General features: G+C 58.6%; 775 protein-coding genes, 12 tRNA genes, 3 rRNA genes, 105 pseudogenes and 1 riboswitch (2 of these 896 running past the window's edge). Of the genes and pseudogenes, 391 read left to right on the top strand and 504 right to left on the bottom strand.

Annotated elements, in window-relative coordinates:
• From PSH65_RS19110 to PSH65_RS19130, 5 genes are all read right to left on the bottom strand, one after another.
• Positions 1 to 338 carry the 5' end (the start) of an energy transducer TonB gene (locus PSH65_RS19110; protein WP_305421777.1) on the bottom strand. The gene continues 457 nt to the left of window position 1, outside the view, so 338 of the gene's 795 nt are visible here — the first part of the coding sequence; it begins with the start codon at positions 336 to 338; its stop codon lies beyond the left edge, outside the window.
• Positions 335 to 781, bottom strand: a complete 447-nt coding sequence (tolR, locus tag PSH65_RS19115; RefSeq protein ID WP_305421778.1) for a protein TolR — start codon at positions 779 to 781, stop codon at positions 335 to 337. Before tolR ends, PSH65_RS19110 begins: the two co-directional genes overlap by 4 nt.
• A 13-nt stretch (positions 782 to 794) precedes the next feature.
• Complete coding sequence (tolQ, locus tag PSH65_RS19120; RefSeq protein ID WP_305421780.1) at positions 795 to 1505, bottom strand: protein TolQ; 711 nt, start codon at positions 1503 to 1505, stop codon at positions 795 to 797.
• 96 nt (positions 1506 to 1601) lie between these two features.
• Positions 1602 to 3515 (bottom strand): phytase, encoded by a 1914-nt coding sequence (locus tag PSH65_RS19125; protein WP_305421781.1) that lies wholly within the window; start codon positions 3513 to 3515, stop codon positions 1602 to 1604.
• A 63-nt stretch (positions 3516 to 3578) separates the two neighbouring features.
• On the bottom strand, positions 3579 to 6107 hold the full coding sequence (locus PSH65_RS19130) for a TonB-dependent receptor (protein ID WP_305421782.1): 2529 nt from the start codon (positions 6105 to 6107) through the stop codon (positions 3579 to 3581).
• 427 nt (positions 6108 to 6534) lie between these two features.
• Here PSH65_RS19130 and PSH65_RS19135 point away from each other — a divergent pair, with 427 nt between their 5' ends.
• Together PSH65_RS19135 and PSH65_RS19140 are read left to right on the top strand one after the other, a co-directional pair.
• Complete coding sequence (locus PSH65_RS19135; RefSeq protein WP_305421783.1) at positions 6535 to 7449, top strand: GGDEF domain-containing protein; 915 nt, start codon at positions 6535 to 6537, stop codon at positions 7447 to 7449.
• A 9-nt stretch (positions 7450 to 7458) separates the two neighbouring features.
• The gene (locus PSH65_RS19140; protein WP_305421785.1) at positions 7459 to 8496 is read left to right on the top strand and encodes an AraC family transcriptional regulator; all 1038 of its coding nucleotides are present in this window, start codon (positions 7459 to 7461) and stop codon (positions 8494 to 8496) included.
• 56 nt (positions 8497 to 8552) lie between these two features.
• On the opposite strand, the gene PSH65_RS19145 is transcribed toward PSH65_RS19140, so the two are convergent.
• Positions 8553 to 8957 (bottom strand): thioesterase family protein, encoded by a 405-nt coding sequence (locus PSH65_RS19145; protein WP_305421786.1) that lies wholly within the window; start codon positions 8955 to 8957, stop codon positions 8553 to 8555.
• Positions 8958 to 9161: 204 nt separating this feature from the next.
• Here PSH65_RS19145 and PSH65_RS31895 point away from each other — a divergent pair, with 204 nt between their 5' ends.
• Both PSH65_RS31895 and PSH65_RS19150 read left to right on the top strand, forming a co-directional pair.
• A complete protein-coding gene (locus tag PSH65_RS31895; RefSeq protein WP_370694707.1) occupies positions 9162 to 9383 on the top strand; it encodes a hypothetical protein in 222 nt (73 codons plus the stop codon).
• 207 nt (positions 9384 to 9590) lie between these two features.
• A complete protein-coding gene (locus PSH65_RS19150; protein ID WP_305421788.1) occupies positions 9591 to 9971 on the top strand; it encodes a RidA family protein in 381 nt (126 codons plus the stop codon).
• Positions 9972 to 10068: 97 nt separating this feature from the next.
• On the opposite strand, the gene PSH65_RS19155 is transcribed toward PSH65_RS19150, so the two are convergent.
• The gene (locus PSH65_RS19155; RefSeq protein WP_305421789.1) at positions 10069 to 11082 is read right to left on the bottom strand and encodes a GlxA family transcriptional regulator; all 1014 of its coding nucleotides are present in this window, start codon (positions 11080 to 11082) and stop codon (positions 10069 to 10071) included.
• A gap of 258 nt (positions 11083 to 11340) precedes the next feature.
• Here PSH65_RS19155 and PSH65_RS19165 point away from each other — a divergent pair, with 258 nt between their 5' ends.
• The 5 genes from PSH65_RS19165 (at position 11341) to phnE (ending at position 15036) form a co-directional block, all read left to right on the top strand.
• Positions 11341 to 11559 carry a hypothetical protein gene (locus PSH65_RS19165; RefSeq protein WP_030128964.1) on the top strand — a complete coding sequence of 73 codons (219 nt, stop codon included), beginning with the start codon at positions 11341 to 11343 and terminating at the stop codon, positions 11557 to 11559.
• A gap of 246 nt (positions 11560 to 11805) precedes the next feature.
• Positions 11806 to 12657, top strand: a complete 852-nt coding sequence (locus tag PSH65_RS19170; protein ID WP_305421790.1) for a putative selenate ABC transporter substrate-binding protein — start codon at positions 11806 to 11808, stop codon at positions 12655 to 12657.
• Positions 12654 to 13451: a phosphonate ABC transporter ATP-binding protein gene (locus PSH65_RS19175; protein ID WP_305421792.1), complete on the top strand. Its 798-nt coding sequence runs from the start codon at positions 12654 to 12656 to the stop codon at positions 13449 to 13451. The genes PSH65_RS19170 and PSH65_RS19175 overlap by 4 nt, the downstream gene beginning before the upstream one ends.
• Positions 13445 to 14272, top strand: a complete 828-nt coding sequence (locus tag PSH65_RS19180) for an ABC transporter permease (protein WP_305421793.1) — start codon at positions 13445 to 13447, stop codon at positions 14270 to 14272. The genes PSH65_RS19175 and PSH65_RS19180 overlap by 7 nt, the downstream gene beginning before the upstream one ends.
• Entirely contained in the window at positions 14269 to 15036 is a 768-nt protein-coding gene (gene phnE, locus PSH65_RS19185) for a phosphonate ABC transporter, permease protein PhnE (RefSeq protein ID WP_305421794.1), read from the top strand. Before PSH65_RS19180 ends, phnE begins: the two co-directional genes overlap by 4 nt.
• A 339-nt stretch (positions 15037 to 15375) precedes the next feature.
• Here the strand turns inward: phnE and PSH65_RS19190 are convergent, their stop codons facing one another.
• From PSH65_RS19190 to PSH65_RS19205, 4 genes are read right to left on the bottom strand one after another with little or no spacing between them, the layout of a single operon-like run.
• The gene (locus PSH65_RS19190) at positions 15376 to 16554 is read right to left on the bottom strand and encodes a spermidine synthase (RefSeq protein WP_305421795.1); all 1179 of its coding nucleotides are present in this window, start codon (positions 16552 to 16554) and stop codon (positions 15376 to 15378) included.
• A 47-nt stretch (positions 16555 to 16601) separates the two neighbouring features.
• Positions 16602 to 17906: an MFS transporter gene (locus PSH65_RS19195; RefSeq protein WP_305421797.1), complete on the bottom strand. Its 1305-nt coding sequence runs from the start codon at positions 17904 to 17906 to the stop codon at positions 16602 to 16604.
• Positions 17907 to 17953: 47 nt separating this feature from the next.
• Positions 17954 to 19081 carry a HesA/MoeB/ThiF family protein gene (gene moeB / locus PSH65_RS19200; protein WP_305421799.1) on the bottom strand — a complete coding sequence of 376 codons (1128 nt, stop codon included), beginning with the start codon at positions 19079 to 19081 and terminating at the stop codon, positions 17954 to 17956.
• 1 nt (position 19082) lies between these two features.
• Positions 19083 to 19355: a MoaD/ThiS family protein gene (locus tag PSH65_RS19205; protein WP_305421801.1), complete on the bottom strand. Its 273-nt coding sequence runs from the start codon at positions 19353 to 19355 to the stop codon at positions 19083 to 19085.
• A 62-nt stretch (positions 19356 to 19417) separates the two neighbouring features.
• Here PSH65_RS19205 and PSH65_RS19210 point away from each other — a divergent pair.
• Positions 19418 to 19642, top strand: a pseudogene (locus PSH65_RS19210) (hypothetical protein); the annotation flags it as partial.
• A 214-nt stretch (positions 19643 to 19856) separates the two neighbouring features.
• Here PSH65_RS19210 and PSH65_RS19215 read toward each other — a convergent pair.
• Positions 19857 to 20315 carry a helix-turn-helix domain-containing protein gene (locus tag PSH65_RS19215; RefSeq protein ID WP_305427018.1) on the bottom strand — a complete coding sequence of 153 codons (459 nt, stop codon included), beginning with the start codon at positions 20313 to 20315 and terminating at the stop codon, positions 19857 to 19859.
• A 137-nt stretch (positions 20316 to 20452) separates the two neighbouring features.
• Between PSH65_RS19215 and PSH65_RS19220 the strand changes: the two genes are divergently transcribed.
• The 5 genes from PSH65_RS19220 (at position 20453) to PSH65_RS19240 (ending at position 23638) form a co-directional block, all read left to right on the top strand.
• Positions 20453 to 21736, top strand: a complete 1284-nt coding sequence (locus PSH65_RS19220; protein WP_305421802.1) for an MFS transporter — start codon at positions 20453 to 20455, stop codon at positions 21734 to 21736.
• The gene (locus tag PSH65_RS19225; RefSeq protein WP_305421804.1) at positions 21733 to 22629 is read left to right on the top strand and encodes an EamA family transporter; all 897 of its coding nucleotides are present in this window, start codon (positions 21733 to 21735) and stop codon (positions 22627 to 22629) included. The genes PSH65_RS19220 and PSH65_RS19225 overlap by 4 nt, the downstream gene beginning before the upstream one ends.
• A 276-nt stretch (positions 22630 to 22905) precedes the next feature.
• Complete coding sequence (locus PSH65_RS19230) at positions 22906 to 23100, top strand: hypothetical protein (RefSeq protein ID WP_305421805.1); 195 nt, start codon at positions 22906 to 22908, stop codon at positions 23098 to 23100.
• On the top strand, positions 23097 to 23423 hold the full coding sequence (locus tag PSH65_RS19235; protein WP_305421806.1) for a low molecular weight protein tyrosine phosphatase family protein: 327 nt from the start codon (positions 23097 to 23099) through the stop codon (positions 23421 to 23423). Before PSH65_RS19230 ends, PSH65_RS19235 begins: the two co-directional genes overlap by 4 nt.
• A 53-nt stretch (positions 23424 to 23476) precedes the next feature.
• A complete protein-coding gene (locus tag PSH65_RS19240) occupies positions 23477 to 23638 on the top strand; it encodes a DUF2986 domain-containing protein (RefSeq protein WP_305421808.1) in 162 nt (53 codons plus the stop codon).
• 56 nt (positions 23639 to 23694) lie between these two features.
• Here the strand turns inward: PSH65_RS19240 and PSH65_RS19245 are convergent, their stop codons facing one another.
• Both PSH65_RS19245 and PSH65_RS19250 read right to left on the bottom strand, forming a co-directional pair.
• On the bottom strand, positions 23695 to 24567 hold the full coding sequence (locus PSH65_RS19245) for a DNA/RNA non-specific endonuclease (protein WP_305421810.1): 873 nt from the start codon (positions 24565 to 24567) through the stop codon (positions 23695 to 23697).
• Positions 24568 to 24977: 410 nt separating this feature from the next.
• Positions 24978 to 25457: a cupin domain-containing protein gene (locus PSH65_RS19250; protein WP_370694655.1), complete on the bottom strand. Its 480-nt coding sequence runs from the start codon at positions 25455 to 25457 to the stop codon at positions 24978 to 24980.
• Between the two features lie 429 nt (positions 25458 to 25886).
• Between PSH65_RS19250 and PSH65_RS19255 the strand changes: the two genes are divergently transcribed.
• Positions 25887 to 26288 (top strand): hypothetical protein, encoded by a 402-nt coding sequence (locus tag PSH65_RS19255; protein WP_305421812.1) that lies wholly within the window; start codon positions 25887 to 25889, stop codon positions 26286 to 26288.
• Positions 26289 to 26499: 211 nt separating this feature from the next.
• Complete coding sequence (locus tag PSH65_RS19260) at positions 26500 to 26781, top strand: DUF3303 domain-containing protein (protein ID WP_305421814.1); 282 nt, start codon at positions 26500 to 26502, stop codon at positions 26779 to 26781.
• A gap of 43 nt (positions 26782 to 26824) precedes the next feature.
• Here PSH65_RS19260 and ligD read toward each other — a convergent pair whose 3' ends face one another.
• On the bottom strand, positions 26825 to 29449 hold the full coding sequence (ligD, locus tag PSH65_RS19265; protein WP_305421815.1) for a DNA ligase D: 2625 nt from the start codon (positions 29447 to 29449) through the stop codon (positions 26825 to 26827).
• Positions 29450 to 29619: 170 nt separating this feature from the next.
• On the opposite strand from ligD, the gene PSH65_RS19270 reads away from it, so the two are divergent.
• The gene (locus tag PSH65_RS19270; protein ID WP_305421816.1) at positions 29620 to 30072 is read left to right on the top strand and encodes a cupin domain-containing protein; all 453 of its coding nucleotides are present in this window, start codon (positions 29620 to 29622) and stop codon (positions 30070 to 30072) included.
• Between the two features lie 20 nt (positions 30073 to 30092).
• Here PSH65_RS19270 and PSH65_RS19275 read toward each other — a convergent pair whose 3' ends face one another.
• Positions 30093 to 30875, bottom strand: coding sequence for a tellurite resistance TerB family protein (locus tag PSH65_RS19275; protein WP_305421818.1), 783 nt, complete (start codon positions 30873 to 30875; stop codon positions 30093 to 30095).
• Positions 30876 to 30989: 114 nt separating this feature from the next.
• Here PSH65_RS19275 and PSH65_RS19280 point away from each other — a divergent pair, with 114 nt between their 5' ends.
• From PSH65_RS19280 to PSH65_RS19300, 5 genes are all read left to right on the top strand, one after another.
• Complete coding sequence (locus tag PSH65_RS19280) at positions 30990 to 31361, top strand: VOC family protein (RefSeq protein WP_305421819.1); 372 nt, start codon at positions 30990 to 30992, stop codon at positions 31359 to 31361.
• A gap of 213 nt (positions 31362 to 31574) precedes the next feature.
• Positions 31575 to 32297 (top strand): phosphatidylcholine synthase, encoded by a 723-nt coding sequence (gene pcsA / locus PSH65_RS19285; protein WP_305421820.1) that lies wholly within the window; start codon positions 31575 to 31577, stop codon positions 32295 to 32297.
• An 11-nt stretch (positions 32298 to 32308) separates the two neighbouring features.
• A complete protein-coding gene (locus PSH65_RS19290; protein ID WP_305421821.1) occupies positions 32309 to 32695 on the top strand; it encodes a DUF488 domain-containing protein in 387 nt (128 codons plus the stop codon).
• Between the two features lie 175 nt (positions 32696 to 32870).
• Complete coding sequence (locus PSH65_RS19295) at positions 32871 to 33329, top strand: GNAT family N-acetyltransferase (protein WP_305421823.1); 459 nt, start codon at positions 32871 to 32873, stop codon at positions 33327 to 33329.
• A gap of 396 nt (positions 33330 to 33725) precedes the next feature.
• Positions 33726 to 34652 carry a universal stress protein gene (locus PSH65_RS19300; RefSeq protein WP_305421825.1) on the top strand — a complete coding sequence of 309 codons (927 nt, stop codon included), beginning with the start codon at positions 33726 to 33728 and terminating at the stop codon, positions 34650 to 34652.
• 170 nt (positions 34653 to 34822) lie between these two features.
• Here PSH65_RS19300 and PSH65_RS19305 read toward each other — a convergent pair whose 3' ends face one another.
• The 5 genes from PSH65_RS19305 to PSH65_RS19325 form a co-directional block, all read right to left on the bottom strand.
• Positions 34823 to 35635 (bottom strand): class I SAM-dependent methyltransferase, encoded by an 813-nt coding sequence (locus PSH65_RS19305; RefSeq protein ID WP_305421827.1) that lies wholly within the window; start codon positions 35633 to 35635, stop codon positions 34823 to 34825.
• 37 nt (positions 35636 to 35672) lie between these two features.
• The gene (locus PSH65_RS19310; protein ID WP_123499640.1) at positions 35673 to 35945 is read right to left on the bottom strand and encodes a DUF4242 domain-containing protein; all 273 of its coding nucleotides are present in this window, start codon (positions 35943 to 35945) and stop codon (positions 35673 to 35675) included.
• Positions 35946 to 36133: 188 nt separating this feature from the next.
• Positions 36134 to 37345, bottom strand: a complete 1212-nt coding sequence (locus PSH65_RS19315) for a cytochrome c biogenesis protein DipZ (RefSeq protein ID WP_305421829.1) — start codon at positions 37343 to 37345, stop codon at positions 36134 to 36136.
• Positions 37346 to 37516: 171 nt separating this feature from the next.
• The gene (locus tag PSH65_RS19320) at positions 37517 to 37738 is read right to left on the bottom strand and encodes a hypothetical protein (RefSeq protein ID WP_305421831.1); all 222 of its coding nucleotides are present in this window, start codon (positions 37736 to 37738) and stop codon (positions 37517 to 37519) included.
• Positions 37739 to 37786: 48 nt separating this feature from the next.
• Positions 37787 to 38050: a DUF2790 domain-containing protein gene (locus PSH65_RS19325; protein WP_305421833.1), complete on the bottom strand. Its 264-nt coding sequence runs from the start codon at positions 38048 to 38050 to the stop codon at positions 37787 to 37789.
• 306 nt (positions 38051 to 38356) lie between these two features.
• Between PSH65_RS19325 and PSH65_RS19330 the strand changes: the two genes are divergently transcribed.
• Positions 38357 to 39097, top strand: a complete 741-nt coding sequence (locus PSH65_RS19330; protein ID WP_007896007.1) for a response regulator — start codon at positions 38357 to 38359, stop codon at positions 39095 to 39097.
• Positions 39094 to 40404 (top strand): ATP-binding protein, encoded by a 1311-nt coding sequence (locus PSH65_RS19335; protein ID WP_305421834.1) that lies wholly within the window; start codon positions 39094 to 39096, stop codon positions 40402 to 40404. Before PSH65_RS19330 ends, PSH65_RS19335 begins: the two co-directional genes overlap by 4 nt.
• A 135-nt stretch (positions 40405 to 40539) precedes the next feature.
• On the opposite strand, the gene PSH65_RS19340 is transcribed toward PSH65_RS19335, so the two are convergent.
• Both PSH65_RS19340 and PSH65_RS19345 read right to left on the bottom strand, forming a co-directional pair.
• Positions 40540 to 41298 carry a DUF2063 domain-containing protein gene (locus PSH65_RS19340; RefSeq protein ID WP_305421835.1) on the bottom strand — a complete coding sequence of 253 codons (759 nt, stop codon included), beginning with the start codon at positions 41296 to 41298 and terminating at the stop codon, positions 40540 to 40542.
• Complete coding sequence (locus tag PSH65_RS19345; protein WP_305421836.1) at positions 41291 to 42130, bottom strand: DUF692 domain-containing protein; 840 nt, start codon at positions 42128 to 42130, stop codon at positions 41291 to 41293. Before PSH65_RS19345 ends, PSH65_RS19340 begins: the two co-directional genes overlap by 8 nt.
• A gap of 297 nt (positions 42131 to 42427) precedes the next feature.
• Between PSH65_RS19345 and PSH65_RS19350 the strand changes: the two genes are divergently transcribed.
• Entirely contained in the window at positions 42428 to 43474 is a 1047-nt protein-coding gene (locus PSH65_RS19350) for a class I SAM-dependent methyltransferase (protein WP_305427020.1), read from the top strand.
• A gap of 74 nt (positions 43475 to 43548) precedes the next feature.
• Here the strand turns inward: PSH65_RS19350 and PSH65_RS19355 are convergent, their stop codons facing one another.
• Positions 43549 to 44442, bottom strand: coding sequence for a LysR family transcriptional regulator (locus tag PSH65_RS19355; RefSeq protein WP_305421837.1), 894 nt, complete (start codon positions 44440 to 44442; stop codon positions 43549 to 43551).
• A 144-nt stretch (positions 44443 to 44586) separates the two neighbouring features.
• Between PSH65_RS19355 and PSH65_RS19360 the strand changes: the two genes are divergently transcribed.
• The 5 genes from PSH65_RS19360 to PSH65_RS19380 all read left to right on the top strand — a co-directional run bounded on the left by PSH65_RS19360 (position 44587) and on the right by PSH65_RS19380 (position 48873).
• Positions 44587 to 45285: a CoA transferase subunit A gene (locus PSH65_RS19360; protein ID WP_007896014.1), complete on the top strand. Its 699-nt coding sequence runs from the start codon at positions 44587 to 44589 to the stop codon at positions 45283 to 45285.
• Positions 45286 to 45321: 36 nt separating this feature from the next.
• On the top strand, positions 45322 to 45987 hold the full coding sequence (locus PSH65_RS19365; RefSeq protein WP_052965168.1) for a CoA transferase subunit B: 666 nt from the start codon (positions 45322 to 45324) through the stop codon (positions 45985 to 45987).
• An 11-nt stretch (positions 45988 to 45998) separates the two neighbouring features.
• Positions 45999 to 47180 (top strand): acetyl-CoA C-acetyltransferase, encoded by a 1182-nt coding sequence (locus tag PSH65_RS19370; protein WP_305421838.1) that lies wholly within the window; start codon positions 45999 to 46001, stop codon positions 47178 to 47180.
• A gap of 262 nt (positions 47181 to 47442) precedes the next feature.
• Entirely contained in the window at positions 47443 to 48198 is a 756-nt protein-coding gene (locus PSH65_RS19375; protein WP_305421839.1) for a hypothetical protein, read from the top strand.
• Positions 48199 to 48285: 87 nt separating this feature from the next.
• A complete protein-coding gene (locus PSH65_RS19380) occupies positions 48286 to 48873 on the top strand; it encodes a hypothetical protein (RefSeq protein ID WP_305421840.1) in 588 nt (195 codons plus the stop codon).
• Between the two features lie 11 nt (positions 48874 to 48884).
• On the opposite strand, the gene PSH65_RS19385 is transcribed toward PSH65_RS19380, so the two are convergent.
• Both PSH65_RS19385 and PSH65_RS19390 read right to left on the bottom strand, forming a co-directional pair.
• On the bottom strand, positions 48885 to 49601 hold the full coding sequence (locus tag PSH65_RS19385) for an alpha/beta hydrolase (RefSeq protein WP_305421841.1): 717 nt from the start codon (positions 49599 to 49601) through the stop codon (positions 48885 to 48887).
• Between the two features lie 200 nt (positions 49602 to 49801).
• Positions 49802 to 50581, bottom strand: coding sequence for an ABC transporter substrate-binding protein (locus tag PSH65_RS19390; RefSeq protein WP_305421842.1), 780 nt, complete (start codon positions 50579 to 50581; stop codon positions 49802 to 49804).
• Between the two features lie 323 nt (positions 50582 to 50904).
• Between PSH65_RS19390 and PSH65_RS19395 the strand changes: the two genes are divergently transcribed.
• Complete coding sequence (locus PSH65_RS19395) at positions 50905 to 51549, top strand: type 1 glutamine amidotransferase (protein WP_305421843.1); 645 nt, start codon at positions 50905 to 50907, stop codon at positions 51547 to 51549.
• A gap of 160 nt (positions 51550 to 51709) precedes the next feature.
• On the opposite strand, the gene PSH65_RS19400 is transcribed toward PSH65_RS19395, so the two are convergent.
• Positions 51710 to 52144: a rhodanese-like domain-containing protein gene (locus tag PSH65_RS19400; protein ID WP_305421844.1), complete on the bottom strand. Its 435-nt coding sequence runs from the start codon at positions 52142 to 52144 to the stop codon at positions 51710 to 51712.
• A gap of 100 nt (positions 52145 to 52244) precedes the next feature.
• Here PSH65_RS19400 and ftrA point away from each other — a divergent pair, with 100 nt between their 5' ends.
• The gene (gene ftrA, locus PSH65_RS19405; protein WP_305421845.1) at positions 52245 to 53219 is read left to right on the top strand and encodes a transcriptional regulator FtrA; all 975 of its coding nucleotides are present in this window, start codon (positions 52245 to 52247) and stop codon (positions 53217 to 53219) included.
• Positions 53220 to 53353: 134 nt separating this feature from the next.
• Here ftrA and cobF read toward each other — a convergent pair whose 3' ends face one another.
• Together cobF and PSH65_RS19415 are read right to left on the bottom strand one after the other, a co-directional pair.
• Positions 53354 to 54109 (bottom strand): precorrin-6A synthase (deacetylating), encoded by a 756-nt coding sequence (cobF, locus tag PSH65_RS19410; RefSeq protein WP_052965177.1) that lies wholly within the window; start codon positions 54107 to 54109, stop codon positions 53354 to 53356.
• The gene (locus PSH65_RS19415; RefSeq protein ID WP_305421847.1) at positions 54109 to 54681 is read right to left on the bottom strand and encodes a histidine phosphatase family protein; all 573 of its coding nucleotides are present in this window, start codon (positions 54679 to 54681) and stop codon (positions 54109 to 54111) included. Before PSH65_RS19415 ends, cobF begins: the two co-directional genes overlap by 1 nt.
• 341 nt (positions 54682 to 55022) lie before the next feature.
• On the opposite strand from PSH65_RS19415, the gene PSH65_RS19420 reads away from it, so the two are divergent.
• From PSH65_RS19420 to PSH65_RS19470, 11 genes are all read left to right on the top strand, one after another.
• Complete coding sequence (locus PSH65_RS19420; protein ID WP_305421848.1) at positions 55023 to 55877, top strand: MurR/RpiR family transcriptional regulator; 855 nt, start codon at positions 55023 to 55025, stop codon at positions 55875 to 55877.
• Between the two features lie 2 nt (positions 55878 to 55879).
• The gene (locus PSH65_RS19425; protein WP_305421849.1) at positions 55880 to 56524 is read left to right on the top strand and encodes an isochorismatase family cysteine hydrolase; all 645 of its coding nucleotides are present in this window, start codon (positions 55880 to 55882) and stop codon (positions 56522 to 56524) included.
• Positions 56521 to 57852, top strand: coding sequence for a glutamine synthetase family protein (locus PSH65_RS19430; protein ID WP_305421850.1), 1332 nt, complete (start codon positions 56521 to 56523; stop codon positions 57850 to 57852). The genes PSH65_RS19425 and PSH65_RS19430 overlap by 4 nt, the downstream gene beginning before the upstream one ends.
• Entirely contained in the window at positions 57836 to 58588 is a 753-nt protein-coding gene (locus PSH65_RS19435; protein ID WP_305421852.1) for an N-formylglutamate amidohydrolase, read from the top strand. Before PSH65_RS19430 ends, PSH65_RS19435 begins: the two co-directional genes overlap by 17 nt.
• 55 nt (positions 58589 to 58643) lie before the next feature.
• A complete protein-coding gene (locus tag PSH65_RS19440) occupies positions 58644 to 59993 on the top strand; it encodes an APC family permease (RefSeq protein ID WP_305421853.1) in 1350 nt (449 codons plus the stop codon).
• 119 nt (positions 59994 to 60112) lie between these two features.
• On the top strand, positions 60113 to 61144 hold the full coding sequence (locus tag PSH65_RS19445; RefSeq protein WP_305421855.1) for an arginine N-succinyltransferase: 1032 nt from the start codon (positions 60113 to 60115) through the stop codon (positions 61142 to 61144).
• Positions 61145 to 61205: 61 nt separating this feature from the next.
• Entirely contained in the window at positions 61206 to 62240 is a 1035-nt protein-coding gene (gene astA, locus PSH65_RS19450) for an arginine N-succinyltransferase (RefSeq protein ID WP_305421856.1), read from the top strand.
• A gap of 158 nt (positions 62241 to 62398) precedes the next feature.
• Positions 62399 to 63268: an oxaloacetate decarboxylase gene (locus PSH65_RS19455; protein WP_305421857.1), complete on the top strand. Its 870-nt coding sequence runs from the start codon at positions 62399 to 62401 to the stop codon at positions 63266 to 63268.
• Between the two features lie 309 nt (positions 63269 to 63577).
• Positions 63578 to 63757, top strand: coding sequence for a hypothetical protein (locus tag PSH65_RS19460; protein WP_305421858.1), 180 nt, complete (start codon positions 63578 to 63580; stop codon positions 63755 to 63757).
• Positions 63758 to 64106: 349 nt separating this feature from the next.
• The gene (locus PSH65_RS19465) at positions 64107 to 64886 is read left to right on the top strand and encodes a hypothetical protein (RefSeq protein ID WP_305421859.1); all 780 of its coding nucleotides are present in this window, start codon (positions 64107 to 64109) and stop codon (positions 64884 to 64886) included.
• Positions 64883 to 65521 carry a transposase gene (locus tag PSH65_RS19470; protein WP_305421860.1) on the top strand — a complete coding sequence of 213 codons (639 nt, stop codon included), beginning with the start codon at positions 64883 to 64885 and terminating at the stop codon, positions 65519 to 65521. The genes PSH65_RS19465 and PSH65_RS19470 overlap by 4 nt, the downstream gene beginning before the upstream one ends.
• A gap of 68 nt (positions 65522 to 65589) precedes the next feature.
• Here the strand turns inward: PSH65_RS19470 and PSH65_RS19475 are convergent, their stop codons facing one another.
• Complete coding sequence (locus PSH65_RS19475; RefSeq protein WP_305421862.1) at positions 65590 to 66834, bottom strand: M20/M25/M40 family metallo-hydrolase; 1245 nt, start codon at positions 66832 to 66834, stop codon at positions 65590 to 65592.
• Positions 66835 to 67050: 216 nt separating this feature from the next.
• Positions 67051 to 68124 (bottom strand): diguanylate cyclase, encoded by a 1074-nt coding sequence (locus tag PSH65_RS19480; RefSeq protein WP_305421863.1) that lies wholly within the window; start codon positions 68122 to 68124, stop codon positions 67051 to 67053.
• A 463-nt stretch (positions 68125 to 68587) separates the two neighbouring features.
• Between PSH65_RS19480 and PSH65_RS19485 the strand changes: the two genes are divergently transcribed.
• From PSH65_RS19485 to PSH65_RS19505, 5 genes are all read left to right on the top strand, one after another.
• Complete coding sequence (locus PSH65_RS19485; protein ID WP_305421864.1) at positions 68588 to 69532, top strand: alpha/beta fold hydrolase; 945 nt, start codon at positions 68588 to 68590, stop codon at positions 69530 to 69532.
• Between the two features lie 88 nt (positions 69533 to 69620).
• Positions 69621 to 71120: a glycolate oxidase subunit GlcD gene (glcD, locus tag PSH65_RS19490; protein ID WP_305421865.1), complete on the top strand. Its 1500-nt coding sequence runs from the start codon at positions 69621 to 69623 to the stop codon at positions 71118 to 71120.
• Positions 71120 to 72169 carry a glycolate oxidase subunit GlcE gene (glcE, locus tag PSH65_RS19495; RefSeq protein WP_305421867.1) on the top strand — a complete coding sequence of 350 codons (1050 nt, stop codon included), beginning with the start codon at positions 71120 to 71122 and terminating at the stop codon, positions 72167 to 72169. The genes glcD and glcE overlap by 1 nt, the downstream gene beginning before the upstream one ends.
• Before the next feature lies 1 nt (position 72170).
• Positions 72171 to 73388, top strand: coding sequence for a glycolate oxidase subunit GlcF (glcF, locus tag PSH65_RS19500; protein WP_305421868.1), 1218 nt, complete (start codon positions 72171 to 72173; stop codon positions 73386 to 73388).
• Positions 73389 to 73516: 128 nt separating this feature from the next.
• Complete coding sequence (locus tag PSH65_RS19505; RefSeq protein ID WP_305421869.1) at positions 73517 to 74908, top strand: VOC family protein; 1392 nt, start codon at positions 73517 to 73519, stop codon at positions 74906 to 74908.
• Positions 74909 to 75082: 174 nt separating this feature from the next.
• Here the strand turns inward: PSH65_RS19505 and PSH65_RS19510 are convergent, their stop codons facing one another.
• Positions 75083 to 75760 (bottom strand): type 1 glutamine amidotransferase domain-containing protein, encoded by a 678-nt coding sequence (locus PSH65_RS19510; protein WP_305421870.1) that lies wholly within the window; start codon positions 75758 to 75760, stop codon positions 75083 to 75085.
• Positions 75761 to 75860: 100 nt separating this feature from the next.
• Between PSH65_RS19510 and PSH65_RS19515 the strand changes: the two genes are divergently transcribed.
• The 11 genes from PSH65_RS19515 to PSH65_RS19565 all read left to right on the top strand — a co-directional run bounded on the left by PSH65_RS19515 (position 75861) and on the right by PSH65_RS19565 (position 88739).
• Entirely contained in the window at positions 75861 to 76037 is a 177-nt protein-coding gene (locus PSH65_RS19515) for a hypothetical protein (RefSeq protein ID WP_305421872.1), read from the top strand.
• A gap of 123 nt (positions 76038 to 76160) precedes the next feature.
• Complete coding sequence (locus tag PSH65_RS19520) at positions 76161 to 76676, top strand: Hcp family type VI secretion system effector (protein ID WP_007900657.1); 516 nt, start codon at positions 76161 to 76163, stop codon at positions 76674 to 76676.
• 132 nt (positions 76677 to 76808) lie between these two features.
• Complete coding sequence (gene tssI, locus PSH65_RS19525) at positions 76809 to 78851, top strand: type VI secretion system tip protein TssI/VgrG (RefSeq protein ID WP_305421874.1); 2043 nt, start codon at positions 76809 to 76811, stop codon at positions 78849 to 78851.
• A gap of 4 nt (positions 78852 to 78855) precedes the next feature.
• A complete protein-coding gene (locus tag PSH65_RS19530; protein ID WP_370694656.1) occupies positions 78856 to 79578 on the top strand; it encodes a DUF4123 domain-containing protein in 723 nt (240 codons plus the stop codon).
• A complete protein-coding gene (locus PSH65_RS19535; protein WP_305421875.1) occupies positions 79578 to 84287 on the top strand; it encodes an RHS repeat-associated core domain-containing protein in 4710 nt (1569 codons plus the stop codon). The genes PSH65_RS19530 and PSH65_RS19535 overlap by 1 nt, the downstream gene beginning before the upstream one ends.
• An 8-nt stretch (positions 84288 to 84295) precedes the next feature.
• Positions 84296 to 84664 (top strand): hypothetical protein, encoded by a 369-nt coding sequence (locus PSH65_RS19540; protein WP_305421877.1) that lies wholly within the window; start codon positions 84296 to 84298, stop codon positions 84662 to 84664.
• Between the two features lie 93 nt (positions 84665 to 84757).
• On the top strand, positions 84758 to 85255 hold the full coding sequence (locus PSH65_RS19545; protein ID WP_305421879.1) for a hypothetical protein: 498 nt from the start codon (positions 84758 to 84760) through the stop codon (positions 85253 to 85255).
• Positions 85256 to 85509: 254 nt separating this feature from the next.
• Positions 85510 to 85773: a hypothetical protein gene (locus tag PSH65_RS19550; RefSeq protein ID WP_305421881.1), complete on the top strand. Its 264-nt coding sequence runs from the start codon at positions 85510 to 85512 to the stop codon at positions 85771 to 85773.
• Between the two features lie 194 nt (positions 85774 to 85967).
• The gene (locus tag PSH65_RS19555; RefSeq protein WP_305421883.1) at positions 85968 to 86315 is read left to right on the top strand and encodes a DUF6124 family protein; all 348 of its coding nucleotides are present in this window, start codon (positions 85968 to 85970) and stop codon (positions 86313 to 86315) included.
• Positions 86312 to 86578, top strand: a complete 267-nt coding sequence (locus PSH65_RS19560) for a hypothetical protein (RefSeq protein WP_305421884.1) — start codon at positions 86312 to 86314, stop codon at positions 86576 to 86578. The genes PSH65_RS19555 and PSH65_RS19560 overlap by 4 nt, the downstream gene beginning before the upstream one ends.
• 298 nt (positions 86579 to 86876) lie before the next feature.
• Positions 86877 to 88739, top strand: coding sequence for an ATP-binding protein (locus PSH65_RS19565; RefSeq protein WP_305421885.1), 1863 nt, complete (start codon positions 86877 to 86879; stop codon positions 88737 to 88739).
• A 429-nt stretch (positions 88740 to 89168) separates the two neighbouring features.
• Here the strand turns inward: PSH65_RS19565 and PSH65_RS19570 are convergent, their stop codons facing one another.
• The 7 genes from PSH65_RS19570 to PSH65_RS19600 form a co-directional block, all read right to left on the bottom strand.
• Entirely contained in the window at positions 89169 to 89753 is a 585-nt protein-coding gene (locus PSH65_RS19570; RefSeq protein ID WP_305421887.1) for a hypothetical protein, read from the bottom strand.
• A gap of 87 nt (positions 89754 to 89840) precedes the next feature.
• Complete coding sequence (locus PSH65_RS19575) at positions 89841 to 90014, bottom strand: hypothetical protein (RefSeq protein WP_305421888.1); 174 nt, start codon at positions 90012 to 90014, stop codon at positions 89841 to 89843.
• A gap of 10 nt (positions 90015 to 90024) precedes the next feature.
• Positions 90025 to 90267, bottom strand: a complete 243-nt coding sequence (locus PSH65_RS19580) for a hypothetical protein (RefSeq protein ID WP_305421889.1) — start codon at positions 90265 to 90267, stop codon at positions 90025 to 90027.
• 62 nt (positions 90268 to 90329) lie between these two features.
• Complete coding sequence (locus PSH65_RS19585) at positions 90330 to 91403, bottom strand: lipocalin-like domain-containing protein (RefSeq protein ID WP_305421891.1); 1074 nt, start codon at positions 91401 to 91403, stop codon at positions 90330 to 90332.
• Positions 91393 to 93864 carry an ABC transporter permease gene (locus tag PSH65_RS19590; RefSeq protein WP_305427022.1) on the bottom strand — a complete coding sequence of 824 codons (2472 nt, stop codon included), beginning with the start codon at positions 93862 to 93864 and terminating at the stop codon, positions 91393 to 91395. The genes PSH65_RS19585 and PSH65_RS19590 overlap by 11 nt, the downstream gene beginning before the upstream one ends.
• A gap of 1 nt (position 93865) precedes the next feature.
• Positions 93866 to 94534, bottom strand: coding sequence for an ABC transporter ATP-binding protein (locus PSH65_RS19595; protein WP_305421892.1), 669 nt, complete (start codon positions 94532 to 94534; stop codon positions 93866 to 93868).
• 183 nt (positions 94535 to 94717) lie between these two features.
• Entirely contained in the window at positions 94718 to 96415 is a 1698-nt protein-coding gene (locus PSH65_RS19600) for a sulfatase-like hydrolase/transferase (RefSeq protein WP_305421893.1), read from the bottom strand.
• A 388-nt stretch (positions 96416 to 96803) separates the two neighbouring features.
• Between PSH65_RS19600 and PSH65_RS19605 the strand changes: the two genes are divergently transcribed.
• From PSH65_RS19605 to PSH65_RS19685, 17 genes and pseudogenes are all read left to right on the top strand, one after another.
• Complete coding sequence (locus tag PSH65_RS19605) at positions 96804 to 98156, top strand: UDP-glucose/GDP-mannose dehydrogenase family protein (RefSeq protein WP_305421894.1); 1353 nt, start codon at positions 96804 to 96806, stop codon at positions 98154 to 98156.
• On the top strand, positions 98153 to 99211 hold the full coding sequence (locus PSH65_RS19610; protein ID WP_305421895.1) for an NAD-dependent epimerase: 1059 nt from the start codon (positions 98153 to 98155) through the stop codon (positions 99209 to 99211). Before PSH65_RS19605 ends, PSH65_RS19610 begins: the two co-directional genes overlap by 4 nt.
• Positions 99208 to 99954, top strand: coding sequence for a sugar transferase (locus tag PSH65_RS19615; protein WP_305421896.1), 747 nt, complete (start codon positions 99208 to 99210; stop codon positions 99952 to 99954). Before PSH65_RS19610 ends, PSH65_RS19615 begins: the two co-directional genes overlap by 4 nt.
• Positions 99955 to 100599: a CpsD/CapB family tyrosine-protein kinase gene (locus PSH65_RS19620; protein WP_305421898.1), complete on the top strand. Its 645-nt coding sequence runs from the start codon at positions 99955 to 99957 to the stop codon at positions 100597 to 100599. It abuts the gene before it with no gap.
• 24 nt (positions 100600 to 100623) lie between these two features.
• The gene (locus PSH65_RS19625) at positions 100624 to 101646 is read left to right on the top strand and encodes a polysaccharide biosynthesis/export family protein (RefSeq protein ID WP_205887798.1); all 1023 of its coding nucleotides are present in this window, start codon (positions 100624 to 100626) and stop codon (positions 101644 to 101646) included.
• Between the two features lie 17 nt (positions 101647 to 101663).
• Entirely contained in the window at positions 101664 to 103259 is a 1596-nt protein-coding gene (locus PSH65_RS19630) for a Wzz/FepE/Etk N-terminal domain-containing protein (RefSeq protein ID WP_305421900.1), read from the top strand.
• Positions 103260 to 103291: 32 nt separating this feature from the next.
• Entirely contained in the window at positions 103292 to 104347 is a 1056-nt protein-coding gene (locus PSH65_RS19635) for a glycosyltransferase family 4 protein (RefSeq protein WP_370694708.1), read from the top strand.
• Positions 104344 to 105711: an O-antigen ligase gene (locus PSH65_RS19640; RefSeq protein ID WP_305421903.1), complete on the top strand. Its 1368-nt coding sequence runs from the start codon at positions 104344 to 104346 to the stop codon at positions 105709 to 105711. Before PSH65_RS19635 ends, PSH65_RS19640 begins: the two co-directional genes overlap by 4 nt.
• Positions 105708 to 106676 carry a glycosyltransferase family 2 protein gene (locus PSH65_RS19645; RefSeq protein ID WP_305421905.1) on the top strand — a complete coding sequence of 323 codons (969 nt, stop codon included), beginning with the start codon at positions 105708 to 105710 and terminating at the stop codon, positions 106674 to 106676. The genes PSH65_RS19640 and PSH65_RS19645 overlap by 4 nt, the downstream gene beginning before the upstream one ends.
• Positions 106669 to 107808, top strand: a pseudogene (locus PSH65_RS19650) (glycosyltransferase). The gene PSH65_RS19645 and the pseudogene PSH65_RS19650 overlap by 8 nt, the downstream one beginning before the upstream one ends.
• 12 nt (positions 107809 to 107820) lie before the next feature.
• Entirely contained in the window at positions 107821 to 108822 is a 1002-nt protein-coding gene (locus tag PSH65_RS19655) for a polysaccharide deacetylase family protein (protein ID WP_305421907.1), read from the top strand.
• Positions 108819 to 110123, top strand: coding sequence for a lipopolysaccharide biosynthesis protein (locus PSH65_RS19660; protein ID WP_305421908.1), 1305 nt, complete (start codon positions 108819 to 108821; stop codon positions 110121 to 110123). The genes PSH65_RS19655 and PSH65_RS19660 overlap by 4 nt, the downstream gene beginning before the upstream one ends.
• A complete protein-coding gene (locus PSH65_RS19665) occupies positions 110120 to 112039 on the top strand; it encodes a hypothetical protein (protein WP_305421909.1) in 1920 nt (639 codons plus the stop codon). The genes PSH65_RS19660 and PSH65_RS19665 overlap by 4 nt, the downstream gene beginning before the upstream one ends.
• Complete coding sequence (locus PSH65_RS19670) at positions 112036 to 112161, top strand: hypothetical protein (RefSeq protein ID WP_305421910.1); 126 nt, start codon at positions 112036 to 112038, stop codon at positions 112159 to 112161. Before PSH65_RS19665 ends, PSH65_RS19670 begins: the two co-directional genes overlap by 4 nt.
• 4 nt (positions 112162 to 112165) lie before the next feature.
• Complete coding sequence (locus tag PSH65_RS19675; protein ID WP_305421911.1) at positions 112166 to 113380, top strand: GNAT family N-acetyltransferase; 1215 nt, start codon at positions 112166 to 112168, stop codon at positions 113378 to 113380.
• A complete protein-coding gene (locus PSH65_RS19680) occupies positions 113352 to 114158 on the top strand; it encodes a ChbG/HpnK family deacetylase (protein ID WP_305421912.1) in 807 nt (268 codons plus the stop codon). Before PSH65_RS19675 ends, PSH65_RS19680 begins: the two co-directional genes overlap by 29 nt.
• A gap of 57 nt (positions 114159 to 114215) precedes the next feature.
• Complete coding sequence (locus tag PSH65_RS19685) at positions 114216 to 114905, top strand: N-acetyltransferase (protein ID WP_305421914.1); 690 nt, start codon at positions 114216 to 114218, stop codon at positions 114903 to 114905.
• 182 nt (positions 114906 to 115087) lie between these two features.
• Here PSH65_RS19685 and PSH65_RS19690 read toward each other — a convergent pair whose 3' ends face one another.
• The gene (locus PSH65_RS19690; protein WP_305421916.1) at positions 115088 to 115894 is read right to left on the bottom strand and encodes a class I SAM-dependent methyltransferase; all 807 of its coding nucleotides are present in this window, start codon (positions 115892 to 115894) and stop codon (positions 115088 to 115090) included.
• Between the two features lie 93 nt (positions 115895 to 115987).
• Entirely contained in the window at positions 115988 to 116893 is a 906-nt protein-coding gene (locus PSH65_RS19695; RefSeq protein ID WP_305421917.1) for a LysR family transcriptional regulator, read from the bottom strand.
• Positions 116894 to 117055: 162 nt separating this feature from the next.
• Between PSH65_RS19695 and PSH65_RS19700 the strand changes: the two genes are divergently transcribed.
• Both PSH65_RS19700 and PSH65_RS19705 read left to right on the top strand, forming a co-directional pair.
• On the top strand, positions 117056 to 118072 hold the full coding sequence (locus PSH65_RS19700) for an alpha/beta hydrolase (protein WP_305421918.1): 1017 nt from the start codon (positions 117056 to 117058) through the stop codon (positions 118070 to 118072).
• A gap of 63 nt (positions 118073 to 118135) precedes the next feature.
• Positions 118136 to 119563: a mechanosensitive ion channel family protein gene (locus PSH65_RS19705; RefSeq protein ID WP_305421920.1), complete on the top strand. Its 1428-nt coding sequence runs from the start codon at positions 118136 to 118138 to the stop codon at positions 119561 to 119563.
• 66 nt (positions 119564 to 119629) lie between these two features.
• Here PSH65_RS19705 and ycaC (PSH65_RS19710) read toward each other — a convergent pair whose 3' ends face one another.
• The 7 genes from ycaC (PSH65_RS19710) to PSH65_RS19740 form a co-directional block, all read right to left on the bottom strand.
• Positions 119630 to 120256: an isochorismate family cysteine hydrolase YcaC gene (ycaC, locus tag PSH65_RS19710; RefSeq protein ID WP_008073343.1), complete on the bottom strand. Its 627-nt coding sequence runs from the start codon at positions 120254 to 120256 to the stop codon at positions 119630 to 119632.
• A 69-nt stretch (positions 120257 to 120325) separates the two neighbouring features.
• Entirely contained in the window at positions 120326 to 122164 is a 1839-nt protein-coding gene (locus tag PSH65_RS19715) for an amidohydrolase (protein ID WP_305421923.1), read from the bottom strand.
• A 9-nt stretch (positions 122165 to 122173) separates the two neighbouring features.
• Entirely contained in the window at positions 122174 to 122779 is a 606-nt protein-coding gene (locus PSH65_RS19720; RefSeq protein WP_305421925.1) for an antibiotic biosynthesis monooxygenase, read from the bottom strand.
• Entirely contained in the window at positions 122772 to 123188 is a 417-nt protein-coding gene (locus PSH65_RS19725) for a DoxX family protein (protein WP_305421927.1), read from the bottom strand. The genes PSH65_RS19720 and PSH65_RS19725 overlap by 8 nt, the downstream gene beginning before the upstream one ends.
• 226 nt (positions 123189 to 123414) lie before the next feature.
• Complete coding sequence (locus PSH65_RS19730; RefSeq protein WP_305421928.1) at positions 123415 to 123789, bottom strand: DUF6124 family protein; 375 nt, start codon at positions 123787 to 123789, stop codon at positions 123415 to 123417.
• 493 nt (positions 123790 to 124282) lie between these two features.
• A complete protein-coding gene (locus tag PSH65_RS19735; protein ID WP_305421929.1) occupies positions 124283 to 125206 on the bottom strand; it encodes a LysR family transcriptional regulator in 924 nt (307 codons plus the stop codon).
• 46 nt (positions 125207 to 125252) lie between these two features.
• Positions 125253 to 126248 (bottom strand): MBL fold metallo-hydrolase, encoded by a 996-nt coding sequence (locus PSH65_RS19740; protein ID WP_305421930.1) that lies wholly within the window; start codon positions 126246 to 126248, stop codon positions 125253 to 125255.
• Between the two features lie 287 nt (positions 126249 to 126535).
• Between PSH65_RS19740 and PSH65_RS19745 the strand changes: the two genes are divergently transcribed.
• On the top strand, positions 126536 to 127000 hold the full coding sequence (locus tag PSH65_RS19745; RefSeq protein ID WP_305421931.1) for a helix-turn-helix domain-containing protein: 465 nt from the start codon (positions 126536 to 126538) through the stop codon (positions 126998 to 127000).
• 16 nt (positions 127001 to 127016) lie between these two features.
• On the opposite strand, the gene PSH65_RS19750 is transcribed toward PSH65_RS19745, so the two are convergent.
• On the bottom strand, positions 127017 to 127841 hold the full coding sequence (locus tag PSH65_RS19750) for an alpha/beta fold hydrolase (protein ID WP_305421932.1): 825 nt from the start codon (positions 127839 to 127841) through the stop codon (positions 127017 to 127019).
• Between the two features lie 34 nt (positions 127842 to 127875).
• Entirely contained in the window at positions 127876 to 128451 is a 576-nt protein-coding gene (locus PSH65_RS19755) for a flavodoxin family protein (protein ID WP_305421933.1), read from the bottom strand.
• A gap of 230 nt (positions 128452 to 128681) precedes the next feature.
• Between PSH65_RS19755 and PSH65_RS19760 the strand changes: the two genes are divergently transcribed.
• Positions 128682 to 131486, top strand: coding sequence for a winged helix-turn-helix domain-containing protein (locus PSH65_RS19760; RefSeq protein ID WP_305421934.1), 2805 nt, complete (start codon positions 128682 to 128684; stop codon positions 131484 to 131486).
• Here the strand turns inward: PSH65_RS19760 and PSH65_RS19765 are convergent.
• Together PSH65_RS19765 and PSH65_RS19770 are read right to left on the bottom strand one after the other, a co-directional pair.
• Positions 131451 to 132929: a winged helix-turn-helix domain-containing protein gene (locus tag PSH65_RS19765; protein WP_305421935.1), complete on the bottom strand. Its 1479-nt coding sequence runs from the start codon at positions 132927 to 132929 to the stop codon at positions 131451 to 131453. The two genes, PSH65_RS19760 and PSH65_RS19765, sit on opposite strands and share 36 nt — an antisense overlap.
• A gap of 185 nt (positions 132930 to 133114) precedes the next feature.
• Positions 133115 to 134065 (bottom strand): GlxA family transcriptional regulator, encoded by a 951-nt coding sequence (locus PSH65_RS19770; RefSeq protein WP_305421936.1) that lies wholly within the window; start codon positions 134063 to 134065, stop codon positions 133115 to 133117.
• Positions 134066 to 134387: 322 nt separating this feature from the next.
• Between PSH65_RS19770 and PSH65_RS19775 the strand changes: the two genes are divergently transcribed.
• Positions 134388 to 135110: a pirin family protein gene (locus PSH65_RS19775; RefSeq protein ID WP_305421937.1), complete on the top strand. Its 723-nt coding sequence runs from the start codon at positions 134388 to 134390 to the stop codon at positions 135108 to 135110.
• Positions 135111 to 135171: 61 nt separating this feature from the next.
• Here the strand turns inward: PSH65_RS19775 and PSH65_RS19780 are convergent, their stop codons facing one another.
• Positions 135172 to 136983 (bottom strand): ABC transporter ATP-binding protein, encoded by a 1812-nt coding sequence (locus PSH65_RS19780; RefSeq protein WP_305421938.1) that lies wholly within the window; start codon positions 136981 to 136983, stop codon positions 135172 to 135174.
• 244 nt (positions 136984 to 137227) lie between these two features.
• On the opposite strand from PSH65_RS19780, the pseudogene PSH65_RS19785 reads away from it, so the two are divergent.
• The 5 genes and pseudogenes from PSH65_RS19785 to PSH65_RS19805 all read left to right on the top strand — a co-directional run bounded on the left by PSH65_RS19785 (position 137228) and on the right by PSH65_RS19805 (position 142340).
• Positions 137228 to 137646: pseudogene (locus PSH65_RS19785) on the top strand (VOC family protein).
• 598 nt (positions 137647 to 138244) lie between these two features.
• Positions 138245 to 138976 carry a winged helix-turn-helix domain-containing protein gene (locus PSH65_RS19790; RefSeq protein WP_305421939.1) on the top strand — a complete coding sequence of 244 codons (732 nt, stop codon included), beginning with the start codon at positions 138245 to 138247 and terminating at the stop codon, positions 138974 to 138976.
• 12 nt (positions 138977 to 138988) lie between these two features.
• Complete coding sequence (locus tag PSH65_RS19795) at positions 138989 to 139744, top strand: EAL domain-containing protein (RefSeq protein ID WP_348529770.1); 756 nt, start codon at positions 138989 to 138991, stop codon at positions 139742 to 139744.
• A 39-nt stretch (positions 139745 to 139783) separates the two neighbouring features.
• Positions 139784 to 140452 (top strand): winged helix-turn-helix domain-containing protein, encoded by a 669-nt coding sequence (locus PSH65_RS19800; protein WP_305421941.1) that lies wholly within the window; start codon positions 139784 to 139786, stop codon positions 140450 to 140452.
• A 493-nt stretch (positions 140453 to 140945) separates the two neighbouring features.
• Complete coding sequence (locus PSH65_RS19805; RefSeq protein WP_305421942.1) at positions 140946 to 142340, top strand: undecaprenyl-phosphate glucose phosphotransferase; 1395 nt, start codon at positions 140946 to 140948, stop codon at positions 142338 to 142340.
• Between the two features lie 219 nt (positions 142341 to 142559).
• Here PSH65_RS19805 and PSH65_RS19810 read toward each other — a convergent pair whose 3' ends face one another.
• From PSH65_RS19810 to PSH65_RS19910, 21 genes are all read right to left on the bottom strand, one after another.
• Positions 142560 to 142820 (bottom strand): DUF6429 family protein, encoded by a 261-nt coding sequence (locus PSH65_RS19810; RefSeq protein ID WP_030132074.1) that lies wholly within the window; start codon positions 142818 to 142820, stop codon positions 142560 to 142562.
• 275 nt (positions 142821 to 143095) lie between these two features.
• The gene (locus PSH65_RS19815; RefSeq protein WP_305421943.1) at positions 143096 to 143455 is read right to left on the bottom strand and encodes a VanZ family protein; all 360 of its coding nucleotides are present in this window, start codon (positions 143453 to 143455) and stop codon (positions 143096 to 143098) included.
• Positions 143452 to 145554, bottom strand: a complete 2103-nt coding sequence (locus PSH65_RS19820; protein WP_305421944.1) for a YjbH domain-containing protein — start codon at positions 145552 to 145554, stop codon at positions 143452 to 143454. The genes PSH65_RS19815 and PSH65_RS19820 overlap by 4 nt, the downstream gene beginning before the upstream one ends.
• Positions 145551 to 146318 (bottom strand): capsule biosynthesis GfcC family protein, encoded by a 768-nt coding sequence (locus tag PSH65_RS19825; protein WP_305421945.1) that lies wholly within the window; start codon positions 146316 to 146318, stop codon positions 145551 to 145553. The genes PSH65_RS19820 and PSH65_RS19825 overlap by 4 nt, the downstream gene beginning before the upstream one ends.
• Positions 146315 to 146974, bottom strand: coding sequence for a YjbF family lipoprotein (locus PSH65_RS19830; RefSeq protein WP_305421946.1), 660 nt, complete (start codon positions 146972 to 146974; stop codon positions 146315 to 146317). Before PSH65_RS19830 ends, PSH65_RS19825 begins: the two co-directional genes overlap by 4 nt.
• 14 nt (positions 146975 to 146988) lie before the next feature.
• Positions 146989 to 148101, bottom strand: a complete 1113-nt coding sequence (locus PSH65_RS19835) for a polysaccharide biosynthesis/export family protein (protein ID WP_305421948.1) — start codon at positions 148099 to 148101, stop codon at positions 146989 to 146991.
• An 87-nt stretch (positions 148102 to 148188) separates the two neighbouring features.
• Positions 148189 to 148461 carry a hypothetical protein gene (locus PSH65_RS19840; protein WP_305421949.1) on the bottom strand — a complete coding sequence of 91 codons (273 nt, stop codon included), beginning with the start codon at positions 148459 to 148461 and terminating at the stop codon, positions 148189 to 148191.
• 430 nt (positions 148462 to 148891) lie between these two features.
• Positions 148892 to 149431 carry a dTDP-4-dehydrorhamnose 3,5-epimerase gene (rfbC, locus tag PSH65_RS19845; protein WP_305421951.1) on the bottom strand — a complete coding sequence of 180 codons (540 nt, stop codon included), beginning with the start codon at positions 149429 to 149431 and terminating at the stop codon, positions 148892 to 148894.
• The gene (rfbA, locus tag PSH65_RS19850) at positions 149428 to 150306 is read right to left on the bottom strand and encodes a glucose-1-phosphate thymidylyltransferase RfbA (protein ID WP_305421953.1); all 879 of its coding nucleotides are present in this window, start codon (positions 150304 to 150306) and stop codon (positions 149428 to 149430) included. The genes rfbC and rfbA overlap by 4 nt, the downstream gene beginning before the upstream one ends.
• Before the next feature lie 45 nt (positions 150307 to 150351).
• Positions 150352 to 151422 (bottom strand): dTDP-glucose 4,6-dehydratase, encoded by a 1071-nt coding sequence (gene rfbB, locus PSH65_RS19855; protein WP_305421954.1) that lies wholly within the window; start codon positions 151420 to 151422, stop codon positions 150352 to 150354.
• An 80-nt stretch (positions 151423 to 151502) separates the two neighbouring features.
• Positions 151503 to 152906 carry a mannose-1-phosphate guanylyltransferase/mannose-6-phosphate isomerase gene (locus tag PSH65_RS19860; RefSeq protein WP_305421956.1) on the bottom strand — a complete coding sequence of 468 codons (1404 nt, stop codon included), beginning with the start codon at positions 152904 to 152906 and terminating at the stop codon, positions 151503 to 151505.
• Positions 152907 to 152959: 53 nt separating this feature from the next.
• On the bottom strand, positions 152960 to 154066 hold the full coding sequence (locus PSH65_RS19865; protein ID WP_305421957.1) for a DUF1972 domain-containing protein: 1107 nt from the start codon (positions 154064 to 154066) through the stop codon (positions 152960 to 152962).
• Positions 154059 to 155204, bottom strand: coding sequence for a glycosyltransferase family 4 protein (locus PSH65_RS19870; protein ID WP_305421958.1), 1146 nt, complete (start codon positions 155202 to 155204; stop codon positions 154059 to 154061). Before PSH65_RS19870 ends, PSH65_RS19865 begins: the two co-directional genes overlap by 8 nt.
• Positions 155205 to 155224: 20 nt before the next feature.
• Entirely contained in the window at positions 155225 to 156289 is a 1065-nt protein-coding gene (locus PSH65_RS19875) for a polysaccharide pyruvyl transferase family protein (protein WP_305421959.1), read from the bottom strand.
• On the bottom strand, positions 156286 to 157056 hold the full coding sequence (locus tag PSH65_RS19880; RefSeq protein ID WP_305421960.1) for a hypothetical protein: 771 nt from the start codon (positions 157054 to 157056) through the stop codon (positions 156286 to 156288). Before PSH65_RS19880 ends, PSH65_RS19875 begins: the two co-directional genes overlap by 4 nt.
• A 104-nt stretch (positions 157057 to 157160) precedes the next feature.
• A complete protein-coding gene (locus tag PSH65_RS19885; RefSeq protein ID WP_370694657.1) occupies positions 157161 to 157463 on the bottom strand; it encodes an oligosaccharide flippase family protein in 303 nt (100 codons plus the stop codon).
• A 154-nt stretch (positions 157464 to 157617) separates the two neighbouring features.
• A complete protein-coding gene (locus PSH65_RS19890; RefSeq protein ID WP_305421962.1) occupies positions 157618 to 158877 on the bottom strand; it encodes an O-antigen polymerase in 1260 nt (419 codons plus the stop codon).
• A gap of 2 nt (positions 158878 to 158879) precedes the next feature.
• A complete protein-coding gene (locus tag PSH65_RS19895) occupies positions 158880 to 159914 on the bottom strand; it encodes a beta-galactosidase (RefSeq protein ID WP_305421963.1) in 1035 nt (344 codons plus the stop codon).
• Positions 159915 to 159978: 64 nt separating this feature from the next.
• On the bottom strand, positions 159979 to 160191 hold the full coding sequence (locus PSH65_RS19900; protein WP_305421964.1) for a hypothetical protein: 213 nt from the start codon (positions 160189 to 160191) through the stop codon (positions 159979 to 159981).
• Between the two features lie 210 nt (positions 160192 to 160401).
• Positions 160402 to 162627, bottom strand: coding sequence for a polysaccharide biosynthesis tyrosine autokinase (locus PSH65_RS19905; RefSeq protein WP_305421965.1), 2226 nt, complete (start codon positions 162625 to 162627; stop codon positions 160402 to 160404).
• A 45-nt stretch (positions 162628 to 162672) separates the two neighbouring features.
• Positions 162673 to 163113, bottom strand: coding sequence for a low molecular weight protein-tyrosine-phosphatase (locus PSH65_RS19910; RefSeq protein WP_305421966.1), 441 nt, complete (start codon positions 163111 to 163113; stop codon positions 162673 to 162675).
• Between the two features lie 624 nt (positions 163114 to 163737).
• On the opposite strand from PSH65_RS19910, the gene galU reads away from it, so the two are divergent.
• From galU to rfaH, 3 genes are read left to right on the top strand one after another with little or no spacing between them, the layout of a single operon-like run.
• Entirely contained in the window at positions 163738 to 164571 is an 834-nt protein-coding gene (galU, locus tag PSH65_RS19915) for a UTP--glucose-1-phosphate uridylyltransferase GalU (RefSeq protein WP_305421967.1), read from the top strand.
• 49 nt (positions 164572 to 164620) lie between these two features.
• Positions 164621 to 165049, top strand: a complete 429-nt coding sequence (locus PSH65_RS19920) for a phosphomannomutase (protein WP_305421968.1) — start codon at positions 164621 to 164623, stop codon at positions 165047 to 165049.
• A complete protein-coding gene (rfaH, locus tag PSH65_RS19925; protein WP_205891141.1) occupies positions 165046 to 165552 on the top strand; it encodes a transcription/translation regulatory transformer protein RfaH in 507 nt (168 codons plus the stop codon). Before PSH65_RS19920 ends, rfaH begins: the two co-directional genes overlap by 4 nt.
• A 69-nt stretch (positions 165553 to 165621) precedes the next feature.
• Here rfaH and PSH65_RS19930 read toward each other — a convergent pair whose 3' ends face one another.
• Positions 165622 to 166458, bottom strand: a complete 837-nt coding sequence (locus PSH65_RS19930; RefSeq protein ID WP_205891140.1) for an undecaprenyl-diphosphate phosphatase — start codon at positions 166456 to 166458, stop codon at positions 165622 to 165624.
• Positions 166459 to 166781: 323 nt separating this feature from the next.
• On the opposite strand from PSH65_RS19930, the gene PSH65_RS19935 reads away from it, so the two are divergent.
• Entirely contained in the window at positions 166782 to 167198 is a 417-nt protein-coding gene (locus PSH65_RS19935) for a hypothetical protein (protein WP_305421970.1), read from the top strand.
• On the opposite strand, the gene PSH65_RS19940 is transcribed toward PSH65_RS19935, so the two are convergent.
• From PSH65_RS19940 to PSH65_RS19965, 6 genes are all read right to left on the bottom strand, one after another.
• On the bottom strand, positions 167192 to 168094 hold the full coding sequence (locus PSH65_RS19940; RefSeq protein WP_305421972.1) for a universal stress protein: 903 nt from the start codon (positions 168092 to 168094) through the stop codon (positions 167192 to 167194). The two genes, PSH65_RS19935 and PSH65_RS19940, sit on opposite strands and share 7 nt — an antisense overlap.
• 202 nt (positions 168095 to 168296) lie before the next feature.
• Positions 168297 to 168896 carry a serine protease gene (locus PSH65_RS19945; protein WP_305427024.1) on the bottom strand — a complete coding sequence of 200 codons (600 nt, stop codon included), beginning with the start codon at positions 168894 to 168896 and terminating at the stop codon, positions 168297 to 168299.
• 339 nt (positions 168897 to 169235) lie between these two features.
• Entirely contained in the window at positions 169236 to 170456 is a 1221-nt protein-coding gene (gene arsJ, locus PSH65_RS19950) for an organoarsenical effux MFS transporter ArsJ (RefSeq protein ID WP_305421973.1), read from the bottom strand.
• Between the two features lie 9 nt (positions 170457 to 170465).
• The gene (locus PSH65_RS19955; RefSeq protein WP_305421975.1) at positions 170466 to 171470 is read right to left on the bottom strand and encodes an ArsJ-associated glyceraldehyde-3-phosphate dehydrogenase; all 1005 of its coding nucleotides are present in this window, start codon (positions 171468 to 171470) and stop codon (positions 170466 to 170468) included.
• A gap of 10 nt (positions 171471 to 171480) precedes the next feature.
• On the bottom strand, positions 171481 to 172197 hold the full coding sequence (gene arsH / locus PSH65_RS19960) for an arsenical resistance protein ArsH (RefSeq protein WP_305421976.1): 717 nt from the start codon (positions 172195 to 172197) through the stop codon (positions 171481 to 171483).
• Between the two features lie 31 nt (positions 172198 to 172228).
• Positions 172229 to 172594 carry a metalloregulator ArsR/SmtB family transcription factor gene (locus PSH65_RS19965; RefSeq protein WP_305421977.1) on the bottom strand — a complete coding sequence of 122 codons (366 nt, stop codon included), beginning with the start codon at positions 172592 to 172594 and terminating at the stop codon, positions 172229 to 172231.
• A 183-nt stretch (positions 172595 to 172777) separates the two neighbouring features.
• On the opposite strand from PSH65_RS19965, the gene PSH65_RS19970 reads away from it, so the two are divergent.
• The 19 genes from PSH65_RS19970 (at position 172778) to PSH65_RS20060 (ending at position 192527) form a co-directional block, all read left to right on the top strand.
• Positions 172778 to 174901, top strand: a complete 2124-nt coding sequence (locus PSH65_RS19970) for a TonB-dependent siderophore receptor (protein WP_305421978.1) — start codon at positions 172778 to 172780, stop codon at positions 174899 to 174901.
• Between the two features lie 157 nt (positions 174902 to 175058).
• Positions 175059 to 175322, top strand: a complete 264-nt coding sequence (locus PSH65_RS19975; RefSeq protein WP_305421980.1) for a PepSY domain-containing protein — start codon at positions 175059 to 175061, stop codon at positions 175320 to 175322.
• Between the two features lie 7 nt (positions 175323 to 175329).
• Positions 175330 to 175869, top strand: coding sequence for a cytochrome b/b6 domain-containing protein (locus PSH65_RS19980; protein ID WP_305421981.1), 540 nt, complete (start codon positions 175330 to 175332; stop codon positions 175867 to 175869).
• A 192-nt stretch (positions 175870 to 176061) separates the two neighbouring features.
• Positions 176062 to 176733, top strand: coding sequence for a GntR family transcriptional regulator (locus PSH65_RS19985; RefSeq protein ID WP_007935506.1), 672 nt, complete (start codon positions 176062 to 176064; stop codon positions 176731 to 176733).
• A 114-nt stretch (positions 176734 to 176847) separates the two neighbouring features.
• The gene (locus tag PSH65_RS19990; protein WP_305421982.1) at positions 176848 to 177780 is read left to right on the top strand and encodes a 4-hydroxyproline epimerase; all 933 of its coding nucleotides are present in this window, start codon (positions 176848 to 176850) and stop codon (positions 177778 to 177780) included.
• A complete protein-coding gene (locus tag PSH65_RS19995) occupies positions 177777 to 178892 on the top strand; it encodes an FAD-binding oxidoreductase (RefSeq protein ID WP_305421984.1) in 1116 nt (371 codons plus the stop codon). The genes PSH65_RS19990 and PSH65_RS19995 overlap by 4 nt, the downstream gene beginning before the upstream one ends.
• Entirely contained in the window at positions 178885 to 179121 is a 237-nt protein-coding gene (locus PSH65_RS20000) for a (2Fe-2S)-binding protein (protein ID WP_305421985.1), read from the top strand. The genes PSH65_RS19995 and PSH65_RS20000 overlap by 8 nt, the downstream gene beginning before the upstream one ends.
• Complete coding sequence (locus PSH65_RS20005) at positions 179118 to 180371, top strand: FAD/NAD(P)-binding oxidoreductase (RefSeq protein ID WP_305427025.1); 1254 nt, start codon at positions 179118 to 179120, stop codon at positions 180369 to 180371. Before PSH65_RS20000 ends, PSH65_RS20005 begins: the two co-directional genes overlap by 4 nt.
• Positions 180372 to 180442: 71 nt before the next feature.
• Positions 180443 to 181192 (top strand): AraC family transcriptional regulator, encoded by a 750-nt coding sequence (locus PSH65_RS20010; RefSeq protein WP_305421987.1) that lies wholly within the window; start codon positions 180443 to 180445, stop codon positions 181190 to 181192.
• A gap of 513 nt (positions 181193 to 181705) precedes the next feature.
• Entirely contained in the window at positions 181706 to 182065 is a 360-nt protein-coding gene (locus tag PSH65_RS20015) for a DUF6124 family protein (protein ID WP_305421989.1), read from the top strand.
• A gap of 370 nt (positions 182066 to 182435) precedes the next feature.
• A complete protein-coding gene (locus PSH65_RS20020; RefSeq protein WP_305421990.1) occupies positions 182436 to 183254 on the top strand; it encodes a transporter substrate-binding domain-containing protein in 819 nt (272 codons plus the stop codon).
• 10 nt (positions 183255 to 183264) lie between these two features.
• A complete protein-coding gene (locus PSH65_RS20025) occupies positions 183265 to 185043 on the top strand; it encodes an aconitase family protein (protein WP_305421992.1) in 1779 nt (592 codons plus the stop codon).
• Positions 185036 to 185701 carry an amino acid ABC transporter permease gene (locus tag PSH65_RS20030; RefSeq protein ID WP_305421993.1) on the top strand — a complete coding sequence of 222 codons (666 nt, stop codon included), beginning with the start codon at positions 185036 to 185038 and terminating at the stop codon, positions 185699 to 185701. Before PSH65_RS20025 ends, PSH65_RS20030 begins: the two co-directional genes overlap by 8 nt.
• A gap of 10 nt (positions 185702 to 185711) precedes the next feature.
• A complete protein-coding gene (locus PSH65_RS20035; RefSeq protein ID WP_305421994.1) occupies positions 185712 to 186362 on the top strand; it encodes an amino acid ABC transporter permease in 651 nt (216 codons plus the stop codon).
• Positions 186355 to 187077, top strand: coding sequence for an amino acid ABC transporter ATP-binding protein (locus tag PSH65_RS20040; RefSeq protein WP_305421995.1), 723 nt, complete (start codon positions 186355 to 186357; stop codon positions 187075 to 187077). The genes PSH65_RS20035 and PSH65_RS20040 overlap by 8 nt, the downstream gene beginning before the upstream one ends.
• A gap of 133 nt (positions 187078 to 187210) precedes the next feature.
• Positions 187211 to 188239: a proline racemase family protein gene (locus tag PSH65_RS20045; RefSeq protein ID WP_305421997.1), complete on the top strand. Its 1029-nt coding sequence runs from the start codon at positions 187211 to 187213 to the stop codon at positions 188237 to 188239.
• 113 nt (positions 188240 to 188352) lie between these two features.
• Complete coding sequence (locus PSH65_RS20050) at positions 188353 to 189270, top strand: dihydrodipicolinate synthase family protein (protein ID WP_018928306.1); 918 nt, start codon at positions 188353 to 188355, stop codon at positions 189268 to 189270.
• A gap of 71 nt (positions 189271 to 189341) precedes the next feature.
• On the top strand, positions 189342 to 190736 hold the full coding sequence (gene abaF, locus PSH65_RS20055; protein WP_305421999.1) for a fosfomycin efflux MFS transporter AbaF: 1395 nt from the start codon (positions 189342 to 189344) through the stop codon (positions 190734 to 190736).
• A 210-nt stretch (positions 190737 to 190946) separates the two neighbouring features.
• Entirely contained in the window at positions 190947 to 192527 is a 1581-nt protein-coding gene (locus PSH65_RS20060) for an aldehyde dehydrogenase (NADP(+)) (protein ID WP_305422000.1), read from the top strand.
• 115 nt (positions 192528 to 192642) lie between these two features.
• Here PSH65_RS20060 and PSH65_RS20065 read toward each other — a convergent pair whose 3' ends face one another.
• Complete coding sequence (locus PSH65_RS20065) at positions 192643 to 193650, bottom strand: Ldh family oxidoreductase (protein ID WP_305422001.1); 1008 nt, start codon at positions 193648 to 193650, stop codon at positions 192643 to 192645.
• Positions 193651 to 193902: 252 nt separating this feature from the next.
• On the opposite strand from PSH65_RS20065, the gene PSH65_RS20070 reads away from it, so the two are divergent.
• The 3 genes from PSH65_RS20070 to PSH65_RS20080 all read left to right on the top strand — a co-directional run bounded on the left by PSH65_RS20070 (position 193903) and on the right by PSH65_RS20080 (position 195461).
• Complete coding sequence (locus tag PSH65_RS20070) at positions 193903 to 194355, top strand: Ohr family peroxiredoxin (protein WP_305422003.1); 453 nt, start codon at positions 193903 to 193905, stop codon at positions 194353 to 194355.
• A 79-nt stretch (positions 194356 to 194434) separates the two neighbouring features.
• The gene (locus tag PSH65_RS20075; protein ID WP_305422004.1) at positions 194435 to 194875 is read left to right on the top strand and encodes an Ohr family peroxiredoxin; all 441 of its coding nucleotides are present in this window, start codon (positions 194435 to 194437) and stop codon (positions 194873 to 194875) included.
• 130 nt (positions 194876 to 195005) lie between these two features.
• Complete coding sequence (locus PSH65_RS20080) at positions 195006 to 195461, top strand: MarR family winged helix-turn-helix transcriptional regulator (RefSeq protein ID WP_305422005.1); 456 nt, start codon at positions 195006 to 195008, stop codon at positions 195459 to 195461.
• A gap of 122 nt (positions 195462 to 195583) precedes the next feature.
• Here the strand turns inward: PSH65_RS20080 and PSH65_RS20085 are convergent, their stop codons facing one another.
• The 7 genes from PSH65_RS20085 to PSH65_RS20115 all read right to left on the bottom strand — a co-directional run bounded on the left by PSH65_RS20085 (position 195584) and on the right by PSH65_RS20115 (position 206920).
• Complete coding sequence (locus PSH65_RS20085; RefSeq protein ID WP_305422006.1) at positions 195584 to 197227, bottom strand: fatty acid--CoA ligase; 1644 nt, start codon at positions 197225 to 197227, stop codon at positions 195584 to 195586.
• A gap of 31 nt (positions 197228 to 197258) precedes the next feature.
• Positions 197259 to 199037, bottom strand: a complete 1779-nt coding sequence (locus PSH65_RS20090; protein ID WP_305422007.1) for an acyl-CoA dehydrogenase C-terminal domain-containing protein — start codon at positions 199035 to 199037, stop codon at positions 197259 to 197261.
• A gap of 7 nt (positions 199038 to 199044) precedes the next feature.
• Positions 199045 to 201561, bottom strand: a complete 2517-nt coding sequence (locus tag PSH65_RS20095) for an RND family transporter (RefSeq protein WP_305422008.1) — start codon at positions 201559 to 201561, stop codon at positions 199045 to 199047.
• 31 nt (positions 201562 to 201592) lie between these two features.
• Positions 201593 to 202666, bottom strand: coding sequence for a YCF48-related protein (locus tag PSH65_RS20100; protein WP_305422009.1), 1074 nt, complete (start codon positions 202664 to 202666; stop codon positions 201593 to 201595).
• Between the two features lie 147 nt (positions 202667 to 202813).
• Positions 202814 to 204172: a DUF1329 domain-containing protein gene (locus tag PSH65_RS20105; RefSeq protein ID WP_305422011.1), complete on the bottom strand. Its 1359-nt coding sequence runs from the start codon at positions 204170 to 204172 to the stop codon at positions 202814 to 202816.
• Between the two features lie 41 nt (positions 204173 to 204213).
• Complete coding sequence (locus PSH65_RS20110; protein ID WP_305422012.1) at positions 204214 to 206226, bottom strand: DUF1302 domain-containing protein; 2013 nt, start codon at positions 206224 to 206226, stop codon at positions 204214 to 204216.
• 127 nt (positions 206227 to 206353) lie between these two features.
• Positions 206354 to 206920: an alpha/beta hydrolase gene (locus PSH65_RS20115; RefSeq protein ID WP_305422013.1), complete on the bottom strand. Its 567-nt coding sequence runs from the start codon at positions 206918 to 206920 to the stop codon at positions 206354 to 206356.
• Between the two features lie 356 nt (positions 206921 to 207276).
• On the opposite strand from PSH65_RS20115, the gene PSH65_RS20120 reads away from it, so the two are divergent.
• On the top strand, positions 207277 to 208329 hold the full coding sequence (locus tag PSH65_RS20120; RefSeq protein ID WP_305422014.1) for an AraC family transcriptional regulator: 1053 nt from the start codon (positions 207277 to 207279) through the stop codon (positions 208327 to 208329).
• A 242-nt stretch (positions 208330 to 208571) separates the two neighbouring features.
• Here PSH65_RS20120 and PSH65_RS20125 read toward each other — a convergent pair whose 3' ends face one another.
• The 7 genes from PSH65_RS20125 to PSH65_RS20155 all read right to left on the bottom strand — a co-directional run bounded on the left by PSH65_RS20125 (position 208572) and on the right by PSH65_RS20155 (position 214971).
• Positions 208572 to 209582, bottom strand: coding sequence for a YeiH family protein (locus tag PSH65_RS20125; protein WP_305422015.1), 1011 nt, complete (start codon positions 209580 to 209582; stop codon positions 208572 to 208574).
• Positions 209579 to 209905, bottom strand: coding sequence for a Rieske 2Fe-2S domain-containing protein (locus PSH65_RS20130; protein ID WP_305422016.1), 327 nt, complete (start codon positions 209903 to 209905; stop codon positions 209579 to 209581). Before PSH65_RS20130 ends, PSH65_RS20125 begins: the two co-directional genes overlap by 4 nt.
• Positions 209902 to 210567 carry a DsbA family oxidoreductase gene (locus tag PSH65_RS20135; protein WP_305422017.1) on the bottom strand — a complete coding sequence of 222 codons (666 nt, stop codon included), beginning with the start codon at positions 210565 to 210567 and terminating at the stop codon, positions 209902 to 209904. Before PSH65_RS20135 ends, PSH65_RS20130 begins: the two co-directional genes overlap by 4 nt.
• Positions 210564 to 211895: an MFS transporter gene (locus tag PSH65_RS20140; protein ID WP_305422018.1), complete on the bottom strand. Its 1332-nt coding sequence runs from the start codon at positions 211893 to 211895 to the stop codon at positions 210564 to 210566. The genes PSH65_RS20135 and PSH65_RS20140 overlap by 4 nt, the downstream gene beginning before the upstream one ends.
• Before the next feature lie 92 nt (positions 211896 to 211987).
• A complete protein-coding gene (locus PSH65_RS20145) occupies positions 211988 to 213040 on the bottom strand; it encodes a 3-keto-5-aminohexanoate cleavage protein (protein ID WP_038980143.1) in 1053 nt (350 codons plus the stop codon).
• Positions 213041 to 213127: 87 nt separating this feature from the next.
• On the bottom strand, positions 213128 to 213976 hold the full coding sequence (locus tag PSH65_RS20150) for a TauD/TfdA family dioxygenase (RefSeq protein ID WP_305422019.1): 849 nt from the start codon (positions 213974 to 213976) through the stop codon (positions 213128 to 213130).
• 14 nt (positions 213977 to 213990) lie between these two features.
• Entirely contained in the window at positions 213991 to 214971 is a 981-nt protein-coding gene (locus PSH65_RS20155; RefSeq protein ID WP_305422021.1) for a quinone oxidoreductase, read from the bottom strand.
• Positions 214972 to 215206: 235 nt separating this feature from the next.
• Between PSH65_RS20155 and PSH65_RS20160 the strand changes: the two genes are divergently transcribed.
• The 5 genes from PSH65_RS20160 to PSH65_RS20180 all read left to right on the top strand — a co-directional run bounded on the left by PSH65_RS20160 (position 215207) and on the right by PSH65_RS20180 (position 219925).
• Positions 215207 to 216709, top strand: a complete 1503-nt coding sequence (locus PSH65_RS20160; RefSeq protein ID WP_305422023.1) for a PLP-dependent aminotransferase family protein — start codon at positions 215207 to 215209, stop codon at positions 216707 to 216709.
• Between the two features lie 111 nt (positions 216710 to 216820).
• Positions 216821 to 217891, top strand: coding sequence for a sugar phosphate isomerase/epimerase (locus PSH65_RS20165; RefSeq protein ID WP_305422024.1), 1071 nt, complete (start codon positions 216821 to 216823; stop codon positions 217889 to 217891).
• Between the two features lie 38 nt (positions 217892 to 217929).
• Entirely contained in the window at positions 217930 to 219195 is a 1266-nt protein-coding gene (locus tag PSH65_RS20170; RefSeq protein WP_305422025.1) for a nitrate/nitrite transporter, read from the top strand.
• 56 nt (positions 219196 to 219251) lie between these two features.
• Positions 219252 to 219497 carry a hypothetical protein gene (locus PSH65_RS20175; protein WP_305422026.1) on the top strand — a complete coding sequence of 82 codons (246 nt, stop codon included), beginning with the start codon at positions 219252 to 219254 and terminating at the stop codon, positions 219495 to 219497.
• An 86-nt stretch (positions 219498 to 219583) separates the two neighbouring features.
• Positions 219584 to 219925, top strand: a complete 342-nt coding sequence (locus tag PSH65_RS20180) for a hypothetical protein (RefSeq protein WP_305422027.1) — start codon at positions 219584 to 219586, stop codon at positions 219923 to 219925.
• A 96-nt stretch (positions 219926 to 220021) separates the two neighbouring features.
• Here PSH65_RS20180 and PSH65_RS20185 read toward each other — a convergent pair whose 3' ends face one another.
• Positions 220022 to 220597: a hypothetical protein gene (locus tag PSH65_RS20185; RefSeq protein ID WP_305422029.1), complete on the bottom strand. Its 576-nt coding sequence runs from the start codon at positions 220595 to 220597 to the stop codon at positions 220022 to 220024.
• A 313-nt stretch (positions 220598 to 220910) separates the two neighbouring features.
• Between PSH65_RS20185 and PSH65_RS20190 the strand changes: the two genes are divergently transcribed.
• Positions 220911 to 221453, top strand: a complete 543-nt coding sequence (locus PSH65_RS20190; RefSeq protein WP_305422031.1) for a DinB family protein — start codon at positions 220911 to 220913, stop codon at positions 221451 to 221453.
• Positions 221454 to 221535: 82 nt separating this feature from the next.
• On the opposite strand, the gene PSH65_RS20195 is transcribed toward PSH65_RS20190, so the two are convergent.
• Both PSH65_RS20195 and PSH65_RS20200 read right to left on the bottom strand, forming a co-directional pair.
• Positions 221536 to 221922: a hypothetical protein gene (locus PSH65_RS20195; RefSeq protein ID WP_305422032.1), complete on the bottom strand. Its 387-nt coding sequence runs from the start codon at positions 221920 to 221922 to the stop codon at positions 221536 to 221538.
• A gap of 42 nt (positions 221923 to 221964) precedes the next feature.
• The gene (locus PSH65_RS20200) at positions 221965 to 222387 is read right to left on the bottom strand and encodes an RDD family protein (protein WP_305422033.1); all 423 of its coding nucleotides are present in this window, start codon (positions 222385 to 222387) and stop codon (positions 221965 to 221967) included.
• Positions 222388 to 222925: 538 nt separating this feature from the next.
• On the opposite strand from PSH65_RS20200, the gene PSH65_RS20205 reads away from it, so the two are divergent.
• The 8 genes and pseudogenes from PSH65_RS20205 to PSH65_RS20240 all read left to right on the top strand — a co-directional run bounded on the left by PSH65_RS20205 (position 222926) and on the right by PSH65_RS20240 (position 229370).
• Positions 222926 to 223702, top strand: a complete 777-nt coding sequence (locus tag PSH65_RS20205) for an ABC transporter substrate-binding protein (protein ID WP_305422034.1) — start codon at positions 222926 to 222928, stop codon at positions 223700 to 223702.
• Between the two features lie 91 nt (positions 223703 to 223793).
• A complete protein-coding gene (locus PSH65_RS20210) occupies positions 223794 to 224483 on the top strand; it encodes an ABC transporter permease (RefSeq protein WP_305422035.1) in 690 nt (229 codons plus the stop codon).
• A gap of 14 nt (positions 224484 to 224497) precedes the next feature.
• Positions 224498 to 225196, top strand: coding sequence for an ABC transporter permease (locus tag PSH65_RS20215; RefSeq protein ID WP_305422037.1), 699 nt, complete (start codon positions 224498 to 224500; stop codon positions 225194 to 225196).
• An 8-nt stretch (positions 225197 to 225204) separates the two neighbouring features.
• The gene (locus PSH65_RS20220) at positions 225205 to 226317 is read left to right on the top strand and encodes a succinylglutamate desuccinylase/aspartoacylase family protein (RefSeq protein ID WP_305422039.1); all 1113 of its coding nucleotides are present in this window, start codon (positions 225205 to 225207) and stop codon (positions 226315 to 226317) included.
• Between the two features lie 18 nt (positions 226318 to 226335).
• Positions 226336 to 227100 (top strand): ABC transporter ATP-binding protein, encoded by a 765-nt coding sequence (locus PSH65_RS20225; RefSeq protein WP_305422041.1) that lies wholly within the window; start codon positions 226336 to 226338, stop codon positions 227098 to 227100.
• A 240-nt stretch (positions 227101 to 227340) separates the two neighbouring features.
• Positions 227341 to 228249: a MurR/RpiR family transcriptional regulator gene (locus PSH65_RS20230; protein WP_305422042.1), complete on the top strand. Its 909-nt coding sequence runs from the start codon at positions 227341 to 227343 to the stop codon at positions 228247 to 228249.
• 69 nt (positions 228250 to 228318) lie between these two features.
• Positions 228319 to 228525 (top strand): annotated as a pseudogene (locus PSH65_RS20235) (hypothetical protein).
• Positions 228526 to 229007: 482 nt separating this feature from the next.
• Positions 229008 to 229370 carry a hypothetical protein gene (locus PSH65_RS20240; protein ID WP_305422043.1) on the top strand — a complete coding sequence of 121 codons (363 nt, stop codon included), beginning with the start codon at positions 229008 to 229010 and terminating at the stop codon, positions 229368 to 229370.
• Between the two features lie 933 nt (positions 229371 to 230303).
• Here PSH65_RS20240 and PSH65_RS20245 read toward each other — a convergent pair.
• The 3 genes from PSH65_RS20245 to PSH65_RS20255 form a co-directional block, all read right to left on the bottom strand.
• Entirely contained in the window at positions 230304 to 230630 is a 327-nt protein-coding gene (locus PSH65_RS20245; RefSeq protein ID WP_305422044.1) for a hypothetical protein, read from the bottom strand.
• A gap of 120 nt (positions 230631 to 230750) precedes the next feature.
• The gene (locus tag PSH65_RS20250; RefSeq protein WP_305422045.1) at positions 230751 to 231275 is read right to left on the bottom strand and encodes a hypothetical protein; all 525 of its coding nucleotides are present in this window, start codon (positions 231273 to 231275) and stop codon (positions 230751 to 230753) included.
• An 83-nt stretch (positions 231276 to 231358) separates the two neighbouring features.
• Positions 231359 to 231511 (bottom strand): hypothetical protein, encoded by a 153-nt coding sequence (locus PSH65_RS20255; protein ID WP_305422046.1) that lies wholly within the window; start codon positions 231509 to 231511, stop codon positions 231359 to 231361.
• 104 nt (positions 231512 to 231615) lie between these two features.
• On the opposite strand from PSH65_RS20255, the gene PSH65_RS20260 reads away from it, so the two are divergent.
• The gene (locus PSH65_RS20260; RefSeq protein WP_305422047.1) at positions 231616 to 231876 is read left to right on the top strand and encodes a hypothetical protein; all 261 of its coding nucleotides are present in this window, start codon (positions 231616 to 231618) and stop codon (positions 231874 to 231876) included.
• Between the two features lie 76 nt (positions 231877 to 231952).
• On the opposite strand, the gene PSH65_RS20265 is transcribed toward PSH65_RS20260, so the two are convergent.
• The 10 genes from PSH65_RS20265 to thrS all read right to left on the bottom strand — a co-directional run bounded on the left by PSH65_RS20265 (position 231953) and on the right by thrS (position 240069).
• The gene (locus tag PSH65_RS20265) at positions 231953 to 232471 is read right to left on the bottom strand and encodes a hypothetical protein (RefSeq protein ID WP_305422048.1); all 519 of its coding nucleotides are present in this window, start codon (positions 232469 to 232471) and stop codon (positions 231953 to 231955) included.
• A gap of 141 nt (positions 232472 to 232612) precedes the next feature.
• A tRNA-Pro gene (locus PSH65_RS20270) sits at positions 232613 to 232689 on the bottom strand.
• An 89-nt stretch (positions 232690 to 232778) separates the two neighbouring features.
• Entirely contained in the window at positions 232779 to 233135 is a 357-nt protein-coding gene (locus tag PSH65_RS20275; protein WP_003179985.1) for a MerR family transcriptional regulator, read from the bottom strand.
• Positions 233116 to 233418, bottom strand: coding sequence for an integration host factor subunit alpha (ihfA, locus tag PSH65_RS20280; protein WP_002553164.1), 303 nt, complete (start codon positions 233416 to 233418; stop codon positions 233116 to 233118). The genes PSH65_RS20275 and ihfA overlap by 20 nt, the downstream gene beginning before the upstream one ends.
• A gap of 3 nt (positions 233419 to 233421) precedes the next feature.
• Positions 233422 to 235803 (bottom strand): phenylalanine--tRNA ligase subunit beta, encoded by a 2382-nt coding sequence (gene pheT / locus PSH65_RS20285; protein WP_305422049.1) that lies wholly within the window; start codon positions 235801 to 235803, stop codon positions 233422 to 233424.
• Between the two features lie 26 nt (positions 235804 to 235829).
• A complete protein-coding gene (pheS, locus tag PSH65_RS20290) occupies positions 235830 to 236846 on the bottom strand; it encodes a phenylalanine--tRNA ligase subunit alpha (RefSeq protein ID WP_007905876.1) in 1017 nt (338 codons plus the stop codon).
• 109 nt (positions 236847 to 236955) lie between these two features.
• Complete coding sequence (rplT, locus tag PSH65_RS20295; protein WP_007905879.1) at positions 236956 to 237312, bottom strand: 50S ribosomal protein L20; 357 nt, start codon at positions 237310 to 237312, stop codon at positions 236956 to 236958.
• Positions 237313 to 237340: 28 nt separating this feature from the next.
• Positions 237341 to 237535 (bottom strand): 50S ribosomal protein L35, encoded by a 195-nt coding sequence (rpmI, locus tag PSH65_RS20300; RefSeq protein ID WP_002553160.1) that lies wholly within the window; start codon positions 237533 to 237535, stop codon positions 237341 to 237343.
• A gap of 60 nt (positions 237536 to 237595) precedes the next feature.
• On the bottom strand, positions 237596 to 238147 hold the full coding sequence (infC, locus tag PSH65_RS20305; protein WP_169857083.1) for a translation initiation factor IF-3: 552 nt from the start codon (positions 238145 to 238147) through the stop codon (positions 237596 to 237598).
• Positions 238147 to 240069, bottom strand: coding sequence for a threonine--tRNA ligase (thrS, locus tag PSH65_RS20310; protein WP_123498780.1), 1923 nt, complete (start codon positions 240067 to 240069; stop codon positions 238147 to 238149). The genes infC and thrS overlap by 1 nt, the downstream gene beginning before the upstream one ends.
• 374 nt (positions 240070 to 240443) lie before the next feature.
• Between thrS and PSH65_RS20315 the strand changes: the two genes are divergently transcribed.
• Positions 240444 to 240746, top strand: coding sequence for a hypothetical protein (locus PSH65_RS20315; RefSeq protein ID WP_305422050.1), 303 nt, complete (start codon positions 240444 to 240446; stop codon positions 240744 to 240746).
• A 290-nt stretch (positions 240747 to 241036) separates the two neighbouring features.
• Positions 241037 to 241249, top strand: a complete 213-nt coding sequence (locus PSH65_RS20320) for a cold-shock protein (RefSeq protein ID WP_007905882.1) — start codon at positions 241037 to 241039, stop codon at positions 241247 to 241249.
• Positions 241250 to 241321: 72 nt separating this feature from the next.
• Here the strand turns inward: PSH65_RS20320 and PSH65_RS20325 are convergent, their stop codons facing one another.
• The gene (locus PSH65_RS20325) at positions 241322 to 241639 is read right to left on the bottom strand and encodes an I78 family peptidase inhibitor (protein WP_305422052.1); all 318 of its coding nucleotides are present in this window, start codon (positions 241637 to 241639) and stop codon (positions 241322 to 241324) included.
• Positions 241640 to 241804: 165 nt separating this feature from the next.
• On the bottom strand, positions 241805 to 242110 hold the full coding sequence (locus PSH65_RS20330) for a hypothetical protein (protein ID WP_305422053.1): 306 nt from the start codon (positions 242108 to 242110) through the stop codon (positions 241805 to 241807).
• 131 nt (positions 242111 to 242241) lie between these two features.
• Here PSH65_RS20330 and PSH65_RS20335 point away from each other — a divergent pair, with 131 nt between their 5' ends.
• Positions 242242 to 242448, top strand: coding sequence for a hypothetical protein (locus tag PSH65_RS20335; protein WP_305422055.1), 207 nt, complete (start codon positions 242242 to 242244; stop codon positions 242446 to 242448).
• 39 nt (positions 242449 to 242487) lie between these two features.
• Here the strand turns inward: PSH65_RS20335 and PSH65_RS20340 are convergent, their stop codons facing one another.
• From PSH65_RS20340 to PSH65_RS20375, 8 genes are all read right to left on the bottom strand, one after another.
• A complete protein-coding gene (locus tag PSH65_RS20340) occupies positions 242488 to 243516 on the bottom strand; it encodes a nucleoside hydrolase (RefSeq protein ID WP_305422057.1) in 1029 nt (342 codons plus the stop codon).
• Between the two features lie 33 nt (positions 243517 to 243549).
• Positions 243550 to 243954, bottom strand: a complete 405-nt coding sequence (rbsD, locus tag PSH65_RS20345) for a D-ribose pyranase (protein WP_305422058.1) — start codon at positions 243952 to 243954, stop codon at positions 243550 to 243552.
• On the bottom strand, positions 243951 to 244868 hold the full coding sequence (rbsK, locus tag PSH65_RS20350) for a ribokinase (RefSeq protein WP_305422059.1): 918 nt from the start codon (positions 244866 to 244868) through the stop codon (positions 243951 to 243953). The genes rbsD and rbsK overlap by 4 nt, the downstream gene beginning before the upstream one ends.
• Positions 244869 to 244927: 59 nt before the next feature.
• A complete protein-coding gene (locus tag PSH65_RS20355; protein WP_305422061.1) occupies positions 244928 to 245947 on the bottom strand; it encodes a LacI family DNA-binding transcriptional regulator in 1020 nt (339 codons plus the stop codon).
• Positions 245948 to 245950: 3 nt separating this feature from the next.
• Complete coding sequence (locus tag PSH65_RS20360; protein WP_007905898.1) at positions 245951 to 246928, bottom strand: ABC transporter permease; 978 nt, start codon at positions 246926 to 246928, stop codon at positions 245951 to 245953.
• Complete coding sequence (locus tag PSH65_RS20365) at positions 246925 to 248478, bottom strand: sugar ABC transporter ATP-binding protein (protein WP_305422063.1); 1554 nt, start codon at positions 248476 to 248478, stop codon at positions 246925 to 246927. Before PSH65_RS20365 ends, PSH65_RS20360 begins: the two co-directional genes overlap by 4 nt.
• Positions 248479 to 248533: 55 nt before the next feature.
• Entirely contained in the window at positions 248534 to 249490 is a 957-nt protein-coding gene (locus tag PSH65_RS20370) for a sugar ABC transporter substrate-binding protein (protein WP_305422064.1), read from the bottom strand.
• Positions 249491 to 249671: 181 nt separating this feature from the next.
• Complete coding sequence (locus PSH65_RS20375; protein ID WP_305422065.1) at positions 249672 to 250124, bottom strand: hypothetical protein; 453 nt, start codon at positions 250122 to 250124, stop codon at positions 249672 to 249674.
• A gap of 336 nt (positions 250125 to 250460) precedes the next feature.
• Here PSH65_RS20375 and PSH65_RS20380 point away from each other — a divergent pair, with 336 nt between their 5' ends.
• The 3 genes from PSH65_RS20380 to PSH65_RS20390 all read left to right on the top strand — a co-directional run bounded on the left by PSH65_RS20380 (position 250461) and on the right by PSH65_RS20390 (position 252697).
• Positions 250461 to 251549, top strand: coding sequence for an asparaginase (locus tag PSH65_RS20380; protein WP_305422066.1), 1089 nt, complete (start codon positions 250461 to 250463; stop codon positions 251547 to 251549).
• Between the two features lie 163 nt (positions 251550 to 251712).
• Positions 251713 to 252003 (top strand): DUF1654 domain-containing protein, encoded by a 291-nt coding sequence (locus PSH65_RS20385; protein WP_305422067.1) that lies wholly within the window; start codon positions 251713 to 251715, stop codon positions 252001 to 252003.
• Between the two features lie 4 nt (positions 252004 to 252007).
• Positions 252008 to 252697 (top strand): endonuclease I family protein, encoded by a 690-nt coding sequence (locus PSH65_RS20390; RefSeq protein ID WP_305422069.1) that lies wholly within the window; start codon positions 252008 to 252010, stop codon positions 252695 to 252697.
• A 73-nt stretch (positions 252698 to 252770) separates the two neighbouring features.
• Here PSH65_RS20390 and PSH65_RS20395 read toward each other — a convergent pair whose 3' ends face one another.
• On the bottom strand, positions 252771 to 253136 hold the full coding sequence (locus PSH65_RS20395; protein WP_305422070.1) for an SPOR domain-containing protein: 366 nt from the start codon (positions 253134 to 253136) through the stop codon (positions 252771 to 252773).
• Between the two features lie 249 nt (positions 253137 to 253385).
• Between PSH65_RS20395 and csrA the strand changes: the two genes are divergently transcribed.
• On the top strand, positions 253386 to 253580 hold the full coding sequence (csrA, locus tag PSH65_RS20400) for a carbon storage regulator CsrA (protein ID WP_007905913.1): 195 nt from the start codon (positions 253386 to 253388) through the stop codon (positions 253578 to 253580).
• A 193-nt stretch (positions 253581 to 253773) separates the two neighbouring features.
• Here the strand turns inward: csrA and PSH65_RS20405 are convergent, their stop codons facing one another.
• The 5 genes from PSH65_RS20405 to PSH65_RS20425 all read right to left on the bottom strand — a co-directional run bounded on the left by PSH65_RS20405 (position 253774) and on the right by PSH65_RS20425 (position 256472).
• A complete protein-coding gene (locus PSH65_RS20405; protein WP_305422072.1) occupies positions 253774 to 254229 on the bottom strand; it encodes a DUF2214 family protein in 456 nt (151 codons plus the stop codon).
• A gap of 214 nt (positions 254230 to 254443) precedes the next feature.
• On the bottom strand, positions 254444 to 254953 hold the full coding sequence (locus tag PSH65_RS20410; RefSeq protein ID WP_305422073.1) for a hypothetical protein: 510 nt from the start codon (positions 254951 to 254953) through the stop codon (positions 254444 to 254446).
• A gap of 178 nt (positions 254954 to 255131) precedes the next feature.
• The gene (locus PSH65_RS20415; RefSeq protein ID WP_008007237.1) at positions 255132 to 255599 is read right to left on the bottom strand and encodes an anti-virulence regulator CigR family protein; all 468 of its coding nucleotides are present in this window, start codon (positions 255597 to 255599) and stop codon (positions 255132 to 255134) included.
• Positions 255600 to 255818: 219 nt separating this feature from the next.
• Entirely contained in the window at positions 255819 to 256160 is a 342-nt protein-coding gene (locus PSH65_RS20420; protein ID WP_305422074.1) for a hypothetical protein, read from the bottom strand.
• A gap of 235 nt (positions 256161 to 256395) precedes the next feature.
• Positions 256396 to 256472 (bottom strand) — tRNA-Val (locus PSH65_RS20425).
• Positions 256473 to 256655: 183 nt separating this feature from the next.
• Between PSH65_RS20425 and PSH65_RS20430 the strand changes: the two genes are divergently transcribed.
• A complete protein-coding gene (locus PSH65_RS20430) occupies positions 256656 to 257939 on the top strand; it encodes an FAD-binding oxidoreductase (RefSeq protein ID WP_305422075.1) in 1284 nt (427 codons plus the stop codon).
• A gap of 251 nt (positions 257940 to 258190) precedes the next feature.
• Here the strand turns inward: PSH65_RS20430 and PSH65_RS20435 are convergent, their stop codons facing one another.
• From PSH65_RS20435 to truA, 15 genes are all read right to left on the bottom strand, one after another.
• Complete coding sequence (locus tag PSH65_RS20435) at positions 258191 to 260614, bottom strand: TonB-dependent receptor (protein ID WP_305422077.1); 2424 nt, start codon at positions 260612 to 260614, stop codon at positions 258191 to 258193.
• A gap of 196 nt (positions 260615 to 260810) precedes the next feature.
• Positions 260811 to 261755, bottom strand: coding sequence for a FecR domain-containing protein (locus PSH65_RS20440; protein ID WP_305422079.1), 945 nt, complete (start codon positions 261753 to 261755; stop codon positions 260811 to 260813).
• Positions 261752 to 262261 (bottom strand): sigma-70 family RNA polymerase sigma factor, encoded by a 510-nt coding sequence (locus PSH65_RS20445; RefSeq protein ID WP_305422080.1) that lies wholly within the window; start codon positions 262259 to 262261, stop codon positions 261752 to 261754. Before PSH65_RS20445 ends, PSH65_RS20440 begins: the two co-directional genes overlap by 4 nt.
• A gap of 248 nt (positions 262262 to 262509) precedes the next feature.
• Positions 262510 to 262586, bottom strand: a tRNA-Asp gene (locus PSH65_RS20450).
• 93 nt (positions 262587 to 262679) lie between these two features.
• Positions 262680 to 262756: transfer RNA gene (locus PSH65_RS20455), tRNA-Asp, on the bottom strand.
• A gap of 55 nt (positions 262757 to 262811) precedes the next feature.
• Positions 262812 to 262887 (bottom strand) — tRNA-Val (locus tag PSH65_RS20460).
• A 259-nt stretch (positions 262888 to 263146) separates the two neighbouring features.
• On the bottom strand, positions 263147 to 263923 hold the full coding sequence (locus PSH65_RS20465; protein ID WP_305422082.1) for an SDR family oxidoreductase: 777 nt from the start codon (positions 263921 to 263923) through the stop codon (positions 263147 to 263149).
• Entirely contained in the window at positions 263920 to 265131 is a 1212-nt protein-coding gene (locus tag PSH65_RS20470; protein ID WP_048395135.1) for an O-succinylhomoserine sulfhydrylase, read from the bottom strand. Before PSH65_RS20470 ends, PSH65_RS20465 begins: the two co-directional genes overlap by 4 nt.
• Before the next feature lie 73 nt (positions 265132 to 265204).
• Positions 265205 to 266710 carry an amidophosphoribosyltransferase gene (gene purF / locus PSH65_RS20475; protein ID WP_007935163.1) on the bottom strand — a complete coding sequence of 502 codons (1506 nt, stop codon included), beginning with the start codon at positions 266708 to 266710 and terminating at the stop codon, positions 265205 to 265207.
• Positions 266711 to 266751: 41 nt separating this feature from the next.
• On the bottom strand, positions 266752 to 267312 hold the full coding sequence (locus tag PSH65_RS20480) for a CvpA family protein (RefSeq protein ID WP_008007221.1): 561 nt from the start codon (positions 267310 to 267312) through the stop codon (positions 266752 to 266754).
• Between the two features lie 98 nt (positions 267313 to 267410).
• Positions 267411 to 268079 (bottom strand): SPOR domain-containing protein, encoded by a 669-nt coding sequence (locus PSH65_RS20485; protein ID WP_305422083.1) that lies wholly within the window; start codon positions 268077 to 268079, stop codon positions 267411 to 267413.
• On the bottom strand, positions 268063 to 269370 hold the full coding sequence (gene folC, locus PSH65_RS20490) for a bifunctional tetrahydrofolate synthase/dihydrofolate synthase (RefSeq protein WP_305422084.1): 1308 nt from the start codon (positions 269368 to 269370) through the stop codon (positions 268063 to 268065). Before folC ends, PSH65_RS20485 begins: the two co-directional genes overlap by 17 nt.
• Complete coding sequence (gene accD / locus PSH65_RS20495) at positions 269367 to 270287, bottom strand: acetyl-CoA carboxylase, carboxyltransferase subunit beta (RefSeq protein ID WP_007905946.1); 921 nt, start codon at positions 270285 to 270287, stop codon at positions 269367 to 269369. Before accD ends, folC begins: the two co-directional genes overlap by 4 nt.
• A 205-nt stretch (positions 270288 to 270492) precedes the next feature.
• Positions 270493 to 271113 carry a phosphoribosylanthranilate isomerase gene (locus PSH65_RS20500; protein WP_305422085.1) on the bottom strand — a complete coding sequence of 207 codons (621 nt, stop codon included), beginning with the start codon at positions 271111 to 271113 and terminating at the stop codon, positions 270493 to 270495.
• Between the two features lie 63 nt (positions 271114 to 271176).
• On the bottom strand, positions 271177 to 272001 hold the full coding sequence (gene truA, locus PSH65_RS20505; protein WP_305427026.1) for a tRNA pseudouridine(38-40) synthase TruA: 825 nt from the start codon (positions 271999 to 272001) through the stop codon (positions 271177 to 271179).
• Between the two features lie 364 nt (positions 272002 to 272365).
• On the opposite strand from truA, the pseudogene xthA reads away from it, so the two are divergent.
• Positions 272366 to 273183 (top strand): annotated as a pseudogene (xthA, locus tag PSH65_RS20510) (exodeoxyribonuclease III).
• Between the two features lie 124 nt (positions 273184 to 273307).
• Positions 273308 to 274648 carry a phosphate ABC transporter substrate-binding/OmpA family protein gene (locus PSH65_RS20515; RefSeq protein WP_305422087.1) on the top strand — a complete coding sequence of 447 codons (1341 nt, stop codon included), beginning with the start codon at positions 273308 to 273310 and terminating at the stop codon, positions 274646 to 274648.
• Between the two features lie 163 nt (positions 274649 to 274811).
• Here the strand turns inward: PSH65_RS20515 and PSH65_RS20520 are convergent, their stop codons facing one another.
• Positions 274812 to 276041 carry an acyl-CoA dehydrogenase gene (locus PSH65_RS20520; RefSeq protein ID WP_030130892.1) on the bottom strand — a complete coding sequence of 410 codons (1230 nt, stop codon included), beginning with the start codon at positions 276039 to 276041 and terminating at the stop codon, positions 274812 to 274814.
• Between the two features lie 164 nt (positions 276042 to 276205).
• Between PSH65_RS20520 and PSH65_RS20525 the strand changes: the two genes are divergently transcribed.
• From PSH65_RS20525 to PSH65_RS20535, 3 genes are all read left to right on the top strand, one after another.
• The gene (locus PSH65_RS20525; protein ID WP_305422088.1) at positions 276206 to 277135 is read left to right on the top strand and encodes a LysR family transcriptional regulator; all 930 of its coding nucleotides are present in this window, start codon (positions 276206 to 276208) and stop codon (positions 277133 to 277135) included.
• Between the two features lie 196 nt (positions 277136 to 277331).
• Positions 277332 to 277733 carry a MerR family DNA-binding transcriptional regulator gene (locus PSH65_RS20530; protein WP_305422089.1) on the top strand — a complete coding sequence of 134 codons (402 nt, stop codon included), beginning with the start codon at positions 277332 to 277334 and terminating at the stop codon, positions 277731 to 277733.
• 148 nt (positions 277734 to 277881) lie between these two features.
• Positions 277882 to 278781, top strand: coding sequence for a hydroxymethylglutaryl-CoA lyase (locus tag PSH65_RS20535; protein WP_305422090.1), 900 nt, complete (start codon positions 277882 to 277884; stop codon positions 278779 to 278781).
• Positions 278782 to 279367: 586 nt separating this feature from the next.
• Here the strand turns inward: PSH65_RS20535 and PSH65_RS20540 are convergent.
• Complete coding sequence (locus PSH65_RS20540) at positions 279368 to 281065, bottom strand: AMP-binding protein (protein WP_305422091.1); 1698 nt, start codon at positions 281063 to 281065, stop codon at positions 279368 to 279370.
• A gap of 196 nt (positions 281066 to 281261) precedes the next feature.
• Between PSH65_RS20540 and PSH65_RS20545 the strand changes: the two genes are divergently transcribed.
• The 4 genes and pseudogenes from PSH65_RS20545 (at position 281262) to PSH65_RS20560 (ending at position 286830) form a co-directional block, all read left to right on the top strand.
• Positions 281262 to 282425, top strand: a complete 1164-nt coding sequence (locus PSH65_RS20545) for an isovaleryl-CoA dehydrogenase (RefSeq protein ID WP_305422093.1) — start codon at positions 281262 to 281264, stop codon at positions 282423 to 282425.
• An 11-nt stretch (positions 282426 to 282436) separates the two neighbouring features.
• Positions 282437 to 284046: pseudogene (locus tag PSH65_RS20550) on the top strand (carboxyl transferase domain-containing protein).
• 13 nt (positions 284047 to 284059) lie between these two features.
• Entirely contained in the window at positions 284060 to 284875 is an 816-nt protein-coding gene (locus tag PSH65_RS20555; RefSeq protein WP_305422094.1) for a gamma-carboxygeranoyl-CoA hydratase, read from the top strand.
• Complete coding sequence (locus PSH65_RS20560) at positions 284875 to 286830, top strand: acetyl/propionyl/methylcrotonyl-CoA carboxylase subunit alpha (protein WP_305422095.1); 1956 nt, start codon at positions 284875 to 284877, stop codon at positions 286828 to 286830. Before PSH65_RS20555 ends, PSH65_RS20560 begins: the two co-directional genes overlap by 1 nt.
• Before the next feature lie 39 nt (positions 286831 to 286869).
• On the opposite strand, the gene PSH65_RS20565 is transcribed toward PSH65_RS20560, so the two are convergent.
• A complete protein-coding gene (locus PSH65_RS20565; protein WP_305422096.1) occupies positions 286870 to 287535 on the bottom strand; it encodes a LexA family transcriptional regulator in 666 nt (221 codons plus the stop codon).
• A 129-nt stretch (positions 287536 to 287664) separates the two neighbouring features.
• Here PSH65_RS20565 and PSH65_RS20570 point away from each other — a divergent pair, with 129 nt between their 5' ends.
• Both PSH65_RS20570 and PSH65_RS20575 read left to right on the top strand, forming a co-directional pair.
• The gene (locus PSH65_RS20570) at positions 287665 to 288006 is read left to right on the top strand and encodes a DUF3077 domain-containing protein (RefSeq protein WP_305422097.1); all 342 of its coding nucleotides are present in this window, start codon (positions 287665 to 287667) and stop codon (positions 288004 to 288006) included.
• Between the two features lie 484 nt (positions 288007 to 288490).
• On the top strand, positions 288491 to 289642 hold the full coding sequence (locus PSH65_RS20575; RefSeq protein WP_305422099.1) for a M14-type cytosolic carboxypeptidase: 1152 nt from the start codon (positions 288491 to 288493) through the stop codon (positions 289640 to 289642).
• Between the two features lie 92 nt (positions 289643 to 289734).
• Here PSH65_RS20575 and PSH65_RS20580 read toward each other — a convergent pair whose 3' ends face one another.
• Together PSH65_RS20580 and PSH65_RS20585 are read right to left on the bottom strand one after the other, a co-directional pair.
• Positions 289735 to 290280 carry a cytochrome b gene (locus PSH65_RS20580; RefSeq protein WP_305422101.1) on the bottom strand — a complete coding sequence of 182 codons (546 nt, stop codon included), beginning with the start codon at positions 290278 to 290280 and terminating at the stop codon, positions 289735 to 289737.
• Positions 290277 to 291371, bottom strand: a complete 1095-nt coding sequence (locus PSH65_RS20585; RefSeq protein ID WP_305422102.1) for a catalase family peroxidase — start codon at positions 291369 to 291371, stop codon at positions 290277 to 290279. The genes PSH65_RS20580 and PSH65_RS20585 overlap by 4 nt, the downstream gene beginning before the upstream one ends.
• Before the next feature lie 164 nt (positions 291372 to 291535).
• On the opposite strand from PSH65_RS20585, the gene PSH65_RS20590 reads away from it, so the two are divergent.
• Together PSH65_RS20590 and PSH65_RS20595 are read left to right on the top strand one after the other, a co-directional pair.
• On the top strand, positions 291536 to 292042 hold the full coding sequence (locus tag PSH65_RS20590; protein ID WP_305427027.1) for an RNA polymerase sigma factor: 507 nt from the start codon (positions 291536 to 291538) through the stop codon (positions 292040 to 292042).
• Positions 292039 to 292791 carry an anti-sigma factor gene (locus PSH65_RS20595; protein ID WP_305422104.1) on the top strand — a complete coding sequence of 251 codons (753 nt, stop codon included), beginning with the start codon at positions 292039 to 292041 and terminating at the stop codon, positions 292789 to 292791. Before PSH65_RS20590 ends, PSH65_RS20595 begins: the two co-directional genes overlap by 4 nt.
• Before the next feature lie 135 nt (positions 292792 to 292926).
• On the opposite strand, the gene PSH65_RS20600 is transcribed toward PSH65_RS20595, so the two are convergent.
• Positions 292927 to 293763: an IclR family transcriptional regulator gene (locus tag PSH65_RS20600; protein ID WP_305422106.1), complete on the bottom strand. Its 837-nt coding sequence runs from the start codon at positions 293761 to 293763 to the stop codon at positions 292927 to 292929.
• 243 nt (positions 293764 to 294006) lie between these two features.
• Here PSH65_RS20600 and PSH65_RS20605 point away from each other — a divergent pair, with 243 nt between their 5' ends.
• From PSH65_RS20605 to PSH65_RS20645, 9 genes and pseudogenes are all read left to right on the top strand, one after another.
• Positions 294007 to 295032, top strand: a complete 1026-nt coding sequence (locus PSH65_RS20605; RefSeq protein ID WP_305422108.1) for an ABC transporter ATP-binding protein — start codon at positions 294007 to 294009, stop codon at positions 295030 to 295032.
• Positions 295029 to 295899, top strand: a pseudogene (locus tag PSH65_RS20610) (ABC transporter permease). Before PSH65_RS20605 ends, PSH65_RS20610 begins: the two are co-directional and overlap by 4 nt.
• A gap of 6 nt (positions 295900 to 295905) precedes the next feature.
• Positions 295906 to 296700, top strand: a complete 795-nt coding sequence (locus PSH65_RS20615; protein ID WP_007896923.1) for an ABC transporter permease — start codon at positions 295906 to 295908, stop codon at positions 296698 to 296700.
• A gap of 7 nt (positions 296701 to 296707) precedes the next feature.
• A complete protein-coding gene (locus PSH65_RS20620; RefSeq protein WP_305422109.1) occupies positions 296708 to 296998 on the top strand; it encodes a (2Fe-2S)-binding protein in 291 nt (96 codons plus the stop codon).
• Positions 296999 to 297287: 289 nt separating this feature from the next.
• Positions 297288 to 298643, top strand: a complete 1356-nt coding sequence (locus PSH65_RS20625) for an NAD(P)/FAD-dependent oxidoreductase (protein WP_305422111.1) — start codon at positions 297288 to 297290, stop codon at positions 298641 to 298643.
• A complete protein-coding gene (locus PSH65_RS20630; RefSeq protein ID WP_305422112.1) occupies positions 298640 to 299755 on the top strand; it encodes an FAD-binding oxidoreductase in 1116 nt (371 codons plus the stop codon). Before PSH65_RS20625 ends, PSH65_RS20630 begins: the two co-directional genes overlap by 4 nt.
• A gap of 18 nt (positions 299756 to 299773) precedes the next feature.
• On the top strand, positions 299774 to 300820 hold the full coding sequence (locus PSH65_RS20635; RefSeq protein ID WP_305422113.1) for an ABC transporter substrate-binding protein: 1047 nt from the start codon (positions 299774 to 299776) through the stop codon (positions 300818 to 300820).
• 265 nt (positions 300821 to 301085) lie between these two features.
• Complete coding sequence (gene zapE, locus PSH65_RS20640) at positions 301086 to 302216, top strand: cell division protein ZapE (protein WP_305422115.1); 1131 nt, start codon at positions 301086 to 301088, stop codon at positions 302214 to 302216.
• A 123-nt stretch (positions 302217 to 302339) separates the two neighbouring features.
• Positions 302340 to 303644, top strand: a complete 1305-nt coding sequence (locus PSH65_RS20645; protein WP_305422116.1) for a leucine-rich repeat-containing protein kinase family protein — start codon at positions 302340 to 302342, stop codon at positions 303642 to 303644.
• Positions 303645 to 303717: 73 nt separating this feature from the next.
• Here the strand turns inward: PSH65_RS20645 and PSH65_RS20650 are convergent, their stop codons facing one another.
• Complete coding sequence (locus PSH65_RS20650) at positions 303718 to 304422, bottom strand: YebC/PmpR family DNA-binding transcriptional regulator (protein WP_095053122.1); 705 nt, start codon at positions 304420 to 304422, stop codon at positions 303718 to 303720.
• Positions 304423 to 304652: 230 nt separating this feature from the next.
• Between PSH65_RS20650 and PSH65_RS20655 the strand changes: the two genes are divergently transcribed.
• Positions 304653 to 306077, top strand: a complete 1425-nt coding sequence (locus tag PSH65_RS20655; RefSeq protein ID WP_305422118.1) for a type VI secretion system Vgr family protein — start codon at positions 304653 to 304655, stop codon at positions 306075 to 306077.
• A 3-nt stretch (positions 306078 to 306080) separates the two neighbouring features.
• Here PSH65_RS20655 and PSH65_RS20660 read toward each other — a convergent pair whose 3' ends face one another.
• Both PSH65_RS20660 and PSH65_RS20665 read right to left on the bottom strand, forming a co-directional pair.
• Positions 306081 to 307472 carry an FAD-dependent oxidoreductase gene (locus PSH65_RS20660; RefSeq protein ID WP_305422119.1) on the bottom strand — a complete coding sequence of 464 codons (1392 nt, stop codon included), beginning with the start codon at positions 307470 to 307472 and terminating at the stop codon, positions 306081 to 306083.
• Between the two features lie 10 nt (positions 307473 to 307482).
• Positions 307483 to 308808 carry an MFS transporter gene (locus PSH65_RS20665; RefSeq protein ID WP_305422120.1) on the bottom strand — a complete coding sequence of 442 codons (1326 nt, stop codon included), beginning with the start codon at positions 308806 to 308808 and terminating at the stop codon, positions 307483 to 307485.
• 268 nt (positions 308809 to 309076) lie between these two features.
• On the opposite strand from PSH65_RS20665, the gene PSH65_RS20670 reads away from it, so the two are divergent.
• On the top strand, positions 309077 to 309949 hold the full coding sequence (locus tag PSH65_RS20670; RefSeq protein ID WP_305422122.1) for a LysR family transcriptional regulator: 873 nt from the start codon (positions 309077 to 309079) through the stop codon (positions 309947 to 309949).
• A gap of 260 nt (positions 309950 to 310209) precedes the next feature.
• On the opposite strand, the gene PSH65_RS20675 is transcribed toward PSH65_RS20670, so the two are convergent.
• The gene (locus PSH65_RS20675; RefSeq protein WP_305422123.1) at positions 310210 to 311070 is read right to left on the bottom strand and encodes a LysR substrate-binding domain-containing protein; all 861 of its coding nucleotides are present in this window, start codon (positions 311068 to 311070) and stop codon (positions 310210 to 310212) included.
• A gap of 113 nt (positions 311071 to 311183) precedes the next feature.
• Between PSH65_RS20675 and PSH65_RS20680 the strand changes: the two genes are divergently transcribed.
• From PSH65_RS20680 to PSH65_RS20690, 3 genes are all read left to right on the top strand, one after another.
• Positions 311184 to 312293 carry a 2-aminoethylphosphonate--pyruvate transaminase gene (locus PSH65_RS20680; protein ID WP_305422124.1) on the top strand — a complete coding sequence of 370 codons (1110 nt, stop codon included), beginning with the start codon at positions 311184 to 311186 and terminating at the stop codon, positions 312291 to 312293.
• 152 nt (positions 312294 to 312445) lie between these two features.
• Positions 312446 to 313273 carry a phosphonoacetaldehyde hydrolase gene (gene phnX / locus PSH65_RS20685; RefSeq protein WP_305422125.1) on the top strand — a complete coding sequence of 276 codons (828 nt, stop codon included), beginning with the start codon at positions 312446 to 312448 and terminating at the stop codon, positions 313271 to 313273.
• A 189-nt stretch (positions 313274 to 313462) separates the two neighbouring features.
• Complete coding sequence (locus tag PSH65_RS20690) at positions 313463 to 314011, top strand: cytochrome b (protein ID WP_305422126.1); 549 nt, start codon at positions 313463 to 313465, stop codon at positions 314009 to 314011.
• 184 nt (positions 314012 to 314195) lie between these two features.
• On the opposite strand, the gene PSH65_RS20695 is transcribed toward PSH65_RS20690, so the two are convergent.
• The 3 genes from PSH65_RS20695 to PSH65_RS20710 all read right to left on the bottom strand — a co-directional run bounded on the left by PSH65_RS20695 (position 314196) and on the right by PSH65_RS20710 (position 318817).
• Positions 314196 to 315122, bottom strand: coding sequence for a 1-aminocyclopropane-1-carboxylate deaminase/D-cysteine desulfhydrase (locus tag PSH65_RS20695; protein ID WP_305422127.1), 927 nt, complete (start codon positions 315120 to 315122; stop codon positions 314196 to 314198).
• A gap of 190 nt (positions 315123 to 315312) precedes the next feature.
• Entirely contained in the window at positions 315313 to 317352 is a 2040-nt protein-coding gene (locus PSH65_RS20700) for an NADPH-dependent 2,4-dienoyl-CoA reductase (protein ID WP_305422129.1), read from the bottom strand.
• A gap of 871 nt (positions 317353 to 318223) precedes the next feature.
• The gene (locus PSH65_RS20710) at positions 318224 to 318817 is read right to left on the bottom strand and encodes a hypothetical protein (RefSeq protein WP_305422130.1); all 594 of its coding nucleotides are present in this window, start codon (positions 318815 to 318817) and stop codon (positions 318224 to 318226) included.
• On the opposite strand from PSH65_RS20710, the pseudogene PSH65_RS20715 reads away from it, so the two are divergent.
• The 6 genes and pseudogenes from PSH65_RS20715 to PSH65_RS20740 all read left to right on the top strand — a co-directional run.
• Positions 318764 to 319790: pseudogene (locus PSH65_RS20715) on the top strand (IS30 family transposase). The gene PSH65_RS20710 and the pseudogene PSH65_RS20715 sit on opposite strands and share 54 nt — an antisense overlap.
• 61 nt (positions 319791 to 319851) lie before the next feature.
• Positions 319852 to 320942: pseudogene (locus tag PSH65_RS20720) on the top strand (IS630 family transposase).
• 52 nt (positions 320943 to 320994) lie between these two features.
• Positions 320995 to 321303, top strand: a complete 309-nt coding sequence (locus PSH65_RS20725) for a hypothetical protein (protein WP_305422131.1) — start codon at positions 320995 to 320997, stop codon at positions 321301 to 321303.
• Positions 321304 to 321306: 3 nt separating this feature from the next.
• On the top strand, positions 321307 to 321753 hold the full coding sequence (locus PSH65_RS20730) for a hypothetical protein (protein WP_305422133.1): 447 nt from the start codon (positions 321307 to 321309) through the stop codon (positions 321751 to 321753).
• 132 nt (positions 321754 to 321885) lie between these two features.
• The gene (locus PSH65_RS20735) at positions 321886 to 322551 is read left to right on the top strand and encodes a polysaccharide lyase family 7 protein (RefSeq protein ID WP_305422134.1); all 666 of its coding nucleotides are present in this window, start codon (positions 321886 to 321888) and stop codon (positions 322549 to 322551) included.
• A 79-nt stretch (positions 322552 to 322630) separates the two neighbouring features.
• Positions 322631 to 323041, top strand: a pseudogene (locus PSH65_RS20740) (transposase); the annotation flags it as partial.
• Positions 323042 to 323432: 391 nt separating this feature from the next.
• Here the strand turns inward: PSH65_RS20740 and PSH65_RS20745 are convergent.
• The 5 genes and pseudogenes from PSH65_RS20745 to PSH65_RS20760 all read right to left on the bottom strand — a co-directional run.
• Positions 323433 to 324461: an IS110 family transposase gene (locus PSH65_RS20745; RefSeq protein WP_305422136.1), complete on the bottom strand. Its 1029-nt coding sequence runs from the start codon at positions 324459 to 324461 to the stop codon at positions 323433 to 323435.
• Between the two features lie 262 nt (positions 324462 to 324723).
• Positions 324724 to 325602, bottom strand: a pseudogene (locus PSH65_RS20750) (IS5 family transposase); the annotation flags it as partial.
• Positions 325603 to 325608: 6 nt separating this feature from the next.
• Entirely contained in the window at positions 325609 to 326313 is a 705-nt protein-coding gene (locus PSH65_RS31900) for a papain-like cysteine protease family protein (protein ID WP_370694658.1), read from the bottom strand.
• A gap of 51 nt (positions 326314 to 326364) precedes the next feature.
• The gene (locus PSH65_RS20755; RefSeq protein ID WP_305422138.1) at positions 326365 to 327063 is read right to left on the bottom strand and encodes an alpha/beta hydrolase; all 699 of its coding nucleotides are present in this window, start codon (positions 327061 to 327063) and stop codon (positions 326365 to 326367) included.
• A gap of 883 nt (positions 327064 to 327946) precedes the next feature.
• Positions 327947 to 328760 (bottom strand): annotated as a pseudogene (locus PSH65_RS20760) (IS3 family transposase); the annotation flags it as partial.
• Between the two features lie 2 nt (positions 328761 to 328762).
• On the opposite strand from PSH65_RS20760, the pseudogene PSH65_RS20765 reads away from it, so the two are divergent.
• A pseudogene (locus PSH65_RS20765) lies at positions 328763 to 330251 on the top strand (IS3 family transposase).
• 48 nt (positions 330252 to 330299) lie between these two features.
• On the opposite strand, the gene PSH65_RS20770 reads toward PSH65_RS20765, so the two are convergent.
• Both PSH65_RS20770 and PSH65_RS20775 read right to left on the bottom strand, forming a co-directional pair.
• Positions 330300 to 331118 carry a hypothetical protein gene (locus PSH65_RS20770; RefSeq protein WP_305422139.1) on the bottom strand — a complete coding sequence of 273 codons (819 nt, stop codon included), beginning with the start codon at positions 331116 to 331118 and terminating at the stop codon, positions 330300 to 330302.
• A gap of 161 nt (positions 331119 to 331279) precedes the next feature.
• Positions 331280 to 332537, bottom strand: a pseudogene (locus tag PSH65_RS20775) (IS256 family transposase).
• 64 nt (positions 332538 to 332601) lie between these two features.
• Here PSH65_RS20775 and PSH65_RS20780 point away from each other — a divergent pair.
• Positions 332602 to 333046, top strand: a pseudogene (locus PSH65_RS20780) (IS21 family transposase); the annotation flags it as partial.
• A 203-nt stretch (positions 333047 to 333249) separates the two neighbouring features.
• Here PSH65_RS20780 and PSH65_RS20790 read toward each other — a convergent pair.
• Positions 333250 to 334147, bottom strand: a pseudogene (locus tag PSH65_RS20790) (IS630 family transposase); the annotation flags it as partial.
• A gap of 230 nt (positions 334148 to 334377) precedes the next feature.
• Here PSH65_RS20790 and PSH65_RS20795 point away from each other — a divergent pair.
• Positions 334378 to 335061, top strand: a complete 684-nt coding sequence (locus tag PSH65_RS20795) for a nitroreductase (RefSeq protein WP_305422141.1) — start codon at positions 334378 to 334380, stop codon at positions 335059 to 335061.
• Between the two features lie 224 nt (positions 335062 to 335285).
• Positions 335286 to 336248 carry an IS30 family transposase gene (locus PSH65_RS20800; protein WP_305422142.1) on the top strand — a complete coding sequence of 321 codons (963 nt, stop codon included), beginning with the start codon at positions 335286 to 335288 and terminating at the stop codon, positions 336246 to 336248.
• Here PSH65_RS20800 and PSH65_RS20805 read toward each other — a convergent pair.
• Positions 336238 to 337221: pseudogene (locus PSH65_RS20805) on the bottom strand (IS30 family transposase). The gene PSH65_RS20800 and the pseudogene PSH65_RS20805 sit on opposite strands and share 11 nt — an antisense overlap.
• A gap of 324 nt (positions 337222 to 337545) precedes the next feature.
• Positions 337546 to 338376, bottom strand: coding sequence for a hypothetical protein (locus PSH65_RS20810; RefSeq protein ID WP_305422144.1), 831 nt, complete (start codon positions 338374 to 338376; stop codon positions 337546 to 337548).
• Positions 338377 to 338488: 112 nt separating this feature from the next.
• On the opposite strand from PSH65_RS20810, the pseudogene PSH65_RS20815 reads away from it, so the two are divergent.
• Positions 338489 to 338704: pseudogene (locus PSH65_RS20815) on the top strand (recombinase family protein); the annotation flags it as partial.
• Between the two features lie 606 nt (positions 338705 to 339310).
• Here PSH65_RS20815 and PSH65_RS20820 read toward each other — a convergent pair.
• The 4 genes and pseudogenes from PSH65_RS20820 to PSH65_RS20835 all read right to left on the bottom strand — a co-directional run bounded on the left by PSH65_RS20820 (position 339311) and on the right by PSH65_RS20835 (position 345423).
• On the bottom strand, positions 339311 to 340381 hold the full coding sequence (locus PSH65_RS20820) for a heparin lyase I family protein (RefSeq protein WP_305422145.1): 1071 nt from the start codon (positions 340379 to 340381) through the stop codon (positions 339311 to 339313).
• Between the two features lie 50 nt (positions 340382 to 340431).
• On the bottom strand, positions 340432 to 341478 hold the full coding sequence (locus PSH65_RS20825; RefSeq protein WP_305422146.1) for a transglycosylase SLT domain-containing protein: 1047 nt from the start codon (positions 341476 to 341478) through the stop codon (positions 340432 to 340434).
• A gap of 42 nt (positions 341479 to 341520) precedes the next feature.
• Positions 341521 to 343725: a type III effector HrpK domain-containing protein gene (locus PSH65_RS20830; protein ID WP_305422148.1), complete on the bottom strand. Its 2205-nt coding sequence runs from the start codon at positions 343723 to 343725 to the stop codon at positions 341521 to 341523.
• A 730-nt stretch (positions 343726 to 344455) separates the two neighbouring features.
• Positions 344456 to 345423 (bottom strand): annotated as a pseudogene (locus tag PSH65_RS20835) (IS30 family transposase).
• Between the two features lie 100 nt (positions 345424 to 345523).
• Here PSH65_RS20835 and PSH65_RS20840 point away from each other — a divergent pair.
• Positions 345524 to 346104: pseudogene (locus tag PSH65_RS20840) on the top strand (NADPH-dependent FMN reductase).
• A 35-nt stretch (positions 346105 to 346139) separates the two neighbouring features.
• Here PSH65_RS20840 and PSH65_RS20845 read toward each other — a convergent pair.
• Complete coding sequence (locus PSH65_RS20845) at positions 346140 to 347225, bottom strand: LysR family transcriptional regulator (protein ID WP_305427028.1); 1086 nt, start codon at positions 347223 to 347225, stop codon at positions 346140 to 346142.
• 80 nt (positions 347226 to 347305) lie between these two features.
• On the opposite strand from PSH65_RS20845, the gene PSH65_RS20850 reads away from it, so the two are divergent.
• Positions 347306 to 347836 carry a DUF4863 family protein gene (locus PSH65_RS20850; RefSeq protein ID WP_305422149.1) on the top strand — a complete coding sequence of 177 codons (531 nt, stop codon included), beginning with the start codon at positions 347306 to 347308 and terminating at the stop codon, positions 347834 to 347836.
• Positions 347837 to 347857: 21 nt separating this feature from the next.
• Here PSH65_RS20850 and PSH65_RS20855 read toward each other — a convergent pair.
• Both PSH65_RS20855 and PSH65_RS20860 read right to left on the bottom strand, forming a co-directional pair.
• A protein-coding gene (locus PSH65_RS20855) for an IS3 family transposase (protein WP_305422150.1) occupies positions 347858 to 349020 on the bottom strand; the annotation gives its coding sequence in 2 pieces (ribosomal slippage) (positions 347858 to 348765 and positions 348765 to 349020; 1164 coding nt in all).
• Between the two features lie 147 nt (positions 349021 to 349167).
• Positions 349168 to 350194: pseudogene (locus tag PSH65_RS20860) on the bottom strand (IS30 family transposase).
• 224 nt (positions 350195 to 350418) lie between these two features.
• Here PSH65_RS20860 and PSH65_RS20865 point away from each other — a divergent pair.
• Positions 350419 to 350883: pseudogene (locus tag PSH65_RS20865) on the top strand (IS30 family transposase); the annotation flags it as partial.
• A gap of 23 nt (positions 350884 to 350906) precedes the next feature.
• Here PSH65_RS20865 and PSH65_RS20870 read toward each other — a convergent pair.
• Positions 350907 to 351452 (bottom strand): recombinase family protein, encoded by a 546-nt coding sequence (locus tag PSH65_RS20870; RefSeq protein ID WP_305422152.1) that lies wholly within the window; start codon positions 351450 to 351452, stop codon positions 350907 to 350909.
• A 123-nt stretch (positions 351453 to 351575) separates the two neighbouring features.
• On the opposite strand from PSH65_RS20870, the pseudogene PSH65_RS20875 reads away from it, so the two are divergent.
• The 9 genes and pseudogenes from PSH65_RS20875 to PSH65_RS20910 form a co-directional block, all read left to right on the top strand.
• A pseudogene (locus PSH65_RS20875) lies at positions 351576 to 352448 on the top strand (DUF4158 domain-containing protein); the annotation flags it as partial.
• 980 nt (positions 352449 to 353428) lie between these two features.
• Positions 353429 to 353878, top strand: a pseudogene (locus PSH65_RS20880) (DNA cytosine methyltransferase); the annotation flags it as partial.
• 390 nt (positions 353879 to 354268) lie between these two features.
• The gene (locus PSH65_RS20885; RefSeq protein WP_305422153.1) at positions 354269 to 354922 is read left to right on the top strand and encodes a hypothetical protein; all 654 of its coding nucleotides are present in this window, start codon (positions 354269 to 354271) and stop codon (positions 354920 to 354922) included.
• Positions 354817 to 355089: a heparin lyase I family protein gene (locus tag PSH65_RS31905; RefSeq protein ID WP_370694709.1), complete on the top strand. Its 273-nt coding sequence runs from the start codon at positions 354817 to 354819 to the stop codon at positions 355087 to 355089. The genes PSH65_RS20885 and PSH65_RS31905 overlap by 106 nt, the downstream gene beginning before the upstream one ends.
• 1580 nt (positions 355090 to 356669) lie before the next feature.
• Positions 356670 to 357371, top strand: coding sequence for a hypothetical protein (locus PSH65_RS20890; RefSeq protein WP_305422154.1), 702 nt, complete (start codon positions 356670 to 356672; stop codon positions 357369 to 357371).
• A gap of 800 nt (positions 357372 to 358171) precedes the next feature.
• Positions 358172 to 358708 carry a hypothetical protein gene (locus PSH65_RS20895; RefSeq protein WP_305422155.1) on the top strand — a complete coding sequence of 179 codons (537 nt, stop codon included), beginning with the start codon at positions 358172 to 358174 and terminating at the stop codon, positions 358706 to 358708.
• Positions 358709 to 358882: 174 nt separating this feature from the next.
• Positions 358883 to 359125: a transposase zinc-binding domain-containing protein gene (locus PSH65_RS31910; RefSeq protein ID WP_370694659.1), complete on the top strand. Its 243-nt coding sequence runs from the start codon at positions 358883 to 358885 to the stop codon at positions 359123 to 359125.
• 561 nt (positions 359126 to 359686) lie between these two features.
• A pseudogene (locus tag PSH65_RS20905) lies at positions 359687 to 360643 on the top strand (IS91 family transposase); the annotation flags it as partial.
• A 428-nt stretch (positions 360644 to 361071) separates the two neighbouring features.
• Positions 361072 to 362100 carry a hypothetical protein gene (locus PSH65_RS20910; protein ID WP_305422156.1) on the top strand — a complete coding sequence of 343 codons (1029 nt, stop codon included), beginning with the start codon at positions 361072 to 361074 and terminating at the stop codon, positions 362098 to 362100.
• 75 nt (positions 362101 to 362175) lie between these two features.
• On the opposite strand, the pseudogene PSH65_RS20915 reads toward PSH65_RS20910, so the two are convergent.
• The 6 genes and pseudogenes from PSH65_RS20915 to PSH65_RS20940 form a co-directional block, all read right to left on the bottom strand.
• Positions 362176 to 362437, bottom strand: a pseudogene (locus PSH65_RS20915) (DDE-type integrase/transposase/recombinase); the annotation flags it as partial.
• Between the two features lie 111 nt (positions 362438 to 362548).
• Positions 362549 to 362812, bottom strand: a pseudogene (locus tag PSH65_RS20920) (ATP-binding protein); the annotation flags it as partial.
• A 109-nt stretch (positions 362813 to 362921) separates the two neighbouring features.
• The gene (locus PSH65_RS20925) at positions 362922 to 363569 is read right to left on the bottom strand and encodes a tyrosine-type recombinase/integrase (RefSeq protein ID WP_305422157.1); all 648 of its coding nucleotides are present in this window, start codon (positions 363567 to 363569) and stop codon (positions 362922 to 362924) included.
• Between the two features lie 45 nt (positions 363570 to 363614).
• Positions 363615 to 363947: a site-specific integrase gene (locus tag PSH65_RS20930; RefSeq protein ID WP_305422159.1), complete on the bottom strand. Its 333-nt coding sequence runs from the start codon at positions 363945 to 363947 to the stop codon at positions 363615 to 363617.
• Entirely contained in the window at positions 363944 to 364915 is a 972-nt protein-coding gene (locus PSH65_RS20935; protein ID WP_305427029.1) for a tyrosine-type recombinase/integrase, read from the bottom strand. The genes PSH65_RS20930 and PSH65_RS20935 overlap by 4 nt, the downstream gene beginning before the upstream one ends.
• Positions 364916 to 364970: 55 nt before the next feature.
• Positions 364971 to 365189: pseudogene (locus PSH65_RS20940) on the bottom strand (IS21 family transposase); the annotation flags it as partial.
• Between the two features lie 55 nt (positions 365190 to 365244).
• Here PSH65_RS20940 and PSH65_RS20945 point away from each other — a divergent pair.
• Positions 365245 to 366260: pseudogene (locus PSH65_RS20945) on the top strand (IS30 family transposase).
• A 28-nt stretch (positions 366261 to 366288) separates the two neighbouring features.
• Here PSH65_RS20945 and fliA (PSH65_RS20950) read toward each other — a convergent pair.
• The 4 genes and pseudogenes from fliA (PSH65_RS20950) to PSH65_RS20965 form a co-directional block, all read right to left on the bottom strand.
• Positions 366289 to 366369 (bottom strand): annotated as a pseudogene (gene fliA / locus PSH65_RS20950) (RNA polymerase sigma factor FliA); the annotation flags it as partial.
• Positions 366366 to 367196, bottom strand: a complete 831-nt coding sequence (gene fleN, locus PSH65_RS20955) for a flagellar synthesis regulator FleN (RefSeq protein ID WP_305422160.1) — start codon at positions 367194 to 367196, stop codon at positions 366366 to 366368. The pseudogene fliA (PSH65_RS20950) and the gene fleN (PSH65_RS20955), both read right to left, overlap by 4 nt.
• A 287-nt stretch (positions 367197 to 367483) precedes the next feature.
• A pseudogene (locus PSH65_RS20960) lies at positions 367484 to 367669 on the bottom strand (type III effector HopAZ1); the annotation flags it as partial.
• Between the two features lie 117 nt (positions 367670 to 367786).
• The gene (locus PSH65_RS20965) at positions 367787 to 369091 is read right to left on the bottom strand and encodes a hypothetical protein (RefSeq protein ID WP_305422161.1); all 1305 of its coding nucleotides are present in this window, start codon (positions 369089 to 369091) and stop codon (positions 367787 to 367789) included.
• Positions 369092 to 369749: 658 nt separating this feature from the next.
• Between PSH65_RS20965 and PSH65_RS20970 the strand changes: the two genes are divergently transcribed.
• Positions 369750 to 371006, top strand: coding sequence for an IS256 family transposase (locus PSH65_RS20970; RefSeq protein ID WP_305422162.1), 1257 nt, complete (start codon positions 369750 to 369752; stop codon positions 371004 to 371006).
• Positions 371007 to 371040: 34 nt separating this feature from the next.
• Here PSH65_RS20970 and PSH65_RS20975 read toward each other — a convergent pair whose 3' ends face one another.
• The 7 genes and pseudogenes from PSH65_RS20975 to PSH65_RS21005 form a co-directional block, all read right to left on the bottom strand.
• A complete protein-coding gene (locus PSH65_RS20975; protein WP_305422163.1) occupies positions 371041 to 371475 on the bottom strand; it encodes a hypothetical protein in 435 nt (144 codons plus the stop codon).
• A complete protein-coding gene (locus tag PSH65_RS20980; protein WP_305422164.1) occupies positions 371465 to 371827 on the bottom strand; it encodes a hypothetical protein in 363 nt (120 codons plus the stop codon). Before PSH65_RS20980 ends, PSH65_RS20975 begins: the two co-directional genes overlap by 11 nt.
• Positions 371828 to 371847: 20 nt before the next feature.
• Positions 371848 to 372168 carry a hypothetical protein gene (locus tag PSH65_RS20985; RefSeq protein WP_305422165.1) on the bottom strand — a complete coding sequence of 107 codons (321 nt, stop codon included), beginning with the start codon at positions 372166 to 372168 and terminating at the stop codon, positions 371848 to 371850.
• Between the two features lie 130 nt (positions 372169 to 372298).
• Positions 372299 to 372448: a hypothetical protein gene (locus PSH65_RS20990; protein ID WP_305422166.1), complete on the bottom strand. Its 150-nt coding sequence runs from the start codon at positions 372446 to 372448 to the stop codon at positions 372299 to 372301.
• 36 nt (positions 372449 to 372484) lie between these two features.
• Positions 372485 to 372619 (bottom strand): hypothetical protein, encoded by a 135-nt coding sequence (locus PSH65_RS20995; RefSeq protein ID WP_305422167.1) that lies wholly within the window; start codon positions 372617 to 372619, stop codon positions 372485 to 372487.
• 46 nt (positions 372620 to 372665) lie between these two features.
• On the bottom strand, positions 372666 to 373061 hold the full coding sequence (locus tag PSH65_RS21000) for a VOC family protein (protein WP_123493939.1): 396 nt from the start codon (positions 373059 to 373061) through the stop codon (positions 372666 to 372668).
• Between the two features lie 53 nt (positions 373062 to 373114).
• A pseudogene (locus PSH65_RS21005) lies at positions 373115 to 373657 on the bottom strand (IS66 family transposase); the annotation flags it as partial.
• Between the two features lie 565 nt (positions 373658 to 374222).
• On the opposite strand from PSH65_RS21005, the pseudogene PSH65_RS21010 reads away from it, so the two are divergent.
• A pseudogene (locus tag PSH65_RS21010) lies at positions 374223 to 374843 on the top strand (IS3 family transposase); the annotation flags it as partial.
• 1 nt (position 374844) lies between these two features.
• Here PSH65_RS21010 and PSH65_RS21015 read toward each other — a convergent pair.
• The gene (locus tag PSH65_RS21015; protein ID WP_305422168.1) at positions 374845 to 376221 is read right to left on the bottom strand and encodes an IS30 family transposase; all 1377 of its coding nucleotides are present in this window, start codon (positions 376219 to 376221) and stop codon (positions 374845 to 374847) included.
• A gap of 56 nt (positions 376222 to 376277) precedes the next feature.
• On the opposite strand from PSH65_RS21015, the pseudogene PSH65_RS21020 reads away from it, so the two are divergent.
• Together PSH65_RS21020 and PSH65_RS21025 are read left to right on the top strand one after the other, a co-directional pair.
• Positions 376278 to 376573 (top strand): annotated as a pseudogene (locus PSH65_RS21020) (integrase core domain-containing protein); the annotation flags it as partial.
• A gap of 274 nt (positions 376574 to 376847) precedes the next feature.
• Positions 376848 to 378800, top strand: a complete 1953-nt coding sequence (locus tag PSH65_RS21025) for a hypothetical protein (protein ID WP_305422170.1) — start codon at positions 376848 to 376850, stop codon at positions 378798 to 378800.
• A 52-nt stretch (positions 378801 to 378852) separates the two neighbouring features.
• Here PSH65_RS21025 and PSH65_RS21030 read toward each other — a convergent pair whose 3' ends face one another.
• The gene (locus PSH65_RS21030; protein WP_305422171.1) at positions 378853 to 379392 is read right to left on the bottom strand and encodes an RNA polymerase sigma factor; all 540 of its coding nucleotides are present in this window, start codon (positions 379390 to 379392) and stop codon (positions 378853 to 378855) included.
• Between the two features lie 529 nt (positions 379393 to 379921).
• On the opposite strand from PSH65_RS21030, the gene PSH65_RS21035 reads away from it, so the two are divergent.
• The 14 genes from PSH65_RS21035 (at position 379922) to PSH65_RS21100 (ending at position 392372) form a co-directional block, all read left to right on the top strand.
• Entirely contained in the window at positions 379922 to 380737 is an 816-nt protein-coding gene (locus PSH65_RS21035; protein ID WP_305422172.1) for a TyeA family type III secretion system gatekeeper subunit, read from the top strand.
• A 41-nt stretch (positions 380738 to 380778) separates the two neighbouring features.
• Positions 380779 to 382815: a type III secretion system export apparatus subunit SctV gene (gene sctV, locus PSH65_RS21040; protein WP_370694710.1), complete on the top strand. Its 2037-nt coding sequence runs from the start codon at positions 380779 to 380781 to the stop codon at positions 382813 to 382815.
• A gap of 18 nt (positions 382816 to 382833) precedes the next feature.
• Positions 382834 to 383760, top strand: coding sequence for an FHA domain-containing protein (locus PSH65_RS21045; RefSeq protein ID WP_305422175.1), 927 nt, complete (start codon positions 382834 to 382836; stop codon positions 383758 to 383760).
• Positions 383757 to 385109, top strand: a complete 1353-nt coding sequence (locus tag PSH65_RS21050; protein ID WP_370694660.1) for a FliI/YscN family ATPase — start codon at positions 383757 to 383759, stop codon at positions 385107 to 385109. Before PSH65_RS21045 ends, PSH65_RS21050 begins: the two co-directional genes overlap by 4 nt.
• Positions 385109 to 385564, top strand: a complete 456-nt coding sequence (locus PSH65_RS21055) for a type III secretion protein (protein ID WP_305422176.1) — start codon at positions 385109 to 385111, stop codon at positions 385562 to 385564. Before PSH65_RS21050 ends, PSH65_RS21055 begins: the two co-directional genes overlap by 1 nt.
• Positions 385561 to 386097, top strand: coding sequence for a type III secretion system HrpP C-terminal domain-containing protein (locus PSH65_RS21060; protein ID WP_305422177.1), 537 nt, complete (start codon positions 385561 to 385563; stop codon positions 386095 to 386097). Before PSH65_RS21055 ends, PSH65_RS21060 begins: the two co-directional genes overlap by 4 nt.
• A 152-nt stretch (positions 386098 to 386249) precedes the next feature.
• Positions 386250 to 386804: a type III secretion system protein gene (locus PSH65_RS21065; protein WP_305422178.1), complete on the top strand. Its 555-nt coding sequence runs from the start codon at positions 386250 to 386252 to the stop codon at positions 386802 to 386804.
• Position 386805: 1 nt separating this feature from the next.
• On the top strand, positions 386806 to 387171 hold the full coding sequence (locus PSH65_RS21070; RefSeq protein WP_305422179.1) for a FliM/FliN family flagellar motor switch protein: 366 nt from the start codon (positions 386806 to 386808) through the stop codon (positions 387169 to 387171).
• Entirely contained in the window at positions 387168 to 387821 is a 654-nt protein-coding gene (gene sctR, locus PSH65_RS21075) for a type III secretion system export apparatus subunit SctR (RefSeq protein ID WP_305422180.1), read from the top strand. Before PSH65_RS21070 ends, sctR begins: the two co-directional genes overlap by 4 nt.
• 8 nt (positions 387822 to 387829) lie before the next feature.
• Positions 387830 to 388096 (top strand): type III secretion system export apparatus subunit SctS, encoded by a 267-nt coding sequence (gene sctS / locus PSH65_RS21080; RefSeq protein ID WP_305422182.1) that lies wholly within the window; start codon positions 387830 to 387832, stop codon positions 388094 to 388096.
• Positions 388097 to 388891: a type III secretion system export apparatus subunit SctT gene (gene sctT / locus PSH65_RS21085; protein ID WP_305422183.1), complete on the top strand. Its 795-nt coding sequence runs from the start codon at positions 388097 to 388099 to the stop codon at positions 388889 to 388891.
• Positions 388888 to 389964 (top strand): type III secretion system export apparatus subunit SctU, encoded by a 1077-nt coding sequence (gene sctU, locus PSH65_RS21090; protein ID WP_305422184.1) that lies wholly within the window; start codon positions 388888 to 388890, stop codon positions 389962 to 389964. Before sctT ends, sctU begins: the two co-directional genes overlap by 4 nt.
• Positions 389965 to 390030: 66 nt before the next feature.
• Complete coding sequence (locus PSH65_RS21095; RefSeq protein ID WP_305422185.1) at positions 390031 to 390969, top strand: CesT family type III secretion system chaperone; 939 nt, start codon at positions 390031 to 390033, stop codon at positions 390967 to 390969.
• A 404-nt stretch (positions 390970 to 391373) separates the two neighbouring features.
• Complete coding sequence (locus PSH65_RS21100) at positions 391374 to 392372, top strand: hypothetical protein (RefSeq protein ID WP_305422187.1); 999 nt, start codon at positions 391374 to 391376, stop codon at positions 392370 to 392372.
• A gap of 120 nt (positions 392373 to 392492) precedes the next feature.
• Here PSH65_RS21100 and hrpT read toward each other — a convergent pair whose 3' ends face one another.
• From hrpT to PSH65_RS21165, 13 genes and pseudogenes are all read right to left on the bottom strand, one after another.
• Entirely contained in the window at positions 392493 to 392696 is a 204-nt protein-coding gene (hrpT, locus tag PSH65_RS21105) for an HrpT family type III secretion system protein (protein ID WP_305422188.1), read from the bottom strand.
• Positions 392693 to 394777, bottom strand: coding sequence for a type III secretion system outer membrane ring subunit SctC (gene sctC, locus PSH65_RS21110; protein ID WP_305422190.1), 2085 nt, complete (start codon positions 394775 to 394777; stop codon positions 392693 to 392695). The genes hrpT and sctC overlap by 4 nt, the downstream gene beginning before the upstream one ends.
• A gap of 65 nt (positions 394778 to 394842) precedes the next feature.
• On the bottom strand, positions 394843 to 395067 hold the full coding sequence (locus PSH65_RS21115) for a type III secretion protein (protein WP_305422191.1): 225 nt from the start codon (positions 395065 to 395067) through the stop codon (positions 394843 to 394845).
• Positions 395068 to 395132: 65 nt separating this feature from the next.
• Positions 395133 to 395708 carry a type III secretion system stator protein SctL gene (gene sctL / locus PSH65_RS21120; RefSeq protein WP_305422192.1) on the bottom strand — a complete coding sequence of 192 codons (576 nt, stop codon included), beginning with the start codon at positions 395706 to 395708 and terminating at the stop codon, positions 395133 to 395135.
• A gap of 18 nt (positions 395709 to 395726) precedes the next feature.
• Positions 395727 to 396251 (bottom strand): type III secretion protein, encoded by a 525-nt coding sequence (locus tag PSH65_RS21125; protein ID WP_305422194.1) that lies wholly within the window; start codon positions 396249 to 396251, stop codon positions 395727 to 395729.
• Positions 396248 to 397060 (bottom strand): type III secretion system inner membrane ring lipoprotein SctJ, encoded by an 813-nt coding sequence (gene sctJ, locus PSH65_RS21130; RefSeq protein WP_370694711.1) that lies wholly within the window; start codon positions 397058 to 397060, stop codon positions 396248 to 396250. Before sctJ ends, PSH65_RS21125 begins: the two co-directional genes overlap by 4 nt.
• A 15-nt stretch (positions 397061 to 397075) precedes the next feature.
• Positions 397076 to 397444, bottom strand: coding sequence for an EscI/YscI/HrpB family type III secretion system inner rod protein (locus PSH65_RS21135; RefSeq protein WP_305422196.1), 369 nt, complete (start codon positions 397442 to 397444; stop codon positions 397076 to 397078).
• Positions 397445 to 397699: 255 nt separating this feature from the next.
• Positions 397700 to 398032 carry a hypothetical protein gene (locus PSH65_RS21140; protein WP_305422197.1) on the bottom strand — a complete coding sequence of 111 codons (333 nt, stop codon included), beginning with the start codon at positions 398030 to 398032 and terminating at the stop codon, positions 397700 to 397702.
• A 53-nt stretch (positions 398033 to 398085) separates the two neighbouring features.
• Complete coding sequence (locus PSH65_RS21145) at positions 398086 to 398274, bottom strand: hypothetical protein (protein ID WP_305422198.1); 189 nt, start codon at positions 398272 to 398274, stop codon at positions 398086 to 398088.
• Between the two features lie 132 nt (positions 398275 to 398406).
• Entirely contained in the window at positions 398407 to 399261 is an 855-nt protein-coding gene (locus PSH65_RS21150; protein ID WP_305427031.1) for a sigma 54-interacting transcriptional regulator, read from the bottom strand.
• A 121-nt stretch (positions 399262 to 399382) separates the two neighbouring features.
• Positions 399383 to 400202, bottom strand: a pseudogene (locus tag PSH65_RS21155) (sigma 54-interacting transcriptional regulator).
• A 511-nt stretch (positions 400203 to 400713) separates the two neighbouring features.
• Positions 400714 to 401730 (bottom strand): hypothetical protein, encoded by a 1017-nt coding sequence (locus tag PSH65_RS21160; RefSeq protein WP_305422200.1) that lies wholly within the window; start codon positions 401728 to 401730, stop codon positions 400714 to 400716.
• Between the two features lie 599 nt (positions 401731 to 402329).
• Positions 402330 to 402518, bottom strand: a pseudogene (locus PSH65_RS21165) (IS630 family transposase); the annotation flags it as partial.
• A gap of 376 nt (positions 402519 to 402894) precedes the next feature.
• On the opposite strand from PSH65_RS21165, the pseudogene PSH65_RS21170 reads away from it, so the two are divergent.
• Positions 402895 to 403155: pseudogene (locus PSH65_RS21170) on the top strand (transposase); the annotation flags it as partial.
• A gap of 222 nt (positions 403156 to 403377) precedes the next feature.
• Positions 403378 to 403755: a transposase gene (locus tag PSH65_RS21175; protein WP_370694661.1), complete on the top strand. Its 378-nt coding sequence runs from the start codon at positions 403378 to 403380 to the stop codon at positions 403753 to 403755.
• Between the two features lie 342 nt (positions 403756 to 404097).
• Here the strand turns inward: PSH65_RS21175 and PSH65_RS21185 are convergent.
• From PSH65_RS21185 to PSH65_RS21205, 4 genes and pseudogenes are all read right to left on the bottom strand, one after another.
• Positions 404098 to 404334 (bottom strand): annotated as a pseudogene (locus PSH65_RS21185) (helix-turn-helix transcriptional regulator); the annotation flags it as partial.
• Positions 404335 to 405023: 689 nt separating this feature from the next.
• The gene (locus PSH65_RS21195) at positions 405024 to 406193 is read right to left on the bottom strand and encodes an IS91 family transposase (protein WP_305422201.1); all 1170 of its coding nucleotides are present in this window, start codon (positions 406191 to 406193) and stop codon (positions 405024 to 405026) included.
• 95 nt (positions 406194 to 406288) lie between these two features.
• Positions 406289 to 407335 carry a hypothetical protein gene (locus tag PSH65_RS21200; RefSeq protein ID WP_305422203.1) on the bottom strand — a complete coding sequence of 349 codons (1047 nt, stop codon included), beginning with the start codon at positions 407333 to 407335 and terminating at the stop codon, positions 406289 to 406291.
• A 699-nt stretch (positions 407336 to 408034) separates the two neighbouring features.
• Positions 408035 to 409100 (bottom strand): annotated as a pseudogene (locus tag PSH65_RS21205) (IS91 family transposase); the annotation flags it as partial.
• 151 nt (positions 409101 to 409251) lie between these two features.
• Between PSH65_RS21205 and PSH65_RS21210 the strand changes: the two are divergent.
• The 5 genes and pseudogenes from PSH65_RS21210 to PSH65_RS21230 all read left to right on the top strand — a co-directional run.
• Positions 409252 to 409611 (top strand): annotated as a pseudogene (locus PSH65_RS21210) (transposase); the annotation flags it as partial.
• Between the two features lie 892 nt (positions 409612 to 410503).
• Positions 410504 to 410890, top strand: coding sequence for a hypothetical protein (locus tag PSH65_RS21215; protein ID WP_305422204.1), 387 nt, complete (start codon positions 410504 to 410506; stop codon positions 410888 to 410890).
• Positions 410887 to 411324: a hypothetical protein gene (locus PSH65_RS21220; protein ID WP_305422206.1), complete on the top strand. Its 438-nt coding sequence runs from the start codon at positions 410887 to 410889 to the stop codon at positions 411322 to 411324. Before PSH65_RS21215 ends, PSH65_RS21220 begins: the two co-directional genes overlap by 4 nt.
• Before the next feature lie 1219 nt (positions 411325 to 412543).
• A pseudogene (locus tag PSH65_RS21225) lies at positions 412544 to 413210 on the top strand (IS6 family transposase).
• Positions 413211 to 414501: 1291 nt separating this feature from the next.
• A complete protein-coding gene (locus PSH65_RS21230) occupies positions 414502 to 415530 on the top strand; it encodes an IS30 family transposase (RefSeq protein ID WP_305422207.1) in 1029 nt (342 codons plus the stop codon).
• Between the two features lie 288 nt (positions 415531 to 415818).
• Here PSH65_RS21230 and PSH65_RS21235 read toward each other — a convergent pair whose 3' ends face one another.
• From PSH65_RS21235 to PSH65_RS31915, 3 genes and pseudogenes are all read right to left on the bottom strand, one after another.
• Positions 415819 to 416094, bottom strand: a complete 276-nt coding sequence (locus PSH65_RS21235) for a type II toxin-antitoxin system RelE/ParE family toxin (protein ID WP_305422208.1) — start codon at positions 416092 to 416094, stop codon at positions 415819 to 415821.
• The gene (locus PSH65_RS21240; protein WP_305427032.1) at positions 416094 to 416366 is read right to left on the bottom strand and encodes a CopG family ribbon-helix-helix protein; all 273 of its coding nucleotides are present in this window, start codon (positions 416364 to 416366) and stop codon (positions 416094 to 416096) included. Before PSH65_RS21240 ends, PSH65_RS21235 begins: the two co-directional genes overlap by 1 nt.
• 503 nt (positions 416367 to 416869) lie before the next feature.
• Positions 416870 to 416971: pseudogene (locus PSH65_RS31915) on the bottom strand (restriction endonuclease); the annotation flags it as partial.
• Between the two features lie 743 nt (positions 416972 to 417714).
• Between PSH65_RS31915 and PSH65_RS21245 the strand changes: the two are divergent.
• From PSH65_RS21245 to PSH65_RS21265, 5 genes and pseudogenes are all read left to right on the top strand, one after another.
• Entirely contained in the window at positions 417715 to 418545 is an 831-nt protein-coding gene (locus PSH65_RS21245; RefSeq protein WP_305422210.1) for a hypothetical protein, read from the top strand.
• A gap of 104 nt (positions 418546 to 418649) precedes the next feature.
• Positions 418650 to 419802 (top strand): annotated as a pseudogene (locus PSH65_RS21250) (IS91 family transposase).
• Between the two features lie 927 nt (positions 419803 to 420729).
• Positions 420730 to 421236: a hypothetical protein gene (locus PSH65_RS21255; RefSeq protein WP_305422211.1), complete on the top strand. Its 507-nt coding sequence runs from the start codon at positions 420730 to 420732 to the stop codon at positions 421234 to 421236.
• Between the two features lie 59 nt (positions 421237 to 421295).
• Positions 421296 to 422345, top strand: a pseudogene (locus tag PSH65_RS21260) (IS91 family transposase); the annotation flags it as partial.
• Between the two features lie 96 nt (positions 422346 to 422441).
• Positions 422442 to 422860: pseudogene (locus PSH65_RS21265) on the top strand (IS30 family transposase); the annotation flags it as partial.
• 51 nt (positions 422861 to 422911) lie between these two features.
• On the opposite strand, the gene PSH65_RS21270 reads toward PSH65_RS21265, so the two are convergent.
• The 4 genes and pseudogenes from PSH65_RS21270 to PSH65_RS21285 all read right to left on the bottom strand — a co-directional run.
• Complete coding sequence (locus tag PSH65_RS21270) at positions 422912 to 423616, bottom strand: IS6 family transposase (RefSeq protein WP_305422213.1); 705 nt, start codon at positions 423614 to 423616, stop codon at positions 422912 to 422914.
• A gap of 73 nt (positions 423617 to 423689) precedes the next feature.
• Positions 423690 to 424735 (bottom strand): annotated as a pseudogene (locus PSH65_RS21275) (IS91 family transposase); the annotation flags it as partial.
• Positions 424736 to 424789: 54 nt separating this feature from the next.
• Positions 424790 to 425353: a hypothetical protein gene (locus PSH65_RS21280; RefSeq protein WP_305422214.1), complete on the bottom strand. Its 564-nt coding sequence runs from the start codon at positions 425351 to 425353 to the stop codon at positions 424790 to 424792.
• Between the two features lie 695 nt (positions 425354 to 426048).
• Positions 426049 to 427113, bottom strand: a pseudogene (locus PSH65_RS21285) (IS91 family transposase); the annotation flags it as partial.
• Positions 427114 to 427264: 151 nt separating this feature from the next.
• Between PSH65_RS21285 and PSH65_RS21290 the strand changes: the two are divergent.
• The 4 genes and pseudogenes from PSH65_RS21290 to PSH65_RS21305 all read left to right on the top strand — a co-directional run.
• Positions 427265 to 427624, top strand: a pseudogene (locus tag PSH65_RS21290) (transposase); the annotation flags it as partial.
• An 894-nt stretch (positions 427625 to 428518) separates the two neighbouring features.
• Positions 428519 to 429157, top strand: a complete 639-nt coding sequence (locus PSH65_RS21295; RefSeq protein WP_305422216.1) for a hypothetical protein — start codon at positions 428519 to 428521, stop codon at positions 429155 to 429157.
• Between the two features lie 95 nt (positions 429158 to 429252).
• Positions 429253 to 430412, top strand: a pseudogene (locus PSH65_RS21300) (IS91 family transposase).
• A gap of 926 nt (positions 430413 to 431338) precedes the next feature.
• Complete coding sequence (locus PSH65_RS21305) at positions 431339 to 432376, top strand: hypothetical protein (protein WP_305422218.1); 1038 nt, start codon at positions 431339 to 431341, stop codon at positions 432374 to 432376.
• Between the two features lie 784 nt (positions 432377 to 433160).
• On the opposite strand, the pseudogene PSH65_RS21310 reads toward PSH65_RS21305, so the two are convergent.
• From PSH65_RS21310 to PSH65_RS21330, 5 genes and pseudogenes are all read right to left on the bottom strand, one after another.
• Positions 433161 to 434187: pseudogene (locus tag PSH65_RS21310) on the bottom strand (IS30 family transposase).
• A gap of 702 nt (positions 434188 to 434889) precedes the next feature.
• Entirely contained in the window at positions 434890 to 435903 is a 1014-nt protein-coding gene (locus tag PSH65_RS21315; protein WP_305422219.1) for an IS110 family transposase, read from the bottom strand.
• 92 nt (positions 435904 to 435995) lie between these two features.
• Positions 435996 to 437384 carry a TolC family protein gene (locus tag PSH65_RS21320; protein WP_370694712.1) on the bottom strand — a complete coding sequence of 463 codons (1389 nt, stop codon included), beginning with the start codon at positions 437382 to 437384 and terminating at the stop codon, positions 435996 to 435998.
• A 20-nt stretch (positions 437385 to 437404) separates the two neighbouring features.
• The gene (locus PSH65_RS21325; protein WP_305422221.1) at positions 437405 to 438727 is read right to left on the bottom strand and encodes an HlyD family type I secretion periplasmic adaptor subunit; all 1323 of its coding nucleotides are present in this window, start codon (positions 438725 to 438727) and stop codon (positions 437405 to 437407) included.
• A 13-nt stretch (positions 438728 to 438740) separates the two neighbouring features.
• Complete coding sequence (locus PSH65_RS21330) at positions 438741 to 440480, bottom strand: type I secretion system permease/ATPase (RefSeq protein ID WP_305422222.1); 1740 nt, start codon at positions 440478 to 440480, stop codon at positions 438741 to 438743.
• Between the two features lie 641 nt (positions 440481 to 441121).
• Here PSH65_RS21330 and PSH65_RS21335 point away from each other — a divergent pair.
• Positions 441122 to 442906 carry a DUF4214 domain-containing protein gene (locus PSH65_RS21335; protein ID WP_305422223.1) on the top strand — a complete coding sequence of 595 codons (1785 nt, stop codon included), beginning with the start codon at positions 441122 to 441124 and terminating at the stop codon, positions 442904 to 442906.
• 1066 nt (positions 442907 to 443972) lie between these two features.
• Here PSH65_RS21335 and PSH65_RS21340 read toward each other — a convergent pair.
• A complete protein-coding gene (locus tag PSH65_RS21340; RefSeq protein ID WP_305422225.1) occupies positions 443973 to 444584 on the bottom strand; it encodes a hypothetical protein in 612 nt (203 codons plus the stop codon).
• Between the two features lie 311 nt (positions 444585 to 444895).
• Between PSH65_RS21340 and PSH65_RS21345 the strand changes: the two are divergent.
• From PSH65_RS21345 to PSH65_RS21360, 4 genes and pseudogenes are all read left to right on the top strand, one after another.
• A pseudogene (locus PSH65_RS21345) lies at positions 444896 to 445861 on the top strand (IS630 family transposase); the annotation flags it as partial.
• A gap of 939 nt (positions 445862 to 446800) precedes the next feature.
• Positions 446801 to 447805 carry a transglycosylase SLT domain-containing protein gene (locus PSH65_RS21350; RefSeq protein ID WP_370694662.1) on the top strand — a complete coding sequence of 335 codons (1005 nt, stop codon included), beginning with the start codon at positions 446801 to 446803 and terminating at the stop codon, positions 447803 to 447805.
• Between the two features lie 133 nt (positions 447806 to 447938).
• The gene (locus PSH65_RS21355) at positions 447939 to 448847 is read left to right on the top strand and encodes a class I SAM-dependent methyltransferase (RefSeq protein WP_305422226.1); all 909 of its coding nucleotides are present in this window, start codon (positions 447939 to 447941) and stop codon (positions 448845 to 448847) included.
• A gap of 59 nt (positions 448848 to 448906) precedes the next feature.
• A pseudogene (locus PSH65_RS21360) lies at positions 448907 to 449167 on the top strand (transposase); the annotation flags it as partial.
• A gap of 277 nt (positions 449168 to 449444) precedes the next feature.
• Here PSH65_RS21360 and PSH65_RS21365 read toward each other — a convergent pair.
• Positions 449445 to 449961 (bottom strand): annotated as a pseudogene (locus tag PSH65_RS21365) (IS110 family transposase); the annotation flags it as partial.
• A 265-nt stretch (positions 449962 to 450226) separates the two neighbouring features.
• Between PSH65_RS21365 and PSH65_RS21370 the strand changes: the two are divergent.
• Positions 450227 to 451247: pseudogene (locus PSH65_RS21370) on the top strand (IS30 family transposase).
• A gap of 707 nt (positions 451248 to 451954) precedes the next feature.
• Positions 451955 to 452503, top strand: a pseudogene (locus PSH65_RS21375) (transposase zinc-binding domain-containing protein); the annotation flags it as partial.
• On the opposite strand, the pseudogene PSH65_RS21380 reads toward PSH65_RS21375, so the two are convergent.
• The 6 genes and pseudogenes from PSH65_RS21380 to PSH65_RS21405 form a co-directional block, all read right to left on the bottom strand.
• Positions 452504 to 452812, bottom strand: a pseudogene (locus tag PSH65_RS21380) (helix-turn-helix domain-containing protein); the annotation flags it as partial.
• Positions 452793 to 453062, bottom strand: a pseudogene (locus PSH65_RS21385) (helix-turn-helix domain-containing protein); the annotation flags it as partial. The pseudogenes PSH65_RS21385 and PSH65_RS21380, both read right to left, overlap by 20 nt.
• Positions 453063 to 453542: 480 nt before the next feature.
• Positions 453543 to 453814: pseudogene (locus tag PSH65_RS21390) on the bottom strand (IS21 family transposase); the annotation flags it as partial.
• A gap of 877 nt (positions 453815 to 454691) precedes the next feature.
• Positions 454692 to 455468 (bottom strand): SDR family NAD(P)-dependent oxidoreductase, encoded by a 777-nt coding sequence (locus tag PSH65_RS21395; protein WP_305422227.1) that lies wholly within the window; start codon positions 455466 to 455468, stop codon positions 454692 to 454694.
• 26 nt (positions 455469 to 455494) lie between these two features.
• A complete protein-coding gene (locus PSH65_RS21400; protein ID WP_305422228.1) occupies positions 455495 to 456715 on the bottom strand; it encodes a hypothetical protein in 1221 nt (406 codons plus the stop codon).
• Positions 456716 to 457002: 287 nt separating this feature from the next.
• Positions 457003 to 457578, bottom strand: coding sequence for an IS630 family transposase (locus PSH65_RS21405; RefSeq protein WP_370694663.1), 576 nt, complete (start codon positions 457576 to 457578; stop codon positions 457003 to 457005).
• Between PSH65_RS21405 and PSH65_RS21410 the strand changes: the two are divergent.
• Positions 457570 to 458214: pseudogene (locus PSH65_RS21410) on the top strand (transposase); the annotation flags it as partial. The gene PSH65_RS21405 and the pseudogene PSH65_RS21410 overlap by 9 nt on opposite strands.
• 342 nt (positions 458215 to 458556) lie before the next feature.
• Here the strand turns inward: PSH65_RS21410 and PSH65_RS21415 are convergent.
• Positions 458557 to 458781, bottom strand: a pseudogene (locus PSH65_RS21415) (IS256 family transposase); the annotation flags it as partial.
• Between the two features lie 268 nt (positions 458782 to 459049).
• On the opposite strand from PSH65_RS21415, the gene PSH65_RS21420 reads away from it, so the two are divergent.
• Positions 459050 to 460669, top strand: coding sequence for a hypothetical protein (locus PSH65_RS21420; RefSeq protein ID WP_305422229.1), 1620 nt, complete (start codon positions 459050 to 459052; stop codon positions 460667 to 460669).
• A gap of 378 nt (positions 460670 to 461047) precedes the next feature.
• Here PSH65_RS21420 and PSH65_RS21425 read toward each other — a convergent pair whose 3' ends face one another.
• The 3 genes from PSH65_RS21425 to PSH65_RS21435 form a co-directional block, all read right to left on the bottom strand.
• Positions 461048 to 462670: a GMC family oxidoreductase gene (locus PSH65_RS21425; RefSeq protein WP_305422231.1), complete on the bottom strand. Its 1623-nt coding sequence runs from the start codon at positions 462668 to 462670 to the stop codon at positions 461048 to 461050.
• 124 nt (positions 462671 to 462794) lie between these two features.
• Entirely contained in the window at positions 462795 to 465344 is a 2550-nt protein-coding gene (locus tag PSH65_RS21430; protein ID WP_305422233.1) for a hypothetical protein, read from the bottom strand.
• Positions 465345 to 465520: 176 nt separating this feature from the next.
• Positions 465521 to 467125: a hypothetical protein gene (locus PSH65_RS21435; RefSeq protein WP_305422235.1), complete on the bottom strand. Its 1605-nt coding sequence runs from the start codon at positions 467123 to 467125 to the stop codon at positions 465521 to 465523.
• Positions 467126 to 467539: 414 nt separating this feature from the next.
• Here PSH65_RS21435 and PSH65_RS21440 point away from each other — a divergent pair, with 414 nt between their 5' ends.
• From PSH65_RS21440 to PSH65_RS21465, 6 genes are all read left to right on the top strand, one after another.
• Entirely contained in the window at positions 467540 to 468979 is a 1440-nt protein-coding gene (locus tag PSH65_RS21440; RefSeq protein WP_305422237.1) for a hypothetical protein, read from the top strand.
• Between the two features lie 359 nt (positions 468980 to 469338).
• On the top strand, positions 469339 to 469650 hold the full coding sequence (locus PSH65_RS21445; protein WP_305422239.1) for a hypothetical protein: 312 nt from the start codon (positions 469339 to 469341) through the stop codon (positions 469648 to 469650).
• A 51-nt stretch (positions 469651 to 469701) separates the two neighbouring features.
• A complete protein-coding gene (locus PSH65_RS21450; RefSeq protein WP_305422241.1) occupies positions 469702 to 470715 on the top strand; it encodes a hypothetical protein in 1014 nt (337 codons plus the stop codon).
• Between the two features lie 56 nt (positions 470716 to 470771).
• Complete coding sequence (locus PSH65_RS21455; RefSeq protein ID WP_305422242.1) at positions 470772 to 471404, top strand: hypothetical protein; 633 nt, start codon at positions 470772 to 470774, stop codon at positions 471402 to 471404.
• A gap of 7 nt (positions 471405 to 471411) precedes the next feature.
• Positions 471412 to 472218 carry a hypothetical protein gene (locus PSH65_RS21460; RefSeq protein ID WP_305422243.1) on the top strand — a complete coding sequence of 269 codons (807 nt, stop codon included), beginning with the start codon at positions 471412 to 471414 and terminating at the stop codon, positions 472216 to 472218.
• Between the two features lie 700 nt (positions 472219 to 472918).
• Entirely contained in the window at positions 472919 to 474436 is a 1518-nt protein-coding gene (locus PSH65_RS21465) for a hypothetical protein (protein ID WP_305422244.1), read from the top strand.
• A 61-nt stretch (positions 474437 to 474497) separates the two neighbouring features.
• Here the strand turns inward: PSH65_RS21465 and PSH65_RS21470 are convergent.
• Positions 474498 to 474669: pseudogene (locus PSH65_RS21470) on the bottom strand (IS3 family transposase); the annotation flags it as partial.
• Between the two features lie 17 nt (positions 474670 to 474686).
• Between PSH65_RS21470 and PSH65_RS21475 the strand changes: the two are divergent.
• Together PSH65_RS21475 and PSH65_RS21480 are read left to right on the top strand one after the other, a co-directional pair.
• Positions 474687 to 474878, top strand: a pseudogene (locus PSH65_RS21475) (IS481 family transposase); the annotation flags it as partial.
• 56 nt (positions 474879 to 474934) lie between these two features.
• Positions 474935 to 475287 (top strand): annotated as a pseudogene (locus tag PSH65_RS21480) (transposase); the annotation flags it as partial.
• A gap of 8 nt (positions 475288 to 475295) precedes the next feature.
• On the opposite strand, the pseudogene PSH65_RS21485 reads toward PSH65_RS21480, so the two are convergent.
• Positions 475296 to 475610, bottom strand: a pseudogene (locus tag PSH65_RS21485) (integrase core domain-containing protein); the annotation flags it as partial.
• Between the two features lie 115 nt (positions 475611 to 475725).
• Between PSH65_RS21485 and PSH65_RS31920 the strand changes: the two are divergent.
• A complete protein-coding gene (locus tag PSH65_RS31920) occupies positions 475726 to 476187 on the top strand; it encodes an MBL fold metallo-hydrolase (protein ID WP_370694713.1) in 462 nt (153 codons plus the stop codon).
• On the opposite strand, the pseudogene PSH65_RS21495 reads toward PSH65_RS31920, so the two are convergent.
• Positions 476073 to 477096 (bottom strand): annotated as a pseudogene (locus tag PSH65_RS21495) (IS91 family transposase); the annotation flags it as partial. The gene PSH65_RS31920 and the pseudogene PSH65_RS21495 sit on opposite strands and share 115 nt — an antisense overlap.
• Positions 477097 to 477389: 293 nt before the next feature.
• Positions 477390 to 477749 (bottom strand): annotated as a pseudogene (locus PSH65_RS21500) (transposase); the annotation flags it as partial.
• 162 nt (positions 477750 to 477911) lie between these two features.
• On the opposite strand from PSH65_RS21500, the pseudogene PSH65_RS21505 reads away from it, so the two are divergent.
• The 3 genes and pseudogenes from PSH65_RS21505 to PSH65_RS21515 all read left to right on the top strand — a co-directional run.
• Positions 477912 to 478322: pseudogene (locus PSH65_RS21505) on the top strand (transposase); the annotation flags it as partial.
• A gap of 696 nt (positions 478323 to 479018) precedes the next feature.
• Positions 479019 to 479747: a hypothetical protein gene (locus tag PSH65_RS21510; RefSeq protein WP_305422246.1), complete on the top strand. Its 729-nt coding sequence runs from the start codon at positions 479019 to 479021 to the stop codon at positions 479745 to 479747.
• A 795-nt stretch (positions 479748 to 480542) separates the two neighbouring features.
• Positions 480543 to 481085: a hypothetical protein gene (locus PSH65_RS21515; RefSeq protein WP_305422247.1), complete on the top strand. Its 543-nt coding sequence runs from the start codon at positions 480543 to 480545 to the stop codon at positions 481083 to 481085.
• 164 nt (positions 481086 to 481249) lie between these two features.
• Here the strand turns inward: PSH65_RS21515 and PSH65_RS21520 are convergent.
• A pseudogene (locus PSH65_RS21520) lies at positions 481250 to 481868 on the bottom strand (transposase); the annotation flags it as partial.
• A 2-nt stretch (positions 481869 to 481870) separates the two neighbouring features.
• Here PSH65_RS21520 and PSH65_RS21525 point away from each other — a divergent pair.
• Positions 481871 to 482685: pseudogene (locus tag PSH65_RS21525) on the top strand (IS3 family transposase); the annotation flags it as partial.
• A gap of 48 nt (positions 482686 to 482733) precedes the next feature.
• Here PSH65_RS21525 and PSH65_RS21530 read toward each other — a convergent pair.
• Positions 482734 to 484044: a hypothetical protein gene (locus PSH65_RS21530; protein WP_305422248.1), complete on the bottom strand. Its 1311-nt coding sequence runs from the start codon at positions 484042 to 484044 to the stop codon at positions 482734 to 482736.
• Positions 484045 to 484343: 299 nt separating this feature from the next.
• On the opposite strand from PSH65_RS21530, the pseudogene PSH65_RS21535 reads away from it, so the two are divergent.
• The 3 genes and pseudogenes from PSH65_RS21535 to PSH65_RS21545 form a co-directional block, all read left to right on the top strand.
• Positions 484344 to 485028: pseudogene (locus PSH65_RS21535) on the top strand (IS21 family transposase); the annotation flags it as partial.
• Positions 484967 to 485665, top strand: coding sequence for an IS21-like element helper ATPase IstB (istB, locus tag PSH65_RS21540; protein WP_305427033.1), 699 nt, complete (start codon positions 484967 to 484969; stop codon positions 485663 to 485665). The pseudogene PSH65_RS21535 and the gene istB, both read left to right, overlap by 62 nt.
• Positions 485666 to 485987: 322 nt before the next feature.
• A pseudogene (locus tag PSH65_RS21545) lies at positions 485988 to 486477 on the top strand (helix-turn-helix domain-containing protein); the annotation flags it as partial.
• Between the two features lie 7 nt (positions 486478 to 486484).
• On the opposite strand, the pseudogene PSH65_RS21550 reads toward PSH65_RS21545, so the two are convergent.
• Positions 486485 to 487445 (bottom strand): annotated as a pseudogene (locus tag PSH65_RS21550) (IS30 family transposase).
• 88 nt (positions 487446 to 487533) lie between these two features.
• On the opposite strand from PSH65_RS21550, the pseudogene PSH65_RS21555 reads away from it, so the two are divergent.
• Positions 487534 to 487644 (top strand): annotated as a pseudogene (locus tag PSH65_RS21555) (IS6 family transposase); the annotation flags it as partial.
• Positions 487645 to 487695: 51 nt separating this feature from the next.
• On the opposite strand, the pseudogene PSH65_RS21560 reads toward PSH65_RS21555, so the two are convergent.
• A pseudogene (locus PSH65_RS21560) lies at positions 487696 to 488028 on the bottom strand (ATP-binding protein); the annotation flags it as partial.
• A 737-nt stretch (positions 488029 to 488765) separates the two neighbouring features.
• Between PSH65_RS21560 and PSH65_RS21565 the strand changes: the two are divergent.
• Positions 488766 to 489992, top strand: a complete 1227-nt coding sequence (locus PSH65_RS21565; protein ID WP_305422249.1) for a hypothetical protein — start codon at positions 488766 to 488768, stop codon at positions 489990 to 489992.
• A 170-nt stretch (positions 489993 to 490162) separates the two neighbouring features.
• On the opposite strand, the gene PSH65_RS21570 is transcribed toward PSH65_RS21565, so the two are convergent.
• On the bottom strand, positions 490163 to 490663 hold the full coding sequence (locus PSH65_RS21570) for a hypothetical protein (protein ID WP_305422250.1): 501 nt from the start codon (positions 490661 to 490663) through the stop codon (positions 490163 to 490165).
• A gap of 116 nt (positions 490664 to 490779) precedes the next feature.
• On the opposite strand from PSH65_RS21570, the gene PSH65_RS21575 reads away from it, so the two are divergent.
• The 4 genes from PSH65_RS21575 (at position 490780) to PSH65_RS21590 (ending at position 494503) form a co-directional block, all read left to right on the top strand.
• Positions 490780 to 492152 (top strand): IS3 family transposase gene (locus PSH65_RS21575; protein WP_305422251.1). Its coding sequence is split into 2 segments (ribosomal slippage): positions 490780 to 491251 and positions 491251 to 492152, totalling 1374 coding nucleotides; the frame shifts between segments, so codons are not numbered across the junction.
• Positions 492153 to 492228: 76 nt separating this feature from the next.
• Entirely contained in the window at positions 492229 to 492561 is a 333-nt protein-coding gene (locus tag PSH65_RS21580) for a transposase (protein WP_305422252.1), read from the top strand.
• Positions 492558 to 492893, top strand: a complete 336-nt coding sequence (tnpB, locus tag PSH65_RS21585; RefSeq protein WP_017279403.1) for an IS66 family insertion sequence element accessory protein TnpB — start codon at positions 492558 to 492560, stop codon at positions 492891 to 492893. The genes PSH65_RS21580 and tnpB overlap by 4 nt, the downstream gene beginning before the upstream one ends.
• A gap of 83 nt (positions 492894 to 492976) precedes the next feature.
• Complete coding sequence (locus PSH65_RS21590) at positions 492977 to 494503, top strand: IS66 family transposase (RefSeq protein ID WP_305422254.1); 1527 nt, start codon at positions 492977 to 492979, stop codon at positions 494501 to 494503.
• Here PSH65_RS21590 and PSH65_RS21595 read toward each other — a convergent pair whose 3' ends face one another.
• From PSH65_RS21595 to PSH65_RS21610, 4 genes are all read right to left on the bottom strand, one after another.
• Positions 494504 to 494911 carry an AAA family ATPase gene (locus PSH65_RS21595; protein ID WP_305422256.1) on the bottom strand — a complete coding sequence of 136 codons (408 nt, stop codon included), beginning with the start codon at positions 494909 to 494911 and terminating at the stop codon, positions 494504 to 494506. It abuts the gene before it with no gap.
• Between the two features lie 488 nt (positions 494912 to 495399).
• Positions 495400 to 496272: a hypothetical protein gene (locus PSH65_RS21600; protein WP_305422257.1), complete on the bottom strand. Its 873-nt coding sequence runs from the start codon at positions 496270 to 496272 to the stop codon at positions 495400 to 495402.
• Positions 496272 to 496796, bottom strand: coding sequence for a hypothetical protein (locus tag PSH65_RS21605; RefSeq protein ID WP_305422258.1), 525 nt, complete (start codon positions 496794 to 496796; stop codon positions 496272 to 496274). The genes PSH65_RS21600 and PSH65_RS21605 overlap by 1 nt, the downstream gene beginning before the upstream one ends.
• A 109-nt stretch (positions 496797 to 496905) precedes the next feature.
• A complete protein-coding gene (locus tag PSH65_RS21610; protein ID WP_305422259.1) occupies positions 496906 to 497979 on the bottom strand; it encodes a transposase in 1074 nt (357 codons plus the stop codon).
• Positions 497980 to 498044: 65 nt separating this feature from the next.
• Here PSH65_RS21610 and PSH65_RS21615 point away from each other — a divergent pair, with 65 nt between their 5' ends.
• Positions 498045 to 498245: a hypothetical protein gene (locus PSH65_RS21615; RefSeq protein ID WP_305422260.1), complete on the top strand. Its 201-nt coding sequence runs from the start codon at positions 498045 to 498047 to the stop codon at positions 498243 to 498245.
• Between the two features lie 60 nt (positions 498246 to 498305).
• Here the strand turns inward: PSH65_RS21615 and PSH65_RS21620 are convergent, their stop codons facing one another.
• Both PSH65_RS21620 and PSH65_RS21625 read right to left on the bottom strand, forming a co-directional pair.
• Complete coding sequence (locus PSH65_RS21620) at positions 498306 to 498623, bottom strand: DNA-binding transcriptional regulator (RefSeq protein WP_305422261.1); 318 nt, start codon at positions 498621 to 498623, stop codon at positions 498306 to 498308.
• A complete protein-coding gene (locus PSH65_RS21625; RefSeq protein ID WP_305422262.1) occupies positions 498616 to 498975 on the bottom strand; it encodes a type II toxin-antitoxin system RelE/ParE family toxin in 360 nt (119 codons plus the stop codon). The genes PSH65_RS21620 and PSH65_RS21625 overlap by 8 nt, the downstream gene beginning before the upstream one ends.
• 299 nt (positions 498976 to 499274) lie before the next feature.
• Here PSH65_RS21625 and PSH65_RS21630 point away from each other — a divergent pair.
• The 3 pseudogenes from PSH65_RS21630 to PSH65_RS21640 all read left to right on the top strand — a co-directional run.
• Positions 499275 to 499978 (top strand): annotated as a pseudogene (locus tag PSH65_RS21630) (IS6 family transposase).
• A 53-nt stretch (positions 499979 to 500031) separates the two neighbouring features.
• A pseudogene (locus tag PSH65_RS21635) lies at positions 500032 to 500977 on the top strand (IS21 family transposase); the annotation flags it as partial.
• Positions 500978 to 501014: 37 nt separating this feature from the next.
• Positions 501015 to 501110: pseudogene (locus PSH65_RS21640) on the top strand (AAA family ATPase); the annotation flags it as partial.
• Here PSH65_RS21640 and PSH65_RS21645 read toward each other — a convergent pair.
• Positions 501096 to 501845 carry a hypothetical protein gene (locus PSH65_RS21645; RefSeq protein WP_305422263.1) on the bottom strand — a complete coding sequence of 250 codons (750 nt, stop codon included), beginning with the start codon at positions 501843 to 501845 and terminating at the stop codon, positions 501096 to 501098. The pseudogene PSH65_RS21640 and the gene PSH65_RS21645 sit on opposite strands and share 15 nt — an antisense overlap.
• A 108-nt stretch (positions 501846 to 501953) precedes the next feature.
• On the opposite strand from PSH65_RS21645, the pseudogene PSH65_RS21650 reads away from it, so the two are divergent.
• Positions 501954 to 503209: pseudogene (locus PSH65_RS21650) on the top strand (IS256 family transposase).
• A 22-nt stretch (positions 503210 to 503231) separates the two neighbouring features.
• Here the strand turns inward: PSH65_RS21650 and PSH65_RS21655 are convergent.
• The 3 genes and pseudogenes from PSH65_RS21655 to PSH65_RS21665 all read right to left on the bottom strand — a co-directional run bounded on the left by PSH65_RS21655 (position 503232) and on the right by PSH65_RS21665 (position 505960).
• On the bottom strand, positions 503232 to 503630 hold the full coding sequence (locus tag PSH65_RS21655; RefSeq protein WP_305422264.1) for a transposase: 399 nt from the start codon (positions 503628 to 503630) through the stop codon (positions 503232 to 503234).
• 226 nt (positions 503631 to 503856) lie between these two features.
• Positions 503857 to 504814, bottom strand: a pseudogene (locus PSH65_RS21660) (IS3 family transposase); the annotation flags it as partial.
• 333 nt (positions 504815 to 505147) lie between these two features.
• A complete protein-coding gene (locus PSH65_RS21665; protein WP_305422265.1) occupies positions 505148 to 505960 on the bottom strand; it encodes a hypothetical protein in 813 nt (270 codons plus the stop codon).
• Positions 505961 to 506909: 949 nt separating this feature from the next.
• Between PSH65_RS21665 and PSH65_RS21670 the strand changes: the two are divergent.
• Positions 506910 to 507986 (top strand): annotated as a pseudogene (locus PSH65_RS21670) (IS66 family transposase); the annotation flags it as partial.
• Positions 507987 to 507989: 3 nt separating this feature from the next.
• Positions 507990 to 508567: pseudogene (locus PSH65_RS21675) on the top strand (plasmid pRiA4b ORF-3 family protein).
• Positions 508568 to 508593: 26 nt separating this feature from the next.
• Here the strand turns inward: PSH65_RS21675 and PSH65_RS21680 are convergent.
• On the bottom strand, positions 508594 to 509106 hold the full coding sequence (locus PSH65_RS21680) for a winged helix-turn-helix domain-containing protein (protein ID WP_305422266.1): 513 nt from the start codon (positions 509104 to 509106) through the stop codon (positions 508594 to 508596).
• Positions 509107 to 509187: 81 nt separating this feature from the next.
• On the bottom strand, positions 509188 to 510660 hold the full coding sequence (locus PSH65_RS21685; protein ID WP_305422267.1) for a benzaldehyde dehydrogenase: 1473 nt from the start codon (positions 510658 to 510660) through the stop codon (positions 509188 to 509190).
• A 248-nt stretch (positions 510661 to 510908) separates the two neighbouring features.
• Here PSH65_RS21685 and PSH65_RS21690 point away from each other — a divergent pair, with 248 nt between their 5' ends.
• Positions 510909 to 511874 carry an AraC family transcriptional regulator gene (locus PSH65_RS21690; RefSeq protein ID WP_305427034.1) on the top strand — a complete coding sequence of 322 codons (966 nt, stop codon included), beginning with the start codon at positions 510909 to 510911 and terminating at the stop codon, positions 511872 to 511874.
• A gap of 95 nt (positions 511875 to 511969) precedes the next feature.
• Here PSH65_RS21690 and PSH65_RS21695 read toward each other — a convergent pair whose 3' ends face one another.
• On the bottom strand, positions 511970 to 512353 hold the full coding sequence (locus tag PSH65_RS21695) for a helix-turn-helix domain-containing protein (RefSeq protein ID WP_305422268.1): 384 nt from the start codon (positions 512351 to 512353) through the stop codon (positions 511970 to 511972).
• A 127-nt stretch (positions 512354 to 512480) separates the two neighbouring features.
• Here PSH65_RS21695 and PSH65_RS21700 point away from each other — a divergent pair, with 127 nt between their 5' ends.
• From PSH65_RS21700 to PSH65_RS21715, 3 genes and pseudogenes are all read left to right on the top strand, one after another.
• The gene (locus tag PSH65_RS21700) at positions 512481 to 513242 is read left to right on the top strand and encodes an NADPH-dependent F420 reductase (RefSeq protein ID WP_305422269.1); all 762 of its coding nucleotides are present in this window, start codon (positions 512481 to 512483) and stop codon (positions 513240 to 513242) included.
• 290 nt (positions 513243 to 513532) lie between these two features.
• Positions 513533 to 513643, top strand: a pseudogene (locus PSH65_RS21710) (helix-turn-helix domain-containing protein); the annotation flags it as partial.
• 73 nt (positions 513644 to 513716) lie between these two features.
• Positions 513717 to 515253, top strand: a pseudogene (locus PSH65_RS21715) (IS3 family transposase).
• Positions 515254 to 515289: 36 nt separating this feature from the next.
• Here PSH65_RS21715 and PSH65_RS21720 read toward each other — a convergent pair.
• From PSH65_RS21720 to PSH65_RS31925, 6 genes and pseudogenes are all read right to left on the bottom strand, one after another.
• Positions 515290 to 515841, bottom strand: a pseudogene (locus tag PSH65_RS21720) (transposase); the annotation flags it as partial.
• Positions 515842 to 516022: 181 nt separating this feature from the next.
• Complete coding sequence (locus PSH65_RS21725) at positions 516023 to 516283, bottom strand: hypothetical protein (protein ID WP_305422271.1); 261 nt, start codon at positions 516281 to 516283, stop codon at positions 516023 to 516025.
• The gene (locus PSH65_RS21730) at positions 516267 to 516956 is read right to left on the bottom strand and encodes a hypothetical protein (protein ID WP_305422272.1); all 690 of its coding nucleotides are present in this window, start codon (positions 516954 to 516956) and stop codon (positions 516267 to 516269) included. The genes PSH65_RS21725 and PSH65_RS21730 overlap by 17 nt, the downstream gene beginning before the upstream one ends.
• Before the next feature lie 454 nt (positions 516957 to 517410).
• A complete protein-coding gene (locus PSH65_RS21735; RefSeq protein ID WP_305422274.1) occupies positions 517411 to 517686 on the bottom strand; it encodes a hypothetical protein in 276 nt (91 codons plus the stop codon).
• On the bottom strand, positions 517670 to 519124 hold the full coding sequence (locus PSH65_RS21740; protein WP_305422275.1) for a hypothetical protein: 1455 nt from the start codon (positions 519122 to 519124) through the stop codon (positions 517670 to 517672). Before PSH65_RS21740 ends, PSH65_RS21735 begins: the two co-directional genes overlap by 17 nt.
• Positions 519125 to 519241: 117 nt before the next feature.
• A complete protein-coding gene (locus tag PSH65_RS31925) occupies positions 519242 to 519529 on the bottom strand; it encodes a type II toxin-antitoxin system RelE/ParE family toxin (RefSeq protein ID WP_348529739.1) in 288 nt (95 codons plus the stop codon).
• A gap of 100 nt (positions 519530 to 519629) precedes the next feature.
• Between PSH65_RS31925 and PSH65_RS21750 the strand changes: the two are divergent.
• Positions 519630 to 520130: pseudogene (locus PSH65_RS21750) on the top strand (transposase); the annotation flags it as partial.
• A gap of 117 nt (positions 520131 to 520247) precedes the next feature.
• The gene (locus tag PSH65_RS21755; RefSeq protein ID WP_305422277.1) at positions 520248 to 520484 is read left to right on the top strand and encodes a hypothetical protein; all 237 of its coding nucleotides are present in this window, start codon (positions 520248 to 520250) and stop codon (positions 520482 to 520484) included.
• 140 nt (positions 520485 to 520624) lie between these two features.
• Here the strand turns inward: PSH65_RS21755 and PSH65_RS21760 are convergent.
• Positions 520625 to 521275 (bottom strand): annotated as a pseudogene (locus tag PSH65_RS21760) (IS30 family transposase); the annotation flags it as partial.
• Positions 521276 to 521372: 97 nt separating this feature from the next.
• Here PSH65_RS21760 and PSH65_RS21765 point away from each other — a divergent pair.
• Positions 521373 to 521540, top strand: a complete 168-nt coding sequence (locus PSH65_RS21765; protein WP_305422278.1) for a hypothetical protein — start codon at positions 521373 to 521375, stop codon at positions 521538 to 521540.
• 632 nt (positions 521541 to 522172) lie between these two features.
• Here the strand turns inward: PSH65_RS21765 and PSH65_RS21770 are convergent.
• From PSH65_RS21770 to PSH65_RS21805, 8 genes and pseudogenes are all read right to left on the bottom strand, one after another.
• Positions 522173 to 523374: pseudogene (locus PSH65_RS21770) on the bottom strand (IS91 family transposase).
• 54 nt (positions 523375 to 523428) lie between these two features.
• Positions 523429 to 524316: a hypothetical protein gene (locus PSH65_RS21775; protein ID WP_305422280.1), complete on the bottom strand. Its 888-nt coding sequence runs from the start codon at positions 524314 to 524316 to the stop codon at positions 523429 to 523431.
• Between the two features lie 697 nt (positions 524317 to 525013).
• Positions 525014 to 526059, bottom strand: a pseudogene (locus PSH65_RS21780) (IS91 family transposase); the annotation flags it as partial.
• 54 nt (positions 526060 to 526113) lie between these two features.
• Complete coding sequence (locus PSH65_RS21785; RefSeq protein WP_305422282.1) at positions 526114 to 526839, bottom strand: hypothetical protein; 726 nt, start codon at positions 526837 to 526839, stop codon at positions 526114 to 526116.
• Positions 526840 to 527535: 696 nt separating this feature from the next.
• Positions 527536 to 528580: pseudogene (locus PSH65_RS21790) on the bottom strand (IS91 family transposase); the annotation flags it as partial.
• Between the two features lie 54 nt (positions 528581 to 528634).
• Positions 528635 to 529357 (bottom strand): hypothetical protein, encoded by a 723-nt coding sequence (locus PSH65_RS21795; RefSeq protein WP_305422284.1) that lies wholly within the window; start codon positions 529355 to 529357, stop codon positions 528635 to 528637.
• Between the two features lie 691 nt (positions 529358 to 530048).
• A pseudogene (locus PSH65_RS21800) lies at positions 530049 to 531049 on the bottom strand (IS91 family transposase); the annotation flags it as partial.
• A gap of 295 nt (positions 531050 to 531344) precedes the next feature.
• A pseudogene (locus PSH65_RS21805) lies at positions 531345 to 531620 on the bottom strand (DDE-type integrase/transposase/recombinase); the annotation flags it as partial.
• On the opposite strand from PSH65_RS21805, the pseudogene PSH65_RS21810 reads away from it, so the two are divergent.
• The 4 genes and pseudogenes from PSH65_RS21810 to PSH65_RS21825 all read left to right on the top strand — a co-directional run.
• A pseudogene (locus PSH65_RS21810) lies at positions 531616 to 531939 on the top strand (IS30 family transposase); the annotation flags it as partial. The pseudogenes PSH65_RS21805 and PSH65_RS21810 sit on opposite strands and share 5 nt — an antisense overlap.
• 94 nt (positions 531940 to 532033) lie before the next feature.
• Positions 532034 to 532312 carry a hypothetical protein gene (locus tag PSH65_RS21815; protein ID WP_305422285.1) on the top strand — a complete coding sequence of 93 codons (279 nt, stop codon included), beginning with the start codon at positions 532034 to 532036 and terminating at the stop codon, positions 532310 to 532312.
• A gap of 53 nt (positions 532313 to 532365) precedes the next feature.
• Complete coding sequence (locus PSH65_RS21820; protein ID WP_305422286.1) at positions 532366 to 532593, top strand: hypothetical protein; 228 nt, start codon at positions 532366 to 532368, stop codon at positions 532591 to 532593.
• A gap of 77 nt (positions 532594 to 532670) precedes the next feature.
• Entirely contained in the window at positions 532671 to 533558 is an 888-nt protein-coding gene (locus PSH65_RS21825; RefSeq protein ID WP_305422287.1) for an ImmA/IrrE family metallo-endopeptidase, read from the top strand.
• Between the two features lie 212 nt (positions 533559 to 533770).
• Here the strand turns inward: PSH65_RS21825 and PSH65_RS21830 are convergent, their stop codons facing one another.
• From PSH65_RS21830 to PSH65_RS21840, 3 genes are all read right to left on the bottom strand, one after another.
• Positions 533771 to 535117, bottom strand: a complete 1347-nt coding sequence (locus PSH65_RS21830) for a phospholipase D-like domain-containing protein (RefSeq protein WP_305422289.1) — start codon at positions 535115 to 535117, stop codon at positions 533771 to 533773.
• A 411-nt stretch (positions 535118 to 535528) separates the two neighbouring features.
• Positions 535529 to 535744, bottom strand: a complete 216-nt coding sequence (locus PSH65_RS21835; RefSeq protein ID WP_305422291.1) for a hypothetical protein — start codon at positions 535742 to 535744, stop codon at positions 535529 to 535531.
• Between the two features lie 755 nt (positions 535745 to 536499).
• Positions 536500 to 536889 carry a hypothetical protein gene (locus tag PSH65_RS21840; RefSeq protein ID WP_305422293.1) on the bottom strand — a complete coding sequence of 130 codons (390 nt, stop codon included), beginning with the start codon at positions 536887 to 536889 and terminating at the stop codon, positions 536500 to 536502.
• 638 nt (positions 536890 to 537527) lie between these two features.
• On the opposite strand from PSH65_RS21840, the gene PSH65_RS21845 reads away from it, so the two are divergent.
• Complete coding sequence (locus tag PSH65_RS21845; RefSeq protein WP_305422294.1) at positions 537528 to 537680, top strand: hypothetical protein; 153 nt, start codon at positions 537528 to 537530, stop codon at positions 537678 to 537680.
• Between the two features lie 315 nt (positions 537681 to 537995).
• Here PSH65_RS21845 and PSH65_RS21850 read toward each other — a convergent pair whose 3' ends face one another.
• Positions 537996 to 538472: an antitoxin Xre/MbcA/ParS toxin-binding domain-containing protein gene (locus tag PSH65_RS21850; protein WP_305422295.1), complete on the bottom strand. Its 477-nt coding sequence runs from the start codon at positions 538470 to 538472 to the stop codon at positions 537996 to 537998.
• Positions 538473 to 538963: 491 nt separating this feature from the next.
• Positions 538964 to 539887: a site-specific integrase gene (locus PSH65_RS21855; RefSeq protein ID WP_305422297.1), complete on the bottom strand. Its 924-nt coding sequence runs from the start codon at positions 539885 to 539887 to the stop codon at positions 538964 to 538966.
• Between the two features lie 134 nt (positions 539888 to 540021).
• Between PSH65_RS21855 and PSH65_RS21860 the strand changes: the two genes are divergently transcribed.
• Positions 540022 to 540966: a DNA-binding protein gene (locus tag PSH65_RS21860; RefSeq protein WP_305422299.1), complete on the top strand. Its 945-nt coding sequence runs from the start codon at positions 540022 to 540024 to the stop codon at positions 540964 to 540966.
• Between the two features lie 77 nt (positions 540967 to 541043).
• Here PSH65_RS21860 and PSH65_RS21865 read toward each other — a convergent pair whose 3' ends face one another.
• Complete coding sequence (locus tag PSH65_RS21865) at positions 541044 to 541901, bottom strand: hypothetical protein (RefSeq protein ID WP_305422301.1); 858 nt, start codon at positions 541899 to 541901, stop codon at positions 541044 to 541046.
• An 870-nt stretch (positions 541902 to 542771) separates the two neighbouring features.
• Between PSH65_RS21865 and PSH65_RS21870 the strand changes: the two genes are divergently transcribed.
• The 5 genes from PSH65_RS21870 (at position 542772) to PSH65_RS21890 (ending at position 548478) form a co-directional block, all read left to right on the top strand.
• Positions 542772 to 543419, top strand: a complete 648-nt coding sequence (locus PSH65_RS21870) for a hypothetical protein (protein WP_305422303.1) — start codon at positions 542772 to 542774, stop codon at positions 543417 to 543419.
• The gene (locus tag PSH65_RS21875; protein ID WP_305422305.1) at positions 543400 to 545259 is read left to right on the top strand and encodes a DNA-binding domain-containing protein; all 1860 of its coding nucleotides are present in this window, start codon (positions 543400 to 543402) and stop codon (positions 545257 to 545259) included. Before PSH65_RS21870 ends, PSH65_RS21875 begins: the two co-directional genes overlap by 20 nt.
• Positions 545246 to 546202, top strand: a complete 957-nt coding sequence (locus PSH65_RS21880) for a TniB family NTP-binding protein (protein ID WP_305422307.1) — start codon at positions 545246 to 545248, stop codon at positions 546200 to 546202. The genes PSH65_RS21875 and PSH65_RS21880 overlap by 14 nt, the downstream gene beginning before the upstream one ends.
• Positions 546199 to 548202 (top strand): hypothetical protein, encoded by a 2004-nt coding sequence (locus tag PSH65_RS21885; protein WP_305422308.1) that lies wholly within the window; start codon positions 546199 to 546201, stop codon positions 548200 to 548202. Before PSH65_RS21880 ends, PSH65_RS21885 begins: the two co-directional genes overlap by 4 nt.
• A gap of 138 nt (positions 548203 to 548340) precedes the next feature.
• On the top strand, positions 548341 to 548478 hold the full coding sequence (locus tag PSH65_RS21890) for a hypothetical protein (RefSeq protein WP_305422309.1): 138 nt from the start codon (positions 548341 to 548343) through the stop codon (positions 548476 to 548478).
• A 359-nt stretch (positions 548479 to 548837) separates the two neighbouring features.
• Here the strand turns inward: PSH65_RS21890 and PSH65_RS21895 are convergent.
• Positions 548838 to 549341, bottom strand: a pseudogene (locus tag PSH65_RS21895) (alpha/beta hydrolase); the annotation flags it as partial.
• A 178-nt stretch (positions 549342 to 549519) separates the two neighbouring features.
• On the opposite strand from PSH65_RS21895, the gene PSH65_RS21900 reads away from it, so the two are divergent.
• Both PSH65_RS21900 and PSH65_RS21905 read left to right on the top strand, forming a co-directional pair.
• A complete protein-coding gene (locus PSH65_RS21900; protein ID WP_305422310.1) occupies positions 549520 to 550650 on the top strand; it encodes a carbon-nitrogen hydrolase family protein in 1131 nt (376 codons plus the stop codon).
• Positions 550651 to 550653: 3 nt separating this feature from the next.
• Positions 550654 to 551694, top strand: a complete 1041-nt coding sequence (locus PSH65_RS21905) for an AraC family transcriptional regulator (protein ID WP_305422311.1) — start codon at positions 550654 to 550656, stop codon at positions 551692 to 551694.
• Positions 551695 to 552100: 406 nt separating this feature from the next.
• On the opposite strand, the gene PSH65_RS21910 is transcribed toward PSH65_RS21905, so the two are convergent.
• The 12 genes from PSH65_RS21910 to PSH65_RS21965 all read right to left on the bottom strand — a co-directional run bounded on the left by PSH65_RS21910 (position 552101) and on the right by PSH65_RS21965 (position 562667).
• Complete coding sequence (locus PSH65_RS21910) at positions 552101 to 552934, bottom strand: DUF2242 domain-containing protein (protein ID WP_305422312.1); 834 nt, start codon at positions 552932 to 552934, stop codon at positions 552101 to 552103.
• 229 nt (positions 552935 to 553163) lie between these two features.
• Positions 553164 to 555035: a SurA N-terminal domain-containing protein gene (locus PSH65_RS21915; protein WP_305422313.1), complete on the bottom strand. Its 1872-nt coding sequence runs from the start codon at positions 555033 to 555035 to the stop codon at positions 553164 to 553166.
• A 102-nt stretch (positions 555036 to 555137) separates the two neighbouring features.
• Positions 555138 to 555214: transfer RNA gene (locus tag PSH65_RS21920), tRNA-Asp, on the bottom strand.
• A gap of 53 nt (positions 555215 to 555267) precedes the next feature.
• Positions 555268 to 555540, bottom strand: a complete 273-nt coding sequence (locus PSH65_RS21925) for an HU family DNA-binding protein (RefSeq protein WP_002552737.1) — start codon at positions 555538 to 555540, stop codon at positions 555268 to 555270.
• Positions 555541 to 555689: 149 nt separating this feature from the next.
• Positions 555690 to 558086 (bottom strand): endopeptidase La, encoded by a 2397-nt coding sequence (lon, locus tag PSH65_RS21930; RefSeq protein WP_007901802.1) that lies wholly within the window; start codon positions 558084 to 558086, stop codon positions 555690 to 555692.
• Between the two features lie 264 nt (positions 558087 to 558350).
• The gene (gene clpX / locus PSH65_RS21935) at positions 558351 to 559634 is read right to left on the bottom strand and encodes an ATP-dependent Clp protease ATP-binding subunit ClpX (RefSeq protein ID WP_007901798.1); all 1284 of its coding nucleotides are present in this window, start codon (positions 559632 to 559634) and stop codon (positions 558351 to 558353) included.
• A gap of 112 nt (positions 559635 to 559746) precedes the next feature.
• Positions 559747 to 560382, bottom strand: a complete 636-nt coding sequence (gene clpP, locus PSH65_RS21940; RefSeq protein ID WP_008062468.1) for an ATP-dependent Clp endopeptidase proteolytic subunit ClpP — start codon at positions 560380 to 560382, stop codon at positions 559747 to 559749.
• 93 nt (positions 560383 to 560475) lie between these two features.
• Entirely contained in the window at positions 560476 to 561786 is a 1311-nt protein-coding gene (gene tig, locus PSH65_RS21945; protein WP_305422314.1) for a trigger factor, read from the bottom strand.
• Between the two features lie 399 nt (positions 561787 to 562185).
• Positions 562186 to 562261 (bottom strand) — tRNA-His (locus PSH65_RS21950).
• A gap of 78 nt (positions 562262 to 562339) precedes the next feature.
• Positions 562340 to 562424: transfer RNA gene (locus PSH65_RS21955), tRNA-Leu, on the bottom strand.
• Between the two features lie 57 nt (positions 562425 to 562481).
• Positions 562482 to 562557: transfer RNA gene (locus PSH65_RS21960), tRNA-His, on the bottom strand.
• Positions 562558 to 562590: 33 nt separating this feature from the next.
• A tRNA-Arg gene (locus tag PSH65_RS21965) sits at positions 562591 to 562667 on the bottom strand.
• 275 nt (positions 562668 to 562942) lie between these two features.
• On the opposite strand from PSH65_RS21965, the pseudogene folD reads away from it, so the two are divergent.
• Both folD and pbpG read left to right on the top strand, forming a co-directional pair.
• Positions 562943 to 563801: pseudogene (gene folD, locus PSH65_RS21970) on the top strand (bifunctional methylenetetrahydrofolate dehydrogenase/methenyltetrahydrofolate cyclohydrolase FolD).
• Positions 563802 to 564061: 260 nt separating this feature from the next.
• On the top strand, positions 564062 to 565000 hold the full coding sequence (gene pbpG / locus PSH65_RS21975; protein WP_305422316.1) for a D-alanyl-D-alanine endopeptidase: 939 nt from the start codon (positions 564062 to 564064) through the stop codon (positions 564998 to 565000).
• A gap of 72 nt (positions 565001 to 565072) precedes the next feature.
• Here pbpG and PSH65_RS21980 read toward each other — a convergent pair whose 3' ends face one another.
• From PSH65_RS21980 to PSH65_RS21990, 3 genes and pseudogenes are all read right to left on the bottom strand, one after another.
• The gene (locus PSH65_RS21980; protein ID WP_305422318.1) at positions 565073 to 565297 is read right to left on the bottom strand and encodes a hypothetical protein; all 225 of its coding nucleotides are present in this window, start codon (positions 565295 to 565297) and stop codon (positions 565073 to 565075) included.
• A gap of 13 nt (positions 565298 to 565310) precedes the next feature.
• Positions 565311 to 565526: a DUF6021 family protein gene (locus PSH65_RS21985; protein WP_305422320.1), complete on the bottom strand. Its 216-nt coding sequence runs from the start codon at positions 565524 to 565526 to the stop codon at positions 565311 to 565313.
• Positions 565527 to 565618: 92 nt separating this feature from the next.
• Positions 565619 to 566348 (bottom strand): annotated as a pseudogene (locus PSH65_RS21990) (peptidase C39 family protein).
• A 172-nt stretch (positions 566349 to 566520) separates the two neighbouring features.
• Between PSH65_RS21990 and PSH65_RS21995 the strand changes: the two are divergent.
• Positions 566521 to 566691, top strand: a complete 171-nt coding sequence (locus tag PSH65_RS21995; RefSeq protein WP_305422321.1) for a hypothetical protein — start codon at positions 566521 to 566523, stop codon at positions 566689 to 566691.
• An 81-nt stretch (positions 566692 to 566772) separates the two neighbouring features.
• Here PSH65_RS21995 and PSH65_RS22000 read toward each other — a convergent pair whose 3' ends face one another.
• The gene (locus tag PSH65_RS22000; protein WP_007901783.1) at positions 566773 to 567522 is read right to left on the bottom strand and encodes a TerC family protein; all 750 of its coding nucleotides are present in this window, start codon (positions 567520 to 567522) and stop codon (positions 566773 to 566775) included.
• A 28-nt stretch (positions 567523 to 567550) separates the two neighbouring features.
• Positions 567551 to 567793: a hypothetical protein gene (locus PSH65_RS22005; RefSeq protein WP_008073086.1), complete on the bottom strand. Its 243-nt coding sequence runs from the start codon at positions 567791 to 567793 to the stop codon at positions 567551 to 567553.
• Positions 567794 to 567974: 181 nt separating this feature from the next.
• On the opposite strand from PSH65_RS22005, the gene nhaR reads away from it, so the two are divergent.
• Positions 567975 to 568874, top strand: a complete 900-nt coding sequence (gene nhaR, locus PSH65_RS22010; protein WP_123357532.1) for a transcriptional activator NhaR — start codon at positions 567975 to 567977, stop codon at positions 568872 to 568874.
• Positions 568875 to 568878: 4 nt separating this feature from the next.
• Here the strand turns inward: nhaR and PSH65_RS22015 are convergent, their stop codons facing one another.
• On the bottom strand, positions 568879 to 570033 hold the full coding sequence (locus tag PSH65_RS22015) for an MFS transporter (protein WP_305422322.1): 1155 nt from the start codon (positions 570031 to 570033) through the stop codon (positions 568879 to 568881).
• A 330-nt stretch (positions 570034 to 570363) separates the two neighbouring features.
• On the opposite strand from PSH65_RS22015, the pseudogene sstT reads away from it, so the two are divergent.
• Positions 570364 to 571617 (top strand): annotated as a pseudogene (gene sstT, locus PSH65_RS22020) (serine/threonine transporter SstT).
• Positions 571618 to 571695: 78 nt separating this feature from the next.
• On the opposite strand, the gene PSH65_RS22025 reads toward sstT, so the two are convergent.
• The gene (locus PSH65_RS22025) at positions 571696 to 572205 is read right to left on the bottom strand and encodes a DUF1993 family protein (RefSeq protein ID WP_095633963.1); all 510 of its coding nucleotides are present in this window, start codon (positions 572203 to 572205) and stop codon (positions 571696 to 571698) included.
• Between the two features lie 140 nt (positions 572206 to 572345).
• On the opposite strand from PSH65_RS22025, the gene PSH65_RS22030 reads away from it, so the two are divergent.
• Positions 572346 to 572993 (top strand): YceH family protein, encoded by a 648-nt coding sequence (locus PSH65_RS22030; protein ID WP_305422325.1) that lies wholly within the window; start codon positions 572346 to 572348, stop codon positions 572991 to 572993.
• Between the two features lie 185 nt (positions 572994 to 573178).
• On the opposite strand, the gene PSH65_RS22035 is transcribed toward PSH65_RS22030, so the two are convergent.
• Positions 573179 to 573697 (bottom strand): cupin domain-containing protein, encoded by a 519-nt coding sequence (locus PSH65_RS22035; RefSeq protein ID WP_305422326.1) that lies wholly within the window; start codon positions 573695 to 573697, stop codon positions 573179 to 573181.
• Between the two features lie 212 nt (positions 573698 to 573909).
• Complete coding sequence (locus tag PSH65_RS22040) at positions 573910 to 574728, bottom strand: shikimate 5-dehydrogenase (protein ID WP_305422327.1); 819 nt, start codon at positions 574726 to 574728, stop codon at positions 573910 to 573912.
• Positions 574729 to 574967: 239 nt separating this feature from the next.
• Here PSH65_RS22040 and PSH65_RS22045 point away from each other — a divergent pair, with 239 nt between their 5' ends.
• From PSH65_RS22045 to PSH65_RS22055, 3 genes are all read left to right on the top strand, one after another.
• Entirely contained in the window at positions 574968 to 575342 is a 375-nt protein-coding gene (locus PSH65_RS22045) for a hypothetical protein (RefSeq protein ID WP_305422329.1), read from the top strand.
• Positions 575343 to 575534: 192 nt separating this feature from the next.
• Entirely contained in the window at positions 575535 to 575729 is a 195-nt protein-coding gene (locus PSH65_RS22050) for a hypothetical protein (RefSeq protein WP_003179723.1), read from the top strand.
• Positions 575730 to 575830: 101 nt separating this feature from the next.
• Positions 575831 to 576013, top strand: coding sequence for a hypothetical protein (locus PSH65_RS22055; RefSeq protein WP_305422331.1), 183 nt, complete (start codon positions 575831 to 575833; stop codon positions 576011 to 576013).
• Here PSH65_RS22055 and PSH65_RS22060 read toward each other — a convergent pair.
• Positions 576010 to 577071, bottom strand: a complete 1062-nt coding sequence (locus tag PSH65_RS22060; RefSeq protein WP_305422332.1) for an AI-2E family transporter — start codon at positions 577069 to 577071, stop codon at positions 576010 to 576012. The two genes, PSH65_RS22055 and PSH65_RS22060, sit on opposite strands and share 4 nt — an antisense overlap.
• Positions 577072 to 577247: 176 nt before the next feature.
• On the opposite strand from PSH65_RS22060, the gene yegQ reads away from it, so the two are divergent.
• Entirely contained in the window at positions 577248 to 578573 is a 1326-nt protein-coding gene (gene yegQ / locus PSH65_RS22065; RefSeq protein WP_305422333.1) for a tRNA 5-hydroxyuridine modification protein YegQ, read from the top strand.
• Between the two features lie 150 nt (positions 578574 to 578723).
• On the opposite strand, the gene PSH65_RS22070 is transcribed toward yegQ, so the two are convergent.
• Positions 578724 to 579587: a LysR family transcriptional regulator gene (locus tag PSH65_RS22070; RefSeq protein WP_305422334.1), complete on the bottom strand. Its 864-nt coding sequence runs from the start codon at positions 579585 to 579587 to the stop codon at positions 578724 to 578726.
• Positions 579588 to 579683: 96 nt separating this feature from the next.
• On the opposite strand from PSH65_RS22070, the gene PSH65_RS22075 reads away from it, so the two are divergent.
• The gene (locus tag PSH65_RS22075) at positions 579684 to 580595 is read left to right on the top strand and encodes a DMT family transporter (RefSeq protein ID WP_305422336.1); all 912 of its coding nucleotides are present in this window, start codon (positions 579684 to 579686) and stop codon (positions 580593 to 580595) included.
• A 143-nt stretch (positions 580596 to 580738) separates the two neighbouring features.
• On the opposite strand, the gene PSH65_RS22080 is transcribed toward PSH65_RS22075, so the two are convergent.
• Positions 580739 to 581455: a FadR/GntR family transcriptional regulator gene (locus PSH65_RS22080; RefSeq protein ID WP_305422337.1), complete on the bottom strand. Its 717-nt coding sequence runs from the start codon at positions 581453 to 581455 to the stop codon at positions 580739 to 580741.
• A gap of 368 nt (positions 581456 to 581823) precedes the next feature.
• Between PSH65_RS22080 and PSH65_RS22085 the strand changes: the two genes are divergently transcribed.
• The gene (locus PSH65_RS22085; RefSeq protein ID WP_305422338.1) at positions 581824 to 583170 is read left to right on the top strand and encodes an MFS transporter; all 1347 of its coding nucleotides are present in this window, start codon (positions 581824 to 581826) and stop codon (positions 583168 to 583170) included.
• Positions 583171 to 583195: 25 nt separating this feature from the next.
• Positions 583196 to 584539 carry a glucarate dehydratase gene (gene gudD, locus PSH65_RS22090; RefSeq protein ID WP_305422339.1) on the top strand — a complete coding sequence of 448 codons (1344 nt, stop codon included), beginning with the start codon at positions 583196 to 583198 and terminating at the stop codon, positions 584537 to 584539.
• A 16-nt stretch (positions 584540 to 584555) separates the two neighbouring features.
• On the opposite strand, the gene PSH65_RS22095 is transcribed toward gudD, so the two are convergent.
• On the bottom strand, positions 584556 to 587381 hold the full coding sequence (locus tag PSH65_RS22095; protein WP_305422340.1) for an AMP-binding protein: 2826 nt from the start codon (positions 587379 to 587381) through the stop codon (positions 584556 to 584558).
• 163 nt (positions 587382 to 587544) lie between these two features.
• Between PSH65_RS22095 and PSH65_RS22100 the strand changes: the two genes are divergently transcribed.
• Positions 587545 to 588849 (top strand): MFS transporter, encoded by a 1305-nt coding sequence (locus tag PSH65_RS22100; protein WP_305422341.1) that lies wholly within the window; start codon positions 587545 to 587547, stop codon positions 588847 to 588849.
• Between the two features lie 25 nt (positions 588850 to 588874).
• On the opposite strand, the gene PSH65_RS22105 is transcribed toward PSH65_RS22100, so the two are convergent.
• Positions 588875 to 589753, bottom strand: a complete 879-nt coding sequence (locus PSH65_RS22105; protein WP_305422342.1) for a LysR family transcriptional regulator — start codon at positions 589751 to 589753, stop codon at positions 588875 to 588877.
• 160 nt (positions 589754 to 589913) lie between these two features.
• Between PSH65_RS22105 and ampC the strand changes: the two genes are divergently transcribed.
• A complete protein-coding gene (gene ampC, locus PSH65_RS22110; protein WP_305422344.1) occupies positions 589914 to 591068 on the top strand; it encodes a class C beta-lactamase in 1155 nt (384 codons plus the stop codon).
• 245 nt (positions 591069 to 591313) lie between these two features.
• Here ampC and PSH65_RS22115 read toward each other — a convergent pair whose 3' ends face one another.
• Positions 591314 to 591580 carry a hypothetical protein gene (locus tag PSH65_RS22115; RefSeq protein ID WP_305422345.1) on the bottom strand — a complete coding sequence of 89 codons (267 nt, stop codon included), beginning with the start codon at positions 591578 to 591580 and terminating at the stop codon, positions 591314 to 591316.
• 16 nt (positions 591581 to 591596) lie between these two features.
• A complete protein-coding gene (locus tag PSH65_RS22120) occupies positions 591597 to 591977 on the bottom strand; it encodes a DUF6124 family protein (protein WP_305422347.1) in 381 nt (126 codons plus the stop codon).
• 521 nt (positions 591978 to 592498) lie between these two features.
• On the opposite strand from PSH65_RS22120, the gene PSH65_RS22125 reads away from it, so the two are divergent.
• Together PSH65_RS22125 and PSH65_RS22130 are read left to right on the top strand one after the other, a co-directional pair.
• Complete coding sequence (locus tag PSH65_RS22125) at positions 592499 to 593866, top strand: AAA family ATPase (RefSeq protein ID WP_305422348.1); 1368 nt, start codon at positions 592499 to 592501, stop codon at positions 593864 to 593866.
• Entirely contained in the window at positions 593859 to 594491 is a 633-nt protein-coding gene (locus PSH65_RS22130; RefSeq protein ID WP_305422349.1) for a TIGR02646 family protein, read from the top strand. Before PSH65_RS22125 ends, PSH65_RS22130 begins: the two co-directional genes overlap by 8 nt.
• A 141-nt stretch (positions 594492 to 594632) precedes the next feature.
• Here PSH65_RS22130 and PSH65_RS22135 read toward each other — a convergent pair whose 3' ends face one another.
• Positions 594633 to 595169 carry a DUF4174 domain-containing protein gene (locus PSH65_RS22135; RefSeq protein ID WP_305422350.1) on the bottom strand — a complete coding sequence of 179 codons (537 nt, stop codon included), beginning with the start codon at positions 595167 to 595169 and terminating at the stop codon, positions 594633 to 594635.
• Between the two features lie 166 nt (positions 595170 to 595335).
• Between PSH65_RS22135 and PSH65_RS22140 the strand changes: the two genes are divergently transcribed.
• On the top strand, positions 595336 to 595704 hold the full coding sequence (locus PSH65_RS22140; protein ID WP_305422351.1) for a VOC family protein: 369 nt from the start codon (positions 595336 to 595338) through the stop codon (positions 595702 to 595704).
• 7 nt (positions 595705 to 595711) lie between these two features.
• Here PSH65_RS22140 and PSH65_RS22145 read toward each other — a convergent pair whose 3' ends face one another.
• From PSH65_RS22145 to PSH65_RS22155, 3 genes are all read right to left on the bottom strand, one after another.
• Positions 595712 to 597070 (bottom strand): erythromycin esterase family protein, encoded by a 1359-nt coding sequence (locus PSH65_RS22145; RefSeq protein WP_305422352.1) that lies wholly within the window; start codon positions 597068 to 597070, stop codon positions 595712 to 595714.
• A 93-nt stretch (positions 597071 to 597163) separates the two neighbouring features.
• The gene (locus tag PSH65_RS22150) at positions 597164 to 597949 is read right to left on the bottom strand and encodes a sulfite exporter TauE/SafE family protein (protein WP_305422353.1); all 786 of its coding nucleotides are present in this window, start codon (positions 597947 to 597949) and stop codon (positions 597164 to 597166) included.
• 264 nt (positions 597950 to 598213) lie between these two features.
• Positions 598214 to 598963, bottom strand: coding sequence for a hypothetical protein (locus PSH65_RS22155; RefSeq protein ID WP_305422355.1), 750 nt, complete (start codon positions 598961 to 598963; stop codon positions 598214 to 598216).
• Between the two features lie 249 nt (positions 598964 to 599212).
• Between PSH65_RS22155 and PSH65_RS22160 the strand changes: the two genes are divergently transcribed.
• From PSH65_RS22160 to PSH65_RS22170, 3 genes are all read left to right on the top strand, one after another.
• Positions 599213 to 600361 carry an aldose epimerase family protein gene (locus PSH65_RS22160; protein ID WP_305422356.1) on the top strand — a complete coding sequence of 383 codons (1149 nt, stop codon included), beginning with the start codon at positions 599213 to 599215 and terminating at the stop codon, positions 600359 to 600361.
• A 166-nt stretch (positions 600362 to 600527) separates the two neighbouring features.
• Positions 600528 to 601349, top strand: a complete 822-nt coding sequence (locus tag PSH65_RS22165; RefSeq protein WP_305422358.1) for an aldo/keto reductase — start codon at positions 600528 to 600530, stop codon at positions 601347 to 601349.
• Positions 601350 to 601379: 30 nt separating this feature from the next.
• Positions 601380 to 601850: a DUF1810 domain-containing protein gene (locus tag PSH65_RS22170; RefSeq protein WP_305422360.1), complete on the top strand. Its 471-nt coding sequence runs from the start codon at positions 601380 to 601382 to the stop codon at positions 601848 to 601850.
• Here the strand turns inward: PSH65_RS22170 and PSH65_RS22175 are convergent.
• Positions 601815 to 604175, bottom strand: coding sequence for a DNA polymerase II (locus PSH65_RS22175; RefSeq protein WP_305427035.1), 2361 nt, complete (start codon positions 604173 to 604175; stop codon positions 601815 to 601817). The genes PSH65_RS22170 and PSH65_RS22175 overlap by 36 nt on opposite strands.
• Positions 604176 to 604529: 354 nt before the next feature.
• Here PSH65_RS22175 and PSH65_RS22180 point away from each other — a divergent pair, with 354 nt between their 5' ends.
• Positions 604530 to 604970 carry a CBS domain-containing protein gene (locus PSH65_RS22180; RefSeq protein ID WP_305427036.1) on the top strand — a complete coding sequence of 147 codons (441 nt, stop codon included), beginning with the start codon at positions 604530 to 604532 and terminating at the stop codon, positions 604968 to 604970.
• 101 nt (positions 604971 to 605071) lie between these two features.
• On the opposite strand, the gene PSH65_RS22185 is transcribed toward PSH65_RS22180, so the two are convergent.
• The gene (locus PSH65_RS22185) at positions 605072 to 605692 is read right to left on the bottom strand and encodes a glutathione S-transferase N-terminal domain-containing protein (RefSeq protein WP_305422362.1); all 621 of its coding nucleotides are present in this window, start codon (positions 605690 to 605692) and stop codon (positions 605072 to 605074) included.
• 133 nt (positions 605693 to 605825) lie between these two features.
• Positions 605826 to 606920: a DUF1615 domain-containing protein gene (locus PSH65_RS22190; RefSeq protein WP_305422363.1), complete on the bottom strand. Its 1095-nt coding sequence runs from the start codon at positions 606918 to 606920 to the stop codon at positions 605826 to 605828.
• Positions 606921 to 607417: 497 nt separating this feature from the next.
• Here PSH65_RS22190 and PSH65_RS22195 point away from each other — a divergent pair, with 497 nt between their 5' ends.
• From PSH65_RS22195 to PSH65_RS22230, 8 genes are all read left to right on the top strand, one after another.
• A complete protein-coding gene (locus PSH65_RS22195; RefSeq protein WP_305422364.1) occupies positions 607418 to 608599 on the top strand; it encodes a Gfo/Idh/MocA family protein in 1182 nt (393 codons plus the stop codon).
• A gap of 42 nt (positions 608600 to 608641) precedes the next feature.
• Complete coding sequence (locus tag PSH65_RS22200) at positions 608642 to 609865, top strand: sedoheptulose 7-phosphate cyclase (RefSeq protein ID WP_305422365.1); 1224 nt, start codon at positions 608642 to 608644, stop codon at positions 609863 to 609865.
• A gap of 286 nt (positions 609866 to 610151) precedes the next feature.
• Positions 610152 to 610976 (top strand): ROK family protein, encoded by an 825-nt coding sequence (locus tag PSH65_RS22205; RefSeq protein ID WP_305422367.1) that lies wholly within the window; start codon positions 610152 to 610154, stop codon positions 610974 to 610976.
• Positions 610969 to 612168 carry an alcohol dehydrogenase catalytic domain-containing protein gene (locus PSH65_RS22210; RefSeq protein ID WP_305422368.1) on the top strand — a complete coding sequence of 400 codons (1200 nt, stop codon included), beginning with the start codon at positions 610969 to 610971 and terminating at the stop codon, positions 612166 to 612168. Before PSH65_RS22205 ends, PSH65_RS22210 begins: the two co-directional genes overlap by 8 nt.
• Complete coding sequence (locus PSH65_RS22215) at positions 612156 to 612932, top strand: SDR family NAD(P)-dependent oxidoreductase (RefSeq protein ID WP_305422369.1); 777 nt, start codon at positions 612156 to 612158, stop codon at positions 612930 to 612932. The genes PSH65_RS22210 and PSH65_RS22215 overlap by 13 nt, the downstream gene beginning before the upstream one ends.
• On the top strand, positions 612932 to 613747 hold the full coding sequence (locus tag PSH65_RS22220; RefSeq protein WP_305422370.1) for a sugar phosphate isomerase/epimerase: 816 nt from the start codon (positions 612932 to 612934) through the stop codon (positions 613745 to 613747). Before PSH65_RS22215 ends, PSH65_RS22220 begins: the two co-directional genes overlap by 1 nt.
• A 29-nt stretch (positions 613748 to 613776) precedes the next feature.
• Positions 613777 to 614478 carry an HAD family hydrolase gene (locus PSH65_RS22225; RefSeq protein ID WP_305422371.1) on the top strand — a complete coding sequence of 234 codons (702 nt, stop codon included), beginning with the start codon at positions 613777 to 613779 and terminating at the stop codon, positions 614476 to 614478.
• Between the two features lie 39 nt (positions 614479 to 614517).
• The gene (locus PSH65_RS22230; RefSeq protein ID WP_305422372.1) at positions 614518 to 615627 is read left to right on the top strand and encodes an acyltransferase; all 1110 of its coding nucleotides are present in this window, start codon (positions 614518 to 614520) and stop codon (positions 615625 to 615627) included.
• A gap of 2 nt (positions 615628 to 615629) precedes the next feature.
• Here PSH65_RS22230 and PSH65_RS22235 read toward each other — a convergent pair whose 3' ends face one another.
• From PSH65_RS22235 to PSH65_RS22250, 4 genes are all read right to left on the bottom strand, one after another.
• Positions 615630 to 616040 (bottom strand): MerR family transcriptional regulator, encoded by a 411-nt coding sequence (locus PSH65_RS22235; RefSeq protein WP_305422374.1) that lies wholly within the window; start codon positions 616038 to 616040, stop codon positions 615630 to 615632.
• Positions 616037 to 616660: an NUDIX hydrolase gene (locus tag PSH65_RS22240; protein ID WP_305422375.1), complete on the bottom strand. Its 624-nt coding sequence runs from the start codon at positions 616658 to 616660 to the stop codon at positions 616037 to 616039. The genes PSH65_RS22235 and PSH65_RS22240 overlap by 4 nt, the downstream gene beginning before the upstream one ends.
• 161 nt (positions 616661 to 616821) lie before the next feature.
• A complete protein-coding gene (locus PSH65_RS22245) occupies positions 616822 to 618012 on the bottom strand; it encodes an MFS transporter (protein ID WP_305422376.1) in 1191 nt (396 codons plus the stop codon).
• A gap of 26 nt (positions 618013 to 618038) precedes the next feature.
• The gene (locus PSH65_RS22250; protein WP_305422377.1) at positions 618039 to 618956 is read right to left on the bottom strand and encodes an NAD-dependent epimerase/dehydratase family protein; all 918 of its coding nucleotides are present in this window, start codon (positions 618954 to 618956) and stop codon (positions 618039 to 618041) included.
• Between the two features lie 210 nt (positions 618957 to 619166).
• Between PSH65_RS22250 and PSH65_RS22255 the strand changes: the two genes are divergently transcribed.
• Entirely contained in the window at positions 619167 to 620042 is an 876-nt protein-coding gene (locus PSH65_RS22255) for a LysR family transcriptional regulator (protein WP_305422378.1), read from the top strand.
• Positions 620043 to 620156: 114 nt separating this feature from the next.
• Entirely contained in the window at positions 620157 to 621686 is a 1530-nt protein-coding gene (locus tag PSH65_RS22260) for an FAD-dependent oxidoreductase (protein WP_305422379.1), read from the top strand.
• Between the two features lie 61 nt (positions 621687 to 621747).
• On the opposite strand, the gene hemB is transcribed toward PSH65_RS22260, so the two are convergent.
• The 3 genes from hemB to PSH65_RS22275 form a co-directional block, all read right to left on the bottom strand.
• The gene (gene hemB / locus PSH65_RS22265; RefSeq protein ID WP_305422381.1) at positions 621748 to 622749 is read right to left on the bottom strand and encodes a porphobilinogen synthase; all 1002 of its coding nucleotides are present in this window, start codon (positions 622747 to 622749) and stop codon (positions 621748 to 621750) included.
• A gap of 119 nt (positions 622750 to 622868) precedes the next feature.
• The gene (locus PSH65_RS22270) at positions 622869 to 623711 is read right to left on the bottom strand and encodes a PhzF family phenazine biosynthesis protein (RefSeq protein WP_305422382.1); all 843 of its coding nucleotides are present in this window, start codon (positions 623709 to 623711) and stop codon (positions 622869 to 622871) included.
• A 23-nt stretch (positions 623712 to 623734) separates the two neighbouring features.
• Positions 623735 to 624442, bottom strand: coding sequence for a glutathione S-transferase family protein (locus tag PSH65_RS22275; protein WP_305422383.1), 708 nt, complete (start codon positions 624440 to 624442; stop codon positions 623735 to 623737).
• A 292-nt stretch (positions 624443 to 624734) separates the two neighbouring features.
• Here PSH65_RS22275 and PSH65_RS22280 point away from each other — a divergent pair, with 292 nt between their 5' ends.
• Positions 624735 to 625409, top strand: coding sequence for a histidine phosphatase family protein (locus tag PSH65_RS22280; RefSeq protein WP_305422385.1), 675 nt, complete (start codon positions 624735 to 624737; stop codon positions 625407 to 625409).
• Positions 625410 to 625567: 158 nt separating this feature from the next.
• Here the strand turns inward: PSH65_RS22280 and mnmH are convergent, their stop codons facing one another.
• Both mnmH and selD read right to left on the bottom strand, forming a co-directional pair.
• Positions 625568 to 626671 carry a tRNA 2-selenouridine(34) synthase MnmH gene (gene mnmH / locus PSH65_RS22285; protein WP_305422386.1) on the bottom strand — a complete coding sequence of 368 codons (1104 nt, stop codon included), beginning with the start codon at positions 626669 to 626671 and terminating at the stop codon, positions 625568 to 625570.
• Entirely contained in the window at positions 626671 to 627705 is a 1035-nt protein-coding gene (gene selD, locus PSH65_RS22290; protein WP_305422387.1) for a selenide, water dikinase SelD, read from the bottom strand. Before selD ends, mnmH begins: the two co-directional genes overlap by 1 nt.
• Before the next feature lie 349 nt (positions 627706 to 628054).
• Between selD and PSH65_RS22295 the strand changes: the two genes are divergently transcribed.
• Together PSH65_RS22295 and PSH65_RS22300 are read left to right on the top strand one after the other, a co-directional pair.
• Positions 628055 to 629011 carry a nucleoside-specific channel-forming protein Tsx gene (locus tag PSH65_RS22295; protein WP_305422389.1) on the top strand — a complete coding sequence of 319 codons (957 nt, stop codon included), beginning with the start codon at positions 628055 to 628057 and terminating at the stop codon, positions 629009 to 629011.
• Between the two features lie 24 nt (positions 629012 to 629035).
• Positions 629036 to 630070 (top strand): purine nucleoside permease, encoded by a 1035-nt coding sequence (locus PSH65_RS22300; protein WP_305422391.1) that lies wholly within the window; start codon positions 629036 to 629038, stop codon positions 630068 to 630070.
• 295 nt (positions 630071 to 630365) lie between these two features.
• On the opposite strand, the gene PSH65_RS22305 is transcribed toward PSH65_RS22300, so the two are convergent.
• The gene (locus tag PSH65_RS22305) at positions 630366 to 631469 is read right to left on the bottom strand and encodes an IS110 family transposase (protein WP_305422392.1); all 1104 of its coding nucleotides are present in this window, start codon (positions 631467 to 631469) and stop codon (positions 630366 to 630368) included.
• A gap of 285 nt (positions 631470 to 631754) precedes the next feature.
• Between PSH65_RS22305 and PSH65_RS22310 the strand changes: the two genes are divergently transcribed.
• Positions 631755 to 631982, top strand: a complete 228-nt coding sequence (locus tag PSH65_RS22310; protein WP_008071169.1) for a DUF6555 family protein — start codon at positions 631755 to 631757, stop codon at positions 631980 to 631982.
• A 70-nt stretch (positions 631983 to 632052) separates the two neighbouring features.
• Here the strand turns inward: PSH65_RS22310 and PSH65_RS22315 are convergent, their stop codons facing one another.
• The 8 genes and pseudogenes from PSH65_RS22315 to PSH65_RS22345 form a co-directional block, all read right to left on the bottom strand.
• Complete coding sequence (locus PSH65_RS22315; RefSeq protein WP_305422395.1) at positions 632053 to 632217, bottom strand: metallothionein; 165 nt, start codon at positions 632215 to 632217, stop codon at positions 632053 to 632055.
• A 370-nt stretch (positions 632218 to 632587) separates the two neighbouring features.
• Positions 632588 to 633409 (bottom strand): methyl-accepting chemotaxis protein, encoded by an 822-nt coding sequence (locus PSH65_RS31930; RefSeq protein ID WP_370694714.1) that lies wholly within the window; start codon positions 633407 to 633409, stop codon positions 632588 to 632590.
• Positions 633410 to 633493: 84 nt separating this feature from the next.
• Positions 633494 to 634393, bottom strand: a pseudogene (locus tag PSH65_RS31935) (cache domain-containing protein); the annotation flags it as partial.
• 64 nt (positions 634394 to 634457) lie between these two features.
• Positions 634458 to 635774: a Na+/H+ antiporter family protein gene (locus PSH65_RS22325; RefSeq protein ID WP_305422397.1), complete on the bottom strand. Its 1317-nt coding sequence runs from the start codon at positions 635772 to 635774 to the stop codon at positions 634458 to 634460.
• A gap of 295 nt (positions 635775 to 636069) precedes the next feature.
• Complete coding sequence (locus PSH65_RS22330; RefSeq protein ID WP_305422399.1) at positions 636070 to 637383, bottom strand: sensor histidine kinase; 1314 nt, start codon at positions 637381 to 637383, stop codon at positions 636070 to 636072.
• Positions 637380 to 638048: a response regulator transcription factor gene (locus tag PSH65_RS22335; RefSeq protein WP_030131520.1), complete on the bottom strand. Its 669-nt coding sequence runs from the start codon at positions 638046 to 638048 to the stop codon at positions 637380 to 637382. Before PSH65_RS22335 ends, PSH65_RS22330 begins: the two co-directional genes overlap by 4 nt.
• A 3-nt stretch (positions 638049 to 638051) precedes the next feature.
• Positions 638052 to 638372 (bottom strand): PepSY domain-containing protein, encoded by a 321-nt coding sequence (locus PSH65_RS22340; protein ID WP_305422400.1) that lies wholly within the window; start codon positions 638370 to 638372, stop codon positions 638052 to 638054.
• On the bottom strand, positions 638372 to 638680 hold the full coding sequence (locus tag PSH65_RS22345; protein WP_305422401.1) for a PepSY domain-containing protein: 309 nt from the start codon (positions 638678 to 638680) through the stop codon (positions 638372 to 638374). Before PSH65_RS22345 ends, PSH65_RS22340 begins: the two co-directional genes overlap by 1 nt.
• A 243-nt stretch (positions 638681 to 638923) precedes the next feature.
• On the opposite strand from PSH65_RS22345, the gene PSH65_RS22350 reads away from it, so the two are divergent.
• The 5 genes from PSH65_RS22350 (at position 638924) to codA (ending at position 644206) form a co-directional block, all read left to right on the top strand.
• Positions 638924 to 640003: a patatin-like phospholipase family protein gene (locus PSH65_RS22350; protein WP_305422402.1), complete on the top strand. Its 1080-nt coding sequence runs from the start codon at positions 638924 to 638926 to the stop codon at positions 640001 to 640003.
• A 95-nt stretch (positions 640004 to 640098) separates the two neighbouring features.
• Positions 640099 to 640455: a 6-carboxytetrahydropterin synthase QueD gene (gene queD, locus PSH65_RS22355; RefSeq protein ID WP_007933061.1), complete on the top strand. Its 357-nt coding sequence runs from the start codon at positions 640099 to 640101 to the stop codon at positions 640453 to 640455.
• A gap of 226 nt (positions 640456 to 640681) precedes the next feature.
• The gene (locus PSH65_RS22360; protein ID WP_305422403.1) at positions 640682 to 641512 is read left to right on the top strand and encodes an alpha/beta fold hydrolase; all 831 of its coding nucleotides are present in this window, start codon (positions 640682 to 640684) and stop codon (positions 641510 to 641512) included.
• A 164-nt stretch (positions 641513 to 641676) separates the two neighbouring features.
• Entirely contained in the window at positions 641677 to 642948 is a 1272-nt protein-coding gene (gene codB, locus PSH65_RS22365) for a cytosine permease (RefSeq protein ID WP_305422405.1), read from the top strand.
• A gap of 13 nt (positions 642949 to 642961) precedes the next feature.
• Positions 642962 to 644206 (top strand): cytosine deaminase, encoded by a 1245-nt coding sequence (codA, locus tag PSH65_RS22370; RefSeq protein ID WP_305422406.1) that lies wholly within the window; start codon positions 642962 to 642964, stop codon positions 644204 to 644206.
• Positions 644207 to 644307: 101 nt separating this feature from the next.
• On the opposite strand, the pseudogene PSH65_RS22375 reads toward codA, so the two are convergent.
• A pseudogene (locus tag PSH65_RS22375) lies at positions 644308 to 645302 on the bottom strand (diaminopimelate epimerase).
• A gap of 165 nt (positions 645303 to 645467) precedes the next feature.
• Between PSH65_RS22375 and PSH65_RS22380 the strand changes: the two are divergent.
• Entirely contained in the window at positions 645468 to 646619 is a 1152-nt protein-coding gene (locus PSH65_RS22380; RefSeq protein WP_305422407.1) for an MFS transporter, read from the top strand.
• A 111-nt stretch (positions 646620 to 646730) separates the two neighbouring features.
• On the opposite strand, the gene PSH65_RS22385 is transcribed toward PSH65_RS22380, so the two are convergent.
• From PSH65_RS22385 to PSH65_RS22395, 3 genes are all read right to left on the bottom strand, one after another.
• A complete protein-coding gene (locus PSH65_RS22385) occupies positions 646731 to 649154 on the bottom strand; it encodes a TonB-dependent receptor (protein ID WP_305422409.1) in 2424 nt (807 codons plus the stop codon).
• A 97-nt stretch (positions 649155 to 649251) separates the two neighbouring features.
• Positions 649252 to 650226, bottom strand: a complete 975-nt coding sequence (locus PSH65_RS22390) for a FecR family protein (RefSeq protein ID WP_305422410.1) — start codon at positions 650224 to 650226, stop codon at positions 649252 to 649254.
• 40 nt (positions 650227 to 650266) lie between these two features.
• Positions 650267 to 650767, bottom strand: coding sequence for a sigma-70 family RNA polymerase sigma factor (locus PSH65_RS22395; RefSeq protein ID WP_007907700.1), 501 nt, complete (start codon positions 650765 to 650767; stop codon positions 650267 to 650269).
• Between the two features lie 348 nt (positions 650768 to 651115).
• Between PSH65_RS22395 and PSH65_RS22400 the strand changes: the two genes are divergently transcribed.
• Together PSH65_RS22400 and PSH65_RS22405 are read left to right on the top strand one after the other, a co-directional pair.
• Positions 651116 to 652237, top strand: a complete 1122-nt coding sequence (locus tag PSH65_RS22400; RefSeq protein ID WP_305422411.1) for an HlyD family secretion protein — start codon at positions 651116 to 651118, stop codon at positions 652235 to 652237.
• Complete coding sequence (locus tag PSH65_RS22405) at positions 652234 to 653826, top strand: DHA2 family efflux MFS transporter permease subunit (protein ID WP_305422413.1); 1593 nt, start codon at positions 652234 to 652236, stop codon at positions 653824 to 653826. The genes PSH65_RS22400 and PSH65_RS22405 overlap by 4 nt, the downstream gene beginning before the upstream one ends.
• On the opposite strand, the gene PSH65_RS22410 is transcribed toward PSH65_RS22405, so the two are convergent.
• The 4 genes and pseudogenes from PSH65_RS22410 to PSH65_RS22425 form a co-directional block, all read right to left on the bottom strand.
• Positions 653827 to 654267: a carboxymuconolactone decarboxylase family protein gene (locus PSH65_RS22410; protein ID WP_305422415.1), complete on the bottom strand. Its 441-nt coding sequence runs from the start codon at positions 654265 to 654267 to the stop codon at positions 653827 to 653829.
• Between the two features lie 158 nt (positions 654268 to 654425).
• Positions 654426 to 655871 carry a mechanosensitive ion channel family protein gene (locus PSH65_RS22415; RefSeq protein ID WP_305422417.1) on the bottom strand — a complete coding sequence of 482 codons (1446 nt, stop codon included), beginning with the start codon at positions 655869 to 655871 and terminating at the stop codon, positions 654426 to 654428.
• Between the two features lie 180 nt (positions 655872 to 656051).
• Positions 656052 to 656678, bottom strand: a complete 627-nt coding sequence (gene ycaC, locus PSH65_RS22420; RefSeq protein WP_052963111.1) for an isochorismate family cysteine hydrolase YcaC — start codon at positions 656676 to 656678, stop codon at positions 656052 to 656054.
• A 113-nt stretch (positions 656679 to 656791) separates the two neighbouring features.
• Positions 656792 to 657657: pseudogene (locus tag PSH65_RS22425) on the bottom strand (pirin family protein).
• Between the two features lie 105 nt (positions 657658 to 657762).
• Between PSH65_RS22425 and PSH65_RS22430 the strand changes: the two are divergent.
• Both PSH65_RS22430 and dkgB read left to right on the top strand, forming a co-directional pair.
• Positions 657763 to 658669: pseudogene (locus PSH65_RS22430) on the top strand (LysR substrate-binding domain-containing protein).
• Between the two features lie 253 nt (positions 658670 to 658922).
• The gene (gene dkgB / locus PSH65_RS22435) at positions 658923 to 659726 is read left to right on the top strand and encodes a 2,5-didehydrogluconate reductase DkgB (RefSeq protein ID WP_305422418.1); all 804 of its coding nucleotides are present in this window, start codon (positions 658923 to 658925) and stop codon (positions 659724 to 659726) included.
• Positions 659727 to 659729: 3 nt separating this feature from the next.
• On the opposite strand, the gene PSH65_RS22440 is transcribed toward dkgB, so the two are convergent.
• From PSH65_RS22440 to PSH65_RS22510, 15 genes are all read right to left on the bottom strand, one after another.
• Positions 659730 to 662948, bottom strand: a complete 3219-nt coding sequence (locus tag PSH65_RS22440) for a transporter substrate-binding domain-containing protein (RefSeq protein WP_305422419.1) — start codon at positions 662946 to 662948, stop codon at positions 659730 to 659732.
• 12 nt (positions 662949 to 662960) lie between these two features.
• Positions 662961 to 663581: a response regulator transcription factor gene (locus PSH65_RS22445; protein WP_305422421.1), complete on the bottom strand. Its 621-nt coding sequence runs from the start codon at positions 663579 to 663581 to the stop codon at positions 662961 to 662963.
• A 153-nt stretch (positions 663582 to 663734) separates the two neighbouring features.
• A complete protein-coding gene (locus PSH65_RS22450; protein WP_305422422.1) occupies positions 663735 to 664106 on the bottom strand; it encodes a response regulator in 372 nt (123 codons plus the stop codon).
• Between the two features lie 119 nt (positions 664107 to 664225).
• On the bottom strand, positions 664226 to 665362 hold the full coding sequence (locus PSH65_RS22455; RefSeq protein WP_348529740.1) for an EAL domain-containing response regulator: 1137 nt from the start codon (positions 665360 to 665362) through the stop codon (positions 664226 to 664228).
• A 229-nt stretch (positions 665363 to 665591) separates the two neighbouring features.
• Positions 665592 to 666365 carry an OmpA family protein gene (locus PSH65_RS22460; protein WP_305422425.1) on the bottom strand — a complete coding sequence of 258 codons (774 nt, stop codon included), beginning with the start codon at positions 666363 to 666365 and terminating at the stop codon, positions 665592 to 665594.
• Between the two features lie 10 nt (positions 666366 to 666375).
• Positions 666376 to 666789, bottom strand: coding sequence for a DUF4398 domain-containing protein (locus tag PSH65_RS22465; RefSeq protein WP_305422426.1), 414 nt, complete (start codon positions 666787 to 666789; stop codon positions 666376 to 666378).
• An 85-nt stretch (positions 666790 to 666874) separates the two neighbouring features.
• Positions 666875 to 667960, bottom strand: coding sequence for a fimbrial protein (locus PSH65_RS22470; RefSeq protein WP_305422427.1), 1086 nt, complete (start codon positions 667958 to 667960; stop codon positions 666875 to 666877).
• A 14-nt stretch (positions 667961 to 667974) separates the two neighbouring features.
• Positions 667975 to 670572 (bottom strand): fimbria/pilus outer membrane usher protein, encoded by a 2598-nt coding sequence (locus PSH65_RS22475; RefSeq protein WP_305422428.1) that lies wholly within the window; start codon positions 670570 to 670572, stop codon positions 667975 to 667977.
• Between the two features lie 34 nt (positions 670573 to 670606).
• Positions 670607 to 671347, bottom strand: coding sequence for a fimbria/pilus periplasmic chaperone (locus tag PSH65_RS22480; RefSeq protein WP_305422429.1), 741 nt, complete (start codon positions 671345 to 671347; stop codon positions 670607 to 670609).
• A gap of 72 nt (positions 671348 to 671419) precedes the next feature.
• A complete protein-coding gene (locus PSH65_RS22485) occupies positions 671420 to 671965 on the bottom strand; it encodes a fimbrial protein (protein WP_305422431.1) in 546 nt (181 codons plus the stop codon).
• A 200-nt stretch (positions 671966 to 672165) separates the two neighbouring features.
• Positions 672166 to 675792, bottom strand: coding sequence for a transporter substrate-binding domain-containing protein (locus PSH65_RS22490; RefSeq protein WP_370694664.1), 3627 nt, complete (start codon positions 675790 to 675792; stop codon positions 672166 to 672168).
• Between the two features lie 6 nt (positions 675793 to 675798).
• A complete protein-coding gene (locus PSH65_RS22495; RefSeq protein WP_305422435.1) occupies positions 675799 to 676425 on the bottom strand; it encodes a response regulator transcription factor in 627 nt (208 codons plus the stop codon).
• Between the two features lie 162 nt (positions 676426 to 676587).
• On the bottom strand, positions 676588 to 677775 hold the full coding sequence (locus PSH65_RS22500; protein WP_305422437.1) for an EAL domain-containing protein: 1188 nt from the start codon (positions 677773 to 677775) through the stop codon (positions 676588 to 676590).
• Positions 677776 to 678045: 270 nt separating this feature from the next.
• Complete coding sequence (locus tag PSH65_RS22505; RefSeq protein WP_305422438.1) at positions 678046 to 679383, bottom strand: lysine N(6)-hydroxylase/L-ornithine N(5)-oxygenase family protein; 1338 nt, start codon at positions 679381 to 679383, stop codon at positions 678046 to 678048.
• A gap of 144 nt (positions 679384 to 679527) precedes the next feature.
• Positions 679528 to 680010 (bottom strand): sigma-70 family RNA polymerase sigma factor, encoded by a 483-nt coding sequence (locus PSH65_RS22510; protein ID WP_030131483.1) that lies wholly within the window; start codon positions 680008 to 680010, stop codon positions 679528 to 679530.
• Between the two features lie 291 nt (positions 680011 to 680301).
• On the opposite strand from PSH65_RS22510, the gene PSH65_RS22515 reads away from it, so the two are divergent.
• The 3 genes from PSH65_RS22515 to PSH65_RS22525 are packed head-to-tail and all read left to right on the top strand — an operon-like array spanning position 680302 to position 684838.
• Positions 680302 to 681462, top strand: a complete 1161-nt coding sequence (locus PSH65_RS22515; RefSeq protein ID WP_305422440.1) for an efflux RND transporter periplasmic adaptor subunit — start codon at positions 680302 to 680304, stop codon at positions 681460 to 681462.
• On the top strand, positions 681463 to 683436 hold the full coding sequence (locus PSH65_RS22520) for a MacB family efflux pump subunit (protein WP_305422441.1): 1974 nt from the start codon (positions 681463 to 681465) through the stop codon (positions 683434 to 683436).
• Positions 683437 to 683443: 7 nt separating this feature from the next.
• Positions 683444 to 684838 carry an efflux transporter outer membrane subunit gene (locus tag PSH65_RS22525; RefSeq protein WP_305422442.1) on the top strand — a complete coding sequence of 465 codons (1395 nt, stop codon included), beginning with the start codon at positions 683444 to 683446 and terminating at the stop codon, positions 684836 to 684838.
• Positions 684839 to 684959: 121 nt separating this feature from the next.
• Here PSH65_RS22525 and PSH65_RS22530 read toward each other — a convergent pair whose 3' ends face one another.
• Positions 684960 to 686585, bottom strand: coding sequence for a PvdJ/PvdD/PvdP-like protein (locus PSH65_RS22530; protein WP_305422444.1), 1626 nt, complete (start codon positions 686583 to 686585; stop codon positions 684960 to 684962).
• A 203-nt stretch (positions 686586 to 686788) separates the two neighbouring features.
• Here PSH65_RS22530 and pvdM point away from each other — a divergent pair, with 203 nt between their 5' ends.
• The 6 genes and pseudogenes from pvdM (at position 686789) to PSH65_RS22560 (ending at position 696422) form a co-directional block, all read left to right on the top strand.
• The gene (gene pvdM, locus PSH65_RS22535) at positions 686789 to 688159 is read left to right on the top strand and encodes a pyoverdine-tailoring dipeptidase-like protein PvdM (protein WP_305422446.1); all 1371 of its coding nucleotides are present in this window, start codon (positions 686789 to 686791) and stop codon (positions 688157 to 688159) included.
• A complete protein-coding gene (locus PSH65_RS22540; protein WP_305422448.1) occupies positions 688156 to 689442 on the top strand; it encodes an aminotransferase class V-fold PLP-dependent enzyme in 1287 nt (428 codons plus the stop codon). The genes pvdM and PSH65_RS22540 overlap by 4 nt, the downstream gene beginning before the upstream one ends.
• Positions 689443 to 689589: 147 nt before the next feature.
• Positions 689590 to 690459, top strand: a complete 870-nt coding sequence (locus PSH65_RS22545; protein ID WP_305422449.1) for a formylglycine-generating enzyme family protein — start codon at positions 689590 to 689592, stop codon at positions 690457 to 690459.
• Positions 690460 to 690731: 272 nt separating this feature from the next.
• Positions 690732 to 692381 (top strand): cyclic peptide export ABC transporter, encoded by a 1650-nt coding sequence (locus PSH65_RS22550; protein WP_305422451.1) that lies wholly within the window; start codon positions 690732 to 690734, stop codon positions 692379 to 692381.
• A gap of 113 nt (positions 692382 to 692494) precedes the next feature.
• A complete protein-coding gene (locus PSH65_RS22555; protein ID WP_305422453.1) occupies positions 692495 to 694975 on the top strand; it encodes a TonB-dependent receptor in 2481 nt (826 codons plus the stop codon).
• A gap of 116 nt (positions 694976 to 695091) precedes the next feature.
• Positions 695092 to 696422, top strand: a pseudogene (locus PSH65_RS22560) (IS4 family transposase).
• A 388-nt stretch (positions 696423 to 696810) separates the two neighbouring features.
• Here the strand turns inward: PSH65_RS22560 and PSH65_RS22565 are convergent.
• The 8 genes from PSH65_RS22565 to PSH65_RS22600 form a co-directional block, all read right to left on the bottom strand.
• Positions 696811 to 697767: an alpha/beta hydrolase gene (locus PSH65_RS22565; RefSeq protein WP_305422454.1), complete on the bottom strand. Its 957-nt coding sequence runs from the start codon at positions 697765 to 697767 to the stop codon at positions 696811 to 696813.
• 96 nt (positions 697768 to 697863) lie between these two features.
• Positions 697864 to 711522, bottom strand: a complete 13659-nt coding sequence (locus tag PSH65_RS22570) for a non-ribosomal peptide synthase/polyketide synthase (protein ID WP_305422455.1) — start codon at positions 711520 to 711522, stop codon at positions 697864 to 697866.
• A gap of 12 nt (positions 711523 to 711534) precedes the next feature.
• Positions 711535 to 719358, bottom strand: coding sequence for a non-ribosomal peptide synthetase (locus tag PSH65_RS22575; protein ID WP_305422456.1), 7824 nt, complete (start codon positions 719356 to 719358; stop codon positions 711535 to 711537).
• Positions 719355 to 722762: an amino acid adenylation domain-containing protein gene (locus PSH65_RS22580; RefSeq protein WP_305422458.1), complete on the bottom strand. Its 3408-nt coding sequence runs from the start codon at positions 722760 to 722762 to the stop codon at positions 719355 to 719357. Before PSH65_RS22580 ends, PSH65_RS22575 begins: the two co-directional genes overlap by 4 nt.
• A 340-nt stretch (positions 722763 to 723102) precedes the next feature.
• A complete protein-coding gene (locus PSH65_RS22585) occupies positions 723103 to 724086 on the bottom strand; it encodes a TauD/TfdA family dioxygenase (RefSeq protein ID WP_305422460.1) in 984 nt (327 codons plus the stop codon).
• A 41-nt stretch (positions 724087 to 724127) separates the two neighbouring features.
• The gene (locus tag PSH65_RS22590) at positions 724128 to 724868 is read right to left on the bottom strand and encodes a thioesterase II family protein (protein WP_305422461.1); all 741 of its coding nucleotides are present in this window, start codon (positions 724866 to 724868) and stop codon (positions 724128 to 724130) included.
• A gap of 148 nt (positions 724869 to 725016) precedes the next feature.
• The gene (locus PSH65_RS22595; RefSeq protein WP_305422462.1) at positions 725017 to 726189 is read right to left on the bottom strand and encodes an MFS transporter; all 1173 of its coding nucleotides are present in this window, start codon (positions 726187 to 726189) and stop codon (positions 725017 to 725019) included.
• A gap of 209 nt (positions 726190 to 726398) precedes the next feature.
• Entirely contained in the window at positions 726399 to 726773 is a 375-nt protein-coding gene (locus tag PSH65_RS22600; protein WP_205890946.1) for a DUF6124 family protein, read from the bottom strand.
• A 677-nt stretch (positions 726774 to 727450) separates the two neighbouring features.
• On the opposite strand from PSH65_RS22600, the gene PSH65_RS22605 reads away from it, so the two are divergent.
• On the top strand, positions 727451 to 727840 hold the full coding sequence (locus tag PSH65_RS22605; RefSeq protein ID WP_305422464.1) for a hypothetical protein: 390 nt from the start codon (positions 727451 to 727453) through the stop codon (positions 727838 to 727840).
• Between the two features lie 11 nt (positions 727841 to 727851).
• Here the strand turns inward: PSH65_RS22605 and PSH65_RS22610 are convergent, their stop codons facing one another.
• Positions 727852 to 728844, bottom strand: a complete 993-nt coding sequence (locus PSH65_RS22610; protein WP_305422465.1) for a GlxA family transcriptional regulator — start codon at positions 728842 to 728844, stop codon at positions 727852 to 727854.
• 91 nt (positions 728845 to 728935) lie between these two features.
• Between PSH65_RS22610 and inhA the strand changes: the two genes are divergently transcribed.
• The gene (gene inhA, locus PSH65_RS22615) at positions 728936 to 729622 is read left to right on the top strand and encodes an isonitrile hydratase (RefSeq protein ID WP_305422466.1); all 687 of its coding nucleotides are present in this window, start codon (positions 728936 to 728938) and stop codon (positions 729620 to 729622) included.
• Positions 729623 to 729663: 41 nt separating this feature from the next.
• On the opposite strand, the gene PSH65_RS22620 is transcribed toward inhA, so the two are convergent.
• From PSH65_RS22620 to PSH65_RS22630, 3 genes are read right to left on the bottom strand one after another with little or no spacing between them, the layout of a single operon-like run.
• Positions 729664 to 730500 (bottom strand): SDR family NAD(P)-dependent oxidoreductase, encoded by an 837-nt coding sequence (locus PSH65_RS22620; RefSeq protein ID WP_305422467.1) that lies wholly within the window; start codon positions 730498 to 730500, stop codon positions 729664 to 729666.
• 54 nt (positions 730501 to 730554) lie between these two features.
• A complete protein-coding gene (locus tag PSH65_RS22625) occupies positions 730555 to 730812 on the bottom strand; it encodes an Atu4866 domain-containing protein (RefSeq protein WP_305422468.1) in 258 nt (85 codons plus the stop codon).
• 29 nt (positions 730813 to 730841) lie between these two features.
• Positions 730842 to 731579, bottom strand: coding sequence for an SDR family oxidoreductase (locus PSH65_RS22630; RefSeq protein ID WP_305422469.1), 738 nt, complete (start codon positions 731577 to 731579; stop codon positions 730842 to 730844).
• Between the two features lie 201 nt (positions 731580 to 731780).
• Between PSH65_RS22630 and PSH65_RS22635 the strand changes: the two genes are divergently transcribed.
• Positions 731781 to 732716: an AraC family transcriptional regulator gene (locus tag PSH65_RS22635; protein ID WP_305422470.1), complete on the top strand. Its 936-nt coding sequence runs from the start codon at positions 731781 to 731783 to the stop codon at positions 732714 to 732716.
• A 30-nt stretch (positions 732717 to 732746) separates the two neighbouring features.
• Here PSH65_RS22635 and PSH65_RS22640 read toward each other — a convergent pair whose 3' ends face one another.
• The gene (locus PSH65_RS22640) at positions 732747 to 733085 is read right to left on the bottom strand and encodes an antibiotic biosynthesis monooxygenase (RefSeq protein WP_305422471.1); all 339 of its coding nucleotides are present in this window, start codon (positions 733083 to 733085) and stop codon (positions 732747 to 732749) included.
• Between the two features lie 26 nt (positions 733086 to 733111).
• Positions 733112 to 733735: a LysE family translocator gene (locus tag PSH65_RS22645; protein WP_305422472.1), complete on the bottom strand. Its 624-nt coding sequence runs from the start codon at positions 733733 to 733735 to the stop codon at positions 733112 to 733114.
• 89 nt (positions 733736 to 733824) lie between these two features.
• Between PSH65_RS22645 and PSH65_RS22650 the strand changes: the two genes are divergently transcribed.
• Positions 733825 to 735150, top strand: coding sequence for a PLP-dependent aminotransferase family protein (locus tag PSH65_RS22650; RefSeq protein ID WP_305422473.1), 1326 nt, complete (start codon positions 733825 to 733827; stop codon positions 735148 to 735150).
• Positions 735151 to 735237: 87 nt separating this feature from the next.
• Here PSH65_RS22650 and ltrA read toward each other — a convergent pair whose 3' ends face one another.
• On the bottom strand, positions 735238 to 736659 hold the full coding sequence (gene ltrA, locus PSH65_RS22655) for a group II intron reverse transcriptase/maturase (protein ID WP_305422474.1): 1422 nt from the start codon (positions 736657 to 736659) through the stop codon (positions 735238 to 735240).
• Between the two features lie 958 nt (positions 736660 to 737617).
• Positions 737618 to 738106, bottom strand: a complete 489-nt coding sequence (locus PSH65_RS22660; RefSeq protein WP_305422476.1) for an SRPBCC family protein — start codon at positions 738104 to 738106, stop codon at positions 737618 to 737620.
• A 198-nt stretch (positions 738107 to 738304) separates the two neighbouring features.
• Here PSH65_RS22660 and PSH65_RS22665 point away from each other — a divergent pair, with 198 nt between their 5' ends.
• From PSH65_RS22665 to PSH65_RS22675, 3 genes are all read left to right on the top strand, one after another.
• A complete protein-coding gene (locus PSH65_RS22665) occupies positions 738305 to 739252 on the top strand; it encodes an ADP-ribosylglycohydrolase family protein (protein WP_305422478.1) in 948 nt (315 codons plus the stop codon).
• The gene (locus PSH65_RS22670; protein WP_305422480.1) at positions 739245 to 739643 is read left to right on the top strand and encodes a GFA family protein; all 399 of its coding nucleotides are present in this window, start codon (positions 739245 to 739247) and stop codon (positions 739641 to 739643) included. Before PSH65_RS22665 ends, PSH65_RS22670 begins: the two co-directional genes overlap by 8 nt.
• A 106-nt stretch (positions 739644 to 739749) precedes the next feature.
• A complete protein-coding gene (locus tag PSH65_RS22675) occupies positions 739750 to 740151 on the top strand; it encodes a lysozyme inhibitor LprI family protein (RefSeq protein ID WP_305422481.1) in 402 nt (133 codons plus the stop codon).
• 280 nt (positions 740152 to 740431) lie between these two features.
• Here the strand turns inward: PSH65_RS22675 and PSH65_RS22680 are convergent, their stop codons facing one another.
• The 7 genes from PSH65_RS22680 to PSH65_RS22710 all read right to left on the bottom strand — a co-directional run bounded on the left by PSH65_RS22680 (position 740432) and on the right by PSH65_RS22710 (position 748178).
• Positions 740432 to 740686, bottom strand: a complete 255-nt coding sequence (locus tag PSH65_RS22680; protein ID WP_030131459.1) for a DUF1652 domain-containing protein — start codon at positions 740684 to 740686, stop codon at positions 740432 to 740434.
• A gap of 182 nt (positions 740687 to 740868) precedes the next feature.
• The gene (mrdA, locus tag PSH65_RS22685; RefSeq protein ID WP_305422483.1) at positions 740869 to 742761 is read right to left on the bottom strand and encodes a penicillin-binding protein 2; all 1893 of its coding nucleotides are present in this window, start codon (positions 742759 to 742761) and stop codon (positions 740869 to 740871) included.
• Positions 742762 to 742976: 215 nt separating this feature from the next.
• Positions 742977 to 743092: ribosomal RNA gene (rrf, locus tag PSH65_RS22690) — 5S ribosomal RNA — on the bottom strand.
• A 157-nt stretch (positions 743093 to 743249) separates the two neighbouring features.
• Positions 743250 to 746138: ribosomal RNA gene (locus PSH65_RS22695) — 23S ribosomal RNA — on the bottom strand.
• 235 nt (positions 746139 to 746373) lie between these two features.
• A tRNA-Ala gene (locus tag PSH65_RS22700) sits at positions 746374 to 746449 on the bottom strand.
• A 30-nt stretch (positions 746450 to 746479) separates the two neighbouring features.
• Positions 746480 to 746556: transfer RNA gene (locus tag PSH65_RS22705), tRNA-Ile, on the bottom strand.
• An 82-nt stretch (positions 746557 to 746638) separates the two neighbouring features.
• Positions 746639 to 748178: ribosomal RNA gene (locus tag PSH65_RS22710) — 16S ribosomal RNA — on the bottom strand.
• Together the 16S, 23S and 5S rRNA genes with 2 tRNA genes alongside form the textbook arrangement of a ribosomal RNA operon.
• Positions 748179 to 748849: 671 nt before the next feature.
• Between PSH65_RS22710 and rhtA the strand changes: the two genes are divergently transcribed.
• The 4 genes from rhtA (at position 748850) to PSH65_RS22730 (ending at position 751661) form a co-directional block, all read left to right on the top strand.
• Positions 748850 to 749737, top strand: a complete 888-nt coding sequence (gene rhtA / locus PSH65_RS22715; protein ID WP_305422485.1) for a threonine/homoserine exporter RhtA — start codon at positions 748850 to 748852, stop codon at positions 749735 to 749737.
• A gap of 169 nt (positions 749738 to 749906) precedes the next feature.
• A complete protein-coding gene (locus tag PSH65_RS22720) occupies positions 749907 to 750188 on the top strand; it encodes a hypothetical protein (RefSeq protein ID WP_192344142.1) in 282 nt (93 codons plus the stop codon).
• A 98-nt stretch (positions 750189 to 750286) separates the two neighbouring features.
• Positions 750287 to 751027, top strand: coding sequence for an SDR family oxidoreductase (locus PSH65_RS22725; protein ID WP_305422487.1), 741 nt, complete (start codon positions 750287 to 750289; stop codon positions 751025 to 751027).
• 37 nt (positions 751028 to 751064) lie between these two features.
• On the top strand, positions 751065 to 751661 hold the full coding sequence (locus PSH65_RS22730; RefSeq protein WP_305422488.1) for a 2-hydroxychromene-2-carboxylate isomerase: 597 nt from the start codon (positions 751065 to 751067) through the stop codon (positions 751659 to 751661).
• 46 nt (positions 751662 to 751707) lie between these two features.
• Here PSH65_RS22730 and PSH65_RS22735 read toward each other — a convergent pair whose 3' ends face one another.
• The 4 genes from PSH65_RS22735 to PSH65_RS22750 form a co-directional block, all read right to left on the bottom strand.
• Positions 751708 to 753516 carry an aminopeptidase P family protein gene (locus PSH65_RS22735; protein WP_305422489.1) on the bottom strand — a complete coding sequence of 603 codons (1809 nt, stop codon included), beginning with the start codon at positions 753514 to 753516 and terminating at the stop codon, positions 751708 to 751710.
• Between the two features lie 55 nt (positions 753517 to 753571).
• The gene (locus PSH65_RS22740; protein WP_305422490.1) at positions 753572 to 754738 is read right to left on the bottom strand and encodes a cysteine desulfurase family protein; all 1167 of its coding nucleotides are present in this window, start codon (positions 754736 to 754738) and stop codon (positions 753572 to 753574) included.
• A 205-nt stretch (positions 754739 to 754943) separates the two neighbouring features.
• A complete protein-coding gene (locus PSH65_RS22745; RefSeq protein WP_305422491.1) occupies positions 754944 to 755558 on the bottom strand; it encodes a LysE family translocator in 615 nt (204 codons plus the stop codon).
• Positions 755559 to 755659: 101 nt separating this feature from the next.
• Complete coding sequence (locus PSH65_RS22750; protein ID WP_305422492.1) at positions 755660 to 755929, bottom strand: hypothetical protein; 270 nt, start codon at positions 755927 to 755929, stop codon at positions 755660 to 755662.
• A gap of 402 nt (positions 755930 to 756331) precedes the next feature.
• Between PSH65_RS22750 and msuE the strand changes: the two genes are divergently transcribed.
• The 4 genes from msuE (at position 756332) to PSH65_RS22770 (ending at position 760437) form a co-directional block, all read left to right on the top strand.
• Positions 756332 to 756895, top strand: coding sequence for an FMN reductase (gene msuE / locus PSH65_RS22755; RefSeq protein ID WP_008006482.1), 564 nt, complete (start codon positions 756332 to 756334; stop codon positions 756893 to 756895).
• A gap of 10 nt (positions 756896 to 756905) precedes the next feature.
• Positions 756906 to 758051 (top strand): FMNH2-dependent alkanesulfonate monooxygenase, encoded by a 1146-nt coding sequence (gene ssuD / locus PSH65_RS22760; protein WP_038982296.1) that lies wholly within the window; start codon positions 756906 to 756908, stop codon positions 758049 to 758051.
• Between the two features lie 70 nt (positions 758052 to 758121).
• Positions 758122 to 759309 (top strand): acyl-CoA dehydrogenase family protein, encoded by a 1188-nt coding sequence (locus PSH65_RS22765; protein WP_305422495.1) that lies wholly within the window; start codon positions 758122 to 758124, stop codon positions 759307 to 759309.
• 24 nt (positions 759310 to 759333) lie between these two features.
• Positions 759334 to 760437, top strand: a complete 1104-nt coding sequence (locus tag PSH65_RS22770; RefSeq protein WP_305422496.1) for a sigma-54-dependent Fis family transcriptional regulator — start codon at positions 759334 to 759336, stop codon at positions 760435 to 760437.
• Here the strand turns inward: PSH65_RS22770 and PSH65_RS22775 are convergent.
• Positions 760434 to 760799, bottom strand: coding sequence for an antibiotic biosynthesis monooxygenase (locus PSH65_RS22775; RefSeq protein WP_038982293.1), 366 nt, complete (start codon positions 760797 to 760799; stop codon positions 760434 to 760436). The two genes, PSH65_RS22770 and PSH65_RS22775, sit on opposite strands and share 4 nt — an antisense overlap.
• A 94-nt stretch (positions 760800 to 760893) precedes the next feature.
• On the opposite strand from PSH65_RS22775, the gene soxR reads away from it, so the two are divergent.
• Together soxR and PSH65_RS22785 are read left to right on the top strand one after the other, a co-directional pair.
• Positions 760894 to 761343 (top strand): redox-sensitive transcriptional activator SoxR, encoded by a 450-nt coding sequence (gene soxR, locus PSH65_RS22780; protein WP_305422497.1) that lies wholly within the window; start codon positions 760894 to 760896, stop codon positions 761341 to 761343.
• 122 nt (positions 761344 to 761465) lie between these two features.
• The gene (locus PSH65_RS22785; protein WP_305422498.1) at positions 761466 to 761924 is read left to right on the top strand and encodes a VOC family protein; all 459 of its coding nucleotides are present in this window, start codon (positions 761466 to 761468) and stop codon (positions 761922 to 761924) included.
• A 139-nt stretch (positions 761925 to 762063) separates the two neighbouring features.
• Here the strand turns inward: PSH65_RS22785 and PSH65_RS22790 are convergent, their stop codons facing one another.
• Positions 762064 to 763365 (bottom strand): transposase, encoded by a 1302-nt coding sequence (locus tag PSH65_RS22790; RefSeq protein WP_305422499.1) that lies wholly within the window; start codon positions 763363 to 763365, stop codon positions 762064 to 762066.
• A 280-nt stretch (positions 763366 to 763645) separates the two neighbouring features.
• On the opposite strand from PSH65_RS22790, the gene PSH65_RS22795 reads away from it, so the two are divergent.
• The 8 genes from PSH65_RS22795 to PSH65_RS22830 are packed head-to-tail and all read left to right on the top strand — an operon-like array spanning position 763646 to position 769873.
• On the top strand, positions 763646 to 764851 hold the full coding sequence (locus tag PSH65_RS22795; protein WP_305422500.1) for a PepSY domain-containing protein: 1206 nt from the start codon (positions 763646 to 763648) through the stop codon (positions 764849 to 764851).
• Positions 764848 to 765390 (top strand): thiamine pyrophosphate-binding protein, encoded by a 543-nt coding sequence (locus tag PSH65_RS22800; RefSeq protein WP_305422501.1) that lies wholly within the window; start codon positions 764848 to 764850, stop codon positions 765388 to 765390. The genes PSH65_RS22795 and PSH65_RS22800 overlap by 4 nt, the downstream gene beginning before the upstream one ends.
• Positions 765387 to 765707, top strand: a complete 321-nt coding sequence (locus PSH65_RS22805; protein ID WP_305422502.1) for a hypothetical protein — start codon at positions 765387 to 765389, stop codon at positions 765705 to 765707. Before PSH65_RS22800 ends, PSH65_RS22805 begins: the two co-directional genes overlap by 4 nt.
• Positions 765708 to 765715: 8 nt before the next feature.
• The gene (locus PSH65_RS22810) at positions 765716 to 766291 is read left to right on the top strand and encodes a DUF6162 family protein (RefSeq protein ID WP_305427037.1); all 576 of its coding nucleotides are present in this window, start codon (positions 765716 to 765718) and stop codon (positions 766289 to 766291) included.
• A 35-nt stretch (positions 766292 to 766326) separates the two neighbouring features.
• Positions 766327 to 767256 carry a metal ABC transporter substrate-binding protein gene (locus tag PSH65_RS22815; RefSeq protein WP_305422503.1) on the top strand — a complete coding sequence of 310 codons (930 nt, stop codon included), beginning with the start codon at positions 766327 to 766329 and terminating at the stop codon, positions 767254 to 767256.
• The gene (locus tag PSH65_RS22820; protein ID WP_305422504.1) at positions 767253 to 768002 is read left to right on the top strand and encodes a metal ABC transporter ATP-binding protein; all 750 of its coding nucleotides are present in this window, start codon (positions 767253 to 767255) and stop codon (positions 768000 to 768002) included. The genes PSH65_RS22815 and PSH65_RS22820 overlap by 4 nt, the downstream gene beginning before the upstream one ends.
• Positions 768002 to 768901 carry a metal ABC transporter permease gene (locus PSH65_RS22825; protein ID WP_007906536.1) on the top strand — a complete coding sequence of 300 codons (900 nt, stop codon included), beginning with the start codon at positions 768002 to 768004 and terminating at the stop codon, positions 768899 to 768901. Before PSH65_RS22820 ends, PSH65_RS22825 begins: the two co-directional genes overlap by 1 nt.
• On the top strand, positions 768902 to 769873 hold the full coding sequence (locus PSH65_RS22830; RefSeq protein ID WP_305422505.1) for a metal ABC transporter solute-binding protein, Zn/Mn family: 972 nt from the start codon (positions 768902 to 768904) through the stop codon (positions 769871 to 769873).
• Positions 769874 to 770120: 247 nt separating this feature from the next.
• Here the strand turns inward: PSH65_RS22830 and PSH65_RS22835 are convergent, their stop codons facing one another.
• The 6 genes from PSH65_RS22835 to PSH65_RS22860 all read right to left on the bottom strand — a co-directional run bounded on the left by PSH65_RS22835 (position 770121) and on the right by PSH65_RS22860 (position 776166).
• Positions 770121 to 770348 carry an MbtH family protein gene (locus PSH65_RS22835; protein WP_007934245.1) on the bottom strand — a complete coding sequence of 76 codons (228 nt, stop codon included), beginning with the start codon at positions 770346 to 770348 and terminating at the stop codon, positions 770121 to 770123.
• An 81-nt stretch (positions 770349 to 770429) separates the two neighbouring features.
• Positions 770430 to 771842: an aspartate aminotransferase family protein gene (locus PSH65_RS22840; protein WP_305422507.1), complete on the bottom strand. Its 1413-nt coding sequence runs from the start codon at positions 771840 to 771842 to the stop codon at positions 770430 to 770432.
• 143 nt (positions 771843 to 771985) lie between these two features.
• A complete protein-coding gene (locus PSH65_RS22845) occupies positions 771986 to 772471 on the bottom strand; it encodes a GNAT family N-acetyltransferase (protein ID WP_305422509.1) in 486 nt (161 codons plus the stop codon).
• Positions 772472 to 772623: 152 nt separating this feature from the next.
• The gene (locus PSH65_RS22850) at positions 772624 to 774498 is read right to left on the bottom strand and encodes an MFS transporter (protein ID WP_305422510.1); all 1875 of its coding nucleotides are present in this window, start codon (positions 774496 to 774498) and stop codon (positions 772624 to 772626) included.
• 98 nt (positions 774499 to 774596) lie between these two features.
• Complete coding sequence (locus PSH65_RS22855; protein WP_305422512.1) at positions 774597 to 775748, bottom strand: TDT family transporter; 1152 nt, start codon at positions 775746 to 775748, stop codon at positions 774597 to 774599.
• A 106-nt stretch (positions 775749 to 775854) separates the two neighbouring features.
• Positions 775855 to 776166 (bottom strand): cupin, encoded by a 312-nt coding sequence (locus PSH65_RS22860; protein ID WP_305422514.1) that lies wholly within the window; start codon positions 776164 to 776166, stop codon positions 775855 to 775857.
• A gap of 361 nt (positions 776167 to 776527) precedes the next feature.
• Between PSH65_RS22860 and PSH65_RS22865 the strand changes: the two genes are divergently transcribed.
• Positions 776528 to 779998: a PAS domain-containing hybrid sensor histidine kinase/response regulator gene (locus PSH65_RS22865; RefSeq protein WP_305422516.1), complete on the top strand. Its 3471-nt coding sequence runs from the start codon at positions 776528 to 776530 to the stop codon at positions 779996 to 779998.
• Between the two features lie 187 nt (positions 779999 to 780185).
• On the opposite strand, the gene rmuC is transcribed toward PSH65_RS22865, so the two are convergent.
• Together rmuC and PSH65_RS22875 are read right to left on the bottom strand one after the other, a co-directional pair.
• Positions 780186 to 781550 (bottom strand): DNA recombination protein RmuC, encoded by a 1365-nt coding sequence (rmuC, locus tag PSH65_RS22870; protein ID WP_305427038.1) that lies wholly within the window; start codon positions 781548 to 781550, stop codon positions 780186 to 780188.
• Positions 781551 to 781725: 175 nt separating this feature from the next.
• Positions 781726 to 782049: a sel1 repeat family protein gene (locus PSH65_RS22875; RefSeq protein WP_305422517.1), complete on the bottom strand. Its 324-nt coding sequence runs from the start codon at positions 782047 to 782049 to the stop codon at positions 781726 to 781728.
• Positions 782050 to 783040: 991 nt separating this feature from the next.
• Between PSH65_RS22875 and PSH65_RS22880 the strand changes: the two genes are divergently transcribed.
• From PSH65_RS22880 to PSH65_RS22890, 3 genes are all read left to right on the top strand, one after another.
• On the top strand, positions 783041 to 783265 hold the full coding sequence (locus PSH65_RS22880) for a hypothetical protein (protein ID WP_007898912.1): 225 nt from the start codon (positions 783041 to 783043) through the stop codon (positions 783263 to 783265).
• Positions 783266 to 783540: 275 nt separating this feature from the next.
• Positions 783541 to 784023 (top strand): hypothetical protein, encoded by a 483-nt coding sequence (locus PSH65_RS22885; RefSeq protein ID WP_038979731.1) that lies wholly within the window; start codon positions 783541 to 783543, stop codon positions 784021 to 784023.
• A gap of 146 nt (positions 784024 to 784169) precedes the next feature.
• Positions 784170 to 785438, top strand: coding sequence for an OmpP1/FadL family transporter (locus PSH65_RS22890; protein ID WP_305422519.1), 1269 nt, complete (start codon positions 784170 to 784172; stop codon positions 785436 to 785438).
• An 89-nt stretch (positions 785439 to 785527) separates the two neighbouring features.
• Here the strand turns inward: PSH65_RS22890 and PSH65_RS22895 are convergent, their stop codons facing one another.
• From PSH65_RS22895 to cobO, 14 genes are all read right to left on the bottom strand, one after another.
• Positions 785528 to 786079, bottom strand: a complete 552-nt coding sequence (locus tag PSH65_RS22895) for a glutathione peroxidase (RefSeq protein ID WP_305422521.1) — start codon at positions 786077 to 786079, stop codon at positions 785528 to 785530.
• 56 nt (positions 786080 to 786135) lie between these two features.
• Positions 786136 to 786258, bottom strand: a complete 123-nt coding sequence (locus PSH65_RS22900) for a hypothetical protein (RefSeq protein WP_305422522.1) — start codon at positions 786256 to 786258, stop codon at positions 786136 to 786138.
• A complete protein-coding gene (locus PSH65_RS22905) occupies positions 786255 to 787463 on the bottom strand; it encodes an MFS transporter (RefSeq protein ID WP_305422524.1) in 1209 nt (402 codons plus the stop codon). The genes PSH65_RS22900 and PSH65_RS22905 overlap by 4 nt, the downstream gene beginning before the upstream one ends.
• A 52-nt stretch (positions 787464 to 787515) precedes the next feature.
• A complete protein-coding gene (locus tag PSH65_RS22910) occupies positions 787516 to 787920 on the bottom strand; it encodes a MarR family winged helix-turn-helix transcriptional regulator (protein WP_095051845.1) in 405 nt (134 codons plus the stop codon).
• A 142-nt stretch (positions 787921 to 788062) separates the two neighbouring features.
• Positions 788063 to 788797, bottom strand: a complete 735-nt coding sequence (locus PSH65_RS22915) for an adenosylcobinamide-GDP ribazoletransferase (RefSeq protein WP_305422528.1) — start codon at positions 788795 to 788797, stop codon at positions 788063 to 788065.
• Between the two features lie 2 nt (positions 788798 to 788799).
• Positions 788800 to 789375, bottom strand: a complete 576-nt coding sequence (gene cobC, locus PSH65_RS22920; protein WP_305422530.1) for an alpha-ribazole phosphatase family protein — start codon at positions 789373 to 789375, stop codon at positions 788800 to 788802.
• Complete coding sequence (cobT, locus tag PSH65_RS22925) at positions 789372 to 790427, bottom strand: nicotinate-nucleotide--dimethylbenzimidazole phosphoribosyltransferase (RefSeq protein WP_305422532.1); 1056 nt, start codon at positions 790425 to 790427, stop codon at positions 789372 to 789374. The genes cobC and cobT overlap by 4 nt, the downstream gene beginning before the upstream one ends.
• Positions 790424 to 790945: a bifunctional adenosylcobinamide kinase/adenosylcobinamide-phosphate guanylyltransferase gene (cobU, locus tag PSH65_RS22930; protein ID WP_305422533.1), complete on the bottom strand. Its 522-nt coding sequence runs from the start codon at positions 790943 to 790945 to the stop codon at positions 790424 to 790426. Before cobU ends, cobT begins: the two co-directional genes overlap by 4 nt.
• Positions 790946 to 791093: 148 nt before the next feature.
• A complete protein-coding gene (locus tag PSH65_RS22935) occupies positions 791094 to 792545 on the bottom strand; it encodes a cobyric acid synthase (protein WP_305422535.1) in 1452 nt (483 codons plus the stop codon).
• Positions 792542 to 793534, bottom strand: coding sequence for a threonine-phosphate decarboxylase CobD (cobD, locus tag PSH65_RS22940; RefSeq protein ID WP_305422537.1), 993 nt, complete (start codon positions 793532 to 793534; stop codon positions 792542 to 792544). Before cobD ends, PSH65_RS22935 begins: the two co-directional genes overlap by 4 nt.
• Positions 793527 to 794435, bottom strand: coding sequence for an adenosylcobinamide-phosphate synthase CbiB (gene cbiB / locus PSH65_RS22945; protein WP_305422538.1), 909 nt, complete (start codon positions 794433 to 794435; stop codon positions 793527 to 793529). The genes cobD and cbiB overlap by 8 nt, the downstream gene beginning before the upstream one ends.
• Positions 794432 to 795082, bottom strand: coding sequence for a 5,6-dimethylbenzimidazole synthase (gene bluB, locus PSH65_RS22950; RefSeq protein WP_305422539.1), 651 nt, complete (start codon positions 795080 to 795082; stop codon positions 794432 to 794434). The genes cbiB and bluB overlap by 4 nt, the downstream gene beginning before the upstream one ends.
• Positions 795079 to 796461: a cobyrinate a,c-diamide synthase gene (locus PSH65_RS22955; RefSeq protein WP_305422540.1), complete on the bottom strand. Its 1383-nt coding sequence runs from the start codon at positions 796459 to 796461 to the stop codon at positions 795079 to 795081. Before PSH65_RS22955 ends, bluB begins: the two co-directional genes overlap by 4 nt.
• Positions 796458 to 797069, bottom strand: coding sequence for a cob(I)yrinic acid a,c-diamide adenosyltransferase (gene cobO, locus PSH65_RS22960; RefSeq protein ID WP_305422542.1), 612 nt, complete (start codon positions 797067 to 797069; stop codon positions 796458 to 796460). The genes PSH65_RS22955 and cobO overlap by 4 nt, the downstream gene beginning before the upstream one ends.
• 80 nt (positions 797070 to 797149) lie before the next feature.
• Positions 797150 to 797384: riboswitch (cobalamin riboswitch) on the bottom strand.
• Positions 797385 to 797538: 154 nt separating this feature from the next.
• On the opposite strand from cobO, the gene PSH65_RS22965 reads away from it, so the two are divergent.
• Together PSH65_RS22965 and PSH65_RS22970 are read left to right on the top strand one after the other, a co-directional pair.
• Positions 797539 to 798123 (top strand): hypothetical protein, encoded by a 585-nt coding sequence (locus PSH65_RS22965; RefSeq protein WP_305422544.1) that lies wholly within the window; start codon positions 797539 to 797541, stop codon positions 798121 to 798123.
• 68 nt (positions 798124 to 798191) lie between these two features.
• Positions 798192 to 799499, top strand: coding sequence for a sorbosone dehydrogenase family protein (locus tag PSH65_RS22970; RefSeq protein ID WP_305422546.1), 1308 nt, complete (start codon positions 798192 to 798194; stop codon positions 799497 to 799499).
• Between the two features lie 144 nt (positions 799500 to 799643).
• Here the strand turns inward: PSH65_RS22970 and PSH65_RS22975 are convergent, their stop codons facing one another.
• The 5 genes from PSH65_RS22975 to PSH65_RS22995 form a co-directional block, all read right to left on the bottom strand.
• Complete coding sequence (locus tag PSH65_RS22975; protein WP_305422548.1) at positions 799644 to 800180, bottom strand: C40 family peptidase; 537 nt, start codon at positions 800178 to 800180, stop codon at positions 799644 to 799646.
• A gap of 166 nt (positions 800181 to 800346) precedes the next feature.
• Complete coding sequence (locus PSH65_RS22980; RefSeq protein ID WP_305422549.1) at positions 800347 to 800982, bottom strand: C40 family peptidase; 636 nt, start codon at positions 800980 to 800982, stop codon at positions 800347 to 800349.
• Positions 800983 to 801197: 215 nt separating this feature from the next.
• Entirely contained in the window at positions 801198 to 801902 is a 705-nt protein-coding gene (hda, locus tag PSH65_RS22985; RefSeq protein WP_007898944.1) for a DnaA regulatory inactivator Hda, read from the bottom strand.
• Between the two features lie 228 nt (positions 801903 to 802130).
• A complete protein-coding gene (locus tag PSH65_RS22990) occupies positions 802131 to 803204 on the bottom strand; it encodes an AI-2E family transporter (protein WP_305422550.1) in 1074 nt (357 codons plus the stop codon).
• Between the two features lie 30 nt (positions 803205 to 803234).
• Positions 803235 to 804293, bottom strand: a complete 1059-nt coding sequence (locus PSH65_RS22995) for a DUF2066 domain-containing protein (protein WP_305422551.1) — start codon at positions 804291 to 804293, stop codon at positions 803235 to 803237.
• Between the two features lie 388 nt (positions 804294 to 804681).
• Here PSH65_RS22995 and purM point away from each other — a divergent pair, with 388 nt between their 5' ends.
• The 3 genes from purM to PSH65_RS23010 are packed head-to-tail and all read left to right on the top strand — an operon-like array spanning position 804682 to position 807112.
• Positions 804682 to 805740 carry a phosphoribosylformylglycinamidine cyclo-ligase gene (purM, locus tag PSH65_RS23000; protein ID WP_305422552.1) on the top strand — a complete coding sequence of 353 codons (1059 nt, stop codon included), beginning with the start codon at positions 804682 to 804684 and terminating at the stop codon, positions 805738 to 805740.
• Positions 805740 to 806390 (top strand): phosphoribosylglycinamide formyltransferase, encoded by a 651-nt coding sequence (gene purN, locus PSH65_RS23005; RefSeq protein ID WP_253548922.1) that lies wholly within the window; start codon positions 805740 to 805742, stop codon positions 806388 to 806390. Before purM ends, purN begins: the two co-directional genes overlap by 1 nt.
• Positions 806391 to 806398: 8 nt before the next feature.
• Entirely contained in the window at positions 806399 to 807112 is a 714-nt protein-coding gene (locus tag PSH65_RS23010; protein WP_305422554.1) for a DUF3108 domain-containing protein, read from the top strand.
• A 70-nt stretch (positions 807113 to 807182) separates the two neighbouring features.
• Here the strand turns inward: PSH65_RS23010 and PSH65_RS23015 are convergent, their stop codons facing one another.
• Both PSH65_RS23015 and PSH65_RS23020 read right to left on the bottom strand, forming a co-directional pair.
• Positions 807183 to 807647 (bottom strand): DUF3859 domain-containing protein, encoded by a 465-nt coding sequence (locus tag PSH65_RS23015; protein WP_038979700.1) that lies wholly within the window; start codon positions 807645 to 807647, stop codon positions 807183 to 807185.
• Between the two features lie 124 nt (positions 807648 to 807771).
• On the bottom strand, positions 807772 to 808782 hold the full coding sequence (locus tag PSH65_RS23020) for an amidohydrolase family protein (RefSeq protein WP_305422555.1): 1011 nt from the start codon (positions 808780 to 808782) through the stop codon (positions 807772 to 807774).
• 164 nt (positions 808783 to 808946) lie between these two features.
• Here PSH65_RS23020 and PSH65_RS23025 point away from each other — a divergent pair, with 164 nt between their 5' ends.
• Positions 808947 to 809363: an OsmC family protein gene (locus PSH65_RS23025; RefSeq protein ID WP_305422556.1), complete on the top strand. Its 417-nt coding sequence runs from the start codon at positions 808947 to 808949 to the stop codon at positions 809361 to 809363.
• A 61-nt stretch (positions 809364 to 809424) separates the two neighbouring features.
• Positions 809425 to 810300, top strand: a complete 876-nt coding sequence (locus tag PSH65_RS23030; protein ID WP_305422557.1) for a pirin family protein — start codon at positions 809425 to 809427, stop codon at positions 810298 to 810300.
• A 147-nt stretch (positions 810301 to 810447) separates the two neighbouring features.
• Here the strand turns inward: PSH65_RS23030 and PSH65_RS23035 are convergent, their stop codons facing one another.
• The 4 genes and pseudogenes from PSH65_RS23035 to PSH65_RS23050 form a co-directional block, all read right to left on the bottom strand.
• The gene (locus PSH65_RS23035; RefSeq protein WP_305422559.1) at positions 810448 to 811176 is read right to left on the bottom strand and encodes a dienelactone hydrolase family protein; all 729 of its coding nucleotides are present in this window, start codon (positions 811174 to 811176) and stop codon (positions 810448 to 810450) included.
• A 67-nt stretch (positions 811177 to 811243) separates the two neighbouring features.
• Positions 811244 to 813150 (bottom strand): annotated as a pseudogene (htpG, locus tag PSH65_RS23040) (molecular chaperone HtpG).
• Between the two features lie 81 nt (positions 813151 to 813231).
• The gene (locus tag PSH65_RS23045; RefSeq protein ID WP_030131718.1) at positions 813232 to 813684 is read right to left on the bottom strand and encodes a PaaI family thioesterase; all 453 of its coding nucleotides are present in this window, start codon (positions 813682 to 813684) and stop codon (positions 813232 to 813234) included.
• Complete coding sequence (locus tag PSH65_RS23050; protein ID WP_305422561.1) at positions 813681 to 814169, bottom strand: PaaI family thioesterase; 489 nt, start codon at positions 814167 to 814169, stop codon at positions 813681 to 813683. Before PSH65_RS23050 ends, PSH65_RS23045 begins: the two co-directional genes overlap by 4 nt.
• A gap of 157 nt (positions 814170 to 814326) precedes the next feature.
• On the opposite strand from PSH65_RS23050, the gene PSH65_RS23055 reads away from it, so the two are divergent.
• A complete protein-coding gene (locus tag PSH65_RS23055) occupies positions 814327 to 814572 on the top strand; it encodes a hypothetical protein (RefSeq protein WP_305422562.1) in 246 nt (81 codons plus the stop codon).
• Between the two features lie 64 nt (positions 814573 to 814636).
• On the opposite strand, the gene PSH65_RS23060 is transcribed toward PSH65_RS23055, so the two are convergent.
• The 12 genes from PSH65_RS23060 to sdhC all read right to left on the bottom strand — a co-directional run bounded on the left by PSH65_RS23060 (position 814637) and on the right by sdhC (position 829032).
• Positions 814637 to 815038 (bottom strand): MAPEG family protein, encoded by a 402-nt coding sequence (locus tag PSH65_RS23060; RefSeq protein WP_305422564.1) that lies wholly within the window; start codon positions 815036 to 815038, stop codon positions 814637 to 814639.
• Positions 815038 to 815775, bottom strand: a complete 738-nt coding sequence (locus tag PSH65_RS23065) for a DUF599 domain-containing protein (RefSeq protein ID WP_305422565.1) — start codon at positions 815773 to 815775, stop codon at positions 815038 to 815040. The genes PSH65_RS23060 and PSH65_RS23065 overlap by 1 nt, the downstream gene beginning before the upstream one ends.
• Before the next feature lie 165 nt (positions 815776 to 815940).
• The gene (gene brnQ / locus PSH65_RS23070) at positions 815941 to 817254 is read right to left on the bottom strand and encodes a branched-chain amino acid transport system II carrier protein (protein WP_305422567.1); all 1314 of its coding nucleotides are present in this window, start codon (positions 817252 to 817254) and stop codon (positions 815941 to 815943) included.
• 421 nt (positions 817255 to 817675) lie between these two features.
• Positions 817676 to 818557, bottom strand: coding sequence for a succinate--CoA ligase subunit alpha (sucD, locus tag PSH65_RS23075; protein ID WP_007919877.1), 882 nt, complete (start codon positions 818555 to 818557; stop codon positions 817676 to 817678).
• Entirely contained in the window at positions 818557 to 819723 is a 1167-nt protein-coding gene (gene sucC, locus PSH65_RS23080) for an ADP-forming succinate--CoA ligase subunit beta (protein WP_007898980.1), read from the bottom strand. Before sucC ends, sucD begins: the two co-directional genes overlap by 1 nt.
• A 179-nt stretch (positions 819724 to 819902) precedes the next feature.
• Complete coding sequence (gene lpdA / locus PSH65_RS23085; RefSeq protein ID WP_305422569.1) at positions 819903 to 821339, bottom strand: dihydrolipoyl dehydrogenase; 1437 nt, start codon at positions 821337 to 821339, stop codon at positions 819903 to 819905.
• A 110-nt stretch (positions 821340 to 821449) separates the two neighbouring features.
• On the bottom strand, positions 821450 to 822667 hold the full coding sequence (gene odhB / locus PSH65_RS23090; RefSeq protein WP_007898985.1) for a 2-oxoglutarate dehydrogenase complex dihydrolipoyllysine-residue succinyltransferase: 1218 nt from the start codon (positions 822665 to 822667) through the stop codon (positions 821450 to 821452).
• A gap of 42 nt (positions 822668 to 822709) precedes the next feature.
• Positions 822710 to 825541, bottom strand: coding sequence for a 2-oxoglutarate dehydrogenase E1 component (locus PSH65_RS23095; protein ID WP_305422570.1), 2832 nt, complete (start codon positions 825539 to 825541; stop codon positions 822710 to 822712).
• Between the two features lie 262 nt (positions 825542 to 825803).
• Entirely contained in the window at positions 825804 to 826508 is a 705-nt protein-coding gene (locus PSH65_RS23100) for a succinate dehydrogenase iron-sulfur subunit (protein ID WP_007898989.1), read from the bottom strand.
• Between the two features lie 11 nt (positions 826509 to 826519).
• Positions 826520 to 828292, bottom strand: a complete 1773-nt coding sequence (sdhA, locus tag PSH65_RS23105; protein WP_305422571.1) for a succinate dehydrogenase flavoprotein subunit — start codon at positions 828290 to 828292, stop codon at positions 826520 to 826522.
• Positions 828293 to 828295: 3 nt separating this feature from the next.
• On the bottom strand, positions 828296 to 828664 hold the full coding sequence (sdhD, locus tag PSH65_RS23110; RefSeq protein ID WP_008071469.1) for a succinate dehydrogenase, hydrophobic membrane anchor protein: 369 nt from the start codon (positions 828662 to 828664) through the stop codon (positions 828296 to 828298).
• The gene (sdhC, locus tag PSH65_RS23115; RefSeq protein ID WP_032830362.1) at positions 828658 to 829032 is read right to left on the bottom strand and encodes a succinate dehydrogenase, cytochrome b556 subunit; all 375 of its coding nucleotides are present in this window, start codon (positions 829030 to 829032) and stop codon (positions 828658 to 828660) included. Before sdhC ends, sdhD begins: the two co-directional genes overlap by 7 nt.
• 362 nt (positions 829033 to 829394) lie before the next feature.
• Between sdhC and gltA the strand changes: the two genes are divergently transcribed.
• Complete coding sequence (gltA, locus tag PSH65_RS23120) at positions 829395 to 830684, top strand: citrate synthase (protein ID WP_105339798.1); 1290 nt, start codon at positions 829395 to 829397, stop codon at positions 830682 to 830684.
• 970 nt (positions 830685 to 831654) lie between these two features.
• Here gltA and PSH65_RS23125 read toward each other — a convergent pair.
• The 3 genes from PSH65_RS23125 to PSH65_RS23135 all read right to left on the bottom strand — a co-directional run bounded on the left by PSH65_RS23125 (position 831655) and on the right by PSH65_RS23135 (position 834766).
• Complete coding sequence (locus PSH65_RS23125) at positions 831655 to 833313, bottom strand: cation acetate symporter (protein ID WP_305422575.1); 1659 nt, start codon at positions 833311 to 833313, stop codon at positions 831655 to 831657.
• Positions 833310 to 833621, bottom strand: coding sequence for a DUF485 domain-containing protein (locus PSH65_RS23130; RefSeq protein ID WP_007894282.1), 312 nt, complete (start codon positions 833619 to 833621; stop codon positions 833310 to 833312). Before PSH65_RS23130 ends, PSH65_RS23125 begins: the two co-directional genes overlap by 4 nt.
• Before the next feature lie 293 nt (positions 833622 to 833914).
• Positions 833915 to 834766, bottom strand: coding sequence for a glycine betaine ABC transporter substrate-binding protein (locus PSH65_RS23135; RefSeq protein WP_305422576.1), 852 nt, complete (start codon positions 834764 to 834766; stop codon positions 833915 to 833917).
• A 287-nt stretch (positions 834767 to 835053) separates the two neighbouring features.
• On the opposite strand from PSH65_RS23135, the gene PSH65_RS23140 reads away from it, so the two are divergent.
• Positions 835054 to 836652 carry a beta (1-6) glucans synthase gene (locus PSH65_RS23140; protein ID WP_305422578.1) on the top strand — a complete coding sequence of 533 codons (1599 nt, stop codon included), beginning with the start codon at positions 835054 to 835056 and terminating at the stop codon, positions 836650 to 836652.
• 96 nt (positions 836653 to 836748) lie between these two features.
• On the opposite strand, the gene PSH65_RS23145 is transcribed toward PSH65_RS23140, so the two are convergent.
• Entirely contained in the window at positions 836749 to 837117 is a 369-nt protein-coding gene (locus tag PSH65_RS23145) for a hypothetical protein (protein WP_305422579.1), read from the bottom strand.
• Between the two features lie 223 nt (positions 837118 to 837340).
• On the opposite strand from PSH65_RS23145, the gene PSH65_RS23150 reads away from it, so the two are divergent.
• Positions 837341 to 838639: a serine/threonine protein kinase gene (locus tag PSH65_RS23150; RefSeq protein WP_305422581.1), complete on the top strand. Its 1299-nt coding sequence runs from the start codon at positions 837341 to 837343 to the stop codon at positions 838637 to 838639.
• Positions 838632 to 839420, top strand: a complete 789-nt coding sequence (locus PSH65_RS23155) for a VacJ family lipoprotein (protein WP_305422582.1) — start codon at positions 838632 to 838634, stop codon at positions 839418 to 839420. Before PSH65_RS23150 ends, PSH65_RS23155 begins: the two co-directional genes overlap by 8 nt.
• Before the next feature lie 104 nt (positions 839421 to 839524).
• On the opposite strand, the gene PSH65_RS23160 is transcribed toward PSH65_RS23155, so the two are convergent.
• A complete protein-coding gene (locus PSH65_RS23160) occupies positions 839525 to 840439 on the bottom strand; it encodes a DUF808 domain-containing protein (RefSeq protein ID WP_305422583.1) in 915 nt (304 codons plus the stop codon).
• A 134-nt stretch (positions 840440 to 840573) separates the two neighbouring features.
• Here PSH65_RS23160 and PSH65_RS23165 point away from each other — a divergent pair, with 134 nt between their 5' ends.
• Positions 840574 to 841179, top strand: coding sequence for a TetR/AcrR family transcriptional regulator (locus PSH65_RS23165; protein WP_305422584.1), 606 nt, complete (start codon positions 840574 to 840576; stop codon positions 841177 to 841179).
• A 132-nt stretch (positions 841180 to 841311) separates the two neighbouring features.
• Here the strand turns inward: PSH65_RS23165 and PSH65_RS23170 are convergent, their stop codons facing one another.
• The 3 genes from PSH65_RS23170 to PSH65_RS23180 all read right to left on the bottom strand — a co-directional run bounded on the left by PSH65_RS23170 (position 841312) and on the right by PSH65_RS23180 (position 843884).
• On the bottom strand, positions 841312 to 842613 hold the full coding sequence (locus tag PSH65_RS23170) for a transposase (RefSeq protein WP_305422499.1): 1302 nt from the start codon (positions 842611 to 842613) through the stop codon (positions 841312 to 841314).
• 86 nt (positions 842614 to 842699) lie between these two features.
• Positions 842700 to 843158 carry a transposase gene (locus PSH65_RS23175; protein ID WP_305422585.1) on the bottom strand — a complete coding sequence of 153 codons (459 nt, stop codon included), beginning with the start codon at positions 843156 to 843158 and terminating at the stop codon, positions 842700 to 842702.
• Positions 843159 to 843443: 285 nt separating this feature from the next.
• Entirely contained in the window at positions 843444 to 843884 is a 441-nt protein-coding gene (locus PSH65_RS23180) for a heme-binding protein (RefSeq protein ID WP_305422586.1), read from the bottom strand.
• Positions 843885 to 844150: 266 nt separating this feature from the next.
• On the opposite strand from PSH65_RS23180, the gene gcl reads away from it, so the two are divergent.
• The 10 genes from gcl (at position 844151) to PSH65_RS23230 (ending at position 856573) form a co-directional block, all read left to right on the top strand.
• The gene (gene gcl, locus PSH65_RS23185) at positions 844151 to 845926 is read left to right on the top strand and encodes a glyoxylate carboligase (protein ID WP_305422588.1); all 1776 of its coding nucleotides are present in this window, start codon (positions 844151 to 844153) and stop codon (positions 845924 to 845926) included.
• A gap of 128 nt (positions 845927 to 846054) precedes the next feature.
• Positions 846055 to 846837, top strand: coding sequence for a hydroxypyruvate isomerase (gene hyi, locus PSH65_RS23190; protein WP_305422589.1), 783 nt, complete (start codon positions 846055 to 846057; stop codon positions 846835 to 846837).
• Positions 846838 to 846986: 149 nt separating this feature from the next.
• The gene (locus PSH65_RS23195; protein ID WP_008073038.1) at positions 846987 to 847877 is read left to right on the top strand and encodes a 2-hydroxy-3-oxopropionate reductase; all 891 of its coding nucleotides are present in this window, start codon (positions 846987 to 846989) and stop codon (positions 847875 to 847877) included.
• Between the two features lie 174 nt (positions 847878 to 848051).
• Positions 848052 to 849332 carry a glycerate kinase gene (locus PSH65_RS23200; RefSeq protein ID WP_305422591.1) on the top strand — a complete coding sequence of 427 codons (1281 nt, stop codon included), beginning with the start codon at positions 848052 to 848054 and terminating at the stop codon, positions 849330 to 849332.
• On the top strand, positions 849322 to 850737 hold the full coding sequence (gene pyk, locus PSH65_RS23205) for a pyruvate kinase (protein WP_305422593.1): 1416 nt from the start codon (positions 849322 to 849324) through the stop codon (positions 850735 to 850737). The genes PSH65_RS23200 and pyk overlap by 11 nt, the downstream gene beginning before the upstream one ends.
• A 138-nt stretch (positions 850738 to 850875) precedes the next feature.
• On the top strand, positions 850876 to 851790 hold the full coding sequence (locus tag PSH65_RS23210) for an urea transporter (protein ID WP_305422594.1): 915 nt from the start codon (positions 850876 to 850878) through the stop codon (positions 851788 to 851790).
• Between the two features lie 21 nt (positions 851791 to 851811).
• The gene (locus tag PSH65_RS23215) at positions 851812 to 852636 is read left to right on the top strand and encodes an ion transporter (RefSeq protein ID WP_305422596.1); all 825 of its coding nucleotides are present in this window, start codon (positions 851812 to 851814) and stop codon (positions 852634 to 852636) included.
• Between the two features lie 106 nt (positions 852637 to 852742).
• On the top strand, positions 852743 to 853741 hold the full coding sequence (locus PSH65_RS23220) for a sulfate ABC transporter substrate-binding protein (protein WP_305422597.1): 999 nt from the start codon (positions 852743 to 852745) through the stop codon (positions 853739 to 853741).
• A 159-nt stretch (positions 853742 to 853900) separates the two neighbouring features.
• Positions 853901 to 855160: an IS256 family transposase gene (locus tag PSH65_RS23225; RefSeq protein WP_305422598.1), complete on the top strand. Its 1260-nt coding sequence runs from the start codon at positions 853901 to 853903 to the stop codon at positions 855158 to 855160.
• Positions 855161 to 855367: 207 nt separating this feature from the next.
• Entirely contained in the window at positions 855368 to 856573 is a 1206-nt protein-coding gene (locus PSH65_RS23230) for an MFS transporter (protein WP_305422601.1), read from the top strand.
• 98 nt (positions 856574 to 856671) lie between these two features.
• Here PSH65_RS23230 and PSH65_RS23235 read toward each other — a convergent pair whose 3' ends face one another.
• Both PSH65_RS23235 and PSH65_RS23240 read right to left on the bottom strand, forming a co-directional pair.
• Positions 856672 to 857076, bottom strand: a complete 405-nt coding sequence (locus tag PSH65_RS23235; protein ID WP_008014960.1) for a type II toxin-antitoxin system HicB family antitoxin — start codon at positions 857074 to 857076, stop codon at positions 856672 to 856674.
• The gene (locus PSH65_RS23240; protein ID WP_305427039.1) at positions 857076 to 857288 is read right to left on the bottom strand and encodes a type II toxin-antitoxin system HicA family toxin; all 213 of its coding nucleotides are present in this window, start codon (positions 857286 to 857288) and stop codon (positions 857076 to 857078) included. The genes PSH65_RS23235 and PSH65_RS23240 overlap by 1 nt, the downstream gene beginning before the upstream one ends.
• A 257-nt stretch (positions 857289 to 857545) precedes the next feature.
• Between PSH65_RS23240 and PSH65_RS23245 the strand changes: the two genes are divergently transcribed.
• Positions 857546 to 858013 carry a helix-turn-helix domain-containing protein gene (locus PSH65_RS23245; protein ID WP_305422604.1) on the top strand — a complete coding sequence of 156 codons (468 nt, stop codon included), beginning with the start codon at positions 857546 to 857548 and terminating at the stop codon, positions 858011 to 858013.
• A complete protein-coding gene (locus tag PSH65_RS23250) occupies positions 858010 to 858585 on the top strand; it encodes a PIN domain-containing protein (protein ID WP_305422606.1) in 576 nt (191 codons plus the stop codon). The genes PSH65_RS23245 and PSH65_RS23250 overlap by 4 nt, the downstream gene beginning before the upstream one ends.
• A gap of 56 nt (positions 858586 to 858641) precedes the next feature.
• Here the strand turns inward: PSH65_RS23250 and PSH65_RS23255 are convergent, their stop codons facing one another.
• The 10 genes and pseudogenes from PSH65_RS23255 to ccmA form a co-directional block, all read right to left on the bottom strand.
• Positions 858642 to 859046, bottom strand: a complete 405-nt coding sequence (locus PSH65_RS23255; protein WP_305422608.1) for a hypothetical protein — start codon at positions 859044 to 859046, stop codon at positions 858642 to 858644.
• Positions 859047 to 859060: 14 nt separating this feature from the next.
• Positions 859061 to 860264, bottom strand: a pseudogene (ccmI, locus tag PSH65_RS23260) (c-type cytochrome biogenesis protein CcmI).
• On the bottom strand, positions 860257 to 860730 hold the full coding sequence (locus PSH65_RS23265; protein ID WP_305422609.1) for a cytochrome c-type biogenesis protein: 474 nt from the start codon (positions 860728 to 860730) through the stop codon (positions 860257 to 860259). The pseudogene ccmI and the gene PSH65_RS23265 overlap by 8 nt, the downstream one beginning before the upstream one ends.
• A complete protein-coding gene (locus PSH65_RS23270) occupies positions 860727 to 861263 on the bottom strand; it encodes a DsbE family thiol:disulfide interchange protein (protein WP_305422611.1) in 537 nt (178 codons plus the stop codon). The genes PSH65_RS23265 and PSH65_RS23270 overlap by 4 nt, the downstream gene beginning before the upstream one ends.
• On the bottom strand, positions 861260 to 863263 hold the full coding sequence (locus PSH65_RS23275; protein WP_305422613.1) for a heme lyase CcmF/NrfE family subunit: 2004 nt from the start codon (positions 863261 to 863263) through the stop codon (positions 861260 to 861262). Before PSH65_RS23275 ends, PSH65_RS23270 begins: the two co-directional genes overlap by 4 nt.
• Positions 863264 to 863266: 3 nt before the next feature.
• Complete coding sequence (gene ccmE / locus PSH65_RS23280) at positions 863267 to 863722, bottom strand: cytochrome c maturation protein CcmE (RefSeq protein WP_038979631.1); 456 nt, start codon at positions 863720 to 863722, stop codon at positions 863267 to 863269.
• Positions 863719 to 863895, bottom strand: coding sequence for a heme exporter protein CcmD (ccmD, locus tag PSH65_RS23285; RefSeq protein ID WP_007894243.1), 177 nt, complete (start codon positions 863893 to 863895; stop codon positions 863719 to 863721). Before ccmD ends, ccmE begins: the two co-directional genes overlap by 4 nt.
• On the bottom strand, positions 863892 to 864647 hold the full coding sequence (locus PSH65_RS23290) for a heme ABC transporter permease (RefSeq protein WP_305422615.1): 756 nt from the start codon (positions 864645 to 864647) through the stop codon (positions 863892 to 863894). Before PSH65_RS23290 ends, ccmD begins: the two co-directional genes overlap by 4 nt.
• A gap of 77 nt (positions 864648 to 864724) precedes the next feature.
• The gene (ccmB, locus tag PSH65_RS23295; protein ID WP_305422616.1) at positions 864725 to 865393 is read right to left on the bottom strand and encodes a heme exporter protein CcmB; all 669 of its coding nucleotides are present in this window, start codon (positions 865391 to 865393) and stop codon (positions 864725 to 864727) included.
• Positions 865390 to 866025 carry a cytochrome c biogenesis heme-transporting ATPase CcmA gene (gene ccmA / locus PSH65_RS23300; protein WP_305422617.1) on the bottom strand — a complete coding sequence of 212 codons (636 nt, stop codon included), beginning with the start codon at positions 866023 to 866025 and terminating at the stop codon, positions 865390 to 865392. The genes ccmB and ccmA overlap by 4 nt, the downstream gene beginning before the upstream one ends.
• Before the next feature lie 197 nt (positions 866026 to 866222).
• Here ccmA and PSH65_RS23305 point away from each other — a divergent pair.
• Together PSH65_RS23305 and PSH65_RS23310 are read left to right on the top strand one after the other, a co-directional pair.
• Positions 866223 to 867794 (top strand): annotated as a pseudogene (locus PSH65_RS23305) (flagellar hook-length control protein FliK); the annotation flags it as partial.
• A gap of 31 nt (positions 867795 to 867825) precedes the next feature.
• Positions 867826 to 868125, top strand: coding sequence for an EscU/YscU/HrcU family type III secretion system export apparatus switch protein (locus PSH65_RS23310; protein WP_305427040.1), 300 nt, complete (start codon positions 867826 to 867828; stop codon positions 868123 to 868125).
• A 132-nt stretch (positions 868126 to 868257) separates the two neighbouring features.
• Here the strand turns inward: PSH65_RS23310 and PSH65_RS23315 are convergent, their stop codons facing one another.
• The 55 genes and pseudogenes from PSH65_RS23315 to rfbG all read right to left on the bottom strand — a co-directional run.
• Complete coding sequence (locus tag PSH65_RS23315; protein ID WP_305422618.1) at positions 868258 to 868650, bottom strand: DUF2802 domain-containing protein; 393 nt, start codon at positions 868648 to 868650, stop codon at positions 868258 to 868260.
• Complete coding sequence (locus PSH65_RS23320) at positions 868651 to 869136, bottom strand: chemotaxis protein CheW (RefSeq protein ID WP_007894224.1); 486 nt, start codon at positions 869134 to 869136, stop codon at positions 868651 to 868653.
• 89 nt (positions 869137 to 869225) lie between these two features.
• Positions 869226 to 870122: a CheW domain-containing protein gene (locus PSH65_RS23325; RefSeq protein WP_305422619.1), complete on the bottom strand. Its 897-nt coding sequence runs from the start codon at positions 870120 to 870122 to the stop codon at positions 869226 to 869228.
• A 1-nt stretch (position 870123) separates the two neighbouring features.
• Positions 870124 to 870912, bottom strand: coding sequence for a ParA family protein (locus tag PSH65_RS23330; RefSeq protein ID WP_305422620.1), 789 nt, complete (start codon positions 870910 to 870912; stop codon positions 870124 to 870126).
• 43 nt (positions 870913 to 870955) lie between these two features.
• Positions 870956 to 871849: a flagellar motor protein MotD gene (gene motD / locus PSH65_RS23335; RefSeq protein ID WP_305422621.1), complete on the bottom strand. Its 894-nt coding sequence runs from the start codon at positions 871847 to 871849 to the stop codon at positions 870956 to 870958.
• A 15-nt stretch (positions 871850 to 871864) separates the two neighbouring features.
• Positions 871865 to 872605 carry a flagellar motor protein gene (locus PSH65_RS23340; RefSeq protein WP_305422622.1) on the bottom strand — a complete coding sequence of 247 codons (741 nt, stop codon included), beginning with the start codon at positions 872603 to 872605 and terminating at the stop codon, positions 871865 to 871867.
• Positions 872605 to 873735, bottom strand: coding sequence for a chemotaxis response regulator protein-glutamate methylesterase (locus PSH65_RS23345; protein ID WP_305422623.1), 1131 nt, complete (start codon positions 873733 to 873735; stop codon positions 872605 to 872607). The genes PSH65_RS23340 and PSH65_RS23345 overlap by 1 nt, the downstream gene beginning before the upstream one ends.
• Before the next feature lie 49 nt (positions 873736 to 873784).
• Complete coding sequence (locus PSH65_RS23350) at positions 873785 to 876028, bottom strand: chemotaxis protein CheA (protein WP_305422624.1); 2244 nt, start codon at positions 876026 to 876028, stop codon at positions 873785 to 873787.
• A 37-nt stretch (positions 876029 to 876065) separates the two neighbouring features.
• Positions 876066 to 876854, bottom strand: coding sequence for a protein phosphatase CheZ (locus PSH65_RS23355; RefSeq protein ID WP_305422625.1), 789 nt, complete (start codon positions 876852 to 876854; stop codon positions 876066 to 876068).
• Between the two features lie 22 nt (positions 876855 to 876876).
• Positions 876877 to 877248, bottom strand: a complete 372-nt coding sequence (locus PSH65_RS23360) for a chemotaxis response regulator CheY (RefSeq protein ID WP_008006721.1) — start codon at positions 877246 to 877248, stop codon at positions 876877 to 876879.
• Positions 877249 to 877415: 167 nt separating this feature from the next.
• Entirely contained in the window at positions 877416 to 878156 is a 741-nt protein-coding gene (gene fliA / locus PSH65_RS23365) for an RNA polymerase sigma factor FliA (RefSeq protein ID WP_007894214.1), read from the bottom strand.
• A complete protein-coding gene (fleN, locus tag PSH65_RS23370; protein WP_003222917.1) occupies positions 878153 to 878983 on the bottom strand; it encodes a flagellar synthesis regulator FleN in 831 nt (276 codons plus the stop codon). The genes fliA (PSH65_RS23365) and fleN (PSH65_RS23370) overlap by 4 nt, the downstream gene beginning before the upstream one ends.
• 116 nt (positions 878984 to 879099) lie before the next feature.
• A complete protein-coding gene (gene flhF, locus PSH65_RS23375; protein WP_305422626.1) occupies positions 879100 to 880428 on the bottom strand; it encodes a flagellar biosynthesis protein FlhF in 1329 nt (442 codons plus the stop codon).
• Between the two features lie 11 nt (positions 880429 to 880439).
• Positions 880440 to 882569, bottom strand: coding sequence for a flagellar biosynthesis protein FlhA (gene flhA, locus PSH65_RS23380; RefSeq protein ID WP_305422627.1), 2130 nt, complete (start codon positions 882567 to 882569; stop codon positions 880440 to 880442).
• A 251-nt stretch (positions 882570 to 882820) separates the two neighbouring features.
• A complete protein-coding gene (gene flhB / locus PSH65_RS23385; protein ID WP_305422628.1) occupies positions 882821 to 883960 on the bottom strand; it encodes a flagellar biosynthesis protein FlhB in 1140 nt (379 codons plus the stop codon).
• A gap of 3 nt (positions 883961 to 883963) precedes the next feature.
• Complete coding sequence (gene fliR / locus PSH65_RS23390; protein ID WP_305422629.1) at positions 883964 to 884746, bottom strand: flagellar biosynthetic protein FliR; 783 nt, start codon at positions 884744 to 884746, stop codon at positions 883964 to 883966.
• A gap of 3 nt (positions 884747 to 884749) precedes the next feature.
• Complete coding sequence (gene fliQ / locus PSH65_RS23395) at positions 884750 to 885019, bottom strand: flagellar biosynthesis protein FliQ (protein WP_258696949.1); 270 nt, start codon at positions 885017 to 885019, stop codon at positions 884750 to 884752.
• Entirely contained in the window at positions 885016 to 885774 is a 759-nt protein-coding gene (gene fliP, locus PSH65_RS23400; protein WP_123720700.1) for a flagellar type III secretion system pore protein FliP, read from the bottom strand. The genes fliQ and fliP overlap by 4 nt, the downstream gene beginning before the upstream one ends.
• Positions 885774 to 886223: a flagellar biosynthetic protein FliO gene (gene fliO, locus PSH65_RS23405; RefSeq protein ID WP_305422634.1), complete on the bottom strand. Its 450-nt coding sequence runs from the start codon at positions 886221 to 886223 to the stop codon at positions 885774 to 885776. Before fliO ends, fliP begins: the two co-directional genes overlap by 1 nt.
• The gene (gene fliN / locus PSH65_RS23410; protein WP_008072631.1) at positions 886224 to 886682 is read right to left on the bottom strand and encodes a flagellar motor switch protein FliN; all 459 of its coding nucleotides are present in this window, start codon (positions 886680 to 886682) and stop codon (positions 886224 to 886226) included. It lies immediately after the preceding gene.
• 63 nt (positions 886683 to 886745) lie between these two features.
• A complete protein-coding gene (gene fliM, locus PSH65_RS23415) occupies positions 886746 to 887714 on the bottom strand; it encodes a flagellar motor switch protein FliM (RefSeq protein WP_008006705.1) in 969 nt (322 codons plus the stop codon).
• Between the two features lie 9 nt (positions 887715 to 887723).
• On the bottom strand, positions 887724 to 888227 hold the full coding sequence (gene fliL, locus PSH65_RS23420) for a flagellar basal body-associated protein FliL (protein ID WP_305422636.1): 504 nt from the start codon (positions 888225 to 888227) through the stop codon (positions 887724 to 887726).
• A gap of 224 nt (positions 888228 to 888451) precedes the next feature.
• Entirely contained in the window at positions 888452 to 889795 is a 1344-nt protein-coding gene (locus tag PSH65_RS23425) for a flagellar hook-length control protein FliK (protein WP_305422637.1), read from the bottom strand.
• A 105-nt stretch (positions 889796 to 889900) separates the two neighbouring features.
• Complete coding sequence (locus PSH65_RS23430; protein ID WP_305422639.1) at positions 889901 to 890248, bottom strand: Hpt domain-containing protein; 348 nt, start codon at positions 890246 to 890248, stop codon at positions 889901 to 889903.
• A 31-nt stretch (positions 890249 to 890279) separates the two neighbouring features.
• Positions 890280 to 891983, bottom strand: coding sequence for a fused response regulator/phosphatase (locus PSH65_RS23435; RefSeq protein ID WP_305422640.1), 1704 nt, complete (start codon positions 891981 to 891983; stop codon positions 890280 to 890282).
• Positions 891984 to 891988: 5 nt separating this feature from the next.
• Positions 891989 to 892294 carry an STAS domain-containing protein gene (locus tag PSH65_RS23440; protein ID WP_305422642.1) on the bottom strand — a complete coding sequence of 102 codons (306 nt, stop codon included), beginning with the start codon at positions 892292 to 892294 and terminating at the stop codon, positions 891989 to 891991.
• Between the two features lie 117 nt (positions 892295 to 892411).
• The gene (fliJ, locus tag PSH65_RS23445) at positions 892412 to 892861 is read right to left on the bottom strand and encodes a flagellar export protein FliJ (RefSeq protein WP_305422644.1); all 450 of its coding nucleotides are present in this window, start codon (positions 892859 to 892861) and stop codon (positions 892412 to 892414) included.
• A 6-nt stretch (positions 892862 to 892867) separates the two neighbouring features.
• Entirely contained in the window at positions 892868 to 894226 is a 1359-nt protein-coding gene (gene fliI, locus PSH65_RS23450; RefSeq protein ID WP_305422646.1) for a flagellar protein export ATPase FliI, read from the bottom strand.
• Positions 894216 to 895025: a flagellar assembly protein FliH gene (gene fliH / locus PSH65_RS23455; RefSeq protein WP_305422648.1), complete on the bottom strand. Its 810-nt coding sequence runs from the start codon at positions 895023 to 895025 to the stop codon at positions 894216 to 894218. The genes fliI and fliH overlap by 11 nt, the downstream gene beginning before the upstream one ends.
• Positions 895026 to 895032: 7 nt before the next feature.
• Positions 895033 to 896052: a flagellar motor switch protein FliG gene (gene fliG / locus PSH65_RS23460; protein ID WP_003184041.1), complete on the bottom strand. Its 1020-nt coding sequence runs from the start codon at positions 896050 to 896052 to the stop codon at positions 895033 to 895035.
• Positions 896045 to 897832: a flagellar basal-body MS-ring/collar protein FliF gene (gene fliF / locus PSH65_RS23465; protein WP_305422650.1), complete on the bottom strand. Its 1788-nt coding sequence runs from the start codon at positions 897830 to 897832 to the stop codon at positions 896045 to 896047. The genes fliG and fliF overlap by 8 nt, the downstream gene beginning before the upstream one ends.
• Positions 897833 to 897847: 15 nt before the next feature.
• Positions 897848 to 898177, bottom strand: coding sequence for a flagellar hook-basal body complex protein FliE (fliE, locus tag PSH65_RS23470; protein WP_305422651.1), 330 nt, complete (start codon positions 898175 to 898177; stop codon positions 897848 to 897850).
• Between the two features lie 180 nt (positions 898178 to 898357).
• Positions 898358 to 899743: a sigma-54-dependent response regulator transcription factor FleR gene (fleR, locus tag PSH65_RS23475; RefSeq protein ID WP_305422652.1), complete on the bottom strand. Its 1386-nt coding sequence runs from the start codon at positions 899741 to 899743 to the stop codon at positions 898358 to 898360.
• A gap of 5 nt (positions 899744 to 899748) precedes the next feature.
• Positions 899749 to 900954, bottom strand: a complete 1206-nt coding sequence (locus PSH65_RS23480; protein WP_305422653.1) for a PAS domain-containing sensor histidine kinase — start codon at positions 900952 to 900954, stop codon at positions 899749 to 899751.
• Positions 900955 to 901082: 128 nt separating this feature from the next.
• Entirely contained in the window at positions 901083 to 902558 is a 1476-nt protein-coding gene (locus tag PSH65_RS23485) for a sigma-54 dependent transcriptional regulator (protein ID WP_305422655.1), read from the bottom strand.
• A 168-nt stretch (positions 902559 to 902726) separates the two neighbouring features.
• A complete protein-coding gene (locus PSH65_RS23490; RefSeq protein WP_305422656.1) occupies positions 902727 to 903023 on the bottom strand; it encodes a flagellar protein FliT in 297 nt (98 codons plus the stop codon).
• Positions 903024 to 903033: 10 nt separating this feature from the next.
• The gene (gene fliS, locus PSH65_RS23495) at positions 903034 to 903429 is read right to left on the bottom strand and encodes a flagellar export chaperone FliS (RefSeq protein ID WP_305422657.1); all 396 of its coding nucleotides are present in this window, start codon (positions 903427 to 903429) and stop codon (positions 903034 to 903036) included.
• 127 nt (positions 903430 to 903556) lie between these two features.
• The gene (gene fliD, locus PSH65_RS23500; protein WP_305422659.1) at positions 903557 to 904957 is read right to left on the bottom strand and encodes a flagellar filament capping protein FliD; all 1401 of its coding nucleotides are present in this window, start codon (positions 904955 to 904957) and stop codon (positions 903557 to 903559) included.
• Positions 904958 to 905040: 83 nt separating this feature from the next.
• A complete protein-coding gene (locus tag PSH65_RS23505; protein WP_305422660.1) occupies positions 905041 to 905406 on the bottom strand; it encodes a flagellar protein FlaG in 366 nt (121 codons plus the stop codon).
• 72 nt (positions 905407 to 905478) lie between these two features.
• Positions 905479 to 906333 carry a flagellin domain-containing protein gene (locus tag PSH65_RS23510; RefSeq protein ID WP_305422662.1) on the bottom strand — a complete coding sequence of 285 codons (855 nt, stop codon included), beginning with the start codon at positions 906331 to 906333 and terminating at the stop codon, positions 905479 to 905481.
• 273 nt (positions 906334 to 906606) lie between these two features.
• Positions 906607 to 906876 (bottom strand): hypothetical protein, encoded by a 270-nt coding sequence (locus PSH65_RS23515; protein ID WP_305422664.1) that lies wholly within the window; start codon positions 906874 to 906876, stop codon positions 906607 to 906609.
• Positions 906873 to 908165 (bottom strand): motility associated factor glycosyltransferase family protein, encoded by a 1293-nt coding sequence (locus PSH65_RS23520; protein ID WP_305422665.1) that lies wholly within the window; start codon positions 908163 to 908165, stop codon positions 906873 to 906875. Before PSH65_RS23520 ends, PSH65_RS23515 begins: the two co-directional genes overlap by 4 nt.
• Positions 908166 to 908261: 96 nt before the next feature.
• Positions 908262 to 909188: a ketoacyl-ACP synthase III gene (locus PSH65_RS23525; RefSeq protein ID WP_007894181.1), complete on the bottom strand. Its 927-nt coding sequence runs from the start codon at positions 909186 to 909188 to the stop codon at positions 908262 to 908264.
• A 230-nt stretch (positions 909189 to 909418) separates the two neighbouring features.
• Positions 909419 to 910471 carry a pseudaminic acid synthase gene (gene pseI, locus PSH65_RS23530; protein ID WP_305422667.1) on the bottom strand — a complete coding sequence of 351 codons (1053 nt, stop codon included), beginning with the start codon at positions 910469 to 910471 and terminating at the stop codon, positions 909419 to 909421.
• Positions 910468 to 911967 carry a UDP-2,4-diacetamido-2,4,6-trideoxy-beta-L-altropyranose hydrolase gene (gene pseG / locus PSH65_RS23535; RefSeq protein ID WP_305422668.1) on the bottom strand — a complete coding sequence of 500 codons (1500 nt, stop codon included), beginning with the start codon at positions 911965 to 911967 and terminating at the stop codon, positions 910468 to 910470. Before pseG ends, pseI begins: the two co-directional genes overlap by 4 nt.
• Positions 911964 to 912659 carry a pseudaminic acid cytidylyltransferase gene (pseF, locus tag PSH65_RS23540; RefSeq protein ID WP_305422669.1) on the bottom strand — a complete coding sequence of 232 codons (696 nt, stop codon included), beginning with the start codon at positions 912657 to 912659 and terminating at the stop codon, positions 911964 to 911966. The genes pseG and pseF overlap by 4 nt, the downstream gene beginning before the upstream one ends.
• 6 nt (positions 912660 to 912665) lie before the next feature.
• A complete protein-coding gene (pseC, locus tag PSH65_RS23545; protein WP_305422670.1) occupies positions 912666 to 913829 on the bottom strand; it encodes a UDP-4-amino-4,6-dideoxy-N-acetyl-beta-L-altrosamine transaminase in 1164 nt (387 codons plus the stop codon).
• Positions 913826 to 914828: pseudogene (gene pseB, locus PSH65_RS23550) on the bottom strand (UDP-N-acetylglucosamine 4,6-dehydratase (inverting)). The gene pseC and the pseudogene pseB overlap by 4 nt, the downstream one beginning before the upstream one ends.
• A 30-nt stretch (positions 914829 to 914858) precedes the next feature.
• A complete protein-coding gene (locus PSH65_RS23555; protein ID WP_305422672.1) occupies positions 914859 to 917792 on the bottom strand; it encodes a TIGR00180 family glycosyltransferase in 2934 nt (977 codons plus the stop codon).
• 53 nt (positions 917793 to 917845) lie between these two features.
• Complete coding sequence (locus tag PSH65_RS23560) at positions 917846 to 918583, bottom strand: cephalosporin hydroxylase family protein (RefSeq protein WP_305422674.1); 738 nt, start codon at positions 918581 to 918583, stop codon at positions 917846 to 917848.
• Between the two features lie 17 nt (positions 918584 to 918600).
• Positions 918601 to 919671 carry a class I SAM-dependent methyltransferase gene (locus PSH65_RS23565; protein WP_305422675.1) on the bottom strand — a complete coding sequence of 357 codons (1071 nt, stop codon included), beginning with the start codon at positions 919669 to 919671 and terminating at the stop codon, positions 918601 to 918603.
• Entirely contained in the window at positions 919661 to 920518 is an 858-nt protein-coding gene (locus PSH65_RS23570; RefSeq protein ID WP_305422676.1) for an NAD(P)-dependent oxidoreductase, read from the bottom strand. The genes PSH65_RS23565 and PSH65_RS23570 overlap by 11 nt, the downstream gene beginning before the upstream one ends.
• Complete coding sequence (locus PSH65_RS23575; protein ID WP_305422678.1) at positions 920515 to 921741, bottom strand: class I SAM-dependent methyltransferase; 1227 nt, start codon at positions 921739 to 921741, stop codon at positions 920515 to 920517. The genes PSH65_RS23570 and PSH65_RS23575 overlap by 4 nt, the downstream gene beginning before the upstream one ends.
• Positions 921738 to 922298, bottom strand: a complete 561-nt coding sequence (locus PSH65_RS23580) for a dTDP-4-dehydrorhamnose 3,5-epimerase family protein (protein WP_305422680.1) — start codon at positions 922296 to 922298, stop codon at positions 921738 to 921740. Before PSH65_RS23580 ends, PSH65_RS23575 begins: the two co-directional genes overlap by 4 nt.
• A protein-coding gene (rfbG, locus tag PSH65_RS23585; protein ID WP_305422681.1) for a CDP-glucose 4,6-dehydratase crosses the window boundary here: on the bottom strand, positions 922295 to 922746 show its 3' portion. It continues 631 nt past the right edge of the window; only the last 452 of its 1083 coding nucleotides appear in the window; the start codon falls outside the window, past its right edge; the stop codon is at positions 922295 to 922297. Before rfbG ends, PSH65_RS23580 begins: the two co-directional genes overlap by 4 nt.

Raw genomic sequence — 922746 nt, forward strand, 5'->3', positions numbered from 1 at the left:
GCAAGAACGGCCTGTTCAAGTTTTTGCGCCTGGATCTGCGGATCGATCGCAGGTTTGACGGGCTGGATGGGCGCCTCGGCAACCGGTTCCGGCGTCGGCGCTGCAACCGGTTCAGGCGCCTGTGGCTGCGGCGCCGGTGGCAGCATCACCAGTTGCGTTCTCAACACCGCTGGCTGTTCGATGGGCGGTTTCTCCAGCGACCAGCCGTGCACCAACAACGCCAGCACGATGGCATGCACCCCTACCGCCAGGCTCGCCGCCAGACTGTTTTTCCAGAACCCGCTGCGGGCAGCGCCCCGCAACGTCATGGATGGACCGGGCATGATCATCGCCGTCATCGCGGGGCCTCGGTCACCAGCCCGAGATTGCTCACACCGCCCTGCTGCAATGCCGCCATGGCTGCAACCACGCTGCCGTAACCGACGTCCTTGTCGGCGCGAATGTAAACCTGAGTGTCACGGCGTTCGGCAACGATTTGCGCGACCTTGGCGCGCATCTCGTCGAGCGCCACCGCACTGTCGGTCTGGTGCTGCGTATCCAGTTCACCGCCGAGGTTCCAGTAGTAGCCGCCCTCGGCCTTCACCGACAGGGTAAGGATTTGCTGGCGGGTATCGGTGGCCAACGCTTCACTGGCGACCTTGGGCAGTTCGATCTTCACGCCCTGGGTCAGCATCGGTGCGGTGACCATGAAAATCACCAGCAGCACCAGCATCACGTCGATGTACGGCACCACATTCATTTCGGCCTTGGGCCCGTGCTTGCGTTGCGGTCTGACGAGCATCTGCATTCTCCTTTCAGGCTGCGACGGCCAGGTTCATCGGCGTGCCATGCAAGGTGCGATGCAAGCGCACCTGTAGTTCATTGCCGAAGGCGTAGTAGCGAGTCAGCAGGGTCTGGCTGCGCGCCGAAAAACGGTTGTAGGCGATCACTGCCGGGATGGCGGCAAACAGGCCGATGGCCGTGGCGATCAGGGCCTCGGCGATGCCCGGGGCCACGGTGGACAGCGTCGCCTGCTGCACCTGGGACAGGCCGAGGAAGGAATTCATGATCCCCCACACCGTGCCGAACAGGCCGATATAAGGGCTGACGGAACCGACCGTGGCGAGGAACTGCAAGCCCTTCTCCAGGCGGACTTCTTGCTCGCTGATGGCCACGTACAACGCCCGTTCAACGCCTTCGAGCACCACGTCGGCCGCGTTGCCCGAGTGCTGCCTGAGGTGGCTGAACTCCTGAAACCCGGCATGGAAAATCGGCTCGACACCGGCTTCGCTGTCAGTGCTCTGTGCGGTTTCGCGGTACAGCGGCAACAGGTCCGCAGTGCTGCGAAAGCGCTGCATGAAGCCGTTCAGCTGCCGCTCGCGACGTTGCAGCACGCCGCTGCGCTGGATGATCAGATACCAGCTGAGCACCGACGCCAGTAACAGGATGAGCATGACGGCTTTGACCAGCAGGCTGGCGTCACTGATCAGGCCCCAGATGGTCATGTGTTCCAGTGTCGCTTGCATGGTGAAACTCCTTGTCTGGCGCTCTCGGGCCGTCGATGCGCGACGGCCGTTGAGCTATTCGATGAAATAGTGATGACAGGTTGATGACTGGCCGGGTCAGGGCAATTTCAACGCCTTGGTGACCTCGGCCCAGGGCACGAATTTGAAGTTCTGGGTTTGCTCGGGCATGCGTTTGCGGCCGTCCTGCACCACCAGCATGCCTTGGCTCCAGGGACCGCCGAGGTTGGCCGAAGTGACTTCCAGGCCATCGGTTTCCGAAGCGCCGTCGATACCCGCCGCCGCGTTCAGCCCGACGCGGAATGCACCGCGAGACGCAAACGGCGGTTCGGCATCGAGCACCACATAGCTGTCGTTGCCCTGGCTTGAGATCACCAGATAGTCCTGCGCCGCGCTTTGATAGAGCGCCAGCCCTTCCACATCCGCCTGCAACTGCGCACCGACCTTGATCACGCTGCTGAGTGTCGCTGGCTGATCGGCGCGGGCGTCCACCGCCCACACGCCGACATCCTCTTCGCCGAGAAACAGGCGCTGGCGCTGGTCGTCGGCAACACAGCCTTCAGGTTGGCTGTCGACCTTGAACTGGCGCACCAGCTCGCCCTGTACGCTGCCGTTCGGCGCGCTCAAGCGGTATTGCAGGAAGGTGCCGTCCTTGCCGTTGACGATTGCGTAGATTTCGCCGCTGGCCGGTTGAAACAGGCAGATGCCGTAGATGTCCTTGAGCGGCGTGGGGATCTCCCCGGCTTCGCGCAACTCACCGTTGGTGCGGTCGATGCTGAACAGGCTGAGGCTGTTGTGATCGCGATTGCTCGCCACCGCGAGGTCGACGGTCTGCTGACCAAGCTTGAAATTCGGCCGTATATCGACGTTGTTCAGCCGCCCCACCGGCAACTCCTGCAACAGCTTGCCTTGCAGGTCATACGCCATCAGCCCCTGCTTTTTATTGGTGCCCAGCACCCGACTCAGGGCGGGTTGCTGCGGATGAATCCAGATCGCCGGATCATCCGCGGCATCGCCCTGGCGCCCGACCGGGTCGCTTTGGCTGATTGCCTTTACGTTCGCCAGCACCGGCGCCAAGGGCATCGGCGTGGTTTGCCAGTTGAGTTCGCCCTGATACAGACGACCGTCATCATCGTCGCGCAGCAGTACTTGCAAGCCTTTGGCCGTCGGGCGCAGGGCGAGGTTTTCCGGTTCCTTCAAACCCGGCAACGCCAAGGTGGCCTGAGCCGTCCAGCGTTCACCCTGCTGCTGATAGAGATGCAACTGCGCGACTTTCGGATCGAGTCCTACGATGCCACCGGGCATCAAGGCCATCGCACCCGCAGCCTGTTTGATCTCGCCGAACGGTTCGCGCATGGCCACCGGCGTGCGCGTTACATCGGCTTCGGCATGCGCCGGGTAGGCCCACCAACCGACGTTCTCCTCATTGACCACCAATTGATTGGCCGCGTCGTCGACCTGGCAGAACTGTGCCGATGGCGGCAGCGGCAGACCGCGCACCCGTTGCGGTTGCGGGTTCAAAGTGGCGCCGTTGCCCACCAACCATTGCTCACCCTTGCCCTCCTCGCCCACCAGAAACAGGAACAGGTTGCCGGCTTCGTCGCGGTACAGGCACAAGCCGTTTACCGGGTAATCCCGCGTTGGCAGATACACCGGTTGCCCCCAACTGCGCTTGGCCGGATCGAGGCTGACCAGCAGCGCTTGTTGACGGGCGTTGTCGAGGCTGGCCACCAAGACGTGTTGGCCGGCGGCGCGGCTGTCCAGGCTGCTGAACGAACCTTTCAGCCGCGCCAGCTCCTTGCCTTGCGCGTCGAGCAGCAGCAAGCCGTCGCGTTCGCTGGCGGCCAGGCGTTCAGGACCGGTGCCGGCGGGCAAAAACGCTACCGCGTCCACCGCCAGGTTCGGCGCCCAGGGTGTGAGGCTCAGGTTCGGCGCGGCCGCCATGGCCTGGCCGATGGTCAAGCTCATCAGGGTGGTCAGCAGACCCTGTTTGGGTAACCACGAAATACTCATGAACAGGCAAAGTCCTTGTCGTGCATCCATCAGGGCGGCAGCACCGGGCTGCCGCCCCGGGGCTTAAAAGTGGGTGAAGGTCAGGCCGAGCTTGTAGGTCGGGCCGTATTCTTCGTATTGGCCGTTGTAGGAGCGGTTGCCGGTGTAGACGAAGTACGGCTCGTCGGTGAGGTTCTGCGCCTCGAAGCTGACTTGCAGGTTCTTGGTCAGCGAATACCGCGCGCTGAAATCGACGAAGGTCTGGGCATCGACGTGCAGGTCATGGGCCTTGTCGTTGATCGAGGCCAGCTCAAAGAGGTAATCGGATTTGTAGTTGGCCGACAGACGCAGGCTCAGCTTGTCGTCTTCCCAGCCGAGCATCAGGTTGCCGACGGTGTCGGACTGATTGGGCAAATCGATGCTGCGCTTGCGGTTGATACCACTGGCGGCGTCGAAGCCTTCGATCTCGGCATCGGAGCGGCTGAAGGTGGTGTTGGCGCCGAGCAGCAGACCGTTCCAGGGCGCCGGCAACCAGTCGAATTTCTGCGAGTAGGCCAGCTCCAGGCCATAGAGTTTGGCGCTGTCGCCGTTGGCGAACGTATGGGCCTCGGAGAAATCGGCCCAAGCACCGGTGCCGGCCAGGTCAGTGTTGTAGACGAAGTTCTTGATGTCTTTGTAGAACACGAACGCCGAGACCGTGCCGGCATGGCCCATGTAGTGCTCGATGCCCAGGTCGAGGTTGCTGGATTCCAGCGGCTTGAGGTCCGGGTTGCCGAAGCTCGCCTCGTCATCGTCGATGACAAAACCCGGCGCCAGTTGACCGAACGTCGGGCGCACCACGGACTTGGTCCAGGCCGCGCGCACCTGGGTGTTCTTGTCCAGTTGATAGCGCGCATGCAGGCCCGGCAACCAGTGGTGATAACGGCGTTTGGTTTCGGTGGACTGGAACTCGCCGTCGGTGGCGCCGGTGCCTTTGGCTTCGAACTCGGTGCCTTCGTAGCGCAGGCCGGCAATGAAACGCCAGTCATCGATATCGATGGTGTTCATCAGGTAGCCGGCGTTGATGTCCTCGCTGATCTTGAAGTCGTTGACCCGCGATTCGGTCTCGTCGTAGAAGTCCGCCTGGTTCAGGCCACCGATCAACTGCTTGATGGCGCTACCGCTGATGCCCGGGCCGAACTGGCCGAGGCGATAATCCACGGTGCCTTTCTGGAAGCGGCTGAGGTTGAGCTGTTCATCGCTGAAACCCAGATCGTCGAAATCTTCATAGACCCAGGCGTCGAGGTTGTTGTCTTTGTTGCGGCGGCTGACCTTGCCGCCGAATTTGACCTGGGACGCATAGCCGCTGAGGTCGTAATCGCGGGCCAGGTCCAGGCGCAGGTTTTTCTCGGTGTCGGTGGTTTTCTGCTTTTCCCAGTCGATCTTGTCGAGGCTGAAGTTGTCCGGGTTGTAGAAGCCCTGACCGATGATGGGCCGCGGCTTTTCGGTGTCGTAGAAACCGCTGTCGGCGAAGTCCTCGGTGCCATTGAACGCGGCGTTGGCAATGTGGCCCGGGCTGTCCTCGCTGGAGCGGCTGTAGCCGGCCTGGCCGCTGAGGGTCCAGAGGCCGAACATACGCTCGCCGCCCAATACGTAGGACTGGATTTCCTGAGTCTCTTCCCGCTGCTTGAGTTTGCGGGAGCCTTCGGCGTCGCCCAACTCCCCCGCCGCCAGCGGGTCGGCGAATTCGAGGCTGGTGGAATTGCGCGTCTCGCTGTCCTTGTAGCGGCTGTACAGGGTGCGCAGGTAATAGCTGCTGAGGTCGTCGGGTTTGTAATCGAAGTTCAGGCCGCCACCGGAGCGTTCACGGCGGATGTCGTAATCGCGTTGCTCGAACTCCTGCAATTTGGCGCTTTGCTCGAAGTCCCAGGCGCCGCCGGTTTCAACGTTGTCCGAGCCGAAGTCGCGTTTCTGCCAACTCAGCGCGGCGGCGACGCCGAAGTTGTCGATGCCATCGCCAAGGCTGAAGCGATCACTGATGGCGCCGGAAAATTTCGGGCTGGTCTGGTGAGTATTCTTGTCGTAACTGGCTTCGCTGCTGCCGGTGTAGAACAGCCCTTTGTGATCGAAGGCCGAGAGGCTTTTCACATCCACGGTGCCGCCCAGGGAATTGGCGTCCATGTCCGGGGTCAGGGTTTTGATTACCGACAAAGACTGCACCAATTCCGAGGGCAACACATCGAGGGCCACGGCCCGGCGTTCGCTTTCCGGCGATGGCACCAGCGTACCGTTGATGGTCACGCTGTTCAGATCCGGACCGAGGCCGCGCACGCTGACAAACCGCCCTTCGCCCTGGTCGCGCTCGACGCTGACGCCCGGCAGGCGCTGCACCGCTTCGGCAACGTTCTCGTCCGGCAACTGCGCCACGCCGTCGGCATGCACCACGCTCTTGATGCTGTCGGAACTGCGCTGCTCCTTGAGCGCCTGATCAATGCTCGCCGCCTGGCCCACCACTTCGACGTGTTCGGTGTTCGCCACGGCTTCGGCGGCGCTCAGGCGTTCACTGGCGATGGCCATGGCCAGGGCGGTGAGCGTGAAGCCGACGACTCCGGCGGTGCTGCTGCGCTTGTACATGAATGTCCTCCCCCAAGAGTCCGTTAACGCCAGGCAAGAGGCCCGGCAACTGGGAGGGCACGCTAGGGACGGGGGATGACGGTTCTGTGACAGGGGGTGGCGGGAGGTGAGGTAAACCGGGGTTTTGCGGGGTTTCGGGGAGGGAAGTGAGCTGAAATGACTTGTTTGCATACGATCGATACGGACTCTGTGGCGAGGGAGCTTGCTCCCGCTCGGTCGCGCAGCGGCCGCATGGGTTTTGCCTGACCCACTGAAGTTGGGGAGCGCTGCGCACTCCAGCGGGAGCAAGCGCCTTCGCCACAGGTCCTCACTCGCCAGAAAATTCCACAGGACCATGAGCTGATTCGACCTCCCCCCCCCGTCACCCGACTGTCACAAACATCTGCTGTGCTGGCGCGCATTGCTTCTTCGCCAAAGGATCGCGGCCATGTTCTCAGTGCTCAAACCTCACCGTTGGAAACTCGCCCTGCTGCTGTTGGCCGCCAACCTGGGGTTGCTTCTGCATTTGGCCTGCGGCGAGGTGAAACCGGTCAGCGAATGGGTCTGGCTGGACATCGTCGGTGAGGGCGGTTCGGCGCTGCTGGCGCTGGTCTGGTTGGGGTTGGTGCTCAAGAGTCGGCCGGCCGGGCGCGTCACCAATTACCTGGCGCTGGGTTTGAGCGGGATCTTTTTTTCCTGGTGGATCGACAGCCTCGACGAGTTCATCCGCCTGCCCGACAGCATCACTTGGGATCACTGGCTCGAGTCCGGGCCGATGCCGGTCGGCATGATCCTGCTGACCATCGGCATCTATCACTGGCACCGCGAACAACTGGCAATCAGCGCGCAGATGGAGAAACGCGAGCGGCTGTTCCGCGAGCATCGGTTGTTCGACAAGCTCACGCCACTGGGCGGCGCCGATTACCTCAAGCGTCAACTGGCCGGCAGCTTTGAGGAAAGCCACGACCAACAACAGCCGCTGTCGCTGTTGGCGCTGGACCTGGACAACTTCTCGGCCATCAATCAGGCCTTCGGGTATGCCGAAGGCGACGCCGTGTTGCAAGCGCTCAGTCATTTGCTGCTGCTCAATCTGCGGCGCCAGGACTTGCTCTGCCGACTGGCCGGCGATCGTTTCGTGGTGCTGCTGCCCAATACCGGTGAGAGCCAGGCACGGTTGCTGGCGCTGGAACTGCAACAAGCGGTTCAGGGCCTGGCGCACAAAACCCGACAGCACGGCGAACGCTTGCAACTGTCGGCGAGCACGGCGGTGGTGATGGCGCTGAACGAGTCGCCAGACGCCCTGTTCAAGCGCCTTAACCTGGCGCTGGCCCGGGCCAAGCAGCCTCTGGCCAGAACGGCTTGAGGCCCGGCCATGACCCTGAAAACCACGTGGTACGAATCCGACAGCCGTTTCATCCCCGGGCATTATCAACCGGCATCCCTGATCGATCTGGCGCTGTCCCGGGACATCGACAGTCATCGTCTGCTACGCGGCACCGGGCTGTTTCATGAAGACATTCTGGCTGGTCAGACCCGCCTCAGCCCCCTGCAGTTTTTCGCGCTGATCGGCAACAGCCGACGTCTGCTGGATGCCGACGACAGCAGTTTTCTGTTCGGTCAGCGCCTGCTGCCCGGCCACTACGGCGCCGCCAGCCACGCCTTGCGCCATGCACAAAACCTGCACCAGGCACTCGATACTCTGGTGCAACAACAGGCGCTGCTCAGCCCGTTGATGACGCCGCGATTGGTGCTGGATGAAAAACACGCCTATCTCTATTGGCTGGACAGTTGCGGGGCCGGCGAACAATGGCGTTTTCTGCTGGAAGCAAGCATGACTTCGCTGGTGGCCATGAGTCGCGCGCTGAGCGGCCAGCGCTTGCCGTGGGAATGCAGTTTCAGCCATGCCGAGCCCCGTTACATCGAGCAATATTGGGTGCATTTGGGCGAGCACACTCAGTTCAACCGGCCTCTGGACCTGATGCGCATCCCCCGGGAATTTCTCGCCCAGCGATGGCCCGATGCATCGGCCACCGCTGGCCAGGTCGCCCGTCAGGAAGCTCAGGGGCAACTGCAACAGTTGGGCTGCACGTCGAGTTTTCTCGACGGCATGTACCGCTATTTACAGCGCCACGTGCGCCACACCCCAAGCCTGGAACAAGCCGCCCAGGCCTTCGCCATGAGCCCCGCCACCCTCAAGCGCAAACTGCAGAAACACGACACCGGTTTCCAGCAGCAGGTAGATTTGGTGCGCAAGCACGTGGCCCTGTACCTGTACCAGATCAAGGGGTTCAGCAATGAAGCAGTGGCCGAGTACCTGAGTTTCAACGATGCGGCAAACTTCCGCCGCTCGTTCAAGCGCTGGACTGGCAGTACGCCCAACTTGATCCGTCAGCTGTTCCATACCGGCTGAGGCGTCATGTGATCCGTAGGAGCTGTCGAGCTTGCGAGCCTGCGATCGCAGGCGAGTTATGAAAGAAGCGCTCTCAGCGGTGCTGGAATGGCAACAATGTCTTTGGTTTCAGGCGAGACACAAACATGAGTGACATTCGCGACAAACGATAGTGTCTCGTTGCCGACAAATCCTTCAACCAAAAACGTGAAGGAGTGAACCCCTAGCTTGGCGACGCTAACCTTGATGTCCAACTCATCATCCCAAGTCAGGGGAGTCAGTAACTCCAATGACATGGCGCGTACGGGTGGTAACACATCAAAACCCATCAGCGTTCTAAGCCCGGGTGTTCCCAACCACTTATCAAGCGCTCCATAAATAGCTTCCACTGCAAAATATGAAAATCGCGGGGTGTACACCACTCCCGCCGGATCACAATCTCCAAACAGAATGGTTCTGCTGACAAAAACCGCATTAGGCATTGATCTATTTTCCCTGTAGTTATCAGATGCCGGAAGTTATCCGAGTCCTTGGTTTTTATTTAATTACTTGCAGTTCGAGAGCGATGTCCATGTCTCCGCGCGGCAATCCATAACATAGCATTTCGGGTGCAGGTATCTGCAACTCTCGTTAAGACCCAACTGCTTTACTGGGATGAAAAATGGTTTTATTTCCAGCATGTTTTCATGGTGGGATCAAAAGTTTCGGCAGTGGCCAATGTCAAGGCACTCTTGATCGACCGCTCGCGCAAAGTCGTAGACCCTGCCCGAATATTCGCACTGATTGGTGAATCCCCTGAACCTCCAGCAGTACCGGAATCCATTGCTGATTGGGTTGTACGTCCTCGAGCACAACCACACGCTGCAGCATACGAACAGGCAAAGGCTCTCGATTCACTGAGCGAATAGTCGGTTTGCGAGGCCCTATAGGGAACTCATTGCCGTTGATGGATTGCCCGCCCTTCCGGGTTTTCGAGCCAATTCATGAACGGCACGACGATGGGACTGTAAACTGGCCGTTCAAAAAGGCATTGCCTTATTGGACGCCCCAGACTGAGCCAGCTGGCGATGCCAGGCTGGTCGCCCCTCTTCACCACCTCAAACAAGAGATCCCCCATGGCAAACCACGACCTCACCTTTCTCCCCGACCCAGACCCGGAATCCATCTCCTCCGACGTCGCCGGTTTCGGCGGCCTTCTGGTCTCCACTCAAATCCCTACTCGCGCCGACGGCAGCCTGGAACTGGGTGGCATCGCCGAGCAGAGTGAATGCACTCTGCAAGCACTCAAGGTAGCGCTGGAGCTTGCCGGCAGTTCCATGGACCGGGTGCTGCATCTGACCATTTACCTGACTGACATGGCCGACCGCGCCGCTTTCAACGAAGTCTACAAACGCTTCTTCGCCAAGCCGTGGCCGGTTCGCGCCGCCGTTGGCGTGGCGTCCCTGGCGGTCGAAGGCATGCGCGTGGAAGTGACCGCGATGGCGGCCAAGGGCTGAGCCTGCGGACATGTCCGGTGGCCCTGCTCCAACGAGCGTCCGCCACCGGGCATCACTCATTCAGGGAGATCCTCACTGGTACGCAAAAAAGCAGTGATTATTTAACGAGCCGTTTTTCCTTGGAAGGCCTGTAGCCGAAGTACGAGCTATAGCACTTGCTGAAATGACTGGGCGACACGAAGCCACAGGCAACCAGCACGTCTACCTGGGATAGCTCTGTGTGCTGAAGCAGTCGACGCGCTTCGGTGATGCGCAGCTCCATGTAATATCGCTGCGGCGTTGTCCCGAGCTGCTCCTTGAACAAGCGTTCGAGTTGTCGCCGGGAACGGCCCGCGTAGACCGCCAGTTGCTCCAGCTCCAGAGGCTCTTCGAGGTTGGCATCCATCAGCTTGACCACCTCTCGCAACGGCGCGCTCACACAGATGTTTTCAGCCGGTTTAATACGCCGGTAGCGAGACTCCTCGAAAGCGAGAATGTCCTCGATACCCTCGACCAGGGCTTTATCGTGCAGTTCTTTGATCCAGTCCAACGCCATATGAAATGCCCCAGAGGGACTGGAAGCGGTGAGCCGGTCTCGATCGATGACATAGGGCTCACTGGTGACATGCGTCGCCTTGGAGATTTCCGCGAGTGCGGGACGATGTTCGGGGTGAATGGCGCAACGGTATCCATCGAGCAAGCCTGCGCTGCCCAGGAACCACGCACCATTCCACAACCCGGCCAGACTGACGCCCTGATCTGCCGCCGCTCGCAACAGGCTGATGAACTCATCAGTCGTCTTCAGTTCTGTCCTGTAGCCGCCGCAAATGACCAGCAGGTCCAGGTCGTGAATGGCTGAAGAATCGATACGTGCGTCTGGCCGAATGACCAGGCCCAAGTCGCTGATGACCTCCCCCTCGTTCAAGCCGAACGTTCGGGAAGAGAACAAGCCGGGGCGCAGAAGATTCGCGGTGACAATCGTGTCCAGCGCTTGCGTGAACGCGGGCAGCGAGAAATGCTCGAGCAGCAGAAAGCCTGCTCGTACCATCTGGGTAGGCCCGTTGGGGTTTTCATTCAGATAGCGGAGGTTTTTTCCTTTCATGCCTCCGCTGAATTGACGTCGCTCGATCAATGTTCGACCCACTCGGTTACGTTAGCCAATCTGTCATCTGGTGCGCTTTTAAAGCGTCATGCTAACGGCAAAAGCTCAAAAAACCCTAGTACCATTATGCAACCGATCAGGCGAGTTGAAAGCCGTGACGAAGCGGGTCTTTATCATCGACGAAAATGATGTTGTGGCCGGTGATCCGGGCCTAGCCACAAATACTTGAAAACCCGAACTCCCTTCATACCGCTGTATCTAATGTGTAGGTCAATGGAGGTGAGCGAAATGAACAATGACGATGTTAATGACGACGAATCAGAAACGACCTCGAACGTCCCGCCTGCCGATACGTCTGGCAAACCCGTCGATGTGGTCGAAAGAGAGCTTGAGGACAGCGACAGTGACGCCGAAAGTTTAGATGAAGCGCGAAACCAGGAGCGGGAGGCTGAAGAGCTCAGGCGAAAAGTAGCGGAGATAGAACGCAAGGTGGCGGACGGTAATTAGCAAAATGCCGGAGGGGCGAGAAACATCATGATGCAAATGCTGGCCGAGGGTGATCTCACAAACGGGGTTATGCGCTCCGATAATTGACCGTTTTGGGTTGTGGATTCAACCGGTCGATACAACAGATTGCAATTGGGCCAAAACCGGTCAATATCGCTCCTTTCGTCTACCCTCACACAGCGCCACGCAGCATTAGCTTATGTCAGGCGCCTTGACACTCTTTCGTTAATACACCGGAGATCTTCCATGCTCAAGCGCACCCTGGCATTGGCCATCGGCTTGACCCTGTCATTTTGCACCCTGTTGGCGCAGGCTGCCGATACGCTGAAAGTCAGCGCGATTCCCGATGAAGCCCCTACCGAACTGCTCCGCAAGTTCAAGCCGCTTGGCGCCTATCTGGAACAACAATTGGGCATGAAGGTCGAGTTCGTGCCCGTGAGCGACTATCCGGCCGTGGTCGAGGCGCTGGCCACCGACCGCATCGACCTGGCCTGGCTGGGCGGCTTCACGTTCGTGCAGGCACGCCTGAAAACCGGCAATGCCATTCCACTGGTACAGCGCGAACAGGACGCCCAATTCACCAGCAAATTCATCACCGCCGACCCTGCCGTCAGGTCCCTCGCCGATCTCAAGGGCAAGACCTTTGCATTTGGCTCGGTGTCCTCCACTTCAGGCAGTCTCATGCCGCGTTATTTCATGTTGAAGGACGGCATCAAGCCAGAAACCTACTTCAGTCGCGTGGGCTACTCCGGCGCCCATGACGCCACTGTCGCCTGGGTCCAGGCCGGCAAGGTGGACGCCGGGGTACTGAACGCCAGCGTGTGGGAAAAACTGGTCGCCGCCGGCAAGGTCGACACCACCAAGGTCAAGGTGTTTGCGACCACCCCGGCCTACTTCGACTACAACTGGACAGTGCGCGGGACCCTCGACCCAGCGTTGGCGGCCAAGATCAAGGCTGCCTTCCTGGCTCTCGATCCGGCGAACCCCAAGGACAAGGAAATTCTGGATCTGCAGGCCGCCAGCCGATTCATCGAAACCAAGCCTGAAAACTACAAAGGCATCGAGGAAGCCGCACTCGCCGCCGAACTGCTCAAATGACATTGCGTCTGACCCAGGTCAGCCTTACCCACGCCAACGGCGTCCGGGCGCTGCGTGGCGTGGACCTGCATATCGGTGCAAGCGAACAGGTCGCCATCATCGGCCCGTCTGGCGCAGGCAAGTCGAGCCTGCTCAACCTGCTGGCCACCGCCCTGAGACCGGGCAACGGCGAGTTGCAGGTGCTCGGCGAGCACGCCTGGCGGCTATCTGCCCGTCAGCGTCAGCGTCTGCGCGCTCGCATCGGCCTGATCCATCAATCGCCTCCCCTGCCACCGCGCCAACGCGTGATCACCGCGGTTCTGGCCGGAAAGCTGGGTCAGTGGGGTTTGGGCAAGAGCCTGTTGAACCTGCTGCATCCACTGGATATTCCGGGCGCACGCGCGGCATTGGCCAGGCTGGACCTGAGTGACAAGTTGTTCGCGCAATGCCAGCAACTGTCCGGCGGACAGCTGCAGCGCGTGGGCATTGCCCGCGTGTTGTACCAAGCGCCCGAGGTGTTGCTGGCCGATGAGCCGGTATCGGCCATGGACCCTGTGTTGGCCCAACACACGCTTTCGGTGCTCTGTCGCCATGCCCGGCAGCACAACGTCACCCTGGTCGCCAGCCTGCACGCGGTGGAGCTGGCCCTGGCGCATTTTTCGCGCATCATCGGCTTGCGTGATGGACAGATCCTGTTCGACCTTCAGGCCAGCGAAGTCGACCGTGAGTTGCTCGACAAGCTCTACGCCAACGAACAATTGCTGTCCCCACCGATTGCTCCGGCGCCCTTGAGTGTGCAAATTCCCCGATGCTGACCCGTGATACCCGAGATCCCGCCGCCCTGCCCCGCCTGCTGCTCACCTTGCTGGCCCTTGCCCTGCTGTGGCCGGGCATCCATTTCAGCGAGTTGGACCTCAGCGTGCTGGTGGCGAGTGACAGTCAGAGCGAGATGGGCCGGTTTGTATCCGCCTTCTGGCCACCGGCCCATGGCGAAGAGTTCATTGAGCTGCTGTTGCAAGCCACCCTGCAGACCCTGGCCATCGCCACGGCGGGCATGGCCCTGGCGTTGCTGTTGGCAGTCCCCGCCAGCCTGTTGGCCAGCCGTGCTCTGTCGCTGTCTGCTGCCTCCCGGGCCGGTCACCCGAGTTATTGGGGCCAACTGCTGCGCTGGCCCATACGCGGTTTACTGATCTTTCTGCGCAGCGTGCCGGAAATCGTCTGGGCCCTGCTGTTCGTGCGCGCCGTCGGCCTCGGCCCGACGGCCGGGGTGCTGGCCATTGCCATTACCTACAGCGGCATGTTGGGTAAGGTTTACGCGGAAATTTTCGAATCGGTCGACCAGCGTCCGGCCCACGCGCTACTGCAATCGGGCAGCGGTCGGCTCGCAGCCTTTTGCTACGGGATCCTGCCCAATGTCGCTGCGGAGTTGCTCTCGTACACGGTGTACCGCTGGGAATGCGCAATCCGCGCCTCGGTGGTGATGGGCTTTGTCGGTGCCGGCGGTCTGGGCCAGCAAATGGATCTGTCGTTGCGCATGTTCGCCGGCGGTGAAGTGGCCAGTTTGTTGCTGACGTTCCTTGTGCTGGTGCTGCTCGCCGATCAACTCAGCCGCCTGCTGCGCTGGAGGCTGGCATGAATCGCCTGATCAATCTGGCACTGCTGCTCTGCATCGGCGCAGCGGTGGTCGCCTCGTTCATCTACCTGGGCATTGACCTCGGTGAGCTCGGGGGTGCCGGCAACCTGAAGCAGATGGGTGCTTATGCGCAGCGCTTTCTCAGCCCGGACTTGAGCTCCGGCCATCTGCAAGCCATCGGCCACGGCGCCCTGGAAACCATTGCCATGTCTGCCCTTGGCACCCTGCTCGCGGCGGTATTCGGCCTGCTGTTGGCATTGCCCGCGGCCGGGCGCTTCGGCTGGCCATTGCAGAGCGCGTCGCGTCTGGTGCTCAACGCCTTGCGCGCGGTTCCGGAACTGGTGTGGGCCGCGCTGATGGTCCTTGCCGCTGGGCTCGGCCCCAATGCCGGCACCCTGGCATTAGCCCTGCACACCACCGGCGTGCTCGGTCGGCTGTTCGCCGAAGCGCTGGAAAACACCCCACCAGAACCCGCCGAAGCCATCCGCCTGCAGGGCGGCAACGCCGTATGGGCGTTCTGTTACGGCACCCTGCCCAACCTGTTGCCACAGCTACTGGCCTACATCCTGTACCGCTGGGAAAACAATATCCGCATGGCCAGTGTGCTTGGCTTCGTCGGTGCAGGTGGTTTGGGGCAAATGCTCTATGTCAGCCTCAGCCTGTTCCAGGAAGCGCAAGCCAGCACGGTTATTCTGGCCATGCTGTTACTGGTACTCGCCGTCGATACATTGAGCAGCTGGAGCCGTCAGCGCTGGGTCAAGGCCTGATTGCTTTCGCAGCACAGATGCATCTGCAAGGTGCCCGGCAATCGTTCAGTGGGTCTTCGAAGTTATGCAAACCCGAGGAACGACAGGATAACCACGACGATCACAACGACCCCAACGATGTAGATGATGTTGTTCATGAAGGCCACCTCTCAATCTGGACAGGGACTGCGACACGAGAGTGCTACAAATACAAGGTACTGCACCTTTGCGCGCAATTCCATTCGGAGCACGCATAGGCTCCGATCTCGCCGAAACCTTGGTTTGACGCTGGGGGTTACATGGATCCTGAACGGGTGGACATGCTTGAAGACGCAGCGGGCTGATCGGCGGCGCAGGTGGCTACGCTCTTGGCGCTCGGCTCGGTGAAACGTCGGACCGCCATGTGCTCGGTGACAATCGGGCTAGCGCCCGTCGAAAGCCTTCCACTTTGGTCACATCCCCCCGGGTTCTGTGCGTAACGACGCCATAGGCATAAGGAAGTAAACCCTCCAGCCAGTCTCGTGGGTGGATCTCGACGCTTTTCTCCAGTGTCGCGAGGACCCAGTCGGGAAGCCATGACATATCGCGGTCCGAGAAGTTGACTTCGCCTGCGATCAGCAACGCCAGCGTGGTACGCAGCGAAGACTTGTCTTTCAACAATCGTTCTTGCAGCGCTTGGCAAGCGTCCGGGTCATCCAGTAACACGCGAAGATCGTTGGGTTTGTTCAGCTTCAGTGAGGCTGGAAGCAGTGCCGATAAGGCCGGTAACGACTCCTTCCAGCGTTTGTGCACCTCGAGATCAATTCCGACGAAGTCCAGCAGCGGAGGCTCAAGCGGCGCGTCACGGATAACCGTGGGTGTCAGATAGCGCAGGCGAAGGCTCATGATGTCCATGAAGAGCCGGTCACTGGCACATAAAGACTCTAGGGCAGCTGCGGTGCGTGGTGTGGTTGATGGAGGTGGGCCGATAATGAACGTCGCATTGCGCCGGTGAGGCAGGTAATGAATGTCGCCCCAGCTGTCGTTCAGGCAGTGTGCAAGCCAAGCCTGGGGTGTAGGGCCGTTGAACGGGTCCAGATTCATGGGGACGCCAAAACCGTTGAACACCACATGACCGAGGGGGTTGAGGCGGCTCTTCAATAGTTGGTGGAACGCGTGATCAAACACTATCGGGGCATAACCGTTCTGGGTGTAGAGGTCGACAATAATGACGTCGTACCGGTCGGGGGTGACGTCCAGGAAGTGCGCGGCATCAGCGACCACGCTGTCAAAGTCGATATGCGCTGCAAGTCGGTTCCGGTTATCGAGGCTGCGCACGAGTGCGGTCTCGTCCAGATCAACGGCCAACAGACGGGCCACTCTGGTGCTGGCTGCGATCGGCGCCAGCGCCACACCGTCCGAAAGCCCCAGCATCAGAACCGAGATTCGATCCTTGGACGGGTCCCCCAGGAAACCGGTACAGCCCATATCATCATAATATTGGCCGCAGAAGATCTGTTCATGTTGAGCAGATTCTGGTCGATCCTTGAAGTCCGGCATGGTGAAAGGCAACTCCATTTGTAAGAGGCGGGGGGCGGCGAGGCACGTCAGTGCGCAAACGCTTCAGGGTATTTTTCCTGGTAGGCATCATTGAGCTGCGTATCCGGGGAACGCATGAAAGTTTTGAAATCGGGTACCAGAAAGACCAGCAGAGACAACAGCAGCACCATGACACCCAGCAGCGTGATTGTCAGTGCAACCCCCAGATCGGCGATCAGGGTGTTCATCGCAAAACTGCCCAAGGGGCTGGCCGCCGCAGACAGAAATGAAACCGTGGCAAAAATCCGGTTGCGATGGAGCTTGGGCGTCGCCAGCAGCCTCACTGCGGAGGTGGGGATGTTGATCAACATCAGGCCTACGCCGCCGCAGAAAAAGGCCGCGGGTACGATGAACGACGATGAAACGGTGCCGACCACCACCAGATTGCACCCCAGTAATGCAAAACCTGCGGACACACACATGTCACGGGGGACCCGGTCGGATAACCAGCCGATGATCTTGTAACTGCCCGCCAGAATGCCCAGCCCGAAGCATGAATCCAGCAGACCGATGTATGTGACCGGGTACTGGATGATGTCCTTTACGTACAGTGGAATCAAAATGGTGAAGAACGGAAACAGGGCAAAGTTGATCAGCATTGCAATGATGGCCAGGTAAAACTCGACTTTCACTCCGTAAACCACTTTGAAACCGGAATAAATCATGCTGAAGCCGCTGGCACCCGGGGCTTTTTCGCCTTGACCGGTGGCACCGATGTGGCTCGGGATGGTCGCGATCAACGCTCCGGCGATGAGAATCGCAAAAAAATCGGCAGCAAAGGCGAACGTGATACCGAACCCGTAAATCAACCCGCTGGCCAGTACCGGCCCCAGCAGAATAGAAAAGGACGACATTACGCTTTTGGTCCGAAAGGCCAGGGAGACTTTATCGTCGTCTGCGAACAAAGGAATGATCGACGCCTGGAGAGGGTCGCGCACACCGACAATCGCACTGCTGATCATCATCAGCGCGCCCACCGTCCAGGGATTGAACGACCCCGTGGCGGACAGCACCACCATCAACAGCGCTGTCAGCAGGCTGATCCATGAGGCCAGCTTGATGATCAGGATTTTGTTGTACTTGTCCCCCAGCCATCCCAACAAGGGTTTGGCTAACACCTCCGCCGCAATGGAACAGGCAATCATGTTGGCGAAGTACAGGGCAGAGCCTGTTTCCTGCAAGGCCCACCAGGCCACCGCCAGTTGATTGCACCGTCCACCCAGAACCATAAGCAAAAAGCTGAATTGCACTTTCAGCAGACGCCGGTCGATGCCGGGAAAGCCCCACGTAATGCCTGAAAAATTTGCACTCATTAACGTACCTTTGATTCAGATAGGGCTACTGCTCAAGCCGGGGGTGTTCAAGAAACGACGGGGTGACGGTCATCAGGGTAGATCGCCAGATACTGCTCGACCCCACCCTCAAGGCTATAGAGTTCCGCATCCTGGTTGACGCTGCGAACGGCCAGTAGGGCTGCCTTGCTTCTGATGCCGGATTTGCAATAGAAAACGATACGGCGGGTGGTATCGAGCTCTTCCTGGCGCTTGATGATGTCTTTGAGCGGAATCAGTCCACCGCCCAGCGAACCTTGCTGATGCTCGTGGACATCACGCACATCGACCAATTGAAATGGTGCTTGTGTCGCTATCCAGTCATGCAGTGTATGGGGTGACAGCCAGTCGCTGTCGCGCCACTGAGGTGTGGTCGCGGCGCCAAGCGTTCCAGCAGGGGGCCGGCTCCGTGTTTTCTTGTTGATGCTCAACAGGTGGAAAGTGTTGTCCAGGCCGTCGATAGACAACAATTGCCCGCTCAATGGCTCCCCGGCACGGAGGATGAGCTTGAGTACTTCATTGGCCTGAAAGCAACCGAGCAAGCCAGGTATGACGCCAAGAACTCCCGCTTCCGAGCAGTTTTGTGTCAAGTGCGGTGGCGGCGGTGTTTCGAACAGATCCCGGAAGCACGGCCCCCGTTGTTGGGTGTGTGGGTTGTAATAATTAAATACCGACACCTGCCCCTCGAACTGACTGATCGAAGCATAGACCATCGGTTTTTCGCACTCGATACAGGCGTCACTGATGAGGTATTTGGCGTCGAAGTTATCCGTGGCGTCGACGATGATGTCGTATTCCGCCAGCAGCGACAGGACATTGTCCGGGTTCAGCGTCGTGGCAACGGTGTGGACGACGATGTCGGGGTTCAACTGGTTGATGCGGCGCAAGGCTGCCGACACTTTCAGGTCGCCTACATCGGCAATCGAATAGAGTATTTGTCGGTGCAGATTGCTCACGTCGACGATGTCGTTATCAATGATGCCGATCGTCCCGACGCCAGCACCTGCCAGGTACAGGAGTACCGGGCAACCCAGCCCCCCGGCACCGACCACCAGCACCTTGCTGTCTTTGAGGCGCTGCTGCCCCTCAGCGCCGACCTCGCTGAGGATTATCTGGCGGGCGTAACGGGAGGTGTCCGTCTTCAGGTTGCATTGCATGTCAGCCACCTGCCACGGCGTTGATCAGAATCAATTGCGCGTTACTGTCCAGAGGACTACGGCGGTCATGCTCACTGGTCACGGGCATGCCGTCGACGAACAACCCCACGAACGGCAGCGGGTACAGGTCCTCAGAGAAGACCGGGCCAATCAGGTCGGGAAACCGTGCGGTCAGGTTGTTGAGTACATCGCTGACACACAGGCCCTCGGTGGCGTGTGTTTTATGCTGCTCGGTGTACGACATGAACTGCCGGGGAAAGTGTACGACTGCCATGGGTCATCCTTGAACGGTGTCAGTGGTCAGGTCGCTGGAAAACGCATCCAGCCTGGAGGTAATCAGTTTTCCGATTTCGCCTGGCCACCGTGCTCGCAATGATCCCGCTAACGCGCAGTGTGTTCTGGGGGCCGATGGCGATTGCGATCATGGGCGCCCTTACCGTGGCGACGCTACTGACGATCTTCTTCGTCCCGGCGTTGTATGCCGCATGGTTCAAAGTGGGTCGCCAGACGGCCGCCGACAGCCAACAAGTGATGAGGGACGCCGCACTCGCTTCTGAGTGAGGCGTGCCGTGACACCGTGCTCCCGATCTCACCGCTATCAGAAGACTTGCTCAGCGCCGTTTCTGAAAACAATCGAGGTCAGCCGCGAGGTCCTGCGAACGTTACTTTCTTTCGCTCCCTCGCGGTTTTAGGACATGCTCTTGTCAACTACGCCCAGCACACTGGCTCTAACTCCCCCAGCGCCATTCTGGTGTGAGGCAAGTCAGCTGTCGATTCACGACTCGCCGCCGACAAGTCTCACTCTGTGACAGTCAGACGGTCCAAGTTTTTGACCGTTTGATGAGCGAACATCAATCGGCATCAGAGGCTGGCCGGACTCGTTGTCCATCAGCACAGAACGCGTCTCCTGCGGCGTGAACAGGAAACGTTCGCCCCACTGCCTGATACTGACCACAACCGGAAAGATCTCCCGTCCTTTTTCCGTAAGGACGTACTCCTTGTAGGCGCTGCCATCTGACGCCGGTCGAACGTCGAAAACCCCGACCTCAACCAGCGTCTTCAGTCGCGATGCCAGAATATTTTTGGCCACGCCCAAGCTCTTTTGAAATTCGCTGAATCGGCGAATGTCGTCAAAAGCGTCGCGGATGATCATGAGCGACCAACGATCCCCGATGGCCTCCAGTGTTCTTGCTACCGGGCATTCACTGCTGTGCGGAGAGGCGTCTTCGACCATTTTCTTGACCTTGCGCAATGTGGAGTTGCCAAGTCTGTCCATCAACCTGGCGCAATGTGGTTGCAATTTAAAACCTGTTACGACAACAATGGAATCCGGTTTTTAATTGAAACCAGTTTAACGCCATGGAGGTGTACATGACAGCAGATGCCGACTCAGCCGCCAAACGGTTCTCCAGACAGCCTTCGGGATTGCTGCATTCGGACACCGGAGAAAGCAGCAGGACCGACCGGTCTCCAGGGCTTTCCCCGTCGCTCACGTTATTGTTTTCTGTCACCTGCGCGCTGGCAGTAGCCAACGTTTACTTCGCACAACCGTTACTCGATTCAATGGCTCAGAGCCTGGGTGTGGCCTCATCAATGATCGGAGTTGTCGTGACTGCTACTCAGGTTGGCTACGCGTTGGGGTTGCTGTTCATCGTCCCACTGGGCGATTTGGTAAATCGTAAGCGGCTGATTCTGACTCAGGTACTGCTGTCTGCGGTTGCACTCGCGGCGGTCGGCGCAGCACAGCAATGGCTGACCCTGTTGGGCGCCATGATCGTGATGGGCCTACTGGCAGTGGTTGTTCAGGTACTTGTGGCATACGCCGCCGTGTTGGCAACGCCATCACAACGCGGGCATGCAGTGGGGACGGTAACAAGTGGAATTGTCCTGGGCATTCTTCTGGCGCGGTTTACCTCTGGCCTGATTGCGGACATCGCGGGCTGGCGAGCCGTTTACTTCGTATCCTCAGGATTGATGCTGACCATCGCGGCGGTGCTGTGGAAAGTGGTTCCTGTCACGGCGCCGCCTAGGCACCAAGACTCCTACCTGGCGCTCATAAGTTCACTCTTCAAACTGTTCATCACCGAACGCACTTTACGCGCCAGGGGCCTTCTGGGCTTACTGATCTTTGCCGCTTTTTCCGTGTTGTGGACATCCATGGTGCTGCCGTTGAGCGCCCCGCCGCTGTCGCTTTCACACACTGCCATCGGCATGTTTGGATTGGCCGGCGTCGCCGGTGCCCTGGCTGCCAGTAGAGCCGGTCGCTGGGCCGATCAAGGCCTGGGGCAACGAGTTACCGGCATTTCGCTGGGGCTCCTGACGCTGTCCTGGTTGCCCATCACGTTTGCCGAGACGTCCCTGATCGCGCTGGTCTGCGGCGTAGTCCTGCTCGACTTCGCGGTGCAGGCAGTACACGTCACCAACCAGAGCCTCATTTTTGCTGCACGACCCGACGCCCAAAGTCGCATGGTCGGCGCATACATGTGCTTCTACTCGGTCGGTAGCGCACTGGGAGCCACAGCCGCGACCCAGGTTTATGCGCTATGGGGCTGGATTGCAGTAAGCCTGCTGGGCGCCTTGATCAGCGCTACTGCCTTGGTTCTGTGGTTTCTCACGTTTCATTTTTCAACGACCCATCAAGGAAGATCAGCATGAAAGCCAGGCACTTACTACTCGCAATCTCGATTACTGCCATATGGGGCGTGAATTTCTCGGTTATCAAACTGGGACTCACCACCGTTGACCCATTCATTCTTGCCGGCATTCGCTTCACGCTATGCGCGCTCCCGGCGATCTTTTTCATTCCGAAACCTGATGTGCAGTGGCGCTACATCATTGGTTACGGCCTGGTCTTCGGTATCGGCCTTTGGGGCGTCGTTAACCTTGGCATCAAGTCTGGTCTTTCCGCAGGCATCGCTTCACTGGTGCTTCAGTTCAGCGCGTTTTTCACCATCCTGCTCGGCTCATGGATATTCAAGGAAACCATTTCCCGCTTTCAGTACGCGGGCATAGGTCTCGCTCTGTGTGGTTTGTTGAGCATCGTCTCCATCGTTGATGGGACAGTAACGACGGCCGGGCTGATCCTGGTGCTGCTGGGAGCGGTCGCCTGGAGTGCGGCCAATGTGATCAACAAAAAAGCCAAGACCACGCAGGTCTTCGCTTTCCTGGTGTGGTCGAGCGCGTTTTCGCCCATCCCTCTTTTCGCGCTTGATTACGCTGTTAACGGCTCGACGGGGTACAGCGCATTGGTGAATCAACTCGACTACCGCGCCGTCCTGTCGATCCTGTTCCAAGTATACCCCAATACACTGTTCGGCTACTGGGTGTGGAACTCACTTCTGAAACGATATCCAGTGTCTACAGTCGCGCCATTGTCGTTATTGGTACCGGTATTCGGACTGCTCGGTTCAGTCATGATTTTCAATGAGAGCCTGTCGGCCAACAAAATCGTTGCAGTCGTTCTCATCGTGTCGGGTCTTGGCGTCGGCTTATACGGACAGCGCGTCCTCAGTGCGGTGCTCAAGCGTTCTGACCGATGCCCATCGTGATGTAACAGCACGAGCTGGAGATCTTCTGAACACTGCTGAAGCCTAGGGTGGCTTTCGTGCTCAAGCTTGAGCAAGAATACACCTTGGATTCAGTCGATATGGATGGCTGGCCAAGGGGTCAATAGCTGTCCTTCGCGACAGGCAGCAATCGGCCAAAAGCGAGCGCTGCTGGTATCGGGAACTCAACAACCTGGCCACTACCCCCGATTCACGCTTACCATACTCCCAACTCGTATTACCGCGGCTGCTGAACCCGGTACTCACGAGGAAATGATCATGGAAAGAACCCGCGCCTGGAGACGCACACAGGCCCGTAAACGCGGCAATGACAAAGCGGTTCGTCCGCTGGAATTCAAGCCGGAAAAGAACTGGAAGCTGATGTACACCCGTGCCGACAAGCTTGTCAGGGCACGCCAACTCGGCATGAGCTATCCCATCCGCACCACCCGCCAATTGTTGGATCAAGAGTGACAAACCTCCTGTTCGTCTGCAGTCGCAACCAATGGCGTAGTCCCACCGCGGAAGCGATCTGGCACCGCCGCCCCGGCTTCAATGCCCGCTCGGCGGGCACAAGCCCGAACGCACGCAAACCCATCGGCCCAGCGGATATTCGCTGGGCCGATGTCATCTTTGTCATGGAACGCAAACACCTGAATCGCCTGCAGGCCGAATACGCCCGTCTGCTTGAACACAAGCGGATTCACTCTCTGGATATTCCCGACGACTTTCGCTACATGGATGCTGAGCTGGTGGACATGCTCGAAGACGCAGTGAAGCCCTATCTCGCTACCTAGGCTTCGCGCGCAAACCTCTCACCATTCAAGAACTTACAAACCGAGTAAAAAATATGAATCGTCGCAAAAAAATACAGCAGTTATTAAAGGCTCACGCCAAAAAGGCCAGTGCCAAACTGGCACCGCCAAGTAAGTCTAAATACATTAGTAAAGCTGACCGATTGAAACTCGCTGCTGAACCCACTCTAGAGTCAATCAAGCCCCCTGAAAGCTGATCCATCTTAAACACCCCCGTTACATCCAGCCTTCGGGGGTGCAATTCATCAAGCCATCAAGAGCGCCCTACGGACCCTGTGACCGGTAGATTCCCCAGCAATTTGAGCCCGGTACTCTTCACGAAAGCGTCATAGTCCATCGGTCTCTCCATACGGGTTTCAGCGTTGGGTAGTACATAGGCCCAGGCACGCTTGGACGATGCGTCATAAACCAATTTGAACAGGCGGGTCGGCACCCAGACCTTGTTGTCGCCGATGGTGGTGTGGCCCGAGTCAAAGAGCGGGCCGGTAAAGACAAAAACATTGCCATCGGCTCGCTTGGCAAACTTTCTGACATCGGACTCGACCTTGCTCCAGATCTTCCGGTTGTTGGTTGGGTCCTGCGGCACCATGTTCGACAGTGCAAAGGATTGGGCCATTGCATTGGGGTTCGGTGCATCGGCTGCCGGGGATTGATGGCCGCGGTCCACGGCCGGATGTTGACTACGGTAGTCGCTCAACTCTGCCCGCCCACTCTTGGGGATGCGTGGGTCCGGGTAGAACTGGTTGGTGCGCTCCTCGCCTTTGGCATCCTGCAGTTGGGCGGCATTAAGGCGTTCGACCACTACCAATGGCGTCTTGCTGGTTTGCGAGTACAGCACCGCAAAGTTGTCGGAACACAGGGCCAGGGGTTTCATTGTTGCAGGCACAGTGGCCATGTTGATCGGTTTCGCAGCCGGGAACAGATCTGCGCAGCCGTCGAACGATGCCTGTTTCTGTTTGTTCGAATAGAGGCCCAGGGCCGCGCTCTGGCTGACCGAGCCCGAGCGGGACACGTGTTCCTGATGTTGGGTGGGCGGCTTGATGAGATCCAGCAGACTGCGGGCTTCTGCCCCGGTCGAGAGCAAAACAAGGGCCGACAGCCCAACTGCAATTTTGCGTAGGTGCATGCTTTAAATCTTCGAATTGGATTGAGGGGTAAAACGTACGACGAGTCCCGATTCACGGAACCAGGTGGAGGCGGTTGCTGATTAAATTGCGGCAAGCATGCTTTCACAGTCCTTGATCAAAATACCGATGCGGATTCGGTCGGTTCCGAGCAGTACGACTACTGATGGTCGTTGCGGGATTTATTGACCATCACAAGTCACTTTAGTGCTGAGCAGCGTTTACAGTCGACTCGCCAATGCTCGTTGAAGAAGCGATTGGGTCGAAGAGCTCCGATCGTTTCGCGTTGCAACCGAACTCAAGAGAAGCCGCATTGATTTCATTCAATGAACACAGTCAGGGACTGGTCGCAGGGGCAGGCGCGTGCTCGCCCATGCGCCTGCGTGATGATCGGAATACCACGTAGATAAGGTCACTTCTTCCTGGGGTCATCCACGGGATTGAGAAAATTGATACCCCATGGGCCGGTCCCATGGATCTGCACGACCGTTTCTTCTTCGGTAAACACATACATCGGCATACCAACAGGCATGATCGTGATACCGCCCGGCGTGTAGGCCCTGGCTTTGGCGGGGTCAAATTTGTCGCCGACTCCTAGGTGAAAAGTGCCGGAAATTACGGTGACACGCTCCACTACCGGGTGAGTATGAACACCAATTTTAGAGTTGGCAGGTAGCTTGAGCCGAAAGGTTAACGGATCTGCAGTTTTCAGGTCGCCTTCAATGACTACGATTTGGGCGCCGGGTGCGACCGATGGCGCATCAGACCATTTGAGCTCGGAGGGTAGAACTGATATGTGGCCCGCCATCGGTTGCTCAGCGCTCGACACGGGTAACGTCATGAATGCAGCGAGTGTAAACGCGCACACCACAAAGACTCTTGATCTGTACATTTTCTGCTCCTTTCGAGCGGAACAAATGTTGCCCACGGCTATCACCATTTATTAAAGCTACCCTGGGGCCATTAGCAAGGTGGCCTACTGTTAAAACCGCGGCCGTTAGGGACGTCGAGGTACGCATCCGGCCATCTACGGTAGCCATGGGTCGTTTTCAACCAGTACGTCGCCAGCATGGTAGGTGAGGCCGATCTCTTTTTTCTTGTCCCAGGCAAGGAACCCGTACGTCAAGCCAAAAGAGTTTACGGCTCAGCTGCGTAATTTTTTGATCTGGATGGCTCTAGAAACCGGTTGAATCCACGTACGAAATACAAGAGCCGCGATAACACATAGCCGAGGCCAGCAAGCCCGGGATGTAGACATCGCGCTCAACGGCACAACACCCCCATGGGCAAACCCGATCATAGCGCTCTATGATTGAACCCCATGACGACCTCTCTTCCAATCCGCCAACCCTGCCCGCCCGGAGCCTGCATCTGCGAGCGTGAGCCGTTGCTGGAAACCCCCGGCGCGGATTTGCGCATCCTGAGCCTGACCCGGTTGGAGGAAAAGCGCCTGGTCGAACGCCTGGAAAATCTCCAGAGCCTGAGCGACCTGGAGCGTCTGCAACGCCGGATGTATGAGCAGTTGGGTCTGCGCGTGGAGATCGTCCCAGGCTTCAATGAAGTGCGCACCATGCGCGGCATCAACATCACCCTCGGCGAACTGCCGGGCCTGTGCCGCAAAACCCGTCAGTCGATTCCGGCGGCGATTCGTCGAGGGCTGGAGAAGCGCCCGGAGATTGCCTACGAGCTGCTCAATGCCAACGACTTGTTGCGTGATGCCTGATGGTTTGCACTGTTATCCCGATATGTTCGTTTCAAATGCCTGAAAGAGGATCAGCGGTCGTACGCGAAACGCGGGGCGCTGCTATGCCTTCTCATGGGAGAAAGGGTTTCAGGCCAGCCAGGATGGAGCTGGAAATACAAGCGTGACCGTGGCCCCGGCGCCAGCCAGGTGCGCGAAGATAATGGTGCCAATCCGTAGCAGGAGGTGGCCGATGTTATTCATCGTCCGTTGGTCCATCAGTCCGCAACAGCGTAATAGCGCGATCGAACGTTTTCTCAAGACCGGTGGCGCGCCACCCGCAGGCGTCAACATGCTGGGGCGCTGGCATGCCGTCGGTGGCTCGAGTGGTTTTGGCATTGCAGAGGCCAGTGATCCGGTGTCGATACAAAAGTGGGTGCTGGAATGGAGCGACCTCATGAGCATGGAAGTCCACGCCGCATTGACCGATGAACAGGCGGCGCCGCTGCTGGCTGCCGCGCTCGGCAAGCAATAGTCGACGAGGCGGCGAGTGCCCTCGCCGCCTTCCTTCCGATTCACTATTTTCTCATCCCGACCCGCCGCCGCATTTCGGCAGTAATCGTCTGTCGGGTTTTCTTCAGGTCGGCCCAGGGTTCGTCACCGATCTCGGCCAGGCGTTCGTGCACGTTGTGCACGTTCCATTGATTGCCGCCCTTGAGCTGCGCCACCTCCTCCCGAAAGATTGGCACCGACACCGGCAGTCCTTCGCGAGTGCGCACGGCGTAGGCGCAAATAGTGGTGGCGCCCAGACCGTTGCGCAGGTAGTCGATGAAGATACGCCCGACGCGGTTTTTCGGCCCGGACATCGCAGAAAAACGATCCGGCAGTAATTTGGCCATGTGGCTGACAATCGCGTGGCTGAAGTCCTTGACCTCGTCCCAGCCGTGTTTGCGGGTCAGCGGTACCACCAGGTGAATCCCCTTGCCGCCGCTGGTTTTGAGAAACGCCTGGAGACCCAGTTCATCCAGCACCGTGAGGGTTAACTGGGTCGCTTCGATCATGCTTTTCCACGGCAGCGCCGGATCCGGGTCGAGATCGAGGACGAAGCGATCGGGTTTATCCAGATCGACTGACGTGGCGTTCCAGGTGTGCAGCTCCACCGTGCTCATCTGCACCGCGCCGATCAGCGCTTTGGCGTTGTTGATGATCATCACCGGTTGGCCTGTCAGTTCTTTGTCCAGGGTAACGATCCCCGGAATGGCCAGGCGTTCGGCGTTCTTCTGAAAGAACAGTTCGCCGGCGATGCCGTCCGGCGCGCGCACCAGCGCCACCGGCCGGTCCTTGAGTTGCGGCAAAATCCACTCGGCGACGCTGGCGTAGTACTGCGCCAGTTGCATCTTGGTGGTGCCGCTGCTGGCGTCGATCACCCGGTCCGGGTGCGTGATTCGCACCTTGCCGCTGGCCAGGCCGATTTGCGACGGCGCGACAGTCGACCGGGCGGTTTTTGGGTCGGCGGCGTCAGGTTTTTCGGCGGTGGATGTCTTCTTCGCCGCTGATGTTGGCGCGGCAGTTTTCGAGGCTGAGGTTTTCACGGTTTTGGGCAGATCTTCGGTGATTTCTTTGGCAGGCTTGTCGTCACGCAAACCATGGAACACGGCGTGGCGCACCGGGCCGTCCTTGGTCATTTCGGCGAAGGCCACTTCCGCCAGCAGTGTGGGTTTGAGCCAATGCACCCCCTTGGCTTCAAAACCGCTGGGCGGATTGACCACTGACGGTTTTTTCGTCTGCAACGGTTTCAACTGTTCGTAAATGCGCTTGAGAGTCGCCTCATTGAACCCGGTGCCAACCTTGCCGGCATAACGCAATTCACCGCTGTCGCGGTCGTGCAACCCCAGCAACAACGCGCCAAAGGCACTGCGTGCGCCTTTGGGGTCGGTGAAGCCGACCACAACGAATTCCTGCCGATGCTTGCACTTGAGTTTGATCCAGTCACTGGTTCGTCGGGACACGTAAGGCGACCCCAGGCGTTTGCCGATCAGTCCTTCCATCTGCATTTCGCAGGCACTGTTGAGCAAGGCCTCCGGGGCTTCGTCGAAGGCGTCGGAGAATCGCAACAGCGAGCTTTCATTGGGCTTGAGCACGGTCGCCAGCGCGGCCCTGCGCTCCTCGACGGGCACTTCGCGCAAGTCCACGCCGTTGAGGTAGGGCAAGTCAAACAAGTAGTAAACGATGCTGGCGCTACTGCCGGAATCGAACGCGTTTTGCAGCGCCTGAAAATCCGGAACGCCTTGCTCGTTGGCCACCACCATTTCGCCGTCGAGCCAGGCCGATTCCAGGCCCAACGCTGCCAGCGCCTCGGCTTGCCTGGGCAATTTGTGGGTCCAGTCGTGACCGTTGCGGGTGAAAAGTTTGACCTCATCGTGGTCGATGCGCGCCATGACCCGGTAGCCGTCGAACTTGATCTCATAACTCCAGTCGCCGCTCGGTGCGGATTCGACCAGCGTTGCCAGTTCGGGTTTGAGCAGCTCCGGCAGCTTGGCTTTGCGCGCGCCCGTCAGTTGTGTCGACTTTTCCTTGCGCGCCTTGGCCGGGGCTTTTTTGATCGGTTTTGGTTGTTCAGCACCGTGCTTTTTTTCCACGAGGGTGCGGTCGCTGAGCACGCTGTCCGGCTCGGCGGCGACCACGTCGTACTCGCTGTCGGGTCTGGCGGCGCTGTCCTGATGCTTGATCAGAAACCACTGCTCCTGCTTGCCCGGCATGTGCGTGCGCACGAGGTTCCACAGGCCGCCGAGCTTTTCTCCTTTCAGCTCGAATTTCAGCCGGCCCTTGGTGTACGCCTTGGCCGGATCGTCCTGGGGAATCCACACGCCACGATCCCAGACGATTACATCGCCAGCGCCGTAATGCCCTTCGGGAATGGTGCCCTCGAACGTGGCGTAATCCAGCGGATGGTCTTCGACGTGGATGGCCAGGCGCTTGACCTTGGGGTCTAGCGACGGCCCTTTGGGCACGGCCCAACTTTTCAGCGCGCCGTCGAGTTCCAGGCGAAAGTCATAGTGCAGGTGCGAGGCGGCATGTTTCTGAATGCAGAATTGCAACGCATGATCCTTCGCCGTTTTTTTGCCCGAGCGTTTGGCGGCGACCGGTTCCGAGGTCGCCGAGAAATCGCGCATGCGGTTGTAATCGTCCAGGTTCTTGTTCATGGCTGATACTCGTTGCCGAGTGGGCAGGTTCTACATCAGCAGAGCGACAGGCCCGGAAGAAAATTCCATCGCCGTTGAAATTGCCCGGACAGACGGACCGGTGTTGCGGCACTCGCTCGCGGCGCAGTGCATATACTCAGCGGAGGGGATTCATGCCTCGGAGAGCAATCATGCGAACGGTTCACGTCATCGAAGCCGGGAAAACGCCCACGCCGGTCAAAGTTGTTGGAGAGACCATCACTATTCTTGCCGGCGGCGATCTGACCAAACCCTTTGAGATGCACATCCAGGAAGGTGTGCAGGGTGGCGGGCCACCGCTGCACTTTCACCCTTGGGACGAAGCGTTCTATGTCATCGATGGGCAGGTTGAAGTGACTGTCGAAGGGCAATCCACCACCCTCTCGACCGGGGGTTACATACACATCCCCGCAGGGTCGATCCATGCTTACAAGAACATCAGCCCTACCGCGAAAATGATCGGCGTGGTTTCCGATCCACGCGGCGGTCAGTTCTTTGCGGCGCTGGATCAGCTCAAAGTGCCCGAAGACCTGCCTCGGATACTGGAGATATCTGAAGGCTTCGGCGTTACGTTTCTGCTGCCGAAATCAACAGAACGCACGTAGCAGCTGCCGCAGGGAAATGTTCAGGCCGCACCGCCCTTGGCCCGCCGCTCCAGCTGCACCTGCAACTCTGGATCGATCTTCAACGCAGCGGCCAATTCATCCAGATAATTGCGCTCGGCGTCCTGCTGATCGTCCACCAACATCACGCTGGCCAGGTACATCTCGGCGGCCATGCCCGGGTCCTGGGCGGACTGCGCCACATCGGCGGCATCCAGTGGCCGGGCGACTTCGTCATCGAGCCATTGCTGCAGTTGCGGATCGTCAGTATGGCGACCGATTTCGGTACTGATCATGTGTTTCTCTGCCTCATCGATGCGGCCATCGGCCTTGGCGGCGGCGATCAAGGCGCGAAGGATGGCATGGCTGTGGTCCTCGATTTCCGGGCCAGACAACAAGTCAACGGTGCGCGGCGCCTGTTGTGGTGCCGTGGCCTGGCTGCGTTGCCAGGCCTGATACGCCTGGAACGCCATCATCCCCAAAGAAGCCAGCGCCGCGTAATTGGTGCCGCCCGAGCGCGTTTGCGTCGAACCGCCCATGGGTGAACCGCCGCCCAGCAGACCTCCGAGCAAGCCACCCAGGCCTCCGCCGCCCGCACCGCCACCCGCGCCGCGCCCCAACAGACCACCAAGCAACCCGCCAAGATCGCCCAAGCCTCCTTGAGCTGACGCCGCACTACCACCTTGTTGCGGCCGTGAGCCCTGGCCGGCCCGCAGTAATTGCTCAAGCAAATCGCTGGTGTTCATGACGTCGTCCTCATTAATGGGCAGAAACTCAGTCAGGCAACGATAGTCCTCGCCCGACATTCCGCCAACTCCGTCTGGCTGACGTCATGGGTACTGCCCTTGCCCTTCACACTCCTGACAGAAACTGACACCGCCTCCTTTTATGCTGCGCCCACTTTGAATGGAGCAGCCCCTATGATCACTCCCCGTTATATTTTGCTTTTCGTGGAAAACCCCGCCGTCAGTGCGCGGTTCTATGAGTTTCTGCTGGAGCGCGCGCCCGTGGAAGAGTCGTCGACCTTCGCGCTGTTTGTCCTGGAGGGCGGTTATAAACTGGGGCTCTGGTCACGGCATACCGCCGAACCGGCAGCACAAGCGACGGGCGGCGGGACCGAGCTGGCGTTCCCGGTGGAGTCCGCCGAGCAGGTCGATGCGCTGTTTGCCAATTGGAGCGCGCTCGGGCTGACCATGGCGCAAGCACCGACAGAGCTGGACTTCGGTCGCACCTTCGTCGCGCTCGACCCGGATAACCATCGGCTGCGCGTGTTCCACCCCTCGCTGAGCTGACACCCGTCCCGGCATCGGTCGGGCACAGGCGTACAGCGCTTTAATTCTTGCCCCGGATATTTCCGGGGTATTTTTTTGCGCGGCGGCTAAGATTCATAGGTGGTGAACCTTATTCCCGAAAATCCGGTCGATACCTGCAACCCGACCCGGTTTGCCGACGCCCTCAACAAGAGGGTGATAACTGGCTTGCTTCACTTTCTGGAGAACGCCCCCGTGATATCCACTGTATACATTGCCAGGCTCAAAGCATGGGGCGCCCATGGTTTTACCGCCACTGGCGTGGTCACAGCCTTCCTCGCGACCCTCGCCTTGTTGGAGAACCAGCCGACCAATTGCCTACTGTGGCTGGGCGTAGCGCTGATCGTCGACGGCCTGGACGGCGCGCTGGCGCGCAAGGTGAATGTACAGTCGGTGCTGCCGAGTTTCGACGGTTCGATCCTCGACCTGGTGATCGACTACCTGACGTATGTGTTTATCCCGGCACTGTTCATCTACCGCTACATCCCGTTGCCGGACTACACCCTGCTGCTGACCGTGTCGCTGATTCTGGTGTCGTCGCTGTTTTGCTTCTGTAACGTCAACATGAAGAGCAAAGACAACTACTTTCAGGGCTTCCCTGCCGCGTGGAACGTAGTCGCGCTGTGCCTGTACATCATCGACCCGTCGCCGTGGATCACCTTGCTCACCGTCATCGGTCTGGCGCTGTTGACCGTGACCCGAATGAAATTCCTGCACCCGTTCCGCGTGCGGCGGTTCATGCCGATCAACATTGCCGTGACGGCCATCTGGCTGTTGTGCAGCTTGTCGCTGGTGGTCAACCATCCAGTCATCAATCCGCTGGTGATGGGCTTGTGGCTACTGATGTCGGCGTACTTCCTGGGGATCTGCTTCTGGCGCACAGCGCTGGAATGGTTCGACAGCTCGCGGCTCAAATAGGCACTGCGATCATGCCCATCCACATCGTCCAGCTCGGCTCACCCCGCACCGCGAATGAAGGACTGCGCCTGGGCACGGTACGCCGCCCGCCTCGAGGCGTGCCGAAGGCTGAATTCGCCAGCCGGGATTTTTACGATGTGTGGCAACCGCTGCTGTCCCCCAGCCCCGAATTGGTGGCCGAAGCCAAAGCGGCGGAAGATGCCAAAGCCTGGGGAGCCTTCAAGCGCAAATTCAAGGCCGAGATGAACCATCCCGCCCCCAGCCAGATGCTCGACCTGCTAGCCGCCCTCTCCCACCAAACGTCGCTGGCTCTGGGGTGTTATTGCGAGGAAGAAGCACACTGCCACCGTTCCGTATTACGGGAATTGCTGGAGGTCCGGGGCGCGAAAGTTATTTAGAAAACACCACAAATCCCTGTGGGAGCGGGCTTGCTCGCGAAGGCGGTCTTCCAGTCGATAGAAATGTTGCCTGATACTCCGCCTTCGCGAGCAAGCCCGCTCCCACATTCGATTGCGGTGTTTGGTCGTTCCCACGCATAGCGTCCAGTCAAGACACAAGGAATGAGGTCTTCAAGTGAATACTCAGATTCGAACCGCAACCCCCGAGGATGCGCCAGCCATAAGCCGGGTCATTATCCAGTCGCTACGCTGCTCCAATGCCCAGGATTACCCGGCCGAAGTGATTACTCAGGTAGAGCAAAGCTTTTCAACCGAGGCCATTCTCTCCTTACTCACTCAACGCCAGGTCTTTGTCGCAACCATCGATCATCGAGTAGTCGCCACCGCCAGCCTTGATCGCGACGTTGTGCGCAGCGTCTTCGTCGATCCACACCACCAAGGCAACGGTATCGGCGGGCAATTGATGGCGATGATTCGAACCGTAGCCATCGATGAGAAAATCGAGACGTTACGTGTCCCGTCCTCGATCACCGCAGAAGGCTTTTACTTCAAGTTGGGCTTTCGAAAAGTTCGGGATGAGTTTCACGGGGCCGAGCGCACGATTGTCATGGAGCAGGCCATTGGATATTCATAAGGCCTGTATCTGCATGAGGTGTGTCAGAGCAGACCTTTTTCGACTGGAAAGCCGTCTTCGCGAGCAAGCCCGCTCCCACATTAAAACGTCGGCGTAACATCCATCGCATCAACACCACAAATCCCTGTAGGAGCGAGGCTTGCCCGCGAAGAGGCCAGCCCATCCAGCATCCATATCGACTGTCCCACCGCCATCGCGGGCAAGCCCGCTCCCACTCCGGCGTGCCCCCCATCGCATGAACACGGCCAATTCCGTTACTTGCATTGAAGCATTGCACTGCCTTATACGGCCCGTTCGAGCGGCCAAGCACCCCAGAGACTGATCATGGTCAATAATTAAGGGATTGAGATGTATTAAACGACCACCGTCTGCTCGTTTACCCACGGGAGGTTTGTCATGTCTGGTCAAGCACGTTTCATGCTGGTCGCCTCGCCCCTGATGGAACACAGCCCCGCCTTCGACCGGGCCGCAGCATTGGCCAAGGCCGAGGATGCGGCCCTGCACATCGTGGCCTTCGACTATCTGGAAGGCCTCGCGACCGCCGGCATGGTCAACGAAAAGGCCCTGGAGCAGATGCGTCTGGGGTATGTCGAGCGCCACCGCCAGTGGCTTGAGGACCAGGCCCGTCCCTTGCGCAAGATCGGTGTGCACGTCACCACGGAGGTGGCTTGGGTCGAACGCCCGCTGGAAGAAATCCTGATTCACCTCAAAGAGCAGCCGATGGACGTGCTGATCAAGGCGCTGGAACATCAATCGCGGCTGTCGCGGCTGGTGTTTACCCCCCTCGACGTGCATTTGCTGCGCGAATGCCCGGTACCGCTGCACTTCGTCAGCCATGCCAAGCATGCGTTGCCGCGCAAGATCGTTGCGGCGGTCGACCCCTTCCATCGTGATGATCAATACAAAAGCTTCAATGACCGGATTCTGCACGAAGCGTCAAAACTGGCGAGTGCCTGTCACGCCGAACTCGACGTGGTTTACGCCTATGACCTTTCGTCTATCAGCTCGGACGAGTTCAGCTTCGAAAACGGTTCGGCGTTTTTCGCTTCGGACAAGGCCAAGACCCTGTTCGACTTCCAGGAGGATGCCTTCAACGAATTGGCCGCGCGCAATGGCATCGCCCCGGAGCAACGGCACATGCTCATGGGCAGCCCGACCAAAGTGCTGACCCGCTATGCCGATACCTATGACGTCGACGTGATTGTCATGGGCCGGGTCGGCCATCGCGGCATGGGCCGGTTGATCGGCAGCACGGTGGAGCATCTGCTGTACAAAATGCCGTGCAGTGTGTGGGTGGTGTACACCGAGCGGCTGGATGAGTGACTGCGCCGGCTAATCACATACCCCTGTGGGAGCGGGCTTCTGTGGCGAGGGGGCTTGCCCCCGTTGGGTCGCGAAGCGGCCCTAAAAGCTTTGCGACTGCTTCGCAGCCGAACGGGGGCAAGCCCCCTCACCACAGAAGCTCGCTCCCGCAAGTGTTTTGCACCTTCAATTCAACGCCGTGTGATCACCACCTCCAGGTATTCACTGGGCACCACCAGCGACCGCTCCCCCGCTCGGTTCAGCCGATTCAGCAGTTCAGTCAGATCTTTTTCCAGGGCCGCGCCCCCTTCGGGTGGCAGGGTCGCAAAGGCCTTGTGAACCGGCCCATACCAGGTACGGAAGGTGTCGATCCAGTGCGCGGCCGAGCGATAGCGAAAGTTGAACAGCCGCCGCGTCACCTGGAGCTGGAAGTCGCGCTGGTCGAAGTGCGAGTTTAACCAGGCTTCGGTGCCCCAGTTCGAAGGTGGTTGCACTCCTGGCGGTGGCGGCATGTGGCGGCCCAGGGTCTTGAACACCTGGCCGATGTAGCCTTCAGGCGTCCAGTTGGCAAGGCCGATCCGCCCGCCAGGACGGCACACCCGCGCCAGTTCCGCTGCAGCCTTGGGCTGATCCGGTGTAAACATCACACCAAAGGTCGAGAGCACGGCATCGAAACTGGCATCTTCGAACGGCAGGTCCTCGGCATCGGCCACCTGAAAGGTCACGTCCAGGTGTTCCGCCCGTGTGCGATCTTCGCCGCGTTCAAGCAGCTTGGCCACGTAGTCGGTGGACGTGACCTTGCAGCCCCGGCGCGCGGCGGCGAGGGTTGCGTTACCGTTGCCGGCGGCGACGTCCAGCACCCGCTCATCGCAGAGCAGGTCGCAGGCCTCGGCCAGTTGTTCGCCGACGATCTGTAAGGTGGTGCCGATCACGGCGTAGTCGCCGCTGGCCCACGTGGCCATCTGACGGTTTTTCAGGGCAGTGAGGTCAATGGGTGTGCTCATGAAGTCTGCTCCGTTGCGGGTTGGGACGTGTCCCGGCTCACTCCGCCGTGGTGGGATCGATGATGTTCATGACCCGGGAAACGCTGTTGATGGGAAATTCACCCTTTTGGGCGTGCTCCCTGATCAGTCCCTCATTCGGCGCGATGTACACGCAGTAAATTTTGTCGCCAGTGATGTAACTCTCCAGCCATTGCACTTCTGGTCCCATCTCGCGCAACACATCGCAGGATTTTTGCGAGATCGCTTTGAGTTCCTGTTGCGGCAATGCGCCGGCGCCCGGAAGCTCGCGTTCAATAATGTATTTAGGCATGGCAACTTCCTTTTCTTGAGGGTGATGACAGGGTCGGCAATGATCCCGTCGTCCACAAACTATCGCTCCCGGATACGCCGACGTCCTGCCGATCGTCCGGAGAATTCACGAAATATGACATTCTCCGATGCATGGTCACCCTTCTGTAACGCCGCATTAACAGATTGGCTTGCTTCGCCGAAAACGGGTTACGCGGCAGGCGCTTTGGCCTCTTCCAGCAGTTGCTGAATCATCTGTTCCTGAGTCTCGTATCGGCCTTCGCCAAAGTGGGTGTAACGCACCTGCCCCTTGGCATCGATCAGGTAGTGAGCGGGCCAGTACTGGTTGTCGAAAGCGCGCCAGATCGCGTAGTTGTTGTCGATCGCCACGGGGTAGGTGATACCGAGTTTTTTCACCTGATCGCGGACGTTGTCGATGATGCGTTCGTAACCGTATTCAGGGGTGTGCACGCCGATCACAACCAGGCCGTCCTTCTCATATTTTTTCGCCCAGTCCTTCACGTAGGGCAAGGTGTGCTGGCAGTTGATGCAGTCGTACGTCCAGAAGTCCACCAGCACCACTTTGCCGCGCAGGGAATCGTTGCTCAGCGCTGGTGAGTTGAGCCATTCGACTGCGCCGGAAAGTGACGGCATCGCGCCTTTGGCCGCGTTCATGGTCGAGTCTGCCTTGACCTTGCTGACGAAGTAATCGACCACTTTCGGTACGGTTTCCAGCACCCGCTGTTCAACCGTGGTGATGCCTTCGGATGAGGTGCTGGCGAGCAACTTATTGTCGGCACCAGTGGAGATGACCGCCGCGGCGACCAACACCGCAACCCCCGTGCCGCGACGCAGCCAGCCAGTGAGCGGAATCGACGGTTTCAAGCGATTGACCAGGCCGCGACCGGCGAAGATCAAAGTGCCCAGGGACAACGCGCTGCCCAGGCCATACGCCAACAGCAACAGACTGGTCTGAGCGTTGGCGCCTTGCAGCATGGCGCCGGTGAGGATCACCCCGAGGATCGGCCCGGCACACGGCGCCCAGAGCAGACCCGTGGCGACGCCGATCAGGACCGAGCCCAACGGACCGGAGACTTTGCGGGAGTTGGGATCGATGCGATTGCCCAGCAGCACGAACGGGCGCGCCAGCCAGCCACCAATGCGGACGGAGATCAGCGACAGGGCAAACAGCACCATCACGATCAGCGCCACATGGCGGCCGGTGTTGCTGGCTTGTATCACCCAATCGCTGCTGACCACGGCCAGGCTGGAGATCAGAGCGAAGGTCAGGGCCATGCCACCGAGGGTGAGCAAGATCGAGGCACGTGTGCGTTTTACACCGGCAAACAGAAACGGCACGACCGGGAGGATGCAGGGGCTGAGGACGGTCAAAATGCCGCCCAGGAATGCGATGAGAAACATGGGAATCACCTTGAGAATGTGAAGGGTGATACACCGCAGTTCCCCTGTGGGAGCGGGCCTGCTCGCGAAGGAGGAGTGTCAGTCGACATCAATGTTGAATGTACTGGCCTCTTCGCGAGCAAGCCCGCTCCCACACTGGAACGGCGGGAATTGGCAGAACTGGACCAGGCTTCAGGACTCCAGCTGTTGACCCTGTGGCGTCCGGCTGTAGCCATTCTCTGCAACCAATTGCCCTTGCGGCGTGCGGCTCGAACCATCCTCAGTCAGCAGCGGAGTCAGTTGGAAGCAGGTGCTGCTGCCACCGGTATTTTGTTCAACCGCAGCGTTGGCATGGGCGGCGACGCCGGCTATGGAAAAAACGATGGCGGTCAAAAAGCGGGTAACGTTATTCATGATGTTCTTCCTGTTTCAAAGGGGTTGGGCAATGGGTAATCGAAGGACTCAGTTGCCTTCGTTGCAGCCGTCAGCGAATTTGCTGTAATCCAGAACCTGGGTTTTGCCTTGGGAATCCAGGTAGGTCATCCGGGCATTCACAATCCCGCAGGCAGGTGTGGCGTCCTGTTTCATCGACAGCACTTTCTGGATATCCAGGTGCGTGCCGTAGGTGTAGGTTTGAGGGGTTACATCGGCTTCGGCCCGGGCCGACAAGGTGCAGATGTTCAGGGCGGCAAACAGGCAGGCGGCGTAGATGGCTTTGGTGTTCATGGAGGCTTCCTCTGGGCTTCAATAGGTCAATCGTTGATTGAGCCGAGGCGGTTGGGTTTGCCTCGATGGAACCTATTTGAAACCCGCGAGGTATCTCGTCTGTGTCCAGAACAGGCGCGGATTAAATCGCTGTGTATCCGCGCAGGCCTGCGATACACAGCGATACAAAACGCCCGGAATCGGCCATTTTTACGTCCCCGTGTATCTTTCGGCACACCAGATACACTGCAATACAATCGGCGGCAGGCGAGCGGGCCAACGCTCGATAGACTGCGCAACAACTCCCATTCAAGAGGCTTGGTCACCATGGAACACGTCGATCACATTCTCATCGTGGACGATGACCGCGAGATCCGGGAACTGGTAGGCAATTACCTGAAGAAGAACGGCCTGCGCACCACCGTGGTAGCGGATGGACGGCAGATGCGCTCGTTTCTGGAGTCCACGCCGGTAGACTTGATCGTGCTCGATATCATGATGCCGGGCGACGATGGCCTGGTGCTCTGCCGCGAGTTGCGCGCCGGCAAACACAAGGCCACGCCGGTGCTGATGCTCACCGCGCGCAATGATGAAACCGACCGCATCATCGGCCTGGAAATGGGCGCCGATGATTACCTGGTCAAGCCGTTCGCCGCCCGTGAACTGCTCGCCCGCATCAACGCCGTGCTGCGGCGCACGCGAATGCTGCCGCCCAACCTGGTGATCACCGAAAGCGGTCGCCTGCTGGCGTTCGGTCGCTGGCGCCTGGACACCTCGGCCCGGCATCTGCTGGATGAGGACGGCACCATGGTCGCCCTCAGCGGCGCGGAATATCGTTTGCTGCGGGTGTTCCTCGATCATCCTCAGCGGGTGCTCAATCGCGACCAATTGCTCAACCTGACCCAGGGCCGCGATGCCGATCTGTTCGACCGCTCCATCGATTTACTGGTGAGCCGCTTGCGTCAGCGTCTGCTCGACGATGCCCGGGAACCGGCCTACATCAAGACCGTGCGCAGTGAAGGTTATGTGTTTTCGCTGCCGGTGGAAGTGCTGGGTGCGCCGTCATGAATCTTGCGCTGCACTGGCCTCGCACACTGGCCTCGCGGCTGTCACTGATTTTCCTGATCGGCCTGATCCTCGCCCAGGCGCTGTCCTTTGGCGCGCAGTACTACGAGCGTTATGAAAGTGCGAAAAATACGATGTTGGGCAATCTGGAAACCGACGTTTCGACCTCCCTCGCCATCCTCGACCGCTTGCCCGCCAACGAACGCCCGAACTGGCTGCAGCGGCTGGAACGCGCCAACTATGGTTATCTGCTGAATGAAGGCTCGCCGGGCACACCGATGGCGCCCAGCGATGTGCCGATTGCAGTCCCCTCGATTCAGGACGCCATCGGCCATGAATATCCGCTGACTTTTACCGACATCCCCGGCCCGAAGAAACACTTCCAGGCCCACCTGAAACTGAAGGACGGCAGCCCCGTCACCATCGACGTGCGACCCGCGATGGTGCCTTTGTCCCCGTGGTTACCGGCGGTATTACTGGGGCAACTGGCGCTGATGATCCTCTGCACCTGGCTGGCGGTCAGAATCGCCATCCGCCCGCTCACCCGCCTCGCCCAAGCGGTGGAAACCCTTGACCCCAACACCCACGCCATACACCTGGATGAAAAAGGCCCGACCGAAGTCGCCTACGCCGCCCGGGCCTTCAATGCGATGCAGGCGCGGATTGCGGCTTATCTCAAGGAACGCATGCAACTGTTGGCGGCGATTTCCCACGACCTGCAAACGCCGATCACGCGCATGAAACTGCGTGCCGAATTCATGGACGACTCCAGCGAAAAAGACAAACTGTGGAATGACCTCGGCGAGATGGAACACCTGGTGCGCGAAGGCGTGGCCTACGCCCGCAGCATCCATGGCGCCACCGAGGAAAGTCGCCGCACCGATCTGGATTCGTTCCTCGACAGCCTGGTGTTCGACTATCAGGACATGGGCAAAGACGTGCAGCTGGGCGGTAAAAGCGCTGCGGTGATCGACACCCGGCCCCATGCCTTGCGGCGGGTGCTGGTGAACCTGGTGGACAACGCGCTGAAATTCGCTGGCGCGGCAGAGTTGTGGGTGGAAACGAAGGCTGATGGCAGCTTGTCGGTGAAGGTCATGGACCGTGGGCCGGGGATTGCCGAAGAGCAATTGGCGCAGGTGATGCAGCCGTTCTACCGCGTGGAGAATTCGCGTAATCGCAGCACCGGCGGGACCGGGTTGGGGTTGGCGATTGCCCAGCAGCTGGCGCTGGCGATTGGCGGATCACTGACCTTGAGCAATCGCGAGGGCGGTGGGTTGTGTGCAGAACTCAAGTTGCCAAAGCCCCAATAAACACCGCGAATCCAATGTGGGAGCGGGCTTGCCCGCGATGAGGCCAGCACATCCAACATCCATGTTGACTGACACACCGCCTTCGCGGGCAAGCCTCGCTTCTACAATTGATGCGTGGTGTTTTGAAGATTGCGATCAGGCGGCGATGCCAATTACCCCTTCCTCATGCATCTTCCGCAACAACGCCAACCCGCTGTCGATAAACTCCGGCGACCCAACCATCCCCGCTTCCATTGCCAGCCCTTCCAGCTGCGCTCGGCCATTGAGCCGAGGAAATTCCCCGATTCGCTGCAACAACCGCCACGCCAACGGGCTCAGTTCGGAAAAGCGAACACTCCAGTCTTCGGCCCGACGAACCAACAGCAACGTCGGCTGAGTCGGTGGCACTTGTGGCTGGTAATCCGGCCCCACTTTTTGCACCGGCCAGCCATAGGCCAACGGCCAGGCCAGTGGAGAAACCTGCGACGGTCGCTCCAGCAGCAATCCAGCATCGCTGGCCGACAGCGGCTCGGCGTCGGATTGTTGCAGGGCCATTTCGACCCACTCGTAATGCGCCAGCTCGACCATGAACGGCGGCCACGGTCCATCGTTCAGCGCCTGGGGCTCGGAGGCCAGGAACTCGACAAACTCCTGGGCAATCTCACCGAATTTTGGCGTGTGAGCGTGGTGATCCCGCAGGAAGATTCGCACCAGTAAACGCCACTGATCATCGCCGAGAATTTTCACCAGTACCGGAAAAGTGCCACTGAGCAACGACGACAGATTGGAGAACACCAGATCGCGATAAACCTGCGCCCGTGCCACGTCCATCCCGGCGGGTGGAGCACAGTGGTCAGGGTCGCGCAGGTAGCGAGTCAATGTGTCTTGCTGCTGGTGCAGCGTCGGCTTATCCACGGTTCGCCTCCTCGTCTTGCAGTCGGCGGATGGTCTGCAACTCGCTCACCAGTTCAGAGAACGCCGGGTAATTGAAGTCCCGTTCAAGCAGCGTCGGCTGTACGCCGAACCGCGCATACGCCTCGGCCAGCAATGACCAGACCACCGGTTTGACCGAGGCGCCATGGGTGTCGATCTTCAGTATGTCGGACTCATCAAAGTGCCCAGCCACGTGCATGGCAACCACCCTCCCCGTGTCGATGCCCGCCAGAAATGTCTGCGGATCGAAGCCGTGATTGATCGAGTTGACGTAGACATTGTTGACGTCCAGCAGCAGGTCGCAATCGGCTTCGCGCAGCACGGCGTTGGTGAACGTCAGTTCGTCCATGTCCTGCTGCGGCGCGGCGTAGTAGGAGACGTTTTCCACCGCCAGGCGCCGACCGAGAATGTCCTGGGACTGGCGAATTCGAGCGGCGACGTGGTGCACCGCTTCTTCGGTAAACGGCAACGGCAGCAGATCGTAAAGATGCCCGTCATCGCTGCAGTAGCTGAGGTGTTCGCTGTACAGCGGCACCTTGTGATGATCGAGGAAAACCCGCACCTCCTGCAGGAACCCGACGTCCAGCGGCGCCGGCCCGCCCAAAGACAAGGACAAGCCGTGACAGGACAACGGATAACGCTCGGCCAGGGCGCGAAACGCCGCGCCATGAGCGCCGCCGATGCCGATCCAATTCTCTGGCGCGACTTCCAGGAAGTCGAAAGCGCCTGGCGGGGCCGCTTGAAGGTCCTGCATTAAACCGCGGCGCAAGCCTAGCCCGACGGTCGCCTTCGCTGATGTGAGGGGAGTCTGCATGGTGTCGATCTCATCCTGGGATCCGGTCTCCAGCGTCTGAAAACTCAGTGCCGGCCGGCAGGCCCAGTCAAGCGCCGCTGTGTGTCGGGTCTGTGTCACAAACGCCGCTCTTCTCAGGCCACTGTATCGGACAGGCAGTCAGATACAGTGGGATACACGAACTAGACTTACTGATTACCCCCGTAGGGGAGCCAGGACGCGGTTATCGTCCTGTTCATTCCCACGATCACCGCCCAAAGGTGCATGCCTCGACAAACAATGCCTCTGGACCGTGATCCTGCTGAAGGAGCACACATGATGGACGAGGCCAGACTCAATGATTTCATGGGCAAACTGGTGAACGACATGGGTGGCGCGGCGATGCTCGCCAACGTCATCCTCGGCGAAGAGCTCGGCCTGTACCGGGCCATGGCCGACAGTCAGCCAGTCACCCCCGAAGCACTCGCCGAAAAGACCGGCTGCAACACCCGCCTGCTGCGTGAATGGCTCAGCGCCCACGCCGCCTCCGGTTACATGGAGCACCGCGACGGTCAATTCCGCCTGCCGGAAGAGCAAGCCCTGGCGCTGGCGATCGAAGACTCACCGGTCTATGTGGCCGGTGGTATCGGAGTGGTCGCGTCGTTTTTCCATGACAAGGACAAACTGGTCAATGCCATGCGCGGCAACGGCGCCCTGCCTTGGGGCGATCACCATCCGTGCATGTTCAGCGGCACCGAGCGATTCTTCCGCCCAGGGTATAAGGCGCATTTGGTCAGCGAATGGCTACCGGCCCTCGACGGTGTGGTCGCCAAACTGGAAAGCGGCGCCAAGGTGGCGGACATCGGCTGCGGCCACGGCGCCTCGACCGTGATCATGGCCCAGGCGTTTCCGAACTCACGGTTCGTCGGTTTCGATTACCACGCGCCTTCGATCACCGTCGCCACCCAGCGCGCCGAAGAAGGTGGCGTGTCCGGCCGGGCGCGGTTCTTCCAGGGCACCGCCAAGAGCTATCCGGGCGACGACTATGACTTGGTTTGCTACTTCGACTGCCTGCACGATATGGGTGACCCGGTCGGCGCCGCAAAGCATGCCTATGAATCGCTCAAACCCGATGGCTCGGTGCTGCTGGTAGAGCCCTTCGCCAACGACACGCTCGACGCCAACACCACCCCGGTGGGACGACTGTTCTACGCCGCTTCGACCTTTATCTGCACGCCCAACTCGCTGTCCCAGGAGGTCGGCCTCGGGCTCGGAGCCCAGGCGGGCGAGGCACGGTTGCGCAAGGTCTTCACCGAGGCGGGATTCACCCAGTTCCGGCGGGCCACGGAAACGCCGTTCAACCTCATTCTGGAGGCGCGTAAATAAGGGCAGGCACATAACCGGGCAGGTTGACCTGCCCGGATGCAACTGACGAAACCCGCTCCCATAGGTGACCGTGATCAGCTCAGACGCTCGCCAAGGTTTTCAGCCTTGAGAATATCGAACAACGCCTGCGCCGCCGCCGACAGTTCATGCCCCGTCGTCAGCACCCCGATCGCCCGTTCCACCACCGGGTCGCGCAGGGTAATGCAACGCGCGCCCAACTCGCGCATCTGCCCGGCGCACAAGGCCGGTACCGCGCTCACACCCAATCCGCTGGCCACCATCCGCCCGACTGTCGCCAATTGATGGCTTTCAAACTCCACCGGCAGCTTCATGCCCCGCGCCTGCAAGTGTTCTTCAAGCATCACCCGCACCGTCGAGGGTCGCTGCAAGGTAATGAACGGTTCCTTGAGCAAGGTCTGCCAATCAATGTCGTCCCGCTCCGTCAGCGGTGAATCGAGGGGCACCACCGCCACAAACCGGTCTATGTACAACGGGGTAAATTCCAGCGACGAACTCTGGGTCGGTTCGAACGCCACGCCCAATTCCACCTGACGGTCGCGAACCATTTCCAGCACCTGCTCGTTGATCACGTCGTTCACCGTGACGTTGACCTTGGGATAACGCGCGCGAAAGGTCTTGAGGATCGGCGGCAGCAAGTTGCCGGCAAACGAGGGCATCGCCGCCAGGGTCACGCGGCCGCGCTGGAGGGTGAAGCGTTGGCGCAGTTCATCCTCGGCATTGTCCCAGTCCGCGATCAATCGACGAGCCAGTGGCAGCAGCGATTCGCCTTCGGCGGTCAGTGCAACGTTACGGGTATTGCGCGTGAACAGGCGCCCGCCCAACCCCTCCTCCAGCGCCTTGATGGTCAGGCTCAACGCCGACTGGGACAGGTGCAATCGCTCGCAAGCCACGGCAAAACTCAAACTCTGGGCCACGGCCAGGAATGCGCGGATCTGTTTGACGGTCATGATCACTGTCTCTAACGCCGTATTGATTGGTGAGTTTTATCTATCAATCAACCTTAAAAATCAACTTAACAAATAAATCTGTCAGCGAGACACTCCCTCCCCATCCGGCTAGCCAGCCGCCCACAAAGAATAAAAGAGGTGCATATGGCAGGGTTCGACAAGCGCGTGTATTCCTACGAGGAAGCGATGGCAGGTCTTGAAGACGGCATGACTGTGATCTCCGGCGGCTTCGGCCTGTGCGGGATTCCGGAAAACCTCATCGCCGAGATCCAGCACCGCGGCACGCGTGATCTCACCGTGGTCTCCAACAACTGCGGCGTCGATGGTTTCGGCCTTGGTGTGCTGCTGGTAGACCGGCAGATCCGCAAAGTGGTGGCCTCTTACGTCGGCGAAAACGCGCTGTTCGAGAAACAACTGCTGAGCGGCGAAATCGAAGTCGTCCTGACCCCCCAAGGCACCCTCGCCGAAAAAATGCGCGCAGGCGGTGCCGGCATCCCGGCGTTCTTCACCGCGACCGGCGTCGGCACTCCGGTGGCCGATGGCAAGGAAGTCCGCGAATTCAAGGGCCGCCAGTACCTGATGGAAGAATCCATCACCGGTGACTTCGCCATCGTCAAAGGCTGGAAAGCCGACCATTTCGGTAACGTGGTCTATCGCCACACCGCCCAGAACTTCAACCCGCTGGCCGCCACCGCGGGCAAGATCACCGTGGTCGAAGTCGAAGAAATCGTCGAACCCGGCGAACTGGACCCGTCGCAGATCCACACCCCTGGCATCTACGTCGACCGGGTCATTTGCGGCACGTTCGAGAAGCGCATCGAACAGCGCACCGTGCGTAAGTGATCCCCTTCCCCCGGACCGAATGAAGGAATAACAACAATGGCACTTTCCCGCGAACAAATGGCTCAACGCGTCGCCCGCGAAATGCAGGACGGCTACTACGTGAACCTCGGCATCGGTATCCCGACCCTGGTCGCCAATTACATCCCTGAAGGCATGGAAGTCATGCTGCAATCGGAAAACGGCCTGCTCGGCATGGGCGCGTTTCCGACCGACGCCGAAGTCGACGCAGACATGATCAACGCCGGCAAGCAAACCGTGACCGCGCGTATCGGCGCATCGATTTTCTCGTCCGCCGAATCCTTCGCGATGATCCGCGGTGGCCACATCGACCTGACCGTGCTGGGCGCGTTTGAAGTGGACGTCGAAGGCAACATCGCCTCCTGGATGATCCCCGGTAAACTGGTCAAGGGCATGGGCGGTGCGATGGACCTGGTGGCCGGTGCGGACAACATCATCGTCACCATGACTCACGCTTCCAAGGACGGCGAGTCGAAACTGCTGTCGCGTTGCAGCCTGCCGCTGACCGGCGCCGGTTGCATCAAACGTGTGCTGACCGACTTGGCCTACCTGGAAATCAAGGATGGCGCGTTTGTGCTCAAAGAGCGCGCGCCGGGCGTCAGCGTCGAGGAAATCGTCGCCAAGACCGCTGGTAAACTGATCGTGCCTGACCACGTCCCGGAAATGCAGTTCGCTGCCCAGTGAGGAATCCTTCCATGCAAGAAGTCGTAATTGTTGCCGCCACTCGCACTGCCATCGGCAGCTTCCAGGGGGCGTTGGCCAATGTGTCCGCGGTTGACCTCGGTGCTGCGGTGATCCGTCAACTGCTGGCGCAAACCGGTCTGGACCCGGCGCAGGTCGATGAAGTGATCATGGGCCAGGTGCTGACCGCCGGTGCCGGGCAAAACCCTGCCCGCCAGGCCGCGATCAAGGCCGGCCTGCCCTTCGCCGTGCCGGCCATGACCCTGAACAAGGTCTGCGGTTCGGGCCTGAAAGCGCTGCATCTGGCGGCTCAGGCGATTCGCTGCGGCGATGCCGAAGTGATCATCGCTGGCGGCCAGGAAAACATGAGCCTGGCCAATTACGTCATGCCGGGCGCCCGCACGGGGTTGCGCATGGGTCACGCACAGATCGTCGACACGATGATCAGCGATGGCCTGTGGGATGCGTTCAACGATTACCACATGGGCATCACCGCTGAGAATCTGGCCGAGAAATACAGCCTGACCCGTGAGCAACAGGACGCCTTCGCTGCCGCGTCCCAGCAGAAAGCCGTGGCCGCCATCGAAGCCGGGCGGTTTGCCGATGAGATCACGCCGATCCTGATCCCCCAGCGCAAGGGCGATCCGCTGTCCTTCGCCACCGATGAACAGCCTCGGGCCGGCACCACCGCCGACTCCCTGGGCAAACTGAAAGCGGCCTTCAAGAAGGACGGTTCGGTGACGGCCGGTAACGCTTCTTCGCTGAACGACGGCGCCGCTGCGGTGATTCTGATGAGTGCGCAGAAAGCCAAGGCGCTGGGGCTGCCAGTACTGGCGAAGATCGCCGCTTATGCCAACGCAGGCGTCGACCCGGCAATCATGGGCATCGGTCCGGTGTCGGCCACTCGTCGTTGCCTGGGCAAGGCCGGTTGGTCCATCGATCAACTGGACCTGATCGAAGCCAACGAAGCCTTCGCCGCGCAATCTCTGGCCGTGGCCAAGGATCTGGAATGGGACCTGAACAAGGTCAACGTCAACGGCGGCGCCATTGCCCTGGGCCATCCGATCGGGGCCTCGGGTTGCCGGGTGCTGGTGACCTTGCTGCATGAAATGATCAAGCGTGATGCCAAAAAAGGCCTCGCCACTCTGTGTATTGGCGGTGGTCAGGGCGTGGCATTGGCCATCGAGCGGGCGTAAGCGCCTTTTTGGCTTCACCAATACCCTGTGGCGAGGGAGCTTGCTCCCGCTTGAGTGTGTAGCACTCACAAAAATCTGCGAAAAATACCGAGATTTTGGGGCAGCTGCGCAGCCCAGCGGGAGCAAGCTCCCTCGCCACAATGGTCCGAAAGCCACATCACATCCTTTGCTGATCGGCACGCCGCATACAGCTACCTCTCTGAGAGCAATCCATCGCCCGCAATGCTAACGTGGCCGGCTCACACCGAATGGAGACGCGTGCGTGCTGATGCTCAAACTGCTGGTAATTCCGGGATTTCTGTTGCTGATTTCCCTGGCCGGAAAACGCTGGGGCCCAAGTGTGGCCGGTTGGCTGTCGGGGTTGCCGGTGGTGGTCGGGCCGATTCTGTTCTTCCTCGCCATCGAGCAGGGTCAGGTGTTCGCGGCTCAAGCAGCGACAGCAGCGTTATCAGCGATGTTCGCGATGATTGCCTTCTGCGTGGCCTACGCCCAAGTTGCACAACGCTTGAGCTGGCCGTGGGCGCTGTCGATTTCGCTGCTGGTCTGGGCCTTGACGGCTATTGTGCTATCGCTGATCCCGCCGTCGCTGGTGTTCTCGGTAATCGCGGCCGCCACCGCGTTGCTGGCTGCGCCGTACCTGTTTCCCGCGGTGCAGCCCATCGTTTCAGGCCCGGTGCCGAAGTCCGACAAACTGCTGCTGCGCATGATGGCCGGCGCCCTGCTCACATTGACTGTGACGCTGCTGGCCAGCACCGTCGGCGAACGCTGGAGCGGTCTGCTCGCAGTATTCCCGGTGCTAGGCAGTGTGATGGCGGTGTTTTCCCAGCAGACTCGCGGCCCGGCGTTTACTGCAGCGTTGCTCAGGGCAACGGCGACCGGGATGTATTCGTTTGCGGCGTTTTGTCTGGTGCTGGCGTTGGCGTTGCCGAGGTTGGGATGGCTGGGGCTTGTCTTGGGCGTAGGCGCGTCGTTGGGGATGCTAGTGATCACCAAACGGCTGGCGTTGCGCCCAAGGTGAGAACGTAGCAGGCTGCGGCAGCTGCTACAAATCGCGATCCGTGGGATGATCGCCATCAACGCGCGGATCATCCCTCGGAGAGTTTGAATGTCATTGTTGAGTAAAAAAGCCGTTGTTCTGCTGCTGATGGCGGCTACCAGCCTGGGTGCCTTGAATGCGCAGGCGGCCAAGGCCACTGCCAGCGCCAAAGCGCCGACCCAGAAGGTCTCGATGCTCGGCGGCAAGTTCACCTTCACCCTGCCCAAGGGTTTCATCGCCAACCCGCTACCGGCCGGCGATGCGGCCACCGGCACTGCCGGGGCGACGGGCACGATGTACACCAACCAGACCACCAAAACCGTGGTGATCGCCGCTGAAAACACCATCCCCGGCGGCGCCAACGTCACGGACAACGACGGTGAGTTCCTTGACGCCACCGTGTCCGCGTTCGCCACCGAGCAACGCAACGCCTTGCCGGACTTCAACAAAACCAGCGAAAAAAGCCTGACCCAGAAAGGCACGGGCCTGGGCCTTCGGCAGATCGACAGCACCGCCACCCAGGGCGGTGGCATGACGCTGGACAGCACGTTGATGGCCGCTTCCGGCACGCGCATGGCCATCGTCCAGATCATTTCCCGCCCCAACGACAAAACCGGCCACGAAACGCTGGTGAAACAAATCGTCAGCGGCAAATAAACCCGACCGATTCAGGGATTCAGGCGCTGCAACCAGGCGCTCAAATCCTGCATCTCGGTGGCGCTGATGCTGTGACCGACACCCGGATAAGCATGAAACTCGGGCTTGAGTGACAGGCGCTGCAACAGGCTGTCGGCCTCAGTACCGTCGTTGTAGGGCAGGAGTGTGTCGGCAGTGCCATGACCGATGAAAATCGCCAGCAGCTGGCGTTTTTCATCCGGTTTGAGTTCGGACTTGAGCACCGGCAGAATTCGCCCGCTCAGTGCCGCAATTCCACCCACTGCCTCGGGATGACGCAACGCGACCTCGTAGGACATCATCGCGCCCTGGCTGAAACCCACCAGGAATACCTTGTCCGCTTCGGTGTGATATTTCTTCGCCGCTTGTGCGACAAAATCCCGCAATACCTGGCCGCTGGCCTTCAGGTCGTCCGTCTCACCGTCATAGGCGCCCTCGCCCTTCTGGCGAAACCACTGGTAACTGCCCTCCTCCAACGTCATCGGCGCCCGCACCGACAGGTAGTTGTACTGCGGCGGCAATTCATCCTTGATGTCGAACAGGTCCTGCTCGTTACTGCCGTAACCGTGCAGGAAAATCACCAGGGGTTGGTTGCGGGATTCAGCGTCGGCCTGCTCCAGGTACTTGAGCGGCAGATCGGTGTGCAGCGGGGTTTGAGCGTGGACGGCGGTGGACGCCAGGAGCGTGAGCAGAGCGAGCAACTTCAGCATAAACCTTCCTTCACAGCGCGCAGGATTCGGGGCAAAGCCTATCACTGTGAGTTGGGATGTCGATGATGGCCCAGGCATCTTCGCCGCTTCTGAAGCCGTCTTCGCGAGCAAGCCCGATCCCACATTAAATCGCGGCCTGATTAGGGAGCATAAAAAAAGTGGCCACCGCGTCAACAGTGGCCACTTTTTTCTACGTCGTATTAATGGCCGTACACATCAAAAGCGAAGTACTTGTCCTGCACTTGCTTGTACTTGCCGTTGGCACGGATTTCGGTGATGGCGGTGTTGAATTTGTCCGCCAGCTCTTTATCACCCTTGCGCACAGCGATGCCGGCACCGCCGCCGAAGTACTTGGCGTCTTCGTAGGTCGGGCCAACAAACGCGAAGCCTTTACCGGCGTCGGTTTTCAGGAAACCGTCGTCCAGGTTGACCGAGTCGGCCAGCATTGCGTCGAGGCGACCGGCAACCATGTCCAGGTTGGCTTCCTGCTGGGAACCGTAACGCACCAGATTGATCCCGGCCGGCACCAGCACTTCAGTGGCGAAGCGGTCGTGGGTACTGGCGCGCAGCACACCGACTTTCTTGCCTTTGAGTTCGGTCAGCGGGTCCTTGACGTCGGTGCCTTCCTTCATCACGAAGCGCGCCGGGGTGTGGTAGTACTTGATGGTGAAATCGACGTTCTTCTTGCGATCGTCAGTGATGGTCATGGACGACAGGATCGCGTCGATTTTCTTGACCTTCAGGGCCGGGATCAGGCCATCGAACTCTTGCTCGACCCAGGTGCACTTCACTTTCATCTGCTCACACAACGCATCGCCGATGTCCACGTCGAAACCGGTGAGTTTGCCGTCCGGGGTTTTCATCGAAAATGGCGGGTAACCGGCTTCGATACCGAGGCGAATCGGCTTGGCGTCTTCGGCCACGGCGGTCAGGGACAACATCGACAGTGCCAGGGCACCGAACATCACTCGCTTCTTCATTTATAACTCCTGTGTGCGGAGGCTTTTATTGGCAGCTTTCGATTGGCAACTTTCGGTTAGTGAAGACCGAAGTGGCCGGCAGTCTAGAGCGGCTTCAGGAGGGCAAATTGTGTTTAAGCGACAAATACTTATAGAAAAACAGCCGAGAGATTCAAGGCACTTGAAGCGTGCGCCACGGTGGTGCAAGGGCTGTAGGACAATCCATTGTTTCAGACAAAACCTACAAGGTTTCGGGCGTGATCCGATTGATCAGTCGCACTGGCGATGAACTTTTTTTTGCGGCACATTGACCCCGCCCACCCCATTCCCGGAAGAGAAGCGTGATGCCCACGTTGAACCTGATCCAGCACCATCCAGCCGAAGGTCCTGGCGCCATTGCCGAATGGACCCGGGCCCGTGGCATTTCGCTGAGCGTGTTTCGCGCCGACCTCGACCAGTTGCCGCCGGTGAGCGCGGCACCCGCGATCCTGTTGGGTGGGCCTTACGAATCCAATGCTGGGCCGACGTGGCTGGAAGCGGAACGTCAGTGGCTGGCAGGCAGTCTCGATCAGGACGCGCCGGTGTTTGCGATTTGTCTGGGCGCGCAATTGCTGGCGCTGAGCCTGGGTGGCAATGTGCGGCGCATGGCTCATCCCGAAACGGGCTGGACCACCGTGACCTTTGCCGATGGCCAGAGGCTGAAGGTGCTGGAATGGCACGAAGACGCGATTGATCTACCGGCGGATGCACAGTTGCTGGCCAGCAGTGACGTGTGTGAGCAGCAGATGTACCGCGTCGGGGCGACGCGGGTGGGGTTGCAGTTCCACCCGGAGTGGAATGCCGAATCGGTGGCGATTCTCAATGAGCACTTTGCCGAGGAATCGCCGTTGCCTCGGGGACCACAGGATAGCGCCGCCTATCAAGCCGTCGATGATTGGTTGCAGGCGACGCTGGATGAATGGTGGAACGCTTCATCAGCTCATCGCTGAGTCTGAGAATTGATGGACTTCTGTGGCGAGGGAGCTTGCTCCCGCTCGGCTGCGAAGCAGCCGTAAATACTGAGAATGCGATCTCTCCTGAGAATCGTGGTTGGCCGTTTTCAGGGCCGCTTCGCGACCCAACGGGAGCAAGCTCCCTCGCCACAATTAGTCAGCATTCACAACTTATGGGCATCGCAACGACAGGTTGCACCGCAACACTCAATTCAAACCCCTCATCCAGCCACCCGGTCACCCCGCCAATCATCTCCTTGACCGGGTAACCCAGCGCCGCCAGTTTCACCGCGGCCTTGTTGGCGCCGTTGCAATGGGGCCCTGCGCAATAGACCACGAACAACGTGGACTTCGAATAAGCCGCCAGGCCATCAGCCGTGATCAGTCGCCCCGGAATGTTGATCGCGCCCGGCACATGCCCGCGCTCAAACGCTAACGGTCCACGCACGTCGACCAGGACAAAATCCACCTCGCCGGCCTGTTGGCTGCCATAGACGTCGGAACAATCGGTCTCGAAGGTCAGACGATTGCTGAAATGCATCAGGGCAATGGCGGACGGGGCAGCAGGAATTTCGCGAACCAGGCTGGGCATGGCTGTACTCCAAAGTCTCGGTGGGTGTGGGAAGACTTTATCTGCCCCGCGCTTATCGCTACAGTGGCGCACAAGACACTCACCGGGAATTTTCCGCCAAATGCAGCCCACCCCTGGATTGGTCGCGATTCTGGCCTACGACGGCCTCTGCACGTTCGAATTCGGCATCGCCGTGGAGATCTTCGGTCTGGCACGGCCGGAGTTCGATTTCCCTTGGTATGAGCATCGTATTGTCGCTGTCGACCCAGGGCCGATGCGCGCCATGGGCGGCATTCAGGTGCTGGCCGACGGCGGGATGGAACTGCTGGAGGAGGCCCGGACCATTATCATTCCCGGTTGGCGCGATCGCAGCGCGGCGGTGCCTGAACCTTTGCTCGCCGCCCTGCGCCAGGCCCATGCCCGGGGCGCGCGATTGCTGTCGATCTGTTCCGGGGTATTCGTCCTGGCGGCCACCGGTTTGCTCGACGGTCACGGCGCCACGACACACTGGCGCTACACCGCTGAACTGGCCGAACGTTTTCCGGACATTCAAGTGGACCCGGATGTGCTCTATGTCGATTCCGGCCAATTGATCACCTCGGCCGGCAGCGCCGCGGGCATCGATGCCTGCCTGCACCTGGTCGCGCGGGATTTCGGCACTCAGGTGGCCAACTCGGTGGCGCGACGGTTGGTGATGTCGCCGCAACGCACCGGCGGTCAGGCGCAGTTCATTCCGTCACCGGTCAGCCCGACGCCACGCAGCGATCTGTCGCGGGTCATGCAATGGGCACGGGAACGTCTGCACGAACCGCTGGAGGTTCGCGACCTTGCCAGCGAGGCGGCCATGAGTGAGCGCACGTTCCTGCGGCGCTTCACCGAAGCCAGCGGCCTGCCGCCCAAGGCATGGTTGCAACATGAGCGCCTGGCCCGGGCCCGCGAGTTGCTGGAGAGCACCCGCCAGAACACCGAGCAGATTGCCCAGCACTGCGGTTATCGATCGGTGGAGAGTTTCCGGGTGGCGTTTCGCAGCGTGGTCGGCGTGCCACCGTCGGTGTATCGGGAGCGGTTTGGGCGTGAGGTAAAGGCGATTTCTTGAGGTGTGCTTGAGGGCCTCATCGCGGGCGAGCCCGCTCCCACAAAGTCTGCGTCGTACACAAGTTTTGTGCTCAATAGAGATCCACTGTGGGAGCGGGCTTGCCCGCGAAAGCGTCACATCAGACATCAATTATCTCAAGACTTTCGCAACAGATAGGTATCCATGATCCACCCATGCGCCAGCCGCGCCGCCTTGCGCACTCGCTCAATCTCATCCGCGACATCCTTGAGTTTGCCACTGATCAGGATTTCATCCGGCGTCCCCAGGTAAGCCCCCCAGTAAATCTCCGTCTCCTGATCGGCCACGTGATGGTAGGCATCTTGCGCATCCAGCATCACCACCAGGCTGTCGGCGTCACTCACCTGCCCCGCCGCCAACCGCCGGCCGGTGGTGATTTCAATCGAGCGACCGATGCGATTCAGCGGCACCTTATGTTGCGCCGCCAACGCCTGCACGCTGGTGATTCCGGGGATCACCTCGAACTCGAACACACACCGGCCTGACGCCAGAATCGCCTGCAGAATCCGAATGGTGCTGTCGTACAACGCGGGATCACCCCACACCAGAAAACCGCCGCACTGGTCGTCAGTCATTTCCTCGTTGATCAGCCGCTCGAAGGTCTGCTGCTTCGCGCGGTTCAGATCTTCGACGCTGGCCTTGTAGTCCACATCCCCGCGCTCCCGCTCCGGGCTATGGGCTTCGACAAAGCGGTAGTCGTGATCGGTGATGTAGCGCTCACAGATCTCGCGGCGCAGGTCGATCAGTTTGTCTTTGCTCTGGCCCTTGTCCATGAGGAAAAACACATCGACACGGTTCAGCGCCTTCACCGCCTGCATGGTGATGTAGTCGGGGTTGCCGGCGCCGACACCGATGACCAGAAGTTTTTTCATCAACGTGCTCCCTCAGGTTCCGTGCCCATCAAGCGTAACCGCCAGCGACCGTTGAACCGCAACTCGATGGCCGACAACGGTTCGACGTCGATCTGGTTGAACGCCGCCCCCTGCAACACCTGCATCAGTGCGGCGCGAATGACAAAAGGATGGGTGATGGCAACGATATGCCCCGGCGTCGCCTCAAGGGTACTCAACCACGCAGCCACCCGCTCACCGAGTTGCGACACCGATTCTCCACCGTGAGGCGCCGAGGTCGGGTCATTGAGCCAGGCCTGCAGCATCTGCGGTTCGGATGTTTGCAGGTCGTCGATCGACGTGCCTTTCCAGCGCCCGAAATCGCAATCTGCCAGTGCCGCGACAATCTCCACGTCGCCGCCAAACAGCTCAGCGGTTTGCCGGGTCCGCCGTTCAGGGCCACAGAGCAAACGGGGTGTGCCCTTGAACTGGCGGCAACGCGAACCCTTCGCCGATTGCCAATCCATTTCCAACGGCTCATTCGTAGGAAAACACGCCAATTTTTGTGCGACGGTTCGAGCGTGGCACATCAGGGTCAAGCGGGTCGCCTGCACGGAAGATCACTCTGTCGATAGGATGGAAAACGGCACGATGCTACGAGTAATCGGCCCATTGTGCCGCAAGAAGCGCGATCCAGGGCGCTTCGTTTCAAACAGTCGATCGGGTTGGCGGCCCCTTTTTATCCCCCATAAGTAGCGATCTCTGACACCACTATGGGCGATGTCCTACAACGTCAGTCGACATCCGCGTAGCCCCCGGCGCACGGGGTTTTCGCCCCATTTTGCGGCTTTTAAAATCCATGCGAAAATTCACTAGACATGTAGCACACGTTACATAAATACTGTTTTAGCAATTTATGAAATGAAACCGACACATTCATCCAGCAGGAGCCCGGATGCCCTCTCTCAGAGACCTGATCACCGATCCCGGCCTGGAACTCACGCCATCGGAACGCAAAGTCATACGTGCCTTGCTGGATCAGTACCCGCGTAACGGGCTGGGCCCGATGTCACGTCTGGCCGAACATGCCGGTGTCAGCGATCCGACCATCGTGCGGTTGGTAAAGAAGCTTGGTTTCAGCGGTTATGCCGACTTTCAGGAAGCCTTGCTCAGCGACATGGATGACCGCCTGCGCTCCCCCAGTACCCTGTTGCAACCCCGCGCCCATCTCAAGAAAGATGATCCCTGGGACTATTATTTGGCGAACAGTCATCGGGCATTGGTCGATACCCAGGCGCTGACTCAACCCGAAGATGTACGAATTCTGATCGAATGGCTGCTCGACACCCGCCATCAGGTCCATTGCTTTGGCGGCCGCTTCAGCAGTTTCCTCGCCAACTATTTGCTCAACCATCTGCGCCTGCTGCGGCCCGGTTGTTTTGCCCTGGAAGACAACGCGCAATTGCCGGACCGGCTGTTCGACGTGCAGCGTCAGGACGTGGTGCTGGTGTTCGACTATCGCCGCTACCAGTCCCAGGCCCTGCGGGTCGCCAATGCTGCGAAGAGCCGGCATGCGCGGGTCGTGCTGTTCACCGATATCTACGCGTCACCGCTGCGGGAAATGGCCGACCTGATCATCAGCGCACCGGTGGAATCGGCGTCGGCCTTCGACTCGATGGTTCCGGCGCTGGCCCAGGTTGAAGCACTGGTTGCCTGTCTGTCTCTGCGCAGCCCCGATCTCGCCGAGCGCCTGGAAGGCATCGATGCCCTGCGGACCGACTTCGACACTCACCTGCTGGAGGATAAATAAGGATGTTCACGCTCCCCCACCACTCGCCCCGGGACTTGCCGTTTGCCGCCGACCACACCGCACTATTGCTGGTGGACATGCAGCGTGCCTGGCTCGAGCCGCAGTTCGACCCGCACCTCAACGGGCCGGATGCCGAATACTTTCTGACCCGCGCCCACATGCAAGTGGTGCCCAATCAACGCCGGTTGCTCAGTGCCTTTCGCGGCGCCCGGCAAAACGTGCTGCACACGCTCATCGAGAGCCTCACCGCCGATGGTCGCGACCGCTCGCTGGACCACAAACTCTCGGACATGCACCTGCCCAAGGGCAGCCTGCAAGCGCGAATCATCGATGACCTGACGCCGGTCGAAAACGAAATCGTGTTGCCCAAGACCTCTTCCGGGGTCTTCAACTCCACCAACATCGACTACGTGCTGCGCAACCTTGAAACCCGGCACCTGATCATCGCCGGCATCGTCACCGACCAGTGCGTCGACATGGCGGTGCGTGACGCCGCCGACCGTGGTTACTTGGTGACGCTGGTCGAAGATGCCTGCGCCACCTACACCGAACAACGGCATCACGCCTGCCTGAACGCCATCAAGGGCTACTGCTGGATCGCCGACACCCAAACCGTGCTCCGCCGGTTGCAGGAGATGCAGCCATGAGCGCTCGCCTGTCGCCACTGCCGATGACCACGATCGTCACCACCGACCTGATTGGCGTGACACGTGGCCGTTCCTTTCCCACCGACGAACTCGATGCCTATCAAATGGCGGGCTGCGGCTGGGTGCCGGCCAACAGCGCCCTGACCCCGCAAGACATCATCGCCTCCAGCAATCCATGGGGTGCTTATGGCGACTTGCGGTTGATCCCCGACTTGAGCAGCCGGGTGACCGTCAACAACGGCCCGGATGCCAATGCCCCGGCGCTGGACTTCATTCACGGCGACATTCGCGAAACCGATGGCCGCCCGTGGGGCGCCTGCCCGCGCACGCTGTTGCGCAACGAGGTGGAGCGTTATCGCGATGAATTGGGACTGCAGATCAACGCCGCGTTCGAACATGAATTCAACCTCGGCAGCGGCGCGGCTGAGCATCTGGCGTTCTCTCTTGAGGCTCAGCGCCAGGGTGCCGAGTTCGGCGGCTGGCTGCTCAGCGCACTGCGTGCCGGCGGTGTGGAACCGGAAATGTTCCTGCCGGAATATGGCAAGCACCAATACGAAATCACCTGCCGCCCGGCCCTTGGCGTCGCCGCCGCCGATCGCGCGGTGAACGTGCGCGAGATCACCCGGGAGATCGCCCGGCAAATGGGCCTGGACCTGAGTTTCGCGCCCAAGACCTCCGAGCAGGCGGTGTGCAATGGCGTGCATTTGCACGTGAGCCTGCAGGATCTGGCCGGCCACCCGGTGATGTACGACGCCGGCACCACCAACGGCCTGTCGACCCTCGGCCAGCATTGGGCCGCCGGCGTTCTGCATTATTTGCCGGCGCTCTGCGCCTTTACCGCACCGACACCGGTTTCCTACGAGCGCTTGCAGCCCCATCACTGGAGCGCTTCCTACGCCTGCCTCGGCCAACGCAACCGCGAAGCGGCGCTGCGGATTTGCCCGACCGTGAGCCTGGGCGGCAAAGCCGTGGCGGCGCAGTACAACCTGGAATTTCGCGCCATGGACGCCACCGCCTCGCCGCATCTGGCCATGGCCGCGTTGCTGATCGCCGGGCGCCTGGGCATCGAGCAGCAACTGGCCCTGAACGCGATCACCGATGAAGTCCCCGACTCCCTGAACGAAGAGCAACGCCAGGCCCGCGGCATCGTCGCCCTGCCCGGGTCCCTGTCCCAGGCCCTGGAATGCCTGCGCAACAGCGAAGCGCTGATCGAAGCCCTGCCGAGCGCCTTGCTGGACACCTGGTTCGCCCTTAAAACCGAGGAACTGAGGCTGACGGAACAGCTCTCGCCCGCCGATCTTTGTGAGCACTATGCGCGCCTTTACTGAGTCCGCCGAACGGGGGCTCTATACCCAGCCTGCGTACACGCTGAGCCGGGAAGCCTCCGGGCACCCGCTGATTCTGGTGTGTGAACACGCCAGCCGTTTTATCCCGGCGGGGTTGAATGACCTGGGCTTGAGCCATGAAGCCGCCCGCGAACACATCGCCTGGGACATCGGTGCCCTGGCGCTGGCCGAGGGCTTGTCCGAAGCACTGGGCGCGACCCTGTTGGCGGCCAATTATTCACGGCTGTTGATCGACCTCAACCGCCCGCGCCATGCGCCGGACAGCATTCCGTTGCAGAGCGAGATTTATCAGGTGCCGGGCAATCGGGATCTGGACGAGGCCACCCGCGACTATCGCCGGCACTGCCTGTTCAAGCCGTTTCATGCACGCCTGCAAACCTTGATCGACGCCCGTGTGGCGCAAGGTCGACCGGTTCGCGTGGTAGGGATTCACAGTTTCACGCCGATTTATTACGGCCAGCCAAGGTCGCTGGAAGCCGGCGTGTTGTACGGACAGGCCGAGGAGTACGCCCAGCGAGTGATCGACGGGTTGAGCCTGCACCCGTTGAAAGTCGCCGGGAATCAACCGTACAAAGTCGATCCGCTGGGTGACATGACCGTGCCGGTTCATGGCGATGCACGAGGGCTTGAGTCGGTGTTGATCGAGGTACGCAACGATCTGCTGCGCACCCCCGAAAACATCGGTCGCTGGACCGACTATCTGGCGCCACTGCTGTAGAGCAATAGCTTCGAACTCGCAGCGTGCAGCTGCTTTCATCAAGGAGAAGGGCTTCATGGAAATTGAAGAATTCGGCTACAAGCAAGAGTTGAAACGCAGCCTGTCGCTGACAGACCTGGTGGTGTACGGGATGATCTTCATGATCCCCATCGCCCCGTTCGGCGTTTATGGTTACGTCAACGCCGAAGCGCCGGGGATGGTGCCGCTGGCCTACATCATCGGCATGGTGGCGATGCTGTTCACCGCCCTCAGTTACGGCAGCATGGCCCGGGCCTTTCCGATTGCAGGCTCCGTGTATTCCTACGCACAACGCGGGCTTAACCCGCATGTCGGGTTTATCGCCGGTTGGCTGATGTTGCTCGACTACCTGCTGATTCCACCGCTGCTCTACGTGTACGCGGCGATGGCGCTGAATCATTTGTACCCGGACATCCCGAAAGTCGGCTTCATCCTGGCCTTTCTGGTCAGCGCCACCTTCGTCAACCTGCGGGGCATCACCTTCACCGCGCGGATGAACATCATCTTTCTACTGGCGCAACTGGTGGTGCTGGGGATCTTCCTGTTCTACGCCTGGAATGCCCTGCACAACGGCGGCGGTAACGGTCAACTGACTCTGGCGCCGCTGTACAACCCCGAGACGTTCAACTTCGCCCTGCTGATGCAAGCGGTGTCGATTGCGGTGCTGTCGTTCCTTGGTTTCGATGCGATTTCCACCCTCGCCGAAGAGATCAAGGGAGACCCGGGCCGCAGCGTCGGCAAGGCTGCGCTGATTACATTGCTGGTGATGGGCGTGATCTTCGTGGTGCAGACCTGGATTGCTACCGACCTGGCCGCCGGCCTGGGCTTCAAGTCCGCCGACACCGCGTTCTATGAAATCGCCGAAATCGCCGCTGGCAGTTGGCTGGCGACCCTGACCGCCGTAGCCACCGCCCTGGCCTGGGGCGTCGCGGTCGCGATCACCTCGCAAGCGGCGGTTTCGCGCCTGCTGTTCGGCATGGCCCGGGACGGCAAACTGCCGAAAGTGCTGGCCAAGGTGCACCCGAAGCACAACACGCCGTATGTGAGCATCTATCTGGTGGCGGCGCTGTCGCTGGTGATCTGCTACCTGTTCATCAACTCGGTGGACACCCTCACCTCCCTGGTGAACTTCGGCGCCCTGAGCGGCTTCATGTTGCTGCACCTGACCGTCATCAACTATTACTGGCGTCGGCAGAAGTCCGGCCAGGTGATTCGTCACCTGCTCTGCCCGGTGATCGGCTTCATCATCGTCGCAGCCATCATGTACAACATGGGCGTCGATGCACAGAAACTCGGCCTGATCTGGATTGCCCTGGGGCTGGTCTATCTATTCTTCCTCAACAAACTGGGTGCCAGCACGGTCCTACCCGACCCAAGCAATGGCTGACAAGAAAAAGGGCAGCGTCTGACATGAATTCAGGCGACTGCCGATTTAACGCGTGGAAACCGACAGTGATAGTCAGGTTCGGTGCAAATCGCCGAACCCTTTGATACAGGAGTACATCCATGCTGGTCTTACGCCCAGTGGAGTTAACCGACCTGCCCCAGTTGCAGCAACTGGCGCGCGACAGTCTGGTGGGGGTCACGTCCTTGCCGGACGACACCGAACGCCTGCGCGAGAAAATTCTCGCCTCCTGCGCTTCGTTCGAGAAAGACGTCCAGGGTCCTGGCCCGGAGAACTATTTCTTCGTGCTGGAAAATCTCACGACTCGCCATTTGGTCGGCTGCTCGGAAATCCTCGCCACCGCAGGGTTCAACGAGCCGTTCTACAGTTTGCGCAACCGTCATTTCACCAGCACCTCACGGGAGCTGAACATCGAGCACGGGGTGCCGGCGCTGTCGTTGTGCCACGACCTCAGTGGTCATACTTTGCTGCGCGGTTTCCATATCGACGCGGCGCTGGAACGCACGCGGTTTTCCGAATTGCTGTCCCGGGCGCGGCTGCTGTTCATCGCCGCCTACAAGGCGCGCTTTGCCGAAGCGGTGATCACCGAAATCGTTGGCTACAGCGACGAACAGGGCCAGTCACCGTTCTGGGATGCGCTGGGCAAGCATTTCTTCGACCTGCCGTACGTCGAGGCCGAGCGGCTTTGTGGTTTGCAGAGCCGGACATTTCTCGCCGAACTGATGCCGCAATACCCGATCTACGTGCCGATGCTGCCCCCGGCGGCACAGGAATGTATCGGCCGGATTCATCCTGACGGTCAGGAGGCCTTCGACATTCTTGAACGCGAAGGCTTCGAGACCAACAGCTACATCGACCTGTTCGACGGTGGCCCGACGTTGTACGCACGCACCTCGAACATTCGCTCCATCGCCCAAAGCCAGACCGGCACGGTGCACCCTGGCTCGGCCATTGATGCCCGCGGTAGTTCCCTGGTGAGCAGCTACCTGGTGAGCAACGATTCGTTGAAGGACTACCGCGCAATTGTTGCCGAGCTGGACTACCACGCCGGGCAACCCGTGGCCTTGAGCGCCGAGATGTGCGCGGCCCTGAATGTGACCGACGCCAGCGCGATCCGGTTGATCGCCCTGTGAGCCGCCACCGGCCCCGTGCCCAACGACAGCGCCCGAACAAGCGCGAAGAAGGAGCTGCATCATGATTGTCCGTCCGGTTCAAGTCACCGACCTGCCCGCCCTGCTGGATCTGGTGCAACGGGCCGCCCCCAGGGTCACCACCCTGCCGGCCAGTGAGGAACGCCTGACCCACCGAGTGCGCTGGTCCCAGCGCACCTTTGCCGAACAGGTCGAACGTGCGGATGCCGATTACCTGTTCGTGCTTGAAGACGACGATCAACAAGTGGTCGGCGTCAGTGCCCTGGCGGGGGCTGTCGGCCTGCGGGAGCCCTGGTACAACTACCGGGTCGGACTGACGGTCAGCTCGTCGCCGGATCTGGGTATCCAGCGCCAGATCCCCACGTTGTTTCTGAATAACGAAATGACCGGCCAATCGGAAATCTGTTCGCTGTTTCTGCGACACGATCAACGTCACGGCAATAATGGTCGGTTGCTGTCGCTGGGGCGCCTGCTGTTCGTTGCCGAGTTCCCCCACCTGTTTGGCGACAAGCTTATTGCCGAACTGCGCGGCAGTGCCGACGAACAAGGCTGCTCTCCGTTTTGGGACAGCCTGGGCCGGCATTTTTTCAAGATGGATTTCAGCCATGCCGATCATTTGTCGGGGCTGGGCAACAAAGCATTCATCGCTGAACTGATGCCACGCCAGCCGCTCTACACCTGCCTGCTCACCGAACAGGCCCAGGCGGTGATCGGCAAGCCGCACCCGCACACCGAACCTGCGCTGAAGATCCTCACTGCCGAGGGGTTTGCTCATAAGGGTTACATCGACATCTTCGACGCAGGCCCGGTGATCGAAGCCCCGGTGTCGAGAATCCGCACGGTGCGTGACAGCCAACGATTGGAGCTGGCCATCGGCACGCCCGACGACCAGGCGCCGGTATGGCTGATCCACAATCGCCGCCTGGAAAACTGCCGCATCACCACCGCCCGGGCGCGGCTGGTCGGTAACAACCTGATCGTCGACCGGCTCACCGCCAAACGCCTGCAACTGCAACCCGGCAACTCGGTCCGCGCCGTGCCGCTGCGCAACCAACAGCAGCAGGCGGTGGCGGCGTAACGTGTAGCAGGTGCCGCAGGCTGCGATCTTTTGATCTCGCATTCCTTGCACGGAAAATTCGTCATCATTCTTTACCCTTCACCGTGATAGCCTTTTGTTCCTTCGGCGTTGACACTTTTGCTCAAGCCCTTCCATTCCTTTGTATTGGTGGAACTCATATGTCCAGGCTGTCACATCAAGATTTGCGCCGTAATTTCCGCCAACTGTTCGCTTCCAACGCCTGCTATCACACCGCGTCGGTCTTCGACCCCATGTCGGCACGCATCGCCGCTGACCTGGGTTTTGAAGTGGGGATTCTCGGTGGTTCGGTCGCGTCGTTGCAGGTACTGGGCGCCCCCGACTTTGCCTTGATCACCCTGAGCGAGTTCGCCGAGCAGGCCACCCGCATCGGCCGCGTGGCCCAATTGCCGGTCATCGCCGATGCCGACCACGGCTATGGCAACGCGCTTAACGTCATGCGCACCATCGTCGAGCTCGAACGCGCTGGCGTGGCCGCCCTGACCATTGAAGACACCTTGCTGCCCGCGCAATTCGGCCGCAAATCCACTGACCTGATCGGGGTGGCGGAAGGCGTCGGCAAGATCCGCGCGGCTCTGGAAGCCCGGGTCGACTCGGAAATGGCGATCATTGCGCGGACCAATGCCGGGATCCTGCCGGTTCAGGAAATCATCAGCCGCACCCAGCAATACCAACAGGCCGGGGCAGACGGGATTTGCATGGTGGGCGTGCGGGACTTCGACCACCTCGAACAAATCGCCGAGCACCTGAGCGTGCCGCTGATGCTGGTCACCTACGGCAACCCGCTGCTGCGCGACGACAATCGCCTGGCCGAACTGGGCGTGCGCGTCACCATCGACGGCCATGGCGCCTACTTCGCGGCGATCAAGGCGACTTACGACAGCCTGCGCGAACAGCGGCAGATCTTCACTCAGGCATCGGACTTGAGCGCCACTGAGCTGACGCATACGTACACGCAGCCTGAGGACTACATTCGTTGGGCGGAAGAGTTCATGAGCGTCAAGGAATGAGTCTTCTCTGACTTCGGCGCCTAAAGCGACTTGTGATTCAGCCGGTAGACGCAATGTCACCGGCAGGGTTGCAAGGAAATTGGGGCCGAATGGCTGTCATCTGTTTCTGCCAGGGAATACACACCTGAAAACAAACACCAATATTTAATAACAACTCCAGAGTTGATATTAAATATCGCCCTCTATAATCTCAAAACCGTTAAATAACAAAAAAACATTTAACCCTGAAAGCAACAACTTAATGCAACGCCACTACTTAAATTCCGAGCGATTCATCCTCGCCCAACTCACAATCACAAGGAACTACTTATGAATACCACTACTAGCAACTGGCAAAATACCCCGCTATTACGCGCCGAAGCCAAAGTTATCAACACGCCGACAAAATCCAACCATGAGGCCAACTGTCCTGGCTGGGATGGGCTCCGCTTTAACATAGGTAACATTCACGAAATCAAGAAATTCTGGAACGTTCCCGCCAAGGATTAAGACCGTAGAGCGATTACCGGGGCTGCAATCCCTTCACGCGAAAAAAACATCATTGCCGCGTCGACCAGAAAACACCACGGCATGAACTGATGGGGAAGTATACCCCTGCCTTAATGTTGGCAACCTTCACGTAATCAAGTGCTACTGGCAGTTGAGCGCGATGCTCGAACCTGCCTGATAGCAATGTCCCCCATCTGTTAGATAGACGTCAGCGGCCATAGCACTCAGCCTCTGACGTCTGCTTACAACTAACGGGCTTGATACATAAAAGGCACCCACCTCAATAACAACAACTGAACGATTCTATCCTCTCATCATTAAAAACCATAAAAACAAAGGCAAATTTTTCGTGATAAAAACCTTGCTCAACACTCACTTGACGCCTTCACAACTTATTGCCAGCATCAACACACTGAATATGACTGCCGAAGTAAAAAAACTGGCAGACCAATTACCTAAAAAAACAGCACGCACTTTTGATTCGGCTCACTGTGCGGAAATACTGAGACTGACAAACACCCACACTGGAACGTTGACTTTACATTGCAACAAAAGTGGCAATATCAGTCTCAAGGCACCTGATAACGCACCGGCGTCTGAACAACTCTATTCCGTACCCGGCAACAGTGTTTTATTTTCGATCAACGCGGAACCGTTTTTCCTTCAACTTTACAAGCTCGAAGATGAACATCTGACTCGCGCAGAGCTGGTCATCGTAGATGCCGGTAACCCGTTGTTCATCGACGGCACGCAGACCCTGTTCGACAGTAATGCGCACGGCACTGGACACTCCGCATTTATCGGCAGTCTTAATTTTCCTGACAAGAGCGCCGACATTTACGTCTTTGATCGCGTGTCATTGCAAAAAACTGCCTGGTTCCCTCATGACGACAGCGCCGCCCGCTATCTGGTCAGCCTGGAATTGCTGGAGGCAGCCCAGGATCCCGGAGCCGGCAAAGTGGCTGAAGAACTGATTTATCACTATCACCCCGCCGTCGCATGGAAGGCGTTCCAGATGATTCATCTGGTAAATCCCGCCGCAGCGCTGGGTTATGCGCCTCTTTTAAGAAACCTGCAAAACACTCGACTCAATGATTTACTGGATCAGCACGCGGGTGAGATCGCATGAAATTGGCCACCTTTGTTGAACGCATGGACACGTACGACCTCCATCAAGACAAGTCACACATCATCGCTGACCTGCGCGAACTCGCCACCAACAGAACATTGCTGAGCGAACACCTTTACAACACCCTTCAACGTGACGGGTACAGCACCAAAAACAGTTTGTATAACGCCTATGCCTTTGTGCTGCATTACTCGGATGCCTATACCGTCCGTCTCGGTTTCTGGGCTCCAGTGTCTAGCCGGGACGAAAGCGAAACGTTTATCTACAACTTGAACCACACCCACGATTTCGAGATTTACGCGGTGGGTTACAGCGGCGATGGCTACACCACCATCAAGCGCAAAATCCTCGATCAGACGCAATTACGCGCCGGCATTCGCCCTCCCCTGGGCGACGAAACAACACTCAAACTCGCCCAAGGCGAAGTGATGCACATGCAACCTTATTACGAAGTGCATCGACAGCTGCCGCCCCGGGACATGTCCTCTTCACTAAGCCTGATCATTCATGCGCCGCCAACGACCAGTGCTCAGGCCTGGTGTTTTGACGAGGACTACTTGCCCACGTATCCCGGCATCGCAACGCAGGAGACAGCGTTCTACGAACACGCGTTGTCATTGCTGGGGGCGGAGTAGCCTGAACAGGAGGTAGGCACGGTGACGTCCCGATATGAAGAATATTCGTCACCCTGCCTGCTCCCGAATCAACGGGCTTTAGTCAACTCCATAATCATCCGCGACAACAGATAAATCCTCGGCGCCACGCTCTCGACCTCGGCATATTCCTCGGGCGTATGGATATTCCCGCCGACAATCCCGAACCCGTCCAGCGTCGGTGTGCCCACCCCGGCCGAGAGGCTGGCATCCGCGGCCCCACCGCTGCCTTCTTCGGTCAACTTGCGGCCAATTTCGCCGTAAATCCCTTGAGCCATGGCCATCAAGCGATCCGACTCCGCCGTTTGCGGCATCGGCGGCAAGCCGCGTTTAAGGGTGGTGGTGACTTCAGTCTCGGGAATCAGTTTGTCCTTGGAAACCCGCACCAGGTCCTTTTCGATCCGGTCGAACTCTTCCGGCACCGCTGCCCGCACGTCAGCCTTGGCGGTGGCCTGATCCGGAATCACGTTGGTGCGATCGCCAGCATTGAGCACGGTGAAGTTGATGGTGGTTTTCTTCTGCGCATCCCCCAGTTTGCCGAGTTGCAGAATCTGGTGCGCGGCTTCCATGGCGGCGTTACGCCCCAGTTCCGGCGCGACGCCGGCGTGGGATGCCTTGCCTTTGACTTCGACCACGGCGGTGGCACTGCCTTTGCGCCACACCACCAAACCATCCGCCGGGCGGCCCGGTTCGAGGTTGAGCGTCACGTCGTGGGCCTTGGCGGTTTTCTTGATCAGGTCAGTGGCGACATCCGAGCCGGTTTCTTCGCTGGCATCAAGCAGGAAGGTGATTTGCGCGTAATCCTTGAAATCGAGGTTTTTCAGGACTTTCAGCGCATAGATCCCGGCGACGATGCCGCCCTTGTCGTCCATCACACCCGGCCCATACGCGCGGCCTTCCTTGATCTGGAACGGGCGCGCCGCGGCCGAACCTTCCTTGAACACGGTGTCCATGTGCGCCATCAGCAGGATTTTCGCCTTGCCGGTGCCTTTGAGCGTGGCCAGTACATGGTTGCTCTTGTCCGGGGTGTTGGGCACGAGTTCGATGGTGGCACCGAGCTTCTTCAACTCTTCGATGGCGATGTCACTCACCTGGGTCAAGCCCGGTTCATAGCCGGAGCCGGAGTCGATGTTCACCAGCCGCTCCAGCAGTTTCAGGGCTTCACCCTTGTACTGTTCGGCATCGGCGAGGACTTGTTTGTGCGGTTCGGCCAAGACTAGCGGGGAGAAAGCACCGAGGGCGAGGGTCAGGCCGAGGCTGGTGGCCAGGAGGGAGCGCGGGAGCTTGAACGTCATGAATCGATCCTTGTTTCGTGTCGGGGGTCGAAAATACCCTACCTGACTACGACGCAAGGCTCTACACCGGATGCGACGTACACAAACCTCAATGACCACACATCTCCTGTGGGAGCGGGCTTGCCCGCGATAGCGGTCTGACAATCACAGAGATGTTGAATGTGCCGCCGTCATCGCGGGCAAGCCCGCTCCCACAGGGAATGTGTAGTTACTGGGTTACACCGAATCGAGCAATGCCTTATGCGGTTTACCATCGCTGTGGCAGATGACGCGGTTGCGGCCGGTGGTCTTGGCTTCGTAGAGCGCCTGGTCGGCGTCGTTGAGCCACAGGGTCGCGTCGTCGTGGGCCGGGTTGAAGGCCGCCAGGCCAATGCTCAAACTGACTTTCAGCGCAGGGTTCTGCTCGTAACCCAACGTGGCGAAACGATCACGCAGCGCGTCCATCGCCACGGCGGCGCGGTCCAGCGGCAGATCCGGCAGCAGCACACAAAATTCGTCGCCGCCATAGCGCCCGGCGACATCCGCTGCGCGCAGGTTCTGCTTGAGCATTTTGCTCAGTTGACGCAGGACGATGTCCCCGGCGACATGGCCGTAGGTGTCGTTGATGATTTTGAAATGGTCGATGTCGATCAAAGCGATCGCCCCGCCCTGCTGCTGGCGTTGGCAACGCTGAAACTCGATTTCCAGCTGATCTTTCCAGGCGCCGTGATTCAGCAGGCCAGTCAGGCTGTCGGTGCGGCTCAGGGCCAACAGTTCGCGCTTATGGCGGCCAAGAGTATGGGCCTGATGGAAGCAGATCCAGCCCAGGGACATCGGATAAATCGACAGCAAAGGCAAGCAGGCGTACAGCTGAAACGGACTGGTTTGCGGGACAAAAGCCGGCATGAACACCAGCAGCCCGACGCCGATCCCGAGTATCTGCGCGACGGCGCCCACCAACAGAAAACGCAAACCGCCGATGGCCACGTTGTGCATCGCCATCATCGACAGCGTTGCCGCGCTGGGCAGCGGATTGAATTGCATGGCGGCCACCCAGAAACCGCCGAGAAACGCGTCCACCAGGATGTTGCGGTGTTCGGCACGAAAAGGAATTTCCGCCCGGCGCGCCCATTGATAGGCCACATGCGGCCAGAGCAGCCCGTTGAACAGCATCACCCCCCAGACCCAAGGCGCCGGGTTGAGTGGGGACATCCCTGCACCGACGCACAATAATCCAAGGGCCAGCCCCAGGATTCGCGACCCATAAAGCCTCCTGGCCAGTGAAAGTCCCTTTCCTCCCTTTTTTTCCATAGAGGCCTCTGTACCACTGAACGGAGCCTGACAACACACGGGATTGAAAGTTTGTTTGAAGTCTATCAGGGCAACGGCAAATAGCCATCACCGGTTGGCGGTCTGAATAGCATGGCCTCGCCATGAGCTGAATGCCCACTGTTTGGTCTATACATGAAGGGAGGGATCGATAAACAACGATGAAGAGGAGGTCCGTAGTCCCTGGCGAATGTCGCGTTCGGCAGTAGCAGCTGCCGAGCCTGCGAGGCTGCGTTCGGCTGCGAAGCAGTCGTGAATCCGGCTGATGCGATTTGCCTATTGCACCGCGAGTTCTGGTTTGACGACTGCTTCGCAGCCGAACGCAGGCTTCGCCAGCTGCTACAAAGAGAGTGTCGCGGCGCAAAGAGGCAGTTATCACCCATTGACTCGGGCGCTCGAACCCGCTGACCACACTCTGTCCTGATCACTGCAAAGGAATAGCCTGATGCTTTTGTTGGTTGTCACTATCGCCGTCTTCGTGGCCTGGAGCTGGTTGAGCTACCCGGCCATCGGTTACTGGCTCTATGACTTGAACATGGCGCTGGAGGCCCGGCTGTACCGGTTGCACAAAATTGTCGTGCCAATCCCCGAAATGACCGTCTCGACTTGGCAAGGCGGGCCTTACGAAGCCTCCAGCAGCGTGCTGATGCTGCACGGCTTCAGCGCCGACAAGAACATCTGGCTGCGCTTCGCCCGGCATTTTGTCGACGACTACCGGGTGATTATTCCTGACCTCGCGGGGCACGGCGAAACCGGCTTCAAGGCCGGCGGTGGCTATGACATTCCGGTCCAGGCCAAACGATTGATCCAGTTGCTCGATATCTGCGGGGTCGAAAAGGTGCATGTGATCGGCAACTCCATGGGCGGCTACATCGCGGCGTGGCTGGCGGCTACTTACCCGGAGCGCATTATCTCGCTGGCGCTGCTCGACCCGGCCGGCGTCACTGCCCCGGAGCTCAGCGATATGGAGCGACACCTGGCCCGCGGCCACAACCCGTTTTTGATTCATTCCCGTGAAGAGTTCCAGTATTTCTACGCCATGACCATGGCCTCCCCGCCGTGGGTGCCGGGAATCGTGCTGGATGCCGTCGCCCAGCGCTATGAACAGCAGCGCGACGAGCTGGAAGAAATTTTCAGGGACTTCCACGCCAGCCCGCCGATGGAGCCGAAACTGCCCGACATCAAATGCCCGACGCTGCTCCTATGGGGGCGCAAGGACCGCTTGATCGACGTCAGCAGCGTGCCGGTCTGGAGCAAGGGCATCGCCGATCTGCGGGTGGAAATCTGGGACGGCGTCGGCCATATGCCGATGGTTGAACAGCCGACCAACACGGCGCAGTTGTACCGGGAGTTTCTGGGGGAGCATCACATGACCCCCACCGCCCCGTAGCAGCAGCCTCGCAGGCTCAGCAGCCGCTACGGGGGTTTGGCGGATAATTCGGAGGGAGATGCTCGGCGATTTATACGAGGCGCGATTGATGAATATTCTTTACGACGAACGCATCGACGGTGTTCTGCCCAATGTCGACAAGGCGGCGTTACTCAAGGCCTTGCAGCAGGAGGTGCCGGACCTGGACATTCTCTGGCGCGAAGAAGAACTCAAACCCTACGAATGCGACGGTCTCTCGGCCTATCGCACCACGCCGATGCTGGTCGCCCTGCCCCGGCATCTGGAACAGGTGCAGGCGCTGCTCAGGCTCTGTCATGCCCGCAACGTGCCGGTGGTGGCGCGCGGGGCCGGCACCGGGTTGTCCGGCGGCGCGCTGCCGTTGGACAAAGGCGTGTTGCTGGTGATGGTGCGGTTCAACAACATCCTGCACATCGACCCCGCCGCCCGCACCGCACGGGTCCAGCCGGGGGTGCGTAACCTGGCGATTTCCCAGGCGGCGGCCCCCTTCGGTTTGTATTACGCGCCGGACCCGTCCTCGCAAATCGCCTGCTCCATCGGCGGCAACGTCGCGGAAAACGCTGGTGGCGTGCATTGCCTCAAATATGGTCTGACCGTGCACAACCTGCTGAAACTTGAAGTGCTGACGCTCGAAGGCGAACACCTGACCCTCGGCGCCGATTCGCTGGACGCGCCGGGTTTCGACCTGCTGGCGCTGTTCACCGGTTCTGAAGGCTTGCTGGGGATCATCACCGAAGTCACGGTCAAATTGCTGCCCAAACCCCAGGTCGCCAAAGTCCTGCTAGCGAGCTTCGACTCGGTGGAAAAGGCCGGTCGCGCGGTGGCTGAAATCATCGCCGCCGGGATCATCCCCGGAGGCCTGGAGATGATGGACAACCTGGCAATCCGGGCTGCCGAAGATTTCATCCATGCCGGTTACCCCGTGAACGCCGAGGCAATCCTGCTGTGCGAACTGGACGGCGTCGAAGCCGATGTCCACGACGACTGCGAGCGAGTCCGCGAGGTGCTGCAACAGGCCGGCGCCAGCGAGGTGCGTCAGGCCCGGGACGAAGCCGAACGCGTGCGGTTCTGGGCCGGGCGCAAGAATGCCTTCCCGGCTATTGGCCGCCTCTCGCCGGATTATTACTGCATGGACGGCACCATCCCCCGCCGCGAACTGCCCGGCGTGCTCCAGGGCATCGCCCGCCTGGCGCAAGAATACGGCTTGCGGGTGGCCAACGTGTTCCATGCCGGCGACGGCAACATGCACCCGCTGATTCTGTTCGACGCTAACCAGCCCGGCGAACTGGAACGGGCTGAAGCCCTCGGCGGCAAGATCCTCGAACTGTGCGTGAAAGTCGGCGGCAGCATCACCGGCGAGCACGGTGTTGGCCGGGAGAAAATCAACCAGATGTGCGCGCAATTCAACAGTGACGAGTTGACCCTGTTTCACGCCGTCAAAGCCGCGTTCGACCCAAAAGGCCTGCTCAACCCCGGCAAAAATATCCCGACCCTGCACCGCTGCGCGGAATTCGGCGCGATGCACATCCACGCCGGGCAATTGCCGTTTCCTGAGCTGGAGCGTTTCTGATGCCGGACTTCGATGCCAGTGAAGCCCTGCTGGAGCAGGTCAAACAGGCGCGGGAGAACGCCACGCCGCTGCGCATTCAGGGCGGTAACACCAAAGCGTTTCTCGGCCGTGAAGTGGCCGGAGAAATACTCGACACCCGCGCCCATCGCGGCATCGTCAGCTACGACCCGACTGAACTGGTGATCAGCGTTCGCGCCGGCACGCCGCTGAGCGAGCTGTTTGCCGCACTGGATGCAAAGGGACAAATGCTGCCTTGCGAGCCGCCATCGTTCGGCGAAGACGCCACTGTCGGCGGGATGATCGCGGCGGGACTGTCCGGGCCGCGGCGGCCGTGGTCCGGCTCAGTGCGGGATTTTGTCCTCGGTACGCGGGTGATCAGCGGCCTCGGCACTCACCTGCGCTTCGGCGGTGAAGTGATGAAAAACGTCGCCGGCTACGACCTGTCGCGTCTGATGGTGGGCAGTTATGGCTGCCTCGGCGTGCTGACCGAAGTCTCGCTCAAAGTGCTGCCCAAACCCCGGCAATGCTTGAGCATCAGCCTGGACATCGATTGCGACCGTGCCTTGGCCAATCTGGCGCAATGGGGCCAGCAACCGCTGCCCATCAGCGCCGCCAGCCACGACGGCCAGCGTTTGTATCTGCGGCTGGAAGGCGGCGAAGGTTCGGTGACGGCCGCCCATCAACGGCTCGGCGGCGAACCGTTGGATTCTGGTTATTGGGCCGACCTGAACGAACAGCGACTAGACTTTTTTAATGAGGGCCTGCCGCTGTGGCGCTTGTCACTGCCCAACAACCTCGGGCCTCTGGACTTGCCCGGTGAGCAATTGATCGACTGGGGCGGCGCGCAACGCTGGTTGAAATCCGCGGCCGACAACATTCAGTCGCGGGCCCTTGAACTCGGCGGCCACGCCACCTGTTTCAGCCATGGCGTCAGCGAAACGCCTTTCCAGCCGCTGGCCCCGGCACTGCTGCGTTATCACCAGCAACTCAAGGCGCAACTGGACCCGCAAGGGCTGTTCAACCCTGGGCGGATGTACGCGAAACTCTAGTATGCAAACCAATCTCAGCGAACAGTCCAAACTACTGCCCCGCGCCGAAGAAGCGGACAAGATTCTGCGCACCTGTGTGCATTGCGGGTTCTGCAACGCGACGTGCCCGACCTATCAACTGCTGGGCGATGAACTGGACGGGCCGCGCGGGCGCATCTACCTGATCAAGCAAGTGCTCGAAGGCGCCCCCGCCACGGCCCAGGCCCAGTTGCACCTGGATCGCTGCCTGACCTGCCGCAACTGCGAAACCACCTGCCCGTCCGGGGTGGATTATCACAACTTGCTGGACATTGGCCGCGCCGTGATCGATCAAGCGGTGCCGCGCCCAGCCAGTCAGCGGCTGTTGCGCCAGGGGCTGCGGGCACTGGCACCGAATCCGAATCTGTTCAGGACTTTGCTGCAAATCGGCGCCACCTTCCGGCCATTGCTGCCACGGGGCATTGAGGCAAAGTTGCCCCACGACCTCCCCGCCACAGGCGAGCGCCCTGCCCCTCGGCATGCGCGCCGGGTGCTGATGCTCGAAGGCTGCGTGCAGCCCGGTCTGTCGCCGAACACCAATGCCGCGACCGCGCGGGTGCTGGATCGGCTGGGGATCAGCGTGATTCCGGCGCCAGACGCCGGCTGTTGTGGCGCACTGGACTATCACCTCGACGCCCAAGCCTTGGGCCTGGACCGTGCCCGACGCAACATCGACGCATGGTGGCCACACCTGGAAAACGGTGCCGAAGCCATCGTGCAAACCGCCAGCGGTTGCGGCGCCTTCATCAAGGATTACGGGCATTTGCTGGAGCGTGACCCGGTCTATGCGGCCAAAGCCCGGCGGGTCAGCGAACTGGCCCTGGACCTGGTGCAAGTGTTGGCCGATGAACCTTTGGAACGGGTTTGCGCCGCCACCGACCGACGAATCGCCTTCCATTGCCCCTGCACCTTGCAGCACGCGCAGAAACTCGGCGGCGCGGTAGAAGCCGTGCTGACGCGGTTGGGCTTCAATCTCACGGCGGTGCCCGACAGTCATTTGTGTTGCGGCTCGGCCGGCACCTACTCGATCACCCAACCGGAACTGGCGCGGCAACTGCGCGACAACAAACTCAACGCCCTTGAAAGCGGTCATCCCGAGGTCATCGCCACCGCCAACATCGGCTGCCAGAGCCACCTCAACAGCGCCGGACGAACGCCGGTCAGGCACTGGATCGAATTGGTGGACCAAGTGCTGCGTTAACCGAACAGCCTGAGTGGCAAGAACAGTCCTTGGCAGAATGAAGTTCGTCAGAAACTTCGTTTGTCGGCGCCGCCGAAGGCTGCGATCTTTTCCGGCATCCGTTACGTCACTGCGCCAGGAAACTTTTCATGAGCCATCCGAACTTCGTCAGCCCCGACCTGATCCGCCAACGCTTCTCCAAAGCGATGTCCGACATGTACCGCGAAGAAGTGCCGCTGTATGGCGCGCTGATGGAACTGGTGGAACAGACCAACCGTCACGTGCTGGACAGCGATCCGCAGATCGCCCGACAGTTGCACAGCACCGGCGAAATCCAGCGACTGGACCTGGAGCGCCACGGTGCGATCCGCGTCGGTACCGCCGCTGAACTGGCGACCCTCGCCCGCCTGTTCGCGGTGATGGGCATGCAACCGGTAGGCTATTACGACCTGACCCCGGCCGGCGTGCCGGTGCATTCCACGGCTTTCCGTGCGGTACATGAAGCGGCGTTGCAGGTCAGCCCGTTCCGGGTATTCACCTCGCTGCTGCGTCTGGAGCTGATCGAAGACGCCGAACTGCGGGCCTTTGCCCAGTCGGTGCTGGACACGCGCTCGATCTTCACCCCGGCGGCATTGGCCCTCATTGAGCGCGCTGAAACCCAAGGTGGCCTGACTGAATACGAGGCGCAGGACTTTGTCGCACAAGCCCTGGAAACCTTCCGCTGGCACCACAGCGCCACCGTCACCGCCGAGCAGTACCAGCAACTCAGCGCCCAGCATCGACTGATCGCCGACGTGGTGGCGTTCAAAGGCCCGCACATCAACCACCTGACACCGCGCACCCTGGACATCGACATCGTCCAGGCGCAAATGCCCGCCCATGGCATCACCCCCAAAGCGGTGATCGAAGGCCCGCCCCGCCGCCAATGCCCGATCCTGCTGCGCCAAACCAGCTTCAAGGCACTGGACGAGCCGATTGCGTTTGCCGATCAAGCCGAAACCCGTGGCAGCCACAGCGCCCGCTTCGGTGAGATCGAGCAACGCGGCGCGGCGCTCACCCCCAAAGGCCGGGCGCTTTATGACCGCTTGCTCAACGCTGCCCGGGATGAACTGAAGGACTTCCCCAACGAAGCCAACGCCGCACGCTACAACGCGCTAATGACGCAGCACTTCGGCGAATTCCCTGACACCGTCGAGGCCATGCGCCAACAGGAACTGGCGTACTTTCGCTACTTCGTGACAGAAAAAGGCCTGGCGGCGGATGAACTGAAAGGCGCGTCGCTGGAGGATTTGCTCCGCGACGGCTATGTGCGGGTTGAACCGCTGGTGTACGAAGATTTCCTGCCGGTCAGCGCGGCGGGGATTTTTCAGTCGAACCTGGGGGATGCCGCGCAAACCCACTATGGCGTGCATTCGAACCAGCAAGCGTTCGAAAAGGCCTTGGGAAAATCGACGATTGATGAGTTGGGGTTGTATGCCGAGACGCAGCGGCGGTCGATTGATGAGTGCTGCAAAACATTGGGATTGCCGAGTCTGACTTGACCAGTCAAATGTACTTTGTGGCGAGGGAGCTTGCTCCCGCTTGAGTGCGTAGCACTCACAAAATCTCCGCTCGTACGCAGAATTTTGGGGCCGCTGCGCAGCCCGGCGTCGGAACGCCGCCCGGAGCAAGCTCGCTCGCCACATAAAAATTTTCGACCCGCAGGCTATGTGGGCTTAACCCAGCTTCGCCAATAAAGCCTTGGCGGTCGCTTCCGACGAGGCCGGGTTCTGACCGGTCAGCAACAGACCATCCGCGATCACGTAACTCGCCCAGTCATCGGCCTTGGAGTAAAGACCACCATTGGCCTTGAGCATGTCCTCCACCAAAAACGGCACCACATCCGTCAGCTGCACAGCGGCTTCTTCGGAGTTGGTGAAGCCCGTCACCCGCTTGCCTTTAACCAACGGCTGGCCGTCTGCATCCTTGACGTGACGCAACACCCCCGGTGCGTGACAGACCGCCGCCACCGGTTTGCCCGCCTTGAAAAACGACTCGATCAGCGCAATTGAAAAGGGGTCTTCAGCCAGATCCCACAACGGGCCATGCCCGCCTGGATAAAAAACAGCGTCATAGTCTTCGGCCCTCACAGTGCTCAGCACCCCGGTAGACGCCAATGCGGACTGGGCAGCGGAATCCTTGCGAAAGCGATCGGTAGCCGCGGTTTGCGCGTCTGGCTCATCGCTTTTGGGGTCCAGCGGTGGCTGGCCGCCCTTGGGTGAAACCAGGGTCAGCTGCGCGCCAGCGTCCTTGAAGATGTAATACGGTGCGGCGAATTCTTCGAGCCAGAAGCCGGTTTTCTTACCGGTGTTACCCAATTGATCGTGGGACGTTAAAACCATCAGGATTTTCATGTCGTTCTCCAGTCGATTTCAGGGTTATTCAGTGATCTCGGCGCTGGGTTTGACCCTCAGACAGCGCTGTTCGTTGCGCCCATTGTCGGGGTGACGGCTCATGGCCTTGATGCGCAAGAAGTTGCGCAACTATTTCGGTGAAAAGTCCTCTAGCGAAGCTGAACGCCAGGTTTATCAAGCCCTCCAGCCGAGTGCGCAAGAAGTTGCGCAGTGGTGCGCAACTTCTTGCGCACCTTTTCAACTGATCCTTGCCGAAAACTCTTTCGGCGCTGGATAAATCCATTCAACCACCTGATTTATATAGCGTTAATCATTTCTGGCACGAACCTTGATAACAGTCAGGCACCCACCGGGCGATACCGCCTCCCGGGCACCCTAACTTTTAGCAAGGAGCACATCCATGGCTACACCAGCGTACATGTCCGTTACTGGCGAAAAACAAGGCCTGATCACTGCCGGCGCGTTCACCGCCGACTCCGTTGGCAACACCTACCAGGAAGGTCACGAAGACCAGGTCATGGTTCAGGCTTTCAGCCACGACGTGATCATCCCGCGTGACCCACAGTCCGGCCAACCGACCGGTCAGCGTGTACACAAGCCAGTCGTGATCACCAAGGTATACGACAAGTCTTCGCCACTGCTGCAAGCGGCGCTGACCTCCGGCGAGCGCATGAGCGAAATCGTTATCCAGTGGTACCGCACTTCGGCTCAAGGTACCCAAGAGCACTACTACACCACCAAACTGGAAGACGCGATCATCGTCGCCATCAACAACAAAATGCACAACTGCCAGGATCCGTCGAACTCGCACTTCACGCACCTGGAAGAAGTGCAATTCACCTACCGCAAAATCACCTGGACCCACGAAGTATCCGGTACTTCGGGTTCCGATGACTGGCGTGTTCCAGTCGCTTAATCGCGGCTGACGGTTCCAAACATCGGCCAGCTCTGCTGGTCGATGTCATTTGCGCCTTCCAGGAATTTTTGCGTCCGTTGACCCGACTTCCGGGTGTCAACGAACGCCGCAGCACTGCACGAGGAACAAGGGATGTTCGCGCCGGCCAATCAGACTCACTTTGCCCTGACTGTCGAAGGTCTGGAAAACGATCTCCAGGTCCTTGCCCTGCAAGGTCGGGAAGCTATCAGCCAGCCTTTTGTGTTTGAGGTGGAGCTGGTCAGTGAGCAACCGTCCCTGGACCTCGAAACGCTATTGCACAAACCGGCCTTCTTGCAGCTTTCGCCTGACGGTAGCGGCATTCATGGCCAGATCTACCGCGCCGCCCAGGGCGATTCGGGCAAACGCCTGACCCGCTACGCCGTGACCCTGCGCCCGCAGCTGTCCTACCTGGCGCACCGCATCAACCAACGAATCTTCCAGAACCTCACTGTGCCGAAAATCGTCGGCATGGTCCTCGAAGAGCACGGCATCCAGAGCAATGCCTACGAATTCAAAGTCGGGGCGATTTATCCCGAGCGCATTTACTGCGTTCAGTACGATGAATCGGACCTGCAGTTCATCCAGCGCCTGTGCGAGGAAGAAGGAATCCATTACCACTTCCAGCACAGCGCCACGGCCCACAAGCTGGTGTTCGGCGATGACCAGACGGTGTTCCCGAAACTCGCGCCCGTGGCCTATCAGCAAGACTCCGGCATGGTCGCCAACGACCCGGTGATCAAGCGCTTCGACCTGCGCCTGGAAACCCGCACCAGCCGCACCACCCGCCGCGACTACGACTTCGAAAAACCGCGCCTGACCCTGGAAAGCGAAAACCGTGGCGACGCCCTGCCCGACCTCGAAGACTACGACTACCCCGGTCGCTTCATCGACCGCGAACGCGGCAAGCACCTGGCCAAGCGCGCCCTCGAGCGTCACCGCAGCGACTTTCAACTGGCGGAAGGCAAAAGCGATCAGCCGTTGCTGGTCAGCGGCCACTTCCTGGCCCTGACCCAACACCCCAAAGCCAAATGGAACGACCTGTGGCTGCTCACCGAAATCCTCCACGAAGGCAAACAGCCGCAAGTGCTGGAAGAGTCGGTCACCAGCAGCACGACTAACCTCAAGGACGATTTCCACCAGGGCTACCGCAACCGCTTCCAGGCCACCCCTTGGGACGTGCCGAACCGCCCGCCGCTGAACCACCCCAAACCACGGATCCTCGGCAGCCAGAGCGCCGTGGTCACCGGGCCCAAAGGTGAAGAGATCCACTGCGACCAATACGGCCGCGTCAAAGTGCAATTCCACTGGGATCGCGAAGGCCAGGCCGACGACAAGACCAGTTGCTGGCTGCGCGTCTCCTCCGCCTGGGCCGGCGCCCATTACGGCGGCATCGCCATTCCACGGATCGGCATGGAAGTGCTGGTCAGCTTCCTCGAAGGCGACCCCGACCAACCGCTGATCAGCGGCTGCCTGTATCACAAGGAAAACATCGTCCCGTACGCCCTGCCAGCGAATAAGACCCGCAGCACCTTCAAAACCCTGAGCTCTCCGGGCGGCGGCGGTTACAACGAACTGCGCATCGAAGACAAAAAGGGCCAGGAACAGATCTTCCTGCACGCCCAGCGCGACTGGGACGAAAACATCGAGCACGACCAGAAAATCCGCGTCGGCAACGAACGCCACGACACCGTCGAGCAAAACAGCTACAGCGAATTCAAGGCCGAAGAACACCACACTGTCTACGCCGACCGCAAAGTCGAAACCCGCGCCAACGACCACCTCACCGTGGGCGTCAACCAGCACATCAAAGTCGGCACCGGCCAGTTCATCGAAGCCGGCCAGGAAATCCACCTGAGCAGCGGCATGAAAGTCGTGCTCGAAGCCGGCAGCGAACTCACCCTCAAGGGCGGCGGCAGCTTCATCAAGATCGACGCCAGCGGCGTGACGCTGAGCGGACCGGTGATCAACATGAACTCCGGCGGCAGCCCCGGCAGCGGGACGGGGGCTGCGCCGCTGATGCCCGGCGCGCTGAAACAGGCCGATGCGGACAAGGCCGGCGCGGTTCTGAGCCCGGCGCAGATCAATACCCTGAAACGTAACGCGCCATTCTGTGAAGAGTGCGAGAAGTGCAAGGCAGGTGCTTGTGCGATCTGATCCGATGACTCCGCAGGCGTGGCTTGCCGAACGGCCGTTGCAGACGGGTGAGCGTTTGTACTTGATCGTTAGCGCGGCCAGTGATGCCGAAGCGCTCAAGACGCTTTACCAAAATGAACCCACAACCCAGGCAATCCCGATCTGGGGCGGTACACCCTATGCGGCTTGGCAGCCAGTGATGCCCTACCTCACCGAGTTGAAACCCAACTCAAATTTCCTGCCTTGGATTGCTGAAACCGACGCCCTCGATTGGGGATGGCTGGCCGTTTCCAGCAGCGAACCGAACGTGGTGTTCGAACATCTGCGCAGCCTGACTCAAGTGCGCATGCCGAATGGGACCGAAGTGTTTTTCCGGTTCTGGGACGGGCGGCATATCTACCCGATTCTGGAAGGACTCGGCGATGCCGCCGGTGAGGTGCTGCCGGTGTTTGATCGGTATCTGATTAATGGGAAAAGCCTGAAGGTGGGGCCGCGCGCGGTGCCAACGGCGAAGGACTGGCCTTGGTGGGAGGTGCCGCAGAAGCTGCTCGACAGCCTTGCGAAGCAAAACCCGTCGACCCTGATCGGCAACCTGATGCAATGGCTGGAAGAGGAGCGTCCAGACATCTTCGCCGCTTACCCCGAGAGCAATCTGAAGCTGAAAATCGCACGCTTCGTGCGCCGCCCGGATGCTCCGAAAAATCTTAATGAAGCACTGTTAAACCACCTGATTCTGGAGCAAGGCTGATGGATCGCGTTGCCTACGTTGACAACCAACTGAGCACGTTCAAGGACAGCTTGAAGCTGTATCAAGAACAGACCAAAACCTGGTACGCGAAAGCCGCCGATAAAGGCAGTCGAGCAACAGACCTGCCCTCCCTGCTGGGCATGGAGCGCGTCATAAAGGTCGGCAACACCAGCAAATCGGTGAGCATGACCGATGGCGACTTTGCCTCGAACGTTGCCCAGTGCCCACTCAAGGGGCCGCTGCTGATCGAGAGCAAATTCGAATCGGTGTATGACATCCCGCTGGGTGACATCGAAGTCGAAATCGTTGCGGTAGAAGGCGGCGCGGTCAGCAAAGTCAAACTCGACGCCCAAGGCAAAGCCAGCTGGACGGGTGGTATTCCGGGCAAGTTCTACAAAATCCGTATCCATAACGAAGTGACCCCGGCTCAGATCGATACCCTGTTCAAGTCCTATGACGGCCTGACCGGTCAACTGGAAGGTTTCCTGCGTAAGGAATGGGCCGGCTTCAAACCGCAATGGTCGAACATGTCCGCTTCGGGAACCGCCATGGCGGTCGGCAACGGCATCCTCGAAGGCGGTTGGGAAGCGATCAAAGGCGTCTGGGACGGCATCAGCCTGGTGCTCGACATCCTGCAAGACCCGAGCAAGTTTGCGAAAGACCTCGGTGCCGGCACCCAAAAGCTGATAGCACTGGCAAAAGAATCGCCAGACGTCATGAAGAAAGCCATGCTGCTGGCCAGCGACGAGGCCGCCCTGTTCCTGATGGTACGCAGTGCCGTGATCTGGCTGGCCGGCATGCCACCGATGAAGATGGCCGGTGACGCCGCAAAAATGACCACGGCGGCGGTCGTCGGCATCGCGATCGACATCGTGATTTCGATCGTGCTGACCATTGCTGCAGAGGGTACTGGTGTCATCTACCTCGCCGCGCGATTGAAAAAGTACGGCGAAATCATCATCAAGGCCGTGACCGGTTTTGTGGAGTCGGTGTTCAAGATCATCAAAGGCTTCATGGAATACGTCGCGAAGTACACCGCGGTAGCGGCTCGTGGCGTGACGGCTCAGGTGAAGAAAGGGGTGGCGCAGGTTCGCTTTGACGGGAAGAAAAACACAAAACTGGGCAAGGGCAAAACGGGCGACGACGCCTCCAGGCAAGCCAAGACACCTGCTGACCAAAGCGCTGAACCCGCGGCCAAAACCTGCACCGACAAGTGCCCTGTATCGATGGTCACCGGTGAAGAGTTATTGACGCTCAACGATGGCCAACTCGACGGCCTGCTGCCATTTGAGTGGACACGTCTTTACCGAAGCAGCGCAGTGGAAATCGATTGCGGCCTGGGTTATGGCTGGAGCCATGCACTGGCTCATCGAATCGAAATCAATGGCGATGAAGTCATCTGGACTGACCACGAAAATCGGGCGACGCCATTTCCGCTTCCAAGCCAACAGCGTCCGGCGATTACCAACAGCCTGTCACGGGCAGCGATTTTCATCGGTGACGACCCGTCGGAACTTGTCCTGGCTCAAGCCGGGAGTCGACCGTCCTTCTACCACTTCCGTTACAACAGCAAAGGCGCAACCCTGATCGCCATCAGCGACAGCTATGGCAACCGGCTGCACATCACCCGTGACATCCACGGCAGGATCAAACGCCTCGACAATGGCGCCGGTCGTGCCCTGCTCTTGCGATACGACCGCAAGCACATCATCGCCGTCGACTATCAACAGTTTATTCCCGCCGACAATCTGGAAGACGCCTGGAACACTGTCCAGACGCTGGTCACGTACAACTATGACGCGCAGCATCGCCTGATTGAAGCGAAGAACGCTGCCGGTGAAGCCGAACACTATCGCTACAACGATCAGCACGTGATTCTTGAGCGGCAACTGGCGGGTGGCGCGAGTTTCTTTTGGGAGTGGGAGAACGAAGGCAAGTTGTCACGCTGCGTCCATCACTGGGCGAGCTTTTCGCAGATGGAAGCGCATTACGCCTGGGACGATAAAGGCAGCGTCACCGTTACCAACGCCGATGGCAGCGAAGAGGTTTACACCCACGACGATAAAGCGCGGCTTATCAGCAAGATCGATCCGGATGGCGCTGAACACCTGAAGGCCTACAACGATAAAGGCCAGTTGATTGCAGAAAAAGATCCGCTAGGCGCCGTTACCGAGTATCGGTACGACGAAGACGGCTTGATGACGGCCGTCATTCCTCCGGAAGATGAACCCGTTTCGTATGAATACAGCAACGGGTTCGTCAGTGACGTGCACCGAGGCAAAGCCACCTGGAAGTATCAACGAAACAATCAGGGCGACATCACTCAACAGATTGACCCTGATGGTAATGCCACCCTCTACAGCTACGACCGTCAAGGCCGCCTGCTGGAAATCCGTCACCCGGATGGCAGCCGTCATCAACTGGGCTGGAACAACCTCGGCCAACTGCTGGAAGAGCGCCTGCCCGATGGCGGCCAGCGCAAATACCGTTACGACGCCTTGGGCCGGCAGATTACCCGTCAGGAAGAAACCGGCGCCATCACCCACTACCAATGGGACGCCGCCAACCGCCTCGCGCAAATCACCCTGCCCGGCGGTGCAACCCGCGCGTTCACCTACAACGCCTACGGCAAAGTCACCGCTGAACGCGACGAATTGGGTCGCGTCACCCGCTACGAATACGCCGATGGCCTGCACCTGGTCAGCCGTCGCCTCAACCCGGACGGCAGTCAGCTTCGCTACCGTTACGACAACTCGCGCTTGCTGCTCACTGAGATCGAAAACGAACGTGGCGAGCACTACCACCTCGATTACTACCCGAACGGCCTGATCCAGCAGGAAACCGGGTTCGACGGTCGCCGTACCGCTTACGAGTACGACCTCAACGGCCAACTGCTGAAGAAAACCGAATTCGGCGACGACGCCAGTGAGTTGGTCACCGAGTACCAACGCGACGCCGCTGGTCGCTTGCTGGTGAAAACCCTGGCCGATGGCGAGGAAATTCACTACAGCTATGACGCCCTCGGCCGCCTCGTCAACGTCGACGACGGCCATTGGCCTCTCGCCTACGAATACGATCTGCAAGACCGCCTGATCACCGAACACCAAGGCTGGGGCACCCTGCGTTATGAGTACGACAACCTCGGCCAACTGAGCCACTGCCGCCTCCCCGACGGCAGTAAACTCGACTACCGCCACCAATCCGGTGGACGCCTGAGCAGCATCGACCTCAACGGCTCTCGCCTCACCACGCACCAGTTCAACGCGGGCCGCGAACTGCAGCGCCAACAAGGCCTGCTGCTCAGCCAATACCAGTATGACGAACAAGGCCGACTGCAAGCCCACACCGTCAGCCAACAGGAACGCAACCTGTTCCGCCGCCGTTACGCCTACGATGCCAACGGCAACCTTGCCGGCATCGACGACAGCCGCAAAGGCAACCGCAGCTATCACTATGATCCGCTGGACCGTCTGATCAACGTCCGTGGCACCACTCCGGAAAGCTTCGCCCATGACCCGGCGGGCAACCTCCTCGGCCAAGGCGACCAGCCAACCGCAAACCTGGCCAACGTCAAAGGCAACCGCCTGCTCATGCAGGGCGACCGCCACTATGACTACGACGCCCACGGTAACCTGATCCGCGAACGCCGTGGCGCCGGCCAGAAACTCGTCACCGAGTATCGCTACGACTGCCAACATCGCCTGATCGGCGTCAGCCTGCCCGGCGGTAGCATCGCAAGCTACAAGTACGACGCCTTCGGCCGTCGTATCGCCAAAACCGTCGATGGCCACACCATCGAATTCCTGTGGCAAGGCGAACGCCTTATTGCTGAAAGCGCCGACAGCCGCTATCGCACTTACATCTACGAACCCGGCAGCTTCCGCCCGCTGGCCATGCTCGATGGCGAAGGCCCGCTGAAAGCCACACCGTTCTACTACCAACTCGACCACCTCGGCACCCCGCAGGAACTTACCGACTACAGCGGCGAGATCATGTGGTCGGCGAAATACCGCGCCTACGGCAACCTTGCCACCCTCGATATCGCCGAAATCGACAACCCGCTGCGCTTCCAGGGTCAGTACTTCGACGCCGAAACGGGCTTACATTACAACCGGCATCGCTACTACAATCCGGGCACTGGACGGTTTTTGACGCCGGATCCGATCAAGCTTGCGGGTGGGTTGAATAACTACCAGTACGTGCCTAACCCTACGGGGTGGGTGGATCCGTTGGGGTTGAATAACTGCCCTCCAGGGACTACTGACCATAAGGGAGTCCCCATCAGTGACAATGCAAAACACCACCTTGAGAAAGCGGACGGCTATAACACGCAAACAGGTGTTTCAGGCGCTCACAATCGGGACGATTTTATGAAAGCGACCAAGGACAACAAGCTCTATGTCCTCTCAGAGGTCCAAAGCCCAAGCACTCCTGGAGTTTCCACGATCACGTACGGAAGAGATGCACTGGACCGAACAGGGCAAGTGGTAGGGGTAAAGCAATTCAAAAGTCCTAAAACAGTTTACGACCCAAATGTAATTTCTACTGAAAGAATGTACAACGCAGGTAAAGATGCTGCAGCCAGCGGATATGCTGGCGCTAAAGCCAGTGGAAACCGTGTTTATACTGCATCAAGTGATGGGATAACGTTTCGAATCTATCTCGACGAAACACGCACATACGTTACAAACTTTCACCCCAGCATGTAGGCCCAACCATGAGCAATTCTACTTTAACTGCTTCACAACAAAGTATCATTCACAACTGCCTCTTGGATCTACGTGACTCGTTCGCCTGGGAAATAAAAAGCTTTTTACCATTAGCCTTGGACAGTCTTTTAAACTCAGAAGGATTTGGAATTGAAATGTCCGGAATCTATGTAAGCATAGATGAAGACCAGTTAAATATCCCTGACTACCTTCAAGATGGCATGGCATTTGAATTCGTGAACGAGCATGTAATATTACCACTAAACTACGGCGCCAAACTCATCAACGACTGGTGCGAAAAAAACGCAATAGATGACCGAGAAGAAATACTATTAAAGTGCCAAAGACTTAAAGAACAATATGGTGCACAGCAGTAAAAATCAAACAACCTGGACAAACTACAAAGGGGACAGATTTATTTTCTATACTATGAAAACAAATCTGCCCCCTTTTGGCTTACAGGATAAAACATGAACAAACATCGAATCACTCTTTCAAACGGCTGGATCGCCGAATTCGAAAACCAAGGTGAGTTTCGAATGTCCGCCGAAGGCTGGAATCTGATTTTGAAAGGACCGGATAAGAAAAGCATCCAATACTTCAACGACAAGATAGTAGTAGTAAATGACGACAACGGTGCTCAGGCCAAATCGTGTATCCGTCTCTCAAACGATGGTGTTTACGGTTACTTGAGCACTGGACTGGATCATGGTTGGGTGATTGATTTTGCGCGAGGCATGATCGCTCCACATTGGGTAAGTATCTCTCACCGTCATGACGGTTACGATGAAAGCATCTCGATATACGAACAACCCGCCTTCAAACGTGCACGTGAGTATATAAGCGTGACGGGAAAACATATCTATCTGACCTTCCCATTTACCAAAGATGAGGACTTTCCCAAGGTGTGGGAGGAGTATCTGCTGATACGTAGACGTCAGCTGGATGAGACTTACTTCAGAAACTGATTTATGTCACAAAAAGACTTTCATCTAATAGCAAGCCTCAGCGCCCCCCCCAAAAACAGTCGGCGAGTTTTTTATAATACTTCGTGCGGAGTACGCAGCACAAAACACCGGGAGAGTTGTCATAATCCTTGACCAGCTCTTATTCGAAATCAAGGCATACGGCAGCCCCATTAACCTAGAACAATCATGACCGAAATACCCAGCACCGTTACAAATCTTAATTTTGACAAAATTAAATATATACTGGCATCCAGATGAAGTTCAAAGATATTCTCACAAACAAAACTGATTACTTCAGCATCGGGCAGGAAATAACATCGAGAAAGTTCTACCTGTCAATCCCGGTCAGCAACTGCCTCGTCGATTACGAGGAGTACTACGAAATCCCAAAAGCGTGCTTCGACCAATATCTGGAAAAACCAGATAGCGCACTGGAGTTCGTCGAGCAATGTCGAATTCAACAAATGGACCACTTGCTCATGATCAAGCCCGGTAGTGACCGTGGAACCGCCTGTTGAGTTGAAGTTCGTCGCCTGACAAAAGCTTCGGATATTTCCCGCAACTTCTATCGCCATCCATGAACTTGTATACCCCTCCCTCCCCAGATAACCTCCCCCAGTCGCTGCAACCTCAGCGACCGGTTTTGACAGACCGAACACGATCAAGGCATGCAAATGCCGCTTTGCGGCTCCATTGTTTCAGGAGCTTCACGATGAAAAAATTTCCACCCGATTCCCTTGACCCCCTCCAACTCAGCCAAGCAACCCAACGCACCATCAGCGCCCGCCTCCGCGACCCAAAACATCCCGACCCCATCAGCCACGTTTTCACCCTCCTCCCCAACATCGACACCGAAACCCTGCTAAGCCACGCCTGCGAAACCCTCGCTTCGCTCAACGTGCTGACCACTGATCTTGCGTGCGAGCTCGAAGGCTCGCACCGCAGTCTGGCGTTATCAATTCAGCAATTGGCCGTGCTGGGTGAATTGTTGGTAAACCGGGCGCTGGACAATCTCGATCCACCCGGTGGGGTGTCCGACGCTCAGGAGGTGCAGCCATGACTCGATACATGCCGATTACCGGCATCGACTGCACGATCCCTTCGCTGCTGATCGACACCGAAGCGCCTGTCGATGTGTTGCACGAGACGGCGGCGTATCGCATTCGCAGCGTCACTCAACTGTTGGAAACCCTGTCCCTGGGTGAGGCGCTTGGTGGTGATGCTGCGCTGTTGCAAGAGTTTGCGAGGGTGTTAGCAATCCAATTGCGTGATGGTTGCGATTTGCTGGATGTGGTCGGGCGGCGGTTGCGAGCGCAACTTTAAATCATTAATAAAAATGGGCGACCCAAGGTAGGGTCGCCCATTTTTATATCCGCAACTTTTAAACACCGCCTCCCAGACTTATGCACGCAGCACTTCGCAAGAGCTTGTTAAAAACTGTCTTTAAACTTCTGATTATTCCAAAAAATTTACTCAACATCGTGAGCACAAAAAACCAAAAAACCGTCTCTTCGGTCAAGTAACTTCTCACCGCCTCACCTGAAAACCGCGAAAAACAAAACCATGGTTTTCACCCAACCTTCAAACTATACTTCCGCGCGCAGTATGGAGGCTGTGATAAATGTTCAAACTCAGGCGGAAAACATGGGCCTTGCTCTTGGTCTACATCGTAGGTGTCAGTGGCTATATCTACTACCTCTACGTCGAGACTCAAGGAGTCCTCACTGAAAACATCAATAACAAATTGCTGCATGCTGCGTTGGGTGCTTCGGCCATCCTTGGCGACCGCTACCATGACAATCTGATCGACAAACAGTCCAAATCCGAAACGGAAGACTGGAATGCCATTCAGCGACTCTCCAGCTTCAACAATTCCATGGGTACTGCCTTTGTCTACAGCGTGGTCAAACGCTCGGGCGAGGCTTATCTGGTCAGCTCCAGCGCATCGAAAAAAGAGATTCTGGAGAAGAATTTCGTACGCTTTTTCGATCCCTACCCGGATGCCAGTCAGGCTTTGCTCGACAGTTTTGAGCGCACCGAACCCACCTGGATCGACTACTCGGATCACTGGGGAGACTTTCGCGCCGTCTTCGTCCCAATGAAATCGCAGGACGGTACGATTTATGTTACTGGCGCGGAGATTACGTTGGCGGACTACTACCACCAACTTAATCAGGACTCCCTGCACCATATCATCCTGGCCATTCTGGTATTTCTCGCCCTCAGCCTTTTACGCATGCGTGCTCATCTCCAGCAATTGAAAATAAACGAACAGGTATTGAATCAGGCAAAAAATGCCGCCGAGGACGCTGATCGTTCAAAAACCAGATTTTTGGCCACCATGAGTCATGAGATCCGCACACCGATGTACGGTGTCATCGGCGCGACCGAGTTGCTGGCGCGGTCCACCCTGAGCCCCGAGCAAAGCAGTCTGTTAAAAACGATTAATACCAGCGGACGAACCCTGCTGTCTCTTATCGACAACATTCTCGACCTTGCAAAAATCGAAGCGGGCAAACTTGAATTGAAACCTCGTGTTTTCGAAGTGAGAGCATTGGTTTTATCCAGTATTGAAATGATCCGGCAAAACATTCAGGACAAGCCAATAGCACTTGAGGCCCACGTCTCACCGGACGTACCTTCCTTGGTCAAAACCGATACCGATAGCCTTCGCCAGATCTTGCTCAACTTGTTGGGCAATGCGGTCAAATTCACCGAAGCCGGAAAAGTATCGCTCATGGTCACGACGAGCGGTTACGGCCCTCAAGCCCGACTCGACTTCTCCATACGCGATACCGGCATAGGTATCCCCGCTGAACGGCAAAACAGCCTGTTCAAGCCCTTTACTCAGTTCAAAGGGCCGGCCAGTCAACGCTTTACCGGGAGTGGGCTCGGCCTTTCAATCTGCAAAAATCTGGTCGAGGCGCAGCAGGGGACTTTATCCTTTACCAGTCAGCCTGGCGTCGGATCGACGTTCTCCTTCTCCCTCCCCATGGAGCTTTTTTCAGTCTCGGAAATACCCATCGGGGACGATCATGCAGTGGTGGGTTTCGACTCATCTTTTGCCGAGGATTTCCCGCTCGATATCCTGCTGGTGGAAAACCATCCCGTGAGTCAGAAAGTTGCCATGGCGATGCTACAGGAGTTGGGTTATACACCCGACCTTGCGTCAAACGGCCTGGAGGCGGTCAATCAGTCTATGACTTCGACTCCAGATATCATTTTTATGGATATCAACATGCCTGTTATGGATGGGCTAGCGGCCATTCGTAAAATCCGCAAACTACCATTGGGCGATACTTGCTACATCGTTGCTTTCACCGCGAGCGCTTTTTCGAGCGAGATAGAGCGTTTCAGGGCCGCGGGGGCCAATGACGTTTTAACCAAACCGGCGAACTTTATGGCCTTGACCCGAGTGCTTCAGCGTGCAGCCAACTACCGGCAGCAGCTCAAGGCCAGCACTCCGGTATTGGATGCAATCTAAAGTTTTCAACGGTTGGAAACGCTTTCGCTGGGCGAGGCGCTTGGCGATGACGCTGCGTTGTTTTGCGCGGGCGGCAGTTGCGGGCGCAGCTTTAAATCACCCAATAAAAATGGGCGACTCCAAGGTCGCCCATTTTTTATATCCAAAACTTTTAAACACCGCCTCCCAAAGAAGGTGTTCGCCCAGTGTAATGGCCTGGCAATCCATGCACCGGTAAAGAGCCCTGACACCGGGCGAACGGGAAGGATTTTAATAGAATTTGGCAGATATGTCGTCACGTATAAACATGAAATTTTATACACGTAATATTTCGTAAGGCGTTGCTCACACAACGCTTACAACCTTCTTAAACCCACCAGTTCGACCATTAAAATTGATTGTTCTTGTACAACTATCTGCACAAAAACAATCAATACGTACAAATAATGATCAGCTTGGGTGTTGAGTGGTCACTTTCAGCACGTCGGTATAGGTCACCACAACGCTCTGCCCTACTTTCAGATCTTTCAGTTTCGCCTGGACTTCAGGCTTTTCGACGTTGATGGTTTTGGATTGGCCAGCCGGGTTTTCGAAGGTCAGCTGGTTTTTCTTCAGGTCGATGTGGGTGATTTTCAGTTGGACCTGTACCTGACGGAAGGCTTCGCCGCCGGGGTTGGGGTTGTCTTTGGTGGCGCGGATTTCGCCGGTGCGTTCGATGGAACCTGGCAGGCCTTTGTCGACATCGGTGTCGAGGTAGGCCGCGACGGAACGGACGACCTCGACGTTGACTTGATCGCCCACTTTCAGGTTGCCGAGGTTTTTCGCCTTGTCGCTGAGTTGTACATGTACCTGACGGCCTTCGGCGCCTTCAAGGACGACCTGGTGTTTGGCGGCGTCGACCGACAGGACTTTGGTGACGACCTGATCGGCTTCCACGACGGCGGACAGCGGGATGTCCGCGGCAATGGCGCTGAGGCTGGCGGTGGACAGGAGAGTGGCGAGGGTGATGGCTTTGGTCAGTGCGTTGATCTTCATAAGCGGTACGTTCCCTGTGATTGGATGGCAGCAGACGGCTCTCAATCCAGGTTCGGCGCCGTCCGTGCCGATGAGCATAGACGCTACTCAGGGAGTGTCCGCGGTTTCTTGCGCGGTGGATTCGCCGCTTTCCGTGCCCTTGCCGCTTTCCTTGCGCCGGGTCGGGTCGGTGGGGCGCAGGGCGTCGTTGTCGCGCTCGACTTCGCCCGGTGGCCGCGGTTCGTCGGGGTTTTCCGAGGGGGTGGTCGGTTTGGGACTCATGGAATGTTCCTCAGGCTTCGGGATCGTCGACTTCGTGGGCGACATTCACGGCGGGCGAGTCTTTGTGGGATTGATCGGCCTTGGCTTTGAGGGTCTGCCATTGCTCGAGGTCAATGGCGCCCTGCCCCAGCAGATCGTCGGCGATGCGCAGCAGTTCGCTGTAATGCGCGTCGGGGGATTGCTGCCAATAGGCCTTGTCGTCGAACAGCCGCTGCCAAGTGGCCAGGTCGGGCGGTTTGAGGTCGTCGCTCATGGCGGGCTCCCGTGAATGGGCTTCATTACGTAGGAAAACGGCGTGGCGCCGAGAGTTCCGGGTCAATAGCCGGTCATCTCCAGATACCCCTGCCCGCCATGACTGCCGCTAAGCCGCACCGGCCCTTCCCAATAGGGAATGCGCAAGTCCATCCACGCCTTGGGATTGAGGGCGCTGATGGTGATTTCGAGGTGTTTGGCGGGGATTTTGATCGACCAGCTCACGGGCATCGAACGTCCGGCCACGTTGGCGGTGTCTTGTGGTGTGAGGCTGATGTCGTCGGCATGCAGTAATTGCGTCTGCCCTTGGGCATCGATCCAGGTGCCGGTGAGGTATGGCGCGCCGTCCTTTTGCCGCATGCGGTAGAGCATGACGTGTTCGCCGCTGTCCAGGTGCAGGGAGAACCAGTCCCAGCCGGTCTGGTTGGCGGTCAGGGGTTGGCTGCTCCACTCGCGGTCGAGCCAGGCCGGGCCGCTGACGGTGTAGGTTTTGCCATCGATTTCCAACGTGCCGCTGGCCTGGAAAAACGGCTGGCTGTAGTAGTACGACGCTTGGCCTTGTTCGGATTTCTGGCTGAAGCCTTTGTCGCCCTGAAGCACCAGTGGACGTGTGGAGGTCAGTCGAAGCTGGTAGCTGAAAGCCTTGTCGCGAGCGCTGAGTTGCAGGTCCGCCAGCGGGTTCTCAGCGGTGGCCTGACTGCTGAAACGCCAATCGTCGATCCATGCGTTGAACGGCGCCAGGCTCACTCCGGCCTGGCCAACGCCGCCACGGGCGTAGCGTTCGGCGGCATGGTGCACCGTAGCGGAAGTCACGGCCGCATGGCCCAGCCAGATGGTCTGATTGGCCCAGCCGGGTTGCTCGGGCGTCGCTTTCAACGCACTGCGAAACAGCGTCCATTGCGCGCCGAACTCACGGCCCTGATCGTCCTTGAGGTTGGCGGTGACGTACCACCATTCGATGCGAAAACCATGGTGGGGGCCGTGGTCCGCCGGAAAATTGAAGACTCGCCCGGGCACCACCGGGGTAAATGCCTGCGCCTGATGGCCGAGGCCGGCGAAGCCTTTTTCTGGCGCGGGGGTGTTGTCACAGCCGCTCAGCAATGCCAGTAATAACACCACCCCGACCTTAATCTTCATGAGCAAACGTCCTCAGCAAATCGGCCGGTTGCGTGCGATACAACGAGTACAGCGGCCACGCCGAGGCAAGCAACGTGGCGATCAATGCCAGGCCCATCAACTGCAACAGTTGCAACGGAAACACCCGCAACGGCAACCGCCAGCCGAAGGCCTGAACGTTGATCACCGTGTCCAGGCACCACGCCAATGCGATGCCCAAAGGCAATGCCAGCACCAGCGTCAATACTGCCAGCAACCAGGTCTGCCCGAGGTTCAGCAGCATCAACTGCCGTCGCGTCACGCCCAGTGCCCACAGTGGCGCGAGTTGCCCGAGGCGGCTCTGGCTTTGGGTCAGCAGGCTGATGAACAGCGCCACGCCCGCGACGCAAAGCGTCAGGCTGTTGAGCGCGGCGGTGGCGGCGAAGGTGCGTTCGAATACTTGCGTGGACCAGCCCTTGAGCCGGGCCTGATCGAAGATGCGGCTGTCCTCCAGAGCGAAGCGGGCTTGCAGCGTGGTCAGGAACCCAGGAATCGATGCCGGGTCGATGCGCAGGTTGAAACGGTTGGGCGTCAACTGCGGCCAGCCGCGCAACAGGTGATTGATGTTGACCAGCAGGTGGCCCTTGGGATTGCCGTAGTCGGCGTAGATCCCGACGATCCGTGGCGACCATAGGCCATTCGGCGTCGGGATCGTCAGGTGATCACCGAGCCGTACCTTCAACCGCCGGGCCAGTTGCTCGCTGAGCATCAGCGCGTCGTCCTTGGCCAGTCGCTCCCAAGGGTTGTCGCCCAAGGCTTCCAACAATGGCCAATGCTGACGATAAGTCGGGTGATCGATCACGCCAAAGACCTCCGCCGGCCAGCCCTGCAACTGGATCGACACTTGCCAGTTCGGGAGCACCGCGGTGACTTGAGGTTGTTGTTTGAGCCAGGTGTGCAGCTCTCGAGCCTGGGCGGGATTTTGCGGATTGAGGTACAGCTCGGCGGTCAGGCGTTGTTCGAGCCAGTTGCTGAACGTCTGACGGAAACCGGCGGTCATGCTGCCGGCGCCGATGTTTGCCGCCAGTGCCAACAACAGCGCCATCAACGCCAGGCTCAGGGCCGGCAGTTGCTGGCGGCAGTCGGCGAGAAACCATTGGCCGAGCACCGAGCGACTGCGCCCAAGCACCCAGTTGAGCACGCTGTTCAACACCACCGGCAAGGCCAGTGCGGCGCCGATCAACAATGCGCCCATCAACACGAAGCCGCTGCTCAGGCTGTCGCCGAAGCTCAACGCCAATAACGCGATCATCGCCGCCATCGCCGCGACCCAACCCTGGCGCCGCAACCAGCGCGCGTGGGCCTGATGCCAGGCTTGCGGATTGGCCAGCGCCAGCAACGGCAACCGCGCCGCCCGCAGCAAACTGTTGGCGCCGGCCAGCAAGGCGCCGAACAGGCTCAGGCCGATACCGCTGAACCACCACAGCGGGCTGAGGTTCAACTGCCCCGGTACTTCGGCGCCGTACAAGCCGCGCAAACTGGCGGCGACGTCCGGCAACAGCACGCCGGCCAGCAGGTAGCCGCTGACGACGCCGGCGATACCCCCAATCAGCGCCAGACCACCCAGTTCGACGGCAAGGCAGGCAATTAACAGGCGGGCGCTGACCCCACAGGCGCGCAGAGTTCTGAGCAAGCCTCGGCGTTGCTCCAGCGCCAGGCCGATCGCCGCGTGAACGATGAACAGGCCGACCACGAACGACAGAAAGCCCAAGGCATCGAGGTTCAGGTGGAAGCTCTCGGTCAGGCGCGCGAGATTGTTTTCTTCGCCGCTGCTTTTGAACTGGAGTTGGCCCTTGAACTCATCAGGCAGGGTCGCGGTGAAATCCTTGGGCAGCAGCAGCCGTGACAATTGATCCGGCAATTGCAGAATCTGTTGGGCGAAGCCGATGTCCACCAGCAACACACCGGGCGCCATGTCGGTCTGGGCTCGCAGCGGCGGCAAAGTGATGCCGCTCTGGGCCACCGGGGTTTCACCTTCGTGCAAGCCCAATGCCTGCAACGTCTGCGGCGAAATCCAGGTGCTGCCCGGGGGGGTGAAAAACTCGACGATCTGCTCGATCGGCAACGACCGCCCGGCCACTGCAGAACCGGCCGGCAACGACACTGGCTCAATGCCCATTAACTGCAAGCGCTGGTCTTCATGCCCCTTGAGCGTTACCCGGCCGCGCAACACCGGCGATACCGGCCAGCCTGCGCGACGCAGGTCGATAAACAATTGCTGAGAGAACACCCCGCCGCCGGGCGCACTGAGACTGGCTTGAGGTTCGCCGCCGATCAACTGACTGGCCCGGGCGTAACTTTCGCGCGCCTGGCTGTTCAGCGCTTGCACGCCGGTCAGCAGGCTGGTGGCGAGCCAGAGCCCGGTCAGCACACTGAAAAATTGCACCGGGTGCTGCCGCCAATGGCTGAGCAGCGCTCGCAGCGTCTCGCGAAAAACCCGCACCTCAGCGCTCGCCCGCGCCAGCCAGACGGCCACCGTGCAGCACCACTTTGTCTGCCAACCGCGCGGCGACCCGTGGGCTGTGAGTGACCATCAACAACGTCGTCGGGCTGTCGTCGAGCAGCTCCAGCAACAACTTCAACACCTCATCGCTGGTGGCTTCATCGAGGCTGCCGGTGGGCTCGTCGGCCAACAACAGTTTCGGTTGCGATGCCAAGGCGCGGCCCAACGCAACCCGTTGCTGTTGCCCGCCAGACAGTTGCTCCGGATAGCGCCGCAGCAAATCTCCCAACCCCAGACGTTGCACCAGATGCGCCTGCCAACGTGGATCGTGGCGCCCGGCCAGACGCGCCTGAAACGCCAGATTGTCTTCAACGCGCAAACTGCCGATCAGGTTGAACTGCTGAAACACCAGGCCGATTTCGGTCCGCCGCCAGTTCGCCAATTGGCTTTCGGTCATTTGTTCCAGCCGATGCTCGCCGCTGCGAATGCTGCCGCGATCGACCTTGTCCAGCCCGGCGATCAGGTGCAGCAAGGTGCTCTTGCCACTGCCCGACTCGCCCATCAGCGCCAGGCTGCTGCCGGGCTTCAACGTGAGGTCGACGCCTTGCAGCACGGGCAATGGGCCTTGGGGGGTGGCGTAGCTTTTGAAGACGCCCTGGACCGAAAGCATGAGGGGAGACTCGTTGAAGACAGTGGGCCTAGGATAGCGGACGGCAGCGACACCGCGTTATCGTTCTTCGCGAGCAAGCCCGCTCCCACAGGGATCGCCGGTGCACGCAGAAGCTGTGTACACATCGATCAAATGTGGGAGCGGGCTTGCTCGCGAAGGGGCCGGCTCAGCCAACAAACAACCTCACTGCCCCACCGCCACACTCGGCACCACCCGCCCCGGCGTCACAATGCGGTTCAGGTCAATATGCTTCCACTCAGGCTTGGCCCCCAACCGCGCATTGAACCGATAGTTAAACGTGAAATCGTCCACCGTCGGCACACTCAACGGTTTGCCATACACCGCCTCAATCCCCGCCAAGTCATAACCCATCACCTGCAGCAACGTCGGGAAGATGTTGTAGTGACTGGAGCGATCCTTGTTGGCCGGCAATTGCGCCTGCCAGTCCAAAGTCTTCAAACCGCTGCCCGAAATCACCACCAGGGGCACCAAGCCCTCCTCCTCCACCGGATCACCACCGCAGTGAGTATTGAGCCCCGGGTTACCGCGCTCGTGCAGATCCTGCCCGTGGTCCGAGGTGTAAATCAGCAGCGCACGGCTCAAATCCGCCTGAGCGAAAACCCGTGCGAAGAACTCGCCGACATTCCACAGCACGGTATTTTTGTAGGCGTTGCGGTACAGCAACCAATCATCCAGCTGACCGTTGAAACCATCGCGCGTGCCCGTGTCCGCCACCTCGACAAACTGCCCTCGGGGCAATGTCGGGCGGTAGGCCATAAACGCATCCGGGTATTTATCATGCACCGGAAAATGCGCGCCGAGCTTGTTGATCACCACCAGCTCCGGTTTACCGTCGTTGAGCAGATCGATCAGCTTGGCCGCCGCGGCCATGTCGCGGTCGCGCACGCTGGTCTGGTCGAATTGCACGAACTCGTCGATGTCCTTTTTCTCGGCAGCGTTCATCAGGTTCTGCAAGTTGCCACCGGTGCGTTGGGAGTCGATATAAACGGTGCGCAGCCCGGCCTTTTTTGCGTACTGCCAGATCGACGGCAACGTGCTGTTGATCCGCATGTAGTCACCGCGGGTGCCACCGTAGCGCAGGGTGACATTGGTGTCGGCACTGCAATTGGCAATGGACGCCGCGTAGCCGTAATTGAAAATGTCCACGCCTGGGCGCGGTTCCTTGAGGTTGCTGTGCACACCGAACGGCGTGTTGATGTCCAGGTAGTTGCCGGAAATGCTCTCGTCGATGATCAGCACGATGTCGTGCCCCACCGGCTGATCGATACGCGCCAGTTTCACCGGTTCGCGCGGGCCGACGGTGTTGTGCAGCGCTTCATAGGTAAACAGATTCAAATAGGCCAACGGTGTGTACATGATCGGTAAGCCACGGGCGCCCTCACCGGCCCGCACAAACAGCACGGCACTGAGCATCAGCACCCCGAGCACTGGCGCCGCCACCAGCAGTGCACCGGGTAATGGCGTCCGTCGACGCGGCTTAAGCCCGATACCGAACAGCAGCAATAAACCACTGACCGTCCCGCTGATGATTGCATCGCGGTACTGGTACGCCGCCTCTTGAATAAACCCACCGGAATACACCAGCGACACAAAACTGCTGTAGGTCATGTAACCGGCAGTCACTTGCGTATAGACGTCGAAGAACACCGCCGAGCCAAACATCGCCAACGCGAACACATGACGGATTAGCGTCTGTCGGATGTACGCGGTCATGAACAGCGCGATCGCCAGCACCACGAACATCCCGCCGTACAGCAGCATCGGGAATCCGATGCCCAGCGCATCGAGACGAGCGAGGTAATAGTCGTAGCTTTTGAGTAAATACAGAACCAGCAACAGGTCCTTGAAGTATCGGATCATGGTGCTTGCAGTACCTCCGTGGCAGTCATTAGCCAATGAAAGCCAATGATTGTCATACATTTTCTGACACTAGCACCGAGCCATGAAAGCGCAAGAAATGCCGGTTTTTTGCCAAAAGCGTCAAAAAAATACTGCCTCAAATCTGACACGCTAAATTGCCTGTAACCCTTGTAATACAAGCCTTTCGACCGTTTATCGCTTTCTTAAAAGCCCTCTAAACCGCGACAAATCCAGCCACGGCAAGCACTTGATAGCAAATAGCCCGTGAAATCGGGGTTTTCAGCCCGCGCTACCCGTCATTTTGCTGACACGCTTTCCCACCACTGGGCTATACCCCTTTTGACAGTCTCATTTCAGTTACATCCACCGTTTTACGAGGCACGCCAATATGGACGTGAGCGTATTTGGTACGGGTTACGTCGGTCTGATACAAGCTGCGGCATTGGCCGATGTCGGACATCGTGTGCTGTGCGTCGACATTGATCCCAACAAGATCAAGCAACTGCAACAAGCCGTGCCCCCGATCAGCGAACCGGGACTGTCCAGCACACTGGAAGACAACATCAAGGCCGGTCGCCTGCTCTTCTCCACCCAGGCCAGTGACGCGGTCGAACACGCCGAGCTGATTTTCATCGCGGTGGGTACACCCGCCGAAGAAGACGGTTCCGCCGACCTCAGCCATGTGCTGAATGTCGCTCGGCAAATCGCCAGTTTCATGGAGTCCGATCGCACCCTGATCATCAAGTCCACCGTGCCGGTGGGCACCGCTGACCAGGTGGCGAATGCCGCCTGCGAGGAACTGCAACGCCGTGGCAAGGAGGCGTTGAACGTGCGGGTGGTGTCCAACCCGGAGTTTCTCAAGGAAGGCAGCGCCCTGGCCGATTGCATGCGCCCGGACCGGATCATCGTCGGCACCAATGACGAAGAAGCGCGCAACCAATTGAGCGAACTCTATGCACCGTTCTGCCGCAACCGCGAAAAGCTCATGTTCATGGACAACCGCAGCGCCGAGCTGACCAAGTACGCCGCTAACGCGATGCTCGCTACCCGCATCAGTTTCATGAACGAACTGGCCAATCTCACCGAGTTGCTGGGGGCCGACATCGAAGCGGTGCGCAAAGGCATCGGCTCGGACCCGCGCATCGGTTACCACTTCATCTACCCCGGCTGTGGCTTCGGCGGCTCGTGCTTTCCCAAAGACCTGCGTGCCCTGTTGTACACCGCCGAACACAACGGCATGCCATTGCGTCTGCTGCGCAGCGTCACCGAAGTGAACGACAGTCAGCGGCACATTCTGTTCAGCAAACTGCAGGCGCTATTTCCCGATGGCCTGGTCGGCAAATCCATCGCGATTTGGGGCCTGGCCTTCAAACCCAATACCGACGACATGCGCGAAGCCCCCAGTCGCTATCTGATGGAGGCGCTGTGGGCCGAAGGTGCGAGCGTGCAGGCTTACGATCCGGAAGCCATGGCTGAGTGCCGGCGCATTTACGGCTACCGCAATGACCTGCACCTGTGCGCCACTCGCGACGACACCCTGGAAGATGCCGACGCGCTGGTGATCTGCACCGAGTGGAAGAATTTCCGTGTGGTCGATTTCGACCTGCTGGCGAGCAAACTGCGCGCGCGGGTGATCGTCGACGGGCGCAATCTTTACAACCCGGAGCACGTGGCGGCGGCCGGTTTGCACTACAGCGGCATCGGGCTTCGGCACATCGCTCCCGAGGCGCCACGGCCATGAAGATACTCGTCACCGGAGCAGCCGGTTTCATTGGAGCCCATTGCATGTTGCGGCTGTTGCGCGACGGGCATCAGGTGTGCGGCCTGGACAATTTCAACGACTTCTACGACCCGCAGCTCAAGCACGACCGCGTGGATTGGGTGTGCAAGCAAGTCGGCGATTTCCCGCTCGCCAAAGTCGACGTGGCCGACGCCACGGCGCTCGAAGCCCTGTTTGTTCGTGAGCAACCGGAGGTAGTGATTCACCTCGCGGCTCAGGCCGGGGTGCGTTACTCCCTGGAGAATCCCCGGGCCTACCTCGACAGCAATCTGAGCGGGTTCCTGAACATCCTCGAAAGCTGCCGCCACCACCCGGTCAAGCACTTGATCTATGCCTCGTCCAGTTCGGTGTACGGCGCCAACCAGCACACGCCTTACTCGGTCAAGGACTGCGTCGACCATCCGTTGTCGCTGTACGCCGCGACCAAAAAAGCCAATGAGCTGATGGCCCACAGCTATAGCCATCTGTTCGGCATTCCCTGCACCGGTTTGCGTTTTTTCACGGTGTACGGGCCTTGGGGCCGGCCAGACATGTCGCCGATCCAGTTCGCCCGGGCGATTGCCGAAGGTCAGCCGCTGAAGCTGTTCAACTACGGCCAGCATCAACGTGATTTCACCTACATCGACGACATCATCGAGAGCATCGCCCGTCTGATCGAACGCGCGCCCCAAGCGGCACCGGACTGGAATCGCGAACAACCGGACCCGGCCAGCAGCATGGCGCCGTGGCGCATTTACAACATTGGCGGACAACAACCGGTGGAGCTCAAGGACTACCTGGCGCTGCTGGAAAAACACCTCGGACAAAAAGCCCTCGTCGAGTTGCTGCCCCTGCAACCGGGCGACGTGCTCAACACCTGCGCCGATGCCAGTGATCTGGCCCAGGCCACCGGTTTCCAGCCACGGATCGAGCTGGATGAAGGACTCGGACGATTCATCGCCTGGTTCCGTGACTACTACCCACTGCGCAACGCCCACTCGCCACTCGCGTCCGGGCCTCAGCGGAGGACTCTATGACTGGACATGAAAAAGGCGTGTTGCTCAATCACATGCAGCGTGACAAACGCCTGGACCCCGAACACCGAATGCGCCTGGACACGGCGATCCACATGCAGGGTCGCGGCTGGCTGACCGGTCGCGATGGCGGTCGGCCCTGGACCCTGTCGCGAACCAACCGGGTGGTTGCATGCCTTGGCGCGCTGGTGATTTTGCTGTTGATCTCCCCTGTGCTGCTGGGCCTGGCGCTGGTAATCAAGTTCAGCAGCCCGGGGCCGGTCATGTTCGTGCAGAAACGCACCGGCTACCGCGGCCGCCTGTTCGGTATGTACAAGTTCCGCACCATGGTGGCCAACGCCGAGGAGCTCAAGGAGTCCCTGCGCCACCTCAACAAGCACGGTGCCGACGCCATCGATTTCAAGATCGACGACGACCCGCGGATTACCCCCATCGGTAGCTTCCTGCGGCGCAGCAGCCTCGATGAATTGCCCAACCTGATCAATGTAGTCAGCGGCGACATGCGCTTGGTAGGTCCGCGACCGACCTCGTTCAACGCCTATCGCTACAAGGACAACCACCTTGCACGTCTGAGCATCTACCCCGGCATGACTGGCCTGTGGCAGATATCAGGACGCAGCAATATCGACTTCGACCAGCGCGTTGAGTTGGACCTCAGCTATATCGCCGAGCAGAGCCTTTTGCTTGATCTGAAGATCCTGTTGAAAACCCCCTTCAAAGTATTCAGCGGCCACGGAGCGAGTTAAATGGACGGTTCATCGAATAAAAGCCTGACCATCGCCAGCCCGAGCGAGTCCAATCTGACCTCGACCGTGCTCGACCTGGATCTGCGGATCCTCTTCCTGACCGCTGCCAATGCAGGCGCCGGCACCACCACCAGCGCCCTGGCGCTGGCCAGCCAACTGGCATCAATGAGCAGCGGCCAAGTGCTGTTGGTGGACGCCAGCCAGTCGGAGGGCAACCTCACGCAACAGCTGGGGCTGACCAAAGAACGCGGCTTTCGCGACCTGCTGTTCAACACCTCGCCGCCGCTGCTGCAGGACTGCCTGGTGAACGTCTCCAGCCTGCCCTTCCACATCATGCCGAACGGGCGGCACATCCGCGGCGCCGAGCGCCTGACGACTGAACAGCTGGCCCCGTTGCTCAACCAACTGGGCGATCGGTATCGCTTCGTGGTGATCGACGGGGACGCGGTGTATTCGGCCGCCGACACCCTGGTCATCAGCACCTTGGTGGACGGCGTGATCATGGTGGTGCGCGCCGAAGACACGCGCTGGGAAGTGGCCCAGGCCGCGGTCCAGCGCCTGACCCAGGCCGGCGCAAAACTGGTGGGCAGCGTCTTCAACCGGCGCAAGTACTACATGCCCAAATGGCTTTACAAAAACCTGTAAGCAACCGCAGAAAAGGATGACGCCATGAACGCCAAAATGCTTGTCCTGCTGTTGCTGCCGCTTGCAGGCTGCTCCAGCACCAGTGAAACCCAGAACATGCCGGTGCAGATTCTCACGGCCGAGCCGGCCAACGCCCAGGCCACCGACATGCCCAGGGTCGAACAGACCCTGCGACCCAAAGACGTGCTGGATGTGATCTTCCACATCAGCACCAGCGGTTCGCAGGCTTATCGGATTCAACCCGGTGACCAGGTCGCCCTGAACTTCACCGCGGCCAGCCAGCTCAACGGCACGCAACTGGTACTGCCCGATGGCACCATCGAACTGCCGGGGGCCAACACCGCGGTGAAAATCGGCGGGTTGACGTCGGTCCAAGCCCGGGAGGAAATCCAGCGCGTCTATAACCGCAAAGCCCTGTTCCAGCCCAATCGCAACCAGCTGACCGTGCTGGTCACCAGCCCGCTGAGCAACGAGCAGAACCTCAGGAGCACCCTGAACCACCCCGCTACCGGCATGAGCCGGGAGATCACCGTGGGCAACGACGGCTACGCCAGTTTCCCGGAAATCGGCTCCGTGCCGCTGCAAGGCATGACGGTCAACCAACTGGAAACTTTCCTCAACCAACGCTACGCGCAATTGCCCGGGAGGATGACGGTCGACGTGATGCTCAAATCCACCTCGGGCAATGAAATCTATGTGCTGGGTGAAGTCGCGCAACCGGGTTCCTACCCGATTCGCCGGCCCGTCTCGGTGCTTGAAGCGTTGACCCTGGCCCGTGGCACCAGCGTCAAGGCGCGACTCGATTCGGTGGTGATCATGCGCCGCAACGGCAACCAGGTGCAGGCCGTGCACTACGACGTGGAGAAAGCCTTGTCCGGTGACGCGTCGCAGATTGCTTACCTGCAACCGGAAGACATGCTCTACGTGCCCAAGACCAAACTGGCCAGCGCCGGTGAACTCGCGCGGCAACTGGCGGACGTGGTGTTGTTCCAGGGGGTGGGCTTCACCTTTGGCTACCGCGTCGACAACAAAGACAGCAACAACTAACTCTCAGGTGACCGACCATGAACCCAAAGGAAAACTACCTGCATGAGTTCTTCAGGATCTTCTTCGCCAATAAGCAGTTGGTGAAGCGAGTCTTCCTGGTCTTTGCAGTGATTGCCCTGGTCCTGCCGATGATGCTCAAACAGAGCTTCGATATCACCGCGCAGGTGATCGTGCAATCCAAAAAACTCTCCCAGGGAGACGCCACCACGTCCCTGACCCAAGGCGATGCCTCGTTCATTCCGCCGTCACTGGCCGACATGGAAACCGAGAGCAATATCCTGCGCTCGCCGGCCCTGATCCGTCAGACCATCAGCGACCTGCTGGCCAAAGGTGAGTACACGCCCCCTCTCGGGGCCTTTAGCACACTGGTGACCGAACCGATCCAGCGTTTGGTGACCAACCCCTTGCGTGAATACGTGATCAATCCGGTGCGTGATGCGTTCGGGCTTGACACCGATCCCGTGCGCGATACCGACCTGGATGTCTTCACCCAGCAGGCCTCCGAAAACCTGAAAATCGAAACCATGCCGGGTTCCAACGTCATCTCCGTTACCTACAGCTTTGGCGATCCGGCTCAAGGCACCCGGTTTGTCGCGGCGCTGCTGCAAAACTACCTGGTCAACCGTCAGGAACTGCAATCGATCGAGCTGCCTCAGAGTTTCTACGAAACCAAGAAGAAGCAATATCAGGTGCGTCTCGATGGCCTGGAAGGCACGAGGCTGACATTGCTTGAAGGGGTGGGGTCGTCCGATCCGAAGGAAGAAATCACCTTCCGTCTCAACGCCATCAACACCGAGGAACAGGCCCTGAACCTGTATCAGGATCGCCTGTTGCAAAGCCAGCGTTGGCTCGACTACCTGAAAACCGCCCTGACGGCCGCCACCAATACGTCCCGGCTCAGCGATTACACCTTCCCCTACACCTTCACCACCACGGTGGACAACATTGCCTTCGAAGACCGCGAGATCAGACAGCTCGGTGAGCAACTGACCACTCAGGTCAGCCGCTACATGAACGACCTGGCGATCTTCCAGCCGGGCAGTGAACCGATGCTGTTGACCCGCGAGCAGATTTCCCGCACCCGCCAGCAGTTCCTGAAAATCGTCAGCAACCGGATTCAGGAGCGCACCAACGACCTGGCGATTGTCACCTCGGTGATCAAGCAGAAAACCGCGCGCATCGCCGACTTCAAGGACCGCATCCATCAGTTGCAAGTGGCTCAAAGCAAGTTGCAGCAGATGGACACCGAGATCAATGCCTTGCACGCGGCGTTCTCCACCTACGCCCAGCGCTTTGCTGAAAGCAGCTCCGCCGGTTTGCTGAACAACGATATGTCCAACGCTCGGGTACTCAGCCCGCCGTACGAACCGACCGATGCAGCATTCCCCAAACCGATACTGATCATTCCGTTCGGGATGCTGACCGGTCTGCTGCTGGCGATTGCTTTCGTCTACGTGCGTGAGTTCTTCGATCACCGCTTCAAACACCCAGCGCAAATCACCCATGAACTGGGCTTGCCAGTGTTGTTGGTGCTCAACGAGCAAGACGTCTTGCCGAACAACCCGCACAAGAACTGGACCGTGCCTAGCTTCATGCATTGGGTGCGCCATTGAACGGGCCGCTCAGCGCCAGCGCTCTGCCGATCATGCATTTGATCAGCAGCGGCGGCTTCTATGGGGCTGAGCGGATGCTGCTGGACCATTGCCTGGCGACGCCGGGCCAGCACCAGGTGCTGTTTCTCGATGCGCCGCCCGCGCTGATCGCGCGGTTTCGCGGAGCCGGGGTCGACTGCCGCGGCTGTGCGGGATTGAGGGAATTGCTGCGTCATTTACGTCAGCGGCAGGCTGAACAGCCGCTGATCAACACGCACAATTTCAAAGGTTTGTTGTTTGGCTGGGTAGGCGCCACGTTGCTGGATTTGCCGTTGGTGATTACTCAACACGGTTTCACACCGCGCAGTCGCAAGCAACGCTTCTACGGCTGGCTGAGCCTGCAACTGTGCCGCACGGCCTCGGTGCATCGGGTGGTTTGCGTGGCCGAAAGCATCGCCGTGCTGCACCGCAAGGCCAGTGTCCGGACGGAGAAACTGCAAGTGATTCCCAATGGTCTGCCAACGGCTAGCGACCTGTTGCCCCACCCAGCCAAACACCTGCGTTGGCTGGCGGGCTATGTCGGTCGACTGAGCAATGAAAAAGGCCCGGACCTGTTTCTCGATGCCCTGATTCCGCTCTGTCAGCAACACCCGCAACTGGACGCCGTGATGCTCGGCGACGGTCCAGAACGGGAAACCCTGCTGGCGCGGATTGCCGCTGCCGGCTTGCACAAACGCATCACCTTGCCGGGTTATCAGACCGACATGAAGCGATGGTGGCAGCAACTCGATGCGCTGGTGATCAGCTCGCGCACCGAGGGCACGCCGATGATTTTGCTGGAGGCGATGCAAGCCGGGGTGCCAGTGGTGGCGTTCAGCGTCGGGGGAATTCCCGATGTACTGGAGGACCGGCACAACGGCCTGCTGGCGACACCCACCGACAGCGACGCCCTCGCCCGACAGATCGACACGCTGCGGAATGAGCCGGTACTGGCTCGCAAACTGATCGACAACGCAAAACGTACGCAACTGGACCGTTACGACCTGAAGGCTTTGGCCGAACGCTGGTCGCAGCTTTATATCCGTACTGCACGGGAGGCACGCGCGTGATCTTTCCGCTCTCGATCGTCAGTCTGCTCGCCCTGGTCTGCCTTGGTTTGCTGGCCAGCCCTTATCCGTATCTGGCGCCGGGCGCCGTGCTGGGCATGGTAGCTGTCGGTGTGCTCTACCGAAAACCCGCCTGGGGTTTGTTGGGCATCGCGGCGCTGGTGCCGTTCGAAGGTTTCTTCAAGGGCAGTGCGCTGTCGGGCACCAAGTTCATCGGGGCGTCACTGGCACTGATCCTGATGTTGCAACTGGCCATTCACCAGATTCCGTCCGAACGCCTGCGCTGCAACATCTGGCGCTACCTGATCTGGTTCATGGTGTTGTACCTGTTGAGCATGATCAATACCGACAACCTGGACATGTCCCAGAGTCATCTGCGGGATCTGAGTGTCGGCCTGGTTCTGTTTGTGATCACCTTGCTGATCGGCCGTGAATTGAACCTCGAGATGTTCGCCCGGCTGGTGACCCTCAGCGTCAGCGCGACCTGCGCGCTGGCCATGTTTTCCATCAAGTATCAGGACCAGGGCCGCGCCGCCGGGTTGCTGGAAGATCCGAACTCGTTTGCCCTGCTGATCGCCTTCGCCGTGCCATTGGCTCTGCTGCTGGTGATCCGCAGCCCGAACCTGTTGCACCGATTGTTCTGGGGCGGCTGCTGCATTTTGCTGCTGGGCGGCATGACCAAAACCGATTCCCGTTCCGGGCTGGTGGTGCTTTTTCTCAGCTTGATGATCGGCGCCTGGCACTACCGCGCGCAGTTGCCACGCATCCGTCCGCGCCACTTGGGTTTTGCCATGCTTGGCCTGGCAATCGTGATTCCGCTGGCGATTTATTCAATGCCGGCCGGTTACATCGCGCGCATCCAGTCCTTGAGCATTTTGAAGGCCGGGGCCAAGAGCCAGGACGAATCCCTCGGCCGCCGCACGTCGTACATCCTGGTCGGCAGCCAGATCATCCAAGAGCACCCGTTACTCGGTTCCGGCCCCGGCACCTTCCCGCTGCACTACGCCACCACCGGTTACTCCAAGGTGTTTTCCGCCAACCGCAAGCCTGGCGACCTGTACCGCCGCGCTCACAACACTTACCTGGAGATCTTCAGCGAAGTGGGGATTCCCGCCGGGCTGTTGTTCGTCGGCATGCTGGGCCTTGGCATATATAACCTCGTCCGCGCTCGACATGCCTGGATGCTGCGACGCGACTGGGAACAGGCTGACATGATCACGCACCTGGGCATCAGCTATCTGTCGCTGATGCTGTTTTTGATGTTCCTCAGCGCACCGAATCACAAGTACCTGTGGATCATCCTCGCCCTGACTTTCGTGTTGCGCCTCAAGGCTGAAGAACGTCCGCCGACGGAGGCCAGGGCATGAGCCGCATCAGCCTCGTCATCCCGATGTACAACGAAGCCCGACACATCGGGCGTACGTTGCTCGCTGCGAAAAAAGCGGCCGAGGCTGCCGGGCTGGAATGCGAGTTGATCGTGGTCGATAACGGTTCCAAGGATCAAGGGCCGCACATTGCGCGGCAAATGGGCGCGCAGGTGCTGGTTCTGCCGGGCCTGCTGATCGGGGCGCTGCGCAATCGCGGCGCCGCCGTTGCCACAGGCGAATGGCTGGCCTTCATTGATGCCGACATCGAAGTGCCCGAGGACTGGCTCACGCTGTTGTTGAGCATCCAATCCGCAGTTCAGGTCGACGTCCTGGGACTGGACCTGCACACCCCGGCCGAAGCCCCGTGGTTTGCCAATGCCTGGCAACGCCGCACGTTGCGCCCGAACGATGAAACGGTGAAAACAGTGCGATGGCTGCCCAGTTCCAACCTATTGATGCGTCGTCCATGGTTCGACAAGGTCGGCGGTTTCAACGAAAACCTGCGCACCGGCGAAGACAAAGATTTCACCATGCGCCTTTCTCACTCTGGCGCACGCCTGCTGTCCGTCAACCAGAGCGTTGCCCTGCATTGGGGTTACGAAAGCAGTTGGCGCGAATGGATGGGCAAGGAGTTCTGGCGTCAGGGAAGTCACCTGCAATTACTGCGCAGCCACGGCATGAGCCTGCGTTTACTGCGCTTCCCGATGCTGTCGATCATCGCCTGGGTGTTGGATTTCATGGCGCTGTCCGCCCTGCTCAACGGTTCCCCCCTATTGGCGCTATTCATGTTGTTCATCACCAGCCTGCCAGCGCTCGCCCAGAGCCTGCGCCAGAGCCTGATACACCACGACCTTCGTCTGATGCTGCAACTCTGGGGCCTGCATTGGGTGCGTCTGCACCTGGCTGGCGCGGCGCTCATCCTGAGCCTGTGTCACTGGAATGCCAGGAGACCCGCCCGTGGCTGAATTCATTTTCTGGCTGTGCCTGCTATTGCCGGTGTATGCCTGGCTCGGTTACCCACTGCTGCTGACACTGATCGCGCCGTTGTTCCGTGCGCGGCGTCATGCGCCAGCCCCCCCCATGAATGTCAGCATCATCATCGCCGCGCACAACGAGGCCCAGTACATCGAAAAGAAGTTGCGCACCCTGCTCGCCCAGGATTATCAGGCGCGCTCGCTACACATCATTCTGGCCAGCGACGGTTCCACCCGACGACACCGTAGCCTGTGCCCACAAGGTCATCGACCCACGCATCAGCGTGCTCGACCTGCCCCGTCAGGGCAAGGCAGCCACCTTGAATGCCGGCGTCGCCCTGAGCACGGGCGAGATTCTGGTGTTCACCGATGCCGACAACCAATGGTCGACCGACACCCTCGGCCAGTTGCTCGCGCCCCTGGCCCCGATCCAGAGGTCGGGGCTTGTGCCGGGTACATGCTGATCCCGGTGCCGGGCAAGGGCCTGAGCCTGGGCGACAGCCTTTATCGGCACTACGAAGGCTGGTTGCGCAAGGTGGAAAATCGCACCGGCTGCATGGTCTCCGCCGACGGCGCCCTGCTCGCCCTGCGCCGCGAGTTGTTCCAGCACGTGCCGGCGGAGGTCAACGACGACTTCTTTATCAGCACCTGCGCGCCGGTGGCGTTCAAACGCATCGTCTATGTACCCGAAGCACAAGTGAGCGACCAGGGCGTCGACGAAATCGTCAAGCAATGGCGTCGGCGCCAGCGCGTCACCGTCGGCGGCCTGCAAAGCCTGGCCCAGCGCCGGGAGCTGCTGAACCCTTGGAAGTATGGCCTGTATGCAATTGCACTGATCAGCCACAAGCTGATTCGACGCCTGGCACCGATCCTGTTGCTGCCGTTGCTGCTGAGCAATCTCTGGCTGTGGAATGTACATGACCTCTACCGCCTGAGCCTGATCGCGCAACTGCTCGGTTACGCGATGGCCATCGTCGGCCTGCTGGATGTGCAACACCGTTTACCCAAACCCTTTCGCCTCGCCGCGTTTGTTCTGGTGACCCTTGCCGGGATGAGTATCGGTCTGTGGCAGTTCTTGCGCGGCCAGCGGTACGCGCAATGGAACCCCGAGCAAAATCGTTGAAAGGACCGCGCCATGGCGATCAAACAATTATTAAAACGCACCAGTGGCTGGCTCTATCTCAACTCGCCAGTAGGCCGCCACCAACTGCACGGCGCCGGGGTGATCCTGATGCTGCACCGGGTGCTGGCCAATGACCGCGCCGCCGACCTGCCCCATCGCAATGAACTGTGCGTCGGGCCGAAAGCATTCGAGCATTTGTTCGCCTGGTTGAAAAAAAACTTCGAATGTGTGCCGCTGATGGAGATCTTGCAACCCGGCTCTATCAGAACCGATCGGCCAAAAATCGCGCTGACCTTCGACGACGGCTGGCGCGACAACGCGCTGAATGCCTTCCCGTTGCTGAAAAAGCATCAGATGCCGGCGAGCATTTTTCTCTCCACCGATTTCATCGGCAGCCGGCAACGCTTCTGGTGGGAAAGCCTGGGAGAAACCCTGTGGCACAGCCACGGTGAAAAAGCCCGGACGCATTTGATTGAATGCCTGCAACAGCTTGGGCGACCGTTGCCGGTGCTGCTTGATGATCTGGATGTGCAGCGCCGTAGCCTGGCGCTTTTACATTTTCTGCAAAGTCTGAAAACCTTGCCTGCGGGCGAACTGAACCGGCTCACCGATCACTGCCCGGAGGAGTCGTTACCCCAGGCGTTGGACTGGCATCAGGTACGCGCGCTGGAAGCCAGCGGGTTGATCCGCTTCGGCCCCCATGGCGCCAGCCACGCGATTCTCACCGACCTTGACGATCAACGTCTGGATGAGGAACTGAGCCGCAGCCGCAATGCCCTGCTGAACGGTTGCAACCGGCCACTGCCGGTCTACTGCTACCCCAATGGCAACCATGATGCGCGGGTGCGCGAACACGTGGCCGACCACGACTTCCCGTTTGCCCTGGGCACCGCCGCCGGGATTTATCGTGGTATCAGCGATCCATTGGCCTTGCCGCGAATCGGCATCAGCCAGCGTACGGCGCGCAATCCGGAGTTGCTGTCCTGGCGCATCTGCCGCGGAGCCCGGCCATGAGTCGCAATCGCTATCTCAAACACCTGGCCCTGAGCATGGGCACCAAACTGGCGATGATCGGCCTGCGGCTGCTGCGCAACGTATTGCTGGCGCGGATTCTGGGGCCCAGCGAGCGTGGTTTGTTTGCGTTGCTCAGTACCCTGCCCGATTTGATCAGCGCCGCCACCAGTGGCGGGCTGAATTCGGCGGTGGGGTATCAGGCGGCCAAGCAACGGCCCATGGGTCTGCTGCTGAGCCAGGTGCTGGTGTTCGGTTGCCTGCTGGCGGGTTTGCTGACCTTACTGGTGGTGGCGCTGGTGCGCGAGTTCGGCGGTGAACTCGACATCACCACGCAACTGGGATTGCTCGCCTGGCTGTTGCTGCTGGCGGTGCCGCTGACCGTGCTCAAGAGCGGCCTGTTGACCTTGCATAATGCGTCGGGCGGTGTGGTCGCGTTCAATGTCTTGCGGCTGGTGGAATCCCTGGCGCCCCTGCTGTTGTTTCTGGCCTTGTTCTGGATGTGGAAAGACGCTGCGCTGGAAGCGGCGCTGATCAGTTGGCTGGCTGGCATCAGCCTGGTGGTGCTGGCCGGTTGGTTCTGGCTCAGGCGCGCTCAACCCTTGCAACTGCAATGGGACCGCGCCAGCCAGAATGAACTGTGGCGCTACAGCACTCGCAGCCATCCGGACCTGCTGTTCCAGCAAGTGATTCTGCGCTCCGACTTCCTGTTCATCGGCGCCCTGCTCGGCAGCACGGCGTTGGGGCATTACGCCATGGCCAGCGCCGCCGCCGAGTTGCTGCTGATCGTCCCGGAAGCGGTGACCACGCCGCTGATGAAACGCCTGCTGCAACAGGACGAAGGCATGGATCGCCTGACGCCGCTGGCCCTGCGCCTGACCGCCACGGTGATGCTCGGCGCCTGCCTGACCATGGCGGTGATCGGTGAATGGCTGATCGTCACGCTGTTCGGCATTGCCTATCAGCCGGCTTACCCGGCGTTGCTGGCGCTGCTGCCGGGGCTGCTCGGTCTTTGCTATGCGAGTATCCTGCGCCTGGACTTGCTGGGCAAAAATCGCCCCGGCACGATTTCGCTGTTGATGGGCCTCGGCGCGTTGCTGAACCTGGCCCTGAACCTGTTGCTGATCCCGATTTACGGCATTGTCGGCGCTGCGACGGCATCGTCCATCGCCTACCTGGCGGTCACCCTCGCGCTGCTGGTGATGTATTGCCGGTTGAGCGGCGTACCGGCCTGGCAAACCCTGATCATCCTGCCCAGCGATGTGGCCCCGATGCTGCAGATGCTGCAACGGAAATCGGCATGAAACGCCTCATGCTGCTGTTGAGCCTGGGCCTCGGTTTGAGCGCCCAGGCGGCACCCATGCGCTGGGCTGATATTCGCGACGGCAGCCTGTACCTGCAAACGGATCGTCCCGACACGCTGACTGTTCGCTGGGTGCCGGCGTGGCAGGCCGATGCCAATGAAGAACGCCTGTACTTGCTCGACGGCAACGGCAACCTGAAGGGCGAACGTCTGATCTCCGCCAGTGAAACCCGAGGCAAGCAGAGCTGGCCACTGGCACCGAATGCCGCCAGTTATCGACTGGAAATTCCAGGCTACAGCTTCCGTCGCTACACGATCGAACATGACGAACACACCGTGGCATTGTTCGCCCCGGCCAAGGTGCATTTCAGCGCCGAAACCCGCGGCGGTGATGAATTGTATTTCAAGGTCGCACCGGGGGAACACGCAGTACTGGCCGGCAAATTTCACGGCGGGATCAACGCCCTGCAAGCCCAGCGCGTGAGCGACAACAAACAGCTGTCCCTGGCGCTGAAACCCCATCGCGCCTATTGGCAGTTCGATCAGGTGGCATTGCCCGTCACCCAGGACGAACAGGTCTGGCGCCTGCGCCTGCAAGGCAGCGGCAAGGTCGCGTTCTGGCTCGATGGCACGGCGAACCTGTTTGCCCAAAAACCGCAGCAACTCAAACCGCTGCGCGAGAACGACGGCCAGACCCGCTTGACCCTGCACAAAGAGATGCTCGGCCCCACCCCGAACCTCGGCATTTATTTGCCCTACGTGCTGCCCCCTCAATCCAGTTTCGCAGCGCTCGACGCCCTCAAGCCTCAGGCGGGCACCTATTACAGTTTCGTTGACGTCACCGCGCAAAATCCGCACCACGAAGATGCGTTCCGCCAGCTCTATCAGAACCGCTTCGGCATCTCGCAGGACCTCACGCTGTTAGCCGGTAGCCAGCGTCAGGCGGATTTGCGGGCCGACACCCAAAGCAACGCCGGCCTCGATGCCTGGCTTGCCGCCACTCGCGCCCTCGGCGGTACCGGCACGCATTACATCGCGTTCGCCGACGAGCCGAACCTCAATTACCCGAGCTACGCCGACTACCAGGCGATCTTCAACAGCATGGCCCGGCAAGTGCGCAGCGACCCGGCCAACGCCAAGGCCGGTGTGCGCATCGCCATGCCCGCCACTTCGCGCTTCGTTAATGGCCCGTTCGCCGACAACGCCGTCGACAAGCGCGGCATCGATTGGGCGCGACGCCTGCTGGCCGAATCCGGAGAGCAAATCGACGCCCTCGCCTGGCACGAATGGATGATTCGCGACCTGCTGGCGACTCGGGTCTACCGCGACAGCGTGCGCCGTGCCGCCGAGCTGGTGGGCCTCGATACCAAGGGCCGGCCACGCAAGGCCTTGCTGCTGGATCAGACCAATCTGTCCAGCGGCTCAAGCCTGAGCCCCTACGATCAAGAAACCCATTTTGCTTCGCTATGGTGGACCTCGGTGGTCATCAACTCGGCCCAGGACGGGTTGCTGGACATGCTCAACTGGTTCCAGGCCGCCGATGAACCGACTTACCCCAAGGGCATGGTGCGGGTGCTGGGCGGCGATCGCTTCGAACTCAAGCCGGTGGGCCTGGCCCAGCAATTCATCCAGCAGCACTGGCTGAAAAACGTCATGCGCCTGGACAACGACGCCTTCGAAGTCGATGTGTTGGCCATGGCCACCGAACGCCAGCGCAGCCTGTTAGGGGTCAACAAAGGGGTGCGCTTGCAGCGTGTCGATCTGGGCGGGGCGACGTGCCCGCTAGCCAAGGGAACGCTGGTGTACTTCGGTGCCGACAGCCGCAGCCGTAGCGCTCAATTCAACTGTCACGACGGTCGCGTCAGCTTCGACCTGCCGGGCGAAACCCTGTTCGCCTTGAGCTGGAGCGCCTCATGAACGCCGTCAACCTGCATCACCACGACCGGTCCCAGTCAGAAGGCAATGACATGAATGCCTTGGGGAGATTGTGCCAGCTGCACAAACCGTCCCGTTCACCTGTTCCAGAGGCGGTGGGCTGAACCTATGGTGGCACGATTCGAATGGCGCACGTCGTTGTGCGCCCCGGACTTTCCGACAGCCGCTTATGAGGGGTTGTGCGGGCGCGTGACGGACCATACGCCGTTCAACACCCTCGCCTGGCTGCGCGCATCGGAACAGGCACTGACGGCCAAGGAACACTTGCACGTTCTGCTCGGCTGGCAAGGCGATGAATTAGCCTTGTGCCTGCCGCTGGTGGCGTCCGTGGAGCGCTTTGGAAAGCTGCCATTTCGGGTCTTGCGTCACCTCGGTTATCCCCTCACCGATCGCTTGGCCCTGCTCACCTGCCTCGATGCCGACAGCATGCGCAAGGCACTGGTGATCATCCGCCGTCACTTGCCCCATGCGATGCTGCAACTCAATGAATTATCCGAACCCATCGGTGAAGAAAGCGCGCTGACCGCATGGATGGCCCACAGCTCGACCGGCGAGCGCCGCCTCAGTTGCCGGGTGCCGGTGCATTTGATCAGTGAGGCCGACCGCCAGGAAGTCTCCGGCGACCCGCGCTACAAACTGCGCCGGGCGCGTAAACGCATTTTGGCCTATGGCGCTCAGGTCCGACGCGTAACCCCTGACGCGGCCACCATCGGGCCTTTATTGCAAGCCCTCGGCGAAGTCGAAGCGCAGAGTTGGAAAGGCGTCGAAGGCGTGGGGATTTTCACCAGTGATCGCAGTCGGCAATGGATCAAGCAGGCCTTTACCGCCCTCGCCGAACAGGGACTGCTGCGGGTGGTGATGCTGGAAGTGGACGGGCGCTGCATCAGCTACCGGCTCGGCTTGCTGGAAGAGGGCCGGCTGTACGACTACAACCTGGCGTTCCTGCCGCGATACGCCGATATGGGCAGCGGTCGTGTGCTGCTCGAAGAATGGATTCGCTGGGGCCTGGACGACAATTGGCACTGGATCGACGCTTCGCGGGTCAGCCTGATGAACTCCAGCCATCAACTCCAGGAGCGCATGACCGGGCAACTGGAGCACTGGCGCTGGAGCTTCTACTCCTGGCGCCCCAGCGGCCTCGCCCTGGGGCTGACCATGCGACTCTGGCATCAATTCAAGCCTTGGTTGAAAAAGTGGCGGGCCTGGCGTGCAGCGATGCTGCCTGTTGCTGAACCCACCCCTGCACCCGCCGACAAAGGCCCTACGCCCACCGAAAAAACCATGGAGGACAAACATGCCTCGCCAAGTCATAGTCAACGCTGACGATTTCGGCCTCAGCTTGAGCGAGAACGCGGTGATCCTCGGCGCCTTCCAGGCCGGGGTCATCAGCTCCGCCACCGCCATGGCCAACATGCCAGCGTTCGAGGAGGCCTGCGTCCTGGCCCGGCAGCCGTTGCTTCAAGGGCGAATCGGATTGCACTTCAACCTCACCTATGGTCGGCCGTTGAGCCCGTCGATTCTCACGCGTTCGACGTTCTGTGACAGCCAGGGCATGTTCGACCTCGACCTGCCCCGCCACAGTCTCTGGCTCAACCGCCTGGATCGCGACGCGGTGCTGGAAGAACTCGAAGCCCAATGGCAACGCTGCCTGGACAACGGCCTGCGCCCCAGCCACATCGATTCCCATCAGCACGTGCACAACATCTGGCCCATCGGCGAAGTCGTCGCGCGTTTTGCCGCCCGCCAAGGGGTGCCCGTGCGACTGGCGCGCCATTTGGGAAATAACCTGAGTGTGCCCAAGCGGGTGTTCAAGACGCTGTTCAATCATCGATTGAGCCACCTTGCCGGCGCAACCGCCCAGTACGTATGCACCCCGGTAGACCTGCGCAACGTGGCGATGCCGATCGACGGCCTATTGGAGATAGTTGTCCATCCGACCCATATCGGGGCCGATTTTGGCGATATCTATTTAAACCCCGGAGAGTCGCTGGCTAACATTCTGGAGAAGCGTCTTCCGGGCATTCCGAGAGTGTCCTATGCCGTTGTGCCAAGGACGCTCAAAGACGCGTACTCGATTGAGCTACGCCCGTTGCAACCTTGATTTATCGCTATCGAAAACCTTATCCACCACACCCTGGCTTCAGCCTCGGAGGACTTCATGAGCGCCATCGCCAAGCTTCGCGAACGTATCAAACAAAAAGGCCTGCTCCACACGCTCCAGACGCTCTGGAAACGCTACGTGTACTTCCATCGAGAGCTGTTATGGCTGGGGCGCGATCTGGTTACCCCGGTGGCACCGCACAATCTGCGGCCCTATACGGGCTTGCACCTGGAAACCATCACCCCGGAAAACGCCAAGGCGTTCACCAAGTATTATGGCAACCGCGTCAAGGCCATGGCCGAAATCGCCGCCGAGGGTCACACCGGGCACATGTATGTGGACGAGCAAGGTGATGCCATCGGATTCATTTGGGGCAGCAAGGGGGACTACTTTGACCGGCACTATTACGGCTGCTGGTTCCGGGTCAATCCCGGTGAATTTTTCGAATTCGGTGGAGAAATGATCCCTCAATACTTCGGTTCCAACCTGTCCGTGGACGCCCAGTTCAATCTCTGGAATGCGATGCGGGCAAAAGGCTACAACAAGATCGTCGACGTCTGCGATACCCGCAACATCCAGGCCATGAAAATGCACATCCGCATGGACTACCAGGAGCAAGGGCGCATCACCCACGTCTACGACCTGTTCGGCCGCTGGCGCTTCTTCCGCGAAACCTACTACAACGGCTCGCGGCTGACGGCGCTGCGCAAACCCGCGCAATCGGCAGTGACTGCGGCGCAGGCGTGATTTTGATTGGAGGTCGCGATTGTCGTTGTTTGATGGAGGACTGTGTCGCCGCCATCGCGAGCAAGCCCGCTCCCACAGGTATCTGCTTTGACCAAAGGATTTGTGAACGACAGCGACCACTGTGGGAGCGGGCTTGCCCGCGATGGCGTCAGTCAGTGCAACTCATTTCTCAGATCCGAAACTCAGCGCTTCACCGCCACCAACGTGTAACACAACGGCAACTGCGCCTGTTGTTGCTGATACTTGTCGTAGAGTTCTTCGCGGTTGGAATGCGGGTATTCCTTGAAGTGACTGATCTGTAATCCCGCCTCGACAGCACCGGTGAAGATGGCGCCCAGGGTGTGGACGAACCAGTAGGACGCCGAGGCCTGCTGTTGGACTTTGCCTTCGTAGACGATTGGCTGGTTCTGGACGAAAGGTTCGCTGCGAAAATACGAGCTGTCCGGGCGATAGGGATCGGTTGACTCGGGGTCGAACATTTCCAGGAACGGGTGGGTTTCGTACACCACGAGAGCACCGCCGGGTTTGAGGGTTTGCGCGGCATGGCGCAAGAATTCGGCGATGTCCGGCATCCAGTTCAATACGCCGATGGTAATCAGCGCTACATCGAAGCACTGGTGAAGATCAGTCGGCAGGCGATGGATGTCAGCCTCGATGAATTCGGGCTCATGGGGCGAACGGGATGCCAGCTCCCGGGCCTGATCGAGAAAGGCCTCAGACTGGTCAATGCCCATAACACGGCGGGCCCCCAAGGCAAACAGCGAAAGACTTTCGCGTCCGTTGTTGCAGCCCAGTTGCACCACATCCTTGCCGTCGACGCCGACCTGTTGAAGCAACCCGGTGAGAGTGTCATCCAGGCAGGAAAAATCGCCATGGCTCACGGCACCCAAACAGGCCTGCCACTCAGGGGTATCTTTGTGGTGTGGGGCGGAGTCATTCCACGCATCGCGATTGCTGGCGATGGCTTTTTCTTTTGTCGGCATTTCCATTGCACGCTCCAGAATTCGGGCCTTTGATTGGCCGGTAAGAGTCTGGATCAGCGTCAGGAAAACTACCATTCGAGCTTTGTTGCGATCTTGTAATCACCGGTGGGGCGAACCCTCTTCGCGTTGATTCAACCGCTCACGCAAGAACTCGATCAGCGCCTGCACCGGTCGCGAACTCTGGCGATGTTGCGGGTAGACCGCCGACAAGGTCAGCGGCTCGGGGCGCAAATCGTCCAGCACCGGCACCAGTCGGCCGTCCTCCAGTGCCGAACCGACGATGAAGGTGGGCAGGTAGGTAATCCCCATGCCGGCGATGGCCGCGTCCTTGAGCAACTCACCGTTGTTGACCCGCATCCGCCCCGTGACATTGACGCTCAGCGGCTGGCCCCGCCCGCCGAAACGCCATTGCACCTGACGACCGTGGCCGTACGGCAGGCAATCGTGGGTGTGCAAATCTTCGGGTTTGAGCGGCGTGCCCCGCTCGGCCAGATACGCCGGGCTGGCGCAGTACACCCGTTCGATGGAGGCGAGGCGTCGGGCGATCAGTGTCGAGTCTTCCAGCACGCCGATGCGCAACGCCAAATCGTAACCCTCACCGAGCAAATCCACCGGCCGATCGCTCAGGTCGACTTCCACGGTGACGTCGCGATAACGCTGCAAAAATACCGGCAGCAAACAGCCCAAATGCGCCACGGCAAACGACAGCGGCGCACTCAGGCGAATGGTGCCGCGAGGTTCGGTGGTCTGGCCGGCAATGCCCTGCTCCATTTGCTCGACTTCGCTGAGCAGGCGCAGGGCTGACTCGTAATAACTCTGCCCCAGCGGCGTGACGTCCAGCCGCCGGGTCGAACGATTGAGCAGGCGCACGCCGAGGCGCTCTTCGAGCTGCATCAGGCGGCGGCTGACGAATTGCTTGGACAGCCCCAGCTGATCGGCTGCAGCGGTGAAGCTGCCGGAATCCATCACCTGGCAAAACATACGCATGTCTTCGAACGGGTTCATTGTCACTCTCTGGTTGACAGTTATTCGCTTTATAGCCGCTTTTTCACTTTCCGGCACCTCATTAATCTGTGCTCACGGTGTTGCTGAGGCCTGAACCCCAGCGCCACAGCAGCCCGATCCCAAGGCATACAAAAACTCAAACGAGTGAAAAAGGAATTGCACATGAACATCAAGAAAACCCTCGCCGCGTCCCTCCTCGCCCTGTCCATCGGCAACGCATTCGCCGCCGGCAGCCCCGGTGTCGAACACAACACCCAGGCCTTCCTCGAAGCCCTCGCCGCCGGCGGTGGCAAGCCGCTTGAGCAACTGAGCCCGAAAGACGCCCGCGCGGTGCTGACTGGCGCCCAGGCTTCGGTGAAGGTTGATCTGTCGGGTGTTGAAATCAGCGACAAGGCGATCAAGGTCGACGGCCAGACGATCAACCTGAAAGTGGTGCGTCCGGCCAAGGTCAAGGGTGAATTGCCCGTGTTCATGTTCTTCCACGGTGGCGGCTGGGTATTGGGCGACTTCCCGACCCACCAGCGCCTGATCCGTGACCTGGTGGTGGGGTCCGGCGCCGTCGCGGTATACGTCGACTACACGCCGTCGCCGGAAGCGCACTACCCGACCGCCATCAACCAGGCCTACACCGCGACCAAATGGGTGGCCGAGCACGGCAAAGAGATCGGTGTTGATGGCAAGCGACTGGCGGTGGCCGGCAACAGCGTCGGCGGCAACATGGCGGCGGTCGTGGCGCTGATGGCCAAAGAGCAGAAAACCCCTGCCCTGCGCTTTCAGCTGTTGATGTGGCCGGTGACCAACGCCGGATTCGATAACGGCTCGTACCAGCAATTCGCCGAGGGGCACTTCCTCACCAAAGGGATGATGCAGTGGTTCTGGGACAACTACACCACCCACCCGGCCGAGCGTGCGCAGATCCATGCCTCGCCGCTCAATGCCAGCGCCGAACAGCTCAAGGGCCTGCCTGCCGCACTGGTGCAGACCGCCGAATTCGACGTGCTGCGTGACGAAGGCGAAGGCTACGCCCGCCACCTCGATGCGGCCGGTGTGCCGGTGACCTCGGTGCGCTACAACGGGATGATTCATGACTTTGGCCTGCTCAATCCGCTGAATCAGATTCCGGAAGTCAAAGCGGCGGTACGTCAGGCCGCGGCCGAGCTCAAGACCCATCTGAACTGAGTCCAGCCTCTCGCCACACCCCAGGGTGTGGCGAGTTTTTTTGTGCCCGTTGGAGTGCAATCCATGAACCTTTTCTCTGCCCACCTGTTGCCTTGGAGCGCCCTGCTGCTGGTGCTCGACGCCCTGCTCTGGCACCTCGTCCCGTTCAAGCATCGCGCGCCAAAGGTCGGTGTGCGGCTGGTGCTGTTTCTGGCGTTCAGTGCGCTGGTCATCAACGCCGGCGTCAGCCCATTGCAGGCGCCGTTGTTTGCCGATGACCCGGTGGCGCAACTCGGTGCGACGGCGCTGGGGATTCTCTGGTGGCTGTATGCCGCACGGGTACTCACGGAAGTGTTCGGTCTGGTGCTGATGCGCCGCATAGGTCACAGCGGCCGTTTGTTGCAGGACGTGATCGGTGCGCTGGTGTTTCTGGCCTCCGTCGTCGCGGCCGCCGGTTATGTGCTGGATCTGCCGGTCAAAGGTCTGCTCGCGACGTCCGGCGTGTTCGCCATCGTGGTCGGTCTGGCGCTGCAGAGTACGTTGGCCGACGTGTTCTCCGGCATCGTGCTCAACACCACCAAGCCCTATCAGGTGGACGACTTTGTGGTGATCGATGGCGTCGAGGGTAAAGTGCTGGATATCAACTGGCGCGCCACGCACCTGTTGAGCAGCGCCGGCACGATGGCCGTGGTGCCGAACTCGGTGGCGGCCAAGGCCAAGATCGTCAACCTCAGCCGCCCGAACAACCTGCACGGGGTGTCGATCAGCATCAAGGTGGCGAACCACATCCGCCCACGCCGGGTACTCGACGCCCTCGACCGCACGCTGCAAGGCAGCAGCAACCTGTTGCTGAACCCGGCACCCAAAGCGGTGTTGAAAGAGGCTGGCGAAGAGATGTCCGAATACGTGGCCAGCGGTTTCATCGCCGAGCTGGGCAAGAAAAGCGAGGTGCGCAATCAGCTGTTCGACCTCGCCCATCGCCATCTGGAAGCGGCCGGCATTTCGCGACACCCCGACGGCGTGATCGAACCCACGACCCGCGCCCGCGCGCTGCTCGATGAAGTGAAGATTTTCCGCTCGCTGAGCCATGAGGAACGTGATCGCCTCGCCGAATCGATGGTCGCGCAACAATACGTCGCAGGCCAGGTGGTGCTGGATCTGGATGAAGTGCCGGACAGCCTGTTCGTGATCGCCACCGGCGTCGTCAGCGCCAGCGTGCCGGACGGCAATGGTTTCACCGAGGCCGGTCGCATGGGGCCGAGTGAAGTCATGGGCGAACAGAGCATCCTGGCCGATACGCCGTCGCAGGCGACGTTCACCGCGCTGACGTCTTCGATCATCTACCGTCTCGACAAGCACCTGACCCGCCAGTGCATGGAACAGCGCAGCGAAGTGGGCCGGGCCTTGAACAAGTTGCAGGCGGTGCGGCAGCAGAACAGTCGGCTGGCCTTGATGGCCAAACCGGCGCCGATCAGCAAAGGTGGTTTTTTGGGATGGCTGCAGAAGCGCTGATGCAGCGGACATTCGATCGGCACAAAAAAATGCCCGCACATCGGCGGGCATTTTTTCGTCAGCACCTTACTTGGCAGTGAACTTGGTGTAGCTGTTGATCAGGTTGCGGTAGTTCGGCAGACGCTGGGACAGCAGGTTGGCCAGGCCTTCCATGTCGTTGCGCCAGTCGCCTTGCAGCTCGCAGGCCACGGAGAACCAGTTCAGCAGGTGTGCACCCGCCGCCGACATCCGTGCCCACGCTGCTTGTTGCACGGTGGTGTTGAAGGTACCGGAAGCATCGGTCACTACAAACACCTCAAAGCCTTCGGCAATGGCCGACAGGGTCGGGAACGCCACGCAGACGTCAGTCACCACGCCGGCGATGATCAGTTGCTTGCGGCCGGTAGCCTTGATTGCCTTGACGAAATCCTCGTTGTCCCAGGCATTGATCTGGCCTGGACGGGCAATGAACGGCGCATCCGGGAACTGTTCTTTGAGCTCCGGCACAATCGGGCCGTTCGGGCCGCTGTCGAAACTGGTGGTGAGGATGGTCGGCAGGTTGAAGAACTTGGCGATGTCGCCCAGGGCCAGCACGTTGTTCTTGAATTCGTTGGGCGAAAAATCCTGCACCAGCGAGATCAGGCCAGTCTGGTGATCGACCAGCAGCACAACGGCGTCATCTTTGTTCAGACGTTTGTAAGGTACGTTGCTCATGTGAAACTCCTCGGAGGGTGGACGTTGCTCAGGACGCCGACACATAAGGTCGGCGCTTTTTTAAAATCACTAGAAAGCAAAACACGAACAGCCAAATGCGCCCCAGAACCCCTGGAAATCGCTGACGGGCGCGTTCGACAAACGCGCCCGTTCATGGCTGTGGGAATGCACCGCGCACGGGCCGCTGCACTGGTGCACCTGCGCCTGCATCGGCGAATTCGGCCGCCAGTGTCCCGGAACCTTCGCCACCGGCGACCAGTCCGGCAGCACCGGCACGCTGGCAGGCCCGAGTTTTTCGAAGTCGCCGGCGGCGTACACCACCTTGCCGCCGACCACGGTCAGCACCGATTCGATCCACTTGATCGCCTCTTCCTCGACGCTGAAGAAGTCCGCGCTCAGTGCTACGAGGTCCGCCAGTTGCCCGACCTTGATCCGGCCTTTCTTGCCTTGTTCCGACGAGAACCAGGCGCTGCCATGGGTGAACAGTTCCAGCGCGGTCTGCCGTGGCAAGCCTTCCTCGTACAGCGCCAGACCACCGACGGTGCGACCGCTGACCATCCAGTACAGCGAGGTCCATGGATTGTAGCTGGACACTCGCGTGGCATCGGTGCCGGCGCCCACCGGCACACCCTCGGCGAGCATGCGCTTGATCGGCGGCGTGGCTTCGGCGGCCTGCTTGCCGTAGCGGTCGACAAAATATTCACCCTGGAACGCCATGCGATCCTGAATCGCAATACCACCGCCCAGCGCCCTCACTCGCTCGATGTTCTGCGGAGTAATGGTTTCAGCGTGGTCGAAGAACCATGGCAGGCCGTTGAACGGAATATCGCGATTGACCTTCTCGAACACGTCGAGCATGCGGCTGATGGATTCGTTGTAAGTGGCGTGCAAACGGAACGGCCAGCGCTGCTCCACCAAGTGGCGGACCACCGGCTCCAGCTCCTGCTCCATGGTTTGCGGCAGGTCTGGACGCGGTTCGAGGAAGTCTTCGAAATCCGCCGCCGAGAACACCAACATCTCGCCAGCACCGTTGTGCCGCAGGAAGTCGTCGCCCTGATGCAACTTGACGCTGCCGGTCCAGTTCTGGAAATCGGTCAGCTCTTCTTTTGGCTTCTGGGTGAACAGGTTGTAGGCGATGCGCACGGTCAGTTGATCATCTTTCGCCAACTGCTCGATCACCTGGTAATCGTCCGGGTAATTTTGGAAACCACCGCCGGCATCAATGGCGCTGGTCAGGCCGAGACGGTTGAGTTCGCGCATGAACTGGCGGGTCGAGTTGACCTGATACTCCAGCGGCAGCTTCGGCCCCTTGGCGAGTGTCGAGTAGAGAATCATCGCGTTCGGCCTGGCGACCAACATGCCGGTCGGGTTGCCGTTGGCATCACGCACGATTTCGCCACCCGGCGGGTTCGGCGTATCGCGGGTGTAGCCGACCACTTTCAGTGCGGCACGATTGAGCAGGGCACGGTCGTAGAGGTGCAGGACGAATACCGGGGTGTCGGGCGCAGCCTTGTTCAGTTCTTCAAGGGTCGGCATGCGCTTCTCGGCAAACTGGAATTCGTTCCAGCCACCGACCACCCGCACCCATTGCGGCGTCGGCGTGCGATCGGCTTGCTCCTTGAGCATGCGCAGCGCATCGGCCAGGGACGGCACGCCTTCCCAGCGCAGTTCGAGGTTGTAATTGAGACCGCCACGGATCAAGTGCAGGTGGGAGTCGTTGAGACCGGGGATGACGCAGCGGCCCTTGAGGTCGATGACCTGGGTGCCCGAGCCGCGCAGGGCCATGGCCTCTGCATCGTTACCGACCGCGACAAAGCGGCCGTCGCTGATCGCCACGGCGCTGGCGAGGGGCTTTTCGCGGTCTACGGTATGAAATTGGCCATTGAACAGAATCAGATCGGCGTTCATCGCGTGTCCTTAAGGCAGATTGGAGTGAGGCTGGCCCGCTTCCAGCCAAGGCGCGAACAAACGCGTCGCGGCGGGCATGCACACGTACACCACCGACAGCACGATGGTCAGGGTGATCAGGAACGTGGCGACCACGTAGTTGGAGAGCAAGGCGTTGAGCTGCAGCAACGGCCCCCAGAGCAGCGGCACCAGCAAGGTGTGCGGCAGGATCACCAACAACGTCACCACAGCCTGCTTCCAGCGCGGCGGTGGCGAAGCGGCATCGGCCAGTGGCGTGAACCAGAATTCATTGACCGGGTTGACCTCGGTCTGGTCGCCATCGGCCAGCATCGGCGCGGCTTCGTCGATCAACGCTTGGCGTTGCGGCGAGTCGAGCCAAAGCTGCATGGCCTCGGTGGAACAGAAACGCAACACACAGGTGTAAGTATCCAGGCCCGCACGCTTGCCGCGCACCACATCCACCCCCAGGTGCCCTTCCCGCTGTCCCGCTATGCTGACGATGTTGCGCAGCCAGGCTTCATAGGCCGCTTCGAAACCGGCCTTGACCCGGTGCTTGACGATCAGCGTCACGATCTCATCGGACCCCGGCGCTTTTTGAGTTTGGGCTTCAGGCATAACGGAGCACTCCGGGCAAACGGACATTGAGCGCCAGCCGTCCCGGCCCGGCGATAAACACAGTGGTAAACAGAATCAACAGCAGCCAGCCGAACTGCCCTTCGGCCACGCTCCATTGCGGATGCACGACCAGCAGCGCCACCAGCAGCACAAACAGAATAGGCAAGCACGCCAGCCGCGCCAGCACCCCGGCAACGATCAGCAGCGGGCACAGGACTTCGGCGAAAATCGCCAGACTCAGGGTGAGATGGGCGCCGAGGTGGAATGGGTCTTCGATGCGTTGCAACTCGGCGCTGAAGTTCAGCAGCTTGGGCAAGCCGTGCACCCACAGCAGGAACAAGCTGCCGGTGACCCGCAGAAACAGCAGCCCGACATCCCGCGCCTGTTCATCCCGTTGCGAAGCGTTCATGGCTCACCCTTGTTCAATCACTGGCCTGAATAGTGCCGCCAAGGGGTGGGGAAAAATTGAATGTACGTGCTCTCTTTGCGAGTCTCATGATTTCGATCGTTCCCACGCTCTGCGTGGGAATGCCTCAACGGACGCTCCGCGTTCGGCTCTGGAGGGGACGCGGAGCGTCCCGGGCTGCATTCCCACGCGGAGCGTGGGAACGATCGACAGGGATCAGCGCATAAAATCAGGTTACAGAGCCCGGGGCTGCCTTCAGCTCCAGACTATCCAGCGCCCGACTCACCGCCAGTTCACCCAGCATGATGAGCTGCGCGACGCCCAGTATCGTGTTGCGCTGCGGCCCTTCCAGAAACCCGGCACAGTCATTGGCGATCACCTTGGCCGAGGCAAAGGATTCGCAGGCATTGGCCAGCAACTCTTCTATGTTGATGTCCGGGGCGACGGTGTAGATCGTGCTCGGTTTGCGCAGTTTTTTGGGGGTGGACGGTTTTAGGTAGTGATCGAGGGCGCGCTCGGCGGCTTCGTTGAGTTTTTTGGGATCGAGGGGATCGTAGGGGGAAACGTCGTCGGTTTCTGGCGGGTTAGGTGTGGCTTTGAACATGGTGAATCTCCGTTATACCTGATGGAACCACCAGCACCTGTCGCTAAACAAGTAAGGGTGGCGGCTGTACGCAGGTTAGCGAACCGAGAGGTATAAGACCCGGCAGGCCCGAGGGCCTCCCGCGCACAGCCACCATATCGACACTGCAAACATGGAGTGCCTGCAATATGACGGAGCGTTGTTGCGCTTATACCTGTTCAGGTCGCTAAACCCGATCGCTGATTGGCAGCGATGCGGAAACGATAAAGACCAGGCCCAAAGCGCACAAGCCGGCGGATTCTGGCGCAGTCGTAGGCAACGGCGCAAGGATCTGTAGCTTTCAGGAAGTAACGCTAAACACCATTAAACACAGCCTTCGAATCAACACACATTCCCTGTGGGAGCGGGCTTGCTCGCGAAAGCGGTGTGTCAGGCGACATCAATGTGGACTGTGCCGCCGTCTTTGCGAGCAAGCCCGCTCCCACGGGGGTTGAGGGGTTTTGAAGAGCTGTATTTACAGCCCTGGAATATCCAGCGACACCGACATGAATTGACTGATCCGTGACCGCAGCCATTTCTCGGCAGGATCGTTGTCATGCACCCCGCTCCAGGCCATCGACAACTGCGCGGCGTCGATAGGAAACGGCGGATCTTCGGCGCGCAACGCGCAGCCTTCAACCAACGCACATGCGGCGTAATCCGGCACAGTAGCGATCATCTCGGTACCGGCGAGCAACGCGCGCAACCCACTGAACTGCGGCACACCCAGTACCACGCGACGAGTGCGACCGACCTTGGCCAGGTCGAGGTCGATGTTGCCGCTCAGGTCGCCGGAGAACGACACCATCGCATGCGGACGGGCGCAGTATTCGTCCAGCGTCAGCGGCCCCGGGCGGTCATCGCCGCGCAGGACTTTGCAGGGGATGTCGCGCAGCTTTTTGCGTTTGGCATTGGCCGGCAGGTCGGTGGTGTAGCTCACCCCCACCGAGATTTCTCCCGACGCCAGTAACGCCGGCATCAACAGGTAATTGGCGCGGCGCACCACGACCACGATCCCCGGCGCCTCCTCCTGCAACTGGCGCAGCAGCGGCGGAAACAGACCGAACTCGGCATCGTCCGACAGCCCGATGCGGAACACGTCGCAACTGCTGGCCGGGTCGAATTCCTTGGCGCGGCTGACCGCCCCCGAGATGGTGTCCATCGCCGGTTGCAGCTCCTTGAGAATCGCCAGCGCCCGCGCCGTCGGCTCCATCCCGCGACCATGGCGCAGCAACAACGGATCGTCGAACAAATCACGCAACCGCCCCAACGCAGCGCTCACTGCCGGTTGGCCCATGAACAGTTTTTCGGCGACGCGGGTCAGGTTCTTTTCGAACATCAGGGCTTCGAAAATCACCAGCAGGTTCATGTCGACGCGGCGCAGATCGTTACGGTTCATGGGCACGGTTCCCTATTGTGTTCAGCCAGGCTCGATTCTGCGGACTTTACTCGATCATCGGCACTTTCGCCGCTCGTTTGTAAGGCCCGTACTCGATGGGTACCCACTGGAAATGCTTGTCCATTGCGGTGATATGGCCGACACCCGGAAACGGCAAATGCGCCGCCGTAACCCAGATCTTGCTGGCCGCCGCATCGCTGAAAACCTTGGCGCGGCTCTTGATCGCCTGCTGATTGTCTACGTCGAAACGGATCGATACCTCGGGATGCTCGAACTGCACCGCCAGGTTATGCACCAGATCACCCATGAACAGAATGCTCTGGCCTTGGGAGTTGAACCGATACGTGGTACTGCCCGGCGTGTGCCCCGCCTCGAGCTCGGCATCGACAACGCCAGGCACTGGCGACTGCCCTACAGTAAAAGTCTTGAAGCGGCCCGCCGCGATGTAGGGCGCGGTGGAGTCCTGGGCGATCTTGAAAAACTCCCTGGCACCGGCCGGTGCCTTGGCCATGGCCTGCGGGTCAAGCCAGTAATCGGCTTCTGCCTTGGCCGCGTAGACCGTTGCGTTGGCGAACACGGGCTTTTGCTGCGCATCAACCAACCCGCACACATGATCCAGATGTAAGTGGGTGAGCAGAATGGTATCGACCTGTTCTGGCTTATAACCAGCGGCTTGCATGTTCGCCGACAGTTGGCCCGCCGTGGCACCGATGCACTGCCCTGCCCCGGTATCCACCAGAATCAATTGTTTGCCGGTATTCACCAGAAACGCATTGAACGCGGTTTGCACCCCCGGAGTTTCAATCGAGCGACGAGCCAGCAACGCGCGGATCTGGTCTTGGGTCAGACCGTCGAGCAGTTTGGGCGACAGGTCGTTGTAGCCATCAAACAACGCCGTCACTTCGTAGTCGCCCACCGCGAGCCGGTAATAACCGGGCACCTGAGTGTTCACCTGAGCCGGCGCCTGGGCCAGGCTGGTACCGGACATCAGCGCCAATGCCAGGCCAAGTCCGCCAAGCGTGCAAACGCGGGAATGCTTCATGAAATCACCCTTGATCGAGCCAAAAAAAGCGGCCTGCCCAGGCCCCTACGAGTCGTCAATCTTGCATGACCGTGCGTGGGCGCGGATTGCAGTGATGTGCTCAGTTAACGCTTTTTCACCTTCAGCCTGAGCGCGGAATTAACAACGTTTAACTCGCAAGCCAAAGCCTTCGCGACCAAGAATGAAGCCATCCGCGCGGACTTCTTTTTTGAGATTTTTCAGAAAGGGAAATGTGCTGACCCACCGTGCAGTGCACCCGCGCCCGCCCACCGACACGGACATTGGCCATGGCTCACTTTCAGCAAAACGCGATCAGGGCGTATGCCACTGAAACGCAGAAAAAGACCACGGGCGGCCTTAGCCCCTGGCGTGAAAATCTGGTTAAACAGTTGATCCTCGACCACCTCGGCGACACCCTGGAAGTGACCGAACTGGCACGGGCCTGCGCCTTGTCGCGCAGTCATTTTTCCCGTGCGTTCAAGTGCAGCACCGGTGTTTCACCGCAAGACTGGATCCGACAGCAACGCATCGCCCGGGCCAAACAGTTGATCCGCAACACCGACCTGACCCTGACGCAAATCAGCCTCGAATGTGGCTTCTGCGATCAGGCGCATTTCTCCCATATCTTCACCCGCAGCGAAGGCATCACACCGTTTGCCTGGCGTTGCCGTGCCATGAGTACGCTTCCCTCTCTCAACAGCAAAAGATCGCAGCCTTCGGCAGCGCCTACAGGTGTTCACATATCCCTGTAGGCGCCTTTGATTTTGATCAGCCCTTGATGAACGCCAGCAGATCTTCGTTGAGTTGATCCTTGTGGGTATCGGTCAGGCCGTGCGGGGCTCCCGGATAGACCTTCAATGTCGAACCCTTGACCAGTTTCGCCGAGGCGATGCCCGCCGCTTCGATCGGCACCACCTGGTCGTCGTCGCCATGCACCACCAGGGTCGGCACGTCGAACTTTTTCAGGTCTTCGGTGAAGTCGGTTTCGGAGAATGCCTTGATGCAGTCATAGGCGTTCTTGTGGCCGGAGGCCATGCCCTGCAGCCAGAACCAGTCGATCATGCCCTGGGACGGCTTGGCGCCCGGGCGGTTGAAACCGAAGAACGGACCACTGGCCAGATCCTTGTACAGCTGCGAACGGTCGACCAGCGACGCCTGGCGAATACCGTCGAACACTTCCATCGGCAGGCCGCCGGGGTTGGCTTCGGTCTTGAGCATCTGCGGCGGCACCGAGGAAATCAGCCCGGCCTTGGTCACGCGACCGGTGCCGTGGCGACCGATGTAGCGCGCCACTTCGCCACCGCCGGTGGAGAAGCCGAACAGCACAGCGTTTTGCAGATCCAGATGCTCGATCAACTGCGCCAGGTCATCGGCGTAGGTGTCCATGTCATTGCCGAACCATGGCTGGCTCGAGCGACCGTGACCACGGCGATCATGGGCGATGACCCGGTAGCCTTTGGAAGCCAGGAAGATCATTTGCGATTCCCAACTGTCGGCGTTCAACGGCCAACCGTGGCTGAAGACGATCGGCTGACCGGTGCCCCAGTCCTTGAAGTAAATTTCGGTGCCGTCTCGGGTGGTAAAGGTGCTCATTGTGAATTTCCTCATGCGTGGGGTTTTACGGCGGTTAATGAGAGGTTTGGGCCAGACGTTCGGCCAGGCGCGCCACCCGCTCGCCCAAATGTGCGGCGGTACGGCGGTCTTCCAGCGGGGGTGCAAACTCGGGGGATTGTTCGACGTTCGATTGGGCCATCGCCCCCAGCGAACTGCCGAGGCGATTCAGTTGCCCGTCGAACAGCCCCGTGCTGCTGCGCGCCGGCAGCAGGTCGAGACCGACCCAGATCATTGAGTGCTGCGCAGCGAACACCGACATCTGCAGCAAGGTGTTGAGTTTGTCGCCACACAGGCAACCGGAATTGGTGAACCCGGCCGCGAGTTTGTCGCGCCAGGGCCGGGCCAGGTAGAACGACGCGGTGGCTTCCATGAAGCCTTTGAAGGCGGCCGAGGCGCTGCCCATATAGGTCGGGGCGCCAAAGATGATTGCATCGGCACGGTGCAGGCGTTCCCAGTGATCATCCACTTCCTCGACCGGAATCAGCCGACAGGTGCTGCCCAGGTGCCGTTCCACTCCCTGGCCCACGGCTTCGGCCATGACCCGGGTGTGCCCGTAACCACTGTGATAGACCACCACCACGTTGCTCATTCCGGCTCCTCCAGAAGTGTTCATCCTTTCTGCGGCACGCTTTTTGTTGCTTGAAGGCCGATACCTTCAGCTAATTGAAGAAATGGATTTTTGAGCGTAGACCGGACACAGCACGAGTTAAACGTTGTTAATTTTCTACCGTGCACCTGACACTGCGTTGCGTTGCCGAAAAAACTTGAGGAACATGCCCGAATAGCGCGTGATAGACGGATGCAAGCAGGAGTGACCCGTTGACCCTTTCCCCCGAACAGGCCATCCATTTCGGCCCCTACCGGATCTACCCCGGACAACGCCTGGTGATGGAGGCCGACCAGCCCCTGCGCCTGGGCAGGCAGGCCATGGACATTCTGTTGATCCTGCTGGAGCACGCCGGGCAAGTGGTGAGCAAACAGCAACTGATCGCCCGGGTCTGGCCCAAAAGCGTGGTGGAAGACACCAACCTGCGTGTGCACATGGCGGCACTGCGCAAAGCCCTTGGTGACGGTCAGGCCGGCCAGCGTTACATCATCACCGTCGCCCAGCGCGGCTACAGCTTTGTCGCGCCGTTTTCCCTGGAGTCCATTGAACAACGCCCCCAAAACGACACCAATGAACCAGGCGGCCATAACCTGCCGGTCCGCCGGACTCGCATGATCGGCCGTCAGGCGCTGGTCGACAGACTGCTGGCGCAACTCTCACAGCAGCGTTTCATCACCCTCGTGGGCCCCGGCGGGATCGGCAAGACGACCGTGGCGCTGCGCGTCGCCGAGCAACTGATCGGTCGCTATCGAGACGGCATTCGCCTGGTGGACCTGGCGCCGATCAACTGCCCTTTGATGATCGGCGCGCACTTGGCGACAGCGCTGGGTCTGTCGTTGCATGACGCCGACCCCATGAACGGGCTCGCCACATGCTTGCGCGAACGGCAGATGCTGCTGGTCATCGACAACTGCGAACACCTGATCGATGCCATTGCGTTGCTCAGCGAAAGCATCCTGCGCGCGGCGCCCCAAGTGCACATTCTGGCCACCAGCCGCGAAAGCCTGCGGGCCGAAGGCGAATACGTGCAGCGCCTGGAATCACTGGACTGCCCGCCGCCCATCGCCGTGCTCGACCGCGCTCAGGCCCTGACGTTTTCGGCGCTGCAATTGTTTGTCGAGCGGGCGATGGCCAGCCACGACAGCTTCGAACTGAGCGAAGCCGAACTGCCGCTTGCGATTGAAATCTGCCGGCGCCTGGACGGCATCCCGTTGGCGATCGAACTGGCAGCGGCGCAGGTCGGCAATTTGGGTTTGAGCGGCTTGCTGTCGCAACTGCAAGACAGCTTTCGCTTGCTCGCCCAAGGCTGCCCGACCACCATGGGCCGCCATCAGACCCTGCGCGCCACGCTGGACTGGAGCTTCGAACTGCTCAATGCCTGCGAGCAGACGTGCCTGCGCCGACTGGGGATATTCCGGGGCGCTTTTACCCTGGAATCGGCGGCTGCCGTGATTGTCGGCCAGTACATCGAGCCCGACGTAGTGTTTGCCTCGATTACCCAATTGGTGGCCAAGTCATTGCTGAACGTGGAAGTCGGCGACGAAGAAGTGTTCTACCGTCTGCTCGACACCACGCGTGGCTATGCGCTGGAAAAACTCGACCAGGCCCAAGAGCTGGCGGACACCCGGGAGCGCCACGCCGAATGCTGCCTGGCCTTGATGCAGCAGGCGCAGAGCGATTGGGAACACACCCAGAGCGAGCGCTGGACCGAGCGTTACGCCCGCAGCCTGGACGACATTCGTGCGGCGCTCGATTGGGGCTTGAATACTCAAGGATCGCAAGCGTTGGCCATCCGTCTCGCCGCGACCTCGGCACCGCTCTGGCAAGAGCTGTCGCTGCTCAAGGAATACGGCGTGTACGTGCGCAAAGCCCTGGCGTTGCTCGAAGCGACGCATCAGCCCTGCCCGCGCTTGACCATGAACCTCAAGCTTGCCCTCGGCAGTTCCTGTTATCACACCCTGGGCAGTAGCGCCGAATCCGTCGAAGCCTTCGTCAGCGCCAAACACCTGGCCGAACACTGCAATGATGTGGCCGGTCAGCTCAAAGCGATTTCCGGGCACCTGGCGGTTGATCTCAGCTGCGGCCACTACCAACTGGCTCTGGAGCAGAGCCGACAATTCGAGCGGTTGAGGCCGCACGACGACGCGGTGACGGCCCTCAGCACCCAACGTTTGCGGGTCCTGGCCCTGCATTTTGCCGGGGATCAGGCACTGGCGCGGGAGAATGCCGAACAGGTCATTCAACGCCTGGCCCAGAGCGGCCAACTCAACCGTTTCACCCATGGTTTTGGTGTGCAATACGACCAGAGCGTGGCGACCCTGACGATTCTGGCGCGCATTCTCTGGCTGCAAGGGCTCCCGGAAAAAGCCTGGCATACCGCACGACAGGCGCTCGACATCGCGATGCAAATCAATCATGGCACGTCCATCTGCTACACCCTGGCGCTGTCCGGTTGCCTGATCGCCCACTACAACGGCAACACGCCGGTCGCCCGCGAGTTCCTGGCCTTGCTGCTTGAGCAGTCGAAGAAACACTCGGTGTTGCTGTTCTACACCTGGGCCAAACACTACGCGCAGGTGATCGACGGAACTGATGCGCCCTCATCCCCGCGACCGGACACCGGGTTGGTCAAGGAAATCATGGTCACTCTGGGCAGCCGTTTCATCGATGATGCGTTGCTGGAGCGGGCCGAAAACGGCGCGGCGGGCTGGAGCACGGCAGAGATTCTACGGGCCCGGGCCGACGCGTTACTGGCAGAGGATTGCCCGAGCAGTGCTGACGCGGCCGAGGCGGTGCTGCTCAAGGCTTTAGCCGTGGCAAAAACCCAGGGAGCGCTGGCCTGGGAACTGCGCAGTGCGACTTCGCTGGCCCAGCTGTGGCAGCGTCAGGGCCACTTCCGGCAAGCCCATGAGCTGCTGGCGCCGATTTACCAGCGCTTCACCGAAGGCTTCGCCACACCGGACCTGATAAAAGTCCGGCGGTTACTCGACGAATTGCAGCACGACCTGTCCGACTGATGTCCAGTGGGTCCGGCTGATGTAGCGCTCATAACGCAGTTCGAAGGCACGCAAGTAACCGCTGTTTTCGAGTTTCTCCAGGGCGTAGGTGCGCGTGGTATTGAGGAAACGGTAGCGCGTCACGCCGTTGCCCTGCTCGACCGACAGCAGCGATTTATTCGCCAGACTCTCCACCACGCTGACCAGGTTTGCCGGCAGCAACATCGCGCCACTGATCACGCCAATCGCCGCGCCCAGGGTGAACGCCATCTTGAACACCGCCAGCCGCTGCAACACGATCTGTTCCAACGGGCTCAGCCGTTCATAGCTCCAGTCCAGTGCGGCTTTGAGATTCTGATGCCGTGGCACGGCGGTGCGTCGACCTTGGCTCAACAGCTGAAAACAGTTGCCCAGTTGCGCTTGCAACCCCACCAGCGCCAATGCATCGATCTGCGCCGCCGCCAGCTCAATGGCCAGGGGCAAGCCATCCAGCCGACGACAGATTTCACGCACAGCCTTCAGATCCTGTTGGCGCAAGGCAAACCCTTGCTGACGGGCTCGGGCGCGGCTGACCAACAGCTGCACCGCTGAATACCCCATGGCCTCGTCCACGCTATAAATCGCCGAGGCTGGCGGCACCGTCAGGGGCGGTAACCGCAGCAGCGTTTCCCCCGCTGCTCGCAGCGGTTCGCGACTGGTGGCGAGGATCGACAGTCGAGGCGCCGAGGCCAACAGATCGTCCACCACTGTCCTGCAACGTTCGAGCAGGTGTTCGCAGTTGTCGAGCACCACCAAGGCATGCCGTTGCGCCAACGCCTTTGCGCCGACATCCAGTTCCAGCGTGCGCGACAGATGATCGAAAAGCTGCGACGGGTCATCGATGGCCGACAGGTCAACCATCCAGACACCATCCCGATAGTGCTGCAACAGCAACTCGGCCACGCGCAACGCCACGGTGGTCTTGCCGATGCCGGCGGGGCCGATCAGGGTCATGAAGCGTCGAACCGGCAACTGCCGGACCACACTGCCGACAATCGAGTCGCGACCGGTCACAGGTGTAAGCCGGGCAGGCAAGTTGTGTTGAGGCTTGTGCACGGTTTCGACCAGCACCGGCGTGCCCGCCCGATCGTGCTGCACCGGGGCGATGAAGCTATAACCGCGCTGGGGAATATTAACGATATAGGGCTGCCCGTTCGGCCCATCGCCGAGCGCTCGACGCAGGGCGGCGATGTGTACGCGCAGGTTGATCTCTTCGACCACCGAAGTCGGCCAGACGTGGGCAATCAGGGCATCCTTACTGACCACCGCACCGGCGTGCTCGACCAGCACCTGCAAAATTTCCAGGGCTCGCCCGCCCATGCGCAGTGGCCGATCACCGTCCAGAATCAGCCGCTGATGCAGGTGGAATGCGTAGGGCCCGAACCGCAGCACCGTGTCACTGTTTATCTCTCTGAGGTTGTTCATGCACGTTCATACGCTGAAAACCTGGCTCGGTTCAAGGAACTGCAAGCTCCATCGAACCCGCCCATCCAGGCTCCCGCACCTCCAAAAAAAGAGTTCACGGGTATCTTGGCAGGCATGGGTGACGGTACAACGGCCATGGGAGGAGCATCACGGCCATCGCGGTGCGCACGACGGACAACAGCGCGTTAACTGAACTGCTCGCGATACTGGGTGGGCGTCAGGCCGAGCTTTTCACTGAACAGAAAACGCATGTGCCGCACGCTGCCGAAGCCACTTTTATAGGCCACGGTCTTGAGCGGAAGGTCGCTGGTTTCCAGCAGATTCCTGGCGTGATCGATACGCGCGCTTTGCAGAAACTCCATCGGCGTCATGTTCAGTTCCCGGGCAAAAACCCTGGCGAAGTGCCGCGCGCTCATGTTCACCAGACTGGCCATGCGCTCGATGCTGAATGCTTCGTCGAGGTGTTCGAGCACATGGTTCTGCACTCGAGTGATCGGCGTTTCCTGGGGAGCCACCGCCGCCATCAACGGACTGAATTGCGCCTGTCCGCCCTGGCGTTTCATCACCACCAGCAACACCTTGGCGACGTCCTGAGCGACTTTCTTGCCGTGGTCCTGGGCAACCACCGCCAGCGCAAGATCGATGCCGGCGGTGACACCGCCGGAGGTGATGAGATTGCGGTCCTGCACGAAAATCTGATCAGTCTCGACGGTGGCCTTGGGGAAGCCCTTGATCAGACGCTCGGTGTAATGCCAGTGAGTGGTCACGCGATAGCCGTCCAGCAATCCGGCATGCCCGAGCACGAACGCGCCGGTGCAGATCGAACCATAACGGTTTGCCCGGGTGACGGCGCCCTTGAGCCAGCCGAGCAGCGGCGGATGCCTTTCGTTGTAGGCCCCCGGCCCGCCCGGCACCAGCAATAAGTCGTAGCCCTCGTTCGCCTGATCGATGTGCAGATCGGCCTGGACATTGACGCCGTTGGAGGCCCGCAACGCGCCATGCTCGGTGCCGATGGTCGCCAGCTCGTAACGGTCCGCGGGTTGCAGATAACGATTGGCGATGGAAAACACCTCCATGGGACCGGCCATGTCGAGCAGAAGAAAGTCGGGGAACAGCACCATTGCCACGGTTTTCATGGGTTCAGGGTCACTAAAAGAGAACTGTTTAATACCATTGCGCCGAACACCAAACCCTTGTGGGAGCGAGCCTGCTCGCGATAGCGGTTTCACACTCACGATGATGGTGACTATAAGACCGCTATCGCGAGCAGGCTCGCTCCCACAAGTATTGCGCCCGGCATTATGGCCAAGTGTAACAATAAGGATACATGAACCTGTTCATATGACTGTCAACCTGTACGAGACAGTATTTCAATTTTCATCTACTTATTGCACTAACCGGTAAACATTAACCTTCTCCTCACTCGGACGAATTCACGTCCTGACAGGAGATTTCATTATGCTGACCCTTCGTAAAGCTTCGGATCGCGGCGCGGCCAATCACGGTTGGTTGAAGTCGTTCCACACCTTTTCTTTCGCCAACTACCGTAACCCACGGGAGCAGGGTTTTTCCGACCTGCTGGTGATCAACGACGACCGCGTGGCCGCTGGCAAAGGCTTTGGCCAGCACCCGCACCGCGACATGGAAATTTTCTCCTATGTGCTCGAAGGTGCGCTGGAACACAAGGACACTTTGGGTACCGGCTCGGTGATCCGCCCCGGCGATGTGCAATTGATGAGCGCTGGCAGTGGCGTGGCGCACAGTGAATACAATCACTCCTCGACACGCCCGGTGCACTTCCTGCAAATCTGGATTGTGCCGGACGTCAGCGGCGCCAAACCGCGCTACCAGCAAGAGCACTTCAGCCCGCAGAAAAAACGCGGACGCTTGCAACTGATCATCTCCCCTGACGGGGCCAACGGTTCGCTGAAAGTCCGGCAGGATGCGCGGGTGTATGCCGGCCTGATCGACGGCAAGGAAAGCGCCACGCTGGAACTGGCTGCCAATCGCTATGCCTACGTGCATGTTGCGCGGGGTAGTGTCGAGTTGAACGGCATGTCGTTGCAGGAAGGCGATGGTGTGCGGGTTCGCGAAGAACAGGTACTGACCTTAAGCAACGGCGTGGATGCCGAGGTGCTGGTGTTTGACTTGCGGCCGCAGGAATTGCCGGAAATGCCGTGAATCCCCATACCTTGTGGCGAGGGGCTTGCCCCCTCGCCACATTCCTCATGAAACCTTCAAGTTACCGATAACCACGAGCCTGCACGCTGAACAACTGCGCATAGCGCCCGCCCGCCGCGACCAGGCTGTCGTGATCGCCTCGCTCAAGGATCGAACCCTGGTCCAGCACGATGATGTGATCGGCATTACGCACACTGGAAAAGCGGTGAGAAATCAGCAACGTCATGCGGTCTTCAGTGTGTTGACTGAAATGCTCGAACACCGCCGCTTCCGCCGCCGGGTCCAGGGCCGAGGTCGGTTCATCCAGAATCAGGATATCGGCGTCGCGGCGCATGTAGGCGCGAGACAAGGCGATTTTTTGCCATTGCCCACCGGACAACTCCTGCCCACCGGCAAACCACCGTCCTAATTGGGTAGCGTAACCGCGATCCAGACGCTCGATAAAGGGCGCGGCCATGCCCTCGGCGGCCGCTTGCTGCCAACGCGCTTGATCGTTGAACGCCAGGGTATCGCCCACGCCGATGTTCTCGCCCACGGAGAACTGGTAGCGAATGTAGTCCTGGAAGATCACGCCGATGCGCCGTCTCAGTGCCTCTTCGTCCCAGGACTGCAAATCGCTGCCATCCAGCAGAATACGGCCCTGGTCGGGGCGATACAGCCGGGTCAGCAACTTGATCAGCGTGGTTTTGCCCGAACCGTTTTCCCCCACCAGCGCGACACTGTGTCCGGGCATCAGGTGCAAATCGATGCCCTGCAAAGCGGCGCGACTCGCCCCCGGATAACGGAAACCGACATTCTCGAAACGCACACCATCGCCGGGCGCTGTGCCCACGGTGAGGCTTCCGCTATCGGCAATAACCGGCTCGGCCAAATACTCGTAGAGGCTCGACAGGTAAAGGCCATCCTCGTAGAGACCACTGATCGCGCTCAAGCTGCTGCTCACCGCGGCCTGCCCCTGCTTGAACAGCACCAGGTACATGGTCATTTGCCCAAGGGTAATATTGCCGTGAACGGTATCGATCACGATCCAGGCATAGGCCAGATAAAACGCAGCGGTGCCCAGCAATCCCAGGACAAAACCCCAGCCATCGCGACGCAGCGTCAGGCGCCGGTCTTCGGCATAGAGACGAGCAAACGTGTCCCGATAACGCTTCAACAGCAGTGGCGCGAAGCCGAACAGCTTCACCTCTTTGATATAGCCCTCATGGGAGAGCAGCGTCTCGATGTAATTCTGCTGCCGACTCTCCGGCGCCCGGCGCGTGAACAGCCGAAAGGCATCCCCGGAAAAGTGCGCTTCTGCAAAGAACACCGGCAACGCCCCAACCACCAGCAACACCAGCGCCCACGGCGAAAAGTGCACCAGTAACACGCCGAAGCTGATCAACACGATCAGGTTCTGGATCAGCCCCAGCGACTTCATCACCAGCGCCAGCGGCCGGGTCGATGCCTCGCGCCGCACCCGTACCAGCTTGTCGTAGAACTCCGAATTCTCGAACTGAACCAACGATAACGTCTGGGCCTTCTCCAGGATCATCGTGTTGACCTTCTGCCCCAACTGCACCCGCAACAGCGATTGCTGAACCGACAGTGCGCGCTGTGTCCCGGACAGCAACGCAAGCACGCCCGCTTCGAACAGTACATAGCGCACAACCGGCCATAACGGCGCATTGCCCTGTTGGGCGTGCAACTGCATGGCGGTGACTACGGCGTCGACAATCCGCTGCCCCAGCCAGGCTGCCAGCGCCGGCAACACACCGGCAATCAGAGTCGCCAGTACCAGCCCCAGAAACAGCCCACGGGACGTTCCCCAGACCAGCAACAAGGCACGTCTCGCCTGGTCGAGCAAAGAGGCGAAGCGGGTAAGGACGGGCATAGGGCAACGGACTCGGTGGCGGATGTCAGAGGAGCGCACACGTTCTACAGTACGTGGAATGAGCCATCCACTCTACGGGGATATGACGCGATAAGGCTGGCCTCGCCCATCGTAAAAACATCTAAAAAAACACCCTCATTCGCTACGTTTTAGCGCTTTGCTATGGGGAGTCAATGCCCATCGATATTCGAGGATGAACCTGAACGTCCAGCCGATGTGCCCTCTCCATAACCGGGAGCAAAACGTGAAAATCAATCCCTACCTGATCTTCAACGGCGACTGCGAGGCCGCTTTCACGTTCTACGCCCAAAGCCTGCCAGGCCAGATAGAAGTCATGATGACCTTCGGCGAAACTCCGGCTCGCGATCATGTTCCAACCGACTGTCATAACCTGATCATCCATACGCGGCTGCTGGTCGCAGACCAGGCAATCATGGGGTCGGACACCACACCTGATCGCCCCACCACCAAGATGAGCGGTTGTTCGGTTTCGTTGAATGTCGACAGTGTGGCGCAGGCAGAGCGGGTGTTTGCTGCATTGGCAGAAGGCGGCAGTATTCAAATGCCGCTGGAGGCGACGTTCTGGGCGGCACGTTTCGGGATGCTGGTCGATCGGTTTGGCGTGGCGTGGCGTGGATGGTTAATTGCGAAAAGGATCAGTGACCGGGCTCCTCCCCGGTTAGTACACAAAATTTAATGGCTCTTTAATATCAACTTTGGGGATTTTTTTCAATCGCCAAACAGAATAACTACACGCTCACAAATTCCCCCTTGACATAAATATTACGAATATAATGCCAAATAACTCAATTAATATAGTCTCCCTTTCATTCGCCCTAAAAAGAGGCGAACGCTGCACTGATCGCCCCCCCGACGTGCACCTACATCACCCTAGAACACCGTGGAATATCCTTATAAATCAAATCCAATTTTCAAAAATTCGGACATCCGCACAGTTCATACGCAAGACTCCTCAGTTGTGCTTCGTCCTGCAGCCAGATGGGCAGTTAGCCATCGCATCTGTGTTTTTCATAGAAAAGTCAACCTAAAGAGCCTAGTCCGACTGAAAGGGGGCGTAACTAAGCCCGATATCACAGAAACAAATGGGCTTAAGCCTCGGCATTTGCCTATGTCATTGAATCAGCTGAAACTACTGAGCATGGAGTGACGTGTGTTCACGACGGGAAATGTTATAAAAAGTCAGATAACGTCAGTATTTTGTGTATTAAGATTGCAATGCCAGCACATATGAGTAATTTACATGATGAGCACTGAGAGCAAAATCGAAAATAGCCAGAGGGGTATTCTCGCTATTGGGCGCACTTGGCGCTCGACAGAGAAACTTCGACAATTATTTGTACCTAATTTCACACATGTTTATACATTAGATTATCCAAACCCGCCAAGCCTGGATATCGAAACGCAAACACTCGATACCGTACTGATTGATATTGAAAGCCCCTCCATCCTTAATGACTGCCTGGCGCTGATCAAGAAGTTACGTACGAATCCGACAGAACTGGCCATTATTGTTGCAATCAACTATCGCTCTCCGCAAACCAAGATTGAATGTTACTTGGCCGGAGCCGATCACTGCATCAATGTACCTAACGATCAGGATGAAAAAGCCAGGTTACTCTCAGAGTTGTTCGAAACTCCTGAATGGCAGCCCAGCGTCAAGTTGACCCTGGACCAAACATGCCTGCACTTATACAACGATGAATACAAACTGGATCTGGCCTATCAGGAAATGAAAGCCCTGGATGCGCTTATTAACGCAGAAGGTAATATTCTGCACCATGACTGCATGGCCGAATCCATGGGCTTAAATATAAAACTCTACGACTCACGCGTCTTGGAGAAATCCATAAGCCGGCTTCGAAACAAAATCAAAAAACACTTTGGCGTTAACATCATTCACAGTGTTCGCGGTTATGGCTATCGACTGCTTCGAGGGGTCGTATCAGTCAATCAGGCAAACTTTCACTCTTAAAGGGATTAAATGATGGAGCCCGGCAGGCAAGCTATAGTGCACGAAAACTTCGCATTGGTATTCTTCAGGCAATCGATTCTGAAACGAAACGATGAACTGTTCGGCAGCGAAATTTATGCCAAGGCGACCAAACAGGAGGCACCTCTGAACAAGGGGTATCAGCAGCTGCATTCCGATCATCCACTGGCGACTTATTACGAAGTCCTGACTCGGATCCAATTGAATGCCCTCTCACAGATTGAGGCCATGCCTTCCCATTCCGCACCGGCGCCAAACAAGCTGTTCGTGACCATGAATCAATCTGCTTTATTGGATAAAGCGCTTATCAAGGAAATGAACGATGCTCAAGCGATACTCAAAAAGCATGAGCAACAGCTAATTCCCAGTATTAACAGCAGTTCGCTCCTGTCGTTCAACCTGAAAGAAAAAAGAACCATTATCAATCACATTCACCTATTAAAAGACAATGGGATCGAGATCGCTTTCGATGGCTATGATTTAAGCGACGACAGCACCGAAAAACTGATCAGCCTGGCGCTGTTCGATTACATAAAAGTGGACCTGACCAAATCCAACTTCGACATCATGGTCGAAAACAGCCAGGACTTTTTCAACAGGTCTTACGACTGCCTGAGTGGCATGATCCATGACAGCAAGATCAAATTCGTGGCGGACCGGGTGGAGCACAAAGCACTACACACACTGGCTCGCAGCATGCCCTTCGACTTTTTTCAGGGGAGGTACTACTCGCCGACCGAGCTTATTTAAGTTTTGAATAACTTCACCAGACTAGGAAGGAACCTTATTGTGAATACTCCGAATAACAGCTTTCTGATTTTCACCCGTGACCAACTGGCACGACAAGCAATCGAATCGCTTCTCGCGCAACGCCTGTATTTATCCTTTGAAATCGAGTCAGGTAAACTCAGCAGCGAACGCATCCGAAAGAGTCGATTCACGCACATCCTGCTCGACCAGGCGGACATATCGCTGAGCGATGTCAGTTTCATCCGTAAAAATCAAAAAGATGCGGAAATCATCCTCATAACGCCCAACGCTGAACCTTCGGAACTTCATCACTTTTCGCACTTCGGTGTTGATGGCTTTCTCAAGAAGCCAGTGGCTGACGACGAATTCATCACGGCAGTTAGTCGGGTTAAAGAGTCCCAGGGCAATCCTGATATCTGGTGGTTTAACGCTGACGATCGTACATTGGTCAAAGAAGACATCACTATTCCATTGACCGGTACCGAATCGTTAATGCTCACCCAACTGATCCTCAGCGATCGACGGGTAGTCAGAAAAAACGATCTTATTCAACGCATCGATAAAGACCCGGAGAACTATAGCGGCCTTGAGATGTGCCTGAGTCGCTTGCAGAAAAAGTTCAAGACGGCAGCCAATGGAGAACGGCTGATCCGGTCGGTCAGAAACCGCGGCTATTGCCTCGCACAAAGGATACGCGTCGCTTACTGATCGAGTGATCGCAAAAATAATAACAATAAATGCGACTCACTGCCCCACCTGATCCACCCACACCCATGACCTGCCTCCTTGCACTACACATCCTGATTATCGCCATCAACTCTTCCAGGTATGGCGCCCCGCTCCGCTTCATTCCTCGCCAACACGACCAACGTTTATCGAATGCTGCAATTATATAGACGGCTGAGCGATATCTTCCAAACAAAAGAGCACGTCCTTTTATAACAAGGCCGCCAAAGGCATGGCCGTTATAATTCGTCAGAGACCCACAAAGATTTAGGTACTAGTATAAAAACTGGACACTGAGACAACCGTATCAGCTGACTTGAAAACAAAGCTTGGATGGCCAGCCATAAGCCCCGTTATTCCCTTCTAATAATAAAAACATTTCCTGACTGACGCGCTCGCTCAGCCTTTGCGCGTGGCTGCCATTTATTAACCGTCGACTGATACACAACGTGGCGCAGGCCCGAGGAATACCGCGATGGTACATAATCGTATTAATCGAAATAACATAACCAAAGGACTGACCTTCTGGGGGCAATGGATAATTGCCATCACTTCGGTCAATACATTGTTATTTGGTCTGGCGTTGTATCAGACAGGAGAAATCGACGCCCATTATCGTGTGCTTGCAGTACTCACTTTCCTCGGTTCCGTCCCTTCCTACTCCCTGCTGCTGGTCTATCACAAGCAGCATAGTTACCTCAGCGGCTTGGCGCGCCTGCTACTGGGATGGCTGCTGCTGCTGGCCGGACTGACCAGTATTGGTTTTTTCAGCAAGACCAGCGAATTGTTCTCCCGGGAAATCATCGTGGTCTGGGCCACGGCCGGTTATTGCATTCAGGCCTTGCTGTACCTGCCATTGCACAGTTTTTCCAAGCACTACCAGCGGCAATTGCACAGCCAGTACAACACCCTGATTATCGGCACCGATCAACTGGCGGTGAATCTGGCAGACAAACTGACCAAAACCGAGTATCCGCCGCTGGTGGGCCTGATCAGCTCAAATCCAAACGAGCTGTCTACCCAGGTCAATGCCCACCGGGTTCTGGGCCCATTGCAGGAACTGCGTGAGCTGATCCAGGTGCACGACGTCCGGCGGCTGTACATCGCGCTGCCCTTGAGCGAAGCCAAACAGGTCGAGGCACTGTACATCGACCTGCTCGACGCCAATGTCGATGTGGTCTGGGTTCCCGACCTGGGCAGCATGACGCTGCTCAATCACTCCATCAGCGAACTGGACGGCCTGCCTGCCATCCACCTCAATGAAAGCCCGCTGACCAGTTACCCTACAGCGGCGCTAAGCAAGACCTTGCTGGACAGAAGCCTCGCCGCCCTCGCGCTGATCGGCTTCAGCCCGCTGCTTCTGGTGATCGCCGCCGCCGTGAAGATTTCTTCCCCGGGCCCGATCATCTTCAAACAGGAACGGCACGGCTGGAACGGCAAGATCATCAAAGTCTGGAAGTTCCGCTCTATGCGCTTGCACGACGACCACCAGGTCCGCCAGGCCGGCCGCGAAGACCCGCGCATTACTCCAGTCGGCCGCTTCATTCGACGCACCTCCATCGACGAACTGCCGCAGTTCTTCAACGTGCTGCAAGGCCATATGGCGCTGGTCGGGCCACGGCCACATGCGGTCGCCCATAACGACTACTACACCGGAAAGATTCAGGCTTACATGGCCCGCCATCGAATCAAACCGGGCATCACCGGGCTGGCACAGATCAGCGGCTGCCGTGGCGAAACCGAGACCCTCGACAAGATGCAAAAACGTGTGGAGATCGATCTCAACTACATCAACAACTGGTCGTTGTGGCTCGACATCAAGATCCTGATCAAGACCCCCTTCACGCTGTTTTCCAAGGACATCTATTAACTGCTGCGATTCACCCCCCGCCTATTCTTCACCTTGCGGCTAACAACGCTGCAGTCCGGACAGTCAGACTTCTGACTGTCCGGAACCCCTCTTTCTCATCTCATTCGCACTCTTTTTTGTAGCCGCTGCCAAGGGCCGCGTTCGGACGAAGCCGTCGTGAATTTGGCGGCCAATCTTTATATTCTTCGTGGTGATACAGGAAATGGCCGGAGTATGAAGTCAGGTATCCGAGTCGGATATATGCTCCACTTGAGTTCTTACCCCAAACAACCGGTCGGCTATCTGCCGACCTCGCTCCAGCCCTTCAGCCGTCAACCAAATCGATTTGTTCTTGTTCACCGGATTACTGATGAAACCCTGTTCATGCAATCGGTTCATGGTCTCGAAGTCGAACCCTTTCCAAGTATTGCCGTTATCGAAACTGAAGGCTGCCAACAGGGCAAGCACGGCTTCTTCAATCAGTTTATCGTCGTACTCCATGATCGTTGCTCCGGGTTTATGGCGCGCTTATCGTGAAAATGCCTTCACCAGCAAGCCGGCTCCCACGGGGTTCGTGTCGTTCACAATATTGTAGGAGCTGGCTTGCCAGCGAAGACGGCCGCCTCACGTCATGCAGCTGTGAAGCCGAACCCAGGCTCGGCTGCGGCTACGGGCATTTGACTAGATGAAGTGGCAAGAGAGGTGTTGCTGGAGGGGGATAGGGAGAGGATCTACGGTTGAAACATGCTGGCAGACTGCTTGGCATTTCGCACCTTTCAGCGCACCCAGCACCTTGAAATCAATAACCCCATCAACACGCCGATAGTATTTGCCAGCATGTCATAGGGCGAAGCCGTGCGCAGCGGCATCAACCCCTGCACGGCCTCAATGAGTACGCCGGTGAGCAAACACCCCACGGCTACCCAGTGAAATTTCACAGCGGGAAAGGCCAGGCGGCAACTGCACGCAAATACCAGAAAACCGATCCAGTGATGAAGCTTGTCCTCTTCGACGAACAGTTCCGGGATCGGCTGAGAGCGCAGCCCCGCGAACAACAGAATCACGGTCACCGCGGCAAAGACCACGCCCCGGAGCCAGAATGGCAACTCGACCAGGCCTTTGAGCCACGTAATCATTCGGTAATTTTCTCGAAGTTGTTGTAGAACAGGTCGCTATCACGCCCGTCGGTCATGGTCTGCAGCGAGTAGGCACGGCTCAGGCGCGCACCACCGTCGCGGGTCAGTGGCGCCCAGACGACATTGGCGCGGCGCATGGTCGAGGTGCTCAGCAACTCGTCGAACGGGATGGATATGTAGATCCCTTTGTCGAAGCTGCCCTCGCCATATTCCTCCTTCGACGCGCTGGTCAGGGTGACCCAGCCGCCAAACTTCACACCGTTCTTGAACTCCCGCGACAAATCGACGGTCGTGCCCCAGTCCCGTGCCAGATAACGCCCGACACTGACTGCTGCAAGCATGTCATTTGGCAACTCAGTATAGCTGGTGACATGACCCGTCACGGTCTGGTAATCACGCAGACCGAAGCCCTGATCATAATCACGCTGACGCACAAAGTTCAGGTCAGCACCCACCGACCAGCGCTTCCCCGTGGGTCGATACAGCACTTCACTGCCGACCCCGGCATACATGGATTCCAGATAGCCGCCGTAGACCATGCCATACAGGTTCTGATCCAGCTGCGCCGCATGGTTGAACTGGAACGTCGGCATCGTCACATCGGAGGTGGTCAGGTATTTGCGCAGATCGGTGCGCACTCGCGGCAGCCCGCTCGGCGCGTCATAGGTGAACTTGTCGTAGTTGTTCACCAAGTTGGCGCTGAGCAAGCCACTCCACCAGGTATTGCGGGTGAAACGGTACTCCGCGTCGGCATCTGCCGTGAACTGATAGAGCAAGCCGTCAGGGCCGCCGATGTTCTGTTTATAGCCCAGGCCGAAGCCATAGCTGAACGGCTCCAGTGCCTGGGTGTAGAGCGTGGTTTCCCGGTGCGCAGTCGCCGGATTGACCTCGGTCGTACGGTGCAGATCCTTCAGCGGCTGGTCGTTGTTCACGACCGCGCGGAACGTTTCGCGCGGCACGCTGGTTTCCTCGATGGACATGTCATAACGCTGGTTCACCAGGGTGAACCAGTCAATGTCCTGATTGACGCTGTTATCGAGAATCCGGCTGGCTCGCCCGACGGCTTTGGACGGATAAAAATAGCGAGACTGCTCGCCATACACCATCAGCTCCGAACCGCGCTGGGTGATGCGTTTGACCTTATAGCCGGCATTTTCCTGCAGCCGGCTGGAGACATCGGCCCAGTTGACTTGGTCGGCCGGGGTCGACGGCGCCTGCGCCGGCAGCGGTTCGGCGGGAGGGTCATAGGTCTTGGCCGGTGCCTTGCGGCTGACAAAGTTGGTGTGCAAGGTGATGCCGAACATCGCCGTATTGCCGCGCTCCCAGCCGGCGCTCAGATCGATGCTGTCGGCCAGTTTGTAGACCACGCCGAAGTTGATCGGCAGGTCTTGCTTGATCGAGTTGTCCAGTGGCTCGTTCTTGTAGTTGTTGCCCTCATACTCGATCTTCAGGCTCAGCGGTTCCCACGGCGTTTGATAGGCAATGCCGCCAAACAACGAAGGGTGGCCCCTGAAGTAGGCGTTGGCATTCACGTCCCCTGCCCTGGCGACCGCCGCCGTGCTTTCTGGCCGGTCGTTGAACTTGCTGCCGAAAATTGCCAGCGGGTTGCTGAAATCCCCTCGATTACCCAAATAACCCCAGGCAATGCCGAGGCTGAAATCCAGGTTGCCATAACGCTTGTTAGCGACGAAATATTCGCTGGAAAACAACCCGGTACCGCCGATGTCCCGGGCGCCGACGGCAACCTGCGGCGCCCAGTGACTTTCTTCCCAAAGCCGTGCCTTGAAATCGATGGCCTTGTCTTTGAAGCTCTGGTCGCCGCTCAATTCCTCGGCGCCGTACTTGCGGTTGGTGATTGCGGTGTAACGAAACGAGCCCTCCAGCCAATCGAATGGCTGCAAGGAAAAACTGTAGCGCGAATAAGGGTCGGTACGACTGGCCGTGGCGCTCAACTCCCCCGCGGGGGCCATACGCGCGGTGGGGGTCTGTAACAGACCGACGCCACCAAAATCACTCTGGGTGTAACGCGGCTCACCATGAGCCAATCCACAGGGCAGGAGCAATGCAGCAGCAAAACGTAACTTAAAGGGGCACTTCAAGGGGCCACCTCAGCCAAAGGTTGAGTGGCGAGAAACTCGGCCAGTTGTTGATTGAGTTCAGGGGTCGGCACCTCAAGGTCATCGCTGCGGATCGGCACCAGGATCCTGCTGCCGGGAGCCGCCACAACGCCGTCCTCACGATTCCATGCCGCCACGCCCACGCGCCGCACCTGACCGTCGGGTTGGATCAGCCACAGATAATCGCCCTCAGCATCGTTGAGGAGAGCGCAATCCCGGGCGTAGGCACGCACCTCCTGCAGGGCGCGGTAAGGCACCTGACAGGGTTGCGCGACCGCCCCGAGAATTTCCACGGTGGATGGCCGCGCCGGGTAAATCAGACGGTCACCATCATCCAGCAACGCGTTGCGGGCGAACCCCACTTCCACAGCGATCGGATCAAGCACCGCGACCTGGCGTCCGGTGACCGGCAGCCGTTCGATCTGCTCATACAGGCGCGCACTCAAGTCCGCTCGTGTGTTCTTGCCATCGAGCAAGGCACCCCGCTGCACCAGTTTCAGATCGAACAGAACACCCGCCTTCAACCGCGCTTGTTTATCCTCCAATGAACGGTGCAGCCACGCCGCGCCCAGCCAATAACTTTCGGCGTTGGGTTGGGATTGGCCAATGACGTCCAGCAAACGCGCACCGGGTTTGACGTCGATGGGGCCGGGGCTGCGCACATCACCACTGACCGTGACAGCCGCCTGGCCTACACCCGGACCGATCAACAGCAGGCCAAGCAAGAAAAGGTTCGAACACTTCACCGGGCAGCTCCCCGATCAGGGCGTAACTGCACGATTTTCAGAAACAACTGCGGCGTCAGATGCTGCTCGCTGCGCAGGATGAAACCGTCCTGGGGGTCGACCCAGTAGCGGTTGGTGGCGTGGAAATTCAGGGTGGGTGCATCCACCTGCTCGTCAATGCGCAGCAAGGCGTAATCCTTGTCCAGAATGCTGATGGTCTCGATGCCGTGGCGGCTGAAACGGCTGTTGACGGCAATACCGATTCGGTTGCCGTCGTAGATGTCGATCCAGCGCGTGCTGGTGTAACCGTCGGGCACATGCTGAAGGCCGCGCTTGAAGGGCGACTCTTCATTGAAGCGAGTGCCATCCAGAGAAACGCCCAGCCCGACGGCGCGCACCACCAGACCGTCACGCATCATCAGCACTTGCTTGCCGGAAGCGACCCAGAACTGCAGGTCACCACGCCGGCGGGCCATGGCCATCACCCCCTCGCTGGAGGTGGTGGTGACCAGGATCTGCGGATAGGGCACGGCATCGACCTGAGCGCGGGTCAAATGGATGGAGGCAGGCCCCGCGACGGAGGCTTCGAGGGTGTCCCAAGAGGCCTTCGTCAACGGATTACACCCGCACAACAAGAGCGCCATCGTCAGACAGGCGCAGGTAGGCAAAATTTTCACGGCGGGATAGAGCCTTATCTGCTGTTGGCTTCGCTGAGGTCGTTAACTGAGCTGGCACCGGTCCCGAGGACACTGGCGGTAGGCAGGAGTTGGGTGATCAGACGGTTCCAGCGCGTCACGCCGGCCGGGCCGACATAGACGATGTCTTGCGGTTGCAAGTCGAAACGGGTGGCCAGCACCAAAGCGGAAGGCGATTCGGCATCGAGCTGGAACACCTTGGCCGGCTCGGTTTCCAGGTTGTCCGCGCCGCGAATCACATACACCGCGTTGCCGTTGGAGGTGGTCTGGTTCAAGCCCCCCACTGTGCCCAGTGCATCGGTCAGGTTGATCGATTTGCTCTTGAAGCTCAGCGCGCGAGGCTGGTTGACCTCACCCATGACATAGATCCGCTTGAGGTCGTTATAGGGCAAGTACAACCGATCACCGCCCTTGAGGTAAACGCCTTGTAGCTGCGAGTCCTGACGATTGAGGGTGTCCAGATCCAGCTTGTACTCGCGCCCGTCGCGGGTCAGCGTCAGCCCTGACAGGTCTGCATTCAACGGATCCACACCCGCCGCACCAACGGCCTCCACCACACTCAATGGGTTGGTGGTGATCGGTTGCTGACCGGCTTTGAGCACCGCGCCGGAAATCACCACGGTCTGGCTGGCGAAACGCAAAACGCTGACGTCGACCTGAGGGCTTTCGACAAATTGCGACAAGCGCTCGGCGATAAAGGCTCGCAACTCTTCAATGGTTTTACCGGCGGCCGGAATATTACCGATGTAGGGATAAAACAGCGTGCCGTCCGGACGAACCAGACGCCCGTTGGCATCGATTTGCTGTTGCGGTCCCGAAGGCGCCGTCAATTCGGGGTGATCCCAGACTGTGATAAACAACAGGTCGTTGGCGCCCACGCGATAACCGCCCGGAACATAGGACAACAATGCCGGGGGCACCGATTCGCGAACGTGCGTGGCGGCATCCATGGCAATCAATTTAGGCGTGATGGGAATAAGCTCCACCCGGCTACTTTCCGGAGAGCCGTCACTGACCATTTGACTGGTGTCCATGTGTTGACCAGGCGAAAACATACAGCCGTGCAAGCTGATACTTGCCAGCATAACTACAGATAATCTACGGATCATAATGGCACTACGCTAGTCGAGGGCAAGTCTAAAAAAAGATCACCCAGAATGTTCTGAGTGATCTTGAACATCGTACTTCGTAGGGTATTAGTTGGTACCGGTAGTACCGCTAGTGCCGGTTGTGCCGCCCGTTCCGGAGGTACCGCCATTGGAACTGCCACCGGAGTTTGAAGCGGCCGCCGCAGCGCCGAGAATGGCCGCGCCGACCAACATCGTTTCGGCGACCGTCACGCCCCCGACCAGCGGGGTGTTCAACGATAGTGGCTCGCTTTCGCTCACCGCCTTGCTCACTGGCTCATCCGCCGCCAACGCCGCGGTGCTCATGACAGCCAGCAAGCTGGCCGTAATTAGTTTCTTCATATCAGACTCCTTCTCGACATCAACTCTGCATTAGATTTGATACTAAGGGACCGGGAATGGAACAGCAGGTGAATGAACTGTCACCCGTCAATTGAACGAGGCAGTTCATGCACATTGCCTCCTTTGGAGGATGTCATTTATAGGAAGTGCATGCCATACACCGAACCTCGTCACTCCATCGGCAAAAGCGCTTGCACCGAGCAGGAATGATTGACGAACAAAGGCGATTTTCCAAGACATTCACCTCGCAATAAGGGATTTTCAGTACAAACTTCCGAGTGCGAGTCACTCATCCCTCGCGCCAATTGTTATTATTAGTCAGGATTTTCCCGGCGCTTATCCCGCAAGATTCTATTGTGATCAGAGATTAACTGTTAAATAACATCAGGTCATAAATAGTTAATGTTAACTATAGACCATTATTTATCAGTCATGCCCCGCTCAACACCGCGCGCAAGCGTGGGTTGCGCAAGTCTTTTTCCGAGAGCTGAGGCGATTCAATAGGCCAGGCAATGCCCAGGTCCGGATCATTCCAGAGCAGCCCACCCTCATCCTCGGGGAAATACAGATCGGTGCATTTGTATTGGAAATCGGCGGTATCACTGAGCACGCAGAAGCCGTGGGCATACCCCGGCGGCACCCATAGCTGAAGATGGTTGTCGGCGGTCAACTTGACCCCTACATGTTCACCGCAAGTGGCCGATTCGGGATTGATGTCCACCACCACGTCGTACACCGCACCTTGGGTAACCCGCACCAATTTGCCCTGGGGGCGGGTCCGCTGGAAGTGCAAACCACGCAGTACGCCATACTGCGAGCGCGAGTGATTGTCCTGGACGAAAGGCAAATCGATGCCAGCATCGCGATAACGCTGCTCGTGATAACTCTCGAGAAAGAACCCGCGTGTATCGCCAAACACCTTGGGCTCGATAATCAGTACGCCAGGCAACCGGGTGTTGATGACATTCATTTTGCCGTCTCCGTGGACAGCACCCGTGCCAGATATTGGCCATAACCGGTTTTGTGTAGCGCGGTTGCTTGCTGGTCCAACTGCGCAGCCGACAACCAACCCTGGTGGTAGGCCACCTCCTCCAGACAAGCCACTTTCAAGCCCTGCCGTGCTTCGATGGTCTGGACGAAATGCCCGGCCTCCATCAACGAATCATGGGTGCCAGTGTCCAGCCAGGCAAAACCACGCCCCAACACACCGACATGCAGATCCCCACGCTGCAGATACGCGTTGTTCACATCAGTGATTTCAAGCTCGCCGCGGATCGAGGGTTTGACTTGCTTGGCAATGCTCACCACATCGTTGTCGTAGAAATACAAGCCGGTGACGGCATAGTCGGACTTCGGTTGTTTAGGTTTCTCTTCGATCGAGATCGCCTTGCCGTTATCGTCGAACTCGACAACGCCAAAACGCTCCGGGTCGCTGACTCGATAACCAAAAACAGTAGCGCCGGTGCGCCGTTGAGACGCTTCGCGCAACAAGACGCTGAAACCATAACCGTAGAAGATGTTGTCGCCCAGAATCAGCGCCACTTTACTGTCACCGATAAAGTCCTCGCCGATCAGAAAGGCTTGCGCCAGACCATCAGGAGAAGGTTGCTCGGCATAACTGAGTTCAATGCCGAAAGAAGAACCGTCGCCCAACAGGTTCTGGAAGTTGGGCAAGTCCTGGGGCGTGGAAATAATCAATATCTCGCGAATGCCCGCCAGCATTAATACCGACAGCGGATAATAAATCATCGGCTTGTCGTAAACCGGCAGCAGCTGTTTGGATACACCACGGGTAATGGGATGCAAGCGGGTGCCGGAGCCTCCGGCCAAAATGATGCCTTTCATTTGGGAATTCCCTTCGAAATGTAATAGAGGCAAGGTTTGAATGTTTCAGCCGACGTGGCCAAGACGCTCCGGTCGGTATTGACCGCTAAGAACACGTTGCCACCACCCTTGATGGTCCAGATACCACTGAACCGTTTTGCGTATGCCGCTCTCAAAGGTTTCCTGTGGTCGCCAACCGAGTTCACGCTCGATCTTGCCCGCATCGATGGCGTAACGAAGATCATGTCCCGGCCGATCCTTGACGAAGGTAATCAGCTCACGATAACGCTCGACGCCCGCAGGCTTGTCAGGCGCCAACTCCTCAAGCAGATCGCACAGGGTTTGCACCACCTCAAGATTGGTTTTCTCGTTGTGGCCGCCAATGTTGTAGGTCTCGCCAACCTTGCCCCGGTACACCACCTCGCATAACGCGCGGGCATGATCTTCTACAAACAACCAGTCGCGAATCTGCAAGCCGTCGCCATAGACCGGCAGAGGCCGGCCATGGATGGCATTCAGAATCACATGGGGGATCAATTTCTCGGGGAAGTGATAAGGGCCGTAGTTGTTCGAGCAGTTAGTCACCAATACCGGCAGACCATACGTACGTTGCCAGGCTCGAACCAGGTGGTCCGAACTGGCTTTGGATGCCGAATAGGGTGAACTGGGCGCATAAGGTGTGGTTTCACTGAACAGGCTGTCGGTGCCCTCCAGGTCGCCATACACCTCATCGGTGGAGATATGGTGGAAGCGAAAAGCCTGCTTGCCCTCCTCCGACAGTCCATTCCAATAACGCCGGGTTGCCTCGAGCAACGTGTAAGTGCCGACAATATTGGTCTGGATAAAGTCCGCGGGGCCGTCGATGGAACGGTCGACATGGGACTCCGCGGCCAAATGCATCACCGCGTCCGGTTGAAACGTCGCGAATACTTGATCCAGAGCCTGAGCGTCACAGATATCGACCTCGAAGAAGTGATAGCGCGGCGACTCGGCAATGCTGGACAAGGAATCGGGATTGCCTGCGTACGTCAACTTGTCGACGTTCGCGACCGTACAGGTGGTTTCATTTATCAGGTGGCGTACCACTGCTGATCCAATGAAACCGGAACCACCGGTAACGAGGATTTTTTTAAACATAAATGGAGATCCTGACGACGAGATGAAAGACTGAATCGGTAACCCGCCCCCGCTGTGGCTAACCCATCGGGGGCTGCGGTTCATGCCCTGCCGTATTTGTCTTCAAACCGTACGATATCGTTCTCGCCCAAATAGGAGCCCGACTGGACTTCGATCAGTTCAAGGGGAATGACACCCGGGTTCTCGAGCGCGTGCACTTGACCAATAGGGATGTAAGTCGACTGATTCTCGGAAACCAGATAAGTCTTCTCACCGTTGGTCACCTTGGCCGTACCGCTCACGACGATCCAGTGTTCGGCGCGGTGGTGATGCATCTGCACAGACAACTTCGCTCCCGGTTGCACCGTGATACGTTTCACTTGATACCGAGTGCCTTTATCTATCGAGTCATACATGCCCCACGGACGATAAACTTCTCTGTGGTTCGAGTATTCGTGGCGATCGGATTGCTTGAGCCGTTCCACCACTTTCTTAACGTCTTGTACTTGATCCTTGCGAGCAACCAGAATGGCGTCGTTGGTTTCAACAATGACCAACCCTTCGACGCCGATAGTCGCGATCAAACGGCTATTGGCGTGAACATAGGTATTGGATGTGTTCTCGGCGAAGACATCCCCTTTGAGCACGTTACCGTCAGCATCTTTTGCAAAGGCATCGGCGAGCGCAGACCAAGAGCCAATGTCACTCCATCCGGCATTCATCGGGACCATCACCGCATCGGCGGTCTTTTCCATTACAGCGTAATCGATAGAGTCCTCGGGGCATGCAGAAAACAAAGCCCGGTCAACCCGAGTGAAATTCAAATCCTGCGAACCATTACCCAAGGCCTCAATACAAGCAGACAAAATGTCAGGCCGGAATTTTTGCAACTCTTCCAGATAACGGCTTGCGCGAAACAGGAACATGCCACTGTTCCAGAAAAAATTCTTCGTGAGCACATATTCTTGAGCTGTTGCCAGGTCGGGCTTCTCGACAAAACGGTTCACTCTGAAACCGCCGCCGATTTCGTCACCCTTCTCGATATAGCCATACCCCGTTTCGGGATAGGTGGGCACTATCGCGAAGGTTACTAGCTTCCCTTCCATTGCCAGCGCAAGAGCGACCTTGATGGCCTCCTGGAAAGCATCGATATCTTTAATGGTGTGATCCGCCGGCAAAATCAGCAGCATCGGATCCTGACCTTCGACCGTAGCTTGCAGTGCGGCCAGCGCAACCGCTGGCGCCGTATTACGGCCTACGGGCTCAAGCAGGATATTTGCACTCTCCATGCCCAGTTTTCGCAACTGTTCAGCGGCCAGAAACCGATGCTCTTCGTTACAGATGAGCCTGGGGCTCTGTATCTCCAAGCCATCAAGTCTCTGAATAGTGGCCTGCAGTAAAGAGAGATTGGTATCTATTAACGACAGGAATTGTTTGGGGTTCAGTTGTCGCGAAAGTGGCCATAGGCGCGAACCAGAGCCTCCAGATAAAATAACCGGAATCATTTAGCACCTCATCGAAAAGTAACAGCCTGGATTAGATCGAAGTAATGGATGACTTATGAGGGTCGCCATTCAATGAAAAGCTGCTCATACGCACTCAACACTTTTTCCCATTTGAAACACTCGACAAATCTTGCGGCGCCGGCTTTTTTCATATCCGCAATTTTTTGTTCATCGGCCAGCGATTCATCCAAGAGGCGAGAAAGAGATTGCTTGTCCGAAAAGTAAGCTGCGCCCTCACCCACCACCCAACGATTAAATGGATTATCGTGAGCAATAATTGCGCAACCAGCACCCAACGCCTCAACCAACGAAGGATTGGTTCCGCCAACTCGATGCCCATGGAGATAGAAACGACTGAAGTACCTGAGCGCCTGAACGACGTTCGAATCGTAAATGGCACCTGGGAATATCACTTCATCACTTGCCGCGCCCATCACCTTCTTGTGATATTCGTTCGTGTTCGGTGTGAAGTTTCCAAGCACGACAAGTTTATGATTCCTGACCGAAGAGCTAAACGCATCGACCATCTCGAAAAAAGAGTTTTCCGGCTCGGGCCTGGCAATAATAATAGAGAAGTTTTTTGGTTCTAGCCCGAAACCCGCCAACACTTCGACAGACGCCGATTTAACTTCATCACCACCGTAGGGAATCATGGTGATCTTATCGCCGCTGACTCGTGTAGCAAGGTGATCCTTTATCTTCGGATGGTCGGCGACCAAATGATTGCCTATCCAACAACCCAGTCGTTCATTCATCCAGAACCAGGTCTTGGCAATGGCCCCCCACTTCTCTCTACGCCACTCAATACCGTCCATATTTATTATATTGGTTTGGCCTTTTGCGCGTTGCAGCAGATTAAAAATGGCGGTGTTGTACCCCAACGTCAAAAACAAACCTTTTTCACCCAATGCATGGCGAACAGCCTTGAAATCAAAAATAACGGTGCCCAGCGCGCCCTCTCTGGAAACAGGTATGTGAACGCGGCGAATACCCCGCCATTCGGTTTCCGTTATTGCACCACTGCCACTTTCCTGGCAATAAACGGTAATTCGCCAGCCCCTTTCCTTAAGGTAGACCGCCAGTTTTTCGGCAAATGTTTCGAAGCCGCCATGCTGTGCCGGAATACCTCTTATCCCTAGAATCAACAAGTGCTTATTCATAAGTTTCAAATACCTTAATGTGCTGACGCGCTACGCGCTTCCAATCATGATTTTCTATCATTGTGGCTCGGGCGTTATACGAAATATCCTCTGCGGAACTTGAGCCCAGAGCTGCAAGTATTTGCCGGGCCAAATCCTGTGGATTATCCGTTTCAAACAAAAAGCCATTTTGGCTGTCGTCCACGACTTCAAGCATGGCTGGCAAACGTGAAGACACGGTAATACAGCCATACGACATCGCCATTAGCAGTACGCCGCTTTGGTAGATCTTTTTATAGGGCAGGACCACGATATCAGCAGAGGAATAATAAAAATCGACGTCCTCGTCATTGATATAGCGAATGTGCGGAATCACCACCCTTGAGATGTTTTTTGATTTTATGAGTTCTTCATAATGCTGAAACGAGTCCTTCCACACCTTACCGGCGATTAGCAGTACGGCATCAGGTTCATGCTTTGACACGATCTCCATCGCACTCAAAAGAACATCCAGCCCCTTAACCTTTTTTATCTGACCAAAGAAAAGTATGAGCTTCTTATCGACAGGCAGTGATAAGTGCTGGCGAGACAAAACCGTCTCCCGCCTTTTCACGAATGGCAGATAGTTACCATGAGGAATAATAGCTATTTTCTTATCGATCCCCTGCGCCGAAATCACCGAGCGCAACTCTTGCCGAGAGAACTCGTTATGAACAATAAACTCCTCCGGCGCCTTCAATATAGAGGTGTGGGTTCTTGTCAGAGAGTTTCCCGAAAATGACTCAACATCGTGCACCGTTGCGACTATCTTTATCCCACTAAACCTCAAGAGCTTACACGTTATAAACTCGAGCAATGAATATTGAAAAAAATGCAGATGGCAAATTTTTCCGCCTTTTTTCTTTATATCAATGATGGATCTCATCAAGGCCGCAACGAACCGGATCAGCCTGACAATCTTATTGGACTTTCCGTAGACCCCTTTAAAGAACTTGTTTATCGTAAAATTATTCGAGCTTTGCTCCTGCGACTCAGGACAAGTGTAGAGATGTACACAGGTATTATTCAGAACCAACCCTTGTCCGAGGCCGGTATTGTAATAATTCATTCCACCGTGCCCGCCCACTGGTTCAATTATGAAATAATTCAAATGAGCCATGAAGAAAATCCTTATTCAGTTCAATTTAACAACTGATATATTTCGTGAACAGTCGACTGCGCCAACTGTCTCTGCGCACCTTTTTTACTTGCAGTACCGATATGATATTGAGGTACAAATCCGCTTATCGCCCCCCTGTGAATCAAACACTCATCGGTGTGCGTCTCAGCGGTAAATTTTTTATTTTTGTCTGAATAATTGTATAAAGAGAACGGCGTCCCTACCGAGTAGGCAACCACTGCAGGGTGCAATCGGGCACTGACCACATGCCTGGCCTTTTTTATACAGTCTATGGACAGATCAATATCACTGCCCGGAATCTTAAATACCGACAATCCGCTATCTTCCAGCTCACGCTCGGCAAACAGTGATACTCCCGCATCGACTTCTGCGTCCGCATTCAGTACGCCTACCTTATTAATACCCAACGTTCTACATGCCTTGATCGAAACGCCGAGCAACTGCCTATAGATATCGGTACTGGATTGTTCGCCATAACCTTCAAGATCACGCAGGCACACGATGATGTAATCATCCGTGCCATCCATAGCACTGGCCCCTTGCGCATCGTCTATATCGAGCGCATAAGCCAAGTCCACAGACTGTTTTATTTTTCCGGAGCGCAGCCAGGGATTTATTTTTTTAACGGCCTGTAACGAAGCCGAATCTCTAATGTAAAATGCTTTAGCTATTACAGTTGCAAAAAACAAAATCAGCCGTGTCTTCAGTTTTTTATGGTTATCTACCCCAATACCTGCATAGATAACACTCGCGCCGAACAAGCGACCCAGCGCCATGTACTTGATCCCGCCAGTCCCGCCCTCATCCATGAAGCAAGTTCCACCGCCCCAAATGATCGCAGAACTTTTCATTACATTTCTGTATGCGGTCAACGCGTTAGCTTTATTAAGCTCCACCACGCCCACATCATTATCGCTAATAAATCTTTGTTTCCTGAGCGATCCAGCATCCCCGTAAGTCAATACGGTAAATGCCAAACCAGGCTTCCTCAAAGACAGAAGCGACTTCAGCATCAGAAGATCACCGAAGTTATCTCCGTAATACCCGATAATAGAAACGTTCATACACTCACACTCTTTCTATAAAGAATATAGTACGAAACAGCTATGAAGAACTCGCTAGCCACAATACTGGCACCAATACCTTTTGCTTCAAACTGCATTAACAAGACAAACAAACCGACTTGTAGTGCCATCCCGACACTGGCGACCAGGATCTTTTTACTCACCCACTCCTCGCTCAATAATGCAGCGCCAAAAGGGGTTGCGAAAAATCTGAACGGAATAGACAGTGCCGCTATTTGCAACACCTGCGCCGCGTAATCATATTCACCGCCAAACAGCAAATGAATAAGCTCTCGAGAATAGAAACTCAAGCCCGTCGCAAAAACAGCTCCCACTGCAAATGAATACAATGAGTGCTTGATGGGTATGGATTTTTCCGCATTCGAAAGCGCATGGTATTTTTTTATTAAATAGGTATTGAATACCGTATTAGGCGCAATATAGAGCGCCGTGAGCAAGGTATTGCAAATCGCCAGGTATCCAGAATAGGTAGAGCCATAGATCACCCCTAACAAAGAGATCGGGATCTGCAACTGAGCTATATTGAGAGCGCCATTCAACGAATACTTAATGGAGTCCTTAAAAAAAACTCTAATCTTTAAACCTGCTGCTTTTCCGTGCCGGGTTATTAAGGCAGCACACAGCACCAAGCAAAGAATATTAGCGGCCCCCCAGGGCTGCTGCAGCGGTTGTAAAACTCGGGACCAGCGAATAAAAAATTGCCGCAACCAACAATATCCTTGAAAGCGGCACCACCACTTGGCCAAACGAAATCCGTAGAGGACTGCTCTTGAGTTGACCTTGGGTGACCACAATCGCCTGAGAAGACAGTGCGACCACTCCTGTCGCCAGCAACACCGACTGCAAAAGATCAATGCCTGCTCCGTACAACAGCGCCATGCTGATGACATAGGCACCCCAAGGTATTGATCAACAGGCAAACGTAGGCAATTTGCATGTACCCGGTATATTCAGACGGTGACCGACTGACACGCCTTAACAACAAACTATTGATGCCACTGAACGCCAGCGCCCCCAGCGTTATAGTAATTGCGTTGGAAAATGATATAAGGCCAAAACTGGCTGCGTCCAAGGTTCGGCTGAGTATGACTTGAAGTAAAAAAGTCGCACCCGCGGCGCCAAACGATGAGATCAACAATTGAATTGCTTTCAAGGGAAATGTCCTGCTCGCGGTTAGTCAGCGGCTTGAAATCGCTCGTTCAATTTAAAGTGCGCCTTCAACAGCAAGTATTTTTTGGATGCGGTGTCCGAAGCCAAACCTCTTTTTATCAAGGACATTTGAGAAATCCAGATGTCCGCTTCTAACGCTATATCGATTTAGGCGACAGAAGCCTGAAAAACAAATATATCGACAGATAAACCATTACCATCCATAAAACACTCATACTCTGAGCAGAAATCCCAGATGTAATAATCTTCGAAAATATCTCCAATGATGATATATAAATAATTATCCCAAAGCCTGTCTTCCCTTGAAGAATTTTCTTCCTGTATATCAGCTTAACTAGATACCCTAACAACGTACAACCCAGGACAACTCCAGGATATCCAAAATTTATATACATATCTCCCATAACAGTAGGAGGTATTCCAAACCCCTCAAACTCCAGCCCAACAATCTCTTTTAACCAAGACTGATAATCCACCTGCTTCCCGGGCATAATTGTCGCGACATCCATGAAAAATGTAGCCCCATAAAGCGGATCATGATTTATAAATGCAGTAAACACTTTTTCCAGATTCGAAATATATACAATTAAGCGATAGCCAGCAGTCGTCATAAAATCAACAGTTGTGTCGCTATTTGGATTCCTGACCATTTCAAATACATTTACAAACACCACTCCAACCACGGCGAACAGCATCATTTTTTTAATTGAAACTTTAACTTCAAGGTAGTGATATATAGATATCAAATAGATCCCAAGCCAAATTGAATATCTACGCGACCCAGTAAACAGCAACATACAACACAGCATTGTTGTTATAGCAATGAACAACGGATTTTTGAATGCTTTCTTTCCAGAAGCCGACACCGAAGGCAAATAATAGAACGCCGGGGCAAATACCCCCAGAGTCATAATATAAAGAAAATATCCATTTCCAGATATTGAAAGTGCTGCAACCCTTGCACTTTCTTTGTCCGCCGCGAACAAGGGTATCTGCCCTGCCCTCAAAAAATATATAGCAGAAGCCAAACAAGACAAACATGCCAACCCCAGCCCAACAAATCGCACTTGTTTTTTCCGCGAACTTACCCACGTCTTATAACTTAAAACTGTTCGATAGAGCGTTCCAGTGATGACTATCTTAAACTTATTGTGGATTATATCTTGAAGCGCAAAGCCAAAATTTATGCATACAAACCCTATGGCTATTATTGATAGCACGGTAGAGTAATTACCCTGCCTATATATGTCTGGCCGCAAAATCGATAATGCCAACGGCCCCAACCCAATAAGCATTATAAAATACAAATTTAAGAAAAATTCCGGCTGAAAAAAATCCTTAGGCCTAAAAAACAAAAATGGGGATATCGCAAGCAACAGAGTAATTATTGCCATCATAACTACATCTCACCAACGCATTTAATATATGCATCTGCATCATCAGCCCATACTTCAACCCAGGAAGGTGCTAGTTTTTCTGCTTTGATAAGCATCAAATTGAATCGCTCGACTTGATTGAGAGATGAATACTTTTTTATCGACTGAAGAGATTTCCTCTGACTCGCTGGCTCAGATAAAACTAAATCAGCATACAGATTACCTTTCTTAAACCACTTTTCATCTGTGAAGGCCAGAGCAGATAGAATCAGGTCATCTTTTAAGAACACTTTGGAGCGCTTAATGACTTCTTCGGATATCTCATTTGTCCTCATGGACCCGTAATGTGTATGCACAGCAATAGAAAGTGGAATACCTGGAAATATCTCATGATAATCTCGGGCCAGAGAAACCCAGCTATTCACATATTCCTCCTTCGTAAAACCAACCTTTTTCAGCTCATAGTCCGACGCAATAAAATTCATTTCTATTCCATTTGTATTGCTCCCTCCTGTAACAGATATAGAATTTATTACATCCTTGAACGGAAGTACCCGCGCGGCGACTTCCGTCAGCAACTGGCGCAAATTAGCATGATACGCAGAGTCCCATGGCACGGGCGCTTCACTACGAACATTAATATCGTTGGCTGTATACGTATCATTGTGGAGCCACTTGACTTGCCGACTTTGGCTAAGCACCCAATCGGGAGACCAGCGTCCTGTTAGCAGCGCCAGGTTTACCTTTTTGTTGTGCCGCCTTGCTGAGCGCAATAACTCCTCAATTCCCTCGAAGTTAAACTCCCCCTTAACAGGTTCAAGCTTTCGCCATCCGACGTAGTAAGTAATACCGGCCAAACACTTATTATCCAACTGTTTATATTTTGCAGCACTACTTACCCACACGCTATAAATTGGAACAGAAAAAGACTTATAGTCTATAGCTGAACTGGTAAATGATTGACTTACAAAAAAAACAGCCACCATTGCTATTACAGCAAAAGCACCAAATCTTCTTGCAAAGCATTTAGCGTATCCAAGGCCATATTTTCTTGCCATTTCTGTTCTCGGGATGCAGGAGCGGTATAAATAGGTTCATAGGATGCTAAATCATCTGAACAAATCAAATGACGCTCGCTACCACTTCTACTGCATGGCACCCAAGCTCTCCCAGTTTTTTTGCTGCAAAGCTTGTTACTTCGCTATCTACATCCTGATCAGCATTAATCAAAACCACTGTAGTAACTTTTAAATAGCTGACAATTTTTCTGCCCACGAGAAATGCAGTGAGTGCGGCAAAAAATGTCGACGCCAACAAAAGTACGACTATCAACATCCTACCTTCAGTCCAGACTCTAGGGCTCACTAAGCTTTAGGCACGCTACCGCCCCAGGATTTTTCGTCATCTTCCTCAGAACGTAGTGCTTCCATGAAATATCGGTTTGATCATGCCTAGCGGCTAATGATCCAGCGCAGCAACAACAATAAAAATTCAAGAACAACAGCAGTATCGTCCAAACTTATGACGCAATCAGCTCAAGACTCATCAGCTTTTGTCAGAGGTGTAGGCATAGTGGTAATACCCATAATCACTGTAGCCATACTTATTGGAGGCTTTTCTCTCCACGCCATTAAAAATCGCACCTTTAATAGCAACGCCATTCTGGGAGAACCGGCGGACTGTCAACTCGATTTCTTTTGCCGGGTTCAGGCCATAGCGCGTCACGATCAGGTTGGTCCCGGACAGGCGCCCGACGATCGCCGCATCTGTCACCGCCAGCAGTGGCGGCGTATCGAGAATCACCAAATCGTATTGCTCGCTCACCTGCTCCAATAGCGCGCTGAAATTGGCGTGCATCAGCAACTCGGAAGGATTGGGCGGGATCTGGCCCCGACTGACAAAATCGAAGTTGTCGATTTTTGTCTTATGGATGGCGGTGGCCATATCGCAGCGCCGGGCCAAGACATCGGAGAGCCCATTGTCTGAAGACACACCTAGCACTTTGTGCAGATAACCCTTGCGCATGTCGACATCGATCAACAATACCCGCAGACCGGTTTGTGCTATCACCACCGCGAGGTTGACCGAAACGAACGTTTTACCCACTTGAGGGCTAGGCCCGGAAATCATCAAGCGGTTATTGTCAGCCTCATGCATGGCGAAGTGCAGACTGGTACGCAAACTGCGCAATGCCTCGATTGCCAAATCAGTAGGATGAGTGACGGCCAGCAATGAAGTCCCATTGGCACGCCCTCGTCCACGGGAGACTTTGTCTTCTTCGGTTTTCTGCAAAATGCTGTAGGGAATCGATGCGTAAACCGGCAACCCCAGTTGCTCGATGGCTTCCGGGCTTTCGAGTCCCCGATTCAGCGCCTTGCGTAGCAGCACCAAGGCCACTGCCAGGAAGCCGCCAAGAATCGTGGCGATCAATACAATCAGGGCTTTTTTCGGTTTGACCGGTTTGAGGAAGTTGACGTCCGCGGCATCGATCAGGCGCACATTGCCGACGGTCCCCGCCCGCATCACATCCAGTTCCTGAGACTTGTTCAGCAGCTGGGTATAAATGGCAGTACCGACCTCTACATCCCGGGTAAGGCTCAGCAGTTCTTGCTGGGTGGAGGGAAGGCCCTCCACCTTGGACGCCAAACTTTTCTGCTTGCTGCTCAACTCACCAATTTGAGTCAACAATGCGCGATAGGCGGGATGTTGGCGGGTGAATTTGCGATCCATCTCGGCTTGCTGCAACTTCAACTCGGAAATGCTGGTATCGAGCCCGACAATCTGATCGAGAATAGATTTGGTTTCGAGCGTGATGTCCACAGACTTGCTACGCGTCTGGTATTCATTCAAGGCATTCCCGGCTTTTTCCAGGTCCTTCTTGACCACCGGAAGTTGCTCTTTGAGAAACGCCAGGCTCTGCGCTGCCTCAGCTGAAGTGCGCTCTACGTTTTGCCGCACATAAATAGCGGCAATTTCATTGAGGGTTTTAATGGCCTGATCCGGATCTGTACTTTCCAATGCCAGGCCGATCATGCCCGAGTCTTTTCCTCGCTCGGATACATCCAAATCCTCTTGGTAGTCGAGGATGCTGGTCAGGCGAGAATTGCGGATGATTCTGAAGCGAGTCCCTGGGTTGGCGTGCAATTCCTCTATCTGGAATGTAACGCCATTTTGTTCGAAAAGTTGTCCCGTCTGACTGGCGGCCAATAGATTGTCGTCTTCGTCCACCAAGGTGTAATGACCATTTTCACCCGTGGTCAAGGTTAACTTCTTGCCCAGTTGCGAGTCGGGAAGATCCAGTTTGAATATCTTCAGCGACTCCCCTCCCCAGGCGAAACTGTTCAGCCCAAACAAGGCATCGGCCATTTCACCGGGATTACTATTCTGGAATCGACGAGCCAGGAACTCACCGAACACCGGGAAGTACATTGGTTGTATGACGACATCAAGTTTCAGCTCATCAACCGTTTTACCAATCACCGCTCGAGACTTGATCAGCTCGATCTCAGTGGCCGAAGGCGACTCTTTCCCCAACATGCTGCCGACATCGGAGAAGCCCAGCAAATCGTTCTTTTTCGCTTCAACCTGCAACAGCGCATTCGCCTGGTACACCGGGGTCGCAAGCACCGCGTACGCGGCCCCAGTCACCATAAAGGCACCGGTAACCGCGGCAATCAGCCATTTATGGTCGATGAGTGTTCCAAACAGGCCGAGAAGATCAATCTCGTCATTGTCGTCGTCCCGCACGTTGACTACCGGTGCTTGCTGCATAAGTCGGATTCTTTGCCTTGATTACGATTCAAAAAGGAGTGGCCATCAGCGTGCTAGACGCTGTGCCCATGCGTGTACGGCTTCTTCGATCAACGCATAAGCGTGCACAAAAGCAGGTTTGCCTTGACGGTAGGGATCGCTGATCTCTCGATCGTCTTGCCATTTGCCCAACAGCAACACCTTGCCCCGCGCCTCAGTGGCGATGTTGAGCACGCCACTGATATGCCGTCGCTCCATCACCAGAATCAAGTCCGCCTCACTGACGGCTTGAGAGGTGAGCTGAACGGCCTGGTGCTCATGGGGCAGATGACCATGCTCGGTGAGTACGGCGTGTGCCGTCGACTCGATGGGTTTGCCCGTCAAAGCGGCAAGGCCGGCCGAGCTGACCTGGATATCGGAATGAACGAGTGCCCCGCGCAGTAAATGCTCCGCGGTGGGGCTGCGGCATATATTGCCAACACAGACAATCAAAACCCTTTTAAGCAAGATGACCTTCCCCGTCTTGTCAACATTGGCGGTGACCTAGCACTTGCCGAACATAAGAGCTTTAAACTACGAATGAATCCGGGCATTTACAAACCCGGCAACTGCAGAAAAAACATAAAAACAATCAATGCGTATTTATTACCACGACACCTAAACAGCCCCCAACTTTTTATTCAGACAAAAAATAACATCTCGCTCTTTAAGCGCTGAAAATAACAGCTCTAAAATTTATCCAGACAATTTCTAACAGTTGTCGTTTTCTCGCGATCGTTCAATCTAAATTACACCGAAATCGCGAATGGTTAATGTATAGCCGTTCCGCTAGTGCATTGCCAGGGTGTCGAACATTCGGTTAGTAGTTGGGAAAGGACGCCTTGGGCAATAACGTTGTTTACAGCGGATCGTGTCAGGAGCATGCAGTGGAACAACCGGGCATGCTCGCCGGCCAACCGACCACCCGATATATCCCCTGCCCGCCTCTGGCGAGCGCGTTGCACACATTTTTCTCGAGTGATCGGGCCGCTTCGAGCCCGCGCTCCCCAGCGTGACCGATTCCGCCAATCTGGCTCGAATCTTTCCTTCTGCCATTAGCCACTCCATCAGTCTACTTTCAAGGACGCTTCCATGATTCGTAAATGCCTGTTCCCCGCCGCCGGCTATGGGACCCGCTTTTTACCCGCCACCAAGGCCATGCCGAAGGAGATGCTGCCGATTGTCAGTAAGCCGCTGATCCAGTATGCCGTAGAGGAAGCGCGTGACGCCGGCCTGCAACATATGGCCATCGTCACCGGCCGGGGCAAGCGCGCGCTGGAGGATCATTTCGATACCAGCTACGAGCTGGAACATCAGATTCGTGGCACCGATAAGGAAAAGTACCTGCACGGCACTCGTGAACTGATCGATACCTGCAGTTTTTCTTATACCCGTCAGGTGGAGATGAAGGGTCTGGGGCACGCCATTCTCAGTGGTCGTTCATTGATCGGTGATGAGCCATTCGCCGTGGTGCTGGCCGACGACCTGTGCCTGAACCTTGAGGGCGATGGCGTGCTGGCGCAAATGCTCAAGCTCTACGAGCAGTTCCGCTGTTCGATCGTGGCCATTCAGGAAGTGCCCCGTGAGCAGACTCAGAAGTACGGCGTGATTGCCGGCGAGCTGATTCGCGAGGGGATTTACCGGGTCAACAGCATGGTTGAAAAGCCGCGCCCGGAAGATGCCCCGTCCAACCTGGCTATCATCGGTCGATACATTCTGACCCCCGATATCTTCGACCTGATCGCTGACACCGAGCCTGGCAAGGGCGGTGAAATCCAGATCACCGATGCGCTGATGAAGCAGGCCCAGAACGGCTGCGTACTGGCTTATCAGTTCGAGGGCCGACGCTTTGATTGTGGCGGTGCGGAGGGTTACATCGAAGCCACCAACTTCTGTTTCGAGCATCTGCATCAGAACGCCCTGTGATGTTGCTGCGCCCCGATATGGTCTTAATTACCCTATGGACGAAGCCTCTATGAATACGTTGAGCGGTTTCAAGGCAGATGACAGTCGCCACCCGTATGGCGCTGACCTTAAGCACAACCTCGCGTACCGCATCGTGCGCGCCTATGCGTCGGAACTGATTTTTTCCCGCGTGCAGAAACCGGTGCTGCTGGTGGAACGCATCGGCGCCTTCCCCTCCTCCGGAGAGATCCGCCGTCAAGTCAAGGATGGCCCGGCGTTGCTGGCGAGCATCAAGCAGCGCTACGCCGTCGATGCTCTGGACATCAACGAGAACGACGGGCTGAACCTGGTCTTTGCCGACTGGCGCTTCAGCTTGCGCCTCTCGGGCGAGGATTGCGTGACGTGCCTGACCGTGGAAAGTCGCGGCGACAGCTCGCTCATGCAGCGCAAAACCGCCGAGCTGCTGGAGCAGATCGATGCACAGGAGGCATTCGAATGAACGCCATAGCAGAACACGCCCCCAAAGCCTGGTACCTGCTCCAGTGCAAGCCCAAACAGGATGAGCGCGCCGAGGAACATTTGCAGCGTCAGGGCTATGACTGTTTTCGCTCTACCTACAGGCGTGAGCGCGTTTTGCGCGGGCAGCGTCGAGTGATCAGCGAATCGTTGTTTCCAGGCTATCTGTTTATTCACCTGAGCCTGCAGGACAGTTGGGGTCCGCTGCGCTCGACCCGCGGTGTTTCGCGCGTCGTCGGGTTCGGCGGTCAGCCACTGCCTATCCGCGATGCATTGATCGACGAACTCCAGGAACGGGACAGCCAGGCGATCGTGACCACGCTGTTGAAACACGGAGATGCGGTGCGCATCACTGAAGGTCCATTCTGCGATCTCGAAGCGGTGTTCCTGGCCATGGACGGCGAGGAACGGGTGCTGCTGATGCTGAATTTCCTGCAGCGTGAACAGCAAATCAGCCTGCCGCTGGCGCGGGTCAACAAGCTTTAGATTCTTTAAGCTGCTCACACAAAAACGCCGCTCAACAACAAGCGGCGTTTTTTTTGGATGCAGGAAAACCTACGCCGCTTCCGAGAGGTGATTCCAGTCGACCCAACCCAAAAACCACGTCGCCAGAATCAGTAAACCGAACCCGATCCGGTACCAGGCAAACACGGCATAGCTATGGTTGGCGATGAACTTGAGCAACCCGCGCACGGCAATCATCGCAAAGAGGAATGCAGCGACAAACCCCAGGGCAAAGACCGGCAAGTCTGCGGCCTGGAACAGGTCGCGATACTTATAGCCCGAGTACACCGCGGCACCCACCATTGTCGGCATCGCCAGGAAGAACGAAAACTCAGTGGCCGTCTTGCGTGACAGGCCAAACAGCAACCCGCCGATAATCGTCGAACCCGAACGTGAAGTACCGGGGATCATCGCCAGGCACTGTGCGCAACCGACTTTCAAGGCATCGGTCCAACGCATCTCGTCCACGTGATCGATCACCACTACATGTTCGCGTTGTTCGGCCCACAACATAATGATTCCACCTATCACCAGCGCCACGGCCACGGTGATCGGGTTGAACAGATACTCATGGATCTTGTCGGCGAACATCACACCCAGGACAACCGCCGGCAAGAAACCGATCAACAGATTCAGCGTGAAACGTTGCGCGTTACGCTGGGTCGGCAAGCCGGTGGTGATCTCCAGAATCTTGCGACGGAACTCCCAGACGACCGCCAGAATAGCCCCCAATTGAATAATGATATTGAACGCCATGGCTCGCTCGCCGCCGAAGTCGAGCAAGTCCGCGGCAATAATCTGGTGACCGGTACTGGAAATGGGCAAAAACTCTGTCAGCCCTTCAACCAACCCTAGAATCGATACCTGCGTAGTGGTCCAGAAGTCCATTAATCCCCCGTTAAACCCTCTCGGCTGAAAGGTCTGTTGATGATGCCGAGCATTTGTCCTGATCGCGATTGAACCTGTCGGACCAGCGGAAGATTAAAGCGCACTCTCTGCCTGGTTGAGCTAAACGTTATAAAACGTCCATGTCGGAACACCAGCGCCGGCCTCCTGCAAATGGCCTACGCCTGCGAATGAAATTGTTTTGCAGGACTGGTACTTGTTTATCGCAAATCTATGGATGCCACTCATCGTCGGATCGTTGACGTTTTGATTTTGGGCGCGCGCAATGTCCTACCCAAAAATGATCGCCCAAGAGAACACTCCACATGGCAAAGATCATAGTGCTCGCCGGTGACTTCCCGCAGGGCGCCGGGGAATATCACCTTGGAACCATCACTCTCAAAACGTCCGTCAAACCCCGGCTTGGAACCAGCTTCCCGGTCTCGGAGTTTAAAGATCTGACCATTCAGAACACTGATTCCAACAAGAACATCAAGTCCGCCATAGGCCTGGGGCTCGCGGGCGCCATGTTGCTCGGTCCCGTCGGAGCCATCGCCGGCTATCTGCTTGCCGGCAAAAACACCGAGGTGACCTTTATGGCCACATTGAAGGACGGTGGAAAGCTGCTCGCGGCGACCGATAGTGACACCTACCGGGATATCTCGGCACGCGCCCTGAAAAAATCCCGAGCCGGCCGCCGAGGCCCCCTTTCCAGCTCACTTAACAACGGATCCGTTTATTGATCCGCTTGCCCGGTGACTGCGAGAATGTTGCAGGGCACCCGATACAGAACATGTTCCGTGGTACTGCCCACCCATTTCTCCAGCCCCTTGCGATGCGCATTGCCCATGACGATCACGTCGGCCCGGTGATGCGCTGCAAAGTCGGCCAGCGCTTTACCGGGCGGCCCTGCAACGAAGTGTTGCCGTTCGGTGGGCACGCCGTAGTGATCGGCCAATGTGATGAATGACTTGTGCAAAGACTTGCGCACGTCGCTGTTGAAGCCGGGCATCGTCACTGCACCCGCGCCCGCATCGGATATATGCGTCTGCGATAGATCGTAGGCATACAGCAGATGCATTTCTGCCTGGCATTGCGTTGCCAATTCGTTCGCAGCCTGGACGATCAGGTCGTTGATTCCAGTGATCTGAGTCTCTGGATGCGACGGATCGACTGCCGCCACGATCACGCGCGGAAGTGGGCAACTGACTTCGCTGACCAGATGGACAGGCACCGGACATTCACGCAGCAGATGCCAATCCAGAGGCGTGATGAAAACGCGTTTGAGCGCCGACTCATGCTGCACGTCCTTGATAACCAGATCCGCCTGCGTTGTTGTCACGTGTTGAAGGATCTCTTGCAGTGCGTCGCGTGTGAAAAGCACCTCGGTACTCAGGTTGATCCCGCGCCCACGAATCAGATCGGCTTCATCCTTGAGCCATTTTTCGTTCTCTTGCTGGCAAGCCTCACGAAACCGCGCACTGGCATGGATCAAACCCAGGATGTTGGAATCTTCGATGAACACCGTGATATGCAGCGCTGCGCCCGTGGCTTCGGCAAGGGCGACGGCCCGCTGCAGCGCCGGCGTGTGACGCATGGTGGGACCGGCTATTAGAAAGAGTCGTTGATATTGGCTCATGTCAAACCTCCAAACGTTCTGGGATATCTGCTCGCTCCCCCAGCCTCTCGTCTGTCGCGCCGCCAGCGATCTGCTATCGCCTCAATGACCCGGATCGACACAATCAATATACGCCTGGATTCAACTAACCCGCCAAGATGTGGATCATCGTATCCACCACGATGAACCCCATCCCGACGGCCAATTGTTTGACGACGCAAAGTTACTTCTTCGCATACTTCGCGCCATGCGGATCGTTAAGCTTCACCTGCATCAGCTCCCATTCACGCTGAATAGTCGCGTAAGGGATAAAGATGCTGACTCTTTCAGCCCCCTTTAACCCAGGGTGAAAACTCACATCATTAAGGGTGGTGGAGAAAAAGCCGACATTGATACCGACAATGTTGCCGTCACTGGCGATGACGGGGCCACCCGACATTCCTTTTATCATCGGAGCATCATGGATGGCATAGCGTTCGCCGCTGCCTTCATCGCTATTGATGAAAGGCGCCGGGTACACCTTGCCTTGCCCGGTGACGGTCGTCATGTAGGGGCTCGCCCCCACGGCCGTGATGTGTTCACCCACACGCGGTGCGCGCCATGACGGGTAGCGGCCGTCGGCCTTGTGCTGGATGAAAACAAGGTCGCAGCCAGTGCTGCAGCTGTATTTCACGTTGCGGATGAGGGGGGTGTGGCGAGTAGTGACGGCATAGTCTTCGTTCCATTGCACGGCCGAGGCCATGTACAGATAGGGCAAAGGAAAGCCCGAGAAGACAGAAAAGTATGAATCATTGGCAGGCCCCGACAAGTCGGGTTTTACCATACCGTTGCATCCTGCAAGAACAGCTCCTGTTAAAAAGTAGGCCATGACTTTAATCATGATTATCACCGACTTATAAGGAGGTTTTGATTTTTTGTTGTGGTGAATCTTTAGTTGTCAGGCGCTTGTAGTTTTCCTCGCACTCTGGTCTGGTTGGTTATTTATGGCTGAGGTTTTAATAAATGCGTATGAATGAATTGTGCTAAGGCTAATTGCTTTTCGATCCATATAACAAACTGCAAATATTTGACGCCTGAAAAATGGCAAACCACAAGTAAGAAAAATAAAAATGAAAGTTACATACTTCGAGTAAAGCCAGTGAAACAGCCGCCGCCAGCCAATTTAACTCACTTCGGCATGCCTCGGTAACGCCACAGAAATCAATGCCGCGAAAATAACAAATGCGCTGGATATCCATAAACACGCCCCCAGCCCCAAAGCCTGATAAACCCAGCCCGAGAGCACGGTGCCGATCAGCCGTCCCATGGCGTTGGACATGTAGTAAAAACCCACGTCCAGCGACACGCCATCTTCCTTGGCATAGGACACGATCAGGTAGCTGTGCAGCGAGGAGTTCACCGCGAACAGCGCACCAAAGACCATCAAGCCGCCTAACAGCACCCCTTGTTGCGACAACCCGCTGTTTAGGCCCAGAGCGATTGCCGCGGGCAGGCCTGCCAGGGCAAGCGCCCACAGAAACGCCGCTCGACCATCAGGAACATGCCCCCGTTGCTTGCCGGTGATTCGCGGGGCGAACGATTGCACAATGCCGTAGCCGATCACCCAGGCCGCGAGGAATCCACCGACCTTCCAGAAATCCCAGCCAAAGACGCTGCTCAAGTACACCGGCAAAGCCACGACAAACCAGACATCGCGAGCACCGAACAGAAACATCCGGGCCGCCGACAGAATGTTGATGGCCCGGCTCTTGGACAGGATGTCGCGAAACCTGGGCTTGGCTTTGGCCTTGCCCAAATCCTTCTTCAACAGGATCAAGCTGCTGACCCAAATCAGCGCCAGGACGCCTGCCATGGCCAGCAGTGCTCCCTTGAAACCTATCAGCGCGAGCAATGCCCCACCGAGAAAGAAACCGACACCCTTGAGTGCATTCTTCGAGCCGGTGAGGATGGCTACCCATTGGTAAAGCTTGCCCTGCTGCCCATCGGGCACTAACAGCTTGATCGAGCTTTTGGCGCTCATCTTGTTCAGGTCTTTGGCGATCCCCGACAACGCTTGCGCGCCCATCACCCAAGGGATCGTCAGCCAGGCCACTGGCACCGTCAGCATCAACAGCGCCACAACCTGCATCCCCAGCCCGATGTTCATGGTCCGGTTCAGGCCCAGTCGGGCGCCGAGATAGCCGCCCACCAAGTTGGTGATCACACCAAAAAGTTCGTAGAACAGAAACAACGCCGCGATTTGCAGCGGGCTGTAGCCCAACGCGTGAAAGTGCAGCACCACCAACATGCGCAAAGCACCGTCGGTGAGGGTGAAGGCCCAGTAATTGCCCGTCACGAGCAGGTACTGCCGCACTGGCGGAGCGAGGGCTGACAACGTTTTCATCACCGCTCCTTAAACGGCCAGACCGACCATCCTGGCCAATTCGACGGTGCGATTCGCGTAAGCCCATTCGTTGTCGTACCAGGCATAGATTTTGACTTGAGTACCGTTGATGACCATGGTCGACAGCGCATCGATGATCGATGAGCGCGGGTCGGTGCGGTAGTCGATGGACACCAGTGGACGCTCCTCGAAACCGAGGATGTCCTTCAGTTCGTTCTCGGACGCGTGCTTGAGAAACTGATTCACTTCTTCAACCGTGGTGACGCGCTCGACTTCAAAGACACAATCGGTCAGCGAAGCGTTGGCCAACGGCACGCGCACGGCGTGGCCATTCAGACGCCCGCGCAGTTCCGGGAAGATTTCGGCGATGGCGGTGGCGGAGCCGGTGCTGGTCGGGATCAGGCTCATGCCCGAAGCCCGTGCCCGGCGCAGATCCTTGTGCGGCTGATCGAGGATGCTTTGGGTGTTGGTCAGGTCGTGGATGGTGGTGATCGAGCCGTGGCGGATGCCCAGTTTCTCGTGGATCACCTTCACCACCGGCGCCAGACAGTTGGTGGTGCATGACGCGGCAGTAACGATGCGATGTTCCGCCGGGTTAAACAGCTGATGGTTGACGCCCATGACGATGTTCAGCGCGCCCTGCTCCTTCACCGGAGCGCTGACCACCACGCGTTTCACGCCTTGGTCGAGGTAAGCCTGAAGCACCGCGACGGTCTTCATTTTGCCGCTGGCTTCAATCACCAGATCGCAGCCCGACCAATCGGTGTCGGCAATCGCCTTGTTGGCGGTGACCTTGATGCGTTTGCCGTCGATGACGATGCTGTCGCCCTCGGAGTCGGCCTGGTCATTCCAACGGCCATGCACCGAGTCGAAGTTCAGCAGATGCGCATGGGTTGCCGCGTCGCCCGCCGGATCGTTGATCTGCACGAACTCAAACTCTGGCCAGCGCCAGGCTGCGCGCAGAGCGAGGCGACCGATGCGACCAAAACCATTGATGCCCACTTTGATAGTCATGTTTCCCCCTTCAAATAGAGCGCTGATTGACACGTTTCATGAGTTCTTGCGCCGATTCCTTGCGCTCGGAATAACGATCGACCAGATAGTCCTGACGGTCGCGCAGCAGCAGGGTGAATTTCACCAATTCTTCCATCACATCCACGACACGGTCGTAGAACGGCGAAGGTTTCATCCGGCCGTTATCGTCGAATTCCATAAAAGCCTTCGGCACGGAGGATTGGTTGGGAATGGTGAACATGCGCATCCAGCGCCCCAGCACCCGCAGCTGATTGACTACGTTGAACGACTGCGAGCCACCGCACACTTGCATGACGGCGAGGGTCTTGCCCTGGGTCGGGCGTACGGCGCCCATCGCGAGTGGCACCCAGTCGATCTGCGCCTTGAAGACCGCGCTCATCGAACCGTGACGCTCTGGTGAACACCAGACCTGCCCCTCCGACCACAACATCAATTCGCGCAGTTCCTGCACCCGTGGGTGATCGTCGCCAGCATCATCAGGCAGCGGCAAACCAGACGGATTGAAAACCCGCGTCTCGGCGCCGAAGTGCTGTAGCAGCCGGGCGGCCTCCTCGACCAGCAAGCGACTGAAGGAGCGCTCACGGGTCGATCCGTACAGCAGCAAAATGCGCGGCTTGTGGATGGAGGTCTTTTCGATGCCTAGCTTGTCGGTCGACGGGAGATCAACCAGTTCGGTATCGAGTTGGGGCATGTGGTCATCGTGCATGGTCATTGTCCTGCGCAATAGTGCTCTGGAGTCATCGAACCGGACAGCAGGCAGCTGCCCGTTCGGGACGGTCACCCATTTCCTCAAGGCGTTTGGCATCCGGGCTTAACCAGTGCCCGTTGGAGTCGAGCACCACGGTCAACACCTGATGCACCCAGCCCGGAAGATTCGGGTGCAGTCGGTAGTAAACCCATTGGCCCTGCCGACGGTCCGAGAGCAATCCGCATGTGCGCAATTGCGCCAGGTGCCTGGAGACTTTGGGCTGGCTCTCATTCAACGCACAGGTCAGCTCACAGACGCACAGCTCACCTTCACGGGCGATGAGCAGCATTATGCGGACCCGGTTGTCGTCAGCCAGGCATTTGAAAACAGTGGTCGGCGTCAGTTGGTCAGCCATTGGGTTTCTCAGCGTTTGGTGTTCACGCAACAAAGGTGAATACCGATATATGCGTTTTTTCGAATATACGTTTTCCCGCATGTACGGGTCAACGGCAAATGTTTCGGCGTTGTATGTGAATGATATTTATTTACTTACAAAAGGTAATCGTTATCATTAGCGCAATAATTAAAAAAGGAGCTCATGGTGGCTTTACCGCGCATTTACCCGGCCTCTCTCTCACTGCTGGGGCTTTTTGCAGTACCTGATTTGCAAGCAGAAACCCAATCGGCATTGGCCCTGCCTGCAACCGCTGTGACCAGTGATTACAGCGAGCAGAGCTACAAGCCGACCGACAGCCGCAGCGCGCTGAAGATCGACGCCCCGCTACGGGATATCCCGCAAACGGTGAACGTGATCCCCCAGAGCGTGATCAAGGATCAGGGCGCGCGGTCGATGGAAGACGTGTTGAAGAACGTCCCCGGCATCGGACTTTCCAATGGCGATGGCCAGCGCGACCAGGTCACCATTCGCGGCTTCAGTGCCATCGGCGACATGTACATCGACGGTGTGCGTGACGACGCGTTGTACTTCCGCGATCTGTCCAACGTCGAGCGCGTGGAAGTGATCAAGGGTCCGGCAGCGGTGCTTTATGGCCGCGGTTCATCCGGTGGCCTGATCAACAGCATCAGCAAGAAACCCAACTTCACCCCCAAGCAGGAAGCGGGTGTCAGCTTCGACAGCGAGGGCAAAAAGCGCACGCAGTTCGACGCCGGCTGGGCCGATCAGCAGCAAAACGACAAGGCCTTCCGGGTGACCGGTGCGCTGGAGAACAGCGACACCTTCCGCGATGACGGCTATATCGATCGCAAAGCGATTGCGCCTTCGGCCTACTTCAAACTCTCCGACGATCTTGAGCTGAACCTGGGTGCTACGTACCTGTACGACAAGCGCTTGATCGACTTCGGCATTCCCGCTCGGGGCGATCGCCCGGTCGATGTCGATCGGGACAAGCGCTTCGGTTCATCCGACCCGGATGACGATTACACCCGCAGCGAAGTGTTCTCGTTCACCGCCGGTGTCGACTACCGCCTCAACGACGACTTCACCCTGAGCAACACCAGCCGCTACTACCACTACGATCTGGATCGCAACAACACCCTCGCCGACTCCAGCCCGACCCGTTTCGTCACCGCCCCCAATGGCGAGTTGCTGATAAAACTCAATCGCGGCAATGTGCAGCGCAAGGAAGACGGCTGGTTCAACCAGACCGAACTGAAGCAACTGGCTACGCTCGCCGGGATGAACCACAACCTGCTCTATGGCGTGGAGCTGGGGCGTCAGATCAAGGATCAATCCGTCTTCAGCCAATCCAACGTTGCGCGAGTCCCGGTGTACCGCGATGCTCTGGTCGACGTGCCGTTCCAGGCCAACCGGCAAACCGCCAAAGGCACCACTACCCAGGACACGGCCGGTTTCTACGTCCAGGATCTGATTGAACTGACCCCGCACTGGAAAGCGTTGCTGGGTGTGCGCTATGACGTGTTCGACCAGGAATATTCGGATGACCTGACGCGCGCCTCCATGTCCCGAACTGACAACACCTGGAGCCCGCGCGCAGGCCTGGTCTACCAGCCTGATCAGGTTCAGTCCTACTACATTTCGGTGAGTCGCTCATATCAACCCTCCTCCGAAGTCTTCGCCCTGAGCACTAGCAACCAGGACCTTGAGCCGGAGCAAACCACCAACTTCGAGATCGGCGGCAAGTGGGACCTGCTCGACAATCGCCTAGCGTTGACGGCAGCGCTGTTCCGACTGGAACGCACCAACATGAAAACCACCGATCCGGCGAACCCGACCAAATTGGTTCTGTCGGGCGAGCAGCGCACCGACGGCCTGGAACTGACCGCCAGCGGGCAATTGAGCGACAAGTGGCAGGTCTATGCCGGTTACGCCTACCTGGATGCCGAGATCACCAAATCCAACAACCGGACCAACGGCGTCGCCAACGAAGGCCAGACACCGACCCTGACCCCGCGTCACAGTGCCAACCTCTGGCTGGTGCGCTCGCTCACCAACACCTGGCGCGTGGGTATGGGGGCGAACTATGTCGATGACCGCTACACCGCCCTGGACAACCAGGTGGTCATGCCCGCCTACACCACCGTGGACGCGGCGTTGCTCTATAACCTGCCGAAGTGGGACATGGCGCTGCGTTTGCGCAACGTCTTCGACAAGGACTATTACGCCTCGGCCCATGGCTCGGTGGACCTGATCACCCCCGGAGCGCCACGCACTCTGGAGTTGAGTACCAACTACCGGTTCTGAGTGAAAACCTGAAATCAAACGCCCTGCATCCAGGGGCGTTTGTTTGCAGTGCGCAACATCGTGACAATGATTCAAAGCTCATTTAATCTTCAGCGCGCGATGAGTGATTGAGAATCTCTCGCGTTGTCAGACAACAACAATATTTCGAGGAAAACCCATGCGCAAACTTCTGTTGCTCACCCTTATGGCCGCTTCTCCCCTAGCTTTCGCCGGTACTGAATGCACCAAGGCCGACAAAGCCCAATGGCAAGACCAGGCCAAGTTTCAGGAAGAGCTCAAGGCCAAGGGCTATAACATCAAGAAGTTCAAGGTCACTGCCGGCAATTGCTACGAAATCTACGGCTGGGACAAAGACAAGCGTAAAGTCGAGATCTACTTTGATCCGGTGTCCGGCAAGGTCGTGAAAGAAGAGATCGAATAAGACAAAGATGAAAGCTGAAACCCTGCGCCTCTGGGACCCTCTCGTACGCGTTTGCCACTGGTCCCTGGTGGTTGTCTTTATCAGCGACTACTTCCTCAATGAGGAGGGAGACGCCTGGCATCGCTGGCTCGGCTATTACGCCGTGGCGGTTGTGCTGGTGCGCGTGGTGTGGGGGTTCATCGGCCCGCCGGCGGCACGTTGGTCAGACTTCTGGCCGACCCCGTCGCGTGTCGCCCAACATGGCCGGGCGCTGTTTTCCGGCCAGGGCTATCACCGCATGGGGCACTCACCCATCGGTGCACTGGTTATGGTTCTCATGCTGCTGTTGATGACCGGCCTGGGCATCAGCGGTTTCCTGATGGAGGAAGTGGACTACTTCTTCGGCGAAGACTGGCTGCGTGATGTCCACGAGTTCATGGCCAATGCGCTGCTCACGCTGGTTGGCGTGCATATCGTCGCCGCACTGGTGGAAAGCATCCGTTTGCGTGAAAACCTGCCGCTGTCGATGATCACAGGCCATCGACGCAAGAAAAACGCCGACGAATAAAGAGCCCGATTCAGCGCAATCCCTGTGGGAGCGGGCTTGCCCGCGAAAGCGGTGTGTCAGACGACATCAATGTTGGACTGTGCCACCGTCTTCGCGAGCAAGTCGGATAGCCGCACCGCCGCACCCACGGGGAAGATCAGCGAAAGGATTTCGTATACCCTATCGCTATCTCACTTCCAAACGACCGCCGCCGTGAACCTACCCAAACTCAACGCTCCCGACCTTGGCAATACGCCTTCGACCTCGGAAATCATCACCCGTCATCTGCGCGACGCCATCGTCGCCGGGCATTTTGCCGAAGATGAACCGATTCGCCAGGACGACATTGCCCGCCAGTTCAACGTCAGCAAGATTCCGGTGCGCGAGGCGCTCAAGCGGCTGGAAGCCGAAGGGCTGGTGATGTTCCAGCGCAATCGCGGGGCGATGGTCACGCGGGTTTCCGATGCCGAGCTGGCGCAGATGTTCGAGGTGCGCATGTTGCTGGAAGACAAAATACTGCGCCTGGCCATACCCAACATGACTGAAGAAACCTTCGCCCGTGCCGAGCGCATCTGTCAGGAATTCATCGGTGAGGACGACGTGGGCCGCTGGGCCGAGCTCAATTGGGAGCTGCACGCCTGCCTTTACGAACCGGCACAACGGCCGTTTCTGGTCAGCCTGATTCGTTCGGTCAACGACAAGCTGGAGCGCTACCTGCGCATGCAAATGAGCCTGTCGGCCGGCAAGGAACGGGCCGATCACGAGCATCGCGAAATCCTCGCAGCCTGTCGTGCCGGCGATGTGGAGCTGGCGGTGAAGCTGTTGGACGAACACATTGCCGGGGTCTGCAAAACCCTGTTCGAGCACCTGCCTCACGCCCACTGACGGTTCAGGATGCTGTGCCGATTTCGTCATCGGCACAGGATAAATCCATCAAGCCGGCACCCCGCCGCACAGGCCACTCTTGCGTTCACTCATCTGAACGGACGTGGCCCTCCCATGAAACGCATCACCGTGATCGACTCCCACACCGGTGGCGAACCGACCCGTCTGGTGACCGCCGGCTTTCCTGATCTGGGCACCGGCAGCATGGCCGAACGGCGCAAGCATCTGGCCGACCATCACGATCAATGGCGCGCCGCCTGTGTGCTGGAACCACGAGGCAGCGACGTATTGGTGGGTGCCCTGCTCTGCACACCGGTGGACCCGAGCGCCTGTGCCGGGGTGATTTTCTTCAACAACACCGGTTACCTGGGCATGTGTGGCCACGGCACCATCGGCCTGGTGGCGTCGTTGGCGCACCTGGGCAAGATCGGCCCCGGCGTGCACCGCATCGAGACGCCGGTGGGGACGGTGCAGGCGACCCTGCACGAAGACCATTCGGTGAGCGTGCGCAATGTGCCGGCCTACCGTTACCGCAAGGCGCTGGTGTTGCAGGTGCCGGGCATCGGCCAAGTCGTCGGCGATATCGCCTGGGGCGGCAACTGGTTTTTCCTGATCGCCGAGCATGGCCTGCGGGTCGTCGGCGACAACCTCGACGCGCTGACCGCTTACACCTACGCCGTGCAGCAGGCGCTGGAGGCCCAAGGCATTCGTGGCGAAGACGGCGGGCTGATCGACCATGTCGAGCTGTTCGCCGATGACGATCACGCCGACAGCCGCAACTTCGTACTCTGCCCCGGCAAGGCCTATGACCGCTCACCGTGTGGCACCGGCACCAGTGCCAAACTGGCGTGCCTGGCGGCCGACGACAAGTTGCAACCGGGGCAGATCTGGCGTCAGGCCAGTGTCATCGGCAGCGAGTTCGAAGGCTCTTACGAATGGCAAGGCGAGCGCATCGTGCCGACCATTCGTGGCCGTGCCTTTATCAGCGCCGAAGCCAGTTTGATCATCGAACAGGATGACCCGTTCGCCTGGGGCATTCGCCCATGAGCGAGGGCCTGGTGGCCGATGTGATCGTGATCGGCGCCGGCATCATCGGCGCCGCCTGCGCCCAGGCGCTGGCCCGGCGTGGCTTGCAGGTGCTGGTGCTGGACGCCGGCCTGCACGGTGCGACGGCAGCGGGCATGGGCCACCTGTTGGTGCTCGACGACAACCCGGCCGAGCTGGCCCTGAGTCAATATTCCCTGCAACGCTGGCGCGAGCTGGCACCGGACCTGCCTGACGGCTGCGCTTACCGCAACAACGGCACACTGTGGCTGGCGGCCAACGCCGAGGAAATGGCGGTCGCCCACAGCAAATACCTGAACCTGAAAGCCCAGGGCGTGGCGTGCGAACTGGTCAGCGCCAGTGCCTTGCGCCAGCGTGAACCGGAACTGCGCGAGGGCCTGGAAGGCGGCTTGCTGATCAATGGTGACGGCATTCTGTATGCGCCGGCGACGGCTCGCTGGATGCTCGACACGCCGAACATCCGTCAGCACCGGGCGCGGGTCAGCGCGGTCGATGGTCACCGTGTATGCCTTGATGACGGTCAGTGGTTGCGGGCCGAAGCGGTGGTGTTGGCCAACGGCATTCAAGCCAATGAACTGTGCCCGGAGTTGCCCATCGAGCCGAAAAAAGGTCACCTGCTGATTACCGACCGCTACCCGCGCACGATCACCCACACTCTGGTGGAACTGGGTTACGTCACCAGCGCCCACAACGCCACCGGGCCATCCACCGCCTGCAATATTCAGCCGCGCCCCACCGGGCAATTGTTCATCGGTGCCTCGCGGCAATTCGGCACCACCGATCCGCAGGTCGAAGGCTGGATGCTGGCGAAAATGCTCAAGCGCGCCGCCGAGTACATGCCAGGGCTGGCCCGGCTCAACGGCATCCGCGCCTGGACCGGCTTTCGCGCCGCCAGCCCCGACGGCCTGCCGCTGGTGGGTCAGCACCCACAGCAACAGGGCTTGTGGCTCGCCGTCGGTCATGAAGGGTTGGGCGTCACCACCGCTCCCGGCACGGCCGACTTGCTGGTGGCGCAGCTGTTCAACGAAACCCCGCCACTGGCCGCGCAACCCTATCTGCCCCAGCGTTTCCTCGGAGAACCCGCCCATGCCTGAATTACTGCTGGACGGCCGCGCCTTGAAGGTGGCCGAGGGCACCAGCGTCGCCGCAGCCTTGGCGCTGGGCGGTAACGGATGCACACGCACTTCGGTCAGTGGCCAGCGCCGCGCACCGCTGTGCGGCATGGGCATTTGCCAGGAATGCCGGGTGACCATCGACGGCCGGCGACGCCTGGCCTGCCAGACTCTGTGCCGCGACGGCATGCAGGTGCAGACATGCCCATGAACGAATACGCCGATCTGCTGATCATCGGTGCCGGCCCCGCTGGCATGTCCGCTGCTCTTGCCGCTGCCCCCAGTGGCGCACGCATCGTCATGCTCGACGACAATCCGCTACCAGGCGGGCAAATCTGGCGTGACGGCCCTCAAGCCAACGTACCCGATCAGGCCCGTCGCCTGCGTGAACGTTTGCAGGCGTGCAGCAACATTCGCCATCACGCCGGTACTCGGGTGATCGCCAGTCCCGGTCCGAAACAGCTACTCGTCGAAGATGAGGACAACGGCTGGTTGATTAGCTACGACAAACTGATTCTGTGCACCGGCGCCCGCGAGTTGCTGCTGCCCTTCCCCGGCTGGACGTTGCCCGGCGTGACCGGCGCCGGTGGCTTGCAGGCGCTGATCAAGGCGGGCCTGCCGGTGCAGGGGGAGCGCGTGGTGATCGCCGGCAGCGGCCCGCTGTTGCTGGCGAGTGCCGCCACCGCAAAAAAGCACGGCGCGCAGATCCCGCGCATCGCCGAGCAAGCCTCACGCACCGCCGTCGCCGGTTTCGCCGCGCAACTGCCCCGCTGGCCTGGCAAATGGTTGCAATCGTTCGGCCTGCTCGACCGCCATTACCGCACCGCGACGCATGTACTGGCCGCCCTTGGCACTGACCGGCTGGAAGGTGTGCGCCTGCAACAGCAGGGCAAAATCATCGAACTGGCCTGTGATCGGTTGGCCTGTGGTTTCGGCTTGATCCCGAACATTCAATTGGGCCAGGCACTGGGTTACGCCATCGAGGGTCAGGCGTTGGCCGTGGATGCCTGGCAGGCCAGTCGCGTCGATCATTATGCGGCGGGTGAATGCACCGGGTTTGGCGGCAGTGAACTGGCCTTGGTCGAAGGTGCCATTGCTGGGCACGCGGCGGTCGGTGACCTTGAAGCGGCGCGTCAGTTATGGCCACGCCGTGCGCGCTGGCAGGGTTTCGCCAAGGCACTGAATCAGGCCTTCGTCCTCGACCCGCAACTCAAATCCCTGGCCCGTCCCGACACCCTGGTCTGCCGCTGCGAAGACGTGCCCTACGCCGCATTGACCGGGCACACGGACTGGCGCGAAGCCAAGCTGGCCAGTCGCTGCGGCATGGGCGCCTGTCAGGGTCGGGTGTGTGGCGGCGCGGTGCAGCACCTGTTTGGCTGGCAACCTTCAGCGCCCCGCCCGCCCTTCAGCCCCGCGCGGATCGAGACCTTGATGTGCCTGGACGACACCCCGCCGGCCTGAAACCCCCTCGGGGGTTTCAGCAACACAGCCGAGCCTCTATGATCCCGGGGTCGCCACCAGACCCCAGCGCCATGTATCCCTCGCTCAGCACCTTCACACCCTGCGACCTGCCCACGCTGCTGAACAGCCTGCAGCCGATAGCGCCGCTGCTCGACACCCTGGCGGACGTGGTGTTTTTCATCAAGGACCGCGAAGCCCGCTACGCCTTCGTCAACCAGACCCTGGCCCGGCGTTGCGGTTTCAAACATCGCGAAGAGTTGCTGGGGCGCACCGCCGAAATGGTCTTCCCGGAACGCTTCGGCCCGCTGTACACCGAACAGGATCGGCGGGTGCTGTCCAGCGGCCGCGAACTGGCCGACCAACTGGAACTGCACCTGTATTACGGCAACCAGCCGATCTGGTGCCTGACCCACAAACTCGCCTTGAAGGATGAACAGGGCCACATCGTGGGCCTGGCCGGAATCTCCCGCGACCTGCAATCGCCACAGTCCAATCACCCCGCGTACCAGAAACTCGCCGCCGTGGACGCGCACATCCGCAGCCACTTCGCCCGCCCCATCAGCCTTGCCGAACTGACCGCCATCGCCGGTTACTCCGTGGCGCAACTGGAGCGTCACTGCAAACGGGTGTTCCAGCTCACGCCACGGCAGATGATCAACAAGGCGCGCCTGGATGAAGGTTCTCGGCTGTTGCTGCACAGCGACCTGCCGATCACCGAGATCGCCTTGCGTTGTGGTTATACCGACCACAGTGCGTTCAGCCGACAGTTTCGTGCGTTGACCGGTTTGTCACCGAGTCAGTATCGCGATACTCAGCGTTAGGGAATGTGGGTGTTTTTTCGGGCCTCATCGCGGGCAAGCCCGCTCCCACAGGTATCTGCGTTGGCCAAAGAATTTGTGAACGACACCAATCACTGTGGGAGCGGGCTTGCCCGCGATGAGGCCGGTACAGCCACCACAAGGCTCGGTGTCAGACCGCTAAACAAGCACTGTTTAAATGACACTTCCAGACACTCACTCAGGCTACACATTCTTGCGCCTCTGCCTACGACTACGCCAGAATCCGCCGGCTAGTGCGCCTGTGGCCCGGGCTATATCGTTTCCCTGTCGCTGAAAAAAACAGCGATCGGGTTTGGTAGCCCGCCGTCCACATGTCGCATAGCTTCACCTTATGCAGATGCTTTCAGCATTTGTTTTTATGGTGGCCATGCGTAGGGTGCCCTCGGGCACGCCGGTTTTTCCATGTGGGCCGGTCTACCAACCTTCGTATGGCCACCACCTCTTCGTTTGGTAGCGAGGGTGATGGCTCCTTTAATCACATATGGAGTTCCATCTATGTTCAAAGCAACGCCAAATCCTCCGGAAACCGACGACGTTTCCCCCTACGAATCCCTCGATTCCAAAAAACTCCACGAAGCCGCCGACCGCGCCCTGGACCACTACCTCAAACCACCCATCCCCAAAGACACCCAGCGCAAACCCAGCACCATTTACCATGTGGGTGAGAAGGTCGATAACGAAACCCTGCTGGTCAACGCCTGCGAATCCCTGGCGTCAGCCAGCATGATGCTCAGTGAGTTCGCCGGGTTGATGGAGATGCCCCATCGCAACGTGATGTTGGGGATTCAATCGGTGGTCATGCTCGGGGAGCTGGCGGTGAATCGAGTGCTGGATAACCTCGATCCGCAGGGCTAACAGACGCACTGATCGTTCCCACGCTCTGCGTGGGAATGCCTCAACGGACGCTCCGCGTTCGGCTCTGGATGGGACGCGGAGCGTCCCGGGCTGCATTCCCACGCAGAGCGTGGGAACGATCACCATCAACAGGGCGCCGGTGTTCCTTAAAGGCGCGCCCCGCACAACCATTGCTCCCATCTGTAACACCCGCCAGTGCGAACCTCGCCCCTCACGGCGTCACTCTGACGCACTGCAACACCTCTACACCAAGCCCTGACAATAAATTCACGCCCCGGCCTGGAAACGGGCACGTTGATTGCTATATTTAATATCGTATACGAAATCCCCAATACGATATCCAACAGCACTTCACATCAACGAGGCCTCTATGAAAAACCCCGCATTTGCCGTAGCCCTCAGCGCTGTTCTCAGTACCTCCTTTATCGCCACCGCCCAGGCCGACAAGCTCGACGACATCATCGGTTCGGGCAAGCTGCGCTGCGCCGTGACCCTGGACTTCCCGCCCATGGGTTTTCGCGATGCCGGTAACAACCCGACCGGTTTCGACGTGGACTACTGCCATGACCTGGCGAAAATCCTCGGGGTCGAGGCCGAAGTGGTCGAGACGCCGTTCCCGGACCGCATTCCGGCGTTGGTCTCCGGGCGGGCTGACGTGATCGTCGCTTCCACTTCCGACACCCTCGAACGGGCCAAGACCGTCGGCCTCACCGTGCCCTACTTCGCCTTTCAGATGGTGGTGCTGACCCGCGACGACACCGGCATCAACAGCTTCGATGACCTCAAGGGCAAACCCGTGGGCAACACCAGCGGCACCTATGAAGCCATCGCTCTGGAGAAAGACGTGAAGAGCTGGGGCACTGGCACCTTCCGCGCTTATCAGTCGCAGAACGACACCCTGTTGGCCGTCGCCCAGGGCCATATCGCCGCCACCGTAGTCACCAACACCGTGGCCGCCGCCACCCTCAAGTCGGGCAAATACAAAAACCTGAAAGTCGCTGGTAACGCACCGTACGTGATCGACTACGTTTCCCTCGGAGCCAAGCGCAACGAGTATGGCCTGCTCAATTACCTCAACCTGTTCGTCAACCAACAGGTGCGCACCGGTCGTTACAAGGAGCTGTTCGTCAAATGGGTCGGCACTGAAATTTCGCCGACCAACCTGACCGTGCCCCAGGTCTACTACTGAGGTGTCCGGCATGCCTAGGCCCACTTCTCTGACTGGTCGCAGTCTGGTCGCGGGCGCCGCCGAGGGCGCCCTGCTGTTCGCCGATATCGGGTTGAGTTTTTGGGGCGGGGTCGATCCGTTCAGCGGCGAGATCATTGACCGTCACCACCCCCTCAGCGGCGAATACCTGGCCGGCCGCGTGCTGGCCATTCCCAGCGGTCGCGGCTCGTGCACCGGCAGCAGCGTGTTGATGGAACTGATCAGCAACGGCCACGCACCGGCCGCATTGGTGCTGGCCGAACCCGATGAGATCCTGACCTTGGGCGTGCTCGTCGCGCAGACGATTTTCGAGCGTTCCCTGCCGGTGCTGTGCATCGGCCGGGAGGCCTTCGCCGCGTTGCGCGGCAAGGCCTTCGCTCGGGTCGACGGCGCCTCGGTAACCGTGTTCGAACACCTGCCGGGCGATGCCTGGCAGGCACTCGACAGCCCATTGCAAACGCAAGACCCAAGCGCCCCGCTCGAACTCACCGAGCACGACCGGGCGTTGCTCGACGGCCTGCAGGGCAAGGCCGCGCAAGTGGCCATGCAGATCGTTCTGCGCATGGCCGAATTGCAAGGCGCCCGCCGCCTGGTGGATGTCACCCAGGCGCACATCGACGGCTGCATCTACACCGGGCCAGCAAGCCTGCGCTTTGCCGAACAACTGGTGCAATGGGGCGCAAAAGTGCGGGTGCCCACCACCCTCAATTCGATTTCCGTGGACCAGCGTCGCTGGCGCGAATTGGGCATCGACCCGGCGCTTGGCGAACCGGCCAGCGCCTTGGGCGATGCCTATATGGCGATGGGTGCGCAACTCAGTTTCACCTGTGCGCCCTACCTGCTCGACAGCGCGCCGAAGGCGGGCGAGCAGATCGTCTGGGCCGAATCCAACGCGGTGGTCTACGCCAACAGCGTGCTGGGGGCACGCACCCTGAAGTACCCGGACTACCTGGACATCTGCATCGCCCTGACCGGCCGCGCCCCGTTGATCGGCTGCCACCTGGACGCACAACGCAAGGCCCGATTGCAGGTCGAAGTGCCCGCCCTGGGTGAACTGGACGATGCCTTCTACCCGCTGCTCGGTTACCACATTGGCGCATTGGCGGGCAGCCGAATTCCACTGGTGCGCGGGTTGGAAAAACATCAGCCGAGCCTGGACGACCTCAAAGCGTTCGGCGCAGCGTTTGCCACCACGTCCGCCGCCCCCTTGTTCCATATCGCCGGGATCACCCCGGAGGCCATCGACCCGTCACAAGTGCTGGAAATGGATGTCTCCATCCCCGTGGAAAAAGTCCGCCTGAACGATCTGTTAGTCAGCTGGCGCGAACTCAACAGTGCCCGCGACAGCCGGGTGGATGTGGTCTCGTTGGGTAACCCGCATTTCTCTCTCAGCGAGTTCGCTCACCTGGCGCGACTGTGCCTCGGTCGGCACAAACACCCCGACGTGATCCTCGCCATTACTTGCGGCCGCGCCGTGCTGGAGCAGGCTCGCGAAGCCGGGCATATCGCCGTGATCGAAGCCTTCGGCGCGACCCTGGTCACCGATACCTGCTGGTGCATGCTCGGCGAGCCGGTGATCCCGCTGTCCGCAAAAACCTTGATGACCAACTCCGGCAAATACGCCCATTACGCACCCGGCCTGGTGGGCCGCAAGGTGCATTTTGCCAGCCTCGCCGAATGCGTCGATTCCGCCTGCAATGCCACCGCCAGCGGGCGCCTGCCGGCGTGGCTACAACCTGCCGCCCTACTGGAGAGCCCTGCGCATGTTTGACTACAGCTTCCAATGGCGCTCAGCGCTGCGCGCCCTGCCGGACATGCTCGCCGGCGCCTGGGTCACCTTCGAGACCGCCGCGCTGTCGATGATCTTCGGCGTGCTGATCGCCCTGGCCCTGACGGTGATGCGCGAAAGCAAAACCCCGCTGCTGCGCGGTATCGGCAACGGCTGGGTATCAATCGCGCGCAACACCCCGTCGCTGTTCCAGATCTACGTCCTCTACTTCGGTCTCGGCTCGTTGGGCCTGCATGTCAGCTCGTGGTTCGCCCTGCTGGCCGGCATCACCTTCAACAATGCCGGGTATCTGGCGGAGAACTTTCGCGGCGGCCTCAAGGCCGTCCCCGACACCCAAGTGCGCGCCGCGCGTTCGCTGGGCATGAGTGCCTTCCAGGCCTACCGCATGATCATCGTCCCGCAGTTGCTGCGGATCGTCTTCTACCCGCTGACCAATCAGATGGTCTGGGCGGTGTTGATGACATCACTGGGGGTGATCGTCGGGCTGAACAATGACCTGACCGGGGTGACCCAGGACTACAACGTCAAAACGTTCCGCACCTTCGAGTACTTCGCCATCGCCGCGGCGCTGTATTACCTGATTGCCAAGGCGATCGTCGCGTCAGCCCGGCTGATGGCCTGGCGGTTGTTCCGTTACTGAGGGCTTGACCATGTTTTCCACCAGTTTTTCCTGGAATGACCTGCTGTTCCTGCTCGATGGCGCCTGGGTCACCCTGCAACTGACGTTCTGGTCGATCATCCTCGGCTCCTTCGCCGGGCTGTTGTTTGGCCTGCTGCGGGCGCTGTTGCCACGGGCCAGCCTGCCCCTGGCCTGGGTGCTGGACGTGTTTCGCAGCGTGCCGCTGTTGATCCAGTTCGTGCTGTTCAACTCACTCAAAAGCATCGTCGGCTTGAACCTCAGCGCCTTCAGCGTCGGCTGCATTGTGCTGGGGGTCTACACCGCCGCGTACTTCACCGAGATCGTGCGCAGCGGCGTGCTGTCGGTGCCGTTCACCCTGCGGCGGGCCAGTCGTTCGCTGGGCCTGAGTTTTTTGCAGGACCTGCGCTGGATCGTCCTGCCGATGGCTACCCGCGTGGCCTTCCCCGGCTGGCTGAACCTGGTGCTCGGTGTGATGAAAGACACCGCGCTGGTGATGTGGATCGGCATCGTCGAACTGCTGCGCGCCTCGCAAACCATCGTCACCCGCATCCAGGAACCGTTGCTGGTGCTGTGCATCGCGGGCCTTATCTATTACGTCATGAGCCTGGTGGTCGCACGCCTGGGCGCTCGTCTGGAAAGAAGGTGGCAAGAAAATGATTGAGATCGACAACGTACATAAATCCTTCGGCGATCTGGCCGTGGTCAAGGGTGTCAGCCTGACGGTGAACAAGGGCGAGGTGGTGTCGATCATCGGCGGCTCGGGATCCGGCAAATCGACCCTGTTGATGTGCATCAACGGCCTGGAACCGATCCAGAAAGGCAGCATTCGCGTCGACGGCGTCGAGGTGCATGACAGCGCCACCGACCTCAACCGCCTGCGGCAGAAAATCGGCATCGTGTTCCAGCAATGGAATGCCTTCCCACACCTGACCGTGCTGGAAAACGTGATGCTGGCGCCGCGCAAAGTGCTGGGCAAAAGCAAGGCCGAAGCCGAGGCACTGGCGGTGCAGCAACTGACCCATGTGGGCCTGGGCGACAAGCTCAAGACCTTCCCCGGCAAGTTGTCCGGAGGCCAGCAGCAACGCATGGCCATCGCCCGCGCCCTGGCCATGTCGCCGGACTACATGCTGTTCGACGAAGCCACCTCGGCCCTCGACCCGCAACTGGTGGGCGAGGTGCTGGACACCATGCGCATGCTCGCCGAAGACGGCATGACCATGGTGCTGGTGACCCACGAAATCCGCTTTGCCCGGGATGTATCCGACCGCGTGGCGTTCTTTCGCAATGGCCTGGTGCATGAGATTGGCTCGCCGGATCAGGTGATTGGCAATCCGGTGCATGCGGAAACGGCGGCGTTTCTCAAATCAGTGAAATAACGACTGGCCTCATCGCGGGCAAGCCCGCTCCCACAGGGTTTGTGGTGTACACAAAATTGGTGGCCGACACAGATACCTGTGGGAGCGGGCTTGCCCGCGATGAGGCCCGAACAGACAAAACATGGAGCAGGCAATGCGCTCATCGAAAGTCATTCATGTGGTCAGCTGCCACGCCGAAGGCGAAGTCGGCGATGTGATCGTCGGCGGTGTCGCCCCACCACCCGGTGCTACGGTGTGGGAGCAATCGCGCTGGATCGCGAAGGATGAAACCCTGCGCAACTTCGTCCTCAACGAACCCCGCGGCGGCGTGTTCCGCCACGTCAATCTGCTGGTGCCGGCCAAGGATCCTCGGGCACAAATGGCCTGGATCATCATGGAACCGGCCGACACGCCACCGATGTCCGGCTCCAACTCGCTGTGCGTCGCCACGGTGCTGCTCGACAGCGGCATCCTGCCGATGACCGAACCGCAAACCCGGCTGGTGCTCGAAGCGCCCGGCGGGCTGATCGAGGCCGTGGCCGACTGCCGTGACGGCAAGGTCGAACGAGTGGAAATCAAGAACGTGCCCTCCTTCGCTGACCGCCTCGACGCCTGGATCGAAGTCGAAGGCCTCGGCTCGTTGCAGGTCGACACCGCGTACGGCGGCGACAGTTTTGTCATCGCCGACGCCAAACGCCTGGGCTTTTCCATCCGCCCTGACGAGGCGGCCGAGCTGGTCGAGGTCGGGTTGAAAATCACCCGTGCGGCCAATGAACAGTTGGGCTTCGTCCATCCGCTGAACCCCGAGTGGTCGCATATTTCCTTCTGCCAGATTGCCGCGCCCATCGTGGTTGAACATGGCATCGCCACTGGCGCCAACGCAGTGGTGATTCAACCCGGCAAGATCGACCGCTCGCCCACCGGCACTGGTTGTTCGGCGCGTATGGCGGTGTTGCAGGCCAAGGGATTGATGCAGGTCGGCGAGCGCTTTATCGGCCGTTCGATCCTCGGTTCCGAATTCCATTGCCGCATCGATTCGATGACCGAAGTGGCCGGCCGCCCGGCGATCTACCCGTGCATTTCCGGCCGGGCCTGGATCACCGGCACCCACCAATTGCTGCTCGACCCCAGCGATCCCTGGCCACAGGGCTATCGCCTGTCAGACACCTGGCCAGGTGCCTGAAACTCCCCCAGACCAACGGCTATAAAAAACCCTGATTGATTGAAAAAACCACTGGCCGAGTATCGGCATTTAAAATATCGTATACGAAATACCAAAACGAACCGGAGGCAACAATGAGCAAGCGCATTAACTGGAGTGGCGTCTTCCCCGCGGTGACCACTCAATTCAACGATGACTTCTCCATCAACCTGGAAAAAACTCACCAGGTGATTTCCAACGTGATCCGTGACGGCGTATCGGGCCTGGTGGTGTGTGGTTCGGTGGGGGAAAACACCTCATTGACCGCCGAAGAAAAAATCGCCGTGACCGAAGTTGCGGTCGATGCCTCTCGCGGTCGCGTGCCGGTGATTTGCGGTGTGGCCGAATTCACCAGCGTGCAAGCGGCCAAGGTGGCCAACGCGGTGCGCAGGGTCGGCGTCGACGGCGTGATGCTGATGCCGGCGCTGGTCTACGGTTCCAAGCCGTTCGAGACCGCCGAGCACTACCGCTACGTGGCGAAGAACGCCGACGTACCGCTGATGGTTTACAACAACCCGCCGATCTACAAAAACGACGTCACCCCGGACATCCTGATTTCCCTGGCCGACTGCGACAACGTGGTGTGCTTCAAGGATTCCTCCGGCGATACCCGCCGTTTCATCGACGTGCGCAATGAAGTCGGCGACCGTTTCGTGCTGTTCGCAGGTCTCGACGACGTGGTGCTGGAAAGCATCGCTGTGGGCGCCGAGGGCTGGGTCTCGGGCATGTCCAACGTGTTCCCCAAAGAAGGCGAGACCATCTTCCGCCTGGCCAAGGCCGGTCGCTTTGCCGAAGCCATGCCGATCTACGAATGGCTGATGCCGATCCTGCACCTCGATGCCCGTGCCGACCTGGTGCAGTGCATCAAACTCTGCGAAGCCATCGCCGGTCGCGGCAGCGCGTTGACCCGTCCGCCACGCCTGGCACTGCCGCAAGCGGATCGGGAGTTCGTCGAGCAGATCATGGCCAAGGCCATGGCCAATCGTCCGGAGTTGCCGGACGTCGGTCTCTGAGTGATTGCCGGGCGGATCCTTGCGGGTCCGGCCCGGCTGCCTGTTTTTGCGCCTCTACAGGAAACGCCAGCATGTCCAATCCTCACAGCACGTCCAGCGCAACCACCCCCTCGGGACTCAAACGCGTAGTGGCCGCCGCCATGGCCGGCACTGTCGCCGAGTGGTACGAATTTTTTCTCTACGGCACAGCCTCCGCACTGGTCTTCGGCCAGTTGTTCTTCCGCCAGACTGACAGTCCGATTGACGGCATCATCGCCGCCTTCGCCCTGTACGCGGTCGGCTTTCTCGCCCGCCCATTGGGCGGTCTGGTGTTCGGTCACTACGGTGACAAATTCGGCCGCAAGCGCCTGCTGCAATTGAGCCTGGTGGTGGTCGGCATCACCACGTTCCTGATGGGTTGCCTGCCCGGCTTCGACAGCATCGGCTATGCCGCGCCGGTGTTGTTGGTGCTGCTGCGCCTGATCCAGGGCTTTGCCTTCGGTGGCGAATGGGGGGGCGCGATTCTGCTGGTGTCCGAACACTGCCCGGACAACCGTCGTGGCTTCTGGGCCAGTTGGCCGCAAGCCGGGGTGCCGGCCGGCAACCTGGTGGCCACCGTCGCACTGTTGCTGTTGTCGTCGAACCTGTCGGAGGAACAATTTCTCGCCTGGGGCTGGCGCGTGGCGTTCTGGTTCTCGGCGGTGGTGGTGCTGATCGGCTACTGGATTCGCACCAGCGTCGATGACGCGCCGATCTTCAAAGAAGCCCAGGCCCGTCAGGCGCAGACCAAGCAGCAACAGCTGGGCGTGGTCGAAGTGCTGCGTCATCACTGGCGTGCCGTGCTGGTCGGCATCGGTGCACGCTTTGCCGAGAACATCCTCTATTACACCGTGGTCACTTTTTCGATCACCTACCTGAAACTGGTGGTGCATAAGGACACCTCGGAAATTCTACTGCTGATGTTCGGCGCGCACTTGGTGCACTTCTTCCTGATTCCGTTGATGGGGTATCTGTCGGATATCGTCGGGCGCAAACCGATCTACCTGACCGGCGCGATGCTCACCGCATTCTGGGGCTTTGTCGGTTTCCCGATGATGGACACCGGCAATAACTGGCTGATCATGGCGGCGATCATTCTGGGCCTGGCCATCGAGTCGATGACCTATGCGCCCTACTCGGCACTGATGGCCGAAATGTTCCCGACCCACGTGCGCTACACCGCACTCTCACTGTGCTATCAGGTGGCGCCGATCTTCGCCGGCTCCCTGGCCCCGCTGATCGCCATCACGCTGCTCAACAAATATCACAGCTCGACACCCATCGCCTGGTACCTGGTGGGCGCCGCGCTGATTTCCATCGTTGCCGTCGGCCTGACCCGGGAAACCCGTGGCAAGTCGTTGCACCAGGTGGATGCCGAGTCCGCTGCGCGTATTGCTGCGCTGGATAGCGCCGCGCCGGCCACACGCCGGGGTGATTCACTGGCCTGAGCCTTGTACCTGTCACACCTCACTCTGTGGCGAGGGAGCTTGCTCCCGCTCGAGTGCGCAGCACTCGCAAAATAGGCAATTGTTGCCGCTATTTTGGGGCCGCTACGCAGCCCAACGCGAGCAAGCTCGCTCGCCACAAAACAGCGCACGACTCAGCACCTTGATTGACCTGCAAAGGTTCTGCCTCACTTTTTTCGACAGGAGTTTTCCATGCCCGAGATCATCGGCCACAACTACATCGGCGGTGCCCGCGGCGCCGCTGGCAATATCACTCTGCACAGCCATGACGCCAGCACCGGCGAAGCGCTGCCCTTCTCTTTCATGCAAGCCACCGCTGAGGAAGTGGACGCCGCCGCCCAAGCCGCTGCTGCCGCTTACCCGGCCTTTCGCAACTTGCCGGCAACTCGCCGTGCAGAATTTCTTGAGGCCATCGCCGCGCAACTGGATGCGCTGGATGATGAATTCGTCGCTCTGATAACCCGCGAAACCGCCCTGCCGACCGGACGCATTCAAGGTGAACGCAACCGTACCAGCAATCAAATGCGCCTGTTCGCTCAGGTGCTGCGCCGGGGCGATTTCTATGGTGCGCGCATCGATCGCGCCTTGCCCGAACGTCAGCCACTGCCACGGGTCGACCTGCGCCAATACCGGATCGGCGTCGGGCCGGTGGCGGTGTTCGGCGCCAGTAATTTCCCGCTGGCCTTTTCCACTGCCGGCGGTGACACCGCTGCTGCCCTGGCCGCCGGTTGCCCGGTGGTGTTCAAGGCCCACAGCGGACACATGGCGACCGCCGAATGCGTGGCCGATGCAATCCTGCGCGCGGCCGAGCAAACCGACATGCCCAAAGGCGTGTTCAACATGATCTACGGTGCAGGCGTCGGTGAAGCGCTGGTCAAGCATCCGGCGATCCAGGCCGTCGGTTTCACCGGCTCTCTGAAAGGCGGTCGCGCCCTCTGTGACATGGCCGCCGCACGACCACAACCGATCCCGGTGTTCGCCGAAATGAGCAGCATCAATCCGGTACTGGTTTTGCCCGAAGCCTTGCAAGTACGCGGCGAGAAAATCGCCGGTGAACTGGTGGCGTCGGTGGTCCAGGGTTGCGGTCAGTTCTGTACCAATCCGGGATTGGTGATCGGTATTCGCTCACCCCACTTCAGCGCTTTCACCGCGCGGCTCAGTACGTTGATGGCCGAACAACCGGCGCAAACCATGCTCAATGCCGGCACCCTCGGCAGCTACCAAAAAGGCGTGCAGGCGTTGCTCGACCATCCGGGAATAATCCGCCTGGCGGGCCAGGATCAACACGGCAATCAGGCGCAGCCGCAACTGTTCAAGGCCGACGTCAGTCTGCTGCTCAAGGGTGATCCGCTGTTGCAGGAAGAAGTGTTCGGCCCGACCACCCTCGTCGTCGAAGTGGCCGACAAGGCCGAGTTGCGACAAGCGCTGAACAGTTTGCACGGTCAACTCACCGCCACGTTGATTGGCGAAGCACAGGACCTGAAGGAACACGCCGATCTGCTGGTGCTGCTGGAACAAAAGGTCGGCCGGGTGCTGTTCAACGGCTATCCCACCGGGGTCGAAGTCTGCGATGCCATGGTGCATGGCGGGCCCTATCCGGCGACCTCCGACGCCCGTGGCACTTCGGTCGGCAGCCTGGCCATCGAACGCTTCCTGCGCCCGGTGTGCTATCAGAACTGCCCGGATGCCTTGCTGCCCGACGCCCTGAAAAACGCCAATCCGCTGGGCATTGCGCGACTGGTTGATGGCGACAGCCACCGCGAGCCGGTCTGACAACACAACCTCCTGTGGGAGCGAGGCTTGCCCGCGAAGAACGATGACGCGTACTACCTGAAAAACCGCGGCGCATTCTTCGCGGGCAAGCCTCGCTCCAGGATTTTCATCGCATTCAAGCCAGCAGTGCTTTCAGGTCGTTGTACAGCGCCTCGGGAATCTGCACGCCCTCCACCACACTGCGTGCCCGCGCCGCATAACGCCGTTGCGATGGCAAGCGTGCACCCTGTCCCTCAATGCCCTGAAACAACACCTCGGCCCGAGCCAAATGTTCCTCGGTGGCTTCCCCCAGAAAACGCCGCGGATCCAGCGCAATGATCAACTCGCCATGGTACGGCGACGACTTGCTGCCCGCGTCATAGGCCAACGACTCGGCACTGGTCAAATCACCGATCAAAGGCCCGGCGATCAGCTCCACCATCGCCGCCAGCGCCGAGCCCTTGTGCCCACCGAACGTCAGCATCGCGCCGCTGTCGAGCACCACATTGGCATCGGTGCTCGGCCGACCCTCAGCGTCCACGCCCCAACCCTCGGGAATCGCCTTGCCGGCACGTCGATGCAACTCGATATCACCACGGGCGATCGCACTGGTGGCGAAGTCGAACACAAACGGATCCCGCCCCGCGCGCGGCCAGCCAAAGGCAATGGGATTGGTGCCGAACACCGGCACGCGTCCCCCGGCCGGCGCCACCCAGGCATGGCTCGGATTACACGCCAGCGCCACCATCCCGGCGGCGGTCAACTGCTCGATCTCCACCCACAGCGCGGAGAAATGCACACAGTGATTGATCGCCAACGCCGCAATCCCGTTGGCCCGGGTTTTCTCCTCCAGCAACGGCAGACCCGCCTGGAACGCCAACTGCGAGAAACCACCGCCAGCATCCACTCGCACAATCGACGGCGCCTGGTCGATCACCTGCGGCTCGGCATCGGCCGACACCTTGCCGGCCCGCAGGGAATTCACGCAGCCCAGAATCCGGTACAAACCGTGGGAGGCACAGCCATCGCGCTCGCCGGCGATCACCGTCGCCGCCACCGCTTGCGCGTGGGCCAGATTAAAACCGTTGTGCAACAGGATCGATTCGGCCAACTCGCGGGCTTCGATCAGGGTCAGTCGGATCATGCTCATCTCCTTGGACAGACCATCCAGACTGGTCCATTCCAAGGCTCACGGCTTGATCGCTTTAGGTCGGGTTGATGACGAATTCGGCATATCGTTGAAACGGTCGACGGCGTGTTGCCAGGCCACTCGTCGGGCGACGCAACGCGACCGATTGACATCGATGGGTCTCTGCGCAATTATTATTACATCGCATACGATACAAACGTATGCGATACACAAATCACACCTTTCAAAACGTTGAGGATCCACCCCATGAGCAAGATCGAAAAAGTCCTGATGACCGGCAAAACTCACACCACCGTTAGCGCCGCTGGCAACACTTCGCGTGGTCATAACGGCAGCCTCGACATTACGCTGTCGTCGCCTGGCAGTGCGAAACCGGCGCACGTGTTCGCCGCTATTCAGCCACACCCGACTGCCGAGCAACTGTTCGCCGGCGCATGGTCGGCCTGTTACACCGCCGCCGTCGGGCTCGTGGCCAATGACATGAACGTGGTGCTGCCGTCTGATCTGTCCGTCGACATCGAAGTCGATCTGGGTCAGACCGGTCCAGCGTACTTCCTCCAGGCTCGGTTGACTCTGCGTGTACCGGGTCTGGCGCATGACATCGCGACGACGCTGGCGCATACCGCAGATCAAATTTGCCCGTACTCGAAAGCGACGCGGGGTAACATCGACGTGGCCCTGAACGTCCTCACGGCATGACGCACCGCGCGGCGTTGATGCGCCATATATATCGCATGCGCTTTAAGCGCATGAGAATCAAAACGTTGAGGACTCAACCATGAGCAAAATCGAAAAAGTCCTGATGACAGGCAAAACCCACACGACGTTCAGCGACGCTGGCAACTCTTCCCGTGGTCTCGACATCCAGCTCTCATCGCCTGGAAACGCGAAACTGGCGCACGACTTCAAAGCCATTGCACCGCACCCAACCGCAGAGCAGCTGTTCGCCGGCGCATGGTCGGCTTGCTACACCGCCGCAGTCGAGCTTGCGGCCAAAAATATGAAGGTGACGCTTCCGCCCGATATGTCCGTCGATATTGAAGTCGATCTGGGCCAGACCGGTCCGGCCTACTTCCTCCAGGCGCGGCTGAATCTGCGCGTGCCGGGCTTGGCGCAAGACGTCGCGACGGAGCTCGCGCACGCCGCCGACCAAATCTGCCCGTACTCGAAGGCGACGCGAGGCAATATCGATGTGGCCATAAACGCCCTCACCTCATGATTCACCGCATGGCCGGTTCGATGTTGCTGTCGAACCGGCCACCGCCGACAATCAGAGCTGTTCCGATACAATCGTATACGCGGTATATTTTGCCTTTGCGAGCCTTCAACTTTGGCCAACGAGGAAGCACATGAAACCCACCGACAAGACGGCTCCCGCCAAGCTCTCCGACTTTCTGTGTTTTGCGGTATATTCCACGAACCTGGCCTTCGGCAAGGCCTACAAGCCGATACTCGAGCAGCTGGGGCTCACCTATACGCAATACATCACCATCGTTGCGCTATGGGAGGAAGACCATCAAACCGTGGGCAGCCTGGGCGAGAAGCTGTTTCTTGAATCGAACACGCTCACACCAATCCTGAAGAAGCTGGAAGCGATGGGCTATCTACAGAGGCAGCGTGATCCCGAGGACGAGCGGCAGGTGCGGATCAGTCTGACGAAGAGTGGTCGACAGTTGCGCGAAGGCCGTCCCGAAATGGGCCTCTCCGACGCAACTGGCCTGACACCGGAGGAGTTCATGCAGTTGCAGAACGCGGTTGTGAAGCTGCGCAACAATCTCATCAAATCGACGAAGGCCGGGGAATGAGTGTCTACTGATCGATTTTCGGGCATGAAAAAGCCCAACCTTTTCCGATTGGGCTAGACATTGAATCACAGGGTCGGGACGGCGCGATTTGAACACTCGCCCCTGGTACCCCATCTTCTTTTTCACCCCAATTCGCTTTCCCGGATCAGCTTCTTATTTATCTTCCCGACGCTGGTTTTAGGAATCTGGGCGACGAATTTGAACTGCTTGGGGATCGCCCATTTGTTGATGCGGCCACGCTCGACAAACCCTTGCAGGTGCGCCTCCAGGATCTTGCGGTCGAGATACTGCCCCGGCTCGCACACCACCAGCGCCATCGGCCGCTCACCCCATTGTTCATCGGCGATGCCCACGACTGCGACCGACATCACCGCTGCGTGTTCGCTGATCAGGCTTTCCAGTTCCAGAGAGCTGATCCACTCCCCGCCCGTCTTGATGACATCCTTGATTCGATCTTTGATTTGCACTCCTCCCAAGGCATCGATAGAGGCCAAATCACCGGTGTGCATCCAGCCGTCGTGCCAAAGCTCGGCACCCTTTTCGGGCGCCTTCAAATAGCCTTGGGTCAGCCAAGGTGCGCGCACCACGATCTCGCCCAGAGATTCGCCGTCATGGGCAACGTCATTGCCATTGGCATCGATGATTTTCAGGTCGACCATCGGCACCGGCGTGCCCGTCTTGATGCGGGTGGCCAGTTGGGCTTGCGTGGATTGTTCGAGGTCTTCATCACGCAGGTACGTCAGGCACAGCAATGGGCAGGTTTCCGACATGCCGTAACCGCTGTAAACCTGAATACCTTTGGCGCTCGCTTCGCTGGCAATGCCCAGTGTCAGTGCGCTGCCACCCAAGAGCATTTTCCAGCCATCGAAACGGGTCTGTGCCGCTTCCTCACAGCTCAGGACCATTTGCAGAATGGTCGGCACGCAGTGGGAAAACGTAACCTTCTCCTGACGATACAGCCTGACTAGGCTGTTGGGTTCGTAGCGGCCGGGGTACACCTGCTTGAGCCCCATCAGAGTGGCGACATAAGGCACACCCCATGCGTGCACATGAAACATCGGGGTGATGGGCATATACACATCATCGGAACGCAGCAACGGCAAGCCTTGATAGACGCCCAAAGTGCCCACGGCATTCAAGGTGTGCAAGACCAATTGGCGGTGGGTGAAATACACGCCTTTAGGGTCGCCAGTGGTGCCCGTGGTGTAGAAAAGGGTCGCCACCGAGTTTTCATCGAAGTCGGGAAAGTCGTATTGGTCTGCGGCCTCGGACAACAGGTTTTCATATTCCCCCAGCACCGGTAGAGACGTATCGTTTGCTGTGTCGTCCGTGAGTTGCAGGTAACCTTTGACGGTTTCAAGTCGCCCGTGAATCTGTTCAACCAGCGGCAGAAAATCATCATGCACCAGCACCAGGTCGTCCTCGGCATGGTTCATGGTGAAGAGCACCTGATCCGGCGAAAGACGGATGTTCACGGTGTGCAGCACCGCGCCGATCATCGGTACGGCAAAGAAGCATTCCAGATAGCGATGGCTGTCCCAGTCGAGCATGGCCACGGTATCCCCGGCCTTGACGCCGGCAGCGGTCAAGGCGTTGGCCAGCCTGCGGATCCGCTGGTTGAGGGTCTGGTAGCTGTAGCGCAGTTTGTCGGCGTAGACGATTTCCCGGCCCGGTTCGTAACGCACGCCGGACAACAACAATTGCTTGATCAGCAAGGGATAGGCATAGGCGCCATCGGCGGGCGGAATTATTTTTGTCGCCATCATGGTTGAGGTTCCCGGTCCTATTTACGTGGGCTCAGAATTGCGCCGCGTCCAGTTGATAGAGGCATTCGCTGCCAGCCTTGGCCGACGCGCTCAGCGAGTGGATGCGCGGCAGCAGGCGGGCGAAGTAGAAACGTGCAGTGCCAAGCTTGCTGGCGTAGAAGTCATCCTCGGCCTGTTTGCCCATGGCCGCTTTGGCCATCAGTGCCCACATGTAGGCATAGGCGGTGTAGCCGAACACCTGCAAATACTCGACCGAAGCGGCGCCGATTTCGTTGGGGTTGTTCATGGCCCGATCCAGCAACCACGCAGTCAGTTCGTCGAGGGTGTCCACGGCGGCGTTCAATGGCCTGCAGAACTCGTTGAGGTCGGCACTCGCGTTAGCCGTGAAGTTGCGAATTTCGGCAGCGAACAAGCGGTAGAGCGCCCCGCCGCTGCCGACGATTTTACGCCCCGCCAGGTCCAGTGACTGAATGCCGTTGGTGCCTTCGTAGATCTGCGTGATGCGCACATCGCGAACCAACTGCTCCTGGCCCCATTCGCGGATGTAACCATGGCCGCCGAAGATCTGCTGGCCATGCACCGTGGTTTCCAGCCCCATGTCGGTGAGGAACGCCTTGGCCACCGGGGTCAGCAGCGACACCAGTTCCTGGGCGCGGCTGCGGGTTGCCGCGTCATCGCTGTACTTGGCGATGTCCAGTTGCAGCGCCACGTAGCTGGAGAACGCCCGCCCACCTTCGTTCAAGGCCTTCATGGTCAATAGCATCCGCCGTACATCCGGATGCACGATGATCGGATCGGCTGACTTGTCCTTGTGCTGCGCGCCCGTCGGCGAACGGCTCTGCATACGGTCACGGGCGTATGCGACCGCGTTCTGGTACGAACGCTCACCCAACGCCAGACCCTGGATACCCACACCCAGACGTTCGTAGTTCATCATGGTGAACATCGCCGCCAACCCCTTGTTCGGCGCATCGACGATCCAGCCGGTAGCGCCATCAAAGTTCATCACGCAGGTCGCGGACGCCTTGATGCCCATCTTGTGCTCGATGGAACCGCAGGACAGCGCGTTGCGTTCACCCAGCGAGCCGTCGGCATTCACCAGCACCTTGGGCACCAGGAACAGTGAAATGCCCTTGGGACCGGCGGGTGCATCCGGCAGTCTGGCCAGCACCAGGTGAATGATGTTTTCGGTCAGGTCGTGCTCGCCGCCGGTGATGAAAATTTTGCTGCCGCTGATCTTGAAACTGCCGTCGGCCTGAGGTTCGGCTCGGGTGCGAATCAGGCCCAAGTCAGTGCCGGCATGCGCCTCGGTCAGGCACATTGAACCGGTCCAGGTGCCGGCATACATGTTCGGCAGATAGCGTTCCTTGAGTTCCTGACTGGCGTGGGCATTGATCGACAGGCACGCACCGGCGGTCAGCATCGGGTACAAGCCGAACGACAGACTCGCCGAGTTGACCATCTCTTCGACCTGAGCCGAAATGGCCTTGGGCATGCCCATGCCACCGAACCGCGGATCACCGCCAACACCCACCCAACCGCCTTCGGCGAATGCCTGGTAGGCCGCGACAAATCCGTCTGGAGACTGGACCGCGCCGTTGCTCCAGGTGCAGCCCTGCTCGTCGCTGCTGCGATTCAGCGGTGCGATAACTTCGCCACTGATTTTGCCGGCCTCTTCAAGAATTGCGGCGGCCGTTTCTTCATCGATCACCTCGGCCAGGCCAGGCAATCTGGCCCAGAGCCGGGACACCTCGAAGACCTCGTTGAGTACGAAGCGCATGTCGCGCAAGGGAGCTTTGTAATCAGACATAGTTGGCTTACTCAGAAGTGGTCAGGGCATGCGGCATGTCCTGACGTTGGGATGCACCGGTCTCACCGGTTTGCGCCACTTGGGCTTGTGGAACCGGGTGACGCAGCAAGAAGTACGACAGGGCTGGAATCAGGATCAGCGCGCCGAGCATGTTCCACAGGAACATGAAGGTCAGCAGGATGCCCATGTCGGCCTGGAACTTGATCGGTGACCAGACCCAGCACACCACGCCCGCCGCCAGAGTGATGCCCACCAGGCCCACCACCCGACCGGTAAACGACACGGCGTTGCGGTAAGCCTGACTCAGCGGCAGGCCCTGGCGCTGGTAATGCAACTGCACGCTGAGCAGGTACAACGCGTAGTCCACGCCGATGCCCACGCCCAACGCGATCACCGGCAGAGTCGCGACCTTCACGCCAATGCCCATGGCCACCATCAACGCCTCGCAAAGGATCGAAGTCAGCACCAGCGGCAACAGGGCGACCAGGGTCGCGCGCCAGCTGCGGAAGGTGATCAGGCAGAACAACGTCACCGCCGCATAGACGTAAAGCAGCATGGTGCGATTGGCCTCGCGCACCACAATATTGGTCGCCGCCTCAATCCCGGCCGACCCGGCCGCGAGCAGGAACTGGCGATCTTCGCTGTTGTTCTCCCGGGCGAATTTTTCGGCGATGCCCACCACCGCATCCAGGGTCTCGGCCTTGTGGTCCTTGAGGAAGGTGATCACCGGCATCAACGAACAATCGGTGTTGAACAACTCCGGGGAATTGACCGAGGCTTGCTGCGCGGCGTAGTTCAGCACGTCCTGATTGCGCTGGATGCTGTTGAGCTTGGGGTTGCCTTCATAGGTGCCGGCGGTGATTTGGCGCACCGCGTTGACCAACGAAGCCGTCGCCTGCACCCCCGAATACTGCTGCAGTTCCCAGGCCAGACGGTCGGCGAGAACCAGCGTCTTGTAGTTCAAGCAGCCTTCCGGCGCGGTCTTGATCATCACCGCGAACAGGTCGCTGGACAGCGCGTAGTGGCTGGTGATGTAGGCGTTGTCACGGTTATAGCGAGAGTCGGCACGCAACTCTGGTGCGCCACTTTCCAGATCGCCGATCTTCAGCTGCAAGCTGACCATGAAGCCGCCGATGCCCATCAGTACCGCGACCAATACCGCCCCCGTGGCCCATTTGGCCGTGGTGAAGCGGTCAAGCAAGTCCCACAGTTTGCCGAAGCCTTTGTGCCCTTCTGCGCGCGTATCGATTTTCAGCGCACGCTCGGCTGCCTTGGTGCCGACGCCGACATAAGACAGCGCCACCGGCATCAGCAACAGCGAGGTGAAGATCAGCACCGCCACACCGATACTGGCGGTGATCGCCAAGTCGCGGATCACCGGAATGTCGATCAGCATCAGCACCGCGAACCCGACAGCGTCGGCCAACAGCGCAGTGACGCCGGCAATGAACAGACGGCGGAAGGTGTAGCGTGCGGCGATCAATCTGTGGGTGCCACGCGCGATGTCTTGCATGATGCCGTTCATCTTCTGCGCCGCGTGGGACACCCCGATGGCGAAAATCAGGAAAGGCACCAGTACCGAGTATGGATCGATGGCATAACCCAGCCAGGCGACGATGCCAAGTTGCCAGACCACCGCGATCAGCGAGCAGCCGACCACCAGCAAGGTGCTGCGCACGCATCTGGTATAGGCGTAAATGATGATCAGCGAAGTGACGACGGCCAGGCCGAAGAACATCATCACCTGGATCAGGCCGTCAATCAGGTCGCCCATCAGTTTGGCGAAACCGATCACCCGGACTTTGTACTGGCCCTTGCCCTCCTCCCCGGCCTTGCGCGCAGCACTGCTACCTGCGAACTCGATCTTGTCGCGCAACTGCTCCTCGAGCATCTGCGAAAAGGCGTGGTAGTCGATGCGCTGACCGCTGGCCGTGGCTTTGTCCAGCAGCGGCACGATGAGCATGCTCGACTTGTAGTCGCTAGCCACCAGACTGCCGACGATTCCGGCGCGGGAAATGTTCTGGCGCAGCTGTTCTATTTGCTCGGGTTTGCCCTCGTAGGTATCGGGCATCACCGGGCCACCCTGGAAACCTTCCTCGGTGACTTCGGTCCAGCGCACCGCCGGGCTCCACAACGACTTCATCCAGGCGCGGTCGACGCCCTCGGTGACGAACAACTGATCGTTGACCTGTTTGAGTACGTCCAGGTAAGCGGGGTCGAAAATATCGCCCTGAGTGTTCTCCACCACCACCCGTACCGAGTTACCCAAACCACGCAGCGACTGACGGTTTTCCAGGAAATTCTGGATGTACGGTTGGCTCTGCGGAATCATCTTTTCAAAGCTGGGGCGCAGCTCCAGGCGAGTTGCGGCCATGTAGCCCAACACCACGGTGGCCAGCGCCATCAGCAGCATGAACAGCGGGCGATAGTTGAACACCCACCGCTCCAGCCGATTGCCGGAATGGCGGTCGAAATCCCGCAGATCGCGGATCACCGGCATGGTTTCTTGTTTGGTATGGCCCATGTCTGGGTTCTCGCTCTAAGGGTTCGAGGGCTTATTCAACGGACAGCGTCCGTGCACCACGGCTGCCAACCACCACCAGCACACCGTCGGCGGACTGAGTGGCGCCGGTCACCGGTGTCGGTGCCCGTTGCTGAACCAGATGCAATTGCGTGCCTGTGCCCTGGCTGACCAGCATCTGCCCGCCCTGGGTGAACAAGCGGTAGTTGCCACGGCCATCGACGAGGCCGGCGGTGATGCTGACGTGCAGGCCATTCTTCAGCGGGGTCCAGCTGAAACCGCCATCGGTGCTGCGCAGCACATTGCCGCGCAAGCCGTAGACGAGCGCTTCGCCGGGCTTGCCGAGCACACCGAAAAAACTGCCCTGATAGGGTGTCTGCACGGCGGCGAACCGCTGTTGGGTGTCATCCCATTTCAGCAACAAGCCTTGCTCGCCGGCGATGTACAGCGCATCGCCAGTGGAGGCGATGGCGTTGAGGTGAAAGCCCTGCGGGTTGTCGGTGCGATCCTGAAACGGTGTCCAGCTCTGGCCGCCGTCTTCGGTGCGCAGGATCAAGTTGAACACCCCGACCACATAGCCGAGGCGGTCGTTTTCGAACCAGACATCAAGCAAGGGTTTGTCGGCGCCCTGCGCCATCAGGCGCTCACCCTCGGCGACCAGCAATGGCCATTGTTCGTTGCCAGGTTCTGCACGGGCCAACGCTTGGTAATGCTTGACCAGCAAGGCGCCGATCTCGCGGCCGTCCAGTTGCTTGCGCCAGGTCGCACCCGCGTCACTGCTGTGCAATACCACACCGTCGCCGCCCACCGCCCAGCCTTGGGTGGCGGAAGGAAAACTCACGGCATTGAGGTCGGCACTGACCGGCACCGCTGCCTGCTGCCAGTGTTTGCCGGCATCATCGGAATACAGAATGTGGCCACGCTGCCCGACTGCGACCAAACGCTCGCCGGCGCGGGCCATGCCGGATAACGGGCTGTTGACGGCCAGGGCGCTGACCCTGGCCGGCAGATCCAGCACGTCGACATAACCGGACGCCTGGCTCAGGCCCTGCAACATTGCAAGCAGAGCGCCGAGCGCCAGCCGCAGATTTTTTTTGTACGAACACATACCGCGTCCTCTTCGGATAACCGCGCCGGGACACACGTCCGTGTGCCTGACGTTCCAACCTGGGCGTGCGAAACGATCGGCACGCGCCGACCGTCGTGCGGTCCCCTGCCTGGCAGTGGACCGCACGGACGCTTTGTCACGGTTTGCTTAGCGAATCCCGCTACCGGCCAGGGACTCGGGCGACCACTGCGCCTTGGAGAGCGGATCGATGTACTTGATGCCACCGTAAGGCCCGACCACGCCGTTGATGTTGTAGGAGCCGCCCACCAGGTCGTAGATCATGAAGGGCGTGGAGTCCGGGATCTGCTTGTCGTAGCTCTGGCTGAGGAACGCGAAGGAGCCACGGTACAGTTGACCACGGGCGTCGTATTGGTCAGAGGCCAGAGCGGTCCAGCTGTCTTCATCGAGGTAGAAGCGGCGCTTCTGATAGATGTGTCGGGCGCCGGCCTTGAGGTTGCCTTCCACCACCCACACCCGGTGTTTTTCCCAGCGCACGTAATCCGGTGCCAGGTGATTGGCGGCGGTCAGCGACTTGGGGTCCTGGGCGTAAGTCAGCTTGTAGGTGTTGTACGGCACGATCATTTCCTGCTTGCCCACCAGCTTCCAGTCGTAGCGGTCCAGCGCACCGTTGAACACGAAAACATCGTCGTAGGTGCCCGCGCCAGCAGTGCCAGGGTTAGGCGTGTCGTAAGCCAGGTTAGGCGCCAGCTTGACCCGGCGCTGCCCAGGCAAGTATTGCCAGGCGCGGCGCGGTTGCTGCAGCGGGTTGGCGGCGTCCTTGAGCATCACCGCTTCACCGGCCCGGCGCGCAGGGCCGGTATAGGACAGTTTCATCTGGTAGTACACGTCGGCGCTGCTGATCGGCTGCGCCAGGTTCTCGTAGATCGGATAGGAAATGAACGCCTGCCCGGTGGTCGCCAGGGTCGGCACGCCAGCGGAGTCGACGTTCCAGGAGTCGTACTTGGAGTTGATGTTGACCCCCTGATAACGCAACAGGAAGTTCCACATCGCCTCGTTGCCCGACTGCGGAATCGGGAACGGCACGCCCGGCAGCACGTTATCGATGGCCAAACCACCTTCGAGGGACTTGGCGCCGCTGGCATTCTTCACGCCGTTGTCGAGGATGGCTTTGGGCAGCGAAACGGTACGGTGGGTCGGGTAGACATTGACGTGGAAGCTCGGGAAACGCTTGGCCAGTTCCGCCGTGGTTGCACTGAGCAGGCCCTTGTACTGATCGACGTTTTTGCCGTCGATCACCAGTAACGGTTTTTCGTTGGCGAAGGGATCCGGACGCATGCTGTCACCGGATTTGAAACTGGCCGGCGGTGTGGTCAGGCCACCGTCATAGGCGGGGATGGAACCATCAGCGTTCCCGGCCTTTTCGGCGCCCACCAGGGTCAGGCTGCTGCCCAACTTGGCAGCGTCCTGGGTTGAAACAGCGGCCTGTGCCTGGGCGGCAAGGACCATGGCCAGCGAAGCAGCCAACACGGTTTTTGCGAATTTCATCTTGTTATTCTCCTGCTTGCATTGAGCAAATCAGTGGTGAATCAAAAAGTGGTTTTCATCGTCAGGTAAACGGCGCCACGGTCCTCAGTCGTGGCCCCACCACCGGAGAAGGCCGAGTAGCCGCCGCCGTAACACGCATAGTTTTCATTGCCGCTAAAGGCATTGGGTGTGGAGCCGTCGCCGCTGCCGGCATTGGCTGCGCCGGTGCTCAAACCGCTGGCGTCGCACTTGTCGGTCTTGCCGAAGGAGTCCACGTACTTCAGGTCGACGAAGTATTTGTTGTACACAACGGCACCCACGCCCACGGCATAGTTGCCGGTGTCTTTGGCACCGCCACCGGACACTGGTGATACGCCGTCAAGGCCGACGTTGATGGACATTGGTGCGTTGAGGTCGACGCCGGGAAACACCTGGTACCAGGTCGGCGTAAAGTTGACCGCGATACCCCAGTTGTCCCGGGTCGGCTGGTCGATGCCGCGATAGGTGTCCTTGCCCTTGTAGAGCGCTTCGTTCTTGCTATCGAGCTTGAGCAGGTTGCTGTAGTACAACTCGGCGAGCAGGCTGGCCGAATCGAACACCGGTGTTTTCGGGAAGGTCATCAGGCCGTTGAGCGTCCAGTGCAAGGTGTCACCGGTGGCACTCAGGCTGTCGCCCTTTTGCGGGGTGTCATAGATCACCCCGGTGGCCGCCGTGCGAGCCGGCAACAACCCAAGACCTGCGCCCAAACCCCGCGGCCCTGTCGAGCTGACAACCGCAGGAATACTGGCCAGCGGCATGTTGTGCCGAATGTTCAGGTCCGACCCCACACTGATACCGCCCACATCCTTGGACAGGCTCAGGCCGACGATCTGAATGTTGTCGGCATAGGCCAGTTGATAGGTGCTGGTGCTCAACGAATTGAGGGTGTTGACCACGGCCGGCACCATGCCGGCAGGTGCAGTGCCGTTGGGGTTGGCCGACGTCAGCCCGGTGGCGTTCAACCACGCTTGCGGCAGGATTTCCGAGGTATTGCGGTAGTAAACGCCGAGGGTGCCATCCAGCCAGGCCGGCGACCACTTGGCCATCACGCCCCAGTCACCGCGCTTGTCCGGCGTCAGGTCGTGACCGCGACGCACATTGGTCAGCCCGTTGCACGGCGCCAGACCACAACCCAGCGGACTGCCCGGCACCACGCCATTGGTGTTGCCCAGCAGGAACGACTGCGCACCGAAGCCGACCAGATCGGAACCGCCATAGTAAGTACCGGCTTCAGGCAGGCGCGCGGCGTCCCAATCGAGGAAATACTGGGCACCCACGGTCAACTCGGGATTGACCGTGAACGACATCGACAGCTGGTTACGCGGAACAAACAGTTCCTTGGCTTCGGTACCCGGCGAGGCGGCCAGTTTGGCCAGGTCCAGGCCGGACTGGCCGTAGCTGATCGAGTGCACCGGGTTGAGGATGGTTTCACCCCAGAACACGTTGTGCTGGCCGGCCTTGACACTCAACAGCGACTCCTCGCCCACTTCGGTGCTGTAGAACACGAAGGCATCGAGGATTTCGCCGGATGGACCGGTGTAGTAACGCTGGGCGTAGTTGCTCAGGTGCGGGCTGCCGTTGCCGACATTGTCGCCGGTGACCCCGGCCAGGCGCGGATCGTTGGCGACCAGACCCGACCTTGCATCATTGCCGTTGACGAACGGGTTGGAATTGGAACCGGTGTTCTCGTAAGCCTTGTCGTACCAACTGGCGGCACTGACACGAAAACCCATGTGGTTCTGGTAGACCACATCCATTTCGGTCAACAGGTCAACACGGTTGGTGATGTTGGTTCCGGCCTTGCGGAAGTTGTAGTCGCCGTCGTTGTTGTTCGGCGTTGCCAGCATGCGTTTGTCAGCGCTTTCGGTGCGTACGCCGTAGTTGTACTTCACGGTGTTATCCAGACGTACGGTCCAGTCCGGGTTACCTGTGTCGAGCTCGACCGCCTGCGCGACCGGCACGGCGGCGGCCAGGATGGCCGAGGCCAACAAGGTGTAACGCGAGGGTGCGAATCCGTGACTCTTATTGTTGTGCATTGCGTTGTCTCCGCCTTTTGTATTTGTTTTAAGCGCAGCCGCCCTCGCGCAACCCCTTGTTCCAGGGGTTTACGTTTTTCAGGAGTGGGGGCAAATGCCGGATGGCTGGGGCCAACCGGCGCCTGAATTAGCGATCCAGTTCCAGGATGAGTGCTTCGGCTTGAGGCCAGTGGCCAAAGCCTGCAGCTGGATTGAGATGACCCACCTCGCCCATATTGAGCAGTTCACTGCCCCAGCCTTCAGCCAGGCGAGTGGCAGCGTCCAGGCTGGCAAGGTGGTCGTTGGTACTGGCGGCCACCAGGCTGCGGAACGGCAGTGGCCCTTTTGGCAGAGGGCTCCAACCCTGGGTACGCAGGGTTTCAGCGGATGGGTAGCCTTGCGGCCAATCAGCATCGAGATCCGGAGGCGTCGCCAGCAGCGCACCCTTGATTGGCCGACGGTGCTGCGCCGCCCAGTGCGCGACCATCAGCACTCCGGCGCTGTGAGCAACCAGAATCACCGGCCCGTCGATCTGCTCCAGCGCGTGCTGAATCGCTTCGACCCGCTTGGCGCAATCGAGCTTGTCGGTTTCCAGCGGCGGCACACTGCGCACCTTGCAGAGCCTTGCCTCAAGCAGCGTTTGCCAATGCTCGGCAACGTGCTCGCGCAGGCCCGGTACGATCAGAACGGTTGCGGCAGTTAGCAGTTTGTCCACTTCAACACCTTCGCTTTCTCGATGACTCGACTGGCTCTATTGGCCAGGGGCTTTTTGTAGGACTGACATTAAAGAGCGCCCACCCGGGGCGCTTTTCATTGGACGTCAGGCACTTTTCTTTTCATGACAAATTTCCAGGGATCGGCACGCGCCGACCATTGGTCGTAAATCCCGGCAGGTTCTCTGCGGGTCACTGTAATCAAGGGGTGAGCGTTGATTGCTCGACGACAACGGAGGTGATTCTGGAAAGAATTGGGCGAGCGCCCTCGACAACCTCACAACTGTTCAATTGCTGATGTGCTGGATATAGTCGCCACGCTCATTTGAATCGCAACCGGCCCAGGAAAGACCTTCGCATGCCCAAGCTCGTTCGCGCCGCCGTCTTGACCAACTACCTGGAGGTCACCCAATACCTGGGGTTCAACCCGCGCGATGTGCTGGCTAGCGTCGGCCTGAGCAAAGCCCTGTTGCAAGCGCCCGAACACCGCATCCCCATCGATGCCGCCGTACGCCTGCTGGAAGATTCGGCCGCCGCCAGTGGCTGCCAGAGCTTCGGCCTGAGCATGGCCGAGTCGCGTCAGCTCTCGGACTTCGGTGTGGTCAGCCTGCTGCTCAGCCACCAGCGAACGCTGCGTGATGCGTTGCAAGTGTTGGTGCATTACCGTCATCTGATGAACGACTCGCTGGCCCTCTTCATCGAAGAGGCCGGCAAGATGGTGATTATTCGCGAGGAGGTGGTTACTGAATCGCCGATGCCCTGCCGACAAGCCAATGAACTGGCCATCGGGGTGATGTTCCGCCTGTGCGCCGCCCTGCTCGGTACCCACTGGCACCCTTACAGCGTCAACTTCACGCACCAGCCTCCCGACAACCTGCAACTGCATCGCCGCCTGTTTGGTTGCAAGCTGGAATTCGGCAGCGAGTTCAACGGCATTGTCTGCTCCGACGCCAGCCTCGACGTGACCAACCCCAATGCCGACCCGGCCATGGCGCGCTACGCCCAGAGTTACCTCGACTCGCTGCTGAGTCATGAGGGCCCATCGATGCTGTTCGAGGTGCGCAAAGCCATCTACCTGCTGCTGCCGATGGGGCGCGCCACCATCGAGCAGATCGCCCAGACCCAGGGCATGAACGTACGCACCCTGCAACGTCGCCTGAAAGACGACGGCTGCGCCTTCAACGACCTGATCAACGACGTGCGTCGCGACCTGGTGTTGCGCTACCTGGAAAACCCGAATTATTCGTTGGGGCGCATTGCCGACATGCTCGGCTACTCCATGGCGAGTTCCTTCACACGCTGGTTCATCACCCAGTTCGGCATGCCGCCCGCCGCATGGCGCAGCGCGCAAAAGCACACCGCCAAGGCACCGCCGGACCTGACCACCCTGCCCGGCTCCATCGAACCCTGAACCGGACGCAACAGACGCTGGGCATGCAAAAAAAAAGCGGCGACTGCTGGTACAGTCGCCGCAAAAGAACCGGTGTCTGTGACACCGGCGAGGAGTCCTGCGGCGAGGGAGCTTGCTCCCGCTGGGGTGCGAAGCGCCCCTCTTCCAAGGCCACTGCATTTTTTCAGAAAGTACGCGGCGACGGTTTTGGGGCTGCTTCGCACCCCAGCGGGAGCAAGCTCCCTCGCCACAGTTTTGTGTGCCTACATTCCCCAGCGCAGCAGCAACAGCACCAGCACGACAAGGAACACCGTCTCCCCCACCATCAGCAGGATCGGCTTGATGCCCACCGCCGCCAACTCCTTGAGCTGGGTCTTCATGCCCAGGGCACTGATGGAAACCACCAGGCACCAGCGCGACAATTCATTGACCGAACCCTGCACCACCGGGGCTATCCAACCGGTGCTGTTGATACAGGCCAGAATCAGAAACCCGACCGCAAACCATGGCAGCAGCGGCGGTCGTTTGCCAGCCGGGTCGGCGCCCTGCATACGGGTAATCATCGCGGCGCAGACGATCACCGGCAGCAGCATGGCAACGCGCATCAGCTTGATCACCGTGGCCGTATCGCCGGTCTCGGTCGACATGCTGTAACCGGCACCGACCACCTGGGCGACATCATGGATGGTCGCCCCCAAGAACACGCCCGCCACTTGTGGCGACAACGATAGCCAGTTGGCAATCATCGGGTACACGATCATCGCCAGGGTCGACAGCGCCGACACTCCGATCACCGTGAATAATGTCGCGCGTTCTTTCTGCGGATGGTTGGGCAATGCCGCCGCCAGCGCCAACGCCGCCGATGCACCACAAATCGCGGTGGCCCCACCGGTGAGCATGCCGAACAAACGCTGGAATCCCAGGGCCTTGGCCGCGATCACCGAGACGCCAATCGTCACCACCACCACAATCACCACCAGCGCTACAGGCTTCCAGCCCAGCGCGGCAATCTGTTCGAGCGTGATGCGCATGCCCAGCAACGCCACGCCAATGCGCAACACCGTGCGGGCCGTGAATTCGATGCCGGCCTTGCAGGCGCCGTCACCGGCCAGGAAGTTCAGCGCCATGCCCAACAACAAGGCAAACAGCATCACCGGCGCGCCGTAATGCTCGGACAAAAAGGACGCGGCCGCCGCCACGATCAGGCTGACGACAAAACCCGGCGCCAGTTCGCGCGTTCGGCTATGGATACGGGTAAGCGCGATAGCGCTCATGGCACGGACTCCTCGGGAACGATAACGATGAATGCCTGGCCGTCGATGATCTCGACCGGGTAGTTGGCGACTTTGAGCTGGGTTGAATTGAGCAAGTAACCGCTGCGCAGATCGAAGCGCAGGCCATGGGCGCAGCACTGAATCACCCGCCCCTCAAGGCGCCCGCCACACAGCGAGGCGCCTTGGTGCGGGCAACTGTCGTCAATGGCGAACAGGTCACCTTCAACGTTGAATAACGCCAGACTTTTGCCATCGAATTCGAACAGCGCACGACCACCCGCCTGCGGGAGTTTTCCGGCAGGCACAGGGACACGATGGCTCATACCGGTTGCCACCCGCGATGACTTTCAAGCAAGGCCTCGCACATGGCGGCAAGTAGTGCCTCGGCAGGTTGTGCGCCCACCATCGTCAGGCGATGGTCGAACTGAAAACTGGGCACGCCACTGGCGGCTCCCGCCTCGTTGCCGACGTAAGGATCACCGTCGCCTTGCAGGAAGGAGACCATGGCATCAGGGTCGAAACCACACGACTGGGCGATGGCGAGCAAGGTCTCCTGGCAGCCCAGATCTTCACCCAACTGAAAATAGGCCGCGAACAAACGCTCAAGCAAAACATCGCATTGGGCGCTATTGCCCAGTACGCTCGCACGCTCCAGCAAGCGATGGGCGTCGGCGGTATTGGGCATGCGGGCGATGCGGCTCAAATCGATGGGCACACCCACCGCCATCGCAGCCTGCTGCACCTGGGCCTGGCGCATCGCTACGGCTTCAGGACTGCCCAGACGCTTGAGGTAAAAATCGGCGAAAACCCCACCCAGTGCCGGCAGCTGCGGCAGCAATTGCACCCCGTGCCACACCGTCGTGATTTCCACGTCGGGCTGCTGTAATCGCAGCAGGTCTTGCGCGCGCTCCAGTTGACGCTTGCCGATCAGGCACCACGGGCAGATGAAATCGAAAAACACATCAATACGTAAACGACCACTCATAACTTCACCTCTAACGCCGCTTTGCCAATCGAATCGAGGACTTGCTCGCCTCGAAGCCGGGCGATGTCCTTGTGGTAATGACACCTGGCATAAAAAAACACGGCCGCAGCCACGATGCTGACCAGTGGCACCCACTGAAAAGCAGCCTGCAAACCGATGAGATCGGACACCCTGCCGGTGATGAATGGCCCAGGCGCCAGCCCCAGCATGTTGTTGGCCAGGGTCAGTGTGGCGAACGCTGTGCCATGGACCGAGTAATGGGTCAGGTTGGCAACCATGGCTCCGCACGGGCCGGTCGTGCCGGCGGCAATCAACATGCCCAGGCAGATCAGCGCCAATTGCACAGGCCCTGCCGGCAGCGCGAATGCCGCCGACAACAGCAGGCAACTGCCCAGGCAATAAGCGATGGCCAAAGCGACTTTGCGCTCCGGCGAATGGCGACACAGTCGATCACTGAGCATGCCGCACAGGATCATCCCCGCTCCGCTGCACAGCACGATGATCGCCGCGACACCGCCCGCCTTGTCGGTGGCCATGTCGTAGTAACGATTGAGGTAACTGGGCATCCACACAATGACGGTGCCGCCGACGAACAGTTGCAAGCCACTGCCAATGTAGGCAGCGATCACCGAGCGGCTGGAAAACAGCGTACGCAACGGACGCTTGACCGCGGCAGCTGCCTTGTTCGCCGCCTGAGCGGCACGTTGCGGCGCAATACGTGCTTCCTTGACGATGACCGGGTAAAGCACCGCCAGCAGCAGGCCGAACAGCGCCATGCCGGCAAACGACCAGCGCCAGCCAAGCTTGGCGGCGATTGCACCGCCCAGCGCCATACCTAATACCGAACCGAACATGCCGCCCGCCATGAAGGCACTGGCCAGGGTTGCACGCATGTGTTTGGGAAACACCGAAATCACCACCGCGATGCCGACGCTGCCGTACGCTGCTTCGCCGACGCCGACCATGAATCGTGCAATGAACATCTGCTGATAGTCCTGCGCCAATGCGCAGCCCAGCGTCGCCAGACTCCACAGCAAAGCCATCAGCGCCAGGCTCTTGACCCGGCCGAAGCGATCCGCCAGCAATGACAGGGGAATGGTCAGCAGCCCCACCATCAGGGCGACAATGCCACTGAGCAGGCCGAGCTGACCGTCGCTCAGGGCCCATTCGCCCTTGAGCATCGGGAACACCGCGTTCAATACCTGACGCGACATGTAATCGGAAATCAACAAGCCGAACGTCAGTGCAAAGACGATCCAGGCGTACGTGCGCGTAACGCCGACGCCACTGCAGTCATCATCGTCTGCAGCGATTGGGTGAAAGGCCATGCAGCCTCCTCAAAGCTTTGTTTTATTGTTGTTATCAAGCGTGTTGCAGTGCAGCGAGCGGGAGGCCATTGACCGCCCGCTTCGCCTGCCGATCAGCCGCGTTGCGGCACACCTTTCTGCCCGGCCTTGCGGTTGGGGGCCATGCCATTGGCCAGCAAGGTTTCTTCGATGCTTTGGTACTGCACGCCGATGCGATAGATCTCGCGGGCTTCTTTGCCCGTGGCGATTTCGCGACCCAGTTCATGGGCGATGCGTACGGTTTGCTTGATCTGCGCAACTGAGCCGAAACGATCGCCCTTGTGATCAATGATAGTGTCTTCATTGCCCACACGCGGGTGCATACCCATGGCCATCGACATGGTGTTGAACGGCATGACGTTCTTGAGCAGCGACTCGGAGGTCAAGGTGCAACCGTCTGGCGCGCGATGGATGAAGTTGAAGAAGTTAAACGGATTGGGGCCATCGAAACCGCCGCCGATACCGATCCACGTCAGGTTCAACGGGCCCTTGTAGACGCCTTTGCGCACCAGACGCTCAAGGGTTTCCATGGCATGCATGCCAGTCAGCTGGAAGTGCGGCTGGATGCCGTTGTCCATCAGACGCTTAAGGTGCTCGGCGACCCAGGCCGGGCCCGCCGGTACGGTCATCTCGCTGTAGGCCGCCTGATAGGCAGGATTGGCCAGGGACGTGCCTTCCAGGTATTCCGGATACAGCAGCTCCATGATGTTCATCTGGGTGGTGTTGATGGCCACCGTGACCTGATCCGGTTTTGGCGTCAGCTCGGCCAGCATGTGGCGCGTATCGTCAGACAGCCACTTGGCCGCTTCACCATCGCTTTCCGGGGCGAAGGAAATCGAACCACCGACCTGGATGATCATGTCCGGCACGGCTTCACGCACGCCGGCGATCAACTCGTTGAACTTGGACAGACGCTTGGAACCCTTACCGTCCAATTCACGCACGTGCAGGTGCAATACCGTGGCACCCGCCTCATAACAATCAACCGCCTTCTGCACCTGCTCGTCCATGGTCAGCGGGATGTCCTCGGGGAAGTCTTCCGGCATCCACTCGGGGCCATACGGGGCCACGGTGATCACTACTTTTTCCATGTTTTCCGGGTGCAGGGAATCGTCGAAGAATTGCATGAGTTACTCCTGTTCTTATGATTGTTGCGCCCACCCGGGATCGTGCCGGGCAGGCGTGTCTACGAGAGCGAATGCAGCGGCGGTCGATCAGTAAGTCTTGTCGCCGATGATCCCGGCGCGTTCCATCTTGCGATGGCACGGCGGGTAATCCATGACGGCGTAGTGCTGGGTACTGCGGTTGTCCCAGATGGCGATGCTGTTGGGTTTCCAGCGCCAGCGCACCTGATACTCGGGGATGTAGGCCTGGCTGATCAGGTAGCGCAGCAGCTCACTTGCCCCCGGGTTGGCGTCCTGGCCGAAGCGCACCCGATCGGGGGTGTGGTAGTTGCTCAAGTGGGTGGTAAAGGCGTTGACGAACAGCACCTTCTCCCCGGTTTCCGGGTGGGTGCGCACCACCGGGTGCTCGGCATCCGGGTACATCGCCTTGAGCGCCAGACGCTTTTCGATCGGCATGGCGGCACCGAAACTCGCTTCGATACTATGGCGCGCGCGCAGGTCGGCGATCTTCACCTTCACGTCTTCCGGCAAGCGCGCATAGGCCTCGACCATGTTGGCCCACATGGTGTCGCCGCCCACCGGAGGGCACTCTACGCAGCGCAGCACGCAGCCCATCGGCGGCGCCTCGCGCCAGGTCGCGTCGGTGTGCCAGGCGTTTTCGTAGCGGTCCATCGGCTGGTCCGGCCGCTTGTAGATGCGCACCAGCCCTGGATGATCCGGATCACTGCCGGCCACCGGATGATCCTCCAGTTCGCCAAAGCGCCGGGCGAATGCCACATGCTCGGCGCGAGTGATGTCCTGATCACGCAGGAACACCACCCGATGCTTGAGCAGCTGAGCACGAATCTCGGCAAAAAGACCGTCGTCATGCACCGCGTCGGCAAGGTTGACGCCCACCAGCTCCGCGCCAATGCTGCAGGTCAATTGTTCGACTTTCATGGCAGACAACTCCCTTAAATGACGAAAATCGATGAGCCCGTGGTCTTGCGTGATTCCAGGTCGCGATGGGCCTGCACGGCATCCTGCAAAGCATAGTGCTGGTTGATCTCGATCTTGATCCGACCGCTGCCGACCAGGTCGAACAACTCGCCCGCCAACACGGCTTTTTCCGTCGGGTTGGCGATGTAATCGGCCAGGGCCGGACGCGTCATGAACAGCGAACCCTTCATCGCCAGCAGGACCGGATCAAAGGCCGGAATCGGACCGGATGCCGTGCCGACGCACACCATCAAACCGCGACGCTTGAGCGAATCCAGGGAGCCCATGAAGGTGTTCTTGCCGACACTGTCGAACACCACGTTGACCCCCACGCCGTCCGTCAACTCGCGAACGCGCTGGGCGACGTCTTCATGGCTGTAGTTGATGACATGCTCGCAGCCATGAGCCCGGGCAATTTCACCCTTGGCCTCGGTGGACACGGTGCCAATGACATTCAGACCGAGCAGCTTGGCCCACTGCGAAACAATCAGGCCTACACCACCGGCAGCGGCATGCAGCAGAATGCTGTCGCCGGGCTTGAAGTCGTAAATACGCCGCATCAGGTACGAGGACGTCAGGCCGCGCATGGTCATGGCCGCGGCGGTCTCGAAACTGATCGTTTCCGGCAGCTTGATCAGCGGCGCGGCCGGGATCAGACGCTCGGTGCTGTAGGCACCCAATGTATTGAGAAAACCGGTGTAGGTGACGCGATCACCCACTTGTACATTGGTCACCCCTTCGCCGATGGCCTGGACCACACCCGAAGCTTCGACCCCCATGCCATTGGGCATCGGGATCGGGTAGGTGCCATTGCGAAAATAGGTATCGGCATAGTTCAGGCCAACCGCCACATGGCGCAGACGAACCTGGCCTGGACCGGGATCGCCGACGTCGACCTCTTCATAACGAAGGACTTCGGGACCACCGGTTTCGTAGAAGCGTACGGCTTTGGCCATTTTTTCTTATTCTCCAGTCTCAAGTTGGGCGTGCTGCGTCGAATTGCGCTGATTGGACTGTAGGGCGCCGTCTGGCGAGTCGCTTCTCATCAGACGACAATGGCTTTTCATTTCATGACAATGCACGTTGCCTCACGCCTGTAGTGGATGACTAATCCAGTGCCTCTCGATACCCTGCGCACCTCGGTATGATGGTGTTCCAGGTCAAACCACCTCCCCTCCAGACGAGCATGTGATGAAATCCCCTGCAGGTTTGCTGCTGTCGGCTATTGAGCTGGACCGTGCCAGCGCCATTCCCCTGTACCGCCAACTCTATTTGCAGATTCGCAAACAGATTCTCAGCGGAAAAATGCAAGGGGGGGTGCGCCTGCCGTCGACGCGAACCCTGAGCAAAGAATTGGCGCTGTCGCGGATCACCATTCTCAATGCATTCGATCAGCTGATTGCCGAAGGTTTCCTGGCCTCGCGCACCGGGGCGGGCACCTATGTCGGCAATGAGTGGGAGAGCCGAGGGATTGCCGACGAAGAGCAGCGCCAGCCACCGCGCCTGTCCGACCTGAGCCAGTCCATGCTGTCGTTGCGCAGTAGTCACTTTCGCGGGGTTTCCTATACCGATTGGGACCCAGCGACCCCCACCTCATTTCTGCCCAGCCACAGCACCTACGACGCGTTCCCGCTCGCGGTGTGGCGGCGTTTGATGAACCGCCACCTGCTCAAGCCGACCAAGGCCATGCTTGGCTATGGCGAACTGCAAGGGTTACAGGCCTTGCGCACGACGATTGCCGAGTACGTCTTTGATGCCCGTGGCATCGATTGCAGTGCCGAGCAGGTGGTGATCGTTTCAGGGGCCCAGCAAGCCTTCAACCTGTTGGGCATGCTGTTGCTCAATCCGCAGGACAGCGTGTGGATGGAAGACCCAGGACACATCGCGGCGCGCATTGCGTTGCAGGCCCAGGGGGCTCAGGTGGTCCCGTTGCGGATCGATGAACAAGGAATAGATATTCAGCAAGGCCTGGCCGAGTGCCCTGACGCCCGCTTGGTGTTTACCACGCCTTCTCGCCAGCATCCCTTGGGCGTGACCATGAGTTATGCGCGGCGACAGGCACTCATCGACTGGGCCGCGCAGTATCAAAGCTGGATCATCGAGGACGATTGCGACAGTGAGTTTCGCTACAGCGGCCGCCTCCTCCCCGCGCTCTACGCCATGGACCGGATGGCTCGAGTGATCTACATTGGCACCTTCAGCAAAGTGCTCTTCCCCTCACTAAGACTGGGCTATGTGATTTTGCCGCAAGCCCTGGTCGAACCCTTCTGTACCCTGCGCGCGGTCATGGATCGCAGCCCGCCCACGATTCTCCAGGCGACAACGGCGGACTTCATGCGCGAAGGCCACTTCATCGGCCATATTCGCCGCATGCGTGCGCTGTACCAGGCTCGCCAGCAAGCACTGCTCGAGCAACTTCAGCAACAGCTGGGCGGCTTCTTCAACATCACCCCGGTGGAAGCCGGCATGCACTTGATCGCTTGGCTGCCACCCACGCTTGATGACGGCGTGATCGCCAGGGAACTGGCCCGGCACAACATCCACACCTATGCCCTGAGCGACTACTGCCTTGAGCATGTTTTGCCACCTGCCCTGCTCATCGGTTTCGCCGGTACGCCTGAGGGCCAGGCGCAAGAACGCGTCGAGGCGCTGGCGCGGGCCTTGAGCAAAATGGGGTACCTGCAGGCCACTTGAAGCAAGGCAAGTGGTCTTATGATTTAACTGATAATGGATCTATCGAGAGTTCCTGACTGGCGCGATAAAGGCTGCGCCGGTAGACCCGGCGTCTGACCAGGAACGACTCGAATGAACAATAAGATCCAAGAGCGATTCAATGCCTTGCTCAGCCACAAGGCTGCCGAGGCCGGAACACCTCCCTTACTGACTGAAGCACTGGCCCGCCAACTGCTCGACCGCCTTGGGCAGATGCGCTTGTTTGCGCATGCCTATCCCTTGCTGACCAACCTCACCCACGGCCGCGTCACGCCTGCCGACCTGCTGGACTTCGCCTATCGCCACGAGCTGCAGGGTCTGAGCCTGCATTTGCTCGACGGCGAGGAAAACAGCCTGAGTCAAATGACACCCGCGCAGTTGCAGGTGTTTGCCGACAAGGCCAATGCACTCGGACTGGATGTGCACCTGGAAATCAGCAGCACACTGAAAAAAGATGTCGATCAGGTGATCGCCATTGCCAGAGCGCTTGCGGTCCGCAACATCCGCGTTTACTCACGTTATGAGGGGACGCTGTCCCGGGTCATGGACGTAATCGAGTCAGACCTGCATTACCTCGCGCAGCAGGCAGACGAGCACGACCTGTTCTTCGACTTCGAGCAGCATGAGGAACTCAAGAGCGCCGAGATCGCGCAACTGCTGAGCCGGCTGAACCACCCACGGCTGCATGCCTTGTTCGACTTCGGCAACATGATCAATGCGTGCGAACAGCCACTACCGGCGCTGCGGACCCTCGCGCCGCACATACGCCAGACCCACCTCAAGGGTGTGCGTATCGTCCCCGAGCACAACGGCTTCGGCCATTACGGCGTGCTCCAGGGCAGCGACGAAGACGACCTGCCAAGCGCCCGCATGTTGTTCGAACTGTTGATGCTCGGCGACTCAACCCCGCAAGTGATCGCGTTCATTCTTGAGCAGGAAAACCACTACGTCGCCCCGGCGTTCCGCCAGACCTCTGAGGCTGCCGATCCGTTCATTGCGTACCGGGACATGAGTGACACACCACTCCCGGACGGCTACTCGCTCGAACGAATGCTCGCCGACGAACACCGTTGGGCGAACAACCAGGTCGCGTATGTGCGAGGCCTGCTGGCCGAGTTCCGAACCCTGGCTGAACTGACCCTCGCCCCCCGCGAAAACGCCTGAACCTGACGTTACTTCTCGATTACGCCTGGAGAACAATAATGACAACTCGTGACAAGGCCAAATGGCTCAGATTCCTGATTCTCATCCTCGGTGGTGGCACCATCTACAAACTGGCGAACCTCAAAGACGCCTTCTACATCCCCATGCAAGAATTCATGGGCTTGAGCCACACTGAAATCGGCATGCTGTTGAGCGCCAACGCCATCATCGCCACCGCACTGTTTGTCGTCGGCGGCCTGCTTGCCGATCGCTACGACACGCGCAAACTGATCCCCATCGGCCTGATCGGTACCGGCGGCCTGGGGCTGTATCTGGCGACCTTTCCGCCTTTCAGTAATCTGCTGATCGTGTTCAGCCTGTTGGCCGTCTGCGCCGATTGCATCTTCTGGCCCTCGCTGCTCAAGGCCATCCGCAATCTGGGTGACGATCAGGAACAGGGTCGGTTGTTTGGACTGTTGGAAGGTGGGCGTGGCGTCATTGATACGCTTGTGGCTTTTTCGGCGCTGGGCGTTTTCGTCGCCATGGGCGCCGGTGAAACCGGTCTGAAATCGGCAATCCTCTTCTACTCGGTCATCGACATTCTTGCCGGAACCCTGACCTGGTTCCTGCTCAAGGGCGGCAGCGCGCAGACGCTTGCCAAGCCGAAGAACGGTTTGTCGAACCTGCTCGAAGCCATCAAGGTGCCGGGCATCTGGCTGGTCAGCCTCAACGTATTCATGGTCTACATCGTCTACTGTGGCCTGACCTATTTCATTCCCTACCTCAAGGAAATGTACGGGCTGCCCGTGGCACTGGTGGGCGCCTACGGCATCATCAATCAGTACTTCCTCAAGATCCTCGGCGGCCCCGCCGGTGGTTTCATTGCCGACAAGCAGTTCAAGAGCACCAGCCGCTATTTGAAGTGGGCATTCCTGGCCTTGCTGCCGCTGATGGGCGTCATCCTGCTGATCCCGAAAAGCCCGGGTTTTATCTATGCGGGCATGGCAGCCACACTGTCCTTCGCGCTGATTGTATTTTCCATGCGAGGCGTGTTCTGGGCGCCCATGGGTGAAGTCGGCATCCCTTCGCACATCACCGGTTCAGCCTTCGGTATCGGCTGCCTGATCGGCTACGCACCGGGCATGTTCGCTTACGTCATCTACGGCGCAATCCTCGATCATTTCCCGGGTCAGCAAGGCTACAACTACGTCTTCAGCTTGATGAGTCTGTTGGCCATTCTTGGATTCATGGTGTCCAGCCTGCTGTACAAGACCGTTCAGAATAAATCCACGGCAATCGGTGCGGTTAGCGCGGCGCAAAGCTGATCGGGTAATCGTCGCCTTTACTGAACAGGCCAAGGCCTTACGGTGGAGCTCTCACCTTGGGCTTGAAATCGTTGAGGGTTGCGACTATCAGTGAGATTCAATACTTCGAGGGCAATAACATGCCAACGACTGAAGAATCGATAATTGAAGCAGCCAGGCTGCGCGCCGCCTACCGGGGAGAAAACGAGGCGCTGGCTGCGGCTTCAGCGCTCGAAGCCCTGGCCGTGCTGAAAAAAACATTAAAGGGAGATAAGTACAAAGAGGCGCTCGAAAGGCTGTATATCGAGTATTCAACCTCTTGATCCGCCCGTGCCGCACTTGGCTGCGGCACATTGTTCGCCTATTGAGAGCGACTAAACTCCCCTCACCTCTGAATGGAGTTCCACACATGCGAACAAGCGCAGCCGTGTTAGTCCTTCTCGTTTTTGCTGTGCTGATGGTGGTTTCTTTTAACCTGAATGCTCGAAACAACCGACGCCGGAGAGAAGGTCTTTACGAAGCCTTTGAAACCACAATGCGACAGCATGGGGTCAGGTCGTTCGAAATCCTCAAAGAAAGCATTTCAATCGGAGACATCTACCGGTCATCGGAGCTGTACCGGGTAGTGCTAGATGATGCCGGGCACTACTTCCTTTACCTGCACGCCAGCGGCACAGAGCCAGTTTTCATGCCGCTGACCGAGGAGCGAGCACTGCAAGCTGCACAGGGTGGAGCAGGAATTCGGGTATAGAGGCATCGCAACCTGAATCTTCCTGCGCTCTACCTGGCCCTGCGCATCTCGCCGCGCGAAGAGTGCTCGTAGTTCAACGTCCGGCGCCACCTGGCTTCACTTGCTACCAGTACGTGACCATTCATCTCCCCTGGCGCCCGCTGCACTGGCGACTATCAGCGCCACTACACAAGCAAGCAACGAGAACACGGCAAAAGCCCCCATCACATGCAAGTAAGGCAGTAGGTTGTTCCACGCACGAGCTACCCCCAGGAAAGCGGCAAATAACCAACCGCTCATAGAGAGAGCGCCCAAGAGAGCAAGGCGAGTGCGGGCGGAGTTGTGTAACGAGACAAAGGGGGCCTTCTGCAGCAGCGGAAAACCGATCCGATGCAACAAGGCGCCATTGAGGCTAAGCAGCGCGACAACACTCACCTTGGCCCAGAGCTTTTGATTGAGCAGATACGCGCTCCCCTCATAGAGGTAACCCTGAAGCACCAGCAGCAAGCCACTTCCCCAAAGAGCCAATAACGCGAGCATGACAATTTTTTGAGTCTCGTCGAGATACTCACGCTGAAACTCACTCAACACATCCTTGCGCCAGCTCCATAGCTTTTGATCCGCCTGTAACACCCTCCCCAGAGCAATACAGGTGGCAATCAGATGACCATACACGAGTAGCATTTTGAGCATTACCTGGACCTTATTTTTATATGGGCAATGCACTCCCTCGCACCCTTGATTTGAAACTAAATGATACAGATTCATATTTGTATCAACAAGTTACATGCTCAGCCATCCATCTGGAAGCAGCACCTCAACTCGAGTGGATGAAATTTTGAAGGCCAGCCGCCGCATCAAACGATGTGGACACCGTCTCTGCTAAAATCCAGCCTGGCCCGCCCAGGTTTTATGCAGCTGCCAGAAACACAAAAGCCCAGCACTAGACTGGGCTTTTGGATGAGCGTGGATCGCTTATCAAATATCTATTCAAAGGATGAACACAATGAGCCGCACTAGCCATATCTGTCTGATGGCGACCTATAACGAGTGGATGAGCGCCAAGGTCTATGCAGCAGCCAAGGGCTTGTCCGATGAAGAGCTATCGGCAGACCGGAAAGCTTTTTTTGGCTCTATTCTCGGAACTCTGAACCACTTAGCAGTCGGAGATACGATCTGGCTGAAGCGATTTGCCAAGCACCCAACGAACCACTTGGCACTGGAGCCGGTGAGGCAGCTTCCTGATCCGAAAAGCCTCGATCAATGGTTGTTCTCTAATATTCGAGAGTTCTCAGCGTATCGAGAATGGCTCGACCGAATAATCATTAAATGGGCTCAATCCATTACGGAGTCCGATTTAGATGGCCCCTTCAATTATGCAAACATGAAGGGTGTAGTGTCCGATAAGGATTTTTACAGCCTGGTCATGCATTTTTTTAACCATCAGACCCATCATCGCGGCCAAGTTACAACTCTGCTTTCGCAGGCGGGTGTCGACGTAGGCGATACGGATCTAGTCGTTTTGATTCCATCCGAGTCACGCACTTAGCAAAACCGCAACATTAGACTGGGTCTTTTCACATCAGGACATGCGGAGTTTCAGGCCACCACCCCTATCAAAATCCGCATGTTCATTGTTCGCTCCCCTGCTTTTGATTTGCCTGCTGCATCTTTCTATGAGCATCAAAGCACAAGACCCGAAAAAAAGTGGAAAACTGCTTCACTGAGGCTTCCTTGCCCTCCTTTGTTTCCTCCACTGGATAAAGCTCAGCAGCAGAGAACATTGTCTTGGTCAGTCCTGTTTCATCTTTAACCGGATCGTAGTCGGCGATGAGCGACTTGGTCTCTTCAATGGGAAGCTCGTACTGCCTGCCATGCATTATGTAAGCTGCCGTCAAAGCAGGCTGCTCGCACCCGCCCGGCACCCCTGAAATCCTGATTGTTTCCGCTCCAGCATTCGAAGATAGAAGCATCAATGCCAAAGCTGGAACGCCTACTACTCCCACCAAAACCCGCATGATTCTTCCTCGCCCTGAAAGTGGGGACCGTAGTATTTATCTTTACTTGGATCGGATCACGATCGTAGATGCGAGCATGTCACCAAGCCGTTTTCGTGAGCCAAAGAAAATAAATATCCAGTCAAAAATGTTCAGAAACGGCGTGGTGATGTTGCGCATAAAAGATTGATAAAGATTGCAGTTAAGGTAGCTCTGCTCATCAATCACTGACATCCCCAGCAGCTTTTTACCCAAGCTTTGACCGTTCGGCATTGCATCGGAAAACAGGTAATACGCCACACCTGAGCCTAAAGCCAGAATGCCGACCACGCTTGGCGGTAAACCAACAAACTCGGCTGCTAGCCCTACGGCGTAGAACAGAAAGAGGGTGGTTATAGAGTCAATCATTTGTCCTCCCCACCGACGTCCCAGTCCAGCCAGGTTATTGGGCTTCTGATACTTGCTTTGAGTGCTGCTGATTTCCATGCGTTGTCACTCCGTTGGTATATGGATACAGGAGTATCGGCACCACGTTAGCAACATTGAATTACGTCATTTCACAAAGCGTTGCTCGCCTAATCTCCACCACAGCATCTACTTGCTAGCCGATCCATCCGCCGATTGGGCTGAGGTATGTAACGGCTCTGGCCGCGTTCGAAGCCGCCATCCTGGAGCTGTCGAACTGGGTCAATCAGCGCGAATCGGCCGATGTCGCGGAAAACGTGCGCGGTGCTCTGGACAGATGACAGAGACAAACTGACTAGCCTGCTTCCCCCGCGATCATGCTGAAGATCTACCTCTTCTCCCTGCCACTCTGAGCCAAAAGCTAACGCCACACCTTCGCCGCCCATGACCAGGTACGGCCATGAATCCGCGCTCCGCGTTGATATGTTTATTTTCACACTGTTGATTTGTGAAATATTTTATGTCATTTATACCCTCGCAAATTATCAGGACAGTCCACTTCGCCAGATCGGACGGCAGACCCCGTACCCCCCAAAAGCCCATCCAAGGAGTCAACAATATGAACAAGACAGAACTTCTAGGTGCCCTGGCACTGTGCGCCGCAAGCTTGCTGGCACACGCCGACGACGACAGCCTGCGTATCGGCATCGAAGCCGCCTACCCGCCCTTCTCCTTCAAGACGCCGGAGGGCAATGTCAGTGGTTTCGATTACGACATCGGCAACGCTCTGTGCGCAGAGATGAAGGTCAAATGCGAATGGGTCATCCAGGAATTCGACGGCATGATCCCGTCGCTGAAAGTGCGCAAGATCGATGCGGTACTGTCGTCGATGTCGATCACTGAAGACCGTATGAAGTCGGTCGACTTCAGCAAAAAGTACTACCACACGCCGGGCAAGTTCGCGATGAAGACCGGCAACGTGATCAACGACCCGCTGGTCGATCTCAAAGGCAAGAAAGTCGGCGTGCAACGCGCCTCGACCTACGACCGTTTCGCCACCGAGCAGCTGGCGCAAGTCGGCGTCGAAGTGGTGCGCTACTCCTCACAAAATGAAGCCTTCCTCGATCTGGCATCAGGTCGCCTGGACGCCACGCTCGCCGACATCGTCAACACCGATGAGAGCTTTATCAAAACGCCAATAGGTAAAGGTTTCGCTCTGGTGGGGCCGGACATCAACGACCCGAAATACTTCGGCAAAGGCGCCGGGATCGCGGTGCGCAAAGGCGACAGTGCGAACGTTGCACGCCTGAGTGCCGCCATTGACGCCATCCGCGCCAATGGCACGTACCAGCAAGTGATGGCCAAGTACTTCGCCTTCAATATCTACGGCGAATAAGCCGTTACCCGAAACCCTGGCGCCGGCCTTTGCGGGTGCCATTTTTGGCTTGTCTCGCGCGCTTCCCGGCGCTCGCTTGAGGAACTTCATCATGCTTCACGGCTACGGATCGAGCATTCTCGATGGCGCCTGGCTGACCATTCATCTGGCCCTGACCTCCATGACCATGGCGATTGCCCTGGGCCTGATCGGCGCCGCCTTTCGTTTGTCGCCGTTTAAATGGCTGGCGCTACTGGGCGAAGGTTATACAACGCTGATTCGCGGTATTCCTGACCTGGTGTTGATCCTGCTGATCTTCTACGGCGGCCAGGATCTGGTGAACCGCATTGCCCTCGCACTCGGTTACACCCGCTACATCGACATCAACCCCTTTATCGCCGGCGTCTGCACCATGGGCTTCATTTTCGGTGCCTATCTCTCGGAGACCTTTCGCGGTGCCTTTATGGCGATCCCTAAAGGTCAGGGCGAGGCCGGCGTGGCTTATGGGATGAGTGGCGCGCAGGTGTTCTGGCGGATTCTGGTGCCGCAGATGATTCGTTTCGCCATTCCGGGGTTCACCAACAACTGGTTGGTGCTGACCAAATCCACCGCGCTGATCTCGGTGATCGGTTTGCAGGACATGATGTTCAAAGCCAAAAACGCAGCGGACGCAACCCATGAGCCGTTCACGTTTTTCCTCGCGGTGGCCGCGCTCTACCTGATGCTGACCAGCGTGTCATTGCTGGTGCTGCGCTATCTGGAAAAACACTACTCGGTCGGCGTCAAAGCCGCCGAACTGTGACTGGGAGCACACCCATGATTCTCGACTACAACCTGATCTGGGAAAACCTGCCGCTGTACTTCAATGGCGCCTTGTTGACCCTCAAAGTCCTGCTGATTTCCCTGGCCGTTGGCCTGGTGTTGGCGATTCCTTTGGCGCTGATGCGTGTATCCCGATCGCCGCTGATCAACTTCCCGGCCTGGCTCTACACCTACGTGATACGCGGCACCCCGATGCTGGTGCAATTGTTCCTGATCTACTACGGCTTGGCGCAATTCGAAGCGGTACGCCAAAGCGCGCTCTGGCCTTACCTGTCCAGCGCCACCTTTTGTGCTTGCCTGGCCTTCGCGATCAACACCAGCGCCTATAGCGCGGAACTGCTGGCCGGCAGTTTGAAGGCCACGGCCCACGGCGAGATCGAAGCCGCCAAGGCCATGGGCATGTCGCGCTTTGCCTTGTACCGCCGCATCCTCCTGCCGTCGGCCTTGCGCCGGGCGCTGCCGCAATACAGCAACGAAGTGTTGATGATGCTGCAGACCACCAGCCTGGCGTCGATCGTCACCCTGGTCGACATCACCGGAGCCGCTCGTACGGTCAGTTCGCGGTTCTATCTGCCATTCGAGGCGTTCATCACCGCCGGCCTTATCTACCTGGCCCTGACCTTCATCCTGGTTCGTCTGTTCAAGCTGGCCGAGCGCCGCTGGCTGGCCTATCTGGCACCGCGCAAGCACTAAGGAGTTTTATGAAGCACATTCAATACCGCTTGCCGTGGAGCGCCTCGGGCACAGAACGACGGCTGTCGCTGTTTCGTTTTGGCAGCGGGCCGCGCAAGGCCTACATCCAGGCCTCCCTGCATGCCGACGAGCTGCCGGGGATGCGCGTCGCCGTCGAACTCAAGCGCCGTCTGCATGAACTCGAAGAACAAGGCCGCTTGACCGGGGTGATCGAACTGGTGCCGATGGCCAATCCGATCGGCATCGCCCAGATGTTCCAGGCCACCCATCAAGGTCGCTTCGAATTCTCCAGCGGAAAGAACTTCAATCGTGATTTTCCGGAGCTGGCCGAAGCCGTGGCGCCGATGCTGGAAGGTCAACTGGGAGACGATCCAGACATCAACATCGCGCTGATCCGTCGCGCCATGAGCGATGTCCTCACCGACATGCCGGCCCCGACATCGGAACTCGATGGCCTGCGCCGCCTGTTACTGCAACATGCCTGCGATGCCGATGTGGTGCTGGACCTGCACTGCGACTTCGAGTCGATCATGCTGCTGTATGCCATGCCGCAAAACTGGCCACGCTTGCGCTCATTGGCCGCGCGCCTGGGCGCTGGCGTTGCCCTGCTGGCCGAGGCCGCGGGAGGCAACGCCTTCGATGAAGCCTGCGCAATCCCTTGGCTGCACCTGGCCGAACGCTTTCCTGAAGCCAATATTCCGCTGGCGTGTGTGGCCACCACGATCGAATTGCGCGGCATGGCTGACACCGAACGCGAGCAATGCGTCGAGAGCGCGCAGGCCATTCTCGGCTATCTCGCCGAGCAAGGCCTGATCAGCGGTGACTGGCCTGCCGCGCCACCCAGCCGTTGTGAAGCGACACCCTTCGCCGGTACGCAGTACGCCTATGCGCCGCACCCGGGGGTGGTGAGTTATCTGCAACCGTTGGGTGCCCGCGTCAAGGTCGGCGATCCGCTGTTCGAAGTCATCGATCCGCTGACCGATCACCACAGCGTGGTGCATGCCAGCACCGACGGCATCCTCTATGCCCGTGAACGCCTTCGCTTTGCCCAGCCCGGTTTGTGGCTGGCCAAAGTGGCCGGCCGTACCCCTATTCGCCAAGGCCGTTTGCTCAGCGACTGATTCCGGAGAGTTGAAACCATGTACAAACTTGAAATTCAGGATCTTCACAAAAGCTACGGCAGCCACGAAGTGCTCAAGGGCGTGTCCCTGGAGGCGAAGGCCGGTGACGTCATCAGCATCATCGGCTCCAGCGGTTCCGGCAAAAGCACCTTCCTGCGTTGCATCAACCTGCTGGAGCAGCCCAACGCCGGCAACATCGTGCTCAATGGCGAACAGCTCAAACTGGTGACCAACAAACTCGGCGGGCTCAAGGCTGCCGAGCCCAAACAGTTACAACGCATGCGTTCGCGGCTATCGATGGTGTTTCAGCACTTCAACCTCTGGTCGCACATGAGCGCCCTTGAAAACGTCATGGAGGCTCCGGTGCATGTGCTGGGCATGAACAAGAAAGAAGCGCGGGAAAAGGCCGAGCATTACCTGAACAAAGTCGGCGTGGCGCACCGCATGGACGCCTGGCCGGCCCATATGTCGGGAGGTGAACAACAGCGTGTGGCGATTGCCCGGGCACTGGCCATGGAGCCGGAAGTGATGCTGTTCGATGAACCGACCTCAGCCCTCGACCCCGAGCTGGTCGGCGAAGTGCTTAAAGTCATGCAGGACCTCGCACTCGAAGGCCGCACCATGGTGGTCGTGACCCACGAAATGGGCTTTGCCCGCGAGGTTTCGAACCAGCTGGTGTTCCTGCACAAGGGCCTGGTTGAAGAGCGCGGCAACCCGCGTGAAGTGCTGGTCAAGCCACAGTCCGAGCGGCTTCGGCAGTTTCTGGCCGGCAGCTTGAAATAGTCCTGCCCGCCCGCTCACCGCCCCCGGGTTCAGCACTGCACACCAAAGGGCGGCTTCGGATACACTCCAGCCAACTTATGCCCGCGCGCAAAACCCTGTGGGAGCGAGGCTTGCCCGCGAAGAACGATAACGCGCAATGCCTGATAAACCGCGGTGTTCGCTTCGCGGGCAAGCCCGCTCCTACAGGTTATGCGCACGCCCCCAGCCCATCTCCAACCCTCAGGAACTGTAGAGCCGGACATGCCGACCCCTTCGAAAAACACCACGGTCTATGCCGCGCCGGTGATGCGCAAACTGGCGGAAATCGTTTCCGATCTACAGCCTTCACTGCGCAAAGTGGCGGATTTTATCCTGCGTCACCCGCTAAGGGCCGCGACGCTGACTATTGAAGAAATGGCTCATGAAACAGCCACCTCGCCCGCCGCGGTCAATCGTTTGGCCAAAGCGCTGAACCTGGGTGGCTACACCGGCATGAAGGCCGAACTGGTCGCGACGTTGCAGCAAATGGTGTCGCCAGTCGACAAACTGCGCAACGAACTGGCGCATCGTCCTGACGGCGCATTTGGCCTGCATGAGCAACTCCAGAGCGCCACCAGCAACCTCGCCACGGCAGCCACCAACAACCATGCCGACACCTTTGAAGCGTTCGTCACCCGCCTGATCGAAGCGCGCAAAATTTACATCCTGGGCTTTGGTAACAGCGTCTACTTCGCCGGCCTCGCCGCCTCGACGCTGATGCCCTTCTGTGCGGACGCCACCGCCATTAGCATGGAGGGCGGCAACGAAAACGCCGCTTACCGCCTGGCCGCCATCACCGATCAGGATGTGTTGCTGGCGATCTCCCTGCCGCGCTATTCCCTCGACACCCTGCAACTCGCACGTTTCGCCAATGAGCGCGGCGCCTCAGTGCTGGCGATCACCGACTCACCCGCATCGCCGCTCACCAGCATTGCCGAACATGTGCTGTTTGCCCCCGCCGACCATCCGGTAATGACCAGCTCCAACATCGCCGTGCTCGCCTTGATCGAAGGATTGGTGGCGGGCGTGATGGCGCGCAATAAAGAAGCCGTCAAACTGGCGACCGAACTGACTGAAAGTGTGATGTCTTATTTGCATATTCCTGCCAGTGGTAAATCGCCGAAGAAGTGATGGCTGACGAGGGGTAGTTCTCCCTGGTGGCCGATACTCTTGGGCTAGCAACTGAAGGCAGGTTACTCAATGCTGAAGAAACAGCTGGAAAGCAAAGTAGCGACTGCCGCTGAAATTGAGCGCTCCATCCAAGCCCTGAACAAAATGGCAGAACGCCTTTGAGGTGATGGCCGGGAAGCTGAGGCGAAAACCCTGCTTGATGCCTTGGACGCACTAAACCGGGCGCTTGATCGGATCAGGATTGGAGAGAGTCGAAGGACTTCGACTCTTCATTAAGACGCATGAGTCAATCAGCGGTTGAGATGAGGGCTGGGCGAATAACCCAGTTGGGATCGACGCTAACGAACAGCAAGCAAGTCGGCGAGCCCACAGACGGGCGGGTCCGAAAAAGATCTTACCCATAGATGTTTAGCTGCGCGTTTAAGTACACCCGGTGTTACTTCATCGAGGCTACAACGCCTTGCGTCGTTGCCTACGCCTGCGCCAGAATCCGCCGGCTTGTGCGCTTTGGGTACAGGTTTTATTGTTTCCTGGTCACTGAAAAACAGTGATCGGGTTTGGTAGCCCGTACATGAGATTTGCACAGCATCACCATTCGCGGCGTTTTTTCGTCTCGGCTTTATGGTGGTCATGCACAGGGCACCTTCGGGTGCGCCGGTCTCCTCATGTCCCGGTCTACCAACCTGCGCATGGCCGCCACCCATCGTTTGGTAGCGAGGTTGGATGGCTCCTTACTTATGGCATGAGGAGTTTTATCTATGTTCAAACCTACACCCAATCCGCCGATCACAGACCCGACATCCCCCTACGAATCCCTCGATTCAAAAAAGCTCCACGAAGCCGCCGAGCTCGCCCTCGACCACTACCTCAACCCGGCCGCTCAGATCATGGCCTCCACCAACGAACCCGAGCCCATGTACCTCGCCAACCCGAAGTACAACACCGAATCCCTACTGGCCAACGCCAGCGAAACACTCGGCTCGGCTACCGTCATGCTCAACAATTTCGCGGCGCTGCTGGAAACCTCACATCGCAAGACCCTGCTGGGCATTGCGCAAGTGGTCATGCTCGGTGAACTGGCGGTGAACCAGGCACTGGATCACGTCGAATTGAAGGAGTAATCGTCGTGCCCTGTGGCGAGGGCGCATACCATCGCCACAGGGAATATTCTCAAAATCAGCGTCGCCCCGATCCGTATACAGACACTCTGCACCCGTAGAGTTACATGTCGGGTCGGACCTACCTATGCAAGCAGCGGGCTAGCGATGTATTTTTGGCCAATGACCCTACATCGCAGTCTCATTTACGCATCGATACTCCTATGCACCGCTTGCGCAAAAACAGCAAGTATCCCGCCAGCCGACCTGACACTGTCGTCTTTTGGGCCTGGACCAAATAATCTTTACACAATCATTTTCACGTCAAATATCGATTTATTGAACGCCTTCAACACCTACGAAAACGCCAACCAATTAACGCCGATGTTGACCTGTTCTCTAGATAATGACTTGGACTTCTCGGTGGACCATTCCATCAACGTAAAAGCAGAGGGACGAGTGACCTCAGAGAGAAAAAACGAAACCAACCATACCTTTCTAGCAGATCTTGTTTTTTATCATACCAATCGGGATGGAACCCAACTTGATCTAAATAGCTATGACGTAATCAACCCACTCATTGCAGCCCAAACATCAATTCCTTGCAAGGTCCGCATAACGGCGTATGGGTACAAAGCCTATTACACCAACACCTTATTAATCCCATCTGGAGAAAGCGCTGTTGGAACGGATCGGCGCCGAGAAGCGGTCGCTGATTGTGTCGAAGGCGCTGGCTGACGCACTTGAAGTGCTGGGTGAACGCCACGACTTCGAGGAGTGACAGGAGACGGCGTCGACATTCCCGATCAACCTTGCCTCAGCCACCACTGAAGAGCCCGCCCGCTTCGCCAGCATGTCGCGACCTGAAATCATTGTTAAGGAAAAGTGGTCGCGACAGCTTGAGGATTTCGCCAAGACCGGCATAGAACCTTAATGCTTACGCTGCACAAACGTGATTCAAAATGGATCGTCAGGGAATGGGCCGACGAATGCCGCGCGAGCGTTCTCGTAAGATCTAAGCTCAGAAGTCCATTCAGCAAATGGCTTCAATTGGGTATTTAGTTCAGCAAAAGAGATTGCTTTTTTGGAATTCAAAACTCGGATCAATCGCTGAATTTCGTAATCGCTTTGGTCAAAGTTGTTCCAGAGTATTAAAGCATCGACTGCCAGCTTCACATGATCAATATCAGGCACCTCACGGGCATTTACGTCCAGTGAGTCGCGCAAAAAGCGATTGAGCAGTTCGATTGCGTCATCTGCGTCTTTGTCCGTTACTTGTTCCACTGCTGACTCCTCTGGCTTCGACCTTTCACCTGTAATACCCCAAGCCAAACCAAATTGCCACCACCCCACGCTGCGCATCCGGTCACGGAGGGCGGCGCCTGAGCCGACTACGAGCGGGGCTTATTTCAGCTTGAGTTCTATTTTGAATAGAGTCTCAACCTCCTCAGCAAGGTTCAATGCTCTTTCCACGCACTCCGTTAAATCTTCTCTCGCTTTAGCCTCGGATCGTTTTGCAACGGCATGAAAATCTCCTAGGACATCTGCGTCGAGGGGCACCGGATCATTAACACACATTCTGGAGTAATCGCGCTGCATATCCAAACGGTGATGTAAATCCTCAACTTGAAAACACTCATCGTAAAAACTCAGCAATTTTTTGGAAAGTGCTGCGCTGACGTACAGGTGAGAGTTTTGAAAGCTAAATTCGAAGGGAATCAGCTCAATCTGCTGCGTGGACCAATGATGAGTCACAAAAAGGTTACGAACTTCATAGAATGCTTGATGCAACTCCCTTTGATATTGATGGACTGCGAGATTATTTGCCCGCTTTGCCTGAGCTGCTGACCGCCAAGAGAAAACAGCCGCAACGACGGATACCAAAAAAGCAAGTCCGGCTATTAAATTTGCCCACATTGGCGCATCCACTACTGCCCCCTCCCTCCGGCCCAATTCCGGGTCGAACACAAAGACACCCACTTTGACGAATCGCGCGAATCGAAAGCGCATCTCTACGGCGCGCCGGGCGCCTTCGTTTCATCAATCTGCAAATGCCGGGCTCCACACCCATTGCATGTGAAGACTTGCGCGTCGATGCCCTTGTCGTAATGCATATCGACCTCAGTGCCATGGCCGAATTTTTGGCAAACGAATTTCACGGTCATTGCTGTAACTCCAGCATCAGGTGAGACCTCATGTTAGTCCGGAATCGAAGAGGTAAAGCATCAATCACTCCACCGCTCGGGCATGACCCGGCATAGGACGCCCCATGCCCACAGAAAACACACCGGCTGATCCATTCGGCCCGAACGGTCGCACCTTCCACATTCACTTGAGCGTTCGCGGTGCGCTGCGGGACGTCAGTAAGCGCCAGCTCAAAGGCATGTTCCGCTTCGAAGGTGGCCGTGAGTGCACCGCAGACGAGGCGAAAGATCACCTGCTTGAGGCGCTGGCCCAAGGGAAAGAAGTTCTGCCGTTCGGGCCCGTGCGAGGGTTTCGATTTCGCCGGCGGCGGCTGCCCAGGCCATGACAATCCGCCGACGCTGAATGCCCATAATCTGGTATCGATGGAGAGTGCAGGATGATCAGTCCTGCTTTTTGTTCCATTATTCCATTCGTTTAACCGGGTCAGAAACAGCTTCGCCGCATTGGTCAGCGTATTTGTTTAGGAGGATCGAATAGTTCGCAGCGTCATTATCGATATCTTTCATCATCGACTTGATTGCCATTTCTGTTCTGGCGCGAGTCAGCTTCTCGCTGGTGAGAGCTTTCGAGTAATCCAAGGCACTATCCGCGGCTTTGCTACTCCGCTCAGCTAATTCCGGTTTCTGAGCCTCAAGAATTTTTGCTGAAATCACATAGAACCCGGCGCACTCAGCCAGCTGAGAGCATGACCGCACTCGAAAAGCGCTACCCGCGAGTCGTTCACCAAGAAGCTGAAGCGGATCTGCCAGAGGCTGGACGAGGCATCGACCCGCACTATCGCTCACAAAGACTTCTTCAGCAAAGCAGCAACGTCCCAGATAGGCAAAAAGCTCAGAACCGACAACACTCGAACGATAGGAAAAGCGTTGCTTAATCGCCAACCCGGAAACGCTATCGTGCACGCGAACGAGACTGCTCATTACTAGCAAGGAATCAAATAGACACCCACCCGCTGTACGCTCTGCTGGCGGGGCAATTTTTTCGGTGGGGTAAAAGGTGGGGTAAATTCATAAATGAAAAAGGCCGGCGCTTTCACTGCCGACCTAAGTCATTGAAAAATATGGTCGGGACGGAGTGATTCGAACACTCGACCCCTAGCACCCCATGCTAGTGCGCTACCGGACTGCGCTACGCCCCGACTAGGCGTTGATTTTGTCCCTCATCTCGAGGAACGCTCAAGAATATATCGCAAGCTTTTGAAAACTGGAAGTATTTAAAAGCAGGAATTTATTTTTTGAGTACCACCAGAACATCTTCGAGCTCGGCGATCATCTGGCGGATCATTTGTTTGTATTGGGTGGTGTCGTCTTTGGCCTCATCGCCGGACAAACGCAAGCGTGCGCCGCCGATGGTAAACCCCTGATCGTAAAGAAGCGCGCGGATCTGCCGGATCATCAGCACGTCCTGGCGCTGATAATACCGGCGGTTTCCGCGGCGTTTGACGGGGTTGAGTTGAGGAAACTCCTGCTCCCAGTAGCGCAGTACGTGCGGTTTTACGGCACATAGCTCGCTGACTTCACCAATGGTGAAGTAGCGTTTGCCCGGGATGACGGGTAGTTCGTCGTTATGACTTGGTTCCAGCATAAGCCTCAACTCGGGCCTTCAACTTCTGCCCTGGACGAAAGGTGACCACACGGCGAGCCGTGATCGGGATTTCTTCTCCCGTTTTCGGATTGCGGCCAGGCCGCTGGCGTTTGTCCCGAAGGTCGAAATTGCCGAAACCGGACAATTTGACTTGTTCGTTGTCTTCAAGAGCGTGCCTGATTTCTTCAAAAAACAGTTCGACCAATTCCTTGGCCTCCCGCTTGTTCAGGCCCAGCTCTTCATACAGACGTTCCGCCATCTCAGCTTTCGTCAAAGCCCCCATACGTCACTTCCTTAACGTGGCGTTCAACCTTTGTTCGAGCGAGGTGAGGATGTTTTGCGTCGTGGTATTCACCTCATCGTCATTAAGAGTGCGCGATGGATGCTGCCAGGTCAAGCCAACTGCAAGGCTTTTTCTATGCGGATCAATACCTTTACCCTGATACACGTCAAATAGCCTGAGGTCTGTCAGCCATTCACCTGCATTTTCACGGATTACGTCCAGTACGGCAGCGGCCGCAACGTCTTTGTCCGCCAGCAGTGCAAGGTCACGACGCACTTCAGGAAAGCGCGATAACTCCTGGAATTTAGGCATTTTGCCCAACGCCACTTCGGCCAGAACCAGCTCGAATACGAAGACCGGACGGTCGAGACCGAGGGTTTTCGACAATTCAGGGTGGATCGCGCCAACGAAACCTACCAAACGGCCTTCACGTTCGATGCGCGCGGTTTGACCCGGGTGCAATGCCGGGTGTTTGCCCGGCACGAACGTGAACGAGTCCAGTGCGCCGGCGAAGCCCAGTACCGCTTCCACATCGGCTTTGACGTCGAAGAAATCCACGACATCGCGACCTTGTGCCCAGCCTTCCGGCAGACGGCTACCGCACACCACACCCGCCAGCATCGGCTCTTGCTTCAGGCCTTCCAGCTGACCGACGAAGCGCAGGCCGCTTTCGAACAGGCGGACGCGATCTTGTTGACGGTTCAGGTTGTGCTGAAGCGCCTTGACCAGGCCAGGCCACAGGGACGAACGCATGGCAGCCATGTCGTTGGAAATCGGATTGGCCAGCAGCAGCGGCTCGACACCCGGATTAAACAACTCGAACTGTTTCGGATCGATGAAGCTGTAAGTAATCGCTTCCTGATAACCACGAGCCACCAGCAGACGACGCAGCTCAGGCAGATCGCTGCGCGCTTCAGCCTTGGCTTGCGGCGCCAGACGGGCTTGCGGGTAGCGAACCGGCAGACGGTTGTAACCGTACAGACGGGCCAGCTCTTCGATCAGGTCGACTTCCAGGCTGATATCGAAACGGAAGCTTGGCACTTCAACGCGCCACTGCCCTGCCCCATCGGCAGAAATGGTCAGGCCCAAGGCGCTGAGCAGACGCTCGACTTCGGCCGAATCCATTTCCATGCCCAGCATTTGGGTGATGCGCTGGGCACGCAGAGTGATCGGTGCGATCGACGGCAGGTGCTGTTCGCTAACGGTCTCGATGATCGGACCCGCTTCGCCACCGGTGATTTCCAGCAGCAGGCCAGTGGCGCGCTCCATGGCTTCACGGGCCAGCTTCCAGTCCACGCCACGCTCGTAGCGGTGCGAGGCATCGGTGTGCAGGCCGTAGGAACGAGCCTTGCCAGCGACGGCAATCTGGTCGAAGAACGCGCTTTCCAGGAAAATATCGCGAGTGATCGCGGTGTTGACGCCGCTATGCTCGCCACCCATGACGCCGGCGATAGCCAAGGCGCGGGTGTGGTCGGCGATCACCAGCGTATCGCTACGCAGGCTGACTTCCTGACCGTCGAGAAGCACCAGCTTCTCGCCATCTTCGGCCATGCGCACGCGGATGCCGCCATTGATTTCTGCGAGATCGAATGCGTGCAGCGGTTGACCCAGTTCCAGCATCACGTAGTTGGTGATGTCGACGGCGGCGTCGATGCTGCGCACGTCGGCGCGACGCAGGCGCTCAACCATCCACAGCGGCGTAGGCTTGGACAGGTCAACGTTACGGATCACGCGACCCAGGTAACGCGGGCAAGCATTTGGCGCCAGCACTTCAATCGAGCGCGCTTCGTCGTGCACGGCAGGAACGCTGGCAATTGCCGGACGCACCACCGGGGCGGCGTAAAGCGCACCGACTTCGCGGGCCAGACCGGCCAGGGACAGGCAGTCGCCGCGGTTCGGGGTCAGGTCGACCTCGATGCTGGCGTCTTCCAGGTTCAGGTATTCACGAATGTCCTGACCGACCGGCGCATCGGCCGGCAATTCCATCAGGCCATCGTTGCCTTCGCCAATTTGCAGCTCGGCCTGGGAACACAGCATGCCGTTGGATTCAACGCCACGCAGCTTGGCTTTCTTGATTTTGAAGTCGCCCGGCAGTTCGGCACCGATCATGGCGAACGGGATCTTCAGGCCCGGGCGCACGTTTGGCGCGCCGCACACAACCTGGAAGGTCTCCGTGCCACTGCTGACCTGGCAAACGCGCAGCTTGTCGGCGTCCGGGTGCTGCTCGGTGCTCAGCACCTCGCCCACCACCACGCCACTGAATTCACCGGCGGCCGGCGTAACGCTATCGACCTCAAGACCGGCCATCGACAGACGAGCAACCAGCTCGTCGCGATTTACCTGCGGGCTTACCCAGCCACGCAGCCATTGTTCACTGAATTTCATCCTGCTCTCCTAAGAATTCGTTACGACTAGCGAAATTGCGCGAGGAACCGCAAGTCGTTGTCGAAGAACAGACGCAAGTCGTTCACGCCGTAACGCAGCATGGCCAGACGCTCAACGCCCATGCCGAAGGCAAAGCCCGAAAACTCTTCCGGGTCGATCCCGGACATGCGCAGCACGTTCGGGTGAACCATGCCGCAGCCCATGACTTCCAGCCAGCCAGTCTGCTTGCAGACACGGCAGCCTTTACCGCTGCACATCACGCATTCCATGTCGACTTCAGCGGATGGCTCGGTGAACGGGAAGTACGAAGGGCGGAAACGCACGGCCAGTTCTTTTTCGAAGAACACGCGCAGGAACTCTTCGATGGTCCCTTTCAGGTCGGCGAAGTTGATATCGCGGTCGACCAGCAGGCCTTCGACCTGGTGGAACATCGGCGAGTGAGTGATATCGGAGTCGCTACGGTACACACGGCCTGGGCAGACGATGCGGATCGGCGGCTGTTTCGATTCCATGGTGCGGACCTGTACCGGCGAGGTATGGGTGCGCAGCAACATGTTGGCATTGAAATAGAAGGTGTCATGCATCGACCGGGCCGGGTGATGGCCTGGGATGTTGAGCGCTTCGAAGTTGTGATAATCGTCTTCGACCTCAGGGCCTTCGGCAATGCCGTAGCCGATATGGGTGAAGAACTGCTCGATACGTTCCAGAGTGCGAGTAACCGGATGCAGACCACCGGAGGTCTGGCCACGGCCAGGCAGGGTCACGTCAATGGACTCGGCAGACAGTTTGGCGGCCAGGTCGGCCTCTTCAAACAGTGCCTTGCGGGCATTGAGAACCTCTGTGACACGCTCCTTGGCAACGTTGATCAGCGCGCCGACTTGCGGACGCTCTTCTGCCGGCAAATTCCCCAGGGTCTTCATCACCTGAGTCAATTCGCCCTTTTTGCCAAGGTAGTGAACCCGGATTTGCTCCAGGGCATTGATATCTTCAGCGCTTTGCACAGCCTCTAGTGCTTGAGAGACGAGCGCATCCAGGTTTTCCATGTACAGACTCCAGATACAAAATAGGGGAAGAGCTTGAAGGCTCTTCCCCTATTTATGACGTTTAACACCTGGCCCCACAGAGGTGAGGCCGGGTGACTGTCGGGGGTACTTAAGCCAAGGTGGCTTTAGCTTTCTCGACAATCGCAGCAAACGCCGCTTTTTCGTTCACTGCCAGATCAGCCAGAACCTTACGGTCGATCTCGATGGACGCTTTTTTCAGGCCGGCGATGAAACGGCTGTAGGACAGACCGTTGATACGTGCACCAGCGTTGATACGAGCGATCCACAGAGCGCGGAACTGACGTTTTTTCTGACGACGGTCACGGTAGGCGTATTGGCCTGCCTTGATTACCGCTTGCTTGGCAACACGGAATACGCGCGAGCGAGCGCCGTAGTAGCCTTTAGCAAGTTTCAGAATTTTTTTGTGACGTTTACGGGCAATGACGCCACGCTTTACACGAGCCATGAGTTACTTCCTCTATTCTTGACTAAAATTAACGAAGGCGCAGCATGCGCTCGACTTTTGCCACGTCAGACGGATGCAGCAAGCTGCTACCGCGCAGTTGACGCTTACGCTTGGTCGACATTTTAGTCAGGATGTGGCTCTTGAAAGCGTGCTTGTGCTTGATACCGTTAGCAGTTTTCAAAAACCGCTTAGCAGCACCACTTTTAGTTTTCATTTTTGGCATGTTCGGATACTCCGCATTCAGTTGATAAACATAATCAGAAGGCCTGCCGTGCCCTATTGATTACTTCTTCTTTTTCGGGGCGATGACCATGATCAGCTGGCGTCCTTCCATCTTAGGATGCTGTTCGACCGAACCGTACTCGAGCAAGTCACCTTCAACTCGCTTGAGGAGTTCCATCCCCAGCTCCTGGTGGGCCATCTCACGGCCGCGGAATCGCAAGGATACCTTGGCCCTGTCCCCATCACTCAGGAAACGTACCAGGTTGCGCAGTTTTACCTGGTAATCCCCTTCCTCCGTCCCTGGACGAAACTTGATTTCTTTAACCTGAATCTGCTTCTGGTTTTTCTTGGCCGCGGCAATCTGCTTCTTCTTCTCGAAGATCGATTTGCCGTAGTCCATCAGTTTGCAAACAGGGGGTACTGCATCGGCGGAAATTTCCACCAAATCCAGTTTGGCCTCTTCAGCCTTAAGAAGCGCGTCTTCAATTGACACAATCCCAAGCTGTTCACCTTCAGCCCCAATTAACCGAACCTCGCGTGCCGAGATATTCTCGTTGATCGGGGCTTTCGGTGCAGCTCGTTTATCTTGTCTCATTTCACGCTTAATAGTAATTACTCCGAATCTGGGCGACCACGCCGGGAAACCGCTTGCGCGAGAAACTCAGCGAACTGGGCGACGGGCATCGAGCCCAGGTCAGCACCTTCACGAGTACGCACAGCGACAGTCTGCATCTCGACTTCCCGATCTCCGATAACCAAGAGATAGGGAACCTTGAGCAAAGTATGCTCGCGGATTTTAAAGCCGATCTTTTCATTTCTCAAGTCAGACTTGGCACGAAATCCGCTTTCATTGAGGGTTTTTTCAACCTCAGCGGCAAAATCAGCCTGTTTATCAGTGATATTCATGATCACTGCCTGGGTCGGAGCCAGCCACGCGGGGAATGCACCCTCGTAGTGCTCGATCAGGATTCCGACGAAACGTTCGAAGGAGCCCAGGATCGCCCGGTGCAACATAACCGGGTGCTTGCGACTGTTGTCTTCGGAGACGTATTCGGCTCCCAGACGGACAGGCAGATTAAAATCGAGCTGAAGGGTACCACATTGCCAGACACGGCCGAGGCAATCTTTCAGCGAAAACTCGATCTTCGGACCGTAGAACGCACCTTCGCCTGGTTGCAGATCGTACGGCAAGCCAGCGCTATCAAGGGCTGCAGCCAGTGCCGCTTCGGCGCGATCCCACAGCTCGTCGGAACCGACGCGTTTTTCCGGACGAGTGGACAGCTTCATCTCGACGTCTTTGAAGCCAAAGTCGGCGTAAACGTCCATGGTCAGCTTGATGAACGCTGCGGACTCGGCCTGCATCTGCTCTTCAGTACAGAAGATGTGAGCATCGTCCTGAGTGAAGGCACGAACGCGCATGATGCCGTGCAGTGCACCCGACGGCTCGTTACGGTGGCAGGCACCGAACTCGGCCAGGCGCATCGGCAGCTCGCGGTAGCTTTTCAGGCCCTGATTGAACACCTGCACGTGGCACGGGCAGTTCATCGGCTTGATGGCGTAGTCGCGGTTTTCCGACTGAGTGGTGAACATGTTGTCGGCGTAGTTGGCCCAGTGCCCGGATTTCTCCCACAGGCTGCGATCAACGACTTGCGGAGTCTTGATCTCCAGATAACCGTTGTCGCGCTGAACCTTGCGCATGTATTGCTCGAGCACCTGGTACAGAGTCCAGCCATTCGGGTGCCAGAACACCATGCCCGGCGACTCTTCCTGGGTGTGGAACAGGCCCAGACGCTTGCCGATCTTGCGGTGATCGCGCTTTTCAGCTTCTTCGATGCGCTGGATGTAAGCCGCCAGCTGCTTCTTGTCCGCCCATGCGGTGCCGTAAACGCGCTGCAATTGCTCGTTCTTGGCATCGCCACGCCAGTAGGCGCCGGACAGCTTGGTCAGCTTGAAGGATTTCAGGAAGCGCGTGTTCGGCACGTGCGGACCGCGGCACATGTCGACGTATTCTTCGTGATAGTACAGGCCCATGGCCTGCTCGTTCGGCATGTCTTCGACCAGACGCAGCTTGTAGTCTTCGCCGCGGGCCTTGAACACTTCGATCACTTCGGCGCGCGGAGTGACTTTCTTGATCACGTCGTAATCTTTCTCGATCAGCTGCTGCATGCGCTGTTCGATGGCGGCCAGGTCGTCCGGGGTGAAAGGACGCTCGAAGGCGATGTCGTAATAGAAGCCTTCGTCGATGACCGGACCGATGACCATCTTGGCCGTCGGGTACAGCTGCTTGACCGCGTGGCCAACCAGGTGGGCGCAAGAGTGGCGAATGATCTCCAGCCCCTCTTCATCCTTTGGCGTAATGATTTGCAGCGAAGAATCGCTGTCGATGATGTCGCTGGCGTCGACCAGCTTGCCATCGACTTTGCCGGCCACGGTGGCCTTGGCCAGACCGGCACCGATGGATGCGGCGACCTCGGCTACGGAAACTGGGTGATCGAATGAACGTTGACTGCCGTCGGGAAGAGTAATAGTTGGCATGGCGCCTCCTCTCCTAGTGGTGACCCCTACCAAAGGTCACGTGGGTTGGGATGAGCCAGTACAAGATCCGATCCAGGCCATTCAATAACGAACGCCTGCCTTACAGCGGCAGGAGCCTTGCGGCCAACCGGAAAACCGAACCAGAGTGACTGGGATTCAAATCAGGGTTATTCGAGCCTCTGCCGCTACCGGGACTGAAGGTCATCCGGAGCCTGCAAACGCCCGAGCGAGGCATGCTAGCACAGATGAACGGTCGTCGCGGTGGCAAGGTTTTCTGCTGGGGCAAATCAGGCATTTTTATGCCAGAGTGCTGAACTTGAACCCTGCTTTACCCCTCAGATAACAAGACATTGACCCAAAAGGAGCATCTCAGCATGCGTCTGAATCGTTTATTCGCCATCGTTGCACCCGTCGTCCTGTTGCTGCCGCTGGCTGCCCATGCCGATTGGCCAAAGGGCGAGCGCGAGAAGTACATGGCTCAGTGCACTCAGGCGGCCACTCCGCAGATCGGCGCTGCGGCAGCCAAATCACACTGCGCATGTGGCGCTGATGCGATCAAATCGTACCCGGCCAGCGACATTCAGGCCCTGATGGATAACAAGGCCAGCCCGGAACTGCAACAGAAAGCGCTGGGTCAGATCGCTAAATGCAAGGCCAATGGACCGGCGAAAAAGTGAGTAAAAAGTCCTTTTGACTCGGCTCACCGCCGATAAAAAGTGATGAAATTTAGCTTTTTCGTACGATTTATGCAGGTTTTTCAGCTTTTTTTATTGTCTTTACTTTCGGCCGAAAGCCTTTTAAACCGGGGCTTTCAGCCACACGAAGCAACAAAGCAAACGCGACTGTAGGGCAAACAGCACACCCGGGGGGCTCCCAAAGCGAACATTTCGACTATGATACTCCGGTGTGCCCAGTTGGCCTGAGCAGCACAGTACTACTGAAAATATATGTTTCTTGGAGATACACCATGTCTAATCGCCAAACCGGCACCGTTAAATGGTTCAACGATGAAAAAGGCTTCGGCTTCATCACTCCTCAAGGTGGCGGTGACGACCTGTTCGTACACTTCAAAGCTATCGAAAGCGACGGTTTCAAAAGCCTGAAAGAAGGCCAGACCGTTTCCTTCGTGGCTGAGAAAGGCCAAAAGGGTATGCAAGCTGCACAAGTCCGCGCTGAGTAATTTTCAGCCGCACTAAAAAAACCCCGTCCATGTGACGGGGTTTTTTATGGGCGAAGCAAAAGCCTGGAGCGATCAGCCGCAGTTGACGCGGGTGACCATCAGGTTGTTGTCGGTGTTCAGGTTCAGACGATCGGAGCGGTATTCCAGGGTCACCATGTCATCAGGCTTGAGGAACCGGGCATTCTGCGCGCCTGCGCGGGTACGCGCCTGCTCCAGCAATTGGGGCGAAGCCTTTTTGCCAATCGTGAACTCGGCAGCCTTTGCCTCACAACGGCTGCGGCCAGTGTCGGTCGCCACAGGGTCCTTTGCCGACTCGGTGGACGTACTGCTGCAACCGGCCAGCAGAGTGGCGGCCAACAAAGTACCCAATGACGCGAGCTTCCAAGGCATGAAGCCTCCTTTTTTCAATAGTTAAGCTGAGATCGTGCGACCGCCATTTTGGCGTTTGGTTTCAAGGCGGGCGCTATCGCCCCGCCCTCGATCCGGGCAGCGTCGAGTGTGCCTGAGCATTGGCATGCCGTTCATCACTCAATCGTGACTGAATATGAACGGTGCTCAATAAACGTCGATGTAGTCGAAAGGCGGTTTCGGCCAGTTCTGCTTGAGCGCATTGAAAATCTGCATGACCCAGACCTCGTCGCTGGCCGCGACCATTCCGACATAACCGGACCCCTTGGCCCAGGTCTCCAGGCGAAACAGCAGCCCGTCGATGTCCGTGCCGCCCACAATGCCCGACGAAATGTAGGCGATGCCGCCCTTGGTGACCCGCAGCTGGGTGTGTTCATCGTCGCTGGCAGAAGCCAGCAGCTGACGCACCGCTTCGAGGGTCAAGCCGTCAGGAATGTTCAAATCGATCTGCACAGCACGGTCCTTGAAAATTCATCAAAGACCAAGTGTCGCATAGCCCTCCCCTCATGCCTAAGTCGGAGTGCCAAACGCCGCGCAAAATGGTTAACTCGACACTCAGACATCCTGATTTCACGAGCGCCATCATGACCACCGTAAGCATCGATGCCAATATCACAATCAAGTGGCCACAGGGTCACAGCTCTTACAGCCCGGGCAGCCCGGAAGAGTTGGCAATCATTGGTATCGATTTGCTGGTCAAGGAATTGGGGACGCAGGCCGCTCAGACCTTCATCACTCAGGTTCTCGAGAGGTACCCTGCCGATTATATGGGCCTGACAGATAGCGAGTGAACGTAAAAACCCGCAGGCTGGCACCTGCGGGCCTATGACTTACTTCAAGCGAGCCAGACGCTGAGTCAGCAGGTCGAAGAAGCCCTGAGCGTCGCCATTTTCAACCCAGAAGGCATTTTTCGGTGCTTTCAGACCGTCATACCAGTCGACGATGGTCTGGCCGAAGGTCGGCCCTTCACGGCTATCAACCACTACGTTGACCGAACGCCCTGTGAACAACTCTGGCTTGAGCAGGTAAGCGATGACTGTGGCGTCATGCACCGGGCCACCCGGAATGCCGTAGTGCTCCATGTCACCTTTGACGTATTCGTTGAGAATATCGCCCACCAGCTTGCTGGCATTATTGTCCAATGCGGCGATTTGCTTCAGGCGCGCGTCACTGGTCAGGATCTTGTGGGTCACGTCCAGCGGCAAGTAAGTCAGCTTGACGCCACTTTTCAGCACTACTTCCGCGGCCTGAGGGTCGGCGAACAGGTTGAATTCGGCCACCGGGGTGATGTTGCCGCCGTTGAAGTGCGCACCACCCATGATCACCACTTCCTTGATGCCCTGAACGATTTCAGGCTCCTGGATCAGCGCCAGGGCCAGGTTGGTTTGCGGGCCGAGCATGGCGATGGTGATGCTGTGGGGTTTGGCGGCCTTCAGGGTGTCGATCAGATAGTTGACCGCATTGCCTTCGGCCAGGCCTTTCTTCGGCTCGTGCACCGTGACACCCGACAAGCCTTCCTTGCCGTGGATGTTCTCGGCATAGATCGGCGTGCGCATCATGGGTTTCGGTGCACCCGCGTAAACTGGCACCTCCTCGCGCCCTGCCCACTCACGGGCCAGACGCGCATTACGCGAGGTCTTGTCCAGACGCACGTTGCCAGCAACGGTGGTCAGCGCACGAATATTCAGCTCTTCGGGCGATGCCAGGGCAAACAGCAAGGCGACCACGTCATCGGCACCCGGATCGGTGTCGATGATCAAGTCGATCTTCTCCGCCGCTTGGGCGCTTGTTGCGGTAATCAGGGACAAAAGCAGCAGACTCCGGAGCAGGTGGTGCAGTTTCTGAGCATAGCGGTGCATAGCGCACTCCTTGTGCGTGGGAAGAACGGACAGTTAAAACGTTACTCCAGCCACCAGCACGATGTTGCAGTACGGCTGACATTCGCCTGTACGAATAATCGCCCGTGCTTGTCGGCTGAGTGCTTTGAATTGGTCATGACTGAGCAGTTCGCGTCGACCCAGCGCACCTTCGGCATTCAGTTCATCCAGCGCGCTCAAGGCCGACGGTTTCTTGTCCAGAATCTCATGGGCCAGCACATGGCTTTCGACCTGCATTTCGCTGAGCACGACCTTCAAGGTACTGACGAAATCCGGAATGCCGTGGGTCAAGGCCAGGTCGATCAATTCGACGCCGGGCGGAACCGGCAGGCCGGCATCGCCGATCACGACCGTATCGCCATGGCCCAGGGAGGCGATCAGCCGCGACAGCGCGACGTTGAGCAAAGGAGTCTTTTTCATGGTGCTTTAAACGCCTGTACGTCGGACAAGGTGGGAATCGAAGGTTGCGCGCCGGCCCGGGTGACCGACAGCGCAGCGGCGACCTGACCGAAACGGATCGCATCGGCCTCGCTTTTGCCGGCCGCCAGCGCCGCGGCGAAACCACCAACGAACGTGTCGCCGGCTGCAGTGGTATCGACCGCCTTCACTTTCGCTGCCGGGAAATGCTCGAAGCGTGTGCCATCGGCGAACAGTGATCCTTGAGAGCCCAGGGTGATGATCACTTTGCCGGCGCCCATGGCGATCAAGCGGGTGGCGGCGGTTTTGGCGGTGCTCAGGGAGTCCACCGGCAAACCGCTCAAGGCCGAGGCTTCGCTTTCGTTGGGTATCAGGTAATCGATGGCTGCATACCAATCCGCCGGCAGCGGGCGACTGGCCGGCGCCGGATTGAGAATCACGGTTTTACCCAGCTCACGACCGCGCTTCAGAGCATGGCCGACTGTGGCATCCGGCACTTCCAGCTGACAGATGATGACATCCGCCGCTTGTAACACCGCGTCGAAACGGTCGATCACTTCGGGCGTCAGCGCACCGTTGGCACCGGCAACAATCACGATCGCGTTCTGACTGTTGTCATCGACCACGATCAACGCCACACCGCTGGAATCTTCGACGGTACTGACCGCCTGGCAATCGATCTGCTCGGCCAACAACGCCCCGCGCAACGCTTCGCCATAGGCGTCGCTGCCGACACAACCGACCATCGACACCTGCGCCCCCAGCCGCGCCGCAGCCACAGCCTGGTTCGCGCCCTTGCCGCCGGAAACCGTGGCAAACGATTTGCCGATCAGCGTTTCACCACCACGGGGCAACCGTGGCGCCCGGGTTACCAGGTCCATGTTCAGGCTGCCTATTACCACTACTTTTGCTGGCATACATCACTACTCATCAATTCTGTTTCTGCGGTGCTTTTGGTTTCAGCGGTGCTTTCGTTTCAGCGGTATTGGGCAAACACACCAGCCAGCGGCGCGGTCGATTCGCGCAGGACAATACTGGGCGTCACGATGCGCTGATCGGTCGCCAGATCCGGCGTGGCAATCCTGCGCAACAGCACTTCAGCCGCCATCTCGCCAAGCTGCAGGATCGACTGGCCCACGGTGGTCAGCGCCGGATAGACGTATCGACTCATCTGGATATCGTCGAAGCCGATCACCGACAACTCGGTGGGTACACGAATATTGCGCTCGGCAGCGGCGCGCAACACACCGATGCCAATCATGTCGTTGCCGGCGAAGATCGCGCTGGGCGGGTTCTTTTCCAACAGGATCGCGGCGGCGTTGTAACCGCCGGTGCTGGTGAAGTCGCTTTCCAGCATGCGCTCGCGCGGCACTTCGACGCCCGCCTCTTTCAAGGCGCGGCAATAACCGGCCAGACGCATCTGCGCCACGCTGGTACTCGCCGGCCCGCCAATCGTGGCGATGTCCCGGTGCCCCAACTCCAGCAAATGCCGGGTCGCCAGATAGGCGCCATATTCGTGATCGATGCGTACCAGGTCGGCATCGAGACCTTCGAGCCCACGGTCGACGATCACCATTGGGGTACGCACACCCGCCAGACCTTCGGCCAGGCCGCTATCACCCCCGGCCGAGGCAACGATCAAGCCGTCAATGCGTTTTTCCAGCAACACGCGAAGGTAGCTGCGTTGCTTGTCCGGGTTGTCGTCGGAGTTGCAGAGGATGACGCAATAGCCGTTGCGCTCGCAGTAATCCTCGATGCCACGGGCCAACTCGGCGAAGTACGGGTTGAGGCTATTAGGTACCAGCAGGCCGATGGTCGCGGTGGTTTTCGCTTTCAATGACCGAGCCACGGCACTGGGCACGTAGTCGAGGCTTTTGATCGCTGCCTCGACCTTGATCCGTACTTCCTCACTGACCGGCCGCGTCTTGTTCACCACGTGGGAAACCGTGGTATAGGAAATGCCCGCGAGTGCCGCTACATCCTTGATTGTTGCCATGACTCAGGTCCGCCGGCTTGCGCGCTGACTGCGATAAGTATCAAGCACCACCGCCACCACGATAACCGCACCGGTGATGATGCGTTTGGTTGGCTCGGTCGCGCCGATCTGCGCCAGACCAGCCGCCAGTACCGAGATGATCAGTACACCGAAGAAGGTGCTGATCACCGAACCGCGCCCACCCATCAGGCTGGTGCCGCCGATCACCACTGCGGCGATCACCTGCAGCTCCAGGCCGGAGCCGGCGTTCGGGTCCGCCGCTTCCAGGCGAGAAATCTGAAACAACGCAGCGATACCGGCCAGCAGCCCCATCAGACTGAAGACCAGGATCTTGTAAGGTTTCGGATTGATCCCCGCCAGACGCACCGCCTCTTCGTTGGTGCCGATGCCGATCAGGTAACGACCGAACACTGTACGCGTCAGCACGGCCTGGGCGATGAAGATAATCAGCAAGGCAATGATGAATGACGGCGAGATGCCGAACGCGATCGGGTTGGACAGCCAGGCGAAGGCATCACCGATGTAGGCGGTGCGCGAACCGGTCATCTGATACGCCAGGCCCCGCGCCATCTCCAGCACGCCGAGGGACACGATGAACGACGGAATCCGCCACGCCACGGTGATCGAGCCGGTGATAGTCCCGGCCAATGCCGCTACCGCCATACCAAGCAAGGCCGCAGGCAAGACGCTCCAGCCCCAACCGAGAATCGCCACGCTGACCGCCGAGGCTGCGAGCGCCAGCACCGAACCCACCGACAAATCGATGCCACCTATGATCAACACAAACGTCATGCCGACCGCCAGCACCATCAAATCGGGAATCTGGTTGGCCAGGGTGCTGAAGGTGTCGTAAGACAGGAAATGGCTGCTCAACACCGAGAACAGCGCGACCATCGCCAGCAAGGCACCGGCCAGGCCCAGATAGGTGCCAAGGCCGTAAAAATTGCCACTACGTTTGCCGGCCAAAGATGCAGTATTCATGGAAGATCCCTAGGCGCTGCTTCGTTGAGCAACGCATCACGTTTTTGGTAGCCGGCGAAAGCGGCGGCAAGCAAATCATCCTGGGTCCAGCTGTCACGCTCGAAAGTGTCAATCAGACGCCCTGCCGACAGCACACCGATGCGATCGCAGATCAGCATCAGTTCGCGCAGGTCGCTGGACACCACCACCAGCGCTTTGCCCTGACGGGTCAACTCACCGAGTAATGCGTAGATATCGAACTTGGCGCCGACGTCGATGCCACGGGTCGGCTCGTCGAACAGCATCACCGAACAGTCGCGCTCGAGCCAGCGGCCGATCACGACTTTCTGCTGATTGCCGCCGGACAGTTCCGAGACCAATTGCGTCGGACTTGAACTGCGAATGCGCATGGCGTCGATCTGACGCTGGGCCAGGAACATCTCGTCAGCGTTGTTGACGAAGCCGCCGCTGGAAATCACCGGCATGTTGCCCAAGGCAATGTTGGCGCTGATCGATTGCGTCAGCAGCAGGCCTTCGCCTTTGCGGTCTTCGGTGATCAGGGCGATGCCGTGACCAACCGCGTCGGCTGGCGAGCGAATATCCACCACCTGGGCCGGCGAACCCAGCGCGACCGTGCCGCTATCGGCTGTATCAGCGCCGAAGATCAGGCGCAGCAACTCAGTGCGCCCTGCCCCGATCAAACCGGAAATTCCGAAAATTTCACCGGCGCGCACTTCGAAGGACACATCGCGGACTTTGTCGGAACGGGTCAACCCTTTGACCGTCAAGGCCGGAACGCCGATGTTGCGCGGTCCCATGTCGATGTGTTCGCCCAACTCACGGCCGACCATCAGGGTGACCAGTTGCTCGCTGTTGTAATTGGCCATCGGCTCGACACAGACCAGGTTACCGTCGCGCAATACCGCAATGCGCTGGGCCACCCGAGCCAATTCTTCGAGGCGGTGGGAAATGTAGATGATCGACACGCCACGAGCCTGCAGGCGAGTGATCTGCTCGAACAGCATTTCGACTTCACGGGCCGTGAGCATTGCTGTCGGCTCGTCGAGAATCAGCACGTGGCAATCGCCGATCAGATTGCGGGCGATCTCCACCATCTGCTGATGGCCGATACCCAGTTCGCCAACCAACGTATCTGGATCGATGGCATCCAAGCCAACCTGGGCCATGGCCTCGATCGCCGCCTTGCGCAATTGCTTGCGGCTGATCCAGCCACCGTGGCTAGGCAGGTTGTCAAGAAACAGGTTTTCCGCCACCGACAATGTCGGCAACAGATTGAGTTCTTGCATGACCATGCGGATGCCCAGCTCTTCGGCCTGGCTCCGGCTGCCAGGACGGTAATCCTGCCCCTGGAATTGCATATGGCCGGTGGTCGGCGTCACCAGTCCGCCAATGATTTTCGACAGCGTGCTTTTGCCGGCACCATTCTCGCCAGTCAGCGCCAGCACTTCGCCGCGCATCAGCGTCAGGTCGATACCGGTGAGGACGGGTTGGGCATAGGTCTTACCGATACCGCTGACCGAGAGGACAGCGTTCGGGGCGCAAACAGACATAAAACTCTCCATGTGCTCGCCCCAGGAGGCGAGCACCGTTGTGTCGCCAGAAGGACTACTTGGTAACCAGCTCTACCGGAGTTTCAATGACGCCATTAACGCCGCTATCGACTGTCTCGCCTTTGATGATTTTCAGCGCAGTCTCGATGCCGAACACCGCTTGCCGGGCAGCAAACTGGTCGGCGGTGGCCAGGACGCGGCCATCCTTGAGCATTGGCTTGATGGCGTTGATGTTGTCGTAACCGACCACTTGCACCTTGCCGGCCTTGCCCGCCGCGCGCACGGCAGATACTGCGCCGACGGCCATGCTGTCGTTGCCGGCCAACAGGGCCTTGATGTTCGGGTATTCGCTGAGCATCGACGAAGCAACCTTGCCGCCCTTGTCGATTTCCCAATCACCGGACTGCAGGGACACGACTTTGATCTGCGCCGCCTCCATCGCATCCTTGAAGCCCGCCGTGCGCTGCTGGGCGTTGGTGGTGGTGGAAACGCCTTCAATGATGCCGACTTCATCACCGGCCTTCAGCTGTTTGGCCAGGTACTCACCCACCAGACGCGCGCCTTTGCGGTTGTCCGGGCCTACGAACGGAACGGTGATGTTTTTGCTTTTGACCACGGCCGGGTCCAACTGGTTATCGATGTTGATCACGGTGATGCCGGCATCGACTGCTTTCTTGATGACCGGGACCATGGCCTTGGAGTCTGCCGGGGCGATGACCAATGCGTTGACTTTGGACAAAATCATTTGCTCGACGATACGCGTCTGGCCGGCCGTGTCCGTTTCGTCCTTGATGCCGTTGGAGATCAGCTCGAAGTCGCCGGAATGGTCTTTCTGGTAGGCCTTGGCGCCGTCTTCCATGGTCAGGAAGAATTCGTTGGCCAGGGATTTCATGACCAGTGCGACTTTAGGTTTTTCAGGGGTTTCGGCGAATACCGAAGAGACAGGTAAAGCGGCGGATGCGGCCGCCAGCATAGCGACAGCGAGAAGACGTCCAGCGAATGGCAGCTTCATGGGTTCACTCCGATCTTATGATTATTCTGAGCAACGCTTGCGCTGGAGTAACCTGCGGGACTCTGACCCTCACTGGATCCAGCCATCAAGGTGACCGCGCAAACGTTTGCGTAGACCGAACTATGCGAACCCTGTCGAGATTTGTCAACGCCCGTTCTGTCTCTCGGCTGGCTCTTTTACATCACGCCGTGGTGCTGACCAGGCTGCCACTGCTGGAACCCTTGGCCAGCTCTTTCACAAGATTGCCAGTCACTTGCGCGAGCGCACCGCTGGTATCGGCGATTTGCCCCTGAATCGACATGACAGCGGTGGCTTTGGCTTCCGGAGTCGGATAATTCGCTGCCTGAGCGGCCGCCAATTGCTGCTGCTGTTCGCGCAGTTGCTGCTGCAGTTCCTGCATGCGCTTGAGCAATACCTGCACCGCAATACTTTGATTGCTGCTTTTTTCGGATTTGGTTTCGCCTTGAGTCTGCGCAGAACCACCGGTTCTGACTTGGTTGTCGCTCCCCTCCTCTTCGCCCAGCGCTTGGGCCGAGGCGTCGGACGTCGCTTCACTCAAGGCATTGATGGTCGCCGGCGACTTGCCCGCGATAATGATTGCGCCTGCATTTGGAAAACCGACAGTAAATGACATGTGAACTCCTGGAAAAGATCCCTTTAGAGGAGCATCGACCTGCGCGGGGGTTTCTTTAGCACTGATTTCCGATTTTGCAAGGCGACTTTCTCAATGAAGGTCGGAGAGCCGAACGTAAAAGCTGCACATGTTCGGAAACCCGGACGACCAAGTACGAATATTTTTCCGAACGTTTCAATAATTCCTATAAAAATCATCATGTTAAAAGATCTCATTGTGGTGTATCAGGCTGGTACAGATCCTGCTCTTCTCATACACCCCCAGCGTTCAGATCTGCTTGGGGCCGTGTCTAGATGAACCTGCATCCGCAACGTTTCACTACGAGAGAAAACAATAATGAAATCTGCCTTCAACACTTTTATTCCGGGCGCTTTGGCCCTGCTATTGCTTCTGCCCACCGCCCTTCAGGCAAAAGAAGTCGAAACCCAACAGAAACTGGCGAACGTGGTGATCCTGGCCACCGGCGGCACCATTGCCGGCGCGGGCGCCAGCACCGCCAACAGCGCCACCTATCAAGCGGCGAAAGTCGGCATTGAACAATTGATCGCAGGGGTTCCGGAACTGAGCCAATTGGCCAACGTTCGCGGCGAACAGGTCATGCAGATCGCGTCCGAAAGCATCACCAACGACAACCTGCTGCAACTGGGCCGTCGCGTGGCTGAGCTGGCCGACAGCAAAGACGTCGATGGCATTGTTATCACCCACGGCACCGACACGCTGGAAGAAACCGCTTTCTTCCTCAATCTGGTGGAAAAAACCGACAAGCCGATCATCGTCGTCGGCTCCATGCGCCCAGGCACCGCCATGTCGGCCGACGGCATGCTGAACCTGTACAACGCCGTCGCCGTGGCCAGCAGCAAAGACGCGCGCGGCAAAGGCGTACTGGTGACCATGAACGATGAAATCCAGTCGGGCCGCGATGTCAGCAAAATGGTCAACATCAAGACCGAGGCATTCAAAAGTGCCTGGGGCCCACTGGGCATGGTGGTCGAAGGCAAATCCTACTGGTTCCGCCTGCCAGCCAAGCGCCATACCATGGACTCGGAATTCGACATCAAAACCATCAAGAGCCTTCCTGACGTGGAAATTGCCTATTCCTATGGCAACGTCAGCGACACCGCCTACAAAGCCCTGGCTCAATCGGGCGCCAAAGCCATCATCCATGCCGGCACCGGCAATGGCTCGGTCTCGTCCCGCGTGGTTCCGGCCCTGCAAGCCCTGCGCAAGGACGGCGTACAAGTCATTCGTTCTTCCCACGTCAACGCCGGTGGTTTCGTACTGCGTAACGCCGAACAGCCTGACGACAAGTACGACTGGGTTGTGGCTAACGACCTGAACCCGCAAAAAGCCCGCATCCTGGCCATGGTCGCGTTGACCAAGACCAACGACAGCAAAGAGCTGCAACGGATGTTCTGGGAATACTGATCCGCCCTCGCCCGACCTGTTCCCGGTCGGGCACCGCCATCACCACTCGCCAGCCCTGGCGAGTGGTTCACGACTTCTTCCGATAAAAAATTTCCCACCGTCCTACACCAAACGGAAAAAACCACTGTCAGAGGATTTTCTTGAATTTTAAGCAGTTGCGAAAATGCTTACAGTTAAATACTGTATGCACGTACAGCTTAATAAGGATAATTCCGTGGCCACTTCCTCTGTCTCTCCTGACGCCTATGAACGCCTGGGTATGCGCGTTCAGAAAATCATCAATTCCCCCACCGCCCAAAAAGCCAAAGCTGCACTGATCTTCCGTCTTCCGGACGAACCCGTGGATGAGTGGGAACGCTTGCTCGAAGAAATCGACGAGAACGACAACGTCACCCTCGCCCATCGCGACGATGGCGGTGTGCAGATTTTCTGGGTTGTGCCGAAGGAAGACTGAGTCAATGAGTGTCCGCTGGTTTGCTTTACTGCTGCTGTTCATCACCCTCGGCGCCCAGGCTGGCGCCCCACGCACCTTCAACGAAGCCAAGAAAGTCGCGTGGAAGTTGTACGCCCCGCAATCCACCGAGTTTTATTGCGGCTGCAAATACACCGGTAACCGTGTAGACCTCGCCGCCTGCGGTTATGTGCCGCGCAAAAACGCCAAACGCGCCTCGCGCATCGAGTGGGAACACATTGTTCCGGCGTGGCAGATCGGTCATCAGCGCGAATGCTGGCAACAAGGCGGGCGCAAAAACTGCACGCGGTACGACCCGACCTATCAGAAAGCCGAGGCCGATCTGCACAATCTGGTGCCAAGCATTGGCGAGGTGAATGGCGATCGCAGCAACTTCAGCTTCGGCTGGTTGCCGGTGCAAACCGGTCAATACGGTTCGTGCCTGACACAGGTCGACTTCAAGGCGAAGAAGGTCATGCCCCGCCCTTCCATTCGCGGCATGATCGCCCGGACTTACTTCTACATGAGCAAGCAGTACGGCTTGCGCCTGTCAAAACAGGATCGGCAACTGTATGAAGCCTGGAACAAGACTTATCCGGTACAGACTTGGGAACGTCAGCGCAATCAGAGTGTTGCTTGCGTGATGGGGCGCGGCAACGAATTTGTCGGCCCGGTGGACATGAAAACCTGCGGCTGACCGACTGCTGAAAACACAAAGGCCTGGGGCATTACACCCCAGGCCTTTTTCGTTTCTAACCGTCGCTTTTGTGTTATTGGGCCGTCGGGTGCTCAACGACCAGCGCCTCGATGTTCCTTTTTTTCGCCCGGGTGAGCGCAGCCGTCACTTCAGCTTGTTTGGCTTCGGCCTCGGCTTTCGAATTGAATGGCCCGACCAGAATACGAACCTTCCCATTATCCCTGATGACGCTGGAAACGAAGCTATGCTCAATCAACCAGCCGCTCAGGTCGCTGACCGCCTGGGGCGTTTCGCCGCGCACCTCGACGTCCCATTGTGGACCGGTTGTCGCCGCGGGTGCGGAAGCGACTGTCGGTTGGGGCTTTTGCGCGTCAACCCCCTTACCCTCATCGCACCCGACCAACGTCAATACTGCGATTACCAAGGCCATTTTGCGCACAACGCTTCCCTCTGAATGCTGAAAGCGGCGATTTTAACACTCATGGATCCTGTTCGAGCGCCGCAAAATGGGCGCAAAACAACGAGAATGATGGTTGCGGCCTCTGTATAGTTACGCCTTGGGAATTAATGCAGCATCTGCGCGTCAGAAAGAGGCACCCAAACTGCGAGACTTCGCACTAATCTATACCTATACCGACCTCTGCACTGTCCAAATCAGGTGCCCTACAAAGCAATCAAGGAGAAAACCATGCTGATACTCACCCGCAAAGTCGGTGAAAGCATAAACATCGGTGACAACATAACGATCACCATTCTGGGCGTTAGCGGCCAGCAAGTCAGGATTGGCATCAACGCCCCGAAAGACGTTGCGGTGCATCGCGAAGAAATCTATCAACGCATTCAGGCCGGCCTGACCGCCCCAGACAAACCGCAAACACCCTGAATCCTGCTGTGGTCAGTAGCCAGCCCATTCAGCCTCGAATATCGGCTGGCTAAAGATTCAAGCACCGCATCGCTCTGCGCCCAACCTCACTGCGACACAGTCGCAACGTGGAGCCGATACTAGCGCCCCCTCTCATGCCATGACTGTCAGACGTTTCGGATTTACTGCGAGAAAAGAGCTTCCTCCTTCCTGACTAACCAAACGTTATCCCACGCGCCATGCCCGTGGCGGCCACGACCATCAGCACCAACAGCAGCGCTTCGATATGACTGATACGGGCAAACAGCGTTGCGCGCCCGGTATCGATCGCCGCCCCACGCCCCAGCGCAATCCGCCATTTGATCAGCGCCACCATCGGCGCAATTTCAAGCAACAGGATAAAGACGAAGAGCGTCATCTTGAGATGAAACAGCGGTTGGTGAAGATAGTAATCAGTGCCTTTTTCATACCCGCCAAAGGCTCGCACCCCCCCCGTGACCAAGAGAATGACTGCAGAGATCCCCCACAGATTATCCGCAACCAAAACGCTGCGCGCTTCCCCCGCCCCGGCAATCAGGCGACGTAAAGCTGTACCGCGGGTCAGTACTGCCCAGAAGCCCAGCGCAAAGGCCAAGAGGTGAATCGCCGCCAGAAACCAGTGAGCCAGCATCGACATACTCCTTACAGATGAAGTTTAAACAGCCCTACAGTAGTAGTTCATCGGAGGAGATTTGCCTACGCACCTGGTTCCGCTGATTACCCGCACATCACCACCGCCAGGGCGACCGATTTGCCGGGTGTTTCAACGTCGGACTCAATTGGCACACAGCGGGCACAAAAAAGCCGGGCTCCTGAGGGATACCCGGCTTTTGAGAACTTTGGACTTAATCCGTTCTTTTTGAAGTCGAAGTGCGAGCGTTACTCAACCCTTTCGTGTTGTGATCGCCAGGCTTGGAGGCCGAAATGGCAGAGGCCTTCGCCACCCCTCGCGTATCCTTGGAATGAGCAATGCCCGAAGTGACTGAACCACGACCACGATCACCGTTACGATCGCTACCGTAGTGGTTGCCGCTGAGACCATGGTCCCGAACGGCCCTGCCTGCGTGATCACTGCTCAAGCCTGCGCCACGGCCATTGCTGCTGACACCGCCAGAATGGCCTGAATTACCGCTGCCACCATGACCACCGCCGTTACCACCACCGTTACCGCCGCCATTGCCACCGCCGCTACCGCCGCCGTTACCACCACCACCACCACCACCACCACCACCACCACCACCATCTTTCGCGTAGGCGGAACTCATGATGGACAGATCAGCGGGCAATAATGGGGCGGCTGCAAGCATCATCACGCACGACATGACAGCTGCAAAACTTTTATTTTTTAATAACATGGGTGGGTTCCGTGAGGTTGATATTGCACGAAGTAATTGACCGATTCGGCGCCACACAGTTCAAAGGTCAACGACCAACGGGCAGGCAATGTGCAGTTATCGAACAATGCACATTGCTTCCCGTAGTTTTATTGGTCGTTATGCAGCGAGGGAGCGATTGGAATCTGTCGTTTTCACTTCAATCGAATGCGCCATTGAGAACCTCGTAGATGATCCCGGTAGCGATCGCCACCAATATCAAGTCAGTGCCAGCCTGCCGCCACTCGTAGCCATCGTAGTGTGGAAGCCTGCCGAGCAATCGGCCATCGAGTTTCTTGGCGATCCCCGGCGGTAGCGGTTTTCCGCGGGCGAGATTTTTTTGAATGCCGGGTGGCAAGGCGGGCCCAGGGCTCCAGTAATCGCGATAACCACCCACGATTCCAAGAACACTTCCGTGATTGATGCTCGGACCGTGACTCCAATCGTCACCCCCTGAACCTTTGCCTTTGTTTCCATGGCTGGCGTTGCCATGGTCCTGGATGTTTTGTGGATTTCCCTTGCCGCTTCCCTGGCCCTTCCCGTTTCCCGGGTCGGCCAATGCAGTCATTGAACCGGACGCCAAGGCAAGACACGTCATAGCGGCAATCAACGAGCGAGATCTAAACATATCCGTTCTCTCAGAAAGGGGATGCCCCCTGCAATGTAGACGGTTATGGCTGTATTAGTTCAGAAACTGTGTTCACTGGAGCGACAGGGCCAGACGGGGAAATCGAACGAATGGAGAGCAGAGCTGGCCCAGTTAGTTGATAGCTGGGCCAGCTGAAACACTAACAACCACTCCCGCCCCAAGCCAGTCATCTGCACCACCTGGCTGCCAGCAAGTCGCTTACAACGGGCAGATAGCGATAACTTCATAGCCATTGCCTGCGGAGCTGATCTGCACGGTCCAGCCTTGCGCAAAAACCATGTCATGGTCCTCGACAATGGCACTTATGACGGGACAAAGCTCTCTGGCTTCCTCTGGAGAGCTGTCTACTGAGATGTTGACCGAACGATCCTCGGCAGAGAATTCGGAGGCTTGGGTCAAGGCGTCGTTGCCATCCAGCATTTTGCAGAGCAATGAGGCGTTCTCGACGGACTTGTCTGTAGCACCGGCGTGAGCCAATTGAATCGTCGCAATCGTCAGTAAAAAGAACATACCCGCTGCGTATTTATTTCTCACTTCCATGTTCCTTGGATGGGGTGAAGAAATACTAATTCATGAGCGTCTAGTCCTGAAATAAGTTGCAGCTGCTAGTAGCGCCTCATAGCCGATCCGTTGCCGACATCCCGCCAGTAGCGCCCGCACCAGGAATAGTTTTTTGGAATATTTTTGCAGTGGGAGTTTTGCAAATCGCAAACAACAAAAAAGGGCCCACCTTTCGGTGGGCCCTTCTAGACCGCCCAGCAGAGCGGATTTTGTTTGGTAGGCGCGATTGGACTCGAACCAACGACCCCCACCATGTCAAGGTGGTGCTCTAACCAACTGAGCTACGTGCCTGCTGTGAGGCGGCATTCTACGGAATTCCGAAGGGGTGTCAACACCTTTTTTTCACCTAACCCTATGAATATGCAAAATATTTAATTTTGCCGTGGCAAAGAAGATTTTCCGGTGGCTGGCGGTCGTTTTTTAACTCGGGTAGGATCGATGCACTCGTAAAATATATTAAACAGAGGCTGCAGGATGGCGAACACTCCCTACCCAGAGTCCTATTACGCCGCGTCGGCTAATGCGGCGCCGCCGCGCCCGGCCTTGCAGGATGATGTAGAGACTGATGTCTGTGTCATCGGCGCCGGTTATACCGGCCTGTCCTCTGCCCTGTTCCTGCTGGAGAACGGTTTTCGGGTAGCGGTTCTGGAAGCCGCCAAAGTGGGTTTTGGCGCATCGGGGCGCAACGGTGGCCAGATCGTTAACAGCTACAGCCGTGATATCGATGTGATCGAGCGCAGTGTCGGCCCCAAGCAAGCTCAGCTATTGGGGCAAATGGCGTTCGAGGGCGGACGGATCATTCGTGAGCGGGTGGCCAAATACAACATCCAGTGCGACCTGAAGGACGGCGGCGTGTTTGCCGCCATTACCGCCAAGCAGATGGGCCATCTGGAATCCCAAAAGCGCCTGTGGGAGCGTTTCGGTCACACGCAACTTGAGCTACTGGATCAGCGACGCATCCGTGAAGTGGTGGCGTGCGATCAATACGTCGGCGGCATGCTCGACATGAGCGGCGGGCATATTCATCCGCTCAATCTTGTCTTGGGCGAGGCAGCCGCCGTGGAGTCGCTGGGCGGCACCATTTACGAACAGTCGCCAGCGGTGCGCATCGAGCGCGGCGCCAATCCGGTGGTGCATACGCCTCAAGGCAAGGTCAGGGCCAAATTCATCATCGTCGCCGGCAACGCGTACATTGGTAACCTAGTCCCAGAACTGGCGGCCAAGTCGATGCCCTGCGGGACTCAAGTGATCGCCACCGAACCCTTAGGCGATGAATTGGCCAAGCGCCTGTTGCCTCAGGACTACTGCGTCGAAGATTGTAACTACCTGCTTGATTACTACCGCCTGAGCGCTGACAAACGCCTGATTTTCGGCGGCGGCGTGGTCTATGGCGCGCGCGATCCGGCGAACATCGAGGCGATCATTCGACCGAAGATGCTCAAGGCCTTCCCGCAGCTCAAGGACGTGAAAATCGATTACGCATGGACCGGCAATTTCCTGCTGACTTTGTCGCGCCTTCCCCAGGTCGGACGACTGGGCGACAACATCTACTATTCCCAAGGTTGCAGCGGCCATGGCGTGACGTATACGCACCTGGCGGGCAAGGTACTGGCCGAAGCATTGCGCGGTCAGGCCGAGCGCTTCGACGCCTTTGCCGACCTGCCCCACTACCCGTTCCCCGGCGGACAATTGCTGCGTACACCGTTCGCTGCGTTGGGCGCCTGGTATTACGGATTGCGGGACAAGTTCGGATACTGATCGATAGAGGTGAAAAGGGGCCGCTGAATGCGGCCAATGCCAGTCAGTTAAAGTGCGGGAACCTGTGGGAGCGGGCTTGCTCGCGAAAGCGGTGAATCAGGTGACATCAATGTTGGCTGTGCCTCCGTCTTCGCGAGCAAGCCCGCTCCCACATGGATTGCGCTTTCCCCGATCTTGCCACGTCCACCCGCGAGCGCATGACACCACACGGCAACGCCCTTCCCTGTGGCGCAGCGCATGGCTGGATCGATTCAGAAGTCGACCGTTGCCGAAAGGAGGTAGGTGCGCGGGGTCGCAAGTGTCAAGCCAGGCTCGCTGTCATCCGAGGCCCCAGCCGAACTCCAGTAGCGTTTGTCCGCCACGTTCTCGACATTGGCACGCAGGGTGATGTTCTTTTCATCGATCTTGAACGCGTAACGTGCACCCACGTCGAAACGCTCCCAGGAGTCGATTTCCTTGTTGTTGGACTGGTCCAGATACTGCGAACTGGAATAGAGGCCGCGACTGGTCAGGGTCAGACCCTGTACGGTCGGTACATCCCACTCGGCGCCCAGGTTGACGTTGTATTTCGGCGTGGCTGGTGCCCGGTTGCCGTCGAAGGTGCCATTGGTGGTGTTGGTCAACTCGCTGTCGATGTACATGACACCGCCGAGCAGGCGAAAACCTTTGAGCGGCTCACCGAACACACTCAGCTCCACACCCGTGTTCTCACGCTTGCCGTTCGGGCCGAAAACCCGCGTCGTGGCGTTGGTCTCATAGGCCGGTTGTTTGATCCGGAACACCGCAGCGGTCACGGCGAACGCACCCGCATCATACTTGGCGCCGACCTCAACCTGCCGGCTGATGAATGGCGGGAAGATCTCGTCCTCGTTCACCGAGGTCGACGGCGCGATCTTGCCCTGGCTCAGACCCTCCATGTAGTTGGCATACAGCGACAGTTTATCGGTTGCCTTGAACAGGATGCCGCCCGACGGCGAAACCTTTTCCTCATCGTAGGCCGTGGCGCCTTTGACATCATCCGTCCAGTCGTCAACTTTCACGCGCTGCCAGCGAGCACCGAGGGTCAGCAGCAGCTGGTCATCGAAGAAACCCAGAGTGTCGGACAACGCCACGCCGCTGAAGCGGTTCTCGGTGTAGACCTTCGAATCGAGTCGAGTGGGTCTGCCGGGTGTTGGTGTTTCCACGGGATTGTAGAGGTTGCTGCGGGCCGTGGCATAACGGGCGCCGCCATTCTCGAAGTCCATGTAGAAATAGCTGGCGGCCAGGTTGACCTCATGGCTCACCGGGCCGGTATGAAACCAGTTGCGCACCCCTGCCGTGGCCGTCCGGACATTTTCGTCACGGGTGAAGTCACGCGGCTGAACGCTGAAATCGCCGGCGTCATTGGTGACTGCAACAGCATGCCGGAGAAAGTCATGGTTGCTTTTACGCGCGCCCACACCGCCGTACATCATGACGGAATCGCTGACATCGAATTCACCGTTCACCGTCCCGAAAGTGTCGTTGGTACTCGCCTTGCTCCAGGACTGCGCATAGTTGTGGCGCACATCGTTCGCATTCGGCACCTTCGCATTGGCGCCGACCTGCACGCGCTCCTGCGGGGCGTCGGTATCACGCTCGGTGCGCCCGATGTCCGTCGAGAGTCGCAGGCGTTCACCGCGAAAATCCAGGCCCAGCACGGCCATCTCGCGGTCGACACTCTGGTGATCCCATTCGGTGTCGCCGGACTGCTTCACGCCGTTGAAGCGAATACCGAACTTATTGTCTTCACCAAAGCGCCGGCCGACATCCACGGCACCGCCAACCTGATTGTCGGAAGCGTAGCTACCGGTAAACGAAGTGATGGGCTTGTCGGTCGCGCGTTTGGGCACCACGTTGATCCCGCCACCCACACTGCCCCGCGGCGATATGCCGTTGATGAGCTGGCTCGGGCCCTTGATGATGTCGACGCGGTCGGCCATCTCCATGTCGATCGTATAGGTCGGCAAGATGCCGTAGAGACCGTTGTAGGCGACATCACTGTTGAACAGGCTGAACCCGCGAATGGTGAACTGCTCATAACGCCCACCCGCCGGGTTGGTGGCGCGAACCGAAGGATCGCTGGCGATCAGATCACCCAAGGTACGAGCCTGCAGGTTTTTGACCGCCTCGCCGGTGTAGGTGGTCATGCTGAACGGCGTTTCCATGAAGTCTTTGGAGCCTAGCAAGCCTTGCGAACCGCGGCGCGCGACCTGGCCGCCGGCATACACCTCGCCATCCGCCCCGCCCGTGGCACCGAGAATCGAGGTGGGGGCCAGTTGCAGGCTGCTGCCCTCTGGCGCCGGGGTCAGGATGTAGGCCTGTTCGCCCACCGGCTTCAGCTGCAGACCGGAACCCTGCAACAGCCGGGCAAAGCCCTCCTCGACCGCGAACTCGCCGGAAAGACCAGGGCTGGTGCGACCGCCCACCAGCGCCGGGCTCACCGAGAGATTGACGCCAGACAGGCCGGCGAAGCGTGTCAGTGCATCGCTCAGGCTGCCGGCAGGCACCTGATAATTTCGCCGGGCACTGTCTTCGGCCCAACTGGCCGTGATGAACAACGGACTGGCACTCAGACCCAACAACAGGCTCAGGTGCAACAACGGACGCAGGCGGGAGGAAGCCGGACGCGGACAGCAAAGTATGACTGCGGGCATTGATAGAGCTCTCTTGATTCGTTCACATGCCTTGAATGACAAGCGAGTCGAAAAAAGGGGACAGGCTTTCCTAATGGCAAGCTCAGAATCTGTGGGAGCGTGGCTTGCCCGCGATGAACGATGACGCGCAATACCTGAAAAACCGCGGTGCATGCTTCGCGGGCAAGCCACGCTCCCACAGGATTTTCGTCGGGCTTCACACACTATTTTTACGCGGCAGCAACGTCACCCAGTAACGCGTACGCGAATGCACCTCCAGCGGCAGGCTGGCCGTGAGCAACGCGAGGACGCGATCGGTGTCGTCCAGGCGGAAACTGCCGGTGACACGCAACGCTTCAAGCTCCAGCTCCCAACGCAGCACACCCGGTCGATAAGTGCTGAGTTCGCGCAGGAAATCCCCCAACGGCTGGTTTTTTGCCATCAGCACGCCTTCTCGCCAACCGGGCGCAAGCACATCAAATGGGCTGATCGGCCCGACACCGGCTGCCTGAAGACTGACTTGTTGACCACTGCGCAAAGCCAACGCCGACCCCTGCAAAGGCTGCAATTGCACGGCGCCGTTGTACACCGACACGCTGCAACCGCGCGCCTCCTGACGAACACAGACTTCGCTTTGGCTGACGCTGATCTGCCCAAACTTCGTCTGGATCGTCAGCGGCGACGCGCTCGGAACCTTCAGCGACAGCTCGCCCTCAATCAGCTTCAAGCGACGGCTCTGCAAATCCACATCGATGGCACTGGCCGTGTTGAGCTGCAAGGAACTGCCATCAGCAAGCCGCACCTGTTTGCGCTCCCCGGTGGCCGTATGCAGATCGGCTCGCCAGACATCCAGCGGCAATTGTCGGCTGATCAGCCAAGCGGCCGGCACCAACGCCACCGCACCCAATGCACGCTTGAGAACCACTCGCCGCCCCGGCTCGGGGCGATCCAGACTTTTAAGCGCCAACGCTGAAGGCAGATCGGCAAACCGCTGACGCAAGGCTTGAGCCTTCTGCCAAGCCTGCTCGTGACTGACGCAACTGTCGCGCCAACGCTGCAGACTCGCATGATCCTGCTCGTTGGCACTTCCAGATTCCAGTAAGGCGAGCCACTGCGCGGCAGCTCGCACCGCCTGACGGGCATCGGGCACCGGACTGTTCACAGCTCCACCAACAGACAATGTTCGTAGGCTTGCGCCATGTAGCGCTTGATCGTGCGCTCCGACACCCGCAAGCGCTCGGCGATTTGCTGATAGTTCAAGCCTTCCAGCTGACTCCAGAGAAACGCCCTACGCACTGCCGCCGGCAATCCATCGAGCAATTCATCCAGGGCTTGCAGGGTTTCGAGCAACAACCAGCGCTGCTCGGGCGACGGCACACAGTCTTCCGGCAACGCCGCCAGTGCCGTCAGATAAGCCTGCTCGAGGCTTCGACGTTTATAGAAATTACTCAGCAGGCGTTTGCCCACGGTCAGCAGATAGGCACGAGGCTCTTGCAGATCGGCAATTCGTTGAGAGCTGGCGAGCAAGCGCAGGAACGTATCGTGGCTCAAATCCGCCGCATCACAGCCATTGCCCATGCGTCTTCTCAACCAGCCTTCAAGCCAGCCACGGTGATCGCGGTACAGGTCGTGGAAGGTTTGCTCCTTCGGCATCGCTGCATCACTCATCTCAAGAAGCCCTGTGCCAAGGAGTTATCGTAAATGAGAGTGATTCTAATTAATGCTGAAGCTGTGAACCAAGTCCTTTATGCAATTGGTGCGCAGAAAAAACTTGCGGGAAGGACATGAGAGAGGAAAAGCCAAATCGCAGACACAAAAAACCCCGGTCTTTCGACCAGGGTCTTTGCTATCGACTCGAAGATTGCCAACGGCTTTCTTCGTAGCTCCAAGGCGTTCAGTAGGCCTTGAGGCAGATATGGCGCAGCGGACGGGACTCGAACCCGCGACCCCCGGCGTGACAGGCCGGTATTCTAACCGACTGAACTACCGCTGCGTATCGCTTTGGACTTTCGCCCAAGTAACTCGTCTGACTGGAAAGCTTCGAGGCTTTTCAATCTCGAGGCAGGTAAACCTGACTCGGAAAATATGGCGCAGCGGACGGGACTCGAACCCGCGACCCCCGGCGTGACAGGCCGGTATTCTAACCGACTGAACTACCGCTGCGCGTCGGTGGAGGCTTTTAAAAGCTTCCTTCTTGCTTTCGCAAGACTCTCGGAAGTGGTGGGTGATGACGGGATCGAACCGCCGACATTCTGCTTGTAAGGCAGACGCTCTCCCAGCTGAGCTAATCACCCGTTTGCATCTCCGAGGCCGCGAAATTTACGCAGGTACCGAAGCTAAGTCAATACCCCGCTTGAAGTTTTTCTGAAAAAGACAAAATTGTGTCTTACACAGTCAGACCGCTTTCGCGAGCAAGCCCGCTCCCGCACTGGATCTGCGGCGCACCACAGGTTTGTGATCGACATAAACTCAGTGTGGGAGCGGGCTTGCTCGCGAAGACGGCGGTACATTCAACATCAATGCTGGCTACATCCATCGCAGCCACACCTGGATTTACTCGCTGTAAATCATCTTCTTGGTCATGCCACCATCGACCACGAATTCCTGGCCCGTGACGAACCCGGCGTTCTTCGACAGCAACCACGCCACCATCGCCGCCACGTCCTCGACCGTCCCTACCCTGCCCGCCGGATGCTGCGCATGATCGGCGTCGGTCAGCGGTTCGGCACGCCGTGCCGCCGGATCTCGCGCATCGATCCAGCCGGGGCTGACCGCGTTGACGCGAATCTCCGGCCCCAAACTGATGGCCAGAGCGTGAGTCAGAGCCAACAGACCGCCCTTGCTCGCCGCATAAGCCTCTGTGTCGGGTTCTGACTGGCCGGCACGGGTCGAGGCCAGATTGACGATGGCGCCGCTGTGAGCACGCAGGTACGGCGCACAATGCTTGGCCAATAGCATCGGCCCGCTGAGGTTCACCGCCAAGACTCGGTTCCAGTAGGCCAGATCAAGGCTTTCCAGGGTGATGTTGTGCGGGTCGGCCACCGCCGCATTACACACCAGCGCGTCCAGGCGCCCGAACTGTCCCAGCACCTCGGCCACGCCCAGTGCCACCTGCGCTTCGTTCGCGACGTCCATGGCGATGAACCAGGCGTTTTCGCCAAGCACCTTCGCCACTTTCGAACCGCGCTCCCGATCCAGGTCGGTCAGCACCACCTGCCAGCCTTCGCTGATCAGCCAGGCCGCAATCCCCAGACCGATGCCGCGCGCAGCACCGGTGACCAGCGCGACGCGGCCATGGGTGCCCGTGCTCGGCGTCGACAACTCGATCACAAGGCAGCCAACCCGCGCGCCAGATCGGCCTGCAGGTCTGCCACGTCTTCCAGACCGACCGCAACACGGATCAGACTGTCACGAATCCCCGCCGCTTCACGCTCTTGCGGCGCGAGACGGCCATGAGAGGTGGTGCTCGGGTGCGTGATGGTGGTTTTGCTGTCGCCCAGGTTGGCGGTAATGGAGATCAGGCGAGTCGCATCGATAAAGCGCCAGGCCCCCTCTTTGCCGCCCTTGACCTCGAAACTCACGACCGCACCGAAACCCTTTTGCTGACGCTGGGCCAACTCGTGCTGCGGATGACTCTTGAGACCGGCGTAATGGACTTTCTCGATACCGTCCTGCTGCTCCAGCCACTCGGCCAGTTGCTGGGCATTGGCGCAGTGCGCCTTCATGCGCAGGCTCAGCGTTTCCAGCCCCTTGAGGAAGATCCAGGCGTTGAACGGGCTCAGGGTCGGCCCGGCGGTACGCAGAAAACCGACGACTTCTTTCATTTGTTCGCTACGACCGGCCACAACGCCGCCCATGCAGCGGCCTTGGCCGTCGATGAACTTGGTCGCCGAGTGCACAACGATGTCCGCGCCCAGCTTAAGTGGCTGCTGCAACGCAGGGGTGCAGAAGCAGTTGTCGACCACCAGCATCGTGCCCTTGGCGTGAGCAATTTCCGACAGCGCCTTGATGTCTACCAGTTCGGCCAGCGGGTTGGACGGCGACTCGACGAACAGCAACTTGGTGTTAGCCTTGATCGCCGCATCCCAGCCGGACAAGTCCGCCAGGGGCACGTAATCGACTTCGATGCCAAAGCGCTTGAAGTACTTTTCGAACAGGCTGATGGTCGAGCCAAACACGCTGCGCGAGACCAGAACATGGTCGCCGGCGCTGCACAAGCTCATCACCACCGCCATGATCGCGGCCATGCCGGTGGCGGTGGCGACGGCTTGCTCGGCGCTTTCCAGCGCGGCAATACGCTCTTCGAACGCGCGCACGGTCGGGTTGGTGTAGCGCGAGTAAACGTTGCCCGGCACTTCGCCGGCAAAGCGCGCGGCCGCGTCGGCGGCGGTACGGAATACGTAGCTGGAAGTGAAGAACATCGGATCACCGTGTTCGCCTTCCGGCGTGCGGTGCTGACCGGCGCGTACGGCCAGGGTATCGAACGCTACGCCTTCGAGGTCGCTGTCCAGCCGACCGGCATCCCAATCCTGACTCATGCTGTCACTCCTTTCCTTATTCTCGTAAATTAAAAGCCAGATACAAAACCGGCCCCTCAGGGCCGGTAGTTACTCAGTTGTTGTACAGATCAATGATCGCACTGACTGCCTGGGTCTTGACCTTGGAGGCATCGTTGCGCGCCTGCTCGATCTTGTTCAGGTAAGCCTCGTCGACGTCGCCGGTGACGTACTGGCCATCGAACACCGCGCAATCGAACTTGTCGATCTTGATCTTGCCGCCACCGACCGCTTCGATCAAGTCAGGCAGGTCCTGATAGATCAACCAGTCGGCGCCAATCAGGTCGGCAACGTCCTGGGTCGAACGGTTGTGGGCGATCAGCTCGTGAGCGCTCGGCATGTCGATGCCATAGACGTTCGGGTAACGCACGGCCGGGGCCGCGGAGCAGAAATAGACGTTTTTGGCGCCGGCTTCGCGAGCCATCTGGATGATTTGCTTGCAGGTGGTGCCGCGAACGATAGAGTCGTCCACCAGCATCACGTTCTTGCCGCGGAATTCCAGTTCGATGGCGTTGAGCTTCTGGCGTACGGATTTTTTCCGTGCAGCCTGACCCGGCATGATGAAGGTCCGGCCGATGTAGCGGTTCTTCACGAAGCCTTCGCGGAACTTGACGCCCAAGTGGTTCGCCAGCTCCAGGGCCGCGGTGCGACTGGTGTCCGGAATAGGGATGACCACGTCGATGTCGTGATCCGGACGCTCGCGCAGGATCTTCTCGGCAAGCTTCTCACCCATGCGCAGGCGGGCCTTGTAGACCGAGACGCCGTCGATGATCGAGTCCGGACGCGCCAGGTAGACGTGTTCGAAAATGCACGGAGTCAGGGACGGATTGGTCGCGCACTGACGGGTGTGCAGCTTGCCGTCTTCAGTGATGTAGACCGCTTCGCCCGGTGCCAGGTCGCGAATCAGGGTGAAACCGAGTACGTCCAGCGAAACGCTTTCGGAGGCAATCATGTACTCGACGCCTTCGTCGGTGTGACGCTGACCGAAAACGATCGGACGGATGCCGTGCGGATCACGGAAACCGACGATACCGTAACCGGTCACCATCGCCACGACCGCGTAACCACCGACACAACGGTTGTGCACGTCGGTGACGGCCGCGAACACGTCTTCTTCAGTCGGCTGCAACTTGCCACGCTGGGCCAGCTCGTGTGCGAACACGTTGAGCAGCACTTCCGAATCGGAGTTGGTGTTGACGTGGCGCAGGTCAGATTCGTAAATCTCCTTCGCCAGCTGTTCAACGTTGGTCAGGTTACCGTTATGCGCCAGAGTGATGCCATATGGCGAGTTGACGTAAAACGGTTGAGCTTCGGCCGAGGTCGAGCTGCCCGCGGTCGGGTAACGCACATGGCCAATGCCCATGTGGCCGACCAGGCGCTGCATGTGACGCTGATGGAACACGTCACGCACCAGGCCATTGTCCTTGCGCAGGAATAACCGGCCATCATGGCTGGTCACGATACCGGCAGCGTCCTGGCCGCGGTGCTGGAGGACGGTTAGCGCGTCATACAGCGCCTGATTGACGTTCGACTTACCGACGATACCGACGATGCCACACATGCGACGCAACCCCTACTTAATGGATCTGAACTGAACACAACTCACTGAGGCGTTTTGGCCGTCGGCAAGAGGTGCTCCTTGAACGGTATATCAGCGGGTACGCTGATTCCGCTGGCAAGCCACTGACTGCTCCACCCAAGGATCAGGTTTTTGGACCAGTCTGCGACCAATAGAAATTTTGGCACGAGCTGTGATTCTTTCCACCAGCCGTCCTGCTGTACCGGCCCCAGGCTCAACAGCCCGACCGCCACGACCACCAGCAACACGCCACGCGCAGCGCCGAAGGCCATGCCGAGGAATCGATCGGTCCCGGACAGCCCGGTAACGCGAACCAATTCGCCGATAAGATAATTGATCATTGCGCCCACGATTAAAGTGGCGACAAACATGATGGCACAGCCCGCGATCACGCGAGCCGACGGCGTTTCGATGTATCCGCCGAGGTACTCGGACAATGAGCCACCGAACATCCAGGCAACGGCTCCTGCGATGATCCAGGTCAGCAGCGAGAGTGCTTCTTTGACGAAGCCGCGGCTAAGACTGATCAAAGCGGAGATGGCGACGATTGCAACGATCGCCCAATCAACCCAGGTAAATGGCACAGTGCAGCCTACAGACAGATAAGGCGGCGCATTTTAGCAGAGCCCATGGCTGTCGGTAAGCTGAGATTGTCAGTGCTTTTCAAATCGGAGCGATAGTTTTAACCGCGCTCAGGCTGGAAACGCACGACAAAGCCCTTGAGATTCTGCTGGCGACTCAACAAGTCACGTAGACGATCGGCTTCCGCGCGCTCGATCAGCGGCCCGACGAATACCCGATTCTTGCCATCTGCGGTGCGGATATAGGCGTTATAGCCTTGGCTGCGCAGGGTTTTCTGCAGGCTTTCAGCGCTCTCACGGCTCGCCAGGCTGGCCAGTTGCACCGACCAACTGACCGACAGGCCATTGGCATCGACGCGGCTTGGGGTGGTGCTCGGCTTGGTCGGCGCAGCAGCGATTGGCTGAGCAGGTGCCGGCACAGGCTTGGCGACCGGCGCCGGAGGTGGCGTGACCGGTTTGGCAGCCGGTGGCGCTGGTGGCGCTGCCACAGGAGCACTTGGCGCGATCGGCGTCGACGGCGCTTGCTGCGCGGCAATTTCGTCATCGCTTGGCACAGGTTCCTGCGGCAATGCCTGCGGATCAGGCACCACCACCGGCTCGACCTGCACTTGCGGCACAGCCGGCGCTTGCGGTGCAGACGGCACGTCGACCCTCACCTGGCGCTGTTCGTCCTGACGGGAAAACAGCATTGGCAGGAAAATCACCGCCAGCGCCACCAGCACCAGGGCACCGACCATGCGCTGCTTGTACGCCTTATCCAGCAAAGCCATTTGCCGCTTCCTCCGTGGAGTGCCGGGCCAGCCATTCAAGGGCCTCGGCGACACAATAAAATGATCCGAACAACAGAATTTCGTCGTCGCTCGTCGCCTGCGCGCACTGCCCTTCCAGGGCGGCGGCCACGCTGTCATAAGACGTTACAGAGGCACCAAGATTCTGCAACGCCGCGTGCAACTGTTCAACGGGCCGCGCCCTCGGCGAATCCAGCGGGGCGACAGCCCAATGCTGGACACTAGCATTCAATTCACCGACGACACCATCCAGATCCTTGTCTGCCAACAACCCGAACACTGCCAGGCGCTTGCCTGCCAGCGGCCGACTGGCCAGACGACGGGCCAGGTATTCTGCCGCATGAGGGTTGTGCCCCACGTCCAGCAACACATTCAGACGCTTGCCTTGCCAGTTGAGCTGACGGCGATCAAGACGACCGACCACGCGTGTCGCTTTCAGGGCTTCAATAATCTGTGCATCCACCCAAGGCAAACCAAGCAGCAGATAAGCCTGCAATGCCAGTGCGGCGTTTTCCATCGGCAGATCAAGCAATGGCAGATCATGCAACTCGACTGCACGCCCTTGAGCATCAAGACCGCGCCATTGCCAGTTGTGATCGGTGATACCCAGGTCGAAATCGCGCCCACGCAGGAAAAACGGGCAATTGAGCTCGCGCGCTTTATCCAGCAGAGGTTGAGGGGGATTCAGATCGCCACAGAGCGCAGGCGCGCCTTGGCGGAAAATGCCGGCTTTTTCGTAAGCCACAGACTCACGGGTATCACCCAGGTAATCCGCATGATCGACGCCGATGCTGGTGACCAGCGCCATGTCTGCGTCGACCACGTTGACGGTGTCCAGACGCCCGCCCAGACCCACTTCCAGCACCACTGCATCAAGCCCTGCCTGTTGAAACAGCCAGAACGCCGCCAGGGTGCCCATTTCGAAGTACGTCAGGGAAGTATCGCCACGACCGGCCTCGACCGCAGCGAAGGCTTCGCACAGCTGGGCGTCAGTGGCTTCGACACCATTGACCTGCACCCGCTCGTTGTAACGCAGCAGGTGCGGAGAACTGTAGACACCGACGTTCAGGCGCTGCGCCCGCAGCAATGAAGCCACGAACGCGCAGGTTGAACCCTTGCCGTTGGTGCCCGTAACCGTGATCACCCGAGGCGCCGGTTTGCCCAGTCCCATGCGGGACGCTACCTGCTGCGAACGCTCCAGCCCCATGTCGATGGCCGAGGGATGCAACTGTTCAAGGTAGGCGAGCCACTCGCCAAGGGTGCGTTGGGTCATATGTTGGCAGGCACCGGTGGAACCACGATCGGCTCGATCGGCGCGGCGACGAATTTTGGCGTCGGCAGGCCCATCATTTGTGCCAGCAGGTTGCCCAGACGCGGACGCAGTTCCTGACGGTGGATGATCATGTCGATCGCGCCGTGCTCCAGCAGGAACTCACTGCGCTGGAAGCCTTCTGGCAGCTTCTCGCGAACAGTTTGTTCGATAACCCGCGGACCGGCGAAACCGATCAGGGCTTTCGGCTCACCGACGATCACGTCGCCGAGCATCGCCAGGCTGGCGGAAACACCGCCGTAGACCGGGTCGGTCAGTACCGAGATGAACGGAATGCCTTCTTCACGCAGACGCGCCAGCACCGCGGAGGTCTTGGCCATTTGCATCAGGGAGATCAGCGCTTCCTGCATCCGCGCACCACCGGAGGCGGCGAAGCAGATCATCGGGCAGCGGTTTTCCAGGGCGTAATTGGCGGCGCGCACGAAGCGCTCACCGACGATGGCGCCCATCGAGCCACCCATGAAGGAGAATTCGAAGGCCGATACCACGACCGGCATGCCCAGCAAGGTGCCGCTCATGGAGATCAGTGCATCTTTTTCACCGGTCTGCTTTTGCGCAGCGGTCAGGCGATCCTTGTACTTCTTGCCGTCGCGGAACTTCAGACGGTCAACCGGCTCCAGGTCCGCGCCCAGTTCGGCACGGCCGTCAGCGTCGAGGAAGATGTCGATGCGCGCGCGCGCACCGATACGCATGTGGTGGTTGCACTTGGGGCAAACGTCCAGGGTCTTTTCCAGCTCCGGACGATACAGCACCGCCTCGCAAGACGGGCATTTGTGCCATAGACCTTCAGGCACCGAGCTCTTCTTGACCTCGGAACGCATGATCGAAGGGATCAGTTTGTCTACTAACCAGTTGCTCATGCTTTCTTTCTCCAGTACCGGTGGCCCGAACGCTCTGGTTCGCAGCCCCGCGTATGCCCTTGACCTAAATTCATGTGAGTGGCGATGATTGATCGGGTGGCCGGGTCAGCGAGACGTGACCTGCGTACAACCCATCAATCCTCAGCCGTGCCTGCTTATGCAGCGCAGTGCATTTTGGGACGGCGGCAGTCTGCCAGCCGTCACATCAAGCCCCTACAACCGCTTTGATGAATGCCTGAATCTTTGCGTGATCCTTGATGCCCTTGCTCGCCTCTACTCCACCGCTGACGTCCACTGCGTAAGGCCGAACCCGGGCAATCGCCTCGGCGACGTTGTCCGGCGTCAAGCCGCCCGCCAGGATGATCGGCTTGCTCAGGCCTTGCGGTATCAATGACCAGTCGAAGGCCTCGCCGGTTCCGCCGGGAACGCCTTCGACGTACGTGTCGAGCAGGATCCCGCTGGCACTGGCGTAGGCATCGCAAGCTGCCGCGATGTCATCACCGGCCTTGACCCGCAACGCCTTGATGTATGGCCGGTGCCAGCCTTCACAGTCGGCTGCGGTCTCGTCCCCATGGAACTGCAACAGGTCCAGCGGCACGGCGTCGAGGATTTCCCCCAACTCGCAGCGGCTGGCATTGACGAATAAACCCACGGTGGTCACGAACGGCGGCAAGGCTTTGATGATTGCCCTCGCCTGCTGGAACGTCACGGCCCGCGGGCTTTTTGCGTAGAACACAAATCCGATGGCATCGGCCCCGGCCTCGACCGCCGCCAACGCATCTTCTATGCGGGTAATCCCACAAATTTTGCTGCGAACGGCTGACATGTCGATAGAACCTCAGGACAAATCCGGGAAAGTCCCGGATGGTAACAAAAGCGTTCGAGGGCGTCAGCCGTCAAGTTCCGAGAAGCCGGTGAGGAAATGCGGGCCGATGTAACGCTCGGGCAATTCGAACTCATCGCGGTACTCGACCTGCACCAGGTACAGACCGAACGGATGGGCCGTCACCCCACCAGAACGACGCACACGACTTTCCAGGACTTCCTTCATCCACTCCACGGGACGCTCGCCGGTACCGATGGTCATCAGCACGCCTGCGATGTTGCGCACCATGTGGTGCAGGAACGCGTTGGCGCGGATATCCAGCACGATCATTTTGCCATGGCGCGTGACGCGCAGGTGGTGCAGCTCCTTGATCGGCGACTTGGCCTGGCACTGGCCGGCGCGGAATGCGCTGAAGTCGTGGATACCCACCAGATACTGAGCAGCCTCGGACATGCGCTCGACATCCAGCGGGCGGTGGTTCCAGGTGATTTCTTCGTTCAGGTGCGCCGGGCGGATCTGATCGTTGTAGATCACGTACCGATAGCGCCGGGCAATAGCCTTGAACCGCGCATGAAAGTCCGCCGGCATGACCTTGGCCCAGCTGACGCTGACGTCGTGCGGCAAGTTGATGTTGGCGCCCATGACCCACGCCTTCATCGAACGCTCGACCTGGGTGTCGAAATGCACCACTTGCCCGCAAGCATGCACACCGGCGTCGGTGCGCCCGGCGCAATGCAGCGACACGGGTGAGTCGGCGACTTTGGACAAGGCCTTTTCGAGGGTTTCCTGCACCGTGGCAACGCCGGAGGCCTGACGCTGCCAGCCGCGATAACGCGAACCTTTGTACTCAACGCCCAACGCGATCCGGAAAAAGCCGTCGGCCGCCATTTCAGCGGCCGGATTATCTATATTTGCCAAGGAGTGACAGCCTGCTGATTTACGCAAAGGCAGGCATTATAAGGCCGCGGGACCGGGATGCCACAGCTGCATGATCTTCGTGCCCTGCCCGACCGCAGCAAATGCCGGTTTTAATGTTGAACGGGAAGCCCTCATCGCGAGCAGGCTCGCTCACCGTTTTAGTGGCGTTCACAGACTTTGTGTACGACACGGATACTGTGGGAGCGTGGCTTGCCCGCGAAGAGGTCCGATCTGCCAACACATCTCTGGCAGAACAAAACGAATCCCCTCACCCCAAGGCTGGCCCCCGTCCTACATGTCAGCTAGCATCGCATTTTTGCCAGGACTGCCGACCATGAAGATCGTCTCCTTCAACATCAACGGGCTGCGCGCTCGCCCGCATCAGCTGGCGGCGCTGATTGAGAAACATCAACCGGACGTGATCGGGCTGCAGGAAACCAAGGTCCATGACGACCAGTTCCCCCCTGGCCGAGGTTCAGGCGCTGGGTTATCACGTGTATTACCACGGGCAAAAGAGTCATTACGGCGTCGCCCTGCTCTCGCGCCAGGAACCGATTGCGTTGTACAAAGGTTTCACCACTGACGAAGAAGACGCTCAGCGACGCTTCATCTGGGGCACTTTCGCCGACGCCAATGGCGTGCCGGTGACCATCATGAACGGCTATTTCCCACAGGGCGAAAGTCGCGATCACCCCACCAACCAAATTCCCGGCCAAGGAACGTTTCTACAGCGATTTGCAGCAGTTGCTGGAAAGCCAGTTCAGCAACGACCAGCCGATTGTGGTGATGGGCGATGTGAACATTTCCCCGGAAGACTGCGACATCGGCATCGGCCCGGACAACATGAAACGCTGGCTGAAAACCGGCAAATGCAGCTTCCTGCCCGAAGAACGCGAATGGATGGCCCGCCTGAAGAACTGGGGCCTGGTGGACAGCTTCCGTCACCTGAACCCGGACATCTGCGACCGTTTCAGCTGGTTCGACTACCGCAGCCGCGGGTTTGAAGATGAACCCAAGCGCGGGCTGCGGATTGATCTGATCATGGCGTCCCATGGATTGTTGCCGCGAGTGAAAGATGCCGGCGTGGATTACGATCTTCGCGCGATGGAAAAGCCGTCCGATCACGCACCGATCTGGCTTGAGTTGAGCTGATCCTACAAAATCTACACAAAGCTAATGCGGGAGCGGGCTTGCTCCCACACTTGGTAACTGTCATCGTTCAGAAACCTTACTGACTTATTCTCCCGGCACTTTCCCAGGCTTATAAGGTGCCGGCATGACGCTGCGCGTGTTGTTTCTGTCGATGCTCGGCGCCCTGTTGCCGCTGACGGTGTCGGCCAGCGACTTGCCGACGCCCGAACGTGGCCCGGTGTTGCGCATCCAGGGCTCCAACACCATTGGCGCGGCATTGGGCCCGGCGCTGGTCGAGGGGTTGATGCGTGAACAGGGCCTGCTCAAGGTTCACCGCGAAACCCCGGACAAAGCCAACGAACAACGCATCGTCGGCGAAACTGTTCAGGGACGCCGAGTCGAGGTGGAGGTCGCGGCCCACGGTTCCAGCACCGGGTTCAAAGCCCTGAAAATTGCCTCTGCCGATCTCGCGGCCTCCTCGCGTCCGATCAATGACAGCGAACGGCTGGATCTTGAGCCGCTGGGCAATCTGAAAAGCCCGATTGCCGAGCAAGTCATCGCCATTGATGGGCTGGCAATCATCCTTCATCCGCACAATTCGCTGAAGCAACTCAACACCGTACAACTGGCGCGAATCTTCAGTGGCGAAACGAAAACCTGGGAAGAACTCGGCGGCACCGGTGGGACAATTCATCTCTATGCGCGGGATGATCAATCGGGCACCTACGACACATTCAAGGAACTGGTCCTCAGCCCGCGTGGAAAAAACCTGAGCGGCAACGCGAAACGGTTCGAATCCAGCGAGCAATTGTCCGATGCGGTCAGTCTGGATCCGCAAGGCATCGGCTTCATCGGTTTGCCGTATGTGCGCCAGGCCAAAGCCGTGGCCATTGTCGATGGCGATTCCCAGGCCATGCTTCCGCTCAATAGCCTGATCGCGACGGAAGATTACCCGCTGTCCCGTCGACTGTTCTTTTACCTACCGCCGACCGGGAAAAATCCCTGGGCCAAGGCCTTGGTGAAGTTTGCCCAAAGCAGCAAAGGCCAGGCGATTGTCGCGGCCAATGGTTTTATCGCGCAGACCGTTCAGGCCATGGTCGTCGCGCCTAATGCGTTGATGCCCGAGGGTTATCAGGCGCTCAGCCGTCATGCCCAGCGGTTGACGGTGAATTTTCGCTTCGAAGAAGGCAGCGCGACGCTGGACAACAAGGCCCGACAGGACCTGTCGCGGGTGCTCGACTATATAAAGCAGCACGACAAAACCAATCGGCAGGTGACGCTGGTAGGGTTTGGCGACGCCAAGAGCGACCCGGCGCGGGCTGACCTGCTGTCGAAACTGCGGGCCATGGCGGTGCGGCGAGAACTGGTGAAAAGCGGCGTGGTGTTTCGCGAAATTCGCGGTTTCGGCGCCGAGATGCCGGTGGCGACCAACAGCGGGGATGAAGGGCGGATCAAGAATCGGCGGGTTGAGGTTTGGGTGTATTGAAGTGAGCACCGAACATTGTGGCAAGGGAGCTTGCTCCCGCTCGGCTGCGAAGCAGTCGCGAAACCAGACAACCCGGTACATCTGAAACAACCGTGCCGTCTGATTTGGGGCCGCTTCGCGACCCAGCGGGAGCAAGCTCCCTCGCCACAAAAGCCCACCCGTCTTACTGCCCGCTACGCATCATCTCTTTAGGCACATACTTGCCGATCTCGAACTTGCCAATCGCCGCGCGGTGTACTTCGTCCGGGCCATCGGCCAGGCGCAGGGTGCGTTGCATGGCATACATATAGGCCAGCGGAAAATCGTTGGAAACCCCTGCCCCGCCATGGATCTGGATCGCCCGGTCGATCACTCGCAATGCCACGTTCGGCGCGACGACTTTGATCTGTGCGATTTCGCTCTTCGCCACCTTGTTGCCGACGGTGTCCATCATGTACGCCGCTTTCAATGTCAGCAGCCGCGCCATGTCGATCTCCATCCGCGAGTCGGCGATTTTGTCGATGTTACCGCCCAGGCGCGCCAAGGGTTTGCCGAACGCGGTGCGGTTGACCGCACGTTTGCACATCAGCTCCAGTGCACGCTCGGCCATGCCGATCGAACGCATGCAGTGGTGAATCCGGCCTGGGCCGAGGCGACCCTGAGCAATTTCGAAGCCGCGCCCTTCGCCCAACAGGACGTTTTCGTACGGCACCCGGACGTTTTCGAACAGCACTTCGGCGTGACCGTGAGGCGCGTCGTCATAACCGAACACCGGCAGCGGACGCACAATCTTCACGCCTGGGGTATCCACCGGCACCAGAATCATCGAGTGCTGCGCATGACGCGGTGCATCCGGGTTGCTCAGCCCCATGAAGATCAGGATCTTGCAGCGTGGATCGCAGGCCCCAGAGGTCCACCATTTCTTGCCGTTGATCACCCATTCGTCGCCATCACGCACAGCGCGGGCGGCCATGTTGGTGGCGTCGGACGAAGCCACGTCCGGCTCGGTCATGGCGAATGCCGAGCGGATCTCGCCGCGCAACAACGGTTCGAGCCAGCGTTGCTTCTGTTCTTCATTGGCGTAACGCACCAGCACTTCCATGTTGCCGGTGTCTGGCGCGGAGCAGTTGAACGGCTCAGGGCCCAGCAGCGAGCGACCCATGATTTCCGCCAGTGGCGCATATTCGAGGTTGGTCAGGCCGGCGCCGAGTTCGGATTCAGGCAGAAACAAATTCCACAGGCCTTCAGCTTTGGCCTTGAGTTTGAGTTCTTCCATGATCGCTGTCGGCTGCCAGCGATCGCCCTCGGCGACCTGGCGTTCAAACACCGCTTCAGCGGGATAAACGTAGGTGTCCATGAACGCGGTCACGCGCTCACGCAGTTCTTGCACTTTGGGCGAATAAGCGAAATCCATGGGCAGCTACCTTCTAAAGGGAGGTTGTTCAGGGCATGCAATCGATGCTAGAACAGCGTTGATAATTTACCTAGCCTATTCTCGGCGTGTATTAACATTCATCACCGATATATGATCGACTGATCGAGCCACCTTCCTATAACAAGAGCAGAGAGCGCAGCGCAATGAATCTGAGCAAGGTCGACCTCAACCTTTTCATCGTCTTCGACGCGATCTACACCGAAGCCAACCTGACTCGCGCCGGGCAGATTGTCGGCATTACTCAACCCGCGGTCTCGAACGCTCTGGCTCGCCTGCGCGAGACCTTCAACGATCCGCTTTTCGTGCGCACCGCCCAAGGCATGGTGCCCACGCCGATGGCGCAGAACATCATCGGGCCGGTGCGCAACGCCCTCTCCCTGCTGCGGGTATCGGTGCAGGAAAGCCGCATCTTCAACCCGTTGCAGGCGGTCAAGACCTACCGCATCAGCATGACCGACCTCACTGAGGCGGTGATCCTGCCGCCGCTGTTCCAGCGCCTGCGACGCCTGGCGCCGACGGTGATCATCGAAAGTTTTCTGTCCAAACGTCGCGAGACCACCAAGGAATTGGCCGCCGGTCGTCTCGATTTCGCGGTGGATGCGCCACTCAACACCGACCCGCAGGTGCGTCACGTCAAGTTGATGGAGGACCGTTACGTGTGCGCCATGCGCAAGGGCCATCCGTTGGCGGGCAAAGAGACGTTCACCCTCGACGATTATCTGTCCCTGACCCACATCCATATTTCCAGCCGCCGCAGCGGTCTGGGCTATGTCGACCTGGCCCTGGGCAAAATGGGCATCCAGCGCAAAATCGCCTTGCGCTCCCAGCATTACCTGATGGCGTCCCAGGTGTTGCAGCAGACCGACATGGTCATGACCGTGCCGGAACGCTTCGCCCGTCGCCATGACTTGTACTCGGTGAACCTGCCGGTTAAAGAGGTTCCGCCGGTGGAAACTCATCTTTACTGGCACGAAAGCACCGACCAGGACCCGGCCAACCGCTGGATGCGCGAGCAGATGATCGAGTTGTGCCAGCAGGTTACGGCGCATGAGAAGAAGCTGGATAAGGTGTAGGGCTTTGGACCGCGTCATCGTTCTTCGCGAGCAAGCCCGCTCCCACATTTGATCGCATTTCCCTGAGAGAACGCGGTCACCAGTGGGAGCGGGCTTGCTCGCGAAGAGGCCGGTGATGCCAATGAAGATTTACGCCCCTTGACGTAAACGTCAACCTGCCATTAGCTTAGCGCCATGACCTTTTTCGAGCGCTTCCATGAGCAGCCAGACCTATAGCATTTCCGACCTCGCCCGCGAGCTCGACATCACCACCCGGGCCATTCGCTTCTATGAAGAGCAAGGCCTGCTCAGCCCCGAGCGCCGCGGTCAGGAACGCATTTATTCGCCCCGTGACAAGGTCAGCCTGAAGCTGATCCTGCGGGGCAAGCGCATTGGTTTTTCCCTGGCCGAATGCCGCGAGCTGATCGAGCTCTATGACCCCTCCAGCGGTAACACCAAGCAACTGCACAGCATGCTGGCGAAAATCGCCGAACGTCGGGAACAACTCGAACAGCAACTGCTGGACATCGAACAGATGAAACTGGAACTCGACACGGCCGAAGAGCGCTGTACCCAGGCGCTGGAGCAGACGATCAAGAGCCAGGAAGCAGTGCAATAGTCCATATAACCTCACCCTGTGGGAGCGGGCTTGCCCGCGATGAGGGCATGACATTCAACATTGATGCTGACTGACCCACCGCCATCGCGGGCAAGCCCGCTCCCACAGGGTCTCCGAGCATTCAGACAATCACAACAGGTCAATTCCCATGTCCCTACCCACCCACGTACGCCTGGTCGAAGTCGGCCCTCGTGACGGTTTGCAAAACGAAGCCCAGCCCATCAGCGTTGCGGACAAGGTGCAACTGGTTGACGCGCTGACCGCCGCAGGCCTGGGCTATATAGAAGTCGGCAGTTTCGTCTCGCCCAAATGGGTACCGCAAATGGCCGGCTCCGCCGAGGTCTTCGCGCAAATCCAGCGCAAGCCGGGCGTGACCTATGGCGCCCTCGCCCCAAACTTGCGGGGCTTTGAAGACGCCATCGCCGCCGGGGTCAAGGAAGTCGCCGTGTTCGCCGCAGCGTCCGAATCGTTTTCCCAGCGCAACATCAATTGCTCGATCAGCGAGAGCCTGGAGCGCTTCGTGCCGATCATGGACGCCGCCAAGCAACACGGGGTCAGCGTGCGCGGTTATGTGTCCTGCGTGCTGGGCTGCCCTTACGAAGGTGACATCGCACCAGAACAAGTCGCCCGGGTTGCTCGTGAGCTCTATGCCATGGGCTGCTACGAGGTTTCGCTGGGAGACACCATCGGCACCGGCACCGCTGGCGCGACCCGCAGGATGTTCGAAGTGGTCTCGGCCGATGTACCACGTGAAAAACTGGCCGGGCACTTTCACGATACCTATGGCCAGGCCATGGCCAACATCTACGCCAGCCTGCTGGAAGGCATCGCGGTGTTCGACAGCTCCATCGCCGGCCTCGGCGGCTGCCCCTACGCCAAGGGCGCCAGCGGTAATGTCGCGACCGAAGACGTGGTTTACCTGCTCAACGGCCTGGGTATCGAGACCGGAATCGACCTGGATGCCTTGATTCGGGCTGGCCAACAGATTTGCACGGTGCTGGGGCGCCCTACCGGTTCGCGCGTGGCCAAGGCTCGCAGCGCACAGTGACAGTGTGGATGTGTCCGGGTGTTACCGCGTGTGCAGAAACGTGGGCGGAAGCGAGTAACACGGAAACAAATTGTCGGGTTTGGGTCGGATAAAAAATCCTTTGAAAAACTCAAGTCATTGATTTTAAAGGTTTTTTAAAAGTTGGCACGGCTTCTGCTATCTCTATGGCATAACAAGAATAAAAACTGCAAACCAATAAAAATAAGACGTAACGACTCTGACATAACAAGAACAACACGGCAGAGACGCAGCTAACAGATTTTTTTGGAGAGGATGTGCTTTTCAGGGTGCTTTTCGAAGTAACCCGCAACCGGGCAGAGAACAATAAAACTACCTTCAGGTAGCTCCCGAACTGGTTGGATCGCTTAGCGAAAAAGTAGATCAGCGCTCAAAAAAATACGTTTGCTCTTGATCCCGGATGGGGATCGACAAAAACAGCGGTAAAGGGCCACGGTTGCCAAAAACAACAACAGACCGCCCCTCAATAATAAAAAAAGAGCACGTACGACAAAATTAAAGGGGAGCTTCGGCTCCCCTTTGTGCTTTCTTGCCTTCCGTTTTTTCCCGCTCCCACATTGGTTATGTGTCAGTCTTTGTTGATGCGCAGCTCCTCGATGCTGATCTCGCGCATCCGGAATTTCTGGATCTTGCCAGTCACTGTCATCGGAAACTCTTCGACGAACTTGAAGTAACGCGGCGTCTTGAAGTGCGCAATGCGCTCCTTGCACCAGGCTTGCAGTTCCTGTTCGGTGGCGCTGTGGCCGGGGTGAAATTTGATCCAGGCAACGATCTCTTCACCATAACGGGAGCAAGGAATGCCGATCACCTGCACGTCGGCTATCGCCGGATGAGTGAAGAAAAACTCTTCCAGCTCCCTTGGGTAAACATTTTCACCGCCGCGAATGATCATGTCCTTGTTACGCCCGGCGATGCACACGTAACCTTCATCATTCATGCTCGCCAGATCGCCGGTGTGCATCCAGCCCGCCTCATCGATAGCCTCGGCGGTGCCGTGCGGGTTGTTCCAGTAGCCGAGCATCACGCTGTAGCCCCGAGTACACAACTCACCGATGGTGCCGCGCGGTACCAGGTTGTCCGCCTCGTCGATGATTTTGCTTTCCAGTTGCGGCTGGGTGCGGCCGACGGTGGTGACACGCAATTCAAGCTCATCTGACGGACTGGTCTGCAAAGACACGGGGCTGGTTTCCGTCATGCCGTAGGCAATCTGCACTTCACTCATGTGCATTTCATTGATAACCCGGCGCATCACCTCGATCGGGCAGGTCGCCCCGGCCATGATCCCGGTGCGCAGGCTCGACAAATCAAACTCGGCGCGCTTGGGCTGATCGAGCATGGCGATGAACATGGTCGGCACGCCGTAAAGCGCGGTGGCTTTTTCTTCGGCGACGGTGCTCAGCGTCAGCAATGGATCGAAGGCGTCGTTGGGGTAAATCATGGTGCTGGCGTGGGTGACGCAGCCGAGGTTGCCCATGACCATGCCGAAGCAGTGATACAGCGGCACCGGAATCACCAGCCGATCATTGGCCGTCAGCCCTAGACTTTCGCCGACCATGTAACCGTTGTTGAGAATGTTGTAGTGACTGAGGGTCGCTCCCTTGGGGAAACCGGTGGTACCGGAGGTGTACTGGATGTTTACCGCTTGGTCGAAATGCAGGCTGTCCTGGCGTTCGCGCAATTGCTCGGCCGACACGCTGGCCGCCAAATCAGTCAGCTGCGACCACGGCAGGAAACCCGATGGCGGTTGCGCATCCAGGCTGATGACCCCGCGCAATTCCGGCAGGCGTTCACTCTGCAACTGGCCGATGGATTGCTCCGCCAATTCCGGCACCAGCCCTTGCAGCATGCCGTGATAGTCGGAGGTCTTGAAGGCCCCGGCACAGACCAGCCACTGGCAACCGGACTGCTTCAACACGTATTCGAGTTCGGAACTGCGGTAAGCCGGGTTGATGTTGACCAGAATCACGCCGATTTTCGCGCTGGAGAACTGGCTGATGCACCACTGGGCACAGTTCGGCGCCCAGATACCGAGTCGGTCACCGGCCTGCAAGCCCAACGCCAAAAATGCTCTGGCGTGTAAGTCGACGGCCTCTGACAACTGCTGCCAGGTGTAGCGCAGCTGTTGATGGCGCACGACGAGCGCCTCTCCGTTCGGGTATTGCGCGACCGTGTTATCAAACGCCTGACCGATGGTCATCGCCAGTAAGGCTTTGTCCTGGGAACCACGGGTATAACTGCGCTGCGGGTTTGCACTGGGTTGATCCATGACGACCCCTATTGTCTTTATTAGTGGGTTGTACCGGCGACCTGTGGGAGGTCTTTCAGAACTGGCTCTACTCTCGCTCAAGTTGACGTTAACGTAAAGGGTGATTGACAGCCATTCATCACAGGCTTACGTTAACGTAAAGGTGAGAGCCAAATCACAGCCCTCCCCACCCTACAAAAAAGCCAAAAGGTGTCCCATGAACTACCCATCCCTGAACTTTGCCCTCGGTGAAACCATCGACATGCTGCGCGATCAGGTTCAGTCCTTTGTCGCTAAAGAGATCGCCCCGCGCGCCGCTCAAATCGACATCGACAACCTGTTCCCGGCCGACCTGTGGCGCAAATTCGGTGACATGGGTCTGCTCGGCATCACCGTGCCGGAAGAGTACGGCGGCGCGGGGCTGGGTTATCTGGCGCACGTGGTGGCGATGGAAGAAATCAGCCGCGGTTCGGCTTCGGTCGCCCTGTCTTACGGCGCTCACTCCAACCTCTGCGTCAACCAGATCAACCGCAACGGTACACACGAACAGAAAAGCAAATACCTGCCGAAACTGATCAGCGGCGAGCACATTGGTGCCCTGGCCATGAGCGAACCGAATGCCGGTTCCGACGTGGTCTCGATGAAACTGCGCGCCGACAAACGCGGCGATCACTATGTGCTCAACGGCAGCAAGACCTGGATCACCAACGGCCCCGACGCCAACACCTACGTGATCTACGCCAAGACCGACCTGGAAAAAGGCCCGCACGGCATCACCGCGTTCATCGTCGAGCGTGACTGGAAAGGTTTCAGCCGCAGCAACAAATTCGACAAGCTCGGCATGCGCGGTTCGAACACCTGCGAGCTGTTTTTCGATGACGTTGAAGTGCCGGAAGAAAACATCCTCGGTGTGCTCAACGGCGGTGTGAAAGTGCTGATGAGTGGCCTCGACTACGAGCGCGTTGTGCTCTCGGGCGGCCCGACCGGGATCATGCAGGCCTGCATGGACCTGATCGTTCCATACATTCACGACCGTAAACAGTTCGGCCAGAGCATCGGCGAATTCCAGCTGATCCAGGGCAAAGTCGCCGACATGTACACCCAGCTCAATGCCAGCCGCGCCTACCTGTATGCGGTGGCCCAGGCCTGCGAGCGCGGCGAAACCGCCCGCAAGGACGCCGCCGGCGTGATCCTCTACAGCGCCGAATGCGCGACCCGAATGGCCCTCGACGCGATCCAGATTCTCGGCGGCAACGGCTACATCAACGAATTCCCCGCCGGTCGTCTGCTGCGTGACGCCAAGCTGTATGAAATCGGCGCCGGCACCAGTGAGATTCGTCGCATGCTGATCGGTCGCGAACTGTTCAACGAAACCCGCTAACGGAGCTGCACATGGCTATCCTGCATACCCAGCTCAATCCCCGTTCGGCGGAGTTCGCAGCCAACAGCGCGGCGATGCTCAAACAGGTCGACGCCCTGCACACCCTGCTCGCGCAAGTGCAACAAGGTGGCGGCCCGAAGGCTCAAGAACGCCACACCTCGCGGGGCAAATTGCTGCCCCGTGAACGGATCAATCGCCTGCTCGATCCGGGTTCGCCGTTTCTCGAGATCAGCCAACTGGCGGCCTATGCGGTGTACGGCGAAGACGTTCCCGCCGCTGGCGTGATTGCCGGTATCGGTCGGGTGGAAGGCGTCGAATGCATGATCGTCGCCAACGATGCCACCGTGAAAGGTGGCTCGTACTACCCGCTGACGGTGAAAAAACACCTGCGCGCTCAAACCATCGCCCAGCAGAATCGCCTCCCCTGCATCTATCTGGTGGACTCCGGCGGGCGCCAACTTGCCGCGTCAGGATGAAGTGTTCCCGGACCGCGAACACTTCGGACGGATCTTCTTCAACCAAGCCAACATGAGCGCCATGGGCATTCCGCAGATTGCGGTGGTCATGGGCTCGTGCACCGCCGGTGGTGCTTACGTGCCAGCGATGGCCGATGAAGCAATCATGGTCCGTCAACAGGCGACGATTTTCCTCGCCGGCCCACCGCTGGTGAAAGCCGCGACCGGTGAAGTGGTCAGCGCCGAAGACCTCGGCGGGGCCGATGTGCACTGCAAGATTTCCGGCGTCGCCGACCATTACGCCGAAAGCGATGAACACGCCCTCGCATTGGCCCCGGCGCAGCGTCGCCAACCTCAACTGGCGCAAGCTCGGTGAACTGCAACAACGCACGCCGCTCGCGCCGCTGTACAGCAGCGACGAGTTGTACGGCGTGGTGTCGGCGGACGCCAAGCAACCGTTCGATGTGCGCGAAGTGATCTCGCGCCTGGTGGACGGCTCGGTGTTCGATGAGTTCAAGGCATTGTTCGGCACGACATTGGTGTGCGGCTTCGCTCACCTGCACGGTTACCCGATCGCGATCCTCGCCAACAACGGCATCCTGTTCGCCGAAGCCGCGCAGAAAGGCGCGCACTTCATCGAACTGGCCTGCCAGCGCGGCATTCCATTGCTGTTCCTGCAAAACATCACCGGTTTCATGGTCGGCCAGAAATACGAAGCCGGCGGCATCGCCAAGCACGGCGCGAAACTGGTGACGGCCGTGGCCTGCGCCAAGGTGCCGAAATTCACCGTGATCATCGGCGGCAGCTTCGGCGCCGGTAACTACGGCATGTGTGGGCGGGCTTACGATCCACGCTTCCTGTGGATGTGGCCGAACGCACGGATTGGCGTGATGGGGGCCGAACAGGCGGCGGGCGTGCTGGTGCAGGTCAAGCGTGAGCAAGCCGAGCGCAGTGGTCATGGTTTCAGCGCCGAGCAGGAAGCCGAGATCAAGCAACCGATCCTCGATCAATATGAAGAACAGGGGCATCCCTATTATTCCAGCGCTCGACTGTGGGACGACGGTGTCATCGACCCGGCGCAGACCCGCGACGTGTTGGCCCTGGCCTTGTCGGCGTCGCTGAACGCGCCAATCGAACCGAGCCGCTTCGGCGTGTTCCGGATGTGATCTGGAGAAAACCATGAGCGACTTCAACACCCTCGAGCTGCAAACCGATCCGCGTGGTTTTGCGACCTTGTGGCTCAGCCGTGAAGAAAAGAACAACGCCTTCAACGCCGAAATGATCCGCGAACTGATCCTCGCGCTGGACAAAGTGTCGAGCGATGCCAGCCTGCGTTTTCTGCTGATCCGTGGGCGCGGCAAGCATTTCAGCGCCGGCGCCGATCTGGCCTGGATGCAGCAATCGGCCGAACTCGATTACCACACCAACCTCGACGATGCCCGGGAACTGGCGGAATTGATGTACAACCTCGCCAAGCTGAAAATTCCGACCGTGGCAGTGGTGCAAGGCGCGGCCTATGGCGGCGCGCTGGGCCTGATCAGTTGCTGTGACATGGCCATCGGCGCCGACGACGCACAGTTCTGCCTGTCGGAAGTGCGCATCGGCCTGGCGCCGGCAGTCATCAGCCCGTTCGTGGTGCAAGCCATCGGCGAGCGCGCGGCACGGCGCTATGCCTTGACCGCCGAACGTTTCGGCGGGCAACGGGCTCGGGAAATCGGCTTGTTGTCGGAGAGCTACCCGATGGCCGAACTGGAGCAGAAAGTCGATCAATGGATCGACAACCTGCTGCTCAACAGCCCGGCGGCCACGCGCGCCAGCAAGGACTTGCTGCGTGAAGTCGGCCACGGCGCGCTAACCCCGGCGCTGCGGCGCTACACCGAGAACGCCATCGCCCGAATCCGCGTCAGCCCCGAAGGCCAGGAAGGCCTGCGCGCCTTTCTGCAAAAACGTCCGCCGAACTGGCAAGCCGAAACCACCCTCAAGGAGCCGCGTTGATGAGCGCACCTGTTCTCACCACCCTGTTGGTGGCTAACCGCGGCGAAATCGCTTGCCGGGTAATGCGCACCGCCAAAGCTCTGGGCTTGACCACCGTGGCCGTGCACAGTGCCACCGACCGTGACGCCCGGCACAGCCGCGAAGCCGATATCCGCGTCGACCTGGGCGGCAGCAAAGCCGCCGACAGTTACCTGCAAATCGACAAACTGATCGCCGCCGCGAAAGCCAGCGGCGCTCAGGCGATTCATCCCGGTTACGGTTTTCTCTCGGAAAACGCCGGGTTCGCCCGCGCAATCGAAGCGGCCGGTCTGATCTTCCTCGGTCCGCCCGCCTCGGCCATCGACGCCATGGGCAGCAAGTCCGCGGCCAAAGCCTTGATGGAAACCGCAGGCGTGCCGCTGGTGCCTGGCTATCACGGCGAAGCCCAGGACCTCGACACCTTCCGCGACGCCTGCGAACACATCGGATATCCGGTGCTGCTCAAGGCCACGGCGGGTGGCGGTGGTAAAGGCATGAAAGTGGTCGAGGATGTCAGCCAACTGGCCGAAGCCCTGGCCTCGGCGCAACGTGAAGCGCTGTCGTCGTTCGGCGACTCGCGGATGTTGGTGGAGAAGTACCTGCTCAAGCCACGCCACGTGGAAATCCAGGTGTTCGCCGACCAGCATGGCCACTGTCTGTACCTCAATGAACGTGATTGCTCGATTCAACGTCGACACCAAAAAGTCGTCGAAGAAGCCCCCGCTCCAGGCCTGACCCCGGAGTTGCGTCGCGCCATGGGCGAAGCCGCTGTGCGCTCGGCACAGGCCATCGGTTACGTCGGCGCCGGCACCGTGGAGTTTTTGCTGGATGCGCGCGGTGAGTTCTTCTTCATGGAGATGAACACACGCCTGCAAGTCGAACACCCGGTCACCGAAGCCATCACCGGCCTCGACCTGGTGGCCTGGCAGATTCGCGTGGCTCGCGGTGAAGCGCTGCCAATGACTCAAGACCAGGTGCCACTGAACGGCCATGCGATCGAAGTGCGGCTGTATGCCGAAGACCCGGGCCATGATTTCCTGCCGGCCACCGGGCGTCTGGCGTTGTATCGCGAATCCGCCGAAGGGCCGGGGCGTCGCGTGGACAGTGGCGTCGAAGAAGGCGACGAGATTTCGCCGTTCTACGACCCGATGCTCGGCAAACTGATTGCCTGGGGCGAAGACCGTGAGCAGGCGCGGCTGCGGCTGCTGAGCATGCTTGATGAGTTTGCCATCGGTGGATTGAAGACCAACATCAACTTCCTGCGCCGAATCATCGGCCACCCGGCATTTGCCGCGGCGGAGCTGGATACCGGTTTTATTCCGCGTTATCAGGAACAACTGCTGCCAGAACCCTCAGACCTCAGCGATGAATTCTGGCAAGCGGCCGCGCAGGCATTTGCCCAGAGCCAGACGAGCACGACCCGCGCTGATGACCTGAGTTCGCCTTGGGGTATCGGCAACGGATTCCGTGCCGGACTGCCGACAGAAATCACCCTGCATTTGAGTTGCGAGGGACAAGACCGGGCGCTGACCCTGGGCGATGCCGACGCTCATACCGCACAGCTCAAGGGTGAATACCTGCTGACCGAACACAACGGCTTGCGCCGCCAGCATCGGGCAATCCGCCGTGGCGATACGCTGTATCTGCAATGGGACGGTGAGCTGCGACGCATCGAGGCCTACGACCCGATCAGTGCCGTCGAAGCCAGTCATAGCCATCAGGGCGGGCTCACTGCGCCCATGAACGGCAGCATCGTGCGAGTGCTGGTGGAGGCCGGGCAAACGGTCGACGCCGGGGCGCAACTGGTGGTGCTGGAAGCGATGAAAATGGAGCACAGCATTCGCGCGCCCCACGCCGGAATTATCAAGGCACTGTATTGCCAGGAAGGTGAGATGGTCAGCGAAGGCAGTGCGTTGGTGGAGCTGGAACACGCGTGAAATGAAGATCGGTCCCACGCGTTGCGAGGACCGATCTGATTAGAATTTGGCAGTTGCCTGAACCACTACGCCGATGATTCGGCATTCTTCGGTGTAAAGGGCTTTCGGATAGGTCGGATTGAGCGGGACCAGATAACGCTGCCCGCCCTCTTCAATCAGTTTGCGAAAAACCGCCTCGGCGCTGCCGGGCCATTGGGCGATCACCAGTTTGCCGGGCTCCGGCACGATGGCCGGGTCCACCAGAATCAACATGTCCGCGGCAATGCTCACACCCGTGGGCGCGGTCATCGCATCACCGACCACCACCAGCCAGAACGCCGCGCCCTGTGCGTGGTAATCGGACAATTCGAAGCGCGGTTTGCTGACAGCAGATGAAACGCCGTAGCTCAATAACTCTCCGTCGCGCACCTCCCCGGTTTCCCGCCAGTCACTGACGGGGTAGCGAAAGTACGGGTTGTACTTCTGCGTCAGAGAGATCTCTTCATCCTGTGAGATCTGCGGTTCCCTGATCACCATCGCGACTTCCAGATAGTCCATCCCCAGCGCCTGCAAGACACGGTTCATCTCTTGGATGCGGGGCTGACGACGTTTATTCAGCCAATGGCCGACGCCGCCCTGGGACATTCCGATGCGCTCGGCGAGTATCTCTTGAGTGACTTTGAGTTCACTCATTTTGGCCTTGACCAATTCAATCCATTTATCCATGTGCGGCACGATACGTGGGGTACTCCGACCAACAAAACACAAATTGTAGTATTTAAATTCAAGACACAAATACAGTAAGTACTAAGCTGGGCTCACGGATTTGAATCTATCACGGAGCTTGCCATCGTCATGACCATCCCCAGCATTACCCTGCCCGACACGCAATTCGACACTACGCTCAACTCGCCAAAAGGCTCTGCCGCCGCGCAGCGGGCGCTGGACTATTACTTGAAACCAGCTGTGTCAGAAGAGGTCAACGAAGCACGTTTCTTCGATGTGAACCGTAACATCAGCAGCGAAGAGGCACTGGTCCATGCTTCGGATCTGTTGCGCTGTGCCGCCGCCACCGCGCATGAATCAGCCAACCAGTTGCAGGGAGCAAGCCGGGATCTGGCGTTTTCGACGGTGCACATGATCGACATGGCCAAGGCGATGGTCGACCGGTCCCTGGAGGGTAATCAGAACGATTGACGAGGAAGCGCTTTGGAGGAAGACAGGAAAAATTTTCCAATCGCGCAGATAAAAACATTTGACTTGCAAATGATAATGATTATTATTGCATCGACTGATCGCGAGATCAGTCGATGGCCCAAGGGACCTTAGGTCGGTCTCCTGGACTATCTCCTCATCAGGCTAATCACGGTTTTTGACCCGGCTTTTTGCCGGGTCTTTTTTTTGCCAGTTATTCTGGCTTTGGCTTCAGGCTAATGAAGTCTGTGGGTGCTGCAAATTCGATTGGCGCGGATGATATCAAATGAATATCTGTTGGCAAGAGAGGCCCGGTAGCATTGGGCCAAACTAACGTAAAATAGCACTTGAGAATCACTTGCACAGTCTCTAAGCTGCATCGGCGTCAAGGAGGACGCCCCCCCTTTTCAACCCCGCAATTTCCCCCGGTTTCTCCCTCCCTTGCGTGTAAAGTAGCAGCCATAAAAATCATATTCAGGAATTGATTATGGCCGTGGCTAGATCTTCTTTCGACATCAACGCGAACTTCGACAGTGGCAACATCGAAGTGCTGGACATCAGCAATCCTTTGCAAGCGCTGCTGGCGATCAAGCCAGACACCCGCAGCCAGCATTTCCAGTGGTTCCACTTCAAGGCCAGCGGTCTGCACGTCGGACAGGAGCATTGGTTTCGCCTGAACAACGCCAGTAAATCCTCGTACAACAAAGCCTGGGATGGCTATCAGGCGGTGGCGTCCTATGACCACGTCAACTGGTTCCGGGTGCCGACCATCTTCGAAGGTGACTGCCTGCGTTTCAGCCTCGAAGCCACTGCCACCCACGCCTGGTTCGCTTATTTCGAACCTTACAGCCGTGGCCGCCATGACTGGCTGATCGAACAGGCCCTGACCAAAGCCGGCACCGAACTGCTGGCCACCGGCAAAAGCGTTGAAGGTCGCGACATCCAGTTGTTGCGCAAAGGTACGGGTGCCGAAGGTCAGCGCAAGGTCTGGATCATCGCCCAGCAACACCCCGGCGAACACATGGCCGAATGGTTCATGGAAGGGGTGATCGAGCGCCTGGAAAAACACGACGACCCGGTGCTGAAAAAACTCCTGGCCAGCGCCGACCTGTACCTGGTGCCGAACATGAACCCGGATGGCGCCTTCCACGGTCATTTGCGCACCAACGCCATGGGCCAGGACCTGAACCGCGCGTGGCAGAGCGCCAGCCAGGAAACCAGCCCGGAAGTGTTATTCGTTCAGCAGCAGATGGAAAAGTATGGCGTCGACCTGTTCCTCGACATCCATGGCGATGAAGAAATCCCCCACGTGTTCACCGCCGGTTGCGAAGGTAACCCGGGCTATACGTCGCGGATCGAAAAACTCGAAGAGCATTTCCGCAGTCATCTGAAACATCAGACCAAAGATTTCCAGACCAAACACGGCTACACCCGCGACGAGCCTGGCAAAGCCAACATGACCCTGGCCTGCAACAGCGTCGGTCAGAAGTTCGACTGCCTGTCGTTGACCCTGGAAATGCCCTTCAAAGACCACAACGACGCACCGAACCCGCTGACCGGCTGGTCCGGCAAACGCTCGAAGCAGTTGGGCAAGGATGTGCTGACGACCATCGCCGACATGGTCGATACCCTGCGCTGATTGTCCTTTAAGATCAAAAGATCGCAGGCGCCTACCGAAACCTGCGATCTTTTGACGTTTCGACGCGCAGGAGCTGCCTGCGGCTGTTGGGATCAGTCGCGATCCCTGCCCCGCAGCATGCTGTTCAGCACATCATCACGACGCACCCACCCGTGAAACAATGCCGCCGCCAGGTGTAGCAGCACGGTCAGAAACAGCAGATACGCCAAATACCCATGCGCCTTGCGCAGGAACGCAAACACCTGCGCATTCGCCGGCAGAATCGACGGCAACTGCAACGAACTACTGAGCATCACCGGATCGCCGGCCGCCGAAATCATCGCCCAGCCCAGCAGCGGCAAAATCAGCATCAAGGCGTACAACAAGATATGTGAAGCCTTGGCCGCGAGCGCTTGCCAACCCGGCAGGTCCGCCGGCAGTGGTGGTTGCCGGGTCGAAAAACGCACGGCCAGGCGCACGATCACCAGCAACAGAATCGCAACGCCCAAAGGTTTGTGCAGATGGATCAGCCACTGATGGCGCTCGGACACCGAGGCCGCCATGCCCGCGCCGATAAACAGCATCGAGATGATCATCAGCGCCATCAGCCAGTGCAGCAGCCGCGCCAATGGCGCGAAATGGTTCGGTTGAGCACTCATTGTTGAGACTCCTGTTTGGCGTTGGGCAACTGCTTCACTTCGCTGGTGCGGCGCAGGTAGGAACGGGCGTAACCGGCTGAGCGAGCGGCGAGCAATGGGTCGTCGGAGCCTTCGATACCGCTGGGCAATACCAGTGGGTCGTAGTTGATGTCACGACACTCGCCATTGAGTTGCGGCTGGGTGCTTTCGAGCACCAGCGTGCCGGCGTTCAACACTTTTCGGCCGTCGGGCCACGCTTTGCTCGCATCGTTGACCGGGTCCCCGGGGTTCGCCAGGGTAATGTTCAACTGCCAACGCAGCGGGCCGGCGGACAAGCGCTGTACCAGATCTTTCTCGAGGAAATCACCGCCCTCGGGGGCCGTTCCACCTGCCGCGTCCTGAGCCACTGGCGTCATGCTCCAACGCACCGCTTGCCGTTGCCCGGCCGCGTTCACCAGGTAAAACGCGTTGACGCTGTTATAGGTTTCCGTCGCGTAACTGGCCGACGGTTTGGCGGTTTTGATCCAGGCTAGAAATGGCGCGGCTTCCGGATGAGAACCGAAGAACGCTGGCACAGCGGCCGGGTTCGGTTTGCCGGTAGCCGGATCCGGTGACTGTGCTTGTTGCAACTGATAGAACGCCTCGGGCGTGCCCACCGGGAATACCGGCATACTGTTCATCCCGGTACGCCACTGCTGACCATTGGCCTGGGTGAAACGCAATGCCAGACTGCGGATCGGCACGCTGTTATCCGGCGCATAAGGATTGCCGGCAGGCAGCGCGAAACGCCCGACCACCGGGGTCCGCGCTTCGCTGAACACTTGGGCACTGGAATACTCGCGCGCCTGGCTACTGCTCTCGAAATGCCCGATCACGCACACGCCTTTGGCGTGGTTACGACGGAATCCCGGGTGCACGCCGTTGTTTTTCTCCAGCACATTAACCAAGGCTTTTGGCGTCAGGCGCTGTGGGTCGAGTGTGCCGTTGACGTAGGCAAAAGCCCCGGCCAGCGCGGCGACCACCACGGCAATGCCGGTCAGGCGCAACGTCAGGCTCGCGGCACTCAGCGGTGGCCGGCCAGGCCCCGTGGGTGGTGATGAGCGATCTACCATGAATGACTCCAGGGCCATCGGCCACAAGTGAGAAGAATCAGGCAGACGAACCCCACCAGGGTTTATTCCATCGCCCGGTATTTATTTTTCCAGGCGTGGAATAACCTCGAATGCCGGGCGTCTTCCTGAACACTCACCACAGCGTAGTGACTGGTCAGAACTTCATGAACGATTTCGACGAACAACTCAGGGAAGTCATTCCCAGGCTGCGGCGTTTCGCCGTATCGCTGACGCGCAACCCCAGCAGCGCCGACGATCTGGTGCAGGCATGCCTTGAGCGCGCGCTGTCGAGTTGGGGCGACAAACGTCCCGAGGGCGACTTGCGTGCCTGGCTGTTTTCGATTCTTTATCGGCAGTTTCTCGACGCTCATCGCCGCTCCCGGCGTTATGCGCGGATGCTCGAACTCTTTACCGGCCGTGATGATGCGCAGCCTTCGGCAGAACGCACGGTGATCGCCCAATCGACCCTGCAAGCCTTCGATCAGCTCGGCACCGAACAGCGTGCGCTGCTGCTATGGGTGTCGGTAGAAGGCTTGAGCTATAAGGAGGTCGCCGAAATTCTCGACGTCCCCATCGGTACCGTGATGTCGCGCTTGTCCCGCGCACGCCAGGCCTTGCGCCAGCTCAGCGACGGCGAAATCACCCACCCTTCCCTGCGGAGACTCAAATGATCAGCATGCCTCCCAGCGAGCGTGACCTGCATGCCTACGTCGATCACCAACTCAGCGATGCCGACCGACATCGGGTGGAGACTTATCTGGCCAACAACGCCGAAGTGGCCGCGCAAGTACGCGCCTGGCAGCACGATGCCCAACAATTGCGCGCGGCCCTGAGCGGCGCCTTGCAGCAACCGGCCAACCCGCAACTCGACCCGGCAATGATTCGCCAGCGCCTCAAACGCCAGTCCCGCCGCCATCTGGCCAGCGCCGCGGTGTTGCTGATCGCGGTCAGCATCGGCGGATTGGGCGGTTGGCAGGCCCGGCAAATGACCCTGGTCAGCGCCCCGCTGCCGATGACCGATGCAATGCAGGCCTACCGGCTGATTGCCCAGCAAGGCATCCTGCCGGCGGATTACAAAGTCAGCGATGACGGCGATATGCAAGGCTGGCTCGATCGGTATTTCAGCCAGGCCCATCGTCTGCCGAACCTGACCGTTGCCGGATACAAACCCATCAGCGGGCGGCTGCTCAGCACTGAACAAGGTCCGGCGGCGATGGTGGTGTACGAGGATCAGAGCGGGCACAAGATCAGCTTCTACGTCCGGCCACCCGGGCCGAAAAACACCCTGCTGCCTCGCGGTAGTCGCAGCGACGGTGCACTGCAGGCAGAGTACTGGTCGGGGGCCGGGTACAACTACGCGATGGTCAGCCCGAGTGACACGCCGGCGGCGCGGATGCTCAAACAAACCGGGCAGTTCTGATCATCACCGCCAATCCCTGTGGGAGCGGACTTGCCCGCGATGGCGGCCGCATATCCAACACTGATGGTGACTGATCCACCGCTATCGCGGGCAAGCCCGCTCCCACAGGGGTCAGCGATTATTTGGAGATTGTGGTCAACCCTGCCCGAACACCTGCGAAGGCCTTCGCAACAGCGGATCGAACGGATTGATCCGCGGCCCGATCAGCGCGGCTTCGCGCTTGAGCATCTCCACCACCGTCGGCAAACGATCCGGCCCCAGGCGATCGCTGACCGTGGCCACACTCAGCGCCGCCACCGCCCGACCTTCGCGGTCGAGGATCGGCACGGCCACCCCGGCCATGCCTTGCAATACGCCGGTGTTGCGCCCGGCGTAACCGAGGGTGCGCACACTCTCGACTTCCGAGCGCAGGAACACCTCGTCATACAGGTGAAAATCCTTGAGCCGCGGCAAGTTGTAATGAATCACCGTGTCGCGTTCCTCTTGCGGCAGAAACGCCAGAATCGCCAGACTGCCCTGTCCCACACCAAGCGCCACCCGCCCGCCGATGTCACCGGTAAACGTACGGATCGGAAACGGCCCTTCACTGCGGTCCAGACAGATCGCATCGAAGCCGCTGCGCGCCAGTAAAAACAACGAATCTCCCAACGATGCCGACAGCCGCAGCAATGCCGGCCGCGCCAGTTCACGCAAGTTGCCGGTGTTGCCGGCGCGGGCCGCCAAGGCAAAAAACTCCAGGCTCAGGCGATAGCGTTTGCTGCGCGCGTCCTGTTCGACCATGCCCTCGTCCATCAGGCTGCGCAGCAAGCGGTGGGTGGTCGGTTGCGACAAACCGATGCGCTGCGCCAGTTGCGTCACGCGCTCCCCGCCTTCAACGGTGTCACCCAGGCTGCGCAGTACCGCAAACAGCCTTGAGACGGCACCGACGCCGACTTCATTTTTGTTTACATTCCGCTCAATGGAATCAGGCATGTGATTTCTCGACAATTAATTTACTCACTGAATGAAACTGAAAATAGTCATCGCTTCAGTGAAATAGGCCATTGAGCCCATCCTATTCTTCGTCCTACTCTGCGTCCATCAGGGGCGATTCGAACAACAGCGGCAGCCGACAGAAGTCGAGCGCCAACGCACCCGGCAACATCCTTTTCGTATCTGCCCATACAAAAAAGCGCGCCTTTGGCGACGCATAACAATCTCAGGTGGAGCGCAGTCATGGCCTTCGTGCAACTTGAAAACCTCGGCAAACGTTACGGCGAAATCGACGCCGTCGTCGCCACCAACCTGTCGGTGGAAAAAGGCGAGTTCGTCTCCTTGCTCGGCCCCTCCGGCTGCGGCAAAACCACCACCCTGCAAATGATCGCCGGCTTCGTCGAAGTCAGCAGCGGGCGTATCGTGCTGGATGGTCGCGACATCACCCACGCCAAGCCCGCCAGTCGCGGCCTGGGCGTGGTGTTCCAGAGTTACGCGTTGTTCCCGCACATGACCGTGCAAGACAACGTCGCCTTCGGCCTGCGCATGCGCAAAGTGCCCAACGGCGAGTTGCAGCAACGGGTGGATCGGGTGCTGAAACTGGTACGTCTCAACCTGCACGCCGAGCGTTACCCACGGGAACTCTCCGGCGGTCAACGCCAACGAGTCGCGCTGGCCCGGGCGTTGGTGATCGAACCGCCGGTGCTGCTGCTCGACGAGCCGCTGTCCAACCTCGACGCCAATTTGCGCGAGGAGATGCAGTTCGAAATCCGCCGCATCCAGCGTGAGGTCGGCATCACCACGCTGATGGTCACCCATGATCAGTCCGAAGCGCTGTCGATCAGCGACCGGGTGGTGGTGATGCAGGCCGGGCGCATCACGCAGATCGACGCGCCCTACACCCTTTACGAGCACCCGCGCACCGAGTTCATTTCCGGCTTCGTCGGCAAGGCCAACTTGCTGCCCGGCGAACGGGACAGCGCTGGCGTCGTGCAGGTCTGCAACCGTGGCGACGGCGAACTGACCCTGAGCCTGCGTCCGGAAAAGATCGACTTGCTGGATAAAGGCCTGGGCCGTCTGCAAGGCAAGATCGTCAGCCGCTTTTTCCTTGGCAGCCAATGGCTGTACGGCGTATCGACATCGTTGGGCGAACTCAGCGTGGTGCGCCGCAATGACGGTTCGGCCCCCTTGATCGAAGACACGGCGGTCGGCCTCGATTGGGATGCAACATTGCTGCGGGTGCTGAGTGTCGACGAGGTGTCGGCATGAGTACGCTTGCCGTCATCCGCCAGGGACGTCAGGGCTATTGGTTATCCGCACCGGCCCTGGCGTTGTACTTCGGCCTGCTGGTGATCCCGCTGCTACTGACGCTGATCTTGTCGTTCAACGTCTTCGACTACAGCTCGGGGATCAACAGCGACGCCTACACCCTCGATCATTACAGCAGCCTGCTGGGCGATCCGTACTTCTACGAGATCTTTCTGAGGACGTTTTGGATCAGCGCCCGTGACCACCCTGCTCTGCGTGGTGATCGGCGTGCCCGAGGCCTACATCCTCAGCCGCATGGGCGCGCCGTGGCGCTCGATCTTCCTGATTCTGATCCTCACGCCGTTGCTGATTTCGGTGGTGGTGCGCGCCTTCGGCTGGAGCCTGTTGCTCGGCGCTGACGGCCTGGTCAACCAGACGCTGCAAGCCTTCGGTGGTTCGCCAATGAAGTTGCTCTACACGCCGTTCGCGGTGGTGATCGCACTGGTTCACGTGATGCTGCCGTTCATGATCATTCCGGTCTGGACCTCGCTGCAAAAACTCGACCCGGCCGCCGAGCAGGCCGCGCTGTCACTGGGCGCCAGCCACCTCACGGTGATGCGCAAAGTGGTGCTGCCGCAAATCATGCCCGGCGTGCTCTCCGGCACCTTGATCGTGTTCGGCCTCGCGGCGAGTTCATTTGCCATCCCCGGACTGCTCGGCGGACGCCGGATAAAGATGGTCGCCACGCTGATCTACGACCAGTACCTGTCGGAGCTCAACTGGCCGATGGGCGCCGCGATTGCCGTGGCCCTGCTGTTGCTCAACCTGCTGATCATGCTGTCGTGGAACCGGATGATCGAAGGCCGCTACAAGAAGTCATTGGGATAATTCGTCATGTCCAGAAACGGTCCTTTCGCCCTGCTGTTCCATACCCTGGTGGTGCTGTTCATGCTCGCGCCGCTGGTGGTGGTGTGCCTCGTCGCCTTCACCCCGGAAAACACCCTGAGCCTGCCGACCACGGAGTTTTCCCTGCGCTGGTTCCGCGCGGTGTTCGAGCGCGCCGACTTTGTCGATGCGTTCTACAACAGCCTGATCCTGGCGTTCTGTGCCGCCACGCTGGCGACGCTGATCGCCGTGCCAGCCGCCCTGGCGATCACGCGCTTCGAATTCCCCGGACGGGACTTTTTCAACGGTCTATTCCTGTCGCCGATCATCATTCCGCATCTGGTGTTGGGGGTAGCGTTGCTGCGCTTGTTTGCGCTGATGGGCGTCAACGGCAGCTTCGCCTGGCTGATCTTCGCCCATGTGCTGGTGATCACGCCGTATGTGCTGCGCCTGGTGTTGGCCTCGGCCATCGGCCTGGACCGCAGCGCCGAACATGCCGCGCAATCCCTGGGCGCCGGACGCTTCACGCTGTTCCGGCAAATCACCTTGCCGATGATTTTGCCGGGGGTCGCCGGTGGCTGGCTGCTGGCGTTCATCAACAGTTTCGATGAGGTCACGTTGTCGATCTTCGTCACCTCGCCGGCCACGCAAACGCTGCCGGTGCGCATGTACGTGTACGCCACTGAATCCATCGATCCAATGATGGCGGCGGTGTCGGCCCTGGTGATTGCGCTGACCGCGCTGACGATGATTCTGCTTGATCGGGTCTACGGCCTGGATCGGGTTCTGGTGGGTAAACAATGAGGGCGCCATGGCTCTGCTGAAACGACTGGCCGAAGGCGACCGCCCGGCCCTGAACTTTACCCTTGACGGCGTGCCTGCCCGTGGCTTGCTCGGCGATACCCTGCTGACCGCGGTACTGACTTGCAGCGAACACCTGCGCGGCAGCGATTTCAGCGCCGAACCCCGCGCCGGCTTCTGCCTGATGGGCGCCTGCCAGGACTGCTGGGTACGCCTGGGCGATGGCCGCCGAGTGCGGGCCTGTTCGACGCTGCTTGAGGCCGGACAGCACATCAGCCGTGAACCGGGGCGATCGGTATGAACAATTTTTCTACCTTCAGAACTGAGATCCCCTGTGGGAGCGGGCTTGCCCGCGATAGCGAACTGTCAGCCACCACCGATGTTGAATGTTCCGCCGTCATCGCGGGCAAGCCCGCTCCCACAGGGGTTCCGTGCCGATCACAAATAATGCGCCATACCTTCACTAACTGTGGGAGCGGGCTTGCCCGCGATAGCGGACTGTCAGCCACCATCGATGTTGGATGTGCCGCCGCCATCGCGGGCAAGCCCGCTCCCACAGGATTGGGGCGTCGATCACAGATGGGGTGGGTATGAAGTCCGTAGTCATCATCGGCGCAGGCCCCGCTGGAATCCGGGCGGCGCAAACCCTCGTTGCCCATGGTGTTCGCCCCATTCTGCTGGACGAAGCCGCACGCGGCGGCGGGCAGATTTATCGGCGCCAGCCGGCGAACTTCAAGCGTTCGGCGGTCAAGTTGTATGGCTTCGAAGCACGCAAGGCCAAGGCACTGCATCAGACAATCGACGCACTGCGCGAGCAACTCGATTACCGCCCCGACACGCTGGTGTGGAACGCCGAGGCTGGCGCACTCGACACCTTGCGTGAGGGCCGCGCCGCACGGCTGGAATTCTCCCGGGTGATTGTCGCCACCGGTGCCACCGACCGGATTCTGCCCGTGCCAGGCTGGACGCTGCCGGGGGCTTACAGCCTCGGCGCGGCGCAAATCGCCTTGAAGTTTCAAGGCTGTGCCATTGGTGAACGCGTGGTGTTCGCCGGCAGCGGACCGTTGCTGTACCTGGTGGCGTACCAATACGCCAAGGCCGGCGCCAACGTGATCGCCGTGCTCGACAGCTCGCCCTTCAGCGCTCAGGCCCGCGCCCTGCCCGGCCTGCTGTCACAACCCTCCACGCTGGCCAAAGGCATTTATTACCGCACCTGGCTAACCGCCCACGGCATCCCGGTGCATCAGGGCGCCACCTTGAAACGCATCGATGGCGAACACCGCGTGCAATCGCTGAGCTGGCATAACGCAGCAAGCGAACATCGAATCGAATGCGACGCCGTAGCCTTCGCCCACGGCCTGCGCAGCGAAACCCAACTCGCCGATCTGCTGGGCTGTGAATTCACCTGGAACCCGCTCAACCGCGCCTGGCTGCCGCAGCGAGACAGCGCCGGTCGCAGCAGCATCGCCGAGGTGTACCTGGCCGGTGACGGTGCCGGCATCATGGGTGCCGACGCCGCAGAAATGGCCGGTGAACGGGCAGCCTTGGCGCTGCTCGAAGACATCGGTTACCTGATCCCGCCACAGCGCGCCACGCAGCTGGAACAGTCGCTTCAAACTATCGGCAGATTCCGCCAAGGCCTGGAGCGTGCCTTCCTGTTTCCCGAAAGCTGGGCCACCGACGCTGCGGATGACCTGATGATCTGCCGCTGCGAAGAAGTACACGCCGGCGACATCCGCCAGGTGGTGCGCGAAGGCCATTGGGAGATCAATCGGGTCAAGGCCCATTGCCGGGTCGGTATGGGTCGCTGCCAAGGGCGAATGTGTGGCGCCGCCGCAGCGGAAATCATTGCCTGCGAAAGCCAGCGCAACCTGTCCGACATCGGCCGGTTGCGGGCACAGGCGCCGATCAAACCCCTGCCGTTCGGTCTGGAGGTCGAGCCATGATCGAGGTCGATGCAATCATTATTGGCGGCGGCATCGTCGGTGCCTCCGCCGCCCTGTTTCTGAGCAAGGCCGGCCGTCGCGTTGCGCTGCTGGAGCGGGATTTTTGCGGCTCGCACTCCAGCGGTGTGAACTACGGCGGCGTGCGTCGTCAGGGCCGGCCGCTGTCGCAATTGCCGCTGTCGCAACGGGCCCACGAGATCTGGGGGCAACTGCCGCAGTTGATCGGCATCGACGGCGAATATCAGCGCAGCGGTCACCTGAAACTCGCCCGCAGTCTCAATGATCTGCACGCCTTGCAGGACTACGCCGCGAGCAGCCAGGGGTTCGGCCTCGATTTGCAGCTGTTAGACCGCAGTGAATTGCGCGCACGTTTTCCGTGGGTCGGAGAGGTCGCGGTCGGTGCCTCGTTGTGCCCGGACGACGGCCACGCCAACCCGCGACTGGTATCCCCCGCCTTCGCGCAAGCGGCGCGTCGGCACGGTGCGCAAATCCATGAACAATGCGCAGTGACGGCGGTGGAGCATGACGGTCAGCGCTTTCACGTCAGCGCTCAATCCGGCCTCGAACTGCAAGCCCCCTGGCTGCTGAATTGCGCCGGCGCCTGGGCCGGAAAGCTCGCCGCGCAATTCGGTGAAGCGGTGCCAATGCACGCCGGTCACCCGGCAATGCTGGTCACCGAACCGTTGCCGCTGGTGATGAATGCCAGCACCGGCGTCGAGGGCGGTGGCATCTATGCCCGCCAGGTCGCTCGCGGCAATTGTGTGTTGGGCGGCGGCCAAGGCTTTGCCCTCGATAACGCCCGCGCCCGGCCTGGTCAGAACGCAGTCATCGAGATCCTGCGCCAGGCCGTTGAGCTCTATCCGTTTCTTGAAGGCGCCCAGGCGATCCGCACCTGGAGCGGCACCGAAGGTTACCTGCCCGATCGCCAACCGGTGATCGGCCACAGCAGCACCCAACCCGGCCTGTTGCACGCGTTCGGCTTTGCCGGCGCGGGCTTCCAGATCGGGCCTGCGGTGGGCCAGGCGCTCACCGAGATCATCTGTAGCGGCGCGTCAAAGACGTCGCTGGATGCGTTTTCCATCACCCGGTTTCACTCCATCTCCGTTGCTTGATAGAGGAAGGTCGCGCCAATGAATAACTTCAAACGCACTGCACTGCTCGGATTTTCATGCCTGAGCGCTCTGCTCACAGTCACTCAGGCCCAGGCCGAAACGACGCTGTATCTGGGCATGAACGGCGGAACCATGGAGCGGCTCTACGCCGACAAGGTGCTGCCGGCTTTCGAGAAGGCCAACAACGTCAAAGTGGTGATCGTGCCGGGAACCTCCGCCGATATTCTGGCCAAGGTCCAGGCCAGCAAAGGCAACCCGCAGATGCACGTAATGTTCCTCGACGACGGCATCATGTACCGCGCCATCGCCATGGGCTTGTGCGACAAACTCGAAGACAGCCCGACCCTGGCGCAGATTCCGGCCAAGGGCCGCATCAAGGATCAAGCCGTAGCGGTCAGCCTCGGGGTCACGGGGCTGGCGTACAACACGCGGCTGTTCAAGGAAAAAGGCTGGAACGCGCCGACCTCATGGATGGACATGGCCGACCCGCGCTTCAAGGACAAACTGGTATTCCAGTCGATGGCGTCTTCAACCTTTGGCCTGCACGGTTTCCTGATGTTCAACCGGATCCAGGGCGGCAGCGAAACCGACGTCGAACCGGGGTTCAAGGCCTGGCCGAACACCGTCGGGCGCAATGTGCTGGAGTACATTCCAAGTTCCGCGAAAATCTCCGAAATGCTCCAGACCGACGAAGCGGCGCTGTTTCCGCTGACCCCGACCCAGGTTACCGCGTTGAAACTCAAGGGTATGCCGGTGGAGTATGCACAGCCCAAGGAAGGCTCGGTGGTGCTCAACGTGGCCGAATGCGCCATCGCCAACAACACCCAACCGGAACTGGCGCAGAAACTCGCCGCCTTCCTGCTGACGCCTGAAGCACAGGCGGCCGCGCTGGAAGACGGCGATCAGATTCCATCCAACCCGAATACGCCGACCACCGACAAGACCCGCGGCCAGGTCGAGGCGATGAAGCAGTATCTGACGACCGCAATCGCCATCGATTGGGATCAGGTCAACGAACAGCGCCCGGCGTGGAATGCCCGGTGGAATCGCAGTATCGAGCGGTAGCCTCGAAGATCAAAAGATCCATGTGGCGAGCGACGAAAACCCTGTGGGAGCGTGGCTTGCCCGCGAAGAATGCACCGCGGCTTTTCAGGTATTACGCGTTATCGTTCTTCGCGGGCAAGCCGCGCTCCCACAGGTTCTGCGCCTTGGCTAAGCCCCCTCACCACAACCGCTTCATCGACACCAGTGGAAGGCAAATTCCCCCTTTGGTTACACTACGCCGCCGCAGCTCGGGGAGCCGGCCTTAAGATTACGGGGTGACATCACAGTGGCCGTTCGACCGCCCAACCGTCCGCGACTTACACCACGCTGGCCCGCGCTACGCCGTTTCTTCGGCAAGGCATTTGCGGCGTCGGCCAGTAACAGCGCGCAGGGCCGGGTGATCCACGACTACTTCCACCACAAGGCCCATACCCAGGGCTACACCCTGAGCCATAGCCAGCAACGAGTGATCGACTGCATGGCGCAGCACGCATCGGCGCTGCTGGGCACATCGGCGCCGACACTGCCCGGTCTTTATCTCTATGGTGCAGTCGGGCGCGGCAAGAGCTGGCTGCTCGACGGGTTTTTCCAGGCCATCCCCATCGCGGAAAAACAGCGCCTGCACTTCCATGAGTTTTTTGCGCAACTGCACCAAGGCATGTTCAGCCATCGCGAGCAGCCCGATGCGCTGGCGGTCACCCTCGACGAACTGCTGCACGACTGCCGGGTGCTGTGTTTCGATGAATTCCACGTGCATGACATCGGCGATGCGATGCTCATCACGCGGCTGTTCAAGGCGCTGTTTCGCCGGGGGATTCTGTTGCTGGCGACCTCCAACTACCCGCCGGAAGGTTTGCTGCCCAACCCGCTGTACCACGCCCGTTTCAAACCGGTGATCGACCTGGTTAACGCGCGCATGCAGGTGATGGAAGTCGGCGGCCCGCATGATTACCGCAGTCAGGCGCGCGCCCACGCACAGCAGCTGTTCACCCAGGGCCAGTACGTCTGGCCTGCCACAGTGGCGCAACGTCGGGCGTTGCAGCTGCTCGAACACGAGGCACCGGTTATCCAACTGCCCGTCGGGACACGGCACCTGCAAGCCCGATATTGTGAAGGGCGAAGCGTCGGTTTCACCTTCGCCGACCTGTGCGAACACCCCACTGCAGTGATGGACTACCTCGAACTGTGCCGACGGTTCGATCGCTGGATCATCGACAAACTGCCCAGCCTCGCCGACTGTTCTATCGCCGCCCAACAACGCTTCATCAACCTGATCGACGTCTTGTACGACCAGGACAAGCACCTGATTCTGCTCGGACACCAGTCATTGCGCGAAAGCCTGGGTGGTGATGCTATCGACCTGGCGCGTACGCGCAGTCGGTTGGGGCAGTTGGTGGAGGTCAGGGATCTGGCTTGACCGCAGAGATCGGGTTTGGGCTTGCTCGTGAAGGCGGCCTGACAAGCACCACAACTTTCCCGCTATCATGTCGCCCGTTTCCAGCCCCCCACGCCCTCATCCTGATCAATAGCGAACCTGCCCATGGATACCCTCGCAAAACTGCGCGCCGGCCAACTGTCGGGCATCACCCGCCTGGACCTGGCCTGTGGCCTGACCGAGTTCCCCCGGGAAATCTTCCACCTGGCGGACTCGCTGGAAGTGCTCAACCTCAGCGGCAACGCCTTGCGCAGCCTGCCGGACGACCTGCACCGCCTGACCCGTTTACGCGTGCTGTTCTGCTCGGACAATCAGTTCACCGAACTGCCCGCTTGCCTCGGCCAGTGCGCGGCGCTGACGATGATCGGCTTCAAGGCCAACGCCATCGAAAACGTGCCGGGCGCCGCCCTGCCACCGCTGTTGCGCTGGCTGATCCTGACCGACAACCGCCTCACGGAACTGCCGACCGAACTGGGTGAACGCCCACATCTGCAAAAGCTCATGCTCGCAGGCAACCAGTTACAGCGTTTACCCGAAAGCGTGAGGCACTGCCATCGACTCGAACTGATTCGCATCGCCGCCAATCAGCTCACCGAACTTCCCGAGTGGCTGCTGACCCTGCCGAGCCTGACCTGGCTGGCGTACGCCGGTAACCCGCTGGAAACCGAAGCCGATGCCGCCGCCCTCGAAGCCACGGCGAGCATTCCCTGGTCCCAACTGAGCCTTGAGAAAAAACTCGGCGAAGGCGCGTCGGGGATTATTCATCAGGGGTTGTGGGAGCAGACGAAACAGGTCGCGGTGAAACTCTACAAAGGTGAAATGACCAGCGACGGCTCGCCGTTGCACGAAATGAACGCCTGCATCACCGCCGGCATCCACCCCAACCTGATCCGGGTTGAAGGGCGGATCGTCGGCCATCCGCAGGCGCAGGCCGGGTTGGTGATGCAACTGATCGACCCGAGTTACCGCAACCTGGCCGGCCTGCCGAGCCTGACGTCCTGCAGCCGCGACGTCTACTCCGACGACATTCGATTCAGCGCCGGCGTGGCACTGCGCATCGCCAGTGGCATTGCTTCGGTGGCTGAACATTTGCACCACCAAGGCATCACTCACGGCGACCTCTATGGTCACAACATCATGTGGAACGAACACGGTGATTGCCTGTTGGGCGACTTTGGCGCGGCGTCTTTCCATGCCACTTCGGACAGCCTTGAAAGCCGTGCGCTGCAACGGATCGAGGTGCGGGCGTTCGGGGTGCTGCTGGGGGAATTGCTGGAGCGGATCGACTCTGGGCTGAGCGATGAAGAGCGTGAGTCGTTAGCGGCATTGCAGCAGCGCTGCTGTCAGCCGGATGTGTTGGCACGACCGGGGTTCAGCGAGGTTGTGCAGGAGTTGGCTGCGTTCAACTAGCGGCCAATACAAAAACTGTGGCGAGGGGGCTTGCTCCCTCACCACATGTCAGATCACAAACTGTCGGAACCGCTTAACCCGCCAACCCGACAAACATGTCCTGCACGTCATCGTGGTTATCGAGGCCTTCGAGGAACGCTTCGACTTCCGCCATCTGCTCATCGCTCAAACCGCTGACCGGGTTCTTCGGCTGGTAACCCAACTTGGCCGACAACACGGTGAAACCCTGCTCCGGCAGCGCTTTCTGTACCGCATCCAGGTCCGCAGGTTCGGTCAGGAACAGTGTCGCGCCGTCTTCACCCGGCTCGAAATCCTGGGCACCGGCTTCGATCGCGGCCATTTCCGGATCGGCGTCAGGGCTGTCCGGAGACGCCTCGATCATGCCGACGTGGTTGAAGTCCCAGGCCACCGAACCGGAAGCGCCCAACTGGCCCTTACGGAACGCGACGCGGATTTCAGCGACGGTGCGGTTGATGTTGTCAGTCACGCATTCAACGATCAGCGGCACCTGATGCGGTGCGAACCCTTCATACGTCACGCGATGGTATTGCACGGTTTCGCCGAGCTGGCCGGAGCCTTTCTTGATCGCGCGTTCCAGGGTTTCGCGGGGCATCGAGGCTTTTTTAGCCTGTTCGACCACCAGACGCAGGTGTGCGTTGGTGGCGGTATCGGCACCGTTGCGGGCAGCGATGGTGATTTCTTTCACCAGTTTGCCGAAGATCTTGCCCTTGGCGTTGGCTGCCGCTTCTTTGTGTTTAACCTTCCACTGTGCGCCCATTACTCACTCTCTTGATCTGTGGCGCCGAGACATCTATTGGCCGACGCATTGCGCAAGTTTATACGGCCTAAAGATGCCAATCGACCAAAAATTCAAGATCTTCACCCCGTGACGAATCGACATTTTCACCAGTGTTTGTAGGGCGATTCTGAAAAGTCGATTTGCGGTGACGCTTCAGGGCTGTGGTTTCGTACCCTCTGCGCCCATCCTCCCTGGCAGAAGCGCGTTCGATGCACAACGACAACGAAAGCCCCTTCACCCTGACACTCCTCGACGGCGGTTTGAGTTTTCAGGTGTTGCAGTTCAGTGGCCGTGAAGGTCTCAACCAGCCCTATCGATTCGACATCGACGTGATCGGCCTCGCGCCGGCGATGAACCTCGACCAATGGCTGCAACAACCGGCGTTCCTGAGGCTGGCGGATGACCAGGGCATTCACGGCGTGATCCACAGCGTCAGTCGCGAACATCGCGGCGCGCACCGGGTCGGCTACTCCCTGGTGCTGGCGCCCCATCTTCAACAACTTCACCTGCACAGCTCGCGTCGAGTGTTTCATCGTCTCAGCGTGCCCGCGATCGTGCGCCAGTTGCTGGAGGAGCACCAATTGCCCGAGCACAGCTACCGCTTCGAACTGGCAAACGGGTGCTACCCGCCCCGACCTTTTTGCATTCAGTACGATGAAAGCGATCTGGCCTTCATGCAGCGGCTGTGTGAAGAAGAAGGTATCCACTACCACTTCGAACATCAGCACGACGGGCATGTGCTGGTGCTGGCCGATGACAGCCTGAGTTTCCCTCAGGAACCGCTGCTGATGCCGTTCCAGGACGAGGCATTCAACGACTCCGCCTTGCCGGTGATCAGCGAACTGTTCCAGCGCCACGACCCGCACCTCGTCCCGGCACGATGGGAGGCCAGAAACCGCGGCGCGCAGGTGATCGGTGATGGAGCGGCCAACCATCCGCTCACCAGAACGGGCCCGATGACAGCACGCCCCGCCCCCGAACAGCTTCATCACGACCAGCTCAGCCATCGACAGCTGGAACGCCTGCGGTGTCAGCAACGGCAGATCCACGGCCAAAGCAACCACAGCGAGCTGCGCAGTGGATGGATCCTTCAAGTGGCGCAGCACCCGCTCTCGAGTTTTAACGATCAGTGGCTGCTCACCGATATCCGGCATCAAGGACAGCAGGCGTCGATTCTCGCCGAGGACACGTCCGATATTACTCGGCGCTACAGCAATCAGTTCACCGCCATCCCTTGGTCAACAGTCTTCAGGCCGGCGCTCAAGCAGGCCCGGCCGAGCATCCCGGGCTATCAGACCGCCCGTGTACTCGGCGCCGTCGGGCAACCGGCGGCGCTCGATGACCAGGGCCGGATACACGTCAGGCTATGGCCGACACCGGGGTTCGAGGCGGATAAATCCGACGGTCTCTGGCTACCGGTTGCCCTCGCTATGCCGGACGGTCGGATCAATCCGTCCAGATTGCCCATGGCCGGCACCGACGTGCTGGTCAGTTTCCTCGACAGCGACCCGGACCGGCCGGTGCTGTGTGCCGGCATGGGCCATCCCCAGCCTTTCCGGCCCGCTCCGGAGCCACGTCGCGATGGCCGTCTGCTGCTCGATTGGCTGGTCAACCGCTCGGATCTAGCACCCTGAGCCTCATCCCTTGTCGGCCTTGCCCGCCGCCGCGGCAAACCTGGCCAGACGCACGTCGAGGTGCCGTGGCCGATGCCCGTGATCCTCGGCGCGCTCCTTGCGGCGGATGGCGTTGCGCACCATCAATGAGCCGAGGTAACGAATCGGTTCTGGCGGAAAAAAGCCCAACGGGCCGTTCACCAACGGCGAACGGGTCCAGGCGTTGTCCAGCCCCAGCACCATCGAGGCGAGAATCTGCCCGCCCATATGGCAAGGCCCGACCCCGCTGCCGGAGTAACCGAAACCGTAGAACACATTGCTGCTGGCGCTCATCTGGCCGAAGAACGGTAAACCGGTGACGGAGCGATCCGACGGCCCGTTCCAGGTGGCCTCGACCTTGACCTTGGCGAACGCCGGGAAGAATTCGCTCAGGCTGTGCTGCAACAGGCCGGCATAGGGCGACGGCTGATCGAACACCGGCAGCATTCGCCCACCGTAGGCGAAAGTATTGCCACCCTTGCCGAGCATGATTCGACCGTCCGGAGTGTTGTGGTAGTAGTGCACGAAAATCCGCGAATCGAGCACCGTCACGCCGCTGGTCAACCCGATCTCGTTGAGCAAATCCGGCCGCGGTTCGGTGATCAGCATGTCGCTGGAAACAATCGCCACGCTGCGCTCGAACTGTGGAAACGCCCGGGCCATCCAGGCATTCATCGCCAGCACCACCCGGTCGGCGCAGACCGTGCCATTGGGGGTTTTAATCCTCGCAGGCTTGCCCTCCTCCAGCCCGGTCATCGCAGTGTTTTCATGAATCCTCACCCCCAACTGCAAGGCGACCCGACGCAAGCCGCGCACCAGTTTGCCCGGCTGAACACTCGCGGCAGCCGGGGAAAACCAGCCCTCCAGGTGTTTGCTGGAACCGGCCATGCGCTGTACATCCGCCAGTGGCCGCTGGGTGAAAGAGTTGATGCCGTTGCGCTCCAGCGCCGCAATCACCGCGTCGGTCGAACCGCATTGGGCACGGTTGGTAGCGGTGTAGAGCGTGCCATCGAGGCGGTAATCGGCGTCCACCGCGTACTCTTCGCAAAAGGCACCGATAGCGTGGATGCTACGCTCGGACTCCTTGACCAGTCGCACCGCCTCCTCGACGCCGAACAACCGTTCCAGGGTGAAATACTTGGCCGACCACGACAGCGCACAACCACCGTTGCGCCCACTGGCACCGGCACCGCAGATGTCCGCTTCGATCAGCAACACCTCCAGTTCGGGGTTCTGCTGCTTGAGCATGATCGCGGTCCACAACCCGGTGTAGCCGCCACCGACAATGCACACGTCGGCACGGGCATCACCGGCCAAAGGTTCGCACGGCGCGCAGGACTCGGCCGCCAGCGCCTGTTCCAGCCAGTAAGGTCTCATGGGGTAATCCTTATGTACGCAGGGGTTTTACGGTCATCGGTTGGTTAGGCACAAATGCACGTTCGGGACGCAGACCAGCCGGGCGACTGTTCCAGTGGGGGATCAGCACCAGCGCTGAAAACAACGCGCAACCGGCAAAGACGATGAACACCGTGACCGAGTCGAAGTAACCCGGCAGCAACCCGCCGAGAATCGCCCCGACCGAGCCGCAACCATTGACGAAGCCCGCCGCCGTGGCACCGGCCTTGGCGGTGCCGAAATCGATGGCCGCCGCGCCGCTGATCATCGAGTCCGGCCCGTACAGGGTCAGGCCCATGACGAACAGCAGCGCCACCACCAGCAAGACGCTGCCGGTATGCAGGGCGCCCATGAACAGCGCCAGGGAAACCGTGAGCGCCAACAGACTGAGCACACAGGCCGGCATGCGTCGGGCACCGAACAGCTTGTCCGAAGCGAGCCCCAGCAGGATCGGCCCGAGCAGCCCGGCCAGCTCGAAAGCGGTGGGAATGATCGCCGCGCCGACCTTGCCCACCGTGGGCATTTGCTCGAAGACGATCACCGGTCCCCACAACAGAATCGCGTAGCGCGCCGGTTTCAACAGAAAGTACGCCAGGCCCAGCACCAGCACGGTTCGGTTGCGCAGGATTTCCTTTAAGGGCTCCAGCACACTGATCTTGCTTTGAGCATGCGCCTCTTCAGCGGTCAGCTCGGGTTCCGGCTCCACCGCTGGCAAGCCAACGTCTTCGGGTTTGTTACGTTGAAAAATAAAAAACAGCACGGCGACCAGCCCAACCACCGCTGCACTGGAAATGAACGCTGCATGCCAGGTGCCGATCAGCGTATACGCCCACCAACCCGCAAACGGTGAGGCCACCAGCCCGCCAAAGGCGTAGCAGGAACTCCATAAACCCAACACCCGCCCACGCTGCTCGGCGGGAAAGAAACTGCCAATGTTCTTGCACAGCCCCGACCATCCGGTGGACTGCGCCAGCCCTTGAATCAGCATGCACGTGGCGAAAATCGGCAACGTGGCAAAGCTGCCCATCACCAGCGCGGCCATCGCGGAAATCAGCAAGCCGCCGAGCACCACAACCCGTGGGCCGAAGCGGTCGGCCAGGATGCCCCAGGTGAATTGCCCGATGGCGTACGCGGCCAGGTAGATGGCGTCGAGGTTGGCCATGGCCATTTTGTCGAGGGTGAAATCGGGGTCTTCGGCAATCCCCAGTTTGGCCACGGAAAAAGCTTTGCGGGTGAAGTAGAACGCGGCATACGCGAGCCAGGTGATGGCAAATATCTGCACGCGCCAACGCTTGATGGTACCGATGGGACTGTTCATTGTGGTTCTGACCTCAGGGTGTGAGTGTGCCGGCAGAATTGGAAAAAAACGCCTGTGTTTTTATTGTTGAGCACTGCGGTATCGCCTGTTCCCTGAGGCGATACCGGTCAGATGAGTCCTGCTGATTGCACGCATGGGCTCATGGCCACCGATGCTGTTCGACTGACCAGTCACCGGGGTTGAAGCGGATAAAAACAATTACTGATTAATAAGTGAAATCGATTTATCGTATTTCAAATATAAGTTCAGATTGTTACGGGAGAGTTCGATGTCGGTATCCCACACCCAACTCAAAGCCTTCCACGCGGTAGCCGTCCATGGAAGCTTTACCAAAGCTGCCGAGCGGCTGTTTCTGACGCAACCGGCGATTTCCGACCAAGTGCGCAAACTCGAAGAGCGTTTCGGCGTGTTGCTGTTCCACCGCAACAAGCGCTCAGTGCGCCTGACCGATTTGGGCGAGCGCCTGCTGAGCATCACCCAGCGGCTGTTCGTCATCGAAGCCGAGGCGCAGGAGTTGCTTCACGCGTCTCAGGCGTTGCAAACCGGCAGCCTGATTCTGGCGGTGGATGCGCCGGTGCATGTACTGCCGCAGATTGCGCGGTTCTGCGAGCGCTACCCCGGCATCAGCGTGAAGATTGAAACCGGCAACACCGATGAATCGCTGTTTCGGCTGTTCAACTACCAGGCCGATCTGGCCCTGCTGGGGCGCGATGTCAGCGACGAACGTTTGCTGTCGCTACCGCTGCGTAATGACCCGATGGTGGCGTTCGTTTCACGCCATCATCCGTGGGCCGATCGCGAGTCCATCTGCTTGGCGGACCTGGACGACACACCGTTGGTGCTGCGGGAAATCGGCTCGGTGACGCGGCAAACCCTGGAAGAGGAAATGGCCCGGGCCGGGTTTCGCATCCGCCCAGCGATTGAAGTCGAAGGCCGGGAAGCGGCACGCGAGGCGGTGGTGGTCGGGATTGGCTTGGGGGTGGTGTCGGCCGCTGAATTTGGCGCGGATTCGCGGGTGTGCGCGTTGCCGATTACCGATTGCACACGGCGGCTGACGGAGACGCTGGTGTGCTTGCGTGAGCAAAGTTCGCGGCGGGTGGTGGCGACGTTTCTGGAGATGGTTCGCGAGAGTCTGGTGTAGGCAGGTCCGGCCTCTTCGCGAGCAAGCCACGCTCCCACAGGTCTTGCGTCGTACACTAGATATGTGGCCAGCATAAATCCCTGTGGGAGCGTGGCTTGCCCGCGAAGGCCGCGCCTCGGTCTATCTGCCAGGCGCAAACGCCTGTATCAACCGCAAATCCGTTCGCCGCTCCCACAGGTTTTGCGTCGTACACTAGATATGTGGCCAGCATAAATCCCTGTGGGAGCGTGGCTTGCCCGCGATGGCCGCGCCTCGGTCTATCAGACAGGCGCCAACCCAAAAAACGCCTGTATCAAGCGCAAATCCCGCCGCCGCTCCATGCACCCGATCATGTGCCGATTGACCAACCCCTCGCCAATAATCGGCACCGCCGCCACCCGCGGGTCGTGGCTGACTTCCACTGACGACACCACGCCCACGCCCAACTCTGCGGCCACCGCCTCGGTCACGGCCTCGCGGCTGTCCAGTTCCAGCAACACCCGTGGGCTGACCCTGGCCTGAGCGCACGCCTCGTCGAACGTGCGTCGGGTAATCGAACTCGGCTCACGCAAGACCATGATCACCTGGTCCAGCTCCTTGAGCTGCACCCCTTTGGACTTCTGCGCCCACGGATGAGCCGAGGGCACCAACGCGCAAATCCTCGACTCGCTCAACGCTTGCAGGTGCAGCCCCTTGCGCGGCTCGACCTCGGTGAGCACAGCCACGTCGGCATGTTCCGACAGCAACGCCGCGAGGGTTTCCTGAGCATTGCCCAACCGCAGGTTCACGGTGATCCCCGGATAACGCGCGCGCAGGCTGGCGAGCATCGGCATGACCATGTGCGGCCCATCCGCCGCCACTTCCAGGCGCCCGGTGAGTAGCTGCCGGTTTGCCTCCAGCATCACCTGCGCTTCTTCGGCCAAGCCAAACATCGCCCGGGTGATCGCCGCCAGTTTGGTGCCCTCTTCCGTCAGCTCGACGCGCCGCGCGGTGCGTCGCAACAAGGTGATCTGGTAATGCTCCTCCAGCGCCTTGATGTGCCCGGTGACCGCCGGTTGGCTGATAAACAGGCGCTCGGCGGCGCGGGTGAAGCTGCCCTCGCGGGCCACGGCATCGAAGGCGCGTAGCTGGAACAGATTCATGAATAACCCTCACTGATGGCTGGCATAACAACAAACAATTTGATTGATAGCTCACCGAATTGCAATTTATGCCCCGTAGCTTCATCCCACTGAGCTTTTGCGAGGACACAAGAATGAGTACTGCCGAGCCCATCCTGCTCACCCCCGGCCCATTGACCACATCGAGCCGCACCCGTCAGGCAATGATGGTCGACTGGGGCTCATGGGATGACCGCTTCAACCAACTGACCGCCAACCTTTGCGAACAGCTGCTGACAATCATCAACGGCGGCGATAGCCATCACTGCGTGCCGTTGCAAGGCAGCGGCACGTTCGCGGTCGAAGCAGCCATCGGAACACTGGTGCCTCGCGACGGTAAAGTGCTGGTATTGATCAACGGCGCCTACGGCAAGCGCCTGGCGAAAATTTGCGAAGTGCTCGGCCGCTCGTTCAGCACCTTCGAAACCGCCGAAGACGAACCAACCACCGCCGCCGACGTCGACCGCCTGCTGCGGGCCGATGCCAGCATCACCCACGTCGCGCTGATTCACTGCGAAACCAGCACCGGCATCCTCAACCCGCTGGCGGAAATCGCCCACGTCATCGAGCAACACGGCAAACGCCTGATCATCGATGCCATGAGTTCGTTTGGCGCCGTGCCGATCGACGCCCAGGATGTGTCGTTCGATGCGCTGATCGCCGCCTCGGGCAAATGCCTGGAAGGTGTGCCGGGAATGGGTTTCGTCTTTGCGCGCAAAGAAGCGCTGGCAAACGCTGCCGGTAACTCGCATTCACTGGCAATGGACTTGTTTGACCAGCACACCTATATGGCCAAGACCGGCCAATGGCGCTTCACCCCGCCGACCCACGTGGTCGCGGCGCTGCACGAAGCGCTGCTGCAATACAACGAAGAAGGTGGCTTGCCCGCACGGTATCAGCGCTACGCCAATAACTGCCAGGTGCTGCTCGATGACATGGCCAAACTGGGCCTGCGCAGCTTCCTGCCTGCCGCGATCCAGGCGCCGATCATCGTCACCTTCCATGCACCAAAAGACCCGCGCTATCAGTTCAAGGAATTCTACGAGCGGGTCAAGGCCAAGGGTTTCATTCTCTACCCCGGCAAACTGACCCAGGTCGAAACCTTCCGCGTCGGCTGCATCGGCCACGTCAACCAGGGCGAAATGCACGCAGCCGTGGCGGCGGTCGCCGAGGTGCTGCGCGAGATGGAAGTCCTGGAAATCTGATTCCCCCAGATCCCTGTGGGAGCGGGCTTGCCCGCGATAGCGGTCTGACATTCACCATTGAAGTCGACTGACAGGGCCTCATCGCGGGCAAGCCCGCTCCCACAGGTACATCGAACTCCCGTATATCTCCTTCTCATAGGAATTTATTTGCCATGAACTACAGCAACCCAACCAAACTGCAAGCCGCCATCCTCGACTGGGCCGGCACCGTGGTCGACTTCGGCTCTTTCGCCCCGACGCAGATTTTCGTCGAAGCCTTCGCCGAGTTCGACGTCCAGGTTTCCATCGAAGAAGCCCGCGGGCCGATGGGCATGGGCAAGTGGGACCACATTCGTACCCTGTGCGATCAGCCGCAAGTCGCCGAGCGCTATCGCAACGTGTTCGGTCGCACCCCGACCGACGATGACGTCACCGCCATCTACAAACGTTTCATGCCGCTGCAGATCGAAAAAATCGCTGAACATTCGGCCCTGATTCCGGGCGCCCTGGACACCATCGCCAACCTGCGCCAGCAAGGGATCAAGATTGGCTCATGCTCCGGCTACCCGAAACAGGTCATGGACAAAGTGGTAGAACTGGCCGCCACCAATGGCTACGTCGCCGACCACGTGGTCGCCACCGACGAAGTGCCCAACGGTCGCCCATGGCCGGCTCAGGCACTGGCCAACGTGATTGCCCTGGGCATCGACGATGTCGCGGCTTGCGTGAAGATCGACGACACGGTGCCGGGCATTCTTGAAGGTCGCCGCGCCGGCATGTGGACCGTGGCGTTGATCTGTTCTGGCAACGCGTTGGGTCTGGACTACGAAGGCTATCGCGCCCTGGGCAGCGATAAACTGGCCAGCGAACGCAAGCGCATTCACGCGATGTTCGAAGGCTCCCGGCCGCACTACATGATCGATACCATCACCGACTTGCCCGAGGTGATCGCCGACATCAACAAGCGCCTGGCCAACGGCGAGATGCCGCAAAACGACTGATTGCACCTCCCGTTTCGCAAAAAAGCGCCACGTCCTTTAACGGAACTGGCGCTTTTTTGTGGCCGATCACTTGATCCAGAGCATTGAACAGCCCCTTCGCCTCAGGCAAACCCACCAAACAGGATTACAGTTAACCCACGCCGTCGAACAAGAACGGTGACTTCAGACCTGACCTGAGAGGAACACCGTATGCCCTGGAAGAATTCCGAATCACGCTACAGCACCGTATCGATCGCGCTGCACTGGTTGATGCTGGTGCTGTTAATACTGGTTTACGCCTGCATCGAATTACGCGGGATATTCCCCAAAGGCAGCGGCGGCCGGACGCTGATCAAGGAAGCCCACTTCATGCTCGGCCTCACGGTGTTCGTGCTGGTCTGGCTGCGGCTGTTCGCCCGCAGCCTGGGGCCGGCGCCGCAGATCTTCCCCGCCTCGCCTCGCTGGCAAACCCTGCTCGCCAAACTGATGCATTGGGCGCTGTATATTTTCATGATCACCCTGCCGATTCTGGGCTGGTTGATTACCAGCGCCGAGGGGCATCAGGTGATGTTCTATGGCATCGACCTGCCGTTGCTGATCGAAGAAAACAAACCACTGGCCAAGCAGCTTGAAGGCTGGCATGTACTCGGCGGGACGATCGGCTATTGGCTGATCGGACTGCACGCCGTGGCCGGGCTTTACCATCACTATGTGGTGCGTGATAACACCTTGCTGCGGATGGTGCCCAAGCGCGTTTGAACTCGGCTAGCGAACCACTGATCACCTGTGGTGTGGGGGGTAGGTTAAGACACAGTACCTGTGGGAGCGTGGCTTGCCCGCGAAGAATGCACCGCGGTTTTTCAGTTATTACGCGTCATCGTTCTTCGCGGGCAAGCCACGCTCCCACAGGATTTTCGCCGCTCAACTTTCCGCAATGCACCCTTCAGGTCTGTGGACTGAAACCCCGGCGGCCCTGCAAGCCGCCGGTGTGGATGAAGATCAAGCGCGTTCCCCGGGCAAATTTACCCGCCTCGATTTGCTGTTTGAGCGCCAGCAGCGCTTTGCCGGTGTACAACGGTTCGAGGGGAATGCCGCTGGCCTGCTCAGTCTGCTCAATGAACTCGAGTAAAAGCGGATCGACTTTGGCAAAGCCGCCACGGCTGGCGTCGAACAGTTCATAAACCGGGTCCTGCAGACCTGTCTCGCGAAGAATCGATTCGACCTGCTGCGCCACGCCATGATCATCGGGCACCGCCAGCGCGCCATATACCGGATGCTCACCGGCCTCGGCCAGAACCAGACCGGCCAGGGTGGTGCCCGTTCCGCAGGCCAGCCACCAGCCGTCGTAGTTGCCCCAGCCCAGACCGCTCAATTGCTCGCAGACCAGAGCCACCAATTGCCCGCAGCCCTTCGCCCCAAGCAAGCCGCCACCACCTTCCGGCACTGGATGTAGCTCGGGGTATTGCTCCCACCATGGCTGCCAGAAACCCGGTTCGTGCCGCGCTCGATAACCGCCATAACCCAACCAATGCAACTGCATGCCGAACGCCTGCAAGTCCTTCACCGTGGGGGTGTCTTGCGGATGCCCGCGCAACAGGCCGACCGTGGTGAAACCGAAGCGTTTGCCCGCAGCGGCCAGCGCGTGAAGATGGTTGGAATGAGCACCGCCCAGGCTGATGATGCCTTTGGCGCCGCTCTGGTCTGCGGCTTTCAGGTATTCGATGAGCTTGAACCACTTGTTGCCGCTGATCAGCGGGTCGATCTGGTCCAGGCGCAGGATGGCGACTTCGATGCCGGCAGTGGTGAGCCAGTCGAGATGAAGGGGGTCGAGAGGGGCTTGGGGTAGCCAGTCTGTTGGTGGGGAAAGCATTGATGCCAGGCTCGGGGTAAAGAGCCGGTATCTTAGCAGCCTACTTGTGGCGAGGGAGCTTGCTCCCGCTCGGCTGCGCAGCAGCCGTAAAATCAGCGACGGTGATTAACCTGACACAACACCATCGCTGAAAGGGGGAGTCCTTCGGCCTCCAGCGGGAGCAAGCTCCCTCGCCACAGAGTTATGCGTATTACAACTCAGCCGCCAACCGCGAACCCTGGTTGATTGCGCGCTTGGCATCCAGCTCTGCCGCCACGTCCGCGCCGCCGATCAAATGCACGTTCTGCCCGGCCGCGACCAGCCCGTCCTGCAACTCGCGCAACGGATCCTGCCCGGCGCAAATCACAATGTTGTCCACCGGCAATACCTGCGGTTCGCCGCTTTCGCCAATGCGGATGTGCAGGCCCTCGTCGTCGATCTTCAGGTACTCGATGCTGTTGAGCATCTGCACTTGCTTGTTCTTCAGACCGGTGCGGTGAATCCAGCCAGTGGTTTTGCCCAAGCCATCGCCGACCTTGGATTTCTTGCGCTGCAGCAAGAACACTTCACGGGCCGGCGCATGCGGCTCAGCCTTGATCCCCGCAACACCGCCGCGCGCTTCGAGGTGCGTATCGATGCCCCACTCCTTCCAGAACGCTTCGCGGTCCTGACTGGTGGCCACGCCCTCGTGAACGAGGAATTCCGACACGTCGAAACCGATACCGCCGGCGCCGATCACCGCGACGCGCTTGCCCACCGGTTTACGCTCGAGGATCACGTCCAGGTAGCTCAGCACCTTGGCATGCTCAACGCCCGGAATCGCCGGCACCCGTGGCGCGATGCCGGTGGCCAGGATGATTTCGTCGTAACCGCCCTCAACCAGCTGCGCCACATCCACACGGGTGTTCAGGCACAGCTCGACGTGGGTCGTCTGCAACTTGCGGTTGAAGTAGCGCAGGGTTTCGAAGAACTCTTCCTTGCCCGGCACGCGCTTGGCGATGTTGAACTGACCGCCGATTTCGCTGGCCGAATCGAACAGGGTCACCTGATGGCCACGTTCAGCGGCCACAGTAGCGGCGGACAGACCGGCAGGACCGGCACCGACCACGGCGATTTTCTTGATCTGCTGCACCGGCAGGTAATTGAGTTCGGTTTCATGGCAGGCCCGCGGGTTCACCAGGCAACTGGTCAACTTGCCGCCAAAGGTGTGATCCAGGCAGGCCTGGTTGCAACCGATGCAGGTGTTGATTTCATCGCCACGACCGGCCGCCGCCTTGTTGACGAAATCCGGATCGGCGAGGAACGGCCGTGCCATGGACACCATGTCGGCATCGCCTTCGGCCAGAATCTGCTCGGCGACTTCCGGGGTGTTGATGCGGTTAGTGGTGATCAGCGGAATATTCACCGAGCCACGCAGCTTGGCCGTGACCTTGCTGAACGCCGCACGCGGCACTTTGGTGGCGATGGTCGGAATCCGCGCTTCGTGCCAGCCGATGCCGGTGTTGATGATCGTCGCACCGGCCTGCTCGATGGCCTTGGCCAATTGCACGATCTCTTCCCAGCTGCTGCCGCCTTCCACCAGGTCGAGCATCGACAGGCGGAAGATAATGATGAAGTTCGGGCCGACCGCTTCGCGCACCCGGCGGACAATTTCTACCGGCAGGCGCATGCGGTTTTCGTAAGCGCCGCCCCAGCGGTCAGTGCGATGGTTGGTGTGGGCCGCGAGGAATTGGTTAATGAAATAACCTTCGGAGCCCATGATCTCGACGCCGTCGTACTCGGCTTTTTGCGCCAGTGTCGAGCAGGTGACGAAATCGCTGATTTGTTTCTCGATGCCTTCCTCGTCCAGCTCTTTAGGCTTGAACGGGTTGATCGGCGCCTGGATCGCGCTCGGGGCCACCTGTTTCGGGCTGTAGGCATAACGCCCGGCATGGAGAATCTGCATGCAGATCTTGCCGCCCGCCTCGTGCACCGCTCGGGTGACGATCAGGTGCTTGAGCGCCTCTTCCTCGGTGGTCAGCTTGGCCGCGCCGGAGTAAACCCCGCCCTCATCGTTCGGGCCGATACCGCCGGTGACCATCAGGCCTACACCGCCACGGGCACGCTCGGCGAAATACGCAGCCATGCGCTCGAAACCGCCGGGCTTTTCCTCGAGGCCCGTGTGCATCGAGCCCATCAGGGTGCGGTTGCGCAACGTGGTAAAACCCAGGTCCAGCGGGGCCAACAGGTGCGGGTAATGAGCGGCGGCCATCGGTAACTCCACAACAAGCGATCACGGAAAAAATGCAGGAGCTCTTCGGCCCCGTCAGTCATGTTCGACAGACTAAGAGTCGCACTGCTGTCACTCAATGACCGTAACTGACAACTTATTGATCCAAATGTGCAGCGCCCCTTGGCAAGCCCGGGCATGGGCCCTACCCTAGTCGCGAACCGGCATGAGTTTTCACTACGATTGGAATTTTTTTCATTAAGAATGGAATCAGCCAACCATAGCCAACCGTGTCGCGGAAACGTTAAACGCCAGCATGGGCGGATATTTCATGTCGTGATGTCGGGCCATTGCTAGAGGTATTTTCGCGGTGAAGCGCTTAACAGCCGCACTCCGAAGCACACCTCCTGCTTGGCGATACTCTTGGCTCCCCAGCTAGTATCGCTCAAACCTCGAGCGACCTCGGCGAGGCTGCCGACTCCGGCGCTGCGAACAACGCATTCGATACTCCTGAAGGTTTCCATAGGCGCCACTATAAACTTGTGGTTTAGACGGCCTATTGCATTTACTACCTACCTTCCCTTCAGTGGTCATTAGAAAATAAAATGAAGTCATTAGTTTTTAAAACGGGTAAGCATGCCCTTCCCATTCGCAACAGGCAGCCATCGGCCCAGAGTGTGTAAAAACGCTGCGCCAAAATTGAAGTGTGCGCGTCTACGTTAAATCTGAAGTTTATCGGCACGTCAGCAGATGTGGATTTCGCGTAGAAGCGCGATTTTCAGTCCGGTTTTGAGTACCTGTCGCGCTCAAAAACGTTTTTACACAGCCTCGGCCAAAAGCTGCCATTTTTGAGCACGCCAAATGATTGATCTGATATCTATAAAGACGTCACTCAATGATTTGGGTTAGTACATTAAGAGATCGAGATCTCCGGATTAAAATAGCGCCCAACAACTAACTCGCCATCCTGAAACTCTGGATTAATTTCAGAGGTGGCGTAGATCACCTGAAATGGGACGCCAATTTTCTCACACTCGGACACTATTAAGGCTTGGAGGTTATGGCTTCGCTCTTTTTCCATTCCTCCATCATCAATTCCATCCAACATCATAAAGCGCGGAACTCGCATATAAGGCAGTTCTGTGCTTGTTTTGAGCAGGGCCAAATGAAACACATGGCGCAGTACGACCGCAGAGCTTTCCGAAAAGTTTCTCGAGCCATTAACAAGAACGGTGTTATCAATAAAGCTAAAATCAACCGCACTAGCATTTATAAACCCAGGCTGCAAATGAAGATCTTTCTTAAGCAGCGCTACCATATTTTCGGAAAGTTTCGCTGACACTTCCCTTTTCCGTTTCTCTTGCTTTCTTTCCAAACCGCCGATGATGTCATTGAGACGGCGGCGGAAAAATCTGAGTGCAACACCTGACCTTTCCGGTACGGTGCAGCCCCTATGTCTTATTCCGAACTCAGCGTTGAAGAGCGCGCCACCATTAAAATCGGTCATGCCCAAGGCTTCAGCCTGCGTAGGATTGCCTGCTTGATCACCCGATCCCCTTCGACCATCAGCCGGGAGCTGCGCCGCAATCGAGATGCCTGCGGCGGCTACTCGGCCCGTGTGGCCCAGCGGCAGATGCAGGCCCGCCGCCAGGTTTGTCGACCGATGCGAAAGCTGTTGCCGGGTAGCGAGCGCTTCAAGTTGGTGGCTCATATGCTGCGTGAGCGTTTGTCTCCCGAGCAGATTGCCGGCAAGCTGCGCAGCATGAACATTCCCAGCCTCAGAGATGCCTACGTCTGTCGCGAGACGATCTATAACGATCTATGCCTTGCCGGTCGGCGAGCTGCGTAAGGAGCTGATCATCTGTCTGCGCCAAAGCAAGACAACACGCAGGCCGCGCTCTGGTGGCGTGGATCGGCGCGGCCAGATTCCCGAGATGGTCAGCATCCATGTGCGTCCGCCGGAGATTGACGACCGTCTGATGCCGGGGCATTGGGAAGGCGACCTGATCAAGGGTAAGGCCAACGCCTCGTCCGTAGGCACGTTGGTGGAGCGCACCAGTGGCTACCTGATGCTGGTGAAGATGAATGATGCGACGGCAACCTCGGCGATGGAGGGCTTCAGTGCAGCGCTCAATGGCATGCCACTGGCAATGCGCAAGAGCATGACCTACGACCAGGGCCGGGAGATGGCGCGACACGCCGAGATCACCCAGAAAACCGGCATCGCGATTTACTTCTGCGACCCGCACAGCCCCTGGCAGCGCGACAGTAACGAAAACATCAATGGCCTGATCCGCCAGTACCTGCCCAAGGGCACGGACTTGTCGGGACACAGCCAGGAAGAACTGGATGCCATTGCCTTGCAACTGAATATGCGCCCCCGTAAACGCTTCGATTTCAAATGTCCGATCGAAATGATGAGTGAGGTGATGCAAAAGGCCATGGCTATGCGGCACGATGCGCCCACTTCAATCCAATAACCGTGTTGCACTCAGCTCCTGCAACCGCCTAAGCGCCCAATATCATGGCTTGGTTATGCGCATGGCCCGACCGACTTCCCCCTTCGCTTTAACGCCTTCTGATCGCGCTATCCTGCAAGGCTGGCTGCGTATGAGTACGCTGGAACAGAGCCTCGCCCTGCGTGCACGTATCCTGCTTCTACTGGCGGATGGATTGACGCCCAAGGTCATCAGCGAACAGTTGCAGATCACGCCGCCGACAGTGTTCAAGTGGCGAAAACGCTATCTGGAGGCGGGCGTCGAGGGCTTGAGCGACCTGCCACGTAGTGGTCAGCCGCTCAAAATCGGGGCTGAAAAAGTCAGCGAGATCCTCACACTGACTACCCGACGAGTACCCAAGGAGGCGACTCACTGGAGTGTTCGCCTGATGGCCAAGTATGCGCGGGTCACCACCTGGCAGGTGCGTCAGGTCTGGGCTGCTTCCGACCTCAAACCCCATCGTCTGAAGACCTTTAAAATCAGCAACGATCCCCATTTCGCCGATAAGGTGGTCGACGTGGTCGGGCTTTATCTGAATCCACCAGACAACGCCCTGTTGCTGTCTGTGGACGAGAAACCTCAGATTCAGGCCTTGGATCGCACCCAGCTAATGTTGCCTCTGCGCCCCGGACAGATCGAACGTCGGACGCATGATTACAAGCGCCACGGAACAGCCAGTCTGTACGCGGCATTCGACATCATGACCGGCCAAGTCATCGGGCGGATCACGCAACGCCATCGCGCCAAGGAATTCCTGGCCTTTCTGCACCAGATTGATCGCAGCACACCACCGGCACTGGATCTGTATGTCATCCTGGATAACAGTTCGACCCACAAAACGGCCGCAATCAAGCAGTGGCTGGAAAAACGTCCGCGTTTCAAATTGCACTTCACACCGACCAGTGCGTCCTGGTTGAACGCTGTAGAAGGCTGGTTTGCACAACTGGAAAGGCGAGCGCTGTACCGAGGTGCCTTCACCAGCGTTGCCGACTTGAAGACAGCTATCCGCCAGTTCATCGAGGCTCACATGAGTTCTCAGCCAAGCCGTTCAAGTGGAATAAAACAGCTGAAGCCATTATCAGTTCGGTACACAAGGCGAAACTGAGCGTGATAAAAAATAAATTAATGAATTAGTCGCTCAGGCCACTAGGATGGCTTTATCGATGAATCCATCGCTTACATCAAGATGTCCCTGGAGCCTGAAATCCAGCGCATTGTGTTCCTCGACGGCCCGTCGGTGCTGGGCGATCCCTCGCAATGGCCAAGCCAGAATGCCTGTATCCGCAGCGCTCAGCACAGCATCCAGAAGTTGATCGATGAAGGCACGATCCGCGCGGTCAACACCGAAGCAACGGCACGCTTGATCATGGGCGCCCTGCTCGGCGCTTCCTTGTGGATTGCCAATGCCGAGGATACGCAAGCGGCCTCTGAACAGGTGGCCGAGGGATTTCTGGCATTGGCTTCTGGATTGCTGCTGGGCAATAAAACGGCGTAATTCTTGCCGCTTGCAGAGGGTCAAGCTTCAGGGGCGACGCATCATGCACAGTCAAACTCAACACTTCGACGAAATCATCGAGCACGCCGCCTCCTTGCGACATGGTCTCAGCACTACGACAAGCTGACGCCCGGTGTTTTCCATGGCTATCTGCAGGGTGTGCAACTGAACGGCGTGCGATTGTTACGGGAAGCCATGAGCAGTGGCGTGGCTCAGCACACTCACACGCCTGCCCATTGCGTAAACCTGCTGCTGCCGGTGAGCCTGCCCCGTCAGTCCAACACCGCACCGAATCGAAGCATTCTCGCCGACGGCCTGTATTTCCTGCCTTATGACGACGATTTTTCTTTATCACGCCGCCGGATACCGATAGCTCGCGCCTTACCAGTACACCGCTCGCCTGGATTTAGCTGCGGTCTGGTTGATCATTTCATGTTAAACATGGGGTGATGTGAGCATTCTGGTGTTCATAACCATTCTAAGGAAGCCCGTCAGCCCTGTTGCTGCCCAGCAAAAGCCCTGTCGATCAGCCCTGTTGCTTTACCTGCGAATTAACCCACGACCTATCAGGGAGCCCATGCGATGATCGATCTAAGCACTTGGAACCTAACCATCCCGGTTGGCACGCCTGCCCGAGTCATCGAGACGCCGCGCCTGGTGGACGGTTACTCGGATTCGTATTTCCGCTCCGGCAATACGCTGTTTTTCTGGGCGCCGGTGACGGGCGGGACTACGTCCAAATCCGAGTTTCCACGCAGCGAACTTCGCGAGACGTACAAGGACGGTGAACTGCGCAATTGGACGTACCCCGAGGCCGATCACCGGATGACGGCCAGCCTGTCAGTCAACCAAGTGCCGTCGGAAGGAAGGGTGGTGATCGGGCAGATTCATATCTACCAGGGCAAGGGCCCGCTGCTGAAGGTCGAGTATGTCTATGACAAGGCCAAGCAGACCGGCAGCGTGATTGCCAACTATCGACTCAAGCCGGGCAGCGCGGACACCAAGGTGGTGATTGCCGAGGATATCGAGTTGAACAAGCGGTTCACCTACGAGGTTCGCTTGAGCTCGGCGGGCTACCTGCATGTGATTTCGCAAGGTTACCGGTGGGGCAAGCAGCTCAGCAAAAGCTGGCAGAGCAAACAGCTGTATTTCAAGGCCGGGGCCTACACCCTGGACAACACCGGCTACAAGACCGAAGGCGCGCAGGTGACGGTCAACAAGCTGGAGGTCAAGCACAGCAAGGGTTGACTTGGCGTGCTCGACCACGCCCCTGGACAAGCGGTAACTCGAAGTCACGATGATCGGCAACTCGGGCCAGCGCTCAGCTAGCCTGGTGGGCACGGCGGCCAATGTGGAGGACGTGACGCAGGTCGATCAGTTGCTGCATGGCGAGGAAACTTACGTCTGCGGCGATGCGGGTTACACCGGCGTGGACAAGCGCCCGGAGCATCAGGGTCGCAAGATGATCTGGTCGATTGCCGCCCGCCCAAGCAACTATAAAAAGCACGCGAAGAAAAGTTTGATCGGTCGCCTGCGACGCAAGATCGAATACGCGAAAGCACATGTACGGGCCAAGGTTGAGCATCCATTTCGCGTGATCAAGCGCCAGTTCGGCTATACGAAAGTGCGCTTTCGTGGCTTGTCAAAAAACATCGCTCAGCAGACCACGTTGTTCGCCTTGTCGAATCTGTGGATGGTGCGAAAACGGTTGATGGGTATGGGCGAGGTGCGCCTGTAATGCGGGCTGATCGCCCTGAAGCAGCGCGATCAGCGGAAAGAACCATGAATTAAGGGTAAGAAAGGTCTGATTTTCGGTCGCGGTAGGGATGGCAGTTACCTGCCACCCCCCGCACATACATGGACGCCCCCGGGTTGCCAAGCTTTCAATCTGTGACGGCTCGATGGTTGAGATTGCACTCATACATCCGGACTTTCGGTGCGGCGTTACCGCTGTCCCTGATGGAATCCGCTGGCCGAGTTCTCAATAGATCTGTGTGCTCATGGCACGCTGTGCGGGTCAGATTTTCTTGGCCACGGTCTTACCAGTTTTGCCATCAATTCATGATCACCTGAGCAATCAATAGCGTTGGTCTACTACAGGTTGAGTTGACGTCTTCAAGCCGCTCCGATTACGCGACGACGGTCGTGTAATCGAAGCGGAACTCGCGGTCACCGGCCAACAAGGCCCATATAATACGGGCGTTTTTATTAGCCAGTGCAACGGCTGCCACATTGGCTTTACGCCGCTTAAGTAGCCGGCCAAGCCAGCTGTCAGAAATCTCTTTTCGCTGTGCAGCGTAGATCATCGACCGTGCCCCCTGGATCAGTAGCGTCCGTAGATAGGAGTCCCCCCGCTTACTCATCCCCAACAGCACCGTCTTACCACCAGTGGAGTTCTGCTTCGGCACCAGCCCAAGCCAAGCACTCACCTGTCGGCCATTCTTGAAACTCTTGGCATCGCCAAGAGAGGCTACCATCGCACTGGCCGTGATTGGCCCAATGCCTGGAATCTTGGCCAGCTTGCGGCTGTTTTCGTTCACGCGATGCCAGGCGACAATTTGACTCTCGATCTCATGAACCTGATGATCGAACCCCTTCAACTGTTCCAGTAGACGCTGCAAAAGCAGACGAAACGAGCTCGGCAACTCGTTGTGCTCATCCTCAATAAGCTCCGGCACACGCTTGGCGACATGTGCGATGCCCTGTGGGATTACAAGACCAAATTCGGCTAGCAGCCCACCGATCTGATTAGCCTGCGCTGTCCGAGCCTTCACGAATCCCTGACGAACCCGATGCAGCGACAGCACAGCCTGTTGCTCAATGTCCTTAATCGGCACAAAACGCATGTTTGACCGACCTACCGCTTCGCAGATAGCCTCAGCATCAGCTACATCGTTTTTGTTCGTTTTCACATATGGCTTTACGAATTGCGGGGCCATCAGCCTCACATCATGACCAAAGCTGCGCAGCTTACGAGCCCAATGGTGGGCGCTTCCACAGGCCTCCATACCGATCAGGCACTGCGGCATGATGGCAAAAAAGGTGGCAACCTGGTCGCGCTTGAGTTGCTTCCGCAGAACGGTCTTGCCATGTTCATTAACACCGTGCACCTGAAATACATTTTTCGCCAAGTCGATACCAACGGTCATAATTTTCATGCCGGATGCTCCTCTTGGTTTGTGGTTTCTGAAGCCCTTCTACTATGGCACGTTGAAGTCACTGGTTTGTGGGTGGGGGCGTCCATACCAATAGATCCGTACCTGCGGAACTACCGCATACGGCTCCTGCCTCGGGTGTGTGACGCGAAGCGATCCTCAGGGTAAGGATGGATGTGCATTTCTGGGTCTAGGTATGTAGAGGTCAGCAAGGCGTCCGTAGCGTGACCATTGAAGCCGATTACGCTGGCTGCGACGTTTGAGTGCCACGAAAGCGTACTTTCGTATAGCCGAACTGGCGCTTGATCACGCGAAATGGATGCTCAACCTTGGCCCGTACCTGTGCTTTCGCGTATTCGATCTTGCGTCGCAGGCGACCGATCAAACTTTTCTTCGCGTGCTTTTTATAGCTGCTTGGGCGGGCGGCAATCGACCAGATCATCTTGCGACCCTGATGCTCCGGGCGCTTGTCCACGCCGGTGTAACCCGCATCGCCGCAGACGTAAGTTTCCTCGCCATGCAGCAACTGATCGACCTGTATTACGTCCGCCACATTGGCCGCCGTGCCCACCAGGCTATGGACTAAGCCCGACTCGGCATCGACGCCGATGTGCGCTTTCATTCCAAAATATTATTGGTTTCCTTTCTTGGTTTGATGCATTTCCGGATCGCGTTTACCGTCCTTGTTCTTGGTCGAACTCGGCGCATGAATGATCGTCCCATCGACAACCGTGCCGTGACGCAGCATCAAACCACGATCACCCAGATAGCCATTGATGACCTGCAAAATCCCGCCCGCCAACTCATGCTTTTCCAGCAGCCGTCGGAAGTTGAGAATCGTGGTTTCGTCAGGAACTCGATCCAGATGCAACCCTGAAAACTGGCGCAGGATCGTCGTTTCGTAAAGCGCTTCTTCCATTGCCGGATCGCTGTAACCGAACCAGTTCTGCATCAAATGAACCCGCAACATGGCCATCAATGGATAGGCCGGACGACCACCGTCGCCCTTTGGATAATGCGGCTCGATCAAGACAACCAAGCCCTTCCAGGGCACCACCTGATCCATCTCGATCAGGAAGCGCTCGCGGCGGGTCTGCTTACGTTTGCCGGCATACTCGGCATCGGCGAAGTACATCTGTTTCATCGGGGCTCAACCGTTCAGTTTGTGCGAGGTGAGTATTTCACCAAATCTGGAAGTCTTTTTCAGAGTTTCCTTAGACCCAGTTCCGTCCGTGCAACGGTAACCGGGGGAGGCATTCTTTCTCCTCACTCCGAAGATCATCGCATTAGGGTCGTCCCACTCCAGGAACGCGTTAAATTGTTCAAGCGTTTTTGTACGTCGGGCCCCGCACCACGGATCGTGGTAAACGACCGTGGTGTCCGATGCGCCGATCAATACGATGCAGTGATCGACAACGTTACTCGATAACCGTCCCGAACATATAATCGGACCATGCCTGTTGAGTGTTTTACAAAGACCTTCGCTTCCCCAGCCTCGTTTGCCTTCAACGCTCAACCTCTTTGGTAGCATGACAGAGATAGGGATTAGACCCTTCTCTTTCAACTGGTCCCTGATTCCGGTGATGCTTAAACCGGTAAATACATCTCGGGGATTTTTGCTCAGGTCATTTGTGCAGCTACCGTGGTACGCAAGTACCATATTGACACTCGCGTCCCCACACAAATTAATGTGTTGCTGATGAAAAAACGGAACCTCCAAAAAAACATAGCGGTCAGCCAAGTCGTTAGGTTGAGTTGATTGCGGCACCCCGTAAGGGCGTGAAATCAAAACCGCTGCTGGGGGGGGCGCGTCCTGGAAGTCGAGCAGTTTCCCAATGAATCCGTTTAATCTCATGGTAAGTCCCTTTGGGCGTTGTCATACATGACCACTCAGTGGTTAGCCAACCTAAATATGGTCCTTGAGGTAACCGAACTCTTTAATAAACTCGTCCTGTTCGCGTATCGCCGGTGAGTCTCGATGCACCCGAGGTAACGCTGGAGGAGTCGGGTGTGTAGCCAAGATCGGTAGGAAGGCATCCTTGATTGCACCGAATTGACTCTCCATGACCACATCGCTCTCAACATGCAGAGCATTGACAGACGTGCCAGTTACATTGAATCCGTTCGATAGCAGGCGATCACGCAGTTGCTCACCTTGTTTACCAAGCCGCTCTTTATCGGTCATCAACAAAATTTTCGTGCCTTTCAGTTCGGGACTCACATTCTTCTCGACGCTCAAGGTACCTGCTGATTGTTTTGCAATGTGGCCAGCGATACCACCGATTTTCGGATAATGAGCACGCGTTGCTTTTGACGTACTCGGCATTGGCCGATCCAGGATTAGACCAGCCACATTATGGCCGTCTGATTGGGCTTTCGACGCGAGATGTGCGGCAATGGGACCACCCATCGAGTAACCATGTAGTATCACGTCTTCTGCCGGAATCTTCAGCGTCTGGGTCAGGTGCTTGAACATCGCCTCCGCGTCTTGGTACAAGCCTTGCTCACTGGGCGTGCCTTCGCTTTTCCCGAAGCCTCGGTAGTTGACAGCCAGTACATCAACCCCGTTTTTCTGGTATTTATCTGCTATCGCTGGCGTATGCATCTCTGACGGTGCACCCGACCCGCTAAGTACCAACGCAACTTTTCCGGTTTTTTCATCAGGACGGGCTTTATAAAAATAGCCTTCTAACTTCCCACCTTTTACTTTTATTGTTACGGGCTCGACTTGTTTCGTGTGGATCGCTTGATTAATCTTCGATTGTTGAGCATCTTCAATAAATTTTCTTTCAGTTTCATTTCCAATACCTGATTCCGCATGAACTTTGTCAATCCGATCGAAGGTCGAAAGTTTCCCTCGTCGCGTTGATTTCTGGGCCTAGGCTCCTGACGTTCAACGTTTTGGTTTTCAACGCGGTCCTGCGCAGAAGGAGCAGTGCCGGAGTCCTCGGGTGGTGAGCTGTGTAGTCCGATGTACCGGCTGAAAGAAGGAATATTTAACATGAGTGCGTTTCTCGTTCAGGCGTGCGCTTTGCTTTCCATGCGTTAGTTCGCCCCAGTCATCGGGTGCCATCGAAGGCACGATGTGCTGATGGACTGCCCGCCATTGTTTCTTGCGGTACCGCTTCATGGGTGGCATAACCTTGAATGCGGTTCCATTGACTCGCTCTCATGGAGCTCTTATTCCGGAGCTTGAAAACCGAAAAAATGGCATTCCACTGCGTGGCAAAACCGCCACCCCGCCATTGGCAGATCGCGTGAGCCCATCGCGATGCAATGCGACGGGCTCACGCTATCTGCAAATGACGAGTGGTCATTTGCCCGCTTTAGAGCCGTGTTGCCTGGCCCATGTGCCTGGCCAGCCTCTGGAACCTCATAAGCCCTTCTGACCACCCACTGAGATTCACGTCGTTTCGTGCGGCCGATTCGATCACTCAGAACAGGCCCAGACCGGTGTTTTGCAAGGTAGTTGTCGCGTCAGCTGTGTTTTATGCGGCTACTTTCAGTACTGGCAACTCCCTTTCCGGGTTAAGCGTGACAGCCCCGATGGCTGCCAATTACGCGTCTCACCTGACCAGCGATGTGGGTGTTGATTACGAGCTTGCTGATACAGCACATGGCGCTTGGCCAAGACCTGTTTATCTTCACCGCGATGACGTTAAGCCGGGGTTACGAAGCGGATGCGGCTATGGCGGTGCTGGTGGTTGTACCAGAGGATAAAATCACGTACCCAGATCCGTGCTGCGTCCAAATTTTCAAAGCCGCCAGTCGGCCATTGCGGGCAATATTTCAGGGTTCTAAACAGCGACTCCGAGTAGGGATTATCGTTGCTGACCCGTGGTCGTCCCCGTGAGGGAGTGATGCCCAAGTCGTACAGTTTGCTCAGCAACGTCACCGATTTCATCGGCGCGCCGTTGTCCGAGTGCAGCACCAAGGGCCGCCCCGCAAAGCGTTCGGCAAGTACCGTGCGCTCCATTAGTTCAGCCGCCCGCTCGCCGCTTTCTTGCTCGTAAACCTCCCAGCCCACGGCCTTACGGCTGTAAATGTCCTCAATCAAATACAGGTAGTAATACTTTCCACGCACTGGCGAGGGAAGGTAGGTAATGTCCCAAGACCAAACCTGATTGGCGGTGGCGGCACGGTGAGTCGTCGGCGATGCATGTTTGTGCGGTGCATGGCTGCGGCCACGACGGTGCTGCTGATTAGCCGCTTTGAGGACGCGATAAAAGGTCGACTCTGAGGCAGGTAACGGTCTTGATCGGCCAGTATTGGCACGATCTGGCTGGGTGGCAGGCTGACAAAACATGTCCGTGGCCGAGTTGTCGCGTCAAGAAGGCATCTCCCCAGCCACCCTGTATGCTTGGCGCTCCAAGCTCAAAGCAGGAGGCGCCGTGGTGCCCGGAGATAAAAACAGTGCCGATAGCTGGTCGGCTGAAGCCAAGTTCGCAGCGGTATTGCATACGGCCACATTGAGCGAAATCGAGCTCAGCGAATACTGTCGCAGCAAGGGCCTGTACCCAGAGCAAATAGCCGCTTAGCGTCAAGCCTGCATCACTGGCCAGCTGTCAGCTCAGGCGCAACGTCAGCTCGAGCGAGAGCAAGCGCGTGCCGATAAAAAACGCATTGCCGAGCTGGAGCGCGACCTACGCCGCAAGGATAAGGCGCTGGCAGAAACCGCTGCGATCCTGGTGCTGCGAAAAAAGATGAATGCCTTCTGGGGAAGCGACAACGAGGACGTCTGACCTCGTTGCCAGAACGGCTACAACTCGTTGAGCGTTTTAACCATGCTGTGGCTTCTGGGGCGCGTAAAGCGATTGCCAGTGCAGAGATAGGGCTGTCGCTGCGCAGCCTGCAACGCTGGGCGCTGAGGCCTGTAATGCAGGCCGATATACGCACCACCATGCTACACCCACGACCACTCAATGCCCTGAATGAGCAGGAGCGCTGCGCCATTTTAGAGGTCTGCAACAGCCCACCATTTGTCAGCCTGCCACCCAGCCAGATCGTGCCAATACTGGCCGATCAAGACCGTTACCTGCCTCAGAGTCGACCTTTTATCGCGTCCTCAAAGCGGCTAATCAGCAGCACCGTCGTGGCCGCAGCCATGCACCGCACAAACATGCATCGCCGACGACTCACCGTGCCGCCACCGCCAATCAGGTTTGGTCTTGGGACATTACCTACCTTCCCTCGCCAGTGCGTGGAAAGTATTACTACCTGTATTTGATTGAGGACATTTACAGCCGTAAGGCCGTGGGCTGGGAGGTTTACGAGCAAGAAAGCGGCGAGCGGGCGGCTGAACTAATGGAGCGCACGGTACTTGCCGAACGCTTTGCGGGGCGGCCCTTGGTGCTGCACTCGGACAACGGCGCGCCGATGAAATCGGTGACGTTGCTGAGCAAACTGTACGACTTGGGCATCACTCCCTCACGGGGACGACCACGGGTCAGCAACGATAATCCCTACTCGGAGTCGCTGTTTAGAACCCTGAAATATTGCCCGCAATGGCCGACTGGCGGCTTTGAAAATTTGGACGCAGCACGGATCTGGGTACGTGATTTTATCCTCTGGTACAACCACCAGCACCGCCATAGCCGCATCCGCTTCGTAACCCCGGCTTAACGTCATCGCGGTGAAGATAAACAGGTCTTGGCCAAGCGCCATGTGCTGTATCAGCAAGCTCGTAATCAACACCCACATCGCTGGTCAGGTGAGACGCGTAATTGGCAGCCCATCGGGGCTGTCACGCTTAACCCGGAAAGGGAGTTGCCAGTACTGAAAGTAGCCGCATAAAACACAGCTGACGCGACAACTACCTTGCAAAACACCGACATCAACGATCTAAGTTTCGACGGTTGAAGGACTTGGAGACGGTGATTTTACGGCCAATGCTTCGAAGTGGCCGCCCATGTCCAGAATGAACCCTTCTTTGGCATCTGGGTGCTTTGAGCCCTGTATCTCATCGAGAACGTGCCCAGGCAGCACCTGAATCACATGGATACGCACTTGCTCATTGGGCGGCTTACCAAAGTTGAGGTTGTCCACGAATCGCTTTGCCAGCGTGCCGCTCGCCAGCACCATTTGGTCTGGCTCTTCCTCGCCGCCCTCCCTCGCTATACGGAATCTTTCGATAACATCCGCATCGGGTATCCCTTGGGGTCGCTTACCGCTGGCCATTGCTGATATCTGCCGAGCGGAGATGAAAAAACAGTTGTTCTTTTGCTGGGTAGTTTTGCCGTCGTTCGAAAGCCTTTGAAAGTCCACGCCGAACGCTTCGTCGTATTGTTGCGCCGTCGCGGTTCGGGCCTGGGTCAGTGCTGTCAGCTGCTCTAGAAAACCGCCTTGAGCAGCAGTTCTGGGGGACAAGTGCGCTTGCAAGTCGAGTTCTAACCTGTGGGCAAGGTTTGCCAGGCGCGGTTTCGCCCGCCCATAGGCTTCGGCGGTCGCCCGCGGATTGCTTGCAAAAGAAAGGTTGGGGAACGCGTTCGCGCGCGCCGTGCGCGGGAAGTTATCGGCTCGGGGCGGCGGACCATTCGGCGGCGGTGCACTGTTACTTGGGGTGTAGGCGGGTTGCTGAGGCATGCCCGGCGGCGGTGTAGGCATAGTGGTACCCTGCTGTGTACGAGCCTTTTTAAACCCCTCGGTAGCGATGCGGCTCAAGCTTGACCTGCTGGCAAGGAATGCGGTGCGAGCTTGCCTTGCAGCTACGGTATCCTTGGGGGGGCGCGCAGCGGCACCGGCAAACGCCTCGGCAACGGATTTCCCCAGCGAAAGCAGTACCTTGCGAGGGTGTCCCTGATTTTGTGTAAACGGGATTTCTATTAAACCGTTAACAGCCGGTCTTCAAACTGGATACTGAAGCGATTCAAAGCCGCTTTCCAGTCCCGGATCGGCATTGTCCACTTTTTGCTGATGTTGTTCAGCGCCAGATAAAACAGCTTCATAACCGCCTCATCGGTCGGAAATGACGCACGCGTTTTTATCACTTTTCGCAGGCTCATGTTGATCGATTCGATAGCATTGGTGGTGTAGATCACCTTGCGAATTTCGGCTGGATAGTCAAAAAACGGGATCACCCGAGCCCAGTTTCGTCGCCATGACAGGCTGATTGATTGGTACTCGGCGTCCCATTTTGCCTCAAATTCGCAGAGCCGTTGCTCAGCCAGCTCGGCGGTGGCTGAGGTGTAAATCAGCTTGAGATCAGCCGCAACTTCTTTCTGCCGTTTCCCACGATACGAAGTTCAAACTGTTGCGCACCATGTGCACGATGCACAGCTGAACGACGGCTTTCGGGTAAACCGTTTCAATCGCCTCTGGGAAGCCTTTGAGGCCGTCCACGCAGGCAATGAAGATGTCCTGCACGCCCCGATTCTTGAGTTCAGTTACCACTTGCAGCCAGAATTTGGCGCCTTCGGTTTGCGCGATCCACAAGCCCAGCACTTCCTTGTGCCCCGCCATATTGACGCCGATGGCCAGGTAAACCGCCTTGTTGCGCACGGCGCCGGCATCGCGCACTTTGACGTGAATGCAGTCCAGGTAGAGAATCGGGTACAGCGCGTCCAGCGGTCGGGCCTGCCAGAGCTTGACCTCGTCACTCACCGCGTCGGTAATCGCCGGGATCAGGCTGGGAGAGACCTCTGTGCCGTACATCTCCTGCAAGTGCGCCTGAATTTCTCTGACACTTAAACCGCGAGCGTAGAGAGAAATAACTTTGTCATCGAAGCCCGTCCAGCGGGTTTGATGCTTGGCCACCAGCTGCGGCTCGAAGGAGGACTGGCGGTCGCGAGGTATGTCCAGCGGCAGTTCGCCGAAGTCGCCCTTTAGGGTTTTACCGCTGTGACCGTTGCGCGCATTGGCGGCAGCGTTGGTGATCGCTGCGCTTTTGTCGTGCCCCAGGTGTTCGGTCATTTCGGCTTCAAGGGCCCGCTCGACCAGCATCTTGGTGAGCTGTTTGAGCAGGCCGTTTTCACCGATGAGGTCCTCGGGCTTTTTGTAATTGGTCAGCAGGCTATCGGCCAATTTAACCAGTTCAGGATCAGGCTTGACTCGTTTGGCGCGCTTGGGTTTTGGCTCGGTCATTGGATTTCCTTGGGGTAGGCAGTCTCCTGCCAAATGACCGTTTACACAAAACTAATTACACCCTCGGCGAGTGGCCAGCCACCTGTTGCTCCCGCGGCGCGGCGCCTACAGCACCCAGAGCGAACACATGCCTGCCTCGCACAAGGCCCATCGCGACTGGACACCCCAGCGCCTGCTCGACTGGGGCGAACGGATCGGCCCGCACGTCCGGCAGATCGTCGAACATCAACTGACCCACAAACCCCATCCGGAGATGGGCTACCGCTCCTGCCTGGGCCTGCTCTCGCTGACCCGTCAGTACGGCAACGAGCGCCTTGAAGCGGCGGCATCGCGCCGTCCAGCTGCGCGCGCTCAACAGCCGCACCGTGCGCAACCTGCTCAAGCAAGGCCTTGACCAGCACCTGCTGCCCAAGGCCACCGCTGTACATCCCGCCCGCCACGAGAACGTGCGCGGTGCTGACTATTACACCCAAAAGGAGCTGTTCAATGATGACGCAACACACGCTTAATCAGTTGCACCACCTGCGGCTCAGCGGCATGGCCACTGCGCTGGAAGAGCAATGGTGTAGTGGTCTAATGAAACCGGACACCCATTTAGGCGAGAATGCTCGCCAGATCGAGGTGTCAGATGACCAAACAACGCCGTTCCTTTACTCTGAATTCAAGCGCGAGGCTGCCGACCTCGTGCTCAACACAAAACTACAGCTACATCGAAGCCTTCCACGGCGTTTAGCCACGAAGCACTGGTCGGCGTGAAGTGCTGTTTGAAACGCGGGTGCTTCTCCAGCCATTGCTTGATGGCCGGTGTTTTTTGCGTCGAGCTGTTGTCCAGAATCACATGCAGATCAAGCTCTGCGGGCGTCGCGCGGTCGATCTGTCGCAGGAAGGCCAGAAACTCTTTAGCCCGATGGCGTTGGGTTATCCGCCCGATAACCTGGCCGGTCAGGATGTCAAAAGCGGCATACAGACTGGCGGCGCCATGGTGTTTGTAATCATGCGTGCGTCGCTCGATCTGGCCAGGGCGTAGGGGCAACATCGGTTGCGTGCGACCCAGTGCCTGGATCTGCGTTTTCTCATCAACCGACAGCACGATGGCGTTATCCGGCGGGTTCAGATAAAGCCCGACGATATCGACGACCTAATCGGCAAAATGCAGATCGTTGCTGATCTTGAACGTTTTCAAACGATGGGGTTTAAGGTCGGAAGAGGCCCAGACTTGTCGCACTTGCCAAGCCTTAACGGTGGCATATTTGGCCATCAAGCGCACACTCCAATGCGTCGCTTCACGAGGCACGCGCTGGGTGGTCAGGGTAAGAATCTCCTTCATTTTTTGAGTGCTGAGTTTGCGAGGCTGGCCACTTCGAGGCAGGTCGCTCAAGACCTCAAGACCTCAAGACCGCCTCCAGGTAGCGCTCTCGCCATTTGAACACCACCGGCGCTGAGACCTGGAGCTGATGGCTGACGTCTTTAGGCGTTAATCCATCCGCCAATAACAGCAGAATTCCGGCCCGCTGCCCGAGACGTTGTGGCAGCGAGTCCATCCGCGACCAGCCGTGTGGTGTCGCTTGTTCAGATGGCGTTAAAACGAATGGGGCGGTGGGTTTGGCCATGCGCACTACTGCTCAGTGAGGTCGAAGTCTGGTCTGTATATCGACATGTTCTTCGATAATCGACCTAACCGCTCAGAATACTAGGCTTGCGCGTACTGTAGTTGCGCTTTCCATTGAACCGGTCATGCACCTGCTGCATTACGTTCTTGAAGAGCGTTCACTGGGTTTTACCTGGACGCCGTGCAACACTCTGAAAACAAATTACAAGATCGCGACGTTATGGGGGTGGCATGAGTTTATTTACAGATGATTTCGATTCGCTAGTGGAGTCGCGCAAAGCGATTCGGGCTTTTCTAACGAAGCCAGTACCTCGGGAGTTAATTACCAACATAATTGATGTGGCGCGTTTGGCTCCGAGCAACTCAAACACACAACCGTGGACAGTACACATAATTACGGGGAGGGCCAAGCGGGATCTCAGTGCATTGTTGGGAGTTGCCCATATTGACCCTCTTACAAAACCTCTCGTACATCTCCCTGACAACCTTTCGCAGAAGTATCGCACACGTCAAGAGCAGTTTGGGGCGCTGTTTTATGGCGTCCAGAATGTGGATAAGTGTGACGTTAACGCCCGCTCTAAGGTGACTAGTCGAAATTTTGAGTTCTTCGGGGCGCCCGTAGGTCTGATTTTTACTGTTGAGATGAACCTTAAAAAATACAGTTGGATGGATTACGGTATGTTCCTCCAGACTCTGATGCTCGCTGCGCAGTCTCGAGGACTGGCCACCTGTCCTCAAGTTTCATTCGCTCGATTCCAGACGGTTATTGCTGATTTCCTGAAACTTGAAAACGATCAGGAAATTGTCTGTGCCATGTCATTGGGTTACGCAGATGAAAGCTCTCCGCTGAACCAGATGCGTATGCCACGCGAGTCCACGCATGACTTCACTCATTTTATTGGCTTTGATCAATAGTCAGTTTTTTTTGGCCCATTCTCTTATTAAAGTGAAGGCGGTTGCAGGAGCTAAGTGCAACACGGTTATTGGATTGAAGTGGGCGCATCGTGCCGCATAGCCATGGCCTTTTGCATCACCTTACTCATCCTGAATTCATAGAATAACTGCAACGCTTGAAACGAGAGGCAGAGAGCCAGCCACCGGTAGAATCCAGGCTCTCACACCAAAGGATTCAAGCGCAGATGACCACGCCTTACCGGCAGCTAACTCAGGGCCAACGTTACCAGATTGAGGCTGGCCTGAGGGCCAAAGAGAGCCAAGCCAGCATCGCTAAACAGGTGGGCGTGCATCCTTCGACGATCAGCCGTGAGGTTCGCCGTAACAGCCCTAAAAAGATTTACATGGCGGTTTGTGCGACCCATGAAAGTGATGCTCGGCGAGCCGGAGCGCGTAAGTTTTGCAAGCCGCTTACCTGGCTGAGCCATCACCTGGCGATATGGCTCAAGCATGGGATGAGCCCGGAACAGATTGCTCATCGGTTGAAGCAAGAGAGGCCGGATCAGACGGTCAGTCACGAGTGGATTTATCGGTTTATTGCCAGCGACCAACGAGGTGGCGGCGAGCTTTATACGCATCTTCGCCACCGTCGAAAGCGCTACCGTAAACGCTATGGAAGCCACGATCGGCGGGGGCTGTTGCGAAATTGGGTGTCTATCACCGAGCGCCCTGAGAAGGTCGAAACCCGAGAGCGGCTGGGGGATTGGGAAGGAGACACGGTGCATGGTGTGGGCGGTAATCTGGTCACCCTGGTTGAGCGTAAAAGCGGTTATCTTAGCGCTTACCCGGTCAAGCGCCGAACTCGCCGTCAAGTCTCCCGGGCGATCAACTTACAGTTCAAAGGGCATGTGGTGCACACACTGACGTTGGACAACGGCAAGGAGTTTGCCGGTCATGAGCACATCGCGCGCAAGAGCCGTTGCCAGGTGTATTTTGCCGATCCGTATTCATCCTGCCAGCGCGGCACGAATGAAAATACCAACGGTTTGCTCCGCCAGTATTTTCCCAAGGGTAGCGACTTCAGCAAGCTGACCGTTGCCGCCGTAAACCGGGTGGTCGCGCAGATCAATTTACGCCCGCGCAAACGCTTGGGCTGGAAGACACCGTACGAAGTGTATGCAGGGGTGAGCGTTGCACTTATGTGTTGAATTCAGGCATCATTTCGATCGGACATTTGAAATCGAAGCGTTTACGGGGGCGCATATTCAGTTGCAAGGCAATGGCATCCAGTTCTTCCTGGCTGTGTCCCGACAAGTCCGTGCCCTTGGGCAGGTACTGGCGGATCAGGCCATTGATGTTTTCGTTACTGCCGCGCTGCCAGGGGCTGTGCGGGTCGCAGAAGTAAATCGCGATGCCGGTTTTCTGGGTGATCTCGGCGTGTCGCGCCATCTCCCGGCCCTGGTCGTAGGTCATGCTCTTGCGCATTGCCAGCGGCATGCCATTGAGCGCTGCACTGAAGCCCTCCATCGCCGAGGTTGCCGTCGCATCATTCATCTTACCAGCATCAGGTAGCCACTGGTGCGCTCCACCAACGTGCCTACGGACGAGGCGTTGGCCTTACCCTTGATCAGGTCGCCGTCCCAATGCCCCGGCATCAGACGGTCTTCAATCTCCGGCGGACGCACATGGATGCTGACCATCTCGGGAATCTGGCCGCGCCGATCCACGCCACCAGAGCGCGGCCTGCGTGTTGTCTTGCTTTGGCGCAGACAGATGATCAGCTCCTTACGCAGCTCGCCGACCGGCAAGGCATAGATCGTTATAGATCGTCTCGCGACAGACGTAGGCATCTCTGAGGCTGGGAATGTTCATGCTGCGCAGCTTGCCGGCAATCTGCTCGGGAGACAAACGCTCACGCAGCATATGAGCCACCAACTTGAAGCGCTCGCTACCCGGCAACAGCTTTCGCATCGGTCGACAAACCTGGCGGCGGGCCTGCATCTGCTGCTGGGCCACACGGGCCGAGTAGCCGCCGCAGGCATCTCGATTGCGGCGCAGCTCCCGGCTGATGGTCGAAGGGGATCGGGTGATCAAGCAGGCAATCCTACGCAGGCTGAAGCCTTGGGCATGACCGATTTGAATGGTGGCGCGCTCTTCAACGCTGAGTTCGGAATAAGACATAGGGGCTGCACCGTACCGGAAAGGTCAGGTGTTGCACTCAGATTTTGCCGCCGCCAGCCTATTTCTACGCAGCCCTGCCCCGCGAGGTACTTGCGGTGGTAGATCCACCGCATGTCCTCGAGATTGCCATTATCTACAGTCTTAATTGGGGGAGCCAGCAGAATTCGGAAAAAATCGTACGCTGAGGTTTTGCTTGTTCCATAACCGAGTGGAGATCAGAGGTTCGAGGCTGCTGGCCCTGTAACGTTGCTGCTCAAAGCTAAGATATGATTTTTGTCAACGCGGTGAAGTCAGAACTCTGAATTAGGTGAACGAAAGAAATATTTAATTTTGCATAGTTTTACCAGAAAAAGAATTTGGCTTCCCCTCGAAATACACGTTAACAGCTCCGCGGCTGTCGGCCAATGTAGCATAATCATTGAACTTTATGATGGTAGATTGTCCGAATGCGGACCTAAAATCCTCGGCCCATGTATCCAAGTTCTCGATAGCGGCGTCTACACCTGCAAATTGAGATCCCGTAGGATCAATGGCTACGTTCTTATCTAACTTAGCAACTACCACATAATGAGTTGCAGGGCAATTATCACTCTGGCTTTTCCAGATATACATGGCTCTGGTGAAGTGCTTAATATTTTTCTCGTCGAGCAAATTTTGGACTATTACAGCGCAGTCATGACATTTTCCGCGAGGCGAATCTATCATTGTCGTTATCTGATCATTTTCGCAGATATAAGATTGAAGATCTTGAGCGTTTGAGATTTCAGCCCCTCCTTGTAACCCCGTATCTGCTGCCCTCATCCATACCTCACGCCCTGCAACAAATTGAGGTTTGCCCGTGGAGAAATCATTTTCCGCCAAAAAGTCTTCTTCAAAAGGCCAAGACACACCTGTGTCAGGATCCGTGACTTGGAATACTGAATGATTCTCGGGGCTACGCTGACGCACGACTTTCTGGACATGGTCGTACTTTGAGAGGTGACTGACCACCTCAAAATTCTCGGGAACGCTTTTCCCTGGCTTGAATACTGCATTTTCAAATTTATCTACATTACTTACAGGGCTTGCAGGGCGATCACTATCCGGTAATTTCTTTGCTTGGGACTCTTGAACAACGGCCATCAGGGCTACAGACGAGGATGTATTAATCTTCATTGGATTGACTCGTGCGAGTGAAATAATTATTTGTGGTATTTGGAAAGTGTAAGTTCCATCTACAGTTTGTGTAATAAAATTTTAGCTGCGTTACCGACCGCCAACCCTGGGCATGCTCGCGGCGAGTTACATCACGCTCCTTGTATTTCTCCCAGCTCGCGGAGCCGATATTGACTTCATGAAGGAAGGCCTTGTGTTCACCGGTGACGACTCGCCTATAGCCAACCTGATGTTGTCGGTCATGGGGGCCTTCGCCGAGTTCGAGCAAGTCCTCATTCGCGAGCGGCAGCGCGAGGGCATTGCCCTGGCCAAGCAACGCGGCGCTTACCCGCCGGTTAATTTGCTGAACCAACTCTACAGGAAGGTCGGCGATACCGATTTTTGTTGATCTGCTCAATGAACCAAGCGCCGGGTGGGCAAACGTCGTCTTATCTGAGGGAAGCTCCGAACTGATCGTTGCCCTGTTCGTGCCAGTAGGAACTATTGGAATCAAGTCTGTTGCGGCCGCTGGGGGTAAAATAGGGGTTGGTGTTGTGCTTGGCGCTATAGGGGCGAGAGGCTGTTGATTATGGGAAATATTAAGTTCCATCCGTTGCAAGTTCCTTCCATTACATATAAATGCCAAGCCTATAACGCCCAGGGGGGGGGGGGCCGAGGATTGGTTCATGGCCGAGTGCTAGAGCTTTGAAAGAGCCAACGCAATGGTGCAGCTCCGCCTTGATCGGCTCATCCGAAGTGTTTTCGAGTTTGTGTCGCGTGACTTCGGAGGTTGCCGAAGCGCACACCGACTGCTCCACCCATAAAAACTTCTGGGAGAAATTGCGGAACTGGCCAGTAGTCATATGAATGCCGGTATTACTACTTACCCCTCAGCTGCTGGACAGTGCCCAGAATGGATTCGTACCCGGCAAATGAACTGATTACAACTCTTCGGTCATTGGCGTAATGGAGAGGCAATATTGAACCCCGAGAAATAGCTGACGGCAGGCGTCCGATCGCCTTCATTGCGGTATTGTCCGAATTTGGCATACGCGTTGTCACTTCGGGTATCAAACATGGTCGAGATTCCGGATTTATCAAAAATGTCCTGTCCATTCTTCGTCACACTGATCGAACCGTCGTCGATGTCGCGCTTGAAATCAATTTGAAAATCCGTCCACTTGCCCACGTCTTTGGAGGCGTCTCCAGGCTGACCAATGTTGAACACTTTAGAGGGTGCATTGCTGGCGTCGCTGGTTTTAAGGTGCAACTGATACTGGCCATCCTTGGTGGCCATCCAAGCACGCGGGCTGGGCTTGGCGTTGTTGTGGTCCAGCACCTGAAAGAAAGTGCCGTCGTTGTCTGCCTCACGCTTCATGCCAAAAGTAAAGCGGTAGGGCTGCCCTTCTTGCAATAGGGTTTCACTCTTGATTTCAGCCCGGGGACTGGTGGAATTTTGAGTGTAATGACCTTTGTTGAAACCCACCTTTATCACCTCGCCACGCTCCGGATCGTTAGCCATGGCAATCACATCCTGTGGCGACTTCTGCACACTAAGCTGGTGGCCCAGTACAGGTGAAGCAGAGGGAACATTTCCCCCTCCCCCCGTCCTATTTGTGCCCGGACGAACACTTTCCTGCGTCGGGTCTTGAGTAGGCGCGCGCTCGTTACAACTGGCCTGGCGGCGACCCGTTTCGCCAAAGCTATCCGTCTGCGACGTACCTGCGTCGCTCATAATAGCTTGAAGACGCTTGATAAAATCGACGATAAGAGCAATGAACTGGGCCAACGGCTCCGACTGGGCTTTGCCACCCGGACAGCATGTGTGCGCATGCGGATCATTGCTCCGCCCTGAGAAGTCGACGTGCGATGCCCTTGGATTGCGTATAAACGAAACAGGTGAATCGGCGCCCTGAGCCGCACCACCCCAAGGCTGTCGAAGGCGCATATCCGCCTGCGCCGAACACAACGGGGGATGGAGGGGAAGATTATCGGCATGCATGCGCACTGGATCAATCGAGTTCATATCGTTTCCTGTCGTGAATCAAACACCTGGCCTGGGTCACAGTTTGATGCTCAGGCTGGCAATTGGCCTTGGCCGCTGGAGATCATTTGAGCGAACTTCAACACATCTGCCGGATAACTCGCCCCCCCGACGCCGCCGGTATCGGCAAGATTGTGCACATTGACCTTGTCCGGGCCCGAGTTATAGGCTCGGAGTGCCGCCCCCATGTTGCCGTCAAAGGCCCTGTTTCCATCACGCAAATAAATCGCACCAGCCAGGATGTTGTCACGAGGCTTGGCAAGGTCTGCACCGCCCAACAATTCCGGATTGGCTTTTTTCAGACCCGCGAAGGTAGCAGCATTGACCTGCATGAGACCTGAGTCGGTTTTGCCGTTGACGTTGGTGCTTGCACTGGCAAGATTACCCCGAGACTCGGCCCAGATCTGGCCCGCAATGATGCTTGGCGGCATACCGGTCACACTGGCCGCGTGAAGGATGTCGTCTCGGTAGGGTTTCAATTGTTCAGGCAAATGCAGCTGACCGCTGTCGCTTGCATGCACCTCACCGGCGGAGGCTCCTACTGCGTTCGCTTGACGTGACTGACCGGAATTAGAGCCCTCGCCTCGCGCTCCCAGGACTTTCAAAGAACCTGGTGGTGGTGCCAGTGAGTTTGTGGCCGAGGGAGATGATTGGGGTGGGTTCGTCGCGTTTTGCGCTCCGGGGTTCAGTAAACCTTCCAACCATTGACCAATAGCGCGCCGGATGAGTTCTACCAACTGGTTCAAAGCATCAGGTTTCGGCGAACCATGCTGCGTTTCGCCACCATCGGCAGGGGGATGAGGACAAGTCGGACGATTCAATCTGCCCCCCTCACGGGTATCGAGCGCCTGGCTGAAGCTGACCGACTTCTCTCCACCGCAAGCGGCAGTGTGATAATGGCAAATCGAACGATTCTGCTGGTGATTTCCAACGGCAGCGGGCAGCGCATTGAGGCCGCCCGCTTGTTTCAGATGGTAATTTCTAACCGCATCGGGCGTCGGGTCAGGGCCAAACGCTTCTTTCAGATGGTAATCTCTAACGACATCAGGCACCTTAACGGGGCTAAGGGATGAGCTCATAGTATTGCTCCTGTATGAATGATAAAGACCGAACGTCGTACATCAGTGTGCTTTGGGGATGCCAAACTGATCCAAAGTAGGATCGACGTTGCGGTCGAATTTCTTTTGCATATCGTGTTTTTTGACTGCCTCGACGATCGCCGCGATGCCTAGGCCCAAGCCGATGACCGCTTCTATCACCCAGCCCACTGGACCCGCCGCCACACCAATGGCCGAAGCTGCGGCGAGTCCTGCTGCATGACCGGCCACCATTCCGACAACTCGCCCCCCTACCGCCCCAGCCATACGACCGAGACCAGCCGAGGCTTCACGTCCGGCGATACTGCGTGCTGCGTCGATACCCTGTTTAGCCGTGGAAAGACCGGCCTTGGTCGCGTCGTAACCGTCCTTGAGCTTTTCGGCTCTGTTTCTAGCATCAGGGGGCGAGTTATTGGTGACAGGCGCTTGTGTGCCGTTGATCAACTGCCCCAACCACTCACGACCTTTGTCCGCCCCCCGCAGTTGAGTAAACGTCGAGTCGACGTACCGTGCCTGCTGCGCCTGAGTAAAATCTCCGGGTAACACCGAGTCATAGATTGCTCTCTGTGCGTCGACCTGCTGGAGTGACCGTGCAGGATCGGCATCCTTGTGTGCCAACGAATGCTTAAGGGCCTGGCCTCTGCTGAAATTCGCTTCATACGAATTTTTGAGCGAGCCTTGAATATCCGGTCGATGGCTGATGATTTGCTGAGCCGTAGGCAAGGAGGCATCGGGCCCCAGAAGGTCTCGTTGCATCTGCAGCTGCGCAGCTTGCCCGTTGATGGCCCTGCTGTAGTCGGGTCTTGCCTGGTCAGCTTTGGCGGCTTTGTCGGCTGTATTCATTTCACTGCGCAGTGCCTGACCGCTGCGCAAATTGACCATTTGATCCTTGACCGCCCTGCCGAGGGCTGGATCGCTGGCGATCAGTGCACGTTCCTGGCTTGGAACAGCGTTATTCATGTATGCCCGCACGTCTGGATCGGCTTGCAACTGACCAATCTTTTCCGCCAGGGCTTCTTCGGTTTTACCGGTTTTGCGCAGACCCTGACCGGCAATGACGCTTTGCTCGGTCTGTTGCAGCTTGACCATGACAGCAGCTTTCTGCTGCCCGCTGTAGTCCTGAGGTCGCTTGAAAATATTTGCATCAAGGGCGCTGATGTCAACGCCTGCAACAGCATTCAAAGTTGCCGCATCGCTTAGCATGCCTGCGAACTCGCCCTCATTGGTCGGCGCCTGGGTCTTGATCCACCTGCTGATGTTCGATGCATCGAATTGATTGTCCTTCGGACTGGTAGCCAGTGCCTTGCCCTCGTCCCCGCCTTTATCGATAAGGTCCAAAAAACCGGGTTGTAAAAAGGTTTTGGAAGCCTGTTTGAGTACAACGGAAAGTCCAGGATTTCCCTCCATGGCTTTCAATCCTTCGACGTTAGTGTATTTGTCTACCTTGCTGTTGCCCGATACTTCCTTCGGACCGGCCGCAGTGGTCAGCGGACTATTGGCCTGAAGCAATGAAGCCGAGCGGACCATTTGCAATGACTGTGGATCAGCGTCGGGATTATCTTTTTGAAACTGAGCCAGGGTTTTGTCTGCGTCATCAGCAGCGCTTTGCATTTTTTTGGCGAAGGATTTTAGGTCTCCGTCGGAAATTTTGCCGTCGGCCTTCCCTCCACGCTTCGCCGTGTCGATGGCGGTCTTGAGAGCAGGATTCTCATTGATGAATTGCATGGCTTTTTGCGCGTCTGGACCTTTGTCAGCTGCCATGCGAGCCGCAGCTATAGGGCGATTGAGCTCTTTTGCAGCCTGCTCGCGCTGCTCGGGCAGCAATCCAGCAACCAAGGGACTCCACCTCTGGAGCTCATCGGGCGAGGAGTACTTCGAGCTATCAAGAAAGTCATTCGCCGTACTTTTTACCGGCGTCGAGGCAGGGGCAGCGTTGCCCAAGGCAATAGCAGGAGGATTGAGCATAGTGCGCAATGCGGGCTCCGTTGCTGATGGACTGGCGACACGGTGCTGGGGAGCAGAGCTTTCGATACCTAGCAACCGCTTTACCAGAACGTCAAAGGACGTCTTTATCGGCTCGTTGACCAAAGCCTGTTTAGCGGACGACTGACCGAAGTGAACCGCATTTGGATGCACATTACCCGGTGTGCCCTGGACCACAGGTACCATAGGCTCCAAGGGCATGCCCGGTAATACCGTCCCGTTTGATGCAGCGTTGGAAATGTGCATGTGCGAGCGCCAGTATCGAGTCGGATGATGTCGATAGGTGGGCATCCATCGCATAATGGTTCCCAATTCAGCAGGATCAGTTTCTAACCCCCACAGACACCGCATGAAATGATCCGTATCAAGCGAGGCCGTAAGGAACTGCTGCGGCGCTGGGCCCACCAATAAGTATCGTGCTTCCTGGACATCTCGAGCCCTGTCCGAGTTGTCCAGGGATGGCTGTCAGCATGTCTTGTTCGTGCTCGCGGAGAATCCGTAGGTGAAGTTTTCTGATATTCGATACCTCCAACCACTTTTGCCTTTGACAAACGAACAAGTACATCCGTCCGAGGAGAAGGTCGACAAACCACCAGGCGGCTTTAGCCAACTAGTGTCCTGTCTCGAAGTAAATTCTCCGCAATATTAGCTATGCTTTCTCGGTCATCACACCATCAGAGGCGAACCGATGGGCGCCCAAGATATTGTCCTGAGTCCTAAAGAACACGCCGAACTCAGCCGCCGCACAAGGTCTGCCACCATCAGTCAACGTGACGGTCGTCGCGCCCGGGGGCAGGCGGCGAACCACCATCCTTGATCCTGGTGCTTCCACTGCTAGAACTGGAGTGGAAACAGGCCAATCTTCTACCCCAAGCACCGGACGGCCGACCGTAACCTTGGCCAACTTTGAAGAGGCGCGAACGCGGAGCTGGAATTTGGGGGATAGGGGCGGTTGCAGGAGCTGAGTGCAACACGGTTATTGGATTGAAGTGGGCGCATCGTGCCGCATAGCCATGGCCTTTTGCATCACCTCACTCATCATTTCGATCGGACATTTGAAATCGAAGCGTTTACGGGGGCGCATATTCAGTTGCAAGGCAATGGCATCCAGTTCTTCCTGGCTGTGTCCCGACAAGTCCGTGCCCTTGGGCAGGTACTGGCGGATCAGGCCATTGATGTTTTCGTTACTGTCGCGCTGCCAGGGGCTGTGCGGGTCGCAGAAGTAAATCGCGATGCCGGTTTTCTGGGTGCCAGTGGCATGCCATTGAGCGCTGCACTGAAGCCCTCCATCGCCGAGGTTGCCGTCGCATCATTCATCTTCACCAGCATCAGGTAGCCACTGGTGCGCTCCACCAACGTGCCTACGGACGAGGCGTTGGCCTTACCCTTGATCAGGTCGCCTTCCCAATGCCCCGGCATCAGACGGTCGTCAATCTCCGGCGGACGCACATGGATGCTGACCATCTCGGGAATCTGGCCGCGCCGATCCACGCCACCAGAGCGCGGCCTGCGTGTTGTCTTGCTTTGGCGCAGACAGATGATCAGCTCCTTACGCAGCTCGCCGACCGGCAAGGCATAGATCGTTATAGATCGTCTCGCGACAGACGTAGGCATCTCTGAGGCTGGGAATGTTCATGCTGCGCAGCTTGCCGGCAATCTGCTCGGGAGACAAACGCTCACGCAGCATATGAGCCACCAACTTGAAGCGCTCGCTACCCGGCAACAGCTTTCGCATCGGTCCGAAACCTGGCGGCGGGCCTGCATCTGCCGCTGGGCCACACGGGCCGAGTAGCCGCCGCAGGCATCTCGATTGCGGCGCAGCTCCCGGCTGATGGTCGAAAGGGATCGGGTGATCAAGCAGGCAATCCTACGCAGGCTGAAGCCTTGGGCATGACCGATTTGAATGGTGGCGCGCTCTTCAACGCTGAGTTCGGAATAAGACATAGGGGCTACACCGTACCGGAAAGGTCAGGTGTTGCACTCAGTTTTTGCCGCCGCCAAGTGAATGATATTTCACACACGGCAATATGAGGCGCAGATCAGCATGGCAGTCAAAGTTCTTGCACTATCGGGTAGTACCCGCGAAGGGTCGCTGAATCAAAAACTTTTGAACGTCGCCGTGGAAGGTGCTCGGGCGGCGGGCGCTGAAGTCACAGTGGTGTCACTGGGCAATTTCCTTTGCCATTTTTCAACAGCGATTTGGAGCGAGTGCAGGGTGTTCCGCCTTACGCTCTGGAGTTACAACAGCTGTTGAGTGAGCACGATTCACTACTTTTGGCGTCACCGGACTACAACGGCGGCTACACGGCATTGTTGAAAAACGCTATAGATTGGCTTAGTAGACCTACGCCAGCAAAGGTTTCGGGTTTGGCTTTTTTTGCAAACAAGGCCTCGGCGGTGATTTCCGCTTCACCGGGACCTATGGGCGGTTTGCGGTCAACCCTCGCTATCCGTGGCGTCCTGGAAAAGCTTGGGTCGGTGGTTATTCCTCAAACCTTCAGTCTGGGGGCCGCTCACTTGGCATTTGCCGAAGACAGTAGACTGATCAATGCTGAAGTGGATCAGGAAGTGAAGGCCGTCGGCGCGGCGTTGGTCAAGTTCTCTGAGGTGTTGAAAAAAACCTGAAGCGTCGAGCTATAACTTGTCGACAGCAGCCTTGCTCAATCCTGAGATTGACTAGTGTCCAGCGCGGCCGCACTGATTTGCTCTTGTAGCCAGCGTTGGGCAGTATCGTTGTCATTATTCATGTGCCAGATCATGTCAAGTCGCTGACGGGTAACAGGGTAAGGCAGCGATTTGATTTTAAAGCCCAGACTTCGGGCAAATGTCTTGGCCAAAGGCTGCGGAATGATCGCAAGCAACTCACTGTCCTCCAGTAGCATCGGCAATGCGAGGAAATGCGGCAGCACAATTTGCCTGCGCACTGATAATCCCGCCCCCGCGAGTGCACGCTCTAGCGCCTCGCGATCATACATCTCTGCCTGACGCGCCAATCCACGCTCAAGAATGTAGGCGCTATGGGCGCCTTCCGCACCCAGCGAGACCACGGCCAAAGGAAACTCGGCCATGTCTTGAAGTCGCACCTCGTTGTCACCAGTTGGGTGAACACCACTGCAAACAAGCACTTCGTCCTGCAAAAGCAGCAGTAGCGACCGCAGCCGATCTGGGATACTGCGAAATGTGCCGATCGCAACGTCTATTCGGCCAAGGTCAATCTGTTCCGCCAAGTCTAGTCGCGTCGAGGGTGTAATCATCAAGTTGATACCTGGTGCCAATGTTGCTAATCGACGATTGAGTCGCGGTAGCAGTGTTGCCGACACGTAGTCGTTCGCCGCTATCACAAAGGAACGCTTGACACTTTTCGGTTTGAAGGCCGAATCGGCCGGGCTTAAGGCGAGACTTATACTGTGTAAGGCGGCACGAAGCGGAACGCTGATTTCGAACGCATAGCTCGTTGGCGTCATCCCTTTACCTGTACGGACGAAAATTTCTTCGTTCAGGCTATCGCGCAATCGAGACAGGGCATGGCTGACGGCGGACTGGCTTAAATGTAATCGTTGGCTAGCGCGAAGGACGCTGCGCTCCTCCATGACAGCATCGAAAACCCTAATCAAGTTTAGGTCCAGCTTGTCAAAGGCGATCATAGGAAATATCTCGGAGGCTGCAGAGCTGACCAGCTGGAGATTGGAGTCTAGAAATGTCTCGCTGGCAAGCTTAAAAGTCGTAAGCTCATGCATATTTTGCATTTTCACCGTGCAGGAAGTTCCCTTCTTTTTGGGAGGAGTATGTGCGAAGGTTTAAAAAATGAGAAAAAGAGTGACGGTTAATGAGTAAGCGAGAAGAGCTGATAAACTTGTGCATCGAATTTCTTTCTAAGATAAAAGATAAGACGGCTAGCACAGATATTGAACAATGGTTGAACGAAGTCTACGGTCCTGAAACAGAAACTTACCAGGTAATAGCGGAGCTAGTCATTGAAGGTGTTGCGCAAGGCTGGGCGGCAAACACTGAAATCAGTGGGCCGCACTATCGTCGCAGCCGGCTGTGTGAACCTTGCGCTGAGACTTTTTATTTCAGCATCACTACCGTGTTCATGGACAGTAAGGGACACGAGTTGGACAACTTGGAGCGTACATTCCGGGGTGACTATCACCGTCATCCATATGGTGAATTGAATATGGTCATTCCCCTTGATGAGCACGCTGTACTTGCTGGGCCCAACGGATGGCAAGGTGCAGGTTGGACTGCGCCATCTCCCGGTAGCCATCATTATCCAGAAGTCAAGAATGGCGCGCTGATTGCGTTCTTCTTCTTGCCCGCAGGACGGATTGCCTACGATCTACAGGTTAAAGGCTGAAGGCATGTGTTTTTGTAGTGGTCAACTAATCCCGGACACGACGTTAAGTTTTTTCTCGGCCTGAGCTGGCGCGAGCCCATCATTGAATTGATGGGGCCGAATCCAGTTGTACCGATGCATCAAAAAATGACTGATGTCGCGCTGGGCCTCTTGGGTCGTTCGGTAGCCCACGGTCGGTATCCATTCAGTTTTCAAGCTGCGGAACACACGCTCCATTGGCGCGTTATCCCAACAGTTTCCACGTCGACTCATGCTCTGACGCATGCGGTATCGCCATAATCTTTGGCGAAATAAACGACTTGCATACTGCGACCCTTGATCCGAGTGAAACAACAGGCCCTGTGGCTTTCCTCGTTGTTCGTAAGCCATATCCAATGCCTTGATAACCAGCTCGGCGTCCGGCTTTTCCGACAACGCCCAGCCCACCACCCGGCGCGCGCAAAGATCCAGCACCACAGCCAGGTAATGCCATTTTCCCTGAGCCCAGATGTAAGTAATGTCGCCGCACCAGACCTGATTGGGTGCTGGGACATTGAACTCCCTATTTAACGTATTCGGGATATCCAGTCGTTCAACCGTCGCTCGTTTATAGGCATGAGATCCTGGCTGCTTGCTCACGAGGTCAAGCTCACGCATCAAACTGCGTACTTTGAACCGCCCCAGTTGTTCACCGTCTTCCTGCATCAGCGACAAGATGCTGCGGCTGCCCGCAGCACTACGGCTTTCTGTGAACAACTCATTGACCCGACTACGCAGCCGAAGCCGCTCGACATCGGGAGTTCGGCGCTTGAGACGCTGGGCGTAGTAACACGAGCGGGTGACTTCAAATACTTTGCACAGCCAATCAATCGGCTCATGGACGCTAAGCTGATTGATCAGCGCGTACGCTCGTGATCTTCCGACATCAAGAGCGCGGTAGCCTTTTTTAATATCGATTTTTCCCGTTCAAGGCGGGCAATCCGAGCTTCCAGCTCCTGGATTTTCTGCTGCTCCGGGGTCAGTGCTTTGCTTTGCGGGGTGACGCCTTGGCGTTCCTTTTGAACCTGCTCAACCCAACGGCGTAGCGCCGATTCGCCGACGCCGAGTGAACGGCTGGCTTCGATGTAGCTGTAGTTTTGCTTGAGCACGAGGTCGGCAGCCTCGCGTTTGAATTCAGCAGAAAAGGAACGGCGTTGTTTGGTCATTTGACACCTCGATCTGGCGAGCATTCTCGCCTAAATGGGTGTCCGGTTTCATTAGACCACTACATTTTAACGTTATTTGGGAGAGAGTACGGGAATGAGGCGCCATGGCTAATAGCGTGGCGGTTGCAGGAGCTGAGTGCAACACGGTTATTGGATTGAAGTGGGCGCATCGTGCCGCATAGCCATGGCCTTTTGCATCACCTCACTCATCATTTCGATCGGACATTTGAAATCGAAGCGTTTACGGGGGCGCATATTCAGTTGCAAGGCAATGGCATCCAGTTCTTCCTGGCTGTGTCCCGACAAGTCCGTGCCCTTGGGCAGGTACTGGCGGATCAGGCCATTGATGTTTTCGTTACTGCCGCGCTGCCAGGGGCTGTGCGGGTCGCAGAAGTAAATCGCGATGCCGGTTTTCTGGGTGATCTCGGCGTGTCGCGCCATCTCCCGGCCCTGGTCGTAGGTCATGCTCTTGCGCATTGCCAGTGGCATGCCATTGAGCGCTGCACTGAAGCCCTCCATCGCCGAGGTTGCCGTCGCATCATTCATCTTCACCAGCATCAGGTAGCCACTGGTGCGCTCCACCAACGTGCCTACGGACGAGGCGTTGGCCTTACCCTTGATCAGGTCGCCTTCCCAATGCCCCGGCATCAGACGGTCGTCAATCTCCGGCGGACGCACATGGATGCTGACCATCTCGGGAATCTGGCCGCGCCGATCCACGCCACCAGAGCGCGGCCTGCGTGTTGTCTTGCTTTGGCGCAGACAGATGATCAGCTCCTTACGCAGCTCGCCGACCGGCAAGGCATAGATCGTTATAGATCGTCTCGCGACAGACGTAGGCATCTCTGAGGCTGGGAATGTTCATGCTGCGCAGCTTGCCGGCAATCTGCTCGGGAGACAAACGCTCACGCAGCATATGAGCCACCAACTTGAAGCGCTCGCTACCCGGCAACAGCTTTCGCATCGGTCGACAAACCTGGCGGCGGGCCTGCATCTGCCGCTGGGCCACACGGGCCGAGTAGCCGCCGCAGGCATCTCGATTGCGGCGCAGCTCCCGGCTGATGGTCGAAGGGGATCGGGTGATCAAGCAGGCAATCCTACGCAGGCTGAAGCCTTGGGCATGACCGATTTGAATGGTGGCGCGCTCTTCAACGCTGAGTTCGGAATAAGACATAGGGTCTGCACCGTACCGGAAAGGTCAGGTGTTGCACTCAGATTTTGCCGCAGCCCTTCACAAAACAAAGAGAAATATGACAGGCAAAAGATTTCTTGCAGTGGAGCCTGTTATTAATCCCTGAATTCATAGAATAAGTGAAACGCTTGAAACGCTTGAAACGAGAGGCAGAGAGCCCGCCACCGGTAGAATCCAAGCTCTCACACCAAAGGATTCAAGCGCAGATGACCACGCCTTACCGGCAGCTGACTCAGGGCCAACGTTACCAGATTGAGGCAGGCCTGAGGGCCAAAGAGAGCCAAGCCAGTATTGCTAAACAGGTGGGTGTGCATCCTTCGACGATCAGCCGTGAGGTTCGCCGTAACAGCCCTGAAAAGAGTTACCTGGCGGTTTGTGCGACCCATGAAAGTGATGCCCGGCGAGCCGGAGCGCGCAAGTTTTGCAAGTCGCTCATCTGGCTGAGCCATCACTTGGCAATATGGCTCAAGCATGGGATGAGCCCGGAACAGATTGCTCATCGGTTGAAGCAAGAGAGGCCGGATCAGACGGTCAGTCATGAGTGGATTTATCGGTTTATTGCTACCGACAAACGGGGCGGCGGCGAGCTGTATACGTATCTTCGACACCGTCGAAAACGCTACCGTAAACGCTATGGGGGGTCGCCTCAGAAAACGGAATTTAATGTACGTTAAGCATGAAGCCGGTCATCAATTCACGATGCCAGCGCTTTGTAGACCGTCGAGCGACCAATCTTCAGCTGCCTGGCAATCTCCATCGCACCTATCCCCTGATCTCGCAGCGCGAGAACTTTAATCTTGTCCACCGTAGGCTTACGGCCAAACTTCACGCCCTTGGCCTTTGCTTCCAAACGGCCTTCGTTGGTGCGTTCCAGTATCCGCAGGCGTTCGGCCTGAGCCACAGCTGACAGGATGGTCACCACCATTTTGCCCATGGTTCCCTCTGTGCTGATGCCGTCATCCAAAAAGCGGATGGCCACGCCCATGTCGTCGAACTCCTTAATGAGCTGGATCATGTCCGCGGTATCGCGACCGAGCCGGTCGAGCTTTTTTACCAGGACCACATCGCCTTCTTCGACCTTGAGCCGAAGCATTTTTAGGCCTTCGCGGTTCGTGTGACTGCCAGATACCTTGTCGGTAAAAATTCGGGTTGCTCTGACGTTTTCAGCCTTGAGCGCTTTTATCTGTACATCAAGGGACTGTTGACTGGTGGATACGCGGGCATAACCAAAAAGTCGCATGGTAAAAATGTCTCATAAATCGATTTATAGATCGTCCGTCTATGAAATGTCGATAACCGAATTAATAGACGTCTTAGGTCGATCACTTTACCGTGCCCACAAACTTATGAGAAAGGAGACTGTATGCCACGTCGTTCGATTCTTGCCCTCGCCGAGGGGGAAAGCTTACTGGCGTTGCCAGACTCCAAAGATGACCTGATTCTTCACTACTCTTTCAGCGACGCCGATCTGACCCTCATTGGTCAACGGCGCGGGTCTGCGAATCGGCTGGGCTTCGCTGTACAACTCTGTTAGATGCGCTATCCCGGCGTAACACTTGCGGTGGATGAAGAACCATTCGCGCCATTGCTGCACCTGGTGGCCACGCAGTTGAAGGTGCCACCTGAAGCATGGGCGGACTATGGGCAACGCGCCGAGACGCGTCGCGAGCACCTATTGGAATTACAAGCGCTTTTTGAATTTCAGCCATTCACAACACGGCACTATCGTCCCTGTGTTCATAGCCTGGATGAATTGGCATGGCAGTCCGATAAAGGCTTCGTGTTAGCGACGGAATTGGTCGAAGGGTTACGACAAAAGAACATACTGCTTCCATCACTAAGCGTCATCGAGCGCATTTGTGCTGAGGCAATCACCGGTGCCAACCGGCGCATTTACGAAACCTTGTCCGAGCCTCTTTCGAATACACACCTCGGTTGCCTCGACGGCCTGCTCAAGCGCCGAGATAAAGGTCAGGCCACCTGGTTGGCCTGGCTGCGCCAGTCGCCGATTAAACCAAACTCGCGGCACATGCTTGAACATATCGAGCGCCTCAAAGCATGGCAGGCCTTTGATCTGCCCGCAGGGGTCGAGCGGCTGGTTCATCAAAATCGCTTGCTAAAGATCGCCCGTGAAGGTGGCCAGATGACTCCTGCTGACTTGTCCAAGTTCGAGCCACAGCGGCGCTACGCCACCCTTGTGGCGCTGGTCATCGAGGGTATGGCTGTTGCCGCTGACCGAAAACTGACCCAGTAAAGGCTGTTCTGCCGACTGAAAACTGACCCAGGTGTTCAACTGCTTCTGCTCAATTTCCGGGTAGGAGAACACAGGGTGATCAGCATGGAAATGATGGGGAAAATTCGGCGGATGTACTTTCGCGACAAGCTGTCGCTGCATCAGATAGTGGTTGTCGCTGCAGTGGTAGTCGCCCTCTCCTCCGGTCTATGGGGAGGACAAGGTTGGTTAGTTTGAATGCCACTTAGGAAAATGGAAGAAAGCCCGCAGCACACAGGGCCGTTCACTGGGCCTTGTGTGCTGCGGGCTTTTTTGCTGCAGTAATTTGAAAACGTCGCATTTATTTCAATAAACGAGGCAAAGAGACCTTACGCGTTACCAACGCCCTCTGGCCGGCGTCTGCGAAGAAACAGCATCGCCTCCGGGAGAAGCGGGAGGAGCAGCAAAGTCCCCAACCCTACGAACAGAGCAACCTCCGTGGGCTTACCACCGGCGACCCGCGACTTTGCATAAGCGAGTGGGTACTTGCCCTGTTCCAACTCCACAGCCAACCCCGTTTCACTTACAACTTCCCAGGTGAGGCGCAGAGTGCCTTGTAACGCTCCTCGGAATTTGCAGCGCGCATTCTCCACTGGAAGATTGAGTGATTGGCAAACCTCCGGCGGCATGCCAATGAGGGTTCCATCCTCGATCACCATCGCAGCTGAATAGACTCGCGGGAAAGCCCAAAAACGCCACGACCCAAACCCAAACGAGAAATCCAAAAAAACCTGATGCTGCCCACGGATCACTCCTCATAAAGATCATGCGGATATTCTCGCACCCGACGAAGAAAACGAAACTTCTGATTTGCTCCTGGTGCTTGGTCCAATCGGCACTACGCGCAGAAGAGCCATTGAAGTTGCAGTTTTGGGAACGCATGGAAGATCTGGATCAGAAACGGGCGTCGCGCCCTCCTCTGGCCTGGCAGCGGTGTTTACAGCATGAGTTCTTTCCCCAAAAAATTCCCAACCATCAATTTTTCAACTCAGTACGGCCTGGCACTCGACGACTCTGACAATTGGATCATTGTCGACCTATTCGCTGGCGGTGGTGGCGCTTCGACCGGGTTGGAAATGGGTTTGAACAGGCCGGTGACCATTTGTGTCAACCACAACCCGACCGCCATCTCGATGCATGCTGCGAATCACCCACATGCTGAGCACTATCAAACGGATGTGTGGGGCGTTGATCCCGTTAAGGCCTGCCGTGGTCGAACTGTAGGCTTCGCCCATTTCTCGCCCGACTGTACTCACCACTCCCAGGCGGCCGGCGGTCAGTCGCGCAAGAAGGAAATCCGCGACCTCGGTTGGGTAATCATCAAATGGGCCGGCAAGGTCCGACCGATTACGATCAGTATGGAAAATGTTCGCCAGATGCAGCTTTGGAGCCCAACTCGCCCCCCTACCGCCCCAGCCATACGACCGAGACCAGCCGAGGCTTCACGTCCGGCGATACTGCGTGCTGCCAAATCTGATGTGTGCTGCATGGGGATTGGCAGAGCTCCGGGGGCTCACTGCATTCGTTCCTAGTGTCTCACCACTTTTTAGAATGCAAGGGCTATCCCACAGGATTAAAATTCGAGCCGCTCGCAGCATCCCCCGTTGTGTTCGGCGCAGGCGGATATGCGCCTTCGACAGCCTTGGGGTGGTGCGGCTCAGGGCGCCGATTCACCTGTTTCGTTTATACGCAATCCAAGGGCATCGCACGTCGACTTCTCAGGGAGGAGCAATGATCCGCATGCGCACACATGCTGTCTGGGTGGCAAAGCCCAGTCGGAGCCGTTGGCCCAGTTCATTGCTCTTATCGTCGATTTTATCAAGCGTCTTCAAGCTATTATGAGCGACGCAGGTACGTCGCAGCCGGATAGCTTTGGCGAAACGGGTCGCCGCCAAGCCAGTTGTAACGAGCGCGCGCCTACTCAAGACCCGACGCAGGAAAGTGTTCGTCCGGGCACAAATAGGACGGGGGGAAGGGGAAATGTTCCCTCTGCTTCACCTGTACTGGGCCACCAGCTTAGCGTGCAGAAGTCGCCACAGGATGTGATTGCCTTGGCTAATGATCCGGAGCGTGGCGAGGTGATAAAGGTGGGTTTCAACAAAGGTCATTACACTCAAAATTCCACCAGTCCCCGGGCTGAAATCAAGAGTGAAACCCTATTGCAAGAAGGGCAGCCCTACCGCTTTACTTTTGGCATGAAGCGTGAGGCAGACAACGACGGCACTTTCTTTCAGGTGCTGGACCACAACAACGCCAAGCCCAGCCCGCGTGCTTGGATGGCCAGTATCAGTTGCACCTTAAAACTAGTGACGCCAGCAATGCACCCTCTAAAGTGTTCAACATTGGCCAGCCTGGAGACGCCTCCAAAGACGTGGGCAAGTGGACGGATTTTCAAATTGATTTCAAGCGCGACATCGGCGACGGTTCGATCAGCGTGACGAAGAATGGACAGGACATTTTTGATAAATCCGGAATCTCGACCATGTTTGATACCCGAAGTGACAACGCGTATGCCAAATTCGGACAATACCGCAATGAAGGCGATGGGACGCCTGCGGTCAGCTATTTCTCGGGGTTCAATATTGCCTCTCCATTACGCCAATGACCGAAGAGTTGTAATCAGTTCATTTGCCGGGTACGAATCCATTCTGGGCACTGTCCAGCAGCTGAGGGGTAAGTAGTAATACCGGCATTCATGACTACTGGCCAGTTCCGCAATTTCTCCCAGAAGTTTTTATGGGTGGAGCAGTCGGTGTGCGCTTCGGCAACCTCCGAAGTCACGCGACACAAACTCGAAAACACCTCGGATGAGCCGATCAAGGCGGAGCTGCACCATTGCGTTGGCTCTTTCAAAGCTCTAGCACCCGGTCATGAACCAATCTTCGGCCCCCCCTTGGGCCTTATAGGCTTGGCATTTATATGTAATGGAAGGAACTTGTAACGGATGGAACCTAATATTTCCCATAATCAACAGCCTCTCGCCCCTATAGAGCGCCAAGTACAACACCAACCCCTATTTTACCCCCAGCGGCCGCTACAGACTTGATTCCAATGGTTCCTACTGGTACGAACAGGGCAACGATCAGTTCGGAGCTTCCCTCAGATAAGACGACGGGTCGTTGAGAACTCGCAGCGGCGTCGCCAGCGCCCTGCACGCCGTCGGATTGGGGGCAGATACATCGCGCATCACGGCCCGGCTGCAGGCCGCCGGGGGGCACGGAAACTGCGCGGCGCCACGGATGCTCAGATCGACGCGCACCTGCACAACGACGAGGGGGCGTTGAGAACTCGGAGCGACGTCGCCAGCGCCCTGCACGCCGCCGGATTGGGGGCAGATAATAGGCGTATCGCGGCGGCGCTGCGGGCCGCGCGTGGACCGCAATAATCTAGATAACCCACTTGCGTCCAATTATTTTTAATCATTTTACGTTTGCTAAGCCACTCACAAGACGTAGACATGCGTCTTGTGCGTGAGTTCTTAGACTAGCTCTACGTATTTGGACACCCCCAGCACTTCGCAGGAACAACTATATGCACCCCCTATCGCCTTACTCACCCAGTTACGTTTACCCTATGCCGGACATGGAACAATCTCGTAACTTGCCACAAAATGCACCGTCACAAGCGACCCACACGGGCGCACGCCCTGCGGCAAATAGGCTGGATATCTTTCAGAAAATTGCGCAGCTAGAAGGACAAAGAGCGTCCCTGGCCAACATGGACGGCGCAGTTGATCGGCAGATTGATAACCTGAAGCGTCAGCTGCCAAACGAACCGGTGCCAGGTGAGGATGCAGGCTTCCATTCCAATGTCCCTGATCCTGAATCAACCCCTGCGATGGCCGCCCCCTCGGCAAGCCAGGCAACGAGGGCGAGCTCTTCCACATGCGGGGGTAAAAAGCGAAGGCTCCCTGCCTCGACATATGGTCAACCATCCTCTGTCTTAAGCGGACAACAACCATCGATTTCCAGCTATCAAGCCGCGCAATCTTCACGGGGCCAGCGGGCACCAGCCACGATGGGGCAAAACAATCCTCGGAATTCAGGTCCGCTGCTGCCGTCGAGTGCCTCGGTCAGTACACGGGGCATGGCCTTTTCCCACGATGGCTCGGCCGGCGCCTCGACAGGTGTTCCCGGGTCTAGCCGGAACCGGCCCGCTCATGCGGTAAGCAGCGCACCCTACCAGGTGCCCTCCCTGTCCTCTCGGTCGGGGGCAGCGTCCGAAGGCCAGCCGCCAAAACGGCGAGGCGCCACGGATGAGCAGATCACCGCGCACCTGCACAACACCGACGGGGCGTTGAGAACTCGCAGCGGCGTCGCCAGCGCCCTGCACGCCGCCGGATTGGGGGCAGGTAGCGCGCGCATCGCGGCCCAGCTGCAGGCCGCCGGGTCGGCACGGAAACTGCGCGGCGCCACGGATGCTCAGATCGACGCGCACCTGCACAACGACGACGGGTCGTTGAGAACTCAAACTGACGTCATCAGCGCCCTGCACGCCGCCGGATTGGGGGCAGATACATCGCGCATCACGGCCCGGCTGCAGGCCGCCGGGGGGGCACGGAAACTGCGCGGCGCCACGGATGAGCAGATCACCGCGCACCTGCACAACACCGACGGGTCGTTGAGAACTCAAAGTGCCGTCGCCAGCGCCCTGCACGCCGCCGGATTGGGAGCAGGTAACACGCGCATCGCGGCCCTGTGGCAGGCCGCCGGGGGGGTACGACACCTGCCCGGCCCCACGGATGAGCAGATCACCGCGCACCTGCACAACGACGACGGGTCGTTGAGAACTCACAAGGACGTCGCCAGCGCCCTGCACGCCGCCGGACTGGGGGCAAGTAGCGCGCGCATCGATGCCCAGCTGCAGGCCGCGCGTGGACCGCAATAATCTAGATAACCCACTTGCGTCCAATTATTTTTAATCATTTTACGTTTGCTAAGCCACTCACAAGACGTAGACATGCGTCTTGTGCGTGAGTTCTTAGACTAGCTCTACGTATTTGGACACCCCCAGCACTTCGCAGGAACAACTATATGCACCCCCTATCGCCTTACTCACCCAGTTACGTTTACCCTATGCCGGACATGGAACAATCTCGTAACTTGCCACAAAATGCACCGTCACAAGCGACCCACACGGGCGCACGCCCTGCGGCAAATAGGCTGGATATCTTTCAGAAAATTGCGCAGCTAGAAGGACAAAGAGCGTCCCTGGCCAACATGGACGGCGCAGTTGATCGGCAGATTGATAACCTGAAGCGTCAGCTGCCAAACGAACCGGTGCCAGGTGAGGATGCAGGCTTCCATTCCAATGTCCCTGATCCTGAATCAACCCCTGCGATGGCCGCCCCCTCGGCAAGCCAGGCAACGAGGGCGAGCTCTTCCACATGCGGGGGTAAAAAGCGAAGGCTCCCTGCCTCGACATATGGTCAAGCATCCTCTGTCTTAAGCGGACAACAACCATCGATTTCCAGCTATCAAGCCGCGCAATCTTCACGGGGCCAGCGGGCACCAGCCACGATGGGGCAAAACAATCCTCGGAATTCAGGTCCGCTGCTGCCGTCGAGTGCCTCGGTCAGTACACGGGGCATGGCCTTTTCCCACGATGGCTCGGCCGGCGCCTCGACAGGTGTTCCCGGGTCTAGCCGGAACCGGCCCGCTCATGCGGTAAGCAGCGCACCCTACCAGGTGCCCTCCCTGTCCTCTCGGTCGGGGGCAGCGTCCGAAGGCCAGCCGCCAAAACGGCGAGGCGCCACGGATAATCAGATCACCGCGCACCTGCACAACGACGACGGGTTGAGAACTCACAAGGACGTCGCCAGCGCCCTGCACGCCGCCGGATTGGGGGCAGGTAGCGCGCGCATCGCGGCCCAGCTGCAGGCCGCCGGGTCGGCACGGCGTCTGCGAAGCGCCACGGATGAGCAGATCACCGCGCACCTGCACAACACCGACGGGGCGTTGAGAACTCGCAGCGGCGTCGCCAGCGCCCTGCACGCCGCCGGATTGGGGGCAGATAATAGGCGTATCGCGGCGGCGCTGCGGGCCGCCGGGGCGGCACGGCTCCGGTCCAGCGCCACGGATGCTCAGATCAACGCGCACCTGCACAACGACGACGGGGCGTTGAGAGGTCGTGACCAAGTCGCCAGCGCCCTGCGCGCCGCCGGACTGGGGGCAAGTAGGGCGCGCATCGATGCCCTGCTGCAGGCCGCGCGTGGACCACAATAGTCTGGATGGCCCGCTGACGTGAGGGGCACTGTCCTAACCGCTCGACGCCACTCCATAGCCCGTTCCAGCCGGTCCGCTGGCTTCAAACCCCGCCTTTGAAAAACCTGTTCACGGCCAACGGCGGCTGGCCAGGGTTGCTGGAGGGCAGCGGTCTACGCCATCGAAGTGGAATCGGTGAGCAAAATGCTGGCCAGCGGCACCTCGATCCTGGGCGTGAAGCACTGCACCTGCGGCGATGGGCACTGCCCGCACGTCAAATACCGGTGCAACACCTGCCACTGCCGAGCCTGTCCGTCGTGCGGATCGAGTAGGAGGCGGATTTACATCCGCCGTCCTCTCACACCACCGTACATACGGTTCCGTATACGGCGGTTCCTGCCTACTGACAAACAACGTCAGCGAGTTTGGTTCCGTTGATGTGTCGCCTGCGGTATCTAAGCGCCCAGACCGGCCCTCGGAGCTTCCGGCTCCTACCTCCTGATGGTCTCGCCCCCCGCTACGCGGAGTTTCTGCTTTACGATCCAACAGAGATCACACCCGACTATCCACTCATGGCAGGTTCAGCCCTTCATCGCTCCGGTTTCGAGCGTCTACTACGACCTCTGCTGACTTCTGTCGCCCATCCCGCCATCTCGCGACGCCGGTAGCACATGGCAGGCTAAACAGATCTCCCAGGGTAATTCGCGCGACCTTCCTGCTTATGCCTGTCGGATCTACGTCACAGCGTTCCGTGCAAGTATTGGGCTTTGGCAATTTTGGCTACCTTACCCCGCTGCACCGCCTAATCCGCTTCCTGTTCGTCAGGCCAGCATTTTGCCTCGGGCTTCCTTCAGATTCGCAGTCGCCCGCGACACCCTTGCCTCCGGCTAACACTTCCCCTTGCCGGGTGTGTAGAGGACTTTCACCTCCAAGTCACCAGCGTGGCCACCACAGCCAAACTGGTTGCGCTTGCGCGCAACGCGCCATGCCTGGCGCACCAAAAAAGCCACCGATCAGTGGATCGCCGTCCAACACAACCGCTTGCCCGACTGCGCCTGGTACCACCTGGTGTTTACGCTGCCCGACACGCTGTGGCCGCTGTTCTTTCACAACCGTGCTCTGCTCGATGCGCTGTGCCGCCTGGCGGCGGACAACCTGTTGTATGCCGCCAGGCGGCGAGGTTTGCGCATCGGGCTGTTTGGCGCGCTCCACACCTACGGCCGACGGCTTAACTGGCACCCTCACGTGCACCTCTCGGCGACTGCTGGTGGCCTGGATGGGCAGGGCGTCTGGAAAAACCTGTCATTTCACGAAAAGGCGATGCGCCAGCGTTGGATGTGGAATGTGCGCAATTATCTTTTGGGGCAGTGGGGTCAGATCACGCTACCACCAGAGCTGGCCCACATCACCTGCGAAAGCGACTGGCGCCGCCTGGTGCTCACCGCGGGTGGCCAGCACTGGCACATCTACCGGTCGAAGAAGACGGAAAACGGGCGAAAGACCGTGAATTACCTGGGCCGTTACCTGAAGAAGCCTCCGATCTCGGGCAGTCGCCTAGCGCATTACACATCGGGCGCGACGCTGAGCTTCACCTACCTGGATCACCGCACGCAGACCTATCAGCAGGAGTCGCTGAGCCAGGCCGACATGCTGCGCCGGGTGCAGCACATCCCGGAAAAGCATTTCCGGATGATCCGCTATTTCGGCTTTCTGGCCAACCGGGTGTGTGGGAAATACCTGCCGCAGGTATACGAAGCCCTGAAGATGGCAAAGCCGGGGCCGACGCCAAAGCTGTATTTCGCACAGATGGCGAAAGCGTTTTTAAATGTCGATCCGTTCAGCTGCGTGCTGTGCGGCGCGCGGATGGTGTACACGGCGGCGATCAGTGGGCTGACAGTGAAGGGGCTGGTTACCCATGCCCACGCGATCGCGCGGATGAGGTATGTGCGGGCTTGATGCGGGAGAGGTGCGTCCGAAATCTGGAAAAGGTAGAGAAAAGTCGCTTTCGGCCCCTTTTTCGACGCGGGCGATGGGTGAAAAACATTTTTCCCTGACATCGACGCCACGTTGGAAAAGTCTCGATGATGCCTTTTCAGCTCATGACCCTGGTTAGGAATTATTGAATTTCCTATACATCGAGAAACGCACTCATGTTAAATATTCCTTCTTTCAGCCGGTACATCGGACTACAAAGCTCACCACCCGAGGACTCCGGCACTCTACACCCTCCGTCGATTGTCCCGCCCTGGAACCCAACTCGCCCCCCAGACCATTCAAACATCCCTGCCCTATGCCTATGCCTATGCCTATGCCTATGCCCGTAGGATTCGGTCTAACGATCTTACGCAGAAGCTGCCTGCTACTTATCCCATAAGGAGAAAAAAGTGCGCCCCCTTTCCCCACATTCTGCATACCTCGCCGCGTACCTGGCAGAAGAAAATACGACCGATATTTCGCAACGCACCACGATCATCAACGACCTCCGCACTCCTGGGGGCCAGAGAAAGTTAGAAGCCGAGTATCCGCAATCGGATTTTAAACGAAGCGGTGGGCCAAAAGCCCGCAGCGTACACCGACAGGACGTGAAACGGCACGTGGATCAGTACCAGGCAAGCCGAAACCTTGCTTCCGGGTCCTCGATGCAGTCAGCCCCCCCGCCCACCGAGTGGGAAGCACCGCGCAGGTCGGTTTCACCTGACTCAAGAACCTATCTGAGTAAAGTGTCGCTAGAGGCGTTCCGTCGCGACAACACACCGAAAATGCTGAATGATTTGAATTCGATGCGGGCTCAGCGCGGACTCCACAATGATTATACGCTCGATGACTTAAAACCCGTCATAGCAGGCAGATTGAGTAATGAGAAGGATGCGTATGAAGCAGCGCAACGGCTTCGTGCTTTGGATCAGGGAGAGAGTCGGTCGGGCTTCTCGGGGCCAGCCCTGCCATCGGGCAGCACGACCACGAGCAAGCTAGTAAGGCCGGCAACCGACAATCAGCCAAGAGGATTACCCCATCTGGCCCTGGCACCGGATCGCCGACAGGTAAACGCGCAAGCTGGATCCTCAGACTTGCGGCGCGGGCCTGAGGCGAGCCCCCCATCACCGGTGAATGAATCACTGCCCACATCCGACGCTGGCCACTATCCGGCAGCATTCAATCCTTCGCCAGGATTCGGCCATCCAGCTTTTATCAGGTCAAACGCACCGCAAAGCGTGCGGAGTCAGGAAAAGGTGCCGGACCCGGATTACCCGCAGGATCCGACGAAGATGATTACCAAAAGCACGCGGTATCACCGGACAATGGTGCCGGACCCGCTGGATCCGACGAAGATGATGACCAAAGGCGCGCTGAATACGCGTAAAACCCGAGCCCGAGTGGCCCTAAAGGCTGCAGCTGAAACAGAAAATTCGTAACGGTGGTTTCGGGGTTGGTTCCGGGGCACTGTTGCAAATAGGATCCTGAGCTGTGGTTTGCTCTTCAAATAGGGCTCAGAGGCCGAAAACCCTATTAACCAGGCGCACTTCGCCTGAGGGTGCCCGTAATACCAGGATTCTGCCTGACCTTTGCGAAGGGCTCGCAGGGTCTCTATCCCTTTTATCGTTGCATACGCCGTTTTACGGGATTTGAACCCCAGCATTGGAATGGATTGATTATGCGCTTTAGTTTTCCATGATCGCACTCAATAGCGTTGTTCAGGTACTTCACCTGTCGCTGCTCCACGTCCGGAGGGCATTTGCCTTCCTGCTTTAGCAATACCTGCGGATTCCACGCCATCCGGCCACTCATTCCACTATCATCCGGCCACCTGTTCCACGCTTATCCGGCCGGGCAGTCGGAGCGTAGCGACGCAGGTTTGCATTGTTAGTCTGAAGTACCCGCTGTCGTCAATTTCGTCGAGCGCCTGCGCATCGATTCGCCCTTCAGTTCGACGCGGTAAGCGTTGTGCACCAACCGGTCAAGGATTGCGTCAGCCAAGGTCGGATCGCCGATCAGCTCGTGCCACTTGTCCACCGGCATCTGGCTGGTCACCAGCGTTGAGCGGTGACCGTAACGGTCGTCGAGCAGTTCCAGCATGTCGCGCCGTTGCGCGGCGGTAAACGGAGCCAGACCCCAGTTGTCCAGTAATGTTGAGCTCAACATTACTGGATTTATGTTGCGCACCCCGTTATGTGGAGTTGAGCCGCAAAAATGGCGCGCTGCGCCGACTCCAACCGCCCGAACTCCACATAACCACTCACAGCCGTTTCAACCAATCGACCACATCGACCGCAGCCGGCGACAGGTGCCCGGCACGTGGCGACGCCAACACTTCGGGGAACACCTGGGCAAGCGCTTGGCGTTTGATGTCCAAATCCACCCGGGCATAGACCATGGTCGTGTTCAGCGTCGCATGGCCCAGCCACTGGCTAATTGTGGCGAAGTCAACGCCAGCCTTGAGCAAATGAACCGCTGTGGCGTGTCGAAGCGAATGCGGATGAAGTCGCTTCTCTCGCATGGTGTTGGCCGCCGGTGTACCCGCTGCCACATATTTCTTGAGCAGGTAGCGAACACCGAACCGCGTAAGCTTGGCACCGTGGCGGTTGGTGAACAGAAACGCCTCCGGCGCTATGGTCTGTGCCGACTGCTGAGCCAGTTCCCGCAGCAGCGCCGCAGTATGCGGCCAGATGGGGCATAAACGAATCTTCCCGCCCTTGCCACGCAGACGTACTTGGTGCGGCGGCTCGGTTCTCACGTCGCGTACCTGCAGATCGAGTACCTCCTGCACGCGAGCACCGGTATTGAACATCAGCGCAAACAACGCATAGTCGCGCCGCCACGAGTCGGTAGTGCGATCAATGCTCTTGAGCATCGCGTCGACTTCGTCAGGCTCGAAATACGCCATTGGTACACTGCGGGCGCCGCGCTTGAACGGCAGCCCAAGCACCCGCTACAACTCGGCTAGATGCTCCGGGTGTTCGCTGGCCAGGAATCGGGCAAAAGTGTGGATAGCCGCTAGCCGTGCATTGCGCGTCGCGACACCATTGTGACGCTCCTGTTCCAGATGCGTCAGGAATTGGCTGACCTGCTCTGCCGTAAAATCGTCGAGTTCCAAATCCTCGACGCCCCGTTTGCTGCGAGCTGAGGCAAATCGCAAGAACAGCACGACGGCATCGCGATAACTGCGAATCGTGTGCAGGCTCATGCCACGGAGCTCGGGCAGATATTCCCGGAAGAAGTGCGTGATGCAATTGCCAAGCGAGTTGGGTCGAGCGGGTTTCATGGCGCACCTCCAGCAATCAAATGGCCAAAGTGGGCCTGGAAGCGATCACTGGCCGCTGCCGCAATATCCGGCATCCAACGCAGGTAATAAGCGGTAGAGACGATCGACACGTGCCCCATATACAACGCTAGTTTCGGCAAGTTGGATTGCACATCGGCGCCTTGCCGATACCAACGCAGCAGTGCCTGGACGGCAAAGCTATGCCGAAAGTAATGAATCCGCGGCCGTCGGCCATCGCTACTGTGAACATCCGCAGCTTGGAATAGCGTTTTTATGCCACCGCTTATTCCTGTCCCCGTATAGCCGCGCAAGCCTCTAGCGCAGTTGCACAGCAAGGGAGAATTCGGTGTGATGCTGAAGGGCGGCGCCCGCCGCTGCTTGAGATAGACGCGCAGCTCACGATGGGCGTCCTGCGATAGTGGAACGAATCGGGATTTGTGGAACTTCGATTCGCGGATATGCAATACGCCTTGCGCCGAATCGGCATCGGCCAGGGTCAGCCGTAGCAGTTCGCCGCGACATAGTCCTGCGGTATAGAGGAGCACGACGGCCAGCCGCAGGACCGCTGGCCGCAGAGGCGAGGTGGGCACCGGACCCAATTGCTCGGCAGCCGCGAGCATACTCGCGACCTCGCTCGAACCGAAGATGACGGGGGTGACAGCGGGACAGGGTCGCGGAAAGTGGTTGGGGTCGGGCACAAAGCACTGCGGTTCGGTGCGCTGTTGATACAGACAAAAGTTGCGCACGATGCGCTGCCGTTTGCGTCGCACCGTGGCGTTAAGCCCGGCGAGCGTGTTGCACCACCCAAGGAAGCGATCGTAGTCCAGATCCGTACATGTCGCCGCCACCAGGAACTGGCGGACCGATGTGAGGACACGCTCTTCATTTCCATAAGCTCGACCAAGCGATCGCCGAAGTTGCAGATAGCGCGCAATGGTCAAGTCGAGTGCGGTCTCAGTGGAGAACATGGTGGTCCCCCTTCTGCGCAGCATGCCGGCATGGAAGGGGTAGTGCCACGTTACGTATCGGACGTTGATCACTGGGGAGAGCGAGCGGTGGCGGGAAAAGACTTCGTTGCAGCTCGGAATCGGTCAGAGCAGAGGGCCAAATCAGCCCGCTGGCAGCAAAGCGATTGAGGTAATCCCCGACGCTGGCTCGCCCAACTTGCAAGCTGGCAGCAACCTGGCGGGCAGATAGGCCGACCTCAAATTTGAGACGTAGTACTTCTCGAATCTTACGCATGGCGGCGGAAAAATCTGAGTGCAACACCTGACCTTTCCGGTACGGTGCAGCCCCTATGTCTTATTCCGAACTCAGCGTTGAAGAGCGCGCCACCATTCAAATCGGTCATGCCCAAGGCTTCAGCCTGCGTAGGATTGCCTGCTTGATCACCCGATCCCCTTCGACCATCAGCCGGGAGCTGCGCCGCAATCGAGATGCCTGCGGCGGCTACTCGGCCCGTGTGGCCCAGCAGCAGATGCAGGCCCGCCGCCAGGTTTGTCGACCAATGCGAAAGCTGTTGCCGGGTAGCGAGCGCTTCAAGTTGGTGGCTCATATGCTGCGTGAGCGTTTGTCTCCCGAGCAGATTGCCGGCAAGCTGCGCAGCATGAACATTCCCAGCCTCAGAGATGCCTACGTCTGTCGCGAGACGATCTATAACGATCTATGCCTTGCCGGTCGGCGAGCTGCGTAAGGAGCTGATCATCTGTCTGCGCCAAAGCAAGACAACACAGGCCGCGCTCTGGTGGCGTGGATCGGCGCGGCCAGATTCCCGAGATGGTCAGCATCCATGTGCGTCCGCCGGAGATTGAAGACCGTCTGATGCCGGGCATTGGACGGCGACCTGATCAAGGGTAAGGCCAACGCCTCGTCCGTAGGCACGTTGGTGGAGCGCACCAGTGGCTACCTGATGCTGGTGAAGATGAATGATGCGACGGCAACCTCGGCGATGGAGGGCTTCAGTGCAGCGCTCAATGGCATGCCGCTGGCAATGCGCAAGAGCATGACCTACGACCAGGGCCGGGAGATGGCGCGACACGCCGAGATCACCCAGGCATCGCGTATTACTTCTGCGACCCGCACAGCTGCAGCGCTGCGGGCAGTAACGAAAACATCAATGGCCGATCCGCCAGTACCTGCCCAAGGGCACGGACTTGTGCGGACACAGCCAGGAAGAACTGGATGCCATTGCCTGCTGCAACGTGATATGCGCCCGTAAACACGCTTCGATTTCAATGTCCGATCGAAATGATGAGTGAGGTGATGCAAAAGGCCATGGCTATGCGGCACGATGCGCCCACTTCAATCCAATAACCGTGTTGCACTCAACTCCTGCAACCGCCAGTGGCGCGTAACGCTCGATCAGCTCGTACTGCGCGTCACGCGCCGACTTCTTGTAGAGGTTGTAGCCACTGGCTGTCATAGGACGGGTCCTGCGGTCTGTTGCACGAGGCGCTCGACGAAAAACTCCAGATGCCCACGCGGATTGGTAGGCAACGGCCAGGTGTCGACCTTCTGCGCAATCGCCTTGAACGCCAGGGCGCATTTGGACCGCGGGAAGGCTTCGTAGACTGCACGCTGCTTCTGCACAGCCTTGCGCACGCTTTCGTCGTAAGGCACGGCGCCAACGTATTGCAGGGCGACGTCGAGGAAGCGGTCGGTGACCTTGGTCAACTTGGCGAACAGGTTGCGACCTTCCTGAGGGCTCTGGGCCATGTTGGCCAGGACGCGGAAGCGGTTCATGCCGTAATCGCGGTTCAGCAGTTTGATCAGTGCGTAGGCATCGGTTATCGAGGTCGGCTCGTCGCAAACCACCAGCAAGACTTCTTGCGCGGCGCGGACAAAACTGACTACCGAGTCACCAATACCCGCAGCGGTGTCGATCACCAGGACGTCGAGGTTGTCGCCGATATCGCTGAAAGCCTGGATCAGGCCGGCGTGCTGGGCCGGGCTCAGATGAACCATGCTTTGTGTGCCGGACGCGGCCGGGACGATGCGGATGCCACCGGGGCCTTGCAACAGAACGTCGCGCAGCTCACAGCGGCCTTCGATCACGTCGGCCAGGGTACGTTTGGGTGTCAGCCCCAACAGAACGTCGACGTTCGCCAGCCCCAGATCAGCGTCCAGCAGCATGACGCGCCGGCCGAGCTCAGCTAGAGCCAGGGACAAGTTCACTGACACGTTAGTCTTCCCGACGCCACCTTTGCCGCCGGTCACCGCGATCACCTGTACGGGATGCATGCTGCCCATGTTATTTCTTTACCTTGTCTTGCATAGACGGAGGCCACATTACGGGCTGCGCGTTCATCATTTGAACAATGCATGGCAGACCATCGATGTAGGTACAAAAACTGTTCATTAGTACCTCAGCCAACCTGGTTGTTGGGACTGTGGTAAATATCAGCGAACATGTCAGCCATGGCTTCTTCGCTGGGACTTCAGAAGTGCCTTATGTGTTGGCAAAAACAGGTCTGGTCGGCAAATTGGCAGAACCTCCGAGCGTATCGTGTCCGGAGGATAATTCTGCGTGTCCTGCCTTACTTCCATCGAGCCAGAAAAATAGATCTATCTCTCTCATGCGGTGTGCGATGTATCAGTTTTGGAACTTCGTCTTCGCAGATTCCTTTGCCGGCAAAGAAGTGGAAGAGATCTCGCTTGGCTTCCTTGGTACTTCTTTCAATGGCATCGGCATCCAGTGGGATCATTTCCCCAAAAGTCCCAGTTCGCGCTCGACTCAAGTGACCGAGCAGTCCTTCCTGGCGAACATGCCAGACGAGCAGCGGGGGCGACCCTCAGAATCACAACAGCGAGGATGCTCCCCCTAAGCCGCCCCATTCTGGCTAGGCTGATCCATCACCTCGCGGCCTGTCGCCGACTGGCCGCCGGTTGAACAGATGGTTCACCCGCCGTGCCACGCTGTCGGCGCCCGAAGTGGCACCGTCGCCGACGCGATGGGAGAGCTGACCCAGTCCTTTGGGCACGCTTTCATGGATGAACTCGACTGCCTTTTCGGTGAAGGGCGAGGTCATGACGTCCGCAGTCGCCCAGGCGCTGAAAACGGCAGCTGACGCCACGGTGTTCACCGCGTGGTCAGCCGCTGCCACAACTGCCGGGGGCAGGCCTTGGAGAGTGGCCGCGTTGCGGGTCATTTCGCGCAGGACGCTGGTGGCGGCAAAACCGCCGCCCAAGGCGCCAACGTTCTTGACCATGCTGCTGGCTTGAACGCTCGTGCCCAAGGCATTCAGGGTATCGGTCAAACAACTCAACGCCATGCGCCCCATAACTTTACTGCCATTGGTAATCGGCCCCCGGATCAAGTCCGTGGTCGATAGCGCCTTGTACTGATCTTCCCAGTCAATACGCCCCAGGAGAAAAGCGGGGCCGGCACGGTAATCACGTCGTTCATTCTGATGCAATTTAGTGGCAAATCCGGCATTGGCGATCAAGCCTCCAATGGCCGTGACCCCGGTGTCCCAGCGACGGGCACTTTCGGCTCCTTGGGTAGCAGTGACCGATGCGGCAACGACCATCCGCAGGACGTTACGCACGGTGTAGGTCTGAGACGCCACCGAGGCCTCAAGGCTCTTTCTGCCGAGACTGGCCTGGTTGCGTGCCAAGGCCTCGGCCATGATCGGCTCCAGCTTGTCTGCGGGCGCTCGCATCCATAACGAGTCGCGGGTCGCACGATTCATGATGCTCGTCCCGACCGTGTCCATGGCGCCTGAGACCAGGCCACTAATCACACCCTTCAATGCCGGCGATGCCCCTGGAGGAAATAATGAGCTTTCTAAGTCGGTCAACACCGACGCACCCGCGAAAGGCGTTGCTCGAATGAAACCGATTGCCGCCTGGGCCACTTGATCAAGCCCATATGCTTTCTGCATGTTCGCTTCGAACATCTCGGGTGTATGGCCCATCGCCAAGATTTTTTCGGCACGGTCCGTGACGATCTGCCTGATCACATCAAGGTTTTCAGGTGTCACATGTACGTTAAAGAATTGCCCGATGCTCTCCTTGAAAGCCTCCAGTTTTTGCGCAGAGAGCTCTGTGGGGTCGTGAGCGACTCGCACGTTACTCAGTTCCGCGATAGCAGAAGTTGGATTGAACTGCAACTGCGGTGGGAGTGCGCTAACACGGGTAAACATACGTATTCACCTTATATAACGAATCCTGAAAGGGATGCAGACGAGTAGAGCGCCTGGCGTTGAGACCCGCCTGACCATCCACCGTTGGTGTGTGTCCTGCTTTAACGAAGGCTCAAATACGATTTAGGGCCGAGCGCCGCTACTCAACGGCAACCGAAGCGCCCACATCCCGCATGGGCGTCCTGACTGACCATGGCCAGCCCCGAAGTCCCGAAGTCCCGAAAATCATGGCCAAGCTGAACACACAGAGTTTGATGAATTTCATTGCCCCGACTCCCCGAAGATGCGTAATGAACCGTGCGGAATGCTCGTCACTACTACTGAGTGTTAAACGGCTCTCAGCGGTTCCCATCAGCAGCTGATTTTAAATTGGGTGCTGAGGATGGCGATCTCGTGGGTCAGCTGTTCGATGATGGTTTGATCGCGGTGGATCACCAAGACCTACCTGGCTATGTCAGACCATCCCTTGGGGTACAGCATTGCGTTGGCGATATGGAACGCTTCGCCCGCTTTTGCCACCTAGTCTGAATGCGACAAGCTTTTTGCGCGCAGAGGCCCGGCTGCGGCGAGCACATTGCTTAAGGTGGCCTGCCGAGGGTGTAATTAGTTTTGTGTAAACGGTCATTTGGCAGGAGACTGCCTACCCCAAGGAATTCCAATGACCGAGCCAAAACCCAAGCGCGCCAAACGAGTCAAACCTGGTCCTGAACTGGTTAAACTGGCCGACAGTCTGCTGGCCAATTACAAAAAGCCCGAAGATCTCATCGGCGATAATGGCCTGCTCAAACAGCTCACCAAGATGCTGGTCGAGCGGGCCCTTGAAACCGAGATGACCGAACACCTGGGGCACGGCAAAAGTGCAGCGATCACCAACACCGCCGCCAATGCGCGCAACGGTCACAGCGGCAAAACCCTGAAGGGTGACTTCGGCGAGCTGCCGCTCGAGATCCCGCGCGACCGGCAGGCGACCTTCGAACCACAACTGGTCGCCAAGCATCAAACCCGCTGGACCGGCTTCGACGACAAGGTCATTTCCCTCTACTCCCGGGGCTTGAGTGTCAGAGAAATTCAGGCGCACCTGCAGGAAATGTACGGCACCGAGGTCTCTCCCAGCCTGATCTCGGCCATTACCGACGCGGTGAGTGATGAGGTCAAGCTCTGGCAAGCCAGACCGCTGGACGCGCGGTACCCGATCCTCTACCTGGACTGCATTCACGTTAAAGTGCGGGACGCCGGCGCCGTGCGCAACAAAGCGGTTTATCTGGTGATCGGCGTCAACATGGCCGGCCATAAAGAAGTTCTGGGCCTATGGATCGCTCAAACCGAAGGGGCCAAATTCTGGCTGCAAGTGGTGACCGAACTCAAGAATCGGGGCGTGCAGGACATCTTCATCGCCTGCGTGGACGGCCTCAAAGGCTTCCCTGAGGCGATTGAAACGGTTTACCCGAAAGCCGTCGTTCAACTGTGCATCGTGCACATGGTGCGCAACAGCTTGAACTTCGTGTCGTGGAAAAAGCAGCGGGAAGTGGCGTCTGATCTCAAGCTGATTTACACCTCGGTCACCGCCGAATTGGCCGAGCAACGGCTCTGCGAATTTGAAGCCAAGTGGGACGCCGAGTACCAGTCGATCAGCCTGTCGTGGCGTCGAAACTGGGCTCGATTCATCCCGTTTTTTGATTATCCGGCCGAGATCCGCAAGGTGATTTACACCACCAACGCCATCGAATCGATCAACATGAGCCTGCGCAAAGTGATCAAAATCCGTGCGTCATTTCCCACTGACGAGGCGGTGATGAAGCTGTTTTACCTGGCGCTGAACAACATCAGCAAGAAGTGGACGATGCCGATCCGGGACTGGAAAGCGGCGTTGAATCGCTTCAGTATCCAGTTCGAAGATCGGCTGCTGTCGGTTTAACAGAAATCCCGTTTACACAAAATCTGGGACACCCTCATCTGTTGAAGGACGACACCGGACCACCAATAGCCTGATATGAGAACTTGATCTGCAACCTGTTCTGATCGCCGTTCTGTGTGATATCAAGAATCTTGGCGGTCCCGCCCGCCAATTTAAGGATTGCTTCCTGAGCAGTCATGGATTCACCTGTAACCATACCCCCCAGAAGGCCATTGAGACCACCATCGGGAACCCGGCACCGTATCTCCCCGCCAATGGTACGAAATCGTCCAGGACATACCTTAAGATCACTTCCTGCCTCATGATTCCACTGATCCCATCGGAGGTTCAGTGTCTTGACCGACAGGACATCCTGCTCGACCAGCTGCGACGAGGACGATCCATCCTCTGCTGACGCAGTCCCAACAATGCTAGCCAATGAAACCGCCAACAAAACAACTGCAACGCGGACAAAATTATCAATCAGCACTATCTATCGCTCCCACCAACTGCACAGGGCTGCCAAGTTTCCCTTGCCTGTAAATGAACTCCTTCTCAAAATGAATTGCGGCCGAACGACTCTCGAACGGGCCATGCGATTCTTTGTCGATCTGGACGTTCCATTGGCAGCGCCAGCGCCTGGTCCACGCCGCGGCTTTTGACTCATCATTAACCAGTGCGCGGAGCACCAGGAAGCAACCGCGCTGAAAACGGCCCGTGGGGAGGATGCGTGAGACACGCTTTTTGTCGAAGCCCGTTACGGTAAGCCCTGCAAAGCTGACCTCATCGGCAAAGCCGGTAACGGTTCCATTGCGTATGACAATTCGTCTTTTATGAGACATAAGCGCTCTTCTCTGCTCTGTTACTCGTCGGTGACATCATCCAAAAACAGACGTCTACCAACTGAAGGTCTCACCGCTCCTTCAATTATTGGATCTCTTATGACGCGCCCTGGTAAAACAACCTCGGCTGGTTTGATGGGCGCTACATCCGTAACAACGACAGAGCGTCGAGCGGCCTCAGCTTCCAAGGTCGGGCTTAAACTTGAACTCTCGAACGATCCGATCGAGCCGAACAGCCCTAACGCAAGGGCAAGGAACAGAAAAGCGCTCCAGCCCGTTGCAATCCAACCAATGAGCACCACTACAGCAGCGATGAGAAAGATTTGTTTTGCGCTGTTCATCCAAAAACTCCATTGCCCTACCAGCCATGAATCCGATTACATCACCCCATAATTCCAGACCTACCCTGCGAGCCAGCCACACGTCGACGCACTAGCTCGGTTTGCATACGGTCTGGGGCTTGTCGAGCGATTAGCTGGAGACGTAATCTGCCTGATCACTTTCACTCTGAAAGTCGTTTTCCGGTTTCTTTTCGACCTCCTGCAACTCGAGGCCTTCGGGGCGCAGACGCTGCTCCAGCGTTTCGCAGGTCTTGCCGTGGCCCCCCCTGGAAGTCGCCATTGATACGGCCGCCCTTGATCGTGATAACGACTTTCTTCACCACACCACCTCCTCAGCAACAACCTCGAGCGTGCCATCGGCCTGAGTCATCACCGTCACGTTATAGTTTTCAGCTTTGAGTTGTTTCTCGTAGTGGTACGCCAGATAGCGGTAAGCGTCTGCCCAAGTCACCTTGCGTGACCCAGAACCCGCTGAGTCGGCAACCAGAAGTCGAAGGTCAGTCAGCGCTGTGACATACGCAACATATCTTGTTGCCGTCGGGGTCTCTGATGTAAGCACCGTAATAATCCGGAGAGTACTGAGGACGCAGCCCTGGTGCGCCTTCGTCTGATGCCCCGTTAGCCATAGCGATCGCGTAAAAGTCATCAACCTGCGCCCGCGTTTGGGCTTCGAACGCAACCATCGACCCGTTACCTGGTGTCGCGCGTTCGCCATTTAGAGGGCTATAGATGCAGAACGCCGTACCTGAGTCAGTCGTGCTTTGGGTGAATAGAACGCGTTCAGGATTGTGCTTGAGGGCAAGCAACGTGATGCCTAGCGGTGTAAGTAGCCGCCCATAGAAGTTTGTGGCGCTGGCGAGGTCGTTGGTGCCGATTGTGACATGGCTGAACATGAGGCGCTCCGATGGGATTAGGGTATGCATCCACCCAACTTACCTTGTGTAAGTTAGGTCGGCACCCATTGATGCGGCAAAAGGTTACCGATTTCACTCGCCCGCTGCGTTGGCAGGCGCGTGAGGACGTCCTTCAAATAAGCATACGGATCATGCCCGTTGAGCCGCGCCGACTGGATCAAACTCATGACCGCCGCCGCGCGTTTACCGCTGCGCAGTGATCCGGCAAACAACCAGTTTGAGCGTCCAAGTGCCCGCGGCCGGATCTGGTTCTCGACCTGGTTGTTGTCAATGGGCACAGCCCCGTCGTCCAGGTAGCGCGTCAGCGCTACCCAGCGTTTAAGGCTGTAATCCAGGGCTTTGGCTGTTGCCGATCCGTTGGGCACCAGATCACGCTGGGCCAACATCCAGTCATGCAGCGTTTTGATTATCGGGGCTGCCTTTTCCTGGCGTATTCGCCAACGATCCTCATTGCTCATGTCTCGTGCCAAGCGTTCAACTTCGTACAAGCCGCCAATCGAGTGCAGCGCCTGTTCGGCCAACTGGCTTTTGTTCGCCACGTGCAGATCGAAAAACTTCCGGCGTGCGTGGGCGATGAACACGTTACGCATTTGGCTGTGAGACAACCCCATCGCGTGGTTCGCGATAATCACGCGTTCGGATTCACTGAAGATTGTTGGCGTCATGTCTGCCCGACCGGCCAAACTTTCGCTTGCAAACTGAACATCGCGCTCAGCACTTAGCAGTACGTCAATCACCTCCTGCTGATCCATCGGAGGGAGGTCGATGTGATAGACAAACTCCTCGGACAGCGCATCTCGGCCGGCGATGACGTACGTCACACCGAGCTCCTCAATTGTCGCTAGGGACGCCTTCAAACTTGGGAGGTTTTCAGGATTGGCCTTACTGCGATCAAAAAAGTACTGGTCAAAAATCACCGTACCTCGACCATTTTTATCAGCCTTGCCAGCCAAGTTCTTAATGAAATCGGGCGAAGGAACTTGCTTGAAAGGCATGCTTTCAAACGTCTTTTTCCGTTCCTTCGCTGCCGAACCGACGACTTGAATAGCCCGGCTCATCTCAAACGTGTTGATGGCCTCCGAAACGTAACCCTCAGGGAAAGACTAGCCCTCGCAGGGTGTGGGGGTGACCATCTCATTAGGCTACCGCGCTCTTGATGTCGGAAGATCACGAGCGTTCGCGCTGATTGACCAGTTGAGCGCCCATGAGCCAGTTGATTGGCTGTGCAAGGTGTTTGAAGTGACTCGTTCGTGCTACTACGCCCAGCGTCTTAGGCGCCTCACGCCCGATGTTGAACGGCTTAGGTTGCGCAGCCGGGTGAGCGAGTTGTTCACGCAAAGTCGCAGTGCGGCGGGCAGCCGCAGCATCCTGTCGCTGATGCGTGAAGACGGTGAGCAGCTCGGTCGATTCAAAGTACGCAGCTTGATGCGCGAGCTTGATTTAGTCAGTAAACAACCCGGATCACATGCCTACAAACGAGCGACCGAAGAGCGACTCGATATCCCGAACATCTTGAATCGGGAGTTCGATGTTCCGGCACCCAACAAGGTGTGGTGCGGTGACATCACCTACATTTGGGCCCAGGGGAAATGGCATTACCTGGCTGTCGTGCTGGATCTTTGCACGCGTCGGGTGGTGGGCTGGGCGTTGTCGGAAAAGCCGGACGCCGATCTGGTTATCAAGGCGCTCGATAAGGCTTACGAGCAACGAGGAAGACCTCAGGGCCTACTGTTTCACTCAGATCAAGGGTCGCAGGGCGGATTCAACCGGTCGTCGCAACACTGGATTGTTGAATTGATTTTAGATACTTGTTTAGTGCTTCGGCAGGTGTTTTCCAGCCGAGTGTTTTTCGAGGCCTGGTGTTCAACGCATGGGCTACGGCTTGGATCTCATGGGCGCTCCAGCGAGACAGATCGGTACCTTTCGGGAAGTATTGGCGCAGAAGACCGTTCGTATTCTCGTTCGTGCCGCGCTGCCATGGACTATGAGGGTCAGCAAAGAAGACCTTCACTCCGGATTCGATGGTAAATCGAGCGTGATCCGATAGTTCCTTTCCACGATCCCAAGTCAAAGATCGCCACAATTCGATGGGTAAATCAGTCACCGTCTTCTTCAGTGCGTTAGCCATAGTGACAGCCCCGTAGCCGGCCAGCGCCGGGCCGTTCTTCGTTCGAGGAGTTAGCCCATAACCTTCCTCGCGAGGCAGGTGGACGAGCATGGTGAATCGAGTTGAGCGCTCGACCAGCGTTCCAATCGCGGATCGGTTCAGACCGATGATCAGGTCTCCCTCCCAATGCCCTGGTACAGCCCGGTCTTCCACCTCAGCAGGGCGACTGGAGATCATGGCATCCTCGCTGACGTGCGCCCACGTTTTGGCCTGCGCCCTAGCTCTCGGCACACGTAATGCTCGCCCTGTGCGCAGGCAGCTCACTAGCTCGCGCTTAAGAGCTCCTCGCCCCTGAATATAGAGGGCCTGATATATGGCTTCGTGAGAGATGCGCATGGATTCATCGTCCGGAAAATCGATCTTTAGCCGGTTGGTAATCTGTTCGGGCGACCAGCTATTGACCCATTTACGGTCACTGCGATGTGGTTTATTTCTGCCTTTGAAGGGAGCTTGTCGAGGCCCAACAATCTCGCGACCATTAGTGCCGTGAACTTTACCCTCCAGACGGTCTTGCACGTAGTGACACAGCCGCGGATTAGTCAACAGTTTCGCTGGCTTCGGTCTTTTGGCAATCAGTTCTGCCTTCCATTGTGCAACTGAAGCTCGATACTCAAGCCGACCGCAACGAGTTGCAGCATTACGTGTCAGTTCCCGTGAAACTGTCGATGGGCTTCGTCCAAGGAGACGCGCAATCTCACGTACGCCAACACCTTTCGCCCGAAGCAGCCCAATCTCTTCTCGCTCTGCGAACGTTAAGTACCTTCCGGATATTTGGTTAGACATGAACAATGGCATCCCGCCCCGATGACGGAACCAGCGTGTGCCTACCGCTGATGATACGCCAGTAGTCTCTGCTGCCTTTTCGCTTGTGATCCCGGTTGCGATTTGTTTCCAGAACAGCCGCTCGATTTCATTACGAAGTGACGGCGCACCTGGCGAACGCATCGCTCCACGCCCCGTCAACTTTTGCATCCAGCCTGCAGGCCGCCCCATAAACACCTCGATCAAAGGTGTTGCGACGACCGGTTGAATCCGCCCAGTATGCGAGTCGTTCATTTCGTCAGCGATTGTGGCGTTATCGCATGCGCCAGAGCATGAGTCGCCGGGGGAATTGCTGGGACACGCGCCAATGGAACGCGTGTTCCGCAGCTTGAAAACGGAATGGATACCGACCACGGGCTACAGAACGGCTCAAGAAGCCCAGCGCGATATCAGCCACTTCTTGATGCATCGGTACAACTGGGTTCGCCCCCATCAATTCAATGGCGGGCTGGCGCCAGCTCGCGCCGAAGAAAAACTTAACGTCGTGTCCGGGATTAGTTGACCACTACACTTTTCGTGCCTGAAAAGGAACTCGAAGCGCCGCAAGACCACCCATGCAATAACCAAAGGCCACAATAATGCCATGCCGGTGTCCCGCCTTATTCCTGAGCGGGACACTACGCAACGGCAAATAACACATCCTTGGTGGGAGAAAATGACATGTCGATTGCAGCTAATTGCACTTTGATAGACGCTTTTTGCACGTTGAACCTAATTGGTACTTCGCCCGATCTTCAACCGGACACCTACTTCTCGGTCTCTGCCAGGAAAAGTCGATGAGCATTCGACAGTTAGAGGCAAATTCGGCCGCCTCGAAAATTTGCAACATCGCCGACAACGCCACCGAACCAACCCAATTGGATGGCGCTCGCCCTTCTCTAAATGCAGTTGCCCCAACCAGTTTTCTACCCCCCGGAACATCAGACACCCCCTCCTCTCTTCCTTACTCGCAACGTTTTCTAAGTCTACTTTCCGGCCTTTGCGAACCGATGCCCTCGTTCGAAAAACTTGAGCATACATTCAACACCGCGTCCGCCAATGGAGATGCGCAAGGGGCCGATCGACAACAGGCGTTTACGGAGCACGCACATCAGTTGAGCCGACACCTGGCAATGCTTCACTTGTCTGGCAAAGATCAACCAGCGATCAGAGGTGAAGTAGCGGAGTATTCCAAACAAGCCAGCCAGAGCATTTATCGCTCACTGGTAGATGCGATCGATACGCTAAAAAAAAGAGCCGCCACGCTCGGGCCATCAGAAGTAGATACGGTTCAGAAGGCGATCACTACCCTCCAGGAGTCGTTAAAGCAGCTGGACACAGTGCTCAGGCATGCGCAACTTGACGCCTACATTGACGAGCTAAATAACGCTCATCAGTCGCTCGGTATCAAAGGGTGGGCAGGGCCGATACTCGCTGCCAGCATTCCTCAGTTCGTATCTTCCTTGACGCATTTGGGTTACGTGCGTTCTGCGACTGGAGAGGCGACCAGTAAGCTTTTTTCTGGCGTGCGCTGGAGGGAGTTAGTGGGCGGTTCGACATTGACCGGCGCCACCGCAGGCATCGCCCACGAGGGAGTCAACAGCGTGGTCAAACCTGTCTTTCAGGCGATTTTTCACGCAACCACGCTAGCACAAAAAGCCGACATGGTGAGCCTTAAGCCTGTGCCAGGAGAGCGCGTCATTCCTGATCCACTGCCATTCAAGAACTCCGATGGCGCGCTGAAAAACAAGCCACCAAAGGAACTCGCACTAGAGCTGGATCTAATCAAGGCACAACGCGTACGACTTAGCCATAAACGAGCTCTGGGTACTACAACGCATATCGCGGGGGAGGCGGTTCCTTACGCGATGTTTGGTGGAGCCCATGCAATACGCCAAATCCTTAATGACCTGACGAGCATAAATGGCACCACAATAGATGCCAAAGCACTAGCTTCCGGTGCCGCTGGTGCGGTGACTGCTGGAGCACATACAGCCATTCAGCTGGGCACGACCTTCACTGACACACAGGGGCGGTCTTTTCCGGTCTACCAATTGGACCGCACCCCGAAATCCTTGCGTGCCGAGTTGGCGAAAGGCTTGGACTTACGTAAAACCACAGTGCGCTCTGCGTTTACCAGCAAGCTATTTTCCGGCATACAGAGCGCGACCCTAAGTGCCATTTTACCACCCGCATCCGTGGCAAAACGCCCATCAATCGCAAATGTCGGACCGTCCCCGCTGACCACTTTGCAGATCGTCGGCAATGCTCTTCTCGCCGCCGCCGGCTCGGTCTGTTATCTGTCGACACTTTATTCCAGCCAGGCCATTGCAGGAGAAAATGCGGCACGTAGGAATGTTTCAGATGTCTCGCCTGTCATGTTCGATAGAACGCAGACGGCCATTCAAAACATCCTGCGTCCTGGTCGTACAGATCTACCGCATTTGACCTCCCGCACCACGTTACGCGGTATCCCACACCAGCTTGAAAATGTGACCCACGTCGCTCGAGGCGCGCTACAAGTTGTGCCCCAGACCATGACAGACTTAACCAATGCGGCCACTGCACTAATGATCAATTGCGCCTACTCCTTAGGTGAAACGGTCAACTCGCGCTTGGGAAACTCTAGCACTTTATCTTCTGAGCCCGGCAGCCCCGGCGCCTCGACTATTGCAGAAGAAACAAGACGCATGAGTGATATGGAGACAGGCCTGTCTCGCTCACCCAACTCCTGCAACGCCCTCGATTGAGCATCGTTGCCCTTAAGCTGACAGCGCGATTCGACAATAAGGACCATCTGGTTTAAACGAAAGGTCCCAGTTGATTTTTTAGCTGCTGTCGAGCCCGAGAGAGCCTAGAGCGCACGGTGCCTATAGGTATCCCCAACGACAAAGCCGTTTCTTGATAATTACCCCCTGTGTCCAGGGCCACTTCGATCACTTTCTGCATATTCTGGGGGAGGCCTCGAATGGCCGTCATCGTTCGCAGCAGTTCTCGATGATCGTTGACCTGGTGGCTGAGGTCCGTCTGGATGTCCAGATCGGAGTGCAGGGAATCGTCCCAACTTTCTTGACCCGGTTCTCGGTACACGCGCCTGAAGTGACTGCGGATGAGGTTTAAGGCAATTCCGCACAGCCACGTCTGTGGCTGACTGGCGTTGCGAAACTTGTGTTCGGAACGCAGCGCTTCAAGGAAGGTACCTTGAAGGATGTCATCCACGTCATCCGTGTTCATGACACGTTTGTGAATGAATGCTCGCAAAATTTTCACTTGAACGTGGGTGAGTTGACGAATTCCGGAGGACACTGAGGTGGTGAAGGACTCTGGGTTACTTGGGCACATGTCATTGACCTGGGTAGGGAATCTCCAAGTCCTGTTCCAATATGCATGCCAGATTTTCAGATCATCTATCCGTCTGATTTATAAGTCTTATTTCACCGGCGATTTGCTGTTTTGTGCAACATTCGGCACTAGACCGATTTGTGCCAGACAGTATTTGGCGCAGCTATAAAACCTACTCCGCGTGGGAACCGGAACTCACCTGCAACCACTCAAATGCCATGACCACGCCCGGAAGCGCTTTATGAGAATCGTCGCTCCACTTTCAACTGGGTCCCCGCAACCGCCCTTGATCAGGCCTCCCAAGGGCGCAGTGCCTGCAGTGCCCACGCATGCCACTGTTCCCGCTAACAGTGAGCAACCGGTACAAGTTGCCCCCGCCCATAATCAAGCCCAGGTCGGACCTTACCTGGCGCCTGCCAGCGATCAATCGCACGGCAAAAATCCGTTCCAATCCCAGTTATCGAGGGATAGGGCTGTTCACCAAAAGTTAAAGGGCTCTTATGCGAAGCGACTGGACAAATCGGCGAGGATGCTGCGTAACAACCTGCTGGGCAAACAGCCAAGCCTTGAAGATTTGCTGGCTTTGGTGGATGGAGAACCCGCCATGGCGATGGCGGCGTTGCAGACCGCTGCCCAACAGGCGAACGCTGAAGGCCACCCCGCCGAGCATGCTGCCCTTTCTGTCTGGGCCAGAGAGCTGGGCATCAAACATGGCGGCACCCGGCGAAGCGATATCAGTGCGCTCAGACCGTCCACGAACTCTGGCGCTAACAGGCGACGTCGCATAGACACACGTCACCTGTATGGCGACGCCACTGTCATGGACAGCGTGAAAGGACTCATCGAATTACTGATGGGTGGCCAGGAAAAATCCGAGCATTTCCAGCTGAAGCTGCAACAAATGCAAAGCACGATCAAATACGATCTCGCTGCAATGGCGCCGACAGCGTCTCAGAAGCAGATACGCCCCATAGTGCATGCATGCAACGTTGTACGACACGTAGCGGTGCTTCTGGATGGATGCAAAAAAATTCTCAAGCGCATGAGCGGTAAGAACCCCTTGGGGATTACGGAACCAGTGAACTTTCTCCAGTCGCTGCTGCGCCTGTCAGCAGACGGTTTGCAAATAAAGGAGACCCAAAGCTTGGCTCGAGTTATCGGAGGCGAACACCTCAAGCATCAGCTGGCATTTCTCAATGCCCTTCGCCCCATGGTGCAAGAATTACCCCTGGTTCTGTGGCGGGACCTGGACAAGCGACGCCTGGCGCTGAACAATCTTCGCGCGCTAATGACCCAACTGACTGAGCAGGAACAAATTCAGAACCTGGGCAGGATTGCCCCGTGAACTACATTATCAGCCTGTTGAACAAGCTGGCGTTGGCCGCGATGCATCGCTCGGAAGTCGTGGGCGCTTTCGTGGTCATTGCGATCATGTTCATGATGATCACGCCGCTGCCCACTGGTTTAGTCGACGTTCTGATCGCTATCAATATCTGCATCTCCTGCCTGCTCATCATGTTGGCCATGCATTTGCCTCGGGCGCTGGCGTTTTCGACTTTCCCTGCCGTGCTGCTATTGACCACAATGTTTCGCCTGGCGCTGTCCATCTCGACCACACGTCTGATCTTGCTCGATCAGGATGCCGGGCACATTGTCGCGGCATTTGGTGAATTTGTGGTCGGTGGCAACCTGGCCGTAGGTCTGGTGATTTTCCTGATCCTCACCGTGGTGAATTTCATCGTCATTACCAACGGCTCGGAGCGCGTTGCCGAAGTCGGCGCGCGCTTTACTCTGGACGCCATGCCCGGCAAGCAAATGTCCATCGATAGCGATCTACGCGCCAACCTGATTTCGGTCGATGAAGCACGCACTCGACGATCCGAATTGGGGAAGGAAAGCCAGTTGTTTGGCGCCATGGACGGCGCCATGAAATTCGTCAAGGGCGACGCGATCGCAAGCCTGATCATCGTCGCTATCAACCTGATCGGCGGTATCGCCATTGGAGTTTTACAGCATGACATGACCGGCGGCGACGCCTTGCAGCTGTACGCGGTATTGACTATCGGAGACGGGCTGATCGCACAAATTCCCGCACTGCTGATTTCTGTCACCTGCGGCATGATCATTACGCGCGTACCCAGCGACAACGCCGTACCTAGCAACATCGGCAGGGAAATCGCCGAACAAATTACCAGTCAGCCCAAGGCGTGGATCATGGCCGCTATGGCCATGCTCGGTTTTGCCGCTTTGCCGGGTATGCCAACAGCAGTATTCCTTGTCATCGCATTCATCTGCGGCGCTGGAGGATTGTTACAGATCAGTCGGGCCAAACCGACTTCCACAGCTCCGATCATCGCGATATCACCCGAGATGAACGGCACTGAAGACTTGCGCAGCTTTACCTCCAGCCGTCAGTTCGTGATGCAATTTCATTCCGATCAAGACACTGGTGCGGTGGATCGACTGGTGGTGGAGATTCGCCAGCGACGCAATCGCCTCGTCGTGCAGTTTGGCCTGACGTTGCCCTCTTTCATCATCGAACGAGTCACTAATCTTGAACCTGACGAGTTTCGCTTTCTGATCTACGACGTGCCGATGCTCAGGGCGACATTTACCCAGACTCACGTCGCAATCGGTACTCAAGACCTACCCGACTCAAGCGAAACCGGCAGCCTGGATCGCGAGGAAGAACGGTGGGTATGGACACCGAAAGAAAGCGCTGCCGCTCAAGACCCGGCCATAGAATCAGTCAGCTCAAGCACGCTGATCGTCGAGCGTATGGAGCGCGCCATGCAGCTCAGCGGCCCGCAATTTATCGGAATGCAGGAAACCAAGGCAATCTTGAGCTTTCTTGAACTGGAGCAACCTGAACTCGCCCAGGAGGTGCAACGACTCTTGCCACTGGCACGCTTCTCGGCGGTGTTACAGCGCCTGGCGGCCGAATGCATCCCTATCCGGGCATTACGTGTAATTGCCGAGACCATGATCGAGCATGGCCCTCACGAGCGTGAAATCACCGTGCTAACCGATTATGTGCGAATAGCCATGAAGACGCAGATCGTTCATCAGTACAGCGGCCCGGAAGGTTTGCTGGTGTGGCTGGTCACGCCGGAGAGCGAAGCTATCCTGCGCGACAGCCTTCGTCAGACGCAGACTGAGACGTTCTTCTCACTGGACAACGACGTGAGTGAAGTGCTCTTGCAACAGATGCAGATGGCGTTCCCCCTTCATGCCTTGGAAACACCCGTCATGTTGGTGGCTCAGGATCTGCGCAGCCCTTTGCGCACACTGTTACAGGAACAATTCCACCACGTGCCGGTGCTGTCCTTTGCTGAAATCAGTTACAGCTCCCAGGTCAAGGTATTGGGCCGGCTCGACTTGGACTTTGACCAAGCCCCTTTCGATGAAGAGTACGCAGCCTGATGCGCCGGAGACGATCGAATGTATGAATTGAGGGTGTTGAATGGGCTGCACCAGGGAGCGGCACTGCCATTGGTTGGTGATCAGTGGGACATTGGCTCGGACGCTGAGCTGGACCTGGCCCTGTACGATCCAGGCGTGGCGGGTCTGCACTGTCGCTTGCAACGTGTTCATGACCAGTGGCAATTGCACGCCATGGACAGCGTCGTCTGCAACGAACAGGGTCATGGTCAGGCCGTGATACACCTTACGCCCCATCTAAAATTCACGCTGGGTACCGTTTGGCTTTGCTTGGCACACGCACAAGAAGCCTGGGACGATTGCCCAACACTCTTGCCCCAAAATGAAGATCTGACGCTCCTCTCTGGCAGCGCTAGTCACCTTGAAAAAGCAACCGTGCGGTCCCGTGTATTTAACCGGGTCAGCGGCGTGGTCCTCGGTCTTCTGATCGGCGTCGTAGGCAGTGCCTGGAGCTTAACCCGTCCGGTAACGTCCGTAGCCCCTCAACCTGTGGCAAGTGAGGAACCCTTGGTTAAGGCTCCACTGGACAGTGTTCCAGGGCCAGATCGTATCGAGGACGCGCGGCGCCATCTCATCACGATGCTCAAGGAACGCCTGCTCGATCAAGTGTCGTTGCACCAGACGCCCGAAGGTTTGACGCTCACTGGTCATCTTGATGGTGAATCACTGCAGGTCTACCTACGCATGCTAGAACAGTTCAAAGATCGCTACCCCTCCTCCATATCGCTCGTTGACAACGTGTCGACCTCGAGTACCGGCTTGCCTTTCGTCATTGTGCAGATCATGGCCGGTCCGCTGGCCCACTTGGTCATTGCTGACGGCCAGAGGCTTTACATCGGCGATGAGCGACAAGGTTTGCGCCTGACCCGGATCGATGACCACAGGATCAGATTCGAAGGCGACCGACATTTCGAGGTTCACTGGTGAACGCGGCGCTGGCGCAGTGGACAGCCATGCAACAGGCACGCTTGGCCAATTTTTCTGCCGTCACTACCAGCGGTCGGGTAAGCGCTGTGAGCGGCATTCTGCTGCAATGTCAGATTCCGGCCGCCAGAATTGGAGATCTCTGCGAAGTCAGCAAGGCCGACGGCAGCCTGATGTTGGCCGAAATCGTCGGTTTCACCACCGAGTGCACGTTACTCAGCGCTCTCGGTACCCCGGACGGTATTCAGGTAGGCGCTCGCATACAGCCACTGGGTATCAGTCATCGCATCGGTGTCGACGACAGCCTGCTGGGGAGCGTGCTGGATGGCTTTGGCCGTCCCCTGCAAGGCAACGCCACAGGAGCATTCGCTGGGCCAAACGATCGGCGTGTGACCTTGCCGGTTATCGCCGACGCAATACCGGCGACCCTGCGCCCACGCATAACTCAAGCACTTCCCACCGGCATTCGTGCCATCGACGGGCCCCTTCTGCTCGGCGAGGGGCAGCGCGTCGGGTTGTTCGCGGGCGCCGGTTGTGGCAAGACGACACTGATGGCCGAACTTGCGCGCAACATGGGATGCGACGTGATTGTGTTTGGTCTGATCGGGGAACGGGGTCGAGAGCTGCGGGAGTTCCTTGATCACGAGCTCGATGAGACGTTGCGCCAACGGTCGGTATTGATCTGCGCGACTTCGGATCGATCGAGCATGGAGCGCGCACGTGCCGCGTTCACAGCGACCGCCATCGCCGAGGCCTATCGAGCTGAGGGGCGCAAAGTATTGCTGCTTATCGACTCATTAACCCGCTTTGCTCGTGCTCAGCGGGAAATAGGCATTGCAGCGGGCGAGCCTCTGGGTCGAGGCGGATTACCCCCATCCGTTTACACCTTGCTCCCCAGACTCGTGGAGCGGGCAGGCATGAGCGAAAGCGGCTCGATCACAGCGCTTTACACGGTGCTCATCGAACAGGATTCCATGAACGATCCAGTGGCCGACGAAGTGCGCTCGCTGTTGGACGGCCATATTGTGTTATCGCGCAAATTGGCCGAACGCGGCCACTATCCAGCCATTGATGTGCAGGCCAGCATCAGCAGGGTGCTCAGTAACGTGAGTGGACGAGAGCATCAGCAAGCCAACAACCGATTGCGTCGGCTGATGGCTTGCTATCGCCAGGTGGAAATGCTTTTGCGGCTGGGCGAATACCAGCCGGGCGGCGATCCTGTGACCGATTGTGCCGTGCAACTCAACGATTCGATCAATGGTTTTCTGCAGCAGGACCTGCGTGAACCGGTGCCGCTGCAGGACACGCTGGATGCGCTGATGCACCTGACTTCGCAATTGCCGGAGGCGTAATGGACGAAGTACTGGAAGAAGATCCGCGGCAAATAGAGCTGGAGCAGGTGATTGCTGTTCTGACCCCCCTGCGACAGCATCGACTGGCTCGGGCCGAACGCGATTTACATCGAGCGAAAGACGATCTGAAGGCAATGGAGGAGCAACTGGTGAAGGCTCGTGCGCTATTGGATCAAATGCACGAAGAACAGCAAGAACGTCGACGAACGCTGGCTCAAATGCATCTGCAGCAAACCACGAAACGGACCACCATCGATCAATGGCGCGCCGAAGAGCAACGCATGCTCGATCGAATCGCAAAACGGCGTCAGGACATCGACGAGCAGTCTTTGAGCATCGACGCGCAGAAAACCCTACTCGAACAATTTCGCCAAGCCGCCACAGCACGACAGCGTGCGGTAGAAAAGTTGGCCTGTCTGAGTGAAGCCCTGAATGACGGAATCGAAGCCAAATGAGTACTCCCATCAAGCCCACGGCGCATTCGCCATCCAGAATATCACCTATTGAACGCCCGACAGTCCAGGACGTTCATCGACCTGGTCAAGCCGCAACGCGTCGGGGCGAATCCGACAAGATCCGCCCCACTGCAGCTGGACAGTCCGCGGATCAAGTATTACCGGCAGACGGCCTGCTATTCGCGCAACTACTGATGCCTCCCGGGGGCGCCCTCTCCGATAACGCATCTGAAGGCGGGTTCGGTGTGCCGTTACAGTCTGAGGTCATGATGGCGCAGTTGGTGGACGAACTGGTCTGCCAACTGCCGCTCCAGGCCGAACACCCATTTAATTTCACGCTATCAATGCCACACCTGGGCAAGGTCCAGGTCAAGGCTAATAAAAACGCCACTCATTGGGCTATCGAACTGAGCTTTGACCGCCCCGATACGCTTACCCGCCTGCAATCCCGTCAAGGTACTTGCGAACAGGCACTCACTCAGGCTCTGCGACATCCGGTACAGCTGTCTATGCATGAAGCCTCAGAACAGTGACAGCGCTAGGGCTGCGCAGCGTCAGCAACCTGGCTGCTCAGGCTTCTCGTCTACTGGGGCGGGGGTTGACGCTGGACTTTGAAGCAAGGGGCCTGGGGGGCAGCATCAGGCTCGAGCCGAGTGAGCACTGCATCGGTCCCGGAGAAGACGCAGTGCTTCTTGACAGCGCCATCGGGCCAATTCGACTGAGTGACGCAGGTGCCGTTCTTAGCCTGCTGGGGAACTTGCCGGTGGTGGTTCAAGGCCCGTATCAGGCGTGGTACTGGCAACTCGTCAATCAGCAACTGAGTACTCCGATAACAGCACTGCTAGCACCGATAGTGCCAATTTTGGAAGACGTGATCGGGGTCGAATACGAAATCGGTTGCCGATTGCAAGTGCGCTTGGGAGAAGAGTGCGTCCACGCCATATTCAGCACCTCCCCCGCCTCTTTGCTGCGCCTGCTCGAGGGCGCGCGCTGGCAGGCCGAAGAACATCACCTCGGCGATGACTGGGATGTCTCCCAGCCCTTAGTAATTGGCGAAGTGGCGCTAACTGTTGAGCAGTTCGAGTCCCTGCGCCCGGCGGATGTATTGCTGCCTTCCATTAGCTATTTCGATATCGATGGCGAAGGCCGGTTGGACTTCGGTGGCCTCCATTGGACAGTCGCTGCACAGGCACATGCCACACGAATAGTTGTACGACTGACTCACGAGGAAATCTTTTAAAATGGCAAACGATGAACTGGATCAGGAAGACTTGCCGGAAAACCCTGATGAAGACTTCATGCAGGAGCAGTATGAGGATGAGGATGACGACGAGGAAGAACGTGAGTCACCAGAGCAAAGTCTCGCCTCGCTGACGCTTGATCCGTTGAGTCAGATGTCTCTGGAGTTCACTCTGCGGTGTGGAATCTTGACGCTGACCCTCGGTGAGCTGCGCAGACTCGCGCCTGGCGTGATCCTGGAAGTGGCCGGCATCGCCCCAGGGCACGCGACCTTGTGCAAAGGCGATCGGGTGGTAGCCCATGGTGAGTTGGTCGACGTGGACGGGCGTTTGGGTCTGCAGATTACCCGACTGGCACCCCTGTCATGATAATGGACGGGATGAATCCCATACTGCTTGCGCTGTTTCTGGGCGCGATGTCGCTGATCCCCTTCATGTTGATCGTCTGCACAGCCTTTCTGAAAATTGCGATGACACTGCTAATCACCCGCAATGCGATAGGGGTTCAACAGGTACCGCCGAACATGGCGCTATATGGCATTGCGTTGGCCGCAACTATGTTTGTGATGGCGCCGGTCGTGCACGAGATACAGCAACGGCTAGAACAGAACCCATTTGAAGCTGGTGATACCGAACAATTCAAGGCAAGTGCCGCCAGGGTGATCGAACCTTTGCAGCGGTTCATGACGCGTAATACCGACCCGGACGTGATTACCCATTTGCTGGATAACACTCAACGAATGTGGCCCAAGGAAATGGCCGACAAGGCGTCCAAAGAAGATTTGATGCTGGTCATACCGGCTTTTGTGTTATCCGAGCTCCAGGCCGGATTCGAAATCGGTTTTCTCATCTATATCCCTTTTATCGTTATTGACTTGATCATTTCCAACCTCCTGTTGGCGTTAGGCATGCAGATGGTTTCCCCCATGACTATTTCACTACCGCTCAAGCTATTACTTTTTGTGCTGGTAGAGGGTTGGACACGCCTTCTCGACAGCCTTTTTTATTCTTACCTTTGAGGTCAACCGTGGAAGCGATGGCGTTGTTCAAGCAAGGCATGTTTCTAGTGATCATTCTCACGGCTCCACCCTTGGGGGTTGCCGTGCTGGTTGGCGTGATAGCGTCACTCTTGCAGGCCCTCTTGCAGATTCAGGACCAGACCCTGCCTTTTGCCGTAAAACTGGCTGCAGTCGGGCTGACGCTGTCCATGACCGGCCGCTGGATCGGCGTGGAGTTGATTCAGTTCATCAATCTGGCCTTTGACTTGATCGCCCGCACTGGAGGCCGACACTAGATGCCCAACGATGCTCAGGAGGCTTTTGAACTAATGCTGGGTATCGGGCTCGCCATGGCACGTCTGCTGCCTTGCATGATGCTGGTTCCCGCCTTCTGCTTCAAATACCTGAAAGGGCCGCTGCGTTATGCAGTGGTCGTGGCAGTGGCGATGGTGCCAGGCCCTTCGATTGGCCAGGCCCTTACCCGTCATCAAGACAACTTGTTCGTCATCGGTGGGCTACTGATTAAGGAAATCATTCTGGGCACACTCCTTGGCCTACTGCTCTATGCCCCGTTCTGGATGTTCGCATCAGTGGGTGCCTTGCTGGACAGCCAGCGCGGCGCACTCAGTGGCGGCCAGATCAATCCGTCGTTGGGACCGGATGCTACCCCATTGGGTGAGTTGTTCCAGGAAATGCTGATCATGCTGGTCATCCTGTCAGGCGGACTTTCGCTACTGACCCAAGTAATCTGGGACAGTTACAGCATTTGGCCGCCTACGTCCTGGTTCCCCGGCATGACAAAGGATGGCCTTGACCTATTCCTTGATCAACTCAGTCGGACCCTGCAACACATGATGCTGTACGCCGCGCCCTTTATTGGACTGCTTTTACTCATTGAGGCGGCTTTTGCGATGATCGGCCTGTACGCGCAGCAACTGAACGTCTCGATTCTGGCAATGCCAGCCAAAAGCATAGCAGGCCTGGCCTTTCTCTTGATCTATCTACCGGCCTTAATAGATCTGGGGGAAGGTGAGCTGTCTGCATTGCTGGACTTGAAATCGCTTTTGCCGCAGTTGGTTCAAGTCCCATGACCGAGAAAACAAAACCAGCCACACCCAAACAGCTGCGTGACGCCAGGGAAAAAGGTCAGGTTGGGCAAAGCCAAGACTTCAGTAAAGTGCTGGTGCTGCTCATGGTGAGCGAAGTTACACTTAACCTGGCAGAGGAAAGCATGGTGCGCTTGCAGCGGATGCTGGCGCTTCCGCTTGACCATGCCGGCGAACCTTTTATGGGTACAGTCGCTCGGATCAGCAGCGAAAGCGCGACGGTATTGATCAGTTTTATTCTTTGCAGTGTCGGTGTCGCAGTCATCACTCGAATGATAGGCACGTGGATGCAAATCGGCTTTCTGTTCGCCCCAAAAGCGTTGGCGCCGACGCTTGAAAGGCTCAGCCCGTTAGGGCAAGCGAAACAAATGCTTTCAATGCAGAACCTAACCACGTTAACGCTGAGCATACTCAAAGCGGCGGCCATTGCAATTACGCTGTATGTATTGATCAAACCGGCGCTTAGTACGCTCATCCTGTTAGCTTATTCTGATCTGAATACTTATTGGCGTTCGCTGGTGCAAGAATTCCGCCATATATTGCGTTCCACTCTTGGCCTGCTACTGGTCATCGGCGTGATCGACTTCGCCGTGCAAAAATATTTCCACGCTAAAAAGATGCGAACCAGTACTGAAGATATACAGAAAGAACACAAACAAGCCGAAGGTGATCCGCATGTCAAAGGTCACCGTCAACAGCTGGCACGCCAGTTGTCCAATGAGGCCCCGAGCGCACCCCGCCCATCTGTAGACACCGCGGACCTGGTAATCGTCAACCCGACCCACTACGCCGTTGCCCTGTATTATCGCCCGGGCGAAACCCCTTTGCCGTTAATTCATCGCAAGGGTATGGGCGACGAAGCCCTGGACATAATCGCCCTTGCCAAGCGCGCGAAAATCCCGGTCATACAGAGTATCTGGCTTGCCCGGACACTCTATAAAGTCAACGAAGGCAGGTATATCCCACGCCCTACTCTTCTCGCTGTCGCGCATATATATCAAGTTGTTCGCCAGCTGACAGACGTTCCGAATGAAGTTATTCGGGTCACAGATGCCTGAGTCATTCATATGTTTGTCATGTATATAATGCTTAATAAGGTCTAATGTCTGCGCGGAATCAGAACAATGAATTCACGATTTCGATCGACCTTTATTTCGCCGGCGACCTTGCGCCATTCAACAGAGGCGCACCACTGGCTTCAAGAGGCTGCTTTGTACCTGGGTGTCTGCGATGGCGAAGCGCAGATCTTCACCGAGACAGGTCTCCTGAGACTGCCAGGTATGTCCATCCAGTTGCGGCTGTGGCACGACGAACCTGTACCGCAATGGCTCGCGCTGGGGCTTCTGCCTCGTCCTCCGAACGTGTCGGTACCGCTTTGGAATGAATTACTGTTACGCGGCAATTGCACAATAAGTGCGATGGGTGCCTGTACAGCGGCCCTCGACGAACGGGGTCATGCGGTACTGATCAGCCGGCTCACTCAAGCTCATTCGGCGACCTGTGAATTGGGTGAACAACTTGCGCTGATGATCGCACTGGCTGAAAGTCTGGTGGGTGGCGCCATCGCGCTCGGCGCGGGCCCTTTCCCTTCCGAGCTGCCGGCGCGACCTCACACTCTCCCTGAAGTTTCTCAAAAAGCCACCAGCCAAGCGTCGATAGCGCACGACTGGCATCTGCCGCTACTTGCTCAAACGCTGCATTATTTGGGTGATCCCACACCGTTGGTGCACGTCGAGACCATCGGCGTGATTCGCATCGGCCCACAGCATCTGGAAATCATTGCCGACGGCGACAAGCGTCACCTGTTGATTAGCACCCCCATCGCCCGCTCCCTGCATTCTTCGGCTCAAAGGCACTTGGCGTTGCGCGCCAATCTGGAGCTGATGGCCTTAACCGGCTGCACCCTGGCGCTGGCTCCCCATGGCGCTTGCCTGCAGGGACGATGGGACACTTATGGCCTGGACGGTTACGCATTGGGAGACTGGCTGGGGGATATTGCTCAACTGGCTACGGCGTTAGGCGCAAGATCACCTTCAGTATCTGCAACGGAGTTAAGACCATGAGCCGGACGACACTCCCCTGCGCAACCTCGCTACCGGCACCACCTGCACTACTGACCAATCACGCCTGTCAGATGTCAACGCTGGAGCAAGGCCTCAGACCAATACCTGACCTGGGGTTAAAAGAACGTGCCACTCGCGTATTTGCGGGCCTTAGCCCGCATTTTCATCACGATTTTTCGGCGCGTACGTGGCAATCGATCAGGAGCACCACCCATGGCCTGTACGACCGCAGTTGCCGATTCGGCAGTGCGGCAGGTCAAAGCCTGAAGCAGGGAATTACACAGTCCTGGACCGACAGCCTTGCCAACCTACCCGCCGGGCAGACCGTCCTTGCGGTGTGCGGGCAGACTTTGCAACAAGTCGTCACCTGTGGTCTTCCAACCTACGCCAGAGAAGTGGCGTTCATGCACACTTACAGTGCCCTTGCCAACGGCCTTGCCGCAAAAAGCCCCGCTGCCGCGTTGACGCTGCAAACCGCCATCTCCCTGGTGAGCATTGCCAGCCAGGTGTATGTGCGTCAACCTCGACTGGAACGGCCGGGAGCAGACTCTACTGTGGCTGTGCGTGGTCATTTTGGCTTAAGTGAGGCGCATTGGCAGGGACTCAAACCAGAACATCGCGTGGATTTGAGCCGCAGACAAAAACAGGATTCACGCAATGTCACCCGCAATCAGGTACTTGCCGAGGTAATTTACCTCAGCCTCGGTGCGCTCGGCACGGCCAGAGGTGATGGTGCCCTGAGTGCCCGCATACTAGCGACTCAGTTACGCAACGTCGTCTACGCTGGCTCGCGGGAGGTCATGCAGGCGAGTATCAGCCTGACCGGCAAGCAGGACGACACCGTCAGTACCCACGGGGTTAACGAAAATGACATGGCGACTTTAGGCTGGGCCTATGCGGCAATGACACTGACCATGGGTTTCGTTCAGGATTCAATCAGCCAACAAACCTTGCCTCCTGGTCAGTCGCTATCCAGCCCGGCTCTGACCGATAACCGCCAACGCCCATTACAAGGTGCACAGCTGGCCCGGTCTATTCAGGCTTTGGCCGGCATGCGCGCAGGTTTCAACACCATCGTCGCAATCATGGATGGACATCTGGCCAAGCATTTTGACGCTCGCCAAGCCGGCACCACGCAACGGTTCAAGGCGACCCTGCCACTCAAGGATTATGAGCGCGTATTGGATCAGTCGGTGGCTCGAGTGGGGTGGACTAGCCTTGCCAGTGCCGCCAACATGGCCATGGGCGAAGTCTCGGCTAATCTGTCACCTGCCTTGGCCAGCTTTCTCGGCAATACGGCAACGGCGGCGGCTCTGGGGCTGGCTTATCGCACCGTCAATCAGACCTTCCAGGCCCATGGCTGCGAACGCAAGGCCAGTGCGAGCGCTACACCTCTACCCTGACCGATGGCATGCCTCAAAACGACGTGGGTCGACTGATCGATGTCATGGCCGAAGCTCCGGCGCGTAGCGCCAGCTCTCCAGAGGCACTGCCCCGGATGGACCCAAAGGCAGTACCCGTGCTCAATCCTTGAGTGGGACGACCGTGAAATCTATCTGGTGATCGCGCTCATCCAAGCCCTGCCGCATTTCCAGAGGCCACCAGATAACCAGATCGCGATCGGACGAGTCCGGCCGCTTGCAGGCATCTGGTGAGCAACCTGAATGGACGCAACCGGTCAACAGCGCCGGCAGCATGAACAAACTGAAATATCGATGCGGGATCATGGGGTCACTCTCTGGAGAAGCGAGGCTCGGGCGGGTGCAGTCTGTTTCGCGGTTTGCGGCTGGCGCATTGCGATGAACACTTCGCTTTCCTCGCCCGGCTGCAACCAGGCGTGTGGCCAGGCACTGACACCAATGACCCAGCGCCCGCCGCAGCGGCCTTCGTCAAGACGCAAAGGTTTCGAACCGTTGTTTCGTGCAACGACAACCGCCACGCCCCAATCGTCGTGAGCAAACCACTGCGAACTTTGGCTGTCCAGCTCCAGACCATTTTCAGGAGCACACAGACTTTGTGCGGCGAAGGGCAACTCTTCGCCACTGCGCAAGCCCACAGGTGTTGTACCGTTGAGCAACTCCTTGAAGGCCTGTTGCACGTCACCTCTTGTCGGCTCGAAACGGTTATCGCGGCGTGCGGCAATCTTTCTCATCTGTTCATCCAGATCATGGGGGTTACCGTTTTCCACATAACGTGACGGATTGATCTGGTCACCGACCAATCGCGGCGTAAGAATAAACAAACGCTCTCGGTTATTGACCTCGCGGTTGCGCCACTGAAACAGCAACTTGCCTAACACCGGTATGTCACCCAGCAGCGGAATTTTCTTGATCTTTTCGTTCGCTTCCACCGCATGAAGACCGCCTATGACTAGAGAGCCGCGTTCCGCGATTACGGCCTGGGTGCTGATGTTGCCCTTTCGCACACTGGGCTGCGTATCGTCAATCTGGGAAGGATCGATTTGACCGTCTTCAATGTCGACGATCAATTCCACCTGGGATTTACCATTGTGCTCTAGCGAACGAGGGATGACTTGCAGGCTGGTACCAGCAATGATCGGGGTGATGCTGGCGACACGTTCGGCAGTCGCCTTCAAAAATTCAGTGCGGCTGAAGTCGATCACGGCCGGGTGGTTTTCCAACGTCAGGATCGAAGGGTTACCGATCACCGAGGCAGAACCGTTGCCTTCCAATGCCCGCAGCTCGGCGGCGAACTTGCCCGCGTCCTGAATGAAGAGAGTTGATCTGCCGCCTTCCAGCATGTTTGCGCTGCCACTGACACTACCGGATTTAAAGTTCCAGCGACTGGATAACTCCGCCAACTCGTGTCGATCGATGTCGAGAATAATTGCATCGATCTCGATCAGTTGTCGCGGCACGTCCAACTGCTCGACCAACTTCTGATACAGCACTTTGCGATGAGGCAGGTCGTAGATCAGCACTGCATTGTTGCGCACGTCGGCACTGACGGCGATGCGCGTTTTTTTCGCGCCGATGCTGCCGGCGCTGCTGCGGTTAACGTTGCCGCCAAGAACTCGGTCCAGCCCCTGCTCCAGCGACGTCGTGTCCAGAGCTCCATACCCTGTGTTGCCATAGGCGGCGTTCTGTGCGCTGCCGAGAGGACTGGCAGGCAGCGAACCGAATTTGCCAGCCGCTATCGACTCTCCCCGAGAACGCGCGCCCAGCAATTCCTGGAGCATGCTGGCGACACCAGGCACGGTCATCTGCTCATCGCGGTAGCGAATGGAGCGGTCGGCGGCGTTGGCGTACTTAAGAGGCAAGACGATCACTTCCTGCTTTTCAGCTTCACCCGCCCCCGCGGCATCACCGATGAATTCACGTATGAACTCGACGTATTTTTCGGGTCCGCGGACCAGCACAACCCCCTGCTCTGACAGGACACCCCAGCCAAAACGAGGATCTAGCAGGCCCACGTCGGTCAGCGCTTCTTGCAGGTCATCAAGTCCGTCGGACGAGACCTCGATTCGGGCAGACGTCTGCCCGTTGGTTGGACTGACAAACAACGTGTCGTTATAGACGAACCACTGAAAGTGATGCTCCTGCCCCAAACGATCGAGGAACGCCTGAGGATTTTTAGCACGAAAACGTCCATTGAGGACGCCTTCCATGGGGGGCATGTCCAGCACCAGACCAAATTCCCGGGCAAAACCACCCAAGGTGGTGGCCAAATCGGTCTGCTGCGCGTCGTATGCGTAAGCCGTGTGCTTCCAGGCTTCAGGCACCGCCGCCCATAAGGGTGTTTCGATGCCGATTAAGAGAAAAGGCAACCATTTGTAGGCCTTACGCATTTAATTCTCCAGCTTGCCAGGATGGCAGTAGGCGCACGGCTGTAGGCAGAGCCAAACAGGAGTATTCACTGAATGCCATCAAGAATCGCCTTGGTAATGCCGTTGTCTGCACGCTGTGCTTCAGTCATGACAAAAGATGCGCTGGCAACCCCACGTGCAGCTTCAGTGAAAGCTTGCATGTCTTCAATCGTGCCGCTTTCGGAGGCGGCAGCTGCCGCGTCGTCAAAATCGTCATTGGCCTGGTTCATCGAGCGATCAAGGCTGTTACGAAGGTGTTCAAAGTTCAGCATCGAAAATACTCCTGTCTGTTGGTTGAGCTTGAGTGGTTGAACGCCTGCGGTCGGTTCCCTGGTGCTCATTGAAGGCGGGTCAGTACCCCGCGACGCAAGCTAGGCCAATCTATTTCGAACGCACCCGAGGCGTGGCTCAGACGCAATGCTTCAGGTGTCAGGTCAGGGTCTGCCTTGAGCTGCCAGTGTTGCGCAAAGCGGTTTTCGGTCAGCCATGCGCGCAAAGGTTCAACCACATTGGGATGGCAGTTAAGCGTGCCGATGGGTTCATTGGGCTGACTACTGGCCAGATTTCTGACCAGAGCGCGGATGCGCTCGAATAAACCCGCTTCATCCAACAAACGCCCGAGTGCCACATCCAGCAGCGTTTCAGTCGAGGCAATTGCATCACGTTGCAGACTCACGCCCTGTTGCTCAAGGGAGCTCAGGAAACCTTGGGCGGTCGCCCAAAACTCGGTGGTCGCCTGATCGAGCAGCTGCCTGACTTCATCTTGTGCAGCACTTATCAGGCGGTCGGCTTCGATATGTGCCTTGTCCAATACTTCGCTGGCAAGCAGTACGTCCGCCAGATGCTCTCGGCGCACAATTATTTCTGCCAAAACCGGGGGTGCCCCCAAAGACAATCGCCGTTTCACCCACATGCGCAGTGCTCCTTGGGGTTACTCAAGAGCGACTCGCCAGAGCACGGACTGCCAAAGAGTCTGAAGCTTCTTATCAGGCAAGCCGTTGACCCATTGACCAGGCTCTCCAGGGGCCCACATCAGTTGCAGTCTCGACCAACAGCGTTCTCCCACAAAGGCGCCAAGCAACACGCGCTCATCCTCGATCCCCGGATGGATCCATTGCCCTGGACGGATCGCTTTGGCCAATCCATAGCACCAGCCATCTTCAAGATCAGGGGATGCCGCTTGCGCCGGTTTGGCAAAACAGACTCGCTGTACCAGTGAGAAAGCATGTTCACGCTGCTTCGGGGTCAACGCGAGCCACCGCAGCAGTGCTTCCACGGGTTCCGGCGGCTGAGAAGGGACGATACCAACAATGCGCAAGAAGTCGACATGACGACTGCGTGCCACCGCATTGCAGTCGCCGGACGACAGCCCGCCGAGAGTGGCAAATTTCGCTTTCCACTCAGGATGAGCCCAATGCCAGGGGGCGCACCACCACTCCACCCATTGGCCGGTCATGTGCCTGCCGGTGTAACCGGTCGCTCGCCTCGACGAAGGTTGGCCCACGCCGATCTTAGGCGCGTGCCCGCTGCCCTGCGCCAATCGGCGCGCAGGCTCAGCATAAGGGCCGCTATCAGCAATGGGAGCAGAAGAACGCCGCCGTAGGTCATTTTTTTCCAGAATCCAAGATTCCGGCTGTCTATGAAAAAGGGACCAAACTCAACCAGTCGCTCGGTCTCCTGAAACTCTCCCGCAGGCACAAACACAATGGAAATTTTCTTTGAGTCGGACGTTTCTCCGGACATACCAGGAAGGCTGCTGGCAACCATCTGTTGAATTCGCCCACGAACGCTGTCGGGGTCCAATGCCGAAGAGTGCTTGACGAACACTGCCGCCGACGCTGGCTGTATACGCTCACCCGGGGCGATGCGCTCGGGCAGAACTACATGAACTCGCGCCACGATAACTCCGTCAACTTGGGATAACGTCGCTTCCAGCTCTTGCGACAATGCATAGATGTAGCGGGCTCGCTCTTCCAGCGGTGTGGAAATGACGCCCTCTTTCTTGAATATTTCGCCCAGACTGGTGCGCAAGCGCTTCGGTAGTCCAGCGGCGTCCAGTAGCCGCACTGCCCGATTGAGATCGCTGGTCGCAACGACGATCGCCACGCCCTTTTTTTCCTGGCGCTTATGAGCATCGATGCGATGGTCATTCAGCTTGGCCACTACATCGTTGGCGTCTCGCTCGGACAATTCACCGAACAAATCAGTAACATCGCTACAGCCACTGAGTAACAGTACATACAACAACAGACACGGCCACCGAATTTTCACAAAATTCCTTTACTGCAGGTTTGTAAGTTTGTCGATGGCTTGAGTACCATTTTTGATCACCTTGGTCGTCAATGCCGTGACGTGCGAAAATGTTGCGAGATCGTGAGTCAATTTGGATATGTCCGTCGGGTCACCCGACGCTGCCACCTTTTGAAAAGACCGTAGCGCCTGCTGCGAGAGTTTGTCAGAAGACTCCAGGCCTTTGGACAATGCAGCGCTTGCCCAATCACTGAGAGGGTCTGTTGAGGATGTTGGTTGAGGTTGCATAGCCGAACTGAAGAGGTCGGTATCCGACTGCGAGGGAGGCATCACCAACCCTTGCTCAAGTCTCAGGTCGGGCATACTGGTTTCCACAGAACTGGCAGCAGAAATAGCCATTAGGGTTTCCCAAGAAGCGAACGAAAAAATTAAAAGTCTGGTGACTACTATGTAGCCACAAAACATCGCGTTTACTGGCTGGCGTCTACTAAGCCAATTCAAGCATTAGCATTTAGAGCTCCGTTCAGCCAAACCCATCTGGCACGCTGAACGGAACTATGACGGAACCGCTTGCAGTAAACTCTGACCGCACAAACCGAAAGCTCTCGTCAAATCGTCTGATCCGACCCAGCCACCGATTTAAACCAAGAGTTGTTAATATTGCAGGCCCTTGGCATTCGCTGCTTCGGCTGAAAAACGCTTGTTATGAGTATCACCACGGCCGGCCTCTATGGCTGCCGCTGTATCGGCAAGCTTCTTGGTAGTATTAGCCTCATCTTGTGCACGAGTCGTTTGCGCACTGATTTGGTCTTGATGTCTAGCAGACTCGCGTATGGCATCTAAAGATTCACTCTCGCCAGTGGCGTTGTAACGCTCCCGCTCGTTCGCTACTTTGCCATGCGCCGATTTCGCTCCTGAACTTAGATCGCCGCCCAATCCAACAACTCCGCCTACCACACTGTTGATTGCATTTCCTATATCAAACATAATTATTGCCTCTTGAGTGATCCCGACCGAACGGCTGGAGAGTACGAATGTGTTTAATAAATGATTCGGCCGGTGTTGCCTGACGCTGCCGACTCCGATGGGTTAGTGTGTTCCGCAGAAACGTCTGACTTCGGTTGGAGCTGCTGGACCGCTGCTGTGGCGCCTTTGGTCAGGTCCGCAAGATTACCAATGAGTTGTGGTATTGCATGACGTTCGAGCATACCCGCAATAATACCGATCATAGTGTTGCTCCTGGAATTAAAGCCCACGTAATCGCGGGTTACTATTGGGTGGTAACGAGTCCCTGTTCGGTTCCGTATTCGTGTACTTAAAAAATTTGACCGAACGTGGGGGTAAGTGCGGCGATGCCCTCCTCAGACACCCAGCGCCTTCATACGGTGATAAAGCGTGCGGCGAGGTATTCCCAGCTCCAGGCTGACGGCTTCAATGCTATTGCAGTGGCGTTTAAGCGATTCCTGAATCAGGACTTTCTCAATAATCCGCAGTTGTGCCTTGAGCCCAATTGCGACTGCGGGCTCAGTACAAAACGTCGCATCGAGCAACGGCGCGCCCAGCACGAATCGATTGGCTGCCGACTTCAATTCACGAATGTTGCCTGGCCACTCGTGCTGAAGCAGGACTTTACGTACGGCGGGGGTGACCACTTGTGCATCTCGCCCCAATTGGTCAGCCGACGCGGCAATAAACTGAGTGAACAGCGGAACAATTCTGCACCGGCGGTCGCGCAAGGCTGGCAGCTGCAAAGCAATGACGTTGAGACGAAAAAATAGATCGCGTCGAAACGCCCCCCCCTCGACCATCTCACTGAGTGAACGTTGAGCGGAAGCAATCACGCACAAATCCAGTGCAATAGCGGTAGTGGACCCCAAACGCTCTACTGTACGAGTTTCAAGCACACGCAACAGTTTCGCTTGTAGTGCAAGCGGCATACTGTCGATCTCATCCAAGTAAAGCGTTCCACTTTGCGCCGCTTCGATGTACCCGATACGTGATCGATCAGCGCCCGTATAGGCGCCACTCATCACACCAAATAGCTCGCTTTCGGCAAGTGACTCGGGAATCGCGGCGCTGTTCATCGCGACCAACCGTCCTTTGCGACCGGAAAGGTTATGGATTTGCTGAGCCAGAGTATCTTTTCCGGTCCCGGTCTCTCCCGTCAGTAGTACATCGACACCCAACTCTGCGATATGCCGGACATTCCTCGCCAGATCATCTACGTCGTGAGGTTCAACTGACCGGTGATCGCGAATATCTTTCACGAGCCCCCCTGGTCTTTCGCCTCGCACCTGGATTGAAAGGGCGAGTCGTCATAGGCAATGCCATCTGACATCAAGCGCATGACGCTTTCATCCTGGAATACAGCGTACGCTTCGGAATATCCAATTCATCGACGACCGCATCTATGCTGTTTTGGTGGCGCTTTAGAGCATCTTTGATCAGTTCGTTTTCCACAAGTCTCAGCTGTGTCTTCAACCCAGCGGTCGATCGTGTTATTCCTACACCAACGGTTCCAAGCAGTGGAAATCCCAACACGAAGCGTTGAGCAGCGGATCTTAGCTCACGAATATTACCGGACCAGGCATGTCCGAGTAACACCCACTCAAGGTGACCGTCAAGCGCAGGGACTGCCCGATTGAAATGCTCGGCAATGACACTGGTGAAATAATGAAACATCGGCAGAATTTGCTCACGGCAGGTGCGCAAGGCTGGGAGTTGGATCGTCAGGGCATTGAGTCGGAAAAACAGATCGCGACGAAAAAGTCCTTGGTCAACGAGCGGGCCGAGAGGCCTTTGCGCAGATGCGATGACGCGAAAGTCCACTGGTATGAAGGTTGTCGAACCAAGCCGTTCGATCCCGCGAGACTCCAATGTCCGAAGCAACTTAGCCTGCAAGGACAGCGGCATGCTATCGATTTCGTCGAGATACAAGGTTCCCATCTGGGCAGCCTCGATATACCCCATTCTAGACTGAGTAACTCCGGTGAACGCCCCCGCTCATTACGCCGAATAACTGGCTTTCAGCCAAAGTCTCGGGGATGGCCGCGCAGTTGATACCGACCCACGAGCCTGTTCGGCCAGACAATTCGTGGATATGTTTGGCCAGCGTGTCCTTGCCGGTTCCCGTTTCTCCGTACAAGAGCAAGTCCAATTCGATGTTGGCGTAGCGCGAGGCTTTTTCGTGAAGTTGCGCCGATACTGGACTATCCTCTGACGCGATGCTGCCAAGCCCAGTTGATGTTTTCATTGATCTATTTACCAAAAAGGATGCGGCAAGCATCACCGCACGTTATCGAATGAGAAAGGGGCGCGTCTGTGCCGAGAACGACGCGCGGTACCACGGACTTTTTCCACATCGATGTCGAACACATATTTGACATACCGACTACAAATCGGGGCGTTGTCTGAACACGACACTAACGAACTCCACACCGAGGTTGTGAAAACAATCCGTTGTCGCTGCCTCTCCATTCGGCGCACTCATGCGGCAATTAGCCACCAGTGACGATGTCTTTCTTTTCTGTACCCCGGTCAGATCATACATTTCTGATCTGAATAAATAGTTGAAGCAAAAAACCAAAAAGCTCGTTAAACGGACCTCAAAAAGATACTTTTCATGGTTTATAAAGAAGTATCGATAAAAACAGTGCAAACGGGACGAATCAGATACCCGTTCGAAACACCGGTGTGTGTCGGATATAAAGCTTTTCCACCACATATTCAATCAGTGTATCTACGCAGCTGGCATCCTTATTTCGACGCGCATGAAGCAACCTTACATCACTGTCGATACCTTGGGATTCCTTGATACTGACTACGGCTATAAGGGCCGTCTCTTTACTGTCCCACACCGAGCCCAACCAAGGACGCGGCATCGAAATATCCATATTGGCGATCGTGGCCCCCACGCTATGTCGGATAGTCGACAAACCGAGGCAGCTATCAATTTCGGATAACTTCTCGTTATATCCAGCATCATCAAGCGACTCATACTGCTTTAGTTCATGTTTTCGCGCTACATAATGCCGAGAGTTAATTTCGCCCAGTTCCAACGGGATGCCCAGAGCCACCTCATTTTTGAATATCTCCGCCCCACCACCCAAAATTATCTTTAGTAAATTCTCGGCAGACTTTTCGTCGGTTTCAATCCCAAGTGCTGTGGCGTTCGAAGCGATCGTTTGTAACATCGCGTGTTTGTTGATGACGAAGCACGCGCTGACTCCAGTGCAGAGTTTTTCGGCACTGTAATTGACAACAGCAAATTTTGGATTTAACCGGCGACCACCAGCCATCAAACCCAAAACACCCGCAAGATCTCCTTGGTCGCTCCGCAGACTCTTGTAGGCCAGATAGGCGGGCTTGCTACCACCCACCACATGTGCAAGCCCTTGCTCGAGAATTGCTGTAAGCAACATTTTGCTGCCTGGGTAACGATCCTCGGTGTAGGGGTTTGTGCTTGAGAGGAATGTCTCGAACGCCTGCGGACGATTTGTGCCGAGACCTGCCGAAGAACCAAGCAAGGGACCTATTGACACATCAATGATTCGTGAATGGTCTATGGTAACCGTATCAAAGGTCAACGCTGAGGCAGGCGACGATGTCTCCTGATTCGATGGATATGCCTCATTCGGGATCATAGCCGAACCCAGATTAACGCCTTTTCCACTCAAATTTTCCATGCTTACACCCTCAAAATTGTTATGTGTATGCTGCTCAGTGGGTGCGCGTTGCACCTTGAACTGCAAGGCAGAAATCGGGTGAGCGACAGTGCAAGCATTTGGCGAACGTTTCGGCTCCACAGACATAAGAATTCTTGTATTCCGAATGCCTATTGATTCGCAAATTTGTAAACGAGTAATTGAGTGGTATTTCCGTCAGCTAAGGTTCCCAATTTTTTCTTCGCGTGTTTCCCCACCCGTAAATCATCTGATGCAATTGACGTTTCTATCAAATCTCATGAAGTGATTTCCGTATGGGCTGGCCACCGCGCAGGCACTCCCCGCAGTGCTTCCGTCCTCGCAGGGGTAATGGCCAGTTGCTCCAGCGCGCTGGTTAGGAAAAGCCCGAATCGCTTTGCGCGACGCCACTAGCGAATCGAAATCATCTGTAAATAAACTCATGCCCCCCCATAACGTCGCGATCTTGTAATTTGTTTTTAGAGTGTTGCACGGCGCCCAGGTAAAACCCAGTGAACGCTCTTCAAGAACGTAATGCAGCAGGTGCATGACCGGTTCAATGGAAAGCGCAACTACATTACGCGCAAGCCTATTGCGCCGTCTCAGAAATAATCCCTATTGATCTGTGAAGCCAGTACCTCACGGGCGCGTTGTATTTTGTTCAAAATATCCTCTCCCTTTGCATTCCAGACATAGCGCGTCGGTTGCGCATTTCGCAGCGCCAAGAACGTGGTACTCGACCTTTCCAACTCACGCACTGAGCTGAAGCTGCCCTCTCGTAGATACACCGTCCCATGGTCGCTTGGAGCGAGCACTGCGGTGGAAAAATGTTTTGCTATCTGGCGATAGTTCGGCACTCGAGGTTAAGCCGTGCTCCGCTGCTTTTTTTATAAAACCGGTGAAGGTCACCGGCTTCATGAGAGCATCTCGGCAGGCGAATCCGCGTACCCTGCTAGAGTCAGCCAAGCTTGTTCAGCGTGTCCTTAACCGCCTTTCAATTGATATTGGAAGTCTCTCTGATAGTGCTCTTCCCAGCCGTAACGGTTTCGGGGAACGACAAAGAAAAGTGGAGGCTCATCTTGCAAAGGGATGGTAAATCTATCTGTAGTGGTCTAATGAAACCGGACACCCATTTAGGCGAGAATGCTCGCCAGATCGAGGTGTCAGATGACCAAACAACGCCGTTCCTTTTCTGCTGAATTCAAACGCGAGGCTGCCGACCTCGTGCTCAAGCAAAACTACAGCTACATCGAAGCCAGCCGTTCACTCGGCGTCGGCGAGTCGGCCCTGCGCCGCTGGGTTGATCAGGTTCAGCAGGAGCGCCAAGGTGTTACGCCGCAGAGCAAAGCATTGACCCCGGAACAACAGAAAACTCAGGAGCTGGAAGCCCGAATTGCCCGTCTTGAACGGGAAAAATCCATTTTAAAAAACCGCCTCCCCGGCGCTCCGCGGCCCATTGGATTAGAAACACTGCGTTCTACACTGATCCTACTGGACAGTGGTCGCTGGCTTTTTGGAGGCTTAGACCCCGTCAAAAAACTTGACCCAGGGGAAGCTGCGGACCCGTTAGTGGTGGCACGTTCCGTGACCCCGTTTAGGAAGGTGATTTGATCCGAGTCCCCGTCCAGTTCAACTTGACTGGAGGTGCTCATGAAAAAGCATGATCTGAAGCAGCGTGGGTTACCGGTTATTCATGATTACGCAGCCGGCATTGATATTGGCTCACGCTTTCATGTGGTGGCCGTTCCTGCAGACCTGGCCAAAGAATCCGTTCAAACTTTCCAGGCCTTCACTGCCGATCTCGATCGCATGGCCAACTGGCTGGTAAGTCTTGCGATAACGACGGTCGCCATGGAATCAACAGGCGTTTACTGGATTCCGGTTTACGAAATACTGGAAGCGCACGGCCTACAGGTCGTACTCGCCAATGCGCGTGATGCCCGTGGAATGTGGCGATCATCAAGCAACACAGCGTTAACTTTCAAATGGATGAACGTAATCCTGGTTATGAACTGCAGGATCGAATGACTGCCTGGGGCTACGAGGTGCGTTTTATTTCACCGCGAAAGATATTCCGTTACCTGGATCACATTCAAGGCGGCACCGTATCGGCGATGGGCGGTTACACGCGAAATCACCGAAGGGTTCGGATGTACGAGCAGATTACCCAAGGGAAAACCCTGAGAGTCTAGTGAAGGGATAGAACCGCATACGCATGTTCGAGGACGCCTGGACCTTTTACAGCATCTTGCGGCGTTGCCTGCAAGGAGTACTTCGGTCTACTGGCTTGCGTGCTGCCACCACGCTTTGTTTAGTCGCGAGTTGGTGGTGGCCTCTCTGCTTCAGGTCAAGCCAACCGACAGCTATCGATCACGTGTTGGACGGTGATTGCGGGGTGTAGGGATTGAGTTGCTGGCGCCTGAACTGTCCGGGTGGCTGGCCATGAATCTAGCGAAAGCGTTGGGAGAAATACGCTTCATCAGCGAAACCACACAACCTCGCCACTTCCCCGACGGGTCGTGTTCCATTGAGCAAGTAATGTCGCGCCGCGTGCATCCTGCGCTCGAGCACCAGTTCGGTAAAGGTCTTGCCGATTTCCTTGCGCAATCACGATGTGCCCATGCTCGGCGGTGATCGAGCGATCAACCACAGCCATGTCGCCATCAAAAATCCCTGCCCCCTCCATACTGTGGCCTTCGATGCGCACACGGAATTGACTGATGCGGTGTAGTGCTGGGAAGGGCTACCTGATCGGAGGGGATCCATGGTGGTCTGGGCCTGTTCTGAGTGATCGAATCGGCCGCACGAAACGACGTGAATCTCAGTGGGTGGTCAGAAGGGCTTATGAGGTTCCAGAGGCTGGCCAGGCACATGGGCCAGGCAACACGGCTCTAAAGCGGGCAAATGACCACTCGTCATTTGCAGATAGCGTGAGCCCGTAGCAATGCAATGCGAGCCAGCGCCGTGGAATGCAAGCTCATTTGCAATTAATGTGAGCCGGCGGCTTTGGCTGGTTGCAGTTAATGTGAGCCAGAAATGCCGATGAATGCGAGCCAGCGTGTTTTCAAACGCGAGCCGCTACAGATAGTGCCAGGCATAACCAGCGACCGAGATCCTTGCACGCTGTTCATGTATAGGAATTTCAATAATTCCTAACCAAGGTCATGGGCTGACAATGCATCATCGAAGCTCTGCCAACGTGGTTGTCGATGTCAGGAAAAAACGTTTTTGTCGAAAAAGGGGCCGAAAGCGATTTTTCGCTACCTTTTCCAGATTTCGGACGCACCTTTCCCGCATCAAGCCCGCACATACCTCATCCGCGCGATCGCGTGGGCATGGGTAACCAGCCCCTTCACTGTCAGCCCACTGATCGCCGCCGTGTACACCATCCGCGCGCCGCACAGCACGCAGCTGAACGGATCGACATTTAAAAACGCTTTCGCCATCTGTGCGAAATACAGCTTTGGCGTCGGCCCCGGCTTTGCCATCTTCAGGGCTTCGTATACCTGCGGCAGGTATTTCCCACACACCCGGTTGGCCAGAAAGCCGAAATAGCGGATCATCCGGAAATGCTTCTGCGGGATGTGCTGCACCACCCGGCGCAGCATGTCGGCCTGGCTCAGCGACTCCTGCTGATAGGTCTGCGTGCGGTGATCCAGGTAGGTGAAGCTCAGCGTCGCGCCCGATGTGTAATGCGCTAGGCGACTGCCCGAGATCGGAGGCTTCTTCAGGTAACGGCCTAGGTAATTCACGGTCTTTCGCCCGTTTTCCGTCTTCTTCGACCGGTAGATGTGCCAGTGTTGGCCGCCCGCAGTGAGCACCAGGCGGCGCCAGTCGCTTTCGCAGGTGATGTGCGCTAATTCCGGCGGCAACACGAGCTGGCCCCATTGCTCCAAGAGGTAGTTGCGCACATTCCACATCCAGCGCCGGCGCATCGCCTTTTCATGAAACGCCAGGTTTTTCCAGACGCCCTGCTCATCCAGGCCACCGGCGGTCGCCGAGAGGTGCACATGGGGACTCCAGTTGAGCCGCCGACCGTAGGTGTGGAGCGCGCCAAACAGCCCGATGCGCAAACCTCGCCGCCTGGCGGCGTACAACAGGTTGTCCGCCGCCAGGCGGCACAGCGCATCGAGCAGAGCACGGTTGTGAAAGAACAGCGGCCACAGCGTGTCGGGCAGCGTAAACACCAGGTGGTACCAGGCGCAGTCGGGCAAGCGGTTGTGTTGGACGGCAATCCACTGATCGGTGGCCTTTTTGCCGCACGACGGGCAGGCCCGGCAGTGGCGGGTGTTGCACCGGTATTTGACGTGCGGGCAGTGCCCATTGCCGCAGGTGCAGTGCTTTACGCCCAGGATCGAGGTGCCGCTGGCCAGCATTTTGCTCACCGATTCCACTTCGATGGCGCGTAGACCGCCGACCTCCAGCAACCCTGCCCAGCCGCCGTTGGCCGTGAACAGGTTTTTCAAAGGCGGGGTTTGAAGCCAGCGGACCGGCTGGAACGGGCTATGGAGTGGCGTCGAGCGGTTAGGACAGTGCCCCTCACGTCAGCGGGCCATCCAGACTATTGCGGTCCACGCGCGGCCTGCAACCGGGCCGTGATGCGCGCGTTACCTGCCCCCAACCCGGCGGCGTGCAGGGCGCTGGCGACGTCCTTATGAATTCTCAACGACCCGTCGGTGTTGTGCAGGTGCGCGTTGATCTGCTCATCCGTGGCGCTTCGCAGACGCCGTGCCGACCCGGCGGCCTGCAGCTGGGCATCGATGCGCGCGTTACCTGCCCCCAACCCGGCGGCGTGCAGGGCGCTGGCGACGTCCTTATGAATTCTCAACGACCCGTCGGTGTTGTGCAGGTGCGCGTTGATCTGCTCATCCGTGGCGCTTCGCAGACGCCGTGCCGACCCGGCGGCCTGCAGCTGGGCATCGATGCGCGCGTTACCTGCCCCCAACCCGGCGGCGTGCAGGGCGCTGGCGACGTCCTTATGAATTCTCAACGACCCCGGTGTGTGCAGGTGCGCGTTGATCTGCTCATCCGTGGCGCTTCGCAGACGCCGTGCCGACCCGGCGGCCTGCAGCTGGGCATCGATGCGCGCGTTACCTGCCCCCAACCCGGCGGCGTGCAGGGCGCTGGCGACGTCGCTCCGAGTTCTCAACGACCCGTCGGTGTTGTGCAGGCGCGCGGTGATCGTAGCATCCGTGGCGCCGGGCAGTTTCCGTGCCCCCCCGGCGGCCTGCAGCCGGGCCGTGATGCGCTTGGCACCTGCCCCCAATCCGGCGGCGCGCAGGGCGCTGATGACGTCCTTGTGAGTTCTCAACGACCCGTCGTCGTTGTGCAGGTGCGCGGTGATCTGATTATCCGTGGCACCTCGCCGTTTTGGCGGCTGGCCTTCGGACGCTGCCCCCGACCGAGAGGACAGGGAGGGCGCCTGGTAGGGTGCGCTGCTTACCGCATGAGCGGGCCGGTTCCGGCTAGGCCCGGGAACGCCTGTTGAGGTGCCGGCCGAGCCGTCGTGGGAAAAGACCATGGACTGGGTACTGACCGAAGCGCCCGACGGCAGCGGTGCACCGGAAAAGTTCTGAGTACTGCTTTTTGTAATCAGGGCCTGGGTCAACTGACCCCGTGAGGATTGCGCGGCCAGTTGGCTGGGAGATGGCTGTTGCCCGCTGGCAGAGGACGCTTCCGCGTGTGCCGAGGCAGGCGGAGGGCCGGGCAGGTTTACGGATATAGCTCCCGAAAGGTCACACGCAAATTAGCGCTAACGATGTCGTATTGGGATTGATCGTTTAATCGCGTGTTGATGGTTAACTCGGCCCTGGTTAAATTGGCAATGCTCATAGGATTGCCACCCACTGGTGGGCTGACCGACGCCTGATAGGTAGCCTCCATACCGCTGGTAGATTGAAGCCGAAAAGAGTCGTCCTGTAGAGCGTTGCGTACCAGCGATGCAACACGTTGATGATCGAGGTTGGGCTGGGTTACAACCTGATCTAAAGCCAGGCCCGCATTGAGGCTCAATCGGGAAAGAGAAATTCTACCGGGATGGACAGGCTGAGCCTGAGAGCCCGACGCTTCTGGGGGGTGAGCGGAATTGACTGATGCGGTGTAGTGCTGGGAAGGGCTACCTGATCGGAGGGGATCCATGGTGGTCTGGGCCTGTTCTGAGTGATTGAATCGGCCGCACGAAACGACCTGGATCCGAGTAGGTGGTCACAAGGGCTTAGGGGGTTCCGAAGGCGGGCGGGGGAACACGCGGGCCAGGCAACATGGCTGTGAAGTGGGCACGGACCCATTTGCAGCCGTAGGCTGCCCTCTTGGGCGCTTTGCCGCGCGCCTCCATCTTCAACGCTTCGTAAACCCGTGGTAACTGCTGACCACACACCCGATTAGCCAGAAAACCAAAATACCGAATCATCCGAAAGTGCTTTTCCGGGATGTGCTGCACCACCCGGCGCAGCATGTCCGTCTGGCTCAGCGACTCCTCCTGGTAGGTCTGCGTGCGGTGATCCAGGTAGGTGAAGCTCAACGTCGCACTGGAGGTGTAATGCGCCAGGCGGCTGCCCGAGATCGGCGGTTTTTTCAGGTAACGGCCCAGGTAAATTCACCGTCTTTCGCTTCCCGTTTGCCGTCCTCTTCGACACATAGACGTGCCAATGCTGGCCGCCGGCGTTGAGTATCAAGTGTCGCCAGTCATTTTCGCTTTGCAGGTGAGTGTTTTCGGGCGGTACCGTGAGGTGCTCCCATTGGCCCAGCAGGCACTGGCGCACATTCCACATCCAACGTCGACGCAGGGCGGATTTGTGAAACGACAGATTTTCCAGGCACCGCCTTCATCGATCCCTCCCGAGGTGGCAGAGACATGGATGTGCGGATGCCAGTTAAGCCGTCGGCCATAGGTATGGATCGCGCAAAACACCCCGATATCCAATCCTCGGATCGGGCGGCATACTGCAAATTGTCGACGGCCAGGCGGCACAGGGCATCGAGTAAATGACGGTTATGAAAAAACAGTGGCCACAGGGTGTCGGGCAGCGTGAACACCAGGTGTTGCCAGGCACAATCGGGCAAGCGGTGGTGTTGGACGGCCATCCACTGATCGGTGGCTTTTTTGCCACAGGATGGACAGGCCCGGCAGTGACAGGTGTTGCACAGGTATTTGACGTGAGGGCAGTTGTCGTTACCGCAGGTGTAGTGCTTTACACCCAGGATCGGGTGGCGCAGGCGAGCATTTTGGTGATCGACTCGACTTCGATATCGCGCAGGCCACCCTCATCCAGAAGGTTGGCCCAGCATTGGTTAGCGGTGAACAGATTTTTTAGCGGCCGGGGTTTGTAGGCAGGAATCATCTGAAGCAGAAGCGTTGGGTAGGTGGGCTTTATGATGATCGATTACAGCTGCCATGACAAAGCGCAGCCCCGTGGTAGCTCTGATGGGCAACTCGGTTTTCCTGATGCTATGCGATAGCAAGAACGGGCGATTTGCAGCCGCAGGCTGCCTAGTTCTTTAAATTCCGTTTTCTGAAGCGACCCCAAGTACCTCTACCGCGCCGTCGACAAGCACGGCAAGACCGTCGATTTCCTGCTGACGGCAAAGCGCGACATGGCTGCGGCCAGGCGCTTCTTCGACAAGGCCATTAAAGCGAACGGCGAGCCGGATAAGGTCGCGATGGACAAGAGCGGCGCTAAAAAGGCCGCAATCGATGCGATCAACACCGCTCGCAACGTGCTCATTCTGGTGCGCCAGGTTAAATACCTCAACAACATCGTCGAGCAGGACCATCGCGCCATCAAGCGGGTGACCAGGCCGATGCTCAACTTCAAATCGTTCCGGTGCGCCAACTGCGTGCTCGCCGGAATCGAACTGATTCACATGATCCGCAAGGGCCAGTTCGCTATTGATGGCACCGACGCAAGTAAGCCGACAACACGGCCCGGTGCTACGGATGAGCAAATCAACGCGCACCTGCATAACGACGACGGATCGTTAAGAACTCGCAGCGACGTCGCCAGCGCCCTGCACGCCGTCGGATTGGGGGCAGGTGCCAAGCGCATCGCGGCCCAGGCACCGCGCGTGGACCGCAATAATCTAGATAACCCACTTGCGTCCAATTATTTTTAATCATTTTACGTTTGCTAAGCCACTCACAAGACGTAGACATGCGTCTTGTGCGTGAGTTCTTAGACTAGCTCTACGTATTTGGACACCCCCAGCACTTCGCAGGAACAACTATATGCACCCCCTATCGCCTTACTCACCCAGTTACGTTTACCCTATGCCGGACATGGAACAATCTCGTAACTTGCCACAAAATGCACCGTCACAAGCGACCCACACGGGCGCACGCCCTGCGGCAAATAGGGATATCTCTCAGGAAATTGCGCAGCTAGAAGGACAAAGAGCGTCCCTGGCCAACATGGACGGCGCAGTTGATCGGCAGATTGATAACCTGAAGCGTCAGCTGCCAAACGACCCGGTGCCAGGTGAGGATGCAGGCTTCCATTCCAATGTACCTGATCCTGAATCAACCCTTGCGATGGCCGCCCCCTCGGCAAGCCAGGCAACGAGGGCGAGCTCTTCCACATGCGGGGGTAAAAAGCGAAGGCTCCCTGCCTCGACATATGGTCAACCATCCTCTGTCTTAAGCGGACAACAACCATCGATTTCCAGCTATCAAGCCGCGCAATCTTCACGGGGCCAGCGGGCACCAGCCACGATGGGGCAAAACAATCCTCGGAATTCAGGTCCGCTGCTGCCGTCGAGTGCCTCGGTCAGTACACGGGGCATGGCCTTTTCCCACGATGGCTCGGCCGGCACCTCAACAGGCGTTCCCGGGCCTAGCCGGAACCAGCCCGCTCATGCGGTACGCAGCGCACCCTACCAGGCGCCCTCCCTGCCCTCCCTGCCCTCTCGGTCGGGGGCAGCGTCCGAAGGCCAGCCGCCAAACCGGCGAGGCGCCACGGATAATCAGATCACCGCGCACCTGCGCAACGACGACGGGTCGTTGAGAACTCAAACTGACGTCATCAGCGCCCTGCACGCCGTCGGATTGGGGGCAGGTAACGCGCGCATCGTGTCGGCGCTGCGGCAGGCCGCCGGGGGGCACGGAAACTGCGCGGCGCCACGGATGCTCAGATCGACGCGCACCTGCACAACGACGACGGGTCGTTGAGAACTCAAACTGACGTCATCAGCGCCCTGCACGCCGCCGGATTGGGGGCAGATACATCGCGCATCACGGCCCGGCTGCAGGCCGCCGGGGGGGCACGGAAACTGCGCGGCGCCACGGATGAGCAGATCACCGCGCACCTGCACAACACCGACGGGTCGTTGAGAACTCACAAGGACGTCGCCAGCGCCCTGCACGCCGCCGGGTTGGGGGCAAGTAACGCGCGCATCGCGGCCCAGCTGCAGGCCGCCGGGGGGGCACGGCACCTGCGCGGCGCCACGGATGAGCAGATCAACGCGCACCTGCACAACGACGACGGGTCGTTGAGAACTGGGAGTAACGTCGCCAGCGCCCTGCACGCCGCCGGATTGGGGGCAGATACATCGCGCATCACGGCCCGGCTGCAGGCCGCGCGTGGACCGCAACAATCTAGATAACCCACTTGCGTCCAATTATTTTTAATCATTTTACGTTTGCTAAGCCACTCACCAGACGCAGACATGCGTCTTGTGCGTGAGTTCTTAGACTAGCTCTACGTATTTGGACACCCCCAGCACCTCGCAGGAACAACTATATGCACCCCCTATCGCCTTACTCACCCAGTTCACGTTCACCCTATGCCGGACATGGAACAATCTCGTAACTTGCCACAAAATGCACCGTCACAAGCGCCCCACACGGGCGCACGCCCTGCGGCAAATAGGCTGGATATCTTTCAGAAAATTGCGCAGCTAGAAGGACAAAGAGCGTCCCTGGCCAACATGGAAGGCGCAGTTGATCGGCAGATTGATAACCTGAAGCGTCAGCTGCCAAACGAACCGGTGCCAGGTGAGGATGCAGGCTTCCATTCCAATGTACCTGATCCTGAATCAACCCCTGCGATGGCCGCCCCCTCGGCAAGCCAGGCAACGAGGGCGAGCTCTTCCACAGGCAAGGGTAAAAAGCGAAGGCTCCCTGCCTCGACATATGGTCAAGCATCCTCTGTCTTAAGCGGGCAACAACCATCAGTTTCCACCCATCTGGCCACACAATATTCACGGAGTCAGTTGACCGAGGCCCTTATCAGACAAAACAGCCCTCAGGACTCTTCCGGTGCACCGCTGCCCTCCGGCGCCTCGGTCAGCACCCAGTCCACGGTCTTTTCCCACGACCGCTCGGCCGCCTCGACGGGCGTTCCTGGGCGTAGCCGGACCGGCCCCTCTCAAACCGCACGCAGCGAGCCTTATCTGCCCCTTCACAATCAGGCGCCTCGTCCTCACGCGGTGCAGGCACGCGTGTGGCGGATCCGAGGCATCCGGGGCAGACCATTTCACAAGGCGCGCTGAATCAGCGGAACTCCCGAGCCCGAGCGGCCGCCAGTAAGGCCGAAGCGAAAAACGCATCGCTCATTGCCTAACGCCCATAGGCCAGCCAGTTTCAAACCTCTGAAAATCTATTCAGGGGTTCCGGCTTACACCCAAATACTGTTCGGTTAGATTGGCAGCTGGTAAAATTTGCGTATCACCGAACCTCACAAACGAGAGGTATAGAGATGGCGCGAACGAAGGCGACGCGGCACTGTTGCAAATAGTTTATGGGGGGTAGGCTAAAGCCCACCTTGGACTGAAGGAGGCGCGTATGAACCCTTTCTAGGGTCGGCATTTTCAGGGCACCCTTATTCTCTGGGCCGTACGCTGGTATTGCAAATATGGCATCAGCTACCGTGAGCTGCAGGAGATGCTCGCCGAACGCGGCGTCAATGTCGACCACACCACGATTTATCGTTGGGTTCAGCATTACGCGCCGGAGATGGAAAAACGTCTGCGTTGGTACTGGCATCACCCTACAGATTTGCGCTCCTGGTGTCTCGATGAAACCTATGTCAAGGTCTGGGGGAAATGGTTTTACCTGTACAGGGCCACGGACAACCGCGGCCATGCCCTCGATTTTTACCTGTCCCCCCGTCGCAACACCCAAGCCGCCTACCGGTTTTTACGCAAGACGCTCAAGCCTCTGAAGGCGTGGTAAATCCCTAAAGTCATCAATACCGACAAGGCGCCCACCTATGCCAAAGCGCTGGTATTGCTGAAGCAGGAAGGCAAATGCCCTCCGGACGTGGAGCAGCGACAGGTGAAGTACCTGAACAACGCCTTTGAGTGCGATCATGGAAAACTCAAACGCATCATCAATCCACTGCTGGGTTTCAAATCCCGTAAAACGGCGTAGGCAACGATAAAAAGGAATAGAAACCCTGCGAGCCCTTCGCAAAGGTCAGGCAGCGTCCTGGTATTACGGGCACGCCCAGGGCGAAGTGCGCCTGGTTAATAGGGTTTTCGGCCTCTGAGCCCTATTTGAAGAGCAAACCACAGCTCAGGATCCTATTTGCAACAGTGCCGGCAACACTGCGTCTGCAATTCGCGCAAAACAGCAGCTTCAATCTTTGTACGCGCCTGCGTAATCGATGCCTTGTTGACCGTTGTAGATGTTGCGCTGCCTTCTAGCCAGGCTAGGCCAGGCCTTGCGTCATGGCCGCAAATACATCTTCATACGCCGCCTCAGGATACAGGCTAAGGGCCATGCTGAAATCACCACCGTGCTCGCCGGAAATTTGCGTACGCGCTGACTATTGCACCCAATGCTTCTCAAGAAGCTGGACGACCCCCTCCATCGGATAAACCCGGGCAAACAGACTCGCACCAAGGTAATCGGTTAAACGTACTCCCTGACCCAGCGTCGCCTTCGTTCGCGCCATCTCTATACCTCTCGTTTGTGAGGTTCGGTGATACGCAAATTTTACCAGCTGCCAATCTAACCGAACAGTATTTGGGTGTAAGCCGGAACCCCTGAATAGATTTTCAGAGGTTTGAAACTGGCTGGCCTATGGGCGTTAGGCAATGAGCGATGCGTTTTTCGCTTCGGCCTTACTGGCGGCCGCTCGGGCTCGGGAGTTCCGCTGATTCAGCGCGCCTTGTGAAATGGTCTGCCCCGGATGCCTCGGATCCGCCACATGCGTGCCTGCACCGCGTGAGGACGAGGCGCCTGATTGTGAAGGGGCAGGATAAGGCTCGCTGCGTGCGGTTTGAGCGGGCCGTGTCCGGCTACGCCCAGGAACGCCCGTCGAGGCGGCCGAGCGGTCGTGGGAAAAGACCGTGGACTGGGTGCTGACCGAGGCGCCGGAGGGCAGCGGTGCACCGGAAGAGTCCGGAGGGCTGTTTTGTCTGATAAGGGCCTCGGTCAACTGACTCCGTGAATATTGTGTGGCCAGATGGGTGGAAACTGATGGTTGTTGCCCGCTAAAGACAGAGGATGCTTGACCATGTGTCGAGGCAGGGAGCATTCGCTTTTTACCCTTGCCTGTGGAAGAGCTCGCCCTCGTTGCCTGGCTTGCCGAGGGGGCGGCCATCGCAGGGGTTGATTCAGGATCAGGTACATTGGAATGGAAGCCTGCATCCTCACCTGGCACCGGTTCGTTTGGCAGCTGACGCTTCAGGTTATCAATCTGCCGATCAACTGCGCCGTCCATGTTGGCCAGGGACGCTCTTTGTCCTTCTAGCTGCGCAATTTTCTGAAAGATATCCAGGGCGGCGGCAAAAACTGAGTGCAACACCTGACCTTTCCGGTACGGTGCAGCCCCTATGTCTTATTCCGAACTCAGCGTTGAAGAGCGCGCCACCATTCAAATCGGTCATGCCCAAGGCTTCAGCCTGCGTAGGATTGCCTGCTTGATCACCCGATCCCCTTCGACCATCAGCCGGGAGCTGCGCCGCAATCGAGATGCCTGCGGCGGCTACTCGGCCCGTGTGGCCCAGCGGCAGATGCAGGCCCGCCGCCAGGTTTGTCGACCGATGCGAAAGCTGTTGCCGGGTAGCGAGCGCTTCAAGTTGGTGGCTCATATGCTGCGTGAGCGTTTGTCTCCCGAGCAGATTGCCGGCAAGCTGCGCAGCATGAACATTCCCAGCCTCAGAGATGCCTACGTCTGTCGCGAGACGATCTATAACGCGATCTATGCCTTGCCGGTCGGCGAGCTGCGTAAGGAGCTGATCATCTGTCTGCGCCAAAGCAAGACAACACGCAGGCCGCGCTCTGGTGGCGTGGATCGGCGCGGCCAGATTCCCGAGATGGTCAGCATCCATGTGCGTCCGCCGGAGATTGAAGACCGTCTGATGCCGGGGCATTGGGAAGGCGACCTGATCAAGGGTAAGGCCAACGCCTCGTCCGTAGGCACGTTGGTGGAGCGCACCAGTGGCTACCTGATGCTGGTGAAGATGAATGATGCGACGGCAACCTCGGCGATGGAGGGCTTCAGTGCAGCGCTCAATGGCATGCCACTGGCAATGCGCAAGAGCATGACCTACGACCAGGGCCGGGAGATGGCGCGACACGCCGAGATCACCCAGAAAACCGGCATCGCGATTTACTTCTGCGACCCGCACAGCCCCTGGCAGCGCGACAGTAACGAAAACATCAATGGCCTGATCCGCCAGTACCTGCCCAAGGGCACGGACTTGTCGGGACACAGCCAGGAAGAACTGGATGCCATTGCCTTGCAACTGAATATGCGCCCCCGTAAACGCTTCGATTTCAAATGTCCGATCGAAATGATGAGTGAGGTGATGCAAAAGGCCATGGCTATGCGGCACGATGCGCCCACTTCAATCCAATAACCGTGTTTGCACTCAGCTCCTGCAACCGCCATTACTAAAACGGGGCATGGCCAACATACTCTTCGGCAAAGTGCTCATGCGTTAGATATACTTAATTATCATAACTCAAAAAATATAAATATACATATTGTTGAAGTTCAAAGATCTATTTTGGCAGTAAAAGCAAGTTATGGTTCCCTAGAGATTACATCAATGGATTAAGTGTAGCGGCTCGCGTTTATCCTGTTTTTCAGCTCAGATTATCTGCAAATGACGGACTGGTTTAGGTAGGAATCCCGTCCTGCCAAGCTATCGATACTCGCGGGTGTGCCACAAACGCAGTAGGTAAATGGTGGAATCGACTATCTCGTAGCGCATCTCGTAATGACCGACCTGAATTCGCCGCACGTCACGAGGCTCGAACTCTTCCAGACGTTCGCCAATGCGTGGATTGGCCAGCAGCGTGATTGGTGTAGCCGTCAGTTGCTGTACTGTTCGTGCGGCAGCAGGCTGATTCACCGCTGCCAGAAACTCGTACAACCGGGCAATGTCGGAAAGCGCCTTACTTGTCCACTTCAATTCCATCAGCGCGGTACCGGCAACGGCGTTTCGGTGCTGAGGCTATCAGCCCAGGCCTGGACAGCGTGGTGGTCAATCACGCGACCAACATCCACATCGGCCAAGGCTTCACGGGTAAGTCGACTGCGTTCTTCTTCCTGATCTATCCAAGCAGATAGAGCCTGTTTGACGATCCAGTTCTTGGAGCGCTCCAGACGCTCAGCCATCAAATCGACTTTCTCGGCCAGTTGCACAGGGACGTGGGCTGTCACTGATCGGGTTTTCACGGTTGCCATGATGGCTACTCCTAATATGGTTTATTTAGCCAAAATATACATCAATTTGAGTCAATGATAATAATTTTGAACCATCAAGCTAAGCGTCATATTGAGGTATACCCCAGATTGACAGTCAGGCCACCGGGTAAATCGCGCCAATTTAGGATGGCCATGCCCATTGATTGACACTGCTTGCTCAGGGTCTAAGACTTCAAATTGACAGAGCAGTTGAAACAATAATGACCACTCGTCATTTGCAGATAGCGTGAGCCCGTCGCGATTAAACGCGAGCCGGTGCCGTGGAATGCAAGCTAATTTGCAATTAATGTGAGCCCGAGCATTCCGTCATTTGCAGATAATCTGAGCCGAAAAACGGAATGAATGCGAGCCTGCGTGTTTTCAAACGCGAGCCGCTACAGCTAGTTGTCGCTCGATGGTATCTTTACCGAGCCGGTACGACGGCTGCAATTGGCTTAACGTACTTTGAAATCCCTTTTCTGAGGCGACCCCGACTTCAAACCCCTTTAATAGCCTCGTTCTTCATCGAAGTAGTCGCTATCCAGTTTCGGCAACTTGAGCAGCCGCGACGTAACTCCGACTTCGTGATCCATCATCAGATTAACAAGCAGACCATTAAGCACAGGGCGTTCCAGAAGAAAATCACTGGCGCAGTATCGCTTAAATCAGATTCGCGGAATTTGATGCGTAAGCCCTGCTCACCACCCGAGGACTCCGGCACTCTACACCCTCCGTCGATTGTCCCATGCCCTGGAACCCAACTCGCCCCCCAGACCACTCAAACATCCCTGCCCTATGCCTATGCCTATGCCTATGTCCGTAGGATTCGGTCTAACGATCTTACGCAGAAGCTGCCTGCTACTTATCCCATAAGGAGAAAAAAGTGCGCCCCCTTTCCCCACATTCTGCATACCTCGCCGCGTACCTGGCAGAAGAAAATACGACCGATATTTCGCAACGCACCACGATCATCAACGACCTCCGCACTCCTGGGGGCCAGAGAAACTTAGAAGCCGAGTATCCGCAATCGGATTTTAAACGAAGCGGTGGGCCAAAAGAGCCCGCAGCGTACACCGAACAGGACGTGAAACGGCACGTGGATCAGTACCAGGCAAGCCGAAACCTTGCTTCCGGGTCCTCGATGCAGTCAGCCCCCCCGCCCACCGAGTGGGAAGCACCGCGCAGGTCGGTTTCACCTGACTCAAGAACCTATCTGAGTAAAGTGTCGCTAGAGGCGTTCCGTCGCGACAACACACCGAAAATGCTGAATGATTTGAATTCGATGCGGGCTCAGCGCGGACTCCACAATGATTATACGCTCGATGACTTAAAACCCGTCATAGCAGGCAGATTGAGTAATGAGAAGGATGCGTATGAAGCAGCGCAACGGCTTCGTGCTTTGGATCAGGGAGAGAGTCGGTCGGGCTTCTCGGGGCCAGCCCTGCCATCGGGCAGCACGGTAAGCAGCGCACCCTACCAGGTGCCCTCCCTGTCCTCTCGGTCGGGGCCAACGTCCGAAGGCCAGCCGCCAAAACGGCGAGGTGCCACGGATAATCAGATCAACGCGCACCTGCACAACGACGACGGGTCGTTGAGAACTGCGAGTAACGTCGCCAGCGCCCTGCACGCCGCCGGATTGGGGGCAGAGAATGGGCGTATCACGGCCCGGCTGCAGGCCGCCGGGGGGGCACGGAAACTGCCCGGCGCCACGGATGCTCAGATCGACGCGCACCTGCACAACGACGACGGGTCGTTGAGAACTCAAAGTGCCGTCGCCAGCGCCCTGCACGCCGCCGGATTGGGGGCAGATCAGGGGCGCATCGCGGCGGCGCTGCGGGCCGCCGGGGGGGCACGGCACCTGCGCGGCGCCACGGATGCTCAGATCAACGCGCACCTGCACAACGACGACGGGTCGTTGAGAACTCGCCGCGGCGTCGTCAGCGCCCTGCACGCCGCCGGACTGGGGGCAAGTACGGCGCGCATCACGGCCCGGCGGCAGGCCGCCGGGGGGGCACGGCACCTGCGCGGCGCCACGGATGCTCAGATCAACGCGCACCTGCGCAACACCGACGGGTCGTTGAGAACTCAAAGGGCCGTCGCCAGCGCCCTGCACGCCGCCGGATTGGGGGCAGATACCACGCGCATCAGGGCCCAGCTGCAGGCCGCGCGTGGACCGCAATAGTCTGGATGGCCCGCTGACGTGAGGGGCACTGTCCTAACCGCTCGACGCCACTCCATAGCCCGTTCCAGCCGGTCCGCTGGCTTCAAACCCCGCCTTTGAAAAACCTGTTCACGGCCAACGGCGGCTGGCAGGGTTGCTAGGGCAGCGGTCTACGCCATCGAAGTGGAATCGGTGAGCAAAATGCTGGCCAGCGGCACCTCGATCCTGGGCGTGAAGCACTGCACCTGCGGCAGTGGGCACTGCCCGCACGTCAAATACCGGTGCAACACCTGCCACTGCCGAGCCTGTCCTTCGTGCGGCAAAAAAGCCACCGATCAGTGGATGGCCGTTCAACACAACCGCTTGCCCGACTGCGCCTGGTACCACCTGGTGTTTACGCTGCCCGACACGCTGTGGCCGCTGTTCTTTCACAACCGTGCTCTGCTCGATGCGCTGTGCCGCCTGGCGGCGGACAACCTGTTGTATGCCGCCAGGCGGCGAGGTTTGCGCATCGGGCTGTTTGGCGCGCTCCACACCTACGGCCGACGGCTTAACTGGCACCCTCACGTGCACCTCTCGGCGACTGCTGGTGGCCTGGATGGGCAGGGCGTCTGGAAAAACCTGGCGTTTCATGAAAAGGCGATGCGCCGGCGCTGGATGTGGAATGTGCGCAACTACCTCTTGGAGCAATGGGGCCAGCTCGTGTTGCCGCCGGAATTAGCGCACATCACCTGCGAAAGCGACTGGCGCCGCCTGGTGCTCACTGCGGGCGGCCAACACTGGCACATCTACCGGTCGAAGAAGACGGAAAACGGGCGAAAGACCGTGAATTACCTGGGCCGTTACCTGAAGAAGCCTCCGATCTCGGGCAGTCGCCTAGCGCATTACACATCGGGCGCGACGCTGAGCTTCACCTACCTGGATCACCGCACGCAGACCTATCAGCAGTCGCTGAGCCAGGCCGACATGCTGCGCCGGGTGGTGCAGCACATCCCGCAGAAGCATTTCCGGATGATCCGCTATTTCGGCTTTCTGGCCAACCGGGTGTGTGGGAAATACCTGCCGCAGGTATACGAAGCCCTGAAGATGGCAAAGCCGGGGCCGACGCCAAAGCTGTATTTCGCACAGATGGCGAAAGCGTTTTTAAATGTCGATCCGTTCAGCTGCGTGCTGTGCGGCGCGCGGATGGTGTACACGGCGGCGATCAGTGGGCTGACAGTGAAGGGGCTGGTTACCCATGCCCACGCGATCGCGCGGATGAGGTATGTGCGGGCTTGATGCGGGAGAGGTGCGTCCGAAATCTGGAAAAGGTAGAGAAAAGTCGCTTTCGGCCCCTTTTTCGACGCGGGCGATGGGTGAAAAACATTTTTCCCTGACATCGACGCCACGTTGGAAAAGTTTCGATGATGCCTTTTCAGCTCATGACCTTGGTTAGGAATTATTGAATTTCCTATACATCAAGCAGACCATTAAGCACAGGGCGTTCCAGAAGAAAATCACTGGCGCAGTATCGCTTAAATCAGATTCGCGGAATTTGATGCGTCAGCCCTGCTCACCACCCGAGGACTCCGGCACTCTACACCCTCCGTCGATTGTCCCATGCCCTGGAACCCAACTCGCCCCCCAGACCACTCAAACATCCCTGCCCTATGCCTATGCCTATGCCTATGTCCGTAGGATTCGGTCTAACGATCTTACGCAGAAGCTGCCTGCTACTTATCCCATAAGGAGAAAAAAGTGCGCCCCCTTTCCCCACATTCTGCATACCTCGCCGCGTACCTGGCAGAAGAAAATACGACCGATATTTCGCAACGCACCACGATCATCAACGACCTCCGCACTCCTGGGGGCCAGAGAAACTTAGAAGCCGAGTATCCGCAATCGGATTTTAAACGAAGCGGTGGGCCAAAAGAGCCCGCAGCGTACACCGAACAGGACGTGAAACGGCACGTGGATCAGTACCAGGCAAGCCGAAACCTTGCTTCCGGGTCCTCGATGCAGTCAGCCCCCCCGCCCACCGAGTGGGAAGCACCGCGCAGGTCGGTTTCACCTGACTCAAGAACCTATCTGAGTAAAGTGTCGCTAGAGGCGTTCCGTCGCGACAACACACCGAAAATGCTGAATGATTTGAATTCGATGCGGGCTCAGCGCGGACTCCACAATGATTATACGCTCGATGACTTAAAACCCGTCATAGCAGGCAGATTGAGTAATGAGAAGGATGCGTATGAAGCAGCGCAACGGCTTCGTGCTTTGGATCAGGGAGAGAGTCGGTCGGGCTTCTCGGGGCCAGCCCTGCCATCGGGCAGCACGGTAAGCAGCGCACCCTACCAGGTGCCCTCCCTGTCCTCTCGGTCGGGGCCAACGTCCGAAGGCCAGCCGCCAAAACGGCGAGGTGCCACGGATAATCAGATCACCGCGCGCCTGCACAACGACGACGGGTCGTTGAGAACTCGCCGCGGCGTCGCCAGCGCCCTGCACGCCGCCGGATTGGGGGCAGATCAGGGGCGCATCGTGCCGGCGCTGCGGGCCGCCGGGGGGGCACGGCGTCTGCGCGGCGCCACGGATGCTCAGATCAACGCGCACCTGCACAACGACGACGGGTCGTTGAGAACTAAAAGGGCCGTCGCCAGCGCCCTGCAGGCCGCCGGATTGGGGGCAGATACATGGCGCATCACGGCCCGGCTGCAGGCCGCGCGTGGACCACAATAGTCTGGATGGCCCGCTGACGTGAGGGGGCACTGTCCTGGCCGCTCGACGCCACTCACTCCATAGCCCGTTCCAGCCGGTCCGCTGGCTTCAACCCCCGCCCTTTGAAAAACCTGTTCACGGCCAACGGCGGCTGGGCAGGGTTGCTGGAGGTCGGCGGTCTACGCGCCATCGAAGTGGAATCGGTGAGCAAAATGCTGGCCTGCGGCACTTCAATCCTGGGCGTGAAGCACTGCACCTGCGGCAATGAGTGTTGTCCGCATGTCAAATACCGGTGCAATACGTGCCATTGCCGGGCCTGTCCCTCGTGCGGCAAAAAGGCCACCGATCAGTGGATCGCTGTCCAACACAACCGCTTGCCTGACTGTGCCTGGTACCACCTGGTGTTTACGCTGCCCGACACGCTGTGGCCGTTGTTCTTTCACAACCGAGGCCTGCTCGATGCGCTGTGCCGGCTGGCCGCCGACAACCTGCTGTATGCCGCCAGGCGGCGAGGCTTGCGCGTCGGGCTGTTTGGCGCGCTCCACACCTACGGTCGGCGCCTCAACTGGCACCCTCACGTACACCTTTCGGCCAGCGCCGGCGGCCTGGATGAGCAGGGTGTCTGGAAAAACCTGTCATTTCACGAAAAGGCGATGCGCCAGCGTTGGATGTGGAATGTGCGCAATTATCTTTTGGGGCAGTGGGGTCAGATCACGCTACCACCAGAGCTGGCCCACATCACCTGCGAAAGCGACTGGCGCCGCCTGGTGCTCACTGCGGGCGGTCAGCACTGGCATATCTACCGGTCGAAGAAGACGGAAAACGGGCGAAAGACCGTGAATTACCTGGGCCGTTACCTGAAGAAGCCTCCGATCTCGGGCAGTCGCCTAGCGCATTACACATCGGGCGCGACGCTGAGCTTCACCTACCTGGATCACCGCACGCAGACCTATCAGCAGGAGTCGCTGAGCCAGGCCGACATGCTGCGCCGGGTGGTGCAGCACATTCCGGAGAAGCATTTCCGGATGATTCGGTATTTTGGTTTTCTGGCCAACCGGGTGTGTGGCCGACAGCTACCGCGCGTTTATGAAGCGCTGAAAATGGAGAAGCGGGGTAAAGCGCCAAAGGTCCCTGAATTCATAGAATAAGTGCAACGCTTGAAACGAGAGGCAGAGAGCCAGCCACCGGTAGAATCCAGGCTCTCACACCAAAGGATTCAAGCGCAGATGACCACGCCTTACCGGCAGCTGACTCAGGGCCAACGTTACCAGATTGAGGCAGGCCTGAGGGCCAAAGAGAGCCAAGCCAGCATCGCTAAACAGGTGGGCGTGCATCCTTCGACGATCAGCCGTGAGGTTCGCCGTAACAGCCCTGAAAAGATTTACCTGGCGGTTTGTGCGACCCATGAAAGTGATGCTCGGCGAGCCGGAGCGCGTAAGTTTTGCAAGCCGCTTACCTGGCTGAGCCACACTGGCGATATGGCAAGCATGGGATGAGCCCGGAACAGATTGCTCATCGGTTGAAGCAAGAGAGGCCGGATCAGACGGTCAGTCATGAGTGGATTTATCGGTTTATTGCTACCGACAAACGGGGCGGCGGCGAGCTGTATACGTATCTTCGGCACCGTCGAAAACGCTACCGTAAAGGCACTGTTGCAAATAGGATCCTGAGCAGTGGTTTGCTCTTCAAACAGGGCTCAGAGGCCGAAAAGCCTATTCACCAGGCGCACTTCGCCCTGGGGGTGCCCGTAATACCAGGACGCTGCCTGACCTTTGCGAAGGGCTCGCAGGGTTTCTATTCCTTTTATCGTTGCATACGCCGTTTTACGGGATTTGAAACCCAGCATGGGATTGATGATGCGCTTGAGTTTTCCATGATCGCACTCAATGGCGTTGTTCAGGTACTTCACCTGTCGCTGCTCCACGTCCGGAGGGCATTTGCCTTCCTGCTTCAGCCATACCAGCGCTTTGGCATAGGTGGGCGCCTTGTCGGTATTGATGACTTTAGGGATTTCCCACGCCTTCAGAGGCTTGAGCGTCTTGCGTAAAAACCGGTAGGCGGCTTGGGTGTTGCGACGGGGGGACAGGTAAAAATCGAGGGTATGGCCGCGGTTATCCGTGGCCCTGTACAGGTAAAACCATTTCCCCGAGACCTTGACATAGGTTTCATCGAGGCACCAGGAGCGCAAATCTGTAGGGTGATGCCAGTACCAACGCAGACGTTTTTCCATCTCCGGCGCGTAATGCTGAACCCAACGATAAATCGTGGTGTGGTCGACATTGACGCCGCGTTCGGCGAGCATCTCCTGCAGCTCACGGTAGCTGATGCCATATTTGCAATACCAGCGTACGGCCCAGAGAATAATGGGACCCTGAAAATGCCGACCATGGAAAGGGTTCATACGCGCCTCCTTCAGTCCAAGGTAGGCTTTAGCTTAACTCCACTATTTGCAACAGTGCCCCGTAGGCTGCCCTCTTGGGCGCTTTGCCGCGCGCCTCCATCTTCAACGCTTCGTAAACCCGTGGTAACTGCTGACCACACACCCGATTAGCCAGAAAACCAAAATACCGAATCATCCGAAAGTGCTTTTCCGGGATGTGCTGCACCACCCGGCGCAGCATGTCCGTCTGGCTCAGCGACTCCTCCTGGTAGGTCTGCGTGCGGTGATCCAGGTAGGTGAAGCTCAACGTCGCACTGGAGGTGTAATGCGCCAGGCGGCTGCCCGAGATCGGCGGTTTTTTCAGGTAACGGCCCAGGTAAATTCACCGTCTTTCGCCCGTTTGCCGTCCTCTTCGACACATAGACGTGCCAATGCTGGCCGCCGGCGTTGAGTATCAAGTGTCGCCAGTCATTTTCGCTTTGCAGGTGAGTGTTTTCGGGCGGTACCGTGAGGTGCTCCCATTGGCCCAGCAGGCACTGGCGCACATTCCACATCCAGCGCCGGCGCATCGCCTTTTCATGAAACGCCAGGTTTTTCCAGACGCCCTGCTCATCCAGGCCACCGGCGGTCGCCGAGAGGTGCACATGGGGACTCCAGTTGAGCCGCCGACCGTAGGTGTGGAGCGCGCCAAACAGCCCGATGCGCAAACCTCGCCGCCTGGCGGCGTACAACAGGTTGTCCGCCGCCAGGCGGCACAGCGCATCGAGCAGAGCACGGTTGTGAAAGAACACCGGCCACAGCGTGTCGGGCAGCGTAAACACCAGGTGGTACCAGGCGCAGTCGGGCAAGCGGTTGTGTTGGACGGCGATCCACTGATCGGTGGCTTTTTTGCCGCACGAAGGACAGGCCCGGCAGTGGCGGGTGTTGCACCGGTATTTGACGTGCGGGCAGTGCCCATTGCCGCAGGTGCAGTGCTTCACGCCCAGGATCGAGGTGCCGCTGGCCAGCATTTTGCTCACCGATTCCGCTTCGATGGCGTAGACCGCTGCCCTCCAGCAACCCTGCCCAGCCGCCGTTGGCCGTGAACAGGTTTTTCAAAGGGCGGGGTTTGAAGCCAGCGGACCGGCTGGAACGGGCTATGGAGTGGTGTCGAGCGGTTAGGACAGTGCCCCTCACGTCAGCGGGCCATCCAGACTATTGCGGTCCACGCGCGGCCTGCAGCGGGGCATCGATGCGCACGACACCTGCCCCCAATCCGGCGGCGTGCAGGGCGCTGGCGACGTCGCTCCGAGTTCTCAACGACCCGTCGTCGTTGTGCAGGTGCGCGTTGATCTGAGCATCCGTGGCGCCGCGCAGACGCCGTGCCCCCCCGGCGGCCTGCAGCCGGGCCGTGATGCGCTTGGCACCTGCCCCCAATCCGGCGGCGCGCAGGGCGCTGATGACGTCCTTGTGAGTTCTCAACGACCCGTCGTCGTTGTGCAGGTGCGCGGTGATCTGATTATCCGTGGCACCTCGCCGTTTTGGCGGCTGGCCTTCGGACGCTGCCCCCGACCGAGAGGACAGGGAGGGCGCCTGGTAGGGTGCGCTGCTTACCGCATGAGCGGGCCGGTTCCGGCTAGGCCCGGGAACGCCTGTTGAGGTGCCGGCCGAGCCGTCGTGGGAAAAGACCATGGACTGGGTACTGACCGAAGCGCCCGACGGCAGCGGTGCACCGGAAAAGTTCTGAGTACTGCTTTTTGTAATCAGGGCCTGGGTCAACTGACCCCGTGAGGATTGCGCGGCCAGTTGGCTGGGAGATGGCTGTTGCCCGCTGGCAGAGGACGCTTCCGCGTGTGCCGAGGCAGGCGGAGGGCCGGGCAGGTTTACGGATATAGCTCCCGAAAGGTCACGCAAATTAGCGCTAACGATCGTATTGGGATTGATCGTTTAATCGCGTGTTGATGGTTAACTCGGCCCTGGTTAAATTGGCAATGCTCATAGGATTGCCACCCACTGGTGGGCTGACCGACGCCTGATAGGTAGCCTCCATACCGCTGGTAGATTGAAGCCGAAAAGAGTCGTCCTGTAGAGCGTTGCGTACCAGCGATGCAACACGTTGATGATCGAGGTTGGGCTGGGTTACAACCTGATCTAAAGCCAGGCCCGCATTGAGGCTCAATCGGGAAAGAGAAATTCTACCGGGATGGACAGGCTGAGCCTGAGAGCCCGACGCTTCTGGGGGGTGAGCGGAATTGACTGATGCGGTGTAGTGCTGGGAAGGGCTACCTGATCGGAGGGGATCCATGGTGGTCTGGGCCTGTTCTGAGTGATTGAATCGGCCGCACGAAACGACCTGGATCCGAGTAGGTGGTCACAAGGGCTTAGGGGGTTCCGAAGGCGGGCGGGGGAACACGCGGGCCAGGCAACATGGCTGTGAAGTGGGCACGGACCCATTTGCAGCCGTAGGCTGCCCTCTTGGGCGCTTTGCCGCGCGCCTCCATCTTCAACGCTTCGTAAACCCGTGGTAACTGCTGACCACACACCCGATTAGCCAGAAAACCAAAATACCGAATCATCCGAAAGTGCTTTTCCGGGATGTGCTGCACCACCCGGCGCAGCATGTCCGTCTGGCTCAGCGACTCCTCCTGGTAGGTCTGCGTGCGGTGATCCAGGTAGGTGAAGCTCAACGTCGCACTGGAGGTGTAATGCGCCAGGCGGCTGCCCGAGATCGGCGGTTTTTTCAGGTAACGGCCCAGGTAAATTCACCGTCTTTCGCCCGTTTGCCGTCCTCTTCGACACATAGACGTGCCAATGCTGGCCGCCGGCGTTGAGTATCAAGTGTCGCCAGTCATTTTCGCTTTGCAGGTGAGTGTTTTCGGGCGGTACCGTGAGGTGCTCCCATTGGCCCAGCAGGCACTGGCGCACATTCCACATCCAACGTCGACGCAGGGCGGATTTGTGAAACGACAGATTTTCCCAGGCACCGCCTTCATCGATCCCTCCCGAGGTGGCAGAGACATGGATGTGCGGATGCCAGTTAAGCCGTCGGCCATAGGTATGGATCGCGCAAAACACCCCGATATCCAATCCTCGGGATCGGGCGGCATACTGCAAATTGTCGACGGCCAGGCGGCACAGGGCATCGAGTAAATGACGGTTATGAAAAAACAGTGGCCACAGGGTGTCGGGCAGCGTGAACACCAGGTGTTGCCAGGCACAATCGGGCAAGCGGTGGTGTTGGACGGCCATCCACTGATCGGTGGCTTTTTTGCCACAGGATGGACAGGCCCGGCAGTGACAGGTGTTGCACAGGTATTTGACGTGAGGGCAGTTGTCGTTACCGCAGGTGTAGTGCTTTACACCCAGGATCGGGTGGCGCAGGCGAGCATTTTGGTGATCGACTCGACTTCGATATCGCGCAGGCCACCCTCATCCAGAAGGTTGGCCCAGCATTGGTTAGCGGTGAACAGATTTTTTAGCGGCCGGGGTTTGTAGGCAGGAATCATCTGAAGCAGAAGCGTTGGGTAGGTGGGCTTTATGATGATCGATTACAGCTGCCATGACAAAGCGCAGCCCCGTGGTAGCTCTGATGGGCAACTCGGTTTTCCTGATGCTATGCGATAGCAAGAACGGGCGATTTGCAGCCGCAGGCTGCCTAGTTCTTTAAATTCCGTTTTCTGAAGCGACCCCAAGTACCTCTACCGCGCCGTCGACAAGCACGGCAAGACCGTCGATTTCCTGCTGACGGCAAAGCGCGACATGGCTGCGGCCAGGCGCTTCTTCGACAAGGCCATTAAAGCGAACGGCGAGCCGGATAAGGTCGCGATGGACAAGAGCGGCGCTAAAAAGGCCGCAATCGATGCGATCAACACCGCTCGCAACGTGCTCATTCTGGTGCGCCAGGTTAAATACCTCAACAACATCGTCGAGCAGGACCATCGCGCCATCAAGCGGGTGACCAGGCCGATGCTCAACTTCAAATCGTTCCGGTGCGCCAACTGCGTGCTCGCCGGAATCGAACTGATTCACATGATCCGCAAGGGCCAGTTCGCTATTGATGGCACCGACGCAAGTAAGCCGACAACACGGCCCGGTGCTACGGATGAGCAAATCAACGCGCACCTGCATAACGACGACGGATCGTTAAGAACTCGCAGCGACGTCGCCAGCGCCCTGCACGCCGTCGGATTGGGGGCAGGTGCCAAGCGCATCGCGGCCCAGCTGCAGGCCGCGCGTGGACCGCAATAATCTAGATAACCCACTTGCGTCCAATTATTTTTAATCATTTTACGTTTGCTAAGCCACTCACAAGACGTAGACATGCGTCTTGTGCGTGAGTTCTTAGACTAGCTCTACGTATTTGGACACCCCCAGCACTTCGCAGGAACAACTATATGCACCCCCTATCGCCTTACTCACCCAGTTACGTTTACCCTATGCCGGACATGGAACAATCTCGTAACTTGCCACAAAATGCACCGTCACAAGCGACCCACACGGGCGCACGCCCTGCGGCAAATAGGGATATCTCTCAGGAAATTGCGCAGCTAGAAGGACAAAGAGCGTCCCTGGCCAACATGGACGGCGCAGTTTGATCGGCAGATTGATAACCTGAAGCGTCAGCTGCCAAACGACCGGTGCCAGGTGAGGATGCAGGCTTCCATTCCAATGTACTGATCTGAATCAACCCTTGCGATGGCCGCCCCCTCGGCAAGCCAGGCAACGAGGGCGAGCTCTTCCACATGCGGGGGTAAAAAGCGAAGGCTCCCTGCCTCGACATATGGTCAACCATCCTCTGTCTTAAGCGGACAACAACCATCGATTTCCAGCTATCAAGCCGCGCAATCTTCACGGGGCCAGCGGGCACCAGCCACGATGGGGCAAAACAATCCTCGGAATTCAGGTCCGCTGCTGCCGTCGAGTGCCTCGGTCAGTACACGGGGCATGGCCTTTTCCCACGATGGCTCGGCCGGCACCTCAACAGGCGTTCCCGGGCCTAGCCGGAACCAGCCCGCTCATGCGGTAAGCAGCGCACCCTACCAGGTGCCCTCCCTGTCCTCTCGGTCGGGGGCAGCGTCCGAAGGCCAGCCGCCAAAACGGCGAGGCGCCACGGATAATCAGATCACCGCGCACCTGCACAACGACGACGGGTCGTTGAGAACTCACAGGGACGTCATCAGCGCCCTGCAGGCCGCCGGATTGGGGGCAGGTGTCGCGCGCATCGCGGCCCAGCTGCAGGCCGCCGGGTCGGCACGGCGTCTGCGAAGCGCCACGGATGAGCAGATCAACGCGCACCTGCGCAACGACGACGGGGCGTTGAGAACTCACAGGGGCGTCGCCAGCGCCCTGCACGCCGCCGGATTGGGGGCACGTAACGCGCGCATCGATGCCCCGCTGCGGGCCGCCGGGGCGGCACGGCTCCGGTCCAGCGCCACGGATGCTCAGATCAACGCGCACCTGCGCAACGACGACGGGGCGTTGAGAGGTCGTGACCAAGTCGCCAGCGCCCTGCGCGCCGCCGGACTGGGGGCAAGTAGGGCGCGCATCGATGCCCTGCTGCAGGCCGCGCGTGGACCACAATAGTCTGGATGGCCCGCTGACGTGAGGGGCACTGTCCTAACCGCTCGACGCCACTCCATAGCCCGTTCCAGCCGGTCCGCTGGCTTCAAACCCCGCCTTTGAAAAACCTGTTCACGGCCAACGGCGGCTGGCCAGGGTTGCTGGAGGGCAGCGGTCTACGCCATCGAAGTGGAATCGGTGAGCAAAATGCTGGCCAGCGGCACCTCGATCCTGGGCGTGAAGCACTGCACCTGCGGCAGTGGGCACTGCCCGCACGTCAAATACCGGTGCAACACCTGCCACTGCCGAGCCTGTCCTTCGTGCGGCAAAAAAGCCACCGATCAGTGGATGGCCGTTCAACACAACCGCTTGCCCGACTGCGCCTGGTACCACCTGGTGTTTACGCTGCCCGACACGCTGTGGCCGCTGTTCTTTCACAACCGTGCTCTGCTCGATGCGCTGTGCCGCCTGGCGGCGGACAACCTGTTGTATGCCGCCAGGCGGCGAGGTTTGCGCATCGGGCTGTTTGGCGCGCTCCACACCTACGGTCGCGGCTAACTGGCCCCACGTGCACCTCTCGGCGACGCGGTGGCCTGGATGGCAGGGCGTCTGGAAAAACCTGGCGTTTCATGAAAAGGCGATGCGCCGGCGCTGGATGTGGAATGTGCGCAACTACCTCTTGGAGCAATGGGGCCAGCTCGTGTTGCCGCCGGAATTAGCGCACATCACCTGCGAAAGCGACTGGCGCCGCCTGGTGCTCACTGCGGGCGGCCAACACTGGCACATCTACCGGTCGAAGAAGACGGAAAACGGGCGAAAGACCGTGAATTACCTGGGCCGTTACCTGAAGAAGCCTCCGATCTCGGGCAGTCGCCTAGCGCATTACACATCGGGCGCGACGCTGAGCTTCACCTACCTGGATCACCGCACGCAGACCTATCAGCAGGAGTCGCTGAGCCAGGCCGACATGCTGCGCCGGGTGGTGCAGCACATCCCGCAGAAGCATTTCCGGATGATCCGCTATTTCGGCTTTCTGGCCAACCGGGTGTGTGGGAAATACCTGCCGCAGGTATACGAAGCCCTGAAGATGGCAAAGCCGGGGCCGACGCCAAAGCTGTATTTCGCACAGATGGCGAAAGCGTTTTTAAATGTCGATCCGTTCAGCTGCGTGCTGTGCGGCGCGCGGATGGTGTACACGGCGGCGATCAGTGGGCTGACAGTGAAGGGGCTGGTTACCCATGCCCACGCGATCGCGCGGATGAGGTATGTGCGGGCTTGATGCGGGAGAGGTGCGTCCGAAATCTGGAAAAGGTAGAGAAAAGTCGCTTTCGGCCCCTTTTTCGACGCGGGCGATGGGTGAAAAACATTTTTCCCTGACATCGACGCCACGTTGGAAAAGTTTCGATGATGCCTTTTCAGCTCATGACCTTGGTTAGGAATTATTGAATTTCCTATACATCAAGCAGACCATTAAGCACAGGGCGTTCCAGAAGAAAATCACTGGCGCAGTATCGCTTAAATCAGATTCGCGGAATTTGATGCGTAAGCCCTGCTCACCACCCGAGGACTCCGGCACTCTACACCCTCCGTCGATTGTCCCATGCCCTGGAACCCAACTCGCCCCCCGACCACTCAAACATCCCTGCCCTATGCCTATGCCTATGCCTATGTCCGTAGGATTCGGTCTAACGATCTTACGCAGAAGCTGCCTGCTACTTATCCCATAAGGAGAAAAAAGTGCGCCCCCTTTCCCCACATTCTGCATACCTCGCCGCGTACCTGGCAGAAGAAAATACGACCGATATTTCGCAACGCACCACGATCATCAACGACCTCCGCACTCCTGGGGGCCAGAGAAACTTAGAAGCCGAGTATCCGCAATCGGATTTTAAACGAAGCGGTGGGCCAAAAGAGCCCGCAGCGTACACCGAACAGGACGTGAAACGGCACGTGGATCAGTACCAGGCAAGCCGAAACCTTGCTTCCGGGTCCTCGATGCAGTCAGCCCCCCCGCCCACCGAGTGGGAAGCACCGCGCAGGTCGGTTTCACCTGACTCAAGAACCTATCTGAGTAAAGTGTCGCTAGAGGCGTTCCGTCGCGACAACACACCGAAAATGCTGAATGATTTGAATTCGATGCGGGCTCAGCGCGGACTCCACAATGATTATACGCTCGATGACTTAAAACCCGTCATAGCAGGCAGATTGAGTAATGAGAAGGATGCGTATGAAGCAGCGCAACGGCTTCGTGCTTTGGATCAGGGAGAGAGTCGGTCGGGCTTCTCGGGGCCAGCCCTGCCATCGGGCAGCACGGTAAGCAGCGCACCCTACCAGGTGCCCTCCCTGTCCTCTCGGTCGGGGCCAACGTCCGAAGGCCAGCCGCCAAAACGGCGAGGTGCCACGGATAATCAGATCACCGCGCGCCTGCACAACGACGACGGGTCGTTGAGAACTCACAGCGGCGTCGCCAGCGCCCTGCAGGCCGCCGGATTGGGGGCAAGTAACGCGCGCATCGATGCCCCTCTGCAGGCCGCCGGGGGGACACGGCGTCTGCGAGGCGCCACGGATGCTCAGATCAACGCGCGCCTGCACAACGACGACGGGTCGTTGAGAACTCGCAGCGGCGTCGCCAGCGCCCTGCAGGCCGCCGGATTGGGGGCAGGTGTCACGCGCATCGCGGCCCAGCTGCAGGCCGCCGGATTGGGGGCAGGTGTCGCGCGCATCACGGCCCAGCTGGCCGCCGGGGGGGCTCGGCTCCGGCCCGGCGCCACGGATGCTCAGATCGACGCGCACCTGCACAACGACGACGGGTCGTTGAGAACTCGGAGCGGCGTCGCCAGCGCCCTGCGCGCCGCCGGATTGGGAGCAAGTAGCGCGCGCATCGATGCCCAGCTGCAGGCCGCCGGGGGGGCTCGGCTCCGGCCCGGCGCCACGGATGCTCAGATCGACGCGCACCTGCACAACGACGACGGGTCGTTGAGAACTCACAGCGGCGTCGCCAGCGCCCTGCAGGCCGCCGGATTGGGGGCAAGTACGATGCGCATCGCGGCGGCGCTGCGGGCCGCCGGGGGGGCACGGCTCCTGCGCGGCGCCACGGATGCTCAGATCAACGCGCACCTGCACAACGACGACGGGTCGTTGAGAACTCGCAGCGACGTCGCCAGCGCCCTGCACGCCGCCGGATTGGGGGCAGGTGTCGTGCGCATCGATGCCCAGCTGCAGGCCGCGCGTGGACCGCAATAGTCTGGATGGCCCGCTGACGTGAGGGGCACTGTCCTAACCGCTCGACGCCACTCCATAGCCCGTTCCAGCCGGTCCGCTGGCTTCAAACCCCGCCTTTGAAAAACCTGTTCACGGCCAACGGCGGCTGGGCAGGGCTTTTGCAAAGTAGATCGCATCGCGGAGGATCTGAAAAACGAATCGTTTTGTGTTCGATCCAAGTCCGACTGAACATTACCTCTCCCGAACGGCAACAACTCTTGAGTCTCTCTGATTGATGCATTGGCCTCTCTTAACATTCCTAACTCAACTTCGTTGGGCCGACGATTATCAACCGTGCGAGCAAATACGTAAGCCGCCAGTCGTCGATCAGCATCCGACAACGAAGAGGTGCGTCGACGGCGATCTGAAGTATTGGTGTCTTGGACCGCGCCGAGTTCGGTCGATAACGGGTGGTTTCCTATCACCTGTTTTGCCAATGGTGTACCGGATTGGGTAGAACCTCCATTTTCGACGTCTGCCGCGTTTTCATATACAGGGCTATGGATTGACCGGAAGCCTGAGAGCTCTATTCCCATACGCTCTATATCTCCTGATTTTTTGACGTCAAAGGCGAAGGATGTGTTCTCTGAGTAGCGCACGAACCGTGAGGAGCGACCGCCGAACGGAATTGGTTCCGTAAGCGCTCAACTTGAGACTGTGCGAAGGCAGCACACCCGCTCACTAAATAATGCAGGTATCCACCTCCGCAAACCGGCATTAGTTGCGAATGAAAGCTAGGCGGTTGCAGGAGCTGAGTGCAACACGGTTATTGGATTGAAGTGGGCGCATCGTGCCGCATAGCCATGGCCTTTTGCATCACCTCACTCATCATTTCGATCGGACATTTGAAATCGAAGCGTTTACGGCGGCGCATATTCAGTTGCAAGGCAATGGCATCCAGTTCTTCCTGGCTGTGTCCCGACAAGTCCGTGCCCTTGGGCAGGTACTGGCGGATCAGGCCATTGATGTTTTCGTTACTGCCGCGCTGCCAGGGCTGTGCGGGTCGCAGAAGTAAATCGCGATGCCGTTTTCTGGATGATCTCGGCGTGTCGCGCCATCTCCCGGCCCTGGTCGTAGGTCATGCTCTTGCGCATTGCCAGTGGCATGCCATTGAGCGCTGCACTGAAGCCCTCCATCGCCGAGGTTGCCGTCGCATCATTCATCTTCACCAGCATCAGGTAGCCACTGGTGCGCTCCACCAACGTGCCTACGGACGAGGCGTTGGCCTTACCCTTGATCAGGTCGCCTTCCCAATGCCCCGGCATCAGACGGTCTTCAATCTCCGGCGGACGCACATGGATGCTGACCATCTCGGGAATCTGGCCGCGCCGATCCACGCCACCAGAGCGCGGCCTGCGTGTTGTCTTGCTTTGGCGCAGACAGATGATCAGCTCCTTACGCAGCTCGCCGACCGGCAAGGCATAGATCGCGTTATAGATCGTCTCGCGACAGACGTAGGCATCTCTGAGGCTGGGAATGTTCATGCTGCGCAGCTTGCCGGCAATCTGCTCGGGAGACAAACGCTCACGCAGCATATGAGCCACCAACTTGAAGCGCTCGCTACCCGGCAACAGCTTTCGCATCGGTCGACAAACCTGGCGGCGGGCCTGCATCTGCCGCTGGGCCACACGGGCCGAGTAGCCGCCGCAGGCATCTCGATTGCGGCGCAGCTCCCGGCTGATGATCGAAGGGGATCGGGTGATCAAGCAGGCAATCCTACGCAGGCTGAAGCCTTGGGCATGACCGATTTGAATGGTGGCGCGCTCTTCAACGCTGAGTTCGGAATAAGACATAGGGGCTGCACCGTACCGGAAAGGTCAGGTGTTGCACTCAGATTTTGCCGCCGCCCTTTCTGAAACAGGTAAGGCCACTTTTCGATGGCTACATAACCCGCTTCAGTCGACCAAATCGATGGACCGATGCTGGAGTTAATGGGGCCGAAACAGTTTAAGAGGCACGACACGAGCGTCCTCGGTCTATACGATCTGATTGAGAGGGCCCGCTCGATCGGTAGATTGTTCGGCAGGCTTGCAGCGGTCGAACAACAAGTAAGACGACGGCCTCCTTTGGGCGCAAGCAAATGGGGACCGCCCATTAGCCGGTCTCAAGTCAAGGTTAAAAGCCACCGCACCCTGCAGTTTTTACCTGCAGGGTTTGTCCTTTAACTCAACCTGATCGGTTGAACCCATCGAACCCGTTTCCTCATCATTGGCTACGACCGAGTCGTGCCTGACACCCATGGGGATCAAGCGGTAGCGCTACAGCAAGCACCGCCCTGGCAGTGACCTGCCCCAGAGAAACGTTGGTGCCGCCAATGTGTCCAAAACCTGTCACAGAACTGTGGCTCGTGCACAACACACGTCCAGTCCCAACGGGCTCACTTGGCAGACGACCCGGTTACAACACACTCAGGCGGTGACAGCCGGCCGCCACTCAGATTTTATGGTTCACACCAGTCCCCTTTTGGTTGGCCGGCCATCACCTTAACTCGCCCGTCAGGCGAAACAGCGTTTGGCATCGAAAGGTTGTTTCTCCTTCAGGATGTGATAACTCGCCCGCGCCAGTTTGTGCGCCAGCGCTTTAGTGGCGACCAACGCATTGGTCTTGGCTTTCTTTCTCTCGAAAAAACGTTTGGCATCGTCACTGAAACGCCGGGCAAAATTAGCCCCTTCGATAAAGGCCCAGATCAAGTAAGCGTTGCCGTTCTTGGTGTTACCTTCGCCCTTTTTCTTACCGTTGGAGTAATGCGCACTCTTTACGCATCGGGCATAAGAAGCGAAGTTGCCCACGTCGGCAAAGCGCTCAATATCTCCCGTCTCCAGCATGATGACTGTGGCCAGCACTTCGCCAATTCCTGGCATCGTTTTTAACAACGAAAACTCTGGGCGTAGGCTGACTTCATGCAGCAATCGCTCCTCGAGAAAATCAATTTGCGCCTGCACCGTCTGGATGATGGCGACATTGGCTTTCATCGCCAGAGCCACATCCGTTGGCAGGCCCAGCCTGTCGACGGATGTGGCTGACAGCCCTTTGACTTCATTGCAGCTCAATCGCTGGCCAAACTGGCGCGCCATGATGTTTTCGACGGCCAGAATGTGCTGCGTTCTGCTGCGCACCAACTGAATACGTTTGCGCGCCAGATCACGCAGTGCCCGTTCTTGCGGCGGATGAATATAGCCGGTCGGCAAAATCCCGAGTCGCAGCAAATGCGCGAGGAACGCCGCATCGTCCTTGTCGTCGGAATGCTTTAGCCCGTCGTAGCGTTTCATCGCAACAGGATTGGCCAGTTTGACCTCGAAGCCCGCCGCCTTGAGGCCATCGATCAGCCAATACCAGTTGTACGTCGACTCGACCACGACACCGAGCAGTTCGGCACGGTGCGGTTCGAGCAGCCCGATGATGATCGGCAACTCATTGGGACAGCGCCGACTGACCAGTACCCGGTCCGTTTCGTCGGTAACTACCACAACGCTGTTGTTCGAATGCGGGTCTATGCCACAGAATTTCATCACGGCCTCCTCACAGCAAAAGACTAAGTTCGCACCTTGAATTTTGCCCCACCTCCGTGAGGTGGGGAGGCCGGCTAGATGATTCTCAGATTTTACTGGATGCTGCTCCGTTCACGGACATGGACAGCGTTGCCATCAATGCTCAACCATGTATTGACGGTCTCGATGCTGTCATCGGACCGTATGCCGGCCCAACGGTTGAGAATAAGCAGGTTGGTTATAAAGTCGTATTGAGTCTTTAGCAGGTTACGACGTGCCATGAATTCGTTTTGCACACTGATCATGACATCTACAGCATTCACCACACCATAGGAGAACGCTTTTTGAGACGCAATACTGGACTGCTCGGCTGACGCCAAGGCATTTCGGTTGGCACTGACTTTTTCGACATTTGAGTCCGCGGTCAAATAAGCATTTGTCGTTTCTTTAATAACCTGACGGCGGGTGGCTTCCCACTGCTGTTCAGCAGTGAGTTGATCCTGATAAAGACCACGCACGCGTGCCGAAACGGAGCCTCCACTGTAGATCGGAACCTGCACACCGATGCCTGCAACGTAGCTATCGGTCTTGGGCGCCAAGGCGTTGTTGTAACCCTCGTTCGAGTTTTGAGCGCTTAAATTCAAGCTGACAGTCGGGTAGTGCTCGCCCTTGCCAGCGCGCAACGCGGCACCGGCGGCTTCAACAGCATTTTGACTGGCCTGTAACTGCGGGTTATCCAACACAGCGGACTGTACCCAACTATCCAGGCCAAGAGCCGACACCTGCAATTGGACATCATCTCGAACGCGGCGCAACTTTTCTTTCACTGGGCGCCCGATGATTTCCGACAACGCTGCACGGGTGACACGCACTTGATTGCGGGCATCTACCTCCTGCGCCGCCAGCAAGTCGACTCGAGCCTGAATGTCGAGCTTGTCTGTGATCATCGCTAGACGCTTCTTGAACAAGGCACTAATCCGGTCAAGATTTTTCTGCGTGGCCCGGCGCTCCACCTGCACCAGCTCAAGTTCATCGTCAGCGGCAAGGGCTGCGAAATAGCGCTGAGCCAGATCGACGGCGGCTTCAGCTTCGGCGTCCCTGGACTCGTCAACAGATTGTCGGGCCAGACTTTTGAATTTCTGGTAATTCTCCCACGCGGCCTTGTTATAGAGGTGCTGACTCAAGTTAAGGCTGTAATTCTCGCTGTTGTAAACCTGTTCGGTGAGTTCGTTGGTCTGCCTTATGCGGTTGGTTCCAGCGTTGGCTGAAATCTGCGGTAGCAGACCGCCAAAGGATTCGCGCTGTTGCTCTTTGCTGGACTGAGCGCGGGAGTATGAGGCCAAGACACGAGGGTCCTCCAGGCGCGACTCGCGGTAGAGTTGCATCAGGTCTGCTGAATAGTCTTTGATACTAATGCTGCCAGGAGGTATTCGAGGTGTCGATGACCCAGCCGTTTTCGGCTCGCCAGCTTGAACGGGCTGGACCAATAAACCCAGGATCAGATAAGGCAACAGGCGCACCGTCACTCCTCAATCATTGATTGAGAAACAGCATCGCGAGCAGGTTGCATCAAGTACTGCAGCATCGTGCGCTCACCGGTGTTGATCAGCACATCAGCCGGCATACCGGCCAGCAACTTGCGGTTAGCCAATGTGCGCACGCCCTCAGGGGTCACGCTTATCCGGGTCAGATAATAAGGCTCGCCAGTTTTTTCGTTGACCAGACGGTCACCGGAGATACCAGTGACCAGGCCTTCGACGACTGGAGTGGTGGCACTGTTGAACGCGCTGAAACGGATGTCGGCCAGTTTGCCGATGGCGATACGATTGATGTCTTGCGGCGCCACCTGAGCTTCGACAACCAGGTCGGAGACCGAAGGCACGATGTCCAGTAACGGTGTGGCTTGACTAACGACACCACCGACAGTGTGCACGGTCATGCCGATGACCATGCCATCATCCGGAGCGCGGATTACGATGCGACTTAATCGATCGGCAAGGGCTGAAGTAAGCTTCTGCAGATCGTAATTTTTGGTCTGGACTTCGGACAACTGCTTAACCACTTCGGAGCTGAAATCCTTATCGATCTGCAGGACCTGCAGTTGTGTTTCGTTGATTTGAAGACGGGTCTTGATGTTGGTGGAATTGTGGTCCGTGATTTCTGATCGCAGCATGTCCAGCTTGCGCTCCTGGTCCAACAGACGCTGTTTGTCGACGAAGCCTTGAGCCAGCAACTCATTCAGCTCACCGATTTCGCCGCTGTAGGATTTTTTCAGGTTGCTCTTTGTCGCGATCATTACGTCAGTGCCTTTTATCTGCTGGTTCAGTTGGCCAATACGCTCTTGCAGAACCGAGATCTGGCCCAGACGGGAAGCGCGACGGGCGTTGAACACTTGGCTTTCACCTGCCCGCACCTCCATACCACGCAAGGTATCGAGATCTTCCATCGCGTCGAAATCAAGCGAAATCATGTCGTCACGTTCGGCGATCAGGCGGGCCTCCATCGCTTTGCCGGCGACCAGCTGATTGTGATTCATCTCGTATTCGGACCGCAGCTGGGCCTCATTTAGCACGATCAGCGGTTGGCCTTTAGTAACCCTATCTCCATCGTGTACCAGCACCTCTTTGACGATACCTCCCTCCAGGTGTTGTACCGTTTTGCGATAGGTCTGCACAGTGACGACCCCTGGCGCATACGCCGCACCATCGAGGGGTGCAAATGCAGCCCAGGTTCCAAACACACCGAACATCACGAAGACGATGGAAAATCCCAGCCGGCGCGTTGTCTGGTCAGATGTTGGTAAATCGGCGAAGTGATCGGCTGAAATGGCTGCTGTACGTGTCATCGAAATCTTCCTTTCAGACACTGGCCGCAGCCGTACCTGTGGCACCCTGGGTTGTTTTTTGTCGAGCCGCCAGTTGCTGCGCGTCGAGCTCTGCTATTACTTGATTGGAGGGCCCGTACATGCTCACGCCTCCGTTGCTCATCACCAGAATGCGGTCAAGCTGCGCGAGAATTGGGGTGCGGTGAGTAATGATAAAGATGGTCGCCCCGGTCAGCTTGAGCGCCCGGATGGCGGAAGCCAGCGCGCGCTCTCCGACTTCGTCAAGATTGGAATTGGGTTCGTCCAGCAGTATCAGCCGTGGTGTTCCGTACATCGCCCGGGCCAGACCTACCCGTTGACGCTGACCACCAGACAGGTTGACGCCTTCGCTGCCAATGACGGTGTCGTAGCCCTGGGGCAACAGCAGGATCATTTCATGCACGCCGGCCATCCTGGCGGCATGCACGACTTTCTCGGAATCAATATCAGCAAAGCGCGCAATGTTTTCGCTGATGGTGCCTTCAAACAATTCAATGTCCTGCGGCAGATAGCCCATATGCGGACCCAGTTCGTGCTTGTCCCAGAGACTGATATCCGCACCGTCGAGCCTCACAACGCCGTGTTGTGGAACCCATACGCCCATCAGCGCTCTGCCCAGCGTGGATTTGCCCGACGCGCTCGGGCCGATAATCCCCACCACGGAACCAGCCGGCGCACCAAAGCTGATGCCGCGGATGATAGGCGTTTTCGAACCAGGCGCCGCTACGACCAGGTTTTCCACATGCACATGACCTTGAGGTACCGGCAAGCACATACGCTGCGGTTCGGCGTGCAGCTTCTCCAGAACGGTGTTGAGCCTGGTGTATTGCGAGCGGGCGATGACGGACCCTTTCCAACTGCCGATGATCAAATCTATCGGTGCCAGGGCCCGTCCCAGCAGCACAGAGCCGGCAATTACCAGGCCCGGGCTGATTTCATGATTGACCGCTAGAAAGGCGCCAAGTCCAAGAATCAGCGACTGAGCCAGAACGCGGAAGGTTTTCGCAATAGCACTGATCAGCCCACCCTTGTCACTTGCTCTCGACTGCAAAATAAGCACGCGTGCGTGGCGAAGGCTCCAGCGATCCATTAGGCTGCCGAGCATGCCCATTGATTCTATGACTTCGGCATTACGCAGATTCTTGTTGATATCGAGGGTCGCCGCACTGTTTTCCTTATTGGCCTGAGCCAGCGTCCTGCCAGTCGCTCGTTCGTTGATAAAAGCCAGCAATAGCAAAATCACGGCACAGCCCAGCGCTGCCCAGCCGTACCAAGGGTGAAACAAAAACATTACACCCACATAAATCGGCAGCCATGGCGCGTCGAAAAAAGCGAACAGACCGTTGCCGGTCAGAAACTGTCGCAGACCCGTCAAGTCGCTCAGCGACTGCGCAGACGCATCCATGCCGCCGCTTTCCAGGGCCCGCTTGAAACCCGCCTTATACACCTGGCGGCTGAGGAGCACATCCAGTTGGGTGCTGACGCGCACCATGATGCGTGAACGGACCCACTCCAGAGATCCCATGGTCAGCAACAGCATGGTCATAATGAGCGTCAACATGGACAGCGTCGATAGGCTACCGCCGGTCACTACCCGCCCATATACCTGGAGCATGTAAAAGGTCGGCACCAGCAGCAGCGCATTGATAAAAAAGCTAAAGAAGCCAATCGACAGGAAGCTGCTCCGACTCGTATTCAATGCACTCTGCAAGCTGTTTTCATGTGTGCTGCGCATAGGCTCGATACTGCCATGAGGATATTGAAAGGTGCGCCCACATCTGCCCAGCTCCAAAGGCACAGGACTCGGCAAATAGAGCACCGCAATAGGTCTAGAAATAACGGCAACACAGCAAACGTGGTTATTTCCACACAGCTATCGCTTATTAACAACACAGACGGGGGCCGCGTTATCACGCAACAATTTATTTATCTGCTGACCATCGAGCCAGATAACCCTTGAAAGATTCTATGATCGGCAACTCTTGCGCACAAGAAAAATTAATTATTATTAGGCGTGAACCAATATTAAGTTACCTGGTCGCCCCTCGCCCACCTTCGTAAATATTCGTAGGTCACCTTTGGAATTTATTGATAAACCACCCCAACGAAATATCCGCACTAACCTCCTGCGAGTAAATTTGAAAGGAAGGCATACAGCCATTATTGTTAGTTCGATATTTTGAGAGGTACTATTAAGTAGATGGCTTCTACCGCCGTCAAAAAAATGAAATAACGATTCGCATGCGCCCCGTACCGCATTGATAAATTTTGCGGCCAAGCTATATCGTAACGCGACAACACGCTTGAGCCTGCAAGTTCGTATTCGGGCTCGGAAGTCTGGACGTCGATACTGACTCATGTTGGAGATGAAACGTAATGGCTACCACTTCTGCACAAGTACAACAACTCTATGTCGTAAGCCTCGGTCACGCCGCTGATAAAGCCGGGCTGGACTACTGGATGTCGGAGTTGAACGCCGAATCCCCCACCCTGACGCTGGAGAACCTCGGCACAAAATTCATTAACGAACGGCCCGAGTATTCTGATAATTACGGCGGCCTGTCTCGTTCCGACACTATCATCACGCTGTACAACAACCTCTTCAATCGCTCGCCAGATACCACCGACCTTGACTACTGGGCTTCGGGGGCGGGGACAGCCGTCCCTACGGATCAACTGCTCACCACATTCGTAAACGGCGCAACCACTGCCGACGCACAAGTCATTGCCAACAAGGTTGTTGTCGCGCAGGCCTATACGATTGCCGCTGGCTCGAACTACACCCTGGCGGACTCCACCACCGTTCTGGATGGTGTTGACGGTACGACTGTATCTGTTGACGACGCCTTGGATAAACTGGAAAACGGCAGCCTTTCGGGTATCGCAATTCCAGCCGGCGTCGCAGCTCTCAAGGCCCAAGCCAACGCGGAATTAGCGCTGGTTGCTTTTGAAGCCAGCGCAGTCACTGAACTGTCGGCATTGAACAAAGAAGCGTTCGCCCTGAATGATAAACTGGAGACCCCCGCCGAGCTGGAGACCCTGGGAATTCCATCCGAGGATGGCGTGCTGGCTTATGAAGATGTTGACCAGTCCATCACCAATGCCACCTTGCTGCGTGACGCAGTCAGCGGCAGCACAACCGAAGAGCTACAAGCAGGGGCTTCAACTGGATTATTGGAATTAGCTGCAGATCGGAAGGCTTACACTATCGAGGCCGGTACCGTGGGCCATGTGGGACTGGTGATTGATTATGAAAACGCGGTCAACGCCAACAATGCCTTGATCGCAGCGGCGCCTAAAGCGGTCAACATAGCAATCGCAAAGGTTCAGACTGATTTCACTGTCGCGGAAGGGAGCACAGGCCTTGAACTTGTACACGCCAATGAGGCCGCCGGTACCTTTATTGATAGCGCGACAACACTCTACCAGAGCCTGACCAATCCAAAGGCTACTATCGCTCAGATAAGCGCCATCACCGACGCATTCGACACGTTCCTGGGTGTCGATGGCGCCGCCGACTTCAGCAAAATGAAAGTACTTGCCGCGACTGACTATGCCAAAAAGGTTGCGCAAGGCGCCGAGGAGGCCGCCGCTACTGCGATCACCGGCACCGCAGGCGACGCTTATAAAACAGCCTTCGCTGACAAAATTGACCTCGACACAAATCTGGCAAACGCACTGGCTGCTGATGCGCTGGTTACGCAGGCGCAATTACTTGATGGCACTCACTTGTCGCTGGAGGCCGCGACTGAGGTCACGCTGCCTTCCTTCGTTAAAGACCTGGCCGATAAGAGCACCAACACTACAGACCTATACTACTCTGCGGCCGAAGCTGGCGTCGAAAGGAGCACGTATTACATCGCCAATTTCAACAAGGATGACGCAATATACGTGGGAGAAGGTTATACACTGAATACGAACAATGCTGTTGACGGTACAGGACACTTCACTGGCAGCGACGCCAATTCGCTGGAAGTATTTTTTACGCAGGTTAGCTACGACTCAAAGGTCGTTACGGTCGTGATGGAAAAAAACGCAGTAGGTAATGCAGTGGGTGGCGCCACTAGCAATACTATTGAAATCGAGCTTTCAGGTATCGAGTCGTTGACCGACGTAAGCTTCTCCAATGGCGTTATATTTAGCAGCCCTGTTTTTGCTTGATAGCATGCTGGATGAATGAGCTTAACTAAACCCTGCAAGCTCGCTCGTGCAGGGTTTAGGTGCGTCTGGAAATCGAAAACCGATTCTATCGGAGGCAAAATAAATCGGGCCTACAATTGCTCGATAGATTATCGATCAAATTGGTGCAGCCAGGATTGTCAACGCTTTTCCGTCATTGAGTGTCATGCCAGTGAGGTTCCATCCCCCCACTCTGCCGGTCTCAAAATCAAGTTTCAATGACATCTTAGAGTCATTGAATATTATGTCAGGAAGGGTACAGATCATAGCCTCATTATCCCCGCGAATTTTGCGGAGCTGCCCCATATATACTGCCGTGTAAATATGTTTGGCCATCGTGATGTAGGATTCTAGGCTTTGCTGCAACCAAACCAAACCAAACCAACGATTTCGCGTTAATCCATTGCTCTGGCATCTGAAGCATGCCGCAATCAGGGGTATCAATGCTCATTGTGAAACCTTCCAATATAAAGAGTCATAGGTGGTATCAGACCCTACTTTGGTTCCATCATTGACGGTTTTTCAGCAGCAACCTCCGGGGCAATGCCCCTTCACTGGTTTTCACGTTAGAACAGGAACGGCGATTGAACCCTTAATGTTCGGCTACTGCTAGGTGCTGGGTTGACAGCTCTCGATCTTCGGAGCAGCAAGCGCTGGCCAGGGCTGCCTGCACTCCGCCTCCGATGCAAACCAGCATGCGACGATCAACATCCTCATCAATAGTTATCACGCTTCGATGATGCGCGGGCTTCGTTTATGAGCTGTCCGATAACATGCTTGGTCAACTATCTGGTCACTCGATCACGAATAGTTACCTGCCCCACACTAGCCTTTTTTCGTCTGCGAACCGCACAAAAGCAAGCGCCCCGAACAAGTCGGCGCGCTTGCTTGGTGCGACCTTCAGTGCATTTTCACACCGCCTGGGTTGAAAAGGATATGTACAGACTCTGGCCTAGGAGAAAGTCGGCTTTGACCAGTTTGAACTGGTTGGGTGGTTCGATAGCCGTCATCTTGGCGCCCAGTTGCGATCATTCGGACCTCCCGCCATTCAACGAAGATCGCCTGGCACCATCGAAGCGAGATAACCACTGATTATCCCGGTGATCGCCATGGCCTTGTTCTTGTCCTGGTACAGGCCGAGGGCAGAATCAAGCAACTCCTGCTGCTGCTTCAAGGTGAGGGCAGCCCACCCGGCGGCCAGCCGAACGATAGAGGTGGCCCCACACCACCCTCTATCGTCTTGCTGTCCTTTGGACAGATTGCGGGCCGCGTCGACGAGCACCTGCTTCTGCAACGGCTCGAGAGCTTTCAGCCCACCACCAAGTGAGGCGAGCGCTTCTGCTTTGTCCGAACCGCATTCCAAATCGACGGCTAATTTGACGAGCGCCTTCTGCAGGGTTGGATTGAGCGTCCCCAGTCCGGCGCTCATTGCGATAATCGGCTCAGTTATAACCCTTGGCGAGTCTGGGAACCTGTCGCCAATTACCGTCAACAGCCGCTCCTGCTGCCGGCTCTCCAGTGTTGCCAGCCAGGGGCCCAGCTGCATGAGTTTATTATGTTGTACCCACTCTAGGGGCTCCTCGACGGCTGCCGTGACCAGCGCCTCCCGCTGCTCGCTGCTTAGTACGATCAGGCCGGGGGCACCCACTCCGGCGATCACGAACAATTCATTGGGCAGTTGTTTGACGGCTTCAACTACCTTTTGTTGCTGCTCCCAATCCAGAGCTGCCAGCCGTGGGCTTAACCCGGCGATTGCGTTGGCCTTGGACCAGCCGCTGGAAATGCCGGTGACTGCCTTAACCAGCGCCTCCTGCTGCTCGCTCTCAAGTGCGGCCAGCCCGGCGCCGTGCCCGGCGATCGCGTCGGCTTTGTCTTTGTCTTTGTCTTTGTCTTTGTCTTTGTCTTTGTCTTTGTCCTTAAGTGGTCAGAAAACGGTTCGAGTTCCAAACTCAAACATGGTCAACTAATTCTATTAGTTCTGGAACAAAAGCCTGGCCGCAGTCAACCATCAGGGTTGATCGCCTCGCCTTGCGTGCACGTATCCTGTTTCTACTGGCGGATGGATTGACGCCCAAGGTCATCAGCGAACAGTTGCAGAACGCTATCTGGAGGCGGGCGTCGAGGGCTTGAGCGACCTGCCACGTAGTGGTCAGCCGCTCAAAATCGGGGCTGAAAAAGTCAGCGAGATCCTCACACTGACTACCCGACGAGTACCCAAGGAGGCGACTCACTGGAGTGTTCGCCTGATGGCCAAGTATGTGCGGGTCACCACCTGGCAGGTGCGTCAGGTCTGGGCTGCTTCCGACCTCAAACCCCATCGTCTGAAGACCTTTAAAATCAGCAACGATCCCCATTTCGCCGATAACGTGGTCGACGTGGTCGGGCTTTATCTGAATCCACCAGACAACGCCCTGGTGCTGTCTGTGGACGAGAAAACTCAGATTCAGGCCTTGGATCGCACCCAGCCAATGTTGCCTCTGCGCCCCGGACAGATCGAGCGTCGGACGCATGATTACAAGCGCCACGGAACAGCCAGTCTGTACGCGGCATTCGACATCATGACCGGCCAAGTCATCGGGCGGATCACGCAACGCCATCGCGCCAAGGAATTCCTGGCCTTTCTGCACCAGATTGATCGCAGCACACCACCGGCACTGGATCTGTATGTCATCCTGGATAACAGTTCGACCCACAAAACGGCCGCAATCAAGCAGTGGCTGGAAAAACGTCCGCGTTTCAAATTGCACTTCACACCGACCAGTGCGTCTTGGTTGAACGCTGTAGAAAGCTGGTTTGCACAACTGGAAAGGCGAGCGCTGTACCGAGGTGCCTTCACCAGCGTTGCCGACTTGAAGACAGCTATCCGCCAGTTCATCGAGGCTCACAATGAGTTCTCAGCCAAAGCCGTTCAAGTGGAATAAAACAGCTGAAGCCATTAGACCGAGGACGCTCGTGACGTGCCTCTTGAGCTGTTTCGGCCTCATTACCTCCAGCATCGGACTTTCGATCTCGTCAACCGACGCGTGGGTTATGTCGTTATCGAAGAGTCTGATCAACCGTTTCAGTAAATCGTAATGAGCCAAGAGCTTATCGTCCGCCACCGCCTGGGTTAGGTACTTGTTGGTGCGCATAATGGAGCACAGCCCCATGGCCGTATCCCGAGCTGAGCCACTAGTGGCCTGAGCGACTAATTCATTAATTTATTTTTTATCACGCTCAGTTTCGCCTTGTGTACCGAACTGATATCCGATGGGATTTTGATCGGTGATCCACCGCGATCAAACCATCATCGAACAGCTGACCCACGAGATCGCCATCCTCAGCACCCAATTTAAAATCAGCTGCTGATGGGAACCGCTGAAAGCCGTTTAACACTCAGTAGTAGTGACGAGCATTCCGCACGGTTCATTACGCATCTTCGGGGAGTCGGGGCAATGAAATTCATCAAACTCTGTGTGTTCAGCTTGGCCATGATTTTCGGGACTTCGGGGCTGGCCATGGTCAGTCAGGAAGCTGAAGCAGGGTGTGGCCGGTTCGGTTGCCGCTGACAGGGACTATCTGTCTTGACGACTCAGGTACGCTGGCGGCGACGTCTTGATCTGAGTCGTCATTTGAGAACTGCATAAAACACTGATAAAGGACGACCAAACTAGCCATGCCTCACGCTATCTGCTTGCCATGAGTGTCTTAGACGTCGTCCACTCATCTCGATTCCGTGCGCTAGCGCTAGGCATTTTAAGCGTCGGTTTTCAGCCCTTCGGGCTCGGAGCCGATCCTGCAGTTGAACGCCCGTCCTTGCCCGGCAACGCAAATCGCCACATGGTACAGGTCAATGATCAAGGCTCATCGCCGGGTGACCCCACTCAGGACGTATGGGTGCGACTGGCCAAAGGCTTTACGCTGACGGACAGCTTGGGCCACAACGCCCGGGTCGAGCAGCAACGAAAATGGTTGGTTGCCAACCCTTCTTTTCTGAACGGTGCGAGCACTCGTGCAGCGCGCTACATTCATTTCGTTGCGCAGCGGCTCGAAGAGCGCGGACTACCCGCCGAACTCGCGCTGCTGCCTATCGTCGAGAGCGGCTACAACCCCATGGCCAACTCCAATCGAGACGCGGTGGGACTCTGGCAGTTCATTCCCTCGACCGGACTTGATTTTAATCTGCGCCAAACTCGATGGTACGATGGCCGACGTGACATTTTGGCCTCCAGCAAGGCGGCCATGGATTATTTGACACGACTCTACGAGCTGTTCGACAACGACTGGCTACTGGCATTGGCCGCCTATAACGCCGGAGAAGGTAGAGTCGGGCGAGCCGTCAAATGGAACAGGGACAGAGGCCTGCCCACCGATTTCTGGCACTTGAGGTTACCTGAAGAGACCCAGGATTATGTGCCCAGGTTACTGGCACTGTCCTTGTTGGTGCGAGCGCCGAAGATCCATGGAGTCAAACTTCAACCAGTGGCCAATGAGGCTTACTTCAAAATTGTCAAACTCACTCACGCAGTCAACTTGTCCACCTTCGCTGTTGATGCGGGAATCGATGAATCCGAGTTGCTACGCCTCAATCCCGCGTTTTTGACCAAGCAAATGATCGATGGCCCTGCTCATCTGCTAGTTCCCAGAACTCTAACAACCCCATTGCCTTCTGTATCAACGCAGGAACTAAGCCCCGACCTGACAAGCTACGCCGTGCTGCAAAAACCAAGAAAGAGGCCGCCATCACAACAGCTACGACCACCGATCCAGGCGCCTGTGCCGCAGGTTCCCAACCAACAAGTCGCCGTACCGCCACAGCGTAAACCCATCATCGTCTACTCGGACAGCCACACCCCGGAAATGACGCGGCCAAGGGCATTCATTCCTCGGCGTTGGCTGTAGACAGGCTCGGCTGTCCTGTCGCACGACTGTCGATCAGGCTCATCGCTCCCCCTGAAAAACAGCTCCTCCCGTTTACCCTCGCCCCGTCCAGAACTGAACGGACGGACTCACTAGCCACAAGAGGAATTGCCCCGTGCAGATCGTCAAATCGAACGAAAGGTCATTTACCCACAACTTGCAAGACATCATCCCAAAGCACTCAATAGGCACCTCGTCTGAGGCAATTCGTCATCATTACGACGTCGGCAACGACTTCTTTCGACAGTGGCTGGACGGATCCCTCACTTACTCTTGCCCCTTGTGGCTTGAGGGCGAAGCAGACGACTCTCTGGAGGACGCCCAACTGCGTAAGCTCGATACACATATTGAGAATGCTCGGGCCAGTGGAAAGGGGCGCGTACTAGACATCGGCTCCGGCTGGGGCTCACTGTTGAAAAGGCTCGTTGGCCCTCACTCGGTCCTACACGCGGTAGGGTTAACGTTGAGTGAAGAGCAGGCTGCGTTTGTCACCCGTCAAGCATTGCCTGGCGTTGAGGTGTTACTTGCTTCGTGGCAGGAGCACAAGCCTCGGTTGCCATATGACGCCATTGTCTCCATCGAGGCCATTGAGCATTTTGCACGCACAGGTCAGTCTCGGGATGAGCGCATACAGGGGTACAGGCAATTTTTTACCCACTGCCAGCAGATGCTTGTCCCCGGCGGCAGGCTTTCGCTGCAGTCCACGTGCTACCAGAACCTCGAAAAACTGCCTGAGTTCATTACCGACAGGATCTGGCCGGAAAGTGAACTACCCAGATTGATCGATATCCTCGAAGCGGCCGACCGGCTGTTCGAAGTGATAAGCGTCTCCAACGATCGCGACCAGTACGCCCGCGCCTGCGCGCTCTGGGCTAAACGCTTGAAAAACAGCCGGATAGACGCCATCCGCACGAGCAGCCGCGAGACAGTCGACGATTATTATCGCTACCTCAAAGCCTCCAGCCTTGCGTTCCAACAAAGTGCCTTGACGTTGCACGGCATTGTGCTGCAATCCACTTTGTAGTGGTCTAATGAAACCGGACACCCATTTAGGCGAGAATGCTCGCCAGATCGAGGTGTCAGATGACCAAACAACGTCGTTCCTTTACTCCTGAATTCAAGCGCGAGGCTGCCGACCTCGTGCTCAAACAAAACTACAGCTACATCGAAGCCAGCCGTTCACTCGGCATTGGTGAGTCGGCATTGCGCCGCTGGGTTGACCAGATTCAGAAAGAACATAAAGGCATCACCCCGCAGAGCAAGGCGCTGACGCCGGAACAGCAAAAAATTCAGGAACTGGAGGCCCGGATCGCTCGGCTTGAACGAGAGAAATCCATTTTAAAAATCTATGGTCACCCCCTTTTCTATGGTCACCCCCTTTTTTGCAATGCTGATTAACGGGCGAAGTGGTTGGCTTGCTTAAATCTATCCGGCGTCTATTGGGTGAGTCACCCGCGCCATGATGAGAGTCGCGCCTGACGATCCTGAAAAGGCTAACGGCTTCTTGCAGAGCCGATTTTTAAAGCAGGTTCTTCGCCAGGCCGGTAGGCCGTTCACGTCATCCATTGTTCAGCTATCGCAAAACCTGAAGGTGGCTCGTGGCACTAGAACAACAGCTGAGTCAGATAGCCACGGCATCTGGCCCTGCGTTAAATATTCCATGACCAGCTGAGATCGCCCAAGCGATCCGAGCCAGTTTGTTGGCCAAGGCACATGCCACCACGTTCGAGTGCCGTCGTATCAGCAGCGAACGAACCCACTCCGCCAACGCGCCGTGCTGGCTCTTCAATTGCTGAAGATAAACTCGAGCGCACTGAACCAATAGTCGCCTGAGATTCTTGTCGCCGCGCTTGCTGATCCCCAGCAAATTGGCCTTGCCTCCGGTGCTGTATTGCCTGGGTACCAAGCCAATGGAGGCAGCGAAGTCACGACTACCTGCGTACTGCTTGCCATCGCCCATTTCCACAGCCAGCAGGCTGGCGGTGATCGGGCCGACACATGGCATACTCCAAACGACTGCCAAGATCATCGTCAGCCAGTTGGCAAGCCAGATCCTTATCCAGATCCTTGATTTGGGCGTCCAGGTAGTTGAAGTGTTCGCGCAAACGATCCAGGAGGCTCATGAGTCGAGTGGGTAAGGGAGCTGAAAGGGACGCGCCTGGTTGAGCGAGTCGGTAGTGGCCTGCGGATCGAATCCGAGCTGAAAGCAATCGCTCGCGTGAGCTGCGGAACAGGGCGATAGGGGACGCATGGTGGCTCCTGTGACTGGGGCTTGGCATTTTTTCGTTTGGGCAGGCCACCTGAAGCAATGTGCTTGCCGCAGCCCGGCATCTGCGCACTAAAAGCTTGGCGGCGGCAAAATCTGAGTGCAACACCTGACCTTTCCGGTACGGTGCAGCCCCTATGTCTTATTCCGAACTCAGCGTTGAAGAGCGCGCCACCATTCAAATCGGTCATGCCCAAGGCTTCAGCCTGCGTAGGATTGCCTGCTTGATCACCCGATCCCCTTCGACCATCAGCCGGGAGCTGCGCCGCAATCGAGATGCCTGCGGCGGCTACTCGGCCCGTGTGGCCCAGCGGCAGATGCAGGCCCCCGCCTTTGTCGACCGATGCGAAAGCTGTTGCCGGGTAGCGAGCGCTTCAAGTTGGTGGCTCATATGCTGCGTGAGCGTTTGTCTCCCGAGCAGATTGCCGGCAAGCTGCGCAGCATGAACATTCCCAGCCTCAGAGATGCCTACGTCTGTCGCGAGACGATCTATAACGATCTATGCCTTGCCGGTCGGCGAGCTGCGTAAGGAGCTGATCATCTGTCTGCGCCAAAGCAAGACAACACGCAGGCCGCGCTCTGGTGGCGTGGATCGGCGCGGCCAGATTCCCGAGATGGTCAGCATCCATGTGCGTCCGCCGGAGATTGACGACCGTCTGATGCCGGGGCATTGGGAAGGCGACCTGATCAAGGGTAAGGCCAACGCCTCGTCCGTAGGCACGTTGGTGGAGCACCAGTGGCTACCTGATGCTGGTGAAGATGAATGATGCGACGGCAACCTCGGCGATGGAGGGCTTCAGTGCAGCGCTCAATGGCATGCCACTGGCAATGCGCAAGAGCATGACCTACGACCAGGGCCGGGAGATGGCGCGACACGCCGAGATCACCCAGAAAACCGGCATCGCGATTTACTTCTGCGACCCGCACAGCCCCTGGCAGCGCGGCAGTAACGAAAACATCAATGGCCTGATCCGCCAGTACCTGCCCAAGGGCACGGACTTGTCGGGACACAGCCAGGAAGAACTGGATGCCATTGCCTTGCAACTGAATATGCGCCCCCGTAAACGCTTCGATTTCAAATGTCCGATCGAAATGATGAGTGAGGTGATGCAAAAGGCCATGGCTATGCGGCACGATGCGCCCACTTCAATCCAATAACCGTGTTGCACTCAGCTCCTGCAACCGCCCAAAGAAAAAGAGCGTAATATGAACGGAATAAACAACATCTCTGGTTCGCCTACTACCCCCATTCAACACAGCGCAAGCCAGGCGTCTGGGCCTGCTCCATTAGTGATAAACAACCCTAATCAGGCTAGCGATCACTGGCGTGCGATCGGGCTCACGAGCCCGTCACAAGCCTCAGACGCGATGACAGTGCTTACTACTCGCGCAGAGGGAGGGCACATAGACGAGGGGACCTATTTGCTATTGGCGAATGCACTGCGGGATGTACACAACACTCTTCAAAGGAGAGCAACTAATGAGGCAGCAGTAGCACACCTGCCAGTACACCCCCCAGCGCCTCTTTGGCAGGCGGTTGTACGGCAGACCACAGATCGCCAGGCCAGGAGAGATCGTGGAATCCGTACACGGCACGGCCTAGCCGCCGACCCCGGCGCCACGGATGAGCAGATCAACGCGCACCTGCATAACGACGACGGATCGTTAAGAACTCGCAGGGGCGTCGCCAGCGCCCTGCACGCCGCCGGATTGGGGGCAAGTAGCGCGCGCATCGATGCCCTGCTGCAGGCCGCGCGTGGACCACAATAGTCTGGATGGCCCGCTGACGTGAGGGGCACTGTCCTAACCGCTCGACGCCACTCCATAGCCCGTTCCAGCCGGTCCGCTGGCTTCAAACCCCGCCTTTGAAAAACCTGTTCACGGCCAACGGCGGCTGGGCAGGGTTGCTGGAGGTCGGCGGTCTACGCGCCATCGAAGTGGAATCGGTGAGCAAAATGCTGGCCTGCGGCACTTCGATCCTGGGCGTAAAGCACTGCACCTGCGGCAATGGGCACTGCCCGCACGTCAAATACCTGTGCAACACCTGCCACTGCCGAGCCTGTCCTTCGTGCGGCAAAAAAGCCACCGATCAGTGGATGGCCGTCCAACACAACCGCTTGCCCGACTGCGCCTGGTACCACCTGGTGTTTACGCTGCCCGACACGCTGTGGCCGGTGTTCTTTCACAACCGTGCTCTGCTCGATGCGCTGTGCCGCCTGGCGGCGGACAACCTGTTGTATGCCGCCAGGCGGCGAGGTTTGCGCATCGGGCTGTTTGGCGCGCTCCACACCTACGGTCGGCGGCTCAACTGGAGTCCCCATGTGCACCTCTCGGCGACCGCCGGTGGCCTGGATGAGCAGGACGTCTGGAAAAACCTGGCGTTTCATGAAAAGGCGATGCGCCGGCGCTGGATGACGGGTTGATAAATGTCGCCCTTGCTTGTTCGTCGTGCGTAACTTCAGTGCCGCAATCAGCTCGCAGTAACGCTCCAGCTCGACCTTCTGCAACACACGGGGCTTGCCGTGATCGGCCCGGTGGGCCGCATAGGGTTTATGGATGAGGTTCAGCGCCCGGTACACGGTGCTGGGAGACACACCATAAAACTGCGCTAAAGTGGCCACCTGGGTAGTCCGCTCCGGACTTTTTTTCGGCAAACGGTCAAGCCGCTGCCGCAACTGCGTCAGCGAATCGTCAGGGATGGCACTATGCCGCCCGCTGGGCATTGCGTTCAGCCTCGGTCAGATAGTTGTAGAGCGTTGAACGACCGATGCCCATCAAGCGGCAGATTTCTGCCACGGTGTGTTTTCGTTCGTGGTAGAGACTTAGGGCCAGTTCTTGCTAGGCCGGATCGAGCCGTTTCTTGCGTCCCCCGTTGCGTCCGCGTGCACGTGCTGCTGACAGCCCTGCTTGGGTGCGCTCACGAATCAAATTGCGCTCGAATTCGGCCAGAGCACCAAACAGATGAAACACTAAGTGTAAGTGCTTGCAATCGAAAATGGCCATGCTTGCAATCAACGCTATTTCAGGCTCGGATTAATTGCGACTGAAGCAGTCTCCATGCTCGAATTAACTGCGACTGAGCTGCATTCAGCGGCACCTGCTTGCATTCCATTTCCGCGTGCTGACATTATTTGCGAATGATCGGCCGTCCATCAAACGTTCGTTTTCGTTTTTTGGATGGTCGGAAGCCGTAGCTTCATTCGCAACTAATGCCGGTTTGCGGAGGTGGATAGATGCAGCTCATTTCGGTTGAAAATCGCGATGATTGCAGATCGGGGTGTTTATGAATGCAGGTCGCTACAGCTAGGACATGCCAATTCGGATGTCGCCTCGATCAACGTTTGCCGCTGTCTACAATCCCGCGTTAAGTCCGACGATTGCGGAACCCTGGCAAAGCCATTCGGGCACCGGCTCTCTGTAACGCATGCGCCCAGTTCAAGCGCACGCTGGTCCGATGGCCGAGTTGAGTTCGCCCAGCGAGAAAAACTGGCGGTTGCATAGCACCGCCAGGATCCAGCGCTCGACAACTTGCACACCAACTTCGACCTTGGCTTTGTCCCGAAGCTTGCCAGATCTGGCAGGCAGCACGACCACGCTGTAATGCTCGGCAGATCGCGGTAACTGGGGTTGATGTCGGGCTCGTAACGATGCGCTTTGGTGACGCCGCGGTGCAGATTGCCGGGTACCAGGTTCTGCGATGTACCGCCGAGAAAGGCGAAGCAGCGTCATGAGAGCCACTCGGCGGACGAATCCGCGCACCCTGCCAGAGTCAGCCCATCCTGTTCATAATTTCCTTAACCGCCTCTCAAGCTCTTTGAAGTCTGCCTCAACGCGATCTTCCCTGTCGTTACGGTTTCGGGTAGCTTCAAAGTGGCGTGACCGTCCCCGTTGCCAAAGGACGGTAAATCGGTCTCCGACATTCCAGCGTCGCGACCACGTATCCTCCATGCTTAGCACATTTACGATGGGCCGCACACTGCTGGAAGATAACTGGGGAGACAAAGGAGGAGGCGCCGTATTGACTGGCATTCTTACCTTGCGAATCTCCCTGACATCGATGCCTATTTCCTTCGCGAGCGCTCTCTCAACTCGTTGCCTCCTACCAAGATCACCCCTTGATGCACCCTGACCTAACTGAAGGACGGCCAAGCGGTCTTGTTCTAGGTCCCGAGCCTCCTGTCGGCTGGTATGGCCGTTTTTGGCGGCGTGGGCATCTGCGTCTAACCGGCGAAACTCCGCTGTCGAGGTTAGGCCGCGCTCCGTTGCTCTTTTACTCAGCGATTGTCGGATTTTAACCCGGTTGATCGCTTTCTTGTCACTGGCCTTCAGTTCATCATCCGTGTCGGAACATGCAATGAACGTATCCGGGTTGATCTTAACGCGTGGCCTGTGCCGACAATTGCCATTGTCAATGGTGGTAGCACCCGAGCCGGAACTGTTTGAGGGAGGATAAGGCGCCGCTGCCATCCGTCTACCTTCGCGGCGCGGATTCACTGTTGCTCTTGAGGCGCTGGCCAGTGAGCTGGGTGGGGCTGCCCAGACGCAGCGGAGTAGCGCGAATCCTGCGTTAATCCCATTGCGCGACTATCGACCCAGCTACAGTTATTGCGCGAGAAAACCACCGTCGACGCAAAGATTGTGACCAACCACAAATGATGATGCCGGTGAAGCGAGCCAAAGTACGGCCGATGCGACCTCACTGGGCGTGCCCAATCGCTTCACCGGCAATCCTGCTGCGAATCCACCCCTATCGGGGTTGGTAACCTGACCAACGTTGATGAGCAGAGGCGTTTCGACCCGACCGGGTGAGATGGCATTGATACGAATACCCTCTTCGGCACATTCGACCGCCGCCGTTTTGGTCAGCGAAACCACAGCTGCCTTGGACGCGGCATAGAGCGCAATGCCGTGTACGGCATTGCGTATGCTGCTGACTGAGGCATTGTTGATGATGATGCCGCCCCCGTTGCTGCGCATCGCCGCGATCTCGCCCTGCATACACAAAAACACGGCGCGTACATTGGTATCGAACACGGCTTCGTACTCATCAGGTGTCTTGTCGGTGAGACGGGCAGGCGACTCGACATGGCCGGCATTATTAAAAGCGATGTCGATTTGGCCGTATCGATCCAGCACCTGAGTGATCATGTTGCTGATGTCATCGGCACGGCGCATATCTGCGTTGACGAAAATGGCTTCCCCACCGTTGCGACATATTTTATCGACGATTGATGTGCCGCGAAACGCATCACGACCCACTACAGCCACCCGGCAACCAGTTGCCGCTAGCGTTATTGCAGTGGCATGGCCGATACCAGAGGTACCACCGGTGACGAGTGCGACCTTACCCACAAAATGAACATTGTGTTGTTCTGACATAACCATCCTTAATTGGGCTTACACCCCTAATTGTTTTTCACAATTTCCATGATGATTTCCTTGACACGGAAAACCGGGCTGTCGCTACCCCAGGCCGTAATCTGCTGGCGGAGTCGGGATTCCAATAGGTCGGCTATCGCGGATCGTTCAATCGTCGACCGGTCCAGATCGAGTACTGCCAACAAAGCGGGGAACCAGACTGCACGGGCCAAGCCGACGTAACTGTTCAGGAGCGTATCGGGATTACGGTCCAGCTGAAACGACTTCCATACGGGGTCGTCGATTTCAACGATCTGATGCTGATGCAAGGTCAAGTCCTGCTGACACAGGGCACTGGAAAAAGGTGCCAGGAGTTCACCAAGGTTACGGGTATAGTCGGGCACCATCATTCGCGCATACTCATCCTCGCGCACGACGTTCAAGGCGACCAAATCCTGCAGGACGCTGTTGATCATGCACAGCATCTCGTCGGTCCCCGCCACACCGTTGTCGTCGCGGACCGTCAGTACCACGACCAGGCGACCGCCGGGGCGCAATTCGTTGGTCCGGTGTGCAAGGAAGGTCGACCAGTCGGTCGCGGCCTGACGTTTCAGCTCTACCGCTGCCTCTCCACCGGCTTTGCTGGTGATGATATGGCCGGGAATCGATACCGGCACTCGACTTAGCCAATGCGCAGCAAAGGAGCACCAGCCCAATGTCACGGAATTGGCGGGAAACAGTTTTTCATAGAAGCTACGTCCGGTCGCAGTGCAAAAAATGTTTTGCTGCTCCTGCAGGTAGCTTTCGCAACTGCTGTCCAGCAGGCTAAACAATCCACGGAAGTCATTGGCAGGTAAATCGGTATGCGTAACACTGATTGCCACTTCGGGAGTGACTCTTGCGCGAAGCGCCTGGATGACGTTTCGCATAGGCGATAACGAGTTCTTACCCTCCGATGAGCCATAGTCGACGATAACAACAGTAACGCCGTGAGGCGGCAGATCGGCCCTCTGGGCCGCGCCAATCAGTATTGGCTGGGCGCTTGCAATGCCGGCAGCCTGAACCTGCGCAAAAGCATTATACTTCCCCGCCCCTTCCATCGGCGCAGTACTTGCCGCCAGTGTAAGCCCGGGTGTTACTTGCTCCCGCAAAGCCTGTGTATGCACCGTGGTTGCATTCGGATGTGACTTATTTTTGACAGTAGACGGTTTGCGTTTTTTCCTATTCAACACCACCACTTCTGTCGATTCGCCAGGAATAGTGTCCAACAGGTAAATCGCAGGAGGCTTTACGCAAGGCAGCACGGAAGGAGACATTGGTTGCGACATTAGCGGAGTCATATAGTTCCACTGAAGAGGGGGGTTGAATTTTTTTAGTGGCAATAAGGACAGTTTGGTTCCCCCCGATTCAGCGTTTTTACCCTACAGGGGCAGACGGCATACAAATCGGCAGGTCTGTCATTCCTTCCATGGCAGCTAAAAAATCGGCATAACAGCTATGCTGTCCGCTGCGTGCAGGCAGATACCCTAGTGTGCTGTCTCACAAATAAAGCTCCTCATGCCTGTAAGACCATTGCCTCACGGGCTCGCTGTATCTCGTTCAAAATATCTTTCCCCTTGGCGTTCCAGATATACCGCGTCGGTTGCGCATTTCGCAGTGCCAGGAACGTGGTGATCGAGCTTTCCAGTTCGCGAACCGAACTGAAACTGCCGTCACGCAGGTACACCGTGATGTCGCGAGAGAAGCGTTCAACCATGTTCATCCACGCACTGGAGGTCGCGGTGAAATGCATGTGGAAGCGTTTGTGCTTCTCAAGCCATGCCTTCACTTTTGGATGCTTGTGCGTAGCGTAGTTGTCGACGATCAAATGCAACTGAAGGTGCTTGGGCGTTTCGCGATTGATCTTCTTGAGAAACTCCAGCCATGCCTGATGCCGGTGTTGTCGCTCGACGGAACTGATCAAGCGTCCCTGAAGATAGTCCAGCGCCGTGAACGATCGTGTCCCAGGAAGTGGTGTAACTGAAACCCGCCGAAGGCGCCTTTGCGGCGAAAGAGGTAGGTCACCGTGGTGCTTGGCTAAGGTTGAGTTTGCAAAGACCTTACCGGAACCAGCACAACCACGATGACCCAACCTACTGTCTCACTGAACGAGCTGCTTGAGAAAGGCGCTGAGGTCGATTTGCTTAGGCAAATGATCCAGTTTGTCGCCCAGCGCATGATGGAGCTCGATGTCGAAGGCCTGTTCGGTGCCGGTTATGACATCAAAAGCATGGAACGACCAACAGCAGCAACGGTTATCGAGACCGCCTGTGGCAGACTCGAACCGGTGATGTTGATCTGCGCATCCCGCGCAGCGGTCGTTACTTTCCCGGTTTTCTGGAACCGCGTCGAACCGCTGAAAAAGCCTTGGACGCGGTGATTCAGGAGGCCTACATCCAGGGCGTTTCGACGCGCTCGGTCGACGAGTGGGTCAAGGCCATGGGCATGAGCGGGATTTCCAAAAGCCGGGTTTCTCGACTCGCGAGCGAAATCGATGAACGTCTTCACGCCTTCTTGGATCGTCCCCTCGAAGGGGATTGGCCCTATCTCTGGATCGATGCAACGTACGTGAAAGTGCGGGAGGCAGGACGGATCGTGTCGTTCGCCGTCATAATCGCCGTAGCCGTCAATACCGACGGAGGCGGTGAAGTGTTGGACATGCGCGTGGGGCCCCTTGGAGGCCGCGTTCTGGACGGATTTTTTGCGCAGCCTGATGCGGCGCGGCATGCTCCGCAGGCGGAGCCAGAGGCGGGCGGTCGCCGGGAGATGACGCTCGAAGAGTCGCAGCGGGAGAGGCTGGTCACGGCCGTACTCGACCTGCTCCCCGGAAAGAACCGGACTAACGCGATCGTTGGCCTTATGAGTTATCAACTTTGAAAATACGCGGCCATCTGGGACTGTCAGATTTTTGTGTACGGGCCGGTATCAGCATGCCGTCAGGCAGACCATGCTTTACCAAGTCGGCCTGATAAATCGATCTCCGTACAGAATCGGGAAGTAACCGCGAGTCTTGATGATCTTCCGTAGTTGAGCGTTGATGCTCTCGATGGCGTTGGTCGTATAGATCACTGCCATTGCGCTGGTTGGTTTCATCCGCTGGGCGCTGCGCGCCCGGCGGATAGCCAAGGTGATGGCCGAGCTCAGCGCTCAAGGCTCGCTCTATCAAAGCCTTCTTGAGCGCCGCAGAGGCATCCTCGATGGCTTCGGCGGTCATTGGCCCGTTGGCGAACTGCTCAAGCAGCTCCTTTGGGATGTTCGGCAGCTCTCGTAGCGCGAGTTTCTTTTTTGTTGGCATACATGCACCTCTTACTCATGTTATGCCCGAACACAAAATTTCTGACAGTCCTGGCCATCTTTGTTGCCAGGGTGGCCGATCCCAGCCACACCAAACTCGCGCCAGCGGTTCGGGCTTTCGATGCCAGACCACTCAACTATTGTGTTTTGTGCCCGGAACCCGAACCGACCTCAGACCACTCAGCAGCTTAGGCCGTGGGTCAATCCTTGGCATTTTTCCAGCCGTCATCGGCCTGGCGGTCAACTTTAAGCAAAGGAATCTGTAACCGATGGAACTTTGTATTTCCTCCAAATCTTTCTCCCCTGATGTGTCACCCACCATACCTGCCTCTGTTTCGCTTCCAGCAACAGCAACAGCAACAGCAACAGCGGAAACCAGGACGCCAACGGTACGTACCGATAATAACGGAAAGCCAATAACGCAAGGCGATCCCGCACTACAAACCAGGATTTTTGCCAACCCGGCCCTTGCTTCATCGGGCACAGCGCCCAGGATCGGATTCAAGGACCTGCCCCTGGAGTTGGTAATATCCATTATCGGGCATGTAGCTAGTGGCTCAGCTAGGGATACGGCCATTGGGCTGTACTCCATCATACGCACCAACCAGTACCTAACCAGGGCGGTGGCGTATGATAAGCCGCTCTTGGCTCATTACCATTTACTGAAACAGTTGATCCCCCTCTTCGATAACTACATAACCCGCGCGTCGGTTGACAAGATCGAAAGTCCGATGCTGGAGGTAATGGGGCCGAAACAGCTCAAGAGGCACGTCACGAGAGTCCTCGGTCTATCCGATGGATCTAGAAAGAAAGTATCGATCGTCCATTTGTGCGCCAGGCTGGAGGCGCTCGAACCCTCAGATCGGAAAGCGCTGCTCACAGCCACCTTCAGTTTGCAGGACTCATATAAGGGCACTGCGATCGCCGAACTGGGCGCCGGGCTTGCGGCTCTCGAGCCGTCGGATCATGAGGCGCTGGTCACCGCAACCCTCGGCATGTCTCTCGAGATTTACAAAGCACTGGCGATCGCCGGGTTAGGCGACGGGCTCGCGGCGCTTGACCCTTTACAGCGGCAGGCGCTGGTCACCGCAGCACTCGGCCTGTCTGACAAGAGTGACAAAGCAGTAGCGATCGCCGGGTTAGGCCACGGCCTGGCGGCACTCGCCCCTATACAGCGGCAGCAGCTACTCACGGCAACCCTCGGCCTGTCTCACGAGAGTTACAAAGCAGCGGTGATCGCCGGGTTAGGCCACGGGCTGGCGGCGCTCGACCCTTCACAGCGGCAGGAGCTACTCACGGCAACCCTCGGCCTGTCTCACGAGAGTTACAAAGCAGCGGTGATCGCCGGGTTAGGCCACGGGCTGGCGGCGCTCGACCCTTCACAGCGGCAGGAGCTGGTCACCGCAGCCACCGGCCTGTCTAACGAGATTTACAAAGCAAGGGCGATCGCCGGGTTAGGCCAAGGGCTGGCGGCGCTCGACCCTTCGCAGCGGCAGGAGCTGGTCACCGCAACCCTCGGCCTGTCTGTCGATTCGCTCAGAGCATGGGCGATCGCCGGCTTAGGCCATGGACTGGCGGCACTCTCTCCTTCGCAGCGGCAGGAGCTGGTCACGGCAACCCTCGGCCTGCCTGATGAGTCTGACAATGCAAGGGCGATCACCGGGTTAGCCTACGGGCTGGCGGCGCTCGACCCTTCACAGCGGCAGCAACTACTCACGGCAACCTTCGACCTGTCTGATTGGGCTCCCAAAGCAATGGCGATCGCCGGGCTGGGCACTGGGCTGATGGCGCTCGAAGAGTCGCAGCAGCAGAAGTTGGTCACGGCAATTCTCGGCCTGCCCCCCGGACAGGACCGGACTTGGGCAATCGTTGGCCTTATGAAGGTTTAATGCACGGGCATCTTCGTTGACAGGTTGACCGATCCCAGGCACACCAAAATTGCGCCAGCGGTTCGGGCTTTCGATTCCAGACCACCTGGCAGGAGAAGCTCTGTTGCTGGCCAGGCTGAACAGCCTAACTGGGGCCACTTTAACACTTGTGTCTTTGATAGCCCCAGTCTTCCATTTAGGGGAGTGGATACTTTGCTTGAAGCGCAAACCGAGCCAAGTATTGGGCCTAATGATGGCCCAATACTAGAGGAATGACGTTGTCATTCGGCTTCGGATACGCTGATTGCTCACATCTCAGCCAGCGATAGTGGTATGGAGAATTCATTTCCACCCGTTATGCGTCTCGCCGCGTCTTATCCCCCGCGAGTGCAGCTCCATTTACCCCCTGCATGTTAGCAAACTGCCCAACCGCTCGCCGATGATCACGCACGGTGCCATGATATTGCCTGTAGTGACCCGTGGCATGATCGAGGCATCGGCGATTCTAAGACCTTCAATCCCATAGACGCGCAGCTGCGAGTCCACTACTGAAAATGCATCTCGGCCCATCTTCGCCGTACATGACTGGTGCCATACGGTAGAGGCCGCGTTGCGCACAAACGTTTCCAGCTGTGTTCCAGCCATCGACCCCGGCATGACTTCACGACGCACAAATGAACTCAGGCTTGCGCTGTTACCGATTTCCCGGCACAACCCGACGGCACGTACCAGTGCCTGCACATCTTCTGGCTCGGTGAGTGCGGCACTGTCAATAACAAGCGGATCCATGGGGTTGGCGCTGCTTAATGTCACCGAGCCTCGGCTTTTTGGTCGAACCAGACCGGGCAACAATGACCAGGCAGCAGCGGGAGGATCGAATTCGGCTTGCACCTCGGCAGATGCAATGGGCAGTTCCGCGAGAAACGTCTGGATGTCCGGGACGTCCAGGTCTGGCTCGCTTTTCCAGAGGAACGTAGACTCCCCGGCATTGTTGCGCGGTGCCTGGGGTTGTTCGTACTCCCAGATACACCCGGAAACCATGATGTGATCCTGATAATTCTGCCCCACACCGGGCAGGTCCTGGACAACGGGGATAGCGTGGCGCAACAGTTGCCGAGCATTTCCAATTCCGGAAAGCATCAACGTTTTTGGCGTATTGAATGCACCCAGGGACAATACGACTTCATGCCGAGCCTTGAAGCTCCTGATTTTTCCGTCCTGAAATACTTCTACCCCAACTGCTCGCTTGCCCTCCAGCAGCACTCGCAAAACGTGTGTATGCGTCAACACGGTGAGGTTGGGCTGCGCCATCAGCGGATACACGTAGCCGCGGAAAATCGAGCGACGACGACCGTTCTCCAGGCACACATTAGTTAACGCCGCCCCGCCCGGGCCTTCCATCATTACGCCGTTCTGGTCATCGAAAATGGTCATCCCCTGCTCGCCTGCCGCTCTGAGCATCGCTGGCGCAATCGGATTAGGATCTGGCACAGGCTGGATAAAAACGGGTCCACCTGTTCCTCGCCGCATGGCGTCCGGTGTGCCTTGCCAGTCTTCTATTCGCCGATAGGTGGCGAGCGTCGAGGCATAGTTCCAGGCCGGGTCGCCGGATTCGCTGGCAAAGTAATCCCAGTCGCTGCTATGCCCTCGGGACCAGACCATCACATTGATCGATGCGCCGCCCCCCAACACTTTGCCCATGGACAGCGGGATAGCGCGATCATTCAGATGTGGATTGGGTTGCGCTTGAAACTGCCAGTCGCGCTCGGTGCCCAGGTTGGTGAACCAGGCACCGGCATCGGTAACGCCAGGCACGTCATCACTGCCGCCGCCTGCCTCGATGAGCAAGACTCTCAGGTTAAGATTTTCCGCCAGTCGGCCAGCCACCACCGAGCCTGAGGTGCCCGAGCCACACACGATGTAATCGTAGGCATCATGCAGGTGGTTTTTCAGTTGTCGCTGGTTTTCGGCGACGCGGCGCGAGAACTCAGGAGTATCAGTGGCACAGGAACGGTAGGTCATTAATTACCTCGGGGAGCCGCCACGGGACTGCGCTGGATAGCGCTCGCTCGGCGTGGAGGCCAACGTGCATGGAGGATCGGCCGTGGCGATGCGCCACGGTCGCAGGTTGCGGGTGGTCAATGGCTCATGTCATGGCGGGCAAGAGTGCCGGTTCGGTCTGGCTTCTGCGCACAACGTTCTCGAAATGGCGACGCAAGCGAGTGGCCTCCAGTTCGGTCTCGATCAGTTGCCCGCGCAGGTCTCGGTATCGCGAAGGCGCCTCTTCGAGGAGGTGTTTTGCCAAGGAGGCATGGGCTGCTGATAAAGGCTCGGCAGACGCCGCCGGATCGAAGCAGCGCCCTTGTTGCAACAACACGAAGCGTGTCAGGCGGCGACTGCGTTCCTCATCATCGTGCGCAGGCGTTTCAAGACTGTCACGGACGTCGCTCAACTGCTGATAAAAGCGTGCATCCTTTTCCAGGTCCCTGTCCAGTTCGAGCAACACCTGGCGAAACTGCCGACCGTTTTCCATCTCGCCGTCGAACCCTCGATAAGCTGTGGACAGACTTTTTACCGCTGCATAGGTACGGATTTTTAGCTCGGCGCGCTGCTCCATCAGTTCCACTTGCTGGTCGAGCATGGGTTTTAAAAAGCTGTCGACGTCGTGGGTGTTCAGCCAGGCCGCCAGGTGCGTCTTGCTCAACACACTGCGTTGGTCATTCCAGCTCTTGCGCGCGTCCTCTAAGGCGCCGCGGGTGCGGCCAGACGCCAGCCCTCCGCCAAATGCCAGCGCAGCCGCGAACCGGGCAGTGGTGTTGTCCTTGCGTTGCCCGAGCGCGGTCTTGAACACATGCCCCTTCGACGGTTTCTCCCCACGCTTGGCGCGGGTCGCTTCGGTGTCAGCAGTGTAGGTGTAGCGCCCCTTGAAGGACTTACCGGTGTCCTCAGCCACCTTTTCGAGCAAATCCTGACGTGCCTCTTCACGCTGATAGATGTGCCGATGAAAATCAGCCCGCATCTCCAGGCCAGTCAATGGCGTGCACTGCTTGTCGCTTAGGCAGAGCAGGTCCGCAGCGGCGAGAAAATGACGGTCCAGCTCCAGGTCATCATCCTTGGAATATTTTTCGTAACGATGGTGGCGGCCGTGCCCCGAGATGAACTGTTGGGAACTGACGCCCATCACCGCGCCTCCGAGTGCCCCCAAGGCGATCACCGTCGCCAGGGTGACCGGCTCGGCCACCGCGACCAAGCCTGCGCCGGCAGCGGCCACAACACCCACCTTGGTTAGCGTCCCTAGGGTGTAGATACCGCTACCGGCCAGGAAGCCTTTGTTCCAGTCACGATATTCGTTGAAGAAATGCTCATGCTGATCGAGCTTTTTCTGCAGGAAGTCGTGGTAACGCTGTACCGCTGGCTGACTGGATTCAATAAGTACGCTCTCCAGTGCTTCTAGCGTCAGTGCGCGTTCTGCGGCAAAGACCCTGGCCTTGGTCGCCGACTTGTGCAGTATGTAAGCGCCGAGCCCCATAGCACTGCCCGCCGCCAGGGGACCCAGCACAACTGTGCCGGCGATGCCCGCCGCAGCGGTCGCCGCTACGGCGACCTCGGCACCGGAGGTCGCGACATGCGCGACTTTACTACCGACGTCCAAGAGTACCTTGGCGGCGATCGTGGTGCCCGAGGCCAACGAAAATGCGCCCACCATGCCGCCTTCGCGGTTTTGCTCGACGTTGAAGTCGTGCTCGGCGAGTTGCTGCTCGATCTGCAGGCGCCGTAAATCCAGCGGCTGGGCCACTGCGGCCGATAGCGGCGGCGCGGTGCTGGTGCGCAGATTGCCCAGGCTTTCCCGCAAGTGGTTTTTCAAGGTGTGAAGCCGTGTATGTTCGGCTCGAGCGCCATTGACTTCCTCGACGCCGGCCTTCATCGCCAGAATGGAAAATGGCAGCAAGACGCCACCGACGGCTGCGCCCAGCGCTAAGTCGGCCATCCCATGGGGCGTACCTTGTTCCCTCAGCCACTCAACGGGCACGCTGCCCAGAAGTCGAGCCTCTTCGGCAAACTCCCTGGCGGTTTCCTTGGCGCCGCCTTTCATGGCCTGAACGGCATAGCTCATCGCGGCGTAGAGGCCATGAATGGCCTCATCTACGTCGACCACAATGGCGCCCCCGCCGCCATGAGACATCTCCCCGCCATCCTCTGCGTCAGGGCCGGGTATCGGCAGGCTCTCCGTCCAGGCCGCACGAACGCGCCGGGCCTGTTGGAGCACTGTCTGGCAGGGCGCGTGCAGCTCGTCACCACCCGGCAGTTGCTCACAAAATCGTTGGATATCTTCTAGCAAAGTATCCACCAGCGTCAGAGACAACCCCATGCGCGCATCGCCTGGCGGCTGACAACCAGAAGAGGCATCATTTGGCGGCAGGAGTGCGTTGCGCTGAATGCTGGAACGGTGACCATTGATCAGTTTGCTCAGCGCGAAGTACAGCTGACGCTTGTGGATGTTCTGCTGCCACGCTTGGTTCAAGGCTTCAGGCAACGATGGCTGGCCATATACACGGTTCACACCGGAACTGTTGGTGGAGACAAGGTCGAGAGGCGTCAGGGTCAAGGCCAACTGTGGCAGCGGCCGGTCCTTATAGTGGTCCAGCTCGGTTTGGGTCGCTTTGGCAAATGAAAGTGTTGAGGTAACGATACGCATAGGTAATGGGCTCTATGAATGCATTAGCATCGCTAGGCACGGTATGAAGCAAGGGTGGATTGTTGGAATGATCCACCATGGCGCCAACGCGGTACGAATGCGCTGGCGCCATGCTGGATAAAGTTCGGCGCTTCAGCTGTAGCGTGACCTTTTGCAAGGACTGCTAAAAGATAGAACTATTTGGTTAACGATAGCGCATCAGCCAATTTAACTTTGACATTCTGCAGATGCAGTTCAGTCGTCTGATAGTGAGTCTGAGTTTCTGTCGGTAACTTGAGAGCAGTGACTTTGCCGTCAACGATCTTGATTCGACCTGCCGCTGCAACTGGCTTCCCCGACAGAAAACTCGAGTGATCAATACCCTTGGGAGTGAAACGGTGTTGAACATACACTTGGCCGTTCACGTCCATGACGAAGAGTGCCGATCCGCTTATACTCGTCATGGCCAACACGTTGGGGTTATACCGCTTGCCCTCGGCGTCAACAATGCGACCCTTTATAATGCTCACCTTGCACTGATCACGCTGGGCGAGTGTCATGTGGACTGAGCCCGTATTTTGGCTCTTGTGCGCTGCATTCAACACTAATGGAGGAGGTGGGAACGCAACCCGCGATCCATCATCGCCTCGTCGCACCGATTCTGATGTGCGACCCAACGCATCCGGTTGTTGGCGCAAGGGAAGACGTGTGGCGTCGCGCCCGCTCAGCTGAGTGTTTACCGCGTCTACAGCGTATGCCAAAGCACCTCCGCGCCGGCCTAGACTTTCATTCATCTGCGCAATGGCAAAGGCTGGATTCTCTGCCAATCGCGTGGAGTTCGCGGTACGTGATGAAATCATCCGTGGCTGCTTTGGCGCGGCGCGTGGTGCTTGGGGTGGCGCTGATTGTGGTGGACTTATCTCCAGCGAGTCCAGCCAGCCCTCTATCCCAGAAATGGAGCCCCGCGGATTTGGTGCAGCCACAGGAGGGCGGGGCTGCATATCGTCAACTTGTCGCGGCTGCGAGCGAGAAGGCTGCTGTTGCTTTAGTCTTTCGCGTGAATGTGCAGTGGTTGACAGTTCGGCGGGCTTTGTCGGGATAGGCAGTGGATTTATAGATGTATTTAGTTCGTCCACAAGCTTTTGAGGTTTGACAGGTACTAGGGGCGGCGGCGGTGGAATATTAGCCCACGGCGAGTAAGGCGCCTGTTCTAGGGAGGCGCTCCTGGGGAGTGGCGGAGGAGCTGGAATGTTTGCGTACGGCGAGTAAGCCTCTTGTTGTAGAGGGGGGCTCCCAGGGAATGGCGGAGGAGCTGGAGGAACTTGTGGAATTGGCATCGCTGGATTTCCATAGCTAGGTCGAGAGACCATAGGCAGACGGAACCCATTCGGGTCTTGCAATTCCATGCTCACCAAGTCGAAGGTATTTTCGGCGTTGGGTTTGAAATGGAGCAGGGCTTTATGAACCTTGTCTTCAATTGAAAAACCATGCGTGAGATAGGCAATGCCACTTGCCATGGCGTCCCCGATCTGATCCGCTTTCTTTTTCATGACGAGGCCGATAATCGTTTGGGCGATGGTCTCCCCCCCCTTGGCGTTGACGTTCGAGACGACAGGTGAAGCTCTGGAGGCTTGAAAGAGTACCGTTGCAATGGCTGAGCCGGCGTTCTGCAACCATTTCAACGATTTCGGATTAATGGGCATATTGGATATGCCCAAAGTCATTTGACTCACCGCTCCCACGCCGGCCCGAGCCATCTGATTCAGTTTCGATGTGCTTGTAGTTACACTACCAATTGCCATGGCATTCCCCTCATCTGGATTACCCTTGTGTGGTTGCAGCCACCCGGAAGGTTCCATAAGCGGTAAAGGATCGTGCTCGGCGCGCCTGCAGATGGAACCTGAGGCCCCGCCCCGCCCACACAGCTCGACACAGGACCTTCGCATGGGCGGAGGGTCATCTGAAGCTCAGGGGTAGATTGGACACCGATGACATTTTCCATTTCCAGGATCTTCAGGGCGGCCTCATCCGCCCCCTTGAATACTTCGACTCCAACCGTGCGGGCGTCGGCAGAATCAAACCCGTCGACAGCGCCGCTCCCTCGGCAACCGCAGAAGGACGCGACCGGTTACGTCATAAAAACGGGCACCCTACCAACCAAGTCCAGATGGCTTCGGAATCTGTTCAGTCACCCGCCTACCCTGCCTACCTCTCCCTTGCCTGCCCCTACTCTGCCTGACCCGCAGCGCAACCTGAACCAGGGACTTCCACCAGAACTTCTCATACATATCTTTAATCAAGCCCTTCGCGACAAGCCGGTCAACCGAATAAAGACCGAGCAGGCCATTAGCCTGAGTTCTAAAACACTGATGTACATTGTAAAGGACAGTGCGCCGCATACGTTTGCGCCCTCGAAGCTGCGGATCCAGAAATTCGACAAGCTCGTGAAAAGTCTGGCAGTCAATGATATCGACTCGCACATGCTGGCATTGATGGGCCCCCGGCAGCGCAGCGTACATATCAAGCGCATTCTGGCGATGAATGACAGGGATAATCAGTCGAAGATCATTGCCGAGACTGGCCCCTCAATGGCGTTTTTCACGCGTGATCAACAAGCCGCCATAGTCACGATCGCTTGTCGCCGAGGCTCCAGCCGCGACGACTTGTGGCGCACAAACAAGGCAATCAGTGGGTTGAGCACCGCGCTGGGCCATCTCGTGCCGTCCCAGCGCCGCAGGCTCGTCAACACGGCCTGCTCTCTGCCAGCCACAGAGCGCGCTGCCACAATCGGCGCGCTAAGCTCTGCAATAGCCTTACTGAAACCTGAGCAGCGCACGAAGATGTTCGAGGCCGCATGCCGTCTGCCCGATCCCTTACGGGCCAAGGCGCTCGCCGGGCTTTGCGCGGGGCTGGCCTCGCTGACCCCATTGCAACAAGCCTGGTTGATAAACGCCACGCATGATCTCGGGCCCATGAAGCCAAAGGCCGATGCACTTGCCAATCTCGGCAGTGCGCTGGAATCACTGACACCTTTGCAGCGTGAGGCAGTGGTCGGGGCCGCCTTCCAGCTGCCTCAGCCAGACCACAGAGACCACGCGATTGCCGGACTGACCCAGGGATTGGCTTTTCTCGCACCGCTCCAGCGCGTCCGCTTAGTCGAAGGCGCCTTGACGCTGCTGAGCGAGCATTCCAAAACGCAGGCATTCGCCGCACTGGGAGCCGGGATGGCGCTTCTCGAGCCACTCCAGCAGCGAACACTGATCGACGCCGCATTGGGCGCGAGCCCCCTGCACCATAACCCCGAAGCCATCGCCTGCTTGAGCGCGGGTCTTGCTTCCCTTGCAAGGGATCAACGCTGGCGGCTGATTCAGGCGGCCACGGCGTTGCAGCCCGGCGTCTGGCGGCAGAAGGCGCTCGTGACAATGGCCGGTCAATCGAGCCGCCTCGATGTGGAGCAGCAACAGCGAGTGGTCCAGGCTGTACTAGATACGCCTTTGGAACGCGACCTGGCCGGCGCCATCGTCGCCATGAACACCGAGCTAAGCCTGTTAGATTCACCGCAGCGTCGGGTCGTGCTCCACGCATTCAAGAGCCTTCATGATGCGTTGCCTTGGGCCCAAGCGTTCGCCGCTTTGGCCTCAGGCACGCATGAATAACATCAACCACCAAAGACCAGGGAACCCGAACGCCCTGCTGGCCCACTCACTCCCAACGCTGCACACGCGCAAATGCTCCCGAGCGAGCGCCGCTCCACAAGGGGTTTCGTCAACCAATACCTACAAGGACTACATCACCGATGGTGCGTTCAATCTCTCCCCCACCCGTGACGTCTCACCCGGTCTCAACGGAGCCGTTAGCCGGCACCTCGGCGAGCGGCCCAGCTATCTCACCTCAGGCATTCTCTCCCCAGGCACGACCCGAAACCGCTGACCGAGCGACTCTCCAAGAGGAGCCGATTAAGCAGGCTACGTTTGCCTCCATAGGGCTGTTGGCCCTGCCACCGGAACTGCTGCAAATGATCGTCGGCAACCTGTCCACCGGACTTGTGGGCGATCCGCTCAAGACCGCGTGGCAGGTGCATCAGCTCCAAAGGACTCATCCTGTGCTTAAGAGCGCGATCAATGGCTATCAGTCGCTGACCGCCCACCATGCCCCGCTGAAAAAGTTGAAAGCAGTGTTCAACACGAGCATGAAGAAAGTGCCAGCCGACCAGATGACACCCCGCATGTTGTTGCTCATGGGGCCTGATCAACGACGCGAGCAGGTGGAGAACTGCCTCAAAATGACTGGCAAACTGCAGCAATCCTTGATGATCCGGCTAATCTAGGAGATAGCGGCGTTCGAGACGCGCGAACAGGCCAAACTCATCGAGGCCATCGTGGATCTGACAGATCCCAAGCAGAAGTCCGCAGCCATCGCATGTGCAGGCCCACTGCTAGCCGTGCTTGAGCGCTCCCAGCGCACGGAATTGTTTAAGGCCACGATGAACCTGAACATCGAGGATGCTGGTGATGCCCTTGGTGGATTGGCCGTTGGACTGGCTTCCCTGGAGCCCATGCAGCGCAGGTCAGTCATTGAGGCGATACTCAGCTTGAATCATGAGGATGACGCAACCTTCCTAATGATCCTGGGCCGCGTGCTGACGTTAATTGAATCGGACCAGCGCGAATCGATTGTGACCGCCAGTCTGTCCTTCATCAACGAGGAGGATAGAGCCGAGGCGATCGCAGGCTTGGGGTGCGGGCTGGAAGTGCTCACCCCTTTGCAACGAAAACGGTTGTTCGAGGCCGGTGTCCAACTCATAGAGCAAAGTCACTGGGCAGTGGCAATGGCAGGTCTGAGCCACGGGTTCAAATTCATGCCCGAGGACTTGAAAAAATTGATAGTTCAACGGACATGTCAAGAGGAGGACAGAGAGATCCAGTCGACCATGGTGGACGGGCTGAGTACCAGCCTGGAACACCTTGAAACAGAGCAGCGGCTCAACCTGGTCGCGGTGGCTCTGACAATTGAAGCCAGTGACGACCAGGACATTGCCATTGCAGGACTGTGCGGCAAGTTGGAGTGTTTCGAGGCACTCGAGCAATCAGCGCTATTCGAATCGGCGATGGAATTGGCCGGGCAAGAAGCTACGCAGTCCATCCTGACGCTGACAGGCAAAATTGCACTGCTCAATGAATTGCAGAGGGATAAACTCATTAAGGTCGCCTTACAGCTAGAGGGCTACGAACAGGCTAACGTCCTGGGGGCCTTGGGCAATGCGTTGCCATTGTTGACCCCTAAGCATCAAGAAACTGTGTTGGAAGCAGCGAGCTTGCTGGAAGAGCCCGGATATCAGGCTCACGCGCTCGCTGGCCTGGTCTTAGGGACCGTCCAGATCCGTCCCGCCTGAAGTACTCACGCTCGTTGGAATTGAGCCGATCCCGTTAATTTGAGAATTCATGCTGCATGAGCCTGTTAATTAGCCCTTCCTCGCCAGTGCCATTTGCAACCGAACCCCAGGGTTCAATCGCAGCCCTGCCTGCCGCACCATTCGAATCCTCCCCATGCCCGACATCGCCGCCCGGCGCGCGCAGGAACAGCCAGGGCGATTGGATCAAGCCCGCCCAGGTTTCAGAAAAAACCTGCTTGCCCCATCCCGCCCTGACCGAGGCACCTGACCCTATCGGGAAAAACTTCGGTGAACTCCCGGTCGAATTAGCCAGGAAAATTTTCCAGAAAGTCGCCACCCCCGATGAAGGCGACTCGTTGGGAGGCTACTGTCGTCTAAAACCCCTACTGACTACGTCAAAAACATTCGCAGCTGTGATCAAGGGTGACATCTTGCTCACCTCGCACCATGCCTTCCTGGAAAGGCTGACCAAGGAATTCTATTCGGTTGTCGCGCGTATGCCCCCGCATGAGTTCACTGACTATATGATCGCGCTTATACCCCCTACAGAGCGCAAAGAGTTAGTCACGCTCATCTTGGACATGACCGATCCGGAAGAGAAAGCTGAGGGGGCTGAAAAACCTGTGCGAAGGATGGGTCTCTCTGAACAACCAAGACGTACAAAAAGTGATCTGTGCTGTCTTCGATGAGCCCGACATGAGTCTCAAAGTTTCGTACATGTTGTCACTAGCTGTAAACAAGGCGCCTTTGACTCTAAAACAACACAATGACCAGCTAAAATATGCAATGGGCCTGTCTAATCCTTATTACAAGGACACTGCACTTGCAGCCGTCGGCGCCGGGTGGTCCGTCTACACGCCCGACCAACAATCGGACCTTTTTGAGGCCGTGCTCGCCATGCTGACACCCAACGATGCGGTAGGCCTCCAGATCATGGCAATGAGTGGACTTGGGATGGTACTCGAACATATTGGAGAGGCACAGCGTACCGAGCTTGTCAACAAAAGCCTCGCGCTGGAGGCCCCCATATCCAAGGCAGGAGCGATCACCAGTCTTTCCCCAAGGCTGCACGTTCTCACACCGTCACAGCGTAACGCTTTTGTCACCCACACCCTTAAGATGGATAGTGAAAGCGCGGGATGGGCGATCTGTGGGTTGGGTGTAAGGTCAGACTGCCTGACCGTGCGGCAGCGTAATGACTTGGTCGACTACACCCTGCAAATGCCTCCTGACTCAACACAGGTCGCAGCCTTAAAGGGCTTGGCCGAAGGATTCGAGTTTCTGACCCCCTCCCAGCGGATCCAGCTTGTCGAGGCCGCTGTCATTTTGGCCGATAGCACTGAGCGATCCAGTGTCATTGAAGCAATGGGCGCCGGACTTGCCTTCATCCAGAACGAGCAGCGTGATCAGCTATTCAAGGCGACCTTGCAGCTACGCGACCCGCTGGAACAGGCCATTGCACTGGCGGGTCTCGCCCGCGGCCTGCCCCTTGCGAACGGTTAACAGCTCCAGAGACCACAAGGAATATTCCTAGTGATGAAACTCTCCATTCGTACTGATGGTGGGAATACTACTCACACATCGCCCCGCTGCTGCCGTCAGCACTGGCAGACCTCGCGCAAGGTTAGCCTATCGTGAACGGCTAACACGTTCAGTTATCCGCGCGGGGCCGCCTGACCCTGATGGCACTCTCACACATATGGATGCGCCATCCACGGTCGGCTGCAGAGAAAGGTTAGGCCGTGGGCAAAGGACACTCGGTTTGACATTTATTTGATCCAGCAATGGGTGATGCCCTGGCATCCCTGAAGCCAAGACAGCATAACCACCTGATCGATGCGTAGTCTTGACTCTTCATTCTAAGCCATATCCCGCGGTGGTAACCGGCGACGCTCGAAAAGTTCGGGCTGTCGGCCCAGCGTAGCCCATTAGCTCTGCAAGGAAACCGTCTCGCATGCTGCTCCCTACCCACTCATCACCCTTTACGCCTCAAATTCTGGCTTCCGAGGGGCCAATGCCAGCACCCCCGACTGCGCAGAGCCCTCCCCACCAGACACAGCCAGCAATGCCTCGGGCGCGCTTACCTAGCCCTTTAATCCAAGGTGGCAACCCCAGCCTGAGAACCACACTGACAGCACTCAGGCTACACAAAGCCGTCCCTGACCAGATCAGTTTCGGTGATATGCCCTCGGAAATCGGCGACATGATCATCGCGCATGTCGCTGCAGATTGCCCACAAACGGCCGTCCGCGACCTGGAGCGACTTGCTGATACCAGCCGGCATTTGCGCCAGATACTCACGGTGGACGGCACCTTCGCCCCTCACTTCAAACTACTCAAAAGCCTGGTGAGCACCTTCAATGGCATTCTCAGCAAAGAACGACTTTCTCCGTTAGCCATCAGCTCCACGTTGCCGATGATGCCCCCCAAACAGCGCCACCAGGTGGTTGAACGCATCCAGAATGAGTTGATCACGGATATGGTTCCTGTGCCCGGAGGCACGCCACCGCGTACGCTCAAACTCGCTATGTTGCAGTCCATCGGTCACCAGCTGACGCTCTTCACACCAGCTGATCGGATGACCTTGGTAGATGAAGTGTGTCGCTTACCAAATTTTGCTGAAAGCGGCTTTGCGATCGGCGCAATGGGCACGCAAAGCAGCCAGCTTGAGCTTGCGGAGCACGATAAGCTGCTCGCTGCGGCCTTTGCGCTGGCCGATCGCAGTAAGCCTCCAGCCATACTGGGATTGATAACGGGGCTGGCGGCCTTGAATTCAGACCAGCGCCTGATGCTGCTGGGGGCGGCACTCGCCGCTGATCCTGAACATTTAAAAACACTGTACCTGTGCTCTCTGGGTCGAAAAGCCGGAGATCTAGATAAAACGCTGCACCCCCTGTTACTCAATGCGGGCCTTGGTTTGTCAGCCAATCACAGAGCGTACTTCGTCAGGGACTGCGCGCATGGTCTGGCATCCTTTACGCCGAACCAGCAGCAACGCTTGATTGATGCCGCCTGCCAGTTCGAAGAAGGCGCACATGGCACCACCGCGCTCAGTGGATTCGGTGCTTCGTTGAAGGATATCAGCCTGGATCAACGCGCCCAACTCATCGATGCGACCTTGAAGTTAGACCAGCACGCAACTATCGGTGTGGCGATTCAGGGAATGTGCGCAGGGATGGCCAGCCTCGACAGCACGCAACAAGATGCACTGGTCAGCGCAGCCTGTCGCATGGGCGCAAATGAGAACAAAGCGACGACCCTGAGGAGTCTTGGCTCAACGGTCGGGACTTTAGAACATTCGCAACACCAGCGCATCATCAACGCTGTATTTGCCCTTCCCACGGCTAAACTCCAAGCCAGCGCGCTGACCGGTCTGTGCGCGCAGCTTAAAGCACTCAACGTTGAGCAAAGGGCATCACTGGTCAACCGTGTCCTGAACTTAGAAGACCAACTTACCAAAGCTTTGCTGCTCGTAAGCATGGTCCCATCCATTGCATTTTTACCCTTCGAAACGCATCGGCGATTAGTCGATGCCGTAAAAGCCATTACAGACGAACCGATAAAACGTTGGGTCATGGGAGAACTGACTCATGCAATCATGTCCTTTGAGCCAGAGCTGCAACAAGAACTGATCGACATTATATTCGCGCAGCCTGCAAATGAGGTACAAGCGAGCAACATTGCCGAACTGGCGCGGGCATTGAAGCCGAAAGCCTTCTGATTGGAAGCTCCGGGCCAGCCAATAAATGGCGGGCCTTTACGCGCCATCAGAAAGAACTCCCGGGGCGTTGGCTATGGCCCCGGTGTTGCTTGTTGCCCCGACGCACGCAACACGCGATAAAACGTCGCCTCCGATGCCAGAAAGTGTTCTTGATCGGCCAGGCGCGGCACGATCTGGGTCGGCGGCAGATGGGCGCACTCAGAACTATTACACAGTGTCACAATCGCCTGTTGACGCCTGCTATTATTCCGTGGCACTGCCACGTCTCCCTTTCAATGCCGAAGCGCACGAGTATCACTTTCCCAGCGCTATTACCGCCAAGCTTGCCATTGCCGATGAACTCGCGCAGCCGTTATCCAAACTCTCAACCGAGAATCAAGCTTTCATCCACCAAGTGCTGAATGAAACGCTGACACGCCGTGTTGTCCTGGAGCGCATCAGGGAGCGGCGGCAAAAACTGAGTGCAACACCTGACCTTTCCGGTACGGTGCAGCCCCTATGTCTTATTCCGAACTCAGCGTTGAAGAGCGCGCCACCATTCAAATCGGTCATGCCCAAGGCTTCAGCCTGCGTAGGATTGCCTGCTTGATCACCCGATCCCCTTCGACCATCAGCCGGGAGCTGCGCCGCAATCGAGATGCCTGCGGCGGCTACTCGGCCCGTGTGGCCCAGCAGCAGATGCAGGCCCGCCGCCAGGTTTGTCGACCGATGCGAAAGTTGTTGCCGGGTAGCGAGCGCTTCGAGCTGGTGGCCCATATGTTGCGTGAGCGTTTGTCTCCCGAGCAGATTGCCGGCAAGCTGCGCAGCATGAACATTCCCAGAGCCTCAGAGATGCCTACGTCTGTCGCGAGTGTAGTGGTCAACTAATTCCGGACACGACGTTAAGTTTTTCTTCGGCCCGAGCTGGCGCCAGCCCGCCATTGAATTGATGGGGGCGAACCCAGTTGTACCGATGCATCAAGAAGTGGCTGATATCGCGCTGGGCTTCTTGAGCTGTTCTGTAGCCCGTGGTCGGTATCCATTCCGTTTTCAAGCTGCGGAACACGCGCTCCATTGGCGCGTTGTCCCAGCAATTTCCTCGGCGACTCATGCTCTGGCGCATGCGATAACGCCACAATCGCTGACGAAATAGCCGGCTTGCGTATTGGGCGGATTCAACCGGTCGTCGCAACACCTTTGATCGAGGTGTTTATGGGGCGGCCTGCAGGCTGGATGCAAAAGTTGACGGGGCGTGGAGCGATGCGTTCGCCAGGTGCGCCGTCACTTCGTAATGAAATCGAGCGGCTGTTCTGGAAACAAATCGCAACCGGGATCACAAGCGAAAAGGCAGCAGAGACTACTGGCGTACCCATGCTCACGCCGACCACACACGAGGCGATCATGCATTCCGCCAGGCGGGTGCCCAGGTCGTCGGACTGCGGCTTGACGATGTAGCGCAGTTTTTTGGCATTCCTCAGGCGAATCAGGGCACGGGCGCAGTTGACCTCGGCGACCGGAGGATTGTCGTCTTCACCATTCCAGGCCATGAACCCTCGCACGTAGCCTTCCACGATCCGCGAACCGGCTATCTGTTCACTGGCGACACCTTCTATCCTGACCGGCTCTATGTTCCTCGCGCCAACTTCGCGTCATATCAGGCCATCTGTGCGAAATACAGCTTTGGCGTCGGCCCCGGCTTTGCCACCTTCAGGGCTTCGTATACCTGCGGCAGGTATTTCCCACACACCCGGTTGGCCAGAAAGCCGAAATAGCGGATCATCCGGAAATGCTTCTGCGGGATGTGCTGCACCACACGGCGCAGCATGTCGGCCTGGCTCAGCGACTCCTGCTGATAGGTCTGCGTGCGGTGATTCAAGTACGTAAAGCTCAACGTCGTGCCCGATGTGTAATGCGCCAACCGGCTGCCCGAGATCGGAGGCTTCTTCAGGTAACGACCCAGGTAATTCACGGTCTTTCGCCCGTTTTCCGTCTTCTTCGACCGGTAGATATGCCAGTGTTGGCCGCCCGCAGTGAGCACCAGGCGGCGCCAGTCGCTTTCGCAGGTGATGTGCGCTAATTCCGGCGGCAACACGAGCTGGCCCCATTGCTCCAAGAGGTAGTTGCGCACATTCCACATCCAGCGCCGGCGCATCGCCTTTTCATGAAACGCCAGATTTTTCCAGACGCCCTGCCCCTCCAGGCCACCAGCGGTCGCCGAGAGGTGCACGTGAGGGTGCCAGTTGAGCCGCCGACCGTAGGTGTGGAGCGCGCCAAACAGCCCGACGCGCAAGCCTCGCCGCCTGGCGGCATACAACAGGTTGTCCGCCGCCAGGCGGCACAGCGCATCGAGCAGAGCACGGTTGTGAAAGAACACTGGCCACAGCGTGTCGGGCAGCGTAAACACCAGGTGGTACCAGGCGCAGTCGGGCAAGCGGTTGTGTTGGACGGCGATCCACTGATCGGTGGCTTTTTTGCCGCACGACGGACAGGCTCGGCAGTGGCAGGTGTTGCACCGGTATTTGACGTGCGGGCAGTGCCCATCGCCGCAGGTGCAGTGCTTCACGCCCAGGATCGAGGTGCCGCTGGCCAGCATTTTGCTCACCGATTCCACTTCGATGGCGTAGACCGCTGCCCTCCAGCAACCCTGGCCAGCCGCCGTTGGCCGTGAACAGGTTTTTCAAAGGCGGGGTTTGAAGCCAGCGGACCGGCTGGAACGGGCTATGGAGTGGCGTCGAGCGGTTAGGACAGTGCCCCTCACGTCAGCGGGCCATCCAGACTATTGTGGTCCACGCGCGGCCTGCAGCAGGGCATCGATGCGCGCGCTACTTGCCCCCAATCCGGCGGCGTGCAGGGCGCTGGCGACGCCCCTGCGAGTTCTTAACGATCCGTCGTCGTTATGCAGGTGCGCGTTGATTTGCTCATCCGTAGCACCGGGCCGTGTTGTCGGCTTACTTGCGTCGGTGCCATCAATAGCGAACTGGCCCTTGCGGATCATGTGAATCAGTTCGATTCCGGCGAGCACGCAGTTGGCGCACCGGAACGATTTGAAGTTGAGCATCGGCCTGGTCACCCGCTTGATGGCGCGATGGTCCTGCTCGACGATGTTGTTGAGGTATTTAACCTGGCGCACCAGAATGAGCACGTTGCGAGCGGTGTTGATCGCATCGATTGCGGCCTTTTTAGCGCCGCTCTTGTCCATCGCGACCTTATCCGGCTCGCCGTTCGCTTTAATGGCCTTGTCGAAGAAGCGCCTGGCCGCAGCCATGTCGCGCTTTGCCGTCAGCAGGAAATCGACGGTCTTGCCGTGCTTGTCGACGGCGCGGTAGAGGTACTTGGGGTCGCTTCAGAAAACGGAATTTAAAGAACTAGGCAGCCTGCGGCTGCAAATCGCCCGTTCTTGCTATCGCATAGCATCAGGAAAACCGAGTTGCCCATCAGAGCTACCACGGGGCTGCGCTTTGTCATGGCAGCTGTAATCGATCATCATAAAGCCCACCTACCGCCCGAAAACACTCACCTGCAAAGCGAAAATGACTGGCGACACTTGATACTCAACGCCGGCGGCCAGCATTGGCACGTCTATGTGTCGAAGAGGACGGCAAACGGGCGAAAGACGGTGAATTACCTGGGCCGTCACCTGAAAAAACCGCCGATCTCGGGCAGCCGCCTGGCGCATTACACCTCCAGTGCGACGTTGAGCTTCACCTACCTGGATCACCGCACGCAGACCTACCAGGAGGAGTCGCTGAGCCAGACGGACATGCTGCGCCGGGTGGTGCAGCACATCCCGGAAAAGCACTTTCGGATGATTCGGTATTTTGGTTTTCTGGCTAATCGGGTGTGTGGTCAGCAGTTACCACGGGTTTACGAAGCGTTGAAGATGGAGGCGCGCGGCAAAGCGCCCAAGAGGGCAGCCTACGGCTGCAAATGGGTCCGTGCCCACTTCACAGCCATGTTGCCTGGCCCGCGTGTTCCCCCGCCCGCCTTCGGAACCCCCTAAGCCCTTGTGACCACCTACTCGGATCCAGGTCGTTTCGTGCGGCCGATTCAATCACTCAGAACAGGCCCAGACCACCATGGATCCCCTCCGATCAGGTAGCCCTTCCCAGCACTACACCGCATCAGTCAATTCCGCTCACCCCCCAGAAGCGTCGGGCTCTCAGGCTCAGCCTGTCCATCCCGGTAGAATTTCTCTTTCCCGATTGAGCCTCAATGCGGGCCTGGCTTTAGATCAGGTTGTAACCCAGCCCAACCTCGATCATCAACGTGTTGCATCGCTGGTACGCAACGCTCTACAGGACGACTCTTTTCGGCTTCAATCTACCAGCGGTATGGAGGCTACCTATCAGGCGTCGGTCAGCCCACCAGTGGGTGGCAATCCTATGAGCATTGCCAATTTAACCAGGCCGAGTTAACCATCAACACGCGATTAAACGATCAATCCCAATACGACATCGTTAGCGCTAATTTGCGTGACCTTTCGGGAGCTATATCCGTAAACCTGCCCGGCCCTCCGCCTGCCTCGGCACACGCGGAAGCGTCCTCTGCCAGCGGGCAACAGCCATCTCCCAGCCAACTGGCCGCGCAATCCTCACGGGGTCAGTTGACCCAGGCCCTGATTACAAAAAGCAGTACTCAGAACTTTTCCGGTGCACCGCTGCCGTCGGGCGCTTCGGTCAGTACCCAGTCCATGGTCTTTTCCCACGACGGCTCGGCCGGCACCTCAACAGGCGTTCCCGGGCCTAGCCGGAACCGGCCCGCTCATGCGGTAAGCAGCGCACCCTACCAGGCGCCCTCCCTGTCCTCTCGGTCGGGGGCAGCGTCCGAAGGCCAGCCGCCAAAACGGCGAGGCGCCACGGATAATCAGATCTCCGCGCACCTGCACAACGACGACGGGTCGTTGAGAACTCGCAGGGGCGTCACCAGCGCCCTGCGCGCCGCCGGATTGGGGGCAGATCAGGGGCGCATCGCGGCCCAGCTGCAGGCCGCCGGGGGGGCACGGCACCTGCGCGGCGCCACGGATGCTCAGATCGACGCGCACCTGCACAACACCGACGGGTCGTTGAGAACTCAAAGGGCCGTCGCCAGCGCCCTGCACGCCGCCGGATTGGGGGCAGGTAACGGGCGCATCGTGCCGGCGCTGCGGCAGGCCGCCGGGGGGGCACGGCTCCGGCCCGGCGCCACGGATGAGCAGATCAACGCGCACCTGCGCAACGACGACGGGGCGTTGAGAGGTCGTGACCAAGTCGCCAGCGCCCTGCACGCCGCCGGATTGGGGGCAAGTAGCCCGCGCATCGATGCCCAGCTGCAGGCCGCGCGTGGACCGCAATAATCTAGATAACCCACTTGCGTCCAATTATTTTTAATCATTTTACGTTTGCTAAGCCACTCACAAGACGTAGACATGCGTCTTGTGCGTGAGTTCTTAGACTAGCTCTACGTATTTGGACACCCCCAGCACTTCGCAGGAACAACTATATGCACCCCCTATCGCCTTACTCACCCAGTTACGTTTACCCTATGCCGGACATGGAACAATCTCGTAACTTGCCACAAAATGCACCGTCACAAGCGACCCACACGGGCGCACGCCCTGCGGCAAATAGGCTGGATATCTTTCAGAAAATTGCGCAGCTAGAAGGACAAAGAGCGTCCCTGGCCAACATGGACGGCGCAGTTGATCGGCAGATGATAACCTGAAGCGTCAGCTGCCAAACGAACCGGTGCCAGGTGAGGATGCAGGCTTCCATTCCAATGTCCCTGATCCTGAATCAACCCCTGCGATGGCCGCCCCCTCGGCAAGCCAGGCAACGAGGGCGAGCTCTTCCACATGCGGGGGTAAAAAGCGAAGGCCCTGCCTCGCTATGGTCAAGCATCCTCTGTCTTAAGCGGACAACAACCATCGATTTCCAGCTATCAAGCCGCGCAATCTTCACGGGGCCAGCGGGCACCAGCCACGATGGGGCAAAACAATCCTCGGAATTCAGGTCCGCTGCTGCCGTCGAGTGCCTCGGTCAGTACACGGGGCATGGCCTTTTCCCACGATGGCTCGGCCGGCGCCTCGACAGGTGTTCCCGGGTCTAGCCGGAACCGGCCCGCTCATGCGGTAAGCAGCGCACCCTACCAGGTGCCCTCCCTGTCCTCTCGGTCGGGGGCAGCGTCCGAAGGCCAGCCGCCAAAACGGCGAGGCGCCACGGATAATCAGATCACCGCGCACCTGCGCAACGACGACGGGTCGTTGAGAACTCAAACTGACGTCATCAGCGCCCTGCACGCCGTCGGATTGGGGGCAGGTAACGCGCGCATCGTGTCGGCGCTGCGGCAGGCCGCCGGGGGGGCACGGAAACTGCGCGGCGCCACGGATGAGCAGATCACCGCGCACCTGCACAACACCGACGGGTCGTTGAGAACTCACAAGGACGTCGCCAGCGCCCTGCACGCCGCCGGGTTGGGGGCAAGTAACGCGCGCATCGCGGCCCAGCTGCAGGCCGCCGGGGGGGCACGGAAACTGCGCGGCGCCACGGATGAGCAGATCACCGCGCACCTGCACAACACCGACGGGTCGTTGAGAACTCACAAGGACGTCGCCAGCGCCCTGCACGCCGCCGGACTGGAGGCAAGTAGGGCGCGCATCGATGCCCGGCTGCAGGCCGCGCGTGGACCGCAATAATCTAGATAACCCACTTGCGTCCAATTATTTTTAATCATTTTACGTTTGCTAAGCCACTCACAAGACGTAGACATGCGTCTTGTGCGTGAGTTCTTAGACTAGCTCTACGTATTTGGACACCCCCAGCACTTCGCAGGAACAACTATATGCACCCCCTAACGGTCTTGATCGGCCAGTATTGGCACGATCTGGCTGGGTGGCAGGCTGACAAATGGTGGGCTGTTGCAGACCTCTAAAATGGCGCAGCGCTCCTGCTCATTCAGGGCATTGAGTGGTCGTGGGTGTAGCATGGTGGTGCGTATATCGGCCTGCATTACAGGCCTCAGCGCCCAGCGTTGCAGGCTGCGCAGCGACAGCCCTGTCGCTTCCCCAGAAGGCATTCATCTTTTTTCGCAGCACCAGGATCGCAGCGGTTTCTGTCAGCGCCTTATCCTTGCGGCGTAGGTCGCGCTCCAGCTCGGCAATGCGTTTTTTATCGGCACGCGCTTGCTCTCGCTCGAGCTGACGTTGCGCCTGAGCTGACAGCTGGCCAGTGATGCAGGCTTGACGCTAAGCGGCTATTTGCTCTGGGTACAGGCCCTTGCTGCGACAGTATTCGCTGAGCTCGATTTCGCTCAATGTGGCCGTATGCAATACCGCTGCGAACTTGGCTTCAGCCGACCAGCTATCGGCACTGTTTTTATCTCCGGGCACCACGGCGCCTCCTGCTTTGAGCTTGGAGCGCCAAGCATACAGGGTGGCTGGGGAGATGCCTTCTTGACGCGACAACTCGGCCACGGACATGTTTTGTCAGCCTGCCACCCAGCCAGATTGTGCCAATACTGGCCGATCAAGACCGTTACCTGCCTCAGAGTCGACCTTTTATCGCGTCCTCAAAGCGGCTAATCAGCAGCACCGTCGTGGCCGCAGCCATGCACCGCACAAACATGCATCGCCGACGACTCACCGTGCCGCCACCGCCAATCAGGTTTGGTCTTGGGACATTACCTACCTTCCCTCGCCAGTGCGTGGAAAGTATTACTACCTGTATTTGATTGAGGACATTTACAGCCGTAAGGCCGTGGGCTGGGAGGTTTACGAGCAAGAAAGCGGCGAGCGGGCGGCTGAACTAATGGAGCGCACGGTACTTGCCGAACGCTTTGCGGGGCGGCCCTTGGTGCTGCACTCGGACAACGGCGCGCCGATGAAATCGGTGACGTTGCTGAGCAAACTGTACGACTTGGGCATCACTCCCTCACGGGGACGACCACGGGTCAGCAACGATAATCCCTACTCGGAGTCGCTGTTTAGAACCCTGAAATATTGCCCGCAATGGCCGACTGGCGGCTTTGAAAATTTGGACGCAGCACGGATCTGGGTACGTGATTTTATCCTCTGGTACAACCACCAGCACCGCCATAGCCGCATCCGCTTCGTAACCCCGGCTTAACGTCATCGCGGTGAAGATAAACAGGTCTTGGCCAAGCGCCATGTGCTGTATCAGCAAGCTCGTAATCAACACCCACATCGCTGGTCAGGTGAGACGCGTAATTGGCAGCCCATCGGGGCTGTCACGCTTAACCCGGAAAGGGAGTTGCCAGTACTGAAAGTAGCCGCATAAAACACAGCTGACGCGACAACTACCTTGCAAAACACCGACATCAACGATCTAAGTTTCGACGGTTGAAGGACTTGGAGACGGTGATTTTACGGCCAATGCTTCGAAGTGGCCGCCCATGTCCAGAATGAACCCTTCTTTGGCATCTGGGTGCTTTGAGCCCTGTATCTCATCGAGAACGTGCCCAGGCAGCACCTGAATCACATGGATACGCACTTGCTCATTGGGCGGCTTACCAAAGTTGAGGTTGTCCACGAATCGCTTTGCCAGCGTGCCGCTCGCCAGCACCATTTGGTCTGGCTCTTCCTCGCCGCCCTCCCTCGCTATACGGAAACTTTCGATAACATCCGCATCGGGTATCCCTTGGGGTCGCTTACCGCTGGCCATTGCTGAGATCTGCTGAGCGGAGATAAAAAAACAGTTGTTCTTTTGCTGGGTAGTTTTGCCGTCGTTCGAAAGCCTTTGAAAGTCCACACCGAACGCTTCGTCGTATTGTTGCGCCGTCGCGGTTCGGGCCTGGGTCAGTGCTGTCAGCTGCTCTAGAAAACCGCCTTGAGCAGCAGTTCTGGGGGACAAGTGCGCTTGCAAGTCGAGTTCTAACCTGTGGGCAAGGTTTGCCAGGCGCGGTTTCGCCCGCCCATAGGCTTCGGCGGTCGCCCGCGCGTGGCTTGCAAAAGGAAGGTTGGGGAACGCGTTCGCGCGCGCCTCCTGGGCGGTGCGGGGGAAGTTATCGGCTCGGGGCGGCGGGCCATTCGGCGGCGGTGCACTGTTACTTGGGGTGTAGGCGGGTTGCTGAGGCATGCCCGGCGGCCGTGTAGGCATAGTAGTACCCTGCTGTGTACGAGCCTTTTTAAACCCCTCGGTAGCGATGCGGCTCAAGCTTGACCTGCTGGCAAGGAATGCGGTGCGAGCTTGCCTTGCAGCTACGGTATCCTTGGGGGGGCGCGCAGCGGCACCGGCAAACGCCTCGGCAACGGATTTCCCCAGCGAAAGCAGTACCTTGCCGGCTTTGTCACTGATGCCGAGGAAGCTCATGACGGTAGGGTTGGCAGCCTCGCGCTCATAGCTGACCTTGTCCGCCCCAAGGGCGGACCCGTCCATTCGAAACGAGCCGCCCGAATCGCTATGCTCGACATCTCTTGCGCCTCTTCCACTTTGGAACGTATCCATCACAGTGGAGAGGATCTTCGAAGTGAAGTCGCTCGGGCCTGCCTTATGCTGTTCAAGAAGTGAATTTTTTACTTGCAGCGCCTTCTTGCCAGCAATATTTCTAGCCACATTTATCGTAGAACCGACCTTTGTCATATCAAACTGACGCAATGCCGTTCTCATCGCGGGAAATGCTGAGGTAGAAATGTTCATTAGGTGAGTAACCGAGCCGTGATGACCCTTGAGTGGTGATTAGCAGCTTTAAGTTCCTGTGATTGAAGGCAAGAGGGCAGCCTGCGGCTGCAAATTGGTGCCAGTTTTGCTTGAGAGGGTATCGAATGTGCCATCGAAAACCACCGATTACCTCGCGCTCACATGCCAGACAGCTTTAAACACCGGCCTTTGAAAAATATGTTCACGGCCAACGGTTGCTGGGCAGGTTTGCTTAAGGCCGGGGTTTGAAGCCGGCGGGCATGGAGCGTTGGGCAATGACCGTTAGGAGTTCTCCGCTTCATGAGGTGGTGACCTTCAAGCGCTGCAAGGTCAACATCGACTACCACGTCGAAGTGAATGGCGGCTTCTACAGCGTGCCCTCGGCGCTCGCGCGGCAAAGCGTCGACGCCCGAGTGAGCGCCCATACCGTCGAAATCCTGCATGGACACCGGCGAGTGGCCAGCCACCTGTTGCTCCCGCGGCGCGGCGCCTACAGCACCCAGAGCGAACACATGCCTGCCTCGCACAAGGCCCATCGCGACTGGACACCCCAGCGCCTGCTCGACTGGGGCGAACGGATCGGCCCGCACGTCCGGCAGATCGTCGAACATCAACTGACCCACAAACCCCATCCGGAGATGGGCTACCGCTCCTGCCTGGGCCTGCTCTCGCTGACCCGTCAGTACGGCAACGAGCGCCTTGAAGCGGCGGCATCGCGCCGTCCAGCTGCGCGCGCTCAACAGCCGCACCGTGCGCAACCTGCTCAAGCAAGGCCTTGACCAGCACCTGCTGCCCAAGGCCACCGCTGTACATCCCGCCCGCCACGAGAACGTGCGCGGTGCTGACTATTACACCCAAAAGGAGCTGTTCAATGATGACGCAACACACGCTTAATCAGTTGCACCACCTGCGGCTCAGCGGCATGGCCACTGCGCTGGAAGAGCAATGGACACTGCCGACCTGCCACAGCTTGAGCTTCGATGATCGGCTCGGTCTGCTGCTTGACCGCAAACTGGCCTGGCGCGACAACAAACGCCTGGAGCGACTGCGCAAACACGCCAAGCTCAACTACGCCGGTGCCTGCCTGGAAGACCTCGACCGCCGTCCGGGCAGAGGCCTGGACGAGCGTCAGCTTGCGACTCTGGCCAGCGGTGACTGGATCCGCCAACAGCACAACCTGTTGCTGACCGGCCCAACCGGCGTCGGCAAAACCTGGCTCGCCTGCGCCCTGGGCAATCAGGCCTGCCGCCAAGGCTACAGCACGCTGTACCTGCGCACACCGCGCCTGCTGGAACAACTGCGGATCGCCCATGGCGACGGCAGCTTAAGCCGCACGCTGCAACAACTGGCCAAAGTCGACGTGCTGATTTTGGACGACTGGGCCCTGGCCCCGCTGGAAGACAACGCCCGGCACGACCTGCTGGAAGTGATCGACGACCGCGCCGGCTCGCGGTCAACGGTACTGACCAGCCAACTGCCGGTTGATCATTGGCACGGCTGGATCAACGACCCGACAGTGGCCGACGCCTTACTGGATCGGCTGGTGCACAGCGCGTATCGAATCGTGATGAAGGGCGAGCCGCTGCGACGTAAAAAGACGGAAGAAGAAGCGGCATCGTGACCGATGCGGTTAGAATTTAGACCCCGCGCAATCGGGTGGAGGAACCGGTCACGTTGTTAGCGAAATGACCGGTCACGATGAGCGAAATACGCATCCGCGACCAGCCTTGTGGAGTCGCTTGGTCAGATGGCGTTAAAACGAATGGGGCGGCGGGTTTGGCCATGCGCACTACTGCTCAGTGAGGTCGAAGTCTGGTCTGTATATCGACATGTTCTTCGATAATCGACCTAACCGCTCAGGATACTAGTGTCCTGTCTCTAAAATAAATTCTCCGCAATATTAGCTATGCTTTCTCGGTCATCACACCATCGGAGGCGAACCGATGGGCGCCCAACATATTGTCCCGAGTCCCAAAGAACACGCCGAACTCAGCCACCGCACAAGGTCTGCCACCATCAGTCAACGTGACGGTCGTCGCGCCCGGGTGATCCTGTTGGCCGCTTAAGGTTGTTCGCGAGTTGAAATAGCCCACTTGGTTGGATTTTCTCTGCGCTCGGTCACTCTTTGGTGTCAGCGTTTTCAAGAACAGCGACTAGACGGTTTGATCGACAAGCCAGGTCGCTCGCATCTCACCGGCCAGCGTCCAGCGCATATGGGTCGCCAACGACATAAAACCGCACCTGACACGCACCTTCAAATTGTCCAACGATCCAAAGTTCGAAGAGAAATTCTGGGACGTCATTGGGCTGTATCTGGATCCGCCGGACAAGGCATTAGTGCTCTGTTGCGATGAAAAAAGTCAGGTTCAGGCCCTTGAGCGCACTCAGCCAGGACTACCTTTGGGGATCGGCCATATCCGCACCCAATCGCACCCTGAATTCAACACATAAGTGCAACGCTCACCCCTGCATACACTTCGTACGGTGTCTTCCAGCCCAAGCGTTTGCGCGGGCGTAAATTGATCTGCGCGACCACCCGGTTTACGGCGGCAACGGTCAGCTTGCTGAAGTCGCTACCCTTGGGAAAATACTGGCGGAGCAAACCGTTGGTATTTTCATTCGTGCCGCGCTGGCAGGATGAATACGGATCGGCAAAATACACCTGGCAACGGCTCTTGCGCGCGATGTGCTCATGACCGGCAAACTCCTTGCCGTTGTCCAACGTCAGTGTGTGCACCACATGCCCTTTGAACTGTAAGTTGATCGCCCGGGAGACTTGACGGCGAGTTCGGCGCTTGACCGGGTAAGCGCTAAGATAACCGCTTTTACGCTCAACCAGGGTGACCAGATTACCGCCCACACCATGCACCGTGTCTCCTTCCCAATCCCCCAGCCGCTCTCGGGTTTCGACCTTCTCAGGGCGCTCGGTGATAGACACCCAATTTCGCAACAGCCCCCGCCGATCGTGGCTTCCATAGCGTTTACGGTAGCGCTTTCGACGGTGGCGAAGATGCGTATAAAGCTCGCCGCCACCTCGTTGGTCGCTGGCAATAAACCGATAAATCCACTCGTGACTGACCGTCTGATCCGGCCTCTCTTGCTTCAACCGATGAGCAATCTGTTGGGCTCATCCCATGCTTGAGCCATATCGCCAGGTGATGGCTCAGCCAGGTAAGCGGCTTGCAAAACTTACGCGCTCCGGCTCGCCGAGCATCACTTTCATGGGTCGCACAAACCGCCATGTAAATCTTTTTAGGGCTGTTACGGCGAACCTCACGGCTGATCGTCGAAGGATGCACGCCCACCTGTTTAGCGATGCTGGCTTGGCTCTCTTTGGCCCTCAGGCCAGCCTCAATCTGGTAACGTTGGCCCTGAGTTAGCTGCCGGTAAGGCGTGGTCATCTGCGCTTGAATCCTTTGGTGTGAGAGCCTGGATTCTACCGGTGGCTGGCTCTCTGCCTCTCGTTTCAAGCGTTGCAGTTATTCTATGAATTCAGGAATAGAAACCCTGCGAGCCCTTCGCAAAGGTCAGGCAGCGTCCTGGTATTACGGGCACCCCCAAAGCGAAGTGCGCCTGGTGAATAGGGTTTTCGGCCTCTGAGCCCTGTTTGAAGAGCAAACCACTGCTCAGGATCCTATTTGCAACAGTGCCGTCTGAAGTCTCTGTCGCCGTCAATTTCGTTGCGAGTCTGCGCATCGATTCGCCCTTCAGTTCGATCCGATAAGCGTTGTGCACCAGCCGGTCGAGGATCGCATCGCCCAAGGTCGGATCGCCGATCAGTGCGTGCCATTTGTCCACTGGCATCTGGCTGGTCACTAGCGTCGAGCGGTTGCCGTAGCGGTCGTCCAGCAGTTCAAGCATGTCGCGCCGTTGCGCAGCGGTAAACGGCACCAAGCCCCAGTCGTCCAGGATCAGCAAGTCGGTCTTGGCATAACCCGCCATCAGTTTCGCGAAGCGGCCGTCGCCGTGGGCCAGGCCTAGTTCGGGTCGGTTCCGGCTGGGGGCGAAATGACACCCTAAGTGTAGCGGCTCGCGTTTGAAAACACGCTGGCTCGCATTCATCGGCATTTCCGGCTCACATTAATTGCACATGAGATTGCATTCCACGGCACCGGCTCGCGTTTCATCGCGACGGGCTCACGCTATCTGCAAATGACGGGTGGCGGTTTTGCCTCACAGAGGAATGCCGGCCAGCGTGTTTTCTAACGCGAGCCGCTACAGGTAGGCAGTCTCCTGCCAAATGACCGTTTACACAAAACTCATTCCACCCTCGATTCCGGACAACTCAATTATTGTATTTTCGTGTCCGGAACTCGAACCGCTCTCAGACCACTCATTGCTCTCGACACAAGGCCGTGAGTCAACCCACGGTATTTACTCGCCCAGCCTAGGTATGCCTGGCCGTCAGCTGTGCCATAAGGAATCTATCACCAATGCCTATCGCCTCAACCACCCCGCCGCCACACGCTGTTGTGCCAGCCCTGACACCCTCTGTCGCCCCCAATTCAGCTTCGACGACAGCGCCACCAGTGCCACAACGCGCGGAACATACGGATGCGACAGGAGCACGGATCAAGCCGGGCAATTCCTCACAAAAAACTTCGTTGAACCAATCGACCCAGATCGGGTTCATGAACCTTCCCTTGGAGTTGGTACAGCATATTGTCCGTGATGTAGCCAGTGGCTCACCACATGATACGGCCGCGGGGGTGCGCGCCCTCATGTTGAGCAACAAATTTTTAAACCAGGCGGTATCGAATGAGAAGTCGGTCCAGAAACATTACCTTTTTCTGAAACAGTTGATGCCACACTTCAATAACCTCATAGCCCGCATACCGACTCACGAGTTAAATAGCCATACGGTGCTGTTGATGGGGCCTAAACAGCTTCAGGCGCGGGTCACGGCCGCCCTCGGCCTGGCCGACGAGGGGCACAAGGCCACTGCGATCGCCGGACTGGGCGCCGGGCTGGCGGCTCTCGACGCGCCGCAGCAGCAGGCGCTGGTCACGGCCGCCCTCGGCCTGACCGACGAGGCGTACAAGGACCTGGCGATCACCGGACTGGGCGCCGGGCTGGCGGCTCTCGACGCGCCGCAGCAGCAGGCGCTGGTCACGGCCGCCCTCGGCCTAGCCGACCAGTGGAGCAAGGCCGATGCGATCGCCGGACTGGGCGCCGGGCTGGCGGCTCTCGACGCGCCGCAGCAGCAGGCGTTGGTCACGGCCGCCCTCGGCCTGACCGACGAGAGGCACAAGGCCTATGCGATCGCCGGACTGGGCGCCGGGCTGGCGGCTCTCGACGCGCCGCAGCAGCAGGCGCTGGTCACGGCCGCCCTCGGCCTGACCGACGAGAGGCTCAAGGCCCGCGCGATCAAAGGACTGGGCGCCGGGCTGGCGGCTCTCGACGCGCCGCAGCAGCAGGCGCTGGTCACGGCCGCCCTCGGCCTGACCGACGAGAGGCTCAAGGCCCGCGCGATCACCGGACTGGGCGCCGGGCTGGCGGCTCTCGACGCGCCGCAGCAGCAGGCGCTGGTCACGGCCGCCCTCGGCCTGACCGACCAGTGGAGCAAGGCCCGCGCGATCGCCGCACTGGGCGCCGGGCTGGCGGCTCTCGACGCGCCGCAGCAGCAGGCGCTGGTCACGGCCGCCCTCGGCCTGGTCCACGACGGGCACAAGGCCCGCGCGATCGCCGGACTGGGCGCCGGGCTGGCGGCTCTCGACGCGCCGCAGCAGCAGGCGCTGGTCACGGCCGCCCTCGGCCTGACCGACGAGGCGTACAAGGACCTGGCGATCACCGGACTGGGCGCCGGGCTGGCGGCTCTCGACACGCCGCAGCAGCAGGCGTTGGTCACGGCCGCCCTCGGCCTGACCAACGAGAGGCTCAAAGCCGATGCGATCGCCCGGCTGATCATCAAGGGTTATCAAGATTCGAGGGTTCGTGACTATCTGTAGCGGCTCGATAACATCGGTCGCCAGACCTGATTACATCGCTCGTTTCGGGACCCCATTAGCTGAGAATATCGGGCCGCTCCGACCCACAATAAGTGAGAATGGGACCACATTGCCTGAGAACAGCCCGATAACATCCGCTTCGGCCCACATTAGTTGAGAATGATGTCGCATCATACCGGCACGCCCGCAGCCAACAGCCGATCATGCAGTTCCTGCGTGCGTTCTGCCGCGAGCTGGCCGGCGAGGAAGGAGCGCACCTCGCGCGACTTGACGCCCAGGGTGTCGATCAGTTGCTTGACGTTGTATCCGTTGCGCATCAGGCGTGCGCCCATGGCATTCAAGTCTGGCGACAGAACCGCTTCAATGGTGTCCACGTCGATCGGCTTCTGTCCCACGCGGAAGCCTTCGGTGAACGCCCGGTCGAGGTAAAGCTCGAACTGCAATGGTGTCGCCAGGCGCTCGCAGAGCAGCGTGGCAGCGGCATCGGTCAACAGGGTTTGCGGCTTGGTCTTCGCTGCGCTCACATGCGAAAGTACCCAGTCGAGATAAGCGCGACGGTCCGGTCCCAAGCTATCGAACTCGAACAGCGTCACCGGCCCGCCGATCTGCTCCATCGATGAATGCACCAGGTCGTTGCGCAACTTCGGATGTCCGGCCAGGACGATCGACAAGGGGCTCTTCCGTATGCGTCCGGCCAACACACCTTCCTGACCCCGACGCCAAAGGCGATGGTGTCCACCTAATTTGAACTGACCCCAAAAGGTTGGACACAACCTTTGGGGGTGTCATGGGTAAGTACACAGAGCAAGCAAAGCTCGCGGCGGTGCAGGACTACTGCTCCGGTAGCGCGGGCTTGAGAGATGTCGCACACCGTCACAATGTGGACTTTTCATCCCTACGCCAGTGGGTCGCGGCCTATCAGGTGCATGGCGTTGCTGGGCTTAAAGAGAAAAAGCTGCCGCGCTACAGCAACGATTTCAAACTGTCTGTTTTGAAACGTATGCGTGAGGAACAGCTGTCCTATCGGCAGACGGCGGCCTTGTTCGATATCCGTAAGTTCGACATCATCGGCCTCTGGGAACGCCGCTTTGACGAGGGCGGTTTTGATGCCCTTACCAAGCAGCCTAATAGAGCCGGACGCCCGAAAAAAATGCCGACCACCATTCCTTCTGTTCAACCCAACTCAACCGATGACGAATCGCGTTCACGCGATGATTTGCTTGCTGAGGTGAAGCAGTTGCGGATGGAAAACGACTACCTAAAAAAGCTCGATGCCTTGGTTCAGGAGAAGAAACGAGTAGCGCAGCAGAAAAAGCGCAAATCGTAATAGGACTGAGGCCGCTGCATTCTCTCGAAAGCCTGCTGAAGTTTGCCGGTTTGGCACGCAGCACCTTTTACTATCAGCAAAAGGCGCTGCAATCGGCTGATAAGTATGCAGAGCTGAAAGACAAGATTCGCTCGACGTTCGACGAGCACAAAGGCCGGTATGGCTATCGCCGGATAACGGCTGCGGTACGGAGCGCTGGCCATCTCGTCAATCACAAGACTGTTCAGCGACTGATGGCGCAGCTTCAGCTCAAGAGCTTGGTGCGGGTGAAGAAATACCGAGCCTACAAGGGTGAGGTAGGCAAGGCAGCGCCTAATCTTTTGAAGCGTGAGTTCGAAGCTCCGTCACCCAATCAAAAGTGGGTAACCGACGTTACAGAGTTCAAAGTTGGAGGTCAGAAGCTGTATCTGTCTCCCGTTTTGGATCTGTACAACGGTGAAATCATTTCCTATGAGGTTGCCAGACGGCCGCTGTTCGATATGGTCGGGAAGATGCTCAAAGGTGCATTCAAGCGACTTCAGCCGCATGAAAAACCGGTTTTGCACTCAGACCAGGGCTGGCAATATCGAATGCCCATTTACCTGCGGGCTCTCAAAAAGTGCTCCGTTACGCCAAGCATGTCGCGCAAGGGTAACTGCTACGACAACGCGGCCATGGAGAGTTTTTTCGGCACACTGAAGTCCGAGTTTTTTTATCTGAACAAATTTAACGATCTTGATGAGCTTCACGCAGGCATCGACGAGTACATCCAGTATTACAATCACTCGCGCATTAGACTGAAGCTAAACGGCCTGAGCCCTGTTGAATACAGAACTCAGGCTGCTCAGGCATAGATAGATAATCGTCCAACTTTGTGGGGTCAGTTCAATTTAAGTGGACACCATTTTTAGCCTTTTTAAGCGGACGCCTATGCCACAAGAACGCCGTTCCTATTCAAAGTCCTTCAAGGCCCAGGTCATCGCCGAATGCGCGCAGCCTGACACCTCGATCGCCAATGTCGCGTTGACCCACAACCTCAACGCCAACCTCGTCCATAAATGGATACGCGTGCATGCGCAGAAAAACCTGACACTTCAAACCGCCTTCATCCCGGTCAAGACATCGCCGCCGGTGCCGATGCATCAGGCCCTTCCTGCCACGATCCGAATCGAAGTGCCGCATCCAAAAGGCGTAGTCGTGGTGAGTTGGCCGGCAGAAAATGCAGTGGCGTGTTCTGCTTTCCTGCGAGACCTGCTGCGATGATCCGCATCGACTCCATCTGGCTCGCCACCGAGCCCATGGACATGCGCGCCGGCACTGAAACTGCGCTGGCGCGAGTCGTGGCGGTGTTCGGTGCGGCGAAGCCGCACTGTGCTTATCTGTTTGCCAACCGTCGTGCCAATCGCATGAAAGTGCTGGTGCATGATGGCTTGGGGATTTGGCTTGCTGCCCGGCGCTTAAATCAAGGACGTTTCTTTTGGCCTGGCGTGCGGCACGGCTCTGAAGTCGAGCTGGATGCAGAGCAACTTCAAGCCTTGGTGCTCGGCTTACCTTGGCAACGCGTCGGTTCCGGAGGAGCCATCACGGTGCTCTAACTCGCCTGCCATGGCCTGCTTGCCAGCGCAATTGGCGCATCAGTCTATCGCCGCCCATAGCCCTCTCTGGCAAAATCGGCGGCATGACTTCGCATCCGAATCTCGATCAATTAAACCCTGAAGAACTGCGTGCTTTGGCGGCGCAGTTGATCCAGCGCGTCGAGACGATGGACAAGCAGATCAATCATCAAAAGTCGGTCAACGAGAAGCTGGCCCACGAGATCGCGCTGCTCAAGCGCTTCAAGTTTGCCAAACGCAGCGAGCAACTAAGTCCAGATCAGGCCAGCTTGCTCGACGACTTGATCGATACTGATATTGCCGCTATCGAAGCCGAGCTTGAGGCGCTGCAACCGACACCAGTCGAAGCCAAAGTGCGCCAGCAACCTAAGCGCGCAGCGCTGCCGCCGCAGTTTCCTCGCACGCTGATCCATCACGAACCGGACAACAGCCATTGCCAGTGCGGCTGTGCTCTCAAGCGCATCGGCGAAGATGCCAGTGAAAAACTCGACTACACGCCCGGCGTGTTCACCGTCGAGCATCACATCCGTGGGAAATGGGCCTGCGAGCAGTGCGAAACGCTAATCCAGGCGCCGGTACCGGCGCACGTCATCGACAAAGGCATACCGACCGCAGGCCTGCTGGCCCATGTCATGGTGGCCAAGTTCGCTGATCATTTGCCGCTGTATCGTCAGGAAAAAATCTTCGGTCGCGCCGGGCTGCCCATCGCCCGTTCGACCTTGGCGCAGTGGGTGGGCAACTGCGGCGTGCAACTCCAACCACTAGTCGATGCGCTGCGCGAAGCCGTGCTGACGCACGGCATCGTTCACGCCGACGAGACGCCGGTACAAATGCTGACGCCTGGCGCTAAAAAAACTCATCGCGCTTATGTCTGGGCCTATGCCACCAGTCAGTTCTCCGACCTGGCGGCGGTCGTTTACGACTTCAGCCCAAGCCGCGCTGGCGAACATGCCCGAGCCTTCCTGGGCGGTTGGAACGGCAAGCTGGTCTGCGATGACTTTGCCGGCTACAAGGCAGGCTTTGAACTGGGCGTTACGGAGATAGGATGCATGGCCCATGCCCGCCGAAAGTTCTTCGACTTGCATGCGACCAACAAGAGCCAGATCGCCGAAAAAGCGCTGCACTACATCGCGGCCTTGTACGAAGTTGAACGAGAAGTCCGCGAGCTGGAACCGGGTGATCGACAGCGAATACGGCAGGAAAAAGCAGCGCCAATCGCCGACGCACTTCATACCTGGATGACCGCCCAAAGACAGCTTGTGCCTGAGGGTTCGGCCATCGCCAAGGCCCTGGATTACAGCCTCAAACGCTGGATAGCGCTGACGCGCTATCTCGATGACGGTGCTGTGCCCATCGATAATAACTGGTGCGAGAATCAAATCCGGCCGTGGGCTCTTGGGCGCTCGAACTGGCTGTTCGCGGGCTCGTTACGCAGCGGTAAACGTGCGGCGGCGATCATGAGTTTGATCCAGTCGGCGCGGCTCAACGGACATGATCCGTATGCTTACTTGAAGGATGTTCTTACACGCCTGCCGACGCAGCGTGCGAGTGAGATAACCGAGCTGTTGCCGCACAGGTGGGCGCCCGTTTAATCACACAAGGTGTGTTGGGCGGACGCTTACGCTCTTCCCGCTGCGCATGACTTCCATCAGTCGCTTCAGGCTCAGTAGCGTGTCTTCGCTGAGCTGGTGGGCGTCGTCAATGAACAAGACAACCGGCTTCTTCTTTTTCTTGATCAATTCGCGCAGTACGCGAGGCCGTTGCTCACTTTTCTTCGGCATCGGTTCGTCTTTTTCGGTGGACAGGTCGCAGAACAGCGCCAGTTCCAGTGTTTCGATGGTGACGTGCCCGATGTTCAAGGCCAGCGATTGGGCGATCAGGATTTCCTTCTCCTGTTCAAGCGATTCCTGAATCCGCTGCAAGGTCGAGGTCTTGCCCGTACCTACCATGCCCGAGAGGACGATCAGCTTGCCGTCCTTGATCGCCAGCTTCAACGGCACTGTTGCAAATAGTTTGTGGAGTTAAGCTAAAGCCTACCTTGGACTGAAGGAGGCGATAGTGCTCGCAGTCCCAGCTGTACTGGAAGACTTACGGATGGGCGAGTCGATACTCTTGCCAGAGCAAGGCCAGGGTGACGCAGGGCCGGGGTAACTCGGCGTGGACATGATCCCATGGTCGCTTGGAGCGAGCACTGCGGTGGAAAAATGTTTTGCTATCCGGCGATAGTTCGGCACTCGAGGTTAAGCCGTGCTCCGCTGCTTTTTTATAAAACCGGTGAAGGTCACCGGCTTCATGAGAGCATCTCGGCAGGCGAATCCGCGTACCCTGCCAGAGTCAGCCAAGCTTGCTCAGCGTGTCCTTAACCGCCTTTCAATTGACATTGGAAGTCTCCCTGATAGTGCTCTTCCCAGCCGTAACGGTTTCGGGTAACGACAAAGAAAAGTGGAGCCTCATCTTGCGAAGGGATGGTAAATCTATCCCCGGCATTTCAGTCTCGCTCCCACGCATGCTCCATGCTTAGCAAATTTACGATGGGCCGCACACTGGTTGAAGATAACTGGGGAGACATAAGAGGAGCAGAATTGAATGGCATTCTTACACTTCGAATCTCTCTGACATCAATAGCTATGTCCGCCGCAAGCGCTCTCTCAGCTGCTTGAGTCCTGCTAAGATCGGCCCCCGTTACACCTGGACCTAACTGAAGGACGGCCGAGGCGTCCCTTCGTGCCCGTTCAGCGTCCTGTCGGCTGGAATAGCCTTGTTTGGCGGCCCGCTCGTCCCATTGTGCCCGTTCAGCTTCCTGTCGGCTGGAATAGCCTTGTTTGGCGGCCCGCTCGTCCAGTTGTGCCTGTTCAGCTTCCTGTCGGCTGGAATAGCCTTGTTTTGCGGCCCGCTCGTCCTTTTCTGCCAGTCTAGCCTCCTGTCGGCTGGAATAGCCTTGTTTGGCGGCCCGCTCGTCCCTTTCTGCCAGTGCAGCTTCCTGTCGGCTGGAATAGCCTTGTTTGGCGGCCCGCTCGTCCCGTTGTGCCAGGTCAGCCTCCTGTCGGCTGGAATAGCCTTGTTTGGCGGCTAGGGCATCTACCTGTACTCGGTGAACCTCAGCTGTCGAGGTTATGCCGAGCTTCGCTGCTTTTTTATACAAAGAGCTTCGGGATGCAACCCGCCCCTTTGCTTTCTTGTCCCCGCGCTCCAGTTCATCATCCGTGACAGCACATCCAGTGAACGTATTCGTGTTGATGTCACCACCTGGTTTGTGCCTACACCGGCCAGCCTTAATGGTGGTAGCGCCCGAGCCGGAGCTTTTCGAGGAAGGATAAGGCGCCGCGGCCCTTTGTCTATCTTCACGGCGCAAAGTCGTCACTATTGCTCTTGAGGAGCTGGCAAGCGAGCTGGGGGGGGCTGCCCAGACGCATCGGAGTAGCGCGAGTCCTGCGTTGATCCCGTTGTGCGACTATCGACCGAATGCCCCGAAGGCAATGATGCGCCAGAGAAGTCTTGAGGGTTGCGTTGTTCAATCAACGCGCGCGTCAGCTCATGTGGAGAGTACTGCGCCTTCAGTTCATCAATCCGGCGGGCAACGCTGCCATCCATGTTTGCAAGCGAGTATCTTTCGCCTTCCAACGGCGCGATGCGTTGCAAAAGAGACATCGGTGCTGGCGCGTGACTCACCGAAGAGGACGCTGGCGCGGGGACGATTGGCGCATTATTTTGCTGCGACCAACCTTGACGAGCGCCGTTTTGTTGAAAGTGCCGAATGTCATCCACTTGGTAAGGGAGCTGAAAGGGACGCGCCTGGTTGAGCGAGTCGGTAGTGGCCTGCGGATCGAATCCGAGCTGAAAGCAATCGCTCGCGTGAGCTGCGGAACAGGGCGATAGGGGACGCATGGTGGCTCCTGTGACTGGGGCTTGGCATTTTTTCGTTTGGGCAGGCCACCTGAAGCAATGTGCTTGCCGCAGCCCGGCATCTGCGCACTAAAAGCTTCTTGTGTTGATACTATGTGGCAAAAGCGGGCGAAGCGTTCCATATTACAAACGCAATACTGCAGGCACTGTTGCAAATAGGATCCTGAGCAGTGGTTTGCTCACTATCCCAGAACGCGGGCACCTGAGAATTAGTGGTCCCCTGCTGCAGGCGGAACACGGCGTGTTGCCCGCTGGTGAGGACCTGATGCAGGATCAGGTAGCTGAAGTAGCCCCGGTCGAAAATGACCAGATCTCCAGGCTCCAGTTTTGCCAGATGTTCTGGCACACAGCGGCGTTCGTCGTTATGGGGTACCAGCTCGAAATCGTAAATCAACTGCTCCTGCAAGTTGTACAACCCGCTCACCATGGCGCAAGGGTAATGCCGGGTCGTCTCCCGTGGTGTTTTATAGCCGTATTCCAGCAGGCCGCGGGGCGCATTGATTTTCGAGCCGTCGATGGCAAAGACCCGATGCCCTTTCCAGGTCGGCGTGTCCCGGTGAGCGTGCCAAAGTGAAATCAGTTCGTCGTTGAGCGTTTTGAACACGGTTTCCGGCAGCTTCTGCCGGGCTTCACACAGGGAAGATGCCGCAACGGCATCCGTACGGGGCAGAGTGATTCCTTTGTTTGTACAGGACTCCCACAGTGCACCAAGACTGCTGCCATAGCCCTGTCGGTTCCTGCTTAAAACCATCTTCAGTATGAATACAACCAGCAACCGTGTATCAATCACACGCCGGCGTTTTTGCCATTCTGGATCCGTGGACTGGCAGGTTCGCTGAAATAACTTACCGACTTTTGTCCAGAACACAGACATTTCTTCATGGGGCATCGAGGGGGGGAGCCTTGCTTCGCTGTCCAGCAAACAAACATAGCGCACCTTAACCGAATGCCATTGGTAATCCGGAACCCCAGAAAATTCCGTCGGAAGCGGGGCGCGCAGCCCGGGACGGGCGAAGGCGTGAGGATCGAAGCCCGAAGGGCCAAGACCCGCCGCGCTTTTGGCCGGGGCTTGGTTTACGAGAGCCGTTTCGGCGAAGCCGAACACGCACAGCGGCGGGGTTGGGTAGGTGTAACTGCTTGCAATCGAAAACGGCCATGCTTGCAATCAACGCTATTTCAGGCTCGGATTAATTGCTGTCCAAGCTATTCATCATTACAAGGAAGCAAGCAATGACCGAGCAATACGACCCGCAAGGCCGCTATAACATCTACGATGAAGACGACCAAATAAGGGGCCAGGTGGTGAAGGGCGTGCTGTATGAGGGGGCACCGGATTTCCGCCAGGAAACAGGCCGATTCACAGCGGAGGATCTTGAGGGGCTGAACTTCGTCCATCAAGGCGCCAGGTTCAAACTGGTGCGCCAAGGCTAGGCCCTGCGTTACCAATAACGAAAGCCCCCTGCTAAAGCAGAGGGCCTATGTGTGGAAAGGTTAAGCCAGTATCTCGATACCGTGCTTTTCCACGATGGCCAGCAGCTTGAGGGCCATGCCACTCGGGCGCTTGTCGCCGGCCTCCCACTGCTTGACCGTCGATGCGCTGGTGTTCAAGTACCGGGCAAAAATCGGCTGACTGACGTGGCTGCGCTGACGAATTTTCTTGATCTGCGCAGGCCTGATTTCAGGCACTTCGGCAATGCAGGTCTCATCGAATTCCCGCATGGTGGCCTTGTCGATAGCGCCGATGGCCAGCAGTGCATTGGCCGAGCTGTGAATCGACTCGAAAGCCTCGCTTTTGAATTTCTTAGCCATTGCTGCATATCTCCAAAAAGTCTTTCCGCTTCAGCAGAAGCTGGATTTGCTCGTTGCTCAAGCCTTCATAGGCTTTGGCAAGCTTCTTGAATCCGGCCAGCTCCTTTTTACCGATGTTGTCCAGGTCGCTCTTGGCAAACAGGAACTGATACACCCAGTAGTCGCCGCCCTTCGCCAGGATGATCGAGCGATGCCGGTTTTCATTCAGGCGTTTTTTCCAAACGCCACCGCCGAGATCAACCGCCTGACCCTGCATCACTTCCTTGATCGCTTCGCACAGATCCGCATCAGGGATTTCAGCCTTCTTTACTGCAGAAGCAAAGGTTTTCGTTTTAAACACCCTCATTGGCATAGACTCTCCTAGTGATAAAAAGTTACCACCTAGTGGTATAGATGTCAAAGATTTCAACCGCGCGCCGGGGGCCAGCTGGACTGCGAATAACGGGATTAAACACCCAGAAAAAAACCCGCATTCTCGGGCTTTGGGTCTTTCGTTACTACCAGGAATTCAACGCCGGTGACGGCGGCTCAGATCCTCGCGCAAACGCTGCGGCAAAAAGAGCCCGTAGAACGGCTCGGGTTCTGGCGGGCACTGTTGCAAATAGTTTGTAGAGTTAAGCTAAAGCCTACCTTGGACTGAAGGAGGCGCGTATGAACCCTTTCCATGGTCGGCATTTTCAGGGCCCCATTATTCTCTGGGCCGTACGCTGGTATTGCAAATATGGCATCAGCTACCGTGAGCTGCAGGAGATGCTCGCCGAACGCGGCGTCAATGTCGACCACACCACGATTTATCGTTGGGTTCAGCATTACGCGCCGGAGATGGAAAAACGTCTGCGTTGGTACTGGCATCACCCTACAGATTTGCGCTCCTGGTGCCTCGATGAAACCTATGTCAAGGTCTCGGGGAAATGGTTTTACCTGTACAGGGCCACGGACAACCGCGGCCATACCCTCGATTTTTACCGTTCCCCCGTCGCAACACCCAAGCCGCCTACTGGTTTTTACGCAAGACGCTCAAGCCTCTGAAGGCGTGGAAAATCCCTAAAGTCATCAATACCGACAAGGCGCCCACCTATGCCAAAGCGCCGGTAGTGCTAAAGCAGGAAGGCAAATGCCCTCCGGACGTGGAGCAGCGACAGGTGAAGTACCTGAACAACGCCATTGAGTGCGATCATGGAAAACTCAAACGCATAATCAATCCAATGCTGGGTTTCAAATCCCGTAAAACGGCGTATGCAACGATAAAAGGAATAGAAACCCTGCGAGCCCTTCGCAAAGGTCAGGCAGCGTCCTGGTATTACGGGCACCCCCAGGGCGAAGTGCGCCTGGTGAATAGGGTTTTCGGCCTCTGAGCCCTGTTTGAAGAGCAAACCACTGCTCAGGATCCTATTTGCAACAGGGCCGTTTCGCCTTTCTCGGCGACACATCGCAGATACTGGTACTCGACAATCTGCGCAGCGGCGTTACCAAGGCACATCGCTACGAGCCCGACATCAACCCCAGTTACCGCGACCTGGCCGAGCATTACGGCGTGGCTGTGCTGCCCGCTCGCTCGCGCAAACCCAAGGATAAAGCCAAGGTCGAAGTCGGCGTGCAAGTGGTCGAGCGGTGGATCCTGGCGGTGCTGCGCAACCGCCAGTTCTTCTCCGTGGGCGAACTCAACACAGCCATCGCGCTGCTGCTGGATCGCCTCAATCAGAAGCCCTTCAAGAAGCTGCTAGGCTCACGCCGCTCGGCCTTCGAGACCATCGTCGACCAACCCGCACTGCAACCGCTCCCAGAACATCCGTATGTCTACGCCGAATGGAAAAAAGTGCGGGTGCACATCGACTACCACGTCGAGGTCGACGGCCATTACTACTCGGTGCCGTACCAACTGGTGAAGCACCAACTCGAAGTGCGGCTAATCGATAAGACCGTCGAGTGCTTCCACGTCAACCAGCGGGTGGCCAGCCATCTGCGCTCGCCGCACAAAGGCCGCCACACAACTCAAACCGAGCACATGCCCAAAAGTCACCGCGAACATGCCGAATGGACGCCGCAGCGACTGATCCACTGGGCAGAGCAGACCGGCCCGAATACAGCCGGCGTCATCGCCTACATCCTCGAACGCCGGATCCATCCGCAGCACGGATTCCGCGCCTGCCTGGGCATCCTGCGCCTGAGTAACAGCACGGCGAAGAGCGGCTGGAAGCCGCTTGCCAGCGTGCGTTGGCACTCGGCGCGTGCAGTTACAAAAGCCTGAATCGATCCTGCGCCAAGGCCTGGAACGGCTGCCGCTAGCCCAGCAAAACCTGCCGCTGCTGCCCGACGAACACATCAACCTGCGCGGCCACGGCTACTACCACTGACCTAAAAAAGGAACACCAAAATGCTACCCATCCGACTCTGGACAAACTACAAACCCTGCGCCTGCACGGCATGATCAAGGCGCTTGGCGAACAACACGCAACGCCTGACATCAACGATCTAAGCTTCGACGAGTGAAGGACTTGGAGACGGTGATTTTACGGCCAATGCTTCGAAGTGGCCGCCCATGTCCAGAATGAACCCTTCTTTGGCATCTGGGTGCTTTGAGCCCTGTATCTCATCGAGAACGTGCCCAGGCAGCACCTGAATCACATGGATACGCACTTGCTCATTGGGCGGCTTACCAAAGTTGAGGTTGTCCACGAATCGCTTTGCCAGCGTGCCGCTCGCCAGCACCATTTGGTCTGGCTCTTCCTCGCCGCCCTCCCTCGCTATACGGAAACTTTCGATAACATCCGCATCGGGTATCCCTTGGGGTCGCTTACCGCTGGCCATTGCTGAGATCTGCTGAGCGGAGATGAAAAAACAGTTGTTCTTTTGCTGGGTAGTTTTGCCGTCGTTCGAAAGCCTTTGAAAGTCCACACCGAACGCTTCGTCGTATTGTTGCGCCGTCGCGGTTCGGGCCTGGGTCAGTGCTGTCAGCTGCTCTAGAAAACCGCCTTGAGCAGCAGTTCTGGGGGACAAGTGCGCTTGCAAGTCGAGTTCTAACCTGTGGGCAAGGTTTGCCAGGCGCGGTTTCGCCCGCCCATAGGCTTCGGCGGTCGCCCGCGCGTGGCTTGCAAAAGGAAGGTTGGGGAACGCGTTCGCGCGCGCCTCCTGGGCGGTGCGCGGGAAGTTATCGGCTCGGGGCGGCGGGCCATTCGGCGGCGGTGCACTGTTACTTGGGGTGTAGGCGGGTTGCTGAGGCATGCCCGGCGGCCGTGTAGGCATAGTGGTACCCTGCTGTGTACGAGAGGGTGTAATTAGTTTTGTGTAAACGGTCATTTGGCAGGAGACTGCCTACCCCAAGGAAATCCAATGACCGAGCCAAAACCCAAGCGCGCCAAACGAGTCAAGCCTGATCCTGAACTGGTTAAATTGGCCGATAGCCTGCTGACCAATTACAAAAAGCCCGAGGACCTCATCGGTGAAAACGGCCTGCTCAAACAGCTCACCAAGATGCTGGTCGAGCGGGCCCTTGAAGCCGAAATGACCGAACACCTGGGGCACGACAAAAGCGCAGCGATCACCAACGCTGCCGCCAATGCGCGCAACGGTCACAGCGGTAAAACCCTAAAGGGCGACTTCGGCGAACTGCCGCTGGACATACCTCGCGACCGCCAGTCCTCCTTCGAGCCGCAGCTGGTGGCCAAGCATCAAACCCGCTGGACGGGCTTCGATGACAAAGTTATTCTCTCTACGCTCGCGGTTTAAGTGTCAGAGAAATTCAGGCGCACTTGCAGGAGATGTACGGCACAGAGGTCTCTCCCAGCCTGATCCCGGCGATTACCGACGCGGTGAGTGACGAGGTCAAGCTCTGGCAGGCCCGACCGCTGGACGCGCTGTACCCGATTCTCTACCTGGACTGCATTCACGTCAAAGTGCGCGATGCCGGCGCCGTGCGCAACAAGGCGGTTTACCTGGCCATCGGCGTCAATATGGCGGGGCACAAGGAAGTGCTGGGCTTGTGGATCGCGCAAACCGAAGGCGCCAAATTCTGGCTGCAAGTGGTAACTGAACTCAAGAATCGGGGCGTGCAGGACATCTTCATTGCCTGCGTGGACGGCCTCAAAGGCTTCCCAGAGGCGATTGAAACGGTTTACCCGAAAGCCGTCGTTCAGCTGTGCATCGTGCACATGGTGCGCAACAGTTTGAACTTCGTATCGTGGAAACGGCAGAAAGAAGTCGCGGCTGATCTCAAGCTGATTTACACCTCAGCCACCGCCGAGCTGGCTGAGCAACGGCTCTGCGAATTTGAGGCAAAATGGGACGCCGAGTACCAATCAATCAGCCTGTCATGGCGACGAAACTGGGCTCGGGTGATCCCGTTTTTTGACTATCCAGCCGAAATTCGCAAGGTGATCTACACCACCAATGCTATCGAATCGATCAACATGAGCCTGCGAAAAGTGATAAAAACGCGTGCGTCATTTCCGACCGATGAGGCGGTTATGAAGCTGTTTTATCTGGCGCTGAACAACATCAGCAAAAAGTGGACAATGCCGATCCGGGACTGGAAAGCGGCTTTGAATCGCTTCAGTATCCAGTTTGAAGACCGGCTGTTAACGGTTTAATAGAAATCCCGTTTACACAAAATCAGGGACACCCTCGCATCGCCTCGGCCACACCCGATTGGGTCTTGGCGATCGCCGTGGCGTTTCCCGAAAGAACGGATCGAGCCGCGCTCTCGGCGTCGGTGGGATCGGATTTCCCCTGGAGCCGGCGTTTGGAGCGATCAGGGCGGTTAACCTCCAGCACCTCGATGCCATGATCACGCAGGACACGGGCTAAACCCGCGCCATAAGTTCCGGTGCCTTCCACGCCGGCACGCTTCAACATACCGAAGGAGTTGGCCCAGGTAACGAGCTTGAGATATCCGCTGGTATCGGTTGTTACCGCCAAGCAGCCAAGCAGGTTTCCATTCGTGTTGATCAAGACCCCTACGTGGGTATCCAGATGTGTATCAACTCCCAAGATGACTTCGTTTTCGTCCATGGGGCTGTTCATGACTAATGCCTCCGATGAGAACGCATTACCAACCCCATACGCAGGACAGGACACTCAAGATGCAGGACAAGGCTCCTATCAGGTCACAGACGCTGGGCCCGGCAATGCCAGGGAACGTCAGCGTCCAATCGACAGGTCAACGCAAAGGCACTCTATTGGCCAATCCCAGCACGGGTCAGATTGGGCCGACGCTCTTGAGCATAGTGAACTGAGTGTCCCAGCAATTTCCTCGGCGACTCATGCTCTGGCGCATGCGATAACGCCACAATCGCTGACGAAATAGCCGGCTTGCGTATTGCGACCCCTGATCCGAGTGAAACAGCAGACCCGAAGGCCTGCCACGCTGCTCGTAGGCCATATCCAGGGCCTTGATCACCAGTTCAGCGTCCGGCTTTTCCGACAACGCCCAGCCCACCACCCGACGCGTGCAAAGATCCAGCACGACAGCCAGGTAATGCCATTTCCCCTGGGCCCAAATGTAGGTGATGTCACCGCACCACACCTGGTTGGGTGCCGGAACATCGAATTCCCGATTCAAGATGTTCGGGATATCGAGTCGCTCTACGGTCGCTCGTTTGTAGGCATGTGATCCGGGTTGTTTGCTGACTAAATCAAGCTCGCGCATCAAGCTGCGTACTTTGAATCGACCGAGTTGCTCACCGTCTTCACGCATCTGCGACAGGATGCTGCGGCTGCCCGCCGCACTGCGACTTTGCGTGAACAACTCGCTCACCCGGCTGCGCAACCTAAGCCGTTCAACATCGGGCGTGCGGCGCCTAAGACGCTGGGCGTAGTAGCACGAACGAGTCACTTCAAACACCTTGCACAGCCAATCAACTGGCTCATGAACGCTCAACTGGTCAATCAGCGCGAACGCTCGTGATCTTCCGACATCAAGAGCGCGGTAGATTTTTTAGTATGGATTTTTCCCGTTCAAGACGGGCAATTCGGGCTTCCAGCTCCTGAATTTTCTGTTGTTCCGGGGTCAATGCTTTGCTCTGCGGCGTAACACCTTGGCGCTCCTGCTGAACCTGATCAACCCAGCGGCGCAGGGCCGACTCGCCGACGCCGAGTGAACGGCTGGCTTCGATGTAGCTGTAGTTTTGCTTGAGCACGAGGTCGGCAGCCTCGCGTTTGAATTCAGCAGAAAAGGAACGGCGTTGTTTGGTCATCTGACACCTCGATCTGGCGAGCATTCTCGCCTAAATGGGTGTCCGGTTTCATTAGACCACTACATAGCATCACGGTTTTGCCACTGCCAAGGATTATTGTGGAGGGGGGGAAATTGTCTTGTGGGGAGGGGAATTGATATCCTGATATGATGTAGGCTCCTGGTCGCCGCACGGTCTCGGCGTATTTTCCGGACGCCGTGACGTGCAACGACCAGACCCTGCCAGATCAGAGTGGCGCTTGATGGTGATCAAGTTCCGGAACTGTTCACCCTTTTGAGATTGATCAGGATTATCTCGTCGACACTATAAGTTCAGGCATGGCAAAATGCGGCACTACAAAGACTGTCCTGGACTTGAAAGAAACTTAATTGGCACATCAATAAGAATCAAACTCAACGCTTCTTTGAGCTCACCAGCCAGAAGCACTTCCACCACATTATACGGCAGTTGATTAAAATGGAAATCTCGCTGGGAAACCGCAATATCCCGCAAGGCTCGGAGCTGCTCTTTTTTTTCGTGAGGCGGGTCAGTATTTATACTGTACCACGCAAGATTGTACACCTCAGAGTGATATCCTAGAGTTTCTAAAATATTTGTTTGATCCAGTTTTGCTTTACTGACTATGGAGGCAACCTTTGATCCTGACCTGGCTACTTCCTTATCTTTTCCTAGCAGATCAAGTAACGTAAAACTTTCGAGTTGTTCAACGTGGGAGCACTCATGCGCGATAGTGAGCGCTACCTGGAGGGCAACAACATCATCATCGAGCTCAATGCTAATTCCCATTGGAGGAACTACAAATTTTTCGAATGCTGCCGGGCCAATTTGTGGATCCTCACCAGGAATGGTCAGGCCATGTATCTTAAGATTTTTATCAAAAGATACTGAGTAGTTATCACTAAACTTGAAGGCCTCCAGTATATATTCCAGGCCAGCGTCAGACATTATAGGTTTTATGAGTTCATGCAAGGCCGGGTACTTGCCGAACGAGACATTTGTGGGTAATTCAAAGCTAGATGGAAGTTGTACTGACCCTGTTTTGCTACCACTGGCAATTGAGCCGGTCCCATTGTAACTTGAACCTGCCGGAGACGCGAGAAATCGCCTTTGAATTGAAAGACTTTTGGCCTCGCTAAGTCTGGACATAGTGCTATCGGTCGTTCCGGCCCTATTAGGTCTAGGTCCTCTTCGAGAAGGAGCGGAAGGCTGGAGTTTGGGATCACCGGGATTAACAGGCTGCTCCGGGATCGAATCCAGGGTGACGGTCCGACGCGGCCGCCGATTGTCATGAGGTGCGTATGAAATTTCACTGGCGTTGGACAGAGAGCCGATCGAAACTTGTGCAGCGTGTAAACTGGCTAATGGCTCTCCGGAATCTTGTGATATCGGCTTACTTGGCTGATGTGACAGAGATTTATTCTCAGTTTGAACCGCCTCCATTTCGTAATTTGAAGCTATCGAATTACTTGAGCAACAGATACCCATTTAATTTTACCCTGATTAATATTTAACTAGTAGTGAGCGCACAGAGTGCCCTTCGTAAATCATGGAGAATCAGCATCCTCTGATGAGAGGGTGTTGATGCGGCTGCCAATATAAGGTAGTGCGGGTTATTTGTGGTTCGAATACGCAGGTGGTTCCAATTACGGTCAGTCGTAGAGCCGGGTGGCGAGTCCTGGTCTTTGTTGTAGGGTCGCTGTAGCTATAGCGACGCACAATGATGGGCGAGCTCCGGCTACGGCAGGTTGGAAAACCTTAGCTGTAGCTGCTTGCAATCAACGCTATTTCAGGCTCGGATTAATTGCGACTGAAACAGTCCCCATGCTGGGGGGCATTTCGCCCCCAGCCGGAACCAACCCGAAACCAGCGTTACGAATGTTTTGTTTCAGCTGCAGCCCTTAGGGTCTCTCGGGCTCGGCTTTGCCGCTTCCTCAGCGTGCTTTGGAAAATCATCTGCGTCGGATCCCGTGGGTCCGGCACCATTTGCCGAATCCTCAGCGCGTTTTGCGGTGCGTTTGACGTGAATGCTGGATGGCCGAATCCTGGCGAAGGATTGAACGCTGCCGGATAGTGGCCAGCGGCGGATGGGGGCAGTGACTCATTCACCGGTGTACCGGCACCGAGTCGCCCGATAGCCCGAGGCCTTGCAGGCCCTGGGCTATTGGCCCACGTGCTGGTCTCCAAGTTTGTTGACCATTTGCCCCTGTATCGACAATCCGAGATCTACGCCCGTGAGGGCGTGGATCTGGAGCGCTCAACGCTGGCCGACTGGGTCGGCCAGAGCAGTCAATTGCTCAGGCCGCTGATCAACGCCCTTGAGCGTCATGTCATGAGCGGCCATAAAGTTCATGCCGACGACACACCGATTGGTGTACTTGCACCGGGCAACGGCAAAACCAAAACGGCTCGCCTATGGACATACGTTCGCGACGACCGGCCTGCCGGTTACACGACGCCGGCGGCTGTGTGGTTTGCCTACTCGCCGGATCGCAAGGGGCAACATCCGCGTGCTCATCTCAAGAGCTTCAGCGGGATTTTGTAGGCTGACGGCTACGCCGGTTTTGCTCAGCTGTATGCGACAGGCACCATTCAAGAAGCCGCCTGCTGGGCTCACGCCCGCCGCAAGTTTTACGATGCCTACAAAGACCAGGCTTCACCACTTGCTGGCGAGGCGCTGCAGCGGATTGCGGCCCTGTATGCCATCGAAAGCGAGATCCGGGGACAGCCGCCCGATCAGAGAAAAACGGTTCGGCAAAGTCGGGCAAGTCCACTGCTGGAGCACCTGCACGCGTGGCTTAACCAGACGCTGGCTCAACTGTCGAAAAAATCGACATTGGGCGGTGCAATCCTCTATGCCCTCAACCGGTGGCAGGCTTTAACGCGCTACTGCGATGACGGCCGAATCGAAATCGACAACAACGCCGCCGAGCGTGCCCTTCGGGCTGTGGCCTTGGGCCGCAAGAATTACCTGTTCGTGGGCTCTGACCACGGCGGCGAGAGGGCTGCTGCGATTTATAGCCTGGTGGGTACTGCCAAGCTAAACGGGTTAAACCCACAGGCGTATCTGACCTACGTGCTTGAGCACATTGCCGAGCACCCGATCAATCGGGTGAGCGAGTTACTGCCCTGGAATATTTCCTTGAACCACACTGAACACTGCGAGGCCGCCTGATCCATGGTTAAAACTGTCCGCTTACCCAAACCCGTCCCCGACCTGTTGCTGCTGCACATTGAGCTGAAGTGGATCACTCCGACGATCTGGCGTCGGTTCGCGGTGCCTGAAAACATTACCTTGGGCAAACTGCACCATGTCATCCAGGTTGTGATGGGCTGGAGTGATAGCCATCTGCATGAGTTTGAAATTGCCGGTGAGAATTACGGCATGCCCGACCCTGATGGTTGGGGGCCGACTGTAAACCCGGAAGCCCGTAAACGCTGATCAAGGCGATGAGCGGAAAGCAGACATTTAATTATCTTTACGACTTTGGTGACAGTTGGCATCACCGTATCAAGGTCGAAAAAACGCTACCCGCCATTGCCTGTCCTCAGGTGCCGTACTGCATCGAGGGCGCCAATGCTTGCCCACCAGAAGACGTGGGTGGCGGGCCTGGTTACGAGGAGTTCCTGGAGGCGATGGCCAACCCCGATCATCCAGAGCATGACGCGATGGTTAAATGGCATGGCGATGTTTTTGATCCCGCGGTATTTGAGTGCGAGCGCGTAAATCAGTGGTTTAAACGGATTAAGGCTTGAGTTGCAAGGCGGTGTAGTTCGGACGCTTACCCTGTAATCGTAATGAAGCGGCCATGAAGAACTCGCCGACCGACAAGCTTCGGTTGCTCGGAACGATCGATGAGAGCGGCCTCGATCCTCGGCAGCCCGATGCTCAGTGGCAAATCGGGCCAGGGCAACATGGCCTGCCGTTGACCGCTGACCGTGGCTACGAACCGATAACCTCGACCCGCCACGGTTTCCACATAGGGGCAATCAACTGAAGCGCCCAACGCGCGTCGCAAGGCTGCGATTTGCGTTCGTAAACTGGATTCTTCCATGACCCGAGCGGGCCAGGCACAGGCAGTCAGTTCATCCTTTTCAATCAATTCGAAAGGACGGCGTGCCAGAGCGACCAGCAAATGCAGCGCTCGATGGTTGAGACTGACCGACCGTCCACCCTTCAGCAACAACAGGCGGTTGGGACAGAGCTCGAATTCGCCAAAAAATAGCGAATGTGCCGCAGCGCCAGCTTTTAAGGCGGTGACTTCAAGGCTGCAATCATGGGAGGAAACGTTCATTGCGCACGTCCTGTGGCCGCCCTACCTGCCTGCTGGTTTGCGCCAACGGCAGGTCAAGTAGCAGCAGCGGCCATCAATGGATTAAAACGGATACAGCGGTGCCTCGCTTTTAATCGTTACCCACTGCCAATGGGTAAACGCCTCCCAATTGGCCGCGCCGCCAATACTTGAACCGTTGCCAGACGCTCCGACCCCGCCAAAAGGGTTGATGACCTCATCGTTCACGGTTTGATCGTTAATGTGAATCATCCCGGTGTGTAAGCGCTCAGCGAGTTGCAACGCACGCCCCACATCTTTTGAGATGATGCCGGCTGATAAGCCATACTCGGTGAAGTTGCACAGTTCGACGGCTTCCTCGTCACTGTCGAACGGTGTAACAACAGCCACTGGACCAAATATTTCATGGTTGAATGACGGATTGTCCGATGTGACTTCGCTCAGCACGGTGGGCTCGAAAAACAGATCTTCGTGACTGCCTCCGATGTCCAGCCTCGCGCCTGCCGCACAGGCGTCAGCTACTATTTTGGCCACGTGATCGCGCTGCGCCACATTGATCAATGGGCCGAGATGAACATTGGCAAGCGCAGGATCGCCCATCGTCATGCCTCGCACTTTTTCCACCAGCTTCTCGATAAAAAGTGAATAGACGGTGCGCTGCACCAGAACCCTGCCAGACGCCATGCAAATTTGTCCTTGGTGCAGGAAAGCGCCCCAAGCCGCATTGGACACGGCGATGTCCAGGTCGGCGTCTTCCAGCACGATCAGCGAGTTTTTGCCGCCCAGCTCCAACGAGACCTTTTTCAAGTGCCGTCCGGCCAGCTCACCGACCTTACGGCCTGCAACCGTCGACCCTGTGAACTGAATCATTGCCACATTGGGGTCCGAGACCAGGGCCTCACCAGCTGCCGCATGCCCCGGCAGTACGTGCAGTAACCCGGCGGGAAGCCCAGCCAACTCAAAGAGCCTGGCGATGACAAAACCGCCGCTGACAGCCGTGCGGGGATCGGGTTTGAGTACCACGGCGTTGCCCAACGCCAGCGCTGGGGCCACAGCGCGCATGGCGAGACAGAGCGGGAAATTGAATGGTGAAATGACCCCTATGACGCCCAGGGGGCGACGACGCGCAAGGCTCAACTTGCCCGGCACCGAGGGGAGTATTTCGCCAACCGCTCGCGAAGGGAGTGAAGAACACTCTTGCAGCAGACGGATATTCACCGACGCCTCGAACGCGGCCTTGCCCTGGGTCGAGCCGCTTTCTCGAACCAACCAATCGGTAATTTCGTCACGATAATGCTCCGCCAGCGACGCGGCACGGCGGATCACGGCTGCTCGCACTTCGTGGTGCTGCGCTGCCCACTCTACTTGAGCCTGTCGAGCGACCGCAGCAGACTCGGTCACCCGTACCGGATCCGCCATTGCTATGCGACCGAGGGAACCGCCGGTAGCGGGCTCGAAAATGTCGGCTTGCTCTTTCCCCTTCTCCCATTGACCTGTAAACACATTGTCAGTCCACACTGCAGGGTCAAGAAGTGTGGGGGGGAGTCGATCGTTCATATGAATTCCCAGAAAGTGTGCGCTCTCACGCGGCAAGCGTTCGCGGTAAGGCTTCGATCACATCGGGCCTACCTCGCGGATGAAATCCATCTTCGGTCTGGCGCTCACTTTGGCGCTTGTCGGAGGGTGCGAAAAATTGTCAGGCAGTGCAGATTTAAGTGTTGCAGGACAATACCGGCCTCTTGATCACCAGCAGATATGACATAGTGTCTGCCGCGACGATAAAAGTGCTGACGTCGATACAGGGGATGAATCATGACAACTTCAAGTCTTGCCCCGCTCGGCGCGATCGTGCAGAGACTTTCCTCTTGAGCACGACCAAAGACGTCTTTTTCGAGAGTGTCAGGCGCGCCTATCCAACTGTGTCTGTCGAATTGCCAGACTCAAACGCTTGTGACAGTCGAATCCGAGCGCGAATGGCTGACCGTTTCCCTATCGCCCACGTGCGTACTGGAAACATCATCGTTGAGGCGTTGGCTCGAACGGCGGCCGATCAGGGTATGGGGAAGTTCTATAAACTCGTCTGGCAACTTGGTGGCAGTGCTTGGTTCGAGAACGCTGCCGGGCGCACTGAAATATGCGCGGGACAGGCGATGATCGTCCCATTCTCAAGTTCCTATCGCCTGCAGAGCGGGACGAATTACAACGCCCTTACAGTAGTTTTTGGGATTGACCAAATGCCGCGCTGGAAAGGTCTTGCTGCCGAGCTTAGCGGGCGGCCACTGATGCTCAATGATGCGTTCAACGCCGCCGCCGCGGGTCTTGGCTCGTTGTTTCACGCCAAAGGCGATGCTCGCTCGGCTTCACGAGTGGTCGAGCATGCGGTCAATTTGGTGTTTCACACGTTGCTGGACAGCCTTGATGGTACGCCGCTGGCGCCGACGCATGGAAGCGCACGTCTTGCCCGCGCGCGCGTATTGGTAGAGCAGCATCTCGATGATGGTGGTTACTCCATCTCGCAGTTTGCCGAGGCGCTAGGACTTTCACGCCGCTCGCTTTATCAGATGTTCCGCGATCACGACATGACCCCTGCGGGCTTTATCAAGCAAATCCGGCTAGAACATGCCCGACACGATGTGCTCCTTGTCGGCGTTGACGCCCCCAGCTTGACTGAAGTCGCACTGAGGAACGGCTTCAGCGATAGCGCCAGTTTCAGCAGGGCCTTCCGGAATGCCTTTGGGGTGGCGCCTAGTGTGTTGCGTGCTGCGCACTGATTTTAAGAAAAAGGGGAGCGTGGCCCGGGCAGCAAAAACCGGATACATCTGGTCCGGGCAGCAGGCAAGACACATTGACACCTTATCGCTGACAGTTACGAAGGTTTTTTGAGACCTTCGGAAATGGTGGTCTCACCGCTGGACTGTATTTCTTGCGCCCATTTTCTTAACGCTATCATCGCCGGCGCGAGTGCGTGGCCGAAATCAGTGAGTGAATACTCCACTTTAGGAGGGACCTGAGGATAAACGGTCCGTCGCACGAGCCCATCTTTCTCAAGTTGCTTGAGCTGCTGGATCAGCATTTTCTGCGTCACTCCGTATATAGCTCGCTCCAGTTGAGAAAAACGAAGATGTTCTGTGGCAAAGAGCTCGGAAAGAATGACGAGTTTCCATTTTCCCTCTAATCGTCGGAGTGCATCAATCGTAGCCTCGGTACAAATGGTGCGTTTGCCTGGATCGTTACACTGCCCGTCATTCATCGTGATTTACCTATTAGAGTGCTACTGACTTTTTAGTGCGTACTTGTGAATAGGTCGGGTGCCAATCATATTAAACGCTACGAGCTGCTTGACGGTAGCGTTTAGATTTTTCTCACGGGAAGTAACCATGAAAATCGGCATCATCGGCGCAGGCCAAATCGGATCGACCTTGGCACGCAAATTCAGCCAAGTGGGGCATACGGTAAAGCTAGCGAACTCTCGGAGCCCCTCCTCACTCAAAGAAGTCGCCTCCGAAGTCGGTGCGACTGCCGTGACCGCCGCCGATGCGGTAAAGGACGTGGACGTCGTGATTGTCGCGATTCCTACGAAAGCAATTGTCTGTCTCGAAAGCTTGTTCGATGGCGTTCCCAAAAACGTAGTAATCATCGATACATGCAACTACTATCCATTCAGGGATGGGAAAATTGATCTCCTTGAACAAGGTACCCTCGAAAGCCTTTGGGTTTGTGAGCAACTTGGACGGCCCGTAGTGAAAGCGTTTAACACGATAAGCTTTCAGAGTCTTACGACCGAAGGGCTACCTCCGGGCACTGACGGACGGATCGCTCTGCCGGTCGGTGGCGACGACGAGCAAGCCAAGGCGCTCGTTTTTGGGCTTGTCGACGCTGCAGGATTTGATGTTGTTGATGCGGGCGGTCTGTGCGACTCCTGGCGCCAGCAACCTGGAACAGCAGTTTATTGCACAGACTACGATGCAAACGGCGTCCGCGATGCGCTCTCCCGTGCCGACAGAAACCATTCGGTAGAAAGGCGGGACCTGGCTTCGGCAAAATTCTTTGAACTACCCGCAGATACTGACGTTAATGAAATTGTTCCTCTTATTCGTGCGATAACCCGTTCAATTTTCGATCCGCAACACAACAAATAAGACGCCAGCCTCCTTTGGACGCAGACAAATGGGGGCCGCACTTTACCGGATGCTGCTCCGTTCACGGACATGGACAGCGTTGCCGTCAATGCTCAACCATGCATTGACTGCCTCGATGCTGTCATCGGACCGCATTCCAGCCCAACGGTTGAGAATAAGCAGGTTGGTTATAAAGTCGTATTGAGTTTTTAGCACCTGAATTCATAGAATAAGTGAAACGCTTGAAACGAGAGGCAGAGAGCCCGCCACTGGTAGAATCCAGGCTCTCACACCAAAGGATTCAAGCGCAGATGACCACGCCTTACCGGCAGCTGACTCAGGGCCAACGTTACCAGATTGAGGCTGGCCTGAGGGCCAAAGAGAGCCAAGCCAGCATTGCTAAACAGGTGGGCGTGCATCCCCCCGGTGTCAGGATAGTTGTCGCCTCTCCGAATTTTCCTGAAAATGCATATCGGGGGCGGAAAGAGACTGTTCGTGCCGTACTATTCACCTGAACGCAAAGCTGCATTGCTCAAGATGTTGCTTCCCCCGTTGAACCTGACGATGGCCGAGGTAGCTCGGCGCGAAGGGGTCAGCGATATGTCGCTGTCCAACTGGCGCAAACAGGCCAGATCCGAAGGGAATGTAGTGTCCGAAACCAAGCCGTCACCCCAGAACTGGTCAGCCGAAACCAAGTTCGCTGTCGTCCTTGAAGCCGCTGGTTTGTCCGAGATCGACTTGGGCGAGTATTGCCGACGCAAAGGACTTTACCCCGAGCAGATCGTTGCGTGGCGGCAAGCGTTTATCAGTGGCCAGAAGTCTGAAAAATCCCAGCAAAAAGACGACCGCGAACAAGCGCGTAAAGACAAGAAACGCATCCAGAAACTTGAGCGTGAACTGCGCCGCAAAGACAAGGCGCTGGCTGAGACCGCCGCGTTGTTGGTGCTGCGAAAAAAGCTCAACGATTACTGGGGGATCGACAGCGAGGACAACTGACCTCTTTGCCGGAACGGCAGTTGCTGGTGGCTTGGTTGATCGAAGCGATCTTGGCCGGGGCTCGAAGAATCAAGGCGTGCCGGGAGGTGGGGCTGTCGCTCAGAACCTTGCAACGGTGGAGTGAGACTCAGGAAATTCAAGCCGATGCCCGTACGACCACCGTGCGGCCTACGCCGCGTAATGCCTTGAGCGCGATCGAACGCCAAGCGATCGTGGCGCTGTGTAACAGCTCTGAGTACGCCCATTTGCCACCGAGTCAGATCGTGCAGCTTCTGGCTGACCAACAGCGTTATCTGGCGTCGGAGTCGACGTTTTATCGCGTCCTACGTGCGACGGGCCAGCAACAGCATCGAGGCCGGAGCCAGCGACCCCGGCGCTACGTAGCACCGACAACGCACGCCGCACAAACCCCGAACCAGGTGTGGTCGTGGGACATCACATATTTGCCGTCGCCAGTACGCGGCAAGTATTACTACCTGTATTTGATCGAAGATATTTACAGCCGCAAGGCCGTGGGCTGGGAGGTCTACGAAGAAGACCGCGGTACTGCTGCAACGCAGCGTGATCGGTGAGCAGTGTTTGCACGAACCGCTGGTGCTGCACTCGGACAACGGCGCACCGATGAAATCGGTGACGCTGTTGAGCAAGATGTACGACCTGGGCATCACGCCGTCCCGTGGCCGACCGCGAGTGAGCAACGACAATCCGTACTCGGAGTGCTGTTTAGAACGCTGAAATATTGCCCCAATGGCCGCAGGCAGGCTTCGCCAGCCTGGATGCCGCACGGGTCGGGGTGAGGGATTTTATGCGCTGGTACAACAACGAGCACCGGCATAGCCGGATCCGCTTCGTCACGCCGTCAGAGCGCCATCGCGGGTTGGATCATCAGATCCTGGCTCGACGGCATGAGCTGTACGAACGAGCCTGGGAGAAGAGCTCGGAACGCTGGTCAGGTCAGACGCGAAACTGGGCGCCAATAGGAACGGTGATGCTGAACCCGGATCGGGAGTATCAGGACGAGAAAAGAGCAGCATAGTTGGACGGTTGACGCGACTTTTACCACGACGGTCAGCTCCCTTTCAGGGTTCAGATACATCGTCCCGATCGGGTTCCAGTTACGCGTTTCACCCGACCACCGCTCCGGCCTTCTTTCTTGGGCAAGCCCATAGATCGCGTCCCGGCGCGCCAAGATTTCTTTGTCTTTCCCGTCGTGGCGTTGAGCCGGGGTTACGAATCGGATTCGGCTGTGACGATGCACGGTGTTGTACCAGGTCATAAAATTCCTCACCCAGATACGCGCATCATCCACGCTGGTAAATCCATCGTGCGGCCATTGAGGGCAGTACTTGAGTGTTCTGAACAGTGATTCCGAGTACGGGTTGTCGTTGCTCACCCGTGGTCGACCGCGCGATGGCGTGATGCCCAAGTCATACATTTTGGTCAGCAGCGTCACCGACTTCATCGGCGCACCGTTGTCCGAGTGCAACACCAGAGGCTGACGCCAGCATTTTTCAAGCGTGACGCTTCTCTGTAGTAACGCTGCGGCTTTTTCGCCGCTCTCGGCTTCGTAGACTTCCCAGCCCACGGCCTTGCGGCTGTAGATATCCTCGATCAAATAGATGTAGCGGCTCGCGTTTGAAAACACGCTGGCTCGCATACATCGGCATTTCCGGCTCACATTAACTGCAACCAGCCAAAGCCGCCGGCTCACATTAATTGCAAATGAGCTTGCATTCCACGGCGCGGGCTCGCATTGCATTGCGACGGGCTCACGCTATCTGCAAATGACGGATGGCGGTTTTGCCTCACAGTGGAATGCCGGCCGCGAGCATCTTGTCGCGCAACTCGCTCGCCCGTTCGGGGTCCAGCGTATTGTTGAACAGCGACTTGAATTCGTGCGCTTTGGCATGGAACAGTTCAAGGGGTTTGGGGCGCAATGGAACCGAACCAACGTAAGCCCTACCACCTCCGCTCAGAACCTTGTTCTCAGGCAGCCGCGTCAATAACGTAATTGCGCATCTCGGCCTCTTGACGGTATCGGCCTGCCCCTCAACGAAGATAGTCACGAACCTTCGAATCTTGATAACCCTTGACCAGCTCGGCGATTGCCCGGGCCTTGCCCAACCCGTCGGGCAGGCCGAGGGCGGCCGTGACCAGCGCCTTCCTCTGGTCCGTTTCGAGCGCCGCCAGCCCGGCGCCCAACCCGGCGATTGCCCGGGTCTTGCCCAACCCTCCGGGCAGGTCGAGGGCGGCCCTGACCAGCGCCTCCTGCTGCGACCGTTCGAGCGCCGCCAGCCCGGCGCCCAACCCAGCGATTGCCACGGCCTTGTACAACTCGCCGGGCAGGTCGAGGGCGGCCCTGACCAGCGCCTCCTGCTGCGTCGGGTCGAGCGCCGCCAGCCCGGCGCCCAACCCGGCGATTGCCTCAGCCTTGTACAACCCGTCGGGCAGGCCGAGAGCGGCCGTGACCAGCGCCTTCCGCTGGTCCGTGTCGAGCGCCTCCAGCCCAGCGCCCAACCCGGCGATTGCCTCGGCCTTGTCGGCGTCGGGCAGGCGGAGGGCGGCTGTGACCAGCGCCTGGCGCTGTTTAAGCCCCATCAACGCCAGCATGTGGTTATTCATCTGGTGAATTGGTATCTGGGTTATGAGGCGATCGAAGTGGGGTAGCATTTGCTTCAGAAAAAGGTAATGCGCATTGACCGACGGATATACCGCTTTGTTTAAAAATTTGCTGCTCAACTTGATGGCGCGTATCCCCACGGCCGTATCACCCGCTGAGCCACCGGCTAAGTAACTGATAATATGCTGTACCAACTCCAGGGGAAGACGCTCTAATCCGCTCTTGCCCGGTGGGGCTGATGCTTCAATGGCGCTGCGACACAATGAGATCTTGTCTCCAGGCTTGCCCCCCGGGATCAGCGCACCTGTCTCATTCCTACGATCGATACGATTCTCGGATGACGCTGGTGTCGCTGTCGTTAGAGTCGAAATGAGGGCCGGTATCGCGTCAGGCACAACCGCGGGTGGCTGCGGGCTGGTGGAAGAAATACGCGTTGGCATCGGTTATAGAGTCCTTACGGTACCGTTGACGGCCATGAACACCGAGGCCGGGGGCGTGTATCCGTGGGTTGACTCACGGCCTTGAGTCGAGAGTCTTGAGTGGTCTGAGAGCGATTCGGTTCCGCCTGACCTGTTAAAGCGGAATCGACAGACGCATGCGCTTCAGAAACTCGCTGATCTGAACGTTGCCATGGGGCAAGTCCGGCATCAGCGCCTTGAAGTCATACGATGGGTTCTGCTGCGCATAATCCAGCGCCTGAAGAATGCCGGCCAGCTCATCCGGGGTGTATTCCTGAGTCAGCCGTTCGGTTTGCGCGGGTGACAACCCAGGGAAAACCTCCGGCTGGGCGATGTCGTAAAGCATGCTCATGGGAATGCGCAAAAAATTAAGATTAACTGAGGTCTTCATCAACGAAGATTCCTGATACGTTTTGATCGGCCAATTGTTGCACAACTTGATTCAGTTGCTCGAGGGTTGGCCGATAGTGACCGCTTTTTCTGGAAATGGCAGTGATGACACCGTTTTCAATACCGATGTCCCCCGCCGCCGCGACCGGTTGGCCGGCGAAAAAGCTGGAGTGGTGAAATTTGCCTCGGGTTTGCTCATTCGAGATGTAGATCAAACCCTGTGCATCCATGACAAAAATCGCCCGGCCCTTGTTGACCTTGAACGCCGTCGATGCCTGACGGGTTTCAAAAGGCTTGCCGTCGGCATCGAAAACTTTGCCATCGCGAATGGTCACTTTGAAACGGGCGCGATCCTGCATGTTCAAGTACGTGACCGAGGTACCGAATACTTCGTCCCTTTCCTCACCGTAGAATTGCGAATTCATGGGCTGCAAATTACTGAATTTTGCCGCTTCCGACGAGCTGACACCGAACACGGTGGCAGGCGACATAAAGAGCATACGCGCCTCCATGGCGCTGTTCGGCTCACCCGCTCTCGGACGCACGGCGGATGCACCTGGCCGTAATGCCGAGGGGAGCTGCATGCGTATAGCGGAAAACTCATCTGTGCCCATCTGGGGTGGCTCAGTGGTCCGGCGTAGGTTCACCCGCTGCTGCTGGGGCGGTACGGTTTCGGCACGAAGCTTTTCTATCAGTTGTTGAACTGATATTTTGGCCGGACGAGTTGCTAATGGCTCTGCTGAAATATGGCCACCCAGAAAGCTCGTCGACTTCAAGTCAGACAGGCGCGTTGCCTGGGGCATTGGCTCTGAGACAGCTCGAGGATGGTTCGTCAGTTGTCGCGGCCCTCGCGGCGCCAGTCGGGGCGGCAATGGAAGCGCTCCATTGTCGGGCACGGATTGCGTCGGCGTCTGGCTGCCAACCACTGCGCTCGCCCTCAAGCTGGGGTGAGACGATGCCTGGAACGCCAGTTGTGTCGCAATGAGAGGGTTGCGTATGAGTTGGCGCGATCCAAGTGGCGCCTGGCGAGGCATCGATGGAGGTTGCGGCTCATGCCCAGGCGCAGCCCCCCAATGGCTCTTACGGCCGGCATCGTCTTCCATGTCCACGCTGACAAGGTCCAGGCCCTGGTGCTCGCCCGCCTTGAAGTTGAGCTGGGGCCGACATGTCACCCCCCGATCCGAAAACGCCGGAGTGCCAAAAACAGCGGCACCGCGAGAGGCCATCTGGAACATCTTGCCATTCTTGATATCGGCAACGATACGCCCGCCAATGGAAGCACTGGCTTGGCCCAACCATCGCAACGACAGGGCATTGACCTTGTGATCCGTTCCAGCAATCGCAAACTGGTGCACCGCATCGATGCCGGAGGCCACGACATTGCCCGAGAGTCCGCTGATATGTAGGCTGTCCATCAAACCACCTTCTTTCTTGACCACAGTGGGTGGTTTCAGACGCCATCAGGTTCCACTTTCTCGACCACATAACCTTATTATGGTCAGCCGCATAACCCCCAGCCCTAGGTGTAGCGGCTCGCGTTTATCCTGTTTTTCGGCTCAGATTATCTGCAAATGACGGACTGGTTTAGCTATCTCGTAGCGCATCTCGTAATGACCGACCTGAATTCGCCGCACATCACGAGGCTCGAACTCTTCCAGACGTTCGCCAATGCGTGGGTTCGCCAGCAGCGTGGTTGGTGTAGCCGTCAGTTGCTGCTTGTCGATGCGTTTGAGGTCGGACGGAGAGATGTCGAACTGCCAGCAATCGTGCTGCCGTGCGTTTCCAAGCTGAGCGCTGTCACTGACAATATGAACTTGATCCGGGCATGGCCGGCGACCATGCAATTCTGTTGTGGGGCCTGTTCGACAATGAGTTGTACGCCGAATATGAGGGCGAGCGCTTCGGCCCCTACTATCCGGTAAACGGCCTATTCCGCTGCGCCGCTACCCGAAAGCCGTCGTTCAGCTGTGCATCGTGCACATGGTGCGCGACAGCTTGAACTTCGTGTCGTGGAAGCGGCAGAAGGAAGTCGCGGCTGATCTCAAGCTGATTTACACCTCGACCACCGCCGAGCTGGCTGAGCAACGGCTCTGCGAATTTGAAGCCAAATGGGACGCCGAGTACCGATCGATCAGCCTGTCGTGGCGTCGAAACTGGGCACGGGTGATCCCGTTTTTTGATTATCCAGCCGAGATCCGCAAGGTGATTTACACCACCAATGCCATCGAATCGATCAACATGATCCTGCGCAAAGTGATCAAAACCCGTGCGTCATTTCCGACTGACGAGGCGGTGATGAAGCTTTTTTACCTAGCGCTGAACAACATCAGCAAGAAGTGGACAATGCCGATCCGGGACTGGAAAGCGGCCTTGAATCGCTTCAGTATCCAGTTCGAAGATCGCCTGTTGTCGGTTTTACAGAAATCCCGTTTACACAAAATCTGAGACACCCTCCACGGACCAATTTGCAGCCGTAGGCTGCCCTCTTGAGGGCGATCGCGGCAGCGACGGCAGCGGCTGGCTGATCTTTCATGTCGAGGAAGGCGACTGGAGGCAACTCGAATGAGCGCGCGCGACGGGCATGACAAACACGACCCGTTGGCGGCGCTGAACCTGCCGTACGCGGTGCAGGTGCAGGCGCTGAAACGGCTGGGCGCCATCGCCCAGGCCAGCACCGCGGCCGAGCTATTCCGCGCGGCGGATCTGGCCGAGGGCTTCGGCCTGGGCCTCGAAACCGTGAAGGCGCTGAAATCGGGGAGTCAGGAAGGGCTGTACCTGGCGTTTGAGCATGCGGCGTAGTTGTAGCGACCTGCATTCATAAACACGCCGACCTGCAATCATCGCGTTTTTCGACCGGAATTAATTGCGTCTATCCGGCCCGCAAACCGGGATTAATTGCGAATGAACCTGGGCGGTTGCAGGAGCTGAGTGCAACACGGTTATTGGATTGAAGTGGGCGCATCGTGCCGCATAGCCATGGCCTTTTGCATCACCTCACTCATCATTTCGATCGGACATTTGAAATCGAAGCGTTTACGGGGGCGCATATTCAGTTGCAAGGCAATGGCATCCAGTTCTTCCTGGCTGTGTCCCGACAAGTCCGTGCCCTTGGGCAGGTACTGGCGGATCAGGCCATTGATGTTTTCGTTACTGCCGCGCTGCCAGGGGCTGTGCGGGTCGCAGAAGTAAATCGCGATGCCGGTTTTCTGGGTGATCTCGGCGTGTCGCGCCATCTCCCGGCCCTGGTCGTAGGTCATGCTCTTGCGCATTGCCAGCGGCATGCCATTGAGCGCTGCACTGAAGCCCTCCATCGCCGAGGTTGCCGTCGCATCATTCATCTTCACCAGCATCAGGTAGCCACTGGTGCGCTCCACCAACGTGCCTACGGACGAGGCGTTGGCCTTACCCTTGATCAGGTCGCCTTCCCAATGCCCCGGCATCAGACGGTCGTCAATCTCCGGCGGACGCACATGGATGCTGACCATCTCGGGAATCTGGCCGCGCCGATCCACGCCACCAGAGCGCGGCCTGCGTGTTGTCTTGCTTTGGCGCAGACAGATGATCAGCTCCTTACGCAGCTCTTGTTCCGGTTTAAGATTGGGTAGCAGGAGGATGTAGACGATGTCTTGGGCAGATGCAGCGGCGCCGATCGTCGCAGAAGTGATTCGTAGCGTTGGCCGCAGCGACATGAAGGCGTTGCGTAAGGCTTTGACCGAGGCCTACCCATGGGGCGAACGTGAAAACACTCCGTACAAAGCTTGGCTGGCAGAGATTCGCCGCCAATTGGGCCATCCGCTGAACGCACCTAAGACAGATCCTGCGGACAAGCAAACAGACATGTTTTACCAGCGCTAACCAAAGAAGCCATGAACAAGCCCGCCCCAAAACATCTCGACGCACTGGGCGGGCTGTACGCGGCGGCTATCGTCTATCTCGTCCTCGTCAACTGCGGGTGCTGCCCTGGCGCCCTGGAGGGGCCGTTGTACGCCATGATGAGTGCCCCGGTCTGCTAATTACTCTGGCTGTTGTTACTCAACTACTGAGTGACGCCGGTATGACCCGTCGGCCTCGCTTTCTAGCGACGGTTCGGCTGCTAAGCCGTCCCAGATCACGACTTAGCCTCTTCAAATGCGCCCTGTGCTCGCCTGATGGCACGACCTCCAGTTTGGCAATGCCGGCGATGTACTTTTGAAAAAGCCTGTCAATTAAGACCCCGAAATCACGACGCATTGTTGCTTCGTGGTAACGGACATAAAACTCATGATCGTGATGATGCTCACCAAGTGTCCCATCGTGATGTGCGTACATGTATAGGAAATTCAATAATTCCTAACCAGGGTCATGAGCTGAAAAGGCATCATCGAAACTTTTCCAACGTGGCGTCGATGTCAGGGAAAAATGTTTTTTCACCCATCGCCCGCGTCGAAAAAGGGGCCGAAAGCGACTTTTCTCTACCTTTTCCAGATTTCGGACGCACCTTTCCCGCATCAAGCCCGCACATACCTCATCCGCGCGATCGCGTGGGCATGGGTAACCAGCCCCTTCACTGTCAGCCCACTGATCGCCGCCGTGTACACCATCCGCGCGCCGCACAGCACGCAGCTGAACGGATCGACATTTAAAAACGCTTTCGCCATCTGTGCGAAATACAGCTTTGGCGTCGGCCCCGGCTTTGCCATCTTCAGGGCTTCGTATACCTGCGGCAGGTATTTCCCACACACCCGGTTGGCCAGAAAGCCGAAATAGCGGATCATCCGGAAATGCTTTTCCGGGATGTGCTGCACCCGGCGCCGCATGTGGCTCAGCGACTCCTGCTGATAGGTCTGCGTGCGGTGATCCAGGTAGGTGAAGCTCAGCGTCGCGCCCGATGTGTAATGCGCCAGGCGACTGCCCGAGATCGGAGGCTTCTTCAGGTAACGGCCCAGGTAAATTCACCGTCTTTCGCCCGTTTTCCGTCTTCTTCGACCGGTAGATATGCCAGTGTTGGCCGCCCGCAGTGAGCACCAGGCGGCGCCAGTCGCTTTCGCAGGTGATGTGCGCTAATTCCGGCGGCAACACGAGCTGGCCCCATTGCTCCAAGAGGTAGTTGCGCACATTCCACATCCAGCGCCGGCGCATCGCCTTTTCATGAAACGCCAGGTTTTTCCAGACGCCCTGCTCATCCAGGCCACCGGCGGTCGCCGAGAGGTGCACATGGGGACTCCAGTTGAGCCGCCGACCGTAGGTGTGGAGCGCGCCAAACAGCCCGATGCGCAAACCTCGCCGCCTGGCGGCGTACAACAGGTTGTCCGCCGCCAGGCGGCACAGCGCATCGAGCAGAGCACGGTTGTGAAAGAACACCGGCCACAGCGTGTCGGGCAGCGTAAACACCAGGTGGTACCAGGCGCAGTCGGGCAAGCGGTTGTGTTGGACGGCGATCCACTGATCGGTGGCTTTTTTGCCGCACGAAGGACAGGCCCGGCAGTGGCGGGTGTTGCACCGGTATTTGACGTGCGGGCAGTGCCCATTGCCGCAGGTGCAGTGCTTCACGCCCAGGATCGAGGTGCCGCTGGCCAGCATTTTGCTCACCGATTCCGCTTCGATGGCGTAGACCGCTGCCCTCCAGCAACCCTGCCCAGCCGCCGTTGGCCGTGAACAGGTTTTTCAAAGGGCGGGGTTTGAAGCCAGCGGACCGGCTGGAACGGGCTATGGAGTGGTGTCGAGCGGTTAGGACAGTGCCCCTCACGTCAGCGGGCCATCCAGACTATTGCGGTCCACGCGCGGCCTGCAACCGGGCCGTGATGCGCGCGTTACCTGCCCCCAATCCGGCGGCGCGCAGGGCGCTGGCGACGGCACTTTGAGTTCTCAACGACCCGTCGTCGTTGTGCAGGTGCGCGTTGATCTGCTCATCCGTGGCGCCGGGCAGGTGTCGTCCCCCCCCGGCGGCCTGCACCTGGGCCGCGATGCGCGTGCTACTTGCCCCCAATCCGACGGCGTGCAGGGCGCTGAGGACGTCAGTTTGAGTTCTCAACGACCCGTCGTCGTTGTGCAGGTGCGCGTCGATCTGAGCATCCGTGGTGCCGCGCAGACGCCGTGTCCCCCCGGCGGCCTGCAGCTGGGCCGTGATGCGCGATGTATCTGCCCCCAATCCGGCGGCGCGCAGGGCGCTGGCGACGTCCTTGTGAGTTCTCAACGACCCGTCGTCGTTGCGCAGGTGCGCGTTGATCTGCTCACCCGTGGTGCCTCGCAGACGCCGTCCCCCCCCGGCGGCCTGCAGCCGGGCCCCGATGCGCTTGGCACCTGCCCCCAATCCGGCGGCGCGCAGGGCGCTGATGACGTCCTTGTGAGTTCTCAACGACCCGTCGTCGTTGTGCAGGTGCGCGGTGATCTGATTATCCGTGGCGCCTCGCCGTTTTGGCGGCTGGCCTTCGGACGCTGCCCCCGACCGAGAGGACAGGGAGGGCGCCTGGTAGGGTGCGCTGCTTACCGCATGAGCGGGCCGGTTCCGGCTAGGCCCGGGAACGCCTGTTGAGGTGCCGGCCGAGCCGTCGTGGGAAAAGACCATGGACTGGGTACTGACCGAAGCGCCCGACGGCAGCGGTGCACCGGAAAAGTTCTGAGTACTGCTTTTTGTAATCAGGGCCTGGGTCAACTGACCCCGTGAGGATTGCGCGGCCAGTTGGCTGGGAGATGGCTGTTGCCCGCTGGCAGAGGACGCTTCCGCGTGTGCCGAGGCAGGCGGAGGGCCGGGCAGGTTTACGGATATAGCTCCCGAAAGGTCACGCAAATTAGCGCTAACGATGTCGTATTGGGATTGATCGTTTAATCGCGTGTTGATGGTTAACTCGGCTCTGGTTAAATTGGCAATGCTCATAGGATTGCCACCCACTGGTGGGCTGACCGACGCCTGATAGGTAGCCTCCATACCGCTGGTAGATTGAAGCCGAAAAGAGTCGTCCTGTAGAGCGTTGCGTACCAGCGATGCAACACGTTGATGATCGAGGTTGGGCTGGGTTACAACCTGATCTAAAGCCAGGCCCGCATTGAGGCTCAATCGGGAAAGAGAAATTCTACCGGGATGGACAGGCTGAGCCTGAGAGCCCGACGCTTCTGGGGGGTGAGCGGAATTGACTGATGCGGTGTAGTGCTGGGAAGGGCTACCTGATCGGAGGGGATCCATGGTGGTCTGGGCCTGTTCTGAGTGATTGAATCGGCCGCACGAAACGACCTGGATCCGAGTAGGTGGTCACAAGGGCTTAGGGGGTTCCGAAGGCGGGCGGGGGAACACGCGGGCCAGGCAACATGGCTGTGAAGTGGGCACGGACCCATTTGCAGCCGTAGGCTGCCCTCTTGGGCGCTTTGCCGCGCGCCTCCATCTTCAACGCTTCGTAAACCCGTGGTAACTGCTGACCACACACCCGATTAGCCAGAAAACCAAAATAGCGGATCATCCGAAAGTGCTTTTCCGGGATGTGCTGCACCACCCGGCGCAGCATGTCCGTCTGGCTCAGCGACTCCTCCTGGTAGGTCTGCGTGCGGTGATCCAGGTAGGTGAAGCTCAACGTCGCACTGGAGGTGTAATGCGCCAGGCGGCTGCCCGAGATCGGCGGTTTTTTCAGGTAACGGCCCAGGTAAATTCACCGTCTTTCGCCCGTTTGCCGTCCTCTTCGACACATAGACGTGCCAATGCTGGCCGCCGGCGTTGAGTATCAAGTGTCGCCAGTCGCTTTCGCAGGTGATGTGCGCTAATTCCGGCGGCAACACGAGCTGGCCCCATTGCTCCAAGAGGTAGTTGCGCACATTCCACATCCAGCGCCGGCGCATCGCCTTTTCATGAAACGCCAGGTTTTTCCAGACGCCCTGCTCATCCAGGCCACCGGCGGTCGCCGAGAGGTGCACATGGGGACTCCAGTTGAGCCGCCGACCGTAGGTGTGGAGCGCGCCAAACAGCCCAATGCGCAAACCTCGCCGCCTGGCGGCATACAACAGGTTGTCCGCCGCCAGGCGGCACAGCGCATCGAGCAGAGCACGGTTGTGAAAGAACACCGGCCACAGCGTGTCGGGCAGCGTAAACACCAGGTGGTACCAGGCGCAGTCGGGCAAGCGGTTGTGTTGGACGGCCATCCACTGATCGGTGGCTTTTTTGCCGCACGAAGGACAGGCCCGGCAGTGGCAGGTGTTGCACCGGTATTTGACGTGCGGGCAGTGCCCACTGCCGCAGGTGCAGTGCTTTACGCCCAGGATCGAGGTGCCGCTGGCCAGCATTTTGCTCACCGATTCCGCTTCGATGGCGTAGACCGCTGCCCTCCAGCAACCCTGCCCAGCCGCCGTTGGCCGTGAACAGGTTTTTCAAAGGGCGGGGTTTGAAGCCAGCGGACCGGCTGGAACGGGCTATGGAGTGGCGTCGAGCGGTTAGGACAGTGCCCCTCACGTCAGCGGGCCATCCAGACTATTGCGGTCCACGCGCGGCCTGCAGCAGGGCATCGATGCGCGCGCTACTTGCCCCCAATCCGACGGCGTGCAGGGCGCTGGCGACGTCGCTGCGAGTTCTTAACGATCCGTCGTCGTTATGCAGGTGCGCGTTGATCTGCTCATCCGTGGCGCCGCGCAGGTGCCGTGCCCCCCCGGCGGCCTGCAGCTGGGCCGTGATGCGCGATGTATCTGCCCCCAATCCGGCGGCCTGCAGGGCGCTGGCGACGGCCCTTTGAGTTCTCAACGACCCGTCGTCGTTGTGCAGGTGCGCGTCGATCTGAGCATCCGTGGCGCCTCGCAGACGCCGTGCCCCCCCGGCGGCCTGCAGCTGGGCCCCGATGCGCTTGGAACCTGCCCCCAATCCGACGGCGTGCAGGGTGCTGATGACGTCGCTCCGAGTTCTCAACGACCCGTCGTCGTTGTGCAGGTGCGCGGAGATCTGATTATCCGTGGCGCCTCGCCGTTTTGGCGGCTGGCCTTCGGACGCTGCCCCCGACCGAGAGGACAGGGAGGGCGCCTGGTAGGGTGCGCTGCTTACCGCATGAGCGGGCCGGTTCCGGCTAGGCCCGGGAACGCCTGTTGAGGTGCCGGCCGAGCCGTCGTGGGAAAAGACCATGGACTGGGTACTGACCGAAGCGCCCGACGGCAGCGGTGCACCGGAAAAGTTCTGAGTACTGCTTTTTGTAATCAGGGCCTGGGTCAACTGACCCCGTGAGGATTGCGCGGCCAGTTGGCTGGGAGATGGCTGTTGCCCGCTGGCAGAGGACGCTTCCGCGTGTGCCGAGGCAGGCGGAGGGCCGGGCAGGTTTACGGATATAGCTCCCGAAAGGTCACGCAAATTAGCGCTAACGATGTCGTATTGGGATTGATCGTTTAATCGCGTGTTGATGGTTAACTCGGCCCTGGTTAAATTGGCAATGCTCATAGGATTGCCACCCACTGGTGGGCTGACCGACGCCTGATAGGTAGCCTCCATACCGCTGGTAGATTGAAGCCGAAAAGAGTCGTCCTGTAGAGCGTTGCGTACCAGCGATGCAACACGTTGATGATCGAGGTTGGGCTGGGTTACAACCTGATCTAAAGCCAGGCCCGCATTGAGGCTCAATCGGGAAAGAGAAATTCTACCGGGATGGACAGGCTGAGCCTGAGAGCCCGACGCTTCTGGGGGTGAGCGGAATTGACTGATGCGGTGTAGTGCTGGGAAGGGCTACCTGATCGGAGGGGATCCATGGTGGTCTGGGCCTGTTCTGAGTGATTGAATCGGCCGCACGAAACGACCTGGATCCGAGTAGGTGGTCACAAGGGCTTAGGGGGTTCCGAAGGCGGGCGGGGGAACACGCGGGCCAGGCAACATGGCTGTGAAGTGGGCACGGACCCATTTGCAGCCGTAGGCTGCCCTCTTGGGCGCTTTGCCGCGCGCCTCCATCTTCAACGCTTCGTAAACCCGTGGTAACTGCTGACCACACACCCGATTAGCCAGAAAACCAAAATACCGAATCATCCGAAAGTGCTTTTCCGGGATGTGCTGCACCACCCGGCGCAGCATGTCCGTCTGGCTCAGCGACTCCTCCTGGTAGGTCTGCGTGCGGTGATCCAGGTAGGTGAAGCTCAACGTCGCACTGGAGGTGTAATGCGCCAGGCGGCTGCCCGAGATCGGCGGTTTTTTCAGGTAACGGCCCAGGTAAATTCACCGTCTTTCGCCCGTTTGCCGTCCTCTTCGACACATAGACGTGCCAATGCTGGCCGCCGGCGTTGAGTATCAAGTGTCGCCAGTCGCTTTCGCAGGTGATGTGCGCTAATTCCGGCGGCAACACGAGCTGGCCCCATTGCTCCAAGAGGTAGTTGCGCACATTCCACATCCACGCCGGCGCATCGCCTTTTCATGAAACGCCAGGTTTTTCCAGACGCCCTGCTCATCCAGGCCACCGGCGGTCGCCGAGAGGTGCACATGGGGACTCCAGTTGAGCCGCCGACCGTAGGTGTGGAGCGCGCCAAACAGCCCAATGCGCAAACCTCGCCGCCTGGCGGCATACAACAGGTTGTCCGCCGCCAGGCGGCACAGCGCATCGAGCAGAGCACGGTTGTGAAAGAACACCGGCCACAGCGTGTCGGGCAGCGTAAACACCAGGTGGTACCAGGCGCAGTCGGGCAAGCGGTTGTGTTGGACGGCCATCCACTGATCGGTGGCTTTTTTGCCGCACGAAGGACAGGCCCGGCAGTGGCAGGTGTTGCACCGGTATTTGACGTGCGGGCAGTGCCCACTGCCGCAGGTGCAGTGCTTTACGCCCAGGATCGAGGTGCCGCTGGCCAGCATTTTGCTCACCGATTCCGCTTCGATGGCGTAGACCGCTGCCCTCCAGCAACCCTGCCCAGCCGCCGTTGGCCGTGAACAGGTTTTTCAAAGGGCGGGGTTTGAAGCCAGCGGACCGGCTGGAACGGGCTATGGAGTGGCGTCGAGCGGTTAGGACAGTGCCCCTCACGTCAGCGGGCCATCCAGACTATTGCGGTCCACGCGCGGCCTGCAGCTGGGCCGCGATGCGCTTGGCACCTGCCCCCAATCCGACGGCGTGCAGGGCGCTGGCGACGTCGCTGCGAGTTCTTAACGATCCGTCGTCGTTATGCAGGTGCGCGTTGATCTGCTCATCCGTGGCGCCGCGCAGGTGCCGTGCCCCCCCGGCGGCCTGCAGCTGGGCCGTGATGCGCGATGTATCTGCCCCCAATCCGGCGGCCTGCAGGGCGCTGGCGACGGCCCTTTGAGTTCTCAACGACCCGTCGTCGTTGTGCAGGTGCGCGTCGATCTGAGCATCCGTGGCGCCTCGCAGACGCCGTGCCCCCCCGGCGGCCTGCAGCTGGGCCCCGATGCGCTTGGAACCTGCCCCCAATCCGACGGCGTGCAGGGTGCTGATGACGTCGCTCCGAGTTCTCAACGACCCGTCGTTGTGCAGGTGCGCGGAGATCTGATTATCCGTGGCGCCTCGCCGTTTTGGCGGCTGGCCTTCGGACGCTGCCCCCGACCGAGAGGACAGGGAGGGCGCCTGGTAGGGTGCGCTGCTTACCGCATGAGCGGGCCGGTTCCGGCTAGGCCCGGGAACGCCTGTTGAGGTGCCGGCCGAGCCGTCGTGGGAAAAGACCATGGACTGGGTACTGACCGAAGCGCCCGACGGCAGCGGTGCACCGGAAAAGTTCTGAGTACTGCTTTTTGTAATCAGGGCCTGGGTCAACTGACCCCGTGAGGATTGCGCGGCCAGTTGGCTGGGAGATGGCTGTTGCCCGCTGGCAGAGGACGCTTCCGCGTGTGCCGAGGCAGGCGGAGGCCGGGCAGGTTTACGGATATAGCTCCCGAAAGGTCACGCAAATTAGCGCTAACGATGTCGTATTGGGATTGATCGTTTAATCGCGTGTTGATGGTTAACTCGGCCCTGGTTAAATTGGCAATGCTCATAGGATTGCCACCCACTGGTGGGCTGACCGACGCCTGATAGGTAGCCTCCATACCGCTGGTAGATTGAAGCCGAAAGAGTCGTCCTGTAGAGCGTTGCGTACCAGCGATGCAACACGTTGATGATCGAGGTTGGGCTGGGTTACAACCTGATCTAAAGCCAGGCCCGCATTGAGGCTCAATCGGGAAAGAGAAATTCTACCGGGATGGACAGGCTGAGCCTGAGAGCCCGACGCTTCTGGGGGTGAGCGGAATTGACTGATGCGGTGTAGTGCTGGAAGGGCTACCTGATCGGAGGGGATCCATGGTGGTCTGGGCCTGTTCTGAGTGATTGAATCGGCCGCACGAAACGACCTGGATCCGAGTAGGTGGTCACAAGGGCTTAGGGGGTTCCGAAGGCGGGCGGGGGAACACGCGGGCCAGGCAACTGGCTGTGAAGTGGGCACGGACCCATTTGCAGCCGTAGGCTGCCCTCTTGGCGCTTTGCCGCGCGCCTCCATCTTCAACGCTTCGTAAACCGTGGTAACTGCTGACCACACACCCGATTAGCCAGAAAACCAAAATACCGAATCATCCGAAAGTGCTTTTCCGGGATGTGCTGCACCACCCGGCGCAGCATGTCCGTCTGGCTCAGCGACTCCTCCTGGTAGGTCTGCGTGCGGTGATCCAGGTAGGTGAAGCTCAACGTCGCACTGGAGGTGTAATGCGCCAGGCGGCTGCCCGAGATCGGCGGTTTTTTCAGGTAACGGCCCAGGTAAATTCACCGTCTTTCGCCCGTTTGCCGTCCTCTTCGACACATAGACGTGCCAATGCTGGCCGCCGGCGTTGAGTATCAGTGTCGCCAGTCGCTTTCGCAGGTGATGTGCGCTAATTCCGGCGGCAACACGACTGGCCCATTGCTCCAAGAGGTGTTTCGCACATTCCACATCCAGCGCCGGCGCATCGCCTTTTCATGAAACGCCAGGTTTTTCCAGACGTCCTGCTCATCCAGGCCACCGGCGGTCGCCGAGAGGTGCACATGGGGACTCCAGTTGAGCCGCCGACCGTAGGTGTGGAGCGCGCCAAACAGCCCGATGCGCAAACCTCGCCGCCTGGCGGCGTACAACAGGTTGTCCGCCGCCAGGCGGCACAGCGCATCGAGCAGAGCACGGTTGTGAAAGAACAGCGGCCACAGCGTGTCGGGCAGCGTAAACACCAGGTGGTACCAGGCGCAGTCGGGCAAGCGGTTGTGTTGGACGGCAATCCACTGATCGGTGGCCTTTTTGCCGCACGACGGGCAGGCCCGGCAGTGGCGGGTGTTGCACCGGTATTTGACGTGCGGGCAGTGCCCATTGCCGCAGGTGCAGTGCTTTACGCCCAGGATCGAAGTGCCGCTGGCCAGCATTTTGCTCACCGATTCCACTTCGATGGCGCGTAGACCGCCGACCTCCAGCAACCCTGCCCAGCCGCCGTTGGCCGTGAACAGGTTTTTCAAAGGCGGGGTTTGAAGCCAGCGGACCGGCTGGAACGGGCTATGGAGTGGCGTCGAGCGGTTAGGACAGTGCCCCTCACGTCAGCGCGGGCCATCCAGACTATTGCGGTCCACGCGCGGCCTGCAGCTGGGCCGCGATGCGCTTGGCACCTGCCCCCAATCCGACGGCGTGCAGGGCGCTGGCGACGTCGCTGCGAGTTCTTAACGATCCGTCGTCGTTATGCAGGTGCGCGTTGATTTGCTCATCCGTAGCACCGGGCCGTGTTGTCGGCTTACTTGCGTCGGTGCCATCAATAGCGAACTGGCCCTTGCGGATCATGTGAATCAGTTCGATTCCGGCGAGCACGCAGTTGGCGCACCGGAACGATTTGAAGTTGAGCATCGGCCTGGTCACCCGCTTGATGGCGCGATGGTCCTGCTCGACGATGTTGTTGAGGTATTTAACCTGGCGCACCAGAATGAGCACGTTGCGAGCGGTGTTGATCGCATCGATTGCGGCCTTTTTAGCGCCGCTCTTGTCCATCGCGACCTTATCCGGCTCGCCGTTCGCTTTAATGGCCTTGTCGAAGAAGCGCCTGACCTACGACCAGGGCCGGGAGATGGCGCGACACGCCGAGATCATCCAGAAAACCGGCATCGCGATTTACTTCTGCGACCCGCACAGCCCCTGGCAGCGCGGCAGTAACGAAAACATCAATGGCCTGATCCGCCAGTACCTGCCCAAGGGCACGGACTTGTCGGGACACAGCCAGGAAGAACTGGATGCCATTGCCTTGCAACTGAATATGCGCCCCCGTAAACGCTTCGATTTCAAATGTCCGATCGAAATGATGAGTGAGGTGATGCAAAAGGCCATGGCTATGCGGCACGATGCGCCCACTTCAATCCAATAACCGTGTTGCACTCAACTCCTGCAACCGCCCAAAGCTCATCGCATGTCGAAGTGCGACGACAGCTCAGGTCAGGTCGGTAAAAAAAGAGGCGGCCATGACTACCCATAGCGATGCATTCTTTGCCAGGAAGCTGATGGCAACGCTGAAGGGACACCACCCAGCCTTCCCGGTGGAAACGGTGAAAGGTAAACGAATCGGCGCGGGGTCACAGCGCGTTATCCATATCACTTTCAACGGGGGTAAGTTCGCCCAGTTCCCGTTCCCTGTGAAGGGAACCCATACGGCTGCTGTAAGCGATGCTTTGTACATGTCAGCGTGCAGCATGTTGGAGCTCACATCACCTCTTCGAATAAACGGTCGAAGTTGGTCGTGATCAACCGCATGCGCCCATCGCGAGTCCTGCCCAGGTTTAACAGGGCTTGGTGAGTGGCGGTGGCGCCTGCGCTGCTGACCCGCCTCCCCAAAGAGAGCGTCGCCGACAAAGAGCTTTCGGCACTCCTGGCAGGTAACCAACTCGTTCCCATTGTGCACAACACCACGTATGAAGCTCTCCGCAATGTCAGCCCCTTGCTCGCCTCCCGAAGCGGCTTGGACACTGCCGAAGATTCAATGGCGGTGGTGGCAGCAAAAGTCGCCGAGCTGGTCGCGCTCTAGCTCTATTGCCCACACAGGTTCGCCATTCAGATGCGGCTGTTCGGAAAATGGTCGACGATTGGTGGAGCTGACTTAGCATGGCCACTACCCCTAAGAGCGAAGCGATTCGTATATCTCGAGTTTTGGAGCAGGTGTTAGGGGGTGACCGTTTTCCGGTCGATGTGAGAGCATTAGCGCTCGAGTGGTCGTCGCAGACCTGTCCTGATCAGCCAATTCTGGCTATCAAAACAGTTCCGCTACCCTCGTTCGAGGGGATGCTAGCCAAGAGTCCGAAGGGCAATGGATGGATGATCGGCGTTAACGAGGACGTTGAGTCGGAAGGCCGGATTCGCTTCACCATTGCCCACGAGTTTGGGCACTACATGCTCCATCGCGAACGCCAATCTCGCTTCAATTGCTCAAATCAAGACATGCACTCCTGGGATCCCCATGGACGTGATATTGAGGTTGAAGCCGATACCTTCGCATCGTATTTGCTGATGCCGCTCAACGATTTCCGGGCACAGGTAGATGGGCATCCGTTCTCGATGGACTTGCTTCGCCACTGTGCAGATCGATACGGTGTTTCAGTCACCGCAGCCGCCTTAAAATGGCGTGAGGTAGCACCGGGTAGAGTTATCGTCCTATCAGCCAAAGACGGCTTCCTTGACTGGTCCTGCTCAAACGAGCGGGCATTCCGATCTGGTGCTTACTTCGCCACTCGGAACGAAACCATTGAACCTCCCGCTCAGTCAGTACTGAACAATGCGGTGCGATCAGCGACTGGAACGTCCTGTATCATTCCTGCGAACGCCTGGCTTTCGCGAGAATCAGCAGAGCTTGAAATTGAAGAACATGCCTTTGTAATCGAGGGTAGTGGATTCAATTACACGCTAGGAGTTTTGATCCTACCTGACATCGAAAGACATCTTATGGACGAAGATGAGCTGCTATCGCCGTTAACTGGAATCCCCTCGTTTCGATAAAGGTATAGGCTTCGCCGGCTATAAGCGAATGACCGCTTCTGGCCGGTTTCAGTCGGTCGCAACAAGCTGAAATTGCCCAGAAGCAGCCCCTACCATCCGACTATTGTCGGGCCAAACCGAACACTAGTGTTTTGAGCTCAAGCACGTCCCGTTAGGGCCGTAGCGCCTGCACCGAATTGTTCGGCTTTACCATACGAAGCGTACTGAAACCTTTAGTACACGTGAACGTCGTAGCCTAGCGCCCTTAACCCCTTACTGGTTCTGCCATTACGTGGCGGGCACAACTCGGGGCGAGCCCATCCTGCAAGTTCTGCGATTTGATTGTTTCCAAAATGAGGGAATCTTCTTGCTGAGCTATGCACCACCTCAAACAGTCTTGCCGGAATGTCATTTGGAGAACCGCCATCAAGCACAAAGGCTAAGAGGTCTAAGACTGTTTCACCCCTTTCATTTTGCTGGCTAAACAGCAGCTCGGCGAATGCCTTGACACGCTGCGCCTCAGTAACGTCCTGCACGCCCCTCAAACCTAACTCCTCAAGCCTCATACGACGCACATGGTCTACGGTCGAGTGGTTGGCATGCAGAACCTCAAAGAACTCCTCTAGAGAAAGAGACCTTACCTTGTTCTTTTTTAGATGACGACGTATGACAGGGGCTCGGACGTGGCAGTTCACGTCTTCACTGGACGGAGGCGCGTCCAGTTCAGACCACCACTTTAGCGCAGCTAGCATGCTTGCGGCTGGATCTTTCCTATTTTTCTGATAGTGCTCATCAAATGGATGACGAACTCCATCAACCACTTTGTTGTAGTAAAAGGCGTGCAAAAACTGGTCTGCTTGCCAAGCCGCAGGCACATCTTGACTGAGCCACCTTGGACGGTAGTCCGGGGCTCTATCAGCAATATCTCTCAAAACGGAGAGGCCGTTGCGCCATTCCTTAATGAAAGATTCCTTGCGAATATCAAGCGCTTTATCGGAGCTCGTAAAGGCGGGGCCCTCCCACTTCTTAATGCTCCTCAAACGCTCCGCCCCGTGCTCAATTTTTTGCAGGTCTTTTTCTCTGAACCTAAGAATTCTCTCCTGTTCCTGGATTATTTCTTCCGTCAACTGCTGTGCTGCATCGCAAGAAATCAAGGATTCAAAGAACCCCTCTATCTCAGCTATACCTCCATTGGCCTCTAGATCCTGCTCCGGGATAAATACGCCAAATTCAATATTAGTAACCCAAGCACGCTCGGTGAGGTTTGCGGAGCCAATATATACGCCATAGTTCTTCCACCAAATTACCTTTGCGTGAAGAACATCCGGAATAAGGATGCAGAAGATGTTTTTTCCGCTGTTTCGAAGCAAGAGTCTAAGGAGACGAGGATCTACCGGAACTGTATGGTCATATCGCATCCATATGTCGAGCCTACGCCCGTGCTCCACACAATTTTCCACGAGAGTAGTTCCATCACTCCCGTAAGCAATGGCTGCGCGAACCCAATCAACTTGAACACTTTCGTCGGGAAGCACATTTCTGAGAAAGTTTCCATTCAGTTTGTTTGCGTAGAACTTCATTTTTTCTTCCATGGCAAGATGCTGCTGTGTGCCGAGTGCTCAAGCTAAAAGAGCCGACAGACCAGCCCCGAGGGTACGAAGTCGTCGGCAGTGTGTCTATGTTCGGTAGAGGTTTAGCGTCTCCGTCCTGAATGACCGCTTCTGGCCGATTCTGTTGAAAAAGTCGACTTCTGTTTCTACGGCAGAAAAGTACGCGTTCGAGATTGAAATTCGTGCGTTGCGCAGAAGGTTCAAGGCTCAGATTTGACGTAGCGGTGTGCAAAAATGGCATTTTCACCGTTCGATAAATGGGTAGCTCGGCCGGGTCGACTTTTTCAACACAATCGGCCGATAGCTGCCTGTGAGGTGAACCGATCTGGTCCCCGAATTCACCTCAACATGACTGTCGACTGGCCTTTTGTGTGCGATCGGTTAACCGATGTCCAATTTCTTCAATCGCGCCATGCCTTGTTTGATATGGCCGGCGTTTTCACCCATGGTCCACAGTGCTCCACGGACATTTCCGCCCACTTCCTGCGCCCCTTGCTCCTCAACCAGGAGGGTCAGCTCCATAATGGCTGCCTGCAGAGCCTGCTGGTTTTCGTACAGCCTTTCCAGTACATCCGATAGTGAATAATCACTCGGCATGACCTCGACTCCTTTCAAGAAAAAACACAAGCATAGTACCGGCTGTGCCAATGTGAGGTAGTAATTACAGCTTGCTTAGAAATTGCTACCAAGCGAAGAATTTGCAGCGGTCTAGCCAGTCTGGCTGGGGCGTTGGAGGACTGTTAGACCCAATCCATCATGGTGGCTAGCACTGGGAGGCCAGTGGTGCATGGGGCAAAAATGGGGCAAACCGTACGCCAAACCATGCCATTCAACCCTTTACCTGGACTGTTTGTTTCCCCGGAGAAACCCCCGGCCAGAAACGACAAAAATCTACATCGTTCCCTTGGCGACCGGGCCGCACACGGTCCTTCGCAGACATTGATACCATTTATGAATGGCTGGCGCGAGGAAGTCCCGAGTGAGCGCATTGTTATGTTTTTACTCAAGGTAACCACTTAACTGACTTGCGAGTTTTTTAAGCGATTTGGATTCTTTATAAAAACTTACTCTCAAGCCATCTTTAGTCGCCGAAATTTCTTTAATACGCCTTGATACAGTTTCTGGGAGTGCCTTTAAGTCAGTGGCATAAAATGATTTGCCTTTCCTTATTAGGAGGCCATCTTTAATTAGTTTGTCGAAATCGATCGCCTCAGCAAAGGCTTGTGCTGACTTAGCGATTTTCTCTTGCCATTTCTTTATTGTCCATATGTGGCCTTCGATAAATATAACGTTAGACTTAGGCCCCGGCTAAACCCGGTTCCAGAGAGTGATTTAACCTTGGTTAAGCACTGTCAATGTAACACTCCACAAGCTTCCAGCGATTTTTCGGATTGAGTTTTCAAGGCGATAATAGTTGCTTGTAGTTTGCTGTGGTCTGGATTCGGTTGTTCGAACTCATACAGTTCCTTGCCTGCAATAGTTGCACGCAGCGCATTCAAGACCCCTGCGCATTCTGCGTCCGCCTGGCGCTCAATGGTCTCTTTCTGGCGCTCAATGATTTGAAGAAATATGTTCGCAGCAAGAAGAGAGAACGCGAAAGCCATGAATACTATTGTGTATCGGAGGATTGCTTGCCGGGGTGTCGTTCTTCGTTGTTCGGTCTGGATCATCCTGAATGCCAGTATTAGCATGACGCCGGAAAGGCCAGGGGCCCCATACTGGAGTGCTGTCAGCAAATTCATCAGGATTCCCCTTAGTGTTGCTTATTAGTACGCAGCAAGAAGTGAGCATGGATGACGGCAAGCCCACACTACTGTGAGGATTCAGCGTAGCAGGTCAACGCCATCTATTTGCCTCTAGTTTGTCCGCTCTTGGCCGTTTTTTGCCGGTCTTCACTGTGGGAATACTGGTGAGTTTCGATGCATTCGGGTGGTTCGGCGGCGGCATTTCGTACCTAAGCGCGCAGCTTACGCTGCGCGTAAAGCTTTAGGATTAAGTAAAGAAATGTTGTCCTTGCGGGTGATTTATGCATTTAGAGGAAGGATTCCTTTCCCTTAGAGCTGATATTTAAGTGCAAAGTGGAGAAACAATGCGACGCATCAACCAGCGCGCGATGAGCCGCGTCGTCATTTGGTTTCTCAGTATCACGAGTAGTCGAAGTCGACCCAAAGAGATGGTGGCGACAGGCAGAAATCGGCTGTCAATCTCATCTGCTCTGAGCGAATACGTTAAACACCTCTAGATTGGCTAGGGAAGGTTGGGCTTACGGCGCAAGTGGGAACTCACCTTAAACTATGCAAGGTGAGCTGGACGGGCGCTTACTCCCAAGTTGCGTAGACACGTCTAGTAGGCATCACAATGAGGCCTTGCAGGAGGTGCCATGATCAACCTGAATCGCTTCGGTGCCCTCCAACCTACAAATTGCTCGCCCGTTCTTGGTTATGACGAAACTGTGACCCTGGGCGACCAGCGCAAAAAGGCGTCGGAGTCGCCGGCGAGCTTGTCTACAGCTGAAGGTTGTAAACATAACTGAGGCACCTTGTGAATGGTGTTCTAGAGCGTAGCGTCATACAGCCCTCACGTGCGGTGCAACGAGTCGCACCTATAATCGAAACCGTTAGGCAAACACGCTCCCGCGTCCCCCTAAAGGAAAAGCCGAAAATCAGTACCTGCTCAGTCATTTAGCTGACACCGCGGAAGCGGGTCTCGATGAAACTTTCGTTTTTCTCCCAACACTCGACTTGCAGTGGTTGGTCGACCATGGCAATACCGACCCGTCGGATTCCCCAGGATGAATCCCCGAAGACCGGTCGCACATTTCGCCCTAGCTGATTGCCAACGCCTTCCATCAGGTTGCACCACCCCACTCAAGGGCCTGAAGAATACGACGAACTTGTTTAGCTCCTAGCTCTGTTTCGCAGAGCATGATCGGTGCGGTCCCACCGAGCGCTTTATTCGGCGCCGACATCCACTGTGTGGCTGTCACTTGTGTCTCAAATATCGCCTCGGCCAAGCGACTGAGCGTAGCAATTCTGTCCAAACGCTCGGAGGCGACAGGATCAAGGCTCTTTTGCTCTCGCCGTCGTCTTTCAAGGGTCGAAATTGATGCATTGAGCAGCGTTTCCAAGTGGCGGTCTTGAAGGTCGAAGGCCAAACGAACAACCTGGATGAGGTCAGCGGGAAACCCTACTCTTATTTGGTGCAGCCTCTCGTAATCCGTCAGCGACTCTCGATGGGAACTGAATCGCCAAAAGGCAGCGATCGCCACCTCTCGAGAGACATTTTTCTTTTTTACCGGACGTCGAGCCGCAGTTGAAGTACCCATCAACACTTCCTCCAAATGCTTTCCCATCAAATGGAATATGAGCTAACGCCTCTCTAAGCCTGACGTGGAATCGAATCTGAAAGCGCAGAATTTTTCTGCAAGCCCCATCAGAAAGTCTCGAGTCTGAATCAGTGCGCGGGGCGCTCGTTCGGCATCGTCATGCTCTCCTCCTTGCACGCGCGGTGCACGGTCCAGCCGCTCTATGCTTGATGACTTCCGACGAAGTTTTGTGCCCGGTAAATCACCTACAGCCTACACCTACCAAGACTGCACACTGAGTCTATCTCTGGGATCGGTCCGTGCTTTTCGTGAATCCCCCCTCTCCGCCTCGGCGTACCGTCCATCAAGGCCCGCGGAGAAAAAACCGTGCTGAGGTTTGAGAATCTTGGTTTCTCACACCTGTTAAATCGCTCACTTCAAGGGTGAATTGGCTTTGTTGTACAGCTGTAATAACGTAGGGCGTAGCTCAGTACGAAATCCTCTCTACGCAGTCATTTTGACTCTTCTGCGCGACGCCGCCAGTCGCCGAAGGGCGCATCGGCCTCTACATAGCGCATGGCCGTGTGCACGTCGCGCCAGCCTACGTACTCCATCAAGGCTTTCGGGCTCCAATGATTGCGGCTGGCCCAAGTCGCAAAGCCGCGGCGCAGCGAATGACCGCTGTAGCGTTCGCCGGCGACGCCGGCGCGCGTCAGGGCCCGGCGCAACACCCGCGCCACACTGTAAGGGTGTAGAGCCTCAGTGGAGAGATGGCCCCAACGGTCAATGCCACAGAACACCGGCCCCGCCTGCAATTGACTGAGCATCAGCCAATCCTCGTACGCCTGGACCGGACATAGGCGTTTTAAGGCCGGCACGCTGACGGTTCGGCCCTGAAAATCCCGGTCGGATTTGCTGCTGGACAGAAACAGGCTCAGCCCTTCGCCCACCACCAACTGATTGGTCTCAATTCGCAGGCGACACAGATCGTCGCTGCGAAAGGCCCGCCAAAAGCCCAGCAACAACAAAGCCCGATCGCGGACGGCGCGCAGGCGCACCGGCAGATCGGGCGACATCCCCTCCTGGTCCAAGGCCGCCACGCACTGTTCCAATTCGCGCAGTTGCAAGGGCTTGGCTTGGCGGACTTCGCGCGGGTGCAAGGCTTGGATTCCACGCAATACGTCACGCACCTGCGGGGCTTTGGTCGGGTCAACAAATCCGTGGAGTTGATGCCAACGCGCCAGGGCCGCGAGGTGGCCACGCAAGGTGCTGATCGACAGCTCAGCATGCTCAGCAAGGTAGCGCACGATGCTGTCACTGGAGGCTGGGAGAAAACCGCCCCAGCCGGACTCGTAATGCGCCAAAGCCTGCTGGTAGCGCCGGGTGGTACTTTCGCGGCGCGCCGCTTGCAGGTAACGCTCTGCGACTGTGGTCATACATCTGTCCTCCTCCCTGCCCCAGCCGTTCCTAGGTCTGCAGTGAACGGTGCCCATCACCCTTGGAGCTCAAACAAGTCATCCGGTATGCGCCATACTTCATCACTACCGGGAATCCTACAGGAGCTCCTGACATGGCCCGTGGTGGTATCAACAAAGCCCTGGTACACGCCGCACGTGATGCCCTGTTAGCGCGTGGGCTAAATCCCAGCATTGACCTGGTACGCGTCGAACTGGGCAACACTGGATCGAAAAGCACCATCCAACGTTATCTAAAGGAACTTAACGATAGCGCCAGCGCCGCCACGTCGCCGCCGGTGACTGAGGAAGTCCTGTCATTGGTTAACAGTCTAGCCGAGCGCCTGATTCAACAAGCGCAGACGTCTGTGGCCGAAGAGCGGGAGGCAGTCGGTCGCCAGCAGGCCGGGTATGCGCAAGAACGCGCGCAGCTACGCGAACGACTAGAACAATCACTAACCACTATCACCCAGCTGACCCACGAACGGGAGGAGCAACGTCAATGCGAACGACAATTACGCGAGCAGTTACAAGACAGTGAGGGTGAACACCAACGGTTGCGACAGCTCGTAACAGGCCAGCAACAGCTACTCGAAGAACGGGCCCACCGGGTAGAGTCGCTAGAGGAAAAACTTCAAAATGCTCGGGAGGGACTCGAGCACTATCGACAAGAACAACGGTCCCTGCGCGGGCAGGAACTGCGTCGACATGACGAGCAAGTCCAGCAGTTACGCCAGGAACTGCGAACCCTGCAAAATGCGCAACTGGCCAAACAGGAAGAATTGGTCACTGTGTACCGTGAGCAGGAACGGTTGCTCAATGAATACCGAGCGCAGCAGGCAAACTTACGTCAACAAATCCATGCCCTAGAAGATTGTCAACGCACCTTTGATATAGTGAATGGGCAACTACAGCTGCTGATCGCCGAGCATGCCGTCTTACGTGGGCGCGTTAGACCGTATTTACTGCAGCACCGTGAGGATCGCCGGCAGTTGCGTGAGCAAGCGCGTCAGATCGAGGCTTTACAAACGCTCCTGCGTCAAATGATGCCTTCCACCTAACGGTCAAACGGCGGGCAAGTCAGCCGTCGCCTAACCGGTTGGCAATGAGCGCAATACTGTCGAATTTGAAACCGGCGTCAGTCAATCAGCTTGATTACCGTCTCACTGTGTTTTGTGAGGGTTGTGCGCACACGCTGCAACAGCCCTCGCGGACAGTCGTTTTGGCCTTGGTCAAATCGCGAGGCTATTAACTGAAGATCTGCCATTACATGCCAGAGCATCGTCACACCAAAGGCGTCCCATTCGTGTAACCAGTTTTTTCTTTCCAGACTGCCCCACAACAGTTCGTGTCGTCTCAATGCTTTGTTGAAGGCTTGCAGGTTCATCGGCCAGTGGTCCACTTCACCAAGCTGGCCGAGAAGATAGAGCTCATGCAACCGTCTATAGAGTTCAGAGCTACAGGCACAGCACGGCGTCGTCAGACACACGAGTTTTACATAACAGGAAAAGTTCTTGCGCAGCCATAACCTGTGGGTTAGGTATCGCAGATCGCGCGTGCGCAGCAGCGCAACCAGATAAGCCAGCCGTGTCCAATCAGGACATCCGCACAACGCCTCCATCCCCTTTTCGGTGAAAGGATGTAGCGGCGCGCCATTCATATGTACGCGTTGAATGAACAGGTCTGCCGCATCGGATGGGATGTCCTCCCAGGCGAGTACTGTCCATAGCGGATTGTCCTCAACGCCCCTCAATGCGGGAAAGTCTTCCTTCAGTTCACGGCGCCATGGGTCGCGCGGCCAGGCTCCTTCCAATAGATCAAACCATTTGGTGTTGGGTTTGGACCGGGCCGATGAGTGGGGGTGTCGTGCTCGCCACCAACGATCACACCACATGGCAAAGTCGCGGTTCAACTCATATCCAGCAATGAAAAAAAGAGTATAGCCAAAGACTAAAGCCCTGAGTTTCTGGATCTCACGACGAAACGGATGGCTCATGTCACACCCTCCGACATTCCACTGGACGAGTTAAGACCCGCTTCATTTAGTGGCCTAAAACTCCCGAGACCCCACACACCCGGACGTTTGCTGCAAGCATGCGCAAACTTTTGTTCGCGCGAAGTGCGATTCTAGAGCCATCTTAAGAATAGTTTATGACCTCCTAGCCAAACCCAATCATTCGAAAAAAAAGCTCAATATATATCGGACTTACCACTGACCTTATTAGCTAATAACTACATTACTGCAATGTATAACGATGAGTTCTAAGACTCGAAGGAATGGTTGAAGGTCACTTCAGCCACATCAGAAAGGCTGACCCCGCTGGCACAACAGGCCTATAGAGCACCGCTTATCCAAGCCTCCTGGTGCCGACGTCATTGAACTGCACGCGTGAGCTCTCGGTGCAGACCAACAGGCATCACGTCAAAGAGGCTTGCCAACGGGGCACCGTGTGGAGATCGTCATCATGCGTTCGGAATTTCACTCTGACTCCTCCAAAATCCTTGTCATCGAATCCCGCTTTCTAGCGGTAGGCCTTACGGGAACCGATGTGCCCCCCGTTTGCTTATCGACTGTCTTGGACGTACTTAACGAAACCATCACCGACTGGCGACTGGTAAGCGGCTTATCGCCTGCGCAGGCCAACGTCTTAGCCCTTGACTCGATATTTCAAAGGGCATCGGAGGCTGATCCACCGCAATTAGGTATCGGAGACCGCGCCGAGAGCATGAGTAGGCCTTAGATAGGTCTTCTGTCATGGAAACACGCCATGGCCCGCGACGTCGGGACGCAACACCCCATTAGCCGGGACCTGCCGTGTGCGGTTGTACGAGACGCGAGGGCAGCCACTCCCGATGGAGGTACGCGATGGACCACCAAACAGCGCTGCACAGGCCAGCCGTCAATGCCGCCTTCGGCAAGCACCTGTTGTTCTTCCCTTCTCGCAAAATCCATGGACAAGTCGTGTGCCACAGTACGCTTGAGGCTGACTACTGTATCCATCTGGAGTACGACCCGGCGGTCGTCCGATATTGCAGCCAACCCGGAGAGCTGGAGTTGCGTATTGATGGGCGGTTGCATCGCTACCATCCCGACTTTCTGGTGGAGACCTTGGAGGAGCATTACTACACCGAGGTCAAAGTCGACTTCTCGCAAGTGTCCACGCTGTGGAAGGCTAAGCTGCGCGCCGCCCAGCAGCTGCTGAGCGAAACCAACAGCTACCTGGCACGGGCCGACCTCGCCAGCATCCGCCCGCCGTCGCGCTTGAGAAATCTGAAATTTTTGTATTTCCACTCCTTCAACGTGAGCGCCGATGAGTATGGCGGCTGCCTGCGGCTGTTACCGACCCTGTCCTACCCGGTGACCCTGCGGGAGCTGCTCGCCCACCCCTCCGAGGTACGCGAACGGGCGTTCTACAAGGCGTTGTTTGATCGGCAGCTGAGTTTTGATCTGAACCAACGCTTGACCATCAACACGCCCATTATGGGAGGCGGCCATGCACATCAGCGAACCTAAAGTCGGCGCGCAATACAAACTCGACGGCCAGGTCTACGAGATCATCAGCATTAACGATGGATGCATCGCCATGTGCTCGTTGATTCACAAGTACCGGCGCTTTCTCGATCACAACTTGTTCGCCATCTTGGAACAACGCGGCCAGTTGGTACTGCATCAACGCGCGGCTATCGACACCAGTCCGGCGGCGCAGTTGGCGTCCCTGAGCGGTGCCCAGCGAAGCAAGTTTCAGCACCGCCTGGCCTACGTCCAGGCGAACTTGCAGCAACTGGGTGGCAGACTACCGCGCATCGCAGCGAAGGCCATGATTCGCCAAGTCGCGGCGAAAATTGGCGATGACCACCCACCTGGCGTCACCACCTTATGGCAGTGGAAACAACGCTACCTGCGCAGCAACCATAACCCGCTAGCGCTGCTTAGGAAACCGTTGCGCGCGCGCCGAAAACGGATAGCCGAAACCACCGAGGAACTCATTCGGCATTACATCAAGACGGTGTACCTCCGGCGTGAGCGGCCGTCGCTTATGCATGCGTACAAACTGCTGAGAGGGCACATTGCCAAGGAAAACCAAGAGCGCCATCACTATGATGCGACGCCCATCAACATGCCGTCATACGCTACGTTCCGGCGCCGGGTGTTGTGCATGGACCGCTACTATGTCGCGCAAGAGCGTGAAGGGGCCAAGGCCGCCAAACGGCTGAACAAGTTCAGCGGCCACCTGTACGTTGACGATGATCCCTATGCCTGCACCCTGTTCGACAGCCAGGAGATGGACGTGATACTGGTGGACTCCGCCGGTGACCCGGCCGGTCGCCCCATTTTGTCCGCGCATCTTGTCCCCGCCGATCGGGAGTGTTCAGGCTGGGATATTGCCTTCGGAGCACCCTGCGCGGAGAAGATGATGCGCGCCACCATCCGTGCCATCATCAAAAACGGCAAAATGGCCGGAATCGGCACGGATCGTGGTTCGGAAGTTTTTAACACCTGGGCCATTACTACGTTCGAGTCGTTGGGCATCGACCCCGATTACGTGCCCGTCGGTGATCCCGACGCCAAAGCCATGATGGAGCGTTTTTTCGGCACGGTGAACACGGGCTTTTGTCACACCCTCCCGGGCACCACCAAAAGCTCACCACGCGAGCGCGGTGACTACCCATCGAAATTGCGCGCCTGCCTGACCTTGGAGCAGTTTCGCAACGCCTTTGCCCAGTGGCTGGACATTTACCATGCCACTTGGCAAGACGAACTGCACACCAGCCCTGCGGAGAAAAAGGCGCAGCTTAGCGCCCTCGCCCCGCCGGCCGAGCGGTACAGCGAAGAGGAGTTAAACCAGCGATGCCTGAGCGTCTGGCGGCTGAGGATCGACGGCGGCCGTGTGAAGACGTCGCATTTGACCTGGTTCGGCCCTGGACTGCCCGAAGTTCGCCAACGGCTCGCACCCAAGCAGCAAGCCCTTGTTTATTTCAACCCCTGTGACCTGGGGACCGTTTGGGTCGCGCACCCAGATACGCCGCAGGATTGGCACCCGGCCATCGCAACCCGGCCTGACTACCAGAATGGCCTGTCCCTCAGCGAGCATGAACTCGTGGTGGAGCAACTCAAGGCAGAAAAGCGTCGGTTCGACGGGGACATTGCATGCATCAAACTGTACGCGCTCAACGACTACATCGAAGCCTGCAAACATGCACACAAGGGTAAAGTCGCTGCCAAACATTCCAAGGCCCATCCCTCACGCATACCGCAGGAAGAGAGCTCAGTGCTGCGCGGGCCGGAATCATTAGACAGCAGCGACTTCTCGACCTATTCACTCAGATCAGGGGACGATGATGACTCCGACTAATGAGATGAAGCTCAGGCGGTTCAAGGGCTTCACGGTGATCCATTCGGTGTACAACGAGGCGTTGGACACACTCCACCGTTCGATCGAGGCCACGCGCATCCTGGGAGCGGACAGTGGGGGAATATTACTGGGTCTTTCAGGCACGGGTAAAACTCGCCTATGTAGCCACCTCATGTCAGAGTTCCCGGTTGCCAGCAGCATCAAGCGAGAGGACGGTATCCACGAAATAAAGCCGGTCATTTACTGCCGCGTGCCTCGGGACGCAACGGTCAAAGCCCTCACGGCCCGGTTGTTGAGGGAATTCGGTGAGTTCCCCCCGCGGCAATCCCAAGAAGCCTTGGAATATCAGCTCTTTAAAGTGCTGGAAAGTTGCCAAACCGAACTTCTCGTGCTTGATGAGTGGCCGCACCTGTTCCGAAGCGGCACGGAGACTGCCATCAAGAACGCAGCGGATTTCGTAAAGATCCTGACCGATGTATTCAAGCATGCAGTCCTGCTGGTCGGAGAGCCCGAATGTGAGGTGATCATCAGCCAGTGCACTGCTTTATCGGATCGCTTTCCCTACCGTGCACGCCTACGACCGTTCTCATTGTCTACCCCGGAAGGCTGGAATGAGTACAGCCGCGTGCTTCGTGCCTATGCCACTGAGCTCACTACCACGATGGGCTTCAACGATATACCCGCATTGACCGATGACAAGATGGTTCTTGCGTTCTACGTGCTGACGGAGGGGAATTTTAGAGCCTTGGCCAACACATTGTGTGCGGCGTTGGCAAATTCACTGCAGCGCGCTGACGGTCAATTGTTGCTTTCGGACTTCGTCATCGCTGCCAAGCAGGTGAAAACGTCGAAGCTGACCACCTTGAATCCCTTCGAGATGTCCACCAGCGCCTTAAAAAAAAGCCTCGCCGGCGCCGTGAAGCGGCAGGAGAGAACACAATGAGCAAGCTCATCTTTTACCCTCTACCCAAACCTCGGGAAAGCGTCATTTCTCTGCTATTTCGCTGCGGAACCGGCAACGGATTTCAGACGCTGCGCATTTTCTCTGCTTGGACACATCTTAATCTGCGCAATTTCATCAATCCCCAACGTAAAGACTCCTCCGTCTGCAACTTGCTCAGCAGTCACTCTTTACTCGAACCAGATGAGAGGGCCGCCCTTCTCAACAGCTTCCACCAACCCGTTCTGTACGGTATGAGCACCCATGTCGAAATTGCCGGCGTCGCCTTTCCCCAGGCAGTGCTGAGGGACCGCTTGGCACTGTGTCCCGGTTGCGTCCGTGATGGGTTCCTGGACCGACTGCATGTCTTCCGCTTTTCTGACACTTGTCCGGTACACGGCGAACAGTATCTCGAGCACTGCCCCCAATGCAGGGAACCAATCGACTGGCTTCGGTTACACGACTATCACTGTCCTTGCACATTTGACCTACGGCAGGCTCCTCTGAATTTGTCCAACAAACGCACGAGCGAGTTACTCAGCCGCGCTTTGGATGAAAGAAACCAGGGATTTTTCCAATTGTTGTTGGCGAGTATTCAAGCTGTGCGTTTCGGTCGCGCCCCCGAATCTTGTTCACAACTGATCGCGAGCTGCGTCAATATTGCGACCGGTAATAAGCCAACTTTTTTTCTTGAAATGGAAAAGTTGCAGGGACAACTCCCGAGCCTGCACCGGCGGGCGCTTTTGGCGCCTTTTCTCTTGAGTCCGGACCCCACGCTGAGCAGGTTCGCTCAAGAGTACTTCTACAATGCCTGCCAATCCAAACCCTACAGCCATGCCGCAGATTGCCGCTGCGGAGAGTTGAGATTCAGCGCCCGCGAACTCAACTTCATTTTCACCTCGCAGGAACGTGCCGCGTTGATGCGCAGTGATCACCATTGCATTCGCTCTCCGCATCAGGATCCAACCGTGAGGCAACGGGCCTACCAATGCCCTGACCTCTGCAGATCTTTATATACATTCCCGCATATCCAGTGGGAATCGATGGATGAGCCGCCCGTACCACAACTCGAATTTGAGTTAATGAGCCACCAGAACGCCGCGGAGATCCTTCAGACCACACCCCAAACCATTCGACGCCTTATTAGTACCGGGCTACTGAAAGGCTTCAAGTTCAACACCCCCATCGGGCTCGCTACTTCATTAGAATCAATCAAAGCCTTTAATGACAAGTACGTTTTGAGAGAGGAAATTGCGAGAAGAAGCGGATTAACAAACAACAAATTACGTAAATTGCTATACGGCCTAGTACCCATTGTTGTACGTACCACACTCTATGCCCACGGTTTGTTGGTATATCAGCGCAAGCACCTTTCGGAAGAGTTGCGCAGCCTTTTGGATAGGCAGGCGGCTTCAATCATCAAGGCAACGGGAGATTTTGGCGACCACGTGACTTTTGGGGAGGCTGCGAGACAACTAAACGTTGATATCAAGGACGTAAAAGCCCTTCGTAACCTCGGAATACTGAAGGTTGTATTTGTAGCGCCGAAGCAAATACGACATAGCACAGGCAGGCCATATTGCACCACCAAAAGCTTACGGGAGGCAATTGCTTGGCGTACAGGATATGTCTCTGTTCAGGAAGTTAAGGCAGCAACTGGATGCGACACCCATTTGATTCACACGCAATTCCTCAAGACAGGGTTTGTCCCAAGCGTACCGTTGCACAACACTTACATTACTGTCGATGGTGCCAAAATTATCGACAGACACTTTAAGAAGTACACCACACTGACTCAGCTTTCTTCCACGAAGCACATATCGACAACCGTCATTTCAGAACTACTGGAGCTTGGGAAACTTCAGCCATTGGCCGCCGACCACCCAGACAATATTAGTGGCGTAGCCGTATTCGAAAGACAAGAGGCAGATGATGCGATCGCTAACTACATACGCGAACGACCTGTCAGACTTTACCGAAGCTACAATTCTGGGATCCGTTAAATGTTTGGATCTTACGAAAGCTAAATAGTTAACGCAGTGGGTTAACTATTGATTATGAAAGCTCACACACTTGACCTGACGAAGTACGACAACTAGGTGCCTTGGCCTGCCGCTTACGCTGAAAAACCGGGGGATTACATGAGCAGGGATAGAGAAAGCAGCGAAGACCAGAGCATGGTCGACAAGATCACTGCAGGCGAGCTATTGATGGCGCTAGCGATGCAGACTTTCGCCCCTACCACGATGCGCAAGAAACGCAGTCTGCAGAGGAAGTGAAGAGGCTACGTCTGGAATCGGAGGCATTGTTTGCAGATGTTAACGAATATCAACGCCAAGCCCTCAGCAGGCCTAAATCTCAGTTGCATTGAATGAAATCCCGTACGGCAAAGGCAGCAATCCTGACTGCATCTACATCACCATCGATGGTGGTTTATGGCCCGCCTTGCACAACACTAACGCAGCCCTGGTCGAGACGCCGACCTGCAGCTCTAGTGAAGTTTCGCGCATCGACATGATTGAGAAGCACTGCTCCGATAACACTTAGTGATGTCCTCTTCCCAGCAGCGAGCAGGGAGAAAATAAACGCCGGAAGGGCCAACCTCCGGGGTTTTGCTTTTATTTCGCCAGCCATTGTCTTAACTACGGTTCAGCTCTCCAACCAACACCTTGTTAAAGCGTGCGGGATCTTCTATCTGCAATGCATAACCTTCGCCTGCAATCTCGATCAAACTCGCCCCGTGATCAGCTGGCTGGCTGCTTGTCTACGACATGGTAATCGCCGATCTTCGCCTTGATCTCAGGTGATGCAATGTCACTGCCGATGGCGCTAATGTCGGCATCACTAATCATAAAGACGCTCGGCATCGTGAGGTTGAGAAACTCGCAGATCATTGGCTGGGTAAAGATCATGTCGTAGATGAGGGCCGAGTTCCACGCCACTAGTTTGTGCCCCGGCCACCTGTTGAGCCCGGCCAGCATGCCTACCCAGCTGTCATACTCAGATTTCCAGCGACAGCAGTAATAAGAGCTCCGCTCGTACTCGCGGATGCCATCGCCGCGAGCTTGAGCTCGAGATCGACACTTCGAAATGGCACGCCCCGGCCTTCTGCGTCCAGTAGGGATAAGCCTCGCACAGGCACTTTTTGTACAGAGCCAAGTTCTTACTTCAGTGACGTACGCGGCTAAAACTCCAATTTTAACGAAAAAAAAATCTCGCCCCTGAAGCAATGTCTCCTCTAACTCCTTGTATTACGGTACTCTTGATTCAATTTTAAGTGCAATGCCATGACCCTGCACACGGCCGTTGACTGTTTCCCCATGCGCAAACTTTTGTACCTGACCCTCTCCATGGCGTTGATCGCCGCCCTCACGACCTACGCAATGTGGGCCGCGAACCGTCCGGTGGGTCATTACCTGTCGGACCTGCGCATCAGTCTCGCGGTCGATCAGGGCACTCCCGCCGATCGCGGCAATCTGCTGGGTATCCAGCCGGAGCTGTTCCCCACCGACTACCAAAGCCCCGAACGCCTGCACCGCAAGCTCGCGGCCTACTTGCAGAAGGCTCAGGATCAAGGCCTGCTGAATGAAAAGACCATCGTCGTACTGCCCGAACACGTCGGTACCTGGCTGATGATCAGCGGCGAAAAAGACGAGTTGTACCAGGCCACTACGCTCAAGGAGGCCATGAACTGGCTGGCGGTGAGCAACCCGTTGCAGTTCATCCGCGCCCTGATCAGCGCCGAGGGCGGCAGCCGCCTCGACGACGCGCACTTGCGGATGAAGGCCAAAAAAATGGCCAGGGATTACCAGGCGCTGTTCGGCGGCCTGGCGAAAGAATTCCGCATCACGCTGGTGGCGGGTTCCATCGTGTTGCCCGAACCGAGCGTCAGCGACGGCATCCTGAAGATTGGCCGCGGTGCGCTGTACAACAGCAGCGTAGTGTTCGGTCGCGACGGTTTGCCGATCGGCCAGCCGCAGCGGCAAATGCACCCGACTTTCGCTGGACGCGACACCGTCGAAGCCAATTCCGAACACACGATCAACGTCGTCGATACACCGGCCGGACGCCTGGGCGTGCTGATCGGCAGCGACAGCTGGTACCCCGACAACTATCGCAAACTCGACGATCAAGGCGCGCAACTGGTGGCGGTCCCGGCGTTCGTCGTCGGGCGCGGGTCCTGGGATCAACCGTGGCGCGGTTATAAAGGCCAGTCCACACCGAATTCTGTGAGCCTCAAGGCTGGCGAACTCAGTGAAGGTCAGGCCTGGCATCGGCTGACGCTGATCGCCCAACCGTCCGGCAGCCAGGCCATCGCCGGCATGAGCGTGTTCCTGCGCGGTCAGTTCTGGGACAAGGGCAGCGCCGGTCAAAGCTTCCTCAGCAGCAACGGGCAGCATTTTGCCGGTGGCGATGCCCGGGGCGCACGTTTGCTGAACCTCTGGCTGTAAGCGATGAAACCGCAACCGATGCGCCTCGGGGATTTGTCGGTGGGCTTCGTCCATAGCCTGGCCGACGCCGTGCGCAGCCATGGCCTGGACCCACAACCGTTGCTCGAACAGTACGGTCTCGACGCCGCGCGATTGGCCGAGGCCGGCGCCCGTCTCTCGATCCCGCGCTACATGCGCCTGGGTCACAGCGCCATTCAACTGACCGACGATCCGGCACTGGGCTTGCGTATGGGCCAGCTCAGTCGCCTGAGCCAGGCCGGCCTGGCCGGCGTCACCGCCGCCCAAGCCCCCACCGTGCGCGAAGCGGCGCGCTGCCTGATTCGCTTCGAAGCGCTGTACGGCTCCAACTATCGCGGCCAGTCGAGCTTTCATGAAGACGCCCAAGGCGCTTGGTTGCGGTTCTATTCCATCAGCCCCTACAACGCCTACAACCGCTTCGTGGTGGATTCGATCATCGCCGGCTGGTTGCAGCAATTGTCCAGCGTAAGCCCTGCCCCGCTACGCGCCGAACGGATCGAGATCGAATTCCAGGCGCCGGATTACCGCGAGGCCTACGCCGTACTGGGGGATTGTCCGATTCAGTTTGGCGCCGAACAGAATCAACTGCGCCTGAGCCTGGACAGCCTCTCCCAGCGCAACCCGCAGCACTGCCCGAGCACTTGGCGGCACCTGTTGCAACTGTGTGAGCGGGAACTGGAGCAACTGACACGCACCCGTAGCCTGCGTGAACGTATCACTCAGTTACTGGGGCCGTTGCTCAATGGTGGCCGGGAACCCGACCTGGAGGAAGTGGCGGCACGCCTGAAGCTGCCAACCTGGACCTTGCGTCGCAAACTCGCCGAGGAAGGCACGCAATTTCGTGCAATTCTCAACGACACACGTCGCGACCTCGCCATGACCTACATCCGCGACACCGAACTGGCGTTCGGGGAAATCGCCTACCTGCTGGGGTTTGCCTCAGCCGAAGCCTTTCAACGGGCCTTCAAACGCTGGAACGGCCAGACCCCTGGCGAGTTTCGCCGCAGTCATCGCCAATCCGCGTAGGAGATCTTTTGTGGCGAGGGGGCTTGCCCCCGTTCGGCTGCGCAGCAGTCGTAAACCGGTTTACAACTCGGTAGCGTCTTCGGCCGGTTCCAGCGGGTCCAGTTCAAACGCCTGATACTCGAGCAGTTCTTCTTGATAATCGTCCATTATTAAAACCCCCATCGCTTGTTGAAAAAATTGCCTGAATAAATGACCAGCGCCCTGAGCATAAAGTGCCCGTATGAAAGAAAAATGACGCTGGTACGACACTACGTCGCTACTAAATAAAACGTAGCAGGTGGTCAGGAATTTATCACAGGATTTTTTCGATACGAGCTGTAGGAATACGGCTCGACTTGATGTGGATCAATCTTGGAAGGTGTTACGGAATCGAAGTCGTTTGACCCGATCCCATAACATCGGTCAATTACTGGCCGGAGACAGGCATGGCCGAAATTGGCTCGGTCGGTGCCGGCATAGTGCTTGAATCCGCCGGTGGAGCCACTGTTTCGGTGGACGAACTCGGCTCGCTGCTCTGCGCCGGGGTAATCGGCGCGCTGTCAGCAGGTGGTGCGACAGGCTCCGAAGTGGCTGGTGCAGGCTCAACTGCCGGCGCTGGGGCAGGCGCAGGTTCTGCCGCCGGGATCGGCGCCAACTGAGCCGGCGCAGCCTTGACTTCAGGCACACCCAGATCAGTCTTCGGCTTCTCGGTAATATGCGCGGCCTTCTTCGCTTCCGGTGGCAGGAACAACTCGACCAAGGCAAAGAAACGTTCGTAGAACTTGGCCGAGGATACGGTTTCACTGGCGACCTTGACCATCGAGTCGTCGGACGAGCCGATCGGCATCGAGACCGAGCCCAACACACCGACACCGAGGCTGGCGGAGTTGTTGGTCTTCTTCAGCGCATAACGGTCCTGCAGGGCGTTGGCGAACACAGTCGCATGGTGCCCTTCGCTGCCATCATCGGCACAAACCACGCTGAAGCTGATCTCCATGTGGGTCTCGCCAGTCTGCTGGAAGCTCTTGTGACCACTGACCAGCTTCGGATCGGCGCTGGTGATGATGTAACCCTGGCTGAGCAAAGCCCGACGGGCGGCCTCACAGGACTGCTTATCGGTCACCGGGTAATTGCGCGAGAACGTTCCGGAGTCGTCGAAGTTCTCATGCTCGTAGATGGCGGCTTTCTTCGAGGAACAACCGGCAGCGGCGGCCAGCACCACGGCCAGCCCGACAACACGCATGGGAATTGATCTAAACATTGAACATCCTGAGGAAAACGGTTCGGGGCGTATTGTGCAACAGATCGATGCTTAGCGTCGCACCGTTTAGTGTCTTGAAACAGTTACAAGTCTACTGACTGCCATTGACAGGAAAAAGTCGCGCGGTAAATAAGCAGGCGACGGGTAGCACATCCCGCTTTTGTTTCACCCATAAAAAACCCCGGCCTTTCGGCCGGGGTCCTTGTGTCGCGCAAAGCTCAGTCAAGCATCAGAAACGCTTGATCTCAGCCTCACTTTCCAACAGCTTGCGGTAGGCCGCGAAGTCTTGCTGACCAATGCGCGAGGCGAGGAAGCGACGGTATTGAACCTTCTCTTCTTCGGTCGGCGCCGCGGCTTCGTTCACGCTGTTCAGACGCACGATCACCAGACTACCATCGGCCAGGGTCACGCTACTGAAGGTCGGCTTGTCTTTGGAGACTGGCTTGGGCATGCGGAACAGCGCTTGCAGCACGGTTGGGTCGATCCCTTCCTGAGCGCGAGTCGCGGCTGCAGTGACTTTCCAGTTCTGGCCATCGATCGCCTTGTCCAGTACCGTCTTGCCATCGCGCAGGCTGGCAATCAGTTGATCAGCCTTGGTCTTGGCGGCAGCACTGGCATGCTCCTTGGTCAGCTGCGCACGGATGCTGGCAGCCACGCTTTCCAGCGGCAGTTGCTCAGGCTTGCGGTGCTCCTTGGCGCGCAGCACGATCACGGTTTCCGGGTCCAGCTCGATGGCGGTGCTGTTGGCACCCTCCTCCAGCACTTCAGGACTGAACGCAGCGGCCACCACGGCACGGTTGGCCGCAACACCTTCGCCACCTTCCCGGCCGAATGGCGCGGACGTGTGGACGGTCAGTTTCAGGTCTTGTGCCGGCTGGGCCAGATCAGAGGACTCGAACGAGGAGTCTTCCAATTGCTTGGTCGCCTCGACGAAACGCTGCTCGACCTGCTGGGTTTTCAGCTCGCGGGTCAGCTTGTCTTTCAGGCTGGCAAACGTCGGCACTTCAGGGGCTTCAACACCCAGCAGCTTGATCAGGTGAAAACCGAAGTCGGTGCGAACCGGCTCCGAAACCTGATCCTTGGCCAACGAATACAGGGCTTTTTCAAACGCTGGATCGTAGACGCCTGGACCTGCAAACCCAAGGTCACCGCCGTTGTTCGCCGAGCCCGGATCCTGGGAGAATTCCTTGGCCAGGGCCTCGAATTTCTCGCCTTTGGTCAGACGCGCCTGCACTTCTTCGATTTTGGCCTTGGCTTGCGCCTCGGTCACCTTATCGTTCACTTCGATCAGAATATGCGCAGCCCGGCGTTGCTCGGACAGGTTCGCGGTTTCTTTCTGATACGCCGCTTGCAGGTCTTCGTCCTTGACGCTGACCTGATCAAAGAAGGACGCCTTCTTCAATTCGAGGTAATCGATGACCACCTGATCCGGCGTCATGAATTCCTTGGCGTGTTCGTCGTAGTAGGCTTTGACTTCGTCGTCAGTCAGTTTCACCGCCGCAGGATCTGCCTTGACGTTCAAGGTGGCGAAATCGCGGGTCTGTTTTTCCAGACGGGCGAAGGCCAGAACCTGTGCATCGGTGACAAAGCCGCTGCCAGCCAAGCCAGCGCGTAGCTGACCGATCAGCATTTCCTGAGCCAGCATCTGGCGGAATTGCAGACGGCTATAGCCGAGTTGACGGATCACCTGATCGAAGCGCTCGGCGTTGAACTTGCCATCCACCTGGAATTCAGGCGTTTGCAGGATCACCTGATCCAAAGCCGCTTCGGAGAAAGCGAATTTCGATTTTTCTGCGCCTTGCAGCAGCAGTTTGCGATCGATCAGGCCTTTGAGGGCCGATTCGCGCAGCATTTTTTCGTCGAGCAAGGAAGCATCGAAATCCTTGCCAAGCTGTTGCATGAGCTGACGGCGTTGCATATCAACCGCTTGGTTCAGCTCGTTTTGACTGATTTCTTCACCATTGACCTTGGCCGCATCCTGGCTGTTGGTCGTCGCCTGGAAAATGGCCTCGATACCGGTGAAAGCCATCAGTACAACGATGATCCCGATAATGGTCTTGGCAATCCAGCCTTGTGAATTGTCCCTGATATTCTGCAGCATGCGTCCCCCAGAAACGGTTGAACTTCAAAATTAGGCAACCGTGGAGCGTGGGTAGAATCCGGATAGAAGAAAGGCGCATCCGAGGATGCGCCTTCTCGTAACTGGCGGAGCGGACGGGACTCGAACCCGCGACCCCCGGCGTGACAGGCCGGTATTCTAACCGACTGAACTACCGCTCCGCTGCCAAGTCAGGAATGACCCCGACCCGGATAGGCAAAAACCTGAATCGAACTTAGTTGACAGCTTCTTTCAGTGCTTTACCAGCTTTGAAACCTGGTTTTTTGGCGGCGGCGATTTCCAGCGTCTTACCGGTCTGTGGGTTACGACCGATGCGAGCTGGACGATCGGTCACGGAGAAGGTACCGAAACCAACCAGAACAACAGAGTCGCCAGCCTTGAGAGCGCCAGTGACGGATTCGATTACAGCGTCCAGCGCACGGCCAGCAGCAGCTTTCGGGATATCAGCGGATGCAGCGATAGCATCAATCAGTTCCGACTTGTTCACTCTAAGTCCCCTTATATCTATTTGAGTTTGATTCTAAGTTTTTTGGTGAAAGCAAAAAAACGAGTGCTGAATGGCCTACAGACACTTAAGAGCCGCTTTATAACAAGGGCTCTAAAAAACTGTCAACAAGCCCCCCAGGCAAATGCGTACTAATGCGTGCTAATTCTTTCCTTAGAGTCAGACTCGCGTTTTTCATCCTTTGCAACGATCTCCGGAACCACATCCGGCAAGGGCTCCGGCGCGTATTGCAGCGCAATTTGCAGGACCTCGTCAATCCATTTAACTGGTTTAATCTGTAGATCTTGCTTGATATTGTCAGGAATTTCCTTCAGATCGCGTACGTTCTCTTCAGGAATGATCACCGTCTTGATTCCACCACGGTGAGCAGCCAGCAGTTTTTCCTTCAATCCACCGATCGCCAGCACCTGACCACGCAAGGTGATTTCGCCGGTCATGGCAACATCTGCACGCACCGGAATGCCAGTCAATGCTGACACCAGGGCCGTGCACATGCCTACACCAGCGCTAGGGCCATCTTTCGGCGTTGCCCCTTCAGGCATATGGATATGCGTGTCGCGCTTCTCGTGGAAGTCCAGAGGAATCCCCAGGCTCTTCGCACGGCTGCGGACAACGGTCAGGGCTGCGGTGATCGATTCGACCATCACGTCACCCAGAGAACCCGTCTTGATCAACTGGCCTTTACCCGGTACGACCGCGGCTTCGATGGTCAGCAATTCGCCACCCACCTGGGTCCACGCAAGGCCCGTTACCTGGCCAATCTGATCCTGCGACTCAGCCAGACCGTAGCGGAATTTACGCACGCCCAGGAAGTGCTCGAGCATGTCGGCAGTGACCTTCACCGAGAAGCGTTTTTCCATCGCATGCTCTTTGACCGCCTTGCGGCAAACCTTGGCAATCTGGCGCTCCAGCCCACGCACACCGGCTTCGCGGGTGTAGTAGCGAATGATGTCGCGGATCGCTTCGGCGTCGAATTCCAGCTCGCCTTTCTTCAGACCGTTGGCCGTAATCTGCTTCGGCGAAAGGTATTTGACGGCGATGTTGATCTTCTCGTCTTCGGTGTAACCCGGCAGACGAATCACTTCCATCCGGTCCAGCAGCGCCGGCGGAATGTTCATGGAGTTGGAGGTGCAAAGGAACATCACATCGGACAGGTCGTAATCGACTTCCAGATAGTGATCGTTGAAGTTGTGGTTCTGCTCGGGATCGAGCACCTCCAGCAACGCCGACGCCGGATCGCCACGCATGTCGCTGCCCATTTTGTCGATTTCATCGAGCAGGAACAGCGGGTTGCGAACGCCCACCTTTGTCATCTTTTGAATCAATCTTCCTGGCATCGAACCGATATAAGTCCGACGATGACCACGAATCTCCGCCTCATCGCGCACACCACCGAGGGCCATGCGGACGAATTTGCGGTTGGTGGCGTGAGCAATCGACTCCGCCAGAGAGGTTTTACCCACCCCGGGAGGACCGACCAGGCACAGCACCGGACCACGAATTTTCTTCACGCGCTTCTGCACGGCGAGGTATTCGAGGATCCGCTCTTTGACTTCTTCCAGGCCATAGTGGTCGGCGTCGAGAATGTCTTCGGCACGAGCGAGGTCCAGACGCACCTTGCTCTGGGCCTTCCACGGCACTTGAACCAGCCAGTCGATGTAAGAACGCACCACCGTCGCTTCCGCGGACATTGGCGACATTTGCTTGAGCTTGTTCAGTTCGGCTTGAGCCTTGGCCAGTGCGTCTTTCGGCAGACCGGCGGCATCGATACGCTTTTTCAGCTCTTCGATTTCGTTGTGGCCTTCGTCGCTGTCACCCAGCTCTTTCTGAATGGCCTTCATCTGCTCATTCAGGTAGTACTCGCGCTGGCTGCGCTCCATTTGCTTTTTAACGCGGCCGCGAATGCGTTTTTCGACTTGTAGCAGATCGATTTCGGCATCCAGCAACGCCAGAACGTGCTCGACCCGGGCCGACAAATCGATGATTTCGAGGATTTCCTGCTTCTGCTCGATCTTCAGGGCCATGTGCGCGGCCATGGTGTCGACCAGGCGGCCTGGCTCGTCGATGCTATTAAGCGACGACAGGACTTCAGCGGGGACTTTCTTGCCCAGCTGCACATATTGTTCGAACTGAGCCAGCAGGCTGCGGACAAACACTTCCGACTCGCGCTCAGGCGCGTCGACTTCGTCGATCAGCGAAACTTCGGCACGGCAGTGGCCGTCGACTTCGCTGAAGCGCTCCACGGCGCCCCGCTGCTCGCCTTCGACAAGAACCTTGACTGTACCGTCAGGCAGCTTGAGCAGCTGCAGAACGGTAGCGATGGTACCTACGCGATAAAGTGCTTCTTCACCGGGATCGTCGTCAGCAGGATTTCGCTGAGCCAGCAGAAGGATCTGCTTGTCGCCCGTCATCGCTGCCTCGAGGGCTTCGATGGATTTCTCGCGCCCCACGAACAGCGGGATAACCATGTGCGGATAAACCACGACATCACGCAATGGCAGGAGAGGCAATTCGATGGTTGTCTTCATGATTTCGCCTCTACGGCGGCCATAAGGCCGTAAACAGATGGAAGTAAGCTTGAAACCAAGATGGGGGCTGTTTTCAAAAAAAACAAGCGGATAAAAGAACCACTTTGAAGATCGCCCCTTACGGTAGCGCCTGTATGGGTCCGGATGCATCCAATCAGGCCGACTGTTATGCCGCCTTCGCAGCGGTGCGGCGATCCGACAAGCCAGCCCCCCACAATAGCAAAGGGGCCCGAAGGCCCCTTCTTTATTTCAGCAGTGTGACGCTTAGGCGTCCGGCGCTGCCTTGGCAGTCGGCTCACTGTTTTCGTAGATATACAGTGGCTTGGACTTGCCTTCTATAACGCTTTCATCGATCACTACTTTACTCACCTCGGACTGCGAGGGGATTTCATACATAGTGTCGAGCAATACACCTTCGAGAATCGAGCGCAGTCCACGGGCACCGGTCTTACGTTCCAGGGCACGTTTGGCGACCGATTTCAGCGCGTCGGCCCGGAACTCCAGATCCACGCCTTCCATCTCGAACAGCTTGGCATACTGCTTGGTCAGAGCATTTTTCGGCTCGGTGAGAATCTGCATCAACGCAGCCTCATCAAGCTCATCCAGCGTGGCAAGTACCGGCAGACGACCGACGAATTCCGGGATCAGACCAAACTTGACCAGATCGTCAGGTTCGACTTCACGCAGGGACTCACCGACTTTCTTGCCTTCTTCCTTGCTGCGCACTTCCGCGTTGAAACCAATGCCTCCCTTGGTGGAACGGTTTTGAATAACCTTTTCCAGACCGGAGAACGCACCGCCGCAGATGAACAGGATGTTACGGGTGTCGACCTGAAGGAATTCCTGCTGCGGATGCTTGCGACCACCTTGAGGTGGAACGGAAGCGACCGTACCTTCGATCAACTTGAGCAGGGCCTGCTGCACGCCTTCACCGGAAACGTCCCGGGTGATCGACGGGTTGTCAGACTTGCGCGAGATCTTGTCGATCTCATCGATGTAGACAATGCCCATCTGGGCTTTTTCTACGTCGTAATCGCACTTCTGCAGCAGCTTCTGAATGATGTTCTCGACATCTTCACCCACATAACCCGCCTCGGTGAGGGTGGTTGCGTCGGCGATGGTGAACGGAACGTTCAGCAAGCGGGCCAGTGTTTCGGCAAGCAGGGTTTTACCCGAGCCTGTCGGGCCGATCAGCAAGATGTTGCTTTTGCCGAGTTCGACGTCGTCATTCTTTTTGTCACGCTGGTTCAAACGCTTGTAGTGGTTGTACACCGCTACGGCCAGAACCTTTTTCGCACGTTCCTGACCAATCACGTACTGATCAAGGATGCCGCTGATTTCTTTAGGCGAAGGCAATTTATGCGCGCTGCTTTCGGCCTGGGCTTCCTGCACCTCCTCACGGATGATGTCATTGCACAGGTCGACGCACTCGTCGCAAATAAAGACCGAGGGGCCGGCAATCAATTTGCGTACTTCATGCTGGCTTTTGCCACAGAAGGAGCAATAGAGCAGCTTGCCGTTGTCCTCGCCGTTGCGGGTGTCAGTCATTCGTTCGATCCAAATCCGATAGGCTTGCAACACAAGATGAAGGCTATTGCGGGCTTTTTCAAGCCCGCTAGTGATCGGACCCGCCGACCAACCTTATTTTGAGCTGCTTATTTTAAGCGGGGCGCTGATTGATCACTTCATCGATCAACCCGTATTCACGCGCTGCTTCTGCACTCATGAAATTATCGCGGTTGGTATCGCGCTCGATTTCTTCAAGAGTGCGCCCGCTATGCTTGGCCATCAGCGTGTTGAGACGCTCACGAATGAAGAGGATTTCCTTGGCATGGATTTCGATATCCGAAGCCTGGCCCTGGAAACCGCCCAGTGGCTGGTGAATCATCACACGCGAGTTTGGCAGGCAGTAACGCTTGCCTTTCGCACCCGCCGTCAGAAGAAACGCGCCCATGCTGCACGCTTGACCGATACAGGTGGTCGACACGTTTGGCTTGATGAACTGCATGGTGTCGTAGATCGACATGCCCGCCGTCACCGAACCGCCCGGCGAGTTGATATAAAGATGGATGTCCTTGTCCGGGTTTTCCGCTTCAAGGAACAGCAGTTGCGCACAGATCAGGTTGGCCATGTAGTCCTCTACCGGACCAACCAGAAAGATCACTCGCTCCTTGAGAAGGCGCGAGTAGATGTCATAGGCGCGTTCGCCACGAGCAGACTGCTCGACAACCATCGGGACCAGGCCGCCTGCGGCCTGGATATCAGAGTTCTGCTGAATATACGAATTACGGAACATGCTCTGCAGTCACTCCCAAATAGTTATGTCTTGAATACGCATAAGCCAGCACGAAGGCTGGCTTATGGTGTGTACTTCTTACCGCAAAAACAATCAGTCGGCTTGTGGAGCTTCTACCGGCTTGACCGCTTCTTCGTAAGAGACCGATTTGTCGGTCACGCTAGCTTTCTGCAGAACAGTATCCACAACTTGTTCTTCCAGCACAACCGAACGGACTTCGTTCAGTTGCTGGTCGTTCTTGTAGTACCAAGACACAACCTGCTCAGGCTCCTGGTAAGCCGAAGCCATTTCCTGAATCATCTCGCGAACGCGGGCTTCGTCAGGCTTGAGGTCGAATTGCTTGACCACTTCAGCCACGATCAGACCCAGCACAACGCGGCGCTTGGCTTGCTCTTCGAACAGCTCGGCCGGCAGTTGGTCAGGCTTGATGTTGCCGCCGAACTGCTGAACAGCCTGCACGCGCAGACGGTCGACTTCGTTGGACAGCAGAGCCTTTGGCACTTCGATCGGGTTGGTGGCCAGCAGACCGTCCATAACCTGATTCTTGACCTTGGATTTGATCGCCTGACGCAGTTCGCGCTCCATGTTCTTGCGAACTTCGGTGCGGAAGCCTTCCAGACCGGTTTCCTTGATGCCGAATTGAGCGAAGAATTCTTCGGTCAGCTCTGGCAGTTTAGGCTCGGAAACGGTGTTCACGGTCACGGTGAACTCAGCGGCTTTGCCTGCCAGGTCGAGGTTCTGATAGTCCTCTGGGAAGGTCAGGCTCAGAACGCGCTCTTCGCCGGCTTTAGCGCCAACCAGACCGTCTTCGAAACCAGGGATCATGCGGCCGGAACCCAGCACCAGTTGGGTGCCTTTGGCGGAACCGCCAGCGAACACTTCACCGTCGACTTTGCCGACGAAATCGATGTTCAGTTGGTCTTCGTTCTGAGCGGCGCGATCGGCAACTTCGAAACGGGTGTTCTGCTTGCGCAGGATTTCCAGCATCTTGTCCAGATCGGCATCAGCCACGTCAGCGCTCAGGCGCTCGACAGTGATACCTTCGAAACCGGCAACAGTGAACTCCGGGAACACTTCGAAAATTGCGACGTATTCCAGATCTTTGCCAGCTTCCATCGATTTAGGCTCGATCGAAGGAGCGCCAGCCGGGTTCAGCTTCTGCTCAACAACAGCTTCGTAGAAAGAAGACTGGATCACATCGCCCACGGCTTCTTGACGTGCATCAGCACCGAAACGGCGCTTGATTTCACTCATAGGCACTTTGCCTGGACGAAAGCCAGCGATCTTGGCCTTTTGGGCAGTCTGCTGCAGACGCTTGTTGACCTGAGTCTCGATGCGCTCAGCCGGCACGGTGATGCTCATGCGGCGCTCAAGAGCAGAAGTATTTTCAACAGAAACTTGCATGGATATTCCTCGTTGCACAGACGTTAGCCGGCCGTTTCCGACCCCAGAATCAAGGGCATGCATTCTAGTGGGTCAAACTCAAGAAGTCACCCTACTGAAAACGGGTAAAAAAGCAGCAGGCAATTTATAGGCGGGGACAAACGGTTATGCCTCGCCCTGTTAGCAAATACAGCCAGTCATGCCGGGGCTCTGCACCCACCTTCCTATATATAGAAGCAATCGGCAATTCATCCCTGACAGTCAACCCCGCGAGGGGATCGGCGGGCAAATCGAGCATCATCGAGAAACATAAATACGACGAAGCGACCTGCCCTGCGGCCCACAACCTGCAGCCGTCGACACTCAAACCACTGAAACAAAAAAGGCGCCAGACTGTTAAATCTGGCGCCTTTCGGAATATGGGGTGGACGATGGGGATCGAACCCACGACAACGGGAGTCACAATCCCGTGCTCTACCAACTGAGCTACGCCCACCATATTGCGTGACAAAGAAGCCAAACAACTTCTTTGTTGAGCCCCAATCAAGCCAATCGGCATGAGTGAAGCTTTATTTGGTGCGGATGAAGAGACTCGAACTCTTACGCCTCGCGGCGCTGGAACCTAAATCCAGTGTGTCTACCAATTCCACCACATCCGCGGATTGAAGCTGTTAAAGCAAAGGCGCCAGACTGTTAATCTGGCGCCTTTCGAAATATGGGGTGGACGATGGGGATCGAACCCACGACAACGGGAGTCACAATCCCGTGCTCTACCAACTGAGCTACGCCCACCATATCGCGCTACTTGTGCCAAAGCTGCCTAAATGGCGCACCCGGCAGGACTCGAACCTGCGACCATCCGCTTAGAAGGCGGATGCTCTATCCAGCTGAGCTACGGGCGCCTTGTTAATCTGTACTCTTGGAGGACTACAAACTAAGTGCTTTTCAGTCTTGCAGAATCGCAACTCCGCTCGACCTTCTCAACCAGTGCTAGGCTGTGCCCGACAAGTGCGACGAATAGTATAGAGCCCCCCGGAGGTCGTCAAATCCTTTTTAAAAAAAATTCATTTAATTAAAGGGGTTAGGGGAATTTACAGACCAAGCGCCTTTGCCCTCACCTCATGACATGCGAGAATGCGCTCTCTTTTTTCCCCCTCTCGATGGTTAATCACGCGCAATGACTGCACAACTAATCGACGGCAAATCGATCGCCGCCAGCCTGCGCCAGCAGATCGCCAAACGAGTCGCCGAGCGTCGCCAGCAAGGCTTGCGCACACCCGGCCTCGCGGTGATCCTGGTCGGCAGCGATCCTGCCTCTCAGTTTAGTTTATGTCTCGCACAAGCGTAAAGACTGTGAAGAGGTCGGCTTCCTTTCCCAAGCCTATGACCTGCCTGCCGACACCACTCAAGCCGCGCTGACCGAGCTGATCGATCGCCTGAACGACGACCCGGCGATTGACGGCGTTCTGCTTCAGCTGCCCTTACCTGAACACCTGGACGCCTCCAAATTGCTGGAGCGCATTCGTCCTGACAAGGACGTCGACGGCTTCCACCCTTATAACGTCGGCCGTCTGGCACAGCGCATTCCGCTGCTGCGTCCGTGCACACCTAAAGGCATCATGACGCTGCTGGAAAGCACCGGTGCCGACCTGTACGGAATGGACGCGGTCATTGTCGGCGCGTCCAACATTGTTGGCCGTCCGATGGCGATGGAACTGCTGCTGGCCGGTTGCACCGTGACCGTTACCCACCGCTTCACCAAGGATCTGGCAGGCCATGTCGGTCGCGCCGACCTGGTGGTGGTTGCCGCCGGCAAGCCGGGCCTGGTCAAAGGTGAATGGATCAAGGAAGGCGCGATCGTGATTGACGTCGGCATCAATCGCCAGGAAGACGGCAAGCTGGTCGGTGACGTGATCTACGAAACCGCCCTGCCCCGTGCCGGCTGGATCACTCCGGTTCCGGGTGGCGTTGGTCCGATGACCCGCGCCTGCCTGCTGGAAAACACGCTGTACGCCGCCGAAACGCTGCACAGCTGAGTTCACGCTCGCACGCAACATCGCATAAAGGAACCCCGCCTATCGCGGGGTTCTTTTTGCCTGTAGAAAAAAGCTCGCCCACTGACGGAAGCTGCAAGACCGGCCGGCTAAAAAAGAGCCGCTGCATTAAATATTCTTCACTTTTACCCCCTGCCTTACAGGCGCCTATGGCTTTCCTGGCACATACTCCTAAAATGCGTCGTTTTAAAGAAACAGCCCGTTACAGAACGGCATATCCACCCCTTCATGAGTCTGCCAGCGTGAAAATCCGTCTTTCCATCCTGAGCCTAGTTTTTGCAGTTACAGGGACTTTCACCACGCCAACGGTCAACGCCGCTGAGACCACCGCGGCACCTCGAGACAATTCACAACTGAAGATCGCGTCCGGCAGCGCTTTGCTGATGGATCTGCAAACCAACAAAGTCATCTATGCCAGCAACCCTGATGTCGTCGTACCCATCGCCTCAGTCAGCAAATTGATGACCGGCCTGGTGGTCGTAGAAGCGCGGCAGAACATGGACGAATACCTTTCCGTCAACATCAGCAACACACCGGAAATGAAAGGCGTGTTTTCCCGGGTCAAGCTCAAAAGCGAATTACCACGGCGTGAGATGTTGCTGATTGCCCTCATGTCATCGGAAAACCGTGCCGCCGCGACGCTGGCCCATCACTACCCGGGCGGTTATGTTGCGTTCATCGCCGCCATGAACGCCAAAGCCAAGGCGCTGGGCATGACCAGCACCCACTTCGTCGAACCGACGGGCCTCTCTCCTCGCAATGTGTCCACCGCCCGTGACCTGAGCAAGCTACTGATCGCCGCGCACAAGTACCCGCTATTGACCGAACTGAGCACCACCAAGGAAAAAACCGTCAGATTCCGTAAACCCAACTACAGCCTGGGTTTTCGTAATACCGATCATTTAGTCAACAAACCTGACTGGGACATCAGACTGACCAAAACCGGCTTCACCAACGCAGCGGGGCATTGCCTGGTATTGGTCACTCACATGGGCAACCGTCCGGTTGCACTGGTGATACTTGATGCCTTCGGCAAATACACGCACTTCGCCGATGCCAACCGGATCCGCAACTGGGTCGAAACCGGCAGGAGCGCCAACGTGCCGTCCGTAGCCCTGCAGTACAAGTCCGACAAGAACCTCAAAAATCGCCAGAGCGGTGTGATCGAAGCCTCGAAATAAAGTCCAAATACCTACCAATGAAAAGCCCCGACAGTCGGGGCTTTTTGTTGGCAGGCGGTTTTCGTCCAGCGGTCAGTCGTTGGGCAACGGCATCTGATCGTCATCCGGAATGCCATCCCCGGCACTCGGGTCTCTCCAACCCTGCGGATGCTTCGTCGGCACCACTGTTGGTCTGGCCAAGGGATCCCTTAACGGGCTGTCCGGATCCATCACCGGATCCACATCCGCTTCGGGGGTTGTTGGAACACTGTCTGGAGGATCTGGACGTTTGTCGTCGAAGCTCGAATCGGTAGACATATGCACCTCTTGACTAAAACTTGGGTTTCAGATCGCCAAGGGGATCGTAAGGCTTCGCCGGGGCCTTCTTGCCCGCCTCACCCGGCTTTACATCCCTGGGCGCCTTGGCGGGCCCGATGGGATCGACTTGAGGATCGGCGAGGTCCGGAGAATCGGGGTCGAACCCCAGCTCATTGTCGGACGAATGCTCAGACGAGTGCGGGCCGGTGGGGGTATTGGAATGTGCCATGGCGCCTCCTGTTCATGGTCCCGAAAAATCCGGGCCCTCTACTTGAGACTTCAGCATAGCGCGGCGGTGCCATGCCGATGACGAGCGGAAACCTACTTCGCGGTCAGCGCCTTCTTCGCCCGGGCTGCCGCCTGTTCCTGACCTGACTGGGCAAGATCGCTCGCCGCTTTCAGCCAGCGCGGCTGATCGACATTGGCCGGAATCTGGTCCGGTTTCTGGATCAATACGGCCCAACCGCCGGCATTCTCGAATGCCGATTCAAAGGCGCTGAACCCCATCAGCAACCGACGATCCATCCCGGCGCGCAGCAGCACGGTCTGCTTCTGACGGTTGTAACCGGCGAGAATGGCGTATCGGGGCTCTGCCCAAAACGCCGAGCCTTCGGTGAAGCGCACCATTACCGGATAACCAGCAGCAACCTGGGCCAGCAGCGCCGGCAAATGGCTGTCGAGGGGATAGACCACCAGCCCGTACTCACGCGCGAGGTTCTGCATGTTCTGCTGCAAGCGGTCTTCGGCACCCGGCAAATGCAGAGGTTTGTCGAGCAACCCCGGGGTGATCACGATGCCCTGCTGGGACAGCAGGCTGGCCAGCACCTGAGGCCCGCTTTGATAGCTTTGCCCACGGTAAAACGTACCGCTGAGTTCAACCCGCTCCGGCAGACGCTTGATCTCGGGCGCCACGCTCCCCGCACAACCAGCCAGGCCGGCGACGCAGCCAACGATCAGCACCAAAGATCGAATTCGAGAAAATACCCGCACCATTATCACTCTCTTGTTCAGACGCCAGGTATCCATCCCCCCCGGCTTGGCCGTCGATCATAGGATGCCGCGCGGCAGCGGTATAGCCTTAACCGGCAGTTGATTGCATTCGATAGAGCGAACTGGTTGGTGACAGGCGACCTTTGGTCAATAGCCTGAAATACAGCAACGGCTAGACTGTCATTTATCAAGGAAGAGTGTGCGCCCGATGCAGCGCAAAAGAGGAGGCACTGATGAGCCTGACAATGACTATCGTAATGTTGATTTCCGGCTGGCTGGCCGTAGCCGCCGCCATGCTGTGGGGCGTTTTGCGCATTACCCGCCGGCACCATCACCACCCGGTTCAATCGGCGCCCGTGGTGAAAACCGATAAACCGGCTGCGCACCCCGCCACCGTCCACTGACCGGCGCTTTTCAGTCGTACAAACAAAAAAACGGCCGCCTGGACTCTTTCGAGTTCAGGCGGCCGTTTCGTTTAACGAAGGTTAAGCTTCAGCAGCGATGCGCTTCTGCCGGGCCCGACGCGACAGCATGTTCAAGCCTTCGATCGTGGCCGAGAACGCCATGGCGGCGTAGACATAGCCTTTCGGTACATGGGCGCCAAAACCTTCGGCGATCAGCGTCATGCCGATCATGATCAGGAAGCCCAGCGCCAACATCACCACCGTCGGGTTGTCGTTGATGAACTTGGCCAGAGGGTCAGCCGCCAGCAACATCACCAGGACCGACACCACCACCGCAATGATCATGATCGGCAAATGCTCAGTCATGCCGACAGCGGTAATGATGCTGTCGATGGAGAACACCATGTCCAGCATCAGGATCTGACCGATTGCAGCGGCAAAGCCCAGGGTCACGGTCGAAGTGGCCGACGTCGGATCATCCGGTGCCGGGTCCATGCTGTGATGGATCTCGGTGGTTGCCTTCCACAACAGGAACAAACCACCCGCGATCAGGATCATGTCCTTCCAGGAGAACGCGTGGCCGAGAATCTCGATCACAGGCTCCGTCAACTGGACGATGAACGCGATGGTGCTCAACAGTGCCAGGCGCAGGATCAACGCCATGCCGATACCGATGCGCCGTGCCTTCTGGCGATGCTGTTCGGGAAGCTTATTGGTGAGGATCGAGATGAAGATCAGGTTATCGATGCCGAGCACGATTTCCATCACCACCAGCGTGGCCAGGGCGACCCAGGCAGTGGGGCTTGCAGCAAGTTCTAAAAGGTATTCCATGGGTCAGTCCTGACTCGTTATAGACGGTTTAGATTTCCTGGGACGAAGATTCGGATTTGTCCGTCTCTTTGGCCGGTTGTTCTTTCTTGCTGATCAGGCCGCCCGTGGCATCGCTGAGCGCTTGTTCGGCCGCTTTGTGGGTATCGTCAATCGCCTGCTTGGCGGTTTCGGCAGCCTTGCCCATCAATTGCTGAGCGCTTTTCTCGGCCTGGTCGCAACCGGCCAACACCAGTAAAGACGCAATCAGCAGTGCCGTGGTTTTAAGCTTCATGATGCTTTCCTCGATAGAACAGACAGGACCGGAAAGGCGATCCGTCGATAGCGAGGCATTCTAAGGAAGCAAACACTTCAGTAAAATTCGTATTTTCAGCGGTTATACTTCGGCTTTAACGAATCCAGATATCGTACGTGGCGTGCCTGACGGATGATGTGGACAAGGGGATTTCACTAATATGTTGAATTATCGACAGCTGCATTACTTCTGGGTGGTGGCCAAGACCGGCAGCATCGTGCGCGCCTGTGAGCAACTGAACCTGACGCCACAGACCATCAGCGGGCAGATTTCCCTGCTTGAGCAAACTTATGGCATCGAATTGTTTCGCCGGGTCGGTCGGCAACTGGAACTCACCGAAGCCGGGCGTCAGACCCTCCCTTACGCTGAGCAGATGTTTCAACTCGGTGGCGAACTGGAGTTGATGCTGCGGGCGCAGCCCAATGAGCAACAGATTCTGTTTCGGGTGGGCGTTGCCGACGTAGTGCCCAAATCCATCGTCTATCGACTGATCGCGCCGACCATGGAGTTGAGCGAGCCCCTGCGTATCACCTGTCGCGAAGACAAACTGGAACGCTTGCTTGCCGACTTGGCGATTCAACGCCTGGATCTGGTGATTTCCGACAGCCCGATGCCCTCGCATCTGGACATCAAGGGCTACAGCCAGAAACTCGGCGAATGCGGCATCAGCTTTTTCGCCACCGCAGAATTGGCGGCGCGATATGGCCAGGACTTCCCCCGCAGCCTGCACGGCGCCCCACTGCTAATTCCCGGGCCGGAAACCGTGGTGCGCAGTCGTTTGCAACGCTGGTTTGCCGAACAGCAGATCCAGCCACAAATCGTCGGCGAGTTCGACGACAGCGCCTTGATGCAGGCTTTCGGCCAATCCGGCAGCGGGATATTCATCGGCCCGAGCGTGATTGCCGACGAATTGAAACGCCAATGCGGCGTGGAGTTGATCGGCCAGACCGACGCCGTGCGCGAGTCGTTCTACGCCATCTCGGTGGAACGCAAGGTCAAACACCCCGGCATTGTCGCCATTACCGAAGGTGCTCGCCGCGAGCTGTTTACCGCGATGTGAGATGTCAGGCGCAGACTTCGCGAGGTTTGAAAGTCATCAGCGCCATCGCCAACAGGATCGAGACGAGGATAAAACCGGCCGCCGCGAAACCCAGGCCGCCCAGGCCAACACTGTCGATCACTCGCCCACCGACCATCGCCCCCAGACCGATTCCGAGGTTGGCCCCGGCGATGTTCAGCGATGCAGCAAAGGCCGGAGCCTCAGGCGCAGCCTTCATCAGGCGCACATGACTGACCAGGAACAGCGCAGCCTGAGTCACGCCCCAAATCCCCATCGCTGCCGCCAGACCGAGGGGCGAATGAATGTTCGGCACCAGCGCCACCATGCCGGCGATCATGAAGGCACAGAACGTCACTGAAGCGATCAGCGGATGCCGATCCACCGCGCGACCGCCCAACGAATTGCCGATCAAGCCGACCGCACCGAAACCCATCAGGCACCAACCGACCACCGTGCCGTTGAAACCGGCCAGCCGCTCAAGAATATCCGCCAGGTAGGTGTAAGCGGTGAACATGCCGCTGAACACCAGGATCGATAACAGCACATGCCCCAGCATCAACGGACTGCGCAGGATCTTGAACTGCGAACGGAAGCTCACTTGATGTTGGTGCAGGTTGGTTTTCGGCAAGTAGATAAACAGCAGCAATGCCTTGGCAAACGCGATCACCGCCAGAATGCCAAAGGCACTGCGCCAGCCGAACGCATCGGAAATCAGCGTACCCACCGGAATACCGAACACCGTGGCGCAGACAATGCCGAAACCGATCTTGGCGATCGCCCGCCCGGCATAGTCCGGCCCGACGATGTCCACTGCGGTTTCACTGGCCAACGCCCAGAACACCGGCAACCCCAGCGCCGGAATCAACCGCGCAATGGCCATCACCCCGATGTTCGGCGCCAGTGCCGCCAGCGTATTGGCCAGGCCGAACATGATCAGCACGCTGATAAACAGTTTGCGCCGTTCAAACCTGGCGAAATACGCCGTCAGGAACGGCCCGAAAGCGGCGACGGTAAAGGCGAACAGGGTCACCAGCAATCCCGCTTGAGGGATGCTGACGTCCAGATCGCGAGCGATTGCCGGTAACAGGCCGACAATGATGAATTCCGTGGTCAGCACCGTAAAACCGGCGGCGGACAACAGAAGAATGGGCAACAGCATGCAGAACTCCAGGAAAACGACGACACCAGCGACAGCCCGAAGGCTCACTGGCAGAACTTGAAAATGAGGATGGCGAAGCTTAACAGAGTGTTTCCGGGCGAGGTTGCACGAACCTGCAAATCGCGTTGAACAATCGGGTGGCAGATCGTCACAGGTCTGAAGGATCACGGCTACGCTGTGATAAAGTCCGCGGCCCGCGGTACTTACACTTTGCTCATCGGCCATTCATTGGCATTGATGCAGCGACCCTTCGGTTCCCTCCATGTGGCCTGCCCGGCTTTTTGCTGCATGAGCAGAACCCTGCACCCTAAAAAAATCAGAGATGCCGTTATGACCGCTTCATCCCCTTCTCTCTTGCAACGCCTGAAACGCAGCAGCCTGGTCACGCAAATCATCATCGGCCTGATCGCCGGGATTGCCCTGGCGCTGTTCGCGCCTGAGCTGGCCAAGTCCACTGCCTTCATTGGCAAAGTGTTCGTCTCGGCGCTCAAGGCCGTCGCGCCGATTCTGGTGTTCGTGCTGGTCATGGCGTCGATTGCCAACCATAAGCACGGCCAGGAAACCCATATCCGGCCGATTCTGTTTCTGTATTTGTTGGGCACCTTTGCGGCAGCCGTGGTGGCGGTGATCGCCAGTACGCTGTTTCCGTCGAGTCTGGTGTTGTCTACCCAGGATGTTTGCGGTGACCGCACCGGGTGGCATCAGCGAAGTGCTGCAAAGTCTGCTGCTGAGCGTGGTCGACAACCCGGTCAGCGCGCTGATGAATGCCAACTTCATTGGTATTCTGGCTTGGGCGATCGGCATGGGGGTTGCGATTCGCCATGCCGGCGAGACAACGCGCGAAGTACTGGGCGATCTGTCCAATGGCGTGACCTTGATCGTGCGCTTGGTGATCCGCTTTGCGCCGCTGGGGATCTTCGGTCTGGTGGCCTCAACCCTGGCCACTTCCGGCTTCGGCGCCTTGATCGGTTACATGCATCTGCTGGCCGTGTTGTTGGGCTGCATGCTGTTCGTGGCGCTGGTGATGAACCCGGCCATCGTGTTCTGGAAGCTGCGTCGCAACCCATATCCGCTGGTATTCACCTGCCTGCGCGAGAGTGGAATCACTGCATTTTTCACTCGCAGTTCGGCGGCGAACATTCCGGTCAACCTGGAATTGAGCGCAAGCGTCTGGGCCTGCACGAAGATACCTATTCGGTGTCGATCCCGCTCGGCGCCACCATCAACATGGCCGGTGCTGCGATCACCATCACCGTGCTGACCCTGGCCGCCGTGCACACCCTGGGCATCGCCGTGGATATTCCGACGGCCATTTTGCTCAGCATCGTCGCGGCGATCTGTGCCTGTGGTGCCTCGGGCGTGGCCGGTGGTTCGCTGTTGCTGATTCCACTGGCGTGCAGCCTGTTCGGCATCCCGAGCGAAATCGCCATGCAGGTGGTGGCGGTCGGCTTCATCATCGGTGTGTTGCAGGACTCGGCGGAAACCGCGCTGAACTCCTCCACCGACGTGCTGTTCACAGCGGCGGCGTGCCAGGGTGAGGAACAGAAGATCCGGAAAGCCCGGGAAGCCCAGCGTTTGGCGTAACAACGCACCTACAGAAGGCGTGACAAAAAAAGCCCGCCAAGGCTTACACCTTGGCGGGCTTTTTTGTACCTGGGCGGTTTAGAACGCGCCCATGTAATCGCGCTTGCCCACTTCCACACCGTTGTGACGCAGCAATGCGTAAGCAGTGGTTACGTGGAAGAAGAACTGCGGCAAACCGTAGCTCAGCAGGTAAGCCTGGCCAGTGAAGCGCTTCTCTTTAGGCGTGCCTGGACGGGTAACAATCTCGATGCCTTCCTTGCCGTTGATTTGCTCGGGTTTGATCTCGCCGATGAAGGCCAGAACCTTGGCGATCAGCGCTTGCAGTTCGGCGAAGGTGGTTTCGGTGTCATCGTATTTCGGCAGTTCGACTTCAGCCAGGCGCGCCGAAACGCCCTTGGCGAAATCAACGGCAATCTGCACCTGACGCACCAGCGGGAACATGTCCGGGTACAGACGGGCTTGCAGGAACGCGTTCGGATCAATGTTTTTCGCGGTAGCGTGGGCTTCGGCCTTGCTCAGGTTGTTGCTCAGGGCATTGAGCATTTGCTGGAAAACCGGAACGGAAGCGGCGTACAGGGAAATAGTCATGATGGTCTCGTGTGGTGACAGGAGTAAAAACGTGGAGCGATTATAGCCATGCCCGACCGCCCTGCGGCTTGTCTTTTATCCTGCAAGGATTAGGCTAGGCGGCTTCGACTGCATGCTTCGACTGCATAGGGAAAAGCGCGATGAGCACTGAGCAAGAAACGACCTTCGACGAACCGCGGCTCAACAGCACGGAAATTCGCATTCTGGGCTCGTTGATCGAGAAACAGGCCACCAGCCCGGAAACCTATCCGCTGACGCTCAATGCGCTGGTGATTGCCTGCAACCAGAAAACCAGCCGCGAACCGGTGATGAACCTCAGCCAGGGCCAGGTCGGCCAGAGCCTGCGTGTCCTTGAGGGTCGAGGATTCACCCGACTGGTGATGGGCAGCCGTGCCGATCGTTGGGAGCATCGGGTCGACAAGGCGCTGGAGCTGGTACCGGCGCAGGTGATTCTGACGGGGCTGTTGTTCCTGCGCGGCCCGCAGACAGTCAACGAACTGCTGACCCGCAGCGGCCGCATGCATGACTTCGAAGATGCCGAGCAGGTGGTGCATCAACTGGAACGCTTGATCGCCAGAGGTCTGGCGCTATTGATCCCGCGCCAGGCCGGCCAGCGCGAAGATCGTTACATGCATGCACTGGGCGATCCGGCGGATATCGAAGCGATCCTGGCAGCCCGGCAGAATCCGGTGGAGCGTGGCGCCAGTGGCGGTGTGTCGGTTGAGCGAATCGAAGAGCTTGAAGCGCGGATTGCGGCACTGGAAGAGCGACTGGCACGCCTCGAATAGACCTTGTTCCTGATGCACCGAGGGTCCTCTGTGGCGAGGGAGCTTGCTCCCGCTGGGTCGCGAAGCGGCCCCAAAAGCAGTCAACGCATCACATCTGGCACACCGGGCTTGCCGGGATTACGACTGCTGCGCAGCCGAGCGGGAGCAAGCTCCCTCGCCACGGGTCCGAGTTGAACCCTGAATGGCTACTCGCCGTCCCAATAATCCACGCCATCGGCCTGCCTGGCGACGGCGACGAAGCCCGAAGCATTGCCCTCGGCATCGACCTTGAAGTCGTCCATCACGACATATTTGCCAGAGTCCGGGTATTCGCAAATGTCCGGCGATTGCTGGCTGCTGACCGCCAGATAGCGCAATTCGCCATTGCTGGTGTTGATGATCTGGTGCGCGGTTTCAGGACCGCCCGCCGGGCAGGCAATCACGTCACCGGCACGGATCGCAAAGCGTTCGGCGCCAAGGCGAACCTCCCCTTCCCCGGCCACTATGTAGAACATCTCCTCGTTGACCCGATGGCTATGAAAAGGACTGCCGCGCATGCCCGGCTCCAGGGCATACAACCGATAACCCAGCTTTTGCGCGCCCAATTGCTGGCCGATGCGGGCAAAGCGTTGTTGATAGCGGCTGGCAGCGTCTCCGGTGGGAGCAAATTCCTCGGGCAGCGGTAAAAGTTCGGCCTGATCCAGGTTGAGAATGGCGGGATGCATGAAAACCTCGGTCACGGTGGCTGGAAAGCAAGTCTGCGCTTGCTGGTGGCCAGTATAGGCGGGAGATGTTCGCGGGCAAGTGAGTGGGGATTGGCAGGAGACCGAGTCGCAACAATCGCGAGCAAGCCCGCTCCCACAAGGTCAGCGCTGAACCTGTGGGAGCGGGCTTGCCCGCGAAGGGGCCGGTACATTCAATAAAAAAATCGGGATGATCAGCCCCGGGCAAACGCCACGGCTTTCTGGAACTGTTCATCGGTCGGCCGCACGCCGGTGTACAACACGAACTGTTCCAGCGCCTGGATGGCAATCACTTCCAGCCCGGTGATCACCCGTTTGCCTTCGGCACGAGCGCGCACGATCAACGGCGTTTCCGAGGGGATCGCAACCACATCGAACACAGTCTCGGCAGCAGCGATGGCTTCAGGCTCAAACGCCAATTGGTCCGCTTCCGGCCCGCCGTTCATGCCGATGGGCGTGACGTTGATCAGCATCTGCGGGCGCTCGCCCCCCAGTTCCGCCTGCCATGAGTAACCCAACGATTCAGCCAAAGCACGCCCGGCGCGCTCGTTCCGGGCCACGATCAGGCCGTTTTTGTAGCCACCATCGCGCAAGGCACTGGCCACAGCCTTGGCCATGCCACCACTGCCGCGCAGGGCAAAAGTCGAACCCTTGGGAACCTGGTGGGTTTCAAGCAACTGGGCGATGGCAATGTAATCGGTGTTGTAGGCCTTGAGGTGACCGTTGGTGTTGACGATAGTGTTGATCGATTGAATAGCCTCAGCCGATGCGTCCAGCTCATCGACCAACGCGATACAAGCTTCCTTGAACGGCATCGACACCCCGCACCCCCGGATTCCCAGGGCGCGGATGCCACCAACGGCACCCGGCAAGTCCTGGCTGCTGAAGGCTTTGTAGTAGAAATTCAGGCCCAGTTGTTCGTATAGATGGTTATGAAACCGCAGGCCGAAATTGCCGGGGCGCCCCGAGAGTGACATGCACAGCTGAGTGTCTCTGTTGGGGTTCATCTGCATTGGAATCTCCTTCAATAGCACTTTCGGATGGACGGGATTAGCCACTCCACCGGTTCTGATTGATCATAAAAGCCAGTCTGCACTGGGCACACAGCCGCAAAGAAGCCGGTACAGACCTTACACAAAATTTACCCAACGGCTGTGCTGATTTTCCAAAAAATGCTGTCTTAGAAGTATCCCCGCGACAACTTGTGTCTATTGCAGACGCGAGCGCCGGGTCGAAGAACCGAGGACTTATCATGATCCGTAAAATCCCCACAGTAGCCTTGCTGATCGGTGCTCTTGCTATCGCAGGGCAGGCAGAAGCAGGTGGTCGTGGTCATGGCGGCTGGGAAGGTCCGGCTGTGTTTGGTGCGATCGTCGGCTCGGCAATCATTGGCTCAGCAATAATCGGCCGCGACCGTCCAGTGTATGTGGAGCAACCGATCTACGTTCAACCACAACCGGTGTACGTGCAACCACCACCTGTTTATTACCAACCGGCGCCGGTCTACGTTCAACAACCGATGTACTACCGCCCGGCACCAATCTATTACGGTCCACCACGTGGCTATGGTCCACCGCGTGGCTATTACGGCCCTCCCCATGGTTATTACCGTGGCGACCGCTGGTAACAGGCTCATCAGGCCCCGCCTCAACAGCGGGGCCTTTTTTGTGGCCGCAGGGCGGGTGAAGTCTGAATAAATCTCGCCAAGGTCGCTGTCGGGACAGTGCCGGCCGGTAAAGTTGGTCATATTTATGTCATGACAGGCCCGCAAGCTTGATCTGTCCATTAACAACAGGTTGATAAAAACAAGGACGACGCCATGCCCACACAAAACCCGCACCGCATTGTCGGCTTGTGCACTTCCAGCAAGGTGTACAACGCACTGACCGAGCTCAAGCATCTGGAAGGCCATCGCAGCGCCAAGTTTCTCTCGCTGCTGGCGGAAAACCTGGTGCGCAAAGGCCTGCTCAACGAGCAGGAAGTTGTGCATATGCTGGACCTGGTGGTGGACTGATCGCCAACACTCATTGGCGTCAATGACGACTATCGAAAGCGTTGATTGTCCGTTCAAGCGTCCGATCCGTAAGGTAGCTCCATAGATTAATGGAGGTACTTATGGCTCAGGTTCAGATCATGTCCGTTATCGGCAGCGCGGTTCCCGCACCACTCAGGGCGCTGGGATTGCTTGCCTGTTGGTATCTGGTGCAGGACGGCGAACCGATCAGCGGCCCGCTCACCTCACTTCCCGCCGCCCAGGCCTTGTCGCAACGTATCGACTCAGGCCAGCTCAGCGCTTAAGGCAGCTGAACCTTGGGCTTGGCATCGATGAAAATCGCCCAGCTCGACACGAACAACGCAGCAATCAACGGCCCGATGACAAAACCGTTCAAGCCGAAAATCGCCAGGCCACCCAGGGTCGAGATAAGGATCAGGTAGTCGGGCATTTTGGTGTCCTTGCCCACCAGCATCGGCCGCAGGACATTGTCCACCAGGCCGATCACAAATACCCCGAACAACACCAGCACCGCGCCCTGCCAGATCGCTCCGCTGAGCAGAAAGTACGCCGCCACCGGGAGCCAGACAATCCCCGCCCCCACCAACGGCAACAGCGACAGAAACGCCATCAACACCGCCCAGAGCAGCACGCTCGGGATGTCCAGATACCAGAAGATAAAACCGCCCAACGCCCCTTGCGTGATCGCCACCACCACATTGCCCTTCACCGTGGCCCGCACCACGCGATTGAACTTGAGTTGCAAGCGGCGCTTCTGGTTATCTTCCAGCGGTATGGCCGCACGTACTTTGCGCGCCAGTTCGGAACCGTCCCGCAGGAAGAAAAACAGCAGATACAGCATGACGAAAAAGCCCACCACGAATTCGAACGTGCCCTGGCCAAAACTGAACGCCTTGGTCGCGACAAACTGGCTGCCTTGCATCGTGCTCTTGATGATTTTTTCACGCAGCCCGGCCAGCTCGCCCATGCCGAAACGATCGAGCAGGTTCTGAACGTACGGCGGCAGGCTTTGCTTGAACTGTGACACATACCCGGCAATATCCAGTTCGCCGCTTTCGATTCTGCTGTACAGCGACGCACCCTCCTGAACCAGCAAGGTACTGATGGTGATCACCGGCAAGATTGCGATCAGCACACAGAGAATCAAGGTGCACAGGGCCGTCAGGTCGCGGGGCCAGCCGAACCTCAACTGCAACTGATGCTGCAAGGGCGCAAACAGAATGCCGAGGATGGCCGCCCAGAACACCGCGCCATAGAACGGCAGCAGAATCCAGACGAAGGCGATGGTCACCAAGGCCAGCAAGACCACCAGCGATTTGTTTTGTAGCTTCGTTTCGTTCATGTCCGATCCATGTCAGTGCGCAAGGAGCGCCGTTGCGCGTACTGATATTTAGTCCGCCATGGTTCGCGCGAGTGCCATTTGTTTGTTCACCAAGCATAGATCCAGATCAATGAACCCCGCGGGCAAGCCGCTTACCCTTGCCGGCTTTTGCGATCGACACTGCCATGACCTGCGCCATGAGACTCATCCCCCCGGAACTGCTCGCCCCTGCCGGCACCCTGAAAAACATGCGCTATGCCTTTGCCTACGGCGCCGACGCGGTGTACGCCGGCCAGCCGCGCTACAGCCTGCGGGTGCGCAACAATGAATTCGATCACGCCAACCTCGCACTCGGCATTGCCGAGGCCCAGGCTCAGGGCAAACGCTTTTATGTGGTGGTGAACATCGCACCGCACAACGCTAAGCTCAAAACTTTCTTGAAGGACCTGGAACCGGTGATCGCCATGGCGCCGGACGCGCTGATCATGTCCGACCCGGGCCTGATCATGCTGGTGCGTCGGCACTTCCCGCACATGCCGATCCACCTGTCGGTGCAGGCCAACACGGTGAACTGGGCCAGCGTCGAGTTCTGGCAGCAACAGGGCTTGAGCCGGATCATCCTGTCCCGCGAACTGTCGCTGGAAGAGATCGCCGAAATCCGCCAGCACGTCCCGGCGATGGAGCTCGAAGTGTTCGTCCACGGCGCGTTGTGCATGGCCTATTCCGGGCGCTGCCTGTTGTCGGGCTACATGAACAAGCGCGACGCCAATCAGGGCAGCTGCACCAATGCCTGTCGCTGGAAATACTCGGCGACGCCGGCCAGCGAAAATCAGCTCGGCGAAATCGTTCAGCAGTTCCCACCCGAACCGACCTTGGGCATCGGCGCGCCGACCGATCAAGTATTCCTGCTGCAAGAGGCCAATCGCCCTGACGAACTGATGCCGGCATTCGAGGATGAACACGGCACCTACATCATGAACGCCAAGGACCTGCGAGCCGTCCAGCACGTCGAGCGGCTGACGCAGATGGGCGTGCATTCATTGAAGATCGAAGGCCGGACCAAATCGCACTTCTATTGCGCGCGCACCACCCAGGTGTATCGCCGCGCGATCGATGATGCGGTGGCTGGCCGAGCGTTTGATCGCAGTTTGATGGCCGATCTGGAGTCCCTGGCCCAGCGTGGCTACACCGAGGGTTTTCTGCGTCGACATGTGCATGACGAATATCAGAATTATCAGAACGGCAGCTCGGTTTCAGAGCGCCAGCAGTTTGTTGGCGAGCTGACCGGCGAACGCCGGGATCGGCTGGCCGAGGTGCGAGTGAAGAATCGCTTTGGCCTGGGCGATCACCTGGAACTGATGACGCCCCAGGGCAACTTCCACTTCGATTTGCATCAACTGCAGAACGTCAAAGGCGAGGCGATTGAAGTGGCGCCGGGGGATGGGCACACGGTGTATTTGCCGATACCGGATGCGGTGGATTTGCAGTTTGGGTTGTTGATGCGGGATGTGGGCGTGAGTTAAAACCCATCACGAACACGACACGAAACCTGTGGGAGCGGGCTTGCACGCGATTGCTGTCTGACAGTCGATATCAATGTTGAATGTTCTGGCCGCATCGCGGGCAAGCCCGCTCCCACAGGGATTGCGTTGACTGACTGGCATTGTGAGTGATCACGCAAACTCCTCGCGCAACATCGCCACAAACGCCTCTCGCGCCGGGTGAACCCCGGCGTTTTCATGCCAGTAAAACAGGTTGTCGATAGCCGTCAGCTCGGGGAATTCATACCCCGCGCACCCCGCCCCTTTGGCGTACTGATCGAAGATCCCTTTGGGCACCAGCGCGACGCCGGCCCCGGCGCTGACGCAGCCGACAATCGCGCCATAACTGGCCAGGCTGACAATCGGCAATGCCTGCCCCTGACGCAACAACCAATGCTCCAGCGCCGCCCGGTAAGGACAACCCTGAGGCCACATGAACACGGTCTTGTCCTGCAAATCCGTGATATCGCGCACCGGCCCCAATGACGTCGAAGCAATCAGCAACAGCTCTTCGCGGTACATCGGCGTGCGCTTGAGGTGTGAGCGCTCGACATCCACCGCGACGATTGCGCCGTCGAGCCGGTGATTGAGTGTGTCATCGAGCAACTGGCCCCAACTGCCGGTGGTCAGTTCCAGGGCAACGCCCGGATAGCGCTTGTGAAACTTGGCCAGTAAACGCGGCAGTCGACCGGTCGCCGACGACTCGATGGCGCCAATGCGCAGCGGCCCGGACGGCTCGGCCGAAGGGTCCAGCGCGCGTTTGGCTTCAGCCGTCAGCGCGAGAATTTTCGAGGCGTAAACCAGAAAGGTCTGCCCCGCCGGGCTGATGCGCAACCCTCGCCCCTCGCGCAGAAACAGCGCGACACCCAGCTCGGTTTCCAGAGATTTGATGCGCGCCGTGATATTCGACGGCACACAGTGCAGCAACTCGGCCGCCCGGGCGATACTGCCGACGTCGGCGACGGTCTTGAACATGCGAATCTGCGCCAGCTCCATACATCACCAAAAGTGAACAATTAACACAGTATAAGTCAGTTGTAGCGAACGATCAGGCTTCCGATACTCGGTTCATACGCCCACAGGTGCCCGACCATGCAGCCACTCACACCCTCCTCTCATCACTCCGTCAAAATCATTCTGGCGATGGCGTTTGCCGTCGGCTGCTGGGGGTATTCCCCGACCGGTATTCATGTCGGTTTGCAGGCCTATGACCCGGGTCATCTGGCGCTGCTGCGGTTTCTGGTGGCATCGATATTCATGGCAGTAGTCGCCGTGTTCCGAGGCATCCACCTGCCGCACATGCGCGACTGGCCGCTGCTGATCGTCCTCGGTTTTTTTGCCGTGAGCCTGCATCACGTCGCGCTGAATTTCGGCCAGCAAGGGATCAGCGCCGGGGCGTCCAGTGTGCTGGCGCAAACCACGCCGTTGTTCAGCACGCTGCTGGCGCGTTTCGTCTTCAAGGACCGGGTGAGCGTCTGGCGCTGGGGCTGCGTGTTTCTGGGTTTGACCGGCGTGGTGATTGTGGTGGCTGGTGATCATGGATTGGGGAGCATCAACGCTCACAGCTTGCTGATCTTGCTGGCGGCTGTGTCCTGGAGTTTCTACTTTGCGTTGCAAAAGCATCAGTCCGGGCGCTACGACGGGTTGACGCTGGTCTGCTACACCGTCTGGTCGGGGACGGCGTTGTTGCTGGCTTATCTGCCGGGACTGGCCAGCGAAATCGTCAGTGCGCCGCTTCATGTGCAATGGGCAGTGGTTGCATTGGGCGTGTTTCCCAGCGCCCTCGCCTACCTGGCCTGGGCCTTTGTGTTGGCTCATGTGGATTTGAGCCGTGCGACGATGACGATGTATTTGATTCCGCCTGCTGCGATGGCAATTGCGTCTGTTGGCTTGGGCGAGCAGCCGACGTTGATGGTGTTGGTGGGTGCGGTGGTGGTGCTGGTCAGTGTGTTGGCGTTGAATCTGGAGCGGCGGTTTTTTGGGATTCAAGTGGCCAGTGCTTGATCGCTAATTGGTGTTGCTGCATCTGGCGCCTTCGCGGGCAAGCCCGCTCCCACAGGGATCGCAGTGTTCACACAATCCGTGTGGGAGCGAGGCTTGCCCGCGAAGAACGATGACTGGATGTCACTGCCCCCCCCCAATCAGAATCAGGCTCCGCCCGTCGAAAAGCGGTCGCGGCTGTTGGTCAGGTGCAACCACATTGCCGCCCGCGCCGCATCCGGATCCTGGCGTTTGATGGCGTTGAGAATCGCCTCGTGTTCGAGGTTGGCGAGTTGCCCGAGCTTGCTCAAATCCGCCGACCCGCGCTCGGCGGCATTGACGCGGGTCCGGGGGATCATGGCGCTGCCCAGGTGCTGCATGATCTCGGTGAAGCACACGTTGCCGGTGGCTTCGGCGATCAGCAGATGAAAGCGTTTGTCCGCCTCGACGCAACTGTCGTTGTTGGCCAACAGGTTTTGATAGTCATCTAGCGCTTCACGCATCTGCGCCAATTGCTGGTCTGTGCGACGAACCGCTGCCAGCGCCGCCGCCTGGGTTTCCAGGCCCATGCGCAACTCCAGAATACTGCGCACGCCCAGCGCGGTATCGACATTCAATCGCAGCCCCTGATCCGGTGCCCGCTCGAGGACAAAAGTACCGATGCCGTGACGGGTTTCCACCAGCCCCGAAGCCTGCAGCTTCGAGATTGCCTCGCGCACCACCGTGCGACTGACGCCATGCTCCTGAACAATCGAGTTCTCCGACGGCAGCTTATCCCCCGGCACCATCTGGCCGAGCAGGATGCTCTGGGTCAGTTTGCTCACCAAATCATGGGCCAGGTTGTGGGCACGCTTGCGGGCGGGTGCATCGATGTCTTCTTGCATGGTGATTTATCCGTAAAGCGGGTATCCGGATCGTAGCACTGCACTCGCTTCTCGGTGACGGGAATCTGAACAAAATGCCGCTCAACTTGTATGACAACACTCAATTATCACACCGTGACAGACGATTTAAACTATCGAATCCAAGTGTTCTATAGCGACGGAAGAAAAAATCACCGACTGAACTAATCCCGACGCAACCCAGCAAATACGCCACACAAAACCAAAACACGAATAAAAACCCTCCCACCTAGCGCCATTTTGTTGAGAGACAGCACTTGTAAGACAAAAAAATCTAGTTGTATGATGTCTATCAACAACGCAGCACCCAGCCACACCCCGCATAAAAATAACGAGTGGGAGAAAAAGCAGTGAATACATCCATATCCGGGATGAACGATGGCGCCGATTCGGTCCTGAAGTCCGCCATCTCAAAAGTGAAACGCCACGTCCTGCCGCTGTTCGTGATCATGTTCATCGTCAACTACATCGACCGTGTGAACATCGGCTTCGTCCGCGCTCACATGGAACATGACTTAGGCATTGGCGCTGCCGCCTACGGCCTCGGTGCCGGTCTGTTCTTCATCGGTTACGCGCTGTTCGAAGTCCCTTCCAACATCCTCCTGCAAAAAGTCGGCGCACGAATCTGGCTGACCCGCATCATGCTGACCTGGGGTCTGGTGGCTTCCTGCATGGCATTCATCCAGAACGAAACCCACTTCTACATCCTGCGGTTTCTACTGGGCGTGGCCGAAGCCGGTTTCTTCCCCGGGGTGATTTATTACTTCACCCGCTGGTTGCCCGGCGTCGAACGTGGCAAGGCGATTGCGATCTTCCTCAGCGGCTCGGCCATTGCGTCACTGATCTCCGGCCCGCTGTCCGGGCTGCTGCTGCAAATCAGCGGCTTGGGCATGCACGGCTGGCAATGGATGTACTTCATCGAAGGCATGTTCTCGGTCGTACTGTGCGTGTTCGTCTGGTTCTGGCTGGACTCCAAACCCCACGACGCCAAATGGCTGACCCGTCCCGAGCAGGACGCGCTGGTCAAAGCCATCGATGACGAACAACGGGCCCGCGAAGCCGCGACCCCGATCAAACCGTCGCTGGGCACGCTGCTCAAGGATCGTCAGATCATCCTCTTCTGCCTGATCTACTTCTTCATCCAGTTGACCATCTATGCCGCGACCTTCTGGCTGCCGAGCATCATCAAGAAGATGGGCGACCTGAGCGACATTCAGGTCGGTTTGTTCAACTCGATTCCGTGGTTGCTGTCGATCGTCGGCATGTACGCCTTCGCCACGTTGTCGGCCAAATGGAAACACCAGCAAGCCTGGGTCGCCGCTGCGCTACTGATCGCTGCCGCCGGGATGTTCATGTCCACCACGGGCGGGCCGATCTTCGCCTTCGTCGCCATCTGCTTCGCCGCGCTGGGTTTCAAATCGGCATCGTCGCTGTTCTGGCCGATCCCCCAGGCGTATCTGGATGCGCGAATTGCTGCTGGCGTAATCGCATTGATCAACTCCGTGGGCAACCTCGGTGGCTTCGTTGCGCCGACCACCTTCGGTCTGCTGGAACAGCACACCGGCTCGATTCAGGGCGGGCTGTACGGCCTGGCCGCGACCTCGATCATCGCCGCGATCATCGTCTTCGCCGCGCGCAATAAACCGAAACCCGCACCTGTGGCTGCCTTGGGCAAACCTGCGCCCCGTCACGCCTGAATACCTGCTTTTTAAGGACATAAAAATGAACGCACAAGAAACCGCAAAAGCCCCGATCATCACCAGCATGCAGGTTGTGCCTGTGGCCGGCCACGATGGCATGCTGCTCAATCTGAGCGGCGCCCACGGCCCGTTTTTCACCCGCAACATTGTGATCCTCAAGGACAACGCCGGCCACACCGGCGTCGGTGAAGTGCCGGGTGGCGAGCGTATTCGCCAGACGCTGGAAGACGCGCGCGCACTGGTGGTCGGCAGCCCGATCGGCACGTACCAGAAGATCCTCAATCAAGTGCGCCAGACCTTCGCCGATCGCGATGCCGGCGGTCGTGGTTTGCAGACGTTCGACCTGCGCATCACCATTCACGCCGTCACCGGTCTGGAAGCCGCTCTGCTCGACTTGCTCGGCCAGCACCTGGATGTGCCAGTCGCTGCCCTGCTCGGCGAAGGCCAGCAGCGCGATGAAGTGAAGATGCTCGGTTACCTGTTTTATGTTGGTGATCGCAACGAAACCGATCTGGCCTACCGCAGCGAACCGGACGCCGACAACGACTGGTTCCGTGTGCGTCACGAGAAAGCCATGAGCGCCGACGCCGTGGTACGCCTGGCCGAAGCCGCCCACGCCCGTTATGGCTTCAAGGACTTCAAACTCAAGGGCGGCGTGTTGAGTGGCGACGAGGAAATCGAAGCGGTCACCGCCCTCGCCGAACGTTTTCCCGATGCGCGCATCACCCTTGATCCGAATGGCGCCTGGTCGCTCAAAGAAGCGATCCGCCTGTGTCGGGATCAGCATCATGTGCTCGCCTACGCCGAAGACCCGTGCGGCGCGGAAAACGGTTACTCCGGCCGGGAAGTCATGGCTGAATTCCGCCGTGCCACGGGCCTGAAAACCGCGACCAACATGATCGCCACCGACTGGCGGGAAATGGGCCATGCGATCCAGTTGCAGTCAGTGGATATTCCTTTGGCCGACCCGCACTTCTGGACCATGCAGGGCTCGGTTCGAGTCGCGCAGATGTGCCACGAATGGGGCCTGACCTGGGGCTCGCATTCCAACAACCACTTCGATATTTCCCTGGCCATGTTCACCCACGTCGCGGCGGCTGCGCCGGGTGAAATCACCGCCATCGACACCCACTGGATCTGGCAGGACGGCCAGCGCCTGACCAAAGCGCCGCTGCAAATCGTCGACGGCTGCGTGCAGGTGCCGAAAAAACCTGGCCTGGGGATTGAACTGGACATGGATCAACTGGCCAAGGCCCATGAGCTGTACAAAGGCATGGGCCTCGGCGCGCGGGATGACAGCGTGGCGATGCAGTTTCTGATTCCGGGGTGGAGGTTCGATAACAAGCGGCCGTGCCTGGTGAGGTAGCCCTCTGGAAGCTCGCCTAACCGGCGTGCCGGGTTCGTTCCGACTCATCCAGGTGTTCCAGCAGCGCCGCTGTCGTCGCATCCCGCAGCTTGATGGCCTCCATCCAGTCCGGTCCTTGCGCCAACAGCGGAGGGCAGACGTTGACGTGGATTGCACCGCGACGCGGGAACCACTGACCGTCGCGCAGTACCCTGCGCGTGCCGCAGATGGCGACCGGCAGCAGCGGCACGCCGGCACGCGCGGCGAGCACGAAGGCGCCCATGTGGAACGTTCGCAATCCTGGCTCGCGGGTGAAGGTTCCCTCGGGGAAGAACACCAGAGGCTGGCCAGTCTGTAACGCCTCGGCCAGGGACTCGGTGTCTGCGGCGCTGCGCTGCAGGTCGAAGCGCTCGACGAAGCGGGCACCGAGTTTGCGCAGGAACCGGCCGGCGATCCACTGGCCAGCCAGTTCGCGCTTGGCAACGAAGCTGAACTGCGGCGGCAGGGCCGCGCAGAGAATGACGCCGTCGAGGTAGCTGGCATGGTTCGCGGCCAGCACGCTCACCGAGGAGGAAGGCAGGTGCTCGAGTCCCGTGACACTGAATGGCACACCCGCCAGGCGCAGGAACAGCCGGGAGGCCATGCGGGTAAAGCTGCGACACCAACGCTGGCGCGGCAGGATCGCGACGGCCAGCCAGGTCAGCGGTGTGACCAGCCAGAACAGCAGCCAGAGGTAAGCGGCATACAACGCGGCGCGGCAGGTCTGCCAGCCGCGACCGAAATGCCCGCGCAAGGCCTGCAACACCAGGCGCAGCAGCTGGCGCCAAACGGCCAGGTGCGGTCGCCCCACTTCGCCGCGCTCATACAGTTCGCGGCTGGCAGCACGGCGAAGCTTTCCGCTGGAGGTTTTCAGCACGCTATGCGGTGGCGCCAGAACGATATCGTCGGGCGCCACACCGGTGAGGTCGAACACGATACGGTTGACCTCCTGCTGCAGCTGTTGCCGCGCGGCAGCGTCCTTCTCGCTGGTTTCCGCCAACACCACCAGGCGCTCGGTGCCGGTGGCCGGCTCCGGACTGCCGAACACCGCGATGCAACCTTTGCGCAGCCCGGGCAGATTGCCGACCGCTGCTTCGACATCGTAGGGATAGATGTTGCGCCCGGCGCGAATGATCAAGTCCTTGGCACGGCCAGTCAGGTAGACCTCACCGCCGGCCATGTAGGCGAAGTCGAGCGAGTCGAACCAGCCATCGCGCAGCACCCGGCGGGTTTCTTCGGGGTTGCGGTAGTAGCCTGCCGAGGTAGATGGCCCGCGAAATTGCAGGTGCCCTTCGCTGCGTTCGGGCAGCTCGATTCCGCTGCCATCGACGATACGAATCTGATGGCCCGGCAGTGGCCGACCGCTGGAGACGAAGCGCAGCGTTGCGCTGGAATCCGCTTCGGCGGGCAGTGCATTGCCATGGGTCTGAAACGCATCGCGCTGTACCCGGTCGATCAGCGGCCCTCGGTCCAGGGGAGGAAAGGCCACGCCCAGCGTGGCCTCGGCCAACCCATAGACCGGCGCCAACGCGGTAGGGGCCAAGCCGTAGCGAACGAAACGTTCGGCGAAGCGCTGCAAGGTCTCCGGGCTGACCGGCTCGGCACCGTTGAAGGCCAGGCGCCAACTGCTCAGATCCAGGCCCTCGAGATCGCCGTCAGCGAGTTTGTTCAGACACAGTTCGTAGGCAAAGTTGGGCGCCGCCGACATCGTGCCGCGGAAGCGGTCGATGGCCCATAACCAACGCGCCGGCCGTGCCAGGAAAGCCAGCGGCGACATCAGCACCAGGCTGTAGCCGTAATACAGGCTGCCCAGCCAGGCACCGATCAATCCCATGTCGTGGTACATCGGCAGCCAGCTGACGAACACATCCTGCGGCCCCACCTTCAGCGCCCTACCCATGGCGCGCAGATTGGCCAGCAGATTAGCGTGGCTGACCATCACTCCCTTGGGCTGGCCAGTACTGCCCGAGGTGTACTGCAGGAAGGCGATGTCATCCGGTTGTCGCACAGGTGTCATGCACTCGCCGCCCTCGCTCAGCTCGGCCACGCTGGCGATGCGCGTCAGACTCGGGACCTGCGGCTGGATCAGCCGGGCAAGCAGCTTGGCCTGCGTCACGGTAATCAGCATTTTGGCCTCGGCGTTGCACAGGATGCCGGCCTGGCGGCGCAGGTGATCCTCGATCTGCGACAAGCGCAGCGGTGGGTAAATGGGCACCGGCACACCACCGGCCAACAGGATGCCGAAAAAGCCATGGAGAAAGTCGCTGCCCGTGGGCAACATCAGAGCCACGGTCTGACCGGCCCGCAAGCCACTGCGTTGCAACCCTGCGGCAACGGCCAGGGCGCCTTGGTGCAAGGCGCCATAGCTGATGTCCTGCGTCTGGTCGCTGTCACCGAGCAGACGCACATGGGGCTGCTGCGGCTGATGGTGCACATGCCACTCCAGCACCTCGATCAAGGTTCGCGCGGTGTCCGGTGTTTGCCCCGTTGCTACCGGGACCTCGCTGGAGGGCAACGGGCGTACCGCCTCGGCGCCAGGCCGGCTGTGCAATACGCGCAGGACATCGGCGGGGGTGTCCGCCGAGGCGAACAGGTTTTCCGGCAAACGCACACCGAATTCGTGCTCGATGCGTGACCACAGTTCGACCCGAGCCAGGCTGTCGATGCCCAGGTCCCGGTCCAGCATGCTGTGCAAGTTGACGTGCAAACCTTCTGCTGCCTGCGGGCGCAACTCGACCACGGTGCGCAGGACAATTTCGAGCAGTTTTTCCGCATCCCCACCGGAAGGGGGAACGGCGCGGTTTTCTGGAGACGGACGGGACATCGGCGGCCCCTCATCACAGGACACTCGGTGCGTAAATCCTTGCCCATTGCCATTATGCGCCTATGGCGGCGAGGCTCAATCCGTAGCAGCCGGACCAGCCTTCGGCATCTGCCCCGGTTTGGGGCTAGGCTCTCAAGGACCCGACGTCTGCAGGGAGATCGCCATGCCAGCCAGCCTTAACCCCGGAGTGACACGCCGAGAAATCTGGGCCTGGGCGATGTTCGATTTCGCCAACTCCGGCTACACGACCGTGGTGATCACCGCCGTGTTCAACGCCTACTTCGTCGCCGTGGTCGCCAAGGGCGAAGCTTGGGGTACGCTCGCCTGGACCAGCGCCATAGCCCTCTCTTACGCCCTGATCATCCTGACCGCGCCGCTGGTTGGCGCCTATGCCGACGCCTTCGCCTGCAAGAAACGCCTGCTGCTGTTCAGTACAATCGGTTGCGTCGTCTTTACCTCTGGACTCGCGCTGGCAGGGCCGGGGGAGCTCGGTGTCGCGATCCTTTTCATCGTGCTATCCAACTTCTGCTTCGGCAGCGGCGAAAACCTGATTGCCGCCTTCCTGCCCGAACTCGCCCGTGAGGATGCCTTGGGCAAGGTATCCGGCTGGGGCTGGGGGTTCGGCTATATCGGCGGCCTGGTCAGCCTGGGCGCCTGCCTGGCCTTCGTCAGCTGGGCCCAGGCGCAGGGCCAGACTGCGGCGCAGTTCGTGCCGGTGTGCATGCTGATCACCGCGTCCTTGTTCGCCATCGCCAGCCTGCCGACCTTCCTGTTCCTGCGCGAACGCAGCCAGCCGCAGCCCGAGCGCGGCGACACGCCTATCGCACAAGCGGTGCTGGCGCGCTTCGCACAGACGCTGCGCGAAGCCGACCGCTATCGCGACCTGCTGCGCTTCCTTGCCTGCACCGTCTGCTATCAGGCCGGTATCTCGGCAGTAATCGCCCTGGCGGCCATCTATGCCAATCAGGTCATGGGCTTCAGTACCCAGGACACGCTGCTGCTGATCCTGGTGGTGAATATCACGGCCTCCATCGGTGCCGTGCTGTTCGGTTGGCTGCAGGATCGCCTCGGCCATCGCGCCACGCTGGCGCTGACCCTGCTGGGCTGGCTCGGCATGGTCGGCCTGATCTGGGTCGCGCGCGGCCCCGAGCTGTTCTGGCTGGCGGCCAACCTCGCGGGTCTGTGCATGGGCGCCAGCCAATCGGCCGGACGTGCGATAGTCGGTCTGCTCGCGCCGCCGACGCGGCTGGCGGAGTTCTTCGGCCTCTGGGGGCTAGCGGTCAAACTGTCGGCAATCCTCGGCCCCATGACTTACGGCCTGACCAGTTGGCTGTCCGGAGGAGACCACCGCCTGGCGATGCTGATTACCGGCAGCTATTTCATTGTCGGCCTGCTGATCCTCGCCGGCGTCGACCTGGAGCGCGGGCGGCAGGTAGCTGTCAGCCCTGCCGAGCGTCTCGAAAAGTGAATCTCCCACAGGAGTGGCATTCACGCTAGCACCTCTGTGCCGCTTGCAGCAGCCACCCCCGGAACGCCGCCATCGCCGAGGTTTCGGGGCGCGACTGCAAGCGGGTCAGCCAGTAGCTGCCCGTGGTGATCGCGATGGCGAAAGGTTGCTGGATCGCATCCGCGGCCAATTGCCGGGAGAACATCAACGGCGGCGCCAAGGCAACGCCTGCCCCTTGCAGTGCCGCTTCCATCATCGCCAGCGAGGAATCGAAGACGATGCTGCGTGGCGGTGCTGCATGGGTTGAAAGCCCTGCCGCCTGGAACCACTCTGGCCACTCGTCCGTGCGATAGGAGCGCAACAGTGTTTGCTGCAACAGATCGGCTGGCGTGTGCAGTTGCCGGGCGATCTCTGGAACGCAAAGAACCGACAACGGTGCCTCGATCAACCGCACCGCTTCGATCCCGTGCCACGCTCCCGCGCCAAAACGAATGGCGTAATCCAGGCCTTCGGCGGCCACATCCACCCGGTTGTTGTTGGTCGACAGGCGCAAATCTATGAACGGATGTTTCTTCTGAAAGTCCGCCAACCGCGGCAACAGCCAGCCCACCGCGAAAGTCCCCACGGCGCCCACCGTCAGCACTTCGCGAAAATGCCCGCCCTCGAAACGCTCCAGGGTTTCGGCGATCCGGTCGAAGGATTCGCGTAACACCGGCAGCAGGGTTTCCCCTTCGCTGGTCAGCATCAGGCCGCGGGGCAGGCGTTTGAACAAGGTCACGTTAAGCTGGGCCTCAAGGCTTTTGACCTGATGACTCACCGCTGCCTGCGTGACACACAACTCCACCGCCGCCCGGGTGAAACTCAAATGGCGCGCCGAAGCCTCGAAAGCGCGCAGCGCATTCAGCGGCAGTTGAGGTCGAATCATGCCCACTCCCAAAATTTTCTAATGGCTCATCCGAAATATCGTCGTTTGTCGGTCTTCGGCAAACTGACTAGATTTAGCCCGCCCAGTAGCGGACCGACTTGGAAAACCGCTCGGAGTGTAGCGGTTTACACCACGAACAATCATGGAAAGTGGCTCAATCATGTCTAAAAAAAATCAGAAAAAACCAGTGTTCTACAGCGCTTTTGCACTTCTCCTCGGCGTCAGTCACAGCTTTGCTGACGACCGCATCGAAGCCGTCGTGAAAGCCGCCATCGAACCAGTGATGCAGCGACAGCAGATCCCTGGTGTCGCAGTCGCAATCACCGTCAACGGCCAGCCGCATTACTTTAACTACGGCGTGGCCTCGAAAGAAAGCGGCAAGGCAGTCACCCAAGACACCCTGTTCGAGATCGGTTCGGTGAGCAAAACCTTCACCGCCACCCTCGCCGCCTACGCCCAGGCGAGCGGCAAACTGTCCCTGTCGGAAAGCGCCAGTCAGGTTCTGCCGACATTGCATGGCAGCGCGTTCGACAACATTAGCGTGCTGCAACTCGGCACCTACACCGCCGGTGGCCTGCCGCTGCAATTCCCCAGCGAGGCAGACCATCGGGACAAGATGCTTGGTTACTACAAACAATGGAAACCGACCTACGCCGCTGGCACTCATCGTCAGTATTCAAACCCCAGCCTTGGGTTGTTCGGCTATCTGGCGGCCCACAGCATGGGTGCGCCGTTCGATACGCTGATGGAAAAAACCTTGCTGCCCAAACTCGGCCTCAAGCACAGCTACCTCAAGGTACCGAAGGATCAGATGGGGCTTTACGCTTGGGGTTACGACAAAAACGACAAACCTGTGCGGGTCGGGCCGGGCGCACTGGATTCTGAAGCGTATGGCGTGAAAACCAGCGCTTCGGACCTGCTTCGTTATGTTGAGGCGAACATGAATCCCGCGTCACTGGAAAAGCCCTTGCAGCAAGCCATCGCCACCACTCACACCGGTTACTACAAGGTCGGCGAGATGACTCAAGGGTTGGGATGGGAGTTCTACAACTACCCGGTAACGCTCGATACATTGCTGGCGGGTAACTCGTCGCAGATGGCGATGGAAGCCCATGCCGTCCAACCGCTGAACCCGCCGCAATCCCCACGCGATAATGTTCTGATCAACAAAACCGGCTCAACCGGCGGCTTCGGCGCCTACGTCGCCTTTATCCCGGCCAAAGACATCGGCATCGTGATCCTGGCCAACAAAAACTACCCGAACGCCGAGCGAGTCAAAATCGCTCACACAATATTAAGTGCGCTGACCGAATAATCCCGACAACCCATTAAGGCTGGGCAGCCACTCCCTGTGGCGAGGGAGCTTGCTCCCGCCGGGGCGCGTAGCGGCCCCAACTCTGCCACCACGGAAATCCCGATAGAACGCAGGCGGCTGTTTTGCGACTGCTGCGCAGCCGAGCGGGAGCAAGCTCCCTCGCCACAATGGGCGGTTAGATTCCAGATTTCTGGCGGTAAATAAAATGGGCGACCTGTTGAGGTCGCCCATTTTCGTTACTGCCTTTAAACCTGTGCCTGCAATCGTCGCCCGATCACATCCATCAAATCACAACCGTCGCGCAGCGGAATTGCCAGCACCCGCGCGAAATCCTGCAACAGCAATGCATCGCGGCCAATCCCCTCGCCGATGGAAAGGGTTTCCAATAGCTGAGTCACGCTTCTGATGCGATAGGCCGCCGTGTCATGCAACACATCCACGGGTGCTTCGGTATCAATCAGCAACGACGGGATATTGCAGTCGATGCCCGTAATCGGCATGTATCGAGCCATAACTGAGCCTCCCTGATCATTGTTGAGTGTTTGGCTGAACGGAAGGCGCGCCTTCGGGCGGATCGATAGTGTCCAGTGCGCGGTTCACCAGCAATTCGGCTACCACCGCCAACTGCTGAATCGACAGCGCCACGTTACGGTTGGAGCTTTCCAGCTTGCAGGCCAGATCCGTGACCAAGACATTCAGGGACGCGAGGGTTTCGCAGGCGTGGCTTAGCAGGGTTTCTGTGTCGACGCCGGGGACAATGGTGAAGATATGGCTGATCGGGTCAGCGTGGTTGGGGTTACGCAAGCGAGCGCTGACGGCGGGTTCGGTGATTTCAGATAGTGGAACGGGATCGAGGGGATCGAGGGGATCGGATGGGGATTCGGGGGGATTGGGAGTAACTTTCTTCATATGTAAAGCTCCATTAACAATTTAGGAAAACTGCCAATCTCACTTCCACATGAGGGTGACAGCTGTACGCAGGTGTGGAAGACCAGGGGGAACCTACCAAAACCCGGCGCACTCGAAAGTGCCCCGCGTACAGCCGCCATAACGCGGCAATGTTGACATAAAAAATGTCGCCATGCGCTTTACGAGCGTTGGTAGGTGTCTCTGACCACCGGACTTCCACATCCGACCGCTGATTTTGCAGCGGCTGGAGAAGGTTATCGGCATGCTCGCCACCGCACCAGTTCATGAAGTGCTCTGCGTTTTGCAGGAAATTTCCGACGCAATTGAAGGCCTTTGCCCAACTCATTTTCATGGGCATACACTGCAACTAACTTTTTATTGATGACCGTTGTGATGCGACCGAAACCGTTGTATCTAATGGGCCTCCCAAGCTCCCGAACGGCATCGGATCAATCCGTCGCCGGGAATGACATAATGCGCGCTCAAGCCTGCACACCGACTGACCGCCAAAGGGCGCTGTAATGGAAATCAAAAAATTCAAGCTCACGGATGTCGGTCGATTCACCGATTTGGACATTCAGTTGGCCCCCACCGCCAAACATCCCTCGAACGTGACAGTTCTGGTGGGAAACAACGGTGCCGGGAAAACCACGCTTCTAAAGTCGCTAGCCATCTCACTGAGCTGGTTGGTGGCCAGAATTCGTACCGAGAAGGGTAATGGCAGTCACATTGCAGAAGAGGATGTTCGAAACGGCGCCTCATCCGCCTCTATTTCGATTGCTGTAAAAGACGACTCTCTGGCAAACCCTAATAATCCCGATGCTGATCCTGAGGATGCTCTATTCCAATGGACCGTTACTCGATCCAGACAGGGTCGAAAAACAGATGCTCACAGCTCTCTGGTTGACGCCAGCCGTCTTGCGGATGTTTACCGGGATGAATTGACCGTTATTGAAAAGGCATCTCTTCCACTGATTGCGTACTATCCGGTTGAGCGTTCGGTACTGGAAATTCCTTTAAAGATCCGAACCAAGCATACCTTTGATCAACTTGACGGCTATGACAATTCGTTGAATAGGGGTGTCGATTTTCGGCGTTTCTTTGAATGGTTTCGCGAGCGCGAGGACAGTGAAAATGAAACCGGCGTGTCCAGCACCGCCTTGTCCGAAATCTCCGAAAAGTTTGGAAAGGACAGTGACATTTGGAAAACGCTTTCCCAGTTGAAGGCATCCTCTCGTGATCGTCAGTTGACGGCGGTTCGCACTGCAATCGCAGCCTTCATGCCTGGCTTCAGCAATTTGAGAGTAAAGCGTAAGCCACGGTTGCACATGGCCATCGATAAAGGCGGAGCCACGTTAAATGTGTCTCAGCTGTCGCAGGGTGAAAAGTCCATGATGGCGTTGGTCGGAGACATCGCACGCCGATTGGCAATGATGAATCAATCGCTGGAAAACCCTTTACACGGTGACGGAATCGTACTGATTGATGAAGTCGACTTACACCTGCACCCCAAATGGCAACGCAGTCTGATCCGACAACTGAGTGAAACATTTCCTAATTGCCAGTTTGTACTGACAACTCACTCTCCACTCGTCATCAGCGACGCAAAAGATGTGCTGTGCTACGTACTGGATGATGGGGAGCTACAAGAGCGCGACGGCCTTTATGGCCTTGATGCCAATCAAGTTCTGTTGAGCGTCATGGACACCGATGTTCGTAACAGCGAGGTACAGCGAAGACTGAATCGATTGCTTGAGCGCCTGCAGGATGGTGACTTGGACGAAGCCAGGAAATTGTTTTCCGAGCTGTCACTGGAGCTTTCAGACGGTCATCTGGAGTTGGCGAAGGCCGCACTGTTGATCCGCAAACTGGAGTTGCGTCGTGCGTAAGATCAACAAGGGTATTGAGCCGGAGGCGCTGACTCGATGGAAGCGCTTGAACAGCACATTACGTTACCGGGATTTGCCCGTTGAAGAGAGTCGGTCCATTCGCTCAGCGTGTATCTCGGAACAGTACGGCTTATGTGCGTATTGCTGCCAGGCAATCACGATTGACGACGCTCATAACGAGCATATTGAGGCCCAGGATCGCGCGCAAAATCGCACTTTAGACTTATCCAACATAGTCGCAAGTTGCCAACGCGCCCATCAATGCGGCCACGGTCGAGGCACGCGAGCACTGCCACTGACGCCTTTGATGGATGAATGCGAAACCGAGCTGAAGTTCTATCTGTCTGGTCTGGTAAAGGGGCATACCGACCGAGCCAATACTTCCATTGAGGCGTTGAATCTGGGTCATACCGAGGAAAGCAATCGTGGTCTTGTCGGTGCACGTAAAACTCTGGTTGATGCGTTGATTTATACCCAGAACCTGCCACCCGACGAGTTGCAGTATGAGGACGAAGATTTCTTGGGCTTACTTCTGGAGGACTTGCAAACGCCTGATGCCGGCCTCCTGCAGCCCTTCTCACCCGTATTAGTTAATGTAATTCGTCATTTGCTGGCTCGACCTTAGAACAATCAGGAACGTCTACCAGAGGGTTGAGGAGGTTGAAAACCACTTCAGCCATTTTCGACACATCTTCTGGAAGAAGGAGTAATCCCCCGCACAGTCACCCCTCCTACCTGAGAAAATCACCACAGGGTTCAGTGCAATTCAATCGTCCGGCATTTCAGGCGGTTTGGCGGGTTTCGCCGGTTTGCCTTTGGCGCCTTTGGCCGGCGGGACTTCAGCCACCGGCGCTGGCACCGGTACCGTGGCTTCCTTCTCGGAAGCCGGCAACTGGTCGATGGCGCTGAAGATCTCTTTCAACTCGACCGCATCCGATTGCTCAAGCTTCTTTTCACCATCCTTGCCGATCAGGATGATTTTGCTCTTCGCCCCGGCGCCCAGCTTGAGCGAGCGGATCAGCGCCATCGTCGTTTGCGGGTCGAGGTCTTTGCCGTCGCGCTGACCCATCGTATTGATCACGGTATACAGCACCATGTTTCGCTCGGTGAAGCCCTTGCGACTGGCGGGTTCATCCAGCGATTTTTTCAGGTTGACCCAGGTGGGGTCGACCGAACTGGGCGCGATGACAATCAGGGGGCGGGCCCTGCCCACGTCTTTAACCAGAGGGGAATCGTCATCGGCGGCGAACAGGGGGCCGACGAAAGCCAGCAGAGTAGCCAGGGTCAAAGACCTGATGAGCATGCGCATCTCCTTTTGATATCCACGCTCTAATGATTGCGCATCGCGGCGAACGTTCCGGGTGACGCACCGTATTTGTGTTTCGCCTTGCCCCAAGCTTAGGTCAGGGCGGTCATTGCGCAACAGCCTGAGCTAATCTCATAACTGATTCACCGTGAGGGTTGATCCAATGAGCGCTCAGTTGAACCACACCATCGTCTGGTGCCGTGACAAACAGGTGTCGGCGCGCTACCTGACCGACCTCCTCGGCCTGCCCGATGCCGAGCCGTTCGGACCGATGCTGGTGGTCAAGTTCGATAACGGGGTATCACTGGACTTCTACAACAACGACCCGCCCATCGCGTCCCAGCACTATGCGTTCTTGATCGGCGACGAAGACTTCGATGCAGCGTTCGCTCGCCTGCAAGCGCTCAATCAGCCCTGGTGGGCCGATCCGGGCAAGCAACGGCCGAACGAGATCAATGATTACAGCGGTGGCCGGCGGGTGTATTTCGATGACCCGGACGGGCACCTGCTGGAGATTTTCACCCGGGAATAGATACCCGTCATATACCAAACGGAAAGGTGTCTTCCTCATGCTCCATGAATTCAGGCGCTGGCAATGGCGAGACCGCGTGGGTTTTTTCGATCCAGACGAATGCGTCGAATTGCTCCGCCAGCACGGCCTGAAAGTAATGGCTCTGGCGCTCGGTTCTGGGTCGATAGATGACGCCGATGGCACGCTCAAGTAACGGCTCGGCCAGTACGTCCAGCAATTCCTCGCTCGGTGACGTCCGCCAGTCGAGCAATGCTGCGGGGACGCCGGCCTGGAGAAACAGCTGCTCCCAGCTGTCGGCCAATGCCGGGTTCACCTGTTTGACCTGCATCGGCTCATCCCAGTCATCGGCGGCAGCGACGGTGCCGTGGTCGGTGCCCATGCCGATCAGCACCGCTTGTGAGCCGTAGGCCGTGCGGCACAACTGCCCGATGTTGAACTGCCCTTCCCAACCCATTTGCGTGGCGGCGGCGTTACCGATGTGTGAGTTATGCGCCCACACCACCGCTTTGGCGCCTGCCCCGCGATGCGCCATCAGGGTTTGCAAGGTGTCGAACATGTGCCGGTCACGCAGGTTCCACGAGGCGGTCGAGCCGCGGTACATGGCGCGGTAATACTGCTCGGCGGCCCGCACAACGCGGGCGTTCTGGGTGGCGCTGAAAAACGCCTCGTCGTCGGCCACCATCGGGTCGAGCCGTTCGCCCAGCAGCACATTCAATTGCTCGACCACTGCATCCTCGCACGTGGCCAGGTTGCCCCGCTCGGCGAAATGACCGTACAGCGCCGGGTCGTCATGCCACGGCGTCAGGCAGCTGTAGCGATGTCGAGCTTCTTTTGCCAGCTGTGGGTCGGTCTTATCGAGATAGCTCAGTACTTCGTCGATGGAGTGACGCATGCTGTAAACATCCAGCCCCCGAAACTCCACACGCTGCTCGGGCGTCAGCCCGCGGTTATGGTGGTGCAGCCAGCGGGTAAAGGTCTGCACGGCCGTGTTGCGCCACATCCAGGTGGGGAATCGGGCGAAGGCCTGTTTTTTCCAGGCGGAGCGGCCCAGGTCACGGACGCATCGGTCAATCTGGCCGGCATCGGGCCAGTCGGCTTCGACCGCGACGATGCCGAAGCCGTGCTGCTCGATCAGGCGGCGGGTGATCGCTGCCCGGGTCTGGTAGAAGTCCTGGGTACCGTGGCTGGCTTCGCCGATCAGCACCACGCTGGCATCGCCAAAGCGGTCGAAGAGTTTGCCGAATTCAGGTGAGTCGAGTGCAGGCAACGGCTCGGCATGACGGCGCAGCACCTCGGCCGCGTTGCCGGGTGGCTCGTCGCGGGGACGGCGGAACCGTCGCAGAAGATCGTTTACGGGGCTGTTCATGGCCATCATGACCTCATCTGAACGTGGTCATAGTTTTGACTACGTCAGCGAGGGCATGATTCCGCTAAATTCAGTGATCTATACGGTGCCGGATCAGAACGCCAGCTTGTAGCCGATCAGCACCAGCATCGTGGCCAGGCATGGTCGCAGCAGTTCGTCGGAGATACGCCCGGTCAAGTGGCTGCCCAGGTAAATCCCCGGCAGCGAACCGACCAGCAAGTAGCCCAAAATGTGCCAATCCATGTTGCCCATGCTCGCATGGCCCAGGCCGGCGACCAGGGTCAGGGGCACCGCGTGAGCGATTTCGGTGCCTACCAGGCGGCGGGTAGGCAGCATCGGGTACAGAATGAACAACGCTACTGTGCCCAGAGCGCCAGCGCCGATGGAGGTCAGGGCCACCATGGTGCCCAGGACCAATCCAGTGATGACGGTCAGTGCATTCAAGCGGGGACCGCTAGGATTGTAGTGGCCGCCCGCCCGTTTGTGGGCGAAATCGAGCAAGCGCTTCTTGAAGAAAATCGCCAGCGCCGTGGCGAACAATACGAAGCCCAAGGCCTGTTTGATGACGGCGTTCATCGCATCGGGCGAAGTCTGCAAAGTGCTCAGGAACCACAGCGTCAGCGCCACTGCCGGCACGCTGCCGAGGGTCAGCCAACCGGTGATCGCCCAGTCGATGTTTTTGTTCTTGCGATGAACCAGCACGCCACTGGATTTGGTAATGGCCGCGTACAGCAAGTCCGTGCCCACCGCCGTGGCCGGGTTGACGCCGAACCACAACAGAATGGGGGTCATCAACGAACCACCCCCGACGCCGGTCATGCCGACAATAAAGCCGACCACCAGACCTGCAACGACCAACCCGAAATTACCGAATTCCATTAATACGCCCAGAAAATCGCAGGGAAATAACCGGTTCGCAGCATAGCGATTTTTCTTATAACCAGTTATATCGATGCGATCTATATTTATATCAATTTGTCGGTTGGAACGACGTTCTCCCCCTTCAACACAATCCCCCTGTGGGAGCTGGCTTGCCTGCGATGGCATCAACTCGGTTCGACGTTAAATCGAGCCGGCTGCATCGCAGGCAAGCCAGCTCCCACAAAAGCTCATCTCCACAAGGGATTGGGTTTACGGCTCGAATTACTGCACCGGCAAGAAATTCAGGAACAGCAAACTCTGGGCGTAGTTGAGGCCGATCCGTCGGTAGCGTTCGTCGAGCATTTGGGTCAGCAGGTCCAGCCGCGCGACGATCTTGCCGAACTCCACGGCGAAGCTCAGGTTGCTGCCCTCCTCCGAGATTTCGTTGGAAAACAGCAACGGTTCGCCTTGTTTGTTTTGCCGCTGACTCAAGATCCAGGTGGCTTTCTCGATGTTGCGCGCGGCATTGCTGACGAAGGTCGGGTTGATCGCATCCGTCATGTAGAACTCCAGCCGATTGCCGTGGGCGGTGACCAGCATGCTGCCGATGGCATAGATAAAGGCACCGACCCGATCGCCGAGAAATTCCGGACTCATGGCATAGCTCAGCGCGGCGAGGTCTTTTTTGCCGCCGAGAGTGGGTAGCGGCTGTTGCTGTTCGATGGCCATGCGCACTTGTTTTTCCGCGGTGCCGACATCGAGGAAGCCGGATTTTTTCAGTTCCTCCGGGTTGCGCAGGTAGAGCTTGTTCATCAGCAGGTAAAGGCTTTCGAGGTTGTCGCGCATCGTCAGAGTCGCCATGCGGTCGACGCTGGTCTGGAGGAATTCCTGGGGTTTGCCGTTGCGAAACTGGCTGACGATATCGTTACCCGGTTGATGGCTGCAGCCACTGGCGAAGAGCAGCGACAAGCTAATCAACAGCAAGCAATGACGACGAATTTGCAGGGTAAAACGGGGTAAAACTCGAGCCATGGGTTCTTGAACTTGGGCATGGGCCGGCGGTGGGGATCGCCGCGGGCTGGCCAAGGATAGAACCGCGAAAGCTGAAAAAGTGCAGTGCCGGTGGTCTGTAAACGCGGGCCACCGTGAAAGCCGCCCCTCATTAGTAATACTTTTAATTGCAACACTGCATGGATAAGCTATAAATCCTTCCTTGATCGCGTTAATACTCGATTATTAGTATGACTACTTCTCACAAAACAACAAAAAGGAAGGTCAACCATGCTTCACTCTCGATACCTGCTCTCCGGCCTCGGACTGTCCCTGATGATCGCCACCCTCCCCGCTCACGCTGTTGGCTTGTCCAGCGAACACAAAGCCTTCGGCAAAACCAATGACGGCACGCCCGTCGAGCAATACATCTTGCGCAACAGCCATGGCCTGCAAGCCACGGTCATTACCTACGGCGGAATTCTGCAGTCGCTGAAAGTGCCGGACAAAAACGGCAAGCTTGACGATGTGGTGCTGGGCTTCGACGACGTACAGGGTTATCAAAGTGGCACCGCGTACTTTGGCGCGACCATTGGCCGCTTCGGCAATCGCCTGGCCAACGGCGCCTTCGAGCTCGATGGCAAGCGCTTTCAGATGCCGCTCAACGACGGCAGCAATTCGCTGCACGGCGGGGCTCAAGGTTTCGACAAGCGGGTGTGGAAAGCCGAACCAAGCAAAGGCAAGGATTCGGTGGGTGTGACACTGACGTACCTGTCGGCGGACGGTGAAATGGGTTTCCCCGGCAACCTGAAAACCGAGGTCACCTACAGCCTCACCGAGAACAACGAGCTGCGCATCGACTACAAGGCCAGCACCGATAAACCCACGGTATTGAACCTGACCAACCACAGCTATTTCAACCTGGCCGGCGCGGGCAACGGCGACGTGCTGAAGCAGCTGGCGACCTTGCACGCAGCCCGTTACACACCGGTCACCGGTAAACTGATCCCCACCGGGGAACTGGCCCCGGTCGCCGGCACGCCTATGGACTTCACCCAACCGACCGCCATCGGTCAACACATCAAGGCCGATCACCCTCAGTTGAAATTCGCCGAGCCTAAACAAGGCGGTTTCGACTTCAACTGGGTGCTGGACGCCAAGGGTGATCTGGGCAAACTCGCCGCCGACATCAGCGATCCGCAATCCGGGCGCCGCTTGCAGCTCTACACTACTGAACCGGGTGTGCAGTTCTATACCAGCAACTTCCTTGATGGCACGGTCAAGGGCAAGGCTGGCAAGATTTATCCGCATTGGGGTGCGTTTACCCTGGAGACGCAGCATTATCCGGATTCGCCGAACCAGCCGAGCTTCCCGTCCACACGGCTGGATCCGGGCAAGCGCTATAGCCAGACTACGGTGTATAAGTTTTCTACCCTGTAGATCAAAAGATCGCAGCCTTCGGCGGTTCCTGCACTGGCCTCCGATATCGGGTATGCCCCCGTCCCTGCAGGAGTTGCCGCAGGCTGCGATCTTTCCAGATCCACGGAACCACCGGGCTGTTTTGCTGCCAACTGAAGTATCGATCGGGCTTCGCAAAGGAGGATTCATGCGTACTCTTGAGCTGGCCGGCAGCCATGTGCCGGTCATCGGCCAAGGAACCTGGCGCATGGGAGAGGAACCCTCCCGACACACAAAGGAAGTTGCAGCGCTGCGTTTGGGCATCGAGTTGGGCATGACCCTGATCGACACCGCTGAAATGTACGCCGAAGGAGGCGCCGAAGAGGTGGTGGGTGAGGCCATCGCCGGTCTGCGCGACCGGGTTTTCCTGGTCAGCAAAGTCTACCCCTTCAACGCCAGCGGCCAAGGCATCCCCCAGGCCTGCGAGCGCAGCCTGCGGCGGTTGAATACCGATTACATCGACCTCTATCTGTTGCACTGGCGTGGCGAATATCCCCTTGAGGAAACCGTCGAAGCCTTCGAACGCCTGCGGGAAAGCGGCAAGATCGGCCGTTGGGGCGTGTCCAACTTCGATCTGGACGACCTGGAAGAACTGGCCTCACCGGCGTGCGCCACCAATCAGGTGCTGTATAACCTGGAAGAACGCGGCATCGAATTCGATCTGCTCCCCTGGAGCCAGCACCAAAGGATGCCGGTAATGGCCTACTGCCCGATCAGCCAGGGCGGGCACCTGCTGGCCAATCCCACGCTCAAGCAGATTGCCGCCCGTCACAACGTGACACCTGCGCAGGTAGCACTGGCATGGATTCTGCGTCAAAACGGCGTGATCGCCATCCCCAAGGCGGTCCGTCCCGAGCATGTGCAGCTCAATGCGCAAGCGGCGCAATTGCGGCTTGAAGTCGGGGATCTGGAGGCGCTGGACCAAGCTTTTCGCGCGCCACAACGCAAGCAGCGGTTGGCCATGGTCTGAGCCATCGCGGTTCTGTCAGAGGGCATCGGCATGAGAAGTACCGATCAGCTCGACTCGTTCAATTTGCCACGCTTCGTCCAGGCGCAGGACCCTGTGTTCGAGTGGGTGCAGGAGGAGCTGCGCGCCGGCCAGAAACGCCGGCACTGGATGTGGTTTATCTTTCCGCAGTTTTCCGGGTTGGGTGACAGCGAGATGTCCCGCTACTTCGCCATTCGCTCCAGTGAGGAAGCCACGGCGTACCTGGAGCATCCGTTACTGGGTCCACGTCTGCGCACCTGCACGCAACTGGTTCTGGACATTCCTCAAAGCTCGATCGCCAAGATTTTCGGTCACCCCGACAACCTCAAGTTTCACTCATCGATGACGCTGTTCGCCCAGGTTTCGCCAAAAGGCAGCCTGTTTCATCAGGCGCTGGATCAATATTTTCACGGCATACCGGATGACTGGACGTTGTCGCTGCTGGACTCAAAACAGGCCCAGTTGCCCCCCAATCAGCGTTGAGAAATCGTCATCGACGAACGGCAGGATCGCATCCGCCACCGGTTGCAGCTGCCGGGTGACGTAGTGGTCATAGTCGATGGGCGCGCTGCGGATTTCCAGCGGCTCGGGCCCCACGACGGTGATGACATAACTGATCCAGCCGCCGTTCTGATATTGCCGCGGGCGTCCCTGCTGGTCGTTGTAGTCGTCGGCGATTCGCGCTGCGCGCACATGGGGCGGCACGTTGCGTTGATAATCGTCGAGGGTACGGCGCAGGCGTTTGCGGTAGATCAGGCGTTCGTCGAACTCACCGGCCAACGTCTTGCGCACATAGTCACGTACGTAATCCTGATAGGGCTTGCGATTGAAGATGCGCAGGTACAACTCCTGCTGGAATTGCCGGGCCAACGGCGACCAGTCGGTGCGTACGGTTTCCAGGCCCTTGTAGACCATTTCATCAGTGCCGTCGGCGCGGGTGACCAATCCGGCATAGCGCTTCTTGCTGCCCTCCTCGGCGCCGCGAATGGTCGGCATCAGAAAGCGTTTGTAGTGGGTTTCGAACTGCAGTTCCAGGGCACTTTCCAGCCCGTACTCCTGCTTCACATGCTCGCGCCACCACTGGTTGACGTGGTCCACCAGCACGTGGCCGATCTGCGCCGCTTCGGCTTGACCGTGGGGGCGGCGCAGCCAGACGAAAGTGGAGTCGGTGTCGCCGTAGATCACCGCGTGGCCTTGAGCTTCGATCAACTGGCGGGTGCGCAACATGATCTCGTGTCCGCGCAAGGTGATGGACGAGGCCAGCCGTGTATCGAAGAAGCGGCAACCGCTGGAGCCCAGCACGCCGTAGAACGCATTCATGATGATCTTCAGCGCCTGGGACAGCGGCGCATTGTGTTCGCGCTTGGCGGTTTCACGGCCTTCGGCGACCCGGGCGACGATGGCCGGCAGGCAATGCCGGGTTCTTGAGAATCGTGCACCACGAAAGCCCGGCACCGACTCGCTGTCGTCGGGATGCTTGAGCCCTTCGATCAAGCCCACCGGGTCGATCAGGAAGGTGCGGATGATCGACGGATAGAGGCTTTTGTAGTCGAGCACCAGCACCGATTCGTACAGACCCGGCTGCGAGTCCATGACAAAACCGCCGGGGCTGGCCTCTGGTGGTTTGCCGCCGAGGTTCGGTGCGACAAAGCCCTGCCGGTGCATCAACGGCATATACAGGTGAGTGAACGCCGCCACCGAGCCACCGCTGCGGTCCGCCGGCAAACCGGTGACGCTGGCGCGCTCGAGCAGGAAGGTGAGCAATTCGGTCTTGGCGAAGATCCGCGTCACCAGTTCGCAGTCCTTGAGGTTGTACTTCGCCAGGGCCGGTTTGTCCTCGGCGAACATGCGATTGATTTCGTCCATGCGCTGGTACGGGTTGTCGATCGACTTGCCCTCGCCCAACAGGGTTTGCGCGACGTTTTCCAGGCTGAACGAGGGGAAGCTCCAGGTCGCCGAACGCAGCGACTCGATGCCATCGATGATCAACCGGCCGGCGGCTGCCGCGAAGTAATGCTTGCCATTGCCGTGCTCGCGCCATTGCATTTCTTCACCGCCACGCCCCAGCTTCAGCGGCACCGCCAAGCGACGAGCATGTTCGTGCAGTACGCGCAGATCGAACTGCACGACGTTCCAGCCGATGATGGCGTCGGGGTCGTGCCGGGCGAACCATTCATTGAGCTTTTTCAGCAGCAGGGTTCGTGAGTCGCAGTATTCGAGCTGGAAATCCACCGCACTGTCATCGCCATTGGGCGGCCCGAGCATATACACCTGCCGCTCGCCGCAGCCTTCCAGGGCGATGGAATACAGTTCGCCCTGAGCGGTGGTTTCGATGTCCAGCGAGACCAGCCTGAGCTTCGGTCGATAGCCGGGGTCGGGTTTCATTTGCGCATCGAGCAGCAGGCCGTCGGCGCCGGGCGTGCCGCCGAACAAAACGGGCGCGGTGATGAAACGCTCCATCATGTAGCGTTCCGGCGGGCGGATGTCGGCTTCGAATACATCGATGCCTGATCTGCGCAGCGCCGTTTCCAGGCGCATCAACTGGCCGTGCTGCTGGCAATACAGGCCGAGCACCGGTCGGTGTTCGAAGTCCAGAAGTGCCAAGGGCTTCAGCTCGACGTTTTTCTCGCCGCGCAGCAGCGCTTCAGCTTGCTCGCGTTGGGCTGCAGGAATGAACGCAACCGACGGTTGATGCGGCAGGCGGATGCGCCGGGGACCGGCATCGGTCGCCAGCCAGAACTCGACTTCCGTGCCGGCCGGGGTATCTCGCCAATGCCGGGTCAGGACGAAGCCCTGCTGTAAATCCACCACTGCAACCTCAACGATCTGATTCAAGGGGTAATTCTACGCGTGATCGGTGTGGTGAGGGGGCTTGCCCTAATGCCGGTAAGTTAAGACGCAGAACCTGTGGGAGCGTGGCTTGCCCGCGAAGAACGATGACGCGTAGTACCTGAAAAACCGCGGTGCATGCTTCGCGGGCAAGCCACGCTCCCACAGGATTTTCGTCGCTCAAATTTCTTGACTTACCGGCCTTAGGGCCGAGCTTTTACAAAGAAAAATCGCTGAATGACGCTTTTTGCGCGGTATCTGCCGCTTTCTGCCTTGCTCTGCGAGCGCGTCTCTACGATTCTTCAAGAACAACGACAAACCCGAGAAACCACCATGAAAACCGTCGCCCAACTGCTCAAGCTAAAGGCCCAACAGAATCAGGCAGTCCACACCATTGCGCCTCATCAAATGGTGCTGGAAGCGCTGATGGTGATGGCCGCGAAAAACGTCGGCGCGTTACCGGTCCTGAAGGATGGAAAGGTCGTCGGCATCATCAGCGAGCGTGACTACGCGCGCAAACTGGTGCTCAAGGGGCGCTCCTCTGTCGGCACACCGGTCAGCGACATCATGGTGTCGCCGGTGATCACCGTGGACACCCATCAAACCGTCGAAACCTGCATGGGCATCATGTCCGACAAACGCCTGCGGCACTTGCCGGTGGTGGAAAACGGCGAGCTGATGGGGTTGCTGTCGATCGGTGACCTGGTCAAGGAAGCCATTGCCGAACAGGCGGAACTGATTCGTCAGTTAGAGCAGTACATTCGCGGCGAGTGATTGCACACTGTGCGAGGGGCTTTTGTGGCGAGGGAGCTTGCTCCCTCGCCACAAAAGCCCGCTCCCACAAAAGCCCGCTCCCGCATTGGTTTGATGTGTTCCTATGGCCAATGCCGGGCGAAAACCGGTGCCAATGCAGGGTGCCGGTCGAAGCGTTCAAGCCAGGCAGAGAACCCCGGCCGCGCGGTGCGCAAGTGCTCTCGGGTACCCGCCCACCGCGTCACCACCGCCGCCAGAATATCCAGCGCGCCCGGCGCTCCCTCGCCCAGGTACAACTTGCCCGCGAATTGATCGGCAAACACCTCCCAACTCCAGTGCAGGCGCTGGCGGGCACCGGCCATAAGGTTTTCTCTGGACGACTCGTCCGCCTCGGCCAGCCAGCGCTCGGGATAATCGATGATGCCGATGGCGGCATAGCAATTGCTGACGATGTACACCAGACCCCGAATCACCTGATCACGCTTGAGCGGGTTTTCCGACAGCAGGTTCGACTCCGGGAACGTGAGGCCCAGATGAATCAGAATGGCCGCACTCTCAGTCAGAACACCGCCATCGGGCATTTGCAGGGTGGGAATCTGCTTCAGCGGGTTGAGCTTCTCCAAGGCCTGAACCGCCTCCGGGGACGATGAAACATCAATGAAGCGATAAGGAACCTCGCACAGTTCCAGCGCGGCCTCGATAGCGGCCGCACCTGAGTTCTGATGTCCGTAGAGCTGATACATGACTAAATCTCCTCTGCGACTCTCTCTTTGTAGCAGCTGCTGAAGATTGCGCTCGAATGCCTCGCAATCCCTGTAGAAGCAAGCCCCCTCGCCACACAAGCTCGATACACGTTGCGCACCCATCCTGGCTAGGTCACTTCCCCGCGCGCTTCATGCAGCGCTGATAACGCTCATCGACCCGCTTGGCGAACCACGCCGTGGTGAGTTTGCGGGTGATTTTCGGGCTTTGCAGCACAATCCCCGGCAACACCGCCCGGGGTAATGGCCGGCCTTCGGCCTGTTCGGCCAAGGCAAACACCCGCCGATAAAGCTCGGTGTCCTCGAATTCAAGGCCTTTCCCCTCCTCCAATTGATCCCGAATGGTCGGGTTGCGCATGTCCAATTGCTTGCCAAGAGTGCGCACCGCCAATTCCGTGGTGCCAGGCATGATCGAGCCGTAGCGCACCAGATCGCCATCCAGCGCCAGCGGAATGCCCGTCGCCCGACTTACCGCGTTCTGAAACGCCGCATTGCGGCTGGCGTACCAACCAGCGTTGAAATCGGCGAAGCGATACAGCGGCTGCTTGTAGCTCACCGGGTAACCGAGCAAGTGGGCAATACCAAAATACAGGCCACCGCGACGCGTAAACACTTCGCGGCGAATCGAGCCGTCCACCGGGTAGGGATACTCCCGCGCCTGCTGCTCGGCAAAATCGATGCTGACCTGCATCGGCCCGCCGGTGTGCACCGGGTTGAAACCATCGAACAGCGTCCGCCCCATGGGCACCATGCCGATGAAGTCATCGAAAATCGCGCTGAGTTCTCTTTCGCTGCGCGCGGCATTCAGCCGGTCGCTGTAGCTTTTGCCATTGGGTGAACTGACCTGCAAGGCACCGCTCACCAGCAGGCCGGGAATATGGGCCTTGGCGGCGCGGCGGTCGATCTCGTCCCGGGCGATCTTGCCCAGGCCCGGCACCCGCGGATCAGCCTGAAACGTCGACTCCTGCTCAGTGACCGCGAGTACCGAACACAGGTTTTGCGTGGTCGGCGAAATATTCTGGGCGGCAAATGCCGCGTAGATGTCCGTGGCCCAGCCTTGGCGGTCGGGTGTCTTGGCCGGTAGCAGACGCATGATCTCGGCCTTGACCTCGGCAGGCTTGCGGGCCGGCGGTTCCTGCGTGCGTTGAGTACCGCAACCGGCCAGAACCAACAGTGCCGCGGCGCTCATGATCAATCGATTGGCTTGCATGGTGCTCCATCAAAATCCGATAAGCCGGGTTAACCATACGATCAATGGCATGGCGCAGGCTATGACTGTGACGGCTGCTGACTGTTCCCGCATAACTCTCGTAGCAGTTGTCGAGCCTGCGCGGCTGCGTTCGGCTGCGAAGCAGTCGTAGTTCGATGAATACGGTTTGCCTGAAATAACGCGGACACTTAATGGCAGCAGGGTCTTTTACATGATCCGCTTGCTCCCAATGTCTTCACCCATACGCGCCGCTGTAACCTTCCAGTCATGTGAAACCCGGCTCCTGCTGCTCTCAGAACCATGCATCCCAAGCAGCGTAATACTGCGTTCCATGCATACGCTTCACTTGCGTGAAAAAAAATAAAAATCTTGTTGACCTTCACACCACTGTCAAGGGTGGTATGGCGCCGCCTGAAACAAAAAGGGGCAGGTTACCGCACGGTGACCTGCCCCCCATCGGGCATCCAGACATGACGTCCAACAGGGAGCCAGGAAACATGCAAGCAGCAAAGCCTTTTCGAGTAGGTATGATCGGCGCCGGGTACATGGCGAAACTGCACAGCCTTTCAATGAACAATCTGGCCGGTTACACCGAAGATCCCGCCGACCGTTTCGACCTGGTGCGCATCGTCGACACCGATGCCCAGGCCGCAGAACGTGAAGCAACTCGCTGGGGCTGGTCCGAACACGGTACCGACTGGAAAACCGTGACCCGCGATCCATCGATCGACGTGGTGGACATTGCTACGCCAAACGACTCACACCATGAAATCTGTCTCGATGCCTTCGCCCATGGAAAGCATGTCATTTGTGAAAAACCGTTGTCAGTCAACAGCGAATTCGCTGCCGAAATGGCCCGCAAGGCGCACGCTTCGGGCCGGGTTCATATGGTCAATTTCACCTACCGCGCCTGGCCGGCCATCGCTCAGGCTCGTGCGTTGATCAAAAGCGGTGCCATCGGCAATGTCCGGCATTTCGAGGGGCACTTCTTCCAGGATCACAACAACGACCCGACCATTCCTCTGCACTGGCGCTTCAAAAAAGGCCCGGCCGGCGCCGGCGCACTCGGCGATGTGGGTGCACATATCATCGACCTGGCGCGCTTTCTGGTCGGTGAAGTGGACAGCGTCGTGGCAACCACCCAGCGCTTTATCCAGGAACGTCCGCTGCCACATGACCGCAGCCAGAAAGGTCAGGTCGAGGTGGATGATCTGGCGGCGGCGATGGTCCAGTTCGAAAATGGCGCCACCGGCACGATCAAAGCGAGCTGGGCCCTGCCCGGTTTCAAAAATGACGTGTACTTCGTGGTGGTCGGCGACAAAGGCGCTGTGCGCTTCAGCTGGGAGCGCAGCAACGAGCTGCAGTTTTTCGACAGCGCCGACCCACAACCTATCTCCGGGTACAGGACCATCCCGCTCGGCAGGGCTCATCCCGGCGCCGAACTGTTCTGGTTCCCCGCTCTGGGTGGCGACTTGGGCGTCGGTGTAACCGCTCAGGGCATGGGTTATGGCGATGCATTCACCTTGAGTTTCCGGCATTTCATCAACGCCCTTAAAACCGGCGAATCGCCGGCACCGAATTTCGTCGACGGCCTGCGCTGCTGCGAAATCATCGATGCGATTTTGGCTTCGGCCGAGCAAGGACGCTGGGTAAAGGTCCACCGCACGATAATCGACTGATAAATCCCTGCCCCTCAGAACGACCCAATCGAGATAAAAGTTATGGATAACTTGAATTCGCAGCAAGCCCCGCAACGTCGTCCGCACATTGCCAGCCCGCTGCCCAAATGTTCCGATCTGACCTGGCGCATGCATGCCCGGCAAGAGGTCAATTACAGCGTCTCGTTGAACACCGGTCTGCTCAAGCACACCAATGCCACGCTGGCTTATGGTTGCGGTGCCAACGGCGTGCAACCGGTCAGGCGGCTGGTGGTCATCGATGCGCGAGTCAACGAGCTTTACGGTGACGAATTCCGCGCCTATTTCGAGGCCTGGAAAATCCAGGTGGTCTGGAAAGTCATGTCTGGCGATGAAGCGTTCAAGACCATGGACCATACCATCGAAGTGGCACAGGCCATGGCGGCGGCCAATCTGCTGCGGCGCAATGAAGTGGTGATCGGCATCGGTGGCGGGGTGCTGCTTGACGTGGTGGGATTCGCGTCGAGCCTTTATCGCCGTGGCATTCCTTACATTCGTATCCCCACAACGCTAATGGGCCAGATCGATGCCGGTATCGGCATCAAGACCGGCGTCAATCACGACGACTATAAAAATCGCCTGGGCACCTATTACGCGCCGTCATCTGCGTTCATCGACCCCTACTTCCTGCAATCGATGGACCAGCGACACATTTCCAACGGTGTGGCGGAAATCATCAAAATGGCCCTGATCAAGGACCGCGAGCTGTTCGAATTGCTCGAAGAAATGTCTTCGCACCTGACACCCAAGGCGTTCGCCTCAAACGATCCCCGGATCAAGGAGATCATGTCCAGGGCTATTGCCGGGATGCTGGCTGAACTGGAGCCTAACCTCTGGGAGGCCGAACTGGCCCGCTGCGTGGACTATGGCCATACCTTCAGCCCGTCCCTGGAACTGTTGGCGGAACCGGCACTGTTACATGGTGAGGCGGTCGCGGTGGACATGGCGCTCTGCGTGGCACTGGCTGCGGGCCGGGGCTTGTTGTCCTGTGTTGACGCGGATCGGGCCATTGACCTGATTGAAGTGGCAGGTTTGCCGGTGTCGCATCCGGTGTTCAACCTCCAGCTTCTGGAGAAATCCTTGATCGATACGATCAAGCACCGTGATGGACTGCAACGGATTCCACTGTCCGAAGGCATCGGCCAGACCGCATTTGTCAACGACGTCACAAGCGCAGAGTTGGCCCAAGCGTTGGTCTGGATCGAACAGCGTGAAAGCCGCTCCTCCGAACAAAGCTGTGTAGCGTGAGGAATCGCCCATGGTAACGGACATCATCGAAAGATCGTCCCGACCCTTGGCGCAAAACGATGACGCCCAGAGCGTCATCGTTTTCGACATCGGTGGAACGCATTTTCGCTCTGGGCACTTTTCCCCTGAGCGAGGTCTTTCAAACGTCATCTCTGAACCGGCAACCAGCTTTTTGACTCATTCAAGGCTCAGTGCTCGCGAACTCAAGGATGTGCTGCTTGAGTATCTGGTCGTAACGGCACGCCAGTCGGGTCTGCGCCATGCATCGATTTCACTCGGAGCAGCAATGAATGCCAGAACGGGACTGGTCTACGGTTCCGGGCCACTCTGGGGCTCCGATACAACGCCCTTTGACTTGCGCAGCGAACTCGCTGACAAGGCGCCCGATATCACCTGGCACAGCCTCAACGATGTCACGGCGGTGCTGTTGCACTACGCCAGTCTGAATCGGCACAGCGACTTGCGAAAAATCCTGCTGATGACCGTCAGTTCAGGGATCGCCTGCCGAACCATCGACATGCGCAACGGCCGGATTCCAGTGGACGATGTCGGGTTGCAGGGGGAAATCGGTCACCTGCCTGTGGCATTGCCTGGCGGCCCGAACGGCGGATGCTTGGAGTTGCCCTGTGACTGCGGCGGCCAGAACCACCTGGCGGCTTTCTCGTCAGGGCGCGGCATGAAGAAACTGCATGACGCGTTAGCCAAGAGCCAGCCTTCGAGGTGGACATCTTCGGCCATGCACCGCCTGATGGATGTCGGTTGCGGGCATGAAGAAGCATTGCAAATGGCCCTTGAACGGCATGACGAATATGCCGAAAACCTGTTGTACCTAGCCACCCGACCGATCGCCAATGTGGTGCGGTATGCCCTGGCACTTGACCCGGAGATCGACCGGGTCGTGTTCGTCGGAGGCGTCAGTGTCAATCTGGAGTCCCACTATCTGCGTCTATTGAACCGGCATTTTCAGGAAACCGGGCTGTACCTCACCAGCCAGCGCCTTCCCCACTACATCATGGACCGCATTGCGATTGCCAGACCCGAGCAGGCCGATGGACTGACAGGTGCGGGTCTTTATGCACGTCAGGTTCTGGAGCAACACGCTCATGAATGAAAGCCTGAACACTGCCAACACTCACCTGGTCATAGCGCGCGACGGTCAACAGGTGTCGCTACAAGTCATGCCCACGCCGCGTATCGGTACCGGGGAGTTGCTGATAGCACCGTTGATTGCCGGGTTGTGTGGCACCGATCTGCAGATTCTGCGCAGGGAACGCGATGATCCTGCGCGGGTGATCGGGCACGAAGGTGTGGCCCGCATCGTTCAGGTCGGGTCGCAAGTCCCCGGGCACCTGCGCGAAGGCATGAACGTCATCATCAACCCTACCCATCCGAGCAATCCGCAAATGCTGCTGGGTCACCAACTGGACGGGATGTTTCAGCAGTACGTGAGGATCCCGTCGGCCATTGTCGAGGCGGGCCTCGTCGTACCGTTGCCAGTGGATCTGCCCACACGCCTCGCTCCGCTGATCGAGCCCCTGGCCTGTGTGATCTATGCGCTGGAGTTGATGCTGGCGCGTAAACCTGCGGGGCCGCTGATCATCTATGGCGATGGCATCATCGGCCATCTCGCCGCACTGGTCGCCAAGCGGTATCTGGGGATCTGGACCCGAGTGGTGATGGTTCACCACGGCATCCGGGGCCTGCGCTGGAGTGAAAACAACAACTTCCGTTTCGACAGTCATCTGCTGTTCGATGATCTGGGTTCCGGCCTGACACTGGCGATGCAAGACCGCCCCGTCGCTGCGCTCATTGCCACCCCACGCAGTGCGACGCTCGCCTGCCTGGAACATGCCGTGACTCACTTGGCGAACAACGGGGTGATTGACCTTCTCGGTGGCGTGCCGAGCGGCTCGCGACTGTCATCTCTGCCCGAGTTAGGGGACATCGGCGAAATACGTACTCACAACTGTGGCGGCTTTCCTGAGCAGGGTCATTTCACTGCGGTCACCACCAACGAGCAAAAACCACTGATGCTCTACGGCCATCGAGGTGTGTCGAGCGCAAGGTTGGTCGAAGCAACACAGGTCCTGAAACAAACCCCGAGTGTGTTTTCACGCCTCGTCACCCACCTGCTGACACTTCCCCAGGCCGCAGAACTCATGCAGCAGATCGCTTGGTGCGGCGAACGTGAAATCGATGGTGAACGGTTCATGAAAGTCGGCATTGAAATCTCCCCCTGTACCAGCCTTCTCAAAGCTGACGTCCCCCACGAACACTTCGGAGAATTACCATGCTCGGCATGACCAAGGCTTCGCCTCGCAGCAACACCGTATTTGTCATGGGCGGCTCCACCGGCATCGGCCGTGGCATCGCTCAGGCCTTGTTGGGTGCAGGGTTGCAGGTGGTGGTGTTCAGCCGTTCCAGCCCCACCGACCAGCCAGGCCTTGAGGGTGTGATCTGGCGACCAATCGACCTCACCGATCCCGGTGAAAGTCGTCAGCGCCTGGACGCTGCAGTCCAGGAGTTCGGCAGCACGCTGGATGCGGTATTTTACAGCGCCGTGTATTACGGCCCCAAACGAGCGCCGCTGTTGCAAGTCAGCGAACAGGAATGGCGCGATCAGCTTAACGTCAACCTGCATGGTTTATGGCTGACTCTCGCCGCGACCCTGCCGGCCTTGCGCTTGCGCACTCCAGCGCTATTTGTCGGTGTGTCGTCGGAAGTGGTCTACAACGCTGGCCCCAATCGCTCGGGCTACGCCGCCACCAAAGCCGCGGCCGCCAGTCTGCTCGACTCCCTGGCCCAGGAGGAAGGTCCCGAGGGCGTACGGGTGGTGCAAGTGCTCCCGGAAAAAATGGTCGATACCGCTGGTATTCGCCAACGTCGTCCGGCAACCTTCGACTATTCAGACTACATGACCCCGCAGACCTTCCAGTCAATCACCCTGAACCTATACAACAGTCGTGGTGAGGGTTTCCACGGTGACAGCCTGGTGGTCGGGCATAACGGGGATGCCTGGCGGGTCGAAGAAGCGCCTCCGGCGTCTCAAAGCAAGCAGTCTGCCTGATGCTCGCCTCCACGCTATCTAACAGCATGCCGCGTATTGCCCTGGCAGACTGGCGGCTGCCCTTCAACGGCTCGCAAGCGCTGGGTTTCACCGCCTGGTGCGGGCTACATGATATTCAGATCGACTTCGGCGGCCCCGGCCGCGCACCGTCCCTGGACAGCGTGAGCCGACTCAGGGCGATCAGGGACGCGAGCATCGCTCACGACGTGAACGTTCTAGCCGTGGCTTGCAACCAGATGAATGATCTGGGGCTGCACAGCGCGGTTCATTCGCCTGTGGGCGAAAAGGTGCGCTCACTGGTCATGCAAACCCTGGACGCGGCGGCTTTCCTGGGGGCTTCGATGGTCTTTTTCCCAAGCTTTCGGAAAAGTGCGATTGGTGATCGGCAGACCCTGGAGGCCACCGCACGCCTGCTCCAATGGGCCTGTGAACAGGGCGAGCAACGAGCCTTGTTGGTCGCCAATGAAAACGATCTGGATGTTCAGGCGTCACGACGGCTTGTGGAACACGTCAACCAACGCAATTTCAGATTGATACTCGACACCTACAACCCGGTAAAGGTCGGCGTTCGGCCATCAACCCTGATTCTGGAACTGCCCTCGGTCTTTGCCTCGCAGGTTCATGTCAAGGACGGTCGATCAGGCCTCGATGCCTCGGTACCCCTGGGTTTTGGCGACGGTTCGGTTGCCGAAACCCTGGACACCTTGCGTGATATCCAGTCGTTCGACACCTATGTACTGGAAAACGATTACCGCTGCGGCGACCCCGCCCACCTGCAACACGATCTCGGCTGGCTGCTCAATGCCACACGCTGACCCACCTCATTTGAACGAGAGTCATAAACATGCAATTGAAATCCGGATTACTCATCAAGGCCGACGCTCTGCTCTTTGACATGGACGGCACATTGGTCGACTCCACCGCCGTCGTGGAACGCACCTGGGGACGCTTCGCCGAACGCCACGGATTGAATCCGGTCGAGGTACTGCATGCCGCCCACGGTCGCAGAACCGCGGAAACGGTCGAAATGTTCGCGCCACCCGGCGTTGATACCGACGCGGAAACCGCCCGAATCGTTGCCGAGGAAATCGCCGACACTGAAGGTATTGTCGAAGTGCCAGGCGCCCGACGTTTTCTGCAACGACTACCCGCCAATCGATGGGCAGTGGTGACCTCGGCGAGCCGCGAACTGGCCCTGCGCCGCATGAAGGCAGCCGGTGTCCCCATCCCCCCCATACTGATCAGCGCAGAAGATGTCTCTTCCGGCAAACCCGCGCCTGAAGGATACTTGGCGGCTGCACAGGCATTGGGCGTCGCACCTTGTGACTGTCTGAGCTTCGAGGACGCCAGAGCCGGCCTCGAGTCCGCTCACGCCGCCGGCACCCGGGTCATTGCACTGGCGACCACGTTAAGTGCCGATGATTTGCGCGAGGAAGACTGGATTCCGGACTTCAGCGTGCTGGGTTTGCTCGACAACAGTGGCACTGCGTTGCACGTGTCGGTGCTGCCGACTCACACAGAGCAGCCCGTGACGACGCCCGCCTGACAGCTAACGCAGCCTTGAAAATGGATGATGGACAGGTGAATGGATATGCATAAACAGGAAGTACGTGCGTTAACCGGATTGCGCGGCATGGCAGCCGTTCTGGTCATGCTCTATCACTTCAACACCGGCCAGTTACTGGAAGGTAGCCTGGGTAACCTCATGGGCAACTGCTACCTGATGGTGGACCTGTTTCTGGTGTTGTCGGGATTTGTGTTAACGCTCAACTACGGGCACCTGTTCGAGCACTCGCTCAAGATGCCGCAGATTCTGAGTTTTCTGTACCGGCGCCTGTCACGCATCTATCCGTTGTATGCCGTCATGACCCTCACCGCTTCGATACTGGTGGCCAACTCACTGATGGATCGCTGGCCGGGGCCGCCGGTACCGGTCAGCGCACTCATCAACCTGACAATGCTGCAAACCCTGGTCAATGTTCCAACCCTCGATACCCCGGGGTGGTCGGTCAGTGCGGAATGGATGGCCAGCCTCTGCTTCCCGTTCATTGTCCTGGCGCTGCTCAGACGTTCCTGGCCGGCGAACCTGCTGGCCATGTTGGGCGCTTTGTTGATGCTGCCGTTGATTGCCCACTCGCCGGCGCTGATCGACGAGCCCAAACGTTCAGGACTTCTGGACATCTGGCACTACGGGACGCCGTACCCGGTCATTCGCTGCCTGGCGGATTTTGTCATGGGCGTTATCGCGTACCGCGCGCTGGAGTTCGGCTGGACCCGACGAGTGCTGGGCAATCCATGGTTTGCAGGCCTCATTTGCCTGGGGACCGTGGTTCTGATGACGTTCAAGCACGCGGATATCCTCATCGTCGCCTGCTTCCCCCTGCTGATTCTGGCACTGCAGGCCGGCAACAACCTCCCGGCGCGGATCATCGGCGGGCAGCCGTTTTATGGGTTGGGGGTGATTTCGTACAGCATTTACCTGGTGCACAACCAGCTCAACTATTTCATGCATGACCTGGCACGCGCCCTGACTCAGGCCGGGCTGGGTACTAACAGCGCCACTGCGGTCTCGATCGCGGTGTTCGCGAGTGTGGGGATACTGATCGCCCGCCTCACCTACCGCCTCATCGAGCAGCCGGCCATGCGCTACCTGCGCAAAACGCGGCTGTCCCGTGAAGTGTCGGTGACGGGCTGATCTCAGGCGTAAGCCACACTGCCGGACTCCCACATCGAGTTCGGCAGTACTTCGGGAATGTCCATCTGACCGGTTTCATCCAGGTACTGTTCGAGAATCGACAGCGCCCGTGACTGATCTTCGATGGTCTGCTGCAACTTGAGCCGCTGATCCTTGAGCGTGGCGACAATTAGCGGGCAAGGATCGAACCTGACCGGCTGACTGATGATACAGGGCATTAACACCCTAATGACATTGAGCGTCAGTCCGGCTTCCTGAAGCGCCTTGATGTTCTTGAGAATGGAAATGTCATTCTGACAATAGTCGCGATAGCCCGAAGACAGACGCATCGGACGTATCAGTCCTTGCTCTTCGTAATAACGGAGCATGCGTGCACTCACACCAGACTTCTTCGACAGTTCATTGATCTTCATGTGGGCGTCCTTGCTTCAAATTGACTGGACATCGATGGGCATTGCCCTGCGCCACCGAGCGTTGCGGCGGGTTGGCACACGCTCAACAGAATCGGTACGAGGGACAGACCGTCCGTCATTTGGCCACTGGCAATCAGCTGAAAAATTTCCGCTGGCGCGAACCAGCGCACCTGCAGGACTTCGTTGGTATCGAAGCGATCCGTCGCCCACTGCACATCGTGCGCCTGATAGATCTCGAAGCGCTGATCACTGCTGCCATAGGTGGGGTGAAATGAAATCAGCGGCGCCCAGTCCCGTGCCGTGTAACCGGTCTCTTCGAGCAGCTCGCGCCGAGCGGCCTCAAGCGGGTTTTCGTGTGGATCGACACTGCCCGAAGGCAGTCCCCAGACCCGTTTACCGACCAGAAACCGATACTGATGGATGAGCAGTATCTTGCCTTCGCGGCAGGCCAGGATGCCCACCGCCGGGCGCTCATGGTGGACGCAAAAATAATCGATGGATTGGCCATCGGGTAATTGCACTGCATTATCCACGACTGAAAACCATGGGTTCTCATGTACAACCGTCTTCCCTGTTACCCGCCAGACAGCTGACGTGGCGTCGTTCGGCTCATCAATCATTTGAAAGCATCCGTGCTGTTTTTTCCGATGTGCATCATTCGGCACATGGCTGCGGTGATACATTACTGTCCCATGGCGCGTCCGGCAATACAGCGTGTAAAGCCCGGGCTTGAGCCACGCGGCCAACGAGGAACCGACAGCAGCCCCTCGTTGGCCGAGACTCAGGCAGTTGCCGATGGATAACTCAGCAAGCTGCGATCACGACTCAAGAACATCCCGAGCACCATGACCAACGTCACCAGGGAAATAGTCGCAGCAACCAGTGTGATGGAGTTCAACGGCATGCCGGCATCGATGACGCGGCCACCCACCCAGGCACCGATCGCGTTGCCCAAATTGAACGCACCCACGTTGAGCGTGGACGCATAGTTGGCGGATTCGCCGGCCACACGAATGATCAGCGCTTGCAGCAACATCCCCACGCAGAACGACAGGCAACCCCACACCGCCATGTTGATAACCGCCGGATACACGAAATGACTGGTCCAGTAGAAGCTGACCAGCGCTGCGATCAGGGCCATCAGTGTCAGCACCAGCGAACGGGTCAGGCTCCAGTCAGCCAGTCTGCCGCCCAGCAGGCCGCCGACGGTGATACCCAGGCCGCACACCAGCAACGCAACGCTGGCGAACTTCGGCTCGACATGGGTCACATCCTGCAGGATCGGCACGATGTAGGTGAAAAACGCGAACATGCTCGCCGACGCCATGACGCTGGTCATCAGGCCCAGCCAGATGATCGGGCGCTTCATGCCTTGCAGATTGGTTTGTGTGTTTTTCTTGCTGGCGCTGGCCTTGGCCGGAACCAGGTACCAGACCATCAGCAGCGAAATAATGCCCAGCGCGACCACACCCAGAAACGTGGTGCGCCAACCGTAGACTTGCCCCACCAGCGACCCGACCGGAACACCCAGCACGTTGGCCAGGGTCATACCGGTGAACATCAGGGTCATGGCCCGCCCTTCCTTGCCAGGAGGTGCGATACGCGACGCCAGAACCGCCGCCATACCGATGAACGATGCATGACTGAACGCGGTAAACACTCGGGCGACGATCAGCGAATTGAATCCGGGAGCGATCATGCAGGCAATGTTGCCCACCGTAAAAATCGCCATCAGGATCAACAATGCGCGCTTCTCTTCCATTTTGCCGACGAGCATCGCCAGCAACGGCCCGCCCACTACCACACCCAACGCATAACCCGACACCAGATAACCGGCAGACGGGATCGACACGCCAAGGTCGGCCGATACCTGAGGCAACAGGCCCATGATGATGAACTCGGCGGTGCCGATCGCAAAGGCCGCAATCGCCAACGCGAACAGCGGCCAACTCATGACGCGGTCGTCTTTCATCTGGATATTTCCATTCATCGCAATGCTCATTTTGAAAACCCCTGACTCTGGCTGTCCCGAATCCAGGAAATGACATCCGAATACTGCGGTTCCCAGCCGAAGTCACGGGCCTTCTGGCCACTGACCCGAATGTTCGAACCCAGCCCGTACTCGGCTTCTTCCGGGTCATGTGCACAGCATTCACGCAGAATGTATTCCATGGGTACCGACTGAGTACGTCCACCGAACCCAAGCTTTTCGCTGATGACCTGTGCCAGCTCCTTCATCGACACCTCGCCGTTCTCGGCGAACAGGTAAGCACCACTTTCGGCCTTATCCAGCATCAAAAGCGACAGGCTGACCAGGTCATCGATGTGCACAAAAGCGGTACGATTTTCACCACTGCCGACATACACACCCACCCCATGCTCACGGGCCAGTCGTGTCAGCAGCGGAATCTGAATCGAGTCCTTGTGCAGCGCTCGCCCTTCGCCAAACACCATCGTCGGGCATACCACCAGCGTTCTAAGGCCCTGCTGACCGGCCATTCTGATGGCATTGTCGATCGCCACCCGACCGACTTTCTCCAACCGTGGCCGAGGCTGGGTGTGCTCGGTCCACTGTTGATCGGAACCTGCCCCCTCCGCGCGATCACCAATGACACTGGTGCCACTGTAGTGAATCAACGTCTTGCCCGAACCCCGCAAGCTCTGCAGCAAAGTGGAGACCACATAGGCATTGTCCGAGTTGGCTGCGTTGACGATAAGGTCCACCGCCAGTACCTGCTTCTTGATGGTCTCAGTGTCATAGAGCGTCCCGAACACCGGGATGATCCCCAGTTTCCCCACCTCGTATGCTTGATGAGCGGAGCGCACCAGGCCATAGACCTCATACCCCCGGTCGATCAGCGCCATGGCCATCGATCCACCGATGTACCCCGTCACACCCGTCACAAATGCCTTCAAAATGTCGACTCCTGTCGTTCTGAAAATTATTAAAAGCGCCGTTGCTCATCCTGAGTGCCGTCATATCCGTATCGCTCGTTACTGCCCGGCAGGTCCTGCGCAAAGGGCACATTGCGGCTGCTGTGAAGGTTAGAGCGATAGGCATTGCGGAAAAAGTAGGTTACCGTTCCAGTCTGTACGGCCGTCAACGTCCGCAATCCAGGATCCTTCATGCTCGAATCCGTTGCTGCTTTTTCCGTGTTTGTCCAGGTCGCCGAACTGCGCAGTTTCGTGGCGGCCGGCCGCGCCATGGGCGTCTCGGCTTCTGCCATCGGCAAACGGATTTCAAGGCTGGAGGAGCGCCTGGGCGTTCAGCTGTTTCAGCGCAGCACCCGCAGCATTTCCCTGACCCCCGAAGGTGAAAAGCTGCTGGAGCGCAGCCGACGCATTCTGGATGAGATAGAAGAAATCCAGACGGAACTGAGCAGCGCCGCCGACTTGCCACAGGGTAAACTCAAAGTCAGCCTGGCCCCCATCAGTGACGTGTTTCTCGATCACCTGGCGCGCTTCAATGAACGCTATCCGCAAATCGAGCTGGAACTCGATTACGCCGAGCGCAACGTTGACATCATCCAGGAAGGTTTCGACGCGGCGATTCGCGTCGGCGACGGTGCCGACAGCAATTTGCGCGCGCACCACATGGGGGATTTCCGCCGGCTGATCGTCGCCTCCCCCGCCTACCTACTTCGCCATGGGGTGCCGACCCGCCCTCAGCAACTGCTCGAGCACAAGTTGCTGCACTATCGCTCACCGAACTCGGGCAAGGTCGAACCCTGGCCACTCAATGATTGCGGTGAGCTGCACCTGCCGACTTCAATGATCTGCAACGACATCAACACCCGAATCGATTTCGCCCTCAAAGGCCTAGGCATCGCCTGCCTGCCCGATATCTCGATTCGCAAGCCGTTGCGTGAAGGGCTGTTGACACCGATGTTGCTGGACCACACGGCCAACTCGACAAAGATCCACGCACTCTGGCCCCACGCGCATCAGCACACTTCACGCCAGAAAGCCTTCATCGATTTCATCAAGTCCGTCGATTTCTGAGGGCATACCGGCTGGCGCGTCGAAAGCCTGTTACTGGCGTCGGCGCCCTCGCTGGCCTTCAATTAAAGTTCACCGCCTGATCCCATGGCGCCTGCCTTTGCTCTGGGGGACAAGATGAACCGCAATGACGTTCTGATTATCGGTGCAGGGCCCACCGGCCTGGTGCTGGCGCTTTGGCTGAGCAAGCTCGGCGTGCAGGTGCGCATCATCGACAAGACGTCGGCCCCCGGTACCACGTCCAGGGCTCTGGCCGTTCAGGCACGAACCCTTGAACTGTATCGCCAGCTCGACCTCAGCGACGCCGTGGTGCTGAACGGCCATCGCGTGTGCGCAGCGAATTTCTGGGTCAAGGGCGAACCGGTCGCGCGCCTGCCGCTGAGCACCATCGGCGAGGGTCTGACGCCCTATGCGTTTCTGGAAATCTATCCTCAAGACGAGCACGAACGCCTGCTGATCGAACGCCTGGAGGCCTTCGGTATTACGGTGGAGCGCAACACCGAACTGCAAAGTTTCGAGGAAACCGGCGACGGCATCACCGCCCGGCTGCGCTTGCCCGATGGCCAGCAGGAAACCTGCCAGGCCTGTTATCTCGCCGGCTGCGACGGCGCCCGGTCGATTGTGCGCAAAACGCTGGACACCGGTTTTCCGGGCGGCACTTACCAGCAGATTTTCTACGTGGCAGATGTGCAGGCTCGCGGCCCCACATTCAACGGTGAACTGCATGTGGACCTTGATGAAGCCGACTTCCTCGCTGTATTCCCCTTGGCCGGCGAAGGTCGCGCCCGCCTGATCGGTACGGTTCGCGACGAACGCGCCGAGCGTGTCGAAACCCTCCAGTTCGAAGACGTCAGCAGCCGTGCCATCGAGCATTTAAAGGCACAGATCGATCAGGTGAACTGGTTCTCGACTTACCGCGTGCATCACCGGGTTGCGGATCACTTTCGCACGGGGCGCGCGTTTCTGTTGGGTGACGCCGCCCATGTCCATAGCCCGGCGGGTGGCCAAGGCATGAACACCGGGATTGGCGATGCGATCAATCTGGCCTGGAAACTCGCGACGGTATTGAGCGGTGGCGCCACGACCAAACTGCTCGACAGTTATGAAACCGAACGTATCGCCTTTGCCCGGCGCTTGGTGGCCACCACTGATCGGGTCTTCAGTTTCGTCACGGCCGATGGGCCAATAGCCGACTTGGTGCGTATGCGCATGGCACCCTTTTTGATCCCGAAAATGATCTCGTTTGAAGCGGCCCGGGAGTTCATGTTTCGCACGGTGTCGCAAACCACCCTCAACTATCGCGGCATGCCGTTGAGCGAGGGCGTTGCAGGCCAGGTTCACGGCGGTGATCGGCTGCCCTGGGCCCACGACGGTGAAGGGGACAATTTCGAATCGCTGAAAAACCCGACCTGGCAGGTGCATGTGTATGGCGACACCAGCGACGAGATGATTGCCTGGTGCACCGAGCATCACCTGCCGTTGCAGGTGTTCGACTGGCGGCCAGCGTTTGAAACGGCGGGGCTGGCGCGCAACGGGTTTTACCTGCTGCGGCCGGATACGTATGTGGCGATTGCCGAGTACAGCGCCGATCCGAAGGTAATCGAGCGGTATTTCCGGGACCGTGGGATTCGGCCTTTCTTCGGCTGAACCCGAGATTAGCGAGGATGATCGTTCCCACGCGGAGCATGGGAACGATCTTTCAAAACAGTTAGATCCCGGCCAGGGCCAGGTCCATCGCAAAGTAGGTGAAGATCAAATCCGCCCCGGCCCGTTTGATCGCCCCCAGGCTCTCACGCACCACTCGGTCTTCATCGATGGCCCCGGCCTGGGCGGCGAATTTGATCATCGCGTACTCGCCACTCACCTGATACGCCGACAGCGGCAAACGCGAGGCTTCGCGGATGTCGCGGATGATGTCCAGGTACGCGCCGGCCGGTTTGACCATCAGCGCGTCGGCGCCTTCCTGCTCGTCCATCAGCGATTCACGCACAGCTTCGCGGCGGTTCATCGGGTTCATTTGATAGCTTTTGCGGTCGCCCTTCAGCGCACTGCCGCCGGCTTCGCGGAACGGCCCATAAAGCGCCGAGGCGAATTTGGTCGAATAGGCCATGATCGCGGTCTGGCTGAAACCCGCTTCATCGAGTGCCCGGCGAATGGCCTGGACCTGCCCGTCCATGGCCGCCGACGGTGCGATCACATCGGCGCCGGCCCGAGCAGCTGCCACGGCTTGTTTGCCGAGGTTGATCAGGGTCTGGTCGTTGTCGACTTCATGGTGGTGCAGCACACCGCAATGGCCGTGGTCGGTGTATTCGCAGAAACAGGTGTCGGACATCACGATCATTTCCGGCACGGCATCCTTGGCGATGCGCGACATGCGCGACACCAGGCCGTTGTCGTTCCAGGTATCGCTGCCATTGCTGTCCAGATGATGGGACACACCAAACGTCATCACCGACTTGATCCCGGCCCGAGCGTAACGCTCGATCTCGCCAGCCAGCTTCGACTCGGGAATGCGCATCACCCCGGGCATGCTCTTGATCGGCACGAAATCGTCGATTTCTTCCTCGACGAAAATCGGCAGCACCAGGTCGTTCAAACTGAATTCGGTTTCCTGGAACAGGCTGCGCAGGCTCGCATTGCGGCGCAGACGGCGTGGACGTGCTTCGGGGGAACTGACTGGGCATGGGCCTTCCTGAAAAACGGCGGACAAGACGAAAGTTGTAGGGGGCGAAGCTTATGCCCTGCAAGGCGCGGGACACAAACCTTGATCACTCAAGACTGCGTTACCGCGACGGCAACAATCGCCCACCTCTGACACACCCCCACAGGTTAAATCGTCAGTACTCCTGTAATACACGTCACCACCGCGCCGCCAACCCAGATATCATCCCCCACCTGCTCGACCTGAATCCGCCCGCCACGGCCCATGGTCAGGCCCTGGCTGACGATATAAGACGCCGGCGCCAGTCCTTCGCTGAGCAACCACTGGGCAATCCCGGCGTTCAGGCTGCCGGTGGCCGGGTCTTCTGGCATGCCGTCGCCGGAGATGAACGCACGCACTTCGAACTGCGCGTCGGCGCCATCGCGTTCCAGGCACCACGGCGCGATGACACCAACAGCGAGGCCAAGCATCTGCGAATGATCCGGCTGCAAGTCCAGTACCTGCTGACGGTCCTCGACCATCACTGCCAGCCAGCCGGCGCCGTTGTCGACCCATTGCGCCCGCACAATCGCGCCCGGCGTCAACCCGAGGCCCCGCCGTACGCGCTCGACCAGTTCGGCATCCACCGGACCGGACCTGAGCAGTGGTGGCGCGAGAAACGCCAGCGCCGCACCCTGCCGACGCACCCGCACCAGGCCGACGCCGCATTCCTGAATGATCTCCTCGCCCTTGGGCACCCCACCGGCCTCGAGCCAGGCGTGACAGGTACCGAGCGTCGGGTGACCGGCGAACGGCAACTCCTGAAGAGTGGTGAAAATGCGAACTCGATAGTCGGCCCGGGGGTCCCGGGGTTCGAGCACGAAAGTGGTTTCGCTGAGGTTGGTCCAGGTCGCGAACGCCGCCATGCGCTCATCGCTGAGCCTGTCTGCGCCCAATACCACCGCCAACGGGTTGCCTTTGAGCGCGACGAGGCTGAAGACGTCTACTTGCTTGAAATCGAATGAGCTCATTGCCTGCCTTGGTGATGAGAGATTCAAAGGGGTTGCTTGGGGATTTCCAGCCCGCGAATCACCGCCGGCCTTGCCAGAAAGCGTTCCAGCACGCGGGTGACGTTGGGGAAATTCTGGATACCGACCAGGTCACCGGCCTCGTAGAAGCCGATCAGGTTGCGCACCCATGGAAAGGTCGCGATGTCGGCGATGGTATAGCGCTCGCCCATGATCCAGTCGCGCCCTTGCAGACGGCCTTCAAGAACCTGGAGCAAGCGCTTGCTTTCGTCGACGTAGCGATCACGAGGACGCTTGTCTTCGTAGTCCTTGCCGGCGAATTTGTTGAAGAAACCGAGTTGGCCGAACATTGGCCCGATACCGCCCATCTGAAACATCAGCCACTGAATGGTCTCGTAACGCGCCGCCGATTCCTGCGCCAGCAGTTGCCCGCTCTTGTCGGCGAGGTAAATCAGAATCGCCCCGGATTCGAACAACGCCAGTGGTTTATCTCCCGGACCGTGGGGGTCGAGAATCGCCGGGATCTTGTTGTTGGGGTTCAGCGAGAGAAATTCAGGGGACAGCTGATCGTTGGTGTCGAAGCCCACGCGATGCGGTTCGTAGGGCAGTCCGATTTCCTCAAGCATGATCGAAACCTTGACGCCATTGGGCGTTGGCAAGGAATAGAGCTGGATCCACTCCGGGTATTGGGCCGGCCATTTTTGAGTGATGGGGAATGCAGACAAATCGGTCATAAGGGGGCATCCACGAGAAAATCGGAGTGAAGATCATAATCTACAGAGGGATAAGGTATGTGCCGCGTCCATAAATCCGCAACATCCTGTCGATAACCTTTCCCCCAATCCATTCAAGGTTGCCGCTAAAGTGCCAGGCACCTCGCTCGGATCGAACCAAAGGGCTTCAGAGGACTCTGAGCATTGCCCCGTAGGAAACGGACCGGGTCAACGACATGGAATACACCCGATGCTGGGAGCTCGCGGTGTCAAGGTTTGTCAGCCTTAACCGAATGCGCTGAAGATCACCTCGATGATGAATCCATTGAAATTCGCCAAACGCTTCAAACATCGCGCCTATATCTTCCTGCCCTCCCTGCTGGCGGTCAGCGCGTTGTTCTTGTCGCTTGAGTCCAGTGAAAGCCGCGCCCAACCGGCGGACGGCACTCAGACGCTGGTATTTCTGCGCCACGCGGAAAAACCGGCCGGCGGCCTGGGCCAGCTCAATTGTCAGGGACTGAATCGCGCCATCGACCTGGCCACCTTGTTGCCGGAAAAATTCGGCAAGGCCAACTACGTGTTTGCCGCCAACCCGACGCGCAATGTCGAGGAAGGCGAACTGGATAATTCCTACAGCTACATCCGCCCCCTGATGACCATCAGCCCCAGCGCAATCAAGCTCGGCTTGCCGGTGAACATCGACTTCTCGGCCAACGACACCAGCGACCTGGCGGATGAACTTCTCCACGACAAGTATCACAATTCGGTCATTTATACGGCCTGGTCCCACGGCTACCTGCCCGAGCTGATCAACAAAGTCGCCGGGGAAGCCGTCGGCAAGAAACAGAACATCACCGATGATTGGGCCTCCAGCGACTACGACTCGCTGTATGTGCTCACGCTGACCTGGCACAACGGCAAGGCCAGCCTGCAGAGCCACAGCTACAAACAAGGGCTGGATAACGGTCAGGAGACCTGTCCGACGTAAGCTGTGATCGTGGTGGTGCTTCAAGTTTTACAGTGCCTGTCACGGCCCCCTCGCGGGCAAGCCCGCTCCCACAGTGGTCTGTGGTGAAGCACAGATTTGTGATCGACACTGTCCCTTGTGGGAGCGGGCTTGCCCGCGAGGGGGCCAGCAAAACAACATCACCCCCGCTGATTACCCCGTTCCCGCAGGTATTCAAGCACCGCCACCCGATCCCCGACAAACTCAATCCGCGAACCCTTCTTCTCCCGCTGAAACGCATACATCGGGTCGTAATACTCGCGTAGCAACCCTTCGATCCAGCCCCGGTGCAAATCCACCGCTCCACTGTTCGCCTGTTCTGCCAGCGCGTCTTCCATCAAGGTCAACATCCGTTGATGACGTTCGCCGCCCAACCGTTTCTGGACATTGTTCAGGCTCGCCAGCAAACGCTCGGAAAACAGCGCGAAGCCTTCATCGCCATGCACGTCGATGAACTCGGCGCACAAGTCCACCACGTAATCACGCAGGATCCGTTCGACGCGCCCTTCCAGGCTGTCTTCCAGCCAGACCATCGGAAATTGCTGCATGCCCTGATACAGCTGCAGCGGCAAGGCGCAACTGCCGATCGCGCGGCTCTCGTCTTCCAGCACGAACTGTTCGATACCACGGGCACGTTTCTTCAGTACATCCACGGCCACGCGGTTTTCAAAGTCGATGTTGGAGGGTTGGCCGGTGGCGCGCTTGCCGAAACTGGAGCCGCGATGATGGGCGTGACCTTCAAGGTCCAGCCCGTTGTTCAATTGTGTGAGTACCTCAGTCTTGCCGGTGCCGGTCATGCCGCCCAGCAAAACGAAATCGCACTGGGCAATGGCCTGGTCGAGCGTATCGAGCAAGAAGGTGCGCATGGCCTTGTAGCCGCCACCGACTCGCGGATAGTCAATGCCCGCTTCATCCTTGAGCCACTGCTGAACGATCTGCGAACGCAGCCCGCCGCGAAAACAATACAAATAACCATCCGGATGAGCCCGGGCGAAATCGGCCCAGGCCTGGATGCGCTCGGCCTTGATCTCGCCGGCCACCAATTGATGTCCCAGGGTGATGGCCGCTTGCTGACCTTGCTGCTTGTAGCAAGTGCCGATCCGTTGCCGCTCGAGGTCATTCATCAGCGGCAGATTGACCACGCCGGGGAATGAGCCCTTGAGAAACTCGACCGGCGCGCGGGTATCCATCATCGGCCGGTCGTTGAGAAAGATGTCGCGGTAATCGGTGACGTCGATGGACATCAAAACACCTCTACCGCGTTAGTCTGTCGCTCAACCAATTCGCCGATCGGCTCAAGGTTCAGGCCAAGCTCGGCGGCAACCTTGAGGAACTGTTCGTTGCCTTCAGGGGTGACCGCAATCAGCAGGCCACCGCTGGTCTGCGGGTCGCAGAGCACACGTTTGTGCAACTCCTGGAGCCGGCCGACCTTGCTGGCGTAGCTGTCGAAATTGCGCAGCGTGCCGCCCGGCACGCAGCCCTGATCGAGGTAATACTCGACACCCGGCAGGCGCGGCACGCGGTCATATTCGATGCGGGCGGTCACGTTGCTGCCGTCGGCCATTTCCACCAAGTGCCCAATCAGGCCAAAACCGGTGACGTCGGTCATTGCGGTCACGCCGTCGAGTTTGCCGAAACGACTGCCGGGTTTGTTCAGGGTGCACATCCAGTCGCGGGCCAGGCCGATGTCGGCATTGCGCAACTTGCCCTTCTTCTCGGCGGTGGTGAGGATGCCGATGCCCAAAGGTTTGGTGAGGTACAGCAAGCACCCGGCGATGGCGGTGTCGTTGCGTTTCATGTGGCGCTTTTCCACCAACCCGGTCACGGCCAGGCCGAAGATCGGCTCTGGCGTGTCGATGGAGTGGCCACCGGCCAGAGGAATTCCCGCTTCATCGCAGACCGAACGCCCGCCGCGAATCACTTCCCGGGCGATCTCCGGCGCCAGCACATTGACCGGCCAGCCGAGGATCGCAATCGCCATCAACGGGTCGCCGCCCATGGCGTAGATATCGCTGATGGCGTTGGTGGCGGCGATGCGGCCGAAGTCGAACGGATCGTCGACGATCGGCATGAAAAAGTCGGTGGTCGAGACCACGCCGCGTTCTTCGTCGATGGCATACACCGCCGCGTCATCGCGCGAGGCGTTGCCGACCCAGAGTTTCGGGTCCAGGTTTTGCGCACCGCTGCCGGCCAGAATCACCTCCAGCACCTGGGGCGAAATCTTGCAGCCACAGCCTGCGCCATGGCTGTATTGGGTCAGTCGAATCGGCTCGCTCATCGGGGGGGTGCACCTTGTGAAGTCAATGCCGAGGATTCTACAGCAACCCAGAAGCTCCTTTGCTCGTCCTTGCCACAGATCGGGTTATTGATCTGACAGTCGACACCACTTTGGTGCATATCCCCCCGCCAGATCCCCTTCGCCCTGAATTTCACTCCTGTTGCTCCCCCCCCGAAATCCTTGACCAATAGGACAGCAAAACTGCCAATTCTCTCTATTTTTCAGAACATTGAACAAAACTGGTATGCCTTGTGCAAACGTTTGCGAGTCGCCGATACCGGCCTGTTCGACACCTAACCTCGTAAACCCGCATCACCGGGCTTTCGATCCGCACGAAAAGGGACTTTTAATGCATTGCACCTCCAGCCGCGTGACTTGCTCGCGCACTTTGGCTGTTTCCTTGCTGCTGGCCAGCGTTACAGGACTACTCAGCAGCCACGTTTTGGCCCAACCGGCCACCGCCGAAGAATCCGCCCAGGGCGAAACCCTCAGCCCTGAAGCCAACCCACCGAAAAAAGGCGCCTACCTGTCGGACTGGTTCAACCAGGACCTGACCGTCATCGGCAGCAAAGACATCAGCTTCGGCCCGCAACCGGCCGACGACATCTACCTGGAATATGAATACTTCGGCCGCAAGGGACCGTTTGAGTTGTACGGCTACATCGACATTCCAAAGATCTTCGACATCGGCAACAGCCATGACAAAGGTGTCTGGGACCACGGCTCGCCAGTGTTCATGGAGCACGAGCCGCGGATCTCCATCGACTACCTGGCCGGCCGCAGCCTGGCCATCGGGCCGTTCAAGGAATGGTACGTGGCGTTCGACTGGATCTACGACCACGGCAGCAACAGCGCCAACCGCGCCAATACGCTGTACAGCGGTTTGGGCACCGACATCGACACCCAATCGCGGGTCAATCTATCGGCCAACTTCTATGGCCGCTACCAGTGGGAAAACTACGGGGCCAGCAACGAGTATTCGTGGGACGGCTACCGCGCCCAACTCAAGTACATCGTGCCCATCAGCAGTTTCAGCAACGGTGCTTCGTTGACCTACATCGGTTTCACCAACTTCGACTTCGGCTCCGATCTGCACAAGGACAATCCCGCCCGCACCGCCAATGCCACCGTGGCCACCAACGTGTTGCTTTACGCCTTCACCCACTTGCGTTTCACCCTGGTCGGCCGTTACTTCCACAACGGCGGCAACTGGGACGACGGCAGTGAGTTGAATTTCGGCGACGGTGATTTCCGCGCCCGTTCCAACGGCTGGGGTTACTATGCCGGTGTCGGTTATCAGTTTTAAGACTTATTTGAATCAGGAGGTTTTATGAATGCAATGACGCGTCTTTCCCTGTCCGTGGGCATTGTCTGCGGCGCCCTGCTCTCTTCCGCTACCTGGGCGACTGAAGCGCCCATTCAGCCGAAAGTAATGCTGATCACCATGTTCGCCCCCGAGGCGCAGAACTGGATCGATCGCCTGGAACTCAAGCAAGAAGTGCGCGTACCGGGCCTGTCCGCCGAGTACCCGAACATTCGCTGCAACACCCAACAGGTGTGCCTGATGGTCACCGGCATGGGCCAGACCAATGCCGCGGCCTCTACTCTGGCCCTGGCGCTGTCGCCGAAATTCGACCTGCGCAAAAGTTACTTCCTGATCGCCGGTATCGCCGGCATCAGCCCCCACCACGGCACCATCGGCACCACCGCGTGGGCACACTATCTGGTGGAGTTCGGCACCCAGTGGGAGCTGGATTCCCGGGACGCGCCGAAAGACTGGCCGACCGGTTACCTGGGCATCAACACCAAAGGCCCGAACGAAAAGCCGCCGCTGGACTACAAAACTGAAGTGTTCGAACTCAATCCGAAGTTGCAGGCCAAGGCGTTCGCCCTGAGCCACAAGGTCCATCTGAGCGAGAGCAAGGAATCAGCGATATGGCGTTTGAAGTATCCGTCGGCCCCAGCCAATCAGCCGCCAGTGGTAACCCAGTGCGACACGCTGGCGGGCAATACCTGGTTCTCCGGAACGCGGTTGAGCGAGCGGGCGGAAGTCTGGACCAGGCTGCTGACCAATAACGAAGGGGTCTATTGCACGACTCAGCAGGAAGACAACTCCACCTACGAGGCGCTGCTGCGCGCCAGCCGCGAGGGCCTGGTGGACGTCCGGCGCCTGGCGGTGGTGCGCGCCGGTTCTGACTTCGACCGGCCGGCGCCGGGCCAGAGTGAGGTGGATAACCTGCTCAAATACGCCGATCAGGGTGGGTTTGTGCCAGCGCTGGAGAACCTGTACCGCACGGGGAATCCGTTGGTGCAGGAGATTTTGCAGAATTGGTCGGCTTGGGAGAAAGGTGTGCCTGAGGTCTGAGTCCGGCTTGAGGACGCCTTCGCGGGCAAGCCTCGCTCCTATGTATGGACTCGCCCCTCACTGTCAACCCGCTTTGCTTTTGAACACTGCTACCCGGTTGCATCTATGTATCAGGCCTGTTCGAGGAAGCGCCTGGCTTCTGGCCAACATCGGATCAGCTCGCGGGATGCCGATTACAGAGAGGCCTCAAGGGCCAGTAGGAGCGCAGGCATCTATCCGCGACGGTTTAACCTGGGGTCAATGTTCTCTAGCAAGGGTTGAGGCGCCAAGCGCCTCGGTGGCAGAACTCGTTAAATCACTGGCCTATCACCACCTCCTGACGCTCAGCCGGCTGGCGGTGATAGGTGTCTTTGTTTTGCAGTAACACCCAGATGATCCGCAGGTTGCGGTTAGCCAGACGCACCGCAGCCCCTTTCTGTCCATGACGGCCTAGCCAGCGTTGCAGGCGGCGGTCATCAGGATGATCCGAGCTGGGATTGAGCTGTCTGAGGACAGCATGTGCACCTTGTATGGCCAGACTGCGGATGTAGGCATCCCCGCGTTTGGCCATCTTGCCCAGCCGGATCGTATTTCCACTGCTGTACTGCTCGGGCACTGTGCCGAAGTAAGCTGCAAAATCCCGGGCATTGGCAAAACGCTCAGGTTCGGTCTGCTTGGCAATCACGGCCGAGGAGAAGATCGGACCGACACCGCGTACCGTCATTAGCCGCTTCGCGGTGTCGTCTTCACGAACTGCGCGCTCCAGGCGCCCGGTCATCACTTCGATACGTTCAGCCATGTGCTTCCACTCAGCGAGCAATTCGGCGATCAGCTCGTGTAGCAACGCGGGGATCGGCTGGCTGGAGTCTTCGAGTAGCTGAGTGACGTTTCGGTCAATGGCTGCTTTGCCCTGGGGGATGGAAAAACCATGTTCCAGCAGCAATCCACGCATCTGGTTGCCCATGGCGGTGTGCTCTTTCACGTAGCGCCGGCGTACTCGGTGCAACGCTTGCATTTCCAGCCCGGCTACGGTTTTGACCGGCACGGCGTGAGCACGCTCGTCCCGGCCGGCGCGCAGGATGGCCAACACGTCGTTACGGTCGTTCTTCGGTCCGCTGCGATGCTTGGCCACATGCTGAGCCGGCAGGATTCGAGGCTGATTGCCCTGTTCCAGCAGCAACCGGGCCCAAGCCTGCGCACCTGGGCCGGTTTCCATCAAGACCGAGGTGCCAGGTGGCAATTGGCGCAAGAAGGTGGAAAAGGCTTCACGGGATTTGAGGCGTTTCTCGTAGATCACTTGACCCAGATGATCTTCACCCGCTACTTGAAACACACTCTTCGCCAGATCCACGGCTACGGTGGTACAGGCCGAAAGGTTGTTTGCAGACAGGGAATTCTTTTTCGACGTACTCTTGCTCATGGGCTCGCCCTCGCTGTCGCTGACATCTATAGGATGCCACCGTGGCGCATAGACGCCTCGGCGTGGGCGAGTCCATTCGATTACAGAGAGCGAGCCTGCTCGCGAAGACTATGACGGTTCCGCCGGCGCACCTTGGGCCATAGGCTAGGATAATTGGGGGTCAGGAAGGCTCCATGATAACGAGGCGTCCGGCTGTCGCCAGTCACTGTCACCGTCCGACATTTCGACTGAATTTTCGCCGCGCCTCGCGATCCCTCTATAACTACAGGGAGGAATACAGGCGTTATGAACAATGCAAAACTTTTCGTTATTGAATACACCCTTCATGGCCAGCCCAAGTCTTTCATTATCCGCCTGGACAAAATGGACAATGCAGAGGCTTGGCACTGGGCAAGTTGCGACGCCGGAGTCGGCCGGATCCCGCGCTTTGGCCGTGAACGGGTGCAAAAGACCAGCAAACCGCTGGCGGAAAAATTCGGCATCGAGAATGTGACCTGGCGACCGGCCAGTTGAGCGTCAAAAAGGAGGGGGACGATTCAAACTGAAGTGGAGCCTGGACGGCTCCACTTTTTTGGCTGAATAGTCAGTGTTGAGCACACTTGCAGCCTTTGGTGGAGCATGCCTCGCCGTTTTCATGGTGCTTGGCGCAGGCTTCACAGCAATAGTGCTTGCCGTGGCGCGCGATCGGATGTTCGCCCAGCTTGCAGGAACATTTGGGGCAGTCGCAGATACTTTCACTGTCGATCATGAGTCTGACTCCATTGTTGTGGTCGTCAAGGTGCCGCGGGTGCGCGACACCTGAAGCAAATGACCGCCTGCTCCCCAAACGGGTTCAAACAAACGCTTGGACGGTGTTTGCTTACTAATGAGGGTAGTCGCGATGCTGCTATTCAGGGACGAACACTGCCCTGTGGCTAGGGGAAAACTCTAATATCGGTAAGTCAAGGAGCAGAACCTGTGGGAGCGTGGCTTGCCCGCAATGAACGATGACGCGTAATACCTGAAAAACCGCGGTGCATTCTTCGCGGGCAAGCCACGCTCCCACAGGATCTTCGTCGCTCACATTTCTTGACTTATCGGCATTGTGGCAAGCCCCCTCGCCACACAAACAACATCAATCAAATACGGAATTGCCCGACCAGTTGCCCCAGGCGCTGACCGAGGTCGGCCAGGCTGCGCGAGGTTTGCGCGCCGAGCTGGGTTTCGTCGGCGACGCTGTCCACGGCCACGGCGATCTGATGCACGCTGCGGTTGATTTCTTCGGCCACGGCGGTTTGCTCTTCGGCGGCGCTGGCGATCTGGGCGTTCATCGAGTTGATGGTGCCGATCAGTTGGGCCATGGCGTCCAGAGACGCTCCCGCCTCGTTGGCCTGGGCCGACGTGCCGTCGCCAGCCTCGCTGGAGCGGCGCATGGCTTCGACTGCCGATTGAGTGCCGGCCTGCAAGCGGTCGATCATGCTCTGGATTTCCTGGGTGCTGATTTGCGTGCGACTGGCCAATGCCCGCACTTCGTCGGCGACCACCGCAAAACCACGCCCGGCCTCACCGGCGCGGGCCGCTTCAATGGCGGCGTTGAGCGCCAGAAGGTTGGTCTGTTCGGCAATCGAACGGATCACCCCGAGCACGCTGACAATCGACGACACGTCTTTCTGCAGGCTGTCGAGGGACACGCCGCTGCTGCGAATGTCGTTCACCAACGCATGAATCTTCACGATGCTGCCGGCCACCACACGCTTGGCGGCCTGGCCTTCTTCGTCGGTCTGCTGGGCAGCGACCGCCGCGTTTTGCGCGCTTTTGGCCACTTCCTGGGCCGCCGCCGACATTTCGTTGATCGCCGTGGCCACCTGATCAGTCTCGTGACGCTGGCGCTCCATGGCCTGATCCGAGCGCTGGGCCTGATCGGACACCTGATTCACCAGCCCGGTCAGTTGCGAGGTCATTTCAGTGATCTGCCGCACCAGGCCGTGGATCTTGTCGACGAAACGGTTGAACGAGCCGGCCAGTTCGCCGAGTTCATCCTGGCTGGTGATGGACAGGCGTCGGGTCAGGTCGCCCTCGCCCGCCGCGATGTCGTCGAGGTTGGCTTTCATCAGGTTCAGCGGACGCAGAATGGTGTTGGCCAACAGCATCCCGGCAGCAGCGATCATCAGCAGCACCACCACGGCAATCCCGACAATGCTCAGCACCACGCCTTGCATGCGTTCCTGGACCTTGGCCTCAACCACCGCCACTTGAGCTTCGATGCCGTCGAGGTTGACCGAGGTGCCGACCGCCATGTCCCACTTCGGCAGGTATTCGGTGTAGCCGAGTTTAGGCACCAGCACTTGGGTGTTACCGGGCAGCGTCGAGCTGTATTGCAGGTAGTGAGTACCGTCCTTGGCGACTTTTACCAGGTCACGGTTGACGTAGACGCCGTTCGGGTCGCGGTTGTCCTTGAAGCTCTGGCCCACGCCTTCGGGGCTGTTGGCCTTGAACAGGCGCACAGTGTTGGAGTCGTAGCCGAAGAAGTAGCCGTCCTTGCCGTAGGTGATGCTCGACAGCAACTTGATCACCTGCGCCCGCGCCGCATCATCGCCGGGAGCGGCTGCGTCATAGAGCGGTTTGATCGTGGTCATGGCCACAGCAACGTAACTTTGCAGGGTCGCCTTGGCATCGCTGAGCAGGCGCAGACGGGTTTCCTCGACTTCCTTGCGGGCCTGCTCTTGCAGGATGAACAGCGTGGTCAGGCTGATGACCAGCGCAAAGAGCAGCACCGGGAGGACGGCAAGGGACAGGACTTTAGCCTTCAGGCTCATGCGCATGACGTTCACTCTTATGATTTTGTTGGCGTGGTTAAAGGCTTTAACGGCAGGCCAAATCAAAAGTTGAGTCAGGGTCACATTGATCCTGTGGGAGCGGGCTTGCCCGCGATAGCGTCGGTACATTCAGTATCAATGCGACTGAAAGGCCGCCATCGCGGGCAAGCCCGCTCCCACAGGGTTAGAGGTGTTACAGAACCATCGCCGCTACCCAGCCAAACGCCAGCAATGGCAGGTTGTAGTGCAGGAAGGTCGGGACCACGGTGTCCCATATATGGTGATGCTGGCCATCGATGTTCAGACCGGAGGTCGGGCCCAGGGTTGAGTCCGAGGCAGGTGACCCGGCATCACCCAACGCACCGGCGGTGCCGACGATGCACACGATGGCGATCGGGCTGAAGCCCAGTTGCACGCACAACGGCACGAAAATCACCGCCAGAATCGGTACGGTGGAAAACGACGAGCCAATGCCCATGGTCACCAACAGGCCCACCAGCAACATCAGCAGCGCGCCGATGGCTTTGCTGTGGCCGATCCACGAGGCCGAGGTTTCGACCAGTGTCTGCACTTGCCCGGTAGCTTTGATCACTTCGCCAAACCCGGACGCGGCGATCATGATGAAGCCGATCATCGCCATCATCTTCATGCCTTCGGTGAACAGGTCATCGGTGTCGCGCCATTTGACGATGCCCGACACCGAAAAGATCAGGAAGCCCGTCAGCGCCCCGATAATCATCGAGTCCAACAGCAACTGCACAATGAACGCGGCGGCAATGGCCAGACCGGCGATCATCAGGCTCAACGGGTTGTATTGCACCGCGACCTGTTCGACCTGCTCGATCTTTTCCAGGTCGTAAACACGCTTCTTACGGTAGCTGATGAACGCTGCCGCCAGGCCAAACACCATGCCCAGTGCCGGAATGCCCATGGCATGGGTGACATTGATACCGCTGATGTCCACGCCACTACGGGCGACGTTGGCCAGCAGGATTTCATTGAGGAAAATGTTGCCGAAGCCCACGGGCAGGAACATGTACGGCGTGATCAAACCGAAGGTGATGACACAGGCAATCAATCGACGGTCCAGTTGCAGCTTGGTCAGCACATATAACAGTGGTGGCACCAGCAACGGGATAAAGGCGATATGAATCGGCAAAATGTTCTGGGAGGCGATGGCCACCACCCACAGCAAACCGATCAGCAGCCATTTGACGTTTCCGCCACCGTTGGCGTGCTGGCGATCGACCATGGCCAGGGCTTTGTCGGCCAGCGCATGGGCCAGGCCAGACTTGGCGATGGCCACCGCGAATGCGCCGAGCAAAGCGTAGGACAATGCAACCGTCGCCCCGCCGCCCAGGCCATTGTTGAAGGCTTTCAGGGTCGCATCGATACCCAGGCCACCGGTCAAACCACCGACCAGCGCGCCCACAATCAGCGCGATCACCACATGCACGCGGGACAGGCTGAGTATCAGCATGATGCCGACCGCGGCAATTACTGCATTCATTGTTGTTACCTCAAAAGCAGCGCGGTGAGGCAATCACCGCCAAACGGAATGAGTCCGGCCGGCAGCCTGCATGAGCGCCGCCAGCGGATGGAGAAAAGGGTTTTATTAGAGGGCGCGCACTGTGCCGGACCGTCGTCCCCTTGTCAAAGCGAACACCCATTACTGATGTGTAACGGATTGCGATAGCCCTATGGTGTGGCTTGCCTGTGGCGAGGGAGCTTGCTGGCCTGCCTGATACACCGCTATCGCGGGCAAGCCCGCTTCCACAGGTTAATCGGCGTCCTTCAGATTGGGGTCAGCGTTTGGGCAACTCGATCGTCACCTTCAACCCGCCCCACTCGCTTTCCTGCAACTTCAACACTCCGCCCCACGTGTCGACGATGTCGCGCACGATGCCCAATCCCAAGCCATGCCCATCCGTCTGTTCATCAAGTCGTGTGCCACGGCTGAACACCTGAGCGCGCTGGTCTTCGGGAATTCCCGGTCCATCGTCTTCCACGCTCAACTCAAACTTTTCTGCCGTTTCGACCACGCTCAGCCGCACCTCGGCATCCGCCCATTTGCAGGCGTTGTCCAGCAGGTTGCCAAGCAACTCCAGCAGATCTTCACGATCCCACGGCAGTTGCAGACCGGCCGGCGCGCGGTAGCTCAGCTCGAGGTGCTCGCCGTGAATCATGTTCAACGTGGCCAGCAACCCCGGCAGTTCCGCAGCGCAATCGAACAGCGCCCCCGGCAGTGCATCGCCGGACAACCGGGCACGGTTGAGTTCGCGATTGAGCCGTTGTTGAACCTGTTCCAGTTGTGCCTGCATGACTTTGCGCAGCTGCGGGTGAGCATCGAGTTTTTCGCTGGAAGCCAGGCTCAACAACACCGCCAGCGGGGTTTTCAACGCATGGCCAAGATTACCTAACGCATTGCGTGAGCGCTTTAGGCTGTCTTCGGTGTGGGCCAGCAAATGGTTGATCTGCGCCACCAGCGGCTCCAGCTCCAGCGGCACTTCTTCGTCGAGTTGCGAGCGCTGGCCCTGCTGCAATTGGGCGATCTGCTCGCGGGCTTTTTCCAGCGGGCGCAAGGCGCGGCGCACGGTGATGCGTTGCAACAGCAATATCAGCAACAGCCCTGCCAGCCCCAACCCGAGGCCGACCTGTTGCATGCGCCGGAAGCTCTCGCGCACCGGGGTGTAATCCTGGGCGACGCTGATGGAAATCGCCTGGCCCAAGCGCCGGTAGTCCGAACGCAACACCAGCAACTGTTGCCCTTCCGGCCCCAACTGCAGGTTGCTGTGCAGGCCTGGGTGTTCGAGTCGCGGCAGATCCTGATCCCATAACGAGCGGGAACGCCAATGGCTGTCGGCAAAGTCGATGCGAAAGTAATGCCCGGAAAACGGTCGCTGATAGGCCGGCGACAAGTGCCGCTCATCCAGCTGCAAACCCTGCGGGCCCCGCACCAGCGCCACCAGCAGGTTCTCACTGTCATTGCGCAGCCCGGCTTCGAGGTAGCGCTGCAAACCCATTTCGAACAGCCACAGGCTGGTTTGCGCCAGCACCAGGCCGACGATCACCATCACGCTGATCAGGCCCAGGCTCAAGCGGCGCTGGATTGACCTCACTGGGCTTGCCCGCCGAACAGGTAACCCTGGCCGCGACGGGTTTCGATCACGCTGCGGCCGAGCTTGCGACGCAGGTGGTTGACGTGGACTTCCAGCACGTTGGAATCGCGTTCGGTTTCACCGTCGTAGAGGTGTTCAGCGAGATGGCTTTTGGAAAGGATCTGTTCGGGGTGCAGCATGAAGTAGCGCAGCAGGCGAAACTCGGCAGCGGTGAGCTGGATGTCGGCGCCGTCGCGGGTCACGCACTGGCGACCTTCATCCAGATGCAAGCCTGCGGCCTTGAGTGTCGGCTGATTGGCGTGGCCGTGGGAGCGGCGTAACAATGCCTGGACTCGCAGGTGCAGCTCTTCGGGGTGAAACGGTTTGGTCAGGTAATCGTCGGCGCCGGCCTTGAGGCCTTCGATCCGCTCGGCCCAGGAACCGCGCGCCGTGAGGATCAGCACTGGCGTGGCCAAGCCGCCGGCCCGCCATTGCGCCAACACCTCGAGCCCCGGCAGACCCGGCAGGCCGAGGTCGAGAATGATCAGGTCATAGGGCTCGCTGCTGCCCTGGTACACCGCATCGCGGCCGTCGGCCAGCCAGTCCACGGCGTAACCCTGCCGGTTGAGGCCGGCCATCAATTCGTCGGCCAGCGGCACGTGGTCTTCCACCAGAAGCAAACGCATCGATCAATCTTCCTTGTCTTTCAGTAACTGGCCGGTGGTGGCGTCGAGGTCCAGCTCACGCACCACACCTTCGGTGGTCAGTAGCTCGACCTCGTAAATGTAGACGTCGTGCTTTTCCTCAAGCTCGGCTTCCAGCAGCTTGGCCCCGGGATAACGGTCCAGCGCTTGCTTCAACAGTTGCTCCAGCGGCAGGATCACCCCTTGCTGGCGCAGGCGCAGGGCCTCGTCCTGATCCAGGTCGCGGGCCATGACCACCGAGCAGAAAGCCAGGAGCGCCAACGCCATTCGACTGCCGGTGCGTCGATTTAAAGAAAACACCTTCATTACGTATCCTGATGATCCTTGAGAACCTGCCCGCTGACAGCGTCCAACTCCAGGTCCCATTCAAGGCCCTGCGGGTCGCGCAGTTCCACCTGGTAGATGTACTTGCCGTACTCTTCTTCAAGCTCGGTTTCGCTGATGTTGGCGCCGGGGTGTTTGGCCAATGCCGTGGCGTTGAGCTTCTCGAAGGACACAATGGTACCAGCGTCGCGCAGTCTCAGGGCTTCGTCGGGGCCGAGGTCGCGAGCGTGGGCGATGCTGGCAGTCATGGTGATGATGGAGGCGGTGAACAGGGCAGTCAGGATTTTCATGGGTGTCTCCGTATTTTTTTATGTGTTGCTTCGAGGGTCACCTTAGTGATTCGAACTTAACTGAAACTGAATTGCCATCATTTGGACTGGCACCATGATATCGCAGACATACACAAAACCTGTGGGAGCGGGCTTGCTCGCGAAGGTGGTTCAACATTCAGCAAAAATGTCGACTGTTACACCGCTTTCGCGAGCAAGCCCGCTCCCACATAATCCCCCGCCTGCCAGACATCGAGACCGGTTATGACCGCGATCCACATCAAGTTCCCTTCCCTGACTATCAAGGCCGGCCCGCGTGCCTTGGCGCGCATCCGTGCCAATGGCTTGAGCGCCGCGGATGTGGGCACATTGCCGGGCGCCGCCGGTGGCCCGAAAGCGTTGGGCATTCAGGGGCTGGATCTGGCGCTGTTCGGCGAATGGCTGCCGGCGGTGCCCCGGGAGCGTTCGCTGATTGGTGCGTCGGTGGGTTCCTGGCGGTTCGCCAGCGCCTGCCTGCCGGATGCCGCTGAAGGCATCCGCCGCCTCGGTCATCTGTACACCGAGCAGAACTTCGCCAAGGGTGTGACCATGGCGCAGATCAGCCAGAGCTCCCGGCGCATGCTCGATGACTTGCTCGACGGCCGCGACGCGTCGATTCTGGACAACGCCCACTACCGACTGAACATCATGGTGGTCAAAAGCCATGGCCTGCTGGCGGACGATCATCGCGGTCGGCTGGGGCTGGGCCTGTCGTCGGTGATCGCCGACAACCTGCGCGGGCGAGCGCGGCTGTCACGGCATTTCGAGCGGCTGATCCTCCACGACCCGCGCCTGGCACCACCGGTCAACGCGCTGAATGACTTCCCGTCGCGCTTCGTTGCGCTGGATGCCGGCAACCTGCGCCAGGCCTTGCTGGCCTCGGGTTCGATCCCGATGGTCATGCAAGGCGTGCGCGACCTGCCGGGTGCTGGCGCCGGGACGTTTCGCGATGGCGGGCTGCTGGACTATCACCTCGACTTGCCCTACAGCGGCAACGACATTGTGCTGTATCCGCATTTCACCGATCGGGTGATCCCCGGCTGGTTCGACAAGCCCCTGCCGTGGCGCCGTGCCTGCCCGGCGCGCTTGCAGGATGTTCTGTTGCTGGCACCGTCAAAGGAATATCTGTCGCGCCTGCCCTACGGCAAACTGCCGGATCGTAACGATTTCAAGCGCTTCATGGGCGACGCCCCGAGCCGGCAGAAATACTGGCGCGCGACGATGGATGAAAGCCGTCGCCTGGGTGATGAGTTCCTTGAACTGGCCACCAACGGTCGCCTCGGCGAGCGCTTGCTGACCCTTTAGTCAGTGTTTTCCCGCAACCCCAAACGCAAACTGTTAAACTCGCCACCTGCCCACATCGCCGCGGCGATCGCCACCTGAAAGAGCTGAACATCACTGTGGAAATCTTCAAAGAATTTACCTTCGAGTCCGCCCACCGCCTGCCCCACGTGCCGGACGGCCACAAGTGCGGTCGCCTGCACGGTCACTCGTTCAAAGTGGCGATTCACCTGAGCGGCGATCTCGACCCGCACACGGGCTGGATCCGCGATTTCTCGGAAATCAAGGAAATCTTCAAGCCGCTCTACGAGCGCCTGGACCATAACTACCTGAACGACATTCCCGGCCTGGAAAACCCGACCAGCGAAGTGCTGGCCAAGTGGATCTGGAATGAATTGAAGCCCCTGCTGCCGGAACTCAGCGCAATTCGTATCCACGAGACCTGCACCAGCGGTTGCATCTATCGCGGCGAATAAGCCGACCCCAAGCACAACATAAATTCCCGTGGGAGCTGGCTTGCCTGCGATGGCATCAACTCGGTTCGACGTTAAACCGAGCCGTCTGCATCGCGGGCAAGCCCGACTCCCACACAAGCCCGACCACACAAGAACTGCGTTTCGTCAGTGAATTGAGAAACAGCCTTCAATGGCAGTTTTTTTATGCCTATGCTTCTTGGCTCGCACACGCCAAGAGGACGCTCCCATGGCTGACTGGCCGCTGGCTCAGACCTATCGCTTCAATGGGCATTCCGTGCGCTACGCCGTACGTGGCGACGGTCCGCCGCTGGTGTTCGTGCATGGCACGCCCTTCTCTTCTTATGTGTGGCACCGGATTGCGCCGCACTTCATCACCATGCACCGGGTGCACTACTTCGATCTGCTGGGTTACGGGCAATCCACACAGCCGGACGGCGATGTGTCGCTGGGCGTGCAAAACCAATTGTTGGCGCAACTGCTGGAGCACTGGGGCCTGGAACGGCCAGACGTGGTGGCCCACGATTTCGGCGGCGCCACCGCGTTGCGTGCGCATCTGCTCAACGGCAAGGATTACCGCAGCCTGACGCTGATCGATCCCGTGGCGCTGTCACCCTGGGGTTCGCCGTTCGTGCAGCATGTGCGTCAGCACGAAGCAGCGTTCAGTGGGCTGCCCGATTACATTCAGCAGGCGATTGTGCCGGCCTATATCCGTGGCGCGATCAAGCGCGAGATTCCCGATCAAGAACTGGCGCCCTATGTGCAGCCTTGGCTGGGAGATCCGGGGCAAGCGGCGTTCTACCGGCAGATCGCGCAGATGGATGAATGTTATACCCGCGAGGTCGAAGGGCTATACCCGACGATTCGCTGCCCGGTGCAGATTCTTTGGGGGAAGGACGATCAGTGGATTCCCATTGAGCGCGGCCAGGCGCTGCATCAGATGATTGCGGGGTCGCAATTTCACGCCATCGCCAATGCCGGGCATCTGGTTCAGGAGGATGCGCCGGAGGCGATTGTGGCAGCGATATTGCGGTTTTTACCGCAACACGAATCCCCCTGAAAAAACCGAATCAAACATGTGGGAGCGGTGTTTCTTCAGGTGCACCGCTATCGTGCCCCTTCTCAAACCAAATCCGCCTGCTCGTCTATAAATAACAACACCCTCGCGCCATTGGCACGAGCACTGCAACACCCCCGCGTCCTCCCTCCAGCAAGGAACGCCACATGACGCAGAACGATTCGGGCAACGATTACCCCCTCAGCGAAGTCCCGATGCATGCCCGCAAGGGACTTGCCTCCACCGCCATGGTGCTACTGGGTTTTACCTTCTTCACCGCGACCATGTTTGCCGGCGGCAAGCTCGGTGTGGCGTTCAGTTTCGGCGAGATGCTGGCGGTGATTATCGTCGGCAATCTGCTGCTGGGGATCTACGCCGCAGGGCTGGGTTACATCGCCTTCAAGAGCGGCCTCAACTCGGTGCTGATGGGACGTTTCTGCTTCGGTGAAGTGGGCAGCAAACTCAGCGACCTGATCCTCGGTTTCACCCAGATCGGCTGGTACGCCTGGGGCACCGCGACGGCGGCTGTAGTGCTGGGCAAGTATTTCGAACTGAGCGAAGGCACCGTTCTGGGGCTGATGGTGCTGTTCGGCCTGGGCTTCTGTGCCACGGCCTACATCGGCTATCGCGGGCTGGAGATTCTGTCGTACATCGCGGTGCCGGCCATGATGTTGCTGCTGATGCTGTCGATGTGGGTCGCGACGGTGAAGGTCGGCGGGTTCGAGGGCTTGCTCGCGGTGGTTCCGACGGGAACCCTGGATTGGTCGACCGCGATTACCCTGGTGTTCGGCACCTTCGTCAGCGGTGCGACGCAAGCAACCAACTGGACACGTTTCTCCCGTTCGGCGCGGGTGGCGGTGCTGGCGAGCCTGATCGGCTTCTTCGTCGGCAACGGTCTGATGGTACTGATCGGTGCCTACGGCGCCATCGTCTACCAGCAACCGGATGTGGTGGAAGTGCTGCTGTTGCAAGGCTTCGCCATGGCTGCGATGGCGATGTTGCTGCTCAACATCTGGAGCACCCAGGACAACACCATCTACAACTTCGCCGTCGCTGGCTGCAACCTGCTGCGCACCGGCCGGCGCAAAACCGTGACCCTGGCTGGCGCGGTGATCGGCACGCTGCTGGCGCTGCTGGGCATGTACGACATGCTAGTGCCTTACCTGATTCTGCTGGGCACAGTCATTCCGCCGATTGGCGGGGTGATCATGGCGGACTTTTTCTTTCGCTATCGGGGCCGCTACCCACGCCTGGCCGACACACGGCTGCCCGCGTTCAACTGGCCGGGGCTGAGCGCTTATGCGGTCGGCACCGTCGCCGCCTTCAGCTCGCCATGGGTCGCGCCGCTGGTAGGGATTGCCGTAGCCGCGCTAACGTATGTGCTATTGACCGGGGTGCTGGGTGCCCGTACCGCCAACGCACCATTACAAGATCTCTAAAAGGATTCGCCTGATGCATATCATCAACGCCCGCCTACGCAACCAAGAAGGCCTGCATGAGTTGCACCTGGAAAACGGCCTGATTCACAGCATCGCCCGGCAAACCGAAGCCCCGTCCCTGGGGCCTGACGACCTGGACGCCGGCGGTAATCTGGTGGTGCCGCCCTTCGTCGAGCCGCACATTCACCTCGACGCCACACTGACTGCCGGCGAGCCGCGCTGGAACATGAGCGGCACGCTGTTCGAGGGCATCGAACGCTGGGGCGAGCGCAAGGCGACCATCACCCAGGAAGACACCAAGACCCGCGCCAAGAAGACCATCCAGACCCTCGCCGCCCACGGCATCCAGCATGTGCGCACCCACGTCGACGTCACTGACCCGGAGCTGACGGCGCTCAAGGCGATGCTCGAAGTCCGCGAGGAAAGCCGCCACCTGATCGACCTGCAAATCGTCGCGTTCCCTCAGGAAGGCATCGAATCGTACCGCAACGGTCGGGAGCTGATGGAAGAAGCGATCCGCCTGGGCGCCGATGTGGTCGGGGGTATTCCGCATTTCGAATACACCCGGGATCAGGGCGTGAGCTCGGTGAAGTTCCTGATGGATCTGGCCGAACGTACCGGTTGCCTGGTGGACGTGCATTGCGACGAAACTGACGACCCGCACTCACGCTTCCTTGAAGTGCTGGCCGAAGAGGCCCGCAGCCGCGACATGGGTTCGCGCGTCACCGCCAGCCACACCACGGCCATGGGCTCCTACGACAACGCCTACTGCGCCAAACTCTTTCGGCTGCTCGGGCATTCGGGGATCAGCTTTGTCTCCTGTCCCACCGAAAGCATTCACCTGCAAGGACGCTTCGACAGCTTCCCGAAACGCCGTGGCGTGACCCGGGTGAATGAGTTGCTCGAAGCGGGGATGAATGTGTGCTTCGGCCAGGATTCGATTGTCGACCCGTGGTATCCGCTGGGCAACGGCAACATTTTGCGGGTGCTCGAGGCTGGGTTGCACATCTGCCACATGCTCGGTTATCGCAATCTGCAGAGCGCGCTGGATCTGGTGACCGATAACAGTGCCAAAGCCATGAACCTGAGCGATCGCTATGGGCTGGAACAAGGGCGACCGGCGAATCTGCTGATTCTGTCGGCGGACAGTGATTATGAGGTGATTCGTAGTCAGGGTTTGCCGCTGTACTCGGTTCGCGGGGGCAAGGTGTTAATGAAGCGGCAGATGCCGGTGGTGGAATGGGCCGATCGGCTCTGAATTTTCGTTGACAGAGCGTGCGTCATCGCAGGCAAGCCCGCTCCCACAGGGATCACGCTGAACCTGTGGGAGCGGGCTTGCCCGCGATGGCAATCTCAAAATCAACCCAACAACCGCGCCGTACCAAACAACCTCACCCGACTCAACTCGCCATCCAATTCCTCCAGCAAAATTGGCGCCGTGCCGCCAGGCATGACCACCTTCACCTCACCCGCCGCCACCCAACCCACGCGAGCCACGCCGCACACGCCACCGCACTGGCGCTGGTGCCCGACGACGCGGTCGGCCCTTCGCCGCGTTCGAACACCCGCGCAACGATTCGCCCCTCGGCTTCCAGCATCGCCCATTGCAGGTTCACCCCTGCCACACACGGCTGCCCTGCCCCGGTCGGCATGGCATAGGCGATGCGGGTCAATGATTCGGCCAATCCTGACTCACGCATCTGCGCGTTACTCGGCAACGCATCGGCGCCGGTCACCAACGTCACGCAATGGGGATTACCGATGCGCACGAACTGGCTGTGGTTCCAGGCAGGGTCGAGTGCCGACAACGGCCGCACATGACTGACTTCGCGCCCCTTCAATGTCACGGATTCAACCCGTTGCGCGCCCACCGCTTCGGGCCCGAACGATGGCTGCCCCAGGTCCAGCCAGAACCCTTGCACGCCATCGATTTCAGCGGGTGTCACTGAAGTCTCCACCGGCGAAACCGCATCGCTCTTGTCGTGATGAACCCGGAGCTGACAGGCCGCTTCCGTGGGCATCAGCCCTTGCTCGCCAAGGGCCTGGGAAAAAATCGTCAGGCCGTTGCCGCTGCGCTCGGCCAGGGTGCCGTCGGTGTTGACGATCAGCAGGTCAAAAGGCGGCGACGATTGAAACGGCCCCACCAGCAGACCATCGCAGCGATGTGCCTTGCTGCCGGGCGGTTGTGTGCCCGGAGCCCAGCCGCAAAACGCCTCGATGGCCGATAACGCCCAGGCCTCACGGGTTTGCGCGGCGCGGCTGGCCTGTTCAGGCAGGTCGATACCGCTACTGCGCAGGGCGCCAGGCGCCACCACCGCGTAGATATTGCCCCGAGCATCGTACATCCGCGTCATGGCGCCCCCTCTATGAACAATTGATACGTCGACGATATCGCGAAACAGCGGCTGGCTGTGCAAGGATGTCATCCTGCCTGACTGCACCCCGCCCGGATGGTGATCGAACCCTTTGTGGTTGTTCACTGTCCCTTGGGGACGCGACGTTTTTTGCCAAGGATCGATATGACCAACCTCAACACCCAAGCCACCTTCGTCCCCGGACGTCTGGAACAGATGTCCACCCGCATCGCCTTTTTTATCGCAGGCTTCGGCATCGCGGCCTGGGCGCCGCTGGTGCCTTACGCCAAGGCACGGGCCGGGCTGGATGAAGGAACCCTCGGGTTGTTGCTGCTGTGTCTGGGGGTGGGCTCGATTCTGGCGATGCCCATGGCCGGGATTCTGGCGACGCGTTTCGGCTGCCGTCGGGTGCTAAGCGGCGGGACTTTGTTGATCTGTGCGGCACTACCACTGTTGGCGACGGTGTCTACGATTCCGGCGTTGATTGCCGCGTTGTTCATGTTCGGCGCGGGCCTGGGCACGGTGGATTCGACGGTGAACCTGCAAGCGGTGATCGTCGAGCGGGCCAGCGGCAAGACCATGATGTCGGGTTTTCATGGGCTGTTCAGCCTCGGCGGGATCGTCGGCGCGGCGGGTGTCAGCGCCCTGCTCGGCTTCGGGATGTCGCCGCTGGGGGCGATGCTGGTGGTGATCGTGCTGCTAGTGGTGGCGTTGCTCAAGGCCGCGCCGCATCTGTTGCCCTATGGCAGCGAAAGCTCCGGCCCGGCGTTTGCAGTGCCGCATGGCATCGTGCTGTTTATCGGCGGGATGTGTTTCATCGTGTTCCTGGCCGAAGGCGCGGCGCTCGACTGGAGCGCGGTGTTCCTGGCGCAAGAGCGCGGGATCGACACGGCATATGCAGGGCTGGGTTATGCGGCGTTTGCGCTGACCATGACCGTCGGACGTTTGACCGGCGATGCGATTGTCCGGCGCCTCGGTGCTACACGAGTGATTGTGTTTGGTGGATTGACGGCCGCGACGGGCCTGGCGCTGGCGACATTTGCACCGAGCTGGGAAGCTGCACTGGTGGGGTATGCACTGCTGGGGGCTGGCTGTTCGAACATTGTGCCGGTGCTCTATACCGCCGTGGGCAAACAGACCGTCATGCCGGAGAGCATTGCCGTGCCAGCCATTACCACTCTGGGTTATGCAGGGATTCTCGCCGGGCCTGCGGTGATCGGCTTTATCGCCCATGGCAGCAGTTTGAGTTTTGCCTTCGGGTTGATGGCTGTGTTGCTAGTGGCGGTAGCGATTGGCGGCAAGGTGTTGAAAGTTTAAAAGCATCGCGGGCAAGCCCGCTCCCACAAGGATCTTCAGTGAACACAGATGTTGTGTACGCCAAAGATCATGTGGGAGCGGGCTTGCCCGCGATGAAGCTGACTCGGTCTATCAGAACCCGACACTGGCCTGCACAAAGAACGTACGCGGTGCGCCGACGTACATCCCGGCGTTGTTGTCGCTGGAGCGGGTGAAGTACTGCTTGTCGAAAATGTTCTTCACCCCTGCCCCGACTTTCAGGTTCGACAATTGCGAGCCAAAGTCATACCCCCCACGCACGTTCCAGGTGACGTAACCCGGGATGTCGCCGTACTGGCCGTCCGCGCTGCCTTCAGTGATGTAGTTGCCGCTGAAACTGCCATCAGCGTTCACTGCGGTGCCCGGTGAGCGCTGTTTGGACTGGGCAAAGGCATCGAGGTTGTAGGTCCAGCGGTTGATGTCGTAACGCAGGCCGGCGGTCGCCACCTGACGTGAGTAGAACGGCAGGTCACGGCCCTTGAAGCCTGGAATCTCACCTTCATAAACGGCGCGAGTGTAGGTAAAACCGGCGTTGGCGGTCAGGCCGGCGAGTCGTGGGTCCAGCGCCGCCATGTCGTAGTGCACCGAGGCTTCAAGGCCCTGGTGCGTGGTCGCGCCGAGGTTGGTCCAGCCCACATCGTTGCTGATGTATTGCAGTTCTTTATCGAAGTCGATGTAGAACAGCGTCACTTCCCCGCCCCACACGTCATCGTTGTAGCGCGTACCGATCTCGTAGGTCTTGGCCTTTTCCGGGTTCAGGCCATTGGCGGTGTTGTCACCCGAGCCGCCCTGACCGAGCTGGAAATATTGCAGGCTGCCAAACGAGGTTTCGTAGTTGGCGAACAGTTTCCAGGCCTCGGACAGGTGATACATCACGCTCAGGGCCGGCAGCGGCTCATTGCTGTCGATGCTGCGACGTTTTTCCTGCACAGGTCTGCCGGCGGTATCGAGAACCGGTCTGTCGTGCCATTCGGTGCTGATGCTTTCAAAACGGATGCCGGGGGTCACGGTCCAGTTGCCGACGTCGATCTTGTCATCGATGTACACAGCGTGGGCTTCGGTGCCCCCGGTGCGATCCTGGAACACATGACCATCGGAGGTTTTGGTGACCACCGGCTGATTGTTCACCAGCGCCAGACGGCTCGACTCTTCATGCATGCCTTCTTTCAGGTAGCGATAACCGACGCTGGCTTCCTGAGTGGTCGGGCCCAGATCGAACACATGGGACACCCGTGGTTCGATGCCGAAGGTGTAGTAAGTGCGCGGATAGGAACTGAGGGTTTTCTGGTCGCGAGCGGCGATGGTGCTGCCACGGAAACTGTCGGAATAGTAGGTCAGCACTTCGGCCTGGGTGCGGTCGTCGATCTGTCGAATCCACTTGAAGGACACGTCCTTGCGGCGGCCGCTGAAGTTGTCATGGTCACGGTCGGACTGGAACGGATCGGCGTCGTACTGCTTCTGCGTCAGGCCACCGGGCATGTCGGCGCTGGCGTCGTAGTAATGGAAATTGAGGCTGAAATCGTCCTGATCGGTAGGCGCCCAATGGGTCTTGAGGATCACGTCGTCGATGTCGTTGCCGTTGTTGCTTTTGCGATAACCGTTGCCGTTCACACCGGAATACAACAGTGCCACGCCCATGCCGTTATCGGCGGTGCCACCGAGAAACGCGGTGTCGATGTGTTTCCAGCCACCGCGCTGGGTGGTTTCCAGGGTGGTGCCGATTTCACCGGTGGCTTTCTCCGGAATCGCTCGGGTGACGAAGTTGATCACACCACCCACGTTCTGCGGCCCATAACGCACGGAACCGGCGCCACGCACCACGTCGATGCTGTCGAGGTTGCCGGAGGAAATCGGTGCCATGGACAGCTGCGGTTGCCCATAAGGGGCGAAGGCGGCCGGCACGCCGTCGATCAGCACGGTGGAGCGTGGCGACAGGCGCGAGGTCAGGCCGCGCACGCCGACGTTCAGGGAAATGTCGCTGCCACCGGTGCCGTTGGCGTCCTGCACTTGCACGCCAGGTACACGACGCAGCACGTCGCCAACGTTCATGGCGCCCTGCTCGACCATGGCTTCACGACGGATCACCGTGCGTGCGCCGGGATGGTTTTGCACCACGCCAGCATTGGCATCACCGAGCCAGTCGCCGACCACTTTGATGTCGGTCACGCCCAGCTCCAGCGGACCGTTGACGGCGGAAGTCGGGGCTGGCATCAGGGTCACCGAGCCTTCATCGATCTGATACTCCAGACCGCTGCCTTGCAGTAATTGGCGCAAAGCCTGTTCCGGTGAAAAATTACCGTCGACTGCCGGGGCTTGTTTGCCGGCCACCAGTTCAGGGCTGAAAAAAACCTGCAGCGAGGTTTGCTGGCCCAGCTGACTCAAGGCCTGACCCAGCGGCTGCGCTTGAATATGAATGGCATCGGCAGCGAACACCTGGGGCAGCGCCGAGCTGACCGCCAGGGCAAGAGCGAGAGGCAGCCAGGATGTTTTGTTATTTTTAGCGGTGGTTTTCTTCACGTCGAACATTGTCCTGTGGATCGCAAGAGTGTGCGGCTGTTAATGCAAACCAGTTGCAGTTGGACAAGTAGACGAAGAACTCGAAAAAAACCTGAATCTATCGGGCAATTATTTCCTGACTGCCGTCATCCAGGGTTCGGATGGCTACCGGCAGAATGCTCGGCAAGGCCTTGAGCAGTGCGTCGGTGTTGTCGGATTTGAACACGCTGGTCAGGCGCAGATTGCCCACTTTGGCATTGCCAACCGTCAGCGGTTTTTGCCGATAACGCGACACTTCTTCGGCCACTTCGCTGAGGCTGGCGTTGTTGAACACCAGTTTGCCACTGCGCCATGCGGTCAGTTCTGCCGGGTTGACCGTATAGGCGGCGGCCACTTTCCCCTGGGCATCGACGCGAGTGCCGAGGCCGGCGGTGAGGCTGATGAAATCGGCGCCGTTACCTTGAACCTTGACCGTGCCCTGTTCTACTACGACGCGGGTTTGGGCGCTGTCGCGACGCACGTCAAAACGGGTGCCGGTGACTGTCACTTTGCCGCTGCCCGCCTCGACCACGAACGGTCGGCTGCTGTCGTGCTCGACGCTGAACATCGCCTCGCCTTGCGTCAACTCGATGCCGCGACGGTCTTTTTCATAGTGCACCTGCACCCGGCTGCGGCTGTTCATATCGATCACCGAACCGTCCGGCAACGCCACATGACGACGTTCGCCAAGGGCCGTGGAATATTCAGCCGTGTAGCTCGCTGGACGATTCAAACCACTGGACAGCCCCAGGCCGAGCGCCACCGCCAACACACTGGCGGCCACTGCATAACGCACCAGTGGATGACGTGTGCGGCGTGCCGGCGGGGTTTCGCACAAGGCGTGCAAACGCTTGGCCGGCAGCAGATCGGCCGCCGCCCACAGGCTCTGGAGCATTTGATATTCGTCGCGATGCTGGGGGTGTTCGTCCAGCCAGATCTCGAAGCGCCTCTGCTCTTCGGCGTTGACGGCAGGTTCCTGCAAACGCACAAACCACTGCGCCGCTTCGTCGCGAACCGTTGTTTGCCCGCACGCACAATCATGAGTATCCATCATGGAAAGTCCTGTTTGGCTGGGGATGAAAAGGCGCGCCGCGTCATGGCTGTAACCCGTCCAGGCGATCACGCAGATGCCGCAGGGTGCGGATCATATACTTTTCCACCATGTTCTTGGACAGCCCCAGGCGCTCAGCGATTTCGGCCTGGGTCAGACCTTCGATCTTCTGCCAGACGAACACCTTGCGACAGTTGACCGGCAGCTCGGTGAGCGCCCGCTCGATGGAATCCGCCAACTGGATCGCGTGCATGAAATGCTCCGGGTCGCCGGACGACGACACACTGTGATCGATCGCCTCGGACTCCATGGCGCCCCGCCGATCCTCACGCCGATAACCGTCCACCGCAATGTTGCGCGCGGTCTGGTGCAAATATGCCCGAGGTTGTTGCACCGCCGCCGAATCGGACTCAAGCACCCGCACGAAGGTGTCGTGGGCCAGGTCCTCGGCCTGCTGACGATTTCTCAGACGCCGGGTCCAGGTGCCGATCAACTCTTCGTAATGCTCGAAAAAGCCGTGTCTGCGGGGCAGCTTGGGGGTCATTGCGGTGTGCTGTGGAGAGGAGGCGCGAATAGTAATGCTTCCTATTAAACCCGGCAAATCATTCCTCGGAGCGTCGACGAGAGGACCTGCCCCCCATAAATCTGTGTACAGCACTGATCGAAAATGTGGGAGCGGGCTTGCTCGCGAAAGCGGTGTATCAGCCAATATTGATGTCGACTGACCCACCCTCTTCGCGAGCAAGCCCGCTCCCACAGGGTATGTGCAAGGCTCCCCGGTGGTCGAAACGTCCGGCACCAGACGACTGGTTGCAGAAACCCATTGTCACTAAATATTACCTGCGTCATATTACGCACGTAATAGAGCATCGTTTTTCACAGGTAGAGATCCATGACCAGCATGCCCAACCTTGAACCCGATCTTGCTGTCGCGGTGAACACACCCAAGCCTCCCCTGCTTAAAAGGCTGCTCTTGCTGACGACGGCCATCGCGGCCCTGGTGTTCATCGGGCTGTACGCAGCCCATTGGTGGACCACCGGCCGTTTCATCGAAGAAACCGACGATGCCTACATCGGCGGCAACGTCACGGTGATCGGGCCGAAGGTCGCGGGGTATATCGAAGAGGTGCTGGTCACCGACAACCAGAGGGTCAAGGCCGGCGATGTGCTGATTCGGCTGGACGCCCGTGACTACCGCGCCAATCTGGCCAAGGCCGAAGGTGCGGTGGCTGCCGAAGAAGCGTTACTCGCCAACCTCGACGCCACCGAACAACTGCAGCATGCGGTGATCGGCCAGGCCCGCGCCGGCATCGATGCCGCCGGCGCCGAAACTGCCCGCTCGCGGGACGATAACGCCCGCTACAAACGCCTGGTGAACAGCAATGCCGTCTCGGTTGAAAGCGCACAACGGGCCGACGCCACCTTCAAGACTGCCCAGGCTCAGAGTGCCCGGGCTCAGGCCGAACTGCTGGCCGCGCAACGCCAATTGAACGTGATTGAAACCCAAAAACAGCAAGCGCGCGCCGCGTTGATCCAGGCACGAGCCGAGCGTGATCTGGCGCAGTTGAACGTCGGTTATACCGAGTTGAAAGCCCCCGTCGACGGCGTGATCGGCAATCGTCGGGCGCGGACCGGCGCGTACGCCCAGGCCGGTTCGCAACTGTTGTCGGTGGTGCCGGCCAGCGGGCTGTGGGTCGATGCCAACTTCAAGGAAGATCAGCTGTCGCGGATGACACCGGGCCAGCGTGTGATCGTGCATGCGGACGTGCTCAAGGGGCGTGTATTTCACGGGCATCTGGACAGTCTGGCGCCGGCCAGTGGTTCGCAGTTCAGCGTGCTGCCACCGGAAAACGCCACCGGCAATTTCACCAAAATCGTCCAGCGGGTACCGGTGCGGATCCTGCTCGACCCGGCTGACGGCGTACTCGGTCATCTGCGTCCGGGCCTGTCGGTGACGGCCGAAGTGGACACCCGCGCCGAACCTGAAACCCCGACCGTGGCCAGTGCGCCATGAACGGCGCCCTCGCCGCCCCCGCGCAGCCGTTCAATGCCGCCAACATGGCAACGGCGACCAAGGTGTTCGCCTTCGCCACCATGTGCATCGGCATGTTCATTGCGCTGCTGGACATTCAAATCGTCTCGGCGTCGCTGCGTGACATTGGCGGCGGGCTCTCGGCCGGCACTGACGAAACCGCGTGGGTACAGACCAGTTACCTGATTGCCGAAATCATCGTGATTCCGCTGTCGGGTTGGTTGTCCCGGGTGTTCTCGACCCGTTGGTTGTTCTGCGCCTCTGCGGTGGGCTTCACCCTGGCCAGCCTGCTCTGCGGTGCGGCCTGGAACATCCAGAGCATGATCGCCTTCCGCGCCCTGCAAGGATTTCTCGGCGGTTCGATGATCCCGCTGGTGTTCACCACCGCGTTCTTTTTCTTCACCGGCAAGCAACGGGTGATCGCCGCTGCAACCATTGGTGCCGTGGCCTCGCTGGCACCGACGCTGGGGCCGGTGATCGGTGGCTGGATCACCGACATTTCGTCCTGGCACTGGTTGTTCTACATCAACCTGGTGCCGGGGATTTTCGTCGCGGTGGCGGTGCCGATGCTGGTGAAAATCGACCAGCCGGAACTGTCCCTGCTCAAGGGCGCCGACTATCTGAGCATGCTGTTCATGGCGGTGTTTCTCGGCTGCCTGGAATACACCCTTGAAGAAGGCCCTCGCTGGAACTGGTTCAGCGACAGCACGATTCTGACCACCGCCTGGATCAGTGGCCTGGCCGGATTGGCTTTCATTGCTCGAACCTTGCACGTGGCCAATCCGATCGTGGATCTGCGTGCCTTGAAGGACCGCAACTTCGCCCTCGGCTGTTTCTTTTCGTTCGTCACAGGGATTGGCCTGTTCGCGACGATTTACCTGACGCCACTGTTTCTCGGTCGTGTACGTGGCTACGGCGCGCTGGACATTGGGCTGGCGGTTTTTTCCACCGGGGTGTTCCAGATCCTGGCGATTCCGCTGTACGCCTTTCTGGCCAACCGCATCGACCTGCGCTGGGTCATGATGAGCGGCCTTGGGTTGTTTGCCCTGTCGATGTGGGATTTCAGCCCGATCACCCATGACTGGGGGGCCAAAGAATTGATGCTGCCGCAAGCCTTGCGCGGGATCGCTCAACAACTGGCGGTGCCGCCAGCGGTGACCCTGACCCTCGGCGGGTTGGCACCCGCGCGGCTCAAACATGCTTCGGGGTTGTTCAACCTGATGCGCAACCTCGGCGGCGCGATGGGTATCGCCGCGTGCGCCACGATCCTCAATGACCGCACCAACCTGCACTTCACCCGGTTGGCGGAGAACCTCAATAGCACCAACGAAGCGCTGAATCAGTGGCTGTCCCAGGTCGGCAACAACTTCGCCGCCCTCGGCCAGAGCGGTGACATCGGCGTCACCGCCAGCCTGCGTCAGCTATGGCTGCTGACCTATCGTGAAGCGCAGACGCAAACCTACGGCGACGCGTTCCTGATGATCATGGTCTGCTTCATCCTCGCCACGGCGATGGTGCCCTTGATGCGCAAGGTACAACCACCGGCCGCGCCGTCAGCAGACGCTCATTGATCAGGCTTGAGGCATTTTACGGAAGCCTACCGCCAGGCGGTTCCAGCTGTTGATGGTGGAAATCGCCACGGTCAGGTCAACCATTTCCTTGGGACTGAACTCGGCGCTGAGCAGTGCGTAATCTTCATCCGGGGCGTGGGTCAGGCTCAGTTGGGTCAAGGATTCGGTCCAGGCCAGTGCGGCGCGCTCACGATCGGTGAAGAACGGAGCCTCGCGCCAGGCCGTCACGGCGAACAGCCGACGTGGAGTTTCCCCGTCCTTGATGGCATCGGCAGTGTGCATGTCGATGCAGAAGGCACAGCCGTTGATCTGCGACGCGCGCAGCTTGACCAGTTCGATCAATGACTTTTCCAGCGGCAGTTTCGAGACGGCTGCTTCCAGGGCCATCATGGCTTTGAGGCCGTCCGGGGAAGCGGTATAGAAATCGATACGAGTTTGCATGGTGGTAGCTCCAATCACAGGTGGGATTGAAGCTACGTTAATGCCGAGCTGACGTTGAACAAATAGCCAATTATGGGGAAGTTGAGGATGCCAATAGATCAGAAGATTTTCAGTGACTGTGCCTGCTCGCGAAGGCGCCGGAACAGGCAACCAACACATCAGCCGCTACGACTGCGCAACCATTGCAAAAACCCCTTCTTCGCCACCACCTTGGGCACCTCCTGAATCAGCGTCTGCGCCGTATGCATCCGGTAATCGAACAACGCCTTCATCGCTTCGCTGATGTCATGCCGCGCATCCAGGCAAGGCTTGAGGTATTCCTTCTCGATGCGGTAGAGCGTGCAAAAGGTCTTGGCCGAAAAGTCGGCGAGCGCCGATTCATCGGAAAGAATACCGGCCTCGCCAATCACCTCACCCGGCCCCATGCGCCCGGCCTCGAACTTTTTGCCACCGCGGCTCAGGGCGACTGACACCACGCCGGACTCGATGATGAACAGGTGATCGCTGACCTCCCCCGCCGGCAGGATCATTTCACCGGCGCGGAAGGTTTGCAGCTTCATGTTCTGGCTGAAGGTTTCTTTCTCTTCCTGTCGCAGAGTCGAGAAGATGTTCGAGCTGTCCAGCAGTGCCCGCGGCCGTGACAGGGCAGCAGGCGCGTTGGGTTCGACACTCGACAACAGGCTGACACCGGACGCCTGCAAATGCCGGAACGCCAGATCAAACAGCAGATTACGCACCATGCGCTTCTGATCCATGGAGATTACGAAGCCACTGATTTCGTATTCCACACCGGTGCTGCCGGAGCTTTTCAACGACACACTCGGCGCCGGTTTGGTCAACAGGAAACGGCAGCCCTGCATGGCCCGCTCCAGCGCATCAATCACCGTTTGCGGACGCGCATGGGGGCTCACTTGCAAGCTGATCGATACCCCGAAAATGTCACTGGGTCGGCTGAAGTTGATGATCTTGGCCTTGGCCGCCAGGGAGTTGGGAATCACCGCCATGCTGCCTTGCGCGGTTTGCAGACGCGTGGCGCGCCAGTCGATGTCGGTGACCCGGCCTTCGGTGCCGTCGATGGAGATCCAGTCATCCAGTTGATAGGGTTTGGTGGTGTTCAGGACGATCCCGGAGAACACGTCGCTGAGGGTACTTTGCAAGGCCAGGCCGACGATGATCGCCAACGCACCGGACGTTGCCAGCACGCCCTTGACCGGCAACTCAAGCACGTACGCCAAGGCGGCGATGACCGCGATCAGGAAAATCACCGCGCCGAGCAGATCCTGCAGCAAACGCCCGGTGTGCCCGACCCGTTGCATCATCACTGCGCCAAGCAACACCGTGAGGGTGCGCGCTGCATACAACCACCAGCCGATCTGCAAACCGGTCGCCGCCAGGTGCAACGGCACATTGTCGACCCAAGGCGCCGGCGCCATGGGGTTCAAGCCTTCGTTGAACAGCAGCACGCTGAACAATGAGAAAATCACCAGTCGTACCGCCAGTTTCCAATTGCTGCCGCTGGCTGTGATCACACGCCACAACACCAGATCGATCAGGATCAGAATCAGCGCGCTGAGCAACGGGTGATCGGTGAGCAGTGACAGCATCAAGTAACTCCAGCAACAGTACGGATGGGCACAGTGTAGGAGGATTTGATGTCTTCAGAACAACACAAAACACAAGCGGGCTTGCCCGCGATGGCAATTGATCAGTCACTGTGATGTTGACTGATCGACCGCTATCGCGGGCAAGCCCGCTCCCACAGGTTATGTATGTGCTGCCAGTGTTTACTTGGCGTTAGTCAGGGTGTTGTAGCTGGTCATCAGGTTGCGATAATCCGGGATGTGGTTGGAGAACAAAGTCGCCAGACCTTCCACGTCGTTGCGCCAGTCGCGATGCAGTTCACAGGCCAGGCCGAACCAGGTCATCAGTTGGGCGCCAGAGGACGACATGCGATCCCACGCCGATTGACGGGTCAGTTCGTTGAACGTGCCGGAAGCATCGGTCACCACGAACACCTCAAAGCCTTCGGCCAGGGCCGACAGCGCCGGGAATGCCACGCAGACTTCGGTTACCACACCCGCGATGATCAGTTGTTTCTTGCCGGTGGCCTTGATCGCCTTGACGAAATCTTCGTTGTCCCAGGCATTGATCTGGCCTGGGCGAGCGATGTAGGGCGCGTCCGGGAACAGTGCCTTGAGTTCCGGCACCAGTGGGCCATTGGGGCCGGTTTCAAAACTGGTGGTCAGAATCGTTGGCAGCTTGAAGTACTTGGCCAGGTCGGCCAGGGCCAGCACGTTGTTCTTGAAACGGTCCGGATCGATGTCGCGCACCAGGGAAAGCAGACCCGCCTGGTGATCGACCAGCAGAACGGCGGCGTTATCTTTGTCGAGACGTTTGTAGGAAGTAGTCATGGGGTAATCCTCGCTTTTTATCGATGCCGAACGGGCCGGCGTAAGTGAACTCTGATTTTTCGTTTAAACGTGGCCAGGCAAGCCCGGTACGCCACAGCGCTACAACAATGATTTCAAACGGGCATCCGGCCGAACTGGCCCGACTGGAAGTCGGCAAAGGCCTGGTGAATTTCTTGCTCGGTGTTCATCACGAACGGGCCGTGGCCAACAATGGGCTCGTCAATCGGCTCGCCACTGAGCAGCAGCACCACGGCGTCGTTATTGGCTTCCAGGCTGAGCTGATCACCGTTGCGTTCGAACAACGCCAACTGCCCTTCTCGCACCAGTTCCACACCATTGACCTGAACCGTGCCGCGCAGCCACCAGTGCCGTGTTGCGCCCTTCGTGCAGATCCAGGGTCAGCAACTTGCCGGCGTTCAAGCGAACGTCCCAAACGTCGATCGGCGTAAAGGTCCGCGCCGGGCCGCGATGGCCTTCGAATTCACCGGCGATCAAGCGCAGGCTGCCCGTGTTGTTCTTCAGTGGGATGTTCGGGATGTCACCGTCGAGAATCGTCTGGTAACCGGGCTCGGCCATCTTGTCCCTGGCCGGCAGGGTTGACCCACAGCTGCACCATTTCCAGGGTGCCGCCGCTCTTGGCGAAACCTTCGGAGTGGAACTCTTCATGAACAATCCCCGAGGCCGCGGTCATCCATTGCACGTCGCCAGGGCCGATCTTGCCGCCGCTGCCGGTGGAGTCGCGGTGTTCCAGTTCGCCCTTGTAGACGATAGTCACAGTTTCGAAACCGCGGTGCGGGTGCTGACCAACGCCACGACGTTCAGTGGTCGGGGTGAATTCAGCGGGCCCTGCGTGATCCAGCAGCAGAAACGGGCTGATGTGTTTGCCCAGGTTGTCGTAGGAAAACAGCGTGCGAACCGGAAAACCGTCGCCGACCCAGTGAGGTCGTGGGCTGGTGTAGATACCGATGATGTTTTTCATCTTTTCCTCCGAATCTGTTGGGTGACGCGATGGACAAAGCTTAAAACCGGCGCCTTTGGTGCGCTAGACTGCAAAAATCAGCCTTAGCGTTCTATTTGGAGAACGATGGTGGAAGACCTCAACACCCTGTACTACTTCACCCAAGTGGTGGAGCACCACGGTTTCGCCCCGGCCGGGCGCGCGCTGGACATGCCCAAATCCAAACTCAGCCGACGCATCGCCGAGCTCGAAGAACGCCTCGGCGTGCGCCTGCTGCACCGCACCAGCCGGCATTGCTCGTTGACCGAAATCGGCCAGGCTTATTACCAGCGCTGCCTGGCCATGCGGGTGGAAGCCGAAAGCGCCGCCGAACTGATCGAACGCAATCGCTCCGAACCCCAAGGCCTTGTGCGCATCAGTTGCCCGACGGCGCTGCTGAATTCCTGGGTCGGGCCGATGCTGACCCGCTACATGCTCAAATACCCGTTGGTGGAGTTGTTTATCGAAAGCACCAACCGCCGGGTCGACCTGATTCACGAAGGGTTCGATATCGCTCTGCGAGTGCGCTTTCCACCGCTGGAAAACACCGACATGGTGATGAAGGTGCTGGGCAACATCCAAAGCCTGGTGGGTATTCCGGCATTTCTGCAGCGCCTGTCATCACCGGCCACGCCGGCTGATCTCAGCGGTCTGCCGAGCGTGCATTGGGGTGGCGCGCAGCGTGAATATCAGTGGGAATTGTTCGGCGCCGACGGTGCCAGCGCGCTGATTCGTCATACCCCGCGCATGGTCACCGACGACTTGCTGGCCTTGCGTCACGCGGTGCTCGCCGGCATCGGCATCGCTCACCTGCCCAACGTGGTGGTGCGTGATGGAGATTGCCGCCGGTCGACTGGTGGAACTGGTGCCGGGCTGGACACCCAAGTGCGGGATCGTGCATGCGATCTTCCCCTCACGACGCGGATTGTTGCCGTCGGTGCGGACCTTGATCGACTTTCTGGGCGAGGAATTCAGCCATAGCGATATTGCTTAGGCGGGGTTAGATTCCGACACCGCGTCGCGCCCTTCGCGAGCAAGCCCGCTCCACACATTGGATCGGTGGTGTACGCAGCTCCAATGTGGGAGCGGGCTTGCTCGCGAAGGCGTCAGACCAAACACCATCAATGCCGCTGAAACTTCCCATTCATGACTTTCGGTAAACAGTGCTTTGCCGATCCAGCGGTTTTTCTCAAGGATCCAGCCGGGGATACTCCCGCTCATTCCCACTGCAACCCCTGGAGTCATTGATGTCTATTCCCGCATTCGGTCTTGGTACGTTTCGCCTGCAAGGCCAGGTGGTCATCGATTCGGTGAGCACCGGTCTTGAGCTGGGCTACCGGGTCATCGATACCGCGCAAATCTATGAAAACGAAACAGAGGTCGGTCAGGCCATCGCCGCCAGCGGCATTGCCCGTGAAGAGCTGTTCATCACCAGCAAAATCTGGGTCGCCAACTTTGCCAAAGACCGGTTGATCGAGAGCCTCAAAGAGAGCCTGAATAAACTGCAAACCGATTACCTGGACCTGACGCTGATCCACTGGCCGTCGCCGGACGATCAGGTGCCGGTCGAAGAATTCATGGGCGCGCTGCTCGAAGCCAAACAACTGGGCCTGACCCGGAAGATTGGCGTGTCAAACTTCACGGTCGACCTGATGCAACAGGCCATTGCCGCCATCGGTGCCGAGAACATCGCCACCAACCAGGTCGAGCTGCACCCGTACCTGCAAAACCGCAAGGTTGTCGAATTCGCCCAAAGCCAAGGCATTCAAATCACCTCTTACATGACCCTGGCCTACGGCGAAGTGCTGAAAGATCCGCTCATCCAGCAAATCGCCGATCGCCTTCAGGCGACACCGGCCCAGGTCACGCTGGCGTGGGCCATGCAACTGGGGTACGCGGTCATTCCCTCTTCCACCAAACGCACCAACCTGCAAGGCAATCTGCAAGCCTGCGCCCTGACCCTGAGCGATGCCGACATGGCGCTGATCGCGGGCCTGGATCGCGGCCAGCGGCTGACCAGCCCCAAAGGCATCGCGCCGCAGTGGGATTGAGCTTCAGCCTTGGTTCAAGTGTTTGTCCAGCGATGACATAGCGTGCTGCAACCGATCGACGGCTTCGTCGAGCAGCACCGTGTTCCCCTCATCGATGACACGCTCCAGTTGCTCGCAATGCTCGATCAAACGCACCGCCCGGACCATACGCGCACTACCCTTGATGCGGTGCGCCAAGTCTTGCAGACCCGGGCGATTGCCACTGGCGTGCGCCTCGAGCAGATGGGTCCGATCACTGCGGTTAGTCATCGCCAGTTCGCGTACAAGGTGATCAAGCAGCGTGCGATCCGCACCGACGTACTGCTCCAGGCCACTCAAGTCCATCTCGGGCATGGGTTGCTCTTCGAGTGTCGCTGGCGCTTCGCTCGCAAACCTTGCGGCCAGCCATGCACTCAAATCCGCCAGCAGGATGGGTTTGAACAGGCAATCGTCCATACCGGCCTCCAGGCAGCGGACTTTTTCCTCGGGCTGCGCATTGGCGGTGAAGCCCAGAATCAGCGTCGACGGTAATCCTTGGGCGCGCTCTTCATCGCGGATTGCACCCGCCAGCTCATAACCACTGAGCCTCGGCATATTGCAGTCGGTAACCACCAGATCGAACTCATGTTCGCGCCACAGCTCAAGTCCTCGCTCGCCATCCGCAGCCTGCATAACGTGATGCCCCAGATCACACAGTTGCCATGACAATAACAGCCGATTAATCGGGTGATCGTCGACCACCAGAATCGTCAGTGGCTGCGTCGGCGCCTGCAACCCGCTATCCACCAACTCGCTGGAAGGCAACGGTTGCAATGCGATCAGCTCAAGGTTGATGTCGACCTGTGTGCCTTGTCCAAGGACACTGTCGAGTTGCAACCGGCCGCCCATCATTTCGCACAGGGTGCGACTGATCACCAACCCCAGGCCAGAACCGCTTCGAGCTGACTGCCGGCCGTTATCAGCCTGTATGAACGGGCTGAACAATCGTTGCCGATCAACGGCGCTGATGCCAATACCGGTGTCTTCAATGCGCACACTGACCGCCAGATGCTCCGCCGTCACGGGCGTCACCCGCAGCGTCAGGCTCACCTCGCCGTCACGGGTGAACTTGATGGCATTGCTCAGCAAATTGGACAGCACCTGCTTGAAGCGGATGGGGTCGATCAACACCTCGCAATCGCTGCGTTCGTCCAGATCAATCCGCCACGCCAGCTCTTTCTGTCGTGCCAGGCCTTCGAAAACCCGACACACCGATGCCACCAGCGCCCGCAGATTGGTCCGTTCAGGGGCCAGGGATAAATGCCCGGACTCGATACGCGCGATGTCCAGAATGTCACCGATCAGCGCCAGCAATTGTTGGGCGGCACTGAACGCCACCTCAATGGCGGGACGGTCAGTGACACCCTCGTCCGCACGTTTCAGGGCCAATTCAAGCATGCCGATCAGGGCGTTCATCGGGGTGCGGATCTCATGACTCATGGTCGCCAGAAAAGTGGTTTTGGCGCGGTTGGCATCGTCCGCCTCGTTCTTGGCATCCTGCAATTGCTGCAACCACTGCTGGCGCTGACGGATTTGTCGGCGCTGCCAGGCGATCCAGCCGAGGGCGAGCAACAGCAAGGCGCCTGCCACGGCAAACGCCTGAAGAATGCCCCGACGATGGCGCAGCCAATAGCTGTCATCCAGCACCACATCATGACTCCAGCGGGCCACCAGATCGTCCATTTCCTGAGGTGAAATGCTCAGCAACGCCTTGTTCAGAATCGAGTGCAACTCCAGCGCGCTGCGGTGAGTGGCCAAGGCGATACGGGCGGGTTGATCGCCCACGGTGCTGCTGATGCGCAGACGATCACGGTAATGCCGGGCGATCAGGTAACGGGCGACGATCAATGAACTGAGCGCCGCATCGGCCCGGCCCTTGATCACCCACTCCATGCCCTCCGCCGGGCTTTGCACCTCGACCAGACGCACCTGTGGCGCCTGGGCTTGCATGAATTCGAACAACGGATGACCGCGATAAATCGCCAGGCGCTTGCCGGCCAGATCGTCCAGCGTCCCGGGGCTGCCCGCCGTCGCTGCTGTGACCAGCACGAAGGGGTTACTGAGGTAGGCACGGGTAAACAGCAACGTCTCTTCACGCTTGGTACTGGGGGTGATCACCGGCAACAGGTCGATCTCGCCGTCCTGGAGTTGCTCGATTTGCCGGTCCAGTGATTGGCCGCGTTGCATCTGAAAGGTCAAACCGCTGCGCTGGCTGATCAACGTCAGCAACTGTGCCGTCAACCCACTGAGCCGGCCTTGGGCATCGTAGAACGTCAGCGGGGCAAAGTTATCGATCACACCGACCCTGACCGTGGGATGCCGCTCCAGCCAGCGTTGTTCGCTGGCACTCAAACGCACCTGCTGTTGCCCCACCATAGCGGCCCGCCCGGCACTCCAACGCAACTCGATGCCCGCGCGCTGATCCATGGGGATGGCCGCCAGCGCCTTGTCGATGATGCCTTTGAGACGCGGATTGTCCGCCGCCAAAGCGAAGCCGAACGGGTTGGCATCCAGACCGGAAGGCCCCGCCAGACGAACGTTATTGAGGTAGTTGTTGTTGATCAGGTAATTGGCGCTGATGAAGTCGCCCAAAAACACGTCGGCCTGCCCGAACGCCACGGCCCCGATCGCGTCGAGTACCGAGGCGAAGCGGTGCAAGGTCGCCTCGGGATAAAAATCTTCAACGGTCTGCGTCGGCAGATAGTCTTCGACCATGGCGATACGTTTGCCGGCAAGGTCGGCGGGCATTCGCTCGTCCATGCGGGTGACCAGCATCGGCTGATCTTCGGCGTAGGCTCGGGAACTGATCAGCGCGGGGTCGGCGGCCTCGAAGTTGTTCGATGTGCCGAGCAGATCCAGCTCATGGCGTTTGAGGGCGTCCATGGCGGCTTCACGAGTGGCATAACGCAGCACGTCGATCTTGACGTGCAGCAGTTTCCCCAGCAGCGCGGCGTAATCGGCCGTGATGCCCTCCAGCTCATCGCGGTGGCGCGTCACTTCGAAGGGCGGGTAGTCCGGCCCCGTCACCCCGAGGCGCAAGACCCGTTTATTGCGTAGCCATTGCCAGTCCCTTTCATCCAGCTTGACCTGAAAACCCTCCACCGTGGAGCGCCCCAGCAAATGCAACCGCTGTGGCTCGTCGGCCATCGCCGCAGGCAATTGCGTTAAAAGGCTCAGAGCCACGGCCAACAGAAGCATGTGCATGATCTGGCTCACTCAGATCAAACGATTACGCTTGGCGAAGTCCCGCAAGTGCACCGCCGCGTTCACCCCGGTTTTGTCGATCAAACGGGTCTTATAGGTGCTGACAGTCTTGTGACTCAAGTGCATAAGCTCGCCGATTGCCTTGTTGGTCATGCCCCGGGCCAGGTATTGCAAGATCGTCAGCTCACGGTTGGAGAGTTTGTTGATTAGCTGTTTTTCGCTGCGTTGCAGGGGGTTCTGCGAACCCGAAGGCAGCCGTGCGAAGTAGGTGTAACCGGTCATGACCGCATGCACGGCCTTTTGCAATTGACTCAGAACGTTGGTCTTGGCGACATACGCCATGGCCCCGGCGCGCATGCAACGATTTTGAAAGAATTGCGGATCCAGCGACGAGAACACCAGCACCTGGCACGACAAATCACTAGTCTTGATCCGTTCCAGCACATCCAGCCCATCGCCTTCGGGCATGACCAGATCCAGCACCACCAGCGTGGGTGAATGCTCTCGGAGCATCGACAACGCCTCACTGCCGCTGGCAGCCTCATAAATCCGTTTGAAACCCTCCTTCTCCAATACGATTTTGACTGCGGCGCGTACCACCGGATGATCGTCCACAATCAGCACTGACTTCATGGCAACTCCCTGTGCAAAGACCTGACGATTGCGCACGAATGCACGCCGGCTAACGACGAACCGGACGCAACGGCTGCGCTAAGACTTTTGCATGGAAGGCAGAAAGAATGTACCTGACAGAACTGATAGTACCGACGAACGGTAGCCCCGAAATCAACCAATCCGTTGCCGATATCGCTCTTGATTCAAGGAGGGTGCAGCTTCACACGCAGGCGGATCGATGAGCGTCATCAGCCGTTGAATTGATGCAAAATCCGGCATCGCCGAAGCGTAGATCAAGGCGTGACGAACCTGGCTGTTATCGAGGAAAAATCCAGGCAGGTCCAATGCTCCAACTGCCAGTGAGGCATTGATGACGACCAGATCAAAGGGCTCGCAGCCGTACTCGACCAAGGACAGCATCTCCGCAAGGCTTTGCACCGGCGCCACCCGGTAGTAATCGAGCTGATTGAACAGCCGTTCGGTTTTCATCCGGTGAAAATGCTGCTCGTCGGCGATCAGGATACGCAAGGTTTTGTTGGTCATCGCGTGCCTCCAGGTCAATCAATGACGGATGAGTGAGGCGGCAAGACTACGCAAGACTCATGAAGCGTTCTGTAGGACGTTTCCTAAAAGCTGTGTCACTTATCCCTCAGCATGTGCTCTCAGGAAACGGACCGGGTTTCGCCGCGCAGTTGCAACCAGTTCAACAGATCATCCCCACTCATTGGCCGCGCATACCAGTAACCCTGCCCTTGCGTGCACCCCAGTTCCAGCAACTGCTGGCGTTGCGCATCGGTTTCGATACCTTCAATCACCACCGCCATGCCGAGGGTTTCACCCAGCGCCAGGGTGCTGCTGATCACTGCCCGGCACCGTGGCTCGTGTTCCAGGGTGCGGACGAACTCGGCATCGAGCTTGATCTCGGTGAACGGTAACTGACACAGACGCTGAAGCGATGAGAACCCGGCACCGAAATCGTCGATCGACAGCCGGCAACCCATCATCCGCAGCCGCACCAGGCTTTCCAGGCTGATGGCCGGTGCTTCCAGCAGGCCACTTTCGGTCAGCTCGAAGGTCAGGCTGAAGCCGGACGCCGAATGCGCCGCCAGAATGCCTTTGATGGTTGAAGTCAGCTCGCTGTTGGCCAATTGCAGCGCTTGCAGGTTAAACGCCATGTTCAGCGTGAAACCACGATGCCTGAGGTGTCGCTGCAGCCTCAATGCTTGATCCAGTTGGGTGAACAGCAACTCATCCATCAACCCGCAACGCTCCAGGATCGGCATGAACACCGCGGGCGAAATAATGCCCTGCAACGGGTGCTGCCAGCGACAGAGCACCTCGACGCCGCAGACTTCGCCGGTCAGCAGATTGAACTTGGGTTGGTACCAGGGCTGCAATTGCTGCTCGGCCAATGCCCGCCGCACGTCTTGTTCGGTGGCCAGCTCCACGGCATTCCCCGACAGGTATTCAGCGGGTGGGTTGTACAGGTATTTTTTCAGTAGATGCGCCAGTACTTCTGCATGCAACGGCTTGCCGACATCACCCAGCAATACCAGGCCGAGCAGAGAGACAATCTGATGCACCGCCCGACGCAGATCCGCCGAGAGCGAACTGCTGATGATGATTGACTTCACCTGCCCCGACGCGCCGACCCGCTGCAAAAACTCCAGGCCGTCCATGCCTTCCATCTGTAAATCACAAAGGGCGATATCCACCGGACCTTGTGCTTGCAGAACGGCCAACGCCTGAGCACCGTCACTGGCCTCGAAGACCTCACGGCACCCTAACGCCCGGAGCATATTCACCGCCACTGAGCGCTGAAAAGCATGATCTTCAAGAACCAGGACACGGAGCGGCAGGCAAGACATTGAGGTCGACTCGTCGATTGAGGGAATAGGACGATTCTCCCGGAAGGAGCAAAAAAGCAATTTAGGAAACGTCCGAAGGTTTGTAGGAATTTTCCGAAGCGAAGACTTCACGCCGGCAGTGATGCTGAGGGCGAGCCCATTGCAGGCCCGCCCCCTCGACTCAGTTACGTGTACCGACCACAGACGCGCCGTAGGAGATGATCACCTCCACCCGACGGTTCAGTTGCCGCGAGCGGGCATCGCTGTTGTCGGCAATCGGGTATTGCTTGCCGTAACCCGTGGTGAGCAAACGGTCGCCACCGATGCCCATTTGCTTGAGGGCAGATGCCACCGCATCGGCACGACGCTCGGACAGGCGCTGGTTGAACGCATCGCTGCCCACGTCATCGGTGAAGCCTTCGATGCGCACCTTGCGCTCCGGGTTATCGGACAGGTACTGCGCCAGTTGCTGAAAGTTGCGCTGGCTGCCGTACTTCAGGTCGGCCTTGCCGGTGTCGAACAACACGTCACCGAAGGTGACCACCTCGCCTCGCTCGGTCTTCTTTGCCTTCAACGCTTGCAAGGCCTTGAGTTGCTGAGTGCGCACGTCGAGTTGCACCCGAGTGCGCTCAGCGTCGATGTTTTTCAGATCGGCTTCGGCTTTGCGCCCGGCGATGGTTTGCTCAGCCACGGCGATTTTCTGGCTGGCCAGGTACGCCAATTGCTCGACCTGCGGCGCCTTGCGATCGACGAGTGAGGCCTGGTCTGCCTTGTTCAGTGCGGTAAATGCGTCCTTGGTTTCGATGGCCGCAAGCGTGCTCGACTCGGGTTTGCTTTGCAGGGTGCTGAAGTGGTCGCGGGCCTGCAGCAGCTGTGGATTTTCTGGTGGCGTGGCGCAACCGGCAAGCATCAGGCCCATGACGGAAACAGCAGGCAACAGCAGAGAAGTTCGCATGGTCGGCTCCTTATTGAGCACTGGACGGTGGATTGAAACTGGTGGCCGGGTCTTGCAGCATTTCCTGCTTGAGCACCTGGATGCCATTACGGGCGTCGGTCAATTGCCGTTGCCATTTCAAGGCCCGAGCCTTGCGTTCGGCGAGGTTGGCGTCGGCTTCGATTTGCTCGGCCAAGGTCGTGGCCTGCGCATAGTTTTTCTCACCGAGGGCTCGTTCCATCAGCAGGGTTTTATCTTGGGCGGACTTCATTTCCAGCGGCGCATATTGCGTTGCCTCGGCAGCCACCGCGCGATTCAGCGCATCCCTGGACAACGAAATCTGCTGCTCGGGAATAGGCGCACTGGCGCAGGCACTCAAGGCCCCGGTCATGATCAACAGGCAAGCCGAAACACGCGCACGGCAAAACACACGTTCAATAGTCATCTAACGTTCCTAACAGTGGAGTGAGTGAGCCCGGTCGTTATGGATCTCTGGGCTCAGACGGGGTTGTGCTCAAACAAAACGGCGGTCAGTAGTAATTGATGGTGAAGGTCGCGGTGGCATTCGCCGGGCCGGCGGTGATGCTGTCCTCGGTCTGGATGTAGCGTGCCTTCAACGGGATGGTGTAACTGGCGCCTTCCTGCGGCCTGGGCGTGATACCGCTGGCGCGCAATGTAGCCAATTGCAACGGCGTGCCGCTGTTGTCGGCGACTTGCAGACCGACACCAGTGGCCGCCGGATCGTCGCCGGGAGCGCTGGGGTTAAGGCTCATGATTCCCAGGTTAGGAGTGATCGCAGCTCGGGTCGGGTCCAGGCGCACTTGCAGCACGTTATTCTTGCGCGAGTCCAGGTTGTTGCTGGTGCCGTCGTTCAACCAGCGAGGGCCGGTGCCCTGATAGTAACCATCGAACGCAGGACAATTGTTCAGCGCGATGGAGAAATCCTTCCAGGGTGTAAAGCTATTTTTGCCAGAGAACTCGCTGAGCAGGTGCGTGCCCATGGGCACCTGTACATCTGGCGTCGAGCAGGTGCGGGAGACTACATTCAAGCTACCTGAAACGTTTACACGCTGGACATCAAGGGTGTTGGTACTGACCCATTTTTGATCCATGGTCGGCAAAGAGGCCCCCTGGATAGTGCCGGGGGATACGTCACCAATCTTGATAAAAGACAAGTCAAATGCCATGGAGCCTTGAACATTTGTCCAATTACAGCTAGCAGTCCCACCTCCACAGTTGCCATAGTTCTGAGTGAACGGCATCGCCGTGCCAGCGTTCCAGACTGCAACGCCGATACCAGGGACACCGGTCTGGTAAACATGCCCTCCCCACGGTGACCCGGCCCAACTGGATAAAGGCAACGGAATCACCGGCAATGTGCGGACACGCTGTATGTTTACGCTTTCCACCGAACAATTGATTACGGTATTGGCCGGGACTTGAAAGGTCTGCCGATAGACTTCAGCTCCCAGCGGAACATCTCGTCCAACAGTGATACTGCCGCCCAGCAGCTGCATGGTATTGAACGCAGGAGCGCCTTGCGTGAACTGACAATCAGCCATCGCCATCCCCGCTACCAACGACAACCCCAGTACCGCCCCACTCGACTTGAACATTCGCATCTTCTTCATCACTTGATCCCCTGTGCGCTGTTCACAGAAGCAACGCGATTGTCTGATTGAGCGACCGCGCACACCGCGTCCACTTGACGCAGTTGCTGGCCAGCGTTTTGGCCAGGTGGCAACGGCAGCGCACATTGCTGACCGGCCTGAATGCCCCAACTGATCAACAGCTGACGCGCGTCTTCCTTGACCCGGGCATAGAGCTGACCGCCCTGACCGACCACACCCACCGACACGCCGCGGTCATCGACCACACCGGCGCCGAATGGCAGCGGACGGCCATCGGCCAGGGACACATTGAGCAACAACGCCTGACCATTGCTGGTGCCGTATTTCAACGCCACCACGGCGCCGGCCCGCGGAGCGACCTGCTGACTGGTTTCGGTCAGTTCGACGTCCATGGAAGTGCCCAATGGATCGATCGCCACTTCGTTCAATTCATAAGGCCGCAGGTACGGCACCACCGCGTTGCCGCGACCGTCGAGTTTCAACCCCGGGAAGCCGACCACTTTCGCGCCCTCGGCGCCTTCGGCCGTGATCACTGCCATGGTTTCGCCACGATACGGGGTCAGGGTCACGCCGTTCGGGTGAGCCACCACGCTGCCGCTGGCATTGAACGACAGGCTGTCGTAACCCTCGCCACGGCTGACTGTTGCGCCGACGATGGCTTTCGGGCCGATGTACTGACCGTTGACCGAGGTGCTATTGGTACGCGTCGCGCCATCGTGGCCACCGGTGACGCCATAGTTGTACTGACGATCTTCACCGGCGGTCCCACTGAGGGTCGCCTGCTCGCTGAAGTTGCCGTGGGTGTCACGCATGACACGCGCCGACAGTTGCGGACGGTTGACCGTGGAGCCGAATTCCAGGGGCATGCTCACAGTAAACAGCAAGCTGTTGTCCATATCGCCAAGACCGATGCGGCTGCGGTTGGCGCTGACGCCATAGCTGACCGAACGCACCTGCTTGTTGTAGCTGAACTGGTACTGCAGATCGCTGCCCGGCAGGTTCCAGTAATTCTGGGTATAACCGCTGAACGCCACTTGGCCCCACTCACCCAGGCTCTGGTTGGCGGTCAACGACAAACGACTGCGCGGGCGACCGTACAGGCTGGTGTCCAGGCCATTTCGCTCGGCATCGAGCAGTTGCACGGCGTTGCTGAAATCCAGGTAGTTTTCCGTGGAGAACCGCGTGGCAGCCACGGCAAAGTTACTGCCGGTGCTGAGGATGTTTTTGCTGTAGCTCAAGCGCGCACTCTGGCCGCTGGCAGTGCCGCTTTTCAGATCGGTCTGGGCGTGGGTCAGGTCGACCGCCATGGCACCGATCGGCGTGCTGAAGGCCAGGCCGCCGAGCGCCGAGTGATAGTCGTTACTGAGCTGAGTACCGCCATAACCGGTGAAGACATTGTTCAAGCCGCGTTGATAGGTGCCCTGCAACAGTTTTGCCTGACTGTCGATGTAGTTGTTGCGGGTTTCACCGGCGGTGACGTTGAAGCGCGACGTGCCGGGGCGCAGCAACTGCGCGGTAGAAGCGAACGGCACAATGAATGTCTGCTCACTGCCATCGGCTTCGTAGACAGTGACTTCCAGGTCGCCGCCGTAACCGGTGGAGTACAGGTCATCGATCACGAAGGCGCCCGGCGCCACCGTGGTTTCAAAAAGGAGGTTGCCGGCCTGACGCACCGCCACTCGCGCGCTGGTGCGGGCAATGCCCCGGATTACCGGCGCATATCCGCGCTGGGACTCGGGCAGCATGCGATCGTCGGTGCCCAGTTGCACACCGCGATAAGCCAGAGTGTCGAAAATTTCGCCACTGGTGTTGGCCTCACCCACGGTCAACTGGCTCTTGAGCGAGGTGATATCGCGCTGGGCGTAGGTGTTCAACACTTGATAAGCCTGACCGGTCTGCTTGTCCCAGCTCGTCGAGCCGTTATGACGCAGACGCCAGTCACCGAGGTTCAACCCGGCATTCAGGCCCAGGTAGGCCGAGTCATAATTGCCGCTGTCGGTCTTGTTGTGGTTAGCGTTGAAGTTATAGCTCAGCGTCCCGGCGGTAACGCCGCGATCCCACAGCTCGGGGCTGACGTAACCCCGGGCATCACGGCGCAGGGCGATCTGCGGGATGCTGACATCCAATTGCTGGCTAGACGGCGAAAAGTTCGCACTGGCGCCTTCGATCAACTGCGCAATGTCCAGACACGACGCGCCGCTTTCCACACTCAAGGTGGCCTCAGGCGACAGCCGACGCAGATCCACGCCGATCAGCTCCAGCAAGCCGCGGCTGAAACACACGGTCGGGCGGCTGCCGTCGGCCTCGGCATTGATGCGAATGTCCTGGCGATTGACCAGTTTACCGTTGACCGCCACGTCTGCGCGGTACTCACCGGGCAACACCGGGTTGCCTTGCTGATACTGGGTCAAGTCAAGGCTGCGCGAGTCCTCTGGCAAAAATGCATCGTTGAACTGCACGTCTTCGGCCAAGACTGCCTGGGCTGCCAATATGCCCGTGACACTCGCCAGCGTCTTGAGGATCAAGGCCGCCAGCGGATTCAGGGCAAAGCGAGGGCGTGCCCGCAGGTGAGCCCCCAGGCTTGGAAAAGTCGTCATAAGTTACTCGTGCACTAGAACGATCGCGAAGGAATCAGGGCTTGAGTGGTTGTTTGGTCGGCATCAAGGCACCGTAGTCGTTGATCGCATTGAACTCGACCTGAGCCACTGCACCGGGCATCGACTTGAGCGTCGGTACGGCAAAGACTTTGGTTTCACCGGGACCGACCATGCCGTTTTCACTCTCATAGCGCTGATTGCCCACGGTCAAGGTCAATTCGACCTGGGACACATGAAACGCCGTCGGGTTGAACGCTTGCAGCGCGAAGCCCCGCTCAGCTGCAATCACCTTCCACTGCACCTGTTGCGGCGCCTCGGTCGGGTTGCCGGGCAGGCTGTCGGGGCGGTAAAAAATCTTGATCCGCGAACGAAAAGCCATCTGCAGTACGTTCATGTCCGCCGGGCCTTCGGCCTTGGGTGGAATCTCCAGCACATTGAGCCAGAACACTGACTCCTTATTGGCCGGCAAGTTTGCGCCGGTGAACATCAGGCGCAGGCTCTGGCCTTTGCTTGGATCGATGCGTGACACCGGCGGCGACAGCACAAACGGTGCTTTCGAACTGGTGGGGCTGGACTGCACATCGCCACTGTCGACCCAGGATTGCACCAGGGCCGGACGCGTGCCGTTGTTGTTCAATTTGACGGTGATTTCTTTCTGACTCGCCGGGTACACCAGACGCGTCCCGGTGATCACTACACCGGCCATGGCCTGGGAGCAGACCAACGTCGCGAGCATCAGCAACACACCGCGGCGAACTGTTTTGACACAAGACATAACGCACCTCCTCCGCCGCACGCTGACGCGCCCCTGCCCGCCTGGACCGGAGCGCGCCGTCGTGGACATGGCTTACTGGTAATCGACGTTGTAAGTCACGGAGCTGACCACGGTGCCCGGGGTGGTGGTGCCGGTGGCGAAGTACTGCACGGCGTACGGCATGTTGGCCGCGCCGGTGCCGTCGATGGTGTTGCGGGTGGTGCTGGTCTTCTGATTGGTGTTACCCGCCTGAATGACCGCACCGCCTTGCGCATCGACCAGTTGCAACTGCACGTTGGTGGCCGTGCCTGTCATGTTGTTCAAATTGCCGCTAACCGGGTCAACGGTCGAACCCGAGTTGAAGAAGGCCGCCGCGGTGGCTGCGGTACCGACGCAGTTGCTCAGCTGGATGTTGAAACCGGTGCGGCCTTCGGCCTGGCCGGCTGTGGTCAGCAGGCCGGTGGAGATGGTCGGCAGAGTCACTGTCGCAACGGCCGGGGTCACCACGCCGTCTACAGCGATGGTGCAGGTCTGGTTGACCAGTTCACCGCTGAAATTGATGGTGCCGTCGGCGGCGTTGGCGAACTGAGCGCCAGTAGCGGAAACCAATACGGCGATGGCAAGGGCTTTGCGATTCATGGGACAACTCCAAAAGTAAGATTTCGAACCTGTCGCGAAAGCCTGGATGAGTTGCCAGACGCGGGATGCGTCGTGGTGGGTCAAGCCATCGGCCTGGCGACGGAGTAATCATCGTCTTCCGGAGTCATGCATCCTGTAGGCACAATCCCTGCAGCTTGTAGGACATTTCCCACGACGTGCTGCAATGAACCCTGCTCGGGTCAGCCGAGAGCACCCTCCAACCGCTCGGCCAACCGTTCCATTGCCTGTTGCAGTGCATCGACCGCTTCGGTCAAGACCGCCGAGTCCAGCCCATTGCAGGCTGTTTCCAATGTTTCGCACGCCTGGATCAACACACCGGCCCTGATAATCCGCGCCCCGCCCTTGACGCGATGCGCCAGATCCGCAAGCCCCGGCAAATCATGCTGGGTAAACAGGCGCATCAACCGCGCCATGTCTTCGTCGTTGCTGCTGGCCAGATCGCCCAGCAAGCTCTTGATCGAAGCGCTGTCGCCACGGGTCAATTGCTCAAGGCTCGTGAGGTCGATGTCGTCGCTTAAAAGCTCGTGCTCCCGCTCGCTTGCAACCGCAATCCCGTTCGGCGCCACCGAGGCCAGGCGCACGCTCAGATCCTTGAGGCTGATGGGTTTGAACAGGCAATCGTCCATGCCCGCGAGCCGGCAGCGCTGGATTTCCTCGGGCTGGGCGTTGGCGGTGAAACCGAGAATCAACCCCGGCGCCAGGCCGCGGGCCGTCTCTTCTTCGCGAACGGCCCGGGCCAACTCATAGCCGTTCATAATCGGCATGTTGCAATCGGTGATCACCACGTCAAACGACTGATTGCGCCAGGCACGCAAGCCATGGGCACCGTCTTCGGCGTCCATGACCCGGTGGCCGAGGTAACTCAACTGCTGCGACAACAACAGGCGATTGGCGGGGTAATCGTCAATCACCAGAATGTTCAGGGCGCGACCAGACGCGGAGGCAACTTCCGTGGCCGCAGGTTCGGCCAACGGTTGCAGGGTCGGCAACGACAGCTGCACCTCGATCCGCGTGCCCTGCCCCAGCACGCTGCTCATGCTCAAGCGGCCGCCCATCATTTCACACAGCGTGCGGCTGATGACCAGGCCCAGACCAGAGCCGCTACGGGCCGACTGGTCGTTATTGCTGGCTTGGGCAAACGGACTGAACAGGCGCTGCTGGTCTTCATCGGAGATCCCCCGGCCGGAGTCTTCGATACGCAGACATACGTCCAGACGCTCATCGTCCGCACTCGGCTGAGTATTCAGCACCAGACGCACCTGGCCTTCGCTGGTGAACTTGATCGCGTTGCTCAACAGGTTCGATACCACCTGTTTAAATCGCAACGGATCGATCAGCACATCGCGATTGGCCGTGGCGTCCAGTTCCAGCAGCAGACGCAGCTGCTTTTGCCGCGCCAGGCCTTCGAAAATCCGCGCCACCGATTCCACCAGCTCGCGCAGATTGGCCCTTTCCGGCGTCAGCGACAGCCGCCCGGACTCGATCCGGGCGATGTCGAGAATATCGCCGATCAGGTCAAGCAAACCGCGGGCGGCACCGGATGCAACTTCGATGGCAAACCGGTCCAAGATCCCTTGATCGGCCTTTTTCATAGCCAGTTCGAGCATGCCGATCACCGCATTCATCGGCGTGCGGATTTCGTGGCTCATGGTCGCCAGGAAAGTGGTCTTGGCCCGGTTCGCGTCGTCGGCGCCCTCCTTCGCTTCACGCAGTTCTTCGAGCAGGCGCTGGCGCTCGCTGACGTCAATCCAGCCACCGATCATGCCGCTGACTTCACCGTCACTGCCGCGATACGGCAGCATCCAGTGGTAAATGGTCAGCACGTGGTCGGCCATGGTCAGGCTGCGATCCTGCACCCGCGGCAGGCCTTCGTTCATCACTTGCAGGTAATCGTGGTGATAGGCCGTCGCCTCATCGAGATTATTCAGCACACCTTCGACCACGGTCTTGCCGATCACCGCGTCTCGTTCGACGCCAAACGCCTGCAAATAACCGGCGTTGCAGATCAGCAGACGTCCCTCACGGTCACGCACATAAATCGGGTGCGGCGTACCGTCGATCAATACGCGCATGAACTCCAGTTGATCGTTGAGGGCGATTTCGGCTTGTCGACGCTTGCGCATCAATAACCGCAAATAGGCGATCCAGCCCAGCGCCACCAGCAGCAACACCGCGGCCAGGGCAAACCCCTGAATGATCGCGGTGCGATTGCGCAGCCAGTAGCTGTCATCGACCACCACTTCGCTGCGCCAGCGGTTGGTCACCTCATCCATTTCTTCCGGCGGGATACTCAGCAGTGCTTTATCGAGAATCGAGTACAGCTCCAACGAACCCCGGGCGGTCGCAAACGCCACCCGCGCCGACTGGGTGCCAACGGTGCTGGTGATACGCAAACGGTCGCGGTACTGACGCGAAATCATGTAGCGCGCGGTGATTAATGAATTGACCGCCGCATCAGCCTGACCGTTGGCGACCAGCGCCATTGCTTGATGGGCATTGTCGGCATCCACCAGAGCCACCCGCGGATAGTGCTCGATCAACAGATCGCGCACCGGGTTGCCACGAATCACCGCCATCCGCTTGCCCGCCATATCGTCGAGGGTGGCAGGATTGTCAGCGCCTGTACGGCTGACCAAAACAAAAGGCGTGCTCAGATAAGGTCGAGTGAAGCGCAACGTCCCTTCACGCTCGGCGCTTGGCGTCAGGGTAATCAGTAAATCTGCCTGCTCGCTGCGAATCTGTTCGATCAGCTCCGGCACCGAATGAGCGCGCTGCACGTCGAACTTCAGACCGGTGCGCAACGCCACCTTGGCCAGCAGGTCGGCGCTGATACCACGGAACTCGCCGTCCTGGTCGTAAAACGACAGCGGTAGAAAACTGTCATCGATCGCCACCCGCAACCGTGGATGCTGGTCGATCCAGCGCTGCTCATTAACACTGAAATGCAGCGCCTGCTGCCCCGGCATGCTGGTACCGCCAGCACTCCAGCGGCGCAGAATGGTCATGCGCTCACCCACCGGAATCACCGCCAACGCTGCGTTGACGATGCGTAATAAAGACTGATTGTCACGCGCCATCGCGAAGGCGAAGTTCTTCACTTCCATCCGCGAGAAATCCGCCAGTTGCACGTTGTTCAGGTAATTTTTATTGATCAGGTAGTTGGCGCTGATGGAATCCCCCAGGTACACATCGGCGCTGCCAAACGCCACGGCGCCGATCGCGCTGAGCGTCGAGGGGTAGAGCTGCACACGAGCCTTGGGATAGAACGCCTTGACCGCTTCGGGCGGCATGTAGTGATAGAGCATCGCCACTTGCTTGTCGGCCAGATCCGGTGACAGGCTCTGACTGTCGCCCACCCGGGTGACCAGAGTGGGTACATCGTCGGCGTAGGCCCGGGACATCGCCAGTTCCGGATCCGCCGCTTCGAAGCCGTTGGATGTCCCCAGCAAATCCACTTCGCCAAGCTTGAGCGCCTCAAGCACATCTGTTCGCGAGGTGTAACGACGCACTTCGACGCGTACGTGCAACAGTTCGCCAAGCAATTGCGCATAGTCAGCCGTTAACCCCTCGTAATCATTGCCGTTGCCGGTGATGCTGAACGGTGCGTAATCAGGGGCCGAAGCCCCCAGGCGCAAGGTGCCTTTACTGCGCAGCCAGCGCCAGTCCTGCTCATCGAGGGGTACGCTGTAGCCGTCGACCGTCGAACGGCCGAGTACCTGTAAGGTTTCCGTCGACACGGCAGCGGCCAGCGCAGCGTTCAAGGTGCCGACCAGCGAGAATGCGAGCAGCCATTTTCGAAAGGACATGCTCATTCAGATCAGGTTATTGCGCTTGGCGAAGTCGGCCAGGTACACCACCGATTTCACGTTGAGCTTTTCGATCAGCCGGGTTTTGTAGGTGCTGATCGTCTTGTTGCTCAACAGCATGGCGTCGCCGATTTCCTTGTTGCTCAACCCATTGGACAACTGCTGCAAAATGGTCAGTTCGCGGTCGGACAGTTTCTGGATCAGCTCCAGATCCGTGGCCTCGACGTCACTGCGCCGCACGGAACTGGTGGCCAGATTGGGAAAGAAGTTATAGCCGTCCATGACGGCCTTGATTGCCTTGACCAGTTCGTCGAGATCGTTGGTTTTGGAGATGAAACCGGCGGCTCCGGCTTTCATGCAGCGCATCGAGTAAAACAGCGCCGACTGCGAAGTCAGCACCAGAATCCTGATTTTGAGGTTCAGCGCACAGATACGGCTGATCACTTCGAGTCCATCGAGCTTGGGCATGGCGATATCGAGAATGATCAGGTCAGGCGAGTGTTCTCGGGCCAGCTGCACTGCGTCGGCGCCGTTGTCGGCCTCGGCGATCACCTCGAAGTGCTCCTGTTTGAGCAGCATCTTGACCGACGAACGAATGAACGGATGATCGTCTACAACCAACGCTTTAAACATATGACCCCCTGTAAGACACACCGGTATTGACCAGTGACGAGATCGTCCATGGCGAAGACAACAATGGAAGAACTGACCGTTCGACGCGTGGCACAAAAATACACCAGCGCGAGTGCAGTGTAGGAACTTTCTCGGGCTTTTCTGCCAGGTTTGCGCGTTGCATCATTTTTCATCACCCGGCGCCGCCAGCCATTGCAGCAAACCATGTCCGGTCATGGGCCGGGCCAGGTGAAATCCCTGGCCGATCTCGCAGCCCAAAGCGACCAGCGCGTCACGAATGCGCTGGCTGCTGACGCCCTCGATCACCAATTGCATTTCCAGCGAACGCGCCAGTGCCAGCGTGCTGGCAACCATGGCACGACAGCCTGGTTCGTGCAGGCGCTGGACAAATTCGCCATCGAGCTTGAGCTGGTTGAACGGCAACTGACACAGCAGCTTCAGCGACGAGAAACCGACACCGAAATCATCGATCGACAGACCGCAGCCCAGCATGCGCAGACGCAACAGGTTTTCCTGGGTAACCGGCGACACTTCCAACAGGCCGTTCTCGGTGAGTTCGAACTGCAAAGTAGAACCCTGGAACGCATGACGCTGGAGCGCCCGGCGGATGTGCCCGACCAGATCGCTGTCAGCCAGTTGCGAGGCGTGCAGGTTGAACGACAGCTCCAGACTCAAGCCCTGGCGACGCACGATTCCAAGCAGGCTCAAGCCCTGTTCCAGTAGCTGTTTGAACATCTGATCGATCAGGTCGTAGGCCAGCACTGCCGCGAGAAACTCCCTGGGCAGCAACACCCCTTTAGCCGGATGCTCCCAGCGCACCAACGCCTCGGCGCCGACGATGGTGCCCGTGGTCATGACGCATTTTGGTTGAAACCAGGCCCGAAACTCTCCCAGTGCCAACCCGCGACGGACTTCGTCTTCGCTGGGCAACTCACGGGGCAACACCTGCGCTTCAACCATCGGGCGACGCACCCGGTAACGCTGAAGCATCCGGTGCAAGGCGCGCATTTGAATCGGCTGTTTGATGACACCGAGCAACTGCAACCCCGACAACGAGCCCATTTGTCCCAGCGTGCGTTGCAGTTCCGGCCGTAGCTCACTGCACAACAAGACCGCGTGCACCATACCGATCTGACTGGCGTAACTCAGGAACTCCAGGCAATCGAAGCCTTTGTCGGCCAAGTCGCACAGGACGATATCGACCCCGCCGGACAAATGCATCTGCACCAGCGCCTGCTCGCCGTCACTGGCTTGTACCACATCACGCACACCCAGGCGCTGCAGCAGCTTGACCATCACGCTGCGCGCAAAACCATGATTTTCCAGTACCAGCACACGGGGGGAGGTCATCTTCCATTCATCACTTCGCAGACCTGAAGATCGGCATAGTGGCGGGCGGAGATGAATCAACAGGACAGATTCGTCCTTTTGTTTTGTAGGAAATTTCCCAAATACAAGATCACAACCTTCGGCAGTTCCAATGCATTGCCTTTCGATGCAGGAGCTGTCGAAGTTGGTTTATTGATTTCTGGAGAATGAACGCTGCAATCAAAATTTATGGTGTTTTGGAGGGCCTATCGCGAGCCTGCTCGCGATGGCGGCCTCACAGACGCCGAAAATTTAGCTGGCGGTGGCCAACAACAAATCCATCACCGACCGGCCATGCCCACGCGACTTGCCATGGTCGTACAGCGAGCCGGCAATTTCATCGGCGCGGATCGGCAGGATCGACAGCAACGTGTCGCTCAAGCCGTGGCTGGCCTGGCAGAAGCCCTGCATGTAGATGCCGGCCTTGCAACGCTCGTCGGTGATCAGTTTATAGTTGCGATCGACCTCGAAATCGCCCAGGTACTGCTCCAGTGGCGCCAGCAGTTTGCGGTGCATCTGACGCTCGTAACCGGTAGCCAGCACTACGGCGTCGTAGCAGCGAACCGTGACTTCACCGGTGGCGTTGTTGCGCACTGACAGTTCGATACCGCGTTCGGTGGCAGTGGCTTTCTCGACGGTGGTCAGGGTACGGAACGCATGGCGCGCGATGCCCGAGACTTTCTGCCGGTAGAAGATCCCGTAGATGCGTTCGATCAGATCGATGTCCACCACCGAATAGTTGGTGTTGTGGTACTCGTTGACCAGGCGCTCGCGTTCGCTACTGGCCTGCTGGAACACCAGGTCGGTGAACTCCGGCGAAAACACTTCATTGACGAAGGGGCTGTCATCGGCCGGTTTCAGGGCCGAGCCGCGCAGGATCATGTCCACTTGCACTGACGGGAAGCTGTCGTTCAGGTCGATGAAGGCTTCCGCCGCACTCTGCCCGCCGCCGATGATCGCGATGCTCATCGGTTGGTTATTCACGCACGGCTGCTTGGCCATACGCTCCAGGTACTGGGAGTGATGGAACACCCGGCCGTCATCCTGGAGTGCCTTGAACGCTTCGGGAATGCGCGGCGTACCGCCAGCGCTGACCACTACCGAACGGGTAGTGCGCACATGCTGCTGACCTTGCGTATCACGCGAAATCACCCGCAATGCTTCGACCTGCTGGTGGTGCAGCACCGGTTCGATGGCCAGCACTTCCTCGCCATAGCGACTCTGTTCGGTAAATTGCCCGGCGACCCAGCGCAGGTAGTCGTTGTACTCCATGCGGCATGGATAGAAGGTGCCGAGGTTGATGAAGTCCACCAGACGACCGTGGTGCTTGAGGTAATTGACGAAGGAATACGGGCTGGTCGGGTTGCGCAGCGTCACCAGATCCTTGAGAAAGGAAATCTGCAGTTCGCTTTGGGTGACCAGGGTATTGCCGTGCCAGCGGTAGTCCGCCTGCTTGTCGAGAAACAGCACATCCAGTTCGCCCTGGCTCGGCCCGCGTTCTTGCAGGGCGATGGCCAGGGCCAGGTTCGAAGGGCCGAAACCGACGCCGATCAGGTCGTGAACGATGGGCGATGCAATTGCCTGTGTCATTTCCAGTGTCCTCTGGATGAACCCCGGACCAGCGGGGATAAAGCCTGGGTGACCTGACCGGCCTTGTGCGGCAGCAGGTCGTCTGTTGAATAGGAACGAGGACGATGAAAAAAAATTTAACGAGGCCTGATTAAACCGTGGCGATCAGTGTGCATCCCACTGGCGCATGCGCACCCGGCAATGCTTCATGGCATTGACGATGTGCTTTTCCACCAGCGCCCGGGAAATACCCAGGTGCTCGGCGATTTGCGGGTGCGACAAGCCATCGATCTTGCGCAAAAGAAAACTCTCGCGACACAGCCGTGGCAACTCCGCCAGTGCGCGCTGAAGCATGTCCAGGCGTTGACCGTGATCGATACTGTTGTGGGGGGATGGCGTGAAATAGCGCTCTTCGCTGTCGAGCACGTCCAGGGATTCGACCTGCCGCAAGGCATTGCGTCGGTGGTCGTCGATCACCAGATTGAGCGCGGTGCGATAAAGAAACGCGCGGGGTTGTTCGATCGGCGTGTCACTGGAACGCTCCAGTACCCGCAGATAAGCGTCATGCACCACATCTTCGGCCACCTGACGGTTGCCTAGCTTGGCGTTCAGGAAACACACCAGCTCGCGATAGTAGTTTTCCAACATGACTCCCAGTCCTTGAGCCAGATCTGCGCCATAAAAGAGATGGCGGCACGATGATGGCAGCGCGCAAGGGGCGTAATTTATAGTAATTCTCATATAGATTTAAAGCGCTGGATCCAATTACCTGAGAAATAACCTCATTTGTCGATCTGCAACGCGACTTAAATTCCTCTCCAAGGTGCTCGTTTACAGGACAGCTTCCCGTGTCTGTCGGCCCACCGACAGCGTTCAGCGGTGCGGGTCACTGCCGTGATCGCCGAGCGACGGGCCGATTTTCACCGGCTGGAACCCCGCATGAAACGTCCCCGCCCTACCCGACGCGCCCTGTTTGTCGCCCTGTGCCTGATCCCCGCCGTAGCCTTCGCCGCCTGGCAAGTGATCCCGCCGGGGCGTGAAAAACTCGCCACCACCCTCGTAACCCGCGCCGATATCGAAAACAGCGTGACTGCCCTCGGCACCCTGCAACCGCGACGTTACGTCGACGTCGGCGCCCAGGCGTCCGGGCAGATCCAGAAGATTCATGTCGAGGCCGGCGATCAGGTCAAGGAAGGCCAACTGCTGGTAGAGATCGATCCCTCGACCCAGAAAGCCAAACTCGACGCCGGGCGCTTTTCCATCGACAACCTCAAGGCCCAGTTGCAAGAGCAGCGCGCCCAGCACGACCTGGCGCGGGAAAAATATCAGCGCCAGCAGCACCTCAAGGCTGGCGGCGCCACCCGCGAAGAAGACGTGCAGACCGCCCGCGCCGAAGTGCGGGCGACCCAGGCGCGCATCGACCGGTTCCAGGCGCAGATTCGTCAAGCCCAGGCCAGTTTGCGCAGCGATGAAGCGGAGCTCGGTTACACACGGATCTACGCGCCGATGTCCGGCACGGTGGTCGCGGTCGGCGCCCGGGAAGGCCAGACGCTCAACGCCCAACAACAGACGCCACTGATATTGCGCATTGCCCGGTTGTCACCGATGACCGTGTGGGCCGAGGTTTCGGAGGCCGATATCGGCCAGGTCAAACCCGGCATGACCGCCTGGTTCACCACCCTCAGCGGTGGCAGCCGGCGCTGGAGCAGCACCGTGCGGCAGATTCTGCCGGTGCCGCCGCGCCCGCTCGAACAGACGCAGGGCAGCCCCACCAGCGGTCGCAGCGGCAGCGAACGAGTAGTGCTCTACACCGTGCTGCTGGATGTCGACAATGCCGACAACGCCTTGATGACCGACATGACCGCCCAGGTATTTTTCGTCGCCCGGCAGGCGCAGAACGTGCTGACGGTGCCCACCGCGGCCCTGCAAAACGGCACCGCGGCAGATCGCCAAGTGGCGCAAGTGGTGGCGGCCAACGGCGAGGTTCAGCGCCGCGAGGTTCGCACCGGAATCAGCGACCGGTTACGCACGCAGATTCTCGACGGGCTGGCGGAAGGCGATCACGTGCTGAGCGCTCCGCTTACCGGCAGCGGAGGCTGAATGCAAACGCCCCTGATTGACCTGCGACAGATCCGCAAAGCCTACGGCGGTGGCGACAGCCCCCTGGTAGAAGTGCTGCGCGGCATCGACCTGTCGATCCATGCCGGCGAATTCGTCGCCATTGTCGGTGCTTCCGGTTCCGGCAAATCGACCCTGATGAACATCCTCGGTTGCCTCGACCGCCCCACCAGTGGCGACTACCTGTTCGCCGGGGAAAACGTCGCTGGCCTGGGCAGTGACGAACTGGCGTGGCTACGGCGCGAGGCCTTCGGCTTCGTGTTTCAGGGTTACCACCTGATCCCGTCCGGATCGGCCCAGGAAAACGTCGAGATGCCGGCCATCTACGCCGGCACCCCGGCGCACGAACGCCATGCCCGCGCGGCGGCCCTGCTCGAACGCCTCGGCCTGGGCTCGCGCACCGGCAACCGTCCACACCAGCTCTCCGGTGGTCAGCAGCAACGGGTGTCAATCGCCCGAGCCTTGATGAACGGCGGACACATCATCCTCGCCGACGAACCCACCGGCGCCCTCGACAGCCATAGCGGCGCCGAAGTCATGAGCCTGCTCGACGAACTGGCCAGCCAGGGGCACGTGGTGATCCTGATCACCCACGACCGCGAAGTGGCCAAACGCGCCAACCGGGTCATCGAAATCCGCGACGGTCTGATCATCAGCGACACCGCCACCAGCCCCTCGGCCGAACCGCGCACGGCCCGTCCCGGCGCGCTGCAAGCCGTGGACCTGCGCCAGCGCCTGAGTGCCGGCAGCGAAGCCAATGGCGCCTGGAAAGGCGAATTGCTGGACGCGGTTCAGGCGGCCTGGCGGGTGATGTGGATCAACCGCTTCCGCACCGCCCTGACGCTGCTGGGGATTGTGATTGGCGTGGCGTCGGTGGTGGTGATGCTGGCGGTGGGCGAAGGCAGCAAGCGACAGGTGATGGCGCAGATGGGCGCCTTCGGTTCCAACATCATTTACCTCAGCGGCGCCGCGCCCAATCCGCGTACGCCGCCCGGGATCATTACCCTCGACGACGTCGCCGCGCTCGCCAACCTGCCCCAGGTGCAGCGGATCATGCCGGTCAACGGCTCGACGGCGGGCGTGCGTTTCGGCAACGCCGATCACACCAGTTATGTGGGTGGCAACGACACCAACTTCCCGAGCATCTTCAATTGGCCGGTGGTTCAGGGCAGCTATTTCACCCAGGCCGACGAAGACAGCGCCGCCGCGGTTGCGGTGATCGGGCACAAGGTCAGGGAGAAGCTGTTCAAAGACCTGACCGATCCGATCGGCCAGTACATCCTGATTGAAAACGTACCGTTCCAGGTGCTCGGCGTGCTGGCGGAAAAAGGTTCCAGCTCCGGCGATTCCGACAGCGACAACCGTATCGCCGTGCCCTACTCGGCCGCCAGCGTGCGTCTGTTTGGCAGCCGCAATCCCGAGTATGTGGTGATCGCCGCCAAGGATGCGCGCAAGGTCAAGGAGGCTGAGCAGGCCATCGAACAAACGATGCTGCGCGAGCACAAGGGCAAGCGCGATTTCGAACTGACCAACAACGCCGCGATGATCCAGGCCGAGGCCCGCACCCAGGGCATGCTGTCATTGATGCTCGGTTCGATTGCAGCGATTTCGTTGCTGGTCGGCGGCATCGGTGTCATGAACATCATGCTGATGACCGTGCGCGAACGCACTCGGGAAATCGGTATTCGCATGGCCACCGGCGCCCGCCAGCGCGACATCCTGCGCCAGTTTCTCACCGAGGCGGTGATGCTCTCGGTGGTCGGCGGTCTCGCCGGGGTCGGCCTGGCATTGCTGGTTGGTGGCGTGTTGCTGCTGAGCAACGTCGCGGTCGCGTTCCAGTTGTTCGCCGTGCTCGGCGCCTTCGGTTGCGCCCTGGTCACCGGTGTCATCTTCGGCTTCATGCCTGCCCGCAAGGCTGCCCGGCTCGATCCGGTCACGGCCCTTACCAGTGAATGATCGACCTATGAAAGTGCCCCTGACCCTTCTGGCCGCCAGCCTGTTGCTGGCCGCCTGCAGCAACCCTGCGCCGCGCCCCGACAGCGGCCTGCAACCACCCGCTGCCTGGCAATCACCGAACACTTCAGCCGCCGCACACAGCAACCGGCAATGGTGGACGCAGTTCGGCAGCCCGCAACTCAATCAACTGATCGAACAGGCACGGGTGGGCAGCCACGATCTGGCTGCCGCCGTCGCCCGGGTGCAGCAGGCCCAGGCCAGCGCCACCATTGCCGGCGCCCCGCTGCTGCCCGAACTCAAGGCCGGCCTCAACGCCAATCGCCAACGCTTGCTGCATGGCAAGGGCTACAGCCAACTGGACGTCACCCCCACTAATCGCTCGCTGGATTATTACGATGCCGCACTGAGCGCCAGCTATGAAATCGACTTCTGGGGCGGCAAACGGGCCGCCCGGGACAGTGCCCTGCTTGGCTTGCAGGCCAGTGAGTTCGACCGGGCCACCGTGGAGCTGACCTTGCAAAGCGGCGTGGCCAACAGCTACACCCAAGCCCTGTCGTTGCGTGAACAGCAGCGGATCGCCGAGCTGAACCTGGCCAACGCCCAAAGCGTTTTGCGATGGGTGCAGACCCGCTACCACGCCGGAAGCGCCACCGCACTGGAACTGGCTCAGCAAAAAAGCCTGGTGGCCGAACAGCAACGCAAACTGCCGCTGGTGCAGCAGCAGGCCCGGGAAGCCCGGATCACCCTCGCCGCCCTGCTCGGCCAACCGGTGCAGGCACTGACGCTGACCGAGCAGCCGTTCGATCAATTGCGTTGGCCAGACATCGCCAGCGGCGTGCCCAGTGAGCTGTTGAGTCGCCGCCCCGACATCGCTAGCGCCGAGGCAAAACTCGCCGCCGCCCAGGCCGACGTGACCGTCGCCCGCGCGGCGATGCTGCCCACCCTGACACTCACCGCCAGCCTGGGCACTGGTGCCGATCTGGCCTCGGATCTGTTGCGCACGACTTTTTACAACCTGTCCTCGGGGCTGGTGGCGCCGATCTTCAACAATGGTCGCCTCAGCGCCACTCGCGACAAAGCCACGGCGCGCCAACAGGAACTGCTGGAAACCTATCGCGGGGCAATCATCAACGGCTTTGCCGATGTAGAAAAAGCCCTCAACGGCATTCGCGGGCTGGACGAACAACGTCAGTGGCAAGCAGAGGAACTGAGCCAGGCGCAGACTGCTTTCGACATCGCCCAAAGCCGCTACCGGGCCGGCGCCGAAGACTTGCTCACAGTGCTGCAAACCCAGCGCACGCTGTATGCCGCCCAGGATATGAATGTGCAGCTGAGATTGTCGCGGTTGCAGGCCAGCATTGCGCTGTACAAGGCGTTGGGCGGGGGGTGGCAAGTCTTGTAGAACGGTGTCGTTTTGAGGCCGCCTTCGCGAGCAAGCCCGCTCCCACATTAGTTTTGTGTACGACGACTATCCAATGTGGGAGCGGGCTTGCTCGCGAAGAACGATAACGCGGTCTACCTGATTAAACCGGCCATCCCTTGACCTTCAAATGCCGCGCATACCACGGCCGTCGCGGCACTTTGCGAAACAGCTCGCTCATCTTGTCTTCATCGCCAAAGGTGATGCGCAACGCCAGCTTCATGGTTTCGGGGTCCATTTCCACCGAGCGACCCGTTTGCAGGCCCGGGGTCGTGCTGCAACCGTGGGTGTCCGGCCCGAGCCATGGATCGCCCACTTCCACCCAACGCCCCGGCGCAAACCACGGCACACCGTTGACCTCCAGGCGGCTCAGTTCGCCAGGATGAAAACGCTCATGGGCGCGGAACCAGTCTTCGATGCGATCGTCGATCCAGCCGTGGAAACGCCAGAACACCGGGTTGACGTGGGACGAAAACGGATCGCCGAGAAAGTCGTTTTCCGGGGCATACCAACGCGCCGCGAAGTCGGCCTGATCCCGGGCCATCGGCACCGGTATCTCGTTGGACGGATCCCTGGCCACCGACGCCCAGCGCATGTGCAGCCAATCGTGCAGGCCCAGTTCGACCTCCGAACCGAACTGGCCGAGGGTCAGTTTCGACAGATAACGCGGATCCCGGTATTGCGACTCCCAGACCTGGAAGTTGCTGTGATAGGTCTCGGCGGCTTTGATGTCGCTGACCCACTTGGTGTATTCGTCGTCGCCTTCGGTCAACCAGGTCGGTGGCAAGGCATTGCCATCGTGATTGTCGAAATAGCGCGCGAAGCCTTGGCGATCACGCTCAAGCTCCGGTTGCGGCAAGGGGAACGCCGGCCATGAAGGCAAATCCTGCATGGACCGGGCGATGCCGAGCATGTGCCGGTGCATGAAGAAGAAATCGATGCCCGAACCGTTGCGGTCCTTGCGCGGGCCACGGGCATCACGCTCCTGGTCCCGTGGGCCGGGTTGCCAGCCGATACCGCGCAACGCCTCGCGTTTTTTCTCCGAGAGCTTGTGCCATTTGTCCCGGGACGCGTGCCAGAGCTGATGAAACAATCGATGCTCGGGAGACACCAGCCACGCCAGAAACGTCGGGTTGAGGGCGACTCGCTCCCGCGCTTCGGGAAACCGGCGCTTGATGGCGATAAAGCGATTGTCGAGTTCGGGCAAACCCAACGGGCGATTCAGGCTCAGCACCTGACCGCTGAATGTGCCACTGCCGGCGTTGCCGAAAGCCGCCCATACTTCATCGAGCTTTGCCTTGAACTCATACACCGGCGCCACCAGCGGGGCATCAGTGCGCATCAGTCGCCAGTACAGTTCAGCGCCAGTGGCCGGTGCCAGATCGCCGATGACCTGATAGCACGGCTGGCCTTCCCCGCGCAGGTGAGTGCCGGTGTCCAGGCAACCGCGCAACCCGCGCCCGCGATGAGCGATGTCGAGAAACAGCTCCAGCCCGTCCTGCGGCAAGCCATCGAGCCCGGCATCGCTGCCGACAAAACGAATGTCCCAGATTCCGCGCAAGCTGTCGGCCAGTTGCTGCCCGGCGGTGCTCGCCAGGTCGACCGTGGCCTCCCCCGGCGTGATCGGTTCCTTTTCCCGGGTCAGCTCACGATGTGCATAAAAAGCGGCAGGCACCGCAGCGCTCGTGAGCGCCAGGCCCGCCATGAACCAGCGTCGAGAAATCGTCATTGCCCTACCTGTGTCAGCCATGAAGCAGGCTTTATCCAAGCTAGAACGTTTGTTGCCCCCAAAAATTTATGCGGCCCCCTCGGAGCTGCCGAAGGCCGCGATCTTTTCGCGGCCATCTAAATTCCTGCGCCGTTCACTCGTTCTTCCCAGATAGCAAAGGCCCCTGCGCCTGCACCGGGGCGGCGAACCTGACTGAGATGGCGATGACAAAAACACGTTCGAAAAAAGCTCTGTACCTCGGCCTGCCACTGGCCCTGGCCATCAGCGCCGGCGCAGGCTGGCTGGTCTGGGATCATGGGTTCAAGGACAACCCCGGCTACCCGGTCAAGGTCATGAAACAGGCCACCGAACTGCAGGAGCGGATCCTTTCCTTCGACAGCCACATCACCGTCCCCCTGAACTTCGGCGCCCATGGCAATGAGGCCGACAAGGACGGTTCCGGGCAGTTCGACCTGATCAAGGCCAATCGCGGTCGACTGTCCGGCGCGGCCCTGACGGTGTTCGGCTGGCCGGAAATGTGGAACGGCCCGAATGCGCCCCACAGGCCCACCGACGGTTTCGTCGAAGAAGCGCGTAACCAACAGGAAGTGCGCTACAAAATCATCTCCGGGCTGGTTCGCGACTTTCCCAATCAGGTCGGCATCGCCTACACCCCCGACGACTTCCGACGCCTGCACGGCGAAGGCAAGTTTGCGATTTTCATCAGCATGCTCAACGCCTACCCGCTGAGCAATGACCTGAGCAAACTGGACCTGTGGGCCGCGCGCGGCATGCGCATGTTCGGCTTCAGCTACATCGGCAACAACAGTTGGGCCGATTCGTCACGACCGCTGCCGTTTTTCAACGACTCCCCCGATGCCCTCGATGGGCTGTCGGATATCGGCAAACAAGCGGTGCAGCGGCTCAACGATCTGGGCGTGATCATTGATGTGTCGCAGATGTCGACCAAGGGCCTGGAGCAAGTGGCGCACCTGAGCCGCACACCGATGGTGGCCTCGCACTCGGCGCCACGGGCCTCGGTGGACATCCCGCGCAACCTCAGCGACAAAGAGCTGCAACTGATCAAAAACAGCGGCGGCGTGGTGCAGGTGGTCGGTTTCTCGCAATACCTCAAACCGCTGACCCAAGGCACCCAGAACAAACTCAACGCCCTGCGCGCGCGCTTCGATCTGCCGCCATTGCCCAACCTGGCGATGGCGCTGATGCCGGGCGACCCGATCATCACTGCCTGGTCGGAACAGAAGCTCGGTCAATACGCCAGCGGCCTGTACGCCATTCTCGAAGAAGAACCCAAGGCCACGCTCAAGGACCTCGGCGACGCCATCGATTACACCGTGCGCAAGGTCGGCATCGACCACGTCGGCATCGCTTCGGACTTCAACGACGGCGGCGGCATCAAAGGCTGGGAAAATGTCGGCGAGATCCGCAACGTCACCGCCGAACTGATCCAGCGCGGTTATTCCGAAGCCGATATCGCCAAGCTCTGGGGCGGAAACTTCCTGCGGGTCTGGGAACAAGTGCAAAAAGCCGCGAAGCCTACGCTGATTTCTCGCCAGGAAACGGTCAAGCCATGAGTGACCGTCGGACCTTTCTGAAACAGGCCGGGATCCTCGCCGCCGGCCTGCCGTTGGGTGCCAGTCTCGGCTCACCGGTCGCCGCCGCGCCGCTGCAAGCCCTGCCCCGGGACAAATGGGCACAGCTGCGTCAGTTGTTCGACCAGGACCCGAACTGCATTCACTTCGCCAATTTTCTGGTGACCTCTCACCCCAAACCGGTGCGTGAGGCCATCGACCGTCACCGCGCCGCTCTCGATCTGAATCCCGGCCTTGCCATGGACTGGGACCTGGGCGTGACCGAGCAGCGCGAAGAAAACGTGCGGCTCTGGGCCGGTCGATATTTGCAGGCCAAACCGACCCAGATCGCCCTCACCGGCAGCACCACCGAAGGCCTGGCGATGATTTATGGCAGCGTGCAGGTGCGCCCCGATCAGGAAATCCTCACCACGGTTCACGAGCACTACTCCACGAACAACATCCTGCATTTTCGCAACCAGCGCGATGGCACCCGGGTGCGCAAGATTCAGTTGTTCGAGCAGCCACAGTCGATCTCGGCCGACCAGGTGCTGGATACCATCAACCGCAACATCCGTCCCGAGACCCGCGTGCTGGGCATGACCTGGGTGCACTCGGGCAGTGGCGTGAAGCTGCCGATCAGTGACATTGCCGGTCTCGTCGATGAACACAATCGCCAGCGCGACGACAAGGACCGGATCGTTTACGTGGTCGACGGCGTGCACGGCTTCGGCGTCGAAGACCTGAGCTTCCCGGCGATGAACTGCGACTTCTTTATTGCCGGCACCCACAAATGGATGTTCGGCCCCCGCGGCACCGGCATCGTTTGCAGCCGCAGCGAAGAGCTGAAATACGTCAGCCCCAGCGTGCCGACCTTCTCCGAAGCCACGACCTTTTCCACCACCATGTCCCCGGGCGGCTATCACGCTTTCGAACATCGCTGGGCCGTGGACGAAGCATTCAAATTGCACCTGGAGCTGGGCAAGGCCGACGTCCAGGCGCGCATCCATCAGCTCAACAGCTACCTCAAACAGCGGTTGCTGGAACAGCCGGGCGTCGAGCTGGTCACGCCGGTCGATCCAAGGTTTTCGGCGGGGTTCAGCTTCTTCCGGATCAAAAGTCAGGACAGCGATGCGGTGGCCGCCCACCTGATGCGAAACCGGATTGTCTGCGATGCGGTCAGTCGCGACGTCGGCCCGGTGATCCGCACCGCGCCCGGCCTGCTCAATACCGACGCCGAGGTAGACCGCTTCATCGATGTGCTTGGCAAAAAGCTTCGCGCATGAACCTGTGGCGAGCGAGCTTGCTCGCGCTTGAGTGCGCAGCACTCACATTTTAGGGGCCGCTACGCAGCCCAGCGCGAGCAAGCTCGCTCGCCACAAGTGAACAGCATTGCGCTGCGAGGCACCGTTTTCCTTTAACCGAGATGACTTATGAAAACGCCCCACACGTTCTCCGCCCTGGCGCTGACCGCTTTGCTCGCCGGTCTGCTGCCCGGCACAGCCCAGGCCGCAACCCCGCCAGCCCCCGGCAAGGTGTTCAAGGACTGCAAAGACTGTCCGGAAATGGTCGTACTGCCCGCCGGCCGCTACAGCATGGGCACGCCAGCGGATGAAGTCGGCCACCAGCCCGATGAAGGCCCGCTGCATGAAGTGACCTTCACCCGCCCTTTCGCCATCAGCCGCTTCCAGGTACTGGCCGGCGAATGGGACGCGTACGTGCGCGTCACCGGCAACACCCCCGCCGACTTCGACGATCGGCCAGGCCGTCGCTGCACGGCCGGCAAACCCAGCTTCAAACAGACCGCGCGCCACCCTGCGGTGTGCATGAACGTGGCCGAAGCCGAGGGCTACATTGCCTGGCTGTCGAAGAAAACCGGTCATGCCTATCGCCTGCCCAGCGAGTCGATCCGTGAGTACGCCGCCCGCGCCGGCAGCACCGGGTCTTTCCCGTTTGCGTTCGATGAAGGCGCCGACTACCAGATCTCGAAAAACGCCAACACCTACGGCGCCGCCGACGGCTACAACTTCACCTCCCCGGCCGGCACGTTCCCGGCCAACGCCTTTGGCGTGTTCGACATGCACGGCAACGTGTACGAGTGGGTCGCCGATTGCTACCGCGAAGACTACGTCGGCGTACCCACCGACGGCAGCCCATGGCTGGAACAGAACTGCAAACGCCAGGTGATGCGCGGCAACGACTGGGGGGAGGCGCCAGTGTTTTCCCGCTCCGGCAATCGCAACAGCAGCCTGCCCACCAGCAGCGGCGACTGGCTGGGGTTTCGCGTAGTGCGTGAGCTCTGAATCCTTTGTGGCGAGGGGGCTTGCCCTGATGCTGGTCAGTTCAGCCGTGAAACCTGTGGGAGCGGGCTTGCCCGCGATGACGGCGGTACAGTCAACATTTAAGTCGCCTGACGCACCGCTTTCGCGGGCAAGCCCGCTCCCACAGGGATTTCGCTCACCACAGGCCTGGTGACTAACCGGCAATTACCCTCTGCAGCCGTTTAAATAAAGTCCCCGACCATTCGTTTTCCTTAAGTACCGGCACTCCCTCCGCATCGAAGCAGGAATCCTCCATGACCAAGCCAACGCGTGGGGCGATCAACGAATTGTTCGCCCTGCTCAAGCCCTTCCGCCTGATCGTCTCTGTGTCCATCATGCTCGGCATGATCGGTGGCCTGAGCGTCACCGTGTTGCTGGCGACCATCAACAATGCCCTGCACTCCGCCGATGGCCTGACCCGCACCGTGGTGATGATTTTCGCCGGGCTGTGCGTGCTGGCGCTGCTGACCTCGATTTTGTCCGACATCGGCACCAATTATGTCGGTCAGCACATCATCGCCAGGCTGCGCAAAGAGCTGGGGGAGAAAGTGCTGTCAGCCCCCATAGACCAGATCGAGCGCTACCGCAGCCACCGATTGATCCCGGTGCTGACCCATGACGTGGACACCATCAGCGATTTCGCCTTCGCCTTCGCGCCGTTGGCGATTTCCCTGACCGTGACCCTGGGTTGCCTCGGCTATCTGGCCCTGCTGTCGTGGCCGATGTTTCTGATGATGCTGGTGGCCATCGCCATCGGCACCACCATCCAGGCCATCGCCCGGGCCAAGGGCATGCGCGGTTTCTACGCAGCACGAGATTCCGAAGACGAGCTGCAAAAGCACTACAACGCCATCGCCGAAGGGGCCAAGGAACTGCGCATCCACCGGCCACGGCGTCAGCGCATGTTCGTGTCCGGCATCCAGAAAACCGCCGAGAAAATCTGCGACACCCAGATCCGCTCGATCAATACCTTCGTCATTGCCAAATCGTTCGGCTCGATGTTGTTCTTCGTGGTCATTGGCCTGGCGCTGGCCCTGCAATCGTTCTGGCCCAGTTCCGACAAAGCCGTGATGAGCGGTTTTGTGTTGGTGCTGCTGTACATGAAAGGGCCGCTGGAACATTTGGTCAGCACGCTGCCAATCATCAGCCGGGCGCAGATTGCGTTTCGCCGGATCGCCGAACTCAGCGAACAGTTTTCCTCCCCGGAACCGCACCTGCTGCTGGAAGATCAGGGCCATAAACCCGGCCCGGTCCACAGCCTGGAACTGAGCAACGTGCGTTACGCCTTCCCCCCTGTGGAAGGCAGCGAGCCCTTCCGCCTCGGGCCGGTCAACCTGCGCATCCAACAAGGCGACATTGTGTTTATCGTCGGTGAGAACGGCTGTGGCAAAACCACGCTGATTAAACTGCTGCTGGGTCTTTATGCGCCCACCGAAGGCGAGATCCGCGTCAACGACCAGACGATTACCGCACTCAACCGCGATGACTACCGGCAGAACTTCACCACGATATTTGCCGACTATTACCTGTTCGATGACCTGATTCAGGGCGACCGCCAAGTGCCGCAGGATGCCACGCGCTACCTCGAACGCCTGGAGATCGCGCACAAGGTCAGCGTGCGCGACGGCGCGTTCAGCACCACCGATCTTTCCACCGGTCAGCGCAAACGCCTGGCACTGGTCAATGCCTGGCTCGAAGAACGGCCGGTGCTGGTGTTCGATGAATGGGCGGCCGATCAGGACCCGACCTTCCGCCGCATCTTCTACACCGAACTGCTGCCCGACCTGAAGCGCCTGGGCAAGACCATCATCGTGATCTCCCACGATGACCGTTACTTCGACGTCGCCGATCAACTGGTGCGCATGGAGGCCGGCAAGGTCAAAAGCGAACTGCAACCCGCCTGACCAACGAGGCCGTGGCCGATCGGAAAAATAATTTTCCGGTTTGCCGCAGCCTCCTCGTCTTAATGAGATGAATAAGAACCATTACCAACTATACCTGCCAAGGTCTTAACCTCATGTCCGCATCCCGTTTCATGCTTCGACCTCTGACCCGCGCCCTGTTAATGAGCAGCACGACTCGCTCGCGCATGACGTCCACCGGCCTCGGCCTGGCGATGACCCTGGCCATGACGCCCTATGTCCAGGCCCAGGAATGGACCCTGAACATCCCGGCCCAGCCATTGGCTCAGGCGCTGCAGACGCTCGGTCAACAGACCAACCTGCAAATCATCTACAGCCCCGAGAGCATCCAGAACCTGCGTTCCAGTGCCCTCAACGGCCGCTACCAGGAAGATGATTCGCTCAGCGCGATGCTCAAAGGCACCGGGTTGCGCCATCAGCGCGACGGCAACACGGTCACGCTGCTGGCACCGGCCACCGGCAGTGCGATGGAACTGGCACCGACCAGCATCAACGGTCAGCGGTTGGGCGCGACCACCGAAGGCAGCAACTCCTACACCACCGGCGCGGTGACCATTGGCAAGGGCGAGCATTCACTCAAGGAAACCCCGCAGTCGATCACCGTCATCACGCGCAAGATGCTCGATGACCAGAACCTGAACACCATCGAACAGGTCATGGAAAAGACCCCGGGCATCACCGTTTACGACTCGCCCATGGGCGGCAAGTATTTCTACTCCCGGGGTTTCCGCATGACCGGCCAGTACCAGTACGACGGCGTGCCGCTGGACATCGGCAGCAGCTACGTACAGGCCGACGCCTTCAGCAGCGACATGGCGATCTATGATCGGGTCGAAGTGTTGCGCGGCGCAGCCGGGATGATGAAAGGCGCAGGCGGCACCGCGGGCGGCGTGAACTTCGTGCGCAAGCGCGGCCAGGACACCCCGCACACGCAACTGTCGCTGTCCGCCGGCACCTGGGACAACTACCGTGGCCAGGTCGACACTGGCGGCCCGCTGAACGATGCCGGCACCATTCGTGGCCGGGCCGTGGTCACCCAGCAGACCCGTCAGTATTTCTATGATGTGGGCGAGCGCAGGGATCAGATCTACTACGGCGCCCTGGACTTTGACCTGAGCGACTACACCACCCTGGGCCTGGGCATGGCCTATGAAGACGTCGATGCCACCCCATGCTGGGGCGGCCTGCCCCGCTACGCCGATGGCAGCGACCTGAAGCTCTCTCGCTCCACGTGCCTGAACACCGCCTGGAACAACCAGCGCAGCAAGCGGGCCACTTACTTTGGCGATCTGAAACACGAGTTCAACGACAACTGGGCGCTGAAGGTTGCGGGGGTTTACTCGAAAAACACCCAGGACATGGAATACGCCTTCCCCAGCGGTTCGGTACCGGTTGGCGCCACCAGCACCAATACCCCGATGATCGGCAGCATCTTTGACTACGATCAGGTCGACTACGGCCTCGACGCTTATGTGGACGGCAAGTTCGACGCATTTGGCCAAGAGCACGAGCTGATCGTCGGCGCCAACGCCAGCCGCTCCCACAAAGATGACTTCTACGCCGTGGCCCTCCTGCCTGATAGTCAGAATGTGCTGAACCCCAACCATCACCTGCCCCAGCCGGATGAAAGTTTCTACCTGGCCAACGCCACCCGGGGTGGTCCGGTAGACATGCGGATCAAGCAATATGGCGCCTATTCCACGGCACGCCTGAAACTGGCCGATCCGCTGACCTTCGTACTGGGCAGCCGCGTCAGTTGGTACAAGTCCGAAACCGACTCCGTCTCGTTCTGGCGCGGCGAAGGCACGCCGATCAGTTCCGAGGCCAAGGAAACCGGGCAAGTCACCCCGTTCGCCGCGCTGCTGTTCGACATCAACGACAACCTGACCGTCTACACAAGCTACGCGGATATCTTCACCCCGCAAGGCAACTACAAGACCATCACCGGTACGACCCTCAAGCCATTGATCGGCCAGAGCTATGAACTGGGGATCAAGGGTGAATGGTTCGACGGTCGCCTGAACAGCTCCTTCAACCTGTTCCGCACCGTCCAGAAAGACGCAGCCCAGGATGACCCGGCCTGCCCGGACAGCACCTGCTCGCAGAACTCCGGCAAAGTGCGCGCCCAAGGCTTCGAAGCTGAAGTCAGCGGTGAAGTCATTGACCGCCTGCAGTTGCTGGCCGGCTACACCTACACCCAGACCAAGGTGCTGGAAGACGCCGACGCCAGTCAGGACGGTGTGTCATATAACTCGTATGTGCCACGCCACCTGCTGCGCGTGTGGGGCGATTACGCCCTCAGCGGTCCGCTGGAACGTGTCACCGTCGGTGCTGGCGTCAATGCCCAAAGCAGCAACTACCGCGTCTCGCCGAGCAGCGGCAACAACATCACCCAGGCTGGCTATGCGGTCTGGAACGGTCGCATCGGCTACCGCATCGACGACACCTGGTCCGTGGCACTGAACGGCAACAACCTGTTCGACAAGCGCTACTACGCCACGGTCGGTTCCGAAGGTTGGGGTAACTTCTACGGTGAACCGCGCAACTTCGTGATGTCGGTCAAGGCTGACTTCTGATTGCAGCAAAAATGAAAACGCCCCGCATTTGCGGGTAATGCTGTTCACTTAAGCATTTGAGTCTCAGCTGGGCTTATCCGAAAATCCGATGCCAGATATCTGGCATCGGATTTTTTATGTCTGTTCAACAGGACCTGCTCGACCTCGGCGACCTTTTCAACTTCTGCGACCTGAGCACCTTCATCCAAAACATCCCCATAGAGTGGGTCGCGTCTGCGCTGGATCTTTCCAGTCAGGCCACCATTCGTCGACGTCGCCTGCCCGCTGACCAAGTGCTTTGGCTGGTGCTCGGCATGGCGCTGTTTCGTGATGAACCGGTTCACGAAGTGGCCAGACGTTTGAACATCTGCGCCCAAGGCCTGGCCTCTGACCACCTGTTGGCCCGTAGCGGTCTGACCGAAGCGCGTAAGCGGCTCGGCGCCGATCCCGTTGAGTGGCTGTTCCGCAAGACGGGAACCCAATGGGGGCGGAGCGCTATGACGGTGACGCCTGGCAGGAACTGCAGGTGTTCGCAGTGGACGGAGCACTCTTGCGCACCCCGGATACGCCCGAGCTTCGGGACCACTTCGGGTCGGGAAACACCCCGAGCGACCGCCAGACTCCGTTTCCCATGCTGCGCCTGGTGGCGTTGATGAATGTACGTTCGCACGTGATCCTGGATGCGCAATTGAGCCCTTACCGACGCAGTGAAATGCGCTTGGCCGACGAGTTCCTGCAGCAGATCCCCGATCACTCGGTGACGTTGTTCGACAAAGGATTCTGGGGGGCCGAACTGCTGTCGAGCCTGAGCAGTGCTGGTAGCAACCGTCATTGGTTGATCCCGGCAAAAAAAGGAATGGTCTGCGAAGAAGTGACCCGCTACAGCCAGCACGATCGTTGGGTGCGCATGAAAGTCTCGCCGCAGGCCAGGAAGCGAAACCCGACCCTTCCAACGCATTGGGAGGCCCGCGAAGTCAGTTATGAAATTCAAGGCAAGCTAAAGACCGTCATGACGTCATTGCCGGCTAACGCCTACAACGCCAAGGCCGTGGCCAAGCTGCATCAGGAACGCTGGGAGATCGAATTGGGCTTCAGGGACATCAAGAGCTCGATGCAGCAGAACGCAGTGACCTTGCGTAGCAAAAAAGTCGACTTGGTCTATCAGGAGGTTTGGGGACTTTTGTTGGTTTATAACGTGATTCGTCGGGAAGCCCGCCAGGCGGCGGTGGCGTTTGGCCGAGCCCCCTCGGACATTCGTTTCAAACCGGCTTGCCAGTACATTGCCGTGCAACTGATAGTGATGGCAGCGGCCAACCCGATTTCAGCCACAGGCAGACGATTGGCAGAGTTAAGGGCAGGTATCGGAGGATTGTTTCTGGATCACCGTCCAAGACCTTCAAGGCCAAGGACGGTGAAAATATCAAAGACCCGGTTTCCAGTAGACCGTAAGGCTGCTCCGCTTAAGTGAACAGCATTACGCATTTGCGGGGCGTTTTTTTGTGCCTGTTTTGATCGTTCCCACGCTCTGCGTGGGAATGCCTCAACGGACGCTCTGCGTTCGGCTCTGGAAGGGACGCGGAGCGCCCCGGGCTGCATTCCCACGCGGAGCGTGGGAACGATCAAACAAAAGATCGCCCGCCCTTAACCGATCGTTCCCACGCTCTGCGTGGGAATGCCTCAACGGACGCTCTGCGTTCGGCTCTGGAGGGGACGCGGAGCGCCCCGGGCTGCATTCCCACGCTCTGCGTGGGAATGCCTCAACGGACGCTCCGCGTTCGGCTCTGGAGGGGACGCGGAGCGTCCCGGGCTGCATTCCTACGCAGAGCGTGGGAACGATCAACGGCTTAACTGGTTGATCAGTTCAAATGCCGACTCAACGCACGGCTCAAGCTTTCATGCACGCTCAGCACATCCGGCATCACCGAGGCCAATCTGAGCAGGTCATGGGTCAGGCCCGGGCACTGTTCGAGTTCGACACTCACCCCCTGCGCGCGCAGTTTATCGACGTAGGCCTGGCCTTCATCGAGCAACGGATCGAACCCGGCCAGCAGCACAATCGCCGGCGCCACACCGCGCAGGTCCTCAGCCAGCAACGGTGAGAAGCGCCAGTCCAGCAGGTCTTCGGGGCTGCGGGCGTAGTGTTGGTAAAACCAGTCCAGCGTGTCGTTCTCCAGCAAATACCCTTCACTGAACAACAAGCGCGAATCGTGAGCGCGCGAGGCATCAGTGACCGGATAACACAACAACTGCACCTTGGGGACGATGGCCACAGTGTGTGGCTGAACCACCGCTTGCAAGGCCAACACCGTCGCCAGCGTGGCACCGGCACTGTCGCCGCCGAACGCGACGCGACCGACATCCAGCCCCAGGGCCAGCGCCTGTTCCGCCAGCCAAAACAAGGCGTCTTCACCGTCCTCCAGCGCCGTCGGGAAACGGTGCTCCGGCGCCAGCCGATAGCCCACGGACAACACCGCGCACGGGGTGCGTCGGCAGAATTCGCGGCAGACTCCGTCATGGGAATCCAGGCTGCCCACTACAAAACCACCACCATGGAAGTACACCAGCACCGGTATCGGTGCCGTCGCCCCGCTCGGCCGATACAACCGCAACGCCAGCGGCGCACCGTCCCGAGCCGGGGTATTGATCTCCAGCACGTCAAGATCCTGAGGGGCATCCCAGCGCAACTGCGCGGTGGTCTGTTCGAAGATCGCCCGGGCCTCGACCGGGGTCAGTTGATGCAGCGCCGGCTGGCCTGCGTCCTGGCCGTCTTGCGCCAGGTCGAGGAAGGCTTCCAGATCAGGGTGTAACGACATCGAAAAATCCTTCTATCCACCAAAAAAGGCGTCAGTAAAAGGGGCGCGTCAGCAAAAAGTGACAACGCCCCCCGGCAATGATTAAAACCCCGGCACTCAGCCCACCCGTGCCATGCAATGCTCGATCAACGCTTCAAGCTCGCGTTGATAATCCTGCATGAACCGCTCCATGGTGCTGGCCCGATAACGCTGGGTGCTGTAGATACAACGCAGCGCCAATTGGCCGTCATACACCTGGCCGACAACCTCCAGCCAGTTGCCCAGATTGGCCTGCAGGCTGTAGTTGTCGCCGGTTTCTTCCAGCGCCGGCACCAGTAGGGCCTGCTCGTCGAAGCTCTGATCGAACTGCCCCAGATAGTTGAACGTCACCCGTGCCTGCCGCAGATCGGCCAATTGGCGGGCCAGTTGCGGGCCGGCCAGGTGACGCAATACGCCGTAGCCGATGCCCTTCTGCGGGATGGCCGCCAACTGCGCCTGCACATTGACGATTGACGCACCGATGTCCGTGCTGTCGGGGGTGAGCCGGACCGGGAACATGCTGGTGAACCAGCCCAGGCTGCGACTCAGGTCGATGTTCTCGAACAGGTCCTCGCGACCATGCCCTTCCAGCAAAATCAGCGCCGACGGCTGTTCGCTCCAGCGACACAACGCCCGGCTCAGGGCCGCCAGCAGCAAATCGTTGATCTGCGTGCGATAGACCGCCGGCGCCTGTTTGAGCAACTGCTCGGTGTGCTCGCGAGACAACTTGAGCCGCGCCTGGGCCTGGTGACGCACCTGATTCTTGCCGCGACGGTTGTCGCACGGCAGGTCGACGCCCGGCTGATCCAGTTGCTCCAGCCAGTAGCCCAATTCCTGCTCGGCAATCACCGGCGCCTGCGCCTGCAATGCTTCGGCAAATGCGCGATAGCTGCTGGTGCGGATCGGCAGTCGCGGTTCGACGCCCATCACGCAGGCCTCGTAGGCCACCTTCAAGTCATCGAGCAAAATCCGCCACGATACGGTGTCGACCACCAGATGGTGGATGACCATCAACAGCCGCGCCTGGCCGTCCGGCAAGGCGATGTGCACCACACGCCAGGCCGGTCCATCGTCGAGTTTGAGGCTGCGCTGAGTCAGGTTGGCCAAGGCTTCGACCTGCTCACTGCTCTCGACCTCGCGGCGCCACAGCACCGGCTCGCGGCGTTCGGTCGGTGCGGCATAGCGCTGCAACCAACGCCCGCCTTCCTGACAGAAACGCAGGCGCAAGGTGTCGTGATGGTTTTCGATCCAGCCCAGCGCCTGTTCCAGGGCATCCAGATCCAGCGTCTGACGTGCACTCAGCAAAAACGACTGGTTGTAGTGATGAGACTCGGCCATGCCCTCGGCAAAGAACCACTCCTGAATCGGCAGCAGATTGAACAACCCTTCACTGGCCACATGGGTGAGGTCCACCGACGGTTGCGCGGTGCCCGCCTTCACCACGTCCTGTTCGACGATACCGGCGATGGTCTGGTAGCGCATCAGATCGCGCAGCTTGAGTTCCATCTGCAAGGTCGGGTGGTTCCTGACCCGGGAAATCACTTGCAGACTCAGGATCGAGTCGCCGCCCAGTTCGAAGAAGTTGTCGCTGATACCGACCTGCTCCACCTGCAACACCTGCGACCAGATGTCCGCCAGCAGTTGTTCCTGCTGATTACGCGGGGCGACGTATTCCTCGCTTTTGAATTCCGGCTCGGGCAATGCCTTGCGGTCGAGCTTGCCGTTGGGGGTGATCGGGAAGGCACTGAGGCAGACGATCTGCGCCGGCACCATGTATTCCGGCAAGGTGCTGCGCAGTCCGGCCTTGAGTTCATCGCCCAACTCCTGCCCGGCCTCGGTGACGACGTAACCGATCAGTTGCTTGCCGGAAGCATTGTCCCGGGCGATCACCAAAGCGTCGCTGACCTGCGCCAGTTGCCGCAGGCTGGCCTCGACTTCACCCAGCTCGATACGGAACCCGCGCACCTTGACCTGATGGTCGATGCGACCGACGTAATCGACCACGCCATCCTGGCGCAAACGCACCAGGTCGCCGGTGCGGTACAGCCGCTCGCTGCCGGCAAACGGGTTGGGCACGAAGCGTTCGCAGGTCAGGTCCGCCCGGCCGTGATAACCACGGGCAACCCCGTAGCCACCGATGTACAACTCGCCGGCAAAACCTGGCGGCAGCGGATTCAGCTCCTCATCCAGCACATACAGCGAACGCGCGCCCACCGCCCGGCCGATCGGCGCATAAGCCGCTTCACACTGCTGGCTCACCGGCACTTTCCACAGCATCGGCGTGACCACGGTTTCCGTCGGGCCATAGCCGTTGGTGAAGTACTCGGGACGCAGCGCCGCCTTGACCTGTTCGAAAGTCTGGTCCGGCACCGCGTCGCCGCCGAAGCAATAGATGCGCACCGGTGGCGGTGCAATTCCGCTGGCTGCGGCGTACTCGGCCAGTTGCTTGAGGTAGGCTGGCGGGAAGCAGGCGATGGTCACGCCATATTCGTGCAGTGCCTGGTAGGTTTGCTCCGGCGTCCACAGGCAACCGTCCCGCACCACCAGCCGGCCGCCGCTGTACAGCGTGCTCAACCAGCGTTCGTGGGCACCGTCGAAGGCGAACGACATGAAGTGCAACTCGCAACTGCGGGTGTCCATTTCATACAGTTTGGCGATGGCCTGACAGTGCATGCTCAGCGGTCCCTGGGTAACCGCCACGCCTTTTGGCCGCCCGGTAGAACCCGAGGTGTAAACCAGATAAGCCAGCCCGTGCTCCAACACCCGGCACTGCGGCGTCTCATCGGAATAACGCGACTCGTCGAGGTGATCCAGCTCAAGGCGCAACAGGCCCTCGGGCGCCGGTAACGTCGTTCGCAAACTGCTCCGGGTCAGCAGCAGCGCCATGCCCGAATCTTCGATCATGTACGCCAGACGCTCCGGCGGATAATCGATGTCCAGCGGCACATACGCCGCGCCGCTTTTGAGCACGGCGAGGAAGCTGACGACCATTTCCAGCGAACGCGGCAGGGCCACGCCGATCACCACTTCCGGCCCTGCGCCGTGTTCGATCAGGCAGTGGGCCAGACGATTGGCCCGGCGTTCCAGTTCGCCGTAACTCAGGCTCAACCCGGCGCATTGCACCGCAATGGCCTCGGGCTGACTCAGTGCGTGTCGGCTGATCAGCTCCGGCAACAGTTGCGGTTGATGCTCCGCCGGCGGTTCGGCGCTCCAGGTTTGCATCGCCTGCCATTGCTCGAGCGACAGACGCTGCAGGTTACCCAGGCGTTCGTAAGGCGCGCGCATCATCGCCTCAAGGGTGTTTTCCAGGGTCAGGCGAATTCCTTCCACCGCCTCGGCACTGAAGTGGCTGCGCAGGTACAGGTATTCGATCGACAGTTCGTCGCCGAGCGTCACTGCCAGGTCCATCGGCACGTTCGTCACGTCATGGCCGATGGATTTGCCGAAGCTCAGGCCGGTGTCGTTGTCCTCTTGCAGGCGGTCGTCGATCGGGTAGTTCTCGAACACGATGATGCTGTCGAACAGCGCCTGCCCGCCCAGGCCGGACCAGCGTTGCACGTCCGCCAACGGCACCTGGGAGTGGTCGCGGATATCCAGGTTGTAGGCCTGGATCCGGTTCAGCCAGTCTGCCAGAGGCTGATCCGGTTCCAGCGTCTGAATGATCGGCAAGGTGTTGATGAACAGACCCAGCATGTTGCCGACATTGGGCAAACTCTCGGGACGCCCGGACACCGTGGCACCAAAGGTCACGGTGTTTTTCCCGGTGTAGCGCTGCAACAGCAGCAACCATGCGCCCTGGATCAACGTGTTCGGCGTAATCCGCAGATCGCGGCAGAACTGCAGCAGACGACCGGTCTGTTGCGCGTCCCAATGGGAGTAAATGGCGTTGTGGCCGGGCTCATCGGACACATGCCGTGGATGGATGGCCTGGCTCAACGCCGTCGCCTCGTTGACCGGGGCCAGCCGGGCTTTCCAGAACAGCTCCCGAGCGTCCTGGTCCTGGGCTTGCAACCAGGCGATGAAGTCGCGGTAGCGACCGTTTTCAGCGCTGATTTGCCCCTTGGCGTAGTGCTGGATCACCTCACCAAACAGCCGCGAGCTGCTCCAGCCGTCCATCAGGATGTGATGACTGGTCCAGACCATCCGGTACTGATCTTCAGCGGTGCGAATCAACAACACTCGCTGCAGTGGCGCACGGGTCAGCTCGAAGCCTCGCGCGCGGTCCTCGGCGGCCCGCGCGGCGATGTCCGCCTCGCTGGCGTCGCGATCGCGCCAGTCGAGCACCTGCAAATCGAGCGTCGCCTGACGCTGGACAATTTGCAGCGGTTTGGCCAAGCCATCGTGCCAATGGAAGCTGGTGCGCAGGATAGCCTGACGCTCGATGACCGCCTCCCAGGCCTTGCGCAAACGCTCAACATCCAGACCGCCCACCGGCAAACTGATCTGATTGACGTACAGGCTCGAACCATTGTCCGACAAGGTGTGGAACAGCATGCCCTCTTGCATCGGCGACAGCGGATAGATGTCTTCGATCCGGGACGGGGCGACCGGCAAGGTATCCAGTCGGGACTGATCCAGATGCGCCAACGGGAAGTCCGACGGTGTGACTCCGTGGCTGTCCGGCTGGCAGCAATGCTCGATCAGCAGCTCCAGTTCCCGGGCGTACTCCTCGGCCAGGCGTTCGATGGTCGAGGCGTTGAACATGTGCGTGCTGAACGACCAGCCGACACTCAACTCGCCGCCGTACACCTGACCATTGAGCGTTAGCCAGTTACCCAGCAGCGCATCGTGACTGTGCTCTGCGCCCTTGCCTTCGCCGGCCGGCACAAACAAGGCACCGCTCTGGCTATCGAAGCTGCCATCGAACTGGCCCAGGTAGTTGAAGGTGATACGCGGTGTCGGCAGGTCCCGCAGCGACGCCTGACAAGCCTCGTCCCCCAGATAACGCAGCACGCCGTAACCCAGGCCACGATCCGGAATCGCGCGCAGTTGCTCCTTGATTTGCTTGATCGAGCCGGCCAGCTCCTGGGTCGGGGTCAATTTGACCGGGAACAGGCTGGTGAACCAGCCTACTGTGCGGGTCAGGTCGAGGCCGTCGAACACATCTTCACGACCATGGCCTTCGAGCTGAATCAGCACCGACGACTGTTCGCTCCAACGGGCGATCACCCGTGCCAGCGCCGTCAGCAACAGGTCGTTGACCTGTGTGCGGTAAGCCGCCGGGGTCTGTTGCAGCAGTCGTCGGGTCAAGGTCGGGTTCAGGCGACTGTAAAGCGTCAAGGCATGACGGCTCTGCAGGCTGCCCTGGGGATTATCTTGCGGCAGCGGCGCGCCGTCCGAGCGCTGCGCCTGCCAGTAAGGCAGTTGTCCAAGCAGCGATTCACTGCGGGCGTGACGTTGCAATTGCTCGGCCCAATGCTTGAAGGACGTGGTCTTGGCCGCCAATGCCAACGGTTCGCCGGCCAGTAACTGGCGGTAGCTGCCCTGCAAATCCTCCAGCAGGATCCGCCACGACACACCATCGACCACCAGGTGATGAACGATTAACAACAAGCGCTGTTCGCCCTCGGGCAACTCGAACAACACCGCGCGCAACAACGGACCTTGTTGCAGATCCAGGCTGCGCTGGGCGTGTTCGGCGACGCGTTCCAGGTGGGCGGCATCACTGACCGTTTCCAGCCACAACGGTGACAGGCGCTGTTGTTCCACGGTCCGATAACTTGCCGACCATCTGCATGGGATTTCGGTGAAGCCCAGGCGCAGGCTGTCGTGATGATCGATCAGTGCGTGCAAGGCCTGCTCAAGCGTCGCGGCCAGCAGAGGGGTCAACGGTTTGAGCAACACCGACTGGTTCCAGTGATGACGCTGCGGCAAGGGTTGCTCGAAGAACCATTGCTGAATCGGCAGCAAGGGTGTCTCACCTGTCACCGGGCCTTGATCGGTGGGTGCCAGGGCTTTGCCGAGCTGCGCGACAGTGGCCAGCCCCTGGACGGTCTGCTGCTGGAACAGATCCTTGGGCGTGAAGCTGATGCCCTGCTGACGCGCCCGGCTCACCACCTGAATGGAGATGATCGAGTCGCCGCCCAGGGTGAAGAAGTTGTCGGTCAGGCCAACCCTATCGAGTTTCAGAATGTCCTGCCAGATCCCGGCAATCTGCTGTTCCAGCGCGGTGCGCGGTGCCACGTAATCGCGCTGCAGCGGGTTGGCGTCCGGGGTCGGCAAGGCCTTGCGGTCGAGTTTGCCGTTGGGGGTCAGCGGCAGTTGTTCGATGAACAACCACTGCGCCGGCACCATGTAATCCGGCAGGTGCGCCTTGAGTCCGGCCTTGAGCGCTTCGCTCAGATCGTCCTGCTGTTGCGGGCTCAGATCAGCCTGCGTCGGCACCACATAGGCCACCAGTTGCTGGCCGCTGTGGCCTTCCATCGCCAGCACCACGCCTTCGCGCACGGTGTCGTGGGCCAGCAGGCGCGCTTCGATTTCACCCAGTTCGATACGGAACCCGCGCACCTTGACCTGATGGTCGATGCGGCCGACGTATTCGATCACCCCGTCGTCACGCAAACGGGTCAGGTCGCCGGTGCGGTACATCCGCTCGCCGTCGCTGGCCAGCGGGTTGGGCACAAAGCGTTCAGCGGTCAGGCCCGGACGGAACAGATAGCCACGGGTAATGCCGTCGCCGGCCAGGTACAACTCGGCGGCAACGCCAATCGGTGCGGCCTGCAACTGGGCATCGAGCAGGTGCGCGGTGGTGTTCACCAGCGGCCGGCCGATGTTGGCCTGGCCGCCGGCTGCGCGGCGGGTGCAGGTCGAATAGGTGGTGTCTTCCGACGGCCCGTACAAGTCGTAAACGTGCGCGACCGAGGTCTGCCGGTACAGCGTGTCCACCAGCGCTTGCTTGAGCGGCTCACCCGCAAGATTGATGATGCGCACGCCCTGCGGGATCTGCCCGGTGCGCTGCAACGCCGCGATGGCCGACGGCACGGTGTTGATCAGGCGCACCTGATCGCGCTCCGGCAGGTCCGGCAATTCCAGGGCGTTGCGCGCCATGATGATCGAGCCACCGCGGGCCAGGGTGACGAAAATCTCCCACACTGACAGGTCGAAGCACACCGAGGTCGAAGCCAGCACACCTTGCAGGTCTTGCTCGCTGTACACCTCGCGGGACCAGTGGATCAGCGCCTGCACGTTGCGATGAGCGATCGCCACGCCTTTGGGTTTACCGGTGGAACCGGAGGTGTAAATCACATACGCCAGGTTGGCGGAGTCGATCTCGCCTTCAAGGTTGTGCGGCGCCTGATCGGCAAAGCTCACGCCGCCAGCCTCGACAAACACCACCTGCGCCTGGGTTTCAGGCAACTGCGACAGCAAAGGCTGCTGCGTCAGCAACACCCGCGCCTGGCTGTCGTCGAGCATGTAGGCCACGCGATCCGCCGGGTAGTCCGGGTCCAGCGGCACGTAGGTGCCACCGGCCTTGAGCACCGCCATCAGAGCAATCACCAGCTCAGCGCAACGGGGCATCGCCACGCCGACGCGGACTTCCGCACCGACACCCAGGGTTTGCAGATGACGGGCCAATTGGTTGGCGCGGCGGTTGAGTTCGGCGTAGCTCAGCTCGGCACCAGCATGGCGCAAGGCAATCGCCTGTGGCCGCGCTTCGACCTGGGCTTCAAAGCCCTGATGGATCAAGGCCTGGGCCGGGTATGGCGCGTGATGGTCGTTCCATTCGGCCAGAGTGCGCAGCTCGGTGGCCGGCAACAGGCCGATCTCGCCCAGCACCCGTTGCGGTGCATCGAGAAACTGACGCAGCACTTCTTCCAGATGAGCGGCCAGGTCGACAATACTGCGCTCGGCGAAGTGCTCGGTGAGGTAGTTGAAGTCCAGGCTCAACACCTCGCCGGCACCGGCGATCAGCGTCAGGCCGTAGTTGGTTTGCTCACGGTGTTCGAGACCGCTGAAACGCAACCCGCCCGGATTGGCCTCCAGGGTGTCGGACACCGGGTAGTTTTCAAACACCAGCAACGTGTCGAACAACGCTTCGCCGTTGAGCGCGGCCAGGCGTTGAATGTCTTGCAATGGCGTCTGTTCGTAATCGCGCAGCAGCAGGTTCTTGTCCTGCACGCCGCGCACCCAGTCGCTGACGCTGCAGGTCGCTTGCGGGCTGGCGATCACCGGCAGGGTATTGATGAACAGGCCCAACTGTTGCTCGATGCCCGGCAGGTCCACCGGACGACCGGACACCGTCGCGCCGAACGCGACACTGCTCTGCCCGGTGTAGCGCTGCAACACCAACAGCCACGCGGCTTGCACCAGGCTGTTGAGCGTCACTTGCTGCTGGCGCGAGAAACCGTTGAGGCGCTGGGTGAAGGCTGCGTCAAAGGTCAGCTTATGCACGCCTTTGCCGGGGCCGGGCACGGCTTGCCCGTGGCAGGCCGAGGCCAGCCGCGTCGGCTCGTCCAGTTCAGCCAACTGCCCACGCCAGAAGGCCTGCGCCGCGCCCTTGTCCTGGCGTTGCAGCCAGGCCAGGAAGTCGCGATAACGGCCCTGGGCACTCGACACCGGATGCCCGGCGTAATCCTGCAGCACTTCGCCAAACATCCGCGAGTTGCTCCAGCCGTCCATGAGAATGTGGTGGCAGGTGAAGATCAGGCGATGACGATCATCGGCGGTGCGCAGCAGGCACAGGCGCAGCAGCGGCGGGTTCTGCAAGTCGAAACCGCGTTCGCGATCAGCCAAGGCACGGGCCTCAAGCACGGCTTGCAGATCCGGTTCGGCGCGCACATCCACTTCCGGCATTTCCAGGGTCAGCTGGCGATAGATCACTTGCAGCGGTGTATCGAGGCCGTCGCGGCCCCAGATGAAACCGGCGCGCAGCACTTCATGACGATCCACCACCCGCTGCCAGGCTTGCTGGAAGCGCGGTACATCCAGACCGTCGATATCCAGCAGCATCTGATAGACGTAAGCGCTGGCATCGGCGTCGTACAAGCTGTGGAACAGAATGCCCTGCTGCATCGGCGCCAGCGGGTAAATGTCTTCGATGCGCTGCGCGGCGATCGGCAGGCTGTCGAGGTGAGCCTGAGACAACCCGGCCAGTGGCACATCGGAAGGGGTCAGGCCGCCGCTCGGATGGCTCAGGCAATGGTCGATCAACTCGCCCAGCGCGACTTCATACGCGCGGGCCAGTTTGTTGATGGTTGCCTCTTCGAACACGTCACCGCTGTAGGTCCAGGTCAGGCTCAATTGCCCCTGGTAGACGCGGCCGTCGATGGTCAGCCAGTTGCTCATCGGCGCCTGTTCGTCCTGGCCTGCGCCCTTGTCTTCGGTGGCCGGCACCCACAACGCGCCCTCGTCGAAGTTGTTATCGAACTGGCCCAGGTAGTTGAACGTCACCTTGGGTTGGGACAAACCGCTCAGGGCCGCCTGTGTATCGGCGCTGCCCAGATAACGCAGCACCCCATAGCCGATGCCCTTGTTCGGGATCGAACGCAGTTGTTCCTTGATGCCCTTGATCGACGCTTCGAGGCTGGCCTGCGGCGTGAGGCGCACCGGGAACATGCTGGTGAACCAGCCCACGGTACGGCTCAGGTCGAGGTCGTCGAACAGGTCTTCGCGACCATGCCCCTCGAGCTGCACCAGGGCGCTGTCGGCAGCGGTCCATTCACACAGCACCCGGGCCAGTGCGGTCAGCAGCAAATCGTTGACCTGGGTGCGATAGACCGCCGGTGCCTGTTGCAGCAGCTGCCGGGTGCGCTCGGCGTCCAGACGCGTATCGACGCTGCGCTCGAAGCGGTTCTGCAATTGTCCCTGGGGATTGTCCAGCGGCAAGTCCACCGGTGCTTCGGCCAGTTGCCCGCGCCAGTAATTCAGTTCGGTTTCCAGCCCGGCGCTGCGCGCATAACCTTGCAGACGCTCGCCCCAATCCTTGAACGCGGTGGTCTTGGCCGGCAAGCGCAACGGTGTCCCGGCGCTCAGTTGCTGATAAGCGGTTTGCAGGTCTTCCAGCAGGATCCGCCACGACACACCATCGACCACCAAATGGTGGATCACCAACAGCAGCCGCTGGCTGGCATCGGGCAAGTCCACCAGTGCGGCACGGATCAACGGGCCGGCGCTCAGGTTCAGGCTGCGCTGCAACTCCAGGCACAGCGCCGGCAAGGCCTCGCTGTCTGGCAATGCCACGCTGCGCAGTAGTGCGTTGGGCTGATCGACGGCGGCATGTTCCTGCACCCACTCACCTGCGGTCTGGCGATAGCGCAGACGCAAGGCATCGTGATGCCGTTGCAGATGTTCCAGGGCCTGTTCCAGCGCCGCCGCTTGCAGCGGTTCGGCCGGGGTCAGCAGGATCGACTGGTTCCAGTGCTGACGCTCGGGAATGTCGGTGGCGAAAAAGTACTGTTGAATCGGCGTCAGCACAGCCGTGCCGAGCACATCACCTTGCATCGCCTGCACCGCATCGCTCTGCTGGGCGACGGTGGCCAGGCGTTGCACGGTCTGGTGCTGGAACATGTCCTTGGGCGAGAAGCGGATGCCCGCCTGACGCGCCCGGCTGACCACCTGAATCGAGATGATCGAATCGCCGCCCAATTCGAAGAAATTGTCGTTGAGCCCGACCCGCTCGACTTTCAACACGTCCTGCCAGATCTCCGCCAGGCGTTGTTCGAGTTCGCTGCGCGGTGCCGCATAAGCCTCTTGCACTTGGCTCACATCGGGGTTGGGCAGTTGCTTGCGATCGAGCTTGCCGTTGGCCGTCAGCGGCAGGCGTTCGAGGAATACCCAGCTGACCGGCACCATGTAGTCCGGCAGGGTTTCACGCAATTGCGCCTTGATCGAATCGCGCAGGCTGGCATGGGCGTCCGCTTCCATTGGCTCGCTCGGCACGATCCACGCGGCCAGTTGCTGCCCACTGAGCCCTTCGACCGCCAGCACCACGGCTTCACGCACCGCGTCATGGTTGAGCAATTGGGTTTCGATTTCCCCCAGCTCGATACGGAAACCGCGAATCTTCACCTGGTGGTCGATACGGCCGATGTACTCGATCACACCGTCGCCACGCAGCCGCGCCAGGTCGCCGGTGCGGTACAGGCGTTCGCCGGCCAGAGGGTTGAACGGGTCCGGAACGAAACGGGTGGCGCTCATGCCCGGCTGGTTCAGATACCCCCGCGCAAGCCCGGCCCCGGCGATGTACAACTCGCCGATGCACCCTTGGGGCACCAGGTTCAGCGCGTCATCGAGCAAGTACCACGACAGGTCGACAATCGGCTCGCCGATCGGGCTGCTGTGGCTCTGTTGCAAGTCCGCCATGGACAGCGGACGGTAGGTCACATGCACGGTGGTTTCAGTGATGCCGTACATGTTGATCAGGGTTGGCGCGCGGTCGCCGAAACGTTCGAACCACGGGCGCAGGCTCTGCACTTCCAGCGCTTCACCGCCAAACACCACGTAACGCAGCGCGTGATTGCGCGACGAGGCACTGGCCACTTGCATCAGCGGTTTGAACGCCGACGGCGTCTGGTTCAGCACCGTGACCTGTTCGTCGCAGAGCAAGGTGTAGAAGTCTTCCGGCGAGCGGGTGACATCGTGGGGCACCACCACCAGTTTGCCGCCGTGGAGCAGCGCGCCGAAGATTTCCCAGACCGAGAAATCGAACGCGTAGGAATGGAACAGGGTCCAGCTGTCTTCGGGGCCGAAGCCGAACCAGTGATCGGTGGCGCTGAACAGGCGAATGACATTGCCATGGGGCAGCAACGCGCCCTTGGGCTTGCCGGTGGACCCGGAGGTGTAAATCACATAGGCGAGGTTGTCCGGGTTGGTCCGGCATGGCGGGTTGGCCGTGCTGCTGTCCTGCGGCGCTTGATTCAAGTCCAGGCAAGCCAGCCCCGGAGGAATCGGCAACTGCGCCAGCAGATGCCCTTGAGTCAGCAACAACTCGATCCCGCTGTCCTCGATCATGTAACGCAGACGGTCGTCGGGATAGCTCGGGTCCAGCGGCACATAAGCGCCACCGGCTTTCAGCACGGCGACGATGGCGACGATCATGTCCAGCGAACGTTCCACCGCCACGCCCACCCGCACATCGGGGCCGACGCCACGGGCGATCAGCTGATGCGCCCATTGGTTGGCCCGGCGATTGAGTTCGGCGTAGGTCAGCCGTTGCCCGGCGAACACCACCGCCGGCGCCTCCGGATGACGCTCGGCCTGAGCCTCGATCAACTGATGAATGCACTGGCTGACCGGATGCACCACCGGGCTCGGGTTCCAGTGCGCGAGGAGTTGCTGTTGCTGCGCGTCATCGAGCACTGGCAATTGGGCAATGCGCTGGGTCGGGTCCTGCACGATCGCCCGCAGCAGGTTGCACCAATGCTGCGCCAGACGCTCGATGGTCGCCGGTTCGAACAGGTCGGTGGCGTATTTGAGCACCGCTTCAATGCCATGGGCCTGTTCGGTGGTGTTCAGCACCAGGTCGAACTGCGCGGTTGCGCTTTGCCATTCCAGCGGCTCGATGCTCAACCCGTTCAACCGAGTCTCGACGCTGATCCGACTTTCGGCCTGGTGATTGAACATCACCTGGAACAACGGGCTGTGACTCAGGCTGCGTCCCGGCTCCAGGGCTTCCACCAGTTGTTCGAACGGCAGGTCCTGGTGCGCTTGGGCTTCCTGGGCGGTTTGCCGAACCTGACGCAGCAGATCGACGAAGCTGGCTTGGCCGTCGACATCCGCCTTGAGCACTTGAGTGTTGACGAAGAAACCGATCAGACGCTCGATTTCCACCCGCCCACGGTTGGCCACCGGCACACCGACGCGGATGTCGGCCTGGCCGCTGTAGCGGTGCAGCAAGGCCTGGAACGAGGCCAGCAACAACACAAACAGCGTGACGTTTTCCCGGCGGGCGAAGGCCTTGAGTCCATCGCTCAGGGCCGGGTCCAGAATCAGGTTATGGCTGGCCCCGGCAAAGCTTTGCTCCACCGGCCGCGCACGGTCGGCGGGCAGCTCCAGCACCGGTTGCTCGCCACCGAGCTTTTGTTGCCAGTAGGCCAGTTGACGTTCCTGTTCGCCGGCCTCCATCCACTGCCGCTGCCACAGGGCATAGTCGGCGTATTGAATCGGCAGGGCCGGCAGCCCGGTGTCGTGCCCTAGGTTGAAGCCGGCATACAACTGCACCAGCTCCTCGATCATCACCTGCAACGACCAACCGTCCGAGACGATGTGATGCAGGGTCAGTACCAGCACATTCTCCTGCGGGGAGACTTGCAGCAGGGCCGCGCGCAACAGCGGGCCGGTCTGCAAATCGAAAGCTTTCTGGCTCTGGGTCTGGACGAAGGCCTGGATCGACGCTTGCGGGTTAGCCGCCAGTTCAGGGTTCAGCTCGTGAATATCCAGGGCAAACGAGCCTGCGGGCAGGATCGTTTGCAAGGGTTGCCCGGCGTCTTGAGTGAACACCGTGCGCAAGGTTTCGTGACGTTCGATCAGCGCCTGGACGCTGCGCTGCAACGCGGCCACATCCAGCGGCCCCTGCAAGCGCAGGGCCGTCGGAATGTTATAGGCCGCGCTGTGCGGCGCCCATTGCCAGAGAAACCACTGGCGCTGCTGAGCGTAGGACAGCAACAACGGCTCTTCAGGCGTGCGCTTGAAAACCGGGGCAATGTCAAAAAGGTTGACGCCTTTCTGCTTGAGCAGAACCGCCAGAGCCTTTCTTTGCTTAGCCGAAAGTTGTCCTACCGACTCGATTAACTCTTGCACGCGTTGTTCCCCTCAAGAAATCAGTTTTTCCAGATCATCGAGGGATAGACGTTTGAGGGCCTCCAGGGATTTAGCCAATTCGTCCTGAACCGGCGACAATTCGACGCGCAACGCCTCGATGCGGGCGCAGAACGCTTGCAGGGTATCGGCTTCGAACAGCGCCTTGAGCGGCACCTTGTCCCCCAGGCGCTCCTTGATCCGGGTGACCACCAGCGTCGCCAGCAACGAATGCCCGCCCAGCTGGAAGAAGTTGTCCGTGAGGCCAACGCGCTCGACTTCCAGCACCTCTTGCCAGACGGTCGCCACTTCCCATTGCAGCTCGGTGCTTGGCGCTTCGTAACGCTGTTGCAGCGGATTGCCCCCCAGCGCCATCAGGGCCTTGCGGTCGAGCTTGCCGTTGGGGGTCAGCGGCAGCGCGTCGATCAGGTGCAGATGGCCCGGCACCATGTGCGCCGGCAAACGACTGGCCAGGGCCGCCCGCAGGCTTTCCACCAACGATGGGTTGCCCGGTTGGCTCGCGACGACGTAGGCGTGCAGATGCTTGCCCGCCGCGCCTTCCTGAGCCAGCACCACGGCTTCGCGCACGTCGGGCTGTTCCAGCAACCGGGCTTCGATCTCGCTCAGTTCGATGCGGAAACCACGGATTTTCACCTGATGGTCGGCACGACCGATGTACTCGATCGTGTCGTCCGGCCCCTGGCGCACCAGATCGCCGGTGCGATACAGGCGCTCACCGTTGGTTGCGAACGGGTCCGGCACGAAGCGTTCGGCGGTCAGGCCCGGACGCAGCAGATAGCCCCGGGTCACGCCGGCACCGGCCAGGTACAACTCGGCCGCCAGCCCCGCCGGCAGCACCTGCAACTGGCTGTCGAGCAGGTAGGCCACAGTGTTATCCAGCGGCCGCCCGATGTTCGCCCGGCCGTTGGCGGTGCGCAGGGTGAAGGTCGAATAGGTGGTGTCTTCCGACGGCCCGTACAGGTCATAAACCTGCTTGACCGATGTGCTGGCGTACAGCGTATCGACCAGTGTCTGCTTGAGCGGCTCGCCGGCCAGATTGAGGGTGGTGACCGACGCTGGAATCTGCCCCGCCCGTTGCAGCGCGGCAATCGCCGACGGCACGGTGTTGATCAGCGTCACCCGCTCACGGGCCGGCAACTCGGGCAACGCCAGGGCGTTGTCCGCCAGCACCATGCAACCGCCGCTGGCCAGGGTGACGAAAATCTCCCACACCGACAGGTCGAAGCAGATCGAGGTCGAGGCCAGCACCCCACGCAGTTGCTCGTCGCGGTAAACGCCCTGGGACCACTGGATCAGCGCCGCGAGGTTAGCGTGGGTAATCGCCACGCCCTTGGGCTTGCCGGTGGAGCCGGAGGTGTAAATGACGTAGGCCAGATTCTGCGCCACGATCCGGCTGACGGGCGCCGTGGACGGATACCCGGCGAGCCACTCGGCTCCCTCCTCGACCCACAGCACTTGCGACGGCAACGCCTCGGGCAACATCGCCTGCAACGCGGCTTCGGTCAGCAGCACCGCCGCGCAACTGTCTTCGAGCATGTGCAGCAAGCGTTCTTGCGGATACTCCGGGTCCAGCGGCACGTAGGCACCGCCGGCCTTGAGAATCGCCAGCAACCCGACCAGCATGTCCGGGGTGCGACGCATGCACACGCCGACCCGCACTTCCGGCCCGACCCCCAGCGCTTGCAGCTTATGCGCCAGTCGATTGGCCCGGGCGTCGAGGGTGCGGTAGTCAAGGGTCTGCTCGGCAAACAACACCGCCGCGGCCTCGGGTTGGCGTTGTACCTGCGCGTCAATCCGTTCGACCACACTGCGCGAATCCAGCGCCGTGATCTCGGCCTTGCCCCAATCGACAGCCGCCTGATGCGAGGCGCCGTCCAGCAGTTGCAATGCGCCCAACGGCTGCGAAGCGTCTGCCATGAATTGCATCATCAGGCCTTCGAGCCGGGTGCTCAGATTGACGATGGTGGCGTGATCGAAACAGGCCCGGTCGAAGCTCAAGCCCAGGGTCAGTTCACGGCCGGCGACCGCCACCAGCGTCAGTGGATAGTGGGTCTGCTCCTGACGCTTGACGGTGGAAAACTCCAGGCCAGTGGCTGAGCCTTGGGCCAGGGCTTCGGCCATCGGGTAGTTCTCGAACACCAGAATACTGTCGAACAACGCGCCCTGCCCCGCCCAGCGCTGGATGTCGTAGAGCGGCGTATATTCATGTTCGCGCAGGGCCAGGTTGAGGCGCTGCACCTGCTGAATCCACTGCTCGACCGGGATCTCGGCGGACGGCGACGCCACCACCGGCAAGGTGTTGATGAACAGGCCGATCTGCTGCTCGACGCCGGGCAAGTCCGTCGGGCGACCGGCCACGGTGGCGCCGAAGGCCACGGTGTCCTGGCCGGTATAGCGCTGCAACAGCACCAGCCACGCGGCTTGCATCAGAGTATTGAGGGTGACCTTCTGCTCGCGGGCGAAGCGGTTCAGGTCGCCGGTCTGTTGTGCGCTGAACACATGCTGGTAATCGGCATAACCGCTGGCCGATGTCTGGCTGACCGGCATGGCGCTGGCCAGCCGGGTCGGCTCCTGAAGGTCAACCAATGCCGACGTCCAGAACTCGCGACTGGCCTGAACATCGCGCTGGCCCAGCCACTCAATGTAATCGCGATAGCGCCCCGGGGTCGCCGACGGCGTCATGCCGGCATAGCGTTGCAACACCTCGCCGAACAACTGCGAGGTGCTCCAGCCGTCCATCAAAATGTGGTGACTGGTGTAGATCAAGTGATGCTGTGCTTCAGCAGTTTGCACCAGCAGCACGCGCAACAGCGGGGCCTGGTCCAGTTTGAAACCGGCGGCCAGATCGTCCCGGGCCAACTGGTCGAGCGCTGCGTGAAGGTCATCACGACCGCGCCAGTCCTGCACCGTCATGGGCATCTGCACCGTCTGCCGGACAATCTGCACCGCCGCGTCGGCGTCCTCGGGCCAGACGAACGCCGTGCGCAGAATCTCATGGGCTTCCAGCGTCTGCTGCCAGGCCTGACGGAAACGTTCAGCGTCCAGCTGCCGCACATCGACCCGCAACTGGTTGGTGTACGCCGGGCCGTCCGGCTCGTTGAGGCTGTGGAACAGGATGCCCTGCTGCATCGGCGACAACGGGTAGAGATCGTTGATCTCCCGCGCCGGCACCGGCAACGCCGACAGCTGCGCTTGCGACAGATGCAGCAGATTGAAGTCCGACGGCGTGACCCCGGCATGCTCACCGGCAGTGCAATGTTCGATCAGTCGTTGCAGCTCATGGCAATAAGCGTCGGCCAGCGCCTGAATGGTTTGCGGACGGTACATGCCCTGGCCGAACGTCCAGATCAATTCCAGTTCGCCGCCGTAGACCTGGCCATCGACACTCAGCCAGTTGCCCAGGGGCGCCTCGTCATCCTGATGCGCACCGGTGCTTTCAGCGGCCGGCACAAGCAGCGCGCCGTCGGCCGCTTCGAACGCACCGTCGAACTGGCCCAGGTAGTTGAACGTGATGCGCGGTTGCGGCAGATCACGCAGCGGCTCGAAGCCTGCGAGGTAGCGCAGCACGCCATAGCCGATGCCCTTGCCCGGTACGGCTCGCAGTTGTTCCTTGATCGCGCACAGCGAACTGCCCGGCTCGGCCTCTGGGGTCAGGCGCACCGGAAACAGGCTGCTGAACCAGCCAACGGTGCGACTCAAATCGAGGTCGTCGAACAGGTCTTCGCGACCGTGACCTTCGAGCTGGATCAGCACCGAATCCTGTTCGCTCCAGTCACACAACACCCGCGCCAGAGCAGTCAGCAGCAGATCGTTGATCTGGGTGCGATAAGCGGCCGGGGCCACTTTGAGCAGCGCGTGGGTCAGTGTTTTATTCAGGCGCGAAGTGGCCCGAGCGGCCTGTCGACGAGTCTGGACCGTCTCGGGGAAGTCCCTCGACAAGTCGCTGTGACCGCCCTCCAGCGTGCGCTGCCAATAATCACGTTCGGCCTTCAACGCATCGCTCTGCCCATAACGGTGCAGGTGTTGCGCCCAGGCCTGGAGCGAACTGCTTTTGCCCGGCAGGACAATCGCCTTGCCTGCCGCCGACGCGGCATAGGCTTGCTGCAAATCCTCCAGCAGCACCCGCCAGGACACGCCGTCCACCACCAGGTGATGGATCACCAGCAGCAAACGTTGGTTAGCGTCCGGCAGGTTCACCAGCACCGCGCGCACCAGCCGGCCCTGTTGCAGGTCGAAACTGCGCTGGGCCTCGGCGGCCAGCGCGGGCAAATCGGCCAGGTCGTCCAGTGCCCGCACCCATAACAGGTCTGTGTGGCGTTGTGCCTGGAATGTCGCCTGCCAGGTTTCGCCCGATGCCTGGAAACTCAGGTTCAGCGCGTCGTGCTGCTCGATCAGGGCGGCCAATGCGTTGCTGAGATGGGACGCGTCGAGGGGGGATTGCGGTTGCAGCATCACCGACTGGTTCCAGTGGTGACGCTGGGGAATGTCGGTCTGGAAGAAGCGGGCCTGAATCGGCAACAACGGCAGCTCGCCGCTGATTTTTTGCGCGACGCTGTCTGCCGGTTTGCTCTCGATCAGCTTGGCCACCGCCGCCAACTGGCCGATGGTCTGCTTCTCGAACAGTTGCTTGGGGCTCAGTTTGATGCCCTGGCGTTTGGCCCGGGCGATGATTTGCAGGCTGAGGATCGAATCGCCGCCCAGCTCGAAGAAGTTGTCGGTACTGCCCACTTGCTCAAGCTTCAGGACATCAGCCCAGATGGCGGCGAGCCTCTGTTCGATCTCGCCCACCGGGGCGACAAATGGCTGGGCGACCAGCCCCGGCGCCGGCAAGGCACGCTTGTCCAGTTTGCCGTTGGCGGTCAGCGGCAGACGCTCCAGAACCACGATCTGCGCCGGCACCATGTACTCCGGCAGGCAGGCCTGTAGCTGCTGACGCAAGCCGTCGACATTCAATGGCAGGTCTGGCGCGGCCACACAGTACGCCACCAGTTGCAGGCGTGTTTCATCACCGTCCAGCGGCAAGGCCAACACCGCGGCTTCGCTCACGCCGCTCAAGCCCAGCAACACCCGGGCGACTTCCGCCGGCTCCACCCGATAGCCGCGCACTTTGACCTGATCGTCGGCACGACCGATGAATTCCAGCGCGCCCTGACGATTGCGGCGCACCCGGTCACCGCTGCGGTACACCCGTGCGCCGACGGCGCCAAACGGATCCGGCAGGAAGCGTTCGGCGGTCAGCCCCGGCTGGCCCAGATAACCCAGCGCCACACTGTCGCCGCCGATGTACAGCTCACCCGCCACCTGATTGGCGACCGCGTTGAGCACATCGTCCAGCACATAGACATGGGCTCCCGGCAACGGGCGGCCGACCGGCACGCTGCGGGCACCCGAGTCGAGATCCTTGAGCTCATGGGTCAGCACGCCGACCGTGGTTTCACTCGGACCATAGTGGTTGATGAATCGGCAGCCCGGCTTGAGTCGCCGCACCTGCTCGAGCAATGCCGGCGAACAGGCCTCGCCGCCCACGATCAATGCGTGTTGCGGCAACACATCGGCGGCCCGGGACGCCTGCATCAGCGCCGCCAAATGCCCCGGCACGATCTTCAACACGCCCACCTGATGCTGCGCCATGTAATCGGCAAACCGGTCCGGGTCGAAGCCCAGCGCTTCGGGCAATACATGCAACAAGCGACCGGAGCACAGGGCGCCGAACAGCACGGTAAACCCCAGGTCCGCGGCAATGGTCGAGACCAGCGCCATGCTGGCCGCAGGCTCCAGCGCCAAACGCTCCAGCGCACCGCGCACGTAACTGGCCAGGGCGCCGTGGCTCACCAGCACGCCTTTGGGTTGGCCGGTGGAACCGGAGGTGTGAATCACGTAGGCCGCTGCATCCGCCGACACGGTCAGCGAAGGTTTTGTAGTCGACTGGTCATGCCAGCGTTCCGGCGCGAAGGCCAGCCCTTGGCAACCGGCGACCGTCAGGGTGTTTTCCCGCGAATCGCCCGAGGCACACAGCAGGACTTTCGCCTGCGCGCCTTCGAGCATCTGCTGCAAACGCGCAGCCGGCGCCTTGACGTCCAGCGGCATGTACACCGCCCCGGCCTTGATCACCCCTAACACACAGGTCAGCCATTCCAGCGAGCGCTCCATCAGCACCGCCACGGGCTGCCCGCTCTGCACCCCTTGCGCACGCAGATAATGGGCCAGGCGATTGGCGTCCTGATCCAGCGTCTGAAAACTCAAGGTCCGCTCAAGGCAACGTGCGGCCAGTGCCTCGGGCTGTGCGAGCACCTGACGCTCCCATTGCTGCAACACCGACTCCGCCGGCTCCCGTGGCGCCAGCGCCGGTTGCACCGGTGTGACGGCAAGCGTATGCAGCGGCGCTTGCGGGGCGCTGAGCAATTCGCGGAACAGGCCAAGCAGCGTCGGGATAAACCCTTCGATGGTCGAGTGTTCATACAGGTCGCTGGCGTAGGTCATTTGTCCGTGGATCAGCGTGCCGTCATCGGTGATGTCCAGCGCCAGATCAAAGTGTGTGCCTTCTTTGTCCAGCGGATACTCGGTGACGCTCAGGCCCGGCAGGTTCATCGAACGCTGGGTCTGCATGCCGACGTTCTGGTTGAACTTGGCCTGGAACAACGGGTTGTGCCCCAGGGTTCGCTCGGGCACCAGTTCATCCACCAGTTGCTCGAAAGGCAGCTCCTGATGGGCCTGGGCACCGAACGACGCTTCCCGGACCCGGGCCAGAAAATCGTCGAAACTGCCGCGCTCATCCACTTGGCAACGCAACACCTGGGTGTTGACGAAGAAGCCGATCAACCCTTCGACCTCGGAGCGTCCACGGTTGGCATTGGGCACGCCGACGCGAATATCGCGCTGGCCGCCAAGACGCGACAGGAACAGCGAAAACCCGGCCAGCACCAGCATGAACAAACTGATGCCCTGAGCCCGGGCAAACCCGTTCAACTGCCGGGACAGGTCCGCACCGAAATCAAAGCTCAGGGTCTGGCCTTCAAAGCTCTGGGTCAGCGGCCGGGGGAAATCCGCCGCCACGTCCAACAGCGGATGCTCTTCACCCAGCTGCTGGCGCCAGTAATCGAGTTGACGCTCGCCCTCCCCTGCCTCCAGCCAGCGCCGCTGCCAGATCGCGTAGTCGGCATACTGCAAGGGCAACGCCGGCAACTGCGGCTCGCGCTCCAGGCTGAAGGCCTGATAGCACTGCACGAATTCCTTGACCATGACGTCCATCGACCAGCCATCGGAAACGATATGGTGCATGCTCACGATCAGCACATGTTCATCGTCCGCTAGACAGAACAGGCTGGCCCGCAGCAATGGCCCGTGGAGCAAATCGAACGGTTGCGCAGCCGCTTCCTGAACCCGCCGCGCCAGCTCGGCTTCACGTTCTTGCACGGCGACGTTCGACAGATCGATGCGTTGCAGTGGCACGCGCTGCTGCTCGAGGATGACCTGGCTCGGCTGGTCGCTGTCGGTCTGGAACACCGTGCGCAGTACTTCATGGCGCGCCACCAGATGATCGAACGAACGCAACAGCGCTGCCTCGTTCAGTTGTCCGTGCAAGCGCAGGCCGGCGGCCATGTTGTACGCCGCGCTCTGTGGGTCGAGCTGCCACAGAAACAACAGACGCTGCTGGGCGAACGAGAGCGGGATCACCGCGCAGTCGTGACGACTGACCGGCAGCGGCAACAGGCTGAAATCCTTGCCCTCCTCGCGCAACTTGACGAGAAACTGTCGACGTTGCGCCAGCGGCAAACCGACGAACCTTTTAGCGATACGCTCCGCCATATTGCCGCTCATACTTCTACTCCCTCCAAAGAACTCATGAACTGATCCATGTCGGACCAGTCGTTATCGCTTGCACCATCTGCCAGCGCGGCCAGCTCCAGGGCCAGATCGCCCAGCAGCGGTGTCTCAAACAGGCTGCGCAATGGCAGCACCACGCCCAATTGGCTTTTGATCCGGGCAATCACCTGCGCGGCCAGCAACGAATGCCCGCCCAACTCGAAGAAATGGTCATCGACACCGACCCGTGGCACTTGCAGCACTTCGATCCATATCTGCGCCAGCGCCTGTTCGGTGGTGGTTTGCGGGGCGCGATAAGTGCACTGTAATTGGCTCGAATCGGGGATCGGCAGGGCCTTGCGGTCGAGTTTGCCGCTGGGGGTCAGGGGCAGGCGCGGCAACAGCAGCAAGTGGCCGGGCACCATGTAGTCCGGCAGGTTCTTTTGCAGCGAGGTTCTGATTTGCTGGCGCAGAATCGCCTGTTCCGCCGCGCTGCCGAGCACGCGCTCATCGACGACCAGATACGCCACCAGTTGCGGTCCACCCGTCAGGGGCAAGGCCAGCACCACTGCCTCACGAATGCCCGGGCATTGCTGCAACCGCGACTCGATTTCCCCCAACTCGATGCGGAACCCGCGAATCTTCACCTGGTGATCGACGCGGCCGATGTACTCCACCGCGCCGTCATCCCGCAGCCGGGCACGGTCGCCGGTGCGATACAGGCGCTCGCCGACCGCGAACGGATCGGCGATAAACCGCTGGGCGCTGAGCGTCGGCTGCCGGTGATAACCGCGAGCCAGGCCCGGCCCGCCGATGTACAACTCGCCCACCGCGCCTTTGGGCAGCAGGTTCAAATCGTCGTCGAGCACGTACAACCGGCGTTGCTCCAGGCCGTGACCGATCGGTATGCCGCGCCACGACACCGCCTCGGCGGTCAACGCGCTGCAATCATGAATAGTCGAGACCACCGTCGCCTCGGTCGGGCCGTAGGTGTTGAGTAAACGCACATGGCCCAGCCCGGCGCGCTGCCATAGGCGCAACCCGTCCACCGCCATCGCCTCGCCGCCCACATGAATTTGGCGCAAGGCAGCGAAGTGGGCCGGCGGGTGGGCCGCGTAATCCTGCACCACCGAATACCAGTAAGCGGCCGGCAAATCCGCCAGGGTAATGCCGTGCTCGACGATCACCTGGTGCAAGGTCGCACTGTCCCACAGGCGTGCATCGCGCAGGACGACGCCGGCGCCATGGCACAGGGGTGGGAAGAATTGCTCGACGAAACCGTCGAAACTGCTGGTGGCGAATTGCAGCACGCGATCGCCTTCGCGCAAGTCGCTGTAGTCGATCGCCCGCGCGATGAATTCGCTCAACGCGCCGTGGCTGACGGCCACGCCCTTCGGCCGGCCGGTGGAGCCGGAGGTGTAAATCACGTAGGCGAGGTTCTGCGGATCCACTGTCACTTGCAGGTTTACTTGATTCTCAGCATCACTGTCCGGCAGTTGGTCCAGACACAGGCAGTCGATGCCATCGAGCGCCGGCAGGCTGCTCAGCAGCGGGCTTTCGGTCAGCAACAGTTTCAGCCCGCTGTCATCGAGCACGTGGCGCAAGCGTTCGGCCGGGGTGTGCGGGTCCAGCGGCACATAGGCGCCGCCGGCCTTGAGCACGGCCAGCAATGCCACGGCCAGTTCCAGCGAACGACCCAACGCCACACCGACCAGCACGTCGGGGCCGACGCCTTTGTCGCGCAACTGATGGGCCAGGCGATTGCTGCGAGCATTCAGTTCGGCATAGCTGAGCGAGGGCGACTGCTCGCCCGCCAGGATCACGGCGCTGGTGTCGGGAATGCGCGCAGCCTGGGCCTCGAACAGCTGCGGCATGCCAAACAGCGGTGCCGGGATGGCGACAGGTTGAATCAAGCGCTCGCGCTCATCCGTGTCGAGCATCGCCACTTCGCCCAGCGGCTGTTGCGGATCACGGCAGACCGACACCAGCACGTTGTGCCAATGCTCGGCCAACGCGGCAATGGTCTGTGCGTCGAACAGGTCGGTGGCGTAGGTGAACGCCGCGAACAGTTGCGAGCCCTCCTCCCGGGTGTCGAGCATCAGGTCGCTGGTGGCCGCATGCTGACGTCCGCTGCCGGCCAGTTGCTGCTCACTCAGATAGCCGACCTGCAAACCGCAATCGAGCCGCACGTCCTGCAGATCGGTCACCAGCGGCTGGTGGTTGAACATCACCTGAAACAATGGATTGTGGCTCTGGCTGCGGGCCGGTTGCAGGGCCTCGATCAACGCGTCGAACGGCAGTTCCTGATGGGCCTGGGCGCCAAGCGCCGCTTGACGCAGGCTCTGCAATAAATCGCTGAAACGAGTTTGAGAGGTGACCTCGCTGCGCAAGATCTGCGTATTGACGAAGAAGCCGATCAAGCCTTCGGTTTCACTGCGGGTGCGGTTGGCGATCAAGCCGCCGACGCGGATGTCGGTCTGACCGCTGTAGCGATGCAGCAAGGTCTTGAAGGCGGCCAGCAGCACCACGAACAGCGTCACGCCTTGGCGCTGGGCGAGGGTTTTCAGCTCCTGGCGCAGGGCCCCATCGATGACTTTTTCCAGGCGCGCGCCCTGGTGGCTGGACTGGGCCGGATAGGCACGGTCGGTGGGCAACTCGAGGATCGGGTGCTCTTCGCCCAACTGCGTGCGCCAGTAATCGAGTTGACGCTCGCGCTCCCCGGCTTCCAGCCAGCTGCGTTGCCACAGGGCATAGTCGCGGTAGTGCACGGTCAGTTCCGGCAAGGTCGGTTGCCGCCCCGCCACCAAGCCGTCGTAGGTGCGCATGAACTCGTCGATCAGAATGTTCATCGACCAGCCATCGGCAATGATGTGGTGCAGCGTCAGCAACAGCACGTGCTCCTGTTCGGCCAGGCGCAACAGGCGAAGGCTCAGCAGTGGCCCCTGTTGCAGGTCGAATGCCTGAGTGGCTTCAGCCATCATGTGCTGTTGCGCCTGAGGCCAGCGCCGATCTTCAGGCAAGGCACTCAGGTCGTTGATCGCCAGTGTCAGGTCTCGGGGTTCGGCCACCCGCTGGAACGCACGCTCGCCTTCCTGGCCGAAGGTGGTGCGCAGGCACTCATGGCACGCCACCAGCAGGCTGAACGCGCGCTCAAGCGCCTCGATCTGCAACGCACCGTTCAGGCGAACCGCCATCGGCAGGTTGTAGGCCGCGCTCTGCGGGTCCAACTGCCAGAGAAACCACATCCGCTGCTGGGCATAGGACAGGCCGTCACGCTCGTCGACCCCGACGCAGGAGGTCATGGGAAGCTGCGCAAAATCGATGCCTTCGCGGGCCATGCCGGCCAGAAACAAGCGGCGCTTGTCCTGCGGCAGTTCGATAAAACGGCGGGCGAGTTTCTGTGCGTCTGCGGCATTCATGCGTGGGGTCCTTGCTGATCGGCGGCGTGACCAGGAGGCCCGGTCGTATCAACAAGAACGAATGGCTGACGCGATGATTTAGCGGCACTGACAAACGTGGGGCCCAAGAGAATCTTGAGCCAGAGAAACCTGTGGCGAGGGAGCTTGCTCGCGCTGGGCTGCGGAGCGGCCCCAAAAATCTGGCGGTGATTGCCGTTTTTTGTGAGTGCTACGCACTCAAGCGCGAGCAAGCTCGCTCGCCACAGGGTTCGCTGAGTCAAGACACTCTTAAGTGAACACAAAAAAGCCGAAGCCAGTACAGGACCGGCTTCGGCGACAGGCGCGTCAGGGACTGATCAGATCAGCGCGCGTCTTGGGAATGCCCTTCGGCCATCGCGACAATCACCTTGCGCTTGCCTGTGAAAGGCGCGCGGGCGTGGGCCGAGAGCATGTTGTCGAGCATCAGCACATCGCCCTCCTGCCAGGGAAAGCTGATGGCGCAGTCATCGAGCACGGCGCGAATTTCATTAAGCACTTCATCCTCGATGGGCGAGCCGTCGCCGTAGTAGACGTTACGCGGCAGGTCTTCCTCGTCGACGATGTCCAGCAGGGTTTCGCGCACCTCTGGCTGAAGGTTCGAAATGTGGAACAGGTGAGCCTGATTGAACCAGACCATATCGCCGGTCACCGGATGACGCGCCACCGCCTGACAAGTCTGGCGAGTGCGCAATTCTCCGTCGTCCTTCCACTCGCAAATGATGCCGTGGGCCTTGCAGTAGGCCTCGGCCACCTCGCGGTCTTCGGTGTTGAACACTTGCTCCCAGGCCACGTCCAGCCCGTTACCGAAATTGCGCACATACATCAGGCCTTTGTTGACGAAGCGCTCGCGGATCGCGACAGGCATGCGGCGATAGACTTCCCGGCTGTCGGCAATCGGCGTTTCACCGCCCGAGGTGGCGGCGATCATGCTGTAGAACCAGATTTTCATCGGCCAGTCCCGGGAGTAGGCCAGCTCGTTGTGCAACGGGATGCTCTGATGCGCCGGGTATTCAGTGGAGGTGTACACCCCTTGGGTGACGTTGGTGCGCGGTGTCGAGCCGAACTCATAATTGAGCAGCGGATGGCCAAAGCCGGCGGCGAACTGGCGGAACTGCTCGGCACCGTCCAGTTGGAACCCGCGAAACAGAATGCCGCCGTCGCGCAGCAAATGCTCATCCACCAGTTCATTCAATTCATCGAACACCGCCAACAGGCTGGTATTCGGCTCGGTCGCCTCCACCAGCAGCGGCAAGCGCCCCCGCGCCGGCAGTAACGGCCGCACGGCAAAACCCACAGCAACACCCATGACGGGCCTCCTGTTAAAACCGATAAAGTGAACCGCGCGCGTTAAAAAACCGGCGCGGCCAGTTGCGCATGACGGCGCTGATGGACTTCCAGATGATTCTTGATAATCCGGATCACTTTGGCTTCATGCTCATGAATGAAGAAATGCCCGCCGGTCATCATGTCCACCGAGAAACTGCCCAGGGTTTCCTGGCTCCAGCCGATCAATTGCTCGGTGGTGGCCTTGTCTTCCTTGCCGCCGAGCACGTGCACGGGGCACTTGAGCAGCGGGCGCTGCATCGGACGGAAGCGTCCGCAGAGCATGAAATCGGCGCGCAGGATCGGCAGGGTCAGGCTCATCAACTCCTGATTGGCCAACACGTCCTCGCTGGTGCCCTGGAAAGTGCGCAGTTGCTCGATCAACTGTTCGTCAGTCTGGGGCTCGGCGAAGCCACGGTCATAGTCGCTGCGCATGGTCGGGGCGGCCGTGCCTGAAGCAAACAGCGCCACTGGCTCCGCAGCACCGAGGGCACGAAAGGCGTGAGCCATCTCGCAGGCCAGCAACGCCCCCAGGCTGTGACCGAACAAGGCGTAGGGGCCGTGCAAGGACGGCTTGTGTTCCCTGGCCAATTGCAGGGCCAGGGCGCGCATATCGGTCTGCAAGGGTTCGTCATAACGGGCGCCCCGCCCTGGCAACTCCACGGGCTGCAAGTGCAGCCACGGCGGTAACTGGCGCCGCCAGCGGCTATAGACCATGGCGCTGGCGCCCGAATAGGGCAGGCACAGCAGTGTCAGCTTTGTCACCGCACTTATCCTCAATGGGTTATCTGTAAAGGGAACGGATGAGGTGTGGCGAGAATTAGTCGGTGGGGTTAAGCAATGTCAGCCGCGACGCACTCTATGTAGCAGCAGCCTCGCAAGCTCGACAGCTGCTACGGATCGCCTTAACTGATTATTTAAGATGGCGGTAGCTTTGCACCGCCGAACCCAACACTACGGCGCCAGCGGCAATCGACAACCAGAACCCGCTGCGCGCCCCGAACGCGTCCACCAGCCAGCCCGAACCGGCCGCGCCGATCGCCACGCCGATGCTCAAACCGGTGACCAGCCAGGTCAGGCCTTCGGTGAGTCTAGCCGGCGGCACGATGCGCTCCACCAGCGCCATCGCCACAATCAGGGTCGGGGCAAAGAACAACCCGGCGACGAACACCGCCAGCGCCAGCCCAAAAATATTCGCCGCCAGCAACAACGGCAACGTGGTCACCGCCGTCGCCACTCCACCATAGAGAAACAGTAGCGGCAGCGGCAGTTTCGAGCGCAACGCGCCGAACGCCAGCCCGGCCAGGCAAGAACCAATGGCATACACCGACAACACAATGCTCGCCGCCGCCGGTTGCCCCTGCTGCTCGGCGAACGCGACGCTGACCACATCCACCACCCCGACGATGATGCCCATGGCAACCATCAACAGCATCAGCAACTGGATTTCGCTCGAGTGAATGATCGAGCGCTGATGGTGTTCCTCACGAGGATGCACCGGCGGCTCAGTGCCACGCTGCGACACGAATGCCGTGACCCCGACCGCCAGCATCAACAACGCCGCCAACGGCCCCGCCTCCGGGAACGCCACCACACACAACCCCACCGACAGCGGCGGCCCGACAATAAAACACACCTCGTCCAGCACCGACTCCAGCGCATAGGCGGTTTGCAACTCAGGACGACCGCGATACAACTCGGTCCAGCGCGCCCGCGCCATCGCCGACATGCTCGGCATGCAACCGGCCAGCGCAGCGAACGCAAACAACATCCAGTGCGGCGCCTGCAAGCGGGTGCAGAGCAACAGCATCAACAGTGCCCCGCCACCGACCAGCGCCGACACCGGCAAGATCCGGCCTTGCCCAAAACGGTCCACCAGCCGCGAAACCTGCGGCGCACAAAACGCCGTAGCCAGGGCAAAGGTCGCCGCGATGGAGCCGGCCAGTCCGTAACCGCCCTGGAGCTGCGATAGCATGGTGATCAGACCGATGCCGGTCATGGAAATCGGCATGCGCGCGATCATGCCGGCCAGCACAAAGGCGCGTGCACCTGGGGCGTGGAACAGCTCGCGGTAGGGGTTTGCCATGGGATCCGGCCTCGATAAGGGCCTGCAACTTGCCACAAACGCCTGCCCCTGGGAAATCGTCGAATTGTTGGTTGAGTGTGAACGCTGGCCTGCCGTCAAATGAACGTGAATCTGTGGGAGCGAGGCTTGCCCGCGAAAGCGATCTCACATTCAACATGGATGTCCCCTGACACACCGTCTTCGCGGGCAAGCCTCACTCCTACAAGAGGTCAGCTGTGTGGCGAGAGTTTTGGCACGTCGACGTTATCCAGCACCCGATTCACCGCCAGCTCGGCCAGCATGATGACCTGTTGAATCGCCAGGAGCGTGTGCCGTTGCGGAGCATCGACATACGCGGCAATGTCGCTGGTCATTACGCTCGCTGACGCCAGCGACTCGCAGACATGGGCCAGCAGGCTTTCGTTGTCCATGTCCGGCGCAACCAGAAACATCCTGCTGGGCTTGCGGCCTTCGGGTTGTTTGGGCGGTGGCTTGAGGTAGTGGTCGAGCGCGCGTTCGGCGGCTTCGTTGAGCTTTTTGGAATCGGGTGATTCGTAGGGGGAAACGTCGTCGGTTTCGGGGGGATTGGGACTGTCTTTTATCATGGTGTAACTCCTGACATTCATGAAGCTCACCACCATCGTGACCAAACGATGGGTGGTGGGCGGTACGCAGGTTGGTCAACCGGGAAGTCAGGCACCCGGCGCACTCGAAAGTGCCCCGCGCACAGCCCACCGCAAAGCATACCGACAAGCACAAGAAAAAGCGCCGACATGCTCACGTTGGCGCTTGCACGCCTGACATTGCACGGGTGACCAAACCCGGTCGCTGAATTGGCAGCGACCCGGAAAGACTATCGACTCCCTTTCCTCACCTACAACCGTCAAAACGCGTCGGAAATATCCACTTTTACGACGCTTTTTGTAGGATCAAGGCCTACCCGCGATGAACTTAAACACGCACCGCTGACCTCCTGTGGCGAGGGATCTTGCTCCCGTTGGGGCGCACAGCGCCCCCTCGAATGCTCAACCACATTCCTCCAGAAGCACCGCATTTGCTGGCTTTACGACTGCTGCGCAGCCGAGCGGGGGCAAGCCCCCTCGCCACAGGATCGTGTAGGGCAAACACCTACATTTATTAAACAAACCAGCCCAATCAGCATCTGGTAACTGATTCCTACATCCGGAAATACCTTGTTGCCAGCACCTGCATCCATCCCTACCATCCACGCTCAACGGGCACAGCGGAGCTGTCCAACAAAACCCGAATTCAAGGAACCAGAATGACCCAGCGCATCCATCGCAGCATTGATACCCCACTCCGATCGGGCCTGAACCGGACTGAATTGTGGGAAGCCCCCGACAAAGGCTTGATCAAATGCTGGGAAATCGGCCGCCAACGCGCCACCCGCTTCCCCGACCTCGCCCACCAATGCATTACCGGCGAGCTCCCGGTGCTGGGCTGGAAAGGTGGCGTCAGCCGCAGCCTGAAAAAACTCGAAAAATACGGATCCCTCAAATACCTCGCCCAATGGCAGGGGTTGCGCGGGGAGGATCTGGATATTGATCTGAGCGCAGAACGGGCGCTGACCTGTTCCCGGACCAAAATGGTGGTGACGTTTACGCCGGACCGGTCGAAGTACTTCAATCAGGTGGCGGACGTGGAAGCCTGAGAAATAGAGCCTCATGTCATTGCTGGATCTGCTGCAGGGTTGACGGAGAACCGCTCGCGATAGGCTTGCGGAGTCACGCCCATGGCTCGCAGAAAACTGCGTCGAAGCGTCTCTTCACTGCCAAACCCGCATTGCATCGCGACCCGTTTGATCGGCACACCGGTGTCGCTGAGCAAGCGCCGGGCGGTCTCGACCCTAATCAGTTCGATGGCCCGCGCCGGGGTCTGGCCGGTGTCGGCGCGATAATGACGGACGAAGCTGCGCTCGCTCATGCCGGCCTGCAAGGCCAAGGTCGGGATGCCGAGGTCCTTGGTGAGGTTTTCGCTGATCCAGGCATGAAGTTCGTCGAAACGATCGCCTTCTTTCTGCAAGGACAGGGTCACACTGAACTGCGACTGGCCACCCGGACGCTTGAGAAACACCACCAATTGCCGGGCGACATCCAGGGCCATGGTGCGGCCGAGGTCTTGTTCGACCATGGCCAGGGCCAAGTCGATGCCCGCGGTAACCCCGGCCGAGGTCCAGACCGGGCCGTCGTTGATGAAGATCGGGTTGGGTTCCACCTGGAGTTTGGGATGCTGCTGCGCCAATTGCTCGCAACGGGTCCAGTGCGTCACTACCCGTCGACCGTCGAGCCAACCGCTGGCCGCCAGCAAAAACGCCCCGGTACACACCGACGCCACCCGCCGGCACCCCGTCGCGTGCTCACGTACCCAAGCTACCAGCGACTCGTCTTTCGCCGCCGCGTAAACGCCCCAGCCACCGGCAATGATCAAGGTGTCGCTGCCCTGATCCGGCAACGGCTCTGCCAACAGCGCCAACCCCGCCGACGACATCACCGCCCCGCCACCGCTGGCAATCACCGATGGCGCGTAGGGCGACGGTAAACCTTGCTGGCGGGCAATGTCGTTGGCCGAGGCGAACACCTGCAACGGCCCGGTGACGTCGAGCAGTTGCACGTTGGCAAAGGCCAATACATGAATGGTTTTCGGGGTGTTTGGCATAGTTGGCGTAATTCGTGGGGTGATTGGCGTATGCGCCAAATCCTAGGCGCCTACAGTGAAGCCGTCCACCCCAACCAGGAGAAAAAACGCCATGACGTTGCAGATCGGTTTTCTGTTGTTTCCACAGGTTCAACAACTGGACCTGACCGGCCCTTATGACGTGCTGGCCTCGCTGCCCGACGTGAAGGTGCATCTGATCTGGAAGGACCTGGTCCCGATCACCGCGAGCACCGGGCTGGTGTTGAAACCGACCACCACCTTCGACGATTGCCCGCCGCTGGATGTGATCTGCATTCCCGGTGGCAGCGGCGTCGGGCCGTTGATGGAGGATGACGAAACCCTGGCCTTCATCAAGGCTCAGGCCGCCAACGCGCGGTATGTCACCTCAGTCTGCACCGGTGCGCTGGTGCTTGGCGCGGCGGGGTTGCTCAAGGGCAAACGCGCCACGACGCACTGGGCGTATCACGAACTGCTCGGGCTGTTGGGGGCGATCCCGGTGAATGATCGGGTGGTGCGCGACGGCAATCTGCTGACCGGCGGCGGGATCACCGCGGGTATCGATTTTGCCCTGACCCTGGCGGCTGAATTGTTCGATAAGGACACCGCGCAACTGGTGCAGTTGCAGCTGGAATATGCGCCGGCACCGCCGTTTGCGTCAGGCAGCCCTGAGACGGCGCCAGCCAGCGTGCTGGAAGAAGCCCGTAAACGCGCTGCCGGGTCGTTGAAACTACGCACGGAAATAACCGAACGTGCAGCGGCGAAACTCGACCTTCAGTGAAAGCAATGGCTGCGGGAGCTATCGCCCCCGCAGCCAGTCACTCACGCCGGAAAATCCGTCGCCAGCGCTGTGGTTTTCCACTGTTCAAGGTCCTGTTGCACCTGAGCGATTTTCTGCTGCGCCAGGTCAACCGCAATCCGGCCCATGAACAGATGCAGGGGCGGCTCGCTGATATTGGCCACCTGGATAATTGCCAAGGCGATCTGGTCCGGGTCGCCAGCCTGCTGACCATCAAGGGTGTTCTGGTGCAGGTCCAGGGACGCTTGCGCGGCGGTGTAATCATCGATCCTGCGCTCGGCAACAGCCAGCGATGCACTGGACAGGAAGCCTGTACGCACCGGTCCCGGGTAAACCACCGTGGCCTTGATTCCAAACTCCTGAACCTCTGCCGCCAGCGCTTCGGTCACGCCACCGAGGGCGAACTTGCTCGCCACGTAACTGCCCCAACCGGCATAACCGCCATCGAAGCCGACAATAGACGAGATATTGATCACGTGCCCGCTGCGCTGCGCCCGCAACTGCGGCAAGGCGTGACGCAATACATTGAGCGGCGCAAACAGATTCACATCGAAATTACGCCGCAACTCGCTGTCCGACAGCGCTTCGAAAGTGCCCTGCTGGCCGTAACCGGCGCAGTTGACGACCACATCAAGGCGGCCGAAAACCTCAACGGTGCTTGCGATAGCGCTGGCCACGCTGGACTCACTCATCAAGTCGACTTGCAGCGGCAGAAAGCGCTCGCTGGCTGCCTGCAGTTCCTTGAGGTTACGGGAAGTGGTGGCGACGCGATCACCCACGGCCAACACCTGTTGCGCGAGGGCGAGGCCGAGGCCTTTCGAGGCACCGGTGATAAACCAGGTTTTAGGAGAGTTTTTCATAAGTAGTTTTCCTTTGTTTCAGTGCATGGCTGGCTCGGTAAAATCAAAAACGCGTCACTCCGGCTGGCGGTACAGCACCATCCCGGCGTGGTAGAGCACCCCGTCGCGAAAGTCACCGTCAGCCGTGAAACCGGTGTCGTCGGCATATTCGATGTGATCGCCCTCCAACCAATAGCGCCCCAAATAAGCGCTTTCCCGATGGCCGCGAGCTTCGTCGTAGCGACCGCCGGGCAGCAGTTGGTGGCGAATCACGCCGTCGGCGGTGACCCACAGGCCGACGTATTGGTCTTGATTGCCTGATGTTTTAGTCATTTCAGTTGTCCCTACTTCAATAAGGCTGTTCAAAACGGACTGGCCGTCGGCCGTACGATCAATTCACTGACGTCCACATCGGCCGGCTGATCGATGGCGTAGGCAATGGCCCGAGCGATAGCGTCGGCAGGCATGGCGATCTTGCGGAACTCGCGCATTTCGGCGCGGCCACCGGCATCGGAAATGCTCTCGGCCAGTTCGGACTCAGTCACACCGGGGGAAATCACCGTGACCCGCACATCACCACCAACTTCCTGACGCAAGCCTTCGGAAATCGCCCGCACGGCGAATTTGGTGGCGCAGTACACCGCAGCGGTCGGGCTGACAGCGTAAGCGCCAATGGAGGCGATGTTGATGAACTGGCCCGAGCGCTGGCGCTGCATCAAAGGCAACCCGGCAGCGATGCCGTGAAGGACGCCACGGATGTTGACGTCGATCATCCGGTCCCACTCCTCGACCTTCAGCGCCTCGAGTTTCGACAGGGGCATGACCCCTGCGTTGTTGACGATCACATCGACGCGGCCAAAGCGCTCGACAGCGAAACCGATGAAGGCCTGCACATCATCGCGGCGGGTGACGTCCACCGCCCTGAATGCGGCGCTCTGGCCGGCCGCATTGAGTTCTGCAACCAGTGTTTCCAGGCGCTCAACGCGCCGGGCACCGAGCACTACATGGGCGCCCTGACTGGCCAGAAGACGTGCGGCAGCTTCGCCGATTCCGCTGCTGGCGCCGGTAATGACAACCACTTTGCCTTGAATGTTGGACATGACTGTTTCCTTATCTGGAGACTGGAACATCCCGGAGGGGACGTTGCGACAGGTCCAGATTAGGGAGGCTGCGACGGGTTTCGTTAGCCGGTTTCTCCTGGGTTCTTGCACGATCCTGTAGCCGCGAAACCGACACTGGCCGATACGCGCACAATCGGTTTTACTAGCCCGACTCAACCCTCGGCCAGGAGATTGTTCAGCATGACGGCGTCTACTTCCGTGAATGCCCTGCCCCAGGACGGCGCCGACTTGCGGCGCGCCGAACTGGTGAGTCTGATGAAGCGCTTTGCCCCGGCATACGGCGTTCACGCCACGCCAATCAAGGACTTGCACCTGATCCGCAGCGACCACCCCACCGAAGACCTGCACACGGTGCACAAACCGGGACTGTGCGTGATTGTCGAAGGACGCAAGGAGGTACGCCTGGCCGCTGAAAGCTACACCTACGACCCGCTCAATTACCTGGTGGTGTCGGTCACCCTGCCCTTGGCCGGCAAAGTGATCGAGGCCACCCCGGATCGGCCTTACCTGTGCCTGCGTCTGGACATCGACCCGGCGCAGATCTGCCGTTTGATCGCCGATGTCAGCCCGGTCGGGGTGCCTGGGGTGATGAACAGTGGACGTGGGCTGTTTTTGGACCGGATCGACGTGCCCTTACTTGACGCCGTGTTGCGGCTACTCAGATTGCTGGAAACCCCGGACGACATCGCGGCCCTGGCGCCGCTGGCCCAACAGGAAATTTTCTATCGGCTGTTACGCGGCGAGCAGGGCCGACGCTTGCACGAAATCGCTATCCCCGACACCCAGACCCACCGCATCAGCCGCGCCATCGAATGGCTGAACAACCATTACGCCGAGCCCCTGAGCATCGAACACCTGGCGCAGATGATCAATCTCAGCACCTCGGCGCTGCATCACCGCTTCAAATCGGTGACGGCCATGAGCCCGTTGCAATACCAGAAGCAATTGCGCTTGCAGGAAGCACGGCGGCTGCTGTTGTCGGAGAACAGCGACGTTTCGTCAATCGGCTACAAAATGGGCTATGAAAGCCCTTCGCAATTCAGCCGTGAATACAGCCGACTATTCGGCGCCTCGCCGAGCAAGGACATTGCCCGGCTGCGCGCCCAGGAAATCTAGGAGGTTTGTGGGCGGCCTGAAAGCGTCCGCTCAAGCATTCGCCGCACGCCGGCCATTGGGCACAAACAGCTCGAACGAATCATCACCATAAGCCCGCTCCACTTTAGCGATCACCACTTGATAACCCGCATACCACTTGCGGTACTGACGCTTGGCCTCCAAATGTCTGGGATGGCTGGCAAATTCACGGATAGAGGCTTCGTCCCGCCAGTAGTAACTGGCGTTGACCAGTTCGCCATCGGCCGAGCACCAGGACTGGGTGCCCACGAACCCTTCGATGCTGATCGCAACTTCGTCGATCAAAGCGCTCAACCGGTTGAACTCCTCGTCCCGTTGCCCGGGTTTGTAGATAAACGAAGCGATGTACATGCACAGGTTCCTTTTCAGCGAATGAGTCAGGCCGGACGAGTCATCAGGGCCAACCGGACGGCAAGCAACAGCAGTACCGCGGCCAGCCCCAATGACTGCCATTTGGCGAATGTCGAAGTGCTGGAAATACGCCGGCTGACGGTGCTGCCGAAAACCCCGAGCAGGGTGTGAAACACGCCACTGACCAGAGTCAGCACCACGCCCAGCAGCACTAGCTGTACGGCAATCGACCCGCGTTGCGCGTTAACGAACTGCGGCAGGAACACCATGAAAAACAGCAAGGCCTTGGGGTTCAGCAGGCTGTTGAGCATCGCCCGGATCATCAGGATTTTGAGCGGCACTTGCGCAACATCCGAGGTGGCCGATGTTTTTTGCAACGCCTTGAACGCCAACCACAGCAGGTACAGGACACCGGCATAACGGATCAAGTCGAAGGCCGGCGGCCAACTCGCAACCAGCGCCGTAACCCCCATCGCGGTCAGCGCCGTCAGGATCAGATCGGCCAGGCCGATGCCCAATCCCGACGCCACGCCACCGCGCCAGCCATAACTGGCGCCATGGCTGATCACGAAGGCCATGTTCGGACCGGGTGACAGCAGCAACAACATCACCGCTCCGACGAAAATCGATAAGGTCGCAGGGTCAATCACGGCGAAGTCTCCGTCCTGGAAAGCCTGTAGATTAGAGCGCCAATCTGATACAAACAAAAAATTGATCCAGATACAAAGAGCATTCACTCATGACCCGTGTTCGCTACAAACGCCTGGTGGATGAATTCGCCGGGAAGATTCGCAGCGGTGAACTGCCACCCGCCATGCAATTGCCGACCATTCGCGCGCTGATGCAGAGCGAACGGATTGCGCTGGCCACCGCATTGCGGGTCTATAGCGAGCTGGAAGCGATCGGTCTGGTAGTTGGCGAAACCGGCCGTGGCACCTTTGTACGCGACACTTCGTTGCCTCGAGGGCTGGGGCTGGAACAGCAACCATTGGGCATCGGCACGGTAGACCTGACCTTCAATTACCCGTCGGTACCCGGTCAGGACGAGTTATTGCGCGAGGGGCTGCGAGCGATTGCCGCATCAGGGGATATCGATGCGTTATTGCATTCCGCGCCTCAGGGCGGGCGGGTGCATGAACGGCAGACGGCGGCCCGGCATTTACGCAATCGGGACATTCGGGTGGGGGGCGATCAGGTGCTGATCGTCAACGGCGCCCAGCAAGGTCTTGCCGTGACGCTGATGGCGTTACTCCAACCGGGAGATATTCTGGCCCTCGACGCCCTTACCTACCCCGGTCTGAAAACCCTGGCCCAGGCCCATCGACTGGACCTCGAAGCCCTGCCGCAAATTGCCGGGCACACCGACCTCGACGCCCTGGAAGCACTGTGCAAACGGCGCCCTGTGCGGGCGCTCTACAGCATGCCGACAATGCACAATCCGTTGGGGACGGTGATGTCCATCGCCGACCGTGAACGCCTTGTGCAATTGGCCGAACGCTACGACTTTCTGATCATCGAAGACGGCGCCTATGCCTTCCTCGCAGAACCAGCGCCCAAACCGCTGTTTACCTTGGCCCCGCAGCGCACGCTGTATATCAGCGGCCTGTCGAAAAGCGTTGCCTCGGGTCTGCGCATCGGCTTCATCGTTGCACCGAAAGCGATGATGCCGGTGCTGGAACAAGCCATCCGTGTGTCGACATGGAGCACCCCGTCGCTGACCGTCGCTCTGGCCTGCCGCTGGATCGACAGTGGCGAGGTCGACAACCTTGAAGAGCAAAAGCGCTTGGACGCCCGCCAGCGACAGGACCTGGCTCGGCAAATACTGAACAATTGCGATGTGGTGGCGCATCCCGCTTCCTACTACCTTTGGCTCAGATTGCCTGAAGGATTGCGGGCCGAGACGGTTGTTGCCGAGTTGGAACGCAAAGGCGTGCGGGTGACCAACTCCGAACCCTTTGCCACGACCACTCATGTGCCTCCTGCACTGCGGGTGGCCATGGGATCGATCAGCCTCGACGTGTTGAAGCGTGCCCTGGAGACTTTGCGTGAAATCGTGGACATCTGAGGGGCTTTTCTTACGCATCGAGTAGGAGGCGGATTTGCATCCGCCGTCCTCTCACACCACCGTACGTACGGTTCCGTATACGGCGGTTCAGGCTATGCGGCTAAACCGGTTGATCGTATCCAGTATTGAGACCAGCCCGAGTCGATCCCACAGCTTCTTCGGTAGCGCCTGATTCATATGGGGCGCGCCCGAGTTCCACCATGGGCCTCGGCCATTGACTGCCGATTTCCACGCCCGCGCCTCATCAAGCCCCAGACGTATCAAGTTGCGCGCCCTCGTCGAGGGCCGCTTCCATTGACGCCAGATGACACAACGAAGTTTGTGGCGTACCCAGCCGTCCAACTCCTCCAGCGGCCGTTTGCTTTGACTTAGCTTGAAATAGCCAGCCCAACCTCGCAGTACGGGGGTTATTTGCTCGACGATGTAACTTATTGAGCGCCTGCGCACCCGGCGCAAGAGGTCCCTGAGTCGGTCACGCAAGCGACGCAGACTCATCGTCGCCACTCGTAACCTTGGCTGTTGATGCCAGCTCATTCCATAGCCCAAGTAATCACACATCCACGACCCGGCTACTCGGCTCTTTTCCCGGTTCAGTACCAGTTTCAAGCGCCGGCTCAGGAAGCGTTCAACGCCGGCCATCACCCGTGCGCCTGCCCGTTGGCTACGCACATAAATGTTCGCGTCATCGGCATAACGCACGAAGCGATGGCCCCGCCGCTCCAGTTCGCGGTCGAGTTCGTTGAGCAGGATGTTCGACAGCAACGGCGAGAGCGGGCCGCCTTGCGGCGCCCCTTCCTGTCGTCGGCTGGCGAGTCCGCCTGACATCGTTCCCGCTTCGAGATAACGACGGATCAGCCTGAGCACTCGCTTGTCTTCGATTTGACGCGCTACGTAAGCCATCAATACATCATGGTTGACCCGATCAAAGAACTTCTCCAGATCGAGTTCCACACACCAGCGGTGACCCGCCACCACATGGGCACGGGCTGTTTCAATGGCTTGATGAGCGCTTCTGCCTGGACGAAAGCCGTAGCTGTAGTCCGAGAACAGCGGATCGAAGATCGGCGTGAGCTGTTGCAGCAGCGCCTGCTGGATCAGGCGATCCACGACACTGGGGATGCCCAGCTGCCGGGTTCCGCCTTTGGGTTTGGGGATATCGACGGCGCGCACACCCTGCGGGTGATACTCGCCGGCCAGCAACCGAGCCTTGAGGGTTGGCCAATACTGTTTCACGTAGTCCGCCAGCTGGTCGACCGTCATGCCATCAGCACCCGGTGCACCCTTGTTGCTGACTACGCGGTGATACGCACGTCTGAGGTTGGCGGGTGCAAGCACCCGCTCCATCAGCGTGTCCGGCTCCGCGTTCGTCCACGTCACAGACGCCGCTGATACCTGTGCGCTGTCAGCCGTCATCCTCGGATTCTGTCCGGGACTCGGAGTAACAGTCTTCTCTGGGAGAAATTGCTGCATTTCGGTATTCAACGAGACTCTGACGCCTACTGGCGGCATAACCTGTTCGGCCCTTGGTGGCAGGGTTATTTGCCACTTACTACGGCCTCGGCTGACTTCTGCACGTTCATCCCGTCGCCTCTCGACGCTCGGTAGCACAGTGGCAAACGAACAGATCTCCCAGGGTAATTCGCGCGACCTTCCTGCTTATGCCTGTCGGATTTTACGTCACAGCGTTCCGTGCAAGTATTGGGCTTTGACGATTTGGGCCGTCTTACCCCGCTGCGCCGCCTCTATCCGCTTCCTGTTCGTCAGGCCAGCATTTTGCCTCGGGCTTCCTTCAGATTCGCAGTCACCCGCGACACCCTTGCCTCTGGCTAACACTTCCCCTTGCCGGGTGTGTAGAGGACTTTCACCTCCAAGTCACCAGCGTGGCCACCACAGCCAAGCTGGTTGCGCTTGCGCGCAACGCGCCATGCCTGGCGCACCCATAAAAAAACCCGCCTAAGCGGGTTTCTCAAGACCATTGCGACATCCTGTCGGCAGCCATCCTGGCGTATGGTCGATCATCCGTGATCCTGAGCACGTCCTGTGCTTCAGTTGATGGATCCAGATTAGACGCATCGGTAAAGCTTCAAAAGACGACATACCACTGACTACGTGTAAGCCATTGACCATTCAACGCCTTAAACCTGCACCTGTAGAAGCTGCCGAAGGCTGCTACAGGAAACCGAGCGGCAGTTTTCTGTAGACGAAAAAAAAACCCGCCGAAGCGGGTTTTTCCCAAGACCATATCGACTCCCTGTCGGCAGCGATCCTTGCTATGGTCGATCATCCGTGACCCTGGAGCACTTCCTGTGCTTCAGTTGATGAGGCTAGATTACGCTTGGGATCCAATCTGCAATAGACGACATAGCTACTAGCGCGTGTAAGACATTCGCTATAGTCGCCGCGCCGAAACCCTTTGGATGTATCAGCCATCGTGCGCTGAAGCCTCGAGTTTCGTGGCCTGCAGCCATCAGCCGCCCTGACGCTCGTGGGTCTGGGTATTTGTTTTCAGAAATTCTTCGATATTGCTCATCTGCTCATCCCAACCCCGGCTGTCCATACGAAACGCCTTGAGCCTGCGCGACTGAGGGATGTGATCGAAACCGGACTCGACGACCGTCAACAACGTGCCTTCATCCATATCCTGGAGTTCGAACTTCACCAGCGTGGTGGGCTCCTGGGAGTAATCGGTATCGGGTTCGACTGCATACGGGTGCCAGCGAAACGAAAACACCCGCTCCGGCTCGACCCGCTCCACCAGTACATTCCACAACAAGTGCTCATAACCAGGATAAGTAATCTGCCCCTGGGTCCACTCGCCGGCGACAAAGCGCTTGCCTTCGAGTGCCACGCCGAACCATTGCCCGAAGGCTTCGGCATTGGCCAGTGCGCGCCAGACCTGCGAGCGCGGCACCTTGAGCAGGATCTTCCTTTCGATGCGATCTGATGCTGGGTTCATAAGTCACCTCCTGTATTGAACAGTAGGCCCGTAAAGACCATAAGACCAACCTAAAAGTTGTATCAAACAGGTGCCGCAATCACCCGTACCTGAAATATTCGGCCTCAGTTTTGGCCATAAGTTCTGGTTTGAAGAGGGAGTCGGCGGGCTGAAACTGCTAACGTTTGCAACGAAGTGGAACCCTTACAAGGAAGATTCATGCAGCCTTCACTCACGGAACGTTATCGCGCAACCCTGCTGGGGCTTGCTTGTGGGGATGCCGTCGGCACCCGCGCCGAATTCCAGCCGCGCGGCTCGTTCGCCCCTCTGACCGATATGGTTGGGGGCGGCCCGTTCAATCTGAAGCCAGGGCAATGGACCGATGACACTTCCATGGCACTTTGCCTGGCAGAAAGCTTGCTGAACAAAAAAGGTTTTGATGCGGCCGACCAAATGGGCCGTTATCTCAACTGGTGGCAACGGGGTTACCTGAGTTCGACCGGCGAATGCTTCGACATCGGTATGACCGTACGTGAAGCGTTGACTCGTTATCTGGAAAACCGTCAGCCATTCGCGGGATCCACCGATCCCTACACAGCCGGCAACGGTTCGCTGATGCGGTTAGCGCCAGTAGTGTTGTACTACTTTCCCGACCTCGACCGGATCAGGAGGTTTTCCGCAGACAGCTCGCGCACTACACATGCAGCACCAGAGGCACTTGAATGCTGTCAGTTGCTTTCCGATCTGATCCGCAAGGCATTGCAAGGCGCGCCCAAGCAGGATTTACAGAGCCTGCCAGAGACGACGTTCGTGGAACCGAAGGTCGCGAGCATCGCCCGAGGCGATTACCTCGGAAAATCCAAAGACGATATTCGCGGTAGCGGTTACTGCGTTGCATCACTGGAAGCGGCCTTGTGGTGCTTTCATCACACTGACAGTTTTGAAGCCGCCATCCTCGAAGCCGCGAACCTGGGCGACGACGCCGATACCACTGCCGCCATCGTCGGCCAGTTGGCCGGAGCCCACTACGGTGTGCAGGCCATCCCTGACGGCTGGCTGGCGAAATTGCACATGCGCGAAGATATCGAGGCCATGGCTGACGCCCTGCTTCGGGCAGCCACCGCTGCCGCCATCTCAGCCACGCAACCAGGCAAATCCCATGAATAACCTGCATGGCAGCTGCTTGTGCAAAGCCATTGAATACGAACTTGATAGCCTCGACATGCCCATCAGTCACTGCCACTGCCACACCTGTCGCAAGGCACATGCAGCGGCATTCGCCTCAACGGCCGGGGTCATGCGTGAGCATTTTCGCTGGATAAAAGGACAGGACCGGCTAAGCACCTATGAGTCGTCGCCAGGCAAGCTTCGGCATTTCTGTTCGATCTGCGGATCGCATCTGATGGCAGAGCGCTTTGCCCAACCCCATGTAATCGTTCGCGTGGCGACTCTGGACGATGATCCGAAAATGACACCTCAGGCTCACATCTGGACGTCCCACGACGTGTCCTGGCTTGAATATGAATCGAATGAGAAATGTCCGGAGTGGCAGGTATAAATTCTGAACAGCGCAGCGCTTTTGTGGCGAGCGGCAGATTCGTTGATTAATCATCCGCTTCGCTACACTGCACCTCAACTTTCCAATGTCACCACGAGAATCACCCATGCACCCACGCTTTCTCCTGGCGCTGACGCCGCTGCTGTTCACCACCATGGCGCATGCCGTGGACTGTGCCAATGCGAACGACCAGGGCACCATGAATCAGTGCGCTGCCGAGCAATACAAAGCGGCTGATAAAGAGCTGAATACGCTTTACCAACAAATCACCAAACGATTGAAAGACAATCCCGATGCCAAGAAGCTGCTGGTCAGCGCGCAACGCAACTGGGTGGCGTTTCGTGATGCCGAGTGTGAGTTTTCGACCTCTACGGTGTCGGGCGGCAGTGTGTATCCGCTGATCTACAGCCTGTGCAACACCAACCTGACCAAGGCCCGCGTCGAAACCTTCAAACGCTACCTCACGTGTGATGAAGGCGATATGAGTTGTCCGGTGCCTGGGGCGTGATGCTGCGGTGTTCTTGAGGGCCTCTTCTCGGGCAAGCCTCGCTCCTACTGGGGACTGCGATACACAAATTGTGTATTTACCAAAAATCCAATGTAGGAGCGAGGCTTGCCCACGAAGGCGTCCGCTCAGACACCACAATTACCGAACAATATTTGCGCCGTCGTGATCGCCATAAGCGATTGAGCACGCCGAACATCAGGTTAGGGTCCTTGGGCCTGACCCTGCTTCTTGCCTTCGGGATACACGCCGCACCGCCAACGTGGTGCGGCGTGACGCAGGTTCAGCGGTAAAACGGAGGGTGAATGCCTTTGTGAGCCTCGATTTCTTGCCGCATGTCAGCCACTAGCGACGCGATCGCGTGGGGGCTATCCAGTGTCCATACCGGAACATGGGTGGCCACCAGATCCACTTTCCCGGTCATGCAATCGCAGACCCGTATTGTCAGAGACTGGTCTGCCTCCATGCTGCAAGTGCACACAGCGGGCAAAAAACTATGTTCAATGATGTTTTGAATTTCCAGGGTTGAAAGGAACATCGCTACCTCCCTCACGCCAAGTGTGTGGGCGGGCGAATGCTCCCTCATTCACCCACTAGCCCGAAAATTCTAATCCTCAATAGCAGGTGTCTCAAGATCGTAACAGGTTGCTCGTCGTCTCATTGGTTGTCGCGATTTACGACAACTTTTATGTGTGAACCTGCTCTGTGAGGCCTTGATCCTCAGACTTGAGGGTCGCCCGGCGTTTTGCTCGGCACGGCGTATTGCGGCTTCAGGTGACCGTCCTGATCGAGCAGCCAGGCGTCCATGATCTGCCGCACCACGGGACCGGCAACGCGACCTCCGGCCTCGCCGTTTTCGATCATGACCGAGATGACAATCTTCGGATGTTCGGCCGGGGCGAATCCGACGAACAAGGCATTGTCACGGTTGCGCTCCAGGGTTTTCGCCCGGTTGTAGCGCTCACCCTGCTTGATCGCCACCACTTGCGCCGTACCACTCTTGCCGGCGATGCGGTATTGAGCCCCCGCCGCTGCCGCTCGGGCAATCCCGCGAGCGTCGTGCATCACCATCTGCATGCCATGGTTGACCTGATCCCAGTCACGCGGGTCCTTGAGCAGGATGTTCGGCATCGGATGCTCGTCCACCGGCGCTACGCCATCCACCGTTTTGGCAAGGTGTGGTCGGTTCCATACACCTTTGTTGGCGATCAGCGCGGTGGCTTGGGCCAATTGCAAAGGGGTGACCTGCATGTAGCCTTGGCCGATGCCGAGGATCACTGTTTCGCCGGGGAACCACGGCTGACGGCGGGTCGCGCGTTTCCAGGCCTGGGATGGCATCAACCCCGCAGACTCTTCGAACATGTCCAGCGAGACCTTCTCGCCAAGTCCGAACATCGCCATGTAGTCGTGCAGACGGTCGATCCCCAGCTTGTGCGCCAGATCGTAGAAGTAGGTGTCGTTGGAGCGCATGATCGCCGCGTCCATGTCCACCCAGCCATCGCCACTGTGGTTCCAGTTACGGTACTTATGATCGAAATCCGGTAGCTGGTAATAACCCGGATCGAAGACGCGAGTCTGCGGGGTGACCACCCCGGCGTCGAGGCCTGCAATCGCCACTTCCGGCTTGATGGTCGAGCCCGGGGCGTAGAGACCACGCAGCACACGATTGAACAGCGGCCGGTCGATGGAATCGTGCAGCGCCGCGTACTCCTTGAAGCTGATTCCCGTCACGAACATGTTCGGGTCGAAGCTTGGCTTACTGACCATGGCCAGCACTTCACCGGTCGACGGGTCGAGAGCAACCACCGAGCCACGGCGATCGCCCAACGCCTCCTCGGCAGTTTCCTGAAGTTTGACGTCTAGGCTCAGTACGATATTTTTACCGGGGACCGGATCGGTGTGTTTGAGCACTCGCAGCACGCGGCCTTGAGCGTTGGTCTCGACTTCTTCATAACCCACATGGCCGTGCAACTCGGACTCGTAGAATTTCTCGATGCCGGTCTTGCCGATGGATTGGGTGCCACGGTATTCCACCGTATCCAGGGCTTTGGATTCTTTCTCGTTGATACGGCCGACGTAACCGATCGAATGGGCAAAGTGTGCGCCCATCGGGTAGTGGCGAACGAATTGTGGCTCTACATCGATCCCGGGCAAGCGGAACTCGTTGACTGCCAACACCGCAATCTGTTCTTCGCTGAGTTCATAGAACAAGGTGACGGGCACGAAGGGGTGTCGAGCCTGCTTCATCGCCTTGTCGAACAGCGTGCGGTCTTCAGAAGGCAGGTGCAGGAGGTTGACCACGTCATCCAGCTCTTCTTTGACGTCGGAGGCGCGTTCGCGGGTGATGGTCAGGTTGAAACTGGGCCGGTTGTCCGCCAGAAGCACGCCGTTGCGGTCATAAATCAACCCACGGGTAGGGGCGATCGGCAATACATGTACACGGTTGTTTTCGGAGATCGTCGAGTGGTAGTCGTACTCGACCACCTGCAGAACATACAACCGCACCACCAGCGCGCAGGTAATAGCGACGACGAACAAGGCGCAGGCCATCAGTCTTTTATTGACCAGGCGCGTCTCTTTTTCGTGGTCCTTGATCGGTATCGGTTCAGGCATTTCTGCAGCAGCTCTTTGACTGTAGAGGAGGTGCCAATCCGTAGGCTTGAAGTCAGTCCGTTAAAAAATGAGCTGCACCATACCAAAAACGGCGCGGTCACTTTAGCGCGTCTGCCAAAATTTCATAAACGATGCGGCTATCGCTCCACAACACTTTCCTGCGGACAAAACAAAACCCCTACCCTGCATACGCAGATAGGGGTTTCGGAATTTAATCTTGACGATGACCTACTCTCACATGGGGAAACCCCACACTACCATCGGCGATGCATCGTTTCACTGCTGAGTTCGGGATGGGATCAGGTGGTTCCAATGCTCTATGGTCGTCAAGAAATTCGGTAGCCAGCTCGTGTTCTCTTGCGAGGTCACGCTCCAGCGAATGGGTATGCGATAGTTTGTGTGTTTTGTTTCTCGAACTTTCGGTTCGTTTCGTCTTCACACACCGCAATCTGGTGCCTCTTCAGGTCAGCAAATTGCTTGGGTGTTATATGGTCAAGCCTCACGGGCAATTAGTATTGGTTAGCTCAACGCCTCACAGCGCTTACACACCCAACCTATCAACGTCGTAGTCTTCGACGGCCCTTCAGGGGACTCAAGGTCCCAGTGAGATCTCATCTTGAGGCTAGTTTCCCGCTTAGATGCTTTCAGCGGTTATCTATTCCGAACATAGCTACCCGGCAATGCCACTGGCGTGACAACCGGAACACCAGAGGTTCGTCCACTCCGGTCCTCTCGTACTAGGAGCAGCCCCTCTCAAATCTCAAACGTCCACGGCAGATAGGGACCGAACTGTCTCACGACGTTCTAAACCCAGCTCGCGTACCACTTTAAATGGCGAACAGCCATACCCTTGGGACCGGCTTCAGCCCCAGGATGTGATGAGCCGACATCGAGGTGCCAAACACCGCCGTCGATATGAACTCTTGGGCGGTATCAGCCTGTTATCCCCGGAGTACCTTTTATCCGTTGAGCGATGGCCCTTCCATACAGAACCACCGGATCACTAAGACCTACTTTCGTACCTGCTCGACGTGTCTGTCTCGCAGTCAAGCGCGCTTTTGCCTTTATACTCTACGACCGATTTCCGACCGGTCTGAGCGCACCTTCGTACTCCTCCGTTACTCTTTAGGAGGAGACCGCCCCAGTCAAACTACCCACCATACACTGTCCTCGATCCGGATAACGGACCTGAGTTAGAACCTCAAAGTTGCCAGGGTGGTATTTCAAGGTTGGCTCCACGCGAACTGGCGTCCACGCTTCAAAGCCTCCCACCTATCCTACACAAGCAAATTCAAAGTCCAGTGCAAAGCTATAGTAAAGGTTCACGGGGTCTTTCCGTCTAGCCGCGGATACACTGCATCTTCACAGCGATTTCAATTTCACTGAGTCTCGGGTGGAGACAGCGCCGCCATCGTTACGCCATTCGTGCAGGTCGGAACTTACCCGACAAGGAATTTCGCTACCTTAGGACCGTTATAGTTACGGCCGCCGTTTACCGGGGCTTCGATCAAGAGCTTCGCGTTAGCTAACCCCATCAATTAACCTTCCGGCACCGGGCAGGCGTCACACCCTATACGTCCACTTTCGTGTTTGCAGAGTGCTGTGTTTTTAATAAACAGTCGCAGCGGCCTGGTATCTTCGACCGGCGTGGGCTTACGCAGTAAATGCTTCACCCTCACCGGCGCACCTTCTCCCGAAGTTACGGTGCCATTTTGCCTAGTTCCTTCACCCGAGTTCTCTCAAGCGCCTTGGTATTCTCTACCCAACCACCTGTGTCGGTTTGGGGTACGGTTCCTGGTTACCTGAAGCTTAGAAGCTTTTCTTGGAAGCATGGCATCAACCACTTCGTGTTCTAAAAGAACACTCGTCATCAGCTCTCGGCCTTAGAATCCCGGATTTACCTAAGATTCCAGCCTACCACCTTAAACTTGGACAACCAACGCCAAGCTGGCCTAGCCTTCTCCGTCCCTCCATCGCAATAACCAGAAGTACAGGAATATTAACCTGTTTTCCATCGACTACGCTTTTCAGCCTCGCCTTAGGGACCGACTAACCCTGCGTCGATTAACGTTGCGCAGGAAACCTTGGTCTTTCGGCGTGGGTGTTTTTCACACCCATTGTCGTTACTCATGTCAGCATTCGCACTTCTGATACCTCCAGCAAGCTTCTCAACTCACCTTCACAGGCTTACAGAACGCTCCTCTACCGCATCACCTAAGTGATACCCGTAGCTTCGGTGTATGGTTTGAGCCCCGTTACATCTTCCGCGCAGGCCGACTCGACTAGTGAGCTATTACGCTTTCTTTAAAGGGTGGCTGCTTCTAAGCCAACCTCCTAGCTGTCTAAGCCTTCCCACATCGTTTCCCACTTAACCATAACTTTGGGACCTTAGCTGACGGTCTGGGTTGTTTCCCTTTTCACGACGGACGTTAGCACCCGCCGTGTGTCTCCCATGCTCGGCACTTGTAGGTATTCGGAGTTTGCATCGGTTTGGTAAGTCGGGATGACCCCCTAGCCGAAACAGTGCTCTACCCCCTACAGTGATACATGAGGCGCTACCTAAATAGCTTTCGAGGAGAACCAGCTATCTCCGAGCTTGATTAGCCTTTCACTCCGATCCACAGGTCATCCGCTAACTTTTCAACGGTAGTCGGTTCGGTCCTCCAGTTAGTGTTACCCAACCTTCAACCTGCCCATGGATAGATCGCCCGGTTTCGGGTCTATTCCCAGCGACTAGACGCCCTATTAAGACTCGCTTTCGCTACGCCTCCCCTATTCGGTTAAGCTCGCCACTGAAAATAAGTCGCTGACCCATTATACAAAAGGTACGCAGTCACCCAACAAGTGGGCTCCCACTGCTTGTACGCATACGGTTTCAGGATCTATTTCACTCCCCTCTGGGGTTCTTTTCGCCTTTCCCTCACGGTACTAGTTCACTATCGGTCAGTCAGTAGTATTTAGCCTTGGAGGATGGTCCCCCCATATTCAGACAAAGTTTCTCGTGCTCCGTCCTACTCGATTTCATGGCCAAGAGATTTTCGCGTACAGGGCTATCACCCACTATGGCCGCACTTTCCAGAGCGTTCCGCTAATCTCAAAGCCACTTAAGGGCTAGTCCCCGTTCGCTCGCCACTACTAAGGGAATCTCGGTTGATTTCTTTTCCTCAGGGTACTTAGATGTTTCAGTTCCCCTGGTTCGCTTCTTAAGCCTATGTATTCAGCTTAAGATACCTAACTTATGTTAGGTGGGTTCCCCCATTCAGACATCTCCGGATCAAAGTCTGTTTGCCGACTCCCCGAAGCTTTTCGCAGGCTACCACGTCTTTCATCGCCTCTGACTGCCAAGGCATCCACCGTATGCGCTTCTTCACTTGACCATATAACCCCAAGCAATCTGGTTATACTGTGAAGACGACATTCGCCGAAAATTCGCGATTAAACTCACAAATTTTACCTTAGCCTGATCACCACCAGTGAAAGTGGCCATCAGTCTATCTTTCTATCACATACCCAAATTTTTAAAGAACGATCTAATCAAAGACTAGAAATCAACATTCACCATCGTCACGATGGAATGCTCATTTCTAAGCTTTCAACAAACAGAAGCAGTAGTGGTGGAGCCAAACGGGATCGAACCGTTGACCTCCTGCGTGCAAGGCAGGCGCTCTCCCAGCTGAGCTATGGCCCCGTATTTCTACAGGCGTTTCCCACACAAAATTGGTGGGTCTGGGCAGATTCGAACTGCCGACCTCACCCTTATCAGGGGTGCGCTCTAACCAACTGAGCTACAGACCCAATTTCGGGCTGCTTCTTATCGTCTTCTTCAATGAATCAAGCAATTCGTGTGGGAACTTATGGAGCAGCTGATGTCGTCGATTAAGGAGGTGATCCAGCCGCAGGTTCCCCTACGGCTACCTTGTTACGACTTCACCCCAGTCATGAATCACACCGTGGTAACCGTCCTCCCGAAGGTTAGACTAGCTACTTCTGGTGCAACCCACTCCCATGGTGTGACGGGCGGTGTGTACAAGGCCCGGGAACGTATTCACCGCGACATTCTGATTCGCGATTACTAGCGATTCCGACTTCACGCAGTCGAGTTGCAGACTGCGATCCGGACTACGATCGGTTTTATGGGATTAGCTCCACCTCGCGGCTTGGCAACCCTCTGTACCGACCATTGTAGCACGTGTGTAGCCCAGGCCGTAAGGGCCATGATGACTTGACGTCATCCCCACCTTCCTCCGGTTTGTCACCGGCAGTCTCCTTAGAGTGCCCACCATTACGTGCTGGTAACTAAGGACAAGGGTTGCGCTCGTTACGGGACTTAACCCAACATCTCACGACACGAGCTGACGACAGCCATGCAGCACCTGTCTCAATGTTCCCGAAGGCACCAATCCATCTCTGGAAAGTTCATTGGATGTCAAGGCCTGGTAAGGTTCTTCGCGTTGCTTCGAATTAAACCACATGCTCCACCGCTTGTGCGGGCCCCCGTCAATTCATTTGAGTTTTAACCTTGCGGCCGTACTCCCCAGGCGGTCAACTTAATGCGTTAGCTGCGCCACTAAGAGCTCAAGGCTCCCAACGGCTAGTTGACATCGTTTACGGCGTGGACTACCAGGGTATCTAATCCTGTTTGCTCCCCACGCTTTCGCACCTCAGTGTCAGTATCAGTCCAGGTGGTCGCCTTCGCCACTGGTGTTCCTTCCTATATCTACGCATTTCACCGCTACACAGGAAATTCCACCACCCTCTACCATACTCTAGCTCGTCAGTTTTGAATGCAGTTCCCAGGTTGAGCCCGGGGATTTCACATCCAACTTAACAACGAACCACCTACGCGCGCTTTACGCCCAGTAATTCCGATTAACGCTTGCACCCTCTGTATTACCGCGGCTGCTGGCACAGAGTTAGCCGGTGCTTATTCTGTCGGTAACGTCAAAACAATTACGTATTAGGTAACTGCCCTTCCTCCCAACTTAAAGTGCTTTACAATCCGAAGACCTTCTTCACACACGCGGCATGGCTGGATCAGGCTTTCGCCCATTGTCCAATATTCCCCACTGCTGCCTCCCGTAGGAGTCTGGACCGTGTCTCAGTTCCAGTGTGACTGATCATCCTCTCAGACCAGTTACGGATCGTCGCCTTGGTGAGCCATTACCTCACCAACTAGCTAATCCGACCTAGGCTCATCTGATAGCGCAAGGCCCGAAGGTCCCCTGCTTTCTCCCGTAGGACGTATGCGGTATTAGCGTCCGTTTCCGAGCGTTATCCCCCACTACCAGGCAGATTCCTAGGCATTACTCACCCGTCCGCCGCTCGCCACCAGTACAAGTACCCGTGCTGCCGCTCGACTTGCATGTGTTGGCCTGCCGCCAGCGTTCAATCTGAGCCATGATCAAACTCTTCAGTTCAAACATCTTTGGGTTTTTAAGAAACCCTAAACTTGGCTCAGCAATCGTTGGTTACATCTTTGATTTCTCGCGGAGTAACTTGTGATGCTGATAATCTTGTTGACTATCAGTCTGACTCCACAAGCACCCACACGAATTGCTTGATTCAGTTGTTAAAGAGCGGTTGGTTAAGATCTTTCGTCTCAACCGAGGCGCGCATTCTACAGCAGCCCCTGTTGCTGTCAAGTGTATTTTCAGAAGTTTTCAAAGTTTCGCCTTTGCAACTTCAACCACTTGCGCTTTCCGATCTCTCGTTAGCGGGAGGCGAATTCTACAGCGTTACTCGCTGCTGTCACACCTCTTTCCTCCGCTTTCGACCGAGAAGATCGAACCGTCGATAAGGCGAAAACACACTGCCCTACCAACTCCTTCTGGCTTCGATGAAACTGAAGCGTAAACCACTGCCGAAAACCGCGTAACTCTTTGTTACCAATGAGTTTTCCGTTTCGACTGCGGCCGGAAGTGGGGCGAATTATAGACTTCCAGAATCTGCCGTCAACCCCTGATTTGGTTTTTCTATCAGGATATTCAAAAACCCTGCTTATATATAGACGCGCCCACAACGAATGCGCAGTATATTGCCCAACACATAAAACAATACTCTCGCTTGCTACTTCGGACGATGCCACGCAATGAATGATCACCCCCGCAGCCTTGCCTCGACCCTGTTCTCGGTTGGCCTGCTCTTGATAGCCATGGCATCGATCCAGTCCGGAGCTTCCCTGGCCAAAAGCATGTTCCCGGTTATCGGTGCTCAAGGAACGACCACCCTGCGATTGATCTTTGCCAGTGTGATCATGCTGCTGCTATTGCGCCCATGGCGAGCGAAGCTCACTGCGAAATCCCTGCGCACCGTCATCGTCTACGGAATGGCGTTGGGCGGCATGAACTTCCTCTTCTATATGTCCTTGCGCACCGTCCCTCTGGGTATCGCCGTAGCCCTGGAGTTCACCGGCCCATTGGCAGTCGCTATTTATGCCTCACGTCGAGCGATCGACTTTCTATGGATCGCTCTGGCAGCCTTGGGTTTACTGCTATTGATTCCGACAGGCGCCACGAGCGCAGGCATCGATCTGGTCGGCGCAGGTTATGCCCTGGGTGCTGGCGTCTGCTGGGCGTTGTACATCCTGTTCGGCCAGAAGGCCGGTGCTGATAATGGGGTGCAGACCGCAGCATTGGGCGTGATGATTGCCGCCCTGTTCGTAGCGCCCATCGGCATTGTCCACGCTGGCGCCGCGTTACTGACACCCTCGTTGATTCCCGTGGCCATCGGGGTCGCCATTCTGTCCACCGCCCTGCCTTATACCCTGGAGATGGTCGCGCTCACACGGATTCCAGCCCGAACCTTCGGTACGTTGATGAGCATCGAACCTGCGATTGGCGCGCTGTCCGGCCTGTTGTTCCTCCAGGAATACCTTTCCCTGTCACAGTGGATGGCTATCCTGTGCATCATTCTGGCTTCCGTCGGCGCGACCCTGACCATGGGGAGTACCGCCAAGCCTGCGGTCGCAGCGGATTGAAACAAGATTGACGAAGGTCTGGTATTTACCGCTCAATTAGGCCATGTTTAGGCTACGTAACTCAGTGTCAGACATGGATTTTTTTCAGATAGGGATATCAGAACGCTTCAAGCAAAAGCGAATGCAGGCAGACCCAGGCACAGATCCGGGGCCGCTATTAAGGACAGCAATGAAACGAATTTTGATACTGATCGCCGTACTTGCAATTGCGGGCTGCGCAGCGACCTCCAAACCCCAGACGAAACACGGCAAGAAAGGACTGCATATCAACTGTTCGGGGCTCTCGTCCTCGTGGGACAAGTGCTACACCAGCGCCGCCAATTCGTGCGCGCCCAAGGGTTACAAGGTCATCGCCAAGTCAGGGGACGCGGTGGAAGAGCCCGGTGACTATCCCTTCGGCCTCAACCCTGCAGGCTATACCAGCCGCAGCATGATCGTCATCTGCAAGTAACCCTCCTTCCCTATCGGGCTTGCGTAGCCCGATAGGCGCTCCGCCCGGATACTGCTAACGTTCGTCAGTCAATGACCGTTCAGCAAAGGGCGATATCCATGACCACCGCTATCAATAACAAGAAAATCGTATTGGTCGTCGGCGCAGGTGATGCCACCGGCGGCGCCATCGCCAAACGTTTTGCCCGTGAAGGTTATGTCGCCTGCGTCACCCGTCGCAGCGCAGACAAACTCCAGCCATTGGTAGAGTCCATCACAGCCAGTGGCGGCGAGGCTCACGGTTTTGCCAGCGATGCGCGTAATGAAGAAGACGTGATTGCGCTCATCGAGCAGATCGAAACCGAGCTCGGCCCCATTGAAGCGTTCGTCTTCAATATCGGCGCCAATGTGCCTTGCAGTATTCTCGAAGAAACCGCCCGCAAGTATTTCAAGATTTGGGAAATGGCCTGTTTCTCAGGGTTTCTCAACGCCCGTGAAGTGGCCAAGCGCATGGCCACCCGCCAACGGGGCACGATCCTGTTCACCGGCGCCACTGCTGGCCTGCGCGGCGCCGCAGGTTTCGCCGCTTTCGCCGGGGCCAAGCACGGGATTCGCGCCTTGGCACAAAGCATGGCCCGCGAACTGGGACCGATGAACATCCACGTCGCCCACGTCGTAGTTGATGGCGCCATCGACACCGACTTTATCCGCGACAACTTTCCGGAAAAATACGCGACCAAGGATCAGGACGGCATTCTCAATCCCGAGCATATCGCCGACAACTATTGGTACCTGCACAGCCAGCCACGGGATGCCTGGACCTTCGAGCTGGATCTGCGCCCCTGGAACGAACGCTGGTAGGCCCTCCCCCTACAACAACAAGAAGAGCACATCGACCATGAGCAAAACCGTGGAGTTCTTTTTCGACCTCGGCAGCCCCGCCACTTACCTGGCCTATACTCAACTGCCGAAGATCTGCAAACAGACCGATAGTCAGCTGATCTACAGACCGATGCTGCTGGGTGGCGTCTTCAAAGCTACTGGCAATGCTTCCCCCATCACCGTACCGGCCAAGGGTCGCTACATGTTCCAGGACCTGGACCGCTATGCCAAACGCTATGGCGTACCGCTGAAGTTCAACCCGAATTTCCCGATCAACACCCTAATGCTGATGCGTGCTGTCACAGGGATGCAACTGCGCCATTCCGAACGCTTTCAGGCGTTTATCGATTGCCTGTTTCACGCGCTTTGGGTTGAAGGACGCAGTCTCGATGATCCAGCGACCGTTGCCGCCGTATTGACGCAAAACGGTTTCGACCCGAATGATGTGCTGGCGCTGACCGCCGATGAGAACGTCAAAGCCGCGCTCAAGGAAAACACCGAGGAAGCGGTGCAACGCGGTGTATTCGGCGCACCGAGCATGTTTGTCGGGAGTCAACTGTTCTTCGGACAGGATCGGCTGGACTTCGTCCTTGAAGCCCTGCGCGCGCAATAGCCAGACATGAATCAGGCGCTGGAAACAGCGCCTGAACTCAAGCCGATTAAATAGCCGCGGTTCGTGCGATCAACCACTCAAGGGCCGCGCCATCGAGCAACGGACTCAAGCGTTCACGCACCTCAGCGTGATAGCCATTGAACCACTGCTTTTCATCTTCGGTCAGCAGCGACGGTTCCAGGCAACGGGTGTCGATCGGGCACAAGGTCAGGGTTTCGAATTTCAGGAACTCACCGAATTCGCTCTTGCCCGCTTCGCGATTCAACACCAGGTTCTCGATCCGCACGCCCCAGCGACCCGGACGGTAAGTGCCCGGTTCGATGGATGTGATCATGCCCGGCTGCATCGCGGTTTGCGGTGCCGCCGCGGCCTGATAGGCGATCACTTGCGGGCCTTCGTGAACATTGAGGAAGTAGCCGACGCCGTGACCGGTGCCGTGACCGTAGTCGACGCTTTCGGCCCAGATCGGTGCCCGAGCAATAGCGTCCAGCAACGGCGACAGAATGCCTCGTGGGAACTGTGCACGGGAGAGCGCAATTACCCCTTTGAGCACGCGGGTGCAATCGCGCTTCTGCTCGTCAGTCGGCGTACCCACTGGCACCATTCGGGTAATGTCGGTGGTACCGCCCAGGTATTGGCCGCCGGAGTCGATCAGCAACAGGCCGTCACCCTCGATCACCGCGTGTTCTTCTTCGGTGGCGTGGTAATGCGGCATCGCACCGTTGGCGTTAAACGCGGCAATGGTATTGAAGCTCAGCGACACATAATCCGGACGCCGGGTACGCGCCGCGGTCAGGTGTTCGTCGATGGTCAGTTCGGTGATGCGCTCACGCCCCAAGGCCGCTTCCAGCCAGGCGAAGAATTCGCACAGCGCCGCGCCGTCCTGCTCCATGGCCCGACGAATGTGCTCGGCATCGGCCAGGCTTTTCTGCGACTTGGCCAGGGTAGTTGGATTCAGGCCTTCGAGCAGTTTCACACCGCTGTCCAGGTTATCCAGCAGACCCGCCGTGACCCGCGCCGGATCGACTTGCAGGCTCTCGCCGCTCGGCACAGAGCGTAAGGCGGAGGTTACTTCGCTGTAATCGCGCAGGGTCACGCCGTCCTGTTCGAGAATGGCGCGCAGTTCGGCGCTCACTTTGCTCAGGGCCACGAACAAGGTGGCCTGCTGTTGGCTGATCAGGGCGAAGGACACGAACACCGGATTGAACGACACATCGCCGCCGCGCAGGTTGAACAGCCAGGCGATGTCATCGAGGGTAGCGATGAAGTGCCAGTCGGCGCCGCGCTCTTTCAGCACCTCACGCAGTTTGGCGAGTTTTTCGCCACGGCTGACCGTCGCCTGAGGCGGCAAGTGCTGGTAGATCGGCTCGTTCGGCAGACTCGGACGATCACTCCAGACTTCACCCAGCAGGTCGATGTCGGTGCGCAGACGTGCGCCGCGCTCTTCGAGTTTGCTGCTCAAAGTACGCGCGGATGCCACGGCCATCACTGCGCCATCGACTGCAACGACACCGCCTTCAGGAGTTTGCTCGGCCAGCCAATCGAGCGGGCCGGGTTGACCCGGTTGCAGCTTGACCAGTTCGATGCCGCTGCCCTTGAGCTCCTTGCTCGCTTGTTCCCAATAACGGCTGTCGGCCCAGACACCGGCAAAATCCGGCGTAACGATCAGCGTGCCCACCGAGCCATGAAAACCCGACAGCCACTGCCGTCCCTGCCAATAGCCCGGCAGGTATTCCGACAGGTGCGGGTCGGCCGACGGCACCAGCAGAGCATGAATGCCCTCCCGGCTCATCAGCTCACGGGTTTGCGCCAGGCGCTGGGGTACCAATCCATTGGTCAAAGGCTGTGTACTCATCGTGTCTCCTGCTAACCACTCATCATTATTATTCGGTGCCGATCGGAGTCGGCGCTTAAGGACCTGTCGCCCAGAATGCCGGAGCACTGGCGCAAGCTGCTTTAATCAGGTGTACCGCTTGATCGATATCCTGCTCGGTGGTGAAACGCCCCAGGCTCAAGCGAATGGTGCGACTGGCCGAGCGCGCGTCATGCCCCAGGGCCAGCAGCACATGGGACGGCGCATTGCTGGCGGAATTACAGGCAGAGGTCGCGGAAAACGCAATCGAGGTGCTCAACGCCACGGAACTGAACTCGCCTTCGTTGAAAGTCAGGCTCAGGGTATGGGGAATGCGCTGGGTCGGGCTGCCATTGAGACGCACGCCGGGAATGCTCAGCAAAGGTTCGAGCAAGCGTTCACGCAGACGCGCGATGGTGGCTTTTTCTTCATCGAACGAGGTGGCCGCCAACGCGAAGGCTGCACCCATGGCGGCAATCTGGTGCGTCGCCAGCGTGCCGGAACGCAACCCGCCCTCATGACCGCCGCCGTGGATCTGCGCTTGCAGACGTTGCTGCGCACGAGGACCGACATACAGTGCACCGATGCCTTTGGGACCGTAGACCTTGTGCGCCGAGAATGACATCAAATCCACCGGCCACAGGGCCAGATCGATTGCCACTTTACCCGCCCCCTGAGCCGCATCAACGTGAAACAACGCATCGCGATCACGCACCAACTGGCCGATGGCCGGGATGTCGTTGATGGTGCCCAGTTCGTTATTGACCAGCATCAACGACACCAGAAAGGTGTCCTCACGCATCGCCTCGCTGACCGCTTGCGGGGTAATCAGGCCTTCGGCATCAGGCACCAGATACGTCACCGCAACGCCTGCGTCCTGCAACTGTTTTGCAGTGTCGAGAATCGCTTTGTGTTCGATCTGGCTGGTGATGATGTGGCCACCGGATACACCGCGGGCCTGGGCCACGCCCTTGAGGGCAAGGTTGTTGGATTCGGTGGCACCGGAGGTCCAGACGATCTGTTCCGCCTGGGCGCCCACCAACTCGGCGACCTGGCGCCGTGCTTGCTCGACCGATTGCCGGGCTTGTTGGCCGAAGGCGTGGGAACTGGACGCTGGATTGCCGAAGTTACCGGTGAAACCCAGACACTCGACCATGACCTTGATGACCCGCTCATCCACCGGCGTGGTGGCGGCGTAGTCGAAATACAACGGACGTTTATTCATAAAAGACTCGCAGAGCGTGTTCCGGGATCAGGAAGCTCGTCACTGGAAGTTTCAAAGCGCCGCCTCATGAGCGACGCCGAACTTTCAGAACGACAGCAATACCTGATCGGAGGCCATTAAAGAAGAACAACTTCATTTAAAAGTGCGTAGGAACGCTCCTGAAGTCGAGCTTAACAGGCATCGGGCCACCGGATGAAGCAATGCGTCAGCTAAAGCTTTCGAGCAATAACGGATACAGCGAAGCCACCAACAATAAGGCCATACCCCAGTTGAACAGCCGCAACCAGCGGCGATCGCGCAACACATTGCGCAACAGTGTGCCGCAACCGGCCCACACCCCGACGCTTGGCAGATTAATCAAGGCGAAGACCGCGGCAATCACAATCACATTGGTGAAATAGCCCTGCATCGGCGTGTAGGTGCTGATGGCTCCAATGGCCATGATCCAGGCCTTGGGGTTGACCCATTGAAACGCTGCCGCACCCAAATAACTGATCGGCTTGCCCTCACCCTGTTCACCCTCGGCTACCGGACCGGAATGAGCAATCTTCCACGCCAGGTACAGCAAATACGCCGCGCCGACATACCGCAACACCGTGTAAAGCATTGGATAGGTTTGAAACACCGTGCCCAGGCCGAAACCGACGGCGACCACCAGGACGAAGAAGCCACAAGTGATGCCCAGCATATGGGGAATGGTGCGGTGAAAGCCGAAATTCACGCCCGAGGCCAGCAACATGGTGTTGTTCGGACCGGGAGTGATCGAGGTGACAAGGGCAAACAGGGCAAAGCCCAGCAGCAGGTCGAGCGAGAGTGTCATGGGTGGCAGTCCATCAAGGTCAGTCAGGTATTGACCCTATCGCACGCCTTGAGGGAAACCCATGGACAGTTGCGTGAAAGTTCGAGCAGTACAGTCGTTGCTCAGCTTGGGCGACCGTGCAGCTGTACCGCGCGTTCGGCGTTCATCTCGCCGTGTTTGTCGAAACTGAACGATTTTGGCGGCTGGCCGAGCAATTCGGCTTTCTTCGCATGGTACTCATCGAAGGACAAGCCACGACGATTCAGGGCCTCCAGCGCCAGTTCCCGGGTTTCTTCGGCGGTGTAGGGCCGCAGTTCCGGTGAAACATGGGTGGCACATCCGGCGAGAACGGAGATGGCGAGCAACAGGAAAGTGGCGAATAGAGATTTCATTTCGGGTGTCCGGTGATCTGGGTTCGGGGCAATGAACACAGGCTACCGGTGCCGCTCGAAGGGCAGAAATCAACGCTCTCGATAGTCGCTATCGACTTTGGTAAACGGCTCTGTGGTTGTCAGCCTTATATTTCTAAAAGGTCTATAAATATTAATTTATGGTCTTTTACGGAATAACAGAGAGCCTTTATAAACAACTCCATCACTTCACGCACTGTTGCCCACGCAACTGTTTGCCTGGCAACAGTCAATCAACAAACAGCCAGTCAAATCGAACAGCGCCTGCCAGCAACCGCGCTGAAAGCCACGGAAAACGGGGCTCCTAAGGATTGGTACAGCTCTTGCTCAACTCCGGTGACTCATCACTGTTCGCTGAGCAACTGTTTAAAAAAGGAACTGATCATGTCGCGTCCATTGAAAGTCGTTGCCCTCTCCGGCGGTACCTGGCGTCCGTCTCGTACGTTGGTGTTGACCCAGGCGCTGTTGGCCGAACTGGCCGAGCAGTTGCCGATCGAGAGCAAGCTGATCGAACTGGGCGATATCGCCCGACCACTGGGCGCCGCGCTGTCGCGTCAGGAACTGAGCGCCGACATCGAAGCCGAGTTGCAAGCGATCGAAAGCGCCGACTTGCTGATCGTTGCCGCGCCGGTTTATCGCGGCTCCTACCCAGGCCTGCTCAAGCACCTGTTCGACCTGATCGACCTCAACGCACTGATCGACACTCCGGTGTTGCTGGCCGCCACCGGTGGCAGCGAACGTCACGCGCTGGTGCTCGATCATCAGTTGCGGCCGCTGTTCAGTTTCTTCCAGGCCCTGACCTTGCCGATTGGCGTCTATGCCACCGAAGCCGACTTCTCTAATTATCAAATAACCAGTGAGCCCTTGAAGGCCCGCATTCGTCTTGCTGCAGAACGCGCGGCGCCGTTGTTCGGCGTACACCCCAAAAATCTGCTGAAAATCGCTTAAGGATCTCTTCATGGATGTTTTCTGGTTTCTGCCGACCCACGGCGACGGCCATTACCTGGGCACCACTCAGGGCGCGCGCCCGGTAACCCTCAACTATTTGAAACAAGTGGCCCAGGCTGCCGACAGTCTGGGTTACCACGGCGTGCTGATTCCCACTGGACGTTCCTGCGAAGACTCGTGGGTGATTGCCTCGGCCCTGGTGCCGCTGACTGAGCGCCTGCGGTATCTGGTCGCTATCCGTCCGGGAATCATCTCGCCGACAGTCTCGGCACGGATGGCCGCGACGCTGGATCGACTGTCCGGCGGTCGCTTGCTGATCAATGTGGTGACCGGTGGCGACCCGGATGAAAACCGTGGCGACGGCAGTTTTCTCGATCACAGCGAACGCTACGAAGTCACCGACGAATTCCTGAAGATCTGGCGCCGCGTGCTGCAAGGCGAATCGGTGGATTTCGAAGGCAAACACCTGCGGGTGCAGAATGCCAAAGCGCTGTATCCGCCGGTGCAGAAACCTTATCCGCCGCTGTATTTCGGTGGGTCGTCTGATGCGGCTCATGACTTGGCCGCCGAGCAGGTCGACGTTTACCTGACGTGGGGCGAACCACCTGCCGCCGTGGCCGAAAAACTGGCCGATGTTCGAGAGCGCGCGGCGCGAAACGGTCGCACGGTGAAGTTCGGGATTCGCCTGCATGTGATCGTTCGTGAAACCGCCGAAGAGGCCTGGAAAGCTGCGGACAAACTCATTGAGCACATCAGCGACGAGACCATTGCTGCCGCGCAAAAATCGTTCTCGCGATTTGATTCCGAAGGCCAGCGGCGCATGGCCGCATTGCATGACGGCCGTCGCGATAACCTGGAAATCTCGCCCAATCTCTGGGCCGGCGTCGGTCTGGTGCGCGGCGGTGCCGGGACTGCGCTGGTGGGTGACCCGCAGCAAGTGGCGGCGCGGATCAAGGAGTACGCGGACTTGGGGATCGAGAGTTTCATCTTCTCCGGCTACCCGCATCTCGAAGAGGCTTATCGCTTTGCCGAACTGGTGTTCCCGCTGCTGCCCGAGCCGTATGCCAGCCTGGCCGGACGTGGCGTCACCAACCTCACCGGGCCGTTTGGCGAAATGATTGCCAATGATGTGCTGCCGGCCAAAGCCACGGCCTGAAAGCCTCCCCTACTGATCGTTCCCATGCTCTGCGTGGGAACGATCAGTCGCCAGAAAAAAGGAACCTCGCGTGACTGCCAAGCCGCTAAGCGCCCTGTTGTCCCCCTTGCAGACCGCCCGCCAGCTGGCCGCCGAGTTTGCCCTGACCGCTGTCGAGCGCGATGAACGCGGCGGTACGCCGAAAACCGAACGTGATGCCTTGCGCCACAGCGGCCTGCTCGCTTTGAGCATTCCCGTCCAATACGGCGGCCTCGGCGCCAGCTGGAGCGAAACCCTGACCATCGTGCGCGAGTTCGCCAAGGTCGACAGTTCAATCGCCCATGTCTTCGGCTTTCATCACCTGATGCTCGCCACCGTGCGCCTGTTCGCCCGGCCCGAACAATGGCAACCGTGGTTTGAACAAACCGCGCGCAAGAACTGGTTCTGGGGCAACGCCCTCAACCCGCTGGACACACGCACCGTGGTGAAAAACCTCGGTAGTTGGCGCGAGTTTTCCGGCAAGAAGAGCTTCTGCTCCGGCGCCAGCGACTCGGAAATGCTGATCGCCTCGGCCGTCGACGAAAGTGCCGGCGGCAAGCTGTTGATCGCCGCGATTCCCAGCGGGCGCAGCGGTATCACGCTGCACAACGACTGGAACAACATGGGTCAGCGCCAGACCGACAGCGGCAGTGCCACGTTTGAACGGGTTCGGGTCGAAGAGTCGGAACTGCTGCTCGACCCCGGCCCGTTGAGCACACCGTTCGCCTGCCTGCGTCCCTTGATTGCCCAGCTCACGTTCACCCACATGTTCCTCGGCATTGCCGAGGGCGCATTCGAAGAGGCGCGGCAATACACCCTTACTGAAACCCGTCCGTGGCACAAATCCAGTGCTGCGGATGTGCGGCAAGATCCTTACGTGCTCGTCCATTACGGCGAATTCTGGGTGGCACTGGAAGGTGTTCGACTGCTGGTGGAGCGAGCCGCCATGTTGCTCGACAAGGCCTGGGCCAAGGGACCGAACCTGAGCGCCGAGGAACGCGGTCATCTGGCCACCGCCATCGCCACCGCCAAGGTCGCAGCGACGCGCAATGGCCTGGAACTCTGTAGCCATTTGTTCGAAGTGACCGGCGCCCGCTCGACTCACGCTTCACTGCGACTGGACCGCCATTGGCGCAATCTGCGCACGCAAACCCTGCACGATCCGGTGGATTACAAACTCCATGAACTGGGTGACTGGGCGCTGAACCAGTCCCTGCCGATCCCGACCTTCTATTCATAGCCTTCCACTCATGGAGCCTGTCCCATGCAACTGCTGACCTTACCGCCCTCACCCGCGTTGGCCACCTCGATCCGCGCTACGGCACAGGTGTTCGAAGACCCGAAATCCCAGGCCCTGCTCGCGCACTTGCAGCAGGTCGCGCCGAGTGAGGCCAGCGTGCTGATCATCGGCGAAACCGGCACCGGCAAGGAGCTGGTGGCGCGGCACATCCACAACCTCAGCGCCCGGCGCAACCGGCCGTTCGTGGCGGTGAATTGCGGCGCATTCTCCGAATCGTTGGTGGAGGCCGAGCTGTTCGGCCATGAAAAAGGTGCCTTCACTGGCGCGCTGAGTGCCAAGGCCGGCTGGTTCGAAGAGGCCGATGGCGGCACCTTGTTCCTCGACGAAATCGGTGATCTGCCGATGGCGATTCAGGTGAAATTGCTGCGGGTGTTGCAGGAGCGCGAAGTGGTGCGGCTGGGTTCGCGCAAGAGCATTCCGATCGATGTGCGCGTGCTGGCGGCGACCAACGTGCAACTGGAGAAAGCCATCAACGCCGGGCACTTTCGCGAGGACCTGTATTACCGCCTCGACGTGGTCAGTCTGGAACTGAGTCCATTGCGCGAGCGCCCCGGCGACATCCTGCCGCTGACCCGGCATTTCGTCGAAGCCTACAGCCAGCGCCTGGGTTACGGCAGCATCACCATCAGCAAAGAGGCCGAACACAAACTGCGCAGCTACGGCTGGCCGGGCAACATCCGCGAACTGGAAAACGTCATTCACCACACGCTGTTGATCTGCCGCAATGGTGTGATCGAGCGCGATGACTTGCGCTTGTCGAACATGCGCATCGAGCGTCAGGACGACCACCACGCCAACGTCGACGACTCACCGGAAGCCTTGCTCGATCGGGCCTTTCAAAAGCTCTTCGAGGAACAGGCCGGCGCGCTGCACGAGAAAGTCGAAGATGCGCTGTTGCGGGCAGCCTATCGCTTCAGCCATTACAACCAGGTGCACACCGCTGCCCTGCTGGGGCTGAGCCGCAACGTAACCCGCACTCGGCTGATCAAGATCGGCGAATTGGCGGTGAATAAACGCCGACCCACGGAGAACCTGCAGGGTGAGCGATTGATGCAGTTGTCGATCTAGCCGATCAGCGTGCAGTGCAATGCGTTGTCGTGGCTAAGCGCCAGGCTATGCAGCACCTGAAATGAGCCGAAGGTGACGGTTTTCGCCCGATGGGCGCGAATCAGCTGCCAGAAATCCTGCTCGCCGCTTTCGAAGCTCTGAAAGGCAGCTTCTCCGGCTTCGCGGGATTGCCATTGCAGGTAGTTGAGCACCCGCCGGCCATCGTCGCTGGCCTGGATGTTGGCACTCAAGAAACCTGGGTAGCCTTGGGCCAGACGTTCAGTGTGCGCCGACAGTGCCGACACCAGCGCGGCCTGCTGACGGGGTTCGATCTCGAATTCGATCAGTTGGGTGAAGCTGCGATTTTTCTCTGGCGCGTGCATGAATAGTCCCCACTCACTGTAAGCCGGATCTTGCGATCCGAAGGCCTGCAGGGTAAAACCTCGAGCTAACTAGAGGTCAAGGGGCATCTTTTAAATGATCACCTCGCAAAACCTGCATAAAGAGCTGACCGTCGGCCAAGTGGCCGCCCGCAGTGGTGTGGCGGTCACGGCGCTGCATTTCTATGAATCCAAAGGCCTGATCAAAAGCAATCGCAATCAAGGCAATCAGCGGCGTTATCCGCGGGAAGTGTTGCGCCGAGTGGCGCTGATCAAAGTGGCCCAGCGCCTGGGGATTCCGCTCGCGGAGATCGGCGAGGCGTTGAAATCCCTGCCGGACAACCGTGCGCCGACAGCAGCAGACTGGAAGGTGTTGTCGGCGCAGTGGAGCCGGGATCTGGATGAGCGGATCAATCAGCTGACCCTGCTGCGGGACAAGCTCAATGGGTGTATCGGGTGTGGATGTTTGTCGATGGAGGCGTGTCCGCTGCGTAACTTTGGTGATGTGTTGGGGGAGCGTGGGCCGGGGGCGCAGTTGCTGTCATGATCGCTGAACAGTGGCACTGCTGCTCGTCGGGCACTCGGTTGCGGGGAAGGGGCTGACCTATAGTATTTCGACCGAAAATCGGCGAAGGAACACCTTAACCCCATAACAAAAGGAGAACCGTCATGAGCGTAAAACCTATTCCAGAGGGTTATCACAGCATCACTCCTTATCTGGGCATTCAGAAAGCTGCCGAAGCTATCGACTTCTACAAGAAAGCCTTTGGCGCCACCGAAGTCATGCGCCTGTCCATGCCCGATGGCGGCATCGGGCATGCCGAACTGCGTATCGGCGACTGCCCGATCATGCTGGGCACACCCTGCGACCAGGGTCCATTGAGCAACCCGGACAACTCGCCGTCAGTCGGGCTGCATCTGTATGTGAACGATGTAGACAAGTCCTTTAAACAGGCAATCGATGCCGGTGCCACGCAGGTGTCCGAGGTCAAGGATCAGTTTTATGGCGACCGTTCGGGGACTTTGAAGGACCCTTATGGGCATCTGTGGTTTTTGTCCACGCGTAAAGAGGATCTGACTCAGGAGCAGATTGAACAGCGGGCGAAGGAGATGTTTAAGCAGGGTTGAGATCTTCAGTGCCTGATCCGGCCTCATCGCGGGCAAGCCCGCTCCCACAGGGATCTCTGTTGTTCACAGATAATGTGTTCAACACACAAATCCTGTGGGAGCGGGCTTGCCCGCGATGGGCATAGGTATCTACACATCTCTAAAGTCTTCGGCTGGCCACCCAGCCGATGGCCTCTTTAGCAAAACCCGCCAGTTCCTGGGGCGTGTATTGCTCCAATGTCTCGCACATGGCCAAAAGCATGTATAAACCGGCCAGCAGCGCGGAAGCCGTCACCGGCTGCGAGCGCTTCATCTGTCGACCAGACAGACGGACCAAAAAATCCCGTGTTTGCTCAGCAAACTCCCCCTTAGCCCGCATCAGACGCCAACTGACAGCACATGCCTGACTGGCGATCAACAGCCGTTTGAACACCGCTTCACCGCTCTCTTGCTGCCAGTTTTCCAGCTGATGCCCACCCCCTTTAAGCAGTTTGAAGTAGGACTCGATACGCCAGCGCCAGTAATACCAGAGCGCCAATCGTTCATCTGCGACCTCTTGCTCAAGGTTGCTCAGCAAATACCATTCGGCCAGCAGGTGACCATCGGCTCCCAGTATTCGGCTCACGACGAGCCGGGCCGGCAACGGCTCACCAGACTTGCGCAGCGTCTTGCGGTCGGCCCTGTCTTTGGTGAAAGGCTGGGCTTGGCGAGTCAGCACGACGGCGGTTTCTCCCACCCATTGAATGGCCGGTTTTCCTTTGTAGTCCACCTTGCGAGTTTTGCGGTAGGTCATCTCGCGAGCAATTTGACTCAGGGCCCTCGATTGACCTGCATGACTGGCCGTGGAACCGGCCTTGACTCGCACCAGCCATTGCCGACCTTCGGCCTGCCATTGCCTCAGGTGAGCGACCGAATCAGCCTCTCGATCCACGATATGGACAAGCGGCTTGGCAAAATTCTGCTGTTCCAGCCAAGTGATACGTTGTGTCAGTTCATGCAGATGCTTCTCAGGGGCCAGCACTTCTTCGGCTCGCGTGCTGAGCACGCCGTCCCTGGTCGCTAGATTCTGAGCAGGAGTACAGATCGGTGCACCGTCACGATCCGTGACGAGCAGGCTGCTTTGCAGCTCGTAACCGATGTCGCCCCGGTGGGTCATTTGCAGGCGATCAGCCTTGCTGTGGTGGTGCATGTAATTGAGCCGAGACCAATCATGCATGACCAGCGCGTAATCATCGCAGTCATCTCGACAACCCTCGTGGGCTAACGCCAGCAGCGGTTTAACCAGGTCAACGGGCCGAACCCGGTCATTGCTCAAAAATCGCCAAAGGGCTTGCGTCTGTGCAAAAGCCTTGTCGCTTCGCGGCAAGGCTTTCATCCCGGCGGCCAGCGCCGGTAGTCCATTACTGTGTCCCATGACTAACTCGTCGTATCGTTTTGTCAGTCGGGCATCTAGCCCGGTCATTTGATATCCATGCCGTCCCTTTATAGACCAGGATCGGGAGATGTGTAGATACCTATGCCGCGATGGGGCCATCACATTCAACATCAATGCTGACTGCTCCCACTCAGGGCAGAAACACGAAACATTTACTTTCATATCCCCTTTCGGGATTTTCGATGCTCATACGTCTTATTTAGATGCAGTCGGTCGCGCAGGCAAAAGCCACGGCCGGACTTTTCATGGACCGCAACGCTGGGAAGCCCGCAGCAGTGGTCCTCTCATCGAAACAAGACCGTTAATCATGTCGAAGAAATCCCGTTCAAAACTCTGGTTTCTGGTCCATAGCTGGCTGGCGCTGCCCATCTGGTTCTTTGTATTGATCGTCTGTGTGACCGGCACGCTGGCGGTGGTCAGTCAGGAAATCATCTGGCTGGCCAACCCGCAAATGCGTGCCAGCCCGCCTTCGGACGATGCGCCGCGGCTCAACTATGACGAGATCATTGCCGCCATCAAAAAGGCCGAGCCCCAGACGCTGGTCGAGGGCATCAGTCGCCCCGACGAGTCGCATTTCGCCCTCGACGTGGACGTCAGTTACCCGGACGGACGCTCGGTGACAGTGTATGTGAACCCCTACAGCGGGGTGATCCAGGGCACCGCTCCACCATTCAACTTCAAGGCATTCACCCGCGCACTGCATGGCTGGTGGCTAGTGCCGTTCACCAACGGCTACAGCTGGGGCTGGTATCTGGTGTCGTTTCTCGCGCTACCGATGCTGGCGTCGCTGGTGACCGGGCTGGTGGTCTACAAACGGTTCTGGAAAGGCTTCTTCCGACCGACCCTGCGCATTCGCCATGGCGCGCGGATTTTCTGGGGCGACTTTCACCGGCTCAGCGGCATCTGGTCGATCTGGTTCATCGCGGTGATCTCAATCACCGGTGTCTGGTTCCTGATCAAGGCGATTCTGTTCGACAACCAGATTTCGATTACCACAGAACCGGTGGTGTCGGTCGTCTCGCGCGAAAGCGTGCCGTTGACCAGCACCGGCAAACCGGCTCCGATGATCAGTCTGGAACAGGCCATCAAGGTCGCTCAGGAGCAAATCCCCGGACTTGACGCCAGTTTTGTCACCCTGCCGAGCAACGCCTACAGCCACCTCTCAGTGGGCGGTCGAAGCTGGTATCCGCTGATGTTCCAGACGGCCGAGGTCAACCCGTACAACGGCGATATTGCCAGCACGCGGTTGCTGACCGATCGCACCGGCCTGGAGTTCGTGACCGAGTCGATGCGTCCATTGCACACCGGTGATTTTGGCGGGATCTGGATCAAGCTGATCTGGTTTTTCTTCGGTTTGCTGCTGAGCATGATGGTGCTCAGCGGGTTGCTGATCTGGACCAAACGCACCGCCCTGGCCACCGCCAATGCGTTCAAGCGCAGCAACAAGGCCCCGCGCCCGGTGTCGAGACCGCAAACGGTCATGAACCAACAGACTCCGGAGGGCAACCTGTGAGCAAGACGATCACTGCACCGCAGCCTTCCCGGGCGAGCCTGCTCTGGCGCAAATGGCGCTTTCACATCAACATTTTCTTGCTGCTGATCCCTCTGGGCTTCATGCCCAAATACTTTGCCGACGCCTCGCTGTTTCGCGGCGACAGCGGACTGGGAGAACGGGAGATCGGCGAAATCCAGGTCGGCCCCTGGAGCCTGCAACTGGCCGAACTGCGCAACGAAGCGCCGCGGCTGACCGGCCCCGCCGGCTACATGAAAGGCTTTAACGCAGCGCTGTGCGAGCGCTGTCGCGATCAGGTCAAGGCGACTTACCTGCGCATCGGCAAACCTCGCAGCCTGCGCGCGGCCGGGGCGATTTTCTTCGGTACGCCGTACCGCATGGGCGCGATGCTGCTAGTGCCTGAGAAGACCAAAGCCGATGCCGAACTGTGGATCACCATGGAAGGCTGGGACGGTGCCATGCATCAAGCATCCATCCCCCTGAGCCAGGCGTCCCCGGCCACCCTCGCATGGCTGAACAAACAAGGAGGCAAACCATGATCAACGCTTTTCGCCCCGTTCTATTGATGTGCTGCGCAGCCTTCAGCACCAGCGCCCTGGCCCATAACCCGATGTGCGAATGCAAGGCCATCGACGCCGAACAGATTCAATGCACCGGCGGTTTTTCCGACGGCAGCGGCGCACCAGGTGTAACCCTGGACGTAATCGGCTACGACGAAACCATCCTGGTGCCTGGCAAGCTCGGCAGCGATTCGACCCTGACGTTCAAGAAGCCCGGCGCTGAGTTCTACGTGCTGTTCGACGCCGGTCCCGGCCATGTCGTCGAGATCGACCAAGCCGACATCGAGGCGCCCTGAACGTGAGTATGACGTCGCCCACCACCCAAGTTGTTCGCCCGGCCGGTGCCGGCCACGAAACCCTCTATGTATTGCTGTTGTGCCTGATGATCCTGGCGGTTGCCGGCTCGGTGGTCGCCTGGCGTGGTGAGGCTCAGGAAGTGAGCATCGTGGGCAGCCATCAGCTGGACGCCCGTCGTGATCTGAGCGCATCCGAGCAAGGTATCTACGCCGACCTGCGGGTCACGCTGGATGAAATTCATCTGTTGCGTCAGGAACAGCAAGCGTTGCCCACACCCACCACCCTCGCCGATGAAGGCTTTGCGCCGTTTGCCCAGGACGCCAGTTCTGTCAGCCGCGGCGGCCATGCGTGGCAGTTGCTGGACGCCAAGGCGTACTTCGGCCAGAGCCAGACCCCAACCGTCGCCGGCTCGTTTTTGATGCGTTTGACCGCTGAAGACGACTCCGCGCCAGACATCTGGCTCAACCGCGGCAGCGCCCTCCCCGTCCCGAACGATCTCACCGACGCGGCGCTCAACGGCGCCGGCTGGCAGCAGATCGTCGCGCAATTCGATGCTGGGGTCACCCGCCAGCATCGGCATTGAATCCTCGCCTTCACCCGAGAGAAGACCGCTTTCCCATGCCCAGTTCATCTCAACGTCATTGCTTTTTTCGCCTGCTGCTGGTCGGCCTGTTTGCCTGTTTGCTGACACCTTTGGCCAGTGCCGATGAAGCCAAGCGCCTGCGCATCGGCATCACCTTGCATCCTTATTACAGTTACGTGGCCAACATCGTTGGTGACAAGGCCGAAGTGGTGCCGCTGATCCCGGCCGGTTTCAACCCTCATGCCTACGAACCTCGGGCCGAGGACATCAAACGCATCGGCGGGCTGGACGTGGTCGTGCTCAACGGCGTGGGCCATGACGACTTCGCCGACCGCATGATCGCCGCCAGCGAAACCCCGAACATCAAGGTGATCGAAGCCAACGAAAACGTGCCCCTGCTGGCCGCCACCGGCGTCGCTGCCCGGGGTGCCGGCAAGGTGGTCAATCCGCACACATTCCTGTCGATCAGCGCTTCCATTGCCCAGGTCAACAACATCGCCCGGGAACTGGGCAAGCTCGACCCGACCAACGCCAAAACCTACACCCAGAACGCCCGCGCCTACGGCAAACGCCTGCGGCAGATGCGCGCCGACGCCCTGGCAAAACTGACCCAGGCGCCGAACGCCGAGTTGCGCGTGGCCACCGTCCATGCCGCCTACGACTATTTGCTGCGCGAGTTTGGCCTGGAAGTGACCGCCGTGGTCGAGCCGGCCCACGGCATCGAACCGAGCCCCAGCCAGCTGAAAAAGACCATCGATCAACTGCGGGAGCTGGACGTGAAAGTGATCTTCTCGGAGGTGGATTTCCCATCCACCTACGTCGAGACCATCCAGCGTGAATCCGGGGTGAAGCTGTACCCGCTGTCGCACATTTCCTATGGCGAATACACCGCCGACAAGTACGAAAAAGAAATGACCGGCAACCTCAACACTGTCGTCCGGGCGATTCAGGAGTCAGGCGCATGACGGCTAAAGAAACCATCACTGAATCCCCTGTGGTTTCGGGGCCGACGCTGGATTTCGCCGAAGTCAGCCTGACGCTGGGCCGGACAACGATCCTCGACAAGGTGAGCTTTCAAGTCCAGCCCGGCAGCGTGCATGCACTGGTCGGCCCCAACGGTGGCGGCAAGAGTTCGCTGATCAAGACCCTGCTGGGGCAAATGCCGCATCAAGGCCGCCTCAGCCTGCAATGGCCTGGCGATCCGGGGACCATCGGCTACGTGCCTCAGGCCCTGGAATTCGATCGCGGTTTACCGATGACTGTCGATGACTTCATGGCCGCCATGTGCCAGCGGCGCCCGGCGTTCCTCGGGTTGAGCAAACATTACGCGGTGGCCATCGGCGAAGCGCTGGAACGGGTCGGTATGCAGGACAAACGCAAGCGGCGTATGGGCGCGTTGTCCGGCGGTGAGCGCCAGCGCGTTTTGTTGGCCCAAGGACTGATTCCGGCGCCACAGTTGCTGGTGCTCGACGAACCGATGTCGGCCCTCGATGAGGCCGGCATTCAGGTGTTCGAACGGCTACTGGGCGACTGGCGCCAAAGCGGCATTACCGTGCTGTGGATCGAGCATGATCTGGAAGCGGTCGGGCGACTGGCGGACCGGGTCACCGGGCTCAATCGCCGGGTGCTGTTCGATGCCACGCCGAAACAGGCACTGACCCCGGAGCGACTGCTGACCCTGTTCTCGACCCATCCCCGGAGCGCTGCCTGATGAGTTACGAAGCCTTTCGTTTGATGGTCCAGGGTTGGGCCTCGTCCGGTTACCTGCCAGAAGCGCTGGCTTATGGATTTGTGGTCAACGCGCTGCTCGCCGGGCTGTTGATCGGCCCGGTATTGGGCGGCTTGGGTACGCTGGTGGTGGTCAAGCGTTTCGCGTTTTTCTCCGAAGCCGTGGGCCACGCGGCGCTGACCGGTGTGGCCATCGGCATTCTGCTCGGTGAACCCTACACCGGGCCTTATGGCAGCCTGTTCGGTTACTGCCTGCTGTTCGGCATTCTGCTCAACTATCTGCGTAATCGCACGGGGCTGGCGCCGGACACGTTGATCGGTGTGTTCCTTTCCGTGTCGTTGGCCTTGGGCGCCAGCCTGTTGTTGATTCTGGCGGGCAAGATCAACGTGCACATTCTGGAAAACGTGCTGTTCGGTTCGGTGCTGACGGTCAACGGCAACGACCTGCTGGTGTTGGCCATCGTCGGTTCGCTGGTGATGGCGCTGGCCCTGCCGTTGTACAACCGCATCATGCTCGCCAGTTTCAACCCGCAACTGGCGGCGGTACGCGGTGTGGCGGTGAAGACCCTGGATTACTTGTTCGTGATCCTGGTAACCCTGATCACGGTGGCGGCAGTGAAAGTCATCGGCGCGATTCTGGTCGGTGCCCTGTTGGTGATTCCAGCGGCGGCCGCGCGCTTGCTCAGCCAGTCGCTGAAGGGTTTCTTCTGGTGTTCGGTGCTGATCGCCACGGTGAGCACGCTGTGCGGAATTCTCGCGCCGATTGTCTTTGACCTGCCTATCCCGTCCGGTGCCGCGATCATTCTGGTGGCCGGTATCGCCTTCGCTCTGGCCGCGATTGCTCGCGGCATCGTTCCAAGTCTGAAAGGGAACCTCGGATAAATGTCTTCTTCTCTGCGTCAATTAACCCTGGCGGTGACCTTGTGTGGGCCTGCCTCGTTCAACGCATTCGCCACCGACGCCTTCGAACCGATGCGCCTGGTGGCCAATCACGGTGTGGGTAACACCGCGCTCTTCGCCTCGACTTCAACTCACAAAGTGCTGGTTCTGGCGGCGTTGCCTGTGACCTACGGTCTGGGTGCCCTGCTACTGGAGGGCACCGATATCAGCCTTGAGCGCGCCGCGCCGGCCAATCTGCCCGGCAGCCGACAGACCGCTTATTTCACCGGTCGAGGCGCTCCGGCGCTCAGTAAGCTGGCAATCGATGCCGATGCGGTCATCGGCCTGCGCTCGCTATGGCCGGACGATCCGCTGTACCCGAACGCCCGCCGCAGCAATATCCGCATCATTGAAATCGACGCCGCCCGCCCGGTGGACGGCGCCCTGCCTGGCATCGCCGTGCAGCCTGGCAGCAAGGTCGATGGCTTGAACAGTCAGCCTTGGTTGGCCAGCAACAACATGGGCCGGATGGCGGATGTCATGGCGGCAGACCTGGTGCGCCTGGCGCCAGCGGCCAAGCCTAAGATCGACGCCAATCTGGCAGCGCTCAAACAACGCTTGCTCAAGCTCAGCGCCGACAGCGAGTCACGACTGGCCAGTGCCGACAACCTGAGTGTGATGAGCTTGAGCGATCATTTCGGTTACCTGATCGGCGGCCTCAACCTGGAGCTGATCGGCCTCGATGCACGGCCGGATGCCGAGTGGACACCTGAGGCGCTCAAGCAATTGGGCGCAACGCTCAAGGACAATGACGTAGCGGTGGTGCTGCATCATCGCCAGCCGTCGGACGCGGTGAAAGCGCTGATTGCCGAGGCTGGCAGTCGGTTGGTGGTGTTAACTGTCGATGCGGCAGATCCAGTGGCCGAATTGGAAGGGAATGTGGATTTGGTGATCAAGGGGTTGAGCGGGGTGTAACGTCAGTTGAACCGTGTAATCGTTCATCGCGGGCAAGCCCGCTCCCACAGGGATTTGTGGTGTTCACTCTATTTATGCAACAACACCAATCCACTGTGGGAGCGGGCTTGCCCGCGATGACGGTCTGACAGGCGACATAAACCTCCAGGCCTGAAAAAGCCCGCTGACCGTCACCGGTCAGCGGGCTTTCGTTCCCAAGCTCTGCGTGGGAATGCAGCCAGAGACGCTCCGCGTCTCACTTGACAGCTCAGTGAGCCACGGCCGCCTGCTCTTCCATTTTCTGGCGCAGGCTCAGCGGACGCATGTCGGTCCAGACCTCTTCGATGTAGGCCAGGCATTCCTTTTTCAGGCCACTCTTGCCCACGGTGCGCCAGCCTTGTGGCACGGCTTTGTAGTCGGGCCAGATCGAGTATTGCTCTTCGTGGTTGACCACGACCTGAAAGAGGATGTCCTCGCGGTCGAATACTGACGTCATGCTGTCTCTCCATCGCTGTAGGGTGGGCTGCACGCCGTGCGCAGCCGTTATGTAGAAGGAACGTTCAAGGCCTCAAAAAATTTAGAGGCTGGCGGTGGCGGCGGCCATGGCTCTGCCGAAAATCTCGGCCACCCGATCGATTTCTGTGGCAGTGATCACCAGCGGCGGCAGGAAACGCACGACACCGCCGTGACGCCCGCCCAGCTCAAGGATCAACCCACGCTTGAGGCATTCGCGCTGCACCAGCGGCGCCAGACGAGCGAATATCGGTGGATGGCCCTGAGCGTCCGGCGCGCCGGTCGGGTCGACCAGTTCGACGCCCAGCATCAAGCCGCGTCCGCGAATGTCGCCCAGTTGCGGGAAGTCCCGTTGCAGGATGTGCAAGTGTTCACTCAAGCGTTCGCCCATGACGGCGGCATGCTCGCAAACCTTGTGCTCTGTCAGGTAGCGCATCACTGCAGAGCCTGCGGCCATGGCCATCTGATTACCGCGGAAAGTCCCGGCATGGGCGCCCGGCAGCCAGGTGTCGAGCCAGTCGCGATAGACCACCACCGCCAGCGGCAGGCTGCCGCCGATGGCTTTGGACATTACCACCACGTCCGGAATGATCCCGGCGTGCTCGAAGGCGAACATCTTGCCGGTGCGGGCAAAACCGCTCTGGATTTCATCGACGATCAGCGCTACGCCGGCCTTTTCGGTGATGCGTCGCAAGCCGCGCAGCCAATCGAGATCAGCCGGAATCACCCCGCCCTCGCCCTGCACCGCTTCGACGATCACCGCAGCAGGCAGTTGCACGCCGGCCTCTGGATCATTCAGCAGGTTTTCCAGGTAATTCAGATTGACCTGCACCCCCTGCGCGCCGCCGAGCCCGAACGGGCAACGGTAATCGTAGGGATACGGCATGAACTGCACGCCACTACTGAGCAAGGCACCCAACGGCTTTTTCGGCCCCAGACTGCCCATCAGGCTCAGCGCGCCCTGGCTCATGCCGTGGTAACCGCCCTGGAACGACAAAACCGTGCTGCGCCCGGTGGCGGTGCGCACCAGTTTCAGAGCGGCTTCCACCGCATCGGTACCGGTGGGGCCACAGAACTGGATCTTCGCTTCAGCGGCCAATGCCTGTGGCAGCAAACCGAACAGGTCCTGAACAAACTGATCCTTGACCGGCGTGGTCAGGTCAAGTGTGTGCAGCGGCAGTTCATCGGTCAGTACTTGCTGGATCGCTTCGATCACCACCGGATGGTTGTGCCCCAGGGCCAGCGTCCCCGCACCGGCCAGGCAATCGATGAAACAGCGGCCTTCGACGTCCTCGACATAAATGCCCTTGGCACGCTTGAGTGCCAGGGGAATACGCCGCGGGTAGCTGCGAGCATTCGACTCCTGCCGGCTCTGACGGGCCAGCAGCGGCGATTCGTTGAACTGATAAAGCGTCTCGGCAGGCGCCGAGACGATCCGGGCCGGCTGATCTTCGATAAGGCTGGTAGCGACTGACATCTCTCGATCCCTCAATACGCTGTTGATAGTGACCAAAACTGCACACCGGGCAGGTGCGCGTTCCGGTCACGGGGCGCACTTGCAGGTTTTCCTGTTCTGGAAACGCATCAGGACCTCAAGGATTTAGACCCTCGATCAGCTTTCTATGAAGGTGGCGACAGCGCCTTGTGCATGGGAATGGCATGGAGTCCCGCCACGGTGAAAGTTTCAGCGCAAGCCCGGTAACCCAGACGGTGGTAAAACGCCTCGCCGGTACGGGTGCTATTGAGCCGCGCCTGAGGCAAACCCAGAGCGATCAACCACGTCTCGAGGTCCTGCATCAGCGCTTGTCCGGCGCCTCGACGAAACCATTCCGGTTGCACATAACAGAACGCGACTTTGCCGCTGATCGCCGCCAAGGCGGCGCCGATCGGTTTGTCCTGCAACAGGGCGATGTTCAGGTACAACCGTGGGTCGGTCAGCCAGGGCTGCACGTGTTCGATGGTTTTGTTGTGAGTCCAGGTGGCGACGGTTCGCGGATCGTTGCGGTGGTCGAGCGCGCAGCCGACGCGAATGGAACGCTCGACGATCCGGCTGATGATGCCGGCATCGGCGGGCGTTGCCTTGCAGATGTGTATCGATGCATCCATGGCGCTGTTACCTCAATCCATTGAGTCAAAGCTGCCGGGGACGATAACGCCGAGGGGACCGGATGGCTAATGGCGAGACGTTACATTTGGTGTGCAACACAGAACAAATGTGGGAGTGGGCTTGCTCGTGAAGAAGCCCACAAAGTCACCGACTATCTAACGGCCCCACGCAATTGCCCCACCAACCCTTGCAATGTCGCCGGCTCAGCCACTTCAACGGCCACCGCCGGGCCCGCCACCAGGGTCACCCGCGACCACAGCCTGCGAAACACGCCCTTGTCCGGATCACGGCTGAAGAAACTCCCCCACAACCCCTGCAACGCCAGCGGAATTACCGGCACCGGCGTTTCTTCGAGAATCCGCGTCAGCCCGCCCTTGAATTCATTGATCTCGCCATCGGCGGTCAACTTGCCTTCAGGGAAAATGCACACCAGTTCGCCGTCCTTCAGGTATTGGGCGATGCGGGTGAAGGCTTTTTCGTAGATTTGAATGTCTTCCTGACGCCCGGCAATCGGAATCGTCCCCGCCGTGCGAAAGATGAAGTTCAGGACCGGCAGGTTGTAGATTTTGTAGTACATCACAAAGCGAATCGGCCGACGCACTGCGCCGCCAATCAGCAAGGCATCGACGAACGACACATGGTTGCAAACCAGCAATGCTGCGCCTTCATCGGGAATCAGCTCCAGATTGCGATGCTCGACACGGTACATGGAATGGCCGAGCAGCCAGATCATGAAGCGCATGCTGAACTCGGGGACGATTTTGAAGATATAAGCGTTAACGCCGATGTTCAGCAGCGACACCACCAGGAACAGCTGCGGGATCGACAGCTTGGCGAGGCTCAGCAAGACGATCGACACAATCGCCGAGACCACCATGAACAGGGCGTTAAGAATGTTGTTGGCGGCGATCACCCGCGCACGCTCGTTCTCGACAGTACGCGACTGGATCAGCGCATACAGCGGCACGATGTAGAAACCGCCGAAGACACCAAGCCCAAGGATGTCGATCAACACCAGCCAGGCGTAACCGAACCCAAGGACTTCGATCCAGCCATGGCCATCAACACTGTCCGGTATCCCGCCGGAATGCCACCACAGCAACAGGCCAAACACCGTCAGACCGAACGAGCCAAACGGCACCAGACCGATCTCGACTTTGCGCCCGGAAAGTTTTTCGCAGAGCATCGACCCCAGTGCGATCCCGACTGAGAACACCGTAAGAATCAGCGTCACCACGGTCTCGTCGCCGTGCATCCATTCCTTGGCATACGCCGGGATTTGCGTCAAATAAATCGCCCCGACAAACCAGAACCATGAGTTGCCGACAATCGAGCGTGATACCGCGGGGGTTTGCCCCAAGCCCAGCCTCAACGTGGCCCAGGACTGACTGAAGATGTTCCAGTTCAAACGCATTTCCGGCGATGCCGCCGCGGCCCGGGGAATGTTGCGGCTGGCCAGGTAACCGAGCACCGCGATACCGATGATTGCTGTCGATACCACCGGCGCGTAGTTGCTGATGGACATCATGATCCCGGCACCAATCGTCCCGGCGAGAATCGCCAGGAAGGTGCCCATTTCCACCAGACCATTGCCGCCCACCAGTTCCTCTTCGCGCAAGGCCTGCGGCAGGATCGAGTACTTCACCGGCCCGAACAGCGCCGAGTGGGTGCCCATGGCAAACAACGCGACCAGCATCAGTGACAGGTGATCGAACATGAAACCGACCGCACCCACCGCCATGATGACGATTTCGCCGAGCTTGATCAGACGGATCAGTGCGTCCTTGGCGAACTTTTCCCCGAATTGCCCGGCCAGGGCCGAGAACAGGAAGAACGGCAGGATAAACAGCAACGCACACAGGTTGACCCAGATCGAACGGTCACCCTCGATGGTCAGCTTGTACAAAATGGCGAGGATCAGCGACTGCTTGAAGATGTTGTCATTAAAGGCCCCAAGGGACTGCGTGACAAAAAAAGGCAGGAAGCGCCGAGTACGAAGCAAGGTGAACTGTGAGGGGTGGCTCATCTTCCATGTGTCCCTGATGTTGGGTAAAGAGTGGCGTGAATACTGTTATTGGAATGTCGATCGTCGATCCAGGCCACAGATTACCTAATCTTTACAGGTTATTTCTTTAATCCTGCAATGCACGGCGAAACGAACAACTCACCCCGCCACGCGCCTTGCACCGTACGGTTGGCGACAATCAGCCACATCACCGCCAGCAACGCGACCAACACGCAACCAAAGGCACTGAAAAACATCAGGTTCAAGGTGCTGGCCAGTTTCAGCGTAGCCAGGGAGTAGACACCCAGCGGGAAAGTGAAGCCCCACCAGCCGAGGTTGAACGGGATACCAGCGCGCAAATAACGCACGGTGATCAACAACGCCACCAGCATCCACCAGAGCCCGAAGCCCCACAGCGTAATGCCAGCCACCAAGCCAAGCCCTGCGGCAATCTCGCCGATACCCGGCAGACCATTGGCGGCAAAGATCGCTGGCGCGTCGGCGCCCAACAGCAACATGCCCAGCGCACCCGTGCCAATCGGCCCCAGGGCCAGCCAGCTCGAAGCAGCCATATTTTCATGGGGCAATTTATGCAACGCCATGCGCAACAACAGGATAGTCAGAATGCTGAACGCTACCGGTAGGGAAAACGCCCAGAGCACGTAGCTAGTCACCAACCCCACCAGTTGCGAATGAACATCGGCCAGGTGCGGCGCCAGCAAGCCACCGCTGGCAGCCGCCACTTCCGCCGCCACCACTGGCAACAGCCAGACGGCGGTCATCTGGTCGATGCTGTGCTCTTGGCGGGTGAACATCATGTAGGGAATCAATACACCGCAGGCCAGCGACATCGCCACGTCCAGCCACCACAGCACTTCGGCGAGATGAATCACACCGTCGCCCCAGCGCCGCAAACCGAACAGCAGAAAGCCATTGATGATGGTCGCAAGGCCCATGGGGATGGTGCCGAAAAACATCGAAACCGTGGAATGACCGAAAATCCGCCGCGCCTCGTCGAAGAACATCACCCAACGCGCGGCATACAGGGCTGTGAACAAGACAAACAAGGCGATATTGAACAGCCACAGGCCTTCGGCAAACGCGTGCAGACCGGGACTCGACACCGGCAATTGCGCAAGCGCCAGCGCCAATACACCAGTGCCCATGGTCGCCGCGAACCAGTTGGGGGTGAATTGGCGGATGGCCTCTCGTGGATGCTGCAAATGACTGAGCGGTTTGATACCGGGTTTAACGCTATGGGTGCAGGTCATGGTGAACTCCTGTCCTCTGGTGAGGTGGGAGCTCATGGTAGATCTGAATCGAATATCGATATAACGGGTAATATCTCTAACTGTTATCTGTTTTGCAGATAAGTCATCACACGCTGCCTTCCGTCTCGATCACCAATATCCTCGCCACACCTCGCGGATGAGCCACATGCTCAGTACCCACTGACGCATAAAAAATATCGCCAACCTCAAGCAGCGTTTCCTTCTCCAGGCCTGCTTCGCGATAACGCATCTGCACTTGGCCATCGAGCACCACGAACACTTCCTGGCCATCGTTGATGTGCCATTTGTAAGGCTGATCGGTCCAGTGCAAACGGGTGGTGATGCCGTTCATGTTAGCGATATCCAGCGCCGCCCAGGCGCGGTCACCGGTGAAGGATTTGCTGCGGATGATCTTCATGGGGCGGTCCGTCGAAATGAATGGCGGTGCCAAGGCTAACGGTCATCGAACATCGACGCCACAGACTTTGACGGACTGTATGGGTTGATCGATATTGCATTGAATCAGTGGGGCCGCCTTCGCAAGCAAGCCCGCTCCCACACTGGATTGAGGATGCCCAGATATTTTGTGTTTACTGACGATCGAGTGTGGGAGCGGGCTCGCTCGCGAAGAGGCCCCCAAACACACCAAAAATCGAACTGACTCCCAACCTGCGACACCCCACCACGCCACGACCTTGGTCGACACTGACTAACTCAAGCGGTCATGCGAGACTGTCCTGACCGGGTGGAGTCCCGGATGTCTTTTGTCTGGAGTTCCCATGTCGCTGTCCATCGGGCTGATTGCCACCGTCGCCCTGGCCTATATGGCCATCCTGTTCGCTATCGCCTTTTACGGTGACCGGCGCAGCGCGCCGTTGCCGCCACGGGTGCGTGCCTGGGTGTACAGCTTGTCGCTGGCCGTTTATTGCACCAGTTGGACATTCTTTGGCGCCGTGGGCCAGGCGGCAGAACAACTCTGGTCATTCCTGCCGATCTACCTCGGACCGATCCTGCTGCTGGTGTGCGCGCCGTGGGTCCTGCAAAAAATGGTGATGATCAGCAAGCAGGAAAACATCACTTCCATCGCCGACTTCATCGCCGCCCGCTATGGCAAATCCCAGTCGCTGGCGGTGGTGGTGGCGCTGATCTGTCTGGTCGGCGTATTGCCCTACATCGCCTTGCAGCTCAAGGGCATCGTGCTGGGCGTGAACCTGCTGATCGGCGCCGGCGCTGACGCCATGGGCACACGCGCGCAGGACACGGCGCTGATCGTGTCGCTGGTGCTGGCGCTGTTCACCATCGTTTTCGGTACCCGCAACCTCGATGCCACGGAACACCACCGCGGCATGGTGATGGCGATTGCCTTTGAATCGCTGGTCAAGCTGTTCGCTTTTCTCGCGGTCGGCGCGTTCGTGACCTATGGCCTGTACGACGGTTTTGACGACCTGTTCGACCAGGCCATGCTCGCTCCGCGCCTCGAAGCGTACTGGAAAGAAACCATCAACTGGCCGTCCATGGTGGTGCAAACCGGCGTGGCGATGATGGCGATCATCTGCCTGCCCCGGCAGTTCCATGTGACCGTGGTGGAAAACATCGACCCCCAGGACCTGCGTTTGGCCAAGTGGGTATTCCCGGCCTATCTGGCGCTGGCGGCGTTGTTTGTCGTGCCGATCGCACTGGCCGGTCAGATGTTGCTGCCCAGTTCGGTGCTGCCGGACTCATTCGTCATCAGCCTGCCCCTGGCTCAATCTCACCCTGCCTTGGCGATGCTGGCGTTTATTGGTGGCGCTTCGGCGGCGACCGGTATGGTGATCGTGGCCAGCGTGGCGCTGTCGACCATGCTCTCCAACGACCTGTTGCTGCCCTGGTTGCTGCGGCGCAACAACGCCGAGCGGCCATTCGAAGTGTTCCGCCAGTGGATGCTGTCGGTGCGCCGGGTGAGCATCGTGGTCATTCTGCTATTGGCCTACGTCAGCTATCGCCTGCTGGGCTCCACCGCAAGCCTGGCGACCATCGGCCAGATCGCCTTCGCCGCCGTCACCCAACTGGCCCCGGCCATGCTTGGCGCACTGTACTGGAAACAGGCTAACCGTCGTGGGGTGTTCGCAGGGCTGGCCGCAGGCACGTTCCTCTGGTTCTACACGTTGGTATTGCCGATCGCCGCCAAGAGTCTCGGCTTGCCCCTGAGCAGTTTTCCGGGCCTGGCATGGCTGCAAGGCAATCCGTTGAACCTGCCGATCACCCCGCTGACTCAAGGCGTGGTGCTGTCCCTGGCGGGCAACTTCACCTTGTTCGCCTGGGTCTCGCTACTGTCACGCACGCGGGTTTCGGAGCACTGGCAGGCCGGCCGCTTCATTGGCCAGGAAATCAGCGCCCGCCCGAGCGCCCGCTCGATGCTGGCGGTACAGATCAACGACTTGCAGCAACTGGCCGCCCGTTTTGTCGGCGAAGAGCGGGCTCGTCAGAGTTTCCTCCGTTTCGCCTACCGTCAGGGCAAGGGCTTCAACCCGAACCAGAACGCGGACGGTGAATGGATCGCCCATACCGAACGCTTGCTGGCCGGTGTACTCGGCGCATCTTCAACCCGGGCGGTGGTAAAAGCCGCCATCGAAGGTCGGGAAATGCAACTCGAGGATGTCGTGCGGATCGCCGACGAAACCTCGGAAGTGCTGCAGTTCAACCGCGCCCTGTTGCAAGGCGCCATCGAAAACATCACCCAGGGCATCAGTGTGGTCGACCAGTCGTTGAAACTGGTGGCCTGGAACCGGCGCTACCTTGAGTTATTCAACTACCCCGACGGTTTGATCAGCGTTGGCCGACCGATTGCCGACATCATTCGCTACAACGCCGAGCGCGGCCTGTGCGGCCCCGGCGAAGCGGAAGTGCACGTCGCCCGCCGCCTGCACTGGATGCGTCAGGGCCGCGCCCATACCTCCGAGCGATTGTTTCCCAATGGTCGAGTGATCGAGCTGATCGGTAACCCGATGCCCGGCGGCGGTTTCGTCATGAGCTTCACCGACATCACCGCGTTCCGCGAGGCCGAGCAGGCGCTGACCGAAGCGAACGAAGGCCTCGAACAACGGGTCACCGAACGGACCCACGAGCTGTCGCAACTCAATATTGCCCTGACCGAAGCCAAGGGCACTGCCGAATCGGCCAACCAATCCAAAACCCGTTTCCTGGCCGCCGTCAGCCATGACTTGATGCAACCGCTGAATGCTGCGCGGCTGTTCTCTGCCGCCCTCTCCCACCAGGAAGAAAACTTATCCAGTGAAGCCCGGAAACTGGTTCATCACCTGGACAGTTCGCTGCGCTCGGCCGAGGACCTGATCAGCGATCTGTTGGACATTTCCCGCCTGGAAAACGGCAAGATCAACCCTGATCGCAAGCCCTTCGAGCTCAATGATTTATTCCATACGCTGGGCGCCGAGTTCAAGGCCCTGGCTCAAGAACAGGGATTGAAATTTCGCGTCAGGGGCAGTGCGTTACGGGTCGACAGCGACATCAAACTGCTGCGACGGATCCTGCAGAACTTCCTGACCAATGCCTTCCGCTACGCCAAAGGCCCGGTGCTGCTCGGCGTTCGGCGGCGCAAGGGTGAGCTGTGTCTGGAGGTCTGGGACCGTGGACCGGGCATTCCGGAAGACAAACTGCAGGTGATTTTCGAAGAGTTCAAACGCCTCGACAGCCACCAGACCCGGGCCGAGAAAGGTTTGGGCCTGGGACTGGCGATTGCCGATGGGCTGTGTCGCGTGCTGGGTCACACCCTGCGCGTGCGTTCCTGGCCGGGTCGCGGCAGCGTGTTCAGTGTCAGCGTACCGCTGGCTCGGGCACAAACCGCGACGCCGGCCAAGGTTGCCGAACTCAATGGCCATTTGCTCAGCGGCGCGCAGGTGCTGTGTATCGATAACGAAGACAGCATCCTCATCGGCATGAACAGTTTGCTCACCCGCTGGGGTTGCCAGGTCTGGACCGCGCGCAACCGTGAGGAATGCGCGACGCTGCTCGGCGACGGAGTGCGTCCGCAATTGGCGCTGGTGGATTACCACCTGGACGATGGCGAGACCGGGACCGAATTGATGGCATGGTTGCGCACGCAACTGGGTGAGCCGGTGCCAGGGGTGGTGATCAGTGCCGATGGACGACCGGAGACGGTGGCCCAGGTGCATGCAGCGGGTCTGGATTATTTGGCCAAACCGGTGAAACCGGCGGCGTTGCGGGCGTTGTTGAGTCGGCATTTGCCGTTGTAATAAATGCGTCTGGCTAGCCCAGAACCTGTGGCGAGGGAGCTTGCTCCCGCCAGACTGCGAAGCAGTCGCAAAACACGCAACGCGGATTGCTTTACGGGAAACGGGGGGCTGCTGCGCAGCCCAACGGGAGCAAGCTCCCTCGCCACAGCAAGCCCCCTCGCCACAAATGTCATCGAACACCAGAAGCTTATTCGGGCAGTTCGGCCAAGCCATCGACATCCGTCATCGCCCGCTCCAGCAAGTCCGCCGGCAAGCTCTTGCTGGCTCGCGCGCCCAGCAACTTGAGCTGCTCGCTGCGACTGACCAGGTTGCCGCGGCCTTCAGTCAGCTTATTACGTGCAGAGCTGTAGGCTTTGTCCAGTTGCTGCAGGCGATTGCCGACCTCATCCAGATCCTGAATGAACAACACGAACTTGTCGTACAGCCAACCGGCGCGCTCGGCGATTTCCCGGGCGTTCTGACTCTGGCGCTCCTGCTTCCACAGGCTGTCGATAACCCGCAAAGTGGCCAGCAACGTGGTCGGGCTGACGATCACGATATTGCGGTCGAAAGCCTCCTGAAACAGCGTCGGCTCAGCCTGCAACGCCGCAGAAAACGCCGCTTCGATCGGAACGAAAAGCAGAACGAAATCCAGGCTGTGCAAGCCGTCGAGCCGCTTGTAGTCCTTGCCGGCCAGGCCTTTGACGTGATTGCGCAGGGACAGTACATGTTGTTTGATGGCGATCTGGCCGATGCCGTCGTCCTCAGCCGCCACATACTGCTGATAAGCCGTGAGGCTGACCTTGGAATCGACCACGACCTGCTTGTCACCGGGCAGGTAAATAATCACATCCGGCTGGAAACGCTCACCATCCGGCCCCTTGAGATTGACCTGGGTCTGGTACTCACGGCCCTTCTCCAGACCCGCGTGTTCAAGCACCCGCTCGAGAATCAGTTCGCCCCAGTTGCCTTGGGTTTTCTGCCCTTTCAAGGCCCGCGTCAGGTTGGTGGCTTCGTCGCTCAGACGCAGGTTCAGTTGTTGCAACCGTTCCAGCTCCTTGGCCAAGGAAAAGCGCTCGCGGGCTTCGGCCTGATAGCTTTCCTCGACGCGTTTTTCGAACGACTGGATACGTTCCTTCAATGGATCGAGCAGTTGCCCCAAGCGCTGCTGACTGGTTTCGGCAAAACGCTGCTCACGCTCGTCGAAGATCTTGCCCGCCAACTCGGCGAATTGCGCGCGCAACTCGTCCCGCGAGCCTTGAAGGTCGTTGAGGCGCTGCTGATGGCTTTCCTGCTGCTCACGCAGCTCGGCGTTAAGGGAAGCGGCCTGAGCGTCGAGGCGACGCAACTCAGCCTCTTTGCCGGCGCGTTCGATGTTCCAGGCGTGGGCCGCGTCGCGGGCGTCGTCGCGTTCGATCTGGAGCAGTTCGACTTCACGACGCACGGCGGCCAGATCGGCCTGTTTGGCGGCGTTGGCCTGGCTCAGGTCTGCGATTTCATCACGGCAAGTGTCGAGCTGCGCATTCAAGCCATCCTGCGTCAGCTGGGCGATGGCAAGGCGCTCTTCCAGTATTGCCAGCTCGGCCTGCCCCGAACTTGCCCGACGCTGAAGCTGCCAGGCCAGTACCAGTAACGGCAATGCAGCGCCCGCCAGACCCAGCAATACGCTGGTCAAGTCCATCGCCATAGCCACTCCTGCCGATTAGATAAAGCGTGAAGGTTAACCAAGGCGTCAGGTCTTGGACAGCTCAGTCTTCGGTCAGGCCGAGTTCCCGTTGCGCGCGTCGGTCGCCCGCACGCGCGGCCTGACGCAACAACTCCTGGCCAATGCGGCGATCCCGGGCGTTACCGCATTCGCGGCACATCAGCTGGCCGAGACGGCTTTGCGCAGCCACGACGCCTTCACGGGCAGGCTGCTTGAGCAAGCGTCCGGCGAAGTGTTTGACGTTGGAGTTTTCGCCCAGGCGCGGGCTGTCCAGTAGCCACTCGGCCACGCGCATCGAAAAGCGCTTGGGTGGGGAAACACTGGGGGGGGTTGGGGTAACAGAGACTGATACTGAGCGAAACTTCATAAAGCACTGTGGGGCAGATCGGAAGGCGCGCCACTCTACTCTTTTTTTCGCACAGGTAAAGTTGAAAAAAGCCTGCACGCCCGTCCTAGAGCAAGCGCTTGGGACAATCCACAGAAGCTGTGGATAACTCAGTGGACAACCGCCTTTGAACTCGCGCAAAGCCGTGTGGGATGGGGCTCGCAGTCAAACTGACGATTTTTTCACCAGTAAAAAAAAGCGATGTTTTTCATTGACTTAAATTTTCATTACAGGCACCCACTTCCATTGAGACGTGGATGACAGTGGGATGACAGTTCGCGCAACTTATGTGCACAAGTACCTGTGAGGCGGTTATATCGATGCGCTTTTTCGGCGCGTTTTTAGGTAAGGCCAGGGGATAAACCCGGGCAACCCGCGCTACAGATAGATCCTGGGTCGATCGTCCTCTCGGATCAACGGTCGGGCTCTGGGCCATTACGGGGCGCAGGCTCTGCCGGTGGCTCTTCTGACCGTTGAGTGGGGACTGGTCGGCAGACACTCCAACGATCTTATTTGCGAACAAGCTTCCCTTTGACAATCCAATCCGTTAGTATCCGCGGCGTTAGTACCAAGCTGAAAGTCAATTCTGGTCGAACAAATCCCCGGTCAGCCTTCCCTAAGAGAAGCCTCCACCGACAAAACGGGATCGACCACCTCGATGGTTTCCAGGTAAATCTTGCGCCAACACAGCCTTTGAATCGAAAGCAAAGGGTGTTGCCAAGCTCACTTACTCTGACCGAACCAGCCTGCAAATTGATCAGGATCTTCACCCCGGGCCCAGAACCTTTGCCCTTGATGTGTTGCCTGCCCTCCTAAGTACCTACCTGCCAGCCCAAGCGCGCCAATTTATCAGCGCTTCAAACTGGCTGCTTTGTTCCAGTCGGGTTCTTCGTTCGACCAATGGTGGTCGTCGTCACTGGAACGTTTTAACTTTGCACGGTTCTTATCCGTGTCGCTTGTAGGAACACCCATTATGTCTACTCAAATCCACACCCAGGATGCCATCCGCACCCTAACCAACGCTTTTGCTCCAATGAACTGCCTGATCATGGCCGCTCGCAAAGGCTGCTTCAGCTTCACTCTGGTCAACGAACACGGCATCGCTCGTCACAGCGAACGCCTGTACCCCGATCAATACTCCAGCGCAGAACCGCTGCAGGCTGTGATCGAGCGTACTCGCCAGGCACTGGTTGCCTGAGACGCCAGAAAGGCTGAAAACCTCAAAAGCCCTGCTGAAAAGCGGGGCTTTTTATTGCCCGATATTTCTCAATTCGTGGCCTACGGCTAAGCACCAACCGATATAACGGTTATAACTCGAAGCCGGAAATATTTTAAAAACAGGCCTTTACAGCAAAATAATGACACTACACTTCAACTCAAGCGGCTTGATCCGCTTCCGGCGAGCCTGAATCGATCCATTGCTGCCAAGGCCCCCTTCAGGTATCGCCGACCACTTCAGGTTTCGAGGGCTTTATGGGAATCGCTGCCAGCGAACTGTGTCGTTATGTGATCCGTCCGACGTTGATCTACCTCGGACGCCATAGCGCTACTGCCGAATCCCTGCTGCTGGGCATTGCCGCTAGTCAGTCAGCCCTTGGGTCAGCCTTGCACGACCGCCGTGGACACGGCCTGTACCGAATCGCCGAGCCTCGCCATCAAGCCCTATGGGATCACTATTTGGCCCTGGACCCGGATCGCGCAAGCCTGGTCCGAGGCTTGGCCAGCCAGCATGCTTTTCTCAGCGGACCGCACCTGGAATTGACCGTCAACCTGCGTTACGCCACCGCCATCGCCTGGCTGCTGGTAGAAGAACAGAACACTCCCCTCCCCGCCTCCGATGACCTGTTGGGAATGGCCCGAATCTGGCGCCAGACTTTCCAGCCCCAAGGTCGTCTGCGAGATTTCACCTACGCCTGGCAAACCTGTGTTTCATCGTTGAATCAGGTCGCCTGCTGACCCACCCGTTTCCGAAGATCGCACAACTTGTCGCGATTTTGGTCGGATTGTCCTACAAAACCGCTCTAAATCAAGCATTACAGCCTATGGCGCTGGGGCGAAAATGTTGGTAATTTTCGCCCCGGTGATCACCAGGAGTTCTAATAATGAAAAAAGTAATACTCAAAACCACCCTTAGCCTCGCCGTTGCCTTGGCATCCACCCAGCTCTTCGCCAGTGGTTTTGCCCTCAACGAACAAAGCATCAGCGGGATGGGGACAGGTTTTGCCGGGCGATCTTCTTCTGCCGACGACGCATCCACTATTTTTGGTAACCCTGCCGGCATGTCTCGCCTCAAGCGCGAACAAGTGACCGGCGGTGTTGCATTTATCGACGCGCACGCTGACATCAGTGATGCCAGCTCCAGCCCGAATGGTGGAACCAACAAAGGTGACATGGTCCCTTTCATGGGCGTGCCCATGGGCTACTACGTAAAGCCAATCGATGATCACTGGGCATTCGGTGTTGGCGTATACGCACCGTTCGGCCTGGTGACCGACTACGAGAACGGCTTTGCCGGCCGTTATTTCGGCAGCAAAAGCGAAGTGAAAATCGTAACCCTGCAGCCAACCGTCAGCTACGCCTTCAACGACAAGGTGTCGATCGGTTTCGGTCCGACCATCAACCGCATTGACGGCACCCTGGAATCGAACCTGTCGCTGAACCCGCGCGCGCCGGACGGTACCGTCAAGATCAAGGGTGACGACACCGCACTGGGCTACAACATCGGGATTCTGGTTCAAGCCACCGACAGCACTCGCGTCGGCCTCACCTACCACTCGAAAGTGAAGTACAAGCTCGAAGGTGACACCAAGGTCAACTACAACCTCCTGGGGGCCCTCGGTCAGAACCCGAGCCAGAAGTACGACGCGTCGCTGGACATCACCACGCCTGAGTCGGTCGACTTCTCGGTTACTCACCAGTTGGACGACAAATGGACTCTCTACGCAGGCAGCACCTGGACTCGCTGGAGCCGCCTGAAAGAAATCTCCGTTGAGAACAGTGGCGTTCCTGCTGCCCTGAACAGTCGATTTGGCACCATCACTGAAGAACAGAACTGGCATGACACTTGGGCTCACGCCATCGGCGCTTCGTACCAGTTGAACAAACAATGGGTCCTGCGTACCGGTCTGTCTGTCGACCAGGCACCGACCAACAACGAAGACCGCTCCCCACGCATTCCGACTGGCGATCGCAAGATTTTCAGCCTTGGCGCTGGTTGGAGCCCGACCGACGACCTGACCATCGACGTAGCGTACTCGTACCTGCGCGAAGAGTCGGTCAAGGTCAACAACAGCAACGGTCGCCAGAACTACAGCGCCGAGTATGAAAACTATGCGAACGGTTTCGGTGTAGGCGCGACCTATCGTTTCTGATGATTCACGGCGAGTTTGACTGCTTCGCCGCCTGAATTGAAAAAGCCCCGCGCTCTTGTACAGAGGCGGGGCTTTTTAGTGCGCGTCGATCAGGGCTTCGAAGCCAGAGCTTTCTCCACCGCCTCGATGAACTCGGGATTGTCAGGTTTGGTCAGGCTGGAGAAATTGGCGATCACCTTGCCTTGGCGATCGACCACGTACTTGTAGAAATTCCACTTCGGCGAACTGCTTTGTTCAGCAAGGAACTTGAACAAATGCGTTGCATCATCGCCACGGACTTTCTGTGTTTCGGTCATGGTGAAGGTCACGCCGTAGTTCACGTAACAGACTTTGGCAGTCTCTGCGCCATCTTTGGACTCTTGCTTGAAGTCATTGGACGGAACACCGACCACCTCAAGTCCTTGATCCTTATAACGCTGATACAACGCCTCAAGGCCTTTGAACTGCGGAGCGAAGCCACAGAAGCTCGCGGTATTGACCACCACCAGCGGCTTGCCGGCGAAGCGCTGGCACAGATCGATGGATTCCTTGGCCCGCAGCTTGGGCAATGAGCCTTTGAACAATTCCGGGCATTCTGCCGCTTGGGCCAACCCGGTAAAAGCCATCAACAACGCGGGAACTGCAAGCCAGCGCATCAGCATGTCAGTGCATCCTTGAGCAATCGTCAGAAAACGAAATTACTCGCCTTCGTCGCTCGCTAGCAAGCCCCCATACCCAGCTGCATCAATGCCAGGCCACCCTGATGCCAGCCCCACCATGCTAGGGCCAGCAGCAACATGCCGACGGCGATAGCAGCCATCCGCGGCCAGAGACTGTTCATGCAGCACTCATCCGGGTTTGCAGACGCGCCACCGGCTGCTCGCGCACCGGCCAATTCAGGGCTGCGGCCACCAGACTCAAGAGAATCGCCACCTGCCAGATCAAGTCGTAACTCCCGGTTCGGTCATACACCACCCCACCCAACCAGCCACCGAGGAACGACCCGAGCTGGTGGAAGAGGAAAACTATCCCACCGAGCATGGACAAATTTCGTACACCGAACAAGGTCGCCACCGTGCCGTTGGTCAAGGGCACCGTCGACAACCAGAGAAACCCCATGGCCATCCCGAACAGATAAGCCGTGACCTGAGTAACCGGCGCCCAGAGGAACAGCACAATCACTACCGCCCGCAACAGATACAGGCCGGTGAGCAGGCGCGGCTTGGACATCCGCCCGCCGAGCCAGCCAGCTGTATAGGTGCCGAAGATATTGAACAGCCCGATCAGCGCCAGCACCGTGGTGCCGACGGAGGCTGGCAAGTGTTGGTCCACCAGATAGGCCGGCAAGTGCACGCCGATGAACACCACTTGAAAACCGCAGACAAAAAAGCCGAACGCCAACAGCCAGAATCCTGAATGGGAACAGGCTTCGCGTAGCGCTTCAGAGAGGGTTTGCTCGTGCCCGAGAACCGGCAGCGGTTTGTCCTTGAGTATGCTCACCAGCGGCACGATCAGCGCCACCACCAGGCCCAGCACCAGCAATGCCGCGGACCAGCCAAGCCAGCCGATCAGCCCCAGCGTGCCGGGCAACATGGCGAACTGACCGAAAGAACCGGCGGCGCTGGCGATCCCCATGCCCATGCTGCGTTTTTCCGGTGGCACGGCACGGCCCACCACGCCGAGGATCACCGAGAACGAGGTGCCGGACAGGCCGATACCAATCAACAGGCCGGCGCTCAAGGACAAGGTCACCGCCGAATCGGACAGCCCCATGAACACCAAACCCAACGCGTACAGAACACCACCGATCAACACCACTTTCGCGGCACCAAAGCGGTCGGCCAGTGCGCCGGTGAATGGCTGCGCCAAGCCCCAGATCAGGTTCTGCAAAGCAATGGCGAAGGCAAACACTTCGCGGCCCCAGCCGAACTCGGCGCTCATGGGCGCCAGAAACAACCCGAAGCCGTGTCGCACACCCAGGGACAACGCCAGAATCAGCGCACTGCCCAACAGCACCCAACCGCATGTACGCCACATTGATGTCATTCTTGTTCTCCGGTAGCGGGTATATACCCGCTTAAGATCGAAAAAACTGGCCTCAGGCCAGTTCATCCAGCAGTTTCAGCAAGATTTCGCGCTTCTCGGCACCCAGACGGTCGATCAACCGCTGCTGCGCCGCTTCCCAAGCCGGCAAGGCCGCTGCCAGACGTTCACGGCCCGTTTCGGTGAGCAGGACGATGCGATTGCGCATGTCCTCGCCCTCGACCAACGTCACCAGGCCTTCGCCCTCCAGCACCCGCAGATTGCGCCCGAGGGTGCTGCGATCCAGGCCCATGGCTTCGGCCAGCGACGAGATGCTCGGCTGATCCAGACGCTGCAGATTGCACAGCAGAGAATACTGGGCAACGTTAATCCCGAAGCCGTCGAGGGCGCCGTCATAATGCCTGCTGACGCCACGAGCGGCGCGACGCAGGTTAGTGCACAAACATTGAGAAGGAAGCATAGTGCGTGTATATACCCGCGGTTAAATGAAAGCAAATTTTTCGACACATATTACCCGTAGGAGCGAGGCTTGCCCGCGAAGGCGGCAGCATAGTCAACATTGATATCGACTGATACACCGCCTTCGCGGGCAAGCCTCGCTCCTACAACAGCATTGCAAGCCCCACCAGCACCGCCACCTCCAGCAATTCAAGCAACGCTCCTGCCGTATCGCCCGTTGTCCCGCCCAATCGCCGCACCATCACTTGCCGCAACCAGACAAACACCACCGCAGCCAATGCAAGCGCCCATAGACCGCTGAGGCCAGCCATCAGCACACAAGCCACCGCACTGATCGCCAACACCTGCTTCCCGGCCAAACGCGGCAGATGATCGGCCAGCGCCTGCCCCAATCCACCCGGACGTACGTAAGGCGTGGAGAGGAATAAGCTCAGCAACGCGCTACGGCTAATCAATGGAGCAATGATCAGGACCACGCTGTGCTGCTGCTCGATCAACGCCAGCAACGCGGCGAACTTGAGCAGCAACACCAATACCAGCGTCACCACGGCGATCGGCCCGCTGCGCGGATCTTTCATGATGGTCAGGGTGCGTTCACGATCGCCATAGCCACCGAGCCACGCATCGGCGCTATCGGCCAGACCATCCAGGTGCAACGCGCCGCTGAGCACGACCCAAATGCTCAGCAGCAGCGCGGCATGAAGCAATAATGGCGTACCCAGCAATAGCCAGTTCAGCCCCCACAGAATCGCGCCGAACAGCAAACCGACCAGTGGATAAAACAGCAATGACCTGCCCAATTCCTCGGGCGTCGGCATACCCGGCAGGCGAATCGGCAGGCTGCTCAGAAATTGCAGGGCGATCCAGAACGGCAACATGGTCAGATCGCTTCCCTTAACAACACACCGGACTCGACCGACAGCGAGAACAACGCGCCATGACCGACTTCAACGTTGAGCAACTGTTCACGCGGCAATCCGCGCGCTTGAGCCAGCAATAAACGCATGACGCCGCCATGGCTGATCAGCAAGATCCGCTCACCCGCATAGGCCGCGTGCAGCCGTTCGATGGCCGCCAACACTCGTGCAGAAAAGTCCGCCACCGGCTCACCTTCAGGCGGCGTGAACGAATAAGGATCGGCCCAGAACAAGCCCAACGCCTCGGCGCTGGTTTCCATCAGCGCCGCTGCGCTCTGCCCTTCCCAGGCGCCGAAGTGCAGCTCTTGCAGATCCTTATCCAGCTGCACCGGCAAACCCAATTGCCCCCCCAGCTCTTGCGCAAAACGCGCGCAACGCTGCAACGGTGAACTGACCAGTCGATTCCAGGGCCCTTGCTTGATCACCGCGTCGCGCATTTGCTCCCAGCCCTTGCCGGTCAGCGCATCGTCGAGGCTGCCGCGCAAACCGCCACCGAGTTCGGTCTCGCCATGGCGCAGCAGGTCCAGGCGCAAGATCATGCCGGGCGATCCGCCACTGCGGCTTCGGCGAACGTCGCCATCTGCCCGTGCAGGTCGCAGGCCAGACGCAACAATGGCACGGCCAATGCCGCACCACTGCCCTCGCCCAGTCGCAGACCGAGGTCCAGCAACGGTTCGGCGCTCAGGGTTTCGAGCACATGACGATGACCCGGCTCGGCGCCGCGATGACCGAACAGCAACCACTCACGGCAGGCCGGATTCAAACGCACCGCCACCAACGCGGCGACACTGCAAATAAACCCGTCAACCAACACCGCGACACCTTCCTGAGCACAGGCCAGGTACGCGCCGACCAGCGCAGCAATTTCGAAACCGCCGAGATTGAACAAGGTCTGCAGCGCATCGCCCCGCTGAGCGCTGTGCAACGCCAAGGCACGCTCGATGACCTGGGCTTTATGGCTGACACCCGCCGCGTTCAATCCGGTGCCCGGCCCGGCCAGATGCACCACCGGGCAATCGAGCAACGCACAGGCCAACGCGCTGGCTGCGGTAGTGTTGCCGATGCCCATTTCGCCACCGATGAACAGCTGCGCGCCCGCCGCGATGGCGCGTTGCACACTGTCGCGACCGGCCTGCAAAGCGAGTTCGCCCTGGGCCTGAGTCATCGCCGGCCCCTGGATGAAATTTGCCGTGCCCGGGCCGACATTCAGGTGACGCACACCCGGCAGATTCAATGACGGCATGACGGTGCCGAGATCGACCACTTCCAGGGACGCCCCCAACTGCCGGGCCAACACGCTGATCGCCGCGCCGCCGCTGACAAAGTTGAGCAGCATCTGCCCGGTGACTTCCTGCGGAAACGCCGACACACCTTCGGCGACCACACCATGGTCACCGGCAAAAATCGCAATCCACAGCTGATCGAGCGTCGGCTTGACCTGCCCCTGCAGCCCGGCCAGTCGCACCGCCACCGATTCGAGCTGGCCGAGAGAGCCAGCAGGCTTGGTCAGTTGCTGTTGACGCGCCTTCGCCTGTTCGACCGCTTGCGCGTCGATTGGCTTGCACGGGCTCAGCCACCAGGAGTGAGTCATAACGCAGTTCCTTTCAAAGTCAGGGGCAGGCCGGCGACGGTCAAGACGACTCGCTGACAGCGCTCGGCCAAGGCTTGATGCAGCCAACCGGCTTCATCAACATAGCGGCGAGTCAATTCACCCAGCGGTACGACACCCATCCCGGTCTCGTTGCTGACAAAAATGATTTCACCCGGCAACGATGCCAGGCAGTCCAGCAGGGCTTCGCGCTCGGCCGACACGCGCTCTGCATCGTCGAGCATCAGCAGATTGGTCAGCCACAGCGTCAGACAATCCACCAGCAAGCAATGATCGGCACTGGCGTTTTCGCGCAGTACGCGGGCCAGCTCCAGCGGTTCTTCGATCAATGCCCATTCGGCCGGACGCCGGGCGCGGTGATGGGCCACCCGTTCGTTCATTTCACCGTCCAGGGGTTGGCTGGTGGCGATGTAGGTCACTGTCAGGCCACTGTCGGACGCGAGTTTCTCGGCCAGGCGACTTTTGCCGGATCGGGCGCCGCCGAGGATCAGTTGCAGCATGGTTCATTCCTTAAAATCTTTGGTGACGCGACAGACCTCATCGCGGGCAAGCCCGCTCCCACAAGGATCGAGGTTGTTTACAGATTTTTGGTCCACACACAGAACCTGTGGGAGCGGGCTTGCCCGCAATTGGGCCTGTGCAGCCACCTCAAATCCCACAGAGCTCTCGCAACAGCGAGGTATCCAGATGCTTCTCCACCAGATCCGCCAACCGTTCGATATCGCGCTCGCGCAAAGCGTGGTAATCGACTTCCTGCACATCCTGCAACCCGGCCCAGCGCAACAGCGCACTGCACGCTGCCGGTGACTCGAACAAACCATGCAGATACGTACCGAAAATCTGCCCATCGATACTTTGCGCACCATCGCAGCGACCATCGTCCAGCTGCACCGCTGGGTTTTCCAGCGCCGGCCCGGTAGTCACGCCGGCATGAATTTCATAGCCGCTGACCTCCGCATCTTCCAGCACCAGACGCCCACGCACATTGCGCAACTGCTTCTCTTCTTCGAGCTGCGTTTCGAACGCCAGCAGGCCCAAACCGGCACTGGAACCCGGCGCGCCTTCGAGGCCCAGCGGATCGTGCACCTGCTCGCCGAGCATTTGCAGACCGCCGCAGATTCCCAGTATTTTTCCGCCGTAGCGCAAGTGCCTCGAGATAGCCGCATCCCAGCCGTTGGCCCGCAGATACGCGAGGTCGCTGCGCACGCTTTTCGAGCCGGGAAGAATGATCAGGTCGGCCGGCGGAATAACCTGACCGGGGCCGATGAATTGCAGGTCCACTTGCGGATGCAGGCGCAGCGGATCGAAATCGGTGTGGTTGCTGATGCGCGGCAACACCGGCACCACCACGTTGAGCACTTGATCGGCCTTGTCGGTCTGACGCTGATCGAGGCCGTCCTCAGCCTCAAGGTGCAGGTCCATCACGTACGGCAAGACGCCGATCACCGGTTTGCCGGTGCGCGCCTCCAGCCAATCGAGGCCAGGTTGCAGCAAGGCGATGTCGCCGCGAAAACGGTTGATGATGAAGCCTTTGACTCGCGCCTGTTCGCTGGGCGACAGCAGCTCCAGCGTACCGACCAAATGCGCGAAAACACCACCGCGATTGATGTCGGCGATCAATACCACCGGGCAGTCCACCGCCTCGGCAAAACCCATGTTGGCGATGTCGCCGGCGCGAAGGTTGATCTCTGCCGGCGAACCCGCTCCTTCGACCATCACCACCGGATACGCTGCGCTCAAACGCTCATGAGAGGCCAACACCGCTTGCATGGCGATGGCTTTGTAGTCGTGATAGGCGACAGCGTTCATCGTCGTGACCGCGCGACCATGAATGATCACTTGGGCGCCAGTATCGCTATTGGGTTTGAGCAGCACCGGGTTCATGTCGGTGTGCGGTTCGAGGTTGGCGGCTTGGGCCTGCACCGCTTGAGCACGGCCGATCTCACCACCGTCGGCGGTTACCGCGCTATTGAGGGCCATGTTCTGCGGCTTGAACGGCACGACACTCACGCCCTGGCGCGTCACCCAGCGACACAGCGCCGTCACCAGCGTGCTTTTACCGGCGTCCGATGTGGTGCCTTGCACCATCAACGTAGTCATTGCGCTTCCTTAACGTAAGCTTCAAGCGCTTGCTCGAGACGCAGCCAATCCGCTTCATCGGCGGGCAAGCCAAACCGCACGCTGCTGTTGTGGGTGAACAACCGCAGCAGAATGCCGCGCCGGGCCATGAATTCATGCAGCGCTTCGGCACGCTCGGTGATCAGCCATTGGAACAACGCACAGCCGCCCTGAGGTTTGAAACCGTACTGTTCAAGCAGCAACGCCAGACGCTCGCCGGCCTCGTCAGTGCGAATGCGCTGTCGAGTGTGCCCGTCCGTATCCGTCAGGCACGCCTGACCCAGCACTCGGGTCGGACCGCTGACCGCCCAAGGCCCGACCTGTTCGGCCAGCAGCTTGAGCAACTTGCGCTCGGCCAGCACAAACCCCAGCCGCACCCCGGCCAGGCCGAAAAACTTGCCGAAGGAGCGCAGCACGATCAAGCCGATCTGATGGGCGAACGGCGCCAGACTCAAATGCGGGGTGTTGTCCATGAACGCCTCGTCCACCACCAACCAGCCACCGCGCTGGGCCAGCCGCGCATGCCAATCCAGCAGACGAGCCGGGGTCAGGCTCAGCCCCGTGGGATTGTTGGGATTGACCACCACCAGCACGTCGAAGCTGTCGAGAAAGAAATCGACTTCCGACTCCAGCACTTCACGCACGATGTAACCGTTGCGACGCCAGGCTTCGGCGTGTTCGGCGTAACACGGCGACAGCACGCCGACCTTGCCGGCCCGGCGCAAACGCGGCAGTAACTGGATCGCCATTTGCGAACCGGCCACCGGCAACACTTGGGCCGCACCGTAATAGTCGCAGGCGGCCTGCTCAAGTCCGTCATCGGTTTCCGGCAGCCGTGCCCAGGCCCGCAGCGGGATGTCCGGCACCGGGAATGGCCAGGGCGCAAGGCCACTGGACAGGTCGAGCCAATCGGCTTCGGCAATGCCGTATTCAAGCGCCGCCTTGCGCAAGCGGCCACCGTGCTCAAGCATAGAATTCAGCCCCCACGCAGAGAATCAGCAGCCATAACCATACCCCGCGCTGGACCAATTGCCAGCCACGGTCGATGGAATCGGCATCCGCCGGTACGCCTTCGCCCAACTGGGGACGCTGATGCAGTTCACCGTGATAGATCGCCGCCCCGCCCAACTCGACCCCCAGCGCACCGGCACCAGCCGCCATCACCGGCCCGGCATTCGGGCTGTCCCAGGTCGGGCCCTGGGTACGCCAGCACTTCAGCGCCAGTCGGGTTTTGCCCAGCAGCGCGTAAGTCAACGCCACCAGGCGTGCAGGAATGTAATTGAGAACATCGTCGATCTTCGCCGCGGCCCAACCGAAACGTTCGAAGCGATCGTTGCGATAACCCCACATCGCATCGAGGGTGTTGCTCAGGCGATAGAGCACCACGCCGGGCGCACCCGCCACGGCAAACCAGAACAGCGCGGCGAACACCGCATCGCTGCCGTTCTCCAGCACCGATTCGGTGGCGGCGCGGGCGACTTCGGTTTCATCCAGTTCGCTGGTCTGACGGCTGACCAGATAGCCGACACGTTTGCGCGCCTCGATCAAGTCATCGCTGCGCAGGGCCTTGGCCACCGGCTCGACGTGTTCACCAAGGCTGCGCATGCCGAGGGCACAATAGAGCACGAGAATCTCGACGATCCAACCGACATAAGGCGCCCAGGAAAATGCGGTGGCCAACAAGGTCAGCGGCACGACAGCCATCACCCAGGCCGTCACGCCATGACTGCGCCAGCCACGGCCACCGGAATTGAAACGTTGCTCGATGCGATCGGCAAAACGACCGAACGCCACCAGCGGATGCCAGCGTTTGGGTTCACCCAGCAGCGCATCCAGCGCGACCGCGGCGACACTCAACAACGCCACACTCATTGACTCACTCCCCAATAATTTTCATACAGCAACTCGCTGAGTGGACGCGCCTGCGCCCAACCTTCGAGTACCAGCATCGGCGCCGGATAGAATTCCTTGACCGGTCCCAGGCAAAGAACGGCCATAGGCTTGGCTCCGGTCGGTAAACCCAGCAAGTCCGCGAGCGCTTGCGGCTCGAACAATGACACCCAGCCCATGCCCAGGCCTTCGGCGCGGGACGCGAGCCAAAGATTCTGGATGGCGCAGGACAGCGAGGCCATGTCCATTTCCGGCAATGTACGACGGCCGAAGATATGCCGCTCACGATCGTCCATCAGCGCGGCGACCAGCACCTCGGCGCAGTCGTTGATGCCTTCGACCTTGAGCTTCATGAATTCGTCGGAGCGCTCGCCGAGGGCTTCAGCGGTGCGGACGCGTTCGTCTTCCACCAACTGCTGAATCTTGCCGCGCAGTGCCCGGTCGCTGATGCGGATGAATCGCCAGGGCTGCATCAGGCCAACACTCGGGGCCTGATGCGCGGCTTCGAGCAGACGGCGCAGTAACTCGGGCTCGACGGTGCCGCCGCTGAAGTGGCGCATGTCGCGGCGTTCGCCGATGGCTCGGTAGACCGCAGCGCGTTCGGCTTCGGAAAAGGCGTTGTCCGTCATGGCCTCTTCGCGGGCAAGCCCGCTCCTACAGGGTTTAGGTGATCCAATGTAGGAGCGGGCTTGCCCGCGAAGGCGGCCTCACGGCCAGGCGCAAACAACGCGGCAATCGCCGATGGATTGGACGGAAAATAAAAGTGCACATAAGAAGCCGTCATCCGCCCCTCACGATAAACCGCCTCCGCCCCTCGCCCGCCATTGGGGCTCACGCCACGCGCAATCGGCTCAAGCTCGGTGCTGGTCAACGAGTGGTGATACGTGTGCCCACGCAGCAAACCTTCCGGCAACTCCACCGCCTGCAAGGCCAACGCGGCGAGACGCTTCTGCATCACCGCATCACCGGCCAGCAAGCCAACCAGTTCAGCGCGCGTGCCCTCGACATCGGTCAAGGAATCCAGCAGATACAGCATGCCGCCACACTCGGCCAGCAACGGTTTGCCCGCCGCGTGGTGAGCGCGGATCGCGTTCAGCATCGGTGTGTTTTGCGACAACGCCACATGGTGCAATTCGGGGTAGCCGCCCGGTAGATAAAGGCTGTCTGCCTCCGGCAACCCGGTGTCGCGGATCGGCGAGAAGAAAGACAATTGCGCGCCCATGGCCCGCAGCAGATCCAGGCTCGCGCCGTAGGTAAACGCGAAAGCTTCGTCCCGGGCCACGGCAATCCGCACACCGGCCAGCAACGGTTCGGCGGCGATTATTTCAGGCGCGGTGAATTCCACGGCCGGCGGTAAAGCCACATCGCAACTGCTGGCCAGTGACTCGGCCGCCGCATCGAGACGCAGGTCGAGATCATTCAATTCACTGGCCTGAACCAGACCGAGATGCCGACTTGGCAATTCAATGCCGGTCTCCCGGGACAATGCGCCGTACCAGCGCAAGCCTTCCGTCAGGCTGCCTTCGAGCAACTGCGCATGACGCAAGGTGCCGACCCGGTTGGCCAACACACCGGCAAACGGCAAGTCCGGCTGATAGCGTGCAAGGCCCAGGGCCAGCGCGCCAAACGTCTGCGCCATGGCGGTGCCGTCGATCACGCCGAGCACCGGCACACCGAAGTGCCGCGCCAGGTCGGCGCTGGACGGCGTACCGTCGAACAGCCCCATGACGCCTTCGATGAGGATCAGATCGGCTTCGCCAGCGGCCTCCCACAAAAGCCGTCGACTTTCTTGTTCGCCGACCATCCACATGTCGAGTTGATAGACCGGTGCACCGCTGGCGCGCTCGAGAATCATCGGGTCGAGAAAGTCCGGGCCGCATTTGAACACGCGAACCTTGCGCCCCTGATTGCGATGCAAACGGGCGAGCGCGGCGGTGACGGTGGTCTTGCCCTGACCGGAGGCCGGCGCGGCAATCAGTACCGCCGGGCAATGCCGGGGTTGATTCACAGCTCGACGCCTTTTTGCGCTTTGATTCCGGCCTGGAAGGCGTGCTTGATCATGCCCATTTCAGTGACGGTGTCGGCCAGCTCGATCATCTCTGGTTTGGCGCCACGACCGGTGACCACCACGTGCTGCATCGGTGGACGGGCCTGCAAGTCGCTGAGCACCTGATCGAGATCGAGATAGCCGTGCTTGAGGGCGATGTTCAACTCGTCGAGCACCACGAGGCCAATGGCCGGATCACGCAGCAATTCGCGGGACACCGCCCACGCGGCTTCGGCGGCGGCAATGTCACGCTGGCGGTCCTGGGTTTCCCAGGTGAAGCCCTCGCCCATCACATGAAAACGCACCTGCTCAGGAAAGCGCCGGAAGAACAGCTCCTCGCCGGTGCTGCTGCGCCCCTTGATGAACTGCACCACGCCGCACTGCATGCCGTGGCCCATGGCCCGGGAAAGCATGCCAAACGCCGAACTGCTCTTGCCTTTGCCGTTGCCAGAGAGCACCAGCAGCAAACCGCATTCATTCGGGGAGTTGGCGATGCGTTCGTCGATCACCGCTTTTTTGCGCAGCATGCGCGCCAGATGGCGTTCGTCACGATCGGGGGTATCAGTCATGGGGGAGCTCTCCGTTGAGGCTGGATAACGGCGGGCAGGCACAAGAATAGACGGCAAGAAGCCTGGCATCGCCCACCGTGATGCCGTTGGATGAATCAGGCCGGTCTCCGGGCTCATGAGCGGCTTGTGCCTGACTGCGCGCCTTCCCATGTCGACAGTCGACACAGTGGCTCAAGACGCAGCTTTTACTCATTTACCGTTGCGGGGGCAGCGCCGGGATCATGACTCTTCATCGCTTGAAGATAGTCACTCACCGGCTTCCCTGTTTCACTCTGTCGGCCACCGCCACAGAGCACCTGAAACAAGCCGCGAAGGTTAGAGGGTTGGGGGTGGAGCGTCAATTAAAGCCGGGACGCCGCTGAGCGAATAACTGCCATCGATCAATTAACTGACGCCAATCTTGTGCCACACTGTCAGCAGTGATATCAAAGAGCCACAACCTCACAACACAATAACAAGGGTGAGCCACATGCAAGGCATGATCATCAGCAATCCGAAGCTGGAATTCCTGCGACCGGTGCTGGAACGCTGGTTTGACTGTATCGACCGCTATAACGCTGTTCGCGGCGATAACGACACACCTTATTGGTACGACGAAAAAGCCAACCTCAGCCTGCTTTCCGCCGCGGCCTGGATGGCGGAAATGGTCACCTTGCAACAAACGTCGACGCGCAAGCAGAACGAAGAAGGCGAACGCAACGCCCGCGCCGATCTGTTTATCGCCAGCAGCGAAGAACGCGCGTATCTCCAGGCCACCCAGCGCTGGCCGCGGGTCAATAGCTTGAACCTGACTCAGGCATTGGCGGACATCACCAGTGACGCGAAGCGAATCAGCTACGCAAGCGATCTGAAACTCGGCTGCCTGTTCGTAGCGCCGCAAAAAGCTCAGCAGAGCGCTACCCCGGAAGAACTTCAGGACATGGTCGACGACCTGCAAAAGGAACACAGCTGCGCCGTGGCCTGGTATTTCCCATACGCCTACCGCAAGTTGCGCAATGAAGCCGGCAACTACCATCCAGGCATCGCTGTTCTGCTCAAGGAAGCCCGCGGCTGACCGGTTGAACCATCGAGCGTCTACGCTTCTCTATGATTACGTCAATGCATTCATAGGGAAGATCAGTAATGCGCAAACCCCAGCTCGTTTTCATCATCGCGCTCGCCGGAGGGCTCGCCGCCTGTGGTGAAACCTCCAGCCTGCAAGTCTCGGATGGCACAGGCCCCTCGCCCAAACTGCCAGAACCCAATAAAACCCTGATCCCGACGGTTAACATCGCCCCGGCGATCGGCTGGCCTGAGGGCAAGAAACCTGTCGCCGCGCCAGGAACTCAAGTGGCGGCATTTGCCGAAGGCCTCGAACACCCGCGCTGGCTCTATGTATTGCCCAACGGCGATGTGCTGGTGGCCGAAACCAATGCACCGGCCAAATCCGATGGCGGTATTCGTGGCTGGATCATGGGCAAAGTCATGGGCCGCGCCGGTGCCGGCGTCCCCAGCCCGAACCGCATCACCCTGCTGCGGGACAAGGACCACGACGGCGTCGCCGAAACCCGCACAGTATTTCTGGAAAATCTCAACTCCCCCTTCGGCATGACCCTGGTCGGCAAGGACCTGTACGTTGCCGATACTGACCGCTTGCTGCGCTTCCACTACGAAGACGGCGAGACAGCGATCAAGTCGCAGCCAATCAAAGTGGTCGATCTACCGGGCGGTACGCTGAATCACCACTGGACCAAGAACGTCATCGCCAGCAGGGATGGCAGCAAGCTGTACGTCACCGTGGGCTCGAACAGCAACGTCGGTGAAAACGGCATGGATCAGGAGGAAGGCCGCGCGGCGATCTGGGAAGTCGATCGCGCCACCGGCAGCCATCGGATCTTCGCCTCGGGGATTCGCAATCCAAACGGTCTGGCCTGGGAGCCTCAGAGCGGTGCACTGTGGACCGCCGTCAACGAGCGGGACGAAATCGGCAGCGACCTGGTGCCGGACTACATCACATCTGTGAAGGACGGCGGGTTCTACGGCTGGCCCTACAGCTATTACGGCCAGCACGTCGACATTCGCGTCGAACCGCAAAACCCTGATCTGGTGGCCAAGGCGATTGCACCGGACTACGCGGTGGGGCCACATACCGCATCACTGGGCCTGACATTCGCCGAAGGCAGCAAGTTGCCCGCGCCATTCACCCAAGGTGCATTCATCGGCCAGCATGGTTCGTGGAACCGCAAGCCACACAGTGGCTACAAAGTGATTTTCGTGCCGTTCAGCGCCGGCAAACCGGCCGGACAACCGGTGGATGTGCTCACTGGCTTCCTCAACGACGAGGAAAAAGCCATGGGCCGGCCGGTGGGCGTGGTGATCGATCAGCAGGGCAGCTTGCTAGTGGCGGATGATGTGGGGAACAAGGTGTGGCGCGTGTCGGCTGCTCCGTAACCACAACACACATCCCCTGTGGGAGCGGGCTCGCCCGCGATAGCGGCAGCCCAGACTACATCGATGTTGAATGTGCTGACGTCATCGCGGGCAAGCCCGCTCCCACAGGAGATCAGCGTTTACGAGCGCTCATGACAATTCAGGCTACGGATTATGTGCCAAATGCTCAGGTTGCAAGACGCGCTTGGCGCTCAGATAGGCTTTCTGCCAGTAAGCTTTGGACAAGCTATCCAGCTTGACCGTGCCGCCCGTGGCTGGCGCGTGGACGAAGCGGCCTTCGCCGACGTAGATCCCGGCGTGGCTGACCTGGGAGCCGCCATTGGTGGCGAAGAAAATCAGGTCACCGGTTTGCAGGCCTTCCTTGCCGACATTGGGGGCTTGCATGCCGATCATTTCGCGCGTGGAACGCGGCAAGGAAATGCCTGTGACATCGCGATACACATAACCGATCAGCCCGCTGCAATCGAACCCGGAATCCGGCGTGTTGCCGCCCCAGCGGTAAGGCGTTCCCACCAGACCCAGCGCGCGAAACAGCACGTCTTCTGCCGCAGGAGAAAAGGCTTGGGAAGGACCGAAAACAATCGGTGCGCGGACCACCGGCGCAGGTGGCGGTGGGCGGCTGGCGCAGGCGCTGAGCAGCGCTGCGAAGAACATGAGCGTGAGGCGGGCCGACATCGTCATAAGCAGAACATCCTGATCTGGCTGCGGCTTTTTTCTGCCGTAAAGACAGAAAAGAAAACCGCCTGCGCAGGACGCAGGCGGTTTGCCATCAATAATAGATCAGGATTCTAGCGGCTACGCGGCAAACTTCAAGTAAGACTTTAAGTTCGCCTTATAAACTGTCCGCTTACTTGCGTGCAGTGACGATAGGGGCTGCAGCCGGAGCCATTGCGAGTGCACGCTTGGCTTCGATGAAGGTCTTGCTCCAGTAGCTGTCGCCCAGGCTATCGATCCGGACACCACCGCTTTTGCGGCTGCTGGAGTGGATGAACTGGTTGTCACCCAAGTAGATCCCGGCGTGGCTGACACGACCGCGACGACCATTGGTGGCGAAGAACAGCAGGTCACCCGGCTTGAGGGCGCTGCGAGCAACCAGAGGAGCGTCAACGTTGATCATTTCGCGGGTAGAGCGCGGCAGGTTCATGCCGGCTTCTTCACGGAACAGATAACCGATGAAGCCACTGCAGTCGAAGCCGGCTTCGGAGGTACCACCGAAACGGTAACGGGTACCGATCAGGGACATGCCACGTTCGAGGATGCTGTCGGCCAGAACCGGAAGCTGGTACGACTTGCCATCGGCGAAGTCTGCCAGTTCTTTATCGGTGACCACCTCTTCCTGGAAAAGAACGGAAGAAGACTGCGCGGTAACTGAATTTGAAACCTGCTGTTTTGGCTCTTGCTGGGACACTGGAGAGTGGGCAGCGCAACCGAACAACAGGGTGACGAGTGCGAGAGGCACGAGGGGTGCGAAGCGATTTAGCATGGGCACGACCGTGGCTGATAGTTTCTAAAGAAGCCGAGACTATGCCCGCTATCAACCTCATTTGCAAATTCAATCGATCTTTATGTGACTTATCGGTTTCTCGTTTCCATCTAAGCGCTTAAGCCCGTTTTAGACGTTAGCGCAGCCTGCAACCGTGCAGGAAAGCGGATTTTCTGGCGCCTTTAATATGCCGAAACCCGCTAAAAACCTGAGCTTTACCAGCCCAATGTCTCTTTCAGGAACGGGATTGTCAGCTTGCGCTGGGCTTGAAGGGAGGCCTGATCGAGGCGCTCAAGCAGCTCAAAAAGTGCACTCATACTGCGGGTACCGCGGGTCAAAATAAAATGCCCGACTTCGTCAGTCAGGTGCAGGCCACGACGGGATGCACGCAACTGCAAAGCACGTAATTTGTCTTCGTCAGAGAGTGGGCGCATCTGGAAGATGAGTGCCAGTGTCAGCCGCGACTTGAGGTCTGCCAGCTTCACCGGCAGTTCGCGCGGGGATGTCGAGGCCGCGATCAACAGACGCCGACCGCTGTCACGCAGACGATTGAACAGATGGAACAGCGCCTCTTCCCAATCCGCCTTGCCGGCGACCGCCTGCAAATCATCCAGGCAGACCAGTTCGTACTGTTCGAGGTTGTCGAGAATTTCGATGCCGCGGTCCAGCAACTCGGCCAGCGGCAGGTACACCGCCGGCTCCCCCAGTTGTTCGAAGCGCAGACACGCCGCCTGCAACAAATGCGTGCGTCCTACCCCGTCCTTGCCCCAGAGGTAAATCAGGCTTTCCGTCCAGCCGGCGTCGGCTTCGCAGAGCCGCTCGACATAGCCGAGTGCAGCGGCATTGGCGCCTGGGTAGTAATTGATAAAGGTAGCGTCATCACGCAGACGCACACCTAGGGGCAGCTGAATCGGTTTCATGCTGACTGAACAGTTCCAAAGGAACCGTTAGTGGCCTCTGTGTAAAGTTTGCGAAGTTTATACCCGTGAGGCTGACCGCACAATGCGACAGACCACAAGCAAAATCAAAGGTTTGCGTTAACGTACTGGTTTTATGACAGTTTCTTTGACGGCGCATGTGACAGCCACGCGAGTGATACGGGCAAACCTGGCACGAAACCAGACTGCCCGCTACGAGCGATTAAAAACTTACAGCTCGGATTCCTCGACACCGCCGTAGATATCTGAATCCTTATACAAATCGTGTACGTGACGCACCAGCACCATGATTACCGCCGCCACCGGCAACGCCAGCAACACACCGGTAAAACCAAACAGCTCACCGCCGGCCAGGATCGCGAAGATCACCGCCACCGGGTGCAGGCCGATCCGGTCACCCACCAGCAACGGCGTCAGGACCATGCCTTCCAGCGCCTGGCCGACCATGAACACCGCGACAATACCGATCATGGGATACAAATCGCCACCGAACTGGAACAGACCGGCAATCAACGCCGCACCAATCCCGATGACGAACCCCATGTACGGCACGATCGCCGCCAACCCGGCAATCAAACCGATCAACAGCCCCAGCTCCAGCCCGACGATCATCAAGCCTGCGGCGTAGATCACGCCCAGGGCCAGCATCACCAGCAATTGCCCGCGCACGAACGCCCCGAGCACTTCATGGCATTCTCCCGCCAGGGACATGACGCGCTCTTCACGATCACGGGGCAGCAGGCTGCGGATCTTGGCCATCATCAGATCCCAGTCACGCAGCAGATAAAAACTCACCACCGGAATCAGCACCAGGTTGGCCAGCCAGCCAATCAGCGCAAGGCCCGAAGCCGTCGCCTGACTCAGTACCATGCCGACAACATCGGTGGTCTGGCCCATGTGCGCGCTGAACGCCGCCTTGAGCTTGTCGAACTTCCAGAAACCGTCTGATAACCCCATCTTCGATTGCGCCCACGGCACGGCGGTGTGCTGCAACCAGTCGAGCATCTGCGGCGCCAGTTCATACAAACGAAACAGCTGCTTGGCGAGCATCGGCACCAATACCAACAGCAACGCGGTGACGATCAATGTGAACAACGCGAACACCGCCACCACGCCCCAGGTCCGTGACAGACCATACTTCTCCAGCCGATCCACCAGCGGGTCGAACAGATAAGCCAGCAACAGCGCCACCAGGAACGGTGTCAGAATCGGGTGCAACAGGTAAACAAACGCGCAAAGCAGGACCACCCCACCGAGCCAGAACCAACGCCGTGTATCGGCCATGTACCACTCCTGCTTCTATATAAAGAAAAACTACCAGCGAAAACGTAACTGCGGCGTCGGTGCCGGGGCTGGCGCTGCGACCGGTGTCGAGCCAGCAACCACGGGTTGAACAGGCGCCACGGGGGCCGGCGCCTCACCGGCCGGAATTTCCTGCAACCTGGCCAAAGACAACTGCGCCCGCAACTGATCGGGGCTGCCGTTGACCCGATAAAGCACGCGGTCGCCATCAACGCTTTGCAGGCGCGCGCCAAAAGGCTCCAGCAAACGCCCGAGCGTCGCATAACGTTCCAGGCTCATCCCCTGCACTTCCAGCAATTGCTCGCTCGACGCACCCGGTTTGGCGGCAAAACGCGGCGCCAGGCGTTGGCTGACCGCCAGCATCACCGCATCGGCCAGCGCGGCGGTATCAGCACCCTGCGCGCTACCGGCTTCTTTCTGATCGCCCAACCACAAACGCCACTTGGCTTGCCATTGGCCACCCTCTTCACGGGCATGCACCGCCAGCAACGCGTCGGCATTGTAACGGTCGGATGCGCCCCGCAGCGGTGCCGGGTCTGCACTTTCCAGATTCGGCGCAGTGGCGACAATCTGCTCGTTCAGGTCTGCCAGTGGCAAACGCAGCGGCAGCCCGCGATGTTGCGCCGCTCGAAGCAGTGGCGTGGCACTGGCCTGGCCATCGCCGACCAGGCTCGAACCTTCAGTGGAGTCGTTCAACCACCAGCCGAGTATCGACGGTCGGTTGGCGCCCCACATGGCTAACCCGGCACGCCGCAAGGCCTGTTCGGTGGTGGCCGGATCGAAATCGACTTTCAGCACCTGCGGCGGCCCGGCCTCATAACCGAACTGACTGATGATCTGCTGAGGGTCTTTGCGCACGGTCGCCAGACCCGGGCTCTGCGCCGCCTTGGGGTCGCCGGTCAGGCGCAACACCAACGTATCCAGCGCCCGCTGAGTTGCCTGATCGCGCTCCTCCGGTGTCTGGCTGCTGACAGGCTCGCGCACTTGGTAGAGGCCTTTGACAGTTTCGGCATGACCGGTCAGGCTGACCACGGATAAACAGCCCACGAACAAGAATTTAAGAAAACGCATAAAAAGATTCCTGACGACAAGAGCGGCTGGAACAGACCGCGTGAAGATGATTGAACCAGGAGTCTGTTGACCACACGTTCAAGCAAAACATTCACCCGATCCCGGTAAGTTTTCGCACTGTCATAACGATAGACGGTTAACGTCGATACCTTATACAGCCATCCGGGACGCCACCAACACGGGCAATATCGGTTTTTTTAACGCGATATGCCCCTGCCCGTCGGCACGAGGATGGCCGCTGCCCCTCAAGCCTGATAAAATCGCGCGCCTTCGCAGACCGGCAACAGCCGGGCACCCTGAAATTCGCGGATGGCATTCGCCTTCGTTTGTTTCGGCGGTCCCACTGGACCCGGTCGTTACCCCTGAATCCCCCCTAAAGGCCTGGATCATGAGCAAGCAACCCTCCCTGAGCTACAAGGACGCCGGTGTAGACATCGACGCCGGTGAAGCATTGGTCGAACGCATCAAGAGCGTCGCCAAGCGCACTGCGCGCCCGGAAGTCATGGGCGGCCTGGGCGGTTTCGGCGCCCTCTGCGAAATCCCGGCCGGTTACAAACAACCGGTGCTGGTCTCTGGCACTGACGGCGTCGGCACCAAGCTGCGCCTGGCGCTGAACCTGAACAAGCACGACAGCATCGGCATCGACCTGGTTGCCATGTGCGTGAACGACCTGGTGGTCTGCGGCGCCGAGCCGCTGTTCTTCCTCGACTATTACGCCACCGGCAAACTGAACGTCGAAACCGCGACCCAGGTCGTGACCGGCATCGGCGCTGGCTGTGAACTGTCCGGCTGCTCCCTGGTCGGCGGCGAAACCGCTGAAATGCCTGGCATGTACGAAGGCGAAGACTACGACCTGGCCGGCTTCTGCGTCGGCGTCGTGGAAAAGTCCGAAATCATCGACGGTTCCAAAGTCGCTGCCGGCGATGCCCTGCTCGCCCTGCCGTCTTCCGGCCCGCACTCCAACGGCTACTCGCTGATCCGCAAGATCATCGAAGTGTCCGGTGCAGACATCGAAAACATCCAGCTCGACGGCAAACCGCTGACTGATCTGCTGATGGCCCCGACCCGCATCTACGTGAAGCCGCTGCTCAAGCTGATCAAGGAAACCGGCGCTGTCAAAGCCATGGCCCACATCACCGGTGGTGGCCTGCTGGACAACATTCCGCGCGTTCTGCCAAAAGGCGCACAAGCGGTGGTTGACGTTGCAAGCTGGACTCGCCCTGCCGTGTTCGACTGGCTGCAAGAGAAAGGCAACGTCAACGAAAACGAAATGCACCGCGTGCTGAACTGCGGCGTTGGCATGGTTATCTGCGTGGCTCAAGAGCACGTTGAATCCGCGCTGAACGTGTTGCGTGAAGCCGGCGAGCAGCCTTGGGTCATCGGTCAGATCGCTACCGCTGCCGAAGGCGCGGCTCAGGTTGAACTGAAGAACCTCAAGGCTGATTGATGTCCCAGACCTGTGATGTGGTGGTGCTGTTGTCCGGCACCGGCAGTAACTTGCAGGCCTTGATCGACAGCACGCGAACCGGCGACAGCCCGGTTCGCATCGCTGCGGTGATCTCCAACCGCGCCGACGCCTACGGCCTGCAACGCGCCAGGGACGCGGGTATCGACACCCGCACCCTGGATCACAAGGCTTTCGAAGGTCGCGAGGCCTTCGATGCCGCGCTGATCGAACTGATCGACGCCTTCAACCCCAAACTCGTGGTACTGGCCGGTTTCATGCGCATTCTCAGCGCTGACTTCGTGCGCCACTATCAAGGCCGCCTGCTCAATATCCATCCTTCGCTGCTGCCCAAATACAAAGGGTTACACACCCATCAGCGCGCGCTGGAGGCCGGCGACACTGAACACGGCTGTTCCGTGCACTTCGTCACCGAGGAACTCGATGGCGGACCACTGGTCGTACAGGCAGTAATACCGGTAGAGTTGCACGATTCGCCGCAGAGTCTGGCGCAGCGAGTCCATACCCAGGAACACCTGATTTACCCGATGGCCGTACGCTGGTTTGCTGAAGGTCGTTTATCACTCGGTGAACAAGGTGCTTTACTGGACGGACAGTTACTCGCGGCCAGCGGCCACTTGATTCGAACCTAGGAGATTTTATGCGTCGCGCCCTGCTCTTCGCTTGCGCTCTGCTCGCCCTGCCGTTTGCGCAGGCCGCAGACCTTCAACCCTTCTCCGCCAGCTATACCGCCGACTGGAAACAGCTGCCCATGAGCGGCACTGCCGAACGCAGCCTGACCAAGGGGGCCAACGGCGTCTGGAAACTCAGCTTCAAGGCGTCGATGATGATCGCCAGCCTGACTGAAGAAAGCACCCTGACCCTGGACAAGGACACGCTGCTGCCACAGTCCTACCACTTCGAACGTGGTGGCCTAGGCAAAGCCAAGAAGGCCGACCTGGACTTCGATTGGACCAACAAGATGGTCACTGGCACCGATCGCGGTGACGCCGTCAAACTTCCGCTCAATCGCGGCATGGTCGACAAGTCCACCTATCAACTGGCGCTGCAGCATGACGTAGCCGCCGGCAAGAAAAGCATGAGCTATCAGGTTGTCGATGACGGAGAAGTCGATACCTATGACTTCCGCGTGCTGGGCTCGGAGAAAGTCGACACCAAGGCTGGCCAGATCGAAGCGATCAAGGTCGAGCGCGTGCGCGACCCGACACAAAGCAAGCGCATCACCGTCCTGTGGTTCGCCAAGGATTGGGATTATTTGCTGGTCCGTCTGCAACAGGTCGAAACCGACGGCAAGGAGTACAACATCATGCTCCTCGACGGCACGGTCAACGGCAAACCGGTCAAAGGCAGCTGATTCGCTACGACATGAAAGCCCCGCAAATGCGGGGCTTTTTTTCGTCTGGCGTTTGGTTGGGTGAGAGCGATCAGCGCACGGTAAAGCGTTGCTGAGCCAACAGACGGTCGCCCTGGAACACCATGAAACGCCATTCTCCGGGAACGACTTCATGGCTTTCGGTGAACTCGTACGCCATCACGTCCTGCGGAGCACCGGGTACCAGCTTTTGAGTAACTTCCAGTTTGTCGTGACGCACACCATCCGGAGTACGGATGCCCGGGGTGAAATAGAGCAAAGTCAGCGGCTGGTCTTCGGCGACCTTGCCGGCCAACTGGTAACGCATACCGAACTTGGTGCCGAGTTTGGCGGGGACGATTTCGGTTTGCTGGATCTGTTCATTGCTACGGCGCAAAACTCGCTCGCCCGATTGCAGCTCGGCTTTCGGGCCAGCGAACACGCCGTACTCCACTGGGCCTTCGACACGGACTTCGGCACTGGCCAGACCACTGACGAACATCATTGTGGCCAGGGCGGCTAAACGGGTGAGGTGCATGGTGCGCTCCTTGATTGAGATGAGCGCGAGGGTATGACGCGGGGGTGACAGGACGATGACAACCTTGAGTTCAGCAACCCTGAAGTGAGGGGGCTTGCCCAATCCGGGAGTTGAAGTCCCATTGTTACTTCACAACAGCCCGAGGCAGGATCGCCAGGAAATTATCCCGCGCAACCCTTCTGGCAACATCCTCCGGCAAGGCATCAAGAAACGGATCGAAGCTGTGCATTTCCTGACCGAGCTTGTTGAAACGCCCCACCACATCGGAACCGAGCATGAAGCGCTCCGGAAAGCGCTCCACCAGTCTCACCCATTCATCCCGAGGCGTGCCCTGCTCGTCCAGCAGGTAAGGCGTCAGCATGCTCCAGGACAGGTCAACGAACAGATTGGGGTAAGCCTCGAGCATTCGCGACAGCGTCGGCAACAGAAAATCCAGCTGGGTCTGGTGCCGATGAATTTCCGCACTGGTGCCTGCATGAGCCCAGATAAACCGGGTGTGTGGATGATTGCGCAGCGGCTCCTCGACTTCTGCCAGGTACAGCGGATTTTTCTCACGCTTGGAGGTGATGTTGGAATGCAGCATCACCGGCAAGTCGTTCTCGGCAGCCAGGTGGTAGATGCGGGTCATCGCCTCGTTGTTGGCCCGCGGCGTGTCGCCGGATGTCAGCGCAGTCAGATCGTCGTGACGGGTAAAGACTTCGCCAATGCCCTGCCAAAGCCCGGGATAGAGGTCGAGCATGCGCTGGATGTGTGCCGCGGAGTTTTTGTCATTCGGGTTGAAGCCTGACAGGAAAGGGTGAAAACGCTGGCGCTGCTCTGTGGTCAGCTTATTCACCGCCGCCGCGACGATCACATCGGTCGCGCTATACCAATAGGCATCGGCGTCATCGCCGGCGTAATAACGTGGGCGTTTGGGTTCGTCTTCGTGCCATTTCTTGGCCACCGGAATGCCGGAAATCATTACATGATCGATAGCATTGTCGTCCATGGCCGTGAGCAATTTCGACATGCCCGCCGTTTCCTGGAAGAAATCGACGTAATGCAGGTGCGCATCGCTGTAGGCATATTCGCGGGCGTAGGTATCAGTGCCGCACAGCGCCAGCAACCAGGCGAGGCTCAAGCGGATCGGGGGCACGGAATTCTCCTGTGATGGGCAACTGCGGTACGAGCAACATAGACCGCACCACGCAAACCAGGGTTCAGCCGGCAAGAAAGTGGAACGCGAATTTGAAGGAATGCTCTATAACTTCAGGGTCTTTTTTGATCGAATGACTTTTCATATTGCCCGCGAGGTTTCCCATGACTGTTACCGTCAATACCGTCTCCGCCGAAGGTTTTCGTCACAGCGTCCAAATCGATGACCACGAACTTTTTGCCGACGTGCCGAAAACCTCTGGCGGCGAAGGCACGGCGCCTGAACCACACGACTACTTCGACGCCGCCCTCGGTGCCTGTAAGGCCCTGACGCTGAAAATGTATGCCAAGAAGAAGGACATCCCGCTGACAGGCGTCGAGGTTGAGGTCACGCGCGACAACAGCGAAGAGCAGAAAGGCAAATACGCCCTGCACGTCGAACTCACGCTCAAAGGTGTGCTCACCGACGCCCAGCGCGAGGAGCTGCACCGCGTGGCCGACCGCTGCCCGGTACACAAACTGATGACCACCTCCGAAGTCAGCATCGAAACCCATCTGTCCGAAGGCGCCTTCAGTCAATAGCGGCAACGGCTGTGCAAGCGGGTTATGCTCCCTGCGTCACCCGCTCAGCCTGGAATGCACCATGAACACTCCGCTCGTGATCCGCCCTCGCGCCGAAGATGTCGAAGGCCAGCCGATTTTTCGCCCGTTGCCGTCAGCCAAATGCCGCAACGTCGGGCCTTTCGTGTTTTTTGACCACATGCTCGAAACCCGTTACCCGGCGGGCAAAGGCATGAATATCCGTCAGCATCCGCACATCGGCCTGTCCACCCTCACCTACCTGTTTGAAGGGCAAATCCAGCACAAGGACAGCCTCGGTTCCGATCAGGTGGTGAATGCTGGCGATGTCAGTTGGATGACCGCCGGCAGTGCAATTGCCCACGTCGAACGCACGCCCGAACCATTGAAAGACAGCGGCTTTACGATGCACGGCCTACAGATCTGGCTGGCGTCGCCCAAGGATCATGAACACGGTCCGGGACACTACAGCCACCATCCGGCTGCCACGCTGCCCGTCAGCGATAACCTTGGCGTGAAGATACGGATGATCGCCGGATCAGGCTTTTGCCTCAAATCGCCGGTCCCTGTGCTTTCTCCTACGCTGTATGCCGAATTGAACCTGCAAACCGCGACCACATTGCTGATTCCCACCGAGCATGAAGAGCGGGCACTGTATGTGCTGAGCGGTGAGGTACAACTGGATGGTGAGCCGATTGAACCTCACTCGCTGGTAGTGTTGCCTGCGGGGGAAGAGATGACCTTGTTCGCCGAGAGCGATTGTCATGCCGTGCTGTTTGGTGGCGCGCCGCTGGATGGGCCGCGACGGATCAACTGGAATTTCGTCGCCAGTGATCCGGCGTTGATCGATGAAGCGCGTCGACGCTGGGCGGCCGGGGATTGGCCGACAGTGCCGGGGGAAAGTGAGCGGATCGAACTGCCTTCGGATCTTCGGCGTTAGTAACACCGCCATCGCGGGCAAGCCCGCTCCCACATTAGTTGACCGGGCCGTTCGCAAAATTCGCGCACGGCACAATTCCCTGTGGGAGCGGGCTTGCCCGCGATGAGGCCCGTTCAGGCACCGACTCAGTCAGCGCCTGGTAACAGCTCAACCTTTAAAAACTTCATCCAGCAAGTTATGCATCGACGTGAACGCGCGAGCAGCCGTCTTCGCGTCATACATCATCTTGCCCGGCACATTGGCATGCGGGTCAGTGAACGAATGCACCGCGCCGCCATAGCTCAGCAACTGCCAATCCACACCCGCGGCATTCATCTCAGCTTCGAACGCTGGTAGCTGCTCTTTCGGCACCAGCGGGTCGGCAGCGCCATGCAGCACCAGCACCGAGCCCTTGATGTTTTTCGCATCGTTCACGTTCGGCGTATCCAATGTGCCGTGGAACGACACCGCCGCTTTCACCGGCGCGCCCGTACGAGCCAGTTCCAACGCGCAGCAACCACCGAAGCAGAAACCGAACGTTGCCAGTTTCGAGGTATCGATCGCCGCCTCGCCCTGCCCTTGGAGCTGCTCGAAGGCAGCCTGTACGCGTTTGCGCAGCAAGGCGCGGTCATTCTTCAACGGCATCATTGCTGCGCCCGCCTCGTCGCCGTTCTGCGGACGAGTCGCCTGGCCATAGAGGTCCGCGATCAACACCACGTAGCCCTTGGAGGCCACCGACTTGGCGATCTCTTCAGCACCGGCGCTGACGCCCATCCAGTTCGGCGCCATCAACAGGCCTGGGCGCGGGCCCTTATGGTCGGCATCGAAGGCTAGACGGCTTTCATACGGCTGGCCGTCGATCTGATAGGCGACGGAACGAACAGTGATTTGGCTCATGACTAACTCCCAGTAAAAAAACCCCAGAATGAAAAAACCCGCCGAAGCGGGTTTTTATACAACGCGGTTAAACCGACAGTTCAACCAGCAGCTTGTTCAGACGGCGCACATAAGCGGCCGGGTCTTTCAAGCTGTCGCCGGCCGCCAGGGCCGCCTGATCGAACAGAATGTGCGACAGGTCGCCGAAGCGCTCATCGCTCTGCTCGTTGTCGAGTTTCTCGATCAGCGGGTGAGCCGGGTTGAATTCGAAGATCGGCTTCGAATCCGGAACCTTCTGACCGCTGGCTTCCAGGATCTGGCGCATTTGCAGGCCCAGGTCCTGCTCGCCGATGGCCAGAATCGCCGGGGAATCGGTCAGACGGTGGGAAACCCGCACTTCAGCGACGGATTCACCCAAAGCGGTCTTGAGACGCTCAACCAGGCCTTCTTTGGACTTGGCGACTTCTTCCGCGGCTTTCTTGTCTTCTTCCGAATCCAGATTGCCGAGATCCAGGTCACCGCGTGCCACGTCGACAAAGCTCTTGCCGTCGAAATCGTTGAGGTAGCTCATCAGCCACTCGTCGATGCGATCGGTCAGCAGCAGCACTTCGATGCCTTTCTTGCGGAAGACTTCCAGGTGCGGGCTGTTTTTGACTTGCGCGTAGGTTTCGCCAGTCAGGTAGTAGATCTTGTCCTGACCTTCCTTGGCGCGGGCCAGGTAATCGGCCAGACCTACAACCTGCTCGCCATCATCGCCCTGAGTGGACGCGAAACGCAGCAGGCCGGCAATTTTCTCTTTGTTGGCGAAGTCTTCTGCCGGGCCTTCTTTCATGACCTGACCAAAGTTCTTCCAGAAACCTTTGTATTGCTCAGGCTCGTTCTTCGCCAGTTTTTCCAGCATGTCCAGAACGCGCTTGGTCAGCGCCGACTTCATGGAATCGATGATCGGGTCTTTCTGCAGGATTTCCCGCGACACGTTCAGCGACAGGTCGTTGGAGTCGACCACGCCTTTGATGAAGCGCAGGTACAGCGGCAGGAACGACTCGGCCTGATCCATGACGAACACACGCTGCACGTACAGCTTCAGGCCTTTCGGCGCTTCACGCTGGTACAGGTCGAACGGAGCACGGGTCGGCACATAAAGTAGCGAGGTGTACTCGAGCTTGCCTTCGACCTTGTTGTGGCTCCAGCTCAGCGGGGTTTTCGAAATCGTGAGCGACGTGCTTGTAGAACTCCTGATACTCCTCGTCTTTCACTTCAGTGCGAGGGCGAGTCCACAGGGCGCTGGCGCGGTTGACGGTTTCCCATTCAACGGCAGGCTTCTCTTCACCTTCAACGGCTGCCACTTCTTTCGGCAACTCGATCGGCAAGGCGATGTGGTCGGAGTACTTCTTGATGATGTTGCGCAGACGCCAGCCATCGGCGAACTCGTCTTCACCGGACTTCAGGTGCAGAACGATGCGGGTACCGCGATCAGCTTTCTCGACGGTGGCGATTTCGAATTCGCCTTCGCCCTTGGACGACCAATGCACGCCTTCGCTGGCAGCGAGGCCGGCACGGCGGCTGAATACGTCGACTTTATCGGGCGACGATGAAGGCCGAGTAGAAACCGACACCGAATTGACCGATCAGGTGCGAGTCTTTTTTCTGATCGCCAGACAGGTGTTTCATAAAATCGGCAGTGCCGGACTTGGCGATGGTACCCAGATGGGTGACCGCGTCGTCACGGCTCATGCCGATGCCGTTGTCTTCGAGGGTGACGGTTTTAGCGTCTTTATCGAAGCTCACACGGATTTTCAGTTCGGCGCCGCCTTCCAGCAACTCAGGCTTGGCCAGCGCTTCAAAACGTAATTTGTCGACAGCGTCAGAGGCGTTCGAGATCAATTCGCGAAGGAAAATTTCCTTGTTGGAATACAGCGAATGGATCATGAGGTGCAGCAGTTGCTTCACCTCGGTCTGGAAGCCCAGGGTTTCCTTTTGAGTTTCCACACTCATGGTCATCAAACTCCAATCAGATGGCATAAGCCGCGACCTTGAGGGTCGGCGGCGGGTTGTCATCAGAGTTGGGGGCTGAGATCAGGATTTCAAGGGCTCTTCGATTTTGAAGTGAGCGCGGGCCGTGGCAATAGGCTCGGCTTCGGTGCTTTGCCAGGCGGTAATTGCGACGTTTGCCACTCGGCGCCCCTGTCGGCACACTTGGCATCTGGCCCAGGTATCGCGAAACTGCCCCGCGCGCAGGTAGTCGAGGGAGAAATCGATAATCTTCGGCACACCGGGCGAGCCGGTGAAAATCAGCAGATGCAGTGCCGCCGAGAGTTCCATGAAGCCGGCAATCACCCCGCCATGAATCGCCGGCAATAAAGGATTACCAATGTTGTCTTTGTTGGCCGGCAGACGAAACAGCAGCTCATCCCCGACACGCGAACATTCAACACCGATCAGTCTGGCGTAGGGAATCAGGTCCAGCAGCGAGGCGTAGTCTCCCTGCGCATGGGCCTGTTGAAGTTGCTCCTTGAACGTGTCGGTCATTTCGCAACTCCAGTAAGGGCACCGGCAATGGCACCGCCAAACCCTTTGGTGCCTTTGATTCCCTTGCCCATGCGCATGAACGTACCTACCACATGGGCGATGGGTTGTTCGGGGTCGTCCTGATAGGCGAAACCGCGCGCGAAGATCACGTCGGTGGTCACTCGGTAGCATTGGGCGAAGCCGTATACGTCCTTGTGCGGCTCGGCGGCGTGCATGTAGTCGATGCGCAAGTCGAGCGTCGGGCAGACTTCGAACTCGGGCAGCACGCAAAGGGTGGCCATGCCGCAAGCAGTGTCCATCAGCGAGGTCAGCGCACCGCCATGAATCACCCCGGTTTGCGGGTTGCCGACGATCTGCGGGCTGTACGGCAAAATCACCGTCAGCCCTTCGCTGCTGGCGCTGTGAACGCGCATGCCGAGTACCTGACAATGCCGCAATGCCGACAGGAATCGCGTCGCACGCTCAAAAACGGGGTTTTCGGCCATTGGATAAAACTCTTCTTAGTGTTTGGACAAAGTAGCAGGCTAGAGGGCAAAAGTTCCGTGGCAAAACAAACTTATATATCTGTGTGATTTGAGGAACTTAACCCTGATCGCCATGCTCGAAAGGCCAGTAGATATTTTCCATAAGGAGAAACACCCCATGCGTAAGACTTTAGCTATTGCCTTGATGTTGACCGCGTCCCTCGGTCTCGCTGCCTGCGATAAAAAATCCGAGGACAAAGCTCAAGATGCCGCCAAACATTCTGAGCAAGCTCAAGAAAAAATGAGCGAAGCTCAGGATAAAGTGAACGAAGCCGCAAAAGAAAACGCCGAAGCTGCCAAAGCTCAGGCCGAATCGAACGCAGCAGCTACAAAAGAAGCCGCTCCAGAAGCACCTAAAAACTAAAAGCGTTTTTAGTGATAAAAGAAAACCCGCCAAGTGCGGGTTTTCTTTTTATTGGCGATAAGTGCTAGAGCAAAATTATTCTAAAAGTCGGACTAATCATCAGCAACAACGAACACACTAAACCCACAAACCACACCAGACTGCGCTGCCAGGCCAGATCTGCCCAATAGCACAGCAAGTAAATGATGCGCGCGATCACAAAGATGATTGCCAGCGTATCGATCAGCCATCCCGCCGTCTGCGTGGTGTGCGCCATCAACACCCCGACCGCGAACAATAAGAACGCCTCGAAACTGTTCTGGTGTGCCGCCAATGCACGGGCACCAAAGCCGGTAAGTTGCGCCTGCTGCTGGCGCGGCAGGTGATTGTTGTAACCACCCTGCTCGCTCATGGCTTTGGCCACCGGAATCTTTGCCACGTAAATCAGCAATGCGCTGATAAACACACACCAGAACGGAATACTCATCAAGCAGCTTCCTTGTTTGCTTCAGGCAATGGCGCCTCTGTAGGTGTATAGACCATCACATCAAGAACGTCGGAGTGAAACTCGCGGCGATACAACACAAATACGACACCGGCGCTCATCAACATGAACAACCAGGGACTGACAAACCACGCCAGCATGGTCATGCCGAAGTAATAGGAACGCAGGCCGAAGTTGAACTGGTTGGCCGCCATGGAGATGACACGGGCGGCTCGAGAGGCAAAGGCTTTACGCTCTTGTTCGGACACATGGCGCTCGCCGATCATCGGCGCCGAGCCCACGAGAATCGCCGCAAAGTTGTACTGACGCATGCACCAGCTAAAGGTAAAGAACGCATAGACAAACACCAGCGCCAGGCACAACAACTTGATCTCCGACATGCCTTGGGAGGCCTGTTGCACCATCGGGATATCCGCCAGTAACGATACGGCTCTGTCGGACGCACCCAATACCGTGAGAATACCGGCCAGGATAATCAGCGTACTGGAAGCGAAGAACGAGGCATTGCGCTCAAGGTTACCGATCACGCTGGCATCGGCAATGCGGTTGTCGCGCAACAGCATGCGGCGCATCCAGTCTTCGCGATACAGGTGCAGCACGCTGGCCAGGCATGCGGTGTCACGGCCCTTCCATGTCGCGTAACGGGTGTAGCCACCCCAGCAGACGACAAACCAGAGCGCGGCGAGGATGTGAATCAGATTGGCGTGGACGAACGACATGCAGTTCCTTGTGATGTGTGGATGATGAAACCTGCGGATAGTGCTTCGACGTTAGCCCAAGTAAAAAGACACTGCATCACGCGCATAAAAAAATGCCCCGTATCGATTGATACGGGGCATTTCCATTTGTAGCTCAAGCCCGCTTGTGGCGGGTCATGAGGAGGCTTAAGCCAGCGCTTCTTCGCGCTTGCCCAGCAGGCGGTCGCAAACCACGGCAACCACCAGGGTCATGACCGACGGCACCAGCCACGCCAGACCCTGCTCGCTCAATGGCAGATGAGTCAGTTGAGTCGGCATCCAGTCAGCCAGGCCGGCGCCTTTGAGGGCATCGATCAGACCGAAGATGAACGACACCAGCATCACCGGACCAACAATGCGGCCCTGCTCATGCCAGAAGTCCTTGCAGAAGCTCAGGGCTACCAGGGCGATGCATGGCGGGTAGATGGCGGTCAGCACCGGGATCGAGAAAGCAATCAACTTGGTGAGGCCCAGATTGGACACCAACAGGGAGAACGCAGCCAGGATGATCACCAGCGTCTTGTAGGACAGTGGCAGTACGCGGCTGAAGTATTCGGCACAGGCACACGTCAGACCGACCGCTGTTACCAGGCAGGCCAGGGAGATCAGCACCGCAAGGAAACCACTGCCCAACGAACCAAACGTGTGCTGAACGTACGCATGCAATACCGCGGCACCGTTGGCAGCACCAGCGGCCACTTCATGGCTACCCGAACCGAGACGGAACAGACTGACGTAAACCAGCGCCAGACCCACGCCGGCAATCAGACCGGCGATAATCGCGTAACGGGTGATCAACGCTGGCGATTCCACACCCCGGGAACGAATGGCGTTGACAATGACAATGCCGAATACCAGCGCACCCAGGGTATCCATGGTCAGGTAACCATTGATAAAGCCTTGGGAGAACGGTGCCGCGACATATTCAGGTGTGGCCACGCCGATTTCACCAGCCGGCAACGCGAACGCAGCAATGCCGAGAACGGCCAGAGCGATGATCTTCAGCGGTGCAAGGAAACGTCCTACGGTGTCCAGCAGACGGCCCGGATAGAGCGAGATGAAGAACACCAGCAGGAAGTACACCGAGCTATAGAGAAACAGCGCCAGCGGGCTCTCACCGGTCAGCGGCGCCAGACCCACTTCGAACGACACGGTCGCGGTGCGCGGCGTCGCGAACAATGGGCCAACAGCGAGGTAGCACGCAGCTGCCAGCAGGCCACCGGCGACTTTACCGATCGGGCTGCTCAAGGCATCCATTGCACCACCGACCTTGGCCAGGGCAACAACGGTGATCACCGGCAAACCAACCGCGGTGATCAGAAAACCCAGCGCCGCCATCCAGACATTAGGCCCGGACTGCAAACCGACGATAGGCGGGAAGATGATGTTGCCAGCCCCGACGAACAGGGCAAACGTCATAAAACCAAGTGCCAGTATGTCCTGGCCTTTCAACACTTTCATTAAGGAAATACCACACTACTGAATCGGAATTTAGAGAGGGATTTCCCTTATGGGTGAGGGAAATGCTGTCGGCCCGTATAGGACTGACCCGTTTAGCGCGTCGCTGCCTTGTGGGCCGCGGACGCAAAAATGGCTGCTAGCGTAACGAATCCGTCTGACAAACGCACTATTACAGGGCGAACTATCCGATATACGACATTCCAATGTCGCGTTTACATACCTAATTTTCCTACCTTGGCACAGATCGCTCCCACGCTCTGCGTGGGAATGCATCCCGTGACGCTCTGCGTCACATTCAAAGGCGGAACGCGGAGCGTCCCTGGCGGCATTCCCACGCAGAGCGTGGGAACGATCACCCGGAAACGACAAAGGCCACCCGAAGGTGGCCTTTGCTTGGTGAAGCGTCAGTTAAGCGCGAGGCTTACTTGACGGCCCAACCAGTCAGCTCGGCCAGGGCCTTGCCGATGTCTGCCAGCGAACGCACGGTTTTAACGCCTGCGTCTTGCAGCGCAGCGAATTTCTCGTCTGCAGTGCCTTTGCCGCCAGAGATGATTGCGCCAGCATGGCCCATGCGCTTGCCCGGAGGAGCAGTCACACCAGCGATGTAGGAAACAACCGGCTTGGTCACGTGTGCCTTGATGTAGGCAGCCGCTTCTTCTTCAGCCGAACCGCCGATCTCACCGATCATCACGATCGCTTCGGTCTTCGGGTCTTCCTGGAACAGCTTCAGGATGTCGATGAAGTTCGAACCCGGGATCGGGTCACCACCGATACCGACGCAAGTCGACTGACCGAAACCGGCGTCAGTAGTCTGCTTCACAGCTTCGTAGGTCAGGGTGCCGGAACGGGAAACGATACCAACCTTGCCTGGCAAGTGAATGTGACCTGGCATGATGCCGATCTTGCATTCGCCTGGAGTGATCACGCCTGGGCAGTTAGGACCGATCAGGACTACGCCCAGCTCGTCGCACTTGACCTTGGCATCCAGCATGTCCAGGGTAGGAATGCCTTCAGTGATGCAAACGATCAGCTTGATGCCGCCGAAGGCTGCTTCCAGGATGGAGTCCTTGCAGAAAGGAGCTGGAACGTAGATCACGCTGGCGGTGGCGCCAGTGGCAGCTACAGCATCTTTCACGGTGTTGAACACTGGCAGACCCAGGTGCTCGGTGCCGCCTTTGCCAGGAGTTACGCCACCCACCATCTTGGTGCCGTATTCGATGGCTTGCTGGGTGTGGAAACTACCTTGCGAACCGGTAATACCCTGGCAGATAACTTTGGTGTCTTTATTGATCAGGACGCTCATTATTTGCCCTCCGCAGCTTTAACGACTTGTTGAGCAGCGTCGGTCAGGCTGGTAGCAGCGATGATGTTCAAACCGCTTTCTGCCAGTACTTTAGCGCCCAGCTCAGCGTTGTTGCCTTCAAGGCGAACAACAACCGGGATTTTCACGCCGACTTCTTTCACAGCGCCGATGATGCCTTCGGCAATCATGTCGCAACGAACGATGCCGCCGAAGATGTTGACCAGTACTGCAGCGACGTTAGTGTCGGACAGGATGATCTTGAACGCTTCGGTAACGCGTTCTTTGGTAGCACCGCCGCCCACGTCGAGGAAGTTGGCTGGTTTGCCGCCATGCAGGTTGACGATGTCCATGGTACCCATGGCCAGGCCAGCACCGTTGACCATGCAACCGATGTTGCCTTCCAGTGCTACGTAGTTCAGTTCGAACTTGGCAGCGTGCGCTTCGCGCGGATCGTCTTGCGACGGATCGTGGAAAGTCTTCAGCTTAGGCTGACGGTACATGGCGTTGGCGTCGATGTTGATCTTGGCGTCGAGGCAATGCAGATCGCCGTCAGCCTTGATCACCAGCGGATTCACTTCCAGCAGAGCCAGGTCGTGATCCTTGAACAGCTTGGCCAGACCTACGAAGATCTTGGCGAACTGAGCAACTTGCTTGCCTTCCAGACCCAGCTGGAATGCCAGCTCGCGCCCCTGGAATGGCTGAGCGCCAACCAGTGGATCGATAGTGGCCTTGAGGATTTTCTCAGGGGTGTCGTGAGCGATTTTCTCGATGTCCACGCCACCTTCGGTGGAAGCCATGAACACGATGCGACGGCTCGAACGGTCAACGACAGCGCCCAGGTACAGCTCTTTAGCGATATCAGTGCACGATTCAACCAGGATCTTGGTGACTGGCTGACCATTGGCATCAGTCTGGTAAGTCACCAGACGCTTGCCCAACCACTGTTGAGCGAATGCTTTGGCGTCTTCTTTGCTGCGAACCAGCTTTACGCCGCCCGCTTTACCGCGACCACCAGCGTGGACCTGGGCTTTGACAACCCACTCGGTGCCGCCGATTTTGTCGCAAGCTTCTGCTGCTGCTTCCGGGGTGTCTACTGCGTAGCCGGTGGAAACTGGCAGGCCGTACTCAGCGAACAGCTGCTTACCCTGATACTCGTGAAGATTCATGCTTATTACCGTCTTCGTTAGGTACTGCGCATTCGGTGCTGCACTTGTTCAAGTGCCGCACCACCTGTGACTGCTGCTTGCGTAGCTGAGCTACGCAAGACTGCGTCCAGCGGACATTCCGCGGTGAGTCTTGCATGCAAGGCTCACGACGGGCCGTACCGCCGTGGTTTCTTATTGTCTTAACGCTTCTTGCGGTTGGCGATGTGGATGGCGCCGCCATTCACAGCCAAAGCTGCTTCGTGCAAGGCTTCAGACAGGGTCGGATGGGAGAAAACCATCATGCCCAGGTCTTCAGCGCTGGTGCCGAATTCCATACCGATTGCGCCCTGCTGAACCAGTTCTGCAGCGCTCGGGCCAATCACGTGGACGCCCAATACGCGGTCAGTCTTGGCATCGGCAATGACTTTCACGAAACCGCCGGTGTCGTTAGCTGCCATGGCACGGCCACTGGCTGCGAACGGGAAGGTGCCAACGTTAACTTCAACGCCTTCAGCCTTCAAGGTCTGCTCGGTTTTGCCGACCCACGCGATTTCCGGGTGAGTATAAATAACTGACGGGATCAAGTCATAGTTCATCTGGGCTTTGTGGCCCTTGATGCGCTCAACGACCATGATGCCCTCTTCCGAGGCTTTGTGTGCCAGCATCATGCCGCGAACCACGTCACCGATGGCGTAAACGCCCGGTACGGTGGTGGCGCAGTGATCGTCAACGTGCACGAAACCGCGCTCGTCCAGGGTCACGCCGCAATCAGCAGCCAGCAGATCAGTGGTCACAGGACGGCGACCAACGGCTACGATCAGCTTGTCGAAAGTGATGTTCTGTTCGCCGTTGGCATCGGTGTAGTTCACAACGACTTCGTCGCCGTTCACTTTGGAACCGGTAACGCGAGCGCCCAGCTTGATGTCCAGACCTTGTTTGGTCAGGGTTTTCAACGCTTCCTTGGAAACGGCAGCGTCAGCGGCCATCAGGAACGTGTCCAGCGCTTCGAGAACGGTCACTTCTGCGCCCAGGCGGGACCAGACCGAACCCAGCTCCAGACCGATCACGCCAGCGCCAATCACGCCCAGACGTTTTGGCACGGACTGGAATTCCAGTGCGCCAGTTGAATCGACGATCACATTCTGGTCGACTGGAGCCGGTGGAATGTCGATCGGACGCGAACCTGGAGCCAGAATCACGTTCTCGGCTTCAATGATTTCTACCGAACCGTCAGGCTTGGTGACTTCGACTTTCTTGCCGGCCAACAGTTTGCCGTGGCCCTGGATCGAGGTCACACCGTTAGCCTTGAACAGCGTCGCAACGCCGGAGGTCAGGCCTTTGACGATGTTGGCTTTACGGCCAACCATCGCAGCCACGTCCATGGTTACGCCAGCATGATTGATACCGTGGATCGCGAAGCCGTCTTGGGCTTCGTGAAACTTCCAGGAGCTGTCCAGCAGCGCCTTGGATGGAATGCAACCGACGTTCAGGCAAGTACCGCCGAGGGCCAGTTTGCCTTCCTTGTCGGTGTATTTCTCGATGCAGGCAGTGGAGAGGCCCAGTTGCGCTGCTTTAATGGCAGCCACGTAGCCGCCAGGGCCCGCGCCAATCACTACCACGTCGAATTTCTGAGTCATGTGTCATTCCTTCTCGAATCAAACCGGACGGCCCCTTTTGGGGACCGTCGTGGGACGAAGCTGGTCATTACAGAAGGGCCGTTCATCACTGAGCGGCCCGAGCAACGAAATCAGATATCCAGCAGCAAACGAGCCGGGTCTTCCAGCAGGTTCTTGATGGTAACCAGGAAGGTCACAGCTTCTTTGCCGTCGATCAAACGGTGATCGTAGGACAGAGCGAGGTACATCATCGGACGGATAACGACTTGACCGTTGATCGCCATAGGACGCTGCAGAATGTTGTGCATGCCCAGGATGGCCGCTTGTGGCGGGTTGACGATCGGGGTCGACATCATCGAACCGAAAGTACCACCGTTAGTGATGGTGAACGTACCACCGGTCATTTCGTCCATCGACAGCTTGCCGTCACGAGCCTTCTTGCCGAAGGTGGCGATGCCGCCTTCGATTTCAGCCAGGCTCATCAGTTCGGCGTTACGCAGAACCGGCACAACCAGGCCGCGGTCGCTGGAAACAGCCACACCGACGTCAGCGTAGCCGTGATAAACGATGTCAGCACCGTCGATCGACGCGTTGACAGCCGGGAAGCGTTTCAGCGCTTCGGTGGCAGCCTTGACGAAGAACGACATGAAGCCCAGGCGCACGCCGTTGTGGGACTTCTCGAACAGATCCTTGTACTTCGAACGCAGGGCCATGACTTCGGTCATGTCGACTTCGTTGAAAGTGGTCAGCATCGCCATGTTCGATTGAGCTTCAACCAGACGCTTGGCAACGGTGGCCCGCACACGGGTCATCGGTACGCGCTTCTCGATGCGATCGCCGGCAGCGAACACTGGAGCAGCAGCGGCAGGAGCAGCAGCCTTGGCAGGCGCGGCAGCCGGAGCGGCTTTCTTGGCAGCAACAGCTGCTACCACGTCTTCCTTGGTCACACGACCGCCTTTGCCAGTGCCGGCAACGGAAGCGATGTTGATACCGTTTTCTTCAGCCAGCTTGCGAGCAGCCGGTGCAGCAACAGGATCGTCTTCGCCCGCTTCGGCGGGAGCCGCGGCAGCGGCAGCCGGTGCAGCAGCGGCGGCTGGAGCGGCAGCAGCACTGCCCTCACCGATGGAGCCCAGAACTTCGTCGGACAGAACGGTGTCGCCTTCGTTCTTGACGATAGCGCCCAACACGCCGTCAGCGGTAGCCAACACTTCCAGTACGACTTTGTCAGTTTCGATGTCGACGATCAGTTCGTCACGCTTGACGGCGTCGCCCGGCTTTTTGTGCCAGGTGGCAACGGTGCCATCGGCAACCGATTCCGGGAAAGTGGGGGCTTTGATTTCGATAGCCATTATCTGTGGGTCCTTAAATTCGGTTTCAGGTGCGCGAAGGCGTTAAACAGTAAAGGCGTCTTGCAGCAGTTGTTCCTGCTGCTCAGCGTGCATCGATGCATAACCACAAGCAGGTGCAGCAGAAGCATCACGGCCCGCGTACTCAAGTACGAGAGACTTGTCGTGATTGCCAACGATGCGGCGCATGTGGTGTTGGCTGCAGTACCAGGCACCCTGGTTCATCGGCTCTTCCTGACACCAAACGATATGTTTGAGGTTGGTGTACGGAGCCAGGACTTCGTTCAAGTCGTCCTCAGGGAATGGGTACAGCTGCTCGATACGCACGATGGCGATGTCATCACGACCTTCGGCACGGCGTTTTTCCAGCAGGTCGTAGTAGACCTTGCCGCTACACAGAACAACGCGCTCGACCTTTTTCGGGTCCAGGGCATCGATTTCCGGGATAACGGTCTGGAACGAACCTTCGGCCAGATCTTCCAGGGTCGAGATGGCCAGTTTGTGACGCAGCAGCGACTTCGGAGTCAGAACGATCAACGGCTTGCGCAGCGGGCGAATCACCTGACGACGCAGCAAGTGGTAGATCTGAGCCGGCGTAGTCGGGACGGCAACCTGAATATTGTGCTCGGCGCACAGCTGCAGATAACGCTCCAGACGAGCCGAAGAGTGCTCCGGACCCTGACCTTCATAACCGTGCGGCAGCAGCATGGTCAGACCGCAGAGACGGCCCCACTTGTGCTCGCCACTGGTGATGAACTGGTCGATAACCACTTGAGCACCGTTGGCGAAGTCGCCGAACTGGGCTTCCCAGATCACCAGCGCCTCAGGCGTGGTGGTCGAGTAACCGTATTCGAACGCCAGCACGGCTTCTTCGGACAGGAACGAATCGTACAGATCGAAACGTGGCTGGCCCTTGTACAGGTTTTGCAGCGGGACGTAGGTACCCGCGTCTTTCTGGTTGTGCAAGACAGCATGACGGTGCGAGAACGTACCGCGACCGATGTCCTGACCCGTCATGCGAATCGGGTGACCTTCGAACGACAGGGTCGCGTACGCCATGGTTTCGGCGTAACCCCAGTTGATCGGCAGGCCGCCGGCTTGCATTTTCTGACGGTCTTCGTAGATTTTCGAGACCTGGCGCTGAACCACGAAGCCTTCCGGAATTTCCAGCAGCTTGGCGGACAGTTCCTGCAAGGTTTTCAGATCGAAGCGAGTGTCGTGACGCGCGGTCCAGGCGTGGCCCAGATACGGACGCCAGTCCACGAACAACTCTTTGTTCGGCTCTTTGACCAGGCTTTTTACTACGTGCAGACCGTTGTCCAGCGCGTTGCGGTATTCGTCGACTTTCGCCTGAACACGCTCTGCGTCCAGCACACCGCCCTGGGTCAGACGATCAGCATACAGCTCACGCGTGGTGCGCTGTTTGGTGATCTGCTGATACATGATTGGCTGGGTGCCGCTAGGCTCGTCGGCCTCGTTGTGGCCGCGACGACGGTAGCAGACCAGGTCGATCACCACGTCACGCTTGAACTGCATGCGGTAGTCGATGGCCAGCTGGGTCACGAACAACACGGCTTCCGGATCATCACCATTCACATGGAGGATCGGCGCCTGGATCATCTTCGCAACGTCGGTTGCGTACTCGGTCGAGCGCGAGTCCAGCGGGTTGCTGATGGTGAAACCGACCTGGTTGTTGATCACGATGTGCACGGTGCCGCCGGTCTTGAAACCGCGGGTCTGCGACATCTGGAAGGTTTCCATCACCACACCCTGACCGGCGAATGCCGCGTCACCGTGGATGGAGATCGGCAGAACCTTCTCGCCGGTAGGGTCGTTACGACGATCCTGACGGGCGCGAACCGAACCCTCGACCACGGGGGAAACGATTTCCAGGTGGGACGGGTTGAACGCCATGGCCAGGTGAACTTCACCGCCAGTGGTCATCACGTTGGACGAGAAGCCCTGGTGATACTTGACGTCACCGGAACCCAGCTCGACCTTCTTCTTGCCTTCAAACTCGTCGAACAGCTCGCGCGGGTTCTTGCCGAAGGTGTTGACCAGCACGTTGAGACGGCCACGGTGGGCCATGCCGATCACGATTTCCTTGGTGCCATAGGAACCGGAACGCTGGATCAGTTCGTCGAGCATCGGAATCAGGCTCTCGCCGCCTTCCAGACCGAAACGCTTGGTACCCGGGTATTTGGTCCCGAGGTATTTTTCCAGACCTTCGCCGGCGGTGACGCGTTCGAGCAGATGGCTCTTGATGTCGGCGGAGTACGTCGGACGGCCGCGCACGCTTTCCAGACGCTGCTGGAACCACTGGCGCTGCTCGGAATCGGTGATGTGCGTAAATTCAGCGCCGATGGTGCGGCAATATGTCTGCTGCAACGCTTCGTGAATTTCGCGTAGGCTCGCCTCCTCTTTGCCGATGAACAGGTCGCCGGCACGGAAGGTCGTATCAAGATCGGCATTGGTCAAGCCGTAATGATTGATTGACAGGTCTGCAGGTGCAGGACGCTGCCACAGCCCCAGCGGGTCAAGCTGGGCTGCCTGGTGGCCACGCATACGGTAGGCCTGGATCAATCGCAGCACTTCAACTTGCTTCTTCTCGTGCTCACTGCTCACGCTGCCGGCGGAAACCGGTTGGGCGCGGCGCTGGTTCTTTGCCAGCAAGACGAAATGATCGCGAATTGTGGAGTGCGAAACATCGGTGGCAGTGTTGCCATCAGCAGGCAACTTCTGGAAGTAGGTGCGCCACTCTTCTGGCACAGCGTTAGGGTCGTGCAGGTAGAGCTCGTAGAGCTCTTCCACATAGGCAGCGTTACTACCGGATAGGTAGGCGCTGTTCCACATGCGCTGCATCACGCTTTCTTGCATGCTTGGTCACCCTCGGTTAGGGGAACACCACCGGCGTCGACACCGAGAAAACTTGCAGAAGTCCGAATGCAGCGACTAAAACAAGCCACTTAGGATCACGCTGATAGTCCGGGTACCAGCCCGGATGCCCCTGCTTGTCTCATTTCTTCAAAATAAGAGCCGCAGCCTTATAAGCTGCTGCTCAGGTTAAAACTACGGCGCCGGTTGAAGCCTGCGCCGTAGCATCTACGGGTATTGCGGTCCTACGGGTACAGCAGCTGAATCACACGCCGCTTTGCAGCAGCATGTTACGAATGTGACCGATGGCCTTAGTCGGGTTCAGGCCTTTCGGACAAACGTTGACGCAGTTCATGATGCCCCGGCAGCGGAATACGCTGAACGGGTCATCCAGCGAAGCCAGACGCTCGGATGTCTTGTTGTCGCGGCTGTCTGCCAGGAAGCGATAGGCTTGCAGCAGAGCAGCCGGACCCAGGAACTTGTCCGGGTTCCACCAGAAGGACGGGCACGAAGTCGAGCAGCAAGCGCACAGGATGCACTCGTACAGACCGTCGAGCTTTTCACGCTCTTCAGGGGACTGCAGACGCTCGATGGCCGGAGCCGGCGTGTCGTTCTGCAGGTATGGCTTAACCTTTTCGTATTGCTTGTAGAAGATGCTCATATCGACGACCAGGTCACGGATAACCGGCAAACCTGGCAGCGGACGGACGATCAGCTTGTTACGTTTTACGACGGCAGACAGCGGCGTGATGCACGCCAGACCGTTTTTGCCGTTGATGTTCATGCCGTCGGAACCGCAAACACCTTCACGGCAAGAGCGACGATAGGAGAAACCTTCGTCCTGCTCTTTGATCAGGGCCAGCACGTCCAGCACCATCAGGTCTTTACCACCGGTATCAACCTGGAATTCCTGCATGAACGGCGCAGCGTCCTGATCAGGGTTGTAACGATAAACACTGACTTGCAACATGGCGGCCACCCTTAATAAGTCCGAATCTTAGGTTCAAAAGTCGGAACAGTCTTCGGCGAGAAGTTCACAGCACGCTTGGTAACGCGCTTGTCACCCGGGAAGTACAGGGTGTGGCACAGCCAGTTTTCGTCGTCACGGTCTTCGAAGTCTTCACGGGCGTGAGCACCGCGGGACTCTTTGCGCACTTCAGCAGCGATGGCAGTGGCTTCGGCCACTTCCAGCAGGTTCTGCAGTTCCAGCGCTTCGATACGCGCAGTGTTAAACGCCTGGCTCTTGTCATTGATCTTGACGTTGGCGATACGGCCACGCAGATCAGCCAGCTGAGCAATACCCTTCTGCATGTATTCGCCGGTGCGGAACACACCGAAGTAGTTCTGCATGCAGCTTTGCAGTTCGCGACGCAGAGTTGCCACGTCCTCACCTTCGGTACGCTCGTTCAAAGCGGACAGACGTGCCAGGGCCGCGTTGATGTCGGCGTCGGTAGCGTCATCGTATTCGATACCGTCGGTCAGCGCTTTTTCCAGGTGCAGGCCGGCAGCGCGGCCGAATACCACCAGGTCAAGCAGCGAGTTGCCGCCCAGACGGTTGGCGCCGTGAACCGATACGCACGCCACTTCACCCACTGCGAACAGGCCAGGGATGATTTCGTCCACGCCTTCGTCGTTCTGGGTGATTGCCTGACCGTGAATGTTGGTCGGAACGCCGCCCATCATATAGTGGCAGGTCGGAACAACCGGAACCGGAGCAACAACCGGGTCAACGTGCGCGAACGTCTTGGACAGTTCGCAGATGCCTGGCAGACGGCTGTGCAGCACTTCCTCGCCCAGGTGGTCGAGTTTGAGCATTACGTGGTCGCCATTCGGACCGCAACCGTTACCAGCGATGATTTCCTTAACCATCGAACGGGCAACAACGTCACGACCGGCAAGGTCTTTGGCGTTCGGAGCATAACGCTCCATGAAACGCTCGCCGTGCTTGTTGATCAGGTAACCACCTTCACCACGGCAACCTTCGGTGACCAGTACACCGGCGCCGGCGATGCCGGTCGGGTGGAACTGCCACATTTCGATGTCTTGTACCGGTACGCCGGCACGCAGCGCCATACCAACACCGTCACCGGTATTGATCAGGGCGTTGGTGGTCGAAGCGTAGATACGACCTGCACCGCCGGTGGCCAGTACGGTGGCCTTGGCACGGATGTAGGTGGTTTCACCGGTTTCGATGCAGATGGCAATCACGCCGACGAATGCGCCGTCCTGGTTTTTCACCAGATCAACAGCGTAGTACTCGTTCAGGAACGTGGTGCCTGCTTTCAGGTTGCCCTGATAAAGGGTGTGCAGCAGCGCGTGACCGGTACGGTCGGAAGCGGCGCAGGTACGGGCGGCCTGGCCACCTTTACCGTAATCCTTCGACTGGCCGCCGAATGGACGCTGGTAGATACGACCCTGTTCGGTACGGGAGAACGGCAGACCCATGTGGTCCAGTTCGAAAACTGCAGCCGGGCCTTCCTGACACATGTATTCGATAGCGTCCTGGTCACCGATATAGTCGGAACCCTTGACGGTATCGTACATGTGCCAGCGCCAGTCATCGTTCGGATCGGCAGATGCGATGGCGCAGGTGATGCCGCCCTGGGCCGACACGGTGTGCGAACGGGTAGGGAAAACCTTGGTGATCACGGCAGTCTTGTGACCGCCCTGTGCCAGTTGCAGCGCTGCGCGCATGCCGGCACCGCCACCACCAATAATGATGGCGTCGAAAGAAATCGTTGGAATGTTAGCCATGGATCAGATACCCCAGAGAATCTGCACACCCCAGACGAAGTAAGCGAACATCGCAACGCCGCATACTGCCTGGAAAAGGAAACGTACTGCAGTCGCGGACTTGCCCAGCGCCATCGGCGTCAGGTAGTCAGTCGCGATGGTCCACATGCCGACCCAGGCGTGAGCGCCCAGGGCTACAAGGGCCAGCAGACTGAAGATACGCATCCCGTTGTGGGCGAACAGGGCATGCCATTGGTCGTAACCAATGCCTGGATTCGCAACGAGGTATCCGATCAGGAAGATGAAATAAGCCGCGAGAACGACCGCAGACACACGCTGTGCCATCCAGTCATAGAGGCCCGAACGCGACAGGTTCGTAACGCTGGTTACCATATCCAAACTCCCGCCAGAACGATCAACACCGCAGATACGGCGATAATGATTTGCGAGCCCAGCTTGCCGCCTTCCAGCGTCTCACCGATGCCCATATCCATAATCAAATGGCGCACACCGGCTACCAGGTGATACAGAAGAGCGGACAGGAGGCCCCATGCTACGAACTTGGCCAGCGGACTGGTCAAGCATGCCTTCACCTCGGCAAAACCTTCCTCGGAACCCAGAGACTTGCCCAATGCATACAGCATGAAGCCAAGGCCCAGGAAGAGGATGATGCCGGAAACACGGTGAAGAAACGACGTAACGCCGGTGATGGGGAGTTTGATGGTCCTTAGGTCTAGGTTTACAGGTCGTTGGCTTTTCACGGCTTTTTTTCACACTGAAGAGCCCCTAACAATCAGGGCAAAGTTGTTGGGGAGTGCACTGGTCAGGTAACCACCACCCAGGGATGCGACCCCCAATAAAGCAGGCCCAAAAGCCCCTGGCGGTCGGTGGCCGAGTATAGACAGTTAGGCTACTAATGACAACGCGTTCACCTTCCCCTAATAGCTGATTGCACAAGTCAGATAAAAGGCGTAAATGGCAGGCAATTTCGAGGAAAAAGTCCGGTTAAAGCCTTCTGGAGCAAGACTTTAGGCAAATTGACATTCGAATTTATCTCACTATAGTGGTGCGGGCCCTGCGTGGGGGGTCTGTCTGATGATTTCAAGCATAAATAGGAGGCCACATGGCTGACAAAAAAGCGCAGTTGATCATCGAGGGCGCAGCCCCCGTCGAGCTGCCCATTTTAACCGGCACCGTTGGTCCCGATGTTATCGACGTTCGGGGCCTGACGGCCACGGGCCGTTTCACCTTTGACCCTGGTTTCATGTCGACTGCCTCTTGCGAGTCGAAGATCACCTACATCGACGGCGACAACGGCATTCTGCTGCACCGCGGCTACCCGATCGAACAGCTGGCTGAAAAGTCGGACTACCTGGAAACCTGCTATTTGCTGCTCAACGGCGAATTGCCGACCGCAGAGCAGAAGGCCCAGTTCGTAGGCACCGTGAAGAACCACACCATGGTTCACGAGCAATTGAAGACCTTCTTCAACGGCTTCCGTCGCGACGCCCACCCGATGGCCGTCATGTGCGGCGTAGTGGGCGCCCTCTCGGCCTTCTACCACGACTCCCTCGACATCAATAACCCGCAGCATCGCGAAATCTCCGCGATCCGCCTGGTTGCCAAGATGCCGACCCTGGCCGCAATGGTTTACAAGTACTCCATGGGCCAACCCATGATGTACCCGCGCAACGACCTGTCGTACGCGGAAAACTTCCTGCACATGATGTTCAACACCCCGTGCGAGATCAAACCGATCAGCCCGGTACTCGCCAAGGCCATGGACCGGATCTTTATCCTCCATGCCGACCACGAGCAAAACGCATCGACTTCTACCGTACGCCTGGCCGGTTCGTCGGGTGCCAACCCGTTCGCCTGTATCGCCGCCGGTATCGCTGCACTGTGGGGCCCTGCCCACGGCGGTGCGAACGAAGCCGTTCTGACCATGCTTGACGAGATTGGCGATGTTTCGAACATCGACAAGTACATCGCCAAGGCCAAAGACAAGAACGATCCGTTCAAATTGATGGGCTTCGGTCACCGGGTTTACAAAAACCGCGACCCACGCGCCACCGTCATGAAGCAAACCTGCGACGAAGTACTGAAAGAACTGGGCATCACCAATGATCCGCAACTCGAACTGGCCATGCGCCTGGAAGAGATCGCCCTGACCGACCCGTACTTCATCGAACGTTCGCTGTACCCGAACGTCGACTTCTACTCGGGGATTATCCTCAAGGCGATCGGTATTCCGACCAGTATGTTCACCGTGATCTTCGCCTTGGCGCGGACTGTCGGCTGGATCTCCCACTGGAAAGAAATGCTCTCCAGCCCGTACAAGATCGGCCGCCCGCGCCAGTTGTATACCGGCTACGAGTCGCGTGATATCACCCGGCTTGAAGACCGCAAATAAGACCTGTCTTGCGATAATGTCTTGAGCTGTACCGGAAACGGCCTCTATTTAGATAGGGGCCGTTTTTGTTTGTGCCTGATGTTGAATTACGCGGCGGCCTGGGGGCCGACCGGGCTCTATGGTTGTGTCCATATCCGTTTCTTCGGTTGCGCCGGCTGGCGGTTCCGCTCTTACAGCGGGTCACTTTCGAAAAGCGCGAAAGTAACCAAAGCGCTTCTGCCCCTGTCGTTCGGTGCCTCGCCCAGGCTCGGCATGCCCGCGCTCCGGTCCTGCTCCGTGGGCCCGCCGCGATCGGCCATCCATGGCCGTGCGCGGCTAACCCGGCATCCATGCCGGGTTGCCCACTGCGCAGAACCTCCACTCGGCCTCTCGAGGGGGCGGTGCGTCAAGATCAAAAGCTGCAGGCGAGCTAACGCTCGGCCTGTTGAGTGGTGAAAAGCAGAGCGGATTCGCTCTGATTTTGTGTGGGAGCGAGCCTGCTCGCGAAGCTTTTGATCTTGCCGTTGCCGTTGCCGTTGCTTCGACTTTGGCTTTGGCTTTGGCTTTGGCTTTGGCTTTTGATCTTGATCTGCCGCCCCTTTCCCAGAGGCCGAACGCAGGTATTGCGTAGGGGGCACCGCGGCAAGGATGCCGCGGTAGCCGCCCCCGGCCATGGATGGCCGATGGCGGCGGGCCCCCGGAGCAATGCCGGAGTGAGGGCATGCCGAGCCTAGGCGAGGCACCGAATGGCGGGGCAAGAGCCCTTTGGTTACTTTGGGGCTTTTCCAAAGTGACTCGCTGTAAAAGCGAAACCAATAGAAGCCGTAACCGCAGAAACGGATATGTACACGATCAAAGAGCCCAGTCGACTATCGGGCCACCTTCGCGAGCAAGTCAAACAAGGGCCGATAACCGCCCAATAAAAAAATGCCCCAATCTCTCGACCGGGGCATTTTTGTGTAGCTCAGCTTATATATAGAAACTCAAAGCCTCAGTGCGAAACCGCCCCACTCGCCCCCAACCCGGTCTGCGAACGAACAAACTGCGGGAAGAACAACGCCCGCTCGTTCACACCCTCGGCCGACTTATCGGTGATCGAGAAGAACCAGATCCCGACAAACGCAATGGCCATGGAGAACAGCGCCGGGTATTCATACGGGAAGATCGCCTTCTCGTGACCCAGTATCTGCACCCAGATGGTTGGCCCCAACACCATCAAGCCAACAGCACTGACCAGGCCCAGCCAGCCGCCGATCATCGCACCGCGAGTCGTCAGCTTCTTCCAGTACATGGAAAGCAGCAACACCGGGAAGTTACAGCTCGCCGCGATGGAGAACGCCAGGCCCACCATGAACGCGATGTTCTGCTTCTCGAACAGAATCCCCAGACCGATCGCCAGCACCGCCAGAGCGATGGTGGTGATTTTCGAGACACGGATCTCGTCCTTCTCGTTGGCCTTGCCCTTCTTGATCACGCTGGCATACAGGTCATGGGACACCGCCGAAGCACCGGCCAGGGTCAGACCAGCTACCACCGCCAGGATGGTTGCGAACGCCACCGCCGAGATGAAGCCCAGGAAGATACTGCCACCCACTGCGTTGGCCAGGTGCACCGCCGCCATGTTGTTGCCGCCCAACAGCGCGCCGGCCGCATCTTTGAAGGCCGGGTTGGTGCTGACCAGCAGGATCGCGCCGAAGCCGATGATGAAGGTCAGGATGTAGAAGTAGCCAATGAAGCCGGTTGCATACAGCACACTCTTGCGAGCTTCTTTCGCGTCACTCACGGTGAAGAAGCGCATCAGGATGTGCGGCAGGCCAGCGGTACCGAACATCAGCGCCAGGCCAAGGGAGAAGGCGGAGATCGGGTCTTTCACCAGACCGCCGGGGCTCATGATTGCCTCACCCTTAGGGTGAACCTTGATCGCCTCGGAGAACAGCGCGTTGAAGTCGAAGTTGACGTGTTTCATTACCATCAGCGCCATGAACGAGGCACCGGACAGCAACAGCACCGCCTTGATGATCTGCACCCAGGTCGTCGCCAGCATGCCGCCGAACAGCACGTACAAGCACATCAGGATACCGACCAGAATCACCGCAACGTGATAGTCGAGACCAAACAGCAGCTGAATCAGCTTGCCGGCACCGACCATTTGCGCGATCAGGTAGAACGCTACCACCACCAACGAACCGCACGCCGACAGCGAGCGGATCTGGGTTTGCCCCAGGCGATAGGACGCCACGTCGGCAAAGGTGTACTTGCCCAGGTTACGCAGGCGCTCGGCGATCAGGAACAGAATGATCGGCCAGCCCACCAGGAAACCGATCGAGTAGATCAGGCCGTCGTAGCCAGAGGTGAACACCAGGGCGGAAATACCCAGGAAGGACGCCGCGGACATGTAGTCACCGGCAATCGCCAGACCGTTCTGGAAACCGGTGATCTTGCCGCCCGCCGCATAGTAGTCGGCAGCCGAGTTGTTCTTCTTGGAAGCCCAGTAAGTGATATATAAAGTCGCGCCGACGAACGCCACAAACATCAGGATCGCCGCGATGTTCAGGGGTTGTTTCTGTACCGCACCCGTGAGGGCTTCAGCCGCCCAGGCGCCAGGTGCAAAGGCTGCGATGCTCAATAGAGCCATTAGACGCCGGATCATTGCTGAGCCTCCTTGAGAATCGCATTGTTCAAGTCGTCGAATTCGCCGTTGGCGCGTCGCACGTAGATGCCCGTCAGGATAAAGGCCGAAACAATCAGCCCGACACCGATCGGAATGCCCCACGTAATCGAAGACTCGGGGCTGATTTTCGCACCCAGAATATGCGGCCCGTAGGCAATCAAAAGGATGAATCCGGAGTACAGCCCAAGCATGATCGCCGAAAGAATCCAGGCGAATCGTTCTCTCTTGCTGACCAGCTCTTTGAAGCGCGAGCTGTTTTGTATCGAGAGGTAAATGCTGTCGTTCATTGTTTTTATCCTCGCAGCACAGATTTAGTTGGAACGGTATCCACTCTATGCGGCTGCCGGACAGGTTCCAGACGACCTTAGTATTAGAACGACATGACACAGCCGCCATTTTTCAGCATGCATTAAACAATGCGGGGGCGGGCTTGCTCGCGAAGGCGGAGTGTCAGCCAACATCGTTGCTGAATGACACACCGCTTTCGCGACCAAGCCCGCCCCACATAAAAAAACAAAAGGCCCCTTGGCATTTATGCCAAGGGGCCTCGAGAAGTGCTGACTAGGCGCCTCGGGTCAAATCATTTGATCCAGTCGGCAACGCGATCCGGGTGTTTGGCCACCCAATCTTTCGCTGCGGCTTCAGGCTTGGCGCCCTCTTGAATCGCCAACATGACTTCGCCGATTTCGTCTTTCGACGCCCACTGGAAGCTCTTCAAAAACTTCGCGACTTCAGGCGCTTTGGTTGCCAGCTCCTTGCTGCCGATGCTGTTCACGGTTTCAGCCGCGCCGTAAACGCCTTTCGGGTCTTCCAGGAAGCGCAGTTTCCACTTGGCGAACATCCAGTGCGGCACCCAACCGGTGACGGCAATGGATTCGTTTTTCTTCTCGGCACGGGTCAGCTCGGCAATCATGCCGGCGCCAGAACTGGCCTTGAGGGTGTAGCCGTCCAGGCCATAGTCCTTGATCGCCTGCTCGGACTTGAGCATCACGCCTGAACCGGCATCGATGCCGACGATACGATTTTTGAAGCTGTCGTCGGTTTTCAGATCAGCAATAGACTTGGCCTTGACGTACTCCGGCACGATCAGGCCGATTTTCGCATCCTTGAAGTTCGGGCCGTAATCGACGACCTGATCCTTGTTCTTGGTCCAGTATTCACCGTGAGTCACGGGCAACCACGCCGACAGCATGGCGTCGAGTTTGCCTGTGGCCACACCCTGCCACATGATCCCGGTGGCAACCGCTTGCAGCTTCACGTCATAACCGAGTTTCTGCCTGATCACTTCTGCGGCCACGTTGGTCGTGGCGACGCTGTCCGACCAGCCGTCTACATAACCGATCGTCACTGCCTTGCCTTCAGCGCTGGCCATCGTAGAACTGATCGCCAGCACCAAAGCGGCACCTGCGCCCAAGAGTCGTCGCATCTTCATCGTTACTTCCCCGAAAGTGCTGCGCTCGACGGATGCCGAGCCGCTCAACGTATTGTTATGGTGCACAGCGCCCCCATCACGCCTCACTGCAAACTCGTTCAAACATCAGCGGAGTACTGACGCCACGATAATCAACCTGACGCCAACCGCGACCTGCTCTGCCAGCGACCTCAAGGCATCGAGAAACGACATCAGAACGCCATTAATCGTGCCCCGTGAAAGTACGCACGCCAACCCCGCCCAAACTTTGCATGTCAAAATTATGCAGGCCACCAAGCACGGGACAAATGCAGGTAACATGCGCGGCTTTGTTCCCAGACGGCCTGACCATGCCCGCGACATCACGCTTTCCTTTTTTTGCTTATTTATTCGCCTGCCTGCTGGGGCTTTTTGCCCTCGGCGGTTTCTGGTATGGCCTCGGCAAACCGGTGATCCTGCCGGACGTGACCAGCGCAACGCACAAGCTGCAATGCGCCTCCTACACCCCGTTCGACAAAGACCAATCGCCGTTCGATGTACCGTTCAAACTGCGCCCCGAGCGCATGGACGCCGACCTCGCGCTACTGGCAACCCGTTTTGAATGCATCCGTACCTATTCCATGACCGGCCTCGAGGCTATACCCGATCTGGCGCGCAAGCATGGCTTGAAGCTGATGATCGGCGCCTGGGTCAACAGCAACCCGGTGGACACTGCCAAGGAAGTCGACCTGCTGATCGCCTCGGCCAATGCCAACGCCGATGTGGTGACTGCGGTGATCGTAGGCAACGAAACCCTGCTGCGCAAGGAAGTGACCGGCGCACAGTTGGCGACGCTGATTAACAAAGTCAAAAGTCAGGTCAAACAACCGGTGACCTACGCCGACGTCTGGGAGTTCTGGCTCAAGCACCCGGAAATCGCCCCCGCGGTGGACTTCCTGACCATCCATTTGCTGCCGTACTGGGAAGACGATCCGTCGAACATCGACGCCGCGCTGCAGCATGTGGCCGAAGTGCGCCAGGTGTTCGGCAACAAGTTCGCGCCCAAGGACGTGATGATTGGTGAAACCGGCTGGCCAAGCGAAGGCCGCCGTCAGCGTGAAACCGCCTTGCCGAGCAGGGTCAATGAAGCCAAGTTCATTCGCAGCTTTGTGATCATGGCCGAGCAGCAAGGCTGGCATTACAACCTGATCGAGGCATTCGACCAGCCTTGGAAACGCGCCAGCGAAGGTGCGGTCGGGGGTTATTGGGGACTGTTCGACGCCGATCGCCAGGATAAGGGCGTACTCGCCGGGCCGGTCTCGAACGTGCCGTACTGGTCGCAATGGCTGATGGTGGGTGGCTTGATCTTCATCGGCACGCTGATCCTCGGCGGTCGCGTTCGCAGCACCCGCGCGGCGCTGGTTCTGCCACTGCTCGGTGCAGTGGCGGCCTGTTCGATTGGCGCTTGGGGCGACCTGGCCCGTGTCACCACCCGGTTTGCCAGTGAATGGCTGTGGGTCGCCTTGCTGACGGGGTTGAATGTGTTGGTGCTGGCGCATGCCGCGCTGACCTTGAGCGCTCGGACCGGCTGGCGTGAACGCGCCTTCGATGCACTGGAACGTCGTGCCGGCTGGTGGCTGGCAGCGGCAGGTTTTGCCGCGGCGGTGATGATGCTGGAGTTGGTGTTCGACCCGCGTTATCGCAGCTTCCCGAGTGTCGCATTCATCCTGCCGGCGCTGGTGTACCTGTGCCGGCCGGTCAGCGTGCCGCGTCGGGAAATCGCCCTGCTGACCTTCATCATCGGCGCCGGCATTGCGCCACAGCTGTATCAAGAAGGTTTGCAGAACCAGCAGGCCTGGGGTTGGGCGCTGGTGAGTGTGTTGATGGTGGCGGCGTTGTGGCGCAGCTTGCGGGTTCGCAAGGGGTGATCTTCAGCGCGGCTACCGGCCTCATCGCGGGCAAGCCCGCTCCCACAGGGTTTACGCAATCCTTGTGGGAGCGGGCTTGCCCGCGATGACGGATTATCAAACGCTACGAGAAGCCCGAACCAGACGCAAAGCAGCAATCACCACCGCAAACACCGCTAACGTGGTGTTGTACAACGCCAGCGCCGGAAATCCGAATACCAGCGCCAGCACCGCCAACCACCACCCCGCTCGCCCCGGCAGCACAAAACCGAGCACCGCAGCGGCCACTGCTGCCCAGCCCAGCACCTTGAAATGAATCATCAAACCCAGATTCGACCGAATCTGGCATTCCCAGCGACTGGCCTCATCAACGCAAACGCCAACCCATTGAGCATCCTCCATGAAGCCATAACGCGCGCCATAACTGGCGGCCAGCCATAACGGCAGAAGAACGAGCAACAGGATCACGGGCAGACGGCGGGACATGAAGCACTCCAATAAACGAAATCGGCGGCCAGCTTAATCCCCCGACCGCGGTAAGCAAGTGACATCAACAGATAACTGTTCATGAAATAGCTGCAAAGTGTATCGTCCTGCTACCGTTGCTCCGAAATCAGGCCGGTTTGGTACCGATCATGGCACTTTGGCGCAAATCCGATGGTCATAGCCTGCGAACTTCATCCGGCACCTTCCTCTAAGGGATCTAGTCATGCTCCGCTCCTTGCGCTGCGCCGCCCTGTTTGGCGGCTTGTTTTTAAGTGCGTCCGCACTGGCGGCCGACATTGATGCCGCCAGTTACGGCTACCCCCTGACCAACCCGTTCGAGGCGACTATCGCCACGACACCGCCGGAGTTACGCCCGGAATTGCCGCACGATGACGACATCAATCAGTCGGACCGCAGTGTCACGATGCGCCCCGAGCGTGAGTTCAACCTGCCGGACAACTTCTGGCCGGTAAAGCAACTCACCTATCGCATCGCCACGCAAGATCAAGCCGCACCGTTGATCTTCCTGATCTCCGGCACCGGTGCACGCTACGACAGCACCCTCAATGAGTACCTGAAAAAGCTCTACTACAAGGCCGGCTATCACGTGGTGCAACTGTCGTCGCCCACCAGCTACGATTTCATGAGCGCGGCCTCGCGCTTCGCCACCCCAGGCATAACCAAGGAAGATGCCGAAGACATGTACCGGGTGATGCAGGCTGTGCGGGCGCAGAACCCGAAATTACCGGTCACCGACTATTACCTGAGCGGCTACAGCCTCGGCGCCCTGGATGCGGCCTTTGTGGCGCACCTGGATGAAACCCGTCGCAGCTTCAATTTCAAGAAAGTCTTGCTGCTCAACCCGCCGGTCAACCTTTACACCTCGATCACCAACCTGGACAAGCTGGTACAAACAGAGGTGAAAGGCATCAACAACAGCACCACCTTCTATGAGCTGGTGCTGGACAAACTGACCCGCTACTTCCAGCAAAAGGGTTACATCGACCTCAACGATGCCCTGCTCTACGACTTCCAGCAGTCCAAGCAACACCTGACCAACGAGCAGATGGCCATGCTGATTGGCACTTCGTTCCGTTTCTCGGCGGCTGACATTGCCTTCACCTCGGACCTGATCAACCGTCGCGGCCTGATCACGCCACCGAAATACCCGATCACCGAAGGCACCACCCTCACACCATTCCTCAAACGCGCGCTGCAGTGCGATTTCGACTGCTACATCACCGAGCAAGTCATTCCGATGTGGCGCGCCCGCACCGACGGCGGCAGCCTGCTGCAATTGATCGATCAGGTCAGCCTGTATGCGCTCAAGGATTATCTGCACGGCAGCCCGAAAATCGCCGTCATGCACAACGCTGACGACGTGATCCTCGGCCCTGGCGACCTGGGGTTTCTGCGCCGGACCTTCGGCGACCGTTTGACTGTTTATCCATTGGGCGGCCATTGCGGCAACCTCAACTATCGCGTCAACAGCGACGCCATGCTGGAGTTTTTCCGTGGCTAAATACCCCCTGCTGATCGCATCGTTACTCTGTGCAGGCGTCGCCAACGCCGACAACAGCAAAGCCAATGCACCTGTGGTGGTCGATAGTGACGGCTTCAAGGAACCGCTGAGCAAACTCAAATTCAACCCGGGGCTGGATCAGCGCGAGTTCGAACGCTCGACGCTCAACGCGCTGAACGTCTACGACCCGCTGGAAGAGTGGAACCGCCGCGTCTACCACTTCAACTACCGTTTCGACCAATGGGTGTTCCTGCCCGTGGTCAACGGCTATCGCTACATCACCCCAAGTTTCCTGCGCACTGGCGTCAGCAACTTCTTCAACAACGTCGGCGATATTCCGAACCTGGTGAACAGCCTGCTGCAATTCAAGGGGCAGCGTTCGATGGAAACCACCGCGCGCCTGCTGCTCAACACCACCATCGGTGTCGCCGGCCTGTGGGATCCGGCCACCTCCATGGGGCTGCCGCGCCAGAGCGAAGACTTCGGCCAGACGCTAGGCTTCTACGGCGTACCGGGCGGCGCCTACTTCGTGCTGCCGATCCTCGGCCCGTCAAACCTGCGTGACACTGCAGGCCTGGTGGTGGATTACACCGGCGAATCGGCGATCAACTTCCTGAACGTGGCCGAAGTCAGCTCCAACCATCCGGAAGTCTGGGCCCTGCGCGCCGTCGACAAGCGCTATCAGAACAGCTTCCGCTATGGTCAGCTGAATACGCCGTTCGAGTATGAAAAAGTGCGTTACGTGTACACCGAGTCGCGCAAGCTGCAGGTTGCCGAGTAATTCTATCGGCAACAAAAAAGGCCATTCGATTTGCGTCGAATGGCCTTTTTTATGTGCGGTGTCTCAAACACCACCGCTCCCACACTCGATCGTATTGCCAGGCTTCAGCCTTTAACTGCTTTCCAGATTTTGCTCACGAACATCACCCCAACCAACACCGCCGCACCCGCCACAATCCCGGCCACCGCATTCAGCAATGTCGGCACGATAAACCCGGCTCCACCAGCACCTGCGCTGACACCCTCGATCCAGTGATGAACCACCGGCACGCCGTGGGTCAGAATCCCGCCGCCGACCAAAAACATCGCCGCGGTACCGATCACCGACAGGCTTTTCATCATGTACGGCGCTGCACGCAGAATCCCGCCGCCGATGCTTTTAGCCATTTGCCCAGGCTTCTGGGTCAGCCATAGACCGAGGTCATCGAGTTTGACGATGCCGGCCACCAGGCCATAGACGCCGATGGTCATGACGATGGCGATGCCCGAGAGCACGATCACTTGCTGGGTCAGCGAAGCGGCAGCCACGGTACCCAAGGTGATGGCGATGATTTCCGCCGAGAGAATGAAGTCGGTACGGATCGCCCCCTTGATCTTGTCCTTTTCGAACGCCACCAGATCGACCGCCGGGTTGGCCACAGCCTCGACCAGCTCTGCGTGTTCGGCCTGATCTTCAGCTTTGCTGTGGAGGAATTTGTGGGCGAGTTTTTCGAAACCTTCGAAGCACAGGTAAGCGCCACCGACCATCAACAATGGTGTGACCAGCCACGGAATGAACGCGCTGATGGCCAAGGCCGATGGCACCAGGATCAGCTTGTTGAGGAACGAGCCCTTGGCCACCGCCCACACCACCGGGATTTCCCGCTCGGCACGCACGCCGGAAACCTGCTGGGCATTGAGCGCCAGATCATCGCCAAGCACGCCGGCGGTCTTCTTCGCGGCCATTTTGGTCATCAACGCCACATCATCCAGTACGGTGGCGATGTCGTCGATCAGCACCAGCAAACTGCTTCCTGCCATGAATCAGGTTTCCTTCTTGAATGAATGCTGCGCAGCATAGCGCGACCGAGGGCACACGGGGGCATTCTTGAGCGCCGCGCGAGGCCGGTGCTACCATGCGCAACCGCCAGAACAGGCAAGGAACTCCTTGGTTTATGAGCACTATCCGCGAGCGCAACAAAGAACTGATCCTGCGTGCCGCCAGCGAAGAATTTGCCGACAAGGGCTTCGCTGCGACCAAAACCAGTGACATCGCGGCCAAGGCCGGGCTACCCAAGCCTAACGTCTACTACTACTTCAAATCCAAGGAAAACCTCTACCGCGAGGTCCTGGAAAGCATCATCGAGCCCATCCTGCAGGCCTCGACGCCGTTCAACGCCGATGGCGTGCCCAGCGAAGTGCTGAGCGGCTACATTCGCTCTAAAATCCGCATCTCCCGTGACCTGCCCTTCGCCTCCAAGGTGTTCGCCAGCGAAATCATGCACGGCGCCCCGCACCTGAGCCCCGACCTGGTCGAGCAACTCAACGGCCAGGCCAGGCACAACATCGACTGCATCCAGACCTGGATCGACCGCGGCCAGATCGCCCCGATCGACCCCAACCACCTGATGTTCAGCATCTGGGCCGCGACCCAGACCTACGCCGACTTCGACTGGCAAATTTCTGCGGTGACCGGTAAGGCCAAGCTGGATGAGGCCGACTATGAGGCGGCGGCGCAGACGATTATCCGGTTGGTGCTTAAGGGGTGTGAGGTGGACTGAACGACCGAGTGAACCCCAATCGCGGGCAAGCCCGCTCCCACAAGGATCGAGGGTGTTCACACATTTTGTATTCACCAGCAGGAACCTGTGGGAGCGGGCTTGCCCGCGATGGGCATAGGTATCTACACATCTCTAAAGTCTTCGGCTGGCCACCCAGCCGATGGCCTCTTTAGCAAAACCCGCCAGTTCCTGGGGCGTGTATTGCTCCAATGTCTCGCACATGGCCAAAAGCATGTATAAACCGGCCAGCAGCGCGGAAGCCGTCACCGGCTGCGAGCGCTTCATCTGTCGACCAGACAGACGGACCAAAAAATCCCGTGTTTGCTCAGCAAACTCCCCCTTAGCCCGCATCAGACGCCAACTGACAGCACATGCCTGACTGGCGATCAACAGCCGTTTGAACACCGCTTCACCGCTCTCTTGCTGCCAGTTTTCCAGCTGATGCCCACCCCCTTTAAGCAGTTTGAAGTAGGACTCGATACGCCAGCGCCAGTAATACCAGAGCGCCAATCGTTCATCTGCGACCTCTTGCTCAAGGTTGCTCAGCAAATACCATTCGGCCAGCAGGTGACCATCGGCTCCCAGTATTCGGCTCACGACGAGCCGGGCCGGCAACGGCTCACCAGACTTGCGCAGCGTCTTGCGGTCGGCCCTGTCTTTGGTGAAAGGCTGGGCTTGGCGAGTCAGCACGACGGCGGTTTCTCCCACCCATTGAATGGCCGGTTTTCCTTTGTAGTCCACCTTGCGAGTTTTGCGGTAGGTCATCTCGCGAGCAATTTGACTCAGGGCCCTCGATTGACCTGCATGACTGGCCGTGGAACCGGCCTTGACTCGCACCAGCCATTGCCGACCTTCGGCCTGCCATTGCCTCAGGTGAGCGACCGAATCAGCCTCTCGATCCACGATATGGACAAGCGGCTTGGCAAAATTCTGCTGTTCCAGCCAAGTGATACGTTGTGTCAGTTCATGCAGATGCTTCTCAGGGGCCAGCACTTCTTCGGCTCGCGTGCTGAGCACGCCGTCCCTGGTCGCTAGATTCTGAGCAGGAGTACAGATCGGTGCACCGTCACGATCCGTGACGAGCAGGCTGCTTTGCAGCTCGTAACCGATGTCGCCCCGGTGGGTCATTTGCAGGCGATCAGCCTTGCTGTGGTGGTGCATGTAATTGAGCCGAGACCAATCATGCATGACCAGCGCGTAATCATCGCAGTCATCTCGACAACCCTCGTGGGCTAACGCCAGCAGCGGTTTAACCAGGTCAACGGGCCGAACCCGGTCATTGCTCAAAAATCGCCAAAGGGCTTGCGTCTGTGCAAAAGCCTTGTCGCTTCGCGGCAAGGCTTTCATCCCGGCGGCCAGCGCCGGTAGTCCATTACTGTGTCCCATGACTAACTCGTCGTATCGTTTTGTCAGTCGGGCATCTAGCCCGGTCATTTGATATCCATGCCGTCCCTTTATAGACCAGGATCGGGAGATGTGTAGATACCTATGCCGCGATTGGGGCGACTCGATCTGAAGTCTTAAAGCCAAATAGCATCCCACAAGGGATAGTCGCCAAGCCGCTCTACAAGCCCTGCCCGCAATGGATTCGCCACTACATACCGTGCGATCTTCACCAAGTCTTCTTCTCGCCTCAATGCCCGGTCGTGATAGCCCTGCTGCCAAAGTGGTCCATTCCTGTTACTGGAAAGATTCACCTCCCGCGTAATCAGTGACTTGGTTTGACGCATCAGATTACTGAGCGAACAGTTCTCCAACTCGACAAGCCAATGGAAGTGATCAGGCATAACGACCCATGCCAGTGAATTCACTAAGCCTGTGTTTTGTGCTTGGCGAAATTGATGAACAACCAATCTGCCCAATGCGAAATCCGCAAAAACCGGCTTGCGATCAAGTGTATTGGTAGTCAGTAAATAGATTCGATTGGGTTCGGCATAGCGCCCCGTTCGTAGGCGATGTGAAGCAGGAAGATCAGGCAATCCGTTGCCCCTTCATGATGGATTCATCAGAAGACTAGACCTGAGCAGCCCATAGACCGCGACAATCCGTTATCTGGATGTGTCCATGAAGCCGCCATCGCGGGCAAGCCCGCTCCCACAAGGATCGAAGGTGCTCACAGATTTTGTGTCCACCTACAAGGATCGAAGGTGTTCACAGATTTTGTGTTCACCTACAAGGATCGAGGGTGTTCCCACATTTTGTGTTCACCGCTGAACCTGTGGGAGCGGGCTTGCCCGCGATGACATTCGATCAGACGCTGAAAATCAACCAACCACCCCCGCATCCGCCCTCAACCCCTGCCCCTCAATCGCCCTGATCGCACACTGTTCATCGACATCAGACAAATCGCCGCTGATACCCACCGCTCCCAGCACAGTCCCGTCCTGATCCCGAACCAACACGCCGCCCGGCACCGGCACGACGCTGCCCTGCCCCAGGCTGTTCAGCGCGGCGAAGAAGGCCGGGCGTTGTTGGGCGTCTTGTGCCAGCAGGCGTGAGCCCTTGCCCAAGGCGATGGCGCCCCAAGCTTTGCCGATGGCGATCTGCGGGCGCAGCAGGCTGGCGCCGTCTTCGCGTTGCAGCGTTATCAAGTGCCCGCCGGCGTCCAGCACGGCAACGGTCAAGGGCGCGGCGGAGATTTCCCGGCCTGTGGAGATGGCCTGATTGGCCAGGTTGACTGCGACGTTCAAGGTTAAAGCGCTCATGGTGCCGTCCTCATCTTGTTATAGGGAAAGCCGTTGGATTGCTTTCTGTTGCGCAATCCGATGCAACAAATAGAACACAATGAATTATTTTTTTGTATACAATAATTTTCGAAAAGCGCCACATGCGACGAAAAGCCACAGTCCTTCGGGCTTCCGACGAATGAAACAGCTGCTTGAGAAAATGGATTGACCTGCGCCGTCCGCCGTGAATACACTCTGCGCAAAGCCACTTGTATACAATTACAAAACGTAAGAGGCACAAAACCATGAGCAAAATGAGAGCAATCGAAGCCGCCGTTCTGGTGATGCGCCGTGAAGGGGTTGATACCGCTTTTGGCATCCCCGGCGCCGCGATCAACCCGCTGTACTCCGCCTTGCAGAAGGTCGGTGGCATCGATCACGTCCTCGCTCGCCACGTTGAAGGCGCCTCGCACATGGCCGAGGGCTACACCCGCACCAAGGCCGGCAACATCGGCGTATGCATCGGCACGTCCGGCCCGGCCGGCACCGACATGGTCACCGGGCTTTACAGCGCCTCGGCCGACTCGATCCCGATCCTGTGCATCACCGGTCAGGCACCGCGGGCCCGGATGCACAAGGAAGACTTCCAGGCCGTCGATATCACCAGCATAGTCAAGCCGGTCACCAAGTGGTCGACCACTGTTATGGAGCCGGGCCAAGTGCCTTACGCGTTCCAGAAAGCCTTCTATGAAATGCGCTCCGGCCGCCCAGGCCCGGTGCTGATTGACCTGCCGTTCGACGTGCAGATGGCCGAAATCGAATTCGACATCGACGCCTATGAGCCGCTGCCGCTGGCCAAGCCGACCGCTAACCGCGTGCAGATCGAGAAGGCCTTGGCCATGCTTGATCAGGCTGAGCGCCCATTGTTGGTGGCCGGTGGCGGCATTATCAATGCCGACGCCAGCGAGTTGCTGGTGGAGTTCGCCGAGCTGACCGGCATTCCAGTGGTCCCGACCCTGATGGGCTGGGGCACCATCCCGGACGATCACCCGCTGATGGTTGGCATGGTCGGTCTGCAAACCTCGCACCGTTATGGCAATGCCACGATGTTGAAGTCGGACCTGGTGCTGGGCGTCGGTAACCGTTGGGCCAACCGTCACACCGGTTCGGTCGACGTTTACACCGAAGGCCGCAAGTTCATTCACGTCGACATCGAACCGACCCAGATCGGCCGCGTGTTCACCCCGGACCTGGGCATCGTGTCCGACGCTGCTGCCGCATTGACTGTGTTCATCGAAGTCGCTCGCGAATGGCAAGCCGCCGGCAAGCTGAAAAACCGCAGCGCCTGGCTGCAAGACTGCCAGCAACGCAAAGCCAGCCTGCAGCGCAAGACTCACTTCGACAACGTGCCGGTCAAGCCGCAACGTGTTTACGAAGAGATGAACCAGGTGTTCGGCAAGGACACCTGTTACGTCAGCACTATTGGTCTGTCGCAGATTGCCGGCGCGCAGTTCCTGCATGTCTACAAACCGCGTCACTGGATCAACTGCGGTCAGGCCGGCCCGTTGGGCTGGACCATTCCGGCAGCACTCGGCGTGGTCAAGGCTGATCCGACCCGCAAGGTGGTGGCGCTCTCGGGCGACTACGACTTCCAGTTCATGATCGAAGAACTGGCGGTGGGTGCGCAGTTCAAGCTGCCATACATCCACGTTGTGGTGAACAACTCGTACCTGGGGCTGATCCGTCAGGCTCAGCGCGGTTTCGACATGGACTACTGCGTGCAGCTGTCCTTCGACAACCTCAACGCTCCGGAACTCAACGGTTACGGTGTCGACCACGTCGCTGTCGCCGAAGGCCTGGGTTGCAAGGCGCTGCGGGTGTTCGAACCGGGTCAGATCCAGCCTGCCCTGCGCAAGGCTCAGGAACTGATCGAAGAGTTCAAGGTGCCGGTGATCGTCGAGATCATTCTGGAGCGCGTGACCAACATTTCCATGGGCACCGAGATCAACGCTGTCAACGAATTCGAAGACCTGGCGTTGGTCGGCAACGATGCGCCAACGGCGATTTCGTTGCTCGATTGATGATCGTTCCCACGCTCTGCGTGGGAATGCAGCCCGGGACGCTCCGCGTCCCAACAGCGGATGCAGAGCGTCCAATGAGGCATTCCCACGCAGAGCGTGGGAACGATAACTTTAAACGGGAGACTACCATGCCGCGTTTCGCAGCCAACCTGTCCATGCTGTTCACCGAGCAGGATTTTCTTGCCCGTTTCGACGCTGCCGCCAAGGCCGGCTTCAGTGGTGTCGAATACCTGTTCCCCTATGACTTCAGCTCTGCCGAAATCAAGGCCAGGCTCGATGCCAATGGCTTGACCCAGGTGTTGTTCAACCTGCCGGCCGGTGACTGGGCCAAGGGCGAACGCGGTATCGCGTGCCTGCCGGATCGGGTCGAAGAGTTCCGCGCCGGTGTCGACCTGGCCATTGCCTACGCCCAAGTGCTGGGCAACACCCAGGTCAACTGCCTGGCCGGTATTCGTCCACAAGGTGTCGACGATGCCACCGTGGAAAAGACCTTTGTCGCCAACCTCAAGTACGCGGCCGACAAGCTGCAAGCGGTGGGCATCAAACTGGTGATGGAAGCGATCAACACCCGCGACATCCCGGGTTTCTACCTGAACAACACGGCGCAAGCCCTGACGATTCGCGAACAGGTCGGCAGCGCCAACCTGTTCCTGCAATACGACATCTATCACATGCAAATCATGGAGGGCGACCTGGCCCGGACCATGGCTGCGCACCTGGGCGAGATCAACCACATCCAGTTGGCCGACAATCCAGGGCGCAACGAACCGGGTACGGGTGAAATCAACTACCGCTTCCTGTTCGAGCACCTGGACCGCATCGGTTATCAAGGTTGGGTTGGCTGTGAATACAAGCCGCTGACCACCACTGAAGCGGGTCTGGGCTGGTTGAAAACCCATAACGCGATTTGACACAGATCCTGAGGGAGCTGGCTTGCCTGCGATGGCATCACCGCGGTGTGTCTGACAGACCGTGTCGCCCGCATCGCAGGCAAGCCAGCTCCCACAAAAGCAGCCCCCCTATTTGCTTGAAGCAGCAATAAAAACAAGAGGATTTTCTCATGGCTAAAATCGGATTTATCGGCACCGGCATCATGGGCCACCCAATGGCGTTGAACCTGCAGAAAGCCGGTCACAGCCTGTTCCTGTCGGCGCACCACGACCCTGCGCCTGCCGACCTGGTGGCCGCTGGCGCCGTCGCGCTGGCGAACCCGAAAGAAGTGGCCCAGGAAGCCGAATTCATCATCGTCATGGTCCCGGATACTCCGCAGGTCGATGACGTGCTGTTCCGCGCCGACGGTGTTGCCGCCGGTGTGAGCAAGGGCAAAGTCGTGATCGACATGAGCTCGATCTCGCCAACCGCCACCAAAGCCTTCGCTGCCAAGATCAACGAAAAAGGCGCGCAGTACCTAGACGCGCCGGTGTCCGGCGGTGAAGTCGGCGCCAAGGCTGCGACCTTGAGCATCATGGTCGGCGGCGATGCCGATGCGTTCGAACGCGCCCTGCCGCTGTTCCAGGCCATGGGCAAGAACATCACCCTGGTCGGTGGCAACGGCGACGGGCAAACCGCGAAAGTGGCGAACCAGATCATCGTCGCCCTGAACATCCAGGCCGTGGCCGAAGCGCTGCTGTTCGCCTCGAAAAACGGTGCCGATCCGGCCAAGGTGCGTGAAGCGCTGATGGGCGGTTTCGCGTCGTCAAAGATCCTTGAAGTTCACGGCGAACGCATGATCAAGGGCACCTTCGACCCGGGCTTCCGCATCAGCCTGCACCAGAAGGACTTGAACCTGGCCCTGGCCGGCGCTCGCGAACTGGGTATCAACCTGCCGAACACCGCCAATACCCAGCAAGTGTTCAGCACCTGCGCGGCTATCGGCGGCAGCAACTGGGACCACTCGGCGCTGATCAAGGGCCTGGAACACATGGCGAATTTCTCGATTCGCGATAAGTAACACCGATCTGAAGCTGGCTCGGTTCCTGTGGGAGCTGGCTTGCCTGCGATTCAGGAGACTCGGTCTACCTGAAAGACCGCGTCGCCTGAATCGCAGGCAAGCCAGCTCCCACAGGACCGCGTCGCAATACTTGCTTTTGCTCTATCCCAATAACAAGAATTCCGGGAGCCCGCCATGTCGGTCGATCCGCAACAACTGCTGCGCGAGCTGTTTGCCACAGCCATCGACGCGGCCCATCCGCAGCACGTCCTCGAAGCCCATTTGCCCAAAGATCGCAGCGGTCGGGTGATCGTCATTGGCGCCGGTAAAGCCGCAGCGGCCATGGCCCAGGTGGTCGAGCGCTGCTGGCAGGGCGAAGTGTCCGGCCTGGTGGTGACCCGCTACGGCCACGGCGCCCCGTGCGAAAAAATCGAAGTGGTCGAAGCCGCGCACCCGGTGCCGGATGCGGCTGGTTTGGCTGTCGCGAAACGGGTGCTGGAACTGGTCAGCGACCTGAGCGAAGACGACCGCGTGATCTTCCTGCTGTCGGGCGGTGGCTCTGCCCTGCTCGCGTTACCCGCCGCAGGCATCACCCTCGCCGACAAACAGTCGATCAACAAAGCCCTGCTCAAATCCGGCGCGACCATCGGCGAGATGAATTGCGTGCGCAAGCACCTCTCGGCGATCAAGGGCGGTCGTCTGGGCAAAGCCTGCTGGCCGGCCACGGTTTACACCTATGCGATTTCCGATGTGCCGGGCGACCTCGCCACGGTCATCGCGTCCGGCCCCACCGTGGCCGACCCGAGCACCTCGGCCGAAGCGCTGGCGATCCTCAAGCGCTATGGCATCGAAGTTCCAGCCTCGGTGCGTAACTGGCTGCAAAGCCCGGAATCGGAAACGGTCAAACCCGGCGATCCGAACCTGGCCCGCAGTCATTTCCAGTTGATCGCCCGCCCACAGCAATCGCTGGAAGCGGCGGCGGTGAAAGCCCGTCAGGCCGGTTTCAGTCCATTGATTCTCGGCGATCTGGAAGGCGAATCCCGGGACGTGGCGAAAGTCCACGCCGGCATTGCGCGGCAGATCGTCCAGCACGGCCAGCCGTTGGCAATGCCGTGTGTGATTCTGTCCGGCGGCGAAACCACCGTCACCGTGCGCGGCAATGGCCGTGGCGGACGCAACGCTGAATTCCTGCTGAGCCTGACCGACAGCCTCAAAGGCCTGCCCGGCGTCTACGCGCTGGCCGGTGACACCGACGGTATTGACGGCTCCGAAGACAACGCCGGCGCCATCATGACCCCGGGCAGTTACGCTCGCGCTACCGCCCTCGGCCTGAGCGCCAGCGATGAACTGGACAACAACAATGGCTACGGCTATTTCGCCGCGCTGGATGCGCTGATCGTCACCGAGCCGACCCGCACCAACGTCAACGACTTCCGCGCCATTCTGATTCTCGAGAGCCCTAAACATGACGCCTGATAAGAAGGTCAAAATCCTCGCCACCCTTGGCCCGGCCACCAACGGAATCGACGACATCCGTGAGCTGGTGCTGGCCGGGGTCAATATCTTTCGCCTGAACTTCAGCCACGGCGATCACGCCGACCACGCCCAGCGCTATCAATGGATTCGTGAAGTCGAGCGTCAGCTGAATTACCCGCTGGGAATTCTGATGGACCTGCAAGGCCCGAAATTGCGGGTCGGCAAATTCGCTCAAGGCAAAGTGCAGCTGCATCGCGGTCAGGCCTTGCGTCTGGACCTGGACCCAACGCCGGGCGATGAGCGCCGGGTCAACTTGCCTCACCCGGAAATCATCGCAGCACTGGAGCCAGGCATGGACCTGCTGCTGGACGACGGCAAGCTGCGCCTGCGGGTGGTCACCAAGTATGCCGACGCCATCGACACCACGGTGCTCAATGGCGGCGAGCTGTCGGATCGCAAAGGCGTCAACGTGCCGCAAGCGGTGCTGGATCTGAGCCCGCTGACCGCCAAGGATCGTCGTGACTTGAGCTTCGGTCTGGAGCTGGGGGTGGATTGGGTCGCGCTGTCGTTCGTGCAACGCCCGGAGGACATCCGCGAAGCCCGCGCACTGATCGGCGACAAGGCGTATTTGATGGCGAAAATCGAGAAGCCATCGGCCGTGACTCAACTGCGGGAAATCGCCGAATTGAGCGATGCGATCATGGTCGCTCGCGGTGACCTGGGCGTGGAAGTCCCGGCCGAGAGCGTGCCGCAGATTCAGAAAAACATCATCAGCACCTGCCGCCAACTCGGCAAACCGGTGGTGGTGGCGACGCAGATGCTGGAGTCGATGCGCTTCTCCCCTGCCCCAACCCGCGCCGAAGTCACTGACGTCGCCAACGCGGTGGCCGAAGGCGCGGACGCGGTGATGCTGTCGGCGGAAACCGCATCCGGCGAGTATCCGCTGGAAGCGGTGCAGATGATGAGCAAGATCATCCGTCAGGTGGAAAACGGCCCGGACTATCAGGCCCAACTGGACGTGAGCCGACCGAAAGCCGAGGCCACGGTGTCGGACGCGATCAGCTGCGCCATCCGCCGCATCAGCAACGTGCTGCCGGTGGCGGTGCTGGTGAACTACAGCGAGTCTGGCACGTCGAGTCTGCGGGCGGCGCGGGAACGGCCCACGGTGCCGATCCTCAACCTGACGCCGAACCTGCAAACCGCGCGGCGGTTGACGGTGGCGTGGGGCGTGCATTCGGTGGTCAATGATCGACTGCGCCAGGTGGATGAAGTGTGCTCAACGGCGTTGGAGATTGCGCAAGCACAGGGGATGGCTCAGCGGGGGGATACGTTGTTGATCACGGCGGGAGTGCCGTTTGGGCAGCCTGGGTCGACCAATTCGTTGCGCATCGAGACATTAATCTAACCCCCCTCACAATGATCGTTCCCACGCTCTGCGTGGGAATGCAGCCCGGGACGCTCCGCGTCCCAAGAGCAGACGCAGAGCGTCCATTGAGGCATTCCCACGCAGAGCGTAGGAACGATCTGTACTGACTGCCCCATCATGCCTGCCAACCACTTCAACACCCACTGCCCCGACTGGGCCACTGCCCTGCTCAACGGTTTCAGCCAGATCTTTCTCCAGCGCCATCCGCTGTGCGGGCTGCTGTGTCTGTTGGCGATTCTGTTCAGCGCGCCGGCCTTGCTCGGCGGTGCGTTGCTGGGAGGTGTCGCCGGGTTGCTCACCGCGCAACGTCGCGGGCACGCCAAGGCTGATCGTCAGGCCGGGCTGTTCAGCTACAACGGTATTCTGCTCGGTCTGCTGCTGAGCCTTTATTTCCCATGGTCGGTGCTGTTGCCACCGCTGATCATTGCCGCTGGGGGCCTGAGCGCGATGCTCACTCAGCAATGGCTCAAAGGCGCCCGTGATCATCATTGTCTACCGGCTTACACCGCACCCTTCGTTGGGTTGAGTTGGTTGTTGCTCAGCTTTGCCGCCCCACAGCAACCCCTTCCTCCGATCGAACTGAATACCCTCAACCTGCTCGCCGCCGAATTGAAAGGCCTCGGGCAAGTCATGTTCCTCGGCCATCCACTGGCCGGCGCACTGATTGCCGCCGGACTACTGATCGCCGACCGCCGCGCCTTCCTGTGGGCGCTGCTCGGCTCCGCCGCCGGCCTCGGATTCGCCTTGCTGCATCACGACACCTCCAGCGCATTACAGGGTTTGAGCGGCTACAACCCGCTGCTCGCCGCCCTCGCCTTCAGCCCGCAACGCCGCCAACCGTGGTTGCCGCTACTTGGCATTCTGCTGGCTGTGTTGCTCACACCGGGGTTCGCCGCACTCGGCCTGGCCACGCTGACCGCGCCTTTCATCCTCGCCTGCTGGCTGATTCGTGCAGGCATTCGAGTGCTGCGCCAGGCCGCCATGGACAGCGCGCCTTGCACTACCGGGGAGAATCACCCTAGGCTTCGCTGATTCTCGGTTCAGGCGTTTCCCATGGACAGCAGCAAAAACTGGCGCGAAGCGCTTTACGTCATCATTTTCCAAGCGGATACCCCGGCGGGACGGCGCTTCGACAGCATCTTGCTGTTGATCATCCTCGCCAGCCTGGTGATCGTGGTTCTGGACAGTATCGACAGCGTTCACCAGAACTACGCCGATATGCTGGCGTACATCGAATGGGGCTTCACCGTCATTTTCGCCATCGAGTACGGCCTGCGTCTTTACTGCTCACCCAAGCCGCTGCGCTACGCGTTCAGCTTCTATGGGCTGGTGGATTTGCTGGCGATCGTGCCCGGTATTCTCGCGCTGTATTACAGCGATGCGCAGTACCTGCTGATTATCCGGATCATTCGGATGCTGCGGATTTTCCGCGTGCTCAAGCTCAGCCCGTATCTGAAGCAAGCCAACTATTTGATGACAGCGCTGCGCGGCAGCAAGCAGAAGATCGTGGTATTTCTGCTCAGCGTCAGCACCCTGGTAACGGTGTTCGGCACGCTGATGTACGTGATCGAAGGCCCTGAACACGGCTTCACCAGCATCCCCAAAGGCATCTATTGGGCTATCGTCACCCTGACCACCGTGGGCTTTGGCGACATCGTGCCCAAGACGCCATTGGGTCAGGTGGTTTCGTCGCTGGTAATGATCACCGGTTACTCGATCATCGCCGTGCCAACAGGGATTTTTACCGCGGAACTGGCCAACGCCATGCGCGGCGAACAACTGCAACACGATTGCCCGACCTGCAAGAAAAATAGTCACGAACACGGCGCAGCATTTTGCTCGCGTTGCGGCAATGCGCTGTTCAAGAAACTGGAATAAGCAAAGTGCTTTTTAATCTTTAAAGGACTATGCGAGCCCGGCTATAGTCGCCGGCAAATTGCCAACACTTTCCATAGAACATGTTTGATAAAATAAGGAATGCGCAGTGAAAAAACTCTTTGGCGCCTCACTTCTGGCCTCTGGCCTGGCCTTGAGCAGCGTGGTTCAGGCTGCACCAACCCTGCTTAACGTTTCCTACGACGTGATGCGAGATTTCTACAAGGACTACAACGCCGCCTTCCAGAAACACTGGCAAGCCGAGCACAACGAAAACATCACGCTGCAGATGTCCTTCGGCGGCTCCAGCAAGCAAGCGCGTTCGGTGATCGATGGCTTGCCGGCTGACGTCATCACCATGAACATGGCTACCGACATCAACGCCCTGGCGGACAACGGCAAACTGATCCCGGACAACTGGGTTACGCGCCTGCCAAACAACAGCGCGCCATTCACGTCGGCCACCGTGTTCATCGTCCGCAAAGGCAACCCGAAAGCCCTGAAAGACTGGCCTGACCTGCTCAAGGACGGCGTGCAAGTGATCGTCCCCAACCCGAAAACCTCAGGCAACGGCCGCTACACCTATCTCTCGGCCTGGGGCTATGTGCTGAAAAATGGCGGTGACGAAAGCGCGGCAAAAGCCTTCGTCGGCAAACTGTTCAAACAAGCCCCGGTGCTGGATACCGGCGGCCGTGCAGCCACTACCACGTTCATGACCAACCAGATCGGCGACGTGCTGGTGACCTTCGAAAACGAAGCGGAAATGATTGCGCGTGAGTTTGGTCGTGATCAGTTTGAAGTGATTTACCCGAGTGTTTCCGCCGAGGCCGAGCCGCCAGTGTCTGTGGTCGACAAAGTGGTCGAGAAAAAAGGCACTCGCGCTGCCGCCGAGGAATATTTGAAGTACCTGTGGTCGCCGGCAGGTCAGGAAATTGCAGCTGCCAACTACCTGCGTCCACGTGATCCGGCGGTATTGGCCAAGTACACTGACCGCTTCCCGAAAGTTGATTTCCTTTCGGTGGAGAAGACCTTTGGTGACTGGCGCACCGTGCAGAAGACCCACTTCAATGATGGTGGGGTTTTTGATCAGATTTACAGCGGTCAGTGATTCCTGACTCCAATGAAAAGGCGACCTGCAAAGGTCGCCTTTTTTGTGGGGGTTTGCGTCATACCGTTACAATTGGCGGGGTTAGGCCGTCCTTGCCCGCTGCAATCGGGACTGTCAGAAATTTTGTGTTCGGGCATAACATGTTGAAAAGGAGCATGTATGCCGACCAAAAAGAAACCGGCCTCGGAGGCCAAAACCCAGCTTCCTTCGATTCCGAAGGAGCTGATCGATCAGTTCGTTAAAGGCCCAATGAGCGCCGAGGCGATTCAGGACGCATCCATGGCGTTCAAAAAGGCGCTTATCGAGCGAGCCCTTGGCGCGGAGCTGGGTCACCACCTTGGCTACCCTCAGGGCGCGGAGCGCCCTGAGGAGTCGAGTAACCAGCGCAACGGCAAAAGCAGCAAGACCGTGCTGACCGATGATGGCCCGCTGCGTCTGGACATTCCTCGGGATCGCGATGGCAGCTTCGCGCCAATGCTGATCCCCAAGCATGAGCGTCGGTTCACGGGCTTCGACGACAAAATCATTGCCATGTACGCCCGTGGCATGACCGTCCGAGAGATCCGGGCATTCCTTTCGGAGCAGTACGGGACCGATGTTTCCCATGATTTCATCAGCTCGGTCACTGACGCAGTGTTGGAGGAAGTGACTGCCTGGCAACAACGCCCGCTTGAGCCGATGTATCCGGTGATTTTCTTCGATGCGCTGCGGGTCAAAATCCGTGAGGAAGGACTGGTTCGCAACAAGGCCATCTACCTGGCTCTGGGCGTGCTGCCGGACGGCACCCGAGACATTTTGGGCATCTGGATTGAGACCACTGAGGGGGCCAAGTTCTGGATGAAGGTCTTCAACGACCTCAAGACCCGTGGCGTTGAGGATGTATTGATCGCGGTAACTGACGGCCTTAAAGGCATGCCAGAAGCCTTGAGTGCGGTGTTTCCGACGACGACCTTGCAGACCTGCATCGTGCACCTGATCCGTAACAGTCTTGATTACGCCTCCTGGGACAAGCGCCGCGAGTTGGCCAAAGCCCTCAAGCCGGTTTATCAGGCGCTTAACGTTGAAGCTGCCGAGCAAGCTCTGGACGCATTTGAAACGGGGCCTTGGGGCAAACAATACCCAACAGTCGTAGCCGCTTGGAGACGTGCCTGGGATCGAGTCATCCCGTTTTTTGTCTTCCCGCCTGCCATCCGAAAAGTGATCTACACCACTAACGCCATCGAGAGCATCAATGCTCAGTTGCGCAAGATCATCAAGACAAGAGGCCACTTCCCGACTGATGATGCAGCGACGAAGCTGATCTGGCTGGCACTGCAAAACATCACGGCCAATTGGGGCAGCGCAGCGCACGACTGGAAGAGCGCAATGAATCAGTTTGCGATTCTTTATGGCGATCGATTTACCAGGTCAAACTGGTGAAATGAGGGCTTGCCTTATGGCAGGCCGTTACCGGCCCGCACACAAAAAATCTGACACTCCCCTGCAATCGAGCATGCAATCGGTCCAAATGAACGGCCTCTCAATCATTCTTCAGAGGCATGATTACTATCAGCCTATTCCCTCTTCCGCCGCTCTAGCCAGCCGATTAGCCTCCCCCGCATTCCTTCTTGTTCAACGAGACCCGTTATGAACCCAACGACTCAGGTGCCCCTTGGTGCCGCCACAATGACCCGAGGCATGGTGCTGCTCTTCGCCTTCTGCTGCGGCGCTATCGTGGCCAACATCTACTACGCCCAGCCGATCATCGGCCTGATCGCGCCGGATATCGGCCTGACCGACACCATGGCCAGCCTGATCGTTTCGCTGACGCAGATTGGTTATGCGCTGGGTCTGTTCTTCCTGGTGCCGCTGGGTGATCTGCTGGAAAACCGCCGCTTGATGATCATCACCACCGTGGTGGCGATTGCCAGTCTGCTGGGCGCGGCATTCACCGATCAGCCGAACGTGTTTCTGCTGATCTCGTTGCTGGTGGGGTTCAGCTCGGTGTCGGTGCAGATCCTGATTCCACTGGCCGCCCACCTGGCGCCGGAAGAATCGCGTGGCCGCGTGGTCGGCGGCATCATGGGCGGTTTGCTGCTGGGGATTCTACTGGCTCGACCAGTGTCCAGCGTAGTAGCCGACCACTTCGGCTGGCGTGCGATGTTCGTAATCGCAGCGGTGTTGATGGCGGCAATCAGTATCGTGCTGGCCCTGACCATTCCCAAGCGCCAGCCCGATCACAGCGCTTCTTATGGCCAGTTGTTGGGTTCGCTCTGGACGCTGTTGCATCAGCAGCCGGTGTTGCGTCAACGCGCGTTTTACCAAGCCTGCATGTTCGCCACCTTCAGCCTGTTCTGGACTGCAGTGCCGCTGGAACTGTCGCGTAATCATGGCTTGTCGCAAACCCAGATCGCGATCTTCGCCCTGGTCGGCGCCATCGGTGCGATTGCCGCTCCTATTGCCGGTCGACTGGCCGATGCCGGCCATACCCGCATCGCCTCGCTGCTGGCCCTGCTATTCGCCAGCCTGAGCTTCCTGCCCGCCTTCATCCATCCGGTTTACAGCGTTATCGGCCTGGCGGTGACGGGTGTAGTGCTGGATTTCTGCGTACAAATGAACATGGTCCTCGGCCAGCGCGAGGTCTACACCCTCGACGCTAAAAGCCGCGGCCGTCTGAATGCGCTGTACATGACCAGCATCTTTGTCGGTGGTGCGTTTGGCTCTTCGGTGGCCAGCGCGGTGTATGAGCATGGTGGCTGGTTGTGGATCGTGATTGTGGGTAGTGCGTTTCCGTTGTTGGCGTTGTTGCGGTTTTTGAGCGTTTCGCAGAGGCATTCGTTGGCGACGGCTTAGGACGCTAAAAGCTTCGCGGGCAAGCCTCGCTCCTACAGGGGTAATGCAAGACATGTAGGGGCGAGGCTTGCCCGCGAAGGCGATTCGACTGATACCACTCAATGCCGAACCAGCTTCTCCATCGCTGCATCCGCGAGAAAGGAGGAGCGGCTTTTGACATTGTGCTCTCGCACATAACGGTCAATGCGCTGGATCACGTAGCCCGGCAGCGTCACGTTGACCTTCTCGGTCTTGCCCAGATACGGTGAGATGTCGAGCTCCAGCATCCCCCAACCCATGTCGGCAAATTCCGGATTCTCGCGGTGCGCAGCCGCTGAGGTCGGCATCGGAATTGACTCCCCGTCTGCCATGATCTCCTGCAGCATGATGTGGGCAATTTCGACCGCCGCGTTGTAAGCATCTTCAAACGTATCCCCGGCCGTAACGGCACCAGGAATATCGGGGATCTGAATACCGATGGCGGTGTTCTCGTCGCCCCACTCGATACAGATTGGGTATTGCATTATGGATCTCCTGCCAAACTGGCTCCCGGGCAATAAAGCCCGGCTCGCCTCCTGATGCTTTTGACCGTCCCGATCGGCAAATCCTTCTTCGGATGAGGCACGGGTATCGTGTAAGGGTTGTAACGGTGAGTGAAGATGTGATGACTGCCGGTGACCCGTTCCAATGCCCAGCCCGCCTCTATCAGTTCCTTGATCAATAACCTGCTCTGCACCACCAGCCTCCTTGCTCCGGCCCAAACAAAAATAACCCTAGAGTTACTTTTACTCAAGCACAAAAATCCGGATCACGACGCTCGGTTGTTTTACAGGGTGTTGATTTGAGCGGACCTACGAAGGCGCGGTCGTTTGTCGATTACGTCCAGACTTGCTGGACAGTGAGCCTTAAACAAGCTCTTGTTTCGTTTATTGCGATTTTCGTTTGATTCGAATAGCCTTCCAGCATCGCTACTCAGAATGTTGGAATTTCATTATGTCCTTAATCATCCACCCACCGATCAACCTCCCAATGGCGCGCGAAGTTCAGGCTGCTATCGAAGGCCAGCGAGCTCTCGCTGCCTATCTCGCGACTCAATTCGAAACCCAACGCATCCAGATTTTCGACGAGCAGAATGAAGCTCACAGCGTCGAACTGCCCACTTCAGCCCTTCGATTGCTGGTCGACATCCTCGCTGCATTGGCAGAAGGCAATGCGGTAAAGGTCGTCCCGGTTCATGCGGAACTGACCACCCAGGAAGCGGCGGACTTGCTCAATGTCTCACGCCCGCACCTGATCAAACTGCTGGAGTCCGGCGAGTTGTCCTACCACAAAACCGGCAAGCACCGACGTGTGCGCTTTGCCGATTTGATGGACTATAAGAACCGGCGCGACACCGCCAGCGAGCAAGCAATGACGCTTCTCGCCGAGCAAGCACAAGCGTTAAGGACAGGATACGAGTGAGGCACTCCCCTTTTACCGCTGTATATGACGCATGTGTTTTGTACCCCGCTCCCTTGAGAGACTTTCTGATGTGGCTCGCGCTCTCCGGACGTTTCAGGGCGCGATGGTCACTGGAGATACACAACGAATGGAAGCGCAATCTGCTGAAAAACCGCCCGGACCTGACAATAGAGCAATTGGATCGCACGTCCGACTTGATGGATCAGGCCATACCCGATGCTTGCGTATCCGGTTACGAAAAGCTGATCGAAGGGCTCACCCTACCCGACATCGATGACCGACATGTTCTGGCTGCCGCCATACGCTGCAACGCCAGTGTCATTGTGACTTTTAATCAGAAAGATTTTCCCGATGAAACACTCGGGCCTTTTGGCATCGAGGTGCAGCATCCTGACGAGTTCGTCGATAACCTCTTTGACCTGGACCCGGCAGCGGTTGTCGCGGCAGCACAACGGCAACGCAAACAGCTAAAGATGCCGCCGATGGATGTCGCCACCTATCTTGATCTGCTCTTGCGCCAAGGCCTGATTCAGTCGAGCAAGGCGTTGACCCACTACCGAGCGATTCTTTAATCGCCTCTCACAAACCCCAAAAAGCAAAACGGCGATCCTCAGATCGCCGTTTCTATTCACTGCCCGAATTTTCTGCCTAACCCACCCGGCACGCCATGGATGTCCGTCTCTTCCCACGGCCCATTCGGGCTGATCGAGCGGCTCCAGCCGTTGTTCCAGCGGTAGTAGGTGCGCTGGCGGTAGAAGGTATTGGTCTGATCATCGAGGACGTAAACGCCGAGTTTCGCGTCCCAATGGCTATTGCCACCTGGTGGCGGGGCGAAGCTGGCGGAGGTGCGTGGCATCGGCTTGGACGGCTTGACCGGGGTGCTCGGTTTACTCGGGACCGTCGACGGAGGTGGTTTGGTGCTTGGCCCCGAAGGCGGAATTGGCGGCAGCCGTGTGGGCTCGGGCTGCTGGACCGCACAGGCGCTTAACCCCAAAACCATACTGAGGAGAGTGATACGAGCGATGGCGGTCATGGTGGCGTTTCCTGTTATTTATCCGGGCTGTCGATGGTCAGTTTTTGTTGCGCGGTGGTGCTGGTGGCCAAGGGTTGGCTGCGACCGATCCATTCGCCGGCAGTCGGTTGGCCGGCACGAGAGATGCGCGCAACCAGTTGGACTTCAGGGAAGTTCGACAGTTTCAACTGCGGCATCATCGCATCGGCATCACCCAGTTCGACGGTTGCTGGCAAGTCGGCGACAGTCAGACGCTTGGCGGCCAGCGGCGCGGGCGGGCCGGAGATGGCGCGGGCGAAGATGAACACGCTGTCACCCGGCTGGACCTTGGCTTTGAGCTCTGGCGCCAGATCGACATGCACTTTGAGCAGTGCTGCAGCTTTGGCCGCAGGTGCCTGGGCAACCTTGCCACCACTGGCTTCGAGTTTCTCGGCGGCCCGAGTAATGCCGCCTTGCAGCGCGGCGCGGGATTTATCATCCGGCGGCAGTTGCGCCAGCAGGCGATTCCAGTAGTCGATGGCGTCCTGGTAACGCTCGCCTTCAAAGGCCGCGATGCCCAGCAGACCGAGGCTGGTGACTTCTTTCGGATCAGCTTTCAGCGCTTCGTCGGTCAGGGCCTGGATCTTGTCCGACCACTTCTTGCCGTCGGCGAAATATTGGGCCTGAGCCCATTGACCGAGCAGTTCCGGTTGACGGCCAGCCAGGGCCACTGTGCGTTCGAAGATCTTCGCCGCATCGGCCGGACGGTCCTGAGCCATGTAGGTGCGGCCGAGGAAGTACAGGCCTTCGGCCGAGTCCGGTTGGGCCGCGACCGCACGCTCCAGGCGACGGGTCATCTCTTCCATCGACTGCGGCGCCTGGGCGAACTCGCGGGTCAGCTCGACTTTGTCGCTGGCGCCGAAATGCAGGTACAGCCCAAGGCCCAGCACCGGCACCAGAATCGCCGCCAGCAATGGCAATGGCTTGCCCAGACGCGACACGCGCGGCGCCTCGACGCCCTCGGTGTCGGCGAGCAGTTCACGGGCAGCTTCGGCGCGGCCGGTGTCCATTTGTTCGGCGCTGAGCACGCCCCTCTTCCTGCTGAGTCTGCAACTCAGCCACGCGCTCCTGATAAAGCGCGACGTTCAGTGCCGTGCGGTCCTCTTCAAGCTGAGCGCGGCGACCACGCAGAACGGGGATCAGCAGAAAACTCAGGGCAACCAGGAGCAGCAGGCCTGCAGCGAGCCAGAAATCAATCATGCTTGGTTTTATCCAACAGGTGGTCGAGGCGCTCGCGCTCATCAAAAGAAAGCGTGTCCGGGCTGTCTGTGCGTTGCACGCGACGACGGCGGACAATCACGGCGATGATCACAAAACCGCCCAGCAGCAGGCCGGCGGGGCCGAACCAGAGGAGTGCGGTTTTGGCGTTGAGGGCAGGTTTGTAGCGGACGAAGTCACCGTAGCGGTCGACCATGAAATCGATGATTTGCTGGTTGTCCTTGCCCTCGCCGAGCATGCGGAAAATCTCTTTGCGCAGGTCAGCGGCGATCGGTGCGTTGGAATCGGCGATGTCCTGATTCTGGCACTTGGGGCAACGCAGTTCCTTGGTCAGCTCGCGAAAACGCTCACGGTCGCCTTCTTTGGCGAACTCATAGGTGTCGATGGCCGCGTGGGCTACACCGGCCATGCTCAAACCCAGCACCGCGGCGGCAATCCAGCGCTTCATGGCTTGGCCTCATCGACCAGCGCCTGATACTTGGCCGCCAGCTTTTCACGCCAGACTTGTTCGTCGATCACACCGACGAATTTGTCGCGGATGATGCCTTTGGCGTCGATGAAGAAGGTTTCCGGTGCGCCGTACACGCCGAGGTTCAGGCCCAGGGTGCCGGCATCGTCACGGATGTCCAGTTGATACGGGTTGTGGAACTCGGCCAGCCACTTCAAGGCATCGGCGTTGACGTCCTTGTAGTTGACGCCGTAGATCACCACGCCCTTCTCGGCCAGTTTGTTCAGCACCGGGTGCTCGACCCGGCAGGAAATGCACCAGGTGCCCCAGACGTTGACCAATGCCGGTTTACCCAGTAGGTCCGCTTTGGTCAGGGTTTTGTCACCCTGCACCGAGGGCAGCGAAAAATCCGGGAACGGTTTGTTGATCATTGCCGAAGGCAGCTCGGCCGGGTTCAGGTACAGACCCCGATACAGAAAAACAGCAACCACCAGAAAAATCGCCAGTGGCAACAGCATCAACCAACGTCTCATGCGGTGGCTCCCGTCATGCCGAGCGCTTCACGCACGCGGCTTTTTACCTTGACCCGATAACGACGATCCAGCGCCGCCAGCAATCCGCCGAGACCGGTGAGCAACCCACCGAACCAGATCCAGCGCACGAACGGTTTGACGTGTACGCGGACCGCCCAGGCGCCCTCGCCCAGCGGCTCGCCCAATGCGACGTAAAGGTCACGGGTGAAACCGGCGTCGATCCCGGCTTCGGTCATCACCGAGTTCTGCACGGTATACAGGCGTTTTTCCGGGTGCAGCACGCTGATTTCCTTGCCATCGCGGATCACCCGGATGGTGCCTTTGTCGGACGTGAAGTTCGGTCCTTCGAAGTGCTTGGCGCCTTCGAACACAAATTGATAACCGGCCAGGCTCATGGACTCACCCGGCGCCAGGCGCAGATCGCGCTCGGCACTGTTCTGGCTCGACAACACGACACCCAGCGCGCACACGGCAATGCCCAAATGCGCGATTTGCATGCCCCAATAGCTGCGAGTCAGGGTCGGCAGACCTTTGATCAGGCCCTTGTGGCGAGTCTTGTCGAAGATATCCCGCACACCGGCCAGTAACACCCAGGCAGCCAGCATGAACGTCGCCAGCACTGCCCAGTTGAAATCGCCGTAAGCGACGCCGGCCACCACGGCCAGCGCAGCGCTGCCGAGCAACACCGGGGTCAACATGCTCATCAGCCATTTGACCGGGGTGTCTTTCCAGCGCACCAGCATCCCGACCGCCATCACCACCATCAGCAACGCCATCAATGGAATGAACAACGCGTTGAAGTACGGCGGGCCGACCGACAGTTTGGCGCCGGTCATCGCATCGAGAATCAGCGGGTACAAGGTGCCGAGCAGGATCATCGAAGCGGCCACCACCAGCACCAGGTTATTGCCCAGCAACAGGGTTTCCCGAGACCAGAGGTTGAAGCCGACGTGGCTCTTGACCACCGGAGCGCGCAGGGCAAACAGCGTCAGCGAGCCGCCGACTACGAACAGCAAGAAGATCAGGATGAACACACCGCGCTCAGGATCGGAGGCAAAGGCGTGAACCGAGGTCAGCACGCCGGAACGCACCAGGAAAGTCCCGAGCAAACTCAACGAGAACGCGGCGATGGCCAACAACACCGTCCAGCTCTTGAACACGCCACGTTTTTCCGTGACCGCCAACGAGTGAATCAGCGCCGTGCCCACCAGCCAAGGCATGAAGGACGCGTTTTCCACCGGGTCCCAGAACCACCAGCCGCCCCAGCCGAGTTCGTAGTAGGCCCACCAGGAGCCCAACGTAATACCGATACCGAGGAAAGCCCAGGCGACGATGGTCCACGGACGCGACCAGCGCGCCCACGCCGCGTCGAGACGACCGCCCAGCAGCGCGGCGATGGCAAAGGCAAACGCCACAGAGAAACCGACATAGCCCATGTACAGCATCGGCGGGTGAACGATCAGGCCGATGTCTTGCAGCAGTGGATTGAGGTCGCGCCCATCCGTCGGCATCTGCGGCAGGATTCGGGCGAAAGGGTTAGACGTCAAGATCAGGAACAGCAGGAAACCGGTGCTGATCATGCCCATCACCGCCAGCACCCGGGCCAGCATTACTTGCGGCAATTGCCGGGAGAACACCGACACCGCGAATGTCCAGCCGCCGAGGATCAGTGCCCATAGCAGCAACGAACCTTCGTGAGCCCCCCAGACGGCGCTGAACTTGTAGTACCACGGCAGCGCACTGTTGGAGTTGCTGGCCACATAAGCGACGGAGAAGTCGTCGGCCATGAACGCGTAAGTCAGGCAACCGAAAGCGAACAGCAGAAACGCGAACTGCCCCCACGCGGCCGGCTGGGCCAGGCTCATCCACAAGCGATCGCCGCGCCAGGCGCCGAGCAACGGCACCACGGCCTGCACCAGCGCGAAACACAGCGCCAGGATCATGGCCAGGTGGCCCAATTCGGGGATGAACAGCCCCGAACTATAAAGTGAGGAAGTCATCAGTTAGCCCTCTTTCGCGGGAGTAGGTGCCGACTGGCCGCTATCTTTCAGGGCCTTGGTCACTTCCGGCGGCATGTACTTTTCATCGTGCTTGGCCAGCACTTCATCGGCCACTACCACGCCGTCAGCGTTGAGCTTGCCGAGGGCGACAATGCCCTGCCCTTCGCGGAACAGATCCGGCAGGATGCCGCGATAACTGATGGTTACGGATTTGTTGAAGTCGGTGACGATGAATTTCACGTCCAGGGAATCGCCGGAACGTTGCAGCGAACCTTTCTCCACCATGCCGCCCGCGCGAATACGTGTGTCTTGCGGCGCTTCACCGTTGGCGATCTGGGTCGGGGTGTAGAACAGATTGATGTTCTGCTTCAAGGCGCTCAAGGCCAGGCCAACGGCAGCGCCGACACCGACCAGGATCGCGAAAATGATGATAAGACGCTTTTTACGCAGCGGATTCACTTGCCGTTCTCCCGGCGCAGACGACGCGCCTCTTGTTGCAGATACCGCTTGCGGGCCAGGATCGGCGCCGCCACGTTGAGGGCCAGCACCGCCAGGCTAATGCCATAGGCGGACCAGACATACAGGCCGTGATGGCCCATGGCGAGAAAGTCGCCGAATGAAGCGAAACTCATCGAGCGGCCTCCAGACTGTTCTGCACTTCGGTTTTCACCCAGCTCGCCCGGGCTTCGCGCTTGAGCACTTCAAGGCGCATGCGCAGCAACAGCACCGCGCCGAAGAAACAGTAGAAACCCAGCGCCGTCAGCAGCAGTGGCAGCCACATCTCGGCGGGCATCGCCGGTTTTTCAGTGAGTGTGAAGGTCGCGCCCTGGTGCAGGGTGTTCCACCACTCCACCGAGTATTTGATGATCGGGATGTTGATTACGCCGACGATCGCCAGCACTGCACAGGCCTTGGCGGCACTGTCACGATTGCTGATGGCGTTGCCCAGCGCAATAAGACCGAAGTACAGAAACAGCAGAATAAGCATGGACGTAAGTCGCGCATCCCAGACCCACCACGACCCCCAGGTCGGCTTGCCCCAGATCGCGCCGGTGACCAGCGCCACGGCGGTCATCCAGGCCCCGATCGGCGCGGCGCATTGCAGGGCGACGTCGGCCAGCTTCATCTTCCAGACCAGCCCGACGATGCCGCACACGGCCAGCATCACGTAGATGGACTGCGCCAGCATGGCGGCGGGAACGTGGATATAGATGATCCGAAAACTGTTGCCTTGCTGATAGTCCGGCGGCGCGAAGGCCAGCCCCCAAACCACGCCGACGCTAATCAGCAGCAACGCCGCGACGCTCAGCCACGGCAGCAATTTGCCACTGATGCCGTAAAACCATTTGGGCGAGCCGAGCTTATGAAACCAGGTCCAGTTCATTGCTATTTCCATCACGGGTGCCGCACGTTGTCACGAGCAGCCAGGGTCTTTACTGATCAAATTTTGATCAGACCTCATTATTCGCCGACGCTGATCTTCAGGCCAGCAGCTATTGCAAAAGGTGTCAGGGTTATCGCCAGGGCGGTCAGGCTACCAAGCCACAAGAGATAACCGGTCGCCGGCATGCCCTGCAATGCCGCCTGCAAGGCGCCACTGCCGAGAATCAACACCGGGATGTACAGCGGCAGAATCAACAGCGCCAGTAACAGGCCACCGCGCTTCAATCCTACCGTCAACGCTGCGCCCACCGCACCGAGCAGGCTCAGCACCGGTGTACCCAGCAATAAAGAAAGCAGCAACACCGGCAGACAGGCGGTTGGCAAACCGAGCATCAACGCCAGCAGGGGTGCGAGCAAAACCAGCGCCAGGCCGGAAAAGGCCCAGTGTGCCAGTACCTTGGCCAAAACCAGAATAGGCAGGGGGTGCGGCGAAAGGACCCACTGCTCAAGCGATCCGTCTTCGAAATCACTGCGGAAGAGCCCGTCCAGCGAGAGCAAGACCGATAAAAGTGCTGCCACCCAGACCAGCCCCGGGGACAAGGTTTGCAACAATTGAGTCTCGGGACCGACCGCCAACGGAAACAAAGAGACGACGATGGCGAAGAACACCAGCGGATTCGCCAATTCGGCAGGACGGCGGAACAGCAAACGTGCCTCGCGGGCGACCAACAGGCCGAAAACACTCATACGGCCCAGTTCCCCAAATCAATGTCGCGATAGCCGGCCGGCATCCGGGTCAGCGTGTGGTGAGTGGTCAGGACCACCATGCCGCCCCGCTCGCAGTGCGCAGCCAGGTGTTCTTCGAGTTGCGCCACGCCTTGTTTGTCGAGCGCGGTGAACGGCTCATCGAGGATCCACAGCGGCGGGCTGTCCAGATACAAGCGCGCCAACGCGACGCGGCGTTGTTGCCCGGCGGAGAGCGTGTGGCAGGGAACATCCTCGAAACCGCGCAGCCCCACCGCCGTCAGCGCCTGCCGGATCGCCTCATGGGAGGCCGGTTGATGCAAGGCGCAGAGCCAACTGAGGTTTTCCTCGGGGGTCAGCAAGTCCTTGATGCCCGCGGCATGGCCGATCCACAACAGATTGCGCGCCAGTTCGCTGCGTTGCTCGTGCAGTGGCTGACCGTTTAGCAATACTTGACCGGCAGTCGGGTGCATCAAACCGCATAGCAGACGTAAAAGGCTGGTCTTGCCACTGCCGTTGGGGCCGCTGATTTGCAACATTTCGCCACTGGCCAGTCTCAATTCGAGATTTTCGAAGAGCAGCCGAAGGTCTCGCTCACAAGCGAGGGCAACGGTTTGCAGGACAGGACTGGTCAAGAGATCACGGGCCTTTTGCGGTTCAAGTCGGCGGCAGAGCGGCCGCTAAAGAGATGCAGCATAGATGCATTGGCGGCTTGTTCTAGAGAGCTGCGTCAAACAAATGCAATGTTTTCGCCACTCCCCGAAAGACGGGCGGCATTATACATGCCATGCCCGACTCTAAAGAGTGCATTTTCCTCAGGTTGTGACCGCGTATGACAGGCGAAATGAACATCCTCCCGCTGCCGCAGACCACACCCGCGACTTCACGTCCGCTGGTGGTCAGCGGTGAGTTGCTCAAGCTGCTGACGCCGATGGATGGCCTGATCAGCGCCGGTCAGACTGCCCGGGCCGAAGTGCTGTCGCTCAAGCAGGCGGATCAGACCTTTCAACTGTTGCTCAAGGTCACCCTCGACAACGGGCGCCAAACCACGGTCCAGGCCACCAGTACTCAGCCGTTGCCCCAGGGCACCAGCCTGGCGATCACTCAGCCGTCGGCGGGTAACTTGGCGGTCACGGTGCAACAGGCCATCGCCTCCAGCGTCGCGACCCTGACCCGCATCGACACGGCGCAACTGCCGGTCGGCACCTTGCTGCAAGGCAAAGTACTGACCTCTCAGGTAATGCCACAGGTGCCGGGCCAGCCGACGGTGTTTCGCTCGATGGTGAGCCTGCTCAACACCGCGCTGAGCGGCAGCACGCTAAGCATCGACAGCCCGACGCCACTGCGCATCGGCACTTTGCTGAGCGCCTTGGTGCAGGATACCCAGACCCTGAAATTCGTCCCGTTGAGCAGCCGTCAGGAACAGTTGGCGGTGACGCAACAATTGGTCAGCCAACAAAGTCGCCAAGGCTCTCTGGATGGCTTGCTCAAAGTCCTGCAAAACCTGCCGCCGTCGGATCAGACCTCCAGCAATCTGCGCGCTGTCGTGGACAAGTTGCTCGCCGGCCTGCCAGACGTTCAGCAACTGAGCACGCCCAAAGGCCTGGCCCAGGCGTTGGCCAATAGCGGCCTGTTCCTCGAAGCGAAACTGCTGACTGGCCAAAACCCGACGCTGACGCCAGACATGAAGGGCGACCTGCTCAAGCTGATCGCACAATTGACGCCGGGCCTGCCGGCCAACACCAATCTCAATGCGATCATCGCCGCCAACACCTTGGCCCAGGCGCTGCCGAGTTTCGTGCGCAGCGCTCTCGGCATGCTGGGGCAAGTCAGCGCCAAACCGCTGCCGACCAGTTTCCCGCTCCCCGAGCGCCTGCTGCAAAGTCAGGACGGTGAAGGCGATCTGGAGCACTTGCTGCGTTTGGCAGCGGCGGCCGTTTCACGCCTGCAGAGTCATCAACTGTCGAGCCTGGAGCAGACCGGCCTCACCGACGACGGTCGCCTGCTCAGCACCTGGCAACTGGAAATCCCCATGCGCAACCTGCAGGACATCGTGCCGTTGCAGGTCAAATTCCAGCGCGAAGAAGCACCCGAGAAAGAACAACCGCACGAACGCCGCGACGAACGCGAGCCGAAGCAACAATTGTGGCGAGTCGATCTGGCGTTCGACATGGAGCCATTAGGGCCGTTGCAGATTCAGGCCCAGTTGATCAAAGGCAGCCTCTCCAGTCAGCTGTGGGCCGAGCGGCCGTACACCGCGAGCCTGATCGAAAGCAATCTGGCCGGGCTGCGCGAACGCCTGCTGGCGTCGGGCCTGAACGTCGGCGATCTGGATTGCCACCTTGGCACACCGCCACAAGGTCCTCAAACCCGCCTCGAACAACGCTGGGTCGACGAAACCGCATGCGAACGAATCCACCGCACCGCGCCAGGCCATCGCCCTCAAATACGACGGCACCCACGCCCCTACCCTCACGGCAAAAGGTGATGAGGAACTGGCGGAAGCCATTCTGCAGATTGCCCGCGATTATGAAGTGCCAATCTATGAAAACGCCGAACTGGTGAAACTGCTGGCGCGGATGGAATTGGGGGACAGCATTCCCGAGGAGCTGTACCGCACGATTGCGGAGATCATCGCGTTTGCGTGGAATTTGAAGGGTAAGTTTCCCGAGGGGCGGGATCCAGATGCTGCGATGGTGGAGAAGGACATCACCGACCGCGGGGATGATTATTGAGGTTTCGAAGACGCCATCGCGGGCAAGCCCGCTCCCACAGGGATAGGTAGTGGACACAAAATGTGTGAACGCAGCCAATCCAATGTGGAAGCGGGCTTGCCCGCGATAGCGATCTAAACCACGCCGCAAGAATCAGTTCTTGTGCAACTTACTCATCAACTCCGCCTCAGCCTGGGTCAATCCGCAAGACTGAGTCAGTTCATCGACGCTGGCCCCCATCCCCACCAGGCGTGCTGCCTGAGCGAATGAAAGGCTCGACGGATCACGCTGCTCCAGCTGAGCCAGTTTGTCCGGCAACGGCCCGACGACGGCGCGCAGTTCGTGCAGGTCTTCACCCATGCGCACGTTGCCGTTCTGGTAGTCGTCGACGCGTTTGGCCAGGTCCTTGATGCGCTGATCGCGCAGCGCATCGCCCTCGGCCTGTTGCGCGGCGATCTGCCGCTGAGCGCGGATGTACGACAGGAACATCGCCAGCGTGCCTGCCCACAAGACGAACAGGACAATCACAGCCACCTCAAGAATCAATCAGATACTCTCCAGTTCCGACCATTCTTCTTCGCTCATCATCTTGTCCAGTTCGACCAGAATCAGCAGTTCGTTGTTCTTGTTGCACACGCCTTGAATGAACTTGGCGGACTCTTCGTTACCGACGTTCGGCGCGGTCTCGATTTCCGACTGACGCAGGTAAACCACTTCAGCCACGCTGTCGACCATGATCCCGACCACTTGCTTGTCGGCTTCGATGATGACGATGCGGGTGTTGTCGCTGATCTCGGCATTCATCAGGCCGAAGCGCTGACGGGTGTCGATTACGGTGACCACGTTACCGCGCAGGTTGATGATGCCCAGCACGTAGCTCGGAGCACCCGGGACCGGGGCGATTTCGGTGTATCGCAGGACTTCCTGAACGCGCATCACGTTGATGCCGTAGGTTTCGTTGTCCAGCTTGAAGGTTACCCATTGCAGGATCGGATCTTCAGAACCTTTTGCATTCGTCGCTTGATTACTCATACCCTGACCCCTCGAAAAACCGCTTCTGGCGGCGTGTGTTCTGTGTGGCGGCATTCAACAATGCCGTCGCATGATTGTTATGTCGGCTGCTATGTCGATTTGTGTAGCGGCTTGCTGCCGCCCATGTGCTTTGCCCCGCCACTGGCGATCAACTCGGCCAATGCGGAGACGTCCAGCAATGCACACATGTGCTCAATCACCGTGCCGGCAAGCCATGGCCGCTGACCTCGATGACTTCTCCATTTGATTTCGTTCGGGTCCAGGCGCAATGAGCGGCTGACCTGATGCACCGCCAGCCCCCACTCGTAGCCCTGCACCGAAATGACGTATTGCAGGCCCTGGCGGAAATCGTCGCGGTAGCGGTCGGGCATGACCCAGCGCGCAGTATCCAGGACTTTCAGATTGCCGGCCTGACTCGGCAGGATCCCGAGGAACCATTCCGGCTGACCGAACAGCGGCGTCAGCTCGTGACCGGCCAGCGAGTAGATCGAGCCCAGGCACACCAGCGGCACCGCCAGGGTCAAACCGGCGACATCGAACAGCAGGCATTCGAACGGCTCGGCAGCCCACGACGGTCGACCGTCGGTTTCCACCGGCGGCGGCGTATTGCTCGGCGGCAGATGGACTTCGACCACCGGCGGCACGAGGGTTTGCAGCAACGGTGCGAGGGTCGACACCGGCGCCAGAATCGGTGCCGGTGCTTCTTCGGTCACCACCGGAACTTTTGCGACCGGAGCAACCAATGGCGCTGCGACGGGCGCAGCGGCCACAACAGACTTCTGCGCATCACGCGCCTGCTCTTCAAGCACTGCGGCCTGGAACTCGTCCAGTGCCGCTTCGACCTCGATCGTTTCAACGACCTCAATGACTGCAGCCACCGCTTCGACTTCCAGCGGCAACTCTTCAGTCGCCTCCATCAGCAGGTTGTCCAGATAAGACTGGAGCGCCAATTGCGGACGCGAAGTGGTTTTCACCGGCCGATTCATCTCAGGCCACCTGCGGAACGAGTTGTGCCGCCAGCAAATGCTTGAGCAATGCGCGATACGCCAGAACGCCGCGGCTCTTGCCGTCGAATTGCGAAGGCGTCAGCCCGGCCCGGCTCGCATCGCGCAGGCGCGTGTCGATTGGAATGTAGCCCTGCCAGATTTCCTCCGGGTATTTGTCGCGCAACACCCGAAGGGTGCCGAGGGACGCCTGGGTGCGGCGGTCGAACAGGGTTGGAATGATGGTGAACGGCAACGCCACTTTGCGTGAGCGGTTGATCATCGCCAAGGTGTTGACCATGCGCTCCAGGCCTTTGACGGCCAGATGCTCGGTCTGCACCGGAATCACCAACTGCTGGCTGGCCGCCAATGCATTGACCATCAGCACGCCGAGCAAAGGCGGGCTGTCGATCACAGCGTAATCGAAGTCCTGCCACAACTGCGCCAGGCTCTTGGCGATCACCAGGCCCAAACCACTCTGCCCCGGCGACTGGCGCTCAAGGGTTGCCAGCGCGGTGCTCGATGGCAACAGGGAAATGCGTTCGTCACTGGTGGGCATCAGCAACTGACCGGGCAAGCCTTGCGGCACGCTGCCCTTGTGCAAAAACAGGTCGTAGCTGCTGTGTTCCAGGCTGTCGGGGTCGTAACCGAAGTAGCTGGTCATGGAGCCGTGGGGGTCGAGATCGACCACAACCACGCGCTTGCCCGCCTCAGCCAGCAAACCGGCTAAAGCGATGGAGGAAGTGGTTTTACCGACACCACCCTTTTGATTGGCGACTGCCCAGACTCTCATTCGGATTGTTCCTCCCGGTCGAAAAGGTCGACCGAGAAATAGCTCAACGTATTAATGCGGGTGACGGAGAATTGACGGCGCTCTCTCGTCCCGGCGACTTGACCGGAGCCGGTGCAGTTTGTGTGCCAGCCCGCTTCAACGCAGCATCCGGTTGTGCATGAGCCGTTCCGGTACCGGTGAGGCTGCGGCGTACATCGAGATTTCGTGAAACCACCAGCACCACCCGACGGTTACGCGCCCGGCCTTCGGCAGTGGCGTTATTGGCCACCGGCTGGAACTCACCGTAACCCACCGACGCCAGACGACCGGGGTTCACACCCTGCATCGCCAGCATGCGCACGATGCTCGCCGAACGCGCCGAGGACAGCTCCCAGTTGGTCGGGTATTGCGCAGTGCGGATCGGCTGATCGTCGGTGAAGCCTTCGACGTGGATCGGGTTATCGAACGGCCTGAGGATCGCGGCGACCTTGTCGATGATGTTGAAGGCGATGTCGCTGGGCATGGCGTCGCCGCTGCCGAACAACAGGCTGGAATTGAGCTCGATCTCGACCCACAACTCATTGCCGCGCACGGTCATCTGGTTGGAGCTGATCAAGTCGCCGAACGCCGCGCTGATGTCATCGGCAATGCTCTTGAGCGGATCGTTGGCAGCCTGAGCGATGCCGGCGTCGATCTGTTCGCTGTCCTTGACCAGCGGCTTGGCCGGGGTCACGGTCTTCGGTCGCTCTTCGCCGATAGGAATCGGCTTGAGGGCGCGATCGGAATCGGTAAACACCCCGATCAACGCCTCGGAAATGATCTTGTACTTGCCTTCGTTGATCGAAGAAATCGAGTACATCACCACGAAGAAAGCGAACAGCAACGTAATGAAGTCGGCATAGGAAACCAGCCAGCGTTCATGGTTTACGTGTTCTTCAGGTTGCCTGCGACGTGCCATGGCCCATTTCCCCCATCAATCCATGAAGCCCTGAAGCTTCAACTCGATAGAGCGAGGGTTTTCACCTTCGGCGATCGACAGAATTCCTTCCAGCAACATCTCGCGATAACGCGACTGGCGCAACGCGATGGACTTGAGCTTGGCGGCAATCGGCAGCAGCACCAGGTTGGCACTGGCCACGCCGTAGATGGTGGCGACGAAGGCGACGGCAATGCCGCTACCCAGTTGCGACGGATCGGCCAGGTTGCCCATGACGTGGATCAGGCCCATCACCGCACCGATGATGCCGATGGTCGGCGCGTAGCCGCCCATGCTTTCAAAGACTTTCGCGGCTTCGATGTCGCGGCTTTCCTGGGTGTAGAAATCCACTTCCAGAATGCTGCGAATGGCTTCCGGCTCGGCGCCGTCCACCAGCAATTGCAGGCCTTTGCGTGAGTAGCTGTCGGGTTCGGCGTCGGCCACCCCTTCCAGTCCGAGCAAACCTTCCTTACGGGCGGTCAGGCTCCAGTTCACTACGCGATCGATACCGCCGGCCAGGTCCACGCGCGGTGGAAACAGGATCCAGCCCAGAATCTGCATCGCGCGCTTGAAAGCGCTCATCGGCGATTGCAGCAGCGCCGCACCGACGGTGCCGCCAATGACAATCAACGCAGCCGGACCGTTGGCCAGTGCGCCGAGGTGACCGCCTTCAAGGTAGTTGCCGCCGATGATGGCGACGAACGCCATGATGATCCCGATAAGGCTTAGTACATCCATCAGAGGCAAGCCTCAACCAGATGCTTGCCGATATCGTCCAGGCTGTACACCGCGTCCGCGAGCTCGGCTTTGACGATCGCCATTGGCATGCCGTAGATCACGCAGCTGGCTTCATCCTGAGCCCAGATCGCACTGCCGCCTTGCTTGAGCAGACGCGCGCCTTCGCGACCGTCGGCGCCCATGCCGGTCAGTACCACCGCCAGAACTTTGTCGCCGTAGGACTTGGCCGCGGAACCGAAGGTGATGTCCACGCACGGTTTGTAGTTCAGACGTTCGTCGCCCGGCAGGATTTTCACCGCGCCACGGCCGTCGATCATCATTTGCTTGCCACCCGGAGCCAGCAGCGCCAGGCCCGGACGCAGGATGTCGCCATCCTCGGCTTCCTTGACGCTGATGCGGCACAGCTTGTCCAGACGCTCGGCGAAAGCTTTGGTGAAGGCTGCAGGCATGTGTTGGATCAACACGATCGGGGCCGGGAAATTGGCCGGCAACTGCGTCAGCACCCGTTGCAGGGCAACCGGGCCACCGGTGGAGGTGCCGATGGCGACCAGTTTGTAGGCTTTGCGTTTCGGTGCCGGAGACGACGGCGTCGCTGCATGGGTGCGAGCCGGAATCGGTGCCGGTGCCGGACGCGCAGGCGCGCTGCTGCCGTAGTTGCTGACGCTCGAAGGCGCAGGCGTCGAGGCTGGCGCAGCCACCGGGGCCGGGGTGCTGTAAGTACTGGCGCGACGATTACTGCGCGAGATGCTGAGAATCTTCTCGCACAGCAGTTGCTTGACCTTCTCCGGGTTACGGGAGATGTCTTCGAAGTTCTTTGGCAGGAAGTCCACCGCGCCGGCGTCCAGCGCATCGAGGGTAACCCGCGCGCCTTCGTGAGTCAGCGAGGAGAACATCAATACCGGGGTCGGGCAGCGCTGCATGATGTGCCGCACTGCCGTGATGCCATCCATCATCGGCATCTCGTAGTCCATGGTGATCACGTCTGGCTTGAGGGCCAGTGCCTGATCAATCGCCTCTTTGCCGTTGGTCGCCGTACCGACGACCTGGATATTCGAATCCGCTGAAAGAATTTCCGAGACGCGGCGGCGGAAAAACCCCGAATCGTCCACCACCAGGACTTTGACTGCCATAAACACTCCGTTAGACGGGGCGAGGCTCAGTCGCCCCGCTCCCCCAGAATCAAATACGCCGTGCGGCGTAACGCTTGAGCATGCTCGGAACATCGAGAATCAGCGCAATGCGGCCGTCACCGGTGATGGTGGCGCCGGACATGCCCGGGGTTCCCTGAAGCATTTTGCCCAATGGCTTGATGACCACTTCTTCCTGGCCCACCAACTGATCGACGACGAAGCCGATCCGCTGGGTGCCCACCGAAAGGATCACCACATGGCCCTCGCGCTGCTCTTCGTGAGCGGCGGAGCTGACCAGCCAGCGTTTGAGGTAGAACAGAGGCAGCGCCTTGTCCCGCACGATCACCACTTCCTGGCCGTCCACCACGTTGGTGCGTGACAGGTCGAGGTGGAAGATCTCGTTGACGTTCACCAGCGGGAACGCGAACGCCTGGTTGCCGAGCATGACCATCAGCGTCGGCATGATCGCCAGGGTCAACGGGACCTTGATGACGATCTTCGAGCCTTTGCCCTTGGTCGAGTAGATATTGATGGTGCCGTTGAGCTGGGCGATCTTGGTTTTCACCACGTCCATGCCCACGCCACGACCGGACACGTCGGAAATCTCGGTCTTGGTCGAGAAACCCGGAGCGAAGATCAGGTTGAAGCAATCGGACTCGCTGAGACGGTCCGCCGCATCCTTGTCCATCAGGCCTTTCTTCACGGCGATACCGCGCAGAACATCGGCGTCCATACCCTTGCCGTCATCGGAGATGGACAGCAGGATGTGGTCGCCTTCCTGTTCAGCGGACAGGATCACCTTGCCGCTGCGGGGCTTGCCCATCGCTTCGCGATCAGCCGGCTCTTCGATACCGTGGTCGACCGAGTTGCGCACCAAGTGGACCAGCGGGTCGGCCAGGGCCTCGACGAGGTTCTTGTCGAGGTCGGTTTCTTCGCCGACCAACTCCAGGTTGATCTCTTTCTTGAGCTGGCGAGCCAGGTCGCGAACCAGACGCGGGAAGCGCCCGAAGACTTTCTTGATCGGTTGCATCCGAGTCTTCATGACCGCGGTCTGCAGGTCGGCCGTGACCACGTCGAGGTTCGACACGGCCTTGGACATGGCTTCATCACCGCTGTTGAGGCCCAGACGGACCAGACGGTTACGCACCAGTACCAACTCGCCGACCATGTTCATGATTTCGTCGAGACGCGCGGTATCGACCCGCACGGTGGTCTCGGCTTCGCTGGCCGGTTTTTCTGGTGGCGGCGCGGCCGGGGCACGGGCAGGAGCCGGTGCAGCAGCGGCGGCCGGTTTCGCCGATTCGACTTTTGGCTCGGGCGCTTTGGCCACAGGTTTCGCAGCCGGTGCTGGCGCCTTGGCGACAGGAGCAGAAATCACTGCGCCAGTGCCAACCTCGGTGAACTTGCCTTTGCCATGCAATTCGTCGAGCAGCGATTCGAACTCATGATCGGAGATCAGATCGTCGCCGGCCGCTTTAGCGGTTGGCGCAGCCGGGGTCGGAGCCGAAGCAATCGCCGACTCCAATGCATCGACGGCAAAGTTGCCTTTGCCGTGCAACTGATCGAGCAGTGCCTCGAACTCGTCGTCGGTGATGTCGGAGCTGTCGCCTGCCGCTTTCGGGGCAGCCGGTGTGGTAGGCGCTGCGACCACGGCATCGGCGGCGAACTGGCCTTTGCCGTGCAATTGATCGAGCAACGACTCGAACTCGGCATCGGTGATTTCGTCGCTGGCAGCCGCATCGGTGGCAGGCAGCGGAGCAACCGCGGGAGCTTCGGCCTGGGCCTTGACGGCGTTCAGCGAGTCCAGCAGTTGTTCGAATTCGTTATCGGTAATGTCGCCTGAATCGCTTTCAGCGGCAGGCTCTTGCACCGCTTCAGCAACAGGCGCCGCTTCGTCGGCAGTTTGCGGCTCGGCCAGACGGGCAAGAGCAGCCAGCAATTCAGGCGTGGCAGCCGTGATCGGGCTGCGCTCGCGGACTTCGCTGAACATGCTGTTCACCGCGTCCAGTGCTTCGAGAACCACGTCCATCAGTTCCGAGTCGACGCGTCGTTCACCCTTGCGCAGGATGTCGAACACGTTCTCGGCGATGTGACAGCACTCCACCAGCTCGTTGAGCTGGAGGAAGCCGGCGCCCCCTTTTACAGTGTGAAAACCGCGAAAAATTGCATTGAGCAAGTCCGCATCATCCGGTCGGCTTTCCAGCTCGACCAGCTGTTCGGATAGTTGCTCTAGAATCTCGCCGGCCTCAACCAGGAAATCCTGAAGGATCTCTTCATCGGCGCCGAAGCTCATTAAGGGGGTGCTCCTACAGGTCTAAAAACCCAGAAAACTAAAATCCAAGACTGGATAGCAAATCGTCCACATCGTCCTGACCGGACACAACATCTTCTCTTTTATCGGCATGAATCTGCGGACCTTCACCCTGCGAGAGATGTTTTTGTGGATCTTTTTCAGCCAGCATCGCTTCACGGTCATGTTCGATACCCGCAAAGCGGTCTACCTGACTGGCCATGAGCACGAGCTTGAGCAGATTGCTTTCAACTTCGGTGACCAATTGGGTCACGCGCTTGATCACCTGACCGGTGAGGTCCTGGTAATCCTGGGCCAGCAGAATGTCGTTGAGGTTGCTCGACACGACGCGGTTGTCTTCGCTGCTGCGTGTCAGGAAACCGTCGACCCGCCGGGCCAGTTCGCGGAACTCTTCAGCCCCGACTTCGCGACGCATGAACCGTCCCCAATCCGTGCTCAGTGCCTGAGCTTCGTCGCTCAGGCTGTTGATCAGCGGCGTGGCGTTTTCCACCAGGTCCATGGTGCGGTTGGCCGCGGCCTCGGTCAGCTTGACCACATAACCCAGGCGCTCGGTGGCATCCGTGATCTGAGACACTTCCTCGGCTTGCGGCATGTGCGGGTCAATCTGGAAATTGACGATCGCGCTATGCAGCTCGCGGGTGAGCTTGCCAACTTCCTGGTACAGGCCGCGGTCACGGGTCTGGTTGAGCTCATGGATCAGTTGCACAGCGTCGCCGAACCTGCCTTTTTCAAGGCTATCGACCAGTTCGACCGCGTGTTTTTTCAGGGTCGACTCGAAATCGCCCTGTGAAGATTCTTTATGCTCCATAGCTCCCCCGTGGCGCAGTACATCAACCGATGCGTTCGAAAATCTTCTCGATTTTTTCTTTCAACGCCTGGGCTGTGAAGGGTTTGACCACATAGCCGTTAACACCGGCCTGGGCCGCTTCGATGATTTGCTCGCGCTTGGCTTCAGCGGTCACCATCAGCACCGGCAGGTGCTTGAGCTTTTCATCGGCGCGCACGTGACGCAGCAGATCGATACCGGTCATGCCAGGCATGTTCCAGTCCGTTACCAGAAAGTCGATGCTCCCGCTGTTGAGAACCGGAATGGCAGTGATGCCATCATCAGCCTCGACCGTGTTGGTGAACCCAAGGTCACGCAACAGGTTTTTTATGATCCGCCGCATCGTTGAGAAGTCATCAACGATGAGGATTTTCATGTTCTTGTCCAATTCGACCTCCAAGCAGTCTTAAACGCGCCCAGCACCTGGACGCGCCATTTCAATCAATCCGGCAAAGCACTCAATGACTGTCTGGAGCACAACAGATCGAGACCGGCGCAGTTCAACACCACACCAGCTCCATTCGCAGTGTCCCCACACTGCCTTCAGCGCGCTCGCCACTCCCCCAAACGCCCCCGCAAACGGGCCGCGCACTGGCTGTGTAACTGGCTGACCCGCGATTCGCTGACCCCCAGGACCTCGCCGATTTCCTTGAGATTCAACTCTTCGTCGTAGTACAGCGCCAACACCAGTCGCTCACGCTCCGGCAAATTGGCAATCGCGTCCGCCAGCGCCGCCTGGAAGCGTTCATCTTCCAGATCGCGTGACGGCTCGAGATGAGCACTGGCGCCATCCTCATGCAGCCCTTCGTGTTCGCCGTCCTGCAACAGATCGTCGAAACTGAATAACCGGCTGCCCAAGGTGTCGTTCAAAATCCCGTAATAATCGTCGAGACTCAATTGGAGTTCGGCCGCAACTTCGTGATCTTTAGCGTCACGGCCGGTTTTAGCTTCAATCGAGCGAATCGCGTCGCTGACCATGCGGGTATTGCGGTGAACCGAACGTGGCGCCCAGTCCCCCTTGCGCACTTCATCGAGCATCGCGCCGCGGATTCGAATGCCCGCGTACGTCTCGAAACTCGCGCCTTTGCTGGCGTCGTATTTGGTTGATACTTCAAGCAGGCCGATCATCCCGGCCTGGATCAGGTCTTCGACCTGGACGCTGGCCGGCAAACGCGCCAGCAAGTGGTAGGCAATGCGTTTGACCAGTGGCGCGTAACGCTCGATCAGCTCGTACTGCGCGTCACGTGCCGACTTCTTGTAGAGGTTGTAGCCACTGGCTGTCATAGGACGGGTCCTGCGGTCTGTTGCACGAGGCGCTCGACGAAAAACTCCAGGTGCCCACGCGGGTTGGCCGGCAGCGGCCAGGTATCGACCTTCTGCGCAATGGCCTTGAACGCCAGGGCGCACTTGGAACGGGGAAAGGCTTCATAGACGGCGCGCTGCTTCTGCACAGCCTTGCGCACGCTTTCGTCGTAAGGCACCGCACCGACGTATTGTAAGGCGACGTCGAGGAAGCGATCCGTGACCTTGGTCAACTTGGCAAACAGATTGCGGCCTTCCTGCGGGCTCTGCGCCATGTTGGCCAGAACGCGGAAACGGTTCATGCCGTAGTCGCGGTTCAGCAGTTTGATCAGCGCGTAGGCGTCGGTGATCGAGGTCGGCTCGTCGCACACCACCAGCAAGACTTCCTGCGCGGCGCGGACGAAACTGACTACCGAGTCACCAATGCCCGCAGCGGTGTCGATCACCAATACGTCGAGGTTGTCGCCGATATCGCTGAAGGCCTGGATCAGGCCGGCATGTTGGGCCGGGCTCAGATGAACCATGCTCTGGGTGCCGGACGCGGCCGGGACGATGCGGATACCGCCGGGCCCTTGCAACAGCACGTCGCGCAGCTCGCAGCGGCCTTCGATCACGTCGGCCAGGGTACGTTTGGGTGTCAGTCCTAGCAGGACGTCGACGTTCGCCAGCCCCAGATCGGCGTCCAACAGCATGACGCGCCGGCCGAGCTCAGCTAGAGCCAGGGACAAGTTCACTGACACGTTAGTCTTCCCGACGCCACCTTTGCCGCCGGTCACCGCGATCACCTGTACGGGATGCATGCTGCCCATGTTATTTCTTTACCTTGTCTTGCATAGACGGAGGCCACATTACTGGCTGCGCGTTCAGCGACTGAACAATGCATGGCAGACCATCGATGTAGGTACAAAAAATGTTCATTAATACCTCAGCCAACCTGCTTGGTCGGGCTGTGGTAAATATCAGCGAACATATCAGCCATGGCTTCTTCGCTGGGTTCTTCCTGCATTTGCACGCTAACGGCGCGACTGACCAACTGATGACGACGCGGCAGATGCAAATCATCCGGGATCCGCGGGCCATCGGTCAGGTAAGCCACCGGCAGTTCATGACTGATGGCCAGGCTCAACACCTCGCCCAAGCTTGCCGTTTCATCCAGTTTAGTCAGGATGCAGCCGGCAAGGCCGCAACGTTTGTAACTGTGGTAAGCGGCGGTTAGAACCTGTTTCTGGCTAGTGGTTGCCAAGACCAGATAATTTTTTGATTTGATGCCACGTCCGGCCAGGCTTTCGAGCTGCATGCGCAGTGCCGGATCGCTGGCCTGCAGGCCGGCGGTATCGATCAGCACCACGCGTTTGCGCAGCAAGGGCTCCAACGCCTGGACCAGGGATTGGCCCGGATCGACATGGGTGACCGACACGTTGAGGATGCGGCCCAGAGTCTTGAGCTGTTCCTGAGCACCGATGCGATAGCTGTCCATGCTCACCAGCGCGATGTTCTGCGCGCCGTACTTGAGCACGTAACGAGCGGCAAGCTTGGCCAGCGTGGTGGTCTTGCCCATGCCGGCCGGGCCGACCATTGCAATCACGCCGCCCTCTTCCAGCGGCTCGACTTCCGGAGTCGCGATCATCCGCGCCAGGTGCGCGAGCAACATGCGCCAGGCCTGGCGGGGTTCTTCAATATCGGTAATCAGCGCCAGCAGATCGCGCGACAACGGGCCGGACAGGCCGATGCGTTGCAGGCGACGCCAGAGGTTGGCCTGAGCCGGACGACTGCCTTGCAGCTGATTCCAGGCCAGCGAGCCGAGTTGAACTTCCATCAGCTCACGCAGGCTGTTGAGCTCGAAACGCATCGAATCGAATGCACGCGGGTCGACGCCACCGGAGACTGGCGCAGGGACCGGGGCTGCACGACGAGGTTCGGCGTAGGTCGGTTCGACCAGCGGTTCGGCGGCGGTCAACGGCAGGCCGGCGAACAACTGGCGATTGGTGCTCTTGTCGCTCTCGCCATCGCCACGCAGGCTCAGTTCAGCCTGGGCGGTGACGATTCGCGACTGGGTCTTGCGCAGCTCGTCCTCGAGTTCCATGTTCGGAACACGCGGGGCCAACGCCGACAGTTTGTAATCCAGGGCAGCCGTCAGCTCGACACCGCCGGCGATCCGGCGGTTGCCAATAATGGCGGCATCGGCGCCCAGCTCATCACGAACCAGTTTCATGGCCTGACGCATATCGGCGGCGAAAAAACGCTTAACTTGCATAAACCACTACCTCAGCCGTTGGGCCCTACTGTCGCAACGATGGTCACTTGCTTGTTGTCAGGGATTTCCTGGTAAGCCAACACATGCAAACCCGGGACTGCCAGTCGGCCGAATCGCGAGAGCATCGCGCGAACCGGACCGGCCACCAGCAGAATCACCGGTTGACCTTGCATTTCCTGACGCTGCGCCGCTTCGATCAACGAACGTTGCAGTTTCTCTGCCATGCTTGGCTCCAGCAGAACGCCCTCTTCCGAGCCTTGTCCTGCCTTCTGAAGACTATTGAGCAATATTTGTTCCAACCTTGGCTCCAAGGTGATCACAGGCAGCTCCGACTCAGTGCCTACAATGCTTTGAACGATTGCACGGGATACGCCGACGCGCACCGCGGCCACCAAAGCGGCAGTATCTTGACTCTTGGCGGCGTTGTTCGCGATGGCTTCGGCGATGCTGCGAATGTCCCGTACCGGCACCTGTTCAGCCAGCAATGCCTGCAAGACCTTGAGCAGCTGCGACAGCGAAACCACCCCCGGCACCAGCTCTTCGGCCAGTTTCGGTGAGCTTTTGGCCAGCAATTGCATGAGTTGCTGGACTTCTTCGTGGCCAATCAGCTCGCTGGAGTGCTTGTACAAAATCTGGTTCAAGTGGGTCGCCACTACCGTACTGGCATCGACCACGGTGTAGCCCAGGGATTGCGCCTGGGCGCGCTGGCTGATTTCAATCCAGACCGCCTCCAGACCAAAAGCCGGATCTTTGGCGGTAATGCCATTGAGCGTGCCGTAGACCTGCCCCGGGTTGATCGCCAGTTCGCGGTCCGGGTAAATCTCGGCGTCGGCCAGAATCACGCCCATCAGGGTCAGGCGATAGGCGCTTGGCGCCAGGTCGAGGTTGTCACGGATATGCACCGTCGGCATCAGGAAACCCAGATCCTGGGAGAGCTTTTTACGCACACCCTTGATCCGCGCCAGCAACTGACCACCCTGATTGCGATCCACCAGCGGGATCAGGCGGTAGCCGACTTCCAGGCCGATCATGTCGATCGGGGTCACGTCATCCCAGCCAAGCTCCTTGGTTTCCTGGGCGCGGGCCGGCGATGGCAGCAGTTCCTGCTGACGCTTGACCTCTTGCAGGGCCTGCACCTTGACGGCGTTCTGCTTCTTCCAGAACAGGTAAGCGCCGCCGGCCGCCAGGGCTGCCATGCTCAGAAAGGAAAAATGCGGCATGCCCGGCACCAGGCCCATCACCGCCATCAAGCCAGCAGCCACGGCCAAGGCTTTCGGCGAGGCGAACATCTGACGATTGATCTGCTTGCCCATGTCTTCCGAACCGGAAGCACGAGTCACCATGATCGCAGCGGCCGTCGACAACAGCAGTGATGGCAATTGCGCCACCAAACCGTCACCGATGGTCAACAAGGCATACACCCGACCGGCATCGCCAAAGGTCATGCCATGCTGGAAAATCCCGACCGCCATGCCGCCGATCAGGTTGATGAACAGAATCAGCAGGCCGGCGATGGCGTCACCGCGAACGAACTTGCTGGCACCGTCCATCGAGCCATAGAACTCGGCTTCCTGGGCCACTTCCATCCGGCGCAGTTTCGCCTGGTTCTGATCGATCAGGCCGGCGTTCAAGTCGGCATCGATCGCCATCTGTTTACCGGGCATCGCATCGAGGGTGAAACGCGCGCTCACCTCGGAAATCCGCCCGGCACCCTTGGTCACCACGACGAAGTTGATGATCATCAGAATCGCAAAGACCACGATACCAACCACGTAGTTACCGCCGATCACCACTTCACCGAAGGCCTGGATCACCTTACCGGCGGCGGCATGGCCATCCTGGCCGTGGAGCATCACCACCCGTGTGGAAGCCACGTTCAACGCCAGCCGCAACAACGTCGCCACCAGCAAAATGGTCGGGAACACCGCAAAATCCAGCGGCCGCAGAGCGTATACGCAGACCAGCAACACGACGATGGACAAGGCAATGTTGAAGGTGAAAAACACGTCCAGCAGGAACGGCGGCACCGGCAACATCATCATGGCCAGCATGACCAGCAGCAACAGCGGCACACCCAGATTGCCCCTACTGAGGTCGGCAACGTTTGTGCGTGCAGTGTTGATTAACTGAGAGCGATCCACCGGTTTTCCCCGTTCCTTTAAAGCAAACTTTTGACGCCTGAAGCAGGCGTAGGGCGGCTATTGCAAGAAGCCTTCCAACTTTTGCGGGGGTTTGAAATAGAGGTCTGTTTCGGAGATTTGTATTGCCTGAACCGACGCCTTCGCGGGCAAGCCTCGCCCCTACAAGTTTTGAGTCGGTCGCGATATATGCGAACGACACGAGACTGGAGCGAGGCTTGCCCGCGAAGAGGCCAGCATTGCCAACACAACAATCAGGAATCGCGACGCAAATCCGGTGGAATCGGCAAATCATCCTGGAGCGGATCCGGACGTTTGCCCTTGCCGGCGCGGTACTGGCGGATCTGGTAGACGTAAGCCAGTACCTGGGCGACTGCCAGATAGAGCCCGCCGGGAATTTCCTGCTCCAGCTCCGTGGAGTAGTAGATCGAACGCGCCAGGGCGGGCGACTCCAGCAACAACACTTCATTGGCCACAGCGATTTCGCGGATCTTCAAGGCCAGGAAGTCGCTTCCCTTGGCGATCAGCATCGGCGCCCCGCCCTTCTCCGGATCGTACTTGAGCGCCACGGCGTAGTGGGTCGGGTTGGTGATGACCACATCGGCCTCGGGGATCGCAGCCATCATCCGCCGCTGCGACATCTCGCGCTGCAACTGGCGAATACGCTGTTTGACCTCTGGCTTACCCTCTTGATCCTTGTGCTCGTCGCGCACTTCCTGCTTGGTCATCTTGAGCTTTTTCATGCTCTCCCAGAGCTGCACCGGCACGTCCACCGCCGCGATCAGGATCAGCCCGCAAGCCATCCACAAAGTACTCCAGCCGACCACTTGCAAACTGTGAATGATCGCCATATCCAATGGTTCGTGGGCGATGCGCAGCAGGTCATCAATGTCCGACGACAAGACCACCAACGCCACGAACAATACGATGAAAAACTTGGCCAGGGCCTTGAGCAGTTCAACCAGCGCCTTGGCCGAAAACATCCGTTTCAGGCCCGCGCCGGGATTCATGCGACTGAACTTGGGTGCCATCGAGCCGGCCGCAAACAGCCAGCCACCGAGGGAGATCGGGCCGATCAACGCCGCCAACAACAACGTGATCATCACCGGCTGAATCGCCAACAGGGCAATCTGTCCCGAGTGCAGCAAGAAGGTACCCATGTTGCGCTGATCCAGAATCACTTCCCGCGACAGCGTGAAGTTCATCCGCATCAGCTCCATCATGTCCTGCGCCAATGCGCCACCGAAAATCAGCAGCGCACCGGCACCAGCGAGCATGACCGCCAAGGTATTGAGCTCTTTGGAGCGCGCAATCTCACCCTTCTCACGGGAGTCCTTTTTGCGTTTCTCCGTGGGGTCTTCTGTTTTGTCCTGACCGCTTTCGCTCTCAGCCATGACTCAGCGCGCCCGTGCCAGTTCGCGTAACAACTGCAAAGCCTCGGAGGCCAGCGGTTGATACTGATTGAGAATGTCCGCCAGGCCGACCCAGACGATGAACAGGCCGAGCACCAGGGTCAGCGGGAAGCCGATCGAGAAGATGTTCAGCTGCGGCGCCGCCCGGGTCATCACGCCAAACGCAATGTTGACCACCAGCAACGCGGTGATCGCCGGCAACACCAGTAACAGCGCCGCACCCAGCACCCAGCCGAGCTTGCCGGCCAGCTCCCAGAAATGATTGACCATCAACCCGCCACCGACTGGCAGCGTGGTGAAGCTTTCAGTGAGGACTTCGAACACCACCAGGTGGCCGTTCATCGACAGGAACAACAGCGTCACCAACATGGTGAAAAACTGCCCGATCACCGCCACCGACACACCGTTCGTAGGGTCGACCATCGAGGCGAAACCCATACCCATCTGTATCGCGACAATTTGCCCGGCGACCACGAACGCCTGGAAGAACAGCTGCAAGGAGAAACCCAACACCGCGCCAATGATGATTTGCTCGGCGATCAGCAGCAGTGCGCTCAGGTCGAGTGCGTTGACCGGCGGCATCGGCGGCAGGCCAGGAGCGATCACGAAGGTGATCGCCAGGGCGAAGTACAGGCGCACGCGCTGGGGCACCAGCGTCGTACCGAAAATCGGCATGACCATCAGCAACGAACCGATGCGAAACAACGGCAACATGAACGTTGCCACCCAGGTGCTGATTTGGGTATCGGTCAGCTGAAGCAGCGACATGGCTTAGCCGATGACCTGAGGAATACTGTGGTACAGCTGCAGAATGTATTCCATGAAAGTCTGCACCATCCACGGGCCGGCAACGATCAGCGTCACCAGCATCACCAGCAGGCGCGGCAGGAAACTCAGGGTCTGTTCGTTGATCTGGGTGGCTGCCTGGAACATCGCCACCAACAGCCCCACCAGCAAGCTCGGAATCACCAGCACGGCGACCATCATGGTGGTCAACCACAGCGCTTCGCGAAAGATGTCTACGGCCACTTCCGGCGTCATGGTGAAACACCGCCGAAGCTGCTGGCCAACGTGCCGATGATTAACGCCCAGCCATCCACCAGCACGAACAGCATGATCTTGAACGGCAGGGAAATAATCAGTGGCGAGAGCATCATCATACCCATGGCCATCAGCACACTGGCCACGACCAGGTCGATGATCAGGAACGGGATGAAGATCATGAAGCCGATCTGGAACGCGGTCTTCAGCTCCGAAGTCACGAACGCTGGCACCAGAATCGTCAGCGGCGCCTGATCAGGCGAAGCAATGTCAGTGCGCTTGGACAAGCGCATGAACAGCTCCAGATCGCTGCTGCGAGTCTGGGCCAGCATGAAGTCCTTGATCGGCACCTGTGCCTTGGTCACGGCATCCTGAGCGGTGAGTTTCTCCGCCAGATACGGCTGCAAGGCATCCTGATTCACGCGATCGAACACCGGCGCCATGATGAACATGGTGAGAAACAGCGCCATGCCGGTGAGGATCTGGTTCGACGGCGTCTGCTGCAAGCCCAGGGCCTGACGCAGGATCGAGAACACGATGATGATCCGGGTGAAACTGGTCATCAGCATGACGAACGCCGGGATGAAGCTCAGCGCGGTCATGATAAGCAGGATTTGCAGGCTGACCGAGTACTCCTGAGCGCCTTCGGCGTTGGTGCCCAGAGTAATTGCCGGGATCGACAACGGATCGGCGGCGAACGCCAGCGGCGCGACCAGCATCAAGGCCAGCGTCAAGACGATGCGTAGCGCAGCCATTACTTCTTATCCTTCTGATCCTTGCCCAACAGCTCAAACAGGCGCTGGGCAAACTCGGGGGTCGCTTTTTCAGTCCCGCTTGGTACTTGCACCGGCTCCTTGAGCACATGCAACGCAGTGATGGTGCCGGGACTCAGGCCGAGCAGGATTTGTTCGTTGCCGACCTGCACCAGCATCAAACGATCACGAGGGCCAAGCGCGCGGGAACCGATCAGCTCGATCACCTGCCCCTTGCCCGCCGGTCCGGCCTGCTGGACCCGGCGCAGCAGCCAGGCAAGAAAGAAGATCAGCCCCAGCACCAGCAGCAAGCCGAACACCAATTGCGTCAATTGCCCGGCCACACCGCTGCTGACGGCTGGCGCGGCGGCTACTGTCGCAGCGGTCGTCACCGGCTCGGCCGCCAGCACACTGAATGGCAAGGCCAGCAGGCCCGCAAGCACCTTGCTCACTCAGCGCAACTTCTTGATGCGTTCGCTTGGGCTGATCACATCGGTCAGGCGGATGCCGAACTTTTCGTTGACCACCACCACTTCACCGTGGGCGATGAGCGTGCCGTTGACCAGTACGTCCAGCGGCTCGCCGGCCAGACGATCGAGCTCGATCACCGAACCCTGGTTGAGTTGCAGCAGGTTGCGAATGTTGATATCGGTGCTGCCGACTTCCATGGAAATCGATACCGGGATGTCGAGGATCACGTCCAGGTTCGGACCATCCAGCGTGACCGGATCGTTGTTCCTAGGCACGCTGCCGAACTCTTCCATCGGCAGACGATTGGACGGCGAACCGGCAGCATCGGCGGCCAGCAAGGCATCGATATCGTCCTGCCCGGCGTCACCGGTTTCTTCCAGGGCTGCAGCCCACTCATCAGCCAGTGCCTGGTCGTCCTGGGCGTTCATATCGTCGTTCATCATTTGTCCTCGGCGGGCACCTGCTCAATCAAGAGCAGTCAATTAAAAGGGGGGGAGCGCCGGTCAGCGGCGCTCAATCGGCTCGATCACCTGCAACGCGAGGTTGCCTTTGTGCGAGCCCATCTTGACCTTGAAGGCCGGTACGCCATTGGCGCGCATGATCATTTCTTCCGGCATCTCGACCGGGATCACATCCCCGGGCTGCATGTGCAGGATGTCGCGAAGGCGCAGCTGTCGGCGGGCCACGGTGGCACCGATCGGCACATCAACGTCCAGCACGTCCTGGCGCAAGGCGTTGATCCAGCGCTCATCCTGATCGTCGAGGTCCGACTGGAAGCCGGCGTCGAGCATTTCGCGCACCGGCTCGATCATCGAGTACGGCATGGTCACGTGCAGGTCGCCGCCACCACCATCGAGTTCGATGTGGAACGTCGACACCACAACGGCTTCGCTCGGGCCGACGATGTTGGCCATGGCCGGGTTCACTTCCGAGTTGATGTACTCGAAGTTCACTTCCATGATCGCCTGCCAGGCTTCCTTCAAATCGACGAAGGCCTGCTCCAGCACCATGCGCACCACACGCAGCTCGGTGGGGGTGAATTCACGCCCTTCGATCTTCGCGTGGCGGCCGTCGCCGCCGAAGAAGTTGTCCACCAGTTTGAACACCAGCTTGGCGTCGAGGATGAACAGCGCGGTGCCGCGCAGCGGTTTGATCTTGACCAGGTTGAGACTGGTCGGCACGTACAACGAGTGCACGTATTCGCCGAACTTCATCACCTGCACGCCACCGACGGCAACGTCCGCCGAGCGGCGCAGCATGTTGAACATGCTGATGCGGGTGTAGCGGGCGAAACGCTCGTTGATCATTTCCAGGGTCGGCATGCGTCCACGGACGATGCGATCCTGGCTGGTCAGGTCGTAGCTTTTGACACTGCCGGGTTCGGCAGCGTTATCGGTCTGTACCAGACCATCATCGACGCCATGCAACAGCGCATCGATCTCATCCTGGGACAGCAGGTCCTGCACGGCCATGTCGTGTTCCTACTGCAGTACGAAATTAGTGAAAAGCAACTGTTCGATCACCACTTTGCCCAGCTCTTTCTGCGCCACTTCCTGGACGCTGGCCGTGGCCTTCTGACGCAACATCTCCTGGCCGACCGGACTCGCCAGCGTGGCAAAATCCTGACCGGAAAACAGCATCACCAGGTTATTGCGGATCACCGGCATGTGGACTTTGAGCGCGTCCAGATCGGCCTGATTGCGGCCCTGCAGGGTGATGCTCACCTGCATGTAGCGCTGACGGCCGTTCTGGGTGTAGTTGGCCACGAAGGCCGGCGCCATGGGTTCGAAGATCGCCGGCTGTTTGCCGACCACAGCGGTTTCAGCTGCAGCGGCAGGCTTGCTCTGGGCGCCGTGCATGAAGTACCAGGTCGCCCCCACGGACAAGCCGATCGCCAGCAGCAGGGCCACGACGATCACAATGATCAGCTTTATTTTGCCTTTGGTTGCGGGGTCTTTCACTGGTGCTGCGTCGCTCTTAGCCATGCCAATAATCCGTCACTATTCGGGGTTTCACAGTCGCACGGCAAGGCAAGAGCAAGTGTTATGCCAGAAGTGTCGGGAGAAGGTATGGAAAGCATGCTGCCTGGAGAACACCACAAATCACTGTGGGAGCGGGCTTGCCCGCGATAGCGGTCGGCAATCATGAAAATATTGACTGCCAGGCCCCCATCGCGGGCAAGCCCGCTCCCACAGGATCTTGTGGTGAATCAAGCGTAATAATCGACCGCGCTGGTGCCGATCACGCTGGTGGTGTTGGCGGCCACTTCAGCGACCGTTGCGGGAAGTTCTTCATCGACAGAATCGAGGCGACCGCCGCTGGCGTTGGTACGTCCTCCCTGCCCCTGTTGAGCCTGCTCCTGACCCTGCCCCTGCCAGCCCCGGGACTGATCGGAAACGTTGACGTCAACCTGACCCATGCCCTGCTGCGCGAACATGTCACGCAGGCGATGCATTTGCCCGTCGAGCGCCTCGCGAACGCTGGGGTGGGCACTCATGAAGGTCACCTGGGTCTGCTGATCCGGCACCATGTTCACCCGAATATCGAGGCGCCCCAGCTCGGCCGGTTGCAACTGGATATCGGCCGCCTTGAGATTGGCGCTGGACAGGTACATGACCCGATTGACCACCTCTTCAGTCCAACCGCTCTGATGCATGGCGATCGGCTGGTTCACCGGCAATGCATTGGCAGTCTTCGGCGTTGCCGCCTGGGTCAGTGCCGCCAGACGGTTGGCGAAATCATCGACACGGGTATCACTGCTGGCGGATTTGAGATCCTTGAGGCCGTCATCAATCAAGCCACTGAAGGCCTTCTCGCCGCCCTGGCTGGTGCTGTCCTGATCGGCTTGCACATCGAGCATGCTCGCCATGCCCGCGGCAAAGTTTTGCGCCGAGGTCGGTTCGCCATCAGCCGGGGCCTGGGACGCTTTTGGCTGGGCCTGGCTAGAAGCGGAAACGTGACCACCTTGCTCCATGGCCAGACGCACTGCTGGCAGCGCATCGAGTGGGTCGGCTTCAGGATCGAAATCGCCGTCGGCGGTGGCGGCTTGCGCGGGCGCGGTAACGATAGCAGCGGCAACCGGCGGCGCACCGCTCGTCACAACCGGCGCAGGAGCTTGCGCTACCGGCACGGCCGCCAACGGTTGAACGGCCTGCATCAAGGCAGGATCAACGCTCGGATCAACCGGTGGAGCATCAGCTACCGGCGTATCGGTCGTCTCCGGCTTGTCATCGCTGGCCGTCGTCTCGTCTGTCGGCGCCGGTTTATCGGCGGGCAAGGAATTGCCGCTATCGGCAACCGCAGGTTCCGGAGCGGCAGCTTTATCACTGCTGACGTCCGGCTTGCCGGTGCCTTGCGGCGCATTATCAGTCGCCGGCCTGGCCGATTTATCAGCGACCACAACAGGCTTGTTCTGGGCTTGATTGGCGTAGACCTCAGCGAAGCTGGACGCCTTGTCCCCGGGCTCAGCCGTCAGCGCCGGCGTATTGGCGGATGCGGCTTGAGTCTTGGCCGTAGCGGCGGCCTGAAGAAGAATATTGGGGTTAACGGGCATAAAACGGTCTCCGCTGCACTGGGATCGTAGGTACAGTTAAGCAAGTTGACTGCAAGGGTCGAGCCAGCTTTACTCGCTGGTCGCCAAAAGCGCCGGAGGGTTGCCTTATTCAGCCAGGGAGCGCTGGCGCTCCGCTTCGTAGAGGGGTCGGACAATGGCGAATTCGCCGTCAATTTCTCCGACTAACGCTTCAATGCCTTCGAGTTTTTTTTCTTTGGCTCGCTGCTCCAGCTCATGGCACAGCTCGGCCAGCCGGGTGGCGCCCATGTTGCTGCTGCTGCCCTTGAAACTGTGCGCCGTGGCGCCTAACCGATCGGCATCGTCAACCTGGCGCAGCAAGCTCAAGCGCTCTTCGGAATCGCTGAGGAAGGTATCGAGCAATTCTGGATACCCGTCTTCCATAACTTCCTGCAACGCGCTCAGCACGTCACGGTCCAGATGTGTGTCAGCCACTTGTTCACTCCTTGATCAAGAACGCCTGGGATTATGCCAGAGCCTCCCAGAAAAACTCCACGCGAGCACTTCGACCATTATCGGACCAGCTCGCACGATCGCTCAACTGACGGATCAAACTGACGCCACGTCCCGACAGACGGACATCATCGACAGGACGCTCCATCACCCGCGCCACATCGAAACCCTTGCCGCTGTCTTCGACCCGAACTGTCAGGCAACCGCCCTCACCTGTTGGTGTCACCTGCAAATGTACCCGCACATAACCGTCCCGCAATTCGTCAAGGCGTGTATTGCGCTGCTGATAATAGCGCGCAAAACCCGAAGCATCCCGTTTCAGACTCGAATCCAGGCCCAGCACGCCATGCTCCAGGGCATTGGAATAAAGCTCTGCCAGCACACTGTAGAGTGCGCCACTCTGAGCCCGCAGGCCATGCACCTCAAGCAGCAATTGCAACAAGTACGGCAGCGGATTGAAGCGTTTGAGGGTGGCGGCGCGGAACTCGAAACTCACCGACCAGTCCAGCGGGCTGGATTGACCGCTGTCGGAGTACACCGGCGCGGGCGGACTCAGCTGCGCAGCCTCCAGCAACCTGACCTCGACCATGCTCACGTCATCGCGGGCCTCACCGCGAAAATCCCGCAGGGCCTGTTCGATTTCTTCGAACAGCGCATCAGGCTGGCGATTGGCTGCAAACACCTGCTCCAATCGCTCTACGCCAAACAATTGTTCATTGGCATCGCAGGTATCGATCACCCCGTCGGACAACAGAAAGACCCGATCCCCGACGGCCATCGGGAATACCTCGGTGCGGTCATCGAAGGTTTGCGGGCTCAGCACGCCCAGCGGCAAGTGCCGTGCCGTCAGAGCGATACGTTCGCCGCTGGCGGTGCTGTGCAAGTAACCGTCCGGCATCCCGCCGTTCCAGACCTCCACCGAGCCTCGCTGAAAGCTCAGGCACAGAAGAGTCGCACAGCAGAACATGTCCACCGGCAGGATACGTTTGAGCTTGGCGTTCATCTCGCGCAGGGTTTCGGACAGGCCATAACCCTTGGCGGTCATGCCGTAAAAGACTTCAGCCAAGGGCATGGCGCCGACAGCTGCCGGCAAACCATGACCGGTGAAATCACCGAGCAACACGTGCATGTCGCCGGCCGGGGTGAACGCGGCCAGCAACAGATCGCCGTTGAACAGCGCATAGGGCGATTGCAGGTAACGGATGTTCGGGGCGTTCAGACAACCCGAGTGGGCGACTTTGTCGAACACGGCTTTGGCCACCCGTTGTTCGTTGAGCAGGTAATCGTGGTGCCTGGCGATCAGGTCGCGCTGCTCCAGCACCGTGGCTTGCAAACGTCGCAAGCGGTCCATTGCCTTGACCTTGGCGGCAAGGATCACTTGGTTGTATGGCTTTGCCAGAAAATCGTCGCCCCCGGCTTCCAGACAACGGGCCAGCGCTTCACTTTCGGTCAGCGACGTCAAAAAGATGATCGGCACCAGAGTTTCGCCGGCCAGCGCCTTGATCTGCTGCGCAGCCTCGAAACCGTCCATCACCGGCATCATGGCGTCCATCAGCACCAGGTGCGGTCGTTGTGAGCGAAAGGCTTCGACCGCCTCGGCGCCGTTGGCGGCCGTCAGCACTTCATGACCCTGGCGCCGGACGATAGTCGACAGCAGCATGCGATCGGCCGCGCTGTCTTCGGCGATCAGGATCGTCAGCGGCTCGAGCGGCTGCATGACAGTCAACTGATGTCGAACAGCTTGTCGAAATTGGAGATAGCGAGGATTTTCTTCACGTCGGAACTGCTGTTGACGACGCGAATATCGGAACTGTCGCCACCGGCGTGATCACGCAGCAGAAGCAGCATGCCCAGCGCCGAGCTATCGAGGTAAGTGGCTTTCTTCAGGTCCACCACAATGGACTCGGGTTTTTTGTTGAGTCGCTCGTAGGACTCGCGAAACTCCTGATGCCGACCGAAATCGAATCGCCCCTCGATCGAAATCGTCAGCTTTTTCCCATCCTGAGATACTTCTGTAACGACTGACATTTCACGGCTTCCTTGTCATTGGCGAACGTACGTGTAGAAGGTTTAGCATCTGATGGGGGCTGGAGCAAGGCTGAAGAATTGTACGGCTTGTGAAATCGCCTTCGCGGGCTAACTGATTCAATACGGATCCTGACGCGGCAACCGCTGGGACAGTTCATCCAGCAGCTTTTGCTCGCGCTTGTCTTCCAGTTGCCGCGCCTCATCCCTGTAGCGCTGAACCAGTTTGCGCAAGCCTTCGACCCGGGCAAATGCCTGCTGCCAGGCTTCCCGGGACTTGTTCAGATTGTTTTGGTGCCAGTTCAGGCTCTGACGCTGCTGATCAATGGCCGTGCCCAGTTGCGCGAGAAAGCCCTGATAACCCAGCAACCATTGACCCGACACGCCGCTGCTGCCGCGCACGATCCATTGCTCCTGGTATTCCAGACGGAAATTTTCCAGGTCGGCAAGTTTGCTTTCCGCCAGACGGACCTGGCCCTGGAAATGCCCCAGGCGCATGACCGCGGTTTTTTCGGCCTTCTCGGCCATTTCCACCACGGGTGCAAGGCGTGCCGCGCGGCTCTGGGCCATGGCCGGTTAACCGCCCGGCGCCGGGGCGAAGATCGAGGCGAGATGGTTTTCGCTGGCGCCCATGCCGATGTTGTCGTTCAAACCCTGGCGCAGGTACATCGTCATGGCCGGTTGCAGATTGATCGCGGTGTCGGTTTCCCGGTCACCGCCAGGCACATAGGCGCCGACGCTGATCAGGTCGCGGCTCTGCTGATAGCGCGACCAGTATTGCTTGAACATCTGCGCGTGATTCATGTGCTTGATGCCGACCACCGACGGCATCACCCGACTGATGGACGCTTCGATATCGATGGCGGGGTAATGCCCTTCCTCGGCCAGACGCCGGGATAGCACGATGTGCCCGTCGAGCACGCCCCGCGCCGAGTCGGCGATCGGGTCTTGCTGATCGTCGCCTTCGGACAATACGGTGTAAAACGCAGTGATCGAACCGCCACCCTTTTCGGCGTTACCGGCCCGCTCCACCAGTTTCGGCAACTTGGCGAACACCGACGGCGGATAGCCCTTGGTCGCTGGCGGCTCGCCGATGGCCAGGGCGATTTCCCGCTGGGCCTGGGCGAAACGGGTCAGGGAATCCATCAGCAACAGGACATTCTTGCCCTTGTCGCGGAAGTACTCGGCGATTCGCGTGCAGTACATGGCCGCGCGCAGACGCATCAGCGGCGCATCATCCGCCGGCGACGCCACCACCACCGAACGCTTGAGCCCTTCTTCACCGAGGATGTGCTCGATGAATTCTTTAACTTCCCGACCCCGCTCACCGATCAGTCCGACGACGATAATGTCGGCCTCGGTAAAGCGGGTCATCATGCCCAGCAGCACACTCTTGCCCACGCCGGTACCGGCGAACAGCCCGAGTCGCTGACCGCGACCGACTGTCAACAAACCGTTGATGCAGCGAATGCCCACGTCCAGCGGCTCGCTGATCGGCTCGCGCTTGAGCGGGTTGATGGTCGGGCCGTCCATCGGCACCCAGTCTTCAGCCTTCATCCCGCCCTTGCCATCCAGCGCACGGCCGGCGCCATCGAGCACCCGCCCGAGCATGCTCATCCCCATGGGCAGACGACCGGTATCGGCCAAGGGAACCACGCGGGCACCAGGGGCGATGCCGGCGACGCTGCCGACCGGCATCAGAAAAACCTTGCTGCCAGAGAAGCCCATGACCTCGGCTTCGACCTGCACCGGGTGATAGCTGTCGTCATTGATGACCATGCAACGGCTGCCCATGGCGGCGCGTAAGCCTTCGGCTTCGAGGGTCAGGCCGACCATGCGCAACAGGCGGCCTTCGAGGATTGGCGCGCCGGCAAGCGCAGTGGCCTCAGCATAGCTACCGAGGCGCTTGGCGAAGCTGGTGCGATCAAGGCGCATCGGGATCATCCAACGCCGGCCCGACCGGAGCGACCGCAGGCTTTTCGTCGATCGGCAGCTCCAGGCTCAGGTCCGGCGCGGCCGGGTGTAGCGCCTGATCGTGCAATTGATCGAACAGCTTGGCCATGACTTGGGTAATACGGGTTTCGATGGTGGCGTCGATGCGACTGTGCTCGGTCTCGACCCGGCAACCGCCCGGCAACAAGGACTCGTCCTCGACGATGCGCCAGGTTTCCTCATGGCGCTCGCGCAGGGCTTTGACCTGTTCGAAATCCTGCGGGTTGACGTACAGCCGCACGTTGCCCACGCCCAGCGGCAAGAGCTTGAGCGCTTCACGCATGACGTGTTCGATCTGCGTCGAGTCGATGGCCAGTTCGCGCTGAATCACTTGTTTGGTGATGTGCTGCACGAGGTCGACCAGCGACTTTTCGATCTGGGTGTCCTGCTCGGCAATCGGCTCGAACAGGTTGGCCATCAGCTGTTCCAGGCCAGCGATCTTGGCCGTCAGGGCCACTTCGGCTTCCTGACGGACCTTGAGCGTGGTGCTGTGGAAACCTTCTTTCTCGCCAACGGCGAAGCCTTCGTTGTAGGCTTCCTGGCGAATGCTTTCGAGCTCTTCGAGCGTCAGTGGCTGGACTTCTTCCAGCGGCACTTCTTCCATTTCCGGCGGTTCGGGCTCTGGCTCCGGCTCGGGTTCCGGCACAAACGGGTCGAAACTGGGCAGCGACCAGATGTCGAAACCACCGACGTCCTTGGCACGGATCAGGTCGGTATTGGACTCATCATGTTTGGACGACATAGTGACCTTAGATCATCTCTTCGCCGCCCTTCCCGCCGAGAACGATTTCTCCGGCTTCGGCCATACGGCGGGCAATGGTGAGGATTTCTTTCTGCGCGGTTTCCACGTCGCTGACGCGCACCGGGCCTTTGGCCTCGAGGTCGTCGCGCAACAGTTCGGCCGCCCGTTTGGACATGTTCTTGAAGATCTTCTCTTTGACGCCTTCGTCCGAACCCTTGAGCGCCAGTACCAGCACGTCGGAGGACACTTCGCGCAGCAACGCCTGAATGCCGCGGTCGTCGACATCGGACAGGTTGTTGAACACGAACATGAGGTCTTCGATCTGACCGGACAGGTCTTCGTCGACTTCGCGGATCGAGTCCATCAGCTGACCTTCGATCGAGCTGTCGAGGAAGTTCATGATGTCGGCCGCGCGCTTGATGCCACCCAGGGTGGTGCGCGAGGCATTCGAGTTGCCGGAGAACTGCTTCTCGAGAATCTGGTTGAGTTCTTTCAGGGCCGCCGGCTGCACGGTGTTCAACGAGGACACTCGCAGGATGATGTCCAACCGGACCTTGTGGTCGAAGTTGCCCAGCACTTCACCGGCCTGGTCCGGGTCGAGGTACGCCACCACGATTGCCTGGATCTGCGGGTGCTCGTAACGGATCACGTCGGCAACGGCGCGCGGCTCCATCCACTTCAGGCTGTCGAGGCCGCTGGTGTTGCCGCCCAGCAGGATCCGGTCGATCAGGCCGTTGGCCTTATCTTCGCCCAACGCCTGGGTGAGCATTTTGCGCACGTAGTCATCGGAGCCGACGCCCAGGCTGGTCTGGTCGCCGACGATGTCGACGAACTCACTCATGACCTGTTCGACCTGCTCGCGGTGCACGTTACCCATCTGGGCCATGGCCACGCCCACACGCTGAACCTCTTTGGGCCCCATGTGGCGCAGCACTTGCGCGGCATCCGTAGACCCCAGGGACAGCAGCAGGATAGCGGCTTTATCAACCCGGGACAGTTTGGCGACAGCGGCTCGGTTATCACTCATCTGCGTTAATCCACTCTTTCACGACCTGGGCCACGCGACCCGGATCTTCTGCCACCAGACTCTTGATTGCGTTCAATTGTGCGTCATAGCCTTCGCTTGGGCTCGGCAGCAGGATGCTGGTCGGGCCACCGAGGCTGACGCGATCGTTGGCCAGTTCGCCGTCCAGGCCACCCATGCCACCGAGTTCGACGTCGCTGCCCAGGCCTGCGAGTTGCTTGTCTTTGCCGCCACCGGTGATGTTGTTGAGCACCGGACGCAGCACGCCGAATACCAGCACCAGGATGAACAACACACCCAGCACTTGCTTGACGATGTCCCAAAACCACGGCTGGGAGTAGAACGGAATCTCGGCGATCGCTTCGCCGCGCTCGGCGGAGAACGGCATGTTGATCACACTGACGCTGTCGCCACGGCTGGCGTCGAAACCGACCGCGTCCTGTACCAGACGGGTGAAGCGCGCCAACTCATCGGCACTCCACGGCGCACGGGTGGTTTCGCCGTTGGCCGCGTTGACCTTGACCTGATCATCCACCACCACCGACACCGACAGGCGATTCAATCGACCCTGCTGTTGCTTGGTGTGGCTGATGGAACGGTCGAGTTCGAAGTTCTTGGTGGATTGTTGACGCTTGTCTGCCGGGTACGGTGCCAGCATCGGCTGGCCGGTGGCCGGGTCCATGATTTGCTGACCGTTGGCATCGAGCAATGGCTGACCTGGCTGCACCATGCCGGCCGACGCCGTGGCGCCACCCGTAGTTTGCGGCGCCGAGGCAGGCGATGGCGGCTGGTTGCTCAGCGCACCCGGCACACCTTGCGGGCCATTGCTGGCGGTGCGTTGTTCATTGACCGACTGCTCACTGCGCAACGCCGGCTGGTCCGGGTTGAACTGCTCGGAAGTCGACTCGACGGCACTGAAATCGACGTCCGCCGAGACTTCAGCTTTATAGCGATCGTTGCCCAACACCGGTTGCAGGATGTTGTGCACGCGCTGGGTCAGCATGCTTTCCATGCGACGGCTGTAATCGAACTGCTTGCCGGCCATGGTCAGTTCGGAGTTTTCCGCCTGATCCGACAGCAGGTTGCCCTTCTGGTCGACAACGGTGATCTGCGACTTGCTCAGTTCGGGAACGCTGGTCGCCACCAGATTGATGATAGCGACGACTTGGCCCGGCTCCAGCGAGCGACCGGAATAGAGTTCAACCAGAACAGAAGCGCTTGGCTTGCGTTCGTCACGCACGAACACCGAGCTTTTCGGAATCGCCAGGTGCACGCGGGCACCCTTGACGTTGTTCAGGCTGGAAATGGTTCGGGCCAGTTCGCCTTCGAGGCCGCGCCGATAACGGGTCGCTTCCATGAACTGGCTGGTACCCAGCCCCTGCTCCTTGTCGAGGATCTCGAAACCGATGTTGCCATCGCTGGGAGTGACACCAGCGCCCGCGAGCTTGAGCCGTGCACGGGACAGGTCATCGGCCTTGACCAGCAAGGCACCGGAGTTCGGTTCGACGGTGTAGGGGATATCGGCGGCGGCCAGGGTTTCCATGACCTGCTTGGCGTCCAGGCCGGCAAGGCTGCCGTACAGAGGTCGGTAGTCCGGCTGCTGGGACCACAACACCACGGCAAAACCAATCGCCACGCTCGCTGCCAGGCCGACCAACAGGCCCACCTGACGCAACATGGTCATCTCGGAGAGGTTTTCCAGGAAAGACAACCCGAACAGCGGCGGTTTGCCGTCTATTGGAGTGGCCTTGGCCGGAACATTATCGGCGATTGCTTCTGCCATGACTCAATCTCGTCCTTAAACCGGCATCTGCATGATGTCTTGGTATGCCTGAACCAGCTTGTTACGCACTTGGGTCAACGCCTGAAAAGACACGCTGGCCTTCTGTGAGGAAATCATCACGTCCGTCAGGTCGACGCCGCTTTTACCGATCTCGAAAGCACTGGCCAACTGACTGGACGCCTGCTGGGTGTCGTTCACTTTATTGACGGCCTGACCGAGCATGTCGGAAAAGCTGCTGCCACCCAATTCAGGAACTGCGGCAGTCGATTTCGGCACAGACATCGCATCCATTTGCATGGAGCGCATATCCAGCATCAACCGATTGAATTCAATACCTTGGCTCATGGTTTCTCTCTTTGACGAAGCTACGTCTTTGGCTACCCGCAATTTTTTGACACTCACTCGGCGGGTAGTGAGGTGTTAGCAACAAGGGTGCCAGCTCTGTGGCCACTCTGAACAAAAGCCAATTCCGGGCTTCGCTCAACCACGAACCCACATTTGGATCGGTGTTGCTTGCGTCAACTTTCAGGTGGCGAACAAGTACGCTTCCACATCCATTCCGGCGTCGCGCATCTGCGCCAGCTTGTAGCGCAAGGTGCGCGGGCTGATACCCAGCCGCTCGGCGGCTTCTTTGCGACGGCCGCGCTCAGAGCGCAAAGTGTCGATGATCATCTGGAATTCACGGCGCCGCAGGTCATCGCCGAGGGCGCCCGCCGATTCGGCTTCGACTTCCACAGAACGTGTGGGCGTCAGCGCCAATGTCGGTAACGGCGCACACGCCACAGGCCCGGCCAGGCAAAAATCCTGCGGCTGGATCAATCCGCCCTGCTGCAGAATCAAGGCACGCTGGATCGCGTTATCCAGTTCACGCACGTTACCCGGCCACGGATAACCGATCAGGCACGCCTGCGCCTCAGGCGAGAGCTTCGCAGCGGCATGCTTCATTTTATTGACGTGTTTGGCCAGCAGTCGCTCAGCCAGCGGCAGGATGTCGGCGGTGCGCTCGCGCAGCGGACGCCAGGCCAGCGGGAACACCGACAGGCGATAGTAAAGGTCTTCACGAAAACGCCCCGCCGCCACTTCAGCGGCCAGGTCACGGTTGGTGGTGGCGACCACCCGGATGTCCAGCGTGATCGCCTTGCGTGCGCCGACTCGCTCGACTTCACGCTCCTGCAATACCCGCAGTAATTTGGCTTGAAGGCCGAGGGGCATTTCGGAGATTTCATCGAGCAGGATCGTCCCGCCATCGGCCTGCTCGAACTTGCCGGCCTGCGCCGCAATGGCGCCGGTGAATGATCCCTTTTCGTGACCGAACAAGGTAGCCTCGAGCATGTTGTCCGGGATTGCTGCGCAGTTGATCGCAATGAATGGCTGACTGGCGCGATGGGAGTGCTGATGGATGTAACGTGCCAGCACTTCCTTGCCGGTCCCGGACTCACCGGAGATCAGCACCGTGGAGTCACTGCGCGCCACCCGTGCTGCCAATTCCAGCAATTGCGCACTCGCCGGCTCGAACGCCACAGGCCCCTCGCTCTCGGTCGCGCCGAGATTGCCCAGTGCGTGACGCGCCACCAGATCGAGCAAGGCTTTGGGCTCGAACGGCTTGACCAGATAATCCGCCGCACCCTGACGCATGGCGTCGACCGCGCGCTCGACCGCACCGTGAGCGGTCATCAGCAGCACCGGCAGCTGGGGCTGACGAGTCCGCAGCAATCCCAGCAGTTGATGACCATCCATGCCCGGCATGTTGACGTCACTGAGCACCAGGTTAAACACCTCGGCACCGACAGCCTCCAGCGCCTCTTCCGCTGAACCGACCGCCGTGTAATCGTGCCCGGCAAGCAATAGCGTATCGGCCAATGCTTCCCGTAGCGCGCGGTCATCCTCGACCAGTAAAACCTTGATGGCCATGTCCTTCACTTCACTCCCTGAGCGCTAGGCTGTTCACCAGAAAAAAGCGGCAAGATCACCTGCGCGCAAGTGCCGCGCCCCGGCCGCGAACGCAACTGCAATTCTCCCTGATGAGCACGGGCGACTGCCTTGACCACGGTCAGGCCCAGGCCGGTGCCGGTGGTTTTAGTGGTGAAAAACGGCTCGCCCAGTCGCGCCAGTACCTTCGTGTCGATGCCACTGCCGCTGTCGCTGACACACAAGCGCAAATTATTGCCGCGGGTATACAGGTGAACCTTCAAACGGACATCGCCGGCACTTGCCTGAATGGCGTTCTCGATCAAATTGAGGATCGCCCCGACCAGCGTGTCGCGATTGCACAGCAACTCACCGACATGACTGTCGCACTGCCAGCGAATCGGCAGATCCTGAACGTGGGTCAGCGCTGCCGCTTGCAGCGACTGCATCAGCATCTTGGGAGTAACGCGGTCAGTCAGCGGCAGCTCGCCGCGAGCGAACACCAGCATGTCGCGAACCTGGTGTTCCAGCTCATGCAAACGCTCTTTCAGGCGCCCGGCAAAACGCTGTTGCGTGGCGACTGGCAACTCCTGCTCAGCCAAATGACTGGCATAGAGCAATGCAGCGGACAACGGCGTGCGAATCTGATGAGCCAACGACGCAACCATGCGACCGAGAGACGACAGGCGCTCATGACGAGCCAGTTGATCTTGCAGGTGACGGGTTTCAGTCAGGTCGTTGAGCAACACCAACTGACCAGGTTCGGCATCCAGCGAGCGCGTGGCGATCGACAGGCGCCGACCGTCCTTGAGAGAGATTTCGTGACCGTCGTCTTCGCGCGGCGCAAAGCATCGCGCAATGACCTGCCGCCACAGCTCGCCTTCGAGGGGCAAGCCGAGCAGCTCACATGCGGCGGGATTGGCTTCACGGACGATGCCTTGGGCGTCGATGACGATGACGCCGCCAGGCAACAGATCGAGGAGATTTTGCAGACGGTTGGCCAGGCGTTCTTTTTCCGCCAACTCCTGCATGCGTTGAGCACTGACCACCGCCAGCTCGCCCTTGAGCTCGGTGACCCGGGCTTCGAGCATGCTGTAGGAATCAGTCAATTGGCTCGACATCTGGTTGAACAGCGCAAACGCCTGCTCAAGGCCAAGCCGGCTTGCCTGCTCTACGGACGACGGTTGCCCCGAAGCATCTGGGACAGGAGACATCTGGGCGGCTGGGGGCATCGTGCTCTCTCGCGTGGTTGACCGTCAGTTAAACGGAACGTTGCGAGGGATGTAGCAATACCCGTGCCTAAAAAAAACCGCCTATAAATGAAGGAGTTGAAAAACAGGCGTCAATCATCCGCCTGTTCATCACCGTCACGACGACTCATGCCGTACTTGCGCATCTTCTCCACCAGCGTGGTGCGACGAATCCGCAGCCGTTCTGCCGCCCGCGCCACGATGCCATTGGCGTCATCCAGCGCCTGCTGAATCAGCCCTTGCTCCAGACCGCCGAGGTAGTCCTTCAGGTCCAGGCCTTCCGGCGGCAACAGGGCATTGGCGGTGAAGTCCGGGGTATGACCGTTGATGGCCACCCGCTCTTCAAGATCGCTGCGCAAGCTGTCAACCATCTGCTCGTCTTCGTCATCGACGTAGCGGAATTTCTTCGGCAACTCGACCACGCCGATCACCCCGTACGGGTGCATGATCGCCATGCGCTCCACCAGGTTGGCGAGCTCGCGAACGTTGCCCGGCCAGCCATGACGACACAGCGACATGATCGCCGCCGAATTGAAACGGATCGAACCGCGCTTCTCGTGCTCCATGCGCGAGATCAACTCGTTCATCAGCAGCGGGATATCTTCGACGCGTTCGCGCAATGGCGCCATCTCGATCGGGAACACGTTCAAGCGATAGTAGAGGTCTTCGCGGAAAGTGCCGATCTCGATCATGCTTTCGAGATTCTTGTGGGTCGCCGCAATGATCCGCACATCGACGCTTTGGGTCTTGTTGCTGCCCACGCGTTCGAAGGTGCGCTCCTGCAAGACGCGCAGCAGCTTGACCTGCATCGGCAGTGGCATGTCGCCGATTTCGTCGAGGAACAGCGTACCGCCGTTGGCCAGCTCGAAACGCCCGGCACGGCTGGTGATCGCCCCGGTGAAAGCACCCTTCTCGTGGCCGAACAATTCGCTTTCCAGCAGCTCGGCCGGAATCGCCCCGCAGTTGACCGGAACGAACGGCGCGTCACGACGCTTGGAGTGGTAGTGCAGATTGCGCGCGACCACTTCCTTGCCGGTTCCGGATTCACCGAGGATCAACACGCTGGCGTCGGTGTCGGCGACTTGCTGCATCATCTGACGGACGTGTTGAATCGCCCGGCTGGTGCCGACGAGGCTGCGGAAAAGATTGGGTTCACGGTGACGACCGCGCTCACGGGCCTGGTCGTACATCTCGCGATAGACCTGGGCACGGTGCAGCGAATCGAGCAATTTACTGTAGCTGGGTGGCATTTCGAGGGTCGAAAGCACTCGGCGACGCTGGTCTTCCGGCAAGTCAATGGAAGAATTATCGCCCATTAACAAAACTGGAAGGAACTCATCCCAGGTTGAGAGTGTCTTTAACAGGCCCAAAAGTGCACCAGGAGCATTTACCGTCCCGATGAGGACACAGATTACTTCACGACTTGATGACAAAGAGCCGACCGCCTGCTGCCAGTCATGGCTGCCACAGGGTAAATTTTCTTCGCCGAGAAAATTTAAAATCACCGCCAAATCGCGGCGGCGGACGCTATCGTCATCAATCAGCAGAATTTTGGTTTCACGCCACATGCAATAGCAACTTCCCTAGTCAACTCAATGCCCAAAATGAGGGGCAAGCTAGACGCTTGCAGACACGTTATGCCTGTAGACGCCTGAAATCTGGAACCAGCCACTAGTTAAGTCAAAAAACCGTGCACAGTCAAATTTATGGCGCACTATGTTTGGATTAACTGGGGGTTAACCAAACAGATGGTAAACCTTTGCCGCGCTCTGCGCTTGGTGGATCTGCGACATCTCGTCGACTATCGCCTGGCGCTCCCCCGTCGCCGCCTCCAGAAGCTGTTTATACACCCCCAGCAACTCCTCAAGGTTGTCGCGCAACGCGGCCTCGTCCACCGAAGCTTCACTCAAGACGTCTTCCATGCAGGAACGGCAAGCCAGGTCCAATTCACCAATGGCTTCCCAGTTGCGCTCGGCCAATGCCCCGACGAGGGCATCGCGGGTTTGTTCGATTCGCCGCAAGACAAGACTCATGGTGATCTCCTTAAAACTGCGGACCCGGCTCGGCGATAGCATCCCAACCGTCCTTGACCGTGCGAAGCAGGTCGGCGACTTCATCGAGAATCGTAGCGTCGTTGCGGATGTTGGCGTCCGTCAGGCGCTTAATCATATAGACATACAGATTGTCCAGCTTACCGATCGTTTCGGCCGAATTCTCACGATCCAGACCCTCACGCAAGCCGCCGATAATGCCAATGGCCTTACCGATTGCCAGGCCCTTGTTGGCGATTTCCTTGCGCTCCATCGCGCCTTTTGCCTGGGCGATGCGATCCAGACCGCCTTCCATCAACATCTGCACCAGACGATGGGGACTAGCTTCGGAAGTCTGGGCCTGAGCACCGATCTTCTGATACTGCCGAAGGGCTAACATCGGGTTCATGCTGTACCTCGTCACAACTCAAAAGTTTGTATATTCAGGGTATCGACGTCGCGTCAAAAAACTTTAGGCCAAAGAAAAAAAGCCCGACACGCTTGAGAAAGCTGCCGGGCTTTTGTCACTCTGAATATTATGAATTATTTTTTTGGGCGTTCATCGCCTCAAACATCGACGTGATATTGGCCGCTGTCGCTTTGAGCTGGCCTACCAGGGTGTCCATCGCGTTGTACTTTTTGGTCAGAGCCTCGGTCAACGAAGCGATCCGCGAGTCCAGAGCAGCTTGCTGGTTGGACAGAGAGGTCGTTACGCTATTGAGACTTTTCGTGCGTTTGTCCAGCAGACCATCGGTTGTAACGTAAGGATCAACCGCTGCCTTCATACGCGCCAGCAAACCAGTATCACCGGAAAACAGCGACTGGATTTCACCGCCCAGCTTTTTATCGTCCATCGCCGCGGTGAACTTGGTAGAGCTGAACTCCAGCGTACCGTCGGCCTGCACGGTGTTGATACCCAATTGCGACAGCACCGAAAGCTGACTGGTGGAGCCCGCCGGTACAGTTACCAACTCATTGCGTATGGCCGACAGCAACGCACGCGCAGAAGCATCACCGGTCAACGGAGCGGTCACCGTCAGGTTGCCATCAGAATCCTTGGTGGTCTTGGTCAGCGTGTTAACGGTCTTGACCAGAGTGTTGTAGGCGTCGACGAACGTCTGTAACGACGTCTTCAGCCCGCTGGTGTTGGTCGCCACAGTGACGGTCGATGTACCAGGCGCAACCAGGGTGAAGCTCAAACCGCTGACAGCGCTGTCAACTTTGTTGGACTTGCTGGTCATGCTCATGCCATCGACCGTGAAGGCCGCGTCGACAGCCAGCGCAGAAACATAGCCACCACTGCCGGCCGTCATTGGCTGAGTACCATCGACCGTCAGCTCGGCGATCCCGCTGACAACGATATCCGAGCCCGCGCCGGTGGTGGTCGAGCCGATAACCATACGCGATCCACTGCCATCGTTGACAATGTTGGCAGTGATACCGCTCGCTTGCAGCTTGGTGTTTATTGCATCCCGAACGGTCTGCAACGTGGAGTTGGCAGGCACATCAACGGTGTAATCAGTGCCATTTTGACTGATGGTCAGCGTACCAGTCGGAATAGCACTGCTTGCCCCCCCGGCAAAAGTAGCCGTGGCGACTTTGGAACTGGTGGCCAGCTTATCTACAACGACCTGGTAGTTACCGGTAACGGCGGTGTTGTCCGACGTCGCGGTGACGAATTTGGTCTCGGACGAGGTCGCAGCAAAACCCAGAAAGGCTGGCGTGGTCGTGCTGTTGAGGTTATTCATTGCAGTCTGATAGGCCTGCAACGCGGACTTCAACTGCCCGATTGCGGAAATCGAAGCCGTGTTGGCGGTCACCTGCTTGGTGATCTGGTTCTGCTTCGGTTCTTTATCAGCAGCCACCAGCGCCTTGACTATCGCTGCCGTATCGATACCGGAACCCAGACCAACGCCTGGTAGAATTACACTTGCCATCTGCTTCTCCCTTTCAGTGTGTCGCCGGCCTTTTGACCACTACAACGCCCAAAAGAACATAGCAACAAGTTTCATGCCAGTTGTCAGACTTTAGCGCTGAACAACAGACTGCTCGCATCATTCAAACTGTTGGCCAGCTTCAGGACTTCTTCGTTGGGGATCTGACGAACCACTTCACCGGAGTCACTGGCAATCACTTTGACCACTACTTTTCCTGAAGCCTCGTCGATCGAGAACTCCAGATTGCGCTTGACCGACTGAACAAACTTTTCAATTTCCTGGACGGCCATTTTCAGTTGGTCCTGTTCGGTTCCAGCGTCTTTCTTTTCATCCTTGACCGGCGCCACGGCAGCAGCATCGGCTCGAGGCTTTTCCGCTGGTGTATCAGCAACAATCGTCGCTGGCTTCGCAGCCGGATAAGACAAGTTCAGCTTCACGCTCATATCCATGTCCATCACCCCTTAAAGTAAAAAGCGAGAGAGCACGACCAGCGCACTCCCCCGCCAAAACTCAACCAGCTATTACTGAAGCAGTTTCAGTACAGCGGATGGCAGTTGGTTGGCCTGAGCCAGAACTGCGGTGGAAGCTTGTTGCAGAGTTTGCTGCTTGGTCAACTGAGCGGTTTCTGCTGCGAAGTCGGTATCCTGGATACGACCTTGAGCGGCAGTGGAGTTCTCAGCCATGTTCTGCAGGTTGTTGGTGGTGGACTGGAAGCGGTTTTGTACAGCACCCAGGTCAGCACGAGTATCGTTGATGGTCTGCAGGGCGGTGTCGATTGCGTCGATTGCGGCCAGGGAAGCAGTGTGCGCGGCAGCGTCGGTGGTGCCGGAGATTGCGATGGTGCCGGTATCAACACCCAGAGCACTTGCAGCGAAGCTGCTGCTCATTACAACGCTGATCTGCTGGTCTGCACCAGTCATTGCGCCAACCTGGAACTGCATGGTACCGGCCGAGCCGTCCAGCAAGTGCTTGTTGGTGCCGAAAGTGGTGGAAGTAGCGATACGAGTCAGCTCGTCGGACTTCGCTGCGAATTCCTTGTTCAGAGCGGCACGTTCAGAGGTGCTGTTCGAGTCGTTCGTGGCTTGCAGAGCCAGTTCACGCATACGCTGCAGAATGTTGGTCGATTCAGCCAGTGCGCCTTCAGCGGTCTGAGTGATCGAAACACCGTCGTTGGCGTTTTTGATCGCTACGGCAGAACCGGTGATCATGGTTTGCAGTTTAGTAGCGATCTGCATGCCAGCGGCGTCGTCTTTAGCGCTGTTGATACGCAGGCCGGAAGACAGGCGAGTCATCGAAGTGCTCAGCGCGTCGGAAGCACGGTTCAGGTTCTTCTGAACGGTCAGCGAAGTGGTGTTGGTGTTTACAGTTAAAGCCATGACGAAATCCTCGTTGGTTGGGTACTGCGGCTTCCGGCCCTGGCAACCGCCGGGTGTGGCCTAGAGAACCTTCGTAATAGTTATCGTCGGGTTTGGGTGTTGCTTGAGGGGATTTTTGAAAAAATTTGCCATCACACTGCCATCCCCAGATAAACCAAGGGCTAGCGGGCAAACGGGATGAAAAAATGACGTCAGAAAAGCACCGCAGACTGTGACATGGCTCACTGTTGCGGCGCTAAAGGAGGGAGGGGAAGCAGAATCGACAGTTCTTGTTTAGCGCTCTTCAACTCTTTTCAACAACGCGACCACTTCATACTCCAGATAGTCGGCCAGACTCAACCAGTCCTGGCGCTCCTGACAGTCGAGCATGGTCATGAGCGTCTGCGCCCATTGCTGTTGCACCGGGGCTTGCGCCCCATCGAACGTCGACATGCATTGGCCGAACAATTCGACCATCGCCACGGCCCCCTCGACATCCCGCCCAAGTCGAAACAAAGAGGCGCACTGTTCGGCGCCGGAAATAAACGCGATGGCCTGACTCATTGCACAAACTCTGAATTGAAAGCGGTGCCGACGATCATGGCGCCCGCCCGGCTGCTGTTGAAGAAACGCACCTGAGGGTGGCCAGCGATGTAGCGCTCCACCTCGCACAGATAGCTGCGGAAGTTGAGCTGCGTCTTGATGCGCTGCCCATTGCCATCGAGCACCCAATGCCTGGCAACTTTCAATTGAGGCCCCAGATCGCCGTCCTTCCAGCCGGCGTGGGTCTTGTTCATCGGGAAGGCAAAGTCGGCCCCGAACAGGGTAATGCAGGTGCTGCCCATCTTGACCGCCAGGTCGATTGCCGGATGAATCACGCTGCCGCCGACAAACAACTCGGCCCGCGGAATCTGCTGGCGCACCTGGGTGTAGATTGGACTGGCGGAATAGCCGACATAACGAGTGCCCTGCCAAGCTTCAAGCACTGAGCGATCGGTCATCGGAAAGTAGACCAACCGGGTACCGGCCGAGTCTTGCGCAGGTAAATGACATGCGGTGATTTTCACATCGAGAGTGACTACCACATCAGGTTTGATGCCTTGCTCCAACAAAGGTCGATAGGCGGTGTCGACGCAAATAAACAAGGGCCTTGGGGTTTGTTCGTGGATTTCCCGCAATTGTTGAAAGTGTTGCTCCAGGCTAGGCCCTGTCGCGATGACATAGATATCCCGACCCAATTGGGTCGCAAACAACTCGGCGACGTCTCGATCACTTCGCAGCAAAGGAAGACTGACTTGCAAACGTTCGATGATCTGCGGATCGTCGGGGCGGAACTCACGATTGTTGAAGCTCAAATGTATTTCGCTGATCAAGCGGTCACGGATCTTCGCATTGAAGTCATCGGCCAGCACCAGTTCAGCCGGCAACGCGAAGAACGGCAGCTGAATTTCCGCCCGATCGCCGGCATACAACAGCTCGACTCGCGGATCGCTGAGCCACTGCTGTTGATCGAGCAGTTGCAGCACCAGCGCAAACACCGCGCCGTTGAGGATGTGTACGTATAAACGCTCAAGCCCGGCGCGCTGCAGTAGCTCTATCTGCAGATCGCCAAGCCCGGTGCCGTAGACATGCACCACCGGACTATCGATGGGCAGGCTATCGGCCTGAAGCCCGGCCTCGCGGGTACGGTCGTGGCGACTGGTCAGCTGGATGCCGTTGATGCTCAACGTCGAGCCCAGGCCTTCGACCAGATCGGCCTGCAACAGGCTCGCGTCTTCAACCAGCAAGCGCGCAGACAGCAGCGGCCAGCGGCGCTGCATGACCTCGGCGTTGCGCTCAAAGAACTCACTCATGGAGCCTCGCTTTTCATTCAGGCAAAAAAATAGCGTTCAAGGTTACACCTTGAACGCTTTTTTTTGCCTGGCTTTCTTTGACTGAAGAGCCGAGATTCAAGGGCGATAGATGATCGCCGAACCCCATGACAATCCAACACCGAAACCACTCAGCGCAACGCGCTTCCACTTCGAATCCAGCACGTGTTTTTCCAGCAGCAACGGAATGCTCGACGATACGGTATTACCGGTTTCGACCATGTCCTTGATGAACTTCTCAGGCTCACCCTCGAACCGCCGCGCCACGGCGTCGACAATGGCTGCACTGCCCTGGTGAATGCAGAAGGCATCGATATCGTCAGCCGTCAGCCCCGAGTCAGCGAGCAACTCATGCAAATGCGCCGGCACTTTGAGCAGCGCGAAGTTGAAGACCTGACGGCCGTTCATGAAGAACACCCCGTCGGAAACCTTCAGGTGCGGCGCGCCGGAACCGTCGGTGCCGAACTTGGCCTTGCCCAACTGCCAGGGGGCGTCTTCGCCCATCCAGGTGGCGGTGGCGGCATCGCCGAAAAGCATGGTGGTGTTGCGGTCTTCTGGATCGACGATCTTGGAGTACGGATCGGCGGTCACCAGCAAGCCATTCTTCAGGCCCGCGGCTTCCATGAAACCCTTGATGGCGTAGATGCCATAGACGTAACCGGAGCAGCCCAGGGAAATATCGAACGCAGCCACGGTCGTCGGCAGGCCCAGTTTGTCCTGAACGATGGCGGCGGTGTGTGGCAGACCTTCTTCGTCACCGTTCTGGGTCACGACGATCAGCACGTCGATGGCTTCACGCTTCAATTCTGGATTGTTGGCGAACAGCGCGTTGACTGCTTCGACACACAGGTCCGAAGTTTCTTGCCCTGCATCTTTACGCGGCAGGAAAGCCGAACCGATCTTGCCCAGGATGAACTCTTCATCCTTTTCGAATTTTGCACCTTGTGCGTAATTGTCCACGCCGGCTACAGGAACGTAGCTCGCAATGCTCTTTATGCCAATCATTACGGCTTCCCAATAATAAACAGCCCAATACCACCGCTCGCAAGGATTCGAGGGGCGCCGACAAACAACAAATAACGTCGCCCTCAACGGGGTGACAGCGGGAAGAATAAAAGGCCATCACTGGGCTAAAAACAGTCCAGGCGCCATCTGCCCCTTTTTATACAATACAGTGAAGATGCGCGTTATGACTCGCAGGTCACGCTATTTTGCCGAATCAACCTCACAAGCGGTTATTCGACCAGCGGCCAGTCCAGCGGCGTTCCGCGCTTGATGGCCTGGCGGGCGCGGCGGCCCAGAAGGGTTTCAGCGTGTTTGGGGGCGAGCCCCAGGCCAGGCCGGATGGCTCGCAGATTGGCGACGGTGAACGGCTCACCGGCGGCCATGTCCTCAGTGACGTACAGCGAACGACGGTAGACCAGAGACTTGCGCTCGGCCTCGGTCACGCCGTAATGCACCTGGCCCATCGCCTGCCAGGCGCGTTCGGTTTCGATCACCAGGCTGGCAAGTTCAGCCGGTTCCAGGGAGAAACTGGCGTCCACCCCACCGGCGGCACGGTCGAGGGTGAAGTGTTTTTCCACCACCGTCGCCCCCAGCGCTACCGCGGCGACGGACACTCCAACGCCCATCGAATGATCGGACAAACCGACTTCACAGCCAAACAGCTCCCGCAGATGAGGGATGGTGCGCACATTGCTGTTGGCGGGCGTCGCCGGGTACGTGCTGGTGCACTTGAGCAACACCAGGTCCTTGCAACCGGCCTCACGGGCGGCGCGCACGGTTTCGTCGAGCTCGGCAATGCTGGCCATGCCGGTGGAGATGATCAGCGGCTTGCCGGTGGCAGCGACCCGCCGGATCAACGGCAGATCGGTGTTCTCGAAACTGGCGATCTTGTAGGCCGGCACGTCCAGGCTTTCGAGGAAGTCCACCGCGGTGTCATCGAATGGAGTGGAGAACGCCAGCATGCCCAGCTCTTTGGCCCGGGCGAAGATCGGCGCGTGCCATTCCCACGGCGTATGGGCCTTCTCGTACAGCGCGTACAGCGAAGAACCGGCCCATAGGCTGTTGGGGTCCTTGATGAAGAACTCGCCTTCGGACAGGTCCAGCGTCATGGTCTCGGCGGTATAGGTTTGCAGCTTCAAGGCGTGCGCGCCGGCCTTGGCTGCGGCTTCGACGATTTGCAGCGCCACGTCCAGCGACTGGTTATGGTTGCCGCTCATCTCGGCAATGATGAACGGCGGCGCATCGGCACCGATCGAGCGGTTGCCGATCTTGAAACGGGTCATGGGTGATCCTTTAAAACGCGTGTGAACGCACAAGCACTCTGAGTGAAACCTGCCTCGCGGAAAACTTTCAGCGACGCCTGGTTGGCGGGCAACACCTGAGCGGTGATGGCTTGCAATGACGGCCAGTAATCGGTGACAAAGGCTTCGCCCCGCGCCAGCAGCGCCCTGCCCCAACCCAAGCCAATTCGGCTTTCGAACAAATAAATCGAGACTTCGGCCCGAGTACCGTCAAGGTCATAGCGCAACACACCGACCGGGCCATCATCCGCCTCGGCAATCAACAGCAGTCGCTGGGGGTTACTCAGGCTCGCAGCCAGCCAGGTCAGATGCCGCTGCCAATCGATGACGTGGCTGTCCAGCGACCAGCGCCGCACTGCCTCGGCATTACGCCCCTCAAACAACAATTGCGCATCATCCTGAGTGGCCTGACGAACCTGCAACACCGCCCCCGCCAGCGCCGCCGCCACCCGCAGCGCGCCACGGCCATCGACCAACTGCCGCGAGCGTTCAGCCAGGCTCTGGCGAAGCCCCTGATTGCCCACAACAAAACCGATGGCCTGGCGCAACTGCTCGACACTGACGTGCTCGCGATTGCCCAGGAACACATGAACACCCGAGGTCGCCATCACCTCACCGTTGGCCTGCTGATTATTCGAGACCGCAATGCAGATCGTCGGCAGCCCCATGGCCGCCCGCTCCCAGCTGGTACCGCCGCCGGCACCGATGAACAGGTCGGCCTCGGTCATCAGCCGGTAAAAATCGCTGACAAAACTGTGCAGGCGCCAGTTCGGGCGATAGTCCACCAGCCCCTGCATCTGCTCCCAGGCCGGGTTGTCGGCACCCGCCACGAAATCGACTTCCAGCTCATGGAGGTCCGCCAGCGCCAACATCGCGTGATGGGTCTGCATGGCCGCATCGAAGCCGCCGAAATTCACCAGCACTCGCCTGGCCCGAGGTTTGATCTCGATTGCCGGGCAGCAGAACTCATCGCGCAGCAAGGCAAACCGCGGGCCGAGCAGGGTCTGGCAATCGGGCGTCAGCCGTGAGGCATAAGCTTCTGGGGTGCCCGATAGATTTTGATTGAGCAGCAGATCGACGCAGTACTGCCGAGTGGCCAGATCGTCCACCGCAGCGATTCGTGGAGCCCAGCGGCGTGCGGCGGTCTGCCAGTGATGATCGAGACCATAGTGGTCGACGATGATCCAGTCGAAAGCCGGATGCCCTTCCAATGCTTGTTCCAGCGCAGCAATGTCCGCCTGCCACGGCAGCATCGACTCGATGGCCTGCTGCGGGTCTTCATCGGGATAGCGCTCCGGCAGCGCGAACGTCTCGAAATCCTCAGCCTGCAGACTGTCCAGCCGATGCCCCGGCAACTGACGACACGCGAAGGCAACGTGCGTGCCCTGCTTGCGTAACACCCTGGCCAGGGTCAGGCAGCGGGCGATATGGCCACTGCCTATGGTCGGCGATGCATCAGCGCGGATCAGTACCCTCATTGCAGCTCACCTCCAGCCTTCAAGGCGGCATAAAGGTATTCGGCACGCGTCCAGTCCTCAAGCGTGTCGATGTCCTGCACCAAATGACGCGGCAGAATCACCGGCAGGCTTGCCGGCGAGAACAGCACATCGCCACGCAACCAGGCTTCGCTACGCCCCCAATAGAACTGGCCTGCATCTTGAAAAGCGTCGGGCAAGTCCTGGGAACGGGTCTCGCGAAATTCCGGGTAGAGCGAGGTCAAGGCACCCTGCTCGTTGAGGGTCAAGGCCCGTTGAACCGGAAAACCAAAACCGGTGACTGAAAACGCGAAAGATTTGTCCGGGTGCTGCACCAGCAATTCATGCCCCTGACGCAGATAACGCGCCTGCAACAATGGCGCGGTCGCGTAGACGCAGCAGGCATAGTCGAACGGTGGCAATTGCTTCAAGGCATGCACGATCACCGCTGCAGTACCGGTGAAATCGTCGGCCAGCGCCACGGGCCGCATGAACGGCACTTGAGCCCCATTGGCCCGTGCAACCTCGGCGATCTCTTCATCGTCGGTACTGACGATCACTTGGTCGAACAGGTTCGATTCCAGCGCCGTGCGAATCGAGCGGACGATCATCGGCACGCCGTCGAACGGCTTGAGGTTCTTGCGCGGGATTCGCTTGCTGCCACCACGGGCCGGAATGATCGCAACACAACTCAAGAGTCACTACTCCTCAAGGATCAGTCGTCGCAATTGCTCGACCACATAATCCTGTTGTTCATCGCTCAGCAGAGGAAACAGCGGCAGGCTGATGGCCTCGGCGTAATAACGTTCGGCCTGGGGAAAATCCCCCTCGGCAAAACCCAGGTCGCGATAGTACGGCTGCAAGTGCAGTGGAATATAGTGCAGGTTCACACCGACACCGGCCGCTCGCAAACCTTCGAACACCTGCCGATGGTTGAGGTTGATCCGCTCCGGCTGCAAGCGCACCACGTACAGATGCCACGCCGACTCGGCCTCGGGCTGCGGGCTGGGCAAGGTCAGCGGCAAGTACGCCAGCAACCGGTCATAACGGGCCGCCAGCTCACGTCGACGCTCGATAAAGCCATCGAGCTTGTTCAGCTGCGACAGACCGAGAGCCGCTTGCAAATCGGTGATGCGGTAATTGAAGCCCAGTTCCACTTGCTGGTAGTACCAGGGGCCGTGACTGGGCTCAGTCATCTGCGCCGGATCACGGGTCATGCCGTGGCTGCGCAGGCGCTGCAAGCGCTCGGCCAGTTCCGGGCGATTGGTCAGCACCATGCCGCCTTCGGCACTGGTGATGATCTTCACCGGGTGAAAACTGAACACCGTCATCGCCGCGAATTCGCCACAGCCCACCGGGCGCCCGGCATAGGACGCCCCGACTGCGTGGGAGGCATCTTCGATCACGGTGAAACCATAGCGCTCGGCCAGTTCGGCGATCATGCGCATATCGCAGCTCTGCCCGGAGAACGCAACCGCCACCAGCACTTTCGGCAGTTTGCCGTCGCGCTCGGCGATCTCAAGCTTCGACGCCAAGGTGTAGGCGTCGAGGTTCCAGGTTAGCGGATCGATGTCGACGAAATCGACCTCGGCGCCGCAGTAACGCCCGCAGTTGGCCGAGGCCAGAAAGGTGTTCGGCGTGGTCCACAAGCGATCGCCGGGCCCGAGGCCGGCGGCGAGGCAGGCAATGTGCAATGCCGCCGTGGCATTGCACACCGCCACCGCGAAATCGGCCTGGCAACGCTCGGCCATGGCTTGTTCGAAACGCTCGATGGTCGGCCCTTGCGTCAGCCAGTCGGACTGCAACACGTCAACCACCGCATCGATGTCTGCCTGATCGAGGCTTTGCCGACCGTAGGGAATCATGCCGACAGCTCCGCGTGCAGGTCGGCGATCTGCCCGACCGACAGGAAGTGCGGGTTGGTGTCGGAGCGGTACTCGAAATCTTCGCTCACCGGCTGGCCCTGCTCGCCCAGTTTGTCGATGGCAAAATCCACGTCGACGCTGGTGAAACGGATCGACGGCTGAATAGTGTAGTGATCATCGAACTCCAGGGTCATGCGCGCGTCGTCCAGCGGCACCATCAGCTCATGGAGTTTTTCCCCCGGACGAATGCCAACGTTTTTGTGCGGCAAATGTTCAGCCATGCCCCGCGCCAGATCGACGATACGAATCGACGGGATCTTCGGCACAAACACTTCACCGCCGTGCATGCGGGCAAAGCTGTCGAGCACAAACTTCACGCCGTGATCGAGGGTGATCCAGAAGCGCGTCATGCGCTCGTCGGTGATCGGCAGCTCTTTGGCGCCCTCGGCAATCAGTTTGCTGAAAAACGGCACCACCGAACCCCGCGAGCCGGCGACGTTGCCATAGCGCACCACGGCAAACCGGGTTTGTTGCTCGCCGGCAATATTGTTGGCAGCCACGAACAGTTTGTCCGACAGCAGCTTGGTCGCGCCGTACAGGTTGATCGGGCTGGCGGCCTTGTCAGTAGACAGTGCGACGACTTTTTTCACGCCGTTGTCGATGGCCGCGGCGATGATGTTTTCCGCGCCGTTGACGTTGGTGCGGATGCATTCAGTGGGGTTGTATTCCGCCGCCGGCACTTGTTTCAGGGCCGCAGCATGCACCACGTAATCGATACCGCGCATGGCCTGACGCAAACGGTCGGCATCGCGCACATCACCGATGAAGTAACGCATGCACGGCGCGTTGAACGTCTGCTGCATCTCGTACTAGCTTGAGCTCATCGCGGGAAAACACCACCACGCGCTTGGGCTGGTATTGCTCCAACAACCGGCGGATGAAATTGCGCCCGAACGAGCCGGTGCCACCCGAGATGAAAATCGATTTACCGTTGAACATGCCTTGAGTCCTTTTACCTGTCAGCCAGGCTTATGCGAGCAATTGCGCCCAGTTCACACGGGTCGGTTCGCTGAGAGTAAAGCCCTTGCCGGTCAAGGCCAGGTTTGAGTTGTATGCCGGGTCCTGCCGGAAACGCGCCTGCCACTTGTCGCGCAGGGCATCTATGGCCTGTGGCGTCTGCGTCAGGTTGCCCGGATGGAGAATTTGCACTTGCGGTGTCCAGACCGTCAGGAACCCGGCATCGGATACTTTCAAGCACAGATCGACATCACCAAGGGCATTCTCGAAATGCTCTTGATCCAGACCGCCCACCGCCTCGTAGAGGTCTTTACGAATCATCAGGCACACACCAGAGACTGCCGAGTAGTTCTGCTCGACCACCAGCCGCTGCATATAGCCGGTAGCGTCTTTCTTCTCACCGACAAAGGGCGAACTCACTTCGCCATTCAGGCCCAGGATCAAACCGGCGCCGGTCACGTTACCTTCAGCGTCCACCAGTTTGCCACCCACCACGCCGACTTCCGGACGCTGCGCCTGATTGAGCAACGACTCGATCCAGTTGGCATTGACCACTTGGGCATCAGCCGCCAGCAGGACCAGGAATTCTCCCTGCGCCTGGCGAATGACGGCATTGTGCAGCGCTGACAGACTCAGCCGCTGCTCGGCCCGGACTACGCGAATCCGGCCGCGACCGTTCTGCTCAAGGTTATCGAGCCAGGCAATCAACTCGGGTGACTGGTTATGATTATCGGCGATCAGCAATTCATGATTCTGGTAGCGCGTACGTTGCAACACGCTGACGATGCAGCGCTGCAGATCAGCGACATTGTCCTGGGCGACGATGATGATCGACACTTGCGGACGATCGCTGTGACGGTAATCAACGCGGTACGTGCCTTGCGATTCGGCGCTGACTTGAGCCTGGTAGCCGCGGGTTCCCAGGTGGCGAACCAGGGTCTGGCGCTCATGCTCGTTAGCCACCTGCGCGGGCGCCTGGCAAATCAGCAAGGGTTCCGAGAGATGGGCAAGGCCCGCGAGCCCCCCCTCTTCAATCAAGCGCAACAGCAGATCGAACTCCACGGCCTGACTGAATTCACGGCTGTAACCACCGGCTTCGACCCACACATCGCGACGAATCAACCAGTGCCGCGCCATCAACGAAGGGGCACTTTGCAGCAGATCCAGGTTGAAGTCCGGACGGAAAACCGGTGTCAGGGTCCCGCTGGCCCGACGATGGACTTCATCGGCGCAGACTGCCCGACACTCAGGTGCCGCAAGTAATTCAATACTGGCCTGCATCAAACCACTGGAGGTGAACTCATCGCCCGCCTCGGCCAGTAACAGCCAGTCGCAACGGGTGTTCGGCACCACCTGATTGAGCTTGTCGACACAGTTGTCGGCGCTGACCTTGACGAAATGCAAGGTATTTTCCAAAGTGGTGGCCGAGGTGATTTCGCCAGTGGTGAACACCACGACCTGGAAGGCACGGAAGTGACTGTCCAACAGGCTGTCGAAAGTCACCTGCAACTTGTCGGAATCGTTGTTCAGGTCCAGCAACAGAATGCAGAACCGTGGACTGCCGCCCTTCGCCGTCAGATGACGGGCAATCGACGCGGCTTGCTCGGTATCAGGCCCTCGCGCCTCCAGCCAGTTGAGCAATTGCCCGGTCGGCATTTTGTCCAGCAACACGCGGCTGTCCTGAGTTGATGCCCCATCCAGACGTTCAGCCCAGGCCGAGAGCACGTCAGCCTCTTCGGTATCGCCGCTGCTACGCAGTGTCAGCGCCAGGCGCTTGACGACTTTGCGGTTGAACGCATTGCACGACAGGGCCTTCCACAGACGGGCTTTGATTGTCCGTTCAGTGTCATTGCCATGGGTGCGCAGCAACTGTTCCTGTTCCAACAGCACGGCTTCGAGGCGTTCGAGCTGCAGCTTGCCCGCGGGCATTGCGTGCAAGAGGAATTCGAACTCGGTCAGGCGATCGAAGAAAGGTTGGTTGTAGAACGGCATCTCAACGAACTGGGTCGGGCCAAACTCGCGGATCGGGCCCTTGAAGGGGTCATTCCAGATTGAATGAAAAATGGGTTGAGTGGTCAGCGAGCGGCGCTGCAACAAGCACTGCGACATGGCGGCAAAACTTTCCAGCGCGAATTCGCGAGTCTGCACTTGATCGCGACCGGCAATCGCGGTCGGTACGGTGGACAGAAAGTCGGCAAACTTCTCCCGCTCGGCCACGGATTTGGCATCGGTGAAACTGAGCACAAACACCACCTCGGTGTTGTGTTCTGAGCCTCCATAGTTGGCTTCGCGCACCACGTAAGGGATCGGCAGGATCCGCGCCTTGGCGCAGGCCAGCAGGTAATACACATGACCGATTTCCTGCCACTCGAAACTCAGCTCTTCAGGCATCAGGTCGTACCACTGACGCAGCAGCTCAGTACGCGTGACAGCGAAGAATGGCGGAATGAACTGGCCCATGTAGTCCAGGACCCGGTCTTCAGCTCGTTCGCTGGCGTAGTCTTCCTGAACCTTCTTGTCGCGACGGTAGTAAGTCACCCGGGTCGCTTCGGTCAGGTACATCATGCAGTAGCCATGACACATGCCGTAGTCCGGGTTCGCTTCCAGAAACTCCACCGACTCGGTCAACGCACTGTGCAGCAGGAAATCGTCGTCGGCGGCAAATGCCATATACGGCGTAGTGACTAGGCCAATGCCGTGCTTGAGCTTGGCCTGGAAACCCAGGTAAGAGAACTGCGGCAAGTGCAGGTACTGAACGTGCGGATAAGCTTCGACGATTTGCGTGTCCGGCTGGCTGGAAGAATCCAGCACAATGATCGTGCACGGATAACTGCTGTAGTACTGCAGCGTGCGACGCAAAAACGCCGGCCGGTTGTGGGTCGCCAGCAGCAGCGTAAAACGCTCGCCGAGTGGCGCAACGTGTTCAGAACCAAAATGACCTTGCATACCTTTCCCCACAGCCGGCGAAGCGCCCGATGAACTCAATGACATGACGTTGCTTAACGAACCCGACGCAGATAACCGTCCGGCGCCACGGTGATCAGCAGCTTGTTCTGCAACTGACGGTCGATCTCGAAGTCAGCGTTTTCTTCCAGGTATTTCCACACAGCGGTTTTCGGGTTGTCGCCCGGGCCCCACGGACGGTCCGGGAAGAAATCGGCCGGCATGTCTTCAACCACGGTGTCCATCACCACGCAGTAGCTGCCCACCGAAACCAGTGGCGCATACAGACGCAGCTCTTCCAGCACGTGATCGTGGGTGTGGTTGGAGTCGAGTACCAGAATGACTTTCTTGCCTTCGGCCGCAGCACGCACTTGCTCGGCGATGGCCGCGTCGATGCTCGAACCTTCAATCATTTTGATGCGCTTGCTCATCGGGTGGCTTTCAATGGCTTCGCGGTTGTGCGGGCGAATGTCGAGGTCAATGCCCAGCACTTCGCCGTGGCCTTGCAGCTCCAGCAAGGAGGCGTAATAGATAATCGAACCACCGTGGGCGATGCCGCATTCGATCACCAGGTCGGGTTTGACCTGCCAGATGATTTCCTGCATCGCCATCATGTCTTGCGGCAACTGAATGATCGGACGGCCCATCCACGAGAAGTGGTAGCTGTACTTGTGCCTGGCCGATTCGTTGAAGAACTCCTGGGCCAGACCGGTGAGTTTCTGATCGTCGCCCTGACGCGCGATTTCTGCCTGGCATTCGGCTTCGAAGGCTTTATTGATGGTGTTGTCGGTCATTTTTGGAATCTCAATAGTCACTGGAACGAAGCGCTGTCGACGGCGTGGTAGACGTAGCGTCCACCGGTCATCCGCTTTATTTCTTCGAGGTAATTGGAGTTCATTACAAACAGGTTGGCGCCTTCGGGTAGAGCGTCCATGGCCTCTTGCGGCGAGGACACCCGCGCGCCGCTCAGGGGCAGATATCGGCCCTGTTTGGCCGGGTTGATATCCACCACGCGATCCACCGCCACGCCCGCTCGTTGCAGGAACAGCGAATAAATCACGCCTTTGGACGACGCCCCCCAGATCGCCGAACCTTGCTCGGGTGCGGCCTGAATAATCTGCACCGCGCGCTCAAGGCTGCTGGTGAAACCTTCAGGCAGCTCGAGGCGCGGCACCGGTTGTTCCGGGGTCAGGCGCAACGTCGACAGGTCGGCGACGATGTACAGGTACTGGCCACCGAACAGGTGACCGGCCTCATGCACCGTGCCGAACATCCGGCGCAGGTCATCGAGGCGGAAATAATTGACGTGTTCGTAAAACAGGTCGAACCAGGCGCGGTGCTCGAGAATCCAGTCGAAACACGGGACTTCGATGTAGATCTGTCCGCCCTGGTTGGCTTCGGCGATGACCGCCAGAAAGCTCAGCGGATCCTGAATATGCTCCAGCACATGGCGCAACACGATAGCGTCTGCCGACAGGCCAAGGCCGCGAGTGAACGGCGCCTTGATCACATCGACGCTGTCGCCTTCGTAGGCCGGGTCGATGCCGGTGATGGCGTAGCCCTGGCCTTTGAGCAGTTCAAGAAAGTAGCCTTTGCCGCAGCCGACTTCGATCAGTTCCTGGCCTTTGAAGTGACGGGCAATGATCCCTTCGACATCGCTCAGGTGCTTCTGGAACTGGCCGGAATGCGCCTGCTCGTTCTGATAGTCGGCGTCGTAGCTGAGCTTGTCGGCGTCGAAGGCCTGATTGAAGATCAACCCGCTCGTCTCGTCTTGCACCAACACCATGTCGGCGCAGGCCGAAGCTTTCGCCGATTGCGCATCGGCAAAGGTCCGGTTCTGCAACACCGGCAGGTCGGCGACCCGATACAACTCATGCCTCATGCTCTGCTCCCAGTAGCTGTTGCAAGCGGTCCGCCACGCCCCAGAACGCCATCGGCTCATGGGTCGGGTAGGGGTAATGGCCCAGGTTCAAACGGATCGATGCGCCACGTTCACGCAACTGTTGCTCGACCAGCGCTCTGACCGATATCGGCTGGCCGCTGGAACAATTGATCACGCCATCGAATTCGCGCTGTTGCAGGATCGCGGCGAGGTAACCGGCGGCCGTGTCGATCGCCAGGTAATCGCGCAACTGCTCGCCGGCCGACATGTTGAAGCTGTCATCCCCGGCCTCGATTGCCCGGTCCAGTGCCGCCAGCAAACTGTTGGGGTTCTGCCCTTCGCCGTGCAGGTAAAACAGCCGCGCCCATTGCAGGGTGAAGGGCTGTTGGCGCTGCAGGTTTTCGAGGAACAGACGCAAGGTGTTCTTGGCCAGCCCGTAAGGGTTACTCGGCTGCGGCGCGGTCTGCTCGCTGAGCGGGCCACTTTGCAGGCCATATTCGAAACAGGTGCCCGCCACCAACACCTGCGACACGCCCGCCTCGACCGCGCCCTTGATGAAGCGGTAATCGGCCATCAGGTTGTGTTCGAAGTGAAACAGCGCCTGATAATTCGGCAACCCCGGCCAAGCGAGATGCGCCAAGGCATCGACGCCATCGGTCAGCGCGGCGAAGTCCAGGTCGGCGGCATGAACATCCGCGACCACGAATTCCACGGCGTTGATCCACGGTAATTGCGCGGAGGTCTCGGCGTTGCGCGCCACAGCCCGCACCTCGCAGCCGCGGGCGAGCAAAGCCGCGACCAGATGTCGGCCGACGAATCCAGTGGCACCGGTCACCAACACCTTCACAGTACGGTCAACTCAGGCACGGCGATCACGAAGCGACCGTCCCACTGACGTACCTGCGCCAGTTGCTGACTGACTTCGTGCAGCAAATTCCACGGCAGTACCAGAACGTAATCCGGCTTCTCCAGATCGATCTGTGCCGGCGAAACGATCGGAATGCGGCTGCCCGGCAAGTACTTGCCTTGCTTGTGCGGATTGGCATCGGCCACCCAGGCCAACAGGTCCGGTTTGACCCCGGCGTAATTGAGCAAAGTGTTGCCCTTGGCCGCCGCGCCATAACCGACCACGCGCTTGCCATCAGCCTTGGCCTGTAACAGGAAACGCAGCAGTTCGTGCTTGATACGTTCAGCCGCTGGCGCCAGGGTTGCGTAGTACTCGGGCGTCTTCACCCCGGCGTCCAGTTCGGCCTGCAACTGTTGCTGCACGGTCGGTTGTACGGCGCGGCGTTCACCGTCCTTGCGCTGCACGAACACCCGCAGCGATCCACCGTGAGTCGTCAGCTGGCTGACGTCGAACACCTCCAGGCCATTGCGCTCGCACAAGGTCTGCACGGCGGTCAGGGACAGGTAGGAATAATGCTCGTGATACAGCGTGTCGAACTGCTTCCCCGCCATCAGCGTCAACAGCTGCGGAAACTCGAACGTCGCCACACCGGTCGGCTTGAGCAAGCTTGCGAATCCGCCGAGGAAATCATTGATGTCCGGCACATGGGCGAGCACGTTGTTGGCAGCCATCAGGTCGGCGGCCCAGCCTTCACCGTTCAGCTGCGCGGCGGTGTCGCGGCCGAAGAACAGTTCGCGAATCTCCAGGCCTTTTTCCCGCGCCGCTTGCGCGGTGCTGCGGGTCGGTTCGACGCCCAGGCAAGGGATGCCGCGCTTGGCCACGTACTGCAACAGATAACCGTCGTTGGCGGCGATTTCCACCACCCGGCTGTCGGCGGTCAGGCCGAAGCACTCGACCATCTCGGCGACATAGCGTTCGGCATGGGCCAGCCAGGTGCTGGAGAACGAACTGAAATACGCATACTCGGCATCGAACAGGCTGTCGGCGTTGGTGTAATCCTCGGTCTGCACCAACCAGCACTGCTGACACACCGCAACCTTCAATGGCACCCATTGCTCGGATTGTTCCAGGCGATCGGCGTGCACATAGGCGTTGGATGGCGGCGAGGTGCCGAGATCGATCAGCGGCAAGGCCAGAGGAGTACCGCAACCACGGCAGTTCATAGACGCACTCCAGCGAAGTGTTCATCGAGCAAGGGATGGCTGGAATCCCTGGCCGACAGATTATTGACAGGCAACGGCCAGGCAATCGCCAGCCGTGGATCGTTCACGCTCAAACCACCTTCGTGCGCAGGTGTGTAATCGGCGCTGTGCAGGTAGAGCAATTCGGCGTCGTCGGTCAGGGTCTGGAAACCATGGGCGAACCCGGCCGGGATCAGCAAGCTGCGACCGTCACCGGCGCGCAAATGTTCCGCGTGCCAGCGCAGGAAGGTTTCGGAGTCGGGGCGCAAGTCCATCGCCACATCCCAGACCTCGCCGCGCAGGCAGGTAATCAACTTGGCTTCCGGCGCATTGGAATTTTGATAATGCAGGCCGCGCACACTGCCCCGCTCACGGGTGCAGGAATGATTGATCTGGCGGATATGAAACGGCTGGCCAAACGCACTCAGGCTGCCTTCACAGAACAATCGGGCGAAGTGCCCGCGATCATCTTCGAAGCGTTTGTGCTGCACGCTGAACAGGCCGGCCAGCGGCAAGGCTTTCAACAGAAACTCGCTCACAGCGCGCCTCGATACAGGTTCAACTGACGCAGGGTGATTTCACGCATGTCATCGCCGTTCTGCCACGCCAGGTGCCAATCGAGGGTCTGGGTCAGGCACTGCTGCAACGACCAGCGCGGCTGCCAGGCCAACAGTTGACGGGCGCGACTGCTGTCCAGACGCAGCAGGCCGGCTTCGTGCAAATCACTTGGTTCGATGCGCAATCCGCGTGCTTGCGGCCAGCGGTTGGCGAGCAACTCGACCACTTCACCAACGCTGCGCATGTCCGCTTCGCTCGGGCCGAAGTTCCACGCGCCGGCAAACTGCGGGCCTTGTTCGTAGAGGCGGGCGGCCAGTTGCAGGTAGCCAGCCAATGGTTCCAATGCGTGCTGCCACGGGCGCACGGCCTGCGGGTAGCGCAGGGTCACCGGCTCATCCGCCGACCAGGCCTTGAGCACATCGGGAATCA

The organism is Pseudomonas sp. FP603 (assembly GCF_030687415.1).
Taxonomy (GTDB): Bacteria; Pseudomonadota; Gammaproteobacteria; order Pseudomonadales; family Pseudomonadaceae; genus Aquipseudomonas; species Aquipseudomonas wuhanensis.

Coding starts and splice junctions, on each gene's coding strand:
- PSH65_RS22180 (WP_305427036.1), top strand. CDS start 604,530: ATGAAAACCGTCGCCCAACTGCTCAAGCTAAAGGCCCAACAGAATCAG.
- PSH65_RS22745 (WP_305422491.1), bottom strand. CDS start 755,558: ATGACACTCTCGCTCGACCTGCTGCTGGGCTTTGCCCTGTTTGCCCTT.
- PSH65_RS22465 (WP_305422426.1), bottom strand. CDS start 666,789: ATGACTATTGAACGTGTGTTTTGCCGTGCGCGTGTTTCGGCTTGCCTG.
- PSH65_RS20040 (WP_305421995.1), top strand. CDS start 186,355: ATGATTGAGATCGACAACGTACATAAATCCTTCGGCGATCTGGCCGTG.
- PSH65_RS20120 (WP_305422014.1), top strand. CDS start 207,277: ATGCCCAAGCTCGTTCGCGCCGCCGTCTTGACCAACTACCTGGAGGTC.
- PSH65_RS20925 (WP_305422157.1), bottom strand. CDS start 363,569: ATGGCGTATTTCGAGCCTGACGAAGTCGACGCGATGCTCAAGAGCATT.
- PSH65_RS20140 (WP_305422018.1), bottom strand. CDS start 211,895: ATGGCCTTTCACCCAATCGCTGCAGACGATGATGACTGCAGTGGCGTC.
- PSH65_RS19865 (WP_305421957.1), bottom strand. CDS start 154,066: ATGAATAAGCACTTGTTGATTCTAGGGATAAGAGGTATTCCGGCACAG.
- PSH65_RS20370 (WP_305422064.1), bottom strand. CDS start 249,490: ATGAAGCTGCCATTCGCTGGACGTCTTCTCGCTGTCGCTATGCTGGCG.
- PSH65_RS23200 (WP_305422591.1), top strand. CDS start 848,052: ATGTCGGTCGATCCGCAACAACTGCTGCGCGAGCTGTTTGCCACAGCC.
- PSH65_RS22105 (WP_305422342.1), bottom strand. CDS start 589,753: ATGATTCGACCTCAACTGCCGCTGAATGCGCTGCGCGCTTTCGAGGCT.
- PSH65_RS20110 (WP_305422012.1), bottom strand. CDS start 206,226: ATGCACAACAATAAGAGTCACGGATTCGCACCCTCGCGTTACACCTTG.
- PSH65_RS22490 (WP_370694664.1), bottom strand. CDS start 675,792: ATGTCCTTTCGAAAATGGCTGCTCGCATTCTCGCTGGTCGGCACCTTG.
- purM (WP_305422552.1), top strand. CDS start 804,682: ATGAGCAAGCAACCCTCCCTGAGCTACAAGGACGCCGGTGTAGACATC.
- PSH65_RS19470 (WP_305421860.1), top strand. CDS start 64,883: ATGAAATTGGCCACCTTTGTTGAACGCATGGACACGTACGACCTCCAT.
- PSH65_RS23135 (WP_305422576.1), bottom strand. CDS start 834,766: ATGAAGATGCGACGACTCTTGGGCGCAGGTGCCGCTTTGGTGCTGGCG.
- PSH65_RS20675 (WP_305422123.1), bottom strand. CDS start 311,070: ATGAATCTGTTCCAGCTACGCGCCTTCGATGCCGTGGCCCGCGAGGGC.
- PSH65_RS22970 (WP_305422546.1), top strand. CDS start 798,192: ATGCGCAAACCCCAGCTCGTTTTCATCATCGCGCTCGCCGGAGGGCTC.
- sctR (WP_305422180.1), top strand. CDS start 387,168: ATGATAATGGACGGGATGAATCCCATACTGCTTGCGCTGTTTCTGGGC.
- PSH65_RS20595 (WP_305422104.1), top strand. CDS start 292,039: ATGATCAGCATGCCTCCCAGCGAGCGTGACCTGCATGCCTACGTCGAT.
- PSH65_RS20195 (WP_305422032.1), bottom strand. CDS start 221,922: ATGCGGGTTTTGGTGGGAGTAGTAGGCGTTCCAGCTTTGGCATTGATG.
- PSH65_RS19300 (WP_305421825.1), top strand. CDS start 33,726: ATGTCTGGTCAAGCACGTTTCATGCTGGTCGCCTCGCCCCTGATGGAA.
- PSH65_RS22990 (WP_305422550.1), bottom strand. CDS start 803,204: ATGGCCGATACACGGCGTTGGTTCTGGCTCGGTGGGGTGGTCCTGCTT.
- PSH65_RS21235 (WP_305422208.1), bottom strand. CDS start 416,094: ATGGAATTGAAGTGGACAAGTAAGGCGCTTTCCGACATTGCCCGGTTG.
- PSH65_RS22520 (WP_305422441.1), top strand. CDS start 681,463: ATGCAAACGCCCCTGATTGACCTGCGACAGATCCGCAAAGCCTACGGC.
- PSH65_RS23180 (WP_305422586.1), bottom strand. CDS start 843,884: ATGAGCGCTTTAACCTTGAACGTCGCAGTCAACCTGGCCAATCAGGCC.
- PSH65_RS19730 (WP_305421928.1), bottom strand. CDS start 123,789: ATGTTCAAAGCCACACCTAACCCGCCAGAAACCGACGACGTTTCCCCC.
- PSH65_RS20050 (WP_018928306.1), top strand. CDS start 188,353: ATGAGCAAGCGCATTAACTGGAGTGGCGTCTTCCCCGCGGTGACCACT.
- PSH65_RS23010 (WP_305422554.1), top strand. CDS start 806,399: ATGCGTCGCGCCCTGCTCTTCGCTTGCGCTCTGCTCGCCCTGCCGTTT.
- PSH65_RS19815 (WP_305421943.1), bottom strand. CDS start 143,455: ATGATTACGTGGCTCAAAGGCCTGGTCGAGTTGCCATTCTGGCTCCGG.
- PSH65_RS21685 (WP_305422267.1), bottom strand. CDS start 510,660: ATGAACGATCGACTCCCCCCCACACTTCTTGACCCTGCAGTGTGGACT.
- PSH65_RS21295 (WP_305422216.1), top strand. CDS start 428,519: ATGGCCTTTTCCCACGATGGCTCGGCCGGCACCTCAACAGGCGTTCCC.
- PSH65_RS23265 (WP_305422609.1), bottom strand. CDS start 860,730: ATGAAGCGCTGGATTGCCGCCGCGGTGCTGGGTTTGAGCATGGCCGGT.
- PSH65_RS21420 (WP_305422229.1), top strand. CDS start 459,050: ATGGAACTTTGTATTTCCTCCAAATCTTTCTCCCCTGATGTGTCACCC.
- fleN (WP_003222917.1), bottom strand. CDS start 878,983: ATGGGCAGCATGCATCCCGTACAGGTGATCGCGGTGACCGGCGGCAAA.
- PSH65_RS20415 (WP_008007237.1), bottom strand. CDS start 255,599: ATGTTTAGATCTCGCTCGTTGATTGCCGCTATGACGTGTCTTGCCTTG.
- PSH65_RS19695 (WP_305421917.1), bottom strand. CDS start 116,893: ATGAACCCGTTCGAAGACATGCGTATGTTTTGCCAGGTGATGGATTCC.
- PSH65_RS21815 (WP_305422285.1), top strand. CDS start 532,034: ATGACTACCCATAGCGATGCATTCTTTGCCAGGAAGCTGATGGCAACG.
- PSH65_RS21645 (WP_305422263.1), bottom strand. CDS start 501,845: ATGCCTCAGCAACCCGCCTACACCCCAAGTAACAGTGCACCGCCGCCG.
- PSH65_RS22505 (WP_305422438.1), bottom strand. CDS start 679,383: ATGACACAGGCAATTGCATCGCCCATCGTTCACGACCTGATCGGCGTC.
- PSH65_RS21625 (WP_305422262.1), bottom strand. CDS start 498,975: ATGCCAATGAGGGTGTTTAAAACGAAAACCTTTGCTTCTGCAGTAAAG.
- PSH65_RS22170 (WP_305422360.1), top strand. CDS start 601,380: ATGAGAAGTACCGATCAGCTCGACTCGTTCAATTTGCCACGCTTCGTC.
- PSH65_RS19715 (WP_305421923.1), bottom strand. CDS start 122,164: ATGAACGCCGATCTGATTCTGTTCAATGGCCAATTTCATACCGTAGAC.
- arsJ (WP_305421973.1), bottom strand. CDS start 170,456: ATGAAAACGTTGTCAGCCCTCGCTCCGCCAGTGCGGCAGTACCTGCTC.
- PSH65_RS19955 (WP_305421975.1), bottom strand. CDS start 171,470: ATGACTATCAAAGTGGGCATCAATGGTTTTGGTCGCATCGGTCGCCTC.
- PSH65_RS21845 (WP_305422294.1), top strand. CDS start 537,528: ATGATCAACCTGAATCGCTTCGGTGCCCTCCAACCTACAAATTGCTCG.
- PSH65_RS20130 (WP_305422016.1), bottom strand. CDS start 209,905: ATGAGCCATCGTGTCCCTGTGCCTGCCGGAAAACTCCCGCAGGCGGGT.
- PSH65_RS19315 (WP_305421829.1), bottom strand. CDS start 37,345: ATGTTTCTCATCGCATTCCTGGGCGGCATTTTGACCGTCCTCAGCCCC.
- PSH65_RS21035 (WP_305422172.1), top strand. CDS start 379,922: ATGCTGCGTAACAACCTGCTGGGCAAACAGCCAAGCCTTGAAGATTTG.
- PSH65_RS20035 (WP_305421994.1), top strand. CDS start 185,712: ATGTTTTCCACCAGTTTTTCCTGGAATGACCTGCTGTTCCTGCTCGAT.
- PSH65_RS21890 (WP_305422309.1), top strand. CDS start 548,341: ATGAGCAGGGATAGAGAAAGCAGCGAAGACCAGAGCATGGTCGACAAG.
- PSH65_RS19425 (WP_305421849.1), top strand. CDS start 55,880: ATGTTCACGCTCCCCCACCACTCGCCCCGGGACTTGCCGTTTGCCGCC.
- PSH65_RS22255 (WP_305422378.1), top strand. CDS start 619,167: ATGCTCGAATCCGTTGCTGCTTTTTCCGTGTTTGTCCAGGTCGCCGAA.
- tig (WP_305422314.1), bottom strand. CDS start 561,786: ATGCAAGTTTCTGTTGAAAATACTTCTGCTCTTGAGCGCCGCATGAGC.
- PSH65_RS22865 (WP_305422516.1), top strand. CDS start 776,528: ATGTCGCTGTCCATCGGGCTGATTGCCACCGTCGCCCTGGCCTATATG.
- PSH65_RS23100 (WP_007898989.1), bottom strand. CDS start 826,508: ATGTTGCAAGTCAGTGTTTATCGTTACAACCCTGATCAGGACGCTGCG.
- hda (WP_007898944.1), bottom strand. CDS start 801,902: ATGAAACCGATTCAGCTGCCCCTAGGTGTGCGTCTGCGTGATGACGCT.
- PSH65_RS19720 (WP_305421925.1), bottom strand. CDS start 122,779: ATGCCTGAAGCCCAAACTCAAAAAGCGCCGGGGTCCGATGAGATCGTG.
- PSH65_RS21835 (WP_305422291.1), bottom strand. CDS start 535,744: ATGCCGAGTGATTATTCACTATCGGATGTACTGGAAAGGCTGTACGAA.
- PSH65_RS19625 (WP_205887798.1), top strand. CDS start 100,624: ATGAACGCCAAAATGCTTGTCCTGCTGTTGCTGCCGCTTGCAGGCTGC.
- PSH65_RS20000 (WP_305421985.1), top strand. CDS start 178,885: ATGCCTGAATTACTGCTGGACGGCCGCGCCTTGAAGGTGGCCGAGGGC.
- ycaC (WP_008073343.1), bottom strand. CDS start 120,256: ATGAGCAACGTACCTTACAAACGTCTGAACAAAGATGACGCCGTTGTG.
- PSH65_RS21135 (WP_305422196.1), bottom strand. CDS start 397,444: ATGGCTATTTCTGCTGCCAGTTCTGTGGAAACCAGTATGCCCGACCTG.
- PSH65_RS22915 (WP_305422528.1), bottom strand. CDS start 788,797: ATGTTGCCGTTCTGGATCGCCCTGCAATTTCTGAGCAGCCTGCCGATT.
- PSH65_RS22045 (WP_305422329.1), top strand. CDS start 574,968: ATGATCCGTAAAATCCCCACAGTAGCCTTGCTGATCGGTGCTCTTGCT.
- PSH65_RS21530 (WP_305422248.1), bottom strand. CDS start 484,044: ATGAACATTTCTACCTCAGCATTTCCCGCGATGAGAACGGCATTGCGT.
- PSH65_RS19275 (WP_305421818.1), bottom strand. CDS start 30,875: ATGTCGGGCGAGGACTATCGTTGCCTGACTGAGTTTCTGCCCATTAAT.
- PSH65_RS22855 (WP_305422512.1), bottom strand. CDS start 775,748: ATGACCTGCACCCATAGCGTTAAACCCGGTATCAAACCGCTCAGTCAT.
- PSH65_RS21160 (WP_305422200.1), bottom strand. CDS start 401,730: ATGGAAAATTTGAGTGGAAAAGGCGTTAATCTGGGTTCGGCTATGATC.
- PSH65_RS22895 (WP_305422521.1), bottom strand. CDS start 786,079: ATGCTGATGCGCTGGCTTGCAGTTCCCGCGTTGTTGATGGCTTTTACC.
- ltrA (WP_305422474.1), bottom strand. CDS start 736,659: ATGCCGCCAGTAGGCGTCAGAGTCTCGTTGAATACCGAAATGCAGCAA.
- PSH65_RS22220 (WP_305422370.1), top strand. CDS start 612,932: ATGCTCGCCTCCACGCTATCTAACAGCATGCCGCGTATTGCCCTGGCA.
- PSH65_RS22995 (WP_305422551.1), bottom strand. CDS start 804,293: ATGCGTTTTCTTAAATTCTTGTTCGTGGGCTGTTTATCCGTGGTCAGC.
- PSH65_RS19445 (WP_305421855.1), top strand. CDS start 60,113: ATGCTGGTCTTACGCCCAGTGGAGTTAACCGACCTGCCCCAGTTGCAG.
- PSH65_RS19905 (WP_305421965.1), bottom strand. CDS start 162,627: ATGCAGCAAGCACCGGTAGTCAACGTGCGGGACGACGACAATGACGAG.
- PSH65_RS19980 (WP_305421981.1), top strand. CDS start 175,330: ATGAAAGCTGAAACCCTGCGCCTCTGGGACCCTCTCGTACGCGTTTGC.
- PSH65_RS22875 (WP_305422517.1), bottom strand. CDS start 782,049: ATGAAGTTTCGCTCAGTATCAGTCTCTGTTACCCCAACCCCCCCCAGT.
- PSH65_RS19745 (WP_305421931.1), top strand. CDS start 126,536: ATGGCTCACTTTCAGCAAAACGCGATCAGGGCGTATGCCACTGAAACG.
- PSH65_RS22230 (WP_305422372.1), top strand. CDS start 614,518: ATGGATATGCATAAACAGGAAGTACGTGCGTTAACCGGATTGCGCGGC.
- PSH65_RS21590 (WP_305422254.1), top strand. CDS start 492,977: ATGACTTCGCATCCGAATCTCGATCAATTAAACCCTGAAGAACTGCGT.
- PSH65_RS22280 (WP_305422385.1), top strand. CDS start 624,735: ATGATGAATCCATTGAAATTCGCCAAACGCTTCAAACATCGCGCCTAT.
- PSH65_RS23025 (WP_305422556.1), top strand. CDS start 808,947: ATGACTGTTACCGTCAATACCGTCTCCGCCGAAGGTTTTCGTCACAGC.
- PSH65_RS21840 (WP_305422293.1), bottom strand. CDS start 536,889: ATGAATTTGCTGACAGCACTCCAGTATGGGGCCCCTGGCCTTTCCGGC.
- PSH65_RS22380 (WP_305422407.1), top strand. CDS start 645,468: ATGACCAACCTCAACACCCAAGCCACCTTCGTCCCCGGACGTCTGGAA.
- PSH65_RS19610 (WP_305421895.1), top strand. CDS start 98,153: ATGAAGATACTCGTCACCGGAGCAGCCGGTTTCATTGGAGCCCATTGC.
- PSH65_RS19775 (WP_305421937.1), top strand. CDS start 134,388: ATGCTGACCCTTCGTAAAGCTTCGGATCGCGGCGCGGCCAATCACGGT.
- PSH65_RS19770 (WP_305421936.1), bottom strand. CDS start 134,065: ATGAAAACCGTGGCAATGGTGCTGTTCCCCGACTTTCTTCTGCTCGAC.
- PSH65_RS22500 (WP_305422437.1), bottom strand. CDS start 677,775: ATGACCTCCCCCCGTGTGCTGGTACTGGAAAATCATGGTTTTGCGCGC.
- PSH65_RS21615 (WP_305422260.1), top strand. CDS start 498,045: ATGACCGAGCAATACGACCCGCAAGGCCGCTATAACATCTACGATGAA.
- PSH65_RS19250 (WP_370694655.1), bottom strand. CDS start 25,457: ATGTACAGATCAAGAGTCTTTGTGGTGTGCGCGTTTACACTCGCTGCA.
- tolQ (WP_305421780.1), bottom strand. CDS start 1,505: ATGCAAGCGACACTGGAACACATGACCATCTGGGGCCTGATCAGTGAC.
- PSH65_RS19620 (WP_305421898.1), top strand. CDS start 99,955: ATGGACGGTTCATCGAATAAAAGCCTGACCATCGCCAGCCCGAGCGAG.
- PSH65_RS19870 (WP_305421958.1), bottom strand. CDS start 155,204: ATGGCTCATTTGAATTATTTCATAATTGAACCAGTGGGCGGGCACGGT.
- PSH65_RS19920 (WP_305421968.1), top strand. CDS start 164,621: ATGAATACGTTGAGCGGTTTCAAGGCAGATGACAGTCGCCACCCGTAT.
- PSH65_RS21230 (WP_305422207.1), top strand. CDS start 414,502: ATGTCTTATTCCGAACTCAGCGTTGAAGAGCGCGCCACCATTCAAATC.
- PSH65_RS20135 (WP_305422017.1), bottom strand. CDS start 210,567: ATGAGTGGTCGTTTACGTATTGATGTGTTTTTCGATTTCATCTGCCCG.
- PSH65_RS22155 (WP_305422355.1), bottom strand. CDS start 598,963: ATGGCTCGAGTTTTACCCCGTTTTACCCTGCAAATTCGTCGTCATTGC.
- PSH65_RS22000 (WP_007901783.1), bottom strand. CDS start 567,522: ATGGAATACCTTTTAGAACTTGCTGCAAGCCCCACTGCCTGGGTCGCC.
- PSH65_RS19965 (WP_305421977.1), bottom strand. CDS start 172,594: ATGGCTGACCAACTGACGCCGACCACTGTTTTCAAATGCCTGGCTGAC.
- PSH65_RS21140 (WP_305422197.1), bottom strand. CDS start 398,032: ATGTTTGATATAGGAAATGCAATCAACAGTGTGGTAGGCGGAGTTGTT.
- PSH65_RS22335 (WP_030131520.1), bottom strand. CDS start 638,048: ATGCGTTTGCTTCTGGTGGAAGACCACGTGCCGCTGGCCGACGAATTG.
- PSH65_RS20645 (WP_305422116.1), top strand. CDS start 302,340: ATGGATACCCTCGCAAAACTGCGCGCCGGCCAACTGTCGGGCATCACC.
- PSH65_RS22510 (WP_030131483.1), bottom strand. CDS start 680,010: ATGTTGGAAAACTACTATCGCGAGCTGGTGTGTTTCCTGAACGCCAAG.
- PSH65_RS19795 (WP_348529770.1), top strand. CDS start 138,989: ATGGAGCCCGGCAGGCAAGCTATAGTGCACGAAAACTTCGCATTGGTA.
- PSH65_RS19145 (WP_305421786.1), bottom strand. CDS start 8,957: ATGCCTAATGCGGTTTTTGTCAGCAGAACCATTCTGTTTGGAGATTGT.
- PSH65_RS21700 (WP_305422269.1), top strand. CDS start 512,481: ATGAAAATCGGCATCATCGGCGCAGGCCAAATCGGATCGACCTTGGCA.
- PSH65_RS19735 (WP_305421929.1), bottom strand. CDS start 125,206: ATGAACCGTAACGATCTGCGCCGCGTCGACATGAACCTGCTGGTGATT.
- fliR (WP_305422629.1), bottom strand. CDS start 884,746: ATGTCGCTGCTTCAGCTGACCGATACCCAAATCAGCACCTGGGTGGCA.
- PSH65_RS21145 (WP_305422198.1), bottom strand. CDS start 398,274: ATGATCGGTATTATTGCGGGTATGCTCGAACGTCATGCAATACCACAA.
- PSH65_RS21325 (WP_305422221.1), bottom strand. CDS start 438,727: ATGACACGTACAGCAGCCATTTCAGCCGATCACTTCGCCGATTTACCA.
- PSH65_RS21830 (WP_305422289.1), bottom strand. CDS start 535,117: ATGAAGTTCTACGCAAACAAACTGAATGGAAACTTTCTCAGAAATGTG.
- PSH65_RS19170 (WP_305421790.1), top strand. CDS start 11,806: ATGCTCAAGCGCACCCTGGCATTGGCCATCGGCTTGACCCTGTCATTT.
- PSH65_RS19360 (WP_007896014.1), top strand. CDS start 44,587: ATGGCAGGGTTCGACAAGCGCGTGTATTCCTACGAGGAAGCGATGGCA.
- PSH65_RS22675 (WP_305422481.1), top strand. CDS start 739,750: ATGCACCCACGCTTTCTCCTGGCGCTGACGCCGCTGCTGTTCACCACC.
- PSH65_RS21025 (WP_305422170.1), top strand. CDS start 376,848: ATGAGCATTCGACAGTTAGAGGCAAATTCGGCCGCCTCGAAAATTTGC.
- PSH65_RS20500 (WP_305422085.1), bottom strand. CDS start 271,113: ATGTCAGCCGTTCGCAGCAAAATTTGTGGGATTACCCGCATAGAAGAT.
- PSH65_RS23095 (WP_305422570.1), bottom strand. CDS start 825,541: ATGCAAGAAAGCGTGATGCAGCGCATGTGGAACAGCGCCTACCTATCC.
- PSH65_RS22795 (WP_305422500.1), top strand. CDS start 763,646: ATGTCGAAGAAATCCCGTTCAAAACTCTGGTTTCTGGTCCATAGCTGG.
- PSH65_RS22600 (WP_205890946.1), bottom strand. CDS start 726,773: ATGATAAAAGACAGTCCCAATCCCCCCGAAACCGACGACGTTTCCCCC.
- PSH65_RS22395 (WP_007907700.1), bottom strand. CDS start 650,767: ATGACCCCCAAGCTGCCCCGCAGACACGGCTTTTTCGAGCATTACGAA.
- PSH65_RS20800 (WP_305422142.1), top strand. CDS start 335,286: ATGACCACGCCTTACCGGCAGCTAACTCAGGGCCAACGTTACCAGATT.
- fliM (WP_008006705.1), bottom strand. CDS start 887,714: ATGGCCGTGCAGGACCTGCTGTCCCAGGATGAGATCGATGCGCTGTTG.
- PSH65_RS21565 (WP_305422249.1), top strand. CDS start 488,766: ATGTTGAGCAACAAATTTTTAAACCAGGCGGTATCGAATGAGAAGTCG.
- PSH65_RS19305 (WP_305421827.1), bottom strand. CDS start 35,635: ATGAGCACACCCATTGACCTCACTGCCCTGAAAAACCGTCAGATGGCC.
- PSH65_RS19380 (WP_305421840.1), top strand. CDS start 48,286: ATGTCATTGTTGAGTAAAAAAGCCGTTGTTCTGCTGCTGATGGCGGCT.
- PSH65_RS21665 (WP_305422265.1), bottom strand. CDS start 505,960: ATGTCCAGACTTAGCGAGGCCAAAAGTCTTTCAATTCAAAGGCGATTT.
- PSH65_RS23165 (WP_305422584.1), top strand. CDS start 840,574: ATGAGCACTATCCGCGAGCGCAACAAAGAACTGATCCTGCGTGCCGCC.
- PSH65_RS23560 (WP_305422674.1), bottom strand. CDS start 918,583: ATGACCGACAACACCATCAATAAAGCCTTCGAAGCCGAATGCCAGGCA.
- PSH65_RS23435 (WP_305422640.1), bottom strand. CDS start 891,983: ATGCAGCCGCTCGAGCCGCTGACGATCCTGATCGCCGAAGACAGCGCG.
- PSH65_RS21125 (WP_305422194.1), bottom strand. CDS start 396,251: ATGACCGGCCAATGGGTGGAGTGGTGGTGCGCCCCCTGGCATTGGGCT.
- PSH65_RS21425 (WP_305422231.1), bottom strand. CDS start 462,670: ATGACCTACCGTTCCTGTGCCACTGATACTCCTGAGTTCTCGCGCCGC.
- PSH65_RS31900 (WP_370694658.1), bottom strand. CDS start 326,313: ATGAGATTAAACGGATTCATTGGGAAACTGCTCGACTTCCAGGACGCG.
- PSH65_RS21460 (WP_305422243.1), top strand. CDS start 471,412: ATGAGTCTCAAAGTTTCGTACATGTTGTCACTAGCTGTAAACAAGGCG.
- PSH65_RS20320 (WP_007905882.1), top strand. CDS start 241,037: ATGTCTAATCGCCAAACCGGCACCGTTAAATGGTTCAACGATGAAAAA.
- PSH65_RS20985 (WP_305422165.1), bottom strand. CDS start 372,168: ATGAACAGCGCAAAACAAATCTTTCTCATCGCTGCTGTAGTGGTGCTC.
- PSH65_RS21655 (WP_305422264.1), bottom strand. CDS start 503,630: ATGGACGAAAACGAAGTCATCTTGGGAGTTGATACACATCTGGATACC.
- PSH65_RS22400 (WP_305422411.1), top strand. CDS start 651,116: ATGACCAGCATGCCCAACCTTGAACCCGATCTTGCTGTCGCGGTGAAC.
- PSH65_RS22345 (WP_305422401.1), bottom strand. CDS start 638,680: ATGAAAATCCTGACTGCCCTGTTCACCGCCTCCATCATCACCATGACT.
- PSH65_RS21765 (WP_305422278.1), top strand. CDS start 521,373: ATGAAGGCGTTGCGTAAGGCTTTGACCGAGGCCTACCCATGGGGCGAA.
- PSH65_RS22630 (WP_305422469.1), bottom strand. CDS start 731,579: ATGTCCAACATTCAAGGCAAAGTGGTTGTCATTACCGGCGCCAGCAGC.
- PSH65_RS22595 (WP_305422462.1), bottom strand. CDS start 726,189: ATGGCAAACCCCTACCGCGAGCTGTTCCACGCCCCAGGTGCACGCGCC.
- PSH65_RS23065 (WP_305422565.1), bottom strand. CDS start 815,775: ATGTCGTTCGTCCACGCCAATCTGATTCACATCCTCGCCGCGCTCTGG.
- PSH65_RS21030 (WP_305422171.1), bottom strand. CDS start 379,392: ATGTGCCCAAGTAACCCAGAGTCCTTCACCACCTCAGTGTCCTCCGGA.
- PSH65_RS21850 (WP_305422295.1), bottom strand. CDS start 538,472: ATGGGTACTTCAACTGCGGCTCGACGTCCGGTAAAAAAGAAAAATGTC.
- PSH65_RS21865 (WP_305422301.1), bottom strand. CDS start 541,901: ATGAGCCATCCGTTTCGTCGTGAGATCCAGAAACTCAGGGCTTTAGTC.
- PSH65_RS22725 (WP_305422487.1), top strand. CDS start 750,287: ATGACCACCGCTATCAATAACAAGAAAATCGTATTGGTCGTCGGCGCA.
- PSH65_RS19165 (WP_030128964.1), top strand. CDS start 11,341: ATGAACAATGACGATGTTAATGACGACGAATCAGAAACGACCTCGAAC.
- PSH65_RS22205 (WP_305422367.1), top strand. CDS start 610,152: ATGAATGCCAGAACGGGACTGGTCTACGGTTCCGGGCCACTCTGGGGC.
- cobO (WP_305422542.1), bottom strand. CDS start 797,069: ATGACTGATACCCCCGATCGTGACGAACGCCATCTGGCGCGCATGCTG.
- PSH65_RS22905 (WP_305422524.1), bottom strand. CDS start 787,463: ATGACATCAATGTGGCGTACATGCGGTTGGGTGCTGTTGGGCAGTGCG.
- PSH65_RS19975 (WP_305421980.1), top strand. CDS start 175,059: ATGCGCAAACTTCTGTTGCTCACCCTTATGGCCGCTTCTCCCCTAGCT.
- PSH65_RS23425 (WP_305422637.1), bottom strand. CDS start 889,795: ATGCCCGTTAACCCCAATATTCTTCTTCAGGCCGCCGCTACGGCCAAG.
- PSH65_RS20355 (WP_305422061.1), bottom strand. CDS start 245,947: ATGGCAACAATCAAGGATGTAGCGGCACTCGCGGGCATTTCCTATACC.
- PSH65_RS20850 (WP_305422149.1), top strand. CDS start 347,306: ATGAGTAAGCGAGAAGAGCTGATAAACTTGTGCATCGAATTTCTTTCT.
- PSH65_RS22900 (WP_305422522.1), bottom strand. CDS start 786,258: ATGAACAGTCTCTGGCCGCGGATGGCTGCTATCGCCGTCGGCATGTTG.
- pheT (WP_305422049.1), bottom strand. CDS start 235,803: ATGAAATTCAGTGAACAATGGCTGCGTGGCTGGGTAAGCCCGCAGGTA.
- fliG (WP_003184041.1), bottom strand. CDS start 896,052: ATGAGTGATAACCGAGCCGCTGTCGCCAAACTGTCCCGGGTTGATAAA.
- PSH65_RS20015 (WP_305421989.1), top strand. CDS start 181,706: ATGTTCAAAGCAACGCCAAATCCTCCGGAAACCGACGACGTTTCCCCC.
- PSH65_RS20540 (WP_305422091.1), bottom strand. CDS start 281,065: ATGGATCAACCCAGTGCAAACCCGCAGCGCAGTTATACCCGTGGTTCC.
- PSH65_RS20325 (WP_305422052.1), bottom strand. CDS start 241,639: ATGCCTTGGAAGCTCGCGTCATTGGGTACTTTGTTGGCCGCCACTCTG.
- PSH65_RS22550 (WP_305422451.1), top strand. CDS start 690,732: ATGACCAAGCCAACGCGTGGGGCGATCAACGAATTGTTCGCCCTGCTC.
- PSH65_RS22145 (WP_305422352.1), bottom strand. CDS start 597,070: ATGAACAGCCCCGTAAACGATCTTCTGCGACGGTTCCGCCGTCCCCGC.
- PSH65_RS22040 (WP_305422327.1), bottom strand. CDS start 574,728: ATGCAGATGAACCCCAACAGAGACACTCAGCTGTGCATGTCACTCTCG.
- PSH65_RS22555 (WP_305422453.1), top strand. CDS start 692,495: ATGTCCGCATCCCGTTTCATGCTTCGACCTCTGACCCGCGCCCTGTTA.
- PSH65_RS23150 (WP_305422581.1), top strand. CDS start 837,341: ATGCTCCGCTCCTTGCGCTGCGCCGCCCTGTTTGGCGGCTTGTTTTTA.
- PSH65_RS19705 (WP_305421920.1), top strand. CDS start 118,136: ATGAACCTTTTCTCTGCCCACCTGTTGCCTTGGAGCGCCCTGCTGCTG.
- PSH65_RS20520 (WP_030130892.1), bottom strand. CDS start 276,041: ATGGATTTCGCTTATTCGCCCAAAGTGCAAGAACTGCGTGAGCGCGTG.
- PSH65_RS22540 (WP_305422448.1), top strand. CDS start 688,156: ATGAGTGACCGTCGGACCTTTCTGAAACAGGCCGGGATCCTCGCCGCC.
- PSH65_RS20650 (WP_095053122.1), bottom strand. CDS start 304,422: ATGGGCGCACAGTGGAAGGTTAAACACAAAGAAGCGGCAGCCAACGCC.
- PSH65_RS20485 (WP_305422083.1), bottom strand. CDS start 268,079: ATGGCTTTGCTGGATAAGGCGTACAAGCAGCGCATGGTCGGTGCCCTG.
- PSH65_RS20180 (WP_305422027.1), top strand. CDS start 219,584: ATGCGAACAAGCGCAGCCGTGTTAGTCCTTCTCGTTTTTGCTGTGCTG.
- PSH65_RS22965 (WP_305422544.1), top strand. CDS start 797,539: ATGCAAGGCATGATCATCAGCAATCCGAAGCTGGAATTCCTGCGACCG.
- PSH65_RS20515 (WP_305422087.1), top strand. CDS start 273,308: ATGACGCTGCGCGTGTTGTTTCTGTCGATGCTCGGCGCCCTGTTGCCG.
- PSH65_RS22640 (WP_305422471.1), bottom strand. CDS start 733,085: ATGTACATCGCTTCGTTTATCTACAAACCCGGGCAACGGGACGAGGAG.
- csrA (WP_007905913.1), top strand. CDS start 253,386: ATGCTGATACTCACCCGCAAAGTCGGTGAAAGCATAAACATCGGTGAC.
- ssuD (WP_038982296.1), top strand. CDS start 756,906: ATGGATGTTTTCTGGTTTCTGCCGACCCACGGCGACGGCCATTACCTG.
- PSH65_RS22295 (WP_305422389.1), top strand. CDS start 628,055: ATGCATTGCACCTCCAGCCGCGTGACTTGCTCGCGCACTTTGGCTGTT.
- PSH65_RS20260 (WP_305422047.1), top strand. CDS start 231,616: ATGCCCACAGAAAACACACCGGCTGATCCATTCGGCCCGAACGGTCGC.
- PSH65_RS20230 (WP_305422042.1), top strand. CDS start 227,341: ATGCCGACCCCTTCGAAAAACACCACGGTCTATGCCGCGCCGGTGATG.
- PSH65_RS19330 (WP_007896007.1), top strand. CDS start 38,357: ATGGAACACGTCGATCACATTCTCATCGTGGACGATGACCGCGAGATC.
- PSH65_RS19390 (WP_305421842.1), bottom strand. CDS start 50,581: ATGAAGAAGCGAGTGATGTTCGGTGCCCTGGCACTGTCGATGTTGTCC.
- PSH65_RS22075 (WP_305422336.1), top strand. CDS start 579,684: ATGCAGCCACTCACACCCTCCTCTCATCACTCCGTCAAAATCATTCTG.
- cobT (WP_305422532.1), bottom strand. CDS start 790,427: ATGACTCACTCCTGGTGGCTGAGCCCGTGCAAGCCAATCGACGCGCAA.
- PSH65_RS22185 (WP_305422362.1), bottom strand. CDS start 605,692: ATGTATCAGCTCTACGGACATCAGAACTCAGGTGCGGCCGCTATCGAG.
- PSH65_RS22210 (WP_305422368.1), top strand. CDS start 610,969: ATGAATGAAAGCCTGAACACTGCCAACACTCACCTGGTCATAGCGCGC.
- phnX (WP_305422125.1), top strand. CDS start 312,446: ATGAACTACAGCAACCCAACCAAACTGCAAGCCGCCATCCTCGACTGG.
- fliP (WP_123720700.1), bottom strand. CDS start 885,774: ATGGCTGCGCTACGCATCGTCTTGACGCTGGCCTTGATGCTGGTCGCG.
- PSH65_RS19680 (WP_305421912.1), top strand. CDS start 113,352: ATGCCTCGCCAAGTCATAGTCAACGCTGACGATTTCGGCCTCAGCTTG.
- PSH65_RS19365 (WP_052965168.1), top strand. CDS start 45,322: ATGGCACTTTCCCGCGAACAAATGGCTCAACGCGTCGCCCGCGAAATG.
- PSH65_RS22845 (WP_305422509.1), bottom strand. CDS start 772,471: ATGGATGCATCGATACACATCTGCAAGGCAACGCCCGCCGATGCCGGC.
- PSH65_RS19585 (WP_305421891.1), bottom strand. CDS start 91,403: ATGAAGATTAAGGTCGGGGTGGTGTTATTACTGGCATTGCTGAGCGGC.
- PSH65_RS23340 (WP_305422622.1), bottom strand. CDS start 872,605: ATGGATGTACTAAGCCTTATCGGGATCATCATGGCGTTCGTCGCCATC.
- sctV (WP_370694710.1), top strand. CDS start 380,779: ATGCATCGCTCGGAAGTCGTGGGCGCTTTCGTGGTCATTGCGATCATG.
- rfaH (WP_205891141.1), top strand. CDS start 165,046: ATGAACGCCATAGCAGAACACGCCCCCAAAGCCTGGTACCTGCTCCAG.
- fleR (WP_305422652.1), bottom strand. CDS start 899,743: ATGGCCATCAAGGTTTTACTGGTCGAGGATGACCGCGCGCTACGGGAA.
- PSH65_RS22790 (WP_305422499.1), bottom strand. CDS start 763,365: ATGACCGGGCTAGATGCCCGACTGACAAAACGATACGACGAGTTAGTC.
- PSH65_RS22260 (WP_305422379.1), top strand. CDS start 620,157: ATGAACCGCAATGACGTTCTGATTATCGGTGCAGGGCCCACCGGCCTG.
- PSH65_RS20255 (WP_305422046.1), bottom strand. CDS start 231,511: ATGACCGTGAAATTCGTTTGCCAAAAATTCGGCCATGGCACTGAGGTC.
- PSH65_RS21270 (WP_305422213.1), bottom strand. CDS start 423,616: ATGAACCCTTTCCATGGTCGGCATTTTCAGGGTCCCATTATTCTCTGG.
- PSH65_RS20200 (WP_305422033.1), bottom strand. CDS start 222,387: ATGGAAATCAGCAGCACTCAAAGCAAGTATCAGAAGCCCAATAACCTG.
- gudD (WP_305422339.1), top strand. CDS start 583,196: ATGAACGCACAAGAAACCGCAAAAGCCCCGATCATCACCAGCATGCAG.
- PSH65_RS20410 (WP_305422073.1), bottom strand. CDS start 254,953: ATGTTATTAAAAAATAAAAGTTTTGCAGCTGTCATGTCGTGCGTGATG.
- PSH65_RS20210 (WP_305422035.1), top strand. CDS start 223,794: ATGCTTCACGGCTACGGATCGAGCATTCTCGATGGCGCCTGGCTGACC.
- sctT (WP_305422183.1), top strand. CDS start 388,097: ATGCCCAACGATGCTCAGGAGGCTTTTGAACTAATGCTGGGTATCGGG.
- PSH65_RS19255 (WP_305421812.1), top strand. CDS start 25,887: ATGACGACCTCTCTTCCAATCCGCCAACCCTGCCCGCCCGGAGCCTGC.
- ftrA (WP_305421845.1), top strand. CDS start 52,245: ATGCAGCCCACCCCTGGATTGGTCGCGATTCTGGCCTACGACGGCCTC.
- sdhD (WP_008071469.1), bottom strand. CDS start 828,664: ATGGTAACCAGCGTTACGAACCTGTCGCGTTCGGGCCTCTATGACTGG.
- PSH65_RS20615 (WP_007896923.1), top strand. CDS start 295,906: ATGTCCAGAAACGGTCCTTTCGCCCTGCTGTTCCATACCCTGGTGGTG.
- PSH65_RS21070 (WP_305422179.1), top strand. CDS start 386,806: ATGGCAAACGATGAACTGGATCAGGAAGACTTGCCGGAAAACCCTGAT.
- PSH65_RS20240 (WP_305422043.1), top strand. CDS start 229,008: ATGTTCAAACCTACACCCAATCCGCCGATCACAGACCCGACATCCCCC.
- pvdM (WP_305422446.1), top strand. CDS start 686,789: ATGACAAAAACACGTTCGAAAAAAGCTCTGTACCTCGGCCTGCCACTG.
- PSH65_RS19460 (WP_305421858.1), top strand. CDS start 63,578: ATGAATACCACTACTAGCAACTGGCAAAATACCCCGCTATTACGCGCC.
- PSH65_RS23505 (WP_305422660.1), bottom strand. CDS start 905,406: ATGGATATGAGCGTGAAGCTGAACTTGTCTTATCCGGCTGCGAAGCCA.
- PSH65_RS19310 (WP_123499640.1), bottom strand. CDS start 35,945: ATGCCTAAATACATTATTGAACGCGAGCTTCCGGGCGCCGGCGCATTG.
- PSH65_RS22820 (WP_305422504.1), top strand. CDS start 767,253: ATGACGGCTAAAGAAACCATCACTGAATCCCCTGTGGTTTCGGGGCCG.
- flhF (WP_305422626.1), bottom strand. CDS start 880,428: ATGCAAGTTAAGCGTTTTTTCGCCGCCGATATGCGTCAGGCCATGAAA.
- PSH65_RS20375 (WP_305422065.1), bottom strand. CDS start 250,124: ATGTCATTTACTGTCGGTTTTCCAAATGCAGGCGCAATCATTATCGCG.
- PSH65_RS21855 (WP_305422297.1), bottom strand. CDS start 539,887: ATGACCACAGTCGCAGAGCGTTACCTGCAAGCGGCGCGCCGCGAAAGT.
- istB (WP_305427033.1), top strand. CDS start 484,967: ATGGCCACTGCGCTGGAAGAGCAATGGACACTGCCGACCTGCCACAGC.
- PSH65_RS19875 (WP_305421959.1), bottom strand. CDS start 156,289: ATGAACGTTTCTATTATCGGGTATTACGGAGATAACTTCGGTGATCTT.
- PSH65_RS21445 (WP_305422239.1), top strand. CDS start 469,339: ATGATCGTCGGCAACCTGTCCACCGGACTTGTGGGCGATCCGCTCAAG.
- glcE (WP_305421867.1), top strand. CDS start 71,120: ATGCCGGACTTCGATGCCAGTGAAGCCCTGCTGGAGCAGGTCAAACAG.
- PSH65_RS20470 (WP_048395135.1), bottom strand. CDS start 265,131: ATGAGTCAGGATTGGGATGCCGGTCGGCTGGACAGCGACCTCGAAGGC.
- PSH65_RS20215 (WP_305422037.1), top strand. CDS start 224,498: ATGATTCTCGACTACAACCTGATCTGGGAAAACCTGCCGCTGTACTTC.
- PSH65_RS20845 (WP_305427028.1), bottom strand. CDS start 347,225: ATGCAAAATATGCATGAGCTTACGACTTTTAAGCTTGCCAGCGAGACA.
- inhA (WP_305422466.1), top strand. CDS start 728,936: ATGACGTTGCAGATCGGTTTTCTGTTGTTTCCACAGGTTCAACAACTG.
- PSH65_RS19475 (WP_305421862.1), bottom strand. CDS start 66,834: ATGACGTTCAAGCTCCCGCGCTCCCTCCTGGCCACCAGCCTCGGCCTG.
- PSH65_RS22360 (WP_305422403.1), top strand. CDS start 640,682: ATGGCTGACTGGCCGCTGGCTCAGACCTATCGCTTCAATGGGCATTCC.
- PSH65_RS22720 (WP_192344142.1), top strand. CDS start 749,907: ATGAAACGAATTTTGATACTGATCGCCGTACTTGCAATTGCGGGCTGC.
- PSH65_RS21905 (WP_305422311.1), top strand. CDS start 550,654: ATGAAACCGCAACCGATGCGCCTCGGGGATTTGTCGGTGGGCTTCGTC.
- PSH65_RS21885 (WP_305422308.1), top strand. CDS start 546,199: ATGAGCAAGCTCATCTTTTACCCTCTACCCAAACCTCGGGAAAGCGTC.
- PSH65_RS21870 (WP_305422303.1), top strand. CDS start 542,772: ATGGACCACCAAACAGCGCTGCACAGGCCAGCCGTCAATGCCGCCTTC.
- PSH65_RS22470 (WP_305422427.1), bottom strand. CDS start 667,960: ATGTTCAAGTCGAGTGGGGCGGTACTGGGGTTGTCGTTGGTAGCGGGG.
- PSH65_RS22415 (WP_305422417.1), bottom strand. CDS start 655,871: ATGCTGTCACTGCTCACCGATCACCCGTTGCTCAGCGCGCTGATTCTG.
- PSH65_RS22880 (WP_007898912.1), top strand. CDS start 783,041: ATGTCTACTCAAATCCACACCCAGGATGCCATCCGCACCCTAACCAAC.
- msuE (WP_008006482.1), top strand. CDS start 756,332: ATGTCGCGTCCATTGAAAGTCGTTGCCCTCTCCGGCGGTACCTGGCGT.
- PSH65_RS20430 (WP_305422075.1), top strand. CDS start 256,656: ATGGCGAACACTCCCTACCCAGAGTCCTATTACGCCGCGTCGGCTAAT.
- PSH65_RS19440 (WP_305421853.1), top strand. CDS start 58,644: ATGGAAATTGAAGAATTCGGCTACAAGCAAGAGTTGAAACGCAGCCTG.
- PSH65_RS20585 (WP_305422102.1), bottom strand. CDS start 291,371: ATGGTAGATCGCTCATCACCACCCACGGGGCCTGGCCGGCCACCGCTG.
- PSH65_RS19545 (WP_305421879.1), top strand. CDS start 84,758: ATGAACAAACATCGAATCACTCTTTCAAACGGCTGGATCGCCGAATTC.
- PSH65_RS22005 (WP_008073086.1), bottom strand. CDS start 567,793: ATGAAGCTTAAAACCACGGCACTGCTGATTGCGTCTTTACTGGTGTTG.
- PSH65_RS22815 (WP_305422503.1), top strand. CDS start 766,327: ATGCCCAGTTCATCTCAACGTCATTGCTTTTTTCGCCTGCTGCTGGTC.
- PSH65_RS22835 (WP_007934245.1), bottom strand. CDS start 770,348: ATGACGTCAGTATTCGACCGCGAGGACATCCTCTTTCAGGTCGTGGTC.
- fliF (WP_305422650.1), bottom strand. CDS start 897,832: ATGGCAGAAGCAATCGCCGATAATGTTCCGGCCAAGGCCACTCCAATA.
- PSH65_RS19645 (WP_305421905.1), top strand. CDS start 105,708: ATGAGCCGCATCAGCCTCGTCATCCCGATGTACAACGAAGCCCGACAC.
- PSH65_RS22405 (WP_305422413.1), top strand. CDS start 652,234: ATGAACGGCGCCCTCGCCGCCCCCGCGCAGCCGTTCAATGCCGCCAAC.
- PSH65_RS22050 (WP_003179723.1), top strand. CDS start 575,535: ATGCCCACACAAAACCCGCACCGCATTGTCGGCTTGTGCACTTCCAGC.
- PSH65_RS19530 (WP_370694656.1), top strand. CDS start 78,856: ATGACTCCGCAGGCGTGGCTTGCCGAACGGCCGTTGCAGACGGGTGAG.
- PSH65_RS22235 (WP_305422374.1), bottom strand. CDS start 616,040: ATGAAGATCAATGAACTGTCGAAGAAGTCTGGTGTGAGTGCACGCATG.
- PSH65_RS21465 (WP_305422244.1), top strand. CDS start 472,919: ATGATCATCGCGCATGTCGCTGCAGATTGCCCACAAACGGCCGTCCGC.
- PSH65_RS23290 (WP_305422615.1), bottom strand. CDS start 864,647: ATGAACTGGACCTGGTTTCATAAGCTCGGCTCGCCCAAATGGTTTTAC.
- PSH65_RS23230 (WP_305422601.1), top strand. CDS start 855,368: ATGAACCCAACGACTCAGGTGCCCCTTGGTGCCGCCACAATGACCCGA.
- PSH65_RS22585 (WP_305422460.1), bottom strand. CDS start 724,086: ATGGGTGTTGCTGTGGGTTTTGCCGTGCGGCCGTTACTGCCGGCGCGG.
- purF (WP_007935163.1), bottom strand. CDS start 266,710: ATGTGTGGCATCGTCGGTATCGTCGGTAAGTCGAACGTCAATCAGGCG.
- PSH65_RS22650 (WP_305422473.1), top strand. CDS start 733,825: ATGACCCGTGTTCGCTACAAACGCCTGGTGGATGAATTCGCCGGGAAG.
- PSH65_RS20060 (WP_305422000.1), top strand. CDS start 190,947: ATGCCCGAGATCATCGGCCACAACTACATCGGCGGTGCCCGCGGCGCC.
- PSH65_RS19655 (WP_305421907.1), top strand. CDS start 107,821: ATGGCGATCAAACAATTATTAAAACGCACCAGTGGCTGGCTCTATCTC.
- PSH65_RS21875 (WP_305422305.1), top strand. CDS start 543,400: ATGCACATCAGCGAACCTAAAGTCGGCGCGCAATACAAACTCGACGGC.
- PSH65_RS19805 (WP_305421942.1), top strand. CDS start 140,946: ATGGTACATAATCGTATTAATCGAAATAACATAACCAAAGGACTGACC.
- PSH65_RS21695 (WP_305422268.1), bottom strand. CDS start 512,353: ATGAATGACGGGCAGTGTAACGATCCAGGCAAACGCACCATTTGTACC.
- PSH65_RS19995 (WP_305421984.1), top strand. CDS start 177,777: ATGAGCGAGGGCCTGGTGGCCGATGTGATCGTGATCGGCGCCGGCATC.
- PSH65_RS23515 (WP_305422664.1), bottom strand. CDS start 906,876: ATGAGTCAGGCCATCGCGTTTATTTCCGGCGCCGAACAGTGCGCCTCT.
- PSH65_RS19180 (WP_305421793.1), top strand. CDS start 13,445: ATGCTGACCCGTGATACCCGAGATCCCGCCGCCCTGCCCCGCCTGCTG.
- PSH65_RS19970 (WP_305421978.1), top strand. CDS start 172,778: ATGGTGGCTTTACCGCGCATTTACCCGGCCTCTCTCTCACTGCTGGGG.
- PSH65_RS19520 (WP_007900657.1), top strand. CDS start 76,161: ATGGCTACACCAGCGTACATGTCCGTTACTGGCGAAAAACAAGGCCTG.
- PSH65_RS20670 (WP_305422122.1), top strand. CDS start 309,077: ATGTCGGTATCCCACACCCAACTCAAAGCCTTCCACGCGGTAGCCGTC.
- purN (WP_253548922.1), top strand. CDS start 805,740: ATGTCCCAGACCTGTGATGTGGTGGTGCTGTTGTCCGGCACCGGCAGT.
- PSH65_RS20970 (WP_305422162.1), top strand. CDS start 369,750: ATGACCGAGCCAAAACCCAAGCGCGCCAAACGAGTCAAACCTGGTCCT.
- PSH65_RS21015 (WP_305422168.1), bottom strand. CDS start 376,221: ATGCAAAAGTTGACGGGGCGTGGAGCGATGCGTTCGCCAGGTGCGCCG.
- PSH65_RS19290 (WP_305421821.1), top strand. CDS start 32,309: ATGCCCATCCACATCGTCCAGCTCGGCTCACCCCGCACCGCGAATGAA.
- PSH65_RS19230 (WP_305421805.1), top strand. CDS start 22,906: ATGGAAAGAACCCGCGCCTGGAGACGCACACAGGCCCGTAAACGCGGC.
- PSH65_RS20150 (WP_305422019.1), bottom strand. CDS start 213,976: ATGAAAGTCGAACAATTGACCTGCAGCATTGGCGCGGAGCTGGTGGGC.
- PSH65_RS20025 (WP_305421992.1), top strand. CDS start 183,265: ATGCCTAGGCCCACTTCTCTGACTGGTCGCAGTCTGGTCGCGGGCGCC.
- codA (WP_305422406.1), top strand. CDS start 642,962: ATGCATATCATCAACGCCCGCCTACGCAACCAAGAAGGCCTGCATGAG.
- PSH65_RS20445 (WP_305422080.1), bottom strand. CDS start 262,261: ATGAGTGATGCAGCGATGCCGAAGGAGCAAACCTTCCACGACCTGTAC.
- PSH65_RS23055 (WP_305422562.1), top strand. CDS start 814,327: ATGCGTAAGACTTTAGCTATTGCCTTGATGTTGACCGCGTCCCTCGGT.
- PSH65_RS19700 (WP_305421918.1), top strand. CDS start 117,056: ATGAACATCAAGAAAACCCTCGCCGCGTCCCTCCTCGCCCTGTCCATC.
- PSH65_RS19580 (WP_305421889.1), bottom strand. CDS start 90,267: ATGAGCGACGACCTCAAACCGCCCGACCTGGCCACTTGGCAGCGGCTG.
- PSH65_RS20965 (WP_305422161.1), bottom strand. CDS start 369,091: ATGTTTACCCGTGTTAGCGCACTCCCACCGCAGTTGCAGTTCAATCCA.
- PSH65_RS22750 (WP_305422492.1), bottom strand. CDS start 755,929: ATGAAATCTCTATTCGCCACTTTCCTGTTGCTCGCCATCTCCGTTCTC.
- PSH65_RS20105 (WP_305422011.1), bottom strand. CDS start 204,172: ATGAAATTCGCAAAAACCGTGTTGGCTGCTTCGCTGGCCATGGTCCTT.
- PSH65_RS23235 (WP_008014960.1), bottom strand. CDS start 857,076: ATGCAATACCCAATCTGTATCGAGTGGGGCGACGAGAACACCGCCATC.
- PSH65_RS23170 (WP_305422499.1), bottom strand. CDS start 842,613: ATGACCGGGCTAGATGCCCGACTGACAAAACGATACGACGAGTTAGTC.
- PSH65_RS20155 (WP_305422021.1), bottom strand. CDS start 214,971: ATGGCCAAAGCCGTACGCTTCTACGAAACCGGTGGTCCCGAAGTCCTT.
- PSH65_RS19395 (WP_305421843.1), top strand. CDS start 50,905: ATGCCCACGTTGAACCTGATCCAGCACCATCCAGCCGAAGGTCCTGGC.
- tolR (WP_305421778.1), bottom strand. CDS start 781: ATGCTCGTCAGACCGCAACGCAAGCACGGGCCCAAGGCCGAAATGAAT.
- PSH65_RS20185 (WP_305422029.1), bottom strand. CDS start 220,597: ATGCTCAAAATGCTACTCGTGTATGGTCATCTGATTGCCACCTGTATT.
- PSH65_RS20930 (WP_305422159.1), bottom strand. CDS start 363,947: ATGAAACCCGCTCGACCCAACTCGCTTGGCAATTGCATCACGCACTTC.
- astA (WP_305421856.1), top strand. CDS start 61,206: ATGATTGTCCGTCCGGTTCAAGTCACCGACCTGCCCGCCCTGCTGGAT.
- moeB (WP_305421799.1), bottom strand. CDS start 19,081: ATGCAATGCAACCTGAAGACGGACACCTCCCGTTACGCCCGCCAGATA.
- dkgB (WP_305422418.1), top strand. CDS start 658,923: ATGTCTATTCCCGCATTCGGTCTTGGTACGTTTCGCCTGCAAGGCCAG.
- PSH65_RS20590 (WP_305427027.1), top strand. CDS start 291,536: ATGAACGATTTCGACGAACAACTCAGGGAAGTCATTCCCAGGCTGCGG.
- PSH65_RS20660 (WP_305422119.1), bottom strand. CDS start 307,472: ATGAGACCTTACTGGCTGGAACAGGCGCTGGCGGCCGAGTCCTGCGCG.
- PSH65_RS22125 (WP_305422348.1), top strand. CDS start 592,499: ATGGAAATCAAAAAATTCAAGCTCACGGATGTCGGTCGATTCACCGAT.
- PSH65_RS19335 (WP_305421834.1), top strand. CDS start 39,094: ATGAATCTTGCGCTGCACTGGCCTCGCACACTGGCCTCGCGGCTGTCA.
- PSH65_RS19320 (WP_305421831.1), bottom strand. CDS start 37,738: ATGAATAACGTTACCCGCTTTTTGACCGCCATCGTTTTTTCCATAGCC.
- PSH65_RS21435 (WP_305422235.1), bottom strand. CDS start 467,125: ATGGCAATTGGTAGTGTAACTACAAGCACATCGAAACTGAATCAGATG.
- PSH65_RS19670 (WP_305421910.1), top strand. CDS start 112,036: ATGAACGCCGTCAACCTGCATCACCACGACCGGTCCCAGTCAGAAGGC.
- PSH65_RS19675 (WP_305421911.1), top strand. CDS start 112,166: ATGGTGGCACGATTCGAATGGCGCACGTCGTTGTGCGCCCCGGACTTT.
- PSH65_RS19540 (WP_305421877.1), top strand. CDS start 84,296: ATGAGCAATTCTACTTTAACTGCTTCACAACAAAGTATCATTCACAAC.
- PSH65_RS23145 (WP_305422579.1), bottom strand. CDS start 837,117: ATGTCCCGCCGTCTGCCCGTGATCCTGTTGCTCGTTCTTCTGCCGTTA.
- PSH65_RS19175 (WP_305421792.1), top strand. CDS start 12,654: ATGACATTGCGTCTGACCCAGGTCAGCCTTACCCACGCCAACGGCGTC.
- sctC (WP_305422190.1), bottom strand. CDS start 394,777: ATGCGTAAGGCCTACAAATGGTTGCCTTTTCTCTTAATCGGCATCGAA.
- mnmH (WP_305422386.1), bottom strand. CDS start 626,671: ATGTCCATCGACGTCACCGATTACCGCGACATCTTTCTCAACGACCGG.
- PSH65_RS22350 (WP_305422402.1), top strand. CDS start 638,924: ATGACCGCGATCCACATCAAGTTCCCTTCCCTGACTATCAAGGCCGGC.
- PSH65_RS22160 (WP_305422356.1), top strand. CDS start 599,213: ATGCTTCACTCTCGATACCTGCTCTCCGGCCTCGGACTGTCCCTGATG.
- PSH65_RS19790 (WP_305421939.1), top strand. CDS start 138,245: ATGATGAGCACTGAGAGCAAAATCGAAAATAGCCAGAGGGGTATTCTC.
- PSH65_RS19685 (WP_305421914.1), top strand. CDS start 114,216: ATGAGCGCCATCGCCAAGCTTCGCGAACGTATCAAACAAAAAGGCCTG.
- PSH65_RS19840 (WP_305421949.1), bottom strand. CDS start 148,461: ATGAAGAAACTAATTACGGCCAGCTTGCTGGCTGTCATGAGCACCGCG.
- PSH65_RS22610 (WP_305422465.1), bottom strand. CDS start 728,844: ATGCCAAACACCCCGAAAACCATTCATGTATTGGCCTTTGCCAACGTG.
- PSH65_RS19890 (WP_305421962.1), bottom strand. CDS start 158,877: ATGATGGCAATAATTACTCTGTTGCTTGCGATATCCCCATTTTTGTTT.
- pseC (WP_305422670.1), bottom strand. CDS start 913,829: ATGATTCCCTACGGTCGGCAAAGCCTCGATCAGGCAGACATCGATGCG.
- PSH65_RS22860 (WP_305422514.1), bottom strand. CDS start 776,166: ATGAAGATCATCCGCAGCAAATCCTTCACCGGTGACCGCGCCTGGGCG.
- PSH65_RS22310 (WP_008071169.1), top strand. CDS start 631,755: ATGAACAATGCAAAACTTTTCGTTATTGAATACACCCTTCATGGCCAG.
- PSH65_RS23355 (WP_305422625.1), bottom strand. CDS start 876,854: ATGGAGCATAAAGAATCTTCACAGGGCGATTTCGAGTCGACCCTGAAA.
- PSH65_RS19240 (WP_305421808.1), top strand. CDS start 23,477: ATGAATCGTCGCAAAAAAATACAGCAGTTATTAAAGGCTCACGCCAAA.
- PSH65_RS22200 (WP_305422365.1), top strand. CDS start 608,642: ATGGATAACTTGAATTCGCAGCAAGCCCCGCAACGTCGTCCGCACATT.
- pheS (WP_007905876.1), bottom strand. CDS start 236,846: ATGGAAAACCTGGATGCGCTCGTCTCTCAAGCACTAGAGGCTGTGCAA.
- PSH65_RS20145 (WP_038980143.1), bottom strand. CDS start 213,040: ATGCAATTCTTCGACGATTCCCTGCACCCGGAAAACATGGAAAAAGTA.
- PSH65_RS20980 (WP_305422164.1), bottom strand. CDS start 371,827: ATGTCTCATAAAAGACGAATTGTCATACGCAATGGAACCGTTACCGGC.
- PSH65_RS22115 (WP_305422345.1), bottom strand. CDS start 591,580: ATGGCTCGATACATGCCGATTACGGGCATCGACTGCAATATCCCGTCG.
- PSH65_RS19190 (WP_305421795.1), bottom strand. CDS start 16,554: ATGCCGGACTTCAAGGATCGACCAGAATCTGCTCAACATGAACAGATC.
- ccmB (WP_305422616.1), bottom strand. CDS start 865,393: ATGAGTGTTTTCGGCCTGTTGGTCGCCCGCGAGGCACGTTTGCTGTTC.
- PSH65_RS22740 (WP_305422490.1), bottom strand. CDS start 754,738: ATGAATAAACGTCCGTTGTATTTCGACTACGCCGCCACCACGCCGGTG.
- PSH65_RS19535 (WP_305421875.1), top strand. CDS start 79,578: ATGGATCGCGTTGCCTACGTTGACAACCAACTGAGCACGTTCAAGGAC.
- PSH65_RS19725 (WP_305421927.1), bottom strand. CDS start 123,188: ATGAACGCTTCGCAACGGGATGAACAGGCGCGGGATGTCGGGCTGCTG.
- PSH65_RS22785 (WP_305422498.1), top strand. CDS start 761,466: ATGAGCGTAAAACCTATTCCAGAGGGTTATCACAGCATCACTCCTTAT.
- glcF (WP_305421868.1), top strand. CDS start 72,171: ATGCAAACCAATCTCAGCGAACAGTCCAAACTACTGCCCCGCGCCGAA.
- PSH65_RS23275 (WP_305422613.1), bottom strand. CDS start 863,263: ATGACTTCCTCACTTTATAGTTCGGGGCTGTTCATCCCCGAATTGGGC.
- PSH65_RS22530 (WP_305422444.1), bottom strand. CDS start 686,585: ATGACGATTTCTCGACGCTGGTTCATGGCGGGCCTGGCGCTCACGAGC.
- PSH65_RS20755 (WP_305422138.1), bottom strand. CDS start 327,063: ATGCATACGCCAGCGATAGCAGATAAATACCAGAAAAACGGGGTTGAT.
- ligD (WP_305421815.1), bottom strand. CDS start 29,449: ATGAACAAGAACCTGGACGATTACAACCGCATGCGCGATTTCTCGGCG.
- PSH65_RS22035 (WP_305422326.1), bottom strand. CDS start 573,697: ATGCATCCCGCCATTCTCAACCTGGATCAGGCCGAACTTTTACCGCTG.
- PSH65_RS20565 (WP_305422096.1), bottom strand. CDS start 287,535: ATGGATAAATGGATTGAATTGGTCAAGGCCAAAATGAGTGAACTCAAA.
- PSH65_RS20020 (WP_305421990.1), top strand. CDS start 182,436: ATGAAAAACCCCGCATTTGCCGTAGCCCTCAGCGCTGTTCTCAGTACC.
- PSH65_RS23440 (WP_305422642.1), bottom strand. CDS start 892,294: ATGTCAGTCGTTACAGAAGTATCTCAGGATGGGAAAAAGCTGACGATT.
- PSH65_RS23520 (WP_305422665.1), bottom strand. CDS start 908,165: ATGAGTGAGTTCTTTGAGCGCAACGCCGAGGTCATGCAGCGCCGCTGG.
- PSH65_RS21915 (WP_305422313.1), bottom strand. CDS start 555,035: ATGCTGCAGAATATCAGGGACAATTCACAAGGCTGGATTGCCAAGACC.
- PSH65_RS22665 (WP_305422478.1), top strand. CDS start 738,305: ATGCAGCCTTCACTCACGGAACGTTATCGCGCAACCCTGCTGGGGCTT.
- PSH65_RS22215 (WP_305422369.1), top strand. CDS start 612,156: ATGCTCGGCATGACCAAGGCTTCGCCTCGCAGCAACACCGTATTTGTC.
- PSH65_RS20625 (WP_305422111.1), top strand. CDS start 297,288: ATGAAGTCCGTAGTCATCATCGGCGCAGGCCCCGCTGGAATCCGGGCG.
- PSH65_RS23320 (WP_007894224.1), bottom strand. CDS start 869,136: ATGAGTAATCAAGCGACGAATGCAAAAGGTTCTGAAGATCCGATCCTG.
- PSH65_RS22515 (WP_305422440.1), top strand. CDS start 680,302: ATGAAACGTCCCCGCCCTACCCGACGCGCCCTGTTTGTCGCCCTGTGC.
- rpmI (WP_002553160.1), bottom strand. CDS start 237,535: ATGCCAAAAATGAAAACTAAAAGTGGTGCTGCTAAGCGGTTTTTGAAA.
- PSH65_RS20575 (WP_305422099.1), top strand. CDS start 288,491: ATGGCCGTGGCTAGATCTTCTTTCGACATCAACGCGAACTTCGACAGT.
- PSH65_RS20680 (WP_305422124.1), top strand. CDS start 311,184: ATGAGTACTGCCGAGCCCATCCTGCTCACCCCCGGCCCATTGACCACA.
- PSH65_RS19900 (WP_305421964.1), bottom strand. CDS start 160,191: ATGTTGATAGTCGTACTTTTGTTGGCGTCGACATTTTTTGCCGCACTC.
- PSH65_RS20690 (WP_305422126.1), top strand. CDS start 313,463: ATGCCCTGGAAGAATTCCGAATCACGCTACAGCACCGTATCGATCGCG.
- PSH65_RS22190 (WP_305422363.1), bottom strand. CDS start 606,920: ATGCAAGCCAATCGATTGATCATGAGCGCCGCGGCACTGTTGGTTCTG.
- PSH65_RS21095 (WP_305422185.1), top strand. CDS start 390,031: ATGAATTCACGATTTCGATCGACCTTTATTTCGCCGGCGACCTTGCGC.
- PSH65_RS22635 (WP_305422470.1), top strand. CDS start 731,781: ATGACGGCGTCTACTTCCGTGAATGCCCTGCCCCAGGACGGCGCCGAC.
- accD (WP_007905946.1), bottom strand. CDS start 270,287: ATGAGCAACTGGTTAGTAGACAAACTGATCCCTTCGATCATGCGTTCC.
- PSH65_RS22825 (WP_007906536.1), top strand. CDS start 768,002: ATGAGTTACGAAGCCTTTCGTTTGATGGTCCAGGGTTGGGCCTCGTCC.
- fliD (WP_305422659.1), bottom strand. CDS start 904,957: ATGGCAAGTGTAATTCTACCAGGCGTTGGTCTGGGTTCCGGTATCGAT.
- PSH65_RS22975 (WP_305422548.1), bottom strand. CDS start 800,180: ATGACGATGTCGGCCCGCCTCACGCTCATGTTCTTCGCAGCGCTGCTC.
- PSH65_RS20385 (WP_305422067.1), top strand. CDS start 251,713: ATGCTTACAGTTAAATACTGTATGCACGTACAGCTTAATAAGGATAAT.
- clpX (WP_007901798.1), bottom strand. CDS start 559,634: ATGACTGACACCCGCAACGGCGAGGACAACGGCAAGCTGCTCTATTGC.
- PSH65_RS20405 (WP_305422072.1), bottom strand. CDS start 254,229: ATGCTGGCTCACTGGTTTCTGGCGGCGATTCACCTCTTGGCCTTTGCG.
- PSH65_RS19245 (WP_305421810.1), bottom strand. CDS start 24,567: ATGCACCTACGCAAAATTGCAGTTGGGCTGTCGGCCCTTGTTTTGCTC.
- PSH65_RS23510 (WP_305422662.1), bottom strand. CDS start 906,333: ATGGCTTTAACTGTAAACACCAACACCACTTCGCTGACCGTTCAGAAG.
- PSH65_RS23225 (WP_305422598.1), top strand. CDS start 853,901: ATGCCGACCAAAAAGAAACCGGCCTCGGAGGCCAAAACCCAGCTTCCT.
- PSH65_RS19565 (WP_305421885.1), top strand. CDS start 86,877: ATGTTCAAACTCAGGCGGAAAACATGGGCCTTGCTCTTGGTCTACATC.
- PSH65_RS22625 (WP_305422468.1), bottom strand. CDS start 730,812: ATGACTAAAACATCAGGCAATCAAGACCAATACGTCGGCCTGTGGGTC.
- PSH65_RS21755 (WP_305422277.1), top strand. CDS start 520,248: ATGAGCGCGCGCGACGGGCATGACAAACACGACCCGTTGGCGGCGCTG.
- PSH65_RS23270 (WP_305422611.1), bottom strand. CDS start 861,263: ATGAGACGTTGGTTGATGCTGTTGCCACTGGCGATTTTTCTGGTGGTT.
- PSH65_RS20700 (WP_305422129.1), bottom strand. CDS start 317,352: ATGGCCGCCGCTCATTACCCGCACCTGTTGGCCCCGCTGGACCTGGGT.
- PSH65_RS20635 (WP_305422113.1), top strand. CDS start 299,774: ATGAATAACTTCAAACGCACTGCACTGCTCGGATTTTCATGCCTGAGC.
- PSH65_RS20220 (WP_305422039.1), top strand. CDS start 225,205: ATGAAGCACATTCAATACCGCTTGCCGTGGAGCGCCTCGGGCACAGAA.
- PSH65_RS19860 (WP_305421956.1), bottom strand. CDS start 152,906: ATGATTCCGGTTATTTTATCTGGAGGCTCTGGTTCGCGCCTATGGCCA.
- PSH65_RS21055 (WP_305422176.1), top strand. CDS start 385,109: ATGGACGAAGTACTGGAAGAAGATCCGCGGCAAATAGAGCTGGAGCAG.
- PSH65_RS21620 (WP_305422261.1), bottom strand. CDS start 498,623: ATGGCTAAGAAATTCAAAAGCGAGGCTTTCGAGTCGATTCACAGCTCG.
- PSH65_RS23330 (WP_305422620.1), bottom strand. CDS start 870,912: ATGAGAGTCTGGGCAGTCGCCAATCAAAAGGGTGGTGTCGGTAAAACC.
- PSH65_RS19260 (WP_305421814.1), top strand. CDS start 26,500: ATGTTATTCATCGTCCGTTGGTCCATCAGTCCGCAACAGCGTAATAGC.
- gcl (WP_305422588.1), top strand. CDS start 844,151: ATGAGCAAAATGAGAGCAATCGAAGCCGCCGTTCTGGTGATGCGCCGT.
- PSH65_RS22100 (WP_305422341.1), top strand. CDS start 587,545: ATGCCAGCCAGCCTTAACCCCGGAGTGACACGCCGAGAAATCTGGGCC.
- PSH65_RS21900 (WP_305422310.1), top strand. CDS start 549,520: ATGCGCAAACTTTTGTACCTGACCCTCTCCATGGCGTTGATCGCCGCC.
- PSH65_RS23245 (WP_305422604.1), top strand. CDS start 857,546: ATGTCCTTAATCATCCACCCACCGATCAACCTCCCAATGGCGCGCGAA.
- PSH65_RS23350 (WP_305422624.1), bottom strand. CDS start 876,028: ATGAGCTTCGGCGCCGATGAAGAGATCCTTCAGGATTTCCTGGTTGAG.
- PSH65_RS22885 (WP_038979731.1), top strand. CDS start 783,541: ATGGGAATCGCTGCCAGCGAACTGTGTCGTTATGTGATCCGTCCGACG.
- PSH65_RS22120 (WP_305422347.1), bottom strand. CDS start 591,977: ATGAAGAAAGTTACTCCCAATCCCCCCGAATCCCCATCCGATCCCCTC.
- PSH65_RS19690 (WP_305421916.1), bottom strand. CDS start 115,894: ATGGAAATGCCGACAAAAGAAAAAGCCATCGCCAGCAATCGCGATGCG.
- rfbB (WP_305421954.1), bottom strand. CDS start 151,422: ATGTTTAAAAAAATCCTCGTTACCGGTGGTTCCGGTTTCATTGGATCA.
- PSH65_RS19765 (WP_305421935.1), bottom strand. CDS start 132,929: ATGAACAACCTCAGAGAGATAAACAGTGACACGGTGCTGCGGTTCGGG.
- lpdA (WP_305422569.1), bottom strand. CDS start 821,339: ATGACTCAGAAATTCGACGTGGTAGTGATTGGCGCGGGCCCTGGCGGC.
- mrdA (WP_305422483.1), bottom strand. CDS start 742,761: ATGCCTGAACCGATACCGATCAAGGACCACGAAAAAGAGACGCGCCTG.
- PSH65_RS21985 (WP_305422320.1), bottom strand. CDS start 565,526: ATGGCACATTCCAATACCCCCACCGGCCCGCACTCGTCTGAGCATTCG.
- PSH65_RS20080 (WP_305422005.1), top strand. CDS start 195,006: ATGAAACCCACCGACAAGACGGCTCCCGCCAAGCTCTCCGACTTTCTG.
- PSH65_RS19575 (WP_305421888.1), bottom strand. CDS start 90,014: ATGAGTCCCAAACCGACCACCCCCTCGGAAAACCCCGACGAACCGCGG.
- PSH65_RS22810 (WP_305427037.1), top strand. CDS start 765,716: ATGACGTCGCCCACCACCCAAGTTGTTCGCCCGGCCGGTGCCGGCCAC.
- PSH65_RS22445 (WP_305422421.1), bottom strand. CDS start 663,581: ATGAAGTCAGTGCTGATTGTGGACGATCATCCGGTGGTACGCGCCGCA.
- PSH65_RS19125 (WP_305421781.1), bottom strand. CDS start 3,515: ATGAGTATTTCGTGGTTACCCAAACAGGGTCTGCTGACCACCCTGATG.
- PSH65_RS21115 (WP_305422191.1), bottom strand. CDS start 395,067: ATGCTGAACTTTGAACACCTTCGTAACAGCCTTGATCGCTCGATGAAC.
- PSH65_RS19435 (WP_305421852.1), top strand. CDS start 57,836: ATGCGCGCCTTTACTGAGTCCGCCGAACGGGGGCTCTATACCCAGCCT.
- pseG (WP_305422668.1), bottom strand. CDS start 911,967: ATGAGGGTACTGATCCGCGCTGATGCATCGCCGACCATAGGCAGTGGC.
- PSH65_RS19150 (WP_305421788.1), top strand. CDS start 9,591: ATGGCAAACCACGACCTCACCTTTCTCCCCGACCCAGACCCGGAATCC.
- PSH65_RS20745 (WP_305422136.1), bottom strand. CDS start 324,461: ATGAAAATTATGACCGTTGGTATCGACTTGGCGAAAAATGTATTTCAG.
- PSH65_RS19205 (WP_305421801.1), bottom strand. CDS start 19,355: ATGGCAGTCGTACACTTTCCCCGGCAGTTCATGTCGTACACCGAGCAG.
- PSH65_RS22410 (WP_305422415.1), bottom strand. CDS start 654,267: ATGCAAACTCGTATCGATTTCTATACCGCTTCCCCGGACGGCCTCAAA.
- PSH65_RS19215 (WP_305427018.1), bottom strand. CDS start 20,315: ATGGTCGAAGACGCCTCTCCGCACAGCAGTGAATGCCCGGTAGCAAGA.
- PSH65_RS19570 (WP_305421887.1), bottom strand. CDS start 89,753: ATGAAGATCAACGCACTGACCAAAGCCATCACCCTCGCCACTCTCCTG.
- PSH65_RS21000 (WP_123493939.1), bottom strand. CDS start 373,061: ATGTTCAGCCATGTCACAATCGGCACCAACGACCTCGCCAGCGCCACA.
- PSH65_RS22450 (WP_305422422.1), bottom strand. CDS start 664,106: ATGACCAACAAAACCTTGCGTATCCTGATCGCCGACGAGCAGCATTTT.
- sctL (WP_305422192.1), bottom strand. CDS start 395,708: ATGTGGGTGAAACGGCGATTGTCTTTGGGGGCACCCCCGGTTTTGGCA.
- PSH65_RS20205 (WP_305422034.1), top strand. CDS start 222,926: ATGAACAAGACAGAACTTCTAGGTGCCCTGGCACTGTGCGCCGCAAGC.
- PSH65_RS19895 (WP_305421963.1), bottom strand. CDS start 159,914: ATGGCAAGAAAATATGGCCTTGGATACGCTAAATGCTTTGCAAGAAGA.
- PSH65_RS21860 (WP_305422299.1), top strand. CDS start 540,022: ATGGCCCGTGGTGGTATCAACAAAGCCCTGGTACACGCCGCACGTGAT.
- fliJ (WP_305422644.1), bottom strand. CDS start 892,861: ATGGCCCAGAGCCGCGCGGCACGCCTTGCACCCGTGGTGGAAATGGCC.
- PSH65_RS23490 (WP_305422656.1), bottom strand. CDS start 903,023: ATGAGTCTTGTCTTGCGGCGAATCGAACAAACCCGCGATGCCCTCGTC.
- PSH65_RS20525 (WP_305422088.1), top strand. CDS start 276,206: ATGAATCTGAGCAAGGTCGACCTCAACCTTTTCATCGTCTTCGACGCG.
- PSH65_RS22580 (WP_305422458.1), bottom strand. CDS start 722,762: ATGAATGCCGCAGACGCACAGAAACTCGCCCGCCGTTTTATCGAACTG.
- PSH65_RS22830 (WP_305422505.1), top strand. CDS start 768,902: ATGTCTTCTTCTCTGCGTCAATTAACCCTGGCGGTGACCTTGTGTGGG.
- PSH65_RS22480 (WP_305422429.1), bottom strand. CDS start 671,347: ATGTCTTGTGTCAAAACAGTTCGCCGCGGTGTGTTGCTGATGCTCGCG.
- ihfA (WP_002553164.1), bottom strand. CDS start 233,418: ATGGGGGCTTTGACGAAAGCTGAGATGGCGGAACGTCTGTATGAAGAG.
- PSH65_RS20420 (WP_305422074.1), bottom strand. CDS start 256,160: ATGGAAGTGAGAAATAAATACGCAGCGGGTATGTTCTTTTTACTGACG.
- sctU (WP_305422184.1), top strand. CDS start 388,888: ATGACCGAGAAAACAAAACCAGCCACACCCAAACAGCTGCGTGACGCC.
- PSH65_RS22080 (WP_305422337.1), bottom strand. CDS start 581,455: ATGCAAGAAGACATCGATGCACCCGCCCGCAAGCGTGCCCACAACCTG.
- PSH65_RS19130 (WP_305421782.1), bottom strand. CDS start 6,107: ATGTACAAGCGCAGCAGCACCGCCGGAGTCGTCGGCTTCACGCTCACC.
- PSH65_RS22575 (WP_305422456.1), bottom strand. CDS start 719,358: ATGAGCGGCAATATGGCGGAGCGTATCGCTAAAAGGTTCGTCGGTTTG.
- PSH65_RS23215 (WP_305422596.1), top strand. CDS start 851,812: ATGGACAGCAGCAAAAACTGGCGCGAAGCGCTTTACGTCATCATTTTC.
- PSH65_RS22770 (WP_305422496.1), top strand. CDS start 759,334: ATGCAACTGCTGACCTTACCGCCCTCACCCGCGTTGGCCACCTCGATC.
- PSH65_RS20655 (WP_305422118.1), top strand. CDS start 304,653: ATGCACAACGACAACGAAAGCCCCTTCACCCTGACACTCCTCGACGGC.
- PSH65_RS20695 (WP_305422127.1), bottom strand. CDS start 315,122: ATGCTTTCCCCACCAACAGACTGGCTACCCCAAGCCCCTCTCGACCCC.
- phnE (WP_305421794.1), top strand. CDS start 14,269: ATGAATCGCCTGATCAATCTGGCACTGCTGCTCTGCATCGGCGCAGCG.
- PSH65_RS19605 (WP_305421894.1), top strand. CDS start 96,804: ATGGACGTGAGCGTATTTGGTACGGGTTACGTCGGTCTGATACAAGCT.
- PSH65_RS21910 (WP_305422312.1), bottom strand. CDS start 552,934: ATGTTTAGATCAATTCCCATGCGTGTTGTCGGGCTGGCCGTGGTGCTG.
- PSH65_RS22055 (WP_305422331.1), top strand. CDS start 575,831: ATGGCTCAGGTTCAGATCATGTCCGTTATCGGCAGCGCGGTTCCCGCA.
- PSH65_RS22165 (WP_305422358.1), top strand. CDS start 600,528: ATGCGTACTCTTGAGCTGGCCGGCAGCCATGTGCCGGTCATCGGCCAA.
- PSH65_RS19400 (WP_305421844.1), bottom strand. CDS start 52,144: ATGCCCAGCCTGGTTCGCGAAATTCCTGCTGCCCCGTCCGCCATTGCC.
- PSH65_RS22340 (WP_305422400.1), bottom strand. CDS start 638,372: ATGAAGGTGTTTTCTTTAAATCGACGCACCGGCAGTCGAATGGCGTTG.
- PSH65_RS23050 (WP_305422561.1), bottom strand. CDS start 814,169: ATGGCCGAAAACCCCGTTTTTGAGCGTGCGACGCGATTCCTGTCGGCA.
- PSH65_RS22225 (WP_305422371.1), top strand. CDS start 613,777: ATGCAATTGAAATCCGGATTACTCATCAAGGCCGACGCTCTGCTCTTT.
- PSH65_RS22440 (WP_305422419.1), bottom strand. CDS start 662,948: ATGCACATGCTTCTGTTGGCCGTGGCTCTGAGCCTTTTAACGCAATTG.
- PSH65_RS23360 (WP_008006721.1), bottom strand. CDS start 877,248: ATGAAAATCCTCATCGTTGATGACTTCTCAACGATGCGGCGGATCATA.
- motD (WP_305422621.1), bottom strand. CDS start 871,849: ATGGCACGTCGCAGGCAACCTGAAGAACACGTAAACCATGAACGCTGG.
- PSH65_RS20545 (WP_305422093.1), top strand. CDS start 281,262: ATGAACTACCCATCCCTGAACTTTGCCCTCGGTGAAACCATCGACATG.
- PSH65_RS22910 (WP_095051845.1), bottom strand. CDS start 787,920: ATGCTTCCTTCTCAATGTTTGTGCACTAACCTGCGTCGCGCCGCTCGT.
- PSH65_RS19455 (WP_305421857.1), top strand. CDS start 62,399: ATGTCCAGGCTGTCACATCAAGATTTGCGCCGTAATTTCCGCCAACTG.
- PSH65_RS20365 (WP_305422063.1), bottom strand. CDS start 248,478: ATGTCTGTTTGCGCCCCGAACGCTGTCCTCTCGGTCAGCGGTATCGGT.
- PSH65_RS19515 (WP_305421872.1), top strand. CDS start 75,861: ATGGCCTTGATGCGCAAGAAGTTGCGCAACTATTTCGGTGAAAAGTCC.
- PSH65_RS19615 (WP_305421896.1), top strand. CDS start 99,208: ATGACTGGACATGAAAAAGGCGTGTTGCTCAATCACATGCAGCGTGAC.
- sucC (WP_007898980.1), bottom strand. CDS start 819,723: ATGAATCTTCACGAGTATCAGGGTAAGCAGCTGTTCGCTGAGTACGGC.
- PSH65_RS20990 (WP_305422166.1), bottom strand. CDS start 372,448: ATGGCGACTTCCAGGGGGGGCCACGGCAAGACCTGCGAAACGCTGGAG.
- cobU (WP_305422533.1), bottom strand. CDS start 790,945: ATGCTGCAACTGATCCTCGGCGGCGCCCGATCCGGCAAAAGTCGCCTG.
- PSH65_RS22195 (WP_305422364.1), top strand. CDS start 607,418: ATGCAAGCAGCAAAGCCTTTTCGAGTAGGTATGATCGGCGCCGGGTAC.
- PSH65_RS22325 (WP_305422397.1), bottom strand. CDS start 635,774: ATGAATGCAGTAATTGCCGCGGTCGGCATCATGCTGATACTCAGCCTG.
- arsH (WP_305421976.1), bottom strand. CDS start 172,197: ATGCACGATGACCACATGCCCCAACTCGATACCGAACTGGTTGATCTC.
- PSH65_RS21430 (WP_305422233.1), bottom strand. CDS start 465,344: ATGCGTATCGTTACCTCAACACTTTCATTTGCCAAAGCGACCCAAACC.
- yegQ (WP_305422333.1), top strand. CDS start 577,248: ATGAGACTCATCCCCCCGGAACTGCTCGCCCCTGCCGGCACCCTGAAA.
- PSH65_RS20665 (WP_305422120.1), bottom strand. CDS start 308,808: ATGAACAGTCCCATCGGTACCATCAAGCGTTGGCGCGTGCAGATATTT.
- PSH65_RS21580 (WP_305422252.1), top strand. CDS start 492,229: ATGCCACAAGAACGCCGTTCCTATTCAAAGTCCTTCAAGGCCCAGGTC.
- PSH65_RS20810 (WP_305422144.1), bottom strand. CDS start 338,376: ATGAAGATTAATACATCCTCGTCTGTAGCCCTGATGGCCGTTGTTCAA.
- sdhA (WP_305422571.1), bottom strand. CDS start 828,292: ATGGCTAACATTCCAACGATTTCTTTCGACGCCATCATTATTGGTGGT.
- PSH65_RS22620 (WP_305422467.1), bottom strand. CDS start 730,500: ATGAAAAACTCTCCTAAAACCTGGTTTATCACCGGTGCCTCGAAAGGC.
- PSH65_RS31930 (WP_370694714.1), bottom strand. CDS start 633,409: ATGACCTCGCAACTGACCGGGCTGGTGAATCAGGTGTCCGATCAGGCC.
- PSH65_RS19550 (WP_305421881.1), top strand. CDS start 85,510: ATGAAGTTCAAAGATATTCTCACAAACAAAACTGATTACTTCAGCATC.
- PSH65_RS23325 (WP_305422619.1), bottom strand. CDS start 870,122: ATGAATCGGCCGGTGAAAACCACTTCGCGTCCGCAATTGGCGCTCCAG.
- PSH65_RS22015 (WP_305422322.1), bottom strand. CDS start 570,033: ATGCTGTTGCCCATTCTTCTGTTGTCCGCCGCCGGTTTTACGGTGCTG.
- PSH65_RS20085 (WP_305422006.1), bottom strand. CDS start 197,227: ATGATGGCGACAAAAATAATTCCGCCCGCCGATGGCGCCTATGCCTAT.
- PSH65_RS23125 (WP_305422575.1), bottom strand. CDS start 833,313: ATGATCCGGCGTCTAATGGCTCTATTGAGCATCGCAGCCTTTGCACCT.
- PSH65_RS22565 (WP_305422454.1), bottom strand. CDS start 697,767: ATGTCGTTACACCCTGATCTGGAAGCCTTCCTCGACCTGGCGCAAGAC.
- PSH65_RS22025 (WP_095633963.1), bottom strand. CDS start 572,205: ATGACTATTTCCCTGTACGCCGCTTCCGTTCCGGTTTTCCAGCAAATG.
- PSH65_RS19350 (WP_305427020.1), top strand. CDS start 42,428: ATGGACGAGGCCAGACTCAATGATTTCATGGGCAAACTGGTGAACGAC.
- PSH65_RS22805 (WP_305422502.1), top strand. CDS start 765,387: ATGATCAACGCTTTTCGCCCCGTTCTATTGATGTGCTGCGCAGCCTTC.
- PSH65_RS23060 (WP_305422564.1), bottom strand. CDS start 815,038: ATGAGTATTCCGTTCTGGTGTGTGTTTATCAGCGCATTGCTGATTTAC.
- PSH65_RS22850 (WP_305422510.1), bottom strand. CDS start 774,498: ATGAGCCACCCCTCACAGTTCACCTTGCTTCGTACTCGGCGCTTCCTG.
- PSH65_RS19430 (WP_305421850.1), top strand. CDS start 56,521: ATGAGCGCTCGCCTGTCGCCACTGCCGATGACCACGATCGTCACCACC.
- soxR (WP_305422497.1), top strand. CDS start 760,894: ATGATCACCTCGCAAAACCTGCATAAAGAGCTGACCGTCGGCCAAGTG.
- PSH65_RS20620 (WP_305422109.1), top strand. CDS start 296,708: ATGGCTCTGCTGAAACGACTGGCCGAAGGCGACCGCCCGGCCCTGAAC.
- PSH65_RS22095 (WP_305422340.1), bottom strand. CDS start 587,381: ATGTCCCGTCCGTCTCCAGAAAACCGCGCCGTTCCCCCTTCCGGTGGG.
- PSH65_RS22605 (WP_305422464.1), top strand. CDS start 727,451: ATGACCCAGCGCATCCATCGCAGCATTGATACCCCACTCCGATCGGGC.
- rfbA (WP_305421953.1), bottom strand. CDS start 150,306: ATGAAAGGCATCATTTTGGCCGGAGGCTCCGGCACCCGCTTGCATCCC.
- hyi (WP_305422589.1), top strand. CDS start 846,055: ATGCCGCGTTTCGCAGCCAACCTGTCCATGCTGTTCACCGAGCAGGAT.
- PSH65_RS19810 (WP_030132074.1), bottom strand. CDS start 142,820: ATGGAGTACGACGATAAACTGATTGAAGAAGCCGTGCTTGCCCTGTTG.
- fliI (WP_305422646.1), bottom strand. CDS start 894,226: ATGCGCCTTGATCGCACCAGCTTCGCCAAGCGCCTCGGTAGCTATGCT.
- PSH65_RS20010 (WP_305421987.1), top strand. CDS start 180,443: ATGTATCCCTCGCTCAGCACCTTCACACCCTGCGACCTGCCCACGCTG.
- PSH65_RS19270 (WP_305421816.1), top strand. CDS start 29,620: ATGCGAACGGTTCACGTCATCGAAGCCGGGAAAACGCCCACGCCGGTC.
- hrpT (WP_305422188.1), bottom strand. CDS start 392,696: ATGATCCCGCATCGATATTTCAGTTTGTTCATGCTGCCGGCGCTGTTG.
- PSH65_RS20030 (WP_305421993.1), top strand. CDS start 185,036: ATGTTTGACTACAGCTTCCAATGGCGCTCAGCGCTGCGCGCCCTGCCG.
- folC (WP_305422084.1), bottom strand. CDS start 269,370: ATGACCCAACGCACCCTTGGCGAGTGGCTCGCCTACCTTGAACAGTTG.
- rfbC (WP_305421951.1), bottom strand. CDS start 149,431: ATGAATGTCATCAACACCCGGTTGCCTGGCGTACTGATTATCGAGCCC.
- PSH65_RS19595 (WP_305421892.1), bottom strand. CDS start 94,534: ATGCTTTCGGTCCAGGGCGTCTTCAAAAGCTACGCCACCCCCCAAGGC.
- PSH65_RS21045 (WP_305422175.1), top strand. CDS start 382,834: ATGTATGAATTGAGGGTGTTGAATGGGCTGCACCAGGGAGCGGCACTG.
- PSH65_RS19780 (WP_305421938.1), bottom strand. CDS start 136,983: ATGCCCGTCCTTACCCGCTTCGCCTCTTTGCTCGACCAGGCGAGACGT.
- gltA (WP_105339798.1), top strand. CDS start 829,395: ATGGCTGACAAAAAAGCGCAGTTGATCATCGAGGGCGCAGCCCCCGTC.
- cobD (WP_305422537.1), bottom strand. CDS start 793,534: ATGCTTGAGCACGGTGGCCGCTTGCGCAAGGCGGCGCTTGAATACGGC.
- PSH65_RS22735 (WP_305422489.1), bottom strand. CDS start 753,516: ATGAGTACACAGCCTTTGACCAATGGATTGGTACCCCAGCGCCTGGCG.
- PSH65_RS20390 (WP_305422069.1), top strand. CDS start 252,008: ATGAGTGTCCGCTGGTTTGCTTTACTGCTGCTGTTCATCACCCTCGGC.
- PSH65_RS19630 (WP_305421900.1), top strand. CDS start 101,664: ATGAACCCAAAGGAAAACTACCTGCATGAGTTCTTCAGGATCTTCTTC.
- PSH65_RS20570 (WP_305422097.1), top strand. CDS start 287,665: ATGACCATCCCCAGCATTACCCTGCCCGACACGCAATTCGACACTACG.
- thrS (WP_123498780.1), bottom strand. CDS start 240,069: ATGCCAACTATTACTCTTCCCGACGGCAGTCAACGTTCATTCGATCAC.
- PSH65_RS23345 (WP_305422623.1), bottom strand. CDS start 873,735: ATGGCAGTCAAAGTCCTGGTGGTGGACGATTCGGGGTTTTTCCGCCGC.
- PSH65_RS19935 (WP_305421970.1), top strand. CDS start 166,782: ATGGCAAAGATCATAGTGCTCGCCGGTGACTTCCCGCAGGGCGCCGGG.
- PSH65_RS23485 (WP_305422655.1), bottom strand. CDS start 902,558: ATGTGGCGTGAAACCAAAATTCTGCTGATTGATGACGATAGCGTCCGC.
- PSH65_RS22475 (WP_305422428.1), bottom strand. CDS start 670,572: ATGACGACTTTTCCAAGCCTGGGGGCTCACCTGCGGGCACGCCCTCGC.
- PSH65_RS23035 (WP_305422559.1), bottom strand. CDS start 811,176: ATGAGCCAAATCACTGTTCGTTCCGTCGCCTATCAGATCGACGGCCAG.
- lon (WP_007901802.1), bottom strand. CDS start 558,086: ATGAAGACAACCATCGAATTGCCTCTCCTGCCATTGCGTGATGTCGTG.
- PSH65_RS23140 (WP_305422578.1), top strand. CDS start 835,054: ATGCAGGTAACATGCGCGGCTTTGTTCCCAGACGGCCTGACCATGCCC.
- truA (WP_305427026.1), bottom strand. CDS start 272,001: ATGGCGGCCGACGGCTTTTTCCGGATCGCGTTGGGCGTTGAGTACAAA.
- fleN (WP_305422160.1), bottom strand. CDS start 367,196: ATGGGCAGCATGCATCCCGTACAGGTGATCGCGGTGACCGGCGGCAAA.
- PSH65_RS20165 (WP_305422024.1), top strand. CDS start 216,821: ATGAACAATAAGATCCAAGAGCGATTCAATGCCTTGCTCAGCCACAAG.
- PSH65_RS20095 (WP_305422008.1), bottom strand. CDS start 201,561: ATGGGCCATACCAAACAAGAAACCATGCCGGTGATCCGCGATCTGCGG.
- PSH65_RS20735 (WP_305422134.1), top strand. CDS start 321,886: ATGATCGATCTAAGCACTTGGAACCTAACCATCCCGGTTGGCACGCCT.
- PSH65_RS21335 (WP_305422223.1), top strand. CDS start 441,122: ATGGCTACCACTTCTGCACAAGTACAACAACTCTATGTCGTAAGCCTC.
- PSH65_RS19750 (WP_305421932.1), bottom strand. CDS start 127,841: ATGAGCACCTTTACCACCCGAGACGGCACCGAAATTTACTTCAAGGAC.
- PSH65_RS19930 (WP_205891140.1), bottom strand. CDS start 166,458: ATGGACTTCTGGACCACTACGCAGGTATCGATTCTAGGGTTGGTTGAA.
- PSH65_RS22135 (WP_305422350.1), bottom strand. CDS start 595,169: ATGCTCATCAGGTCTTTGACCCTGGCTACTCTGCTGGCTTTCGTCGGC.
- PSH65_RS20275 (WP_003179985.1), bottom strand. CDS start 233,135: ATGCTGGAACCAAGTCATAACGACGAACTACCCGTCATCCCGGGCAAA.
- PSH65_RS21735 (WP_305422274.1), bottom strand. CDS start 517,686: ATGAAGACCTCAGTTAATCTTAATTTTTTGCGCATTCCCATGAGCATG.
- PSH65_RS20725 (WP_305422131.1), top strand. CDS start 320,995: ATGTCCCTGGAGCCTGAAATCCAGCGCATTGTGTTCCTCGACGGCCCG.
- PSH65_RS20005 (WP_305427025.1), top strand. CDS start 179,118: ATGAACGAATACGCCGATCTGCTGATCATCGGTGCCGGCCCCGCTGGC.
- PSH65_RS19600 (WP_305421893.1), bottom strand. CDS start 96,415: ATGATCCGATACTTCAAGGACCTGTTGCTGGTTCTGTATTTACTCAAA.
- PSH65_RS22460 (WP_305422425.1), bottom strand. CDS start 666,365: ATGCGAACTTCTCTGCTGTTGCCTGCTGTTTCCGTCATGGGCCTGATG.
- PSH65_RS22730 (WP_305422488.1), top strand. CDS start 751,065: ATGAGCAAAACCGTGGAGTTCTTTTTCGACCTCGGCAGCCCCGCCACT.
- PSH65_RS19325 (WP_305421833.1), bottom strand. CDS start 38,050: ATGAACACCAAAGCCATCTACGCCGCCTGCCTGTTTGCCGCCCTGAAC.
- PSH65_RS23045 (WP_030131718.1), bottom strand. CDS start 813,684: ATGACCGACACGTTCAAGGAGCAACTTCAACAGGCCCATGCGCAGGGA.
- bluB (WP_305422539.1), bottom strand. CDS start 795,082: ATGACGGACAACGCCTTTTCCGAAGCCGAACGCGCTGCGGTCTACCGA.
- ycaC (WP_052963111.1), bottom strand. CDS start 656,678: ATGACTACTTCCTACAAACGTCTCGACAAAGATAACGCCGCCGTTCTG.
- PSH65_RS22245 (WP_305422376.1), bottom strand. CDS start 618,012: ATGAAAGACGACCGCGTCATGAGTTGGCCGCTGTTCGCGTTGGCGATT.
- PSH65_RS21680 (WP_305422266.1), bottom strand. CDS start 509,106: ATGAACGTTTCCTCCCATGATTGCAGCCTTGAAGTCACCGCCTTAAAA.
- PSH65_RS19555 (WP_305421883.1), top strand. CDS start 85,968: ATGAAAAAATTTCCACCCGATTCCCTTGACCCCCTCCAACTCAGCCAA.
- PSH65_RS21995 (WP_305422321.1), top strand. CDS start 566,521: ATGAGCCTGACAATGACTATCGTAATGTTGATTTCCGGCTGGCTGGCC.
- PSH65_RS22390 (WP_305422410.1), bottom strand. CDS start 650,226: ATGATGGATACTCATGATTGTGCGTGCGGGCAAACAACGGTTCGCGAC.
- PSH65_RS20160 (WP_305422023.1), top strand. CDS start 215,207: ATGAAATCCCCTGCAGGTTTGCTGCTGTCGGCTATTGAGCTGGACCGT.
- PSH65_RS20555 (WP_305422094.1), top strand. CDS start 284,060: ATGAGCGACTTCAACACCCTCGAGCTGCAAACCGATCCGCGTGGTTTT.
- PSH65_RS22680 (WP_030131459.1), bottom strand. CDS start 740,686: ATGTTCCTTTCAACCCTGGAAATTCAAAACATCATTGAACATAGTTTT.
- rbsD (WP_305422058.1), bottom strand. CDS start 243,954: ATGAAAAAGACTCCTTTGCTCAACGTCGCGCTGTCGCGGCTGATCGCC.
- PSH65_RS21980 (WP_305422318.1), bottom strand. CDS start 565,297: ATGTCTACCGATTCGAGCTTCGACGACAAACGTCCAGATCCTCCAGAC.
- PSH65_RS21880 (WP_305422307.1), top strand. CDS start 545,246: ATGACTCCGACTAATGAGATGAAGCTCAGGCGGTTCAAGGGCTTCACG.
- PSH65_RS20125 (WP_305422015.1), bottom strand. CDS start 209,582: ATGAGCGCTATCGCGCTTACCCGTATCCATAGCCGAACGCGCGAACTG.
- PSH65_RS22545 (WP_305422449.1), top strand. CDS start 689,590: ATGAAAACGCCCCACACGTTCTCCGCCCTGGCGCTGACCGCTTTGCTC.
- PSH65_RS20070 (WP_305422003.1), top strand. CDS start 193,903: ATGAGCAAGATCGAAAAAGTCCTGATGACCGGCAAAACTCACACCACC.
- PSH65_RS21175 (WP_370694661.1), top strand. CDS start 403,378: ATGAAAAAGCATGATCTGAAGCAGCGTGGGTTACCGGTTATTCATGAT.
- PSH65_RS20170 (WP_305422025.1), top strand. CDS start 217,930: ATGACAACTCGTGACAAGGCCAAATGGCTCAGATTCCTGATTCTCATC.
- codB (WP_305422405.1), top strand. CDS start 641,677: ATGACGCAGAACGATTCGGGCAACGATTACCCCCTCAGCGAAGTCCCG.
- PSH65_RS31895 (WP_370694707.1), top strand. CDS start 9,162: ATGGTGGGATCAAAAGTTTCGGCAGTGGCCAATGTCAAGGCACTCTTG.
- ccmD (WP_007894243.1), bottom strand. CDS start 863,895: ATGAGTTTCGCTTCATTCGGCGACTTTCTCGCCATGGGCCATCACGGC.
- PSH65_RS23525 (WP_007894181.1), bottom strand. CDS start 909,188: ATGATTGGCATAAAGAGCATTGCGAGCTACGTTCCTGTAGCCGGCGTG.
- PSH65_RS22030 (WP_305422325.1), top strand. CDS start 572,346: ATGAGCACTGAGCAAGAAACGACCTTCGACGAACCGCGGCTCAACAGC.
- tssI (WP_305421874.1), top strand. CDS start 76,809: ATGTTCGCGCCGGCCAATCAGACTCACTTTGCCCTGACTGTCGAAGGT.
- PSH65_RS19140 (WP_305421785.1), top strand. CDS start 7,459: ATGACCCTGAAAACCACGTGGTACGAATCCGACAGCCGTTTCATCCCC.
- PSH65_RS22495 (WP_305422435.1), bottom strand. CDS start 676,425: ATGTTTAAAGCGTTGGTTGTAGACGATCATCCGTTCATTCGTTCGTCG.
- PSH65_RS22315 (WP_305422395.1), bottom strand. CDS start 632,217: ATGATCGACAGTGAAAGTATCTGCGACTGCCCCAAATGTTCCTGCAAG.
- PSH65_RS19635 (WP_370694708.1), top strand. CDS start 103,292: ATGCATTTGATCAGCAGCGGCGGCTTCTATGGGGCTGAGCGGATGCTG.
- PSH65_RS20630 (WP_305422112.1), top strand. CDS start 298,640: ATGATCGAGGTCGATGCAATCATTATTGGCGGCGGCATCGTCGGTGCC.
- PSH65_RS20315 (WP_305422050.1), top strand. CDS start 240,444: ATGCGTCTGAATCGTTTATTCGCCATCGTTGCACCCGTCGTCCTGTTG.
- PSH65_RS20360 (WP_007905898.1), bottom strand. CDS start 246,928: ATGAATACTGCATCTTTGGCCGGCAAACGTAGTGGCAATTTTTACGGC.
- PSH65_RS22060 (WP_305422332.1), bottom strand. CDS start 577,071: ATGAACGAAACGAAGCTACAAAACAAATCGCTGGTGGTCTTGCTGGCC.
- PSH65_RS20045 (WP_305421997.1), top strand. CDS start 187,211: ATGCGCTCATCGAAAGTCATTCATGTGGTCAGCTGCCACGCCGAAGGC.
- ampC (WP_305422344.1), top strand. CDS start 589,914: ATGTCTAAAAAAAATCAGAAAAAACCAGTGTTCTACAGCGCTTTTGCA.
- brnQ (WP_305422567.1), bottom strand. CDS start 817,254: ATGAAAGTGTTGAAAGGCCAGGACATACTGGCACTTGGTTTTATGACG.
- PSH65_RS19560 (WP_305421884.1), top strand. CDS start 86,312: ATGACTCGATACATGCCGATTACCGGCATCGACTGCACGATCCCTTCG.
- PSH65_RS22270 (WP_305422382.1), bottom strand. CDS start 623,711: ATGAGCTCATTCGATTTCAAGCAAGTAGACGTCTTCAGCCTCGTCGCG.
- PSH65_RS20190 (WP_305422031.1), top strand. CDS start 220,911: ATGAGCCGCACTAGCCATATCTGTCTGATGGCGACCTATAACGAGTGG.
- PSH65_RS19945 (WP_305427024.1), bottom strand. CDS start 168,896: ATGGTAAAACCCGACTTGTCGGGGCCTGCCAATGATTCATACTTTTCT.
- fliS (WP_305422657.1), bottom strand. CDS start 903,429: ATGAACCCGATGTTAGCCCTTCGGCAGTATCAGAAGATCGGTGCTCAG.
- PSH65_RS23565 (WP_305422675.1), bottom strand. CDS start 919,671: ATGAGGCATGAGTTGTATCGGGTCGCCGACCTGCCGGTGTTGCAGAAC.
- rhtA (WP_305422485.1), top strand. CDS start 748,850: ATGAATGATCACCCCCGCAGCCTTGCCTCGACCCTGTTCTCGGTTGGC.
- PSH65_RS22300 (WP_305422391.1), top strand. CDS start 629,036: ATGAATGCAATGACGCGTCTTTCCCTGTCCGTGGGCATTGTCTGCGGC.
- PSH65_RS23160 (WP_305422583.1), bottom strand. CDS start 840,439: ATGGCAGGAAGCAGTTTGCTGGTGCTGATCGACGACATCGCCACCGTA.
- PSH65_RS21315 (WP_305422219.1), bottom strand. CDS start 435,903: ATGAAATTCTGTGGCATAGACCCGCATTCGAACAACAGCGTTGTGGTA.
- PSH65_RS19660 (WP_305421908.1), top strand. CDS start 108,819: ATGAGTCGCAATCGCTATCTCAAACACCTGGCCCTGAGCATGGGCACC.
- PSH65_RS22980 (WP_305422549.1), bottom strand. CDS start 800,982: ATGCTAAATCGCTTCGCACCCCTCGTGCCTCTCGCACTCGTCACCCTG.
- tnpB (WP_017279403.1), top strand. CDS start 492,558: ATGATCCGCATCGACTCCATCTGGCTCGCCACCGAGCCCATGGACATG.
- PSH65_RS21215 (WP_305422204.1), top strand. CDS start 410,504: ATGGCCTTTTCCCACGATGGCTCGGCCGGCACCTCAACAGGCGTTCCC.
- PSH65_RS19370 (WP_305421838.1), top strand. CDS start 45,999: ATGCAAGAAGTCGTAATTGTTGCCGCCACTCGCACTGCCATCGGCAGC.
- fliH (WP_305422648.1), bottom strand. CDS start 895,025: ATGTCGTCCAAACATGATGAGTCCAATACCGACCTGATCCGTGCCAAG.
- PSH65_RS20100 (WP_305422009.1), bottom strand. CDS start 202,666: ATGTGTTCGTACAAAAAAAATCTGCGGCTGGCGCTCGGCGCTCTGCTT.
- PSH65_RS19355 (WP_305421837.1), bottom strand. CDS start 44,442: ATGACCGTCAAACAGATCCGCGCATTCCTGGCCGTGGCCCAGAGTTTG.
- PSH65_RS20535 (WP_305422090.1), top strand. CDS start 277,882: ATGTCCCTACCCACCCACGTACGCCTGGTCGAAGTCGGCCCTCGTGAC.
- PSH65_RS19135 (WP_305421783.1), top strand. CDS start 6,535: ATGTTCTCAGTGCTCAAACCTCACCGTTGGAAACTCGCCCTGCTGCTG.
- pseI (WP_305422667.1), bottom strand. CDS start 910,471: ATGACCCGTTTCAAGATCGGCAACCGCTCGATCGGTGCCGATGCGCCG.
- PSH65_RS19280 (WP_305421819.1), top strand. CDS start 30,990: ATGATCACTCCCCGTTATATTTTGCTTTTCGTGGAAAACCCCGCCGTC.
- PSH65_RS19940 (WP_305421972.1), bottom strand. CDS start 168,094: ATGAGCCAATATCAACGACTCTTTCTAATAGCCGGTCCCACCATGCGT.
- odhB (WP_007898985.1), bottom strand. CDS start 822,667: ATGGCTATCGAAATCAAAGCCCCCACTTTCCCGGAATCGGTTGCCGAT.
- PSH65_RS21395 (WP_305422227.1), bottom strand. CDS start 455,468: ATGTCAGAACAACACAATGTTCATTTTGTGGGTAAGGTCGCACTCGTC.
- nhaR (WP_123357532.1), top strand. CDS start 567,975: ATGTTGAATTATCGACAGCTGCATTACTTCTGGGTGGTGGCCAAGACC.
- rplT (WP_007905879.1), bottom strand. CDS start 237,312: ATGGCTCGTGTAAAGCGTGGCGTCATTGCCCGTAAACGTCACAAAAAA.
- clpP (WP_008062468.1), bottom strand. CDS start 560,382: ATGTTCCGTAATTCGTATATTCAGCAGAACTCTGATATCCAGGCCGCA.
- PSH65_RS19510 (WP_305421870.1), bottom strand. CDS start 75,760: ATGAAAATCCTGATGGTTTTAACGTCCCACGATCAATTGGGTAACACC.
- PSH65_RS23195 (WP_008073038.1), top strand. CDS start 846,987: ATGGCTAAAATCGGATTTATCGGCACCGGCATCATGGGCCACCCAATG.
- selD (WP_305422387.1), bottom strand. CDS start 627,705: ATGAGCGAGCCGATTCGACTGACCCAATACAGCCATGGCGCAGGCTGT.
- PSH65_RS20090 (WP_305422007.1), bottom strand. CDS start 199,037: ATGTCTGATTACAAAGCTCCCTTGCGCGACATGCGCTTCGTACTCAAC.
- PSH65_RS19835 (WP_305421948.1), bottom strand. CDS start 148,101: ATGATCCGTAGATTATCTGTAGTTATGCTGGCAAGTATCAGCTTGCAC.
- PSH65_RS19220 (WP_305421802.1), top strand. CDS start 20,453: ATGACAGCAGATGCCGACTCAGCCGCCAAACGGTTCTCCAGACAGCCT.
- fliQ (WP_258696949.1), bottom strand. CDS start 885,019: ATGACGCCGGAAGTGGCCGTAGACATCTTTCGCGAAGCGCTGTGGTTG.
- PSH65_RS19485 (WP_305421864.1), top strand. CDS start 68,588: ATGCTTTTGTTGGTTGTCACTATCGCCGTCTTCGTGGCCTGGAGCTGG.
- PSH65_RS22670 (WP_305422480.1), top strand. CDS start 739,245: ATGAATAACCTGCATGGCAGCTGCTTGTGCAAAGCCATTGAATACGAA.
- PSH65_RS19755 (WP_305421933.1), bottom strand. CDS start 128,451: ATGAGCAACGTGGTGGTGGTCTATCACAGTGGTTACGGGCACACCCGG.
- PSH65_RS20340 (WP_305422057.1), bottom strand. CDS start 243,516: ATGCACCGCTATGCTCAGAAACTGCACCACCTGCTCCGGAGTCTGCTG.
- PSH65_RS23130 (WP_007894282.1), bottom strand. CDS start 833,621: ATGAACGACAGCATTTACCTCTCGATACAAAACAGCTCGCGCTTCAAA.
- cobF (WP_052965177.1), bottom strand. CDS start 54,109: ATGAAAAAACTTCTGGTCATCGGTGTCGGCGCCGGCAACCCCGACTAC.
- PSH65_RS20710 (WP_305422130.1), bottom strand. CDS start 318,817: ATGACCGATTTTAATGGTGGCGCGCTCTTCAACGCTGAGTTCGGAATA.
- PSH65_RS21605 (WP_305422258.1), bottom strand. CDS start 496,796: ATGCGTCCCCTATCGCCCTGTTCCGCAGCTCACGCGAGCGATTGCTTT.
- PSH65_RS19665 (WP_305421909.1), top strand. CDS start 110,120: ATGAAACGCCTCATGCTGCTGTTGAGCCTGGGCCTCGGTTTGAGCGCC.
- PSH65_RS22840 (WP_305422507.1), bottom strand. CDS start 771,842: ATGTCAGTCGCTACCAGCCTTATCGAAGATCAGCCGGCCCGGATCGTC.
- PSH65_RS20335 (WP_305422055.1), top strand. CDS start 242,242: ATGACCACCGTAAGCATCGATGCCAATATCACAATCAAGTGGCCACAG.
- PSH65_RS23015 (WP_038979700.1), bottom strand. CDS start 807,647: ATGCACCTCACCCGTTTAGCCGCCCTGGCCACAATGATGTTCGTCAGT.
- PSH65_RS19420 (WP_305421848.1), top strand. CDS start 55,023: ATGCCCTCTCTCAGAGACCTGATCACCGATCCCGGCCTGGAACTCACG.
- PSH65_RS19505 (WP_305421869.1), top strand. CDS start 73,517: ATGAGCCATCCGAACTTCGTCAGCCCCGACCTGATCCGCCAACGCTTC.
- PSH65_RS22935 (WP_305422535.1), bottom strand. CDS start 792,545: ATGACTACGTTGATGGTGCAAGGCACCACATCGGACGCCGGTAAAAGC.
- PSH65_RS19225 (WP_305421804.1), top strand. CDS start 21,733: ATGAAAGCCAGGCACTTACTACTCGCAATCTCGATTACTGCCATATGG.
- fliL (WP_305422636.1), bottom strand. CDS start 888,227: ATGGCTAAGAGCGACGCAGCACCAGTGAAAGACCCCGCAACCAAAGGC.
- fliN (WP_008072631.1), bottom strand. CDS start 886,682: ATGAACGACGATATGAACGCCCAGGACGACCAGGCACTGGCTGATGAG.
- PSH65_RS23210 (WP_305422594.1), top strand. CDS start 850,876: ATGCCTGCCAACCACTTCAACACCCACTGCCCCGACTGGGCCACTGCC.
- PSH65_RS20075 (WP_305422004.1), top strand. CDS start 194,435: ATGAGCAAAATCGAAAAAGTCCTGATGACAGGCAAAACCCACACGACG.
- PSH65_RS23030 (WP_305422557.1), top strand. CDS start 809,425: ATGAACACTCCGCTCGTGATCCGCCCTCGCGCCGAAGATGTCGAAGGC.
- PSH65_RS20870 (WP_305422152.1), bottom strand. CDS start 351,452: ATGCGACTTTTTGGTTATGCCCGCGTATCCACCAGTCAACAGTCCCTT.
- PSH65_RS23575 (WP_305422678.1), bottom strand. CDS start 921,741: ATGAACTGCCGTGGTTGCGGTACTCCTCTGGCCTTGCCGCTGATCGAT.
- PSH65_RS19195 (WP_305421797.1), bottom strand. CDS start 17,906: ATGAGTGCAAATTTTTCAGGCATTACGTGGGGCTTTCCCGGCATCGAC.
- glcD (WP_305421865.1), top strand. CDS start 69,621: ATGAATATTCTTTACGACGAACGCATCGACGGTGTTCTGCCCAATGTC.
- PSH65_RS20795 (WP_305422141.1), top strand. CDS start 334,378: ATGAGTTTATTTACAGATGATTTCGATTCGCTAGTGGAGTCGCGCAAA.
- PSH65_RS20265 (WP_305422048.1), bottom strand. CDS start 232,471: ATGAGCAGTCTCGTTCGCGTGCACGATAGCGTTTCCGGGTTGGCGATT.
- PSH65_RS22485 (WP_305422431.1), bottom strand. CDS start 671,965: ATGAATCGCAAAGCCCTTGCCATCGCCGTATTGGTTTCCGCTACTGGC.
- PSH65_RS22775 (WP_038982293.1), bottom strand. CDS start 760,799: ATGCACGCGCCAGAGAAAAATCGCAGCTTCACCCAACTGATCGAATTC.
- abaF (WP_305421999.1), top strand. CDS start 189,342: ATGTCCAATCCTCACAGCACGTCCAGCGCAACCACCCCCTCGGGACTC.
- PSH65_RS22240 (WP_305422375.1), bottom strand. CDS start 616,660: ATGATTGATGAGCCGAACGACGCCACGTCAGCTGTCTGGCGGGTAACA.
- PSH65_RS23255 (WP_305422608.1), bottom strand. CDS start 859,046: ATGACCGCCATCGCTCGTATCACTCTCCTCAGTATGGTTTTGGGGTTA.
- PSH65_RS22305 (WP_305422392.1), bottom strand. CDS start 631,469: ATGAGCAAGAGTACGTCGAAAAAGAATTCCCTGTCTGCAAACAACCTT.
- PSH65_RS22140 (WP_305422351.1), top strand. CDS start 595,336: ATGAGCGCTCAGTTGAACCACACCATCGTCTGGTGCCGTGACAAACAG.
- PSH65_RS20225 (WP_305422041.1), top strand. CDS start 226,336: ATGTACAAACTTGAAATTCAGGATCTTCACAAAAGCTACGGCAGCCAC.
- PSH65_RS20605 (WP_305422108.1), top strand. CDS start 294,007: ATGGCCTTCGTGCAACTTGAAAACCTCGGCAAACGTTACGGCGAAATC.
- PSH65_RS20530 (WP_305422089.1), top strand. CDS start 277,332: ATGAGCAGCCAGACCTATAGCATTTCCGACCTCGCCCGCGAGCTCGAC.
- PSH65_RS20600 (WP_305422106.1), bottom strand. CDS start 293,763: ATGCCTGATTCCATTGAGCGGAATGTAAACAAAAATGAAGTCGGCGTC.
- fliA (WP_007894214.1), bottom strand. CDS start 878,156: ATGACAGCCAGTGGCTACAACCTCTACAAGAAGTCGGCACGTGACGCG.
- PSH65_RS20830 (WP_305422148.1), bottom strand. CDS start 343,725: ATGCACATTTCCAACGCTGCATCAAACGGGACGGTATTACCGGGCATG.
- PSH65_RS20435 (WP_305422077.1), bottom strand. CDS start 260,614: ATGCCCGCAGTCATACTTTGCTGTCCGCGTCCGGCTTCCTCCCGCCTG.
- PSH65_RS20935 (WP_305427029.1), bottom strand. CDS start 364,915: ATGTTCTCCACTGAGACCGCACTCGACTTGACCATTGCGCGCTATCTG.
- PSH65_RS20825 (WP_305422146.1), bottom strand. CDS start 341,478: ATGAGCTCATCCCTTAGCCCCGTTAAGGTGCCTGATGTCGTTAGAGAT.
- PSH65_RS19990 (WP_305421982.1), top strand. CDS start 176,848: ATGAAACGCATCACCGTGATCGACTCCCACACCGGTGGCGAACCGACC.
- PSH65_RS23555 (WP_305422672.1), bottom strand. CDS start 917,792: ATGCAAGGTCATTTTGGTTCTGAACACGTTGCGCCACTCGGCGAGCGT.
- PSH65_RS22275 (WP_305422383.1), bottom strand. CDS start 624,442: ATGACCGATTTGTCTGCATTCCCCATCACTCAAAAATGGCCGGCCCAA.
- sucD (WP_007919877.1), bottom strand. CDS start 818,557: ATGAGCGTCCTGATCAATAAAGACACCAAAGTTATCTGCCAGGGTATT.
- PSH65_RS22150 (WP_305422353.1), bottom strand. CDS start 597,949: ATGGAATTCGGTAATTTCGGGTTGGTCGTTGCAGGTCTGGTGGTCGGC.
- PSH65_RS20560 (WP_305422095.1), top strand. CDS start 284,875: ATGAGCGCACCTGTTCTCACCACCCTGTTGGTGGCTAACCGCGGCGAA.
- PSH65_RS20820 (WP_305422145.1), bottom strand. CDS start 340,381: ATGAACTCGATTGATCCAGTGCGCATGCATGCCGATAATCTTCCCCTC.
- PSH65_RS20380 (WP_305422066.1), top strand. CDS start 250,461: ATGAAATCTGCCTTCAACACTTTTATTCCGGGCGCTTTGGCCCTGCTA.
- PSH65_RS19385 (WP_305421841.1), bottom strand. CDS start 49,601: ATGCTGAAGTTGCTCGCTCTGCTCACGCTCCTGGCGTCCACCGCCGTC.
- PSH65_RS20580 (WP_305422101.1), bottom strand. CDS start 290,280: ATGAGTGCTCAACCGAACCATTTCGCGCCATTGGCGCGGCTGCTGCAC.
- PSH65_RS21690 (WP_305427034.1), top strand. CDS start 510,909: ATGAATCATGACAACTTCAAGTCTTGCCCCGCTCGGCGCGATCGTGCA.
- PSH65_RS21330 (WP_305422222.1), bottom strand. CDS start 440,480: ATGCGCAGCACACATGAAAACAGCTTGCAGAGTGCATTGAATACGAGT.
- PSH65_RS19480 (WP_305421863.1), bottom strand. CDS start 68,124: ATGGAAAAAAAGGGAGGAAAGGGACTTTCACTGGCCAGGAGGCTTTAT.
- PSH65_RS21060 (WP_305422177.1), top strand. CDS start 385,561: ATGAGTACTCCCATCAAGCCCACGGCGCATTCGCCATCCAGAATATCA.
- PSH65_RS23480 (WP_305422653.1), bottom strand. CDS start 900,954: ATGTCTCCTGTCCCAGATGCTTCGGGGCAACCGTCGTCCGTAGAGCAG.
- PSH65_RS22660 (WP_305422476.1), bottom strand. CDS start 738,106: ATGAACCCAGCATCAGATCGCATCGAAAGGAAGATCCTGCTCAAGGTG.
- PSH65_RS21825 (WP_305422287.1), top strand. CDS start 532,671: ATGGCCACTACCCCTAAGAGCGAAGCGATTCGTATATCTCGAGTTTTG.
- PSH65_RS21455 (WP_305422242.1), top strand. CDS start 470,772: ATGAGCCTGTTAATTAGCCCTTCCTCGCCAGTGCCATTTGCAACCGAA.
- PSH65_RS19345 (WP_305421836.1), bottom strand. CDS start 42,130: ATGCAGACTCCCCTCACATCAGCGAAGGCGACCGTCGGGCTAGGCTTG.
- PSH65_RS19740 (WP_305421930.1), bottom strand. CDS start 126,248: ATGAAGCATTCCCGCGTTTGCACGCTTGGCGGACTTGGCCTGGCATTG.
- PSH65_RS22525 (WP_305422442.1), top strand. CDS start 683,444: ATGAAAGTGCCCCTGACCCTTCTGGCCGCCAGCCTGTTGCTGGCCGCC.
- pyk (WP_305422593.1), top strand. CDS start 849,322: ATGACGCCTGATAAGAAGGTCAAAATCCTCGCCACCCTTGGCCCGGCC.
- cobC (WP_305422530.1), bottom strand. CDS start 789,375: ATGATCTTGCGCCTGGACCTGCTGCGCCATGGCGAGACCGAACTCGGT.
- fliE (WP_305422651.1), bottom strand. CDS start 898,177: ATGAGCCAAGGTATTGAATTCAATCGGTTGATGCTGGATATGCGCTCC.
- PSH65_RS20065 (WP_305422001.1), bottom strand. CDS start 193,650: ATGATCCGACTGACCCTGATCGAAGCCCGCGAGTTGGCCGAATCGATC.
- galU (WP_305421967.1), top strand. CDS start 163,738: ATGATTCGTAAATGCCTGTTCCCCGCCGCCGGCTATGGGACCCGCTTT.
- PSH65_RS22070 (WP_305422334.1), bottom strand. CDS start 579,587: ATGGAGCTGGCGCAGATTCGCATGTTCAAGACCGTCGCCGACGTCGGC.
- PSH65_RS22890 (WP_305422519.1), top strand. CDS start 784,170: ATGAAAAAAGTAATACTCAAAACCACCCTTAGCCTCGCCGTTGCCTTG.
- PSH65_RS22455 (WP_348529740.1), bottom strand. CDS start 665,362: ATGCTCCGGGCGTTAGGGTGCCGTGAGGTCTTCGAGGCCAGTGACGGT.
- cbiB (WP_305422538.1), bottom strand. CDS start 794,435: ATGAGTGTGGCGTTGTTGAGTGTCGCCGCGGTCGCGCTGGATGCGCTG.
- flhB (WP_305422628.1), bottom strand. CDS start 883,960: ATGGCTGAGAGCGAAAGCGGTCAGGACAAAACAGAAGACCCCACGGAG.
- rbsK (WP_305422059.1), bottom strand. CDS start 244,868: ATGCCAGCAAAAGTAGTGGTAATAGGCAGCCTGAACATGGACCTGGTA.
- PSH65_RS21100 (WP_305422187.1), top strand. CDS start 391,374: ATGCACACTTACAGTGCCCTTGCCAACGGCCTTGCCGCAAAAAGCCCC.